Here is a 922,746-nt window from a genome sequence, read left to right as displayed (position 1 = left end):
GACTTTGCGGTACTTCATGCCAAGCTTTTTTAGAAATACACCAACTTGGGTCTTGCTGCGTCGAATTCCGGTCAGCCTTTCGATTTCAGCAGCCGCTTGTGCAATATTGGCAACCGGATTGTCCCGAAAATGCTGTTCAATCGAATCGCTGTATGTTCCCAGGTCACTTTCAGGGCGATAGAAATTTACTTTTCTGACCTCATCAAGTCCGCCTTGCCGGTAAAGTCGCAGATATTTTGTCACGGCGTTGTCACAGGCTCCCGATATTTTGGCAATTTGTTTGTGTGGGAGTCCCTGGCTTTTTAGCCAGAGGACTTCCATCCTGCGCTGAACTCGGGGAATGGGATGATGAAATCGTTCATATTCAATAGTTTTAAGATCCTGCTCAGAGAACTCGACTTTTATCATTGTTTTCTCCCTGGTCATTTATGGTTCAATGCGTCCAGGGTAGTATGAAAAATAAAAGCCCAATTGTCCAGCTTTAAATTAACATCGGTAAAAATTATCGTATTTTATTGCCATTCACAGTATACTTCGGCTCGGTTACACCGAAGGCTCCATGAAGTTTTACCGCAACCGTTGGAAGAAAATTATTCAGTTCGCTGAAGGGCGGGATGAGATTTTCTATTCCGAGCAACTTGGAATCGACTATGTCGAACACCACTACCAGATCCTTGAAAAGGATTTTGATAAAACCCTATCCCAGAAGGATACGCAAGAACTCCGCATCATCCGTATGATTGGAGACTTCCAACTCCACCACACTGTTCTTAGACGGTACTATAAACATAGGAAACTGCTTACAGATTCCTATTACATAGGTGTCATCAAGGATTTTAAAAGATACTGTGAGCACAAGGATTATTCCAAAGTAACCGTAAATCATTACGTGAAGCAATCGGAGCGTTTCATGGATTATCTTGTTTCCCAGGGAATCCGTGATTGTCACGATGTCGAGCTTCCTGTTATCAACGGGTATATACGAACACTGGCCGGTTACACCTATAAGACTGTGGAACAAAACATCTGCTCCATACGTTCTTTTTTAAGGTATTTGCAGGAACAGAACATCCTACAAACGGATCTGGCTTCTAAAACACCAATGATTCAGGCTCGTAAACAGACACGCATCCCATCCGTTTGGACGAAAGAAGAGTTGGATGCACTGATAGGCGCCATTGATCGAGGAAATCCAAAGGGAAAACGGGACTATGCCATTATCCTCCTTGCCTGCGTGTTGGGTCTTAGAGTCACTGATATCAAAAACCTCACTTTTGGTTGTTTCGACTGGGGAACGAAGAAACTGACATTTATCCAATCAAAAACAAGGGAAACAGTAACCCTGCCGATTCCTTCCGAAGTTGGATGGGCTGTCATTGATTATCTGAAATACGGCAGGCCAAAAGTGGATTTGCCTGTTCTTTTTGTAAGGCACGTGGCGCCATTTCTTCCCTTTTCGGAAAATGATCATCTGTATCAGATAATCCGTGATTATATGCGGATTGCACATCTGCCTACTTTGAAGAAGCACCGTGGTATGCACTCTCTTCGTCATACGGCAGCTTCAAGAATGCTTGAGCATGACACACCGCTTGCTGTCATCTCGGATATTCTGGGTCATACGGACACGGACGCTACAGCAGTCTATTTGAAGGTGGGCATCAATAAGCTTAAAGAATGCTGTCTGCATACTCCGGAGGTGGGCTCATGAGAAACTACCCGTTCAGAGGTCCATTTGCAGAGCATATCAAAAACCATGTCGGCTTGAAGCAAGCGGTCGGGTATAAATATGAGGCAGAAACGGCGCATCTATCAAGATTTTCCTCCTTTACCGCTGAAAAATATCCCGAAGCATCGATCCTTTCAAAGGAAATAGTATTGGAGTGGTGCTCAAAAAGGAACTATGAGGCACAGGCCAATCAGTGTGCAAGAGCCTCTATCTTGCGGCAGCTTGCCGTGTATATGGAAAATATTGGAATTGGCGCATACGTCCTCCCAAAAGGATATTACCCGGCGGGACAGCAGTATGTTTCTCACATCTATACGGAAAATGAACTGAAACGATTCTTCCATCAGACGGATCAATGCTGCTACGTCGGTGAATGTCCATATCGCCATCTCATCATGCCGGTATTTTTCCGGCTAGTTTACGCCTGCGGCCTTCGGTCTTCCGAAGCAAGACTTCTGAAGGTCGAAAATGTGGATACGGATGCAGGCATACTGAGCATTCATCATTCAAAAAAAGACAATAGCCGTTTGGTTGCCATGTCAGACGAGCTTACCGGTCGATGCCGGAACTACTCTGAAAATGTGCATAACCTTTCAAAGGGGTCTGATTGGTTTCTAAAGTTTCCCCTTTTTGAAAGCAGCCCGGCGGGGTGAGTACTACTGAAGAATATTAATATTTCCTGTAATAACAGATGGTTAGCAAAATGGCGGTCGCCTGTAACCTATTGAAATCATTACAGATATCGGGACCGATTTTTGGCAATATGATCAAATATTTAGTTAATACAGTATGTTAATGTTGATTGCGAGGCTCGGTTGTGGTATGTTTCTTCTTCCACAAACAAACAACCCAACCGGAGGCCTCGCATGCTTATCCTACACGACATCCTTGAAAAACTCAAAAACGAATTTGCTCAGTCCAGTAAAGGTCAGGAACGGGGAATATGGTTCGTATACACGATCGTGGCGATCATTGTTCCTTTCGCCTCATCGAGGACCTCAAACATTCTACGGTGCTTGAAGACGGTGTTCGGCTTTTCCGGGATCAGTCGTAAAAAGTTCTATACCTTCATGGCATCCCCACGGATTCCATGGCAACGGTTATGGCCCACGCTGTGGAAATTGATTCCGCTGCCAACGACCGGTGGGCGGTTAATGCTGGCTCTGGATGACAGTATCAACGCCAAGACAGGCAAGAAGATTTTCGCCTGCGACAAGGTTTTCGATCATGCTGCCAAGCAAAACCAGTCCAGGTATCCGTGGGCCCAGAACATCGTTGCTGTGGGGTTGTTGAAGATGATCAAGGGACGTTGGGCCTGTCTGCCGCTGAGTTATCGTTTCTACCTCCTGAAGAAAACCATCGAACGAATGAACCGTGACAGCAATGGACCGGAAGTGACATTCAAGAGCAAGCTTGCCATGGCGGTCGACATGATCGGTGAGATTGCCGCGGTGTTTCCCAGAAAACGGATTGTCATCATCACCGACTCATGGTTCGGCAATGGCGGCCTGTGGAAGCCATTGAAAAAACAGTTGGGCATATGGGTGGATATGATTTCCAGGCTTCGATCCAACAGCACAATATTTGAACTGCCGCCACCTCCGACCGGACGACAAGGCCGCCCGCGTAAATATGGCCGCAAGCTGGGGAATGCGGCAGCGTTGGCCGTTCGATTCAAATCGCTGGCAAAAGAATACATCGTCAACCTGTATGGCCGCAACCGGAACATCGTAGCCTATGAACGCGTGGTGATGCTCAAGACCATCCGATGTGCGGTCAAGGTGGTCTGGGTCTATCGTAAGACACAGTGGGTGGCACTTTATTCCACCGACCTGTCCCTTTCGGCTGAGCAGATTATCGAATACTATGGGGCCCGCTGGAAGATCGAAGCCTTATTCAAGGAATTGAAAAACGACATCGGCAGCGCTGACACGCAAAGCCGTCATCCGCAGGCCGTCAGCAACCATCTGCACTTTTGCATGCTGGCGACCACCGTCGCCTGGATTTACGCCAGCCGGGTCGAGAAAACGCCATCTCGCCGGCATGCCGTCGGCGGCCGCCGTCATTTTGCCTTTTCGGATGTCCGCCGATCCGTTACAAAGGCCGCGATGGACAAGGATTTTGGTAGGCTCTTCCCGGTGCCACGCAAATCCGTCTTTAATTCTCTCGTGGACGTACTGCTGCGCATGGCGGCTTGATTGAATTTAGGAAACTTTAGATTGGTTTTTCCCAGGACTTAAAGGAAAGCCAATGACTGTAGGAAATGTTTACCACAATTTCAGGCGATTCCTGTGGAGAGCCGGCATCTCTCATGGCGGAAGAGGAAAAGGTCCGAGAGTACACGATTTTCGTCATACATATGCCTGCCAGTGTCTGAAAAAATGGGTGATGGAAGGGAAAGACATTGCCGCATATCTTCCTGTACTGAAAACATATATGGGACACGATTCCTTTGAGGAAACAACCTATTACCTCAGACTTACAGCTGATATCTTTCCAGATATATCCATCAAACTCGAAGGGTGTTATCCTGATATCATTCCTCGACTGGAGGGTAATGGCTATGAAACCTACTGATTTTGCAACTCACCTTACTGGATTTCTTTCCGTGTATCTGCCTCGACAGAAAAATGCCAGTAACAATACGATAGCATCCTACCGTGATACCTTTAAATTGCTACTCCGTTACTGTCAGGAAGAGAAGGATATACCTGCCGAAAAGCTGAACATGGGCATGCTGACCCATGTAATGATTGCTGATTTTCTCGAATGGCTTGAAAAGAAACGTAAATGTAGCACTGCAACCCGTAACCAAAGGCTTGCAGCCATACATTCCTTTTTCAGGTATGCTCAATACGAGGAACCATCAGGAATCCTTCATTTCCAAAAGGTCATTGCCATACCGGTCAAGAAGGCCTCCAAGCCGTCGGCGCCACATCTGACACCGGAGGCGATGAAATTTTTGCTGTCACAGCCGGATAAAATGACCGTGAAAGGCCGACGAAACCTGACGCTTTTGAGTGTTCTTTATGATTCAGGATGCAGAGTGCAGGAATTAGCCGATCTCAGGGTACGGGATGTTGTAGTGGACAATCCGGCACTGCTTATCCTCACTGGAAAAGGCAATAAGATGCGCAGAGTTCCTCTAATGAAAAATACTCTGACCTTGCTTCAACATTACCTTCAGGAGCATTCCCTTGATAAAGATTGGAAAAAGGACTATCCGCTTTTTGTCAACAAGCATCGTAGCAAACTCACTAAGGAAGGCATTGCCTACATCATCTCTCAGTATGTTGTTTCGGCGAAAAAGATATCTGCAAGCATGCCGGAAAAAGTGACGCCACATATGTTTCGCCACAGCAAAGCAATGCACCTGCTGCAGGCTGGCGTTAGCCTTATCTATATCAGGGATTTTCTCGGACATGAGGATATCAAAACCACCGAAATTTACGCAAAGTGTGATACCGAATTGAAACGTCAGGCCATCGAAAACGCCTATCCAACTCTGGTAGATAGCAATCTTCCCGATTGGAATAAAGACGCTGCATTGTTGGAATGGCTTTCAAATCTGAAGTAGTCGTGATATTATGCAAAGTATACTGTGAATGGCAATAAAATACGATAATTTTTACCGATGTTAATTTAAAGCTGGACAATTGGGCTTTTATTTTTCATACTACCCTGGACGCATTGAACCATAAATGACCAGGGAGAAAACAATGATAAAAGTCGAGTTCTCTGAGCAGGATCTTAAAACTATTGAATATGAACGATTTCATCATCCCATTCCCCGAGTTCAGCGCAGGATGGAAGTCCTCTGGCTAAAAAGCCAGGGACTCCCACGCAAACAAATTGCCAAAATATCGGGAGCCTGTGACAACGCCGTGACAAAATATCTGCGACTTTACCGGCAAGGCGGACTTGATGAGGTCAGAAAAGTAAATTTCTATCGCCCTGAAAGTGACCTGGGAACATACAGCGATTCGATTGAACAGCATTTTCGGGACAATCCGGTTGCCAATATTGCACAAGCGGCTGCTGAAATCGAAAGGCTGACCGGAATTCGACGCAGCAAGACCCAAGTTGGTGTATTTCTAAAAAAGCTTGGCATGAAGTACCGCAAAGTCGGATCAGTCCCTTCGGGTGCTGATCCCGAGGCCCAAGAAGAATTTAAAAAAAAGACCTTGAGCCAAGAATAGAACAGGCAAAGGCCGGTCAGCGCCACTTGTTCTTTATGGATGCCGCGCATTTCGTGTTTGCACCCTTTTTAGGTTACCTGTGGTGTTTCGCCAGGCTATTCATCAAAGCGCCGTCAGGCAGAAAGCGGTTTAATGTACTTGGCGCTCTCGATGCCATCACCCATGAGATGATTACGATCACCAATACCGGTTACATCAATTCATACAGCGTTTGTCAGCTATTGATTAAGCTCAGCGATAAATACTGTGATTTCCCGATTTCCATTGTTCTTGATAATGCCAGGTATCAAAAGTGCAAACTTGTGCAAAATACGGCAAAACTGCTGAACATTGACCTATTGTTTTTGCCACCGTACTCTCCCAATCTCAACCTGATCGAAAGAATGTGGAAATTCGTAAAGAAAAAATGCCTGTACTCGAAATATTATTCCGACTTCGAAGCATTCTCTAAGTCGATTCTACAGTGCCTTGCCGAGACGAGCGGCGACTACAAAAAGGAGTTGGATTCCTTACTGGCGTTAAATTTTCAATCATTTTCAAAATCGCAAATTATAACCGGTTAAAGTATAAATTCAGTGCATGTGTTGGAAATATTGTACATTAAGCGATTTACTTTGCATAATCGCGAACTTCGCATAAGGTGGTTTATGCAAAGCTTTGCATAAACCACCCTGGGGCGTTCCTTCTATGCTGGGACTGACAAAGCCCCCCGATCATCGTTCCGGCCGTAAGGTACCGGCGGATCAATTTCAAGACCCGTTTGTCCCGGACCCTGGTGGCCAGCCGGCTTAAAAGCCGGTCGTGGTTAACTCGGTCAAAAAACTTGGACAAATCCATGTCAACCACGTGGGTGTACCCGTCCAGCAGATAGCCTTTGGCTTGTAGGACAGCGTCATGGGCTGATCGTCCTGGTCTGAATCCGTAGCTGTACTCAGAAAAGGTCGGATCCCAGATCTGCTCCAATACCTGAGCTATCGCCTGTTGGATAAGGCGGTCCAATACCGTGGGAATACCAAGCAAACGGACACCGCCATCGGGTTTATCGATCTCCTTCCTTCTGACCGGTAAGGGACGATAATCCCCATTTAGCAGGTCCTGCTTGATCTTCGGCCAGTGCCTTTTCAGGTACCCTTTCAAGTGGTTGGTTTTCATGCCGTCCACGCCCGGGGCGCCTTTATTGGCAATCACCTGGTTCATTGCTCTGAGCACATTACGTCGTTCGAGAATCAACTCCAACAACTGCTCTCTGCCTCCCAGACTGGTACCAGCGATTTAATTCTTAGCCAAGATCACCGGCTATTTTCTTAGCCAAAACCATCGAATATTTCTTGCCAACCATCCTTTCATTCCATCTAATTCCCTAAATCTTTTAAGAATCCTTTTTATTTTTTTGATTCCAACCTGTTTTCCATTCACCATTTTGGGCAATGACAAAGAATCTGCAAAATACAGGTGGTGCCATGGAACCGGTGCTTTGTTTGAACTGTTATGATTTTTTCCCGCCCAGTCCAAGACATAAAAACCAATCGTATTGCATGAAGCCTGAATGCCGCCGAGCAAAAAAGGCCGCCTGGAAACGGGCCAAGATGCAAACCGATCCGCAATTTCGGAAAGATCAGCAGTTGAGCAACAAAAAATGGGTGCAAAACAATCCCGATTATTGGCGTCGGTATCGTAAGCGAAATCCGGAAAAAGCCGAAAGAAATCGTATCCTTCAACGCATTCGAAATCAACGCCGCCGAGCAAAGCGGCAAAAAACCGGGGTGGTCTGTTCTCCTTTGATTGCAAAGGTAGACGCGTCAATACCCAATCGTTTCGGTATGCTTGGCCAATTCTGGTTGGTTCCGGTGGTTGCAAAGGTAGACCCGTTAAAAGTCAATATCGTTGAAATACCAATGTGTTACCAATGATTGCAAAGAGGGACTCGTTAGGTACTGGCGCATTGTCGTGGTAGGTTGATGCCAAACCAAGACAAGGAGGTCGCCATGATTACCAAACGCGTTCTCAACCCGGGTCGTATCCGGAAAATCGGCAAAGGGTTCAGCTTTATCCCCCACCGTTTCTTGACCGGCGGATTTCTGGCCGCCCTGAACCAAACAGAGATCTTGCTGTATCTATTTCTCGTTTTGGCAGCAGACCGATATGGCTTGTCATTTTACAGCTACGACGCCATCTGCAACCTTTTGAAATTTACCCTCGATCAGTATGTCCAGTCCAAAGACGGATTGATCAAAAAGGATCTGATCGCCTTGACGGCACCATCTTCCAAGTGTTGGAGCTACCGAACAGCCCACCGGTTGAAAATCAACCTGTCAAACCATCGCCTCTTGAAGCGCTTGTCGGCCAAATGCTCAAGGAGGTATGAAATGAAAATCGATAGCCATATCATTTTTGAGATCCATCGACTCTCCGATTTGGGATACAAGCAGCGCAAAATCGCCAGACAATTGGGCATCAGCCGGCCAACAGTAAAAAAATATCTGGAGAACCCGAAGAGAGAACGAGCCAACCTCCCGGGCAGGCCCTCCAAACTCGATGCTTATCGCGATTTGATCCATCAAATGCTCGAAAAAGACCCCGACATCTCAGCGCCGGTAGCACTTCAGCATCTGACCGCAAAAGGATTTGATGGGAAAGTGACCATCGTCAGAGATTATTTGCGAAAACAACGCGGGCAAAAAGCGTTTGGCCAAGCCTTTTTGCGTATTGAATCGGAACCGGCCGAGCAGTTCCAAATCGATTGGGGGCACTTCGGCCACATCACCTACGGCGAAACCCGGCGAAAACTCTACGCCCTGGCCGTGGTGGAAAGCTTCAGCCGCATGATCTACGTGGAATTCACTCACAGCCAGAAGCAGGAAGTTCTCCATCAATGTCTCTTACATGCCTTTTCCTTTTTTGGCGGAACGGCCAAACAGATCGTGGTCGATAATATGCTGACCGCGGTGACCGAACGGAAAGGCAACCTGATTCGCTTCAATGGTCACTTCCTTGAATTTCTGCGGCCCTTTAAAACAACACCGGTGGCCTGCCATGTGCGGGCGGCCCATGAAAAGGGCAAGATCGAATCGGCCATCAAATATTTACGCTATAATTTCTTTCCTCTACGATCTTTTGTGGATATCGTGGATGCCAACCTTCAGGTCAGGGACTGGCTGCATCAAGTGGCCAATGTGCGGCTTCACCAGGGCACTGGATGTCGCCCCATCGATCGCTTTGACCAAGTTCAGCTCCGGCCTTTACCCTCCTTGCTCCCCGACTGCAGAGAAACCAGCCAGGTCAAAGTCTACAAAGACTTTGCGGTCCGGTTTGACGCCAATACCTATACCACGCCGCCATGGGTCATCGGAAAATCGGTTACGGTCAAGTCCGATTCGACGACGGTATCTGTTTATTTGAATCAGAAAAGGGTCGCCGTCCACCAGCGTTCATGGGAGCGAAAAAAGCGAATCGAACTGCCCGACCACCGGGACCAAGTCAAGAAACTGCAGCAAAAACTATGGCATGACAAAAACGTGGCCGCTTTCTCGTCAATGGGACAACCGGCAGTTGCGTATCTGAAAGGCCTTTTGGAATCCAAGCAAACGATCCGCAAAACCGTCGCCAAACTGTTGGCATTAAAGGATCAGTACGGATCGGCCTCGGTTCTTTACGCCATCAGCAAGGCGGCTTCCTTTAACGCCTACGGCGTGGAGTATATCGAAAACATCCTGTATCAGGAGATGACACCCCAAAATCATCACCCGCCGGTTCAGTTGAAAAACGAGGCCTTGAACAACATCCGCCTCAATGAACCCTGTCTGGCCGATTATGACGCCTACATCGTGAAAAGGGGACAAACCGATGGTTGAGAAAATTATAGAGCAGTGTAAACAGCTCCGGCTAAAAGCCGTCATGCTGAATCTGGATCAAGTTATAGAACATGCCAGTACGCAAAACTGGCCTTGCCTGAAAACCATCGAACATTTGTTTGACCTCGAACTTGAACAGCGCCGGCAAAACCGTATTTTTCTGATGTTTAAACGGTCTAACCTGCTTGAAAAGCCCACCGTCGACCAGTTTGACTTCGACCATCACAGTTCCCGTAAAAAACAGAAAACAAAAATTCTAAATCTACTTACCCTGGAGTTTATCCGGCAAAAAATGGACATCATTTTGATTGGTAATCCTGGGGTTGGGAATTATGTGAAGCATTCGCTTATGTAAAGTTACCCACGCAATTTCATTCCATGTAACGATAACTCCTCCAGCTACTTTACATAACATTTTAAGCACAAAGCTCCACAAGCCAGGTCATCAGGCCCCGGTCCTTCTCCCAGCTGGGTATGATATCCTGTGACGGTACTTCATACGCGTCTTCGAGCGCCTTGCGTTTCGCTTCTGCATCCACCTTTGCATAAATTTCTGTGGTTGTCACCGAAACGTGGCCGAGAATATCCCGAATATAGATCAGCGGAACACCACTTCTGAGCAAATGAATGGCCTTTGTATGTCTGAGACAGTGAGGTGAAACCGTTCCCGGTACATGGTGACTGCCCTCAATGGACATGCTCTTGACGTGTTTGGACAGGATGTAGGCGACACCTGCGCGCGACAGTTTGCATTTCCGGCTGTTCATGAATACCGGAAAATCAGACGCATTGGATCTTTCGATCCATCCCTTTTCCTGAAAATATCCTTCCATAATAGATGCTGTCTTCACGGTGACAGGAACAACGCGCGTCTTTCTACCTTTTCCGTACAGGGTGACTGTGGCGGGTTGCTCCAGTCTGACATCCCGCACACGAAGGTCGATAATCTCCTGGACTCTTGCCGCGGTATCGTAGAGAAGCACGAGTAGCGCATGGTCACGCCGCCCTTTCGGAGTGCTGGTATCGGGCTGGCTGAGTAACAGGTGTAATCCTTCTGGACTGAAGTAGTTCATCGCCTTGCGTGCAACCTTCTTCATTGGAAGGTCAAGTATACGCTGGCAATTCAGTAGGTGCTCCGGCTGCAATGAAGCCACGTAGTGAAAAAATGATTTGAACGCAGCCAATCGTTGGTTTCGGGTCCCGACTCCACAGTGTCGCACCCGTTCAAGCCAAGCCAAGTATTCGGCTACCAACTCCGGAGTGAGGTCGGAGATGCGGATCTTGTCGGCTTTCATTTTTCTGTCCGTCTCGCAGAATACCAAGAACAGTTTAAATGCGTCTCGATAGGAGGTGATGGTGTTCGTACTCAGGTTCCGCTGTCCGGGGAGGTAGCGCGAGAAAAACCCATTGATATGTAAGGCGAAATCAGTCTCATTCATGGTAGGCCTCCGGGATGATCCACCCATATTTTTTTTCTACGGTCTTTATCAACTCAGGAAACATCACTGCAGTAAGCCGCAGATAATGTTGGCATGCTTTCAGTCCTTCATGCCCCATGTAGATAGCAAGGTAGGGAAGTGCTGTCGTGAGATTCTTGCCATCCCGAACCCACTTGTTCAGGACCCGAACAGCAAAGGTGTGGCGCAGGTCATGTAAACGAGGGCCTTTCCCCCTGCCGCCGTGAGAAATGCCTGACAAACGTAACGCCTTTCGATATAGGCCGTACGCGGTTCCGGAATTGTATGGTATGCTCTTCTTGTTTGGGAAAAACCATCGCGACGAGTTGAAGCTACGTATGGATTGACTGTTACAAACATATTCCCGGCATCTTAGCACAAGAGATTCGGCCATGGGAATGATCCGCTCTTTTCTGTTTTTCGTAATGCGTAGCGATAATGTGCCATTCTCGACATCGACATCCTTCTTTTCTATTTGCAGTGTTTCGGTGATCCGCGATCCGCAGCCAATCAGGATTCTGAACACCACCGGGAAGACCAAATCCGAATGGGTTGAGATGCCGGTGGCGCACAGCTGGTCTACGGTACCAAGCAGCGAGCCGAGCTCGCGATCGGAAAAGATGTAGGGCGTATAGGCGTAGTCCTTCAGAAGGGTGAGCCGCTGTGGAACGATAATCGCATCATATCCCATACGGACCATGTATGCCCCCAGACCACGAAGAACGGAGAGCCGGTGACTTCTGTTCGTCTCGTTTTCCCACGGCGTCTTTTCAATCCACCGCTCTACCAGTTTTCGGGAGAGTCGGGGAATACCATGATCGATCTCCTCTTGGATATCAACGATTCGGCGGAGCATCTGAGATCCTTTGTCGAAACGATATCCGGTTGCCCTTTTTTCCTGAACATAGTCGTCTACGATCTGCGCAAATGTTTCCTCACGTGGTTCCATTGGGTAATACCTCCTCAGGGTCAAGCGCACATTCTTTCAGTCTGGCAATGTCAGTATGGAGGTAAACGCTGGTTGCCTCAGAAGTGACGTGCCCAAGTACCGAGGAAATTACCGAAAGCTCGACATCATTTGCGAGCATCACGCTGGCAAGAGTATGCCGAAGCGAATGCATTCCCTTGGGCACTTCACTGGAGATTCTAACGCCCGCCTGCTGGATTCGTTTGGTCAGGATGGCATTCAAAGCGCAGGAGTTCAGACCGAATGGTCGTATTGGTACTGTGCAGGTAAGGAATACCTCCGGATGCTCGGAGTGCGGCCGACCATTCTGTAGGTAATCAATGATAGCCCACCCGACGTCCCGCAACATCGGCAATCTCAACGGGTTGCGGGTCTTACTCTGAACGAGCTCAATCACGTTCTCACTCCAGCGTAGATCCGAGAGCTTCAGGGTTTTCACATCAGCCGAACGCAATCCGTATCGGGTGACGAGCATCATTATGGCATAATCGCGTTTGCCCACAGGATTGCCCCGATCTATTGAATTGAGAACTGACAACAAATCCTCCTGATTCCATATGCGAGGAAGACGGAACTTCCGGTTTGCTTTTACCACCGGCAACTTGTCCGATAGGTTTTCTTCAGTAAACCCCTTTCGGTAGAGATGACGGAAAAACACCCTACTTGCGGTCAGCATGGTGGCGACTGTCCGACTATCCAGTTCAATTTGTGAGCGGAAAAACTCCGATATTCTTTCGGCGGTAATACTCTGCAAACTTGATACCCCATGCTGGTCGAAAAAAAGCAGCATACGTTTGATCCGATTGAGCCTGGTGTAGGTACCCCTTTCGGAGTATCCTGCCTTGCAGCAAAGGGTAACGTATGAATCATATGCATCTTTGAATTGATTGGGAAGCTCAAGGGCGGCAAGTTTGCCCTGCTTTTTTAACGGGAGGCATCCATGGAGTTGCCATTCAGCCAGGCACTGGCACACCCGGATCGGAAGATAGGAGTTTCGTTTGTAAGCGTGCTCATTCCCACTGCCCACAAGTGTAGGGTCTATTCCGAGGGTATCTCTCAGCCACCGGTGACACACGTCTAAGGAATGGTGATGTATCTGTCTCTCATCCGCATACAGTAGAAATTTTTGATACAGCCTTTGATACAATTTGATGGTCTCGGATGCATAACCGAGTCGTTCAAGTTCCCCGATGACCGCTTCGATCAGTTCCCTGATGGTTGCTTTTTCCATAACGTTCTCCTTTGAAATGGTTTTTCAAGGATAATATTATGGAAAGTGATTATGCGCTACTATCTGAATTTGAAGGGCATTCGCCTCATTACTTTACATAAGTGAATGCTTCACATAATTTCCGTTATGTAAAGCTTTACATAACGGAAAAAGCTTCCTGGCCAAGTGCATCGCCTATGCCGCCACTCAGGCCGGTATCAAAACGCTTTTCACCTCGACGATGGATATGCTCAATCATTTGATCGCTGCAGAGGCAGACCATTCTTTGCTGAAAAAACTCCACCACTATCAATCCCAGGATTTGCTTGTTTGTGACGAGATCGGTTATCTTCCGCTTGGCCAGCAAGGATCAAATCTGTTCTTCCAGGTCATCAGCCATCGGCATCAGGTAAAATCGACGATCATTACGACCAATTTGCCTTTTGGCGACTGGGGTAAAATATTTGATAGCACCACCGTGGCCACAGCGATCGCCGACCGTCTGGTTTACAACGCGCATGTCCTTATTTTGGAGGGCCCCAGCTATCGAAAGAGGTCAAAACCGGCTGAGTAAAATAAACATGGGGACAATCGCAGCACCCATCATATAAACTGACAACGCCTGATTTGTCAAAAAGTCTGGGAACGCAGAGCTATGCGACATGAAGCTTCTGGTAAAAGGGTTTTCCGATGATTTTGGTAAACTTTCTCGCCGGCGTTTCTACCCAGACTTTCGGCAAGCCGCGACGCTACAAACATTTCCATCTGCTGTGGCTTTATGTTCATAAGTACACGTCTCCTAATGGTCATTTTCATTTACCCGTGCCATTCGGTCCGGGCACCGTTCGGGCCTTTCACCGGGGTGAGCCTCCTGTTACGCTTGACCCGCGGGTAGCTCGCGCATCTCGTTTCCTCCGGTTACATTATGCCCTTAAGCTGACTCCCGCTGCACGGTGGCGCACCTTGCGGTTTGCTCACTCGAATGATCTGTCGCCGCTGGCTCCTTTGGTTTCGTGTTCCTCTCCATAATGGAGTTTGGCTCATCGCCGGTCAGGGGCCAGGCTTCCGACGATGCCGGGGGTTTTGGTGGCCGGATTCCCCTTTACCGGCAAATTCACACGACAGCACCCGAGATGCAGCGGGCCTCCCGGGGTAAACACACATCTTTCGGTACGTAAGCGCCGAGTATACGAGCACTGCCTGAGATGGATAGAGGACTTAACCTTGTGTTGCAGGCTGGTCCCACAGATGCGCGCCTGACTCGATTTCTGTTCGTCACCCCGTACCTTCGCGACGGCCCTGCCGCAGCAGGGCGGCTTCCTCCCCAGGCACCGTTGCCGGATACCCAGTTGCCATGTCGCTACACCCTTCGCCTCCATCGGGCTGGGTCTAAGACTTGCCAAGCGATCCAACAGACTGATATGCTTGGCTCACTTTTAAGATGTGTGCCGTGCCCGGCACACAACCAGAGCTTGCAGCATAGGAATTGTCAGGCATGCAAAGATCAGAGGAAAGGCTAACCCCTTTGATCCAGAGTACGATACGTACTTTAAACGACGCAGGTTCAAGCGAACCTACGGACAACAAGCATGCCCAGCATAGTTCACTTAATACGAAAACGGCCGGGCTGCCCAGCAAAGGCACGCCTTAATGAATGCTTGAGCCGTATGACGGGAAACTGTCACGTACGGTTCTGAGGGGGCTCGGGGCTGGAAACAGCCCCCGGCTACCCGATTCTCAAACCAATTATTGGTAAATAATCGAAACTGTGTTATTTTACATAAGTTATAGTTTGATTAGGAGGTATCGAATGTCTAACCTATTGAAAAAAATAGAACATGATGCACTTAACCTCACCAGCCAAGAACGCGCATTTTTAGCTGATCGCTTACTGAGTTCCCTCGGCGAAGAGGCGCTCACAGAGGTGGATGAGGCCTGGATTGAGGAGGCTGAGCGTCGTTATCAGGATTACAAGGATGGCAAACGCCCTGGCATTTCTGCCCATGAAGTTTTTGCAAAAGCTGATTCTATGCTGAAATGAATTCGGCTAAATTTGACCCAGAAGCTCAGGCCGAATTTTTATCGGCTGTAATGTATTACGAAAAGTGTCAAGAAGGTTTGGGGCGTCGATTCCGCCTCCTTGTTGAATCTGCAGTCCAAAAGATCGTCGAATCTCCTTTCATATATCGTACGCTAAAAGCGCCTTTTAGACGTTATCTATTGCCAAAATTTCCATATTCGATCATTTACTCTATTGAGCCGGATCATATCCGAATAATCGCAGTTGCGCACAATAAGCGAAAGCCTGGTTATTGGTCAAATAGATTTCAGAACCTGCAAAAAAGCTCTGATAAATAATCACATGGAAAGCACCAGTTGTTTAATTTTTCTGTGCGAGCCCCTGGCTGCTCCTTACTTCTGCGTTGGCCAAAATAATCCTTGATCACTTCGTTCATCATGGCTATACTTCGGATATACATAAGGAGGTGGCCGCATGCTTGCAAAAATTCAGAAATGGGGAAACAGCCAAGGGCTTCGTCTTACAAAAAACCTGCTCGCCGATGCGCAGCTTGGAGTCGGTGACGAGGTGGATATCAGTATAAAAGATGGTATTATGATTGTCACGCCGGCCAAAAAGATACGCGGCAAACACAGTCTCAAGGATCTTGTCGCACGTATTCCTGAAAATTACAAAACCGGCGAAGTCGACTGGAGTGATCCGGTTGGCAAGGAGACTTGGTAAATGGCTGCTTATGTCCCCAAGCAAGGGGACATTATCGCAATCACATTTGATCCACAATCTGGTCATGAGCAGAAGGGGCGACGCCCTGCTTTTGTTGTCAGCAAGGACCTATTCAATCGAAGCACAGGTTTGGCTATTGTGTGCCCGGTAACAAACACAGAGCGAGGTTTTCCCTTCCACGTTCCTATACCAAAAGACAGCAAGCTGACCGGTTTCATTATGGTTGAGCAAGTTAAATCTGTCGATTTTCGAGCTCGTCGTGCCAAACGAATTGAACGTAGCAGTGATGAACTCCTATCTGAAGTTCTGTCCATACTGGATGCATGCATTTATTAGCATGCCAACAATAGCTTTCACACAAGACCGGGCGGGCCATGGCATTTTTTGGGAAACTTGTGGCGATCACAGCGTACTGTTTTTTTATGATAGCTCATCAGTTTCCCCGCCCGGCCCCTCAGCTCCCCGTTCGCTTCAGATTTGTTTTGTCTGGAATTGACATCATGACGTCATGGTGCTATAGTGTTTTCAAGAACTAAATGGAGGTAACACTATGGCTACATTATCAAAAAGATCAACTATTTACTTAGACCCTGCCCTGCATCAGGCATTACGTCTTAAATCTGTTGAAACATCGCGTTCAATGTCTGATATTATTAATGAAATTGTTAAAGAAGCCCTGGCAGAGGATGCTGAGGATCTGTCAGCCTTCGACGAAAGGGCCAATGAACCCTTGATCAGCTATGAGGAAATGGTAAAGAGGCTAAAAAAAGATGGCCGGATATAAAATCTTCTTTAGAAAATCGGTCTGGAAAGATTTTGAATCCATCCCCAAAAAAGAATTAAATAGAATTCTCGAAAAAATAGAGTCCCTTTCAGAAAATCCCAGGCCTTCCGGCTCTCAAAAATTAAGCGGCCAGGAGCGTTTTCGAATTCGTCAAGGCCGATATCGTATCATTTATTCAATTCAAGACGAAGAATTAACAGTTTGGATTGTTAAAGTTGGCCATCGTAAGGATGTATACCGGTAGCGAACCTGTCGTTTCACATTGACCGGGAAGCCGGGGCGGCCTTTTTCCATTGGGGCTGCGGCTTTCAACGTTTCTTATAGGAAAGTTCGTATTGGGCTCCGGGCAAGTGAACGAATCGTTATCAATGCTAAGGCAAAAATAGTGTAACGCTTCCCGTTCTGTTTATTCAGGCCCCGTTTAAAAAATATCCCAAATATATTAATGCGTTAGTGATCATTGGCTGCCTTTAGGACGTTGCAAAATAATGTAACTTTTTCATCGTATTTCAGGCCTTGAAGCATCTTATGCCGCTGCGCGTTAGCGGTTAATAGAGAAACGATGCAATAACAATCGACTTTACGAGAGTTAAAAAAAGTTACGATGTGGGATTTAGATTAACAGGTCTTGGGAGAAAGCTGATTCGCCGCAGAGTGAGGGAAGAGATTGTTTTTTGGAGCCTACATGGGATGAAGATTGGCGAGAAAGTCGACCGCCAGATTTAAATCGACGAAGCTATGGCCCAGTTCTTTGGCCTTGTCGCGGCAATCCGTGCAAATTTCCTTGAATTTTCTCATATCGCCCCTGGTGGCCACATAAATCTGTTCGATGGCTTCAGATTCAAAATCCTTGTATTCCAGGATGAAATCCTCGACTACGATGGGATACAGAATCAAGGTTTTCAATCGGCTGAGGATATCCGGATGCTGGCTGGTCAAATATGTCCTCACCTTTGGCAGTCCGGCCAAAACGATGGGCACGTGCGCGTCCATGATTCGTTTCAGGTAGGGCCAAACCCTTTTTTCGATGTCATTGGCCTCGTCGATGATGATGTAATAATCGGTCAGATTGCGGATCAGCTTCAAATGATGGGGCGTGCGCCGATAAGTGGCCACCGCCTCGTAGTTCAACCCTTGAAGGATGGAGGCCAACATTTCATGCACATTGAAAAGCGACTCCACCCATACGCCTTGAAGTTTTTTGGGTTTGAGCAGTTCGAGGAAACGAGTTTTTCCGACACCATATTCGCCCTCGATCAATACGCTCTGTCCCCGGTAGATCCGGTTGTATACCGCGGATAGATAGGAGACCCGGCGCTTATCGTTTATAAAACTTTGTTTTCGCTGCATGAGGCATACGGGGCCAAAGGGTTGTTTGACAATTGTCTTTCGCAATCCAAAATGAACGCATTGAAAAGCGCCTTGCCGGTGATGGTTTCAGGCTGGCGTAGTTTGATCGCGTAAGCGATATATCGTTTCCGGTGTTGCCGATAGATTGTTTGGGCGGCATCGAGGGTCAAACCCCGAAGATGGATGTCAATCAGTCGTGGCCTGTCCACCGCCATCTTTTTCTCCTGCAGAAAAGCGCTGATCAATTCAACCGCGTTGGGTTCGGTGCCTGCCTTTTTGACCGGCTTTTCGTAAGGTTCCCGGCGCAGCGCTTCACCCAGCAGGATACCGTTTTCCTTATGCTCGAAGATAAACAGCTTGTCGCCAAGATCGGAGATATACACCTTGGTGCTCTTGTGGCGGCTGAAGTGTTGCGCGCCAACGGCCACATAGTAGGTCTGCTTTTTGAAAGTAATGATGCCTTTCGCCCCCACGGTGGCGTTGATCTTGTCATAGCCGTATTTGACGAAATGGCGTACGTCATCCGCACTGAACGTTATCCACTCGTATTGGGCAAGACCGTCGTCAAACTTCTCCTTGGGCACCCAGGCCGATGTTTTACCGTTCACAGAATAATAGTGCTTTTGCTCATTGTGCTGCCGGCGATAGGCTTCGAGTAAACCACTCTGGCGCAGCGTTGCAAGATCGATGTCGAGATAGGTGATGGTAATTTTTCCTTTTTTGCCCTTTTTGTAGATATAGCCCGGTTCTGTCTTAACGATGCGGTCTTCAAAGTGCTTGATGATCCGCATTTCAAAATGATGGATGCTGCGATGGGATGATTCCAGATGTGCTTTGTCCTTGGGCGCATGGATGCGTGAGAAGTTTGGTTGCAGATAAAATCCGCCTGGCAATGAAAATTTGATGTTCAGTTCGTTGATGGGGCGTTTCAGGTTGACAAAACCCTTTGCATTGTCCGGTCTCAGCCGTATCTTTTTTTGCGGAAAGGGGGTGCTCACCAAAAATTTCTCGAACAGGTCCACCGAATTTAGACTGCTTTCGGAAAAATAGGCGTCAAGCACAAGCATGTTGCGCGATCCGGTGTCAAAAAACTCGATCACCTGGGGCTTGGCCCAAACGCCGTCGTCCGATCGAATCTTGAAATAGCGAAACCTGCATCCGTCCATTTGAATCAAATCGAAGACCGGTTCGTCCTTAAAGCAGACGCTGGGATCGTTCTTTTCCTCGAAGTCTGGTTTTTCCAAATAGACCTTGAGGTTGGCTTGCCTGGCAAAACGCCTTAAAGCGCTAAGTGAGATGCTACGTTCGAACTCTTGTTCGAGCCAGGCGTGGTAATTTTTGATGGTTCGTCCATGGCGGGTGATAAATACAAAACGATCGTCCGATGGATCGCTGGAAGCCTTGACCATCTCGATGAAGCGGTTTTGGATTTTTTCGGTCAAGACCCGGCGCCGGCCGCTGCACTTTCTGCCTTCCATGATGCCTTGGCCGGCAAGCAGCAGCGGTTTGGGAATGACGCCGGTCTTACGGTATTGATCCATGTAATATTTTTTGGCCCTGCGTTTGGCGCTGCCGGTTTTGTCCATGATCTTTTTGTGCAGCAAGATCAGGAAACGGTCGTCCATGGGCAGTTGTTCAAAGTCTTTGTCTTTCATGACGAATGATTTTCTCTTTCATCACTTTCAGCCAGAATAAGGCCGCTTGTCTGGATGTCGTTTGCCAATCATCGTTTTGCGCCGACCGAATCTGTTCCAGCATGGCCATCACGGCCGTTTTATAGTCTGCGCTGATGATATCGACCACAGACGCATTCTTTTTTTTGACATGCTTGGCCTTTAGGGTTTGATGGGCGTACTTTCTAATATTCTTAGCCGTGAGCGCCATGCCGGATGCGATAAATGCACGCCAGATCTTGCGTTGATCCTCTTTTGTAAAACGCGTTAGAATCCTGGCCTGGTATTCATTCTCCGGAAGGATGCCGTCGCCAATTGGAGACAAATTGTCGATGACATTGGCGGCCTTAATCAGACGATATGCCTGGGATCGGGCCATATCCCACCGGTCCTTGACATAGCCTTCAAACGAATCGAACAGCAAATCTCGAAACAATTGATCGTCTCGAATCTGCTTTAATGCCTTACCGGTTTGGTGAAAATGGTGTTGATTGGCAGCGATGATCTCCTCCAATTGGGTGAGTCGGTTGTTGGCCATCTGTTCACCCGATGCTCATCCGTTTCCCGATATCGCCAAGCAGTTGATTCAATTCCAACCGTTGGTCCGTTAAAGGATCCGGTCTGTTTGGTACAAGGGTTTGCAAATATTTGACACTGTCAACGAATCCAAGGCCTTTCACGGTCATGACCAAATCAATCGGGTTGAAGTTTTTCTCGCAAAGAAAGCACCTGGCGAGATTGGTCTTGGGGTTGGTCGCGGTTTGAAATTCATTGCATAGCGGGCATAGAAAACGAAAAATGCCTTCGATCACTTTAGATGGGATATGAAGCTGTTCTTTGATCAGCCAGTCAACCGGGATCCGATTGCGCAGTTGAAACAGTTCTCCCCCTGTAAACCGTCGTCTCATGATATTGGCCTCCTTATCTGCGTAAAAAATCCTGAAAAAGATTTCATCCATAACCACGGCGTGGAAAATGGCTCACAATTTCACCCGGCCGACCGCAAAAATGGCAGCGGCATCGAAAACCGAGGCGAAAAGGTACCGAAATTTCGATCTGTGGTGGCAACATAACCCGTTTAAAAGGGCTTGTTGAAGTATGATCATCCATGTTTTTTCTACGTGGATCGATTTCACGATGCCGACGACGGTTTTCGGCAAGACGGTGGGCTTTTTTACCTTTATCGGTTTTACGGTAGCGTCGCTGCGCTTTTCGACGGGACTGGAGACGACCGGCGATGCGGCATGCATCGCAACAATAAGCATGCCCACGAAAGCAGCACCGGCACACACAAAAAACGGTGTTGCACCAACGACAGGATATTTGGATCAGCTTTACCATCCGGCCTTGAAAGTGGCCGGAGTTTAAAGTAATTTACTTAATGAACATCCGGCCTTGATACGGAGTTCACCCTGAAAGCCCGGAAGTGATGGTTCCGGGCTTTCTCCTCATTTTCTTGGACCATGACAATACCCACTTTACAACCTACAAAAACTTTTTGGTAAAAACGATTGCCGGCGGGAGCTATTGCGGCGGGGTAGCGTGGTAGGTTTATTGATTTTTGGGGCGGGGTCTCGCTGCGGGATAGTAGAACCAACCGTTACACTTTTGCCGCATAGGCGGGGTAGGCCGTTACACTATTTTTGCCTTAGCAAGCGGGCGGTGAATCATGAATTCTTGCGAAAGATTCGATGAGTGTAGTGCTCCGCTTTGCCCACTGGATGAAAACGTAGACAAGCGATGCTGGTATAGCGACGAGGGGGTGTGCCAGTCTCGCAAAGATGGAAACAGGCGTTGGATCAAGAAACAGAAAAGCATCGTGCACCGTCAGATAAAAAGCTGGTCAAGCAGGCCGGTGACCTATCAAGAGTTGTTCGATGAATCCAGGCCCATAAAGTTATTTGAAGTTCAGAAATAGCGGTCGGTTGAAATGCGGATTCAAGTCATACGCTTTTTACGCCGTGTAAAAACTAATTGTAAATTATCAATAATAAAAGAAACGGAGGATTTTATGCATGAAAGTTTTGAATCTATACGCCGGAGTTGGCGGTAACAGAAAGTTGTGGAAAGATGTAGAAGTAACCGCAGTAGATAGCAGCCAAGAGATAGCCGATGTTTATAGTGATTTTTATCCCGAGGATACCGTTGTCGTTGGCAATGCCATAGACTTCCTTATGAAAAACTATAAAAAGTTTGATTTCATTTGGGCATCACCACCTTGCCAAACCCATTCAAAGGTAAGGTACATCGGGCTAAGTAGGACTAAGGGCTCTTATGATCCTGTTCTTCCTGATATCACGTTATATTCACTTGTGATCTGGTTTCAGCATCACTTCAATAACAAGCTTTGGTGCGTTGAAAATGTGATCCCGTACTACGAACCTCTTTTGCCACCAACGGCCAGACTTGATAGACATTTGTTTTGGTCGAATTTCCCCATCTCGGAAATGAAGTTCGAAAAGCCTTCAGTTAGACATAACGATGTTAGGGGAAGCACTGTGAGGTATGGGATTGATTTAAGAGATAAGAAGTTTAAGCATACACAGAAGGCTGTCGTGGTAAAGAATTGTGTTGATCCAGATATTGGAAACTACATACTGAATGTAGCCAGAAATTATATCAGTCTAAATTGAGATAAAAGGATAATCTTAAAATTCGTCAGAGCTGGAATCGAAAGAGATCATTGTTGCAAAATAGCAGGGGTTGGAAACAGCCCCTGCTATGAGCCCGATTCACATCGAGACCTTTTTAAGTATGCCCACCCTGCCCTGCCGTCGTTCTGGCGGCAGGACACCCCCTCAATCGGCAATATCGCCGGTGCATATGGAAATAATGTTGATCCCATCTTTCCGATTTAGGGTTCACCACTCCCAGGAATAAACAGACCTCACTAATAAGTACTCGAGTTTTCGAAAAATAGTTCTTTGACAAATTGTGATTATGGCACTTTCATTGCTATGCAGCCTCTTGGGGGTTGAGATTCTGGTTCCGTTCGAGCAACTCCACTTCTTTTCTCGGTTTGCGGAACCTGAAGATATTTTTCTCTTCCACTTCTAACCACTTGCGATAAAAATCTTCGTCCGCCTTCAGTCTCTCAAATACTGCCTTGAAATTTTCGTATTGGGATTGACGTATAATTGAGGGGATCGTTAATGATCCCTTTGACAGTTTTCCAGCAGTGCTTTGCTTGTAGTTTTCAAAATGGAGGAGGGAGTCAATCCAGGACACCAGGCATATCGTTATTGATACGCCTTGCTCACTCCTGATAGTGGCTCCCTCCATATCGGTTAGCTGCTTCGCATTCCTGAAAAACTCTTCAATTACCCATCTATGGCTGTAAGTGATGAGAATTTTACCGGCTTCCCAAGTGAGTTGATCGGTAAGTAAATATTTCGTGGTTTGAGTGGTGGGATCAACACTTTCAACAACACAATGCTTGCCAGTTATAGAATTTAAACGAAGCGTCTTAGTCTTCGTGTGATAAAGAACTTTTTGAGCTTTACCAGTTGCCGGGTCTGCTGTAAAGCCGTATTTTTCAACGTAAGAAATGGATTTATAAACCTCGGGCAGGGACCGCGTGTAATATTGATTTTTTGACAATCGCCCTTTGGGGGTGAGCTTAGGGGGCTGGCATGGGACCCTGACCGTGTAATTGGGTTTGAGTTCGATAATATAACTGAGCTCAAGGCGTTTAAGTTCTTTGATAAACGGCCCTGTGCAAAACCAGGAATCCGCTAACACCATGGAAGGGGGGAAACCGACTTCCAATGCCCACTCCAGTATCTCGACGGCAAGCGCATACTTGGTTTTGTATGGATGGGCTTTCCCTCTTTGCCAAGGCATCGTCCCCGTTTCTTTGTGAAACATTCTGAAATTGATTGGAAATTTGATAAGGTTTCCATCACTGTAATACACAAAAACAAGGCAGGTTGCCTTCATGTTCGTTCCAAAGGCATGATCGAATAAAACAAACACACCGTGAATCCATTTGCAGAATTTGGTATGGTGTTTCATTGTGTCGTCGATCAGAAAATAACCTGGTTGAAGGGTGTACATTTGCTGGATGCGTTTGGCATAAAGCAATTGCAACTCGGGGATGTAAAATTTTGCATCGGATAAAAAATAAGAAAGCGTGCTAACCGCCTTTTCTTCCAACCACATTCGACTAATGCGGCTCAGGTTGAATCCAGAACCCAATACCAAGGCCGTTGCGACCAGTATCATGTTATCAAATTGAATGTTGGTTAGCCCTGGTTTCAAAAAGGACAGCCCGGTGACAAGGAATGCGAGCGGCTTAGCGCACGGAATCTTCATCCTTATTATCCCTTCTATTTCAGCATGTTATACACCTCCAGAAATATTATCGCACATATTGAGAATAATGTCCCGCACTATTTTTCGAAAACTCGAGTAAGTAGAAACCAAGTTTTCAAACATCCTGTTGGATAGGTTTATCGACACCACTGCCAACAACGGCACTCTTTGTGCGCTTTATAAACATCTGCCTGCCTTTGATGCAGGCATAAAGACTTTCGAAAGAGAAGGTCAAATTCAAAACAAGGAGAAAAAGAATTATGCAAATAACAACTGAAAATGAAATCCGAACCTGTGACATCTGCTCGGCGGATGAAATCCACATGGAGATCCTGCGAGAGGATGGCTACTACATCGAACGGGATCACGCTCTCGTCTGTTTGAGCAAATGTCATTCAGATGGACGAACCGATATTTTTGCCCGGTCAGATCATGGATGGTTTCATCACCTTAAACTTCAAGGCGATCAACCCGTCAAAGAGGTTGCAACCGATTTTGCCGCGACAGGACTTGTCATGATGAACAAGGACATCGAGACGGTCCAGACGATCGACCCTGGCGTTGCCTGCGAAAAAGAGTTCAGCCTCCTCCACGACCATCTTTTCGGATTCATTCGCTTTGATGAAGGGGTCCTTGAATGGAAAGGCCGAGAGGTTCCATACCAGGACATTGAACTGACTCAGGAAGGCCAAGATTTCATGGGGGAAGAAATCATTCGCAGAACCGGTGACATTGATGATGCGGTGAACAAACTGATCATCGATGTGATGTGGAACTATTTTCACATGTAGAGCACTTCCGTTGGGAAAGGTAGCCGCATTGTCTCGCGGCTACACCAACCCATCAGCGGATTGACGTTCGTCAAGTTCATCATTTTTTCTGTGGTCCCTACACCTCGGGACCACACCAGGAGTCGGGGGATCAATCCCACCGGCTCCATAAGGTCGCAATTCCAATCAGCGCGACTGGGCACGCCATGGGCGGTGTGATCGCCGTCTACCGGAACCGACCGGCACAGGGCCTGCCATACCAATATAAATTGAGGTGTGGTATTTATGGAAAGAAAGGAAAATCTATGGGATAAAGAGTTATGGACGCAGAATGAAGTTGCTGGATATTTTAGAGTTGTTCCTGGCACAGTGAAAAATTGGCGGGAACAAGGCCTGCTGTCTTACTGGCAGGCGCCTGGTTCATCAAGAGTTCTATACCACCGGGATGATATCAAGGATTTCAGAGACAAAAACAGTTTCAATAAGAAAGGGGGTGATGCAGGCGATCCGTCAAAAGGAACCATAAAGGGAAGGCCTGTCATATCAGCCAAGACCGACGAAGACTGGAGGATATGACATGGCAAATTCAAAGTACCATCATTTAACTAAAAGAGGGCAGTTCTGGTATTTCCGAAAAGGGAAAACCAGGATATCCCTTGAAACAACGGTCGCTACCGAAGCTATCCGACTGCGTGATAAGATGCTGGAAAACTACCGAATCAATGGAAGTTTTTCAGTTGCACCAGAAAGCCAGGAGTGCCTCACTTTTGGTCAAGTCGCAAAAGAATGGGCCGCCATCCATGAGGGAAAGGTGAAATATTCAACCTGGCGGGACTATCGCTCGTCGATGAATACACACGTTCTGCCATTTTTTAAAGACATGCCGATAGACGCCATCTCGTATCTGGACGTTGAGAAGTTCATCGCGTCCCTATCATGCGGGCCAAAAAGGACCAACAATATTTTGGTTCCGATGCGCTCAGTCTTTAAAATGGCTTTCAAGAATGGCTATGTCCAAGATAACGTCATGCTGAAGGTGGACAATCGGACTGTCGAGCAGCCAGACATTTTCCCTTTTTCCTATGAAGAAGTTCTGTTGATTCTGGAAGCTATCGATCCATTTTATAAGCCGTATACCGTGGTAAGATTTTTCACCGGCATGCGATCAGGAGAAATTGACGCGCTGTTATGGTCGGATTTTAAACAGAACATGAAACCAGGGCCAAAAATCCACATCCACAAATCCTATGTTTATGGTCAGGATGATCGTCCGAAGACGAAAAAATCGAAACGCTATGTGGACTGCATTGATCCGGTATTGGAAGCCTTAGAGGACCAGCGGCAGTTGACTGGAAAAAGTCAGCACATTTTCTTGACGCAGGGGGAGGCACGGATGAATCCGGACCATTACCGTAATGTGGTTTGGACAAAGGCCCTGGAAAAAGCTGGTCTGGAATACCGACCCCCCATTCAAACACGGCATACATTCGCGACATTGATGCTTTCGGCGGGTGAGGACATCGGCTGGGTGCAAAGCATGATGGGCCATTCATCGTTACAGATGATATTCACGCGATACTATGCATGGATTCCAAGGAAAACGCGAAATGACGGTTCCGCGTTCATGCAGTCGATAAGTCAAAAAGGCCCTGAAAAAGTTGATGGCAAGGGTGCCGAAACCGAGGCGAAGGTTATTTCTTTGTTTTCGAAAGTGTCACAATTACGTCACACCCTAATAAAAAAGGGGTCCGGTGAAACACCGTAACCCCTTGATTTTTTTGGTAGCGGGGGCTGAATTCGAACCAACGACCTTCGGGTTATGAGCCCAAATTCAGGCCTTTTTTATTAAAATACCTGTTCATACTTCATCTTACCTTTTCTATTTATTTTTAATATGTTATGTCAATTTAGGCTTTTTTTTGATATATGATATTTACCTGAAATTAATGGTTCTGTGTGGGGACTAATGTGGGGACCAAATACTTCTACCAAAAATAGGGGGCATGAGAAAATGGCAAAATTTGAGAGATTTACAGAAGTAAAATATCCCGGCGTATATTATATCAATGGGACGGCAGTTGGGTCTGGAAAGCCGGACAAGATTTTTTATATCCGGTATCGGAAAGACGGAAGGGCCATCGAGGAAAAGGTGGGGCGGGCCAGCCAAAACAACATGACTTTTTCAAAGGCCTCCCGAATCCGGCTGAACCGGATTGAAGGCCGTCAATCGACCAACACAGAACGACGGGAAGCCGAGGAAGCCGCCAAACAGGCCGAGGAAGGCCGATACACCATTGCCAAACTATGGACGGCGTACAAAGAGGCCAAGCCGAATCTGAAAGGCATCGTTACCGACCAGAACCGATTCGACCTATATCTTGATCCTGCCTTCGGGAAGAAGGAACCGGCCGAACTGGTGCCCCTGGATGTTGACCGCCTTCGGTTGAAGCTGTTGAAAACCAAATCGCCGGCAACGGTCAGAAACGTTCTTGAATTGCTCCGGCGCTTAATCAACTATGGTGTGAACAAACAATTATGCGAAGGGGCCGGGTTCAGGATCGAAATGCCAAAGGTTAACAATATCAAAACCGAGGATCTTTCACCCGACCAGTTGAAAAAACTTTTAGAGGTCATTGAAATGGATACCCACAAACAGGCCGGCCCCATAATGCTGATGGCGCTTTATACCGGCATGCGGCGTGGTGAGCTTTTCAAATTGGAATGGCGGGACATTGATTTTGAACGGGGTTTCATCAAAATTCGTGATCCCAAAGGCGTTGTTGACCAAACCATACCGTTGAACGATGCGGCCGCCGCCGTCCTTAATAACCATCCGAAGATGAAGGGATCACCTTTCGTTTTTCCTGGCCGTGGCGGACGACAGCGGACGGACATCAACAAGGCCGTTGCCAAAATCAAAAAAGCGGCGGGCCTGCCCTCTTCTTTTCGGGCACTTCACGGGCTCAGGCATGTTTACGCGTCAATGCTGGCCAGCAGCGGCCAAGTGGACCTTTATACATTGCAAAAATTGATGACCCACAAGAGCCCGTTGATGACACAACGCTATGCCCACCTGCGCGACGAAGCGCTGAAATCGGCTTCACAATTAGCCGGTGATATCGTCAATAATATTGTGACAAAGAAAAAAAATAAAACGAGAAAAATTGTATAATAATCAATAATTTCAATTATATTTATTGAAATACGAGTGAAATGAAAACTTGACTTTTTTTTGGCATTGACACGGGCCGTTTACTTCCTTATGGTTCCCGTAAAATTTACGTCCAAGAAACCAATCTGTAACATCCGTGAGTAAAACACGGATGCCTGAAAAAAATAATCTCGGCGGGCATAGTGTCCGCCCCCAGTTTTGTTATCTTGAGGCGATGGCTACGGGTCTTTTGACCCGAAGGGGCCGTTGCCTTTTTTTTTGGGGGCGCGGCAAGAAAGGTAAGGCAAATGTCCGCAAAACGCGAATTACTGACAGACCAGCAGGTCGCCGAAGAAAACAATTTGGGAGTCCAAACACTACGCAACTGGCGGCATCAGGGCACCGGCCCACCATATCACAAAATGGGAAGATGTGTTCGTTATGATCGTAAAGACATCGACGCGTGGGTTGCATCCACGCGGGTGGTGCCCTCATGATGCCCACCACCAAAAGAGAAACCGCCCCAAGGGCCACTCCTTGGGACGGTTCGAAACTGGAAAAACAACCCGAAAATATAGGAAATGTTTATCAAATATGGAAGTGAATGTCAACGCGTCAGAAGCAGTATTATCAAAAATTAAACAAAATCCCGACGACACCCGCCAACATGTGGAAATGATCCACACCGTCGCCGAACGTGCCGGTGCCACTGGAAAAATTATTGTTGCGTCGTTTGGACAGAATCCCACCACGGGGATAGACATCCCGCCAAAAATCGGCCACTTCCGCGTCGGTGATATCGACGGAACTATGGCATTTATCAAAAGAATTCAAAACGACCGCCATAGAAACATTTACGTCCCCCTGTGCACTATGCGGACTAATCTGCCCGCCGGCTTGAAAGGTTCAGAGCAGGACATCGAAAAAACCATCGGCTTCTGCGGCGATTTCGACGATGAGCGAGCGTGTGAGTATTCCGACCGCCTGCCCCTGCCGCCGGATTGCGTTATAGAATCCTCGCCGGGTCGGTTTCAAACCCTTTACCTTTTTAATAGGGGCCTCTCCTTCGCAGAAGCGAAGCCGCTTGCGCAGGCACTCGGAAAGGGTACCGGCTGCGATTTTTGCACGAAGGATTTGTCTCACGTGTGGAGAATTCCAGGGCAATTGAACTGGCCAAACGGTAAGAAGGTCAAGGCGGGCAGATCACCCGAACCGTGTTTAGCAACCGTTCACGAAATATGGGACAACACATTTACTGATCCGGATGAAATTAGAAACGCCATTGGCGTATCACATAAAAAATGATGTGCCACAACCGGCATGTGCCACACCACCGCCACCACCATCATCGTCAATGCTTGACGTGGATAGATTACTCCAGCTTTTCGAGATCGATCAAACCGCCAAATCGATGTGGGATGCAGGAATTCCCGACCATATGAACGGTAAATCACTGTCGGACGTGCTCTTCGGATTTCTTGCAATCGCCGCAGAAAGCGGGTTTGACGATGGCGAGCTGACATCCCTTGGGGGTGAGTTTTGGCGAAAACACCCGGGGAAAACGCCCAATCCGGAGAAGTGGCGCCGACCCGATTTTTTACCGCGCACCGTGGCCAGCGTGCGAGAGAAACAGGCCGCCAAGGCGCAGGAAAGGGCGGCGATTGAGGGCGAAGCGCCCCTTTCTGAATCAGAAAAAAATAAGCGATTTCATGAATTCGAGTCAAAAACGGGACTCAAGCTCCAAGAGGTCGTGCTGTATGACGGCGACCACCCACGATATCGAATGGGATTTTCGAACGGGCGAGAGATTGAACTATCGCCCACCGAGCTACTTTCGCCAAGAGCATTTCGGGCGAAAGCGTATCCCATCACAAACATCCCTTGCAAAATCCGTAAACAGGATGCGTGGGACGAACTCTTAGAGCGCATTGCACCATGCATCCGTCGTGAACGCATAGATGAGATGAAGCTTTCCGAACTCATCAAAGAAAACCTGCAAGAAGAAAATGCTGATGTCATTGACAACAAATCCGATGATGATCGGATTTATTATTATACAGAACCCATGACATTCATCGAATCGGGGACATTGTGGATAAAGGCTCCGAAATTAGCCAGAAAATTAAACATCAGATGCGGGCTTAACCTGGACCGTGGAACGGTCGCGCGGCAGCTTCGGGCGATGGGGGCGACGCGCCGTAGCATTTCATACCGCGCAGACAACCGCGTCACATCTGTCAAGGTTTGGGGGCTGCCGGTCAGCTATGCCGCGCCGTAGTCTGAAAATCCGTAGTCTCTGAATGGCTATATTTTTTTTCAGTTTGAACAAAAACAAAGACTACAGGACTACAATGCAGGCTCACATAAAATATTAACATAAAAATACAGATAGTTAGCTTGTAGTCACATATTAGTCTTTTGTTTGATTTTACAAGGCTACAAGACTACGAAAAGCAAAACTTGGAAGCTATATCTGGGGGTAAAAAAATACCCCCATTCATTAAGGATTTTTTTTTGTGAATACCGCCGGTGACCGGCAGAAAGAAAAAAAATGAAAAAAATCTACCAGATCAAATCAACAGCTCCTGTGAAAGTTCCCACGATAGCGTGGCTCCTCATCGACGGCATCGCCAAAGCTCGCGAAGTGACCACCGAATCAGTCTGCAATGTGGTCACTGTCGACCAGCATGGCAACCTTTACGAATCCACCGAACTCGTGCCCTGGGTCGATGGCATCCTGGCGCCCCTGATGCCGAATTTCCTATTTTCTCATCCCGACACACCGGAGGGGCACGCGGCATTTCAAGATCTGTGGGCCGATTTGCGGCCGGCCATCCAGGCCGGCGAGCCCATAGACCGATTCAAAATGATCGATGAGGTCGAGCTGGCCGACATTCCGGCCTGACCAGCACCACCGACCCGCCGGCCGCCAACACACCGAACCGGCGGGTCCTTCCCGAGTGAACAGCGTTCGCGGTTGCGGTCAGCGCGATAGTCACGCAGGCACAGGGTAAAAAATTACATACACTATCAGAACGGGCGTTTTAAAAATGAATCTGACAGAATACGCGAAGCATCGGCAGTGCACCAAGTCGATGATCAGTCAGCACATCAAGGCTGGCAAGCTGGACGGCGCCTTCACAAAGAATGGCGGGCGTTATGTGATCGACGTCGTCAAAGCCGATCAGATTCTTGATGGGAACCAACCATCAAAATCATTGACCCTGAACGAAGCCAAAACAGCTAAAGAGCGGGCGCTGGCCGAACTCCGCGAAATGGAGGTCAAAGAGAAACGCGGTGAACTGATTCCTGCCAGCGACGTGGAAGTTGTGCTCACTAAATTAATCAGTGCTGCTAAAGTTCGAATTCTGGGCATCAAATCAAAGGTCGCGCCCCTGCTTGCCGAAGCCATCACCGATGTGGAAACTCGGGATCGGGTATTATCGACCATTGACAGGGAAACGCGCGGCGCCCTTCAGGAGCTTTCAAATGCTAAGTGATTCAGCCAAAGCCGTCTATGCCCGTGCAATTGCCACCTGGGCACCGCCGCCGGTCTTGTCTCTATCCCAGTGGGCTGACCAGCATGCTTTCCTCTCACCTGAGTCGGCTGCCGAGCCCGGGAAATGGCACACCCTGCCATATCAACGCGGCATCATGGATGCGATAACCGATCCATCGGTCGAGCGTATCACTATGATGAAATCTGCCCGCGTTGGCTACACCAAGATTGTGAATCACGCGATCGGTTATCATATACACCAAGATCCTTGCCCTATCCTTTTGGTGCAACCGACCATTGAGGACGCGCAGGGCTATAGTAAGGACGAAATCGCCCCCATGGTGAGGGATACGCCAGTTCTCCGCCCATTGGTGGCCGATGCCCGCACCCGTGACAGTGATAACACAATTCTGAAAAAATCATTCCCTGGCGGGACCTTAATAATGGTCGGCGCGAACTCTCCCCGAGGTTTCCGCCGGATCAGTGCTCGGATAGTTCTTTTCGATGAAGTGGATGGCTACCCACCTGGAGGGGCCGGCAGTGAAGGTGATCAGATCATGCTCGGCATCCGGCGGTCAGAATATTACTGGAATAGAAAGATCGTTCTCGGAAGTACTCCGACCGTTGCCGGCATCAGTCGAATCGAGGACAGTTTCAAATCGAGTGACCAGCGCCACTATTTTGTTCCTTGTCCGTTCTGTGGGCACATGCAAGTCCTACGCTGGAAGGGGATTAAATGGCCACCTGGCGAACCGGAGAAAGCCGCATACGAATGTGAGTCATGCCAACAGCTGATACCGCATTCACGGAAACGCTGGATGGTGGAGCACGGCGAATGGAGGGCCACGAAGCCTTTCAACGGGCACGCCGGTTTTCATATCTGGGCGGCATACAGCTATTCACCCAATGCCACATGGGCGAAGCTGGCCGAGGAACGCGAGCAGGTCGGAAAGGACCGCCAGAAGCTCCAAACGTTTATCAACACTGTTCTGGGCGAGTCCTGGGAAGATCGAGGATCACAACCCGACTGGACCGTGTTGAAAGCCCGGTGCGAACCCTACCAGCCCATGACCATCCCCCATGGCGGATATGTTCTGACCTGTGGCGTAGACTGTCATAAAAACCGCCTGAATGTGATCATCCGTGCCTGGGGCGAAGCTGAGGAAAGCTGGCTTGTCTATGCCGGAGAGATCTTTGGTGACATCGCCACCGATGCGCCATGGAATGAGCTTGACGCTCTGATCAACCGGCCGTTCCGACATGTGTCTTGTGCCGATCTGCATGTGGTTTACGCAGCTATTGACTCCGGCGACTTCTCGCAAATTGTTTACAATTTCAGCCGCACCCGTGCTCCGCGAGTGTTCCCGGTTAAAGGCCAGTCGCAGGCAAATAAGCCGATATTGGGCCGACCGACCAATCAGGACATCAATTACAATGGCCGGATCATCAAAAACGGTATCCAGCTATGGCCGGTCGGATCAAGTAACGCAAAAACGACGATCTATTCAAGACTTCAACTGACCGAGGGACCTGGGTCTTACCACTGGTACATCGGCGCATCAGACGATTATTTCGAACAGCTCACGGGAGAAAAACAGATTACCACTTATTCAAATGGCTATCCGGTTCAAGTGTGGAAAATGATTCGTGACAATCACTTCCTAGACTGTGAAGTGTATGCTTACGCCGCCGCCATCCGGGCAGGTGTCCAGCGAATTGATTTTAATTCAATCCAGTTGCCACAACGGCAGCCGGAACAGGTTCAGAATTCTCATAATAAAAAACGGCCGGTACCCACGGTTGCGCGGTCTAAATGGATGTCGAGGTGAATTAATGAAAATTGAAAAACAGTATCTGCAGGTTTCGAAGGTTGCGCACATGATGGATTGGTCGTCTGAATACGTCCATAGGTTAATCCGAGAAGGCAAGCTTGTGGCCATCTGTACAAGTCAACGTGCGACCCGGGTTTCACGGGAAAGCCTTATGAAGCTAATTGCGGAAAGTAAAGTTAATCCGGAAAATTATTTTTCGAAAGTGTTTATTCTATGGTCTTTTTTAATCATCTGAGAATGTAAAGTATAAATCTATTATAATGTCTTTTTTATCATTGTTTTATGAACAAAAAAATTGAAGGACTACTCCACAAATGGTAGCCCATATACCAAATAGATTTAAATCATAAGATCCTACTGTATGGCTGGCAATATCGTCTTTTAAAGTTTTTGACATTTTATCGATAAACGATTTAGATTCACGCTTTGTTTCTGCTATTGAATTTTCTGTTTTATCAATCCCATTGGAAATTTCATAGATTGATCTATTAAAGCTTTCGTACTTCTTTAAAAGAAATTCTACTTTATCTTCAATTGTAGAATTATCAGGAATCATTTCTGTATAATACCCTCTGCCAGATAGAACAATGCCTCCAGAACCACGTAAAACAAAATTATTAGTCTCCTCAGATTTAAATAATGAGTTGATAAAACGCCTTAAAGTATTAGTGGAATAAAAACTAAAATTTTCAGCGTCTTTGATGTGCTGTATTAGTATAATAGAAAGCCCAGTTAATGCCATGATTAGCGCCACCATACTAGGATAGTACCTTATAACTTTAGTTATATAAAGCCCTGTCAATATGATACATACAAAAGTTAATGAATGATAGCTCCGTAGTTTTAACAACCATTCCATGTAAACTAATTTCCTTTCTTTAATCATTGAGTAATCAATAAATAAAACAAAGATTTTTTTCTTAATAATTAATTTATTTTTGCTAACATGCACGATTTTAGCCAATTAGTCAATTTAAACCACTTAAGCGGATTCTCCAAAACCTGTGATTGTTTTATACAATCAGTATGTCTTCCGACTTCTCAATTTTTGCTCACGACGCCACCCCTCTAAAAATGGGAAAATCATGACCGATTTGGATTTACGGTTTTACTACAGTGCTGAAGAATTGGAATCGGCCAGCGCCTATGAGCTGGCCGAATTTAGAGCCGAGCGTTTGGAAGCCCTCCGCCAGGATTACATTTCCGCCCGTACCGCCGTTATGGACTTGGCCAAAGGCCAAAGTGTTGTCCGCCTTACCATTGCAGGGAAAACGATCGAGTACAGCCAATCGGATTTTGCAACGCTCCGGACTTTGCGCGATGAGCTGTTGGTGGAGCTTCGACAGTTGCTGGGAACGACCGCCAACCGGGTATTCCGGGCCAAGACGAGCAAGGGGCTTTAATGGCTGGTTTCCTGAAAATAGTTGACCAGCATGGCCGCCGGATTCCAATGCGGGCCGCATCCTATCAGGGCCATTTTGAGGGCGCTACCTTCGGTCGGCGTTTCGGCAACTGGGGCTTGTCCAGTGCCGGGCCTGATGCCAGCATGTTCAACAGCCTGGGTACGCTTCGGGCACGGTCCCGTGAGCTGGTGCGTAACGAACCGTTGATCACCGGCGGGCTTGACACGCTGGTGGCCTACATCGTCGGAAGCGGCATCAATCCCCGTTGGGAACTTGAAGACGCCGAGATCAAACGCTCCCTGCAACAGTTGTGGGCCGACTGGACCATGGAAGCCGATCACGACGGCGTGGCCGATTTTTACGGACTCCAAAGCCTTGCTACCCGCTGCATGGTCGAATCCGGGGAAGTGCTGATTCGGTTCATCCCTCAGAAACCGGGCACCATGCCCGTGCCGTTAAAAATCCAGGTACTTGAACCCGATCACCTGGATGAAGCGTATAACACCCAAGCGCCGAACGGCAACGAGATCAGGATGGGCATCGAGTTCTCACCCGAGGGCCGCCGGGTTGCCTATCACATGTATCGGGAACATCCTGGCGAGTCCTATCTCTCCAGCACACCCGGCGAAAAGATTCGCGTCCCGGCATCTGAAGTGCTCCACATCTATCGACCGCTTCGTCCAGGTCAAAAGCGTGGCCGTCCATGGCTTTCAAGCGTGATCGCTATTATCCGTGAGCTGAATCAGTATCTTGACGCCGAACAGGTCCGCAAGAAGGCCGCCGCGATGTTTGGCGGCTTCATCACTGCCCCGGCGGGAGAGGTCGATAACATCCCGTCTGTGTTCGGGCAGGACTCCACCGACACCACCGACGATATGGGTGCCCAGATCATGGCGTTGGAACCCGGGACTTTTCCAGCCTTGCCGCCGGGTATGGACGTGAAGTTCTCAGAACCCGCAGACGTTGGCAATTCCTATGCGCCGTTTGTGAAGCATCAGGAGCGCCGTATAGCCCGAGGCTTCGGTGGCCTGACCTACGAAAAACTTTCCGGCGATCTCTCTGACAGTAATTACACGTCGCTACGGTCCGGGGATAAAACGTTCCAGCGCCAGTGCCTACAGATCATCAACCATGTGGTTGTTTATCAGATGTGCGCTCCGGTCCTTCGCTATTGGCTCAATACGGCCGTTCTGTCCAGGGCAATAAATTTGCCTGGATTCCGAGAAAATCGACAGAAGTACTACCGAGTCAAATGGTGCCATGAAGGCTTCCCGATGACCGATCCGCTAAAGGACGGGCAGGCCGAGGACAATGCGATCAAGGCCGGCCGGAAGTCACGATCTGAATCTGTTGCAGAACGCGGGCGGGACGTCGAGGCGGTGGACTCTGAGATTGCCAGCGATCAGGACCGGGCCGACGGCCTGGGCCTCAAATTTGACACCGACGTCAGGAACGCATCAAAATGATTTTTACTCAGCTTTTGCTCGAAACCGCCGGCCTGTCCGGTTTTCCGATCGATGCCACCGGCACCGCTGCCCCACACGACGGCGCCACGGCCGTGCTCGATATCTTCGGCCCTTTGGTGCACCGCAACGGCGGCCTCATGGGCTGGATTCAGGGCGAGGGGGCCGCCTATGAGGACATCCGGGCCTTTCTCTCCGATGCCCTGGCAGACGATTCCGTCGATCAGGTCGTCTTGAATATCGACTCGCCTGGCGGTGAAGTGGCAGGCGTGTTTGACCTGGCGGACCTTATTTATAATAGCCGGGGGATCAAGCCGATCACGGCCATCGCCAACGAAAGCGCCTTGTCCGCCGCCTACCTGATCGCCAGCGCCGCCGATAAGGTCTATCTCTCCCGTACTGCCAGTGTGGGCTCGATTGGCGTAATGGCCTTGCATGTGGATCAGTCCGGGGCCGAGGAAAAGGCCGGCCTCAAATTTACGCCGATTTATGCCGGCGAGCGCAAGAATGATTTCAGCCCCCACGGTCCGTTGGGCGAAGCCGCTTTTAAACTTGCACAAGAAAAGATCAACACCACTTACGATCTATTCGTTCAAACGGTCGCCAGGAACCGGGGTTTATCCGAATCAGCCATCCGGCAGACCGAAGCTGGCATCTATACCGGCGCCGAAGCCGTGAAGCTCGGCCTTGCCGATGAAATACAATCTTTCAACAAACTTGTTTCAAGAGGTGAATCAATGAGTCTTAAAACCGACATTCGGACTCTCTTAGCGGGCAAACAGCCTGACGAGATCGCCGAAGCCATGGCGGGTGTGGGCTTTGTTCCCACCGATGCCAACGCCCAACAGACCGACCAGGCCAAAGAGATTTTGTCCATCGCCGAGCTGGCCGGGGTTACCGACCTGTCTTTTGTGATGGGCATGATCAATTCCGGGACCACACCGGAGCAAGCCCGGCAGAAGATCCTGGAAGCCAAAGCCGATGCGGCACAGAAATCGATTTTTTCCACGGTATCGGCCACCGGTATTGGAGACGTCAACCCGCTTCTCCAGGATGCCAACCGCCGGGCCGGAAAGGAAGGTAAATAATGAGTTCAATCACCGAATCCAATTATCTGGACGACTTCTTGAAGTGGGAATCCGACAAGAATTATTCCCGGGAGAAAGTTACCATCGCCTCCGGCAACTCCATTTCATGTGGTGAAGTGCTTGGCATCGTCACCGCCTCCGGCAAGTACGCGGCATTCGATCAGGACGGCGCTGATGGAACTGAGACCGCCGCCGGCATCGCCATTGCTGATTATGACGCCAGCGAAGCCGATGTCGAGGGCGTGGCCATCGTCCGGGACGCTATCGTCATCGAAGACAATCTGACCTTTCCGTCCGATATTGAAACCGCCGAACAGGCCACGGCCATGGCCAGCTTGAAAACCGCCGGCATTATCGCCGCCGAGGAGGGATAAACGATGCTTGATCCTTTTACCAGTTCCGATGCTTTCAGCATGACCAGCTTGACGCGGGCCATTAACATCTTGCCGAACAATTACGGCCGGGTCCGCGAAATGAACCTCATGCCCGGCAAGGGTGTCCGTACCCGGACCATTGCCGTGGAAGAGAAAAACGGCGTTCTGAACCTGCTCCAGACTCAGCCGGTGGGTTCCCCCGGGCTTCAGAACTCCAGGGGCAAGCGTACTGTGAGAAACTTCACCATTCCGCACATCCCGCTTGATGACGTGATCATGCCCGAATCCTATCAGGGTGTCCGGGCCTTCGGGTCCGAAAACGATCTGACCGGCATCGCACAGGTGGTCAACGACGTGCTCCAAACGATGCGGAACAAGCACGCTATCACCCTTGAGCATCTGCGCATGGGCGCCTTGAAGGGGATCATTCTGGATGCGGATGCGACCACGCTTTACAACCTTTATACGGAATTCGGCATCAGCCAGAAGACCGTCAGCTTCGCCATGGCCACAAGCACAACCGACATCCCCGCCAAATGCCGCGCGGTCTCCCGCCATATCGAAGATAATCTGAAGGGCGAAGTCATGAGCGGTGTTCACTGCCTTTGCTCAGAGACCTTCTTCGATGGTCTGGTCGGTCACGATTCCGTCAAAGAGGCTTACCTGAATTGGTCAGCCGCCGCTGAACGAATCGGCGAGGATACCCGCAAAGGCTTCAAATTCCAGGGCATCACATTTGAAGAGTACCGGGGCACCGCCGATGATATCGACGGCAACGCCCGTGCCTTCATCACTGCCGGGGATGCACACTTCTTCCCCGTGGGGACAATGAGCACTTTCGAGACGCTGTTCGCCCCGGCGGACTTTAACGAAACCGCCAACACGCTGGGCCTTGAACTGTACGCCCATCAGGAGCCACGTAAGCATAACCGTGGCGTGGATCTGCACACCCAGAGCAACCCGCTGCCGATCTGCTACCGGCCTGGCGTGCTGGTCAAGGGAACCTACGCGTAATGAACCTTGCCGACGCCAAGGTCTACGCCATGGACGTTCTGTTTTCCGCCGATCATGCGGACCTGATCACCTATAACGGTTCACCGATCTATGGCCACATCACATATGGGGGCCGCAACGCCCCCACGGCCAAACACGCAACCCTGACAGTCCGGGTTTCCGATGTTCCGGATCCTCAATACAGGGATACTGTGATCGTCGGTTCGACCACCTGGCGGGTGTTCCAGGATCAAAGTCAAGATGTGATCATCGCAGGCGACGGTTTAACCTGGGAAATTCCCCTGATTCGGGATGAAAAACCACGTGCATTTTAAATGAGGAAAGACATGAAAACCAAAATTACGTTAATCATTGCACTTTTGATTTGTCTGGTATCGGCCACACCTGCATTTTGTGAGGTGGATCACGATGCTCTGCAAACGCGAATTGCTTATAATTCGTCGGGTGACGTCGAATATTCGGGCGTCTCCTCGCCGAATGTGGCCACCAGTGACACCGCGTGGAGAATCCAAAAAATTATTTATGACACATCGGGGAACGTCGTCACCATCGTTTTTCCCAACGGCGACTCAGGGTTCAATTATGTATGGGATGACCGAGAGTCCTACACGTATCCGGATTAACCATGGACATCAACACTCTGATCGACACCATTGTGACCGCCGTTTCAACGGATTCGACCATTACCAGTTGGGCGTCGACCACTTATAGCCAAGCCCATCAGGTTTTCGAGAACGTTGACCGCCGGGACCCACCGGGTGAAGAAGCCTGCCCATTCGTGATTATTTACCCATCAGGTAAATCAGCCGGGCAGTCTCAAGACAAAAAGCACCATCATGTTGAAGTTGACGTCTGTATCTATGACGAGACCAAAACCGTTTCCGGTAACGTAACCTCATACGCCGGCACAAGCCGCCTGGAAACGTTCCGCAAGTATGTTGAAAACGCCGTAGTTGGTGCGGACGTGGGTAATGCTTTGGTTGACGATCTGGACGTTGAATATGACACAGTTGATTCGTTCCCGTTCATGTGGGCGGGGATGATCTTTACTATCGGCGAAGATGTGCTCATTGGCGCCGATCCTTTAGAATAATAGAGGTGACAAATGGGACAGGCACTTGGTTCAAAATCACGCCTTGTCATGGATTTCGAAGATAGTTTCAAAACCGAACCCGGCACACCCGCCGGGATGGTCATGCCCATTAACACGTTCAGTTTGAAATCCAGCCGGACAAAGAACACCGCGCAAACCATCACGGGATCACGAAACCCTGTGAAACCGTTCGACGGTAATCTCTCCGATTCCGGTGAAGGTGTGGTCCCCGTCGATTCACAGGCATTCGGTTGGTGGCTCCGGGCCATGTTCGGCGCACCGACCACGACCGGAACAAGCCCGTATACGCATGTTTTTAAAGTTGGCGACTCCATGCCGTCCATGGTCATGGAAGTGCGCTTCCAGGACAAAACGGCAAGCGTTCTCACCTATGCCAAGCATAACGGCTGCAAGATCAGTAGCTTTAACATGAGCGTTGGTGGTGACGACGAATTGACCGCCAAAGTCGGCATCGAGGCTGCCACCGAAACCATCGGCAGCACGGCCTATGATTCGGATCCGACGGTTCTTTCACTCAACCGGTTCAACAATTACCAAGCCACCATCGAAGAGGGCGGGGCCAGTATTGCCGATGTGACAGCCATGGACTTCACCATCGACTTTGGTCTGGACACTGACGTTTATACTATCGGTGATGGTGGCACGCGGGGTCAGATTCCCGAGGGGATTCTTTCGGTGACCGGCAGTATCACGGCGCTTTTTAATTCCGATACCCTGTTGAATAAAGCGATCAACAGCACCGAATCGAGTCTGAAACTCACATTTACCAGTGGTGCCGATTCCCTGGAATTCGCATTCAACGAGCTTGAATTCGAGCGTCAGACCCCGAGCATCGACGGCCCGAAAGGCGTATTGATTACCCTGCCGTTTGTGGCTTTCTATGACGATGACGCGGCCGCAAGTGTAGTGACCGCAACTCTTATCAATACTGTCGAAACCTACGCATAGGAGAAGTGAAGCTGTGAGAACTGTTACGCTTGGTAGCAATGATTTTGATGTCCGTCCCCTGAAACGCAAAGAGGTCAAACAGCTTCGGAAAGATGGCATCACCCTTGTCAACCTGGATCCGGCGAAAGGGGAAGAGGCCATGGATCGAGTTTTTGACATGGTTTTCACCCCCGATCAGATCGCCGTTATTGACGAGCTGGACAATCCGGACGCCCTAAAATTGTGGTCGGCAGTCCTGAAAGAAACATATGGCGCGCAGGATGAGGAAAAAAACTCCTGACCGTCTGGGAAATAATCTCAGACGGCGACCGGGCAAAGTACTGCAAGGCCTGCCGGCAGTCCAAACAAGACCACGACTGCAACATTTGTGAATACCAGCCGCCGGAACTGATGCCGGAAAATTACGAAGCTTTCGATCTTTGGATGGCTGTTCAAACCCAGTGGCGGGCCGGCGGCTTCGGAATAATCGGGCTCGACTATAACACCCTCTACCATGAGGCTGATCGCCTGGAAATCGACTTGAGTCCCTGCATGATGTCCAAAATTAAGGCGCTGGAAGCGTCCACACTGAGGAAAGCCCATGCTGAACGCGACGATAATCGGAGCGCAGAAACTCAAGGCCAATCTAAAGGCTGAAGGCCGGCGCCAGGAAAAGGACCTGCAGACCGCCACAAAGGTCGAGTCTTACCGCCTTCGTAAAGAACTGAAAGCCGGCATCCGATCCGGATCCCCCGGCGGCAAAAGACTCAAGCCCCTCACATTTCTTGCCAGGCGCAAGCGGGATAGCAAGCGTTTCAAGCCCAACAAGCCGCTTGCCCGTCTGGCCGTGCCGATCTTTTACCATGTAAAATCCAAGAATCCGTTTGAGGTGGCCGTCGGATGGACCGGGCCCCGGGTGTCCAAAGCCTGGAAAGCGATTGCCGAAAAACAACAGGAAGGCTTCACCCGGTCGGTAACGGATCCGCAGGAAAGCTACTTTCGCCACCGGGGCGAAGAGATCAGCGAAAAGTCAAAAAATCGCAAGTTTTTCTTTCTCCGGAAATCCACCACCCAGCTCGACACGCCGGCCCGGAAGATAATTGATCCCTTCTGGCAGTCACAGGAACGGCGGGCCTGGGCGAATATCCGGGCCAATTTTCGCCGAAAGATGATGGGTAAACGCATATGAGTGACCGTAAGCTTGAAATTGTTCTGAGCGCCAAGGACGCCACGAACAAAGCGTTCAATAGCGTATCGACCCAGATCACCTCATTGGCGAAAAAGGCCTTCTCTCTCCAAAGCGCCTTCCTTGCACTGGCCGGGACCGCCGGCATGGGCGCCATGGTCAAGCAGTCGCTGGAGATCAACGACGCCCTGGCAAAGACCGCTGATCGATTGGGGCTCACCACCGAAGCCTTGGCAGGGTTACGCCATGCCGCCGAGCTGTCCGGGGCCGGTGCCGACACCCTGGACATGGCCCTGCAACGCATGACACGCCGGATCGCCGAGGCGGCCCAAGGAACGGGCGAAGCAAAAGGCGCCCTGGAAGAGCTGGGCTTGTCTGCCGAAGCGCTGGCCCGGATGTCTCCTGATCAGGCCATGGAAGCGATTGCTGATGCCATGGTCAATGTGAAGGACCAGTCCGACCGGGTCCGCCTGGCGTTTAAGCTTTTCGATTCTGAGGGCGTGAAGCTTATCAACACATTGGCCGGCGGTTCACAATCTCTGAAAGATGCCGCACAGGAAGCGAAAGACCTGGGCATTGCCATCAACCGAGTGGACGCCGCTGCCATCGAAGAGGCCAATGACGCGGCGTATCGTGCCCGCCAGGCATTGCAGGGTCTGGCCAATACGGTCACCGTCGCGCTTGCCCCCGGGATGAAGGACGCCTCCGACGCATTCACCGATTTTGTAAAAACCAATCGCCAATTAATCGCCGTCAAGGTCGACCAATACATGGATAACATCAGGTCGGCACTCGATAAAATCTGGACGTTGGTCAGCTATGACCCGGCAATCCTGGAATGGGGAATTGTCGGTCTGGCTTTCGGCGGAAAGAAAGGCGCCGTCATGCTGGGAGGCATGGCCCACATGGTGACCTGGGCGGGAAACCTGACCCAGGCCTTGGAGAATGCACAGAAAGGTCTGGTTGAATATTCCGAGATTGCCACGGCCAACTTTCAGGAATTGGAAGCACTGGCCAACCGGTCAACGACATACACCGGCAAAATCAATTCCAGCACGCCGGGATATTCCTCTTATAAAAAGGAACACAGTCCCGAGACAACCAGCACTCCGTCGGTGACCGCTTCCGCCAAATTATTCGAAAATGATTCGGACATCAGCTCATTCTTTCAGGACCTGGACAGCGCATCGAACCGGGCCTATGACAGTTTGGCGTACACCATAAGTGAAATCGACGCAGAGCTGTCCACTTTCTTCCATGACATTGACCGGATTCCCGAAGTCGATGAAAGCCTGACAAAGTTTTTCGAGGATATCGACGAAGCCGCGAAGAACACCTCGGTTGATATGTCGCTTTCCGACTATTTTGGCGATCTCGATATAACTGAGGAAGAACTGCGCAAAAAATTCGATGTTTTCACCAATCTGTCCGAGCGCACCGCCTGGGCCATGCAGGAAAATTTTTCCAGCGTTTTTTCTGATGCATTCACCGGTCAGCTCGACAGTTTGGAAGATTACGCAACCTCATTTTGTGACTCGATTTTAAAAATGTTCGCCGACCTGGCAGCGCAGGCACTGACCAAACAGCTTTTCGGTTCTGCCGCCGGCGGTACCGGATCCGGATGGGTTGGCGCCGCCGCCACGATGGTGGCGTCGCTTTTCCATGGCGGTGGGATGGTCGGGACCGATGGCGGGACCAGATCGGTCAATCCTGCGCTGTTCGTCGGCGCCCCCCGGTATCACAAAGGCCTTGCACCGGATGAATATCCCGCGATCCTGCAGAAGGGCGAAGCGGTTCTGACTCCCGCCCAGTTGCAGGCTGTCGCCAGCATGGGCACCCAACAGCAAGCTCAACCGCAGGTTATTCAAATGACCAATATCACGGATCCACGGTTGATTGACCAATACTTGGCCAGCTCCCAGGGGCAAAAAACCGTACTAAATATTGTGGGAAGCAACGCCCACACCATCCGACGGGTTCTGCGCTGATGGACGCCGTTTTCTGCCTTCCGCCGAATTGGGCTCAACCGGTCCAGGTCTCCCACATCTGGAGAACCGGCCTGCTGAAAGCCATCACCGGGCCAGAGCAACGCTCAAGACTGTATTCATTTCCACGGATCAAGCTGGCTTTCACGGCCACGCCGAACACATATGCAGATCGGGCATGGTTGACCCGGGCACTATGGCGTGACCTGCATAAACTGTGGGGCGTGCCGATCTGGCCGGACGGGACCGCACTCACGGCCGAAGCTGCATCCGGACAGGCCGTTCTGAGCGTTGGACAGACGGATTATCGTCGCTTCTACGACGGCGGCCGGTGCATACTTATCGATCCCCAGAATCCACTGACCTATGAAACCGGAATAATCGATTCTGTGGCATCGACATCGATCACCCTTGATGCCAACCTGTCCACGACGTGGCCGGCGGGGATAAGTGTCTATCCGCTGATCGAGGGGCGCTTGAGCGCCAGCCAATCGATTCAGTTGCAGTCTTACAAGACCGCCGGCATCGATATCGAGGTCACCGAAACGTTTGAATCCGGCACCGATCATCACGCGGTTAGTCCCTCCCAGAGCGTCACGCAATATGAGGGATACGACGTTTTTCTGTACCTGCCGAATTTGATTTCGTCGAAGATCGGCGTCGAGCACGATTACCAAGTGCTGGAATATCTGGGGCCAAGTTATAGCGACAGCAATCTCGACGAATCGGCCATCACCCTTGCCGCGACGTTCACGCGATCAAACCGAGTCAATCTGTGGGATATCTGGACGTTTTTTGATGTTCACAAAGGCAGGTACGGGCATTTCTGGGTTCCATCGTTCCAGCGTGACATCCAGGTCACGGCGGGATTTACATCCACGGCCACCACGTTCCACATCACCGATATCGAGTATTCTGATTACTGGCTGCCCAATGATGCCACGGGCCGGCATCTATTTTTCAGGTTTCCCGATGGGACATATGTGTTCCGGGCCGTGACCGGGGCCACCGATACCACACTAACTATTGATAGTGCGATTGGAGTCGCATGTGCGACCGCCGATCTTGATAGGCTGTATGTTGGGTTCCTGCATTTCTGCCGGTTTAGTATCGATGAGCTGACCGCCGAGTATAAATTCAAACTGCCCACTGCCGCCGACCTGAATCTTAAATTTGTCACGATTCCGTTTGAGGCACCAGCCATATGAACAAACTGTTTTCCGGCATATGCAAAAAGTGCAGTCATCGCGCAACATGTGAAACCCCATGCGAACCGGTGCGTCTTTATGTGAACGAAATCGGCGACACTTTCGAACCGATTTCCAAGGACGAGAACGGCCGGGAGATTCACATATTAAAGCCGTCATATAAACAGACACACCTATCGACATATTTGACCGAACGGCCCGAACATGTGCTCGATGAGCTGGCCACCGAAAGCGAGAGTCCGTTCATTGGTGTGGATTATCGCAACAAACAGACGGGAGTTTTTATCGATAGGTTTTTTAGGGGCTGGACTTATGACGAATTGGCGGAAAAATATGATTGCACGCCGAATGTTGCACATAGTCACTATTGCAAAGCCGTAGCAAAATTGCGTCGTGGCATTGATTTTCTGGACTCGCAACAGCGGGCGCTGATGGCAGCCGAAAACATCAAGACGGCAATCCCCAAAGGTTTGAAGTGGGCGATCATGCACACAGTGCTGGGCATTGGCCGCCGACTGATCGCAGATCTTGAAGGCGTGAGAGTTGGATCCGTCGACCAGACCATCCGGCGGAATCTCGACCGCCTGGCAGCCGGCGAGATCGAACTATTTAATTTCTCCGACGAAGAACGGGAAGATGCAAAAAAACGTGTGAAAAAGTTCCGGGAATACACCAGTGCGCGCCAAAAAATCACCCACAGTAAGAAAAAGAAATCCAAAGCCGCCTGATACGTCGACGTCTTCAGATCGAAAAACTTACTTAAAGTAAGAATTCTTAATTAATACAATAGTTTATTGACTATTTAGCCAAATCGGTATAGGGTTTTTTGCATGCGATCGCAACCGACAAACTTCAAAAAACGATGGAGGTCACAGTCATGCAGAAAACAGTCGCCATTAACGATGCCGCCGAACAGATTCAACGAACCATCACCATGCTTGAAATCGTCAAAGAGGGCGTGTGGGGCGCCGACAGCCTGGACGAACGCGAAGCGTGGGCATACATCGCCAAAAATATGCTCGTCCAGGAGATTGACAATCTCAGTGTCACCATGGGGGACCTGAACGATGTCATCGGAAAAAGCCACCGAATCGATGACCGAGTGCGTCTGTCCACTGTGCGGTAAGCATCATCGGATCAGAATCTATTACACTGGCAGGGGCACGCCGCGTATATTTTGTGATTATTGCCGATGGCATCGCATTGTTTCACATGATGTGGATGATGAAGCTTATGTGGTTGCCCTTAATAAACTTGACGATGATGCCAGCCTGCGGTATGCGTAAAGTGTCGTGGTAAGTCCCATGGCCCGGTTTGACAGCCGGAAACACAAAGGCGCATGAGCGCCAGATTTCACAGTACGGCGCTATTTTTGTTTCTGTACTGTGATCAGAACGGCGGCGCATGTTCGGGGGTCGAAAGACCCGCCGGTTTCCTTTGTGACCGGTCTGTCAACCGGATGTGTGCCGCCATTTTTATTTGACAGTGAAGATGGCGGCCTCTTAACCATTCACAAAGGAGGCAAGCTCATGCAACACCACCACCTTTCCACCCGTTCCATCCGCCGTAACCATCGTCTATTTTTTTGGTCAATCATCGCACTGGCGACCTTTATTATAGGTCTGCAGATCGGGGTGGCCGTTGAAGCCGGAAACCAGCAGGAAATCGAGTCCAGCTACCAACGCCAGATTGACCGGCTCCATGATCAGATCGAGTACCTGACTGGCCAACCGGTCCCGGTCGTGACCGAGACCAAATACCAAGGTGCCGAGCTGCCCGGCGGGTTCTGGCTGTTGGGTTCTGGACTGGTGGCACTGATCGCCAGGAAAGGACCGAACTGATCCACAAGCCTGTAATCAATCAAAACGGCCACCCGGGAAACTGGATGGCCGTTTTTGTTTCTTCATTCATTATGAATCGGGGCGGAAATGGTTGGTCCCCACATTAGTCCCCACAAAATATTTTTGATTACATGTCATATTCACCCTTCTTGAACCAAAATCATCATGACGAAAATTCCATACAACCAAAAACCGTACATTGGCACCTGGATCATTTTATCCAGTCTTTCGGGGGCGTATTTCAATAAGTGTGTGGGGAAACTAATAAAAATGTGGGGACCAGTGTGGGGACCAAGAAAAAGGGGTTAGCGCTGAAACTCGCTAACCCCTTGATTTTCTTGGTAGCGGGGGCTGGATTCGAACCAACGACCTTCGGGTTATGAGCCCGACGAGCTACCAGACTGCTCCACCCCGCATCAATTTGTAAAAAAAGAATTTAAACGAAATTATCCCGATTGTCAACAGGCGATTCAAAATACTTTAAAAGCGGTGATTGCGATGGTTCCGGGTTTACCCGTCCACCCATGAACGGATCAGCTTGCGGATCGTCTCTCTCTCAGGACTGCACTCTGGGCAGCCGATCAGGACCTGCTTGTTGCGCCCGGTATGCCCGGAGACGATTTGCACAGCCGATTTGGGCACGGGCAGCAGGCTGGCCAAAAATGCACTGCAGGCCTTGTTGGCCGCATTGTCCACCGGCGGCGCAGTGATATTGAGCTTCAGGGCGTCGCCATGCAGGCCGGCGATCCGGTTTTTGGAAGATCGCGGCTGTACGCGGATCTTGAAGATCAGCCCGTCTGGTTTTTCCTGGATGATGAAAGTCATGGTTGGTGATTTGTGAACCCTACCCCTCTGCCCTTTTAATCATTTCCCGGATAAAATCCGGCGGGCGCACCACCTTCCCCTGGCCGTTGACAAAAGCGTGGCGGGTGTATCCCGTGGTATGGGTCACGCTGCCGTCTTCGCTGGTGATGGTGTAGTCGAACTGCATGCCGGCGCGAAAGGCCGTGTTCAGCGTGGCCTCGATCACCAGAATGTCGTCGTAGCGGGCAGGTGTGAGATATTTGCAGTTGACCTCGGAGACCGGCAGCATCAGCCCCCGAGCTTCGATCTCCCGGTAGGGCAGCCCCAGGTGGCGGAACAGTTCGGTACGGCCCATCTCGAACCAGCGCAGGTAGTTGGCGTGGTAAACAATCCCCATGGTGTCGGTATCGCCATAGATCACCCGATAGGTGGTCCGGTGACAAATTCGATTCGATTCAGTACTCATGAAATTTCTGATTGGTCCAGTCGGTTCAGTTAATCTGATCGGTTCACTGCTCACCGTTCACACTTCGCGGTTTACCCCCTCACCAAGCGCCTTCCCAAATATCACCTTCAACTCGTCATAAGTGGTCGCCACCGGAAACTGTGGGTATTCGTCGATCACGTTCTGGGGCGGACGGAAGAGAATTCCCTGCTGCGCCTCCTTAAGCATATTGACGTCATTGTAGGAATCGCCCATGGCCAGCACCTCGTAGTTCAGGTTTTTGAAGGCCTGGACCACCTTGCGTTTGCCGTCGGGCTGCCGCAGGTTGTAGTCGGCGATGGCCCCGCCGGCATCAATGGTCAAGCCATGGCAGAGCAGCGTGGGCCAGCCGAGTTTCTCCATCATGGGGCGGGCGAATTCAACAAAAGTGTCCGAGACAACGATCACCTGGGTTCGCGCCCTGAGCCAGTCCAGGAACTCCCTGGCACCCGGCATGAGCTCCATGGTGGCAATGACGTCGGTGATGTCTTTCAGCTTGAGGCGGTTGGCCTCCAGAATGGAAAGGCGCCGCTTCATGAGCACGTCGTAATCGGAAATATCCCGGGTGGTCAGCCGAAGTTCTTCAATGCCCGTGCGTTCGGCCACATTGATCCAGATTTCCGGGATAAAGACGCCTTCCAGATCTGAACAGATGATGTGCATGGTCCCTCTTCTCAATCTCCGGCTTCCGGTTTTCGCCGGAAGGCCAAAATAATGGTCTTAGTCCTGCCCGTTCTGGTCTTCGATACGGATCAGCATGGGCGCGCCGACCATGACATCCAGGACGCTGATTTCAGCCAGGGCCTTGGAGACATCCGCCTCGCGGGCCTGGTGGGTAAGCATGACCACCGGCACCGAGCCGTTGGCTTTCCTGCCTTTCTGGTGAACCGACTTGAGGCTGATGGCATATTTCCCAAGAATACCGGAAATGGCCGCCAGCACGCCGGGCCGATCCAGGGCGTCGAAACGGAAGTAGTAATTGGTCACGATATCGTCCATGGACATGACGGGTATGGAACGGATCGTGTCCGCCTGAAAGCCCATGACCGGAATCCTGCCGGCCCCATCGGACGCCAGGTTTCTGGCGATGTCGGCCAGGTCCGAGACAATGGCGCTGGCCGTTGGCATCATGCCCGCCCCGTGACCGTACAGCAGGATCTCGTCCACGGCATCGGCCTTGATGCTGATGGCGTTGAGCGTGCTGTTGACATTGGAAAGCAGGTTGTCGAAGGGAATCATGGTCGGATGCACCCGCGCCTCCACCGACTCACCGTCGAACTTGGCGATGGCCAACAGTTTGATGCGATACCCGAACTGGGCGGCAAATTCGATATCCAGCGGCGTGATCCGGGAAATTCCCTCGATGAAAACATCATCAAAGTTGATTTTCATGCCGAACGCCAGGGCCGAAAGAATGGCCAGTTTATGGGCCGCGTCATATCCGCCCACATCCAGAGTGGGATCGGCTTCGGCATACCCCTTGGCCTGGGCCTCGGCCAGGGCGGTTTTAAAATCGACCCCCTCGTCGGTAATTTTTGAAAGGATGTAATTGCAGGTGCCGTTGAGAATTCCGGTCATACCGCTGATCCGGTTGCCCACCAGGGATTCCCGGACCGCCTTGATAATCGGCATGCAGCCGCCCACACTGGCCTCGTAGGCCAGATCCACGCGGCGGGCAGTGGCTGCCTCGATAATGGCATTGCCGTGCTTGGCCAGCAGCGCCTTGTTGGCCGTGACCACATGTTTGCCGCCGGCAATGGCGCCCATGATCAGTTTTTTGGCGATCCCCTCCCCGCCGATGGTCTCGACGACAATGTGGACATCCGGATCGGCGATGGCCGCCGCTGCATCGGGAATCATCACTCCCGGTGCAAGATCAAGACCGCGCGCCCGATCCATATCGATGTCGGCGACATACTTCAAATGCAGCGCGCATCCAATACGGTCCCGGATGATATCCCCGTTGTCCAGAAGCAGACGGGCCACCCCCGTTCCCACGGTACCGCATCCCAAAATGGCAACATTCACCTGTTTCATATCCGACTCGTTCCTGATACGCGTTGTTTTTGCTCACTAACATTATGGTTAATTTGGACTTTTCTTATGACCTGCCCCTGAAAGTCAATAGAAAAGGGGGCTTTTTGGGAAGGATCGCCGTATTTGGTTCGTTGGTGGGCACCCGTCACCGCTTACCCTTTCAACCGCCGGGCCAGGCGCCAGGCCATACCGGCCACCACCAGCACCCCGGCCAGAAGGATCGACCAGAGCACGATCCGCCTGGTGGGCAGCGGTTTGAGTTGCGGCTTCAGGCACTGGGGACCGCCGAGAACGAACGACCGGCCCTGGGGCTCCACCCAGCGCTCGATCCCCTGGCCCTGCTGGCGGCCAATGCCGTCGAAAAGCGCCGCCACATTGACAGTCAGCGGCTGTGCCAGGGTGTTGCCGAAGGCCAGGGTATAGGGTCCGTTGCCCCTGGCGATGAAATACAGATCATGGGGCCGGTAGCCCATGGACAGTTCGGGAACGGCATTGCCGATGGTGCTCTCACTATCATCCACCGCCAGCCGCCAATAGCGGTCCATGGAGATGACCACGGTTTTCGGTTCACTGGACAGGGCGGTGCCGTCCCTGTCAATCCGGTAGAACAATCCTTTGAACCGCCGGGTCCAGTCGTCATCAGGATCGGCACGGGACCAGAGGGTCGCTTCCGCCATGCTGTTGGCCTGGCTGAAAATGAGATTGATGCGGTCCACCGGAAACGCGCCGCCGGTTTGATACAGAAATTCGCCCGGGGTGCCCATGACCGGCGTGCCCTTGATTTTACGGTATGCGCGCACCGGTTGGCGGCCTTCCGGGGGTTTACGGCCCTCGACAGCGGTCAGGACCAGCGCCGGGCCGTCATCCAACTGGCGCAGTCGCAGGTAGCGCCGCTGGGACGACTTCAGCGGGATGGTGTTGTTCAGGAGGCGATGGCTGCCGTACTGGATATCGGAAACGGCCCAGCGAGGATGCACGGTCGTCCAGCGCACCAGATCGTCCCCGGCGTCCACGGCCAGAAGGCTCATCCGGTTGGCGCCGTCCGGTTTCCAGGTCAGGCGCAACCCGGCCAGGTTGCGGCCCGTCCGGTTCAGGTCGATGAGAAACTTTCGCGGCACGCCGGCCGCCCCGGTGCCGGAATCCTGGGGGTCGATCCGCACCACGGTGCCGTCCGCCCCGGTATGCACCTCGATGCCGTAGCCGCCGGCAACCGTAGCGGGCGTTTTTGGCAGGGGAAAAAACGGTAATGGCTGCCACGGGGATTCGGCCTCCCGGCTGCTGGCAAAACGGATCAGATGCGGCACCACCTCACCGGCCTGGTTGAACACACGCAGGTCGCCCAGATCGGTTCGAGAGGTATGCTCATACACCGTTTTCGGCAGGCTCAAGGCCGCCACCGGTGTTCCCACGGGCACCGTGATACGGATACCATAGGCAAAGTCATTGGGAGACAGCCCTGCCGCGCCAGCCAGCTCAGGCCAGACCAGCAGCAACGCCAACCACAGCCATCTTCTCATGGGGTATCTCCTTTCATATCTGACGGCGGCAAGGGTGTGAAAAAACCGATCACCAGCAACAGGGCGCCCACGGCCAGAAATGAGACGATCCGTGAGATGGTGCCCGAACCGGACAGGTCAACCACAAACAGTTTGCCGACCACAACGGCCAGCAAGGTGGCACCGGAAAACCAGAGCGCACGCTGTCTGAAGCGATTGGCGGCGATCATTCCGCCCAGGGCAACCAACCCCCAGAGTACGGCCACCGCCGCCTGGAACAGGCCCGAGCGAATCATGAGGTCCCAATCATAGGCCACGCCGGCCAAGTGGTGAACCGTACGGGCCACCACGGCGGTGAGCCAGAACAATCCGCCGATAGCCGGGACGCCCCACAACACGCCCGGCGGAAGGGACGCGGCCGGCAAAAGTGCCTTTTGGCGGACAATCCGAACCCAGTTGACCACCACCAGAAAAACGAAAAGCTGCACCAGGTCCATGGGGTTGAAGAGCGGCAGATATGGCAGGGGCCGGGGATCGCCATCCATGAAAAGGCCCCGAATCCCCCACGCCACCAGTCCGAATACCAAAAAGGCCGGCAGCCACCCCTGATAGGAAGCCGTCCAGGGCCGCAAAGGCCAGCCGGTCACCGTTCTCAGCCGTATGAGCAGGCCCACGGCCACTGCCGGCAGCGCGCCCCAGGCGGCAAACGCCCACACCGGAGCGCCATCGGCCATCCGGTCCAGCAGCCATGCGCATTCCCAACTGAGCAGAAAGACAACGAACAGCGCGCCGGTCACATGCCAGACGGCAGACACGCGGGCTGGCCAATCACGGTCCAGGGTGCGCAGCAGGTAACCATGCGTGCCAAGGGCCAGGGGCCAGACGGCCAGCCACCACCCCTGAAAAGGATGCCGGAAGTAGATGTGGCCGCTATTGGCCGCGGCGATCAGAATCATCGCGGGAAGCAGTCCCAATGCCGGCCAGCGCAGTCCCTTCCAGTCCAGGCGACGGTAGCATACCCCCATGGCCATGGTATTGATGCCCACAAAGGCCATGGCACCGGCCAGTTCGTGGCGCCGGGAAAGGCAGCGGTCGATTTCGTTCAGTCCCGTACCGAACCACCAGGCCAGCCCCCAGGCCAGCACGGGTGCGATGAGCACCCGTTCCGGCCGGTAAAGCCGGTCTTGAAAGCGTTCCAGCAGAAAGGCGCTGAGCAAACCGGCAAGGCCAATCATCATGCCGCCCATAAAGCGGTTGTTGAAGACCGCCAGGGTGCTTCCGCCAGCGTGGCTGCCCATCAGAAAAGCGATCCCCGCACCCACCTGAAGAAGAAGCCCGAACCCGCGCGCGGTCCAGCGCTTTTGGCGCAGCCCCACCCACACCAGGCCGGCGCCCTCCAGGCTCCAGGCCACGGCCGTCCAACTGCCGGACAGGGCCAGGGGAATGGCCAGGCTGCCAAAGATGACCCCCAGGGCCAAAAACGCCTCGACCAACGCGGCCAGGCCGTCCCCCCGGCGGCGCCACAATACCGTGGCCAGACCGGTGTAAATCAGTCCCATGGCAACGGCACTCAGGGCCAGCCCCAGGGAAAACTGCTTCACCAGCCCCACCTGCAGGCTGAACACCACCAGGGGCATGCCAAAAACCAGGGTTCCGTCCACATACCCTTTCAGCCGTGGCGGTTGCCGCAGGGCGAAAAGCACGGAAATGGCCAGGTAAAAGACAAAGAAAAGAATTAAAAACGGCTCGGTGGTGGCAAAATAGGGGCTCTGGTAATACTGCAGCCCCCAGGCCGCACCAATCCCAAAGGTGAATACGAAGCCCAACAGGTTCAACCAGCGCCAGGCCTTGAACCAGGCGATACCGAATATCCCGGCGTTGAGCAGGGCGTAGTAAGAGAAAAGCATGACGTGGCTGCCCGTTCCCGTGGAGAGCAGCACCGGTGACAGGAAGCCGCCGGCCGCCCCGATAACGGCCATGACGGCCGCGTCCTGGAGCACGGCCAGGATACCGGAAAAGACCACCAGTCCGACCATCACCAAAAAGGTAAGCGGCAACGGCACCAGGTGGAACAGCCGGGCGGCGGCAAACAGGGTCAGGTACATGACGCCGATGCCGCCCCCCTGCAGGCTGACGGCATAGCCGAAACGCTTTTGGCGCAGCCGCCAGCCCAGAACCAGCAGGCCGAGGCCGGCAGCAAAGGCCGCCGTGAGGCGAACCTCCAGGGGCACCAGGTTGCGCGCGGCCGCATATTTTACCAAAAAGGCAAAGCCGAAAAGCAATACCACTACGCCCACGCGCACCATCAGGTTGCCGCCGAGCAACCATTTCCGGATCGGCTCGAACGGATCCTTCGTTCGGACCGGCTCCGGTTGCCGGAATTCCGGCGTTGATGGCGCCGGCCGGGCATCAGCCATGGCCTCCTCGGACAGTTCCAGTTCCAGGGACGGCAGTTCGGCGGAAGGCGTCTCAGGCAAGGGCGACGGTTCGGAAACCGGTACGGCCGACACGCCGGTTTCGGCAGGTTGCGGTGTCTGCCAATCGGTCGCGCCTGCGGCAGCAGCAGGTTGCCCGGCATTGGCAGCAGAAGGCCGGCCCACCCGTGCCTGAAGATCGGCAACGCGTTTTTCCAAATCCAGCAGCCGGCTGCGCTGACCGATCACTGCGGCGGCCAGCAGTCCGATCACCCCGCCCAGCAAAAAACCGCCCCGGCCATACAGGTAGACGCCGCCGGAAATGGCCCCGATGAGGCCCACAACGATATAAATCATCTGACGTTCCTCTGTTCCATCTTTTAACCCATCATTTGTTTCCCACGGGTCTTTTACCCTCATTCGGCCGATGACGCTCCTGCTGAAGGGAAAATCCGCGTCCAGCCCCCATGCAAATCGCGGAACAGGAGGATTGGTTGTCAGATCAGAAACCGTAGCAGAACAATAATCGCGACTACGGCAACAAGGCCAATCAGCAACGCTTTTTTCTTTTCCAAAATTCGATACAACAGCGGCTGCTGACCCTGAACCGCCATGGCATATTTTCTTCTTCCCATCGATTCACCCCGAGCATTTCATTTTCTGTTTTTGGCCGATCATCCAGCGGGTAGGTATCGGCGCGCAGCCCGCTACCGGATAGATTCGTGCGCATCCGCGTCCTTTGTTCTCCACGGCTGGTATCAGGATGCACGGGATGTTGTCAACGGACACTGCAAGGTAAGAAAAAACTCTCAAACGAGGGCCTTGCTACGCCTGTATAAAAAGACGATTGTTTTTGAACTCGATATTGAACATCAAGCAACAAACATTGAATGCAAACAAACAAGCTTTTGCCTCTGCCACAAAACTGATTTATTTTTATCCGAATGATCATTTTTATAATAAAATTGTTATCTCATCTTGATTTTTTATTCATAATGTTAATAATTAAAAGCAATCGTTTTTTTATTAACTTGAAATTTATCAAAGGAGAAACCGAATGCCGGCAAAGAAAAAAGTTGACGGAGCAAAGTTGATTAAACTGGTTGAAAGTGGAAAGCATCAACGCGACATCATGAAGGAGTTCAAATTCAACACGCCCGCACAACTGAAGTCCCACTATCTGGATGCGTTGATGAAAACCGGCAAAGCTCCGGAAATCAAATCCGGCCGCGGTGGCACCACGGCCAATCCGTCCAAGGAAGTGCTGGTCAGCAAACGCGGCAGCATCGTCATTCCAAGAACGATGATCGAAGAGATGGAATTTTCCGAAGGCAACAAATTCAGTGTTCGTAAAACCAAATCCGGAATTTCCCTTAAAATGGTCGACGCATAGTTGACGGATGCATTTTTGTTATTGTCTGTTCATAGATGATTCATTTATGAACGGGCAGATAATAGCTATTCGTTTTGATTAAATCGGCAGATTATTGATCATTAAACGGATTTTGCGGAGCCGAAATCAAGACCCTAATATGAGTGTTGTTATTGTCTTCGATTCCGATGGCCATTTCAATGGGATTTCCTAATGATGAAGGTCTTTGAAGGATCCGTTGAAAACACAAAACAGGCACTAAAATGCCTGTTTTGTGTTTCTGAAAACCGGCTATCCATCGCTTTCATCGAGCACCTCCTGAACCCAACTCAATGCGGCTATCGTATTCGGGAACCTGGTCGTGGGCATGCCTAACAAAACGGGATAAGTACATAGGGGCGTATTTTAACCCCAATGTTGCAACATTGGGGCTTTGTATGGTTGGTCTGAACATATTCGGCGCCCGCGTGGAACGCCTCATGTGCCGACATGCTTCATTCCAATGACATCCAATGGGCAGGCCTCAATACAATCCCAGCATGCCATGCACATATCCTGAAAAATGACCGGGGATTCGAAAGTACCGTCCAGTTGCTTGATCACTTTATGAGCACACGCCGGTACGACCACGCAAAGGCCCCCGTCGGGATCGCACGTTTTCGGATCACACCGTTCATAGTCTATCGCGGAAAATGATTTTTAGATTGCATGCTCATATTAATCCCCTATTTTCGATATGGATGGGTTCAGTCTCATGGTCTTATCTCGACAGGTGTCCCGTCGGGAACCAGCCGCGCGATCTCCTCAATTTCCTTGTTGGTCACAGCAATGCAGCCTTGGGTCCAGTCAATCTCCGTGTGAAATTCACCGACCCAGGAGAGACCATCTTTAACGCCATGGATCATGATATCGCCGCCTGGGGAAACGCCCAGTTCTTTGGCGTGTTTTTTGTCTCTCTCATTAGGGTAGGAAATGCGAAGAGAGAGGTGGTAGCCGCTATGCCGGTTCCTGGATTCGATGGTATAGTTTCCCTCCGGAGTTTTGTTGTCGCCCTCCCTTTCTTTGGGACCAATCGGATTTCCGCCCAGCGCGATTCTGTATGTTTTAATCACTTCTCCCTTTGAAATCAGCGTCAGCCGCCGCCTTTTTTTCTCGATCAGGATCTTGTCCACCGGTTCCGTCCGGAGTTCGAATATCTTCTGTTCGAGGGTTTCGATCTTTTTCTGAAGGGTGATGATCTCATGTTCCCGGAATTTAATCTTCCGGCGGTAGGTCTCAACCTGTGCCTGCTGCTCTGCAATCAGGTGGTCCTTGATGATGACATTTTGGATCTGGAGCATCAGCATCTGGCTGTCGCGCCGGTAGTCACTGTCTGGAACGTCACCGATAATCTTCCTGAAGCATTCCAGCGCCTTCTGGTAGCTTTTGCGCGGGTTTCGGGGATGAGCATAAATGATCCCCATCTCGAAAAGCACCCGGTCCGCAGTCTCGGGCTCTTTTTCGATAACGGTCGCGTATTTTGCGAGTGACGCCTCGTAATTTCCCTGGGTGCAGAAATTATTGGCTTCCGATAAGATCAATCCGACCGGGAAATCCTCACTGCGATGGCTGCATCCGAAAGTGAAACCTACGGTCAGCATAATGCAAAAAAAGAGAAGGCGCAGATATGTGCCATACCTGTTCGCCCTTATATCGATATTTGTCATCGTGCCTTTTAAGAATTTGCCGGATGGGCCCCAAATTGGTCTTTTTCCGGGCGGCAAATGAAAAAAAGGAAGTGACCGGTTTAGCCACCCGACCACTTCCTATAGCATTCAAGATAATGTTTTTGGACGGCGTTATCGGTCGTCGCGGTATGATTTATACAGCTTCCTCCCTCTGGCCTTGCCAAAAACATTATCTTAAAAACTATAATGATTTACAAGACTGGAGTTTACTTCTTCATGGAATTCTTGAAAATCTCCTCGGCCCTTCTTGCTTTTTCATCAGCAAGGCGCTCCTTCTCAGCTGCGATGCGCTCTCTTTCCTCAGCCCTTTTTTCGGCAGCCTCGGCGCGCTCAGCCGCTGCATTGGCCTTCAACAGGGCCTCGTCAGCCGCCGCCTTGGCGGCCTGTGCATCCTGAGCGGCCTGGTCTGCTTTGGCACTGATCGCCATTTCCCGGGCCTGTGCCTCCTTAAGATCGGCTTTAGTGGCGCAGCCCCCAAGAGCAAAGCCCATAACAAGCATCACCGAAATCATCAATAAACTTTTTTTCATCATGCGTTACCTCCCTTGTGAATATTTTTATATTATAACAGCGACGGTGAAGTGCCGTGTTAAATAAACCCATCGGCTATTTGTGCTGCACGGGAGCGACCACAATGCCGTCGATCTCCAGATCAATTCTCATTCGCCGTGACGCATTTTTAGCCTCTCCGTTGGTTTTGAACGGGCCGGCAAGCACACGGTACCGACCATCCTTTGACAACACCTGTGAGGAGATTGGCGGTCCTTGGTGGTTGAGGATGGTGGCAAGCCTGAGGGCCTCAACCGGATCGCCCATAATGGCGGCCAACACATACCACGCATCGGTTCTGAGTTCCGGCACCGGTGGCTGGCCGTAAAGCCTGACCGGATGTCTGAGTTTTATGGTTTTCCGGGCGGCAGGCTCGCCTTCGGCACCGATGGCGGATATGGCAACAGGGATTCCCCGGGCCTCGGCCACGACCGTCTTGATCTTGTGCCAGTCAAGCCTGTCGCCGGTTTTTTTTTCAATTTTTTTCAATTTTGCATAGGCCTTCTCCAACTCAGCGGTGCCGAATTCTTCGAAGGGCGTATGGGCTTCCAGGTAAACCCGCCCATCACGCCAGCCTACAAGATAGGGCTGGTACACGACGCTTACCGGTGTTTTCACCGGAGTGATTTCAAAGAGCTGCTTGATGTCTTCCGGGTAAAGTCGTATGCAGCCGTTGGTTGCCCTCAGACCGATGCTGGCCGGTTTGTTGGTTCCATGGATCAGGTACTCTGATCTGCTCAAATATAGCGCGTGTTCACCCAAGGGATTCAGAGGCCCCGGCGGCACCATGGCTGCCAGCGGATCACCCTTTTTGCGGTGGTCTGCCGCAATCGATGCGGGCACAAACCAAGTCGGCCGGAATTTTTTGCGTGCGATATACATTCGGCCTTTGGGCGTGGGCCGCTCAGTGGTACCGACACCAACAGGATAAGTCGCAACGGCCTGTACCTTACCGTCTCTTTTGAAGTGAAAAAGCCTCATCGCGGCCAGGTTTATCACGATGCCCTTTCTGTTCGCCTCCGGCAGGATAAAACTAAGCGGCAGCACAATGCGTTCTCCGGCCTTGGGCACCCATACATCCACCCCTGGGTTGGCGGCACTTACCGTATTGATTCCCAGGCTGAAGTGGCGAGCGATATCCGGCAGCGTGTCCCCTTTTTCAATTCTGATGGTCGCCAGCCGGCCGACAACGTCGTCGTCTTCCTCCACTATAAAGTAATTTTTTTCGATACTGTCCGGCTCCTGGCCTGATCGCGGCAGTATCTCCAGAACGTCCCGGGTAACGGCACAGCCATTGAGCAACAGCATGCCGATCGACAGCATCAGAAAATAACAAACCATTGACCGGAAAAGTCGGTTCAGAAATCGGCCCGGAGCCTCAAGCCCAATCTTGATGAGTGAAGAACAATTAATCGCCATCTATCAGAATCTTCGTCACTATAGGAATATCAAATTGAAGGATGAACGGCACCAACCATCGCGGGGCCTATCAAAACCGTAACAGCAGCACCTTTTTTTCACTCGCTCCCGCCCTTTGGGAATGCTGGCTGGCGATGGGACCAAAGTCCGCGCATACGTTATCTTACTGTAAAAACAGTTAATACACAAACTGGGCCATATTCCCGACCGTAAATTAAAAACAAATGGCCCTGGGTGGATCCTAAAAGATGCAAATATGTCGCCGTCTTGTGAATATCCCGGTTTTTTGCCGGGGATGTCAACCGATGCCGCGACGCGAGGAAAACTGCCTCAATGGGATCTTTTTTTGATTACAGCTGCGTCTGGGTAACACTTTTGCGGAAGCGCAAAAGGGCAATGGAGAAAAAAACCGCGCCGATACCGATGATGGCCAGAAGATGGGTCCACACCGCCGCGATCCCGGCGCCGCGGTAAAGAATCGCCTGAGCCAGGGCCACGAAATGGGTGGTGGGGGCAAACTGCATGATGGCCTGGACCACGGCCGGCATGCTCTCCCGCGGAGTGATGCCGCCCGAGAGAATCTGCAGGGGCAGGAGTACCAGGATCATCAGCAGGCCCAACTGAGGCATGGAGCGCGCCAGGGTGCCAAGGAAAATGCCGATGGAGGTGGTGGAGAAGAGGTGCAGCATGGCACCCAGGAGAAACAGGCTGGTGGAACCAGCCACCGGCACGCCCAGCACTTTCTGTACGACCAGCCAGAGGGAGAGGCCGGCCCCCACGAGCACCACCAGCCCGTTGGACCACACTTTGGCGGCCATTATTTCCAGCGGGGTAAGCGGCATCACCAACAGATGCTCGATGGTGCCGTGCTCGCGTTCACGGATCAGGGCCGCGCCGGTCAGGATGATCGAGAGCATGGTGATGTTGTTGATGATCTCCATGACACTGCCGAACCAGGTGCTGTTCCGGTTGGGGTTGAACTTCACGCGGATGGTCTGGCGGATGGGCAGGCCTGTGTCACCGGTGGCCTTGAGAAAATCGGCGATTTCGGCGTTGATGATGCGGCGGATGTAACCCGAGCCAATAAAAGCCTGGGTCATGCGCGTCGCGTCGATGTTCACCAGGACGTCGGGTCCTTCGCCGGCCAGCAGGTCGTGTTCGAAATCGGGCGGGATATCCAGGACGAAGGTGAAGTGCCCCGAATCCATCCCGGAGTTCACCGCCGCCGGTGGGATGTCTATCGGCGTTTGGAAATAGGGTGGGTAGAAGGCGTTGATGATCTGCGCCGAGAGCTGGGAGCGATCCTCGTCCAAAACGGCGATGGGCGCCTTGTGCAACTCCAGCGAGGTGGCCGTGGAAATGGCGTAGATCCCCCCGGAAAAAGCCCAGATGACGAAGATGAAAAGCACTTTGTCGTGCCAGAAGCTGCGCAGTTCCTTGATGCCGAGGAAGACGATGTTGGTCAGTTTGCGCATGCATGCTCACCGGTCCTGTGGCTTTAGCGCCAGGGCGCTGGCAACGGTCAAAACGGGGATAAAGAGCGCCAGGGTGGCGAGTTGGGTGGAAAGGTCGCCGAATCCCAGGGCCTTGGTGAAGACCCCGCGGCTGATGATTAAAAAATAGGTCGTGGGAAAGAGCTTGCCAATCAGGGCGCCGGCCCCTTCCAGGGAAGCAACCGGATGCGTCAAGCCGCAAAAGTTGATCCCCGCAAGGAGGGTGACGATGGCCGTGCCGGCCAGGGCCGCGATCTGGGTGCGCGTGAAGGCTGACATGAGCTGGCCGATGCCGGTGGTGGTGATGACGTAGAGCAGGGCGCCGGCCGTGAGGGTAGCGAAGCTACCCTTGATGGGGACCTGGAATACGGTCACGGCAATGGCGGCCAGGCCGAAGTAACTGAGCATGGAAATGCCGATGTAGGGCAGCTGCTTGCCCAGCAGGAACTCCAGGCGGGTCACCGGCGTGACGTAGAGATTGGTGATGGCGCCCAGCTCTTTTTCACGTACCACGCCCAGGGTCATCAAAATGGCGGGGATGAAAACCAACAGCAGCGGGATGACTGCCGGCACCATGGCGTAGATGCTTTTGAAATCCTGGTTGTAGCGATAACGTGAGGTCACGTTGACGCCGGATCCACGACCGGTCGAAAGCCCATAGCGGCGGGCCAGGTCGGCCAGGTACTGCAGATGGATGCCCTGGGCGTAACCCTTGATGGTCTCGGCACGAAAGGGCATGGCACCGTCGATCCAGAACCCCACCTCGGGCTGGCGTCCGCGTCTGAGGTCGCGTCCGTAACCCGGCGGGATGCTGATCGCCAGGCTCAATTCGCCGTTTTGCATACGCCTGTCAAGATCCTTGAAATCGGCGATTGGCCGATGTTCGACAAAATAGCGCGATCCGCTGATGTTCAGGACATAATCGCGGCTTTCGGGTGAGCGGTCCCGGTCGAGGACCGCATAGGAAAGGTTTTCCACATCCAGGTTGATGCCGTAGCCCAGAATGAACATGAGAATCACCGAACCCAGGGCCGCCACGGTCAGGCGGATGGGATCGCGGCGAATTTCCATGCTTTCCCGATGGGCATAGCCGAACAGGCGCAACAGACTGAACCATCCGGAAGCCGGCCGAGTGGTCGCCTTGGCCGAGGGCGCCGTCGGTGCCACCGGCAATGGCTTTGCCGTGGCGCGCGCCGTTCCGGTGGCTTCTTCCAGGCCGGCAATAAAGGCCGCTTCCAGAGTCTCGGCACCTTGCGCGCGCATCAGGTCCGCGGGTGTGCCGCTGGCCAGCACCCGGCCGGCGTGCATCAGCGAAATGCGGTCACAGCGTTCGGCTTCGTTCATAAAATGGGTGGAGATGAAGATCGTCACCCCATCCCGGCGCGAGAGGTCAATGAGCAATTCCCAAAAGCCGTCGCGGGCGATAGGATCGACACCCGATGTGGGTTCGTCCAGGATGAGCATTTCCGGTTCGTGCACCAGTGCCACGGCCAGGGAGAGCCGCTGGCGGATGCCCAGAGGCAAATCGTCGGCAGCCACATCAGTGTAGTTCGCAAGGTTGAAGCGCGCGACCAGATCGTGAATGCGCGTATCGGCCCGTGCCGCCGGCACATGGAAGAGGCGGGCGTGCAGGTTCAGGTTCTGCCTCACAGTAAGCTCGGCGTAGAGCGAGAATCCCTGGGACATGTATCCCACCCGCTTGCGCGTGGTCAGGTCATGGGCATCCACGGGCACACCGAAAAGGGATGCCGCCCCTGATGAGGCGGGTAACAGGCCGGTGAGCATTTTCATGGTTGTGGTCTTACCGCAGCCGTTGGAGCCGAGAAAACCGAAAATTTCTCCGCGCTCGATATGGAAACTAACCCCATCGACAGCGGTAAAATCGCCGAATTTTCGGGTCAGCGAGCGGGCCTCGATGGCCAGTGCCCCTTGTGTCGCCGGTCGGGGCAAAAGGATAACGGCGCGGTGACCCTGGCGGGCCGCCTCGGGCAGCAGTTGGATGAAAGCTGCTTCCAGCGTGGCCTGGCCGGTGCCGGTTTTAATTTCTCCGGGGCGGCCGGTGGTCAGCACCCGGCCGGCATTCATGGCCACCAGCCAGTCAAAGCGATCGGCCTCCTCCATGTACGCCGTGGCCACGAGCACGCTCATGCCTGGCCGGCGGGAGCGGATCTGGTCGACCAGGTCCCAGAACTGGCGCCGGGAGAGCGGATCCACGCCGGTGGTCGGCTCGTCCAGGATCAACAGGTCGGGGTCGTGGATCAAGGCGCAGCACAGGCCCAGCTTCTGTTTCATACCACCCGAGAGTTTGGCTGCCGGCCGGTCGGCAAAGGCGCTCAGCCCCGTGCCGGCCAGAAGATCGGCGATGCGGCGCTGGCGCTCGGCCCGGTGCTGGCCGAAGAGGCGTCCGAAGAAGTCGACGTTTTCGAAAACCGAGAGCGTGGCGTAAAGGTTGCGGCCCAGTCCCTGGGGCATATAGGCAATCCGGGGACTGGCCATCGTACGGTGCTGCCGTGAGCGCATGTCTCCTCCCAGCACCGTCACCCTACCCTGCTGGATGCGGCGCGCCCCGGCGATTACTCCCAGGAGCGTCGACTTGCCCACCCCGTCCGGTCCGATGAAGCCGACCATCACACCGGCGGGAATTTCAAGGTCGATCCCGTCAACGGCAAAGGTTCCGCCGTAGCGGTGGCTGAGCCCGGCCACCCGGGCAACGCTGTCCATATGGATTACGCTCCGTCCAGGGTCGTCTTCAACACGGGCGGCCAGAGGACATCTGCTCCGAGGCGCAGGTAGGCCATGCCCGGCAGGCCGGTCTTGACCTTTTCGGCGTGGGCCTTGAGCAGTTCCGGGTCGATACGCACCTTGATGCGAAACATCAATTTTTCCCGCTCGGTACGGGTCTCCACATCCTTGGGGGTGAACTGTGCCTTGGGCGCCACGAAAGAGACCCGGGCCGGAATCACCCAGTCGGGCCGGGCATCCAAAATGATGCGCGCATCACTGCCCAAATCCACCCGGCCAGCCTGATTGGTGGGTAGGAAAATCGTCATGGTCACGTCGCTGACATCCAGAAGGGTGAGCACCCGGCCGCCGGCACCCAGCACTTCACCGGGTTCGGCCAGGCGGTAGAGCACCCGGCCATCAACGGGCGCCATAAGGGTGCTGTCGTCGATAAATGACTGGATTTCGTCGATCCTGGCCTTGACGGCGTCAATGGCCGCCGTGGCATTGGCCTGCCGGGCCCTGGCCGCGGCCACGGCCGCGCGCGCAGTGTCGCGGGCCGTCTCCTGACGCTGCAGGCTCTGCAGGGCGATGCTTTTGCTGGCGTAGAGCCTGCGGTAACGGTCAAGATCCTTCACCACCAGGGCCAATTGGCTGCGTTGCTGTTCGAGCATCGCCGCCGCATAGCGCCGTTCCTCTTCGGCGCGCTGCATCTCCGCTTGGGCGCTGCGCCGTCGGGCGGCCAGTTCGCGGGTATCCATGCGTGCCAGCGTCTGGCCTTTGGCGACCATATCACCTTCCCGGACCATGATTTCGGTCAGGCGTCCGGCCAATTTGGTGGCCACGTCCACCTCGGTGGCCTCGATGCGACCGTTGCCCGAGGCAATGCCTTCGGGAAGCTTGTCCTCACGTTGGCCGAGCCAGACATAAGCACCGAAACCGGCAATCAGTACGACCCCAAGCATGGCCCATTTGATCCAGCGCCGTTTCACCGGTGGCATCCTCCCCTGTTACGTGTGGCAGGTTTTCCTCCGCAGTCGGCAATGATATTTGCAACCGAGGTGCCAGTCGGAAAAATTCGGCGGATTGCATTGACTTCAGGCGGGTTATCCTATTCATGGGCTGCTACCCGGGCCCTCGCAGGCAACCGTGTTGTGTTGGTAATCTTTACCGGTTGGAAAAAAATGGTACAGGAGGATGACGATTTGGAATCGACTGCTTCCGCCAAGGGAATATCATCAACGATCATGATGGGGCGACAGGGGGGACATCGCCGGTGACGATCGCTGCCTGTCGATGCGCCGATGGATGGGCAGAAACGCAAAGCGCGGCACATATGCGGGCCGCGCTGTTCAGGTAAAAAAAGACGCGTGGGCGGGCTATTGTTTCAAATCCGCCCGGTAAACCAGCTTTTTGTCGATATGATACGTCCAGGGAAGACCTTCGTTCTTCCACCCGCCGACTTTGCGCTGCCCATCATAGATGCTGTCGGCATTTTTAATTTTATCGCCTTCAAACCCGCCGAGCATGTTGCATACCTGCTTGGGATCCCATCCGGCATGGATTGCAGCCTTGCAGGAAAAGCAACTTCTTTTTCCGCTACGGCACATGAAGATCAATTTATCGGTCTTTGGGTTGAAGCGACTGAGCAAATCGTTCTCAAAGTTGGAATTGTCGACCAAATCGTATTTTTTTTCTCCCAGATTACTGTTCCAGAATTTTTTTGGAATGTTGACTGAACCGACAGGATGACCGATCAGCTGGTATTCCGGTCTTGAACGGGTATCGACAATAAACGTGTGCTGGGGATCCTTTTTGACCATCGCATAAGCTTGGGACGGTGTCACGTTTCCGGCTTCATGTTCCGCCTTCACTTCATACCGGTAACCCGCATAAACCGATCCCCCAAAAAGCAGCAGGCATGCCATAACCCCCAGAACGCGTGTTTTCATCGTTTCCTCCTTATTGTGGTTGATAGTTGGAATCATGACCCTTTAAGGCGATTTCTGTCAAAGAATATACCCGCCTGCTTGTCTTTTCATCCGTCTTCTACGTTGGGCTTTTCCACACATAGCCCCACTATGAGTAAAAAAGCCCGCCTTGAATACGAATGAAAATCCTGCGCATTCTGGTATATTCTTTTCCGCCAATCGCCTAATATGGATTTTCTTCGATATCCGACTATTTTTTTGGGGTCAAGATTTATTACGGGTATAGGCGCATATTTCTATGCGGTAATATACATTCATAGGATCCAATAAAGTTAACAGCAGAGGGGACGATAATGACTGATGACGTCCTTGCTGCCAGCCAGGCGCATTCAATTCGTGAACATGAGTCGCGGAAATCCACCCCGGCGGTACATTTGGCGGAGGATCGATCTGATGCGGTCACGTTTTTCATCCCCAGTGGCGCGTCTCCCTTTGGGTGGAAATCGACCGGCTGAATGCCTTCGGTACATATCGTTTTCTTTTTTATTGGAGGGCTGTTGATGAAGGAACAGATAAAAAAATATTTGATTACCGGCCTGTTGATCGCCGTTGGTTACTATATCCTGTCCCACCACTTCATTTACTATAACAACTCGCTCTCAACGCTGCCCAAATCCGAACTGACCATGGAATACACGTTTTACAGCCTGAATAATAGGCGACCGGAAACCATTCTAAAAATCAGGGAACTTCGCTGGGCCGGAATTGGCGATATCATGGTGGAAAAAGGGATCATTTCGGAACAGAAAATGCTTAGATTGGAAGAAAAAGCGGAACTGGCGGATCAGGAGTGATCCCCCGGGGCGGGACCGATGCAACCGGCTGGCCGCCGGAATCCCACATGCAATCCCCGGCCGTGGGATTCCTGGATGCCGGGATTGTCTGTCCCGTTGCAGGTATAGCATTCAAGATAATGTTTTTGGCAAGGCCAGAGGGAGAAAGCTGTATCATCCATACCGCGACGACCGATAACGCCGCCCAAAAACATTATCTTGAATATTATAGGAATGTTATCCCATGGGAAGCATATTGTCGGCCAGGCGGCTGGATGTTTTTTTCAGGTTCAAACTGAGCAGACTGGCCAGCCCTTTCAGGATATTGACACCAATATCCACTCGCTCTTCAAGAATCTTTTCGAATGACGCCCGGGGTAGGGTAGCCAGCCTGACTGGTGAGCGGGCAATGACGGTCGATGATCGCGGAAAATTGTTGATGATCGACATCTCGCCAATCGATCGCCCCCGCTTCAGCGTCGCCCGGACTTCGCAGCTGTCCGGTCCGGTTTTCTTGGTGACGTCCAACTCACCACTTTCAATGAAACAGACAAAATCGGCCCGGTCCCATTCCCTGAAGAGGATCTGTCCCGGATCAAGGTCCATGAAATGCATCCGGGCGGCCACCACGGCGAGGTCTTCTTTCTCGACAAATTCAAACAGGGGCAGATTGATGATGAACTCAACAATATCCCTGCTCTGGCCTGACATGTTCGAAAATGATGGCGACTCCGGCATCTTACCCTTCCTGTCGGTTATTGTTTAGAATTCCGCCGGATTGGCAAATTCGTACGGCGGGAAAATAAATTTCTGGTGATTTGGCGCAAAAGCAGATACAAAACGACCCAATGTCGATGCTATCGGCACTGGAAAAGATGACTTGAGACGAAAAACCGTACACGCCCTGATCTCAGGGTCCCCAAACGCCCGACACGCCCTCGCCTGGCCACATGCTGCTTATTTATATCAAACTGCTGATGACCGCTGTTTTCTGGGGCGGAACTTTTATCGCCGGACGAATGCTGGCCGGTTCGGTTACGCCTTTCGCTGCGGCGTTCTTTCGCTTTGTTTTTGCCAGTGGATTTCTTTTTGTCATTGTCATGCGCCGAAAGGAGAAGATTGTTCCCAGGGATCGATGGCAGCTCCTTTCGGTGATCCTTCTCGGGATGACCGGTGTCTTTGCCTACAACGCCCTTTTTTTCAACGGGCTGAAACTTGTCACCGCCGGCAGGGCGTCCATCATCATCGCCAACAACCCCATCGTCATCTCGGTGCTTGCCGCACTCTTTTTCCGTGAAACGCTGTCGCCGGTTAAAATCGCCGGGATTCTCATCTCGGTGTCCGGTGCCGTGGTCGCCATTTCCGGGGGGCATCCCCTGGCGCTCTTCAGCGGTGGATTCGGTGTCGGGGAATTCATGATTTTTGGCTGCGTACTCAGCTGGGCCGCGTATACGCTGCTCGGCAAGCGGGTGATGAGTACGCTCTCCCCATTGACGGCAACGTTGAACGCCGCGGTGGTCGGTGTGCTGGCGCTGGTGATTCCGGCGTGTCTGGAGGGGATGCCGGGGGCGGCACCGGGGTACACCCTGACGGATTGGATCAGTCTGGCCTATCTCGGTCTGTTTGGCACGGTTCTGGGTTTTGTCTGGTATTACGAGGCCGTTCGAGCCATTGGCCCGTCACGGGCCAGTCTTTTCATCAATTTTGTTCCCATCAGTGCCATCTGCCTGGGCCATATGATTCTGGACGAACCCTTGACGCCATCCCTGCTTGTGGGGGCCATCCTGGTCGTCAGTGGGGTGACCTTGAACCATTTGCCCACCGCCGGAATGCCGCGTCTGGGTTCACGGCAGGCAACATGATCTTCTGGCAACGCGACTGGCAATGGTTTCCATGCAAAGGAGAAGACGATGCTATCGTTAGAAATTCCTGGCTATGGCGTACTGGACCTGAAGCATCTGGTTTTGGACTATAACGGCACCCTGGCTGTCGATGGTGTGTTGCTGGCAGGCGTTAAAAAGACGCTCAATGCACTTTCTCAATCCCTTGCCGTGCATGTCGTCACCGCCGACACGTTCGGCAAGGCGGCCGCCGGCCTTGAAGGGGTCAACTGTCAGCTGATGGTATTGCCCCCGGGCGCTCAGGATCGGGCAAAGTCGGATTTTGTCAATCAGTTGGGCGCGGATCGGACGGTTGCCGTCGGTAATGGCCGCAACGATGCACTGATGCTGGCTGAATCGGCATTGGGGATCGCCGTCATCCTGGCGGAAGGAGCTTCAGCACAAACGTTGCGTGCCGCCGATGTGATCTGCACGGATATCGTCGCCGCCCTTGATCTGCTCAGGCATCCGCTTCGTCTGACAGCAACATTGCGGTCCTGAACCCTGCGAAAACCAACATCCCCGATGGCCGATTATCCACCGATTCCCTGCATCTGATCCCGAACCGGTTGGCTGTCGTCAGAACAGAGTTGGTGCTTGGCCGATTTTTTCGAAACAGCGGTTTTAAAAATGTTGATCAGCTGTTCATCCGTTCCGCCATTTCTCAGGGTTTCCCTGAACGGTTCATAATGGTCGGAAAGGAGGCAGGCGCGCAATTTACCGTCGGCGGTCAGGCGCAGGCGGTTGCAGCGATCGCAGAAGTGATGGCTCAGGGCGCTGATGAAACCGATTTCTCCCGGTGCGCCGGCAATCCGAAAACGCCGTGCGGGGCCGTCATTCTGTCCGTTTTCCACCGGGATCAGCTCGCCCAGCGCCTGGATGCGGTCCTGGATTTCCGGGGCCAGGATCTGATCCCGCGAACGTGTCCGGCTGTTGCCGATGGGCATGTATTCGATAAAACGGATGTGGAAGGGATAGGTCAGGGAGAGCTTGCCGAAGTCGATAATCTCATCGTCGTTAATGCCGCGCATGGCCACGATATTGATTTTAATGGGCGCAAACCCGATTTCATGGGCTCGCTGAATGCCCGCCCACACCCGGTCGAACATGTCGTAACCGGTGATATGGGCATAGCGTTCACGCTGCAGCGAATCCAGGCTGACGTTGATGCGACGGATGCCGGCATCGAAGATGCGCTGGGCATTGGCCTCAAGGAGAACGCCATTGGTGGTCAGGGAAACGTCCTTCAACTGCGGAATGGCCGTCAAACGGCGCAACAGATCAATGGCCCCTTTTCTGACCAGGGGCTCGCCACCGGTAATGCGGATCTTGCTGATACCGAGCCCGATACCGATGTTGACCAGACGCAGGATCTCTTCGTAGCTGAGAATTTGGCTATGGGGCAGCCGGGGAATGCGACCGTCCGGCGCACAGTACAGGCACCGCAGGTTACAGCGGTCGGTGATGGAGATTCGGAGATAGTTGAGATGACGATTTTCGCGATCGATCAGACTGTTCATTGCCATTTTCTTTGTGTCGTTTTGATTCTGTGTCGCCATGGTTGCCTTCGCTGTTGGCCGTCAGCATACGGAAGCGGGGAGGTCATCCCCGTGCATGTAAAATGGCCTTTACCAGGCCGTCAATGGTGAAGTCTTCGGCTTCGATGGTCACGGTATAGCCCAGATCCCTGGCCGTCTGGGAGGTGATCGGGCCGATGCTGGCCACGCTGACCCCCGCCATTAACTGGTGGGCGCGATCCGGCGGCAGCATGCGATGAAAATTGGTGACCGTGGACGAACTGGTAAAGGTGACCATGTCAATGGTGCCGGCGTCCAGGCGCTTGATCAGGGCGTCGGTATCGCTTTGGGCCTGCAGGGTTTCGTAGGCGGTCACTTCGTCCACCGTGGCCCCCATGCGGGTCAGTTCCACCGGCAGCACGCTGCGTGCCTCCTTGGCCCGGGGCAGCAGAATCTTCAGCCCCGCCACCGGTGTGGCGACAAACGCCTCGACCACCGACTCGGCGCGGTAGCTTGTCGGGATAATGTCGCTGCCAAGGCCGAATGACCGCAAGTGGGCTGCCGTGGCCGGACCGATGCAGGCGGTTTTCAGATGGCCCAGTGCCCGCACGTCAAGCCCCTTTTCAAAGAGGCGGCGGAAAAAATAGCCCACACCGTTGACGCTGGTAAAAACCACCCAGTCATACTGATCGAGGTCGGCAATGGCCCGGTCCAGGGGTGCCCCGTCCGCCGGCGGTACCACCTTTATGGTGGGGCATTGAACGCATTCGGCACCAGCCTCGGTCAATCGTTGAACCAGGTTGCTGGCCTGCTGCCGGGCCCGCGTAACAACGATGCGTTGGCCCAGAAGCGGCCGTTTTTCGAACCATTGCATCGATTCGCGCAGCTTCACCACGCCGCCGACAATGATAATCGCCGGCGCCTTGATACCGGCCTTGCGGACCATCTCCACGATGCTGTCCAGGGTGCCGGTAACCGTTTCCTGGTGCGGCGTGGTGCCCCAGCGGATCACCGCGACCGGGGTGTCCGCCGGTCGCCCGTTCTCCACCAGGTTGGCCGCGATCAAAGGCAGGTTCTTCACGCCCATGAAAAAAACCAGCGTGCCGATACCCGTTGCCAGGGCCTTCCAGTCGACGCTGGACGTGGTTTTGGTGGGGTCCTCATGGCCGGTGACAAAAGCGACGTCCGAGGTGAAATCCCGGTGGGTCAGGGGAATGCCCGCATAGGCCGACGCGCCGATGGCGGCCGTCACCCCGGGAATCACCTCAAAGGCAATGCCGGCGGCAATCAGCACTTCCGCCTCTTCTCCGCCCCGGCCGAAAATGAACGGGTCCCCGCCTTTCAGGCGCGCCACCACCGCCCCGTTGCGGGCTTTCTCCACGATCAGGGCATTGATCCCCTCCTGGGGCAGGGTGTGATCGCCGCCCTTCTTGCCGACATAAATCAATTCCGCGTCCGGCCTGGCGTGGGCCAGGAGGGCCGGTGATGCCAGATAGTCGTAAACAACCACATCGGCCCTGGCGATGCAATCGACCCCCCTGACGGTGATCAGACCCGGATCCCCGGGACCGGCACCGACCAGATAAACCTTGCCTGCTTCAGGATGATTGTGCATGTTCGTTCAGTCTTTCCAGAATGGCGCCGGCCCCTGCAGCCAGCAGGGCTTCGGCCAGCGCCAGGCCAATCTGCTCGCTTTGATCGGGTGCGCCGGTACGTGTCTGTTTGATCTGCCGGGAGCCGTCCACATCACAGACCAGGCCGGTCAGGGTAAAGCCGTTGGCGTCCATATGGCCATGGCCGGCGATGGGCACCTGGCAGCCGCCCTCAAGGCGGTTCAAAAAGGCCCGTTCGCCCAGCACCACCTGCCGGGTGGTCGGATCGTCCAGGGCGCCAACCACAGCGCCTATGCGGGAATCGTCGGTGCGGGTTTCGATGCACAGGGCGCCCTGGCCCACGGCCGGCAGCATGACCGTTTCATCCAGCACCTGGGTGATCCGGTCGGCCAGCCCCAGCCGGCGCACACCGGCGGCTGCCAATACGATGGCGTCCAGGGATTCGGTTTCCAGCTTTTTCAGGCGGGTATCGAGATTGCCGCGCAGGGGAACGATGCGGATGTCCGGCCGGACATGCAGCAGCTGGGCCGCCCGGCGCAGGCTGCTGGTACCCACCCGGGCCCCCTGGGGCAACGCTTCCAGCGGGTCGCCGCTGCGGGTGATCAGGACGTCACGGGGTTCCTCGCGTTTGGGAATCGCACCAATGCACAGGCCGGTGGGGATGTCGGCCGGCATGTCTTTCATGCTATGGACGGCCAGGTCGATGCGCCCGTCCAGCAGCGCTTCTTCGATCTCTTTGACAAAAAGCCCCTTGCCCCCGACCTTGGCCAGGGGAACATCCAGAATCTTGTCGCCCCGGGTTTTGATGATGGCCAGTTCGACCCGAATCGCCGGATGATTGGCCAGGATGGCGGACTTGACCCACTCGGCCTGCCAGAGGGCCAGCTGACTGCCGCGGGTGCCGATTGTAACGGTGGCGGACGCCATCAGTGGCCGCAGCCGGCACAACTGGTCGCATTGCAACCGGTACACGATGAGGCGCCGGCGGATGTGCTCACGGTTTCACCCCCCTCGCCCTTGCTGACAAAACCGCAGGTGGACATGAGCCGGCAAACGGTGTTGGCTTTGCACACCGGGCACTGATCCGGTTCGCTGCCCCCCAGCACCAGGTATTCAAAATCCTGACCGCATCCTTTGCAGTGATACTCGTAGATGGGCATTGATGTTCACTCCTTGTTCATTTTTTTGCGACTGCGTAACGCGTCCGATATCAGCGTTGAAGCGTAATATCAGGCGCCGGTGAAGATTGATACAATAAGCACAAATGCACGGTTAACAAGTGCCACACCTTTCTATGGCTGGCCGCTAACCGGCGCCGGCCGCTCTGCTGACGGACGCCTTGGCGGCCGTGATCCGTGCCCGGGTCTCCTCGATACGGTCCTGGCTGTCGTATCTCAGGGCCGCAGCCCGCTCAAATTCAGCCAGGGCCTCCTCGAGCCTCTCCTGCTGGAGATAGACCCGCCCCAGACGATCCCGAAAAAGGCCGTTGTTCGGGCAGAGCCGTACGCTCTGCTCGCAGAACACCGCCGCCACGTCCAGGCTTTCCCCCCGCAGGCGGTAAAGCCTTCCCAGGGCCGAAAGGGCCTCGGCATCATCAGGGTTGATTTTAACCGTTCGTTTGTACGCCCCGATGGCCTCCTTGGTCAATCCCAATTTGTCCAGGCAGGCGCCCAGCAGGGCGGCGGCCGCCCCCGACCGATCCTTGGCACGGATCGCCGCTTCCAGAAAAGGCCGCGCCTTGTCGGCCCGGTCCAATTCCATATAGGCCTGGCCGATGTGATAGATCACTTCGAAAATGTCCGGCTCCCGTGACTGGACGTCCAGAAAACAGGCCAGCGCCGCCTCGTGCCGGCCCTGGCGCAGCAGCAGGTAGCCCTTGTTGTAAATGGCCATCACCTCATCGGGCGCCAGCCGGATGGCATGATCAAACGCCTTGAAGGCATTGGGGTAATCCTCGAGTACGCCATGGCAGACCCCCAGCGAATTGTACAGGTTGGCATCCGCCGGATCGAGCCGCAGGCCTTTTTTGAATTCGGCCATGGCCGTGTCGACCTTGCCCGCCTGGTAAAGGCGGTCGCCGCTGATGTTGAGGCTCACCGCATCAAAACGGGTTACGCTTCCGGGCCCGAAAAAAACGCCGTGATCAAGGGCCTTGCCGGCATTTTCAACGGTTTCGCCGAGTGTCTCGTCGAGGGTCGGATAGAGGGCCATCCCGACGATGACGGGCGGCTGTTGCATCGCCTGGCCGGCGGCCAGGAGCTGCCGGGCCAGGTTGTCGCCCTCATCGGCACTGCGGTCGGCCAGGGCGCAGGCGAAGCGATGGCGGCCGATCTGCCCCCAGATGCCGTCCTGGGTGTGGCAGAGTTGTTCCAGTGGAGCGATGGCGGCCATGGCCGCCTGGTCATCGTCGTTGTCCTGGACGGCCGTTTCAATGTCCACGGCAAGCACCAGAAGGGTTGCTGCCGCTGTCAGGCGCGTCTCGACGGCGTCGATGAACGCCTGCCGGTCGAGCAGATCCGTGAACCGTTCGGAAAAGGTCGATGGTGAAATTTCGGCCGCCCTGACGGAAACGGTCGGGTCATCGGACGCCGAGAAGAGAAATTCCTGTGTCGCACTGCGGTTTCTGAATTGTTCCGATAGGGGTTTTGGCATTACTTCTCCTGCGTGCCCGTCTCTTCGGCCAGCATGTCGGCAAAGGCCTTCTCGATGATATCCAGCTCTTCCTCCTGCAGGGTCCGTGGATCCATGATGAAACGGTCGCTTTCGATTCTGCCGATGATTGGCGGGGTATGGTGACGCAGCCACGATTCCATGGCGTTGGCCGATTTTCCCGCCAGGGTAACGCCCAGGCAGCGGCTTTCCAGGTTCAGCAGGGGCAGGGAGCCGCCGCCGGCCTTGGAGGAGAGGTCCATCAGTTCCACCTTGAGCCGGTCGCCGCCGATTCCCTCGAGGCGGGTTTTCAATTCTGCGGCCCGGGCCTGGATGAGCGATGGCGGCAGGGTCAGCATACGCAGGGTGGGGATGTGCTGCAGGGCGTCCTGCTCGTCGCGGTAGAGTTGCAGGGTCGCTTCCAGGGCGGCCAGGGTCATCTTGTCGATTCGAAGGGCCCGGGTGAGCGGATTGGCCTTGATGCGGTCGATGTGCGCCGGGCCGCCCAGAATGATCCCCGCCTGGGGGCCGCCCAACAATTTGTCTCCGCTGAAGGTGACCACGTCCACGCCGGCGGCCAGGGATTCCTGAACGGTGGGTTCCTTGATCAGGCCATATTTGGAAAAATCCACCAGGGTGCCGCTGCCCAGGTCTTCCATGACCGGCAGGTCGTGGCGCCTGCCGATGGCCACCAGATCGGGCAGGGCCACGGACGCGGTGAATCCCACAATGCTGTAGTTGCTGGTGTGGGCCTTGAGCAGCATACCGGTGGCTTCGCCAATGGCACTTTCATAATCCCGGGGATGGGTCCGGTTGGTGGTGCCCACCTCCTTGAGGATGGCGCCGCTTTTGGCCATGACATCCGGGATCCGGAATGCGCCGCCGATTTCCACCAGTTCGCCCCGGGAAACAATCACCTCAACGCCCTTGGCCAGGGTGTCCAGACAGAGCAGTACCGCTGCCGCATTGTTGTTCACCACCATGGCGGCGCGGGCGCCGCTCAATTCACAGAGAATGTCTTCCACCGCGCTGTAACGGGACCCCCGGCGACCCTTCTCGAGGTCGAATTCCAGATTGGAGTACCGGCTGGAGATAAGTTTCAGGCGGTCGAGCACGGCCGGCGAAAGCAGGGAGCGGCCCAGGTTGGTGTGTACCACCACGCCGGTGGCGTTGACCGTGCGCTGCAGTCGTGGGGCCATGATCCGGTCGGCCCGGCGCGTTGCCGCCTCCACCAGTGCATCCAGGGAAAAGGCGGCCGCATCGAGCGGGGTCGCCGCGTGCAGCACCGTTTCCCGCAGGCGGTCAATGGCCCAGCGGATGGCCGGAATCAGCACTGACTTGGGAATGGCGTCGAAATGCCCGCCGGCCGATCCGTGGACGATAACCCGGTCCACCCCCGGAAGCTGTTTCAATTGGTTTCGTTGATCTTGATTCAAAGGCATTCCTCATTTCCGAATTTATCCTTAACTGCGGCATATACCATTATTTAAACACTGTTTTCAACCACCGGATGCGCTTCTCCCAGGGCAACCGCATCTGAATTGGAATTCGGCGAATGGCGTTATCGGCGCCCCTTGCTTTCGGATGGATAAATGAATGCCAAATGCCAACATCCAAATGTCAATTGAAGGATTGACATACCATCGGATGTAAACTAAAAACGGAGCAAAAGGTGCGCTATTGCTTAATAGGGAATCCCGTGAGAACCGGGAGCGGTCCCGCCGCTGTAACCCCCTGCCCTTCCGATCTTTGTTGGAGGGAACTGCCAGACCATGGGCCACTGTCCCGGATTACCGGTGTGGGAAGGCGTCTGTCAGGAAGGGGAAGCCAGAAGACCTGCCTTTTGTGTGTGCCGGAGAGAGCTGCTTGAAAAAGTGTTTTCGGCCGTCCATAATGTAGAGGGCCAAGTAAACTGGGTGCAACCCTTCAAACCGACATCGAGGTTTGAAGGGTTTTTGTTTTTTGGGTGTATGCCAACCGGTAAACGCCGGTACGGGGCCACAGGTAAAACGATTTGATCGCTCCCGTTTCTGTCGACAATTCATTCCCCCATCTGTTGGGGCGCAGCTGGCTGCTGGCCGGCCTGCTGGCGGGGGTGCTGCTGGCGACGATTTGCCTGTCGGCGGGGATGGGCTACCTGAGGATCGCCTGGATCGATGTCCTGCGGGTGGTCGGCGGCAGCCTGACGGGCAATCCGGCCCTCACCCGGGGCCTGGACGAGCTGACCCGCACCATTGTCATGGACGTGCGCCTGCCGCGCATTCTGACCGCAGCGGTGGTGGGGGGGGGACTGGCATTGTGCGGCGTGGTGTTTCAGGGGATTCTGCTCAACCCCCTGGCCGATCCCTACACCCTGGGTGTCTCTGCCGGCGCCGCGTTCGGGGCGGCCCTGGCCCTGTTGCTCAACCTGAGTGTTGCCGGCATTTACAGCGTGCCGGTATGTGCTTTCATCGGGGCCACGGCCACGTTGGTATTGGTGATCTACCTCTCCTCTTCGGCCGGCGGAGCCAACGCCAACAACCTGATCCTGTCGGGCATTATCGTTGCCGCGATTCTTTCGGCCGGCATCAGCTTTCTCAAATTCGTGGCCGACGAGCAGGTATCGGTGATCATTTTCTGGCTCATGGGCAGCTTCGCCTCCAAAACCTGGCATGACGTGGGACTGACCAGCGCCTTTCTGATCCCGGGGCTGACGGTTTTTCTCTTTTTCGCCCGCGACCTGAATCTGCTCTGCCTGGGACGCCGGGCGGCGTCGTCACTGGGGGTGGACGCCCGCCGGGTGCCCTGGATTCTGCTGGTCACGGCGTCCCTGGTGACGGCCGCCTGTGTGGCGGCTTCCGGCATCATCGGTTTTGTGGGGCTTCTGGTGCCGCACATGATGCGCGCCCTGGTGGGACCGGACAACCGGCGGCTGCTGCCGCTCTCATTTTTCAGCGGGGCGATTCTGCTGCTGGCGGCCGATACGGTGACCCGCGCGGTGCTGCCCCACGAGATTCCCATTGGCGTGCTGACGGCCCTGATCGGAGGCCCTTTTTTCTGCTACCTTTTTCGCAAACGCCAGACGGGCCGCGGGGGCTTCTGAGGATGGGATTCGCCTTACACGACATCGCCTTCGCCCATCCCGGAAAAACGATTTTCGACGGGCTGGACCTGGTCCTGCGGAAGGGGCGCTTTACCGGCATTGTCGGACCCAACGGTTGCGGCAAGACCACCTTGCTGGATCTGATCTGCCGGCACCGGATGCCCGATCGGGGCGATATCCGTTACGGGGACCGGCCCTTGTCCGAAATCGGCAAACGGTCGCTGGCCCGGCTGATTGCGCTGGTGCCCCAGGATTACGGCATCAATTTCCCGTTCAGCGTGCAGGAGGTGGTCCTCATGGGACGCTACCCGCACACGCCGCGCTTCGGTGCCCCCAGCGGCGAGGACCGTGACCGGGTGGCCCGGGTGATGGCCGACTGCGGTATCCTGGCCCTGAAGGATCGGCCGGTGACCACCCTGAGCGGGGGAGAACGCCAGCGGGTGATCTTTGCCCGCGCGCTGGCCCAGGATACCCCGGTGCTCGTGCTGGATGAGGCCACGGCCAACCTGGACGTGCACCACACCCTGGCCCTGCTGGATCGGACCACAGAACTGGTACGGGATGATCGGCGCACGGTGGTTGCCGTATTTCAGGACCTCAATCTGGCCGCGGCCTACAGCCAGGAGATGGTCCTGATGAAGGCGGGACAGGTGGTGGCCGCCGGCCCCACCGAAACGGTACTCACCCCGGAAAATCTGAAAAAGGTGTTCGATATCCAGGCGCGGGTCGGTGTGGACGATTTCACCGGCCGGTTGCAGGTGCGCTACAAAATGCCCGAAGCGGCCGGCAGCCCCGGTTCTGCCCCATCCCCGGCCAATGGTGCCCCATTAAACGGAAATGCTTCTTATGGACCGCTTACGGAAAATTAGAATCGTTGTCTGCATCGTCACCCTCCTGGTTGCCGGGATGGATGGAGCAATCGGTGCCGCTGCAGCGGATCCCACCAACGCGGACGCTTTGGAAAAGGCGCCTTACCGCCGGATCATCTCCCTTTACGGCGCCCATACGGAGAACCTTCTGGCCATGGGCGCCGGGCCGCAACTGATCGGCATCGACCGGCAATCGACAGGGCTGCCCGGGGCGGCCGGCAAACCGGTTTTCTCCTACCACGACGATCCGGAACGGTTTCTCGCCGCCCGGCCGGACCTGGTCCTGATCCGGCCCATGATCGCCCGTGGGTATCCGCGCCTAGTCGAGCGCCTGGTGCGCAGCGACATCCGGGTGGTCTCCCTGCAGCCCACCACCGTGGACGCGTTGGCCGGATACTGGCAGACGTTGGGAGAACTCTGTGGACAGGCGGACGCGGCCGCGCACATGACCCGTACCTTTGATACGGCGGTGGCGGCGTTCAGAGCGCTGTCGGCCACGGTGGCAACCCCCAAGCAAGTCTACTTCGAGGCGATTCACAGCAAGATGAAGACCTTCACGCCCCAGGCCATGGCCGCCTTTGCCCTGGAAACCGCCGGGGGCATCAACGTGGCCACGGACGCGCCGGTACGCGCCAACAACAACATCGCCATTTACGGCAAGGAGCGGCTGCTGTCCCATGCGGCCGACATCGATGTTTTCCTCTCCCAGCAAGGGGCCATGAACCGGATTACGCGTGAGGCCATCATGGCGGAGCCGGGATTCGGGGTGATCAAGGCGGTCAAGACCCATCAAGTTTTTCTTGTGGACGAAACCGTGGTGTCACGGCCGACCCTGCGGCTGATCGAGGGCATCTATCGTATCGGCAGCCTGCTCTACCCTGAGGTTTATACCGAGGCTGGCCGGCGGATCCTGGCCGACGCCGGGCTGCCGGAATGCATCCCCTCACGCAGCGGATGCAAAGGAGGTTCATATTAAAGGCATCGTTATCGCCGGCACCCACAGTGGCGCCGGGAAAACCACGGTCACGCTGGGCCTGATGGCCGCCCTGGCCGCACGGGGATTCACCGTGGCGCCCTTCAAGGTGGGACCGGATTTTATCGACCCGGGCCACCACAGCCGGGTAACCGGTCGGGCCAGCCGCAACCTGGACGGCTGGATGCTTTCCGAAGCCTATAACCGACAGGCCTTCGCACGGCACGCCAGCGGTGCGGACATCGCCGTGGTGGAGGGGGTGATGGGCCTGTTCGACGGCTACGACGGCCGCAGCGAGGCCGGCTCCACAGCCCAGATGGCCAAATGGCTGGATCTGCCGGTCGTGCTGGTGGTGGGGGCCCGCTCCATGGCCCGCAGTGCCGCCGCGCTGGTGCAGGGATTCGAACGGTTCGATGCCGGACTGCGTTTTGCCGGAGTCCTGTTCAACCACCTGGGCAGTCCCCGTCATCTGGACTACCTGAAAGAGGCCACCGCCGATCATGTGCGCATGCCGGTGCTGGGGGGGCTGATGCGCGATGCGGCCATCGCCATTCCCGAGCGCCATCTCGGCCTGGTCACCCGTGAGGATCACGACCTGACCGATGCTTCCCGAAAAACGCTGACGGGCATGATCGAATCCCAACTGGACCTGGACGCCCTGATGGATGCCCTGCCCGAGGTGGCCCCGCAGGCACCGCCCAGCACTGCTGGCGACCCGCCGCCGGCGTCATCGTCACCGCCGGTGCGCATCGGCGTGGCCCGGGATGCGGCATTCTGCTTCTACTACCCGGACAATCTGGAGCTTCTCGAAGCGGCCGGCGCCGAACTGGTCACCTTCTCTCCCCTTTCGGACCGTCACCTGCCCGAGCGCCTGGCCGGGATCTATTTTGGCGGCGGCTATCCGGAACTGCATGCCCGGCAGCTGGCCGACAATCGTTCCCTGCGCCAGGAAATCCTGGGGTGCAGCCAGCGGAACATGCCGATTTACGGCGAGTGCGGCGGTTTCATGTACCTGTGCCGCCAAATGGGCGACACCGATGGGAAGGACTATCCCATGACCGGGTGCCTGCCCTTTGCTACGCGCATGTTGGACCGGCTCAAGGCCCTGGGGTATCGGGAGGTCACCCAGACCCGGGAGACGGTCCTGGGGCCGGCCGGACAGACCATGCGCGGCCATGAATTCCACTACTCGGCCCTCAGCGAAACAGAGGCTCCCGGCGGCGGCGCCTATCGGATTGCCGACCGGGCCGGTGCCCCGCGGGCGGCCGAAGGGATGGTTGTCAATCAGACACTGGGCAGTTATGTTCATTTGCACTTCGGCAGCTGCCCCCGGGCGGCGGCGCATTTTGTACAGGCCTGCCGCCGCTGGACGGAAGGAAAAAACAGTCAATAAGGAAACAGGAACCCCCTATGAAACCACAGGAAATCGAAAACGAAAGCTTTCGGATTATCGACAGCGAGGCCGGCGCGCACGGCTTTCCAGCGGACCAGTGGCCGGTGGTGCGGCGGATGATTCATACCAGCGCGGATTTCGAATGGCAGCTGATGACCCAACTGCATCCGGACGCCATTCGCATTGGTGTGGCGGCCATCCGCAGGGGCTGCCCCATCGTCACCGATACCAATATGGCCCGGGTGGGCATCCGCCAGCGTGATCTGGACCGTTTCGGCGGTGTGGTGCGCTGCTATATGACCGATGCCCGGGTGGCGGAAACCGCCCTCCAGAAGGGGATCACCCGGGCCAGGGCGGCCGTGGATGTGGCCGCCAGCGAGCTTGACGGCGGGATCTACGTGATCGGCAACGCGCCGACGGCGCTGCTGCGCCTGATCGAACTGATGGATCAGGGCCAAGCCCGGCCGGAGCTGGTCGTGGGGTTGCCCGTGGGCTTTGTCAATGCCGCCGAATCCAAGGCATTGCTGATGGAGCGGGATGTGCCCCACATTACCAACGTGGGCCGCAAAGGCGGTTCCAATGTGGCGGCGGCGGTGATCAACGCCCTGATCATCATGGCCGGTCAGGATGGTCCGTAAAAGCACTTGATCCAGACGATGGCGAAGGCGAAACCCGTCTTCAGTTTAACAACCCCGGCGGAGCACATGCCCTTATACAGGCTCGGCTGGAGAACTTTTTTGAAACATAGGCAATACCATGAACACGCTTCAGTACGGAACGCTTTACGGTATTGGGGTGGGACCCGGCGACCCGGATTTGATCCCCCTCAAGTCAGTCAATATCCTCAAACGGGTGCGGGTGATCTTTGCCGCCTCGTCCAGCAAGAATATCCACAGCCAGGCAGTCAACATCGCCCGGCCGCACATCCCCGAAACCAGCGAGATCCGGCTTCTGTCCTTCCCCATGACCAAAAACCGGGTCGAGAAAGAGGCCTGCTGGGAAGACCACGCGCGCACGATCATTGCCGAGATGCAAAAAGGAAATGACGTGGCGTTTCTGACCCTGGGGGATTCGATGACCTACGCCACATACGGCTACGTGCTCAAGTACGTCCTGGTCCTGGCACCGGAGGCGCCGGTGGTGACCATCCCCGGGATCACCGCCTACCAGGCGGCGGCGGCGCGGGTCAACCGGCCCCTGGTGGAGGGGGAAGAGTCGCTGCTGGTGCTTTCCGGCGTGGAGGGCGGCCACCGCCTGCGCCAGCTTTCGGAAGCCGTTGACAATGTGGTGTTCATGAAGGCCTACCGCAATGCCGGCGATATCACCGATGCCCTGAAGGAAAAAGCGATGCTTGAAAACAGTGTCGCCGTGGCCAACTGCGGACTTGAAAATGAAGAGGTGATTGAAGATATCCGGACCTTGAAAGCCCGCAAGCCGGGGTACTGGACCCTTGTCATTGCCAAAAAGTCCCCCCAACCGTGATCGCGCTTCTGGCGGAAAATATAGCATTCAAAATAATGTTTTTGGGCTGCGTTATCGGTCGTCGCAGTATTACAATGTGGGGTTCTATCTATAATCCCCGGTTCAGAACCACGAGCGATGGCTCCAGATATCCTCTTCCAGGGATTTCTTGTCCTCCTGCAGGGCCAGGTACATGGAGGCGTTCTGGATGGCCATGCCTCCCTGGTGGGCCAAGGCTTCGATCATCAGCATCAGGTCGGGAGAGAATTCCCGCCGGATGTCACTGTACAGACGCATCACGCCGATGACCTTGTCGCGTGCCCGGATCGGGGTCACGATGATGGAAGCGATGCCCTCCTTTTTCATGGCGTCCTTGAAGCGGATGCGCTCGTCGGTGGTGGCATCGCTGATGACCATGGTCTCGCCTTCGAGGGCGCGGGTGGCGGTCTGAGTGTCGGTGGCGGAGCCGATCTCGAGAAAAGCGTCGCTGAGCCCGTGACTGGCCACCAGTTCCAGCCGGCCGGTGTCCTCGTCCAGCAGTCGGATGAGCACACCCTTCAACCCCAGGTTATTGGCGATGTTGACCGTCAGGTTGCGCAGAATCTGCTTGATGTCCAGGGTGGAGTTAATGCCGGCGGCCAAATCCAGAAAAAGCATGGCGTTTTTTTGCATGCGCCGGTGCAGCCGGTTGTTATCAATGGCAATGCCGCCCTGGTCGGCCAGGGCCTGGAGAAATTCGATCTCATCCGGGGTAAAATCGCGTCGGGTGGCCGTATACAGCGAAAGCACCCCGATGGTGCAATCCTTGACCTTCACGGGCACGGTTAAAAGGGAGGCGATGCCCTCAGCTGTTTTGGCTTCGCGGTGTTCCAGCCGGGGGTCGGAAGCGACATCCGGAAAGGCCAGGAAGCCTTCTTTTTCAAGGGCGGCCACAATCTTGCGCGCTTTGAGGGGGTCGGCATGCAGGTAGTTGTCTGACAGGCCGGCCTGGGCCGTGGGGACGAAAAGGTTCTGGCGCTCATCCCTTAAAAACAGGCAGGCCGCCTTGGCGTCCATGGATTCGATGGCACTTTCCACGATCAACCGCAACAGATCCTCCTCGCCAACCGTGGTTCCAAAGGCTTTGCTGATTTTGCAAAACGATTTGAAATAATCTCTGTCCCGGGTCATCGGGGCACCTCCGTAGTGATGGGATCAGCGGGCATTGCCCATTGCCTTCGCATCAGAAGCGGGTTCCACCTGAAAAGCGTCTTCTTCCGTCGTGTTTCGGGAGCGTTTGCCGGAGGCCTTTTTTTTCGATGAAATGGGTTGCACAACGGCTGCGGAGGACGTCGCCGCCGTTTTTATGGACCTTGGTTTCCGTTCGGGCATTCCGTCACGCGCTTTCAGCCAGCTGGCAATCTTGGGAGCAAACGCTTCCTGATATTTCGAGCTCACATAGATACCGATGTGCCCAGTATTCAAACAGAGGTTCTCCGTATCCTTGCTGCCCACGTGATCGATCAGTTTTTCGCACGCTTCGGGTGGAACCAGATGATCGTATTTCCCGTAGATATTGAGCAGTGGCATGGTCAATCGGTTCAGATCGACACGCTGGCCCCCCACCTCGAGTTGGTTCTTCAGAAGCTTGTTGCCCTGGTAGCAGTCCTTAACGAACTGACGAAAGACTTCACCCGGCAGATCGGGACTGTCAAAAATCCACTTGTCCATACGCACGAAGTTCTCGACAAACTGTTTGTTGTCGATGTTTTCCATGAAACCGACGTATTTGTCAATCATCAATCGAGCCGGATTGAGCAACAGAAAACCGAAGTTCATCATGTCGGCCGGAAGATTGCCGAATGTGTCGACCACGCGATCGACATCGATGTGCTCCATCCAGACGTGCAGCAGCCCTTTTTTCGTGTCGAAATTGGTGGGCGTGACCGTGGTTACCAGGTTTTTTATCTTTTCCGGATGCAGGGCGGAGTAAATCACACTGAACGTACCCCCCATGCAGATCCCCATGAGATTGATTTTGTCGGTCTCGTTTCGTTCGCGGATAAGATCGACGATATCGTCCATGTAACCGTTGATGTGCTCGTCAAAACCGAGGAAACGGTCCTTGCGGGTCGGATAGCCCCAGTCGATCATGTACAGGTCGATGCCGGCATCCAGAAAGCGTTCGACCACGCTGCGTCCCGGTTGCAGGTCCAGCATGGTTTCGCGGTTGATCAACGCGTAGACCACGAGTAGGGGCGTCCGGTAACGAATTTTGGTGCGTGGCCGGTAATGTTTCAGCTGGACCCGGTCTTCCCGGTACACCACGTCATACGGTGTCTTGGCCAGGTCGGTGTCCAATTCGCCCAATAGCACCTCCGAGGCTTTATGAGCGCGGGATTGAACTTTCTCGGCATTATCCGCCATTTTTGACAAGATCAGATCGACCGGAATTTTAACCTGCGACATGCGCTACCCCCTATTGTTATCCTTTTCAATCTTTTTAAGACGTTTTTTCAGTTCAAAAATTTCCCGGGCCATGTCATCCACCTCGCTCTTTCTGGCCACGGGCACCAAGCTGAGCAGATCTTCGGCCACGGCATCCCGTGCGGCCGTAAAATCGGCCAGCGCATTGACCGTGCGGTTCAGTGCCTCAACATATTCCGGGGTCTGAAACAGGGTCATAAAATGGCCCTCCAGCACTTTGATCCACAGGTTGTAGTACTCATGGGTGTCGTCGGATAGTTCGCCCTTCTCGGCCAGTTCACCCAATTTTTCCTGCATGACCTGCATGGCATGGCTAAACGGCAGGCTCAGCATGCGCAGGAACTCGGCCAGCTGGGCCTGCAGCAGATTGTACTGATCGGCCAGCTGATTGGCTTTCTCCTGATAGGAGCGCAGCAGCCCCAGTTGCGGTATCTGAAAGTAACGGCGGAATTCACCTTCGTAAATATCGGTCCACAACCGGCAGAGGTTTTCATCAATATCCTCGAACCGATAAGCCTCCACGGAGGCGCCCAGCCGGCCGATGCTGTTGATCAAATTTTGCTGAACTTGCATATAACTGCCCAAATAGCTCTGGAACAGTTTGAGCAGCACCTCCGGCATCTCACCGCTGCCCTTGAGTATGGCATTGACCGATTCCGGGGTTGCCATGGCACTGGCCATGGCCTGGCAGTTTTTCAGGGCTGCCACCAGGCTGGCCTGGACATTTGGCGGGGCTTTGCCGCTGTTTTTGGTTTGGCTCTCCGGAGGCTTGCGGGCAGAGTCCGAACGTTTTGCCATATCTTCCCAAAGCTCCCCCATGGGTTTCAACCAGGCGTTGACCATTGCCATCATTCCAAACGGATCCTGATCCTTGTTCTCCATGAAACTCTTTTTCCTTTGCGGATGTTCTTTCTATGGTGCCGCCGGGATGGCCTATGCGCGTCCCCGCGGACCTGTGACATACGGGGCTGAAATGGTTTGCTTCAACACTTAGCGTCCGGTTTGACCACTGCAACCGTACGACATAATGCTCTCCCTTGCAGGCCGGAAAGGGGATACCGCCGGGCGACGGTCACCTTCCGATTTGGTTCCTGAGTTCTATCAGCAGTGCGCTTCGGGATCGGTTAAGGATCGGGGATGAAATTAATTGAACGTAATTGCGCCGGGCTTGTGTTCGTCTTCAAGGCCCATCAAGGGTTGCATACCGGGAGTATGTGGCCATTGATGCAACGCGGAAGACGGGCGCAAGAACAAGCAATTTCGTTTAATTAATAAAATTCCCGATCCTAATTAATATAAGATGCAAACCAGTGGGGTCACAATTGGCAAAATTGCCCAAATGGCAGCGCTGTTTTGGTTAGTTTTGCCCATTTGGGTAATGGAACACACGGAAACGTACGAAACAGAGTCTCTGCAGCCGGCGCTACGATCGCTCAGCTCAGTTTTCCCTTGCCACGGCCCGCGGGTCGTGCGTGGGAGGCACCGGGTTTGGCCTTTCCCTTTGCAGCAGTGGCTTTTTTGGAAACGGTTTTCTTACGTACCTGCTGGATGCCTGGGTTTGCGGCCGGCGGATTGTTCCCGACTGCTTTTGGGGCGGACTTTTTTACCGGCTTTTGGCGACGCTGTCCGTCGATGGAACCGTCGGCGTCGGCCGCCACTGTTGCCGGCTGCGGCTTGGATGTCCGGCGGCGGGGTTGCTCCAGCTGCGCGTCCAGGTCCAGATGGAATCGCACCGGTCCGCGCCAGTTGCCATCGCCAAAGCGCGTGTGCAGGGCGCAGGCGGAGTCGGGAAATGACCAGGAGGTGGCAATGGCCACGTGCCCTTTTGGAAATGGGCTGACTTCGGCATCAATGTAATCCAGGGGCGCCAGAGCAGTTTCCTTTTCCACCAGATCGTCGTTGGTTCCGTAACAGATCAGCCAGGGAAGCTTTTTTTCCTGCAACCGTTTCAGGTTTAGCTTTTCACCGAACAGACGCACCGGCAGGGTCCCATCGGCGGTGATGGAAATATTGTACGAGGCAAAGCTGACCCGTGTGATTTCCAGCGGCAGATCGTTGCGCTCGTTCTGGAGCCAGTAGTTGAGCGCCGCCGCGGTCTTGTTGATCGGTACCGGCCCGTTGGTCGTCTGACGGGCGAACATCATCAGATCGTTGAAAAACGCCGCGGCAGGGATTTCGTGCTCAATGCTTTTCAGTTTATACACCCATCCCATCAGTCTGCCGTCGGCCACGCGATTGCCATTGGGCAAAATTTTTGTGCCGTAGGCCAGGTCATTGAACCGTTCGGGCAGGCGTGCCAGAAAACGCGCCAGCCCCTGACTGCGGGTGCCGTCCATGGGAGAGACGCAGGTGATGAAAGCGTCCACCAGGTTGTCCAGTATGCCGCTGAGCAGGTTGCAGAGGCTGTTGAATCCGCCCTGGCAATAGCCGTTGAGGGTAACCGGTTTGCCATGGGCGCGTTGGATGGCTTTGCAAAAGCGCTGGGTATCCCTGGCATCGTCCTCGGCGGTCATCGTCTGCAGGTCGGGCGTCGTTGCGATATCTTTCAATACCCGGATGTAGGTGGGCACTCCCTGGTTGGCAAAGGCGTGGGCGTAACTGCGCTGTTCGGCCGGCAGAAAACCGAGGATGTTGGCCCCCAGCACATAGGGAGGAATGATCAGAACCGGTTTGGCGTCCATCCGGGTTTGGACAGCGGGTTGGGATGGAATGACCCGGTAAAGTTCAAATCGTCCGGTGGTGTCGATCAGGGGGTGCTCGCCGCGTTCAAAATGGAACCCGTACTCCGGTTCAATGGCGGCAATGGCTTCCGGATAACCGTGGGCGACCTGTTCCATCAGCCGGGACTGGCGCGCACCGAACTCGGCCATTCCGGAAAGGTCATGGTTGCAAAGGGCCTGCTGCAGGGCGTCTTGGTACCCTCCGGTTTCGTTGCGCAGGTAGGTTTCCATGGCTCGGGCGCTGCCGTTCAAGCTGCGGGTGATCAGCTCAATGTTGTCTTCCAGCAAGCCCAGGTAGGCATCGAGACTGTCCAACGGATCTTCACGCAGCAGGCGGTCCCTTTCCACCCGTTGAAAGTATTGGCTGGAAACCAGATAGGAGATAAAAAAATCAGCCGTGTATCGGGAGAGGCCGGCAAAACCGGTCTGGAATGCACTAATCGGGTTGCCCCAAATGGCGAGCATGTCTCTGAAAAGAGAGGATTGGACCGGCTCAGTTTTTTTCTCCACCATGCGCCCTCCTTTTGCAGCCCTTGCCGCAATCGTCAACCATTGGGAGCCGTTCTTTGTTTCGACAAAACGAAGTTTAGACGAAAACCTAACTATTTATTAGATTTAATAATACTTTATGTTCTTCGATATTGCTGCTGGTTGTCAAGAGGAAAAATGTTAAAATACCATGAGCGGGCGCAATTATAAATGGCCGGAATACCACCACTTGGTATTTTTCATTGGACATTTGACATTTCAAAGTGCCTCCGCTCATGTGGAGGAAAGGTATGCGAAAACCCAATCCGATTCCCCTGCACCGGAGGCGGTTTCCTGTTGCCTTTTTTCGGGAAAGACGCTGTACTGCGAAACATTCAGCTTCAGCGGCCCCGGGCAGGGCGTATGGCCCGCCTTGAGAGCGAAAAAAGTGGCCAATGGTCACCGACGTTACGAAAAATAGCGAATGAAACGAGCGATGATGAAGAATCATACAGCCGACACAATGGCCGGGCAGCGGTTGATGGTGGGCTTTGACGGCACCGCCTTCAATGCGGATCTGAAATATCTCATCGAAAACCTTAAGGTGGGCGGCTTGATTCTCTTCTCCCGCAACCTGGAGACGCCCGAGGCCATCGCTCAGCTATGCCGCGACTGCCAAGCGGCGGCGGCGGACCACGGGTTGCCGCCGCTGTTGATCGGCATCGATCAGGAAGGCGGCCTGGTGGCGCGGCTCAAAGCGCCTTTTTTTACCGAGTTTGCAGGAAATCCGGCCATGCGGACCACCGCCGATGCCGTCGACTTCGCCCGGGTAACCGCCGGGGAGCTTCACGCCATCGGGGTCAACATGGACATGGCACCGGTGTTGGACGTGGCGCCCCAGGGCATCGACAGCATCATGGCCGAGCGGGTTTTCGGCAGCGATCCCCAATGGGTTGCCAGTATGGGCCGGACCGTCATCGAACAGTTTCAGCAGCGCGGTATCATGGCGGTGGGCAAGCATTTTCCCGGCATTGGCCGCACGGTCCTGGACAGCCATCTGGCCCTGCCCGATCTTGACATCGACCTCCAGGCCCTGACCGATTTCGATCTGGTGCCGTTCCGGGCGGCCATTGCCGCAGGGGTTGCCGGCATGATGCTTTCGCACATCCGCTACACCGGCGTCGATCCGGTCTGGCCGGCCAGTCTTAGCCCGGCGGTCACGGCGGATCTGTTGCGCCGGCAGCTGGGGTATCAGGGGGTGGTCATGACCGATGACCTGGATATGGGCGCCATCAAGCCGGCCTACGATATCGCCACGGCCATCGATCAGGTCCTGCTCGCCGATGTGGATATCGCCCTGATCTGCCACAAGGGACCGGATATCCAGACGGCCTGCGATCGGATCCGCAAACGGCTGACCGACGACGCACGCCTCCGCACCCTGGGCCAGCGATCGCTGGAGCGGATTCTGACCCTGAAACGGGACTATCTGGACGCCGCCTGAAACGATATAGACGCTTGCTGACACATCAATCTCAACCGCGAGCGCAGACAGTCGTGGCGTAGGGGATAAGCATGAAACCAAATGATGTTGACGTGAACTATAATGACAACCTGCTGGACCATATCCAGGCCAATCTGGACCGCTTTGAGTGGCGGACCCATGAAAAAAAAGGCCTGACCGGGGCCGCCGTCGCCGTCACCATTGTCGCCGCCCAGGGCGTATCCGACGTCGAGGGGCTATCGGCTGAAGCCTCACGGGCCGGAGACGCGGCCATGATACTCACCAGACGATCATCCCGGTTGAGAAAACATGCCGGCCAGTGGGCCTTGCCGGGAGGTCAGATGGAGGCGGGAGAGAGCCCCGAAGACACGGTGCTGCGGGAACTTGCGGAAGAGGTCGGCCTGGCCCTGGACGCGGATCGCATCATCGGCCGGCTGGACGACTACAACACCCGCTCCGGTTTTTCGATCAAGCCGGTCGTGGTGTGGGGCGGCGCGGACGTCTCCCTTACCGCCAATCCCGACGAGGTGGCATCGATTCACCTGATCCCCCTGGCTGAGTTCATGCGCGCGGACGCCCCGATCCTGCAGTCAATTCCCGAAAGTGAGAAGCAGGTGTTGATGATGCCGGTCGGCAGCACCTGCATCGCCGCCCCGACGGCGGCGATCATCTATCAGTTCAGAGAGGTCGCCATGCTGGGAAACGAGAAACGCGTGGCCCATTACGAGCAACCCACCTTTGCCTGGCGGTAGGCGCTCCGATCGGTCGTCGGGTTCATCCGGGGGGCGCAAAGGCCTCTTTTAGCGCCTGACCGAGCGCATCGATCAATATGGGCTTTCTGAATGTTATATAACCCAAATCTGCCTGAATCCACAAGTCCTTGTAAAGGTGAGCCCATGGACCGTTCCCCCGCCCAATTCCAGCAGGAGTGCCTGTTTTGCCAAAGGATCCGGTCCGGTGCCGTGATGGCACGGCTGGGGACGGCCGTTGCTTTCGATGACGGGTTCCCGGTAACCCATGGCCACTGCCTGATTGTCCCCCGGCGGCATACGCCGGACTGGTTCTCCATGACCGATGAGGAATTGCACGACAGCCGTGCACTGATCCGCATGCTTGCCGACCGGATCCGGCAGGCCGATCCGACCATCACCGGGTTCAATATCGGTACCAACAGTGGGGCGTCCGCCGGACAGAGCGTCTTTCATGCCCATATCCATCTGATCCCGCGTCGCGATGGCGACTGCCCCGATCCCAAGGGCGGCGTGAGGGGGGTCATCGATGGCCGGCGCGCTTACTGATTTGACAACCAGGTGACCGGTATGGCATCAGAAGCCTCCGGACACTCGCCTGGAATCGGTTTCCAGGGGTCCAACAACGACGTCATTCAATTTATGGACTTTAAGATAATGTTTTTGGCAAGGCCAGAGGGAGGAAGCCGTATGGTAATACTGCGACGACCGATAACACAGTCCAGAAACATTATCTTAAAGTCTATAGGTTGTCGGAAATAACCATTCAAACGGAGGACGCACATGTCGGTGGTCAGTTATTACAGGGAGGCGATGGCGATCAATACCATCAGCGATATGGGAAAACGGGAGGCGGCGGCAAAAGCTTTTTTTGAAAAGCTCAATCAGACCACGCTGCCGGAGCAGTTCAATTGGGCCGCCGAAATTTTTGAAGGGCTGCACGTAAAAGAGAGGGGCGACCAGCTGGCCCTGATCTGGACCGATCTGGAAACGGATGCCGAGCAGCAGTACACCTACCGTGAGCTGGCCGCCAACGGAAACAAATTCCTTAACTACGTCCGTAAAAAGGGCGTCGAAAAAGGCGAAAACCTTTACATGCTGACCCCCATCGTGCCCGAAACCTGGTTTGCCTCGTTCGCCGGTATCAAGGGGGGACTGGTGTCGGTGCCCACGGCCACCAGCATGACCGAAAGGGAAATCCGGTTTCGTTTCGAAGCCTATCCGCCCGATGTGATCGTGGCCGTTGAAGGCCTCACCGACCTGGTGGACGACGCCCTGCAGAAAGCCGCCTGCACCCCCAAAGCCAAAATCGTGCTGGGGCAGAAGGCGGGCTGGGTCACCTACGGCGATATTGACGCAGAATCCACTGAGGCCGACCCCGCTTCCGTGGGCAGGGACGATGTGCTCTTCTGCTTTTTCACCTCCGGCACCACCGGGCTTCCCAAGCGGGTCGGGCACAGCGCCACCTCCTATCCGGTCGGCCACCTCTCCACTGCCGTGATCCAGGGGGTGGAACCCGGCGGCGTGCACCACAACCTGAGCGCACCGGGATGGGCCAAGTGGGCCTGGAGCAGTTTTTTCACCCCGTTCAACCTGGGCGCCACCGCCACCGGATTCAATTTCAGCGCCCTGAATGTGGAAAAGTATGTCGCCAGCGTGGCCAAATACAAGGTGACTTCCTTCTGTGCGCCGCCCACGGCCTGGCGGGCCTTTGTGGGCCTTGATCTGGACATGTACGACTTTTCGGCCATGAAGTACTCCTTGAGTGCCGGTGAGCCCCTCAATCCGGAAGTGATCGAGCAGTGGAAAAAGGCCACCGGTACCGAAATCCGCGATTTCTATGGTCAGACCGAATCCACCGCCATGATCGGCAATCCGCCCTGGATGGAAGGCCGCATGCGTTTCGGCTCCTTTGGCTACCCCGCCTACCTGTATGACGTGATCCTGGTGGACGATGAGGGCAACGAGATCACGGTCCCCGACGAACCCGGACACATTGTGGTCCGGCTGAGCAACTGGCGGGCCCTGGGGCTTTTCCAGGAGTACATCGACGACACCGAGCTGACCCAAAGTGCGTTCCGCAACGACCTCTACTACACCGGCGACAAGGCGTCCTTTGATACCGACGGCTACTGGTGGTTCGTGGGCCGCTCGGACGACGTGATCAAATCCTCCGACTACCGGGTGGGGCCCTTCGAGGTGGAGAGCGCATTGGTGGAGCATCCGGCGGTGGTGGAGGCGGCCGTGGTGGGCAAACCCGATCCGGTGCGCCACCAACTGGTCAAGGCGTACGTGATCCTCAAGCCCGGCCGGCAGCCCTCCCGGGAGCTGGCCCTGGAACTGTTCAAACACACCATCGATGTCCTGGCCAAGTTCAAGATCCCGCGTATCATCGAGTTCGTCGAAGAACTGCCCAAAACCATCAGCGGCAAAATCCGAAGAATCGAACTGCGTCAGAGCGAGGCGAAAAAGAAGGCTGCCGACCCCGTTCAGGCCTTCGAGTACTTCTACCACGAGTTCCCGGAGCTGAGTTCGAAGGAGAAATAGTCCCTTGGGATCGGGGATGAAATTAATTGAACGTAATTGCGCCGGGCTTGTGTTCGTCTTCAAGGCGCATCAAGGGTTGCATACCGGGAGTATGTAGCCGTTGATGCAACGCGGAAGACGGACGCAAGAACAAGCAATTGCGTTTAATTAATAAAATTCCCGATCCTTGACTGCCGGCCGGTACATCCGTGCATCGGCCGGCAGCCAAGGCCGCGGGCGATCAGATCGCCCCACTGCTACAAAATTCGGAGGGGAGCAGATCCGGATTTATGCAACTTTGGAGATCATCTTCTCGATGCGTACCCGCGTGCTGCTGAAATCCGGGATGCCGCCCACCAAATCCACCATGGGCGTCCGGCCCAACCGCTCGTCCAAAAGAGCGACGTCGTTGGGGTTCAGCCCCTTGGCAAAACCGGGCTCGACAACCAGGCGGCCGTCCTTTCCGATCACCGCCGCACCGCCCAGAAACACATCGGCGCCATTTTTCACGGTCAACGGCCCGGCACCAAACCCGCTGTGGCCAAAATGAAAAGAGACCGCCACACACCCCGGGCGGACCAGTTTGGTGGCCTGCACGCGGCCCGTGATTCCCGCCGGGTTGCTTACCGATGCCAGCCGGACCCGGTCTCCGGTGACAAGCCCCAGTTGCCGGCAGTCGGCGCTGTTCATCTCAACCCGGTTCTCATCCTGAATCTCCATGGCATGGACCGACCACAGTGAGCGCGACTGGGTGTGCAGCCGGGTTTTATAGGTCACCACGGTAAACGGATACACATTTTCCAACTCGCTGAAATCGTTTCCGCCGGCATCGGCCGGGACGACATAGGCCGGTGTGCCCGAAAAGCGCCGGCCGGTAAGGGTGTTGCGCGACCGGGCCAGCGATTCGTTGTAAAGATGCACTTCCGGCAGGCCCTTGATGAAAATATCGCCTTCGAACAACGCATCGTACGGCTTGAACACACCGCCGCGGGCAAGCATGCGGCAGACCCGCCGCCACTGTTCGTCCGGCAGGATTCCCCTGTGGGCGGAAATGGGGTATTCCGCTTCCACGGTGGCGATCTCCCCTTCTCCTGCCGGTGTGATTTTTGCGCCGTCGGCGATGTTGGCAAAGGCCCGCAGGTAGAAATCCTCAGCCCGGCTGAGATCGTGCCGGCCGCCCCCGGCATCGGGGATGGCGGCGTGGCCGAATCCCGGCAGTTGGAGGCGGGTGGCCAGGTCGATCAGCAGGGTCTCCGTGCAGATGGGGCGACCGTCCGGCGTGGCGTCCGTCAGCGGCTTGACCATCGGACTGCGGATGCCGGTAAAGCAAAGGCCCGGTGCATGGGGCGTGAGCCAGCCGTAATGGCCCTCGGCAAAGCTGAGATCGGGAACGATATAATCGGCGTAGAGATTGGACTCGTTCACGGCGATGTCGATGGAAACGTGCAGGGGGACCTTGGCCGGATCGGCCAGGGTCGAGGCGAACCGGTATCCGCCGGGGATGGAGTACACCGGATTGAAAAGGTAGGTGAAGAGTACTTTGGCCGCATAGGGGTACTGCTCGTCAATGCCGCTCAAGGCCTCCACACACAGCCCGCCGCGGGTAAAGGCGAACCAGGGCCGCCGGGACGGGTAGCCCGATCCGCCCTGCGCCCGCTTGCGCCGGTACTCGGCCGACTTCTCATAGACCGCCTTCTCCCGGGAGATGGCCACGCCGCGCGCCTTGACGCCGCCGGGAAAACTTTTCAGGTCGTAGAGGCCGCCGGTCGGCTTGCCACATCCGCCGCCGCCGGTCAGGTAACCGCCTTTCATGTTCACGCTGCCCACCAGGGCGTTCAACGCGGCAATGGCGTAGGCGGCATAGGTGCCGTTCACATAGTTGCCGGCGCCATGGTACTGGGTGACGGCCGCACGGGTGCCGTGGGACGCGAACTCATCGGCCACCCGTTCGATCAGGGAGCGGTCGACGCCGCAGATGGCGGCATAGTCGGCCAGGGAGTGGGCAAAGGCAGCCTCCTTGAGCAGCCGGTAGGCGGTCTTTACGCGAAGGGTCTTGCCGGCGACGTCCTTGACGGCCGCTTCCCGGTCCAGCGCCGCCTCCGCTGCGGAAAGTGAGGCGACCGGTGTCTTTCCGTCGCGAGCAAAGATCACCCGATCGTTGCCCGCGGCTTCGTCCAGATTCGGATTCAGGTGGTGCATGCGCAGGAACGCACCGTCATCCGGATGCCTGCCGTCGCAGATGACCAAGTGGCTGGCATTGCACAGCGCACCATAGCCTCTTTTTTTCACGGCAATCGGATTGGGCGCACCAAGATAGTCCCGGTTGATCCGGCCGGTTTCGATCATCCGCCGGATCATCGCCATGGCCAGGGCCCCGTCCTGGCCCGGCTTGACCGCCAGCCAATCCCGGGCGTGGACCGAGGCGCGCGTGGCCCGGGGGTCGACGATGGAAAACGCCAGTTCGCCGTCGGCCCGGCGGCGGGCCACCATGGCTCCGTATGTGTTTATGCCGGGCTGCAGGGCCTCGTAGATGTTGGCGCCGAACACCAGGATGTAATCGGCGTTTTTCGGGTCGGCCTTCAACTCCACTGCCTTGCCGTCGCTCAGGGCGAAATTGCCCATGCGGAAACCAAGACCGCAGATGTCCGTGTGGCCGATGCGGTTTTTCGATCCCACGCTTTTTTTGACGAAGCGGTCGATGAACTCCTTGCGGCCGCTCTGCAGGCGGCCGGTGAGAAAAACCAGGCCGTTGCGCTTGGGGCCGAGGTCGGGATCCTGCGGGTCGATGGGATCGTCGCTGATCAGTTCACGGATTCCGGGCACATGGCGATCTTCTCCGAGATGGCTGAAAAGGGTACCTCCCTCGGCGATTTCCCTGATCAGATCCGGCCAGGCGATGGGCTCGAATTGTCCCGATCCCCGGGGACCGGATCGTTTCAGGGGGACGCGCAGCCGGTAAGGGCTGTAGATGTGCTGGGGGGTGTCCAGGGCCTTGCCGCACACCGGGCTGGTCACGGCAAGGGATTGCTCCAGCGGCGTATCGTAGGCGATCGGATCGAACTGCATGTTGTAGGGGTGGTAGGGGTTGCCCGAGATGTTGACCAACCGGCCCTTCCGGACCACACCACGCACACCGCAGCGGGCATTGCATGCCAGGCAGACCGAATGGACGGTTCGGGCATCGGGCGAGCGGCGCGTGGCGGCCGCCTCTTGCACCTCGCGGGGATCCAGCGGCTTCCGGGCCGCTTCGGTTGTCGTCGAAACGGCGGTATTGGCGCAAAGGGCGGCGGCGGCCGTTCCGCCAGCCTTGAAAAAACGGCGGCGGCTGAGGGTGAAGATGCCTTTGTGCGTTTGACTCATGATGCTTGCTCCTCCTTGGCCATGCCGTGAAAAAGCACCGCGGTGTTGCGGCCCGTTGCCGGCCGCTTGGGGTTAATGATATCCAGGTACCTTGCAAATTCGCCTTCGGGCCGGTCGAAGCGACCAAAGATGCGTGCTCCGGGCGAGCAGTTTTCCACGCAGGCCGGTGCAAGCCCCTGGTCGAGCCGGTCGATGCACAGATCGCACTTGTCGACCCGACCGCCGAAGCGGGAATCGTGAAAACGGGCCCCATAGGGGCAGGCATCGATGCACGCGCCGTTGCCGTCACAGCGGTTCCAGTCGGTCAGGACCAGCCCCGAGGGGTGGATGAACGCCGCACCCGTGCCACAGGCTTCGACGCACGGCGCATCGCTGCAGTGCACGCACAGGCTGGCCGAAAAAGCGATGCGTGCATGGGCGCCGTCACCGACTTCGTGCTCATCGATACGGGTGTTGAATTCGCCCGGCACGGTGCGGTTCTGGAGCTTGCAGGCCACCATGCAGGACTGGCAGCCGGTACAGCGGGTCATGTCAATGATCATGCCCCAGCGGGCCGGGCCGGTTTCCGGAAAGGCGTGCACGGTCTGGCTGGCCAGGACGCCGCCTGACCCCAGGCAGAGGATCAGGCCGTTTTTGATGAATTGTCTGCGGGTTTCCATGTAAAAATCCTCAATTCTGGTGACGGGCAGAACTATTTGTCCTGTTTGAATTCCACTTTGTAGCTGAAGCCTTTGGCATCGAAGTAATTGAGCATGTCGCCGTCCACCTGGGCGGCCGGGTACATGAAATAGTTAATCGGCCCGGCTGCGCCCACAAGGTTCGCCCCCCGGCCGTTTTTTTCCAGCACCAGGCGGAACAGATCGTCGCCGCCCCAGAAGAAGGTTCTCCAGTCGTCAGCATCCTTGAGTTCCAGCTTGTGCACCAGCATCATTTTTCTCACATCCGCCGGATCGGCCATCACCCAGCCGGTGCCGGGCAGATAGAACTCCGCCCAGCAATGAAAACCGCTGGTCACGTCGCCGTCCTTGGGGGTGGCCAGTCTCAGGCCGTAGACATCCTTGGCCGGGATGCCGGCGGCGCGGGCCAGGGTGACGAAAACCGTACTCAGGTCGGCGCATTTCCCGCCGCCCCGGCACTGGTTGAGGGTCCGCGTGGGCTGCCCCAGGCCGCATCCCTTGACGTCAGGGTCACGGAAGGTGTTTTCTACCACCCAGTCGTAGACGGCACGGGCTTTCTCCAGGGTTCCGGTCTTGCCGGCGGTAACCTTGTCGGCGATCGCTTTCATCTGCGGGTCGTCGGCCGGAACGTACGCCGTCGCCTTCAGGTACTCGCGGACCAGTTCGGGGTAAGCGCCCCCATTATCTTTGATGGCGGTGTTGCGGCGATCCTTCTGGGTAACGTGAAAGCGCATCACCAGGGTCGGCGATTTCACCGGTCGCTTCCAGTCGGCAAACAGGTAGACCGCTTCCGATGCCGGATCGCGATAGATGGCGGACGCCTGGTAGTTTCCGCTGACGGACATATCGCCAATGGTCTGGAAGTTGTCGCTCATGGGATAGGGCACCCAGGCGGTGACATTGCCGGTGTCACCCTTGACGGTTGGTGTAATCGTGAAGGTCAGCGTTCCTGATGGAATCGCAGCGGCCATGGCGGCGGTGGCCAGCAAAAGCAATGCGGCGGTCAGAAGAGAGAAGGCTTTCATCATCGGCTCCTTGGGTTGGTATTAAATTTTAGGGATGCTATAAAATTAACAGGAATGCGAGCCACTCTTAATAGACGAGAAAACTGAATCTGGCAAAAAAATAATATCTATGGAATAGATATGTGTGATTGAGAAAATCCATTTAAATGCAGAATAGGTGCAAAAACATGATCCATCATGCCATATAGGAAAGGCCTTTGGCGGCAGGCCAGTTGTCAGGATCCAATGGGCGGTATATGTTCCGACCAAGGGGGTATCATGACCACGATAACCGATTCCATAGTGCTTTTTGCCGTCGACCGTTTATTCCAGCAACCCGGTGTGCACCCCATCATGGAACGGCTCCGCCGTCGGTTGCCGGATTCGGCAGAAATCGCTGTGGCCGGGGGGGCGCTGCGCAATATCGTCATCGATACGCTGCACGGGGAGGCGCCCCACACACAGGACATCGATTTGTTCATCGGTGGGGTGAAACGCCATTTCGCCCTGTCCGCTGTTTTTTCCGATGAGCGCACCGAGCCGACGGGGCTCAAGGGGCTGCGCTGGTATCCGGCGGACTCGCCGTTCGTCTTCGATCTGTGCCTGCTGCCGAATTTCGTGGTGATCAAAACCTTCCATCTGGGTCCGACCCTGCAGAGCCTGCTGGCCGGCATCGATTTCACGGTCAATGCGATCATCTACGACTACAAAAGGCAGACGCTCACTGAAAAGGGCTGCATGGCCGCGGTCCGCGACCGGCTGATCGATTTCAACAGCCATCTGATTCCCGGCAAATGCCTAATCGCCTACCGGAGCCTCGTGATCGGTCACAAGACGGGGTTCAATTTCGCCGAACCGGTGTACCGCTTTCTCAAAGACCAGCTGGACCCGGAAACGCTGACCCAGTTGAAACGCGTGCTGCGCGCCAAGTTGGGTAAGGCGATGGCCGCCTCAATTTTGTGCGACTACGATGCCTTATGCAGAACGCATTCCTATGATCACTATCTCACCATGCGAACACAGTAGACCCATTAAGGAGGAAGTTATGACATTGCTGAACGTAGATACGGAAAAATGCAAACAGGACGGGCTGTGCGCCGGGGACTGCCCGGCAGGGGTGATCTATTTCAAGCCCGGCCAGTATCCGGAACTCAAACGCGGCGCCGAAGCCATGTGCCTGCGTTGCGGGCACTGCGTGGCCATCTGCCCCCACGGCGCCATGGATCACGCCGAGGTGGCCTTGGCCGATTGTCCGCCCATCGATCCGGCCCTGGCCATAACAAAGGACCAGGCCGTGCAGTTTCTGCGATCGCGCCGCTCGGTCCGTCGTTTCAAGGCCGATCCGGTGGAAAAGGCGGATTTGCAGCGGCTGATCGAGATCGGTCGTTACGCGCCCACGGCCAGCAACGCCCAAGTGTTGCGTTGGCTGGTAATCAACGATAAAGGGCGTCTGGACACCATCGCCGGAAAGGTGATCGACTGGATGCGTGGCCTTGTCGCCGGCTCCGGCGAAGGCTTGCTGCCTTACATGCCGGCGGTAGTCAATGCCTGGGACAAGGGCTTCAATTCGATCTTCCAGACCGCCTCCTGCCTGGTGGTGGCCATGGCGCCGGCCGGATCGCGCAACGGCATGGTGGATCTCACCCTGGCACTCTCGTACCTGGAATTGGCCGCTCCCCAGTTCGGCATGGGCACCTGCTGGGCCGGAATTTTGCAGCATGCCATGGAGTCCAGCCCGGCGATCAAGGCCGAGGTGGGCATCCCGGCTGACGTCCCCTATCACTATCCCATGATGATCGGCTATTCCAAGGTGCGTTATTACCGGCTGCCCGAACGCAAGCCGCCGGTGATCACCTGGGCGTGAAACGCATTAAGGCTGGCGGATTTCGAACGGCGTCCTCAATAGTAGGCGGGCACCTGCCGCCTGCCCATAATGGATTTTAAATCATCATAGGCGTCTTGTTTGTCGCGGGGCGGCAAGTCCACCGGTTTCTGTTGCACCTCCTCGTAGGGGACGGTGTCCAACAGGTGACGGATACAATTGAGCCGCGCCCGACGCTTGTCGTCCGAAGGGACGATGACCCATGGCGCGATGCGGGTATCCGTGGCGGCGAACATGGCGTCGCGGGCCCGTGAGTAGGCGTACCAGCGGCGCCTGGATTCCAGGTCCATCGGGCTGAGCTTCCACTGGCGGATGGGATCCTCGATGCGCCGCTGAAAACGCCGTTTCTGTTCGCCGTTGCCAACTTCCAGCCAGTACTTGACGAGAATGATGCCGTCTTCGATCAACGACTGCTCGAAACCGGCGCAGTTGCGTTTGAAGCGTTCGTACTCGTCATCCGTGCAGAAGCCCATGACCTGCTCCACCAGCAGGCGGTTGTACCAGCTGCGGTCAAAAAGCACCACCTCGCCGGCGGCGGGCATGAATTTGACGTAACGCTGAATGTAAAGCTGGGTTCTCTCGCGATCGCTGGGAGCGGGCAAGGCAACGGTACGGAAAACCCGTGGGCTGACGCGTTCGGCAATGCGTTTGATCACCCCACCCTTGCCGGCCGCGTCGCGGCCCTCGAAGAGGACCGCCACGCGCAGCCCCTTGTGACGGACCCAGGCCTGCAGCTTGACCAGTTCGGTCTGCAGACGGTTCATCTCCGCCTCGTAAAATTTACGGTCCAGCTTGTCTTTTTTCGCATTGACCGGCGCGGCCGGCTTTTGGTCTTTCTTCGATTTGCCTTTTGCTTTCATATGGGTCTCCTTGACAGCGGGATCAGCTTCTCGGTCAGATAGGCCCAGTAACGCCGGGGCAGCAGTCGCCGATGCAGCCGCGGGTGGTTACGTGTGGGAATGTTGACGGCATGGTAATAGCGCTGCCAAAGCCGTTGGCAGAGGGACTCGTCGGCATCCGGACGACTCCCGGCGCCCGGCTCCGCCATATTGAGCGGCAGGGCGCGGGTAGTCCGGCCATCGAAGACAAGCCCGTACTGCCGAACTGTATCATAGATGATCCAGCGCTGATCGGCAAACCGGGATTCAAAATGGTGCCGGATCAGCGGCAGGACATCGTAGCGCGGTGCGATCCGGGCCAGGTACCGCCCCTTGCCGGTCTGCTCGAAGCGGACGAAGCCTTCCAGCCGGCGGGCCTCTTCGCGCACCTTGCGGGCCAGCTGGTCAAGCCGGATCGTTACACTTAGGGATACGCCGCTGGGGCTGCTGTTCGGGCGCGGGATGCGTTCTCGGACATAGGTATAAATCAACGTCTCCACCCCGGCATTCCCCGAGAGGAACGCTTCGGCAATCGCCTGGCGCCCCTCGACGCCCAGGCATCGTTTCAGCCCCTTCCACACCCGTGCGGCTTTGGCCCCATCGGTGACGACCGTCACACGCTGGTCGAACAATCCCTGTTGGACATGGCTGTCCGGCTGGATCGCATCGGGCGGTGTCTGGCCGGCGTAGGCTTCAAAAATGGCCGTGAGCAGACCGTCAAAGCTGCTGTCGGTAACGAAAACCAGCGGTGTAAGCGCGACCGGTGGAGCAATCGCCGTGGCGCTGTATGGAACGGTCCAGCGGGCGTCTGGCAGGCCATCGCAACGGATGAAGGGCAAAGCCCGGGTGACGACCACGCCCATCTGTTTGAGGTGTTCGAAGCGGATGCGCCCCCGGCGACGCAGATTCACGATGCGATTGGCCGATCGGATGCCGATGCCCGGCACCCGCAGGATCATTTCTCGATCGGCGCTGTTGACATCCACGGGAAAAAGCTGAGGGTGGCGCCGGGCAAAGGCATCTTTGGGGTCCATGGTCAGGTCCAGGTTCGGCGCCGCTGACGGTATCACCTCGTCAATGGAAAACCCGTACAGCCGGATCAGCCAGTCGGCCTGATACAAGCGGTTCTCCCGTTTGAACGGCGGAGCCGCACCGGCATGGGTGGCAATATCGCCCACCGGCACGTAGGCCGAATAGTAAACGCGCTTGAGCGCCTGCTGGCGGTAGAGACGGTCCGAGAGGTGCAAGATGGTGTGGTCCGATTCCGGGCTGGCGCCCACGATCAGCTGGGTGCTCTGGCCGGCCGGGGCAAAGGCGGGCACGTGGCGCAGCCGCTTGCGATCTTCCCGCGTTTCCTCGATGCCTTCGCGGATAACGCCCATGGGGGTGAGCACCGAGGCGTAGGTCTTCTCTCTGGTGAGCTTCCGGAGACTCTCCTCCGTGGGCAGCTCGATGTTGACGCTCAGCCGATCGGCCAGGCGGCCGGCGGCCTGAACCAGCCGCCGGCTGGTGTGGGGCACGCACTTGAGATGCACGTAACCGTTGAAGCCCTGGCGGCGCAGGTCCGTTACCGTGCGGATGAGCCGTTCCATAGTCTCGTCCGGACTACCCACCACTCCCGAGCTGAGAAAAAGCCCTTCGATATAATTACGCCGGTAGAAGTCAATGGTCAGACGGACGATTTCCGCCGGGGTGAAGGCCGCCCGGGGAAGATCGTTGCTGCGCCGGTTGACGCAATAGGCACAGTCGAAAATACAGAAATTAGTGAAGAGCAGCTTGAGCAGGGAGACGCAGCGCCCGTCTTCGGTAAAGGTGTGGCAGACCCCGGCCGGGATTGCATTTCCCAGCCCGCGGCCGGTGTTGGACCTCCGGCTGCCACTGGAGGCGCACGATACGTCGTACTTGGCCGCAGCGGCCAGGATGGAAAGCTTGTCTTCAATTTGCATAAAACTCCCGTGTCACCCAAAAACAGAAACCCAGTCTACCTCGGCCCCGTAGGAGCGGCCCATGGCCGCGAAAATTGATTGGTCCCAGGCGTAGACAGCTCCTACAATCGGAGCAAGGATGAAATCCGGTGCAACATAAACCCGCCATGCTTTGTAGGAGCGGTTCTTAACCGCGAAAAATCGTTTCCCTAAACGCCTGCAGCCTGAACCCCTGTATACCTATTCTTCTCGCAGCCAAAGGCAGCTCCTACAACCGGAGCATGGATGAACTTCAGCGCTGCATTAACCTGCCGTATCTTGTAGGAGCGGTTCTCAACCGCGAAAAATCGTTTCCCTAAACGCCTGCAGCCTGAACCCCTGTATACCTATCCTTCTCGCAGCCAAAGGCAGCTCCTACAACCGGAGCATGGATGAACTTCAGCGCTGCATCAACCTGCCGTATCTTGTAGGAGCGGTTCTTAACCGCGAAAAATCGTTTCCCTAAACGCCTACGGCCTGAACCCCTGTATACCTATTTTTCTCGCAGCCAAAGGCAGCTCCTACAACCGGAGCATGGATGAACTTCAGCGCTGCATCAACCTGCCGTATCTTGTAGGAGCGGTTCTCAACCGCGAAAAATCGTTTCCCTAAACGCCTGCAGCCTGAACCCCTGTATACCTATTCTTCTCGCAGCCAAAGGCAGCTCCTACAATCGGAGTAAGGATGAAATCCGGTGCAACATAAACCCGCCATGCTTTGTAGGAGCGGTTCTTAACCGCGAAAAATCGTTTCCCTAAACGCCTGCAGCCTGACCCCTGTATACCTATTCTTCTCGCAGCCAAAGGCAGCTCCTACAACCGGAGCATGGATGAACTTCAGCGCTGCATTAACCTGCCGTATCTTGTAGGAGCGGTTCTTAACCGCGAAAAATCTTTTCCCTAAACGCCTGCAGCCTGAACCCCTGTATACCTATTCTTCTCGCAGCCAAAGGCAGCTCCTACAACCGGAGCATGGATGAAATCCGGTGCAACATAAACCCGCCATGCTTTGTAGGAGCGGTTCTTAACCGCGAAAAATCGTTTCCCTAAACGCCTACAGCCTAACCCCCTATCTTCCTTATAACCCCCACATACTTCCCCAAAACGGTCACCTGACTGCGCTGCGGTCCTTTGAACACCAATGGCGAATAGGCCGCATTGGCCGGTTCCAGGGTCAGACTGCTCCGGTCGAAACGCACGATTTTCAGCGTGGCTTCAGATAGGAGATTCTGCACCATCACGGCGGCAATCTGCCCGTTTTCGACCCGCTTCTGCGGACGGATGATCGCCAGGTCGCCGTCCATGATATGGGCATCGATCATGGAGTCTCCCTTGACGCGCAATCCAAAGCAGCGTTTGCAACCGAACAGGGCCGGCGATATGGACAGCTCCGCTTCAATGTTTTCGATGGCTTCCATGGGTTGGCCGGCGGCGATCGTTCCGATCAACGGAATGCCGGGGCCGATCACATCCCTGTTGAACCGCCAGGCGCGTTTTTTTCCCGCTTCGGCCACAAGGTAGCCCTTGTCCTTGAGAAGGTTCAGGATGCGGTGGATGCCGGCCGGACCGCTCAGTCCAAAATGGGCACAAATTTCGCGCACCGTGGGAGCCATACGCTGCTCCTGCTGGAAAGTAATAATAAATTCCAATACGCTTTGCTGCCTGGGGGTGAGGTCAGATGTCATGGTTACGATTTCCTTTTCTTTGCCAGACAGGCAACTTTATCAATCGCGTCATCACCGGCCTGATCCGGCATCCAGTGTTTTCTGGATTGGCGCTTTTATCGGAATGGTATTCATTGACATACTTGATGAAACATTAAGCATCCTGAAAAAGTGTATCGCTGGGACTTTGGACGCCCTTTCCACCCTTATTTAACACATGCGTGTAAATCATGGTTGTCGAAACATCCTTGTGCCCCAAAAGTTCCTGCACTGTGCGAATATCATATCCTGATTCGAGCAGATGCGTCGCAAAGCTGTGACGCATCGAATGACAGCTGCCCGGCTTGGATATGTTATTTGTTTTGATGGCTTTTTTTATGGCACGCTGCAACACCGCTTCTGATAGGTGATGCCGCTGTTCGGCGCCTGATCGCGGATCGATGGATCGCCGGGAGGCGGGGAAAACGTATTGCCAATCCCAACTTTTGTTCGCATGGGGATATTTTCTTTCCAACGCATAAGGAAGAAACACCTTTCCAAAACCGGCTTCCAGATCAAGTTCATGTGCTTTTTTGGTTTTCTCCAAATGCCTCTTTAATGGCTCAACAACAATTACCGGCAGCATGGTAATTCGGTCTTTATGACCTTTCCCATCCCGGACAGTGATTTGTCGGTAGCCAAAGTCGATGTCCTTGATTCTCAGCCGCACGCATTCCATAACGCGCAGACCAGCGCCATATAGCAATTGCCCCATAATCCAGGTAACGCCTTCAAGTTGTAATAAAATATCGCGAACTTCCTCACGCGTAAAAACAACCGGCAGCTTTGAGGGGCGTTTGGCGTGAATCAAATTTTCAAATTGGGGGAGATCCTTTTTCAGAACATGGCGATACAGAAACACCAGGGCGCATAGGGCTTGGTTCTGAGTGGAACTGGCGACTTTCCTATCGACGGCAAGATAATTCAAAAAGTCGGTTATATGGTTCTCATCCATATCTTCAGGATGCTGCTTTTTATGAAAATAGATATATCGTTTGATCCAGTCAACATAGGTTTGCTCCGTACGGATGCTATAATGTCTTCGACGGATGCAATTCCGAACCTGGTCAAGTAATCGTGGCTTTGGGGCATCCCCTGCCGCCGTGGGCGATAATGAATTGAAAGTCTCGTTATTGTTTTGTGGAAACCGTTTAGCCATGTTGCACCTCCGAATAAACATTTAAAATACATGATACCAATGATTTACATTGACATCACATTTCTTTGGGGATATTTATTCTTCATATACTCGAAAAAGGTTCCAAAATATTATATATTAACATTTGTTCATGTTTAGCGCCGAAATTACGAAATGTCAATTTTTTATTTGACGAATTAGTCGTCTAGTCAGGTTAAATTGGGTTATTAGACTGCAAATCAGTCGTCTATTACGATTTCGTAAATATTAACGTCGCATTATACGACGACTATTGGGTCGTCTAGTTTATGTTGTGCAACATAAAGATAAGTGTTGAGGAACAAACTCATGAATAATCCAAAAGAAAAATTAAAAAAATATCTCGATCAGATTGTTCATAGATTCCTCAATTCCAAAAGCTTATTTTGTGAATTGAAAAGAATCAATTCTTGGTCTTCACCAGAGGATGAAGAAGCATTAAATCATGGTTCGTACTTTTTCCAACTCGCCACATACAGCATGACACGCATCTACTTGGTTGAATTGGCTGCATTGCTTTCGAATAAAGAAGATAGATCATTAATTGATTGGTTAGAAAAAGCATGTGTACATGCCAAGGCTCTTTCTCCAAGTCGTTACAAACCAAACGATAAGAACGAACGTGAGGTTATAACACCAGATGAATACAGAGAAATAATCGACAAGAATATTAGCGATCTGGATTCTTTTAATGATTTGACCAACCGAATCAAAGCATGGCGTGATAAATCAATTGCACATCTTGATAAAGCTTTTTTTGATACTCCATCAGCAATCTATGATAGGTATCCGATTAAAAATTCTGAAATTGACCAACTGATAGAATGCGTTTCTCAAATACTGCATGAACATTATTCCTATGTTTTCCATTCTGATGCAAGAATGGAAATTTTAAGTGAAGCGAATGTTGATTCAGTATTGAGATATGTCCAAGCTTTTCAAAGAATTCGAAAAGATAAAGAACTTTTAAATAGCGGTTTTAGACCAGTAGATTATTTGGAATAAGATTTTGCACAACAATTTGCTGCACGGGAGCGCAAAAAGCGCGCGCCCCGTGAGCATAGCGTTATGTTCTTTGAAAACAAGCTTGGTGCCTGAGTAAGTCTGCAGCCTTGCCCAGACCCAAACCGGTTTTGGAGTCCGCATATATGAACCGACATATAATGTGGACGGTAAATATCCTTCAACGCACCCTCGTCCAGAACGTTGAGGAAATAAGGAGGAACCGATGATTATATTCATCAGTGTCCTCGGTCTGTTATTTTCAGGTGCCAGTCTGATCTTGGCAATAAGAGCCGAGTTAAGACACACTAAAAAGTAACAGTCATGAGATCCTCATGGGGATGTGCTTCACCGGCCATCCTCATGAGGTGAATTTAAATCCTCTCTTGTGAAAGGAGCATATAATGAACCCAGCATCACTTGAAGAAGCCACGAAAATAATTGCGGACCTTAAGCGTGAAATTGTAAGACTTAAGACACATATTAATGAACTTAAGACGCAAGTTCTCCAACTTAAGAAGGAAAATCTGGAACTTAAGGCAGAGAGCCTCGAACTCAAGGCTGAAAACCTCAAACTGAAGTCCAAGTAACTCTCGGGCAATTTCAGGATTTTCTTTCCAAAGTGATCTTGAAAAACAAACCGATAAAACATTACTCATAATATAAACCTCCAAATAACCAACCAAATTCAGCCGACACAAAAAGCCTTGCGGCTGATTTGTGGTGTTAGGATTAAAGCAAGGTATATATCCAAAAGGGAAAGATTTGAGCGAAGACATAAACAAAATTGATTCAATAGCAATCAATGAAGTGCAACTAATTTTAGCAGAGAAGCGTACATCCTTAGCTGTAATGAGAACAGGTATTGCGGTTTTAGCATTACCGTTATCGGTTATGAGTGTTCTGATAGCTACTTCAAAATATTATGATGTCATCCATGTTTTACATTTTCTTGTCCCGTTGGGAGCACTCAATCTTGCTTTAATTGTTTTTGGTGCTTACCTGATTATCCGCTCAATAATTCGAATGAGACATTATGACGGCTTTATTAATGAAATCAGACGAAAGCATAGTATAATTGGGGAATTTATTGAGTGAATTCATGAAAGAATCCTAACCAATCGTTTCAAGGGACAAGCGGACAGCGTGGCTTTTTGAAATTCAGTCTTGCTGGCCAAAACCCAGGTTATTCAAAATTTATCGCTGTAAATCCCGCTTGCCCCTGAACTCAGCCGTTGGACTAAGCCGCTACGCGGCAGCTAACCCACCAGAATTTCTGTAATTCTTTCCTCATTTCCGGTTTTTCTCCGATTTTATTATAATTCCCTCCATCGGTATAACTCCGAAAATCTCATATTTATCTCATTAATCAAAGGAGGGAACTCATGTCTGAACTACGTCAAAAGATGATCCGGGCAATGGAACTTAAGGATTTCTCACCGAGGACTCAGCAATCCTATTTGTCTGCTGTTGAAGGCCTATCAAAATTTCATCGGAAGTCACCGGATCGTCTAACGCAAACAGAAATCGAAGACTACGTGCTTCACCTTAAAGATGAAGGGAAGAGCGCAAGCACACGCAATGTTATCATTTCCGGGATGAAGTTTTTCTACCAGCATACACTGATAAACAGCGAAATCGCATTGAATATGCCAAGTCGTCGTAAACCAAAAATCCTACCTGAAGTTCTCAGTAGAGAGCAGGTTCGCATGATCATCGATACTCCGGCGGATCTTAAGCATCGGCTGATATTGATGACGGCTTATTCTGGAGGGCTTCGAGTCAGTGAAGTGGCAGCACTGAAAGTCAAAAGCATCGACAGTGCACGGATGGTGATCCGGGTCTATCAGGGCAAAGGCATGAAAGACCGCGATACGCTGCTTTCTAAAAAACTGCTGGAGGAACTACGGGGCTATTGGAAGGTCTATCGCCCGACAGATTGGCTGTTTTACGGTAAACGTCGCGACACTCCCATGAGCATCACATCGATTCAGAGAATGTACCGCCGTGCCAAGAGCGACGCCGGCATCACCAAGGGCAAGGGCATTCATTGCCTTCGCCATTGCTTTGCCACTCATCTGCTGGAAGCCGGCTATGATGTGCGCAAGATACAGCTTCTCATGGGGCATCGCTCGTTGTCCACCACCATGGTCTATCTTCACGTTTCCAGAAACGGGTTGGCCAAGGTCCAGAGCCCGCTGGATTTCATCGAAGAGCCGGAACAACAGGCGCCGCCGTGGGAGGATGACGATGAATCCAATCAATAATTATCCTCAACCAGCAAACCGACAGGTGGAAGTGGCGGATATTTTGCGCTGCCACATCGGTGACTATCTCAAAAGATACAATATGCCGCCGGAGCATTACAGGGTCGTATACGACATTTTAAATTGCCGGACCGCTTATCTTGGCGGGCACGTTGAAATGTGCGATCAATGCGGAGCCGAACGCATCCTTTACAACTCGTGCCGCAACCGGCATTGCCCGAAATGCCAGACCATCACCAAGCAACGCTGGTTGTCCGCCCGGCAGGCTGAACTTTTGCCGGTTAGCTATTTTCACAATGTCTTTACCCTTCCCCATGAATTGAATCCTTTGATTTTGTGCAACAAACCACTCATGCTGGGATTCCTGTTTCAGGCCGCGAGCCAGACGTTACTCGATTTCGGCAAAAATCCGAAGAACGAACTCGGTGGCCAGTTGGGGATCATCGCTATTTTGCACACCTGGACGCAAACATTGATGGATCATTTTCACCTGCACTGCCTGGTGCCTGGCGGTGCGATTGCTGGCAATGGAAAGGAATGGATCAGCAGCAAAGGGGAGTTTCTCTTTCCGGTCAAAGCGCTTTCGAAGGTTTTCCGGGGAAAGTTCATATCGTATCTGGAAGATGCATATAGCAAGAACCAGTTGTGCTTTCCCGGCAATACCCGTGCGTTAGGGACCCGCCAAGGGTTCCGGCGCTTGATCAAACAGCTGTGGTCGAAAAACTGGGTGGTCTATACCAAGCCGCCCATTGAGCGCCCGGAATGGGTGCTCGATTACCTTGGGCGCTATACGCATCGCATTGCCATATCGAATCATCGCATCACTGATTTTTCTGACGGCCGTGTGACGTTCACGATCAAAAACAGAAAACGCAAGACGACTGAAACCGTCACCCTCGATGCGGTCGAATTCATCCGGCGGTTCTTGTTGCATGTACTGCCCAAGCGGTTCGTACGCATCCGGCATTATGGCTTTTTGGCCAACCGTGGCAAGAAAAAGAACATTGGCCTGTGCCGTTTGTTGATGAACTTGTCCCCCGATATCCCCGAGGTGCGGGATCAGTCCGTCCAGGCAATCATGATGGCACAGGCCGGTATCGACATATTGAGGTGCCCAAGCTGCAAACAAGGAATGATGAGAAAGATATACGAAATCCCGGAAGGGTCCGGAAACAGTTCATTCCATATTTTGAGGCCGGTGTCGGTAACCGATAAGGATCCTTAGCAAATCGATCCACGAGCTTGTTTTCCAGGGATAGCTTGAGCGTGCATTTCCAAGGCGCTGAAAGTGATGGGATCGGTTTGCCCTCAGGTCATGAAACGATCGAAATCGGCATTCCCATAAATTGTGAGTGATGCCGAAAAGGCTTGGTTACCCGGTGTTTTCACCCATTCAACAATCACGATCACCCCCAGGATTCTGATTCTGCCCTTGCACCAGAACCAGCGAGGCAGTCCTCTGTTTACAATCCCCATATTAAATGGTAGTCATTTCAAGAATGTGTTCCAAATTGTCTTAGTCCAACCAGTTTTATCCATCATCCCGCATCGCGCTAAAAGATCTTCGGCATTGAATCAGCACCGTCATCTGTTGGGGGGTCTGTCGTTTCAATGGTTGGCGGGACGACGGATAAAACTCTATACGTTGTGCGTTAAAAACCAACGGGATGCAGAAAAAGGTATATTGAAAATTGTGTCACCCGGTGCTATATTGTTGTTATGCGAAAATTAATGACAAAGCACTTTGTGAAATGGGCTTCAAAGCAAAAAATACCGATTGATGATTTGGAAACAGCATTGGAAGAAGTCGGTAGTGGAAATTACGAAGCAAATTTGGGTGGGCACATTTACAAAAAAAGAATTCGTTTCCCAGGTCAAGGCAAAAGCGGTAGTGGAAGAACGATTGTTTGCTATAAAAAAGGGAACAGAATTATTTTCATCCATGGTTTCTCAAAAAATGAAAAATCAAACCTTTCACCCAAAGAGCTATTTGTCTTCAAGGAACTTGCTAAAATTTTACTTTCATTTTCTGAAAGGGAAATTGATATAGCAGTCCAAAATGGTGATTTAAAAGAGGTGGCAACATGAGAAAATCAATTTCAGATTCAATTACGGAAACCGTAAGGGACTTAAATAAAAGTGGGCTTGTGGATGACATTACTTTAAGAAATATTGAAAAATTATGTCTTCCGGAAGTTAAAGACTATCCCCCCAAAAAAATAACCGAAATCCGAAAAAAATTTAATTTAAGCCAAGCTGCGTTAGCAAGCGTTTTCAATATTAGTACCTCTACTGTACAGAAATGGGAACAGGGTAATAAAAAGCCTACAGGAGCCTCAAGGAAATTATTGGATATCATGGAAAGAAAAGGCTTAGAGGCTTTAATATAACTCGCACAACAAAACGCTGCAGGCCGACCCGGAGAGCTAGCGGCTTTTTGAAAGACCTTGGTTTTTGAAAAGAATTTAATTTTAGGGAAGTTCTCGGTTCTCGCTCCGGGCGGCTGAGCTCCCCGAACCGCGTAGGAATGTAAGGAATATAGAATGGCAAGCGCTAAGTTTTTCAATCGATTATCTTGGATAGCCTTTATTGGATCCTTTGCATTGTCTATTGGCGTAATTTTGCATAACTTTTTTGCGTTCAAGTTGCCAACGTTTAATTCAACATCCTACATGCTTGCATATGGAAGCATTTTCTTTCTATTATTCAGCATATTAGGTGGTATTATTACTTTCCGTAAAATTAATTTATGGGCATGCTTGAGATACATACTCTCAATTCCTTGTTCGTTGTTCGTTTTGTCAATTGTACCTTTCATAATTTGTTAAGATAAATTGCGAAAAGAAAACACCTTAAAAGCGCATAACAACAGCTTACACACAGGACCGGGCGGGCTAAGGCGTTTCTTTGAAAGTATATTAAAATTTAAATTTTATGTTCATTAATAAACTATGTCTTTTCAACCCGCCCGGCCGGTGAAGCAAGCGTTATGGTGCGACACGATGTCGCACAGTTTGAGTGTACTCAGGGAAGTCCCTGGAGTACCCGGTATGTTCCTACCGGACCCTACGCAGGCGTGCTACCGTTGCGCTGATGACGGGGTGCGAAGCCCTGCGGACAATGTACCGAATCGGGTTCAAATGGTAACAGGCGAATCCATCCGGGAATCCTCCCCGGTTAAGGGCTAGGGTCGGATGACATGGTGAAACTAATTGAATGTCCGTAAGCGTCGTCAATAAGCGACCGACCTACGAGGATTAACAGGTCGAAGGCCGTTGCCCGGAGTTAGCGGATGTGGTCAGGATGCAGGTCTCATAACTGCCTGCACGGAACCGACGAACCACCGGCGTAGAGGGCGCACCTAAGTCATCCATTGGATCAACTGTGTGGAACGTAGTAACCCCGTCCTTCGCCTGGAGCAATTCCAGGCAAGCGAACCGCAAGGCACGCCGATGGAGAGACGGGTGAGAGAGGTTGGAAGAAGCGAACGCTTTCGGGAAAACCGAAAGATAGAGCATGAAACATGGCTCAACGCCAAAACCGGCAAGCCTTACGCCCCGGTGAATGAGCGTGCAGACGTCCAACTGGTGTCTCGTTGCGAGAGAGCTGGGAGAACCTTCGAAGATGAGAAAGCAAATGACGGCCGAAACGGCTGGTGCACTCAAAGATGACGCTGACAAATGGAGTTCAGTTGACTGGAAACAGGCTCAGCGGGAAGTCAGAAGGCTGCAAGTGCGTATCGCAAAGGCTGTAAAGGAAAACAGGTGGAACAAGGTTCGATCATTACAATACCTGTTAACCCATTCGTTCTACGCCAAGCTACTGGCTGTGAAACGGGTGACCTCCAACAAGGGGAAAAAGACCCCTGGCGTTGACGGCGTGCTGTGGCAAGGCGCCCGAGCCAAATGGCGGGCTGCAAACAGCCTGCGCCGACGTGGCTATCGCCCTCAGCCCTTGAGGCGAATCTATATCAAAAAGAAGAACGGCAAACTCAGGCCTCTATCGATTCCCACCATGTACGACAGAGCGCAACAGGCACTTTACAAGCTGGGGCTGGCACCCGTCGCCGAGACGACCGCCGACAGGAATTCCTACGGCTTTCGTGAAGGCAGATCGTGCGCCGACGCCGTAGCCAGTGCCTTCAACGCGCTGTCTAAGCCCAATTCGGCACCATGGGTTCTCGAAGGGGACATAAAGGGTTGTTTCGACAACATCTCTTTTAAATGGGTGTTGGAGAATATCCCCATGGACAAAGTCGTGCTTCAAAAGTGGTTAAGGGCAGGATATATGGAAAACGGCACCCATTATCCTTCACGCAAGGGAGTTCCACAAGGTGGGATTATCAGTCCCACTATCTCGAATATGGTGCTTGACGGGTTGGAAGAAGCCGTTCATCGTGCAGTCCCCCGTAGGCGTCGTATTAACTTCGTCCGCTACGCCGATGATTTCATCATTACAGGTAAATCGAAAACCATCCTGGAAGATGTGATCCGGCCCGTGGTCGAAAACTTCCTTGCCGAGCGAGGTCTGGAACTCTCTGCTGAGAAGACCATGATCACGCACATCAAAGACGGATTTACGTTCCTCGGGCAAACCTTCAGAAAGCATGGCCGTGTTCTGCACATCACGCCATCGACGAAGGGAGTTCACGCCCTTATGCAGAAGGTGGGAACGTTAATTCGCAAACACGTCAGCGCGCCGATGCCGGTACTGATCAAGAAGCTGAACGCGACGCTTCGAGGTTGGGCCAATTACCACCGCCACGTGGTCGCATCGGAAGCCTTCAGTCGGATCGACACCTATGTCTATGAGCAACTCTGGCGCATGATACGCAAACGGCACCGGTCCAAATCCGCGCAGTGGCTGACCAAGCACTACTGGTCGGCGGCCGGACGAAACACCTTCGCGGTTTTGACCAAGACCGCAAAGAACGGTGTCAAGCTGTATCGCGTATTGCGAACAAGCGCAATCGGAATCCGTAGACACGTGAAGATCAAAGCGGATGCCAACCCTTATCTGCCCAAGTATGCCTGGTATTTTTGGCGTCGCCGGCATTATAAGGCAAGCAAGCTGCTGCCGGCCATGTCGGCCCGAGAGTATAGGGCTATGGTTTCGGCATAGGAGGAATTACAACCGGGCCGCCCCATAAGGGAGGCCTTCTGAGGTGCTCGAGCCGTGTGAGGTGAAAGTCTCATGCACGGTTCCAAGGGGGGAAAGGGGCTGAAAGGCCCCTGACCTACCCGATTTTTTAAAGGGGATAATGAAAAAGAAAATACGATTAATAATTCCGCTTATGCTCCCGCATTTTATCACTTATTTACGCTGTCGGGGATTATAATAATTGGTGGGACAAATTAAGTGGGCGTGAAGCTGTGCTTGAGGGGATACAAAGGCTGGCTAGCCCACGTAATTTCCCCGATATCATCATTTTCGATGATGAAGCAGAATTTAATCCTTTGTTTTTATATATTATCAAAAAAACCAACTACGAAGAAGTGATCAGTCTATATCACAAAGGCAACTTTCCCACTGCTATTGTGAGAGTTGGGGGGACATTAAAGCCTGATATTGGTGATAACTTGCCAGAGGGATGGCCAAATCCTAAATTTGTACCTGGTTCTTCACCTATAGGTTTTGTTTACAATTATTCAAGGTCGCTTAGCAATATAGATGGTGACGACTTTAAGCCTATTGGCAGTTTGGGCGATCTAAGACAATGGATTAATGATTCTCGAAATAGAGAAAGATTTATTTTCGCATCAATCCTAATTGGTGTCTTATCAATTACAGTTGCAGTTTTCGATTTTAAAAAGAAATAGCCCAAACATAACATCTTTTTGAAGAGGGACCGGGAAAATCGGGGCGCGTTTTAAAAACCTTTTTAGCTTTCCTTCTGTGGCAGTTTACAGTTGCCTTGGCAGTAACGCCCGGCCCCTTAAAATAGCGTTGGTGCTCATATTGACTTGTTTTCCGTTCTTTATTTTGAACGTTTTTGGTTTGTGCTTGCTTGAAAGGACTGCACCGAATCTGTAAGTTCATCAAGGCTTATATTTTGCAGTTTTTTTGCTTGTTTGTTTTTTTAAAAGTCCGTTCCGTCATAATCGGTTTATGCTCCTTTTCTTTTCGGGCCGGGCTTATTTATTTGTTTTAACCGGGCACCTCGCTTTCTTTTTCATTGAAAGCTCGGTGCACCAACAAAGTGCTAAACTTTGACGGCGGTTACGGTGGCATTTTGGCCGATCGTGCTATCAGAAACTTCCTTTTTCCATTGATAGTTTCCGTTCGTTTGGCCGCCGCAAGTTAGCTCGTCGTTATTTTTATGGAAAAAATTTACCGAAATAATTTCTTAGTCGCTTTGTTCTATTTAGCAGCAATGCTAATTTTCGGATATATAGATGTTAAGGTATCGAGAATTCAAGGTGGTAATTTTATACAGCTGTTAATAATATTGATGATTGTTTATTTTTCATTCTTGTACGTTAACAGGCGGATATTTAAAAAATATAAACCATATTTAAGAATCTTAGCCATAATTTCTTTATCCGCAGGTATTACTGCTTTATGGTTTTTTTTATCTGTATCAATTTACATAGAGTTTATTATTACAATTGGCGGCACTATATAAAACTTAAGTACAATAAAATAACATGTCACTTAAGCGGGACCGGGAAAATCGTTGGTATTTTAAAAGTTCATATTTGTATTAAAATCGGAAGTTTTTAGAAAATTCGTCAAGGTTTGTTTCCCGGCCCCTTAGTTTTGCGTTCTGTGCTGATGTAGACATTGAAAAAAAGTATTGCGTATTGCGCATTATGCTATATAATATATTCATGATAAAATCATTTAAACATAAAGGGCTGCGTAAATTTTTTGAAACTGGTAATTTGGCTGGCATTCAACCGGACCACAGGCAAAAACTTAGAATTCGACTAATTGCACTTGATACTGCAACATGCATCGAAGATATGAACACTCCAGGTTGGCGGCTCCACAGTTTAAAAGGTGATCGTCAGGGATTATGGGCGATTGATGTAAACCGAAATTGGCGTATCGTTTTTGAGTTTAAAGATGGTAATGCCTATATCGTAGACTATGAGGATTATCACTAATGGCTATGTATAACCCTCCCCATCCAGGGGAATTTATCAAGGATGTTTATCTGGAACCTCTGGGTGTATCACCCCGAAGTGTTGCCTTACGGCTTAAAGTTTCTCCTTCAACCTTTTCAAGGATTATAAAAGCACAAAGTGCAATTAGTCCTGGAATGGCTTTGCGTCTATCCAAATGTTTAGGCCGCAGCCCTGAGAGCTGGCTTCATATGCAGGATAGCTATGACCTTTGGCAAGCAAAACAAAATGTTGATATTTCAAATATAGAGCCCTTGGCGATACCAGCTTAATATTGAACACCGCACAGAACAAAAAACTGCACCCGACCGCCAACAGCGGTGTTTTTTTGAAATGTTGTCTTCCGTATAAATGTTGTTGTTTGCGGAAGGCTTTCTCCCGCATGTTGGCGGCCGGTGAGTTAGTCGTTAAATGCTAAAGGAATATAATCGTGGCATATCAAGATAAGCTAAATATTAAGGAGAAAGACCTCGATAAAGAAATCTATCGAATTATGCCCATTCATCGTCTCCTTGAAGCATTTGAGCTTGAAAAGCTGACCTTAGTCAAACCTGAAAAATGGGATGATCCTTTTGAAAACCTTTTGTTAAAAGGGACAGCTAAAACATCGGATGGTGAGCTTCTTGATTTTGCTCCAATCCGAGATTCTGTTTATGGTCAATGCTGGACACTTCATAAAGAAACGGATGCTATGTGGCGCATCTACTCTCAAGATAAACAGGGTGCAAAAGTAAAAACTACAATTAGAAAACTATTGAACGCACTTCAATCCCAAAGTGGAGATTTTGCAAAAGTACATTGTTTCATAGGTGAAGTAGAATATCTGACACAAAAAGACCTCGTTTCAAAATTAAAAAACATTAATGTTCTAAACACATCAGGATCTGGAATTGCTGAATCACTCATATATAAGCGAGTAGAATTCAAGCATGAAAAAGAGGTCAGACTTTTATATACAGAAAAAAGTGGTCGGTTTCATCAGTTCAAAATTGACCCATTCGACCTATTTGATGAAATAGTTTTTGACCCACGAATTAATAAGCACCTTTTTGATTCTTACCATGATTCTTTGAAAAACAAAGGCTATAAAAAATCAATTAGGCAATCAGTCATGTATCAAGTCCCAAAGGGGCTGAGAATAAGCATTTATCGGGATAGGGAGTAGCCTCGCGGCCACCCCCTCCCACACCACCCGGCATACGGATCGCGTACCAAGGCGGTTCGGCTGATCAGGAAGGTTATTGAGCAGGCAGGAATAGTCCTCGTTCGAAGAAGTAACGGTTTGGTAGAGCAAATATCACCCACTTGACCTTGCTCATGCGCCAGTACTTTTTGCGGGCGTTACCGCAAAGCATGGCGTCCTTATGCGCAATGCCAAGCTTTTTGAGGTTTCGGACCTTGGTCCTGGGGTTTTTCCATTGTTTCCAGACAACGCACCGCAGCCGGCGGATGATCCAGCCATTGAGTGACTTGAACAGGTGCCTGGCTTCTGTCAGGCGATAATAGTTCCACCAGCCAATCAGGTACTGATTCAGATCTTTGATAATCTGGCTCAGACTTCTCCCTTGATTACGGTTCGTCAGTTCCCGGACTCGCTCCTTGAAACGTGAAATTGTTTTCCGGTGGATCCGGATCTTGGTCTGTCCACACATACTGATAAAGGTAAATCCCAGGAATTTGCGGAGCCATGGTCGGCTCACTGCGCTTTTCTCCTCGTTCACCTTGAGCTTGAGCTTCGCGGTGATGAACTTCGTGATGCTCTTGTTCACACGCTCGGCGGCTTTCCGGCTTTTGCAGTAGATCCTGAAGTCGTCAGCATACCTGACGAATTGGTGACCCCGCTTCTCCAATTCCTTATCCAGTTCATCGAGTACGATGTTGGAGAGCAACGGCGACAGAGGACCACCCTGGGGCGTTCCTTCTATGCTGGGACTGACAAGCCCCCCGATCATCGTTCCGGCCGTAAGGTACCGGCGGATCAATTTCAAGACCCGTTTGTCCCGGACCCTGGTGGCCAGCCGGCTTAAAAGCCGGTCGTGGTTAACTCGGTCAAAAAACTTGGACAAATCCATGTCAACCACGTGGGTGTACCCGTCCAGCAGATAGCCTTTGGCTTGTAGGACAGCGTCATGGGCTGATCGTCCTGGTCTGAATCCGTAGCTGTACTCAGAAAAGGTCGGGTCCCAGATCTGCTCCAATACCTGAGCTATCGTCTGTTGGATAAGGCGGTCCAATACCGTGGGGATACCAAGCAGGCGGACACCGCCATCCGGTTTGTCGATCTCCTTCCTTCTGACCGGTAAGGGACGATAATCCCCATTTAGCAGGTCCTGCTTGATCTTCGGCCAGTGCCTTTTCAGGTACCCTTTCAAGTGGTTGGTTTTCATGCCGTCCACACCCGGGGCGCCTTTATTGGCAACGACCTGGTTCATTGCTCTGAGCACATTACGTCGTTCGAGAATCAACTCCAACAACTGCTCTCTGCCTCCCAGACTTTCGGCAAGCCGCGACGCTACAAACATTTCCATCTGCTGTGGCTTTATGTTCATAAGTACACGTCTCCTAATGGTCATTTTCATTTACCCGTACCATTCGGGCCGGGCACCGTTCGGGCCTTTCACCGGGGTGAGCCTCCTGTTACGCTTGACCCGCGGGTAGCTCGCGCATCTCGTTTCCTCCGGTTACATTATGCCCTCTGCTGACTCCCGCTGCACGGTGGGCGCACCTTGCGGTTTGCTCACTCGGATCATCTGCCGCCGCCGGATCCTTTGGTTTCGTGTCCCTCTCCATAGCGGAGTTTGGCTCATCGCCGGTCAGGAGCCGGTCTTCCGACGATGCCGGGGGTTTTGGTGGCCGGAATCCCCCCTACCGGCAATTTCACACGACAAGTCCCGAGATGCAGCGGGCCTCCCGGGGTAAACACACATCTTTCGGTACGTAAGCGCCGAGTATACGAGCACTGCCTGAGATGGATAGAGGACTTAACCTTGTGTTGCAGGCTGGTCCCACAGATGCGCGCCTGACTCGATTTCTGTTCGTCACCCCGTACCTTCGCGACGGCCCTGCCGCAGCAGGGCGGCTTCCTCCCCAGGCACCGTTGCCGGATACCCAGTTGCCATGTCGCTACACCCTTCGCCTCCATCGGGCTGGGTCTAAGACTTGCCAAGCGATCCAACCGACTGATATGCTTGGCTCACTTTTAAGATGTGTGCCGTGCCCGGCACACAACAAATAGCTCCAGCGGACAGTTTAAAGCGTCACTTTTTTTGCTTACGCAAAAAAAGTGACGCTTTAAACTGCCGCTGAGCAAGGCGTTGGCCTCAATGATAGAGCACAATTGAAAGGAGAAAAAAAATGAAAGTACTAGGTGTGTCGGGATCTCCAATAAAAAATAGCAACACGGATAGAGCCCTTAAAGCGGTTCTGAATGCAACAGAATGCGAAACAGAATTCATTAAGCTGATATGGTTGAACACTTGTCAAGAGAAAAACCTATCCATACCCAAAAAACTTGGGCCAATAATTTTCATCGAGCGTTTGGATAGAGGCGGGGTCTGCAATAACGACGGTAGAGCACTCTGATATTCGCGGATTGGATACCGCCTGACTAGGCTTCGTCGTGGAGCTGCCTCGGTCTAAAGACGGGAGTTTCGGCCTGAAGGCCTATTCCGATAGCTTTTTCGAGGGTTCTCCAAACCGCGACCGCGCCCCTATCCAAAAGCTCGATGGCTATATTTGTTCTTTGATAAAGCCGATCCTTTCTTGAGCATTTTTAAAATCAATAAGTTCTTTTTCTATTTGCATCATCGATTATAGAGAAGTACTTATCCAGCTTCTTGAGCCGGAGCAACAGTCGCGCTTCTCTCGCCGTCGCTAATTCCCACCCAGCGTGGAAAGTCAGGGCTGTCAAGGCTGCGACCTTAGGGAGCACCCTTTAGGGCTTGGCCTTGATAGGCCTGGGTTTCCACGCTATAACAAATCATCTTTCAGCGGCCACGATTGGAACAGCCCGGGCAATGGCCCAGATGAAACCGGCCAACTCGCGTGCAATCGCGGTGATGACCACGTTATGGTTTTTGCCCTTTGCAATCAACCTGCGGTAGCGGTGGCATAGTCGTAGCTGTGCATTCCAGGCAATATCCAAAACATCGTCCGGCAAGCCTTCCTGGCGTTTACGGATCGCCTTACTTTTCCGGGCCGGCATACGATAGGCCTGAGCCGATTCGATCAACGTCCTGCGGGCATGGGTATTGCCGGTTTTGGTAATGGGGCCTTTTTTGATGGTGCCACCGCTTGAATGCTCCGATGGGATCAGACCCAAATAGGCCATCAGCTGTGCCGGCGTATCGAAACGGCTCAGATCCCCCAGTTCAGCGACGACGGTCACCGCGCTGAGCAAAGAAATCCCCCTGAGCGCTTGCAGAGCCTCGATAACCGGAAGCAATCGACTGGTTTGGCAACATTGCTCAATCGCTTTTTCGATGCGCTTAACGCGGGCCTCATGGTCTCCCATGGCGTCCAGGTATTCGGTAAGGGCAATGTGCTGGGCCGGATGCGGCATCTTCAGATCCGCCAGCCAATTTAAATGCGCTTTACTCCATTTGCTTTTACCTGGATAATTGATCCCTTGTCGCAATAAAAAGGCATTGATCTGTTGTTTGACTTTGCGGAGCGATATTTGGATGTCTTTTCGTGCACGTACCAGGTCACGAAGTGCTTCATCGGCCTGATCGGGGACATACACCGGCGTCAGTTCTCCGGAACGGTGGAGCGTCGCCAGGTGGGTTGCATCTCGGCGATCGTTTTTAACCCGATCACCGGTTTTTTTGGGGATCAGCGCCGGAGCAACGACAACGCAATCGATTCCCTTGCTTGTTAAATGCCTGTAGATTGGATATCCGCATGGACCTGCTTCATAAACACAATGCAATTCGGCGTTTTGTGAAATCAGTTTTCGCATGACGTTATCAATCTGCCCCAGGTCGTTGCTGATTTTTCCATACACTCGAACGTTTCCGTCACGTCCTTCATCGGCGATAGCAATGGTAATCGAATCTTTGTGGACATCCAAACCAACATACTTTACAATCTTTTTCACGGCCTGCCTCCTTGATTTTGGCTCTGTAGTTAGGGTTGTTAACGAACGCTTACTATAACCCACGTTTTCAAGGTTTGGCAGGCCTTTTTATTGCCGCGGTGGCTAACGTTCAACCATATTGTCTAATAGATTATACCGTGGCTCCTTGCAGAGCATGCTTGGGATGTCTCGAAACCAATCAATGTGTTATAAAAGATGACGGTGTTGAGTTAGCTGAAAAAGCAAAAAAAGCTGATGCGTTAGTAATAGCGGGATTCACTCCATATTCCACACTTGATTCTCGGACAAAGGCATTTATAGAACGCTTGTATCCATTACGTCATAAACATGGATTTATGGCTACCAAACCAGGAGGTGCGGTCATCACGTGTTGTGTCTCAGAAGATAATGACGCGTTGCCGCCTGCATGCCAAATGGGTGTTAACGCTGTTCAGTTTTATATGATGGAAGAAGGGATGAACTTTGTAGGTGCGGTGAAAATACAAGGGAATGTTCCATGTGTTAAATGTGGGAGTGGGGATGAATGCAAAATGTCTGGTATTAAAATGCTTTATGGAGAAAATGCAACTGTCAATTCGGTTGGTATAAAAACATTTGAAAACCAATCAATAGCAATTGAAGCAGCCACAGAACTGGGAAGAAAAATCGCTCAAGCCTTAAAGAAAATGTAAACGGCCAACAAATCATTCCAGCGGATTTGCAGGGCTCCGCTGCGCTACGCCCCGCAAACCGCTGAATTTTGCGTTATGCGATGCAACCAAATCATTTAAAGGATATCGATTAAGAGGATAGCCATGGACAGTTTATTAAGTATCTTTAGCCACCCTGCTCTATCTGGGCTGGCTGCTGTTTGTACCATAATTTCATTTTTCTTATCGCTATCTAAAAGTAAATTTTGGTATTTATTTGCATTTTGTATTTTTATATTTTGTGCAACATATATTTTAGGAAATATCCACTTAAATGATAAAAAAATAATTTTTCCTCCGGATGAAGCTAATCTACTACCAATTGGAAAGATAACAGAGATAAAACACGGATATGTGCTATTTAACTCAGATTCTGTTATGCCTAACGATCCGCTTCTTTATATAAAGCTAAAAAACAATGATATTGTCCATATAATTCTATCAAAACAGAAAGATAACATATTTTCGGCCATTGTTCCTAAAAGAATAAATGAAATCAATGAAAACGATATAGTTCTAATTTCTAGGTAAAATAAATTGTTGGAGGAATAATGAGAATTCGTAATTATTTTCTAAAATGCTTTTGTTTTATCATTGTCATTATTATGCTACAAGTTACTCTTGTTGGCTGCTATTTAAATAGAAGTCTACCGGATTCCCCAACTACGCCATCTGCATCACGGATATACGATATCCCTTCAGGGATAAAAAACGAGGTGTTAATGCCTGATGAAATTTCAAAAAATATTTTAAAAAAAAATATGGAGAATGGATGGACAGAAAAACCATGGATTTATAAGCAAAATGGGGAGAAAATATATACTGAATTCCAAAACATGAAGATAGCAATCCCATACTATGAATACCATTATAAATGGCATAGGCGAGCTTTTATGGATACTAGTCCCTTTCGTCCTCCTGAATGTTGTTTGTATCAGTCACTTTTTATTAAAGAAGGTAATTTCGTTTTCGTCTTAAACAAGCAGAAGAAATGTGATACGAATCCTCCACAACATATAGGAATTCCGGAAGCTTTCAATATCGAAAAATACATAAATTGTGTTTTTATTGTGGGTGCCTCGAATGAATATATGATTAATTATCAAGACAACTATTCTGGAACAATGATCATATGTGCGAGCAATGAAAGTGAAAGAAATAAAATTATTGCAGCATTATTATCCCTTAATGTTAAATATTAAACTCGCATAACCCATTTTTGCACAGGACGCCAAACAACAGGCGCCTGTGAAAAACCCGTTCGCCAACTTATGCGGTGAAAATATTATGAATAAGAATGATAAAGATATCTGGTTTCCTGCAATGAAATATGGAATCGGGTGGGGCCTGCCTGCTACTTGGCAAGGATGGATTGTTTTCTTGGTCTATATCGTTCTTGTGATTATTGGCGTGCTCTTTATAAAGCGATCTCCTTGGTTGGTTATTCCCTTTATTATTTATGTCTTCATTCTTACTGGAATCTTACTTTTCATATGTTGGAAAAAGGGAGAAAAACCCGAGTTGCGGTGGGGTAAAAGACTATGACCGCCGCCTGCGGCGAACCAGTCAGTTGAGTGGGACCGGGAGAAGCCGTGCATTTTTTAACGTATGTCGGTAATTGACATCCAGTAAATATAATGAAGGCCTCAAGTTTTAATCTCCCGGCCCCTCACTTTCACGTTATACGTCGTACCAAAAAGTAATAGGGGGGTAGAGAAAATGTCTATGGATCAGCTAAACAAAATAAAAGAAATACTTGAAAATCATGTCGGAAAAGAAAATCAGATAAGTTCTGGAGATATTGGCCCCCAAATCGGTATCCAAGAGGATGCAACCCACGTTCAAGTACGAAACCTCATTCGCGAAGCCATTGAGAAATTAAGGATACCAATCGGAGGTAGTAGCCGTGGATATTATCTTATTAAAGATGAGGCTGAATTAAAGCAATACACTGATAGCATGTAAGCGTTCACGGGGTATATTGGGCGCTCAATCCGGCGCACTTTTTTCGCTCCGCTAACCTCTCGTAATTTCAATATTTTTATACAAAATCAATAACTTATTGAAATAATTAAAAATATCTAGACTTTCCATTTCTAGTATGCTATCGTGCTTTTCATGAAGCCCGATAGACCCATTTCAGATGCCGATTGGCAAGCTACTGCTGAACCGGTACGCCAGTACATCGTTTCTTTGGAAGATGAGCTGCGGGCGATTAAAACTCAAAACGACAAGCTGGAGAAAAACAACGAGAAGCTTGAAAAGCAAAAACGCCAAAACTCGACCAACTCCAGCAAACCGCCCTCATCCGATCCGCCCTATAACAAACCCAAACGCGAAAAGCCCAAAGGCGAACGCAAGCCGGGCGGACAAAAAGGACACCCGGGGCATGGGCAAATGCTGCTAACGCCCAACAATACTCAAAATGTGATGCCCGAGTGCTGCGGTTGCGGTCTCCATTCATCGGATTGGGATAATCTGCGACCCTTTCATACTCACCAACATATCGAATTGCCTGAAATCGAGATGGACATCACCCATTTTGTTCTGCACCAAGGTCAATGCCCTGGGTGCGGCAAGATTGTCAAAGCACAGGTTCCGGAGGCGTTTAGCACCGGCTACGGCCCGCGGTTTTGTGCGTTTATCGCCGAACTGAGTGGTATCAAGGCCATGAGTCGGAGAAATGTGCAGCAACTGGTCCACTCCGTGTTTGATATCAAAATCGCCACCGGCACGATCCAAAAGGTTATCGACCGCGCTTCCGAGGCCATTGCCTCCACCTATGAGCGTATCGGCCAGGTGGCCCGCAGCAGTGAGTGCAACTTCATCGATGAAACCAGTTGGTTTAAAAAGCACAATCTGCAATGGCTCTGGGTAATGGTCAATACGATGGTGGCCTTTTTCCGCATCGATCCGAAAAGATCCAAACAGGCCTTTCTCGAACTGATCGCCGACTGGAAAGGCATCTTGATCAGCGATGGTTATCGCCTTTATTGCAAATGGGTCCATGGCCGGCAAACCTGCCTGGCCCATTTGATCCGAAAGGCCAAGGCGTTAATCGAGAGTAGAAAACTCAACGAAAGGCGAGGCGGCAAGTTAATCTTGGCACATTTGAATACCCTGATCGAATTTTCAAAAAACAAACCGCCACCTTTAAAATGGGAGCGTTTTTATAACTCCTTGTTGCTCATCCTCAGCCTTTTTGAAGACGACACCGACGGTGCCGGTCGCCTGGCCAGGCAAATAATACGAGAAATTGACGCATTGTGGACCTTTCTCGAACATGATGGCGTCGAACCCACCAACAACCGTGCCGAACGCTCTCTGCGCTTTGGCGTGCTATGGCGCAAATGTAGTCTGGGAACGCAAAGCGACAAAGGCAACCGCTGGGTCGAACGAATCTTGTCTGTAAAAGAAACCTGCCGACTGAGAGATAAAGCCACATTTCCGTTTATAGTCGAATGCCTGGAATGTTACTTTGCAGGCATCTCTGTTGATGTGAGTTGGATCTAAGCCTCTCTTCAGCTAATAGCCCCGTGACCGTTTACGATAGCATTGATAAAAGAATGGAAAAGATGAAAAAAAGAAAAGAAATTATTGAGCAAGCTTTTGATGAGTATTATTAATTTCCGTATAACCACTGCTTTCACACTCGACCGGGCGGGTCCAGGCATTTTTTGGGTAGCCTTTTTTTCATTTATTTCTAAAGTTTTTTGACCCATCCCCCTTACCCACCGCCCGGCCGGTGAAGCAATCGTTAGCTATATGCAATATGGAAAAAATACGCAAAAAAAGATTGTCTGAAATAATAGATGCTTGGTCTGAGTTAAAGAGTGCATATGGTATTGAGATAGCGAGAAGATATCTCTCAGAATTTCCGAATGACGGCGTCGCAATGGTTTATCTTGGAATGATGTATGCAGAAATTCATCGCTACAATGAATCCACATCAATATTAAAAAAGGCAATTCGTAACTTACCAAACAGTGGATATGAAATTGCCAAAGCTTACAGTGCTCTTGGATATCTATATCAGGAGAAAGGAAATTTTCGTACAGCGGAACGTTGGTATCGAAAGGCACTAAATGAAGAACCTAAAAATCCATTTCACCATCAACATGTTGGCGAAATATTAAACATTCAGGGTGACTTTGATAGTGCAGAGAAATATTTTCGATCTGTAACTGATATGCCAACAAGTAGATTGAATGACCAAGCATATTTAGAATTAGGTAGAGTCTTAAAATCGAAGGAAATGTATAGTGAAGCGCTCGATTGTTTCAAAAAAGCATTAACATACGGCGCGGATCAGGAATGTATTGACGAAGAAATATTTGACGTTAAAGAGGCAATCAGAATTATAACCAGCTAACCTATCACTTGTGTCGGACTCGGTTCCCTCGCCGCACAGCTTGACGTTAGGGCAAATTAAAGGTAACTTTGAATGGATATATTTTTAATATTCCCTATTGTAATATCAATTGTTGCAGTAGCCATTGCATATTATTCCTTCGTCGATAACAGACAGCTATTAAAATGGTCAACAAGCTATACAAGGCTTCGAGAAGCGGAATCCTTGATTAAAGATAATCCTGAATTATTAGATCTTTACAGCGTCGATGAAAACCTATTAAAAAGATGTAATACAAATGCTCAAGAAATCGCATATATGCTGTCGATTCTACGAACCATGCAAGAGTTGTATCGGTTTCAAAAAAATGCAGGTTTATCTCCATATCTCAAGAAAATATTCGAGAGTCAGAAGGTTGTTCTAATTTGGGAAGAAATTATCTTTAATAGGTTTGTATTTAGGACTAAATTTGTGGATGACTTGAATAATTATGTTCGCGAGGGTACTCTTCAAAAAGATACCAACTACGAATGAATATAGCTTCATTGAAATTTCTTGTAACCCTAACCTGTCATTTAAGTGGGACCGGGAAATGCTGTGCCGACTTTCAAATTTATGTTGGGTCGAACTTTATGTCTTTTGCATAGTTTTCGGTTATCGCCTCCCGGCCCCTTAATTCTGCGTTCGGTTTCAAAGAAGGTAAAAAAATGACAAACCAAAATCTCCCCCAACACTTTCGTTTTATCAGTCCTATAATTCAAGTCCTAAGGTCACTTGGAGGGTCTGGACGATCATCAGAAGTTACAGATTTGGTAATTGAAAGATTAAACATATCTGAGGATGAACTCGAAGACCTCCTTCAAAGCGGCCAATCGAGAATAAAAAACCAAATTCATTGGGCAAGAATGGTTCTCGTAAAAATTGGGTTTATCGATTCTTCACAAAGAGGTGTTTGGAGCCTAACTGAAAAAGGCTTTAACACGGATTTATCGAAAGATGATTTGCTTAGTCTTTACCACAATCGTAGGCAATGGATGGGCATAGGTGACCGCAAACAAAAAAAGGAAGTAGAATTAACTGCCCAAGAAATAACTGATGATGTTGAAAATGATAACTTACAGGAATCAATTGATTATAAAGCTGATATGGTTGAACACTTGTCAAGAGAAAAACCTATCCATACCCAAAAAACTTGGGCCAATAATTTTCATCGAGCGTTTGGATAGAGGCGGGGTCTGCAATAACGACGGTAGAGCACTCTGATATTCGCGGATTGGATACCGCATGACTAGGCTTCGTCGTGGAGCTGCCTCGGTCTAAAGACGGGAGTTTCGGCCTGAAGGCCTATTCCGATAGCTTTTTCGAGGGTTCTCCAAACCGCGACCGCGCCCCTATCCAAAAGCTCGATGGCTATATTTGTTCTTTGATAAAGCCGATCCTTTCTTGAGCATTTTTAAAATCAATAAGTTCTTTTTCTATTTGCATCATCGATTATAGAGAAGTACTTATCCAGCTTCTTGAGCCGGAGCAACAGTCGCGCTTCTCTCGCCGTCGCTAATTCCCACCCAGCGTGGAAAGTCAGGGCTGTCAAGGCTGCGACCTTAGGGAGCACCCTTTAGGGCTTGGCCTTGATAGGCCTGGGTTTCCACGCTATAACAAATCATCTTTCAGCGGCCACGATTGGAACAGCCCGGGCAATGGCCCAGATGAAACCGGCCAACTCGCGTGCAATCGCGGTGATGACCACGTTATGGTTTTTGCCCTTTGCAATCAACCTGCGGTAGCGGTGGCATAGTCGTAGCTGTGCATTCCAGGCAATATCCAAAACATCGTCCGGCAAGCCTTCCTGGCGTTTACGGATCGCCTTACTTTTCCGGGCCGGCATACGATAGGCCTGAGCCGATTCGATCAACGTCCTGCGGGCATGGGTATTGCCGGTTTTGGTAATGGGGCCTTTTTTGATGGTGCCACCGCTTGAATGCTCCGATGGGATCAGACCCAAATAGGCCATCAGCTGTGCCGGCGTATCGAAACGGCTCAGATCCCCCAGTTCAGCGACGACGGTCACCGCGCTGAGCAAAGAAATCCCCCTGAGCGCTTGCAGAGCCTCGATAACCGGAAGCAGTCGACTGGTTTGGCAACATTGCTCAATCGCTTTTTCGATGCGCTTAACGCGGGCCTCATGGTCTTCCATGGCGTCCAGGTATTCGGTAAGGGCAATATGCTGGGCAGGATGCTGCATTTTCAGCTCCGCCAGCCAATTTAAATGAGCTTTACCCCATTTGCTTTTACCTGGATAACTGATTCCTTGTCGCAATAAAAAGGCATTGATCTGTTGTTTGACTTTGCGGAGCGATATTTGGATGTCTTTTCGTGCACGTACCAGGTCACGAAGCGCTTCATCGGCCTGATCGGGGACATACACCGGCGTCAGTTCTCCGGAACGGTGGAGCGTCGCCAGGTGGGTTGCATCACGGCGATCATTCTTAACCCGATCACCTGTTTTTTTGGGGATCAACGCTGGAGCAACGACAACGCAATCGATCCCCTTGCTTGTTAAATGCCTATAGATCGGATATCCGCACGGACCTGCTTCGTAAACACAATGCAATTCGGCGTTTTGTGAAATCAGTTTTCGCATGACGTTATCAATCTGCCCCAGGTCGTTGCTGATTTTTCCATACACTCGAACGTTTCCGTCACGTCCTTCATCGGCGATAGCAATGGTAATCGAATCTTTGTGGACATCTAAACCAACATACTTTACTATCTTGTTCATGGCCTGCCTCCTTGATTTTGGCTCTGTAGTTAGGTTTTTTACGGACCGCTCACTATAACCCACGTTTTCAAGGTTTGGCAGGCCTTTTTATTGCCGTCTTGGTTAACGTTCAACCATATTGTCTAAAACAATCTATTAAATTGAAAAATAACCTTTCTGATTTGTATTCCATATTACGAGTGAGTGAAATGCAATATTTTATCGAAGGCCTAGTATGTTTCAAGGAAACATGCAAAAGAACACTAGGTGAGATTCCTTACGATGAGCAACTTTGCGCTGGAATGGCTTTGTTTAGTGGTAAAATTGTTGACATGCCTAACGGGGAAGGCAAAACCCTATCAGGTGCTGTTGCGGCCTTTTTAAAATATATTGCTAATAGGAATGTACACATGGTCACCGCGAATGAGTACTTGGCAAAAAGAGACGCTGAGTGGATGGGGCCGTTATATCACTCTCTGGGTATAACCGTTGCTCTTTTGCAAGATAAAAAATACTTCGCCTCAAACAATGATTCGGATGAATTCCAATTGGTGGACTGTTCAAATACAAAAGCATATAATTGTGATGTGATTTATGGATCTGCTAATGACTATATTTTCAACTATCTTAGAGACAATTTAGAAATTGATATTGAGCAGATGGTAGACACGAACTTTAATTCGGTTATTATTGATGAGATCGATAGCATTCTAATTGACGAGGCCAGAACGCCTTGTGTTATCTCAAAAGATTCGCAATCAGATAAGGAAAGATTTATACTTGCTAATCAGATAATGTCCGAAATTTTAGAAGAAATTAATGATTATTTCATTAACTACAAGGACAAGACCATTGAGATAAACCAGTGTGGCATTTCGAAGTTAGAAAAAATCCTAAATGTGTCCAATATCTATGATCCCAGGTTGTTAAAAGACAATAAACTCCGCGGATTCATTCCAGCAATGGAGAATGCTATTAAGGCATACAAGCTGTACCATGAAGATATTGACTATTTTATTCAAAACGAGAATGTTGTTATTATAGATGAGCTAACAGGGAGGCCCAGATACAACTCTAAATTTGGAGGCGGGCTACACCAAGCGCTTGAACTAAAGCATGAATTGCCTCTTTCCACAGAAACCGTCGAAATCGCAAAGATTACCTTTCAAAAATATTTCCAAAAATACAAAGCCTTGTCCGGAATGTCAGGTACGGCAGCATATGATGAGGCGGAATATGACCAGTTATATGGTAAAGATGTTGTTTGTATTCCCTCTCGATTTAATAAACTTCGAATTGATAAAAATGATCTGATTTATAGAACAAAAGAAGAACTATATGAATCGGCTGTAGATTTGATCCAACGAATCAATAGAACGGGGCAGCCCATTTTAATTGGCACACTCTCATTAGCAGCAGCTGAGCAATTAGCAAATAGACTACGTTCTGTCAGTATTCGATATGAATTGCTACATGCAAAACATCACATGATGGAATCAGAAATATTAGAAAACGCAGGCAAAATAGGTGCAGTCACAATAGCTGCAAAAATGGCCGGACGAGGCACTGACATAAAAATTGAAAGTGCTGTTGAAAGAAGTGGTGGTCTTTTTGTTTTAGGAATTGAAAGGCAGGAATCAAGACGCATAGACAGTCAATTAAAGGGTCGTACTGCAAGGCATGGCAAACCAGGGGTAACGCAGTTTGCACTTTCATTAGAAGATGAATTTCTTCTGATCTTTGGGGGTGAAGTAATTGGGCGCATGATGGAAAAGTTAGGAATGGAGGATGGCGAGGCCATTGAAAACCGGTTAATCAGCAAAGCAATCAACAATGCACAAAATAAAGTTGAAAGGCATAATTTCCTCATTCGAAAGAATCTTTATGAATACGATAACATACTCGATAAACATCGAAATGAAATCTATGGTTTAAGAAAAACAATACTTATTCAGGAAGATGCTTTCGATTCTCTAAATACCATCATTACTAATATAATAAATCGTAAATTAATTTTTTTTAATCGTAAATTATCTAAAAAAAACTTTGAAGATCTATTAAGAGATATATCATATCTCGTAGGTCAGGAAATTGTTAATTCTTTTGTGAGCAGAAAACAGCTATTGAAAAAAGAAGTATTCGTCTGGACGATCAACGTTTTGATTGGACTTATTGAAAAGAAAAAGAAAGAAATAGGAAGTGGCGAATTTTCGAATCTATTTCGCTTTATAACTCTTCAGACAATTGATAATTGCTGGTCAAAGCATTTGTTGGCTATAGATACCCTTAAATCAAAAATGTCAATGAATATATATAGAAAAATGGATTTTATCGATTGGTATAATATAGAAAGCAGCAAACTATACGACAGCCTTATTGAAGCCATTGAGGCAGAGTCCTTAGCAATCTTATTACGTGTTAAACTTGTAGAACAAGGCCAGTTGCAAGAATTAAGTTAGTTTCGGAAATTTTTATTTTTTATTGAGTAACATGATAAAGATGGAGAAAAGACGTGTGGCCAAAACTCCAAGAAGAGCGTTATTTTAAAAAATGGGGTTTTCCCCTTTTACTCGGTATAACCTCAAAGGAATACTGGTTCAATATTTTCAAAATAAGCTTTTGGTGTGCAGCGTATGTATTAGGAGTTCAATATTTTCAGATCCCTTTTACGGATAAAAACGTCGCTTCACGGGTTATCCAAGACTGGTGGCTTTTGGATCTATTCGATGCCTTTTTAACTGGTTTCGCTTTGAGAAACGCCAGCATTTTTTCTTTAGGTTTGCTATCGTCCTTTGTTGTTGGTTATAAACTATCGCTTAAGGGGGATTCTTCTAATATAAAGAAAATCACCAAATTTGAGCTTACATATTTGTTAACTCTTTCAATTCTTACCACTATATGGTTTTTCCGTTACGGTGTGGTTGCTTCAGGTATTATGAGCACTATTTGCGTTTTTTTCTTTATACTGATAGGCGGTTTTTTATGCCGATTTATTTCCCTAAAATTAATTGATTTAGAGTTCGGATTGCCTTGCCTTATTGGATTAATAATCCTTTACCGGTTTATTCTTGCAAATATTATTACTGGTGCCTATTTAAAAATTGGGATCGTATTTGGAACGCTATGCTTTCTAAATTTTGTCCATTTGCTTGTAATAAGAAAAAGCTTTAAAGCTATCGTCTGGAACATTTCCGGCAGGCAGTTTGAAAGAAGTGCCTTTTCTTTCCCCTTCATTGGTGATAAGATATTCATCAATTTTATTAATGGCTCTGTTTTTTATTCAATCTTAGTCTTTTCATTTATATCTTTTATTATAACGAAGATACAACCGCCAAAAGATAGCCCTTTTTTTGTATCGAGCATTGCTTTTCTTATCATTTCTATACTATTCATTCTGTTCCGAAGTCCAGAAGTATCAGGTGTTATATCTAAATTTGATCCTACAATCATTGCGAAATCACTTAAACGCGAATATTGGGTATTCGATAAAATAAGGCCGGGCGAAGAAACCGTTCAATATTTATCAAAAATTTATAAGGGAATTACAATCAGAAGTTTTTTTTATTGCCTGTTCGTTATGGCCGTAATGCTTGGGCAATGGATACTTTATCAATATTTGCAAAAAGGTGATTATCTATTTGATTATGGTATATTCGGCTTAATTTTATTATTCATGGCAACATATCAAATACCAAATATGCTTCTTAAGTTTAATCACCATGGTAAAATCCTCTATTCAAAATTGAAGAATAAACACATCATTTCTTCAAACAAGGAGCTGTCAATTATAAACCCAAACCCTGATTATTCCACATTAAATTTAGACGAAATTGTTATTAATTTGGTTGATTCGCGTTTCAGAGAAGATGCCATTCGTATCCTAGACAGCTGCAAAACTCGAAAAGATTATATCAAGGCTATCGTTATACTAACAAAGTATATTACAAAAGAAAAGGAATTAAGCTTAGCTCAAATAGTCTTATCTATGATTCAAATATTCGGTAGTGTCTTCATTTTTTCTGTATTGGTTTTTGGTGCTACTGGCATTGCTCTGAAGTTGTTTAATTTAAATATCGCCCTGTCAAATAAAGATTATTATTTTGTTATGTTAACATTTATATCGTTTTGGATAGCTTTATCTGTTTCAATCTTTGCGTGGTGTCACCCTGAACTTTTAAAACAAATAAAGCGGAATTTAAGAAAAATAAATTTTTGATCCATTAAAAAAATATTCTGTAATATAAGAACAAGCCAACAACAGCTTCCAGCAGACCGCCAGGGCCGTGCCGTTTTAGAAAGATTCGTTTTCTTCAAGGTCCTGTCCTTTTGAGTTATTTACATTTACAGCTGGCGGCTGCTGAAGCTGAGCGTTGGACGAATGCTGCCGAGCAGCAGGAAGTAGATTGAAAGAATGGGCAAAGGAAAGCGACTTAAGAAGTTGAGAAGAACATCCGAAGCATCCTTTTCTGATAAGTTTCAGGAGACGTTTACCAGGAACTTCCAGAAAGAGGTGAAAAACTCTGAATTGTGGGATGAAATTGTTGCCCAGTATGGTGAAAAACGTGCCCTGGAAATCATCAGGGAATGTAAGGCGGAAGTAAAGACAGACATGGAAATAAAATGAAAGCCGGGATTGTTCAGCAGATATTCAACGATCATTTCGAGGAATACCGGAAAGGCCGCATTTTAGATGGCCGGCAGTGGCGGGCGGCCTGGGACATCATGACCTGCCAAACTCCTGAAAAGGGGTTTCATGTCGATGAATGCCCGAACGGCGACTATCGGGTGATCCTGCCCAATTCGTGCAAGAACCGGTCTTGTCCCCAGTGCGGCTCGACCGAGACCCAATTGTGGCTTGAGCGCAGACGGTCCCAGGCGCTTGATTGCCCCTACTTTCATGGTGTGATTACCATCAGCCATGACCTCCACCCCATCTGGGCGGTAAATCGCCGGTTGTTCACCGGCCTTATGATGCAAAGCGCATGGCATTCATTACGTGAGATGCTTGCTGACTTGCGATGGTTGGGCGGGCTTCCCGGCGTCATCGCCGTATTCCAAAGCTGGGACGATCACCTTAACAAGCATTGTCACCTGCATCTGATCATCACCGCCGGGGGATTGAACGATGATGGTCGGTGGGTAAGCGCGAAGAAAGACATGTTGGTGTATACGCCGGCGTTGGCATCCAAGTTCAGGGGCAAGTTTCTCGATTATCTTAAAGAAGGCTTCAACCCTTTGACCAAAACGGGTCGACGGAAGCCGTCGGATCAAGTGCTGACCCCTCCACCGGGCAAGAGCGTTCAGCAATGCTTGAACCTGCTCAACAAGCTGGGACGGGTTAGCTGGCACGCTGAAATCAAGCCGGCTTACGAACATGCCAACGGCGTTTTCAAATACGTCGGGCGGTACATCCGCCGGGGGCCGATCTCTGAAAAGCGGATTGTGGGTTATGATGGGGATACGGTAACCATCGCCTATGCGCATCCGGAAAAGCATGATCAACTGACATTTAAGTTGGATGCACAGACGTTTATCCGTCGTCTGTTGGATCATGTTCCGGAGAAAGGAACGCATCTGGTCAGATCCTACGGTCTTTTCCATCCAACCCAGTTGGAAAAACTGAATCTGGCACGAGCGTGTCTGGGCCAAAAGGCGTATATCCCCGGAATTGAGCGACCGACGACCATTGAGTTGCTGCGCCAAATGTTCCCGGATCTTTCTGAAACCCGTTGTCCGCATTGCGGGGAGATCCTTCGAACCGTTTTTGTCTACCGCGGCGGCCATACCGAGCCCTGGAGACTGGCCGCATGACACAATCAACGTCCACTTCTTCAACCGATGCAGATCGCATATGGCATCGTTGCGCCAAAAACATGGGAAAGCCGGCTGCATTTATACAAGTTCACCCGCGTTTAAACGATTTTTCCTCACACATGGATCAACATTGTGTGAAACTGGCAGGCATGGCATCAGAAAGAGCTTGTTTTGGAAGATTTGGGCTTTCAGAAAAATCCATATACTGGATTCCCGTTTGACGCATCGTCCAACCAACAGGATGATGCTGACAAGCCTGGTCTTGGTTCTTAACCCATCTTTGTCACTTTTTTCCGGAAAATTGCTGAAGAACCGCGTTTTTTACTACATATGAAATTATTTTATTAATAATTACAATATGTTGAAATTTTGCCGGCCAAAGTAGTGCCATAAAATTCACCGAAGTATTGACAATCGGTGTTTTTTCTGTAATTCAAGATGGCATGTATATCCGACGAACAACAATTAAGAGCAAAAAAGATGGCGAAACATATTTCACTCATCGCCTTGTTGAATCAGTTAGAGTTGGAAATAAGGTGAAGCAGCGCACTATTATAAATCTCGGTAAAAATTTTCCTTTTCCACGAGAACAATGGCCAGATATTGCTTGTCGTGTTGAGGGAATTATTAATGGTCAATCAAGTTTGTTTAAATTGCCGGAAAAAATTGAGCAAGCCGCACAGCATTATGCTGCACAAATCATACAAACCCGGTCGAGTCAAAACAACAATACAGACAAAAACGATAGTATAGATGCCCCCGATTACCGTTTGATTGATATCGATAGTCTTGAACTTATAAGACCGCGTAGCGTTAGTATTGAACATGTATCACATGAAACATTTCTCAAATTACAATTGGATAAAATATTTGAAGGTCTTGGATATAATAATCATCAAATAGCAGCTGCAATCGGAAGTATAGTTGGTCGAATGGCGGTTCCCGGCAGTGAGTTATCAACGCATTACTGGCTGCAAAATCGAAGCGGTTTAGGCGAATTAATCGGCTATGACTATGAAAGTATGTCGCTAAAACGAATCTATGAAATATCTGACCGTATTTACAAAGACAAAGAAGCGATTGAAAGGCATTTATACAACCGAGAACGTTTTTTGTTTGGTTTTGAAGAAATAATTACACTTTATGATTTGACAAACACATTTTTTGAGGGAAGCTGTAAGTATAATGAACTTGGCAAGCATGGAAAATCAAAAGAAAAACGCTCAGACTGTCCCTTGGTAACTTTGGCTTTAGTTTTGGACAGTAGCGGCTTTCCAAGAAGAAGTAAAATATTTTCCGGAAACGTTAGTGAGCCATCAACACTGGAAGAAATGATTTCAAGCTTGAATAAACCATCAGAAAGTTCATTAGAAGACGATAAGCAGATGAGTGTTTTTGATAAAAAGAAACCAGTTGTCGTAATGGATGCCGGGATAGCAACAAACGATAATGTACAATGGTTGCAGGCGAATCATTACCGATACCTTGTTGTCAGCAGGAAAAGATATAGAGAATTTGATCATGATAAAGCTGTTGAAGTAAAAAGAGATAAGGATTACATTGTTAAAGCGTACAAAAAATATGTCAAGGAAACAGAAGAGACTGAAATTTATTGTCATTCAAGTGAGCGAGAAAAAAAGGATCAGAGCATTCAAAATCGATTTTCAGAAAGATTTGAAGCAGACTTAAAATCATTGAACGATGGTTTAAATCAAAAAGGTCGGCTAAAGATTTATGAGAAGGTTGTTGAAAAAGTAGGACGGCTGAAACAAAAATATACCAAAGCTGCTAAAAATTATGAGATTACCATCCATAAAGATAAAGGATCAAAGAAGGCGACAAAGATTACCTGGAAGATAAAAAAAAATTCTGACTCTTCAGATTCAAATCCAGGCGTTTATTGTTTGAGAACAAACTTGAACGATCTGGATGAAACTATTCTTTGGCGTACATATACGATGTTGACTGATCTTGAAGCTGTATTTCGAAGTTTAAAATCGGAGTTGGGTTTACGGCCGGTGTTTCATCAAATAACGAGGAGAGTAAAAGGACATCTCTTTATCACATTATTAGCTTATCACCACGTTCATACAATCAGGTTTAGACTTAAAGAAAATGGGATTCATACAAGTTGGTCCGATTTGAGAAAAGAATTAGACGGCCAAAATCGAACAACAGCAGTAATGAGAAGTAAAAATGGCGAGACAATACATGTTAGAAAAAGCACAAAAGCAGAGTCTCGTCAACTAAAAATTTATGATGCACTGGGTGTGCCTCATAGTCCAGGAAAAGTGGTAAAATATGAGGTATAAAAAATAAGTAGTGCCATAAACGCCTTAGCGTATGACTCAACTATTAGAAATTACAGTAAATATTAAATTCAAGCGGAAAAGATGGGTTAGCTTCAAAACACTCGCCAACTGATAAAAACCTTGACATGTGTAACCTAAGAGGTTACATCATAAACTATGATTAAATCGTTCAAACATAAAGGACTCGAGGATTTCTTTTATGATGGTAGCAAAAAAGGAATCCGCCCTGAACATGCTGATAAGATAGCAAGAATTTTAGATCGATTGAATGGCGCCAATGATATTATAGACATGAATTATCCTGGGTCATATTTACATAAACTAACGGGAAACCTGAAAGGCCAATATTCGGTAAGAGTGTCTGGGAATTGGCGTATCTTTTTTAAATTCATTGATGGTGATGCATATGTCATTAATTACGACGATTATCACTAAAAGGCGCAATATCATGAGACGAATGAAACGACAACCAACACATCCTGGATACATCCTTAAATTAGACTATCTTGAGCCCTTGGCAATTTCCGTAACAGAAATGGCTTCAAATTTAAATGTATCCAGAAAAACCTTATCAAAAATTTTAAACCAAAAGGGGGCTGTAACGCCTGATATGGCCTTACGGCTTTCAAGAGCTTTTAATACGACACCTGAATTGTGGCTGAATTTGCAAAAGCAGTATGATCTTTGGCAAGCAGAACATTCCTCGAACGACTGGAAGCGTGTCCGTCCACTACCTGACAAACTGCTTCATTCTAACCTATAAAAAGAAAAGCGAACAACCAGCTCCACCAGAGCGCAGGGGCCGTGGCATTCCTGAAGTACGACGTCTTTCTAAAGGTTTTTCTTCTTTTGGAGGATTTTACATTCCACCCTGCGCCTTGGTGAACTGAAGCGTTATCTTTACTTATGAACGATAAAATACAAAATTTTGCAATTGTGGCTGAAAAATATTGTCAATGGGCGGAGTCGCTAACACCCCATGATGAAATTAATTTGAATGATTTGCTTACTCTGTTATCGGAATTGCTTAAGAATGTGCTTTTGATACCTGATGTTGACCCAAGCGATTCTGACGAAGATATTAATAGAATTTCACATGAAGAATGGATGAAAATACATAAATGGTTCACTCCAATACAATTTCAATATGATAGAGAGATCTTTGACCCACATGATTTCAAAGAGGACGAACCAGTAACAGGCGATTTGCATGATGATTTGGCAGATATCTATTGTGATTTGAAACCGGCTCTCTTGCTATATAAAAATGATAAAACTGAAGACGCTGCGTTTGAGTGGAAATCTACATTTGGATACCATTGGGGCGAACACTTATTCTCGGCAATGAGAGCAATATATATGTTTGAAAGATAACCTTTTGCTCCATCAGATTCGGGCCAAAAAGCGGCCCACTCTGGTGAGCAATACGTTGGCAAGAATAGATTATGGAGATAAAAAAAGTATATCAAATAGATCAGTTATTAACAATTATCTCTATAGTTGTTACTACAATTTCTATTGTTATTTCTATGCCACCTTTTGGTATAGATCTTAATAATGTAAGCAAAACCGTCATGATATGTGGCCTGCCCCTAAGAGTCGTATATCTATTTCTTATTGATGGAACACTCGCATATAGATTTGGTTTTTTATTTTTTTTAATAGGAAATAGGTTTTCTACAACCATTGAAAATCCAGCAGCTTTTTTGTTAAATATTTTGACAGCAATAGTTAGTTCCTGGGTTACTTTTTTTAATATAGAATTATTTATTTCTAATCAAAGCAGCTTGAGATTTTTAGCTTTAATATTTTGGGGGACTGTTTTTATTATTTTGGGGATTGCACTTTTATATTTCCACCTTAAACGATGTGAACCTTACAATAAGTTTTACTCATCTGCTATTTTGATAACGTAACTGGTAGTTTTTACAATAATGTTTTTTGTGGTTACTAATGGTATTATAATAGATCATTTTAATAAGGATTTTATATTTGAATAAAAATAATTTCAGCAAAACCAAAACTATTCCGCTAATCGTAATGACCAATATATCGTCTTTTTTAGAACGTTTTTCATAGGAAAGGCAGGTGCGCCATCGGGATAGGGAGTGACCTTGCGGCCACCCCCTCCCACACCACCCGGCATACGGATCGCGTACCAAGGCGGTTCGGCTGATCAGGAAGGCTATTGGGCAGGTAGAAACAGTCCTCGTTCGAAAAAGTAACGCGGTGGCAGAGCAAATGCCACCCACTTGACTTTGCTCATGCGCCAGTACTTCTTACGAGCGTTTCCGCAAAGCATGGCGTCCTTATGAGCAATGCCGAGCTTTTCCAGGTTGCGGACCCTGGTCCTTGGGTTTTTCCATTGTTTCCAGACCAGACATCGCAGGCGGCGAATTATCCAGACCTTGATCGACTTGAACACGTACCGGGCTTCTGTCAGGCGGTAGTAGTTCCACCAACCCACCAGATACTGGTTCAGCTCTTTGATAATCTGGTCCAAACTTTTCCCCTTGTTGCGGTTCGTCAGTTCCCGGACCCGCTCCTTGAAACGCGACATTGTTTTCCGGTGGATCCGGATCTTGGTCTGTCCACACATACTGATAAAGGTAAATCCCAGGAATTTGCGGAGCCATGGTCGGCTCACTGCGCTTTTCTCCTCGTTCACCTTGAGCTTGAGCTTCGCGGTGATGAACTTCGTGATGCTCTTGTTCACACGCTCGGCGGCTTTCCGGCTTTTGCAGTAGATCCTGAAGTCGTCAGCATACCTGACGAATTGGTGACCCCGCTTCTCCAATTCCTTATCCAGTTCATCGAGTACGATGTTGGAGAGCAACGGCGACAGAGGACCACCCTGGGGCGTTCCTTCTATGCTGGGACTGACAAGCCCCCCGATCATCGTTCCGGCCGTAAGGTACCGGCGGATCAATTTCAAGACCCGTTTGTCCCGGACCCTGGTGGCCAGCCGGCTTAAAAGCCGGTCGTGGTTAACTCGGTCAAAAAACTTGGACAAATCCATGTCAACCACGTGGGTGTACCCGTCCAGCAGATAGCCTTTGGCTTGTAGGACAGCGTCATGGGCTGATCGTCCTGGTCTGAATCCGTAGCTGTACTCAGAAAAGGTCGGGTCCCAGATCTGCTCCAATACCTGAGCTATCGTCTGTTGGATAAGGCGGTCCAATACCGTGGGGATACCAAGCAGGCGGACACCGCCATCCGGTTTGTCGATCTCCTTCCTTCTGACCGGTAAGGGACGATAATCCCCATTTAGCAGGTCCTGCTTGATCTTCGGCCAGTGCCTTTTCAGGTACCCTTTCAAGTGGTTGGTTTTCATGCCGTCCACACCACCCGGGGCGCCTTTATTGGCAATCACCTGGTTCATTGCTCTGAGCACATTACGTCGTTCGAGAATCAACTCCAACAACTGCTCTCTGCCTCCCAGACTTTCGGCAAGCCGCGACGCTACAAACATTTCCATCTGCTGTGGCTTGATGTTCATAAGTACACGCCTCCTAATGGTCATTTTCATTTACCCGTACCATTCGGGCCGGGCACCGTTCGGGCCTTTCACCGGGGTGAGCCTCCTGTTACGCTTGACCCGCGGGTAGCTCGCGCATCTCGTTTCCTCCGGTTACATTATGCCCTCTGCTGACTCCCGCTGCACGGTGGGCGCACCTTGCGGTTTGCTCACTCGAATGATCTGTCGCCGCTGGCTCCTTTGGTTTCGTGTTCCTCTCCATAGCGGAGTTTGGCTCATCGCCGGTCAGGAGCCGGTCTTCCGACGATGCCGGGGGTTTTGGTGGCCGGAGTTCCCCCTTACCGGCAAATTCACACGACAGTACCCGAGATGCAGCGGGCCTCCCGGGGTAAACACACATCTTTCGGTACGTAAGCGCCGAGTATACGAGCACTGCCTGAGATGGATAGAGGACTTAACCTTGTGTTGCAGGCTGGTCCCACAGATGCGCGCCTGACTCGATTTCTGTTCGTCACCCCGTACCTTCGCGACTGCCCTGCCGCAGCAGGGCGGCTTCCTCCCCAGGCACCGTTGCCGGATACCCAGTTGCCATGTCGCTACACCCTTCGCCTCCATCGGGCTGGGTCTAAGACTTGCCAAGCGATCCAACCGACTGATATGCTTGGCTCACTTTTAAGATGTGTGCCGTGCCCGGCACACAACCAACAGGATGATGCTGACAAGCCTGGTCTTGGTTCTTAATTGATAAATCGAGGATTAATTGCAAGCCGATTCCAAACGGCATCGGCCTTCTATTGAACCCGGCTTGCAGCATATCCTGAACGTTGAACGTTATGAATCAAAAAGGAGATGAAAGTGGAATTTAGAATTAGATTTTTTAAGGTTATTTTATGTGCATTTTTATTGTCCGGGTGTGTCAAATCTATGGCTCTTAAAAATTATTCTGACGTATCCTATTACAGCACAGATGGTGTTGTGGCAGGCAGAAGTCTTACAGCCATCAACGAATTTGTTACAGAGAAAATTGAAATCATCGTTTATTCTGACGGTATTTTTGCATTCCGTGTAAATAGAATACATGAGCCTGGTTCAATGGAAATTCGACTGACACAAGAACAGCAACAAGGTCTTAAAGATGCGTTAAAAAAAGCTCTTACATGGGGAGAAACTGCTAAGAAAGAACAGCTTAACGTATCTAAAAAACTATATGGTTTTAAGGATAATCCTCTGGCTGCCTATGAATCATTAACAGTGTCCTTTATATCCGGTAGCAATGGGAAAACTTGGGGTAGCCATCTTACCTTTGGTCTTACAGAACAATTCGTATTGCTCGAGGATCAGACTTTAAGTCTTATCAGTTATCTTGAAAATGTTGAAGAATATTCAAAAAAAGCAACCAAAACCCAAGAAAAAATGGAACTCCTAAAATAAGGAGATAAACAGCCTATTGCATTTGGGATAACGTCAAAAACTCCCGCCCCGTTTGCCGCTATTCACCTATGTCTTTTAGGAAGGTATTCATTGAATAAAATAAACAACGATGGAACGATTGCCCATTACACTCGGAAAGAATTTCTTGAAAACATTCTGAAGAAAAAACAAATTAAACTTGGTCATGTATCTAATTTAGGTGATCCAAGAGAAAGTTCATTAAGTTGGGTCGATACAGAAAGCATAGGAAGTGAGATTGATTTAAAACAATGGAAACATGTTGAAAAAATAAAAAAAGGTAAGCGTTCACGGGGTATATTGGGCGCTCAATCCGGCGCACTTTTTTCGCTCCGCTAACCTCTCGTAATTTCAATATTTTTATACAAAATCAATAACTTATTGAAATAATTAAAAATATCTAGACTTTCCATTTCTAGTATGCTATCGTGCTTTTCATGAAGCCCGATAGACCCATTTCAGATGCCGATTGGCAAGCTACTGCTGAACCGGTACGCCAGTACATCGTTTCTTTGGAAGATGAGCTGCGGGCGATTAAAACTCAAAACGACAAGCTGGAGAAAAACAACGAGAAGCTTGAAAAGCAAAAACGCCAAAACTCGACCAACTCCAGCAAACCGCCCTCATCCGATCCGCCCTATAACAAACCCAAACGCGAAAAGCCCAAAGGCGAACGCAAGCCGGGCGGACAAAAAGGACACCCGGGGCATGGGCAAATGCTGCTAACGCCCAACAATACTCAAAATGTGATGCCCGAGTGCTGCGGTTGCGGTCTCCATTCATCGGATTGGGATAATCTGCGACCCTTTCATACTCACCAACATATCGAATTGCCTGAAATCGAGATGGACATCACCCATTTTGTTCTGCACCAAGGTCAATGCCCTGGGTGCGGCAAGATTGTCAAAGCACAGGTTCCGGAGGCGTTTAGCACCGGCTACGGCCCGCGGTTTTGTGCGTTTATCGCCGAACTGAGTGGTATCAAGGCCATGAGTCGGAGAAATGTGCAGCAACTGGTCCACTCCGTGTTTGATATCAAAATCGCCACCGGCACGATCCAAAAGGTTATCGACCGCGCTTCCGAGGCCATTGCCTCCACCTATGAGCGTATCGGCCAGGTGGCCCGCAGCAGTGAGTGCAACTTCATCGATGAAACCAGTTGGTTTAAAAAGCACAATCTGCAATGGCTCTGGGTAATGGTCAATACGATGGTGGCCTTTTTCCGCATCGATCCGAAAAGATCCAAACAGGCCTTTCTCGAACTGATCGCCGACTGGAAAGGCATCTTGATCAGCGATGGTTATCGCCTTTATTGCAAATGGGTCCATGGCCGGCAAACCTGCCTGGCCCATTTGATCCGAAAGGCCAAGGCGTTAATCGAGAGTAGAAAACTCAACGAAAGGCGAGGCGGCAAGTTAATCTTGGCACATTTGAATACCCTGATCGAATTTTCAAAAAACAAACCGCCACCTTTAAAATGGGAGCGTTTTTATAACTCCTTGTTGCTCATCCTCAGCCTTTTTGAAGACGACACCGACGGTGCCGGTCGCCTGGCCAGGCAAATAATACGAGAAATTGACGCATTGTGGACCTTTCTCGAACATGATGGCGTCGAACCCACCAACAACCGTGCCGAACGCTCTCTGCGCTTTGGCGTGCTATGGCGCAAATGTAGTCTGGGAACGCAAAGCGACAAAGGCAACCGCTGGGTCGAACGAATCTTGTCTGTAAAAGAAACCTGCCGACTGAGAGATAAAGCCACATTTCCGTTTATAGTCGAATGCCTGGAATGTTACTTTGCAGGCATCTCTGTTGATGTGAGTTGGATCTAAGCCTCTCTTCAGCTAATAGCCCCGTGACCGTTTACAAAAAAAGTATTGGAAATAGGCTAAACATTTTTTGCGCTTGTAGACATATCGAAAACACTGCAGAAAATTGCCTTATAGAATCTGCAACATATGGGAGACCTCGCATGTGGTCACAATATGGCGAAAATTCCAAAGGGTTTTGTATAGTTTTAGACCGTGAATGTTTAACCACCGAATTAAATAAAATGGCCTCAAAAACAGAATATTTAATTTCAGGTGGAGTTGAATATTACGATTGGCTACATTTTGTAAATGGCGGTTCTGTTATCCAGTACTGGAAAAATTTGGATTTATCCAAAATTGATTTATTCGAACTTATAAATGCGAATGACATGTTAAGGTCAATTTATTTTAAAAAAAGCATCGACTGGAGGGATGAGACAGAATATAGATGGATATTATATTCTGAAAATCCCAGAGATGATATATATACAAATAGAAGATTGCATTTTAGGTGTTGTGCTAGGTTTCAATTTTCCTTCTGACAAAATTGAAGATACACGTCAATACTGCAAAGATTTAAAGTGTTCATGCCATATGTTGCAGTATAAACATCCAAAATACGATCTGCTTGAAATTAATTCATATCGGGATAGGGAGTGACCTCGCGGCCACCCCCTCCCACACCACCCGGCATACGGATCGCGTACCAAGGCGATTCGGCTGATCAGGAAGGTTATTGAGCAGGCAGGAATAGTCCTCGTTCGAAGAAGTAACGGTTTGGTAGAGCAAATATCACCCACTTGACCTTGCTCATGCGCCAGTACTTTTTGCGGGCGTTACCGCAAAGCATGGCGTCCTTATGCGCAATGCCAAGCTTTTTGAGGTTTCGGACCTTGGTCCTGGGGTTTTTCCATTGTTTCCAGACAACGCACCGCAGCCGGCGGATGATCCAGCCATTGAGTGACTTGAACAGGTGCCTGGCTTCTGTCAGGCGATAATAGTTCCACCAACCAATCAGGTACTGATTCAGATCTTTGATAATCTGGCTCAGACTTCTCCCTTGATTACGGTTCGTCAGTTCCCGGACTCGCTCCTTGAAACGTGAAATTGTTTTTCGGTGAATCCGGATCTTGGTCTGTCCACACATACTGATAAAGGTAAATCCCAGGAATTTGCGGAGCCATGGTCGGCTCACTGCGCTTTTCTCCTCGTTCACCTTGAGCTCGAGCTTCGCGGTGATGAACTTCGTGATACTCTTGTTCACACGCTCGGCGGCTTTCCGGCTTTTGCAGTAAATCCTGAAGTCGTCAGCATACCTGACGAATTGGTGACCCCGCTTCTCCAATTCCTTATCCAGTTCATCGAGTACGATGTTGGAGAGCAACGGCGACAGAGGACCACCTTATGCAAAGAAAGTAATTATGCAAAGTAAGCCATAAAATTCGTCTTAATTCAAGGGTTTCTTTTTGATTTAATAAGCATAATCTCCGCCAATGAGACTGAGCAAAAGCTCAAAAAATCATTATAAGGAGATACTTTTTATGCAAAAGAAACCATTGGAAGAGCTTTTACAGGATTTGGAGCAGGAGCTACTTCGGCTCGGTTACACCGAAGGCTCCATGAAGTTTTACCGCAACCGTTGGAAGAAAATTATTCAGTTCGCTGAAGGGCGGGATGAGATTTTCTATTCCGAGCAACTTGGAATCGACTATGTCGAACACCACTACCAGATCCTTGAAAAGGATTTTGATAAAACCCTATCCCAGAAGGATACGCAAGAACTCCGCATCATCCGTATGATTGGAGACTTCCAACTCCACCACACTGTTCTTAGACGGTACTATAAACATAGGAAACTGCTTACAGATTCCTATTACATAGGTGTCATCAAGGATTTTAAAAGATACTGTGAGCACAAGGATTATTCCAAAGTAACCGTAAATCATTACGTGAAGCAATCGGAGCGTTTCATGGATTATCTTGTTTCCCAGGGAATCCGTGATTGTCACGATGTCGAGCTTCCTGTTATCAACGGGTATATACGAACACTGGCCGGTTACACCTATAAGACTGTGGAACAAAACATCTGCTCCATACGTTCTTTTTTAAGGTATTTGCAGGAACAGAACATCCTACAAACGGATCTGGCTTCTAAAACACCAATGATTCAGGCTCGTAAACAGACACGCATCCCATCCGTTTGGACGAAAGAAGAGTTGGATGCACTGATAGGCGCCATTGATCGAGGAAATCCAAAGGGAAAACGGGACTATGCCATTATCCTCCTTGCCTGCGTGTTGGGTCTTAGAGTCACTGATATCAAAAACCTCACTTTTGGTTGTTTCGACTGGGGAACGAAGAAACTGACATTTATCCAATCAAAAACAAGGGAAACAGTAACCCTGCCGATTCCTTCCGAAGTTGGATGGGCTGTCATTGATTATCTGAAATACGGCAGGCCAAAAGTGGATTTGCCTGTTCTTTTTGTAAGGCACGTGGCGCCATTTCTTCCCTTTTCGGAAAATGATCATCTGTATCAGATAATCCGTGATTATATGCGGATTGCACATCTGCCTACTTTGAAGAAGCACCGTGGTATGCACTCTCTTCGTCATACGGCAGCTTCAAGAATGCTTGAGCATGACACACCGCTTGCTGTCATCTCGGATATTCTGGGTCATACGGACACGGACGCTACAGCAGTCTATTTGAAGGTGGGCATCAATAAGCTTAAAGAATGCTGTCTGCATACTCCGGAGGTGGGCTCATGAGAAACTACCCGTTCAGAGGTCCATTTGCAGAGCATATCAAAAACCATGTCGGCTTGAAGCAAGCGGTCGGGTATAAATATGAGGCAGAAACGGCGCATCTATCAAGATTTTCCTCCTTTACCGCTGAAAAATATCCCGAAGCATCGATCCTTTCAAAGGAAATAGTATTGGAGTGGTGCTCAAAAAGGAACTATGAGGCACAGGCCAATCAGTGTGCAAGAGCCTCTATCTTGCGGCAGCTTGCCGTGTATATGGAAAATATTGGAATTGGCGCATACGTCCTCCCAAAAGGATATTACCCGGCGGGACAGCAGTATGTTTCTCACATCTATACGGAAAATGAACTGAAACGATTCTTCCATCAGACGGATCAATGCTGCTACGTCGGTGAATGTCCATATCGCCATCTCATCATGCCGGTATTTTTCCGGCTAGTTTACGCCTGCGGCCTTCGGTCTTCCGAAGCAAGACTTCTGAAGGTCGAAAATGTGGATACGGATGCAGGCATACTGAGCATTCATCATTCAAAAAAAGACAATAGCCGTTTGGTTGCCATGTCAGACGAGCTTACCGGTCGATGCCGGAACTACTCTGAAAATGTGCATAACCTTTCAAAGGGGTCTGATTGGTTTCTAAAGTTTCCCCTTTTTGAAAGCAGCCCGGCGGGGTGAGTACTACTGAAGAATATTAATATTTCCTGTAATAACAGATGGTTAGCAAAATGGCGGTCGCCTGTAACCTATTGAAATCATTACAGATATCGGGACCGATTTTTGGCAATATGATCAAATATTTAGTTAATACAGTATGTTAATGTTGATTGCGAGGCTCGGTTGTGGTATGTTTCTTCTTCCACAAACAAACAACCCAACCGGAGGCCTCGCATGCTTATCCTACACGACATCCTTGAAAAACTCAAAAACGAATTTGCTCAGTCCAGTAAAGGTCAGGAACGGGGAATATGGTTCGTATACACGATCGTGGCGATCATTGTTCCTTTCGCCTCATCGAGGACCTCAAACATTCTACGGTGCTTGAAGACGGTGTTCGGCTTTTCCGGGATCAGTCGTAAAAAGTTCTATACCTTCATGGCATCCCCACGGATTCCATGGCAACGGTTATGGCCCACGCTGTGGAAATTGATTCCGCTGCCAACGACCGGTGGGCGGTTAATGCTGGCTCTGGATGACAGTATCAACGCCAAGACAGGCAAGAAGATTTTCGCCTGCGACAAGGTTTTCGATCATGCTGCCAAGCAAAACCAGTCCAGGTATCCGTGGGCCCAGAACATCGTTGCTGTGGGGTTGTTGAAGATGATCAAGGGACGTTGGGCCTGTCTGCCGCTGAGTTATCGTTTCTACCTCCTGAAGAAAACCATCGAACGAATGAACCGTGACAGCAATGGACCGGAAGTGACATTCAAGAGCAAGCTTGCCATGGCGGTCGACATGATCGGTGAGATTGCCGCGGTGTTTCCCAGAAAACGGATTGTCATCATCACCGACTCATGGTTCGGCAATGGCGGCCTGTGGAAGCCATTGAAAAAACAGTTGGGCATATGGGTGGATATGATTTCCAGGCTTCGATCCAACAGCACAATATTTGAACTGCCGCCACCTCCGACCGGACGACAAGGCCGCCCGCGTAAATATGGCCGCAAGCTGGGGAATGCGGCAGCGTTGGCCGTTCGATTCAAATCGCTGGCAAAAGAATACATCGTCAACCTGTATGGCCGCAACCGGAACATCGTAGCCTATGAACGCGTGGTGATGCTCAAGACCATCCGATGTGCGGTCAAGGTGGTCTGGGTCTATCGTAAGACACAGTGGGTGGCACTTTATTCCACCGACCTGTCCCTTTCGGCTGAGCAGATTATCGAATACTATGGGGCCCGCTGGAAGATCGAAGCCTTATTCAAGGAATTGAAAAACGACATCGGCAGCGCTGACACGCAAAGCCGTCATCCGCAGGCCGTCAGCAACCATCTGCACTTTTGCATGCTGGCGACCACCGTCGCCTGGATTTACGCCAGCCGGGTCGAGAAAACGCCATCTCGCCGGCATGCCGTCGGCGGCCGCCGTCATTTTGCCTTTTCGGATGTCCGCCGATCCGTTACAAAGGCCGCGATGGACAAGGATTTTGGTAGGCTCTTCCCGGTGCCACGCAAATCCGTCTTTAATTCTCTCGTGGACGTACTGCTGCGCATGGCGGCTTGATTGAATTTAGGAAACTTTAGATTGGTTTTTCCCAGGACTTAAAGGAAAGCCAATGACTGTAGGAAATGTTTACCACAATTTCAGGCGATTCCTGTGGAGAGCCGGCATCTCTCATGGCGGAAGAGGAAAAGGTCCGAGAGTACACGATTTTCGTCATACATATGCCTGCCAGTGTCTGAAAAAATGGGTGATGGAAGGGAAAGACATTGCCGCATATCTTCCTGTACTGAAAACATATATGGGACACGATTCCTTTGAGGAAACAACCTATTACCTCAGACTTACAGCTGATATCTTTCCAGATATATCCATCAAACTCGAAGGGTGTTATCCTGATATCATTCCTCGACTGGAGGGTAATGGCTATGAAACCTACTGATTTTGCAACTCACCTTACTGGATTTCTTTCCGTGTATCTGCCTCGACAGAAAAATGCCAGTAACAATACGATAGCATCCTACCGTGATACCTTTAAATTGCTACTCCGTTACTGTCAGGAAGAGAAGGATATACCTGCCGAAAAGCTGAACATGGGCATGCTGACCCATGTAATGATTGCTGATTTTCTCGAATGGCTTGAAAAGAAACGTAAATGTAGCACTGCAACCCGTAACCAAAGGCTTGCAGCCATACATTCCTTTTTCAGGTATGCTCAATACGAGGAACCATCAGGAATCCTTCATTTCCAAAAGGTCATTGCCATACCGGTCAAGAAGGCCTCCAAGCCGTCGGCGCCACATCTGACACCGGAGGCGATGAAATTTTTGCTGTCACAGCCGGATAAAATGACCGTGAAAGGCCGACGAAACCTGACGCTTTTGAGTGTTCTTTATGATTCAGGATGCAGAGTGCAGGAATTAGCCGATCTCAGGGTACGGGATGTTGTAGTGGACAATCCGGCACTGCTTATCCTCACTGGAAAAGGCAATAAGATGCGCAGAGTTCCTCTAATGAAAAATACTCTGACCTTGCTTCAACATTACCTTCAGGAGCATTCCCTTGATAAAGATTGGAAAAAGGACTATCCGCTTTTTGTCAACAAGCATCGTAGCAAACTCACTAAGGAAGGCATTGCCTACATCATCTCTCAGTATGTTGTTTCGGCGAAAAAGATATCTGCAAGCATGCCGGAAAAAGTGACGCCACATATGTTTCGCCACAGCAAAGCAATGCACCTGCTGCAGGCTGGCGTTAGCCTTATCTATATCAGGGATTTTCTCGGACATGAGGATATCAAAACCACCGAAATTTACGCAAAGTGTGATACCGAATTGAAACGTCAGGCCATCGAAAACGCCTATCCAACTCTGGTAGATAGCAATCTTCCCGATTGGAATAAAGACGCTGCATTGTTGGAATGGCTTTCAAATCTGAAGTAGTCGTGATATTATGCAAAGTAAATTCAGTGCATGTGTTGGAAATATTGTACATTAAGCGATTTACTTTGCATAATCGCGAACTTCGCATAAGGCGGGTTATGCAAAGCTTTGCATAAACCACCTTGCGGAGTCCCCGTTTCGGGGTGGATCACCATTCCATCCGTGTCTAAAATGCCAGCTTTGAGCCATTTTTGGATTAAGTTTATAAACGCCGCATCATCGACTCTTTCCCGGAGCATCCGTAATAGCCATTTCCAGTCCATATGGTCGAAAAAGCCTTTGATATCGGCCTCTACGATATATCCATATTTTCCGAACTGGAGATTAAAGCGCAGGTCTTCGATTGCCTCTTTTGCGCTCCGACTCATCCGATATCCGTAGCTATTGTCTAAAAAGTCAGCCTCGAAGATGGCCGTCAGTAGCTTGGCACAGGCCAATTGAACCAACCGATCTTCAAGGGCCGGAATGCCCAGGGGTCTTTGTTTGCCATTTTCCTTGGGGATGTAACATCGCCGTACCAGTTTGGCACGGTAGCGTTTGGTCTTCAGTCGCTCCGCCAGTGCCTGAATGTTGGCCTCAAGGTTTTCCTCGTAGGCCTGCGCCGTCACTTCGTCCACTCCGCTGGCGGCATCCTTGTTCAGATCCTTCCAGCAGAAGTGCAGAAATGGGGCATCCAGGCACCGGTAAAGGTCCTGAAAACGATGTTTCCCATCCGCTTTTGCCTTAATTGCTATTCCCCGCAGGGAGGTTGGCTCGTATTGCTCCAGCCCGACCTTGTCCGGTACGAGTTTCCTTTGCGGGCTACGTACTTCCGTCAGGTCCTTCCCCATGCCTGCACCACCCAAACTGTGCGAAGGCGTGTAGTGGGCTTTCCCCACCTCTGAGTAGTATGCCTGATAAGACACCCCATCGGCGTGTAGAAGATTGCCGATATCCCGACTTTCCTCCCACCAGATGTTGGAACTAAGCATTTCAAAACTATAATGAACCATGCTTCCTTTCCTGGAACCTTTGGGGCTTCCCGAGTGCTACGACGCATCTCTTCCTGCATGCCACGGCCTGTGGACTCCGGCGGACCTCCACATCCTCGCCATAGCGGATGCTTCTGTGTTGCCTTCGGCGACCGTTAAAACCCTCGGCGTCCGCAAGTTGCTCTTTCGAAGCTGTACCAGCACTTCAGGGTGCGCGATCACCCCTACGGCCTACAGGATTCTCTGCCTACGCTTAGCCCATCTTGTTCAATACTCCTTCTCCATTGATCGTTCAGCGGGGTGAGACCATCCGCGAATGGCTCCGGTTTCTCCGGGTCGCGGCTCGTTTCCAGCCGAAGCTATCGGCGTCCGACACTTACAATGATCAGTGAGTATCTCCGCCATGGACCCAAGGCTCGATACGGGTGGGTGGCTAACCCTTACAGAAAGCCATTACTGGCTTTCCTCCCGACAGGGACTTTCACCCTGCCAGATGCGCCGAGCTTTCCTCGGCGCGACAACGCCGATGCTGTGAGGCGCGCGGCAGTTTTGCGCGTCCTTACCAGCATATTGTGTACGCCCGGCTTTCAACCAGGGTAACCGCATTTGGCAACCTCTATGGAAAACCGTTGTCGCAGGCATGGCCAGCTCTTACAACGCAACCCATTAAACAGCCATATCGTAAGAACGTGTAGGAGCGGTCCTTGGCCGCGAAAAACAGGAAACCGTCCAAATGCGGTTACCCTGGGCTTTCAACACTCTCTCCTTGATAAGCTCCTCCGTTGTCATTAAAATGGCTTTGGCTTGGTCGCAGGTGAAGATCCAGGGGTTGTTTTTGTCACGGAATGGCTCTGGATAAATGCCCGGGCCTACAATGATTTTGAACTCCGAAGATAACCACACCCATGTATTCGAAACGATTTGACTGGAATGCCGCTCGCCACCCCTTGGGCGAAATGATGGCCGAACGGATGTCCCGGGGTGAGGCGATCCTCGACCTGACCGATGCCAACCCCACCCGGGCCGGCCTGGAATATGCCGCCGACACCATTCGGTCCGCCCTGGCCGGCCCCGAAACCATGATCTACGCGCCCGCGCCCCGGGGCCTGGCCGTGGCCCGTGAGGCGGTCTCCGCCTATTATCGGGAACTGGGGGAAACCGTCTCGCCCGACGATCTCCTGTTGACCGCCGGCACCAGCGAAGCCTACGGGGTGCTGTTCAAACTCCTGGCCGATCCGGGGGATGAAATCCTCATTCCCCGGCCGGGCTACCCCCTGCTCTCTCACCTGGCCGGTTTCGAAGGGCTGGCCTGCCACTCCTATCCGCTACGCTATGCCGATGAAACGGGCTGGTCGGTCGATCTGGAGGTGCTCTCGGCCATGGTCACCCGCCGCACCCGGGCCGTGGTGGTGGTCAACCCCAACAATCCCACCGGCAACTATATCAAGGCCCATGAACTGGCCGCCATCGACAAGCTGTGCCGGGCGCACGGCATGGCCCTGATCGTGGATGAGGTGTTCGCCGACTTCCCGGCCGCCGCTTTCCCGCCGCCGTCGGCAACCGTGGTGAACCGGACCTCGGCTCTGACCTTTGTGCTCAACGGATTTTCCAAGCTTCTCGGCCTGCCCCAGATGAAGCTGGGCTGGATGGTCGTCGGCGGTGATCCCGGCGAAGCCGCAGAGGCCCTGGCCCATCTGGAAACACTCATGGATTTCTACCTGACCGTGGGCACGCCGGTGCAGCTCGGCGCCCCGCCGATGCTTGCCGGACGGCGTGACATCCAGCGCCAGATCAAGGCCCGCATCGCCGGCAACGAGAATTGGCTTGAACAGCGGGTCGCCGGCATGTCCAACATGCATCGGTTGATCCGTGAGGGGGGCTGGTACACGGTGCTGGCCATTGACGATGCGATCGGCGACGATGAACGGGCACTTGCAATGCTGACGGCGGATGGCACCCTGATCCATCCGGGGATGTTTTACGATTTTTACCGTGAGGGATTTGTCGTTCTCAGCCTGCTGCCGCCGGCGGAGCGGTTTGCCGATGGGGTATCGCGCCTGATCCGGCGCTTCGGCCAGCGGTTGCCTTGATCCTGGCCATCCGCTACAGTATATCTCTGATTGAACAATTTTTCCATTTTCGCATCCAACCCGGGAGAGTGTCACTTTGCATAGCGCATCTCCGAATACCGGTTTTTTTGACGTCATCATTGTCGGCGGTGGTCCGGCCGGCCTTTTTGCGGCCTTTTACCTGGGCGCGCAAACCGATCTGAAGGTGTTGCTCCTGGAGCGGGGCAAGGGACCGCTCAAACGGGCCTGTCCGGTGGCCGACCGCCAGTACTGCACCCAGTGCAAGCCCTGCAATATTCTCTGCGGGATCGGGGGCGCGGGCCTTTTTTCCGACGGCAAACTCAACTTTATTCACAAGCTGGGCAAAACCGATTTGACCCAGTTCATGCCCATATCGGCCGCCGAGGCCCTGATCGACGAGACCGAAACCATTTTCAACCGTTTCGGAATGGACGGGCCGGTCTATCCGACGGATATGGCGGCGGCCCGGGAGATCCGCAAAAATGCCAAACGGTTCGGCATCGACCTGTTGCTGATCAAGCAGAAACACCTGGGCAGCGACCGTCTGCCCGGCTACATTGCCGCCATGAGCGATTATCTTCGCGCCCAGGGGGTGACGATCCACACATCCGAATCGGTCGAGGCGGTGCAGGTGGACCAGGGGCGGGTTGTGGGCGTACAGACCCGTCGCGGGGCGTACCGTTGCGATAATGTGATTTTGGCGCCGGGGCGCATCGGAGCGGACTGGGTCGCCCGGGTGGCCGAGAAACTGGGCATCGGCCTGACCCAGCGGGGGATCGAGGTGGGGGTGCGCGTGGAGGTGCACAACGACATCATGCAGGATCTGTGTGATGTGATCTACGACCCCACGTTTTTTGTTCAGACCGGCAAGTACGACGATCAGACCCGCACCTTCTGCACCAACCAGGGCGGGTTTGTCTCCTTGGAGAGCTACAGCGATTTCGTTTGCGTCAACGGTCACGCCTACCATGACCGCAAATCGGCCAACACCAACTTCGCGTTTCTGTCCAAGGTGGTGCTCACCGAACCGGTGACCGACAACCAGGCCTATGGCGAGGCCATCGGGCGGCTGGCGACCCTCATCGGCGGCGGCAAGCCGATCCTGCAGCGCTTCGGCGATCTGAAGCGCGGACGGCGCAGTACCTGGAACCGTATCCACAAAGGCTATATCGAACCCACCCTGACCAATGTGGTGTGTGGGGATATTGCCATGGCCCTTCCCGAACGGATCCTCACCAATATCATCGACGGGCTGGAGCGATTGAACAGTGTGATTCCGGGCGTTTCCAACGATGAGACCCTGCTCTATGCACCCGAAATCAAGTTTTTCGCCACCCAGGTGGAGACCTCTGCCCAACTGGAAACCCAGGTCGGCGGCATGTACGTGGCCGGCGACGGACCGGGCGTGGCGGGTAATATCGTTTCGGCTGCCGCCACGGGCTTGATCCCGGCCAAAGCGATTGTAGAACGGCGGCGTGCATCTGGAAAATGAGGCCCTGGTTGCTGAACTATGGATGGTTGGCAACCAGCGTCCGCACCGTATCCAGAAGCGGGGCCTGGAGGGGGCGCCAGTTAGGGAAAAGGGCCTTGTCACCATGCCACTGCAGATCCACCTGATCGTATTTTTCCGGAATGAACTTTTCCGCATCCTTGCCGTAAGTTTTCCGGGGATAGTACTCGATCAGGACCATGCGCTGATGATCGACCTTGAACCGGTGGACGATGGTGGTGGCCACGTGGCTGATGCAGGCGCGCAGGGATACCTTTTTCGGGGCCGACAAACAGTCGCCGGGCAGGTCGGAGACCACGGCGATGATCGGTTTGAGCTGTGCAACGGTTTGGGATTCGTCTTTGGAGAGGTCGAACAGCCTCAACCGGCACCGTCCGGCGGCAAGGTTGAACTTCCCCCCATACCCGTTCCAGTGGAAAATATCGTCAAAAATTTTCACTGATGCTCCTTTTGTTCATCGGTGATTGATTCTCTGTCGATGGGTATAAGTTAATGTCGCGTCAGTGCGCTGTAAACCCTGACCAGTTTGTCGGGCAGGTCGCGGACGTTGCCGATCAGGGTGTGGTGGTGGCTGCCGTAAAGGCGGTCCAGCTGACCGTTGTCGCTGATGTTGACGGTGATGGCCTTGACATGTACGGCGGCGGCGCGCGCTTCCATGACTGCCCGGCGGGTGTCCTCCACGGCATAGGGCCCTTTGTATTCAAGGTCGTTGGGGAACCCGTCGCCCAGAATTATGATCAATCGCACCCGCGCCTGGACCGGTTGCAGCAGGGCGGTGGCATGGCGGATGGCTGCGCCCATGCGGGTGCTGCGCTGGGGGGCCATGGCGCTGATGCGGCTTTTGACCGCGTCGTCAAAGGGTGCCTCGAGGTCTTTGATGCGGTAGTAATCCACTCCCAGCGGGCCGCTGCCCGAGAAACCGGCCACGGCAAAACGGTCGCCTACCACCTGGAGGGCCTCGCAGAGCAGTACGATGGCCTGCTTCTCCACGTCCAGCACCCGGGTGCCCCGTTCGTCCACGGTATTGGCCGTGGAGCGCGAGAGGTCCACCAGCAACAGCGTGGCCACATCCCGGATTCGTTTGACCCGCTTAATGAAGAGGCGGTCCGAGGGAATCAGGCCGGCCTTGCGGTCGATGGCCCAGTCCAGCAGGGCGCGGTAGTCGAAGGCGTCGCCCTCCCGCCACTGCCGCAGGATGGTGATCTCTTCGGGCCGCAACAGTTCGAAGGCGTAGCGGATACGCCGCACCAGCCCATGAAAGGTATCCAGCGTCCGGCGGTAGAAGCCCGGGTCACTGCTGTGGATCTCATGTTCCAGCAGCCGCACCCGATCCGGCAGATAGTCGCCCATGCACCAGTCCCATTCCCGGTATCGGAAGGCATTGGCGCCATCCTTGTCGATGTCCTGCGGCCCTAATCCGCAACGGCATATCAGGGCTTCAAGATCGGGCAAGTCGATCACTGTCGTGGCGGTCGGGTCGGCTGCGGCCGGTTTGCCGGCGATCAGCCGGTATAGGTCGGATGCATCGAGCTGTCCGTTCTGTTCGACCAGCAGGCACTGGATGTCGCTTCGATACACCCGGATTTCTCGTGCGTTCAGGTGGGTTTTGATTTCGCTGGCCAGGCGCTGGTAGGCGGCATGAAACGATCCGAACCGATCGGGATCGAATCGGCGGCCAAAGGGCGCTTGCAGAGGGATGTAGCCCTCCCCAAGCCTGGACAGCGCCGGGTAGAATTCCAGGGTCAAGCAAACGCTGTGGTTCGGTGTATCCGTGTCATTTCCATCCGTCGGCCGATTGAAACGGTCGGCCATCGCTTGGAAAAGGGTCTGTTGCGACGGATCTGCCGACAGGGGGACCTGCATGACCAGGTGACGGTAAAACGGGTAGAGGGTTCCCCCGGGAACATCGCCGCCGATGGCGGCCAGGGACGCGTCGTTCTGGGCATCGGTGAGGCGGCGGAAAAGGCCGGGATAGCGCCTGCGGACGCTCCGGGCGGTGCGGGCATGTTCGAAAAGGGTAAACAGGTCCAGGGCCAGATCCGGCCGGTCGAACCGCCGGATCAACCGTTCCAGATCGGACGGCAGGGCCGTGACCGGCGATGTCTCCTGACAAGGCCGCATGCCGGCTGTGGCAACGGCCATTTCCGTGTCCAGATCAAAGGTGCCGAATTCGATGGCCCCCGCTTCCAGGCGCACCAGCAGTTTATACAGGCCGGCGTTGGCCTCGCGGTCATCCAACAGATCCATTTCGTCGGGCAGGTAGATGGCGCGGCCGTCACAGCGGACCAGGGGCGGGGACGCCGATCGACTTGACAGGGTGGAAAGCGGGCGCACACCAATGGCCAGACCCGTACGGGCGCTCAGGTAACGTTCCAGGTTGGAACGGACCGCTGACAGGGGCACGGCCACCTGAAGCGCCTGGCAGGTTTCCCTGGCCTGGCGGGATTCCAGGGAGAGGAAACGGCCCCCCGCGTCCGGGTTGCGGTCGTAACGTCCGATGGCCTGGTCCAGAAAACGGTCCAGCGCCGGTTCCGAAAGAAGATGCAGCCCGCCGGCGAGTCCCTGCAGGTAGCCATCGGCAAGGCGCTCGTCGATGCCCATGATGCGCGTCAGGCCCTGGATCTGCCACAACCGGCGGCGACGGGCAAATCCCGCCACGGCCCGGGCCAGGGTGTGGGTCAGATAGACCGTGCGGTTATAGGTGGTGTCCAGGGCATAGGCGGTGGTCAGCAGGTCGAGAAAGGCATGGGCGCAGGCGATATCGCCATCGTCGATGAGGCCGGAAAGGGTCTCCAGGGGCGCGTTGAGCGTATAGGTACCCTTTTTCAGCATCACTTGGACGGCCGCTTCAAAATGAACGGCCAGATGCTCGTCGGGGCAGGTCAGGACTGCAGGCAGGTGCCGGGCCATAAGAGTAGCCAGGGTCGGCCCTTTGGCGGCGGCGGCGGTGACCTGGTCCAGGTAGCGTTTCATCCGGGACTGCCCCCCGCCGGCCAGTATCCGGCCGACCCCGTCAGCCAGGGTGTGACCATAGGAGGTCTCGACCGCCAGGGCCTCGATAATCGTATCGATGGCCCGGTCCATCCCCTCGACCGGTGATGCCGGATCCAGATCGGCAAGGGGCGTCTGCAGCCGCCGGGCCGCCTCCGGATCGGCAATGGTCAGATGGTCCAGGTGCCGGCGAAGGGTCGCTTCCGGGTCTGGTTGCCAAACCGCAGCCATGTCAGACCAGATCGTCGATCAGATCGTTTAAGGTCTCCTGCAGCCGATCGTCATCGGTGAGTGGCTGACACAATGCCGCTGTGCAGGCGCGTTTGAAGGCGATTCCGCTACCGATCAGATTGGCGGCATAGATCAGCAGACGGGTGGAGGCCCCCTCGGTGAGGCCCTGCTCGCGGATGTTGCGGATTTTGCTGGCCAGGGTCACCAGCCGCATGGCCGTATCGGGATCGATCTGACCCTCCGTGGCCACGATGCGGGCTTCGTCTTCCGGTTGCGGATAATCGAAGGTGAGGGCCACGAACCGCTGGCGAGTGCTCTGTTTGAGGTCCTTGAGCACCGACTGGTAGCCCGGATTGTAGGAGATGACCATGAGGAAATCGGGATGTGCCCGGATCACCTCTCCCTTTTTGTCGATGGACAGGCTGCGGCGGTTGTCGGTAAGGGGGTGGATGACCACGGTGGTGTCTTTGCGGGCCTCGACGATTTCGTCCAGGTAGCAGATGGCGCCCATGCGCACGGCCCGGGTCAGGGGGCCGTCGACCCAGACGGTCTCATCGTCCTTGAGCAGATACCGGCCGATCAGGTCTGAGGCAAACAGATCCTCATGGCAGGCCACGGTGATCAGCGGCCGTTTCAGTCGATAGGCCATATGCTCGACAAAACGCGTCTTCCCGCAACCGGTGGGGCCTTTGAGCATGACCGGCAGACAGGCCGTAGACGCCGCCTCGAACAATTCGATTTCACCGCCGGTGGCGAGGTAAAAGGGCTCGGTTTGGATGGTGTATGGATTTTTAGATTCGCTGTTTGTCGACATGCGGTTTCCCCGCCTGGTTTGGGTGTTCACCGACCGCTTCCGCCAGGCACCGGTGTCGCTGCTGCCTGGAATGGGTGGCCGGGAATCACTGTTTGACATCAACGGCAGAGCGTATATATTGGCTCAGCTCCAGTTGCTTCGGTAAACGGCCGATAATGCCATGGATGATTCCTTTGGTGGGATCGCCGCACCGTTGCCGGTGTGAGGCGATGTGCCGCCGCTTGGCTGGGCATCCATCGGGCCGCCTGAAAGGCGGTTTGAAAAATTTGTTCAAACGGCCATTGCAGCGGACGTGCCCATGCGAATTTAACGGCCGGATTCGATCCCGGCAACAAGGGAAATACCATAACGTCGATGAACGATAAACTCAACAGCGAGATGATTCACCATCTCGATTTCGAAGACAAAAAGGTCATTCTGGTGGGCACGGCCCACGTATCTAAAGATAGTGTAGAACTGGTCGAGGCCGTCATTGACGAAACCCGGCCCGATACCGTCTGTGTGGAGCTGTGCGAAAGCCGCGCGCAATCCATCCGCCAGAAACAGCGCTGGCAGGAGATGGATATCATCAAGGTAATCAAAGAGAAGAAAGCCTTTCTGCTGCTTTCCAACCTGATGCTGGCCTCGTTTCAACGGCGCATTGCCGATCGTCTGGAGGTGGCCCCCGGTCAGGAAATGATTCAGGCGATGGCCTCGGCCGACGCCGTGGGCGCCGCCGTGCATCTGGCGGACCGGGATATCCGTGTGACCCTCTCCAGAACCTGGCGCAGCATGGGGTTGTGGGGGAAGGTGAAACTGATTTTCCAGCTGATTCTGTCCTTGGGCGAGGTCGAAGAAATCAGTGAGGCGGATGTGGAAAAAATGAAGCAGCAGGACATGCTGGCCTCGATCCTTGACGAGGTCGGCAAATCCATGCCCCAGTTGCGCAACAGCCTCATCGACGAGCGGGATCGCTATCTGACCGAAAAAATCCGCACGGCGCCGGGAAACACCATCGTGGCCGTGGTCGGCGCCGGGCACGTGCCGGGAATCAAACGCTACTGGGATCAGGCGGTGGATCTGGCATCCCTGGAATCATTGCCCCCCAAAGGGCCGCTGACCGGATTTCTGAAGTGGTTCATTCCGGTCTGTATCTGCCTGTTGATCGTATACGGGTTTTCCCGTGGCGGCGCTGCCGCCGGGGCCGACATGGTCACCTGGTGGGTGGCGGCCAACGGTGTTCTGGCGGGACTTGGCGCCTTGATTGCCCTGGGCCATCCGTTGACGATCCTCTCTTCTGTTCTGGCGGCACCGTTGACCTCGCTCAATCCCATGATCGCTGCCGGCTGGGTGTCCGGCATCGTCGAGGCCTTTTCCCGCAAGCCCAAGGTCAAAGATTTCGAAAGCCTGCCCAAAGATATCCTTTCGGTCAAAGGCTTCTGGCGCAACAAGGTGACCCGCATTCTGCTGGTGGTAGTGTTCACCAACCTGGGCAGTGCCGTCGGCACCTTCGTGGCCATTCCCATGATGATGAAATATCTCTGATCAAAATTCTGAAGGTAAGCATCTTTGCGGCTTAATCGGTTTGGGCGATTTTTACCACCGTGCGTTGCCGTATCGTCCCGTCGTCCATACGGTGGGTCATTTTTACCGTTGTCAGACGGCCGTGGGCAAGATGCTGAATGCATTCCGGATAGAGTTGCCACTCCTGTTCCAGTCCTTTGCGTTTGACATCGTCCAGGGTGTCGGTTTCCAGGATCGGAAAGGACCGCTGGCCGATGATGGGGCCGGAGTCCTCCCCATAATCGATAAAATGGACCGTGCATCCGCCGACTTTGCAGCCGTAGCGGAAGGTGTCACCGTAGCCGTCAACACCGGGAAACGAAGGCAAAATGGCCGGATGGATGTTCATGATGCGCGGCTTAGCCGGGTCCGGGTTGAAACGGTCGATGAAATAGGGGGTCAGGTTGCGCATGAAACCGGCCAGAACGAGAAGATCGATCGGGCCATGGGCCGCCATCTCGGCGAGCAGCCGGTTTTCTGCGGCGGCCCGGGTACTGAAAAAGGCCTGTACGCGGTCTTTGGGGGTATCGGCTGGGAAGAGGTGCTGTTTGGTCAGGATCGCTTCGATGTCGCAATCCTCGGGCAGTGCGAACCCCGCCGGATCCCGCCGATAGGCCTGGATCAATGGCGCATAGTCCACAACGAAAGCGGGAATACCATGGTTGCCGGCCCGCTTCAGTCCCTTCACATCGGGCTGGTCCGACCCCACAAAGATCATGCGGCCATCAATGCGGCCGTCCTCACAGGCGTCGATAATGGCCTGCAGATTGGTCCCTCCGCCGGAAATCAGTGCGCCGATACGAATCTTCTCACCCATTTTGTGTCCCTTTTCTCCATGCAGTCCATGCCGGGCTTGTTGGCACGCCGAAAACGTGGTAGCAGAGAAAGGCGGTGATTGTCAATTTTTCCAATAATGGTTTTGTGGTTAGGGGAATATTCCGCCTGCCCGATGGCCTGGAGGAGGGGATTTTTTGCCGCTTGTTCCGTTCCGATCACCAATGAAGTGATCCCATGGGGGTGAGGTTGAAATGGAAGATGTTTACGTTGCCCGGCAGCCCATCTTCAACAAAAAAAAGGCGGTGGTCGCCTATGAACTGCTGTTTCGAGACGGTGCGGTCAACCAGGTACCGGTCATTCATGGGGATGTGGCAACAAAGACCCTGCTGGCCAATACGTTTTTCACCATCGGTATCAACGCCCTCGCAGAGGGGAAAAAAACGTTTATCAACTTCACCCAGAATCTTCTGGAAAACAAAATCCCCTTGCTTTTGCCCAAGGAAACCACCGTTGTCGAAATTCTCGAAGATGTCCAACCCGGTCCGGCCCTGATCAATTCCTGCGAGGAGTTGTCTGCCGCCGGCTATACCCTTGCGCTGGACGATTTCGTGTATGCGCCGGAACTCGATCCCCTGATCGCCCTGGCCGATATTATTAAGTTTGATTTCCGTCTGACACCGGCAACAGAACTCAATGCCGATCTGAAGCGACTGCCTATCGATCGTCTGCATCTGCTGGCCGAGAAAGTGGAAAGCATCGAAGAATTTGAATCGGCCCTACAGATGGGCTTCGATCTGTTTCAGGGCTATTTTTTCTGCAAGCCGGAAATTGTTCAAGGACGTGAGGTTCAAGGTTTCCAGCTGAACCTGATGATGATCATGGCTCAGATTAACAGCGGGCGTTTCAGTTTGAAGGACCTTGAAAATATCATCGTCAGAGACATGGGCATTTCCTATAAATTGCTAAAATATGTCAATTCCGTATTTTTCGCCCGTGTCCGCAAGCTTTCATCTGTCAAGCAGGCCCTCGTTTATCTGGGCGAAAATGAGATTCGCCGTTTTGTCTCCCTGGTCGCCATGTCCCGATTGGCAAAGGGCAAGCCCGACGAGTTGATTCGTATGGCCTGCGTGCGCGGCAAGTTTTGTGAATTGCTAAGCGATGATGCCCGGGAAAGGACGTCTCCGTCGGAAATGTTCACCCTGGGGATGTTTTCCCTGATCGACGCGGTAACGGATCAGCCAATGGACAAGGTTCTCGGGGAACTGCCGCTTACCGATTCGATAAAACTTGCTCTGATCCACAAAAAGGGCCGCCTGGCCAGGTTTATCGAACTGGTGACGGCTTATGAAAACGGGCGCTGGTCAGAGATCACTCAACTTGCTGAAGCGCTCAAGTCCGATGATGCCAAAATCCCGGCTTTCTACCTGCGGGCCTGCCAGTGGGCCGATACCGCTAAAAATGCCGTCTGAAGCGGTCCTTTTGGGACCCCGCCGGCCACAGCCGGGGTCGCAGGGAACAGTTGACAATAATGGGGCTTGTTATTATGTTGGATGAGGTTTCTCAGCCATCCCCAACTTTAATCGAAAGGACAATCCAATATGGCAGCCGGTATCATGGAAATAGAGGACAGTAGTTTTGATGCTCAGGTCATTAAAAGCGAGCAACCCGTCGTGGTTGATTTCTGGGCTCCGTGGTGCGGTCCCTGTAAAGCGATCGGACCCATTCTGGACGAACTGGCCGACGCTTACGGAGATAAAGTAAAGTTCACCAAGTGCAACGTGGACGACAACCCCGTAACGCCGGGCAAGTTCGGCATTAAAGCAATTCCCACGCTGATTTTCTTCAAAAATGGCGAAGTGTCGGATCAGATTACCGGCATGGTCGCGAAAGCCAAACTGGAAGAGGCCCTTAACAGTGTTCTCTCCTAATGTAATTGCATTCCTTTTCTGATCGCCAACTGGCCGGCGATGCCTTGTTAAAAAGTCATCGCCGGTGGTGGTTTTACCCATGGGAATTTCCGGGTTCCCTTTTGCAGCAGGATATTGACACTAATGAAACGTTTGCTGCTTGTCTGCATGAGCGTGTTGCTGGTCTGTTCAGGATGTGCTTGGTTTGAAGGCCATCGAGGGGATAAAACCGCCCAGGAACTGGTTCAGGACGGTGTCGACCTGTTTAGCAACGGCCATTATATAAAAGCGATCGAATCTTTTGAAAAATTGCGTGACTGGTATCCTTTCTCAAAATACGCGATCCTGGCTGAACTGAAGATTGCTGATGCGCATTTCAATCTTAAATCATACGCCGATGCCATTTTTGCCTACGAGTCGTTCGAACAGTTGCATCCACGCAACGAAGCCATTCCTTACGTGATTTATCGTATCGGTCGGTCCTACTTCAACCAGATGGGGACGCCCGATCAGGACCCATCGCATACGGCAAAGGCACTTGAAACCTACCAGCGGCTGGCTCGGCAATATCCGGACGACGCCTATGCCAGCATGGCCAGGAATGACATGGTGGCCTGCTATCAGAACCTTTCCGAACATGAATTTTATGTCGGCGTGTTCTACTACAAACAGAAGAATTACAAAGCGGCCAAAAATCGTTTTCTTGCCGTGGTGGAAAAGTACCCGGACGTCGGGCACCATCACGCTGCGCTGACCTACCTGGCAAATTGTGATCTCTGGATTCAGACCCAGGAAGAACCGGAAGAAATTGCTTCCGCACCCGCACCATGATTCTTGTCAGTGCCTGCCTTTGCGGTCAGCCCTGCCGTTATGACGGACGGAGCAAATCCCATCCACGATTCATGAATTGTCAGGCACGGGACGGCGTCTTACCAATATGCCCGGAGCAGTTGGGGGGATTGTCCACCCCGCGGACCGCCTGTAGCCTGGTTGGCGGTGACGGGGCCGATGTGCTGGCAGGCCGGGCAACGGTGGTCGATCGATTCGGCGCGGATCGCACCCAGGCCTTCATCCAAGGGGCCCGGCGGACCCTCGAAATGGCCGAGGATCATGGTATCCGGCGTTGCTGTCTGAAAGCCAAAAGCCCGTCCTGCGGTTCCGCGACGTTGCGCCTGCCTGCCGACGGTGCCTGGCCCCAGGGATATCGGCCGGTATTGGGGGTGACGGCGGCGCTGCTGTTGGCCCACGGCATGCAGATTGAAGAGATCCCCTAAAACAATATCAATTTCATTTGGGCCAGCAGTTCATCCTTGTCTCTGCGGATCTGCTCCAGCGCTGCATCAGGCCCCAATCGGTCGATTTTAAAGGCAATCAATCGGCGCAAAGTTCGGTATTCCTTGCTTTTGGGATTTAGGCCCGCCTCGCTGAAGAGCATCATTGAACGGGCCATGGCTTGAAGTTTGTTCATACCGATTTTTCTATATGGAAATAAGGGACCCGGCAAGAAATAATTACGCCGTATCATACGCATGATCTGAACCTGGCCGGCCTCCGGGTGGCCGCAGATAATCGGCCCCAAGAATCGAGTTAACAAAGAAAAGAGCGAGACATACCCTCCCCAATCCTCTGTCCTTACCATCAGCCACTGTTTGCACGTCATCTGCCTGCCATCCATTTGGCACGATTCGTGATTCTTATCTGTATGACGGTCATCGGAGATTGTTATTGAAATAAAAAAACATGGAGGGATTACCATGAACAGTGCAGCCTTAGCCAAACCCGTGTCCGGGGAAGATGTCGGTGATTGTCCGTACTGTGGTCAGCAGACCGTTCTCAGTCTGCCGGATAATTATGCCCCCGTATATGTCTATTGCAGTATTTGTGGCAAAAAATTCATTGCTGAACGCCTTGAAAAAGGCGTCCAACTGATGACCCTCGAAAGCGCGCCCTGTTTCAGCGACCCAGACTGCCGGGATATCGAGATGGGCGGCGGAGACGAGGAGTAGGGACAGCCCTGCCGCTAGATCCGGTTTGATTTGTTGGTAACGTTAAGTAACGTTCCTTTTCTGTCATGGTAACTGCCTTCATAACCGATCCTTACCATTCACGACCACTCAAATGGACCGGTAATAAACCTCCTGGTTTTTTAAATCGGCGTGAATCTGTTCCTTCTTCATGAGCAGCCCCAGGTATTTGGAGACTTCGTTGATATGCATCCCGAATGCCGTTTGGATATGTTGGATGGTGCAGGGCCGGCGTTTGAGCATGGCAAGAATGGTTTCTTCATTGGCTTTAATCGTTTCCGAGCGCTCGTTGCTGAATCCGGCGGCGATCTGGGCCGGTGGGTCGAACAGGCTGGCAAGCACCTCCATCTGGTCCATGGATACGGCCGCGGCAAAATTCTCGGCCGGAGGCCGGGCGATGGTGTTGAGATGGATGCGGTCCGGCTTCAGCTGGCGCGCCAGGAGGGCAATTTTTTCAACATCGATGGCCATGGCGTTAATACCGGAAAGCAGGAAGACCTCCAGCCACAACTGACCGTCATAGCTGTTGCGGAATTGTTTTAATCCATCGAAAAATGATTTGAATGCAAGTTGAGGATGAGGGCGGTTGACCCACTCGAAAGATTTCTGATCCCAGGCGCTCAGCGAAACTTTGACCACCCGGGCCAGGGCAGCGGCTTCCCGTACTTCCGGTACGTTTAAAAGGGTGCCGTTGGTTAACAGCACCGACGGAATGGGCTGATCGCGGAGAAACGCCAGCACCCGGCCAAACTCGGCATGCAGGGTGGGTTCGCCGGATCCGGAGAGGGTCAGGTAATCCGCATTGCCATCGGTTTGCAGCCAGTGGTCGATTTCAGCAATGACATTGGCTGTGGGGACGTACACTTTTCTATCTAACGTTTTTTGCGGCGTACGGCCTAACTGGCAGAAGACACAATCCAGGCTGCAAGTTTTGTAAGGCGTTAGGTCAATTCCCAGGGAGCGCCCGAAACGACGGGATGGCACCGGACCGAAAAGATATCGATAGTCGGGTTGTTTCATGGATGGCTCATTTCTTTCCATTTTTTAAGGCGATTGGCGGATAAGCATATACCAGGATGCACAGGATTTTCATTCGTATTCAAGGCGGGCTTTTTTACGCATAGTGGGGCTATGTGTGGAAAAGCCCAACGCAGAAGACGGATGAAAAGACAAGCAGGCGGACATATTCTTTGACATTAATCGCCTAACACCCGGAAGGCCGGGATCGGAAGGGTGCTATCGTCGACCACCCATACCTCGGCCGCCGCCCATGCCTCGGCCACCGCCGCCACCCATGCCCCGACCGCCCCCGCCCATGCCCCGGCCACCGCAACCGCCCATGCCTCGGCCGCCACCGCCACCCATACCCCGGCCACCACCGGCCATGCCTGGCTGTTGGACGCCTGGTACGGATGCGGACTGCACGACCCCGGATTTCTCGGGAACGTTCCCGCGGGTCGATGGGCTGAGAACTCCGTTTTTAAACTTCTCGACAACGTCTTTGATCATTCCGTGTTGACCGATGATTACCTTGATCGTCGTCTCGGCGAAAACCTGCATGGCTTTGGGGCCGCAGTTGCCGGTAATAACGGCCTCTACGCCTTTGGATGCGACTAGACTGGCCGATTGGATGCCAGCACTGCCCGACAGGTTGGCATTGGTGTTTTCAATCACTTCGTAACTCATGTCGTCCGTTTCAAGGATAATAAAATACTGACATCGGCCAAAGCGTTCATCGACGGTTGATTCAAGATTTTGACCGGCAGCACTGATTGCGATTTTCATTTTGTGATCTCCTTATTTGGTTTATGATCCTGCGACTCACCCTCGGCGTTGGTTCATCAACTTTGGGTGGCATCGGATATTTTTGATGCGATTTCACCGAAAACACGGGTCGCCGGGGTTTCGGAATACTGCTTCTGATAGGAGGCACCGGCATCCCCGCACTTCACGATATCGGGATCGAAGGGAATCCGTCCAAGCAGGTTCAACCCGGCCAAGGCGGCGGTACGTTCACCGCCCCCGGAACCGAAAATGTCGACCGGTTTTCCGCAGTGGGGGCAGGTGTAGCTGCTCATGTTCTCTATCAGGCCGAGAATTTCCATTTTGACCGTCCGACAGAAATTGATGGATTTTCTTACATCCGCCAGAGCGACTTCCTGGGGCGTGGTTACGATGATGGCCCGGGCGTCCTTGATCAGCTGGGCCACGGTCAGGGGTTCATCACCGGTTCCCGGGGGCGAATCGATGATCAGGTAGTCCAGGTCCCCCCATTCGACTTCGCCGATGAACTGTCGGATGGCACCGTGCTTGGCCGGTCCGCGCCAGATGATGGCATCATCCTTGTCAGACATGAGCGATTCAATGGACACCGCCGACAGGTTGTCGGAATATCGCATGGGGTCCAGCTTTCTATTTGCGTTGGCCGCCATCATTCCCATAAGCCCCAGCATCCTGGGGATGTCGGGACCGTGAATATCGACATCCAGCAATCCGACCTTAAACCCTTTGTCTGCCAGGGAGATGGCCAGGTTGACGGATACACTGGATTTGCCGACACCGCCTTTTCCGCTCATGACGATGATTTTGTTTTTAATCAGACCGAGAGATTGCCTGGCCTTTTCGTCCGGACTGGGTTCCGGCGGTTTGTCCATAATGTTGACGCCGGTCGGTTCTTTTTTCATGGGATTACCTCAAGGTTATGGTTGATGCCCCGTTGGCCTGCAGGAAATCAGGCGCTCTAACGAGTATTTGTTCAAAATCAACTTAAGCACAGGCACAGGAAACGTCAAGCTTTCTTTTGCATATGCTCATAAAAAAATGATGAAAATTACCGGTAGCGGTGTGTGTGCCCGTGGTGCCCTGTGCCAAGAAATGCCGGTATGAATAAAGACAATCAAAGCAAATCGAAACATGACCCCCCAATGCAACATTGGGGTGAAGACCGCATAAAAAAGTTGCCGGATGCTCTTTAAAAAGAGATCCGGCAGCCAAAATTCTCATCCCCGATCCTAACCCCAATTAAGCAGCGACCAACTGCAACCCCGCGTTGGACCACGCGAAAATACCGCCGGCCAGGGATTTGGCCCGCGAAAATCCCGCCTGGCGCAGGATGCTGGCCGCGATGTTAGAACGATAACCGCTGCCGCATTGCAGGACGATCTCTTCATCTTTTTCCTCTTCGGGGAGATGACCCGCGAGAATGTCCGAAAGCGGCAGATGCTTGGCCCATTTGATTCGGCCGGCCTCCCATTCGGCTGGCGTACGCACGTCGATAACACGGATGTTGCTGCTTTCCAGGCGCTCGGACAACTGCTGGGGAGAGATCTGTTCCAACTGGTCCACGGGCCGCCCGCTCATCAGCCACGCCATGATGCCACCGGAAAGATAACCGAAAATCAGATCATAACCAATGCGATGCAGCTCGGTGACCATGCGGTCGTAATCTTCGCGGTCATCCACCACCAAGAGAATTTCCGAGCTGGGGTCCACTACCATGCCGACCCAGTTGGCCAGCTGCTTCTCGAACCCGATGTTGATACTGCCGGGGATGTGAAAACCACCAAAGCCGGCCGAGTCACGGGCATCGATGACGACGGCGCCATCGTTCATCATCTCTTCGAACTGCTTGGGCGTCAGGCTCTTGTCCATGGGGCAGGCGTCCAGGGTGGCCGCCCCTTTGAGATTGGTCTGGATGATGTGGGAAAAGCTTTTGGGCCGGGCGGGGAAAACCGACATCACCTCCTTTTTAAACGCCTCGAAGGATTCGAATCGCAGCATGGGATTGGCCCGACGTTCGTAACCGAGGGTGGAACTTTTCTTGGCACTCATGCCCCGCCCGCACAGCGAGCCTTCGCCGTGGGCCGGAAACACTTCCAGATGATCCGGGTAGTTGGCCAGCTTGACGTAAAGGCTGTTGTACAAATTTTCGACCTGTTCATCGAGAATCTCCGCACCGGGCAGATCGGGACGTCCGATGTCGCCGACGAAAAGCAGATCACCGGTGAGCAGCATTTCCGGCTCCTCGGATCTGGCCTTGTCGGTTACCAGCATGGAGATGGAGTTGGGGGTGTGTCCGGGTGTATGCAACACTTCAATTTTGGCGGCGCCGAGATCGAAAACGTCCCCCTCTTTAAGATCCTTGTGTTTGTATTCGACCGGGGCACTTTCGTGGATATAGATATCCGCGCCCGTTGCCAAGCGCAATTCCTGATCGCCGCTGACATGATCGGCATGCACATGGGTGTTGATGATGTGGGTGATCTGCATGCCCTCCTCACGGGCAATCTCCAGATAGTCCTGCACATCGCGTTTCGGATCGACCACGGCCATGGCCTTGGCCCGCGGACAGCCGATCACGTAGGAAAGACACCCCAACCCGGGAACGGCGATTTGATTGAAATACATGTCCATCTCCTTTCTGTAAATATTGTTGAAGGTGGCCATGGGGACCCCGGCCGCTGCCAACAGACGAGCCTGCCGGGGAACCCATCAGCCTGCAATATTAGTCGAACGCCATGCTTGTTTTCCACTCCTTCCAGACGTTGCCGACCAGATCCGGACCCGGCTTGAGGGTCATCTTACCGGGTCGCCATCCCGATGGTGTGGCCTCTGCTCCCTTGGTCTTGCGGATCAGCTGGAAGGCTTGAACCTGTCTCAGGGTTTCCTGCACATTGCGACCCACCGGTGGCGTCAGCACCTCGTATCCCTGAATAACGCCGTCCGGGTCGATGATGAAGCGGCCCCGGTTTTCCACGCCGGCGGCATCGTTGTATATACCAAACAATTTTCCCACCTTGCCTCCGGCATCCGACAACATGGGAAAGGGCACCCCACCATCCACCATCTTGGATAGTTCATGATCATCCCACATCTTATGCACGAACATGCTGTCGATGCTCATGGAGAGAATTTCAACGCCCAGCTTCTGAAATTCAGGATAAGTTTCGGCGACCGCCGAAATTTCAGTGGCTCATACAAAGGTGAAATCACCGGGGTAAAAACAGAGCAGCACCCATTTGCCCAGATAATCCGACAGCTTGGCGTTGATGAACTTGCCCTTCTGATATCCCGGAGCCACAAAATCGGGTGCTTTTTCACCGACATGAATCATTTTCGTCTCCTCCTTGGTTGGTGCAACGATTGTCTCATTCGCGTTTTCTGGTACCTCTTCACCGACGGGTCCGCCAGTGGGCCGGGCACACCCGACCGCCACTTCTTCTGCCATGGTTTGCTCCTTTCGTTGATGGTTGCAAAAGCCTTGTTTCACGTTCACAAAACAGGGATATCTATTATCTGCGGAAATCAATTTTCCACAAAAATAGAAACGTTACCCGTAACGCTCGCGTTTGTGGTAAGTGAGAACGTCACCGTGAATGGGCTTCAACATGGTGAATATATGCTCTAAATTAAAGAAATTAAACTCGCCTGTCAAATCGATAATTAAACTTTTCCATGATAGGGGCGAGTTGGATAGATCGCATCAATGGGGTTCACTCGGGATGACTATAGAGGTATTTGCGGGTGCGATAGCGATCCCGGCCAGCCCATTCTCCCCAATACGGGGAGAATGGGCTGGCCGGGACATTGTCAATCGATTGGGATGATATAATTATTCTTGCGCCTTATATCCCATGGGCAGTTTCTTGAATCGCCCGCCGTAAATAATGGGATCGCCCTTGTACCCCAAAGATTTGAAGTCGATATAGTCTGTGCTGCCGACCAGATGGCTGACATCCCGGCCCATTGAGGCCATGTAGGAAAAGTCGGTGCCTTTGTGGGCAATGGACTTGAAATCGACATCGCGATTGTCCTGGTGGCAGCGGTCGCATGTCCGCTCGCCCTTGAGGCTGGCGTGGCATTGCACGCAGGAAAGCGCCATGTCGGCCGGCATCACCTCGTGTTCGACACCCCAGTACATATTGGTTCTAATCCATTCGTACTTGCCGGAATATTTCATATCGGCCGCCTTCATTCCGTCCGCAAAGGCCTTCTGCCAGTCACGGTGTTTCCAGTAGGCGGTCGTGTCATTCTTGTCCCGGGGATATAGATGGGGAACGAGCAGGTAGTCATACTCGGCATCCACCGCCTGGGTCCCCTTCATGATCTTGAACGGAGAGATTTTGGAATTGGGATCGTTGATGGAGCCCACCGGCTCGGTGATGTTGATCTCCGGCAGACTTCGGTCCAACGGGTCGCCCAAAAGCACCCGTTTCATGAATCCGCCGTACCAGGCGTAAACCGGCTTGGCCGACTCCTTCCAGATAAACTCGCCTTTTTTCCAGAGATAATCGTCCATCCCGTATTTATCTTTGATCACTTCACGCGCCTTGTCCCCCGCCTTTGACCAATCCCAGAACACTTTGGTGGGCTTGCATTTGGCGTAAAGCGGAGCATGGCAGGTGTTGCAACTGATGTTGTTGCAGTGCTTGTTCAGATGGTGATCCAAAAGGTCGTCCCCGTAATGAGGCGTATTTGAATGACAGCCCGTACACGACATGCTGCCCTCCACCACGGGAACCGAGGAACTGCGACCGGCGATCTTGTGGTTGCGGGTACGATGGCACTCGGAACATTGAAAATCGTACCCCCCCATGTGAATGTCGCAATTACGCGGCGGTTTTAGCAGTTGACGTGAGAGATCGGCATGTTTGACCGCCTCGCCGCCGCCACCGTTGAAGTGACAGTCTCCGCAGGTTTTGCGGGACGTCAGGCCGACGCTTTTGGCCACGGCCACCAGATCTACGGACGAATCCGGCATACCCGCCGCCGTGGGCGTTTTCTTGTAAGTGCCGGTGGTATCGTGACACACCAGGCAGTCGATTTTGGTCATATCGGTAAAATCAAAGGAATCGTCTTTCCAACCATAGCCGGCGTGACAACTGGTGCAACGAGCCTCGTTGCTGGTGATGCTGATTCAGAAGTTGTTCGTGGCAATGGTGGCCTTACCGAGATCGACCCTTTTTCCGTGGTCGAGGGTGTTCGGAGAGGGACCCTTCCAGAGCCAGTGGGCGGATTTGAGCATGTCTTCGCCGGCTGCCTGATGGCAGCGCAGGCATTCCGCCGTCACCTGGGATGGTTCCGGGTTTTCCGCCAGTTGAATCTTTTCCTTGTGATCGGGAACGTTTTTGCGATGACAGCCGGCACAGTCGATGGGACCCTTGTCCATCTCCCGGTGGCAGCCCATGCACTGCTGGTGATAGGCCGCCTTGAGCCCCAGCCGTTCGGGATGGCTTTTCTGGAACGGCTGCTGGTGACAGGCCGAGCAGCGCACGGTTTCCGACGCCGATTCATCCAGGGGCCGATGGTGGTGGCACAAGGCACAGTCCTTGGTCACCACGGCGTGTTTGCTGTGCATGAAGCGCACCGGACCGTAGTGGTCTTCGGTTTGGCGAATGATCGGGCTGTCCAGCAGAAAATAGCTTTCCGACTGATCCTTGACGCCCAGGCCCTGGTCCCGGAGTCGCTGCTGCCGGCACAGGCGGCATTCATCGCGTACGCCTTCCACGAAAGGAACCACCTCGGCGGCCCGCTTCTTGGCAGCTTCCTGGTCCGGGGCGACCCATTGGGTCGCTGCCGCCGGCTGCGGTGCCTCTGTCGGCGGCGCGGCGGCCTGAACTGGGACAATCAAACAAATCCCGGTCAGGACAATGGTGAAAAATAGTCGATGAACCGGTCCTGTTATGCTCATGGACGAACCTCCTGTTCCGGTCTGGCTAAGACGGGTAAATGAGTAATGATAAATCGATAAATGAACATCAATGTGGCGATCAGCCCCACGGTGACCAATATCTCACCGATGGACGGAAAATAATTGGCTTCGCTGATGGGCGGGCGGTATCCCACGACGAACACATTCAGACGATTGACCAGCACCCCGACAACGATCAGCGTGCAGGCGATGAACAGCCCGCGTCGGGAGCGGCGCACTGCCGGTGAGAGGAGCATCAACCAGGGCACGATCACACCGAAAATGAGTTCGACGAGAAACGCATTGGTTTGAGCCGTTCCATCCAAGAGATAGACATAGGTGCCACGCACCACCATGTCGCCCACCTTGAGGGCCAGGTAAAGCCCCAACAGAAAAATGGTGATGCGGGTCAGCGGCGTCAGCACCTTCATCTCCGAGTCGAGTTTAAGGGATGTCGTGGCCAGGGTGGTTTCGAACACCACCATGGGATAACCCACGGCAATCGCCGAAGTGAGAAACAGAAGCGGCAGGATGGGCGTGTACCAGAGCGGATGCAGCTTGGTGGGCGCGATCAGCATCAACGACCCCAGGCTGGACTGGTGCATGCAGGAGAGCACCACGCCAAGAATGATGAACACCCACATGATTTTCGGCAGAACCGCGTCGGCCAGGCGCAGCAGCCCGTCCACGGGCGCATTCAGGGCCGCCAGCGGTCCGGGCAGGTTGACCCGTCCCTTGAAGCGTTCGACGACAATGGGCAGAAATTCGAGGTAAAGTACGTTGAGGTAGAACATCACGCACATGGCCACCTCGAACAGCACCGAGGTGGGGTTCCAGTAGAGCATGGGCTTCCAGATGGCCCAGCTGCGACCGATATCCACCAAAAGCCCCAGGACGACAAAAGTATATCCCAGCATGGCGGTGAGCAGGGCCGGACGGACAACGGCCTCGTAATAGTGGCGGCCGATGATGTGGGCCAGGAAAGCGGTGGTAAACCCTCCGGCGGCCAGGGCCACGCCGGAGGCCACGTCCACCCCGATCCACAACCCCCAGGGCCGCGCGGTGGTCAGGTTGGAGACATAGCCGATACCGCCGATGAACCGCGCGATAATGGCGCCCCCCCCGGCGGCCATGAGCACGGCCAAAACGACCACACCGGGAGTCCAGAATTTCGCCTTGACAGGCGCTGCCTGATGGCTCATCGGTCACCTCCGTCCTTGTGGTTGTCGGCGCGGTCGCCTTTGTCTTTCGACGCCCACATCACCCCCCCCAGCATGCCGAAGAGCACAATCGGTGACCACAGGTAGCTGAACAGGCTGTGTTGGATCGTCTCCGCCAGCCGGGGCATGGGCGTTTCCGGCAGGCTGTTGAAGCCCAGCTTTTCAAACGGCACCCCCGAGAGGTACATCCAACTCGTGCCGCCGACCTCTTTCTCACCATACACATGATCGATGTAGCGGCCGGGATTATTTTTGATGCGTCGTTTGGCCTCGGCCAATATGTCACTGCGTCGGCCGAAGGTGATGGCCTCCACCGGGCAGATCTCGGCGCACCCGGGAAGTTTGTTTTCCGTCTGTACGCGCTCGTAGCAGAACGTGCACTTCATTACCCTTGGGGTGATGGGGTCGTGGTACTCATAGGCCGGGATCTCGAACGGGCAGGCCACCATACAGTAGCGGCAGCCGATGCATTTGCTTACGTCGTAGTGCACCGCACCGTTTTCCTTTTTGGACAGGGCCCCCACGATACAGGCCGAGGCACATGCCGGATCCTGGCAGTGCATGCATTGCAGTTTGACAAAGGTCGGGATCAGTTGGTCGCGTTCGTCAATCATCTCCGACGTATACCGGTTGACCACCGTGTAGGTACGCTCATCGGGGCGGCGATTGCGGTCCAGCACGGTCAGGTCTTCGAAACGCCGATCCGGCGCCGGTAGTCCGTTGACCCGGTTGCAGGCCTCTTCGCATTTGCGGCAGCCGATACAGCGGGTCAGATCCACCAGACAGCCGACCGGGTCCGATGGCGCCCTAGACTGCCATGCGCGGGCGGGCCGGGCCGATCCGGCTGCGGCGGTACCGGCGGCGGTTAGAATTTTAAAAAAATCGCGTCTGTTGATCCCCATAGCACCTCCCTATCATTATTTGCGAATAACCCGGATGTGGTAGCCTCTTTTTTTTTGCACGACATCGAAAAACAGGTCGGGCAGACTGCCGAGAATCCGCTTCAGGTTATCGACAACGTGGGCATCCGCGATCGTGGCCATGATGATGTCGCCGGGCTGCATTCCATCGATCGCCCGGTTGAAAGTCAGCACATTGACCGGCCAGGGGAGTTCATCGAGGTTGAGACGCATGCACGGCCCCATGATCACGCGGCTCCCGTTGGAGATTGCCAATACACAAAACGGTTGTCTCTGCGAGGGAGTGATCAATTCGCGTGCCGGTCGGCAGGTTGATTTCAATAATTTGGAAAACATATTGATTTATTACAGCATATTTATTGATTTTCAGATGGGTGTGATTCGGAACGAGGAAAAAAGATATTTAAATGATTGATAGGTGCTTAAACATGTGTTTAAACACCTGGTGGCCATATCAGTGACATCCATACCGGGGTAAAAAGGAACCAGATCATGCAGATCGGCGAACTCAACCGCCACTGGGAACGGGTCATCAACACCATGAACGAAGCACTGTTGGTCATCAGCCAGGCAGGACGCATTCTTTCGGTCAACCGGTCCTTTGAGGAAATGACCGGTTACACCGCCGACGAGGTGACCGGCCAGCCATGCACCCTGCTGGAATGCCAGGCCTGTGAAATGGCCATCAACAACCAGGGGGATGGCTGGTGTAAACTCTTTGATGCCGGACAGTCGGAGATGCGTCGCTGCCGCTGCACGATCCGGAAAAAGGATGGCACGTTCCTGCCTGCCCTGAAAAATGCCTCCGTGCTGCGTGACGACGATGGGACGGTTCTGGGCGCCGTGGAAACGTTGACCGATTTGAGCGAACTGGACCGCCTGGACCGGAAAGTCGAAATCCTCTCACGCCAACTGGATGAAACCAACGCGTTCAGTGGTATCACCGGCAGCAGCGACCCGATGAAGGTGGTATTTGACATCATCGAGAAAGCGGCCGTCAGTGACGCCCCGATCATTATTTTTGGCGAGAGCGGGACCGGCAAGGAGATGGTGGCCAGGGCCATCCACGAAAAGGGCCGCAGAAGCAACGGTCCTTTCGTCCAGCTCAATTGTGCCGCGTTGAACGAATCCCTTCTGGAAAGCGAGCTTTTCGGCCATGTGAAAGGTTCTTTTACCGGTGCATTCCGTGATCGCATGGGCCGTTTCGAATCCGCCAATGGGGGTGACCTCTTCCTGGACGAAATCGGTGACATCCCCCTTTCCATCCAGATCAAACTGCTGCGGGTGCTGGAAACCCGTCAGTTCGAACGGGTGGGGGATAACCGGCCCATTTCCACGGATGTAAGAATTATCACCGCCACCAACCGCAATCTGCTGGAACTGATCGACCAGAAACGCTTTCGTGAGGATCTTTACTTCCGGATCAACGTGATTCCCATTCATTTGCCGCCGCTACGCGACCGTCGGGACGATATCCCACTGCTGGTCAATACTTTCATCAAGCGCCTGGAGCTGCGCACGGGCAAACCGATTCGCGGGTTGACGCGTGAGGCCCTGAACCGCTTCATGGACTACTCCTGGCCCGGCAATGTCAGGGAGATGAAAAGTGCCCTGGAGTATGCGTTCACCGTTGCCGGCAAGGACACCATCGATAGCGACCATCTTCCGCCGCACATGCTGGCCAAACCAAGGCCTGCCGTTTCGACGGCTGCCGAGCCGTTTGCCCCACCGGAAAATGACGAGCGCCGGCAGCTGGTCAAGGCCCTGCAGGCCGCCGGCGGCAACCAGAGCCAGGCCGCGCGGCTGCTCGGCATCAATCGCGTGACGGTCTGGAACCGCATGCGCAAGTATGGCATCCAGCTCAAGCGGGATCTCAAAAACTGATTTTTACATCTTCTCCAGTCATGGGCACTGGTTCAGTTGAATAGGTAATTCAATAATATCAACATATTATGGCAGATCTGAAAAACCTGTCCTATTGAGCACAACTATCTGTTATGAAAGGGAAAATTGGCATTCTCCCATCTAAATTACCGATTGAACTGAACCAGTGCCAAACTGCCTGAAACGACATCATAACAATACCCAACCACAGCATCGTATCGATTACAGATGCATGAGGTGTAGAACCGGTTTTAATTTAGAAAGAACTTTACAGAAAGGCAGATGGCTCTTATAGTAATGCCAAATGCCCGCTTATTGATAGGAAGATCATCATGCAATACCTCGCTACCAGCACCCATTCCGTCAATGCAGACCAGCTTATTCACCAACTGAAAGCTGGATTTCCCGTTGAATCCTTTGACGACCTGCGTAAACGCCTCGATCTTAGCGATAATTCTTTGGCGAAGATTGTACAAATCCCAAGGCGTACACTCAGCCGACGCAGGGTGAATGGTCGTTTTAATACCGCAGAATCTGAGCGTGTGCTTCGATTGACCCAGGTTTATGAAATGGCTGCTGAAGTTTTTGGCAGCAGCGAAAAGGCAAGACGCTGGCTGAAGAAACCGGCCAGGGGGTTAGGCGGTCGGATTCCCTTAGAGTATGCCGACACCTATATCGGCGCCAATGAAGTGATCAAGCTGCTAGGCCGAATTGACCATGGAGTCTTTCCTGGATGAAATGCACGGCCTGGCGAATTACCAAAGAAAAATACATAAATGAGGCGCTTAGCGGCGAAGGCGCTAAGTTGTGGGGTGGTCGCTGGAATCCGGTTGGTTATCCCGCTGTTTATTGTGCGGAGAGCCTTTCACTTGCCATTCTTGAGTTGATCGTTCATTTGGAAGATGATAGCGACATCAACAGTTTTGTGGTAATTCCGGTATCATTTAGCCCGAAAAGAGTACAATCTTTACCCAAATCAAAATTACCAAAAAATTGGAATAGCCTTCCGATCGGACCTGAATCAGTCGCGGTGGGGAAAAAATGGCTCGATGACAAACAGTTCCCGATTTTAGAAGTTCCTTCAACAATTGTCCCGATTGAAAGCAACTTCGTGCTGAACCCATTGCATCCCGACTTCAGCTTACTCGAGAAGGGTAAGCCAGAAGCAATTCATATTGATCCCCGTATTGCCAATCTAATAGGAAAGACGGAAGCTGGTATGTAAACATATAGCATTCAAGATAATGCTTTTGGGCTGCGTTATCGGTCGTCGCGGTATGACTTATACAGCTTCCTCCCTCTGGCCTTGCCAAAAACATTATCTTAAATGCTATAGCAGCATGCCTATAGATTCTGCTTTGAACGATCCAGGCTCCGGTACTGGATCGCCTCGGTCACATGATGCATCTTGATCTCGGCCATCGCTTCCAGATCGGCAATGGTTCGTGAAATTTTCAAGATCCGGTTGTAGGCCCGGGCAGAAAGCCCCAGTCGCTCGATCGCCGCCGTCAGCACGCCTTCCGCATCACGATCGATATGGCAATGCTTACGAATATGCCGGCTGGCCATCTGGGCGTTGTTATACACGTTCGTGCGCCTAAACCGTTGACGCTGGATCTGGCGGGCCGCCACCACCCGCTGACGGATGGCCGTGGATGGCTCGCTTTCAAGCGTGCCCACCAAATCTTTGTGCGGCACTGCCGGTACTTCCACATGAATGTCGATGCGGTCCAACAGCGGCCCCGATATTTTGGCACGGTATCGCTGAATCTGATGGGCCGTACATCGGCAGGCATGCCGGGGATCGGCCAGATATCCGCACGGGCAGGGGTTCATGGCCGCAATGAGCATGAAACTGGACGGATAGGTCAAGGTGGACGCCGCCCGTGAGATGGTCACCTGCAGGTCCTCCAACGGCTGGCGCAGCACCTCCAGGACATTTTTCTTATACTCGGGCAACTCATCCAGAAACAGGACGCCATTGTGGGCCAGGCTGACCTCGCCCGGCCGGGGCACATGACCGCCGCCGATGAGCCCGGCATCCGAGATCGTATGGTGGGGGGAGCGGAAGGGACGCTGAATAACCAGTGGCTGCCGGCGGTCCAGCATTCCCACCACACTCAGGATTTTGGTGGTTTCGATGGCCTCTTCAAAGGACATGGGCGGCAAAATGGTTGGAATGCGCCGCGCCAGCATGGTCTTTCCCGACCCGGGAGGGCCGATCATCAGGACATTATGGCCCCCGGCGGCGGCGATCTCCAATGCCCGCTTGGCATTTTCCTGTCCCATCACCTCCGCAAAATCAGCCGCCGACGCCAAGGGGGCGTCAAACAACGCCTTGAGATCGGCCTTTTGTGGTGCGACGGACGTAATGCCGCGCAAAAAATCCACCACCTGCCCCAGGGTATCAACCGGGTAGACGCACAGATCGGCCACCACGGACGCCTCCCGCCCATTTTCCGCGGGAACGATAATTCCCCGATAACCGGCATTGCGGGCGGCGATCGCCATGGGCAGGGAACCATTGACGGGTTTGATGCGACCGTCAAGGGAAAGCTCCCCCAAAAAAAGATAGCCGCGAAGTGCGTTCTCAGGGATAATGCCGGTGGCCGAAAGGATGCCCAGGGCCATGGGCAAGTCAAAGCCGGTGCCCTCTTTCTTGATGTTGGCCGGAGCCAGGTTGACGGTGATTCGATCCGCGGGAAAACGGTATCCCGAGTTGGCAATGGCTGACTTGACCCGCTCGCGGCTCTCTTTCACGGCCGTCTCGGGCAACCCGACGGTGGTAAAGGTCGGCAAGCCCTGAGCAATGTCCACCTCGACCTCAACCAGATAGGCGTCGATACCGATCACGGCGCTGCTTAAAACCCTGGCCAGCAAATCCAACCTCCGGTAAAGACAATTAGTTACTTCGTATAAAAGTCACGAAGTGTTTTTATAGCAGGCATGCCAACCAAGAACAATGTTTTTATGGATGGACGCCATCTAGAATCAATGGGCGGTCACCGGTCAAGGTATCGGTGGAGATGGGGGCAGCAGCGGATTTCGGACAAGATGGTTGAAAATGCTTCAATTTTTCGATAGTTATACAAAAAATGGGCGATTTCGCGACAGCATCTTATTTTGCTATTGACACTTTAAGCTTTAATTATTTATATGTAAATTATTTTACGTACGAGAAGGATATTATGTCGACAAGCAAATTTAAAAATGATCGGAGTATTGATGAACGGGTGTTGATGGCCGTTGTCCGGGTCGCCGAACGATTCAAAAAGGAATCTGCGGCGCTGTTCAAGAATTTTGATCTGACCTTCCCGCAGTACAATGTGCTCAGGGTTTTGGACGCTTCGGAAAACGGTCAGAATACGGTACGCGACATCAACCGGATCATGCTGGTTTCGGGCGCCAACATGACCGGTATCACCAAAAGAATGGAAAAAACCGGATTCATCATCAGATCCAGTGATCCGAGTGATGATCGTTTAAAGCGGCTTGAGATTACACCCAAAGGCCGGCAAGTGCTGAATGATATTTCCGATAGCAACAATCGTCTGGTCAACGGGTTCCTGGAAAACTATTCAACTGAGAAAAAGATTGACCTGCTGTCGATCCTCAATGAAATTCTAAAAAAGGATACCCGAACGGATGGCGCCGTCAATCCGGCCGAGTGAGAAAACCGCCAAGCTGTAAAATCGTCGAACCGCGTCTTAAAAAAAGCCGGTGGCGCCTTGCGCCTCCGGCTTTTTTAATTGATCCTATTTGGTAAAGTTCGGTTTGCGTTTTTCCATAAAAGCGAAAACCCCTTCGCGGGGGGCATCGGTACAAACGATATCCCCGCAACGCTCGTAGGTCATCGCCATGGCCGCCTTGAGGCTGTCGGCCGCGGCACCCTCGTTGACCAATTGGGCCACAATGGAAAGCGCTTCGCGGCTCAGGGGCAGGCCACCGGCGTTGGGCGCCTCGGGTACCGTAAATTCCGGAATGCTCACCGGGCCCGTGGCCGCGCGGGGCACTTGGCCGGAAAGCCGGTCGACCTCGGCCAGCGCCGCCTGGATCATCTCCGGGTAGCTGCTGGTCACCGTCTGAACCATGCCGATGGCTTCGGCATCCTGGCAGGTCAGCCGTTTGGCCTCGGCCACCATGCCGTGAAAGGTCTCGGCGGCCTGGGGCCATTTGCGGTAAGGAATCACCGCTCCGCCCATGCCGGGCAGGATACCCAGGGTGATCTCGGGCAACTGGAAAAAGGCTTTTTTGTCCGCCACACGGCTGTGGCAGGCCATGGCCACTTCCACGCCACCGCCCATGGCCAGGCCGTTGACCGCCGCCACTACGGGCTTGTCCATGGTGTCGATGTACTCAATCACCTTGCTGTTGCTCCGGGAATGCTCGGCGCCGGCCGCATGGTTGCCCAGGGTGGCGATGAACCCGCCGATGTCGGCACCGGCACAGAAGGCCTTGGTGCCATACCCGGTGATCACGAAGCCCTTGACCGCCGGATCCTGCTCGCCTTTTTTCAGTTCGGTCAGGATCTCGTCGCAGGTGTAGGCGCTCAGGGCATTGGCCGCCTGGGGCCGGCGCATGGTGATGATCCGCACGCCATCCTTGTCGTCCACCAGGATGTCGCGGGGAAAATCGGTGTACTCGGCGATGGGGCGCGTGGGCGCCGGAAAGCCGGGGCGTTCCTTGACAAAGGCGTCGGCGATACGCTTGACTTCGGCATCACCCAGGTCGGCCATCAGTTCAAACACGCCCTTTTTAAAGCCCAGACCGATGATGCTGCCGAAGTTGAGGTCCGCGCGGGTGCCCACATGGCGGTCGGCGATATCGAAGCACTGGGAGAAGATCAGCCCCAGCAGGCGGTCCTTGATCCATCCCGCCAGATCATCGGGCACGTCCACCTTGGTGCCCGGTCGGTTGACCGTCCACTGGGCCACCGAGTGCAACAGGTGCGCCGGCTGATAGCAGGCATTTTCACCCATGCGCCGGGTCTGGGACTCGTAGATCAGCGGATTGCCGCCGGTCAGGTTGAGCACGAAAAACGGCCCGGCAGCCACGATGGCCTCAGCCACATGGTCCACCTGCTTGGCCGTGGCCCTGTCGACCAGAAAAGCCGCCTCGCTGGTATAGCTTTCGAAAATGCGGTTCAGCAGGAACGAGTAGACGTTGTCGGTCACCAGGGGGGCCTTGCCGGTACTGGCAAAGAACCACAACAGGTTGTTGATCAGCTCGTCCGAGGCACCCTCCCAGTTGATCACCTCCACGGGCAGGCTGCGCCACGCCGGAGCGAAAAAATGGGTAATCGTGCTGCGTCCCGGATACTGCATGTCGGCGAAAATCTCGTTGGCCGGGATGCCGCTGGTGTTGGAGGTCAGGAGGGCCTCCTTGCTGGTGGCCGCCTCCAGGTTGGCGAAGATTTTCTTTTTCAGCGCCAGATTTTCCGTGGCCGCCTCGATCACCAGCCCGCAGTTTTTCAATTGGGCATAGTCGGTGGTGTAGACGATGTTGCCGAGCACCTTCTCCGCCTGCTCAGGCTTCATCTTCTTCTTTTGGACGGCCTTGTCTGCGTACCCCTTGAACCGGGCCTCGGCCTTTTTAAGCGGCTCCTCGACCACGTCGACCAGGTAGAGTTTCTTATCCGGCATACCGGTACGCAGATAGTACGCGATATCCGGGCCGATATGACCGGCACCAACCACCGCCATTTCATCGGGCAGGGAAATTGTCGGTTCGATCAGATAGGGGTTCTGAAAGGACGGGTAGAGTTTCTTTTCGTTTGCCATGCTCGCTTCTCCTTGTCATCCGGCCACGCTCAGCGCCGGGTGGACGGAACCACGGGCAACCTGCTGCGAGGCCGCCGGTGGTCGCTACGAATGGAATCAGTTGACCTTGACGATCAGGGATGCACCGCTGTCGCCGGCCGCGCAACCGGACAGAAGGCCGTAACCGCCGCCCAGAATCACCAGTTCCTCGATCAGTTCGATGAACAGACGCATGGTCGTGGGGCCCTGGGGATGCCCGAAAATCATGGAACTTCCGTAGTTGTTGAAGATCTTTTCATCGACACCCAAAATCTTCTGCATGGTCAGGTCATTGATCGTGAAGGGGTTGTGCGTTTTCACCGCCGCCATGTCGGATACGGCCAGGCCGGCATTCTTCAGGCTGTTCTGGGCCGCAAAGGTGGCTGCCTCGGGCATGTGGGCCTTGTCCGCCCGGGCCGCCCCGTAAGCAATCAGCTGAATGGTCACGGCCTTGTCGGCAGAAAGCTCGTCGGCCTTCTCCTTCGTGGTCACGATCATGCCGGCGTTGCCGTCGGCCGGATGGGTCTGGGCGCCGAAGGTCAGCACGCACCCGGGTTTGGTTTTCAACCGGGCCATGCCCTCTTCGGTGCAGGGCGTAATCCCCTCGTCTTCTTCGAACATCACGGTCTTTTTCCGGGAAACCTGAATCTCCAGCGGCAGCATGTAGCGCTTCTGGAATTCACGGTCGTTCTTCAGGGCGTCGGTGTATTTGTTGTACCGCGCAATGGCCATGGCATCGGACTGCTCGCGGGTGAACCCGTGTTTCTTGGCCACGTTCTCGGCCGTACCCGTTGGGCTGGTCTCGGCCATGGGATCCATGGCGAAACCGTCCATCACCCAGCTTTCGAAGGTGGGCTGACCGCCGGGGCCATTCGGGTTGGGCCACAAGATGTTGGGACCGTTGGACATCCGGTCCGTGGTGGCCACCAGCACGGTCTGGTTGCCGCCGGTCTCCACGCAGTTGGCCGCATAGTTCAGTGATACCGTGGAGGTGGCACAGGCCTGGGCCATCAGCGGCCCGCTGATCATCGGGTTGCCCATCAGCGAAGCAAAATGGGGAGATGCGTAAAACCAGCTCTTCTGGGGAATCGTCGTACCGAACACAATGCTGTCGAACAGGTCCACCGTATACCCGCGCAGGGCAAAAAACTGTTTGGCCGCCGACGCACCCAGATATACCGAATCCTCGTTTTGTATCATCCCCTGCCAACGGCTGAACGGTGAACTCCAGTACCCCTTGTATGGAACGAACGCTTTGCTGAACATATCTCCTCCTTGCATGTCAGGTGTCCAATAGTTGACTCATCGTGGATCAGTGGCTGTTATATCCAGTGACAGACAGAACCCGCACAATACACGATGACGCTATCGTTGCAAAACTTAGCGGCCTTTATTTCATATGTCAACTATTAAGATATTAAGCATTAGTTCGCCTATAAAACGCATTTTGATAGCATTCCACGGCTTAAATACCATTTAGCTATTGTCAAAAAATAAAGGGGTGATTAAGATTGCCCAGCATTGATGCGGCATCCGCTGCCGCCCGGATTGCCATCAAGCAGGCCACCGGGGATCGCAGCGATCCAACAACCAACATGCCCTTCCGAATTGATGACGTCCCGGATTGTTAGCGTGACAGGATATTTTGAAAAATGGTTAACCATCAGCACACCCTGGCCAAACCGGTCAGCAGCACCGGCATCGGCGTTCATTCAGGAAATATCGTCAATCTGACCCTCCTGCCGGCACCGGCAAACCACGGTATTCGTTTTGTCCGCACCGATCTGCCCGGTCGCCCCGGCGTCACCGCCCACTTCAACAATGTGGTCGACACCAGCCTGGCCACCGTCATCGGTGCCGAGGGCTGTATCGTTTCCACGGTGGAACATTTAATGGCCGGGTTCAGTGGCATGTCCATCGACAACGCCATTGTCGAAGTGGATGCCTACGAGCTGCCCATCATGGATGGCAGCGCAGGCCCGTTTACGGAATTGATCCAGTCCGCCGGCATCCTCCGTCAGGAGGAGGGCAGCAAATGTTACTTCAAAGTCAATACCCCCATCACCCTGGCGGAAAACGGCAAGTCCGTGACCGTTTACCCGGCCGATCAATTCAGAATTACCTGTACCATTGTCTACAATCATCCGCTGATCGGCACCCAGACGTGTGATTTTGTCGTCACCCCGGAAATTTTCAGGAAAGAGATCTGCACGGCGCGGACGTTCGGTTTTCTCCATGAAGTGGAAATGATGAAACGCTATGGCCTGGGCCGGGGAGGATCGTTGGAGAATGCCCTGGTTATCGATACCGATCGCGTCCTCAACGAAGGGGGCCTGCGCTTTGCAGATGAATTCGTTCGCCACAAGGCGTTGGACCTGATCGGCGATTTCTCCCTCATCGGCATGCCGATCATGGGGCATGTGGTCACCCACTGCTCCGGCCACGCCTTCAATCACGCCTTCCTGGAAAAATTCTTCAGCCAGAAAGAATCCTGGGAAACATGCACCCTGGTCAGTGACGCACTTCAGGCTGGCGGAAAGAAATAATTCCACCATCCTGTTTGTCTTTGTGCCCGTCTACCGCGTTGCCGCCACAGGCACATATTCCCGATATGCACCGGTGGCGGCGCCTTGTAGACGACCCCAAATCCGGCGCGATCTGGCAGAATTATTTCCGCCAGCCTCAGGCAAACGGCTCCCGACCAAAACACCTTGCCATTTTCAAGCAACTCCGCTATGTTCTGTTTTCGTATTGTTTTCTTCTATTTAGTCAACACCAAAGATCAGCGATAGACCCATGAACCGATCCGAAAAACGGATTGCCGCTTTTTTAATGTGCCTCATCATCGGCGTTTCGGCCCATTGTCCGGCCATGGCCGGCGATGCCAGGCTCACCAACATCATCGTGACCAATACCCGGGATGATCTGTTGATCTATCTGTCGGTGGACGGCGCCTTCACCCCCAAAATAGAAGCAGCCATCAACAGCGGTGTACCCGCCTCTTTCTCGTTTTTCGTCAAACTCTACCGGACCCGGGGAATGTGGTTCGATAAAGAGATGACGGATCTGACCCTCACCCATACCATCAACTACAACAGCCTGAAAAAAGAGTACGCCGTGTCACGCTCATGGGACGCCAACAGCCCCGTGATCGTCTATTCCCTGGAGGCCGCAAAAAAACTGATGACGGAAATCGACAGCCTCAAAGTCATCTCGCTGGCACAGCTGGAAAAGGGCAGGCAATACCAGATCCAGGCAAAGGCAAAACTCAGTCGGGTCACCCTGCCCTACTACCTGCACTACGTGCTTTTCTTTTTATCCCTCTGGGATTTTGAGACCGACTGGTATACTATCGATTTTATTTACTAAAGGCCCGATTTCGACCCCATGAACAACGGCCCCCCCCCCCAACGACCGCGCCTCCCGGAGGAGGAACGCAGACGCCGCAAGCGCGAGCTGGTACTCAGTGTGGTCATTATTTTTGTGGTGACCTTGCTAACACTGGCGGAAAACCGTATCGTCACGTTTGGGGCCAACATTCCCGTTTCCAACACCATTTTGATGTTCATTCTGATCAACATCAATCTGCTGCTCCTGATTCTGTTGATCTTTCTTGTCTTCCGCAACCTGGTAAAACTGTTCTACGCCCGGCGCCGCAAAGTGATGGGGTCCCGCTTGCGTACCCGTTTGGTCCTGGCCTTTGTTGCGCTCTCACTGCTGCCCACCACGATCCTGTTCTTTTTTGCCATCAACTTCATCACCAACAGCATCGAATTCTGGTTTAATGTTCCTGTGGAACAGGCCCTGGAGAAATCCCTTCTGGTCGGTCAGAAATTTTACCGCGAGAACGAAATCAGGAATCGATTTTTTATCGAGCGGATCTCTTACCAGATCCAGCGCAAAAACATGACCGCGCCGGAGAAACGCAAAGAGCTCAACCACTACGTTCAGGTGGTGCAGCGGGAGTTCGATCTGGACACGGTGGAAGTCTATTCGGCGAACTACAACCGCCTCACCTATGCCCTGGGCGACGATGTGGAAAGCGCTGCCGTGAAAGCGGCTCCCCTGGGTGCCTTTGCCGTCGATAGCAGCGGCAAAGAAGTGCACACCCTGACTGACACACTGGCCAATGGCGAACTGCTGCGCACCATTGGCACGGTGCCGTTCAGTGTCACCAAGGATGAAGCGGTCGCCTACGTCGCCCTGGGGCTGTTTATCCCTCCGGATCTTGCCGAGAACATGGAGTCCATCTCGCGGGGGTTCGGTGAATACCAGCAGATCAAGCTGCTTAAAAAGCCGATTCAGATCACCTATTACATCACGCTTTCCATCGTGGCCCTGCTGGTTTTGTTCTGTGCGGTATGGTTCGGTTTCTACCTGGCCAAAACCATCACGATTCCCATCATGGATCTGGCCGACGGGACCCGGCGGGTGGCTGACGGTGATCTGAGCGTAACCATCGACAGCATGGCAGCAGATGACGAAATCGGCAGCCTCATCGATGCGTTCAATAAAATGACCCGGGATCTGCGCTCGAGTCGCCGACAACTTGAGCTGTCGGCCCGTAAGCTCACCGAGCAGAATCAGGAGATCGAAGCGCGGCGCCAGTATATGGAGATCGTTCTGAAAAACGTCTCGGCCGGAGTCATCACCACCGATGCCAACGGGATTATCACCACCTTCAACAAATCCGCCGAGCGGATGTTGAATTTCGACGCCAGCCAGATCCTCGAGCGACATTACAGCGAGTTGCTGGTCACCGAACACCTCGAATTTACTCAGGATATCATGGAAGAAGTCATGGCGGTCCGAGACCAGACCCTGGAGATCCCCATGCGGGTGGTGGTCAGCGGACAGCCACGCACTTTTCTCGTCTATGTCAACGCACTGAGAGATGAGCAGGGCAACCCCATCGGATTCGTCATGGTCTTCGATGATCTGACGGAACTGGAAAAGGCGCAGCGCATGGCGGCCTGGCGCGAGGTGGCCCGGCGCATCGCCCACGAAGTGAAGAACCCGCTGACCCCGATCAGCCTTTCGGCACAGCGGTTGAAAAGACGCTATTCGGAACGTATCAATGAGCCGGTTTTCGATGAGTGCACCCGGATGATCATCGACCATGTCGACCTGATCCGCAATCTGGTTAACGAATTCTCAACCTTCGCCCGTTTCCCCACAGCGGATCTCAAACCGGGTCAACTGCCACCGATTATCGAAGAGACCGTCGCGCTTTACCGCGAAGGACATCCGGATGTCAGCTTCGATGTTCAGCTGGACGAAAGCATTCCAACCTTGAACCTGGACCGCCAACAGTTCAAGCAGGCCATGATCAATCTGGTGGACAATGCCGTGGCAGCGGTGCACAATCAGGGCCACATCGCCATTTCCGCCATTTACGATCCGATTTTGAAGCGTGTCCGCCTGGAAGTGGCCGACGACGGCAGCGGCATCGCCGACACCGATAAAATCCGCCTTTTTGAACCCAATTTTTCCACCAAAAAGGCGGGTATGGGACTGGGCCTGACTATCGTTAACTCCATTGTCAGCGATCACAATGGTATGATACGGGTTCAGGACAATCCGCCCAAAGGCGCCAAATTTGTAATTGAGCTGCCGACCTGACCTGTCAGACCGACTTGAAAAGGAGTCCCACACATGTTTCCCTCCATCTTGATCGTCGATGACGAACCATCGATCGTCCAGTCCCTGAGCGGGCTTCTCTCCGATGAGGGGTTCGAGGTGATTACCGCCAGCAACGGCTATGAAGCCCTTAAAACCATCGATGCCGAGTCACCCGATCTGGTTCTGCTGGACATCTGGATGCCCGGTATCGACGGCATCGAAACATTGAAAGAGATCAAAAAAAACCATCCCGCCCTGCCGGTGATTATCATTACCGGGCACGGCAATGTTGAAACGGCCGTGAAGGCCACCAAACTGGGGGCATACGATCTGATTGAAAAGCCCCTCAACATCGACAAAGTCATCGTGGCCATCAACAATGCACTGAACTTCCGCCGTCTGGAGGAGGAGAACCGCTACCTGCGGAAAAAAACCATCGAGCGCCACTCCATCAGCGGGAACAGCCCGCCCGTGCAGGCACTCAAACAGCAGATCGCCACCGTTGCACCGACCGAATCCTGGGTGTTGATCAAAGGCGAAAACGGAACCGGCAAGGAACTGGTGGCCAGAACCATCCACCAGCTCAGCCCCCGCGCCGAATCACCGTTGATCGATGTCAATTGCGCCGCCATTCCCGAAAGTCTCATCGAAAGTGAGCTCTTCGGCCATGAGAAGGGATCCGTTCCCGGCTCCAGCACCAAAAAGCGGGGCAAGTTCGAGCTGGCCAACACCGGGACCATCTTCCTGGATGAAATCGGCGACATGAGCATAAACACCCAGGCCAAAATCCTGCGAGTTCTGGACGAGAAGAAATTTCAACGCGTGGGCGGCGGCCGTGACCTGACCATGGATGTCCGGGTCATCGCCGCCACCAACAAGGACCTGGAGGAAGAGATCGCCAACGGCCGTTTCAGGGAAGATCTGTACTACCGCCTCAATGTGGTTCCCATCGAGGTCGTGCCCTTGCGTGAACGGGCCGATGACATCCCCGTTCTGGCAGATATTTTTCTTGCCGAAGCCGCCACCAGCAACCGCGAAAAGCGCAAGGCCATCGCCCCTGACGCCATGGCCGTACTGGCCAAGTACAGCTGGCCGGGCAATGTGCGCGAGCTGAAAAATCTCATCGAACGGTTGGCCATCATGGTCGAAAACGATGTTATCCTGCGCCATGACCTGCCGGCGCAACTGTCCGATCCGAAAGCAGCTGCCGGAGAACTCTTCTCCATCGAAGACCTGGAGTCGGCCCGCCGGGCCTTCGAAGCCGAGTACGTGAGCAAGAAATTGGCCGCCAACGACAACAACGTGGCCAAAACCGCCAGGGCCATCGGTGTAAAGGCCACTTATATCAAATCCTTATTGACATCCGGCGAAAAATGAGAGTCATCAGCGGCCGGTTTCGGGGACGACGCCTGGTTGCCCCCGCCGGCATGGGGACCCGCCCCACCACCGACCGGATCAGGGAATCGCTGTTCAACATTCTCGGCCCCAGCCTGCATTCAAAACAGGTCCTGGACCTGTTTGCCGGCACCGGCGCATTGGGAATCGAAGCCCTCAGCCGGGGTGCTGCGGCTGCCGTATTCGTAGACCAGGCCAAGGCGGCCCTGGCGACCATTCGTCGCAACCTCAGGCAGCTTCAACTGGAAGGAGTCACCCGGGTGCTGCAGTGGGATATCCGCAGAAACCTGAACTGCCTGAAGCATGAACGCCACCGGTTCAATCTGGTTTTCATGGATCCGCCCTACGAGACCCAAGCGGTGGTGCCGGCACTGACCGCACTGCTGCAATGCGGAGCAATGGCCGACGATGCCCGGGTGATTGTCGAGCACAGCCGGCGGGAATCCCTTGACCCGATTCCGGCGGGGCTGATCCTGAGCGACCAGCGTCAATTCGGGAAAACCCTTGTTTCCTTTTTGAATACCGTGTTATAGACCGTTTTCAAAATACTGTTTAGGCCTATTTCGTATCCGCTGAATAGAACCGCTGGGAGTACATATGCAACGCACCGCTATTTACCCCGGATCTTTCGATCCGGTCACCAACGGCCATATCGACATTGCCAAACGAGGATTGAAACTGTTCGACCGAATCATCATCACCATTTTACACAACCCGGGGAAAAAATCCCTTTTTACCGTCGAGGAACGGCTGGAAATGCTCAATGAGTCCATGCTGGGAATCGACAATATCGAATTTGACACCTTTAACGGCCTGCTCGTGGATTACGCCCAGCAACGCAAGGCCAGCGCCATCCTGCGGGGCATGCGGGCCGTTTCCGACTTCGAGTATGAATTTCAGCTGGCCCTGATGAACAGGAAGCTCAACCGTGAGGTGGAGACCGTTTTTCTCATGACCGGGCTGCGCTGGATTTTCACCAGTTCATCGATCATCAAGGAAGCCGCCCGTTTTGGCGGTGACATTGCCGATATGGTGCCCCCCGGGGTCAACCAGCGGCTGAAAATCAGATTCGGATTTTAACCCATGGACATCTGGCAGTTGCACATCTTCTGCAAGGTCGTGGACCTGAAGAGCTTCTCCCGGGCCGGACGCGCTGTGCACCTCTCCCAGCCGACCGTCTCCAGCCACATCAAAGACCTTGAGGATCACTTTGACTGCCGGCTCATCGACCGGCTGGCCAAAGAGGCCCTGCCCACCAAGGCGGGACGCCTGCTCTACCGCTATGCCAAGCGGATCATCGCCCTGCGCGACGAGACCGAAAGCGCCATGGCCGAATTCAAGGGCAAAGTCAAGGGCAGTCTTGATCTGGGTGGCAGTACCATCCCCGGCGCCTTCGTGTTGCCGGCCATCATCGGCGCCTTCACGACCCGTTTTCCGGAAGTCAACGTCAGCCTGACCATTGCCGATACGCGGCAGATCATCGACGCCATTCTCTCCGGTGATCTGGAACTGGGGGTGGTCGGTGCGGTGGCGGATAATGCCGCCATCGCCCAGGAAAAGCTGGTGGAGGATGAGATGTGTCTGGTGGTACCGGCCGGCCACCGCTGGTCGACCAGGGATCAAATCACGCCCGAAGAACTGTTCAGCGAAGCCTTTATCATTCGTGAACAGGGGTCGGGCACCCTGAAATCGATCCAGAACAGTTTTTCAGAAGCCGGATTGAATTTCGCCGAATTGAAGGCGGTGGCGCGCATCGGCAGCACCGAAGCCATCCGCCAGGGGGTGAAAAACGGAATGGGCGTATCGATTCTCTCCGCCATTGCCGTCTCCGACGATGTGGCTGCGGGCCGCCTGAAAACTCTCGCCATCAAGGGCCTGAATCTCAAACGGGCGTTTTATCTCACCCATCACCGCCAGCGAAGCCTCTCCCCGTTGAGCCGCGCCTTTGTTGATTACGTCAACAACCATCCTATCAAATCGTAAAACCGACGATTACTTCAAGGCCAACACACCGCTGCCCATGGCCTGGGAAGCCACATGCAACCGGGCACAACGGCCGTTCAGTACCGGTTTGATCGCCTGCCGGGCTTTTTGCGGGGTATTGTTCTCCTCGCTCAGGTGCGCCAGCACCACATGCTGCAGGCCGTCATGCAGCAGTTCCGTCAATAGCCCGGCGGCATCCTCGTTGGAGAGATGGCCGCTACGCCCGCGGATACGTTGCTTCAGGGGCCAGGGATAAGGACCATCAATCAACATCTGCGGATCGTGATTGGCTTCAAGCATGAGCAGGTCACAGGCCGCCAGATGGGTCCTGACCATCCCTGTGACCACGCCCAGGTCGGTGGCCACCCCCACCTTGGCACCGTTTCCGGAGATGGTGAAGCCCGCCGGGTCTTCGGCGTCATGGGAGATGGAAAAGGGGTGAATGGCCAGCCCACCGATTGAAAAGGGTTCTCCACAGGCAAAGGGCTGGATCCCGTGCAGGCGGCCCAGCGATTTTTCGGATGCCTGCCGGGTCGCGTCACTGATATGCACCGGCAGGTCAAAGCGCCGCGACAGCACGCCCACGCCATGGATGTGGTCGCGATGTTCATGGGAAACCAGGATGGCATCCAGACCCTTCGGATCCAGCCCGTTGACCGCCATCCGGCGCTGAATTTGCACCCCGGAAAGTCCGGCGTCGATCAGGATGGCGGTTTGCCCGTCGGATACCCAGGTCGCGTTGCCCCGGCTGCCGCTGGCCAGGACGCACACCGACAACCGGCAAGCGGCTTGGGCAAGCGGTGGTGATGTGTCGATGCCTTTCTGCCGGCGCATGCTCAACGCCCCGTATGGCCGAAGCCACCGGCACTGCGGTCGGTATCGCCCAGCCGCTCGACCACGTTGACACGGGCCTGCCAGACTTTCTGGATCACCATCTGGGCGATGCGGTCTCCCCGCTTGAGGGTCACCGGTTCCGCGCCCAAATTGATCAGGGCGATTTTCACCTCGCCCCGGTAATCGGCGTCAATGGTGCCCGGGGCATTGATGATGCCGATGCCATGCTTGACGGCCAGGCCGCTGCGGGGTCGAATCTGGGCTTCGAATCCATCGGGCAAAGCCATGGCAAAACCGGTGGGCACCAGACGAATCGCTCCGGGGAGCAACTCCAAGTCCGCCTCCAGGGCCGCACAGATGTCCATCCCGGAACAGCTTTCGGTCATGTAACGGGGCAGTGGCAGATCACCGTTTTTGTCAACATCCAGCCTGAGAAAATCAACCGTAATGGTCGTGTGCATGGCAACCGTCCAAAAAGAGAAGAAGATGAAAATTGTGGGTTGTGGGTTGGCAGGCTCTAAGCGGCCGTTATCGGAGGGGCCGGGCTCAGAAGCCAATCCGGCCGGCCGGATCGCTACGCTCGGCCCGGGGGCCGAGCATGGTCAGGGCCGGACTGCCACTGCCCCACAACGCATTGGCCAACGCGAGAATGTCGTCAGGGGTGACCGCATCGATCCGATCGATCACCGTCTGTATGGGAACATGGTCCCCGAAATAGAATTCGTTCTGCGCCAGACGCATCATCTGGTTGTCCGGACTCTCTTCGGCCATGAGCAGGTTCCCCGCGGTGAACGCCTTGGCATCACGCAGTACGTCAACGCCAACCGGTTCGCGTTTCATCTGTCGGAGCTGCTCCATAATCAGGTCGATGCTCTCATTCGCGTCTTCGGGGGCCACGGCCGTATAAACGCCGAACATCCCCGTATCCGCATATGAAGTGAGAAAGGAGTAGATGGCGTAGGCCAACCCGCGTTCCTCCCGAACCGTCTGGAAAAGCCGCGAACTCATGTTGCCCCCCAAAATGGTGTTGAGCAGCGAAGCAGCGAACCGGCGGGGATCGTTCACCGACACACCGGACATCCCCAGGCAGATATGGGTCTGCTCCAAATCCCGGTGCCGCAGGGTGGTATCACAGCCGTCGGTGGGCGTGCTGCGCGGCGCAAAACCGTTGCCCGGCGCAATGGCCGCAAAAACCGGGGCAGTCAAATCGACAATCCGTTCGTGGGTGACATTGCCGGCCACGGCGATAACCACCCGCGCAGGCTGATAGAGGCGACGAAAAAAATGCCGGATCTTGCGGCTGTCGAAACCGAGGATATTTTCGCGGGTACCCAGAATCGAGCGCCCCAGGGGATGGCGGCCCCACAGGGCCGGGCCGATCATGGTGTGGACCCACTCTTCCGGACTGTCCTCGACCATGCCGATCTCCTGGAAGATCACCGGCCGTTCCCGCGTCACCTCATCGTCATCAAAGACCGAATTGAGAAAAATATCGGAAAGGATATCCACCATGGTCGCAAGCTGCGTATCCAGCACCCGGGCATGATAGCAGGTGTGTTCCATGGAGGTGAAAGCGTTGGACTGACCGCCGATGGCGTCAAACTCTTTGGCAATCTGGAAGGCACTGCGTTTGAGCGTGCCCTTGAAGATCATGTGCTCGATAAAATGGGAGAGCCCACTTTCGGCATCACTTTCGTCACGGGCCCCCACGTGAACCCAGACGCCCATGGAGACCGAGCGCACGTGGGGCATGGTCATGGAGACGATGCGGACACCGTTCTCCAGAACAGTTTTATTCACCGTTGTTGCGACGTTCATCTTCAAGCACGGCCTTATGGCTGAGGCGGATCTTGCCGTCCTTGGAAATTTCCAGAACCTTGACCTTGAGCATGTCGCCTTCCTTGACCACGTCGGTCACTTTGGCCACCCGGCGGTTGGCCAGTTGGCTGATGTGGACCAGCCCGTCGGTACCGGGGACGATCTGGACAAAGGCGCCGAAATCGGTGGTTTTCACCACCTTGCCTTCGTAAGTCACGCCCACTTCGGGTTCCATGGTCAGCGACTCGATCTGCAGGCGGGCGGCATCCCCGTCCTCGGCGGAGGTGGCGGCGATCTTGACCAGCCCGCTGTCATCGATCTCGATTTTGGTATTGGTCTCGCTCTGGATGGCGCGGATCACCTTGCCGCCAGGGCCGATGATGTCACGGATCTTGTCCGGATTGATCTTGATGGAAACGATTTTGGGGGCAAAGGGAGAGATGTCGTCACGGGGCACGGACAGGGCGGCAAGCATCTTGTCGAGAATATGCAGGCGCCCGAGCTTGGCCTGGGCCAGGGCCTTTTCCATGATCTCCCGGGAAAGCTCGAGGATTTTGATATCCATCTGCAGGGCCGTGATGCCTTCGGCCGTACCGGTCACCTTGAAATCCATATCACCGGTGTGGTCCTCGTCCCCGAGAATATCCGAAAGGATCACCACCTGGTCGCCCTCTTGGACCAGTCCCATGGCGATACCGGAAACCGGCGCCTTGATGGGCACGCCACCGTCCATCATGGCCAGGGTTCCCGAGCAAACCGTGCCCATAGACGAAGATCCGTTGGACTCCAGCACCTCGGAAACAAGGCGAATGGTGTAATCGAAGACCTCCTTGTCGGGCAGAACCCGCTCCAGGGCCCGTGTGGAAAGGCCGCCATGGCCGATATCCCGACGGCTGGGGGCTCCGACGCGCTTGACCTCGCCCACCGAGTAAGGAGGAAAATTGTAATGCAGCATGAAGGGCCGGTTTTCTTCACCGCTGAGGGTCTCGACGCGCTGTTCGTCACCGCCCGATCCCAGGGTCAGAATACCCAGCACCTGGGTCTCACCGCGGGTAAACAGGGCGCTGCCATGGGGCCGGGGAAGAACACCGACCTCGCAGGTAATGGGCCGGATTTCGTCGAATTGGCGATTATCGATCCGGCGGCCTTCCTTGAGAATCATGTCCCGGCAAATCTGTTTCTGCAGATCACCCAAAATGGCCTTGATCTCATCCCGCCGGTCGGCGGCCGCATCCTCCAGGCTTTCGATCACCTGGGCCTTGGCCGCCCGCACCGCGTCGTAGCGTTTCATCTTTTCGGGAATGGTCAGCGCTTCACGCAGCAAGGCGGTCGCTTTCTCCTCGACCACCGCGGCCAGGGCCGGATCTTTTTCGGGCGGCACGAACTCCCGTTTGGGTTTCCCCATGGCCGCCTTCAACTGCTCCTGGGCATCGATAATCGGCTGGATCGCCTGGTGACCGAAGAAAATCGCTTCGAGCATGTCGGACTCACTCACCACATCGGCGCCGCCTTCAACCATCACCACACCGGTTCGGGAGCCGGCAATAATGATGTTGATATCGCCGGCGGCCATCTGCTCAAGGGTCGGGTTGGCGATAAACCGGCCCTCGACACGGGCCACGCGAACTGCCGCAATGGGACCGGCAAAGGGAATGTTCGAAATTTCCAGTGCCGCCGAAGCCCCCACCATGGCCAGCACATCCGGATCATTCTCCTGATCCATTGAGAGCACCGTGGCAATCACCTGGGTCTCAAAACGGTAGCCTTTGGGAAAAAGCGGTCGGATGGGACGGTCAATCAGGCGGGCGGTGAGGGTTTCCTTCTCGCTGGGCCTGCCGATTTCACGGCGGAAATAGTTTCCCGGAATCCGGCCGGCAGCATAAACCTTTTCCTGATACTCCACGGAAAGGGGCAAAAAATCGATATCTCTTTCGTCATTGGCAGAAACAACGGTTACCAGAACAATCGTGTCCCCGTATTGCACCACAACAGATCCGGAAGCCTGTTTGGCAACCTTGCCTGCCTGGATGCTGAGGGTCGTTCCTCCCACATCCGCCTTGAATGTATAATCCATTTAGCGTCTTTCTCCTGATAAAATTGCGGCAAGGGCGAAATCGATGCGCCCATTGCCCGTAAATCACCGGTCGCTGCGCCGGCCACCCGATGAGGGCCACAGGCATCCGGACGACCTGGCCGGCAGGCGTACCGCCAGCGGCCACACCGGCACAACCGGCGAAAGGGATTCGGCAACGCCGTGTTGCCGATATCGAGACACCTTAGCGCCGCAAACCAAGGGTTTCGATGATGGAACGGTAACGCTGCACATCATTGCGTTTGACGTAGTTGAGCAGTCTGCGGCGTTTACCGACCAGCATCAACAGTCCGCGGCGGGAATGGTGATCTTTTTTATGCACCTTCAGATGCTCGGTCAGGTAGGAAATCCGATGGGTCAAAAGCCCGATCTGAACCTCCGGAGAACCGGTATCGGTGTCGTGCTTTTTGTATTTTTCAATCAGTTCTTTTTTGGTTTCTGCGGTAAATGTCACTGTTCTCGTCCTCCTTGAAATAGTTACTGCATCCTATTTTGGGTTAGCATCCAGAGTCCCGACCGACAGCGGCTCCGGCCTGCAGAATCATGTCGCATACCATTCGATAATCCTGTAACTATCACCTTTATGATGATAAAACACAACAATAATTATAGCTGTCCGGCGGCGTGGCATCCAGTACGGCAATCAAGCGGCCATGGGGATCGACAACCTTGAACGCCCCGTTTTCCACAGGCGGCGGTACAGGGAAATCGGTGCCGGCCAGCTTCATGCCGTTACCGATCTTTCTGGCCAGGACGGCGTCGGCCGCCATCGCAGGCATGCGCGGCAGGGCCGCGACCATGGGAATCACCGTCTCTTCAAGGCGGCCCTGCACCCGACACGCTTCAAGCGCCTCCAGCCCCATGGCATCGTCGAGCGTAAAACCGCAACTGGCGGTTCTGCGGAGCCGCAAAAGATGACCGCCGCAGCCCAAAGCCCGCCCCATGTCCGCACACAGGGTGCGCACATAAGTACCGGCCGAACAGGACACCGCGAATCGGACGACCGGCAGATCGACCGAAAGAATCTCCAATCGGTCAATCCGAACCGGCCGGGCCGGCTTTTCCACGGCCACGCCCTTACGCGCCAGTTTGTAAAGCGGCGTCCCCTGGTGCTTCAGGGCCGAGTAAACCGGCGGCACCTGCTCGATCTCACCGACAAATCGCCGCGCCATCGCATGCACCCGCTGCGCGGTAACGTGGCCCAACGGCCGGCGACAAAGGACCTGTCCGGTGGCATCCTGGGTATCGGTCTCGGCGCCCAGCAACAGTTCCGCCGCGTAGGATTTGTCACCCTTGAGCAGAAATCGGGAAAGCCGAGTGGCCCGGTTGAGGCAGCAGACCAGAACACCGGTGGCAAAGGGATCCAGCGTTCCCGTGTGTCCAACCTTCCTGGCACCGAAAATTTTCTTGACGCGCGCCACAACGCCTGCCGAGGTGACACCTTCGGGCTTGTCCACCACCACCAGCCCGCTCAGTTTATCTGGCATGATTCGCCAAATCCGTCGGAAAGGTTGTAAATGGTCTGCTTCAGTTCAGCAAGGCTGGACGCCATGGAAAATCCGGCCGCACCGGCGTGCCCGCCACCGCCAAAGGTCGTCGCGATACGGGATACGTCCACACTGCCGTCGGAACGCAGGCTGACGTGAAACTGTTTTGGGCCGCCTTTGGCTCCGGGTCCATTTTCCAACTCGTGGATCAGGGCGGCCACCTTGACATCCCGAATCCGGCGGGCATAGTTGATCAGGCCGTCGGCATCTTCGGGTTGGGTTCCGGTATCGGCCAGCATCTCCTGGGTGACCGTCATGATGGAAAGATACCCGTTATTGGAAATCTCAATCGAATCCAGAGCGAGGTTGAGCAGCTTGATGCGTCCCAGGGAGTAGGTGCCGTAAACGTGCTGGGCAACCGCCGAGGGTTTCACGCCGGCGGCCACCATGGCCTCGCAGATGGTAAAAGCCGCCTGGTTGGTATTGGAAAACCGGAAAGAACCCGTATCGGTCAGGATGCCCGTATAAATTGCCGTTGCAATGGACGCATCGATTTCAAGTCCCATGGTCTGAATCAGCCGATAGATAATTTCAGACGTGGCACAAGCATCCACATCCACCAGGTGATATTGTCCGAATCGGCTGTTGGTGGTGTGGTGGTCGATGTTGACGATGACCGGTATGGTCTTGATGGCATCCGCATTTGAACCCACCCGGTTCAAGCTGCCGCAGTCCAGAATCACCGCCGTATCGAAGCGCGCCGGATCCGGAAGCTGTTTCTGGATGCGATGGACCGATGGCAGGAACCGGTAAACCGCAGGAATGGAGCTTTCGTTATGCAAGGTCACCTGTCGGTCCAGTTTCTCAAGGGCAAGTCCCATCGCCAGCAACGCACCAATGGCATCACCATCCGGATTGGTATGGGAGGCAAGCAGAATGCGTTCACTGCTCGTCAGCTGTTGAATTATCTTTTTCATCGTCGGTTTGTATGGATTTCAGCACCCGGTTGATTTGGGCACCATAATCAAAGGACCCATCATAAAAAAATTTCAGATCCGGCATGTACCGAAGGCCCAGTTCTTTTGCCAGCGCCCGTTTGATAAACCCCTTGGCGCTTTCGAATCCTGACAGGACGGTCTCTTTTTCCTGAGCACCGCCCGGCGTTGAAACATAGATCTTGGCAATGCGCAGATCGCGACTCAGCGTGACGCCGGTAATGGTGGCCTGCGCCAGCCGTGGGTCGTTGACCCCCTTCTGAATCAAACTGGCCAGAACGCGCTGGACTTGCCCACCGACCCGTTCCGCTCGATTAAATGTTCTCTTTACCACGTTGGTCACAATTCCATTTGGTTCACGGCAACGCTCGCCGGCCCCTGGCGGCCGACCCGCCGATCACAGGGATATAATTTCCAAATCGGTCTCAATCATCTCCGCCAATCCGAGATCTTCAACAAAATTGAACAGCTTGTCCAGCTTGGCATTGATCAGACGGCGGTCGTTGCCAACCATGCTGACGCCGATGGTGGCCCGCTGGTAGATGTCATTGTCGGCCACCTCGGCCACAGAGGCGTTGAAATGGTTACGGATACGGGCAACCATGGCCTTGACCACCTTGCGTTTCGCCTTCAGCGAGTGGCACTCATGAATCCGGAAGACCATGCATCCAACACCAACCACCATTTTGGAGATTACTCCACTTCAGGCCGAATCTCTTCCAGGAAGTAGCTCTCAATGACATCGCCGATCTTGATGTCATTAAAGTTCTCGATGCCGATACCGCACTCGTAACCCGACTGGACTTCTTTGACATCGTCCTTGAACCGGCGCAGGCTGCTATTCTTGCCTTCATAGGTAATGATCCCATCCCGAAGCAACCGCATGAGCTGCCCCCGCTGCATTTTACCATCGGTCACATAACAGCCGGCAATGGTTCCCACCTTGGGCACATGGAATGTCTGACGAACCTCGGCACGCCCGAGCACCCGTTCTTCATAAATGGATTCCATCATGCCGACAATGGAATCCTTGACCTCTTTGATGACGTTGTAAATAACGTTGTGAAAACGCATATCCACGTTCTCTTCGGCGGCCAGATCCTGCACCTTGGCGTTGGGACGCACGTTAAATCCGATAATGATGGCATTGGAATTAGCAGCCAGAAAAATATCCGATTCGGTGATGGTTCCCGTAGCCGCATGCACCACATTGATGCTGACCTCATCGTTGGACAGCTTGACCAGAGAATCCCGTAACGCCTCGATGGACCCATCCACATCCGCTTTGATGATCAGGTTGAGATCCTTGACCTCGCCCTGTTGCATCTTTTCGAACAGGCCTTCCAGGCTCAGGCGGTTGGTCTTGGCCAGTTCCTTGGAACGCTGCTTCTGCATGCGGTGCTGACTGACCTGGCGGGCGTCCTTTTCATCGGCCAGGGCAACCAGTTCGTCGCCGGCCATGGGAACTCCGGAAAGGCCCACAATCTCCACCGGCATGGACGGGCCGGCCGACTCGACCGTACGGCCCAGATCATCCTGAAGCACACGGATTTTGCCATAGTGCATCCCGCAAACGATTGAATCACCGGCGCGTAGCGTACCGTCCTGCACCAGTACGGTGGCCACCGGGCCGCGACCCGAATCCAGTTTGGCTTCGACCACGTGACCGCTGGCCAGTTTGTCCGGGTTGGCCTTGAGCTCAAGGATTTCCGCCTGCAGCAGAATCATTTCCAATAATTCGTCGATGCCGGTGTTCTTTTTGGCGGACACCTGCACAAAAATGGCATCCCCACCCCAAGATTCGGGCATCAGCCCATGCTCACTGAGCTCACGCTGGACCCGGTCCGGATCGGCATCCGGTTTATCCATTTTGTTGATGGCCACAATAATCGGCACACCGGACGCCTTGGAGTGATTGATCGCCTCAACGGTCTGAGGCATCACGCCATCGTCGGCAGCCACCACCAGAACCACGATATCGGTCACCTTGGCCCCGCGTGAACGCATGGCCGAGAAGGCTTCATGGCCGGGTGTATCCAAAAAGGCGATCACCCCCTTTTCGGTCTGCACATGATAGGCACCGATGTGCTGGGTGATCCCGCCGGCTTCACCTTCCGTAACGCGGGTCTTGCGGATCACATCCAACAGCGAGGTCTTGCCGTGGTCGACATGGCCCATAATCGTGACCACCGGCGGCCTGGGCTGCAGCTGGTCGGGATTTTCCTCCTCGGTCTTCTTCAGAATCACCTCTTCCTCAAAGGAGGCCTTCTCCACCTCGTAGTTGAACTCACCGGCCACCAACACCGCCGTCTCATAGTCGATGGTCTGGTTCACCGTGGCCATGACGCCCATACCCATGAGCTTGACAATCATCTCATTGGCTTTGATCCCCATCCGTTTGGCCAACTCGGACAACACGATGGTTTCGTCCACCTTTACCCGGCGCTTGATGGCCTTGGCAGTTGTAATCTGGGTTTTCTGGCCCACCGGCGTGGACTTCAGTTTGCTACCCTTGCGGCCCTTGCGGCCACGCATTTTACCGGTGTAGAGTGCAGCCCCTTCGACGATTTCCTTCTTCCTCAGGCCACCTTTTCGTTTCACGCCACGCCCGTCGTCGGCAACCGCCTCCTTTTTCCGCCAGCCTTTCTTCTTTTTATCCTTGGTGGTGGATGACGTTTCATCGGCACCCGGCCCTGCCGGATACGGCGTGGCCTGGCCACCCGTCGGCGTGGGATGCCCCGACGGTTTCAAGGAAACTGCTGGTTTTGTGGGCAGTTTGATAATTTTGGCCGGTGTATCCTTCTTAACCTTTTTGGCCTTTGCCGGGGGTACTTTGACAGGGGCTTCGGCTTTGGGCGCATCAGCAGCCTCCTCATCTGTGGATGGCGCCACATCGGTCTCCTCGGCAGGGGGGGCTGCCGCCTGGGTAACCGCTGAAGGCTCGTCATCCTCGGACGCCGTCAGTGCTGACGGTTCGTCCAGCTCTATGATTTCCGGCGGGGCCGCTTCAACGGCTGGGGGTTCCACCGGCAGTTCCTCCGCCTCCGCCACAGGGGGTTCCGGTTCAGAAACGGATTCCATCTCGGGTTCGGGTTCGGGCCCAGGTTCAGTCTCCGCTTCCGGTTCCACCGGCGGAGCGTCTTCCGGAACTTCGGGTTCAGGCCGTGAAATGATCTTGGCCACTTCCACCGGTTTCGCCTTTTTCACCACCGGTTTCGGCTCCGGTTTGGCTTCCGCGGTGACTGCCGCAGGCGCGTCCTCTTCCGGTTCGGCCGGGGGGGGCTCCGGTTCTGATTCCGAAACGGATGCGGCCTGTTGGACGTCGTTCTCCTGAGGGGTGGCGATTTTACGACGGCGGATCACCGTTGGGCGAACGCGTTTTTCCTCAAGCTGATCGTCCTTCTCACCGAAAAGCGCGGATTTGATTTTCGCCACTACATCTTCATCCAGAGAGCTCATATGGCTGTTGACTTCGATATCAAGGTCCCGGATCTTGTCCAAGAGTTCCCTGTTCGTCATGTTAAGATCTCTGGCAAACTCATATACTCTGATTTTTGCCACCATTCCCCCCCAATCATGTTATAAGCACTTTTCGCACTGTTGCCGTGTTCATCGAACCGATCCGCTACTGCCCGTCTTCCAAGGGTTCGGCGTCAGGCGCCACCGTTTCATCGGTCGCTTCGCCCCCTGCATCCGCCGGTTCCGGCTCCGATGCCGCTTCTTCTGTCTCTTCCGCGTCAGCTTTTTCAGCTTCAGCCGCAGCTTCGGCGGCCTGCGCCGCTTCGATTCTCCGGGCTTCGGCAAGCTGAGCGGCTTCGACTGAATACTGCTGGGCACTTTCGATGAGCAAGGCCGCCTTTTCCTGCCCAATACCACGAATGTCGGTCAATTCATCGACCGTCGACTCGGCCAGTTCTTCGGCGGAATAGATCCCTTTTTCAACAAACGCATCCGCCAGGCCACTGCCGACACCGGGCACATTGACCAGCGATTCGTAGCCTTGTTTCATCATCTCATCGTACCGCGATTCGGAATTGACATCCAGATGCCAACCGGTCAGCCTGGAGGCCAGACGCACATTCTGGCCCCTTTTCCCGATGGCCACGGAAAGGAATTCATCGGGGACGATCACCTCCATGGACCGGTTCTCTTCATCAATGATCACCCGTGCAATTTCAGCCGGCGCCAGGGCATTGCAGACGTATTTGGCTGCATCCACATGCCAGGTAATAATGTCAATCTTCTCACCGCGGAGTTCCTGAACGACATTCTGCACCCGGCTGCCTTTCATGCCGACGCAGGCACCCACCGGATCAATATCCGAATCATTGGAGGAAACCGCGAACTTGGCCCGGCTTCCCGGCTCCCGCGCCGCGCCTTTTACCTCCACGATGCCTTCACTGATTTCAGGCACCTCGGTTTTGAAAAGGTTGATCAACAAATCCGGATGGGTTCGCGAGAGAACAATTTGCGGTCCTCGTGTATCGTAAAGAACATCGAGAATCAGCGCCCGAATACGGTCACCCCGACGATAGTTTTCGCGGGGAATCTGCTCGCGGGTGGGCAGGATGGCTTCCGTGGATCCCAGGTTGACGATAATGTTGCCGCGGTCGACCCGCTGGACGATACCGTTGATCACTTCCCCTTTTCGGTCGATATAGCTGGAGTACACGGCGTCCCGCTCGGCATCCTTCATCTTCTGGATAATCACCTGTTTAGCAGATTGCGCGGCGATGCGGCCGAAAGAGGACGTGTCCATCTTGGTACCGAGGCTGTCACCGACCTCGCAATCGGGATCGAGATTGCGTCCTTCCTCGATGCCGATCTGCAGGTCCGGCTCGGTCACTTCCTCGACAACTTCTTTGAACTGGAAGACTTCGATCTCACCCGTGTCAGGACTGTACTGCGCTTCGATGTCGACTTTGCTGCCGAATTTCTTCCGGGCAGCGGAACGCAACGCCTCTTCCAGGGCGCGGATTAATATTTCCACATCAATGCCCTTGTCCCGGCTTACCTGCTCGACCACACGTTTGATATCTGCTATAAACATCAGTGTTCTCCGTTATAATTGATCAGTCGTGCCCGCGTAATATCATTAAATTCCAGACTGACCGTCTCGTTACCCACCTGCAACAGGACTGTTGTATCGACGACGCCGGCAAGAATGCCGGTAAAATTTTTGCGGCCGTCGATAGCCGCAACAACCCTTATTTTAGCCCGATGCCCCTTAAACCGGGTAAAGTCCGCCAGTCTCCCCACCGGCCGGTCGATACCCGGCGAGGAGACCTCCAGCCGGTAGGGGGGCAAATCCCCTGCATGAACATCCAAAATATCTTCCAGCTGTCGGCTCATCTCGACACAGTCGTCAAGGGTCACCCCGCCGGGCCGATCCAGGTAGATCCGGAGCGTCAACCCACCGGGTTCACGCTGGTACTCGACGTGCACCAGCTCAATTCCCTCGGCACGGCACAGCGGCTCAGCCAGACGGGTAATCGATTCCACAAAAACACGCTGTCGTTTCAGGCGTTCCGCCTCTGACAGGTGGGGCTTGGCCACTGCCCCGGCTTTATCTTTTGGCTTCCTGGCGCGTTTGGCCATTTTCTCACCGAATCAAAAAAACAAAAACGGGCGAGGCGCCCGTTTCCATTTTCAAACCGATTATGGATACCGTCATCTACCAGTCCATATAACCACGTCGGACGAGAAACCCGCCCTTATTCCAGTAACCGCTACCGGAACAGACGAAACCGGACTTGAAATGGAGCGGGCAACGAGATTCGAACTCGCGACACCAAGCTTGGGAAGCTTGTACTCTACCAACTGAGCTATGCCCGCTCACCAAAGTATATTAATTAAGGCAAAACTGCCTCGCTGTCAATATTTTTCTATCCGGCGTTGTCCGGGCGCAGCAACTTCCTGCCGATCGCCCCCCACCGGGCGCATTCACCAGACAGCCACGCCAAGCGTCTTTCCCGTCGCCCTCCCGGGGATCACCGGCGGTGGGCGTCGATCATATCCCGAATACGAATCAGTTCATCACGAATATCGGTAAGATCGGGGGGCGTGCCCGGTGGGTCCGGTTCAACCGCCCGGCCGGATCGTTGCCGCAAATGCTGTCTGGCCCCTTCTATGGTAAACTTTTTTTCGTAAAGCAGCTGTTTAATCTTCAGGATCAGGACCACATCCTGGCGTCGATAGAGACGCTGTCCCGCTTCGGTACGCTTGGGCTTGATCTGTTTGAATTCCGTCTCCCAGAATCGCAGCACGTAGGACGGGACTCCGGCGATATCACTGACCTCACCAATTTTAAAATAAAATTTGTCTGGCACGGCAGCTTCGCCGGAGCGGTCTGCTGTCATCGGTATCCGCCTTTTTAGGCCGGCAACGCGGCACCAAACTCGGTGATCAGGCGTTGGGTCAGGTGGCGATGAATCTCGTTGACCGTATCGTCTTCCAGGGTGCGTTCGGCCGACCGGTAGACAACCCGGAAAGAGACACTCTTTTTTCCCTCCGGGATGGGATCTCCGGCAAACACATCGAACAGGTAGAGGTTTTCCACCAGCGATTCGCCGAACCGGTTCACCGTCTCCAGCAAACGACCGGATTCGACATCCTGATCGACGATCACGGTAATATCCCTGGCCGTGGATGGAAAGCGGGGGATTGCTGTCATCTGTATGGCATCGGGAATCATCCCGGCCAGTTTTTCCATATCCAATTCGAAAATGAATGCCGCCTGCCTGAGATTGTAATTGCCGATCACCGCGGCATCCACCTCGCCGATAAGGCCGATCGGCACGCCATCGGACAGGATCTGCGCCGTGTGGCCCGCTTGCGTATAGCGGCAGTTCGCGTCCGGCAGTGCCGTATAGGTCAATCCGCTGATCCCCAGGGCCACGGCCAGCCCTTCGACAACCCCCTTGGTGTCGTAAAAATCACAGGCCCTTTCGGGTGTGTGCCAGTTGGCCCAGGCAGCAGAACCGCTCCAGAGCCCCACCAGCATCTCCTTTTCCAGCGGCAACAAATCATCCGGCTGTGGGAGAAATGCCTTTCCAATTTCAAACAGGCGCAAATTGTTTTGCTGCCGGGAGATATTGCGCTGGGCGGCTTCGAGCATGCCCGGCACCAGGCTGGTGCGCATCACCGCCTGCTCTTCCGAAATCGGATTGAGCAGGGCCACATGCTGGCGCAACGGATCGTCCGTATCCAGCCGGATCCGGTCGCAGGACTGAGCACTGATGAAGCTGTAGTTGATGGCTTCCGAAAAACCGAACCCGCACAGAATCGTTTTGACCTGGTTGCGCACAACCATCATGGGTGAAGGGATGATGCCCTCGGATGGAAGCGTTGGAAACGTCGTGGGAATTTGATTGTAGCCGGAAAGCCGGGCGACTTCCTCCATGAGGTCCTGCGGCCGGGCCACATCCACGCGGAACGAGGGCACCGCGACCCGCAGAATGTTCTCCCCTTGGACCTGAACCGTGAAGTCGATATTTTCCAGCATGCCAACCATGTGGTCCCGGTCAATCTCCGTTCCCAGAAGGGCGTTGGTGGCCGCCACACTCAAGTCGATCACAGGTGGTGTCTGAGTCCTGAAATCCGCATCGATCGTGCCACCCACCAACTGACCCCGGCCAAGTTCGGCCATCAATTGGGCGGCCCGGTCGAGAGCAAACAAGGTTCCGTCCGGATCCACCCCCCGCTCGAAGCGGTGGGACGCGTCAGTATTCAGCCCGAGGGTTTTCGCGGTCTTGCGGATACTGATCGGATCGAAACAGGCACTCTCGATGAGCACGCGCGTGGTAGTATCCTCAATTTCGGAATTCAGGCCGCCCATGACCCCGCCCACGGCAACCGGTTTCTCACCATCACAAATCATCAGCATCTGATCGGACAGCTGGCGCGCCTTTTCGTCCAGGGTGGTGAAGGTCTCCCCGTTGGCAGCCGTGCGCACAACAATACGATGACCGGCCAGGTGATCAAAATCAAACGCGTGCAAGGGCTGACCGGTTTCCAGCATCACAAAATTGGTGATGTCAACAAGGTTGTTGATGGGTCTGACCCCCACCGCGCGCAGGCGATTTTGCAGCCAGTATGGAGAGGGGGCCACGGCGACCGTTTCAATCAGCCGGGCCGCATAGCGGGGACAATGGTCAGGCGCATCGATGGTCACCGATGTCAGCGCATCGATATCGCCTTGGGCATCGGGAAGTGCGACCATCGGCGGCGTCATCTTAACCCCCTGGATGGCGGCGATCTCCCGGGCAACCCCCATCATGCTGAGGCAATCGGGGCGGTTGGGGGTCAGTCCGATTTCAAACACCGTATCATCAAGATGGAGCGCCTGCTTCAACGGCTGCCCCGGTACCAACGCCTCATCCAGCACCATCAGGCCGGAAGCGTCCAGGCCCAGTTCCAGTTCGATTTCACTGCACAGCATCCCTTCGGAGGCTTCCCCCCGGATGACGGTCTTTTCCAGTTTGGCACCATTGGGCAGGCAGGTGCCCACTTGGGCCAGGGGCACGGTTAACCCCTCGGCCACATTGGGCGCACCGCAGACGACCCTGACGCTGCGATCCCCGGCATCCACCTGGCAAAGTTTCAGCCGGTCGGCATTGGGGTGGGCCGACACCGTGGTCACCCGTCCGACCACCACCGTATCCAGGTGGGCATAAGGATCTTCCACCGCTTCTATTTCCAGCCCGGCCATGGTCAGCGCGTCGGCAAGATCGGCGACCGCCATATCGATGGGCACATACTCTTTTAACCAGCTTATGCTTACTTTCATTGATCCAGGAGCACTCCGTTAAAATTGACGGTTCCGTCTGAAATAAATTTTTTCACGAGCCCATCAAAACTGACTCAAAAACCGGTAGTCATTGTCAAAATAGCGCCGAATGTCATCGATGCCGTATTTGAGCATGGCAATCCGCTCAACGCCCATACCGAACGCAAAACCGGTATAGCGACGGGTATCATAGCCGACATTCTCGAACACTGCCGGATGGACCATCCCCGATCCCAGCACCTCCAGCCAGCCAGTCCGGGAGCAGACGCGGCACCCCTTTCCCCGGCAGATGACACAACGAATATCCACTTCGGCGCTGGGTTCGGTAAAGGGAAAAAAACTGGGGCGAAAGCGCAAAGTGGTCTGATCATCGAACATCTGATGCACAAACGCGGTCAGCGTCCCTTTGAGATCGGCAAAAGAGATCTTCCGGTCCACCAGAAGCCCTTCCACCTGATGAAACATGGGCGTATGGGTCAGGTCGGAATCGCAACGATACACTTTGCCGGGAGCGATGATGCGCACCGGCGGCTCCCTTTTTTCCATCACCCGGGGCTGTGTCGGCGAGGTATGGGTGCGCAAGACCACGCTGTCCGATACGTAAAAGGTATCCTGCATATCCCTGGCCGGATGATTTTTCGGAATATTAAGCGCTTCAAAGTTGTAGTAGTCGGTCTCCACTTCCGGGCCTTCGACCACATCGAACCCCATCTGCGAAAAAATACTGCAAATACGATTGGTTATCTGAGTAATGGGGTGAAGGGAGCCTTTTTCCGGGACCCGTCCCGGCAACGAAACATCAATGCGATCAGTTACCGTCTGGCCCGCATTGGCCAGCCGATCCAATGCATTTTTAAACTCGGTTTCGAGAAGGCGTTTGATCTCGTTGGCCTTTTTACCGGCCTGGGGGCGCTCTTCGACGGGAAGTGTGGAGATCTTTCTTAAAAACTGGGTAATGTGACCTTTCCGTCCAAGATACTGAATTGAAAGATCATTTATCACATCCGCATCGGCTGCCGATACCAGCGCCGCCATGGCATCGGCATGAATCCGTTCTAAGGTATTTTCCACGATCGTTGCTCTGCAGCTTTCTGGATTGTCACACCTCTTCCGTTCCAGCCGAGCGGAACGGAAGAGGCCGTGTTTTTAAAGTTGAAATAAAGAGGAAGGCAGCGGAGGGTACCCAAAGGCGGCACTCGCCGCGACAGGGCGACCCGACTTAAGCCTGCTGTGCCGCAAGGGCGGCAATCTGGGAAAAGCCAGCGGGATCGGATATGGCAAGCTCGGCAAGCACCTTCCGGTCAAGGTCGACATCCGCCTTTTTCAGCCCCGAGATAAATCGGCTGTAGGAAAGGTCGTTCATCCGGGCCGCGGCGTTGATTCGGGCAATCCACAGGCGGCGGAACTGGCGTTTGCGCTGTTTGCGATCCCGGTAGGCATAATTGAGGGCCCGATCCACCGTATCGGCCGCCGTGCGGAACAGTTTGCTGTGGCCGCCACGAAACCCCTTGGCCAGTTTCAACACTTTCTGACGACGTCTTCTCGCCTTGAATCCTCGTTTAATTCGCATGATCTCATCTCCTTGCCGGCAAATGGGCATACCGACGGCAGCGGGTACAATGCCGCCAACGGGTACACCTGCCGTGAAATAACTGGTTTACCGCCCTTTACCCGTTGGGCAACAGCAGCCTGACTTCGCGCATATCGCTCTTTTTAATCATCTGGGCTTTTTTCAGGGAGCGTTTCCGTTTCCGTGTCTTGCTGGTCAGGATGTGACTGTGATGGGACTTGGAAAACGAGTATCCACCGGAACCGGTTTTTTTAAACCGTTTGGCAGCCGCCCGGTTGGTTTTGATTTTTGGCATGGTTCCTCTCCTTGAACAAATTTATTTATATTTTCTACAAATCTTTCGCATCAAAGCGGCAACTGGCAACCGGAACGGTGTCGGTCATCACGGCATAGGCCGGTTTTCAAAAACCGATGGCGTGAACGGAAACATGCGTTCACGCCAGCAGGTTAAAAATGATCGCTCGAATAAGTAGGGCCCGTCCGGCATTCCCAGGCAGGCCGGCATGTTTCTCCGTTAGGTTTTGGGCGCCAGTACCATCATCATGGTTCGCCCCTCGAACTTGGGATATTGCTCTACAACGGCAATGTCTTCCAGTTCCGTCGCAATGTGCTGCAACAACGCTCTGCCGCGATCTGAAAGCGTAATTTCACGCCCCCGAAACATCACAGTGACCTTGACTTTGTCCTTCCGATCAAGGAATTTACGGATATGCCCCATTTTCGTCCCAAGATCATGGTCGCCTGTCTTCGGCCGGACCTTGATCTCCTTGATCTGAAAAGTGGTCTGCTTTTTCTTGGCCTCTTGCTGCTTTTTGGTCTGCTCGTACTTGAACCGCCCGTAATCCATAATCTTGCATACCGGCGGTTTCGCCGTCGGCGAAATTTCGACGAGATCCAAACCATAATCATTAGCTTTGGCCAGCGCCTGATGAATTGGAAGGACTCCCACCTGGTTGCCTTCCGGATCAATCAGACGAACTTCTCTGACTCGGATACCCTGATTGATTCGCGTGGTATCGGGGCGAGTCCTGTTCATTTGTGTATGTCTGGGACCAGCTATGCTTTCACCTCCTGAAGCCCTGTATGTTTACTGTCTCGATTCTGCGGACCGCCGGCAGATCGGAAAAAATCCGTTACCTGTTCGACAACCGAACAGGGATCCAATACTAAACTTTATTTCAATATATGACGATTTTTATAAATGCAAGAATAAAATGGGAAACCGCACAAAATCCGTTTACGGCGCCACCGCCTGATCCAATGTGTAGCGACTCAGCAGGCTGTCCGCCCAGTACGCATTTCCCGAACCGGCGAAAAACCGCTGAAAAAGCACCAGGCTCTCGTTTCTCATCACCCCGGAGATCACCGTTATTTGTGCATCGCGATACAGGGGCGGCAAACCGGATCGGTCGCATCCCGTCCCCCCCCCCATGACATCTTCGTAGGCGTAGACGACCCGACCGATGCCGCTGAGCAAAATCGCCGCGAAACACATCAAGCAGGGCTCCATCGTACAATAGAGGGTCAGTTGGGTGCGGTCGACGTCAGGCGCGTCGGCGTAAAGGCTTCTGAGGGTGTTAATTTCGGCATGATCGATTTCATTGGTCGGTCCATCCGCCGTTCCCGTTCGCCTAGCCCGGGCAACGATCACCGAACCACCCGCGACCACACATCCCACGGGGAAATCACCCTGCGCCAAGGCCACTTCGGCCATTTCAAGCGCCGCCGACATGAATTGGGTATCTTTTTCTCCCCCCACTTCCGATTTCATGCGATCCTGCATGCGGTATCGTCACAGGGACAACCGCCATCGATTTCAAAGGCATAAACAATTCTGGCCTCCATTTCCGCCCGTTTTGTCGAAATGGGTGAAAAGACCGTCATTTCCAGTCGATCAAGCAATTCCGCCCGAGAGGGAATCCGATCAAACCCGGAGGCAACCATCCGGCCCTGCTCACCGTCGAGGATATCGGCATCCTCCCCATTGGTCACGACAACCACGGGAATCTGATAGGATGCAACCAGGCGCGAAATGGCCAGCGTGGACCGGTGACGGGTCACCAGCGACCCAGGCGCGTATTTAATCACCATTAAGGCCCGATCGTCAACCGTTACCGTATAGTCGACCCACAGGCGCCCCCGGCGATCGCCCGCCGCGACCACAAGCGGGTGGTGCGGATGGATCTCCGCCTTCCGATATCCTTTCTCGGAAACCAGAAAACGGGCGATTTTCTGACGGTAGCGCTCATCATGCGTATCGTCCACCACGTCATCGGTGATGAAATCCCGCAGGGTCCCCAATATTAAATGATGTCCACCCATAGTTTCACCTTCCGGCCTGCCGGCAGCCAATAAAACGCTGTTTTTACCCGTCCGATCCGCGTCGCCACGCCCCGGGTGATTCCAGCCCGGCACTCATATATAGCATTCAAGAGAATGTTTTTGGGCTGCGTTATCGGTCGTCGCAGTATTGCAATACGGCTTCCTCCCTCTGGCCTTGCCAAAAACATTATCTTAAACGCTATAGCCCTTTACAAAGCTTTTGGTCTGTGAATAAATGTTGCATTTATAATAATGCACGGATTGAAAAATCACAACCGGAACGCCATGAATCTCCGCGAGCAGTTCGAAAAACGCGAACAGAATTTCATGTCCCCGTTCGGCTGCCTGAGTGCCCAGAGCCGTGGCCGCAAACGGGTGGAAGCCCCCTGCCCCATTCGCACCGTATTCCAGGTGGATCGCGACCGGATCGTCTACTCCAATGCATTCCGACGTCTGAAGCATAAGACCCAGGTTTTCCTCAATCCCCTGGGCGACGAGTACCGCACCCGGCTGACCCATACCCTGGAGGTCGCCCAGATCGCGCGGACCATTGCCCGGGCCATGTTTCTCAATGAAGATCTGACCGAAGCCATCGCCCTGGGCCACGACCTGGGGCATACCCCCTTCGGCCATGGCGGAGAAACGGTTCTGCAGGAAATTCATTCACCGGCGTTTTCCCACCACCGTCAAAGCCTTCGGGTGGTTGATGTGATCGAAAACAACGGCAGGGGGTTGAACCTGACCCACGAAGTGCGTGACGGCATCGTCAAACACTCCAAAGGATACGGCAAAATCCTTCCCGACAATCCCGACGAACTGGCCTTCACCAACGAGGGGCGCGTCGTTCGCGTTTCCGACATCATGGCCTACCTGAACCATGATCTGGACGATGCCATTCGCAGCGGCGTCATCCATGAGTCACAGGTGCCCGAGGTCTGCATCCGGGTGATCGGCCGTACCCACCAGGAGCGGGCCACCACCATGATCCGAGACCTGGTCTTTTCCAGCCGGGCGGAAAACGGCGAGCTGCGACTGGACATGAGTGAAGAGGTTTTCAATGCCATGACCACGCTGCGCGCTTTTCTCTACCAGAATGTTTACCGCAGTCACCGGGTCCACCGGGAGTTTATCAAGGCCAAGAAAATTCTTGCCGAACTTTACGGGTATCTGATAGACAACCCGGCGGCTCTCGAAGCCGAACTGTCCCGTATGGGCATTGACGGCTGCCTGGACAACGGCGAGCCCCGCGAGCAGGTGGTGTGCGATTTTATCGCCAGCATCACCGACCGCTATGCCCTTGACCTTTACCGGAAAAATTTTTTTCCGTCACCCACCGTCTGAGGTCCGATTCAAGAATCATGCAACTGTCCCCCGACCGTTTTTCCCCCCTGCGAGAACATTATCTGCCGCTGCTGGATGAACTGCAAAACCTGTTTCAGGAGATGGACCGGGCTTACGACGCCGTTGCCACCCGGTATGGGTTCAAATGCAACGGCTGTAAGGACAACTGCTGTCTGACCCGCTTTTACCACCACACCCTGCTGGAACGGCTCTACCTGCTGGAAGGGGTCCGTACGCTTTCCATCGACGCACGCATGGCAGTTGGAGAACAAGCCCGGACGGTCAACCGCCGGCTGGCCAGGGCCGACCGCGAAGGCCGGTCGCTGCGTATCATGTGCCCGCTCAACGAGGACGGTCGATGCCGGCTCTACGCCTACCGGCCCATGATCTGCCGACTTCACGGCATTCCCCATGAGTTGCACCCCCCCGGCGGCCGGGTCGCCCGCAGCCCGGGGTGTGATGCGTTTTTTGAACAGTGCCGCAACCAGGGCAGGACCGACTATATTCCCTTCGACCGCACGCCATTTTACCGAAAAATGGCAATTCTGGAAAAAACGTTACGCAACCAGGTGCAATATACCGATAAAATCCGGCTCACCATCGCCGAAATGCTGGAATCCTTCACGGACACCCGATATGAAATCCATTGATCCCGAAACCATAGAAAAGCTGCCGGGCACCCGGCTCAAGCCGACCGACACGTTCCGATTTCGCTGTCACAAGGATTTGAGCTGCTTTAACCGGTGCTGCCGCAATCTGAACCTGTTCCTTTATCCGTATGATGTGGTGCGTTTAAAAAAGGCACTCGGCCTAGACGCCGACCAGTTTCTTGAAACCCACGTGGATGTGATTCTGCGCGAGGGCAACCATTTTCCCGACGTCCTGCTGCGCATGGCGGACAACGAAACCCGGACCTGCCCTTTTCTGAGTTCGGCGGGCTGCACGGTGTACCCGGACCGCCCCGATACCTGCCGGACTTTTCCGGTCGAACATGGCATCTTGTTCAGGGGACAGGGTCAATCGGAAAGGGTCAGCTTCTTCCGTCCTCCGGATTTTTGTCAGGGACAACACGAAAACCAGACCTGGACCCTCCGCGGGTGGGCCGATGACCAAGACGCGGCCACCTACAACCAGATGACGGCACAATGGGCCGAAATCAAATCCCTTTTTCAGAAGAATCCCTGGGGTAGCGCCGGTATGAACAGCTCCAAAGGCAAAATGGCCTTCATGGCGGCATATAATATTGATCGATTCCGGGAGTTTGTGTTCCAGAGCAGTTTTTTGAAGCGCTATCGGATAAAAAAAAATCTGGCGAAAAAGTGGCGCATCAACGACCGCGAATTGATGCTTTTCGGTTTTGAATGGATTCGCTATTTCGTCTGGGGAATTGCCTCACCCAATATCCGCATCTGACCCGCCAGCAGCAAGCATGGATTTGACCCAATGGTGCAACATCCGAATTTATTTTTTTCCGGCCACCGCTTCGGCGATATTGAAGCAATAGTCACCGATCTTCTCCAGATTGGTCAGCAGGCTGACATAGACCAATCCTTGATCGATACCGCATTCGCAGGAACGCAAGCGCTGGATGTGTTCATCGCGGAATTTTTCCCGCATGGCGTCAATGGCGTTTTCCAGTTTGTCCGCCTGTTTCATGAAGTCGGCCGGGCGCTGATGCATGGCCGATGTGAGCAGTTCCATAAACGCCAGGACTTTCTCCACCAGTGATTCCAGGTCGATCATGGCCCGCTCGGTAAAAGTGAGGTTGCCTTCGATCATGTCCTCGATCGACTGGGCAATGTTCTCCACCGAATCACCGATCCGTTCAATATTGTTGGTCATTCGCATCAGGCTGGAAACTTCTTTGGCCTCGGATTCGCTCACATCACTCTGATAGATCCGGATCAGGTAGGCCAGGATCTCCCGTTGCATGTCGTCAAGATGGTTCTCTACCTTGCGCCACTTGGCCAGCTTCTTATAATCCCGGTCCTGTAACCGTTTAACGGTTTTGCGGAAGGTGTAGTTGGCCGTCTCGGCCATGCGCAGAATCTCGCTGCGGGACTCGACAATGGCGGCAATGGGCGTATCGATCAGCCGGTCGCCGAAGTTGGGCAGACGATAGTAGTCGATCTCCTCCTCCTCTTTGGGAGAGAGCAGAATCGCAACTTTGATCAGCCAGGGCAGCACCAGCAAAAAAAACGACGCATTGATTACATTGAACAGGGTGTGACCATTGGCGATATACCGGCCAACGTTGACCAGATCGTCACCCACAACCTGGTCCACGGGACCGGCACCGAGGGAGAGGGTCACGGCCTCCACCAGTTTAACGAACATGGGGAAGACACACAGCATGAGGGTCACCCCGATCACGTTGAACATGGTGTGCGCCCGTGCCGCACGGTGGGCATTGATATTGTTGGAACCAATCGTGGCCAGCTCGGCGGTAATCGTGGTTCCGATATTTTCGCCCAGCACCAGCGCCATGGCACCGGGAAAGGCGAGCAAGCCCTGGCTGGCAAGCGTCATGGTAAGGCCGATGGTTGCCGAAGAAGACTGTACCATGATCGTCAGCCCGGCGCCGACAACAACGCACAACAGCAGCCCCTCCATGGAGCTGGGATCGAATTTGGTAAAAAACGCCAGGAAGTTGGGATCGCTTTTAATCGGGGCAAGCCCATGTTTCATAATGGTCATGCCGTAAAACAGCAGGCCGAACCCCAGAACAACATCACCAATGTAACGCGTTTTTTTCTGCTGGGTAAAATATTTGAGCACCACACCGGTTGCGACGGCCGGCAATGCCAGGGCGCTCAATTTAAAGGCGATCAGCTGGGCCGTGACCGTGGTGCCGATGTTGGCCCCCAGAATCATGCCCACGGCCTGTTGCAGGGTCATCAGCCCGGCGGTGACGAATCCGATGAGCATCACCGTGGCGGCGGATGAAGATTGTACCATTGCCGTCACCACGGTGCCGGTCAGGCAACCCAGCACCCGGTTCGAAGATACGGCGCTCAATATCGCCTTGATCCGTTTGCCGGCGGACATCTGAAGTCCCTCGGTCATCATTTTCATCCCGAGGATAAACATGCCCAACCCGCCGAGGGTCGTAATCAACACACCCGTCATTTACCGCTCCATTCCGCGCAGGCCACCAATAGGACGGCCACCCGACACCCCGGTTATTTGCGAATAAAGTATATATCTTTTAGTTTCAGCTGGTTAATTCACACTATTGAAAAAGTTGGCTTGTTCTTACCATATGCCGATCAGAAGTCAAGCCCCAATGGAATCCTCATTCACGGCACAGGATCGTAATCGAACCAACGGATTTCCAGTATGGATCGATACGCCTATAATCAGTCATAATCGGTAGCCGATGGCGTAAAAATCAACATCTTCCGGGTGAACATAAATTTCGGAAATGGCTTTGTTTCGCACCGATATACCGGCCCGATGCACGGATTCCGCATCGCCGGAAACCAGCGGATGCCAGGCAGCCAGGTCTTTGCCTTCGGCCAGCCGTCGATAGGCGCAGGTTCGTGGCAACCAGCGCAGGCGCGGAATCATTTTCGGCGTCAGCAACAGGCAATCGGGAACCAGGGTCGAACGGTCGCCGTAATCGGTGCAACAGCAGGTGTGGGTGTCCAACAGATAACAGGAAACCCAGGTGTAGGTGACTTTCCCGGTTTTCCCATCCTGAAACTTCTGCAGGCAGCAGCGGCCGCAACCGTCACACAGCGATTCCCACTGGTCTCGCCCCATGTGGTCCAAGGGCTTGGTTTTCCAGAAAGGAGTGCCTATTTTTTTAGGGTCTGTGTTACTCATCGCCCGCAGCCTTACCATGAAAACACGCGCTCAAAAAAGGGAAAAACGTGACAGCGGACAGGATTTGTCGGGGCCACAAACAAAACGACCCGCAGCCTTTTTCATAAGGGGGCTGCGGGTCCGCTGTTCACAACCACTGAAATCGCTGGATCAGGCCATCTGGCGGGCTCCGAAGCTTTTTTCCATTTTGAATTGATGCTGAAATTTGAGAACTTTTTTGATGTATCGCCGTGTCGCCTTGAACGGCGGCACGCCAGCATAGTTTCTGACGTGGCGGGAACCGGCATTGTATGCCGCCAGGGCCAGTTGAACATCTCCACCAAAGCGATCCAGAAGGGTCCTGAAGTAACGGACGCCGCCTTCGATATTCTCTTTGGGATCGTAAACATCCTGAACCCCCAGCGCCTTGGCGGTCGCCGGCATCAACTGCATCAACCCGCGGGCCCCTTTTTCTGACCTCGCTCGGGGATTATAACCGGATTCTGCAAAAATGATGGCCCGAACCAGGCTGGGGTCCACCTCGTAACGGCCGGCCACTTGGGTAATGATACCGTGAAAGGGGAGACGGGACGACGGTATCGCACCATCCGGAGCCTCGGCGATCCGATTGTCTGCCGCCGGCAACGTGCGTTCGGGTTCGGGTACCAGTTCAGGGCAGTTCGGTGGTTGGGGCATGGCCAGCCTGGGGGACACATCCGGAGCCGATCGCGTGGATCGGGAAAGCATTGTGGCGGCCGTCAGGCAAAAACTGCAAACCGTCAAGGTTACTAAAAAAACCGTCAAATCGGTCATCAACGTGCGGGAAAAGTGGGAATCGTCTCTGTTCATGGCATTTATCTGTAAAAAATGGGTTGATCAACAAGTGGCCGCACATGGCGTCCGACTTGCGGTCCTTAGTTAGCAAATAGAATGCCGGATTCACCGATCAGCTAACTTTATGTATTAATCCCAATCAGTTATATTTAATTTGAGAAGAGATGCAGAAGCGTGTCAGAAAACCAAAAAATAGTAAAGAAGAAAGTAATTACATTATAATTATGTAATAAACTTCCCAAAAGTTGATCCATCAGATCCCCAGATAGGCTTTCTTGACCGCCTCGTTGGCCAGCAGCGATTCCGCGCTATCCGCAAGGGTAATCTTCCCGTTTTCCATTACATACCCGCGGTGAGCAACCTTCAGGGCAAGGTTGGCGTTTTGCTCCACCAGAAAGATCGTCGTATTGTTTTCCCTGTTAATTTTTTTTATGATTTCAAATATCTGTTTAACAATCAGCGGAGCCAGCCCCAGTGACGGCTCATCCAGTAAAAGCAGTCGTGGCCGGGCCATCAGTGCCCGGGAAATGGCCAGCATCTGCTGCTCGCCACCGCTCAAGGTGCCACCGGCCTGGTTGCGCCGTTCCGCCAGAATGGGAAAGAGGCTGAAGACATAGTCCAGATCCGCCTGGATATCGCGCTTATCTTTGCGCAAAAACGCCCCCATGTCCAGGTTCTCGAGGACGGACAGATAAGGGAAGATCCGTCGGCCTTCCGGAACCTGGCTGATCCCCATGGCAACGATTTTGTCTGGATTGACCCGGCTGATGGGTTTTCCCATAAAGTAAATTTCTCCGGTCCGCGGCGGCACGATTCCGGATATGGACATCAGGGTCGTGGTTTTACCGGCGCCATTGGCACCGATCAAGGTGATGATTTCACCCGTTTGAACCTCCAGGCTGACCCCCTTTAACGCCTGAATATTGCCATAATAGGTTTTGATCGCTTCCAATTTAAGCATCGGCAGACTCCCCAAGGTACGCCTTGATTACCGCCGGATTCTGGCTGATGGCTTCGGGCGTGCCTTCGGCGATCTTTTTTCCGTAATCGACAACGAAGATGCGATCGGAAAGGTTCATTACCAGTTTCATGTCATGTTCAATCAGCAAGATAGAGATCTTTTCTTCATAGCGTAATTTCTCAATCATCGCGTCGAGTTCTTTGGTCTCCTGAGCGTTCATGCCCGCTGCCGGTTCATCCAGCAGAAGAAGAAATGGCTCGGTGGCCATGGCGCGTGCGATTTCCAACCGCCGTTGGGCACCATAGGGGAGGTTTTTGGCAAACTCGTTTACATATCGATGCAGATCAAATTTTTCAAGGATTTGATAACTATCGGAAACGACTTGCTTTTCTTCGGACTTGGCCCGGGGTGGGCGAAAAACGGCTCCCGGGATACCGGTGCGCATGCGGCAATGCCGCCCAATCATCACGTTTTCCAAAACCGTCATGTTTTGAAACAGGCGAATATTCTGAAAGGTTCGCGCCATCCCCTTTTTGGTCACCTGATCGGGTTTGAGCCCGTTGAGACGGCTGCGGTGCCCCGCTTTATCGGTCAGTACCACATCACCCCCGCTGGGGGTGTAAATTCCGGTAATACAGTTGAAGAAAGTGGTCTTGCCGGCGCCATTCGGGCCGATCAAGGCGACGATTTCGTTTTCCTTGATTGTCAGGTCTACCTCGTCGAGAGCGCACAATCCACCAAAATTCATGGTCAATTGAGTTACCGACAGGACCGGTTGCGTCGAGTGATTATTTTCCACGGGTCTCGCTTCCACCTTCAAAACGATAGATTTTTCTGACGTCACTGATGATGCCTCCCGGGCGAAAGACCATCATGAGCACCAGTACCATGCCGAAAACAAGCATCCGGTATTCTGAAAAGGCACGAAAGTACTCCGGCAGCAGTTTCAGCGCAAAGGCACCGCAAATCACGCCCACGATGGACCCCATGCCGCCGAGTACCACGCAGCATAAAATAATGACCGACTCCCAGATGGTAAAACTGGCCGGGTTGATGAAGGTCGTCTTGGCCGCGAATACCACGCCACCCATGCCCGCCCACGTCGCCCCCAAGGCAAAGGCGCTAAGCTTGGTGCGAGTTTTGTTAATCCCCATGGCCTGGCAGGCGACTTCATCTTCCCGAAGCGCCATCCACGCCCGACCGATGCGGGAATTCTGCAGCCGCCGGACCACAAATATGGTAAAAAGCGCCAATCCCACCATCAAGTAATAAATATAGACATGATTTTGGTACAGGGAGAGGGTCATCCCGAAAAAACCGGGACGGGGGATGTTGGCGATCCCGCTGGGGCCGAAAGAGAATTCGTTCCAATTTTCCAGGACCAGGCGGATGATTTCGCCAAATCCCAAGGTAACGATGGCCAGATAGTCCCCCCGAAGCCTTAAAACAGGAAAGCCCAACAAAATACCGAAAAGCATACCCACGGCGCCACCAATGGGCAGGGCCAGCCAGAAGCCGATACCGAAGTGATAATTCAGCAACGCGTAGGAATAGGCCCCGACGGCATAAAAGGCGACGTAGCCGAGATCGAGCAACCCAGCCAACCCAACGACAATATTCAGGCCCAAAGCGACCACCACGTAAATCAGGGCAGTGGTCATGATGTCGATTTGATAGAGGGAGGATATCAGGGGAAAAACCAAAAAGCCGATTCCGACAACAACGATTCCCGGCTTGGCAAATCGAGGATCCCTGATCAGGCGTTGAGCTCTGGTAAGGGTCTGTTCTTCGCTCTCTTCGGCCCTTTTGATTCCCGCCTCCTTGCGTCGGATGAGAAACCGCCAAACAAAAGAAAGCAAAAAGGCGCCCACGCCGACATACGCCATGCGATGCCAACGCCATTCGACGGTTTTGTAAATGGTATTGACGCGAATGACCATGACGGGAAATGTCAGAAACATGAACCATAGGCTGGCCAAAAGCGATTTTCTTACTTCATCCCAACGAAATAGCCCGACGGCCATTGATTTGTCCGTGGTTGCCATAGGATCTAAACGGTCTCCTTCTCTAGTGCACAAAATCCGTCAGACTTTATCCATCTCTTTCCGTCCCAAGAGCCCCGAAGGGCGAAAAATCAAAATCAGCACCAAAAAGAGAAAAGCAAATACGTCCTCATAGTCACTGGAGATGTACCCGGTAAAAAAGCTCTCTGTCCATCCCAATACCAGGCTTCCCAGAACCGCCCCGGGCATGCTGCCAATGCCGCCCAATACCGCTGCCACGAAAGCCTTGATGCCGGCGAGAAACCCGATGTAAAAATTGATCTGACCGATGTGCGAGGCAATCAAGATCCCCCCCAAGGCGGCGGTGGCCGACCCCAGCACGAAAGTCATGGAAATCACCCTGTCGACGTTCACGCCCACCAGCATGGCCATTTCACGATCCTGGGATGTGGCGCGCATGGCTTTTCCCATCCGGGTGAATTTGATCAAGAATGTCAAAAGGGCCATAACAATGGCCGTGGTGAGGTAAATGACCAATTCCGAAGGCCGCAGAATATGCTCAATCGGTTTCAAAAATTTAAAATCGGGAATCAAATTGGGGAAGGGAAGGAAATCGGATGTCTGTGCCAACAAAACGTAATTCTGTAAAAACAGGGACATGCCGATGGCGCTGATCAACGCCGAAAGCCGTGGTGCCTTACGAAGCGGTTTGTAGGCGATTTTCTCCATGGTCCAACCATACGATGCTGCCCAGATGACCGCGGCAAACGAGGCAATCACCAGGATGGCCACGGTGTTCCAACCGGCCAGGGTCAAGATGCCCACCACGATCAGACCGGTAAAGGCACCAATCATGTAGATTTCGCCATGGGCGAAATTGATCAGCTCGATAATTCCGTACACCATGGTATAGCCCAAGGCGATCATCGCATAGATACTGCCACGGGTCAGTCCGCCCAGAAACATTTCGAAAAAATAATCGACATTCATTTCCCAGTCATCTCCTTACAATGGCTGACCGGCGGCGTGTTTTCGCCTGCGACCCAACCGGAACGGATTCGCAAAAAAACAAAACCGTCCGACCGTATAAACAATTAGGGAACGGAGGATGCTGAGCCTCCGTTCCCTAATCGACATCTCACCGGCAACGCTATTTTATTTCCACATAGGCGCCGTTTTGGACCTGGTACATAGCAAAACCAACGCCGATGGCATCTCCCTTTTTATCGAATTTGATGATTCCCAGGGGGGTGGCCACCCATTCACTTCGCAGTGCATTGACGATGTCATCGTATTGGGTCGAGCACGATTTTTCCATGGCATTGATCAACGCCAGGGCGGCTGCATAGGCATTCAGGTAGAAGGCGCCCGGATCTTCACCGTATTTCGCTTTGTGGGCCTCGACGGCCTCGATAGCAATGGAATTCTTGGAAGTATCCATGGGGCCGCTGGCATATACGCCTTCGGCATATTCGCCGGCAACCTTGATGAAGGTGTCATCCTTTACGCCATCATCGGAGATAAAAATCGTATCCATCGCCTTTTTTCGCATCTGCGATACAATCTTGGAAGCTTCGGGATGGTAGCCTCCGAAAATAACCGCCTGAGCTTCCGACTGTTTGATCTTGTTAACCACCGCCGAGTAATCCACGGCACCGGGGGTGACACCTTCATACAATACCACTTCGCCGCGGTTGTCCGCTTCGATGAAACTTTTGGCAAACTCGGCCAGTCCCTTGCCATAATCTCCCTTGTCATGAAGAACGGCAATCTTGCTGAGGTTTAGTGTTCCCAATGCAAACTCAACCTCCAATCGCGCCTGGGCATCGTCAGAGGCGATGGTTCGGAAAAAGTTCGGATAATCACCGCTTTGCGTCAGTCCAGGATTCGTTGCCGATGGCGACATGGTCACGATATGGGAATCCTTATAAATTCCCAAAGCCGCCTTCGTGGCGCCCGAACAGATGTGTCCCAAGACCACATTCACCCCTTCACCGGTGACTTTGGTGGCGGAACTGGTTGCAATCTCGGGCTTGCATGCATCGTCTTCAACGACAAGTTCGATTTTTCGTCCATTGATCCCGCAAAGGGCATTGCGATGTTCCGCCACCAACTCGGCTGCACGGACCGTTGGAATCCCGTAAGACGCCAAATCACCACTATGAGCACCGACCACGGCAATTTTTATCGGTGGCAGTTCAACCTTTTCTTCCGCCTGGGTCGGTTCCTCCTTCTGGCCGCAGGCAACGATCATGGCGGCGGATAAAATCATAGCGATGAACAGCTTGAAAAAACGCCATTGCTTTTGATGCATCGTTTCTCCTCCTCGTTTCTCCTCTGGGTTGTTGATTTTTATATTCTAACGGATCCTGTCTGTATAAAAGTGAGGTTAATCATTGTCAAACATAATCACCATCGCCCGCTGGGAATGGTATCGCTAAATGCCCCTGTTTCGCAAATATGGATAGGGCACTTGAGGGTCCGCATCGAAGCCGTCATTATTGGTGAAACTTGTGATAAGGCTTACTATTGGCGGTTAGAAATGCATCGCTGAAAAGGGGTTGCCGCCGCTCCCGGGACGCAAGATACGCCGGTTAAAAACTTGCCCTTACTGCCAAACACATGTATGAGTGTAAAAATTCAATAAGTTTGGATATGTTTTGTTAAAACGAACGTAGAAGACGGATGAAAAGACAAGCAGGCGGGTATATTCTTTGACAGAAATTGCCTTAGGATCGGGGATGAAAAAACAAATCGGTCTGGTCGTTAAAAACGAAACCAAGGCAATTGAGCAGGCGGATCGTTTCGAGCAATGGTTGACGCACAAAGGCCTTAGTATTGTTCGCCGGCAAAGCTCGATGCCCGCTATAAAACGGACCAAGGGATTACGGGAACGATCTCCGGCATCCCTGTTCTGTGTATTCGTTCTGGGAGGCGACGGCACCTTTCTCAGTGCCGTGCGCTGGATAGGGGACCAGCAGATTCCAATTATCGGCGTCAAATTCGGCGAGGTCGGTTTTTTGGCGGAAACCACCGAGGACCGGCTGCGCGAGGCGGCCGATGCCATTCTGGAGAATCGATTCACCGTCCGGCAACAAATGCGGCTGAACGTTCAAATCTGTCGTCAGGAGATGGAGATTGCCCGTGAATGCGCGTTCAACGACGTCGTCATCAATAAAGGCGCCTTGGCAAGACTGGCCCGCATCCGCACCCATGTGGACGGCCAGTTTCTCACCGATTACCGCGCCGACGGGCTGATCATCGCAACGCCCACCGGCTCCACGGCTTACTCCCTGGCGGCCGGCGGTCCGATCATCTATCCCTCGGTCCCCGGAATCCTCATCACGCCCATCTGTCCGTTCACCCTGACCAACCGTCCGCTGATAGTGCCCGATAGTGTGACCATCACCATCCAGTTGACCGAGGACGCCTCGGACATCATGCTGACCTGCGATGGGCAGGTGGGAATAAAAATCGATGAGCGGGACACCATCATCATCAGTAAAAGTTTAAGTCCGGTACAAATGATCACCCTTCCCGAGCAAAACTATTTCGATGTTCTCAAGGCCAAGCTCAAATGGAGCGGCAGCCGTGTATAATTGATATTCAGAAACAAATTGTACGTTTCATTTTATTGCTCTTTTCAATATAAAAAAATCATGTTAACAATGTTCACATAGTTAAAATAACCATAACAATTGAAGAGCCTTCTTGTCTCAAATCCAACACTCGGGAGAAGGAAACGATGATAAAACGTCTGTTACAGGTAGTTTGTCTTACAGTTCTATCCGCATCGTATGCATGGGGCGCAAATGTGGACACGTTCGGCATTGGCGCTAAAGCGACGGCGCTGGGGGGCGCCTTTTCAGCCTATGCGGATGATCCCTATGCCATTCATTACAACCCTGCGGGCCTTGTACAAATTGAACGGCCGACAGTATCGGCCGGCGTCAATATCATTGATCCCACCTTGAAGGTAAATGATTTTCATGTCGATAGCCAAAGTCCGACCGATTTTGAAGATACGTCCGACGATCTTATCGTCCCCCACATGGGATTTGCCATGCGGCTCACGGACCATTGGGCGGTCGGTGCGGCATTTTATGTTCCCTACGGCCTGGATATAGAGTGGGACGATGATCCGGCAAAAAATCCGGGGGCGTATAATTGCTATCATTCCTACTACTACCGGGTTGTATTGACCCCTTCCGTGGCCTACAAATTCAATGAAAAGTGGTCCGTGGGTATGGGTTTGGTATTGGGACAGTCGGAAAGCGGCGTTGAACATCTCCTCTATTATCCAACAAATCCGCTATTGCATGGCAGTAAGATTGAAAGCGAACTGGAAGACAACTTCAACTACTCCTTCAATATCGGTGTCATGTACCATCCGACCGAATCCATCACGCTTGGACTGACCTATCGTAGCGAGACCGACACGGAATTCGAAGGTGATGTAAAAATAGTCGGTACCGGCATAAAAAGTGACATCGAACTGGATTCGGTCGACCATCCCCAACAAGTCCAGTTTGGGCTGCGATTCCAACCGATCAAGCGGGTTTCCATGGAAATCGATGTGGTCTGGACCGATTGGAGCGTTGTCGACAGACAAGTGACGACCTTTTCCGATGATTTTCTGTATGGTACTTATGGACCCGGAAATCCCCAGAACATTGCCCGGGACTGGGATGATACGATGCAGTTCAAGGCCGGTATCGAGTGGCAGACAACGGACTATTTGGCACTGCGGGTCGGCTATTTTTACGACCAAAGCCCCATTCCGGATGATACCTTTGATCTCGTCTGGCCCGATGCGGATAAAAAGACCTATTCGATCGGATTCGGGCTGAACCTCGGACGCGTCACGGTGGATGGTGTGGTGCAATACATCCGCACCGAGGTCAATCGGCAAATTGGCGGGGAAAGCGACAGTCTGAATCACACCTATTACGGATCGACAAGCCTTGATGCGGAAGGCGAGCTATGGGGCTACGGGCTGACCGTCAACTATGCCTTTTAAGGCAATTTTCCTGGCCGAATGAAGGTTGCCAGCTTCCGGTAAGAATTGACCGGAAGCCGCTTTTTTCAGCCTCTTATGTTTCAAACGGTTACTTCATCATGGCCCCACAAATCAGGGCCACCACCGAAGAGATCGTCGATTTGAACCCGATAACGAACCGCACCTGCAAACTGACCGCCGTGGAAGATGCCCAGGCAAGGCGAGGCATCGGACGGCAATGGATATCCAGGAAGCCGGGAGCGTGGCTGCTGGTTGCCGGCGCCTATGGCCTCGGTGGCAGTGGCATGCTGGCCTGGCTGCTATTTCTATTGGTGGGGCCGCTGATTCAATTGGATTCCGGTTTTTCCACCACCGGTCGTCTGCTCACCGATGCTCTGCTGTGCCTGCTGTTCTTTGTTCAGCACAGCATTATGGTCCGGCAGCGGTTTCGCCTCTGGCTGACCCGGTCCGTTCGCGTCGATTTCCACGGGGCCCTCTACGCCACCGTTTCCGGGGCATGCCTGTTAACCCTGGTGTGCCTCTGGCAGACGGCCGGTCCGCCTTTGTGGACACCGCCGCAGTGGATCCGATGGCTCATGACCGCGCTTTTCTTATCGGCCGGGATCGGGGCCTGGTGGGGATCCAGGGCGCTGGGGGAATTTGATGCGTTGGGCGTTCAACCGGCCATCAGGGCCTTTGGCCGCGATCGATCCGCCACGCCCATGGATTTCAAAGTCCGAGGACCGTACCGCTGGGTACGCCATCCCCTCTATCTGTGCAGTTTGATCATCATCTGGACCGGCTCGGTATTTACTCTCGATCGACTGCTGCACAATGGGCTGTGGACGATCTGGATCATCATCGGGGCCACCATGGAGGAACGGGATCTGACAGACTGTTTCGGCGATGCCTACCGGGCCTATCGGAAAAAGGTGCCCATGCTGCTGCCCAAAAGCCTCAAACCGCGGCTGCCGGATGACCGGGATCGCCCCCCAGGGGATGATTAGGCGATTGGCGGAAAAGAATATACCAGGATGCGCATGATTTTCATTCGTATTCAAGGCGGGCTTTTTTACGCATAGTGGGGCTATGTGTGAAAAAGCCCAACGCAGAAGACGGATGAAAAGACAAGCAGGCGGGTATCTTCTTTGACAGAAATCGCCTTAAGGTTTCTGGAAAATATTTTCTTCGATCTTCTCCAGCTTCAACAATCGCAACAGTTCTTCAAAACGTTTCTCTCAACACAGACAGACCGATTTCTTCCCATAACAAGCAAGCGTCCTCAAAATAGCGTTGACAACCTCCGCGCTCATGAGGATGACAGATGAGGCTGATGATCTTATAGTCTCCATAGCCAATATCCTTCAACCCTTTTAAAACCATAGCCAAGGAGAACATGCATGCCGGCACCAAAAAATGCAATGGAGATTTTCAAATACCTGGACAAGTCCAATTGCCGGGAGTGCGGCGAAAAAACCTGTCTGGCATTTGCCGGCGCCGTATTCCGGGGACAAAAAAATATCGACGACTGTCCGCGCATCGACCGCCACGTCAAGGAGAAATTCTCAACCGATGTCGGCGATCAGACCCCCCTAGAGGAAAACTGGGATGCCTTTCTGGAGGCAATGCGCCAGCAAATCGCCGGTCTGGATCTCAGCGCAGCCGCCGAACGGACGGGGGGCCACTATAAAAATGGCCGCCTGACCCTGAAAATCCTGGGCAAGGATTTCAGTGTCGACGACCATGGCCAGCTCTATTCCGACATTCATGTCAATCCATGGGTTGCCGCCCCCTTTTTCGACTATGTCATCAATGCCCGGGGCGACGCCCCCACCGGCCATTGGGTCAGTTTCAGGGAGTTGAAAAACGGCAAGGACCGCTATCCGCTGTTTCAGAAGCGCTGCGAAGCGGCCATGAAACAGGTGGCGGATGGATACACCGACCTGTTCGACGACGTCGTGCACCTCTTTTCCGGCCGCCAGGTGGAACGTCAGTTCCAGTCGGATATTTCCGTGGTGCTGGCACCCCTGCCCAAAGTCCCGGTGATGATCTGCTACTGGCGCCCCGATGAGGGGCTCGGTTCCAGCCTGAACATTTTTTTCGATGAAACCGCCGACCAGAACCTGGACACTGGATCGGTTTTCTCGTTGGGGGCAGGATTGACCCAGATGTTTCAAAAGCTGGCCCTGCGTCACGGATTCACCGAAGCATCCGCATAGACGATCCGTCCTTCACCATTCTGTTTTTTCGCCGACATCCATGGCCGGTCGATCAACGGGCCTGGGAAAAGGCCAGCCGGATCCCGAGGCCGACGAACAGAAGGCCGGGGAGTCGTTTAAAAACCCTCCCCAGCGAACTGCGGCGACGAAAACGGGTCGACAGCCAGCTGGCACCGTAAACCAGGACCAATCCCCAGATGCTGCCGGTGGTAAAAAACAGCAGCCCCAGCACGATGAACGGCACAACCACCATCTGCGTCTGAGCAGATACGAATTGGGGAAGGAACGAAAGGAAAAAAAGCGCGACCTTGGGGTTGAGCACATTGGTCAGCACCCCCTGGCTGAAAATTTTCCAACGCTTGCGGGTCTGATCCGCGGTATGGGCCACCTCCCCGGAGCCGTCAGGCTGGACGAGAAAACGGACACCGATCCAGATCAGGTAGAGCGCACCGGCGTATTTCACGATGGCAAAAGCCATGGCGGAGGTCGCCAGAATCACCGACAATCCCAGCGCGGCCAGAAGCGTATGCACCAGTACGCCGGTCATGATGCCGATCACCGACACGATCCCCGCCGTTCGTCCCTGGCCCACGCTGCGGCCGATGATGTACAGGGTATCCTGTCCCGGCGTAAGGTTGAGCAGGATACAGGAAATGATGAACAGGGGAAGATCATGAATACCGAACATACCCATGCCTCAATAGATCATCCCGCCCACATACACCCCGGCCCCGACAAAAAGATCATGCTTGGGGACCCGGTAAATGTAGGATAGCTTTTTGGAAGGCGTGGTTTTGCCCGGTCTGGGCCACATGTACTCGACCCATCCGTGTCCGGCGGTACGGGCAAGGTTGACAAAATGGACGAACAGCGCCTTGTCCGTCGGATCGGTCATCAGCAGCACATGCTCCTGATGAGTCAGCTCGGGATGGAACGGGTGGGCCAGCATCTTTCCGTCCAGATTCATCAAAAAAACATACGAATCCTTCCAGACAAACGGCCCTTTGGGATCACCGATCGCCTTGATCGCGGCTTCCAGCCCCTTTGAATTGATCATCGCCGCGGCCTCATGGCATTTGATCACGCACTCATCTTTGGTTGCCGATCCTTCGGCCCATGCGTTTGCGGCAATCAGTCCGACAATCAGGCCAAGCAAAAGGAAAAATGACTTTTTCATACCATCCTCCGCAATAATTGGAATTGCTTCATTCTTATGGTGTTTAAGATAATGTTTTTGGCAAGGCCTTAAGGGAGGAAGCTGTATAAACCATACCGCGACGACCGATAACGTAGCCCAGAAACATTATCTTGAATGCTATAGCCGAAACTCGCCGGAACGCCATCGAATGCCCATCCGGAAATAAAAACGGGATCGTTATGGATGGCCCCCTGCGATGCCTTCATGCCTTCGTCCGGGGTTTGATCCAGGGGTCGCCGACGGGCAACACATCCGCGCCAAACACCTGGGCGTAAATAACATGGGCCATCATGTAGAGGGCCGAGGAGGCACACAGCATCAGTTCATAACCGGCCACTTTGGTCAATGACGGAAATCCGAAATGCGCCAGATCCAAAAGAATAAATCCGATCAGCAGCAGGGTAAAGGTCACCGCCATGGCGCCGTGAATGCGCATGGCCGGAATCCACAGGATGGCCGTGTAAATGGTCCAACTGACCAGAAACCAGCCGACATCGGTGGTACTGGCGTGGTAAATGTTGAAATGGTTGAGCATGAAGATCACCCCCAGTGCAACCCAGAATGCCCCGTATGAGACAAAGGCACTGTAACCGAAATTGTTCCCGCACTTGAACTCCTGATACCCGGCGATCATCTGCGCCAGGCCGCCAAACACAAAAGCCATGGAGACAATGGGGCCGACACCACACCAGCCCACATTGTGGAACTGCAGCAGCATCGTGGTGATCCCGAACCCCGCCAGACCGACAACTCCCGGATTACCCATGGGTGCCTCGTTTGCCATGATCCACACTCCTTCCTTTTGAGGATTCAACCAATTCCGTTGCTGAAACGGAATACATCGCTGTTTCGAAATATAAATAAAACCGAACGTCGAAGTGCAGTTGAACAGTCTCACTCATCAATGAAATCGACGCGTGGAGCCACCATCCGTATGCCATTATTGCGCACAGCCAGCGGGAACGGTAAACAAAACTCGATTCGGGATTAAAATGGCGGGAACTGTTATGGAAAAAATAGTATGGATCGATTCAGTGGGTCAAGGAAAAACCAAGGCTGATTCTTTCCTTCGAATGTGCATCGCCGAAAAAAGACAAGCAGCCACTCAATTTTGAGCGTATGATCGCTTTCTTATTGTGTCACGGGCAACTGCGGTGCTATAGGAAATTTTCTTTAGCCGAAATGGAATGCCGGACGGGGGATAGGCCAAATGGATCCAGTTGCGACCAAAAGTATCGAAACCATCATTATCGGTGCCGGTTTGAGTGGCATCTACGCCGCCAGTCTGCTGACCTCCCAAAAAAAGTCATTTGTCGTCCTCGAAGCCCGCAACCGGATTGGTGGCCGGATACTGTGCCCCCGGCATGACGGGTACGGCTGTGACCTCGGCCCCTCCTGGTATTGGCCCGACATCCATCCACGCATGAAACGCCTGGTCGCGGCCCTGGGATTGAAAGGGTATCGCCAGTTTGAAGAAGGCATGGGCCGCTACCAGCAGCAAAACGGCGCCGTGCACACCGTCAGGGGATATGGCAGCGAGCCTTTTTCCTGGCGCATCGTTGGCGGCATGACGGCACTGATCACCAAACTCTGCGAGAGCATACCCCACGATGCCATCCGATTGAACCATTCGGTCTGCGCCATCGAGCGGCGATCCGACGGCGTGTGGGTGACGGTGGGTGAGCTTGAAAAGGCGCCCCGGGCACAGTTTGTGGCCCAACAGGTCATCCTCGCCCTGCCACCGCGTCTTACCGCCGCAACCATTCTCTTCACGCCCGATTTGCCGGACCGCCTGGCCCAGGCAATGCTGAAAACCGGCACCTGGATGGCCGGGCAAGCCAAATTCTACGCCCTCTATGAAACGCCTTTCTGGCGCAATGCGGGACTGTCGGGACAGGCCTTCAGCGAACGTGGGCCCCTTGGCGAGATCCATGACGGCTCCAACAACGACACAGTCCCCTACGGGCTGACCGGTTTTGCCGGTATCCCGGCGGTACAACGCAGGCAGCAGCCAGATTTAAGCGAGGCCATCCTCAACCAGCTGGCCGCCCTCTTTGGACCGGCAGCAACCAAGCCAGCAAAGCTGTTCTATCAGGACTGGGCCTTTGAACCCTTCACTGCCACGGAGTACGATTATCCTCCCATGCTCACGCATCCGATCTATCAGCCGCCTGCCGGCCAAAGCGATATGTGGGACGGCGCCATTCACTTTGCCGGCACGGAAACCGCTGACCAGCACGGCGGTTATCTCGAGGGCGCCCTTCGTTCGGCCGAACGGGCCGTCTACCATTTGTAAGCGTCAACGGCAGACGCGCCTTATTGCGCTGGCTTGGTTCCCAGATAAACCACATGCCGGAACCCGCCCCGTCGGGGTTGGTGATGGGTGGTCACAAAACCCGCCTGCTTGAGGCGTTTGGTAAATCCGGCGTCGTAGTCTTCCCCCCATACGGCGAACACACCGCCGGGCTTGAGGGCCGCCTTCGTTGTCCGGATGGCGATACTGCCGAAGAGTGGGTCATCCCGCTTGTGGCTGTGCATGTAAGGACCGGTATAAAGATCCAGGATGATGGCGTCGAGCTTTTCAAGTGCGTTCTCAACGGCATGACGGCGGATCCGGTGCGTTACATCGCTGATCTTCACCTGAACGCGTGGGTCCGTAACGGCGCTGTCGGTCAACGCGGCCAAAGGCCCCCGGCACCACGCCTCTACCACGGGGTTTAATTCCGCCACCTCCACCCGGGCCGAGGCGGGCAGCGTGTCGAGTATGGCTTTGAGGGTAAATCCCATACCCAGGCCACCCACGAGCACCCGTGCTTGGGCGGCCCCCTTGAGGTGCACACAGGCAAGCGTTCCCAACGCTTGCTCGGACCGATGGGCCACACTGTTCATCAGCACGCGGCCGTCCACGCAAATCAGAAAATCCCGTTCTCCGCGCTGCCTCAGCTCAAGACGCCCTTCCTCGGTCTGGACCGCTTCAATGGTTCTCCAGGGCAATGCCATCGGTCGTGTTCCCTTTCGCCAAAAACCGTGTTCTGCCATTTAAAAAGAAGGTTCGCATATCACGATCCAAGCATAAATAAAATCCCACTATTGATCGGAAGAATCCCCTCGCCCACCGTTGCCTGAAAATGCCTTCCGGAAAAATTTGGGCGCGATGCCATAGACGGTGTTGAAATCCCGGTAGAAGGAAGAGAGCGAAGCATATCCGCAATCAAGGCCGATGTCGGTAACGGCATTGTCCGTCTCGCACAAGGCCAGGGAAGCCATCAAAATCCGGTGGAGACGAATATATTCAAACAGCGTGATCTTCATCTCCGCCTTGAACACGCGGGCCAAGTGCCGCCCGGAATAGGGAAAGGCCCTGGAGAAATCGGCCATGGTCAACGGCCCGGCGTATCGCTTTTCCACAAACCGGACCACGTTGCGGGTCAGGCGGGCCTTCGGCTCGGGCAGGCGTACGAGGTCCGCCGGCCGTTCCATCTCCTCGGGCAGCAGCTTAAGCAACAAATCCAGGCATTCCCGGTTGTGGCGGCGGGCAAGATCCCGGGATTCCCGGAGTTGAATCCGATCAAACAGGGCCGCGCCCTACGGACTGATGAAAAACAGCGAGATCGCCTGTTGGGGGAATGGCAACAATTCCCGCGCCAGGTAGATGGATTTGTAGCGCACAGGGCTACCCAGCACCACGCTACGATGCGCGAAATCCGCCGGGATAAATGCGGTCAGCGCGCCGAACATGGGCTGCCGGCGATACGCATCCACCAATAGCGTCACGCCGCTTTCGATTTTCAGCACCTGATGGTGACCGTGAGTGTGCAGCGCTTCCGTGGAACAGCTGGCCATGGTGCCGGCAAGGGTGCGCACATCCATCCCAACGGAGGTAAAATCGATTTTTGTATAGCTGTTCTGCAAAGATTGTCCCTGGGCCTCATCGATGTCCGTCATCGGGAAAAAAATGCCCGTTATTCTGATGAAGGTCAAGTGGTTTTGAGCTATGCTGCCGCTGTCGTTCCATTGAAAACCCTTCAACATCAGGAGTTGCTATGAAAAAACGCCAATTGGGAAAACAGGGTCCCATGGTATCCGCCTTGGGGCTGGGGTGCATGGCCATGAGCGAGTTTTACGGGTCCTCTGATGACGCGGTCTCCAGAACCGTGATTCTGTCTGCCCTGAAGCAGGGCCTGACCATGCTGGATACGGCCGACACATACGGAGCGGGTCACAACGAGGAGCTGATCGGCAAGGTGCTGAAAGATTGGACTGGGGAAGTTTTTTTGGCCACCAAATTCGGGATTGTACGCCGGCCAGGCGAATACGCCCGAACCATCTGCGGCAGGCCTGAATATGTCAAGCAGGCCTGCGATGCCAGTCTCAGGCGCCTGGGAAGAGAGACCATCGACCTGTATTACGCCCATCGAATTGACGACACCGTGCCCATCGAGGATACGGTGGGTGCCATGGCCGAACTGGTTCATACGGGCAAGGTCCGTTACATCGGCCTGTCCGAACCGGCGGCAGCCACCTTGCGCAGGGCCCATGCCGTGTACCCCATCACGGCGGTCCAGTCGGAATATTCGCTGTGGACCAGGGACATTGAGAGCCAGGTGATTCCTGCAATGCGCGAGCTGGGCGTGGCCCTGGTGCCTTACAGCCCCTTGGGACGTGGCGCCCTGACCGGGAAATTGGACCGTCAACAAATCAGCCAGTCAGGCGATTTGCGTCCCCTTCTCCCGCGTTTTTCCGAAAAGAACCTGCCGGCCAACCTGGTCCGTACCGGCGTTTTGTTTGACATGGCAGCCGCCAAAGGCGTCAGCCCCGCGCAATTGGCGCTCGCCTGGATTCTGGCCAGGGGAGACGATATTGTGCCCATCCCCGGAACCCGGCGCTTGGACTATTTAAATGAAAACCTTGGCGCCGTGGATATCATCCTGTCGACCGAGGAAACCCATATCCTGGATCAGGCTTTTGCGCCGGGAACGATTGCCGGTGAACGCTATACCCCCGAAGGAATGGCCGGTCTGAACAGATAGGGCGATGCTGACGCCGAAAAGGAAAACACCCCTGGCCAAAATGAGGTCAGGGGTGTTTGGGTTACCCGTCAAGGCTTCGATTCATCCGTCGTTCCGGCAAAAACCGGGCACACGCTGAACCGATCGCGCGACTCCACATTTTCGATCGTTTCTGGATGCCGGATCGAGTCCGGCGTGACGATAACGGTCTTTTAGGTGGCCATCAATACATGTCATCGCCCATGGACGCTGCGGCCGAACTTTTCTTCTTCTCCTCGGGCTTGTCGGCGATCATGGCCTCGGTGGTCAGCATCAGGCCAGCCACAGAGGCGGCGTTCTGCAAGGCGAAGCGCACCACTTTGGTCGGATCGATAACCCCGGCGGCGATCAGGTTCTCGTATTCATCGGTCGCCGCGTTGTAACCGAAATCGTCCTTACCCTCGAAAACCGCGTTGATCACCACGGCCCCTTCGAGGCCGGCATTGCAGACAATCTGGCGCAGGGGTTCCTGAAGGGCGCGTTTAAGAATCTTAATGCCGTTCTTCTCCTCACCCTTGGCATCCAGGCCATCCAAAACGGGAATGCAGCGAACCAGAGCGACACCGCCACCCGGCACGATTCCCTCTTCCACGGCTGCCCGGGTGGCATTCAGGGCATCCTCCAGGCGAGCCTTCTTCTCTTTCATCTCGGTCTCGGTCGCCGCCCCAATGTTGATCACCGCCACGCCGCCGATCAGTTTGGCCAAGCGTTCCTGGAGCTTCTCGCGGTCGTAGTCGGATTTGGTCTCGTCAATCTGGGCGCGGATCTGTTTGACACGGCCCTCAATGGCCGATTTGGTCCCGGCACCGTCAACGATGGTGGTGTTGTCCTTGTCGATCTTGATCGCCCGGCACTTGCCCAGGTCATCAATGGTGACGGTTTCCAGTTTAATGCCCAGGTCTTCGGAAACCACCTGCCCGCCGGTAAGAATGGCGATGTCTTCGAGCATGGCCTTGCGGCGGTCTCCGAATCCAGGCGCCTTGACCGCCGCGACGGTAAGCGTGCCACGCAATTTGTTGACAATCAGGGTGGCCAGGGCCTCGCCGTCGACATCCTCGGCAATGATCACCAGCGGTTTGCCGGCACGGGACACCGATTCCAGCAGCGGTACCATATCCTTCATGTTGGAGATTTTCTTCTCGTTGATCAGGATATAGGGATCTTCCAGTTCGGCAACCATCTTCTCGGTATTGGTCACGAAATAGGGGGAGATGTAACCCCGGTCAAACTGCATGCCTTCGACGATATCCAAGGTGGTCTCCATGCCCTTGGCCTCTTCGACGGTAATCACGCCCTCTTTGCCCACCTTCTCCATGGCGTCGGAAATGAGCGAGCCCACCGTCTCGTCATTGTTGGCGGAAATGGTCCCGACCTGCTCGATCTCCTTGTGGTCCTTGGTCGGCTTGGAAATTTTCTTCAGCGCGTCGATCACCGCTGCCGTGCCCATGTCGATACCGCGTTTGATTGCCATGGGGTTGCCGCCGGCGGCCACCAGCTTCTGGCCTTCTGTGTAAATGGCCTGGGCCAGCACCGTTGCCGTGGTCGTTCCGTCACCGGCCGCATCGCTGGTCTTGCTGGCCACTTCCCTGACCATCTGGGCACCCATGTTCTCAAACTTGTCGGTCACTTCAACTTCCTTGGCCACCGTCACGCCGTCCTTGGTCACCAGGGGCGAGCCAAAGGACTTATTCAAAACTACGTTGTTGCCCTTGGGGCCCAGCGTCACCTTGACCGCATTGGCCAGCGTATTGACCCCCTTGAGCATCGCCGCACGGGCATTTGAACCGTAAACAATTTTTTTTGCAGCCATGATTTGATTCCTCCTGATTATTCGATCACACCCAGAATATCGTCTTCACGCATGAAGAGGTGTTCAACCCCGTTAATTTTGATTTCCGTGCCGGCGTACTTTGAAAAAAGCACCTGATCACCGGCTTTCAACTCCATGGGAACCCGTTTGCCTTTCTCGTCCAATTTGCCCGGTCCGGCGGCGACCACCTCGCCTTCCATGGGTTTTTCTTTGGCCGTATCCGGGATGATGATTCCTCCGGCGGTTTTTTGTTCCCCCTCGGTACGGACCACGAGGACTCGGTCATTCAACGGTCTGACGTTCATTTTTTCCTCCTGTTTCGCTATAATCGTATATTAAAACGGTTTGATGGGAGCAATGAACACACCTATCGGTATGCTTGCCCATGAGGGGAACCAAAGGGTGCCCACCCATCATTGTTAATGAACACGTATCAGGGCATGGTCTGTCTGAAGATAGAAAAAATTAAAGCGCAAATGGGCAATGTCAAGCCCTGCACAATTAGTTTTATTTTCTTTTATAACAATATGTTATAGTTTCAACCAATCAAATGCCGTTTCGCTGCGCGCATAAAAACGGGAAAAGACGGAGAAGAATGAAACCCACCTGGCAAAAACGGTTGCGGCAAGAGCGGAATATGAAGTTCCGAATATGATAATTATCGGAATCCGGAGGTCTCATGGAACTGCGATTTTTAGTCCGGACACGGCGGTCCAATGGTTATCATCGCCTATACTTTCAACGATTTTTTAATGGCCGCCTTGTCCAGGCGATATTTGTGCATCAATTTGTTCAACTGGCGGGTCCCCACCCCGGCTTCGGCAGCGGATGCGTTGATCCGCCCCTTGTTGCGCAGCAACAACTCCTGCAGGTAGCGCCGCTCAATCTCCTCGATCCCGTGTTTGCGGACTTCAGCCAGGGTGGCCACCTGCCGGATGGTGATATCAGCGGGCAGCGCAACGCTGTCGAACAGTTCAGGGGGAAAGCTGTCGGGCATCATGATCGGTGAATTCTCAAGAATGTATGCCCGCTCCAGAAGGTTTTCCAGCTCACGGATATTGCCCGGCCATACATAGTTGAGCAACCCATTCATGACGTCGGGATGAACCCCCTGGATGTTCTTGGTGTTGAATTGATTGAACCGTTTCAGGAAGGCATCCACAAAAAGGGGAATATCTTCTTTGCGGTCATGCAGTTGGGGGATCGTCAGGGGAAACACGTTAAGCCGGTAGTAAAGGTCCTTGCGAAACTGCCCCGCCTCGCACATCGCTTTCAAATCGGTGTTCGACGCCGCAATCACCCGCACATTGGCGTTCAGGGGCTGATCGCCGCCCACACGCTGGTAAATTCCTTCCTGAAGAACGGTCAGCAATTTGACCTGAGCGGCCATGGAGATCGTCCCGATCTCATCCAGAAAAATCGTCCCCCCGAAGGCGACCTCGAACCGGCCCGGTTTACGGCGGTGCGCACCGGTAAAAGCGCCCTTTTCATGGCCAAACAGCTCACTTTCGATCAGGGTCTCGGGGATGGCCCCGCAATGAACGCTGATAAACGGTCCGTTCTTGCGATTGCTGTGGCGATGGATCCGTTTGGCCATGAAGCTCTTGCCCGTTCCGGTCTCTCCGAGCAGCAGGACGGTGGTCTTGGTGGGACCGACGGACATGACACTGTCGTAGACTTTCTTCATCAAGGGACTGAGCGTCTGGACAACATCCAGAGAGTCGTCCTGCCACAAACGCTCGCGGAGGTAGGCCAGTTCCGATTGCTGGAGCCGGTCCCGGGAGATTTCATCCAGAACCAGGCGGACTTCTTCCGGATCAATGGGTTCGGCAATGTAGTTGCTGGCCCCGTTTTTCATGTAGTTGACCGCCTGGCGAATGCCATTGCCAGCGGCAATGATAACGATCGCCATCATCGGTCGGAGCTGCCTGAGCTGACCGATCAGCGCCTTCGGGCCCGGCGGACCGTCCAGACCGGCTGCCAGGCTTTCCATCTGGGCAAGATCGATGAAAAGACAGTCGCAGGCAATGGTCTTCAGCCCCGCCCATAACTGGTCAGTGGAACTGGCGACGTGGGTCTGGTAGGCGTCGGCGAAAATGCGCCGGATGGTATCCCGCGTGCACGGGTTTCGAGTAAAGATGAAAATGGAATCCATGGGCTTGTGACAAATCCGTTATCACCTGAATTCCCGATCCAGGACCAGGGGTGGCGGGCATCGTCGGCCGGCAGATCGCGCCGGCGAGTAACGTCTCGGCTTTGTCACATCACACGCTTAAAAACAACCCCAATCTTGCCATTTAATCAGCGGCGATGCCCACCAACGTCCAGGCTCGAGCAATTCACGGAACACGTCCAGTTCTTTTTGTTCCATTGGCGTCCTGCGGTGTTTCGATGGGAAATCACTCCTCGAGGGAAGCGCTCTCCAGCAATTCAAATTTCTTGATATTGATCGCCCGGTGGACCTTCTTGCCGACTTTGACCATCCCCACGGCGCGGATGGGTTTCTGCACAAGATCCAGAAAGCGTTCGCTGTTCTCAATGACATACTCTTCATCATCGGTTGCCGAAAGTGACACCTCAAACACCCGGTCACCCTCATCCCATGCGGAAGGGGTGACAATACCAACCAGCGTCTGCATGGAAGCGTTAACCTTTTTTTTCATGACCTCTCCTGTGGGGCAAAGGGACCCGGTCCAAGCGAATCCGGGTCCCATGAGGGCTTAGGTTGCCGGAAATAAATAATTCCCCCATCCTGCTTGTCTTTGCGCCCGTCTACCGTGTTGCCACCACTCGCACATATTCCCTGATATGCACGGGTGGCGGCGCCTTGTAGACGACCCCAAATCCGGCGCGATCTGAGGGAATTATTTATTTCCGGCAACCTTAGTTATTCTGTGATAATCTGGAAAGCGGTAACGGTAATGATTTTTAAATCCTGATCCTGCTCAAGGGTTCCGGTCACTTTGGCCTTTTCACCAATGTGGTTCTCGACCAGGTCGTTGCCCGGGGTCGTATCGGCGATCTCATACACCTGGCCGCTGGCATCAACAATCTGATAGCTGTCATTCACCTCACCTGTAATGGTTACCGATTCCGCGGCCATGGCGGCGAACGGAACCCCCAGGATCATGGCCATTGCCACCCAAACCATCACCATCTTCTTTGCTGCGCGTGTCATCCTTTTTCTCCTTGTCTGACAAAAATGGATATGCCGTTCAATGATTTACCCCCAAAACGGTCCGAACAGCCGGACACTCGTGGTTAAGCAACATTTGGACCATTTTCATAATAATTTGTATTTGTTAGATATATAATATTAGCGAGAATAAAATCGGAACCGGCAGATCTGATCTTCCAAGGCTGCAAAATTCATTTCCCATCGGGCAGCCCCAAAAAAACATTTACAGCAAAAAAATGAATTTATTCCCGATTGACAAGCCCGGAGGGCTCCATACTTTATCGATGTGGAAGGAAAACTCGGTCAGCGCTTCGATGAGGAGCAAAAAAATGGGATCATTAGATAAATATAAAACTGAAAATAAGGATGCCCCTTCGATCAATCGTTTTCAGGAAGCCAGCGGCGATCCGATCCTGCATGTCGACGGGAATGGGATCCTGCTTTACATCAATCCGGCAGCCCAATCACTGCTTTCCGAATGGCAGCCCACCGTCGGCAATTCGCTGCCCGAAGCATTTCTGAAATCCCTGAACCAGTGCCTGGCCAGTGATGCGTGTTCGACGCGCGGTGTTGAAGTCAGGGTGGAAGAACGGCAGATCGTGTTCACCCCCGTTCCGTTCAACGATTCTGATTTTCTCTTTCTTCACGGCCATGACGTGACCTGGTGGCGGCACTACAATGCCCATCTCAAGCTGCTGGCCAATGTCTATCAAAATGTGAGCGAAAGCATCATCATTACGGATACCAACGGAATCATTGAAGCGGTCAACCCGGCATTCACCACCATCAATGGGTATGCCGCCGATGAAGTCATCGGGCGTACCCCCCGGTTTCTGCAATCCGGCCGCCATGATGCCGATTTTTACAAATCCATGTGGAACGACATCAAAAAAAGGGGGCGGTGGCAGGGGAAAGTCTGGAATCGAAGAAAAAACGGAGAGATCTACCCGGCGTTGCTCTCCATCGCCGCCATCGCCAATGAAGAGGGAGAGACAACCCATTATTGCAGCCTCTGCTACGATATGATGAGCAAAAAGGAAGAGACGGAAGCATTATGGATCGACGCCTTCCGCGATCCACTGACCGGTCTGCCGACCATGCAACTTTTCTATGACCGGCTGGAACAGGCGTTCAGCCATACCGACCGGGATCTATCCATGATCGCCATCCTGGTTGTCAATTTGGATGAATTCCGTCGCTTCAACGAAACCCTGGGGTACCGGCAGGGCGATCTTCTGCTTCAGCAGACGGCCCGCAGACTGAAAGGCGTCTGCCGGCAAAGCGATACCCTGACCCGGTTTGCAGCGGATTCGTTTATCATGCTGACCCGGGTGGTCGGCAATCCCCGGCAGGCGCTCGCCGAACGAGCGCAGCGAATCTTGAAATCCTTTTCCGTGCCCGTGGAATTGGGCGGCACCCCCGTTCAGGTTTCCGCGCGTATCGGCATTTCCGTTTACCCGACGACCGCCAAAGACATGTATACCCTTCTCGAACAGGCACAGGTGGCCGCTGAGCAGGCCAAGGCCAGGGGCGGCAATCAATACCGGATCTACAAGTAAAAGAGTCAGATCAGCCACCGAGACGATCACCATAGAGGCGCACGCTATTTTCCACAACCGCTTCGATCACCGCCTCTGCCGGAACAGCCTTGATTTGTGCAATCGCATCAATGACGACAAGAAGATTGGCCGGTTCGTTGCGCACCAAGGGATCCACCCCGAGAACGGGGCTGTCGGTTTCCACGAGCAGGGAAGACAGGGGCAGCAGGCGCACCAGCTTCTGCTTCTGCCGGGAGCGAATCACCGACGGCGGGATGGAGAAATAATAACCGGCATCCACCGCCGGCAGGGCGGCGCCGGCCTTGCCGTCAAAGGCATGCAGTTGAACCCTCCGCGCACCGCTTTCCAAGAGCAGGGCAATAGCATGCCGGCCAGCGGATCGGGAGTGGACGTTGAGCGGCAGATCCAGCTCCCCGGAGAGGGCGACAAAGCGCCTGAAGATTTCCCGCTGCAAGGCCTTGCCCGCCGTGTCCTTGACCACCCAGTAATCCAGGCCGACTTCACCGATGGCCACCAGTTGTGAAACATGTTCACGGATGAAGGCAACCATGGCATCGGCCTGGTCCAGATCGAGAACCGTGGGATACAGGCCGGCCGCTGGCTTCAGGATGGCATGGCGGGTCGCAAGATCGATGTTCCGGCGGGCATCGGCCAGGTTCTCGCCAACCGCGACCACCGCCGCGATGCCGGCCCGTCCGGCCCGTTCCAGAACAGCCTCCCGGTCATCGTCAAAATCCTCGGCACACAGATGAGCGTGCGTATCCACGAGTCGGTATCTGGCCCCATTCATAGCCAACGTCCGTCCTTAAGAGTAACCGCATTTAACATTTGGTTACTCTTTTTCCCCGGTAGCGACGGGTTAAGAATGTCAAATGTCCAATGAAAAATGACAACTGGTGGCATTCTATCCATTTATAATCGATCCGATCCTTCAATTGACATTCGCCCTTATTTGGCATTGATTGAATCGGAATGGTGGTTTTCTGTTCTGATCATACCACCACCAAGAATACATCCAAATGCGGTTCCCCTGCAGTTCCCGTTCTGCTATAATTAATTCACCCACCTTCCTTCCAGCAATCCCACAGGAACGCTGGTAAGCGATCACGGTTATGGGAAAGCGGCCACCACCGCCGACATCCCGGTGATCGCCATCCATTTCAGGCAGAAAGAGGAAAACGATAATGGAAACGTCAAAATTCAATCCGACCTACCTTCAGGCCAAGGCGCCCGAAATCTTTGCCATTGCCAGGCATACCGCGTCGGTGGACGATCTTCGGGCCAGCCTGGCGCGAATGGCCAACGATATGATGTTCGACGCCTTTGATGACTACGATGTCCTCTCTGAGGGATCCATCATCCGGGTGCGTGACTGTGCCAAGGTTCTGATCCGGCTGATGACCCGGCGCAGTGAAGACATGGCGCGCTTCTCGGTGGCCCGGGCCATCTTCGATATCGCCCGGGGGCATGACCGGCCGGATCTGACACCGGCCTTTTACGCCGAACTGCTCTACCTGTTTTTGGGGCTTCAGGGGCGCGGCCCGGGGTCGGCACTGGCCGACCTGCATCTGATTCCCAGTCGTTACGAAAATCGCGAGGCCGCCCTGGAACGCTCCCTGCAGCTGGACGATCTGTACGCCGAAGTGAACCTGCGCACGGCCAAATACATATCGGGCCTGGACGATGCATCGGTGGAGCGGCGGCGGGCCCGCCAGCAGCACATCTGCTCGAGCATGCAGGGTTCCACAGACGATTGGAACGACTGGAACTGGCAGGTGGACCATATTCTGCGCGAACCCGATGAGATCGCCCGCCTGTTGACGCTGAGCGATGCGGAATACAAGGCCATTCAGATGGCCCGGGCCAACGGGCTGCCGTTTGGCATCACGCCCTATTATCTTTCCCTGATGGACGACGCCGAGGCCAGCGGGCATGACCGGGCTATCCGCGCCCAGGTAATGCCGTCCCTGAACTATGTGGAAAAAATGGCCGAGGCCCAGCGCTTCGGGCATTGCCTGGATTTCATGCTTGAAGCGGACACCTCGCCCATCGACCTGATCACCCGCCGCTATCCGTCGATCTGCATTTTCAAGCCCTTCAACACCTGCCCGCAGATCTGTGTTTACTGCCAGCGAAACTGGGAGATCGACGATGCCATGGAACCGGGTGCCATGGCGTCCCAGAAGAAAATCGATGCCGCGGTGGAGTGGATCCGGGCGCATCCGGCGATCCACGAAGTGCTGGTGACCGGCGGCGATCCCCTGGCCATGAGCGACAGTGAGATCGACGCCATCCTGGGCCAAATCGCCTCCATTCCGGCGGTAGAACGGATCCGCATCGGCAGCCGCACACCGGTCACTCTGCCCATGCGCATCACCGACGCCCTGGCGGACATCCTGGTCCGCTACCGGGAAAACGGACGCCGCCAGGTGGCACTGGTCACCCATGCCCAGCACAGCTACGAAATCACACCGGATACGGCCGCCGCCGTGAATCGGCTACGCACCCGGGGCATCCCGGTCTACAATCAGCTCGTCTTCACCTTTTTCGCCTCACGCCGCTTCGAAGCCGCCTTCCTGCGCCGTACGCTCACCCGTATCGGCATCGATCCCTACTACACCTTCAATACCAAGGGCAAAGAGGAGACCATGGAGTACCGGGTCCCCATCGCCCGGCTGCTCCAGGAGCAAAAGGAGGAGACGCGCCTTCTGCCGGGCCTCTCCCGAACCGACGAGGCGGTCTACAACGTTCCCGGCCTGGGCAAAAACTATCTGCGGGCCAATGTCCACCGCGATCTGATCTCCATCCTGCCCGACGGATCCCGGCTGTACGAATTCCATCCCTGGGAGAAAAACATCTCCAGACCGGTGAAGACGCACCTGAGCGAAGATGTTCCCATTCTCGACTACCTGATCCGGCTCGACGCCATCGGGGAGAACGTGTATGACTACGAGACCATCTGGTATTATTACTGATCATCTTCCTCAGGAACTGCAGGAGAGCATCGAGCACCCGGGCCGGTGGCGCGCCCAATCCGGCCGCCTGTCGGCAAAGGCCTCCTTTTCCGGCTGCGCATCGTAAGGATGCCGCAGCAGGTCGAGCAGCTCCCGGACCAGCGAGAAATCACCGGTTTCGGCCTTGTCAATGGCCAGTTGGGCAAGGTAGTTGCGCAGCACATACTTGGGATTCACCGCGTTCATGCGCCGGCGCCGGACCGCCTGGGGCAAGCCGTCGCGCCGGAGTCGCGCCAGATAGGTTTTCAGCCATCTGCCGGTCCGGCCGCGCAAGTCGGCCGTGATCTGCCCGGGAACATAATAGGCCACCATCAGGTCGTCGGGAATAAAATCATCGGGGGCGTCTTTTAACGCCGGTTGGGCCGGATCAAGCCGGGCCAGCCGGCGGAAAAAGAGGGTCATGTCGGTTTCGGCGATAGGGAGAATCGCAAGCAGTTCATCGATCAGCGGCCGGTCGGTGTCCGCTTCGTAGGCCGTCAACCCCAGCTTGCCGGCCATCATCGCCTGCCAGCCGGCCTGATAGTGCCGCGCGTACTCGGCCAGGGCCGCCTCCAGAGGTTCCACCTGTCCGATCAGGGGATAGATGGTATTGGCCAGCTGCCCCAGATTCCAGCTGGCAATGGCCGGCTGATGACCAAAACGGTAGCGGCGGCCACCGGCATCAGTGGTGTTGGGGGTCCAGCCGGGATCATAATTTTCCAACCAGCCGTAGGGACCATAATCGATGGTCAGCCCCAGAATGGACATGTTGTCGGTGTTCATCACCCCGTGAACAAAGCCCACCCGCATCCAGTGAACGATCATGTCGGCGGTTCGGCGGCACACCGTGTTGAACCATTCGAGATAGGTATCGGGGCCGGGCTCGCCCAGTTCGGGAAAATCGGTGCGGATGGTGTAATCCACCAACTGTTTCAGCAAGGCTTCCTCTCCGCGGGACGCATGGATCTGAAAACTGCCGAAACGGATAAAGGATGGGGCCACCCGGCAGACCACCGCTCCGGGCTCCATTTTGGGATGGCCATCGTAGAACATGTCCCGCTCCACCGGCTCACCGGTCAGGGTCAGACTCAGGGCCCGGGTGGTGGGCACCCCCAGGTGAAACATGGCTTCACTGCATAAAAATTCACGGATCGACGAACGCAGTACGGCCAGCCCGTCGGCGGTCCGCGAATACGGCGTCGGGCCGGCCCCTTTCAGTTGCAGGACCCAGCGCCGGCCATCCCGGTTGACCACCTCACCCAGGTTGATGGCCCGGCCGTCGCCCAGCTGGCCGGCCCAATGGCCGAACTGATGCCCGCCATAGCACATGGCATAGGGCTGCATGCCGGGCAGCAATTCATTTCCGGTAAACACGCGGGAAAACCGGTCCGACCGGCAGTCCTCTTCGGAAAGCCCCAGCTCTTGGGCCATCTCCCGCGAAAACGCCACCAGCCGGGGCGCGCTTACCGGTGTCGGGCTGACCCGGGAGTAGCAGGCACCCTGGACCTGGCGGCGCCGGTTGGCCGGTTCCGGGTCAGCGGGCAGTTCGCGGACAAAGCGGTTGTCAAAAAGCAGGTCATCCAGCCCTTCTGCCGGCGGGGAAGATGGATATTGGTAAGCGGACACCGCCGCTGAATCGTTCAGGTTCATGGAACGCCTCCTTATGTTTGGGAATCAGGCGCATCTTACAACGCGGTCAAACTCCGAATAAGATAAGCATCCGTCAGGGGCGTGCAATGAATGGGGGGAACAGGGCCGATCACATTTGCGATTGACCTGTTGGGGGGGGGGACTATTCCTGATCCACTTCGACAGCCGGTGGTTCAACCGCCCCGGGAGTCTGTGGCGTTCCCGAAGCGCGTGGGGGATTGCCGGGCCGGCCCACACGCATGGGGCGCTTCTCATCGGCGGATTCATCCGGGTCGGCGACGTCACCCTCGGCGGCCTCCTCCGGCGTTTCATCGGTTTCCTCATCTTCAACTTGCTCATCATCCGGCGCCGGCACCGGTTCTTGCGGCTCGGCTTGGGGGGGCGATGCAAACGACACCGCCGGGCCGGTGCCGCCGGGATCGGTTTTTCCGTATACCATAATGGTCACCACATTGTCCGATTCCCAGATGATCGTGTGGTTCAGACTGCGCAGAAGCCGTTTGAGACCCTTTTCCAAAGGCAGATTCCCGATGGTGGCACTGACCGGCCAATCTTCCCACTGGCTGTTGAGTTTGAACTGATAACCGGTCTCGGCGGCAAGGGTGTCCAGCACCTCACCCAGGGGCTGGTCTTTTACCGTGAGGCTGATCAGCGGGTCAACGGCTGCATCCTGGGCCATCAGGGGTTGGGCACTTATCCCGCCGGCAATCCAGCATACCGACAGCCAACATATCAGGAAACGGATCGTTTTCATTATCGTACGCCATACAAAAGGGGGTTACCGGTCAATATGGATCGAACAGACGCGCCAATGCTGGCGGAAACACTTCTTCTTAATCCATTTTTCCCGACTTCTCAACGATTGAATGTCCAAAATAAGACGACTTTGCCGATCACCACAAAAATTCCATAATTCCTCATTTTTATCAGCGGCTCCGTCGGTGCTGATCTTGACGCGATCCACTATTGGCCGATTTGCCCGATATCCACGTTAGGCGCAACAGTTGATCCCCGGCGTGTCAAGCATGGGCATCCGGATGGATGTTTCGCACGTCTTGATATCGAGTAACGAAACCAGATGTTCCAGCTCGCCTCGCCGACCTGGTGCCCGGGAATCAGCATGAGATTCTCCAAAACGGTCATTTGCGCGAATTCACGCGTGATCTGAAACGTGCGGTACATTTTGCGATGGAAAATCTGGTCCGGCCGCAATCCATCGATCCGCCGCCCCTGATAACGAATCCGTCCGCTGTCCGGTCGGTAATGGCCGGTAATGAGGTTGAACAGGGTGGTTTTCCCGGCCCCGTTGGGCCCGATGAGGCCGGTGATCGTTCCTTCGGCAACATCGAGGGTGCATTCGGCCACGGCCTTGATGCCCCCGAAACGTTTGGTTACATTGCTGACCTCAAGCATTGGCGCTCCTGCCGCGAAGGCGGATTAGAAGTGAACCTTAAGGAGCCCTAAGCTGACGTTCTTGTCTATCCCATTAAAGGAGTGGCGCAAACTCGACCCGCTCCTGTTCGCGCAGCCGGCGGGAAAGTCCGGATGTGAGTCGGTAGATCCGCCCGGCTTTCCGGGACGTGAGCAGCCCCAACCCGCAGGCGGGCGTAATCAGGCTCTGACGGATTAAGGTCTCCCGGTCCGGATGGTCCCCAAAGAGGCGCGCCCATAGTGCCATCAGGCGCTGGTGCAACCCTTCAACCGTAACGTTATAGGGATCATCGAGGGTCGGAACCATGCCCCAGGCCACCACGCCCCCTGCTTTCAGAAATCGCCGCAGGCCACCATGGGCTGCAGGAACTGGTGAATGAAATGCTCACACCGGCCGCGCTGGGGCAGCTGCGGCCAATGAGGAATTTCAGGCAGGTGCTCTGCAATCAGGGAGAGTGCCGTTTGGGTATCCGTGAAAGGCAGGCTTCCAATTCCGGTGGCTGCCGCCTGGGGCTGAAATGGCGTGGTCGGCGGAGATTGCAATGGCATTCGCTCCCTTGGTGATTTCGGTGGCGCCGGAAAGGGGGCAAGCACTCAAGATGAGTATTAATAAAACACGAAAATGACCGATCGCAATTGGTAAAACTGCTCAAATTTTCAATGCGCCATGGGCACATTGAACCACGGTTTAGACCTGCTACTGGTTGATTGAGAATCTCTGTAAAAATTCGCCGTTCAGAAGGATTCGTAAGAAGCCCGAGATCAAGGCTTGCGAATCCTGAGAATACCGCAACCGCGGGTGCCGTAGGCAGCGTACTGAGCGTACGCCGCAGTGACGAAGGATACGCGTAACGCCGATATCGGACTTCTTACGAATCCGTCAATCTTTGTTCCCATCAGGAAAGCAGGGCAACCAGATGCGCCGAGGCCTCTTCAAGGTGGCGGGTCAACACGGTTTTGGCCTGCCGGATCTTTCCCGCCCGGCAGGCCGCCAGAATCTCCCGGTGCTGCGCCTTGGAACGGGTGGAGGCCGCAAGGTGGTCCAGGTAGATGATCAGATAACGCAGCACATTGTTGTGCAGGGATTGGATGGTACCCAGGAGAAGCGGCATGCCGGCCGCCTGGTAGAGGGTAGCGTGGAACTGCCAGTTCAACTCGCCCCACTGGGCCTTGTCCGCACCCCGGTCGATATCGTCCAGCACGGCCCCGGCGCGGCTTAGCGCGTCCTCGGTGAGCCGGGGAATGGCCGTCTCCAGGGCCAGGGTCTCCAGGGCCACACGCATGGCGTAGATCTCCCCGACCTCGGCGGCCGACACCGCTGAGACCACGAATCCCCGGTTGGGCACAAAGGCCACCAACCCTTCGGCCTTGAGCTGCACCAGGGCCTCGCGCAAAGGGATTTTGCTGACCCCGAGTTCTTCGGCCAGTGTGTCCTGGCGCAAGGGGGCGTTGGCCGGGTAACGCCCCTGCAGAATCCGGGTACGCAGGGCGCCGACAATCCGGTCGGCGGTGCTGCCGGCCGCTTGGTGCAGAGAGATCGGTATCGCGTTCATTGTCTCTCCCCGAGATCACCGACCCAGCTGGCGTTCAGATGGTGATCCCGCATCCGATGGATCATCCGTTGCATGGCCTCCGGCGCGGGCGCGGCCTGACTGGAGTCGTATGGCAGATCCAGCCCGGCATACTTCCCCGCCCCCAGCGGATGGTAGGCAAGCAGTTCGATACCGGCCAGATGCTGCAAGCGCCGGCACAGACGAATGATGCCGTCGATATTGGATGCGTCGTCGGTCAGGCCGTGGACCAGGGGAATCCGCAAGGTCAGACGGCGGCCCATCGTGTCCAGGCGATTGATATTATCGATGATCAGCCGGTTGGAGACACCGGTCAAACGGCGATGCACGGCATCGTCGGTGTGCTTGAGATCGACGTGGATGGTGTCGATCTCGTCCAGGATCGCGTGGACATCGTCCAGATCGAAAAAACCGGAGGTTTCCACGGCCATGGGGATGCCGGCCACGGCGCACCCCTCTGTGATCTGCCCCAGCAAGCCCGGTTGGGCAAAGGGTTCGCCGCCGGAAAAGGTGACCCCGCCACCCGAACTGCGATAAAAGACCGCATCGCGCCGGAGGAGACGCAGGATGTCGGCCACCGGCAGATCCAGGCCGACGACTTCCCGGGCGGTCGAGGAACAGGCGGCCACGCACTGTCCGCAGCCCGTACATCGGCTGCGATCGAGCACCGCCCGCCCATCGACAATCTGACTGGCCCCCTGGGGGCAGGCCTCGACGCAGGCCCCGCAGCCGCTGCAACGCTGTCGGAAGAAGAGCAGCTGACTGTCAAAGGACCAGGATTCGGGATTGCTGCACCAGCGGCAGCGCAGCGGGCAGCCCTTGAAAAACAGGGTCGTGCGGATGCCCGGGCCGTCGTGCAAACTCCAGCGCTGAACGTTGAACAGCATGGAATCTCAGAAATTCTCATAGGCGGTGCGCTGGATGATGGCATCCTGCACCTCCCGCGAGAGGGTCACGAAACGGGCACTGTAACCGGCCACCCGCACCAGAAGGTGCTTGTATGCCTCCGGGGTCTGTTGGGCGGCCAAAAGGGTCTCGCGGTCGAAGACATTGAACTGTACGTGAAACGCGTCCAGCTCGAAGTAGCCGCGGATCAGGGCGGCCAGCTTGTTGAGATCCTGGCGCGTGCGGAGCGTTTCCGGCGAGAGCTTGATGTTGAGCAGGGTGCCGCCGGAGTGGCGGCCGTGGTTGATCTTGGCCGTGGAGCGCATGGCCGCCGTGGGGCTGGTGGTGTCCGTGCCCGCATGGGGCGAGCACCCCTCGGTAAGCGGATCGCCGCTGTGCCGGCCGCAAGGGGTGGCCCCCACGGCCTTGCCCGCCGGAATGTAGTTGGAAATGCCCATGAAGGCCGAGTTGAAACAGGCGCCGTAGATATCCCGGTAGCGGCTGATCTCGCGGTGGTAGAAATCGCTGATCTCGATGGCCAAATGATCCACCCGGTCGTCGTCATTGCCGAACTTGGGACAGGCCAGGGCCTTCTGGCGCAGGTCCTCGTATCCCGCCCAGTTCTTCTCCAGGGCCTCGGCCAGGGTGGCCATATCGGTGGTCTTTTCGTCGAATATCAAGGTCTTGATGGCCGCCAGGGCGTTGGCCGTGTCGGCAATGCCGATACCGGTCAATACCGGCCCCACCCGGTAGCGGGCCCCGCCCTGGACCAGGTCGCAGCCGCTCTCCATGCAGCCGTCGGTGAAAAGAGAGAAAAAGGGCCGCGGCGCCAGCTCGGCCTGGACCTGCTGGGCCACCAGGGTGGCCGTCACCCCATGGCGGATCATGTGGGCCAGCTGCCGGAAGTAGTTCTCCTTGACCGTAGCGAAGTCGATCAGCGTCTCCAGGCCGCCGGTGGCCAATCCCATGGGCTTTTCGTGAATGCGGCTGACCCCGTTGGTGAGCACGAATTCGACGCCGGCGGCCAGGTTGATATTGCAGGCCGACGTCCATTCGCTGATCTTGCGCGAATGGGGCACCACGCAGCCGCAGTTGCTCCAGTCCATGGCATCCTCGGGGGAAAGGCCCACGGCAGTGAGCATCTGGGCGCCCACCCGATCGTTGTGGATGGCGGGAAAGCCGGTACCTTCGCGCACCAGTTCGCAGACTTGGTAAAGCAGCTCGGGTGGGCAGTCCGGATGAATGCGCACACTCAGGCCCGGCTGGTGGGAGCGCACCTGATTGGTTGCCGCAAGGCACATGAAGGTCAGATCGTTGGTCCCGTCGGTGCCGTCGGTTTTCCTGCCGCCGACGGTCAGGTTCTGAAAGGCGTTGTAGCCGGCAAAGTAGCTGGCCGTGTTTTTGGAAACGAACCAGATCCACTCGGACAGTTTTACCCACAGGCAGTTGATCAGGGTCTGGGCCGCTTTTGGGGTAATCGCCCCGCTCTCCAGGTCGCGTTGGTAAAAGGGGAACATGAACTGATCGAAACGCCCGATGTTGAGGGCCACGGCATTTTCGAACAGGGCGTTGCCCAGCTGGACCAGCCAGAGCATCTGCACGGCCTGCCAGAAGTTCTCCGGTGGGTAACCGGGCACGCGGCGGCAGTTTTCGGCGATGCGCAGCAGTTCTGCCTGGCGCTCGGGGTCAACGGCCGTTTCGGCCAGCCGCCCGGCTTCCCTGGCATAGCGTTCACCGAGAGTGATGATCCCTTCGGCGCAGGTGATGGCCGCATGATAGAAGTCGGCCTTATCAATATCCCCGGCCGTCGTCAGGTCCAGGTCGGCCAGATGGCGGCGCGCATCGCTGATGATGCCGGCAAATCCCTTTTTGAACAGGATGTCCGCGTAATCCGGGGTCACCTCCCCCACGGCGCAACGCCATTTGGAGTCGTTGTCCACGATGCCCGTGTCAACGGCAATCACCGCCGTCTGTTCGGGCAGGCGCGCCAGAAACGCCTCTTCGATGGAGCGGCCCTTCCAGAAGGGCAGGATCGTCTCCATCAGCTCGCTGCGATCGGCCGCGTCGATGGTGTAGGGATCCTGGCCCCGTTTATCGATGGTGGGCAGTTCATCCCGGATCCACTGCCAGGAAATTTCGGGGCTCACGCCGGCCGAGCGGCGGTGGGCGCCCGACGCCCCCACAATCAGCTCGTCGTCGTAGATCCGGACCGGTATCCGCTGACAGATTTTCTTGAACGCCCGGGCTTTCTTGATGATCGCCGGGGCGCCGTCGTTTTCGGCAAAGGATTCGGTCACGGCGCGGGCACGCACGATGCAGACGAAAGGATCGGCGTCATTGTATTGCCCGACGATGCGGGCCGTGCGCTCATCCCGCTCGGTGTAACCGTCGGTCGGCTTGAATTCCACAACTGTGGCCATGGGGGTCCTCCTGGCGTTTGATGATCGGCTGCCACGCAGCCGCCGACAATCCGCGGCCGCGCCAAAATCGTATACGATTTATAGATGTCTATTAAAATCGTATACGATCTCTGTCAAGCCTTTTGTGGCTGTCATCCAGGGTGACCGCTTTTAATTAGTGTCCATCCAGAAATAAGCAGATTGGTCATTTCTGGATGGACACTAAATATGTTCAGGATGGATCCGGGTTCTCTATCTCCGCTTCCTTATCAAAATCGCTTACTGCAAGATCCGTCATCGGTGTATAGTACTTCCGGAAGGTATTTTTGATGCGCTCAATGGGAAGGTCGGCAAACTCCCCCCGATAGCGAATATACTCCATGTGAGCATTCCCCAGGAGGTCGAAAGGCTTAAACAGCGAGTCGTTGACCCCATCAAACACAAGGGGTTTGAACAGAGGAAACCCCATCCGCATGTTCACGGGCAAAAGCGCTGACGCGTGGGTAGTGACCGTCGATAACAGGGGTGAATTTTAACAATTCGGAAATGTCTTTGTCCATTCCAGGTCCACTCAACAGCGTTCACCTCCCTCAGTTCGTGTTTGATGCGGACAGGTTCCGGTTCGACCGCAGTCAATTGACTCATCTGTCCGGATTTTTTAACCCCCCTTCCAATAAACGGCTCACGATATCCCGGGCAGCCGAATAGGGATCGGTTTGAAGGGTTTCAACGGCTGTCAGCGCGTTCAGAAATGCTTGACTGGACCGGATGTTACACCAGAAACAGTCGGCTGCCAACTCCTTGATCAGCTGTTCCAGGTACCGGGTGGTCTGATGGCGGGTCCTTTCCGAAAGCCGCGGATCGCCCTTGATACGCTGCTGAAAGGATACAATCGCGCACCGGAGGTCATCGACGCCTCTATTTTGGGTAGCACTGGTCAGGACAATTTCCGGTTGACGGGTGGTGTCCGATGCAAGCTTGAACTTGAGCATGGATTCCAGATCATGCTTGACGTCCTCGGCGCCGGGGAGGTCGGCTTTGTTGACGACGTACAAATCCGCCAGTTCCAGCGTGCCGGCCTTAATCGCCTGCATGCCGTCGCCCATCCCCGGAATACAGACCACCATGGTCATGTGCGCAAGTAGTGAGATGTCCGCCCCGATCTGCCCGAGGCCGGCCGTTTCGATCAGGATGACGTCATGCTTCATGGCGTCCAGCACAATTGTCGCCCCCTTGGCAGCCCTGCTGATGCCACCCAAGGCGCCGCGTGTGGCGAGGGAACGAATGAACACCCCCGAATCCGAACTATGTCGGTTCATGCGGATACGATCACCCAAAATAGCGCCACCGGTCAGGGGGCTCGTCGGGTCGAACACCAGCACGGCCACTTTTTTACCGTCTGCTCTGAATTCGGCAATCAGCCGGTCAAAGAGCGTGGATTTACCGGCCCCGGGCGGTCCGGTGATGCCGATAATGAACGCATTGCCGCCATGGGGATACAGCTTTTTTAGTGCACCATAGCTGTTTGGATCGCCATCCTCGATCAGTTTGATCAAACGGCCGGCCGCCAGATGACTGCCATCGAGAATGTCCTGATAAAAATTCATCAGCCTCATGCAATACGTTGATCGATCAAAACCATCTCTATTGCACCCAAGGGACAAATACTGGCGCAGGTCTCACAACCCATACATTGGTCTTTGTCTACATATGCCTTCCCCTGCTCAAAACGAATCGCACGATAGTCGAGCCCACAGTGCGCCGGTTTTGCACAAAGGCCGCAGCCGTTACACTTTTCCGAATCGATGACGGCAACGGCATCGCTGACACTGACTTCAGAGGGGGTCAGGGCGATTTTCCCTACCAGGATGCCTTTAAAATCATCGACAGTGGAGTATGCTTCATGCTCCATAAAGGATCGTATTCCCGCAACCATATCCTTTATGATACCGAACCCGTGGATCATAAATGCCGTACAAACCGCCGTTGCCGTTGCGCCGCACATGATCGCTTCAACAATATGTTTCCAGTTCATGATGCCGCCGCATCCGAGGATGGGCGTTCGCACCTGCTTGGCGCTGCGGATCAGATACGCCTGAGATATCGCCCGCAAGGGGTTCCCTGTAAGGCATAAGGCCAGGTTCCGGTCTGCGCTGACAAAACCGCCTTTCGCTTTGTCCGGATGGTATATGTCGATAATACCCGGCAGCAAACCCACGCCGGCATTGCCCACATCGATGATGTCCACGCCGGCCTGTTCCATGGCGGTTAACAGCGCGGGCACATTCAGGTTCTCGTAGGCGACTTTGCCCATGACCGGAACATCCACGACTGCTTTGACGCTTTTTATGGTGTCATACACGAAACGGGGATAATTGGCGGCACGATCATCTACAAAAAACTCACCTGTCCGTCCCTCGCGTTCCGTCTCACCAAAATGAACAGGAAGATTACCGCTGGTGTCCAGTTCAATAAAATCCGCCCCGCTCTCGCAGAGCAATTTGGCGGCATGCGTAACCGATTCCAGTTCCTTTTCACTGGGCGTCATGGCAAAGATATTGGCCCCAATGGGAATCCGGCACGCTTTTTTGGCCTCGGAGATAAGATGACGGGCCTGATCCAGGGATTGCCTGCGGAAGCCAGCCAGGCCGGTAAAAGCGCCGTTTTTGATATTCACGCGAAAGCGGGGTTTGCGCTTAAGTCCGGCCGCATCCGTCCCCGGGATGCATCCCTTGGTAATGAACGCTGCCGCGCCGTAATACTCCGCTTCCCGAATCTGGTCAACCCGATTGCCGATATCGCTGGCGGCAACGACAATTGGATTTTCCAACCGAATCCCGGCAAAATTGGTGTAAAGATCCACTATTGGGCATTTCCTTCCTTCTCTATCGGCTGCTCTTTGCCTTTATTGGCTTCAACGAGAATTGGTTTTTGTACTTTGCCCAACACGGTTCTTGGGAACTCCTCGCAAAAAACGTATTTTTTAGGCCACTTGTACCGTGCCAGCTTTCCGTCGCACAATGTCAGAAGCTCTTTGGGATCCAGCTTTTTTCCGGACTTTGGAATAATAAAAGCCACTCCCGTTTCGCCCCATAAAGAATCCGCCATGCCGGCCACGGCCACATCCTCGAGTTTCGGATGTTTGCGCAATACTTTTTCCACTTCGGCCGGATAGACATTTTCACCGCCGGAAATATACATATCCTTGGCCCGGTCCATAAGATAGAAATAACCATCCTCATCTTTTTTTGCCAGGTCGCCGGTATGGTGCCAGCCATGCCTCATGGTCTCTTCGGTCTTTGCCGGGTCATGCCAGTATTCCTTCATCGTAATGGGCCCCTTCACGACGACTTCACCGACACTGTCCACCGGGACACGCTTTCCCTGCTTATCGATAAGGTCTATCTCTGCATGAAAAACCGGTTTGCCGAGCGTTCCGGTTTTTTTCATGAAATCCTCTTCCGATGCCCACAACATGATGGATGTCTCAGTCTGTCCCATGACTTGCCGAAGCGGGAAACCCGCTTTACCACATTCAATCAGCAGATCAACCGTGACTTTTTCTCCTCCAATGGCAGACACCCTGAGAGAGGAAATGTCCCTGCGCTCCGCCGGAGGAACACGAAGCAAAGCCCTATAGATGGTGGGCACACCCAGAAATTTCGTCACCCGATAGCGTGCGATATCTTCGTAAGTTCGCTTTGGATCGAACTTCGGATGAATCACAAGGGTGGCGCCCTTGTATAGGGTGGGGGCCGTTTGGATGAGAAGTGCACCTGAATGAAAGAGCGGGGTTACGACCAACATAATGTCATCGTAATCCATTTTATAGAAGATATCCGCGTTCAGGCAGTTAAAAAACGTTTTGCGATGGGGCAGAACGGCCCCTTTGGGTTGCCCGGTGGTTCCGGAGGTATACATGATCACATGCGCTTCTCCGGGATCGGCCGGGCCAGTGGACGGCGTGAGATGCGGTGTTTTGCCTTCAAAGGCGGCAACCGCTTCATGGTAGTCTGTAAATCCGTTATCCTCACCCGCAGGATATTGATTTGCATGATGGATCGACAGGGTTAATAGTGGAAGTTCTTCACTTAGATTAAGCGCCCGCACTGGATCCATATATTTTTCACTGAAGACAAAAAGGCGCGGAGACGAATTTTTTAGTGTGTAATCCAATTCCGGTTGGGTAAGGCGGAAGTTGACGGGAACCAAAATCGCGCCCAGCCGGGAGCATGCCAGAAAAATCTCAAGAAACTCGGGGCCGTTCGTCATCATCGCCGCAACCCGGTCTCCTTTTTCGATACCCAATTGTTGAAACCAGCAACTGGCCATTTCCACGCGCCTGTGCAGGTCTTGATAGGTAATGGTCCGATCCTCAAAAATAACGGCTGGTTTATCCGGATGGATGTTACTCCAGCGTTGAACCCACCACGCTATATTCATCGAATTGTGCATTGATAATTTTTTACCTTTCTCTATCTATCGTTCAACTGATTACATGAGGCTTGGCAAGTGCAACGCCAACGCAGGAAAAATCATGATAAGAAACATGGTCACCGCGTCACAAAGCAGAAATGGCAATCCGGCCTTGTATATATCCTGCATGCGCGTGTCCTCCGGCGCAACGCCTTTCATTACAAACAGAACCAGCCCGAAGGGCGGCGTTGTGGTCGCCATTTCCATATTGATCAACATGATGGTGCCGAACCATAACGGGTCATATCCCAGTGCCTTGACGATGGGCATATAGATGGGCAAGGTTACCATCATGATTGTCAAGGGCTCCATGAACATCCCTAAAAACAGCAACATGACCTGCATAATCATCACGATCATGATCGGCGGAAGATCCAGGCCTCCCGCCAGGCTCACGAGACTTGAACTCGCCCCGGTAAACGCCAGTATCTGGGAAAAGGCAATCGCCCCGGTCATAATCATGAACATCATGACCGTTATACGCGATGTTGCCAGGATGGCCTTCTGAGCGATTTTAATCACTTTCCGGTTGAATCCCTGGTAGATAAACATCAGCACAAAACATCCCAAAGCGCCCAGGGCTGCGGATTCGGTCGGCGTGGCAACCCCGATGAACATGAGCCCGATAACGAGAAAAATAATCATTCCAAGCGGCAGGATGTACTTCAAGGTTAAGATAAGCTTTTCTTGGAGGGAAACTTTCTCCACCTCATAGGCAGGCATCAGGTGCGGTTGCAAATACCCCCTTAGAATGATGTAGCCCGCCTTGATCGTGGCCATGATAATTCCCGGAATGATGATGGCCATCAGCATTCCCCCCACCGAGATTCGGCTCAAGGATGCAAGCAGCACCCCCAGGGCACTGGGTGGGATCATGATGGCCAGTCCACCGCAACTCAGGATCGGTCCGATGCTCATCGTATTGCTGTACCCCCGTTTCCTCATCTCGGGCAAAAGCACCGATCCCAGCATGGCGCAACCGGCCATTGCAGAACCCGACAGCGTAGCAAAAAGGGTTCCGCCCCCCACTGCAATAAGGCTCAGGCGCCCCGGTATTTTTCCAAGCCATTTATCCAGTGTATCCATCATATTGGGTGCAATCCCCGCCCTGAACATGACTTCCCCCATCAGGATAAACAACGGCACCGGCAAAAGGGAAAAGGTGGATACCGAGCGGTAAATACTCAACACCAGCTGATTGATCCCATCCACACCTCCCCATAACAGATAGACCCCTATGATGTTGATACACATAAAGGAATACGCCACAGGAACACCAATGAAAAACAGGACCATCAGCCCACCGAAAATCAGGCATAGAATCATCCACCATTCCATGGCGCGCCCCCTTTACTATTTTTTAATCTTCGAGCCATTTTGAGTTCTTTCTTAAACCGATCCAGATTGATGGCCGTCTGGCGAATAAACTGGCCCAGCAGAAGAAAACTCCCCAAGGGAATGACCAAGATTATCAGACAGACTGGAATCTCCATTGCCGTAGGCGTATATATTCCACGATGACAATAATCCAGGGTGATCGATGTTCCGAAGACCGTCAATACGCTGGAGATAAAAACACCTATGAGCGAATTGATTATTTTTAGAAAACTTGCCGTTGCTCGATCCAATCGCGAAATCAGAATTTCCACGTACACGTGCCCATCTTCACGCTGCAGCCAAGCCGTGCCCAGGAAAGTAATATAAAGAAGCATCACCTCAATCACTTCGGTCACCCATATCTGGGGGGTATCGAAGAAGGTTCTGAAAAGCACGTCCGCACAGACCGAAAGCATGATAAAAATCAACAGACACCCGACCACGAAAATCATCCCATCCAGCACTTTATCGAAGATGGCACCAATTCGTTTCATAAAGTCATCCTTAACCATTTATCTTCTGCTGTTACCATGTCATCCTGAATACTTGCCGGATGAAAAACAAGGGAGCCAAAGGCAGGAAATTTTCCCCGGAAGCCAAGGCCCCCTCCGAACGAAACAATCATCCATTAGTTCCCGGTAAGTTTCTTGAGTGTCGGGACCAAGTCCGGTACCTTTTTCTCCAAATCTTCCCACTCGGCACCGTAAGCTGCATCTAAGAATTTTTTCTCGTCTTCGGGAGAAAAATGGATCCTCTTTATTCCGAGTTGTTCGTACGTTTCGAACTCTTCGGCTATCTTTTTCTGAAAATAGTCGCGCATCTCAGGTTCAAATTTTATGGTGATGTCCATGATCTTGTCTTGAACCGACTTCTCCAGTTTATTCCAGACATCCAGATTCATGAGAAAAAGGGTATTTTGCCGGGTGTAAAAGGGAATGTCGATCATATATTTACATTTTTCAAGCCATCCCCATTCCCTCGGTCCGAGGACCGCCCAGCCAAAACCATCCACAAGTCCCCTCTCAAGTGCCGTGAAGACCTCCCCAAACTGGACCGTCACCGGAACGATACCTATCTTTTTCATGAAACGATCGTAAAGCGCGGACGTCCTCATCTTGATTCCCTGAAGGTCGTCAAGGGAGTCGATCTCGTGATCGATTCGCAGATAAAAAGGATCGTAAAGCCACGTCCCGATATACATCATTCCGATCTTCTTATGCCGCTCAACCATAAAGTCATAGAACCCTCCGGGCTTCCGTTCTTCTTCCATGGTCAACTTCGATAACGGAAAAGCATTTCCTTCGGGCATCAGGGGCGCGTAATAGGACGTGGGACTGAAGATGAGGTCAACCACCTTATTGCGCAAGGCTTCGGCCTGATCAAAGCCTCCGATAACTTCGGGTCCACCGGTCCAGTTAATCTTGATCTGGTCCCCGCACTGATCGTTCACCCGTTTCACCCAGACGTGCACCATTTGTACCATCGGGTGATCCTTGGGCAGAAAACTCACCGCTTTCAGGGTCTTGGTTTTTGCCCATACCGGCCCTTGAAGAAAAATGCAGGACAGGATCAGTGCCGCAAACAGTGTGATGACAAATCGCTTCATATTTTCCTCCTTAATTGAATAGAATATGTGAAATCCGCCGTGTCCGAATCCTCTCATATAGAACACACCCATCAGATCCGCTTTTTCACTTCTTACGTTTTTGAATTTATTCTTAATGTATTGGTAGCATGAGCATCGACGTGCATATCGTCCGTGAAACAAACCTTGTAATCCTTCTCTGCCGACGCCTTGCTCACTTTACCGTTGATCACATCCAGTCGAACCGCTTCCGCATCCCGTTCCGCGGGCGGGCCATAGCCTCCGCTGCCCGGGAGTTGGATGCTAAGGACGTCTTCCGACCTTATGGTGTCTACCCCTTTGGAGCGGCAGGCGGTCTCTTGATCCGTTCCGGGATTGAGAATCAAACGCCCCATGGCGCCTTCCATCCCGCCAAAAAGTCCCTGGGGCTTGAATTTCTGGCGGTCCGAGTAACGGGCCCAGGTGGCATCCGTATGAAAGCGGATGTCTCTTCGAAGCGACAGCCCCCCCCTGAACTTACCGGGGCCTCCGGAATCCGGAATAAACTCGTAACGCTCGATGGTGACCGGGTTTTCCAATTCAGCGGCCTCCACCGGTGTATTCATGAACCGGCCCAGGTGGAGGTCCTGTCCGTCCGGTCCGTCTTTGGTGGGACGGGCCCCGGCGCCGCCCCCCTGGATCTCGATGTATTGGAAGCGATTGCCTGTCATGGGATTTATCCCGGAAAAGCTGTTCGTACAGGCCTGGCCATGGCTACCGGCAACGACCCGATCGGGAACCACCTCGCTCATGGCCCGCAGCATGGCCTCGGTAATCTTGGTCATGGTCTGGCTCCGGGCGGTAACCCCTGCGGGGGGCAGGGGATTTGTGATCAATCCCTTTTGGCTGGTGACCTGGATCGGGTTGAAGGTCCCCGAATTCAGTGGGATATCGGGATCGATGATGCCAACCATGGTGTAGAAAATCCCCCCTTGCGAACAGGCCCATGGGCAGTTCACATTTCCCTTGGTCTGGTGGCTGCTTCCATCGAAATCCACATTCATTTGGTCGCCTTTGATGTGGACATTCACCTGAACCTTGACCGGTTCATCCACCTGCCCATCGTCATCCAGATAGTCCACCCCCGTGTAAGTCCCATCCGGAAGATCGGCCAAAAATCGTCGAACAATACCCTCACTGTATTCGGTCAGCATACGGGTGCAGTCATGAAACACGTCCACTCCGTATTTTCGAACCAGTTCCTTGACCCGCTTGACCCCCACAACGGTGGTGGCGGCCTGGGCCCTGAAGTCCTCTATTGTTTTTTCCGGAATGCGTATATTGGCCGAGATAAAATTGAAGATCTGATCATCCTCTTTGCCGGCCCTGTAGAGTTTGACAAAAGGAATGCGCAGGCCTTCCTGGTAGATTTCGGTGAGACCGCCGGCGACGCCACCCGGTACGGCGCCTCCCATATCCAGCTGGTGGGCGATGTTGGCCACAAAACCGACCCTCTCGCCATCAACAATGACCGGGGAAAAAAACTGCACGTCAAGAAGATGCTGCCCCCCAAGATAGGGGTCGTTGGAGATGATCACATCACCCTCCTCGATCCGGTCGAGGCGTTCGATCATCTGGGCTGCCGAGGTGGGGAGGCTGAACATCATCAACGGGCAAAGATGGGCCTGGGCCAGGATACCGCCGTCTGCATCCAACACGCCGCAGTTGATGTCCATGATTTCCTTGACAATGGTCGTACGCCCCATGCGCATCAGGTTGTAACCCATATCGTCGGCAACCGCCTCCAGCCCGTAGCGTATGACCTGCATGGTAATAGGATCTGATTTAAAAGGCATTCTATTCTCCAAAGGTAATGTTAAACTATCCTCGATTTTCCTGCTCTATGATAAGGTTCCGGTAACCATCGATGCTGCCTGTGAATCCATGCGGAACAAGGGCCGTGGAAATGGTCTCCTCGATGATGCAAGGACCGCGGACAGCGGCACCTGCAGGCAGCAACTCCCGTTCATACACCGGGACCTCCTCCCACCCCTTGCCCTCGAAGTAGACCGGTCGCATGACCTTTTTGCTATCTTCAACAGACAACCCTTGTTTGGATTCATGCGTCAGGGAAAGCGGGGGGTTCTTGCCTTTCATCCTCACACGGAGATTGATGAATTCCACCACCGCTTCAGGCTCGGAATAGGAGTAGACCTGTTGATGAAGCGCATGAAAATCATTAACGATCTTTGAAATATCCTGTTCTGTCAGGTTTTCGGAAGTTGAGATGGGCGTATTCAGTTCCCACGACTGCCCCTCATATCTCAAATCCGCGGACCAGGTGATTTCAATACGGTCTTCCGTCACGTTCTCTTCTTTAAGCTGTTTTTTCCCCTCGGCCTCCATATCCTTGAACTGATCCAGCAGATTTTTAGGATCGATATTCCGGCGCTTCGAGGCATAGGTGCGCACATAGTCATGCTGGATATCGGCCACCACCATGCCCACGGCCGAAAAATTCCCGCTCATGGCGGGGACAATGACCCGGGCCATACTTAAATCCCTGGCAATTTCCGCTGCATGCAGGGCGGCCGCCCCGCCCATGGTAATCAAGGCGAACTCCCTGAGGTCATACCCCCTTTCAACGGAGTTGCCGCTGATGCCCTTGGCCATGTTGGCGTTGACAATACGAATGATTCCCGCTGCGGCCTCTTCCACACTCAGGTTCATGGGTCGGGCCACATACGCCTCAATGGCAGCCCTTGCCTTTTCAGGATAAAGGGGAAGTTTGCCGCCCAGGAAATACTTTGGGTTCAGCCGGCCCAGTACAAGGTTGGCATCGGATACGGTCGGCAGTGTTCCGCCCCAGCCATAACCGGCCGGGCCCGGGTCCGATCCCGCACTCTTGGGGCCGACATTGAGGACACCCCCCTCATCCACCCAGGCAATACTCCCCCCTCCCGCGCCGATGGTCTTGAGGTCCACCATGGGAAGCTTGATGGGATAGTTCGTAACACCGCCCCATGTGGTGGTTTTGGGGAGGTTGTGGTCGATGATCGAAATATCAAACGTCGTCCCTCCCATGTCCGCGCCGACCGCCATCTCGTTTCCGGTCAAGCGGCTCACGAACGCCGCTGCGATCGCACCGCCGGCAGGACCCGAGTTGATAAGATGGGAGGAATGATCCTTGGCCGCCTCGGCGGTCATGGTGCCACCGTTGCTCTGCATGATATGCAGCGTCAGTTCTCCGAACTCACTGGAAAGCCGTTTGGTAAGATTGTTCATGTAATCCCGGATAACCGGCCCGAGATATCCGTTCATCACGGTGGTACAGGTTCTTTCGTATTCACGAAATTCCGGACAGATCTCTGAAGACAGGGATACCGGAATGCCGTCCAGGATCTCCCTGCTGATCTCGGCAATCTTTTTTTCATGGGCGGGGTTCAGGAAAGAGAAGAGCAGGGATACCACCAGGGCATCCACCTGTTGCTCCCGAAAATAAGCACACACCGCCCTGACGTCTTCTTCTACGAGTGGCACCGTAACGTTCCCCTGGCTGTCGATCCGTTCCGTGACCCCCTTTCGTAAAAACCGGGGAATCAGAGGCGGGGGATTGTCCGCGCCAAAATCAAAGGCCGCCTCCTTGGGCCTTGCGACACGTCTGATTTCCAATACGTCTTCAAACCCTTTGGTCGTGATAAGGCCCACACGGGCACCGCCTCCCTCCACAATGGCATTGGTACCAATGGTGGTACCGTGAATGATGTAATCCACATCACCAATGGGAACGTTGGCCATTTTCAGGATGTCTCTCAGGCCGGTGAGAACACCTTCCGCCAAATCAAAATGGGTCGTCGGGGTTTTTGTATACTGAAAAATACCTGTTCGATTGTCGACTAATACGACGTCCGTAAATGTTCCACCTACATCAATACCGATCCTCATCGTCTTTACCCTTCCACGTCCTAACCGAATGAATAAATTCTTGTATGCAGTCCATCACATGGTTCTCAAGCAATGCAATCGCCCTTCACCAGGAGCAGCCATGATCTTTCCGTCTAATTTTCCCTAAAAAGCCTGCCATAACCCTCCAGGGAATCCATGATGCCCAGGGAACGCAGGCTGTGCCACATGGTTACCTGGTTGCTGGTGATAACGGGCTTGCCGGTTTCCTGTTCCAGCTGATCGATGATTTCGATCGCCCGGAAATTGGTACAGCTTATGAATATGGCCTCATTTATGGACCCGTTGACCGCTTTGGCGAGTTTGTAGGCTTCTTCCGGCTGCAGCCTTCCGATCATATCGTTTTCTAATGCTTCCGGTTCAAGATGGTCATGGTAGCCAACAATGTCCGTAACCTCGTACCCCATGATTTGCATTATTTTTTTTTCAATTTCATTGGTCTGGCGCGTATAAGGGGTGGCCATGGCCACACGCTTCACGTTGAGGCTGGAAAGGGCTGCTTTTACCGCTGTCGTCGTTGTAACGGATACTGTGGATGAGGCCTCATGGATCATCCTGGCGAGGTCCCCGTCGTACCCCGCGCCGCCGATCATGCTCCCGACAGTGCAGCAAAATGCGATCAGTTGACAGATACCTTCGGATGAAAGCTCCTTTGCGGACCGATGGACGTGGTTCTTCATATCCTTGAGCCCTTCGATGGTGGGTGTAAAAAGGATCCGTGACGCATAGACCGCCACGTTGTCCGGTGCCAGCCTTGCCATTTCAGGTTCACAAACCGTGTTGCTGGAAGGGACAATCAGTCCGATTCGCGCTCTTGATCCATACATAAGCCAAAGCCCCCTTTCATCCCAGGAAATCGATTACACATTGTGAAAAGACTTCAGGCATCTGCTCCGGCATCGGCACCATGCCCCCTTTTACTTCTACGGAAACGCTTCCCCGGATCGCTTTGGAAAGCGGTTCCATACGGGGATAGGACGCCGGGTCCTCGGTCCCGGTCATAATCAGCGTGGGCGCCGTTATCAATCGGGTTTTTTCCTCCATCTTGTATCTGTTCACCGCATTGTGTCCTTCCTCAATCCGATCCAGCACCGTTAAGGCATCCAACACAAAACTCGCTATCAGATCGGGGCGGTCTTGCGGATAAAACGCCCTCCGCTTATTCCAGAGTTCAATGAGATGGGAGCCGTCGGGCGAGAAGGCAACGTCGTCAATCGGCGGTCGGGTTTTTCGTATTTCCCGATCCTCCTCATCCGTATATGGGCAGGAAGACAGAATCAGCTTGTTGACCCGTTGCGGCCAAGTGGCTGCCAGTTCCACCGCGATGGCCCCGCCGGTGTGGTGCCCCACCAGGGAGGTCCGTTTGATTTCCATGGCATCCAGAAAATCGATCACCCCTGCGGCATAATGTTCGATGCTGGCCTTTTCCGAAGTTCGATAAGAATCTCCAAAACCAACCGTGTCCATGGCGATGGCCCGGTATCGCTGCCCCAAAATAGGCAGTACTTCACGGTACTCGGTCCATGACCGCGGAGTCTGATGAAGTAAAAGGACAGGTTCGCCTTGCCCCGCTTCGGCGTAATGAATCTGCCCCTTGGGTGTGTTTACAAATCCGCGAAGAATCATTTGTTGCGCCATCATTGCTCCCATTTTCATGAATAGGATTTCTTGGGTTAATTTCGATATGCCTATCGTTGCCCGGCCTCGATTTGAAATACGCGTGTTCTATTAAAGGATATTCATTCTATATTCATTGGCTAAATTCATGAATTAAAACCCTCATTACAATATCGTCACTTCATGAAGTAGCAAGCTCCATGCCGCGTCACAGAACTTTATTACCTACTGTTATTATACTTCTTTTTAAATTTCCTTTTCCCACAAAGGATAATTGCTGATATGTCGGCAGTCTTCTGTCCGTATTTGTACAACACGACCTATCTTATTTAAATTATTATACATATCTATATGACAGCTCGGCAAAGAGCCATGCCAAGGTTTTCAATGAATTGAAAAAGATGATTTCGGCAGGATTTAGACCCGGTGATTTCAATGGGAATTATGAAGGCAGGCGGTTCTCTATGGAAAAGTTTCTAAAGTGTAGCTTAAACGGATCTCTGTAATTATATTGCTCCTGCCCGGTTTAAAGCTCTCCGGGCAGGAACTAGCGGTGTCAGCTGTATTTTTCCTTGACGAAAACCAACGACTCATCAATGGCAGTCAAAGCCAAATCAAGATCCGCCTGCGTGTGTCGATAGGAAATATAGGCATGATGGTGGGGGGTGAAAAAGAAACCTTTTCGAATCAACTGCGTATAAAAATCGTTGCGCTTATTTTTGTACGCCCCGGCGTCATCCTTTTCAAAGGTAATGTAAAACATGGGGGCGACACCGGTCAGTTCGGCGCCCACCTGATGCTTATCCATCAGGGCCTGAATGGCCGCCATGAATTTCTCACCCTTTTCCCAGATATCTTCCAGCACATGGTCGCGCTCTAGAATTTCTATGGTCTTGAGTGCGGCGACAAATGCTTCGCTGTTCGGGAAAAAGGTTGAGGAAATGAACAGCTTGTGCGCCGCCGCCATCATGACCTCTTGTTTTCCGGTCACCACCGAAATCGGGTATCCATTGGCGATCGCCTTGCCCAAGACACTTAAGTCCGGTGTCACCCCGTAGCGCTTTTGCGCCCCCCCCATGGACAACCGGAACCCCGTGCGAATCTCGTCGTAAACCAGTACGGCACCGTACCGGTCCGCCAGGTCGCGGACACCCTCAAGAAATCCTGGAGCGGGCGTCTGCATTTTCTGGTGATTGGGATGGCCGAAAGGCGTCATGATGATCGCCGCCGTATCCTGGCCGTGGACGGCCATCAACGCTTCAAGTTGATCCAATCGGTTGTATTGGAACTCAAATACATCTTCATAGAATTTAGCGGGGATTCCTCCTTTCATTTCTACACACCAATCATGCCAGCCATGATATCCGCAGCGCATCACCTTGAGCTTGTTGGTATGCGCCCGGGCAATACGAATCGCGGCGGTCGTGGCGTCCGATCCGGTCTTCAGAAAAATGCTCATCTCCGAAGACGGCACGAGTTCCTTGAGCTTTTTGGCCAGAAGATTCTGATATTTCTGGCTGAGCGTAAAACAGAAGCCCTTATCCCGGATTTGCGCATAGACGGCATCGTCGATTTCCGGTTCCCGGTATCCCAAAATAATCGGGCCGTAGCCGCATAAAAAATCGATATACTCATTGCCGTCCACATCCATCAACCGGCAACCGTTTCCGCTTTCCAAAAAAATCGGGTATTCGCCATCAATAAAGTCAGTAGGCTTTCTGGCCCCGAGCACACCGCCCGGAATGAGCGTAAGGGCTTCTTCGAACAAGGCCTGACTGTTACTGATATTTAATTTCTCAGCCAATTTCATAAAAGGGGGTCTCCATTAACTATTAAGTTCAAACATGGACGCGATGTGTTCGGTCTGATGAATGCGGGCGCCTCGGCTTAAAAAAGCACCTAAAAATTTGTCGGGATCGATGCAGCCTTCCGGCGCCACCACACCTTTGGCCGTCACATCGCCGGCAGCCATCATCAACGCGGCGATGGAAGCCGGAATGCCGGTGCCCGGCGCCATCCTGCCGACCATATCGGCCGTATAGGTCACCTTTTTCCCGCCCCGATCGCCTTTAACGATGACTTTCAGCCCCGAGGACTGGGGACCGTTATCTCTTCCTTCGGGAATTTTTTCCCAGAGTTTCAGTGCAAGGTCGTAGGGTGTGATTTGGGTGCCCTTCACATCAATCGGCTCGGTCCCCAAAAAACCGGTTTCTTTCTGTTCTTTAATCATTTCATCCACCCAGGAGGGGATCAACGCGCCTTTGATAATGACATTTTTAACGCCCTTGATATATTTTGGAAGGGTTAAGGGCTGCGGGTGCCCCACATAGCGAAGATGGCAAGTGCCCAGAGGCTCCAGAAACTGCTCTTCGACCACACCGGCTCCGCCTTCGACGTGCACCAGTTTTCCATCGATATACTGCGGAATTTTACCGAGCGTCATATGCAGGCTGTGATCCCAGGCCGCGCCCTGGAGTTCCGCTACGCTGACCACCCAGTAAAGGTAGATGGCTTCTACCGTGTCGAGCCTGTCCGCATACCATTTCACAAGTATATTGTTGGTTCCCGGATCGCTTCCCATTCCGGTCAGCACGGTAATACCGGCGTCTTTGGCCATCTGATCGATTTCTGAGTCGAACAGAATCTGTGTGCCTTCATAATCATCGCAGATATCGATGTAATTGACGCGTGCCTCAACGGCGGCCGTGGCCACCGGAACGGCCGTTTTATAAAAGGGCCCGGCCGCATTGACGACCACATCTACGTCCTTGAAGGCGTTGACCATACCCTCGTGATCATTGACATCCATCTTGATCATCGATGTCTTCTCATTTTCTCTTAACTTGGCGGAAAGCCGTGCAGGATCCGGATGCAAGCTTGTCAAGACGATGTGAGTGACCGGTTTCTGTTTGACCAGATCCCTTGCAACACCCTGCCCCATATTGCCGACCCCACCGAGAATTAATACTCGCATTCTTTTCCTCCTTATTTACTATAGTATTCAAGATAATGCTTTTGGGCCGCGTTATCGGTCGTCGCGGTAATCATTATACAGATTCCTCCCTCTGGCCTTGCCAAAAACATTATCTTAAACACTATATCCTTTCAAAAGCGCATCTGAAAACAACGACAACTTTTTCTCTTTTATGCATTCCGCCATTTCCGTTACATACTCGGGCCGCTTGCCGTCTTTCCATTTTGGATATCCCCCTTCCCAGACATAGTTGATCAGTGCCTGGAAAACCCTTTTGGTAAAGGCATAGTCGCCGATGTGTACCCTTTCTTCGACCGGTTCCACATGAACCGGCAGGACTGTCAAGCGACCATAGTCCTGGAGAATTGCTTTTACCTCAGCCTGTGTTTTCCAACCTTCGGTTTTTTGCTTGAAATCCATCTTTCGTCTTGGAAACGGATATTTCTGATACAATGCGCCAAAGAAGCCCGAACGGTGGATGCCATGCATGGCACCCATTAGATCTCCCATTTCCGGTCCCTTCTCGATCTGCCAGACATTCCAGCGGTCGCTGAAGCCTTTTTCTGATAGGTTCTCGGTGAGCGCGATGATATTTCTGCAAAACTCATCGGCAAAAATAAAGTTGTTTTCGAGCAGCAAGAGGTCACTTTCGATGTTAAAAAAACCGAAGGCGATCACCCCATGGGTAATGGATTCAAACTGAAGAGGCATAATCCCTTTTTTCTTTTTGTATGTTAACAGGTACGCTTACGTGTTCACGTCAAATTCTCCGTCCAGAAGCTCGGTCAACACACCGTTCAGTTCGCGCGGGTGGTGGACGAACGCGTATCGGTTTCCGCAAAGCTCACGCGGACGGCTGTCGATGAGCGACACGGATTTGGCCTTAAGTTCGTCCATTGCCTTGTCAAGGTCATCCACCTTGTAGGAGATGAGAAAAAAGCCTTCGCCTTTTTCTTCGATAAAGGTCGCCACTTCGCTGTCAGGGGCGGTGGCTTCCATGAATTCCACACCCACCTCACCGATGCAGTACCGCGCGACCCTGACCTTTTCCGACGGTGCCTCGTATTCATAGTCCGGAACAATACCAAAATCGTCCTCGTAAACTTTCTTGGTCTGAGCAAGGCTTTTTACCGCAAAACAGAGATGGTCGATCTTTTCAAACTTCATGGCTTATTTTTCTCCTTAGTGCCCGTCCAGGGGTTCCAGATAGGCTTCGACCCGGATGGTGTCGCCATCCTTGATCTTTTTCTTCAATCCTTCCGAAAACGAAAAGTGGCTCTCTCCATTCAGGTAGAGGTGGTGCAGGTCGTCTCCCATCTCCCCCTGATCGATGAACTTCAAGGGTGGGTGCATATCGGTCAGCTTTTGCAAAACATCCTGCAACCCCTGTTCACGCCCCTCCAGTTCCAGCTGCAGGGGCGGCTCAAACGAATTTCGGATTCGAAGATTTGAATCGACGGTTATTTTCACCTGTCATCCTCCCGTCCGCGGCCCTTGGCCATCATCGTTACTTGGTGGCCGCCTGCTCGACGGCCGTGACGATTTTTTTGTATCCGGTACACCGGCAGACATTGGAAGAGAGCGCCTTGATGATCTCTTCCTTGGTGGGCGCAGCGTTTCTGTCCAGAAGCGTTTTGGCCGTCATGATCATCCCGGAGGTGCAAAAGCCGCACTGAACGGCACCTTCTTCCATAAATGATTCCTGAAGCGGATGAAGCTTTTTTTCTTCTCCCAACCCCTCAATGGTGTTTATCTCGGCGCCATCCATTTCTGCGGTCAGCGCAATGCATGACCGCAGCGGCATGCCGTTCACCTCCACGGTGCAGGCACCGCAGGCACCCATGCCGCAGGACTCTTTGGCCCCGGTAAGATCGAGCCGTTCGCGAAGGGTTTCAAGGAGCGTCTCGTTGGGTTTCACCTGGAGTGTGGTGGTCTCATTATTTATTTTCAAGGTAACGGTCACCGTTTCCATTATTCTTCCTCCTTCAGCGCTCGATTGACTGCTTTTCGAAACAATACCCCCGCCATTCTCTTCCGGTATTCAGGGGAAAGCGTGGTATTTCTCACCGCCTTTGCGTCGGCATAGGTACCGCGGGACGCATCGACGATACGATCTGCATCCAAGCCCGTCAGGTCATAGACCAGGGGCGCCGGCCCGATGCCGCCCACACAGATCCGGGCATGGTCTCCTTTTACACAGGCCGCCACCGCCACCAGGGGATAGTCGATGGATTTTCGGACCCGCAATTTTTCATATGCGCCTTTGGACTTGTCCATGGGAATGCGGATGTGGGTGAGAATCTCTCCGGGTTCGAGAGCAAAGGGCTTGCCGCCCTTGCCGCTGAAGATTTTTTCCAGCGGTATGGATCGTTCGCCCTTAGGCCCCTCGATTCTCACCGTCGCCGACAGTGAAATCAATGACAACGCGTTATCGCTGCAATAGTTGGACAGACAGACCCGGGCGCCGGGCACCACATTGCATGTCTTGCCGCCCATCTTCAGACAAAAGCCTCGGGCAACCCGCCAGTCATTGGATTTGTTGTACTCAATGCAGCGGGTATCCTGGAGAAGATTGCCGCCGATGGTCCCCCGCATCTGAAGGGTTTCACAGGCCGTGGCTTCCAGCGACTGGTAAAGGACCGGGAAATAGTCCTGTATGGTTTGATTCTGTTTGAGGGCAAAGAGCGTGACATTGGCTCCGATGGTCACCCATCCGTCCTGAGCGGTGACGGCGCTGAGATCAATGATGCCCTTGAGGTCGATGACCGCCGCCGGTGTCGACAACCGATACTTGAGCAGGGGCATCAGATCGGTACCACCGGCCAGATAACTCACCTTCCCGTTGAATTCATTGTAAAGGCCGATGGCATCGGCAACCGTCTCGGCTTTCCTATACTCAAAATCAGGCAGGATCATCTTTTTTCCTCCTTCCCGTTTTCTACCAGTTCCAAAACCTTGTCCGGCGTCAGGGGAAATTCCTTGAAAAGCGTGCCCGTGGCCTGCGTTACCGCACAGGCAATGGCACTGTAGGCGTTCATACGGATGGCAATACCGCCTTCCTTGGCTCCGAACGGCCCCGCCGGATCAATGGATTCCACGATGATGGCATCGATTTCCGGCATGTCACAGGCCAGCGGGATTTTATAGTCCAAGAGATCCGGATTCAGCAGGTGGCCGCCGTCCCACAGGTTGCCCTCGGTGATGGCCGCCATTCCCGCCTGTTGGACGGAGCCTTCCATTTGCCCTTCGACGGCCATGGGATTGATGGCCCGCCCGCAATCGTGGGCGGCCGTGAAATGGGGAACCGTGACTTCTCCGGTTTCCGGATCGATGGAGACCTCGGCCACGGATGTGGCATAGGAGAAGGTTCCCGCCATCTGGCCCCAAGGTCTTGATATCCACTCCCGTTTCAGATCGATATTGGGGAAAAACGTGCCTGTGGCAGCGATCGGTGTCGCCCTGGCAAAAGCCTCGCGCACGACCCATCGGAGGGGCATCTTCTTTTCGGGGTTGTCCAAGGAATAGACGAGCCGATCCTTTAGCGCGATGTCCGTCTCGGGGACCCCCAGCTTTTCAGCTGCAATCGTGGCAATCTGCTGGCGGGCGTTCTCGCAGGCCACCTTCACCGCGTTGGTGCTCACAAAGGCCGCCGCTTGGGAATAGGCGCCCGGATCGAGGTTGGTGACTTCCGTGTCGGCGTTCACGAGGTTGATGTCCTCCATGGGCACACCGAGGATCTCGGAGGCGGCCTGGATCACCATGGATTCGTTTCCCTGCCCGTTGTCCACCACGCCGGTCACGAGCGTCACATAGCCGTCATCATTGATCTTGAGATAACAGGTCGACAGGGAACGAAAACCCATGGGAAAGCCGCACATGATGGCGATGCACCCCATCCCGATGCCTTTGGGACTCTGTGTCCGGTCCCATCGTTTCTTGAAGTCCGTTTTCTCCGAGGTGATGTTGATGGTCTCTTTCAGGCCACAGCTGGTGATTTTGGATTTCGTGGCGGTCATTTCACCGGCCGTGAGGCCGTTCTTGAGGCGTATCTCCACGGGATCCATGCCGAGTTCTTTGGCCATCAGATCCATCTGGGCCTCATTACCGCCCATGAAGGCTCTTCCATGGCAACCGTACATTCCCCGGATGCCTTTATTGGTGATGATCCGGTAGCCGTTGTAGCGGACATTGGGCAAACGGTAGCATTCCTCGTACACATAATAGGGAATCGAGGTGGCGATGGGGCCTGTGGAGCTGTAGGCGCCACCGTCATAGATCACCCGATAGTCCTTGGCGACGATGGTGCCGTCCTTTGCCATTCCCGTTTTGATGGTTGCGATCATGTCGTGGATCTGTCTCGTGCTGGTGGCGTTCTCCTCGCGGGAAAGAACGAGCTTGACCGGTTTGCCGCTCTTTATGGCCAAAAGCGATGCCACGAGATCTCCAGGGGCCACCTCCGATCGGCCGCCAAAGGCACCGCCGGAGTTGATGTGACGTACGCGCACCTTGTTCAGGGGCATCTTGAGCAGGTTGGCGATCGCTTTGGCGCGGACGTGGGGCCCGGCATTGGGCATCCACAGGTCAAGGTAGCCATTCTTGTAAGATGCGACGACCGCGTACGGCTCCATCATGGCGTAGGCTTCGCCGGCGGATTTGAACGTGTCTTCCCGGACGAGGAAGGCACGCTCCATGGCCTTGTCGACTTCTCCCTCCTCGATATTCACGTGGATGTTGATGTTGTTCTTGTACTGGTCATGGATCAGCGGCGCGCCGTCCTGCATGGCCTCGATGGGATCGTAAACGGCCGGCAGGAGTTCATAGTCCACTTTGATGCGGGAGAGTGCCTCGATGGCCGTTTGCTCATCAACGGCAGCGACCGCGGCCACGTCCTCGCCGATATAGCGGACCTTGTCCGTGGGAAGCATGTCATGGTCCTGGGTGTAGCGGAAGACCCCCCATTTGATTCCATAGCCGTCAAAACCGCTGATGGCGGCTTTCACCCCCGGCATCTTCAATGCTTCGCTGACGTCGATACTGTTGATCCTGGCGTGGGCATGCGGGCTGCGCAGCACTTTCGCCACCAGCATGTTGGGCATCTTCAAGTCGGCGGTGTAATCTGCCGTACCCGTGACCTTGGCCAAAGAATCGCTTCGGATAACTCTTTTTCCGATAATATTCTGGTTGGTCGCCACAGCGTTCTCCTTATGGGTTACCGTGATTGATGGGTTTCATTTTATGGTATCTTCCGTTGGGTTGCGCGGTATGAGAGCGTTGCCTCCATATCGACCGCCATGGTCGCCGGGTCGATGATTACGCCATAAATTGTTTTGGCATTATGAAGACTCACATAGCCATCTAAAACATCATTTGCCACCAACTCGATGTCCCGCTCCAAAGGCGGGCCATACCCACCGCCTCCAGCGGCGTCCATGGTGATGACATCGCCGGGTACCAGTTGCGTCAGACCGTAGGGATTTCCCGGATTGCCATTTACGGAAAATTGCGCCAGCTGACCATATTGGCCATCGGCCAATCCATGCGGCGGATAGCGAAAACGTCCCGCCTGGATACCCAGGTTCACGGGACCGGATGGGGCATACGCGTCGTCGGGAATGCGGAACACCTCTACCTTTCCCAACCCACCGCGCTGCTTGCCCGGCCCGCCGGAATCGGCAATCACGCTTCTCTGCTCAACGATAATCGGTGTGTCGCTCTCGAAAATCTCAACGGGTGTATTGGCCCCGTTGGCGGGAAAGATATAGACATGCGGACCATCCGCGTCTTCGCTGGCACCCATGCCGCCGCCGCGGATGATCACCGAATGGAAGGGCTGGCCGTCGCCTCGTTTGCCGTAGAAGATATTCATGGCCGCCGGGGTCCCGCCCGAGGCGGCAACGACCCGGTCGGGCAGCACCTGGGCCATGGCGCGATAAATGATTTCCGTGACAAAGTGACCGATCTGCATTCGGGCCGCCACGGCCACCGGGAACTTGCAATTGACGATGCTGCCCACCGGTGCCTTGAGCACAATGGGCCGGGAACACCCGTGATTGTTGGGCAGTTCCGGATCGAACATGCTTTTCAAGGCCATGAAGACATAGGCGTAGGTAAAATTGTAGACGACGTTGCCGCCCCAGTCCACCTGGCCTGAGGAACCATCCAAATCGACGGTGATGTTTCCATTGTCCACCGTCACCGCGGCCTTGACCACCAGATCCTCACGCCCGTCCATCTGCTCGATGATTCCCTCGGCACGGTAAACCCCGCTAGGCACCTGACTGATGGATAGGCGCATGCTTTTTTCCGTGCGATCGATGATCTCGTCGGCCAGATCGTCGAGGCAATCCATGTTGTACTCTTCCAGCATGCGGCAGATTTTCTCGGCGCATACATGATTGGCGGAAATCTGGGACCGGATATCACCGATGACCTCATCCGGTGTGCGGACATTCCAGCGAATCATTTCCAGCACGGCCTCGTTCAGCTCGCCCGCCTGGTAGAGTTTCACGAAGGGGATAAACAGCCCGTCCTCAAAGACATCATGGTTGTCCGAAGAGACCCGGCCACCGATGTCCGAATGGTGAAACACGCATGCCGTATAAGCCACCAGCTTTTTTTGATGGAAGATGGGAGACAGCACGCAGACGTCATTCAAATGGCCGGCCAGGGCCCAGGGATCGTTGGTGATGAAGATGTCACCCGGATGCAAGCTGGATTCATCCAGTCCGGAAACCAGTTTTCTTACGCCGATGGCCATGGCCCCGGATTGGCCGGGGGTAACAAATGAACCCTGGGCCAGTTCCCTTCCCCGCCGGTCGGTAAACATGCACGTGTAATCATGGGCGTCCCGCAACAAGCTGGAAAATGCCGTTCTGGCCACGGAACCATCGGCCTCGTCCACGATGGAGATCAGCCGCCGCCATAGGATTTCCAGGGTAATCGGATCGAATTTCCGTTTCATTTTATTCATCCTCCAGATCGATCCACAAAAACCCGTAGCGGTCCATGGATACCGACGCATCTTCGCCGACAATGACTGTGGATTCTTTTTCCTCTATGATGGCAGGTCCTTTGAAACTGACATCGGCCGGTAACAGGTAACGGTCGTACACTGTGTAATGAACGAAATCCCCGGCAATTTCAGAGAAGGCCGGACGGCTGCCTTTCCTCGCCCCCCCAAGGGAATTGTGCGAAAAGTCCCTTTCCTGGAGTGTCAACAACCGGGCGGGAAGACTGGCGCGCACCTTGAAATTGATAAATTCCACGGGAGAGTCCGGATAGGTTCGCCCAAAGAGTTTTTCATAAATGTTGTCGTACCGCTCGCGGATGTCAGCCATGTTCAGACGGGTGAAATCCGTTGACGGTACGTCGATATTGGTTTCGGAGCCCTGCCCCACGAATCTGACGTCGATGGACCGTTCAAAGGTGACGTCCTCTCCGCCTCCTGTTTTCATGACGGTTTTGAGTCCCTCGGCCTCCATGGACTTGAAAATCGATTCGATTTCAGCAAAGTCGGCACCTTCCAGGCTGACCTTGTGACTGCGGACGAGATCAAATGCGCGTGGCGCCGTGAAAAACCCCATCGCCGAGCCAACCCCCGCATTGGGCGGAATGATCAGGCGCGGGGCACCCAGCTTTTTGGCCAAGCCATAGGCGTGCACGGGACCTGCGCCGCCGAAGGCGACAATGGTCACCAGCTTCGGATTGCCACCTTTCTCGGCGATATGGGTTTTCGCGGCGGCGGCCATGGTTTCATTGATCAGATCGTGGATGCCCCAGGTGGCCTGGATGGAAGAGACGTTCAGTGGATCGGCGATCATGGTCTTGATTCCCTCTTGCGCCTTATCCAGGTTGAGGGCCATCTCGCCGCCGAGAAAATAGTCCGGGTTCAAGTATCCCAGCAGCAGGTCGGCGTCGGTGACGCAGGGATACATGCCGCCTTGGTCGTAGCAGATGGGCCCCGGATCGGCGCCGGCACTCTCAGGGCCGACCTGCAACGTCCCCATTTTGCTGACACCGGCAATTGACCCCCCACCGGCGCCGATCTCCATGAGATCCACCACCGGCACCTGAATGGTCAACCCGCTGCCCTTGGCGAAGCGCTGAACGCGCCCGACCTCAAAGGTCGGTACGACCCCCGCAACGCCTTCCTGGATCAGGCACGACTTTGCGGTGGTCCCCCCCATGTCGAAACAGAAAATCTCCGGTATATTGAAGAGTTTGCTGTAGTATTGACCCGAAATGACGGCCGCGGTGGGACCGGACTCGATGATGCGGACCGGAAATTTGGACGCGGTCTCGACCGATGTGATGCCGCCGCTGGAAAGCATAATGAACAGCTTGCTCTTTACCCCGATGGATTCCAGGCGATCGGTCAGCTTGTCGAGATATTTCTCGGTGATGGGTTTCACATAGGCGTTGGTAACCGTAGTGCTCGTGCGTTCGTATTCCTTGATTTGAGGCAGGACATCGAAGGAGATCGATACCGACATCCCCGGCGCCTCTTCCTGGATGATCTCCTGCAACATCAGTTCATGCTTGGGATTCTCAAAGGAATTGAGCAGGCAGACGGCAATGGATTCGACGCCCATGGCCAGCAGGTCCCGGACGACCCCGCGGGCCTCTTCCCGGTTCAGCGGCTTGATCACCGATCCGTCGCTCCTGAGGCGCTCGTCCACCTCCAGGCGATAGCGCCGCGGCACCAGCGGTTGGGGGTACTCGCAGAATACGTCATAGACGGCGTAACGGCTCTCACGGCCCAGTTCGAGCACGTCGCGAAAGCCTTTGGTGGTGATCAAACCGGTTTTGACCCCTTTTCTTTCGATGATGGAGTTGATGACCAGGGTCGTGCCATGAATGATTTCGTCGAGTTTTTCCAGACATCCGGGAACGTTGCCGGTCAATGCCTGGATACCGATTTCCACGGCATCGGATGGATCATTGGGCGTGGTCAGGCACTTATGGACGGAGAGTTCTCCTGTCTGGTCGTTAAGGAGCACGAAATCGGTGAATGTACCACCGATATCGCATCCAAGCCGATAACAGTTAGCTGACATTTAACCTCCTAGACCTTCAATCAATCTTAAAATAAGCTCGGCTCTTCGAATTCACCAAAAACGTCCCTGAACACATCCGCCATTTCTCCCACGGTTGCATAGGCCTTGCAGCACTCGACCAGATACGGCATCACGTTCTCATTATTCTCCGCGGCACCCCGCAACGCACCAAGCGTCTTTTCCACCTCAGTGTTGTTGCGGGTTTGCTTTAACGCTTTCAGGTTATCGATCTGCCGCTTGGCCCACGAATTGTCATATTGGTGCAATTCAACTTCCTTGGTAACACCTTCCATGTATTTGTTCACACCGACCTTGATGGCCTCTCCGTTTTGCAATCTTTTCTCATATTCGTAAGCCTGTTTGGCGACTCTGCGTTGAACTTCACCAGAGGAAATACCTTTTACGATTCCGCCAACACTTTCGATCTCAGCCATTTCGGAGAGAATTTTATCTTCCATCTGCTTGGTGAGGGTTTCAATAAAATAGGATCCGGCCAGGGGGTCCACCGTATCCCTGAGTCCGGTCTCATCCATGAGAATTTGAAGGGTCCGAAGGGACAGGAGTGTCGATCGTTCGGTGGGAATGGAATACGCCTCGTCGAAGGAACACAGGGCCGTGGTCTGGGCGCCGCCCAGCGCTGCCGCCAGTACATAATAGGCGCCGCGCATGATGTTGTTTTCGGGCTGCTCCTTGGTCAGTCCGGAGCCGCCGCCGCCAAAAAGCCCCCGCAGAAAGAGCGACTTTTTATTTTGGACATGATAGCGCTCCCGCAGCAGCTTGGCCCACAGTTTCCTGGCAGCACGGAATTTGGCCACGGTCTCCCAAAGGTTTCCGTAAATATTCAAATTAAAAGAAAAACGGCCGACAAAATCTTCGGCTTGGTACCCGCGGGCGGCCACATTATCCACATAGGCAAATGCAATCAGGAACGCGTAAGCGATTTCCTGGGCCGGATTGGCCCCCGACTCTCTGATATGATACCCGCAAATCGATACCGGATTGCATCTGGGCAACTCCTTCATGCCATATTCGATGGTATCGCCGATCAGCCTGACACCATGCTCCACGGGATATATCCAGGCACCGCGGCCGACGACTTCTTTCAGAATGTCGTTTTGCGGCGTGGCCGAAATCTGATTTTTCTTATAGCCGTATTTCTCGGCCACGGCCTGATACATGGCCAGCATGATGGAGGCCACGGCATTGATGGTCAGGCCGCTGCCGATACGCTTCAAATCGATGCCGTGAAAGGCGGTCTCGAAGTCCTTCAGGGAATCCACGGCCATGCCCACACGCCCGACTTCGCCCTCGGCCCGGGGATCGTCGGAATCGAGCCCCATTTGGGTCGGCAGATCGAACGCCACATTGAGACCATTCTGACCGTTGGCGATCATCAGCTTGAAGCGTTGATTGGTTTCCTCCGGGGTACCGAAGCCGGTGTACTGCCGGGTGGTCCAGTTACGGCTCCGATAACCGAGGGGGTGGAGGCTGCGCGTAAACGGAAAATCGCCGGGGTCCCCAAGGTCGGTCTGGTAGTCAAACCCCACATTATTCAGATCCTCGGGGGTATAAACCGGTTTTACTTCTATTCCGGATTGCAAGATGACTTTCTGGATACTGTCTTTCTCATTCTTTATATAGGTGGCTACGCCCATGTTAACCTCGCTTTGCCATACGCTTGTTAGACCAATGCATTCAACCCATCGATAATCTGGTCGAACTTGGTTCCGTTGGGGAATACTTCGGCGACACCCATGGCTTTCAGCTTTTGAATATCGTTCTTCGGTATCACGCCTCCCACAACGATCCGCATGTCCTCAATTCCCTCGTCTGACAGCTTATTGACCAGGTTTTGGCTGATACTCAGGTGGGCGCCGGTCATGATGCTTAGGCCGATAATATCCACACTTTCCTGTACCGCTGTCGATACGATTTGTTCGATGCTTTGATGCAGGCCCGAGTAAATCACTTCCATTCCGGCGTCACGAAGCGCCAGGGAGATGATTTTGGCTCCCCGGTCATGGCCGTCCAGTCCGGGCTTGGCCACCAATATTCTGAGTCTCTTCCGGTCCATCGTCATACCCCTTTGCTTAATATTTCACGTGCAATCGTCGTTAACAGGACTTCGTGCGTGCCGCCGCCGGAAAGCAGGAAGCGATTGTCTCGATAGTACCGCTGAACAGCGTATTCCATTGAATACCCATATCCGGCATAGATTCGGGTGGCCTCGTCACTCGCCTTGCAAGCTGCTTCGACGCTAAAATATTTTGCCATGGTTGCCTTGTTCAGGCATGGCACCTTGTTGTCGATCAAGCAGGTGACATTTTTTAACATCATCCGCGATGCCTCCAGATCAATGGCCATTTTGGCGATTTTCGACTGAATCAGCTGATATTTTCCGATGGGCTTGCCAAACGACTCCCTTTCCTTGACATAGCGGATGGAATCATCGAGCGCCGCCCGATGCAATCCAATGGCCAGTGCGGCCGTCATGGCACGAATTTCCGATAAGATTTTAAGTAAAACATCCAGTCCGCGCCCTTCTTCGCCCAATCGGTATTCATCAGGAATATGGCAATTGTTGAAATAGATCTCGGAAAGGGCGGAAGTACGCGTACCCAATGTCTTGAACCGCTTGCTGGTCGAGAATCCGGGCGTATCCCTGGGAACCAGAAAGAACATCAGCCCGCGCAGCCCTTTTTTGGGATTGGTTTGGCACAGGACCGTATGAAAATCCGCAAAGGGGCCGTTCGTGGACCAGGTTTTCATTCCGTTGATGACCCAGCCGTCGCCTGTCTTGACAGCCGATGTCTTTACCGCGCCAAGATCAGATCCGGCCTCCGGTTCCGTGAGTTGAAAGGCACCGATTTTCTCTCCCCGCAGCGCAGGTCTCAGAAACGCTTCATGCATTTTCTCACTGCCGTAAAGGTACAAGCCATTGGTGGCCATGAGGCCTTCCATAGCGACCATGGACCCCAGGCTCATCAGCCCCCTGGCCAACTCTTCCATGATGATGCAATACAGCGTCGTATTGCCTCCCGAGCCGCCGACTTTCTTCGGGTAGCGAATGCCGATGACGCCCATATCGGCCAACTTCTTGTAGAGCGCTTTGGGCGGTTCTCCTTTTTCATCCAGTTCCCCGGCCACCGGGATGATCTCCTGGTCCACGAATCGGGCAATGGTGCGTCTTACCATTTCCTCTGCATTCGATCTTACCATCTCTTTTCTCCTCTCAGCTCGCCGGGGTTAATTGTCTGACAAGTTCCGGAACGACATCGTGCAAATCACCGATGATTCCCCAATCGGCGACCTTAAAAATCGGTGCGTCCGGGTCCTTGTTGATGGCAATGATAAATCTGGAATTCATCATTCCGGCCCGATGCTGGATCGCACCGGAAATGCCACAAGCGATGTAAATTTCCGGTCTGACTGTCTTGCCGGTCTGGCCGACTTGACAGTCCGCCGGAACAAAGCCTTGTTCGGCGACAACTCGCGTACCTGCGACTTCTCCATCGAGCAGATCCGCCAACGTGCGCAGCATTTGGAACCCCGCCTCACCATTCACGCCTCTTCCCCCGGCGACAATGACTTTGCTGTCGGTGATTGGCGCGTGCTTTCTCTTTTCCTCAAACATTTCCAGAACTTTGGTTTTGATGTCCGCCTCATCGAGTTGAACTTCGCAATGGATGATCGTGCCTGCTTTGGCTTCGTCGGTCCTGGCTTCCATCACGCCGGGTCGAACAGTGGCCATCTGTGGGCGAGAATACCGGTTGGCAATGGTCGCCATCACATTCCCGCCGAAAGCCGGCCTCGTCTGGAGCAGTATCTTTTCTTCCGGATCGATGGAGAGTGCCGTGCAGTCGGCAGTCAGGCCGACGCCCACGCGTCGCGACAGGCGAGGCGCAAGATCCCGGCCAATATGCGTGGCACCGATCAGCAGGATCTCCGGTTTGTGCTCGTTAATGAGGTCTTCCATTATCTTCACGTGAGCCAGGGTCCGGTAGGGCTGCAGGCATGGATCCTCGGCGAGAAAGACTTGATCCGCTCCATGGCGGATGAGATCATGGGTCAAGTTTTCCAACCGATCACCGATAAGCACGGCACTCACTTTTTGCCTGCGTTCCTGGCCCAGTTCCTGGGCAATACCAAGCAGCTCGAGCGTTACCTTGGCGAGAACACCATCACGTTGTTCCGCGTAGACCCATACCCCCTCGTGATCGCTGAAATCCGGAATCTCTTTGGGAACCGCGTCCGATTGGATGGCCCTGTTTTTACACTCGGCAAGACAAGCCCCGCAGTTCGTGCAACGCTCTAAAATATTCGCTTTCCCGTCTTCGATGGCGATCGCATCATAAGGACAGGCTCTTACACAGCGCCGGCAACCGTCACAAAGGTCGCTCTCGATCCATACGGTCATCTTCTTCCTCCATGGGTTAATATGGGTGAACCCGGTTATGAGAGCTCACATGACGCGGCGAATGCCTTACAGGCAGTAGCGGCATCACTGTTGGAGATGTTCTTCAACAGCTCGCTCACGGCCTGTTCCTTCGGTCCGTCCAGGATTTTTCCCTGCCGTTTGAAATCCGGAGTGAATGTTTTGGATACCTGCGTCAATGACCCTTCCAATCCCACATCCGAAGTCACCACCCCAATGTCCGCGGCATTGAAGACCTTGATGGGTGCCTTTGCCGTGCAGGCATCAATTAATCGGCCTAAATGCGCATGCCTGGGCCGGTTTAAAGTACCAATGACCGTCAGCAGGGCTGGCAGTTGGCATTCAATACGCTCATAGCCGTTTTCCAACTGGCGCTTGACGGTGGTACACGTCTCATTCATGGTTTCAATGTCCTGTACATAGGTAACTTGTGGAATATCCAGGTAATCGGCCAACTGGGGGCCGACCTGGGCGGTATCGCCATCAATGGCCTGCCTGCCGCAAAGGATCAGATCAAATTTGCCGATTCGCTCAACGGCTTTTCCCAAGGTGAATGCGGTAGCCCACGTATCGGCACCTGCAAAGGCTCTATCGCTCAACAGGATGGCTTCGTCGGCGCCCATGCCGATGGCTTCGGTGCATGCATCCACCGCCTGGGACGGCCCCATCGATAGAACCTTTACCTTGCCGCCCATCGTTTCCTTGATATGGACTGCCGCTTCCAACGCATGGCGGTCTTCCGGATTGATAATACCCGTCAAGCCTTCACGCAGCAGATTTCCGGTTTTTGGATCCAGCTTGACATTGGTGGTGTCCGGGACTTGCTTTACCAAAACAATAATTTCCATCGCCTGGTCGCCTCGTATCCTATTGGTTATGGGTAGATGGTTTCATCTAAGCATTTTGGATTCCGGTGAGTTAAATCATAGTTTGAATACTTATTATTTTTCTCATACATGGGAATGGGTGCCTGAATGATTTACTTCCAACTTCAGCAAATCACATACCACTCCAACTAATTTTATAACTGTTGGTTTTCTTTAGATTATTTTATTTTTGTGCCGTTGGCGCGGGTTACCGTTGATATTTCGACACAGGAATTGAATGTATTTAAACAGTTTTGGCGGTCAGGCGAAGAGGTTTTGAGATGGTTTCAGGACGGCAGGCGAAAATCAGCTCTCATATGGTGGGATGGGATGACACATAGACTATAGCATTCAAGATAATGTTTTTGGGCTGCGTTATCGGTCGTCGCGGTATGGATTGAATATGTGCCGGTACCGGCAACGCGGTAGACGGGCACAAAAACAAGCAGGATGGAGGAATTATTTATTTCCGGCAACCTTAGATCTTAATCCCCAATTTTTTCATTCTCGAATAAAGGGTACCTCTATTTATGCCTAGGATTTCAGCGGCGCCACCGGAACCGTAAATTTTTCCTCCGGTTTTGACAAGCACATGCAGGATATAGCGCCGCTGAAGTTCATCCAAGGTCACCAACTCAGAGGATTCGTTAACGAAAATCGGCTTTGGCGTATCCATAATGTTTAATTCTATTTTATCTCCTTTTGAAAGAATCACCGCTCGTTCGATAACATGCTCCAACTCACGGATATTACCGGGCCAGTGATAGAGGCGAAGCTTTTTTTCATCCTCTGTGCTCAATCGTAAATCATCATGTTTGTATTTGGTGGAAAATTGTTTTAGAAAATATTTGGCCAGTTCAATAATGTCCTTGCCGCGTTCTCTCAACGGAGGCAAAATCAACGGGACGGTGTTCAATCGGAAATACAGATCTTCCCTAAACCTCTTATTCTTCACTTCTTCTTCGAGTTTACGGTTGGTGGCAACCACCAATCTGAAATTCGATTCAAGGGGCAAGGTCCCCCCGACTCTGATAAAGGTCTTCTCCTGCAGCACCCGCAGCAGTTTGGCCTGCGTTGGCAAAGGTAGTTCGCCCACCTCATCGATAAATAGCGTTCCTTTGTCGGCGAGTTCCAAGCGACCGATTTTTTGCCGATCCGCGCCGGTGAAAGACCCTTTTTCATGCCCAAACAGCTCGCTTTCCACCAAATTATCCGGGATGGTCGTCGCATCCACGGTAATAAATGGTGTGGATGCCCGGGGACTCATCATATGAATTCTTTTGGCCAGCACCTCTTTTCCGACACCGGTCTCACCCATGATCAGCACAGTGCTGTCCGTACGGGCAACTTTATCGGCCTGATCCAACAGCTCAACCATCGGTTGGCAAGAAGCAATCAGTTCGTTACCCCCTGAATTTTCGGTCAGAGCAGCGGCTTCGCGAACGGCGTTTTTCTTTGTGTCTTGGATGGCCTTGTTGAATTCGAAACATCTTATAAAATAGCGTTCCAGGTGAACGCTGACTTGTTCCAAGTCTTTTTTGCTTAATTGTTCGAAACAATTACAGACATATGTGTTGTCATGATATAAAACGCCTCTACAAATGCCATTCATACAAACTGGCAGACACAGCGCGGATAAAGGGCCATCGGTATTGGATCCATTATTAAGGGAATGATGACTCGTCAAAATAGGGCGATTTTCTTTTTGGCACCGGATGATGGCGGCCATGTACGGTCGAAAACTCTCGGCGTGGAGATCGGAAGCGCTCATATTCTTGAAAGCCTTTGGTTGGAGCACTTTTTTTGGTATCGAATCCATCCATAATATCGCACCTCGCTCGGCACGAAACGCCCGATTGGTAAAGGCAAGAACGTTGGAATAGCCGTGATCAATGCTGTAATGGTAGGGCAATTCGCTTAACTTGTTAATAAAATCCTCTATAAAGCCATCGCCGAAATGATTTTCATTGACGCGATCGTTGTACTTATCCAAGAGAAACCGCAGGTCATCGGGAAAGATAAATTCCCATTGACCGGAAAGCCTTAACCGAGCCTGCATGGCCAGCCGGCAAGCTTCCTTGATATCGCCTTCATTGACCTTCAGCTTGGCGACTTCCAGCCTGCTTATTCCCAGTTGGATGGGGTCGGATGCGGCATCGGCACAGGCTTCACTTTTATATAGAAGTTTCTTTATTGCTTCCTTTTGGTTGCCGGCGAATGATAATGATTTGGCTTTTAATCTCAATGAGATTCCCTTAAGATGAATGTTTTTTTCTTTTGCCAAATTTTCTATCAAATTCTGACAGCTAAAAGCGGGAGGCGGTTGATAACCCTGTTTTTCTGCATTGTAAACCATTTGGACCCACCACGGTGTCAAAGACAATATGGTAATCCGTGACTTCATCATCCTGGCATAAAACCGATCCATATATTCAGATACCTTTATCAGGTTATTATGTCGGTAATAGTAAAATGCCAAACCGCTCTCGGCGCAAAGCCCTGCGAATTCATTTTCCAATGGACAATTCGCTTCCAATGCACCGAGGAGATGATGCTTTGCATCCTCCAATTTGTGTGTAGCAATAAGCAACTTGCCCAATGAAGCTCTGTAGATGGATGCAATCGGCTCACGTCCCATTCGCTGGGCAAGATGATAATAATAATCAAGGCATCCGATCGCTCTGTCAAAATGACCGGAATATGCGGCACTGTATGCCAAAAAATTCGGGCCATAAAGAAAACCCGTTCGGGTACCCAAATTCAAGTCCACCTTTTCGAACATATCTAAGGCCTCCTTGTTGAGGCCTTGGAAAAAGTAGTAAAGTCCCATAAAACCGGAGGATTGCATCAGCATGTCGTCATCGCCCAAATCTTCGACAATCAATCGTCCGGTCTCAATATTTTGCAGCGCGTCCGAGCTCCTTCCGAATGTAAAGTGGTAAAATCCCAGATGAAAATTCAAAATCGCTTTGGATCGTTTGTCTCCCAACCGGTCCGCAGCTTCAATCGCGAACTTAAGGACCCGGGGCAAAATACTTACGTATCTCCCAAAATAGTTACAAAGGTAGCACAATTGCTGGCAAGCCTTTACGAAAACCGTATCGACTACATTTTCTCCCAGATATGCCGGAAGAATGTTGATGACATTTATCAAATTATCATAAGCAGCACATTCATTTTTATTTTCAAGTGATGTTTGGGCAATTTCCGCAAAAAGCAAACCTGCTTCTTTTTCATTTCCCGATTGAGCCAAAAGATTCGCTTTTTGGGAAAAAGGAATTTCCTCCCATAGGTTTAGCTGCGAAAGTTGTCTAACGATTGAATCGATTTTTTCTTTATCATTTATTTCGCCAAACACATTGATGAAGTTTTGCGGTAGCTCTTCAGTGAGCGCAAACATATCCTGATCAGGTTCAGAAATCAGGTTTATTTCTTTTCCACGGCGCAGCAAGTCAAGCAGCTCGCCAGGCGCAAGCGGTGATAGTGATCCGACGATATTTATGGGTACCGGCCCATTGAAGGCATCCAAAACAGATAGGAATTCCAGTTGCTCAGCAGTAAAATCAAGAGTAGTCATTCAACAGTTCCTTTCCCACCCAGCTAGCCAGCCAAACGATAGCGCTTGTTCGAATAACCCAATCGTGGAAGTCGATAGCATGGTTCAAAACACTGCTTGCCAAACGCAATTTTTTCCGCTTTTCCACAATTTTTTCATGGATAAGACAAAACAGGCTTGAAATCAACAAAAAAGACAAAAACGTCATTGACGTTAACAGTAATTACAATTACTTCCTATAATAAAATAAATAACAATTATTTTATGCGGACTATCCGTACCAATATGATGTTTTTAGCAAGGCCAGAGGGAGGAAGCCCTATCAATCATACCGCGACGACCGATAACGCCTTCCAAAAGCATGATCCTGAATGCTATGGTAGCGATCGACGAATGCCGGCACGCAGGATGTTCTTTTTCAGAGCTTTTTAAATTTCTGGATCAGGATTACTACCAAGGTGGGAAACGACTCGATCGCTGTACATACAAGGCGGAGGTGCGCAGCTGGATCCATCTGAGATGGATCCAGCTCTGTCTTTTTACAGTAAAAACTTTTCACCCAACTTCTCGCAGATGTACTCACCAATGGGAATCGCCGAGGTGGCCGCCGGTGACGGTGCGTTGCACACATGCAGGGAGCGCTCGCTTTCGGCAAAGAGGAAGTCGTGCACCAGGGCGCCGTCACGCAGCACGGCCTGGGCCCGGATGCCGGTGGGATAGGAACGCAAATCGGACAGCCGTACCGCAGGGCAGTACTTCTGCACCCGTTTGAGATATCCGGGCCTAAGCAGCGAGTCGCGCATCTCCCCCAGGCCGGAGCTGAGGTGGGCCCCGATCACCTTCCAGAATCCGGGGAAGCGCAGCATCTCCAGGATGTCGACCGGGTCCAGGTTCACCGCTCCGTAGCCTTCGCGCTTCCAGCCCAGCACGGCATTGGGGCCGACGGTCACCCGGCCGTCGATCATGCGGGTCAGATGGACACCCAGGAAAGGCAAATCCGGATCGGGAATCGGGTAGATCAGGTGGTTGAAACGGCGCTCGAAGGGTTTGGAAAGGGCGTAGTACTCCCCCCGGAAGGGAATGATCTGAAAATCGATATCGATGTGCATCATGCGCGCCAGGCGATCGGCCATCAGCCCGCCGCAGGCCACCAGGTAACGGGTACGCAGGGTCTCTCCACCGATGGTCACCCGCACCCCGCCCTGTTCCTCGCGGATGGCGGTCACCGGCCGGCCGGTTCGAACCCGACCGCCCAGGGCGGCAAACTGACTGGCCATGGTGGCCGTAATGCGGGCATAATCGGTAATCCCGGTGGCCGGCACGAAGAGGGCCGCCAGACCTTCGATGTGGGGCTCACGCCGCGTCAGTTCCTCCCGCGACAGCCGGATCGTCCGAATCCGGTTCTGGCGGCAGCGTTCTTCCAGGGCCCCCATGCGGGGTACCTCCTGCGCATCGGTGGCCACAAGCAGTTTGCCGCACTGCTCGACGGGCAGGCCGTACTCACGGCAGAAATTGAAGGTGATTTCGGCACCGCGCCGGCAGAAGTCGGCCTTCAGGCTTCCCGGCGCATAGTAGACCCCGGCATGAATCACCCCCGAGTTGCGCCCCGTCTGATGCCGCGCCATGCGGTCTTCCTTCTCGACCAGCAGAACCTGTGCATCCGGATAGCGCTGTTTCAGTTGCCAGGCCGTGGAAACGCCGACAATCCCGCCCCCCACCAGCATGAAATCCAGCATCGCCAGTCTCCTTTTTTCTGAAAAGGAATGATAAACCGTATTTGGGCGGCCATTGCAAATGGATTTTTTAGCCGGTCCGGCCGGCCGGTGGTCGGCAACCGATAGGAAAAGTGCGTTACCAACAGGCTGTCAGTTAACGCGAGCCGGCGTGGGCGGCAGGATGGCTTCGAGCAGGCGGGTAAACATCGGATGGGTAAAACCATCGACCGCCTCCATGTCGAGGGACTGCTCCACCAGGCGTCCGTCATGCATGACCACCAGGCGGTCGGAAACCTTGAGCAGCACACGGATATCGTGGGAAATGAAGAGGTAGGTCATTTTCAGTTCCCGTTGCAGTTCCAGCAGCAGGTCGATGATTCTGGCCTGGATCAGCATGTCCAGGCTGCTGACCGCCTCGTCCAGCACGATCAATCTGGGACTAAGGGCGATGGCCCGGGCGATACAGATTCGCTGGAGTTCTCCGCCGCTGAACTGGCGGGGGCTTTTTTCGGCATCGGCCGAAGCCAACCCCACCCGCTCCAGCAATTCGTCCACCCGCCGGCGCAACGCTTTTTTCTCCGGATTCTCGAAATTCAGGATCGGTTCGGCAATGATCTCACCAGCCGTCAGCCGCGGGTTGGTGGCGCCCTGGGAATTCTGGAAGACCACCTGGGCGTTGCGGCGATATTCCCGGTACGCCTCACGATTCAGGGTTTCCAGGCGGCGGCCCTGGTAAAAAACCTGCCCCGCGTCCGGCGGTTCGAGGTTCAGTGCGATCCGGCCGAGGGTGCTTTTGCCGCATCCGCTTCTGCCCAGAAGGCCGACGCAGGCCCCCTCTTCCAGGCCGAGATGGATGTCCTTCAAAACGCTGATGCGCTCCCGGGTCCCGAAAAGGCCACCCCGGCGGTATGATTTAAAAATTCCTTTCAGTTCCAGCAGATACACCGGTTTCTCCTCTCGGGGGGAATGCACGAATCCGTCAGTTTTTGATCGACTGCATCAGCAGCCGTTCCAACCGGCTTTCGTAAAGGCTCATATGGGCCTTCAGGATGGCCTGCGTATACGGGTGGCCGGCGGAATGAAAAATGTCCGTCACGGTCCCGCTTTCAACGATGGCCCCGCCCCGCATCACCGCCACATCGTCGGCCATGCGGGCGATCACGCTCAGGTCATGGGTCACCAGCAAGAGAGCGAGCCCGTGTTCGCCACAGATCCTGGTCAGCAGATCGAGTACCCTGGCCTGGGCGACCACGTCCAGATCGGTGGTGGGTTCGTCGGCGATCAGCAGGGAGACCTCCATCATCACCGCCAGCGCCACCATCACCCGCTGCAGCATCCCGCCGCTCATCTGGAACGGGTACAGGCCCAGCACGCTTTCGGGATCGTCAAAGCCGACCTCGGCCAGCGCCTTGACGGCCGCCGCCTCGACATCCCGGTCAGGCTGCGCGCCGTGGGCCACCAGGGTTTCCCTGAAGTGATGGCGGATGGTGAAAATGTTATCGAAACAGCTCATGGGATTTTGCAGTACCATGGCAATTTTCCTGCCCCTCAGGGACCGCTGTTCGGTGGCCTCCAGCGTATCGAGGACCCGCCCGTTGAAAAACACCCGTCCTTCCGTCTGCCGGATGGCGGCCGGCAGCAGTCCCATGAGCGCCAGGCAGGTGAGGGACTTGCCGCATCCGCTCTCTCCGATCAACCCCATCACTTCCCGCTCACGGATCTGAAAGCTCACGTTCCGGACCAGACGTTTTTTTTGGCGGCCGGTGGAAAGGTCCAGGGATAGGTTTTCCACCGACAATACCGCAGGCGACGTCATCTTCAGTCTCCTTCCGTTTGAATCGCCGGGTCGAGGCTGTCCCGCAGGATATCTCCCGGGATATTGAAGGCCAGAACGGCCAGAAAAATCATGATTCCGGGGTACATGATCAGTTCCGGTCGCGTCCAGATGTACTGCCGCGCATCGTTGATCATCACCCCCCATTCCGGGGTGGGCGGCTGGATGCCGAGTCCCAGAAAAGAGAGACCGGAGACATGCAGCATCATGTGACCGATGTCCAGGGTGGCCAGGATGGTCAACTGGGCCAGCACGGGCGGAACGATATGGCGCAGGATAATCTTCCAGGTCCGCGTACCCGCCACCCGGGAGGCCAGGATGTACTCGCTGTTTCTCAGGCTGAGCACGAGCCCGCGGATAATCCTGGCGTACCAGGCCCAGTGGGTCAGAAAAATGGCCAGGATGACGTTGAACATGCCCGTGCCCAACACCCCGATGAGAAACATGGCCAGGATGAAGGTGGGAAACGTCAGGAACACTTCGCAGATCCGCATGAACAACGAATCGACCCATCCGCCGAGAAAGCCGGAGAGACATCCCACCACCAGGCTGAAAATCATGATCAGGTTGATGATGAGAAAAACCGACCCCATGGAGGCCCGCGCTCCCCAGATCAGGCGGGAGAGGATGTCCCGTCCCAGGTGATCGGTTCCCAAAAGATGGCTTTTGCCGGGAGGCTCGAGCTTTTGGGAAAGATCCACCCGATCCGGGGGATGCGGAGCGATCCACGGAGCGAACAGGGCCATGGCCAGAATCGCCAGGATCACGGGCAGGGCGAACCAGATCAGTTTGTGCCCCAGCAGCTTGCGCACCATCTTCATCGGGTGGTTCCTCCTTCGTAGCGGATGCGCGGGTCGAGCCAGGCATAGAGGATATCCACCCCCAGGTTGCAGAGAACGAACAGCACCGTCATCATGAGGATAAAGCACTGCATGACCGGAAAATCCCGGTTGTAAATGGCCGAAACCGCATAACGCCCCACGCCGGGCCAGGCAAAGATAATCTCCACCACCACGGCTCCGCCGATCATCTCGCCGATATGCATGCCGATGGCCGTGACCACCGGTATCATCGAATTTTTCAGCACATGACGCCCGATGACCCACTTTTCCGGGATTCCCCTGATCCTGGCGAACAGCACCGAGCGGGTATGCATCTGCTCCAGCATGCTTCCCCGGATGAGCCGGGTGTTGATGCACATGGACATCAGGGAGAGGGTAAAGGCGGGCATGATCACATGGGCCAGGCCGCCCTTGCCCAAAGGCGGCAGCCACCCCATTTTCACGGAAAAGACGAAGACCAATAGGAACCCCAGCCAGAAACTGGGTGTCGACACCCCCACGTAGGCCAGCGCCCGGGTAAGGTGATCGGGCCAGCGATCCTTGTAGATAACCGAACCGATCCCCAGGGGAAAGCTGAGAATCAGGGTGATGGCCAAAGAGACCCCGCCGAGATACAGGGTATTGGGCAGGTAGTAGAGCAACCGTTCGGTCACGGGCACCCCCGTCACATAGGAGCGGCCGAAATCCAGGCGCACGGCCTTGCCCAGCCAATCCAGGTACTGGACCACGATGGGCCGGTCGAGCCCCAATTCTTCCCTGGCCTGGGCCAGGGCCTCGTCCGTGGGCGGAATCTGGGAAAGGCGCAGGTAAGCCATGGCCGGATCGTTTTCCCCCAGGCGCAGGATCGAAAAGACAATGATGGAAACCGCCAGCAACAGCGGGATCAAAACCAGCAGCCGCCGGGTGATGTATCGAAGCATAAACGTTTCCCGTGGGGGAGCCGAAAGTCCCCCTGGTGAGTGGTTTCTGCCGGTTATTCCTTGAACATCGTCTCGAAAGGGATTTCGTTTTTCGTCGGGCCGAAGGAGGCCCCCTGCATCCCCTTGCCATGCACGATCAGCCCCGTGGTGTAACTCAAGGAGAGATAAACGGCCTGTTCGTGGATAGTGGTCAGGATCTTGCGATAAGTGTCCGCGCGCACGCCTTCATCCGTCGACACCAGCACCCGTCCGATGGTCGCGTCGATCTCCGGTTTCATGGGCAGTCCGGACTGGGCCTCGTAGTCCGCATGGGAGGGCACACGCCATGAACTCAGGTAGGAGTGGGGCTCGTAGGGCGGGCCCCAGGTATTGTTGAAGATGAGGCCGAATTCTCCCGACTTCTGGCGTTTGTAGAAGGAATCCTGCTCCTCGCCCAGCAGATTGATCTTGACCCCCACCCGCTGCAGGTCGCTTTGCAGCACTTCGGCAACCGCTTTCATGACGGCGTCGTTGCCCACAAAGCAGAGGTCAACGGAAAGGACCTGGCCGTCCCGGGTCCGGAAACCGGTTTTCTCGGTCCGTTTCCATCCGGCCGTGGCGAGAATGCTTTCGGCTTTGGCAGGATCAAAGGCGTAGGGCGGCAGCTTCAGGTCGCAATAGGGGATATTGGCCGAATAGAGCGTATCTGCCTTGATCTCCGTATCGAGGAACACGCCTTTGACAATCGCGTCCTTATCGACCGCATGCTGAATGGCCTGCCGCACCGCCAATTCCCGGGTGGGGCCCCGGCCGCTGTTGATCGCCAGGCTACGGGTGCACAGGGGCTGCGAAATGGCCGTGCGGTATCGCGGATCGCTTCGGAAACGGTCGTAGGTATCCAGGCTGATCTGCCCGTCACCGTAAATCAGATCGATCGCTCCGGTTTCGAAGGCCACGGCGCGGCTGTTCGGATCGGGGATCACCTTGACCAGGATCGTTTTCATCGGCGGCCGCTTTCCCCAGTAATTCTCGTTGCGCTCAAACCGGTCGTACTCCCCCAGTTTGGATTCCACCAGAACCCAGGGGCCCGTGCCGACGGCTTGCTTGATGCCATCGGCCGTATTGCCGCTGTCCGGAAATGCCGACGGGCTGAGGAATCGGAAGGGGCGCACCAGGGCCATGTCCTGAAGGAAGGGATAGTAGGGATCCTTCAGGATGATTTTAACGGTGTGGGCATCCACAATGACGGTTTCCCGGATCTGGTGCACGAGTTCCAGCCAGGCATGGCGTTTGGCATTGGCCATGACCGCATCGATGTTCATCTTGACCGCTTTTGCATCGAAGGGAACGCCATCGGAAAAAACCACGCCCTGGCGCAACCGGATGGTGTACACACGGCCATCCGGAGAAATGTCCCAGCTTTCGGCCAGGCACGGTTGGATGTTGCCATCCAGGCTGTAGCGCACCAATGGCTCGTAGACCATGGCCTGGGCGAACATTTGATTGGGAGAGTAGAGATGCGGATTCAGGGGACCGACATTGCCTGGCCAGGAATAGATCAGGGTATCGGATTCGGCCAGTACCGGAGCGGCACCCGGAAGTAAACCGAAACCGGCGACGAAAAGAAAAATCAGCAACAGCCGTTTCATGAAGCCTCCTGCGCATTGCGGGGCAGGGGCATATGAAAAGGCCATGAGCGCCTCACCCCGTCCCTCTGTTGTGGGGATCCGCCTTCATGGCCGATCTTTTTTCGTATGAAGAATCAATGCAACATGCACAAAAAGCCTTCAGGCTTCGATTGGCTCCTGGCGTTATCACCGCCCTATGGGGCTGTCAACTTAAATCTACCTGAATTGATCGTGCAGCCCCATATTGCCTATCCTTCTTCCGTTTTAAAAAAAGAACTCATCAGGTTTTTGTAAGCCTCGCCTCGCCACGCCGAGTCGGGGTTGGTGTCGACGGAGGTCAAGATGTCCTTGAAAACAAAAGGCAAGAAGTCCGAAATACCGGGCATGACGACTCGCACCACGGGGAATTTGAGAATCGGGTGGGTGAGGTTCAGAACGATGAAGTCGGTTTCAAGAGTTTGGCATATCCGTTTGATCGATTCAATCTCGGAGAAAATATCTTTGCTTCTGTAATTCCGGTAGGAGATGGTGTCGCCTTCTTCCAGAAAAGAGATGTCCTTTTCTGAAATGCAGCATTTGAACAACAGGTAGAGGTTGTTGACCCTGGATCGGTGCATCACCGGTCGATCGAAATTCGGACTGGGCATCTGGAGCGTATTGCGGCCCTGCATGATTTCGGTGAAACAGCGGCTAAGGGCTTCATCCATGTTAAAGGAAACGCCGGGAACCAGAATTTTGTGCTCCCATCGTCCCGGCCGCAGATTGTGGTTGATGAAAAGAACGCCAATAGAGGGAACGAGCCCGCCCAGAGAGAAATCTTTTAAAACGATCTCCACGTTCTCTTTCTCGTAATATGCCATCATCGTTTTCAGATGATCGTTTTCAACGGTCTCTTTGTCGATGCTGGGAACGATTGTCTCCGGCTGGATAATCTGAATCTGCGTGTATCTTTCGAAAACTTCGCAAGCCGCCTGAATCATCGCCTCTTCCAGGGTATTGCCGGCGGCCATGCCGTTGGACGCATTGATGTAGGCGACGAAATTGATGGGGACCTTGACGGCTTTGTCCTGCGCCACCGAATATCCGTCCACCCAGTGCCTTGCCATCTGGCTGTTTTTAATCTTTTCGATGTCGCTCGGGCCTAAATGGGTCTGGTTGCAGAGCAATGCCTCGATGGAGAGATAATCGTGGTCCAGATCGTTCTGGTGGCTGTTCACATAACCGGCCATCCACTCATAGTTCAAGAAACGGCTCACCTGCCGACCATACAGGGCGGGCATGTTGAAGCGAACCTGTTCTTCGAAATCCTGAAAAAACAGCCCCCCGCTGAAGCGCTCGGTCAACTCGGCATAGGCGCTGGCCTTGGCCAGTTCGGGCGTAACGCCTTTTCCCTGACACTGCAACTTTATTGCATCGATGGTTATCTGGGACCAATGCATCCGGTCGGATACCGCATAATGCTGATAGCGGATATCGTATCCCAATCGATCGAAACCGGCGGCGATTTTGCCGATGGTGTTGGCCGGCGTATCGGTCTTATTAAATTCGTTGCGGATGTGGTTTATGAATTTCATACCAACCCTTTTTTGAAAAACCGTGAGGGCGCCGCTTTTTCAACGTTTTCCACAAGGCAGGCGCCGGAATCGGTGTTCATCATCGCAACACCTTGAATTCACAAATTTCAATCTTTATACCGCTATCACGATTAAATCAATTACTCGTCTTCAATCCGTCAAATCAGCGTTCGCCCATGGCCCGGTACTCACCCGCCTTGCGTGACAACAGCGCCAGTTGGGAACGGATATTGCTGATTTCATTCGCCTTGAGGGGACGAATCGGTTTGGCGGGCTGGCCCAGGGCCAGTGTTCCGGGTGGAATCTGCGCGTTGGGGGCAACAACGGCACCGGCCCCCACCAGCGCACCGGCGCCGATAACAGCCCCATCCAGAACGATCGCACCGATCCCCACCAGGGCACCCGATTCAACGGTGGCACCGTGCAGGCAGACCTTATGGCTGATCAGCGCATCGGCGGCCACCACCACCGGAAAGCCGTGCGGCGATTCCAGCAGGCATTGATCCAGGATGGCGGATCGCGTACCGATGCGGATCTCCGATTCGTCGGCCCGCAGGATCGCCCCCGGCCAGATGCTCGCACCATCGGCCACCTGTACATTGCCGATCAGCCGCGCGGAGGGATCGATCCAGACCGACGCTCCGATTTGCGGTACCCGCCCCTGAAAAGGGGTGATCATCCCGATTTTTTCCATTTCGAACCTCTTTCGGTATCGTGTTTCTGTCTCCGTCTTCAATTGCATGCATCGCTTGAGGTACGGCAAAACAGCATTATTTTCAACCCTGTTGCGACCCTGTGGCACTTCGACCGGACCCGGGCACCCGCTGGCCAGCGTCGCTCCGGTTTCTCTGCGAAACAAGAAAGCAATTGCAAAAACAGAATCAATCTGGTTATAAAAGGAGCCGCTAAACGCCGGAGTCGCGCGGCGCCCATTGCACGGCGGTCCAGCGACCGATGCCCGCAGCTGCCGGAAGGCCGAACAAGGGTGTATGTATGATGTTGGGATCCAATTCAAAAGCAATGCTCACCCGCTGCCAGATTCAGGTTGGACGGCAGCACAACACTGCCATGCACAAGGTACCCGCGAACCGGGAGCGGCAGAACGCGGTTTGCAACGTAAGGAGGCCCCAGTCCATTGACGCCGGTGTCTTGCAGAAAATCCGCCTTACACTGACCAAACAAGAAACAGCTTATCAGAACAGTCAGGCCGATGAAGTTTTTTCCAGCCTTTGGGCGCACAGCTCACGGGTGTCCCGCATTGCCCTTACCATTGCCAGGGCCGAAGGCTGCGAGGAAGTTCCCGCCCTGCTCGCCGGGCTGATGCACGACCTGGGCAAGTTCGCCTATGGGAGCTACCATACGGACGATACGCCGGAAGAGAAGAACGCGGTCCGGTTCGCCGAGGACATCCTTACGGGCACGGTGTACGAAAAATGGATCCCGGCAGTCAGGGAGGCCATCCTCTCCTGCTACCTCGAAGGGCAGGCCACCACAAAAATCGGCCGCGTGTTGTATGATGCGGATTGCATTGACAAGTTGGGCACCATGGGCGTGGCCCAGTTTTTCGCCAAGCGGGCCCTGCGCCGACAGTTTCTTGATGATGACCTGCTGATTCGGGCAAGCATCGAGCTGACCTATGCTTACCATTCGCCGGACACCCTGAAGACAGCAACCGGCCGGGCCCTGGCACGATTGCGTAGCGTTCGCACCCGTCGTTATTTTACAGAACTGCTGGAAGAGTGGAATTGGCTCGGGCTGGGCGAATTCAACATTGTCGAGGAAGCGATCGGCGGCATCGTCTGCGTCCTGGTGGTTCCCTGCGCATGCCCGTGCGGCGGCCGATTGACCTTTGAATCTGACATTCAGGATGCGGTGAAGTGCCGGTCCGTGGTCATGAAATACCTGTGCACGACATGCGGTACCGAAAAAACCTATTCCTTCTGTCTCCCCAATGTGAAAGGCCTTCCACGGAAACGATAAGGCGATTGGATGCCCTGCTCAGGGGGCGCCGACCCGATGGAAAACCGTCTTCCCGTCGTTCACCTCCCGCCGGGCCTGCCCCTCTCCCTCGAGATAACTCAGGTGCGCGAGCGCCTCCCCCGTGGCAAACCACTGCTGTGCCGGAGGAAAGGCCGCCCAGTTGTCGGCCCTGATGTCCCAGGTCATCTTTGATGCGGTTTCATAGGCGCTCATGGGCCCGTCGGACAGAATGCGGCGCACCTCGGTGAGACGCTGGTCATGGTGGGCCAACAGTTCGTCAATGCGGCCGCGATGGTCGTTGAAGAGGCGCCGGTGGCCCGGCAGCACCAGATCCACATCCAGCGCGTATACCTTGCGCAGGCTTTCCAGATAATGCTTTAAAAGGTTAGCCTGATCCAGCCAGCCCTGAATGTTCGGCGTGATATCGATCAGAAGATGGTCACCGGCCACCAGAATTTTTTCTGCGGCCTCGTACAGGCACATATGCCCCAGGGTATGCCCCGGCGTGGCAACGCAGGTAAAAGTGTAGTCCCCGTAAGTAATCGTCTGCCCGTCCACCAGAATCTTCAGGTCCGGCGTCCATTCGGTACCGAATTTGGTTCCCGGATGGTTCTCAAAGGCCTTCTTGAGCACGGCCACCGGAAATCCGTGTCTACAACTGAAGTCCACCATGGTATTGATGCCATCCCAGGATTCGATCAGTTCCGCATCGGGGCGGTTGAAAAAAACCCGGGTGGTTTCTGTGGCCAGCATGGAGACCAGGCTGAAGTGATCGGCATGAAAATGGGTAATGAAAATATCGGTCCGGTCCATCTCCACACCCAGTTCCCGCAATCCTTCGCGCATGGCCGTCCGGCAGGCGACGTGGTTGAGGCCGGTATCGATAATCAGGTTTTTCTCACGGCTGGTGATGACATAGGAGTTCAGATATTTCAGGGGGGTCCTGGGCAAGGGAATTTCAATGCGGTACCAGTTGGGCCTTATCTCTTCCATCAAGCACTTCCCTTCAAATGGTGCTGCGCCACGATCACTCCGGCAGGCAATGGCCATCCAATGTTTCCATTCGTCTATAGCAAGGCCGGATTATCATTGTCGGACACCGGGAATGCAAGGAAAAAACGCCGACGCCTTTTTTAGGGTATATACCCATTTTATTTTGACATGCCAGCAGCAACCATTTATGGTTCGGTTTGAGGTTGCCGCTTCTTCGCATACCATTTTAAAAAATGAGGCAAAAACCATGCATACGACCGTTACCATCGTCTACGACAACACCACACGTGATCCGGCATTGCTCGCGGACTGGGGGTTTGCCTGTGTGGTGGCCTCGCCCGAAAAGACCGTGCTCTTCGATACCGGCGCCAATGCAACGATCCTGCAACGGAACATGGATTATCTGGAAATCGATCCCAAGACAATTGACGCCGTTTTCATATCCCATGCCCACTGGGATCACTCCGGCGGCCTGGCCCCTTTTGTCGAACGGTTTCCGGTGGAGGTCTATGTGCCGCGCAGCTATCAGCCAGACTGCCGGGACGTTCCGGTCCATCGTGTGGACAACCCGCTGCCGATCAGCCAGCGGCTCTTCTCCACCGGCGAGGTGGGTGGAATGGAGCAGGCCCTGGTCGTCGATTACGGGGATGCGTGTGCGCTGATCGTTGGCTGCTCGCACCCGGGCGTGGCCGCGCTGATGGAAAGTGCGGCGGTTTTCGGCCGGGTGGGCGCCCTGATCGGCGGACTGCACGGATTCAACCAGCTTTCCGTTCTCACGGGGCTGGACTTGGTCTGCCCCACCCACTGCACCCAACACGGCGATTCGATCCGCATGCATTACCCCGGCATTTACCGTGCCGGCGGGGTAGGCACGACGATCCCGTTGCCGCCTATGACAGGCTCGGATTGAATTTGACAACCCCCGATAAAACGCCTATGTTTCTCCATCAAGAAAAATCGTTCTCCATGGCATATCACCACCGCCTTGCCGACGCGACCGGCGCAGAAGGACCGAAACAACAGCCCCCCTGCAGCCGGCAGGATCGAAATGGCCAGGCCGGTTTCGGGAAATGAGGACTTTTACAATGGAAAAAGGCATCTCTCCGGAATATCTTGCCGATGATCAGACCCGTCACCTGACTTACCTGACCTGGGATTTTGCACTTTTCGAAAACGAGGCCGACGCGAAAATACTGAACAAGGATCTGGTCTGCGCCGCCTGCGGCCATCCAATCACCAAGGTTGCCGAAAAAATCGATATTCGCGGCCGCCATGGTTATCGATTCACCAATCTCGGCTACCCGATTCAATTGGGCTGTTATCGCACGGCACCGGGATGCATCGGCACCGGTCGGGTTTCCAACGGCTACTCGTGGTTTCGGGGCTACAACTGGGAAATTCAGCTCTGTAACCACTGCTACACCCAGGTGGGCTGGAAATACATGACTGCCGGGGAAAACTTTTACGCACTGGTTTTTAAAATGCTGCGCGAGGCCGATCCGGAGGAAGCCAATGCCGGGGAAGCAGAATAGCCGCCCGTCTCCTTCTGTAATTAAAAAATAGCTTGAAAGTCACCCTCAAGGATGAGATAGGGATTGATTGGTTATTCGCCGAATGACTTTTCAACAACGGATCAACCCACCATTCATTCGTAAAGCCGGAGAGCTTGGTTGGAACTGTCCACCATGCAAAAGGAGGGGAAAATGGCAAAAATTGAAACGGTAGGAATTGTCGGATTCAACGTCATGGGTGCCGCCATCGGGCTCAACGCCGCTACGAGCGGATACCGGGTCATCTACAAGGAACTGAACGATGAACTGGTCAAAGCCATGTATGACCGCTGGGTGAAAGGCGCGTTGGAAAAACGCGTGGCCAAAGGAAAGATGACCCAGGAAGAGATGGACACGGTGGCCGGTCGCATCACCGGCACCGCCGATTACAAAGACCTGGCTCCCTGTGACCTGATCATCGAGGCGGCCGTTGAAAAAATGGATCTCAAGATCCAGGTTTTCAAGGAACTGGATGCGGCCTGCCGGCCGGACACCATCCTGGCCAGCAACACCTCCACGTTCCTTATCGAAAAGCTGATGGAAGGGGTTTCCAATCCTGGGCGCACCGCCGGCCTGCACTACTTCTTCCCGGCCAATGTCAACCGCCTGGTTGAGGTGATCCGCCAGAAAGCGACCAGCGACGAAACCTTCGACGCCCTGATGGCCTTTTCGGAAAAGAACCGCAAAGTAGCGATTTCGGTGAACGATTTCCCCGGCTTTGCCATCAACCCGGTGTTTATCTCCAGCTACATGGTCCTCAATGCGTTTTACGGCGACAAATACAATGCCGCCACCCTGGACGAGATCTCCAAACAGGCTTTGGGCGTGCGTTTTGGGATCATGTGGGTGCTGAACGGATCCGGACTGGGAACCGCCTACCACGCCGCCGCCTCCATGAACGAATACCTGGCGGACAGTGATGTCGGCTACCCGCCGGTGCCGGTGCCGCTGAAAACCCAATTCGAGAGCGGCAAGCCATTTGATCTGGAGGACGGTCCGATACTGGACGACCAAGCCGCCCTGGATACGGTCAAGGAACAACTGCTGGGATCCATTTTCACCATCTGCACCCACCTCATCGAAAAAAATGTCGTCTCCCTGAAAGACCTTGAACTGGGCATCCGCACCTCGCTGGCCTGGCCCAAGGGCCCCTTTACCCTGATGAACGAAATAGGCATGGACGAAGCGGCACGGCTGGTCAAAGTCGCCGTTGAAAACGGCCTCTTCAAGATGCCCAAGACCTTCGCCGAAGGGACGCCGGCAGCCTGGGATCTTTAGGAACCGTTCCACCACCGGTAATCCTTAGGATCGGATACCGGACGGAAAATTTATCGAAGGGGTGCGGATGAACTCATCTGCGCCCCTTTTTTTGTCGATCGGCAATAGGTCGCCCGCACCTATTCGCCTTCGAGCATTTGCAGAATCCGTGCGTGGGTCAGCGGCAGGCGAATCCGTTCGGCCGGGACATCGCGCACGGCGCGAATGGCGGCCCGGATGGCAAAATAGGCACCAATTCCGTACATCAGCGGTGGCTCGCCAACTGCCTTGCTCGCCATGACGGCACCAGAATCAGCGGTATCGTCAAGAAAAACCACTTCAATGGTGGTGGGGGAAAAATCAAGATCCGGCACCTTGTAGGTGGAAAGCGTATCCGTCAGCAGCCGGCCATCCGGGTCGACCATTAGCTCTTCGAGGGTGGTCCAGCCGATGCCCTGGACGACGGCCCCCTCCACCTGCCCGCGGTCCACGAGCGGATCCAGGCTGCGTCCCGCATCGTGAACGATCTCCACCGATTCGATGGACGCCGTCCCGCGCAGGGCGTCCAGCCGGGCCTCGACCACGGCCGCACCGCAAACATGGTAAGCGAACGGGCGGCCTTTTTCCCGCTGTCGGTCGTAGTGCAGCTCTGGGGTGGCGTAAAAGGCGTGCGCGGACAGGTCAACCCGCTTGCGGTGGGCGGTCTTCACCAGCGCCTCCCAAGTCAGTGAACTCGGCGCATCGCCGATCCAGACCCGGCCGCCCCGGATGGCGACCTGTCCGGCCGGAACCCCCTGAATTCCGGCAGCCACGGTTTTAAGACGCTGCAGGAGGGTCCCGCAGGCCAGGCGGACGGCGGCCCCGTTCAAATCCGCAGCCGTGCTGGCCGCCGTCGGTGACATGTTGGCCACCCGAGTTGTGCTCGTATTCTCGATCCGCACGCGCGTCTGGGCGATGCCAAGGGCCGCGGCCGCCATCCGCCGCAGCTTGGTCGCCACCCCCTGGCCGATTTCGACCGCCGCGGTGCTGACGCTGACGCTGCCATCGACAAAGACGTGCACCAGGGCCCCCGCCTGGTTCAGCATAGTAGTGGTAAAGGCGATGCCAAAGCAGACCGGCATGACGGCCAGCCCCCGTTTGACAAAATTTGATGCCGCGTTGCGGCGCTCGATGTCGGCAAGCCGGGATTGAACGTGAAACCGCGACACGGCCGCATCGAAACTGCGTCGGGGGGTATCGCCCTGCATGCGCATGCCAAAGGGAAATATATCGCCGCCACACAGCAGATTTTTTTGCTGGAGTGTCCAGGTCGGCACGTTCAGGGTTTCGGCGGCCGCCACGATGGCCGCCTCGATTACAACCATGGCCTGGGGGGCGCCGAAACCGCGAAATGCCGTAAACGGCGGCAGGTGGGTGCGGCAGCATATGCCGGTCACCCGGACGTTGGGAATGGCGTAACTGTTGGTGGCGTGAAACAGGCTGCGTTCGAGAACGGCCGTGGACAGGTCGGCCACGGCCCCCGCATTCTGGTAATAGGTCGCCTGGAAGGCCAGAAACCGGCCGTCGGCATCCAAACCGAGACGATAGTCGCTGGTGTAAGGGTGGCGTTTGCCGGTCATCTGCATGTCCGCGTGGCGGTCGAGGACCAGTTTTACCGGGCGCTGCAGCCGGTGGGCGGCCAGAGCCGCCAGGGCTGCCCAGGTTGCGGCCTGGTCCTCCTTGCCGCCGAAGGCACCGCCTACACGTTGCACCTCCACTTCGATGGCGTGCATGGGACAGGCCAGTACGCGGGCCACCGTCCGCTGGACCGATGACGGAGACTGGGTGGCCGAAAAGATGTGCATGCTGTCACAAGGCCGGGGAATCGCCAGGGCCGCCTGCGTTTCCAGATAGAGATGCTCCTGGCCGCCCGAATCGACCCGCCCGCTGACGATGGTCACACACTGCGACCATGCCGCATCCACATTGCCCATCGCGATGGTGCGCGGCAGGCCGATCAGGTCCCCATTTTCCGCGGCCTGGCGCGGATCGAACACAGCCGGACGCTTGTCGATCGTCACCGTAATGTTTTTAAGGGCCTGGTGTGCCCGGGTCGGCGTGTCGGCAACAACCATGGCCAGAGGCTGGCCCACGTAGCGAACCCGGTCCGCTGCCAGCAGGGGCTGGTCGGCAACCACGCTGCCCACCTGATTCTCACCGGGAATATCACGGGCCGTGAAAACCGCCGCCACACCCGACGCCGCCGCTGCGGCGTTGGCATCCAGCACGCAAACCACCCCGTGGGCCACGGGTGAACCGAACACGGCGGCGTACAGGGTCCCCTGCGGTTCAAGAAGGTCATCCACGAAACAGGTTTCGGCACGCACATGGGCAATGGGGTCTCTCGCACTCATGGCAGCCGGCCCTCCAGTTCCAGGTCGGGAAAGCAGACCACAAAATGGGCAATCACCAGGCGACGCAGCAGGCGACGCTTGTAATGGGCCGTACCGCGCACATCATCAATGGGAGAAACTTCCGAATCGATAAGATCGATCAGCCGGGCCAGTGTCGCGCAGGAAACCGGCTGGCCAATGAGCCAGGCCGAACTGCCGGTCAGAAACAGCGGCACCGGGGCCACCCCCCCGGCCGAAATGCGGGCATGCGAAACGCGTCCGCCGTGCGTTTCCACATGCATGGCCGTGTTGACACTGGCGATATCCAGCCGTTTGCGGCGGGAGACCTTCTCGAAATTGAAGCAACTTTGGGGTGACGGGTGAAGAAAGGAGATCTCGGTGATCCATTCGCCCGCGGCCAGGTCAACCTGTTTGTCCCCCCGGTAGAAGGCATCCAGGGCGATCCGGCGCATGCCGCATGATCCGCGGATGGTCAACTGAGCGTTCAGCGCCAGCATCATGATGGTCAGGTCGCCGATGGGCGAGGCGTTGACGATATTGCCGGCCAGGGTGGCCCGGTTGCGGATGGGCGTGGATGCGATAGCGTCCATGGTTGTCTGCCAGGCGGGGAAAATCCGGACCAGCCGGTGGTCGCGCTTGAGGTCCTCGACCGGGGTCGTGGCACCGATATGGATGTGGTCGTCGTCAATGCGGATGCCCTGCAGTCGGGCATCGCGGCCCAGAAAAACAAGCGGCTGGTGGCGCATGTTTTCCGGCTGTTGAACAAAAAGGTCGGTGCCTCCGCTGACGGGCACCGGGACGCCATCGGCCGCAGCAGGCGCGGGTTCCAGCGCGATGGCGTCCAGCCGCCGGCCGATGTCGATCAGGTAGGCGGGCAACGAGGCGGTACGGACGAGTTTTTCCAGACGGCGATCCGGCGCGGTAGGAAGAGGCCCCAGGCCGTCAACGAGCCTTTGGACCGCACGGCGGATGGACGCATAGCCCGTGCAGCGACAAATATTGCCGTCCAGCGCAGCCAAGGCTTCCGCCAAGGTGAGAGAGGGACTGGCCAGAAGAAACCCGGTCAGGGCCACAACGATCCCCGGGGTGCAGAACCCGCACTGGGTCGCACCGGCATCCACGATGGCCTGCTGGACCGGGGAAAGCGCGTCCATGTTAAGGCCCTCAATGGTCAGAACATGGTTCCCATGCAACTCGCCCACCGGCGTCAGGCAGGCGGCCACCAAGCGATACCGCACACCGCCTGGCACACGGCTGCCCACAAGCACACTGCACGCCCCGCAGTCACCTTCGCGGCAGCCCTGTTTGGTTCCGGTGAGGTGGCGTTCACGGCGTAAAAAATCCAGCAACACGGATCCCCGATTGACTCGGGTGGAGACAACATCGCGGTTGAGGATAAATCGGATCATGGGACTCCAATGGTCTGCCGGTTCAGCGCCATCCGGCAGCCAGTAGCGCGTTTGTGGGTTAAAGTATAACGGAGAATCACCGTTGATGGCAATCGGCGATTCACACGCGCCGGGCCCCAGGGCAATCGCAAGTAAAATCAAAAACCGGCCGTTCCTGAACTCGCACCATTCCCGAAAGTGGGAAAATGCCAAATGAAGGATGAAATCGATTTTAAAATAGACAGAATACCACCATTTGGCATTTTTCATTTGGTCTTTGACATTCATGGTCGCTCTAATTTTGGGAAGAAAAACAACCCGAAAATCTACATGCGATTGCCCTGCACCGGTCCCGTGCGGGGCTGGACAGGCATGCCGGGCCTCTGCTATGAGAAATGGGTTTCCACCCAAAGAAGAAACAGCAACCGGAGGAATTGGCATTGGCTACCCGATGGCACATTATCTACTGCGACGAGCAGATGGACCCGTGTCCGGTCACGGAATTTATCGAGCGCTGCGCCCCCAAACACCAGGTTAAGATCATCCGTTTCCTCTTCCTGCTGGAGGAGATGGGGCCGACCCTTCAAAAAAAAGCCCCCTCACAAATGGCGCATCTGTGAGGGGGAGATAAATAATGTCATGAATGTGTCTGACGAAGGATGAGAAAATTGTTCCCGTTTGCTTTACCCGTCAGTCGGTTACCGGCACTCAGGCGGGGTCCGCGTACAATGGGTATTTTTCAGGCGATCGGTATACCGCGCCCAAAATCCCTTTTTGGTTTTGGTGTCTGCGGGGTTGAACCGGCGCCGGCATTCGGCTGAACAGAAATAATGGGTTCCTTTGTCGTCACTGGCCGTAAACCGGGCATTGCGCGAGTCAACGGTTTTTCCGCAGACAGGATCGACGGCAGTTTCCGGGATGGTCTGGGTTGTGGTCATGGGAAGCCTCCTTGGGCATATTGTTTTATGAACGTCATCCGTATCGTATCCTCATTATAATACCGGTTTTCAATTTTGCACGCGCGACGACAGCTTCCCCCTTGGCGCCTTGGATCTGCCGCCCTCCGGCTTTTGCGACATTGAGGCAGACAATTTCTTGATTGCGATTTGTCCGTTGGTTGACATATGATTCTCACGAACCATGCCGGTCCGGTTTCAATCCCCGTTAATCGACCCGGATATTGTTTATACCAGCCACCACGAAAGGATTGATATGCCGACCGCCGAATCCGCAGCCGATCAGACGCCGGAGCGTTTCAGCGCGCTATTGGGTCCCATCCTGTTCCTGACATCTCTGTTTTTCATCAACTTCCTCTCCAGAATCATCCTGGCCCCCCTTCTGCCCACCATTGAGCAAGATCTGGGAATCAGTCATGGTGAGGCCGGCTCGCTCTTTCTATTGATTTCGGTAGGATATTTCGTAACTCTGATTTTGTCGGGTTATTTCTCGGCACGCCTGCTGCACCGGCGAACCATCGTGTTATCGGCGGCCGCGCTGGGCCTGGCGCTGTATTGCGTTGCCCTCAGCCAGGGGCTCTGGGGAATACGAGTGGGCCTAATTTTACTGGGGATGGCAGCGGGGCTCTACCTGCCTTCGGGAATCGCATCACTCACGACACTGGTCAACCCCCGGCACTGGGGCAAGGCGATGGCCATTCACGAACTGGCCCCCAACCTCAGTTTTGTTGCCGCCCCTCTGCTCGCCGAAGCCATCCTGGGCTGGTTCTCATGGCGCCAGGCCCTGGCTCTTTTGGGCAGTCTCTCGTTAATTGAGGCGCTGGCATTTGCCCGATTTGGTAAAGGCGGCGACTTCCCCGGCAATGTCCCCAGCTTCGGAGCCCTCAGAACCCTTCTCCGGCTACCGGCCTTCTGGATCATGATGATCCTTATCATGCTGGGGATCAGCGCCACCATGGGTATTTTCACGATGCTGCCGCTTTACCTGGTGACCGAGCACAGCATGGAACGTAGCTTGGCCAACGAACTCATTGGTTTTTCCCGGGTACTTGGCGTCGGGATGTCCTTTTTATCCGGATGGGCCAATGATCGTTTGGGCCCCAAACGGACCCTGATCTCGATTTTACTCCTCAGCGGGACAGCCACAATCCTGCTCGGAATTTTGTCGGGCCCCGGACTGATTGTCCTGGTCTTCGTGCAACCCCTTGTGGCGGTCTGTTTCTTTCCCCCCGCCTTTGCCGTACTCTTGGCCATCGGTCCGGCCAACATGCGTAACGTATCCATCTCCCTGACGGGTCCGGTAGCGTTTGTCATGGGCGGTGGCGTTATCCCCATGCTGATCGGTGTGATGGGCGACCGGGGCAGTTTTGCCGCAGGCATTATCACCGTGGGGGGGATGATCCTGGCCGGTGCCCTGCTGGCCGCTTTTCTCAGAATTCAGGAGAAGAAATAACTACCGCACGACCGGCCAACCACAGGGACTCAGAAGTTGCTGGTTGACATCGATCCTACCGTTCCCTTAAATACAGCGGCGTTGTTTGAAATGGCCCCAAAAGGCTACGATAGTCGTTGCCGCCAATGAACACGGCCGGCTGTCGGCATTCCCGGCATCCCATTTCAAACGAACCGTTTTGCAAACAGGTGTGCGACCGTGCATGCTCAAGCTGTGATGAATGATCGAATTGATAATGAGGCTCAAATCGTGACCCAACCGCCGCCGATGGTTGAACTGAACGATGTTTCCAAACACTTTGGGAATGTCAAAGCCGTACGACACGCCAGCTTTGGCATTCCCAAGGGAACGGTCCTGACGATCCTTGGACCGAGTGGCTGTGGAAAAACCACCTTACTGCGGATGATCGCCGGGTTCGACACCCCGACCCATGGTGAAATTTTCATCAATGGGTCGTCGGTATCTGCGGTTCCCCCTTACCAACGATCCATCGGCATGGTCTTTCAAAAACTGGCCCTTTTCCCCCACATGACCGCTGAGGCCAACATTGCCTACCCGCTGAAGATGCGGCGCTTCGACCCACAGGCCATTCCCGAACTGGTGGACCGCTATCTGAAAATCGTTCAACTCGATGGAATGGGCAGGCGGCGGATCCACGCACTTTCCGGCGGGCAACAACAGCGGGTGGCCATTGCCCGGGCGCTCTCTTTCGGTCCGGACCTTCTGCTTCTGGATGAACCCCTGTCGGCCCTTGACCGGAAGCTGCGGGAAGAAATGCAGCTTGAATTCCGCCGCATCCAGCAGGAACTGGGCGTCACGACCATCAATGTTACCCATGATCAGCGCGAGGCCCTGGTCATGTCCGACAAGATCATTGTCATGGCCGACGGCGTCATTCAACAAAACGGCGACCCGGTCAACCTGTATCGGGAGCCGTCGAACCGCTTTGTGGCCCATTTCATCGGCCTGACCGCATCGATGCCCGGCCGGGTGGCCGATGTCCGGGGGGCCGATGTAAAGGTCGAAATCGGCGGGTTGACGTTAAAGGGCCGCACTGCGGAAACCGAATTGACCCGGGGCGCTCCGGTTGACTGCGCGATCCGTGCTGAGCAGGTCCGTATTTCAAAGCCGGAACAGGATACGGAAAATTTGGATAACGCGGTGGCAGGTGAAGTGGAGCAACGCATCTTCGAAGGCGATCGCATGGTATATCAGGTTCGCTGCGCGGCCATGAACAATGCTGTCCTCTTTGCGTACGATCATGACCCGACCCATCATAACATTCATCGAAAAGAGGAAAAAATCAAAGTTTGCTGGAACCGGTCCGACTTGTTCGTTTATGCGTCTCAATAGGCGGTTGACGCGATCTGCTATGGAATGAAAGGAGTTAGGTTATCATGGAATGGAAAAAAGGGATCAAACGTCGTGATTTTCTGAAGGCGACCGCGGGTTTTGCGGGCGCACTGGCCCTGTCACCGGGCATGGCCTTTGCCGCCGCCCCCAAAAAGCCCAAGGAGATTATCGTCCGCGCCTGGGGCGGCGCCTGGGGCGATGCACTCAAAGCGGGCGTGGCCGACGGGTATACCGCCGCCACGGGCATCAGGGTCCGCATGGATTTTACCGAAGACAATGAGATCAAACCGAAAATCTGGGCCGCTGTCGACCAGGGACGCATCCCCCCGATTCACGTCAACTGGGATACGACCACCAACGCCACCATATCGGCCCTGCGCGGCGTGACGGTCGATCTGAGCGATCTGTCCAACCTGAAGGGCCTGATGCCGTTGGCCAAGCCGGTCGGCCTGGACGGATATCCGCTGGTCAACACCTATGCGTATGTCTATGTTTGCGCCTACCGGCCGGAGGCCTTTCCGGACGGCCCGCCCAAATCCTGGAAAGTGCTGCTGGACCCCAAATTCAAAGGCCGCATTGCCCTGTACGATGACGGTATCGGCTTCAACCCCATTGCGGTCATCGCCGGAGGCGGCACGTTTGCCGACATCCCGGACAACATGGCGCCGGGATACGCATTCTATCGCCAATTGAAGGCGAACAAACCGCTTCTGGGTGAGGACGCCGATTTTACCAACTGGTTTCAGAACGGCGAGATCGACCTGGCCTGCACCATCAGTGTGAACGCCCGCGCGGCCAAGCAGAACGGAATCAATGTTGCCTGGACCGTCCCCGAAGAAGGCTGCAAGGTCGACACGGACGGCCTCTGGGTGCCCAAAGGCCTTCCCGGGAATGAGGAGTACTGGGCCAAGGAATTCGTCAACTACGCCCTGACCCGGGACGCCCAGCAAAAATGGTGTTCGATGCTCGGCCTGCCCCCGGTGTTCCCCGGTATCGATCCGCCGGCCGACCTCGTCGGTGATGTTTCCTATCCGACCAAGCCCGAGGATTTCGAAAAACTCGTCCGCGTGCCCTCGAAGGTGCTCGTCGAAAACCAGCCCAAATGGTTCGCCACGTTCAACCAGATATTTCAGGGATAACAAAAAACGGAGCCGGCGCTTTTCCGAAGCGCCGGCTCCGGCAACCGCAATGGGTGCCATATGGGTTCGTCCGCGGATCAAAAACCGTTTCGCTATCCGCTCAAGTGGCGCGTGCTGGACCGGGCCGAGGCCATCGCTTCGATGTGGCCCCGGCGCTGGGCGCCTTTGACCGGTTACCTCTTTCTGATTCCTTCCATCCTGCTGGTATTCGTTCTGGTGATCGGTCTGGCCTATCTGTTCGAAAACAGTTTCCATGAACTGGATCTGACCACCTACCGGCTGAAAGCGGCCTTTGAGCTGGTCAACTACAAAACCGCCCTAACGAGTCCGACCTACCAGTCCGTGATCCTCCGAAGCCTGGGCGCCTCGGTACTGGTCACGGTGATCACCGCATGCCTCGCCTTTCCCTACGCCTATGTCATGGTGCGGGCGAAAACCGCCTTTACGCGGAAATTTCTGCTGATCAGCCTTTTCCTGCCCTTTTTTATCGGCCAGGTCGTCCGGGCGTACGGCTGGCTGATTATCCTGGGCAAGGAGGGCCTGCTCAACCAGCTGGCCACATCCCTGGGATTTCCCCAGATCAACATGATCTACAATTTCCCGGCGGTGATCCTGGGGCTGGTGCAATACATGCTCCCCTTTGCCGTGCTGCTGATGGCGCCGGCCATCACCGCCATCGGCGAAGACGTGGAACTCGCCTCGGAAAGTCTGGGAGCCAATTGGATACAGACCTTCCGGCACGTGGTCATCCCCATGGCCATGCCCGGAATCGTGGGCGCCTCGGTGGTGCTGTTCACCCTGACGCTGACCGATTTCGCCATGCCCGAAATCCTGGGCGGGGGCACCATGGACTTTATCGCCAATTCCATTTACGACAGCTTTTTCCTGCTTTCCAATCCCGGACTGGGCGCGGCACTGTCCATGTTCCTGGTAACCCTGGGCAGCCTCGTGGTCACCGTGATCTTCTCCATCTGCGGCACCGGGACGCTCGGATTTTCAAGGAGAACCCATTGACCGGCGCCCGGGGGAAAAAAATCGTTTTGTGGTCGATCGTCTGGTTCAACCTGATCGCGCTCAGCCTGCCCACGATCATTATCCTGGGGGCGTCATTCACCGCCGGGGATATTGTTCAGTTCCCGCCGGCCGGCCTCTCCCTGAAATGGTACAAACATCTCTGGCTCTTGGACGATTTCAAGGAAGCCTTCGTACGGACGTTCTACGTATCGGTCATCTGCACCATCGTCAGCATCCCGGCCGGAACCCTGGCCGCCATCGCCATGGCCCGATACCGGATCGTCCTGCGCATGGCGCTGCAGGTTTACCTGCTCCTGCCGTTCACCATTCCGCTGGTGGTATCGGGTTTGGGAATGATGCTGGTCTTTGGTGAGATCCGTATCCTGGGCCAGTTGTGGCCGGTGGGGATCGGTCTTTGCATCATCAACCTGCCGTTCATGATCTGGGCCGTCAGCGCAACGGTGAACGCCTTGGACGATGAACTGGAGAACGCCGCCGCCAACTGTGGCGCCCCGCCGCTGCAGACCTTCCTTACCGTCACCCTGCCGTGCGTCATGCCGGGGGTGATCACCGGCGCCCTGTTGATGTTCATCCTGGCCTTCAACGAATTCCTCGTCAGCCTCTTTCTGACGGACGCGCGCATCGTGACCCTGCCGGTCATGATCTACAACTCCATCCGCAGCGTGATCACGCCGGACCTGGCCGCCGTTTCGGTGGTCTACATCGTTGTCGCCTTCGTGGCCGTGTGGCTGTTGGACAAGGTGGTGGGACTGGAACTGTTTTTGCGATCAAAATGAGAACTTTCCGTATGAACCGAATCAATCTTTCCTTCGGCAAGGTAACCGAGAAATCGATACGAACCCCCAACGATTTCGTCAGCCACATGATCGAGCACATCGCCTGGCGGATGGGCTGTTCCATTGCACTGAATTGGGACGATGAAGAGTGGTCCGCGCTGGGGAAATCCCTGGGCGGACGCATCGCATCATTTGCCCGTTTCCGGGATTCGGCCGCGGCCATGGGGATGCTCGACGACGGCAGCGCCGAGGCCCTGGTGGAGTTGGGCGCGCCCGGGCCCGGCATCCTGAAAATGGATAGCGGCGCCGAGGTCGACCTGGACTGGTTTTTGTCCCTGCGCTGTGAACAGCTCTCCTCCGGCGGTCCGCTGGTGGAATTGCTCACCGGCCTGGCCGAAGGTCTGCCGGCGGCGGTGTCAGTGGTCGTCTGCAACCTGGAAGATCAACATCACACCTGGGAAGGGGTCTTCCGGGCGCTGGGGACATGCCTGAGCCGGATCTTTACGCCACCCGTCGAGACCGGAAATTTCACCGCGCCGATTGAGAAGAACATCGACCTCGGGAATATCGTGGTGCGGTCACGCTCTTCGAACCGGGCCGAAATCCAAAGGGGAACCGCCGAAAGCGGCCTGAACGCAATGGTTGACTTTGAACAAAAAAGCCCCTCCGCGTTCTGTTATACGGGTGCGCCGATCGCCCATTACGCCGGGACCCGGGCACTGGACAGTTTCAACCGTCTTTTGCAAACCACCGCAACGGCTGCCGGATTCTCGACCCGCATCGACTTTACCGCCAATGCGCTCAGTTCCAGCCATGTGCTGCTGGAAGATTCGGGCATGGCCCTGGGACGGGCCCTCAGGGAGGTCCTGGTAAAGAGAATGATGGACCGGGGCGTAAATGGCGGGGGCGACAGCCTGCACACAGCCGAGGATTTCCACAACCGCAAGATCAGGCTGGCCGTCAGCGTTGAGGGCCGCAAATTCTGGCGGTTCGTGCCATTGAACACGACCCGTGAGCAGATTCAGAAAACGCTCATCATCGGCCGGACCATCATGAACGGCCTCTATTCCGAAGACCTTGACGACTTCTTCGATGGTCTCTCCTGGGGGCTGGGATGCAGCATCATGGTCCACATCAAGGAGCTTCCCCCGGCAGAGGCGGCCTGGCGCCTGATTTTCAATGATTTGGGCCTGGCGCTGAAAACCGTTTTCGAAGCCAACCCCTATCGGCTGGGCGTCCCCCCCGGCGTAAAGGCCAACCTCGCATAGTGTTTCAACTTGACCCGGTCTTCCTGATAAACGACCTCATATGGGGTTTGGGCCAGAGAAGTGGAGGTCGATCATGACGCGGGTGATGGAAGGGGAAAGGTAGGTCTGGCCGTCGGCCACCACGCGCACCGCCTCAACCAGCTCTTTACCGGCACTGGTTTTAAGCAGGAATCCACTGGCGCCGGCTTCCAGCATCGCGTGGACCATGGCACTTTCATCATGCATGGAGAGGCACAGCACCTTGCTCTTACAAGGGCTCGATACGATCTTGCGGGTTGCGTCGATGCCGTTGAGATCAGGCATGCCGATATCCATAATGATGACGTCCGGTTCGAGCCGCAAGGCCATCGTTACCGCCTCACGGCCATTTGAAACCTCGGCCACGATTTTTATTTCCGGTTCATGCATGAGAAGGGCGCAAAGCCCTTCCCGCAAGATGTCGTGGTCGTCGGCCAGGATAACATGAATGGTTTCACCGGTCATGGTTGCCCCTTTTGATATTAGTTTCAGGTTCGGGAGACGCCTCCAACGGGAACCTGAAGCATCACGCGTGTACAGTTGCCGGGGGTGGATTCAATATGAAGATTGCCGCCCAAATCGCTCAGACGCTCTTTGATACCGAAAAGGCCCATGCCTTTGCCCATATTTATCAAATTATCGTCTACCAGTTGACTGAACCCCCTTCCCCGGTCCTCCACCGCAAGTTTCATCATGCTGTCCTCGCAATCAATGAATACGGTTGCGTCTTTGGTACCGGCATGCTTGACCACATTGAAAAGGAGCTCCCGCACAGCCTTGAACAAGACGGCTGCGGTGGTATTGTCCATCATCTGGGTATTGCTGTTGCATTTGACTTTAAAACAAACATCGTATCTCCTGGCCATGCTGCTGCACAACTCCACAATCGCCTCTTTAAAACCGATCCGGTAGAGTGAAGAGGAGGACAACTCAAAACTCAACGATCGGATTTTCCCGGCTGTTTTATGGATCAATTCTCCAATTTGGTTTCGAATCGCATTGGCCTTGGCCGAATCCTTTTCCCGATCGGCCAGGGCCAGTTTCAAATTGCACAGCGCCAGATCCTGGGCCACATCATCATGCAACCCCTGGGCAATGCGCTGCTGTTCTTCATCCTGGGCAGCGGCCAGCTTGGCTGCCAACTGTCGAAGCCGTTTTTGGTGTTTGTCACGCTGTTTCTGTTCCTCCAGGCGGGTGGTGATATCCCTCATGATGCCGCCAAGCACCGCCTTCCCCTCAAGGGTAAATTTGCTGGGTGAGATTTCAACGGGAAAAACCGAGCCATCCTTTTTGCGGTGCCATCGTATCGGGACCGGTTCCCTCAACAGTCCTGCCAGGATCTGCTTGATCACCTCTTTCGAGGCTTGCGGTTCACAGGAGATGTCCCAATATGTCAGGTTGAGAAATTCTTCACGGGTGTACCCGTATAGCCGCTCTGCGGCGGGGTTGACATCCATGAAACGCTGTGTTTGTGCATCGAACACCAGGATGGCGCCGGCTTCGGCCTCAAACAGGTTGCGGTAGCGTTCCTCGCTCTCTTTTAGCACTTTCTCTATCCGTTTGCGCTCCGTAACGTCCCGGAGGACACCGGTAAATCCGATGACGTTGCCGGAAGTATCCCGCTGCAACGTGCTGCGCCCCTCGAACCAGACGATACGGCCATCCGGAACCTGGATGCGGAACTCCACCGGAGACGTTTCACCCTTCTCAATGCTCCACTGAACTGCTGTTTTCACGCTATCATGATCGTCGGGGACGATAAAATCGAGGATGTGACAGCCCTTGATGGCATTGGGATCGAAATCGTAGCGTTTGGTTTGGGGTCCAATATAACGCACACGGCCGTCGACTCCGATGCTGAACGGGATGTCCATGGTGTTCTCCACCAGGCCGCGGAACTTGGACTCCGACTCCGCCAGGCTGGCGGTCCGCTCCTTTACACGCTGCTCCAGCTCCTCCTCAATCCGCTTACGCTGAGTAATATCGGTGGCAATGCCGCATACCGCGAAGATGTTTCCTTCAGGGTTATGCAAAGGGTACTTGCATGACAGATAGATGCGTTGACCATCCTTTTGGGGAACGACCTCCTCAAACTCCAATGCGCGGCCGGTTCGCCAAACATAACTGTCATTAGCGGTATATGCTTGGGCGAAAGGCGCAAACACTTTGAAATCGATGTCTCTTTTCCCGATGACCTCAACAGGCGTGCTGTTGAGAAGATTGGCATGGTATTGGTTGCTGAGAATGTACCGCCCGGTCTCGTCCTTGGCGAAAATCGCCCGATCAGCACAATCGATGACGGATTGGAGAAAATATTGTTGTTTCAAAACCGCTTCGTCCGCTTTTATTTTAAGAAGCGCATTTTCCGCAAGCGTTGTTATGAAACCCACCAACGCCTTATTGTATTCAAGGATATAGTCGACTTTTTCGCGCGAGAAAACAGGCACCCGGTCAAGCGCTGCGAGATACTTGTCAAGATCGTAGCCGAAATCCTGTGCCTGTCTGATGAAAAATGTCCGATCAGGAGCCTCGCCCTGATAAAAAAATTGTCCTAAAAACATCGTCGCCATATGACGTCCCGACACGAAAATCGGTATAGCGACGTCCATGAGCCCATTTTTGCACTTATATTGGCACGCGTGGCCACTGGATAGTTGTTCCTTAATGTAATTGTCACTTGCCTGGCATCTTTTAAGCGATTTGGGATTGGCCCTGTGGAAATCGGCGCATATATCCTGCCAGCCGACACTTACTATAATTGAATCATCCTTGGCATCAACGATGCCAAGGGGCATGCCCGCTGCCTGGTAATGGGCATCAGCCATCTTTTGTACAGCGGCCAGATCAATTAAATCGGTTAACCGAAAATTATCCATTTAACATCCTATGAGACAAAACATCGCATCGAATAGACCGCCGTTTCTTTCTCTACCTTGTTTTTGGAATGCAACCAAAAACAACGCACTTGTCATAATCATATTTTTGCGCAATTTTCTCAAAAGCAGCTTCCTTTGCCATATCCATCATTGCCTGATTCATTCGGGCGATAATTTTCTCCCGGTGCGGAATTTTTGAGTTTTTAGAAATACAAATGTAAATTGGCTTAGGCTCTGTGATCGGATTCGGCAACCTACCAAACTTATCAGCCCACCCCATATCGATAAGATGCGCCTGGATCGTTGACGTTGCCCCCACAATCCCTTCTATCCGATGCGCATTCAGCATTCTTATCAGACCAACATAATTGCTTGTTTCTTCAATATGGATTTTTTTCTGGTGAACCGCCGCATCAAATTCAGGACTGGTTGTATAACCGCGGACAATGCCAATTTCTTTACCGTAGAGATCCTCGACTTTACCAAATGGGAATTCCTCTCCTGCCCTGACATAAATCGATAAAATCGACCAGCCGATAGGCATATCCAAAAATACGGCAAAGGCTTCGCGTTCAGGTGTTTTGTAACCGCCAAAAGAACCGTCAACCAATCCGGCGTCCATCGCCATCAGGGCTCTTTTCCATGGCAAGGGTTTTAATGCAACCCTGAACCCACTGCGATCGGCAACCTGATTCATGACATCAATAAAGGGGCCGACATACTCTCCGTTCTTCTTCCATTTCCATGGCTTAGAAATGGTGTGATTGAATGCCATTACCAACAACGGATCGGTTTGGGCGGGAAAAACAAAGGCTGATCGGGAAAAGAACAAAACACAACAAAAACATGCTGTTTTTATTATTTTCAATAAGTTTCCCATTCTTCTTCCGGATGGATCAAGAACGCCAGGTTGCAGATTAACCGGTTGCGACAACCTTGCCCCCTTGGCTTTTGGTTACATAATCTAGGATCGGGAATTTTATTATAATTGAACAAAATTGCTTGTTCTTGCGCCCATCTTCCGCGTTGCATCAACGGCCACATACTCCCGGTATGCAACCGTTGATGCGCCTTGAAGACGAACACAAGCCCGGCGCAATTACGCCCAATTAATTTCATCCCCGATCCTTAGCATTCAAAATAATGTGTTGGGGCTGCGTTATCGGTCGTCGCGGTATGGCTCATACCGCCTTCTCTCTCTCTGGCCCTGCCCAACATACAATCTTAAAACCATATTTTCATTCAAATCGATTTCCCGATCAAATGCAATAAAATGTCTTTTTAAAAATAGGTAAATTGGGTCGAAATAAGAAGGAAATTATTGAAGTGTGGGAATCATACGTTCTTGAGTAGGCAAACCTGATATCTGCCGGAGAGTTGCAGGGAATGGTGGGACGCCGGTTTAATTCGTGTCTGCTGGTAACACCGACGCTCGCCTGGAACCGGACATTCCAAGGCATGTTCTCAAATGCTTGTCAGGAGTACATCAGCAAACGGGATGAAACCGAGTATTTATAGGGTTACGACAAAAAAACAATGGCACCATCTTGCTTGTTTTTTGGTCCATCTGCAAGGCGCAATTCGGCACAATTGTTTTTTGCCGTAACCCTTAGGTCAGCCTCATCCTTTCTTTTTTTTCAGATAACCGGAAATCAGAACGATATTCATCAACAGGCTAAGGCCGGCAACAATCTCAAGCCACCCCGGTTTGGTTCCGCCCCCTTGCCTGGAAGTTGCCTGAGCGGGGTTCAAGCCCTCGCCCACCTGGACAACCGCCCGGACCTTATGCCCCATTCCGTCGGCAACCATGAGTGTCCATTCTCCAGGCCGCTTCGGGCAAAAGGCAAATATGCCTTGGCCGTCGGTTCTTCCGTTCTGATATTCGATCGCATCCGACTCCGGGCTGTAGACCCGAACCTGCGCAAATCCCATGGGATCGCCGCCGGTGTAATAAAACCGGACGGCAAGCGGACGGGGATCCTTGACCAGCCGGAAACCGGTACCATGGGCCAGCGCCGATCCTGCAAAGGCAAATGGCATGACCAGCAAAGCCGTGCAAATCAGCCTGGAAACAAGTGCACCGGAGCTCATTTTACGTTAAATACCAGAACGGCCCGCATGACATGAACGTCATAGTCCTTGGTGGCCTGTTTGATTTTGTTCTCTACACGGATCATCCAGCACCCCTCATGATGTAATTTGATATGGGCCACACCGTTTTCATCGGTTTCGGTCATATAAGCCCAGGTATTGGGATGTGAGCTGAATCCGTCATAGGAGGCATAAACGGCTGAAGACAAGGGCGCCCCCTTGAACAAAACCTGAAAACGGCCTTCATCCCCGGGCGACAGGGCCGCCGGGTCATCCAGGGGGACAATCTCCAATGCGTGGCCGACGGTTTTCTTGTATCCATCATCCGGATGACCGACGTTGATCAGGGTCTTACAGAATTTTTCATATTTTCCACTGGAAATGACGTTGCTCAGCCCTTTTTTGCTGGCCTGTTTCCATCCCTGGGTTGTATTCGTCCAGATCACCCCTTTGCGGTGCCCGCATAACAGATAGGTGCCCTCATCCGCCAGCTCCATGGATCCATCAAGGGTCATGAGGGTGGGGTTTTTAACGAGAGTCAGCGGCGTTGTCTTGCCATCCCGGTTCAGAGCCATCACGACCTGTTCTGCCGGTTCCATTTCCTCGCTGACCATAAATACGTGGGCGGAAATGACGCTGAAAGGAAGCTGTTGGCCCGGGTGCGGCGTCATGGTCACGGGTTTGACAATGAATTCATGGGCCGGGAGGGGACTGACGATCAGCAGGGATAAAACGAGCAGGGCGCCAGACAGCCGGATACACTTTTCTCTCATTTGGGTTTCTCCTTTTTCTGAATGTCTGAATGAAGGTCAACACAACAATAAAAAAAGCCACGAAATTTCTCCCCTGATGAGGGGAAGACCTTCGTGGCCTGTTGCAAACAGCGTTACCGTTTTTTGCTCATTTGCGACTTCTGCCGCAGTTCGATTGGTTTTCTCTATGCCATAAGTTTTGTATTGTCAATGGCTACCCCAATATTGCCAGGGCAACCGCATGTAACCTTGGTATGTGATGTTCCTTACAGGGCGATAACGTACAGATCGTTACTATGATCCAAATCGAAATCGGGATCGCTATCGAAATCGATATTCTGGCTGATGGCGTGATCGAAAACCCACCGCCCCGATTCAACCAATGCCAAATGTGAAAATCCGAATGTCAATTGAAGGCTCCGATCGATTATAAATGGACAGAATGCCACCATTTGGCATTTTCCATTGGACATTTGACATTACTGCAAAAGGATTGAAAAATAGAGCCAAAAACGGGCTTGGTTCCAACTTCGTCCACTTACCCCCTCGTTCCCACGCTCTGCGTGGGAATGATTGGCCGTATACGTTCCCACGCAGAGCGTGGGAACGAGAGGTAATATGGGATCAGCCCGTTTTAATCGTTCCTAAATCCAGGTGAACGAAGCTATAACCAAGCCCCCAAAAACAATTCTTGACCGGTCAGTTTCGAAACCAAAACCATGGAGGTAGGGTATTTAAGATGATGCAAATGGTTCAAAGTGGAATCGGGCTCCTTGCGCTGTTGGCAGTAGCCTATCTGTTTTCGGAAAATCGCAAAACCATTCATTGGCGAACCGTCGGATATGCTGTCGGGTTGCAGGGACTGTTGGCCATTATTCTTCTCAAGGTGCCGGTGACCCGGCATCTCTTCCTCATGCTGAATGTTCTCGTCAATGCGTTGGAAAAAGCCCTTCAGGAGGGGACAGCCATGGTTTTCGGCTACCTGGGAGGGGGCGCCCTCCCCTTTTCCGGGACAGGTGCCAGCACCTATATTTTCGCTTTTCGAGGTCTTCCCATGGTGCTTCTGGCCAGTGCCCTGAGCGCGCTGCTGTTCTACTGGCGGATTCTGCCCTGGATCGTTCGCGGCGTTGCCTGGCTTCTGCGTCGAACCCTGGGTATCGGCGGCGCCGAGGGCCTGGCCAACGCCGCCAACATCTTCATCGGCATGGTGGAAGCCCCCCTGTTCATCCGCCCCTATGTGGCGGACATCTCCCGCGGGGAGCTGTTTTCGATTATGACCTGCGGCATGGCCACCATTGCCGGGACCGTGATGGTGCTTTACGCGGGCGTCCTGAAACCGGTCGTGCCCGATGCCATGGGGCATCTGCTGACGGCCTCCATCATCAGCGCCCCGGCCGCCATCGCCCTGGCCCGAATCATGGTTCCGACCGTTCCGGAAGCGAGAACCGAGGCGTCCATCACCATTCCCGTGCCCGCCGACAGCGCCATGGAGGCGATTACCAACGGCACTCTGGACGGCGTGAAACTGTTGATCAACATCATCGCCATGCTGGTGGTGCTGGTCGCCCTGGTGGGACTGGTCAACATCGCCCTGGGTTGGCTGCCGGACATGGGCGGGACGCCGTTGACCCTCCAGCGCCTGCTGGGGATTCTCATGGCGCCGGTCATGTGGTTGATCGGCATCCCCTGGAGCGAATGCATGACCGCCGGCAGCCTCATGGGCACCAAAACCGTGCTCAACGAATTCCTCGCCTATCTGGAGATGGCCCATCTCGACCCCAGCGCCCTTTCGGCGCGCAGCCGTCTGATTCTGACCTATGCCATGTGCGGGTTTGCCAACCCGGGATCACTGGGAATCATGCTGGGGGGATTGGGGGCCATGGCCCCTGAACGCCGCAACGAAATTGTTCAACTGGGCGCCCGCTCGATTCTTGCCGGAATCCTGGCCACCTGCATGACCGGAACCATGGTAGGGATGCTCACCGGCTGAGGCGCACCCGCCTTACAAATTGTCGCCGGTCGCCGTCGTGGGGATATAGCTTTTGATGCAATGATCCGCCGCCGGCAGTTTCACCAGCGGCTTTCCGGCCGCGGTCAAACTCCGCACGTGGTTGACGAAAGACATGGCATAATCGAGGTACGTGTCCGTTCCCCTGCCCCGCCGTTCCTGAACGGTGGCAAAGGTGTCGTAACCGTCACGACCGGCGGCAGTATAATCGTTGGTGACGACGACATACATGGTGTCGTCGCCCAGATCCGAATACGTCCCGGTGGTCCGGTCCCTGACTTCCAGGTTGCTGACACGGCTGCCGTACGCCTGGGTGGCATCGACGTCAAACTTCAATCCATAGCAATAGGGAAAGGAACCGGTCGAGCCCCCCTGGGCGATATTTTCAATGGCGTCCTCAAGCACCTGCCGGATCTCGGTACCATACAGCCTGATCTCAAACAGAGTATTGGAAAAGGGCAGCAGCGTGTAGGCCGTGTCGTAGGTCATGTCCCCGGCACGCAGGCTGATGCGCACCCCGCCGGCGTTCTGGATACTGATGTCGGCATTGGGATCCTGCACGTAAAACGCCTGGGCCACCAGCGGAGCGATATCGCTGCCCCGCTGAAGGACGACACCATCTTCAATTTTTCCTGGCACGCGGCCATGAAGGAGATCTTCGCCGGCTTTGCCAATCACCGTATTGGCAAGGAGACCCATTTTTTCTGCATAACCGGCGATAATTTCGGCAACCGCCGTATCGTCTGCGACCCCATCCAGTTTCCTGTCCTGATCAATCACCGCCTGCAGCGCGGAAAGATCGGCCCCTTTCACGGCATCGGCCTGGCCTCCCGTATTCTCACGCATGAAGGTGTCTCCCAGGATCAGATGCGGCGTACCGCTGCAGTGGTCGACAACATCGCCGGCAAAAGTGACATCCAGTTCCCCCAAAACCTTGCTGTACTCCCAGGCCTGGACAATGCACACCGCATCGCCGTCCGCGTTGCTTGCCATGGTCGGATAAGCGCCGTCGGTCCGCAGGCCATACATGCTGAAATCGCCAAGCAGGGTGTGGGAGTCACCATCGACTATCACGTCGATATCGCCGACCTGACCGGCAAGGGCAATGGCGTTCCGATAGCCATAGTGGCTGAGCACCACAATCCGCCCGATTCCGAGTGCTTTCAATGCATCGACGGCCGCCCTTAACGATGCCGCTTCATCGTGAAACGTCACCGCATCACTCGGCTGCGAGGACGCCTTGGTTTTGGCGGCAATCGTTATGCCGACAATGCCGATATCCTTGCCGGCAACCCGCTTGATGACATAGGGCGAAAATCGCCCGTTGAGGATATTGCCGTCGGCCACGTCGATATTGGCACTGATCACGGGCGCATCAAGACGTTCAATAAAACCGGCCAGCCATTCGTCGCCGTCGTCAAATTCGTGATTGCCGATGGTCATCGCATCGAAACCGATGGCGTTCATCACCCTGGCATCTGCCTCACCATTGAACAGGGTATAGTAATACGTCCCCTGCACGGCATCCCCGGCATGCAGCACGAGGGTGTTGTCGTTGTTTGCCCTGAGATCGGCGATTATGGCTGCCACCCGCCCCATCCCACCGACTTCGCACGCGGTATCGATACCTGCGATCTTCAGATCGATGCTGCCGCTCTCCAGATGGGAGTGAACATCGTTGATATGCAGGATTTTTATTCTTTCACGGGCGTTATGAGCCTTATGGTCGGCCACCGTACAGGCGTTCGACATCACACCAGTGAGCAATAAAATGATCCCGATCAGAATGCGCGGCTTCATGGCCAACATATTAAAGCCTGTGCTGGATAGTAATGAAAATGGGCGAGTATGATATCCGGAAATCCTCACCCGTCCGAATATTTCATGATCAAGCAATAGTGGTCGTATTGTATGTTGAGCGCCATATTTTGGAAAGAGTAAATCAGTCTTAGGATCGGGGATGAAATTAATTGAACGTAATTGCGCCGGGCTTGTGTTCGTCTTCAAGACGCATCAAGGGTTGCATACCGGGAGTATGTGGCCGTTGATGCAACGCGGAAGACGGGCGCAAGAACAAGCAATTTCGTTTAATTAATAAAATTCCCGATCCTTCTTCAAATTATGATTTAAATTTATCATCGTCGCTGTGTCTGATACACGCGAACGGTGAAGTTGTGTGGCCATCTGATGGGTCTGTTTGACCCAAATGCAGTCCTGCCGATGGGTCAAACAGGCCCATCTCTTCCAGTCTTTTTTCGCCCGGAAAGTAATAACACACCAATCCAATGAGTTAATGAATAATGGGTAAAAAAATTATTACTTTGATTTCAAGTTGTTAAGAATTAATAAGAATTCTTCAGTCAGACGAAGGGTCGATTGGTTCGTATTTTGCTGCAACTAATGATCAAAACAATCGCAATATTGGCGACTGCATGGCAGGAGATAAAGGCAGGAAAGGCTGTCTGGAGGGTACCACTAATCGTTCGGCGATTGTTTGCATACAATTTATACGTAAAAAAAATAAATCGTTATCTGCTTATGCAGATATTTTTTGGGACTTTGTTGTGCCATGATTGACATAATGCGGTGGGCACGATAGAAAAAATTCGATTCGTTTCCTTTTCATTCCAAGGATTTTTGTTGATTGTGACGCCACATGGCCGGCAAGCGTCCGTTGCTGCCAATTGAACGGGTTTCTGATTTGATCATCTATGTACATCTCAGGAGGACCGAACGATGAAGGCGATTCCCGTTACCGAGGCCGTTGGTATGGTTCTGGGGCATGATGTAACCCGCATTATTCCCGGGCAGAAAAAGGGGCCGGCATTCAGAAAAGGTCACTTTGTCCGCGAGGAGGAGATTCCCGCCTTCCTGGATATGGGCAAGGCCAACATCTTTGCATACCTACTGGTGATTCCGCGCCTGTTGGCCGGTGAGACGGTCACTCGCGACGATATTGCCGCCATGGGGCACGGCGGCCTGTGTGCCGGCTGCAACGTCTGCCGCTACCCCCTGTGCGGATTCGGCAAAGGGATTTGCTGAAGTGGTTCTATTTAATGCGTTTATCAAATGGTCGGTTGTGTTTCGATCAACGGGTTAACCACGAAAGGGAGGAATTATGATTTCTCGCAACATCATGTTGAATGGCAGCAACAAGGTTGTGATCGCATCGGAAAAGGACACCCTGGCCGATATCCTGCGGGCCCAGCTGGGATTGACCGGAACCAAGGTCGGTTGTGGCCAGGGACAGTGCGGAGCCTGTAACGTTATCCTGGATGGCAAACTGGTGCGCTCCTGCATCACCAAATTGTCACGGGTGGCCGAAGGGGCAACCGTGACCACCATCGAAGGGCTCGGCACCCCGGACGGACTGCATCCCCTGCAGTTGGCCTGGATCGCCCACGGATGTGCCCAGTGCGGTTTCTGCAGCCCCGGATTCATCGTCTCGGCAAAGGTGCTGTTGGATGAAAATCCCAACCCGACCCGTGAAGCGGTCCGCGACTGGTTCCAGAAACACCGCAATGTCTGCCGCTGCACCGGTTACAAGCCGTTGGTGGATGCGGTCATGGACGCGGCCAAGGTTCTGCGCGGCGAGATGGCCGCCGATGAACTGAATTTCAAGATCCCCGAGGACGGACGCATCTGGGGCACCAAATACCCCCGGCCCACGGCCATCGCCAAGGTTACCGGGACCCTGGATTATGGTGCTGACCTGGGCCTCAAGCTGCCCGAGGATCGTCTGAATCTGGCCCTGGTGCAGGCGAAAATTTCCCATGCCAACATTAAATCGATCGATACCTCCGAGGCGGAGAAGATGCCCGGCGTGTTCAAGGTGATCACCCACAAGGATGTGCCCGGGAAAAACCGCATCACCGGCCTGATCACCTTCCCGTCCAACAAGGGAGACGGCTGGGAACGGCCGATACTGAATGATTCCAAGATTTTCCAGTATGGTGATGCCATTGCCATCGTCTGCGCCGATACCGAACACCATGCCAAGGACGCGGCTGCCGCGGTCAAGGTGGACCTGGAGCCGTTGCCCGAGTACATGAGTGCGCCGGCGGCCATGGCCGACGACGCCATCGAAATCCATCCGGGAACGCCAAACATCTACTATATTCAGAAGATCGCCAAGGGGGAAGAGACCGCTCCGATTTTCGATGCCGCCGATGTGGTGGTGGAGGACGACTTTTACGTGGGCCGTCAGCCGCACCTGCCCATCGAACCGGACGTGGGTTTTGCCTACAAAAACGACGACGGCAAACTGGTGATCCACTCCAAGTCCATCGGCCTGCACCTGCATGCGGCCATGATCGCCCCCGGTTTAGGTGTGGAACTGGAAGACCTGATCATGGTTCAGAACCCCACCGGCGGCACTTTTGGCTACAAGTTCAGCCCCACCATGGAGGTCTTCGTGGGTGTGGCTGCCCTGGTCACCGGCCGGCCCTGCTTCCTTAAATACGACTACCAGCAACAGCAGGCTTACACCGGCAAGCGTTCGCCCTTCTTCATGAACATGCGCTTCGCCGCCGGCAAGGATGGCAAACTGCTGGCCATGGAGACCGACTACAGCGTGGATCATGGCCCCTATTCGGAGTTCGGCGACCTGTTGACCCTGCGCGGCACCCAGTTCATGGGGGCGGGTTACGACATCCCCAATATTCGCGGCGAGGGGCGCACCGTCTGCACCAACCATGCCTGGGGGTCGGCTTTCCGGGGATATGGTGCGCCCCAGAGCGAATTCGCCTCCGAGGTCCTTATGGATGAACTGGCCGAGAAGCTGGGCGTCGACCCCCTGGAACTGCGCTACAAGAATGCCTACCGCGAAGGGTCCACCACCCCCACGGGCCAGGCACCGGAGGTCTATTCGCTGCCGGAAATGATCGACAAGCTGCGTCCGAAATACACCGCCGCCCTGGACAAAGCCAAGGCCGAATCCACCGATGCGATCAAAAAAGGCGTGGGCATTTCCATCGGTGTTTACGGCTGCGGTCTGGACGGGCCGGACACCTCCGAAGCCTGGGCAGAACTCAATGAGGATAATACGGTCACCATCTTCAACTGCTGGGAGGATCATGGTCAGGGCGCCGATGCCGGAACCCTGGGGGTGGCCTACGAGGCCCTGCGGGTGACCGGGATTACGCCGGACCGCATCCGCCTGGTGATGAACGATACCAGCAAGGCGCCCAATTCCGGGGTGGCCGGCGGAAGCCGCAGCCAGGTGATGACCGGGCAGGCCACCAAAAACGCGGCTGAGGCACTGGCGGCGGGGATGAAGAAGCCGGACGGCACTTTTCGCGATTATGCCCAGATGAAGGCCGACGACATGCCGGTGCACTATGTGGGTAAGTGGACCGCTCCGGCCCGGGATTGCGACGAGAATAGCCAGGGTGAACCCTTTTCCGTCTATATGTACGGTGTTTTCATGGCCGAGGTGGCCGTGGAGATCGCCACCGGTAAAACCACCGTGGAGAAAATGACCCTGGTGGCGGATGTGGGATCGGTCAACAACCGCCTGGTGGTGGACGGCCAGCTCTACGGCGGTCTGGCCCAGGGCATCGGCCTGGCCCTGACCGAGGATTACGAGGACATCAAGAAGCATTCCACCCTGGCCGGCGCGGGGGTCCCGTATATCAAGCAGATCCCCGATGACATGGAACTGATCTATGTGGAAACCCCGCGCAAGGATGGACCCTTCGGTGCTGCCGGGTCGGGTGAACTTCCCCTGACCAGCCCGCATGCGGCGGTGATCAACGGCATTTACAACGCCTGCGGCGTGCGCATCACCCGTCTGCCGGCCCTGCCCGAGAAGGTGCTGGCCGGGTTGCAGGCCAGGTAGGTCAAATAATACTGCTTCGGGTCGGCTGGGTGCGGCCCGGAGCGTTCACTTTCAAGGCGACCTTCGGCAGCGTATTGCCGCGGGTCGCCTTTGGCGGATGTGGATTTCCCTAGAATTGAGAGTGAAGGTGAAACAATGGATCAGAGCGAACTGCGGCAGTGGGAGAACCGTTGCATCCAGGATGAGCCGGCACCGTGCGTGGCGGCCTGCCCCCTGCATGTGGATGCGCGTACCCTGATCGGACACGTGGCCGACGGCAACTGGACCAAGGCCCTGACCGTGTTGAACAAGACCATGCCCCTGGCCGGGATCCTGGGGCGCGTCTGTGATGCGCCGTGCCAGGCGGTCTGCAACCGCAGCAAGGTTGGCGACGCGATCCGTATCGCCGATTTGGAGCGGGCCTGTGTCGCGCATGCCGACCGTCCCCAGCGGGTGATGCCGCTACCGCAAAAACCAATCCGTGTGGCTGTGGTCGGCAGCGGGTTGAGCAGCCTGACCGTGGTCTGGGATCTGGGGCGCAAGGGGTATGCGGTGACCGTTTTCGAGGCTGGTGAAACCGTCGGTGCGGATCTGATCCGGGAGTATTCCCGGCGGCTGAGCGAAGAAGTGGTCGAGGCCGAAAAAGAGCGCCTGGCCCGGCTGGGGGTGAGGTTCGAAACCGGCGTCAACCCGGATCCAGAAGCGCTGATGCAATCCCATGCAGCCGTGTACGTCGGTTTGGACACCGCTTCTGCCGACGGCTGGAACATCGGCCGGGAAAAGTCGGCATCCTTTCGTTTTGCCGGTGATACCGGTCGGGATGGACGGTTCGCCGGTGGGGATCATGCCTCGCCGGTGTGGCGGGCGGCTTCGGGGCGCTGGTGCGCCACCTCCATGGACCGCTGGCTGCAGAAGGTCTCCATGGACGCCGGACGGGAAAAGGAAGGGCCATTCGAAACGCGCCTGATCACTCGCCTGGAAGGCGTGGTGCCGCTGCCGGCGGTGACCATGGCCGATCCGCAACGCGGGTTCGGCGACGCCGAGGCCCGGGCCGAGGCCGATCGCTGTCTGCAGTGCGAGTGCCTGGAATGCGTCAAGGTGTGCGCTTACCTGGAGAAGTTCGGCGGCTATCCGCGCACCTATGTGCGCGAGATCTACAACAACGAATCCATCGTCATGGGCGAGCGCAAATCCAACCGGCTGGTCAATTCGTGCAGCCTGTGCGGCTTGTGCGAAACGGTTTGTCCCAACGATTTTGCCATGCAGGACATCTGCCTGGCGGCCCGACAGAGCATGGTCGAGCGCGAAAAGATGCCGCCTTCGGCCCATGATTTCGCCCTCCGGGACATGGCGTTTTCCCAGAGTCCGGATTTCGCCATGGCCCGCCATGCTCCGGGGACGGACAACAGTTGCTACCTTTTTTTTCCCGGCTGTCAACTCTGCGCCTCGGCCCCCGGGCAGGTGCGGCGGGTGTACGATCACCTGCGCAGCGAGCTGTCCGGCGGGGTGGCCTTGATGCTGGGCTGCTGCGGCGCTCCGGCCCACTGGGCCGGCCAGCAGGCCCTGTTCAAGGAAGCGCTGGAACAGTGGCAGACCACCTGGGTCAGCCTGGGGCGGCCCCAGCCGATCGTGGCCTGTTCCAGCTGCCTGCAGATGTTTGCCCGCCATCTGCCGGAGGTGGATGCCATCAGTCTCTGGGAAGTTTTTGAAACCGCCGGTATTCCCGGCGTCATGAGACCCCGCATCGACGCCCCCCTGGCCATTCAGGATCCCTGCACGACCCGTGACGATCCCGGGGTCCAGGATGCGGTGCGTCAACTGCTCAGCTGGATCAATGTGCCCATCGAGCCCCTCGACCTGGAGCGCGAGCGCACCGAGTGCTGCGGTTTCGGCGGGCTCATGCAAAATGCCAACCCGGAGTTGGCCCGTGAGGTGGCCGAGCAACGTGGCCGGCGCAGTTCTCGGGATTACCTGGCCTACTGCGCCATGTGCCGGGACAACCTGGCGGCAACGGGCAAGCGGACCTGGCATCTGCTGGACCTTATTTTTCCGGACCCGGATCTTTCCGACCCGGCCGCACGCCCACGGCCCGGCTGGTCGTGTCGCCGGGAAAACCGTCAGCGTCTGAAAGAGGAACTTTGCCGGCAGGTGTGGGGTGATGCGCCAAACGGCAGCCAGGCGGAACCGTCTCTCCACATCCACCTGGAGCCCTCCGTCGAAGCCCTTTTGGATTCGCGCCGGATTCTGGAATCAGACGTTCAGCGGGTCATCCGGCACGCCGAAAACGATGGTGAGCGGTTTTTCAACCCTGAAACGGGGCATCGCTTGGGCATGCTGCGCACGGGCCATGCCACCTTCTGGGTGATTTATTCGGTGACTGCCGACGGTTTTGCGGTGCACAACGCTTACGCCCATCGCATGGAGGTGGTGGGACCATGAAAATTGACAATGTCCGTCCCGAAGACCTGAAGTGGCGCTGTGACCGCTGCGGGTGTGATCTGGTGGTTGGGGCCGGTGGCCGTGGCATACATGGGCAACCGTTTTACCACCGATCTGCCCTACTGCCCGGAATGCAAAACGGTGCTGATCAGCGAAGCCGTGGCCACGGGGAAGATGGCGGAGGTGGAGCGGATCCTCGAAGATAAATAGGGCCGGTTGCGTAAAACACTCGATATCAATATATCCCGACCTTATGAATCCGAAGCCGTGCGGGCCGTGACCGGGCCGGCCATCCGGCCGGGAGAGCTGGACCTGACCCGCCGGGCGGCCGGGTATTGCCGACTGGGGCCGGGGGACCGGGTGCTGGACGTGGGCTGCGGGACCGGGGCCTCGCTGGACCTGCTCGCCCGCCGTTTTGGGGCCCGGACCATCGGGATCGATCTTTCGCCGATGCTGCTTGGCGTGGCCAGGCAGAACGACCCGCCGCTTTCCGTCATGCGCGGCAATGCCCTGGCTTTGCCGCTGAAAAGCGGAATGCTTCGTGCCGTCTTCTTTGAATGTGTGCTCTCCCTGGTTCCGGACCCGGCCGCGGCGTTGGCGGAAGCCCATCGGGTGCTTCAGGCAGCCGGCCGTCTGGTGGTTGCCGATATTTACCGGCAAAGCGAAGGGGGTGGACCCGATCCCGGTCCATGGGCCGGGGTCGGCGGGTGCCTGCGCGGAGCGGTGGGTCCGCGCGCGCTGCTGCAGCGGATCCACCACGCCGGATTTGATTCGCTGTTGTGGCAAGACCATTCGGATCGACTGAAAGCACTGGCCGCCCAGCTGGCCTGGGCCGGCCTCTCCCTGAAACCGTGGTGGCGGGACACGTTTCCGGACGGCGCTGCGTGCCGGATGCGTCCCGGTTACTTTCTACTTGTGGCCCGGAAAAGGAGTTGACGTCATGGACGACAATCAGATTCGCATGCTGCAACTGGCCGCCGGCGGATATACCTGCAGCCAGATCATCGTTCAACTGGCCCTGGACGCCCGCGGGGAGGAGAATCCTCTCTTGGTGCGGGCCATGGCCGGCCTGGCTTACGGATGTGGCAACGGGCGGGCCAGTTGCGGTGCCCTGACCGGCGGGTGCTGCCTGCTGGGCCTGTACGTGGGCAAGGGCAGTGATACGGAAAAGGAATCGGATCGGCTGCCGCTGATGCTGGGTGCGCTCACCGCCTGGTTCGAGGAGGCGGTGAGCAATCAATATGGCGGCATGACCTGTGACGCCATTACCGGTGCCGATGGCCCTGCCGCAGCCCGACAGCGCTGCGCCGGCATGGTTGCCGACACATTTGCCAAAGTCATGGAGATTGTGGTGGAAAATGGATTCGATCCCTTTGACGCAAACTGATGCCCCGGTGACGCCCGATACCCAGAAGACCCAGAGCCTCTGTCCGGATTGCCTGGCGTTACTTCCGGCCCGGCGGGTGATCCGCGGGAATCGGGTTTATCTGGAAAAGCACTGCCCCGAGCACGGATCTTTTTCCGTGCGCATCTGGGATGGCGAGCCCGCATTCACCGGCTGGCAGCGGCCCAAGATTCCCACCCGGCCGGCCCACTGCGGTCATCCGGTGGAAAAGGGCTGCCCTTTCGACTGCGGCCTCTGTCCGGACCATCGCCAGCGCTCCTGCACCATCATTCTGGAAGTGACCGATCGATGCAACCTGGCCTGCCCGGTATGCTTCGCCGATGCCCGGGGCATGCAGGGCGATGATCCCCCCCTGACCCAGATTCAGCGCTGGTTCAGCGCCGCCCGAAAGGCCGGTCCCGGCAGCAACATCCAGCTTTCCGGAGGGGAGCCCACCGTGCGGGACGACCTGCCGCGTATCGTCGCGATGGGCCGCGAGGCCGGATTCGATTTCATCCAGGTTAATACCAACGGTCTGCGTCTGGCCCGTGATGCGGCCTATGTCCGCGAGCTCAAGGCCGCCGGACTGGCTTCGATTTTTCTGCAGTTCGACGGCACCGACGACGGCATTTACCGGAAACTTCGCGGACGGCCGCTGTGGGCGGAAAAACAGGCTGCCATCGATGCCTGTGAAAAAAACCGGATCGGTGTGGTGCTGGTGCCGACGATGGTACCCGGGATCAACGACCGCAATATCGGCCGCATCCTCGATCTGGCCGTGACCCGCTCCCCGGCCGTCCGCTCGGTCCACTTTCAGCCGGTCAGCTATTTCGGCCGGGTGCCGCATCCGCCCAAAGACGCCGACCGGATGACCCTGCCGCAGCTGATGCGCGCCATCGAGGCGCAGACCGACGGCCGTTTCAAGGCTGCGGACTTCAATCCTCCGGGCTGCGAGAATGCCCTGTGCAGCTTCAACGCCAGCTTTTTGGTAATGCCCGACCGCAGTGTGCGGGCCGTGGCCGGATCCGCCGGCGGGAGATGCTGCCCGGCCCCCATCCCGGCCGAGGCGGGGGCGGCCAGTGCCATCGCCTTTGTGGCCCGGCAATGGCGGGCGCCGCAATCGTGTTGCGACAGCGCAGCCGCCGACTGTGCGCCTTTGGCACCGACGGATGCTTTGGATTTGGACGCGTTTATCCGTCGGGCCAAAACGCATCTGCTTTCCGTATCCGCCATGGCTTTCCAGGATGTGTGGAACCTGGACCTGGAGCGGGCGCGCGACTGCTGTATCCATGTCATGGCGCCGGACACCCGCTTGATTCCCTTTTGCCTTTACAATCTCACCAGCCGTCAAGGCCAGCGGCTCTACCGTACCTAGCCCGCCTGCGGGTTATGCTGCCCGCCCGGTGCGCCGTTGACGCCTGCGGTGGTTTGACTCCATCTGCCGGTGCGGGGCTGTTTTTTGATTGCAGACAACGGGGGGATCGGGTACAGATCGGTGCCAGGAAAATAGCGGGGCCTATCGGGAAGAAACAGGGGTATTTGCGGGAACGGTTGGCGCCGCGGTGTCAGGATGGCGCCAACGGACGGATTCAGGATCTAACGAGAAAGGATCGGAACAAGCATGGATACGATTGCACAAACCGCCAGCGACCTTTTGGGCAAAGGGGAGACCTTTGTTCTGGCCACCATCATCAGTCACAGCGGTTCCACGCCGCGCACGTCGGGCAGCAAAATGATCGTCACCGCCGACGGCCGCGGCATCGGCACCATCGGTGGCGGTTTGCTGGAGGCCGAAGTGATGTCCCGGGCCGTGAAGCTGATCCCGACGGGTGCGTCGGACCTGATCCCTTTTGATCTGGGACTGGAAAACGTGGCCAGCATGGACATGATCTGCGGCGGTCAGGCGGAAGTGCTTTTGGACTGCATCACCCCCGATTCGGAGACGGTGGCCATTTTCGATGGATGGCGGGCGGTGCTGGAATCGGGCGGCAAAGGTTGTTTCGTGACCATGGTCGACACCGCCGGTGACCATGTGGGCCCGGTGAAGCACGGTCTGGTATCGGCCCGGGGGGAGGTGGATGGGAACTTCCCGCTTTCGGCGAATGAGCTGGAACGGGTCGCTGCGGCGGCCTCCCGCTCGGCCGAGATCCGGACCGTGCGGGTGACAGGTGGATTCGCGGTGCTGGAGCCGGCGGGACAGGTGTGCGCTGCCTATCTGTTCGGCGCCGGACACGTGGCGCGGGCCACGGCCCACCTGGCCAGCCTGGTGGGATTCCGGGTGTCGGTGGCCGACGACCGGAAGGAGTATGCCAATCGCGAACGTTACCCCGATGCCCAGGAGGTCCGTGTGCTGGAGGATTTCAACCGCTGCCTGCCGGACACGGCCATGGGGCAGAACGACTTTGTGATCATCGTGACCCGGGGCCACCTGCACGACAAAACCGTGCTGGCCCAGGCTCTGAAGACCCATGCCGGTTACATTGGCATGATCGGCAGCCGCAGGAAGCGGGATGCCACTTACGCGGCCCTGATCAAAGAGGGCTTTTCACAGGCCGACATCGACCGGGTGCATTCTCCCATCGGACTCTCCATCGGAGCCGACACCCCGGAGGAGATCGCCGTGAGCATCGTCGGCGAACTGATCGCCCACCGTGCCGGCATGCAGCTGTAAACCGGCCGGGGACAGCCGCTTCGGGATAACCAACGGCATTCCGGAATTGATTTGGCGATAAAAAAATCCCCCCTGACGAAGCTTTATCTGTCAGGGGGGATTGGTTTTTGTTGTATCAGTGGCAGGGCGTTTCGCGATTTTTCTTTAGTGGATCAACAGCGCGCCACGGAAACGAAGTGTTCCTGCATGGCGACGGCGCCGCCGCCTTTGTCCCACTTTTCCAGTCCACCACACATCAGTTCATGATCGGCCACGCCCTTGCCAAAGGCCCGGCTCTCCACGGGCAGCCGGTGGCCGAAACCATGCAGCATGAACACCGCTTCGGGGTGAATCAGGTCGGTGAGACGGGCATGCATGCGTCCGCCTCGCCCGTTTCCGCTGATTTCCACCAGGTCTCCGTCAGTCAGTCCCATCCGGGCTCCGGCATCGCTGTTGATCCACAGGGTGTTCTCGGGGACCTGTTCGAACAGCAGGCTGTTGTTAACCGTGTGGCCCTGGGTGTGAACCCCGCAGCGGCCGAAGGTGAGCCGGAATTTGCCTTCCGGCGGATGGGTGCTTTCGTATGGCTTGAGGGAGGGCACGCCCTGGGATTCCCACTTTTCATTGATGATTTCCACCTTCCCGGACGGTGTCTTGAAGGTCGGTTCCTCCTTGTACAACGGCCCGGTGCCCAGTTGTACGAACCCCTTGGCGTCGAAATCGGAAACGCTGACACCGGTGCCGTCCAGTTGGTATTCCCAGATTTTCTCGATGGAGTCGAACGCCAGGGCGTCGATGCCCAGGCGTTTGGCCAGGCCGCAGAGGATTTCCCAGTCGCTACGGGTATCATAACGCGGCTCGACGGCCCGGCGGCGGGTGAACATATACGGATTGAGTCCGTTTTTACAGGCCAGGATCGATTCCCGTTCCAGGTAGGGGGAAAGGGGTAGCACCAAATCGGAATGCCAGGCCGTGTCGGACCAGGTAAAACTCACCGACATGAGAAAATCGAGCTTGGCCCATTTTTGCTTCATCCGCTCCGGATCGGGAAAGCCCATCAAGGGGTCGTGGCGGTAGGCGATATAAGCCCTGACAGGATAGGGATCTTCACTCTCAATGGCGTCGAATCCCAGATTGATCAGGCCAGGCCCGGTGTCGAGATGGCCGTACTTCCATCCGGTGCCGTCGGCGCGTTTGTCTTCGGGTTTGGGTACCAGGTCAACCAGTTTTTTCAGCCCCTTGCGCCCGACATCGCTGGGTTTGTTGGCCATGGGCAACCCGCCTTTGGCACCAATGGACCCGAGCAGGGTGTTGATAATGTAGATGGTGCGCGACATATAAAAAGAATCCAAGTAGCGGGCGTTCATCCAGCCGGGATGCCAGATGATTGCCGGCGCGTCCTTGGCCAGGTCCTTGGTGAACTGGACGATCTCCTCGGCGGCAATGCCGGTTTCCTGCTCGGCCCATTCGGGGGTGTAGGGCTTGACGAACCGTTCCAGTACATCCAGGTCGTTGATCCATTTGCTGGCATAGGCGGTGTTGTAAAGCTTCCGATTGAGCAGGGTGTGGATAACGGAAAGGTTGAGCGCGTAATCCGAGCCGGGGCGGATCATCATAAAACGGTGGGCCTTGGTTGCGGTGACATTGGCCCGGATGTCGATGACGGTCAGTTTGCATCCCTTTTCCATGGCGGCCATGAGGTCGTTGACCTCCTTGACGTTGATGGCTTCGAAGATGTTGCGGGTCTGAAGGACCACGTGACGCGCGTTTTTCAGGTCGTAGCCGACTCCTTTGCGTCCGAAACCGAAAAGGGAGAGAGCCGCATGCTGGACGTTGCGGGCGCAGGACGCGTCATGGTTGGACCAGTTGGGCGATCCCAGGCCGCGCACGAAGGCCTGATGCAAGTCACGAAAAGGGCCGCCGCGATCGGAGAAAAGAATGCTTTTTCCGCCATGGGTGTCGATGACCGCTTTGAGCTGACTGGCGGCGTAGTCCAGGGCCTCATCCCAACTGATCGGCTTCCAGTTTCCCTGGCCGCGGTCGCCAACCCGGATCATGGGCCGCTGGATGCGTTCGTTGTCGTTGATCAAGGCTTTGCCGGCCGCGCCGCGGGCGCACAGGGCACCGTTGATGCCGCCCATGTGAGGGTTTCCCTGGATGAATTGAATTGCCCCGTTTTCTGTCTCAACCTGAATGGGGCACCTGACCGTGCACATGCCGCATACGCTGAAGGTAGACTTTTTTGCTGCCATAAACTGTCTCCCGTTATATTAAAGTTGCCCGTTGCAAAAGCCTTTTGCTAGTTTCCAAAGTAGCGTTTCATTAAGCAAATATCCCAACCTCGCGGTTCTGTCAATGCGGATATATTATTGCACTTGTCTCAATAAAAACAGTGAAATGAGACACCCTGTGATGGGTCTCCATATAGAAAAAACGGATTGTTTTCTATCGCGAGACCGCTTTGCTGGAGGCTTGCCGCCGATTGCTAAAACCGATTGACAAATGCTTGATTTTCTAATAGCAAGAATCGTTATGTCAGTCGTGGCATAAAGTTTCTGGCGCGCCCCATCCGCGGGCGATTAGCAAGCCATAATCAGTCGTCAATCGCAGATGTTGGCAACAGGAAAGGAGCAGTAATGGATCAGGGTACCATCATGATCAATGGCACCCCGCTTCCCTTCGAACCGGGGCAGACCATTCTCGAGGTCGCCGAAGAGAATCATATCACCATCCCGACCTTGTGTTATCTAAAAGGTGCGTCGCCCACGGGGGCCTGCCGCATCTGTGTCGTTGAGGTCAAAGGGGCACGCACGCTGATGACCGCATGTAGCACACCGGCCGCCGATGGTATGGATGTGTTGACCGAATCGCCCAAAGTGGTCGCCTCCCGGCGTGAGACCCTGGAACTGTTGCTGGCCTCGGGCAATCATAACTGTTCCATTGGTTCCGGCCGGGAAGGGGACTGGAGCGATTTTCAGATGCAGGCGGCCGCGTCGGACCAGTTCGAGGAATTGTGCCCCTCCTGGGGGGATTGCCGTCTTCAGGATCTGGCCTACCAGTATCAGGTGGAAGGGGGCAAATATCCGCGGTCGGAAAATCCCTACCCGATGGAAATGCTCAACCCGTTGATCGTGCGTGATTTTTCGCGTTGTATCCTTTGCGGCCGCTGTGTTCAGGCCTGCAACGAAGTCCAGGTCAACCGGGCGATCAACTTCGGTTACCGCGGGGCCGAGGCCAAGGTGGTTGCCGGCACGGATGTGGCGCTCAAGGATTCCCAGTGCGTATTCTGCGGCGAATGTGTCCAGGCTTGCCCCACCGGCGCCCTGGTGGAGAAGAAGGCCCGCTTCAGCTGGCGGCCGTGGAAAGCTAAAAAGATCCGCACCACCTGCCCCTACTGCGGGGTCGGTTGTCAGCTCTGGCTGCATGTTCAAAACGGACGCATTGTCAAGGTCACCGGTGTGGAAAACGGATCGCCGAACAAGGGCCGGTTGTGCGTCAAGGGGCGTTTCGGCTACGATTTCATCTATTCGGAGGAGCGCCTTACAACCCCCCTGATCCGGGAGGGGGATACTTTCCGCGAGGCCTCGTGGGACGAAGCCCTCGATCTGGTGGCGGACAAGTTCAAGCAGATCATCGCGGAGAGCGGTTCCGATGCCGTGGCCGGGGTCAGCTGTGCTCGTAGCATCAACGAAGACTCATACCAGATGCAGAAACTTTTCCGGGCGGTGTTTAAGACCAACAACATCGACCATTGTGCCCGTACTTGACATGCCCCAACCGTCGCCGGGCTGGCGACAACGTTCGGGTCAGGCGCAATGACCAACTCTTTCTCCGAGTTCTCTCGGGCAAAAATGTTTCTGGTGATCGGTTCCAACATGACCGAGGCACATCCGGTGGCCTCGACTTTTCTGAAAAATGCGGTGATGAACGGTGCCAAACTGGTCGTGATTGATCCGCGCCGGCATCGGCTGGTCGATTTTGCCGACATGCACCTGCCGCTGAAGGTGGGCAGCGACATCGCCCTGCTCAACGCCATTATGTACGTCCTGATCGAGGATGACCTTTACGACAAGGAGTTCGTGAAAAATTGCACCACCGGTTTCGATCAACTCAAAGAGACGGTCATGGCCTACCCGCCGGAAAAGGCGGCCGACATTTGCGGCATTGATGCGGCAACGATCAGGGAAGTCGCCCATCTTTTGGCCTCGGTGAAACCGGTGATGCTATGCTACACGCTGGGTATCACCGAGCATACCTGTGGCAAGAACAACGTCATGTCCACCGCCAACCTGCAGATGCTTTTGGGCAACATGGGCGTGGAAATGGGTGGGGTCAACCCGCTACGCGGGCAGAACAACGTACAGGGAGCCTGCGACATGGGAGCCCTTCCCAATGTCTATCCCGGCTACCAGGCCGTGACCGATGAAAAAAGCTGTGAGAAGTTCGAAACCGCCTGGCAGACCACCGGTATGTCAAAGAAGGTGGGGCTGATGATCCCCCAGATGATGGATGGGCTGGTGGACGGTAAGGTCCGCGCCTTTTACATCTTCGGAGAGAACCTGGCCAATACCGAACCGGATATCCACAAGGTGGAACATGAGCTGGCTTCGGCCGAGTTTCTTGTGGTCCAGGATATTTTTCTCAACGAAACCACCCGTTTTGCCCATGTGGTCCTGCCGGCGGCGGCCTGGAGTGAAAACGACGGCACCTTCACCAACAGCGAACGGCGGGTCAGCCGGGTGCGCACCGCCAGCCAGGCGCCCGGCATCTCTCAGCCCAACTGGTGGATTTTCAAACAGATTGCCAAACGCTTCGGTCACGACTGGGCATCCGACAGCGGTCAGGAGCTCTGGGATAACGAAATTTCGGCCCTGGCACCCAATCTGGGCGGTATCAAATACTACCGCATCGAAGAAGACGGTCTCCAGTGGCCCTGCCCCACGGTGGAGCATCCGGGAACCACCTTTCTGCACCAAGGCGGAAAATTCACCTGTGGCCTGGGCCGTTTTACCCCGGCCGAATGGACCCCGCCGGCCGAGGTACCCGACACGGACTATCCCCTGGTGCTCAGCACCGGCCGACGCCTGTATCACTACCATACCCGAACCCAGACCGGCCGCTGCGAAGGCCTCAACGACCTTCTCGGTGAGGAGACTGCCGATATCTCCTTCTCCGACGCCGATCGAATCGGTATCGCCAATGGCGAGACCATCCGCGTCAGGTCCAGGCGCGGTGAGGTGGCCGTGCGGGCCAACGTGACCCCGGAGGTCCCCGAAGGGATGGTGTGGATGGCCTTTCATTTCCGCGACGGCAACGCCAACTGGTTGACCCACGCCGCGTTCGACCCGGTTACGCTGACGGCGGAGTATAAGGCGTGTGCGGTTTGTATCGAGAAGATGTGATCCTGCCGCCGGTGCCGCCGTTTCAGGCCTGGCCCATCGATAATGACGATCTTGTCAGGCGGCGGTAGTCGATGCCTCCGGCACCGGTTGCCGCAGCCTGGCGTTGGAACAGGAGAAAAACATGACGACGTTGTCCACAACGGTTGTCAGGGATGTCCGGTTTGATGACCGCCTTCCCTGGGTTTCCGATGCCTGGTTGGATTTCAACCATCAGCTGAATCGGGATGCTGCCGGGTTGCCCAATGAGGCCATCTTGGAGAAACGTCTTGCCGGGGTCGAACGGTTGACCATCGACGATCCGTGTGTCTATTGGCTCACGTTGGCGCGAATTGCCGAAATGGCCCTCAAGCAGGCCGGGGACTATGCCGACCAGTGCGAATTCCAGGCCGCCGGTGACCTGCTGATCAATCCCAGGCGTGTCGAGGTATACCGGCGCGGGTGGAAAACGGCGGTTGTCAAAAGGCGCCACATGGCTTTGAGCGAGCAGTTTGCCGCCGCCATCGGAGATGAGCTGCCGGCAGCGTGGCTTACCCGGGAAACTCTGACTCAAGTGTGTCAGGAGGCCCTGTTGCCCCACCTTGAAAAACGACTTTCCGCTTCCGGCGTGATGGCCGATACTTACTTGAACTCCCTGACCCTGCGCATGCAAAGGGTCTCCGGCACCATCGCTTTTTTGAATGCCTGGCAAATAGCGGACAGCCTGGAACTATACGGACGCGTGACAACGGCCAGCCGGGCTGACCGGGATGCACTCACCGCCGAATTGTGCCGTTTCGATTATGACGTCTTTGATGCCCTTGGCCAGGATATCGAGAACCGAGTCGTGAATCCGGATGCGGACAGTGCGTTTCTGGAAATGACCCCGGCCGTCGACGTGCCGTAGCCGCTTTTTCTCACACTTGTTCTCCGCCGGCAAAATTTTCTTCTCCTGCCAGTCCGGATGGATGATTTTGCCGGTTTTGCTTCCTTCCTTCTTTCCTGCCTGAATAACGGTCGTATCCATTTACAACCTTTCCACTGCCTTGGTTCTGATTGAAAATACAGGGCAATTGATTCCGGTCGGCCTGCCTGTACCACTCCGCTTCAGATCATCGCAGATAGGAAGGCATATAAATTGCTGTAGTTAGCGTATGCGTATGGGGTTGCCGATTGCTGTAATGGTAGTAATAAAAAGACCTGGAAGCGTTACACAAGGTTACCGGCACGTTGCTGAACACGTATAAAGTTGGATGGCCGTAAGGCGATACGACAAAAAGAACGAAGATCCAGTTTTCCCATACGTGTTCGGAATCCGGTCGCGAGGCGCCAGCGATCATAATGGGCCATACAAGCCCGCAGGAGAAAAAAAGGAGAATCAGCATGTCTATCAGTGGTATTGGAACTAACAGTTATTCCATGGGGCAGATGTCGTCCATAGGGAGCCGTCCGAGTCCGAGCGAGATGTTCAGCAATGACGATGAGGACGGCAGCGGAGGATTGGACAAAACCGAGTTCAGTACCCTGGCTCAACAAATCAGCCAGGCGACTGGGGAAGATATCGACGTCGATGAGCTATATGCCACCTATGATGTGGATGGCGATGGTGAACTCAGCGAGGAGGAAACCCAGGCCGTCATGGAAGACTACCGGCCGGAACCGCCGCCGGAAGGGGAAGCCATGGGCGGTATGCCGGGTGGTGGTGGCACGGACCTATCCGAGATTTTCAGCGACACGGATGAGGACGAAGACGGCAGTATCGATGAAACCGAAGCTGAAACCCTTGCCGAAATGATCAGCGAAGCGACCGGCGAGGAGATCAGTGTGGAAGATTTGATTGCTGCCTATGATGAAGATGGCGATGGGGTTCTCAGCGAAGAAGAGACCGCAGAGGCGCTGGAGGCCAACCGGCCCGAAGGCCCGCCGCCACCACCACCGGAAGAGGCGCAGGCAGAATCGGAAGAGACGTCGGTTTCGTCGGCGGCAACTGCCGCCATTGAAACCTACCTCAAGATGGCCGCTTTGGGCACGGGTGAAGACCCGTCATCCGATGCGGCGGCCTTGTTCGGCAATGGTGGCAGTACCTCTGTTGCCGCCAGCCTTTACTCGTTGAATACCGTAGCCTGATCCACCCAACCAATAATGCCGGCCATGACAGATAATGTCCTGGCCGGCATTTTTTTGATCCACTTCCTTTGAAAATGATCAGTAGTACTCTCCCGGTGCCATCACATAGAAACCGGCGCCTATAAAGTAGTCCGTACCCGAAACGCGGTAAATGAAAGTATACTTGGGCTTGTTAATCCCCATGCCGGGAACCGGCCATACATACTTGGTCCATCCCTTGCCTTTTTTTGCGGTCTCAATCATATCCTTAAACAACTGCTTGCCGTTGACATCCGTGGTTTCATAGAGGCTTTCAGCCTGGGTCAATTCCGGCTTATGGGGGTGGGCCAGCATTTTGGCCTTCATGTTCATCAGAAAAACATAGCTGACGCCCTCATACCACACAAATCTGCCGTTTTTATTCCCAATTTCCTTGATGGCGGTATCGATTCCCCGGCTCTTGATAAATTCGGCCGCTTCCTTGCATTTGGTAATGCAATCGTCACGGGTTCCGGCCAGGGCGGGAAATGCCAACAGCACCAATATGAAAACGGTCAGTGTATGGGTGGTGATTCTTTTCAAGGCGGCCTCCATTCATGTCCAGTTTTTTTGGTTAACTTATCCTACTGAAATGAAGGTTATAATATCGGTCCTGTCCCCAGAAAACTTGAAAAAAAATGGCGCCCGAATGGGCGCCAGAAAAGTGGAGCAATTTCAGCAGGGATCACTTGAGCATGGCCAGGGCGGTCTCGACGATCTTTTCCGCCGTGAAACCAAAATTTTCCAGGACCGTTGCGCCCGGTGCCGACGCACCGAAGTGGTCGATGCCCAGAACCGTACCGCTCGGCCCGACATACCGTTCCCAGCCCATGGAAATACCCGCCTCAATGGCAATCCGGGCCTTGACCGCCGGTGGAAGGATTCGCTTTTTATAGGTCTCGGAATGCTCCTCGAAGATTTCCCAGGAGGGCATGTTGACCACGCGGGCGGCAATGCCTTGATCCGCCAGCATCTGCTGGGCCTTGAGGGTGATATGCACCTCGGCACCGGTGGCGATGAGGAGGATCTGGGGTCTTCCCGGACAGTCCGACAGAATATAGCCGCCCTGGTCCACGCCGCAGGCGGTGAGCTTGGCATCCAGGATGGGAAGCTTCTGGCGGCTGAGAATCAGGGCCACCGGACGGTCGTTGGTGGCGATGGCCTTGCGCCAGGCCTGGGCGGTCTCCGTGGCGTCGGCCGGCCGGATTACCGTCAGGTTGGGAATGGCTCGCAGGGCGGCCAGGTGCTCCACCGGTTGATGGGTGGGGCCGTCTTCGCCCACGGCCACGCTGTCATGGGTAAAGACATAGACCACCGGCAGCTTCATCAGGGCCGCCACGCGAATGGCCGGCCGCACATAGTCGGCGAAAACCAGGAAGGTCCCGCCATAAGGGCGTACGCCTCCGTGCAGAAACATACCTGACATGATGGCGCCCATGGCAAATTCACGGACACCGAAACGGATGTTGCGCCCGGCATAATGCTTTTTCTGGAACTCCGGGCTGCCGTCGATAAAGGTTTTGTTGGAGGGCGCCAAGTCGGCCGATCCGCCCATCAGGCTGGGGAAGATGGCGGCGGCGGCATTGAGCACCTTTCCAGAGGCGGCACGGGTGGCCATGGGGCCTTCCTCGGGGGTGAACTGGGGCAGATCGGCTTCCCAGCCCTTGGGCATGAAGCGGGTCAGGGCATTGATCCAGTCATCGGCCAGTTGAGGGTATTTCTGGGTATATTTCTGGTAGACTTTTTTCCAACCCGCTTCGGCTTTTTCTCCCGACTTGATGCATTTGCGGAATTTGTCCAGCGCCTTCTTGGGAATGGCGAACGGGGTTTTCTCCTTCCACCCCAGAGCCGCCTTGGTCAGCTCAATCTCCGCTTCGCCCAATGGGGAGCCATGGGCATCGGCCGAGTCCTGTTTGTTGGGGCTGCCATGGGCAATGTGGGTTTTGAGCATGATGATCGAGGGCTTGCCCGTTTCGGCCTTGGCTTCGTGCAGGGCTTTCTCGATGGCATCGGGGTCGCTGCCGTCTTTGACCTTGATGACCTGCCAGCGGTAGGCATCGAACCGTTTGCCCACATTTTCGGTAAAGGCGATGCCGGTGGTGCCCTCGATGGAGATACCGTTGTCATCGTACAGGCAGATCAGTTTCCCCAGGCCCAGGTGGCCGGCCAGGGAGGCGGCTTCGGATGCCACGCCTTCCATCAGGTCGCCGTCGCCGCACATCACGTAGGTGTAGTGATCGACGATGTCGTGGCCTTTCTGGTTGAAACCGGCGGCCAGATGGCGCTCGGCCATGGCCATGCCCACGGCATTGGCAAACCCCTGGCCCAGGGGGCCGGTGGTGGTCTCCACGCCGGGCGTGTGTCCGTATTCGGGATGGCCGGGGGTTTTGCTGCCCCACTGGCGGAAATTTTGGATTTCCTCCAGACTGAGGTCATAACCGGTCAGATGCAGCAGGCTGTAAAGCAGCATGGAGGCATGACCGCCGGAGAGCACGAAACGGTCGCGATCGGGCCAGTCCGGATTGGCCGGATTGTGTTTGAGCACCCGCGTCCAGAGGGCATAACCGGCCGGCGCCAGCCCCATGGGGGCCCCGGGATGGCCGGAATTGGCCTTCTGCACTGCATCCATGGAGAGGGTACGAATGGTATTGATGCATAAATCATCGATGGTCGGTTGCTTTTTCTGGGCTCCCTTGCTCATGTAATACTGCTCCTTTACGGGAATTGGGTGGTGTTATAGAATTCAAGATAATGTTTTTGGGCTGCGTTATCGGTCGAAAGCGGTATGGGTGATACAGCCGCCCTTAAGACCTTACCAAAAACATTATCTTAAACACTGATAGGACCAAATCCGACATTAAAGGGGCTTGATACAAAAGATCAGGCACCGAATCAAGGACTTTAGCAGCTTCGCCTATAATGCCCGCATCCATTCCGGCCTTAACGCAACCTTGCCGGAGAGGGCCTCATCGATCAGGGCCAGGGTCTGTTCCTTCTCCTTGGGCATGCGCGCACGGATGGGCAGATAGTTGGAGGCATGGTTGGCGTGAAACATGCCCTGGGTCTGGTGGGTTTCGGCGATCATGGTGCGCAGTTCGGCCAGCATCTCGTCCGGCTCGATCAGCTCAAACGTTCCGGCCTGGTATTGGTCGTAAAGGGGGGTGCCGGGAACCAGCATCAGGGAGAGGGCGCCGACGAATTCCGGATCGATGGCCGACAGCACCCGGCCGGTCTCCCGGGCATGGATTTGGGAGCGCTCGCGACCGGCCAAGCCCAAAAGCACCGTAATCGAGAGCTTGATGCCGGCAGCCCTGGCCTTGCGGCCCATTTTGATCATCTGTTCGGACAAGGCGCCTTTGCGGATCGCCTTGAGGGTCACGTCGTCGCCGCTTTCCAGCCCCATGTAGGCGATACCGAGCCCGTTGTCGCGCAGCTCGCGGAGTTGTTCATCGGTTTTCATGTTCAGGCTTTTGGCGTTGGCGTAAATCCCCACCCGGGTCACCCAGGGCAGCTGCCGGCGAATTTCGGTGAGGATTTTCATCAACCGTTTCTGGGGAATGATCATTACGTCGCCGTCGCACAGAAACACACGGCGCTGCCGTTGGCAGTAGGTGGCGGCAAAGGCGATGTCCTGCATGATGATCTCGTCTGGCTTGATCCGAAACCGTTCCCCGGTGTAGGTTCCGCAGAAGGTACATTTGTTGTGGGAGCACCCCACGGTTACCTGGAGCAATATACTGTTGGCCTCACTGGGCGGACGAATGATGTTGCCTTCGTAATGCATACCGGTCCTTTCTATGAAAACCGCCTGTCGACCCAGGGGCTACGGTTGCGCCGGGGCGATGGCAGAGCGTATTCGTACGCTTGATGGCGTTTTACTGTTGACCCTATAATCTGGGGATCTTTCCATGGGTTGTCAATCATTTATCGTGTTGACGATTAATGTATTGAAATGTCCAAATCTTTCGTCCGTCCCACATCATGGCGGTCATTGCCACCGTTTATCAAGGGTGTGACATTTAATATCAAATGCGTGACAGAAAAATGCAAAACGATGAAAAGATAATTGGTCGGATGTTGTTTAACATATAGTAATATAAGATAAAATAGCTTGTTGCAGGCAGATGGTACGATATCTGCTTTCCCTTCCTTCAAGGAATCACCCCGCATCACAATTACTATCGATAGACTTCCGTTTCTCTTCTGATCTCCATGATTCCCTCGATAAAACGATAACGCCCGTTTAAGACAATTTTCAATTCAATAGAAAAGATCCCAAGTGAACGGAAACGTCACCATCCGGATTTTAAGCGTCATCGTGATTCCGGTGATCGGTTTGATCATCGGTATGCAACCGGTTTTCCATGTTGATCAGCAGGCGAGGCGTGACGTTTTGCCGGTAAATGAGATGTCCCGGACCGTTCTATACCGTTTCCATATCCACAATAGTACCAATCAACCGGTTCACCGCGCTTGTTTCCACCTCTATGCACCGGTCAAACAGACAAGTACTCAGCGCTGTACAAAGATCCAGTCTTCTCATCCATACGAGATGAAAGCCGAGGCTGGCGGCAACCAGATGATGATTTTCCCTTTAGCAACGGTTCCGCCCTATGCTTCCAAAATTGTCTCTATCCGCGCCAGTCTGATAATGCGCACAACGCCTTGGGAGACAGGACCTTTCGGTTCGTATCTCATAGCCACGATTGAAAATAAAAACATCCGCAACCTGGCCCAAAAACTGAGATCCGATACCCCGCGGGAGACTGCAGATAACATTTACCGCTGGATTATCGATCATATTCAATTCACCGGTTACACCCGTGAGGAAAAGGGGGCCAGTTGCGCACTCGCCCGGCGAGAAGGCGATTGTACCGAGTTTGCCGACCTGTTTGTCGCTATTTCCCGGGCGGCGGGACTTCCGGCCCGCCGTGTCAGTGGCTACCTGATCCCCGAGGGAGAAGTGCTCAAGCCAGGGGCATACCATGATTGGGCTGAGTTTTATGAAAGGGGCGCATGGCGGATCGCCGATGCCCAGCAAAGAAACTTTGACATGCGATACCCGGACTATGTCGCCACGCGAATCGCCCCCCCGGTGTTAAGCGCGGAATCGGCAGGCGGATTCCATCAGTTTTACATCGAAGGCGATGGGTTGACGGTAAAAATGGATTGATGGGGATCGATCCTTAAATGGGAGGCGTTGATGAAAGAGGCAGGGATGGAAAAACGGTGGCCGGTACGGTTTGTCTCAATTCTCTGGGTCCTGTTTTGGGGCTTTGGCATGATGTCTAAAAGCATGGTTTGTCAGGCGAGTGACGCCGTTTGCGCCCAGGTGAAGATCGAAATCAACCAGGAACTCACCCTGGAACGGCAGGCGTTCGACGCCCACATGCGCATCAACAATGGGCTGACGCATATCTCTCTCGAGGATGTGAGCGTGTCCGTCTGGTTCAACGACAAAGACGGCAACGCGGTCCTGGCCACCAGCGATTCCAGCGACACCAGCGCCCTTTTCTATATCCGGGTCGATGAAATGACCAACATTTCCGATGTGAGCGGGGCCGGAACCGTGGCTCCTTCCACCTCCGCGGATATCCATTGGCTGATCATTCCTTCCATCGGTGCTTCCAACGGACTGGAAAGCGGAGCCTTATATTATGTAGGCGCCACTCTGACCTACACCATCGGCGGTGAGTCAAACACCACCGAGGTCAGCCCCGACTACATCTATGTCAAACCCATGCCCGAGCTGACCCTGGATTACTTCCTGCCCGCGGAAGTCTATGGCGACGATGCCTTCACGGAGGCCATCGAAGCGCCGGTGCCTTTTTCCCTTGGCGTGCGGGTGAAAAACAGCGGCCAGGGAACGGCCAGCGAACTGAAAATCGAGTCGGCCCAGCCCAGAATCGTCGAAAACGACCAGGGACTTCTCATCGGTTTCACCATCCAAGGCAGCCAGGTCAACGGTGAGACGGCCACCGACAGCCTTTTGGTGGACTTCGGCGACATCGCACCGGGAACGTCGGGAACGGCCCGCTGGCGCATGATCTGCACGCTTTCCGGCGAGTTCGTCGAATTCGACGCCGATTTTTCCCATTCGGATGAACTGGGCGGCGAAGTGACCTCCCTGCTCGCCGGCACCGAGACCCACACCCTGGTGGCCGATGTCCAGGTGGACCTCACCGGTCGGGACCAGATCCTCGATTTTCTGGCCCTGGATGAGGATGTGTACCGGGTCTACGAATCCGACACGGTGGATACCGTGGTCAGCGATCAATCCGCATCATCGACCCTCACCCATGTGAACACGGTAAACGGGCGGGCGGTCTACACCCTTGCGGCAGCAGTCAACGCCGGCTTCATTTATGTCCATCTGACCGATCCCTACGGCGGTGAAAAAGAGATCGCATCGGTGGTGCGCAGTGACGGCAAGACGATCAAGTCGGCCAACGCCTGGCTCTCCAAATCCAGGGATGGCCAGGGCTGGAACCATTTCATCAACCTTTTCGACGCCGCCGGTACCGGTCAATATACCCTCACGTTTGCCGATGCGGCAGATACGGCCGACGCACCGGTGCTCCAGTATATATCGGATGTTATCGCCGTGGAGGGCAGTTCCATCGGTTTCATCATCCAGGCCAGCGATGCGGACGGCACCACCCCCAGCCTTTCCGCTGCCACCCTGCCGGCCGGTGCGAGCTTTACCGACCGGGGCGACGGCACGGGCACGTTTGCCTGGACACCGGCCTTCGGCCAGGCCGGTACCTATGGGATTACGTTTAAGGCCTCGGACGGCGAACTCGACGACAGCCAACGGGTGACGCTTACCATCCGTTCCATCACCGATACGGATGGCGACGGAATGGATGACGCCTGGGAACAGGAACAATTCGGGTCTCTCGATCGCGACGGCAGCGGTGACTATGACGGTGACGGAATCAGTGATCTTGACGAGTACCTGTCCGGCTCGGATCCCACGGCAGAAGATCACGCCCCCAGCGTGCCGGTGATCGCTTCTCCCCAAAACGGTGACACGGTCACCACGCTGACTCCCGAACTGATCATCGAGAACAGCATTGATGACGACGGGGATGCGCTTGCCTATCGATTCGAAGTGTATGCCGACGACCAGTACAGCGAATGGGTGGCCGAGGCAAGCGTCGACGAGGCCACCGGCACCACGGCCTGGACCCTGCCCGGCGAACTGGACGAAAACGGAACATATTACTGGCGCGTGCGCGCCACGGACGGATACAGTTACAGCCTCTGGGCCTACGGCGTGTTTCGGGTCAACGCCGTGGATGAATCCCCGGATCTCCCGGCATTGGCTTTTCCGCCGGACGGCGGCCAGGTCGATACCCTCACCCCCGTGCTGGCCGTCACCGGCATCGCCGACCCCGATGATGACGAACCCGCCTGCACGTTCGAGGTCTACGCTGATGTGGCGATGACCGCCCAGGTTACCGGTTCCGGAAATCTCGACCCATCCAACGGCGCCGCCGGATGGACCGTGGACACCCCCCTTACCGATGGCGCCACCTATTACTGGCGCGCCGTGATCACGGACAGCCAGGGTCTTTCGGCGACCACGGACTTGGCGGCATTCACCGTCAACACGGCAAACCAAGCGCCCGTCGGCCTATCGATCAACGAACCGGAAAACGGCACCGAGGTCACTCGCACAGACGTACAACTGATCGTGAACCGTGCCACGGACGCGGACGGCGACAGCCTGGGGTACTATTTCGAAATCGACACCGATCCCGGATTTGACAGTACCGACAAAACGGCCTCGGCCATGATCGAGGGCCAGACGGATGCCACGGTTTCCTGGACGGTATCCGGGTTGACGGACAACACTACCTACTACTGGCGGACCCGCGCCACGGACGATCTGGCTTCGAGCCCATGGACCGTCGGCCGGTTTTTCGTCAATACGGCCAATGACGCGCCTTCGGCCCCGGTCCTGAAAAACCCCGGCCAGTCCGCCTGGGTTGGCGTGCTGACACCGCAGCTATGCCTTGCAGGCGGCCAGGACACCGACGGTGACACGCTTACCTACCGTTTCGAGGTCTATGCGGATGCGAATCTGGAGAGCCTGGCGGCCTGGAGCGAAACCGGTGAGACCACCTGGACCGTGGGAAACGCACTGAGCGACCGGGCAACTTACTACTGGCGCGCCAGGGCAACGGACGAAGGCGGTCTTGAAGGAAACTGGTCGGAAACCGGTACGTTTTATGTCAAGGAGGAAGAACAACCGGAACCCGAGGCCATCAGCGTCACCGTTGCCACCGACAGCGGCACGGCGCTTTCCGGCCTGAGGGTCTATGCCTATACCGCCTCGGGATCCTACGCCGGCCTTTCGGCCACCACCGATGCCGACGGCAGGGCGTCATTCGATATCGACGCCTTCGATGTAGGCACCTATCAGTTCCGTGCGGATTACCTGGGGATCAAATTCTGGTCGGCGGCCGTGGCCATTCCGGACACGACCACGATTTCCATCGTGATCGAACAGGCGACCGTAACGGTGACCGTCCAAAGCACCGCCGGCGCGGTCACCGGTGCCAGGGTCTATCTTTATTCCGCTTCCGGCAGCTATCTTGGCGTAACCCTGACCAGCGACGCGAACGGCCGGGTGGTGATCGACCTTCCCGTGGGTGAGGCGTTCCTCTTCCGTGCCGATGTTCTGGGCACCCGGTACTGGAGCCTGGCGACGACCATCGCGGCCGATACAGCCAATGCCGTGATCGTGGATGCGGGGGGCGGCACCCTGACGGTGCAGGTCCGCGAAGATGAGAATACGCCCATGGCCGGTATCCGGATCTATCTGTTCAGCGAGGCAAAAACCTACCTCAACGTATACGGCACCACTGATGAAAACGGTCAGGTGACCTTTAACGTCAGCGAGGCCAGCTACTGCCTGCGGGCCGACTACCTGGGGTACCAGTTTTGGAGCGAGGCCATCACAGTGGTGACCGATACCGCCGAGGTCATCGAGATTCCCCATCAGAGCGTCCGAGTCAGTGTCCCGGGGCGCTACCAGGATATGGATACGCCGGTAACGGGTATCAAAACCTATCTTTTCTCCACCGCCGGCAGCTACCTGAACCGGTATCTTTTAACCGATGCCAATGGCCAGGCCGAATTTTCGTTACCTGAAAAGGAATTCATGATCCGCGCCGACTACCTGAACGGCAAGTACTGGTCGGACGGATTTGCTTGGGACGATCCGCAGATCGTGATTCCCATGGGCGATGCGCGGGTGAATGTGACCGGTGCCGGCCTGCCCTCCCAGGGCATTGGGGTCTATCTCTTTTCCGACAGCGGCACCTACCTGAACATGAACGGCACCACCGATGAGGCGGGCCAGGTGACCTTCCGGCTTCCCGAAGGCACCTACGATTTCCGGATCGACTACCAGGGCAGTCAGTTCTGGGCCGACGACCGGCAGGTGGCCGCCGATACCCTTACCGATGTGGACGTCTCCGTGGGTGGCGGCAGTTTTGGGATGAGCGTCATGACCGACGACGGAGTGGCCGTTGACGGGGTCAAGTGCCATGTTTTCGATGGTGACGACACCTATCTGGGGCTTTCGAATACCACCGATGCGGACGGTCAGGCCTCCTTCGACCTGGCCGCCGGAGACTACCGCTTCCGCGTGGATTATCTCGGCAACGCCTTCTGGAGCGATACGGTCACCGTTTCCGGGGACGGCAGCACGACGATGATCATCGACCGGTCGACGGTGACGGTGAACGTACTGGCCGCCGGCAGCGTCGTGACCGGAACCAAGGTCTATCTCTTCTCCACAGCGGAAAGCTATCTGGGCGTTTACGCGACCACCGACGACAGCGGCCAGGCCACTTTCGACCTGCCCGACGCAACCGATTACCGTTTCCGGGCCGATGTGCTGGGCAACCATTACTGGAGTGATGACGTGACCGTGGCCAATGGTCTCGATCCGGTGACCATCGATGCCGGTGGCGGAACCCTGCAGGTCACGGTGCAAAGCGATACGGGCGGCCCTTTGGCCGGCCTGAAAACCTACTTGTTCAATGCTGACGGCCAGTATCTGAGCCAATCGGGAGAGACGGACGCATCCGGGCAGGTGTCTTTCGACGTGCCCGGGGGCGTCTACCAGGTGCGCGCGGATTACTTGGGGTACACGTTCTGGAGCGACGCCATCACAGTGGCTGAGGATGCTGCCGCATCACTGACGATCGCCCTTTCGTCGGTAACGGTCAGCGTCATGGGCAGCTATCAGACTGTGGACACGGCGCTGTCGGGAATCCCGGTCTACCTGTTTACGCCAACCGGCACCTACCTCAATATCAATGGGAAGACCGATGAAAACGGCCAGCTTTCCTTCATAGTGCCCCGGAAACCATACATGGCCAGGGTCGATACCACCGGCGGGCAATACTGGTCGGGTACCTTTACCGCATCGGACACGACCGTGAGTATCCCCATGGCTGATGCGGTGGTGACTGTGACCGGTTCCGGCCTGCCCGCCGCCGGCGTCAACGTCTACCTCTTCTCTACCGCAGGAACCTACCTGGGAACGGTCCAATCCACCGACGGGAACGGAACGGTCGCTTTCCGCCTGCCGGCCCAAACCTTCAAGTTCCGTGGCGATTATCAGGGCAACCAATACTGGAGCGGTGACGTAACCCTCCAAGCGGATGCGGAAAACGATGTCCTGATCAGCGTCGGCGGTGGCAGCGTGACCCTGACCGTCCAGACGGCGAGCGGTGCGCCCATGTCCGGCGTCAACTGCTATGTCTTCTCTGAAAGCGGGAGCTACCTGGGACTCAAGGGCAGCACCGACGACAGCGGGCAGACGAGTTTTGACCTGGCCGACGGAGCCTTCCAGTTCCGGGCCGATTACCTGGGATACCAGTACTGGAGCGGGGCGGTCACCGTCCCCGACACCCTGGTCAAGACGATGGCCATCGCGCACACGGACGTAACGCTCACCTTCCAGGCCGACTACCAGGGAACCATCGTGCCCCTCGACGGTCGGAAGGCGTATCTTTTTACCCCGGCAGGCCGTTACTTGGGCCAATATCAGGAAACCGATGCGGCCGGCCAGGCCGTGTTCAACCTCCCGGATCAAGCCTACACCCTGCGTTGCGACGAACTCGGCCAACATTACTGGTCCGAAACATTCCAGTCCATGGATACCACGGTAACCGTGGCCCGGGGGAAGGCCATCATCCAGGTAACGTTTAACGGTGAGATTGCCGAAAATGCGCGGCTCTACCTTTTCAGCAGCGCGGACAGCTACCTGGGACGCTACGAGAATACCAACAGCGACGGTTCGGCGGCGTTCGTCCTGCCCGCCGGACAGTGCCGCTTCCGTGCGGACCTGGACGGCCGGCAGCAGTGGAGCGATATCGTAACGATCACCGCCGACCTTCAGACCGCGGTAGACATCGTATTGGAATAGGAAGGGAAGATGAATCGATTGTTCCAAAAACGTTTTCAACGAACGGCCGGGGTTTGGGCAGCCATGCTGCTTGGCACCCTGTTGTGGATGCCGTCAGCAAGTGCCGTTGCCGAAAAGGTCCCCGACGATCTGATTCAACGCACCGAGCAGGTCCGGGATGCCGGTCTGGTGGTGTCCGCTAAACCGCTCATGAAGCGAATCGAGCGAAAAGAGAAGCTGCTGCTGATCGACGTTCGCCGGGCTGCGGATTTCAGGGCCCTGCATATCGCCGGCGCGATACATGTGCCGCTGCACTTCATCAAGACCAAGCCGTATCTGAAATCCTCTCCCGTGGTGCTGGTGGAACAGGGTCTGGCCTATCACCGTCTGGCGCCGGTCTGCCGGGAACTGAGAACTATTGGCGTGGACGCCCGGCTGCTCGACGGCGGGATGAACGCTTGGTGCCATGCCGGAGGTCCCATCGTGGGAGAGGCGGTGCGGCAGATGGAATACAACCGTATCTCGGCAGCCGATTTCTTTCAGGAAAAGAACTATGCCCGTCGGATCGTCTGCGACGTGTCGGCCATTCGCTTGGCAGCGTCCCTGGAACTCATACCCTATGCCGTTCATTTTCCCATGAACGGCGATCGGACCGTTATGGCGCAAATAAGAAAAGTAAGGTCAGAAGTGATTCTGGTAGTAAGTGAGAACGGTGACGGATATGCCGATGCCGGCCATGCGCTTTCCCGGGCAGGGTTTGAAAAGATTTACTATCTCTCTGGTGGCCTGATGGCCTATCGCGAATATCTGGAGGGCCTGGCGAACTCCTGGCAGCCACGCAGTAACCGAATGCAGCGATTCAGCCCGTGTAAAACGTGCGGAGAAAATGATAGATGATCCGACTATTTAGCGCAATACATAATAAAGCTTTAAGTGCTGAATACCTGTCGCTTTTTTACTGGAAGGCGAAAAGTAGGGTGTACACCGACTCTGATCTTTAAAAGATCCCAGGAGAATATGATGAATAGTAACGGGATTTATCAAAAAATTTTCTACGACTGCAAGATGTCAATTGTTAAGATTTTACTATTTAGTGTCGTTTTTTTTCTGCCGTCATCTATGTTATTTGCGGCGGTTAATATCCCAGGGGCTAATTCGGTCACAACAGAGTTGCCATCGATAAATGGAGATGGGGTCTTGTGTGAAATATTTATTGGTGTTGGTGGAGGTAAGGCTCCGAGCCGAAGTGATATCTTTTCAAAAACGCCCGATGCAAGGTTGTTAAGTCCTGAGATCGATTTTCCAAGCCCCGGAAATACAATTGCTATTAGTAATAGCTTTCAGTCGTTTTTCTCCGATACAGTCCAAGCTCCAGATTCTGTGAAAAACCTGTCGCCTTCAAATTTTATTCTTAGGAGTACTGCGCTTTTAAAAATTACAACAGAGTTAGACAGAGACACGTCTACGCCAGAAATAGATATTAGCGTCAGAGTTGGAAGTGATGACGGACATTATCTGATGATAGGAGATGTCTATCTCGGGAATTCTCCTGACCATGGATTCACTTGGTATACTTATGAGTTAAAGTTTGAAGAAGAAGGTTTGTATGAACTATATAATCTTTTTGCTGCCAACAGTAGTGGCTATTCAGGACTTGAACTTCAGTGGCTTGTCGGAACAGGTAGTTGGATAACATTGCCTCAATCTTATCTATATCAAGATGTAACTTTTTGTGATCAAGAAATCTTATTTGAGGAATATTCTGTTGGAACTTATCTGAATGAACAATTCAAAAATATTGGTATTCAGTTTAATGTCACTGACGGTGATTTACAGATTACAAACGCATTCCCTGAAAAATTTGTCCCTGTCAGCGGCGATAAGGTTTTTGGTGATCCCAATACGTCTCCAACAGAAAATGGCCGTCTTGAATTGATATTTGTTGATCCTGAAACTTCTGGCCCGGCTGAAACAAATTATTTTTCTTGTTACGTAATTGACGCCGAAGATACCGGGGCTTCATTGGTAGCATATGATGTAGCTGGAAACATATTGAAAAGCGTTAACGTTAACGAGGGCGGAGCAACAAGAAAGCAAGTAGTGTTCAACGATACAGGGATTCATCGAATTGAAATTTATTTAGGAAGTGGAGCTGATACCTCAGCCATAGACAATTTTTGTTGGGCCAATCCTACACCAATATTGCTTCCTGAATTTAGCATAACTGATTTTTCAGTGTCTTCTGAAATACCTTCTGAAGCAGGCCAATCTGTTACATTTACAGCTATAATTTTAAACGAAGGCACAAGCCAGAGTGAATGGCCATTTGTGGTTGATTTTTTAATTGATGGCGAAAGCATCGGTACCCAAACAATAGATCAAAATATTAAGGTCAATAATTCTATACTAATTCACCAGGCTTGGATTTCCGAAGTAGGTGAGCACACAGTTGAAGTTATAGTTGATTGTGATGGGCAAATAGAAGAACAAGATGAAACCAATAACAATTCTTTTCTAAGTCTATCAAGGATTTATGACACGACACCGCCTGTTTTGACTCAGGCGAACCCTGCCAACTATTCGTCCAATAATTACGTAGATAAAATTAGCGTTAGCCTCATCGATCAATACGGAGGCACGGTTGATAACGTGGCTGTCATTGACGCATTCACAGTTAAAGCCAATGGTAGTCAAACTGTTGACGGTACCGTTACAGAAAGTGATGATGTTTTTGTTTTTACTCCTACCGAATCCTTCTTTCCGGATGGCACTTACCAAGTTTCGGTCACTGCAGTTGACATAGCAGAAAACAGCGCAATCTACATTTTCTCATTTACCGTTGATAGCCAAGTGCCCAAAATACCCACCATTAAAGCCGAGATCCTCTCCGGCACCCTGATCGTGGACAGCGACAACAACCGCTCCAACAAGAGTTCGGTCACAGTCACCGGCACCCGGGAGGACGACACTGCCATTTATATTAATGGCGCCCTCAAGGTCGCCCTGGGCACCGGGGACTGGTCGGTTACATTAGACTTAGAACAGGGGGAGAACAGCCTGGAGATTTGGTCCCGGGATACAGCAGGCAACGACTCTGAGGTGGTGCAGGTCACCATCAACGTCGACTCCCTGGCGCCGACCATCACCAGTGCCTTTCCCACGGCAGACAGTTTTCTCTCCGCGGCACCGGCGGTGGTCAGCGTTTCCTATACCGAAACGGGCAGCGGTTTGAACACGGAAGCATGCACGCGCAGCCTCCAGGATGCCGACGGCAATACGATTGCCGGAACCTGGGATTTTACTACCGACGGCACGGTGAGCTTCACCCCGGCGGCCGCGTTGGTCGACGGAGGTTATGCCCTCTCCCTTCAGTTGGAGGACAATTACACCAACCGCAGCAGCACCCTGAGCCGTGCGTTTACCGTGGACACCGTGGCGCCCGACGCGCCGGTCATCGATACGGTGACCACGCCCACCCACAACGCCACCCAGATTGTCAGCGGCACCAAGGAGTCCTATGCGGCCATTTTCCTGAACGACAGCCAGGTGGTCGACAACACCGCGGCCACCACTTGGCAGGCCACCGTTACGCTCACCAGCGGCGAGAACACCCTCGCGTTCGTGGCCAGCGACCGGGCCGGCAACAGCAGCGAGGCGGTAAGTGTGGTCATCGAGTACGACGACGTCGCCCCGGATGCGGTCACCACCCTGACGGTAAACGGCCAGGGCAGCGGTACCACGGCCGCCCTGAACTGGACCGGTTATGACGAGGCCGCCCACGGCGATATCGCCGGCTACCGCATCTACTGGCAGGAAGGCGCGAGCTTCAGCGATGTCGCCGGCATGACCGTCCGCCAAACGGTCTCTGTCGGCACCTTCACGGCCACGGCCACCGGCCTGACCAAGGGCGCCACGGTCTGGTTTACCGTAGTGGCCGTGGATAAGATGGGCAATCTCAACACGGCGGTGACCCCGGTTTCGGCCACACTGGAAGACATCCAGGCGCCTGAAAACGTCACCGGCCTGACGGTTGACGCCCAGGCGGACAGCCTGACCTTCTCCTGGACCGCATCAACGGACAGCGTCGGCGACCTGGCCGGCTATCGGGTCTACCTGGACGACGCCACCGAATACGCCGCCCTGGCGGCCGATCAACTTTCCCACAGTCTCACCGGCCTGGCCGCTGCCGAGGCCCACACCTTCCGGATCACTGCCATTGACGATGCCGCCGAGCCCAACGAGAGCAGCGGCGCGAGCCTTTCCGGCGTCACCTGGCTGCCCAACCCCACGGGCCTTTCCGGCGAACCCTTCAGCGGCTATGTACAGCTCTCCTGGAGCGCGGCCGAGCCGTCAGTCTATGTGAAGCAGTACCGCGTCTACACCAGCGACGCGCAGTTCAGCAGCATCGATGCCGTGAGCGGGGCCCATAATGTCGGTACCGCCACCGGCACATCGGCCAAGGTGGCCGGGTTGACCGACGGCCAGACCTATTGGTTTGCCGTCACCACGCTGAACACCTCGGACGGGGAGAATCCGACCGTCACCGCCATCAGTGCTACTCCCGAGGCAGATACCGAGGGCCCCGAGCTTACCGATCTGCTGGCCGGCACAGTGGCCTTTGCCGACGGCTTCGAACTGACCGGCCCGGTGACCCTCTCCCTTTACGCCGACGATCCGTCCGGAGTGAGCCGTATCGAATTCTCACTGGATGGAAACCTTTTGCGCACCGACTATTCGCCGCCCTACACTTGTTATTTCGACCCGGCGGACATGGCCGACGGCAGCCACGAACTGACCATCACCGCCTATGACACCCTGGACAACAGAACGACACTGACCATCGGCTTCACCGTGGCCCTGGCCCCGCCCGAGGCGCCAGCCATCACCAGCCCGGCCGACGGCACCACCACCAACGAGACCCAGGTGGTGGTCTCCGGCGAAGCGGAGGCCGATGCCACGGTCACCCTGTACAACAACGCCTTGACCACCGGCGTTTCCGGCAAGGTGGACGGCAAGGGCCATTTCAGCATGGTCCTGACGCTGGCCGAGGGGGAGAACAGCCTCCAGGCCAGCGCGGCCAACCGCAGCGGCGAAGGCCCCCTGAGCATGGCCGTGGCAATCACCGTGGACACCACCCTGCCCGGTCCACCATTGGCAATCACGGCCGAGGCGCGCTCGGGCGGCGTGATCCGCATCACCTGGCAGAAACCGACCGACGGCGTGATCAGCGGCTACAATCTCTATCGCGGCAATAGCGCATTCTCTGATGTGGCCCTGGCCGAAAAGGTAAACACCGGCACCCTCGCCAATGACAAGTACAATGACGTGCCGGCCAGCGACGGCACCTGGTATTACCGGGTCACCAGCCTGGATGCGGCCGGCAATGAGAGCGAACCTTCCGGCCTGGCGTCCGCCGATGCGGACAGCATCGCCCCCCGGGCGACAGCAATCGTCTACTCCCCCGAAGGCGCCTATGACGCCGATACCGGCACCATGGCGCCGGGCACCGTAGACCTGGAACTGACGGTCAGCGAATCGCTTCAGGCAACGCCTTTTCTCAGCATCACGCCTTCGGGCGGGACACCCATCTCCGTGGACCTGACCCAGGTGGACGACACCACCTACAGCGGCTTTTTCGTTATCTCCGAAACCACTCCCGGAGGCAGTGCCTGGGCGGTCTTCTCCGGCCGTGACACGGTGGGCAACCGCGGCACCGAGATCGATGCGGGTGGTACCATCCTTATCGATACCGACGGCCCGTCGGTCAGCCGGCTGGCCGTAACCCCCCAAAGCCCCATCCGGAACGATGTGGAGGATCCGGTCACGGTTACGGCCGTGCTGGGGCTCTCCGAGGCGGTCAAGGCCGGCACCCTGCCCGAGGTGGGCTACCTGCTTTCCGGTGAAGGTCGCGAGACCATCCCCGTCGACAGCCTGACCCAGCTGGCCACGGCCGACGGCGACGCCCAGACCTTCCAGGCGGTTTTCACCCTGCCAGCGGATGCCGGGGCGGCCGATGCCGAATCCCTCTCCCTGACCTTCAGTGCCGTAGACGATCTGGACAACGCCGGCAGCGACATCGATGCAGATAACCGGTTTCAGGTTTATCAGGGCGACCTGCCGCCCCTGGACGCGCCCGACGGCTTGACCGGCACGGCGCTTCCCGGAGGAAAGGTGCAGCTCGCCTGGAACCCGGTGGACGAGGCCGTGGCCTACCAGGTTTACCGCCAGGGACCCGATGAAACCGAGTTGACCGTTCTCACCCGCCTGGACGCCGGCAGCCTGATCGAATACGAGGATGCCACCGAGGCCGACGGCGACTACACCTATGCCGTCACCAGCATCCGCTCCGAAAACAGCCAGGAGGCCGAGAGCGGCCAGAGCGACACGGTCACCGTCAGCGCCGATTCCGTGGCGCCAGGCGCGCCCACGGATTTCGCCCTGGAACTGGTGGCCAACGGTATCAAAGCCACCTGGAACGCGCCGGCCTACACCGAGCCAATCACCTACAGACTCTACCGGGCATCGGCCAGCGAGATTACCAGTGTCGACGGAATCGATCCCCTGGCCGAGGGGATCGATGCGACCCTGGTGGTGGATCCCGATCCCAGCGATGACGACCACTGCTACACGGTCACGGCCGTGGACGCGGCCGGCAACCAATCACCGCCGGCGACGTCAAGCTATCTCAACTTCGATCTGTTGCCGGTCTCATCCCTTGCCGTGGTGCAAAGTGAAAGCGACTCGCCGGTGGTCTCCTGGACCCATTCGGGCAGCACCGTCGCCGGCTATTATCTCTACCTGGGCGACAGTGATGACGGCGTGCAGCTGGGCGACGGCCTGATTACGGATCAGAGCTATACCGACATCGGCTGGTCCGAAGACCAGCGCCGGTACACCGTGGTGGCCGTGGACGGCGAAGGGGTGTCCAGCCTGGGCCGCAGCATCACCCTGCCGGTGATCGAGGCCTCCCTGGCCGATGATGCCGTGGTGCGCCGGGGCCTGATGAACCGGTTGACATATACCGTGAAAAACAGCTCAGACAGCGCTGTGGACAGTATCCGGCTGCAGGTGGAACTGGGCGGCATCACCCACACCTCGGACAGCTTCAGCCTTTCCGCGGGCGGGCAGGCCAGCGTGGATGTGGTCGTGGGCGGCTACGCCGATCTCACCGACCCGGCCGACGTGACCACCACCATCGCGATCACCCCGGAAGCCAACGAGAGCGTGCGCATCGTCCGCAACGACCAGGTGAGCGTGGCCGACGGCATGCTGGTATTGCAGATCGCCAACGACAGCTTCACCCGGGGCGGCACCGGCACGGTGTGGTTCACCCTGGAAAATACCGGCGACGAGGAGATCGAAATCGTTGCCGCGAGAAATTCGGGCAACAGCGACTCCGACGAGATCGCCTTCACCCTGCTCGACGAGGACGAAAACGTGATTACTGCCAAGGCCTTCCGCCAGGCCGTGGGCGATAGCGTGATCACCCTGGCCGACAAGCGCAGCGTGGCCCGTATCGGTGCCGGCGAGATCTTCACCGCATCGGCCACGACCATCGACGTGCCCGCCACGGCACCGGACGATGTCACCGTGCGGCTGGTCATCGATAATATTCACTACCACCTGGGCCGAGACACCGAAGTGAGCATGTCGGGCCTCTCTACCACGCATACGGTCAACCTGGAGGAGACCGCTTATACCGGTCAATTGGGCGCCATCACTCCGGAAACCTCCTCCGGAGACGAGGACATCGTCATCACGGGCCGGGCCATCGAGCGCGCCACCGGCGATCCCTTGGACAACGTGCCCCTGAACCTGACCATCACCGTTGATGGGTTCGAGTCCACGTTCACGGTCTACACGGACGGCGAGGGCAGCTTCAGCTACGCCTACACGCCGACCACCGCCGGAATTTTCACCGTGCGGGTGGTTCATCCGGGCCTGACCGACAAGCCGGTCCACGGCCAGTTCGTGGTCAGCCGGCTCTCCTTGAGCATGACCACGGCCAACGCCATCATCCCGTACAATTACGAGCAGTCCATCTCGCTGAAAGTCACCACCGGCGACGGCACCGAAGTAACCGGTCTGCGGCTGGAATACCTGGCCGAAGACCAGGCCGGCGGTGTTTTGGTCGACGGCATTCATCTGACCCTGCCCAATGCCTTAGAGACCCTGTCCGGCGGCAGTACGGCCGCGCTGCCGTTCAGCCTGTGGGCGGACAACACCGCCGATACGACCCTTTCCATAGTCCTGCGCGTGGCCAGCGACGAGAACCCCCAGTGGGGCATCCTGACGGTTAACGCGGCCTTCTCCGAGGCCAGTCCGGTGCTCTACTTCACGCCCGACCATATCGAGACCGGCATGGCACGCGAGAAAACCGTCACCGAGACCGTGGCCCTGTCGAACAAGGGCCTCACCGCCATGACCGGCGTTACCCTGAAGCTATTGTCCGGCGACGGCTCCGTGGCTCCGGACTGGATCGCCCTCAACGTCGACGGTAACGCCGGCGATCTCGCCGTGGGTGACACCCGGGAGGTCAGCATCACCTTCGCCCCGGAAGAGGAAACGGCGGAGGGCAATCATCATTTCCTTTTGCGAGTGAGCAGCGACAACTATCCCCAGACCGATATCAACCTCTATGCCGCGGTAACCCAGAGCGGCATAGGCAACGTGCTTTTCAAGGTGTCGGATATTTACACCGGCACCCTGGACGACAACCTGGAGGTGGTCCAGGGCCTGGCCGGAGTCAAGGTGGTCCTGCAGAACGAGGCGGTGACCACCCAAAGCTACAGCGCCACTACCGATTCCATCGGTGAGGCCGAATTTACGGATCTGGTCGCCGGCCGCTACCAGGCCAGGATTAGTTCGGACAACCACCAGGCCTACACCGGCCGCGTCTGGGTCAAACCGGGGATCACCACCACCGAGGACGTTTTTTTGGAGTACAACCTGGTCACCGTCGAGTGGTCGGTCACCGAGACTACCATCGAGGACAAGTACGAGATCGTGCTCACCGCCACCTACGAGACCGATGTGCCGGCCGCCGTGGTGGTGGTCAGTCCCACCTCCATCGCCCTGCCGGACATGCAGGCTGGAGATGTGTTCAATACCGAAATCACCCTGACCAACCACGGCCTGATCCGGGCCGACGAGGTCAACTTTACCTTGCCCGCCAGTGATGCCAACTTCACCTACGAAACCCTCTCGGCCATTCCGGAGAGCATCGATGCCAAGCAGCAGGTGGTCATCCCCATCCGGGTGACCTGCGTCAAGCCGCTGGTGGCAACGGAGGACGGCAGCGGTGGCGGCGATGACAATTGCAGGGCGTATACGGCCTGCGGCAGAATCGAGTATATTTTTATCTGTTCCAACGGAAAAGCCAATGAATCCGAGACCGGCTTCTGCGCCACTTATTCATATGGAGATTGTTCCGCCAGTTACGGCGGCAGCGGCAGTGGCAGTGGCGGTTACTCGGGAACCTATAACTACAGCACCGGCGAAGGCAGTACTTCAGGGTACACGCCCGAGGCAACCTCGATCGAAGCCGGCCCCGGGTGTTTTCCCGACGTGGAGAGCCGCCGGGAGTGCTGGTGTGAGCCGTGCAGCCAGATGGTCACCTGCAAAGACGTGATGGAACCGGTGGGCTCATCGGTCAACAGCGTGCTGCGGCGCTATACCCGTGAGGACACTGATTTGTCGGTGAAGGTCCCCGGCGGCGTGCTGGATCTTTCAAGAGTCTACCAGGATTACCAATGGGTGATGGAACCCTTCGGCATCAATGGCGCCGATGGGACCATGGGCATTCAGCAATATTATTATTCCTACGAATATGAATACCAGGGTAAAGAATACACCTTCTGCATCGTAACCGCCGTCATCCGCAACGGTACCGTCTATAAGCGCCCGGCAGGCAGTTATGCCGTGAAAGTGGAGACGAATCCCGACGGTTCACTGAATGGGTCTCCGAGCCTCGTTAAATACAACAATGTCTTCGTTGACGAGGACGAAAACACGATTACCGAAAATGAGAGCGGAGACGGTTACAGCTGGACAAGCAGCAGCGGCAAGACGGTCAAATATGATGTCAACGGGCGGGTGATCGCCATTGGCAACCGCAGCGGCACCCTGGCCCTGCCGATCTACGATGATGACAACAACGGCCGCCTGGCGGGAATCACCGATCGGTACGACCGACAGGTGATCTGGTGCGAATACGATGAGAACCAGCGTCTGGTCGCCGTGCAGGATCATGCGGACGCCGACGATCCGGACTGCCGGCGGGTGCAGTATCACTACGACGAAAATGATCGTCTGGCCCGGGTAACGGATGTCCTGGGCGACGATACCCGATACACCTATACGGAGATCAGCCGGACGATCACCGGCGGGAATATGCAAACCGTCGGCGTCTATCACGTGTACAGCGCTTCCGATAACACGCTGACCAGCGGATCCACTTGCCCGCCAAGCGATCGACTGGTGGAGATCAAGACCCACTTCTCCAGTGCCCTGAGCAGCATCGAGGATCCCGAAGGCCGGATGATCCGGCTGGCCTACGATGAGAACGGCGACCTCAGGGTCTATGCCGACGACACCATCGAAAAGACCTTCAGCTACGATTACGACAAGACCAAGAAGCAATACTACGTCTCCATCGGCTACCCGTCGGGCATGGTCAAGGAGGTCTGGTACGATGCGAGCGGATTAACCCGCCGGGTGGACATCAACGGACGGACGGTCAAGCAAATTACCAAGGACGGTCGCCAATATTCGGTGGCCGACGAAAACGACCGCACCACCCGCTACACCTACGACGAGTGGAACAACCTGGTTGAAATCGTCTATCCGGATGGATCGGTGGTGGAGAACGAATATCTCACCGACATCAAGCGTATTTCTCGCAAGGTGGACGAGTTGGGCAACATCACGCGGTTCGAGTACAACGACGCCAACCTGCTGGAACGTAAGATCGAGGCGTCCGATACGGACGATGAACGGATTACCGAGTACACATACGACGACGACGGAAACCTGCTGACCATCACCCGCCTGGCCGACGGCAATACGGCCCTATCCCAAACGGTGATGACCTACGACGAATGGGGCAATCTCACCTCCGTGACCGATCCGGAGAATGGCGTGACCCGATTCACCAGCCATGACATCATGGGTAACGTGCTGGAGAAGATCGGCGCCCGGGGCAAGACGTGGGCCTACACTTACAACGTCAAAGGAAATCTCAAGACTGTGACCGATCCCCTGGGAAACGTCACCGAGCATTTTTATGATGATGTGGGCAACCGCATCCGCACCGTGGATGCCGAAGGGCGGGAGACCACCTATACCTATGACAACCACGATAACCTGGTCCGCGCGGTGGATCACGAGGGGCATGCCAGCAAGTTCGCCTATAACGCCAACGATAAACTGATCCAACAGACCGATGCCGAGGGCAAGGTTCTGCTCTACGAGTACGACAACGAAGGCCGCCTCACCGCGACCATCGACGGCCACGGGGACGAGATCGACATGACTTACGACGATGCGACGAGCACCGGCTGCGCCAGCTGTTCCGGCGCCACGGGCAGCCTGCCGTCACACACGATCTATCCCACCTTCGAGACCAGTTATACCTATGATCGGCGTAATCGAAAGACCGTCGAGACGGTTCACAAGGACGCCTCGACCGAGTACGCGACCCGGTTCACCTACGACGAAGCCGGCAACCTGGTCTCGCGCACGGACAAGGCGGGGCGCACCACCTACTACGCCTACGACGCCCTGAACCGGCTGATCAAAGTAACCGATCCGGCCAGCGGAGAGACCGCCTACACCTACGACGACCGGGACAACCTGATCAGACTGACCGATGCCGAGAATCAGACCACGCGGTTCGAATACGATGCGGCCAACCGGCTGATCAGGGAGATCAGGCCGCTGGGTGGGGAGACCCGCTACGACTATGATGCCGCCGGCAACCTGATCGAGAAGATCGACGCCAAGAACCAGAAGGCCGAGTACGCCTATGACGATGCCGGCCGTTTGGAGGAGATCCGCTATTATGCGGCCTCCAGTGACGTTGAGCCGACCAAGACGGTAACCTTCTCCTATGACAAGGTGGGCAACCTGACCGGCTACGACGATGGCACCACCTTGGCGGTTTACGCCTATGACACCCTGTACCGCAAGACCGGTGAGAGACTGGATTACGGTGCGTTCAGCCTGCAAAACGCCTACACCTACTACGACAACGGCCTGAAGGAGACCTATACCGGGCCCGATGCCGTCACCTACGGCTACCTGTACGACGCCAACAACCAGCTGGCCGCCGTGCAGATCCCGAATGCGGGCTATGTCACCGTGAGCGGCTACCACTGGACCCGGCCGGCGGACATGCTCCTGCCCGGCGGTGGCACCATTGATCTCGACTACGACGAGTTGCTGCGCCTCGAGCAGATCACCACCACCGATCCGGCGGCCAATCCGGTGTTGAAGTATGCCTATACCTATGACAATATGGACAACATCACCGCCAAGGCCACCGAACACGGCGATTATGAATATGGTTACGATGCCCTGTACCGCCTGATCGATGTGGTCAACCCGGTCCGGGATGACGAGGCCTTCACCTACGACGGTGTGGGCAACCGTTTGACCTCCGCCGATACCTCGACTGAGTGGGGCTACAACGAGAACAACGAATTGACCGGTTATGACGATGTGACCTTTGATTACGACCTTAACGGTAACATGATCGAGAAAAATGCTGGTGGGGTGGTAACCAAGTTCTTTTACAACCTGGAGGATCGCCTGGAGCGTGTGGAGGACGGCTCGGGCAATGTGATCGCCAGCTACTACTACGATCCCTTCGGCCGGCGCCTGTGGAAAGATGTCGGTGGCACCCGGACCTGCTTCCATTACAGCGACGAAGGGCTGGAGGGCGAGTACGATGCCACAGGTACCGTGATCAAGACCTACGGCTGGAAGCCCGGTTCCACCTGGAGCACCGATCCGTTGTTCATGAAGATCGGCACCGAGTATTACTATTACCACAACGATCATTTGGGAATGCCGCAAAAGATGACTTCGGTCTCCGGGGCGGTGGTTTGGAGGGCTACCTATTCATCATTCGGGCAAGCCTCAATAGATACTGAAGTTGTTGAGAACAATCTGCGGTTTCCGGGCCAGTACTATGATGCCGAGACTGGCCTGCACTATAACTACCACCGGTATTATGATCCGGCTACCGGGCGCTACCTTACGGCTGATCCTATTGGGCTTGAGGGTGGGATCAATATCTTTGCATATACATCAAATAATCCAGTCAATTTAATCGACCCATTTGGTCTTAATGCAATTGTCTTGTTTCAGGAGCAGGCAGCAGGAGGTTATGGACATATCGCATCTGCTGTTTCAGATCCACAGAGTGGTGGATGGCATTATTTCAGCAAAGATGGTTATGGATATATGCCGACATCTTATCATTATTTTAACAACAAAGGAGAATTACTCGCATTTGCGCTTATTGCTGGTAAATATGATGATTATGTGGAATTGCAGACCACGACCAAAGATGATTTTTCAATGATAAAGTATGGTATATCTCAGCTTAATACGCCATACAGTTTTATGCCATTTTTAAATACAGAACTCAGTAGTAGTAGATCTCATTGCTCGGATTTAACGCTCGATATTCTTGAAGCAGGAAACACCTCTCCATACAATAAGAGCGAATTTAAAGAAAACCTTCCATGGCACAATGCCCCGCGAGATTTATGGAATGCCTTAAGAAGATATTATCCTTAATAGGACTTAATAGGGATGGCTAACTATGAATAAAGTTCTTATTCTTAATTTTATAATTCCAATAATAATAAAGACTTTTATTCCAGATGGCAGATATGGATCCCTTACTATAAATGTTGATTTGTTTATCATTCCAATCTCATTATTAATTCTTAATTTGTCAGCCCTTTTATTTTCTAAAAGGAAAGAATTCTTTCGTTCATTCATTTTAATGTTTTTCGGTATGAATATTGGAGACTTGGTTGGATATACAATTTGGGGGCTATCTAATAGTAGGCTACTAAATCCAGACCAAAAAACCATTTTACTTTTCAAAGGATTAGTTCTTTATCATTCATTATTTACCATCATTTCTTTCATTTCATTTTATTTTTTATTCAGAATTTATTTGGTGAAAAAGGGAAAATAAAAAGGGGTTGAACCAAGATAGATAGATGCTTAATTGGTGAGAGATCAAGTCAAAAGCAGGGGGGAATAGGGACATTATCTCATTATTTAATCAAATTGATTTACCTCTCAACATTTGCGATGAAAGGTACCATGCCACGGTCAACCCGATTAGACGCTCCCGGTATTTTGCATCACGTGATCATCTTGAACGGCGCTATGAACTCAAACGGCATGGCTACGAAATAAACCGTGTTGCCGAAAGGGTCGCCGAGATATTTGGGATCGATAAGGAAGAGATCTTCCAAAAGGGGCGCCCTAAAAAACCTGCGGATGCCGGGGGCTCTTTTGCTACTGGGGGAATAATAGGGGGAATAATAGGGACATTCTATATTCCTTATGTCAACAGATTTTTTAACCATTTAAAATCAAGCAGTTAAAGATCCTCAAAATCAAAGTGCGCACGTCTCCTATCGTTTTTTAAGAAGGTGGTGAGGTATTCTCTTCCATCGGCGAACTTTCGATCTGATCGTTACGTTTATCCGGCATGATCCGAACGAGCGGATCCACCAATCATTCCTTATCCAGATTCTGAAGTTCGGAAGAGAGGCTCATTGATTGTCCCTCACGAGGTCACTTTGCCTCAACGTCCCTCAGCGAGCTCTCTCACCGATTATGCAAAACAGGATCGATCTTATCCGTACATGCTATCCGCTCCGTATGGGAATCCATTTACTTCTCATGTGGGAATGGCAGGCCTCAGGATTGTCCCTCACGAAATCGATGTTTCAACGGTGATGAACAGGCTCTGCCATAAGGTGGATAGCATTGAACGGCTCGTTCTTTTTCAGCATCGTCCAGGCGATCACCAACATTTTGGCGGCGATCTTGACGCGTGCCTTGGTCTTGATGCCGCGCTCCCCCTGGCGGCCTTCCAGCATACGGTTGTATATCCGGCGAAAACCATCATTGTGGCAGGAGGCGATCAGGGCGGCCTGATACAGGCCATAGCGGAGTTCGGCATCACCCTTCTTCGAAATGACCGGCACGCTGTTCTGGCTTTTCTTACCACTGCGGCTGGCGTTAAGATCCAATCCCGCCAGACGGATTACCTGCTTGCGGCTTTTAAACCTCAACGGGTTGGCCAGGGCGGAAAGCACCAGAGGCGCGATGTAAGGACCAAATCCGGGGATGGTCAGCAATAGCTTGTAAGATGGCAATTCCCGGCAAATGGTATTGATTTGGTCCATGACTTGTTCAAGCTCCTTTTCGACAGCCTTGAACCTCTCGACCAGCATCCTGGCTTCGTATTCGGCCGCATCGTCAACCGGCAGGCCGATGGAACGTCCGGCGGCCTCATGGATTTTTCTCAGTCGGTTCATTTGGCGAACGCCTCGGTCGGTGGTCGTCACATGCTGTACAAAGACTTCGAAATCTGTTGCGGCGATCTTGCGTGGGTCCAGATACCATCGGATGATGGCCAGGTTTTCGGTGATGCACGATCCCCAGTATCGATCCATTTCCGGAAAGTACTTGGCCAAGAGGCCGTTGCGGATACGCATGCGCAGTCGATGCACCTCTTTTTTCAGCTGTCGCCGAACCGCCAGGAGACTGCGCAGCGCCAGCATATCGGCTTCCGGATTTTCATAGAACAGGCACTTTCCCTGGCTGACCAGGTCGGCGACGTTGGCGCTGTCTTTGGTATCGTTTTTATCCCAGCGGCCATCAAGGAGTTCCCGGTTGTCCTTAACCGCTTTGCCGGCTACCAAGACCACCAGATGGCCTTTCCCGGTCAGCCAATGGGTAAGCGGCTTGTGGTAGTTGCTGGTCGGCTCCAAGCCGAAAACGACATTTTCCATATTCTCGAGTTTTCGAAAAATAGTTCTTTGACAAATTGTGATTATGGCACTTTCATTGCTATGCAGCCTCTTGGGGGTTGAGATTCTGGTTCCGTTCGAGCAACTCCACTTCTTTTCTCGGTTTGCGGAACCTGAAGATATTTTTCTCTTCCACTTCTAACCACTTGCGATAAAAATCTTCGTCCGCCTTCAGTCTCTCAAATACTGCCTTGAAATTTTCGTATTGGGATTGACGTATAATTGAGGGGATCGTTAATGATCCCTTTGACAGTTTTCCAGCAGTGCTTTGCTTGTAGTTTTCAAAATGGAGGAGGGAGTCAATCCAGGACACCAGGCATATCGTTATTGATACGCCTTGCTCACTCCTGATAGTGGCTCCCTCCATATCGGTTAGCTGCTTCGCATTCCTGAAAAACTCTTCAATTACCCATCTATGGCTGTAAGTGATGAGAATTTTACCGGCTTCCCAAGTGAGTTGATCGGTAAGTAAATATTTCGTGGTTTGAGTGGTGGGATCAACACTTTCAACAACACAATGCTTGCCAGTTATAGAATTTAAACGAAGCGTCTTAGTCTTCGTGTGATAAAGAACTTTTTGAGCTTTACCAGTTGCCGGGTCTGCTGTAAAGCCGTATTTTTCAACGTAAGAAATGGATTTATAAACCTCGGGCAGGGACCGCGTGTAATATTGATTTTTTGACAATCGCCCTTTGGGGGTGAGCTTAGGGGGCTGGCATGGGACCCTGACCGTGTAATTGGGTTTGAGTTCGATAATATAACTGAGCTCAAGGCGTTTAAGTTCTTTGATAAACGGCCCTGTGCAAAACCAGGAATCCGCTAACACCATGGAAGGGGGGAAACCGACTTCCAATGCCCACTCCAGTATCTCGACGGCAAGCGCATACTTGGTTTTGTATGGATGGGCTTTCCCTCTTTGCCAAGGCATCGTCCCCGTTTCTTTGTGAAACATTCTGAAATTGATTGGAAATTTGATAAGGTTTCCATCACTGTAATACACAAAAACAAGGCAGGTTGCCTTCATGTTCGTTCCAAAGGCATGATCGAATAAAACAAACACACCGTGAATCCATTTGCAGAATTTGGTATGGTGTTTCATTGTGTCGTCGATCAGAAAATAACCTGGTTGAAGGGTGTACATTTGCTGGATGCGTTTGGCATAAAGCAATTGCAACTCGGGGATGTAAAATTTTGCATCGGATAAAAAATAAGAAAGCGTGCTAACCGCCTTTTCTTCCAACCACATTCGACTAATGCGGCTCAGGTTGAATCCAGAACCCAATACCAAGGCCGTTGCGACCAGTATCATGTTATCAAATTGAATGTTGGTTAGCCCTGGTTTCAAAAAGGACAGCCCGGTGACAAGGAATGCGAGCGGCTTAGCGCACGGAATCTTCATCCTTATTATCCCTTCTATTTCAGCATGTTATACACCTCCAGAAATATTATCGCACATATTGAGAATAATGTCCCGCACTATTTTTCGAAAACTCGAGTATATTGTGCTGGCTCATAAGCGTCTCCACCTGTTCCATGAGTCGCTCGAAGCCGATCAGATCATTGGTAAAGATCAGCCGGCGCCAGAGTGACTTTCCCCTATCGGTCCCGAAGAAAGCATGATGCTTGTCTTTGGCAATATCGATACCGACAATCAATTGGTTTTCAGATCCTCTGATCTGGCTGCGTAGTTTACAAAACATTTCGAAGCGGGCAATGTCGTCCATTTTCATAACCTCCTGTTATCCAATCCGTTCAAGTTTTTCTATTTTATTAACAGGAGTAACTCTCATTTTCTACGCGAAAAAATATTGGTTAAAATACTACTTGTGGAGATCTTTTCTTTTGTTTTTTCAATATATAACGTCTCTCATTATCTAAATAGTGCCTGGCCGAAAACCCCTTTTTCTATGAAATTTTCAGACAGAAGTAATTATGGTTCATTTAGTGATCGCGAATTACTTCGCTGAGAAAGTAAATGTCATCAATAATTTTTCGTCTTGAGCCAAATTTGGGAACACCTCACCTGTTGTCTTTTGCTCGTACAAATTTCGGAACTGCTATGCAGCTAATCGGAATGACCGCTCGGCAGCTTTTTTACGTCGCTTAATTCTCTTTATCGTCTGTTCTTGCAGCGCTGCTCCCAGTTTCTGAATGTTCCGGGACAGTACCGCCAAGCCTACATATCGTTTAAATCCGTGGAGGCCATGGTCGGGGGGGGGTATTGTGGGGTATTGGGGACGTTCGTCGGATTTCTGGTTTAAAATTTTAGGTCTGTTTGCTAAGCGGTTGCTATGCCAAGGAAAGCCCGGGTAGATGTCCCGGAGCGCTGCAGCACATCATTTTAAGGGGAATCAATCGCAGAAAGATCTTTTTCGACGATTTCGATCGGGATGGTTTTTTGGATCGGCTTGGAGGTATCCTGGCCGATAGCAAAACACCATGTTATGCGTGGGCATTGATGACAAATCACAGGTGTGGACTGGTGGAAAACAACGCAAAACGGTAACGGCGCGTAACGTGTTGTGCTATTGGGCGACGCGGGAACTTGGGATGAGCGCGGTGGCGATATCAAAACGACTGAACATTGCTGCCTCGACGGCCAGCGAGTCCGCGGCGAGGGGTTTGCGGATTGTCGAAGAGCAAGCAGATGAAGTTATCTGATAATCCGTAAAACCGAGGAGCGTCCCTGAAGCCCCCCTTATGACGGTGTGGGCAACCGGTTGACCGCTGCCGATACCTCGACCGAGTGGGACTACAACGAGAACAACGAGCTGACCGGTTATGATGATGTAACCTTTGATTACGACCTCAACGGCAATATGATCGAAAAGAATGCCGGTGGGGTGGTAACCAAGTTCTTTTACAACCTGGAGGATCGCCTGGAGCGTGTGGAGGACGGTTCGGGCAATGTGATCGCCAGCTACCACTACGATCCCTTTGGCCGGCGCCTGTGGAAGGATGTCGCTGGCACCCGGACTTGCTTCCATTACAGCGATGAAGGGCTGGTGGGCGAGTACGAAGCCACGGGCGCTGTCATCAAAACCTACGGTTGGAAACCCGGTTCCACCTGGAGCACCGATCCGCTGTTTATGAAAATCGGCTCCGCCTATTACTACTACTACCACAACGATCATCTGGGTACGCCGCAGAAGATGACATCCGCCTCCGGGGCGGTGGTTTGGAGTGCTACTTACTCGTCGTTTGGTGAAGTCTCGATTGATGTTGGAGCAGTTACCAACAATCTGCGGTTTTCTGGACAGTACTTCGATGCGGAAAGCGGGTTGCATTATAATTGCTACAGGTATTATGATCCGGTCAGTGGGCGCTATATGACGCCTGACCCTTCGCATTCTATCGCAGGTGGCAATTCAAGAATTTATTTTATGGTTCCTCATCTGCTGAAAACACCTCAAGAACTGCACAATTATCACTATACCCAAAACAATTCTATTAATTACATTGACTCATCAGGGTTACGTACCTACCGATGCCGCAGACCGCTTGCCGCATTAAGGGGAAGTGGCGAAAGAAGCGGGCCTGATGTGCCAGGGAACCCTTTATATCATCAATACCTTTGTGTTGAACGTGGTGGTGTTGTTACTTGTTGCGGGCAGACCGGACAAGATGATCGGTTTTATGGACTAGGCGCCCCAAGTAATGATGATTTTAATCCTGAAAATTGTGAGTTAATAGGTGCTAATAGATGCATTGACAATTGTTTACTACAAAGGTTTAATAATCAAAGACCAAACTATGGTCTTGTGGGACCGGGTACTAATTGTCAAGAATGGTCGGACAATCAATTCCAAGAATGTTTCGATAATTGTTTTTAAGGATTAATATGAAATCAAAAAGAATACTATTAGTTACCTTTTTTATATTTCTTTTATCTCCAACATATGTTTGGGCTGGTGGTGGCCCACTTCTTTTACTTTTCAATAGTTCTGTATTTATTATTGGTCAGTTATGGATTGTTGGAGTAGAATTCTTAATTTATCGAAGGTTCATCAACGTTTCTAAAAAAGAGGCATTTGTAGATGTGTTTAAAGCAAACATTTTATCTACCATTGCAATCGCCTTCGGTTTACCATTAATAGTGGTCATTGCTGGTCTATTTGGAAGCTTTTTGCCAGGAAAAATTGGCGGAATTCTTTCTGCAATTGGAACATGGGTATATGAAAATGGACAGTACAACAAGCTCGCAGTTTATATGTCTTTTTTTTGGTTTGTGCTCTTGTTTGTCGTAACAGTATATTTTGAAGCTTGGATCTATAAGAGACGATGGAGCAGAAGAGGTTTTGTTTATAGTGTTTATCCAACAACCTTATGTTGGTATGCAAATGCTGTTAGCCATACCGGTTTGTTTGTTGCTATTTTAGCAATTTGGCATGAATTGATATAAACGCAAAGCCGCAGAAAAAGCGGTCTGGAAACGGTCTGGAGTATTGGGAGTATTGGAGTATTGGGGAGCATTGGGGACGTTCATCGGATTCCCGGGGAGCATTGGGAGCATTGGGGGAGCATTGGGGACGTTCGTCGGATTCCCGGTTTTCAATTTTAGATCTGTCTGCTGAACGGTTACTATGCCACGGAAATCCCGCATATACGCCCCCGAAGCGCTGCAGCACATCATTTTAAGGGGAATCAATCGCAGAACAATCGCAGAAAGATTTTTTCCGATGATTCCGATCGGGATAATTTTTGGATCGGCTTGGAGGTATCCTGGCCGATAGCAAAACACCATGTTACGCATAGGCATTGATGACAAATCACAGGTGGTGGACTGCTGGAAAACAACGCAAAACGGTAACGGCGCGTAACGTGTTGTGCTATTGGGCGACGCGGGAACTTGGTGGGATGAGCGCGGTGGCGATATCAAAACGACAGAACATCGCTGCCTCGACGGCCAGCGAGTCCGTGGCGAGGGGCCTGCGGATTGTCGAAGAGCAAGGGTTTAAACTTTCAGATGAGGTTATCTGATAATCTGTAAAACCGAGGAGCGTCCCTGAAGCCCTCTGAAGCCCTCGAGGAGCGTCCCTGAAGCCCTCTGCATGCGCTTTTGATGAAGTATGGCAACCTCGAGCGCATGTAACTCTTCAGCTTCTTTTTTCAGCGCGTTCTGGATTTTTCGATCAAATTGAGGCTTTCTTCCAGGTTGGGACCCTTTGCTTTCGTAGGCAACTTGTTGATCGATACATCGATTAACCGCTGCCGAAGCGCTTTCCAGTGCTTTTTGTGCCGCCTTCGTTTTGCTGGCAAGGGCGGTACTGGAGGCCTTTACCACTTCGTACTGAATATGAAAAACATCCGGTGAATGATGCGCCCCAAGGTGGTTCTTGACGTAATTGGCAATCCCCGTACCATAATCACTTGAGGATTGTACCACGGTTACAGGAAGCCCCTTCAATGCATCTTCCATCGCCTTCATCCAGTCTGAACCTTTGCGCCCATTGGCGTATGTTTCCAGCAAGATATAGTTAGATTCCGGTTCAATGGAAACCAAACACGTCTCAGGATGAAACGTCTCATCCAGGCAAGCGGTGATATCCTTAGGTTCCATGTCTTTTGCCATGCGATTGGTTTCTTTATCGCCGAAATCGACAGTGGCTTGCTCGATAGCAACCGAGACTTTTTGCTGAGATCCGTACGAAGTGGCAATAAATTTCGAAAGGCCTGACAATTCGAGAAATTCGCAGACCAATCGAACGCTCCCAGGCCCTAAAAGCGTTATTACAAACTGAGCGGCGACAACCAATCGGTGTAAAAAGGCTGTTCCGGTTGGCGATTCAAAAAATGCCTTGACCTCAGGCTCAGCATCAATAGAATCTTTTCGATCCATCCAATGCTGCAGCGTTGAACGAGGAATACCAAGTTGTTTTGCAATTTCCCGCTGGTTGGTGTTATCCTTTAGTGCCGATTCATGTTTTGCCATGATATCAGTAATTTCCTGCCTTGGCCGACGATTCTGGGGTATTATTTTTGAGTCATACTTTAAGCATATACCCTAAAAAAACATAAATGTCTAGATTTATTAATAATATTTACATGGCTTTGTTTTAGGTTCCAAATTGCTGGCCGAAACGATGATCAAGGCCTTTTTTAGCTATGGGCACTTTATTCATTTTTTGCACAACCCGGTGTCACGGGCGGCATGTTTCTCTCCGCCCCGTGGACACCGATGTTGTGCGAAATATTTACAATTTCAACGGAATACCGGTATCATGACCCTTAAATTAAAACTTGACCTTTTAGATAGATGTAATTACAATAATTACATAAATAATTCAATAAAAAATATTAGGAGAAATAAAAATGGAAAAACAAGTACGAACAAGGGATGTAAAATTGGTTCCTATTGGAAACTCCAAAGGGGTTCGCATTCCTAAGCCGCTTCTTATAAAATATGGCCTAAAAAACTCCCTTTTGCTCGAAGAAACTGAGCAGGGATTACTTCTCCGGAAAAAAGAGGACAATAAGCTTTCTTGGGAAGATACATATAAGGCCATGGCAGATGAGAAAGAAAACTGGGACGATTTTGACACTACTCTTCTAGATGGGTTGGAGGATGAAGAATTTGAATATTAAACGGTACGAAATATTTTTCGCGGATCTTAACCCAACCATTGGAAGTGAAATAAAAAAAATTCGTCCTGTTGTCATCGTTAGTCAAGATGAAATGAATGAATATTTAGACACAGTTGTCATATGCCCCTTGACCTCAAAATTACACCCCAAATGGAGAAGCCGCCTTCAAATTAAATGCGCAAGTAAAAATGCTGAAATTGCTGTTGACCAAATAAGAACCATTAGCAAAAAAAGACTGAAAAATAAAATAGATAAATTATCAAAGATCAAAGCAGCTCAATTACGCAAGCTTATTACTGATATGTATGGTGAATAGCTTTCCCCTGTCCGATGGCCTCTAATATAATCTTAATTCCATCGCACAACGGATTGCTGTGAGGCGCGCGGTAGTTTCGTGCGTCCTTACAAGCAAAGGGTTAGACAATATGGTTGAACGTTAGCCACCGCGGCAATAAAAAGGCCTGCCAAACCTTGAAAACGTGGGTTATAGTAAGCGTTCGTTAACAACCCTAACTACAGAGCCAAAATCAAGGAGGCAGGCCGTGAAAAAGATTGTAAAGTATGTTGGTTTGGATGTCCACAAAGATTCGATTACCATTGCTATCGCCGATGAAGGACGTGACGGAAACGTTCGAGTGTATGGAAAAATCAGCAACGACCTGGGGCAGATTGATAACGTCATGCGAAAACTGATTTCACAAAACGCCGAATTGCATTGTGTTTATGAAGCAGGTCCATGCGGATATCCAATCTACAGGCATTTAACAAGCAAGGGAATCGATTGCGTTGTCGTTGCTCCGGCGCTGATCCCCAAAAAAACCGGTGATCGGGTTAAAAACGATCGCCGAGATGCAACCCACCTGGCGACGCTCCACCGTTCCGGAGAACTGACGCCGGTGTATGTCCCCGATCAGGCCGATGAAGCACTTCGTGACCTGGTACGTGCACGAAAAGACATCCAAATATCGCTCCGCAAAGTCAAACAACAGATCAATGCCTTTTTATTGCGACAAGGGATCAATTATCCAGGTAAAAGCAAATGGAGTAAAGCGCATTTAAATTGGCTGGCGGATCTGAAGATGCCGCATCCGGCCCAGCACATTGCCCTTACCGAATACCTGGACGCCATGGGAGACCATGAGGCCCGCGTTAAGCGCATCGAAAAAGCGATTGAGCAATGTTGCCAAACCAGTCGATTGCTTCCGGTTATCGAGGCTCTGCAAGCGCTCAGGGGGATTTCTTTGCTCAGCGCGGTGACCGTCGTCGCTGAACTGGGGGATCTGAGCCGTTTCGATACGCCGGCACAGCTGATGGCCTATTTGGGTCTGATCCCATCGGAGCATTCAAGCGGTGGCACCATCAAAAAAGGCCCCATTACCAAAACCGGCAATACCCATGCCCGCAGGACGTTGATCGAATCGGCTCAGGCCTATCGTATGCCGGCCCGGAAAAGTAAGGCGATCCGTAAACGCCAGGAAGGCTTGCCGGACGATGTTTTGGATATTGCCTGGAATGCACAGCTACGACTATGCCACCGCTACCGCAGGTTGATTGCAAAGGGCAAAAACCATAACGTGGTCATCACCGCGATTGCACGCGAGTTGGCCGGTTTCATCTGGGCCATTGCCCGGGCTGTTCCAATCGTGGCCGCTGAAAGATGATTTGTTATAGCGTGGAAACCCAGGCCTATCAAGGCCAAGCCCTAAAGGGTGCTCCCTAAGGTCGCAGCCTTGACAGCCCTGACTTTCCACGCTGGGTGGGAATTAGCGACGGCGAGAGAAGCGCGACTGTTGCTCCGGCTCAAGAAGCTGGATAAGTACTTCTCTATAATCGATGATGCAAATAGAAAAAGAACTTATTGATTTTAAAAATGCTCAAGAAAGGATCGGCTTTATCAAAGAACAAATATAGCCATCGAGCTTTTGGATAGGGGCGCGGTCGCGGTTTGGAGAACCCTCGAAAAAGCTATCGGAATAGGCCTTCAGGCCGAAACTCCCGTCTTTAGACCGAGGCAGCTCCACGACGAAGCCTAGTCAGGCGGTATCCAATCCGCGAATATCAGAGTGCTCTACCGTCGTTATTGCAGACCCCGCCTCTATCCAAACGCTCGATGAAAATTATTGGCCCAAGTTTTTTGGGTATGGATAGGTTTTTCTCTTGACAAGTGTTCAACCATATCAGCTTTAAATACATATTATAGAGACAATGTCATAAAGTTAACGACAAGGTTTGTAATTCATGTAATATTCGCGTTTGTTCATTTTGTGATTACGCTTGAACTTTCTTCCAGGTCTGATTGGTTCGGTGGAAGATATGAAGTAAGCGTTCACGGGGCGATTGACTGAAGCGTGCCTTAGATCCAGCTCACATCAACAGAGATGCCTGCAAAGTAACATCCCAGGCATTCGACCAGAAACGGGACTGTGGCTTTATCTCTCAGTCGGCAGGTTTCTCTTACAGACAAGATTCGTTCGACCCAGCGGTTGCCTTTGTCGCTTTGCGTTCCAAGGCTACATTTGCGCCACAGCACGCCAAAGCGTAGCGAGCGTTCGGCACGGTTGTTAGTGGGTTCGAGGCCATCATGCTCGAGAAAGGTCCACAATGCGTCAATTTCTCGTATTATTCGCCTGGCCAGGCGACCGGCATCGTCGGTGTCGTCTTCGAAAAGGCTGAGGATGAGCAACAAGGAGTTATAAAAACGCTCCCATTTTAAAGGTGGCGGTTTGTTTTTTGAAAATTCGATCAGGGTATTCAAATGTGCCAAAATTAACTTGCCGCCTCGCCTTTCGTTGAGTTTTCTACTCTCGATTAACGCCTTGGCCTTCCGGATCAAATGGGCCAGGCAGGTTTGCCGGCCATAGACCCATTTGCAATAAAGGCGATAACCATCGCTGATCAAGATGCCTTTCCAGTCGGCGATCAGTTCGAGAAAGGCCTGTTTGGATCTTTTCGGAACTTTTCAAAGGATTAGTTCGTTATCATTCATTACTAAAGTTTCCCCTTTTTGAAAGCAGCCCGGCGGGGTGAGTACTACTGAAGAATATTAATATTTCCTGTAATAACAGATGGTTAGCAAAATGGCGGTCGCCTGTAACCTATTGAAATCATTACAGATATCGGGACCGATTTTTGGCAATATGATCAAATATTTAGTTAATACAGTATGTTAATGTTGATTGCGAGGCTCGGTTGTGGTATGTTTCTTCTTCCACAAACAAACAACCCAACCGGAGGCCTCGCATGCTTATCCTACACGACATCCTTGAAAAACTCAAAAACGAATTTGCTCAGTCCAGTAAAGGTCAGGAACGGGGAATATGGTTCGTATACACGATCGTGGCGATCATTGTTCCTTTCGCCTCATCGAGGACCTCAAACATTCTACGGTGCTTGAAGACGGTGTTCGGCTTTTCCGGGATCAGTCGTAAAAAGTTCTATACCTTCATGGCATCCCCACGGATTCCATGGCAACGGTTATGGCCCACGCTGTGGAAATTGATTCCGCTGCCAACGACCGGTGGGCGGTTAATGCTGGCTCTGGATGACAGTATCAACGCCAAGACAGGCAAGAAGATTTTCGCCTGCGACAAGGTTTTCGATCATGCTGCCAAGCAAAACCAGTCCAGGTATCCGTGGGCCCAGAACATCGTTGCTGTGGGGTTGTTGAAGATGATCAAGGGACGTTGGGCCTGTCTGCCGCTGAGTTATCGTTTCTACCTCCTGAAGAAAACCATCGAACGAATGAACCGTGACAGCAATGGACCGGAAGTGACATTCAAGAGCAAGCTTGCCATGGCGGTCGACATGATCGGTGAGATTGCCGCGGTGTTTCCCAGAAAACGGATTGTCATCATCACCGACTCATGGTTCGGCAATGGCGGCCTGTGGAAGCCATTGAAAAAACAGTTGGGCATATGGGTGGATATGATTTCCAGGCTTCGATCCAACAGCACAATATTTGAACTGCCGCCACCTCCGACCGGACGACAAGGCCGCCCGCGTAAATATGGCCGCAAGCTGGGGAATGCGGCAGCGTTGGCCGTTCGATTCAAATCGCTGGCAAAAGAATACATCGTCAACCTGTATGGCCGCAACCGGAACATCGTAGCCTATGAACGCGTGGTGATGCTCAAGACCATCCGATGTGCGGTCAAGGTGGTCTGGGTCTATCGTAAGACACAGTGGGTGGCACTTTATTCCACCGACCTGTCCCTTTCGGCTGAGCAGATTATCGAATACTATGGGGCCCGCTGGAAGATCGAAGCCTTATTCAAGGAATTGAAAAACGACATCGGCAGCGCTGACACGCAAAGCCGTCATCCGCAGGCCGTCAGCAACCATCTGCACTTTTGCATGCTGGCGACCACCGTCGCCTGGATTTACGCCAGCCGGGTCGAGAAAACGCCATCTCGCCGGCATGCCGTCGGCGGCCGCCGTCATTTTGCCTTTTCGGATGTCCGCCGATCCGTTACAAAGGCCGCGATGGACAAGGATTTTGGTAGGCTCTTCCCGGTGCCACGCAAATCCGTCTTTAATTCTCTCGTGGACGTACTGCTGCGCATGGCGGCTTGATTGAATTTAGGAAACTTTAGATTCATTATTTACCATCATTTCTTTCATTTTATTTTTTATTCAGAATTTATTTGGTGAAAAAGGGAAAATAGAAAGGGGTCGAACCAAGATAGATGCTTAATCGGTGAGTGATCAAGTCAAAAGCAGGGGGGATAGGGACATTATCTCATTATCTAATCAAATTGATTTACCTCTCAACATTTGCAATCAAAGGTCCCATGCCACGGCTATCCCGATTAGATGTTCCCGGGATTTTGCATCACGTGATCATCCGGGGATCGAAAGAAAAAACATTTTCCGGGATACGACCGATAAGCAAAATCTTGTCGATCGGCTTATGTTCTCGGCTACTTTGGAAAGAAAGTGGGGAAGGCGCGCAAGACTAACATTGACTATGTACAATCCGGAGTTGCCATGAGACGTCGTCCCGAATTGGTCGGGGGAGGATTGGTTTGCAGCCTGGGCGGATGGTCGGAAGTCAAAAAGATGCGGCTGAAAGAAATGGACCGTATAAAAGGCGATGAACGTATTCTTGGTGATTCAGATTTTGTATTGTCGGTTTTGTCCCAAGCCACCGAACAGTTTGAACGGCGCTATGAACTCAAACGGCATGGCTACGATATCAGCCGTGTTGCCAAAATGGCCGCCCCAAAAAACGCGCGGATGCTCGAGGTCTATTTTGCTACTGGTATGCAAGCAAGATAGGCCTGCCGGAGACCGAGCTTGCCCGGGCGCTTGATATGACGGTGTCAGGCATCGGCTATGCCGTTAGAAGAGGCAAAACCATAGCCGCATGCGAAGGATACTTACTGATTGATTCGGTCAGATAATGAGAGTTTCCATTATGTCTTCTTATGGCAAGGCCGGCAACCATCGGTAGTTTCCATCCAGGTGGGGAGGGCGACTAATGTAACCGGAGCAACGATGGTGGAGTGACCGCGTCCATCTCCCAAAGCTACTTGTGATTTTCTATTTGGGGCCAGCCGCGTGGTGCGCATCCTGCCAACAAAATGCACACCACGCGGCCGAATACCTTCTTTTTGATCCGAATACCCCAATCAACCGTTAAGGCTCACCCGGCGTGTCATCCACGATGGGGTTGAGTACCGGATCGGCGCCGGCGTATGCCGAGCCTTCGCCCATACTCCATTCGAACCAGGAGCTGTCGAAATTGCTGATGTTTTCCCAACCCATCATGTAGCCGTATAACCAGGCCAGGCTCGAGCGCCAGGCCGTACCGCAGTAAAAGCTCAGGTGCTTGTCCCCCGTGATGCCCTGCTCGGCCCAAAGGGCCTCAATGTCGGCAGGGGCCATGAGGGTCTTGTCTTCATTGATAAGATCGTCGGTTCCCCAGAGCGCACCGGGAATACGACCGTTGGTGGGGATGTAGCTGTAAGGTTCGGAGGCGCCGATGTACTCGTCGTAAGTCCGGATATCGACCAGCAGGGCATCTTCCACCAATCCGTCAACCACGTCGCGAACGTAGGGAATATCGACCTTGTACTCGGGATGCAGGGCGGTGGTGGCACCAAAATCGGCAACCGATGCCCGTTCGGCAGTTTCAGTGGATCCGGCATATCCGGCAGTGGTCCATGCATCAAAGCCGCCCTCCATGATGCGCACGTCCTCGACGCCAGCGTAAAACAGGGTCCACATAACCCGGGCGACGGCGTCAGTGCTCTCGCCATAAAGCACCACGGTGGTGTCGGTGTCGATGCCCATGTAAGCGATGGCCGGCAGCAGGTATTCGTCGGGGTAGATGTTCCACCAGTTGCGCGGCAAGGCATCGTCCGGTCCCAGCCCCTTGGCCGTATCCGCTTCTTCGGTGGTGCTGCGGTCCCAGCAGGCTGGCTCACCGGCATCCACGGGCCAGCTGTTGCGCGGATTGAAACAATCGTACTCGATTTCATCGGTGTTGATGTGGATGGCGCCGGGAATATGGCCCGCGTTGAAGGCGTCGCCAGCTTCGCCCCATGAGACGTCGGCAATCACGTAGGGCGAACCGGAGTTATCGTTTTCCAGGAGCACTTCCTTGACCCACCTGGCATCCACCACCCGATCAACATGGGGGTAATTGTCGAAATCCCATTCTGGATGGACGCCGTCACCCACCAGTCTGCCGGATGGATCCTGGATCCAACCGTCGGTACTCCCGGGGACATCCGCATCGGCGGTATAGCTCGCATCCTCAATGTAGGTGGTGCTCCAGCCCTCCCAGCCGTCTGAGTAGTTGCGCACGTTCTCGTACCCCATGAGATAGGCGTATAAAAAACTCAGGCTGGAACGGTATCCGCTGCCGCAGTAGAAAATCACCTCCTGGTCGAAATCGTCGCTGTCGGTGTTTAGCTCAATACCCACCTGCTGCCACAGATTCCGGATGGACGGAAACGCTTTGAACGATCCGTCGGCATCCAGGTAGTCCAGGTCCGGATTGTCGGCGTTGAAGGCGTAAACGGCGCCGGGGATGCGTCCTTTGTTGACCACATAGCTGTAACCGCTGACCTCTCCGGTATACTCCTCGTAGGTCCGGACATCGGCAAGGAGGCTGTCCCCGGCATCCACGCGGGCAGCCACATAATCGGTGGTGGCCACCACAGACGGCCGGACCGCGGCTGCAAAGGTCACCGGAACCGGTTCGTTGACCGTCGTTTCCACCCCGTATCCGGCCGCCTGCCAGGCGGCAAGGCCACCATTTAACAGCCGGACGTCCGTCACGCCGGCATAGGTGAGAATCCACCAGAGCCGGGTGGCGAAAATCGGGCTGTTGCTGTATACGATTACCGTGGTATCGGTGGTGATGCCCATGCTCCCCACCGCAGCGGCCAGTTCGTCGTCCGGCAGCATGAACCAGCGGGGATATCCGTTTTCATAGGTATCGGAATTGGAATGCAGCGCGCCGGGGATGTGGCCGTCCAGATAAGAACAATCCGCCCACCCATTGGCCATGTCTTCGAAACTGCCCCACTGGGTCTCAAAAATCAGATAGGGATGTTCCCGGCCATAGGAGTATTCGGGTGGCGCGTCCGTCGTGCTGCCATCGGCATGGTAGTCGATCAGGGCATTGACCCACGCCGGATAGACCAGTTCGGCGTAGCGGGGCAGCTTTTCCATAGAATAGCTGGCCGAATCCGCCGCCGCCCAGTCCCAGATGGAGGCATCGTAGTTGGCCACCTGCTCGAAGCCCATCAGACGCCCGAGAAAATAGAAAAAACCGCTGCGCACCCCGGCGGTGCAATAGGCCACGATCTCCTTGTCGGCCGTGATCCCGTTGGCATCGAAAAGGGCTTTCAGGGCAGCATAGCCGAGAATGGAGTTGTCCGTGTTGTAGTAGTCGGCATAGGGCAGCTGCACCGCGTCGGGGATATGGCCGCCGCGGGCCTCATCATAGAGGATCCATCCATTGAACTCCTCGTCCGTTCGGGTATCCACGACAATGAAATCATCGTCCCCGAGCCGGCTGTTGATATACGCTTTGTCCACATCAACGGTGGTGTCGGTCGCGGCTTCAAACACGGCCGCCGGCAAGCTGGCGGCCGTTGTCTCACTGGGAAGATCCTGCTCGGCCCAGCGATCCCAGCCACCGTTTAGAATCTGGACATGGCTGCAGCCCAAATACTCGAGCATCCAGAAAATGCGGCCGGCCGATCCCCAGGAGTTCACGGTGTCGTCGTAAATGACGATCCAGGCATCGCGGGTCAGCCCCAGTGCGCCGAGTTGGGTCTCCAGGTCGGCCACCGCCTTGAGGGTCCCCTTTTGGGGCGGCTCGTTCCACAGGGCGAAATCGTCCCATTGAACGTTGATCGCACCGGGAATGTGGCCGGCGGCATAGGCGTCGGTGGACCGCGTGTCGAGGATCACCGCCTCGTCGGTAACCGTTTCGATCGGGTCGCCGTCCGAATTGGTCAAAAGCAGGTCTTCAATGGCGGCCAACAGCTGCGCATTGGGAAAAAGGGAGGTGGCTTCGGTCAGCGGCTGGGTGAGGGAGACCACCTGGGCGGTATCCTCATCTTTCCCCTTGGTGCTGCTCGAGCTGCCGCACCCGGCAAGCCATAAAAAGAGGCTCGCCAGGATGATCAGGGTCATAATTCGCGGGTGTTTTCTCATCATCAGGCCTCCGGATCATATGGTGTGGAAAAAGGGATATATAGCATTCAAGATAATGTTTTTGGGCGGCGTTATCGGTCGTCGCGGTATGGTTGATACAGCTTTCTCCCTCTGGCCTTGCCAAAAACATTATCTTAAACACTGATATCCTTTGCCCTACCGGTTTGGATAGCGGTCCCAGGCTTCGGTGCCGCCTTCGAAATTTCTCGCCGGTGAGGACATGTAAAGCTGGTGAATCACCCAGGCATAGGCCGAGCGAACGCCGCCGGTACAGTAGAAAACCGGCTCCATGTCGGCGTCGATCCCCTGCTTGCCGAGCAGCTCCCCATAACGCTTCGCGTCGATGGGGTGACGGTCTTTTCCTTCGTAGAGCGATGTCCAGGAGAGGTGGACGGCCCCCGGAAGGTGGCCGGTGAGCCACTCCAGGGTGGATCGGGTGTCGACCAGGATCTGGTTGTCGGCCAGGTCGGCGATTTCCTGGCAGTTGATGGTCACCTCACCGCGCGGCCAGGCATGATACGTGGCGCCGGCGCCGGATTGCGGGGCATCCGTGTCGGTCATCGCCATCCCGGCCCGTTGCCACGCCTGCACCCCGCCATCCAGCATGCGCACCGGACCCTGATGGCCCAGCCAGATCAGTGCCCAGCAGCACCATCCTTCCCCGCCCCAGGTGGTGTCGGCATCACCGTACACCACGATCGGAGCGTTCTCGTCGATTCCCATGCCACCTAAGGCCGCGGCCAATTCCGCTGCCGGCCAGATCCGGTAAGGTATCTTTTGGGCATCAATTCTGGTATAGGCCTCCCAGGAGAAAGAGAGCGCACCGGGCAGATGCCCCTTCCGGTAGACCGCGGGTGGACGCGCATCCAGGACGATCCATGCGGTTTTGCCGGCTGCCAGCGTTTTTACATCGATCACCCCCAAATCATAGGCAAACCCGTCCATGCCCACGGTGGCGCCCACCAAAAAGGTCAACAACCCCAGTAACCTCGCCATGCATTGCACGCCGGCCTGTGTTCTGAGCCAATGGGGTCTTTGCACTGCCATCGTCTTCTCCTATCTGATTCTCGCCCTGCAAGCTGATTTGCGGCTTGCCATCCCTCTACTCATCGCCGTTACCGCAGGGGTGATGATCCTCATCTGTATCTGCCTTTACACCGCCAGTCGTTATCACTGGCACGTCTCTCCCGGTCAGGTCATGGTTGTGGCGATCCTGATCCGGGCGTTCTTCGTGCTAAGGCCGCCGGAGTTGTCCGACGACCTGTTCCGCTATCTCTGGGATGGACTTCGGCTGCTATCCGGCCACAATCCCTATGGACTGCCCCCGGCCGCGGTGCCGGCCCATGAGGCCGGGCCGGCCGCTCTGCTCGCCCGAGTCAATCACGCCGACCTAACAACGATCTATCCGCCCGCCGCCCAATGGGTTTTCACCGCTGGTGCGGCGCTGAAAAGCGGACTCATCGGGATCAAAACCGTACTGGTCATCTTCGATGTGATGACCTGCGCCCTGATCGTGCGCCTTTTACGCATTATGGAGCAACCGTCCTGGCTGGCGATGCTGTACGCCTGGCACCCGCTTGCGGTCCTGGAGATCGCCGCTTCCGGGCATATTGATGCCGCTGGCATGCTCTTTCTTGTTGTGGCGATCTACCTTTTGGTGGGGCAGCCACAAACGGCCGGGCTTGTGGTGCCACGGGCGAAGCCACAATGGAGCCGAGTTTTTATTGCCGGCGTATGCTACTCCATGGCGGTACTCACCAAGTTGTTTCCCCTGGTGTTTTTTCCCGGCATGCTGATTCTGGCCGGTCGATCCCGGTGCATTGTTTTTTGCATCGGAATAACCGTCGGTTCCCTTGCTCTCGCCCTGCCCTTTTTCCCGGACATTCAGAACGCCTGGGCTACGTTATCCCTCTATGCCCGGACATGGGAGTTCTCCGGGTTTCTCTACCGGTGTATGCGTCTCACTCCGTTGTCCGGCATCCAGACCCGCTGCCTGATCGGCGGTGGTTTTGCGGTGGCCCTGTTTGTCGCCTACCGGCCCATCGGCACGCGGCGGCCACCGATTGCAGACACCCTTGATCGCTTCCGTTTTCTCGCGCTGACGTTTCTTCTGCTGACCCCCACCCTGCACCCCTGGTATGCCCTGTATCTGGTGCTCTTTCTGCCCTTCTCACCCGCCTCTTGCGGGATCGTTCTCTCCTGGGCCGTACTGCTCGCCTATCGCGTCCTGATCCCTTACGCCTTGCTGGGCAGGTGGATCGAAGACGATCTGACGCCCTTTTTAATCTTTGCAGCGCCGGTGGCGGCGTGGTTGCTCCAGCGCCTCACGGCCGATGATCCACAGTATTTTCACCCCCGCCCCAAAAACGCCCGCCAGCGTCCCGCTGACCTGTGAACGCCCAGCGACTCTGGGGCGGTAAGGCACTGCCACCTCCTGAATACGGCATTTTCGATGCAGGGCGCGGATTTGCATTTCGACCGTCCAGCCGTAATCGGGATCACGCATTTTAAAATCGACCAGATGGCGCCAGCGCACCGCCCGCATGGGGCCCAGATCGCGGTAAGGCCCGTCCCAAATAACCCGGATCAACCGAGTCGCCAGCCAGTTTCCGAAGCGTTGCTGGGGGGTCAGGGCGCGGGGTGTGGTGGGAACCCGCCGGGAGAGGACAAAATCGGCCCGGTTCTCTGCAATGGGATCGATAATCGGCTCAAGGCATGCCAGGTCATCGCTGCCATCGGCATCGGCAAAAGCGACGATATCCGGCGGATCCGATGCGAGTCGGGCCAACCCGCGAAGACAAGCACTTCCGTAGCCATGCCGCGGTTCGTGCACAACCTCGGCACCGAAGCCCCGGGCGATGCGGGCGGTGCCATCCGTGGATCCGTTATCGATGACAATCAGTCGGTCGACGCTGTGCGGCCATGCGGACAGCACTTTAGGAAGCGATTCGGCCTCGTTGCAGGCCGGAATCAGAAGCGCGATGCGTTGGCAGTTGATCAAGGCTGAAAGACGATGGCAAAGGTCCACGTCACCCCGGCCGCGATATTTTCGCCGTAAAGGGTCGGCGTGCAGCCGGCCTCAAGCCCCCAGCGGTCGCTGATGCGGTAGCCGATGGCCGTGTCCAGTTTGCCCAGATCATAATTTGACGTCGCTGCCGGATTCCCATAATCATCAAAAAGGTCGTCATCATCGTAAAGCCCGGCGGTACCGTCCAGCTTGACGCGCCCGTACCAGCGCTGACCGAAGTCCGAACCCAATTCGATGACATAGCGGATCTGGTCCTTGGCGTCTCCCTCGCGCCAGCGATAGCCGATCTCGACGTTGCAATAGCCGGGAAAAAGTTTCCAGAGCGACTGCCCATAGAGCAGGCGAATCTCACCGTCGTAGTGGCCATCGCCGAGCGGAACGTCGTCATCGTCGTCATAGGTCTCGGGGATTTTCACCAACCCCTGGGTGGAAAGGACGCCCCCATGGCCTTGCCAGAGACGTTGCTTAAGCCCCAGCTCGATGTCACCAAAGCCCCAGGTTTCGTCTTTGCGATAGTCGTCTTCTCGAATCAGGTATTTGTAGTAAAGCGAGGCAATCAGCGTTGTCTCATCGCTGATCCCGTACTCGAGATAATATTTCAGATTGGTGTCTTGGAAATCACCGCCGGCATCCATATCCGTCCGGTCACCATCGACATCGTAATTCTCATCTGAATAAAACAGGTTTGCTTCCAGTCGATGATAGCTTTTGCCCTTCTCAAATGTCCAGGCCCCAGCCAGCACATTTCCGGATGAGAAAATCAATGACAGCCCCACCACCAGCCCTAAATTAACGTACCGCTTCAGTTGCATGATTCCCCCGATCGATTTGTAGCATTGTTTGTATCGAGAAAGTAAAGAAAATTACGCGATCGGTAATGGAAAAGTCAAAATGATAGTATCGATGACAAAGGTGGTAGGTATTCAAGATTGCGATACTGCATGCGATTGCTCTGAAAGGGACGCAGGTTCCGATTGATGAGAAGTATGTGGTCATGCTATAGGCTTGCTGCCATGACATCTGAGCTTCTCCATGCACTGAGTATCGTCCATTTTGTCGCACTGGGCGGGCTGGCCACTTACGGCCTGCACCGCCTGTGGCTGTTGTGGCACTGGTGGCCGATGCGCCATTGCCGCGATCCCAAGCCGCCTGATATTGCCGGTAGGACCCGTCCACGGGTCACCATCCAGCTGCCATTTTACAATGAGCGGTATGTGGCCGCCAGGCTGATCGATGCTGCGGCACGAATGCGATGGCCAACCGACCGGCTTGAAATCCAGATTCTGGATGACTCGACGGATGATACCAGCCGGATTGTCGATCGGTGTGCCGCGTTCTGGAGGGCAAGCGGGATAAACGCCCGCGTGCTGCGCCGGCAAAACCGCATCGCTTACAAGGCCGGCGCCCTGTCCTGCGGACTGGTGCGTGCCAAGGGTGATCTGATCGCCGTCTTCGATGCCGATTTCCTACCGGATGAAGATTTCCTTGTGCGCACCGTTCCCTATTTCGCCGACCCGGCCATCGGTATGGTTCAGGTGCGTTGGGGTTTTCTCAACTCGAGCCACTCATGGTTGACCCGAATCCAGGCGTTGCTGCTCGGACCCCATTTCGGCATCGAACACCGGGTCCGCTGCCACCGGGGGTGCTTCTTCAACTTCAACGGAACGGCCGGGGTCTGGCGGCGGCAGGCCATCGAAACCGCCGGCGGCTGGCAGGCCGATACGGTAACCGAAGATCTGGACCTGAGCTATCGGGCTCAAATGGCCGGCTGGCGGTTTCTTTATCTCAACGATTACGCAGTGCCCTCGGAACTGCCGGTCACCCTGGAAGATTTCCGTCGTCAGCAGCACCGCTGGGCCAAAGGCTCCATTCAAACCGCCCGCAAAATCTTGCCACAGCTCCTTGGCAGCACGCTGCCCGTCTGCATTAAGATCGAGGCGACGTTTCACCTGCTGGCCAATCTCGGCTGGCTGTTGGGCGCCCTGGTTACGCTGACCCTTTATCCCACGATTCTGATACGATCGGGCATCGGTCCCTATCAGATCCTGCGCTTGGATCTACCGTTATTTCTGGGTGCAACCCTTACGATCCTGGCTTTTTTTTTCCTCTACGCCAGTGATCAACGCCAAAGGGAGCGGCTACGCTGCCTGCCGCTGTTGCCCATCTTTACCATCGGCCTTGCGCCCAGCTTGGCGCTGTCCGTGATCCAGGGCATTTTCCAGCGCGGTGGAGTGTTCGATCGCACCCCCAAATACGGCCTTCGGGACGCGCAGCGGTTGCCGGAAGTCCCCATTGCCGATGGTCAGCGCTCGACGCGCTATCTGTTGCTGAATTTGTCGGGCCTGATTTATGCGTTTCTGCCGGTATGGTTCGCCTGGCGCCATGAAACCTGGTTGGCTGTACCCTTCCTGCTCGTGTTTCCCTCAGGTTTCACCCTGGTGATCCTGCAAGCGGGCCGTGAATGGTGGCATGATCGGCGGCTGCGACGCTTCCAGGAAAGTATCCTCGAGGGAGAAAACAGAGAGAAAGCATAGAATGCCTCCCTAACTGCTCTCGAAACGTCGGCCAAACTCTGCCGGCCGGCCAACCGCTACGGGCTCGACCCCGTCGACCGGAACCAGTTTATCGGGTTCCGGCTTGTCTGCCTTCCAGGTCAGTCCGGTGAGCCAGGCAAGCAAGCCGGAGGGTGAGGCGACCGGCGCACCGTCCGTGGAGCAGGTCGCCGGTTGCCTCATCCCGCAGGCGGCTGACCGGGTCTCGGAGCCTTGTAGGAGCGGCCCATGGCCGCGATAAAGGATGTTAAGGCGATTTCTGTCAAAGAATATACCCGCCTGCTTGTCTTTTCATCCGTCTTCTACGTTGGGCGTTTCCACACATAGCCCCACTATGCGTAAAAAAGCCCGCCTTGTTATCGGACCTGATCCAGACTTCTCAAACAGGCTCTTAGGAGTTCGTGCTTTTGGATTTAACCGATGTCGAATTGCAGAAGGTGATTTCACATACGGTTTCCATCCAGTTTTCTATTTGGTCCCGGTATTGCTCCGGGTTGATTTCCATCCCGCAGTCCCTGCAGGCGACTTTGGCAGTGGCTCAACGTCCGTGCAACTCAGCACGACCCCCGCAAAATATGCATTTTAGCTTCGGCATGGTTTGACCCTTAAAAAAAAATCTGCGCCCTCGACACTTTTGGGCTCTCATGGAACACCGCGCTTTCTGATAATTCGTTCTTAGCAAAGTGTTCGGTTTTTTTAAACCACATCAGGTAATGGGCTGTACAGATCCATTAAAGATTTTACCCCTCCTTGACAGAATTATTGGTTGCATTACTATAAAAATAAAAGAAAAAAGTAATGTAATAAATAAGGAGGGAAACAATGAGTGCAAAAAAATGGATCCCTTGGAACTGGTTTAAACCTGATGATCATTTTCAAAGGACGATGGGCCCCTGGCCCGTTAGTAAAACTGCCTAAAAAGGAGGAACACACCATGTTTGCAAGAAGACTCTTCAATTATCCGTCGGTGGGTTGGGACCATCCGTTTGCGGAATTGAATCGCATGTCCCGTCAGATGGACCGCTTGGCCCGCACATTGCGCGCCAGACCGGGGATGCCCTGGATGGCTGCCAAGGTCTTTCCAGCGGTCAATCTCACGGAAGATAAGGAAAAATACTATGTCCGGGCCGAACTTCCCGGTATCAAGGCCGATGCGCTGGATATCCAGGTCCAGAACCGGAAGCTGACCATCACGGGCAAGCGCACGATTGAATCGGAAGGCGAGAACGTCAGGTATCACCGCAAGGAACGGGAGGCGGGCAAGTTTTCCCGGATCATCAGCCTGCCCGGAGACATCGACGCCAACAGGGTTGACGCCAAAATGGTCGATGGCATGTTGACGGTGGCCATCGGCAAATTGGAATCGTCAAAACCGAGGCAGATTACAGTTAATTAACCCCATTTTAACTGAAGGAGGGATACAAATGGCTGATTCCAAAGAACTTCAGGTCAAGGAAAAGCAAGAGGCGGCCAGCCCCGCCGAACAGACCAGACCCGGCGTGGTCTTTACACCGGATGTGGATATTTGCGAGAACGAACAGCAGATCACCTTGCTGGCGGACATGCCCGGTGTCACTCCCGGTGATGTCACGATCGACATCAACGACAACGTACTGAGCATTTCTGGCGAAGTCAAGCCGTTTGAAGAGGGAAATGAATCAGATGTCCTCATCGAGTTTGAAATCGGCAGATACTACCGGCAGTTCACGCTGTCCGAGATGATCGATCAGAGAAGGATCGAAGCCAAGCACGAAAACGGGGTGCTGCGCCTAACCCTGCCCAAAGCGGAAAAGGCAATCCCCCGACAGATCACGGTAACCGCCGGATAATCACGATCTTCTGGAGACCCGGGCCCGACCGGCATCGGGTCACCGTTTGAAACCGGAAATGCGCAGGGTCAGGTTGCCGGATTCAGGATTTTCAAAGCACCTCTCAGAGCCTGTTTGAGAAGTCTGGATCAGGCCCGACAACAAGGCGGAAAGTGGCTCGAAAGCGGAGCATATACGTAATATGTGAGCATTTTGAGACACTTTCCAACGCCGTTAGCGGGCTTTAGACGGATTTATCAAACAGGCTCTCAAACAATCCAGCGCTTGCGGACATTGATTAAGCTCAGCCAGAACAACAGGGCGCAGAATATCACCAGAACGCCAAAATCCAATGCCGGTGGAAAAAGGTTCTGCCCTGCAACGCTCCAGCGCAGGATGTCGACACCGTAAGTCAACGGCAGGGCGTAGGATAATGGCTTGAGAAAAACGGGTAGCTTGGCAATGGGGAAGAACAACCCGCATAAGAAAATCATGGGGAAACGGAAAAAATTGGAAAAGGTCTGCGCCTCGAAGACCTCGCTGACCGCCACGGCGATGAACAGGCCCAGAAACGTCGAGACCACGGCGATCAGCACCACGGCGGGCAAGAATGCCGACCAGGTCGCCTGGGACAGATTGACCAGAAACGCCGCGATGGCCACCGGCACCAGGGCATTGGCCACGCCAAACAAAATCGCGCCGCTGGTTTTGGCCAGCATTAACAGTTCAAGCGGTATGGGCGCCATTAGCAACCGTTCGAATGAACGGTTCTTTTTCTCGAACGTCACGGTGACCGCCAGCATGGAGGTGGTGCCGAACAGGATCGAAACGGCCACCACGCCGGGCAGCAGGGTGAGGATGCTTTTCAGCCCACTGCCGGTTTTGATGAAGAACATGGCCGTCCACGCCAGCGGGAAAATGATTCCCCAACTGACATTGGGCGGCTTCAGGTAGTACGTCCGCATATCCTTGAGCATAATGTTCCAGAATGCGATCCAGATTTTCATCGGCCACCTCCTTTTCGCTCTTTCTCCTTGCGCATGGCCGCCGCCTCGATACCGGTGATGCGTACGAAAATATCCTCAAGGGACGGACGCACCCTTTTGGCTTCGAGCACCTCCGCGGAATGCATTTCCAGCAGCCGAACCAGGGGACCCACCCCAACCGGATGTTCTGCTTCCACGCGGATCAAGCCATTCACCGGCACCGAGAATTCCAGATCGGGAAAAGCCTCGGTCAGCCTGGCGTGAACATCGTCCGGCATGTTTGCGCAGGCAATCTGCAGGACGTGTTTGGCCTTGATCGGCTGGATCAGGCGTTCGACCGTGTCGATGCGCACAATCCGGCCGGATACGATGAATGCAATCCGGCCGCACAGCCGTTCCGCCTCTTCGATGTAATGCGTGGTGAGAAAAATGGTGGTGCCGGCCCGATGCAAATCGGCAATCAGCTGACGAACTTGCCTGGCGCTGCCCACATCGATGCCCGTGGTGGGTTCGTCCAGGAAAAGGATCGCCGGCCGGTGTATGATGCCGGCGGCAATGGTGAGCTTGCGCTTCATGCCCTTGGAATAGCCGGCGAAGCGGCGATCCGCCGCCTGGGCCAGACCAAAAGCATCCAACAGTTCCCGGGCCCGGGCCCGCCTTTCGGTTTTGCCCATGCCGTAAAGCGCTGCACAGAAACAAAGATTATCGAAACCGGTCAATTCCTGGTAGAGGTTGCTTTCGTCCGGAACCACACCGACGAGGTGCTGGGCCGCCTTGGGGTTGGCCGTGCAGTCAATGCCACCGATGCGAATCGTTCCCGCATCCGGCCTTGCCAGACCGGTCAGCATGTTGATGGTGGTGGTTTTCCCGGCACCGTTGGGGCCGAGGAAACCGAATAGTTCACCTTCGCGGACGTTGAAGGCGACACCGGCGACCGCTTCCACATGTTCAAAGGATTTGGCCAGATTCTCGACAACAATAGACTCGTCCATTCTGCTGCTCCTCAGAAGTAATAACGCACCCAGGCTTCCGGCCGCAACTTGTCCGGCTTCTCACCGAATTCGGTCCGTGACGGGCCCACGGGAATACCCACCCGGCAATTGAGTTCCAGGTTGGTCACCGGCGTCCAGGTCAGGCCGGGCTGAAGGTTGAAACTGAAATCCTGCAGGTTGATCATCGACGTTATCCAGGGGGTGAAGTAGAGAATATCGAACGGTTCTTTCTGCGAAATCTTGAGATAGAAGTAATCCTTACCCATATTGCGCTGCTGATAGACCGGGCCTGCAAGCCGGCCGGCGCGTTGCATTGAAGATCTGTCACCAGTGGTCTGCCAGTGGTCGAAGGCCGCCTCCTGGTAGGCGAAAAAAGCTTCCATTTCGTCGCGGTCATATCCGCCGCCGTTGTGGTAATATTCGGCAATGAAAGTGGTGTCCCGGGCATTGAGATAGCGCATTCCGATCAGACAGCTGACCTGATCTTCCCTGCTCGCGGTCGATGGGCCATCCGCGTCGATGACGACGTGGGCGACATCCCGCCGATAGGCCAGCTCACCATGCACCTCCACGTTTTCGGCCAGGTTCCTGGCAAAATCGAAGCCCAGGCTTAATGGTTGGGACGGCCCGTCGTAGCAGATGAAATCAAGGTCGGTGTCATGCCAGAGCAGGTAAAGCTTGACGGCGGCGTTCAGATCGCCGTCGTCGCCGAAGTCCTCATTGGTCCAGTCCTCGATGACCGGCAGCAGCATGGCGGTCAACCCAATGTTGGCCAGCCCGCCTGTGGTGAAGCTCTTGATCAGGTCGACCCCCGCGAAGGTGTTCCCCTCCAGGCTCAGGGTCGGGTCGTCGGGATCCTTGGGCGGATTGATAAAGCCGACCGGGTTCCAGGCGTAGCCCTTGCCCCACAGCACCAGTTTTTTGCCCGCATCGAGGGTCAGGTGCGGGGTGGGCGTCAGCGACACGTACCCCTCGTAAATCTTGTTGATCCATTCGTTTTCCGTGTACGTGTCGGCGAATTCGTGATGGGTCAGCAAGACAGCCTGCAGCATACCGGTTCGGAACCTGCCCGAAAGCTCCGCCGACAGGTGCCAGTCGTGGGCATCGCTGCCGGGATCATCCTGAAACCGGATCAGGCGATAGCGGGCCGAAGTTTCATCGAACCGATGGTAGATGGTGCGGGCCTCCAGCCGGGCGCCCAGCTCGTAGGGTTTCGGCCGCGCCTCCGGAATGGTGAAGTCATACTCACCGGCGGTGACCGTGCCGCAACAGGCAGCCATCACCAATAATACCAAGATCGATTTTGAGATAATGTTTTTCGCAAGGATAGAGGGAGGAATCCGTATGGCAGTCCTGCGACGACCGATAACGCCGTCCAAGAATACTATCTTAAAGTCGATAGACAATTCCAAGTTAGCGCAGATCCTTAATCCGGGGCAGGTAGTTGAGGGTAAAAACTTCATCCGCCAGGCGGCGTTTCTTCAGGTTAGCAAAAATCATGACCGAGCGATACCCCTTATGCAGCGGGCTGTCGGTCTCCATCACCGACGGGCGCCTGACACCGTCCCCGATATCCTTGATCTCCTTGAAATGCAGGGTTTTGATGAGCATGCCCGTGGCCGCGAAGCAATCGATGCGCGTGGGCACCCGTTCCTCCTTGAGCACCCACATCTTCAGCCGGTCATAGGCAACCGCGCCGGTCTTGGCTTTCAGCTCCAGCAGATACTGGCCCTGGTCTTCCTGCAAGGCCGTGACGTCGTACTCGACACTGTAGTCCAGCCGCATGATATCGGCGTTGTTGAAGATGCCGCCCACAATCGTCTGCATGCTGGTGATGCGGATCGGCCGGCCCACATTGGGAATGTAGAGCCACATGTTGTCGCCCAGTCGCAGGGTGGCACGCCCCGCCTCACTGGCCGGGGAGACAAACAGGGTCACGATTTTGTCCTGGTCCTTTTTGAGGAACCAGAGCACGAACTCCTTCCGGCTGCCGTCCGGTTCGATGTTGATGATTTTGCGGTACATTTCAAGGTCGTTTGGCTGGAGGTTTTGGTCCACCTGGGCAAGGATCTCGGTACCGCTCAACGGTTCCCCCCAGGCGGCACCAGCCAGCATGCAGAGCATCAGGACCACCGCCGTGTTCAAGGCTATTTTCATTGGAAACTCCCTTATTGGATAGTGTCTATCCAGAAATAGGCAAATTTGGTCGAGATCAAGGCGCCCGACCAATTTTAGCTCGGGTTTTACCGGAGGCATATGGTTGATATTCCGAGGATAAAACTTTTCGCGCAACGCCGATATCGAGCAAATTGGGCATTTCTGGATGGACACTATATATGGCGCAAGGCATCCACCGGCGCCAGCCTGGACGCCTTGGCGGCCGGCTGCAGGCTGGCCAGGATCGAAACGCCCACAACGATGAGACAGGCCGACGTCAGCTCGCCCGGAGAAACACTGGGCGCCAGGGTAAAAACCTGGTTGGCGCCGCCGAAGGTGACGGCCACCCCTTTGAGATTCAGAATCCAGAGAATCAGCAGACCGATGACCGCGCCGGCCAGGGCGCTGAAGAGCCCCAGGCAGAACCCCTCGGCCACGAACAGGCCCAGAATTCGTCCCGGCGGGGTGCCCATGGCGGCCAGTGTGCCAATCTCGCGCACGCGTTCGTAGACACTCATCATCATCACGTTGAGCACGCTGATCAGCACCACGGCGATCAGGATCGTCCGGACACCCAAGGTCATGATATTGATCATGCGCACCACGTTGTAAAACGGCGTCAACTGCTGCCACGTGTGCAGTTCGAACATGGGTTTGTTCTGCGGGTTGGTCATGGGGTCGAGAATGCCTCGCAAGGCCGCGGCCACCGCTTCGATCCGGTCAAAATCGTTCACCCGTACGGCGACTTCGCTGATTTCACGCGTTTCCATGCGCAGCAGGGCGGCGGCATCGTCGATATGCAGGTACCCGTCCCGGCCGCCCGGCCCCATGAGGTTCTCGACCAGCCCGGCCACCTTGAAGGTCATTCCGTTGACCGATCCGTCCTTGTTGTTGGCCACCAGCACCACGGTATCACCGGCGCCGACACCCATGCCTTTGGCCAGGGCCTCGGGCAGCAGGACTTCGCCGGGGGCCACCAAAAGATCCCCATGGGCGGTATCGCGGATGCGCGAAATCAGCAGCGGCGCGGTGGCCTGCTCTTTTTGCGGGTCGATACCGTTGAGCCGCACATTGGTGGTCTGGGCGTAATTGCTCAGCATGGCGCCGAATTTGATTCGCGGGGAGAAAGCCTCGATCCCGGGGTTTTCGATCAGGATGGCGGACAGTTTCGCATAGGCTTTGGCCGTTAGCATGCGGTCCAGCGGCAGGTTGTCCACACTGGACATGTAGCCCTTGCGGTGGATCTGCAGATGGCTCAGCATGGAATCGGTGATCTGCCCCACGATGGCCCGCTTGAAGGATTCGCTCAGCCCGGCGAATACGATCACCGCCACAATACCGACGACGATCAGCATGCCGGTGAGCAATGTGCGACGTTTGTTCCGCAGCAGGTTTTTCAGTGCCAGACTCAGGATTTTAAGCATGGCGACCCTCCCCGTATGCCGGTGGTTTGTCCAGAAGCCTTCCGTCTTCCAGATAGAAAGTCACATCGGCCTGATCCATGATCCGGGGATCGTGGGTGGAAAAGACGAAGGTGGTGCCGAATTCTTCGCGCATGCGTTTCATTAGGGCCATCACCCGCTGGGCCGTGGCGCCGTCCAGATTGGCCGTGGGTTCGTCCGCCAGGACCAGCTCCGGGTTGCCCACCAGGGCGCGGGCGATGGCCACCCGCTGCTTCTGGCCACCGGAAAGCTGCGCCGGGTATTTGCGAGCCTGATCGGCCATGCCGACCGCCTCCAGTACGCGCTCGACCGCCGGCCGGCGTTGCGCCTTGGGCATATCGCGAATCATCAGCAGGGGATACTCCACATTTTCGAATACCGTGAGCACCGGCAGGAGACTGAAGTCCTGAAAGACGAACCCCAGTTTATTTCCCCGGAACTGTGCGCCCCGGCGACGATCCAGGCGGCTGACCGGCTGGCCCGCCACGATCACCTCGCCGGTGGTGGGGAGGTCCAGACAACCGATCAGGTTGAGTGCGGTGGTTTTTCCGCTGCCCGAAGGCCCCACGAGCGCCGCAAAGGCGCCTTTAGAAATCCGCAAGCTCACCTGGCTCAGGGCGGCTACCTCCACCTCGCCCATGCGATAGCTTTTGGAAACCTGTTCGAAAGAAACAATGTTCATGGTATGAACTCTCTACTTGGGAAACAGACAGAAATTGGATGAAATCGAGGATAACCCGAATGGTCCTGTTTTTCAAGCTTAAGCCCATTATATTGCAGGGTAACCGCATTTGGTAACCTCCATGGAAAACAGTTGTCGCAGGCATGGCCAGCTCTTACAACGCAACCCATTAAACAGCCATATCGTAAGAACGTGTAGGAGCGGTCCTTGACCGCGAAAAATAGGAAACAGTCCAAATGCGGTTACCCTGCAATATATTACCTCTCGTTCCCACGCTCTGCGTGGGAACGTATACGGCCAAGCATTCCCACGCAGAGCGTGGGAACGAGGGGGTAAGTGGACGAAGTTGGAACCAAGCCCCTTTAGAGAGGTTGGACAATGAACACGGCCGCGCTTACCAAACACGACATTTACAACAAACTGGCGGGGCTTTCCGCAAAGGACCTGGCATCAATTGCCGATTTTGTCGATTTCATGCGGTATCAAAAAAAGATCAAGCCCCAAAAGGTGCTCAAGCTGCAGGGCATCCTGAAGGGCCATGACATCGATTTTTCGGATCTGGAGCGGTTCAAGGCAGGATTTCGGATGAGCAGTTTGTGTCTTTAATGGTACTGACTTTCCGGCTGATGGTCAGAAACCTATCTGCAGGGGAACCGCATTTATAATTGTTTCTACGGGATCATGGCAGCAGAAACAGGCTGAAATCCCTCACTCATATATAACACATTGAAATAATTAAAAATATCTAGACATTTGTTGTGAAATGTGCTACCTATTGAAATTATTAATAATTTAATAGGAGGGCACATGAATAAATGTCTATCTATCCCAAAATATTTTGCCAATCTTACTGACCATAGGAGGTATAACCGCCGCCACAAACTTATCGATATCATCACAATTGCAATATGTGCGGTCATTTGTAATGCCGAGGGATTTGAACATATCGCCGAATTTGGCCACGCAAAATATGACTGGTTCAAGCGGTTTTTAGAGCTTCCACACGGAATTCCATCTGCGGATACGTTTGAACGGGTATTCACCATAATCGACCCTAAGGAATTCAAAGCCTGTTTTATGCAGTGGGTAAAAGCCATCAGCCAGTTAGCAAAAGGAGAGGTGATCGCCGTTGACGGAAAAACATTGCGCCGGTCCCATGACAAAAGCAACGGAAAAGCGGCCATCCATATGGTCAGCGCCTGGGCGTGTGCAAATGGGATTGTTCTCGGGCAAGTCAAAACAGAGGAAAAGTCAAACGAGATTACTGCCATCCCGGAACTTCTGAAAATGCTTGAGATCAAGGGTTGCATTGTGACCATCGATGCCATGGGATGCCAGAAAAGAATTTGCGAAACGATTATTGAAAAAGAAGCAGACTACGTTCTTTCTTTAAAAGGGAACCATGGGCATTTACACGATGATGTCCAAGCGTATTTTCAAGATCTCAAGCAGAATGAATTTAAAGACGCCGCGTTTGGTTATCATGAGACCATTGATGGCGAGCATGGTAGAATTGAAATCCGAAAATATTGGACATCATCGGATATCACTTGGCTTCAGGGAAAAGAAAACTGGCGGAATCTGGAGACGATTTGCATGGTAGAGCGTGAAAGGCGGTTTGCCGACAGAACCGAGAATGAGACGAGTTATTACATTGGCAGCCTCGCCAATAACGCCGAGAAATATTCAAACGCCATCCGCAGCCACTGGGGAATCGAAAACAGCCTTCATTGGATTTTGGATGTATCCTTTAATGAAGATGGATCCAGAATTCGTAAGGGCAATGCACCCGATAATTTCGCTGTATTACGGCATATTGCATTAAACCTGATCAAAAAGGAAACATCTCTGAAAAAAAGCATCAAGTGTAAACGACTCAGGGCTGGTTGGGACGAAAACTACCTATCGACGATCCTGGCAGCAGGATAATTTATAAATGCGGTTACCCTGAACCTATCTGCCACAACAATTGACACTCCAACCGATGCAAGCTATATCTCAATAGTTCGACCCTGTTCCAATTAGATTCTTTCAGTATAACATCACAAATTTAATGATACACAGTTTTATCTTAACTGGTTGTTGACGGACGCTTCGCGCAGGTCAACAAGGCCCCGCGGATTTCATCCTCTTGTTGCCCGGAGCGAAGCGCCTAACAGCAAGCGGAGCCACCTGTCAAGGTCTGGGCATGATCCCTTTGGGCTCACCCCCAGACCTTGCAGGTGATCCGCGGGCCGTTAGATTGGCAATTGAATGAAAAGGAGTTCCTCTATGCCTACACCTTATCAAAATATTTTATAGGGGCTATCTACTTCACTGGCCTATAGGAAATTTTACATACTGATTTAACATGATATTTTTCATATATCTATATTGAGGCTTGCTTTTCTAATAAACACCATAAAATCAATTCGTTAATAAACATAAGGGCTAATTAAATGGATAGCCCCTTATTTTATTTAGAAATACCAAAGCTTTTGAGGTCTGGTCCCAAGGCTCATAGAGATATTGCTCGTGAATTAAAAGGTTTATTTCCTGAATATTGTGATGATTCAATTCCTTGCCCACATGTTAATGATAATTCCGGTCATCCTGAATGGGACCACTTAGCTCGGAGTGCAGAACAAGGCCTAAAACGTAAGGGAATAATATTTTATAATCACGCTATAAGAAAATGGGAACTGGTTTAGATTGCATGGAAGAACTTAGGCAACAGATAGAGAAAGCAGATCGACTTGCCGCAATTACACAACGCATCGGATTTGCATTATGGCAAATTCAAGAGCTGGAGGGCGTAACCGCTCAGTATTTTGTTTTGGTGGTGCAGGCCAAAAAAGGAATGGGACTGTTTGCCGGAAACGCTCTTGATGAAAAGGCAAAGAAAAAAACGTTTGGTGCAACTATTAACAAGGTCTCGAAAGCAGGGTTATTAAGTGCCGAGCTTGAGAGCCGTTTTACCAATCTTTTGTCAGAGCGCAATTGGTTGGTTCACCGTTCACGAGCTGACAGTAGGGGTGCAATTCACAGCGCTCTGAAAATGCAACGACTTTTAGCCCGGATTGATAAAATGGCAGAGGAATCGCTCTCACTCTTGCGGGAAATTGGCATCCTCTCTGAAACTCACGTAAAGGAGCATGGCGTTCCTGAGGAATACATCGATAAAAAAGCAAAAGAACTGCTGGAGCAGTGGCATGCATCAGATGTAATCTAACAAGGCAAATTAACTCGGACTGGCAAAAGCGGCGCAGCTTCGCTCTGCGATTTTTGCCATCCGGTTATTTGCAACGTACACGGCCATAGAGCTGCTTTTACGGCTAAATGTTAACGTATTTAACCGAAAGGGATGATAGAATTATGGATCCAGCCACCGGAATGATCCTTGCGGCTGCTCTAACAACTGCAGGTAGCATTACTGCCGCTCTAATCAAGCGTACTGACAAAACGGATGGGATTGAGACTTCTCTTGTCATGCACATCAAGAAGGACCGGCTATCGGATAGGGAATTCCTCCGTGGAGCAATCAACAATGCAATACTACAATTATCCGACATGTTACAAAGTCAAACAAAAGAAATCGTCATTGCGCTTAAGACTGAGAATCTTCGTGAATCGGTCCGCGATGTACAGGCTCACGTGAAAGTCCTCGAGAATCTTCTTGTCCACCAGGACGTTGACGAGCGTCTGAGGACTGAACTTGTGCAATCCATTCTGATTCCGTTGGAAGTTGGGATTCACCGAGTTCAGTTCGGCGACTTGGAGGGCACTGCTGAAGCGATCCGCGATGCTTGCCTTATAACCGGCCTTAGCTCTCTCTTAGCAGCATACGGCTTTCTTGGTCAGGATCGGCCAATTTTAAGGGAACAATTGAGGCAAACAGCAACGAATGCACAGTATAAGCTGTTAGATGGAATTGCTCGTAGAAGCATTGAGATCGGCACAGAAATACCATGGAAACGTCTCCTATTTCAATTGCCAGTGGAAGGGGCACACGATCTTGCCACTGTATATAAGGAAATGGTAGGCAGTGTGCCAGTCTCCCCTTTTGATATAGACGCACTAACTGTTCCACAAATTCGAAAGCAACTGAAAGGTGTACACGATCTCGTTATACTTGAAGATGTTCGTAAACACGAGTTTTCAAACAAGAACCGAACTGGTGCAATAAATGCTATCGATTCAAGAATGTATTGGCTTAAAAGAAACAGTCGTCATTAGAATGTACAAATATCAGTTCAGGCAGTGTAACCAGGCGGCTATGCCCAATGAAGCGACCAATTCGGAAATTCGATTCCAGATCCACCGAGCTGTAGAGAGTCTCGCTATTAAACCTGAGAATGAAAACTGGTGAAAACTGGCGGAAAACTGTATGAAAACTGGGGTCGCCCAAGCAGGATGCTTAATTGGCGCGATGTAAGACCAAAAACAGAGCCGTTTTTTGGTCTTAAACCGATGTTTTTAAGGTCGAAAATGGCGGTTTAAGGAAATCGACTGGCCTCGATCTTAGGAAACGATCTTTAGCTTTTCTCCCATAAACTTGGCCCGTTTCCAGGCGACTTTTTTTGCTCGGAGGCATTCCGGTATTTCAGATATGGTGTAATTCGGAGTCGATTCTTTCAGACAGAAAAATCTTCAATAGAGACTGGTAGGGGACATCACGCTTATTCGCCAGTAATTTCAATTCTTCGATCATTGATTCCGGAAGTCGGATGGAAATTGTACGCGTTGAAGGTTTTAACCGTGAAAAAACAACATCTTCGGCGTCGGACCAGTCAATATAGTCAGAAGCGTCATTATGTTGCCAAAAAAGACGCTCTTCGGCTTCATTTTTAAATTTGGGGGATTTTCTTTTTTTTCATTTTAGATACCTTTCCTTTTCCGCCGCTGTCATTTATCTTCATGAACCTGGGATCAGATTACCAAAGACCGCCCCGACCCGGGGGCGGTCAGAAGCCCCGCCAGAAGTTTAAGCCCCTGTTCCAACCGCTCCCGGGAAGGCTCACATCCCAGGCTAATGCGGACCGCATTGGGTTGTGTCCGTCCCCCCACTGCAAATGCACCCCCGTTCGTCACCAGAACGCCCTGGCTTTGCGCCGCTGAACAAAAGCCTTCCGTCCGCCAGGCGGATGGCAGGGTGAGCCAGATATGAAAACCCTGGAGATCAGCGGACATGGTTTGTCCGGCCAGGATGGTCTTGGCCATGGTCTGGCGCTGGGTTGCCTCGACCTGCTGGTCCCGAATCAGCTTATCGGCCGTGCCGTCGGCGATCCAGCGGTAGGCGACCTCAACCATCAGGGGTGGGGGCATCCAGCAGCTTAGGGTCACGGCCCGGCGCAGGGCAGGCATCAGATCCTTTGGTGCCCGCAGGAATGCCACCCGCAGCCCAGGGGCCAAGCCCTTGGAGCAACTGCTGATATAAATGGTGCGATCCGAGGCCAGGGCAGAAAGGCGAGTTGGGCCCTCCGGCCGGAGCAGGCCGTAAACGTCGTCTTCGATAATGATCAGGTTATGCTTTTCTGCAATCTGGACAAGGGTCTGGCGCCGGTCCTCATCCAGGGTCACCGTGGTCGGTGTTTGAAGGGTGGGGGTCAGGTAGAGGGCACGGGCTTTCCGGCTGCGGCAGACGGTTTCCAAAGATTTGGGAAGTAATCCGTTCCCGTCCATGGCCACGGGATGAACCCTAAGGCCAAGGCTTTGAGCGATGGCGCAAACCGGGGCATAGGTCAGGGATTCGGTGAGCAGAAGATCTCCCGGGCGGGTAACGGCCATGAGCGTCACCAGCGTGCCGTGCTGGGCCCCGCAGGTGATGACAATTTCGTCCGGATCTGCCTTCACCCCGGTGCGGGCCAGCCAGTCGCATCCCCCGTGGAGATGATGGACAAGGCCCTTTTCGCTCTGGTGGTCGAGGAAGGCGCTGAGTTCCGGGGATCCCGACAGCTCCGCAAGGGTGCGGGACAGGTACCGGCCGGACACACTGGGAAAGGGCAGATTCCGGGAGAGGTCTATGGGGCCGCTGCCGGGCCGGGACAGATCCGCCAGGTCCTTCCCGGCAGCCGGGGACCGGGCCAGGCGGACATAGGTTCCCCGCCCCACTTCCCCGTGGAGCAGCCCCCGCTCCGCGCATTCGGCATAGGCCCGGGCCGTGGTGTTGGGGGAGATCCCCAGTTCATAGGCCAGTATCCTGTGGGGCGGCAGCCGGGTGCCGGGGGCAAGGGTTCCCGCGGATATGTCGTCGGTTATGGCATCGACGATCTGCCGGTATTTGGGGCCGGCCCGGCCAGAAAGCTTAGGGGTGTAAATTGCCATCAGTGCAATATTCCTATTGATCTGAAAAATTATTGATGCAAACAACGTATTGCATTGAATAATTCAAATCAACCCCCATTGCCAGGGTAACCGCATTTGGATCGATTTGCAGTTCTTCGCGGGCATGGCCCGCTCTTACAGGCATCAATGGCTTCGTCAAGCATGGTTTTTGTAAGAGCTGGCCATGCCTGCGACCCTATCTGTTTCCATTAAGTTCCAAATGCGGGAACCCTGCCTCCATTGCAGGGGGGCTGACACCGGACTCACCCTTAGAGCCCGTTTGATAAATCCGTCTAAAGCCCGCTAACGGCGTTGGAAAGTATCTCAAAATGCTCACATATTACATATATGCTCCGCTTTTGAGTCACTTTCCGCCTTGTTATCGGGCCTGATCCAGACTTCTCAAACAGGCTCTTAGAAAACCACAGAAAGCATTTATGATCTCCTCCCACCCAAACCGATCCAATACCGGCACCGGCGTGACCTTTGCCTTTGTTTGTCTCATCATTCTCGGCACCTTGCCTGTTGTCTCCAACAGCCGTCCCCCGGGAACTTCCGCCCTGGCCTTTGCCTTTTTTCTCTCGGTGTGGCAGCTGATCTTTTCTCTGCCCCTATTCATCCACGAGCTGATATCGGGCAGGCGGGGACTCTTCGATATGGGGGGAGGCTCCCGGGAGCGGGGGCGTGTGGCGGCAGTGGCCGTTGTCACCGGCATTATGTTCGGCCTGGCCACGTGGTGCTATGTGCTGTCCATGGAAAAGGCCGGGGCGGTGAGTGCGTCCATTGCCATTCAGACCTATCCCCTGTTTGCCATCCTGGTGGAGATGGTCCTGATCCGCCAGGGCAAATCCTTCCTTGAACTGGCCCTGACCCTGGGGCTGGTACTGGATCTGTATTATCTCGGCACCGGCGGCACCTGGCAGCTTGCAGGAATATCGGTCTGGTTTTTGGCGGCCCTGGGCGTCCCGCTGCTCTGGAGCATCGCCCATGTCCTGATCAGAGAGGAATTGACCACCACCCCCATCACCCCTGCCCAGGTCACCTTCTTCAGGGTTCTGCTCTCGGCTGTCTTTTTGGGGGCGGTCATGGGCGGCACCGGTGACGGCGGGCGTTTTATTGACACCATGCCCTATGCCGCAGCCATGGGATGTCTTTACTACCTGGAGCTTTTGGTTTGGTTCTATGCGGTCCGCCACATTAACATCTCCCTGGCCAGTGCCGTTACAACGCCTTGGCCGGCCGTAACCATGGTGCTGGCGGCCCTTTTCCTGGGAGACAAAATTCAGCGGTACCAGGTTACGGCCTTTTTTATTGCGGCCGGATGTGTAGGGGCTTTGCTGGCGGCGGGCGCCGCCAGGAACAGGGCCCGGTAAGGTCGTCTATACACCGAAAGACCGTGCGTTTAACGGCTCTATATAATCTTCTAAAAACATCCCCCGATACCCCATATGGAGGCTCTGTTATGTAACCAGCAATAGCCTCACTTCATTTTGTTGAATGCTGTCGCCTTTTTTTACAAAGTGAAAGATTTTTTTACGATGTGAGAAATAAACAAACGGCGGTCCGTAGCGCAGTTAAGCAGTCAGCCTTGGGGCATCAATGCCGAAGATACAGTAAAGTTCAAATTCCGTATGATAAAAATCCCACCGGTATGGCATTACACTTGCTGTTCCAAAGGAAAACGCACACGATCGTCATGGCAGGCACCCGAATGAAAACCGCCGGAATTGAAAAGGCCTTTGAAATGAATTCCGGTCACACCGTCAGGTTGAGCAGATGGAAGATATACCCGGTATCAAGTGGCGGCTCCAATCAGATCATGAAACACTGATTCCATTGCTGATCGTCGCCGTTCTGATCGGTGTTCTGACCGGTTTTCTGGCGGTGGGGTTCCGCTATCTGCTGCTGGTCGCTTCCCGGCTCTGCTGGTACGATCCTCTCGACATCATCGGCGGTGCGACTCAGTTGCCGTGGATCGCCGTCATTCTCATCCCGCTGTCCGGGGGGCTGCTCGTTGGCCCGATCGTTTCCAAATTGGCGCCGGAAACCCGGGGCGCCGGTGTCCCTGAAGTCATCCATGCCGTCGCCTCGAAGCAGGGGATTATCCGTCACCGCACGACGTTCTACAAAATACTGTCGACTGTTGTTTCCATCGGCTCCGGTGCTTCCGTCGGCAGGGAAGGCCCCATTGTGCACATTGGCGCCTCGGTCGGTTCTTCCGTCGCCCAGCTGGTCCGTCTTTCTTCTGAATGGCGGTCCGTTTTCCTGGCCTGTGGCGCGGCGGCCGGGATTGCCGCAACCTTCAATGCCCCCATGGCCGGCATGCTGTTTGCCGTGGAAATTATTCTGGTCGATTTCGAGATCAGTTATCTGAGCCACATTGCGATTTCAGCGGTAGCGGCGACCGTGGTTTCGCATCAGTTCCTGGGGAATCTTCCGGCCTTCGACATCCCCCCGTACACGCTGGTCAGCTACTGGGAGATCCTGCTTTATGGTTTGCTCGGCATTATAGCCGGTTTCGTATCCATCGCCTTCATTAAATCGATTTCCATTGTTGAAGACACGTTGAACCGGTTCAGAATTCCGAGCGGTCTGCAACCTGCCGTTGGCGGGCTTATCGTGGGATTACTGGCCGTCAAGGTCCCCCATGTTCTCGGTGTGGGGTATCAGTCGGTCAACCTGATTCTGACCGGGAAGATGGCCCTCGACATCATTGCGGTAGTTCTGGTCTGTAAGCTCGCGGCCACCTCCTTTTCCATCGGGGGTGGTTTTTCAGGTGGGATTTTCGCACCTTCGCTGGTATTGGGGGCGCTGCTGGGGGGAATTTTTGGCGTTGCCGTGAACCACCTGTTCCCGGAATGGTCTGCGGCCTATCCCGCCTACGGCCTGGTCGGCATGGGGGCCATTGTCAGTGGGGTCACCATGGCGCCGATTACGGCCATTTTTACCATTTTTGAACTGACCTACAATTTCGAAATCATCCTCCCGTTGATAACAAGTTGCATCACCAGTCTGATTGTCGTCAAGAAATTCTACGGCAATTCCATCTACGAAACCAAACTGCTAAAAAAAGGAATAAAAATTGTCCGCGGTCACGATGTCAACCTGCTGCGGTCCATCCATGTGACCGAATACATGGACAGGGCCTACGAGCGCATCGGAGTGGGCACCGGTCTGCTGGATTTGATTGCCAAAGCACGTGAAAGCACCTACCCGCACTTTGTGGTTCTGAACGACGGGGATGAGCTGGTGGGGATGTTATCCATGCGCGATTTAAAATACTGCCTGTCGGACATGGCGGATTTGTCCACCATCGTTGTGGCGGCCGACATCATGACGCAAAACGTGCACTGCCTCGTTCCCGCCGACACACTCGAAACCGCTTTCGAAGCCTTCGAAGGCAAACACATATCGACCCTGCCGGTCGTGGATCCCGTCAACAGAAAAAAGGTGCTTGGTATTCTGAAAAAAAGCAATCTGATCCTGGCCTACAATGAGAAGGTCTTGAAAACCCATATTTTTCGAAACCAACGCCGGTAGGATGCCATGACCCTGGGGTCAGATTACCAAAGACCGCCCCGCCCCGGGGGAGGTCAGAAGCCCCGCCAGAAGTTTAAGCCCCTGTTCCACCCGCTTCCGGGAAGGCTCGCATCCCAGGCTAATGCGGACGGCATTGGGCTGCGTCCGTCCCCCCACTGCAAATGCACTCCCGTCCGTCACCAGGACGCCCTGGCTTTGCGCCGCTGAACAAAAGCCTTCCGTCCCCCAGGCGAATGGCAGGGTGAGCCAGATATGAAAGCCCTGGAGATCAGGGGCTAAGCCCTTGGGGCAGCTACGGCCATGAGCGTCACCAGCGTGCCGTGCTGGGCCCCGCAGGTGATAACAATTTCGTCGGGATCTGCCTTCACCCCGGTGCGGGCCAGCCAGTCGCATCCCCCGTGGAGATGATGGACAAGGCCCTTCTCGCTCTGGTGGTCGAGGAAGGCGCTGAGTTCCGGGGCTCCCGACAGCTCCGCCAGGGTGCGGGACAGGTACCGGCCGGACACACCGAGAAAGGGCAGATTCCGGGAGAGGCCTATGGGGCCGCTGCCGGGCCGGGACAGATCCGCCAAGTCCTTCACGAGCTGATATCGGGCAGGCGGGAGCTCTTCGGTATGGGGGGGGGATGCTCCCGGGAGCGGGGGCGTGTGGCGGCAGTGGCAGTTGCCACCGGCATTATGTTCGGCCTGGCCACCTGGTGCTATGTGCTGTCCATGGAAAAGGCCGGGGCGGTGAGTGCGTCGATTGCCATTCAGACCTATCCCCTGTTTGCCATCCTGGTGGAGATGGTCCTGATCCGCCAGGGTAAATCCTTCCTTGAACTGGCCCTGACCCTGGGACTGGTACTGGATCTGTATTATCTCGGCACTGGCGGCACCTGGCGGCTTGCAGGAATATCGGTCTGGTTTTTGGCGGCCCTGGGCGTCCCGCTGCTCTGGAGCATCGCCCATGTCCTGATCAGAGAGGAATTGACCACCACCCCCATCACCCCTGCCAAGGTCACCTTTCCAGGTTCGCAAGTACGCTTCGTTGCTTCCAATAAGGAAAATTTGTTCTAAAGATTAAGTTCGCCAGGGACGATACGTAACGTTAGTATCATTACTATGAATAAGGCGTTCACAAGGATCCGAACGCACATTCAACTTTTTAAAGTTAAAACCCGTTTTTTAAAATCCGTTTGATTCTGGCTTGGCCAGGTTAGGTATAGCGCAATTGAAGGCTGTTTTTTCTTTCTGTAGACATGATTAACAAAATGAACCAAGCGAATAGGGATGATCTGCATGTGGAGTCTAAAAAGAATTACCATCGGGAAGAAAGTTACGTTAATCAGCGCATTTGCGTTGGTTGGAATGAGTGTTATCATCGGCCTCAGTCTTGTATTTTTTGGCCAGGTCGGCGATATCAGTCAGCTGTCAGGCGCTGGGAGTGAATACCGGCTTGTCGTTTATAGAGCTTCGATGGCTGGCGAAGTCTGGGCCAGAACCAACAAACCGGTTGATTGGGAGAAGTACAACGAACTTGCCGAGGAGGTGATTGCCTTCGATAACGTGCCCGGAGGGGTTTATCGACTGATGCAGATACACGACAATGTTGATGCGATCGTAGCCGAATACAAACGGATGTATGGTACCGTTCATCCATCTACCCCCAAAATCGCCGCCTTGTTCCTGAAATTGAAAGGCAAGCCCCAACTTACCCAGATTGCAAAGTACACCGATGAAGCCCACGCGAATAGTGTGAAGAAGCACGAACTGACCAAAGCGCTTCACCTCGCCGTCTCTGATGCCGAAAAGACACGTATTCTGAGTGAAATAGATGCGACCGACAAAAAACAACACCAGGCTGTGGATGACTATCAGGGCGTATTGGATGGCCTGGCCGCCTACCTGAAAGCGACTATCGTCAAGATCTTTATCGGTATCGGGGTGTTGATCATGATCGTCCTGGCGGCCATGACCTTTTTTGTGATCCGGGCGATTACCGCACCCCTCAAATCAACGGTTGCCTTTGCCCATGGCCTTGCCCAAGGGGATCTGACCCGCAAGCTTGCCATCCAGAATAGAGATGAGTTGGGTGAGATGGGCGACTCGTTGAATCAAATGAACAGTGATCTGGGTGAAATGCTCAGAGAGATCAAGCAGGGCGTCGAGACCCTTTCCTCGGCGTCGACGGAGCTTTCTTCCATCTCTGTCCAGATGACGGACGATACCAAACAAACATCGCGTCAATCAGAAGACGTAACCGCCGCCGCAGGTGTCATGAACGAAAAAATGACCGCCGTGGCCGCTGCCATGGAACAGTCGTCCACTAATGCGAACCTGGTGGCCTCTGCAGCGGAAGAGATGTCGTCGACCATCGATGAAATTTCGAAAAATGCGGAGACGGCGCGAACAACCTCCGAAGATGCCAATGAGAAAACCAAGCAGGCCACCGTGCTGATGAACGAATTGGGGACGGCGGCGGATTCCATCGGTAAGGTAATCGAAACCATTACCGACATTTCCGAGCAGGTTAATCTGTTGGCCTTGAATGCCACCATCGAGGCGGCCAGGGCCGGAGAGGCTGGTAAAGGGTTTGCTGTCGTGGCCAATGAGATCAAGGAACTGGCGCGTCAGACTGCTGATGCGACGCAGGACATCAAACTCAAGATCAATACGATCCAGGATACGACCCGAACTACCATTTCCCAGACTCAGGAAGTGTCGACAGTCATCGGCAACGTCAACGATGTGATCGCGGGAATTGCCACTGCTGTTGAAGAGCAATCCGCCGCCACGCGAGAAATTGTCAGCAATATTGTTCAGGTGTCGAGCGGTTTCGAAGAGGTCAACCGCAATGTCGGAGAGGCGACCAACGAAGCGGCCAACATCAACGCCGCCATTACCGAGGTCAATCAGTCGACCGATCAGATCGCCACCAGCAGCAACCAGGTGAATAGCAGTGCCGGTGAGTTGTCCACCCTGGCGGAAACCCTCAATGGGATGGTGTTGCGGTTTAAACTGTAGGTTGGCATTTGAATCAATACGAGGCCATCACTCAATCTTTTTAGAAGACCCCGGAGGATAATGGCAAACCTTCACACGAAGATTATATCGGCTACAAAGTGCCGATCTTTCCAAAGACGTGTACGATAACCGTTACTGCCTCCACAATCGGCGAGAATCAGAAGCCGCGCAATAAGGCGATTTCTGTCAAAGCATATACCCGCCTGCTTGTCTTTTCCTCCGTCTTCTGCGTTGGGCGTTTCCACACATAGCCCCACTATGCGTAAAAAAGCCCGCCTTGAATACGAATGAAAATCATGCGCATCCGGGTATATTCTTTTCCGCCAATCGCCTAACATGCCTTTCCATTGGTTTTTTATACAGAATTCGAATATTTTTAATCTTCCAACAAAGAGTTATATTTTCCCCCCTTGAAAAAACTGGTTCTGCATTTCGATAATCGCAGCCGGATCATCGATATACTCTTGATTGACCGCACTCACGGTTTCCGGGCTGATAAAACCGTTGAGGACAATTTCTTGTCCGGCCTTTGCCAGCGCATTAAGCTGGCTGGTCGCCAATTCAGGTTGCACCTGGATTAAAAAGGCTGACGGAAATAGGAATTCCCCTTTCTGGCAACCGTCCATATTGGCAATAATCCGCCGGAAACTATTGCTATCGATGACTACCGTTGATTGCCAAAATTTTTAATTTTTCTGACATCTATCATCTCCTTTCCCATTTTTATCCTGCCTCTGTTTAATGTTTCAATATCTTTTCAAATAGGCAAAAGCATTATCCGCCATCTTTTCAAGATCGGTTAACAACTGCTGCTGCCGTTTCTTGGATAAATCCCGGCTGAGAATTTCGCTCCACTTCAAGATAATCTTCCAGAACTCCTCTTCGATTTCCCTTGCCGCCGGCTCCAAATATGCGTGCTTGACACGGTGGTCGTTGCTGTCGGAGGCCCGCCGGACGTACCCGAGGTCTTCTAATTTTTTCAGCGCCCTTGCCGTGTTGGCCTTGTTTAGATAGGTGGACCGGGTCAAGTCATCCTGGCTTCTGCCGTCTTCATCAAAAAGCTCGGCTAAAAAAATATACTGTCCCGTACCAATTTTTAACTTGGGCATTTCCTGATTCAGGTAGACCGTGAACATTCTGAAAAGCAAGGTGATGAAACGAGCCGGAGTCCTTCTGCCTTTTAATTGCATGAATTCCCTTTTTTGATATATTGGTTGACATCGCAACTAATATATCCCTATTTGGTTGCGATGTCAACCAATTGCCGGCGAACAAACAGGGTAACCGCATTTGGCAACCTCTATGGAAAACCGTTGTCGCAGGCATGGCCAGCTCTTACAACGCAACCCATTAAACAGCCATATGTAAGAACGTGTAGGAGCGGTCCTTGGCCGCGAAAAACAGGAAACCGTCCAAATGCGGTTACCCTGGGCGAACAAAATTGACGGATTCGTAAAAAGTTAAAAATCCATGTTTTGCGTCATTCCGGCGTAGGCCGGGCACGTAGTAAGCTTTAGCGCTATCCAGTAATTTCAGTGCATTCTGGGCATTCTGGATGCCGGATCAAGTCCGGCATGACGACCCGGCGACTTTTTACGAGACCATCAAAATTAGTAAAAGATGGATAAGGTACCCCTCATGTTCATAGGCCACGACGTTCCAGTAGCGGCCATACAAGTTGACGATGTATTCCTTTGCCAGCGATTGGAATCGAACGGCCAAGGCCGCCGTATTTCCCAGCTTGCTGCCATATACCGGATTGAGCAAATTCGTTTTTGAGTTTTTCAAGGATGTTGTGTAGGATAAGCATGCAGGGTAAAAAATGTGGTCCCCTATTTGTGAAGTTGCCAATGCTGAACAGGGCCTATGGCAAAACAAAGGATGCGGACCTGGAGCAAAGCCTGGACCGGGCAATAAAATTAGAAAAAGATTTCATGCCAGAGAGCAAACCGGCTTCAAGCGGTTCAAAATTACGGAAGAAGACTGGCGTAATCGGGAAAAATGGGAGCAGTACGAACTGGCGGTTATAGATATGGTGGATAGGACCAGTACAGATTATGCCCCATGGACCCTGATAGAGGCGAACAATAAATATTTTGCCCGTATCAAAGTACTCAAGACAGTGTGTACAACAATCGAAGCAAAGCTCAAGGAACTTTACGAGGAAGGCGTCGATTATTTGGAAAAATCGAAAAAAAGAAAGTGAGGAGAAAGAGAAGAAGGAACCTTTTGGATACATTTTCCTTTCAGCCGCTGTCATTTCCCTATTGATCTTGACTTGCATGGATTGTCGTTATCCTTTCTGAATGCATTGCTTCTGCTGAGAAAAATCTAGTTACTAACCTTATTTTCGATTTCTGTTTGTTCCAAGATTTAAAATAAGCCGGGACGTCTGAGTATTTTCCGGACGGTTCGGTTCGGTATCAACTCAAAATGTCACTATTCGGCGGACTGCCAATCGCACGACCGCCGGTCAGATGCCATCATAATAAGAGAGGAGGAGACATGCAACACTTCGGGTTTTATGCAGTGAAGTCTCTGGTAGTGGGGGTCCTGGTTGTCCTCATGCTATCAACGACAAGCCTGGCGCAGGACCAGGACGAAGGGGCAACAACGCTGTCCCGGGTGATGAGCAGCAACGTGTTGAGAGTCGGCGTCAATCCGAACTTTAAGCCATTTTCCTTTGAACGGGATGGCAAGCGCGTCGGCGTGGATATCGACATCGCCAACCTGCTCGCCGAGAAACTTGGCGTAAAAGCCGAATTCGTCGTTCCCGAATCCTTTTCCGATCTGATTCCAATGCTCCAGGCAAACGAAATCGATATCATTATCGCCGGTATGAGCATTACCTTCGATCGTGCGAAAAGAGTCGATTTTTCAGTGCCCTATTTCGAAACCGGCCTGTCGATCCTGTTGAACAAAGTCAGAGCCGCCAAACTGGGAATCGGCGACGCCAAAGACCATCAGACCATTTACTCCATCCTCGAAAAAAACGGAAAAGCGAACCGGCTCGTCATCGCCGTGACGGAAGGCAAAGCCCCCCAACAAGCGGTTCCCCGTTACTTTCCCCAGGCATCGGTGAAGGCGTATCCGACCAACGAAGCGGCCGCCGCGGCAACACTCAGCGGTGATGCGGACATGATGGTTCATGATGAGATCTTCCTGAAGGTCTGGCTGAAGGAGCACATGCGGGATGCGCGGTACCGCCTGGTGGTTGTCGATCCACCGTTTAAACCCGACTATTACGGCATGGCGGTGCGCAAGGGAAACCAGGATCTGCTGAACATGCTCGCTGTATTCAATCTGGAACTGAAGTCAGATGGGAGTGTATCCCGTTTCCTGGGGCGGTACCTGCCGGTGACCACCAGGGTCGTTACCCGAAGCTACACCATCAGCGAAGATTATTACGGAGGTGACTGATATGGAGAAGCAGAGCAAAGGGATTGACCTGCAATGGAAAATTCTCATCGGGATCGTTGCCGGTATCGGGATCGGCATGGGGATCAACATGGCCATGGGCGCCGGCATCACGTCGGGCCCGCTGTATGTCATGAAAACCGTCTTTCAGTACGGTGGAGACATTTTTATCCGGCTGCTGCGCATGCTGATTGTACCGCTGGTGTTTGCCTCGATTTTCATGGCGGTGGCCAATCTCGGAGATGTGCGCGCACTGGGTAAGATTGGCGGCAAAACCGTCGGTTATTACATGCTGACCACGGCCTTGGCCGTTCTGGCGGGGCTTATTGTGGTCAACATGATCCCCAAAAATGCGGCCGCGGCGTTTGCCACCGGCAACATTCTGCAGATCATTTTTTTCACGATTTTTCTCGCCATCATGGCATCGACCATCGGACGGGATTCCGAGGCACTGACCAATGCCATCAATGGTATCGACCGAATCATGCAAAACGGCATCATGGCGATTATGGTCATCGCGCCGTATGCCATTTTTATGCTGGTCACCGCGATTTTCATGGATCTTGGATTTGCCGCATTGAAAGCGCTGGGCAAATATGCGGCCACAGTTCTTTTGGGCTTGCTAATCCACGGTTTTGTTACCTTGCCGATTCTGGTTTTGCTGATGGGGCGGTATAATCCGTACCGGTTGTTCAAGGCCCTGAGCCCGGCCATGATGACGGCCTGGTCTACCGCCTCCAGCGCGGCCACCTTGCCGATGACCATGAGCAATCTGGAGAAACGAGCCGGCGTGGAAGGCCGCATTGGCAATTTCGTGCTTCCCCTTGGTGCCACGATAAACATGGATGGAACTGCATTGTACGAATCCGTGGCAGTTATTTTTATCGCCCAGATCATGGGGATTGAACTGACGATCGGCATGCAGGTCGTCATTTTCGTCACCGCCTCGCTGGCGGCCATCGGGGCGGCGGCGATTCCCGGTGCCGGCCTGGTCACCATGGGCATCGTCCTGACGGCTGCGGGCCTTCCCCTGGATGGCATCGGACTGATCCTCGCGATTGACAGAATCCTTGACCAGTTCCGCACGGCGATCAACGTTTGGGGGGATGCAACGGCGGCTGTCGTTATCGGACACTCGGAAAATGCCATTCATGAGGTTTGATCAACGGCCGCAGCCATACTCAATTTTATCGATGTCTACATTTGGGGAAGGAGTACACCATGGAATTTCCAAAACAAATCCACGATTTCATGTTGCATGACGTTGCCGGAAATTGGACCTATAAAGGCAAGGTCCTGCAAAGCGCCAACTATATCCGCCTGGGATCGCGGATGAATCTGTTTATCCAGACGGTAGCGGACAAAGAGGGGAACCTGGAGTATATCATCCGTTTGCGTGACAGTTTTGTCAGGGGCGGCATCCGCACCATGGAAGAAGCCGTTCAGATTGCCAAGGAGATCATCGAGGAAAACAAGCTGTTCATCGAGAAATCGGTTTTGTAGGCTGTTACCCGAAATCTGTCTCAATAGGGGGTACCGGTATGACGGTCCAATGACGTCGGATTCCCTTCGTTTGGGTTGCCGTCAGGCCGGTACCCCTTCCGCTGCTATTCGGATGCGTCCTTTTCCAGCTCCGCGATCCGGTTCTGGATGGATTCCAGCGAGGCTTTCATGGCATTGGCCTCGGCCTGGAGCATCGCCATTTCATCGGCACTGCTCTGCGGATAAGCGGGGCCGACGGCGGGGGGTGCCGGATATCCTCCGTATCCGCGGTATCCGAAACCGCGCCCCCGTCCGCCATATCCGCGCCTGAATCCCATGCCCCTGCCTCCGCCATAGCCAAAACCATAGCCGATGTTAGCGGGTCGTCCGTATGATCCGCCGCACACTCCTCGGCGGCCACCGGTCATGGGGCCGGCTCCTGCGGGTCCACTTCTGTCAAATCCTGGCATGATGGTACCTCCTTGTTTTGGGGTAAGTTACCGTGGATGATCACTCATCCATCCTGCCCCGCCGTCGGCGGCGTCTGCCGCCGCCCCGCATGGCATAATTCCCGCCGCTGACCCTGAGGGCTTTGCCGGTAACCAAGGCCTCGCCAACGATATGGCGGGCCCTGGACAGAATTCTGCCATACGTCTGCCGGGACACCTGCATGAGGTTGGCTGCCGATTCCTGATCCAGGCACTCGAAATCGCTTAATCGAATGGCCTCCAGTTCTTCAACGGACAACATCACTTCGCCGGAGATCGGCATTCCCTGTGGGACAAAGGCGGCGATGGTCGGATAACTGGAAACAATCCTGGGTTTTTTGGGTCTCGGCATGGTTCAACCTCACAGTAATGGTCTTTTGATTAATAAATAAAAACTATAATAGTGGTTGTCAAGGATAATTAAGGTCGTTTGACCAAAATAATTATCCCGGTGGACGATGGGATGCTGCATCCTTTTCAGTTTTCCAAAAAAAACAAGGGGGCACCCGCGATCAATCGCAGGTGCCCCTGGCACTTATTTGGGTGGACGCCAAGATGGTTCGGATCGATTATATCCCCAGGTAGGCTTCCTCTTTTTGAACGTGCGCGCCACTTTGTCGACAAGGGTGTCGTAGATTCGGGCGAGCGACTCCTGCAGCCCCCTGGGCTGGTATATCATCACCAGGATCAGCACCACGCCGTAGATGATCAGATGCAGCCCCGGCAGGGTATCGCCGAAATAGATCCGTGAGAGATCGCTGACCGGCCGCAGCAACAGCGCACCGATCACCGGCCCGGCGATGGAGCCACGTCCGCCGATGAGCGCAATGAAAGCGATCTCGAAGGAGATGTCCAAGGAGATGATGCTGCGCGGGTGAATGAACAGGGAGAACTGCGCATAGAACGTTCCCGCCAGGGCGGTGAAAAACGAACTCATGGCCATGGCGATCAGCTTGGAGCGGGAGATGAACATGGTCAGTGCCAGAACGGCGATGAGCATGATCAGGATGATGTAGTAGTACGGCACCTTGGTGGTGAACATGAAATTGGCGAGGCCCGTGTCCAGGGGCGGGATCTGCAGGCCACGCGGGCCGTTGATCTTGAGCGGACCCAGGTAATCGATGTTCTTGACCATGACCCGGAACCCCTCGGCAAAGGCGATGGTCGCCAGGGCAAAATAGGCACCGCATGACCCAGGGGAAGTACGCCGGCAAACCCGCCCACCATGTTCCAGGACGTGGTCAGGTAGGCGTAAAAGTAGATCAAAACGATGATGTGCAGCACCGCGTCGTAGCCGACGATCATGCCCGGTCCGTCGGTCAGATTGATATCGACCAGTGCCTGCCGGATTTTTGCCGGGTCGAGGCTGCCGGCCTTCTCCAGGACCGCTTTGATCAGGTACATGGAAAGGTAGGCGTCCACGGCCTCGCCGGTCAGGTTGGCACCGTATCCGGCCTTGTAGCGGTCGTTGGTCTGCTTGGCCCCGGGCTTGTTGACATTGGTCTCCCACTCGACGATGTCGAAGATATAGCGGGCGTTCTCGCCGACCGTCTGCATGAACGACGGATCCGCATGGCCGCCGCCGCTGGTGATGATGGCTTTCAGGTTGACCTTGTATTCCGCCAGGGTATTGGTGAGAAGAATCGCATCGGCCGCATTGGAGACCAGCATCAGGACATCCGCCCGGGCGCGCCGGATTTTCTGCACCACGGGGCTCAGGTCGGTGGCAGTGAAGGGGTAGGGTTCGTCCAGCACCACCTCATAGCCGCCGTCCTGGGCCAGTTTCTTCCACTGGGCGGCAAATCCCTTGCTCCAGTCGCCGTTTTCATAGACGAAGGCCAGTTTTTTAATCGGGGTCCCGAACTCTTTTTGCATGTCAACGTTGGTTGGAGGTTTTCATATCTTTTATTTTTGCTGAAGTTGGTCGTTTGATGCAGGTATTGCTCTTTGCCAATGTCATTGTAACTGGCCCATTGATCTGTTGCGATTACTGAGTCCGGCTCGATGTTATCGTAAACAAAAGATTCGAGGGATTCCTTGGTGCAATCGGGGATCACACGCAGTCTGATTCCCCCGATCTGCTTTTTGATATCATCTCGTTCAACGGCAATGGGAGTGTGGGAGTGGGGACGTCTCTGTGGGAGTGGGGACGTCTCTAATTATCTAATCAACTTGATTTGCCTCTCAACATTTGCTATGAAAGGTGCCATGCCACGGTTAGCCCGATTAGACGCTCCCGGGATTTTGCATCACGTGATCATCCGGGGGATCGAAAGAAAAAACATTTTCCGGGATACAACCGACAAGCAGAATCTTGTCGATCGGCTTGATCAGTTGGTTCCGCAGACGCAAACCAGATGTTATGCTTGGGTTTTGCTAACCCATCTTTGTCACTTTTTTCCGGAAAATTGCTGAAGAACCGCGTTTTTTACTACATATGAAATTATTTTATTAATAATTACAATATGTTGAAATTTTGCCGGCCAAAGTAGTGCCATAAAATTCACCGAAGTATTGACAATCGGTGTTTTTTCTGTAATTCAAGATGGCATGTATATCCGACGAACAACAATTAAGAGCAAAAAAGATGGCGAAACATATTTCACTCATCGCCTTGTTGGATCAGTTAGAGTTGGAAATAAGGTGAAGCAGCGCACTATTATAAATCTCGGTAAAAATTTTCCTTTTCCACGAGAACAATGGCCAGATATTGCTTGTCGTGTTGAGGGAATTATTAATGGTCAATCAAGTTTGTTTAAATTGCCGGAAAAAATTGAGCAAGCCGCACAGCATTATGCTGCACAAATCATACAAACCCGGTCGAGTCAAAACAACAATACAGACAAAAACGATAGTATAGATGCCCCCGATTACCGTTTGATTGATATCGATAGTCTTGAACTTATAAGACCGCGTAGCGTTAGTATTGAACATGTATCACATGAAACATTTCTCAAATTACAATTGGATAAAATATTTGAAGGTCTTGGATATAATAATCATCAAATAGCAGCTGCAATCGGAAGTATAGTTGGTCGAATGGCGGTTCCCGGCAGTGAGTTATCAACGCATTACTGGCTGCAAAATCGAAGCGGTTTAGGCGAATTAATCGGCTATGACTATGAAAGTATGTCGCTAAAACGAATCTATGAAATATCTGACCGTATTTACAAAGACAAAGAAGCGATTGAAAGGCATTTATACAACCGAGAACGTTTTTTGTTTGGTTTTGAAGAAATAATTACACTTTATGATTTGACAAACACATTTTTTGAGGGAAGCTGTAAGTATAATGAACTTGGCAAGCATGGAAAATCAAAAGAAAAACGCTCAGACTGTCCCTTGGTAACTTTGGCTTTAGTTTTGGACAGTAGCGGCTTTCCAAGAAGAAGTAAAATATTTTCCGGAAACGTTAGTGAGCCATCAACACTGGAAGAAATGATTTCAAGCTTGAATAAACCATCAGAAAGTTCATTAGAAGACGATAAGCAGATGAGTGTTTTTGATAAAAAGAAACCAGTTGTCGTAATGGATGCCGGGATAGCAACAAACGATAATGTACAATGGTTGCAGGCGAATCATTACCGATACCTTGTTGTCAGCAGGAAAAGATATAGAGAATTTGATCATGATAAAGCTGTTGAAGTAAAAAGAGATAAGGATTACATTGTTAAAGCGTACAAAAAATATGTCAAGGAAACAGAAGAGACTGAAATTTATTGTCATTCAAGTGAGCGAGAAAAAAAGGATCAGAGCATTCAAAATCGATTTTCAGAAAGATTTGAAGCAGACTTAAAATCATTGAACGATGGTTTAAATCAAAAAGGTCGGCTAAAGATTTATGAGAAGGTTGTTGAAAAAGTAGGACGGCTGAAACAAAAATATACCAAAGCTGCTAAAAATTATGAGATTACCATCCATAAAGATAAAGGATCAAAGAAGGCGACAAAGATTACCTGGAAGATAAAAAAAAATTCTGACTCTTCAGATTCAAATCCAGGCGTTTATTGTTTGAGAACAAACTTGAACGATCTGGATGAAACTATTCTTTGGCGTACATATACGATGTTGACTGATCTTGAAGCTGTATTTCGAAGTTTAAAATCGGAGTTGGGTTTACGGCCGGTGTTTCATCAAATAACGAGGAGAGTAAAAGGACATCTCTTTATCACATTATTAGCTTATCACCACGTTCATACAATCAGGTTTAGACTTAAAGAAAATGGGATTCATACAAGTTGGTCCGATTTGAGAAAAGAATTCGAGCTGTGCGGACCATGCCCAGGATGGATATTGCACAAAGGGCTAACCAAAAATTAAGATATGAAAATAGGTTCGGAATTGACTGGACATCATTAAAGATAAATGCGATGTTTTGGTAGATCACTATCTCAAACCCCGAGACGGAGGCTACCAATGAGCAAATACAAAATCGAAGTCATGGTGAACCTGGTTGAATGTGATGAGGAAACGGACGATAAGCCCATTGAACTGGAAGATGGATGTTATCAATACACTGTAAACGCTGATGCCGGTGAAAATATAGACGACTGCGAAATAGCAATTTTAAATACGGCATACCCTGCAATAAGAGCCGCCATAGCACGACACATGGAAAAGGTGTCTAAAAAAAAGTCCTGACTTTCAGTGGGGCTAATCAAATTGAGGTAAATGAAAGCCCATATCTGGTGGATGGCGCCGTGGGGCGTTTTGCGTTTGAAACCCACTTCGCATTTGATGAAAATGGCGTTCGGTTTGACAGTAGTCAATCGATATTTGCCCCATTAGGAACGAATCAGTTTTATTTGACCACGGGCTTTAAGGAACGGGCCATGATTATGGGTAATACGGAAGGATCCTTCCGGAAAACATCAAAATGGCTCAACTTCATACGGCACCAAATAGAAGGCGGTACGCCACATCGCACATTGCATGATCAGACCCAGAAAGAAGGTCGGGAATTGATCGACCATTTAAAGCAAAAGGCCGATGATTTGAATCATGGCAACTTCAGCGCTGACGGATGTTGTATCAACCCAGATATTCCCAGGGGCGGAGAACCGATATCAATTCCCATGGATGAAGTTCACAAGGCCCTTTCTAAAGGATCTTTCGACTATAATCCGATTGAACTGTTGAATAATCCCGTCATTTACGAAGAACCCAGTCAAACGGTCAACATAAGCATAGACGACGTAACCCCCAAAAGGCAGAAGGGTACACGAGAAAGCCCAAAAATCACTGAGCATACGCGAAAATATGTACATGATACCGTATGCCACATTGAACATGGAGGCCCAAAATACGTATTGGCAGCTGATGGCACCAAATCATGCTTGTGGTTGCTAATCGCGTTTCTTTTGTCAAATTTTCTATTCGGCAAACGTCTTCAGATTTTTACCGACGGCCATAAGGCGCTAAATGCTGCCATCGTCAAGCAATTTGGTTGGTACAATAATATGCAGATTGTTCTTGATTGGTTTCATCTATGCAAGAAGTTCAAAGAAGAATTGAGCATGGGGATGAAAGGCAGAAAGTTGAGAAATGAAACGCTTCGCGCGGTTATGCCGTTGTTGTGGCACGGCCTTACAAACAAGGCCATATCATATCTTGAAAACATCCCGGCATCCGAAATCAAGGATGAGAATCATATTCAAAAGCTCATTGACTATTTGGGTCGGAATAAATCCTCGATTCCCAACTATGATATGCGCAAACGGTTAAATCTTCGGAACTCGAGTAATGTGGGTGAAAAGATGAACGACCTCGTCGTTTCAAATCGCCAAAAGAAGAATGGAATGAGTTGGGCGAAGAAAGGCTCTCTCAATCTGGCTATCATCACAACTTTGAAAATCAACGATGAGTATCACAATTGGTTCAGCAATAAGGAAGTAAAATTTAGCTTAGCTGCTTGACCATTTAAGATATCTTCGTCCGCACAGATCGAAAGAATTAGACGGCCAAAATCGAACAACAGCAGTAATGAGAAGTAAAAATGGCGAGACAATACATGTTAGAAAAAGCACAAAAGCAGAGTCTCGTCAACTAAAAATTTATGATGCACTGGGTGTGCCTCATAGTCCAGGAAAAGTGGTAAAATATGAGGTATAAAAAATAAGTAGTGCCATAAACGCCTTAGCGTATGACTCAACTATTAGAAATTACAGTAAATATTAAATTCAAGCGGAAAAGATGGGCTAAGTAACCACGCCCATTTTTTATTTCGCTCAGGCCCTGACGGGCTCGTAAGCTTGATGCAGCGGCTGCTCACCGGATATGCGGTAAGTTTCAACCGCCGACATAAACGCCACGGCCAGTTGTTTCAGAACCGGTACAAATCCATTATTTGTCAGGAAGACGCCTATCTTTTGGAACTGGTGCGCTATATTCATCTCAATCCATTGCGTGCTGGCATGGTCGAGGACTTCAGGGCGTTGACGGATTATCCATTCAGCGGCCACCGATTATTGGTGGGAGCCGATGATTGCAGCTGGCAGGACGGCGCTTATGTTCTCGGCTGTTTTGGAAAAAAAGTGGCGAAGGCGCGCAAGGCTTACCTTGACTATGTCCAAGCCGGAGTTGCCATGGGACGTCGTCCTGAATTGGTCGGGGGAGGATTGGTTCGCAGCCTGGGCGGATGGTCGGAAGTTAAAAAGATGGGAGAATAGCGGGACGTCTCTCATTATCTAATTAAATTGATTTGGAAGACAAAATTTGCTAATTTGAATCCTATGCCACGCTCAGCCCAATTAGATGTGCCTGGGATTTTGCATCATGTCATCATCCGAGGGATCGAACGCAAGAACATCTTCCGAGATACCCATGACAAAGGAGGTCTTGTCGACAGGCTTTCTCGTCTGATTCCTGATACCCAAACCAGTTGCTACGCCTGGGCCTTGCTCAGCAATCACGCACATTTTTTGTTTCGCTGCGGCTCTATCGGACTATCAGGTTTGATGCAACGATTGTTGAGTTGTCCCCCGGCCCTTACGCCACGGGAGTCTTGTCTTTAGGCAGGGTCACGACAAAAACAGCTCCACCGCCCGGATTGTCTTCTACCCAAATCTTGCCTCCATGGGCCTCCGCAATGCGCTGGCAGATGTGCAGTCCCAGTCCCGTGCCTCGCCCCCTACCAGAACGCGCCGCATTGATCTGATAAAATCGATGAAAGATGTTTTCACGCGCCGCCGGCGGAATCCCGGGGCCATTGTCCTCCACCCGCAAGACTACCTCTTCCCTGCTGCACTGAGTCCGCAGCCTCACACGTCCGCCTTCCGGGGTGAACTTAATGGCGTTTTCCATCAGGTTGTTCAGCAGTCGCAAAATATTGCTTCGGTCCGCATAAAGGATCACCGATTCAGCCGCCTGCATCTCGAGCCGTATCCTTTTTCCCTCGGCCAGAGGCCGGAAAAACTCTATGATTTCTGCCGCCAGCGCTGCCAGATCTATTTCTGTCGGCTGCCAATCGATTTCTTTTTCATCGAAGCGTGAAATCAGGATGAGGCCATTCACCATGCGAATGATATCTTCGACCCGTTCGAGACAGTTGAAAAGCGTTTCTCGGTATTCCCTTGAACTTTCCCCGTGGGTGAGGGCCACTTCAATCTCACCCTTTATCGCCGCCAGAGGGGTGCGCAGTTCGTGAGAAGCATCCCCAGTAAATTGTCTAATCTGTTCGAAGGCGCCTTCAATTCGATCAAGCATGGAATTAATGGTAATGGACAGTTGGCGGATCTCATCCCGCGCTTCGGGCAGCGTCAGCCTTTCCGACAAATTCTCGCTGGTAATTTTGTTTGTGACCCCGATAATTTCCTTGAGAATGTCCCGCGGCTTTTTGGCGATGAACAGGCCCAGCAGGATGCTGGCCGCAAAAATGACCGGAATCGCGCTTACAATGTTTTCGATATAATTTTCTAGGATTTTGTCGGTTCTTTTCAGGTGGGTGGCAAGGTGAACGACATATTCCTTGTTGCTGGCCTTATCCGCGATACGGCGCTCCAACACCCTGAAGTGCCCCTTAATGCCATGAACATCGTGCCTGGCAATGACAGTGAAATACTCCTGATTCCGGATGCCGAAGGTGAAAAAAGCCTCGAATTCAACCGGCCGCGTGACAACTTGGTTCTGGGCGGACAGCACCTGGAACAAAATTGGGTAATATTTACGCCAGACGACATCCTTGGCGAACCCTTGTACTCCTTCCCGGACACCGCCTTCCTCCTCGATCTCCAAGGTTAGCTCATGAAACTCGTCGATCAGGATGCCATCGACCTGCTTGGTGAGATTATGCTCCAGCCGATAGTAGAGGAACCATGAGATGGCAATGGCGAGGAAAAGCAGGGCGGATGAGTAGTACACGGCAAGACGAATATCCAAACGCCCCAGATAGTTACGCAGCCGTTTCGATAACATACCCCATTCCCCTTATCGTGCGGAGCATCTTTTTGCCGAACCCCTTGTCCACCTTGGCCCGCAACCGGTTGATGTGGACATCGATAATGTTGCTCTGGGTATCGAAATTATAGCCCCACACCTGCTCCAGGATCATGGTCCGCGTCAGCACATACCCCGGATTGCGCATCATGTATTCCAGTAGTTGGAACTCCTTGGCGGTGAGTTCAATTTTTTTTCCGGCACGGTGAACCTCCCGTTTCAAGCGGTCCAGAACGAGGTCACCGATCACGATCTCTTGGTCGGGGCTGGTAGCCTGTCCCCTACGGGCCACCGCCCGAATCCTGGCTAACAGTTCGGCAAAGGAAAAGGGTTTGACCAAATAATCGTCGGCCCCCAGTTCGAGCCCGTGTACGATATCGCTTTTCCTGTCCTTGGCTGTCAGGAACAGGACCGGCGTTTCGATCCGTCTGTTGCGCAGAGCCGCAAGAACCTCATAACCGTCCGGTCCCGGCAGCATCACGTCGAGAATGATCAGGTCATACAACGTGTGGATCGCCATATACAGGCCGTCTTCACCCGTTGCCACTGCATCCACGGCGAAACCGGCCTCTTTCAGCCCTTTCTCCAGAAAGCGCCGGGTTCCCCCGTCATCTTCCACGACCAAGACGTGCATTGCTTTTCCATTCCTTCCCGCAATCCGCTACTGTACCGATTATACTTCCAATTTATGATTTTTACACGTTTTTAGGCAGACTGCCTATCATCCATATCCGGTGAGTTGGCATGCCGGATGCCACAAATCCGTTCCAAGCGGTTTGACCTGCAAACCGGTATACAGGGTCGCCCCCGACAAATCAATCGCCCGCACCAATATTACTTTTTTTTAATGTCGGCTTCATGCAGGCGTCATTTTAGCTTGTCAGTATACCTGCATCGTATCAAACTCGAGGACGTTATCCCCCTATGAAGAGATTGCAATTCAAAGATACCGAAAAATTGTTGTCCCCTTTTGTGTGGATCATTTTTTCGACCCTGGTCATATTTCTCACTTTCAGGGGAGGGCTGGTGGCCTGGTATTGGCCACGGGTGGTTGCTACAGACGAACCGTCCCGCGTTTTCCTTACCGGCTTGCGGATGGACATCCAGCTCATATCCTATCTCCTCGTCCCTGTTCTGCTGCTGTGGCTGCCTTCGGGGATGGGGTTGCGCCCCGGACGCTGGGCCATGCTCCTGATGCGCGGATGGTATTGCCTGGTCATGGTCGTGGTGGTGTTCATGGAAGTGGCCACCCCAGCTTTTTTGTCCGAATACGGAGTGCGACCCAATCGTCTGTTTTTCGAATACTTGCTCTATTACCCTGAGGTTTTCGGCATGCTGTGGGCAGAATACCGTACGCTTCTGCTCTTGGGGGTACTCCTGATTTCCGTAGCGGGGCTGGCCGCTTGGCGCTTTTCGTCTCGTTTCCTGCAGGCCTGTCCACAAAATTCTCTCCTGCGGCGCCTGCTGCTGTTTCCCCTGATCGCGGCCCTCGTGGTGCTGGGGGCCCGTTCCAGTCTGGGCCACCGCCCGGCCAACATCAGTTGTGCGGCCTTCACCAATGACCCGCTGGTCAACGACCTGGCCCTCAACTCGACCTATTCGTTGCTGTATGCCATATACCAGTTGAAAGACGAAAAGGACTCCAGCCGCCTCTATGGCCGTCTCCCAGAAAAGGAAATCCTGCGTCTGGTTACTTCCGCCACAGGATACCCGGAGAATGCTTTTACCAACCCAGCCGGCCCCACCTGGCATTACCAGCCCGCATCCGTAGAGCGGAAGTCCCCTCTCAATCTTGTCATTATTCTGGAGGAAAGCCTCGGAGCACAGTTCGTCGAAAATCTGGAGGGCCTCCCCCTGACGCCTGAACTGACGCAGCTTTCCCGCGAGGGACTGTGGTTCGAGGAGCTGTACGCCACCGGAACACGTTCAGTGAGGGGTATTGAAGCGGTGCTGACTGGCTACCCACCCTCTTCGGGCCGCAGCATCGTCAAGCTGGCTTCGCGGGGAGAAACTTTTTACAACCTGGCTGCTCACCTCAAGTCATTAGGCTACCAGAGCCTTTTTGTCTATGGAGGGGAAAGCCACTTCGATAACATGCGCGGCTTTTTTATGGCCAACGGATTTGATCGGGTGGTGGATGAAAAGGACTATGATCAATACACTTTCAAGGGGACGTGGGGCGTCTGCGACGAAGACCTGTTCAACCGGGCACACCGTGAATTCGAAGCTTACGGCAACCAGCCCTTTTTCGGACTGGTGTTCACCTCCTCTTACCACTCTCCCTTCGAATTCCCTTCGGGCCGCTTGAAAAAGGAAGAACTCAGCGACAACCCGGAGCACAACGCCGTGCGCTACGCCGACTATGCCCTGGGACGGTTTTTCGAGCAGGCCCGCCGCTCCTCCTATTGGAACAATACCCTGTTCCTGGTAGTGGCCGATCATGACAACCGGGTGCGCGGTGCTGAACTGGTTCCGATCAGCCATTTTCACATTCCGGGTTTGATCATCGGCCCTGGAATCCGGCCGGCGGTACATAAGGCTGTGGTAAGCCAGATCGACCTTCCGCCCACACTTTTGTCGCTCATGGGGATCTCCGGTTCACACCCCATGATCGGCCGTGACATCACCCGGTTGCAGGCCGACGAACAAGGTCGCGCCATCATGCAGTACAACCAAAACATGGCATACAGAATCGGGGACCAAATCACCATTTTACAGCCAGGCCAGGCCCCACGGCAGTTCTCCTACTTGGATGGGGCGTTGTTTCCAGCTTCGCAGGATCCGTCCATGGCGAAAGAAGCGCTGGCCCACGCCCTGTGGCCCATGCAAGCCTATCATGAAGGTTATTATCTCATGCGGCACAGCAGGGGATCCTAAACCGCCCTCTGGCCTTGCCAAAAACACTATGAGAAAAGGGATGATTTACTTCTTTTTCTGATGCGCCACCAGAAGAAAATCGTTACCGGAGATATGATTGCCCACAATATTTGTAAGGAAACCCTACGTGCTGCGCCTTGATATGGAGTCCGTTACTCAAGTGGTGAAATATCTCGGAGCCAGTATCGCAGGCACACTGGTTCATTACGCACTTTTAGTGATCCTGGTTCGATGGTATGCACTCCAGCCCCTCTGGGCATCGACCTGCGGTGCGATAGCAGGCGCATTGGTTATCTATCTGGCCAATTATTTCATCACTTTTCATAGCACAAGGAGGCACATCAGCGCCTCTTCCAGGTTCATTGCCGTTGCGGCGATATCTACCGGTGTGAACGGATTGATTCTCAACACCGCGTTGACACAAATGAACTGGTCACTGGCGCCAGCCCAGGTTTTCGCCACGGGGATACAGTTTTCAGTCGGTTTTACCATCAATCGAGTGTGGACTTTTTAGGGCTCGCGCAAAAATAACTTCACATTTTCAGCGCCCATCCATCCCGCTCAGCGGCGTTGCGAAAACACGGAATATGCCTGATATTCCTTTGTCTCCGCGCCTTGCTGAGCGGGCGCCTGAACACTGACAATTTGCAAATTTATTTTTGCGCGAGCCCTTAAGGAGAAATGATGAGAGAACGGGACACTGTATTTCAGGCTCCTCGACGATCCTTACTTTCGATCATCGTTCCGGTTTTCAATGAGCAAGAAGTTCTCCGCGAATTTCATTCCCGGCTTTCGGCTGCGTTGGTTTCGGCTCAGGTCGATGAAATTGAGATCTTGTTCGTTAACGACGGTAGCACGGATGAGACGCTTGGCATCCTGCGTGAGATGGCCCGAACCGATCAGCGTATTCAGGTGATCGATTTGAGCCGAAATTTCGGTAAAGAGGCTGCGATGACGGCAGGACTCGAATTTGCCTCGGGAGATGCCGCCGTTATCATTGACGCGGATCTGCAGGACCCGCCCGAACTCATTCCACAGATGGTCGAAGAGTGGCGCAACGGCTTCGATATGGTCTACATGCGCCGGCTCAGCAGACAAAGTGAAACCTGGCTCAAGAAGACCTCGGCGTCGGCATTTTATTGGCTTATGGGACTCATCGGACGCGTTCAGGTGCCGGAAAATGTAGGCGATTTCCGGCTGCTGAGTCGCAGGGCGATCGATGCCCTCAATCGGATGCTGGAACGTACCCGTTTTATGAAGGGACTGTTCGCCTGGATTGGTTTTCCGGCCAAAGAGATCGCCTATCATCGTGAACCCCGCCAGGCCGGGAAGACGAAATGGAACTATTGGCAATTGTGGAATTTCGCGCTCGAAGGGTTCACCTCGTTTACCATAACGCCACTCAAACTCGCCAGTTATGTAGGCGTTTTGACTTCCCTGGCGTCACTTCTCTATGGGCTGTTTGTTTTTCTGAAAACGCTTTTAACGGGCGATCCCGTTCCCGGCTATCCCAGCTTGATAGTCGTCATTGCTTTCTTGGGTGGGCTGCAGTTGCTGGCCCTGGGGATCATCGGCGAATACCTGGGAAGAATGTTCATCGAGGCCAAGCAGCGCCCACTGTATCTGGTGAATCGTCACTATAAAACGATCAAACGGCATACGTTGTCACTGGTTCAGGATGAGAGAGTTCGGTCATGATCCGTAAAAATGGCAGGACAACCATCAAATGGTTGTGGGTTTTGCTGATTGTTCTGGGTGCGCTGCGCCTGATGTTCCTGGGGGCCTACCCATTGGCCGACACAACCGAAGCGCGTTACGGCAACATTGCCAGACTGATGGTTGAAACCGGTGATTGGATAACGCCCCAATACAGCCTTGGGGTTCCCTTCTGGGGGAAGCCTCCGCTTTCTACCTGGCTCGCGGCTGGCGCCATGAAGCTGTTCGGCATTAACGAATTTTCGGCCCGGGTTCCCTCCTTTGCGATGTCCTTGGCGGTAATGGTTCTTGTATGGCGGCTGGCGGTTCGGCAAAGAAGCCGTGATCATGCCATGGCTGCGGTGCTGGTCCTGGCAACCGCCCCCCTTTTCTTTGTCAGCAGCGGTGCGGTGATGACCGACCCTGCCCTGCTGGCAGGGACCACCCTTTGCATGGTGGCATTCTGGCAAGCGTTGATCCGATCGGGCCGCGCTGGCCGACTCTGGGGATACGCCTTCTTTGTCGGACTGGCCATCGGCCTGTTGGCCAAAGGACCTGTGGCCGTGGTCCTGACACTTTTCCCCATTGGCATTTGGGTACTCCTGCAGCGTTGCTGGAGAGAAGTTTGGGAGCGCCTTCCCTGGTTGGGCGGCGCATTTCTGACGATTTGCTTGAGCGCCCCCTGGTATTATCTGGCGGAACAAAAAACCCCGGGATTCCTCAACTACTTTATCATCGGTGAGCATTGGAACCGTTTCACCATCCCGGGATGGAAGGGAGATCTATACGGACATGCCCATTTGCGACCCAAAGGCACGATCTGGTTGTATGGGTTGGCCTGCACATTGCCGTGGTCACCCATCTTCCTGGTTGGAGTGCTGAAAAAAGAAACGCGCATGCGCATGCTGAGACAACCTGCCGGTGGGGATGGCTGGCGGCTTTATCTGGTCCTTTGGGCTGCCGCCCCCTTGGTGTTTTTCACATTGGCGAGCAACATCCTTTGGACCTATGTACTTCCCGGCTTGCCTGCCTTGGCCCTGTTGACGGCCGAACTGATACTATCCGGTTCCCGTTTCCCGGAAAATCCCCTGAAAGGTTTTTTGGTGCTGCGCCGGGGAGCGCTCGTCATGTTGCTCTTGTTTTCGATCGGCCTGGTCGGGATCGTCATGGGTTATGGGCCTTCGGCAAACAGCCAATCGGCGATTGTTGCAGCTTATCGGAATATGAGTGGCAATGGAAATGGTCCATTGGTCTATCTATTCAAGCGGCCCTACTCGGCTGATTTTTATTCCCGGGGAAAAGCCCGCTTCGCGGGTAATTTAAATGAGGCAGCGGAAATTGAAGAGAACCAGGAGCGTGTCTACTTTGCTGTTCGAAGCAAGGATTTGAAGCGTTTGCCCGAATCTTTCCCTGGCAAAGATTCCATCGTATTTCAAACCGATCGATATTGCTTGCTGTTTAAAGACAATGCCTCCCTGCACTTGCAGATCGGCGAGGGTCCAATAACTGGACTTCGTGAAAGGATATAATCAACGCCTATCACGTCCTTCGCCCCCTGACCGTCGGGTTGCAGTACAAGGATTGGCCCGGGTCGACTGCCGTCCAGCGGAAAATCATAGGTAAAATCAATTCATACAGCATTTGTCAGCTATTGGTTAAGCTCAGCGATAAATACTGTGATTTCCCGATTTCCATTGTTCTTGATAATGCCAGGTATCAAAAGTGCAAACTTGTGCAAAATACGGCAAAACTGCTGAACATTGAGCTATTGTTGCAGATTGTGGACGTTTAAAGTATAGCTTACCTATTTATTCTATCCCCAAGCGCAAACTACAACGCAAACATCTTTTCGCCTCCGCCACTGCCATTTCTTCCGTCAAACCCAATTCAACCTGTTCAAAGTTATTCTTCCGATTTTCCACCGGTCGAAGGGGCATGGGCATGCGTTTGGCAAGAAATTTATCGTCCTGCTCAAGTTGTTGTGGTAGGTTTTCAGGATTGAAAGTGGCCAAATCAACGATCATCTGCCCGCCAAGGTAAGTATTGATGGTATTGGCCGCTTTTGCGCCCATGGCAATGGCGGTGGTGACGGTTTTGGGTCCGCTGACAGCGTCTCCGGCGGCAAAAACGCCGTCGGTATTCATCATAAGCGTATTCTCCTCAACCTTGAACCGGCCGTTTACGTCCATATCCGTATGCAGTTCTTGGAGCATTCTCGTGTTTTGTCCGATGGCTGTGATAACGCGGTCCACCTCAAAAGAAAATTCAGAGCCTTTGACGGGCTTGGGACGCGGCCGGCCGCTGGCATCGGGCCGCTTTAGCTTGTTTCTAATACACTCGACACGTATCTTTTTGCCATTCAGCTCGTATCGAATAGGCGAGGCCAAGTACATATAATTGATACCCTCATCCGCAGCCTGTTTGACTTCTTCGGCATCGGCAGGCATTTCTTCTTCTGATCGCCGGTAGACAATGGTTACCTCCTTGGCACCTAACCGCTTGGAAACCCGCGCAGCATCAAAAGCCACATTCCCGCCACCGATGATCGCAACACGATCGCCCAAATCCACTTTTTCGCCCGAATTCACCTTGCGCAGCAATCCAATCGCTCCCATGATGCCCGGATTCTCTTCACCGGGAATACCAAGGAAAATTTCTTCATGTGCGCCAATGGATATGAGAACCGCGTTAAAACCGGATTTAAAAAGATCGCTGACAGATTCAACGGGCTGGTTTGTAATGATCTCTACGCCGATTCTCCTTAACCTCTCAAGTTCAAGATTCAACACCGTCTTGGGAAGACGAAATCGGGGGATGCCGGTGAGCGGCATGCCGCCAGCTTCTGAAAACGCCTCAAAAACGGTCACTTGATGTCCACCCTTTTTTCTTAGAAAATAGGCAGCTGTCATGCCGGCAGGGCCGGATCCGACAACCGCGACTTTTTTATCAGACACCGCTTTTGATGGGGTTTCAACAAAAGGCACCGTTTCGGCGACAAAACGTTTAATGGCCTTAATGGCCACCGGTTGGTCCAGCTCGTTTCGGCGACAAGCCGACTCGCAAGGGTGGGTGCAAACATGACCGCATAGGGATGCAAAAGGCAATTTTTCCTGAATGATCTCTAGTGCGTCGTCATAATTTTTCTTTGTAACGGCGTAAAGATAGGCCGGAATATCTATTTGAAGCGGGCATGCGGCCATACAGGGCACCACATCCTTTTTTCTTTCCTCCCCCTCTTTTTTTTCATTCCATTTGGTCTTTTTATCCGCAAGAGCGCCGGTGGGACAAACTTCAACACATCCGAAGCAAAAATGACAACCGGACTCCTGAAAGCTTGGGGCTTTTGTTCCCGTAATAATCCGTCCCTCCTTTGAAACATACCCAAGCGCACCAATTCCTCGAACCTCTTTGCAGAATCTGATGCAACGGGTGCATCCAACACATAATTTGGGATCAAAGTCGAGAAAAGGGTTATCGTCAATGAGAGAAGCGTCAACAGGTTCCCGAGGAATGGTGATGCCGACCATACCGATGTGACCCACGATACGGATAAGCTCACAGGTAGCATACCCCGGGCAAGCCACACATCTATCCGGCACGTTGGCGCTTCTGCTGCACACGCCAAAGGGCGGGCATCTTGGATCCCGGTCGCAGGTTAGACAGATATTCGGATGATGGGCCAAGATCGAGGTAAGACTCTCTTTTCTTTTTTTCTTTATCTCGTCATTTTCAGTGGTCACCACCATACCGGCTTCAACCGGCGTTTCACAGGCTTTGACGATAGCCCCTCGCCCATGTACCTGTACAAGGCATAAATTACAATTGGCATCGGCATCGAGGGCCTGTTCGTTGTGAATCCGTTTTCCGCCTTGATAAATGAATTTATCCGGCATGAGGTTCGATGACGGTACGCTCGGATGATAGCACAGTGACGGAATGTAAATACCGGCTTGCCTTGCCGCCTCAAGTATGCTGATTCCTGCTTCTGCGGAAACTTTTCGATCATTGATTGTAAGTTCTATGACCTTCAATTCATTTAGCTCCAATCAATCTGAATATTTTATTTTTCCAAACTCACCCCTATCACCGGATGTTTTTGCTCGACGATGCTTACCGCATTTTCAGGACAAATGGCCTGGCATAAGCCGCAGCCGATGCAATAGCGGGAATCGATGACGAGTCTTAAGGGATTTTGCATAATGCTTCTGGCCGAACAGATGCTATTGGCGCATCTGCCGCACCGGGTACACAGCCTGTCATCTACGGTGGCAAGAAAGTCTTCGTTACGCCAATCCAGTTCTTCCACCGGTTGTATGTATTTCACGCCGAGGCCGATAAACTCTTCAACACTCTTGTATCCCATCTGGTCCATATAATTGGAGAGAAAGGTGAGGCTCTCCTCAATGAGTTTCGTTCCTTTCCACAGCAGCCCTGATGAAAACTCACAGATCCTTGCGCCCAACATCATAGCCTCGACAACATGCTCGGGTTCAACGAGCCCTCCGACACCGGTCAGTTCGATTCCGGGAACAAAAGCGGAAAGGACGCCTAAATTTCTATAAAGGAGAAACCGGTCCCAGGGGCCGAGGGAGGCGCAAATGGGATTTGCCGAAAGGCCGGGCCATTTTCCCTGGCCGCCTTTGTATATGTCGGGCGGGCCACAGGTAATCGGCGCATTAATCCCCGTAATGAATTTTGCACCAGCCTTTTTTATCTCTTCGGCCATTCCGATGATCCGCGGAAACCCCGTTTCCGGTGTGAGCTTAACCCCTACGGGAATGTTGACCCGGTCCACAACCGCTTTGACAACAGGTATCAAAAGGGCGGGGGAATCCCCCAAGAGACATCCGGCGGATTCGGTCATCTCTCCGCATTGGTATGCCATAACGGACCTGGCTTCGCTGGCGGGTATGGGGCAGGAAACATTCATTTCAATAATGTCGGCGCCGGCATCTTCCGCCTCCTCGCAGTGATCCGCCCACCCTTCGGGGTCGGCGCCGGGTCCTATCATATTGGCAATGACCGCCACGTCCTCCGGCAATTCTTCTCTGAGGGTCTCGATCATCGAGAGCCCTGGATTTAATCGGCACATGATTCGCGCCGCTTCAGTGGCGACCAGAAGTCCCTCCATGGCAAAGGGTTCTCTGGATCGAATACTCATAAATTTCCATGCAGGCGGTTTGTCTTTGGGATGCTCCTCTTCCGGACAGATAAACGGCGTGTGCACATAGCCCACGGCAATGTCCGCATATTTCTTCAAATGCTCCGTCTCGGCCTTGGAGTCCCCAACGCCTGGATTCAAAACGGCATGGGAGGCCACGCCAAGCGGGCTTCTCAATTTCTTTCCAACAAAGGTTACACTTAGATCCGCCATGTTGCTCTCCTTTTCTTAGTATTTTCTTTTTCGATCCATTTCCTATTGCCTTCGTTCTCAATCAGCCCCTCTTAACAAAGCCGTTTTATCCATATCCACTTCAAAAGTATTCGGGGCTATCACCCTCGATGGGCACCCGCAGGTATCTGGGGCAAAGCAACATAATAGCTATTGATGGATCGTTTGGTGTGGAGGGTGTCTTTGTGATCACAGAATTGCAAGCTCATCCATGCACACAAGGTCCGTAAACGTTCCGCCGGCATCCACACCGATAATGTGTTTCATTCGATTTCTTCTCTTTGGTTTCACCTAGGCAAGAGCAAAGCGGCATTTAATATTTCACAATACATGCCAAAATGACGGTGGGTGACACTATTTGTTGTTGGCTGATTTTATATGGAATTTTTGATAAATTGGGATAGGGGGGTGACACCTCTAGAGTGTAAGATGAAAAGAAGCTTTCAACCCGGATTGAAAGTTTAAAGATTCTTTCAATGTGCAACGACTCCTCACGATTTGGCGTTGGGGTCGGGCTACGGCTGAAGATGGGACCAATTGGGGACGGGACCAGTTGGGGGACCAGTTGGGGACATCCATTGATATATTGGTTCGAATTTTTTATGTGCTACGGTAATAAGAAAAAATATGCCACGCCCCCCCGCATTGACGCTGCAGACGCATTGTATCACATTCTTATCATAGGTATTGAACGCCGAAAGATCTTCTACTCCTCACCCCCACTGATCGCCGCCACGGCCATGCTGCTCTCCAGCCTCACTGTCATCGGCAATACGCGTTTACTTGCTGAGGAGGAACGATCCTTTCAGCAATCTTTCGAATCGTTCATCAACCAAACGTTTGTATTCCGTTTTCACTTCGTTCGGCAGAAAGCTGACCGCGATGAGATTATTCCATATTGACGAAACATTTTTAAAGGTTTCTAACACCGAGGAAACGATTTTGCGGTTCAGTTCTAGCCTGGTCAGGCCAAAATAATCGACCAGAATGTCGGCACTTAGCTTGCGCTTTTTCCCTTTGATCGGCAGCGCGATCTCCTCTTTCGCTTTTGATAGCACAATGGTGGTGTTCAGAATGTCGTAAGCAGGTGTCAATTCCACCTTGCCCTGCCGGGTCATCAGCGAAAAGTTTTTCACGTGCATATCTTCGTTACCGACCAGGAAATTCACCAGCGTCAATCTGAACAGTTTTATTTTTTCGACTGCCGGGAAGGTGCAGTACCGGTCAATGACTTGCGCGACTTTTTCCATGGAGGCGTCGTATTTGGTATCCCGGTTCAGGCCCATGAGTTGGGCGAAATCCTCAACGGCAATCTTTTTTTTTCCTTCCCGGTCAAACCGCTTGATGAAGTAGGTCAGGGAGCCGTCTTTGGAGTAAATCAGTCCATGAAGCGGGACCGGAATGCCGGCTGCCTCCGCCAGGCGCATGCTCAGGTCTTCATTCTCAGGCAGGTGCCTGTATTGTGGATTTTGAGGTTTTAGAATGTAGCGACCTCCAGTATCCACAAGCTCGAATCCGTTTTGGCGGGCATTCAGGACGGCACTGAGCTTGGGCTGAACCCCCTGGATTGACATTTTTGGAGCACGGGCGGCGGCTTCAACAATCTGATCCGCAGCGGTATAGGGAAAATCCTTAAGCTGCTTGAGACTTCTGGACAGTTTTCTCAGTCCCTGGGGGGAGTACCTGCCCTCACACGTCGCATAGGTAATCAGGCAGGTGTTCATTCAATCTCCCGCACCGTCACCGCACCAACCATATCCCCTCCCACCGCCAGAAGCTGACTGAGTAAATCCTGCCGGTCAATTTTCATAGCTCTAAGGAGAGCCTCCAGATTGTATCCTTCGGGCAGCAACCCCTCCAGAAAGGGAGGAAAGGTTTCATACGTGTACGGCTCAGGTCGGACAGCCGCTGTCAGGGAAACCGGAGGGCCGTTGTATGCCGGATCATAAGTGAACCGAAACGTTGTCCGCGGTGAAAGCTCCTCCAGAACGCCGGCACGGACATCATGCATGAAGACATCCGCCTTACGCATTTTCACGCGCCTCGTAACGATCCATCAACGGACTATCCAAAAATATGGATATATTGAGCGATATCATAATTTTGAGCAGGGTATTCAACCGAACCGTTTGTTTGCCGTTTTCGACATCATAGATCACCGTCTTTCCCACACCGGCAATGTCCGCCAGATCGATCCGCGACAGTCCGGCCTGTTTGCGGTGAAATTGAACAATACGGCCGATTTCCATTTCATTTTTATTGATTAGTTTTACCGCCATAACAGCAATTTTGGTGTCAATTAATGTATTATCAGAAAAAAATCAACAAAATTCATCATAAATTACCGCTATAACGGCACCTTGTCAATGTATTCGACAGTATTTCGAATAACGCCATCAAAAATTAATAGATTTTACCGCTTTAGCGGCAAAATATCTTTAAAAATTGGGCGGTTGGGACGTCCCTGGGCGGTTGGGGCGGTTGGGACGTCCCTAATTATCTAATCAACTTGATTTGCCTCTCAACATTTGCTATGAAAGGTGCCATGCCACGGTTAGCCCGATTAGACGCTCCCGGGATTTTGCATCACGTGATCATCCGGGGGATCGAAAGAAAAAACATTTTCCGGGATACAACCGACAAGCAGAATCTTGTCGATCGGCTTGATCAGTTGGTTCCGCAGACGCAAACCAGATGTTATGCTTGGGTTTTGCTAAGTAACCACGCCCATTTTTTATTTCGCTCAGGCCCTGACGGGCTCGTAAGCTTGATGCAGCGGCTGCTCACCGGATATGCGGTAAGTTTCAACCGCCGACATAAACGCCACGGCCAGTTGTTTCAGAACCGGTACAAATCTATTATTTGTCAGGAAGACGCCTATCTTTTGGAACTGGTGCGCTATATTCATCTCAATCCATTGCGTGCTGGCATGGTTGAGGACTTCAGGGCGTTGACAGATTATCCATTCAGCGGCCACCGATTATTGGTGGGAGTCGATGATTGTAGCTGGCAGGACGGCGCTTATGTTCTTGGCTGTTTTGGAAAAAAAGTGGCGAAGGCGCGCAAGGCTTACCTTGACTATATCCAAGCCGGAGTTGCTATGGGACGTCGTCCTGAATTGGTCGGGGGAGGATTGGTTCGCAGCCTGGGCGGATGGTCGGAAGTTAAAAAGATGCGACTGAAAGGAATGGACCGTATAAAAGGCGATGAACGCATTCTTGGTGATTCGGATTTTGTATTGTCGGTTTTGTCCCAAGCCAAAGAACGGTTTGAACGGCGCTATGAACTCAAACGGCATGGCTACGATATAAACCGTGTTGCCGAAAGGGTCGCCGAGCTATTTGGGATCGATAAGGAAGAGATATTCCAAAAGGGCCGCCCCAAAAAACGCGCGGATGCCCGGGGTCTATTTTGCTACTGGTGTGCAAGCGAGCTGTGCCTTTCCCAAACCGAGCTTGCCCGGGCACTTGATATGACGGTGTCGGGCATCGGCTATGCCGTTAGAAGAGGCGAAGCCATAGCCGCATGCGAAGGATACGTGCTGATTGATTCAATTATTTAGATAATGAGAGACGTCCCCATTATGCCCCATTATGCCCCCATTATGCCCCGGAGTTGTATGCTGGCGTTAAAGGGGATGCGGAACAAAATGCTTTGCAGCACTTTATATCCCTATTCCGTGTTGTGCCAATTGATGCCGCAATCGGAAAAGCCGGGGGCCTTTATAGACGGGATTATGGCAAGTCACATGGCGTTGGACTTGCAGATGCTATATTGGCTGCAACCGCCGAATCCGAAAATGCAGAATTAAAAACTCTCAATATCAAACACTATCCGATGTTTAAAACACCTTAGTCCTGCTTATAAGAAGTAAATGGCCAACAATTTGTCACACTCTCGACCGGGAACCCAGAGCGACTTTTTCCTGTAGCACATATCGAGTTGAACGTGTTTAAAACACTTAGAATAGTTAGGGGTTGGAGTTAAAGACCATTTTAAGAAAGGAGTACTTAAATGAACGATGCTGCAGTAGCAGTGATGCCCCAGACTAACATTGTCCAGAAACCCGTTGGCAAGACTCGTAATCCGTGGGTTGTTCTGATTCTTGGAATAGTTACCTTGGGAATATATACGATTGTCTGGCATTACTGTGTGCTCGAAGAGTTAAGAAACTGGCGGGGGCAAGGCTGGAGCGGAATTGTATTCATCATTTTTGCACTTTTCTTCGGAATTGCCTTAATCGCTGTTCCATGGCTCATACCGGCTTATATTGGAAGAATGTATCAAGAGGACGGGCGAGAAAAACCCATAACCGGGCTCTCAGGTTTCTGGGTTCTTCTTCCTTTGATCGGCGGAATCATTTGGCTTGTCAAAGTCCAGAACCACATGAATTCATTCTGGGAATCAAAAAGATAAAGGTCCCCCTGCAGATGTTCAAAAAAAAGGACCGTGTTTCGTCCGGCGTCAACCAGCTTGACCAGCAACTGGGCGGGTTGTTCATTGGTGACAACGTGATCTGGTACGATGATGCCGGCAGCCTTGCATCGACATTCAGTTTCAGCTTCATCAAGGAGTCCCAAAAGCGCAACAGGCCCTTGATCTACATTACTTTCGACCGATCCCCGAAGAAGCTTATCGAGGACCTGGGGCCGATGGCGGAGAGCCAGTACCTGACTATCCTGGACTGCTTCACCCACGGAAAGGGGGACGGCAGCGAGGTGTTCAGTAAATTTTACGAAAAAGACGGCGCCCATTGGCCCTTCCAGATCGTGCGGGTTAACGACCCCGACAATCCGGATGTCGTTTCGGATTCCATTTATAGTCTTCACGCCACAATGAAGGGCGACGTCCGTTTTGTCTTCGAATCCCTCACCGGCATGCAGGATCTGTGGGGCGGCGAGGACGCCATCTTGCGGTTTTACTCCCGTGCCTGCCCGCGTCTTTATGAGCTTGAAACCATCGCCTACTGGATCATGGAAAAGAGAGCGCATTCGGAACGCGTGCGCGCCAGTATCAACCAGATCGCACAGGTAGCCATTGAACTGTCCATCAACCGGGGCAAGTCGGCCCTGACCATCCGCAAAGCGGATAAGCGCAAACCCGATGTCTTGAATTCACCGTTGATCTATTGGAACGACGGGACGGATGTGGTCTTCGAGATGGAATCCGGAAAAGGCGGAACCATCGACATCGGCGGGCGTGTAAAGGAAATCCGCAAGCGGCAGGCCATGCCCCAGAAAGAGATGGCCGCCCTGGTGGGGGTTACGCCCAGTACGATCTCCCAGATCGAAAGCGGCACCATCTACCCATCGATTCCGGCGCTTTTCAAAATAGCCCAGGTACTCCAGGTACCGGCAGCCGCCTTTTTGAAGGAGCAGGCCGGCTCCGCCGACCGCGTCGTTTTCTCGGGAGGAACACCGATCGGGTTGGCTGATTTTCCTAAGCAGGATATCATCGGTTACCGGCTTTGCCCACCTGATTTTGAAACCGACGCCGATCCCTACCTTATAGAAATACCGGCCGGCAAGAAGCTGCAGGCCCACTTTTTCATCCACAAAGGTGAAGAACTGGGTTACGTGCTGAGCGGCAGCCTGGAGCTGAAAATCGGCAACCGGGTTCACCGGGCCGGTATCGGAGATGTGGTGTACCTGACCACCACGCTTCCCTCGTATTGGAAAAACACCGGTAACGAGACCGCCCGGATGCTGTGGGTCAAAATCATGAAATGACCCCGGAAATAAACAACGCGGTCCTAAAGCGGCCGGGAGAAGATGCCGGCGTTTTTTCTCCCGGATATCCCGGCCAGGGGCGGGATATCCGAAAGATGAGTATTTCAAAGCGGCAAATCAGGAGTTGAGAATCTTTTTGGCGCTTTCATCGTTGGCGTCGGCCATGTGACGAATACCGGTTTCCTTGGCCGTTTCGCGGTTTCCGGCAAATATGTCCTCGCGGGTGAGCTGGGTGACCGAAAACTTACGGGCACCGGCCAGAAGCTGCTGCATGCCGCAGTAAAGTTTGTCGGCCAGGGTGTAAAAGGCAATGGCCCCGTATGGGACGTTTTTCATTTCATCCCTGCCGACGATTTTTTCTACATCGAAGTAGCAGGAGAAAATCTCCTTGGCTGAAGAGCCCACCTGCAGAACCGTTTTGGGTAGTTCGTTCCAATGCCCGTTGACCTCTGCCCGTCTCTCTTCGAAGAGAGCCCCTTCGATATTGGATCCCACGAAACCGGGAATCATGATGCCCCGTCCCATACAGATCAGTTTAGTAAAAGGTGCGCCCAGGGCCAATCCCTTGAAGATGCTGTCTTCCAGGGCGAATCCGCCGGCAAAGGACATGTCCACGACCTTGAGCCCCTTGGCCGCCAGAATGCTGGCATACTCGTAGGCTTTGGAATGCAGGGTGATGGACGGAACCCCCCAGCTCTGCATCATGTTCCAGGGGCTCATGCCCGTGCCGCCGCCCGAACCGTCGATAGTGAGAAGATCCAGGCCGGCGTCGGTGGCGAACTTGATGGCCATGGCCAGTTCCTCCATGCCGTAGGAACCGGTCTTCAACGTGATGCGGGTAAAACCCAGGCCGCGCAGGTATTCCACACTATTCATGAAATCCTCCCGGACCTGGCGAACGGACGCCAAATTGGTGCCGCCCAGGCGGCTATGGCGGGCGAAGGATTTGATGGATCCGTTTTCGAACGCCTCCTGCACCTCGGGAATCGTCGGATCCGGATCAACGACATATCCCCGCTCCTTCAGGAAAACGGCGTAGTCGAGGCTGGTGACCTGGATCTCGCCGCCGATATCCTTGGCGCCCTGGCCCCATTTCAACTCGATGATCACTTTGTCGCCATATTTGTCGGCCACAAATTCGGCGACGCCGTTGCGTGTGTCCTCGACATTGAGCTGAACGATGATGGCACCGTAGCCGTTGAAGTAGCGGAAGTAGCTTTCGATACGGCGCTCCAACTCAGGGGCTTTCATGATCTTGCCTTTTCTCTCCGGCCCCTTTCCGATCTCGGATTCGCGGTCGACACCCACCACGTTTTCGCCGATCACCACGGGGATGCCCACCAGGGCACCACCGATGGCAAAGGAGTCCCAGTATTTCTGGGCCACGAAGGTGGACCCCAAGGCACCGGTCATCAGCGGGATACGGGCCTTGGTTTTAACGGTGTTACCGAATTCGGTCTCCAGGGAAACGTTGGGAAAAATGCAGTCGTCGGCGTTGTCGGTCATTCCTCCGGGCAATCCCTGAGCACCGTAAGCATACCCCTGAATACGCAGCGAATTGTAGGCCACACCAACATGGGTCGTGTTGTCGGCACCTGAAGTGACGATGCCGTAGCTGCGCGGGTAGAGCAGCTTGCGGCCCACCAGGCTGGACAACCAGGTTTCGCATTTTCCCTTGCAGTCGGCCCGGCAAAGGGTACACAGGCTTGATTCAGTGGGATTTCCACGGTTGAGGGTCCCCAGCGCGTCATTGTTCTTCGTGAATCTCAATGTCATGGTATGGCCTCCTTTTCTGCTTCCGATTAATCTGTAAAACATTGCCACGGGCATCAAACGCAAAACGGCATCCGCACGGATAGGAATATCCAACCGATGCCAGACGCCGTTGTCTTGGTCGCTGCCGCCGCCACTTACGCCATTGTAAGGTGCCGCCGGATCAGATGATTTGTTTCGATGAAGATGGATCCCTCTAAATATTGCCAGAATTTTTAGTGCTGGTAATATTAAATGTCAAGTGAATTATTGTTCTATAATTTAGTTTTAATGAATAATGAATACGCCCTTGCCCCCAGAGGGCCACGTCAATCCAAGGCAATGTCTTCGGCCAGAATGACGGCTTCGGCGATGTGGCGGATCGGTTTGCGTGAATTCATGCTTCGTTTCTGGATCCAGCGAAAGGCTTGATCGCCTTTCATGCTCCGGCGATGCATGAGAATTTCCTTGGCCCGCTCAACCATCTTGCGAGTTTCCAACTCCTCCTGGATCACCTTTGTCTTGACCATCAGTTCCGTGTTGAGGATCGCCAGGGCGGCCTGGTTGGCAACCGCCGAAAGAAGATTGATTTCCGTGTTGGAGAAGGCATGGGGTGCCGACGTGAAGCAGTTGAGGACGCCGATAATCTTTTCGTCCTTGAGTTTCAGAGGGACACCGACCATTGACACCAGGCCAAGCTTGCGGGCCATTTCCTTCTCTTTGAACCTCGGATTGCGAAGGACATCGTTGATGGCAATGGGGCGTTTGTTGGTGACGACATAGCCGACCACCCCTTCATCGAGATCGAGCGAACGGTCCTTGACATATTCTGGATCAAGCGCCTGGGTAGCCTTCAGCCTTATTTTGGGGCGCTTCTCGTTTTCGTCGATCAACCACAGCGAACAGATTTCCACGCCGGTCACCTTGGCCGTGACCAGGACGATAAGCTTGAGCAGATCCTCGAGAAAAAGGTCTGAGGTAATCGCCCGGCTGATGTCCATCAGGGCCTTGATGTAATTGTCGTAGGTGGTCTGATCTCTTTTTTCCATCTCTATAGCTGCAATGAGGTTGTTTTTTCTTGACATTTAGTATTACTAATTTTAATGGATTATAATTCATTCTTACCAATGTCAACCCGTTTGCTTGCCTTACCAAGGATTCCATGTGCCGATTGATTGCCATAACAAGCAAAGACTATCTGTCTCCCCAGACGGCCGCCAATGGTCTCGCCGTCATGAGCGAGGGATATGACGGTTCGGGAGTGGGCATCCTGCTGCGGGACATCGGCGGCCCCTTTGCGAACATGAAGAACATTCCTGTGCTTTCCGGCGTTTTTTCTTCGGCGGGCCTCAAGCGCCTGGACCGGTTCATGATGGACCTTGGGTTCACCACCAAATATAAAGTCACGTTCAAGACAAATGGGACGCGGCCGGCGGGCATTCCCCATCGGGATATCTATCTGGTGCGGGCATACGATTACCCAACGGACTGGGAAGATTACACCGACGACCAACGCCTTCGGGAACTGATGCCGATTCGTCTGAAATTAAGGCAAATGGGCGAGGCTCAGAAGGACATGGTCGTCTTTTCCTTCTGGCCGGATACGATCATGATCAAGGAGGTCGGAGACCCAGTTGCCGTGGCCGAGTACCTTCAACTGGATCGCAGGGATCTGACGGCACGGGTAATCATGCTTCAAGGCCGTCAGAACACCAACCATGAGATCGACCTCTACGCCTGCCACCCCTTCTTCCTGGAAGGGTATGCGACCATGACCAACGGAGAGAACACGGCATTCATCCAGAACCGGGAATTTCTCATGTCACGAGGGTTCGCCGGATATCGTGGCTATATGTCGGATTCGGAAGTGTTTACCCATAGCCTGCACTATTTTATATCGTACCTGGGGTTGGGGTTGGAGTGCTACAAACACGGAGTCACACCACTGACCGACAATGCGATCTGCAAACACCCGAACCACGCATTTCTCAGACACCTCAAACACACATGCCGCAATTTGATCATCGATGGCCCCAACTGCGTTATCGGCTGTCTCCCCGACACGACGCTTTTCATGGTCCAAGACCGCAAGAAACTCAGACCCGGCGTTATCGGCGGTACCGATGGGATTTTTGTCTTTTCTTCCGAAATTTGCGGGCTTGACGCAGTCATCCCCCACCGTGACAAGAAAAAGGATTTCCAGCCGATGCACCTCGACACCGCCATTGTCGGTCCCCAGCGGCGCAGGGTGAATTTGATCTGTCAGTCAGATCCGCTGCTGGCCAACTGAGCGTACGGCAACGCGGTGCGCTATGGCAGGTCCTTGCTGCAGCCAGCCCCGCCTCAGCCCGATCCGCCAATAATATATTTGAACCCTTGGAGGACTTCCGCCTCTCCGCTTCCTTCTGGGCCGAGGTCAGCTCGGCAAAGGTGGCATCGGCAGCAGGGGCGCTGGTATCAAAATCAGCCCAGTTGCTAAAGTCTCCGGCGCTGTGGATGGTGGCGCTGCTGCCGAGGCCGCTGACGATCATAGCCGATTCACTGTGGATGGTACCGCTGGTTTCGATGCTAAGGACAGCGCCGTCGCCGAGGGTCTGAATGCGCCCGGTCAGATCACCGCTCAGGGAGTTGGGGCCGTCATCTAAAGAGGGATAGATCCCCCCGCTGCCGGTGGTGCCATTGATAACGATATCGATAAGGCTGTACCCCTGGATCCAGCCGGACAATACCAGTTGTTCGCTCAGGTTGATATCGACCGTGTCGGCAGTGATGCCGGAATCGTCGAAGCCTTCAGGATCGTGCAGGTTCTTGGCCTTGATCTCCATCAGATGGGCATCAAAGGTCAGGGTTTCGATGCCCTGCACATCGCCCCGGACCAGGATGGTGTCGGCAATAAAACGGCTGTCGCTGTCGAGGGCGGCATTGACGATCCGTGCGGCGCCGGAGCCGCGCACGGTGGTGGCGTCCTCGATGTCACCAATCTGCATCAGCGCGCCGGCGTGACCGATGGTGATGCTGGCAAAGTCCCCCCCGATAGCGGCCAGGTCGCGCATCGACAGACCAACGGCACCGTTGGCGCTGAGCTGGCCGGCGTCGAGGATACTGTTATCGTTGACGTCTTCGTCAATAGCCATGCTGCTGCGGTCTTCACCGCCACAGGCTTCTGCCGCGCTGCCCAGGCGGTAGCCAAGGCTGCTGTCGATGGTCTGGATAGTCAGGGTGTCGGAACCGTAAACCTGTTTCTCTCCGGAGGCGAAATCAGTCTCGTCAGTCACCAGGCTGACGGCGCCGTCGCTGCTGCCGAAAAGGCCGGAAACCAGATTGAAATAGGACCCGGTTGTGCCCAGGACGACATCCATAACCCCGCAACTGGTGGCCAGATTGTAGACGGTCAGATCATCCAGTTCCCGCAGGATGACATCGCCGCCGGTGCCGGCAAAGCGCAGATCGATGGACTTGACTTCGGTATGCAAAGCAGCGCCGGCATCGACAAACTCGACCGCGTGCAGGGTCAGGTAGGAAATGTCATTAACTTCCGTAATGGTGCCCTGCTCGGCAACAATACTGATTCGGTATGAGCAAAGGTGATGACGGTGGCCTCCTCTTCTTCCTCTTCGATGCCCAGAGCATCATTGACAATATCGTTGACACTGTCGAGAACATCGGTGAGGCTGGTGGACTCTTCTTCTTCTACTACTTCATCCGCAAAGACAACATGGTTATAAGTGTATAACCCTCCGGTATAAATGAGGTCATCGCCGCTGCCGGTAGTGAAGTCGTCGGTGCCGCTCCCGCCGTAGAGGGTGACGTCCCCGTCACCGTTGTAATCGACATAGCTGTCGAAGGTATCAGTCAGCTCATTGCCCTCTTCATCCACTGTTCCCGGTACATAACCGCTGTAGAAGAGCAGATCACAAAGCATCCCATTTGTTTGAAATTCCGGTTCCTGCTCCGCGCTTTGCAGGGTCAACTCGGCCTGAACCTGACCGGTAAGCTGGTCAAAAGCTTCGCTGGTATCATCAAACACCAGCGAAGCGTCAGTCACATCCTGAAACAACATTGCCTGGTCACTCCCCAGCACCGGATCACCGGAAAGGAAAATGCGTTGTTCCAACGGCTCGACTTGATAACGACTGAGTTGTTTTGCACGCTCTCGACTAGCCTTGGCCTTGGCACCAAACCCTGAAAAGTATGACCGCTTGCTTTTTTTTAACATCCGTTCCATCTTTATCCAGAGTTTGTCCAGGTGGAAAGGCCAAACGCCAGTACAATGGCGTTGGGGGAGAGGCCTGGCAAATTACTGTGGCTGACATGACATTAAAGAAAAACCCTTTCTAAAATCGGCACTCGTGTCAAAGGGAATGAGCGTATCCTGGGTGACAGTGATTTTGTTGAAACTGTTCTTGCATCGGCCAAGGAGGCTCTTGAAGAAAAGTATCTATTAAAAGCCCGTTCGCTGTTATATTTTTGAGCGCATCGAAAACTTGGTATGACCACCATCGAGATCGCCAGGCGGCTCAACATAAGCCAGCCAGCGGCGCGTCACTCTTCAAAACGCGGCGAACGATTTCATCCCCGATCCTAAGAAAGCATAGACATTTCTGCCATACTACTATATCAGTTTGTAATTACAATTACATAATTTGGCGACCCGACGGCCACCGGAGATAACAGTGCTTGCCGAATGATTTGTGATCATAATTCAAAACAATTTAAAGTGAGATAAAAATCAATGAGCGAAATCGACCTTTCAGGATTGAAAATTGGAATGGAAAACACGCTAAGCATCATTGTCTCGGACGAAAACAGCGCCGAAGCTGTCGGTTACAAAGGGATGCCAGTTTTAGGCACACCTCACCTTGTTGGAGTTATGGAGACCGCTTGTATATTCGTCCATGAATTTCTGCCTGAAAACCACCTAACGGTCGGAATATCCAATAATATGAAACATCTGTCAGCGTCGCCCATCGGGGCAACAATTGTAGCAAAAGCACAATTAACTGCCATAGAAGGAAGGAAACTGACCTACCATATAGAAGTCCACGACTCCGTTGAAAAGGTAGCCGAGGGCACTCACATACGATTTATTGTTGACTCCAAGAAATTTTTTGCAAATCTTGAAAAAAAGAAACACAAGCTTGGTCTTCTTTAAATCGCTTGGGACATATAAGCATCTGCTTGACCCTAATAGCTCCTTGTGACATACATGTGACCCAACGGCTACACGATTCAAAAGGGGAAAACCATGACCTACAACTTCGATCCGGATCGCTGGCTGGACAATGAGCTGGCCGCGTTGGAGCATGAACGCCGCCAAACCGAAATGACCGATGCGGAATACGAAGAGCGTCATGCTGCCCTCATGGATCGTTACTACGACATGGTCGACCGGCTGGATCGGACGTATCAGCTGCCCTCCCAGAATTGACGGATCCGTAACAAGCCCGATAGTAGCAAACGAAGTTTTCCTAGATATACCCGTACGATCGGTAGGCGCAGGTGGAAACCTCCACCGCCTCATCGGGAAGCAGTTGTCGAATCGTGTAGTTCACATCCCCTCCGGGGGGAGGGGCGGAGGACTTCTCATGGAATGTCGCCACACTTTTATGTGCGTCGGAAGACGGCACCCGATAGGTGCTTTGTGAGACGAATTTCCTGTCCCCGCCTTGCCCAGACGGATAAAGCACTCTTTCAAGCAAAGGTCAATATGGTCCCATTCCTCCCGGATGAAGCCGATGGTCTCCGTCAAGGCCCCGGCAAAGCCGAGCAACGGGCGGAGCATCGACAGGTCGCATGCAATGTTGATCCGACCTCAATTTATCAAGATCACCCTCCCATTTAAGTTTTCCACGGAAATTTCTTGACTTGTTAATTTATCAACAATAAAGAAGACAATATGGATTTTAATTTTATTAGCATACTAATAGTCCTTCTCAGCGCAGAGGTGCGCCTTGACACCTCCAGGCGACGGGGCTCTTAGTGGCGTAACCCTAAAGATAATTTTAAAAGCCGTTATCAGCCCCAAACCGCGCAGATAACGGCTTTTTCATTTTTGGATAACTTTAAAAGGTGAGAAAATGACGATTCTAAAAAACAAGGACGGCATCTGGACATTGGACAAGGACGACACTGAGATCGCTGTAAAACAAGAAATCGAAATATTTGATACGACTCTGCGTGACGGAGAACAGGGCGGCGTCACATTTAAAGGAAACTCAAAACAGAAAATAGCCGGGTATCTTGCCACGACAGGGGTCAGCACGATTGAGGTCGGTTTTCCCAGTTCCAACCTCCTTGAATTTGAAATGGTAAAAGAAATTGCGGATTCTGTTGAAGGGCCTTATATCTGCGGGCTTACAACCATGGATTTTAAAAATATCCATAAGACATGGGATGCGTTGAAAAACAATCCCAATCCAACCATCCATGTTTTTACACTCAACATTGATGAGGCCTCGATTCGGGCATATAATGCCGACCCTCAAGAGCAAATAAAAAAAGCATCCGAGGCGGTTTCCTATGCCAAGAAATTGATGGGCGGCAAGGGACGGGTTGAGTTTTCGGCCCAAAATACGATCCTTGCCTTATCTCAGTCATTACATTCTGAGCATTTGTTTTTGCAGGATTATATCGCAGGAATATACGGCGGTGCCATTAAGGAAGGGGCTGATGTGATCAACATTCCCCATACGGTCGCCAAAGGGATTGAAATCAAAATCGGGGAAGCTGTCAGGTATTTTAAAATGCTTGTTGAGGGAACCGATGATGTAATGCTCAGCTTCCATGCCCATAACGATTTCGGCGTCAGTGTAGCCGATACGCTTGAGGCCATCGAGCAGGGTATCCGGCAGGTTGAGGGCACATGGTATTCCCTCGGTGAAAGAGCGGGCAATACTCCACTTGAGCAGGTCATCATGAACCTTTCATTAAAGCCGATATACAAACGCCACTTTTTTACAGGCTTCGACCTGAGTAAAACCAATGCCGTCGCAAGGCTGGTCGAAAAGGAAAGCGGTATTCCCATACCCTATAACGCACCGGGCATCGGCCCCAATGCGCTCCGCCACGGATCAGGGGTTCATTCCGACGGTGACAAAAAAGGCAAGGCAATTGGAGAGTATATTTATCTGCCATGTACACCTGAGGATCTCGGATGGACGGGGAATACGCATCAGATTACGAAACTGACAGGGGTTGCCGGTGTCACGGCAAGACTCAGCGAACTGGGCTTCGGATTCGAGAAAAAATTTGTCAAAAAACATATCATGCCGGTAATCAAATCGAGGGACATCACATACGGAGACAAGGAACTTCGAATGATCGGTGATGATTTCAGGTATCCAGGTGAGGAATATATCCTCTTTGTCGATTATGCGTTTAACAAGTTTGCCAATTCCAGTGTCCGGCAGGCTCAGGTTGAACTGATTGTTGACGGTCAAAAACTGACCGGGGAAGCCTTCATGGGCAAGAACGGGCCGATTAACGCAGTATTTAGTGCAATCGATGATGTCATCGGGCTTGGTGTAAAAAAACCCAAGCTTGTGGTATATGAGCCGAGCAACCGTGGAAGGACCCATTCCTCCGAAGCAGAAGCATTGGTCGTTCTGAGCGGAAATGGCAAGGATATCGACTATAACCTTTCTGAACCGGTTTGGGTCGGCAGAGCAGTGGACGAAGATACCATAACTGCCTCTGCCAAATCCTATGTTCAAGCCTTGAGCCGGTTCATGGCAGATATGCAAGATAGTTAGATTGGTATAGTCATCTTTCTGCATCTGACAGGAGAGATAGATGGGAACCACCAAAACAATCGAAATAGAGAATGCGCACATGCCTCCCTTCTTCACAAAAATTCCTGTATCAATTGAAAGGGGAGAGGGTGTTTATGTTTGGGATGAGGAGGGAAACAGGTATCTCGACTTAACCGCCGGATGGGGTGTCACTTCAATAGGGCATGCGCATCCGGCTATTCAGAATGCCTTGTCGGAACAGGCCGCGCGTATTCTACAGAACCCCAATTCCGGACTGACTTATTCACCGTCACGTTCACGGCTTCTATCTCTTCTATCGAATGTCCTGCCAGCAAATCTCTCGCGGGTATTTTTTTCGAACAGCGGGGCTGAAGCCAATGACGCTGCCATTAAGCTTGCTCGAAAGGTTACTGGCCGTCGAACGGTGATAGCAACCGAAGGCAGTTTTCATGGCCGTACCATCAGTACGGCATCAGCCACGGGCCAAGCGAAACACCGCGAAAAGTACAATCCTCTCATGCCCGGCTACTTGTTTGTTTCATACAACGATCTGGATGGAATTCGGCACGCCCTCGACGGTGACGTTGCTGCTGTCATTTTGGAACCGGTTCAAGGCGAAGGGGGCGTTCGTATCCCGTCGGAAGGATATCTGGAGGATGTCTCCCGGCTTTGCAAAGCAAACGGCACGCTCCTTATCGTGGATGAGATCCAGACAGGTTTCTGCCGCACCGGGCCAATGTTCGCTATAGATGAAGCCAATCTCCAAGCAGATTTTTTGACGATGGCAAAGGGAATCGCCGGGGGGTTTCCCCTTGGCGCATTCGCTATATCCGAGGAGATATCCGATCAATTGGAGGTAGGCGATCATGGCGGCACTTACTGTGGCAACCCCCTTGCGTGTGCTGTCGCCTATGCGGTTATCCGGTATCTGGTTGATAACAATATCAGCGCTCATGTTGCAAAACTGGGGCAATCGGCACTTGATGAAATGTCTCGTTGGCGTGAAGATTATTCCGGCGTTGTCACAGAAGTCAGAGGGAAGGGCCTCCTGCTGATAGTGGAATTCAGTGATGAAGCGACAGCCGCCAGAGTTACGGATGAGTGCTTAGGCGATTTCTGTCAAAGAATATACCCGCCTGCTTGTCTTTTCATCCGTCTTCTACGTTGGGCTTTTCCACACATAGCCCCACTATGCGTAAAAAAGCCCGCCTTGAATACGAATGAAAATCCTGCGCATTCTGGTATATTCTTTTCCGCCAATCGCCTTATCCCGGAGACTTTTCGTTCGACAAACCCATGGGAATGGCATCCGCGTATTTCCGGCATTGAACATTGAACAGAGGCAACTGCTGGACGGGCTTGCCACGTTCCGGCAGGCAATCGAAATCACGGCTCATGAAAAGCAATAGGCGGTTTTTTTCACGCTGTAAGCGCTCCGGATCGCCGCTTCGGCAATTCTGAAAAATGGGGAACGTCTGAGGACTGTAAATGAATATTGGTTGGATTCTGCTGCAGGTGCTGGCCCTGTTTATGGCCCTGACCTTTCACGAGTTTGCCCACGGATGGGTGGCGCGGCGGTTGGGCGACCGCACGGCCGAGTCCCGGGGGCGCCTGACCCTGAACCCCAAGGCTCATATCGATCCGTTCGGCACCATCCTGGTGCCGGCCATGCTGATCCTGATGCATTCGCCGGTGGTCTTCGGCTGGGCCAAACCGGTGCCCATCGATCCGCGTAATTTCAAGGACCCCCGCCGGGGCATGATGTGGTCTGCCCTGGGCGGCCCGGTAATCAACCTTTTTTTGGCCGCCGTCTTCGCCATTCTTTTCAAGGCCCTGCTGACGGCCGGCATCATCGTCCAGGGGCTCCTGATGTTCATGCTGATCGCCATCCAGCTCAATGTGTTCCTGGCCGTCTTCAACCTGATTCCGATTCCGCCGCTGGACGGCGGCCGGGTGCTGGTCGGGCTGCTGCCGCCCCGGCAGGCCATGGCTTTAAGCCGTGTCGAACCTTACGGCTTCATGATTGTACTGGCCCTGATGTACTTCAATGTGCTGGACCGCTTTCTCTTCTACCCCATCCAGATCGTGCTGCAACTGCTTGGCATCGGGTGAAAGCTTTTTCGAACGATTTTTTGAGCGTCGGCACATATCTGCGATCAACCCCATTTTTATTGCTGATACGCATCGGCATACGCTGTGATAAGGAGTGTGTCTTTATGGTTGTATCATCTCATCCCAGATGATTAATTTTCATAACGATTATCAATACTTATATTTTGTTTGGCTACTCTTTTGGCAATTGTGTTTACGGTTTTTTTCAGCGCATCGATCTTGTTCAGATTGAACAAATCATCATCAACATAAATTACCGTATTTTCTGGTTTGCCATTCATCCGTTTAATCATCCCCCTACCGATCAGCTTATCTACGTCGGCAGCCCTCGGTGGCATCGGCCATCTTATGGGCCGGAACATTGATTTCATTGGCTATAGCGCTTAAGATAATGTTTTTGGCAAGGCCGGAGGGAGGAAGTCGTATGGTAATACTGCGACGACCGATAACGCAGCCCAAAAACATTATCTTGAATGCTATACAAGGAAGAATCCTTCCGGCTTCTCCGGCTCGGGCCGCTTCGATGTCTGCTCCTTCCAGTTTCTTTGCCGATACCGCATTACGCGACATGGGCCCCTTAAATCCCATTATTGGCAGTATACTGATTTCATTTAGAAGAAAAAAATGAGCCGGTAACGGTGGATAGAGGCAAGATCGCGGGATTGGCCAGAAATTGGTGCGTGCTGTGCGTTATCTGCCAATTATTCCCCATGTTGCAACATTGGGGGTTACGCCCGCGATAAAGATATTTTTCTTATTGCCGAATAAGCTAACCATGAACGACAGCCTTGGAAATATTCTAGTTATCGATGACGACCCGGCCATCCACCGGATGATCGGTCGGATTTTCCGGCACAAGCCCCTTGCCTTTGAGTCGGTCCATGGCGGCGCCCAGGCCCTTTTAAAACTCCAATCGATAACGCCGGACCTGATTCTGCTGGATCTGTCCATGCCGGGAATGGACGGATTCGAAGTGGCTGAACGGATCAGGGATGACTTCAAGCTACTGCACATTCCGGTCATCATCCTCACCGGGATGGACGGGACGGATATTCTTTCCCGTGCCCTTGGTGAATGCGCAGACGACTTTATTTCCAAAACTGCCGATCCATCTGAAATTATTGCCCGGGTATCGTACCACCTGAAACGGAAGCAGGCCCTTGACCAGTTGCACGATGAAAAAGTCAACCTGAACCACATGGTCTCGCTCAAATCCAGCCAGCTGGCCCTGGCCCTGGAAAAGCTCAAAGACGCTTCCCTGGAGGTCATCTGGCGGCTCACGTCCGCCTCCGAATACCGTGATAACGAAACCGGCGCCCATATTCAACGCATGAGCCACTATGCCGCCATCATCGCCAGCCAGATGGGGCTGAAAAAGAAAACCGTAGACGCAATTCTCTATGCCGCCCCTATGCATGACATCGGAAAGATCGGCATTCCGGACCGGATCCTGCTAAAGCCGGGCAAATTCGATGATGCCGAATGGGAAATCATGAAAACCCACACCCAGATCGGTGCCGATATCCTGAAAGGCTCGGCTATCGGCTTTGTCCGCATGGGGGAAATCATCGCTCTGACGCACCACGAACGCTGGGACGGTAGTGGTTACCCCCTTGGGCTGAAAGAGAAAAATATCCCGATGGTGAGCCGTATTGTTGCCATCGCCGACGTCTTTGACGCACTGACCTCCGAACGGCCATACAAAAAAACATTTTCAGTGGAAACCGCCACCCGGATCATCAACGAAAGCAGCGGTACGCATTTCGATCCCACGGTAGTCAACGCATTCTTCGCGTCCCTGGACAAACTGCTGGCGGTCAGAAATAAACTGGGTAAGGGATAACCCGCCATTCAGATCAAAAAAAACAATCGGGTGTATGGGTGCCGATCGGAAAGAATAAACTAAAGAAACGCTTCTCTATTCCGATATCTCCAGAAGAATAACCGCGAACCAAGGGGAGCCCGATGGCGGATAGCGATACTGCAACAGATGACAAGCCGACAGCCGATCTTCTGATCGTTGACAATGCGTTTCAGGTTAGAAACATCCTGGTTCGCTACCTGGAAGAGGCGGGCTACCGCTGCATTACGGCGGCAAGTGTGGACGAGGCCAAAGCCCTGCTTGCCACAAGGCCCGTTGATATGATCCTGAGCGATATCGACATGCCCGGGGTTTCCGGTATCGAGTTGTTCCGTTATGCGGCGACAGCCTGTCCGGACACACCGATCATCGTGGTTTCCGTCATTGACACCCCCCAGAAAGCCAAAGAAGTGTTGGAATTCGGGGTCTACGGCTATATCGTCAAGCCATTCACCCGCAATATCGTCCTGATCACTATCGAAAACGCCTTGCGCCGGAAGCAATTGGAAGCGGAAAAAGGGAAGTATCTTCGGCATTTGGAAGAACAGGTCCGCCAACGCACCGAAAATCTTAGTAGCCAATTGTTATTTCATCAAAATATTATCAATTCGATTCCCATTCCGATTTTTTACAAAGACCATCATGGGCGATACCAGGGCTGCAATACCGCCTTTGAATCGATCGTCGGGCAGGACCGGGAGTCGATTCTCGGCAAAACGGTTACCGAAATCGCCTTCAGGCTGCCTGCCGATTTTGTTCAGGACATGGATCGACGCGTCATCGAGGAACCGTGCAGGCTCAGTTACGAGGCGGCTATCGACGACAATGAGGGTTACCCGCGCCATGTTATTTTCAACAAGGCGCGCTATCCTGACGTCAACGGCGAAATTGCCGGGGTTGTCGGGGTAATGACAGACATCACCGAGTGCAGGCAAATCGAGGCGGAACTGCGCGTTTCGGAAGAGAAATTTCGCCAGATTGTCGAAAACATCGGCATCGGCGTGGCGGTGCTCGGCCAAAAAATGGATGTCCTGTGGATGAACTCCCGGATGAGCGAATGGTTTGCCGAGGCCAGGGCCGGAGAGGGGATGGTATGCTACCATTCTTTTATCAAACCGCCCCGCGATGCTCCGTGCTCCCGCTGTCCCACCGTTCGGGCGCTGAAGGAGGGTGTCCGGTGCGAAGCGACCTTTGGTGAAGCGCTGGCCGTTCGTAAACGCCAGTTCAGGATCATTGCATCACCCATCCACGATAAGGATGACCGGGTTGTCGCAGCGATCGAACTGGTGGAGGACATTACTGAAAAAACAGCCATCGAAAGGGATCGTCAGCAGGCACAAAAACTGGAGTCGATCGGCCAGCTGGCGGCCGGCATCGCCCATGAAATCAATACGCCCACTCAGTACATCGGAGACAATACCCGCTTTATCCAGGAAGCCACCGATGACCTGATGGGAGTGCTTTCCGCCTGCACGGATCTCTTGGCTGCCGTCAAGGCCGGCGCGCCAACCCGAAGGGTTGTACAGGCACTGGAACAGCGGATCGAAGCCGCCGATCTCGACTACCTGCGGACCGAAATGCCGCTTGCCATCGAGCAAACCCTCGAGGGAATCACGCGGGTCAGTGATATCGTCACCTCCATGCGCCGTTTCTCCCATCCGGGATCGGATCGGAAATCCCCGGTCGACCTGAATGAGGCCCTGGAATCCACCGTCACCGTGGCCCGTAACGAATGGAAATACGTCGCCGATCTGGAGGTCGATCTCGATCCGGAATTACCCCCGGTGCGATGCCTTCCCGGCGAAATGAATCAGGTGTTCTTGAATCTCCTGATCAATGCCGCCCAGGCCATTTATGATGCCACCGATAACGGAAAAACCGGTAAAGGACGGATACGGATCAGTACCCGCGGCAATGGCAAGACCGTGCAGATCTGCGTTGCCGACAACGGCGGCGGCATCCCCGAATCGATCCGGGAGCGGGTGTTCGACCCGTTTTTTACGACCAAAGCCGTGGGCCGGGGGACCGGCCAGGGATTGGCCATCGCCCACGCCGTGATCACCGAAAAACATGGTGGAACCATCCATTTCGAAAGCCGAGAAGGCGGGGGAACCGTCTTCATTATCGACTTGCCCATCGGGCCGACCGATCGGCAAGGTAAATTTGGCCAAACTGATTCAGGAGTGTCATCATGAAAGTCATGCTCGTCGAAGATGACCCGGTATCCCTGGCTTTGCTGAAGAAAGCCCTGGGAAAATCCGACCCCAACGTCATTACCGCCAGAAACGGTGCCGAGGCGTGGGAGCGTTTCACCTCCGAGCAGCCCCGGGTTGTCATCAGTGACTGGATGCTGCCGAGCATGAGCGGCATCGAATTGTGCCGGAAAATCAGGGCGGAAAAAACAAAGGGGTACACCTACATCATCATCATGACCGCCAAGGACCAAAAGGAGGATGTACTGGCCGCCTTCGACGCCGGGGCGGACGACTATGTGGCCAAGCCTTATGATATTCGCGAGATGAACGCTCGGGCCAACACGGGCAAACGAATTATCCAACTCGAGGATACTCATCAGGCGCTCCAGCAGAAACTGATCATCAGCCGGACGAAGGTCCGGACCGTCTTTGATGCGCTGCCCGAGGAGATCATCAGCGTGGACAGAAAAATCAGGCTGGATTCCATCAACAAGGCAGCCCTGAAAATCATGAAGGGCAGTTACTCCGAAATCATCGGCAAGCCATGTTGCCAGCTTCTCGAAGAATCCGAATCCGATTTCTACGAAAACACCATCAAACAGATGGTCCAGGATGGATTCAAAACGCGAAAGACCAGCACGACTCTCGATCGCTACAAGGATGCCAACAGCCAGGAGATCATCAAGGAGCGCACAATCATTCCGGTGACCCGTGAGGATGGTGCGGTTCAGACCGTCACCATCGTTTCCCGCGACATCACCGAGGCGCACCAGCACAGCGAGGAGATCCGTGCCCTGAATCAGAAATTGAAGAAAATATCCAGCGAGCTGATCAAGAAAAATCTGACTCTGGAAAGCACACTCAAAAATCTCGAAAGAACCCAGGCTCAGATGGCGCAATCGGAAAAGATGGCTTCCATCGGCCAACTCGCCGCCGGAGTGGCTCATGAAATCAACAATCCCACCGGCTTCGTGAGCAGCAATCTTAAGACCCTCGGCGACTATCAGACGGATATGAACCGGCTCATTGAGGAGTACCAGTCTCTCAAAACGGGGTTGAAGACCCTTCCCTTCGGCAGCCTTCCGGAAAGCATAAGCGCAATGATCGCCAAGTTGGAGGCCACGGAAACGGAGATCGACATCGAATTTATTCAGGACGATGTCAACGAATTGATCGACGACTGCCGTGAGGGCACCGAACGGATCAAGAAAATCGTCGAGGACTTGAAGCATTTTGCCCACCCGGGCGAAGACAGAATGACCGAAACGGACATCAATAAGGGATTGGAATCCACCTTGAACGTGGTCTACAATGAGATCAAGTACAAAGCGACCGTCGTCAAGGAATTCGACGATGTTCCGGTGGTCTATGGGTTCCCCCAGCAGCTCAACCAGGTATTCATGAATATTCTCGTCAACGCGGCCCAGGCCATTGAAAAGTCCGGCCGGATCACCATCAAAACCGGTCAGGTCGACCAGATGGTCGAAGTCCGTATCAGCGATACCGGATGCGGCATCGACGCGACACACCTGCCCCGGATATTCGATCCGTTCTTCACCACCAAGGACGTGGGCAAAGGAACCGGCCTGGGAATGAACATCGCCTATAACATCATTAAAAAACACAACGGTGACATCCGGGTGGAAAGCGCCAAAGGCAAGGGAACCACATTTATTATCCGGCTGCCCATATACAATGAACCTGGAGATGCCGGCACCCCCGACGGCGGTGTCGCCACCTCCGCCTGAGATGGGCCCAAGAGGGAAAAAGCAGAACACAATGGAACATAAAATGGTTCACACCCTTCTGCTGGTGGATGACGAAGCCTCGATTTTAAAGAGCCTGAAACGTCTATTCCGCAGAGAAGGGCATAATCTCCTGACCGCCGGAAGTGGCGTCGAGGCCCTGGACCTTCTTAAGCAGCCCCAAGAGGCCCCCATATCGTTGATCATTTCGGATCAGCGCATGCCGGGAATGAATGGGGCCACCTTTCTAGAGCAGTCTATCGAATTTTGCCCCGACGCCGTCCGCTTCCTGCTCACCGGTTATGCGGACATGGATGCCGTGGTGAATGCGGTCAACAAAGGGAAAATCCACCGTTACCTGACCAAGCCGTGGAACGATTCGGAAATCCTCACCCTGGCCCGCGAGGCGCTCGCCCAGGTCGAACTGCGGCGGGAAAACGTCCGCCTGACGAAGCTGACGCAGCGACAGAATGCGGAATTGGCCGATCTGAACAAGAGCCTGGAGACCAAAGTCAACGAACGCACCTGGGCGCTCAAATATCAGAACAAGATGCTCAAATCCCTGAACAACAGCCTGGAAAAGAGCCTCAAACAGGTCGTTCGGCTGCTGCTTTCCCTAGTGGAATCGAGCAATCCCGGTCTGGGCCATTACATGCGCGAAGTGGCCCAGCTGGCCCGAAAGATCGCCGTGATCGCCGGGCTGGAAGAGACCGAGCAGGACCGCGTGGAAATGGCCGGATTGGTCCATGACATCGGTCTCTTGGGCATGGCCGACAACATTGTCCGAAAGGATGAACGGGCCATGAACGAAACCGAATTCGAGGCCTACCGCCAGCACCCGGCCATTGCCGCCCTTACGCTATCCTCGGTGGAAGGATTCGAGGATGTCGGCCAGATCATCCTCAACCACCATGAAAATGTCGACGGCTCCGGGTTCCCCGAAAAACGCGAGGGTAACGACATCCCGGTGGGGGCGCGGATTCTTGCCGTGGCCGCGGATTATTGCACGATACTCCACCTGTGGCCCAATGAGATCAATGCGTTGATGGCCTCGGCGCGCCGTTACCTTTCAAAAGCGATCATCGACGATCTCGAGTTCAGCCGGGACGATAATTTGCGTCGATCGATCGCGGAGAGAGTCATCCTCGAGAACAGTGATATCAGATACGATGCAGGCATGGTGCGGCACTTCCTGCGCTGCATCGGCAGCCACAGTGTCTCGTCAACGGTCAGCCATCTGCCATTCGACCGGTTGCAGGCAGGCATGACCCTGCACAACGATCTTCGCCTCGAAGACGGCCGCCTGCTGCTTACCCGGGGAACCGTTCTCAGCGATAGCAGCCTCTCCAGCATCCAGGAATTCGGTCGCCGCGGGTTGATCGGCCAAGCCATCAACGTTTCCCTGCCGATAGACGAGGGCCAATTGGAGCACGACACCCCATGAACCGACAACAGATGATAAAAACCGTGGAGTCGCTCAACAATCTGCCCACCCTGCCCATGGTCGCCATGGAGATGAACCGAATGCTACAGGATATCGAGACGCCCATCGAACGCCTGGTGGTCGTCCTGGAGCGGGATCAGGCAACGGTGGTGAAGATCCTGCGTCTGGTCAACTCATCTTTCTTCGGTTTTAGAAACCGCGTCACCAACCTGCGCCATGCCGTCACCCTGCTGGGCTACGGCACCGTACAGAATGCTGTGGTTACGGTGAGTGTCATCGACACCCTCAAATTGAAAAACGAACTGAAGGGGTTCAATATTTCCGGTTTTTGGTCCCATGCCATCGGCGTGGCGGTCATGTGCCGCCACCTGGCCGAGTGCACCCGACTGGCACCGGCCGAGGAGGCGTTTACTGCCGGGCTGCTCCACGACATCGGCAAGGTGGTGCTGATCAATGTCTTTCCCGATCTTTTCAAGCGCATCATGGAGGAGATCAAGGCGAACCGGACGACCTTCTACATGGCAGAACGGCAACTCGGCAGCTGGCCGCATACACGGATCGGCAGCCATCTCGCCCGTCGTTGGATGCTGCCGGAAACACTGGAAAAATCGATCCAATATCATCACGGTACAACCGGGCCGGCAGAAACCCTGTCCATGGTCAGCCTGGTAAGGGTGGCCGATACCCTGGTCAACATCATGGACGACCGGGCGGGTTACCGGCTGGATGCCGACACCCTGCCCGCGGCCATCAGGGACCCCATGGTGAACGCACTTAAAAACTCTGCGGATTGGTTTCCGGCGGTAAAGGAAGAGATGGCCACCGCCACCGACTTTTTCAAACAAGGGTAACAACATGGAATCCATTCAACACACCGTCCTTTGTGTCGACGACGAACCAAATATTCTCAACGCCCTGAAACGCCTCCTGCGCAAGGAGGAGTACCGGCTGCTGACCGGTAGCAGTGGCAGGCAAGGACTTGAGATTCTCTCTGCAAACGAAGTTCACATCGTCATTTCGGATCAGCGCATGCCCGAAATGAACGGAACGGAGTTTCTCAAAGAGGTGCGTGCAGGCTACCCGGATATCCTGCGCATCATTCTGACCGGATACACGGATGTGGACACCATCACCGAGGCCATCAACGAGGGCCACATCTACAAGTTCTTTCTCAAGCCCTGGAATGACCAAAATCTGAAACTGGAAATCCGCCAGGCACTGGAGCAGTATGATCTCATCCAGGCCAACAAGGGCCTCAACGAGCAGCTCCACGCACAGAACGAGGCGCTGAAAAAAATGAACGAAAACCTGGAAACCATCGTCCAGGAGCGGACCCACTCGCTCAAGATCCAGAACCAGGCACTGCAGGTTTCCCATGCCATCCTGGAGGATCTACCGCTTCCCATCCTGGGCATCAGCTCCGAAATGCTGGTGGTCATGGTCAACAAGGCGGCCCGGCAGCAGATGGGTGAGGGACAATACCCCGGAGTAGGCAGCAATATCGGAGAAAGTTTCGAAGAAAGCGTCGAGGAAAACCTGTCCACTTGTCTCGACACCCTTGAGAAAAACCATGTTTCGGCCCGCAACCGGAATGGACGTTCCTTCGAACTGGAAATGATCCCCCTGACGGGCCACTATAAAGGGCAAGGGGTAATCATGACACTGACACCCATGGTCGAATGACCGCGATAAAGGATCCTTGCCATGGCGGAATTCAAGCCGGAAAGCGGAAAATTGATCGTCAAGGTTGTTTATTACGGGCCGGCCCTGAGCGGCAAAACCACCAATCTGATGCGCCTGCATGACATGATGGAGACAGATCGTTGCGGTGAGCTGATGAGCTTCGAAACCAAGGGCGACCGGACCCTCTTTTTCGACCTGTTGCCCCTTCTGATCCGCTCGGAAAAAGGGTTCACGGTTAAATTCAAATTGTTCACCGTCCCCGGTCAGGTGGCCCATGACGCCACCCGCAAGGCCGTGCTTTCTCGCGCAGACGGAGTGGTCTTCGTTGCCGACTCCCAAAACAGCCAGGCGGTAAGCAATTTCGAAAGCTTTGACAACCTCGAAAAAAACGCCGCCCGCGTGGGGCTGGATTTCGAGCGCCTGCCGCTGGTGGTGCAGTTCAACAAAAGGGATCTGCCCGATATCCTCAGCGAGGCGGACATCCTCCGGCGCTGGGCACCCACGGGTCTGCCGGTGACCTTCAGTTCGGCGTTGGTCGGCGATGGCGTCCGGGAAACCTTCATTCGGCTGTTGGACGCCACCTATATTTGCCTGGACCGACGTTACCAGCTCAACAGCCGCCATGGCATCCGGCCGGACCACTTCGCCGCCGCGGTGCCCAAAGCAGGGATTTCATGAATCCGACCGACGAGCGTATCGATATTGATGAATTCGACCGTGAGTACAGCCTGGCCGAGCTGTTTCCGCTCTCCCGGGCCCGGGAACTGCTCACCGAAATCGACGGTCGGACCCAGGCAATCATTTTGCATCCCGACGGACGCGTCCACTACGGCGCCAATGATACGGAGATGGAGGATTACGCATCCTTTTTGCAGCAACACCCGTCCTGGCCGGATGCAGCATGGGTCGACGACCGGCACCGCCGGCATCTGCGGTTCGATCTGATCCATCAAATGGAAATCATCGGCATCCTGATCCTGATCGTACCAAAGGAAAATATGGACAGCATGGATCGGCTGCTGCACCTGGGTCGTTTCACCGCCGGCTTTGTCAACCGCATGATCGATCTCAACCACCGCAACCACATGACCGCCGGGCTGCATGGACAGGTGGTCAGCGAGTCTTACACCCAACTCAGGAAAAAAGCGGACCAATTGGCCCGCTCCGAGGAGCGGTACCGGCGGCTGGCCGAAAGCCTTGAAGTCGAGGTCGAGAAAAAAACCCGCGAGGTCCGCGAAACCCAGATGGCCTTGCTGCAACAGGAGAAAATGGCTGCCATCGGTCAACTGGCGGCGGGGATGGCCCATGAAATCAACAACCCCATGGGATTCATCATCAGCAACCTGAACACACTCAGGGAAAGTACCGATGAGCTGTCTCGCTTAATTGTCCATTATCGCAACCTGACCGATCTTCTGGAAAAACCCGCCGGAGAAGCCCGGGCCGTCTCACAGATTCGGGAGCAAATGGCATCCATCGACCGGCTGATCCATGAGATGGATCTCGATTTTGTCATTAAAGATACCCAGAGCCTTATCGAAGAGTCCCTGGATGGGGCCAAGCGGGTCAAGATCATCGTCGAAAATCTGCGGGATTTTACCCATCCCAGTGTCGACACCATCGAGAACGTCAACCTTAACGATTGTCTGGACATCACCCTGGCCATGCTTTCCAGCCACAGGTCGCCCGACGTCACGGTTCTCCGGCATTACGGAGACATTCCGGAGATTGCCTGCCATTTGCGGGAAATCAACCAGGTCCTTTTCAACATCCTGAAAAATGCATTTCAGGCTGTGGGCAACCAAGGGGAAATCGTTCTTGACTCCAAAAAAGAAGCGGATCGTGTCATGATCCGGATCAGCGATACGGGGGTCGGTATCCCGGCCTCCGATCTGGGAACTATTTTCGATCCTTTTTTTACTACCCGGGAGGTGGGCGAGGGAACCGGCCTGGGCCTGTTCCACGCTTACAACACCATCAAGGCGCTGGGCGGCACACTGACGGCGGAAAGCCAGGTTGGGCACGGCAGCGCCTTTACCATACGCATTCCGCTGACCGGCAGCGACCCGGCGGAGGACGACGGCAAAACATCTGAAACCACCAAAGACATCTGAAAGCCGGGCCCATGTCACGCATTGCCTCACTGTTCCTCGATAACAGCGCCGAACAGGCCGCCATTCCGGATTCGAAACCGGCCGGCACGAAAGCCTACCGCATTCTTTTCGTCGATGACGAGCCCAATGTGCTCAAAGCCATGCGGCGCATTTTCCGGCAGGAAAACTATCAGTTGCTCACCGCCGGATCGGGTCCCGAGGCGCTAGCCCTTCTTGATCGGCATCAGCCGGTCCATGTGGTCGTATCCGACCACCGTATGCCCGGCATGACCGGAACACAGCTGCTCAAGCAGATCAAGGCCAAGTATCCAAAAACCATTCGAATCATGCTCACCGGCTACGCCGACACCGATGCCGTGATGGGGGCGGTTAACGAAGGCGCCGTTTACAAATTCATCACCAAACCCTGGAACGATGACGACCTTCGCCTCACCGTGTCGCTGGCCCTGGAGCAATACGACCTGATCCGGGAAAACCGGTCGCTGAAGCAGCAGGCCGAAAACCATCAAAAGGAAATCAAGCGCCTCAGCCGGTTTGTCAATGCCCACCACAGCCAGTTGGGCCATCTTTTGCTCAAGGCGGGCCTGATTGACGAGAAGACGTTGGAAAAAGCGCTCTCCATCCAGGCCAAATCCAATACCGTCCTTCCCAAAATCCTGGTCAACATCGGCGCCATCTCCGAAAAGGCGATCATCGGCGCCATCGAAAAAAGGACCGATATCAATCGGGTTTCCCCGGCCGAATTCAGTGTGCCCGAAGCCCTGGCCGCCCTGATTCCCCGGGAAATCTGCGAACAGAACATGTTGGTGCCGCTCAAGCGCAGCGACCAGAAGCTGATCGTGGCCATGGCCGACCCCACGGATCTGAACAAAATCGATGATCTTACCTTCATTACCGGCATGCCCGTTCAGCCGGTGGTGGCCACCGGGAAAGAGATCCTCGCGACCGTCAAGACCATCTATGGTGAAACCGATGTGTTCGACGCCGTTCTTTCCGAAATCGATCTCAGCGATCCCACCGAACAGATCGAAATCGTGCTCGAAGAGACGGACGAGGGAGCCGATATCGAGGAACTGTTGCGGGCAAAGGACAAGCCGCCCGCAATCCGCATCGTCAATGCAATCATCTCCGACGCCCTGCGGCACAACGCATCGGACGTTCACATCGAACCGAAAACCAAGTACATCATGGTCCGCTACCGCATTGACGACCTTCTGGTAGACAAGCTGCACATCCCGTTGAACATGCACCTGGCCATTGTTTCACGGATCAAGGTCATGAGCGACCTGGACATCGCCGAACGTCGCCGGCCCCAGGATGGCCGCATCACGGTGAAATCCTCCACGCGTATGGTCGACATGCGCATCTCCACCCTGCCCACCATCAATGGGGAAAAAGTGGTACTGCGCATCCTGGATAAAAACGCGGCCAGCAAGGAGATAGAGGAACTCGGATTTTCCGGCAGGGATTTGGAAGCGGTCATCCATTTCATCGAGCGTCCCCAGGGAATCATCCTGGCCACCGGCCCCACCGGCAGCGGAAAGACCACCACCCTGTATGGAATGCTTCGCAAAGGCGCCAGGATCACAAAAAATTTCACTACCATTGAAGACCCGGTGGAATACCAGATGGGCATGGCCGAACAGGTCAATGTCCGCGACAAGATCGGTCTTTCATTTTCCACTGTCCTTCGGGCCATCCTGCGCCAGGACCCCAATGTGATCATGCTGGGAGAAATCCGCGACCACGAAACCGCCGAAGTGGCCTTTAACGCGGCACTCACCGGACATCTGGTGCTCTCCACCCTGCATACCAATTCGAGTATCGCCGCCATTACCCGGCTTAGGGACATGGGTCTGGCCCCTTATGTGATTTCCGATGCCCTGGTGGGGGTCATCGCCCAACGCCTGGTACGCTGCACCTGTCCCCATTGCCGCACCGCCGACCATCCGGACAAGCAGATGAGACGTTCCCTGAACATCACCGATCCGGAGTTCAAGGCTTGGCGCGGTGCCGGCTGCGACCGCTGCAACGGCATCGGCTACAAGGGCCGTATCGGTGTCTATGAAATCTTCCAGGTCGACCGCGAAATCAAACGCATGATCCATCAGGATGCCGCCGAGCCGGAACTGCTCCACGCCACTCGCCTAACCGGCATGTCCACCTTGCTGGACGATGCACTAAAAAAGGTCAAGGAAGGGATTACCACTTGTGAGGAGGTGCTGCGTGTATTCGGGCCCCAGCACACCACCCAGATCGTCTGTAGCCATTGTCACGGCCTGATGGAGCAACGTCATAATTACTGCCCCTATTGCGGCAAAGAGTTGATCAAACATTGCCGGCAATGCGGCCAACTGCTGGCCCGGGACTGGCACCATTGTCCCAAGTGCGGGAATACCGCCCAGAGGGATGACACCGAAACCGGGCCGCCGAACCCATACGGGCCATAACCAATACTGCCGGTTCGTAAATATCATTTTCGAAAGGACCGAAAAAATCATGACCCAACACGCCATTCTGATGGTGGACGACGAACCCCACGTGCTCAAAGCCTTTCAACGCGTCCTGCGCAAGGCCCCCTACACCCTGATGACCGCCACGGATGGCGAGGCGGCGCTCACGCTGCTGGAGGCACGGGAAGTCAGTATCGTCATCAGCGATTACAACATGCCACAAATGAACGGGCTTGAACTTCTCAAAACGATAAAAACGCGCCATCCTCACATTCTGACCATCATGCTGACCGGGCAGGCGGAGATGCAGGTCGCCATCCAGGCCATCAACGAGGCGGGGGTTTACAAATTCATCCAGAAACCGTGGGATGACGCCGACCTCAAAATCACGATTCAAAGGGCGCTGGAGGCCATCGATCTGGCCACCGAAAGGGATCGCCTGCTGCAGAAGGTCAGAAGCCGTGACGCCATTCTGAATGAACTGGAAAGGAAACATCCGGGGATCACCCGGGTCGAACGCGATGATGAAGGATACCTGATCATCGATTGAAATAGAGTTGACAATTCAGATGGACAAAAAGTGTCTCTTTGTATAAAATAGGTCGAAAGTTTTTTATGAAGGTGTATAACTGACAGCAGGCGACAGATACCAACTCCCTATTCTCCAAGGGCGGGTCAATCATCAGCGGCAACGCCCTGCTCCCCGTTCTTGACGGTTCGTGTCACCTGTAACCAAGACACCAACACCGGCAATCTGGACAACCGCACGTGGGTTCTGCCAATAGCGGTCATTTCCGATTCCCGGGTGCGCCAACAATGGGTTGTCGCATCCCGGGTTCCTGTGGTGTCCGATAATTTCGCGTCGCTCGTCAGGGCGACGGTGCATTTCCTGCGGGAGGAACCCATGGCACGAATGATTGCCAAACAATTCTGTCTGCTTCTTTTTCTTACCGGCCTTTTCTCTCCGACGGCACAAGCGTTTGTCGGCGTGGTCAAGACCGTGGATGGCAATGTGACCATCTTACGCAACGGTGAGACAATCAGTGTCGTTGACGGCATGGAAATCCATCAGGCCGACGTTGTTCGCACAGGAAGCGACGGAACCGTCGGCCTGGTCTTCTCGGATGACACCCTGATCTCCATGGGGCCGGACACTGAAATTTCCGTTGATGACTACCTGTTCGAGCCCCTTGAAAAAAAACTCTCATTTGTGGTGCGCCTGATGCGCGGTACGATTTCATTTCTGTCAGGCCAGATGGCCAAACTCTCCCCTGAATCGGTCCAACTGATCATGCCCGCCGCCACCATCGGTGTTCGCGGCACCCATGTGCTGATGAAGGTGGAGTGACCCTTCATCTGAACCGTCAAAAAAACATTATCTTGAATGCTATGGTTCGCTTTCTCCATGACGTCATCAAAAACAAGGGAACCCATAATGAGACCCATATCTGTCCGAATGTTCATTGCAGCAATCTTTTTATTAACCGCCTGCGGTCACCGTTCCACGGTGATCCTGGTCCCCGATCCCAATGGGGCGGTGGGAGAGGTCACGGTAACCAACGCGGCTGGATCCGTGAAAATCGATCAGGCCAATCATGCAACCACGGTCCGTGACGACCAGACGCTTCCGGACATGCCCGAACCGGCCGGCGATGAAAAAATCGAACAGCTGTTCGGTGCCGTGTTGAAAAATCAGCCGCCTTCTCCGATCCACTTCATCCTGTACTTCCAGTCCGATTCGGAAGCGTTGCTACCGGCATCCCGCGACAGGCTGCCGGATATCATCGCTACGGCAAAAGCGCGCATGCCCACCCGGGTTTCCGTGGTCGGGCACACCGATACCATGGGCGACAAGGCATATAACACGCACCTTTCCATGCGCCGCGCCCAGGCGGTCAGAATGCGTCTGGTCAGCGGCGGAATCACGGACGACCTCATCGATGTCTCTTCCCATGGCGAAGAAAATCCCCTGGTCAAAACGGCCGATAACGTGGCCAATGCAAAAAACCGTCGTGTGGAAGTCGTCGTGCGCTGATCATCGGTGCATCGATGCTTGATTCAAGGAACCGTTTTTGGCGCTGAAGCCGCACCCAAAGCATGGACGACGTTCATCACCCGTCATGGACAGATCTAAAAAGAGCATAGACCCCTCGGCCAGTCTGACCGTCACGCTGACTGTTTTGCTGGCCATTGTCTGGTGCGTCGTTTACCTCCTTCAGCCTTTTTTCGTCGAGCACATAAAACTAAAGACAGCCGATGCCATCGTTGCAACGGTCCCTGCCCCTCCCATCAGCAACCAAGTCGTGGTGGTGGATATCGACGAGCATTCCCTGGCCTCCTGGGGGCAGTGGCCATGGCCCCGTTCACGACTGGCCCGTCTGCTGGGGGAAATCAACCGCATGGAAGCAAAAAGCATTGCCCTTGATTTCATTATGGCCGAACCGGACCGTCGCAGCGCATCCGTCCAACCCGAGGAGCCGCCCCGGCACCGGGACCGCCAGCCGGGAAACTTGCCCCATCCGCCCCCCCCGGACACGCCGTCGGCCAGCGATACGGTACTGGCCGCGACCCTGGCCAACGGTCCGTTTGTACTGGGTTTCAGTTTCATTTTTGGAGATCAGGCGCAAGGCGCCACCAACTGCACCCTTCCCCCACTGGAAATCATCGACATCCGGCGACCATCGGATGCCGTCGGCTATCCGACATTCCACGAGGCCCAAAGCGCCGTCTGCAACATGGCCCAACTTGCCCGCAGTGCGCCTTACGCCGGTTTTTTGAATGGTCACCCCGATAGCGACGGCGTGCTGCGGCGCCTGCCCCTGATCATCTATTACCAGGGTGCCGCTTACCCCAACCTGGCCCTGGCGGCCCTTTTGGCCACCCTCCCCCACCAACCGGTAAGGATTGACCGGCATCAGGGAGTCCAGTGCTGCCTTCTCATCGGACCACACACCATTCCCGTTGACGATAACGGCAACCTTACGATCCGATTCACGGAAAAAGGCTCCATCCCCCGTCACATCCCGGCCAGCCAGGTTCTGGCCGGCCAGGTGGATCCATCGGTGATCAGGGACAAAGTGGTGCTGGTGGGCTTGTCGGCTGCCGGGTTGGCCCCGAGCTACCAGACCCCCGCCGGCGGACGGATCACAGGCGTGGACGTGCATGCCCAGGCCATTGAAACCATCCTCTCGGGCCAAACCATCCACCGCCCGGCAACAATGGTGGGTGCGGAAATCCTGTTGGCCCTGCTGGTCGCCGTGCTGTTCGGACTCTGTATTGCCCGGCTTGAGTTTTTCCCCACCATCATCGTCGGTGGCTCCGGGATCCTCGCTTTGGGTGTCGGTGCGCATCTGCTTTTTATCAGTCGCCAAACGTTGATTCTGCCGTTTCTTCCGGCGGTGGTCATCATTACCGGCGGGCCACTTCTCATGCTGTTCAAGTACTGGACCCGCCAGCGCAAAGCCGTCCGGCAACTGACGGAAGCGATGATCCTGATCAAAAACAATGAAAAAAACCTCAACTCCATCATCAAGACCATTCCGGACATTGTCTTCCGTCTGAACGCATCCGGGCATATCACCTTCGTGAGCCCGGCGGTGGCCAAATACAAAAAGCCGCCTGAAACACTGATGGGCCGCCACATCCTCGACCTGGTCGCCGAGGACGATCGGGCAAAGGCCACCTACCGCATCAACGAACGGCGCACGGGAAGCCGCGCCACCACTGACATGGAGGTGCGCCTGCTGCTCTCTCCAAATGGCAACGAAGGCGGGTGCCAGGGGCGATATTTCAGCGTGTCGGCGGAGGGGATCTATAGCCACGGCCAGCCTTCGGAAAATGCGTTCGTGGGCACCCAGGGCATCGCCAAAGACATTGACGAACGCAAGCGCCTGGAACAACGGCTGGAACGGTCAAAAAAAATGGAAGCCATCGGAAGCCTTGCCGCAGGCGTGGCCCATGACCTGAACAACATTCTCAGCGGGATCGTCAGCTATCCGGAACTGCTGCTTCTGGATCTGCCCGAAGAAAGCCCCATGCGCGGCAAAATTGAACTCATCCAGCGGTCTGGCCAGCGGGCAGCCGATATTGTCCAGGATCTGCTGATGATTGCCCGCCGCGGCGTCAGGGATCATCTGATCGTCAATGTCAACCAGATCGTCAACAGCTACGTCAAGACACCCGAATGTGGACGTCTGCTGGAAAACCACCCTGAAACCCGTATCACCACCGATCTGGCCGACGACCTCATGAACACCCGGGGCTCCGTTGTCCATATCCTGAAAATGATTATGAATCTGGTGGGCAATGCCGCCGAAGCCATGCCGGCAGGCGGAGCCATCTGCCTGTCAACGCGGAACCGCTACCTGGACGTCGAGGTCAATCGTTACGAACGAATCAATGAAGGTGAATATGTCATCCTGCGGATCGCCGATGAGGGTGTCGGAATCTCCACTGAAGACCTTCACCGGATCTTTGAACCCTTCTACAGTAAAAAACGCATGGGCCGCAGTGGATCGGGCCTGGGCATGACGGTGGTCTGGAACACGGTCAAGGACCATAACGGTTTCGTGGATATCCAAAGCCGGGAGGGAGAGGGCACCCGGTTTGACATTTATCTGCCGGCCACCCGTGATAAGATCGGCAATACGCCACAGCGAACCGTTCTGCAGGACTACACTGGTTCGGAAACGGTACTGGTGGTCGATGACATAGCCGAACAGCGAGAAATTGCCGTCCGCATGCTCGGCAAACTGGGCTACCGGGTAACCTCGGCCCCCAGCGGTGAAGCGGCCATTGATCGTATCCGCAGCGAGGCCGTGGATCTGGTGGTCCTCGACATGGTGATGCCACCGGGAATGGACGGGCTGGAGGCGTATGAAAAGATCCTTACGGTGCGTCCCGGACAGCGGGCCATTATCGCCAGCGGGTATGCCCCTTCCGAGCGCGTCAAGGCCATGCAGGACCTGGGGGCCGGCAGCTATGTCCGCAAGCCCTACACCTTGGAGAAAATCGGGATGGCCGTCAGGCAGGAACTGGATAAAAAATGAAATTCATCGTTCTCAGCGGCAGCCCCAAAGGGGTCAAAAGCGTCACCCTGCAATATATTCGCTATATTGAGAACGCCTTTCCCCAGCATGAATTGAAAGTGATCCACGTCACCCAGCGCATCCGGCGCCTGGAAACAGACCGATCGGCCTTCGATGCCGTTATGCACGAAATCGGGCAGGCCGATGGCATCTTCTGGGCAACCCCGGTCTATTACTTACTCGTACCGGCCGGTTACAAGCGCTTTATCGAGTTGATCGCCGAAAATGGCGCCCAGGCCGTTTTTGTTGGAAAACCCGCGGCCATCCTGACCACATCGGTCCATTTCTACGACCATACCGCCCACAACTACCTGCATGCTATTTGTGACGACCTGGAGATGCGCTGCCTCGGCCACTTTTCGGCAGACATGTACGACTTGCTCAAGGCAGCCGAACGCAAACGACTGGAGGCGTTTGCGACCCTGTTTTTCAGCGAGGCAACCGGTGATGTCCCCCTACCGAAACGATTTGTTCTGCTGAACCGGCCTGAATTCCGGTACCGGCCCGGCAGAAGGGTCAAATCAGTCGATTCCGGACGCCACAAGGTTCTCATGGTCACCGACGCCATCAATCCGGACAGCAATCTGGACCGCATGTACCAACACTTGAGACGCTGTTTTAACGGCTGTCTTGGTGTAATCGACCTTGGTGCACTGGACATCAAGGGCGGTTGCCTGGGCTGCCTGCAATGTGCCTATGACAACACCTGCATCTATGCGGGCAAGGACGCGTTCAACGCGGCTTACCGCGACCGGATCATGCGGGCGGACATTCTGATCTGGGCAGGGGAAATGACCGACCGGTACCTCTCCTCAAGATGGAAGCAATTTTTCGACCGGTCGTTCTTCATGGGGCACACCCCGTCGCTGAGCGGCAAGCAGGTCGGCATGATCATCTCCGGCCCCCTGGGCCAAAATGCCAACCTGCGGCAGATCATTGAGGCCTATATGGAAATGCAACGGGCCAGCCTGGTGGGCATCGTGACCGATGAAACCGGCGATTCCGCTGTGATCGACGCACAGCTGATCGCCCTGGCCCGTCGCCTGATCCGGCATGCCGACCAGCAGTTTGTCGCCCCGGCCACCTTTCTGGGGCGGGCCGGAACCATCCTCTTCCGGGACGAAATCTGGGGCCGGCTGCGTTTTCCGTTTCGCGCCGACTATGGCCACTACCGCCGCCTGGGCCTGTTCGACTTCCCCCAGCACCACTGGCCATCGCGCCTGCGCAACGCCTTGCTCCTGTTTCTCTTCAGGTTTCCCGGGTTGCGGCGCAAAATCAACCAGCGGATGAAGGATGAAATGATCAAACCCCTGCAGAAATACCTGAGAACCCATTAGAAAGCGGAAAGAACAACTGGAAAAATCATAACCGGCCAGGTGCATTATCGACAGGACAGTGCCGAATGTAACTTTTTGCGTTGATCATCGTTTTTAAAACCAATCTATAAAACCGTTCAAACCAATCGAAAGGAGAAGAAATGAAAAAGGGATTGATTGTTGTTTGTGGCATGGTCTTTCTGATGGTCATCGTCTTGCCCACGACGGGGCAATGCAAATCCGATCAAGTGAAACCAATGGATCAGATGCAGGTGCAGAACAAGATGCAGAGCAAGGAGGCTGATCCGGGTAAGGTATCCGGCACAATGAAGCAGATGAAGGCCAATCAGGGTCAGGGAACCCGGTTCATGCAGATGGACGCCAACGGCGACGGAAAACTTTCTTATGAGGAGCTCAAGGGGCAGGTTGGCGATGTGGGCCGAAACCAGTTTAAGAATGCCGATACCAACGGAGACGGCCTGCTCGATCACGACGAATGGGCCAAAACCAGGGAAGATTTCGGATTCGGTACCGGCAAGGGCAAAAACAGAAAGTAGCCCCAACCGGCGCGTTCAGCGCGTTTCCAGAATCTCTCCCTGTGTGCTGATGGTCACCTGCTTGGACGGAACCTGCACGCCGGCTTTCTCCATGCCTTTTTTCACGATCGATGGCAGGCCCGAGCAACAGGGCACTTCCATGACCACGGTGGTGACGCTGTTGACATCGGCGGTTTTGAAAATCTCGGCAAACCGGTCGATGTAATCCTGGGCGTCGTCAAATTTCGGGCAGCCGACCATCACCGCCTTGCCGGCCAGAAAATCCCGGTGCAGGGTGGGAAAGGCCACCGGCACGCAGTCGGCCACCACCAGAAGATCGGCCCCCTTCAGGAACGGCGCCGTGGGCGGAATCAGGCGGATCTGCACGGGCCAGTGGGAGAGTGTGGACTGAGCCGGGGCCGTTGTCTGGGTCCTGGGAATATTGGCGTCCCGGCAATCGCCGGTCGGAGCAAAACTCTGAATCTGGGTGGAGGGGCAGCCGCAGGGCATGGTCTTGCTTTCCTCGGGCGCATCTTTCGGGGTTTCCAGATGTTTTTCCACAGCCTCCTCGTCAAACTCCTCGGCCTCACGCTCGATGATGTGCAGGGCGTCCTGGGGGCACTCGCCCATACAGGCGCCCAGGCCGTCACACAGGTTGTCGGAAATCACCCGGGCCTTTCCGTCGACAATGATCAGAGCCCCCTCGGCGCATGAGAGGACGCAATTGCCGCAGCCGTCGCAGCGTTCTTCGTCAATCTGGATGATTTTGCGGGTCACTTTCATGGTTCACCTGTCTTTTCTGCCACCGATGGCGCGGTGACCGTTCCTTTCCTTATATATGGACGGAGTTCCTTTGGTTATCCGAGCAGAGTCTTGCGGGCTTCCTCGCGCCCTCCGGCAGTGAGGAATTGCTTCGCGATGATGCGCTCGATCTTCTCCGGCACAAGGCCGTTTTTCTTCTTGCGCGCTTCCAGGTTGGCAATCCGGTCCGCGTCATAGAGAACTTTGAAGTTCAAGGATTCCTCATCACGCGGGTGGTGATGGTGACCCACGATGTCGCACACCTCCTCAATCAGCGGCGGCTTGGCGCCCAGTTTCTCCAAAATTTCACGGGCCACGGACGGACCTTCCTGCTCCTGATACCTTGCCGCACTGCTGCCGTACTTCTTCTCGGCCTGGACGATACCGATGTCGTGCAAATAAGCGGCGCACAGCACCACGGCCGGGTTGCTGCCTTCGACGCGTCCGATGCGCTCGGCATAGCGGGCCACCCGGGTGGCGTGACCGATGCGTTTGAAATCCGCCTTGAAATAGCGTTTCATCTCGATGGCCACCCGGTCCTTGAGCAGATCGTCCGCATTCAGCAAAAACTCCTCGGGCAGGGTGCCAATGCACTGCTCGGCATACTGACAGTAGGCCGCGCAGCCGAAATCCAGGTTAGGGTTGACGAACCGGTGCTGACAACTGGGGCACTTGCGGGCCGTATCATCCTTGAAAAATTCGACACTGGCGCCGCACTGGGGACACGCCACCTCAAAGATGGCACCGGGTTTCCAATAGAGGGTATCCTGTCCAGGGCACTTCATGGTGGCTGTCCTCCGCGTTGATCTGGTTTCAGTGGCCGGCTACCGGAAATCCCGGCAGCCACATTTTAAAAATAATGCTTGTCTGGCAAGTTGCCAGGGTTTGAGATCGTGTTTCTGACAAGGCCAGAGGGAGGAAGCTGTATTGGTCATACCGCGACGACCGATAACGCCGTTCAGAAACACGATCTCGAATCCCTGGCTTAGCCCAGGATCGCTTTCAAATCCTCATCCGGGGTGCCGATGGGCATGATGTTGAAGTTCTTCACCAGCACGTCCAGCACATTGGGTGTAATGAAGGCAGGCAGGCTGGGGCCCAGGCGGATGTTCTTGATACCCAGATGCAGCAGGGAGAGCAGGATCACGCAGGCCTTCTGCTCGTACCAGGAGAGGATCATGGAGAGCGGCAGGTCGTTGACCCCGCACTCGAAGGCACCGGCCAGGGCCATGGCGATCTGGATGGCCGAGTAGGCGTCGTTGCACTGGCCCACGTCCAAAAGGCGCGGAATACCGCCGATATCGCCCAGATCCTTGTCGAAAAAGCGGAACTTGCCGCAGGCCAGGGTCAGGACCACACAGTCCTTGGGCACCTTTTCCACGAACTCGGTGTAGTAGTCGCGGCCCGGTTTGGCGCCGTCGCAGCCGCCCACCAGGAAGAAGTGGCGGATGGCCTTGTTCTTCACGGCTTCGATGACCGTGGGGGCCACGCCCATGACCGCGTTGCGGGCGAAACCGACCATGACCTGCTTGCCGGGCACATCCGCTTCGAAACCGGGCATGGCAAGGGCCTTGTCGATGGCCGGGGTGAAATTCTTGTCTTTGATGTGGGTCACGCCAGGCCAGCCAACCAGGCCGGTGGTAAAAATGTTGTCCTTGTATGAATCCCTGGGTTTCTGGATGCAGTTGGTGGTCATGACGATGGCGCCCGGAAAGGCGGCGAACTCTTTGGCCTGATTCTGCCAGGCCGTGCCGTAGTGGCCGTAAAAGTGGCTGTATTTTTTCAGTTCCGGATAACCGTGGCAGGGCAGCATCTCGCCGTGGGTGTATACGTTGATGGCCTTACCATCGGTCTGTTTGAGAATCATCTCCAGATCCTTGAGATCGTGGCCGGAGACCAGGATGGCCTTGCCCTTCCTGGCGCCCAGGGGCACGGCAGTGGGCACGGGATGGCCGTAGGTGCCGGTGTTGCCGGCATCGAGCAGTTCCATGGCCTTGAGGTTGATCTCGCCGCACTTGAGGGCCAGGCCCACATAGTCGTCGACACCGAGGGTGTTATCCAGGGTGGCGGCCATCCCTTCGTATATGTAGGCGTAGACCGAGTCATCCTCCTGCCCCAGAATGCGCGCATGGTCGGCATAGGCGGCCAACCCCTTGATGCCGTATACGATCAATTCGCGCAGGGAAAGGATATCCGGATTGACCGACGGATCGGACTTGACGCCCACGGTTTCACCCTGGACCACCAGACCGGCCTGATCCCCGGCGGGGGTGAAGGTCGCCGGACCGTCGGCAAAGACCACGCTGCCACCGGCCGCCTGGACCTTGGCCTTGAGGGCGTCGCGATGCCGGGCGGCATCGTTAACCAGGGTAACGAAGCGGGCCGGATCGAAATCCACATTGGTCAGGGTAGAAAAAATGGCCTCACAGGTAAAGGCGTTAACGGCCGGTTCGCTGACACCCACCCTGGCCCCTTCCACCGCCACCTGAGCAATGCCCTTTACCGCATAAATGAGAAGATCCTGAAGGGCAGCCACCTCGGGCTGCTTGCCGCATACGCCGATCTTGGTGCATCCTTCGCCTTTGGCTGTCTGCTCACATTGAAAACAAAACATGGTTTCTCCTCCTTGGTTGCGGGGTTGTCGATCGTTCATATCGCTGGGTTTGCCGGTTTCACTTTTATTGCTGCAAAACACTTTTCCCAGCCGGTTGACTATCTTTTACCCTTTTGCATTTGGATTGGCCTTGACCTGAGTCAAGGGTTTCCATTTTTTTTTAACGGGTACGATGGTCATCGCGCTTGCCCCTGTTTAACGGAAGATCAGCCAGGGTAACCGCATTTGGCAACCTCTATGGAAAACCGTTGTCGCAGGCATGGCCAGCTCTTACAACGCAACCCATTAAACAGCCATATCGTAAGAACGTGTAGGAGCGGTCCTTGACCGCGAAAAACAGGAAACATTCCAAATGCGGTTACCCTGGAAGATCGCCCGATGTGCCTTGACTTATGTCAAAAAACCCATAAAATAAATTAGTTGCAATTGAATGAAACGGAAGCTTTTTTTGAAGAAACGGAAAAAGATGAAGCTAATTCGTAAGACGTTGTCCATCATCCCCCTGTTCAACGGACTGTCGTCTGAACAGCTCGATGAAATCGGCGCCATTACCGTGGAGCGGAGATATGGACGCGGGGATTCGATTTTTATGGAGGGTGACGCGGCCGATGGGTTCTATATCGTCGCCGACGGCCAGGTAAAAATCTTCAAAACTTCCCTGGAAGGAAAAGAGCAGATCCTGCACATTTACGGACCGGGCAACCCCTTTGGCGAGGTACCGGTTTTCTCAGGCCGTCGGTTTCCGGCCAATGCCGTGGCCCTGGTGGGCAGCCGGATCCTCTTCTTGCCGCGCGGCGCCTTCGTTGACCTGATCGCCCGGCACCCGTCCCTCTCCATGAACATGCTGGGCGAGCTTTCCATGCGCCTCAGAGAGTTCACCGTGCAGATCGAGAACCTCTCCCTGAAAGAGGTCCCTTCCCGCCTGGCCTCTTACCTGATCTATCTGGCCAGTGAGCAGGAAACCGCCAACCGGGTGACCCTGAAAATTTCCAAGGGCCAACTGGCCAGCCTGCTGGGTACGATTCCCGAAACCCTGTCACGAATCTTCGCCAAAATGACCGCCCAGAATCTGATCCGGGTGGAGGGGAAAACGATCCGCCTTCTCGATCCCCTCGGTCTGGAAGATCTGGCCGCCGCGGGAAAACTGGCCGAATAGCAACAACTCGCGGAGTTTTATTTTTTTTCGATCTTCTGTTTCAGTTTCTTCTCGATTTCGGCGAAAAGATCCTGCTTTTTCTGGTTCTGCTGGGCCTTGATGGACTCCACCTTCTCCTGCATGGCGTTTTTGCCCTGCTTGAACTTTTTCAACTCCTGTTCCAGGCGGCTCTCTTCGGCATCGCGCGGCAATGCTTCGATGGCCAGATGGTCGGCCACCACAATGCGATCATTGAAACCGCTTTTCACCGTGTCGACAATCCCCAGTTCCTTGAACCGGTTGAGCAGGTAACTCCCCTTCTCCTCCGAATAGGCCAGCTGACCACAGACGGCCTTGAGGGAAGGCGGGGCGCCATCCCGATGGTCCAGTACACGTACGGCGGCCACGAAAAGGTGGGCGGTGGTATATAAATCATTTGTTTTTGTAGGCATGGGTTGTTCCCGATCTCGCTTCTTTCGTTAAGGCTGGCGGAAAGAAATAATTCCCCCAGATCGCGACGGATTTGTGGTCGTCTACAAGGCGCCGTCACCGGTGCATATCGAGAATATGTGCCGGTGGCGGCAACGCAGTAGACGGGCACAAAGACAAGCAGGATGGTGGAATTATTTCTTTCCGCCGGCCTAACCCCAGGGGGATGCTAATAAACCGGCTTAAAGTTAAATGCGATTACACTGGCCATTTCCGGCCAATTTCTTGACATCACCGGGCAAGCAGAGTAACATTTGGCGTTAAATTGTCAAGCGGCAACTGGCATGTTCCACGAAGATTTGCCATCCCTTTAACATGCTATAATTACTTAACATAAATTTTTTGCAGGGCATCGGCAAAGCCGATGTGGCCCCGGCAAACCAGACAATGGGGAAAAGCAACCATGACGGAAATCATTGATGTAAAAGCGAGAGAAATCCTGGATTCCCGGGGAAACCCCACCGTTGAGGTGGAGATCATGCTGGCCTGTGGCGCCACCGGCCGGGCAGCGGTTCCTTCCGGCGCGTCCACCGGCACACGGGAGGCTCTCGAACTGCGCAATACCCGGGCCAAACGGTATGGCGGCAAAGGCGTGGTCACCGCTGTCAACAATGTCAACACGAAAATCGCCGATGAAATCCGTGGCATGGATGCCTCCGATCAACTGACCCTGGACGCCTGCATGCTGGCACTGGACGGCACGGCAAATAAATCCAAATTGGGTGCCAATGCCCTTCTGGGCGTCTCCATGGCGGCCGCCAGGGCGTCGGCCAACGCCTTCGGCCTGCCCCTGTTCCGCTATCTGGGCGGCATCAACGCACGCATCCTGCCGGTGCCCATGATGAATGTGGTCAACGGCGGTGCCCATGCGGCCAACAACCTGGATATCCAGGAGTTCATGATTGTCCCCTTCGGTGCCAAAACCATGGCCCAGGCCATTCAGATGGGAGCCGAGACCTTCCACGCCTTGAAAAAAATTCTCAAGTCCAAGGGGCTCAGCACGGCCGTGGGGGACGAGGGCGGCTTCGCACCCGACCTCAAGTCCAACGAAGAGGCCTTAAGTTTTATCATGGAAGCGATCAACGCCGCCGGATACACGCCGGGCAAGGATATGGGGCTGGCCCTGGATGTGGCCGCCAGCGAGCTGTACGAAAAGAAAAAATACCTTCTCAAGGGTGAGAACAAGTCCCTCACTGCCGTTGAAATGGTCGACTATTTTGAAAACCTGGTGGAAAAATATCCGATCCTCTCAATCGAAGACGGCCTTGCCGAGCAGGACTGGGAAAACTGGGTTGTGCTCACCGAACGGCTTGACGAGTACATCCAGATTGTGGGCGATGACATTTTCGTCACCAACCCCACCATCTTCGCCAAAGGCATCAATGACGGCATCGCCAATTCGATTCTGATCAAACTCAACCAGATCGGAACAGTCAGCGAAACCTTGGATGCCATCGAAATGGCCAAACAGGCCGGCTATACCACGGTCATTTCCCACCGTAGCGGCGAAACCGAAGATGCATTCATCGCCGATCTGGCCGTGGCGGTCAATGCCGGCCAGATCAAAACCGGCTCCCTGTCGCGGTCCGATCGCATCGCCAAATATAATCAGCTGATCCGCATCGAGGAAACACTCGGCCAAGGGGCGCGTTTCGCCCAGGATATTTTTATCGGCGATTAGACCTCCCGGATGGACCCCCAGCGCATGACACGACAACTCATGATACCGATACGGGCAGCCCTTCTTGGGGCTGTCCTGTCGGTTGTGTTCACCGTGGCCGTCGGATCACCGCCAGCCCGTGCCTATGTTCTCGACAGCACACAGATTTTTGGGCATACCGCCGAAGCCATGGGCGCCATCGCTACCCTCCGCTGCCACCAGAAGCTGTTGATCTATCCCCAAACGCCGGATACCCCCCCGACAATTTTTGAGGAGACGACCATCTATGTGATGCCGTTGCGGTTTCGCTCCGATATCGTTTCAACGCGCATCCGACGAACGCATCTGGTCTATGCCGGCAGATCACTAACCGTTATTGACGGCCGGACCGTCGTTGGAGAATCCCCGTTTGATCGATACCAGGGCATCCTGCGCAGCCGCACTCGCGGCCAACTGATGCAGTCTGCCCGCCAACTGGGGATTGACACGGACATCTCCAGCCTTGGCCGGATTGAACAGAGCGTCGTTTTTGTCATCGGGGCGGATTATCCCGACGAATCCGTATCCCAGCTGGCCATCGACAAAAAAACGTTTTTCCCCGTTCGGCTGCTGCTGGTGGTCCCCGGAAGCCGGATGGAAATTTACTATCGCAAGTGGCAACCGGTCCAAAAAAGCTGGTTTCCCTATCAGATCACGTTCCACATCAACGGGCACCTGGCTCGGGAAATCCGCGTGACGGAACTGGAGGCCAACCCGTCCGTTCCGGCAGATCTGATGGACCTGGAGGCCTTGAAGGCATCGGCTGCCCCTTCCGACAGCGCCCCCCAGAGACAGAACCAGGAAGCGGTCGATACGGTTCAGCAGGCCGTGGAGGACTTTCAGAAAAAATTTGAATAGCCGGTTTTCCTGAACAGGCAAATATGGTACAGGCTGACGCAATTCAAATGCCACGCAGCGCAACCACCGAAGGGGCCATCTTCGGTGCAACCACGCGTCAATGTTCGAATTTCTCGACAGGCAATCCCTCAAATCCGGGTAACCCGGGCAAAAACAAGGACGGTTGAGGTTTTTTTATGGGGTATGATACGAAGTACATTTTTGTTACCGGAGGTGTTCTCTCCTCCCTGGGAAAGGGGCTGGCATCGGCCTCCATTGGTGCGTTGCTGGAAAGCCGGGGGCTGACCGTTACCATCCAGAAGCTGGACCCCTACATCAACGTGGATCCGGGAACCATGAACCCGTTTCAGCACGGCGAAGTCTTCGTTACCGACGACGGCACCGAAACGGATCTGGATCTGGGCCACTATGAGCGGTTCACCCATGCCAAGCTCGGTCAGGACAACAACTACACCACGGGAAAAATCTACCACAGTGTCATCACCAAGGAACGCCAGGGCAAATACCTAGGCGGTACCGTGCAGGTCATTCCCCATATTACCGACGAAATCAAGGACAGCATCCGCAAGTCATCCAACGGGGTGGATGTGGTTATCGTGGAAATCGGCGGCACCATCGGCGACATTGAAAGTCTTCCGTTCCTGGAAGCCATCCGCCAGTTTCACACCGACGCGGGCAAAGACAACGTCATCTACATCCACCTGACCCTCGTGCCCTATATCGCCACCGCCGGCGAGGTAAAAACCAAACCGACCCAGCACAGTGTCAAGGAACTGCGCAGCATCGGTATCCAGCCGGACATTCTGCTCTGTCGCACCGACCGCCTGCTCAGCCCCGACATCAAAGGCAAGATCGCCATGTTCTGCAATGTGGATACGGACGCCGTGATCACCGCCAAGGATGTCGACTGCATCTATGAATGCCCCCTGTGCTTTCACCAGGAAGGGCTGGACAACAAGATTGTCGAGCTGCTCAATATCTGGACCCGCGCCCCTCGCCTGGAAAACTGGGAGACCCTCTGCAAAAACATGCAGTCGCCCAGTTATGAAGTGACTATTGCCATTGTGGGCAAATATGTGGATCTCACCGAATCCTACAAAAGCCTCAACGAGGCTCTGGCCCACGGGGGAATTCCCAGCCGTGCCCGGGTCAACCTGAAATTCGTGGATTCTGAGACCATCGACGCCAATACCTGCAGCATGAGCCTTGAGGGGGTTGACGGAATATTGGTACCTGGCGGTTTTGGATCGCGGGGCGTGGAAGGAAAAATCTGTGCGGCCCGGTATGCCCGTGAAAACGAGATTCCCTATTTCGGCATCTGCCTGGGGATGCAAATCGCGGTCATTGAATTTGCCCGTCACCAGGCCGGCCTGGACCAGGCCAACAGTACGGAATTCGAACTGACCACCCCGCACCCGGTGATCTATCTGATGGAGGAGTGGTTTGATGATAAATCCGGTACGATTCAGCGACGTGATGTCCATTCCGACAAGGGCGGAACCATGCGCCTGGGTGCGTACCCCTGCAAACTGGAAAAGGACAGCCTGGCCTACCGGGCCTACCAGAGCGAAACCATTTCCGAGCGTCATCGCCATCGCTATGAGTTCAACAATGCCTACCTGGAACCGTTGAAAGAGGCCGGCCTGAAGATTTCCGGTATGGCCCCGTCCGGGGAACTGGTCGAAATTGTGGAAATCGAAAAGCACCCGTGGTTTCTGGGCTGCCAGTTTCACCCCGAATTCAAGTCCCGGCCCATGACCCCGCATCCCCTGTTCCGCAGTTTCATCGCGGCAGCCTTGAAATATTCGGGCAACCGGGAAATAAAAAAACAATAACCTCGCCAGACACACCATCAAACGGCGCGAATGGTCTCACTCGCGCCGTTTTCATTGGGGCGGCCGTGCCCGGGCAACGATCCCGCCACCGTTCCCAAAAAACAAACACCCTATTCTTCCCACCCGGTCCCCTGCATATTTTGTTTCTTAAGTCTCCAAGCCATCCGGCGATAGTAATCTTTGAAAAAATTTTCAGGTAACGTCCCTGTGTCTACGTACACGAACCCTATACTCAATCCAAATCGCTAAGGAGCATTTTTATGAAGATGAACCTGCACTCCATCGCCTCGCGGCTGATCATCGGCGGCCTCTCTGCCGTGCTGATTCCACTGATCATTGTCGGGTATCTGTCCTTTTCAAAATCCCATTCGGCGTTGTCCGATCTCGCCGCCGAACAGGTCCAGGGGGTCACCTCGGATCTTGCCCGAATGACGGAAAACACACTCCAGGCAGAAATGGACAAAACAACCACCATGGCGTCCCAGAAACGGATCATCGCCCTTGCCGAAACTGTTAAACAATCCGGTGTTGAGGCTGCCGGCGCACAAGTGGACGATGTCTTCCATGCGCTGAAGACCCAGTTCAACAGAATGAGCAATCGCAGCCACTATCAGGGGGTGTTCATCGCCGATACAAAGGGCGATATTTATACCGGTGTACTATCAAATGGACAGCCATACAAAAAAATCAACATTGCCAATGACAGCGTTTTCCAAAGAGTTCAACAGACCAAGGCGCCCGCCATCAGCGAAATGATTCTGTCGCGGGCCACCGGTAAGCCAATCGTGGCCACCGGCGCCCCGATCTTCTCAAAAAGCAATGAACTTCTCGGCGTCATGGGGCTGGTCATTAATGCCGACTATTTTTCGGATGTCATCGTCAACCGGAAAATCGGTAACACCGGCTATGGCGTGCTGCTCTCCAGCGACGGCACCGTCCTTGCCCATCCCAACCACGACCTGGTGCTTAAGCTCAACACCTCAACAATTAAGGAGATGGCGAGCCTCAATCGCAGAACGATGGCCGGCGAAACCGGCGTTGAACGATTCGTGCTCAAGGGTGTCGCCAAGGTTGCCGGGTTCGCCCCGGTGGGCATCAACGGATGGGCGATCAACGTATCCCAGGAAGAGGCCGAATTCATGGCCGCGTCACATTCAATCCGCAACTGGAATATCCTGGTAGCGGTTATCGCCGGCGCGCTCATGACCGTTGTCATTTTGATGGTCAGCCGGTCCATCGTCAACCCCATCAATTCCGCCGTGGCCGGTTTGAAGGACATCGCCCAGGGAGAGGGCGACCTGACCATGCGCCTTGAGGCGACCAGCAAGGATGAAGTCGGCGATTTGGCCCGCTGGTTCAACACCTTCATCGAAAAGCTGCAGGGCATCATCAAGGATATCGCCGGCGGGGTCGAGACCCTCTCTTCCTCATCCACAGAGCTGTCCGCCATCTCCGAGCAGATGACCCAGGGCATCGAAACCGTAACTGAAAAATCCAACACCGTCTCAGCTGCCGCCGAAGAGATGAGCACCAACACGAACAACGTGGCGGCCGCCATGGAACAATCCGCTACCAACACCAATATGGTGGCCACCGCGGCAGAGGAGATGTCCGCCACCATCGACGAAATTGCCAAAAATGCCGAGAAGGCCCGCGGCATCTCCGACGAGGCCGCCCACAAGGCCTCCAGCGCCTCCACCAACATGGATCAGCTGGGTGCGGCGGCCAATGACATCGGCAAGGTCATCGAGACCATCACCGACATTTCCGAGCAGGTCAACCTGCTGGCCTTGAACGCCACCATCGAGGCGGCCCGGGCCGGCGAGGCCGGCAAGGGCTTTGCCGTGGTGGCCAACGAAATCAAGGAACTGGCCAAGCAGACCGCCGAGGCCACCGGCGACATCAAGGAGAAGATTGAGAGTATTCAGGGCACCACGAATATGACCGTGGGCCAGATCGGCGAGATCACCCAGGTGATCACCGATGTCAACGACGTGGTGGCCACCATCGCCACGGCCGTGGAAGAGCAGTCCGCGGCCACCAAGGATATCGCCACCAACGTGGCCCAGGCCTCCCAGGGAATCCAGGAGGTCAACGAGAACGTCAATCAGAGTTCAAGCGTATCGGCCGAGATTTCCCAGGATATCGCCGGGGTCAGCGTTTCCATGAACGAAATGTCCACCAGCAGCAACCAGGTTAACCTGTCGGCCCAGGAATTGTCCAAACTGTCGGAAAGCCTCAAACAGATGGTCGATCAGTTCAAAGTGTGAAAGTCAGGCAGGGATTGACATCGTTAACCCGTCAGTATCGTTCCCGGCATTGACCCCATCATCTTTAAACCGGTTCTGAAAATGCTTCCCCGGTGGGTGCCTTGCCCGCCTTGGGAAGCCGGATCACGAAGCAGGTGCCACCATCATCGGCGGCAAACACCTCCATTTCACCGCCGTGATCCTCGGTAACGATAAAATAGGAAACCGACAGGCCCAGCCCCGTGCCCTTGCCGACCGGCTTGGTGGTAAAAAAGGGTTCGAAAATGCGCCGCCGTTTTTGTTCGTCCATGCCCGGGCCATTGTCCTCGATCTCCACCCTCGCCCATTTTCCGTCGTCCCGTACCCGTAAAACGAAACCCGGCGGTCTGGCGTCATCCATCACTTCGACCATGGCCTCGGCCCCATTCTTGAGAATGTTTATGAACACCTGCTGGACCTTATTGGCTTCGCAGGGCACGGGAGGCACCGCCGGGTCGTACTCACGGACGATGTGGATTTGTTTGAAGTCATAGTGTTCCTTCATGTTGTAATCGGTGCGAACCAGCTCCAGGGTCTGGTCCAGGAGTTCGCCCAGATCTTGGGAGGATACCCGCCGATCACTCTTGCGGGCGAAGCTGAGCATGTTTTTGACGATGGCCGCGGCGCGGGCTCCGGATGCGCGGATGTTTTCGATCATGCCGGGCAGCTTGCGCAGTTCCAGGTATTGTCGGATGGCGGAAAGGGTCGTACCCGCCGCCTCGGCAGCCTTGTGGTTGGCCGGCAGATCACCGAGCAGACGATTTTTCAAAACCGATGCATTTTGCAGGATGCCCGCCAGGGGGTTGTTGACCTCGTGGGCCATGCCTGCCGCCAGGCCGCCCACGGAAAGCATCTTCTCGCTCTGAATCATGATCTCTTCCAGCCGCACTTGCTCGGTCACGTCATCCACCCGGATCACCGCGCCTTCCACCCCGTTGGCCGTCAGCGGAAAAATGGTGATGTCTTCGAAACGGGTCTCCTGTTCCGCTCTTCGCTGCACCTTGGGGGAACTGATTACCTGCCGCTCCCGGATGGCGGTTTTAATTCGCTCCATTTCACCGGCCAGGTGGGGGAGCACCCTGGCAAGAGGCTGTGACCGGGCTTGGTCGAAGCTCAATCCGGTGAGCCGTTCGGTATGCCTGTTCCACTGGGTGACCCTGCCGTCAAGATCCACCGCCACAAGCACCGAGGGCATGGAATCAATGATGTTGGAAAGATAGTTGCGCAATTGGCGCAGTTCCTCTTCGGCCTGCCTTTGCCGGGTGATGTCGGTAAGCACACCGACCACGCCGACAACCCCTCCATCGGCATCCTTGATGGAGGAAAAGCTGTCCCGGGACCACACATTGGGATTATGCGGATGAGTCGTCTTTACGGCCACGGCCACCTCGCCTTTCATTGCATTACGAATATTTTCCTCAACCGGCAATTTTTTAATGTGGGGAAACGCTTCCCAGGGGCGTTTACCGATAACCGACTCCCTTGGTACATTGGTAATGACTTCCATGCCTCTATTGTAAATCGTGACGGTAAAGTCACTGTCGAGCACAAAAACCCCTTCACTCATGGATTCCAGAATATTGGCGAGCAATCGTTCATGCTTACGCAAATTTTCTTCAGCCTGCTTGCGCTCTGAGATGTCCTGGACAAAAGCCAAATGGTACTCCTGCCCCTCGAACCGCATGAGTTTAGCGATAACCTGGACCGGGACAATCTCACCGCCTTTGCGCCGGTGAAAGGCTTCGATGGTGATCGTTCCAGCCTCATTCATCCGGGTCGCTCCGATCTCCCAATCAGCGGGCGTGAATCCGGGAGCGACGTCGAAGGCGGTCATGCGGCAGAGTGTTTCCCGGGTATAACCGAGGCTGGCGCAGGCCGCTTCATTGACGTCGAGGACCTCGCCATCCGGTCCCATCCGCCAGATGCCGATGGGGGCCTTGTCGAAAATGAACTGGGTCAGGCGCAAGGATTCCTCGATTTGTTTCCTTTCGGAGATGAACCGCGCCTGTTGAACGTTTTGATAAGCCGACATGGAAAGCTGATTGGCCACAGCAAACAACACATTGGCGATTCTTTCGAACTGTTCCTGGGACATCACGGGCACTTGGCGATACGCGGCGCGAAAGGCGCTTTCGTCCGCACCGAGTTCACGGGCGTAGTCCATGATGTCTGCTTCCTTCTGGTTCTCGTTGCGGACCTGACCGATCAGCCAATTGGCGATATGGCGTCCGCCAACGGTAATACTGGCCCCCGCGTTGCACAAACCGGCGCTCAGGCACGGCTGAATGATGGGCCCGGAGGGATTGTGCCGTCCGATCAAGGCATCGGAGATATTGCAGTTTTTGCTTCCCTTTTCGGTATTGCGGATGAACTGGCTGCACAGAACCGTGAAGTTGCTTGGCCGCGTGATGGGGGTGCCGTCCGGACGGGTAATCAAGGCCGCCACGCCAAAGGCCTCGGCATACAGGTCCTGAAGATGCTGGATATCGGTCAGGTTGAACAGATCTTCAAAAGCAAGGCCGTCCACATCCTCCAGCGGCCGCGTCAAGGCCACGATCCGTTTTTCAAGCGCCTCCGCCGTCCGCTTATGCTCGGTGATGTCCGTGTGAGCCCCGACCACGCGAACCGCCTTTCTTTCGGCATCCAGTTCGGCAACCTTGCCCCGGCCCAAGATCCAATGCCACGCTCCGTTTTTGGCCTTCATCCGGAATTCAACGGCAAAGGGCGCGTGTTCTTCCAGAGCGTGCCGCACGGCGGCTTCGGCCGTTTCCACATCATCGGGGTGAATCAATCGCCGCCAGCTTTCATACGTGGGGGGGAATTCGTCCGGTGCATAACCCAGCATGGTATAGTACCTAGGGCTAAAATAGGACCGGCCGGTTCCGGGATTCCAGTCCCAGATGCCGTCGTTGGCCGCATCGAGCGCCAAACGCAGCCGCTCCTCGCTTTCCCACAGGGCCTGATCCGGCACACTTTCCAGGCGTTCTAAAGTAGTAATCTTCCGCTCTAAAACGGCTACCCGTTCACTCATTTTCTGCAGTTCATCGATCAGCTGAGATCGGGTTTTGTTCTCATCTTTCATTTTGATGTTCCCCAATACAACAACTATAGAAGAAATTAACCCGCACTTATCCTGAATTGGGTTTATGCGATCCTCTGCAAAGTTATCGTCGTCTGGCGCCTTCGCCCCTGCGTGAAAACCCCGCCCAATCCGGAGGCCGACAATTGGCGCTCCCACGCAGAGCATGGGAGCGAAAGGTATCCGCTTCTCCGCTCCCGATCACCGATCACCGCGCCCCTTGGGCAGCCGGATCACGAAGCAAGTGCCGCCGCCATCGGCCGCGAACACCCCCATTTCGCCGCCATGATCCTCGGTGATGATGAAGTAGGAGACCGACAGGCCAAGTCCTGTCCCCTTGCCCACCGGCTTGGTGGTAAAAAAGGGCTCGAAGATACGCCGGCGGGTCTTCTCGTCCATGCCCGGCCCGTTGTCCTCGATCTCCACCCGCACCCACGCGCCGTCGTGTCGAAGCCGCAGAACAAATGTCGGCGGGGCCGGTGTATCCACCATCTCGGCCATGGCCTCGGCGCCATTTTTCAAGATGTTCATGAACACCTGCTGAATCTTGCTGGCTTCGCAAAGTACCGGTCCCACCGCTTCATCATACAGACGTACGATCTCGACTCGCTTGAAGTCATAATGTTTTTTCATGTCGTAATCGGTTTTGAGCAGATCGATGGACTGGTCCAGCAGCGTCCCGAGATCATGAAGGGCGGCCGTTTTCTCACTTTTCCGGGCGAAGCTGAGCATATTCCTGACAATGGCGGCGGCCAGACTGCCGGAGGTACGGATGTTTTCGATCATGTCGGGCAGCTTGCGCAGCGCCAGATAATGCCGGATGACAGCCAGGGACGTACCGGCGGCTTCGGCGGCCCTGCGGTTGGCGGGGAGATCTCCCAGCAGTCGATTCTCAAGGACCGACGCATTTTGCAGGATACCGGCCAGGGGGTTATTGATCTCGTGGGCCATGCCTGCTGCGAGGCCGCCCACGGATAGCATTTTCTCACTCTGGATCATCATCTCCTCCATGCGCACCTGTTGGGTCACATCGTCCACCCGGATAACGGCCCCTTCAACCCCATCGGCAATCAGAGGGAAAATGGTAATATCTTCAAAGCGGATTTCATTGCCCACCTTGCGGGAAACTTTGGAAGAGCTGATCACCCGGCGTTCCCGGATAGAGGCGCTGACCCGCGCCATTTCACCGGACAGGCGGGGCAACACCTTGGCCAGGGGTTGGCAGCGGGCCTTTTCGAAGGTCAATCCGGTGGTTTTCTCCGTCTGGTAATTCCATTGGGTCACCTTGCCGTCCCTATCCACGGCCACGAGTATGGAGGGCATGGAATCGATGATATTGGAAAGGTAGTTTTGCAGCCTGCTCAGTTCTTCTTCGTCCTGCTTTTGCCGGGTAATATCGGTGATCACACCGACGATGCCGACAATCCCTCCATCTGCATCCCTAAGGGGCGAAAAACTGTCCCGAAACCATACCGTTCCCCAACTTGGAAATTGAAGCCGGACTTCCAGGTTTCTGGTTGATTTTCCGGCCATCGTCCTTTTCATATTTTTTTCCACGGGTGTGCCCTTAAGAAACGGAAATACGTCCCAGAAGACTCTCCCGATCGCCTCCGCTTTTGGCATATGGGTCATCTTCGCCAATGAACGGTTGAAAATCGTATATTTAAAATCTTTATCGAGCACCACGATTCCCTCATTCATCGATTCCAGAATGTTGGTCAGCAACTGCTCACTCTTGCGTAAATTCTCTTCGGCCTTTTTGCGCCCGGTGATATCGGCGTTGGTGCCGATAAAACGGGCGGGATTTCCCTCGTCATCCCAATCGGCAATTGTTCCTTTCGCCTGGATCCACATGTAACGACCGTCTTTACGCAAAAACCTGAACTCCACTTCAAATTTTTCCAGCTCCCCTGCCAGATATCGGTCATTGGCCGATCTCACGCGATCAAGGTCATCTTTGTGAATGCGTTTTAAGATCTCTTCGTAGGCTTCCGGAAACCCATGGGGTTGGTATCCGGCCATGGTGTAGAAGCGAGAGTCAAGGAATAGAATATCTTCATGAATACGCCAGTCCCAGATGCCTTCGTTCGCCCCGGACAGCGCCAACTCCAAACGTTGTTCACTCTCCTTTAGCGCGTGCTCCATCTGCTTGCGTTCGGTGATGTCCTGCACAAAGGCCAGGCGGTATGCCTGCCCCTCGAAACGCATCAGTTTTTCGATGACCTGGATCGGGAAGATCTCACCATTCCTGCGCTGGTGGAAGGCCTCGGTCGTCTTGGCGCCGACCTCATGCAGCGCGCTGGTGCCGTTCTCCCAATTCTCGCTATCGAATCCGGGTGCGAAGTCGAAGACAATCATGCGGCGGAGCTCTTCCCGGCTGTATCCCAGGCTGGCACAGCCCTGTTCATTGACATCAAGGACCTCGCCCGCCGGTCCCATTCTCCAGATGCCGATGGGGGCCTTATCAAAAATGAACTGGGCAAGACGCAGGCTGGATTCCATCTCCTTGCGTTGAGTGATATCCGTGAGCACACCATAGCAGATGATCTCGCCGTCAATCCACCGGGCAGTGGAACGGCCCTCAAACCAGATTTTATCTCCGGTCGGTTTGATGAACCGTCCCTCATAATACCAAGGAGCCGCTGTTTCCAGCGCGTCTTTCACCGACTGGATAAAACGCGGCTGATCATCCGGGGGAAGACAACGGACAAAGTCATTGAAAAAACTTTCCTCTGCGGTATCCACCCCGAATATTTTAATGCTCCGTTCCCGTACCACGCTGGTAAGTGAACTGGATTCGAGGGCCTTGGGGTCCGCTTTGAACTGATACACCACACCGGGAACATTGGCGACGAGGTCCATCATCCGTGCTTCGCTGTCAATCAGCGCTTTCTCCCGCCGATCGATTTTTTCGGCCATCCGCTGCAGGCTATGGCCGAGATTGAAGAATTCCCTTGCCCTGGCCGCCGGCCATTGCAGATCGTATCGTCCATTGGCAATGGATTCCGCCCTGCCGGTATAGGACGCAAACAGCGCGGTGAGATTGCCGGCCATAAGCCAGGCGATGAACAAGGCCAGCCCCAGGGCAATGGCCAACCCCAATCCAATCAACGCGAGTGTATCCCGAACCGGTTGGAACGCCTTTTTGGCCGGTTGGGCAAAGAGGACTTTCCAGCCTACCGCCTCCATCTCCACCCAGGTTCCCAACATCTTCACACCGTCCAACGCGAATGCCCGAGAAACGGCTTGCGTATTACCACCCTCCACGGCGGAATAACTGAGATTCGACAGCTGCCCCGACCGCCGCCGCTGAGAGTCGGCCACAACCAATCCTTGACCATCGATTACCAGCGTAAGGAATTCGGATTCCACCGGCAAGTGACTGATGAACTCGGCAAGGTTGCCCAAGGGGATTTCCCCGATGATCGAACCGCCCTCCAACGGCAAACTCAGCGCCACCGCCATGCTACTGCTGATGGTGGATAAGAAGGTTTCGGACCAAACGGCCTTATTCGGCGCCCCCAACGGACGCGTGAACTCCCGACCGGAAAAATCCAACCCCATGTAGTCATCACGGTTCGGGCGTCGGGCTTGGGCCAACCCCACTGCTTTCACGACGTCATTCTCGGCGTCGACGACAAATAAAGCCTCGAAAAATCCGCCATCTCCGCACTGGGCGTCCAACAGGTCAACCGCCGCCGGTCCCGAATCGAGTGCCTGGTTTCGAAAATACTCGGCCAGGGCCGTGAGCTGGCGTTCACCGCCTTCCAGGTAGGCCGATATGTGGCCGGCAATGGCGCGGGCCATGGCCTGGTGTTGAATTCCCGTTCGGGCCCGTATGGCCGGCATCATCAAAAACCAGACCATCAGGAAAATAATGATCACCGGCAACACCGCCACCGCACCGAGATGAAATGACAGATATCTTTTCAGGGGAACTCTGGATTTCATGGCATTACTCCAGGACAACGAACTGTTGATTCCGAATGATCCTGATGGACGCCGCGGATGACTTGACATCACCGTACGAATCAAGGCTGATTTTGCCCTGCAACCCGCCAAACTCAGCGATTGAAAGAATGGTGTCTTTCAGCGACTGGCCCGGCTTCTGGGCTTTCAAAGCCGTCAGGACCACCTGGGCCGCGTTGTAGGCATAATAACCGGGAAACCCCGGATCCCGGTTGTAACGGTCAACATATATTTTTTGAAATCGTTGGTAGGCCGGATCCGGACTGTCCCAATCAAAGACGATGGACACCATCACCCCTTCCACGGCCTTCCCGCCGAGTTCAATGAGCCGCTGGGTCGCCGCCCAGTTCGTTAAGGTTATTTTTACGGACGAATTTAATTTGCGGATCTGTTGGCATAACAACGCGGAGTCCATGGGATTGGCAATGATCAGGATACCGTCGGGGTCAACCGCCAGCAGCCCATGGGTAATTTGCGAGAACGAATGTCTATCGCCGGCCTTGAATTCAACGGCGGTTAATATCTTACCCCCACCGGCAGTAAAGGGTGATTTAAAATTTTCCATCCAATCTTTGCTAAATGAACGGTTTCCACCATCATAAGCGACGGCGACGCGGCGCACATCATCAGATCTGATTAGGTATTGGGCAATGAGCGAAGCTTGCTCATGGGTAGTAACGGCAACGCGCATAAAATAGTCATCCAATCCGGATAGATCTTGGGTCGTCACCGTGCCCCCCACGGCAACCACCCGAGATTGGTTCAAGTATGGCACGATGGCCACGGCGACCGCGCTGGACATGGGGCCGATCATCGCGGCAATCCGCGCATCGATCAAAGCCTGTACCGCCTCAACTGCGGTTTCTACATTCTGTTGATTGTCCTTGATGATCAGCGTTACCTGACGGCCATGAAGCCCCCCTTGTGCATTGCACTGCTCCACGGCCAGCAGGACCGCATCTCGCGCCGCCATGCCGATATCCGCCGACCGCCCTGTTATGCCAGCCATAAACCCCAGCCGAATGGGCTCATCGGCCTTACAGCCGACCAAACAGAAACTGAATACAATTGCAACAATACCAACCCATTGGATTGGGGTGAAAGGGATGACCCATCGTTTCATCAAGACGTCTCCTTGAAAGACCGGCAGACCTTAAACGAAAGCCCAACGAATAGGATGATCGGCGTGGGCTTGGTTCTAACTTCGTCCACTTACCCCCTCGTTCCCACGCTCTGCGTGGGAATGGTTGGCCTTATACGTTCCCACGCAGAGCGTGGGAACGAGAGGTAATATGGGGTCAACCCGTTTTAATCGTTACTAAATCCAGGTGGGCGAAGTTAGAACCAAGCCCATCGGCGTTAATTACCAGTATATGATTAACGCTAACCATGAATCCAGTTATTTTTCCCGTAAGATAGCCTCCCCCATGCGTTGCCTTCGATGGCAGCGATGTCTCCCACCCCTCCGCCTGTCGTCATTATTGTTGGCGGTGAAGAAAACCACACACCATCCGAAAAACATGTTATGACTGTTTTATTGGAAGAGATGTCAACGAGGCAGTACAACATGCCCTGGGATCTAAAAGACATAATCGATTTTGAGAACCTCGGCCGACTCTTTGATGCATTTTGTGCGGCGACCGGTATCTCTGTATCCATCGTCTCGCTGGATGGAAAAAGTTGCGCCGACGTCGGTCATCAAAAAATCTGTTCTGATTTTTATTTGCGACATCCTGTATCGGCCTCGGCCTGTCTCGAAAATCAAGCCCAACTTCAAGCAGAATTGATGCGTGGCGAACATTCCGTCGTTCAGGTCTGTCCTAACGGTTTGTTCAATGGCGCTACGCCCATCCACATCAACCACATCCATGCGGCCAACCTGTTCACCGGAAAATTCTTTTTCGAGCCTCCCGATGCGGATGCCATGGCACGTTTTAAACAACAAGCGGCAAAATTGAATTTTGACGGGTCGGCATTCATTGAGGCCGTGCTGGATGTCCCCATTGTTCCCAAAAATCGGATTCATGCGATTTTACAATACCTCAGGCAATTGGCCGAAATGATCGGCCAGATGGGGATCAACCGCCTGAAAATCGAGGAGGGAAAACAGTCTATCGACGGCATTCAGGCGTCCTTGAAAAAAGAAATCAAACAGCGCGAGGAAGAGGCCAAAAAATTAACCCAGATTATTGAAGGCAGTCCCATCCCCACGTTTGTGATCGATTCGGATTCCAGAATTACCCATTGGAACCGGGCCTGTGAAAAACTGACGGGGGCTTCTGCAAAGGAAATAATCGGCACCGACAATCATCAGAAGACCTTTTATCCAAACCGCCGGCCGCTAATGGCGGATCTGATCGTCAAAAACGCCGGCAGTCACGAATTCAAGGAGCGATACGGCAGCAATTATCACAAATCGCTGTTAATCAAGGACGGTTATGAAGGCGAGGCCTTTTTCCCACAAATAGGAAAAACCGGCAAACGGCTGTTCTTTACCGCCGGCCCCATCATGAATGCCAAGGGGAAACGGATTGGGGCCATCGAAACCATCCAGGATATCAGCGCAAGGCGTGAAGCCGAACAAAACCTTCGCACCAGCGAAGCCCGTTATCGTCAGCTTTTCGATTCCGCCAATGACGGTATTTTTGTCCTCCGGGACGGTATTGTGGTCGACTGCAACCAAAAGGCCCTGGAGTTGTTCAACGTTTCCCGTGAAGAAGCCATCGGACAGTCTGCTGAAAATTTCTCACCGGAGATCCAACCCGACGGACAATCATCCACCAATGGACTCCAAAAAAAACGAGACCTCGTCAACCAAGGTGTGCATCAATCCTTCGACTGGCGGTTTTTCCGCAAAGACGGTTCGCCCTTTGATGCCGAGGTCAGCGTGACCCGGTCCATGATCAACGATGTGCCTCACACCCTGGCCGTTGTTCGTGACATCACCGAGCGACAAAAAATGATTCTGGCCCTTAAGGAGCGGGAAAAGGAGCTGGAAGAAAAGAGCCGCTACCTGGAAAAGGTCAACCAGGCCTTGAAAGCGTCCCTGGACCACCGGGAGGTTGAAAAACGGGCCGTCGAGGAAAACATGATGGTCCATCTGAAACGATTTGTTTTCCCTTATCTCGAAGCGCTCGGCCATTGCGGCGTCAACACCGATGCCCGGGCCTACCTGAACATCATCGAAACCAATTTGAACGACATCGTGTCCCGATTTTCCAAGACCGTATTCTGGAAATATCAGGATTTGACCCCCACCGAGGTTCAAATTGCCGACCTGATCCGCAGCGGCAAAAATACCAAGGGCATTGCCCAGATGCTGGGCCTGTCGCCAAGTTCAATCCAATGGCATCGTAAAAACATTCGTGAAAAGTTTGGCCTGACAAACAAAAAGGTCAACCTGCAAACCTACCTGACGTCCCTCACCGCATAATTGACATCCCAAATAGGGTGTTTTGCCCCCCCATTAACCACCATTTTTTCCAGTGTTAAGCACCGTCCCTTACCGTCGATAACAGTGTCAAACATAATAATCGGGGCTGAAACGGATTCGTCGTCTTTAAGGTACACGCAAAGGAAGCATGAACATGAAAATCAACCTGCACTCCATCTCATCCAAACTCATTATCGGCGGTCTAATCGCGGTGATGATCCCGCTGATCGTTGTGGGGTATCTCTCTTATTCCAAATCCCAGGTGGCCCTAATGGAGCTGTCCAAGCACCAGGCCCAGAGCGTTGCCTCGGATCTTTCCAGGCTAACCCGCAATGCTATCCAGGCCGAGCTGGAAAAAACCCGTCTCCTGGCCAGCCAGAAAAAAATTATAAAGCTGAGTGAAACCGTCGCGCATTCCGGCGTTCAGGCCAACATATCGTTGGTTGAAGAAGTATTTGCCGATTTGGGTGTTGCGTTTCGCAATATGGGTAATCACTACCAGGGCATTTTTATCGCCAACGCCGATGGTGAAGTGTATACCGGCGTTCTGGAAAATGGCGGGGAATATAAAGAAATCAATGTCCGTAACACGGATTATTTTCAAATTGTACGACGCGAGGGCAAGGCAGTATTGAGCAACATGGTGCTGTCGAAAAGCACCGGCAAACCCATCGCCGTGGCCTGTGCTCCGATCAAAGCCAAAAACGGCAAATTTATAGGTGCATTTGGGTCCGTGATCCACGCGGACTATTTCACCAAGATCGTGTCAAACCGTAAAATCGGTGAGACGGGCTATGGCTTCATGTCCGATGCGACCGGCCTTTGCATCGCCCATCCCAAGCCGGAAAATATCCTCAAAACAAACTTTACCCATATCAAGGAGATGGATGCCATCAGCCGCCGGATGAAGGCCCAGGAGACCGGTGTGGAAGAGTATGAATTCCAAGGGATCCACAAAATTGCCGGCTTCGCCCCGGTGGGCATCAACGGCTGGACCATCGGCGCCACCCAAAACCAGGACGAGTTCCTGGCCGCCTCCCATGCCATCCGCAACGCCAACATCATCGTCACCGTTATGGCCGGCATGATCGTGGCCGTGATCGTCCTGTTTGCCGCGCGCTCCATCGTGCTCCCCATTAACGCCGCGGTGGCCGGCCTCAAGGACATCGCCCAGGGCGAGGGCGATTTGACCATGCGTCTCCAGGTGAGCAGCCGCGACGAGGTGGGCGAACTGGCCAAGTGGTTCAATACCTTTATTGAAAAGCTGCAGGGCATCATCAAGGATATTGCCGGCGGAGTCGAGACGCTCTCCTCTTCTTCAACGGAACTGTCCGCCATCTCTGAGCAGATGACCCAGGGCGTCGAAACCGTGACGGACAAATCCAACACCGTTTCCGCCGCCGCCGAGGAGATGAGCACCAACGTGAACAACGTGGCTGCGGCCATGGAACAGTCGTCAACCAACACCAACATGGTGGCCACCGCCGCCGAGCAGATGTCCGCCACCATCGGCGAAATCGCTCAGAACGCCGAAAAGGCCCGCGGCATCTCTGACGAAGCCGCCCACAAGGCCACCAGCGCCTCCACCAACATGGATCAGCTGGGCGCGGCGGCCAATGACATCGGCAAGGTGATCGAGACCATCACCGACATCAGCGAACAGGTCAACCTGCTGGCCTTAAACGCCACCATTGAGGCCGCCCGTGCCGGCGAGGCGGGCAAGGGATTTGCCGTGGTGGCCAACGAAATCAAGGAACTGGCCAAGCAGACCGCCGAGGCCACCGGAGACATCAAGGAGAAAATCGAGGGCATCCAGGGCACCACGAATATGACCGTAGGCCAAATCAGCGAAATCACCAATGTGATCAGGGAGGTCAACGAGGTCGTGGCCTCCATCGCCACAGCCGTGGAAGAACAATCCGCCGCCACCCGGGATATCGCTACGAACGTGGCCCAGGCCTCCCAGGGTATCCAGGAGGTCAACGAGAATGTCAACCAGAGCTCTTCCGTCTCATCCGAGATTTCCCAGGATATCGCTGAGGTCAGTGTCTCCATGAACGAAATGTCCACCAGTAGCAGTCAGGTTAACCTGTCGGCCCAGGAACTGTCCAAGCTGTCGGAAAGCCTCAAGCAAATGGTCGATCAGTTCAAAGTGTAATAATCATGGTAAAGGAATGAGAACTTCTCCCGATGATAGATTTATGGGTTGTAGATGATGAAAAAAGAAGAACATACTGGAGGCGCACATGAAATTAAAATGGAAAAATTTACGGTTGAACAAAAAGTTTCTTGTCGGATTCGGTTCGGTCTTATTATTTTTATTTTTCGTCGAGGTACTGGCCACAACCGGCATTGGTCGTATCGTCGGTAACGCTAAGGAGGTTATACAGGGGAATCAAATCGATGCCCTACTGGCACAGCGGGAGGTTGACCATCTGAACTGGGCCAACAAGGTAAACGAACTACTTACGGATGAAAATGTAACGTCCCTCGATGTTGAAAAAGACGACCATCAATGCGCTTTCGGCAAATGGCTCCATAGCGAGGATCGCGAGCAGGTGGAAAGGCTGGTTCCATCCTTGGCGCCGCTGCTCAAGGAAATCGAGGAGCCGCATCGAAAGCTTCACCACTCCGCCATCGAAATCGACAAACAGTTCCAGCCTGCGGATCTTGAGTTGGGAAATTTTCTCAGGGAACAAAAAATCAACCATCTGGCGTGGGCCCACAGCGTAAAAGATGTTTTTGTCGACACATCATTGTCTGAGATCAAGGCCGAAACGGATCCTGCAAAGTGCAGCTTGGGCCGATGGTTGCATTCCGCCGAAACCGCCGCGTTAAGACAAACGGACACTCAATTTGCCGCTCTCCTGGATGCGCTTGAAGCCCCTCACAGAAAGCTTCACGAAAGTGCATCAACCATTCAGGAAATGATCAATCAAAGCCGTCGTAATGAGGCGGGTAATTTTTACATGAACCATACCAAATCACTGGCCGTTGAATGTCTCGCCAAAATAGACGATGTTTTGCATTGGCATGATAAAAAGGTACAAGGCATGAAAGCTGCCAACGCAATCTATGCCAATCAGACGGTCCCGGCCCTTCACCAAACCCAGACACTTTTGCACGACCTTCGCAAAGAGGCCAAGAACCATATCATGACCGATGTCAGTATGCTCAATGCCGCCCAAAAAACCCGGATTACGGTACTGACTTTCGGGCTTGTCGCTTTCGGATTTGGCATTGTACTGGCCTTCGTCATTGCCCGAGGAATTATCCGCCCCATGCAGAAGGGCGTTGAACTGGCCCAGTCGGTGGCCCAGGGTGATCTCACAGTGACCATCGACCTGGATCAGGAAGACGAAATCGGGATGCTGGTCAAAGCCATGAACGGTATGTCTGCAACCCTCAGGAAGGTAATGACGGATATGGTCCAGGGCGTCGAGACCCTCTCCTCCTCATCCACAGAACTGTCCGCCATCTCCGAACAAATGACCCAGGGCATCACCGATGTCTCCGACAAGTCCAACACCGTTTCCGCGGCTGCCGAGGAGATGAGCGCCAATATGAACAACGTAGCCGCGGCCATGGAAGAGTCGGCCACCAACACCAACATGGTGGCCACCGCGGCCGAGCAGATGTCCGCCACCATCGGCGAGATCGCCCAGAACGCCGAAAAAGCCAGGAGCATCTCCGACGAGGCGGCTCATAAAGCCTCCGGCGCTTCCACGAACATGGACCAGCTGGGCGAGGCGGCCAATTCCATCGGCAAAGTGATCGAAACCATCACCGACATCAGCGAGCAGGTCAACCTGCTGGCCTTGAACGCCACCATCGAGGCGGCCCGGGCCGGCGAGGCGGGCAAGGGGTTCGCCGTGGTGGCCAACGAGATCAAGGAACTGGCCAAGCAGACCGCCGCCGCCACTCAGGACATCAAGGAGAAGATTGGGGCGATTCAGGGTACCACGTCCACCACCGTGGGGCAGATCAGCGAAATCACCAATGTGATCGAGGATGTCAACGACTTGGTGGCCAATATCGCCACCGCCGTCGAGGAGCAGTCTACCGCTACCAAGGACATCGCCACCAACGTGGCCCAGGCCTCCCAGGGCATCCAGGAGGTCAACGAGAACGTCAACCAGAGCTCAACCGTCTCAACGGAGATCTCCCAGGATATCGCCGGGGTCAGTGTCTCCATGAACGAGATGTCCACCAGCAGCAGTCAGGTCAACCTCAGTGCCCAGGAACTGTCCAAACTGTCGGAAAGCCTCAAACAGATGGTCGATCAGTTCAAGGTCTGATCTCAATTTTAAACACCATAGCATCATGTACCGGACTTGCCTGCTTTGGGCAACCGGATGACAAAACAGGTGCCGCCGCCAGCCGTGGCATGGACCCTCATCTCACCGCCATGGTCCTCGGCAATGATGAAATAGGAAACCGACAGGCCCAGGCCGGTACCCTGGCCCACCGGCTTGGTGGTGAAAAAGGGTTCGAAGATACGGCGCCGGGTCTTCTCGTCCATGCCCGGACCGTTGTCCTCGATTTCCACCTGCACCCAGTTGTCATCATCCCGGATGCACAGCACAAAGGTCGGTGAAGCGGATGCGTCCGTCACCCCGGCCATGGCCTCGGCGCCGTTTTTCAGGATGTTCATGAAGACCTGCTGAAGCTTGGTGGCCTCGCAGAGAACGGGAGGCGCCGGGTCATACTCCCGGTTGATGTGGATGTGTTTGAAGTCGTAGTGCGTCTTCATGCTGTAATCGGTTTGAACCAAATCCAGGGTCCGGTCCAGAAGTACGCCCAGATCCTGGCTGGAGAAAATCCGATCGCTTTTGCGGGCAAAGCTGAGCATGTTTCTGACGATGGCGGCGGCGCGATTCACGGATTCGTGGATGCCGTCGATCATGTCGGGCAGCCGACGCAGTTCCAGGTAGTGCCGGATGGCCGCCGGGGTAATACCGGCGGCTTCGGCGGCCTGGCGGTTGGCCGGCAGGTCGCCCATCAGGCGGTTGCGCAGGACCGACGCGTTTTGCAGGATGCCGGCCAGGGGATTGTTGATCTCGTGGGCCATGCCCGCCGCTAGCCCCCCCACCGAAAGCATCTTCTCGCTCTGGATCATCATCTCCTCCAGGCGCACCTGCTGGGTTACATCGTCCAATCGGATCACGGCGCCCTTGACGCCGTTGCCCACCAGGGGAAAGATGGTAATATCTTCATAACGGATTTCATTGCCCAACTCGAACGTGACTTTTGGGGAACTGATCACCCGGCGCTCCCGGATGGAGGCGCCGATACGATCCATTTCGCCGGACAGGCGGGGAAACACCTTGGTCAGGGGTTGGAAACGGGCCTTTTCGAAACTCAATCCGGTGGTTTTCTCCGTTTGGCGATTCCATTGGGTCACCTTGCCGTCACGGTCCACGGCCACGAGTATGGAGGGCATGGAATCGATAATATTGGAAAGATAGTTGCGTAATTGGCGCAGTTCCTCTTCGGCCTGCTTTTGCCGGGTGATATCGGTAAGCACACCAACCACGCCGACAACCCCTCCATCGGCATCCTTGATGGGGGAAAAGCTGTCCCGGGACCACACATTGGGATTATGCGGATGGGTCGTCTTCACGGCTACGGGCAGCTCGCCTTTCATTACATTGCGAATATTCTCCTCAACCGGCAAATTTTTAATATGGGGAAACACTTCCCAGGGGCGTTTACCGATAACCGACTCCCTTGGTACATTGGTAATGACTTCCATGCCTCTATTGTAAATCGTGACGGTAAAGTCACTGTCGAGCACAAAAACACCTTCACTCATGGATTCCAGAATATTGGCGAGCAATCGTTCATGCTTACGCAAATTTTCTTCAGCCTGCTTGCGTTCGGAAATGTCCTGGAAGGATCCCTGTACCTGAATAATACGCCCGTCTTTCATTACGGGATGGCCGATGGTTCGTACCCACTTGCGAATTCCCTTGGCGGATACGATCTCAAGCTCCAGATCATAGGGGGTGCCCTGCTCAATCAATCCATAAAAGGCGTGTTCCATTATTTCTCGATTTGCGCCATGATAACAGCCAAGGCCTTTTTCGACACTCAAGTCCTGGGCCGATTCAAAATCGTATATTCGCGCCACTTCCTCGGTCGTTGTTACCTTGCCGGTTTCGGGATCGAATTTCCACGCACCGATTCTGACCAGCTTGCCGATATCATGAAGCAACTGATCCTTCTCCCGCAGCGCGTCTTCATTCTGTTTGCGCTCTGAGATGTCTTGGACAAAAGCCAAATGGTACTCCTGCCCCTCAAACCGCATGAGTTTAGCGATAACCTGGACCGGGAAGATCTCACCGCCCTTGCGCTGGTGAAAGGCTTCGATGGTAATCGTTCTAGCCTCATTCAGCCGGGTCGTTTGGATATCCCAATCGCTGGGAGTAAGCCCGGGAGCGACGTCGAAGGCGGTCATGCGGCAGAACGCTTCCCGGGTGTAACCGAGGCTGGTGCAGGCCGCTTCATTGACGTCGAGGACCTCGCCCGTCGGTCCCATCCGCCAGATGCCGATGGGGGCCTTGTCGAAAATGAACTGGGTCAGGCGCAGGGATTCCTCGATTCGTTTGCGCTCGGTGATATCCTTGACAAAGGCGATAGCATACTGTTGGCCCTCATATTCCAAAAGGTTGCTGTGAACCTCAACGGGAAATACGGAACCATCCTTCCTGCGGTGTTGCCTTTCAAGATCTCGCGTCCCCAGAGCAGTTAATTTCCGCCAATTCTCCACCCACCAGGATGTACGGGCAACCAGGGGGTCGATATCAGGCATGGTCAGCGATTCCAACTCTTCCTTGGTGTAGCCGAGCAATTGCGCAGCTTTCCGGTTCACCTCTATGATGCGGCCGGCCGAATCGATCCGATAGATACCGATGTTGGCGTTGTCGATGATGAACTGGGCGAGGCGCAGGGATTTTTCGGTTCTTTTACGCTCGGTGATGTCCTGAACAAACGCCAGACGGTATTCCTGGCCCTTAAAACGCACCAGCTTTTCAAGAACCTGGATTGGAAAAAGCTCGCCGCTCTTGCGCTGGTGGAAGGCCTCGGTGATCTTGGTCCCCGTCTCATTCAGCTGGTTGGTGCCGTTCTCCCAATCCCCGATATCAAATCCGGGGGCGAAGTCGAAAACAGTCATGCGGCAGAGCGTTTCCCGGGTGTAACCGAGGCTGGCGCAGGCCGCTTCATTGACGTCGAGGACCTCGCCCGCTGGTCCCATCCGCCAGATGCCGATGGGGGCCTTGTCGAAAATGAACTGGGTCAGGCGCAGGGATTCCTCGGTTTGTTTCCTTTCGGTGATGAACCGCGCCTGCTGAATGTTTTGATAAGCCGACATGGAAAGCTGATTGGCCACAGTAAACACCACATTGGCAACTCTTTCGAACTGTTCTTCAGACATTACGGGCACCTGGCGATAAGCGGCGCGAAACGCGCTTTCGTCCGCACCGAGTTCACGGGCGTAAGCCATAACGTCTTCTTCTTTTTGGTTCTCGTTGCGGACCTGGCCGATCAGCCAATTGGCGATATGGCGCCCGCCAACGGTGATACTGGCCCCCGCGTTGCACAAGCCGGCGCTCAGGCATGGCTGAATGATGGGTCCGGCGGGATTGTGCCGTCCGATCAACGCATCGGAAATCGTGCAGTTTTTGCTTCCCTTTTCGGTATTACGGATGAACTGGCTGCACAGAACCGTGAAGTTGCTTGGCCGCGTGATAGGGGTGCCGTCCGGGCGGGTAATCAGGGCCGCCACGCCAAAGGCCTCGGCATACAGGTCCTGAAGATGCTGGATATTGGCCAGGTTGAACAAATCTTCAAAGGCAATGCCTTCCACATCCTCCAACGGCTGCGTCAAAGCCACAATCCGTTTTTCAAGCGCCTCCGCCGTCCGCTTATGCTCGGTGATGTCCGTGTGAGACCCGACCACGCGAACCGCCTTTTTTTCGGCATCCAGTTCGGCAACCTTGCCCCGGCCCAAGATCCAACGCCACGATCCGTTTTTGGCCTTCATCCGGAATTCAACGGCAAAGGGTACGCGTTCTTCCAGAGCGTTGCGCACGGATGCTTCGGCCGTTTCCACATCATCGGGGTGAATCAATCGCCGCCAGCTTTCATACATGGGGGGAAATTCGTCCGGTGCATAACCCAGCATGGTATAGTACCGAGGGCTAAAATAGGTCCGGCCGGTTCCAGGATCCCAGTCCCAGATGCCGTCGTTGGCCGCATCGAGTGCCAAACGCAGCCGCTCTTCGCTCTCCCGCAGGGCCTCGGCACGCACTTTTTCATGATTCTCAACAGTGCTGTTCCGCTGCAAATCGGCCACACGGTTTCTCATTTCCTGCAGTTCGTCGATCAGCTGCGATCGGGTTTTGTTCTCATCTTTCATTTTGCTGCTCCCCAATACGCCGCTATACATAAAACGGATCTCCTGATCATGTTTGATCCTTTCCGCCCTTGAACTGGAAAACGGACGATAAAAATTGCACCTCACCGCTAAACGGCATTCAACGGATACAAAAAGGATATTCGATGAATTCGGGTGGGTTCAAGCTTTTTTAAGCCTGACCCGATTGGGGGAGGCAAAACGGCGAGTCGATCCGCTTAGGATCGGGGATGAAATTAATTGATCCAGTAAGGACGATTACGGCGCTCCCACGCGGAGCGTGGGAGCGAGACCAACGCAGAAAACGGAAAAAAAGACAAGCAAGATGGGATATTCTTTGACAGAAATCGCCTCAAATCACAGCGCCCGGGCGATTTCCTCGGCCTCGCTCTGGGCCAGCATCAAGTTGCGCGGTTCCTTGGCGTCACCGATGACGTGTATATCCAGATCACGGCCGTCCAGCATCTGTCTGGCATCACGCACCGGCGCCATGGCCTCGGCCACCACCACCGTATCGAAGCCTTCCAGCGTCACCGGACGGCCGTCAGTGGTGAACCCCACCCCGTCATCAAGGAAGGCTTTAACGGCCACTTGCTTGTACAGGTGCACCCGGTCACCCTTGAGGCGTTCGCGTAAATAGAAGCGGTCGTTGCTGGACATCTCCTCGGCAAAGTGGCGTTTGCGATTCAGCACGGCCACCTCGCGCCCCTTCTCGGCCAGAAAATCCGCCGTCACCAGACCGGCCTGTCCGCCGCCGAGGATAATGACCCGGTCACCGGTGATCTTTCCGTCCAGCACTTCAGTGACCGTGCACAGATCCATGGCCGTAGTAAACAGCCCCTTGATGATGGGCATGTCCGGAAGGCTGCCCGAAGCCAAAATCACGGCCTCGGGGGCCAGTTCATCGAGGAGGGTGTTGTCCAGGGGGGTGTTGAGCCGCAGGGCCACCCCCAGGCGCTCGATCTCGCAATTGAGAAAATCGATGATGTCCAGAATCTCACCTCGCCCGGGCACACGCGCGGCCAGGCGAAGCAGGCCACCGACGTAGCCCTTCTCCTCGATCACGGTCACCCGGTGGCCGCGCATGGCAGCCAAGCGCGCCGCCGCCAGCCCCGCCGGCCCGGCCCCCACCACCAGTACCCGCCTGGCAACCGCTGCGCGGGTATCCTTGTCCATCAGGTATTCGCGTCCCACATCCGGATTGACCACGCATCCCCCCGGCTCAAGGGCCAGAACCGCGTGGATACATCCCAGGCAACAACCGATACACGGCCGGATAGCTTTCAAATCGCCGGCGCGGGCCTTTTCCGGCAGCATGGGATCGGCAATCAGGCTGCGGCCCATGGCCACGATATCCGCCCGGCCGTCTTTCAAAAAACGATCGGCCATCTCCGGGCTCTTGATCCGGCCGACGCCCACCACGGGAATATCGACCACCTGTTTGACCGCCTCGGCCAGGTGGATGAAACAGCCATGGGGCACATACATGGAGGGAATCGTCAACTGCCGGGAGCCGTATATGCCGGCCGAAACATGCAGGTAATCGGCACCGTTTCGCTCGAGAATCGGCGCCAGGCGCAAGGCATCCGCCAGGGTCCATCCCCCATCTGCGTAATCCTCACCATTGATGCGCAGTCCCACTGGGAAATCCGCGCCGGCCTTGGCCTTGATATCGGTCAGGACGTCCAGGAAAAATCGGATGCGGTTCTCGAAGCTGCCGCCATATCGATCCGTGCGCTGGTTGGAATTGAGCGCCAGAAACTGGTTGATCAGGTAACCGTGAGCGGCATGCACCTCGATAAAATCGAAGCCAGCCTCCCGGCAGCGCCGGGCCGCATCGCCAAAGGCGGCTACCAATTCAGCGATTTCCTCCACGGTCAGTTCCTTGGGAACGCCCTTAACCACCGCCAGAGCCGGGATGGGCGAAGGCGCCACTTTTTGGTCATGGTAGGACTGTCGACCGCCATGCATCAGCTGAACCCCGAAGCAGGCGTCGAAAGTTTTGACCCGTTTTACCATTTTTTGCATGGCCGGAATGCACCCGTCCTCCCACAGGGCCGGCAGGCCGGGCAGTTCCAGGCCGGTGGGATGGACCCCGGCACCACCCACCAGAATCATTCCGGCACCGCCCCTGGCCCGGGCCGCCAGATATTCGGTCAGCTGGTCGGTCACGTAATTGTTCTCGTCCACGCCGAAGTTGATGCTCATGGCCGACATGAGCAATCGGTTCTTGGCCTTCATCCGCCCAATGTCGATGGGGGAAAAAAGGTGTTTAAGGATGGTCATGGAAACCTCCGGTCAACGCGTTGAGGGTAAAAAAAATAAAACCGGTTGGTCTTATGCGTAAAGAATTGCTATACACCCGATCGGACTTGCCGTCAATTGTCTCCTGGTGCAGAGCGATCGCTCGCCGGCAATCCGTCGCCGCGCCCGGATGCAAGAAAGGCATTGATCGCCTCCCAGTAGCGACCGGCCGTTTCGATGGTGTTGTGACCGGTGCCGTTGATGGTGATCGCCGTTACCGGGCCGCCCCACTGCCGCGCCAGGTTCGCCGCCAGATGCACCGGCACGACCCGGTCGCTGGCGGCACCAAGGATAAGCGCCGGCGTACGAATCCGGGGAGCCAGCGAGACCGAATCGAAGCGGTGTCTGAGCAGCCATCCCACGGGAATTCCCGGATAGTGCGCCTGGGCCACATGGACCAGGGAATCGAAGGGGGTCACCAGAATTACCCCGGCCACGGACCGTCTGGCCGCCACCTGCACGGCCACCCCCGATCCCAAACTGCGTCCCATGAGCACGATATGGGCCGGATCGACACCGTACCGCTCAATCAGCCGGTCGAATACGAACAAGGCGTCGCTCACCAGAGCCGTCTCCGACGGCCGGCCTTCGCTGCCCCCATAACCCCGGTAGTTCATGAATAAAAAAGAGTCGGCATTGAACCGGCCCAAATCGGAAAAGTTCAGCGAAACATCCTCGGCGTTTCCCCCGTAATAGACGATCAGGGGATCGCTCGAATCGATCTTGTTGTTGAAAAACCAGCCGGTGAGGGTGACGTCGCCGTGCCGCATTTGGATCTCCCGATCGGAATAGCGGGACAGGTTTGCCGGAGCGGTAGGCTGAGGAAAGAAAATCATCCTGATCTGGAACAGATAAAGCAGCAGACTGGCACCAACGAACAGAACCAACAGAACCAACAGAACTTTCACGATTCCCAGAAGCATTTTACCCACTAAAGCTGGCGGAAAGAAACAATTCCACCATCCTGCTTGTCTTTGTGCCCGTCTACCACGTTACCGCCACAGGCACATATTCTCGATATGCACCGGTGGCGGCGCCTTATGCGGATGTTCTTTGATAAAAAACTCGAAATCACGGGTTATAGAATCATAATCGATGCCACGCTCCAGGTCGAAATAACGCCATTTTGGCCGCAACACTCGAGCGAGGGTTGTCTTTCCCCACTGCCGGACCCCCAGGATGGTGACAACCGGATTTTTTTTTGCGCGGCCCTTAGAACAGGTATTTAAGCACCACGAAACTGCCCACCAGAAGGACCGTAAAGGTAACCGCCAGAAGATCGAAATAGCGGTCGATGAATCGCTGGATGCGCGGACCGAAGACGTAGATCAGCCCGCCGACCAGAAAAAATCGGGCCGACCGGGAGGCCATGGAGGCCAGGATAAAGACCGTAAAGTTGATTTTGAACATGCCGGCAGCGATGGTGAACACCTTGTAGGGGATCGGGGTGAATCCGGCGATCCCCACGGCCCAGGCGTCATAGGTGTTGTACAGATCGCCGATATAGGCCACTTTGTCGGTCAGGCCGTAAAAATCGACGATGCGGGCACCCACCGAAGCCATGAACTGCCAGCCGATCAGGTACCCCAGGCAGCCGCCCAGGATGGAACCCAGCGCGCAGACCAACGCGTACCGGAACGATCGCTCCGGTCGGGCCACGCACATGGCGATCAGCAGCACATCAGGGGGAATGGGAAAAAATGAGGACTCGGCAAAGGCAAGCCCAAAAATGGCCCAGGAGCCGTAAGGGGTGGATGCCCAGTGAAGCACCCAGTCATAGAGACGTCGGACCATTCAGTTTTCTCTCCAGCCGTGCTCGCCGATGAGTTTGACAAAACGACAGCCCCCCAGGTTGGACTGATGAATGCCCTGCTCGTCGCGGACCAGTTTGATCAGATCCTGGCTGTGACGATCACCCACCGGGATCACCATCCGCCCGCCAACGGCAAGCTGATTGACCAGCACGGCGGGAATCTCCGGCGCCCCGGCGGTGACGATGATGGCATCAAAGGGACTGTGCTCCCGCCAGCCGGTGGTGCCGTCCGAATACCGGGTAACGATATTGTGGTAGCGCAACCGATCGAAAAGCTTGCGGGTGCGGGTGTACAAAGGGTAGATGCGCTCCACAGTATACACGCGAAAGGCAATCTGGGCCAGAATGGCGGCCTGGTATCCGGAGCCGGTGCCGATCTCGAGAACACGGTCCTCGGGGGTCAATTGCAGCGCCTGGGTCATTTCGGCAACGATGAAGGGTTGGGAAATGGTCTGCTGTTCGCCGATGGGCAGCGGAAAATCACCATACGCCTGATCCATCATGGCCTCACTGACAAACAGATGACGGGGAACGCCGCGCATGGCCGACAGCACACGCGGGTCATTGATCCCACGGGCGATAATCTGTTTGGTAACCATCTCATTTCTCAAGCGCTGGTATTTCATCGGCGTCTTCCCCCTGCCTGTGTTTACCAATGAATTCGTGTTAGGTCAAGCGGTTAGCGAGCACGGCAGAGGGTAACCGCATTTGGAACCCGGATTAGTGGAATCTGGTCGCAGGCATGGCCAGCTCTACGGAAATCGGTATGAATGGACATATTTATCACTTAATAAAAACACTACCATAACAAACAAAAACGCCTCCCCAAGGGAGGCGTTTCCGGTTGTCTGCGAGTGAAGCGGTGGCTCATATCTTATAGATCACCCGTTTTTCGGTGATAATAATATCCACATGCTTGTCGTGGGATTCCATGGGCACCTGGGGGATCAATTGTCCTTCGAAAACCAGCCCAACCTTGCGGGTGGTCATGGGCAGGTCAGGGATGATCCGGTCGTAGTAACCGTCACCGGAACCGACACGCCCCCCTTTCTCATCCATGGCGACACCGGGAACAATGGCGATATCGATGCAGTCAACCGGAACCGGCTTGCATTTGGCCGGATTCGGTTCGAGAAAGCCCCGCGATCCGGCGATCAGGTCTTTGTCCGGATTGTCTACCTTCATCAGCTTCATCGTCGCTTTGGCGGCATCAAAAGCCGGCAGAACGACGATTTTACTGTATTCATAGGCCCGCTTGATGATGTTATCCGTGGCCACTTCGTTTTCAGCGTTTACATAAAGCATGACAATCTTGGATTCGAGAAAATTGGCAAACTCGAACAACCGATTTTCAATGATGTGGGTATTTGCGGCGAGCACATCGCTGTCCAGCGATTTGAAGAACGACGATATTTCACTTCTGATTTCCTGCTTTTTTTCCCGGACTTCATCCATTGCCATCTCCATCTTACAATTGTTTCCACCGGCCACGGCAGCCCAGTTTACACCCACGACACCACGGATGTCACCTGGCGCGCATCAAAGGGGCCATCCGTTCGTATCACCGGGCGGCAGACATGCTCAGAAGGCCCGCTGATACGGTTCAACCGGCAATCATTATTGACTAATCGGACCACTTGGGATAATAATTTGGTTTGTTTCAGCTTCGGTGTTCGCCTTTCATCGGTATAGCCGTTCACCACCCCGACACGAACAGACACCACTGCCTACAATCCGATGTATGGCCCTGTATAAACACGATTTTGGAATATAAGGACAGATATGCTGGAAATCAAGCTCGTCAGAGAAAATTTGGAGTTCGTCCAAACGGCCATGCAAAACCGTGGCACCGCCATTGACTGGGAGGCATTTCAAAAGCAGGACATCCGCCGCAAATCCATTCTTTCCGAACTGGAAGCGCTGCGCCACCAACGCAATACCGTTTCCGACCAGGTGGCACAAATGAAGCGCAGCGGTGAGAACGCCGATGCCGTCATCGCCAACATGCGCGACGTCTCCCAGGCCATTAAAAGCCTTGAGAAAAAGCTGGGCGACAGCGAATCGGCCATCGGTGAAATGATCATGGCCATGCCCAATATTCCCCATGCCAGCGTACCCGTCGGCAAGGACGAAAACGACAACCCTGAAGTCAAGCGGGTGGGCGAGCCGCCCCGCTTGGCCTTTGAACCGCTGCCCCACTGGACCATCGGCGAAAATCTGGGCATCCTCGATTTCGCGCGCGCCGCTAAAATCGCCGGCGCCCGCTTTCCCCTCTACCTGGGCGTGGGGGCACGGCTGGAGCGGGCGCTGATCAACTTCATGCTCGATCTGCATACCGGCGAGCACGGCTTCAAGGAAGTACTGCCACCGTTTATCGTCAACCGCAAAACCATGACCGGCACGGGCCAACTGCCCAAATTCGCCGAAGACCTATTCAAACTCGAAGGGCTGGACTACTTTCTCATCCCCACCGCCGAGGTACCGGTAACCAACATCCACCAGGAAGAGATCCTGGACGAATCCCAGCTGCCGATCTACTACACGGCGTACACCCCCTGTTTCCGGTCCGAAGCCGGCTCCTACGGAAAGGATACCCGCGGGCTGATTCGTCAGCACCAGTTCAACAAGGTGGAATTGGTCAAGTTCACCCGACCGGAGACCTCCTATGACGAGTTGGAAAGTCTTCTGGAGAGTGCCGAAACCGTGCTGCGCCGCCTAGAGCTGCCCTACCGGGTGATCACCCTGTGTACCGGTGACATGGGGTTCTCTTCGGCCAAGACCTATGACATCGAAGTATGGATGCCCGCTCAGGGGGTTTATCGCGAAATTTCGTCGTGCAGCAACTTTGAAGAATTTCAGGCCCGCCGGGCCGGTATCCGCTTCAAGGAGAAGGGAAAAAAAGGCACCCGCCTGGTGCATACCCTCAACGGCAGCGGGCTGGCCGTCGGTCGAACCCTGGCGGCCCTTCTGGAGAACTGTCAACAGGAGGACGGCACCGTCGTTATCCCCAAAGCGCTCAGGCCATACCTGGGCGGAATGGAAAAGATCGCCTCGTGAAAATCGACCAATTCCCGGAAACCATCCGGCCCCACCTGATTCCGAAACCCAGTGGGGAACTGATCTACCGTTGCCTGGGCTGCCAGGCCGAACACAGCATTGAATCCCTGCTCTACACCTGCCCGGACTGCGGCCAGGTGCTGCTCATCCACGATCGCCGGTTCGACCGGCTCAAGGCGCTCAGCGGCGAGACCTGGCAACAGATCCTCGACTACCGACGCATGCTCAAGATCCCGGCCCTCAAAGGGATCTACCGCTACCACGAATTCATCGGCCCGGTCATTCCGCTCGACTCGGTGGTCTATCTGGGCGAAGGGCATACGCCGGTGGTGGAAGCCAACACCGTCCTTCAGGAGAAAACCGGCATGCGCTTCTTCTACAAGAACGACGGTCAGAACCCCAGCGCATCGTTCAAGGACCGCGGCATGGCCAGTGCCCTGAGCTACATCCATTTCCTGATCCAAGAGGGGATTATCGACGAGGTGCTCTCCATCTGCGCCTCCACCGGGGATACTAGTGCCGCGGCAGCGCTTTACGCCGCCTATCTCAAACCCGACATCAAATCCGCCGTACTCCTGCCGCACAGGAAGGTGACCCCCCAGCAGCTTTCCCAGCCCCTGGGCAGCGGGGCGGACGTCTTCGAAATTCCCGGAGTATTCGATGACTGCATGAAAGTCGTCGAGGCGCTGGCGGACGGGTACAATGTGGCCCTGCTCAATTCGAAAAATGCCTGGCGGATCCTGGGACAGGAGTCCTATTCATACGAAATCGCGCAGGATTTCGACTACGCCATGGCCGACAAGGTCGTGGTGGTGCCCATCGGTAACGCCGGCAACATCACGGCCGTGATGAACGGATTTCTCAAATTTTTCGACGTCGGCATCATCGACGCCCTGCCCAAAATTGTCGGTGTGCAGTCCGAGCATGCCAACCCGGTCTACAACTACTACAGCCAGACGGCGGGCGACGGGCGACGTTTCGTTCCCATGACGGTCAAGCCCAGCGTGGCCCAGGCGGCCATGATCGGCAATCCGGTATCCATGCCGCGAGTCATCTACCTGGTGGATCGCTACAATCGGGTGGCCGGTGAACCACGGGTATTTTTCGCGCAGGTGACCGAACAGGCCATCATGGACTGGCAACTGACGGCCAATCGCAACGGCCACATCGCCTGCACCCACGGCGGCGAGTCCTTGGCCGGACTCGAGGAGGCCCTGAAAAACGGTTGGGTCAACGCAAAGGAAACGGCGATTATCGATTCAACGGCCCACGCTCTTAAATTCTCCGGGTTTCAAGACATGTATTTTCAGGACAGTTTTCCAGAAGGTTTTGCTGTCCAGCCCAAGCCGGCCCTGGTCAACCAACCCCGCTATGTTTGCCCGGCGCACCTCAAACGGGTGCCCGAACCGGGCAAGCCGATGGCAAAGGAGGATTTTGCCACCTTTGTCGAGGCCGTCGCCGGACAGATCGCCGGTGATCTTGGCTTGAAAAAACGGTAATCGGGGGGCATTGCTGAACGTCCATGGGAAAACGGAGTTCCCATTAAACCAGACACTCAACATCAACGTACAGGCAAACGGCCATGGTTACAAGAAAGCGCAACCCGCGAGCCCTCTGGTTTCCCCGCCGGGTCTTCTCTGCCACCGCGGTGCTGATCGCCCTTCTGGCAGGGACCAGCGCCTTCGGCGCCATGCTCTATAAAGACTACGTGGTCCGCTACGACCGCGGCTGGGACATTCTCTGTGATCCCTACGAGGTCCGGCAAGGGGATTGGGTCCTTAAAATTTTCCGACAGAAAGGCGAGATCGCCCATGAGGATTTCAGGGATTTTCTGGGGATCTTTCAGCGCCTCAACCCCCATGTCAAAGACATCGACCGACTCCGCCCCGGACAGGTGGTGGACATTCCCCTGAAAAAACTGGTCCAGGGCCACCTGCCGGGACAGTCCTCGGGTGTGGTCACGATCCCCTTCGTCATGATCACCAACCCCAGGGAGATGATCAAGAAACAGTCCCGCGCATACACGGTTCAGCGCGGGGATACCGTCTCCCGGTTGATTGCCAGCCAATTTGGCGGCCGTTTCGGCAACCGAACCTATAACGAAGGACTGAAACTGTTCAAGGCGGTCAACCCGAAGATCAAGGATGTCAATAAAATTTTCGTCGGCCAGAAGATATATATGCCCGACCCTTCGGTCCGGGAACAAAGCTGGTATGAATCGCTATTTGATAAAGCCGGCAACCTGGTGGAGAAAGTGGCCCAGACGGCCGCCACCGAAACCATGCAAGAGGGCCGGCCATCCGCCCTGCCCTCATCAGCCCCGGCACCGATGCCGCCGTCCACTCCGGTGGCGCCTCCGAAAACCACCGGACCGGCGGCCGAGGCCGCATCCATCATCGGCGGGCGCCTGATGGCCAAGGGAACCTATTACCTGCCCATGAAGCAGGGCAATCCGTTTGAACTGGACCTTTCCCGATTTCCCGTTATCGAACTGCAGAACCGCAAAAAGGTGATTCTGACTACTCAGGACCGGGTCATGAATGTGGACCTGCCGCTCATTCAATCCTACTGGACAGATGTCAAAATCGTGAAAATTGGCGAGGAAGCTTCCGCCCAGGCGATCGTCGAGGCAGTGTTATCCGCCTTTGCGGGTGAGAAAATCACAGATCGGCTGGCCTTTGATGACGGAGGCGTCAGCGTCATTGTCACTGCCAAATGGATTCACAGCGCGCCATCGGCGGATGGGCAGGTCACGCGCCACACCTGTATCACGCCCATCACCAGCGCCAATCAACAAACCCATGCAGCCATCCGGCGGTACCTGGATCAGAACGACATTGTCATCAAGGATCTTCTGACCGGGACACCGGTGCCGGCACCAGCGCCAATGGCAACGGAAACGGATGGTGCGGCGGGAACAGGCCGGATTGACGGCAGCGACCAAAAAACGTTGATCGAAGCCTTCGCCCGGCGGATGGGATTTTACTACTCGCCCAATACCAGCATCAGTTTCCCGTATGCCGGGATTCAGGTTCAGGCCCTGTCCAACCTGCTTTCCTTCGGCAACGGACGGGAAATCCTCGTCGACTTGGGCGACCTTTACGGCGACGCCATCACGGCCATCCGCGACATCGGACTGGACATCCTTCAAATCCAGGCCGATACCCCGCCGATCACGGTCATCGCCCAATTGCTGGACGCCGCCGGCATGTCCTACACCCGTGAACCGGTTTTTTACGGTGCCGACCGACCCGCCGAATTCAACACGGCACTGACGGTTCAGGGGATACTGGTGCCGACCGGACGCGGCGAGAACCTGCTTTTTACCGAGGCCGGCATTCCCGAACTGATCGGCAATTTCATCCGCAATCAGGAGATCCGGATAATTGAAATAACCACACATCCGTAGACAGGAGCGTGTTTCATGGCAAAATGCCGGCTGAAAGCTATTTTTTATTTTATCATGGTTCTGTTGCTGCTATCTTCCTGTGCAACCCCTGGAACCACCCTGCAGAATCAAAAAAACGCCAAGGCCTCCCGAAAGCTGGGCGAGGCCTATCTGGCCGACGGTAACTTCAGATCGGCGTTGGTTGAACTACTCAAGGCTGAAGCGCTCAATCCCAACGACCCGTTTCTGCATAATGACTTGGGGTTGGTGTATAACAAAAAAGAAAAGCTCGACCTGGCCGTAATTCATTTTAAGAAAGCCATTGAGCTTAACCCCAGCTATTCACAGGCAAAAAACAACCTGGGCAGCGTCTTCATCATCCAGAAGCAGTGGGATAACGCCATCGCCGTTCTGGAAGAAGTCACCGGAGACATGCTCTATGCCACCCCTCACTTTCCCCTGACCAACCTGGGCATTGCCTATTATTACAAGGGCCGGTACGACAAGGCCCGGCACTATCTCAAAAAAGCACTGGCACTCAAGCCCGACTTCTTTCTCGCGCAGCTGAACCTGGGGCGAACCTACCTGGCCACCGGAGAATTGAACGAAGCCCGAACCATATTGGAAAAAGCGGCCGAAACCTATCCCGAAAATCCGGCCCTGCTCCTGGAGATGGGCAGGACCTACCGCAGGCTGGGAGATTCCAAGACTGCGGTTCTGGCACTGAAGGGAGCCATCGAACTCACCGAGGATTCCGATCTGGCCGTCGAGGCATCCGAGGAACTGAAAAAAATATACCGGTAAAATCTAAGAGGGGTTTGAAAAATCTCTCGGAGACAACAGCCATGCCTCCCAAAAACGATCCCGATCCCATGCCGGCCGCTGCGGACCACTTACCCACCACGGTTGCGGACCTATCCCAACGCAACAACGAACTGGAGGCGTTCAATCGCGCCCTGATCGCCGAACGGGAACGGATGCAGGACCAGCTGGAAGAGACATCGCGTCTGCTTAACGCCGCGACGACAGGACTCTTCAGCCTGGACAAAACCGGTCTGATCGAAAGCGTCAATGCACCCGGTGCACGCCTGCTCGCAGCCGACACCGCCTTTCTGCAGAAAAAGCCGTTCGGCCATTTTATCGCCCCGGAAGACCAGGCGCTGTTTTATATCCACCGCAGTCGTATCGGTGCCGGAACGGTCAATACGCCGTTAGACGTAAAACTGAAATCCCAAACCGGTGAATACCGTTCGGTCCGCATCCATGCTCAGCCGTTGAACCGGCCCGGGCAGCATCTTCCCGGTCTTCTTCTGGCCGTTGAAGACACCACCGATACCCACCGGGCACTGGAGCAATTGCAGGCCAAGACCGATCTTGTCCGTATGATCTTTTCGATCATCGACGATCTCGCGGCGTGGTCCGCCGCTGACATCGATACGGCCATTGGCTTCTGCCTCGAAAAACTGGGGCTGGCCACATTCGCCGACCGGGTGTATGTTTGTTTGTTCCATACGCAAAAAACCCGCTTCTCCGTCACCCATGAATGGCTGGGGAACCACATCACCGCACCCCATTTACAAAATATGAACATCCGCACCATCCTGCCCATTGTGCGCCGGTTGAAAAAACGTCAGGTCGTCAGCGTTGCCGACATGGCCACCCTCACATCAGTCGAGCGCGGTGATTTTGATGGGTTTCAGGCCATAGATGCCAAGGCGCTGTTGATCGCGCCACTGTTTTGCGGCCGCCAACTGCTGGGGATCATCGGGTGTGATGCCGTCCGGCAGCCCGTCGACTGGTCTGCTGAAAACCGCCGCATGCTTTCCCTGGTGGGCGGCGCCATCGTGGGTGCCCTGCTCCGCAGGCAGACCGAAAACAGCGCCGAGGGGGTCCAGGCCCAGCTTCTCCGGTTCTTCGAGCCGCCTGCGGCCGTACCGCCAGATGGCAACACCTCATACGAATACGAAGGCCCCATCGAAATCATCGATGACGAGACCGATCAAAACGGAACACCGGCGACCGATTGGCGCTTTCAGGAAGCCGGTGCCGACGACACCCCGGATCGGACACTTCCGCTCAAGGACGGCCAGTTCGCCCATCTCGCCTGCAGGTCCTGCAATCGCCAACGACGCCTGGACATCTCGGAAATTCGCGCGCTGGGCAGTTGCCTGAAAGCGACCTGCGTCTGTAACACCACCATGGTGGTGAAGATTGAACTGCGCCGGGGGGTCCGCAAAACCGTCCATCTGGATGGCGTGCTCATCCGCGGCAGTGGCGACGGCCGGATGCCAATGGCCGATGACTGGTGCAGGATTGAAGTATTGAACCTTTCCCGCCGTGGGGTCGGCTTCAAAATCGTCGGTTCACAGACAGTTTCGGAGGGGAATCGCTTTCAGGTCAAGTTCAATCTGGACAATACGGCCCGCTCAACGATCCAGAAAACCGTCGTGGTGCGTTCCATATCCGGTTCGACCGTTGGCTGCCAGTTCGAGGGGGATGATCCGTGCGATGTCACCCTCGGTTTCTACATGATGAATTGACCGCTGTTCCCTTGCACACGCCGCAAATGCTGCAGCGCGACGGATCGGCCGGACAAGGCGCCGAGGGGCGGGCGTCCAGGGCCTGTCGATACTCCTTTAAAAGGTAGGCCCGATCAATCCCCTGATCGATAAATTCCCAGGGGAAATGCTCCTCCGGTTCGCGCTCGCGATGAACATAGAAGTGCGGATTGATCGCCGATGCCTTATAGGTCTGGGGCCAGTTGCCCCGGTTGCGGTGGGCCAGGAGCAGGATCTCGGCCACGCGGCGGTCGCCCCGGGCGATCAGTGCCTGAAGGTAGGCCCAACGCGGCACATCGGCATGCACGCGCACGTTGGCCGTTTTTCTCAGCCCGGACTGGATGACCTTGATTTTGCGTTTGAGGATCCTGACCTCATCCATGGCCGCCCACTGGAAAGGCGTGAAGGGTTTGGGAACGAAGCAACTCACGCTCACCGTAATCTCACCCATGTGCCCTTTGCCGCGACTGGTTTTGAGAAACCGGTGTTTGATCCGTTTGACCAGGTCCACAATGGCGGTGACGTCGTCATCGGTTTCCGTGGGCAGGCCGATCATGAAGTAGACCTTCAGGTTGGGAATGCCGGCGGCCACCAGCGTTTCGGTTGCCGTCAGGACGTGATCTTCGGTCACCCCTTTGTTGATCACCCGCCGCATGCGCTCGCTGCCGGCATCCGGGGCAATCGTCGCGGTTTTGACCCGGCTTTTCCTGAGGGCTTCGATCAATGGGCCATCCAGGGCATCCGCCCGCAGGCTGCTGAACGCGAAATGGATATCACGGCCCCGATCGCGGCTGCACAGTTCACGGATACCCGGCAGATCGGAAACCGCCGCCCCCACCAGCCCGATGCGATCGGTCAGGGCACACCCCTCGTCCACCTGGTGGTCCAGAAGATTCAGGGGACGGAAGCGTGGCGGCCGATAGACGTAGCCGGCACTGCAGAACCGGCAGCCATGCGGACATCCGCGGGAGACCTCGATCAGATAGGTATTCTCAAAAGTGGTGTCCGGAGTCAAAATGGTACTGGCGGTGGGAACCGTTGACAGGTCCGGTACCATGACCCGTTTGACCGTGGCGGGCACCCCTGCGGCAGGATCAACGGCCGCCAGGGTCCCGTCGCCGTGATACCGCGGCGTGTAAAAGGCGGGAACATACACGCCGGGGACCTCCCGGGCCAGCGCCATGAGAAGTTCGCGCTTTTCAGCCCGTGGGTCTAAAATCTCAAAAACCGGGTGGATCAGCGCCTCTGCCTCCCCCAGCAGAAAAGCGTCGATAAAGGGTGCCAGCGGTTCGGGATTGAGAAAGCAGAAGACTCCCCCTGCCAGCACAAGGGGGAGAGTGGCGCCACGCCGGGCGGCCGACAGGGGGAGTCCTGCTGTTTCCAGGATGGTAAGCACCGCGGGTACATCGTTCTCATACGAGATGGAGAACGCGATAATGTCGAAGTCTTCGATGGGCGTCTGGGACTCGACGGTCAGCACCCGATGAATTTTACCGCCATCCTGTTCCGGTAAAAAAGCCCTTTCACAAACGATATGATCAACGTCATTGATCAGCCGGTAAACCGTCTGGAAGCCCAGGTTGGACATGCCCACATGATAGTGGTGGGGATACACCAGGGCCACCCGCAAACGACCGGCAGCCGGTTTGCGGATCACCCCGCGTTCCACCGGGGCTGGGTTTACGACCATCTATGACGTCCTGTGGCCACCACTGCCTCGCCGGCAGTCGATGGCGGATTCCCATGGGCCATCAGTCCGCTTTGCGCCGCAAAAACGTGGGCACGTCCAGGTCGTCGTTATCGATGACGATGCCCTTGTACTCGCGGTAGATTTCGCTGGACGGATCTGCGTTGACAGCCTGCCGGCGGCGGATAAAGGTGGGCTCATCCAGCTCCGCCGAACGGGCCAGATCGGCCGGGGTGATATCGCGAACCTTTCCGCCGTAAGTAGGGTCCAGCACTCGCGACACGACCTCTCTTTGCTTCTCTTTTTCCTTGTCATCTTCACCGATGCCGGTGGCAATCACGGTAACGCTCATCTCCTCGCCGACGCTGTCGTCGATCACCGCGCCCCAGATGATCTCGGCATCCTCGCCCACCTCGTTGTAGATGCGCTCGGAGGCTTCGGTCATCTCCTCCATGGTCAGGCTGCTGTTGGAGGTGATGTTCATCAACACGCCCTTGGCGCCGGAGATATTGATATCTTCCAGAAGCGGATGCGAAATGGCCCGCTCGGCGGCTTCCAGCGCCCGATTCTCGCCGCTGGAAATACCGATCCCCATGATGGCCATGCCGGCCCGGCTCATGGTGGTCTTGACGTCGGCAAAATCGAGGTTGACCAGACCGGGCATCATGATCAGGTCGGTGATGCCCTTGACCGAATGGAGCAGGATCTCGTCTGCTTTCTTGAACATGTCCACCATCTTGGCGTTCTTCGATGCCAGGCCGCGCAACCGGTCATTGGGAATGGTGATCACCGTGTCGGCCGCCTTCTTCAGTTCGGCAAGCCCCTCGTCCGCCTGTTTGGCGCGTTTGCGTCCCTCGAAGGAGAACGGCCGCGTGACCACGGCCACGGTCAGGATCCCCATCTCCTTGCACAGCCGGGCGATCACCGGTGCCGCACCGGTTCCCGTCCCGCCGCCAAATCCGGCGGTGATGAATACCATGTGCGAATCAGACAGGGCGTCCTTGATCATCTCCGCATTTTCCAGTGCGGCTTCGCGCCCGACCTGGGGGTTGGCACCGGCGCCAAGCCCTTCGGTGATCTGGGTGCCCAGCTGGATGCGCATCTCGGCCTGTGAGATATCCAGGGCCTGGGCATCCGTATTGGCGGTAATGAACTTGACCCCCTGCAGGCTGCTGGCGATCATGTTGTTGATGGCGTTGCCGCCGGCACCGCCGACGCCGATCACCTTGATTTTTGCCGATTGATCATTTTCCACATACGAAAACATTCCTGTCATTGTCTCCCCCTTTGCATTGTTGCCCATAACGGCGTCTGCCTGTACGCCGTCGGCGTGAGTGTTGTCACCGTCGCCGGTGAACGATGTCGGGCCACCGGATCTGCCCATGATCAGATGACCTCCTTAAACCATTTTTTCATTCGCGCGATGAGGCTGTTGAAAATGTTTCGGTCGCGAATGCGGAACTTCTTCTCCGGCTCTTTTCTGGCGCCGTAAATAACCAGCCCCACGCCGGTGGCGTACATGGGATTGTTCACCACATCGGTGAGGCCGCTGATTCCCTGGGGTCGCCCCAGACGGGTCGGGACGCCGAAGACCCCCTCGGCGATATCGGCGGTGCCGTCCAGAAGCGAGGTTCCCCCGGTCAGCACCATGCCCGAGGCGATCATGTTTTCCATGCCGGCGCGGTAGATCTCCCGCTGCAGCAGGGTAAAAATCTCCTCCATACGTGGCTCCAGAATCTCGCCCAGGATCTGGCGCGGCAGCTTGCGCGCCTGTCGGCCACCCATGCCCGGCACCTCGATGGTGTCGTCCGAGCTGATCGCGGCATGGTCGCAGGTGCCGTATTTGCGTTTGATCTGCTCGGCATCGTTGATCGGTGCACGGAGCCCGATGGCGATATCGTTGGTCAGGTTGTCGCCCCCTAGGGCCAGCACGAAGGTGTGCCGGATATTCTTGCCCGAAAAAATCGCTAGGTCACTGGTTCCGCCCCCCAGATCGATAAGGCCGGTGCCCAACTGTTTCTCTTCCGCAGTCAGCACCGCTTCCCCCGAGGCCAGGCTTTCCAGAACGATGTCACACACGTCCAGGCCGGCCCGGTTGGCGCATTTGACGATATTGTGGGCCGAGGTCACCGCCCCGGTGACGATATGGATCTTGGCCTCCAGGCGGACACCGGCCATGCCCACCGGGTTCTGGATCCCCACCTGATCGTCGACAATATACTCCTGGGGCAGGACGTGAATCACTTCCCGGTCCATGGGAATGGCCACGGCGCGGGCCGCATCGATGACCCGTTCCACGTCCTGGGGGGTAATCTCCGGGCCCTTGATGGCCACGATCCCACGGCTGTTGAAGCCGGTAATGTGTCCGCCGGCAATCCCGGCATAGACCGACGAAATTTCACAGCCGGCCATCAGCTCGGCTTCTTCCACGGCCTTTTTGATCGACTCCACCGTGGATTCGATATTGACCACCACCCCTTTGCGCAATCCGATGGATGGATGCGTGCCGATGCCGATAATATGGATATCCCGGCCCACCACTTCGCCCACCACCGCACAGATTTTGGTGGTGCCGATATCCAGGCCGACGATAATGTTTCCTTCTCTAGGTCCCTGCAACTTTCACCTCCTCGGACGCCGAATCGGATGAAGCGGCCGGCGCCATCGTGATCACGATGCGATTGATGTCAAACAGGTCAATGGTCTGGCAGTTGGCCAGACGGCTGTCGGCATGCATCCGGCGGTGCAGTGCCCCCAAGGCCGCGCACTTCTCCCGAAAGTGGCCGAATCCGAGCTTGATGGCCTGCCCGGCATCACCGACGAATACCGTGGCCCCGATCTGTCGATCCATGTGGATGCGACGGATCTGCACCAGGGGCAGCGTGCTGTTTTTTTCGCGGGCCAGGGTCAACAGATCCATCACCGTCTGGAACGCGTGGGTGACCGGCCGGCCGGGAACCGGCAGATCCCTGTGATCCAGCCCCTGCACCCGCGGCCAGGGTCCGGTGTCCGAATGCGTTTCCCGTTTGAATATGCGGCCTGCGGTGTTGAGCATAAACCCCTCTTTGTCGGGCATCTCCAGCAGGGCCAGGGGGTCCTCTTCCCGGACGCTGACGTGCAGGCCGGACGGGATATCACGGCTGATCGCCGCCTCAGCGATCCATGGATCGGCCAGCAACTGCTTGCGCGCCACGGTCAGGTTCAGGGCCAGAATATTGGTCCCCGGCCCGATACCGGCCACCGCCAGAATGTGTTGACGGTCCAGCCGCCGCTGCCCGTCCACCTCGATCTTACGGACCATGAAATGGCGGCTCTGGGTAAAGTAGTCGTATGCCAGAATAAACGCCGCGCTGGTTGCCACCAGCACCAGGCCGACCAGGACTGCCCGGGCCGCCGACCGGATCCGCCGGCGAAGCGTTGCCCGGCGCGTTGTCTTATCTTTGCGGAATCGATTTTTGCGGGTCGGCTTCAACGATCAGGCACCTGTTTTCTGGCAATGGTTGACGATTTTGCTTCGGACAGTTTTTCAAGGACCCTTTCGCCCACCCGGTAGACGTCCCCGGCACCCAGGGTCAACAACAGGTCCTTATCGGCGAGGATCTTTACCAGATGGTCGACACACCCTTCCAGACTGTCCAGGCAGGTCACGTTACGGTGGCCATGGGCCCGGATGCAGTCGGCCAGCACCTGGCTGCTGACCCCGGCAATCGGCTTCTCGCTGGCCGCGTAAATGGGCAGCACCACCAAGAGATCGCTGTTGTTGAACGAACGGCCGAACTCCTCCATCAACGCCTGGGTCCGTGAATAGCGGTGGGGCTGAAAAACCACCACCTTGCGCCGGTCCGGCCAGTTGGCCTTGACCGCCTCAAGGGTTACCTGGATCTCCGTGGGGTGGTGGCCGTAATCGTCCACCACCCGGATGCGGGTAGCCGTCTCGCCCTTGATCTCCAGGCGCCGCTGCACGCCCTCGGCACCGGCCAGGGCACGTTTGATGGAAGCCAGGGGGATATCCAGTTCCAGACCCACGGCAATGGCCGCCAGGGCGTTATACACGTTGTGCATGCCCGGCATGGCCAGGTGAAATTCTCCCAGGTTCTCTCCGCGCTGAAACACGCTAAACCGGCTCTTCATTTCGCTGAAATGGATGTCACGGGCCTGCAGGTCCGCCTGGGTGCTGCGCCCGTAGGTGACCATGCGTTTCTCGATGCGCGGCAAAAGCCCCTGGAGCGGCTCGTTGTCCAGGCAGAGCACCGCCAGACCGTAAAAGGGGATGCGATCGATGAAATCGAGAAACACCTGTTTGATGGCATCCAGATCCTTGTAGAAATCCATGTGTTCCCGGTCGATGTTGGTGACCACGGCAATGGCCGGCGAAAACTTGAGGAACGAGCCGTCACTCTCGTCGGCCTCGGCCACGATGAAATCGCCCTGCCCCAAAACGGCGTTGCGGCCGATGCTCTTCAGCTTGCCCCCGATCACCACCGTCGGGTCCAAACCGCCGCCGGCCAGCACATTGGCCACCAGGGAGGTCGTGGAGGTCTTGCCGTGGGCACCGGCGACGGCCACGCTGTATTTCAGGCGCATCAGCTCGGCCAGCATCTCGGCCCGCGGAATTACCGGGATGGCCGCCTGGCGGGCTGCCGCCACCTCGGGGTTGGTGGCGTCGATGGCCGATGAGACCACCACCACATCAGCGCCGGCAATCTGCCCGGCCCGGTGGCCGATAAAAATGCTGCCGCCCGCCTGGGCCAGGTTGGCCGTGATGTCCGAGGCCTTGAGGTCGGAACCGGAAACCCGGTAGCCCAGATTAAGCAGCAACTCGGCGATGCCGCTCATGCCGATGCCGCCGATGCCGACAAAATGGATATGGTACTTCTTCAGGTACATATTTGATTTCCAACCAGTTGGTAACAATCATCCACGATCGCCCGGGCCGCATCCGGCCGTCCCAGGGCCCTGGACCGCCCGGCCATCCCGGCCAGCCCAGCCGGATCATCCGCCAGGGCATCGATCCGGGCCGCCAGATCCGCGCCGTTCAGGTCCCGCTCCAGCACCATCTGGGCGGCGCCCTGGTCCACCAGAAAGCGGGCATTGTGTTCCTGGTGGTTGTCGGCGGCAAAGGGAAAAGGCACGAACAGCGCCACCTTGCCCAGGGCGGCCAGCTCGGCCACGGTGGTGGCCCCGGCCCGGCAAACCACCAGGTCGGCCTCGGTATAGCGGGTGGCCATGTCGTGAAAAAAGGCCTTTACGTCGGCCGCAATCCCGGCACGGGCATAGGCCTCGGCCACCATGGCCCGGTCGGCGTCACCGGTCTGGTGCACAAAACGGATCTTCTGCACGGCCGTCAGATGGCCCAGGGCCTCGGTCACGGCCAGGTTGATGGCGTGCGCCCCCTGGCTGCCGCCCACCACCAAGACGGTGAACGTGTCTTTCTCACCCATGGCTTGCCCGGCCGCATCCAGGATGGGCTGGCGCACCGGGTTGCCGGTAACCCGCTTCTTGGCGGCGGCGATCCGTCCGCGGGTGTCCTCGAAGCTGACGTAGACCCGCCGGGCCAGGGGAAACAGGATCCGGTTGGTGACGCCGGGGATCGTGTTCTGCTCACACAGGACCACGGGGATGCCTTTCAGCCAGGCGGCCAGGGCCACCGGTCCGGCGGCGTATCCGCCCACACCGACCACCAGGTCGGCCTGCACGTCGGCCAGGATGCCGCTTGAGGCCCACACGGCCCCGGGAATTTTCATGGCCGCGCCGAGTTTGGCCCACAGCCCGCGTCCCTTGATGCCTTCGATGGCGATGATCCGCTGGGGAAAACCGGCCCGCGCCAGAGCCTCTTTTTCCAATGGGCGCCCGGCCCCCACGAAGAGGATGCGGGTGGCGGTGTTGCGGGCGGCGAATTCAGCGGCCACGGCAATGCCGGGAAAAAGATGGCCGCCGGTGCCGCCACCGGCCACCACCACCCGCAGGGGCCGCCAGGCCATTTGTGTGTCAGGTACGGGCATCGCGCGCTCCGATATTCATCATGATGCCGACCGCCGCCATGTTGATCAGCAGGCTGGTGCCGCCGTAACTCAGAAACGGCAGGGTCAGGCCCTTGGTGGGCAGAAGCCCCAGGGCCACGCCCATGTTGATGCACACCTGCAGGCCCAGGGTCACCGTAATGCCCATGGCCAGAAAGGCACCGAATCGATCCTGGGCGTGCCGAGCAATGTGAATGCCGCGCATGAGCATGATGCCGTAGAGCAGAATCACGACCAATACGCCGATCAGCCCCAACTCCTCTCCGATCACGGAGAAGATGAAGTCGGTATGCGGTTCGGGCAGGTAGAAGAGCTTCTGGTACCCCTTGCCCAACCCCACCCCGGTGATCCCGCCGGTTCCGAAGGCCATGAACGAATGCACGATCTGGTAGCCCCCTTCGGTGCGGTATTTCCAGGGGTCCAGGAAACTGAGCAGCCGCTGGACCCGGTAGTCGGCACTGGTCATGAAAATCCAGGCCATGGGCGCGAGGACCGGCACCACCATCAGCAGATGGGAAATGCGGCAGCCCCCGACGAAAAGCATAATCCAGGTCAGCAGCGCAAAAATCACCATGGAGCCGAAATCGGGCTGCACCACCAGCAGCAGAACAAACAGCCCCAGCACCATCACATGGGGCAGAAACCCCACGTAAAAATCACGCAGCAGGTCATCTTTCTTGCTCATGGAGTAGGCCAGATAGATGACCAGGGCCAGCCGGGCCAGCTCCGAGGGTTGAAACCGCAGTGGCCCCAGTTGCAGCCAGCGGGACGACCCGCCGGCGGTGACCCCCATGGAAGAAAACGCCACCGCCACCAGCATCAGCGCCGTGATGATCAACGCGGGATAGGTCAGCATCCGGTAAATCCGGAACGGAACGTAGCTGAACAGCACCAGCACAACGATCCCGATCAGTGAGAAGAGCGCCTGTTTCTTGAGAAAAAAATATCCGCTGCCAAAGTCTTTAAAGGCCAGGGCCGAGCTGGCACTGTAAACCATGACAATGCCGAGGCCGACCAGCAGCAACACGGGAAACAGCAGCCCCAGGTCATAGACCAGCGGTTGAACCTGGTTTTTCCGTACGGCGGCAGCGCTCATAGCAACCTTTCCACGGCTTTTCGAAAACAGTCGCCCCGATGGGCATAGCTGTCAAACATATCAAAACTCGCGCAGGCCGGCGAAAGCAGCACCGCTTCCCCGTCCTCGGCGGCGGCAAACGCCTGGGTCACGGCCTCATCCATGGTGGCCACTTCGATGATGCCCGCCCGGGGATCACCGGCCAGGGCGGTGACGATCTCGTCCCGGGCCTGGCCCAGGACCACCAGGGTCTTTACCCGCCGGCGCACCAGGGCTTTGAGCCGGCTGAAATCCCCTTTCTTGTTCTGTCCGCCCATAATCAGCACCACCGGCACATCAAAACACTCCAGGGCCCGTTTGACCGCGTCCACGTTGGTGGCCTTGGAGTCGTTGACGAACCGCACGCCACGCACCGTGCCCACCGGTTCGACCCGGTGAGCCAGCCCGCCAAACGTGTCGATGGTCTGCTGGATCCCCTCGCGGCTGGCCCCATGGGCCCGGGCGGCCAGGCAGGCGGCGGCGATGTTCTCGCGGTTGTGCGGTCCGATCAGGGCGCTTTTGGCCAGGGAGAAGATTGCCGTCCGCCGTCCGTTCTCCATGATCACGATCGCATCGCCCGTAATCTGGGCCCCCTGGTTCAGCGGCTGATCGGAAAACGGCTGCCGCCGGGCACGCAGCCCGACACGATCCAGCATCCCGGCCACGGTGGCATCCATGGCATTGAACACCGCCAGATCCCCGGGATCCTGATTCGCGAAAATGCGCCATTTGGACGCCGCGTAAGCCGAAAAGCCGGCGTACCGATCCAGGTGGTCGTCCGTGATGTTGAGCACCACGGCGGTCGCCGGCCTGAAATCGACGGTGGTATCCAGCTGGAAACTGCTCGTTTCGGCAACAATCACATCCGCCGTGCCGTAAGCGCCGTCGGCATAGGCGATCAGCGGCGTACCGATGTTTCCGCCGACGAAGACCCGTTTGCCGCTGTTTTTGAGCATCCTTCCCACCAGTTCGGTCGTCGTGGTCTTGCCATTGGTGCCGGTCACGGCGATGATCGGTGCCTGCACATGCGCCGCGGCCAGTTCCATTTCGCCGATCACCGGGATACCGGCGGCCCATGCCGGCTCCAGTATCGGCTGGGTGTGGGGCACGCCGGGGCTGAGCACCACCAGATCGGCATGTTCGAAATCACCGGTATCATGGCCGCCCAGCTTCAGCCGCACATCCAGCCCCGCCAGGGCGTCGATGGCAGGCTTGAGGGCGCTCGCCGCCGCACGGTCGGAGACGGTCACGCGGGCCCCTTGCCGGACCAGAAAACGGACGGTGGCCACGCCCGAGCGTCCCAGCCCCACCACCACGACACGTTTGTTGTTCAGGTCCAAATCGATTTCTCCCTGCCTTGCCGTCAGCGCAGTTTCAGGGTGCTCATGGAAATCAGGGCCAGGGCGATGGCGATGATCCAGAAACGGACGATCACCTTGGGCTCGGGCCACCCCTTGAGTTCGAAATGGTGGTGCAGGGGCGCCATGCGGAAAATCCGCCGCCCCTTGGTCATCTTGAAATAGCCCACCTGAAAAATCACCGAGAGGGCTTCAATCACGAAAAGCCCGCCCACCAGCACCAGCAGGATCTCCTGTTTCGTGATCACGGCCACGGTTCCCAGCGAGGCCCCCATGGAGAGGGAACCCACATCCCCCATGAACACCTGGGCCGGATAGGCGTTGAACCACAAAAATCCCACCCCGGCACCGGCCAGGGCACCACAGTAAACGGTGATTTCACCGCTGCCGGCCACCGGGGTGATCTGCAGGTACTCGGCGATGCGGGCGTGACCGGCGACATAGGCAAATATCATATAGGTGCCGGCGGCGATGATCACCGGCCCGATGGCCAGGCCGTCCAGTCCGTCGGTCAGGTTGACGGCATTGGAGGCCCCCACAATCACCAGGGCGGCAAAGGGGATGTAGCCCCATCCCGGATCCGGCGTCAGGCGCTTGAAAAAAGGAATGCTCAGTTTGGTGGTAAAATCGGGCACCAGGTAGGCCAGCAGTCCCACCAGCAGGGCCAGCATCACCTGGCAGAAGAGTTTCTGCCGGGCGGTCAGCCCCAGGCTGCGCTTTTTGACCTGCATGAGGTAGTCGTCGACGAATCCGATCACCCCGAAACCCACCGTGGCCAGGAGCGCGATCCAGACAAAGCGGTTGGTCAGGTTGGCCCACAACAGGCTCGAGCCCACCACGGCGAAGATGATCAGCACGCCGCCCATGGTCGGGGTGCCGGCCTTTTTCAGGTGTTCCTTGGGGCCATCGTCACGGATGTACTGTCCCACCTGCATCATGGAGAGCCGCCGGATCATCCAGGGACCCAGCAGAAAGCAGATCAAAAAGGCCGTCAGACCGGCATAGATGGTCCGGAAGGTGATGTACCGGAACACGTTGAAAGCTGCAAAGGTCGTATGCAGCGGATATAAGAGGTGGTAGATCATCGCTGGCTTTCGATACGTCGTTTTATCATTAGCGCCGTTAGCGGCATCGTCAATCTTCCTGGGCCTGACGGCAGATGGCCGTCACCACGGTCTCCATGGCCATTCCCCGGGACCCTTTCACCAGAATCAGGTCGCCATCGGCAAGCTGCCGGCAGAGGGCGCCGGAAACGTCCGCCTTGCTGCCGCGATAAATCCGCGATGCCGGCATCGCTTTGGCAATGGCCCCCTCGGCAACGGCATCGGCATAATCCCCGGTGACAAAGAGCCAGTCGATATGGTGCTCCCCCACCGTTTCGCCAATCCGCCGATGGCGTTCCTCGGCCTGGCTGCCCAGCTCGAGCATGTCCCCCAAGACGGCGATGGTGCGCCGGTCGCCCCGCATATGGTCCAAGGTCGCGATGGCCGCCGTCATGGATGCCGGGTTGGCGTTGTAAGTATCGTCGACCACACGGATGTCATGCGCCAGGCTGCGGATACCCATGCGCCCGACCTGGGGAACGAAGCGTTCCAGGCCCATCCGGATCCGTTCCAGGGGGACCCCCAGGATGTCACCGGCGGCAGCGGCGGCCAGGGCGTTGGCCACCATCACCCGGGCCGGTGTGGCCAGGGTGACGGGGATGCGCCCCGCAGGGGTAACCAGGGTAAAGGCTACGCCGGCAGCGGTCATCCGAATGTCCTCGGCACGCACCGCCGCCCGGCGGTCAATGCCGAAATAGACCACATCGCGATCCAGCCCCTCGCCCAGGGCGGCCACCCGCGGATCGTCGGCGTTCAGGATGGCCGTTCCACCGGTGCGGATGGTCGCCAGCAGCTCACCCTTGGCCCGCGCCACGTTGTCAATGCTACCGAGGCCTTCCAGGTGGGCCGGGCCCACATTGGTGATCACCCCCAGGTCCGGCTCGCAGATGCCACCCAGGTAGGCGATCTCACCAACATGGTTCATGCCCAGTTCCAGTATGGCGGCCTCATGGTTCGCGGCCAGCCGGAAAAGGGTCAGGGGCAGGCCGATATGGTTGTTCAGGTTGCCGCTGGTGGCCAGGGTCACGAACGACTGGCCGATCACCAGCTCCATGAGCATGCGGGTGGAAGTCTTGCCATTGGAGCCGGTCACGGCCACCACCCGGGGATTGATCCGGCGGCGGTTGAAACGGGCCAGGGCCCCCAGGCCCAGTGTGGTGTCGGCCACGCTCACGCAGGCAATCCGGCCTTTGATCATACGATCCATGGGCAGGCGATCGGCTTGGGACTCGGCCACCAGCAGCCCGCGAACGCCCCGGTCGAGCACATCGCCCACGAACCGGTGCCCGTCGTGGGAGTCGCCGGCAATGGCCACAAACAGCTGATCTTCTGTGATGGTTCGCGAATCGATGGCGATCCCGGCAAAATCCTGCTGCGGCGAACCGCACACCAGGCGGCCGCCGGTGGCCGTCATGATCGCGTCAATGGTCCACTTTTGGTGCGTCACCGGATTACGCTCCTCTCCGGGCCGTGGCCGCCAACACCTCGCGGGCCACCTCCCGATCGTCAAAGTGGATGGTTTCACCGGCCAGGATCTGGTAGGTCTCATGCCCTTTGCCGGCAATCAGGACCGTGTCCCCTGCCCGGGCCGCACCGATGGCCAGGGAAATGGCCGCCCGCCGGTCCGCTTCGACCAGGTAGGCCTTCCCGGTCTCCGCCCGGGCCAGCGTGCCGGCGCTGAGCCGGCGGTCGCAAAACCGGCGCACCCCGGTTTCGATGGCGTCGATAATGGCCAGCGGATCTTCCGAACGGGGGTTGTCCGATGTGATCACGGTCAGGTCGCTGCGCTGCGCGGCAATCTCACCCATGACCGGCCGTTTGGTGCGGTCGCGGTCGCCGCCGCAGCCGAAAACCGTGATCAGGCGGCCCGTCGTCAGGCGCCTCAAGGCATCGATGGCGTTTTCCAGGGCATCGGGCTTGTGGGAGTAATCCACGAAAATGAAGCGCTCCCCGCCTTCGGTGATCCGCTCCAGGCGCCCGGGCACACAGGCATTGGTGTTGATCCCGGCGGCAATCGATGCGGGATCGATGCCCAATGCCAGGGCCGCGCCGGTGGCGGCCAGGATGTTCTCGAGGTTGAAATCGCCCACCAGGGGGGAGTCGAAATCGATTGTCCCGGCCGGTGTGGAGATCTGTCCACGGATACCCGCCAGATCGCGAATTACCGCCACGGGCCGGATATCGCCCCCATCGCCGGTGGAGGTACGAAAGGCGGTGGTCCCCAGCCGTTCGGCCAGTTCGCGGCCATGGGCATCGTCCGCATTGACCACCGAGCGGACCGGATGCTGTCGGTCAGCCGGCTTGAGGTACTGCAGAAACAGACGCTGCTTGATCTGCCAGTAATTCTGCATGGTCTCGTGGTAGTCGAGATGGTCATGGCTCAGGTTGGTAAACACCGCCACATCGAAGTTGCAGCCGTCGACCCGCGAGAGATCCAGGGCATGCGAGGAGACCTCCATGACCGCATGGGTCACCCCGGAATCGACCATCTGCCGGAAAATCGCCTGCAAATCGGCGGATTCGGGGGTGGTCACCGGATTGGCGAAGACTTTGCCGGCATACCGGTAGTTGATGGTTCCGACCACCCCGACGGACCGGCCGGCCTGGGCCAGAATTTGCTCCAACAGGTAGGTGACCGTGGTTTTGCCACTGGTTCCGGTCACGCCCACCAGGGTCAGTTGTCTGGCCGGATGTCCGTAAAACCGGCAGGCCAGCCGGGCCAACGCGGCCCGCGGGTCGGCCACCCGGACCACCGCCGCATCGACGGACACCGGCTGGCGGCAGACAACGGCCACGGCTCCCCTGGCAACGGCATCGGGGATAAAACGGTGGCCGTCGACGGAAAAGCCCTCGATGGCCACGAACACCGCACCCGGGATCACCTGCCGTGAGTCGTAGCACACGGCGGTCACCACCGGATCGATGCCGGCTGGCGCACCGGTTGTCGATACGACGGTCAGTCCGTTTGTGAGCTTGGCCAGTTTCATCCTTTGAGCCTGTCTCCGCGGGACACCTGCAACTGGTCGGCATCGCGTCCCGGCGGGATATTGAGATAGCCCAATGTTTCCAGGGCAATCTGGCGGAACGCCGGTGCCGCCACAATGCCCCCGTAACACTGTACCGTGGGCTCGTCCACAATCACGAGGATGGTCAGCTCCGGCTGATCCGCCGGGGCAAATCCGATGAATGAGGAGAGATAGCGGCCCTTGGCATAGGTTCCGCTGCTGTCGATCTTCTGCGCCGTACCGGTCTTGCCGCACACCGAGTACCCCTGAATGGCCGCGTTCACGCCGGTACCCCCCTCACTGATGGCGGTCTTCAGAATCCGGCGCATCTCGGCGGCCGTATGGGTCGAAATCACCTGGCGAACCGGTTCGGGTGAGTAGCGTTTGATCGTCCGGCCGTTGCGGTCGGTCACCGACCTGACCAGCTGCGGCTTCATCAGCATCCCGCCGTTGGCGATGGCCGAGGCGGCGGTGGCCAGTTGAATGACCGAAACCGACACCCCCTGTCCGAAGGAGATCGCACCGGTATCGATGGCCGACCACGATCGGAACGGGCTCAGGCTGCCGGCGGTCTCGCCGGGACAGGCAATGCCTGATCGCTGGCCGAAGCCGAAGGCGTACAGATAGTTGTACAGTTGCTGGGGGCCCAACTTTTCGGCCATTTTCACCGACCCGATATTGCTCGAATACTTGACAATCTGCTGCAGGGAGAGCCATCCGTGCGGCTTGGTGTCGTGAACCGTATTCCGACCGACGCGGTATTCGCCGTTCTCGCAGTAAAAGATGGTCGATGGCGAACAGACGCCGCTGTCGATGGCCGCCGCTGCACTGAACATCTTCATCGTGGAACCGGGTTCGAAAGAATCGGTAACCGCCCGGTTGCGCCACGATGACCGGCAGTACTCCCCGTACCGGTTGGGGTTGAAAAAGGGGTAATGGGCCAGGGCCAGCACCTCGCCGGTGGCGGGCGCCATGACGACCGCCATCCCCGATTCAGCCTTGTACGTGGTCACCGACGTCTCCAGGGCCTTCTGGGCGATGTGCTGAATGGTGCTGTCGATGGTCAGGACAACGTTGTTGCCCTCGGTCAGCTGATCCGGCAGGCCCACGCCCTCGAAACGACGCCCCAGGGCATCCCGGAAAATGGTCATCTCCTCTTCGCGGCCCTTTAAATCTCCATCGAAGTAAAATTCGAGTCCTTCCAGGCCGCGGCTGTCGATGCCGGAAAACCCCACCAGCTGGGCGGCCAGGGTTTTGTTGGGGTAGTAACGGCTGTGCTCGCTGATAAAATCGATTCCCTTGAGCCCCAGCGCCCGGACCGCTTCGGCCTGACGGGGAACCGCCTGACGCTTGATCCAGACGAAGCCGCGTTTGGGATCCAGGCGTTTGGCCACCTCCTGCCGGGATTGGCCAAGGGCACGGGCCAGTTGCCGGGCAGCCGCCTGGCGGTTTTCGATCTGCCGGGGATAGGCCGCAATGGAGGCGCTGTCGATACTCACCGCCAGGGGAGTACCGTTGCGATCGGTGATGGCACCGCGCTTGCCCTGCACCACCATGGCACGCTCGTATTCCCGCGCGGCCCGCTCGGAGAGCCAGGCCCCCTGGAAGACGTTCAGTCGCACCGCCTGGGCGGTGATCACGGCCAGGGCCAACATAAAAAAGGCCCCGACAATGCCGGTCCGCAGGCGCATGCGGGTATTGATGGGGGGTTGTGTCATGGCAGTCTCACCGTCTGCTGGGCAGCGGGTCTGACCAGGCCCAAGCGGGTCCTGGCGATGGTTTCTATGCGTCCCGGCGATTTCAGCCGGGCCAGTTCAATGTTCAATGTATTGCGCTCTTTGAGCAGCGCCTCGTGCCGCCGGGTCTGGCGGTCGATGGCAAAGCCGGTGTCGACACACTGAACCCGGCACCAGGCATAAAACAGCGACTCGACAAACAGAAACAGCATCAAAACGAGCCACCAGCCGGCACGGGTCTTCTTGGGTGCCCGCAGCTTGCGATTGCGGACGCTGCCCTGCCCGCTTTCCAACGGTTTTGCGCGGCTGTTTGGTGCCGCTGCCTGGGCCGCCGGCATCACAGCCGCTCCACGGCCCGGAGGCGGGTACTGCGCGCCATGGGATTGTTGCGCACTTCATCGTCCGTGGGCCGCAGCACCTTGCGGTTCAACCGTCGAACCGTGGGCGTAAGGCCGCACACGCAACGGGGAAACGACGGCGGACAGGTGCACGGGTTCTCCAGCGCGCGAAAACGCTGTTTGACGATCCGGTCCTCAAGGGAGTGGAACGCCAGCACGCACATGCGCCCGCCCGGGTTGAGCAGGTCGACAGCCGTCTCCAGGAACCGGTCCAAAACCTCCAGTTCACGGTTCACGGCGATGCGCAAGGCCATGAACACCCGCGTGGCCGGGTGAATCTTCTGGGACCGCGCCGCACCGGCGGGCACCGCTTCCGCAACCAGCCGGGCCAACTGGCCACTGGTCTTCACCGGCTGGGTCTTGCGCCGGGCGACCAGGTGCCGGGCAATCCGCATGGCCCAACGCTCTTCGCCGTAACGGCTGAACAGGGTTGCCAGTTCCCGTTCACCCATGGAGGCGACCAATTCTGCGGCAGTTACCGAGGATCGGATGTCCATGCGCATATCCAGGGGTTCATCGCGGTTGAAGCTGAAGCCCCGACCGCTGGCCTCGATCTGATGCTGAGAAAGGCCGATGTCGATAAGAATGCCGTCTACGGCAGCAATGTCCAGTTGAGAAAGAAACAACGGCAGGTCCACAAAATTACCGTGGACGATATGGATCTTCAAATCGTCGACCGGCAGTACCCGGCGGGCCCGGTCGATGGCATCACGGTCCTGGTCGATGCCGATCAGGGTGCCGCCGGGAGCGATCCTGCGGCAAATTTGCCGGGCGTGCCCGCATCCACCCAGGGTACCGTCGACGATGATGCGGCCCGGCCTTAGGGCCAGCATCTCCACCGCCTCGTCGAGCATGGCGGTGATGTGGTAGCCGGACACGGGTTAGAGCCCCAACTGGGCGATCTCCTGTCGCACCTGATCGTCGCCCATGTCCTTTGCCATCTGTCCATTTTCACGGTCCCAGTTATCCTGGGACCAGATCTCGAAACGGTCCAGCACGCCCACCAGGACAATTTCCTTCTCCAGGCCGGCGTATTTCTTCAGAAACGGGGGAATCAGCACGCGCCCCTGGCCATCGCACTTGCAGTCGTGGGCGCCACCGATAAAAATTCGTTGAAACCGTCGCATGGACTCGCTTTTTTGGGGAAGATGAAGTATTTTCTGTTCCAGCTTGCTCCATTCGTCGAGCGTATAGGCAAACAGGCAGTCGTCCATGCAGGTGATCATGACCCGTTCGTCACCGCCAGCTTTGAGAACATCACGAAAGCGTGTTGGGATGATAATCCGCCCTTTCGGGTCAATGGTATGAAAGGAGCTTCCCCGAAACATTTTTCACCATTTTTATCCACTTTATCCCACTTAACTTGGATAAAAATACAAATTTCGTTAACTGTCAAGAAAAAATTGGTTTTACGTTGCAAAATTTTACTAATAATTATTGAAAGTTAAGCCAAAACAAACCGATCCTTGAAGACGGTGGAGAAAAGTGGAGTATAATACCGAAGTCATCCCACTCAAGTGGCCGATGGTGGGGCAACACGCCCCGCCGGCCTGCAGGCACTTTTTTTGTTGCCTGAGGGAAAAGTTTAATATATCGATATCAAAGAAGAATTCGATGATCTCCACCGACGAGCGACAAACGGAAACCGCGCATTGAAGATTCGACAGTTTTTTTATGGCAGTGATAATCTGGCCTATCTGCTGTGCAGCAACAGGGAGGCCATGGCCATCGACGGTGGTGCCGTGGATGCGATCATGGATTATGTCCGTGCCCACGATCTCACTCTGAAGCGGGTCACCAACACCCATAACCACGGGGATCACACGACGGGTACGCGTCGCCTGGTTGAACGATCGGGCGCCGACTACCTCGACCACCGGCAATTTGCCGATGGTGAGACCATCGACCTGGACGGAAGAGCCGTCACGGTCCGCCGGACCCCGGGCCACACCATGGATTCGGTGACCTTTGTTGCCGGAGGCGTCATGGTCACCGGTGATACCCTGTTCAACGGCACGGTGGGCAACTGCTTCTCGGGTGACCTCAGGGCGTTTTACGATTCCATCCGCCGGCTCATGGCGTATCCGGCCACGACGCGGATCTATGCCGGCCACGATTATGTGGCTGCATCGCTGGCCTTTGCGCGGCACCTGACACCGCACAACCATGCCATCGATGCCTACGCCGCGCGCTACGACAACACCCATGTGGTCTCCACCCTGGCGGACGAGATGGCCGTCAATCCCTACCTGCGTTTCAATGACCCTGAAATGATCGCCCTGCTGGAATCCCGGGGGCTGCCCACCGGCGACGAATATCAGCGCTGGGAAGGGATCATGTCGCTCGAATGAAATCTGCCGTCCCGGTCCACCCGAAACTGCCGATGACCGGCCTGCGGCCGTCACCCTGCACAACCGGTGCCGCCTCCGTCCCGGAAACGCGCATCCGGTGGACGCTCACGTTCGGTTCATGACACACGCCAATACCCGACATCCCGCTTCCCACAGCGCCGCGCCCCCGACCGGAACCGGTGCCGCTGTTTTGGCCGCCATCCGCGACACGGCCCGGGTCCATTTCTCACAGGCCCGGGGCAGTCATGACTGGGACCACACCCTGCGGGTACACCGGCTTTGCCGGCATATCGGCCGGGCCGAAGGGGCGGACCCCCTGGTGACCGAAGCGGCCGCCTACCTGCACGACATCGGCCGCGCCCACCAGGACCGCGCCAATGGAAAGCTCTGCCACGCCAAGATCGGGGCGGACATGGCCCGCGAAATCCTGGCCGGCCACCCGCTGTCCAACCGTTGCCGGGAAAACATCATCCACTGTATCGCCACCCACCGCTTCCGCCGGGGGGAGATGCCGCAGACCCTGGAGGCCAAAGTTCTCTTTGATGCAGACAAGCTGGATGCCATCGGCGCCGTGGGGGTGGCACGGGCCTTTCTGTTTGCCGGCGAACTGGGAGCCCGGCTGCACAGTCCCGAGGTGGAGATAGACCGGACGACCGCCTATTCCATCGACGACACCGGGTACCGCGAATATGTGGTCAAGCTTTCCAAAATCCGGGAGCGGATCCTTACGCCCACGGGAAAACGCCTGGCCGAGGCACGGCACCGTTTCATGACCTCTTTTTTCGACCGCTTTCTGGAAGAATACGAAGGAGAAAGGTAAATCATCATGTCAATGAACATCGTAGAGAAAATCGACGACCGGGTACGCGTCAGGCACGTACTGATCAGTGTTTCCGACAAAAGCGGGCTGGACGTCTTCGTTCCCCGCCTGCTGTCGATCAATCCCGAACTGAAGATCTTTTCCACCGGCGGCACCTTTGCCCGGCTCAGCGAAATCCTGGGCGAGCGGGCAGGCCGTTGCCTGACCCCGGTTTCCGACTATACCGGCCAGCCGGAAACCCAGGGCGGCCTGGTCAAAACACTGGATTTTAAAATCTACCTCGGCCTTCTCACCGAGACTTACAACGATGCCCACCAGGCGGATCTGGCACGCACCGGCGCCGTGCCCATCGACATGGTGGTGGTGAACCTCTACCCGTTCAGGGAAACCATCGCCAAGGCCGGCGTCACCCCGGAAGGGGCCCGCGGCAACATCGATATCGGCGGACCTTGCATGATCCGGGCCTCGGCCAAAAACTTCATCCGCGTCGCCGCGGTGGTCGATCCGGACGACTATGGCCCCATTGCCGATGAAATGGCCGCTGCCGATGGCCATCTCTCCCTGGCGCAACGCTACCGCCTGGCCGGCAAAGCCTTCGACCACACCGCGGCCTACGATACCGCCATTGCCAGGTATTTCTCGGCAACCGACATCGACGCGGTACAGGCCATCTATAATGTTTAAGATTCGGACTGACGGACAAGAAAAAAAGGAGTAAACCCATGGCTGACGACCTGAAAAAAATGTACCGCACCATCATGGACGATCACTTCCCCCCGAAGATGGAAATCAGCTTCGTTGACCACGATCAGCGACAGACCCTGTTTTACGAGAAGGTCACCTGGACCATCGACAACGTCCAGAAGGGGCTGCGCTATGGCGAGAATCCCGGCCAGGAGGCGGCCCTGTACCGCATGGTCAACGGGAACCTAGTGCTCGGGGAGACCGAAACGATCCAGCCGGGTCAATACCTGGCATCGGACATCGAGCTGCTCCAGTCCGGCAAGCATCCGGGCAAGACCAATCTCACCGATACGGACAATGCGCTCAATATCCTCAGGTACTTCACCGACCGCCCCACGGCAGTCATCGTCAAGCACAACAACCCCTGCGGGGTCGCCCAGGCGCAAAGCCTTGAAGAGGCGTACATCAAGGCCAACCTGGCCGACCGCGTGGCCGCCTTCGGCGGTTGCATCGCGCTGAACCGCAGCATCGACAAAGCCGCGGCCGAAGCCATCTGCAACCAGTACGCCGAAGTGGTCGTGGCCCCCGATTTCGAACCGGGGGTCATGGAGATCTTCTCCCGCAAAAAAAACCTGCGGGTGATCCGCATCGGCAATGTCAATCGGCTTCAGGAATTCGTCGGCAAACGCTGCGTGGAATTCAAAAGCCTCATCGACGGCGGCCTCATCGCCCAATGGTCCTTTGTTCCCCAGGCACGCACCCGGGAAGATCTTACACCGGCACGCTGCGAGGTGAAGGGCAAAATCTACCAGACCGAGCGCATGCCCACGGATCGGGAGTACGACGATTTGCTCTTCGGCTGGCTGGTGGAAGCCGGGGTCACATCCAACTCCGTTCTCTATGTCAAAGACCTGACTACCGTGGGAATCGGCACCGGAGAGCAGGACCGTGTCGGTGTGGCCGAGATTGCCCGTGACAAGGCCTATCGCAAACTGGCCGACCGCTACTGCTTTGAAGCATTCCAGACGCCTTACAACGAGCTTGACGATCCGCAGCGCAAGGCGGAGATCGACGCCCGCGTAACGGCCGAGAAAGGCGGCCTGATCGGTGCAAGCATGGTCAGTGACGCGTTCTTCCCCTTCCGGGATGGCGTGGATGTCGGCATCCGCGAAGGCATTACCGCCGTGGTCCAACCCGGGGGCTCCAACAATGACTACCAGTCCATCGAGGCATGCAACGCCGCAAACGTCGCCATGGTTTATACCGGACAGCGCAGTTTCAAGCACTGAAGACCATTTTCTTCCCCTAAACCCTTGTTTCACGCGGTTTCGCTGTTGACACACCCATGAATTTACTGTAATGCCAAAAAATAAGCATCGGTATCAGGTTCCAATTTTACCCCATTAAAAGGAGGAAGAGATGACAAAGGCCGAATTAGTTGAGAAAATGGCAGATGAGGCCGGCATCACCAAGGTTGCTGCTGCCGCCGCGTTGGATTCATTCACCGCCAATGTTGGCAAAGCGCTGAAAAAAAAGGACGGCAAAGTGACCTTGGTGGGATTTGGAACCTTCATGAAGGTGCGTCGCAAAGCCCGCAAGGGACGCAATCCCCAGACGGGCGAAGTAATCAAGATCAAGGCCGCCAATGTGGTCAAGTTCAAACCGGGAAAGAAATTGCGCGACGCCGTCTGATTTTCGCGACATCCGAATACGAAAGGCGGCCTGCCAGGTTCGTGTGAACCGGCAGGCCGCCTTTTTTGTACCCACCCGATGGACTCACAACAGCCGCACGGTGGCGACTGCGCGATCCGGCCGTCCGCTACCGCATCACCCCATGGAAAATGGCCAGCGCCCGTTGGATATCCTCTGCCGTCACATGGCAATTGGTGACGGCCCGCATCTGATCCGGCGCCGTAGGCAGTAGTCGAACCCCTTCCGCCGCCAGCCGCGCCACCATCGTGGACGCATCCAGGCCGGGGGTGGTCACCTGAAAGTAGACGATGTTCGTGGCCACCGCAAGCGGATCGATGGCCAGTCCGGGAATTTCGGCCAAACCGACCGCCAGGGCCCTGGCATTGGCATGATCCTCGGCCAGGCGGTCGACCATCTCGTTCAGCGCCACGATGCCGGCGGCGGCGATCACACCGGCCTGGCGCATCCCACCGCCCAGAGATTTGCGAACTCTTCTCGCCTGCCGGATAAACGGTTCATCGCCGCAAAGCAGTGAGCCCACCGGCGCGGCCAGCCCCTTGCTCAGGCAGAAGGTAATTGAATCCGCCGGCGCGGCCAGCTCGGCCGCATCCACCCCCAGGGCCCCCGCGGCATTGAAAATGCGGGCCCCGTCAATGTGCAGTTTCAAGCCGTGCGCGGCAGCCAGTTCGGCCACAGACGCCGTATAGGCGGGAGAAAGGGGCGTTCCGTGGCAACGGTTGTGGGTATTCTCCAAAATGATCAGGCGCGAGGTGGGAAAGTGAACGTCATCCGGCCGGATGGCCGCCTCAATCTTCTCAATGGCGATGGTCCCATCCGGCTGGTTGGGCAGGGTACGCGGATGGATACCGCCCAGGGCCGATGCGCCGCCCTGCTCGTAGAAGAAGACATGCGACTGATCGCCCAGGATGGTTTCGTCGCCGCGGCCGCAATGGGCCAGCTGGGCGACCAGGTTGCCCATGGTACCCGAGGCCACCAGCAGGGCCGCCGGTTTGCCCAGCCGCCTGGCCGCCATCTCCTCCAGGCGTCTGACGGTGGGGTCCTCACCGAAGACGTCGTCGCCCACCTCGGCATCGGCCATGGCCTGGCGCATAGCGGCCGTGGGGCGTGTAATCGTATCCGATCGCAAATCAATGGCAGTCATGGGATATCCTTTCAATCATTCTTTTTCCCGGACAAGCGCACCTGGATGGCATTGGCGTGTCCACCCAGCCCTTCGACACCCGCCAGGGTGATGATATCCCGGGCTTCCTTCCGGAAGGCCACCGGCGAATAGCTGATCAGGCTGGTTTTCTTGATAAAATGCTCCACCGAGAGGGCCGAGGAGAATCGGGCCGTACCGGCCGTGGGCAGTACGTGGTTGGGACCGGCCACATAGTCACCCACCGGTTCAGGGGTGTAGTGCCCCAGAAAAACGGCGCCGGCGTTGCGCAGACGGGGAGCCACGGCCATGGGATCGGCCACCTGCAGCTCAAGATGCTCAGGAGCGATCCGATTGGCCAGGGCAATGGCGGTCTCCAGATCATCCACCACTAGGATGGCCCCAAAGGCCGTGACGCTCTGCCGGGCGATCTCAACCCGGGCCAGGGACAGCAGCTGTTCTTCCACCTCCGTCTGGACCGCCTGGGCCAAGTCGGCATCGTCGGTCACCAGAATGGCCGACGCCAGCGGGTCATGTTCGGCCTGGCTGAGCAGATCGGCCGCGGTAAACCGGGGATCCGCCGTCCGGTCGGCAAGGATGAGAATCTCACTGGGGCCGGCGATCATATCGATTCCCACGGTTCCGGCGACAATCTTCTTGGCCAGGGTGACATAGATATTTCCAGGGCCGACGATGACGTTGACCCCGGGAACGCTTTCCGTTCCATAGGCCAGTGCGCCGATGGCCCAGGCGCTGCCCATCTTGTAGACGGCATCCACGCCCACCTTCTTCGCGGCCACGAGAAGATACGGGGAGATCTCTCCCGACGGCATGGGCGGCGTCGCCATGACCACTTTGGGGACACCGGCGATTTTTGCCGGAATGGCCCCCATGAGCACCGAAGAGACCAGCGGCGTACTGCCGCCCTTGGCACCCGGTACATATACACCGGCGGCATCCACCGGATGGACCATCTGCCCCAGCAGGGTGCCCGGCCGGTGGGTGTCGATCCACGACTTGGGCAGTTGCTGACGGTGAAACCGTTCGATCTGCGCCGCCGCGCGGTTCAACGCCCGCACGAACGGCCGATCCACTTTTTTCCCGGCCGCGGCCATCTCATCAGGCGTCACGGCCAGGGCCCCGGCGCTCATATCAGGCGCGTCAAACTGCCGGGAGTATCGCACCACGGCGCTGTCCCCATGGCGTTTGACATCATTCAGGATCCGGGTCACCGCCTGGAGGTCGGCCTTTCTGAAATCGATGGCCCGGCCGATGATGGATTTCAATTTCTTGTCTGCCGCAACAGAGGGATAGCGAAAAATCTTCATCAAATCGTTTCCTTTCGTTAAACGTTGCCTTCCTTTAGAGCCAATTCCCGGATTTTGTCAACCGGTGGTCCTTCCGGTTCCAGGGCAATCGCATGTAACTCAGGTTTCTCGAAATCGAAATCGGGATCGGAATCGACGATGTATATTGGGATCACTGGTTGACAAAAGGGCGATAGACGGTTCCCGATTTTCCAGTTTCCCATGGCGCCGATTACCATTAACTGCAAGTCGCTGAACATCCAGTCTGCATGTCTACGTCCCATTTCTTTTCGATTTAGATTTCGATAGCGATCCCGATTTCGATTTCGATTTCGATTTGGATCATAGTAACGATCCGTACGCGATCGCCCTGTAAGGCACATCACAGACCAAGGTTACATGCGATTGCCCTGCTTCGGGTCCCAGGGTAATCGCAAGTAAAATCAAAACCGACCGTTCCTGAACACGCACCATTCCCGAAAGTGGAAAAATGCCAAAGCCCAAATGTCAAATGAAGGATGAAATCGATTTTAAAATAGACAGAATACCACCATTTGGTATTTTTCATTTGGTCTTTGACATTCATGGACGCTCTAATTTTGGGAAGAAAAGCAACCTGGAAATCTACATGCGGTTGCCCTGCTTCCGGTCCGCAGCGGGCGGCCCCGGAAGCGGCAAAAGGCGACGGATCTATAAATTTCCCCATTTTGTTCATATTTTCTCCACCTTCATGGCGTATATTGGCACCATCAAAATGACAGGTCCATTTCAATCACCCCGGCGAACCAACGCCGGTCATCGCCATGCCCATTGGCGTTAAAACAAAGGAGAAGAAACAATGCGTAAAAAAGTGATTTTGACCATCATCTGCAGCATGATCCTGATCGGCAGCGGAATGACTGCCCAGGCCGGTGAGCCCGGCGCCCCCATGGGAAAAGCGGGCGCCGGACCGCAGGGGCCGCAAATGGACCGTCCTGGAAAGGCCTGCCCGGCACCGTCACCCGGGTTTGACATTCTTGAACGCCTGGACCTCAGTGACGCCCAGTGGAAATCGGTTAAAAAACTGATCGATGGCGACCGCGAGGCGGCTGCCAGGCAGCATGACAAAATGCGCGATGTGCAGCGGCGCCTCCGTCTGGCGATGAAGCCCCAGCAGTTCAACGAGAAGGCACTGCGTGGTCTCCTGTCCGAAAAATCGGCAATCGAGGCCGACCTCATGGTAGACCGGGCAAAAACAATGAATCGGGTTTACAACCTTCTGACTGCTGAACAGCAGGAACTCTTCGACCTGGCCGCCAAACTGAAAATACTTCGGGGCCCAGGTCCGGATCACGGCGAGCAGCCCCCTTTCGGACGACCGGGACAGCCGGATGGCCCCATGTCCATGAAGCCCATGGATGACCGGCCGGCAGGCTGATCAAATCATTGCGGCAAAAGGTCAGTGGCCAATCCCCGGGATGATCGCCTCCCCACTGGCCTTTTGCCGAGCCCTCCGACCCCGATTCCATCTCCCCCGCCCCAAGCCCCGTCCGTTTGGCCATCGATCCAACAACGCCGGATCAGCGAACGGCCCCATCATTTTATTGATTTTACCAGTTGACATATTTGTCTCTATCTGTAGAGATAGCGGGTTAATTGCCCGAAGGCGGAGAAAATCGAGATAGTGCCCCATCGGCGCATCCGAATCATTCAAAAACGGAGGTTACTCACGATGAAAGCGGACAGAATCCATAACTTCAACGCTGGTCCGGCCGCCCTTCCCTTGCCGGTACTCGAAGAGATCCAGGAATCCTTTCTCAACTTTGCCGGATCCGGCATGTCGATCACCGAAGTCAGCCATCGTTCGAAATGGTTTGACGACGTGATCAACGATGCCGTGGTCCGGGCCAAACGCATTCTCAAGCTGGACGACCGCTACCATGTCCTGTTCGTCCAGGGCGGTGCCAGCATGCAGTTCTGCATGATCCCCATGAACCTGCTCGGTGCCGGTGATACCGCCGACTATGTCAACACCGGCACGTGGTCGACCAAAGCGATCAAAGAGGCCGAGATCCAGGGCAAGGCCATCCGTGTGGTCGCCTCTTCCGAGGACCGGAACTTTTCCTATATTCCTGAAGGCATCGCCTTCAACCCGAACGCCGTCTACGCCCACATCACGTCCAACAACACCATCAAGGGCACCCAGTGGGCCCAGTTCCCCGATACCAGCGGCGTTCCCATCGTATCCGACATGAGTTCGGACATCTTCTCGCGGCCTCTGGACGTTGAAAAATTCGGCATGATCTATGCCGGGGCACAGAAGAACATGGGCCCGGCAGGCGTCTGCATGGTAATCATCCGCGAGGATCTGCTGGGTCGCAGCCCCAAGGATATCCCGACCATGCTGCGCTACAGCACCTTTGCGGAGAAGAACTCCATGTTCAACACGCCGCCCTGCTTTTCCGTCTATACGGTGCAGCTGGTGCTCAAGTGGCTGGAAGAGACCATCGGCGGGCTGGACAAAATGGCCGCGCTGAACCGCAAGAAGGCCGACCTGCTTTACGACTACATGGACCAGAGCGAATTTTATCGCGGCACGGCGGAAAAAAACAGCCGATCGCTGATGAATGTCACCTTCCGCCTGCCCAGTGAAGATCTCGAAAAGACCTTTGTGGCCGAAGCGCTGGAAAACGGTCTGGGCGGACTCAAAGGCCACCGCAGCGTCGGCGGCTGCCGGGCTTCCATCTACAACCCGACCCCACTGGCGAGTGTGGAGGCGTTGCTCGATTTCATGAAGACCTTCGAACGCAAAAACGGATAACCCCCGGCCCCCGCCGGGGCCATTTCCCGCAAGTCTGGCCCGGAATCCGGATCGACTGCCCGTTTTGATCCGGTTTTCGGTTTTTTTTACCTCCCGATCCCACCGTTTTTGGTTCAAAGAAACCCATTTTTGTGCCTGATTTCTGCCAAACGGGACGAAATAACCCGAATCGCCCGAAGAACACCTGCCCCCCGATCCGCCATAACGTTATGTCATTTTTGGCATTTATTGACATCCCCGGTGAATCCCCATAATTTAAAATAGATATTCGTAGTTCAAACCCGCTCCATAACAAGAGGAGGGATTTTATGGACAAAATCTTAAGAATCGACACGAGTGCCCCGGGAGGACCGGTGGCCAGGACTGACGCCCTGGGAACCTACGCAGGCTTAGGCGGCCGGGCGATGACATCCGCAGTCGTCGCCAGGGAAGTGCCCCCCGCCTGCCATCCTTTGGGTGCGGACAACAAACTGGTCATCGCACCGGGCCTGCTCAGCGGATCGGCAGCGGCCATTTCCGGTCGCCTCTCCGTGGGTTGCAAGAGCCCGCTCACCGGCGGGATCAAAGAGTCCAATTCCGGTGGTCAGGCCGCCCAGGTGATGGGGCGGCTGGGATACGCCGCCATTATCCTCGAGGGCATCCCGACCAATGACGCCCTCTACAAGGTCTTTATCAACAAGGACGGCGTTACCATCGAAAGTGCAGCCGACCTCAAAGGGCTGGGCAACTACGCCACGGTCGAAAAGCTGGCCGCCCAGTATGGTGAGAAAGTGGCCTTCATCACCATCGGTCAGGCCGGTGAGATGAAGATGAGTGCCGCCTCCGTCGCCATTACCGATATGGAGCAGCGCCCCACCCGGCATGCCGGGCGCGGTGGTGTGGGTGCCGTTATGGGATCCAAGGGCATCAAGGCCATCATTGTGGACGACAACGGCTGCAGTATGCGCAGCCCGGCCGATCCCGAGAAGTTCAAGGCGGCCAACAAAGCCTTTGCCGAAGGCCTGCGCAAGCATCCGGTGACCGGAGAGGGGCTGCCCACCTTCGGGACCAATGTTCTCACCAACGTGGTCAACGAGGCCGGCGGATACCCCACCAACAATTTTAAAACCGGTCAGTTCGACGGTGCGTCGGAGATCTCCGGTGAGACCCAGGCCGCCCTGGAAAACCAGCGTGGCGGTGACGGCTCGGCCACCCACGGCTGCCATCGCGGCTGCGTGATCCGCTGCTCGGGCACTTTTTACGACAAGAACGGCAACTATGTCACCAAACAGCCCGAGTACGAGACCGTCTGGGCCCACGGCGGCAACTGCGGCATCAGTGATCTGGACGTGATCGCCCTGCTGGATCGCATGGACGACGACTTCGGCCTGGATACCATTGAGATGGGCGCCACCATCGGTGTGGCCATGGACGCCGGCCTAGCCAAATTCGGCGACGGCCAGGGCGCCATTAAACTGCTCCAGGAAGTGGGCGACGGAACCCCGTTGGGCCGGATCCTCGGTAACGGCGCGGCCGTCACCGGCCAGGTTTTCGGTGTGGAACGGGTGCCCGTGGTCAAGCGCCAGTCCATGCCGGCCTATGACCCCCGTGCGGTCCAGGGCATCGGCGTGACCTACGCCACCACCACCATGGGGGCCGATCATACCGCCGGATACGCCGTGGCCACCAACCTTCTGGGTGTGGGCGGCAGCGTGGATGCACTCAAGCCCGAAGGCCAGGTCGAACTCTCCCGAAACCTGCAGATTGCCACAGCAGCCATTGACGCCACCGGCATGTGTCTGTTCATCGCCTTTGCCATTCTCGACCAGCCGGATACCTTCAATGCGCTGGTGGATCTGATCGGTGCGTTCACCGGTCAGCCGCTGACCGCCGATGACGTCACCGCCCTGGGCAAATCGATCCTGACCAACGAGCGCAATTTCAACACGGCCGCCGGTTTTACCGCCAAGGACGACCGGCTGCCGGACTACTTCAAGAAAGAGGCGCTGGCGCCGCACAATGTCACCTTTGGCGTTTCCGATGAGGAGCTGGATACGCTCTACAACTGGTAACCGCCGGACACCGTTTGATTGTCACACCATGGGGAGATCCGTTACGGATCTCCCCCGTTGTTTTGTTCTTCCCGGAGTCACCCATGACCGATATCGAACTGACCATCCCCCGATCCACCGTCTCCCTGTTCCTGCCGCTGATGCAAAAGGGGGTCGTCATCGCGGCCCGCACCGGCTGCAGCATCCGCCAGTTCATCTGCGGCCAGCTGGGAATCAGCGACGCTTATCTCGACCAGCGGGTGCAGACCCTGTTTCTGAATGCGCGTCCGGTCGACGATGTGGACGCCGCCGTGCTCGAAGATGGCGCGACCCTGGCGCTGAGTGCGGCCATGCCCGGACTTTTGGGCGCCACCATGCGCAAAGGCGGGCACTATGCGGCGTTCCGCATGGGAATTTCTCTTTCGGCAAACACGCCCCCGGCCAATGCGCCCGGTAGCGGAAGGGTGACACTGAAGCTGTTCAACATGGTGGCCCGGGAAGTCGGTCCCGGTCTGCTGGAAAAGGGGGTGGGGGTCAATGGCAGCGACCTCAACCGCATCGCCGGCAACCATCCGGAGGCCATGCCACAAGTGGCGTGCACGCGAGTGGATGGCAAGCGTCCCGCCGATCCGGCCAAAAGCGTATTTCTCAGCCTGGAGGGCCGGCCCGTCCACCTCACGGTGCGGATCGCCGGACCGGCCCCGATGTCCAACGAAACCGGCTGATGATGCGCATTGGAGGAGAGCGGGAGGAATTCGATTCGGGTCTATCCAGAAACAGACCCAATGGGTCGCTTAGGATCGGGAATGAAATTAATTTTAATTAATAAAATTCCCGATCCTTAGGGATGAGCACTAATTGGCTTCCACGCCAACCGTATCGCAGATACCACTGGAAACCACCATCCGATCGCGCACCACAAAAAATCGGAATTCAAATCCCATGTCGCTGGGGGCACTGATTTTGTAGTAGCGCCTCTCCAGCCCGGTGCCGGCCTGCCGCACCGTCACCGGTTTCCCCCAGACCGTTTCGACTTCAGTCAGGCGCATGGGGTGGCGCTTGTAATAGGCGTGGCTGATCTCATTGATTTCTATCCCTTTGAAGCCCGCCAGCTCGGCCTCGGCCTTGATATCCGGGGACGGGCTGATCCGACTGGCCAGCACAATCCCATCTTTGACGATATAGCGGCGATACTTGAAATCGGTGTACGAATCGGAAATGGCGTAAGTCCGGACCTCGGCGCCACCGCTCAAAGGCAGGACCTGAACCGGTGTACCCCAGATCTGGTTCAGGTCCGCCACCGTCATCCGGTGATCGGCATAAAAAGTCCGGCTCAGATCCCCGGGAACGAAACCGGTGGTCGCTCCGCCGGGGGCATCGGCCGTATCGGTGTTCATCACATCACTGACTCCGCTGGCCAGGACCATGTCGTCCTGAACCAGGAGATATCGGTAATTGAGATCGTTATAAGGGTGCGGGCTCCGATAGATCCGTTTTTCGAGGCCGCCTGAAAGGGGGATCACCGCCACCGGATCGCCCCACACGCGGGGCACATCGGGCGGGGGCGAGGGCATGGGCGTGGCCGTGGGCAAGGGCGTGGGATGGTGTTCGACGTCGACCCGACTAGGGCGCTCCGCGCATCCGCCGGCGAACATCAGTACCCCCGCCAACACCACGCCTGCGATGATTTTTGCAGCCTTGCGCATCGCCGTTCTCCTCTCCTTAGGAATTCAATGGCGCGGGAGTCCCCCAGCGTAAACGGTTTCATTGGAAATAGGATTGAAAATGAATCAAAATCAAGCTTATGCGGCTTTTAGTCGAACCGTCAAGAACGATTCTCGAACGATTGAAGGATCAGATCGATTATAAAAGGATGGAATACCACCAGTTGTCATTTGTAATTGGACATTTGGCATTTTTAACCAGTCGCTACCGGGGAAAAAGAGCAACAAAAAGTCAAATGCGGTTACTCCGGGAGTAAATGAAAAGCCCCTTGATTCCAGGACTGAAAACAGGTACGAAAGTTGACTCTGTAACCATTTGGTGCATTCGTAGTAAAACAATCTTCGAACAGACCATGGGCATCTTTAATTGATTCAGCCAAACGAAATGACAGGAAAAATGAGTATGAAACGAATTCTGATCTTAGGCGCCGGTCTGGTTTCCAGACCCATCGTTCACTATCTGACCGGCCTGCAGGACACCGAGGTCACCGTGGCCACGCGCACGGTCTCCAAGGCCGAGGCATTGATTGCGGGGCGCCCCCGCAGCAAAGCCATGGCCCTGGATGTCATCAAGGATGCCACAGGAATCGAGGAGCAGATCAAAGCTTGCGATATCGCCGTGTCCCTGCTTCCGGCCAGCGAACATGTCCGCGTGGCCCGGCTCTGCCTCAAGCACCGCAGGATGATGGCCACCACCTCGTACATTTCTCCGGAAATGCAGACCCTGGATGCCGATGCACAGGCTGCCGGTCTGACCTTCATCAACGAGTGCGGGGTCGATCCCGGCCTGGATCACATGTCGGCCATGCGCGTCATTCACGCGGCTAAGGCCAACAGCGGCCGGGTCGAGTCGTTCCGTTCCTATTGCGGCGGCCTGCCGGCGCCCGAGGCCAACACCAATCCCATCGGTTACAAATTCTCCTGGGCGCCGCGCGGCGTTCTCACGGCAGCCACCAACCCGGCCCGCTACCGCCAGGACGGCAAGGTCGTGGAACGGCCCGGCGATGAACTCTTTACTGCTCCCGAGCAGGTCGCCATTGAGGGGGCCGGAACCTTCGAGGGATTTCCCAACCGCGACGCCCTGCCTTACGGCACGATGTACGGGCTCGATGACGCCGCCACCATGTTCCGCGGCACCCTGCGCAACCAGGGGCATTGCGAAACCTGGTATCCGTGGGTCAAGCTGGGACTTTTCTCACAGACAATCCGGCCGGAGTTGAGCGGCATGACCTACCACCAGTTCATCTGCGACATCGCCGGCGATACGGATCCCAAACATGGTCTGGCCAGTAAAACCGGCCTTTCCGAGGACGCTGCGTTTATCGACCGGCTGGAATGGCTGGGCATGTTCGAGGATGTACCCATCGGTCTTGAGGAGGCGGGCAATATCGATGTCATGGCGGCCCGCATGCGTGAGAAATGTCCCTTCCAACCGGGCGAACGCGACATGATCGTCATGCAGCACGAATTCGTCATCGACTATGCCGGCAAAAAGGAGAACCGTGTCTCCTCGCTGGTGGAGTTCGGCATCCCGGATGGGGACAGCGCCATGGCCCGCACGGTCTCCCTGCCCGTGGCCATTGCCACACGCATGATTGTAGAAGGAAAGATCACCCAGCGCGGCGTCATCGCCCCCATCGTTCCCGAGATTTACAACCCCATTCTTGACGAACTGTCCGGGTTGGGCATTGCTTTCAAAGAGATGGTCCTCGCCTGAACCACGCAGATGAGCGGATGAACCGGTTCACACGCTAAGGATTGGGGATGAAATGAATTGAACGTAATTGCGCCGGGCTTATGTTCGTCTTCAAGGCGCATCAAGGGTTGCATACCGGGAGTATGTGGCCGTTGATGCAACGCGGAAGACGGGCGCAAGAACAAGCAATTTCGTTTAACTAATAAAATTCCCGATCCTAAGCCCGACGTCAGAAATCTTGTGGCAGGAGGGGCAGATCAAAAGCCAGCGCATAGCGCCCTCCTCTTTTTTAAAAAATGAAGCATGTGAATTGCTTGGAATCACGGCGCTCCCATCGGATGAGCAATTTGCTCGATATGGGTTTGAATTATAAACGATAAGGGCCATGATCATGACGCTGTTCACGCAGTATATTGTGCAATATTGGGGTTGATTCTCCGTTGTCTATACTTTAAACCGCCCCACCATGATATTGAGCTTTTCGGCCAGTTGGGAGAGGTCTTCGGCACTCAGGCGAACCTGCGAACTGCTGCTTGCCATTTCACCAGCGGACTGATTGACCTCGCCGATCGATTGCGTGATTTCACCCGCAACGCTTGAACTCTGGGCAACATTTTCATTAACTTCGCCGACACCCTGTGAAATTTGAGCTATGTTTTCGGCGATCTCCTTGGTGGAAATGGATTGTTCTTCCACAGCGGTGAAGAGGAGGACAACGTCTGTACGCCAGTGGTGACATCCTTGATCATGGCGTGCAGTTTGCCCATAAATTCATTGAAGCGTTGGGCCAAGTCACCAATTTCATCCTTTGTGGCAACTGGCAAACGGGTAGTCAGATCCCCCTCGCCCTCGGCTAGATCAGTGAGGTTGGCAACCACCCCCTGCACCGGCCCTACGATGGCCCGAGTCACGAACAAGGCGACGCCAACGATGGCTGCAATGCCGATAGCGCCGACGATGAGGGCCACCCATTGAAGGGCCTTGACCGCGGCAAACGCCTCGGCCTCGTCGATTTCGGCCAGCAATGCCCAGTTCAGGCCTTCGAATTCCAGTGGCGTATAAGCGGAAAGAACCGGGTTGCCGTTATAGTCGATGATGATCCGCTCTTCGGTCCTGCCTTCCAAAGCAGCCCGGGAGGCTTCGGTGTCCACCTTCCCTTTGTCCGGATGGCGAAATGATGCAGCCACCGAATGGTTTTCCGGATCGAGATAGGAATCCGATCGCATCAGCTGATCCTGGCCCACCAGATAGGTCTCGCCGCTTTTGCCCATGCCGGCCCGTTCCTGCTAATGCGATTAATGGAAATCGAGGCGGTAGGCGAAAACCTCTGGATCCGGGGTCGCCCATTAATGGACGACCCCATTTGACCATTGAGAGTTCTTCACCTAGGCCCTATAATCAGTTTTAAATTTTGTTATCCAAATTAAATTCAATTTGTTGAGATAGAGAAGGCCCCTTACAATGAATGATGACCATGACCCATTGTCAAATAAGCCATTGAATCGCTATCCCATTCAATGGATACTGATTGCGGTATTTGTTCTGCTGGTCCTTTTTACTACTGCTGTCACCGGATATGTCTCATTTATAAATGGACAACGTGCAGTCAACGAAGTCTCTCGGCATTTGCGCAACGAAATTACCTCCCGCATTCAGGATCACTTGGCTGCTTTTTTAGCGAATGCCCATCGTATCAATCAGTTGAATGCCAGCATGATTCGCCAACTTAAGTTTTACGATGTCACGGCATTGGAACATAACTTCTGGAATCAGATTAAAATATACAGCTCGGTGACAAGCATCTATTTTGGCAACACCGCAGGTGGGATGGTCAATGCCGGTCGTGAAAATCCTGCAGGCGATCTATATGTAATTTCAACAGATGGCTTCAAGAAAGGCCCCTTCAGAAAGTTTGCCATTGATAATTTAGGCAACCCCACCCGGGAATTACTGGCGATCCCAGACTTCGATGCGCGGACGCGCCCCTGGTATACGGGTGCGGTTAAAAAAGGGGAGGCTGCTTGGAGTGATATTTGCGTTCTCTTCACCGGGCAGGGCATGGTCACAACGGCAAGCTATCCTGTTTATGACCAACAGCAGCAACTGTTGGGTGTCGTTGCGGTGGATCTCTTCTTGTCCCACATCAACGACTTTTTGGGACGTCTCGGCATCGGTAAAACGGGGCAGGCATTTATCATGGAACGTTCCGGGCTGGTGGTCGCAGAATCCATACCACAAAAATCGTTCGACAGCACGGACACAAAAATAGCACTCAAACGGCACCATGCTCTTGACAGCCAAAACCCAATTGTTCGTTATGCCGCAAAGGCATTATCCGTACGGTTCGGAGAACATTTTTCGATTACGGATACCCAGCATCTGAATTTTTTAATTCAAGGCAAGCGTCATTGCCTACAAGTCTCCCCGATAAAAGACAAATACGATCTCGATTGGCTTGTCGTCGTCGTGATTCCCGAAGCGGATTTCATGGACCAAATTCATTACAGCAACCGAATTACCCTACTCCTTATCGTCTTGTCCATGATGATCGCTATGGGTGCCGGTCTCATTGCCGCGTATTGGATCAGCCATCCGATGTCACAACTGAACGCGACGGCCCAGGCGCTCTCGAGGGGCGAGTGGCATACACAGATTTCCGATAACAGCCATTTGCTGGAAATCAGTGAATTGACGAAATCATTCTACAATATGACGACCCAGTTGCAACAGTCTGTAATACGCCTGGAAACTGAAATCGTGGAGCATAACAACGCGGAAAAAGCACTTCGCAGCAGTGAAGAACGGCTGGAGCTGGTCTTGAAAGGAGCCAACCTTGGGCTATGGGACTGGAATATCAAAACGGGCAAAGTCATATTCAACGAACGCTGGGCGGAAATGATCGGTTACAGCTTGGATGAAATCGAACCCAATGTGAGCTGTTGGGAGAAATTAATGCATCCCGACGATGTCGACTCCGTTATGGACAGATTGAATGACCATCTGGAGGGACGCACCTCCCATTACCAGACAGAACACCGTCTGCGTACCAAATCCGGTGAGTGGAAATGGATATTTGATTCAGGGAAAGTATTTACCCGGGACGAAAAGGGCGCGCCGGTTCGTGCATTAGGGATGCACCAGGATATTACGGATCGTAAACATACCGAACAGCGCCTTCACAGAGCTCTCAAAGAAAAAGAAATTTTACTTCAGGAAATCCACCATCGCGTAAAGAACAATCTGGCGATCATATCAAGCATGCTGAATCTTCAGGCCAAACAATGCACCGATCCAAAAGTCAGGACTCCGCTGATTGAAAGCCAGACAAGGGTTATGGCCATGGCCTCGATTCATGAAACCCTTTATCAGACAAAAGACTTTTCGGTCATTGAATTTGAAAATTATATTCGAAAGATTGTATTAAATCTAATGTCGCTGTACGCAACCGATGCCGATCATATTTCCATCCGATATAGTATAAAAGAGATTCATCTGGATATCGACCAGGCTATTTGTTGTGGATTGATTGTCAATGAATTGGTCACCAATGCATTGAAATACGCTTTCCCTGACCGGAGGAAGGGAACGATTTTCCTGTCTTCCGAGTTGATGGCGGAAGACGAAATCGTAGTCAGCGTATGGGATGACGGTGTCGGTATCCCCCAGGGACTGGAGTGGAAAACGCCCCGCACATTGGGTCTGCGTCTGATCTTACTTATGGTTGAGCAATTGAAAGGAAAATGGGAGATCATATCTGAGCAGGGATTGAAAACAGTTATCCGGTGGAAACAAAAGTAAAATGAAATATATCAACGACCACGAGTTGAACCAAGCGTTAACGACTCTCAAGTTTCGCTCAATTGTGCTCACGAAAAGGGTTTTACATCATCGGTGCCATTTCTCTGATTCGACAATGATTGGCGCTGCCGTAAAAAATCCTCGGCATGCTTGGAAGACAACGGATGGCTGAAAAGGTAACCCTGACCTTCATGGCATTGCTGAATCCTCAGAAAATCGACTTGGGAGGTCGTTTCCACGCCTTCGGCGATCACCCTCTTTTCCATGGTTTTCGCCATGGCGATGATCGTGCTGACAATCGATCGGCCCATGCTGCCGCTACCGATATTGTTTATAAACGAGCGGTCGATCTTAAGGCAGTCAAAGGGCATTTCCTTCATTCTGCTCATGTTTGAATACCCGTTGCCAAAATCATCCACTGCAATCCGGATATTCATGTCCTTAAGCGCGGTAAGGGTTTCGATGAAACGGGATGGATCGCTTTCAAGAAGACTTTCGGTGACTTCCAGTTCGAGCCGATGCCCCTCCAAACCGGTTTCGATGAGAATGTGTTGTACCGTTTCGATGAAGTCGGGCTGTGAAAGCTGCTTTACCGAAAGATTGACAGCCATGCGCTGCAGCGGCAATCCTTGCTTGATCCAAATGGTTGCCTGTTGGCAGGCTTCCCTCAACACCCATTCCCCAATAGGTAGAATAAGCCCGTTTTCCTCGGCAACCGAAATGAATTCCAGGGGAGGGACATTGCCCAGTTCCGAGTTATGCCAGCGAAGCAACGCCTCCATGCCGCTCAGTTGTCCGGAAACCAATTCTACCTGAGGTTGGTAATGCAGTGTAAATTCACCTTTTTCAATAGCCTGCCGAAGATGATTCTCGATCGTCAGACGCTTCAATAACGACGCATTCATGGATTCATGATAGAATTTGAATGTGTTCCGGCCTATTCGTTTGGCAAAATACATGGCCAGGTCGGCGTTTTTCAGCAGTGCCTCGGCATTTTCGCCATCCTTGGGAAAGATCGCGATCCCGATGCTGGGCGTGACGGTGACCCGGTGGCCGCTCAGATCCATGGGGATAGCGAGCTGCTCCTCGATCCGCTGGGCCACCAACGTTGCATCCTCATTATTTTCCAGAACCGGCATAATCACCGTAAATTCGTCCCCCCCCAGACGGGCGGCGATACCATTTTCCATGGTGCGCGCCACCGTATCCGAAGCCCGAAGACACCGGGTCAGGCGTTGGGCCGTGGTGCGCAGCAAATCGTCGCCAATGCCGTGCCCCAGGGTGTCGTTGATCCGTTTGAAATTGTCCATGTCAATGAACAACAGAGCGCTTTTGTGGTCATAGCGGCGGGCATTTTCAAGCACCTGATCCAGTCTGTCGAGAAACAGCACCCGATTGGGCAGACCGGTCAGGTTGTCGAAAAAAGCCAGTTGATTGAGACGGCCCTGGATTTCACGGTTCAACTCCCATTTGCGGGTCAGTGCGTGGGCCAGTTGAAGCACCTCCACGTTGTCGAACGGTTTTTTAAGAATCAGCAGGCTGTCGCTTTCACCCAGCTCGCGCTGTATTTCCTGCCAGGAGTAATCCGCATAGGCCGTGCACAGAACGACTTGAAGGTCCGGGCATTTTTCCCAGAGATGGCTGATGGTTTCGATGCCGTCCCAGCCCGGGGGCATACGGCCGTCCACGAATGCCAGCGCATACGGGCGATCTTCCGAAAGCGCCCGCTCGACCAATTCCACGCCTTCCTTTCCCTGGGACGCGTAATCGATCTCAAATTGGGTGATCGCCGGCGTATTGATTTCGGTTCCGAAAAGCGCAGATTCCAGCTCCCCCAGATCGCTTTTCGATTTCAAGGGTTTTTCCAATATTTTGCGAAAATCCTCATGGATCGATGGGTTATCGTCAATTACCAGAAGACGGTAGGTTGGTTTGTTGTTGGATATCATCCGTTTTCTCCTGGGCGGCAGGGTAATTCAAGGCTAAAGGTGGCGCCGCATCCGGAGCCGTTACTGGAAGCGCTCAAATTGCCACCGAGCTTTCGCGCGGACAGGGCACCGCTGTGAAGACCAAAGCCGTGGCCTGATTTTTTCGTCGTAAATCCATGTTGGAAAATATGGGGCATGTTTTCCTGTGAAATCCCCACACCGTTGTCCTCAACCTGTATTCGAATACGATCGGAATGTTGATTGCGAATCTTCAGCGTGATGATTTTTTCTTTTTCGCCACTTTCCGTGCAGGCATATTTTGCATTGTTGATCAGGTTTAAAAGGATTTGCAGCACCGCGTGCTTATCCACGGTAATCGGGGGTATCGAATCATACTGCCGGCGAACCGAAACCTTGTGTCGGGTCAATCCGCCGGCGTTGAGTTTGAGGGCATCTTCCATCAGCTGTTCGGCGGAAATGGTCTCGCTGACGCCGGAAACCCGGCCGTAACTCTGCTGCATGGCCACGATTTCCTTGATATGTCCGATCCTGCCCTGGATCGCCTCGGTTTCCCGTCGCATCACCTCATGCTCATCCGAAAGCGCAATGGCGAGGGATGCAAGGTACTGCGGAATTTGCCGGCCACGCGGGTCTTCCGAGAAAAAGTGGGCCAGGTTCCCATCGGATTCTGAAATCATATCCGCCACCCTGGCCAGGTTGCCGACACGGGACTCGCGGAGCTGATCCGTGAGCAGGGTGCAGGAAACATTGGCGCTGTTCAGGACATTGCCCACATTGTGTAGCACGCCGGTCGCCACCTCGGCCATACCTGCAGCCCGGGAAACCTCCAACAGGGAGCTCTGTGTCTCGGCCAGATCCTGCATCGCCTTTTCCTTGGCGGCGATCTGTATTTCAAGCTCCCGCGTGCGTTCCCGAACCCTTTGTTCAAGTGTCTCCTTGGACTCCATCAATTTTTCCTGAACCCGCTGGCGGGCAATGGTGGCCCCGAGCATGTCCGCACCGGCACGCAGGCTGTCCTTTTCTGCATCGGTCCAGATCCGTTCCAGGTTGCAATCGTTCAGACCGATAGTTCCCCACCACGATCCTTCCGCAAAAATCGGGATGACGATCAGGGAGCGGACGCCATGGGGTTCAAGCAAGGCACGCTCGTCGTCACTCATTTTGGCAACGATGCCGCTGACAATTTCATTGGCGCCAAAGATTTCCGCCCATCGTCCAAAGCCGGAATCCGCATATGGCAGGCCCTGCAGCTCCGGATTGTTCAACTGCGAACCGACCCCGTCGGCTGTCCACTCATATCTCTGGAATGCACGCAGACGGCCTTCATCATCCATTTGGTTTTCAAAAACATAGGCGCGGCTGGCACCGGCTGCCATACCGATTTTGGTCAGCACCAAACCGATGGCGGTCTTCCAGTCGGAACTGTGTAAAAACAACTGGGCGGCGTAACGGATGCTTTCCAGTATCAAGTCCCGTCGCAGGAGCGCGTCGGTCATGGTGTTCACTGAATCGGCAAGGCTGCCCAGTTCGTCGCGCTTGATATGATCCACCCGGACTGAAAGATCGCCGTCGGCGATCTGTCGGACGATGCCGCGCAGGCGAAGAACGGGCCGAACAACATGCCGGGAATAGAACCAGGATATGATCAAACTGAAAACCATGCATCCGGCCGCAAGGATGAGGGTGCTTTTTGTGAGGGAATGGATGTTACGGTCATAGTCCTTCAGGGAAAGCCCGGCGTGGATCCAGCCCCAATGAATGCCAGAGTAGCCGAAGGGTTTTGCATAGTGAAAAACCCGCCGGTTGAAAAAAGGAACCGTAGCGATTTTGCCTGAAGTCACCCGTTCGCGATCGAGCCAGTAGGCGTCTGCCTGTTCGTCAACCCGCCAGCTGTTTTGTTCGATCACAAGGGCGTACCCGTCATTTTTCATCACGATGACAAAATCGACGGAGGGGTCGCCTTCAAGCATGGTCTGGGCGGAACTGATAACGCTGGCATAATCTTCATTGATCGCAGCACCGGCGGCGGCATTTTGCAGGGAAAGTGCCACACTGGTGGCTTTGGATTCCAGTTGATCGATAAATGTTTTTCTTTGCTGGGGGGTGATTACCGCAATAAAAATGATCAGCGTGACCATGGCCAATATCCAGGACATCAAGGCAATGCGCGGGGCAATACCTAAAACGAACCTGCTTTCGGAAGGTGCCGGCTTGGCGATTAACGTTGATGCAGAAGCTGTCAAGGCCGAGTCTCCAATGGCGATGTTCCGGTCACCACGCGTCGGTAATGTTCGACAAATTGAATCGTGCTGTCGAGAACCGATACGGGATATCTTTTTATCTGGCTGCTCTTAAAAACGGTCAGTACCTGCCTGCCGTTAGGGCTGGAATACAGATTCAGGATCGCATGTTTCAGCTTGTTCGTTTTTTGAGTCCGATCAACCCTATGGGGGAAGACAAAAAGGGCGGTAATAAAAGGCGGCGACTCCGCCACCACCCTTAGCTTTTTTCGCAGTTGGGGATTGAGTTCACACGCAAGGTCGAAGGCTTCGGAGACGACCAGCGCTGCATCGGCCTGGCGAAAAAACACCTGAAGAATTGCCTTCGAAGGATTCTCCACAACCTTCGGCGTCTGGAATGTCGATTGGTGCGGTTTTCCAGTTTTGTCCGTCATCAGCGTCTGCAACCAGGGACGGGCCAGATCCATTCGCCGGTCTTTGCCTATCACCAGCTTGCGCCCGGAAAGATCTTCCGGGCTCGAAATACCGGTTTCTTTTCCCACAATGACAACATAGGAAATGGCGGGGCCATTTTCGTTAGCGGCGATGTATACCTCCGGCACCTTCAGACCGATGTCTAAGTACTCCGGTACGGTTACGGAGATTCCATCCGGCCGGTATTCATCCACGGCCGCGCGTAATTCATTAACATGACGTGGAAAAAGGCGCACGTCGACTTGAGTCAGGCCCATCTCCCCGCCCACGGTGTTTCCCCAGACTTTGAGCGCTGCGGCGATATCGTTGGCATTGAGGTTATCAAACCCGCTGGCAGACACACCGATGCGAATCGTCCCATCATTTTGGCCTTGGGAACATAGGGCATGCCCGGTAAGGAAAATGCAGATCAGTAATAGATAGCCTATTATTTTCATTTTTCAATCGTTTTGAGTACTTCAGCCCCGACCACAAGGTCCAACTGCGATAGAAGGGCCACATGCTCGTAGCAGGTTTTATAATGTTGGGCGGACATCAGCGCCTCCATCAATTGGGCCGTGATGACGTCCTCGGTTTCCACCAGTTCGTTCCGGTAGGCCCGGGTATTTAAATCTCGGCTTTCCAATGCCGCGGTCATGGCATCGTGGGTGGCCTGGTAGGCTTTCTGAGCCGCATTGAGCGCCAGGAACGTGTCTTTGATCTGCAGGCCGATTCCTTCCTTGAGCAAAATTTGCTCCGCTTTGATTTTGGCTATCCGAGCCCTTGCTGCATCCACCTTGCCCTTGGTCAAAAAGCCGTTGAAGAGCTGAAATTCAACCCCGACACCGATATTCCAGCCTTCCTTGTTGCGGTCGGTTGCCATACCGGCATCATAATCGTTCCACCATTTGAATAATTCCCCGGTCAGGGCAAGCTTCGGGAAGTATCCGCTTTTGGCGGTGCGCGCAGCACCTTCGGCGGCCAGAAGACCGGCATCCACCTTGGCCCAGTCCGGACTGAACCGGTAGGCAGTGCTCACCAGGCTGTCCAGGTGCATGGAAATAGGCCTATAGGGCAGTTCCATATCAACAGGGATCACGCTTTCCTTCCAGGACATCCCCATGGTGTTCGCCAGCGCGGCCCTGGCCATCAGTTCATTTTTCTCCAGCAGGGCCACCATGGCGCGAATCGATTCCACCATCACCTTGTTGTCAAGAAAGTCGGTCTTCTTGACTCTGCCGCTGCCCTCCTTATACATCGCCTCGGTGAGATCGAGGGTCGCCTCCATCCGTGCCAGGGTGTCCATTCCTATCTGGTGCAGCCGCGCCGCCAGCACCGCGCCATAATAGAAACGCTTGACGCTGTCCACAATTTCCAGGTCAGTGCGGCGGGATTCCTGTTCCATCGCTTTTACCAGCCCCCCGGTCTGTTCCCGATACCCCTTCCGCATTCCCCCGTCGTACAAAAGCCACGTCGCTTCCAGGGACGCCCTGTAGGAGTCTTCGTCCATCAGTTTCACATCCTGCTCGGGAACGGAAAATGAACTGGCGGGAACCGTTCCCACTCCCGGAATCGTAACGGGAATGCTGCCCCCCATGGGCATTGCCATCTCCGAGGCGGGGAAAAGGAAATTCTGGGACTCATCCATACGCTGATATCCCGCCTGCAGATTCACCTGGGGCCAGTACGCGGCAAGGGCTTGGCGGTGCTGCGCCTCGGCCATCTTCACGGCATAGCGTGAGGCCGGACGACGGTGGTTGTTTTGAAGCGCTGTTTGAATGCACGCTTCCAGTGTCGCCGTCTTTATGATCTTACCGTCCCGTTGTTCCAATGTCGTTTGTGCCGAAGTCGAAGCCGGCGGGATACAAAGGGTTGGCATGATAAAAAAAATGAACGCCGCACAACCCAGCAAAATTCGATACACCATGGTTAATTCCCTATTCGATAATTTTCAGTTGCTTAAGAGCAGTCAGCAAACAAGACTATTGTTGTCAGGTTTGTTACATTATAGGTTTTTTTGCATCAAACTTTAGGGCTGCGGTGCATGCATTGATGAACGGAGGGCTACAGCAATCGGGAAAATCTGAGCGGTTATAGAAACATGTCATTCAAAGCGATGCCGTTGTTTGTACCTCCGATATAAATCTATATTTTAAACCGCCTCACCATAATATTGAGCTTTTCGGCCAGTTGGGAGAGGTCTTCGGCACTCAGGCGAACCTGCGAACTGCTGCTTGCCATTTCACCAGCGGACTGATTGACCTCGCCGATCGATTGTGTGATTTCACCCGCGACGCTTGAACTCTGGGCGACATTTTCATTAACTTCGCCGACACCCTGTGAAATTTGAGCTATGTTTTCGGCGATCTCCTTGGTGGAAATGGATTGTTCTTCCACAGCGGTCGCGATGGTGGCGACGATTTCATTGACCGTATCAATCACCGTGCCGATCTGATTGATGGCCTCGATCGTGCCATTAGTGGATCCCTGGATGCCCTCGATTTGCTGTTTGATGTCCAAGGTAGCGTCGGAGGTCTGCTTGGCCAAATCCTTGATCTCGTTGGCGACTACGGCGAATCCTTTTCCGGCCTCGCCGGCTCGGGCCGCTTCGATGGTTGCATTGAGCGCCAATAAATTGGTCTGTTCGGAAATCTCGGTGATCGCCTCGGTGACTTTGCCGATGCTTTGGGCAGCTTTGCCCAGGGTCGTCATCCGTTCCCCGGCATCTTTGGTCTGGGAAACCGCCTGATCAGAAATCACCCTGGCTTTTTCGGCGTTTTTCGCTATTTCATTGATGGTTGCGGTCATCTCTTCGGCGGCCGAAGCCACCATACCGCTGTTGGTGCTGGATTGCTCCATGGCAGCAGACACCGAGCTCATATTGACACTCATTTCCTCTGCTGCTGCAGCCACGGTTTCGGATTTGCCCGATGTTTGCTCGGCGCTGGCCGACATCTGCTGGGAAATCGCCGACAATTCCGTGGAAGAGGAGGACAACGTCTGTACGCCAGTGGTGACATCCTTGATCATGGCGTGCAGTTTGCCCATAAATTCATTGAAGCGTTGGGCCAGGTCACCAATTTCATCCTTTGTGGCAACTGACAAACGAGTAGTCAGATCCCCCTCGCCCTCGGCTAGATCGGTGAGGTTGGCAACCACCCCCTGCACCGGCCCTACAATGGCCCGAGTCACGAACAAGGCGACGCCAACGATGGCTGCAATGCCGATAGCGCCGACGATGAGGGCCACCCATTGAAGGGCGTTGATCGCGGCAAACGCCTCGGCCTCGTCGATTTCGGCCAGCAATGCCCAGTTCAGGCCTTCGAATTCCAGTGGCGTATAAGCGGAAAGAACCGGGTTGCCGTTATAGTCGATGATGATCTGCTCTTCGGTCCTGCCCTCCAAAGCAGCCCGGGAGGCTTCGGTATCCACCTTCCCTTTGTCCGGATGACGAAATGATTCTATCACAGAATGGTTTTCCGGGTCTAAATAGGAATCCGATCGCATCAACCGATCCTGGCCAACCAGATAGGTCTCACCGCTTTTGCCCATGCCGGCCCGTTCCTGCATTATCTTTTTCAATTTATCGATCGGAAACTGAAACATCAGGACACCGATCTTTCGTCCCCCGCTGAATATTGGCGATGCCACAAAACCGGCTGGCGCCTCGTAAGAAGGAAAATATTGTTTGAAATCGGCGAAGACTACCGTATCGGCGGAGTTGGCGGCATTGGCCTTACGGAAGAGCTCGCCGAAATGGGTACCGGCATAAGGCCCGTTGGTCAATGATGTTGCAAAATCAAGCTCCTTGAACACCGAGTAAACTATCTTCCCGGTATCCGGGTTTACCAGAAAAATATCGTAGTAGCCGAATTTCTGTAGATAGCTTCGAATGATCGGATGGTACTGCGCATGAAGCTGACTATACCGGGATCTGTCATTTGCACGATCCAGGGCATCCTTGGAACCTAACGGGTGAGGGTTCGCCTTGATATAATGGTACTGAAGGGCCACTGTACTACTGTCGAGTTGGCCGATAATGGTGTTGACTGTTGGCGATTGCCCGTTGTTCTGTTCCCGATAAGAGGTCAATGTCATAAAGTTAAGAAGTAAAGCGATAAACCATTGAATATACATCGGTATGGTGTTACATTGTGGCCGATTTCAGTCTCGAATTACCTATTGCAAAAGGAGAAAATAATGTCAAAAACTTTCAAGAAGCAGAGCAAAGTTGGCATGGAGACTGCTTTCCGAAACCTGTGCCAAAACCGTTGATTATCTAAAAAAAATTCTTCACTCAGAGGACTTTGTCAATCGGCACAAAAAGTCCCAAAAAGATTTTACACGAAACAGAAAATTACCATTTCAAACGCTTTTTCTCTATCTCATTAACTTCATCAAAGGATCATATCAAGATGAACTGGACCACTTTCATAAGGCGCTATTCAGATTGGATGTCCCTGTTGCAATGGTTACAAAAATGGCGCTTTGTTTGGCTCGTAAAAAACTCAAGTCGTCCACTTTTATAGAATTCAACCGCCATCTTCTGGAGTTTTTCTATGACAATTACAAAAGCGTCAAAACATGGCATGGTTTCAATTTGCTTGCGATAGATGGATCGACTCTAAAGCTTTTCAAATACGAAGAAATACGGAAGCATTTCGGCATAATGAAGCCCAAGAACGGCCCTCCGTGCCCCATGGCCCGTGTTTCACAAATGTTTGATGTCTTGAATAAAATTACCATCGAAGCTTTTATAAAACCATACTGCATCGGCGAGAGAGAACTATTGCGGGATCATATGCTCAACTTACTCCCAAACGACCTTCTCTTGTTGGACCGTGGTTATCCAGCTTATTGGGTTTTTAACCTCATTCTCTCTCAAGGTGGAAACTTTTGCGCCAGGATTTCAAAAAGATGGAAAATTGTTCAATCCTTCATCGAATCCGGCCTTGATCAGGATATTGTTGACATAAATGCTTCGCATCAATCCATCAAAGAATGCTCGGAAATGGGCTTGGACACAGCGCCGCTTCGCTTGCGCCTAATACGCATAGAACTTGATTCAGGCGAAATTGAAGTTTTGATCACCTCTCTTACCGATGAGGGAAAATATCCGAAGGAAATTTTCAAAGACCTGTATCACAAGCGCTGGCCAGTAGAAACAGATTACCTTTTTATGAAAGAGCGTATTGAAATCGGAAACTTTTCAGGCGAATCCGAATTGTCTGTCTATCAAGACTTTCATGCAAAGGTATTCGCAAAAAATCTTGCTACGATCCTTGCCTCTCCTGCACAGGCAGATATAGAACTCGAAAGCATGGAGAAAAAGTACGATTATCAATTAAACATGACGCAAATGTTTTCAAAATCCAAAGATACGCTTTTTTTGCTTTTTGAAAGACCTCCCGAGATTGTATTAAAATTGATCCAAAGCCTTCATGAATTATTTAAAGCTGCAACAGAGCCTATCAGGCCGGGACGAAAATTTAAGCGTGAGCACAAGGTCTCTAAGCGTGAACATCACATGCAATACAAGCCTTGTCGTTAACTTTATGACATTGGATAAGAGGTGCTGAAATCCTGGTTGTAATAGGTTCCCAGCTTATTGCGCAGCTCGGCTGCACTCTGGTCACTCAATTCGTTTTCTTCCATAAAGGTTTCGATCTGTGCGGACGAAGATATCTTAAATGGTCAAGCAGCTAAGGAACAGCCTATAAATAACTTCGTCTATTAAGGTGATATGCTAACATTTTAAATTTATCCAAATATCTATTAAAAATATTGTTTGCGACAATAAACTATTAAAATATGGTGCGTTACAGGACTTTGATTGTTTGACGCTCTGCGGTTTAAATGTTATAGTGTCAACTATATAACAATTTAAAGTTGACACTATAACATTATGAACATTCAAAAATATCAATCAAAAGACCTGGAGCAGTTTTTAATACGTCAAAAAATCAGCACGTTAAAAGAGATTAAGACAGTGCTCGGCACCGATGTCGATATGACGGCTTTTAGAAAACTTAAACAATTGTCGTATCGATCAAGTTACTCACATGGGGGCAGATACTACACCCTGGATAAAGTCGCCAAGTTCGACGACAACGGCCTATGGTGTCACTTGTCTGTATGCTTTTCACAGCATGGCAACCTGCTTTCAACTCTTGAGCACTTGATAGCAGGATCGGAAGCAGGTTTTTTTGCCAAAGAACTTGAAGCGCTGTTGGCCGTTAGTGTTAAGGAATCGCTTTTACGTCTGATAAAAAAAGGCAAAATCGATAGGAAAAAAGTCTCCGGCGTTTACCTGTACTGCGCAGCCGATGCTTCTATGCGCAGGCAACAATTGCTGGCTCGTCGGGTCAAGCTTTCGGATACCGAAGACTTTTCGGACGAAGTCAAAGCAGCGATTATCTTATTCGTCAGCATTCTTGATGAACAGCAGCGGCGACTTTTCGCCGGACTTGAATCGTTAAAACTGGGTCATGGAGGTGATCTGCGCATTGCGGATCTGCTGGGGCTGCATCCTCAAACCGTTGCCAAGGGCCGCCGGGAACTCATTGACCAAGACATTGTTGTCGATCGCACCCGCAAGAAAGGGGCCGGTAGAAAACCTGTGGAAAAAAAACACCGGAAGTGATCGAGGAGATCAGAAATCTTTTGGAATACGACACCGCCGGAGACCCGATCACGGGGAGAAAATGGACCCGTCAAACCCCGGCAAAGATAGCCCGCTTGCTTGAAAGACGTCTCGATATCCGCGTGTCGGCGGCAACCGTTCGGCGACTATTAGACGAGCTCGATTATTCATTGAAGGCCAACAACAAAGCCCTTTCGGCCGGATCGCATCCAGACAGAGACAAGCAGTTCGACATCATCAAGCGCCTTCGGGAAAACTTCAGCGCGACAGGAGATCCGATCATCAGCGTGGACACGAAAAAGAAGGAATTGATCGGCTTGTTCAAAAATAATGGTCGCGTGTGGTGCGACGAAGCCACCAAGGTCAAAGATCACGACTTCCGATCCGAGGCATTGGGTATAGCTTCCCCCTATGGCATCTATGACGTCGGGCTCAACAAAGGTGTGGTGGTGATCGGAAAGTCGGCAGATACACCTGAATTTGCGGTCAACGCCATCACTACTTGGTGGCAGAGTTCTGGCAAGCATCAATATCCAAGGTCCAAACGCGTTCTAATTTTAGCCGACAGCGGCGGAAGCAATGGAGCCAGGCCACGTGCATTTAAAAAGTTTCTTCAGCACCGGCTTGCCGACGGGCATGGTCTTGAAATTTCGGTTTCGCACTATCCGACAGGAGCAAGCAAATGGAACCCGGTGGAGCATCGAATGTTTAGCGAAATCAGTAAAAATTGGGCCGGGATACCTTTAGAAAGTTTTGATATCATGCTCAATTTTATTAATGATACCGATACCGAAACAGGGCTTCAAATCAAGGCATATTTTGACGAGCGAGAATATGCCAAAGGGATAAAAGTCCCAGACAAGGAATTCAAAAGCCTCAATATTTCAAAGAACAAGGAATTGGGCAATTGGAACTATACGATCAAGCCCTCATGTCCAACAGCAAAAGCAGAAGCTATGAGATGGGAAGAACTTTTAAAATGTGAACTTATTTCTGACTGAACCCTAAGCTAAATTTTACTTCCTTATTGCTGAACCAATTGTGATACTCATCGTTGATTTTCAAAGTTGTGATGATAGCCAGATTGAGAGAGCCTTTCTTCGCCCAACTCATTCCATTCTTCTTTTGGCGATTTGAAACGACGAGGTCGTTCATCTTTTCACCCACATTACTCGAGTTCCGAAGATTTAACCGTTTGCGCATATCATAGTTGGGAATCGAGGATTTATTCCGACCCAAATAGTCAATGAGCTTTTGAATATGATTCTCATCCTTGATTTCGGATGCCGGGATGTTTTCAAGATATGATATGGCCTTGTTTGTAAGGCCGTGCCACAACAACGGCATAACCGCGCGAAGCGTTTCATTTCTCAACTTTCTGCCTTTCATCCCCATGCTCAATTCTTCTTTGAACTTCTTGCATAGATGAAACCAATCAAGAACAATCTGCATATTATTGTACCAACCAAATTGCTTGACGATGGCAGCATTTAGCGCCTTATGGCCGTCGGTAAAAATCTGAAGACGTTTGCCGAATAGAAAATTTGACAAAAGAAACGCGATTAGCAACCACAAGCATGATTTGGTGCCATCAGCTGCCAATACGTATTTTGGGCCTCCATGTTCAATGTGGCATACGGTATCATGTACATATTTTCGCGTATGCTCAGTGATTTTTGGGCTTTCTCGTGTACCCTTCTGCCTTTTGGGGGTTACGTCGTCTATGCTTATGTTGACCGTTTGACTGGGTTCTTCGTAAATGACGGGATTATTCAACAGTTCAATCGGATTATAGTCGAAAGATCCTTTAGAAAGGGCCTTGTGAACTTCATCCATGGGAATTGATATCGGTTCTCCGCCCCTGGGAATATCTGGGTTGATACAACATCCGTCAGCGCTGAAGTTGCCATGATTCAAATCATCGGCCTTTTGCTTTAAATGGTCGATCAATTCCCGACCTTCTTTCTGGGTCTGATCATGCAATGTGCGATGTGGCGTACCGCCTTCTATTTGGTGCCGTATGAAGTTGAGCCATTTTGATGTTTTCCGGAAGGATCCTTCCGTATTACCCATAATCATGGCCCGTTCCTTAAAGCCCGTGGTCAAATAAAACTGATTCGTTCCTAATGGGGCAAATATCGATTGACTACTGTCAAACCGAACGCCATTTTCATCAAATGCGAAGTGGGTTTCAAACGCAAAACGCCCCACGGCGCCATCCACCAGATATGGGCTTTCATTTACCTCAATTTGATTAGCCCCACTGAAAGTCAGGACTTTTTTTTAGACACCTTTTCCATGTGTCGTGCTATGGCGGCTCTTATTGCAGGGTATGCCGTATTTAAAATTGCTATTTCGCAGTCGTCTATATTTTCACCGGCATCAGCGTTTACAGTGTATTGATAACATCCATCTTCCAGTTCAATGGGCTTATCGTCCGTTTCCTCATCACATTCAACCAGGTTCACCATGACTTCGATTTTGTATTTGCTCATTGGTAGCCTCCGTCTCGGGGTTTGAGATAGTGATCTACCAAAACATCGCATTTATCTTTAATGATGTCCAGTCAATTCCGAACCTATTTTCATATCTTAATTTTTGGTTAGCCCTTTGTGCAATATCCATCCTGGGCATGGTCCGCACAGCTCGAAAGGTTTTAAACGCCGTGGAAAATTCATCCATGGCGGAGATAATCATGCGGTCTTCTGAAAAAGTAAGCGCCTGATCTTTAATGGTCTGCAGGTAGTCTAATACCTGTCCTTTCTTCACATCCCGCATGCTTTCCATTTGGGCAAAAGCCTGGTCATGGAGGGCCGAGTTTGCCTCGTTCAAGGCCACTATTGCCATCACGGCAAAAGGGATGATCCCGACACTTAGAAAAGCGACCAGGAGCTTGAATTTGAGCTTGAATTTCTTAGACATAGTACGGTCCTCCTACCTTTTATCCCGCAGTTATTTAGTATATATAAAATCGTATATTGGTAAGCATTGCCATAGCTGAAGCCTTAACTTTGGTTGTTTTTACAATGGCTATCCCATTCAATGGATACTAATTGCGGTATTTGTTCTGCTGGTCCTTTTTACCACTGCTGTCACCGGATATGTCTCATTTATAAATGGACAACGTGCAGTCAACGAAGTCTCTCGGCATTTGCGCAACGAAATTACCTCTTCCGGCCTCGCCGGCTCGGGCCGCTTCGATGGTTGCATTGAGCGCCAATAAATTGGTCTGTTCGGAAATCTCAGTGATCGCCTCGGTGACTTTGCCAGGGTCGTCATCCGTTCCCCGGCATCTTTGGTTTAACCCATGGATTCAGCCCTTAGTTAACGTGCCCTCGATAGTACTACCTTGAAAGGGCTGTCCATGGATTCAAAATCCGGTTTCGAATATCCAATTCGAAATGAGTTACAACCAGTTTCTTCACGCTCAGCGGCGTTCTGGTTTAATTTTTTAAATTTTAAACTGATCCACCATTTGCTTGAGGCTTTCCGACAGTTTGGACAATTCCTGGGCCGACAGATTGACCTGGCTGCTGCTGGTGGACATCTCGTTCATGGACACGCTGACCCCGGCGATATCCTGGGAAACCTCGGCCGACACCGTCGAACTCTGGTTGACATTCTCGTTGACCTCCTGGATACCCTGGGAAGCCTGGGCCACGTTGGTGGCGATGTCCTTGGTGGCCGCGGACTGTTCTTCCACGGCCGTGGCGATGGTGGCCACCACGTCGTTGACATCGGTGATCACCTGGGTGATCTCGCCGATTTGGCCCACGGTCATGTTCGTGGTGCCCTGGATGCCCTCGATCTTTTCCTTGATATCGCCGGTGGCCTCGGCGGTCTGCTTGGCTAGTTCCTTGATTTCGTTGGCCACCACGGCAAAGCCCTTGCCGGCCTCGCCGGCCCGGGCCGCCTCGATGGTGGCGTTGAGGGCCAGCAGGTCGACCTGCTCGCTGATGTCGGTGATGGTCTCGATGACTTTGCCGATGGCATCGGCCGCCGCGCCCAGCTGATCCATGTTGGTAGAGGCGCTGGAGGCCTTATGTGATGCCTCGTCGGAGATGCCGCGGGCTTTTTCGGCATTCTGGGAAATTTCGCCGATGGTGGCCGACATCTGTTCGGCAGCCGTGGCCACCACGTTGGCGTTGGTGGCCTGCTCTTGCAGGGCCGCGGCCATATTATTCATATTTGCGCTCATCTCCTCGACGGCGGCGGAAACGGTGTTGGATTTATCGGTGACATTGGTGATGCCCTGGGTCATCTGTTCGCTGATGGCGGACAGCTCGGTGGATGAGGAGGAGAGCGTTTCCACTCCGCCGGCGATATCCTTGATGATGCCCTGCAGTTTTTCTATGAAGATGTTGAACCAGCGGGCCAATTCTCCCACCTCGTCGCGGCTGGTCGCCGCAAGGCGCATGGTCAGGTCGCCCTCGCCCTGGGCGATGTCTTTTAAACCGTCGACTGCCGCGTTAACCGGCCGTATGATACTGTTGCCGATAAACCAGGCCATTGCAATACCCATCAAGATTCCCACCGCCAAAACGGATAACAATACAATAATGGCGTGACGATAGCTACGTAAAGCATCCTTTTGTGATTTGTCGGCCTCTGCCAGACTGATCTCCGTCAATTTGTCCAGATGATCGCGCATTTGCTCGAACTTTGTCTTGGCCAGACCCAGTGAAAGATCAAGGGCAGTGCGACGTCCCTGGCGTGTATCGGCGAGTCGGTTGTCTACGATTTGTCGTGAAATGGTCATCCACTCTTTTCGCGCTCGTTCGTATTCCGGAAATATCGCCTTTGTCTCCGGTGTGGCCGACAACATCTTGAATTTTCCCCATCGCTCTTCAGCTTGTTTGAGGTTATTTTCGTATTCGCCCACCAATTCCTTGAATGCATCCGATTTGACGTTGGCGAAGATCATCGATCGCTCGGCAACCAGGAGTTGCTGCAGATCGCGGTCCGCCTCGATCAGAAAATCGATGGCCGGCAAGCGGACGGCAAAGATATCATTAAGGTCCTCCATGACATGTTGGGTGGCCCGATAGCCAAAGAAACCGATAACGGCCATGAAGGCAACCATGATGGAGAAGCTGAGGGTAAGCTTGCTACGAATCCTCAAGTTTTGAATAATGCTAAATCGATTCATTAATTGTCCTTCGTCATTCATATTGAAATATAGTTTTTAAGATAATGTTTTTGGCAAGGCCAGAGGGAGGAAGCTGTATAACCCATACCGCGACGACCGATAACGCAGCCCAAAAACATTATCTTGAATGCTATAGCTGCTGCAGGCCCATCATCTGTACCACCAACCGTGATGGTCACACTTGCATTGGATTAAAAGGCCGAGTAATCGAGGCCTTTCAGTGATTGGAGACCCCATTATTGAAGCTGATCCATATCGACACCGATGGTAATTGCGCCGATGGCTCTGGTGCCATCCATCACCGGAACCGATACTTGACATAGATAGGCTTGGCTGCTGTCGTCGAATTCGACCTCATCGACGAATACCGCACCGCTTCCACCGTTGAATGATTTTTGGAATTTGGCTTCATCACCCTGCCAGTAATCGGAGGTCTTATCGGTCATGGCGACATTGGCCCCCTGGTTGTCCATGACGAAGATCTCGGCATAGTAGGGCGCCGATTGTTGAATCTCACGCAAGTGCTTGCCGCACGGCGAATCCATCAACGCTTTCATATAGTCGGCAATACCCGGGGTGGCTGTCCATTCCTGGTCCTTGGCTTTGATCTTATCAAGGGTCTTGCCTTTTGCGTTTTCGGCCTTGACCACCGCCACAATGACTGGGTCCGTGCCGAGCCGGGCAAACTCGCCCATGGCCATATTTTTCAATTGTTGCGGAGCTTCTTCGGCGACCGCCCAACCGCAAGAAAAAACAACTGCAAAAACAATGGCGATGGTTATCGTTTTTTGTCTACTCATGTTAATGCTCTCCCTATTCGTTATATGTTTATGTTTATGTTTATGGAAACAAAAAGCTATGCTTTGGCCAATTATTTTTCGGGAAAGAGCTTGCATTTAAAAGAATTTAAATGGCTTTTTTTATCAACAGCAAGCAATGGACTTCTATTCGGCCACAGCCTAACAAACTCAAGGAAATGATGAGAAAAATAGATTTCGGAAAAAGGACAGTTTAATTACAGGATATTCCTGTCATTTGGGGTGATATGAGAACGAAGTTGAGTCAATAAATAACGACCTGGATAGAAGTCAGCGGCGGAACCAAGCGCTAACCCATTCATACCAAACTTGATTTCTCTTTACACAGTGGGTACTATTTTGCTACTATAGCAAAACTTTTTCCGGCGTCTCCTGCCAGTGCTGCTTCGATGGTCGCATTCAACGCCAGCAAGTTGACCTGTTCCGATATCTCGGTAATTGTCTCTACCACTTTCCCGATACCCTGGGCGGCATTGCCAAATCTTAAACACCATAGTCACTCAGAAGCGTTCCAAGAAACAATTACAATTATAACTTTTATCTATAGCTCTCTGCCTGGCTTATCCTATATTTAGTGAATACGGGTTTGACTCAGTGAACGTTTACCAGCTATCCATATGCGATCATGGTAAAGGCATGATTGGGTAAGGGGGGGCACCCCCCCTTATTTTTTACCAACTGATGAAGGGAATAGAGAGAAAAACAGGTGATGGTACAACAACGGGGTATGGGTTAGAAACTAAAAGTCACTTTAGCGGCACCGTAATACCAGTCCGACTCGTCGAAGTCATTGCCGGTATTGTCAGCCGCTAGGACATTGGCTGTACCGTCGACAGCGTGCCCTTCAATTTTAAAAACCATATAATCGTTAATATCGAAGCGTAGCGTCAAGGCCAGATCTTTTTCCCATGCATTATGGTCAATGGCCAGATCATCGCCATCCTTGTCGTCCTTATGCGGGTAATACACCGAATAGTAAGCGCCTAGGGTCATCCAGTCGTATAACGCATAGGAGGCCATCAAGTAATAACTTTCAGCTTTAGCGGTTGAATCCGTACCCAACACCTCGGAATCCGTTTTCCTTTGCATATATTCGGCCGATAAAACCAGATTGTTCCACGTATATTCAACCGAACCGACATGAAATTGAAAGGTATTCGATAAAGTGGCCTCCATAACACCGCCTACCAGTACGGGAGTATCAGCAGGTGCATGGAAATAAGTGTACCCCAGTTTAAGACCGTCTATCGGCGTCTCCCACCGAAGGGCTCCAATGTAGGATGTATCTGAATCCATATCACCGTTAACCCTTAATCCCGAACTGGCAAAACCATTATCGAATGCTTTACCAACGCCACTGTCGTTATCTATATTCAGACTACCAGCGATAAACTGGTAATTGAGACTGCCAGCAATCTTTAAATCCACATCCCCGTATAGGCCTGCACCATTTACGGCAATCAGGGTGTCTCTGGTCAAGTCATTATAAATCCCCTGGGGAAGGACGATACTGGTACGCAGCATGTCCATATCCCGGGTTTCGTTGTACAAGCCTAAAGGCAGTTTGATCCTGCCGGCCCGTATGCCCAGCCAGTCTTGAAAACGATAGTCGCCATAAGCCCAGTCCAAGGTGATTTTATTGTTGGCGGCATCGCCCACATCGCGGGAGAACAGCTGCAGTCCGGCACGCAGCTTATCGGTCAATTGCTTGCTAAAATTGACACCTATTTCGTTATATTCAAAGCTGCCGTCTTTGCTGTTGTGGGCCAGGTAGTTGTACTCATTGCTATATAGAAAGCCCTGGGAAATGAATCCGTGGATGTCCACGCCACCCAAGGTGGCCGCACCGGCAACATTCATCGTCAATCCCGAGCCGGCCGTCAACAAAATTAATAAGATCACAATCGTTTTATTTTTCATTGTATTTCTCTCCTTCTATTGTTCGCTAATCACTTTAACGGAGGCCGTATCGGCTGCGCCAGATACATATCCCACCACACCGCTGTTGCCCGACACATACGATATCAGCTCCCCTTCGGAAGCAAAGGCTTTGGGCATGGCGCCTTTACCCGTGAAGACCTGTTTTTTCCAATAGGTGGAGAATTGTTTTGCGGTCTTCTTCACATAAGTTTTCAAAAAGAGATCGTGGTCAGATCCGGATTCCAGGATCACGAACTCAATGGGGCTGCCGTCACTCCATGAACTTTTCTTGCCCAGGAAAATATCCTTGACCATGTTGGCATCCACGGAGTCCTCTGCGATACCCTTGTTTGCGATGACTCTCACATCCGCGGCCCATGCCCCGCCGTGGGGTACTGCCATGGCCACCAACAGAACAAGTCCGCCGATCGCTAAGATTAATAGATACCTACCTTTGTTCATTTTAAACCTCCTGATAATGATTATTACATTCTGAATCTATTGACATTTTTCATCAAGTTCGTGGCCATCTGTTTAAGGTCCTGAGCGCTGATGTTTACCTGTTCACTGCTATTTGAAAATTCATTGGCAGACAGGTTTACCTCACCGATAGTACTGGTGATTTCCCCTGCCGCCCTTGACGATTGATTGACGTTTTCGTTGACGTCCTGAATTCCCTGGGAAGCCTGGGCGATGTTGGTGGCAATCTCATGGGTAGTGGCCGACTGTTCCTCCACAGCGGTGGCTATCGTAGCCACATTTTCGTTGATGGTGTCGATGACCCGTCTAATCAAATCGATCTCATCAACGGTGGAGGCAGTAGTGTTCTGCACTTCATCGATCTGACGCTTGATGTCGCCGGTTGCTTCCGCCGTTTGCTTGGCCAGTTCCTTGATTTCATTGGCCACGACGGCAAACCCTTTGCCCGCCTCGCCGGCCCGTGCCGCCTCAATGGTGGCGTTAAGCGCGAGCAGGTTGGTCTGTTCAGAAATCTCGGTGATGGTTTCGGTTACTTTGCCAATGGCCTGAACGGCAGCACCTAATGCCGTCATCTTCTCTGAAGCTGTAGTCGCCTGCTGGACCGCCTCATCAGAAATGTTGCGGGCTTGTTCGGCGTTCTGGGCGATATTGTTGATCGTTGAATTCATCTCTTCCGCGGCTGATGCAACCATTGAGGTGTTGGCACTAGACTCCTCTATGGCCGCTGCGACGTTGTGGAGGTTGGTACTCATCTCTTCAGTTGCCGCCGATACAGTGTTGGACTTGGTGGACATGTCCATGGCTTCCTGGGTCATGTGGCCGGACAATTCGGCCAGATTGTTGGAAGCATTGTTGAGCTGGTTTGCGTTTTGAGAAAACTCCCCGATGATGGCCTGTAATTTTTCGATGAAGATGTTGAACCACTTGGCTACTTCACCCACTTCGTCGCTGCTGCTCACATCCAAACGCTTGGTCAGATCCCCTTCCCCTTCGGCGATATCACGCAGCATAGTTACGGTGTTGTTCAGGGGGCGACTGATGGCGCAGTTAATGATGAACGCGACAAAGAGCAGCGCCACCAAAACCACAACCACAAACAACCAGATGTTCATTATACGCTGGCTTTTGGAGCTTTTGCCGATTTGGCCCAGATCTTCTTTCAGGTGTTTGGACAGATATTCTTTGTATCGGGCCAGTGCGTCCTTTATTTCCTGGGTCTGCTTGGCCAAAACCGCCATCTTGGATCCGCTGATTTCGGCTTCGCCACGGCTGATATCCCCGTATATCTTTTGGGCGTCGTCGGTAAATTCGGCCAAGGTGACCAACGTTTTTTTTATGTCCGTTTTAAACGCCGATTCAATGGCATCCATTTTTACGATGTTTTCCAGGTTCTGTTTGACCTCATCGGATTTCTCACAGGTCTGAGAAAATATGGATTCTTCGCCCATTAGCACGGCGTCGTTATATCCCTTGATCTGCTCTTTGAAGGCAGTTAGGGCGGTGTTGCTGTGCATGGTGGCCGGGAAGAGAAAGTTGGAGGCCTCAAGGGCCATGGTTTCGGTCCGTTGCCCCAGGTAGTAACCGGTTGCCGTGGAAATAAAGTACCCTGCGACCAATATGCCCAAACTGAACCACACTTTTTTTGCAATACTTAATGCTTTCATGCTCATTAGACAATATGGTTGAACGTTAGCCACCGCGGCAATAAAAAGGCCTGCCAAACCTTGAAAACGTGGGTTATAGTAAGCGTTCGTTAACAACCCTAACTACAGAGCCAAAATCAAGGAGGCAGGCCGTGAAAAAGATTGTAAAGTATGTTGGTTTGGATGTCCACAAAGATTCGATTACCATTGCTATCGCCGATGAAGGACGTGACGGAAACGTTCGAGTGTATGGAAAAATCAGCAACGACCTGGGGCAGATTGATAACGTCATGCGAAAACTGATTTCACAAAACGCCGAATTGCATTGTGTTTATGAAGCAGGTCCATGCGGATATCCAATCTACAGGCATTTAACAAGCAAGGGAATCGATTGCGTTGTCGTTGCTCCGGCGCTGATCCCCAAAAAAACCGGTGATCGGGTTAAAAACGATCGCCGAGATGCAACCCACCTGGCGACGCTCCACCGTTCCGGAGAACTGACGCCGGTGTATGTCCCCGATCAGGCCGATGAAGCACTTCGTGACCTGGTACGTGCACGAAAAGACATCCAAATATCGCTCCGCAAAGTCAAACAACAGATCAATGCCTTTTTATTGCGACAAGGGATCAATTATCCAGGTAAAAGCAAATGGAGTAAAGCGCATTTAAATTGGCTGGCGGATCTGAAGATGCCGCATCCGGCCCAGCACATTGCCCTTACCGAATACCTGGACGCCATGGGAGACCATGAGGCCCGCGTTAAGCGCATCGAAAAAGCGATTGAGCAATGTTGCCAAACCAGTCGATTGCTTCCGGTTATCGAGGCTCTGCAAGCGCTCAGGGGGATTTCTTTGCTCAGCGCGGTGACCGTCGTCGCTGAACTGGGGGATCTGAGCCGTTTCGATACGCCGGCACAGCTGATGGCCTATTTGGGTCTGATCCCATCGGAGCATTCAAGCGGTGGCACCATCAAAAAAGGCCCCATTACCAAAACCGGCAATACCCATGCCCGCAGGACGTTGATCGAATCGGCTCAGGCCTATCGTATGCCGGCCCGGAAAAGTAAGGCGATCCGTAAACGCCAGGAAGGCTTGCCGGACGATGTTTTGGATATTGCCTGGAATGCACAGCTACGACTATGCCACCGCTACCGCAGGTTGATTGCAAAGGGCAAAAACCATAACGTGGTCATCACCGCGATTGCACGCGAGTTGGCCGGTTTCATCTGGGCCATTGCCCGGGCTGTTCCAATCGTGGCCGCTGAAAGATGATTTGTTATAGCGTGGAAACCCAGGCCTATCAAGGCCAAGCCCTAAAGGGTGCTCCCTAAGGTCGCAGCCTTGACAGCCCTGACTTTCCACGCTGGGTGGGAATTAGCGACGGCGAGAGAAGCGCGACTGTTGCTCCGGCTCAAGAAGCTGGATAAGTACTTCTCGATAATCGATGATGCAAATAGAAAAAGAACTTATTGATTTTAAAAATGCTCAAGAAAGGATCGGCTTTATCAAAGAACAAATATAGCCATCGAGCTTTTGGATAGGGGCGCGGTCGCGGTTTGGAGAACCCTCGAAAAAGCTATCGGAATAGGCCTTCAGGCCGAAACTCCCGTCTTTAGACCGAGGCAGCTCCACGACGAAGCCTAGTCATGCGGTATCCAATCCGCGAATATCAGAGTGCTCTACCGTCGTTATTGCAGACCCCGCCTCTATCCAAACGCTCGATGAAAATTATTGGCCCAAGTTTTTTGGGTATGGATAGGTTTTTCTCTTGACAAGTGTTCAACCATATCAGCTTTCTGATTTGATTTTTTCTGATTATATCGGATTTTGGGGAGGTCTCCGGTACCCACCCAAAGAAGCCGAAACGTACAAGTTTTGCAACCAGTTGTTGTGATATCTGAATTGGTTTAGCTGTTCCGCCGGACTTTTAAATCCATTGTGCAACTTAACCGTTCGAGGATTGTATGGTGAAAAATTATTGATGAGCGTCCATCCTCGAATACTCAACTGCGCTGCATCCATCGATCCATGAAAATATTGGGTACTGTACAGGTGGCGATCCATTCTTTGCATCAACCGGTCAACCATGTTACTGGTTCGGTGTGCTTTAGGATGATCGTAGGCAACACGATAGGCGGCAATGTTTTTCCGTAACTTCGTTATGGGATCTATGATAACGGATGGCACAGCATTCTTTTCGCACCATTCGTACAACCTTCTTATTCTTTGGGAAAACGATGCCTTACTTTCAGCGCGATAACACTCCCATAGCTTTGATGCGGCGTTTTCAAAAATATCTCGGTATTTCTTTTTGGCACGGTCACGAATTTTGATAAACACATGAAGAAAACAGCAAATGATAACTACTGCCGGGAAGAGGAATTGCCACGCATTTCGGGTGGCTTTCCAGCCGTCCATATTCACGGTTTCCGGTGAATATTCCGGCTTTATACACTGGGCCTCTTGTTTGTACACTTGATACGCATCTGTTAACGCTTGTTCTCCGGCGTCTTTGGCAACGGCTGCACCGAGAATACAGCCATCACCAACTGTCGTGGCCACATACGTTTTTTCACCTAAAATTCGAGTATGCTTTTCATCAGCGGCAAGATGTTCGGGAACATCTTGAGGATTTCGGACAGTTGTTCCGACAATGCTGTTTCGCCCGATAGATTGTTCGATTCGATACCAATACATGGGATCTTTTCCGAAAACACGACTTATGGCCCAAAATGGTATGTCGAACTTTCTAAAAAACATTGCATCTTCGATTTCGTCAACAAATCCAACGAGGTATGGCAGTACAAATGAAGGACGAATGGTGTAAGCAACACCGGATATTTTAATTCGACGGATCCATATGGATTGTTTTTTTGAGTAATAAAGATCCTTCATCCGATATCCATTTTCGATTTCAGCCGGGAATAATTCCGGAAACAGTTCGATCCTTTTGTTTACGGAAGTTCTGAAATCAACCGGGTTGAGTATGTTGCATTCATAATTGCCTTGAGAAAAGGGCAAACATATGATTCTGTTGTTTCGGTTAGCGGATCTTGTATCTGCTATTCCCATATAGTTAGAGACCTCCTTTGGCGGGATGTGTCTCTAACTATATAAAATTATTAGTAAAAAGTCTAGACTCAAATCTTCAATAATATCAACATGTTGTGTTTTTGTCGGGGGATAGGCCACTGTATGTTCGGCTTATTGGAATCAAACTCCCCAAAATCCGTTATAATCAGGATTTTTTGATTCTATTTGTATACTCGAGTTTTCGAAAAATAGTTCTTTGACAAATTGTGATTATGGCACTTTCATTGCTATGCAGCCTCTTGGGGGTTGAGATTCTGGTTCCGTTCGAGCAACTCCACTTCTTTTCTCGGTTTGCGGAACCTGAAGATATTTTTCTCTTCCACTTCTAACCACTTGCGATAAAAATCTTCGTCCGCCTTCAGTCTCTCAAATACTGCCTTGAAATTTTCGTATTGGGATTGACGTATAATTGAGGGGATCGTTAATGATCCCTTTGACAGTTTTCCAGCAGTGCTTTGCTTGTAGTTTTCAAAATGGAGGAGGGAGTCAATCCAGGACACCAGGCATATCGTTATTGATACGCCTTGCTCACTCCTGATAGTGGCTCCCTCCATATCGGTTAGCTGCTTCGCATTCCTGAAAAACTCTTCAATTACCCATCTATGGCTGTAAGTGATGAGAATTTTACCGGCTTCCCAAGTGAGTTGATCGGTAAGTAAATATTTCGTGGTTTGAGTGGTGGGATCAACACTTTCAACAACACAATGCTTGCCAGTTATAGAATTTAAACGAAGCGTCTTAGTCTTCGTGTGATAAAGAACTTTTTGAGCTTTACCAGTTGCCGGGTCTGCTGTAAAGCCGTATTTTTCAACGTAAGAAATGGATTTATAAACCTCGGGCAGGGACCGCGTGTAATATTGATTTTTTGACAATCGCCCTTTGGGGGTGAGCTTAGGGGGCTGGCATGGGACCCTGACCGTGTAATTGGGTTTGAGTTCGATAATATAACTGAGCTCAAGGCGTTTAAGTTCTTTGATAAACGGCCCTGTGCAAAACCAGGAATCCGCTAACACCATGGAAGGGGGGAAACCGACTTCCAATGCCCACTCCAGTATCTCGACGGCAAGCGCATACTTGGTTTTGTATGGATGGGCTTTCCCTCTTTGCCAAGGCATCGTCCCCGTTTCTTTGTGAAACATTCTGAAATTGATTGGAAATTTGATAAGGTTTCCATCACTGTAATACACAAAAACAAGGCAGGTTGCCTTCATGTTCGTTCCAAAGGCATGATCGAATAAAACAAACACACCGTGAATCCATTTGCAGAATTTGGTATGGTGTTTCATTGTGTCGTCGATCAGAAAATAACCTGGTTGAAGGGTGTACATTTGCTGGATGCGTTTGGCATAAAGCAATTGCAACTCGGGGATGTAAAATTTTGCATCGGATAAAAAATAAGAAAGCGTGCTAACCGCCTTTTCTTCCAACCACATTCGACTAATGCGGCTCAGGTTGAATCCAGAACCCAATACCAAGGCCGTTGCGACCAGTATCATGTTATCAAATTGAATGTTGGTTAGCCCTGGTTTCAAAAAGGACAGCCCGGTGACAAGGAATGCGAGCGGCTTAGCGCACGGAATCTTCATCCTTATTATCCCTTCTATTTCAGCATGTTATACACCTCCAGAAATATTATCGCACATATTGAGAATAATGTCCCGCACTATTTTTCGAAAACTCGAGTGTATATTTTTGGCCAACTATTTTTCGAGAAATAGCTTGCATTAAAAAAAATTTTATAAGTGGCTTGTTTCTTTATCAACAGCAAGCAATGGACTTCTATTCGGCCGCAGCCAAACAAACTCAAGGAAATGATGAGAAGAATAGATTTCGGAAAAAGGACAGTTTAATTACAGGACATTCCTGTTATTAATTTTAATAGGAAAACTAAGTTGAGTTAAAAAGTAACATCATTGGGTGTGGCTCTTTTATGACGACCCAAAAGCGATTGCCGGGATCTGCTCGAATCACTGGAACGTCATGGGATTTTAACGCTTCCGGCCAAAAGGCCGACCGGCTCGACAGCACGCCGTAAGTACAAGGAGCCGACTGGGCGTTCTACACCGTCCAGAACCAAGGTGTTATCGGCCAGGTCGGAAAGATCGAATCCCGTTCCTCCGGATGTACCGTACATTGTTGGCATGCTTGCTCGCCAGGTTATAAACATCCGTCGGATCGATGGTGCCGTTTTTGAAGAAGAATGGCTTGGATTTGATTGCAGGAAAATTGAACTTTGTTGCGTTTTTTTCACCATCGGTATACACAATAAAAAAAATGCTTGGAGTCTGCCTTGAGCATGCATCTTCCCCCGACCTTTACCCAAAATATTGGAGAGGTATGGCTTCAGTACATCGCCTATGAAAGTGGTCAGCCGACCATCGTGCTTTTGCACGCCACCGGTTTCCTGCCCTGGCTGTGGCATCCCATTGCCACTCAACTGGCGCCTGCACACCAGGTGATTGCGCCCTATTTCTGTGACCATCGGCAAGCCGATGCCTACCAGGGCGGTCTGGATTGGATGCTCCTGGCCAGTGACTTGGCCGCCCTATGTAAAGCAATCGATCCGATCCTTCAATTAACATTTGAATTTTTGCATTTGGCATTGATTGAATCGGGGCGGTGGGTTTCTGATCACACCACCAACAAGAATACATCCAAATACGATTGCCCTTCGGGGGCAGGTGTAGAGCATTGACTATCCTCAAGGGTCATGGTAGCCCCTCAAGGGTCATGGTAGCCAACAAACAAAAGACAATCCACAATAGCAGGTAAGGCATTGATCAAATGAAAAAAGCGCTCATAACCGGAATCACCGGCCAGGATGGATCCTACCTTGCCGAGATGCTGCTGGAAAAGGGATACGAGGTTCATGGCATCAAACGCAGGGCATCCCTTTTTAATACGGACCGGATCGACCATCTCTATAGGGATCCCCACGATAAAGACCGCAAGATGATCCTGCATTACGGGGATCTCACCGATGGGACCAACCTGATTCGGGTTCTCCAGCAGGTGCAACCCGACGAGGTTTATAACCTGGCGGCCCAGAGCCATGTTCAGGTTTCCTTTGAAACCCCCGAATACACGGCGGATGTCGATGCATTGGGCGCGTTGCGCCTGCTGGAAGGCATTCGCCTTCTGGGGCTGGAGAAAAAGACCCGTTTTTACCAGGCATCGACCTCGGAATTGTATGGACTCGTCCAGGAAGTTCCCCAGACCGAGAACACCCCTTTTTATCCCCGGTCTCCATATGCTTGCGCCAAATTGTATGCATACTGGATTACGGTAAACTACCGTGAGGCATACGGAATCTACGCATGCAACGGCATTTTGTTCAACCACGAGTCACCGATTCGTGGTGAGACCTTTGTCACCCGCAAAATTACCCGGGCGCTGTCCCGGATTTACCTGGGCCTTGAGGAGTGTCTCTACCTCGGCAACCTCGAGGCCCTGCGCGACTGGGGGCATGCAAAAGACTATGTTCACATGCAGTGGCTGATGCTTCAACAGGACCAACCGGAAGATTTCGTCATCGCCACGGGACAACAGCACTCGGTAAGGGAGTTTGTCAACATTGCAGCCAGAGAACTTGGCCTAGCCATCCAATGGGAAGGCCAGGGCGTGAATGAAAAAGGCATCAATGCCGCCAACGGCAGGACGATTGTCGCCGTGGATCCAGCCTATTTTCGCCCCACCGAGGTGGAGACACTGCTTGGCGATGCGTCCAAGGCCCGGGAAAAATTGAGCTGGGAACCCCAAATCGCTTTCGAGGCACTGGTTCAGGAGATGATCAAGGCAGATTTGGAGGATGCCAAACGCGATGAACTCTGTCAACGGGCGGGGTTTAAGGTAAGTAATCATAATGAATAAATCATCCAAAATATTCATCGCCGGGGCCGCCGGCATGGTTGGCAGCGCCATTGTTCGCAAGCTATTGTCCATGGGCTATACCAATCTTTGTGGCAGCTATCATTCCCGAAAACCCGGTGGAGACAAGTTGCTGACCGGCAGTCTCGAAGCATTGCAATCGGTAAAACTGGACCTGACAAACCAATCTGCCGTAGAGCGTTTTTTTGCCGACGAGAAACCGGCATATGTTTTTCTCGCGGCGGCCCGGGTGGGCGGTATCCATGCCAACAACACCTACCCGGCCCAGTTCATTTACGATAATCTGACCATTCAGGGTAATGTCATCCATGCGGCATATCAGGCCGGTGTGGAACGTCTGTTGTTTTTGGGGTCGTCTTGCATCTATCCCAAAATGGCACCCCAGCCGATGAAGGAGGAACATTTTCTCACCGGTCTGCTAGAGCCTACCAACGAGCCTTACGCCATTGCCAAAATTGCCGGCATCAAGATGTGCGAATCATACAACCGGCAGTATGGTACGAGCTTCATGGCGGTGATGCCCACCAACCTTTACGGCATCAACGACAATTTCAACCTCGAGAATTCCCATGTGCTGCCGGCCCTGATCCGTAAATTCCATCTGGCAAAGCTTGCCTTTGAAAGCGATTGGGATGGCATTCAAAAAGACGAGGCCTGCTTCGGAACCATACCGGACGACATCAAAGCGTCCCTTGGAATTCATGGTGTCTCCGGCCCAACCTCCACTTCGTCCTCAGCACTCAGGCCTCAGCACTCGCCCGACCTTCCGCCTGCGGCAGTTACCATCTGGGGCACCGGCTCCCCCAAGCGTGAATTTCTGGATGTGGACGATATGGCTGGCGCCTGTGTCCATATTATGAACCTTGATGAGAAGACCGCCGCGGACGAACTCCTGAATTACCCGCGGCCCTGTTTCGTCAACTTGGGTACCGGTGTTGACTGTACCATCCATGCACTGGCAAGCACCGTACGGGATGTGGTCGGATACAAGGGCGAGATCGTTTACGACCGCACCAAACCGGATGGTACGCCGCAGAAACTACTGGATGTGTCGCGGTTGGATGGCTTGGGTTGGCGGGCGTCGATCGGTTTGGCCGATGGTATTCGAAGCACCTATCAGTGGTATCTGGGACAGTGCTGACGACTGACGTTTTTAACCGTTTGCGCATATCATAGTTGGGAATGGAGGATTTATTCCGACCCAAATAGTCAATGAGCTTTTGAAATAGCCCGTAAACGGTTACGGATTGATTACAGGAATGAATGTAGCGATGGATCGCTGCCCGCTATTTTTAAGGCGATTGGCGGATAAAAATATACCAAGATGCGCAGGATTTTCATTCGTAGTCTATAAACGCTACACGATCTTCAACTTTCATAATTCATTTGCGGATCTATTTTTTCCCTATCATTCAATATTTTTTGAAGGTGTTCTAATTTTTCCATCAACTCAATTTGTTTGCTTTTATACATTATGTTCAATATTTCTTGACGGCTATCCAGATCACAAGCTTTTTTTAACAAATCATCAATTTTATCTTGATGACTTTTCATATTCTGTGACTTGTCTAAAAACACTTTTGTAGCGATTGTCAAAATGTTTAATGCTTTTTGATTTTTATTCCTACTTTTCATTTTTTGCTGACTCCTATAGATTATCTTATTACATTTGATCAGTTGCAATTGCATTTTCTATGCAAAATAATCAACGTTTAAAACACTGTTGCCTAAAATAAAAAGATAGTCATCTATACTCTATAAAATTCAACCTCATGTATTCTTCTTGATCAATATCAAGCAACGGATTTCTATTCGACTGGATTTAAACAAACTCAAGGAAATGATAAGAAAAATAGATTTCGGAAAAAGGACAGTTTAATTACAGGATATTCCTGTTATTAATTTTGATAGGAAAACTGAGTTGAGTTAAAAAGTAACGTCATTAACAAGGGGCAGCAGGGAGCCAAACTCCCGCAGGAAGGCAATCGGTTGTTTTCAGGCTGTTTTGATCGATCAAATGACCTTATTCTAATTACTTTATAATTACAGGTTAACTACAGCATGAATGCTGTAGTTACGGGGCAATTAGTTATTTTTATTGTATAACTACAAAATATTTTATATTAATTTCTTATTGTCTATTTATATTATTACTTGGAGTGAATACAATTTAAAATCGTCTTGGCACATTTCAGTATTTTTAAGTTTTCCAACCCACGACCGACTATCGCCTGCGCGCATATTGAAATTAGTCTTTAATTTAAAAAGCCAACAAAAACGTCAGACAACCCTCCGCAAACGGAGATTAAATTTGGAAACGCATACGTTTATTGGGTTATTGGCTATTTTACAAACGATCGGAATTATTCTCATATGGCTATGGAATATTCGGCTCAAGAATTCCATGGGACAGAAAAAAAGGGCGTTCTTGGAATCAAAGACCGAACTTTACCAGGCCAGGGAGGAGTGGGAACGAACATTCGATACCGTACCCGATCTGATTACCATTCTTGATTTTAAATTCAACGTTCTTAAGACAAACAACGCTGTGGCAAAAACATTAAGGGTAAATAAAATTCCAGAAAAAGGGTTGAAATGTTATGCCCTTTTTCATGACATGGCATCCCCACCGTCCTTTTGTCCCCTCTCTAAACTGATTAAAGATGGCCGGTCCCATTCAGCAGAAGTCTATATTGAACGCCTGAATGCCTATTTTTACGTCAGCGTTTCGCCCTTAACCGATTCTGCCGGGCAATTGATTGGTGCGGTTCACGTTGCCCGGGATATCAGCGATTGCAAGTTACGCGAGAAGCAAAGTGAGCACCTTAGTTCTATGCGTGAAAAGCTTCTCCGCAGTGGCACTCTTGATGAAAAAATGAAATGGATTGCCGATTGTATGACAAGCCTCTTTGAGAAGCCAATGTTTCGGGTTTGGATGGTCAAGGAGCAGGACGCCGACAATCCTCCCCCCGGCCAAGGGCAGACTGCGAAGGCACAGGTTGTTGTTGAGGATCTATCGTTTATGCTTATCGCCGATACATGCAGCAGTTCCGGGATGGAAATGAATGGGAACTGGCCGGCCTTTGAAACGAGTTGTTTGGATCAATTGATGACCAACGACTCCCCCTGGAAAATCTTCGATATCAGAAAATGGAAGGGGATGCCTGACAATTTTCAATTGGCAGGTTCCCGTATTCTTTCCAATACCGGCATGCCGATTGGCGCCTTTTTACTTTTTGTTAGTGATACGATCCAAATTCACAAAAACAATTTGATGAACTCAGTTGTTTCCGCCACCACAAATGTTCTTCGGGGTGAAATTTCGGCAAACTCGTTGAGACGCAGTGAAAAGCGTTACCGAAAGTTGTTTGAAAGTCTTGTTGACGTATACTTAAGAACCGATGCATCGGGCATCCTCAAAATGCTGTCGCCTTCGATTGAACAGGTTCAGCAATTGTAATTATGCGGTTCAGGTTTGTACCAGCATGGCAATTCGATCAGTTCTTCGAAAAATTTAGTTCAGGTTATGATCAAAAAGTGAAACAAAACTGTACGCAATTAGCCAGCCGATGAATTTTTTCATTTTTGGCTCTCTGTATCAGAAATTTTGATCAAACCTATCCATTGGTTAATAAAGGAACTCGTACGGTTTGATGTGAAAATCTGCCAAGGATTTTAACTGGTGTCTACGTATTCGATCTCCAGGCCTCGCATCATAAAAGTTAACATCGCCTCCCAACTGGGAAAATACATATATCGCGTCAAAGCGCGCACATCGTCAAAAAAGGTTTTGCGCGTTGGTAACTCAGCACGAACCAAGCTGTACTTCTCATCCATCAGTTCAAGAACGGTATGGAACAGAAAGGCTAACAAGTTGAAGGTCAGCAATAATGATGAAAGGTGCTTGTTCCCGTGACCGAAGTTGTGTTCAATATTATAGCCTCTGTTTTTCAAAACATTATTATTTTCGTTCTCGACTTTCCAGCGTGCTCGGCCATCTTTGACAATTTGCTTGACGTTGCTCTTTGAAACTTCAAAATTGGTTGCAAATGCGTTTTTGTACACGATTTTTCCATCGGGCAGGGTTGTTGTCAGTTCGCACCAATTAACATCAATGGCGTTTTCACTATCACGTAGCGGCAGTTTGTTGGCAAAGCGATACGTATCGATTTCATGGGTTTTGCCGGTCCAGCGCTTCTCCACCACGGTTTCGATGGTCTGCATGGCGTCCAATTCATCCAGCCACTGGTAAAGGGTTTTATGAGAATCGGGTTTACAGACCAAAATGAAATCAAGTTCTTGATCTAATAGTTTTTTGCAAATCGGTTGTTTACAGTATAGATCATCGCCCAATACAGTGATGCCAAAAGGTTGATACTCCGCCGCATATTGATCGATCCAGCGTTTTGCTGCCGCGTTTTCGCAATCTTGTTTATCATGGCCATCCTGGGGGGTAATAAATTCCGGTTGCAAAGCAATCACCTTATTGTTTTCCGGTGCCACAATCACCGGGGTCACGACTGAATGCGAATAGGTTACGGTTCCATTTTTATGGTGCTTGCGACTACAATTATCACAATGAATTGTATTTGAAGCAAAATACTGCGTTCCGTCAAAGGCAACCAATAAATTGTTGTCGTATGAGCGAAACCCGTCCAGATGACCGGATTTTTCCAATCCGTCGAAAAGATATTTGAACACGGGCGTGACATAAGAGGGATGGACCTCGTCCATTAAACTTTTGATGTGGTTGGTACAGGGAATTTGAGTGAGGCCGAAAAGTGATTGCGCATTGTTTTTGCCTTTTGTTTGCTGCATAGCGGATTGAAAGGCTAAAAAGGATGGGCTTTGGGTAAAAAAAACAGAAAAAGCTCCCAGGGCTGCGTCTTCTATGCTGTAGCTGGTATTAGTGCCGATGCGCCGGTCAGGAAATGCAGAAATAGTTTGGCGAAAAAATTGGATCACTTTGTCAAATGTGAATTCTGCATGTTTCCTTTCAAGTAGGATGCGGTTTTCTTCTTGTTCTGGCAATCGCATGGCCCTGGCTCGCTTTTGGTAAAAGTGGATGAGTATTCACCCTCTTATATCCATTACAAGCTTCTGTGTCCAGAACATTTTGAAATAATAAAGAAAATAAATGCATCGAACTTTGATTGAAAAAAACTTCTGTTTGGGTAGCAAAGAGAGCCATTTCAAAATTACAATTGCTGGAACAGGTTATGGGCTATTCTCCTGAAGAGGTGTTAAATACCTATGCAAGGCAGTATTGGGTACACCCGGAACAACGCGATCAATTAGTAAGAGAAATTCAGGACAAAGATGCAGTACGGGGAAAAGAAATTTTATTAAGGAAAAAAGGAGGTTCCACATTATGGGCATCTGTTAACGCCAAGCAGCTAAAAGATGATCAGGGAAACTTCATGGGTGCGGAAGTCATGCTCCGTGATGTCACCAAGAAGAAACAGGCTGAAGAATTAATGCTTACCCAACGCGACTTAAGCATTGCACTGTCAAGTATTTGTGACTTTAAAAAGGCGCTGGAAATATGCCTGGACACGGCCTTGAAATTGGAAGAGGTCGATGGTGGGGCGATTTATTTGATAGATTCAAACTCCGGGTGTTTGGATTTGGTCGTTCATAGGAACTTGTCGACGGACTTCGTTAACGCTGTGTCACATCTTGATAAAGAGTCTCTTCAAGTCAAACTGGTATCCAAAGGGGAGTCAATATTTCAACCATACGCCAAGATGGCGAGTTCTTTTTCATATTCTTGTGGTGCCAACCGCAAAATTGTACATTCCGCTGGCATTCGCGCGCTTGCGGTGATTCCCATGTCTGACGATGGTAAAATTTTTGGTTGTCTGGTCGTTTCATCTACTGCCACTGATCAATTATCCAGTTTCTCCAGATACTGCCTTGAAACGGTTGCCGGACAGATGGCCGCGGCATTGAGTCGAATTAAAATTGATCAATATTTGAGATCCAGCCGACATAACCTTAAAACCCTTTTCGAAAGTATCGATGATTTTTTGTTTATTCTGGATGACACCGGCCGGATCATTAAAACCAATCCTGCCGTGGAAAGCCGCCTGGGATATGCTTCCGATGAGTTGATCGGCATGGACGTTACTCAGGTTTACCCGCAAAATAGCCAAAATGGATCCCATGCAGCAGTGCGGCAAACTCCGATATCTTCAGCCACTTTTCATCCGAATTCAATCATGCGTCCCGATGACCACCTGATGCCCCGGGCTGGTCAAGCCATCCCTGTGGAAACGAAAATCAATCAAGGCATCTGGGATGGAAAGCCCGCGTTTTTCGCGATTTCCAGGGATATCACACTTCGTCTGAAAGCCGAGGAGGCAAAACGAATTAGTGAAGAGCGTCTCATGGCCGCTATTGATGCGATTGACGAGGGGTTTGTGATTTTTGACAAGAATGACCGCCTGGTCATGTGCAACAATAAATTTCTGGATATTTATAAGGTCTCAGCCGATATGATAAAACCCGGCGCCAAGTTTGAGGATTTCATCCGTAAAGGTGCCTACCGCGGACAATATTTGGACGCAGAAGGGGATGTCGAAAATTGGGTAACCGAACAAATGGTTACTCATCGATGCGGTGGTGAAAATTTCGAACAACGCATTTATGGTGATCGATGGATTCGAATTGCCGAACGCAAAATGGAAGATGGCAGCATGGTTGGTTTTCGGGTAGACGTTACGGACATCAAGCGCTCGGAGGATCTTTTACGTAACGCGCTGATGGAAAAAGAGATATTGCTGAAAGAGATTCATCACCGTGTTAAAAACAACCTGGCTGTGATTTCAAGCATGTTGAACCTCCAAATAAAAAACAATGCCAACAAGGTGGTTCAAGAATCGCTCAAGGAAAGTCGATCCAGAGTCAGATCGATGGCGCTCATTCATGAAACGTTGCATCAGGCCAACAACCTGTCGGCTGTTCGACTCAGGGACTATATTTCTAAACTTATTCGTGACTTACTGTCGGTCTATGAACATTTTTCAGACCAATTTTCGATCGAATATGATATCGAAGATGTATATCTGGATATCAACCAAGCCGTATACTGTGGAATCATCATTAATGAACTGGTTACCAACTCATTAAAGTATGCCTTTGCCGACAATGAAAGGGGGATCATTCGCATATCGGCAAAAACCCAACCGAATCATGAAATTGAACTGAGCGTAAAGGATAATGGGGCCGGCTTGCCCCCAGGTTTTAATTGGGAAAAGACCAGGACACTGGGAATGCGGCTTATTTCTCTTATGGTTGAACAATTGCACGGATCAATGAAAGCCAGCCATCAGGGCGGGCTGAAAACGGTAATCCGATGGAAGAGCTCACTACAAAAGGAGCAATGCCATGACTGATGATTGCATTTTGATCGTTGAAAACGAACTGATTCTAGCCGAGGATCTTTCGCTCACCCTGAAGGAACTGGGTTACGAAAAGTACCAAATTACCAGCACCGGAGAAGATGCAATCGCCAAGGTAACACACGAGAAAATTGGTTTCGTGTTGATGGACATCAAACTCGATGGTCAGATAGACGGTATCGAGGCTGCCAAGCAAATCCAATCCTTTTCCGATATTCCAATTGTTTACCTTACCGCCTTTTCAAACGAAGACCTGTTAACTCGTGCAAAGGAAACCATGCCGTATGGCTACCTGCTGAAACCATTCAGAAGTAAAGAGTTGAAGGCTGTCATTGAAACGGCGCGTTACAAATTTGAGATGGAACAACGATTCAAAATAAAATTTAAAGCGATGGAATCACTGGCCAGGAAGAGAAAAGGAGCCGACGAAATCGTAACCATCTGCTGCCACTGCAAAAAGATTAAAGACCCGGATGGAACGTGGGAATATCTTGAATCTTATATAGAGTCGCATGCCATTGGAAAATGTTCTCACTCAATCTGCCCGATTTGTGCACATGGTTTGTACCCTGAATATTACCGGGATGAATAGCTTCAGCGATAGGCGAGATGCCACTAAGGATCGGGGATGAAATTAATCGAGCTGTGCGGACCATGCCCAGGATGGATATTGCACAAAGGGCTAACCAAAAATTAAGATATGAAAATAGGTTCGGAATTGACTGGACATCATTAAAGATAAATGCGATGTTTTGGTAGATCACTATCTCAAACCCCGAGACGGAGGCTACCAATGAGCAAATACAAAATCGAAGTCATGGTGAACCTGGTTGAATGTGATGAGGAAACGGACGATAAGCCCATTGAACTGGAAGATGGATGTTATCAATACACTGTAAACGCTGATGCCGGTGAAAATATAGACGACTGCGAAATAGCAATTTTAAATACGGCATACCCTGCAATAAGAGCCGCCATAGCACGACACATGGAAAAGGTGTCTAAAAAAAAGTCCTGACTTTCAGTGGGGCTAATCAAATTGAGGTAAATGAAAGCCCATATCTGGTGGATGGCGCCGTGGGGCGTTTTGCGTTTGAAACCCACTTCGCATTTGATGAAAATGGCGTTCGGTTTGACAGTAGTCAATCGATATTTGCCCCATTAGGAACGAATCAGTTTTATTTGACCACGGGCTTTAAGGAACGGGCCATGATTATGGGTAATACGGAAGGATCCTTCCGGAAAACATCAAAATGGCTCAACTTCATACGGCACCAAATAGAAGGCGGTACGCCACATCGCACATTGCATGATCAGACCCAGAAAGAAGGTCGGGAATTGATCGACCATTTAAAGCAAAAGGCCGATGATTTGAATCATGGCAACTTCAGCGCTGACGGATGTTGTATCAACCCAGATATTCCCAGGGGCGGAGAACCGATATCAATTCCCATGGATGAAGTTCACAAGGCCCTTTCTAAAGGATCTTTCGACTATAATCCGATTGAACTGTTGAATAATCCCGTCATTTACGAAGAACCCAGTCAAACGGTCAACATAAGCATAGACGACGTAACCCCCAAAAGGCAGAAGGGTACACGAGAAAGCCCAAAAATCACTGAGCATACGCGAAAATATGTACATGATACCGTATGCCACATTGAACATGGAGGCCCAAAATACGTATTGGCAGCTGATGGCACCAAATCATGCTTGTGGTTGCTAATCGCGTTTCTTTTGTCAAATTTTCTATTCGGCAAACGTCTTCAGATTTTTACCGACGGCCATAAGGCGCTAAATGCTGCCATCGTCAAGCAATTTGGTTGGTACAATAATATGCAGATTGTTCTTGATTGGTTTCATCTATGCAAGAAGTTCAAAGAAGAATTGAGCATGGGGATGAAAGGCAGAAAGTTGAGAAATGAAACGCTTCGCGCGGTTATGCCGTTGTTGTGGCACGGCCTTACAAACAAGGCCATATCATATCTTGAAAACATCCCGGCATCCGAAATCAAGGATGAGAATCATATTCAAAAGCTCATTGACTATTTGGGTCGGAATAAATCCTCGATTCCCAACTATGATATGCGCAAACGGTTAAATCTTCGGAACTCGAGTAATGTGGGTGAAAAGATGAACGACCTCGTCGTTTCAAATCGCCAAAAGAAGAATGGAATGAGTTGGGCGAAGAAAGGCTCTCTCAATCTGGCTATCATCACAACTTTGAAAATCAACGATGAGTATCACAATTGGTTCAGCAATAAGGAAGTAAAATTTAGCTTAGCTGCTTGACCATTTAAGATATCTTCGTCCGCACAGATCGAAATTAATTGACCGTAATTGCGCCGGGCTTGTGTTCGTCTTCAAGGCGCATCAAGGGTTGCATACCGGGAGTATGTGGACGTTGATGCAACGCGGAAGACGGGCGCAAGAACAAGCAATTTCGTTTAATTAATAAAATTTCCGATCCTAAGCACAGACACAAATTTCTTATCGCGTTGTCAGAAAAGATTAAACACTGGGGTTAACGATGAAGGACTTGAAGATATTGATTGTCGAGGATGAAAGAATCCTTGCTGAAGATCTCAAAGAGACCCTTTTGGAATTGGGATATAACGTTGCAGGCAATGTGGGGTCCGGGGAAAAAGCGGTAGAACTGGCATCGAAAACCGAGATTGACCTGGCATTAATGGATATCAAGCTTGAAGGTGAATTGGATGGGGTGAACACAGCCGAAGTGTTAAGAAACCGTTTTGACATACCCGTAATCTATTTAACCGCGTTTTCCGATGACACCCTTTTACAAAAAGCAAAAAAGACGGAACCCTTTGGCTATGTAATCAAGCCTTATCGTGCCAGTGAAATAAAATCCGTTATCGAAATGGCCTTTTTCAAGATAGAGGTTGAACGAAAACGAAAAGAATCTTACAAAAATCTCGAAAGTGAGGCGCAAAACCACGCGAATAAGCTGGAAAAAATGGATGCGACGCTAAAAACCCTTATGGAATATCGTGAAAACGAAAAAAATGAGGCGATCCGTAACGTTGCTAAAAACCTGAATGATCGCGTCATTCCCCATTTCGATACAATCAGAATGCGATGGCCCAATAAGGAATTGAACAATTTATTGGACGCACTGACGACAACTTTGCAGGAAATCGCCAGACCATCGGAAAACAGCCTCTCCGATTCAATCAACCTGACCCCAATGGAATGCCGTGTTGTTGATCTGATCCGCCAGGGTCGCACAAGTAAGGAGATCGCCAGTTTGCTTGGAATCACTGTCCGCGGCGTAACCTTTCACCGAGGAAACATCCGAAAAAAACTCGGTATTCAAAATAAAAAAATCAATCTAAAAGCATCGCTCTCACGATAGGCACTCCGGTTACCCACCGCCTTCCCCCTCGACGATTTATCCACTTGGACGAACATTCCGCCGACCAGAAATAAAATGGTCAGATCGATTCCAGGTTGCCGGGGGCCGTCCTTCCGCTGGCCTTACCCCAAATATTATCTTGAAAACGATAGCCACCAGGCTCAAAAAAGCCGACCATGATGAACTGGAACTTGATACCAAAGCGGGAGCAGGTATAATCAGAGTAACAAGGATGTTAAAAAGGCGTCAATGCGGAACCCACAACATCCTGTCGATCCTTTTTGTTCTGACTGAGGAGCAATGGCCACATGAATATTCCGATTGGGTTGATCAGAATCATCGTAACTGTGTTTGTGCTATTTGCCACCCCTGTGACATCCGTCGTTGCCGAAAGCCACTCCCTTAAACATGTCCTGCTCTTGAACTCTTACCATCCGGGTTTTTCATGGTCGGACGGAGAAGAAGCCGGTGTCATCAAACAACTGGGAGATGCGCTTCCTTCAGCAAATATCCTGATCGAGTATCTTGATGCAAAACGCTATCCGGAAAAGAGCAATCTGGTTCGCATGAAGAATATTCTGGTTGACAAATATCACGGGAAAAAGATCGACTTGATCATCGCCCTGGATGACGCGGCCGTAGAGATGCTCACCACCTATCATGCAGCGCTTTTCCCGGACATTCCGGTCGTTTTTGCGGGCATCGCCGATTTCAATAAATACGCGGCCAAGGGACGCAAAGGCATTACCGGTATTCTCGAAACTCAAAATATCAAAGATACCATCGATACGGCTCTCAGGCTCCACCCGGATACAAGAGAGGTACTGGCCATCAGTGACATGACGGTCAGCGGCATTTCCGCTCAAAGGGCGCTGAAAGCGGTTATGCCCGTGTATGACGACAGGGTGAAGATCCGCTTTCTTCCGGAATGTACATTCGAGGAAGCACGGGCAACGGTTGCCGCGCTTCCTCGCAATTCAATCGTATTGCTGAATAGTTACGCAACAGACAGTGAGGGGAAGACGCTTTCCACGAAAGATAGCACCCGCATGATCGTATCTGCCGCGAAAGTACCGGTTTATGGGGTGCATGAAAACAGGTTCGGTGATGGCATTGTAGGCGGATATCTTCTCAGCGGCCGCGAACAGGGCAGAAGGGCGGCTATTATAGGGCTTCGTATTCTTGCCGGAGAAGATGGCGGCTCGATACCGATTGAGGAATCCGGGACAGCCGTTCCGATGTTTGATTATCAACAAATGGAACGCTTCGACATCCCCGCATCCAAACTTCCGGAGGGAAGCATAATCATCAATAAACCTGCATCGGTCTTCACCACACACCGTAATTTTGCCATCACGATCACCGCGATTCTCATCATACTTGCGGTTGCAGTCTCGCTGCTTGCTTTCTTCATTGTTCGACTGCTCCAGGCAAGGGCCACATTAAGGAAAAAGGCAAACGAATTGCGGTTTACCCAGTATGCCATTGACAAAGCAACTGACCAGGCCTTCTGGACGACCGAGGATGGCCACTTTTTTTATGTGAACGATGCTGCCTGCCGGACTCTGGGGTATTCACGCGAGGAACTGTTGAAGTTATTGGTATCGGATATCGGCCCTGCCTTTCCGCTCGATGTTTTTGCCGAGCATTGGCGAGATTTGCGGGAGAAGGGGGCCGTCACATTAGAGACTTTGCATCGTGCAAAAGACGGCCGTGTGTATCCGGTGGAAGTTCGTGCCAATTTCGTGGTTTTTGACGGCAAGGAGTACAACTGCGGTTTTGCGACGGATATCACGGAACGAAAGCGAATGGAACAATCTCTGAGGAAGAGTGAAGGCTTTCAACGTGCCCTGTTGCAAACCATCCCCGATCTGGTCTGGTTGAAAGACCCGAATGGCGTTTTCTTGGTCTGCAATGCGAAGTTTGAACGTTTATACAACGCAAAGGAAGAGAATATTATCGGCAAGACCGACTATGACTTTGTGGAAAAAGGTTTGGCGGACTTCTTCCAAAAACATGACCGCATGGCCGTTGCCGCCGGCAAGCCCTCCAGTAATGAGGAGTGGGTCACTTTTGCCGATAATGGTTATCGTGCACTTTTGGAAACCATAAAAACGCCGATGTTCGATGACCAAGGCGAACTGATCGGTGTATTGGGTATCGCCCGGGACATTACTGACCGTAAAAAGGCCGAAGAGGAGAAAATCAATCTCAGAAGCCAACTCCAGCAGGCCCAGAAAATGGAGTCCGTCGGACGTCTGGCCGGCGGCGTGGCCCACGATTTCAACAACATGCTGGGTGTGATTCTCGGATATGGTGAACTGGCTCTGGAGAAAACGGACCCCGCCCTTCAACTGCATGGTGCTCTGCAGGAAATCATGAACGCCGCCCGGCGTTCCGCCGACATCACCCGTCAACTGCTGGCTTTTGCCAGGAAACAAACTGTCTCTCCCAAGGTACTCGATATTAACGAAACTGTGGCGGGCATGACCGGTATGCTGCATCGCTTCATCGGCGAGGACATCGATCTGGCATGGTTGCCGGGCGAAGCGGTTTGGCCGGTGATGATGGATCCTGGCCAGATCGATCAGATTATGGCCAACCTTTGCGTCAATGCCCGGGACGCCATCGCGGATGTGGGCAAAGTCACCATCGAAACAGGCAACGTTGAATTCGACGAGGCTTACTGCGCCCATCACTATGGATTCTTGCCTGGTGAATACGTGCTTCTGGCCGTCAGTGACAACGGCTGCGGCATGGACTCAGAAACCCTGGGGAATATCTTCGAACCGTTTTTCACGACCAAAGACTCCGGCAAAGGAACAGGTCTTGGCTTGGCCACAGTGTACGGAATCGTCAAACAAAACAACGGCTTTGTAAATGTGTACAGCGAACCGAACCAGGGAACGGCGTTCAAAATATACCTCCCGCGGCATAGGACAGAGGCGACCGGCTTGCCGGGGAAAAAAATGGAACCGCCGGCCGAAAGCGGCCACGAGACGATCCTGCTGGTGGAGGACGAACCGGCGATTCTTGAAATGACGACAAAAATGCTTGAAAGAATGGAATACACGGTGGTAGCGGCAAAAACACCAAGCGAAGCCATTCGCCTGTTCCGTGAGTATGACGGAGAGATCCACCTGCTCGTGACCGATGTGGTCATGCCCGGAATGAATGGAAGAGATCTTGCCAAGAGCCTTATGTCCATGCATTCACATCTTAAGTGCCTGTTCATGTCCGGCTACACCGCCAACGTCATTGCCCATCACGGCGTTTTGGATGAAGGCGTGAATTTCATCCAAAAACCGTTCTCGAAGGAACAGCTTGGCGCCAAGGTGCGTGAGGCGCTGGACAAAGATGCGGGTATATTCTTTGACAGAAATCGCCTAAATCCGGCACAACCTGGCAACCACCGTCCGGCAGATGTTGGACCAGCACAAAACACCGGCAAAAAAACCCGACTGCCATAGGTAACCGTTACAGGAGCGTTGACAGTTACTTCCGTTTATGTTTGTAGTGTTACTATTATTGGCGCCCATCCGCATTTCGGAAGGCGACCGGCCGAAACACCGCCTGCCGTCAATGACCAGGCAACGAACAAATTAACGGAAGGACTTGATCCATGGGACAGGTACCTCAGCAGCATCACTCCTTTATGCCCGGCAACATTTTTCCCTGCAACCGGCACCGGAAGCACCCTCCAGAACCATTTTTCCTCAATATATGCCATATTCATGCAAAGGAAGCCGATCAATGAAAATTCTCGACACCATCAATGCGTTGCAAAACTGGCGAAAATCCATTGCCCATGACAAGAGCGTCGGGATCGTACCCACCATGGGGGCCCTGCACGACGGCCACCGGTCCTTGATCGCCCGATGCCGGCGGGAGAACGACATCTGCGTCGTCAGCATCTTCGTCAATCCCACCCAGTTCAACGATCCCAACGACCTGGCCACCTACCCGGTGACGTTTGAAGAAGATCGGGCAATCTGCGAAGCCGAAGGCGTGGACGCGATTTTCATGCCCCAATACGGCGATCTCTACCCCGACGATTACCGTTACCGGGTATCCGAGGACCGGGAGAGCTGCCTCCTATGCGGCGCCCATCGCCCGGGACACTTTGACGGTGTCCTCAGCGTGGTCATGAAGCTCTTCAATCTCGCTCAGCCCCGGCGAGCCTATTTCGGTGAAAAGGACTGGCAGCAGCTTCAGCTGGTTAAAGGCATGGTGGATGCCTTTTTCATGCCCGTCAGCGTCGTGGCCTGCCCCACTGTTCGCGAAACCGACGACCTGGCCTTAAGTTCCCGAAACCGGCGCCTCACCAGCGACCATCGCAAAAAAGCGGCCCGTTTTCCTCATCTGCTGTCCACCGATGCATCGGCGGCCGAAGTGGCCCGCCTTCTGAAAACGGACGGTTTCGAAGTGGACTACGTGGAGGATTTCAGGGGGCGTCGTTGCGCGGCAATTCACTGCGGCGGGGTCCGGTTGATCGACAACTTGCCGGCACCGAAAACGGAGGATCGATGATTCTGTGCTTGAATATCGGCAACACCAACATGACCGGCGGAGTATTTGACGGTCCGTCGCTGAAGCTTGACTTTCGCCGGAGTTCGCGCCCGCGCATCTCGGTGGATGAATTCGGCCTTTTTCTGTTGGGGGTGCTGCATTCCAATGCCATCGATCCAAGCGCCATCCGGCAGATCGCCATCTGCTCAGTGCTTCCCGAGGCCACTTACTCACTGAACAGCGCCTGCCGGAAGTATTTTTCCACGGATCCGTTTGTCATCCGATCCGGGGTACGGACGGGATTGAAAATCCGCTACCGCAACCCCCGGGAGGTGGGCGCCGACCGTATTGCCAATGCCATGGCGGCCGTGCACCACCATCCGCAGCAGGATCTGGTTGTGGCCAGCTTCGGGACTGCCACCACATTCTGTGCCATCGGTGCGGACAAGACCTACCACGGCGGCGTGATCCTACCCGGGATACGCATCTCTTTGGCGGCCTTGGTCAGTCACGCCGCCCAGTTGGCCAGCGTGGAAATCATTCCCGTGGACCATGTGGTGGGGCGCTCCACGGCCGAAAGCATGCAGTCCGGACTTTATTACGGGCAGATCGGCATGGCCCGGGAAATCATCGACCGCATGCGTACCGAAGCGTTTCAGGGACGCCAGCCCCTGGTGATCGGCACCGGTGAGTTCTCCGGCTTGTTTGCAACGCCGGGGCTGCTGGATGTCGTCCGTCCGGAACTGGCCCTTGAAGGGCTTTATCTGGCCCTGATGATGAATGCCTAAGAGCCCGTTTGATAAATCCGGCTAAAGCCCGCTAACAGCGTTGGAAAGTGTCTCAAAATGCTCACATATTACATATATGCTCCGCTTTTGAGCCCCTTTCCGCCTTGTTATCGGGCCTGATCCAGACTTCTCAAACAGGCTCTAAAAGTGCAGGCAAATCATGCAGAAAGAAAAACTCCCCGGTTTTGCCGGGGAGTTTTTTATGCCGGGGAGTTTTTTAGGAACTATTTTGCAGCAGAACGGGCGGCCTCCAGCCAACCGTTCCACTTCTCCGTGTTCTTGGCAATCCACTCGTCCACATGCTTTTCGATATCTTTCTGGGACTTCTCACCATCGTTCATACGGGTGTTCTGTTCGTTGATATCGTTCAGCGGCAGGGTAAAGACCTCGAAAAACTTCTGGGCGGCCGGGTTCTTGGCAATGAATTTCTTGTTGGCCACGATCCGGATGTCGGAAACGACAAAACCGAGCTTGACCGGATCGGTGACCGCCCCCTCGATGCCCGAGGCCGTCATGCGATCCACAGCGGGTGCCTGGGATTCCTTGGGAATGATTTCGGGAACGTTGATCCACATCACATCCGTGCCCGGTTTCAGCTTGAAAATGGTCCAGTTGGGGGCCCAGGTATAGAAGAAAACGGGTTTCCCGCTTTTGTAATTCCCCAGGGCGGCGGCCATGCCGGCCTCGTAGGAGGCTTTGACCGGATTGATATAATCGTCCAGCCCATACACCTTCATGTGGTGGGCAATCACGTTCTCGCAACCCCATCCGGGCGGGCAGGCGGTCAGGTCGGCCTTGCCGTCGCCATTGGAATCAAAGGCTTTCATCACTTCGGGGCGTTTGAAATCATCCAGGGATTTGATATTGAACTTGTCGACATCTCTTTTGGAAACCAGGTATCCCTGAAGTCCACCGGCCTTGGCCACATAGCCGAACTTGTCGGCTTTTTCGTAAAAGTTTTTGGGAAGCTGGCTGTTATGGTTCGGGAACCAACCGTTGGTCCAGTAATCCACATCGCCCAGGGCAACGCTCTTGTAAAAAATGGGGTTCGCCAGATCCTTGGGTGTCTTGGCGCTATAGCCCAGCTCCTCCAGCCCGCGTCGGACCAACGCTTCCTGGAAAAAGCCGCTATTCCAGGTGGCGCGGGCCGGCCTCACCGTGACCCCCTTGCCCGGTTTCATGTTTTTGGCAAACGCGGGCGGCGCCATCACAGCCAGGGCCAGGGCAACCGTAAAAACCGTCAGTACTTTCAGAAAACGATTCATGTACTCCTCCTCATCTCTTTTATTGATAAAAATAGCGGAACACAGACAAACCGGTGGGCAGGCTGCCGCAGGTTGTCCAAGCGCCCGTTTTCCCTTCCTGTAAGAAGACTATCCTTTTGTTTTGGCCATGGATTGGGTGATCCGGTCGAGAACGATGGCCATCAGCACAATCCCCAGACCGCCGATCACCGCCCGGCCGATATCCAGGGTATTGAGGCCGAGAATCACCGGAGACCCCAGACCGCCGGCGCCGATCAGGGCGGCAATCACGACCATGGACAGCGCCATCATGATGGTCTGGTTAAGGCCGGCCAGGATGGTGGGCATGGCCAGGGGCACCTGGACTTTTCGCAGCACCTGCCAGTCGGTGGCGCCGAAGGCCTGTGCCGCCTCGACCAGTTCCGGATGGACCTGGCGGATGCCCAGGCTGGTCAGGCGGATAATCGGGGGCACGGCAAAAATGATCGTGGCCAGGACGCCGGCGACGTTGCCGACTGAGAAAAGCATCACGATGGGAACCAGATAGACGAAGGCCGGTGTGGTCTGCATGGCGTCCAGAATCGGCCGCATAATCGCCTCGAAACGATCGCTGCGCCCGGCGATGATGCCCAGTGGAACGCCGACAACCGTACAAAAGACAACCGATGAAAGCACCATGGCCAGGGTCGTCATGGAATCCGGCCACAGCCCCAGCAAACCGATCAATACCATGGTGATAACGGAAAAAATCGCCAGCAGGACACCGGAGAACCGCCAGGCAGCAACGCCGATGAGCAGAATAACCACAACCGCCGGCAATGCGTTGAGCCCCGTGTCGAATCCATTCAGGGTTTGTTCGATGGGCCACTTGATGGCCTGAAAGACATCGCGGTAGTTTTCCACCAGCCACTCGACAAACTGGGACACCCAGATATCCAGGGGTATTACTTTATCTTCAAACATGGTTTACTCCATTAAAACCTGACCTTCCGGCAATCGATCGCATCCTGGCGCGAATCGATGGCGGTAAGCGGGCAGGCAATTGATCCCCGATGCGGGGTTGATCGTTCAGGCGGCGTTCACCGTCTCTTCAAAATCCTCAAACTGTTCTTCCGTCCGGTGCAATGTTTTTAAAAAACGGTTTTTGGAAACCACCCCTTTATACCGATTATTCTCATCGATCACCGGAACGGGCCAGCTCCGGGAAGCCACTTCGGGAAGAATATCCTGCATGGAGTCCGTCGCCTGCAACGCTTTGGCGACTTCGATGAAGGCCAGATCGATGGGATTATCCTTGGCATTGTCGGAAATGGCCTGGCGCAGGGAATCCGATGATATCACCCCGAGAAAATGTCGCTTGGCGTCGAGCACGTAGGCATGGTCATGCTCACTGCTGCTAAGCAGTTCCTGGGCGGCGCGCAGGCTGCCGACTTTGGTTTTGATGATCGTCGGATGCGTATCCCTGACGATATCGCCGGCGGAGATGACATTGGTGGGATCCACACCCCGAAAGAAGGCCCGCACATAATCATCGGCCGGATTCTGCAGGATCTCTTCGGGGGTTCCCACCTGGACCACCCGGCCCCCCTCCATGATGGCGATGCGATCACCGATTCGCAGGGCTTCGTCAAGATCGTGGGAAATAAACACAATGGTCCGCTTGTCCTGTTCCTGCAACTTGAGCAGTTCGTCCTGCATTTCGGTGCGGATCAATGGATCCAGCGCTGAAAAGGCCTCGTCCATCAGTAATATATCCGGATCCACGGCCAGGCCGCGGGCCAGGCCGACGCGCTGCTGCATGCCCCCGCTCAATTGCTTCGGGTAGGAGTCTTCCCACCCCTCCAGCCCGACCTGGGCCAGGGCTTCCATGGCCCGTTCGCGCCGTTTGTCCGGCTCAACACCGGCGAGTTCCAGACCGAAAGCGGCGTTTTCCAAAACAGTGAGGTGGGGCATCAGCGCAAAAGATTGGAAAACCATGCTCATGTTGTGCAGCCGGAACTTGACCAGCTCGTCATGGGACATTTTGATTACGTCCTTGCCATCGACAATGACCTTCCCGGCGGTGGGCTCGATCAACCGATTGAGCATGCGCACAATGGTCGACTTTCCCGATCCGGAAAGTCCCATGACCACGAAGATCTCTCCGGCCTTGATCTCAAAATTGGCGTTATTGACGCCGACCGTCATACCGGTCTTCTCGAAAATTTCCGTTTTCTCTTTGCCCTGGGCCAGAAGATCCATGACCTTCTTCGGGGCTGGTCCGAAAATTTTATAAAGATTTCGTATGACAATTTTATCCTCTGCTTCCATCTTGTTCTCTCCATTCATTCCGTCGGGTGAATCATACATGGCTCCGCGGCGGTCGTGTCGTTGCCAAACACCCAATACGCCAGGGCCGGTGTTTCCATCATCTCCACCAACTGCTTCAATGTGGCATCAATCTGCTTTTTTTCAGCCTCGTCCAGTGCATTCAATTTCTCGGAGAAGCCTTCCTGCAGCGGCCAGGGAACATCATTGGCCGTCCGCGTGCCGCGATCGGTGAGGCGCACCAATATCTTGCGACGGTCCACCGTACTGCGCTCACGCGTGACCAGCCCTTTGGCTTCCAGCCGATCGATGATGCCCGTGACGGTAGCCTGGCTCAAATAGATCGCCTTGGCCAGTTGCCCCGGCGACAATTCCCCGTCCGAGAGCAGTTTTCGAAGACAAACCACCTGCGGTACGGTGAGTTCGTATCGTCTGTCGAGTTGCTTGTTGTGCTGGTCGATCGATCGAATAATCCTTCGTAATGAAACTAAAATATTGTCAGCATAGTCTATTTCCATATTTCCTCCCCGAACATACAGCGGACAATAGACAAGCAGATCAGGGCGTATGGGTAACAAAGTATCGGATCCGGCTGTTTTTAATCGGCAAATTTTATTTAGTGCTCAAAGTATTTTTGATCCCTTTGTAACCCATCAACAGGATAATGTCAACGCCGTGGCGCGAACCTCTCAGGGTGACCGCATTTGGATTGATTTTTGTTTTTTCGCGGGCATGGCCCGCTCCTACGCGTGCCAATCGTTTGGTTCGACACCGTTTTTTGTAGGAGCTGGCCATGCCTGCGACCGGATTTTTCTAATCCGGGCTCTAAATGCGGTTACCCTGGCGAACCGCTCAGGGCGATCGCCAAAATGACCGTCCGTATGCTATATTGGTATCCGATCAATTCCAAAAACCCATCGGCTGGCATCAAAAGGGGGAAACATGTCCAAGTCATACGACGTGCTGATTATCGGCTCCGGAACCGCCGGGCAGACGGCAGCATACCAGCTGAACGATAACGGCATCCGTATCGGCCTGGTGGAGCAAAGCCCACGACCGGGCGGGACCTGCGCACTCAGCGGCTGTCAGGCCAAAAAATGGTTTTACGAAGGTGCTGAAAAGGTCAGAGGAGAAATGGGCCGTTTCCGGACGGGCAATGGCTACAGCTCATACCGGGTCAGCTTGTTATAGAGTGACCGCCGGCTGATCCCGAGAATCGAAGCGGTGCGCTGACGATTGTTGCCCGTCCAGTTGAGTGTCCGCAGGATAATCTCCCGTTCGGCCTCTTTCAGGGTACATCCGACAGGCAGGCTTATTTTCTGCGGCTGTTTGCGACTCTCCTGAAGCCGTTCGGGCAGGTGTTCGGGAAGCAGAATTCCCCCGGTGCAGTTGAGCACTGCACGATGGACCACATTTTTAATCTCGCGCACATTTCCCGGCCAGTCGTAAGCCTCGAAGACCGAGATACATTCCGGAGAAATACCCACAATGTCACGCTGGTAGTCGTCACTGAACTGTTTGAGAAAAGAGTTTACCAGAAGGGCGATATCCCCGCCGCGTTCGCGAAGGGGGGGCAGGGCAATCTGGAAAATATCCAAACGAAAAAAAAGATCCTCCCTGAAACGCCCCTGCTCCACCGCCTCGGAAAGGTTCTCGTTGGTCGCGGTGACAATGCGGACATTGGCGGAGATGGTTCGCGTCCCGCCAATGCGCTCCAGCTTGCGGGTTTCCAGGAGCCTCAACAGGCTGATCTGCACTTTTTCATCGATGGTACCGATCTCATCCAGAAAAATGGTCCCCCCCTCGGCTTTTTCAAACATGCCCCGATGGCTCTGGGTGGCCCCGGTAAAGGCCCCCTTTTCATAGCCAAACAGTTCACCGGCCACCAGTTCGGGGGGCAGGGCGCCCAAATGGATGGGCAAAAAAGCCTTTCTGCTCCGCTTGCTCTGCTGATGAATGGCCCGCGCCACCAGATCCTTTCCGGTACCGGTTTCGCCGGTCAGCAAAACCGGCATGTTGGTGTTGGCGGCCTGGCGGATCTGCCGGTAAAGCTCGATCATCTTGGCCGACCCGCCAACCATCTTTTCGAAGGTGGTCTTGCGGGCCTCGGATTTCAGCAGCAGGTTGGGCGTGTACTGGGGCTGGTGCAGCAGGGCGGCCTGGATCAGCATTTCCAGCTCCCCATCGGCAATGGGCAGTTTGGCATACTGATAGGATCCCCGTTTAAGCGCCGAGAAAACCAGGGACATGTCCTTTGACGACGCCAGAAACAATATCTGGGTCGCCGCACTTTTTTCCGAAATGATATCCAGGAATTCCATGCCCCGAATACGGCCCAGCCGGGCCACCGAGCCCGTAAGGATCATAATATCGATGGCATGGTCTTCGAAGCGCTCAAACCCGGCTTCGATGGTTCGGGAGGCCATGATGGTGAATTTTTTTTGTGAACAGATGCGGTTCAATTGACGGATCAGTTCAACCCCATGTTCGATGACCAAAATATTGACTTTTTTTTTCATTGTTAGGTTTGAAATAAACGTTGTTTGAATGGAGTGGCGCACCTGAACCGATATAAAGAAAACAAACGCGGACATTGAAGCTTTACTTCATACTGTGTATTAGTTATACAGTCAATGAAAAGTTATGAATACCCATGGAAGTGTGTTCCGGGATTCCCATAGCACATCGATTTTCAACAACATCCTGAAAAATTAATTTGTTTTCATCGGTTATAAAAACTCAAAGTCCCCATCAATGTTGTGCATTTATTTTACGATCTCATGGTATCCCCGATAAGCATGTGTATTTTTTTTACATGCATGCGTCAAGCGGCATCTCATTCGGCTTTCATGCCTTTTCGAACACACTTATATTTATACATTTTTCCAATTGGTTATCCATATATTTAAGAAAATGGCACACATGTTGTAGGTCATTACGGTTTCCTGCGGACAGCCTGCAACGGTCAGCCCCAAAAGCGTTCGTCGGCATCGGCCGGAAATCCATGACGACGATTACGTCGCGGATTTCAGGGGTAGTACCGGCCATGAGCAGAAATGAGGCTATCCGTGTCAACCATTAATTAACGGTAAGGACACAACGATTTATGCAACTGGCAGAAACAAAACCAACCACAGACGCGAAGCTCGAATACCATGTCAAAGACATCAACCTGGCCGATTTCGGACGCCGTGAGATGGAGATCGCCGAAAAAGAGATGCCCGGCCTGATCGCCCTGCGCGAGAAATATGGACCCTCCAAACCCCTGGCAGGTGCCCGCATCAGCGGCAGCCTGCACATGACCATCCAGACGGCAGTGCTCATCGAAACCCTGCGCGAGCTGGGCGCCGAGGTGCGCTGGGCGTCGTGCAACATCTTCTCCACCCAGGACCACGCCGCCGCCGCCATTGCCGCGGCCGGCGTCCCGGTTTTCGCCTGGAAGGGGGAAACCCTGGTCGAATACTGGGAATGCACCCGCAAGGCCCTCACCTGGCCGGGCAACCAGGGGCCACAGCTGATCGTGGACGACGGAGGGGATGCCACCCTGATGGTCCACCGCGGCTACCAGGCCGAAGAAAATCCCGCCATCCTGGACGAGCCCACCGACAACAAGGAACTGCGGATCATCAACCAGACCCTGAAAGCGATACTGGCCGAGGACAAGGACTTCTGGCACCGGGTCGTCAAGGATTGCAAGGGGGTTTCCGAGGAGACCACCACCGGCGTTCACCGCCTGCAGCAGATGGATGAGAAGGGCGACCTGCTCTTCCCGGCCATCAACGTCAACGACTCGGTCACCAAAAGCAAATTCGACAACATCTATGGTTGCCGGGAATCCCTGGTGGACGGCATCAAACGGGCCACCGATGTTATGGTGGCCGGCAAAACCGCCGTGGTTTGCGGATACGGCGATGTGGGCAAAGGCTGCGCCGATGCCTTTGCCGCCCACCGGGCCCGGGTGATGGTCACCGAGGTCGATCCCATCTGTGCCCTGCAGGCCTATATGGCCGGCTATCCGGTGGTCACCATGGAACAGGCCCTGGCCCAGGGAGACATCTTCGTCACCGCCACGGGCAACTGCGACGTGATTACGGCCGAACACATGCAGAGCATGCGCGATCAGGCCATTGTCTGCAACATCGGCCACTTCGACAACGAAATCCAGGTGGACGCCCTGGAAGCGATTCCCGGGGTCGAAAAAATCAACATCAAACCCCAGGTCGACAAATACCGGTTTGCCGACGGCCACGCCATTTACATGCTGGCCGAGGGCCGTCTGGTGAACCTGGGCTGCGCCACCGGCCATCCCAGTTTTGTGATGTCCAACTCCTTCACCAACCAGGTACTGGCGCAAATCGATCTGTGGCAACACCCGCAAGCCGTTGGTGTACGCCGTCTGGCCAAGGAACTGGACGAAGAAGTGGCCCGGTTGCATGTGGAGAAACTGGGCGGCACCCTCACCCGCTTGAGCGACAAGCAGGCCGCTTACATCAATGTCCCGCCCCAGGGTCCGTTCAAACCGGAGCATTACCGCTATTGACCTGCCGCAACACGGCCGGTGGGCGGTCCAGCACGCGCCTGATTTCGTTGGCCAGGTCATGGATCACCACCGGCTTGAGCACAAACCCCTCGATCCCCATGGCGGACAAGTTGCTCTGGTTGAACCGCTCGCTGTAACCCGTACACAGGATAACCGGCGTGTTCGGACGACGCTTTTTAATTTCCGCGGCCAGTCGGGTGCCGGTCATGCCGGGCATGGTCAGATCCGAAATCACCAGATCGAATGCGTCCGGGCGGGCACGAAATACCTGCAGGGCCTCTACGCTGCTGGTCCGTTCGCTGACCGTGTAGCCGATTCGTTCCAACCGCTGGCGCAGCATTCTGGTGATGGCGGGCTCGTCATCCACCAGCAAGATGCGTTCATCGCCCCGGGGAAGCGGCGCCTGACGGCGGCCCGTGTCTTCCGTCGCCTCCCGGGCCTCACAAGGGAAACAGGCACGGATTTGCGTGCCTTCGCCGGGCACGCTGCTCAGATGGACATCCCCACCATGGCTCTGGACAATCCCCAGGACCACGGCAAGCCCCATTCCCGTCCCCTTGTTCTGCCCCTTGGTGGTAAAGTAGGGCATGAATATCTTGTCGCGAATGGCCGGGTCGATCCCGCAGCCGGTATCGGCGACCGACAGGCAGACATAGGTTCCGGCGGGCAGCGTTTCGGCACCGTTTTCAGCAGCATCCCGCCGGACCTTCCGGACGGCGACCGCGAGTGTCCCCCCGGTCTCTTCCATGGCATGGAAGGCGTTGGTGATCAGATTCATGGCAACCTGATGAATCTGTGTGGGATCGGCCACCACCGCCGGGCACTCGTTGTCCACCTTTACGTCAAAGGTGATGGTGCTGGGCAGTGACGCCCGGCAGAGCTTGATGGCCTCCTTGACAATGGTTTGAATTCGGATCGCCTTCTTCTCCTGCTTGGCCTGACGGCTGAACGCGAGAATCTGCTGAACCAGATCCCTGGCCCTTGTGGAGGCCTTGAGGATTTCGTCGACATGCTCCTGGAGGGGACTCGTTTCGGGAAGGTCCTCCCGAAGTATCTCGGCGAATCCCATCATGGGAAAAAGAATATTGTTGAAATCGTGGGCGATGCCACCGGCCAGGGTCCCGATGGCTTCCATCTTCTGGGCCTGGCGAAGATGCGCTTCAAGATCCAGCTGCTCGGTGATGTCACGTTTGACGGCCACGTAATTGACGATCTTCCCGCCCTTATCGAATACCGGCGAAATCGATGCCTCCTCGTGGTACACGGATCCGTCTTTTTTCCGATTGATCATCCGTCCGTGCCAGGTTTTCCCGGATGAGATGGTACCCCACAGCGCATTGTAAAACTCCTCGTCATGCTGACCGCTCTTTAAAATACGCGGATTCTTGCCGATGGCTTCTTCCTGACCGTATCCGGTGATCTGTTCGAAGGCCGGATTGACGTATTCGATGATGCCGGCCACATCGGTGATGACCACCTCTTCGGCGACCTGCTGAATCGCCGAACCAAGCCGCCTGAGTTCGACTTCACGATTCCGGTCGGCAGTAATCTCGCGAATCTGCTCGACGAGCATGGAAATCTTGCCCGCCGAATCCTTGATCGGAATGGTATTGATCTTGTACCAGCGGTTCAACGTCGGTTCGAAGCGTTCAAAGGTCTCGATTTTTCCCGATTCGAGCGCCCGTACGGTCGCACAGTGGTCGCAGGGCTGACGGTGGCCGAACAGTTCGAAACACTTCTTCCCGTGGACCTCGGCCGGCGCCTTGCCCAGTGCCGCATAACCGGCCTTGTTAAAGGCGATGATGGAATGATCGGTCTTTTGCAAACCAATGATATCCGGAATACCATCGAGAATGGTCTGAAGGGTCCGTTGCGATTCGATAAGGTCTGCCAACGACCGTTCCTGGTCAAGTTCCCGCCGCATCCGCACCATGTCAGTGACATCCTGGCACATGCCGAGCAGCTTGTTCTGGCCCCGGATGGTGATAATCTCAAAGGAACAGATACACTGGCGCGGGTTCCGGCTTCCGGGCATCAACTCGAGGGGCAGATTCTCGACGCGTCCGAGTTCATCCAGTAACGACAGCATTTTTTCACGATCCTGCCTGGAAATGACTCCCATCTCAATGGAAGATCGCCCGATCACCGCTTCCGGCAGCAGTCCCGTGGATCGCAAAAACGCCTCGTTAACCTCATCGAAGATGCCATCGTCAATGGAACTGATGCTCATGAGCGTGCTGTTCAGGTGAAAGGCCTTGGAGAACTTCTCTTCGGAATATCTCAGAGAATCGACCGCTTTGATACGCTCGGTAATATTCTCGCGGATCTCGAGGACACTGGCGATACCGCCGTCAGCATCGAACACCGGACAAAAACGGATCTTCCACGAAACGCCATCCGGAGTCTCGGTGGTGACGTTTTCAATTTGGCCGGTTCGGATGGTTTTGCCCATGGGGCACCGCCGGCAAACCGCGAAGGCCTGCTTCCAGATTTCCGTGCAGCGTTTGCCGATCAGTTCCTCCCGCGGCCGGCCGACAAAATCACACACCGTTTTGTTCACCCAGAGAATCTGCTGCTCCAGATCGTGCAGAATAATATGATCGGGTTGGTGGTCCAGGATGGTGGTCCGCTCGATATGGGCATCCGTCACGGCTCGGACGGAGGCCTGGAGCTTACGGAACAATACCGCGTACGGCCGCTGGAGCCCGGAGCGGACCAATGCCAGGTAGACCAGGAAAAAGGAGAACAGCTTGAGATAGTGGCTGATCAGGCTGATGCCCCTTTCCGGATTGGAAAAGAAGAGGGAGCGAAGCTCCGTGGCGACCATGAGGCCGACGGCCCCCATCATCAAGATGTGCATTTGCGGATCGAGCGATTGCCGCCGGGCATGGAGCAGCCACAGGGCCGCCAACAGGATGATGGTGAAAACGGTTTCGAGGAGCCGTTTGATGGGCGTTCCCCCGACATGGTCGATGAAACAGGGCGGGAATACTTTCCAGTAAAACACACTCAGCAGGATCATGGCCGTGACCAGGGCAAATCCGGCCATTACCGGACGGGGGTCAAGGCGTCGGCCCAGCAACAATGGGAATGCCGCAAAGGTCAGACTTTGCAGGCCCCGGGCAGCCACCCAGAGCTGGACGGCCGGATTGCTTTCCCCTTGAATCTCTACAAAGCCGATCTTTTTGCAGACCAGGGCGTGCATCAGGTCAATGAAACCGATGAACAACAGCGCGATGCCCAGGAAAACAAAGGCATCGTTATCGATCTGGCTGCGCGCATTCCAGACGACCATGAACAGGGCCCAGGCCACGGAGATGGCAAACAGCTCCGAGAGCACATGAGAGAGAAGCGGGTGGTAACCGTTGAGCACATGAATCAGGATCAGGGCGATCAATCCAAAGAGAATGGAATTGAAGATCATACGCCATGGGGAATCCTTCGGACCGCCGTTCGCATCTCGGCCGTCGTTCACACGCCTCGGATGAATGAGGCTCATTTCCATGGTTATCCTCCCCTTTCCAGGATTTCGGCGGTTCATGCATCGTTAACGATCGGATAAACGACCCCCCGGGCAAGGGCAATCAGATTGGCAATCTGCATCTCGATGGTGCGGGTGTTTCTGCCGCTGCCGCAAAACACCTTTCCCAACGGCAGAAGGCTTTCGTCGAACACCACACGGATGTCCGCGCGAACGGGAAAAGGCCCGACCCCGCCGATTTCAAAACCCAGCGCCGGCTCGACCTGCTCCGGTGCGATGGAGCGCAGGGCCTTTCGCTTGACCGCCATGGCATCGGCCAGTTTCTTGTAATGAATGCGATGACGACCGGTCACCGCAGCCAGAATCCAGTCGCCGTCCTTGATGCGGAAAACCACGGTCTTCAGCAGGTTGCGGGTCAGGTGGGGAACCTTTTGGTGGGCCTCGTCGATACTGGTGACGGGCGCATGGACATGGACATCAAAGGGGAATCCGCTCTGTTCGAGCATCTGAATGACGGATTGATAAACCATTGGTGGATAGCACTGTCAGTTAATTCGCATTTCGCACGTTGAAACCGCCCGGCCACCGAGGTCGACCGGGCATCATGCGTACCAGTTCCCACTCCTCTCCTACAGCATCGTCAGGTAACGGTCAACCTCCCAGGGTGGCATGCAGGGTAACCGCATGTAACCTTGGTATGTGATAAGCCTTACAGGGCGATCACGTACGGATCGTTACTATGATCCAAATCGAAATCGGGATCGCTATCGAAATCGAAAAGAAATGGGACGGAGGCGTGCAAACTGGATGTTTAGCGACTTGCGGTCAATGGTAAGCGGCGCCAAGGGAACTGGAAAACCGGGAACCGTCTATTGCCCTTTTGTCAACCTGTGATTCCAATATACATCGTCGATTCCGATTTCGATAGCGATCCCGATAAACCTGAGTTAAATGCGGTTGCCTTAGAGTGACATGTTTCATGAATTCGCCGCTCTGGATAAGGCGGTAGCAGAGGAAACCGGCCGGGCAGGTTTCCTCCGGGCAGGGAAGCACTATTCGGCAAGGGCTGCCAGCCAGACGGCAAAACAGTTTTCACCGGCCGGCCGCAGACCGAATTCGGCACCGGCCTTGAAAATCGCTGCCACCATGCTGTCGCCGTAACCACGGCTGCAGGTCATCAGGAAACCGCCACTGCCGTCGGCACGCTTTTCCAGAGGGACGATCTGGCAGGGAACGTGGCAGAAGGGCCCCTGCAGCAGAAAGGGCGGTGTTTTGGCAGGATCCAAAAGATCCAGGTTGGTCAGCTTTTCAGCGATCAGAAACGCATCGGGTCCGAAAAGGGCCACGCAAAGGGTCGCCTCGCCGACGTCGGTGTACCCGCTGAAATCAGGCAACGCCGGTGCCGCCGCGCTCAGGTGATAGATGGACGCCTGGGTACGGTTCATGCGATTGATCAGCGTGCCGCCGGCCAGCAAGGATTCTCCCGGAGCCGCCGGCACGGCCAAGTCGCAAGGGGTGAGATCACCGACATTGCTGTCCTGCAGATCCCAGCGGGTCTTGTGGGAAAGGTCCACGATCCAGGGCCCCTGCCCTTCGTCGTCATATTCCAGCGCCACGGTCCAGTTGTCGCGCACCTCGCTTTGGCGGGGAGTTACCCCGAACCGCACCGGCGATTCTCTTCTGATTTGAGACATTGTCATTACCTCATTACCGATTAAGGATTTTCAGAAAGCGATTTTGGGAAGGCCAGAGCAAGGAAGGTGGATTACTCATACTCCGACGACCGATAACGCCCCCAAAATCGTTTTCTGGAAAGACTACATTTTCATGCGTTCGCCCTTGGGATCATAGAACGGCATCTTCACCACCCGCGCATACCGCCGAACCCCGTTGCACTCGTCCTCAAAAATCTCCAGCCGGGTACCGATGTCGGCCAGCGGCCCCTCCACCAGGGCCATGCCCACGGACTGACCGGTGGTAAAGCTCTTGCGCATGGTGGCCACATAGCCGCGCACCCGGCGGTCCACGATCAGCGCGCCGTCACGGGCCGGCCGGTCATCCTCTTCCATGCGGATACCCACCAGCTTGAGACGATCAGGATCCTTCTCCGCCTGGCGCAGGGCCATGGCCCCGACGGTTTTGGCGTCATGTTTGTTGCGGTCCCAGAGAAAACCGAGCCCCACATCGAGCAGATTGGTGCGCTGCTCCGACTCCTGACCCAGAATGATGTGGCATTTTTCCATGCGCAGGACGTTCTGAGCCTCGACACCGAAATTGCGGATGCCGAACGCGGCACCGACCGCCTTGAGCATTTCCCAGACCGCCTTCATATAGGATGAGGGCATATGCAGCTCATAGGAGAGTTCGCCGACAAATCCCAGACGCATGACGCGCACGGGGATGGTCTCCTGAATGAAACATTCCGTGTACCCCGAAAAAGGCAGCCCCGTGTTGGAAAGATCGATGTCGACCACTTTCTCCAGGACCTTGCGGGCTTTGGGGCCGGAAAGGTTGATCACGCCCATGGCATCGGTCAGGTTGACCAGATGGAAATCCCAGCCGTCGAAGCGGGTGTGGTAACGGATCCACTCGGCGGTCTGCCCGGCCCGGCCGCTGGAGGTGGTGAAGTAGTAGTCGTTCTCCCCCAGCCGGGTCACCACGCCGTCATCGATAACGCAGCCGTCGTCGTTGCACATGGCCGAATATTTGATACGCCCAGTCTTTACCTTGCTCATGTCGGACACATAGACCCGCTGCAGGGCCTTGAGCGCATCGGGACCGTGGATGCGGAACTTGCCCAGGGTCGAGCCGTCGAGCATGCCCACATTGTTTCTCACATTGAGAATCTCCTCCTTGCAGTCGAAATCGGAAGAGAAGTAGCGGGCCCGCTGCCAAACACCGATATTGCGGAAGACACCGCCATCTTCGATCTGGCTGCGGTGCATGGGCGTGCGTTTGAACATGTGATGGTTGTAGCCGGCATAGGTGGCGATGAAGGTCGGCACCAAGGGCGGACGCTGGGTGGTGGGAATCGGCGTGTTGATGGATGCCGTATACCGGGCGACGAACAGGGGCAGATTGTGCCCCGGGATGCCGCCCTGCCCCGGCCCCGTGCCGGCGGAAGTAAAACGCTTGATCAGCTCGGGCACGTCGAACCCCATGGCAATGGCCTGCTTGATGTTCTTGACCGTGGTGTCCTCGTCAAAGCAGATGAAGCTTTTCCTGCCCTTGACCGGGGCGGTGACCAGCTTGCAGCCGCGCTGGGGACCGGGCAGTGCGGAAAGGGCCTTCTGCGCATCGGCCACGGCAGCGTCCATGTTGGCACCGGCGGCATCGGCGGCCTTGAGGCCGGCCAGTCGTCCGGAGGCCTCGATAGACGCCGAGTCGTTGAGACCGGTCATGCGGCCGGCGGCAAACATCTTCTCGGGCAAGCCGGTCGGCAGGAAGTAGCCGGTCAGGCTGTCGTAGCGCATGGTCGCCCCGGCCAGGATAAAGGGCCCGTTGGCCGGGGTCAGTCCGGCCGACGCCACCAGCAGATCGCAGGCAAATTCCCGTTTGACGGTGCCTTCCACCGTGGCCAGAGTCACTTTCTCCACCGCCTTGCCGCCGTGGGCCCGGGTGGCCACCCAGCCCTTGAGCAGCGGGATTTTGCGTTCGGCCAGGGCCAGCATCAGGCCGGGATCCTGTCCGTCTTCACGGATGTCGGCCACGCAGGCCACCTTGAGCCCCAGGTCGAACAGATCCGCGGCAGCCTCCAGCCCCAGGTCGTGGCCCACGGCAAAGACCGCCTCGCTGCCCGGCAAAATGCCGTAGGTGCGGGCCAGGCGATGGGCGCAGCCCACCTGCATGACACCCGGCCGCTCGTTGTTGTCGAACAGCAGGGGGCGCTCGATGCAGCCGGTGGCCACCACGACGCTCGCCGAACGGATCTCGATGTAGCGTTCGGTGAACGCGTCGGCCTCGCCGCCGACCTGAAAGGCGGTAACCAGGTTATTGGTGTAGCAACCGACCACGGCCGTGTGGGTGAAAACCCGGATATTGGCTGTCCCGGCCACGGTTTCGGCAAGCTTGCGGGCGCGCCGGTAAAGGGGCGTATCGTCAGCCGACGGGGTGACCCGGTAGTCGAAACAGCCGCCCAGATGCGGTCGGGCCTCGAGCAGAACCACCCGCTGGCCGGACTCGGCGGCAGCCAGGGCGGCCTGCATGCCGGCGGCGCCACCGCCAATGACGGTCACTTCAGCCTTCAGATAGCGCTCGTCGTACCGGCCTTTCATCTCGTAGTCGGCGGAAATGACACCCAGGCCGGCCGCCTTGCGAATCTGTTTCATGGCCAGCGGCCAGACGGCGGCGGGTTTGTGCATGGTCTTGTAATAGAAACCGGCCGGCATCATCCAGTCCAGCTTGTCCATGAAGGCCATCCAGTCAAAATCGGCGGAGCCGACCACGTTCTGGGCCTTGACCGCCATGCCGGATTTCAGCGGCGTGTTCTCGGTACGCACGTTGGGAATCCCGTCCACTTCCATGCAGGTGTTGCTGCATTCGCCGTCCAGGCTGTAAAGGCCGCGGGGACGGTGATATTTCAGGCTGCGCCCGAAAACCCGCACGCCGCTGGCGTAAAGGGCCGTTGCCACGGTGTCGCCGGCGACGCCCTGGATGGTTTTGCCCCGGTAGGTCAGAGCCCTTTTGTCCGCCGTATCAATTCTCAGGGTGGGTAATGAATTAAGCCTGTTCATTCGTTCGCCTCCGGCTGTTCGACCTCGATGTTTCGGGTGGTGTCCCGCCAGGTGGTAAACCAGACGCCGCATCCGTCGCGGTGGCACCACCACTCTTTCTGGACGCCCATGGTGCATTTGTTCATATGGACATAATCGCACCAGGCCGTCGGTGTCAGTCCTTCCTCGGCCGGACGGGGTCCCTTGTCTTCTCCCCCATAGCGGAATTCGTATCCGTTGCGTTTGCCGCAGACGGGACAGGTGAGGGTTAAAGCCATTTTCTTCTCCTTTAGTTGTCCGGTGTATAGCTAACCAGGGCGGCAGTCTCACCCATCAGCTGATGATTTTCGTAACGGCGCAGGTTGAACGGTTTGAGTATTTCCGGGCAGTGCCCGCTGGCCATGTACTGGGCCATGTATTTGCCCACCGCGCTGCAGGATTTGAAACCGAAATAGCCCCACCCGCAGTCCATGTAGAAACCGTCGATGGGATCGTTGCCATCCATGATCGGGGCCATGTCCGGGGTCATGTCGGCCAGGCCGCCCCAGATGCGCATGAACTTGACGCCCCGCAGGCAGGGCAGCCAGTCCGACAACGACTCGGCCTGGTGCTTGATGTAATGCGCCGTGTTCTGGGTGGTATAGTTGGGCCACTGGTCCATGTGGGCACCGGTGGCGATTTCGCCCTTGAGCGTCTGGTTGGCGTAGCAGTGGTAGGCGCCGGAGGAGACCACATGATCCAGGATCGGCTTCAGCGGCTGGGTAACCATGGCCTGGATCGTCAACACGCTGATGGGAAGCTTGATGCCCAGCATCTGGTGGATCAGCCCGGCACTGTACCCGCCGGCGCTGACCAGCACCTGGCGGGCATGGATGCGGCCACGCGAGGTGGTCACACCGGTGACTTTGCCCCCTTCGGTGTGGATGGCGGTGGCCTCGGTCTGCTGATGGATGTGCACCCCGTGTTTGGCGCACCCCTTGGCCAGCCCCCAGACCACGGCGTCGTGGCGCACGATGCCGCCCGGCGGGTGGAACATGGCGCCGTGAATGGGAAAGGTGATATCTTCGGAGATGTTCAGGGCCGGAACCAGCTCCTTGGCCTCCTTGGCGTCGATCAGGTGGCTTTCCACCCCATGGAACTGGGCCGTGGCAATGGTCATGCGGGCCGCCTTCATGGCCGCTTCGCTGTGCATCAGGTTGAGGTTGCCGCAGTTGTTGAACATCAGGTTGAAGTCCAGCTCCTTGGTAAGCACCGGCCACAGGTCGAGCGCGTCCTTGTAGAGCGGAACGTTGTACTGGGTGCGCTGGTTGGCCCTGACAATGGCCGTGTTGCGCCCGGCGGCGCCGAATCCGATGAAGCGTTTCTCGATGATGGCCACATCGGTGATGCCATGGTCCCGGGCCAGGAAATAGGCGGTGGCCAGGGCGTGAAGCCCGCCGCCGATGATGACCACATCGTAGCTGGACTTCAATCTGGGTTGGTTGCCCCACAGGGGCTTGGTTTTCCAGAACATACGCTCTCCTGCAAACATGAATGAAAAATTGGGTGATGGTGACTGGCGGCTGTTTTGTGCTTGCCAGTTTGGGGGGATGGTACAAGAATGAAATAAAACATGTCAAGAATAATTTTTTATCCTGAGTAAAATCATATCATTTTCCCTTGACAGGGACGATTATATTTATCTATATATAGGTAATTATTATTTAATTTTTTCAATCTGATATAATGAAAGAGTTATTTCATAACCCCCATTACAAAGAGGTTTTGCCATGCAGGACGCCCATGCGCACCCGGTCATCAAGGGCATTGTGAAACAATTGGAGTCATTGACCCCCAAAGGCAAGCTGTTGGGCAACTATATCATCCAGAATCCGCGCAAGGCGGTATTCATGACCACCAAGGAGCTCGCCGAAGCCTGCGGGGTCAGCGAGGCCACCGTGGTTCGTTTTGTGGGACAGCTGGGGTATTCCGGCTACGGTGAGTTTTTGCAGGCGCTGCGGGACTTTGTGGATTCCGGCCTGAGCCTGCCGGACCGGGTGGATCTGCCGGGCATGAAAGGTCCCGGCACCGATCTGCTGCACCGGGTGGTCTTTGAGGAGATGACCAATTTGCGGCAGTTCTACGAAACCATCGATATGAAACGGCTCGCGGATATCGTCGACCGGATCGAGAAGAGTCCCGCCGTTTACGTCATCGGGTCGCGCATCTCCTACACCTTTGCCTACTACCTGGGCTGGTCCCTGACCAAGGTGCGCAAGGGGGTCAACATTCTGAAAGGCAGCGACAGCACCACGATCGACTGGCTGACCGGCGCACCGGAGGAGAGCCTGGTGATCATCATCACCACCTCGCGCTACCCCAACGAACTGATCCGCATGGGCAAAGTCGCCCGGCGGCTCGGTCACACCCTGCTGGTGGTCACGGACAGCCGGCTGTGCCCGGTGATCCCCTTCGCCCACCAGTCGCTGGTGGTGCCATCGCGTTCCATTGCGCTGATCGGCTATCCGACCACGATATCATGCATCATCAACTATCTCGTGCTGGAACTGGTCAACCGGCAGCCCCCGCATCTCAAGGCCCACCAGGAGAAACTGGAGCAGATGTATCTGGAAAACGACATCCTGTTCAATATGCACGGGGATTAATGCCCTGCCCGACTTTACAGGGTTACCGCATTTAGATTGATTTTTGTTTTTTTCGCGGGCATGGCCCGCTCCTACGCGTGTCAATCGTTTGGTTCTACACCGTTTTTCGTAGGAGCTGGCCATGCCTGCGACCGGATTTTTCTGATCCGGGTTCCAAATGCGGCTCTCCTGCCCGACTTTGCGTCGGTGGTTGCACAACAGGCGGACTTGGCGATATAAAGGATTCCAGCAACCCCATTTCATACCGGCCAACCACTCACGGCAGCGTAAAGGATCACCATGCAGGCATTTACCGGCATCAGCCTGAAAACACGGTTGTACGGGCTTATTCTGGCCGCATTTATCCCGGTGACGGCGCTCATCGTCTGGGTGGCCGAAGAGCAGAAAGCGATCGAAACGGATGCCATCCGGCACAAAACCATGCTGCTGGCCCAGGCCGCCGCCGAGGCGGAAAACCAGCAGATGGCGGCCACCCGGGATCTGTTGAAAACGGTGGGCGATGCCTTCCTGGCCGTTGACGCCAATCCGCAACGGCTCTCCCGCCTGCTGGACCATCTCCAGGTGCAGGCCAGCGGGTATGCCGCCGTCGGCATCGTCGATTCCCGGGGCCGGTTGTTGATCGGCAGCCCCCCATCCGGAGTGGATGCGAACTATGCCGGCCGTGCCTGGCTGGCCGCCAGCCTCCAGCGCAACGGCCTGGCCATGGGGTCGTATCATGGGGAGCATATCCGGGGCGAGGCGGTGCTCTATTTCGGCCTGCCCGTCCAAAGCGGCAACGATCCGATGGCGGCCGTGGTTTTTGCCGCACTGGACCTCAACCGCATGAACCGGGTCATCTTCAGGCAGTTGGCCGAACTGCCCGCCGGTTCACGGCTGATCCTGTTGGATGAAAGCCGGGGAATGCTGCGTTATGATGTGGACAGCGCCGGCTGGTCCGTTCCCCGGGACATGGATCCGGCACTGCTTCGGGAAATCACCCGGCGCCAATCGGGCACCCTCGTGGCCACGGATGAGAACGGGATCGACCGCATCTACGCCTTTGCCCCCTTGACCAGCGCATTCAGGAAGCAGGCCGTATCGGTCGTTCTGGATCTCCCCCGGGCAGTCGCCCTGGCGGCAACGAAACGCATTTTCACCCGCAACCTGATCCTGCTGGCCGTATCGGCACTGATGGCCGTCCTGTCCATCTGGTGGGCTGCCGACCGGTTCATTCTCAGGCGCGTGGGGGCCATGGCGCGGGCCAGCCGGGAGCTGGCCGCCGGCAATCTGCAGGCGCGGATCGGACCGATCGGCGTTGCCGACGAATTGAGTCACCTGGCCGGTGTCTTTGACGAAATGGCGGCATCCCTGCAAATGCGCATCGAACGCGAAGTGCAGGTCATGGCGTCCCTGGAGCGCTCCCGGGAGCAGTTGCGCCGTCTGACCAACCATCAGAATACGGTCCGGGAGCAGGAGCGCATCCGCATCGCCCGTGAGATGCACGACCAATTGGGTCAATCGCTGACCATTCTCAAAATGGATCTTTCCTGGATGGGGCGGCACCTTCCGTTAGCGGATGCGGTGCTGGACGAAAAGCTGGGCAACATGAGCCAGGTCGTCGAAGATGCCATGGAGCGGCTGCATGCGGTCTGTGCCGAACTGCGGCCGGTGATTCTGGACGACTTCGGCCTGGCTGCCGCCATCGAATGGCAGGCCGAGGCCTTCACCCGTCACAGCAAAATCGCCTGCCGCCTGGAAAACGACGGTTTCGAACCCGATCTTCCAAAGGAGCAGGCCACGGCCCTGTTCCGCATTTTTCAGGAGACTCTGACCAATATCCTGCGCCATGCGGAAGCCGATGATGTGATCGTTCGCCTGGCAGCGCGCGGCGGCGAACTCTTTTTCCAGGTCGCCGACAACGGCCGCGGCATCACCCCGGAGGAGATCCACGCGCCGGATGCCTTCGGCCTGCTCGGTATCCGCGAACGCCTCCATCCGATTGGCGGCCGGGTCGCTTTTGACGGACGGCCCGGCCAGGGAACCCGTGTCACCATTCACCTGCCCATCGCTGCCAAAGGAGACAACCCATGATCGAGGTTATCATTGCCGACGACCATCCCATTGTCCGTGCCGGTCTGAAACAGATTATCATGGAGCAGGCCGACATCAGCGTGGCCGCCGAAGCCGCCAATGGCATCGATCTGCTTCGCCAGGTGCGCGAACGGGATTACGATGTCATCCTGCTGGACCTGACCATGCCGGGCATGGACGGACTGGATGTGCTCAAACAGCTCAGGATCGAAAAACCCCGGATCCCCGTGGTCATTCTCACCATTCATCCGGAGTCCCAGTACGCCCTGAGAATATTGAAAGCCGGTGCGGCCGGCTATCTGACCAAGGCCAGCGCCGACGGGGAGCTGATCAAGGCCATCCGCAAGGTGCATCGCGGCGGCAAGTATATCAGCCCCTCCCTGGCGGAGAGAATTGCCTTTGCCCTGGATGAGGATACGCGCAAACTGCCCCACGAGACCCTTTCGGACCGCGAGTACCAGGTCCTGTGCCTGATCGGCACCGGAAAGACGGTCTCCCGGATTGCCGACGAACTGGCCTTGAGCGTCAAGACCGTCAGCACCTACCGCACCCGCATCCTGGAGAAGATGCGCATGGAAAACAATGCCGAACTGATCCACTATGCCGTGCAGAACGGCCTGGTGGAGTAGACCGCCCGCACCGCCCTGCCCTTTTTTTAAAGCGTACCCCGCCGCCCATCCTATAGTGCGCCCCTCGCTCCCATGCTCGTGGGAGCGCAAGTTGTTTTGTACCTGATCGCCTCCGTTCCTCCCGACAGGACGCGCGGCCTTTTGCTGTCGGACAAACACCGACACGATCTCCCGCCACCCGCCGACAACAAGATCAGACCCCCGCCGATTTTCCATCTGCTCCCCTGCACCTATTATGGGACCAGCAAAAAGGAGCAGGCCCATGAGACAGGTATTGATCATCGACGACAACCCACAGATCCGCGAACGCATCGCCGCGCGGCTGGCCGAATCTCCGCTCATCCGGATTGCCGGGCAGGCCGGCAGCGGCAGCGAAGCCATCGATGCGGTACAGAAACTGAAACCCGATACGGTAACCCTGGACATCCGCCTGCCCGACCAAAGTGGTCTGGACCTGCTCAAGCGGTTCAAGGCCCTTTATCCGCAGATGCGGATCATCATGCTGACCAACCTCGACGATCACCGCTATCGGCAACACTGCCTTCGCCTTGGCGCCGACGATTTCCTCAGCAAGGTCACGGAGTTCGACAGGATCCTCGGTGCGGTCATCGATCACCCGGTGCTCGGCGCTTCAGCCTGCACCCCAACGAAAGGAGAGCATCATGGAAACCTTCAATAATATTCTCGTCGTCAGCCGGTCCACCCATCGTTGCATCAACGTCCTGCGCACCGGCATTGCCCTGGCCCGCAAATTCGACGCCCGACTGCATGTTCTGCATATCATCCACGATCCCTTCAACGTCAACGGATGGAACCTGCCGGTGCCGTCCCTGGATGAGGAGTACAAGGCGATGGTTGAAAAGGCACGCGCCGAACTGAACAAAATGGCCCAAGCCGAAAAAGCCGAAGGCCTGATTGTCAATGAATGGGTCCGGGACGGCAACCCAGTGGATGCCATCCGGCAGGCGGTCGAAAGCGAAAACGTGGACCTAATTCTCATGCTGGCCCATGAGGAGGGGCGTCTGGAACACTTCCTGTTCGGCAAAACCAACGATGCCATCATCCGCCACCTGCCGGCCACCTTGATGCTTGTCAAATAAGGAGGCGAATCATGGTTCAAGCAGAAAAACGGCACGGACTCGGTTGGGGGCAAAGCGTTACCGTACTAACAGCCGGAATCATACTGGCTGCGGGTCTGTTGAGCATGCCCACCCCCATCTTCGCCGCCCGGGCCGAGGATGCCGTCACGTTGCGCATTGATACCGAAGCGTCCTACAGGCCGGCAGGGGCCGATACCACCGCTCTGGACCGGAACCTGACCGTCTTCCGGGCCAGGCGACAGGCAGCCGATCAGGCAGCCGACGAATTCGCCCGGCGGCGACTGATCCAGTTTGTCGACCGGGACAAGGATGAGCTGGTGCTGCTGGTGGCCGACCGGTTGACCGCGACAGTGGATGAGTCCCGCGGCCGGTCCGCCAGCGGGGCCCCCGCCCGTACCATCCAGTTGCATGCGCTGGTGCGGCTTTCCGATTTTATCGAGGCCGAACTGACCAGCCTGCGCCTTAAAAAAGAGGAGGCCCATGAGGATTACCGCAGCGAAATGGAGCCCAACGTTTCCCCGGCCCTGACTCCCGGACATCTTCTGGCCCGGGCATACCGGCTGGTCGACAAAAACGAACCGCGCATGGCGATCATCTACCTGGACAACCTGATTCACCACTACCCGGGGTGGCGGGAATTATACGAAACCAAGGCAATGGCCCTGCGCCTGCAGGACCGGCCCGAACAAATGGAAATGGCACTGCACCAAGCCTGCACCCTGGGCAGTCCCACGGCTTGCACCAGACTGGAACAGCGCCAAGCAGTAAAGGAGGAATAACCTATGGATGAAAGTCAGATAACGACAAAAGCGGCCCAGCCACTTTCCACCGATGAATTGATGCAACGCCTGGATGCCAACTGGCAGGGGCTTTCCAATGCCGACGCCGCCAAGCGCCTGGATCGGTTCGGGGCCAATGAAATCACGGAAAAAACCATCAGCCCATTCCTTAAATTCCTGGGCTACCTGTGGGGACCGATTCCCTGGATGATCGAAGCGGCGGCGATCCTCTCCCTCATCGTCCACCATTGGGTCGATCTGGGCATTATCGTCACCCTGCTGCTGTTCAATGCCGGTGTGGGATTCTGGCAGGAATACCAGGCCGGCAATGCCGTGGCGGCCCTGAAAAACAAGCTGGCCCTCAAATGCCGGGTCCTGCGCGAAGGGGTCTGGAAGCCCATGCCGGCCCGCGAACTGGTTCCCGGGGACGTCATTCGCTTAAGGGCCGGAGACATCATTCCCGCCGACGCCAAACTGATCGACGGAGACTACCTGAGCGTGGACCAGTCGGCCCTCACCGGCGAATCCCTGCCTGCCGGAAAAGAAAAAGGCGACGTGGTCTACTCGGGATCCATCGCCAGGCAGGGAGAAATGCTCGCCCTGGTCACCACTACCGGCGGGCAGACCTATTTCGGGCAGACCGCCAAGCTGGTGGCTGGCGCCGGCAAGGTGTCACACTTCCAGAAAGCCGTCCTGCAGATCGGCGATCACCTGATCTATCTCAGTCTTGGCCTGGTCGCAGTACTGATCATCGTGCAGCTGTTCCGCGGCGCCGGTTTCACGGAACTGCTCCAGTTCGCCCTGATTCTCACCGTGGCCTCCATTCCGGTGGCCATGCCGGCCGTGCTCTCGGTCACCATGGCCGTGGGCGCGGTGGCGCTGTCCAAAATGAAGGCCATCGTCTCGCGCCTGGCGTCGGTGGAGGAGATGGCCGGGATGGATATTCTCTGCTCGGACAAGACCGGCACCCTCACCCAGAACCGCCTCACCTTGGGAAAACCGCAGACGTTCGGTGCGGCCGACGTCGGTGAGCTGATCCTGACCGCGGCCCTGGCCTCCAAGGCGGAAAACAACGACAGCATCGATTCGGCCGTCATTGGCGCCCTGGAGGACCCCGCTGCGCTGGACGATTACCGCGCCCTCGGCTTCGTGCCTTTCGATCCGGTGGGCAAACGCACCGAAGCGACGATTCGCGCCGCGGACGGCCGGCATTTCAAAGTGACCAAGGGCGCCCCGCAGGTGATCATGGATCTGGCCGGTCTCGATCCGCAGACACGCAGCAAAGCCGAAACCATCGTCGCCACCATGGCCCGCAAGGGCCTGCGCACCCTGGGGGTGGCCCGCACCCAGGGAGAAGACGATGCCTGGCAGTTCATGGGCATCCTGCCGCTTTTCGATCCGCCACGGAAGGACTCGGCGGAAACCATCGCCCAGGCCCGAACGCACGGCATCAAGGTCAAGATGGTCACCGGAGACAACATCGCCATCGCCCGGGAGATCGCCGGCAACCTCGGGATGGGAAAAAATATCCAGGACGCCGACCGACTGCTTGCTGAAACGCGGTCATCGGATGACGACCTGGCAGCCCGCACGGAAGCGGCCGACGGTTTCGCCCAGGTTTTTCCCGAACACAAGTATCGCATCGTCAAGGCGCTCCAGGACAAGGGTCATATCGTCGGCATGACCGGCGACGGGGTCAACGACGCCCCGGCCCTCAAGCAGGCCGATGTGGGCATCGCCGTCAGCGGGGCCACCGACGCGGCCCGGGCGGCGGCCGACCTGGTCCTCACCGCGCCGGGCCTTTCGGTACTGGTTCGCGCCGTGGAGGAAGCGCGCCGCATTTTCGAACGCATGAACAGCTATGCAGTCTACCGCATCACGGAAACCATCCGCATCATGATCTTCGTGGTCCTGGCGATGGTCGTTTTCAACTTCTACCCGATCACGGCAATCATGATCATCCTGCTGGCCTTTCTCAACGATGTCCCGATCATGACCATTGCTTACGATAACACCGGGCTGGAACCCGGACCGGTGCGTTGGGACATGCACCGCATCATTGCCGTCTCCACGGTCATGGGTCTGACCGGCGTGGCCGGCAGTTTCCTGATGCTCTACATCGCCCTGGATCTTCTGCACCTGACCATTCCCCAGGTTCAGACCTACATCTTCCTGAAGATGGCCGTCTCCGGTCATCTGACGCTCTTCGTGGCCCGCAGCAAGGGGTTTTTCCTCAAAAAACCCTACCCGGCACCGGTGATGATCTGGTCGGCACTGGCCACCAAAGTGATCGGCACCTTGCTGGCCGCTTACGGATTCGGACTGATCACACCGATCCACTGGAGAGAAATCGCGCTGATCTGGGGCTATTCCATTGTCTGGGCGTTCTTTACCGACTGGGCCAAAACCCTGGTTTACCGGCACTTCAACATGCAGGGCCGGCGCCATGAGCATTTTCTGGGAACGCTGCATGGCCCATTGACGCCCCATTCGACGCACGGCGGCGTTCAGCCATAGGGAATTTTTCCAACCGGTTTATACCCATCCGCGTCCCGCAGGTGTTGACGGCGGGAGGCGGCGTCTTGACCGCAGGCATCGGAGATCGTCATGAAGCCCAAAATATATCCCAAAGTGACAGGTCGTCATGCCGGACTTGATAAGCCTGCCCCGGACATGATCCGGGGGCATCCAGAACAGATGCCTCCTTGCTCCCATGCTCCGCGTGGGATCACCAGCCAAACATCCCCATCTCTCCCACGTTCTGCGTGCCGCGCAAGTCGCGCCTCTCGCTCCCATGCTCTGCATGGGAGCGTAAATTGTTCTTCTCCTGATCGGTTGGCGTTCCCAGGTGCTGTGGGTCAGGTGCTGTGGGGTCGCACCAAATTAACCAATTGACATAAAAGAGAAAAGCTTTAATAGATGGTCTCTATAATACCCTTAAACTTACATTTCGCATGGCGGGCGAATAATTTTTCAATTTTCTTATGTTTTTGTTTTTAAAATCAATCAAGTAGCTTTAAATTGCCACCAGCCATCTTGAAGATAATTGTAGATCGCCTCGGGTATCTCCAACAACCGGTTGATAAGTTTGTGCATGTCACCGATTCCCTTCACAACTGATTGTATACATACGCCATTTCGGATTATCTGCGAGAAGTGGACATTACGATAGAAATAACGGATGTTATTCCAAGTCGGCTTTTTTGTATTCATCCCTTGGGGTAATATGGGCAGCTTGTCTATCTCCTCGGCTGTCATATTCATCCGTATCTTTCGTTCGATAAGGGACACAATCATCAAGGCTATAAAATATAAAAAGAGCATGGCTTCAATACGGTGCTCCTTTTTAATAAAAACAGGCGCTACTTCCAGTATCGATTTTTTGGTATACATCCGTTTTTCAAGGAACGGCTGGTTTTTATACTTTCCTAATACCTCACTGGCTTCAAGCTGCGTATTGGTAATCAAGGGGAAAATGCCATCGATTCGAGATGCTTCAATCAGACCTTGTTCAATCAACTTCCATTCAATGCGATGGGTAAATTCCCATTTGTTTTTGTAAACGCTTTTCAACGACGGTCTGCCGGGAGATACTTTCACCTTGATCTGTCTGCGGTCGGTTACTATCCGGACATCTATAAACTCTTTAACATCCTTGACAATCTTATCGATAGCGGCCTTGATTTCCTTTTTGGTTTTCAAATGATACGCATTGAGTTTCGGTGACAGGCTTTCTAACTGCTCAATGGCCTTATCGATCTTTTTCTGTCTTCTGGCTTCGTCCTCTTTTTGTTTGGTACTGCTGTGAACAAAAATAACCCGAAAGCCTTCCTTGGTCCGCTCGGCCTCATAGGTCCGGTAAACGGTAAACACACCTTTTTTTCGTGAGTTTTCTACGCTAAAGGCGTCTTCCCAAGGTACTTCATTTTTTTTCAGATATTTGATGAACTGGATGTATTCCTTGTGATTCTTCGGAACAATGGTGATAAACAACCCTCCTTCATCAGCGATGTGCGTTAGATTCTTTTCGGTTTTCAACTTGCAGTCGGCGATATAAATGAAATCCTCTTTTCCCAACAATGTGCGCAGGCCGTTCCAGTTGGGAATATGGGTCACATCATCGGTCGTATTCCCGTCAAATAGCTGATAACTGAGTGGAACATGTCCGTCCGCCGTGATATTCAAACCAAATACAACTTGTTTGCAATCGGGTCGAAAATCCTTGTTGTGCCCGTGCTTAAGCTTGACCGCTTGCGGATCGGGAGTTTCGTATTTGCCGATGAAAGTCACGGATGTGCTATCATTATGTATTTCCTCCGTAAGTAACTGGTGTACCGATATGGCATTGCAAGAAGCCTCGGTCATCAGCGTATGGCGGTCTGCATGAAATAATGCTGATAGTGCCCTGGCAAGACGATCATCGTTAAAAAAACTTGGCTCGACCGGTTCTGTTACAAGTCCATCTGTATATTGGCACAACCATTCTTGAACCTTGTATAGTGGTTTGTTGTCACATATGATGTTGGCAATTAAGATACACAAGCTTTGCGCATGCTCCGCAAGACTTCCCTCGGATGCCGGAACATACTTGGAAAAAAGGTTGAAAAGGTCAAGCTGATCCATGAAATACTTGACCATTGGCAATACATCAACTTGCTTGAATCGAGTTTCAAATTGCTCCATAACGCCTCCGTAGTCTCAGTTATGAGGCGCTTGGATATAGATGAAGGAATCATTTTGCCAGCCTCATACATCGTATGCATAACAGATGCGGCTGGATTTGTCCAGTGCTTATTTAATCCATATTTCCAATATGTTATAGACTTTCCCAGCTTTGAGCAATAAAAGCAATAAACTTGATAATTACCGTTTCACTCGTGCGAAATGTAAGTCGGCCATTTTTGGGGGGCAAAACAACCATTTTAAGGGAGCAGGAGCGATGGCACGCGCTTATCGACATTTTCTACCAGGATATATCTGGCATATGGCGTAACACAAAGAATAATACGGAGAGGATGTTCTTCCTAAAACAGATAAATTTGAAAATTGGAAATGCCTTGGTGCAACATTTTTCATTGGGTTTGCCAGTAATAAGCTTAAAGCTGTGTTTTTGGGGCTAAAACATTCCATCTAAGCGACAATAAGAGGAGTAGAAATCGATCTTTTTCGTTTAAATACAGCGATATAATTTGGTGCGACCCCGAGGATCCGCCGAGGATCCGCTCCTAACATCGGCTTTCAGATCGGACTCGGTTCCCTCGCCGCTGAAGCCGGGCGTTCTACAATGAAGTGAGTATCGATTTTGATGGGGAGAAGTACTATTTGGTCCAGTTAACTATTTTTAATTTCGGTACTCGAATAAATTCTTTTTCGTTGTTGGTGACCAGAGTGCAGTCAATTGAAATCGCATGGGCGGCGATAAGCATATCAAGTGCACCAATAGGTGTCCCTTGCTTTTCCAAATGGACTCTTAGATCGCCATAATATTGAGACGCTTCATCGTCATAGGGCAAAATTTCTAATGGCGCGACAAACTGTGTTAAAGCCAATCTGTTTTGTTCGGGCTTAGAACTTCTTGAGACACCATATATTAGTTCACTCAGGGTAATCGACGAGATACCTATTTGCGAAATTTCAGTTCGTTTGAAACGGTCTATAACATTGGGAGGCTTTCTTTTGATTATATAAATACAGATGTTTGTATCGAGCATGAATTTCATTAGAATTCTTCTCGAGAATCTTGGTCAGGTTGATTTCTGCTATCCATAAAATCATCTGTAAATTGATCAATACTATTGATGAGTGATGACCAAGGGTCGTCTTTTGGGATAAGGACAACCATCTTGCCGAGTTTTCTGATAAAAACATCATTGCCAGAAAATCTGAGGTTTTTCGGTAACCTTACCGCTTGGCTTCGACCATTAAAAAAGAGTTTCGCAGTTTGCATGGCGTACCTCCAAATATGTTTGGTATATATCTCTGTATATATCATTGGGTGGGAACTGTCAACATACCGGATAGACTGAAATTATAGTAGAACCTGTTTTTGCACAGGACGCCAAACTACCGGCGCCTGTGAAAAATTAGTTCGCAAGAAACAAAGAAGGATAATAGTGAGGCGGACTCTATAATTGATGGAAACGGGTCCATAATGGGTGCAATCCCATTTAGGGGCAAGCTTCAAATGTTCCTCGATTCAGTTGTAGCAAGTGTTCCAGCATATTATCCCAACGCCCGCAAAGTAATGTGCTCCTGAGAAAAAGCATGACCTCAGCGGTCTCACGCTTCCAAAAAATACCCGGCGCTTTCAACCGAAGATTGATCACGCGACGTATCGCGCTTTCAACACAACCGCTGCCGGTCGGCAGATTTAATAACCGAAAGGCCGCATACTGCATGCGGCGGAGATTTTTCACAAAGTAATTGTTGAACTTGTTCAATGCTTTCTTTAGCTTCGACGGATACGTGATGTACTGACGAATCTGATTTCGGATTTCCATCAAATTTCCTTGCCATAACAGGTCCTTCCAATTCTTGAGAATCGCCGTTCGCTCTTTGGCTTCAAGGGTTTTGGGAAGATGATCCGCGACAATATGCAAATTCTGTTTGGCATGGGTATAGTCGATCACTTGGAAACACGTCTTGGCTTCAAGCTTTTCTGCCAGTGAGGAAAATCGTTTCCAATATCTGCGATCGCCATCCGCGCAGAAAATTACTCCGTCGGCCTGGTCAACGCCGATTTGACGAAGATAATCTTCCAATAATTCAAACGCACCGTTGATGTCGGCCATCGTGGCATCGTAAAGCGGGGCAATTTCCTTGATCGGATTTGCCTGGGCGTCGAGCCATTGAATAACGATTTGTGTCGGCTCCCGCCAGTCGGAATAATATCCTCTCCGTTTTTGATGGGAAGCCAACCGCCCCTTTTTGGTCCGGCGTTCACGAAGGCGGCCACCATCAATGCACACGAACAAAACGCGGCCGGTTACATGGTCATTTTCCGATAATGTTATCCGATGCCGATTCTCCATGGAGCGATTGCCCATGTGCATACACAACCGCCGGATCGTTTTAATATCCATGTCGATGCCAACAGAAGACAAGGTCCGATTGGCAATCTCAAATGACGGACACAATAAGCTTGCCTGAACAGACGCCGATGCCAAAACAGCGCTGCAACGATCCATAAAACCCAGATAGGCCAACCCCAGGTGAATACCGCTTTTCGGTTTCCGTTTCTTCCTTTTACGACCACGGCGAGATTTCGGAAGCGCTTTGGCAAAATAAGGGGATTCAATCGGTAGCGATCGGCCGGATAAAAGCCGAATGCTGGTGGGTTTGAATCCCTTGAAGCGAAATCCGAGTTTTGCTGCCAGCTTTTTTACGGCTTTAAAAAAACATGGATCGGAAAACAGATTTTCAATGGAAGATACAATCAAGTCCTCAATTGTGGAGAAGAGGGCTGTGCGCAGATCGATGATCAGCCGGTTGGCATCGGAATGTGTCTGGAAATTGGAAAGGGTTTCATCAATGGTCCGTTGCAGCTTTTGAATATCGACAGTGGTCTCCATGGCTCGCCTCGCAGATAGCAGGTTCTCGAATGCCTGCCGTGCAAGTAGCGAAGCTTCAGCCTGCGGCACATAAGCGCTTTTTGAAATCGGCTGTCAACGGATAAACGTACAGGTCTTTGACCGGCACCTTCAACTTTCGATAGCGATCTTGACGGCTGCGGCCTTTGGTTTGCCCCAATTTTAGCCAGTTGGCAGCCTGATAACAGGTCCCTTCAAAGCGGGAACGATCGACGAAGGTTTCGACCAGGCACAAATCGTGACCATAGCGCGTGGACCAATCGGACCGCAACCGCCTGAGACAAGCGCCCAGAATGAAACTGGCCAAGTTGGGAATGCGAACCCAGGGTAGAATCAAAAACCGGGTGTTGTTGGTCAACAGCTTCAGATTCCCTTGGCGTGTAGCCACGTTCCATCCGATGTAACGGTCTCGTGGTGTTGTTTTCCAGGCTGCCGATCCAAAAAGCAGGCAGGCCAGGGGCCTTTCGTGGCGATCATAGACCATATACTTCATATGCTCGCCAACGTGACCCCGGCACCCCAAATAATGGTAGCGATCCATTAGACAATGAAAAAGGTGATCGTTGTCTGAACGGCCACTGACCATGATGATTTCAACAGGACGAAGATCGTCCAGCACTCCCTCGATGGGGTCGCGACGATGAGGCATGTCAGGTATCTGCCGGGAATGATTTCCCGGTCGCAACGGTGGCGGCAGCACGATGAACTGGCGTTGTTCTAGCTTACGCAACATTGAACGGCAGGCAATATCTTTGGGCTGACCTTTATCGGTGCGCCAATTCCACATTCGGCACAGTTCGATGGATAACCGACTGCGGTGCCAATCCGGATTGTCGGCCATCAGCCGACGAATCAGTTCAATATCTTCGGAAAATAATTTGCGCCCCTGAATGGTCATGCTCTCACTCATGGACGACACCTTATCGAAGATAGCGTTTTGAGTCCAGCTTTATTTTTCAAAGAGCGAGAAAATCGGTACCATTACGCCTGTTAGTAAATTTGCCCCAATTTGGGTTTACACCCGTCCATAATTCGTTGTGGACGGGGAAAAACAAAGGTGCGCTTCGCGCTTCAATTTTATGGGTTTTTTGAGGCATAGGCAGGAAGGCTTGAATAATTCAAAAAGGGTGGATAATCGTGTTCTGAGGCTCTCTCTATGAGCTCTTTTATCGCCTCCAACACCGACTCTACCGCGTCCCTCATTGTTCGAGTCCATTTTTTTCCACTTCTCCATCAATTATTTTGTTCGCTCACATTCGGACGTGATACGGTAGATTAAGAGCCAATCGGGTTCAATGTGGCAATCGCGGTGATCTTTCCATTTTCCTGAAAGCGGATGGTCCCGATAGCTTTGCTCTAATATATGTTTCGAAGCAATACTGTTCGGCACATTCATTGATAAGAGTATTGAGCAATAACTTTGGCGATATTCACATCAAATATTTCTAACAAATTATTTTTTACTGCTAATAACCAGTGAAGACCAATTTTATAAAACTGTTTTAATTTTTCTCCAAGAAGAGTTACTAACCCGCAAACATATGGTCTTTTTGCATTTGAATTGGAGCATGAAGATGAAGTTAGCAAGGTTTCGTTCTTATTATTTTCTTCAGATTCATGCTCATCTTTTTCATTTTCTCTGCTTATTATTTCCGTATCTTGTTTGAATGATAATAACAATAGATAAGCAATCATATACAAGTAGAATTGTATCTGTACGCCATGAGGAGATTGGCTCATTAAGTGAATTCCCTTGAAGGTTCTTTTTATGAAGCGAAAAAAAAGTTCCACTTGCCACCTGTAAGCGTAAAGCATTATAATTTCGTAAGTTGTCAAATCATTTCTGTTTGTGATCAAAATGTAGTTTTCGCCCATAGCCGTAAAGCTAACAATACGATAACTTGCTTTGTTTTCATCGCTATTGAATATTATATTTGAATCTGTGATGTCACTGAAAAATTTCAAGAATGTATCCGGTACGGTGGCAGTGAGACACTCTTTTACAGTGTACGTCATATTCGACTTTCCGCGAATAATAAAAAATGCATTGCTGTCGGATATCTGCTTGAACAGATTGAAAGCGATATAGCCTCGATCACAGACATATGTAATGCCTTCGCGAAGAATTTGCTTAACAAATTCTTTTTCGGAAAAGTTACCTTCCGTACTGATAAATTCGGTTGGAATCATTCGGTTGAGTTCAAAAGATAAATGCATTTTGATCGCATTAGCGGTTTTCTTGTAACAAGCCCATGCCATATTGGAAATGGCCGGAAAAAGCGAACCATCTACAATTAGCATTTTTCCAAGATGACTGATTTCCGGAATTTTATGCAAATCCAATTCTTTTACCAACTGATGGAATATATCTTTAAATATTTCTGGGGGATAACGATTAAACGCTTCATTATACATAGACTTCGATGCGACGACCAATCCTAATGCCTTAGCAGTTGGTGATGTTTTGATCTCAGTGACGATTTGTCCAACGCTTTTAATTCTGGTTATTATTCCAAAAAGCAAATTTGTGGTGAACGATGATAATGAAAGCTTGTAAGTGTCCAAATCATTATGGAGACTATTTTGATTAACCTCAATCAATGGTAGCACCGGTGATAGAATTGTTTGAAAAACATTTTTGTCGATGTGTTCGCTCATGGAGACCTCCTGATTAATTAATTGTACCCACCATGATTAAAACACAAAGCGATCTTTTTGTCCAGTGCTATTTTTTATTTTAATAACAGGATGTTATGGCAATATATATGCCGAACAGTATTGGTTTCGAAGATAGTTTTTCTATAACGGTTCTCAATTTTGAAAGGTCTTTGTTTTGTTTCTTGATCCTTTTGTAGTCCTTCTTGAATTGAGTCGTATAATGTATTTTCAACTATCCAGCTCCTGAAACAAAGCATCAACGGAATCAACTGTATGAAGATCGTCTCCCTTTTCAGATTCCTTTAGCGTTTTGGCCGTAACATCGTTGGGCAGTTTTATTTCAAATGGGATCCCATTATGCAATGTGATCTGCGACAGGTACATGGAAATAGCTTCTGACATCGAAATGTTTAGTTTTTTCAATATGATTTGAGCGTTATGCTTTACCGTCGGATCGACGCGGGTTTGAATTATTGCTGTTTTTGCCATGACCTTCTCCTGCTATGTGTTTACGATTGCATTACATTGAATATACATCAAACTGAGCAAAAATCAATATGCTTAATTTTAGTTACAATATCATTGTATTGAAGCGAACCTGTCACTAAAGTGGGACCGGGAAAAACGGTGGCACCTTGGACGATCACTATTTCATTATAACTTGGGGCATTTTGAGCGTTTGGTAAAACTTGTTCCCGGCCCCTGAACGTTCTGCCCTAAACAATACTGCGTTTTAATGATGCTTGCCATGCGTATTATATTTCTGTATTATTATAGGGCAGTTAAACTTATATTTAGGAGGACAGCATGTCGACATTTACAAGAATTACCTTTAACACTTGGTTTTGGAACCCAAATTTATGAATTACAGTATGATGGCTTGGTGCGACCCCATTTTGATAATGTTTGGTACAGATTTTTCGTAAAAATTCTGATACTGTCTGTTTTCGGATCATATCTCTGGTCTGCCCTGAATTTTGCGGAACAAATTCAATTCAAAATCTAAGTGCAACGATCTCAAAGCTCAACCATAAAACAAGGGTAGAGCTTGAGCAAATCCATACCGCGACGACCGATAACGCAGCCCAAAAACATTATCTTGAATGCTATATAACTGCTAAAAAGCTGCTTCACATCACTCACTATGGCGGTAAGGTATGTCGATTAGAATTGCAGTTAAACAGGGACAATGCATCGAATGTATTGCCTACGAGCATGGGTTTACCCCTCAAACCATACTGGACCACCCTGACAACGCGAAGATTAAAAACCGTCGCCGGGAACATAACATTCTTAAGCATGGAGACGTGGTCGTTGTGCCCGACCGCCGGCAGCATGAAGAGGATGCCGCCACGGGAAAACGCCATCGCTACAGACGCAAAGGCCTGCCTGTAAAGTTTAATCTGGTGTTGGAAGAAGGTGGCGAACCTCGCGCCAATGAGCCATATGTCTTGTGGATAGACGGCGAAGTTAGTGAAGGCGAAACCGACAAGGACGGTGTCCTCAGCGAGTCGATTTCACCTGGTGCCCGAAAGGGACGATTGCTGATCGGCGAAGGGGAAAACCAGGAGGAATTCCTACTGGATTTCGGATACGTGGATCCCATCAATGAATTGAGCGGCATTCAGGGCAGGTTGAAAAACCTGGGACTATACGACGGACCGGTGGACGGGAATCCTTCGGAAGAGACAACAGCAGCCATCGTCGCCTTCCAGGCATCGGTGGGGCTGGAAAGCAACGGAAAATCGGATGACTACAAAACCATGAATGCGTTGCTTGAAGCGCATTGGAGTTGATGAATGAGCAATGGGGAGCTTCCAGCAAAAAAACCCAAGCTTGAACTGGGTGTCAATTACAAGGAACGAAAGGACAACCCGCCGCCGGGGCTGGTATGGCGCCGTCCGTTCGATATCGTGACCAAAGAGGCACCGAGTCTGGGGAATATAGCCGATGTTTACGGCATTACCTGGCAAGACCTTGCGTTGATAAACTTCGGGACGATCAATCCCGTGGAGATCAACTGGTATCTGCACAACCGTTTCGGTTGTACAAAGCACAATGGGACCAACTATATATTCAGCCGTGGCGACACGCCGGGTTATCTCCTGGTCCCGGAGAAGCCGCCGTCAGCATTTAAGGGGATGCCAACCCAGATTTCAGTGGTGCGGGGCGGTACCGTAAAGAAAAACACCCAACTCTGGTTTCATATCGTAGAGCGTAAAGCGCACGGTCCGTCCAGTGAGGTCTCAGGCAAGTGGCTCTACGTGTTCTCCGGCGGAGGCTTGGATTTCGGTCGCAAGCAGACTGTCGCAGGATCAGGTGGCGGTGCAATAACCATCCGCGGACCGATCTCACGTGAAATCCCTCCTCCTGGCGACCCGGAGGACTACTTTCCCCAGTCGGCCTTTTCACTCGATTTTCAGGGTTTATACCCTCTTTCGAACGGACCCGACCGACTTGACTACGAAATATACATCACCGGAGACACCCCCCCCAGTCAAAGCCTGTTCAAAACATTTACTGGCCGGGGTTTCGATGCAAAGGAAGAATTAAGATGTAAAATGGGGGGATACTGGTATGTGCTGTCAGACCAGAAGATCCTGTCAAAGGCGACGTCGGCGCCTCGCCACACACGGACGAATCACGCGCTTAGAAATCAGACACACATCCCACTCAACCTGATCGAAAAAGGGAAAGCACGACGGTACTATTTCCTGTTGAGTTCAATTCAACTTGGCCCGAAGGCAATCGAGCATGCCATGAACAATCCTGACGGCCTGACACCTCTACTCAAGCCCCACTACAATAGAGAGCAGTGGGACCCGGAAAATCCATCAAAGAATAAGGTGTCGGACTTCGTCGGCCCTGAGCCTAGTGATTATAAAAGCAAACTGCAGACGATAGCCGTAATCGATCCATATGCCTGGGCCGAGGATGTCGTGCAGAATGATATGGCCGATAAGGTGGATGTTTACCAAAAGTGGCTCAAGTCCACAAAGAACGTGGTGATCGACGCTCTGAAAGTAGATACCAAATGGACCCAGGATCAGTATTATCTTGCCAACCTGTTGCGGACGGTACGCGATGATCATCCCAAGCCGGACACTATCGACGATGAAATCCGGGACGTCTCCGGTTGGACCCAAAAGCTCGAGCAATGGAATAACCGCTTGGTGAAACACGGTGCCGAGTATACGGCCGATGCCCATCGCAGCATGCATCGGCTGATCAAGTGGATCGATGGTCCAGGGCATGCTATCATCGATAAGACCGTTCTTGAGGACATGGTCGAGGACGGATGGCAGGATGCCATCGATGTCGCGATTGCGGTTCTGCACTGGGCTATCGTGACAGAGGCGCTGATCCCGCTGAAGCCGGGTATCGAATCCCTGCAAAAAATACTGGGCGATGGTGCTCGTGTGCCCCATCAGTGCTTTTTCAAATATTTCGACGCCGGCCAGAAGCCGAAGAACAAAAGCCTGCACACCGGATTGAAAATTAGTTACATCGCAGCGCTGAAGTTGTTGGGGCTTCGTGATTTCGTCGGCACTGGCACCAACCGCTCGCGGTCGCAACTGGCCGCCGATATCAAAAGGCGGCGCGACGAAATTATCAAGAACCTGAACAAGATGGAGATTGTGCCATGCAAGATCAAGCCGGTTCAGGTTCACGGGCTCTCCTCGGGCGCGAAAGGCCTGGCTGGGGTCGCACTGTTGGGGTTCCTCGATGTCGGCGATAAGCTGACCACCTACATCGTCGATAAAAATATAGATATTCCCAAAAAGTTCGGACTGGGCTGGTTGCGCAAGTTGGAGGAGATATCGGATCTGCGTTTCCCCAAGACAGCCAATGCGATCAGCCAGAGCTTCTCCTGGGGACTGAAAGGGGCAGCGGGTATCCTGGCGTACTTGAATCTGATGTCAACGATCAACACGGCCCGTTTTGACTTCCAGCACGACCCCCATATTACGGACTGGGGGTCCAGCATTTCGGCGATGATCATCGCGGTCCAGGACGTTGTTTCGGGAGTTGCCGGACTGCTGGGCGGCGCCGCGATTTTTCCGGAAGTCACCACCACGACCTCGACCGTCGGCTGGACGGTCACTGAGGTGTCAGGTGCGTTCGCAACTGGCTGGGCCTTTGCAAACGTTTTTGCCATAATGGTTCTGGGCGCCGCGACGGCCTGGGCCATGTGGAAGAAGGCTTGGGATGCCTACGATAATGGGGACAGCACTGCCATGGCATTCTATTTTGTTGCAGCCAGCGGCGGTGTCTCTATATTTATCGGCGGCCTGTTGCTGGGCCTTGGCTTAATGAAAGTCGGTGGCCTCGCGACCGCTACCATTTATGGCGCCCCCGTAGGTCTGGTCCTTTTCGTTGCTGGTGGCGTCATTGCAGCCATCGGTGCAATTCTTGGCTGGATTTTTTCGACCGATGATGCGTTTGCTATTTTTGCCCGCCGCTGCTTCCTCGGTGAAAACAGTGGCGATTCCTGGAACTCTCCCGATTCATGGAGCGGAATTTCCAGCATTCCACCACCGTGGTCGGTCGATAAGCAGATTTCCGCCTTGTACAACCTTCTGAGTCGGTTCGTGTTAACGACAAAGCCGCTAAGCACTTTTGACAATGACGTCATCTACCGGGGCAAGATCGAATACACCATAAAGCCAGGCATACTACCGCCCGGCAGCAGGTTAGAGGTGGCCCTGCACTACGGTGAGAAAGGCCCTTCCGATAGTGTGGTTTTCCTGGCAGGCGAAACGCATCCGAAAGAGTATAAGGCCGGGGGTAGATTGATTTTAACCGGACGCAATTCAGTCCAAGCCGCCTACCAATGGAAAAATGGGAATATAGCTCAAATCAACTTGAAGGCGGATGTTCGTTACGATAGCAATTTGGGAGGCCTTGGAACGACCGTCTCCGTTCTGCCGAAAGGCTTCAAGAACAAGGTCACGGCCAAAAAGGGGATTATGAAAGAAGGCTTATTATGGGGAGAGAACATAGATGACGCCTCAGTTGTCAGTGATGGTTTTTATCGGGCACAGTGAGTACTCGGCCTGGTGAACATGTTACAGACGGCCCATCGCATATGTTCGGGAATCTATTTCTGGATGGACCTCATTTCATATATCCATTGAGCAGCCCCCAGGCCGTTTGCTTGCCACTATAGTAATGGATGTGGTGGGGGCACTATTGTTGGTGAACGCCGATCAAGGTTGGAGAAGAAATGAGCGATAATAATATCGTCGTATGGGTCTGCGGTTTGGGCGGGGCTCTGGCAATCGCGTCGTTAGCTGTATGGTTACAACACAAAAGAGAGCGCGATCGCTTAAAACAAGTCGTGAGTCAATTACAGCCCATCCTGGGGACCGGCGCGAGTTCTGCCGGCGTCTACGACAAATCCCTCCCGCAGTGGCACTGCGTGTGGCATGATCAGCCCATCACGTTTCACTATGGCTTTCACCATAAGGCGGAAATGGATTATCTCCACGTGTTTGCGCCGTATCAAAAACAGACTCCTTTTTTCTTGAGTCGCACCGTCCCCTTCAGAACCAAGCCGGAAAAGCTCGAGGAAGCTGTTAAACTGTCCCTATCACAAACTTCGGACGCCAGTCTGGCACAACGCCTCCGCTCCGCACTGGAAGACGAACGCTTCGGCGAAATCCGCACCGCCTCAAAAAAATTTCACAGCAGGTTTGTTGATCTGCCTACACGCGACCGCTCTTCCAAGGAACCAACGTCGGGGAAAATCGAATACCTGGAGCTAACGCTCAAAAGACCGCAAAGAGAGGACCGTCGGGATGAAAAAAACGATTGGTCAGATGAATTCATGCGTTCACACCTCGAGCTGCTCCTGCAAACAAAGCGCAGCCTCGAAGCTGGAAAAATATAGGAAAGCAATTGATTTTTCGATAATGGAGGTACAGGCTACATGTTAGGCGATTTCTGTCAAAGAATATACCCGCCTGCTTGTCTTTTCATCCGTCTTCTGCGTTGGGCTTTTCCACACATAGCCCCACTATGCGTAAAAAAGCCCGCCTTGAATACGAAGGGGGTATTGGGGACGTTCGTCGGGGGTATTGGGGACGTTCGTCGGATTTACGGTTTAAAATTTTAGATCTGTTGGAAATAACCAATACTGTTCGGCACAGTCATTGATAAGAGTATTGAGCAATAACTTTGGCGATATTCACATCAAATATTTCTAACAAATTATTTTTTACTGCTAATAACCAGTGAAGACCAATTTTATAAAACTGTTTTAATTTTTCTCCAAGAAGAGTTACTAACCCGCAAACATATGGTCTTTTTGCATTTGAATTGGAGCATGAAGATGAAGTTAGCAAGGTTTCGTTCTTATTATTTTCTTCAGATTCATGCTCATCTTTTTCATTTTCTCTGCTTATTATTTCCGTATCTTGTTTGAATGATAATAACAATAGATAAGCAATCATATACAAGTAGAATTGTATCTGTACGCCATGAGGAGATTGGCTCATTAAGTGAATTCCCTTGAAGGTTCTTTTTATGAAGCGAAAAAAAAGTTCCACTTGCCACCTGTAAGCGTAAAGCATTATAATTTCGTAAGTTGTCAAATCATTTCTGTTTGTGATCAAAATGTAGTTTTCGCCCATAGCCGTAAAGCTAACAATACGATAACTTGCTTTGTTTTCATCGCTATTGAATATTATATTTGAATCTGTGATGTCACTGAAAAATTTCAAGAATGTATCCGGTACGGTGGCAGTGAGACACTCTTTTACAGTGTACGTCATATTCGACTTTCCGCGAATAATAAAAAATGCATTGCTGTCGGATATCTGCTTGAACAGATTGAAAGCGATATAGCCTCGATCACAGACATATGTAATGCCTTCGCGAAGAATTTGCTTAACAAATTCTTTTTCGGAAAAGTTACCTTCCGTACTGATAAATTCGGTTGGAATCATTCGGTTGAGTTCAAAAGATAAATGCATTTTGATCGCATTAGCGGTTTTCTTGTAACAAGCCCATGCCATATTGGAAATGGCCGGAAAAAGCGAACCATCTACAATTAGCATTTTTCCAAGATGACTGATTTCCGGAATTTTATGCAAATCCAATTCTTTTACCAACTGATGGAATATATCTTTAAATATTTCTGGGGGATAACGATTAAACGCTTCATTATACATAGACTTCGATGCGACGACCAATCCTAATGCCTTAGCAGTTGGTGATGTTTTGATCTCAGTGACGATTTGTCCAACGCTTTTAATTCTGGTTATTATTCCAAAAAGCAAATTTGTGGTGAACGATGATAATGAAAGCTTGTAAGTGTCCAAATCATTATGGAGACTATTTTGAGTAACCTCAATCAATGGTAGCACCGGTGATAGAATTGTTTGAAAAACATTTTTGTCGATGTGTTCGCTCATGGAGACCTCCTGGTTAATTAATTGTACCCACCATGATTAAAACACAAAGCGATCTTTTTGTCCAGCGCTATTTTTTATTTTAATAACAAGATGTTACGGCAATATGTATGCCGAACGGTATTGGGAAATAACAGGGTCGCATCTTAATTATTAAGTTTTCGGCTCTCCAGATATGTCTGCATATATTTAATATTTAAGATGCGACCCTTATATGGCCTTTTTTTAATAGCTTGCTTTTTTAAGCCTGTTGGTGATACAAGCAAAAGTATCATAGGAGGTACAATATGGGCAAGCTACCAAATATTATTCCAGTAAGCGATTTAAGGCAAGATGCTGCAAAGCTTCTGAAACAATTGCAAAAAAGCAAGGACCCTTTAATAATAACACAAAGAGGTAGAGCATCAGCGGTAATTATCGGAGTTGATGCCTATGAGGAGTCTGAACACGAGAAAGAGCTATTGCGCCTTTTGGTTAGAGGAGACAGGGAGATCGAAACTGGTCAGGGGTATGATCTTGATACAGTTCTTGCCGAAGCTGATGCCCTTTTGTCTAAGGAGCCCTAGTGAAGGTTAAATTTACACCTTCTGCAAAAACTCAATTCCTTTCTGCGCTATCATATATTCGAAAGGATAAGCCTTCGGCGGCTCTAAATTTTCGTAATCAAGCTGAAAAAGTCTTGCGTCGGCTTGAGGATTTTCCTGAATCCGGAAGAATCATACCTGAATTTCCAGAACTCCCCTACCGAGAAGTGATCATATCGCCGTACCGTTTTTTTTATAAAGCCAAAGATGATGTTGCTTGGATAGTTGCGGTGTGGCATGGAGCGCAGCTTCCCAAAAAACCAACAACCTGACGCCAACCATTTGTTTCACACTCGACCGGGAACCCGGGACGGCATTTTTTCATGGGGCCTTCAGCTTTCAACATTTCTTGAAAGCAAATTCGCATTGGGTTCCCGGCGGGTGAACAATGCGTGAGGGATGGGGATAACAGGCATGAAATCATGCGTTTAAAGCGCCTGAGCGGCCGGACTGGAGCGCACTGAGGAGCATGAAATCCCCCTCCGCCATTAACGCCCCCGTTCGGCGCCATAACATCTCGCCCGCTACCGTCTCTGATATCCCGGGAAGCGGGGAGAAATTAGTGTGTTTGCCCAAACACCAAAAAAAGCGGATTTGGCCCCCGTAACCCACCAACGAGAAAAGCGCTTCCGGCGAAAGCCACCATCAACCTTTTGGTGTGGTGGTGCTGACTCCCGATTCCGCCAGAGTGGATGTCAATCACTTGGCTATCGATTGACATCCGTCAATGGATAGACACCATAAACCCATCGTATAGCACTTGCCCGGGCATGTCGGAACGCCGCTTGCCAACGAACTCCATACCCGCCCCTTGTCGCCACACGACTGAACCATCTGGATTTGTTTAGTAACCGGTCTCAACGGCCGACCTTGCCCCGAACCACCGATTGATGGCCCAAATATTGCTGTAAATCATCCAGACTGGCAAAACCGAACCGTATGGCAAATGATTCGGGGACGGATCGTCGTGCCCCTTTGAGTGCAATTGGACATGCTTTCGCATCACAAGCGAAATAACGCGTTAAAGCAAACGATTCTTCGGGATATCTACGTCGACAATTTAAAAATTGCCGGCAAGCAATCGGAAGATGCGGATCCGGGTGGCAGGCCAAGCAATCGATACATGAAAGACTGCAATAAAATGGATTCGTACTATGGCAACTAACAGAAAATATATGATATATTTTTTTCTTCCGCTTTTATCATGAATGCGTTTATCGCCTTTTATGCGGTCCATTCCTTTTTCAGCGGAAAGTTACCGGTTCGAATGGTTTATCCTTCCGGGTCTTTATCAAATAGAATTCTGCCTAATTCCCGATGAGTGAAATAGGGATCGTCATTGCGTAAATAAGGGAGTAAAATCCTTTTTCTACGAACCAGTTCCCGGGAAATTTCGGCATAAATGACATCGGGATTATACAGGGAGCCCGTGACAATCCTATGGCCGAAAGGGTTGATGATCTCGCTGCCGCCCCAAAAACGGTAGGGACTGTCATTTACCGCGATCGGTGCCGGTTCGTCCGGATCATCGCCATTCGGGTCGGTGCCATTCGGGTCCTGGTATTCCGGTTTGTCATCTTCGGATCGCAAATCCTCGAACACCTCACAACCCACCCGGTTGGCACACAGGTTATAGACACCGAACACCCGCGAGTAGAAACGGTTGATGATGTTCCAGCTTTCAATGTTGGAGAACTCGTTGCCCATTGATCCCCTTGAGGAGTTGAACATGGTTACGAATACGTCGGCCTTCTGGGTGATTCCCAGGTAGGGCAAGGAAGGGTGCCACATGTCGTTGCAAATGAAAGGCGCGATGGTCATGCCCTTGTGTCTGAAGACAAGGATGTGTTTGCCGCCGCTATAAATCTTGCGTTCCTCGAACACACCATAGTTGGGCAAATTGAGTTTGCGATAGGCAAACATGATTTCGCCATCCACGGCCACCAAGGCTGAATTGTAAAAATTCATGGCCTTGGATTCCTCGATGAACCCCACTACCGCAGCCGTCCCCTCGGTGGCCTTGGCCAGCCGCTGAATTTCCAGGGAATCCATGCGAAGCGCCGCTTCATGGTAGCGCTCGCGGACGAAATAACCGGTCAGGGAGAGTTCGGGAAAAACCACCAGGTCGGCGCCCTGCTCCTTGGCGACGGCAATTTTATCGATGGTGTCTTCGAGATTGGCCTTGACATCCAGAAGCACTGGATCGGTCTGACAGATGCACACTTTCACGTGGTAGCTCCTTGGTTGGACGTAGAGCGCAAGCGCTTTATGGTTTCGATTGCATGGGGCAGAATTTCAAACAGATCGCCCTTGACGCCAAAGTCGGCCTTGGAAAAAATCGGCGCATGGGAATCCTTGTTGATGGCTACGATTCTCTTGGATGCGGACATACCCGCCATATGCTGGCTTGCGCCGGATATTCCGCAGGCGATATAGAGATCGGGGGCAACGACCAGGCCGGTCTGCCCCACCTGATCGGAGACGGGACGCCAGTCGGCGTCCACCGCCGAGCGGGACGCGCCCACGGCCCCGCCCAAAAGCTCGGCCAACGCCTCCAGGAGGGAGAAGTCGGGTCCTCCCATGCCTCTGCCTCCGGACACGACGACGTCCGCACGGTCCAAGGCGATTTTTTGGCCACTGGTTTCCCTTTTTATATTCTTAAACCGAGTGCGCGGCACCTTCACCGGAATGGAAACGATTTTCGCCGCACCCTCTGCCTTGCAAAGGGGAAACGAACGCGAACGAACGGCAACGAATGCGGGCAAGGCCGATAAATGCAGCCTTGCCTTGAACCTGCCTCCCAGGACGGGCCGCAACACTTCAAACCCATCGTCCCAGTATTGGATCGCAGTGCATCCCGAGGCCACCGAGCCGTTGAATTTGGCACCCAGGACCGCGGCCAACTCCCTTCCGGAAAAGGTTGCCTCGAAAAGCACAAGGCACGGTTTTTCCCGTTTAACGATCGCGCCAAGTACCCGGTCGTGGACGTCGACCAGATAATCGTTCAAGGCTTGATCTTCGACCAGATCAATGCGGTCCGCCCCAAAGCCGGCCAATTCCCCGCATTGGGGAGTCGTTCCCAACACCGCCACCGTAAGTTCTCCTCCGGTTGCGTTCGCCAGGGTGCGCCCAAGGCTTGTCAAATGGAATGTCTCACGTTTGAAACGCCCGTCTTGATGGCGCGCCACAACCAATACATTTTTCGTGTACCCACGACATTTCTGGTATTCCCAATGCTCGTCGTGCGGCTTTCCAACGTAGGCGTTCACAGCCAAGCTATTTTTCATGATTTTCTCAACCTTGGTCCGATAGTAAATACCTGGCCAGAGCCTCGGCTTTTTCACGAGGGCTGTCGCCCCTGGCCATGGTCAAGTCTCTTTGGGACTCGACTGGCTCCAAGGCAATCAGCCTGGAAGGCTGATCGCAAAAAAGATGCTGCGCGTCCGGAGCGATATCGCGGAGCCGCCACGTTTCCACGCCCTGCCGTGTGGCCCTGCGCAATCCGGGCATGGTGGCGTAGCGGGGACGATTCAGCCCCCGCGTCGCCAAAAGCAGTGCCGGAAGCGGAGCTTCCACTTCCATGCGCCCTCCCCCGACAAGCCTTTTGCAGCGCACTCGGTTGCCGCTTATTTCCTGCCCGACGACCATGGAGAAAAACGGCAGGTTTAATTTTTCAGCCAAGGCCGGCCCCACGACGCCGGCATCGTCGTCCACGGCTTTCTGGCCGGCTATAATCAGGTCGAAGCGCATGGTTTTCAATGCTGCCGCAAAGATACGGGATAGAAGCAGACCGTCCCGGTAGCGTGATGTGGATTTCAATTCGTCAATAATCGCCACGGCCCGGTCCGCCCCCATGGCGATGCCGATACGCAACGCGTCAAACTCCTCAGGCCTGGAAAAGGAGAGCAGGGTTACCCGCCCTCCATGCGCCTCCTTGACCCGTAGCGCTTCCTCCACGGCCATCTCGTCATGGGGATTAATCGTCCAGGGAATGTCTGCAGGCTCGCCGGACAGGGCGGCCCCGGCCACCTCGGCCGGAGCGTTGGTGTCCGGAACCTGTTTTACCAATACAACGATTTCCATTTACTTACCATCAACTCCAGGGGAACGGGCTGTTGGATTCCGGGTGGAGGTTTCCCTTTTCATAGCGGTCAAACCGGAAGGGGACCAATAGCGACGATGCCTGCCCGAGAATTTCCTCGGCCACCAGTTTGCCCACACCGATCATTTTATAGCCGTGATTCGAATCGGCGATGAGATAACAGTTTTGCTTGAACACGTCGAAGACGGGAAAATTGTCCGGTGTGAAGGCGCCGATACCGCCGGAGGGCTCGTTTTTATACAAGCGGTACTTGTCTGCGTAGCGCTCCTGGCAGTGGGCCAGGGCCGAGGTCCACATATGGGCGAATTCCGGACCGACGACAAAGTCAGGGGAATCAATGCCGTAGGGATCCACGTTTACTTCCGCCCGGTCCACAATATATGGCATGGCGCCCCCCTGGATACCGGCAAAATGAAAATCGGGCTTATAATAAATGCCCCACATCTTGTCGGTGATCAGCGAGCCGTCTTCGCTTGAGTACAACGGCGCGTCGGTATCCACGTGAATGACTGGCGGCATCTGGCCGACGTTGTTCATCCCCACTTCTGGTTCGACCCCGAGGGTGCCTTCTTCGAGGCACCAGTAGGTCCACATTTTGATATTCTCGTGGATCTTCCCCCTTGGATTTTTGATGGAGATCCGATTGGGCAGTTCAAGCATATCCCAGAACGTCTTGGCCCAGGGTCCCGGAGCCGAGACAACGTATTCGCAAGGGATATCGCCCTTGTCCGTCTCAACGGCGGTCACGCAACCACCCTGGATTTTAAGGCCCGTCACCGCTGTACCGGTCATGATTTGCACGCCCTCGGCCTCGGCCTTCTCTGCCAAGCGGTACAGCGCCCTGGTGTTATGGGCGTAGCCGCCTTTCTTCTCATGCAAGATCGAGGTGATGTTCCTGGCGCGCCAATCGTCGAAGATGTTCTCGCGCATGTACTTCAGGCAGTCCGCCTCGCCTTCGATGAACTCGGAAGGATAGCCGATCTCTTTCTGTGTTTTGTATATTTCGGCCACGTCCTTGTGCATGGTCTCGCAGGAGATCTGCATGTATCCAACCGGGTTGTAGCCGTATTTCTCGCCGTCTTCTCCCCACACATCAACGCTATGGGCGATCAGCTCGCGCATGGCAGGCTGGTAGTAATTGTTGCGGATCACGCCGCAGGCAATGCCCGAGGCACCCGCGCCGATTCCGGATTTGTCCACAACCACGATTTTCTTTCCAGCGGTGGCCGGATTTTTTTTGATCCCCAGGGATAGGTGATAGGCCGTGCTGAGGCCGTGGATGCCGGCGCCAATGATGACGTAATCGCAACCTTTTAGTGACATGATAAAAAATCCTTTCTTTGGGTATTTGCTTTATATAACGAATGCTTTACCGGTATTTTTCAGGGTGTGGTCATCGCTCATATAATTGGGCTTGCTTCCGTTTCGCATGATGGCGTCGACCCCTTCTGGATCATAGGGCTCGGGAACGACCTCCGGCGCCTGATCGGGCCCCGTCTCTCCGCACAGCTCGATGTGCCGCTCAAGCTTGGTGATGGAAAAGGCGACCAGTTCTTTCAAGAACCCGAAGGCATGCCGCATCTGATGGAATCCGTATTTTTTCATCAGGGCGTAACCGTTGATTGCGTCCTGTTCGGCGCGCAGTCCCGGCGATTCTTCGTTGGTGGTGCAGGCGCTGTGAATAGAGGGCAGATCAAGCCGCTTGCAAATGGCGCTCATCAAAAGATTGGTCACGTTGTGGGAGATCAATCCCAGATCGACCGCGTAGTTTTTCTGCAGGTTGGCGATGGACGGAAGTCCCGAGTGCACACAGGTGAGCCCCGGGTTGACCAGTTGCGTAAGCGTTATTCCGAACAGCGCCTCGGCATGGGTGAGGGTCAACAGCCCGGACATGGAATAAGGCGCGGAGAGGCCGGCCATGGGCATGCTGGAAATATAGATGGGCAAACCTTTGCGCACACAGGACAAAAACGGCATTTCCATTTCGGGCATAACATTCAATGGGCTGTTGATCAGGGAGAATTGCACGGTGAGATTACCCCGCGCGGCATAAATCTCCTCGGCCCTGGCGATGCCGGCCCCGGTGACGGCCGCCACGTACAGGGGCTTGTTGCAATACTCGACGAGAACGTCCATGACCTTGACTTCCTGATTGGGGATCAGCACCCCACGGGCCATGAAGTTGACCACCTCCGCCTGGTCGACGATGGTTGCAATGCGGGCCAGATGGTCAAGGGTAGGGGCGACCAACTCGCCGCTTCGATCATCATAAACAAAAGGGGCTGTTCCGCCCACGCCGAAGGAATTATCGGGGATCCAGTACTGGTCGCGCTTGGGGACCGTGGTCAGGGCCTGTTCGACCAGCGGTGCCAGCACATGCAGATGGCCGGTGCCGTCATCAAAGGCCGCCTGGCCGGTTTGCTCGAAAATTTGCCTGATTTCAGGTGCATTGCATCTGACCCCGACCTCTTCCAGGACGCGCAGGGCGTCCTGATGTATTTGATCCAGCAGTTTCGGATCGATTAAACTGTCATTTTGCATGGAAGCTCGCTTATTATTTTTCTTCTTGTATGGATTTAAAAGGGCTTCTTACTCTGCGCGGCAACCTGCAATCATTGGATCGATGCTTTCCCATCGCTCGGCGGACCAGATGCTTTGGGCAAGATTGCCGGCCCGTTTCCGGCCGATTACCGGTTCCGTCAGCCAGCGGAATTTGTTTTCCAGGTCGGCATCGGTAGGCAGTGTGTCAGGCGGCTCCCAAGGGGCTTCCATGCGCCCGGAGCAAAAGGATTGGCCGGTCGTTGTTTCGACAATGACTTCGGCAGGTGCCTTGGCCGGGAATTCGGCCTCGAATTCAGGTGCGATTTCGGTAGACACTTTGTCCAGCAGAGATAGCAGGTGAGGATCGTAAAGGCGTGGGGGCAAGACTTGAGTCGGTCCCACTTCGCCGTCAAGGAGCGCTGCGGCAACGGGAAACGCCAGGCTGTATTGGGCCTGTTCGGTATTTTCAGGATGGCCGTCGGGAAGGCGCGTGGCCGCCTCGAAGGTGCGCACCCGAATGCGGCGGATACGCTCCGGCGTCAATCGCTGCTCCCGGAAAATTTTCGTCGCGCCCAGCACCGCCGGCTGGCCCCAACGGCAGGCAGCATGGGGCTTGAAATAAAGAGAGTGCATTTCCCAACACTGCCCCAAACTTTTCACCCAGGTTTCGTCGGAAGCGTCGCCAAACAGCGGGCGGATACCGGTGAACCCGTCACGGGCCATCAGGGCCGACAAAACAGCCACCATGCAGCCCCAGCCAATACTGTCCTTGCCCATGGAAGGGGTATCGATGCCCTTCATCATGGGGGCGATGGGGGCATGGTACTCGGCGGCCCCCATGGCGTGAACCATTTTTTCCGGGGAAAGCCCTATCAGTCTTCCAGCCCCGGCAGCCCCGGCAATAGCCCCCCAGCTTCCCGAGGAGTGGTAGGTATTGTAGGTGGCGTGACGGATCACACCGGCACGGATACCCAGTTCGTAAGCCACCACCAGGGCGGTGAGAAATTCACGGCCGGAACAATTGCCAGCCACTTCGGCGGCGGCCAAGAGCGGTGGCAGGGCACATGCCCCAGGATGCCCCTTGACGTTGCGGTAGCCGTCGTCGATATCCAGGGCATTGCCGAAAAAGCCGTTGGTCAGGGCCGCTCCGGCTGCGGACACGCGCTCGCCGGAAACCATGATGGTCGCCTGGTCGCCGCCGAATTGCTCCAAAGCGGTTTTGCGAACAATACCGGCCACGGGTGTTTGCGACCCGGCAATCAGGGCGCCGAGGGTATCCAGAAGGCAGCGCTTGGCTTGGTGCTGAACCGCTTCGGGCAGATCTTCCCAACGTGTATCTAAAGTAAAATTAATGGCATGCAAAATTGAGCCATGCATGGCTTGCCGATCCAAAAAAGGGTGGTACCGTTGGTGAAGCGGTAGCACTACTTTGAAAGGGTCCGGTGCAATGGCTGAAAAAACCGCTGCACCGAAACGTTGATTTTACAATAGTCCCTTGGCCTTGAGAAACGCCTTGGCCACCTCGGTCACCGATTTTTTATCGACATCCACCTGGGCGTTTAACGCGGACATGGTCGCATCGTCGAACAGGGCGGACAATTTGTTCAACTGGCCAGCCAGATCCGGGTTGGCATCCAGGGTTTCCTTGCGCACGGTGGGGGTAATCGCATAGGCCGGGAAGTAGTTCTTAGTATCCTTGAGCACGGTGAAGTTAAACGCCGGAATACGGCCGTCGGTTGCGAAAACCAGTCCCACATCCACGTCGCCGTCTTTCAGGGCCTTGTACACCAACCCGGTATCCATGCGTTTGACGTCGGAGCGGAGAAACTCAAAACCATAGGCTTTTTGCAGCGGTTTGAGCCCATCCTCGCGTTTGTAGAATTCGATGTTGCAACCCAGGATCAACTTCTCGCCGCTGTTGAGCTTGGCGGCCAGATCTTCCAGGGTTTTAATCCCCTTGGCATTGGCATCGGCCTGGCGCACCGCCAGGGCATAGGTGTTGTTGGCCGCCGAGGCGTTCAGCCAGATAATGTTGCTTTTGGCATCCTTGGCTTTCACCGCTTCGTAGATTTCTTGTGCCGGCTGGTTGGCGAACGAGTTCTTATGGAAGGTCAGAAAGGCCGTTCCCGTATATTCCCAGTAGAGGTCGACCTGCTTGTTTTCGAGTGCTTTGCGAACCAGCGAGGTGCCCATGCCGGTCTTGAGCTCCACCGAATATCCCTTTGCGGTCAGGTACTGGCCGGTGATTTCGGCCAACAGCAATTGCTCGGTAAACCCCTTGCCGCCAACGACAAGGGAGGCTGCCGATACCGTCTGCACCATTAACAGGGCAATGATCGCAACGGTGGCCAGGCCTATTCGAGTCAATATGGTCTTCATGGTCATCTTCTCCTCCGTGTGAAAGTTATTCTTCCGCGAACCGTTGCGGGTTCACGCCTTTGGGCAGCAGCCAATACTGCATCTTGGACAAAACAAAATCCATTAATATGGCTAGCGCGGCAACCGACAGAGAACCGATAAGAAGCGAGTTGAACTCGTTGAGCTGGATGCCGGTGAATATGAACTCTCCGAGGCTGTCGGCGGCGATCAGGGTGATCAGGGGGCTGGTCCCCACATTGAGGGCGAAGCCGGTGCGGATCCCCGCCGAAATGACGTAAAGTGCATTGGGGATCTGAATTTTCCAGAGCACCTGGCGCTCTGTCATGCCCTGCCCCTGCGCGGCCTCGATCATGTGGTCCGGAACTTCGGTGATCCCCTGATAGGTATTTCTGACCACCGGCAAAATGGTGACGGTGATCAGACCGAAAAAGGCCGATTTGAAGCCCAGTCCGGTAATGGTCATGATGATCGCCAAAATGGCCAGGGTGGGCACGGCGGAAAGGATATTGAACCCCTGGGCGAAGGGCTCTGCGAAACGCTTGAACCAGGGCCTTGTCATCAGGATGCCGGCGGCGATCCCGAGCAGCGAGGCGGTGGTGCCCGAGCAGACGACAATCAAAATATTTTGCCTGAAAAGATAGAGCCAATCATCAAAAGAGTATTTGAATTCCTCGATCAATCCGGCCGATTCGGAGAAGACACCGCAAAGGTACACCAAGGCCAGCAAAAGATAGATGAAGAAGGTCTTGCTTCTTCTTATGAGTTCAATAAGATTGCTCATTTCTCGCCCTAACTGATCTTGTCGCCACGCTTTCTGGGAACCCCTCCCAGCAAGCTGGCGATGGTGTGTTGCGTGATATAACCTTTGTAGCACCCATCGTCGTCCACCACCGGCAACCAGTCACTGGCGTGGGAGTACATCTGGGAAACGGCGTCGTGCAGGTTGTCCCCTTCATGGATGGTGCCAGGAATGGGGTCGATGTACTCATCGACAACACCGCCGCTGCTGTCCCCCTGGATTTCCTCCTTGGTGATATACCCCCTTGCACGCCCCCGGGGGCCAACCACCACGGCGATGTGGGCGCCGTGACTGCGCATCTTTTCCGCCACCGTCTCCAGGGAATCCTCGGGATCGACAGCCATGTGAAAGGGCATGATCGCATCGGCCACACCGATCAGTTTCAGCCGCTTGAGAGCGCGATCGGTACCGACGAAATCCTTGACGAATTGGTTGGCCGGGTTGGCCAGAATCTCATCGGGCGTGTCGAACTGTTCAAGAACTCCTTCACGGAAAATGGCGACCTTGTCTCCCATCTTGATGGCTTCGTCGATGTCATGGCTGACGAACAGGACGGTCTTGCCAAGTTCGGCGTTCAATTTTAAAAACTCGTCCTGAATGACTTCCCGGTTGATGGGATCGATGGCCCCGAAGGGCTCATCCATCAGCATCACCGGTGGGTCGGCGGCCAGGGCCCGGATCACGCCGATGCGCTGCTGTTGACCGCCGGAAAGCTCCCGCGGATAGCGCTTGAGGAAAATATTCGGATCGAGGTTGACCATTTCCATCAACTCGCGGGCCTTTTGGCGACTGGCCTTGCGATCCATTTTTAATAGATCCGGCACCACGCAGATGTTTCCCTCGATGGTCATGTTGGGAAACAGGCCGATTTGCTGGATGACATAACCGATCTCACGGCGCAGGGTGATGGGGTCCAGTTCATCCGTATCCTGTCCATCGATATAGATTTTGCCGGACGTCTTGGGAATCAGCTTATTGATCATCTTCAAGGCCGTGGTTTTTCCGCACCCCGACGGCCCAAGAAAGATACAGATTTCCCCCTTGCCAACATGCATGGAGACATTGTTGGCGGCAATGACCGGTTCCTTGCCCGGCACTTCAAAATGTTTGGTCAGATTTTCCAGTCTGATCATGGCAACGCTCCGCTAAGCCCCTTGGGCGTCAACAATTTTTGGATAAACAAAAATAGATAATCCGCGATGACCGCCAACAGGGAAACGGCCACCGCGCCGACGATTAGCTTGACGCTGTTGGTGCCGGTTATACCTTCATTGATAATGGTGCCCAATCCCCCCGCGCCGATATAGACCGCAATGGTGGCCACAGCGATATTCATGACCACCGCCATCCTCACCCCGGCCATGATAACGGGAACGGCCAGCGGAATCTCGACCCGGGCCAGGCGCTGCCAGTCGCTCATGCCCATGCCCTTGGCCGCTTCGCGCAGGGCGGGGTCGATATTGTTGATGGCTGTGTAGGTGTTGCGGATGATTGGCAACTGCGAGTAAAGGAAAATGGCGATGGCCGCCGGCCAGAAACCGATCCCCCGGTCAACCAGCGACAACAAAGGGATCATCAGGCCGAACATGGCCACCGAGGGGATGGTGATGATCACCGAGGCGACATACAGGACGGCGTCCGCGAGTTGCTTGTCCTTGGTAATCAGGATGCCGATGGGCACGCCGCTCAAAATTGCCGCGCCCACGGAAACGCTTACCAGGTACAGGTGCTCGATGGTTAACCTGGCAATGGTGGGGTAGTTGGTGGTCACATATTGGAGAATCTCTTCCATTGATCACCTTCTTCTTGATACTTTGCTTTTTGTATCAGCCATTACAGACACAGCACTATTAAATATGGTGGAATGTATTTTTTCTTGCATATGAAACGTTTTTAGTCAATCATTAGTTTGGCATTGATTTGTTTTTTTCAACGTAGGAACACATGATGGCGGCTGTGTTTCACGGCGTCTATCTTTTTATGATTAAATTACAGCAGGATAACAATAATGAAGCATACTTAATAAATAGTTTGGCGTTTCTATTTGATACATCACCCGCAATCCAACCCATTAAATGAAACAACCATCCAATACTATGAAAGATAAAATATCTTTTTGAAATATTTTGATTCTATATTATGAGACAAAGAACAATAGAAGTACATCCGTTTATCGCACGTATTAGCGCCGCACGAGACAATCTGACCCCCAAAGGACGCATTTTGGGCAAATACATCATTGCCCATCCCCGCAAGGCCGTATTCATGACCACCAAGGAACTGGCCGAGGCCTGCGATGTCAGCGAAGCCACCGTTGTGCGCTTCGTGGCCGGCATCGGCTATGATGGCTACAGTGACTTTCAGCAAGTACTGCGGGATTTCGTGGATACAGAAATGACGCTGCTCGACAGGCTGGACCTGGCGGATTTCAAGGCCCCGGGGGCAGTACGCTTTCGCCGCACAGTCTCTGAGGAGATTGACAATCTGCAGGCGCTTTACAATTCCCTTGACATCGATGCCATGTCCGCCGTGGTGGAGGTTTTGGACCGCAAAGTGCCGCTGCACGTGATCGGATCACGGCTTTCCTACACCATGGCCTATTATCTGGGTTGGTCAATGACCAAAGTACGCGGCGATATCCGCATCATGTCCGGCAGCGACCGCGCCACCATCGACTGGCTGACCATCGCTCCGGCCGACAGCGTCAGCGTGATCGTCGCCATGTCACGCTATCCCAACGAATTGATCCGCCTGGGCAAACTGACCAAGCGGCTGGGACATACGCTGGTGGTGATCACCGACAATAAAAACTGCCCGGTGCTGCAGTTCGCCGATCATCATCTTGTGGCGGTTTCCAAGCACATCCCCTACCTGGGCAGTCCGACCTCCATGTCATGTCTGATCAATTACCTGGTCCACGAGCTGGCCAGCCGCCAGGGCGACAGCCTGAAAGAACACCAAGCCAAACTGGAGCAGTCCTATTGGGAAAACGATGTGCTTTTCAACATGAAGTGTTAGCGGACAGGGTACCGAAGTAAGGGGTTCCTTTTATCCCTCGGTCTCGACCTCCATGCTTTTCATCACCTCTGCCTGCACGCTGTCCCAAATTGTGCGTTTAAGTTCCATATAGCGGCTGGAGAGTTGAACGTCGGCATTGCGTGGATGGGGCAGGTCGTTGACGATCTCCTGGGCGATCCTGCCGGGCCTTGCCGTCATGACCACGATTCGTGAAGAGAGCAGCAGGGCTTCGTCGATGGAGTGGGTAATAAAGACGATCGTCTTGCGGTGTTTTTCGTAAATCCGGACCAACTGCTCCTGGAGGACCTGGCGTGTCATGGCATCCAGGGCGGCGAAGGGCTCGTCAAGCAGCATCACCTTGGGGTTGTTTGCCAGACTTCGGGCGATGGAGACCCGCTGCTTCATGCCCCCGGACAAATGGTGGGGATAGCTTTTCTCAAACCCCTTGAGGCCCACGATATCGATGAAGCGGGCCGCCCGCGCCTGTCGGTCGGCAAGGGGCATGCGTTTCATCTTCATGCCGAACTCCACATTTTCCTGAACCGTCTTCCAGGGAAAAAGGGCATACTGCTGGAAAATCATGCCACACTCCGGCGTGATTCCGGTTACCGCCTCTCCGTCCAGGAAAATGCTTCCACGGGACGGGGTGTCGAAACCGGCCACCAGATTCAACAGTGTGGTCTTGCCGCATCCCGATGCGCCGACGACCACTAGGAATTCGCCATCCTCGACATCCATGGAGAGATCCTTGAGGGCGGTGACGGTCCCCCGTTTTCCGGGAAAGGTCTTGGTCACTCCTTGGAGGGAAATTTTATTGCCATTGGTTACCGTGTCCATGGGAGCAGCCTCCTCTCGAATTTCCTGAATACCACATCGATAATCATGACCGTGATGCTGATCATGACCATGCCCAAAAGAACGGTATCCGTCTGAAAATACTCCTTCCCGTTCATGATCATGAATCCGAGTCCTTCCCTGGCGGCAACCAGCTCCGCCGAAATGATGCAGGTCCAGGCAATCCCGAGCATGACCTTCAAGCCGGCAATGATCTGGGGCAGCGACCCCGGCAAGATGACTTCGCGCATGACATCCAGCTTGGAAGCGCCCAGATTCCTGGCGGCACGGATCAAAAGGGGGTCTATGCCCTTGGTGGCCTCGATGATGTACAGCAGCGACGGCGCAAAGGACCCCATGAAAACGATGGAGTATTTCTGGGTTTCCGTGATGCCCAGCCACAGAAGGGACAAGGGGATCCAGCTCATGGAAGGCAACGGACGCAGCAGGGAAATCAAAGGGTCGAACACCGCCATAAAAAATCGGGACGATCCCAGAAAAATTCCGAACGGGATCGCCACCACGCTGGACACGACGAATCCCACCATCACGCGCCGGGTGGACGCCAGGGTGTGCACGAAAAGCTGGCCGTTGTCGATCAGCTTCATGGCCCGGTATAGAATTTTGGATGGCGGCGGCATGAACAGCGGCTCGATGAATCCCAGACGGCAGACAAGCTCCCAGGCGCCAATGAATATCAATAGCGAAACGATGCTGATGGTCAACGATTTCGCGGTACTGTCAACTTTCATGAATTCCCTCCGGCAGATAAGGGGAGGGCCGCCAATGGCCCTCCCGAGGGGTACAGGAATGATGAGAAGTGAACTACAAAGCGCTTTTACGGAACCATGCTCCCGGCAATCCACCGCTTAACATCGGGCGCGCTGTCGATCTGCTTGTGCCTGACCAGAAACTCCGCCAGTCGCTGCATACCGGTTACGAAACCGCCGGGCTGAACCATAAGGTTCTTTTGTTCACTGCCTTTGATCCAGGCGATGTCCTTGAGCACGGTCATCTGATCCTCCATGCTCAGGTTGGTGAGTTTCACCAGCACCTTAGCGCATTCCTCGGGCTGATTGATCAACATGTCCACGGCTTCGAAGTAACCTTTGACAAACGCCTGGCAGGTATTGGGATACTTTTCGGCGAATTCCTTGCGAACCACCAGCAGGTCCGGTCCGGGACCGAGTTTATATTTCTTGTACAGGCTGAATTCGGTGTCGTTGACCAGCATGTGGTTGCCCGGCATGTTGAGGAGTTTGTTGAAATGCGGAGTCCAGGCGGCGCAGGCGTCAATCTCCCCGGAGCCCATGGCAGCAGGCATTTCGTTGACCTTCAGGTTGACCAGGTCGAGATCCTTATCCGGATCGATCCCGTTTTGCTCCAGGATATCCAGCACAAGCACATGAGAGCTGGAAGCAAAGGGCGCCGCGATGCGTTTCCCTTTGAGATCCTGGATGTTTTTAGTGTTCTCTTTGGCAATAATTCCTTCCACCGTGGCATAGGAATCCTGGGTGCCGAAGGCCATGAAGCCCTTGCTGCCGGAGGCCATCAGGGCGATCGCGGAAATACTGCCCGTGGAGGCCACATCCAGATCCCCGGCGACCAAGGATCCCATGCGACCGGATGAGGCATAGAAATTCTGGAAAAGCACCCCCAGGCCGTATTTTTTAAAAAGCCCCTTCTCGATACCGACCCAGGCCGGGTAATGCCCCAGCCAGGACGATCCGCCATAAATGACGGTCACCTTTTCGGGTTTGCCATCGGCATGCGCCGAAACGACGCTGATGGCCAGTATCAGAGCGGCAACCAGGACCAACGATTTTTTCAAAAGAACGCTCATTTTCATCTTCTCCTCCGTTATCAATGGGTTGTAGGGATTATCTCCGTATGAAATAAGACCACAGAGCATGTATCTGCCCTCGGGGGACATGGTAGCCTTCAAACCAGACCGATAGAATTAAAAATCAACATCTGTGCCATCGGTTAAATCAACTGTATAAACAATTGGTTTTTGTTTTTTCTGGCTGGTAGGCCATTCGTGAGGGCGCTTTCAGGTGTGCGGCCGAGCGCACAAACAGAAACCCAGTGCGGGAAATGGCACAGGTTTGACGGTTCCTTGACATCAGGCCGGCCTGCTGGTTTTCGATAGAGGACGATTCAAGTTCGGGATGGTTTGACAATGGTCTGCTGAAAACAGATAGTATACAGAATATGCTGGCCGACCCAAATGCGGTTGCCCGGTACAAGTCTGCCATTTGCATGGTTGTTTGGAATGAACTGCGCTGACAAAAAGAAAACACGCTTACCCATCGGGTTGTACAACCTGTTCGTGACACTCCTTTTGGTGATGTCGGCACCGGCCATTGCCCAGGAGCATTTGCGGATCGGCGTTCCAATGGGATTTCCCCCGTTTTCCTATCAGGATGAAGGCCATAGCGAAGTCCGCGGATACAGTGTGGACGTCCTGAATATATTGAGTGCCGAGCTATTGACCGAACCGCGCTATTTGGTGGGTACAACTGAGGACCTCTTGCGGGCCTTGAAAAACGGCGATCTGGACCTTGTCGTGGGGATTGCCTTGGATGAGAACCAACGTCAGGACTTCAGCACCCTGGAAATCCTCATCTATGTGAAACGCTACCTGTTTGTGCATCACGCTGCTGAAACCACAAATCACCCATCTCAAAAAGCCATAAAACGGGTCGTTGTCAGGGATCAACCCTACCTGGCACGGATCATTGGAAAAAACAAAAGCGATTTCATTCAGGCGCGATCCGTCAAGGAGGCGCTGACGATCGTCAATTCCGGGCAGGCGCAGGAATTTATCGATTACTCGGATCAAATGGCAACCTATCTGATCGGCAAATATGGGCTGCAAAACGTTCGCCAGGCAGGGGTAAGCATGGGGCGTTTTCCATTTACCATGATTATCGCCAGAAACAATCAGCCTTTGACTTCCGGATTGAGCAAGGCATTGGGTGAGGCGATCAAAAGTGGACAGCTGGACCGGGTCCGTGAAAAATGGCTGGGAAAAAACTATGCCTCCTATTTGTGGCAGCGTTTCGCGCCCCTGGTCGTCCTTGCCACGACCGGCATGGCCGCGCTCGGCCTGCTCCTTTTTTTCTGGCACGTCTCCCTGAAGAGAAAAGTCAACCAAATCACCGGCCGGCTCAAGGTATCCGAGGAGCGTTACCGGCAGCTCATCGAATCCTCGCCGGACATTGTGTTCCTGATTAACAAAACGGGGGATATCCGATTGGCCAACCAAAGTGCCAAGGACAAATTACAGGTTCCCGAGGATCAACTGCTTGACAGCAGCCTGCGTACGCTGGTCTTAGCCCGGGATCAGGAGAAGTTTGCCGTTTTTTTAAAGGAGCTTTTTTCCCAAAAGATCGCATTACTTGAAACCAAATTGACCAATTTCGGCGGCCACCTGATCCACGTCGAGTTTGTCGCTGCCAAGCTGCACCGCAGCATCGAAGAGGAACTGCTGGCCTGCTGCTTTGCTCGGGACCTGACCAAACGCGACTTGATGGAGCGGGAGCTGATCGCTTCCGAACGCTTGGCCACCATCGGAAAGATCGCGGCCGGTGTGGCCCACGAAATCAACAACCCCATCGGCATCATCCTGGCCCATGCGGAAGATTTGATCAGCGGAGAACTGGACAACACGGAAACCCAAGACAGCCTTAAAGTCATTCGTCGCAATGCACTGCGGGCCGGAAACATCACGCAGGCCTTGCTGGACCAAGCCTCTGCGAAGGTATCCAACCAGGTCGATCTGGATATAGCCGCCTTGCTGGAGGATTGCCTGTACTTTTTAAAACCCCGGCTTAAAAAAATTTCCGTAATCCGCCACTTGAAAACCGAACGCTATTGGCTCCGAGGCGATGTAAACCAATTACAGCAGGTTTTCATCAACCTTTTTCTCAACGCCATCGAAAGCATGTCCGGTGCCGGTATCATCAGGGTGAGTGTGGATCGCATCGACAAAGGTGGCAGGGACTGGCACCGAGCCCGGATCGAAGACAGCGGCAAAGGGATCCCCGCGCACCAACACCAGCGAATCTTCGATCCTTTTTACACGCAAGGCAAATTCCAGGGCGTGGGGTTGGGCCTTTTCGTTGCCAGCCGAATCGTTAAAAACCATGGCGGAAGAATTTTTCCTGAAAACAGCGAGCTGGGAGGCATCTCCATAAATGTCGACCTTCCCGCCAAAACGGAGAAAAAAAATGGAACCCCGTCTGCTGATTGTTGAAGACGAGCCGGATATGCTTCTCTTTCTGAAGCGGTTTTTCCGGCGCAAAGGATATGCGGTTACCGCCGTACCCAGTGCCGAGGAGGCCTGGAATAGGCTGGCCGAAACCGAACACGACCTGGTGATTTCCGATCTGGTGTTGGAGGGGATGAGCGGAATCGACTTGTTGAAAGAAATCCGCGCCATTGACCGGATTCTACCGTTCATCATCATCACCGGCGCAGGGACCATCGAAAGCGCTGTGGAGGCCATCAAGATCGGAGCGTTTCACTATGTCACCAAGCCTTTCAAGCGCGAGGAGCTGGAATTCACGGTCAAACGCGCGGTAGAGTTCGGCGCGATGCATCGTCGGCTTTCCAAGCTTGATGAAGAAGAAAAAGATGCGGGCAACAACAATTTGCTCATCATCGGTGAAAGCCAGCAAATGAAAAAAATTATCTCCATTATCGAGAAAGTCTCCGCGTCCGACACCTCGGTGCTCATTCAAGGGGAAACCGGAACCGGGAAAACCATGCTGGCCAGGCATATCCATTCTCTCAGCAACCGAAGCGAAGGCCCTTTCGTTACCATCGATTGCGGCGCGCTTCCGGAAAACCTTTTGGAAAGCGAACTGTTCGGCCATGTGAAAGGGGCTTTTACCGGCGCGGTGCGGGCCAAACGGGGGCTGCTGGAGGAGGCTCACGGTGGTACGGTTTTCCTGGACGAAATCGGTGAATTGCCGCCCCAGACACAGGTAAAGCTTTTGCGGACCATACAGGAGTTGGAAATTCGTCCGGTAGGGGGGAACCACCCGATCAAGATCGACGTCCGCGTTATCTCGGCAACCAACCGGAACCTGAAAAAGGAAGTTGATTCAGGAGGCTTTCGGGAAGATCTTTACTACCGCCTGTCTCTGATCCCCTTGCATCTTCCGGCGTTAAGAGAACGCCGGGAGGATCTGCTTCAATTCGTGGGACAGTTTGTGCGGGAATTCAACCAGCGTCACAACAAAAAGATAACCAAACTGAGCCACACCGTCATGAGAAAAATCATGGAGCTTCCCTGGAAGGGAAACATTCGAGAACTGAAAAACGTTATCGAACGGGCCGTCCTGCTATCCGATGGGTATATCATCGATGCCGAGTGTTTTGGGGCAGGGGGCATGGACAAAGACAATCCCGGGAAGGATTCTAATTGCGATCCTGTGCTGCTTAAAAAAGCGGTGGAAGAGGCCGAGAAGAACGCTATCCGACGGGCATTGCGAATAGCCAAAGGCAATCGTTCCAAAGCAGCCGTATTCTTGGGAATCGGACGGAGAACGCTTTACGACAAACTGGCCTATTATCAGATTGAAGACTGATGTCGTTCAAAATGGCCATATAGCGGTTAAGTAAAAAATAGGACAAGATCAACCTGTCTCCGGACCTACCGGTCCTTCTCACTAACAGGTATGTTGATGACGATTCGGTTACCCGGCACCGAACGGGATTCGATCGTCAGGTGGCCACCGAGCAGACGGGCGCGTGCCTGCATTCGCCTCAACCCCAGGCCGTCTGATGGCATGACCTCTATTGCGTCGTCATCGAAGGCAGCATCCTCCCGTTCATTTTCCATTTGTAGAAGAATCCGCTCATCATCGGCATTCAAGCGCGCCGGGAAGTCCCGTACTGGACGAGGTGATCAAGCCCTTCCTGAACGATCCGGTACAGATTGATTTCCGTGTCCATATCGAATCGGCGATCGGTAAAACCAACACAATCAACGTCCACCGGTAGTGCATACCGGGTCGAGAAATCCTGGCAGTAAACGGCCACTGACCGTTCGATGCCAAAAATATCCAGCAGCTGAGGATGCAGTTGGTAGGTCATGGCCCGGATATCGTGTAAAACGGATTCCAATCCCTCGGAGAAGGAAGCGGCCTTTTTTCGCTTTTCTTCGGGGAGACGCCGCTGATGATCAAAGATGTCTGAGGTGAGGAGTTTTAGGGCGGCCAAGTTCTGAGCGATCTTCTCATGCAGTTCGTAAGCGATTTTTTGTCTTTCGCGTTCCTGGGCGCGCATCAATTCCTGGTTGAGGAACCGGATTTGGTTTTCCATTTCCAGGCGTTTTTCCACCTCCTGCTGCAGCCGCTGGTTTTTGGTTTTCAGCGCCATCTGAGTGTGCCGCAATTCGATCTGGGTCTGAATCCGCGCCAGCAATTCCGGAATTCGAATCGGTTTGGTGACATAATCCGCGGCTCCGGCCTTGAATGCGGTAACGATATTTTCAGTGTCGGTTAAAACGGTTAGGAAAATCACCGGAATGGTGCTGGTTTTTTCAGAGGCTTTGAGGCGTCGGCAGGTTTCGAGACCATCTACTCCAGTCATGACAATATCCAACAAGATCAGATCCGTGGCGGTTTGCTCCGCTCGGGTGATCGCCGTTTCCCCGGATGTGGCGATGATCGTTTCATAGCCTTGATCTTCGATGCAGGCCCGCAGCATATCGATGATCAGCAGGTCATCGTCAACAACCAGGATCGTTCCCGTTGAAGGTTTTGCATCCATGGTCATGTCCATCGGTCTATATAAGCGGCAATCGCCGCTTCATCATATGCGCGGATATGCTTGCGCATACCCACACAAAACGTTTCGTAATTACAATTTTTTCTTTCCAGATCGTCGATGATCCGTTCGATCCGGGAAAATCGTCCCATTGAAGCGTGCTGCCGGATGCTTTCCAGAAGGCCTGCCTGAGGTATCATTTCCGGTTCGCCCAATGGCTGGAATCCTAAATCCGTTCGTATGCCTTTTGATACCAGAAAGGAGTTGATGACGGCAACTGTTTGCTTAACGAGGCCCTCAAACTCGGCAAGTTTCCCGGTGGCGACCTCGGTCGGCTGCGTGGCAACCATCTGGCGCAATGCAGGCGCCATTACATACAAAGCCTCCGCCCCGATCTGTCCCGCCGCGCCTTTCATTTTGTGGGTCAGTCGCTCGGCCCCCTTGCGATCCTGCTTGGCCAGGCACCGGCCCATTGTTTCTGCAAAGTGGCTATAATCGAAAACAAATTGTTCGAGGATCTTGATATATATCCACTCTTTTCTCCCCAGGCGCGTCATGGCCCCGTCGACATCCAGCAGAACCGGAGCATCCGGTTGCAAGGGGGATTCTTGCTTGTCTTGAACCGTCATCACATTACCTCGCTGAAGGCAATTGTTTCACCCATCAGCACCTCCACCGGACACTGGCAGACGGCCGGCCCCAAGCGGGAGCCATCGTGCCGACAAAATGAAATGCTATTGCGAAACCAGGATGGGATCACAATACAATATATCATAGTACTGATTGATTGCGTGGCCAAGTCAAAAAGGGGGCGCCCATTAAAGAGCGGCCCGAAGACTCTGAATTTTCCATCGGAATCCGCCCTTGACGGACTCATTTATATAAACCTACAGGTCGAACGAGATGATCAGAAAACGATTTCGTGATCCAAACTTCCAATGTTCCCTTGCATTCTTCACCAGGTAGGCTATATAAAATCCATAGCTTGACCGACGGCATCAGGCGGCTCTGTTCAACACCATTTTATCCATCATCCCTTTCATCGTTCCATCAGTTTCTTTGGAATCCGGTCGCAAAAGATGAGTATGCAACCACGAGAAGGCTGTCCGATTTTTATGTCAAGCGGATGAAAGGGAAGACGACTGCGGTCGAATCGGGACTGGCTCTGTTGGACGTTCTAAATCTCATCGGGATTTCATGTGGGAGTACTATTACGATGTGGAGCATGGATTATATCAGTAACCGCCCTTGGACGGTCAGTATTGGCATCTCCAGTCCCATCCGACGGGGAGATTCAAAGGATTTTGATCGAACGGCTTGGAAATGATCTGGCACAATGGGGGAACGGGCGGCTATCGCTCCTATGAAATTTTCTTAAGCGTCATTCTACGGTTGGATTTTACAATATCCCTCAACACGCGACGCGCGGAGCGCGGCTTCTGGCTGCCTTGATGATGCGTTGATTCATATTTTCCGTTCTTACAACATGGCGATCAGCGGAAGATAAAGATGAAGTGGAAAGTTGAAGTATTTTATCCAGATTTGACATCTTTTGGGACGGTAACCCTTTTTCTTTTCTCCGCGCTTCTTCTTTATCGAGTTGTGCAAAAGCAAGAGGAAGACGATCAATGGATCCGCAAACGGCACTGACATAATCGGGTTGGTTCAGATTGTACACCAGCGCTGCCTCAGCTGGTAATAGTTCAAAATCATGTGTGAGGTTTTTCCGCCCGCTCCTGCGTCGTTCGCCGTGTTTTATTGTGCCGAAAAAGTTTTCTATAATTTCGTTTGTACGACTCACAAGTCGCATTCGAGAAGGGGCGTTCTCCGGTAACGTAATAATGTGGCCCCAAAGGTTTTCGCCATGAACATCGATATGTTTCAGGATGATATCAATGGCATCGCGCGTATCTTGGGCCGGGCCTCTTTTGGGACGAAGTTCTCTGAGCGATACCGTCCAATCGTCCAATCGTTTCCGCATCGCATCAATGTCTGCCACTGTTTCATTTTCGGGCAGTTTTTTCGCGGTCCGCAGTTGATCTCTCAGTTCATCGAATAGCTCAGCACGGCGTTGGAGCCGCTTGACGATGTGACGAAAAGGAACTTCACAAGCAACTTTGGTCAAAATCCGGCCAAGCCGTTTGAGTGCACCGGTTACTTTTCGATCATCGGATGGGATACGAAGAAACGCATCAATCGCTTTTGATCCGATCATGCAGCGGTTAAAAAAATCGAAATAGGGTCGGTCAAATGGAAAATCCAGCCCGGAGGCGTCGGCATGATAGTCGATCACCCATTGGCTTAGCGCACGGACAACCGCTATCCCATTTTTTCCCGGCGGCAATTGATATGTATGGTCTTCCATCTCTTGCCATGCAATAACCGTTTGCCGAGCATCATCGATCTGTAAACCAATCTTTCCGCCGAACTCGCGAATCAGGCGCTTAATGTCGGCTTGAACCTTGGTTCTGCGAAAAAGGTCGCGAAGGGCACAATGGTCAGAATTTAAAAGATCTTTGCCGATATCCGCCAGAAAGTGCTGATGGCAGGCCAAAACAGGGATCTCCAATCCCAATTCGGAAACCAAATCGTTCAGCGCCGGTGTGACCGCTCGCCCTAAATCTCGCATCCCCGCACAAGGCGGGCCGAATCTTTCAACGGTGTCGCGCAGACATGGCAAAATAAGTTCAGCTTTCTCAGTGGCTATCTTCCATGCGCCAAGCACCCATTTTCGCCAACCGGCCATCACAACAAAAAGCGTGCCTCGGCCGTTTTCTCCGCTTGCATCGATGTGCATCGGCCATCCACCGTCATTTTCCAATATTTTTCTTATGCGGTCGGCTTTTGCATAATGAAGCCGTAGAAAATATTGTGAAAACCGCATGGCCAAGTCACTGACTTCACCAGCTGAGATACGAATGCCATAGTCGTCATTGAGCGCTGCCATGATCTCTTCTCGCTGCCGATGTTCAAGCAACCGCTGGCGTCCGACAAAAACCATCAAATCATAGCCGGCATTGCAGTTTGGCATAATAGTTTGCGACACGGATAAAGATCTTTGGGTCACCAAGGTGCCGACGGGATGATGGCATCGGCCGGCACAAACATACACTGTTTCACATACTTCGAATACTCCATGTCGAAGGGTCCTGCCTTCATGGCGGTATGTTTTCTGAACTTTCATTGGGCCATGACAGATTTCACAGCGTCCACGCTCCTCTTTGGCCGAAACAACAACATCGGTCAGTCCGAAAGCCTGTTTACAACAACGGTCATTCAAACGACGCGCCTCATCTCTCAAATCGCTCAGGACGTTTAAGGGAGGCTTGCCGTTTTTTTTTCTGTCGGGATCCCGTGTCGAGTAAAAATCTGTTTGACTTGCTCGACTGTAACCGACATCCCTCGTACGTCCAGGCGCTCAGCAACCAACGTTGGAGACACCCTGATCTTTACGGTTTTAAACGCTTCAATCAGCACGGCGATGGTTAATTCTGCTGATGGTGGTTCAACAACCGGTGCTGTCTTTTGCAAAAGAAAACGGCGCGTATTTAACTGCAGTTGTGCTTTTTCAGGATTTGCATCTGTATATAGAAAGAAACGTTCCAGCCGACGGCGACCGATCTGATTGTTTTTAACCAGCCCATGCAGTGCATTATGCAACGTGTTGGGAATTCTTATTTTCAACAAATTCAGCATTTCTTTGGGCATCATGCCGGCATCTGAAGAATGGACGATTTTGATGATGGTGTTTTTCAGCGTGCCATATTGTGAAAAACCAATCCCCTTATGAAACCACAATCCCCACTCATCAAAAATCGGTACATCCTGAAGCGTATAATAACGACCGGCATCCGTAAAACTCGTTAAATATCCCATGCGTTTGAGTCTTCGAAAAACACTCATTCGCGACGTCGTTTGAAGTAAATGATATAACTGGCCAATATCTGCGATATACTTCTTGTTGAAAAAGTTCCGAAGTACTGTCTTGGATTCTTCAAATGAGAGCATATGGCCTCATGATACAATTATTTGTATGAGTTTGAATTCATTCAAATAATCGTATCAATTCGACCCTCCTATGTCAACCCTCAGGTTTAATAATATCAAATGGTTACAAATTTTAGTGCCGCCATAATAATCGAACAGTGATACAATTATGAATGGATGTAGTGATATATTTAAATACATTTCGGTGGGTTAGTGAATCCAACTGCTAAGGCAAAAATAGTGTAACGCTTCCCGTTCTGTTTATTCAGGCCCCGTTTAAAAAATATCCCAAATATATTAATGCGTTAGTGATCATTGGCTGCCTTTAGGACGTTGCAAAATAATGTAACTTTTTCATCGTATTTCAGGCCTTGAAGCATCTTATGCCGCTGCGCGTTAGCGGTTAATAGAGAAACGATACAATAACAATAGACTTTACGAGAGTTAAAAAAAGTTACGATGTGGGATTTAGATTAACAGGTCTTGGGAGAAAGCTGCTTCGCCGCAGAGTGAGGGAAGAGATTGTTTTTTGGAGCCTACATGGGATGAAGATTGGCGAGAAAGTCGACCACCAGATTTAAATCGACGAAGCTATGGCCCAGTTCTTTGGCCTTGTCGCGGCAATCCGTGCAAATTTCCTTGAACTTTCTCATATCGCCCCTGGTGGCCACATAAATCTGTTCGATGGCTTCAGATTCAAAATCCTTGTATTCCAGGATGAAATCCTCGACTACGATGGGATACAGAATCAAGGTTTTCAATCGGCTGAGGATATCCGGATGCTGGCTGGTCAAATATGTCCTCACCTTTGGCAGTCCGGCCAAAACGATGGGCACGTGCGCGTCCATGATTCGTTTCAGGTAGGGCCAAACCCTTTTTTCGATGTCATTGGCCTCGTCGATGATGATGTAATAATCGGTCAGATTGCGGATCAGCTTCAAATGATGGGGCGTGCGCCGATAAGTGGCCACCGCCTCGTAGTTCAACCCTTGAAGGATGGAGGCCAACATTTCATGCACATTGAAAAGCGACTCCACCCATACGCCTTGAAGTTTTTTGGGTTTGAGCAGTTCGAGGAAACGAGTTTTTCCGACACCATATTCGCCCTCGATCAATACGCTCTGTCCCCGGTAGATCCGGTTGTATACCGCGGATAGATAGGAGACCCGGCGCTTATCGTTTATAAAACTTTGTTTTCGCTGCATGAGGCATACGGGGCCAAAGGGTTGTTTGACAATTGTCTTTCGCAATCCAAAATGAACGCATTGAAAAGCGCCTTGCCGGTGATGGTTTCAGGCTGGCGTAGTTTGATCGCGTAAGCGATATATCGTTTCCGGTGTTGCCGATAGATTGTTTGGGCGGCATCGAGGGTCAAACCCCGAAGATGGATGTCAATCAGTCGTGGCCTGTCCACCGCCATCTTTTTCTCCTGCAGAAAAGCGCTGATCAATTCAACCGCGTTGGGTTCGGTGCCTGCCTTTTTGACCGGCTTTTCGTAAGGTTCCCGGCGCAGCGCTTCACCCAGCAGGATACCGTTTTCCTTATGCTCGAAGATAAACAGCTTGTCGCCAAGATCGGAGATATACACCTTGGTGCTCTTGTGGCGGCTGAAGTGTTGCGCGCCAACGGCCACATAGTAGGTCTGCTTTTTGAAAGTAATGATGCCTTTCGCCCCCACGGTGGCGTTGATCTTGTCATAGCCGTATTTGACGAAATGGCGTACGTCATCCGCACTGAACGTTATCCACTCGTATTGGGCAAGACCGTCGTCAAACTTCTCCTTGGGCACCCAGGCCGATGTTTTACCGTTCACAGAATAATAGTGCTTTTGCTCATTGTGCTGCCGGCGATAGGCTTCGAGTAAACCACTCTGGCGCAGCGTTGCAAGATCGATGTCGAGATAGGTGATGGTAATTTTTCCTTTTTTGCCCTTTTTGTAGATATAGCCCGGTTCTGTCTTAACGATGCGGTCTTCAAAGTGCTTGATGATCCGCATTTCAAAATGATGGATGCTGCGATGGGATGATTCCAGATGTGCTTTGTCCTTGGGCGCATGGATGCGTGAGAAGTTTGGTTGCAGATAAAATCCGCCTGGCAATGAAAATTTGATGTTCAGTTCGTTGATGGGGCGTTTCAGGTTGACAAAACCCTTTGCATTGTCCGGTCTCAGCCGTATCTTTTTTTGCGGAAAGGGGGTGCTCACCAAAAATTTCTCGAACAGGTCCACCGAATTTAGACTGCTTTCGGAAAAATAGGCGTCAAGCACAAGCATGTTGCGCGATCCGGTGTCAAAAAACTCGATCACCTGGGGCTTGGCCCAAACGCCGTCGTCCGATCGAATCTTGAAATAGCGAAACCTGCATCCGTCCATTTGAATCAAATCGAAGACCGGTTCGTCCTTAAAGCAGACGCTGGGATCGTTCTTTTCCTCGAAGTCTGGTTTTTCCAAATAGACCTTGAGGTTGGCTTGCCTGGCAAAACGCCTTAAAGCGCTAAGTGAGATGCTACGTTCGAACTCTTGTTCGAGCCAGGCGTGGTAATTTTTGATGGTTCGTCCATGGCGGGTGATAAATACAAAACGATCGTCCGATGGATCGCTGGAAGCCTTGACCATCTCGATGAAGCGGTTTTGGATTTTTTCGGTCAAGACCCGGCGCCGGCCGCTGCACTTTCTGCCTTCCATGATGCCTTGGCCGGCAAGCAGCAGCGGTTTGGGAATGACGCCGGTCTTACGGTATTGATCCATGTAATATTTTTTGGCCCTGCGTTTGGCGCTGCCGGTTTTGTCCATGATCTTTTTGTGCAGCAAGATCAGGAAACGGTCGTCCATGGGCAGTTGTTCAAAGTCTTTGTCTTTCATGACGAATGATTTTCTCTTTCATCACTTTCAGCCAGAATAAGGCCGCTTGTCTGGATGTCGTTTGCCAATCATCGTTTTGCGCCGACCGAATCTGTTCCAGCATGGCCATCACGGCCGTTTTATAGTCTGCGCTGATGATATCGACCACAGACGCATTCTTTTTTTTGACATGCTTGGCCTTTAGGGTTTGATGGGCGTACTTTCTAATATTCTTAGCCGTGAGCGCCATGCCGGATGCGATAAATGCACGCCAGATCTTGCGTTGATCCTCTTTTGTAAAACGCGTTAGAATCCTGGCCTGGTATTCATTCTCCGGAAGGATGCCGTCGCCAATTGGAGACAAATTGTCGATGACATTGGCGGCCTTAATCAGACGATATGCCTGGGATCGGGCCATATCCCACCGGTCCTTGACATAGCCTTCAAACGAATCGAACAGCAAATCTCGAAACAATTGATCGTCTCGAATCTGCTTTAATGCCTTACCGGTTTGGTGAAAATGGTGTTGATTGGCAGCGATGATCTCCTCCAATTGGGTGAGTCGGTTGTTGGCCATCTGTTCACCCGATGCTCATCCGTTTCCCGATATCGCCAAGCAGTTGATTCAATTCCAACCGTTGGTCCGTTAAAGGATCCGGTCTGTTTGGTACAAGGGTTTGCAAATATTTGACACTGTCAACGAATCCAAGGCCTTTCACGGTCATGACCAAATCAATCGGGTTGAAGTTTTTCTCGCAAAGAAAGCACCTGGCGAGATTGGTCTTGGGGTTGGTCGCGGTTTGAAATTCATTGCATAGCGGGCATAGAAAACGAAAAATGCCTTCGATCACTTTAGATGGGATATGAAGCTGTTCTTTGATCAGCCAGTCAACCGGGATCCGATTGCGCAGTTGAAACAGTTCTCCCCCTGTAAACCGTCGTCTCATGATATTGGCCTCCTTATCTGCGTAAAAAATCCTGAAAAAGATTTCATCCATAACCACGGCGTGGAAAATGGCTCACAATTTCACCCGGCCGACCGCAAAAATGGCAGCGGCATCGAAAACCGAGGCGAAAAGGTACCGAAATTTCGATCTGTGGTGGCAACATAACCCGTTTAAAAGGGCTTGTTGAAGTATGATCATCCATGTTTTTTCTACGTGGATCGATTTCACGATGCCGACGACGGTTTTCGGCAAGACGGTGGGCTTTTTTACCTTTATCGGTTTTACGGTAGCGTCGCTGCGCTTTTCGACGGGACTGGAGACGACCGGCGATGCGGCATGCATCGCAACAATAAGCATGCCCACGAAAGCAGCACCGGCACACACAAAAAACGGTGTTGCACCAACGACAGGATATTTGGATCAGCTTTACCATCCGGCCTTGAAAGTGGCCGGAGTTTAAAGTAATTTACTTAATGAACATCCGGCCTTGATACGGAGTTCACCCTGAAAGCCCGGAAGTGATGGTTCCGGGCTTTCTCCTCATTTTCTTGGACCATGACAATACCCACTTTACAACCTACAAAAACTTTTTGGTAAAAACGATTGCCGGCGGGAGCTATTGCGGCGGGGTAGCGTGGTAGGTTTATTGATTTTTGGGGCGGGGTCTCGCTGCGGGATAGTAGAACCAACCGTTACACTTTTGCCGCATAGGCGGGGTAGGCCGTTACACTATTTTTGCCTTAGCAGAAGGGTGATCATCGGCATTTCGATGGAAAAGAAAGTGCCTATGTATTCACGACTCCGGAACAGTTGGTCGCTGATTTCCAGCATGATATAAAGAGGTTGAACCATGAAAACCGTAACTCTTGACGTACGAAAACCTGCCGATTCGATGGCAGATTTTACAAAGGCATGGAAAACAGGAAAGGCCCAAGAGTCCGCACGCATCAGCTTTGCAACTCCGGAATTGCTTTGGAGGGTATTAACCGCAAAGCGGTGGGAGTTGCTCAAGGTTCTCTGCGGAGCAGGTCCTGTCTCAATCCGCGAAGCAGCGAGACGTGTCGGGCGTGATGTAAAGGCAGTTCATGGTGATGTTACTGCACTTTTAAACGCTGGGATACTCATTCGCACCGACGACAGGCGTATTGTCTTTCTATTCGAAGCTGTTAAAGTCGAATTTCTGTTGCATGTGGCATAGCCGAACCCCCTTTCATTTTCGGGTTGGAATCGTAATACGGTTGAGTTGGGTCTGAATGAAAAACGCACCGGCATCATTTGTTTGGGTGCAAAAAAAGCTTGTTGCGGCAACAAAATTTGGGAAGAAAAACATCCAGAGGTCGCCGCAGTGTTATTTGAATTGGCCGAATTCCATGCCCAACAGGACCCGACTTTCCGTACAACGTTGTCATTTACTCGTTTGACGGCAGCGGAAGCACTAAAACAGTTGCGAGATAAGGGTTTCCCGGAGGAAATGCTCCCATCACCCAGAACCATGGCAAATATACTCAACCGAAACGGCTTTCGTTTGCGTCTGGTAGAGAAAGCCAAACCTTTAAAAAAAACCCGCAAACAGACGCTATTTTCAACAATATCAAAGAAAAGGACGGACAACAGTTTGACGAAGGAGAGACCAAGCGAATAAGCATTGACTGCAAGGCCACCGTGAAAATCGGAGAATATAGCCGCGGAGGTAAAACACGTGGCGATAATCAGGCTGCCGACCACGACATGGGTTGTAAGGAAAAATATACGCCGTTTGGTGTATTGGATGAAGACAGCGGACAGTTGAACATCATCTTTGGAAGTTCCTTCAAGACAAGCGATTTTATCTTAGACAGCCTATATGAATGGTGGGACCACATACCTGCCGAGGAACGCGATAGCATTTCCCTCCTTCAGATTAAGGCTGATAACGGCCCGGAGAGCAATGGGCAGCGAACTCAGTTTCTCAAGCGAATGGTGGATTTCACTGACTACATCGCAAAGCCCGTACAAATTCTTTATTACCCGCCATACCACAGCAAATATAACCCTGTGGAGCGATGTTGGGGAATCTTGGAACAACATTGGAACGGAACCAAGCTTGTGGATAGGGAAACCATGCTTGAATGGGCGAAGAGCATGACATGGAAAGGTATCAACCCGATTGTGAAGTTCAGTCAAAAAGTGTATCTTAAAGGGATCTCACTGTCTAAAAAGGCTATGCGAAAAGTGGAATCAAGGTTGCAACGAAATCCTCTGTTGCCGAAATGGGACATCAGGATAAATCCTGCTTAAAGATTGGTATGGATATTTTGGCAAATCACCTTAGCATTCCCCTGCTGGTACCCTAATGAGCCAAAATACCTAACCACCGGACGATGTCCAATGGCCGGCAAGCCGTCCGGGATGAATTCCTGACCGGCCAATTTACGAAAAAAACCGCCTGGCCGGCAGTAGGAAAAAGTTTCCGGCGGCCGGACGGGCGGTTGGTGGGATAGCACTTAATACAGTCGTTCGCAGGCTTGGCCCGCACAGCTCATCAGTGGGACTTGGCGCGGGTCCAGGCCTCGTCCATGATGCGGTTCTGCTTGCCCAGATCCTTGGTGAAGTAAAGCTTTTCCATGATCTCGGGAGTGGGATAAATACCCGAATTTTCAAGGTCTTCCGGCGTAATGTGAGCTTCGGCGGCCGCGTTGGGGGTGGCGTACTGGTTGTAGTTGGAGAGTTCGGCACCCACCTGGGGATCGAGAATCCAGTTGATCCACTTGTGCGCCGCCGCGGGGTTGGGCGCCTTGGCGGGAATGCACATGGAGTCATACCAGATCTCACTACCCTCTTTGGGAATCACGAAACCCAGTTTGTCCGGTTCCTGGCTGACCGACTGGATGGCGTCGCCATTGTAGACGATAGCGGCCACGGCCGTGCCGGCAACCACATCGTTCTTACCGCCCACACCCGGTTTGAAGCCCATGCAGTTCTTGGTGCGTTTGGTGGCCACCAGAAGGTCGGCGGCGGCCTTGAGATCCACGGGGTTGGTGCTGTTGAAATCCTTGCCCTGGTAGACCAGGGCGATGCCCATCATCTCACGGACCGAGTCGATCAGCCAGAAGGCGCCGGGCTGTTTCGCCGCATCGAAGAGCACGGACCAGCTTTTCACCGCATCCGCGCTGACTTTGTCCTTGCGGTACATGAGCCCCACCGTGCCCCACTGGTAGGCCACGGAGTATTTGTTGCCCGGATCATAGGTGGTGTTTCGGAAAATCGGTTTGAGGTTGCCCAGGTTGGGTATCTGTCCGTGATCCAGGGGCTGGACCAGGTTCTGGTTGATCAATACCGGCATGATGTAGTCGGACGGCACGATGATGTCATACTGGCTCACGCCACCGGCCTGGAGCTTGGCCACCATCTCCTCGTTGTTCTCGTAGATATCCAGCCGCACCTTGATCCCGGTCCGGGCCTCGAAGTCGGTCGGCATTTTCTCCTCGTCCATATACTCCGACCAAGTATAAATTCTCACCTCTTCGGCACTGGCCGCCACTACCGACAACAGCACCATTACCGCCATGAGCAGTCCAATTTTTCGCATCGCCTCTTCTCCTTTTTTCGATCTTTATGGGTAATGTCGCGCCCCCCTTCCGGCGGGGTTACGCAGCCTCGTGTTTGCGGGTAAAGCGTTCGGTCGCAACGACCAGAATCACGGTGACCAGCATGATCAGGGTTGACAGGGCATGGATCTGCGGGGTCACCCCCCGACGCACGGCCGCGAAAATGAACAGCGGCAGCGTCTGGGAATCGGGGCCGGCAGTAAAAAAGCTGATCACGAAATCATCCAGCGAGAGGGTGAAGGCCAGCATCGCACCGGCGATGATGCCGGGCATGAGCAGCGGCAGCATCACTTTTCTCAAGATATACCAGTTGGTGGCGAACAGGTCACGGGCCGCCTCCTCCACTTCACTGCCGATAGCCACCAGGCGACTTCTCACCACCAGGGCGACGAAGGCGATCTGGAAAGTGATATGGCCAATGATCATGTTAAGAAGGCCCGGCTCGAAAATGGAGGAGACCATGCGCAACAGGCCGAAGGCCACCACCAGGGCGGCGGCCAGGATAATATCGGGGATCACCACGGGAATGTGCAGGATCACGTCCAGAACGCCGCTGGTCCGCGGCCGCCAGGGAAAACGGTCCATGGCAATGGCCAGGATGGTTCCCAACAGGGTGGCGACGATGGTGGAGACCACGGCCAGCAGCAGCGTGTTCCAGGCGGCCTGGAGAATCCAGTCGTTCTCGAACAGCTTGAGATACCACTTAAGGGTGAACCCCTTCCAGACCAGCCCGCGGCGGGCGTCGTTGACCGAAAAAATCGCCACTCCCAGAAGGGGCAGGTAGAGAAAAAGCAGGGTCAGGCAGGACGCCGCGACGATCAGGGGATGCTGGCGTCTCATACGTATTCGATCTCCTTGCCCTTGCGACGGTAAATCTGCAGTCCGATCATGGTCAGCACCATCAGTCCCATGCTGATGGCCGCCCCGAAGGGCCAATCCCGGCTGGGGCCGAACTGCTGCTGGATCAAGTTGCCCACCAGCATGTACTTGGCGCCGCCCAGAAGATCGGGCACCACGAACATACCCATGGCCGGGATGAATGTCAGGATGATGCCCACCGACAGCCCCGGCATGGTCTGGGGCAGAATCGCCTGAGTGAAAACGCGCACCCTTGACGCGTAAAGATCCTGGGCCGCCTCGACCAGCGACCAATCCAGCCGTTCCACACTGGCGTATAGCGGCAGGGTCACGAAGGGCAGAAACATGGATACCATGCCCAGATAAACGGCAAAGGCGTTGGGGTAGAGCGGCGCACCGTCGGGAATGAATCCGAAAATCGCGGCGATGCGGGCAAAGGGCATCTCCGGCGAGAGGATCAGAAACCAGGCGTAAGCCCGGATAACCATGTTGGTCCAGAAGGGGATGATCACCAGGGTCAGCCACATGTAGCGGCTGCGCTCGGGTCGGCCGGCAATGAAAAAGCAAAGCGGATAGGAGAGCAGCACGGATACCCCGGTAGTGACAAAGGCCACCACCACCGACCGCCAGAGGATCATCAGGTAATCGGGCGTCCAGCCGAAAAGGGAAAACCCGGCCAGGCGTTTGTAGTTCTCCAGCGTGAAGGTCCACTCCAGCTGGCCGTAGGCCCCCCGGGTAATGCAGCTCACTGCCACCAGCACCAGCCCGGGCAGTACCAGAAAGAGCATCAGCCAGAGCATGCCGGGTATCAGCAGGAGCCTCCCGCGCCGAATCAGTTGGCCGCGGGTGGTCAGTTCGCCGTACCAGGTCAGAATCGAATCAGCGAGTTTCGTCTTCAAGAATCACGAGCTCCTTGGGGGCCAGTTCCAGCCATACCTCCCGGCCGGGATCGATGCGCCGATAGGAACTGGTGCGTACCCTGATCGGCCCCGGTTCCAGCCACAGATCAAAATTGGTTCCGCGGTAGACGATTTCGCTGACCCGCGCCCGGATGCCATTACACTGGGGCTCGGTCTCACCGATGCCGATCCACTCGGGACGGATGGCCACGGTGCCTTTCTCCCAGGACGGCGCTTTTTCCAGGGCCAGGAAACCGAAAGCGGTCTGGACCCCGCCGGGAACCCGGGTCGCCTCGATCAGGTTGGCCGCACCGAGAAACTGGGCCACGAAGCTGTCCCGGGGATAATCGTACACCATTTCGGGCTCACCGCACTGCACCACATGGCCCTGCCGCATCACGGCGATCCGGTCGCTGCATACCAGGGCCTCGGCCTGATCGTGGGTCACCAAGATGAAGGTGCGCCTCAGTTTGCGCTGCAGCCGACGCAGGTCCTCCTGCACCTGGGCGCGCAGCCGGGCGTCCAGAGCGCTCATGGGCTCGTCCAGGAGCAGGACGTCCGGTTCGTTGACCAGGGCGCGGGCCAGGGCCACGCGTTGTTTCTGGCCACCGGATAGCTGATGCGGATGGCGCCGGGCCATGGGGCCAAGGTCCAGCATCTCCAGCCGGCGGTCAACCCGCTTTTTAATTTCATCCTCGGGAAATTTGCGTGAGCGCAGGCCGAAAGCCACGTTTTCGTATATGGTCAGGTGCGGAAACAAGGCGTAGCTCTGAAACACCGTGTTGACCTGGCGTTTGATGGCCGGCAGGTGGGTGATCTCTTTGCCGCCGCTGAAAATACGGCCCGAATCGGCCAGTTCCAGCCCGGCAATGATCCGCAACAGGGTAGTTTTGCCGCATCCCGACGGTCCCAGGAGGGTAAAAAACTCTCCCGGGGCAACATCCAGGCTGACATCGTTCAGTGCTTTGACGTCACCGAATTGTTTGCAGATGTGTTGAATCGAGAGGCCTTGGTCAGTGGTCAACGTCTGATTCATATCCTATGGATCGATTTTCTGTTTTTCGCGGGCATGGCCCGCTACAAGCATCAATGGCTTCGTCAACTACGGTGTTCTGTCGAACTGGCCATGCCTGCGACCGTTAATCGAGTGCCCATCCAGAAATGACCAATTTGCCTATTTCTGGATGGACACTAATCTTATGGAACAGGGTCCGGATGCGGCTGTCTTGGGAATATGGCGGCCACCTGTAATGCGATTGCCGCTAAAAGTCAAAGGTCTTTTCAGGCAAACAGGGTGAATTTGTTCTGTTTGTAACCCCTTGATCTTACATGTCTGTAGAATATGCAACGAATCTATCATTTCAGTTGGTTAGCATTAGAACAAATTTACCGTGTCAGGCAAACGATGCGGGTTGAACGGTCTGCCCGGACCGCCCCACAGCACTTAAGGGGCGCTTGGAAACCGCTTTGCGGCGCCGGCGGGTGTAGACGGTTCGCTGCCGGAGGGTTTCGTCGATGGTCACCCCCAGTTCGGCGAGGTTGCGAAAGCAGTACTCGCGGGCACCGGCGTCGAGCTGCTCGGGCACGAACAGCCCCGCCGCGTTGAAGACGTCGTCAACCATCATCTTGACAAAAACCGAGGCGCACTGGCCGGTCAGGTAGGCTTCATGGCTGAGTCCCGAGGTCTCGAAGGCTTCCACCAGGCCGGGTCCCACGGCGTAGCTGTCGATGCGCACGGGATCCTTCCCCTTGGTTCCCTCCACACGCACCAGAAAGGCACCCTCCTCGGCCACGACACCGTCATCGATGATGGACTTGAGTTCATCGGGATACTTGGGTGCCGGCGGGCAGAGTTTCAGGATCAGATCCATGGGCACCACCGGGGTTCCGTTCAGATCCACCGACTGGTTGGAAAGCAGGCCCATTTTGTAGAGCAGTTCGGAAAATTTGACCCCGAATCCGCCGTATTTGAAGTCGACGTTCCTGACCCCCTTGAGCACCGTGTCGGCCAAAAGCCCCATGGTCACCGGTTCATCGTGCTCATGATCCACCATGCGCACTTCCCGGTCGATGCCGCGCAGCTTCATGCGGATCGGACGGCTGAAGGGCTTGTCCGTAACGTGCCGGCCATTTTCGAATCGGAAGGTTTTGTAGGCCATGTCCCCGAACGCCACTTGCGGGGACCACCAGAAGGGGGTGAAGCGCCGGGTCAATACGTTTTCATAAACATAGATACTGATCGTTTCGCAGCGGTCCATTTTTTCGACCGCCTCGCGGGCCATGATGTTGGCCAGGCCGGGAGAAGAGCCGGCACCGACCAGGGCGGTGAGGCCTTTGGCCTTGAATTTCGCGTGCCAGTCGGAAAACAGCAGTTTGTAACTCTCCACGAAACCGATGTCTTCCATGGGACCGGCCATATCGAAGTAGGAAGCGCCCACGGCCAGCGCCGCTTCCATGATCGTCAGGTTGTACTCCAGGGGCAGGCCGTTGACGATCAGGTCACACCCTTCGGCCGCCTGGATGACATTCTTGACCGCACTGGCATCCAGCTTGAGGGCCGATGCCTTGCCCAGCGAATCACTGAGGACACGGGCGGCCTTGAAGTCGTAATCCGCACAAATGATCTCCGATACTCCGGGGTGCTCGTTCAGGCGTTTGGCAACGGTACTGCCCTGGGCGCCCACGCCGATAACGATGATGCGTTGCATGCATTCTCCTTGTATAGGAATTGAACCGTCAACGCCTCAGATGGCCAAGAGCAGGCTCCCGTCAACAACTTACCCTTCTGGAACGGTTATCAAATACCATCGAATGCGTTGCGTATCCGGCGCAAATGCGCCGTTGTCGACGACAGAGCAACCATTGCTCCCAATTTCCATATAGTTATTTCTTATTCCTATTGCAACATTTATTTTGACTATTTTAGCGTTTTTCGTTATATTTTTTTATATTTTTAACTTTTTCCGCTTTTTTCATCCAATTTTTAGGTATTCAGTCAAGGAAAACCACCCATGAAAGCCACCTCATCCGGGATACAGAAGCTCGATCGGGTCGACCGTAAAATGGTCGGCCTGCTGCAGAAGGACGGACGCATGCCCATCGTCAACATCGCCAAGGAACTGGGTATTTCCGAAACCACGGCCCGGGGGCGGCTGAAACGCCTGATCAGTGAAAAAATCATCAGTGTGGTGGCCGTCAGCAACCCGATCCGACTGGGGTTTGAAATCATCGGCAACATCAAACTGGACATCGACCTGAAGAAAAAAGACGCCATCCTCCAGGCCCTCAAAGCCATCGAAGCCCTCAACTATGTGGCCCTGACCACCGGAGGCAACAACATCGACATCGAATTCATCGCCGGTTCCCTGGCGGAATTCAAAACCCTGATCTTCGAAAAGGTCAGCCAGATCGATGGCGTCAACTCGGTGGAGACCTCCCTGATCGTCGAAATTATTAAAGACACGTGGGACTATGGAACGGCGTGGGATGACGGACCGTGACGCCCCCTGAAGGGGAAAGGAATGGATCCGCGGGAGCCGTTTGGCGACCATGCGGGGACCGGCCCGGGCAATCGGCTCAAATAACATTATTGTATTTTTTTATTTAAATAAATACCATTTTGTATGCGCCACCCCCATAACCGGATTCCGGATTTTCCTGAAAACCGGCCTTATCCGCTGCTGGAAATTATTTTTCCATAATCATTCAAAATAGTTAATTCCCATCCCAAGGTCCTTCCATTCCAAGTGGCACACTACATGCCATTCATGGTGATCGGTTACGCGTATTACCATCGTAATACTGAACACTGTCGGTTGCACACTCAATGTACTCAAATGCAGGGCTGAAAGGAGCTAAAAATGAAATTCGGTTATCGCGCATGCCTCGGATTGATCGTCGGTTTGGTCGGTTGTCTCTTGGCCGGGACCGGGTTCGCCAAAGAGACCATCAAGGTTGGCGTTCTGCACTCCCTTTCCGGGACCATGGCCATTAGTGAGACCACCCTCAAGGACACCATGCTGATGCTCATTGACGAGCAAAACAAAAAGGGAGGCCTGCTTGGCAAAACCCTTGAACCGGTGGTGGTCGACCCGGCGTCCAACTGGCCGCTGTTCGCCGAGAAAGCCCGCGAGCTGATCGAAAAGGAAAAAGTGGCCGCCGTCTTCGGCTGCTGGACCTCGGTTTCCCGCAAGTCGGTCCTGCCGGTTTTCGAGGAATTGAACAGCCTGCTGTTCTACCCGGTTCAGTATGAGGGCGAGGAATCTTCCAAAAATGTATTTTATACCGGTGCGGCACCCAACCAGCAGGCCATCCCGGCGGTCGACTACCTGATGAACAACGTGGGCGTCAAACGCTGGGTCCTGGCCGGTACCGATTATGTCTATCCGCGCACGACCAACAAAATCCTCGAAGCCTATCTCAAATCCAAGGGCGTGGCCGCGGCGGATATCATGATCAACTACACGCCCTTCGGCCATTCCGACTGGCAGTCCATCGTTTCCGAGATCAAAAAGTTCGGCACGGCCGGCAAAAAGACCGCCGTGGTCTCCACCATCAACGGCGACGCCAATGTGCCCTTTTACAAGGAGCTGGGCAACCAGGGCGTCACCGCCGAATCGATCCCGGTGGTGGCCTTTTCCGTGGGTGAAGAAGAACTTTCCGGTATCGATACCAAACCGCTGGTGGGCCACCTGGCCGCCTGGAACTACTTCATGAGTGTGGATACGGAAATCAACGATACCTTCATCGACAACTGGCTGGCCTTCATCAAAAATGACAAGCGGGTGACCAACGATCCCATGGAAGCTCATTTCATCGGCTTCAACATGTGGGTCAAGGCGGTCGAGAAAGCCGGCACCACCGATCCGACGGCCGTTCAGGAAGCCATCATCGGAATCACCGTGCCCAACCTCTCCGGCGGCTATTCCGCCATGATGCCCAACCATCATATCACCAAACCGGTGCTGATCGGTGAGATCCAGGATGACGGTCAGTTCGAAATCGTCTGGCGGACCAAGGGCCTGGTGGTGGGTGACGCCTGGTCCGATTACCTGCAAGGGTCCAAGGACCTCATCTCCGACTGGCGCGCCCCGCTGGCCTGCGGCAACTACAACGTCAAGACCGGCAAGTGCTCCGGGCAGCAGTAACCCGAGAGGGTTCTCTCAGACGCCGATGGCAGGCGTCCGGGGAACCCGTCAACCATGGCTTCCTCCCACCCTGTCGGCAGGGGTAAACGGCGCCGTCGGGCAACCGGTCTCTACCATCGGCCGGTTGCCCGGCCCGCCAACCGGGGTAACCGCATCAAAGAAATCGTGCCATGCGCCTAACGTCTGGATTGCTGCGAAAATGGATTTTCTGTGCCGCCCTGCTGGCCGCCCTGGTCGGTAATGCCGCCACTGATGGCGTGTGGGCCGGTACCGTGGACACGGCTGCCTTCGACGAAGCCATCAACCTGCTCGTCAAGGGCGATTTTAGCGAAAAAGCACGGGCCGTCGATCACCTGGCGCGTTGTGGCGACGAACGCGCCGAACCGATTCTGGCCGCGCTCCTGGCCGGCGACCTCTACTATAGCAAAATTCACCGTCATCTGGTGGTCGCCCAGGAAAACGGCAACGGCGACTACGCCATCCGCAACGCCCTGGACAATGAGCGTCTGGAACCGGTGAAAAAGCGTAAGCTGAAAAAAATCGGCATCAACAACAACCTGCGCTCGGCATTGAAAAACGCCCTGGCCCGTATCCGGCTGACCCATCCGGACGCCGCGGTACGCCTCAAGGCGATCAACAAGATGCTGGGCACGTTTCCCCCCGACGCCGACGGCTTCATCAAGGGCCTGCTGGAAACCGAATCCGACCCGGATGTGCGCAACGGTCTGAAAAGCGCTCTGGCCCTGACCGTGCTGCAGGCGAAAGACGATGCCGGTGATGCCGCGAAACTGTCCGCCCTGGAACAGCTGGACGGCAACCTGCATCCGGCCGTGCGCAACGCCTTGAGCCGCCTGGTGGCCGGTGACGCCGATACAGCGGTGCGTGCCCGGGCGGCCATGATGCTCAAACGCATTGAAGGCCGCATCGCCTTTTACGGATTTTTCGAGACCTTCTTCTTCGGCCTGAGCCTGGGCTCCGTGCTGGTACTGGCCGCCATCGGCCTGGCCATCACCTTCGGCGTCATCGGGGTCATCAACATGGCCCACGGCGAGCTGATCATGCTGGGCGCCTACACCACCTATGTGCTGCAGCAGATGATGCCCGGTTCCATCGGCACGGCCCTGCTGCTGTCGGTGCCGGCCGCCTTCGTGGTCGCCGGGGTGGCCGGCATCGTCATCGAACGCACAATCATCCGTTTTCTCTACGGCCGCCCCCTGGAGACCCTGCTGGCCACCTTCGGCCTCAGCCTGATCCTGCAGCAGGCCGTGCGTTCGATCTTCTCACCGCTCAACCGCAGCGTGGCCACACCGGCGTGGATGAGCGGGGCCATTCAGTTCAACCCGGTGCTGGCCCTGACCACCAACCGGGTGGTCATTTTCGTTTTCGCCCTGCTGGTCTTCGCCGGCCTCTCCCTGCTTCTGAAAAAGAGTGCCATCGGCCTGCAGGTGCGCGCCGTCTCCCAGAACCGGGCCATGGCCCGCGCCATGGGGGTGCCGGCGGCACGCGTGGATGCATTGACCTTCGGCCTGGGCTCGGGCATTGCCGGCATCGCCGGGGTGGCCCTCTCCCAGCTGACCAACGTGGGCCCCAACCTGGGCCAGGCCTATATTGTCGACTCGTTCATGGTGGTGGTCTTCGGCGGGGTCGGCAACCTGTGGGGCACACTGCTGGGCGGTCTGACCCTGGGGGTGACCAACAAGTTCCTGGAGCCCTGGACCGGTGCCGTGCTGGCCAAAATCCTGATTCTCGTCTTCATCATTCTCTTTATTCAGAAACGGCCCCAGGGACTTTTCCCGCAAAAGGGCCGGGCTGCCGGATGACATGCATATGACCGCTTTCCCCAAGATACTGCAAAACGACCGCGCCGGCACCGTGCTGATCGCCGTGCTCCTGCTGGCCGGCGTGCTGGTGCCGCTGCTCAACCTGTCCACCGGTGAAGCCAGCCCCCTGCACGTTTCCACCTACACCATGACCCTCTTGGGCAAGTACCTGTGCTATGCGTTGCTTGCCATCGCCGTGGACATGGCCTGGGGCTATCTGGGCATCCTCAGCCTGGGCCACGGCGCCTTTTTCGCCCTGGGGGGATACGCCATGGGCATGTACCTGATGCGCCAGATCGGCACCCGCGGGGTGTACGGCCATCCAATCCTGCCCGACTTCATGGTTTTTCTCAACTGGAAAGCCCTGCCCTGGTTCTGGCACGGGTTCAACTGGTTCGGATTCGCCCTGCTCATGGTGATCCTCGTACCGGGGGCGCTGGCCTGCATCTTCGGTTGGCTGGCCTTCCGATCGCGGGTGACCGGGGTTTATCTCTCGATCATGACCCAGGCCCTGACCTACGCCCTGATGCTGGCTTTTTTCCGCAACGAGATGGGCTTCGGCGGCAACAACGGGCTGACCGACTTCAAGGATATCCTCGGCTTTTCGCTGCAGTCCGACTTCACCCGCGCCGGTCTTTTCGTGGCCTCGGCCCTGGCCCTGGCCGCCGGTTACCTCGCCTGCCGTTACATTACCGGCTCGCGGCTGGGCCGCCTCTGCACGGCCATCCGCGACCAGGAGGATCGCGCCCGCTTCATCGGCTACCGCGTGGAAGACGCCAAGCTGTGGATTTTCACCTTCTCCGCGATTCTGGCCGGGATCGCCGGGGCCCTGTACGTGCCCCAGGTGGGCATCATCAACCCCACGGAGTTCGCCCCCCTGGCATCTATTGAAATCGTCATCTGGGTTGCCGTCGGCGGCCGCGCCACCCTGTACGGCGCCGTCATCGGCGCGTTGATGATCAATTACGCCAAAAGCGTGCTCACGGCGGCCTTTCCGGACGCCTGGCTCTTCGGTCTGGGGGCGCTTTTCGTACTGGTGACCATCTTTCTGCCCGACGGCGTGGCCGGTCTGCTGAAACAGACCCGGTTTTTCGGAAAGCGGGTGCCCTCATGACCGCCATCGAGAAATTCCGCGAATTCTGGCCCCGCGACCAGGTGTTCGATTTCCTTATCCCGGATACGCCGCCCGACCTGGACCTCACCCACGGCATCATCCTCTACCTGGAAGGCATCACGGTCAGCTTCGGCGGGTTCAAGGCCGTGAACGACCTGAATCTTTATATCGGAGACGGCGAACTGCGCTGCATCATCGGCCCCAACGGGGCCGGCAAAACCACCATTATGGACATCATCACCGGCAAGACCCGGCCCGACAGCGGGTCGGCCTGGTTCGGCCAGCAGATCAACCTGCTCAAAATGAACGAGCCGGAAATTGCCCGGGCCGGCATCGGCCGCAAGTTCCAGAAGCCCACCGTTTTCGAAAGTCACACGGTGCATGACAACCTGGAACTGGCCATGGTGGGCAACAAACAGGTCTGGCCCACCCTGACGGCGCGGCTGAACACGGCCCAGCAGGACAGGATCGAGGCGGTGCTCACCACCATCGGCCTCAAGGAGAAGATCCGTGCCCGGGCCGGTTCGCTTTCCCATGGTCAGAAGCAGTGGCTGGAGATCGGCATGCTGCTCATGCAACGCCCCAAACTGCTTCTGGTGGACGAACCGGTGGCCGGCATGACCCAGCAGGAGACCGAACGCACCGCCGAACTGCTGGTCTCCCTGGCAGGCACCCACAGCGTGGTAGTGGTGGAGCACGACATGGATTTCGTACGTTCCATCGCCCGCAAGGTCACCGTCCTGCACCAGGGCAGCGTCCTGGCCGAGGGCCGTATGGACGAGGTTCAGAACAACCCGGCCGTCATCGAAGTCTATCTGGGAGAGGCGCAATGCTCCGCGTAGAGAAACTGAACCAGTATTACGGCGAAAGCCACACCCTCTGGGATGTGGACATTGACGTTCCCCAGGGAGAGTGCACCTGCCTGATGGGCCGCAACGGGGTCGGCAAGACCACCCTGCTGGGCTGCGTCATGGGGCTTTTGCCGGTCCGCTCGGGTTGCATCCGGCTTGAGGATACGGACATCACCCACCTGCCCGCCGACCGGCGTGCGCGTCTGGGTGTGGGCTACGTGCCCCAGGGCCGCCAGATCTTTCCCCTGCTCACCGTGGAAGAGAATCTTTGCATCGGCCTGTCCACCGGCAGGGAGAAGTTGAAACGCATCCCGGACCTGATTTTCGAACTGTTCCCGGTGCTGGACGAGATGCGCGGCCGCCTGGGCGGCGACCTTTCCGGCGGCCAGCAGCAGCAACTGGCCATCGGCCGGGCCCTGGTGCTGCAGCCGACCCTGTTGATCCTCGATGAACCCACCGAGGGGATCCAGCCCAATATCGTGCAGGAGATCGGGGAGATCATCCGCCGCCTGTGTGCCGAAATGGGCATGACCGTTTTGCTGGTGGAGCAGAAGCTGCATTTCACCCGCCTCGTGGCCGACCGGTTCACCATTCTCGACCGCGGCCGGGTGGTGGCCAGCGAACGTATCGAACGGCTGGACGAAGAGATGGTCCAGCAATACCTGACGGTGTAGCGTGACGTCGGCGGCCGTTTCCCAACCACCGGCCGCAGGCTGGTTGGCCGGCCTGGAACTGGGTTTTGTGCGGCACGGCGCGGATACGTTGCTGCAGACCAACCGCCACCAGGGGCCGCTGCGCCTGCAGCGCCCCCTCTACCCGGAACCGGGGGTGTGCCACGCGGTGATCCTGCACCCGCCCGGCGGTGTGGTGGGCGGCGATCGGCTGGAAATCCGGGCGGCCATCGAAAAAGAGGCCGCCGTCCTGGTCACCACCCCCGGGGCGACCAAATTTTACCGCAGCGGCGGGGCCCTGGCCACGCAGGTCAATCACCTGCAGCTGGATGACGGCGGCTGCCTGGAATGGCTGCCCCAGGAGACGATCGTCTACCCGGGCGCCCATGCGGCCACGACCACCCGTATCCGCCTGGCGGCGGATGCCGTCTGCATGGCCTGGGAAGTCCTCTGCCTGGGCCTGCCGGCCTGCGGTCAGCCGTTTATGGACGGCCACTTCACGGCGAGTCTTGAAATCGACCGCCGGGACCGGCCGCTCTTGCGGGATCGCCTGCGGATCACCGGCGCGGCCGACCTGAACCGGCCGGCCGGACTGCGCGGCCATACGGTAACGGCCACGATGGTGGCCACCGGTGTCAGTCAAAAGATGCTGGCAGCGCTGCGCGAGCAGCTTGCCGAAAAGGCGGGAGATGTCCTGACCGGGGCCACCCTGATGGAAGACCTCCTGGTGGTTCGCTGTCTCGGGAACTGCTCGGCCCGGGCCAAAGCCATCTTCCAGGGGATCTGGTCATGTCTGCGACCGTTGCTTTGCGGCCGGAGTGCCTGTGTGCCGCGGATCTGGGAGACGTGATGGAAGCAATTACAAAACGATCTGTATTCAGACTTCTGATTGAATGCGAATAAGAAGAAGGAACCCAACATGAACAGCCATCAACGATCGAAAAAGCCGTCGCTGAAAACCGATCCCGGACCTTCGGTGGTCTATTTTTTCGCCATCGACGATACCCAGCCATCGCTGCACTCGGCGGTTTTCATGCGCCTGTGGTCCTTCCGAGGCGTGCCAAAGGGAATCTTTCCTATCACCATCACAAGGGAGGATCAAGAATGGAGCTGACCCCCAGGGAGAAGGACAAGCTGCTGCTCTTCACCGCCGCCCTGCTGGCCGAACGGCGCCAGGCGCGCGGCCTCAAGCTCAACTATCCGGAGGCGGTGGCCCTGATCAGTGCCGCCATCATGGAGGGTGCCCGGGACGGCCGCACGGTGGCCGAACTGATGGCCCACGGCCGCACCCTGCTGGGACGCGACGACGTGATGGAGGGGGTCGCCGAAATGATTGACGAGGTCCAGGTGGAAGCCACCTTCCCCGACGGGACCAAGCTGGTAACAGTGCATAATCCGATCGTGTGAATCGGATCGCGGGCATGGCCCGCTCTACAACCGTCACGATTATGGAAAACCCCGTAAGAGCGGGCCATGCCCGCGAAAATACGGGATCACCCCTTGGATAGGCAACCGCAACGCTTAGGCGGAACAGAGGAAAAAAGACATGATTCCCGGAGAGATCATCCCCCAGGAGGGAGACATCACCATCAACGCCGACCGGCCGACCGTCGCCATTGACGTCGTCAACACCGGGGACCGGCCCATCCAGGTCGGCTCCCACTATCACTTCTACGAGACCAATCCCGCCCTTGACTTCGACCGCGAAAAAAGCCGCGGTTTCCGCCTGGACATCCCGGCCGGCACGGCGGTGCGTTTCGAGCCGGGACAGAAACGGTCCGTGACCCTGGTGGCCTACGCCGGCCGGCGGCGGGTTTACGGATTCAATGCAAAAGTCATGGGCGATCTGGAGGTGGCATCATGAAAACCATGACCCGCAAGGCCTACGCGGAGATGTTCGGTCCCACCACCGGTGATCGTGTGCGCCTGGCCGACACCGAGCTGTGGATCGAAGTTGAGGAAGACCGCACCGTTTACGGCGACGAGGTCAAATTCGGCGGCGGCAAGGTGATCCGCGACGGCATGGGCCAGAGCCAGGCCGGCGGCGCCGATGCCGTGGACGTGGTCATCACCAACGCCCTGATTCTCGATCACTGGGGGATCGTCAAGGCCGACATCGGCATCAAGGACGGCCGCATCAGCGGCATCGGCAAGGCCGGCAATCCCGACGTTCAGCCGGGGGTGGACATCGTCATCGGTCCGGGTACCGAGGCCATCGCCGGAGAGGCGTCCATCGTCACTGCCGGCGGTATCGACGCCCACATCCACTTCATCTGCCCCCAGCAGATCGAGGAGGCCCTGACCAGCGGCATCACCACCATGCTCGGCGGCGGCACCGGACCGGCCACGGGCACCAACGCCACCACCTGCACGCCCGGCACCTGGAATATCCAGCGCATGCTGCAGGCGGCCGACGGCCTGCCCATGAACCTCGGCTTTATGGGCAAGGGCAACGCCAGCCGGCCGTTGGGTCTGGAAGAGCAGGTGCGCGCCGGCGCCATGGGCCTCAAACTGCACGAGGACTGGGGCACCACACCGGCGGCCATCGACACCTGCCTGGCGGTGGCCGACCGCATGGACGTGCAGGTGGCCATCCACACCGATACGCTCAACGAGTCGGGCTTTGTGGAACATACCCTGGCCGCGTTCAAGGATCGCACGATCCACACCTACCACACCGAGGGGGCCGGCGGCGGCCATGCGCCGGACATCATCCGGGCCTGCGGCCTGCCCAACGTGCTGCCCTCTTCCACCAACCCCACGCGGCCCTTTACGGTCAACACCGTGGATGAGCACCTGGACATGCTCATGGTCTGCCACCACCTTGACCCGCGCATCGCCGAGGACGTGGCCTTCGCCGAATCGCGCATCCGCCGCGAGACCATTGCCGCCGAGGATATCCTTCACGATCTGGGCGCCTTTTCCATGATCGCCTCGGACTCCCAGGCCATGGGCCGCGTGGGCGAAGTGATCATCCGCACCTGGCAAACGGCCCACAAGATGAAAGCCCAGCGCGGCAGCCTGCCGGGCGATCCGGCCACCAGTGATAACCTGCGCGTCCGGCGCTACGTGGCCAAATACACCATCAACCCGGCCATCGCCCACGGCATCGCCCACGAGGTGGGCTCCGTGGAGGTGGGCAAACTGGCCGACCTGGTGCTCTGGAAACCGGCCCTGTTCGGGGTCAAGCCTAGCCTGGTCGTCAAGGGCGGCATGATCGCCGCCGCCCCCATGGGCGATCCCAACGCATCGATCCCTTCGCCCCAGCCGGTGCACTACCGCCCCATGTTCGGCGCTTTCGGCGGTGCGCTCCCGGCGACCACGCTCACCTTCCTCTCCCGGGCAGCAGCGGATGCCGGCGTGGCCGGGGCCATCGGCCTAAAATCGCACATCGGCGTTGTGCAGGGATGCCGGGGCATCGGCAAGGCGGATATGCGCCTCAACGACTATCTGCCGACCATCGAGGTCGATCCGCAGACCTATCAGGTACGGGCCGACGGTGAATTACTCACCTGCGAACCGGCGACAGTGCTGCCCCTGGCCCAGCGTTATTTTTTGTTTTGATGGGTCGTAGGGGCACGGCGCGCCGTGCCCCTACCCCTGCCACGAAGCAACAAGAAGAAAGACCTCATCCATGATCCACCTGACCCATAAACTGAAAAACCATCAATCGCCGGTCACGACCCTGACCCTGCCCTGGGAAAAACGCATCCGCAGCCGTCTGCGGGTGGTTCTGGACAATGGTGCCGAGGCTGGCCTGTTCCTGCCGCGCGGCACCGTGCTGCACGATGGTGACCGGCTCGTATCGGACCGTGGTGACGTGGTCCGGATCTGTGCCGCCGATGAAGCGCTCTCCACCGTTACCGGCCATGACCCCCTGACCATGGCCCGCGCCTGCTACCACCTGGGGAACCGGCACACGCCCCTTGAGATCGACAGGGATCGCATCCGTTACCTGCACGACCCGGTACTGGACGAAATGATCCGTGGCCTGGGCCTTGACGTGCGGCACGATCAGGCACCCTTCGACCCGGAGGCCGGCGCCTATGGCGGCGGACACCATCACCATGTTTGACGGAGATCATCGTCTGCTGCGCCTGATGCACCTGGTGAGCCCGTCTCTGCCCACCGGTGCCTTTGCCTACTCCCAGGGGCTGGAGTGGGCTGTTGAAAGTGGGTGGATCAAAAATGCTGACGATCTTGAAGGCTGGCTGCGCGACCTGATCGCCCATAACCTGACCGGCGTGGACGTCCCCCTGTTGGATCGCATGCGGACGGCTTGCCAAAATCAAGACGAGGCGGCGTTGATGCGCTGGTGCGATCTGCTGCTGGCCTTCCGCGAAACCCATGAACTGCGCCTGGAAGAGCACAACCGGGGCAGCGCCATGGTCCGCCTGCTGGAAGGTCTGGCGGTTCCCCTGCTCCCATCGGGTCTGGTCGAACGCTGCCAGCTGGCCGGCTTCGCCCTGGCCGCGGCCCATTGGCAGATTGACCGGGTGGCGGCGGCCACCGGTTACCTCTGGTCCTGGCTGGAGAACCAGGTGCTGACCGGCATCAAACTCATCCCGTTGGGGCAGACCCAAGGCCATCGCATCCTGTTGCAGATGGATCCGGCGGTGGCGGCGGCCGTGGAGCAAGGCCTGTGTTTGGACGACGATGCCATCGGCGCATCCAGTCCGGCCATGGCCATGGCCAGCAGCGGCCACGAAACCCAATACACACGACTCTACCGGTCGTGAGCGAGGCAACCATGACAGACAAACCCGCCCCCTTGCGGGTCGGCATCGGCGGGCCGGTGGGCTCGGGCAAGACCGCGCTCCTGCTGGGCCTGTGCCTGGCCATGCGCGAAACAACCGATATCGCCGTGGTGACCAACGACATCTACACGCGTGAGGATGCCGAATTCCTGATCCGCCACCAGGCCCTTGACGCAGCACGCATCATGGGCGTGGAAACCGGCGGTTGTCCCCACACGGCCATCCGCGAGGATGCCTCCATGAACCTGGCCGCCGTGGCCGATCTCACCCAGCGTTTTCCCGGGCTGGACTGCATTTTCGTGGAGAGCGGCGGCGACAACCTCAGCGCCACGTTCAGCCCCGAGCTGGCCGATCTGTTCATCTACGTGATCGACGTGGCCGCCGGTGACAAGATTCCCCGCAAGGGGGGACCGGGAATCACCCGCTCGGATCTTCTGGTGATCAACAAAATTGACCTGGCGCCCCTGGTCGGTGCGTCGCTGGATGTCATGGAAACCGACACCCGACGCATGCGCGGGGAGAAACCCTTTGTCTTCACCAACATGAAAACCGGTCAGGGCATCGACGACATCGTCGTCTTTATTAAGACTCAGGGGATGCTGGAGTCTAAATAGTATCCATCCAGAAATGACCAATTTGCCCGATATCGGCGTTGCACGAAAAATTTTATCCTCGGAATATCAACCATATGCCTGTGGTAAAATTTTTCGGACGCCTTGATCTCAACCCAATTTGCCTATTTCTGGATGGACACTAAATAACAACAGGGAGGAGACGGTCTGATGAAAACATTTTCAACATACGACCCGGAGGATTTTTACGATGAATTGATTGTTGCCGACGGCAGTCCCAGGCCCGGCGCCCGGCTGCTGGTGGACATGATCGAGTCGCTACCGGCGGGTGACCTGGCCCTGCGCCAGAAGGCGGCCGAAGCCCTGCTGCTGAAAATGGGCATCACCTTCAATGTCTATGGCCGCGAGGAAGGCACCGAGAAAATCTGGCCCTTTGATATCATCCCGCGCATCGTATCCGCAGACGATTGGCAGCAGATTGAAAGCGGACTCAAACAGCGCATCTTCGCCCTCAATGAATTCATTCAGGACATTTACAACGCGAAGAAAATCCTCAAGGACAAAGTGGTGCCCGAGGACCTGATCATGACCAGCCGGACCTACCGCCCGGCGTGCGAGGGGTTCACCCCGCCCAAGGGGATCTGGTGCCACGTCACCGGTACCGACCTGGTCCGTGACAGCGACGGCCTTATTTACGTGCTGGAAGACAACCTGCGCTGCCCGTCGGGCGTTTCCTATGTATTGGAAAACCGTGAGGTGCTCAAACGCACCTTTCACCAGGTCTTCGAGGCCAGCCGGGTCCGGCCGGTGGACGGGTACCCCTCCAAACTGCTGGAAATGCTGGAGTACCTGGTCCCGGAGCATATCGTGTCGCCGACCATCGGCGTACTGACGCCCGGCATCTACAACAGCGCCTACTTCGAGCATTCGTTTCTCTCCCAGCAGATGGGCGTGGAACTGGTGGAGGGCCAGGACCTGGTCGTGGACAACGGCTGCGTTCACATGCTCACCACCAAGGGCCTCAAGCGGGTGGATGTACTCTACCGGCGGATCGACGACGACTTCATCGACCCCGAGGTGTTCCGGCCCGATTCGCTGCTGGGGGTCAAGGGATTGATCGGCGCCTACAAAAACGGCCGCCTGGCCCTGGCCAACGCGCCGGGTACCGGCATCGCCGACGACAAAGTGATCTATGCCTATGTCCCGGCGATCATCAAATACTACACCGGCGAGGATGCCATTTTGCCCAACGTGCCCACCTACATCTGCCGCGATGACGACGACCGCGCCTATGTGCTCGAGCACCTGGACCAGTTGGTGGTCAAGGCGGCCAATGAATCGGGCGGATACGGCATGCTGGTGGGCCCCCATGCCACGGCCGAAGAACGCGCCGATTTTGCCGAGAAGATCAAAGCCGAGCCGCGCAATTACATGGCCCAACCCACCATTTCGCTCTCGCGGGTACCCACCATCGTGGGGGATCGCATCGAAGGGCGCCACGTGGACCTTCGCCCTTACGTTATCTTCGGCGAGGAGATTTACGTGCAGCCCGGCGGCCTGACCCGCGTGGCATTGCCCAAGGGATCGCTGGTGGTGAATTCATCGCAGGGCGGGGGCAGTAAAGACACCTGGGTGCTTTAGTTCATTTCGCGGGCATGGCCCGCTCCTACAATGCCCCACGGGACACCCGGCGTTGACGGTGCCGTAGGAGCGGGCCATGCCCGCGACCCCATATCGTCTGAAGGATTGTGCCTATGGCAACTGTAAAATAAGGAGAAAAAAAATGCTAAGCCGCGTCGCCAACACCATTTACTGGATGTGCCGATATATCGAACGGGCCGAGAACGTGGCCCGCTTCATCAGCGTCAACCTCAACCTGCTCCTGGACATGCCCATGGAAAAGGGCAACCACTGGGAACCGCTGGTAATGATCACCGGCGATCAGAAGGTGTTCGAAAAGAACTACCCCGATTACGACAAGAAACAGGTGATCCGGTTTCTCACCTTTGACCGCGAGTATCCCAACGCCATTATCACCTGCCTGGCCGCGGCGCGCGAGAACGCACGCTCCATCCGGGAAATCATCTCCTCGGATATGTGGGAGCACCTGAACAATTTCTATCTGGAACTGTCGGATAATTGCAGTCCTGATTTTGCCCTGTCCGATCCCCATCGCTTTTTCAAAATCATCCAGATGCGCAGCCATCTTTTCACCGGCCTCATGGACTGCACCATGAGTCATGGCGAGGCCTGGAACTTTGCCCGCATCGGCATGATGCTCGAACGGGCCGACAAAACCTCGCGCATCCTGGACGTGAAATACTTCATGCTGCTGCCCCAGGCCGATCTGGTCAACACCCCCCTGGATAATATCCAGTGGAGCGCGGTGCTCAAATCAGCCAGCGCTTTGGAGATGTTTCGCAAGCGCTATCATCGGATCACACCGCGCAACGTGGCTGATTTTCTCATCTTCGATGAAGGCTTCCCGCGTTCCATGCGCCACTGCGTCGCCAAAGCGAATGTCTGCCTGAACCGGATTGACGGATCGGCGCCGACGGGGCCGCCCCAGAATGCCGCCGAGAAACAGTTGGGCCGCCTTGAGGCCGACTTGACCTATACCGACATCGACGAGGTGATCGATCAGGGCATGCACGAGTACCTGGACGGCATGCAAACCCGGCTGAACCGGGTGGACACGACCATCGGCACCACCTTTTTCAACATCAAACTGGCGGCCAATACGGGGGTTCAAGAGCAGTAGCCGGTGCCGGCCGGTGGCGAAAGATACCGTACTTCGCCATTCGGCCGTAATGTCAAAGCCCAAATTAAAAATGTCGGGCTTGATTCTAACTTCGCCCACCTGGATTTAGGAACGATTAAAACGGGCTGATCCCATATTACCTCTCGTTTCCACGCTCTGCGTGGGAACGTATAAGGCCAACCATTCCCACGCAGAGCGTGGGAACGAGGGGGTAAGTGGACGAAGTTGGAACCAAGCCCAAACGGCCTTTATCATTCAATTGACATTTTACTTTTTTCATTTGACACTAACGAGTCCCGGTCGTTCCCAAAAACGCTGAAACGACAAGCGACACCACGATTTCAATCATTACGGAAAGGACTGTGCCTTGGGAATCCACGTTGCCCTGAACCATAAGACCACCTACCGCTACGACCGACGCGTCAGCCTCTCTCCCCAGGTTGTCCGCCTGCGTCCGGCACCCCACTGCCGGACGCCGATCCTGAGCTACTCCATGACGGTTACCCCCAAAGCCCACTTCATCAACTGGCAGCAGGATCCCTTCAGCAACTATCTGGGCCGCCTGGTCTTCACGGAAAAAACCGACGTCTTCCGGGTCGAGGTGGACCTGGTGGCCGAGATGATCATCATCAACCCCTTCGATTTTTTCCTGGAACCCGACACCAAGACCTTCCCCTTCTCCTACGAACGCAGGCTCAAAACGGATCTGGCCCCCTACCTGGAGCGGGAACCGGCGGGCAAGCGACTGGCCGCCTACCTGGCCGGCATCGACCGGTCGCCCAAATCGACCATCGATTTTCTGGTGGAACTGAATCGCCGCTTGAGCGAAGAGGTCAGCTACCTGATCCGCATGGAAGCCAACGTGCAAAGCCCCGAACAGACCCTGACCCTGGGCAGCGGATCCTGCCGCGACTCGGCCTGGCTGCTGGTCAACATCCTGCGCCATCTGGGGCTGGCTGCGCGGTTCGTCTCCGGCTACCTGATCCAACTGGCTCCGGACGTCAAATCCCTGGACGGCCCCTCCGGGCCGGAGGCCGACTTCACCGACCTGCACGCCTGGACCGAGGTCTACCTGCCCGGCGCCGGCTGGGTGGGCATGGACCCCACCTCGGGCCTTTTTGCCGGCGAGGGGCACATTCCCCTGGCCTGCTCGCCCGAACCCCTAAGCGCGGCGCCGATTACCGGCGCCGTGGAAAAATGCGAGGTGGAGTTCGGCCACACCATGAGCGTCCGGCGGGTACGCGAGGAACCGCGCTCCACACGGCCCTACCCCGAGACGGTATGGGACGCCATCGTGGCCCTGGGCGACCGGGTGGACCGGGAACTGGAAACCGCCGACGTGCGCCTGACCATGGGCGGCGAGCCCACCTTCGTTTCCATCGACGACATGGACGGCGAGCAGTGGAATACCGCCGCCCTGGGCGAGGAGAAGCGCGAGCTCTCGGAACAGCTCATCAGAAAGCTGCGCGGGCAGTGGGCTTCCGGCGGCCTGCTGCACTACGGCCAGGGCAAGTGGTACCCGGGCGAATCACTGCCCCGCTGGGCCCTGGGCTGCTATTGGCGCACGGATGGCAAGCCCATCTGGCAAGACGATCGCTGGATCGCCGACACCGACAAGGATTACGGCTTTGGCGCGGCGGAAGCCAAGCGGTTCATCGAAACCCTGGCCGACCGACTGGCGGTGAACCGGCGGTTCATCCGTGAAAGCTACGAGGATACGCTCTACTACCTGTACAAGGAGCAGCTGCTGCCGGTCAACGTGACGCCCACCGACCCGCGTCTGGACGACCCTGAGGAACGGGTGCGCATGGTGCGCACCTTCCGCAACGGCCTGGGCGCCGTGGCCGGCTATGTGCTGCCGTTGCAGTACGGCTCGTGGAAAAGCGGCCCGTGGCCGCTGCGGAGTGAGCACATGTTCCTGCTGCCCGGCGATTCGCCGGCCGGGCTGCGCCTGCCCCTGGATTCCCTGCCGTGGGTCTCCGAGACCGACTACCCCTACGACCATCCCCTGGACCCCATGGCCGAGCGCGGCCCCCTGCCCGACCTGCACGACGGCCAACACTATCTGAAAGGTGCCGATGAGGCGACAGCAGGCGACGGGGTGCGCCCCCAACCCTGCCCCTTTGACGACCCGCAGCCGGTGGTCGGCGAGTCGGCGGCCTGGATCGTGCGCACGGCCCTTTGCGTGCAACCCCGGAACGGCCGCCTCTACGTCTTCATGCCGCCCATTGCCAACCTGAACGGCTACCTGGAGCTCATCGCCGCCATCGAGGCCACGGCCGCGGCCACCGGCCTACCCGTGGTGGTGGAAGGCTATACGCCGCCCAATGATCCGCGCATCAACAGCCTCAAGATCACCCCCGACCCCGGCGTGATCGAAGTCAACATCCAGCCCATGCACAACTGGCGCGAAATGGTCGACACCACCACCACCCTTTACGAAACCGCCCGGCAGTGCCGCCTGGCAACGGAAAAGTTCATGCTCGACGGACGGCACACCGGCACCGGCGGCGGCAACCACATCGTGGTCGGCGGCGCCACACCGGCCGACAGCCCGTTTCTGCGGCGGCCGGACCTGCCGCGCAGCCTGGTGACCTTCTGGAACAACCACCCCTCGCTCAGTTTTCTCTTTTCCGGCCTTTTCATCGGCCCCACCAGCCAGCAGCCGCGTATCGACGAGGCCCGCCACGACAGCCTCTACGAACTGGAGATCGCCTTTGCCGAGCTGGACCGCCAGACCGGTTCCGACCAGCCCTGCCCGCCGTGGCTGGTGGACCGCCTCTTCCGCCACCTGCTGGTGGACGTTTCGGGAAACACCCACCGGGCGGAATTCTGCATCGACAAGCTCTATTCGCCGGACAGCAGCGCCGGCCGGCTGGGGCTGCTGGAGCTCCGCGCCTTTGAAATGCCGCCCCACGCCCGCATGAGCCTGGCCCAGCAGCTGCTGCTGCGCATTGCCGTGGCCTGGTTCTGGAAAACGCCCTACCGGAAAAAACTGGTGCGCTGGGGCACCCGGCTGCACGACCGCTTCATGCTGCCCGATCTGGTGCGCAAGGATTTTGCCGACGTGCTGACCATCCTGCGCCAAGCCGGCTACCCGGTCACCATGGAATTCTTCCACCCCCATTTTGAATTCCGCTTTCCCATTTATGGGCGCGTGGTCTACCAGGGAATGGAGATGGAGCTGCGCCAGGCCCTGGAACCCTGGCACGTGCTGGGCGAGGAGCCCGGCGGCGGCGGAACCGCCCGCTACGTGGACTCATCGGTGGAACGGGTGCAGGTCAAGGTGTCGGGTATGACCGGCGAACGCTACATCGTGGCCTGCAACGGCCGCCGGGTGCCCCTGCAGCCCACCGATGCCGGGGATGTGTTCGTGGCCGGCATCCGCTACCGGGCCTGGCAGCCACCCTCCTGCCTGCACCCGACCATCGGCGTGCACACCCCTCTGACCATCGACCTGTTCGATACCTGGTCAAAACGCGCTGTCGGCGGCTGTACCTACCATGTGGGCCACCCCGGAGGACGCAACCACGAAACGTTCCCGGTCAACAGCTGGGAGGCCGAGGGCCGACGGCACGCCCGCTTCATCCCCGGCGGCCACACTCCGGGCAGCGCCGAGGCCGTTCCCGACGCGGAGACCAACCCGGAATTTCCATACACCCTTGATTTGCGACGCCAAACCGGATAAATCGACCTTCCGGGGAAACCGGTTTGGTCCGAGCCTGTTGCGTGGGAACGGCTTCCGGTTTCCCATACCCGAGGGCGACATTGCCCACCACGCGTTCTTCAAGATTCAAGGGGTGCTGTTCATATGACCGAACCCGACATCAACGGCCCCGCATCGCTCTTTGATGCGATGCGCTTTTTCGGCGACACCTTCTGCGAGGCGTTCGATCCGGGAGGCGTCCCCCGGGCGCACTGGCAACCGCTGATGAACGCCCTGGACACCATCGCCCCATCGGTGCTGGCCCAGCGGCAGGAACGGGTGCGGCGCATGCGCCACGAAGACGGCGCCACCTTCAATCCGTTCAATGATACCGGTGGCCGGGGAACCCCATGGGCCCTGGACATGATTCCGCTGCCCATCACCGCCGGCGAATGGGCCGGTCTCGAAGCCGGCCTGATCCAGCGCGCCGGGTTGCTCGAACAGATCCTGGCCGACGTCTACGGCCCGCAGAACCTGATCCGGCAGGGCCACCTGCCCGCGGAACTGATCTACGCCAACCCCCATTTCCTGCGGCCCTGCCATGGCATCCTGCCGGCCGGCAACCGCTACCTGACCTACTATGCGGCCGACCTTTACCGCGGAACCGACGGACGCTTCCGGGTACTGCGCGATTACGGCGACCACCCGGCCGGGATCGGCTATGCGCTGGAGAACCGAATCGTCATTTCCCGGGTCTTTTCCGAACTCTATCACCGTACCCAAATCCGCCGGCTGGCGCCCTTCTTTCATACCTTTCACCTCAGTCTGGTCGAACGGACCACCCTTCGGCGAAATGATCCGGGCATCGTCCTGCTCTCGCCGGGGCCGGAAAGCCGCATCTATTTCGAGCACGCCCTGCTCTCCCGCTACCTGGGCTATCCCCTGGTGGAGGGGCAGGATCTGACTGTCCGCAATGGCGACGTCTTTCAGAAAAAGCTGGCCGGGCTGGAACCGGTGGAGGCCATCTTTCGGCACATCGCCGACGACAGCAGCGATCCCTTCGCCTTGCGGCGGGCCACCGGCAGCGGGGTGGCCGGACTGATCCAGGCCTGCCGCGAGCAACAGATCGAGGTGGTCAATCCCATCGGCAGCGGATTCGTGGACACCCCGGTGCTGGCGGTGTTCCTGTCGGCGCTGTGCCGCCAGTTGACCGGAGGCGACCTTCTGCTGGAGAACCACCCGGCCTGGTGGTGCGGTAACGAATCCGATCGCAACCATGTTCTGGCCAATCTCGAGCAACTGACCCTCATGCCGGCCATGGAACCGGACGAACCGCCCGCGGTGTCGACCGACCGGATCGCCGACATCGGCACGGCCCCGCACCGCTTCATGGCCCGGGCGTTGGTTCAGCCGGCAACGGCACCGGCCTGGAACCCGGACAGCGTCGGGCCCCGCTACACCCTGCTGCGGGTGTTCGCCTGTGCCACCGAAAACGGATTCACCCTCATGCCCGGCGGCCTGGCCATCACGGCCGCCGACGTGCCCACCCTGCTGGGAAGCGCACCCGAACAGCAGCAAAGCAAGGACATCTGGGTGTTCTCCGACCGACCGGTGACCCCCTTCAGCCTCATGGGCGGCCTGCAGACCATTGATCAATTCAAGCGCGGCAGCGACCTGCCCAGCCGCGTGGCCGACCATCTTCTATGGCTGGGCCGGTACCTGGAACGCGCCGAAGGCCTGATCCGCCTGTTGCGCTCGGTCTTCCGCCGCCTCTCCGGGGAGACCCGTCTGGCGGATATTCCCGATCTTCCCTTTCTGCTGAGCCTGCTGAGGGCGGAAAACACCATTCCACCGGTACCCGACGGGGGCGCCCCCATTCCGCGCTACCGCGAGCTGGCCGGCCAGCTCAATGCGGCCATCACCAACAAAGATCGCCCCGCAAGCGTGGTGGCGGTGCTCAAACGGGTACAGGAAGCGGCCCGGAACGTGCGCGATCGGCTTTCCCTGGACTCCTGGCGGGTCATCAACCGCCTGGATGGTTTTGCCGACGCCCCCAATGGGGATCCCCTGGACCTTCTGGACGACACGCTTTTCACCCTGAGTGCCTTTTCCGGTCTGGCCATGGAAAGCATGACCCGCGGCCTGGGCTGGCGTTTCATGGACATGGGCCGCCGCGTGGAACGGGCCATCAACCAGACAACCCTGATTCGCCTCGGCCTGCCCCGGGTGTGTATGGATTCGAGCAGTGCCCTGGAGGCCCTGCTGGAGGTGTCCGACAGCATCATGACCTACCGGGCACGCTACCGCACGGCCTTTCAGTTGGCACCGGTGATGGATCTTCTGGTGGTGGATGAAAGCAATCCCAAATCGCTGGCCTTCCAGTGCAGCCGGATCGCCGGCCACGTGGAAGAGCTGCCCCGCAAGGATCCGCGACGCTACGCCACCGCCGAGGAACGCCTGGCGCTGGAAATGCTCACTGCCGTGCGCCTCCTGGACCTGTCCGGACTGGACTGTAAAAAAAGCAATGATCGCCGGGCCGCCCTGGAAAAATTTCTCAAAAGCATGGAACAACGCCTGACGGACTTTGCCCAGCAGGTCAGCGCCCACTACCTGACCCGGGTGCCGGCAACGCCTCATTTTTCAGCCATCCGTGGCGAGTCGCAGCCATGAGATACCGGATCACGCATAAGACGGCCTACCGCTATTCGGAGCCGGCCTCGCTTTCCCAGAACGAGTTGATCCTCAAACCGCGGATGACGGCCACCCAAACGGTGGGCCCGTGTCGCCTGGAAATTGTTCCCCAGCCCCAGTACCTGAGCGAACGCATCGACTTTTTCGGCAACACGGTGCAGGGGTTCATGGTGCAGCATCCCCACAGCGAGCTGGCCATGACCGCCTTCAGCGAGATGGAGATTCTGCCGCAGGGCAGCCCGCCGCCGGAATCAACGCCCCCCTGGGAGCAGGTGGCCCAGCAGCTGACCGCCCATACCGGTTCGAATGAACTGGACGCCTACCAGTTCGTCTTTGCCAGCCCCCTGGTCGCGGTGGGTGCCGCCGTCCGGGAGTATGCACGGGTTTCTTTTCCGCCACACCGGCCGGTACTGGCCGGTGCCATGGACCTGATGGGTCGCATCTTCACCGGATTCACCTACGACAAAACCGCCACCACCGTGGACACCGGTGTGGACCAGGTGCTGGCCGACCGCAAGGGGGTCTGCCAGGATTTCGCCCATCTGGCCATCAGCGGCCTGCGCAGCCTCGGCCTGGCTGCCCGCTATGTGAGCGGTTATCTGGAAACCCTACCCCCACCGGGAAAGCCCAAACTCGTCGGTGCCGACGCCTCCCACGCCTGGCTCTCCCTTTTCGTTCCCGGTTTCGGTTGGGTGGATCTGGACCCCACCAACAACCTGATTCCCGGCGAGCGGCACATCACCCTGGCCTGGGGCAGGGATTACGGCGACGTCACCCCGGTGAAAGGGGTGGTCATGGGTGGCGGCGTGCATGCGCTCTCCGTGATGGTGGATGTGGCGGCGCAGTCGTGAAAGGAGAAACACATGAACTACTGGCTGATGAAATCCGAGCCCACGGCGTTCAGCATCGATGATCTGAAAGCGGCACCCGATCGGACCGAGCATTGGGACGGCGTGCGCAACTACCAGGCCCGCAACATGATGCGCGACCAGATGAAGGTGGGCGACCAGGTCTTCTTTTACCACTCCAACTGCAAGGTGCCGGGAATCGTCGGGCTGATGGAAGTCGTACGCGAAGGCTACCCGGACCATACCGCCTTCGACCCCAAGAGCAAGTATTTCGACGAGAAGAGCGATCCGGAAAAGCCGCGCTGGTTCATGGTCGACATCAGGTACATCCGCCACACGAAAAGGGTCGTCCCGCTTTCAGAACTCAAGGAGCATGCGGCGCTTGAGAACATGCCCCTGGTGCGCAAGGGCAACCGCCTCTCGATCATGCCGGTGTCGGCGGCCGAATGGAAGTATATTCTGGCGCTTGAAAAGCGGGTTTCCTCATCCGCCAACCCATAGTCCAAACGTTAACCGATGTGAAAGAAAATCCCCTGTGTTAACCTACTCTTTTACCCGCCGCAGTTCGACTTGTATCCGATTCATAGGGTTCGGGCAATCCCATACCTGTACATCGGGATCCGGACCGGCGGGAAATGTGCCGCCGAATTGAAGTGTCTGTACCCATCCCTGTATATTTTTGTAAAACAACCCGCAAAATTCGCCGCACTTGTGGGTACTCAATTCGAACTCGTCACCGGGTTTCATCCCGATGGTACAGTTCCCCTTGTTACCGATGACTTTTGCAATCACTTTGTTACCGATTGGTGGATAATTGATGTCAGCCATTTGAAGTCTCCTTGATTGTTGTTGTCCGTAATATCCGGACGGTTTGATTGGTTCCCGATAGGGGATTACTCCATAAACATTGTATATTTACCTGACCGTATCAGGTCCTTGACGATGTAGGTGAACGACTCGGGCGACCGGTATTCCGGATAGCGACGGAACATGGCAGTAGTGCGCTCGATTTCGGACAGTTCATTTAAATGAGCTACCGCTTCGGCCCTGCCTTTCGCAACACCATCCCTCTTGATAACAGGCCGCATGGCCGGAATTCTCGGCATTGAAGCCAGTTTTTTTCCGGCTTGTTTATGACATCTGCAGAAATTGTTTTTATTGACCAAGCCGCAGTGCTTCATCATGAATTCCCCTATACGCATTCTGCTGCGGGAAAGGCGCTTTCGAAACGTCTCGGGAGTGATGTCGAATATATAGGCCCCCTCATTGCTCGTGACGCCAAAAATGTCACCCAGGATATAGATCATTCGCGTCTTTTTATCCAAACAGGCCAGCACGGCCTGCATGCATTCAAGCCTGGCTTCCTCGGCCAGAAGGTCCCGCTCCGGGCCTGAAACGGTCAAGGGATAGGTCTTATCGGCATCGGCCTGAATCATGTCTTCCAGAAAATCGAAGGTTACACCCTCGCGCTCGTTTTTCCGTTTTCGTATGGTTAGGAGATGATTACAGGCCACCCGGTAAACCCAGGAACTGAAAGCACTCTCTTCACGATAGTCGCTCAAATGCGTGATCACTTTAATAAGGATCTCCTGGGTTTCATCTTCGGCATCCTCGGCGTCACCCAGAATCCGCAGTGCCAGTCCGTAAATTCGGTCCTGAATGTGTCCCACGACCTTCTCGAGGGCTTGTTTTTTCCCCTCTTTAGCCTGCCTGACATAGTCTTCCAGATTTGAAGCCATTTGCTCACCCTTTGATTGTGACTTTTTCTGTTTAGACTAAAATTATTGAAAAGTGTGACATGAAAAATAGAAAATTTGCATTTTCAATTATCAAGATATGTACCGGGGGCGACAGTGCGGTAGACGAGCACAAATACAAGCAGGCGGGTATATTCTTTAACAGAAATCGCCTTAGGCGATTGGCGGAAAAGAATATACCAGGATGCGTAGGATTTTCATTCGTATTCAAGGCGGGCTTTTTTACGCATAGTGGGGCTATGTGTGGAAAAGCCCAACTCCGAAGACGGATGAAAAGACAAGCAGGATGGTATATTCTTTGACAGAAACCGCCTTAATACGGCAGCCATTCCGTTCGGTCCACCAGCACCTGGCGGGGTTTGATCCCGTCGGAAGGACCGACGATCCCTTTTTTCTCCATCAGGTCGATAATCCTTGCGGCTCTGTTGTACCCGACCCGCAGCGCCCGCTGAACACTGGATATGGAGGTCTGTCTGCTCGACAAAACGAATTCCAGGGCCGCCTGGTATTTCTCGTCGTATTCGTCTTCGCTGATTTCCGCAGCTTCCGATTCGTCCTCTTTTTCCGAAATCACGTCAAGCACGTACTCGGGTTCCCCCTGACGTTTCAGGAAATCGGTGATGGTGATCAATTCCTCTTCAGACAGGTAGGTACCGTGGACCCGGGTCAATCTTGCGGTTCCAGGCGGAACAAAGAGCATATCCCCCCGGCCCAGCAGGGTTTCGGCGCCATTGGAGTCAATAATCGTCCTGGAATCGGTTTTGGAGGAAACCTGGAAGGATATCCGCGTGGGGAAGTTGGCCTTGATAATACCCGTAAGCACATCCACAGAGGGGCGCTGGGTGGCAAGGATGAGATGAATGCCCGCCGCCCTGGCCATCTGGGCAATACGGGTAAGGGAGAATTCAATATCCTTGCTGGCCGTCATCATCAGATCGGCCAACTCGTCGATGATCACTACGATATAGGGAAACGCGTCGAACGCCTCATCATCATCGAATGACGACAAGTCTGCATTTTTCACCTTGTCATTATACTGCTCGATGTTCCTCACCTGGAGTGCGGCGAGATTTTCGTAGCGGCGTTCCATTTCCCGGACCACCCACTGCAGGGCGATATTGGCCTTTCGCATGTCAACAATCACCGGGGTGAGCAGATGGGGGATATCATTAAACAGCGACAGCTCGATCCGTTTGGGATCGATCATAATAAATTTGACCGCATCCGGCGGCGATTTGTACAGGATGCTGGTAATCATGGCGTTCAGGGCAACGCTTTTCCCCGTTCCCGTGGCCCCGGCAATCAGCAGGTGGGGCATTCTTTCCAGCCCAACGACCACCGGTTTGCCGATGATATCCTTGCCAAGGCAGATGGGCGTGGGGGAGTCGATCTGAGCAAAGGCCTCGGATCCCACGATATCGACAAAGGGAACGATGCTCATCTTGGGATTGGGAATCTCGATGCCGATCACATCCTTGCCGGGAATCGGGGCAACGATACGAATGCTGACCGCGCTCAGGGCCAGAGCCAGGTCATTGGCCAGGTTCACGATCTTGCTGATCTTGATCCCGGGGGCCGGCTTGTATTCAAAAGTGGTAATGACCGGACCCGGAGAAACCCCCATGACCTCTCCCTTGATACCGAAATATCCCAGCTTCTGTTCGAGAAGTTCCGCATCCCGCCGGATGGCCTCATGATCCAGCACGACTTCCTGGTCGGCCTTTCTTAAAAAGTCCAGGGAGGGCCTTTTGAAATCGCCACCGGAACCGTCAATGGCGTCTTCAACCGGCGATGAAGAGCGATCCTGGGGGGTAATCCGCAACGCTGGCGGGAATGACTGGATGGCCGGCGTCGGTGTCGACTGCGGCTCGACACAAGGCCCTTCCACGGATGGAGTTGCGGATTCAGGCGCCCGGTCAGTCTCCTCTGACACCGGCAATACTTCAGGCCGGGATGGGGGCACTTCCATTTCACAAGTATCCGGTGCCGGTTCGTCTGGCGGTGTGGGTGGCAAGGCCCCATGCGTCCGGGTCGGCGGGGTGGGATCGGCGGTCAGTTCCAGCGCCCTCTCGTCCTCCGGTTCTGTCGGTGCGATCGTCGGCGCAGTCGGCGGTTGGACCAACGGTGTGCCCTGTGGCAATACTGCCCCAGGTTGTCGGCATTCCATGGCTGGTTCGTTCTCAAGGTGGGCAGGCACGTAGGCCACTGTCTCGGCGACCGTTGCATCCCCGCCTCCGGCGATCATCTTTTCCCGTTCGAGACAAAGCTGGTTATACTTGCTCTCCAGCCGGACATACTTGTCCGCCATGTTCAAGTTGGCCAGCAGCATCTTGGCGTAAGGACTCGATTTCCTATTTGCCCGCTGAAATTTGGCCTCGACGTTGTCCATCTCAGCGATCATCAACTCGGCAATCTGCCGTGCTTTGGTCAGACGGGTGTCGCTTTCGATCTTAAATTTATATTCTCCACACTCGGTGTGGATGAATAAAACGTCATCCTCGAATCTGAAATAATTTTTTTCCACACGACCATCTTTTTATTGAATAATGATAAAACGTTAACACTCCCCGGATCAGGGAGCGACCACCCCCCGGCGGCTCTCTATAGCACATTTTAACGCGAGATGCACCTTCCGGGTGCCGATCCGGATAACGATATATCATCGTAATTCCAATCAGATAACTTTATATCAACATTTTATCATCCGTGTTTGGGGCAGCGCATGAATGCGTTAATATATAATTGGCTATAATTGACATAATGGGGAATTTAAGGGTAGTGCCTAAGATGTAGTGGCCGCATTGACTATTTTAGGAGCTATTTCGGCGTTATAATGATGAATGAAATTCCAGACAGCTCCAACATGATTTTCAAATTTCTTTGAAAAAGAGAGGGTTTTCCTTACAAGCCGAGAAATACGCTGCCTGACAGTAAGGTTAAATCTTTCAATGTAACTGGTTTTGCCGCTGTCTTTCCCAACAGAGTGATGCCTATTAAAAGGGAATATATCATCATAGGCTCTCCAGAAATCCGTAAAGGTGACGGCACATTGTCTATAGACTGGTGGTAAGGAATCCCACAATCCCTTTGCACCGGAACGATCACGGCTGCCAATATATGCACCGACGATTTCTCTGGAGTCTACATCCAAAGCAAACCAGAGCCATTGCTTATTCTTTTTGTTTTGGATAAAAGACCACATTTCGTCACACTGAATCGTTAACGGTCCTCTTTTTTTTTGGATATCAATTACTTTGCTTATTTCTTCATATTTGTTGTTTATGTACCGCTGTAATCATGGCTCTGATATTCCAGTAACCCTTGATATTCCAGCAATTGGGAGCTTTTCTAAAAGTAATTTGTCAACAAGAAATAGAACTGGAGATGATTAGGATCGGGATCCTTTTATCATTTACGATCATGTTCTGCAAGACATTAACGGTGGTCTGACAGGGCAATCGCATGTAGCTTGATTTCTTTTTTCGCGGTCATGGACCGCTCCTACAGCGTCCTGTAACTTAGTCAATTCACTGCTTTTGCTGTAAGAACTGACCTTGCCTGCGACAACGGTTCCCTATATTTGGTTTACATGCGATTACCCTGGGTGGTCTGAAAGTAGAACATCACCGTACCACACCACCCGGCATACGGATCGCGTACCAAAGCGGTTCGGCTGGCACTAACGGAACCGGCGGTGAGTTATGATTCCGCCGGGCTTTCAGAGTGAGCACGCCTTACCGCTATACCCTTCGCCTCCATCGGGCTGGGTTTGGGACTTGATGTGCACCACAGAAAAGGCTATGCTCATCACACCTTTAAGAATACGTGCCGTGCCCGGCACACACCATGCTAATTCAGCCGACGCAAAAACGCGCGGCTGATTAGGCTGGCGGAAAAATCAATCGTTCGCCGAGTCCCTGGAGCCGCCTCAGCCCAACATGTCCGTTTTTTGAAAGAGGAGCGATGATGCGTCGATTATGCACTTGCATCGTAATTGGTCTATTGGTGTTCTGTTATGTGTTATCATGTCGATCGCCGTATATGGGACGTTCGATAACGCCGTACACCCCCTTGGTCTGTGCCATTGGCCGCCTACCGATGGCATGTAATTTTGAAGACAACAACTTTACCATCGAGTACCAAATTGCCAAGCCAAACAGGCCCAACAATTTTACCATCGACGCCACGGCCACCTATCATGGATCGCTCACCTGGCAATACTATAGAAATGGCGTTTTTACCTTGCTGCTGATTAAAGATGGGGCCATCGTAGAGACCGCTTCGGTATCTCTGATAAGGGGATCTCTGGAAAACGAAATTCGCTTTGCAAGGTCCTTTGCCACGCACTCCGATTTCGATGCCGTGTCCATCGCCTACAATCTGAACGTTTCTGATAAAGGCGGCGGCAGCGGCTTTGGCAGTAAAAAACCGGACATCGTGACTGGTACGATCAGATCCCGGCCGATTCGATAGTTTCCGTTTTTAAAGGTGTTGATAAGGCCAGAGGGAAGAAGCCGTATTGTAATACTGCGACGATCGATAACGCAGCCCAAAAACATTATCTTGAATGCTATACAATACAGCACTCCTTCACCAGAGGGAACGGAATCTATAGCCGTATGTCTGCCGGCATTCTCACCAGACACAGAGAAAAGAGACGAATAACATGGAATCAACATCTTATTGGCTGGTATTCTTTACAACAGTTTTCGTGATTAACATATCGCCCGGTCCGGACGTTATTTACATTGTTTCCAGAACGATATCACAGGGTCGGAAAGTAGGCATTGCTTCATCTTTCGGTATCTGGTCAGGGGCATTGGTGCATGTGGCAGCAGCAGCACTCGGTCTGTCTGCGGTTCTTGCCGCTTCCGCAACCGCATTCGGCATTGTAAAGTATATGGGTGCGGCATATCTGATATATCTCGGAGTCCGAAGCCTGATTTCCGAGGGTGAGACTTTTGATATGCATCAAGATACAGGTGAGAAAACAACTCTTTGGAAGGCATTCAGACAGGGAATGCTTGTGGATATCCTCAATCCGAAGGTCGCAATTTTTTTCATGGCCTTTTTGCCCCAGTTCATCCGTCCTGAATTGGGGCATTATTCCGCCCAGATTGCAGTTTTGGGATTTCTTGTCATTCTGGTGGCTGTTCCGATTGAATTTTTCTTCGTTGTTACAGCATCCCGAACAACCTCCTTTTTCCGTAAGAATCGTTGTTGTTCTCTCTGGCTTGAACGGGCTTCAGGTTCTATTCTTGTCGCTCTGGGGATCCGTCTGGCCTTAACAGAAAATACCAATGCTTAGGCGATTTGTAAGCGTTCACGGGGTATATTGGGCGCTCAATCCGGCGCACTTTTTTCGCTCCGCTAACCTCTCGTAATTTCAACATTCCCATACAAAATCAATAACTTGTTGAAATAATTAAAAATATCTAGACTTTCCATTTCTGGTATGCTATCGTGCTTTTCATGAAGTCCGATAGACCCATTTCAGATGCCGATTGGCAAGCTACTGCTGAACCGGTACGCCAGTACATCGTTTCTCTGGAAGATGAGCTGCGGGCGATTAAAACTCAAAACGACAAGCTGGAGAAAAACAACGAGAAGCTTGAAAAGCAAAAACGCCAAAACTCGACCAACTCCAGCAAACCGCCCTCATCCGATCCGCCCTATAACAAACCCAAACGCGAAAAGCCCAAAGGCGAGCGCAAACCGGGCGGACAAAAAGGACACCCGGGGCATGGGCAAATGCTGCTAACGCCCAACAATACTCAAAATGTGATGCCCAAGTGCTGCGGTTGCGGTCTCCATTCATCAGATTGGGATAATCTGCGACCCTTTCATACTCACCAACATATCGAATTGCCTGAAATCGAGATGGACATCACCCATTTTGTTCTGCACCAAGGTCAATGCCCTCGGTGCGGCAAGATTGTCAAAGCACAGGTTCCGGAGGCGTTTAGCACCGGCTACGGCCCGCGGTTTTGTGCGTTTATCGCCGAACTGAGTGGCATCAAGGCCATGAGTCGGAGAAATGTGCAGCAACTGGTCCACTCCGTGTTTGATATCAAAATCGCCACCGGCACGATCCAAAAGGTTATCGACCGCGCTTCCGAGGCCATTGCCTCCACCTATGAGCGTATCGGCCAGGTGGCCCGCAGCAGTGAGTGCAACTTCATCGATGAAACCAGCTGGTTTGAAAAACACAATCTGCAATGGCTCTGGGTAATGGTCAATACGATGGTGGCCTTTTTCCGCATCGATCCGAAAAGATCCAAACAGGCCTTTCTCGAACTGATCGCCGACTGGAAAGGCATCTTGATCAGCGACGGTTATGGCCTTTATTGCAAATGGGTCCATGGCCGGCAAACCTGCCTGGCCCATTTGATCCGAAAGGCCAAGGCGTTAATCGAGAGTAGAAAACTCAACGAAAGGCGAGGCGGCAAGTTAATTTTGGCACATTTGAATACCCTGATCGAATTTTCAAAAAACAAACCGCCACCTTTAAAATGGGAGCGTTTTTATAACTCCTTGTTGCTCATCCTCAGCCTTTTTGAAGACGACACCGATGATGCCGGACGCCTGGCCAGGCAAATAATACGAGAAATTGACGCATTGTGGACCTTTCTCGAACATGATGGCGTCGAACCCACCAACAACCGTGCCGAACGCTCTCTGCGCTTTGGCGTGCTATGGCGCAAATGTAGTCTGGGAACGCAAAGCGACAAAGGCAACCGCTGGGTCGAACGAATCTTGTCTGTAAAAGAAACCTGCCGACTGAGAGATAAAGCCACATTCCCGTTTCTGGTCGAATGCCTGGAATGTTACTTTGCAGGCATCTCTGTTGATGTGAGTTGGATCTAAGCCTCTCTTCAGCTAATAGCCCCGTGACCGTTTACGGCGATTTCTGTCAAAGAATATACCCGCCGGCTTGTCTTTTCATCCGTCTTCTGCGTTGGGCTTTTCCACACATATAGCATTTAAGATAATATTTTTGGCAAGGCCAGAGGGAGGAAGCCGTATTGTCATACTGCGACGACCGATAACGCAGCCCAAAAACATTATCTTGAATGCTATAGCCCCACTATGCGTAAAAAAGCCCGCCTTGAATACGAATGAAAATTCTGCGCATCCATCCTGATTGCGGCCTCTATGGCGCTTTATTCAAGATTGCTCCAAAAGACAAATCCGATTTGGATTTGGATTTGGATTTGGTGTTGTGCGCTTTTATAGCATTTTGCTGTCTTATGATTTAATCAGGCAATAAAGGAGCTTGCGGAAATGAAAAAAATTTTTATCAAATATTTGATTGATACAATGTTGTTCGTAGATATTTGTTCGATATCCGTGGTTGGATTACTGCTTGCCTTCGTTATTCCTGAGGGAAGGACAGGTTGGGGCTCAAAATACTTACTTGGACTGCATAGACATGATTGGGGAGACATTCATCTTTATCTTTCCATTTTGTTGTTGTTGCTTTTGGTTTTGCATATCTGGTTCAGCTGGACTTGGATCGTTCAATCTTCGAAAAAATATTTTGGCGATAATTGGAAAAATATGTTGATGTGTATCTCGGGAGCTTGGATTTTGGTGTTGGCAATCGCCTATATTATAAAAAAATTTTAGAGCCCGTTTGATAAATCCGTCTAAATCCCGCTAACGGCGTTGGAAAGTGTCTAAAAATGCTCACATATTACATATATGCTCCGCTTTTGAGCCACTTTCCGCCTTGTTATCGGGCCTGATCCAGACTTCTCAAACAGGCTCTTAGAGGTCAAAATGAGTGAAAAAAAATCCCCTTACGTAAATCATATGAACATTCTTTACGATTCGTTGCAGCTTGTAAATATTCCAGAATTAGTCAGACAATGCACCGATGAATGGTATAATCAAACATTGTGCCAAGTAAACGAGTCTGTGGTACGGCTTGGAATTCTAAAAGGAGAGTATCATTGGCATAAGCACGATGTTGAAGATGAGTTTTTCTTCACATTAAATGGAGAACTCTTCATCGACATTGAAGACAGTGAAACTGTCACATTGAAACAGCATCAAGGGTACGTTGTGCCCAAGGGTGTGGTACATAAAACCAGAGCACCTGAAAAGACAGTCGTTCTAATGATTGAAAAAGCAGGTATTGTAGCAACAGGTGATGCATAACCACCCGGCTTCATACTGGCCCCGAAAACTGCGCGGGTCATGTGATTTGGAGCGGTTATAGACTTCAAGAAAATGTTTTTGGGCTGCGTTATCGGTCATCGCGGTATTATTATACATCTTCCTCCCTCTGGCCTTGCCAAAAACATTTTCTTAAATCCTATATATTGAAGTTTCAATAAAGGAAGCCATTGAATTGACGGCCCATCCCACACACCCATCCCCACTGGTTCATGCAAGAATTGCTGGTCTTCTCTATCTTATCATCATTGTATTCGGTATCTTCAGCGAAGTCTTTGTTCGCGGCAGTCTGATTGTAACGGGCGATGCCGCCGCTACCGTCACCAATATCTTGGCGTCGGAATGGATGTTCCGCATCGGCTTTGCAGCTGACGCAATCATGCTATTGAGTGACGTCGCTATTGCAGTGCTTTTTTATGTACTGCTCAAACCGGTCAGTCGACTGCTGTCCCTTGCAGCCGCGGCTTTCCGGATGACGCAGGCCGCTGTACTTGGAATTAATTTGCTGAATTATTACGCTGCGCTGCTTCTATTGAACGATTCTGGAAGCACTGCTGCCTTCGAAACCGATCAGTTGCATGCGTTAGTGATGCTGTTTCTTGATATGCACCGCCATGGTTATGATATCGGGCTGATTTTCTTTGGCCTTTCAAGCCTTATTCTCGGACACCTGATTGTCCGATCAAAGTACTTTCCCGGCATTTTCGGATGGGGGCTGATCGCCGCAGCAACGGTCTACCTGGCGGGAAGTTTCGCGCGTTTTCTTGTTCCGGAATATGCATCACGCATTGAACCCGCTTATGTGGTACCGTTTATCACTGAATCTTCATTTTGTTTATGGCTTTTGATAAAAGGGGTACGAAATCGCCCTTGATATCCGAAAGGCAAAGGAAACAATGAAAATTTCAAGAATTACAATACTGACGCTTGGCGTAGCCGACCTAAGCAAGGCTACAGAAAAAGGCAAAGAAGGTTGAGACAAATCAGGTTTTTTATCGACGGCCATACACCTGCGGTGGACCCCAAAAACTGGACAGTGTGCTAAGCTATAAGTCAGACCAAAATCAGGAGGATCTGACAATGGGTAACAAACGCAAGACACACAGTCCACAGTTCAAAGCAAAGGTCGCTCTGGCGGCTATTCAAAACGATGAAACTACCGCACAGCTGGCCAGTCGGTTCGGAATCCACCCGACCATGGTATCTAGTTGGAAACGGCAGATGTTAGAAGGTGTCGCCGACATTTTCGACAAAAACCACAAATCCAGAAAGCAGGCAGAAGATCAAACAGACGAGCTTTACAGGCAGATCGGCCAACTGAAAGTGGAAAACGATTTTTTATCGCGAAAGCTCAGCAGATGACGTCAAAACAACGCAAGGCAATAATTGACCCGACGGATCAGACGCTGAGCATTTGCCGGCAATGCGAGATATTGAAAGTTAGCCGATCATCCTACTATTACCGGCCCAAGCCTGTAAAACAAGAAGACCTGGACTTGATGCGGAAAATCGACGAATTATACCTTGAAAATCCATCCTCCGGAAGTCGAACGATCCGTCGTCAACTAAAGCGCCAGGGTATCATCGTCAGCCGGAAAAAAACACAACGCCTAATGCGGCTAATGGGAATTGAGGCGGTATATCCAAAACCCAAAACCAGTCGGCCTCATTCCCGGCACCGTGTCTATCCCTACTTGCTCCGGGGGCTGACCATCGACCGTCCGAACCAAGTGTGGGCAACCGATATAACCTTCATTCCCATGGAACATGGATACATGTATCTTGTGGCGATCATGGACTGGTACAGCCGCAAAATTCTATCCTGGCGGCTTTCCAATACGTTGGATACAGACTTCTGTATCAATGCCCTGGAAGAGGCGCTGAGCCGTCTTGAGGCGCCCGAAATCTTCAACTCGGACCAAGGCGCCCAGTTCACCAGCAATGCATTTACACAGGTACTCAAAGACAACCAGGTGGCCATCAGCATGGATGGCCGGGGCCGCTGCCATGACAACATCTTTGTGGAGCGGCTATGGTGGACCCTTAAGCACCAGTTCATTTATCTCCATTCATTCGAGGATGGCAAGTCCCTCCGGTTGGGGCTGGCCAAGTGGATTCAATACTATAATCTCGTCAGAGGCCATTCTTCTCTTGACGACAAGACCCCGGATGAGGTTTACTTCGGATTACCTCGTCCATTTGCTGAGGCGGCATGACGCTGTCACACTTTTCATTTTTATTTTTGCTTATAGCTTATTCACTCCGTCCGGCTGCCCAACCTTTGGGGTCCACCTCACACCATCAATGGGAAAGGATAACTCGATGCAAGCAAAAACTCCCGATTGCGCCCGCTGCCCTTACAAAATCTCAGAGCGACTGTGCCGGACACCAGACGGCAAATCCCCGGATTTTTGCCCCACCCGCCACATGTCGGATCTGGTCGAGCAGAGTCTCGAGGAGTACGATCATTCACCCGGTATTTTGGAATTTGCCCAACAGGCTTCAATCCAAGAGGGAGAGGGATATCGGAACCGGGAACTGGGTTATGAAAACGTCAGGGGCGCCAAAACCCGGATCGAGGAGATCATGGAGTTCGCCACAAAAATGAACTACCACCGTCTGGGTCTGGCTTTTTGCCTTGGCCTGCGCCAGGAGGCCAAAATTGTGGGCAAACTTTTTTCCTCCGTTGGCTTTGACATGGTTTCAGTGGTCTGCAAGGCGGGACGGATACCCAAAGAACGGCTGGGACTGGACCGGGCCCAGCAGATCGATGCAAGCGAACCGGAAAGCATGTGCAATCCGATTTTGCAGGCCATGGTTTTAAACAAGGCCGAAACCGAATTCAATGTTCTCCTGGGACTGTGCGTGGGACATGATTCGCTTTTTTTCAAGTATGCCCAAGCGCCCTGCACGGTGCTCGCTGTCAAGGACCGGGTGTTGGGCCACAATCCCCTGGCTGCCGTTTACAACCTCGATAGCTATTACCGAAGCCTCAAAAGGTTTCAAACCCGGACAACCCCTTGACATAGGAGCAAAGTCTTCCATGAGAATTTCGGAATGGCTGAATCAAAAAGAAAAAGAGGGCGTGGATGTCTCCCAAATCGAACTGCCCAAAGACCTGGCGTACGACCGGGACCCGGATGAAACCGTTTTCTTCGAGGAGCACAATCCATGCGGGGTGCTTTGCAATAAAAACCACCCCTTCTCCAAAATTGAACGTTTCGGGCGCTGGTACGTGTGCAAGGGGCAGAACAAAAAGGCCGGTATTCACTCATCGGAAGGAAAGTGGCGGCTGATCACCAGGGACAAGGAAGAGGCCCTTCAAATGGCGAAGGCCCACATGGAATAAGGAACAGGAACCGGCAATCGAGGGCGGCCGTCATCGCGCCTGCCGTGATGCCATGGCCAGGGCCTGGCAACCGGCCTCTTCCAGGACGGCTTTCAGTGGAACGTTGTGCGCCAAAGCCACCCGCCTGCAATCGTCATACTCGGGGGTCAGATTGATCCGTTCGTCGCCCAGAATCGCCGCTTTGCAGCGGATCGGGCCGAAGCGGGTCTTTACGGTGATGAATTCGCGCTGCAGGGTAAACCGGTTGTCCAGCCGCCAACGCAGACCGATGGTGGTGGTCTCGCGGAAGAGTATGTCGGCCACGGCGGTTACCCTTTCCGGACGGCAGAGAATCGTCACCAGGGTGCCGTTGCGGTTCTTCTTCATCTGCACCGGCTGCATGAAAATATCCAGCACCCCAAGGGAAAGTACCCGTTCCATGAGATGCTCGTAAATCTGAGGATTCATGTCGTCGATGGTCGTTTCGACGGTGGCCGTCTGTTCCATGGCAAATGCCTTCCCGTGCTCGGCGGCCGAACCGATGAACACCCGCAGCATGTTGGCGATGGCGCGATCGGCACTGCCGGCACCAAAGCCGATGCAATCCACGGTCATGGACGGCATGGGGCCGAAGTCGTCGGCCAGGGTCGTCAGGATGGCCGCCCCGGTGGGGGTCAGCAGTTCCCCGTCAACGCCGCTGGAATAGATCGGACAGCCGCGAACTAACTCGGCCGTGGCCGGCGCGGGCACCGGCAGGGTACCGTGGGCGCAGTCGATGGTGCCGCTGCCCACATTAAGGGGTGAGCAGACGATGCGTTCGATGCCCAGGGCGTGGATGCCGGCCACGCCGCCGACCACATCGAGGATGGCGTCCATGGCCCCCACTTCGTGGAAATGGATCTGATCTACGGTGGTGTTGTGCACCTTGGCCTCGGCCTGGGCCAGGCGATTGAAGATCCGGACACTGTCGCGCTTGACCGCTGGATCCAGCCCGCTTTTTTCGATAATGGCGGTGATATCGGAAAGATGGCGGTGGTGATGATGCCCATCGTCCACGCGCACCATGGCCTGGCTGCCGCCAATGCCGCCTTTGACAACATCCTGCCGATCCAGGGTCCAGTAGGAAAGCCCCAGCGTGTTCAATTCGCTTCTCAAAACAGATAGATCCAGTCCGGCGTCCAAGAGTGCACCGAGAATCATATCGCCGCTGGCGCCGGCAAAACAGTCAAAGTAGGCCATCTTCATTGTCATCGTTCCCTTGGAAAATCCTTCATGGCCGATCGGCGCCGCTCTCGCGGCAGGCAACCGCAATCGGTTTTTTTCATGGATTTATCGGCCTTGTCCGGCGCCCCCGTTCATCGCAGGCGCCCGTGGCCAGCTTGTTGATCAGGCTGGCCTGGTAAGCGGCGCCGAAACCGTTGTCGATATTGACCACCGAAACCCCCGATGCGCAACTGTTGAGCATGCTGAGCAGGGCAGCGAGACCGCCGAAGCTGGCACCGTAGCCCACACTGGTCGGCACACCGATGACGGGACAGGAGACCAATCCGCCCACCACGCTGGCCAGGGCACCCTCCATGCCGGCAATGGCGATGGCCACGTTGGCCTTGAACAGGTCTTCGCAGGAATCCAGCAACCGGTGAATGCCGGCCACACCCACGTCGTAGTGCCGGTCAACCCGGTTTCCCAGGGTGATCGCGGTCACGGCCGCCTCCTCGGCCACGGGGATGTCCGAGGTTCCGGCGCACACCACGGCGATACGACCGACCGGGGTCACCGGTTGCGGACGGACCACCACGATGCGCGCCATCTCGTGATACCGGCAGTCGTCGGTAAGAGCCAGAATACCCTCATGGACCCGGGAATCGGCGCGTGTCGCCAGAATGTTGCTGTGATGAGGAATCATCCGTTCCACGATCCCCTGAATCTGCTCGACCGTCTTGCCCTGGCAGTAGATGACCTCCGGCACGCCGTTACGCAGGCAGCGGTGGTGATCCACCTTGGCGTATCCCAAGTCCTCAAACGGCAGTTTTTTCAGGCGCTCCAGCGCGTTATCCGGGCTCACGTCGCCGTTTTGTATGCCGGCAATCAGCGCTTTCAACTGCTGGTTATCCATGCTGCAACCGCCTCTGCAGGAAAAAAGGGCCGCGCCCCCTGGTTGGTGACGCGACCCTGGAATGTCTATTTAGAATAAACGAATTGCGGTATTAGTTTCCGGCCCTGCCATCGTCGCACGCCTCATCGGCGCCCTCACGGCCGGCATGCTCGGCCGTTCCGGCCAGGGTGCAGGCATCTCCGCCCTCTGCGGGTTCGGCCAGTTCGCCGGTCGCCGCCACCGGTTTGTACTCGGCCTCGGCCATCTCCTTCAGCTTGGCGTAACGGGCGGTAAACTCCGCTTCCAGCCGGGTGTGCAGCTTCCGGGCCTCTTCCGGGAAAAGCTTCTGCAGGGACGCATAGCGGACCTCACCGGCCAGAAATTCCTGCAGGCTGCCGTCCGGTTCCTTGGAATCCAGAACAAAGGGATTCTTGCCCTCGGCCGTAAGCAGGGGGTTGTAGCGGTACAGCGGCCAGTAACCGCTCTTGACGGCCAGGTTGGTCTCTTCCTGGCTCTTGCCCATGCCCTTTTTGATGCCGTGGTTGATGCACGGCGCATAGGCCATGATCAACGACGGACCGTCGTAGCCTTCCGCTTCGGTGAAGGCCTTGACCAACTGCTGCTTGTTGGCTCCCATGCCCACGTTGGCCACGTAAACATACCCATAGGTCATGGCCATGGCGCCCAGGTCCTTCTTGGCGGTCTTCTTGCCCGAGGCGGCAAACTTGGCAATGGAGCCGGTGGGGGTGGCCTTGGAGCTCTGCCCGCCGGTGTTGGAGTAGACTTCCGTATCATAAACCATCACGTTGATGTCCTCGCCGGATGCCAGCACATGATCGATCCCGCCGAAGGAGATATCATACGCCGATCCGTCACCCACAAAGATCCAGTAAGATCGTTTGGTGAAGTGGGCCGACAGACTGTCGATCTTTTCCAGCAGCGGATTGCCGGCATAGGCGAAAAGCATCTCGCGGATCTGGTCGCCGTATTGTTTCGATCCTTCGGCGTCCTTCATGTTCGCCAGCCAGCCCTCCATGGCCGCTTTGAGTTCGTCATCGATATCCGTCGTAACAGCTTCGGCAACCCATTCGGCCAGCTGCTGGCGCTGCTGCAGGGCCCCCAGAAACATGCCGTAGGTAAACTCGGCCGGATCCTCGAACAAGGAGTTGCCCCAACTGGGACCGTGCCCTTCGGCGTTGACGCAGTAAGGAATCGAGGGTGCGCTGCCGCCCCAAATGGAGGTGCAGCCGGTGGCGTTGCCGATCACCATGCGCTCGCCGAACAGTTGGGTGAGCAATTTGGCGTAAGGCGTTTCCCCGCAACCGGCACAGGCACCGGAGAACTCCAGCAGCGGCTGGTAGAACTGGCTGCCCTTGACCGTATTGCGCGAGACCAGGCCCTCACGCACCGGCAGGCTGGACGCATACCGCTGATTGGGCACCTGCCGGTCGATCTGCGTGCCCAACGGCTTCATCACCAGGGCCGGCTTCTTGGCCGGACAGATATCGGCACAGTTCCCGCAGCCCATGCAGTCTTCGGTAAACACCTGAACGCGGAATTTGTACGCCTTGAGTTCCTTGCCCAGGGCGTTCTTGGCCTCGAATCCCTCGGGTGCGGCGGACAGTTCCTCGTCGGTCACCAGCACCGGACGAATGGCCGCATGGGGGCAAACCATGGCGCACTGGTTGCATTGGATGCAGTTTTCCATGACCCACTCAGGCACATTGATGGCCACCCCGCGTTTCTCATACTGGGTGGTGCCCACCGGAAAGATGCCGTCCGGCGAAAACGCGCTCACCGGCAGCTTGTCGCCCTGCTGGGCCAGCATGGGCCGCATCACATCCGTGACCCACTCGGGCTCGTCGGCCGTGTCGGCGGCGACCAGGCCGGCATCGGCCCAGGTGTCCGGCACCTGGATTTCCACCAGATGATCCAGGGTCTTGTCCACGGCGGCGTTGTTCATGTTGACGATCTTGTCGCCCTTTTTCCCGAACATGCTCTTGATCTGGTCCTTGAGGTAGGCGATGGCATCGTCCACGGGGATCACATTGGCCGCCTTGAAGAAGGCGGTCTGCATGATCATATTGATGCGTCCGCCCAAGCCCACTTCACCGGCGATGGCGACGGCATCGATATTGTAGAACTTGAGTTTCTTGCGGGCGATGGTGCGGCGCATGGACGCGGGCAGTTTCTCTTCCATCTCCTCCAGGCTCCAAGGGCTGTTGAGCATGAAGGAGCCGCCCTCCTTGATCCCCTCCAGGACGTCGTAGGTCTGAACATAGGATGGGTTGTGGCAGGCGATATAATCGGCACTGTCGATCAGGTAGGTGGACTGGATCGGCGTTTTGCCGAACCGCAAATGGGAAATGGTCACACCTCCCGATTTCTTGGAATCGTAGGCGAAATAGGCCTGAGCGTACATGTCGGTGTTGTCGCCGATGATCTTGATGGCGCTTTTGTTGGCGCCCACGGTTCCATCGGCCCCGAGGCCCCAGAACTTGCACTGGACCGTGCCTTCGGGCGCCACGTCGAATCCGGTCTCGACTTCCAGGCTGGTATGGGTGACGTCGTCGATGATGCCCACGGTGAAATGATTCTTCGGTACCATGCCGTTCATGTTGTCGAACACCGCCTTGACCATGGAGGGGTTGAACTCCTTGGAACCCAAGCCGTATCGGCCGTTGATGATGGTGGGCATGTCGCCCTGCTCCATGAAAGCGGTACAGATATCCTGGTAGAGCGGATCGCCCAGTGCGCCGGGCTCTTTGGTGCGGTCGAGCACGGTGATCCGCGACGCCGTGGCCGGAATGGCGGCCAAAAGGTGTCTGGCCGAGAAGGGACGGAACAGGCGCACCTTGACCAGCCCCACGGATTCGCCGCCGGCGTTGAGGTGGTCGACCACCTCCTCAATGGTTTCGCAGGACGAGCCCATGGAGATGATCACCCGGTCGGCATTGGGATCGCCCACGTAATCGAACAGGTTGTATTTTCGGCCGGTCAGCGCCGACACCTTTTTCATGTAGTCGGCGACGGTATCCGGCACTTCCTCGTAAAAGGCGTTGACCGCTTCGCGGCCCTGGAAGTAGATATCCGGATTCTGGGCGGTACCGCGCAATTCAGGCGCCTCGGGATTGGTCGCGCGGCTGCGGAAATTCTCCAGCGCTTCCATGTTGACCAGCCCGGCCATATCCGCATAATCGATCATTTCGATCTTCTGGATTTCGTGGGACGTGCGGAATCCGTCGAAAAAATGAACAAACGGGACACTGCTGTCGATGGCGGCCAGGTGGGCCACCAGCCCGAGGTCCATCACCTCCTGCACCGATGCCGAGGCCAGAAGGGCAAACCCGGTCTGGCGAACCGCCATGACATCCTGGTGATCACCGAAAATGGAAAGCGCATGGCCCGCGATGGCCCGGGCAGTCACATGCAGGACGCCGGGCAAGAGTTCACCGGACATCTTGTACATGTTGGGAATCATCAGCAAAAGCCCCTGGGATGCGGTATAGGTGGAGGTCAGGGCACCGGCGGCCAGGGAACCGTGGACGGCGGCCGCCGCACCGGCCTCGCTCTGCAGCTGACGGACCAGCAGCGTCTGACCAAAAATATTCTTAAGCCCATTGGCCGCCCATTCATCGCAGATCTCGCCGATGGGAGACGATGGGGTGATCGGATAAATGGCCGCCACCTCGCTCATGGCGTAGGCCACATGCGCGGCAGCGGTGTTACCGTCGACAGTCTTCATCTTTTTTGCCATAACTGCTCCTTATAACTGGTTAAAAATGAATGGAGATCCGACAGCATCCGGCCTTGTGGGGACACTACCGCGGACGACGAGTGCGTATTATCAGGAAAAAAAAGGGGGGGTGTGAAATCGCATCAGGCATCGGTCCCGTTGTACTCCAAATAAAAAATTTCTCTATAAAACACATTCAAACCGAAATGGCAAGCATAAATTGAATCTTGTTAATTACCCCCAACCAGCTGATATTTGAAAAAATTCATAGGGATCGCGGAGAAGATGGTTACGGAATGTCGTTTCAGCGGACACTGTCGAATCTCTGCGTAAGGGAGATAATAAATGGTCGCATGATGCGAACCTGATGGGCGAGAATCGTTTGGAAAGCTATGCGCCCACCGGATCGGCCATTTCGTCGAAGCGGCACTTGAGCATCAGGGACTCTCCGTCAAAGGTGGTTTTCACTTTGTAGGGCAGCGTCTTGAACAGCGCCACCATGGCCTTGTTCTGGGGCGCGGTGTAGGCCACCAGTCCGGAAATCCCGTTTTCCCGTGCGGCCCGGGCCAATTTGCGCAGAAAAAGTTTGCCCAGCCCTTTCCCCTGGTACGCTGTGGATATGGAAAAGGCCACTTCGGCGATGTTGCTTTCGATGAGCAGCAGGTATTCGCCGACGCCGATCACTTTACCAAAGCCGAACTCGCCGACAATCGCCACCAGGGTAAGATCCTTGATGTAGTCGATCTGGGAACGGGTCTCCACGTCGCTGCGGTCGAAGCTGTTTTTGTCGTGAAAAAAACGCAGCTGAACATCCTTTTTGTTCAGATTGTAGTAATGCTCCTGAATACGGCGCTCGTCCACCGGCTTGGATGGCCGGATGGTGATCTCTTCGCCGTCGCGCACGATGGTCTCTTCCAGGTGGATGGGATAAATCCCCTTGGTCGCCTCCCCCAGATGGCGTTCGCCGCCAATCAGCCGGGCCTCCTTGGCGGCATTGAAAAGCCAGTCCCGGTGATCCGGATGGGCGATCCCGATCAGGGCCAGCACCCGCTCCTGCAGGCTCTTGCCGAAAAGGTTGACCGCTCCGTATTCGGTCACCACATAGTGGACATCGCCACGGGGCACCACCACTGCGGTGCTGTCCAGTGACGGTACGATGCGGCTGCGCTTGCCGTCCTTGGACGCGGAATAGAGCATCAGAATCGACTTGCCCCCCTTGGAACGTTTGGCGCCGCGAACGAAATCCGGAATGCCGGAAACACCGGCAAAGAAGGTGTGCTTGGACGCTTCGGCAGCCACCTGGCCGGTCAGATCGATGGTATGGGCCACATTCATGGAGATCATGCGGTTGTGCTGGCCGATAATGAAAGGATCGTTGATATAGTCGGACGGCCGGAAGTCCACCCCCGGGTTGTCATGCAGAAACTCGTACAGGTTCTCGCTGCCGATGGCACACGAGGCTACCAGCTTGCCCTCGTTGAGCCCTTTTTTGCGGTTGGTGATCACTCCCTTGGCATACAGGTGCATGACGTCGTCGGTGATGTATTGGGAATGAAACCCCAGATCGTTCTTGTCCGCAAGCCCCTTGACCGTGGCCTGGGAGGCGGCATCCAGACCGATCTGCAGGGTCGACCCGTCCTCGACAAACCGGGCGATGTGCTTGCCGATCCATTCGGCCGCCCCGGAACGTTTGCGCAATTCGGCAGTCAGGAGCGGCTCTTCATGCTCCACCAGCACATGCACATTGTTGACGTGAATAAAACTCTGCCCCATGGTGCGGGGCATCCGCGGGTTCACCTGGGCGATGACCAGATCGGCACTCTGGGCGGCCGCCAGGGTGACATCCACCGACACGCCCAAGCTCATCCAGCCGAAATCATCGGGTGGCGTGACCTGGATCAGGGCCACATGAATCGGCAGTTTCCGGGTGAGGAAGAGGCCGGGAATCTCCGACATGTTCATCGGTGTGATAAACCGCATGTAGCGGGCAATGGCCTCGGTATCCGCCGAGCCCAAATAGATGGTACGGATGTTCAGGCTGTGGTCGAGGGTCTTGTCGGCAATTTCGGAAAGCGAGGTGGTTTCGAGGCTCATCAGCCGAACCACCTCCAGCCCGGAAAGCCGCATGGTCGCCGCCGATAACGCCCGCACCAACTCCTGGGGTTCACCGGTGGCGCTGCCGATAAACACCCGCTTCCCCGGGCGGATCATGGCGATGGCCTCCTGGGCGGTATGTAATTTTTGAACATAACCATCGGCCCAGTACAATGAGCGTGTCATAAGCGGTCTCCTTCGCCAGGGTGGTCTATCAGTCTCTTACAATAGCGGCTTTATCTTTATGGGGAAAGCGCTTTTTCATCGTCCCCCGCCAGGGGGCACACCAACGCCCCGGCCAAAACGTACCGGGGCCTTGGTGGATGATCCGCAACGCCGGATGCCTACTCCGGCTTTTCGAGGATAAAGCGGCAGTCGGCCACGGTAACCCCCTCGCCCTCCGGATGAACCAGCAGCGGGTTAATGTCCAGCTCCTTGATTTCCGGATGATCCATAACCATGTCGGACAGCCCCACCAGCATGCGTTCGATGGTAGCGATGTCGGTTTTGGGCTCACCGCGGAAACCGCTGAGCAATTTATGGCCCTTGATGCTGCGGACCATGTTGCGGGCCCCGTTACGGGTCAGGGGGGCCAGGCGGAAAGCCACATCCTGGAAGACCTCCACAAAAACGCCGCCGATGCCAAACATGATCAGGGGCCCGAAAATGGGATAGCGGCTCATGCCCAGGATCACTTCGTGGCCCTTGGGGGCCAGGCGCTGGATCAGGACCCCGGTGATCTCGGCATCGGGATTGAACGTTTTGGCGTTCTGCACAATGGTATTGTATCCGGCCATCACCGCGTCCTTATTGTCCGGCCCCACCAGAACGCCACCGGCGTCGGATTTGTGGATAATCTGGGGGGAGACGATCTTCATGACCACGGGATAGCCCATCTTCTCCGCCGCTTCACCGGCAGCTTCGGCACTGGTGGTCAACTCGGTGGGCAGGACATTGAAGCCGTAACACTTGAGTAGCTCGGTACCGCCGATCTCGCCGATGTAGGTCTGACCGCTGTCCAACGCGTTGGCAATAATCTCGGACGCCCGCTTTTTGTCGTGCTTGACCGGAAACGGGGCGAGTTGCTGGCGGTTCAGCCAGCGGGAATAACGATAGAGGGCACCGAAGGTTTTGGCCGCGCTTTCGGGAAAACGGTACACCGGCACGCCGTGCTCCTGCAGGTACTTGACCCCTGCGGAAACGTCGATAATTCCCATGAAACAGCACAGGATCGGTTTGTGGGAACGCCCTGCAATCCGCACGATGGCTTCGGCCGTGCCGATAGCGTTGGTCATGCTCTGGGGCGTCAGGATCACCAGTGCGCCGTCAACGCCTTCGTCTTTGATCACGGCGGCAAGGGCATTTTCGTAACGGTCCTGGGCGGCGTCACCGATCACGTCCACCGGGTTGTTGAAGTTGGCCGTCTGGGGCAGGTGGCTCTTCAGGGCCTCGACCGTCTCTTCGCTGAATTTGGCCAGTTCCAGGCCGGAGTGGATCGTCATGTCCGTGGCCACAATCCCGGGTCCGCCGGCATTGGTGACAATGGCTACCCGGTTGCCCATGGGAACCTTGCGCCGCATCTTGCCCAGGGCGCTCTCGTTTTTATAGGCGAATGCCGTCCCGAAATCGAACAGTTCATTGATCGATTCCACCCGGATGATGCCGCTTTGGATGAATATCGCATCATACACCGATTCGCTGCCCGCCAGGGAGCCGGTATGGGATGCGGCGGCCTGGGCGCCGGCACTGGTCCGACCCGATTTGATGGCCAGAACCGGTGTGGGCCGGTCGCCACCGGTGATCTCCTTTACCGTCTTGATAAACTCGGGCCCCCGCTGCAGCTCTTCGATATAGAGCATGATCACTTCGGTTTCCGGGTCGGCATGGAAATAACGCAGCAGGTCCAGTTCATCCACATCGGCCTTGTTGCCGATGGAGACAAACTTGGAAAAGCCGAATTCCTTGTCCGCGGCAAAATCCAGGACAGCCGTACACAAGGCGCCGCTTTGGGATATAAACGAGATATTGCCAGCCTTGGGCATGCGCGCGGAAAAGCTGGCGTTAAGCTGCACATCGGCCTTGGGATTGATCACGCCCAGACAGTTGGGACCGACCACGCGCACACCGGCTTCACGGCACATGCTCACAATCCGCCGCTCGATCTCAAGTCCCTCCCCCCCCACTTCCTTGAATCCGGCGGAAACGATGACCACCGCCTTGACGCCTTTGTCGATGGCATGCTGGATGGCGGTTTCCGCCTGTTGCGGGGGAAGAATGATAATTGCCAGTTCAATGGGATCCGGGATATCCTGGATGTCTGCGTAGGCGCGCACGCTGGAGATGGATTTGGCTTTGGGGTTGACCGGGTAAAGGGTTCCGGTAAACCCGCCCTTGAGGATATTGACAAAAATATCATGACCGACTTTTCCGGGTGTGCTGGAGGCGCCGACCACCGCCACGGATGACGGGTTGAACAGTGCATCAAGACCTTCCATGGTAAAATACCTGCTTTCATCTAATTGGCTGTTTCAGCCGAAATAAATAAATTAAGACCAAAACCAACATAAGATTGGTTTAACCATTATTATCCAAGGGCAAAGACGACTGTCAAGCACAAATGACAAAATAGATTGATATTACTGTAGCTACATGGTATCCAGACGTTAACGGACAGTTACCGTATGGCCTCATAAATGGCCTTGATGCATTGGTCTGACCAATTTTCCAAAGCGGAGCCTTTATTGATTATGCCCCCCTCAATCAAACCGATTCGACCCAAGCGCATTTCCGATCAAGTGTTCGACCAACTGCGGGAACTGATTTTCCGTGGTGAATTCAAGGCCGGCGAAAAGATCATCACGGAACGGGAGATGGCCGCCGCCTTCGGCGTCAGCCGGACATCGGTCCGGGACGCCATCAACAAACTGGTGGTCATGGGCCTGCTGGAGCAGCGGCAGGGACAGGGCACCTTCGTCCGTTCTCCCGAATCCCGCAAGCGCAGTCTGCTGGCCACCATGGTGAAAAGCCAGGACGCCTCGCTGACCGATGTACTGGAGGTCCGCCTGGGGCTGGAGTGCAATGCCGCCGCCATGGCAGCGGTACGGGCCGACGAAAAGGATTTCCGGTTCATGGAAAAAAGTATCGAAGCCATGGAAAAAGAAATCAACGCCGGCCGTTTGAGCTCCGAGGCCGACGTCTCTTTCCATATGGCCGTCTCCTACGCCACCAAAAATCGCCTGCAGGTCCTGATCATGAAAAATGTCTATGATTACTTGTTCACCGGCGTCCAGGCCAATCTCGAGGATCTGTACCAGAATCCCGTTGACATGCAGACCATTCCGGAACAGCACCGGGCCATCTACCGGGCCATTCGCGCAAACGACCCGGAAACGGCCCACCAGGCCATGAAGCAGCATATCGAATATGTGGACCAGATGATCGCAAGACAGGGACGGTAACGACGGGTACGCAGAAGAAATGACGGAGGCAACGGAATTCCACTGACGAAAAGGGCATAACCGGGGACCGCCGTGAGCAGTCCCCCGGTTATGCTTTGGATTGGCAGCCTACAGCAGCTTTTCGAAAAAATCGTTGCCCTTGTCATCCACGAGAATAAACGCCGGAAAGTCCTTGACCGTGATCATGTAGATCGCCTCCATGCCCAGTTCGGGATACTCGAGCACCTCCACCGAAGTGATGCACTCCTTGCCGAGCCTGGCGGCCGGCCCACCGATCGATCCCAGGTAAAATCCGCCGTATTGTTTGCATGCATCGGTGACCGCTTTTGAGCGGTTGCCCTTGGCCAGCATCACCATGGAGGCCCCCTGGGCCTGAAAAATGGGTACGTACGCGTCCATGCGGCCGGCCGTGGTGGGCCCGAAGGAACCGGAGGCGTACCCGGCAGGGGTCTTTGCCGGACCGGCGTAGTAGATGATATGGTCCTTGAGGTACTGGGGCAGTCCCTGGCCGCTGTCCAGTCGCTCCTTGAGCTTGGCGTGGGCGATGTCGCGCCCCACAATGATTTTACCGGACAATTTCAACCGCGTGGCCACCGGGTAGCGGGTCAAAATGGCCCGGATTTGATCCATGGGCTGGTTCAGGTCGATGGCCACGGCATCTGCTTCATCACCCGCCGGTTCGGGAAGATAGCGCGCCGGATCGGTTTCCAACTGCTCCAGGAAAATCCCCTTGCTGGTGATTTTGGCCTTGATGTTCCGATCGGCGCTGCAGCTGACGCCGATGCCGATGGGACAGGAAGCACCATGGCGCGGCAGGCGCACCACACGGATGTCATGGCAGAAATATTTTCCGCCGAACTGGGCCCCGATACCCAGTTCCCGGGATTTTTCCAGCAAGGTGGCTTCCATCTCGCGGTCACGGAAGCCGTGGCCGGCGTCACTGCCGACAGTGGGCAAACTGTCCAGGTAGCCGGCCGAGGCCAGCTTCACGGTCTTGAGATTGAACTCCGCCGAGGTTCCGCCCACCACCACGGCCAGGTGATAGGGGGGACAGGCGGCCGTTCCCAGGGTTTTCATCTTGGCGGTGATGAAATCGACCAAGGTGCCCGGATTGAGCACCGCCTTGGTTTCCTGGTACAGATAGGTCTTGTTGGCCGATCCGCCCCCTTTGGCAATGAACAGGAACTTATAGGCATCCCCGTCGGTGGCGTAGATCTCCACCTGGGCCGGCAGGTTGCAGCCGGTATTCTTCTCTTCGTACATGGAGAGCGGCGCATTCTGGGAGTAGCGCAGGTTCCCCTGGGTGTAAGCGTTGAACACCCCTTTCGACAGGGCCTTCTCGTCGCCGCCGCCGGTCCATACCTGCTGCCCTTTTTTTCCCATGACAATGGCCGTGCCGGTATCCTGGCACATGGGAAATTCCATTTCCGCAGAAATCACGGCGTTCTTCAGCATTTCCAGGGCCACGTAGCGATCGTTGTCCGAACTCTCCGGATCCTTGAGAATCTTTTCCAGCTGGGCCAGATGCCCGGGCCGAAGCAGGTGGGAAACATCCCGGAAGGCGGCTTCGGCGAGCATCGCCAGCCCTTCGGGGGCCACCTTGAGGACAGGCTGGCCATCGAACGGCACGCTGGAGACATGCTCGCTGGTCAGCAGCCGATAAGGGGTGTCGTCATCGCCCAGGGGCAACAGTTCCGCATACTTGAATTCGACCATGGTTCTATCTCCTTAACATTCGTTAACCACCAGCAAACGGTCCAGCGTCTGATCTTTTTCCTGCCACAGACGGTTGAGCCAGTCCTGGAAATTGCGTTTGAACTCCGCGTCCTGAAGATAATCCCCCATCATCTCGCTGTTCACCGGCAGGATGTTGATCCGCACCCGGATCTCTTTGACCCGGCCGCAGACAAAGTCCCAGAAACTGCTTACGCCCTGGGGATAGGCGATGGTCACGTCCACGATCTCTTGGAACTTGTCCCCCATGGCCGCCATGGCAAAAGCCAGGCCGCCCGCCTTGGTGCGTAACAGATGCGTGTAGGGCGAACGCTGGCGGCTATGCTTTTCCCGGGTGAAACGGGTGCCTTCGACAAAATTCATCACCGAGACGGGAATGCTTCTGAACTTTTCGCAAGCCTTACGGGTAATCTCCAGGTCCTTGCCGATCAGATGCGGGTGCTTGCGCAGAAACCGGCGCGAGTATCGTTTCATAAAGGGAAAATCCAGGGCCCACCAAGCCTGGCCCAACAGGGGAAACCAGAACAACTCTTTTTTCAGAAAGAATTTGAGAAACGGGATCTTGCCGTGAAAAACATTCTGCAGCACCAGAATATCCACCCAGGACTGGTGATTGGCCACCACCATATACCATCCCCGGGGATCGAGGCCATCCAGACCCTGCACATCCCAGCGGATGCCGTTGGACAGGCGCTGGTTCATATTGTTCACCCAGATCCAGCAACTGGCGATACCGGTCAGCAACCGCCGGCAGAAGGTCTGGACCGGCCGGATCGGAACCAGCGACCGAACCAGTGCCACGGCAAAAATCGGAATGCAGCAGGCGACCGTGTTGATGGCGTAGATAAGGATCGAAAATGCGCCACGCAGGCTAGTTAAAATGGATTTCATGGCAATCATCCTCTATAAGTTCAGATCACGCCGAACCGGTCAATGTCCGGAAAGCAAATGTAAAGAACCGAAATAAGGATGACAAGCCGGAGCAAAGCAGTTGACAAAAGTTTTACAAAACAAGTTTTAAAAAAAATCGGGGTTCAGTGGTCAAGGATCATTCTGACCTTGCCGGCCAGTTCCCGACGGGAAAACGGTTTTTGAATAAAATTGAAGCCTTCTTCCAAAATCCCCCGGTGAGCGATCACGTTGGCCGGGTAACCGGACATAAACAAGACGCGCACATCCGGGCAACGGTCGTTCACCTTCCCGGCCAGATCACGGCCATTCATTTCCGGCATGACCACATCGGTAATCAGCAAATCGATATGACCGGCATGGGCGGTGACCAGCGCCAGGGCATCCCCCGGAGTGGCAGCGGGAAATACCGAATAGCCAGACATCTCGAGCATTTTGCAGCCCAGCTTCAAAATCTCCGGGTCGTCCTCAACCAGGAGGAGGGTCTCGCCGCGGCCAGTCGGAATCTTGGCGGGAGGATCATCGGCCGCCGGCACGTGCGCGTCCGCATGCCGGGGCAGGTAAATTTTGACGGTGGTCCCCACCTCTGGTTCACTGTATACGTTAATAAACCCATTATTCTGCTTGACGATGCCATAAACGGTAGCCAGCCCCAGGCCCGTTCCCTTGCCCAATCCCTTGGTGGTAAAAAAAGGCTCGAATATTTTATCCAGGGTCTCCCGCGACATACCGCTGCCATCATCACTGACCGCCAGTTGGACAAACGCACCGGGAATAAATCCGGTATGCCGGGCGCAATACGCCTCGTCGAAGTGAACATTCTCCGTCGTGATGGTCACCTTCCCCACCCCGACAATCGCATCCCGGGCATTGACACACAGGTTGGCCAGAATCTGGTCCACCTGCACCGGATCGATTTTCACCGGCCACAGATCCAGCCCCGCATTCCAGGCAAGGTCAATGTCCTCGCCGATCAACCGCCGGAGCATGTTGAGCATGCTTTTCATGATATGGTTCAGATCAAGCACTTGGGGGGCGACGGTCTGCTGGCGGGCAAAGGCCAGCAGTTGCCGGGTGATTTCCGACGACCGATTGGCCGCCTGCAGGATTTCTTTGAGATCGGTCATCAGGGGGGAATCCTCACCCGCCTTATCCATGGCCAGTTCGGTATAGCCGATAATGACACTGAGCATGTTGTTGTAGTCGTGGGCCACGCCACCGGCCAGCCGTCCCACCGATTCCATCTTCTGCGCCTGAACCAGTTGACGTTCCAGCGAAACGCGTTCATGCTCCGATTGCTTGTGATTTTCGTCCAACTGCAACACCCGCAGCGCATAGGCGATATCGCCGGCGGCCTCTTCCAGCAAATTCAGTTCCTCGTCGTCCACAGGCAGATCACCACTCAGGGCGACAACTAGGCAGCCAAAATAATTATCGTCGGAAACCAGGGGTGCGGCCAGCGAATGCATGCCCCGGCCCTTCTCCAGAATATGGCACCCGATGCAATAGTCCTCTTTTTCGGTGACCGACACGATTTTGACCCCGCTTCGAACCTGTTCGCAGCAGCGGGGAAGCTTGCCGCCTTCAAGTATGCGGTTGAGAATGTCCGAAGCCTTGACAAGACCGGCCCTGGCCCATGAGCGAGGGCGGTCGTTATCGTCCGTGAGAATGATCATGGCGGAGGCGAAGCCGCGATTGTCCACCAAAATGTGACAACCGTTGCGAATCAGCGACTCGGAATCCTTTTCCCGGACGACCAATTGATTCAGATCACGGATCGCCCGCAATACCCGATTCAGGTGGTCGATGCGCTGCTCGAACCGCTTGCGCTCGGTGATGTCCTGAAAAGAGCCCCGGACGTGGGTCACCCGCCCCGCCTGCATCTTTGGCCGGCCAATCGTCCGCACCCATTTGCGGATCCCCTTGGCACTGACCAGTTCGATTTCCAGATCATAGGGCGTACCGTTTTCAACGGCCGCCTTGACGGCACGTTGGATGATCTCGCGGGACTCACCCTCATAGAAACCCAGACCATGCTCCATGGAAGTCAGCTCGCCAGGCGAGAGATCGTGAATCCGGGCCACTTCTTCGGTCCAGGATCCCTGGCCGGTGGCCGGATCGAACTCCCAGGCACCGATTTTTGCCAGCCGACCCATCTCCTGAAGCAACCGGGCCTGGTATTCCCGGTCTGCCTCGGCCGCTTTGCGCCGGGTAATATCCCGCGTGACGCCCTGGAGGCGGGTGGGCTGACCATCCTCGCTGTAAATCACCCTTCCGCGAATTTCAACCGGCAGCAGGTCACCGTTTTTCTTGAGCATTACCGCTTCGAAGGAGATACCGCGGCTCTCCTCTCCCTTGGCCATTTCATTGGCCACGATGGTGGCCATTTTATTGAAGTTTTCCTCGTCGCAATGGTCTGGCAGGCGGGTGCCGATCCACTCTTCGGGGGTGTAGCCCGTGATGCTGGTGATGGCGGGATTGACGTAGGTGAACTCGAGGTCGAAATTCATGATCCAGATAACGTCCACCGTATTGTCCGAAAGCAGCCGGTATTTCTTTTCGCTTTCGATGATCCGGTTCCGGTAGCGGCGATCCTCGGTCTGGTCCCTGAAGACCAGCACCACGCCGATGACTTTTCCATCATGGGCCTGGATCGGGGCGCCACTGTCGGCAATCGCCCGTTCGCTGCCGTCCCGGGCGACCAAAACGGTATGGTTGGCCAGCCCGACAACGCTGCGTGAGGCCAGTACCTTTCCCACCGGATTTTCACAATTCTCACGACTATATTCGTTGATAATGGTAAATACCCGCTCGACGGGTTGGCCGAGCGCCTCCGCTTCGGTCCAACCGGTCAACTGCTCCGCCACCCGGTTCATCAACGCCACCGCACCATTCTCATCCGTGGCGATCACCCCGTCACCAATGGATTTCAAGGTGACGCCCAGCTTCTCTTTCTCGTCTGCCAGGGCCGCCTCGTTCTGCCGGCTGCCTTTTATGGTGAGAAATGCAATCGTCGACGCCAGCGCAAGCCAGGTCAGGGAAAAGATCAATGACCACCTGGCAAGGTCGGCATCGATCCGTTCACTCTCCTCCAGAAATCCCGATGCCTTGTCCCTGGCGTAATGGTTCAGCGCGGCCATTTTATCTTCCAACCGGCGGACATGATCGGCCACCTCGGTTCGGATGATCCGGATCGCCGCGTCCCGGTCCCCCAGGCGGATCCGTTCGAGGACCTTCTCTTTAAGGGGTATCCCGGTTCGGAACAAATCCATGGCCTCAGACGCCAGCTGCGCGCCCCGTTGGCCGAGAATGTTCGCGATGACGATATCAAGCTGCTTGAACACATCCGTCTCGTGCCTGTCAATGGCGCGCATCACCGAATCGGTGGAGGTTGGATCATCGAACAAAACCATGTCTTTGATGTCGCCATGGATAAGGCCGATGGATACGCTGGCCCGCAGTGCGGCATTGGAAACCACCAGCGGGTGCGCATGAATGGTCCGAGCCAGGTCCGAAAGACGCTGCATGCACTGGAATGAGTAGAACGCATGACCGGCATACAAAAGAATCAGCACACCGAATCCATAAATGAGGTTCCGGGTAATGCCCGGTTTTCGACGTGGTTGCATATCCCCTCTTGACAGGCCGGTGAGGCGCAAGGAGTTAGGCTGGCGGAAAGAAATAATTCCCCCAGATCGCGCCGGACTTGTGGTCGTCTACAAGGCGCCGCCACCGGCGCATATCGAGATATGTGCCAGTGGCGGCAAGACAGCAGACGGTCACAAAGACAAGCAGGATGGTGGAATTATTTCTTTCCGCCAGCCTTAAAAACGCTGATGACAGATATGGTATCAATCAGGGTCAGGTCGAGCGCGAGCGGTCAGGATGGAACCGGCCGGTATGGACGAATCGGGCCGATCCCTGAATCAGCAGTGGAAAAACAATTCCGGTTACTTTCAGTCAGCGTAGGGTATAACGTGGCAGCCATCCGTCAATGATCCCGTGGTCTGCTTCCGGGTGAAAGCCGTTCGTTAACTGTACACGATTTTGTCCGGAATCGCCAGCATGGTATCGATCTCTGGCACCGATACCTTCAGCACCGGCATGAATCGAAGCCGATCGGGGGGGTGGCGCGCTGGTTAAACGACAAACCGAATCCATATCGTTGAATCGCACCTTCATTGGCTTTCGCCCGCCGTTGGTGACAACCGACAAATCACTCCAGGCCACCTGAACGAACCAGTGGCAGGCTGATCCCGCCATGGGTAAGTACGGCAACCGTCTTGTCGCAATGGCCATCGAGTGCATCGGCAAGGGCACCCTCGACATCGGAATACCAGGGAAAGCCCATGCGATCGGCATCGCTGTGGCTCAAGTGCGCGGAGACGAGGGCGACCTTGACCCGTTGCCGGATTCGGCAGATGGGGACGGCGAGGGCACACGCCACGGGATCCTCGATCGTGCCACGCGCCAGTTGAGCCAAAAGCTGATCCAGGTCTCGTCCGATATAGTCGGCGTAGTGGGGATGGGTCCGGGTTCCCTCTGGGCAGTGGCTCACAAGGATCAATGTTCCGCCGTCCCGGGTCATCAGTTCACCGCTGGCCAGGCCTTTGACACTCTGCCACAAGTCCCGATCGGCGGGATAGGAATTTGAAATCACAATTGAAAAACGCTTTTCCACAGGAACGCCAAACACCTGTCGGGCCACCGTCACCCCCTTGCGATGCGCCATGATGCAGTCGCCGGCCACACAGTCGAACAGGTCCCCGCCCTGGTCGACAATCGCATTCAAGATAAAATCAAGGCCGATGCGCTCAGCCACAAACCGTTCAAAATCCTGCCGCATGGGCGCGTCAACCAGGCCCAGTTGATTGCCATACAGGGCGGCCTGGCGGCAATGAAACGCATCCACGGTACGTTGGCCGCAAACCCCGGGGAGAATGATTTTTGCGCCGCCACTGTATCCCACGTCCATATGCGGCGTAATCATTCCCACGCCGATGCGGAAATCCGCCTCGGCCACGGTTCTGTTCACCCAGGCCGGAATGCCATTGGAGGAGGTGCCCACATAGACCTGCTGATCCGTCTCCTGGCTGGAAAGATTGACAATCCGGTAACGATCGACGATCCGGGGTCCGGTTTTCGCCAGGATTTCATCCGGGGTCATGGGCCGGTGCGTTCCCAGTGCGATGACAATCCGGATATTTTTTTCCTCTATGCCGGCATCGTGCAGCTCGCCCAGCAGCAGCGGCAGCATCCGGTGGGTGGGGGTGCAGCGGGAGATATCATCGATAATCACCGCCACGGTGCCGCCGGGCGAGACCATTTGCTTCAGTGGCCGTGTTCCCACGGGCTGCGCCAGTGCCTTGGAAATGATATCACCGGCGTTGTGCCGGGACCGGACCGACTGAGGACTCAACACCGTCCCCAGGCACCTGTCCGGAAGGTTAAATTGAAGGGAACGTCCACCGTATGGGATCTTGATGGTGGTCATTTGCGGTTGCTCCTGAATCGCCTGCAGACAGTTTCCGGGGTTCGCGGAAGCCATTGACATTCAATACAAATCCAAAAATCTCCAACCGATCTTGCGTGCTGGTACAGACAACGCCGTATGGTTGTCAAGGGAATTTGTGGCAAAAATCCATTCAGCGGGCGAATGCCCTGTCCGACCACCAGGGAAATCTGGTTTTTCGGTAAAAAGTAGGTTATGTCGTTTTCACGGGTAACCGGGCAACGCCCAGGCTTGGACGCGAGGTACCGGCGGGCCCCGCCAGATCAATCGAACCATGAGGAAGTTTCCATGACCAGACCACTTCGCCGGGAAGACCGGCGTATGGACCGCGCCACCGCCATGGCCCTTTTAAAATGCGGGGAATACGGCATTCTTTCCACTGCGGACAACCACCATCAGCCTTACGGCACGCCATTGAACTATGTGCTCATGAAAGACCATATCTTTTTCCACTGCGCCCCCCGAGGTCACAAACTGGAGAACATCGCGGCCAATCCCGCGGTCTCCTTCTGCGTGGTCGGGAAAACCGAATTGATTCCCGAAAAATTTTCCACCTGCTATGAAAGCGTGATTGTGTCGGGCGAGGCGGAAATCGTGGCCAATGCGACATTGAAAAAAGATGCCCTGCGCGCCCTGGTGCGGAAATACGCCCCGGACCAGGTTGCCGCCGGCGAGGCCTACATCGACAGGCTGGAGGACAAAACGGCCGTGGTGCAAATCACGATTCAACACCTGTCCGGCAAAGCCAGATTACATGGGTAACGGATGTCCATCCCGACATGGTCCGCCGCCGGTCCCGGCAATGGAATCTCACGAAACCGTGCAGCGCCTGATCCGGAGGCATTTTCAAAAAGGGGAAAGTCTCGGTGGCACCGGATCGAGTTGCCTGAGTTTATCGATCAGCGGTTTTGGGTCGGTATGGACGGCCAGAAGCGCCTGGGTCCGCTCCAGGCCGTAGATCGCTTTGGCAGCGATCCTGCCGGCACTGCGTAAATTTCCCTGTTCCATATGCACATAGGCGCCGGCAGCCCGGATCAGCGCCTGGAAAAGCGTTTTCTTTTCTCCGGTGGCCGGCAGCCAGTATTGTTCCAGGAATTCGTGGGTTTCAAAAAAAAGGCCCCGATCCCAAATGACCATGGCAATGTCGATGGGGTCATCCAGGTGACGGTCGGAGAGATCGGCCAGCACCCGCGCGTAGGCCTTCACGCGCGTCTGAATATATTGCTTGATCGCTTCGGGAAGTGCGTCGTCCATAAAAAATTCGGCGATGCGGTGCACCGGTAGCAACTCATTTCTTTCCAGCGTATCCATGAAGGCCACGGATAACGCGTTGCGCACATCCCGGGACAAGCGATCATTGAACGGGTCAAACCGGTCGGCATTTGTCTCTCGTTCGGTCTGTTGATTAACCGTTGGCAAAATTAGTGCCTCCTTTGGAGAATATTTTAACCGTTGCGTTGCTTAGAGGTTGTCAGACACGCCGGTCTGTTCTATTATGTAGGCACGCAACCGCGATTTACAATGCCAGTCCATCGTCAGCGTCGTTTTAATCAATTTCCCACCGGTTTGGCAACTATCGTTAGGGAATTACCGTCAACGCCACCCAGAATCCGGCTCCGTAAATCTGATCGGCTTCCACAACAGCTTTGCATTACCGTAAAAAAGGATTATTGCGCCAATGACAGTCACGTTTATGTACAACACCACCGATAACGATCCGGACAACTGCCGGATCGACATTCTACTGACCGGCAAACACCATGAAACAGCATAACCCCGGGAGAAAACCAGTGAAAGCGGTAAGTGGACATCTAGAGATACTGGACAAGGGATTCGGTTTTCTGCGCAACATCGACGGCAACTACCAGGCCGGTCCGACGGATACCTTTGTACCGGCCTTCATGATCAACAAATTCGGTCTCAGGGAAGGCACGTTTATCGAAGGCCGCGGCGAACCGGGCAATCCGGGCAACCAGAACCTCAAGCTGGCAGCCATCGACCAGGTCAACGGGATCACTCCGCAGCAGTTCGGACGCACCGAGACCATGCACACCATGACCAGCATCAACCCGGAGCAGCGCCTGTACATGAGCCAGGGGCCCAAGGACCTTACCGGTCAGGCCCTGGACCTCATCGTTCCCATGGGCCGGGGACAGCGGGGATTGATCATCTCTCCACCGAAATCGGGCAAGACCACCCTGTTGCGCCATATGGCCAATTCGGTGACGGCCAACGACCCGGAAATGAATGTTTTCGTTCTGCTGGTCAACGAACGCCCCGAAGAGGTGACCGACTTCAAACGCGGGTTGAGAAACGCCCATGTGCTCTACTCCTCATCCGATCAAAGCATCGCCCAACACATGCGCATGACCCGCCTGGCCGTGCATACGGCCATGCGTTGCGCGGAAACCGGTCGGGACACGGTGGTGTTCATCGACTCCCTGACCCGCATGGCGCGCGCCTTCAACGCTGAAACGGAAAGTTATGGACGGACCCTGTCCGGCGGACTGGGCGCCAACGCCATGGAGGTGCCGCGTAAAATCTTCGGCGCCGCCCGCAACATCGAGGATGGCGGTTCCCTGACCATCATCGCCACCATTCTGGTGGAGACGGGCAGCCGCATGGATGACATCATCTACCAGGAGTTCAAGGGCACCGGCAACATGGATCTCGTACTCAGCCGCGACTGCGCCGAACACCGCGTCTTTCCGGCCGTCGACATTCGCCAGAGCGGCACCCGCAAGGAAGAACTGCTCTTGGACAAGGAGGAATTGAAAAAGGTGGTAGACATTCGCCGGGCACTCTCCCAGAAAGACACCACCAAGGCCATGGCGGACCTTCTCGAATACCTGGATCGCCAAGGTCGGAAATGAGGGGCCTCCATGGACGGACAGAACCGCAATGCCATCCACCCGGGTGCGACCGTCGACATTGTCCTCAAAAAGGACCAACGCACCGGTCGGCTCACCCGGGGAACGGTCAAGGATATCCTGACCCGCAGCGCCCGTCATCCCCACGGCATCAAAGTGCGGCTCGCCGACGGCCAAGTGGGGCGGGTGAAAACTATTTTTCCAGATCAGGGATGAATGAACCGGATCATCCGAGGCCGCGCCGCATTAGAATTTGATTAAATCTGATTATATCGGATTTTGGGGAGGTCTCCGGTACCCACCCAAAGAAGCCGAAACGTACAAGTTTTGCAACCAGTTGTTGTGATATCTGAATTGGTTTAGCTGTTCCGCCGGACTTTTAAATCCATTGTGCAACTTAACCGTTCGAGGATTGTATGGTGAAAAATTATTGATGAGCGTCCATCCTCGAATACTCAACTGCGCTGCATCCATCGATCCATGAAAATATTGGGTACTGTACAGGTGGCGATCCATTCTTTGCATCAACCGGTCAACCATGTTACTGGTTCGGTGTGCTTTAGGATGATCGTAGGCAACACGATAGGCGGCAATGTTTTTCCGTAACTTCGTTATGGGATCTATGATAACGGATGGCACAGCATTCTTTTCGCACCATTCGTACAACCTTCTTATTCTTTGGGAAAACGATGCCTTACTTTCAGCGCGATAACACTCCCATAGCTTTGATGCGGCGTTTTCAAAAATATCTCGGTATTTCTTTTTGGCACGGTCACGAATTTTGATAAACACATGAAGAAAACAGCAAATGATAACTACTGCCGGGAAGAGGAATTGCCACGCATTTCGGGTGGCTTTCCAGCCGTCCATATTCACGGTTTCCGGTGAATATTCCGGCTTTATACACTGGGCCTCTTGTTTGTACACTTGATACGCATCTGTTAACGCTTGTTCTCCGGCGTCTTTGGCAACGGCTGCACCGAGAATACAGCCATCACCAACTGTCGTGGCCACATACGTTTTTTCACCTAAAATTCGAGTATGCTTTTCATCAGCGGCAAGATGTTCGGGAACATCTTGAGGATTTCGGACAGTTGTTCCGACAATGCTGTTTCGCCCGATAGATTGTTCGATTCGATACCAATACATGGGATCTTTTCCGAAAACACGACTTATGGCCCAAAATGGTATGTCGAACTTTCTAAAAAACATTGCATCTTCGATTTCGTCAACAAATCCAACGAGGTATGGCAGTACAAATGAAGGACGAATGGTGTAAGCAACACCGGATATTTTAATTCGACGGATCCATATGGATTGTTTTTTTGAGTAATAAAGATCCTTCATCCGATATCCATTTTCGATTTCAGCCGGGAATAATTCCGGAAACAGTTCGATCCTTTTGTTTACGGAAGTTCTGAAATCAACCGGGTTGAGTATGTTGCATTCATAATTGCCTTGAGAAAAGGGCAAACATATGATTCTGTTGTTTCGGTTAGCGGATCTTGTATCTGCTATTCCCATATAGTTAGAGACCTCCTTTGGCGGGATGTGTCTCTAACTATATAAAATTATTAGTAAAAAGTCTAGACTCAAATCTTCAATAATATCAACATGTTGTGTTTTTGTCGGGGGATAGGCCACTGTATGTTCGGCTTATTGGAATCAAACTCCCCAAAATCCGTTATAATCAGGATTAAATTTTAAAGAAACCGGCGGGGAGTGGTTGCATTCTCCAAGGCCGGACTTATTATCTCCTGCGCACCCCGTCGGCAAACGGCGGGGTGTATTGTTTTTACTAAAGTTTCCTAAATTCAATCAAGCCGCCATGCGCAGCAGTACGTCCACGAGAGAATTAAAGACGGATTTGCGTGGCACCGGGAAGAGCCTACCAAAATCCTTGTCCATCGCGGCCTTTGTAACGGATCGGCGGACATCCGAAAAGGCAAAATGACGGCGGCCGCCGACGGCATGCCGGCGAGATGGCGTTTTCTCGACCCGGCTGGCGTAAATCCAGGCGACGGTGGTCGCCAGCATGCAAAAGTGCAGATGGTTGCTGACGGCCTGCGGATGACGGCTTTGCGTGTCAGCGCTGCCGATGTCGTTTTTCAATTCCTTGAATAAGGCTTCGATCTTCCAGCGGGCCCCATAGTATTCGATAATCTGCTCAGCCGAAAGGGACAGGTCGGTGGAATAAAGTGCCACCCACTGTGTCTTACGATAGACCCAGACCACCTTGACCGCACATCGGATGGTCTTGAGCATCACCACGCGTTCATAGGCTACGATGTTCCGGTTGCGGCCATACAGGTTGACGATGTATTCTTTTGCCAGCGATTTGAATCGAACGGCCAACGCTGCCGCATTCCCCAGCTTGCGGCCATATTTACGCGGGCGGCCTTGTCGTCCGGTCGGAGGTGGCGGCAGTTCAAATATTGTGCTGTTGGATCGAAGCCTGGAAATCATATCCACCCATATGCCCAACTGTTTTTTCAATGGCTTCCACAGGCCGCCATTGCCGAACCATGAGTCGGTGATGATGACAATCCGTTTTCTGGGAAACACCGCGGCAATCTCACCGATCATGTCGACCGCCATGGCAAGCTTGCTCTTGAATGTCACTTCCGGTCCATTGCTGTCACGGTTCATTCGTTCGATGGTTTTCTTCAGGAGGTAGAAACGATAACTCAGCGGCAGACAGGCCCAACGTCCCTTGATCATCTTCAACAACCCCACAGCAACGATGTTCTGGGCCCACGGATACCTGGACTGGTTTTGCTTGGCAGCATGATCGAAAACCTTGTCGCAGGCGAAAATCTTCTTGCCTGTCTTGGCGTTGATACTGTCATCCAGAGCCAGCATTAACCGCCCACCGGTCGTTGGCAGCGGAATCAATTTCCACAGCGTGGGCCATAACCGTTGCCATGGAATCCGTGGGGATGCCATGAAGGTATAGAACTTTTTACGACTGATCCCGGAAAAGCCGAACACCGTCTTCAAGCACCGTAGAATGTTTGAGGTCCTCGATGAGGCGAAAGGAACAATGATCGCCACGATCGTGTATACGAACCATATTCCCCGTTCCTGACCTTTACTGGACTGAGCAAATTCGTTTTTGAGTTTTTCAAGGATGTCGTGTAGGATAAGCATGCGAGGCCTCCGGTTGGGTTGTTTGTTTGTGGAAGAAGAAACATACCACAACCGAGCCTCGCAATCAACATTAACATACTGTATTAACTAAATATTTGATCATATTGCCAAAAATCGGTCCCGATATCTGTAATGATTTCAATAGGTTACAGGCGACCGCCATTTTGCTAACCATCTGTTATTACAGGAAATATTAATATTCTTCAGTAGTACTCACCCCGCCGGGCTGCTTTCAAAAAGGGGAAACTTTAGTTGTTTTTATACGGGATGGTTGGCAACGCCCGGTGGCTTCGTTTCAGGGCCGTTTCGAAATAATCATGTAAGAACCAAGGAGAAGAAAATGACAGATCGTTCCCATATCACCCTTTACAGCGGCGGCCACAAAGGGGCCGAATCCGAATTTGGTCAGTTGGCCGAACAGTGGGGGATTCAAGAGGTCAACTTTTCATTCGACGGACACACCAGCATCCAGCGCACCCGCGGAATGAAGGTCCTCGATCCGGAGGAACTGGACAAAGGCAACGTGAGCATGGAGATCGTCTCCGCCCGCATGGGGCGCAAATTCGCCCATGCCAACAAGATCCGCAAGGTGATTCAGTCCATTTTTCACATGGTCAACAATGGGTATCACGTGCTGGCCGTCGGCTGGATTCAACCGGACGATACCGTCAAGGGGGGAACCGGCTGGGGCGTCGAACTGGCCAAGCTGTTCAACCGGCCGGTGCACGTCTACGATCAGGAACGCAACGGCTGGTTCACCTGGAAGGATAACGCCTGGACCGCCGAAGTGCCCGAGCTTGACCGGGATACATTCGTGGGAACGGGAACCCGCAACCTGACCGCAGAGGGGAAGCAGGCCATCCACGATTTTTTTACCCGCGCGTTCGGGCCGGCCTGATGGGTCTGACGGAAGCCAGGTCAGGGCAATCGCATTTGGATGTATTCTTGGCGGCGGTGTGATCAGAAACCCACCGCCCCAATTCAATCAATGCCAAATGATAAGGCGATTTCTGTCAAAGAATATACCCGCCTGCTTGTCTTTTCATCCGTCTTCTGCGTTGGGCTTTTCCACACATAGCCCCACTATGCGTAAAAAAGCCCGCCTTGAATACGAATGAAAATCATGCGCATCCTGGTATATTCTTATCCGCCAATCGCCTAAAATCCAAATGTCAATTGAAGGATCCGATCGATTATAATATGGACAGAATACCACCATTTGGCATTTGTGACCCATCGCTATCGGGTAGAACAATTGAAAAACAGTTACATGCGATTGCTCTGGAAGCCAGGTCGCCGGTTACCGCCAGCCCGCTGCAATCGGGCGGTTAAGGTCGTTTCCCGTATCGATTGAAACTGACCTTGTCCTGCTGCAGGGATTCGTGGGGATGGGGCGTTGACGCCTGGTCGGGATAGCCGATGGCCATGATGGCCGACACCGTCATGCCGGCCGGCAGCCCCAACACCTCGGCCGCGAACTGGCTGGCGGTTTTTTTGGCATCGTGGTCGCGCTTGCGCAGCTGAATCCAGCAACTGCCCAAGCCCAGGTCAGTGGCCGCCAGATGCAGGATGATGGCTGCGATGGAGACATCCTCCACCCACACATCGGATTTTTTCGGATCGGCACAGACGGCTATGGCCAGGGGCGCATGGGCCAAAAAAGAGGCCCCGTGGGGTTTGGACGTCGACAGGTGCCGGATCGTTTCCGGATCGTCGACCACAACGAACGACCAGGGATTGAACCCCCGAGAGGAGGGCGCCCGCAAGGCCGCTTCCACGAGCAGGTCCACCTTGTCCGGCTCAACGGGCCGATCGATGAATTTTCGGACGCTCCGGCGTGATCGCAAAAGATCGATAAACATCTTTTTCTCCCACCCTGAAAGATAGTTCCGGCAATGCCCGCCCCGGCCATGGGCCAACGCAATTTTTCATTGCCAAAGGGACTCAGGCCCCGCAGCACTTCTTGTATTTCTTCCCACTGCCGCAGGAGCAGGGGTCGTTTCTGCCCACCTTGGGTCCGGTTCGGACCACCTGGACCGGTGCCGGGGGCTGGCCGTCCTTAAAGTACCAACGGTCGTCTTCCTTCACGAACTCGGCGATTTCGTGGTGATCAAAGGCCTTGCCGTTCTTGCGGTAACGGGCCAAGAACGTCACCGTACCGGTCGTATCGTCGGCGCCGCCCGCCGCCACGTCGCGGATTTCCAACCGCTGCCAGTCCAGCTTTCTGGACCACGCCGCGGTGCCCTTGCGGTCCTCTTCCTGACGGCTGTCCGGGTAGGTAGTATCGAAAATATAGTCGAACTCTCTTTTGGCATGGGCGGTATAACGGGAACGCATCAAGGCTTCGGCGGTCTCGGCCGCGCGCTCACCGGTAATCAGCGGCTGGCAGCAGTCGGCATATGCTTTTTCGCTCCCGCAGGGGCATAATTCCATGGTTTTGCTCCAGTAGTATGGGTTCTCTGATCGGGTCAGGCAAAATTGATCGCCATGGCTGGAAAGGCCGCCACCTGACTTCGGCAAAGGCCTATACGGGCTCGGGCCCGGTTCTGTCAAGCAAAACCGGTTGTCCGCCCAGGGTAACCGCATTGAGCGGATCAATTTTCAACCATGTTGTTGCGGCGGTTTTCCCGGGCGGCGTCCTCAGGATGGATGCGCCAGGTAAAAAGCGGTGACAGCAGATAAAGAACCATGTAGCCGAGGCAGATCTGGCCGAAGACCGGGGTGAACATGCCCACGGTCAACAGGAGTAAATTGGCCCTGCCAAACCAGGGATGGCGGCTCATGGTGCGTCCCAGATGAATGTAGCGAATCGGATAGAGATTCATGATCACCCCGGCGAAAACCATGGTCCCGGTTGCAAACATCCCCCAGAAAACGACGCGCTGGGAGGATAGGGCCAGGGCATGATCAAAAATCACCAGCGGAGAGAGGACCAGCATGGCACCTCCAGGCGATGGCAGCCCTTTGAAAAAACCGGGGATGGGCGTTTTGTCCAGGGTGAAATAGACCAGCCGCCCCATTCCCATGAGAGCATAAAAAAGGGCGATCCACCCGATGGGCAAATGGACGAAACGATCATCACCGAACCGGCTGAGGACAATGTAAAAAATCCAGGCCGGTACAATACAGAAACTGATGGCGTCGGCAAGGTCGTCCATGATGCTGCCCATGTTGATTTTTTTCCTGGGCAGCGCATCGGGAAGCGGCTCTGTCAGTCCCAATCGGCGGGCCAGGGAACCATCCAGTTTGTCGAAGGTGGCCGCCCCGATCATCACCAGATAGGCTTCCCGGATCCGGCCCTGGTAGGCGAAAAAAACCGCCAGGAGCCCCATCAGGGCATTCATCACCGTCAGGGCATTGGGGAACACCGAAAGAATTTTGCGCCGCAGGATCTGGTCGCCAAAACAGAGTTCATCCAGGCAGGCCGTGCCGTATTTGCGGCAATAGCCGGCAATGGACCCTAGATTGATAATCAAAAACAGAATTTCGACAAACAGCAGGATGCGCAGACTGACATTCCCCAGGTAGGAAATGCGAAAATAAATCCACGACTCCGGACCTTCGGGGATGTAAAATGCGTAGGCATAGAGCAGGGCGCTGACCGGTGCGGCAACGATGGTACGCATGCGATTGTACTCGCTGCTCTCGGGCTCCACCCCCTGGCGGATGGCAAAGCCGCGCATGAAGGCGGCAAAGCTGTCCCGGACCAGAACGGTAACACACAGAAGTAGAACAAAAATGGCGTTGAGCAGTTCGATGCGGCTGGGGTCGGATTCCGACACCAGCAGTCGCCACATCATTCCGGTGGCAATGACCGGAAAAATAATCGAGTAGACCAGTTTGTCCATGAGCCGGTCGGCCAGCGGTGCCAGGGGGGCGTTGGGCCGGAAACGAGCCGAGAACCAGCCGTCCACCAGATCAAAGGCCATGGAGGTGATCAGAAAGGAGACGCCCACGGTATAGACCAACGGGTTACGGCCCCACATGACCGCCAGTGCGCAGATCATCCCGCCGAAGATGAGAGTGGGACGACTGTATACGAAAATGGCGGCCAACCTCGCCGGTAGCGGAATTCTATCGATCATGGAAGCAATGCCTGTCGGCTTTGTGCATATTGGTGATTCACCTGACGCATCAGGCGTGAGTGCCCCTTTAGGGGAGTGCGGAATTCAGGCGGTCTCGTCAAAAGCCGGCCGATCAGGCCTGCGGATCCGGAGGATCCCGCTTGATGTGGGCGGCGGAATTTCCACGAAACGGCCAAATTCGATTATAATAAAGGCATTGCACGATCGAGTCAAGAGATCCGCGGATCCCGAATAAATTTTATCCGCCCTGTAACCCGCTGATCTGAGGTGTTATATTGGTGAAATTGGGGAACGTCGATATCTCATATCGCCGCATTCCACCGGTATGGTATCGAGGATGGCAGGTCTCTTCCCGGCAGCCGAAGATTTCACGGCTGCATTTTCAACGACGCTGGAGGAGGAGGAGGACGCGGGAAAACGCTTTTTATCAGAAGTGCGCGTGGGGAGATGGGGGATCCGCAACCGCTGCCGGAGATAAACGGTGGCCCGGTGATCCAGGTTGTTGGCCAGGACCAGATCCGCCACCCGCACCCGGTGCATGCGGGCAATTTTACCGGCGGTGTCCCCGTCCCGGACGGTATAGTAACGACTGGCCCGCTGCGCCGGTTTGAACAGATCCAGGGGCAACACCGCCATGGGTTCGGCGCCCTCGAATGGATTCTGCCGGGGCAGGTTCAGCACATACCCCCGGGGAAGATATTTCTGGCCACTGAGCACCGGCGGCATCAGCGCCGGATTCAAGGCCTGCAGCACCTGGGGATGGCACTCCAGATGACGACACAAATCCGCCCAGGCAACATACCCATCGAGCGGCAGCGTTTGCAGGGGCACCGGCGTTTTCAGGGTCAGCTGACCAAAATAGTGCGGGTAGTTGACCGCCACCTGCCGGGCCGCCAGAAATTCCGAATAGAAATTGCGCGAGGCGAATTTGAAAGTCCGCCCCTGGTAGCTGGAAAAAATGGCCGGGTAACTGCCATGCGCGGCTTTGGCCCGCTGCATTCCTGCGGCACCATGGTTATAGGCCGTGATCGCCAGGGGCCAGCTGCCCAGCTTTGCATAGTTTTCCATAAGCAGTTGGGCGGCCGCATGGGTGGCGGCAATGGGATCGCGCCGCTCGTCGATCATATGGTCCACGGTCAGAAACCGCCGCCCGGTGGAACGGGTGAACTGCCACATGCCGGCAGCGCCGGATTTACTGGTCACCCGGGTATCGAATGAGGACTCCACGTGGGGCAGATAGGCCAGATCGCCGGGCAGGCCATAGGCTTGAAAAATCGCCCGCATCTGGTCGAAGTAGGCCCCCGAACGAATCAGACCACTCCGGAAGCGGTCCCGCTGACCGATCTGGCAGCGCACCCGGTGGCGTGCATGATCGAAGGTGCGCGCAGTGGCCCGGGGCCCGAACAACCCGGCAACCCGCTCGCTCTCCGTATCCTTGGCCTGCGGGTCGGCAGCCAGCCGTTTCAGGATGCGACCATATTTGAGCCGAGCCGCTTTCATGCGCCGCCGGTTGACTTTACGGGAACCCGGATGGTCGACCGGCTCCAGATCGATCACGTCATAAACAATATTCAAGCGCAAACTGTCGTGCACAACGGCCCGGGTGGTCGGATAGGTCGCATAGATATCGGTCCAAAAAGCGACATTGGCCGTAATCTCCGGATATTCGGGGAAAAGCGGGTCGGCGGTGTGGCCGGGTAAAACCGGTACGGTCAGCATCAATGCAGCGACCGCGATCCAAATGGATAGCCACTTGAAGATCATAACAGCACATCCTCAGGTTTGGTTATTTGAATTATTGTCATCCATCAATCGATTCATCGCCGATCGTGCAAAAAACTTGAATCGATTCGATCAATGACCATATTTTTGAGCACATCAACGCATGCTTGCACCATCGGAATCGTCCCATCCGAACTGCCCGGGAGATAAAAATGAATCTGTTGCGCCATCTGGTCCGCCCCTATCTTTACACCCGGTACGGTTTTCACCGTCTGACCGCCAGTGGGTCATTTCGTAAGGGTGGGGTGAAGTATGTCGATCCATCGATCAGCCCCTGGTGGAACCCACTCAAACAGGCCATCTGGAAGCATCATGTCAAGCAATTCCACGGCTCGTCATGCTCGGTGGCCAGCGTGGTGGCGTGCATCAATGCCCTCCGTTCATTGGGTGCCAACGGCATCCGCCCCATCACCCAGGCCGAAATCCTCGACCAGGTTCCCACCGGACACTGGAAACAGCGCATGAGCTCAGGCGGTTATCACGGTCGCCGCGGGCTGCCCCTGCCCCTGCTGGGCCAGGTAATCAAAGACAGCATCGCCATTTACGGGTTGACGGCCGGCCATGTGGACATTGTTCCCACGCCCAAAAACACGCCGCATCAATCACCGCTCCGGACGCTGCTGAAAAAACGGCTGATCGATTTTGACCGGCACGGCAGGGGATTGCTGATCGCCCATTTTGATCAGGGCAGCCTGATCCCCACCCTGAATATTCCCCATATTTCACCGGTGGGCGCCTATGATGCCAAAACCGACCGCGTCACCATGCTCGATGTGGATCCCGATGAAACGCGACCCTATCAGGTCGGTTTCGAAACCTTTTTCAACGGGCTGTCAACGGATTACCACCACATGTTTAAAATGCACGGCTACGGCAGTGGCGGGTATGTCTACGTCGCTCTCCGATAGCCCAAACATGAGGAGAAAAAATAGGTTGCTTAAATTGCCATAATCTGCTTTTTAGCGCCGGTTTTCAGCCGATAAGCGATCCATGACGATCGGAACGTGTCTGCCCTTTTTTGGTTGAGGTGACGCCCATGGCAAATACCATTGGTGCATTCGGCGCCCTGTTTACCGCCACGATCATTCTTTTGACCGGCAGCGGCCTGTTGAGTACCCTTCTCAGCACACGCATGGCACTGGCGGGATTTTCCACGGCCACGTCCGGCCTCGTTCTTTCCTGCTATTTTTCAGGCCTGCTGGCCGGATCGTTCCTGTGCCACCGGCTCATCCAGCGGGTGGGACACATCCGTGCCTTCACGGTCTTTGCCGCCACCACCACCGCCGCCGCCCTGCTCCACGGCCTCTACCTGTCGGCGTGGTTCTGGGGGGCGCTGCGATTTTTCAGCGGCACGACATCCTTCGGCCTATTCATGGTCATCGAAAGCTGGCTCAACGAGTGCACCGAACCGCACTTCCGCGGACGGATCTTCTCCATCTACATGACCTTGAGCTACCTGGGAATCGGCATCGGCCAGCAGCTGCTCAATGTCGCCGATATCCAGGGCCCCGATCTGTTCGTGATCAGCGGAATCCTTTTCGCACTGTGTCTCGTGCCGGTATCGGCCACCGAAGGGGTCCATCCACGCCTGCCGGAGACCAAGCCCTATCACTTCATGACCATCTTCCGAAAATCCCCCCTGGGAATGCTCGGCAGCATGGCCGCAGGACTTACCAACAGCGCGTTTTATGCCCTGACGCCGCTGTTCTGTACCCAAATCGGACTGACCCTGCACCAGTTGTCGTGGATCATGACCACGACCGTCTTCTCCGGCCTGGCGGCCCAATGGGTCATCGGCTCCCTGTCGGATCGGTTTGACCGTACCGTCGTGCTCAGCGTCATTGCCACCGCCATCGCCGGCTTCAGCGCCGTCATGTTCATCGGTGGCAGGCACTCCTTCGGGGCACTGCTGGCCGGCATGGGCGTTTTCGGCACCATGATGTTCGCGGTCTATCCGGTGGCGGTGGCCCGCGCCCACGACATTTTCGGTGGACAGGATGCCGTGGCGGTGAGCGCCGGTCTGCTCTTTGCCTACAGCATCGGCGCCAGCATGAGCCCGATCGTCGCCTCGGGAGTGATGACCCTGATGGGCACACCGTTCGGCCTCTTCGCCTTCTGGTGCATGGTCAACGCCGCACTTGCCGGCATTACCCTCTACTTACGCAAGCGGGAAAAAATCGATATTGTTCCGGTGGAGGAGCAGGTGGCCTTCGTGCCCATGAAGAGCACATCCCCGGTGGCAACGGCCATGGACCCCCGTACGGAGCCGGAACCGGGCAACCCGTAAGGCGATTGGCGGATAACAATATACCAGGATGCGCCGGATTTTCATTCGTATTCAAGGCGGGCTTTTTTATGTATAGTGGGGCTATGTATGGAAAAGCCCAACGCAGAAGACGGATGAAAAGACAAGCAGGCGGGTATATTCTTTGACAGAAATCGCCTAAAATCCTTGGTTAGATGATCCTTGCGCAGGAGCCCGCCGGACAGTATGGTCAGCGACCATGAATAACGGGAAATCACCGCTGGTCAGTGTTGTCCTGCCCACCTACAACCGGGCCTGGACGGTCCGGTCCGCAATTGACTCGGTCCTTAATCAGGATTACACCGCCCTGGAATTGATCGTTGTGGACGATGGGTCCACCGACGGCACGGCCGACCTTTTGGCGGACTACGGGACGCAGATTCAGGTCATTCGGCAAAGCAATCAGGGGGTCAGCGCCGCCCGAAATGCCGGCATTCAGGCTGCCGAAGGCAACTTGATCGCCCTTTTGGACTCGGACGATGCCTGGCTGCCGGGCAAAGTGGCCGCCCAGGTCGATTTTTTTTCCCGTCATCCCGATGCCCTGATCTGCCAGACCGAGGAACTCTGGATCCGAAACGGAGCGCGGGTCAATCCGGGCAAACGCCATCGCAAGGAGGGCGGCATGATCTTCGAGCGCAGTCTGGAACTGTGCCTGGTAAGCCCCTCGGCAGTAATGTTGCACCGGTCCCTGTTGGATGAAGTGGGGGGGTTCGATCCCGATCTTCCGGCCTGTGAGGATTACGATCTATGGCTACGCATCGCCTGGAAATACCCGATCCACCTGATCGAGCGCCCGTTGATCGTCAAACACGGCGGCCATGCCGACCAACTCTCGCGCATGCCCGAACTGGACAAATACCGCATCCGATCGATCACCCGCCTGTTGCAATGCGGTTGTCTGTCCGAGGATCAGCAAACGGCCGCCATCGCCATGTTGAAAAACAAGTGCGCTATTTATGCTCAGGGATGCCGCAAACGGGGACGGATAGCTGAAGCCGGGGAGTATGAAAAGTTGACAGAAAAATTTTAACCATGTTATCAACAGCAACTTTATCGGCTGCAAGCCAGCAATCGAATCGTGTTTACACCCTGAATCATAATTATCTGGCGATCGTCGGTCGGATTGCAGAAATTTTGCGTTCCCGTCCGAACCTGAAAGCAACGCACCTGACAACCAGCGCCATTGCATGTACCCTTTAGCGACGACATGCCTACAGAATCTTACAGGGGGGAGAACCAATGACCACACAGGAAAGTGGGCGGCAGGGAGAGAAAATCGAAATAGAAATTATCGGGGGCCGTTTCGACAAGGTCACCACGATTCTCGAGGAATTCAAACCCGGTGATGAACGCTTTATCCGCGACTACGAAACGTTAGGTATCGAACCGAGAGGCTACAACCAGGTCAAGCATAACGAGATCGAGGTCAAGGTCCCGGCCCGGCTGCATCCCACGGTGCTCGACATGAACCGGTTCAACCTCAACCGCCCCGGGGGCGGGGGCCTCGGGGTCAGCATCGCGATCTACTTTCATGCCAAGATAAGGGCCATCGACGAACCGGAGATCCGCGCCTCCGGTGAACGGCAGCTCATCGTCAGCCATTTCGGACACATCTTCAAAAAACTGCTGGGATATCCCGGTGGGTTCGAGATCGAACTGCACGACCACAAACGCCGGCATGTGGGTCTGGGGTCTTCCATCGGCACCATGTGCGCGGCGTGCATCGGCATGAACGAGGTGCTGGGGCGGCCCTTCCATGGCTGGGAACTGCGTCGCATCATGGGCTACAACTCCTGTGAGGAGAGTCCGGAAAACAACGGTTTCCTGCTGCCCGCCTTCGAAACCGGCATCGGGGCCATGGTGGGCGTCAACGGCGGCTGGGTGGTGGCCAGTGACGATCTCATGCTGGCTCATCGGGTCGAGTTGCCCAATACCAAGGCGATTATTTTTATTCCGGAGGTCCAAAGCCTGGAAGACGAATTCCGCGGCAAGGAGACCTCGGCCGAATCCGAGGTGGAACTGCTGATGCGGCGGGCCCGGAGCCTGGATGCCCTGCAGGCCGGGGCCAAGGCCCAGATCGTTCTCTTCGATATGCTGCCGGCCATGATCAAGGGAGATCTGCAGAAGATGGGCGATGCTCTGTTCGACATCTGCTATCTGGGTTCCAAACGGGCCGAGTGTGAGCAGCACGGTAACTTCGGCACCCCCATTTACCAGTACATCAACGTCTTTAGAAAGATCGGAGTGGAGATTGCTGGCATGAGCTCGGTGGGGCCGACGGTATTCGCCTTGACCCAGAAACCGGATGTGTACGACCGGGTGCTCTCCTATCTCGAGTCGCTGAAGATTTCCAAGACGCGCATTATCGAGACCGAGGTGGACAACCTTGGCGGAACCATTCGCGAGGATGGCGTGGAGCGCAGTTTCACCAACGACAACTGGCTCAAGGGGTAGATATGCCGACACCTTACCATGCCAAAATCTGCTGCACCACCAATCCGGACGATGCCCGGCTGGCGGCCGAGGCCGGTGCCGATTTTTTCGGCGTGGTGGTGGAGGTGGATTTCTCACCCCGGTCATTGACCATCGAAGCGGCCCGGTCCCTGTTCGACGCGCCGCCACTGCCGGCCGTGGCCCTGGTGTGTAAAATGCCGGAAAGCCGCATTCATCGTCTCATCCAGGACCTATGCCCCTTTGCCGTGCAGTTTCTGGGCGATTCGGACCGGGCCGTGCTGAAACGGTTGAAATCGACTTTCCCGGAAACGCAAATCTGGCAGTCCGTGCATCTGCCCCAGGCCGGCGGCCAAGTCGAGCTGGACGATCTGAAAGCCGGCGTGGAGGCCTATCTCCAGGCCGGTGTGGACGCCCTGCTGCTGGATACGGCAGCGATCAAACAGGGCCAGATCAAATTTGGCGGAACCGGCCTGACTTTTGACTGGGCGCTGGCGGGCACCTTCATGCAGATGGTGCCCGCCGGGTTTCCCGTCTGGCTGGCCGGCGGCATCGATCCCGACAATGTCGCCGCCGCCCTGGCCGCCGTGGATCCGTATGGCATCGATCTGTGTTCAGGGGTGGAAGCACGCTCCGGAAAGAAGGATCCGGCCAAGGTCAAACGGTTAATGGATGCCATCCGACAGGCATCAACAAAGAGAGGTGAGAAAACGTGAAAGCGGCGGTTGTATACGGAAAAAACGATATTCGCATCGAAGACTACCCCACCCCCACTGCCGGTGAAGGGGAAATGGTGGTGCGCACCCGGGTCTCCGGGATCTGCGCCACCGATATCAAAACCCTGCTCGGCCAGGGCCTGCCCAAGGAGCTGCCCACGATTCTGGGCCACGAGGTGGTGGGCGAAATCGCCGAGATCGGGGCGGGTGTATCCGGTTATGCCATTGGCGACCGGGTCGCGGTCTATCCCATCGCCGTATGCGGCCGGTGCGAGTACTGCCGCAAGGGGCGGCATAATCTGTGCGACCATGAGTTCGGTCTGGCCCACGGCATCGAGGGCGGATTCGCCGAATACGTGCGTCTGCCGAAGCAGATCATCGACATCGGCGGTGTGGTCAAGATTCCGGACGACCTGCCTTTTGAGAAGGCGGTCCTGGCCGAGCCGCTCTCCTGTGTCTACGCCTCCCTGAAGGCATGCCGGGTAGCGGCCGGCGACCATGTGGTGATCCTGGGGGCCGGTCCCATGGGCCTCATGCACCTGAAAATGGCCAAGTGGCATGGGGCCACGGTGATCGTGGTCGATATCCTGGACAGCCGGCTGAAGGTGGCCGCGGCCATGGGTGCCGACCATTGCATCAACCCATCCACCACGGACCATGCCGCCGCCATCGGGAAGATCACCGATGGCAAGGGGGCTGCAGTGGTGATTGCCTCCCTGGGCATTCCCAAGGTCGTGGAAGCCAACCTGAAGCTGACCCGCAAGGGGGGAACCTTCAACGTCTTCGGCGGGCCTCCGGCCGGTGAGGCCATCAGTGTGGATCCCCGCTGGTTGCACTATATGGAGATTACCCTGACCGGCACGTTCGCCTGTTCCCCCGACGATTTCAAAAAATGCCTGACATTGATCGAAACGGGTGAGATCCGCGTGGACGACCTGGTGTCCGATACCTTCACCCTGGATAACTTTCTGGATGCCGTCGAACGGGCCAAGGCCCAGGAGATGATCCGGGGGATTGTGATGTTTTAGGCGATTTCTGTCAAAAATTATCCCTAACCGACTAGAGGAACAACAACCATGCATGGAAAAAAGAGACGCCTGAGAAGAATACTGAACAAGGATACCGGGCGCAGCCTGGTCCTGGCCGTGGATCATGGGATGGCTCTGGGACCCATGACCGGCATTGTGAATGTTGCTGAAACCATCCGCCAGCTGGATGCCACCGGAAAGGTCGACTGCTGGCTGATGACCAAGGGCATTTACAATCACGCCTTTGATCCGGCCGGCGATCCCGGCGTGATCCTGAGGGCCAGCGGCGGGGCCACCATCGCCGGACCGGAGCTGACCCGTGAGGGGCAAACCGCCACGGCCAAGGAGGCCTTGCACCTGGGCGTGGATGCCGTGGCCACATCGGCCTTCGTGGGCTCTCCCTATGAGCACGAAACCCTGATCAGCATGGCCGGCCTCTCCACGGAGTGCCGCAAGTGGGATCTGCCCCTGCTTGGTGTCATCGGCCTGGGGAAAACCAATGAAGACAAGAAAAAAGATCCCAAATTCATTGCTCTGGGTGCCCGGGTGGGTGCGGAGCACGGTGCGGACATCATCAAAACCTATTACACGGAAACGGATTTTGAAAAAGTGGTCGCCGGCTGCCCCGTACCGATCATGATCGCCGGTGGTCCCAAGTGCGAAACCGATCTCGACACCCTCAAGATGATCCACGGCGCGCTGCAGGGCGGAGCCAAAGGAATCGTCATGGGCCGCAATGTCTGGCAGAGCCCCTACCCGGTGGCCCTGCTGACGGCGGTTCACGGCCTGATTCACGAAAACATGACGGTCAACGAAGCCGCCCAGCTGCTCGAAGAGATGCGCAACCGCTGATATACCCGTCACGGTGGCAACGCCAGTTTTGGCTGGCGTTGCCACCGCCGAGGATGGAAAGCGATGTCATTCGCCGCTGGCCAGCAACTTGCGGAACTGGTCGATATGGGCTTTCTCTTCGGTGATGATCCGGGTGAATGTCTCACCGATCGGAAGATTGGTCGATGTCAATGATCTGCTGGTCCAGATAGATTTTGGTCTTGTAACGGGTGACGTGCATCAGTTTGCGGGTAATGCCGCCCACCTTATCCACCTGTTCCATGATTTTTTTCAGTCTGGGGTATTGTGGATCTGCCTAGCAGCATTCCATCAAAAGAAGTTCCGCGTAGCCGGTAATCGCCATCAGCGGCTGATTCATGTCGTGGCAGACGGCCCCGGCCAGTTCCAGTGCCCCCTGGAGCCGTTCACTGTCACGGGCGGCCTCTTCGGCCATTTTGATGGCGGAAATGTCTCGCAGGATACTGACAATGCCCAGGGTTTTATTATCTTCCCGCTTCAGCCGGGTAACATTGGCGATGACGGGAAAGACCTCACCGTTTTTGCGTCTGGCCACATACTCAATCGTGGTGCTTTCCCCCTTGGTCAGCTCTTCTTTTAATCGTGTGTTGAAAGCCATAAAATGTTCATGATCCACGTGCAGCAATTCCGTGGTCTGGTTTTTCAGATCTTCCAGGGCATATCCGAAAATTCGCCGGGCGGCCCTGTTGGCGTTTACAATCATGCCTTGTGAGGTGCCGATGAAAACGGCTTCTTCCAGGGCGTTGAACATCTTGGTGAGCCAGATGGTGGTTTCCTGAAGCGCCAACTCAGTCTTCTTTTGCCGTGTGATATCGTCCAGTACAATCACGCAGCCGCTGAACGTGTCGCCGACATCGGGCATACGTTTGAGTTTAACGGAAAGATGCCGTTTGCCCGCGACCGTTTCCACCCGCTTCTCAATCACGTCTTCATCCCTGCCACTGGATACGAACCCTCTGACGTCGTCGGATATCCAGGTTGCCAAAGTATGGGGCCGGCTTTCCGTATCGTTGCCGGCACCGGCATGGGATGCATCCCTGAATAAGTTTTTCCAGGCACTGTTCATGGCATCGATGCGGCAGTCTTTATCCAACAGGGCGACGGGGAACTGCAGGCTCTCAAAGAGGGTCAGGTACTTGTCTCTACCGGTTCCGGAATGATCCACCATAGCCTTATTTCGCTCCGCTCCCAAGGGCGGCCATGGACGCCGCCAGCAACTGGGGGTTTTTGCTGAGTCGTTTTTGCAAAACGGCGCCGATGTCGTCTAAGTTGCAATAGAACGGCGGGGGCCCCGGTGGGTTGGACACGGTGCGGGCCAGGAAAAAACCCAGCATGATCAGGTTGACGGCCCTCGGGTTGCCCATTTCGCCGGCCAAGTGATCCGCATCGATGAAAAATGCCTGTGGTGAAGATCGGTTTTCGGTGGGGGCTGGCCCATTGACCGCCGCCCACCCGGCGGGGTTGAGGTACCCCCCGTGCTGAGCGAGGCTTTCGGCTTTCATGGCGATCAGTCCGTCGGCCCGGCCGGGATTGATCAGGGGGCTGGCGAACGGCCCCACCTTGAGATGGGAAATGACCGTCCCCCCCCGCTGGGCCATGCCGTGGGTTTCCGATGTATACACCGGAAGGCCTTTGGCGATGGCGGCCTCGGCCAACAGGCGGGTGACGAACAAGACCCCCTGGCCACCCACACCACTGATCACAATCTGACAGGTTGTTTCTGATTTCATGATTTATCTCGATTTCCCGTCTGCTCGAATGTGTGGAATTCTGTCCAATTTAATCGATTTTATCCTTCAATTGACATTTGGATGTTGGCATTTGACACTCATCCATTTCAAATGCGGTCGCCCTGGTCGATGCCGAGATCTACCTGTCTGCCACGATGGCCCCTTTGGGGCATACGTTGAGACACACCCCGCATCCGGTGCAAATCAACGGATCCACGGCCGTGCGGGCGCCATCGTCCACGGCGACCAGGGCCGGGCATTCGAAGTGCTGCAGGCAGTAGCCGCAGCCGTCGCAGTCATCGTTGACGGTTACCCTGACTGGATCGGTACCCTTTCCCTGGCGCGAGAGGTCGATGATGCATGGATGGCGGGCAATGACCACGGCCGGTCCGTGGCTGCGGCTGAAGGCCACCGCCTTTTTGACCATGGCGGTGAAATTTGCCAGGTCATAGGGATCGCCGACCTCCAGAAATTCCACCCCACAGCCCTTGATCAGGGTCTCCATATCCACTTTGACCAGTGCCTCGCCGCTGACACCGGTACCCGTGGCCGGTGTGGGCTGGCTGCCGGTCATGGCCGTGGTACGGTTGTCCAAAATCACCAGTACGAAACGGACATTGTGGTTCACCGCGTCGATGAGGGCCGGCAAACCGGCGTGAAAAAAAGTCGAGTCACCGATGGTGGCTACCACATCGGGCCGTTTCTCGGCATTGCGGTAGGCATGGTAAAAGCCGGCGGCCTGGCTGATGGCGGCCCCCATGCAAAGCACCGTGTCCACCGCCTCCAGGTTGAGCCCCAGGGTGTAACAGCCGATATCGCTGGTGTAGATGCCCCGCGGCGCCGCTTTCTTGATGGCGAAAAAACTGGCCCGGTGGGGGCAGCCGGCACACAGGGTCGGCCGCCGGCCCGGGGCTGGGGGCAGCTCCGGGATGGTGACCGCCTGGCCGGTGAAGTCGGCCAGCAACCGCTCGACTTTTTCAGGCAGCAGTTCACCCACCCGCGGAACCACATGGTTCAGCTTGCCCTTGACTCGCCGGTGATCGGCCAGTTGCATCTCGATGATGCCGGTGGACTCCTCCAGGATCAGCACGTCGTCATGGTTGGCCAGCAACTGTTTCATGAAATCGGTGTGCAGGGGAAACGGCTGCAGCACCTGATAGAAGGGCAGGCGCTCCCACAAGCCAAGATCGTTTAAGGCTTCCGCCGTGTAAGCGGCGGCCACCCCACTGGCGACCACCGCCTGCCGTCCGCCGGCCTGGGGGTTGCGCAACAGCGGGGCGGTGGCCGTTTGCCTGGCGATGTCGGCCAGCTTGGCTTCCAGTTCAAGGTGCAATTGGTAACGGAATTTGGGCGTGGCCGCCCAGCGCAGCGGGTCTTTTTTGAAATCGGGCTGCCGGGTTGAAACCGGAATGTCGCCGGGCTGCACATCCTGGCGGGAATGGCACACCCGGGTGGTGGGCCGCAGCATCACCGGGGTCTTGAACGTTTCGGAAAGGTCATAGGCCATGCCGACCATCGCCTTGGCCTGACCGGGGGAATCGGGGTCAAGCACGGGAATCTTGGCCATCACGGCCAACATGCGGCTGTCCTGCTCGGTCTGGGAGGAGTGCGGGCCGGGATCATCGGCACTGATGATAATGAATCCACCGACGCAACCCATGTAGGCGGCGCTCATCAACGGATCCGAGGCCACGTTCAGTCCCACCTGTTTCATGCTCACCGCCGTTCGCAGGCCGGCCTGGCTGCCGGCGTAGGCGATTTCAAAAGCGATCTTCTCATTGACCGCCCATTGGGTATGCATGTCGATACCCAACTGCCGTCGATACATTGCAACGGACGAAAGGATTTCCGATGACGGGGTTCCCGGGTAGGCCGTCGCCACGCTGCAGCCATTTTCGACCAACCCGCGGGCGATGGCCTCGTTGCCCATCATGAGCGCTTTGTTTTCTGCCTGGTTCATTTCTGCCTCGATTTTGTCAGGAAATCATCATCCCGCATTGGGATAACGGGGTATCTGGCTATTACACGGAATTGTCGCAAAAGTCGAGAGTGGTGGTTTGACCGGACAGGGCAATCGCATGTAACTCAAGTTTATCGAAATCGGGATCGAAATCGACGATGTATATTGAAATCACGGGTTGACAAAAGGGCGCTAGACGGTTCCCAGTTTCCCATGGCGCCGATGACCATTGACCGCAAGTCGCCAAACATCCCGTCTGCATGCCTACGCCCCATTTCTTTTCGATTTCGATAGCGATCCCGATTTCGATTTGGATCATCGTAACGATCCGTACGCGATCGTCCTGTAAAGCACATCACATACCAAGGTTACATGTGGTCACCCTGGAACCGCTCCAGCGCCGGCTTGACTTTGCCGGTGCTTCCTTTTATGGTGCGAGCGTTTATCTCTCCGCTCGAATCGACGTCTCACTTAAGGAAAGTGGATAACCATGGACCAAACGCCCGACGATTCTCCACAGATGCTGCTGCTCGTCGCCGGTATCAAAGGCGCCATCGGCACCACCCTCGCCACAGCGATGGCCGCCATGCAGACCGCCCCCGATCTGATCGTTCCCGGACTCACCACGGCCGGCAAATTCAGCGCCCTTGGCCAATGCCCGCAGGTGACCATGGCCGGATGGGACCTCTCAACCGAGACGATCACCACCGCAATCGGGCGCCACGGCGTGTTGCCGGAGGGGATCTGGCAGCCCCATGCGCCCATGCTGGACCGTCTGCCGGCGTTCAGCGCACCACCGGCCACCGGCCGCGTCGGCGACCAGGTCGCCCGGATCACTGCGGATATTGTGCGCTGCCGCAACCGCTGGCCGCACGCCCGTCCGGTGTTGCTCAACCTGCTGCCTGCCGCCTGCGACCTGGCCGATCCCTCACGCTACACGGATATGGCAATGCTCCTGGAAGAGGACGCCGGGGCACTGTTGCCGGACCTGGCCTACGTGGCCGCAGCCGTCGAAGCCGGCATCCCGGTGGTCAACTTCAGTCCCAACACCGTCGAACTGCCGGCCATCGTCGACCAGGCCCGTGAAAACGGCACCCCCATGGCCGGCCGCGACGGCAAAACCGGCCAGACCTATTTCAAGGTGGTGCTGGCATCCGCGCTGAAGGCCCGCGGGCTTTACGTGGACGGATGGTACAGCCTCAACATCCTGGGCAATGCCGACGGGCTCAATCTGATGGACCCGGAGCGTGCCTGCGGCAAGCTGAACAACAAAACCCGCCTCCTGGACGATCTTCTCGGATACCCGGTAGGCGAGCAATACGGCCGTTCCACCCACAAGGTACACATCGACTACTACCCGCCCCGGGGGGACGCCAAGGAAGCCTGGGACGTCATCGATGTGAAGGGCATTTTCGGGATGCCCATGAGCCTGCGTCTCAACCTGCAGGGCCGGGATTCCATCCTGGCGGCCCCCATGGCCCTGGATCTGGCGCGCTGGGCCGCGGCGTTGCAGGTGGCCGGCATGGGCGGACCGGTTCCCGATCTGGCATTCTTCTTTAAAAAGCCGGTCGGCGGCGACGCGCCGCTGACCTTTGCGGACCAGTTGGCCGCCCTTGACCGGTTGGAAGCAAAAATCAACCGCCGCATCGACGAATCACCCGACGGTGGTAAATAACAAGCATTGGCGGTGCGATCCCCATGCTCGCGAAAAGAAAGGCTCCGCTCCTATGATTTTCGGCTACAGTACCAACGCCTTCGTAAAATTCCCGCTGTTGGATTCATTCGACCGCATCGCCCGGCTGGGGTTCGCCGGTGTGGAAATCATGTGCGACCAGCCCCACCTCTACCCGCCCGAGTACGATGCGGCCAGGCTGGCCGAGGTCAAGGCCGCCCTTGAGAAAAACGGTCTGACGCCCACCAACCTGAACAGTTTTACGCTCTTCGCCGTGGGCGACACCTATCTCCCGTCCTGGATCGAACCGGAGGCCGAGCGTCGAAAAATCCGCGTGGACCATACCCTGGCCTGTCTCGACATCGCTTCCCGCATCGGCTGCGCCAACATCTCCGTACCGCCGGGCGGGCCGCTGCCGGCGGGAATGACCCGTCAGGAAGCCCTGCGCCTGTTTCACGCCGGCATGGATCAGGTCATCCCCAGGGCCGAGGAACTCGACGTGCGGCTGCTCATCGAACCGGAGCCGAATCTTCTCATGGAGCGCACCGCCGAGATCAAACCCTTCGTGGCGGAGATCCAGGCGCCGATCGTGGGGATCAATTTCGACATCGGCCATTTCTTCTGTGCCGGCGAGGACCCGGCCTCGGCTTTCGAAGAACTGTTTCCCTGGATCGGGCATATCCATATCGAAGACATCGCCCCCACCCGTGAGCACAACCACCTTATCGCCGGCCTGGGCGCCATCGACTTTCCGGCGGTGCTCCGGGCCATCAAGCAGTGCGGTTATCGTTACGACATGAGTCTCGAACTCTATCCGTACACCGACCGCCCGGAGGAAGCCGGCCGGCAGAGCCTGGAGTATCTGCTGCCCATTCTGAAAGAAGCGGGATTGGCAGCTTAGTCTCAGGACCCCACCATATATGGGTGTATTTTCAAACTTGACATACAAGATATGTTTTCAGTATTGTATGGCAATGATAATCGTCAACCCACTTATCCGGCACTGCTGATCCACCATCTGAGCCACGAACGAATTTAACGATACAGTTGACAACCAGCCAAAATGATTGAACAAACATCATCCGTACGAATGAAGGGTGTCGGTGACAGCCTTTGGGTAACCGTGCTTCCGGACTCGCCTGTCGAGCGGATCCAGGAAGATCTGGCAAAACTCTTCGACCCCTTGCGGCACATGGCCCACGCCACACGGGTGGTTCTGGATACCGGGACGCCGGACAGCGATGATCGCTATCGTCAGATCCACACGTATCTGAAAAATACCTATCAGTTGAAAGAAATTGTCGCGCCCAAGGAAAAAGCCAAGCATGAAGAAAAACGGTTCAAAATGAAAAATTCGGACAACACCATCGCCAAGCACAGCAGAGACACCCTGGTTCTGGCCGGGCGGGTCCGTTCGGGACAGAGTGTGAGTGCCCGGAAGCATCTGATTATCATGGGGGATGTCAATCCCGGGTGCGACCTGACCGCCGGCGGCGACATCCTGGTTCTCGGCAGCCTGCTGGGAACGGCGGCGGCCGGCCAACCGAACAACGACGAGGCCATTATCCTGGCCCTCGATTTTCGCCCCCTTCAGGTCAAGATCGGAAACGTCGTGGCCGCCGGCCTGCCGGCCAAAGGCCAGGGCATGACGGAGTTCGCCCATCTCGAAGACGGCGCCATTGTCGTCGAGTCGTACCTGTCGGCCAATCCGTTCAAACGGATGCCATGGCCGGTGGTTCGATAAAGACCTATTTTTTGTCTGTTCAGAAATAAACAAAACAGAGGTGAAACGTGAACGGTAAAATCATCGTGATATCTTCCGGGAAAGGCGGCGTCGGCAAGACCACCGCGACGGCTTCCATCGGTGCCGCCCTGGCAATGGAGGGCAAGAAAGTGGCCGTGGTGGATATGGACATCGGTTTGCGCAACCTCGATGTGGTTATGGGGTTAGAGAACCGGATCGTCTTCAATATTGTCGATGTCGCCCGGAGCAAATGCAAACTGACCCAGGCAGCCATCAAGAGCCGCCGTATCGACAACCTGTTCCTGATTCCGGCATCCCAGAGCGACAACAAGGACGCCCTGACCCCCCAGGATATGATCCGGATTTCCAAAAAGATGCGCACGGAATTCGATTTTATCCTGATGGACTGCCCGGCCGGCATCGAACGGGGATTTGAAAACGCCGTGGCCGCCGCCGATGAAGCGGTGATCGTCTGCACCCCCGAGGTCTCCTCGGTTCGCGATGCGGATCGGGTCATCGGGCTGTTGTACGCCAAGGAGATCCCCTCGAAGCTGTTGATCAACCGTATTGTGCCGGCCATGGTGGAACGGGGAGACATGCTGAGCCATCAGGATGTGGTCGATGTGCTCTCCATCGATCTGGTGGGACTGGTCGAAGTGGATGATCAGGTCGTGGTGGCCACCAACAGCGGCACTCCCCTGATCATGCAAAACGATTCCAGGGCCGGGCAGGCGTTTAAACGGATTGCCATGCGCCTCAACGGACAGCCCGACCTGCCCATTGAAATTCCCAGTACGTCCAAATCATTATGGAAAAAAATCGGATCGAAGATCGGTTTCGGCAAATAGGGGAAATCCAATGCTAAACGGTTTGGTAAAAAGAATATTCAGCAAGAACAACAGCAAGGATACGGCCAAGAAGCGGCTGCAGTTCGCGCTGGTCTACGACCGCCTGGAAGTATCCGATGACATCCTGCAAAATATGCAGAAAGAGCTCGTGGAGGTTATCTCGCGCTATTTCGTCATCGACAAGGACCAGTTGAAACTCGACATCACGCGGCACAACGACCTGTCGGCCCTGATCTTCAATACGCCCATCATCTCGGCCAAAAGTCGGCGGCGGCCTGCCTGAGGACGGCTGCACAAGAATTTGATCGTTCCTTTAAAATTAGACGGATTCGTAAGAAGCCCGAGATCAAGGCTTGCGAATCCTGAGAATACCGCTATCGCGGGTGCCGTAGGCAGCGTACTGAGCGTACGCCGCAGTGACGAAGGATACGCGCAGGCGCCGATATCGGGCTTCTTACGAATCCGTCAAGAGCTGTTCATGCGCCCATGAAGGCCACCACCCGTACCAGCAGGGCAGCGGCCATGCCGAGCATGAGCACACCGGCCATGAGATCGGCCGGGCGGCGGTAGCGGTTCAACAAAAGCCCGGCCCCGGCCCCCACTGCCAGCAGCCCCGGCAGGGTGCCCAAACCGAAAACCAGGCCGGCACTGCCGCCGGCGAAAATCCGGGCGGCGGCAAGGGCCTTGGCAAACGCCGCGTAAGAGAGCCCGCAGGGCAGTCCGCCCAATAGCAGCCCCATGAGCAGAAGGTCCAGGTTGCTGCGCCGGTGGGCGGCCTTGGCGATCAGACGCCGCCATCCGGGCATGCGGGTGGGTGTGGCAATCCGCAGCCAGTCGGGCTCGGCGATCAGCCCCAGGCGAGAGAGACCGAAAAAAAGCAGTAACACGCCCGCCAGCAGGCTGACGGCCACCTGCCCCCGGCCCACCCACGCCATGGGACTGGCGCCAACGCTGGCGGCCAGACGGAGCAACCCGCCGCCGGCCGCCCCCATCAGGCCACCGATGATCGTGTAGGTCATCAAGCGGCCGGCATGGTAGGCCAGATGGGCCGAGAAGCGTCCCGTCTGCCCGGGCAGGGCCACCACCAGGGGACCGCACATACCGATGCAATGCCCGGTGCCGAAAAGCCCCAGCATGAACAGCGCCACCAGATCCAGAGAAGTTGTCATCATCTCCCCCATGCCCTATTTTTGTTACAATGCCCCCCATCCCTTGGGCGCTTGCAGTTTGGCATAAAACTTTTTACATTGGTATTCTCTTTTGACGGGTCCGTAATAAGAGGAGGTGCGGATTGAAGTACTCACCCGGAAACAGCAGTCGGATCGCCGCATTGCTGCTGGCCCTTTGCTGGGTCCTGACCGCCGGCAACGCCGAAGCGGAGGCCGGTGGCCCCAAACCGGCGTTAAAAGCCCTTTCCGCCGATGGTCAGATGGTCATGAGCCCGTCCGACCGTTGTCCGGTGTGCGCCATGTTTCCGGCCAGGCGACCCGATTCGGCAGCGGCCATGACCCTGACCAGCGGGGAGACCTTTTACTTCTGCAGCAACGGCTGCCTGCTGCGCACCTGGCTGCGACCGGGCGCGTACCTCGGCCGCGACCGCTCCGAAATTGACCGGCTGGTGGTCTGGGACTATTTTTCCGGCCGTCCCATTGACGCGCGCAACGCCGTCTGGGTGGCCGGTTCCGATGTGATCGGCCCCATGGGACCGGCCATCGTTGCCCTTGAGGACAGCGGCCAGCTGGACACCTTCAACCGACGCCACCATGGCAAAACCGTGTTCAGATTTGATCAATTGAACGACGATCTGTGGCGACGGATCAGCACCCGCGACCTTCCGCCGGCAGGGTCCGAGTAAGTGCCCGGCCCATCCTTCCCGTCTCCCGCGCCATGCCGGTTGGCCTGGCGTCTGCTGATCATGGCCGCTGCGACGAGCCTGCTGATCGTTCTGATCATCGGGGTTCATCTGGCAGCCGGCCGGTTCCGGGCGGAAAACGATCCCTCGGCAGGATGGATGCACGTCTTTGCCCTCTCCCGCCCCGCCCTGTGGAATGCCGGCAGCCCGGCAAGGCACCCGGAAACCGTCCATCCGGGGGTTCCCCTGCGTTCGATGGCCGGCCTGGAAGGGGCCCCCTGATGCTGGCAAACCGCCATCTGCCCATGGCCATCTGGGCCGCACGGGAAATCCAGCGTCATCCCGGCCGCGCCCTCCTGCTGTTTGCCGCACTGGCCAGTCTGGTTTTTCTCACGGCCACGCACCTGCTGTTCAGCCAGGCCCTGGATACCACCTGGGCCCGTCTGATGCAAAACGCACCGGATCTGGTGGTGCGACGGGTCGACAGCGGTGGCTGGGCCTCGCTGCCGATCGACACCGGCTTATCCGCGGCCCGGGGCGTTCCCGGCGTAATCGGCCTGACCCCGCGCCTGTGGGGGGTGGTCAGCGGCCCCGAGGGGCCGGTAACAGTGGTCACCGCCGGCAGCCTCCCCGACTCATCCCTGTTGGACGGTATCGCGCCGCCGGCGGCCGGTCAGGCGGTGGTGGGCCAGGGCGTATCGCCGACGCTGCCCGGCAACCGCCTGACCCTGACCGCCCGAGCCGCCATCGCAGTTGAGATCACCGGCCGGTTCCCGCCCGATACCAGCCTGGCCACCGTTGATCTGGTGTGGCTGACGGAAAAGGACGCCCGGCGGCTGCTGGGCATCCCCAGCGGCCAGGCCAGTGATCTGGCCGTCCGTCTGTTCCGCCGTGAAGAGGAACAGGCCATCCAGGCCGACCTGGCCGCCGCCATGCCCTGGCCCGTCCGGATCACCGACCGCAGCACCAGCGCCCTGCGCTACCACACCCGCGCCGTTCAAACCGGCGCCAGCACCATGTTGGCCGTGATTCCGTGCCTGCTCGCCCTGCTGTTGATCGTCACCGCCGTGATCGCGGAAAACCGGGGTCAACTGGCCCGCCAGGGTCTGCTCAAAGCCATGGGCTGGACAACGGCCGATATCGTCCGCATGCAACTGTTCAAGGCGCTCATCGTTGCCCTGCCGGCACTGCTGGTCGGGCTGGCGACGGCCTATGGGATGGTTTTCTGGCCACCCCTGGCCGGCGTCACGGCCATGTGGATCACGGGCGGAACGCACCTGCCCGCCCTGGCCCTGGACGGCCACGGCGCCGGTCTGATCCTGCTGGAGATGACCGCCATGGTGGGGCTGCCCTATCTGGCCGCTGTTTTTCTCACCACGCTGCGGGGTGCGGCCAATGATCCCGGAAGCGCGCTTCAGGCCGGGCCATGGAACTGAGCGCCGGACTGGCATGCCGCGGGCTGGATTTCCGCTGGCCCGGAAAGGCGGACACGCAAACGGCTGTCCTGCAATCGGTTCAGGCGATCTTTGCACCGGGGACAATCAACCTGATCACCGGTGAAACCGGTGCCGGCAAAAGCACCCTGCTGCACCTTCTGGCCGGCCTGCTCAGCCCCACGGCCGGGACCGTCTGGGCCGACGGCCAGCCGGTGTCGCACTGGCCAGCCCATCATCGGGATCGCTGGCGGCAGAAAGCAGGCATCGTGTTTCAACATCTGGCACTGATTCCCGATCTCAGCGTGGCGGAGAATCTGCTGCTGCCCCTGGTTCCGCGCAACCTCGCCTGGCCGCGGATGCAAACCGCCATCCAGCAGGCCCTGGAGGCAGCCCAACTGGCGGATCTGGCCGACGCACCGGCAGGCACCCTCTCCGGCGGCCAGCGCCAGCGCGTGGCCATTGCGCGGGCCCTGGTGGCGGCCCCGCGATTCATCCTGGCCGATGAACCCACCGCCTTTCAGGACGACCGGCAGACCCACCGGATCGCCATGCAGCTGGACCGGGCCGCCCGCCGGGGTGCCGTAGTGGTGGTCTGTTCCCACGACCCCCGCCTGAGGCAGTCGGCGGTCGTGGGGCACCGTTTTCACCTGGCGGCCGGAAAACTGGCCGCACCGTGATCTGGCATCCCTTGACCTGGGCCTTCTGGGTCGCTGCGGCGACCGGCACGGCACTTTACGCTATCGCTACCGGCTGCGCCGTGGACGTGGCCCTGAACTGGCGTCCGGATCATGCGGATCACGGGCAACTACGCTGTGAACGGCATGCCCAGATGGCATCCCTGCTTGGCCGCTGGGCCCTGGGGATCCTGGCGGCAGCGGCCCTGATCGGGCTCGTCGGCATCAGCCGGGTCTGGCACCGGATCATCCCCGGCGCCATGTGCGGGACCGGCGTCCTGCAGGCCATGGGCATATATGGCAGCCAGGCGTTGATTTTCTGGGGCCTTCTCCTGGCGCTTTTTTGGGGATGGTCGGTCGGCGACCGGCTGGATCAGTCCCGCCCGCAAAGTTGCCTGGCCGAAACCGGCGCCCGCCTGTTGATCGCGGTCTGTCCCATTCTCGTCCTGGCCCTCTTCCACACCTGGCAGGCCGTTATGCAGATCGACGGTGCGCCGCCGGTCAGCTGTTGCGCGGCGGTTTACGACCGCATCCTGAACAACGATTCGGGTCTCGCCACCCAGTCACGAGCCATTTCCATCGCCCTGTGGAGCAGCCTGAGCGGCATCGCCATCCTGCCGCTGGTAGTGATGATGGCGGTCAGGTATCCCCACGGCCCCACCGGCGGCATCGCAGCACTGCTTGCCATCGCCTGGACCGGGACATCCACGGTGGCCGTCAAGCATACCTGGTCAGCCTATTACTACCAGGTGCTTTCCCATCCGTGCCCCTGGTGCCTGTTTCTCCCCGATTACAACGGGGCCGGATTTCTCATCTTCGGCTGCCTGGCAATCATCTTGCTCGAAAGCATCGCCCTCTGGACCGCCGGCCGGATCCGCAGCCACGCCCCGCTGGTCGACCCGGCCGACCAGCGCATGCGCCAGGCGGTATGGCGGATCGTTGTTGCCCTGGTCGGTTTCACCCTGCTCACTGCCGGCCCGGCAATTCTCTGGCGCCTGCGTACCGGTGTGTGGATGGACGGGACATAACGCCCCGGGCCCGTCCTCACACAGTTATGGTCCATGCATCAAAATTATGGAGATTGACAACTATTCCGGCATTTTGCTATTTTAACGGTAATCTTGCTTCAGATCGATCCAAATCCCGACATCACCAATGACAACGCCGCAACCATTACGGCGGCCTGATTTTCTCTCGACAACCGAGCAGTCCATCGGTAACAAAACAGGCATCCATCCATGCCAGCAGCATAGTCAACCTGGCACAAACGGGCATCACGCATGAATCGTCGAACATTTCTCAAGATTACCTCCATGGGCAGCGTCGCTTTTGCCGCCGGCTGCTCCGCGAAAACGGAAGACAACCTGTTCACCATGGTCCAGGCCACCGAGGACATGGTCACCGGACGGGCCAACTGGTATGCCTCCACCTGCCGCGAATGCCCGGCCGGCTGCGGCGTACTGGCCAAGAACCGCGAAGGACGGGTGATCAAGCTGGAGGGCAATCCCCTGCACCCGGTCAACCGGGGAACCCTATGCATCCGCGGCCAGGCGGCCCTGCAGGGGGTCTACCATCCTGACCGGCTGACCCTGCCCCAACTGAAAACCAAGGACGGCTGGGAATCGCTGCCTTACTACAAAGCCGCCGAGTTAGTCGCTAAACAGTTTCGAGCGGCGATCGACAAGGGCGACGGCCGGGTCGCCATGCTCACCGAAACCGTGGGCCGGACCCAGTTGGATCTGTTTGCCACGGTGATGCAGCATGCCGGCGCCGCCGCCCCGGTGGTTTTCGAGCCCCTGGCCTATGAAGCCCTCAAGTTCGCCCACACCGAACTCTGCGGCGCCCCCATCCTGCCGTCACTGCACCTCGACCAGGCCGATGTGCTGGTCGGCTTTGGCGCCGATTTTCTGGAAACCTGGCTCTCGCCGGTGGAATACGCGCGCAAATTCAAGGCCATGCACGGCTACAAAAAAGATGACAAGGGGCGCTTTCTCCAGGTGAGTCCCTTCCAGTCCCTCACCGGTGCCAATGCCGATCGCTGGATCGCCTGCCGACCGGGCAGTGAACCCGCCGTGATCATGGGGTTGATCCAGATTGTGATGGGCGACGCCAACGGACGGCGGATCGACGGCAAGCTGCTCAGCGCCCTGGCGGACCTGACCGGCGACCACACGCCCGAGGCGGTGGCGAAAATTTCCGGGGTCAGTCCGAAGGACCTTACCGCCATCGCCCGGCAGCTGATCGCGGCCAGGCGGCCGCTGGTCCTGGGTGCTGGCGCCGCAAGCAGCGGCAAGGCGGCCGTAGCCACGGAGCTGGCCGCCCTTTTTCTCAATTTGGCGCTGGACCCCGCCCTCCCGCTGTTCGATTTCGCCAGCCGCCACCGTGTGGAGATCGCCGACCGGCGCGCTGCGGTAAATGATTTTTTCGACAACCTGCAGAAAAACGATGTGAAACTGGTTTTGCTTAACAACATCAATCCGGTGTTCACCCTTCCCGACGGCGGACGCATTGCCAAAATCCTGGGTGAGAGAAAACGGTTTGTGGTCGCCTTTGATAATTTTCTCAACGAGACCACAGCTCAGGCCGACCTGATCATCCCCGTGCAGATGGCCCTGGAGACCTGGGACGCCTATGAGAGCAACACGGCCAGTCTGGCCACCCTGCAGCCGGCCATGGGGCGCATCAACCGGGCGCCGGCCATCGGCGACCTCTTCCTGGACCTTTTGCCTGCTGAAAAGCGGCCGGCGGAGAATTACCAGGCCCTGGTGACCCGAACGGTCCTGGCCGACGAGGCCAAGTCCACGACCGCGGCCTGGCTGAAAACCGTTCAGCAGGGCGGTCGGTTTGCCGACACCGCATCCGCGGCAAACACACCCCAACCCAACCTGAAAGCCGCCGCCACCCTGAAACGCTGCCTGGCGGATCTGCCGGCCCCGTACAACACACTGACCCTTCTGGCGCCGCCGTCGATCCGCTTCTTCGACGGTCGCGGGGCCAATCGTCCCTGGTTGATCGAGACCCCGGATCCCCTGACCCAGATTCCCTGGCAAACCCCAGTACTGATCCACCCGGAAACCATGGCGGCGGGCGGCATCAAGGACGGTGACCGGGTAACCCTAAAAACCGAGGCCGGTACGATCGAGGCGCCGGCCTACGGGTATGCCGGTCTGTTTCCACAGGCCATCGTGGTCCCCACCGGCCAGGGACATACCGGCTTCGGCCGTTGGGCCAGCGGCCAGGGTGTCAACCCCCTGGCGCTTCTCGCTGCGGCGACCGACCCCGACGCCGGGGCACCGGCTTTTGCCACCGTTCTGTCCAGCCTGGAAAAGCGCCGGCAGCATGACCAACTGGCCATCACCTCGGGCAGCCGAACGGCCCTGCACCGCAAAATCGCGCCCACCGTGGCCATGGATGAAATCGGCCACCGGGACGCGCACGGCGAGCCCGCCCTGACCATGGACACCTTTCCGCTGACCCCGCCCACGCCGGAGGGATACGATCCCAAACGGGATATCTATCCGCCCCACGATCATGCCGGCTATCGCTGGGCCATGATCGTGGATGTGGACCGCTGCATCGGCTGCAGCGCCTGCGTGGCGGCGTGCTACGCGGAGAACAACATCGGCATCGTCGGTGAACAGCGCATCATCGAAGGCCGCGAGATGGCCTGGCTGCAGATCCAGCGCTACCATGACCCGGCGGACATGGCACGCATGACCTTCCTGCCCATGATGTGCCAGCATTGCGACAACGCGCCCTGCGAGGCGGTCTGCCCGGTCTACGCGCCCCATCACTCCAAGGAGGGGCTCAACAACCAGATCTACAACCGCTGCATCGGCACGCGCTTCTGCGCCCAGAACTGCCCCTACAAGGTCCGGCGCTTCAACTGGTTCGACTGGAAATGGCCCGAACCGCTGAACATGCAGCTCAACCCCTGGGTAACCGTGCGCAGCAAGGGCGTGATGGAGAAATGCTCCTTCTGCGTCCAGCGCATCAAACGGGCCCACAACGCGGCCAAGAACGAGAAACGGGCCATCCGTGACGGTGAGGTGGTGCCGGCCTGCGCCCAGACCTGCCCCACCGGCGCCCTGACCTTCGGCAGCCTCATGGATCCGGACAGCCGGGTCAGCCGAATGATCAAGGATCCGCGGGCCTATCAGGTGATGGGTTACCTGAACACCAAGCCGGCGGTGATTTATCTGAAGAAGGTGGTACAGGAGGTGTAGGGGCGAAAAATCTTTCGCCCAATCGACCGTGCCCGACAAGGGCGAAAAAAATAAAAAAAGAATTCAGAAGTCAGGAGACAGAATCCAGAAGAAACAACCGTATATTGCATTCAGGTTACATAAAAGACCCGCCAAAGGCGGTTCCGCGCCTTCTGACTTCTGACTTCTGACTTCTGACTTCTGTATTCTGTATTCTGTATTCTGTATTCTGTATTCTGTATTCTCGATTATTTAAAAGACAGCATGTACGGACAGGAGAACTTCTGGCAATACCATCGGTAGTGGAAAGATAAATATGGAACAGACACTGACTTACCAATCCATCGACGACACGGTCCTCGACACCCTGCTGCCGCCCCGGCGCAGCTACTGGGTGGTCGTGTCCCTGCTCTTCGCCGGCGTGCTCATGGGCGGCGCCTGCTGGATGGTTCAGATTCTGGTGGGCATCGGCGTGGGCGGCCAGAACAATCCCGTGCACTGGGGAACCTACCTGATCAACTTCGTCTTCTGGGTAGGAATCGCCCACTCGGGAACCCTGATCTCGGCCATCCTGCATCTGTTCCGGGCCGGCTGGCGCAACCCCATCGCCCGGGCCGCCGAAACCATGACCGTTTTCGCCGTCTGCACCGCCGGTCTCTACCCGTTCATCCACCTGGGCCGGGTCTGGATGGTCTACTACATGCTGCCGGTGCCCAACCAGCGCACCCTGTGGCCCAACTTCCAGTCCCCCCTGATGTTCGACGTGGTGGCCATCTCCACCTACCTGACGGTGAGCAGCCTCTTCTGGTACACCGGCATGTTGCCGGATCTGGCCATCATCCGCGACCATGCAACGGGGGTGCGGCGCAAAATCTTCTCCGTCCTCTCCCTGGGCTGGACCGGTGAATTCGAGATCTGGCGCCACTACACCCGCGGTTACCTTTTCTTCGCCGCCCTGGCCACGCCCCTGGTCATCTCGGTGCACAGCGTGGTCTCCTGGGACTTTGCCCTGAGCGTGGTGCCGGGCTGGCACACCACCATCTTCGCGCCTTACTTCGTGGCCGGTGCGATCCACTCGGGTCTGGCCATGGTGGTCACCCTGATGATCCCCCTGCGCGTCATCTTCCGCTACGAAAACATCATCACCGACCGGGTACTGGAGAGCGTGGCCAAAACCATCATCTTCACCGGCCTGATCGTCGGCTTCGCCTACGGCACCGAGATCTTCATCGCCTGGTACAGCCACAACCCGATTGAGATGGAGTCCTTCCGCTGGCGGGCCTTCGGCGATTATTCCCTGGAGTACTGGATCATGGTCAGCTGCAACGTGCTCATCCCGCTGCTGCTGTTCTTCAAAAAAATCCGCACCAACATCCGCGTGCTCTTCATCATCTCGCTCCTGGTCAACGTGGGGATGTGGTACGAGCGTTTCGTGATCATCATCGGGTCGGTGGCCCACGATTTCCTGCCCCACGCCTGGGGGCTCTACTCTCCCAGCTGGGTCGAATTCGGCATCATGATCGGCAGCTTCTGCCTTTTCTTTTTCCTCTTCGTGCTTTTCGTCAAGCACATGCCGTCGGTCTCCATGACCGAGATGAAAGAAACCCTGCATGAAGGAGATTCCCATGCCGGCTGACACGGTTTCCATCATGGGCATTTTCGCCAGTGAGAACGGGGCGGCCGTCGCCATTGACGGGCTGCACGAAACCCCCTGGACCATCGAACGGGTGCACAGCCCGATTCCCAGCCATGCCATCGAACAGGCCCTGGAGCTGCCCAAAAGTCGCGTGGGCTGGTTCACCCTGGCCGGCGGCATCATTGGTTTTTTTGCCGGCTTTCTTCTGGCCGCCTTCACGGCCACACGCTGGTCCCTGATCGTCAGCGGCAAGCCGGTGGTGGCCCTGGTGCCGTTTTTCATCGTGGGGTTCGAATTCACGATCCTCTTCGCCGTTTTCGGAAATATCCTGGGATTGATCTCCCAGGCCCGGCTGCCACGCTTCAAGGCCGTCGCCGGTTACGACGAACGCTTCTCCGGCGACCGCTTCGGGGTGCTGGCCCGCTGCACCAGTGACGAGAAAGAACGCTTGACCCGGTTTTTCGAAGAAAAGGGCGCCGAGACAAAAGTCGTCGTTCAGACGGATTCGTAAAAAGCCCAAGATCAAGGCTTGCGAATCCTGAGAATACCGCTATCGCGGGTGCCGTAGGCAGCGTACTGAGCGTACTCCGCAGTGACGAAGGATACGCGCAGGCGCCGATATCGGGTTTTTTACGAATCCGTCAAGAACAACGGGAAGGGAACCATGATAGACAACCACAACCACCCCCCTTCGCTCATGAGGATCTTCTATGGCCTCGCAGCCGCCGGGGCGCTGATCTTCATCGCCGTGGCCATTGTTGGCGACACGGCCCGGGCCTGGCAGGCCTACCTGCTCAACTTTCTCTTCTTCTCGGCCATTGCCCAGGGGGCGGTCCTCTTCTCGGCCCTGATGCACACGGTCAAGGCGCGCTGGAGCGGTCCCCTGGCCGATGTGGCCGAATCCTTTGCCGCCTTTTTCCCGGTTTCCCTGGCATTGTTTCTGATTCTGTTCCTGGGCCGCCAGTATGTTTTCCCCTGGCTGCACGAGGATCTGCACGGCAAGGAGGTGTGGCTCAACCTGCCGTTTCTCTTCGGCCGCGATTTTATCGGCCTGTGCCTGCTCTACGGCTTAGGGCTGGTTTTTCTCTACCACCGGCTCTACTTCACCTTGACTGCGCGCGGGGCGCGCGGCCCCCTGGGCCGGCGGCTGCTGGACCGCTGGGCCAGGAAAACAGTGGATGAACAACGGATGGCCGGACGCACCACCGTTTTCGCCATTCTCTACCTGCTGGCCTTCGCCATTGTCCTCTCCCTGATCGGCTACGATCTGGTCATGGCCGCCGACCCGCACTGGTACTCGACCCTCTTCGGCGCGTACAGCTTTGTCAAGGCCGTGTACATCGGTTTCGGGGCCCTGATCGTCCTCAGCGCGAGCCTGCACATGAGTGAAAGAAACAGCTACCAGGTCCAGGAAAACCAGTTCCACGACATCGGCAAGCTCTTCTTCGCCTTCTGCCTGGTGTGGGCCGATTTCTTCTACGCCCAGTTCGTGGTCATCTGGTACGGCAACATTCCCGAAGAGACCAGTTATATCATCGAACGCACCATGGCCACGCCATGGAACACCCTGGCCTGGACGATCTTCATCGGCTGTTTCATTGCACCGTTCATTATCCTGATCAATCGCCGCATCAAAACCCGTCCCAGGGCCATGACAGTGATCTGCCTCCTGGTGATGAGCGGCATCTGGCTGGAGCACTACCTGCTGCTCGGCCCGGCCTTCCATCACCATGCCGAGCATCTGCCCCTGGGATGGGTGGAAGCGGCCGTGGCAATCGGCTTTTTCGGGTTGCTGGCCGCTGCCGTCACCGCGTACTTTAAAAAACTACCGGAACTGCTGGAAAACGGAGAGCCTGACCGACTGACGGTCGAGGCCGGTTAGGAAAAAATGGAAATTCTGATTACCACCTTTATCCTGCTCACCCTAGTGGGGGTTGTTATTCTCATCGGCACCCGGGGACGGCCCATGCGCTTTTTCACTGCTTTCGGCGAAACCCTGGTCCACGTCTGGGAAAACCGCGGCCCCATGTTCTGGGTGGGCGCATGCGTCATGCTGGTACTGGGATTTCTCTTCTTTTTCTATGCGTCGCCGGCCACGCGCATCGGGGCGGCCCAGCCGATTCCCTTCAGTCACCGGCTGCACGCCGGCCACAAGGCCATCGACTGCCGCTTCTGCCACTCGTATGTGGACAAATCGATTCATCCGGGAATGCCGCCCGTGGAGAAATGCCTCTTCTGCCATAATTACATCATCGCCAACCACCCGGAAATCCAGAAGGAGCACGACTATTTCAACACGGACACGCCCACGCCATGGGTCAAGGTGTTTACATTGGCCGAGCATGTGGTTTTCAACCACGAACGGCACATCAAACGGGATATCGCCTGTGAATCGTGCCACGGCGAGGTCCGCGACATGGACCGGTTGAAGGGAGAACGGTTCAAAATGGGATTTTGTATCGAGTGCCACCGGTCCTTGGATGTCAATATTGGGTGCTGGTTGGCGTGTCACAATTAATTAGGAATTTTTAATTTTAAATTTTGAATGAAGGAATTCTTCCGATTGGGAACGCGAAAATGTTGAATTATGAATTTTGAATTGAGGAATTCGATCAATTATAAAATCGGCACCATCCAATCATTCAAAATTTAAAATTCATAATTGAGAATTTAACTTGCAAGGAGTCGCTCTTGTCCACCGACACCAAAATCATAGAATCCAACACCACCGCCAAGGGGTTTGCCCTGACATCCGCCTTCTGGATGATGGTGGCCACCTTTTACGGGCTGTTGGGAGCCACCGAACTGGTCGCCCCGGACCTGACCGCCAACATGGGCGGCATTGTCTTCGGGCGCGTGCGGCCCACCCATGTCAACCTGGTGCTGTTCGGGTTCGTCACCCCGGGCCTGCTCTCGGCCGCCTTCTACTTCATTCCCAGGTTGCTGCGCACCCGGCTCTACAGCGAGCGGTTGGGCGTGGTGACGGTCATTTTGTGGAACCTCGCCCTGATCGGCGCCGTGGCCAGCCTGGCCGCCGGCATGACCCAGGGGCGCGAGTACGCCGAATTGATCTGGCACCTGGACGTCATGGTCCTCGCCGCCTTCGGCCTGGTGTTCATCAATTTCATCATGACCGTCAAGAACCGCACGGAGCCGATTCTATACGTGTCGGTATGGTATATGCTCGCCGGCGTGGTGCTCACCTTCAGCACCTTCGCCCTGGGAAACGTGGTCTGGAGGCCGGACAGCGGCGCCCTGGTGGGCATTCCCGATGCCATCCTGCTCTGGTTCTACGGCCACAACGTTTTCGGTCTGCTGCTGACGCCGTTTTCCATTGCGGTCGCCTATTACGTGATCCCGCGCGCCTGCCGGGCACCACTTTACAGCCACACCCTCTCCCTTCTGGGATTCTGGGCCCTGATCGTGGTCTACACCCATATCGGCACCCATCACCTGCTCCAGGTGCCGGTGCCGACCTGGCTCAAGGTGGTGGCCATCGTGGACAGCATCGCCATGGTCATCCCGGTCATGGCCTTTCTGATCAACATCTGGTACACGGCCCGGGGCCGGCTGGGCGAAATCCACGCCGACATCGGTGCCAAGTTCATCTTCACCGGAACGATCATGTACTTTTTCGTCAGCATCCAGGGTTCCCTCATGGCCCTGCCCGATGTCCAGCGCGTGACCCACTTCAACAACTGGGTGGTGGCCCATGCCCACATCGGCGTGCTTGGTTTCGCCGGTATGATCGCCCTGGGCGGGCTGTACTACACCGTGCCCAAGATGTCGGGCAAACCGCTCTTCAGCCGTTTCCTGGCCGACTTCCAGTACTGGATGGTGCTGATCGGCATGGTCGGCTTCACCGTGGTGCTGACCATCGCCGGACTGATCCAGGGCAACGCCTGGCTCAACGGCGAAACCGTCTACCGCGTCCTGCCGGAAATCCACGTGTATTACGTGGTGCGCGCCGGCCTGGGATTGATGATCTTCTCCAGTGCGGTGCTGGGGTTTTATAATATCGTCCGCTCACTGTTCGGAAAATCCGGAGCGCCATCATGAAAATGACTCCCCTTGCCGTAGTCGCCGGATCGCTCCTGATCCTGGCCACCATCGTCTTCGTGGTCATCCTGCTGCCTTATGTGCACACCAGCCAGACCGCGCCATCGGAGATCTTCCGCCAGCGCTCCGTGGATGAGGCCGCCGGCCGGAAGCTTTACATCGCCAACGGCTGCGTCTACTGCCACAGCCAGTCCATCCGCACCATCGACTGGGGGCTGGGCGCCGAACGCATCGCCCAGGCCGGCGACTACGTGGAGGACTACCCGATCCTGCTGGGTTCCCAGCGCACCGGCCCGGACCTTTCCCAGGACGGTGGCGAGCACCCCGACGACTGGCACGTGGCCCACTTTGTCAATCCCCGCTATACCCGGCCGCTCTCGATCATGCCGCCCTTTGAATTCTTGGGCGATACCGGCATGAACCAGCTGATCCGCTACGTGCAGAGCCTGGGCATGAAAAACGCCGACCACCGCATGAAACGCCAGGCCTTCTGGAAGGCCGAATCCATCAAGGCCTACGAGGCAGGGCCGGACGCCAATGTACAGTGGCTCAGCGAGAACATTCCCCAGGGGTGGCGGGACGTACCCAACCCCTACCCCACCAGCGAAGCGGGGCTGGCCCGCGGCCACAAGATCTACCAGGATTTCTGCTTGGGCTGCCACGGCCCGGTGGGTGACGGTATGGGACCGGCCCAGCCGCACATCTACCCGCCGCCGCTCAACTTCACGATTCTGAAGAACCGTGAAATCAGCGGAGGAATCCTCTACTACCAAATCATGAACGGCATTACCGGCACGGCCATGCCCTACTTCAAGCGCGAGCTGGAGTCGGAGAAAATCTGGGACGTGGGCAACTATGTGGCGGTAAATTTTATTAATGAGAGCGATGCGAATATGGAACCTAAGGGGATTGACGCGGCGTATGAGCCGTAAGCGAAATGTCAAAGGCCAAATGACAAATGTCAATTGAAGGTATTCTATCCTTTTTAAGAATGATTTATTTTGGTGGATACGGTTGAATTTAATTTGGAGGAACGGACGGCGATTTTTGGCGAGCGGATCATTGAACTCGCCCAATCCCTTCCCGACAATAGCGTAAATGATGTACTTATCAGGCAAATCGTCAGATCCGGGACCAGTGTCGGAGCCAACTATATGGAAGCAGACAGTGCCGGGTCGAAAAAAGACTTTAAATACAAAATCGACCTATGCCGTAAAGAGGCCAAGGAGACCAAACACTGGTTGAGAATGATTGCCAAGGCGAACCCGAACGAGAAGGAAACGATTCGCCCGCTTTGGCAGGAAGCCCACGAACTGACGCTGATCTTTTCATCGATCGCCATGTCGTGCCGGAAAAAATAAAAAAAAGGAGTCAACCGCCATTTGACACTTGTCATTTGAAATTTGACATTTAAAAAGGGAGTCAACCACCATTTGACATTTGTCATTTGAAATTTGACATTACCATTATGTACTACCCCTACTTCATCGCCTACATCACCATCGGCCTGGTCATCAGCCTGGCGGTCTTTTACTGGGCGTTCAAGACCGGCCAGTTTGGCGATCAGCAGCGGGCCCGCTATCTGCCCTTAAAGGACGATGGCGATGCACCGCCGGTCAAGGCGACCCGGTTCAGTCGGATCGAAATCTACGGTCTTTTTGTCCTGGCAATCGCCGGATTGGGGGCAACGGGGGCGGTTCTGGCATTCGCCCTCTATTTCAGCAAACAGTGAGGATCCAGCATGCGATTTTTCCAACTGCTCAGTTTTCAGCATACCATGGCCTGGCTCTTTCCCACCCTGATTTTCATGGTCATTTTCGGTGTGGCGCTGGCCTTTGCCCATTTGCATGGCAGGGACAGCGAGGCCAGCAAGAAACGCATCACCGGCCGCTACGCCGACGGTATCGAAGAGCGCAATGCCCCCTATCCCCTGGTGATGATACTGATCATCGCCGGCACCTTCATCTGGGGCTTTTTCTACATCGTCATGCACGGTGTACTGGGAGTGAAAATCTGAAATGAACAACAACCCGCACCAACACGAATCGATTTTCAGGACCTGGATCTGGATTGGTGTCATGCTGGGCATTATCCTGTTCAAGGGGTTCCTGTCCTTCTATGTGGTCTCGGACATGGGCCAGCCCACCTGGGCCTACCGCCCGGTCAAGGATGTGCCGGCATCCTCACCCTATGCCGTTTACCAGCGAATGCCCAATCCCCAGCATGTCAGAGGGGCCGGAGGAGAATAAATGGGTCGCATACTCGCAGTCATGCTGATTGTCTGTACGGTGGCCCTGGCCGCCTGGGGCGTGATCACCGCCTATGATGAACTGATGCCCGCCGGCCGCATGTGGAAAACGCCGGCCATCAAGCCCCACGAGCATCCCATCCCGGTCATGGCGGCGGGCAGCGTTCCGGTATCCGGCGGGGAAGCCTTTTTCCATGCCGCGGCGGCCGAGGATCTCAAGCCACCCTTTGACCTGACCGATCCGGCGGTGATCGCCACCGGAAAAACCGCTTATGGGTACTACTGCGTCCACTGCCACGGAAAAAACGTTGACGGCTATGGCACCGTCGGCCAGAGTTTCGCCCCGAAACCCAGGGACCTGCGGGACGCCAAGGTCCAGACCATGGCCGGGGGAACACTGTTCAAGGAGATCAGTTTCGGCCTGCCCGGCGGCCGCCAGCCACCCCTGGCCACCACCATCGCCCCGGATGACCGGTGGCGGGTGATTGCGTATGTCAAAAGCCTGGGCCGGCGTAATTGACGCCGGCAATGACAAATGACAAAGCTCAAATGTCAATTGAAGGATCGGGCCGATTTTAACCTCAAATCGACAGCATTCCACCATTTGACATTTGGATTTTGCCATTTGGCATTTTCCCAATCCATCTGAGATGATTTTTCAAACCCCAATTCTCGCATTCCCGATTGATTCCTTCCATGCCCTCCCACTGTGATTTATGTGGTCTGCCGTTACGCTACGGAACGATCACCCACACCATCGATGGTCACACGCTCTCCTTCTGCTGCCAGGGCTGCCGGATGGTCTACACCATGCTGCTGGAGTCGGCCGAGGTGGACGACCCGGCCCGTTTCCGGGAAAGCGACCTGTTCCGCCAATGCGTGGCCGCCGGGGTGATTCCGGCCAGCGAGGCGGATCTGCGCCGCATGCAGGAAACCACGCCGACGAAGCACGCCTCGCCCTCCCAAGCGGAGACAGCAGGCCACGCATCCGATCCACCGGACACCCTGAGTGTTGACCTGAAGGTGGACGGCATGTGGTGCCCGGCCTGTGCCTGGGTGATCGAAACGGCTCTTTCACGGATGGAGGGCGTGGAACAGGCCACCTGCCATTTCTCCACCGACCGCCTGCGTTGCCATTACCGGCCCGACCGCACCGATCCGGAAGCGATCCGCCAAACCGTCGCCCGCCTGGGGTACCCGGTCCATGACACCGAGGCCGGCAGTGACGGGCAATCGGCCTTTCGCCGGGAACTGATCCGACTGATCATCACCGGCCTTTTCTCGGCCAACGTGATGATGCTCTCCTGGGCGCTGTACGCCGGGTTCTTCACCGATCTCACCGATGATGCTGTGTTCAAGATTTCCCTGCCCATTGTTCTCATGGCCACGGTGGCCTTTGTTTACGGCGGCGGCCCCATGCTGCGCAAAGCCTGGTTCGGTGTGGTGCATCTGGCGCCGGGCATGGAGACCCTGGTGGGCATGGCGGCCGGTTGCGCCTACGTTTACAGCCTCTTCAACTGGCTGACGGGCAGCATCCACCTGTACTTCGATACGGCCAGCATGCTGATCACCCTTGTGCTGCTGGGCAAACTGCTCGAACTGCAGGCCCGTGGCCGGGTTCGCCGGGATCTGGACAATTTTTTCGCCCTGCAGCCGAACAAGGTACGCATCGTCACCGATGGGTGGCCGGCGGGACGGTATGCGTCCATCGGGCAGTTGGCCGCGGGCGACCGTTTTGCCGTCGAGGCCGACGAAATCGTGCCGGCGGACGGGCGGGTGGTGTCGGGCAGCGCCCGCGTGGACGAATCCGCCCTCACCGGTGAGCCGCGGCCGGTGGCAGTAAAGGCCGGTGACATCATCAAGAGCGGTACGCGGGTCATCGACGGCCGTGTGATCGCCATGGCGGAGACCATTGGCGAGGCCAGCGTGCTTGGCCAGATGATCGCCATTATGACCCGCAGCCTGGAACAGAAAAGTGATTTCGAGGGTCGCACGGACCGAATGTTGCGCGGATTCGTGCCCCTGATCGTCCTGCTCGCCACCGGTACGGGGATCGCCTGCGCCATGATCGGTTACTCCCTGCACCAGTCGCTGGTTCGGGCCGTGACCGTCATGGTCATCTCCTGCCCCTGCGCCCTGGGCGTGGCCATTCCCATGGCCCGCCTGGCCGGGATTTCCCTGGCCGGCCGCCGGGGCATCCTGGTTCGTGACATTGAAGCCTTCGAACGGGCCGGCACGACAAGCAGCATCGTGTTCGACAAAACCGGGACGCTCACCCGCGGCCGCTGGCAACTGAGTCAGGTAGAATGCCGTCCAAGCCTTGATCCGGATCAGGTGATCGCCTGGGCCGCCGGCCTGGAACAATCCGTGGAGCATGAAATCGCCCGCGCCATCAACGCCCATGCCAGGGAAAAGGGCATCTCACCGGCCCGCGTCGACGATATCGTTGTATCTTCCGATGGCATCGCGGGACGTTTGGAGAAAAAAAACCTGCGCATCGGCAGCCGGCAGTTTGCCTGGGGAACTGCAGAAATGGCGACGGGCAAACCGGTTGGGCAAACGGAAACGGCCCTCTCACAAGTGTTCATAAGCGTAGACGGCCAGCCGGCGGCCAGCCTGTATTTCGGTGACAGCCTCAGGCCAACGGTGCCGGACTTGATCGACAGCCTGAAGGCCGAATACCGTCCGATTGCCGTCATCTCGGGGGACGGCGAGCGGGTTACCCGTGAAGTGGCCGAGGCCCTTGGTGCGGATGTCGCCCAAGGGCGCCTGCTGCCGGCGGACAAGGCCGCTTTCATCGACAAACTGATCCAACAGGGACACCGGCCGGCCATGGTGGGCGACGGCATCAATGACGCAGCCGCCATGGCCCGCGCCCAACTGGCCGTGGCCCTTTACAACGGCCAGGCCCTGGCCGCCGAGGCCGCCCATCTGACCCTCATGCGCGGCGATCCGGCCCAGTTGATGGATGTTTTCTTACTCTCCCGACGGGTCAACCGGAAGGTCACCCAGAATCTATGGTGTGCCTGGATCTACAACCTCATCGGCATCCCCGTGGCCATGAGCGGCCTTCTCACCCCACTGATCGCCGCCACGGCCATGCTGCTCTCCAGCCTCACCGTCATCGGTAATACGCTTTTACTTGTCAGACGGGACTGATTTTACGGGTGATGGTGGATTCAAGTTGAAAAACCATTGAAAAAATTGATCCATACGAATAAGTCGATCAAATTCATTGGTCCGGCCTCAATGTATCAAGGTCACCCTCCCATTTGACTTTGAACCGGTCGTGTATTTTGATCAATGTGTGGCTGTTAAAAATCAAGCGGACTGGCGGCGTCTTTAATGGTACGGCTTTCTATTGTGTGGGTGTAAATCATGGTTGTGCGCACATCGCTGTGGCCAAGGAGTTTCTGAATGGTACGGATGTCATAGTTGGCCAATAGCAAATGGCTTGCATAGCTGTGACGAAACGTGTGTGCCGATGCGCGCTTGGGAATTTTCGCCGTTCTTACGGCGGTTCTTATGGCTTTTTGAACGTGGGTAGGGTGCAGGTGGTATCGTCTGTATTGGCCTTCATCGGGAACAAGCGTCAAGTTTTTCGCTGGGAAAAACCACTGCCACACCAATTCTTTAGCTGCATTTTTGTATTTCTTATCCAGTCTTCCCACAAGAAATGTTCCGCCATATCCGATATCCAGGTCCTTTTGGTGTAACTCGACGATTTTTTCCAGCTGGATTTTTAGTTCCGAAATGATCGTCTTCGGAAGAGGAACAGAACGATCCTTTTTCCCCTTTCCGTCGTGGATGGTCAGAACGCCACTTTCAAAGTTGATGTCCTGGACACGTAGCCGCAGGCATTCAGATAAACGAAGCCCGCATCCATAGAGCAGCTTGGCAACTAAATCGAACGGTTCATGGAGCATTCCAATAACCGCGTCAACCTCTTCGCGAGATAATACGGCAGGTATATAGGGTTTCCGTTTGGCCCTGGGAATATTTTTTAATTCACCGAATTCGGTTTTAAGAACGTGCCGATAAAGAAACAGAAGTGCATTGAAAGCTTGGTTTTGGCTGGACGCGGATACATTTCGTTCCACTGCCAGATGGGTTAAAAATTTTTTAACATCCTGGGATGACAGCAGTTTAGGATCTTTGCTCTTCACAAAGCTTTGCAGTTTTCGCGCCCAACCGCTATAAGAGGCCAACGTTTTTGGTGAGTAGTGCCTTAGCTTTATTTCCGATGTCAAACCTTTGAAGACGTTCGTCCAATCGGCGTTTTGAGCTTTGGGGGTTTCTTTTTTTATTGTAAATTGGGTTGTTTTTTCGTTTACTTGGTGAAATTTATATTGAGGCCCCTGTTTTTGTTCCTGAATTTCGTAATAAATTGCAATTGCATCTGACGCCTGCCTGATTTGCCAGGCTGTCTGTTTCTTTTCCTTCAGCTTATTGCCAAATTGAATCAGGCTTTGCGGGTTGGAATGAATGTGTCCATATTTTGAGCAAAAGTCCAGATAATAACGCAACCACTTTCTATAATTGAAATGGTGCTGCTTAGGAATGCCTTTTGCGGTCAAATACGCATCATAGGATGCTTGTAGGTGGTTTGGAATAGCTTTCATGGGTTATCCCAGTTTTCCGTATAACATTCATATTTGGAGTTATACAGTTAGAACTGATTATATTTGAACTGAAATCCATGTCAAGCTTTTTTAACTTTCGTAGTTATACCGAAACAATACAATAACTTGTTAGGTGTGCGTATAAATGGTATCAGCCAAGATCAGGCTGGCAAGATTAAGGGAGAAAGCCTTTGGCAAAGGTAAATTTTCTGGATAAGAGAATTTTCAGGCAATTTCTTGAAGTTGTCTCTGTAATAAGTGTAGTGGCATCGCTTACATTTATATTTGTTGAGATACCCAAAGAGTGCAAGCTCGCGGTGGGCGGCATATTTCTAATATTACTTTTATTCGTTTATGTGGCTCTGTGGGTCAGATCTAACAACTTGCAGCAGATTCACACTAAAATCGAGGGAAGTGATGTCACGATAAAAAAAGGGGATATATTTGAGCAACCTGATTTTAAAGTCATAGCATTTAATGAATATTTAGATACGCAAGTGGATGACAAAATTATATCTAGCAACTCACTGAACGGCATATTCATTAATAGCCATCTTGACACCTCGGTTGTTGATCTTGATCGTCATATCGAAAACTATCCTTTCGAAGATGAAGATGTTGTTGGCGAAAATCCGGAGAGAAAGAGCGGGAAAAAGACTCGTTTCGAAATTGGCTCCATTTGTGTATATGGTGAGTATCTTTTAACAGCTTTTTCGAAATTTGATGATAAAAACCGAGCTCGGTTAACGATGCCGGAATATCTCAGCTTTCTTATTAACTTCTGGGACAGGGTAAATAGAGTCTACGCACAAAAAAGCGTTTCGGTACCGATTTTTGGATCAGGAATAACGCGGATTAAAGAACACAAAAATATCAGTGATGAAGACTTGCTTAAGATCATGCTTTGGACATTCAGGATTAGTGAGATGCGATTCAAGTATCCAGCAAAGCTAACTATTATTATTCATCCAGATAAAATGGATACTATTAATTTACTCGATATTAAATCGTCCAACAATGGGCTTTAAATATTAGCGCTAAAAACAAGACTTATAGAATTAGGAGGAGAAATGGCATATCGCAACGGAAACTATTCAGCGTTTTACGTCAGCGAACCTTTTACTGAAGGAGGTTTGGGTGCTCATGCAACGAAAGACTTCGTAAGCTATAGCATGTTAAGAGCTTGGAAAGGTGGCGACTCTGCGTTCCCATTTAATGATTCTCACAACAAAAACTATAATGTTAGAGATGGCAGTGATTGGGAAAAAACGTTAAAGCCAAGAATTAGAGAGCGGCTAAGCAAATCCAAAAACATAGTACTGTTCTTAAGTTCAGTAACGAAGAGCTCTAAGGCAATTCGTGAAGAGATTGACTACGGCATTAATACATTGGGCTTGCCGGTTATAGTTGTATACCCAGAGTATAAAGAAAAATCAGACATCATTAACTGTCAATCGAAAACGATCAAGAAGCAGATAAAAGACCTTTGGGATAAATTGCCCAAATTCCGAGATTCAATGGATTCAGTTCCAACGCTCCATATTCCCAACAAAAAAGCGTTAATCAAAAAAGCGCTTGAAAATGAAGGTTTTATGGTAAATACAAAGAAAGAGGCTGATGAGTACTTTTATCCTTGTTAATTCCTTTCACTAATAGCCTGATTGCACCTATCGGGATAGGGAGTAGCCTCGCGGCCACCCCCTCCCACACCACCCGGCATACGGATCGCGTACCAAGGCGGTTCGGCTGATCAGGAAGGTTATTGAGCAGGCAGGAATAGTCCTCGTTCGAAGAAGTAACGGTTTGGTAGAGCAAATATCACCCACTTGACCTTGCTCATGCGCCAGTACTTTTTGCGGGCGTTACCGCAAAGCATGGCGTCCTTATGCGCAATGCCAAGCTTTTTGAGGTTTCGGACCTTGGTCCTGGGGTTTTTCCATTGTTTCCAGACAACGCACCGCAGCCGGCGGATGATCCAGCCATTGAGTGACTTGAACAGGTGCCTGGCTTCTGTCAGGCGATAATAGTTCCACCAGCCAATCAGGTACTGATTCAGATCTTTGATAATCTGGCTCAGACTTCTCCCTTGATTACGGTTCGTCAGTTCCCGGACTCGCTCCTTGAAACGTGAAATTGTTTTCCGGTGGATCCGGATCTTGGTCTGTCCACACATACTGATAAAGGTAAATCCCAGGAATTTGCGGAGCCATGGTCGGCTCACTGCGCTTTTCTCCTCGTTCACCTTGAGCTTGAGCTTCGCGGTGATGAACTTCGTGATGCTCTTGTTCACACGCTCGGCGGCTTTCCGGCTTTTGCAGTAGATCCTGAAGTCGTCAGCATACCTGACGAATTGGTGACCCCGCTTCTCCAATTCCTTATCCAGTTCATCGAGTACGATGTTGGAGAGCAACGGCGACAGAGGACCACCCTGGGGCGTTCCTTCTATGCTGGGACTGACAAGCCCCCCGATCATCGTTCCGGCCGTAAGGTACCGGCGGATCAATTTCAAGACCCGTTTGTCCCGGACCCTGGTGGCCAGCCGGCTTAAAAGCCGGTCGTGGTTAACTCGGTCAAAAAACTTGGACAAATCCATGTCAACCACGTGGGTGTACCCGTCCAGCAGATAGCCTTTGGCTTGTAGGACAGCGTCATGGGCTGATCGTCCTGGTCTGAATCCGTAGCTGTACTCAGAAAAGGTCGGGTCCCAGATCTGCTCCAATACCTGAGCTATCGTCTGTTGGATAAGGCGGTCCAATACCGTGGGGATACCAAGCAGGCGGACACCGCCATCCGGTTTGTCGATCTCCTTCCTTCTGACCGGTAAGGGACGATAATCCCCATTTAGCAGGTCCTGCTTGATCTTCGGCCAGTGCCTTTTCAGGTACCCTTTCAAGTGGTTGGTTTTCATGCCGTCCACACCCGGGGCGCCTTTATTGGCAACGACCTGGTTCATTGCTCTGAGCACATTACGTCGTTCGAGAATCAACTCCAACAACTGCTCTCTGCCTCCCAGACTTTCGGCAAGCCGCGACGCTACAAACATTTCCATCTGCTGTGGCTTTATGTTCATAAGTACACGTCTCCTAATGGTCATTTTCATTTACCCGTACCATTCGGGCCGGGCACCGTTCGGGCCTTTCACCGGGGTGAGCCTCCTGTTACGCTTGACCCGCGGGTAGCTCGCGCATCTCGTTTCCTCCGGTTACATTATGCCCTCTGCTGACTCCCGCTGCACGGTGGGCGCACCTTGCGGTTTGCTCACTCGGATCATCTGCCGCCGCCGGATCCTTTGGTTTCGTGTCCCTCTCCATAGCGGAGTTTGGCTCATCGCCGGTCAGGAGCCGGTCTTCCGACGATGCCGGGGGTTTTGGTGGCCGGAATCCCCCCTACCGGCAATTTCACACGACAAGTCCCGAGATGCAGCGGGCCTCCCGGGGTAAACACACATCTTTCGGTACGTAAGCGCCGAGTATACGAGCACTGCCTGAGATGGATAGAGGACTTAACCTTGTGTTGCAGGCTGGTCCCACAGATGCGCGCCTGACTCGATTTCTGTTCGTCACCCCGTACCTTCGCGACGGCCCTGCCGCAGCAGGGCGGCTTCCTCCCCAGGCACCGTTGCCGGATACCCAGTTGCCATGTCGCTACACCCTTCGCCTCCATCGGGCTGGGTCTAAGACTTGCCAAGCGATCCAACAGACTGATATGCTTGGCTCACTTTTAAGATGTGTGCCGTGCCCGGCACACAACAAGCGGCTGCTAGGGACTGCATTACGCTGCGCTCCATGCAGCCCCAGAGCCGGGCGTTGTAAACCTTCTCGCATGCTTAATTTTGGGGTGTGTTTTCCACCGCTTATTTTTCTAACAGCGTTGCAAATATTTGCCTGTTATCGCTTTTGCCGGCGTTTTCTGCTGCTTTTTTGAGCGTCAGCTTCGGCAAGCATTTTAAAAGTTTCACTGTTTCAGCATTCGGCAACATCTCGCCTTGTTTTTTGTGGTTTTTTTGGTAAAATCAGCATTGCATCAACAAACATTGTTGCAGAATGCAGCAAACAGCGCTTTACGCTTTGGCAGTCGTTGTTTCATTTTAATTATTTTTCGCCATAGGCTGCCTCCCGTTTCGCTTTATGTTACTGTTTTTCAAGGCGTTGCTTTGTTTTAAGTGGCTGTGTCGCAAGTACCACCAAACAACGGTGCGTTTGCCAACTTTGTATTATTTGCAAGCGTTTAATTACGCTTTCGTAAATCCGGCAGCCTCACAAAAAGCAGGTTGTCGGGGGGCAGTTGGGGACGTCTCTAATTATCTAATCAACTTGATTTGCCTCTCAACATTTGCTATGAAAGGTGCCATGCCACGGTTAGCCCGATTAGACGCTCCCGGGATTTTGCATCACGTGATCATCCGGGGGATCGAAAGAAAAAACATTTTCCGGGATACAACCGACAAGCAGAATCTTGTCGATCGGCTTGATCAGTTGGTTCCGCAGACGCAAACCAGATGTTATGCTTGGGTTTTGCTAAGTAACCACGCCCATTTTTTATTTCGCTCAGGCCCTGACGGGCTCGTAAGCTTGATGCAGCGGCTGCTCACCGGATATGCGGTAAGTTTCAACCGCCGACATAAACGCCACGGCCAGTTGTTTCAGAACCGGTACAAATCCATTATTTGTCAGGAAGACGCCTATCTTTTGGAACTGGTGCGCTATATTCATCTCAATCCATTGCGTGCTGGCATGGTTGAGGACTTCAGGGCGTTGACAGATTATCCATTCAGCGGCCACCGATTATTGGTGGGAGTCGATGATTGTAGCTGGCAGGACGGCGCTTATGTTCTTGGCTGTTTTGGAAAAAAAGTGGCGAAGGCGCGCAAGGCTTACCTTGACTATATCCAAGCCGGAGTTGCTATGGGACGTCGTCCTGAATTGGTCGGGGGAGGATTGGTTCGCAGCCTGGGCGGATGGTCGGAAGTTAAAAAGATGCGACTGAAAGGAATGGACCGTATAAAAGGCGATGAACGCATTCTTGGTGATTCGGATTTTGTATTGTCGGTTTTGTCCCAAGCCAAAGAACGGTTTGAACGGCGCTATGAACTCAAACGGCATGGCTACGATATAAACCGTGTTGCCGAAAGGGTCGCCGAGCTATTTGGGATCGATAAGGAAGAGATATTCCAAAAGGGCCGCCCCAAAAAACGCGCGGATGCCCGGGGTCTATTTTGCTACTGGTGTGCAAGCGAGCTGTGCCTTTCCCAAACCGAGCTTGCCCGGGCACTTGATATGACGGTGTCGGGCATCGGCTATGCCGTTAGAAGAGGCGAAGCCATAGCCGCATGCGAAGGATACGTGCTGATTGATTCAATTATTTAGATAATGAGAGACGTCCCCATTATGCCATTTAGATAATGAGAGACGTCCCCATTATGCCGATAATGAGAGACGTCCCCATTATGCCACTGGGATACGCGGCAGCGATTCAAACCGATGGCTGACGACAAGGAGTTTTGACCGATTATGAACCGGGTTGCGGAACAGTTCCCAGGCATGGATGAAAAGAATCAGGAAATTTATCTGCTTCTGTCACTGCTGCCCCCGCCGATTTCCCTGGATGTGCTGTGCGCCATTACCGACCTGGCCCCGGTCCGGGTTCTTCAGCTTGTCGAGGCGTTGGTTAAAGCCGGTTATTTGCACCGGTATTTGGAAAAGGGGGCCGGGTACTACTATCTGTCCGATCCCAAGGCGGCGGGTGACTTTATCAGCCGGGTTCCGGCGAAGGCGCTGCACAACGCCGCCCGGCGGGCCATCGCCGGTGTATGCGACCACCTGCCCGATGACACCAAAAGATGGCTGAGTCTCGCTTATGTTTACCAGGTTTCCGGTTTGCCTGTGCGCCATTTCAAGGAACTGGTCCAGGCGGGGCACTACTGCCTTGGCCTGAACCTGCCGATCGATGCCGCCGCTTATTATCGAATGGTCCTGGACGCCATGGAGACGGAAACGCTCGATCCGGTAGCGCAGGAAACCTTCATCGATGCCACCGTCGGTCTTTGTACCTGCCGGGACACAGCGCTGTCCAAAGATATCCAGAGAAAATTCCTGGGACGGTCGCTTGAATTCTGCGCCACGGTCGGTGACCCCGTGCGCAAGGTCAGGCTGATGGTACTGATCGCCAAGACCTACATCAAAACCGCCAGGGCCGACGAAGCCAACGAATATCTGGAGCAGGCCTGGCAGATGCTGGCTGACCACGATTTCCCCGCTGACGTCCGCGTCCAGGTGGCCCTGGCCAACTCCGAAGTGCTTTTCTGGCAGGGATACATTACCAAGGCCATCGAACGCTACGAGTCGGCGATCGGCAATCACGGGGGCATTGGGGACGTTCGTCGGATTTCCGGTTTACAATTTTAGATCTGGGGCTAATGGGGACATTCTTTTCCGCCAATAGCCTTACTTACTTCTCAGACGAGACTGATTTTACAGGTGATGGTGCTTTTACTGCGGAGATGGTGTTTTCAGGTTGAGGTATGATACCATCGGGTCAAAATCGCGATCATCATGGAGCAGCGATAATCCCTCCATGATACAAAATGTCCCGATGATTACATCGATTGTTTTTCGAATGGTAACCCCTGATTTTCTGAGGGTCCTGTAATTTTGAGCACTTTGGATGGCGACGGCATATCCCCCAATTTGGCGAAATTGAAGCGCACTGAGTAAATCCCTGGCGGTTTCGTAATCTTTGTTTGATTTGAACCCCTGGAGGACTTCCGTCAGAATCAAATCGCCAATAATAATGGGAATGCTGGAGAGGTAGTCGTCAAGCAGGTTTGTCTGCCAGGTTGAAAGTCCATTGAAATAATTGATCCATACGGATGAGTCGACCAAAATCATTGATCCGACCTCAATGTATCAAGATGCCCCTCCCATTTCAGTTTTCCACGGAAATTTTTTATCCGTTCTTGTTTTTTAATTTGAACCAGAAGCCTGAGCCCTGTTTCAACCACAGCCCTTTTCGTTTTTATTTGACTGAGTGCCATGGCCTCATTGATAAGTTCGTCGTCGATAACAATGTTGGTTCGCATAATTCTTTTGCCTTCCTTGAATATGTATCAATCTAACAATACATACACATTCAATCGTTGTCAAAGAAAATGATGCCCAAAGGAATTGATAATTGGGTAACCGGTGCCTTTACCCGGAATTAGACCGCCAGGGCGGGGCGGCCTTGGCAAATTAAAATTCAGCATTGCCCTTGCAGTTAATGAGCGTGGCGTTGGCAATCATAATCACGTTTGACGTTAATCATGCCATGCGTTATTATGTGATATATGATTAAATCATTCAAATGCAAATATACTGAATCGCTATCAAGAGGCACTAATGTCAAGAAATTCAATAACATTGCAAAGGTCGCTCGGCGCAAGCTCAGGCAGCTCGAAATTGCTAATTTGCTTGATGATTTAAGAGTACCACCCGGCAATCATCTTGAAGCGCTCAAAGGGGATCGTGCTGGTCAATACAGCATCCGCATCAACGATCAGTGGCGAGTCTGTTTCAATTGGACAGATGCAGGTGCAGAAAATGTTGAAATCGTGGATTACCACTGAGGAGAGGTTAATATGAAAAAACTTGATCCCGTCACTCCAGGTGAAATTTTGTTAGAAGAGTTCTTAAAGCCTATGGGACTGAGCCAATATCGTTTGGCCAAGGAGATTGGTGTTCCCGCCCAGCGTATCAGTGAGATCGTTTCCAATAAACGTTCAATTACAGCTGATACGGATTTACGTTTGTGCCGTTTCTTTGGTTTGTCTAACGGGTATTGGCTACGTGCTCAGGCTGCATATGATACGGAAGTTGCAGAAATCACTCTTGCACCATTGCTTAATAAGATTAAACCTTGGTCAGAGCACTTGGCCCAACAAGACTAATTCAGCCGCGCGGCTTTTTTCGTCGGCTGAATTAGTAACGTTGTTGAACATCGAAAGATCTTCTCTTCCTCACCTCACGGATCGCCGCCACGGCCATGCTGCTCTCCAGCCTCACCGTCATCGGCAATACGCGGTTACTTGGCGAGGAGGGACGATCCTTTCAGCAATCTTTCGAATCGTTCATCAACCAAACGTTTGGGGAGGATGGGGGAAGGGGAGGATGGGGACGTCTCTAATTATCTAATCAACTTGATTTGCCTCTCAATATTTGATATGAAAGGTGCCATGCCACGGTTAGCCCGATTAGACGCTCCCGGGATTTTGCATCACGTGATCATCCGGGGGATCGAAAGAAAAAACATTTTCCAGGATACAACCGATAAGCAGAATCTTGTCGATCGGCTTGATCAGTTGGTTCCGCAGACGCAAACCAGATGTTATGCTTGGGTTTTGCTAAGTAACCACGCCCATTTTTTATTTCGCTCAGGCCCTGACGGGCTCGTAAGCTTGATGCAGCGGCTGCTCACCGGATATGCGGTAAGTTTCAACCGCCGACATAAACGCCACGGCCAGTTGTTTCAGAACCGGTACAAATCCATTATTTGTCAGGAAGACGCCTATCTTTTGGAACTGGTGCGCTATATTCATCTCAATCCATTGCGTGCTGGCATGGTCGAGGACTTCAGGGCGTTGACGGATTATCCATTCAGCGGCCACCGATTATTGGTGGGAGCCGATGATTGCAGCTGGCAGGACGGCGCTTATGTGCTCGGCTGTTTTGGAAAAAAAGTGGCGAAGGCGCGCAAGGCTTACCTTGACTATGTCCAAGCCGGAGTTGCCATGGGACGTCGTCCTGAATTGGTCGGGGGAGGATTGGTTCGCAGCCTGGGCGGATGGTCGGAAGTTAAAAAGATGCGATTGAAAGGAATGGACCGTATAAAAGGCGATGAACGCATTCTTGGTGATTCGGATTTTGTATTGTCGGTTTTGTCCCAAGCCAAAGAACAGTTTGAACGGCGCTATGAACTCAAACGGCATGGCTACGATATAAACCGGGTTGCCGAAAGGGTCGCCGAGCTATTTGGGATCGATAAGGAAGAAATATTCCAAAAGGGCCGCCCCAAAAAACGCGCGGATGCCCGGGGTCTATTTTGCTACTGGTGTACAAACGAGCTGTGCCTTTCCCAGACCGAACTTGCCCGGGCACTTGATATGACGGTGTCGGGCATCGGCTATGGCGTTAGAAGAGGCGAAACCATAGCCGCATGCGAAGGATACATGCTGATTGATTCGATTATTTAGATAATGAGAGACGTCCCCATTATGCCACTGGGATACGCGGCAGCGATTCAAACCGATGGCTGACGACAAGGAGTTTTGACCGATTATGAACCGGGTTGCGGAACAGTTCCCAGGCATGGATGAAAAGAATCAGGAAATTTATCTGCTTCTGTCACTGCTGCCCCCGCCGATTTCCCTGGATGTGCTGTGCGCCATTACCGACCTGGCCCCGGTCCGGGTTCTTCAGCTTGTCGAGGCGTTGGTTAAAGCCGGTTATTTGCACCGGTATTTGGAAAAGGGGGCCGGGTACTACTATCTGTCCGATCCCAAGGCGGCGGGTGACTTTATCAGCCGGGTTCCGGCGAAGGCGCTGCACAACGCCGCCCGGCGGGCCATCGCCGGTGTATGCGACCACCTGCCCGATGACACCAAAAGATGGCTGAGTCTCGCTTATGTTTACCAGGTTTCCGGTTTGCCTGTGCGCCATTTCAAGGAACTGGTCCAGGCGGGGCACTACTGCCTTGGCCTGAACCTGCCGATCGATGCCGCCGCTTATTATCGAATGGTCCTGGACGCCATGGAGACGGAAACGCTCGATCCGGTAGCGCAGGAAACCTTCATCGATGCCACCGTCGGTCTTTGTACCTGCCGGGACACAGCGCTGTCCAAAGATATCCAGAGAAAATTCCTGGGACGGTCGCTTGAATTCTGCGCCACGGTCGGTGACCCCGTGCGCAAGGTCAGGCTGATGGTACTGATCGCCAAGACCTACATCAAAACCGCCAGGGCCGACGAAGCCAACGAATATCTGGAGCAGGCCTGGCAGATGCTGGCTGACCACGATTTCCCCGCTGACGTCCGCGTCCAGGTGGCCCTGGCCAACTCCGAAGTGCTTTTCTGGCAGGGATACATTACCAAGGCCATCGAACGCTACGAGTCGGCGATCGGCAATCACGAGGAACTGCCCGCCGACGTGGAGACCCTGAAAAGCTGCATCCGGCTGGGCTGGATATACGGCATCGCCGGGGAGACGGCCAGGGGGGTGGGCCTGATCCGGGCGGTCCGCAGGAAAGCCAGGGAACTTTGCGCCCCGGATCTGGAACGGTATGCGACCCTGATCCTTGTCGTCGTACTGGCGGAGGCGGCCAGAATCGATGAGGGCGAGGCCTTTCTCGATGAAATTTTCAGCACCCCGACCAAATTTCTGGACCCCTACACCCTATGGCCGGGAAATGGGAAGCGGGCGTATTTTGCCTATTGCCGGGGCGAATACGAAAAAGCCTTCGAATATCAGAAACAGGCCTATGAAAACTCCAAGGCCCTGGGAACGCCCCATCACCGCGGGCCGGACAATCTTGAAGTCATGCTCGCTTTAGAGGAACGGGGCATGGTTCATCCCGAATGGAACTTTAAATCGGATGTCAAGCGGTTGCTGGGCTGGCCGGACATTTATATGAAGGGAGTGGCCTTCCGGTTCCGGGCACTCAAGACCCTGAAGGAAAAGGGGGCGACGGAAGCGATAGAGGCCGATTTGAAGGAAAGCATTGCGCTTTTGACCCGGGCAGGGGCAAGGGTCGAATTGGCCCACGCCCAGACACTGATGGCCCGCATCCGGATCGGTGAGAATAAGATCCCGGTTGCGGAAAAGCTGCTGAAATCCGCCTGGGAAGTCTTTTCAAAAGTCAACCCGGCCCTTTTCCCCCCAGCAATTGTAATTATGCGGTTCAGGTTTGTACCAGCATGGCAATTCGATCAGTTCTTCGAAAAATTTAGTTCAGGTTATGATCAAAAAGTGAAACAAAACTGTACGCAATTAGCCAGCCGATGAATTTTTTCATTTTTGGCTCTCTGTATCAGAAATTTTGATCAAACCTATCCATTGGTTAATAAAGGAACTCGTACGGTTTGATGTGAAAATCTGCCAAGGATTTTAACTGGTGTCTACGTATTCGATCTCCAGGCCTCGCATCATAAAAGTTAACATCGCCTCCCAACTGGGAAAATACATATATCGCGTCAAAGCGCGCACATCGTCAAAAAAGGTTTTGCGCGTTGGTAACTCAGCACGAACCAAGCTGTACTTCTCATCCATCAGTTCAAGAACGGTATGGAACAGAAAGGCTAACAAGTTGAAGGTCAGCAATAATGATGAAAGGTGCTTGTTCCCGTGACCGAAGTTGTGTTCAATATTATAGCCTCTGTTTTTCAAAACATTATTATTTTCGTTCTCGACTTTCCAGCGTGCTCGGCCATCTTTGACAATTTGCTTGACGTTGCTCTTTGAAACTTCAAAATTGGTTGCAAATGCGTTTTTGTACACGATTTTTCCATCGGGCAGGGTTGTTGTCAGTTCGCACCAATTAACATCAATGGCGTTTTCACTATCACGTAGCGGCAGTTTGTTGGCAAAGCGATACGTATCGATTTCATGGGTTTTGCCGGTCCAGCGCTTCTCCACCACGGTTTCGATGGTCTGCATGGCGTCCAATTCATCCAGCCACTGGTAAAGGGTTTTATGAGAATCGGGTTTACAGACCAAAATGAAATCAAGTTCTTGATCTAATAGTTTTTTGCAAATCGGTTGTTTACAGTATAGATCATCGCCCAATACAGTGATGCCAAAAGGTTGATACTCCGCCGCATATTGATCGATCCAGCGTTTTGCTGCCGCGTTTTCGCAATCTTGTTTATCATGGCCATCCTGGGGGGTAATAAATTCCGGTTGCAAAGCAATCACCTTATTGTTTTCCGGTGCCACAATCACCGGGGTCACGACTGAATGCGAATAGGTTACGGTTCCATTTTTATGGTGCTTGCGACTACAATTATCACAATGAATTGTATTTGAAGCAAAATACTGCGTTCCGTCAAAGGCAACCAATAAATTGTTGTCGTATGAGCGAAACCCGTCCAGATGACCGGATTTTTCCAATCCGTCGAAAAGATATTTGAACACGGGCGTGACATAAGAGGGATGGACCTCGTCCATTAAACTTTTGATGTGGTTGGTACAGGGAATTTGAGTGAGGCCGAAAAGTGATTGCGCATTGTTTTTGCCTTTTGTTTGCTGCATAGCGGATTGAAAGGCTAAAAAGGATGGGCTTTGGGTAAAAAAAACAGAAAAAGCTCCCAGGGCTGCGTCTTCTATGCTGTAGCTGGTATTAGTGCCGATGCGCCGGTCAGGAAATGCAGAAATAGTTTGGCGAAAAAATTGGATCACTTTGTCAAATGTGAATTCTGCATGTTTCCTTTCAAGTAGGATGCGGTTTTCTTCTTGTTCTGGCAATCGCATGGCCCTGGCTCGCTTTTGGTAAAAGTGGATGAGTATTCACCCTCTTATATCCATTACAAGCTTCTGTGTCCAGAACATTTTGAAATAATAAAGAAAATAAATGCATCGAACTTTGATTGAAAAAAACTTCTGTTTGGGTAGCAAAGAGAGCCATTTCAAAATTACAATTGCTGTTTTCCCCCAGGACCTCAAGCCCTATCTCGATCGCACGTCGAAAAACGCGCTTTGGGTGGAATCCCTTTTGAGTGTCGGCAACGCCCTGGGGTCCATCCGGACCCGCAACGAACTTTTCAACCAGATCATAAAGCAGGCCATGCGCATCGCCGGTGCGGAGCGGGGCGCCATTTTCCTCAAGCAGGATACGAAACTGGAGATGGTCGCCAGCCGAAATATCGAAATCCCGGAGACATCCTCCACCGTGGGGACAGGCCAGACGGCTTTTATTCAGGAAGTTTTCGAATCAGGCCGCGAGATCGTAAGAAAGGCGGAAAACCTGAGACCGGCAAGGGTGAAGAACCTCGATGCCATGGGATGGACCGCCGGGTTTCCCATCCGGCTCAAGTCCAGGGTCATTGGGGTGATCTTCATGGCCTGCGAACTTGCCCGGATGCAACTTCCGGAAGATGAGATTTCCCTTCTCCGGATCATCAGCAACCAGGCCGCCGTTGCCCTGGAAAACATGGAAGCCTATGAAGAGATCATCGATCTGAAAAGCGACCTGGAGGCCGAGACCCATTTTTACCGGGAGGCTTTCGAACCGGGCCTTCCCGGGGTCCAGATGATCGGGCGAACCACACCCTTCAAGAAGATGCTGGGATTAATCAGCCGCGTGGCGGCCTCCGATACCACCGTCATGATTACCGGAGAAACCGGGGTGGGCAAGGATCTGGTGGCGCAGGCCATCCATCAGAACAGCAGCCGCTCCTCGGGTCCTTTCATTGCCGTAAATGTGGTGTCGCTCAGTCCGGAACTGATCGCCAGCGAACTTTTCGGTCACGAAAAAGGCGCGTTCACCGGCGCGTCCCGGACCCGCAAGGGCCGCTTCGAGCTTGCCGGTGAGGGAACATTGTTTCTCGACGACATCGATGCCTTTTCCCTGGATATCCAGGCCAAAATGCTACGAGTGCTGGAGACCAGGACGTTCGAGCGGGTGGGCGGGACCCGGACCCTGAAAACCAGCTTCCGACTGGTGGCGGCCAGCAACCGCAATATCGAAGAGCTGGTCGAGCAGGGGCTTTTCCGCTCGGATTTCTACTACCGGCTCAATGTGTTTCCCATCAAGGTTCCCCCCTTGCGTGAGCGGGCCGAAGACATTCCCGCACTGGCCCGTTATTTCCTGAAGAGGTTCGCCAAAAAATTCGGGAAGACGTTTGACAAGATATCCAAAAACGATCTGGATCGGTTGATCGAGTACCATTGGCCGGGCAATATACGGGAGCTGCGTCATGTGATCGAGCGGGCGGTGCTGCTCAGCAGGGACGGGCGCTTGGTCATTCCGCCCTTGGAGACGTGTGTGCCGGCGTGCGGTGCCAATACGGAAAAAATTCTGCCCCTAAGGGAGATGGAGGCCCGGCATATCATGGGCGCCCTTTCCCACTGCCGGGGCAAGGTCAGCGGGAAAGGCGGCGCAGCGGCACTGCTCGAGGTCAAGCCCACCACGCTTTATTCAAAAATGAAGCGCCTGGGGATCGAAAGAGATGCCTACCTGGTAAAAAAGACGGGGCGATAGAGAAAAAAACGGCACCGCCGGTTGCCGGCGGTGCCGTGGTGCTTTTTCGATGCGGATGCCGCTTAAAACATCTTTTTGCTCATCTTGTCGATGGCTTTGCTCGCCGCATCGTATACCCCCGGGAAGGAGCTGAAATTCAAGCCCTGGGTCAGACAGGGGATAAAGTAGTGCTTCCCGCAGCTTGTGCACGCCTTCTCCACGTGTTCCTCGATCAGCTTGGCGTCCCAGTCCTTAACGTCCAAGGGCCCGGAGTCGAGCTCGCCCATGAAAGAGATCTGGCCGCCATACGTTTTGATCAATTCGGGGGTATTGTTGGTGGTCATCACCCCCTGCCAGATGTCGACGCCCATTTCGATCATATAAGGAACCAGGGTGGCGGCGTAGGAATCGCTATGGTGCACGATCAGTTCAATACCGTTGTCCCTCCAGAATTTGTAGGCGCGTTTGTACGGCTCCAGGTAGAATTCCTTGAACATGTCCGGAGAAAGGAACGTTGAGATTTGTCCGCCCCAGTCGTCATGATGGAACAAGGCGTTGGGCTTGAGGCGCTCGATGATCTGCTCGGCATAATGAATCTCATAGTCGGTCAGACACTCGATCAGTTCATGCATACATTCCGGTTCTTCATACAGGCCCATCATGGCATCTTCCATGCCCATGAGATAATGGGTCATCTCAAAAGTCCCGGAGGAAAAGAAGACGGCCACATACTGGTCATCACGGTCCACGGCCTTGGCGTGTTCGATGGCCGGGGCCCACACCTCGTCGGAGAACTCCACGGAAGGCACCTTGACGATCTCTTTCCATTTCGTAATATCCTTGAGTGCCCGATGCTCGTCATCGTGAACGGGAAAGGGGCCTATCTGGTCTTCGGGCCAGCTTAAGGTGATTCCCCATTCGTTGAGGATGGTTTCCCCTTTCGTCGGACGAATCCTTTTGGGCGCCTCGGTGATGATTTCCAGAAATTCGTACTGGTTAACGAATCGATCCGGGTTACCGCCCTTGATCGTTTCCAACAGGTTTTGTTTTTTGGTCAGCATTGTGTCACCTCCCTTTTGAACTAAGCTGCGTTTACCAGTTGTTTGGCCTTGACCGCCGCGCTGCCGGCATCCTGTGCATAGCCATCCGCCCCAATTTCGCTGGCGAACTGTTCGGTTACCGGAGCGCCGCCGACGATGACCTTGAACCCGTTCAGGCCGCTGGATTTGAGTGCCGCCACGGTATCCTTCATGGCCGGCATGGTCGTGGTAAGCAAGCCGGAGCAGGCCACCAGGGTCACATTCTCGTTGGTTTTGACGGCGTCGATGAATTTCTCCGTGGAAACGTCCACGCCCAAATCCACCAAGGTGAAACCGGCACTTTCAACCATCATGGCCACCAAGTTCTTGCCGATGTCATGCAGATCGCCCTTTACCGTGCCGATGATGCAGGTCCCTAGGTTGGTTGACGAATCACCGGCCATATGGGGTTTGAGCACTTCCACACCCTTTGACATGGCCTTGGCGGCCATCAGCATTTCGGGGACAAAAATTTCACCGGAGGAAAACCTCTCGCCCACCACCCCCATGGCGTCGACCATGATTTGTAGAATGTCGCCTGCCGCGCTGCCCTCGTCCAATGCTTCCTGAACCAATCCGGGAACCAGCTTGGCCTTACCCTTTTCGACGTTTGCTTTTACTTCTTCGATTTTAGCCATTATTAAACCTCCTTTGGTATTGTAAAAGTCTATTTCACTTGGCCGAATAGCCCTTCGCGGTATCCGTTGATGTATTCCATGCAGTATTCGTCCATGCCCATCAGGGCTTCGGTGGCGTAGATCAGCCCCATCATGTGCTTGTGCAGGGGGTTGATGATGGCGCTGTCCATGCCAGCACCCATGGCCAGGATCAGGAAGGCTTGGTTGACGAACTTGCGGGCCGGCAGGTTGAAGGAAATATTGCTGGCTCCGCCGGTCACATGGATATCGGGGTATTGGGCTTTGATTTCCCGGATCACGGTCAGCACGGTCTTGATCCCGTCTTCTGAAGTGCAAAGCATTTCCACCAGCGGATCGATATGCAGGCGCGAGGGTGCGATGCCGTACTCCTTGGCCTTGGCCATGATGTCCGCGAATACCTTCAGGCGCTGCTCTCCGCTCTTGGGGATGCCCGTGTCGTCGCACAACAGCGCCACGCATTCCCATTTGGTGTCGGCGATGACGGGAAATACCTGCTCGATTTTGTCACCTTCCATGGAAACCGAATTCACCAGGCCCGGTTTGTTGCACAGCGTGATCGCTTTCGCGCAGATTTCGGCATTGGGGCTGTCCACGGCAATGGGGGTCTCCGTGGCCCCCTGGACGGTGTCGATCAGCCATTTCATGGCCTCCAGTTCTACCGATACGTCTGTCGAGGCGCACACGTCGATGAAGCTCGCGCCGGCATCGGCCTGGGACTGGGCCAGGTTTTTAATGAACGCCGCATCCCGCTTTTCGATGGCTTCGGCCACCGACGGGATGGCTCCGTTGATTTTCTCTCCAATAATGATCATGGCAATATCTCCTTATATGGCGTGATTGGCAGATTGAGGTATCGGCCCTGACCTCAATCCAATCTGCTTACGCGCAGCGAGTTCTTCTTGAATCATTTTTTGCTTTTCAGGCGTGAGCCGGTACAAAAAGATGATGATCAGCAACCCCGCGCCGATGAATAACGCCGGAATCAGGGCAATACCGTTTTTGATTCCCTGAATGAGTTCGGGGGTGGGCTGCATGTCCGCCACATACCCCGCCGATACGAGAACGCTGGTGATGATGACGCTCCTGATGAAAACGGCGGTTTTAACGGGGAAGGAGAACAGAGACATGATGAATCCCCTCGCGTTTTTGCCGGTTTTCCACTCACCGTAATCGACTGTTGCCGAAAACATGGCCACACCAAGAGCATCGGGCATGCCGTATCCCAGATAGGCGACGAACATGACGATCATGAAGGAGACGTGGTTCATGGGCAATGCCCAGACCGCGATCAGTCCGATGATGAAAAGGCTCAGGGAAAAGATATAGACGTTGCGCTCTCCAAATTTTTTAGCCAGGGGAGCCGTGGCCATGGCGCCGAAGAAGCAAACCACGTTCAAGCCGGTGAAAAAAAGCGAAATCACAGCCAGGTTGTTAACAACATACTTAAAATAATAAAAGGCCATGCCAAAAATAATGAAACGGCCCAGGTAACGACCCAATTCCCCCAGCATGATGCCGATCAGGGGCGGGTTGCGGACGATCTGCATGAGCATTTCGCCAATGGGCATCTTGTCTTTGGCTTCAGCGTCGGCATGCGCCTTGGGATGGTAGGCGTAGTCTTTGGTGAGGACGAAGAGAGTCCAGTAGCACAGGGCCATGAAGATGGCCGCGATGATTACGGTCAGGGTGCATCCCATGGCTTGGTTCCCATTGCCCAGGGTCTCGATTGCCTTGGCACCCACAATGGAAAAGGCGATGGCGCCGAGGGCATTGAACATTCCCCGGTTGGAGGACATGGTGATCCGTTCCTCCCGGACCGTGGTGAGGGAGTTGTTCATGGCAATGTGGCCGGCGTAGAAGATGTTCCAAACCAGATGGGAAACAATGAAGCCGATCGAAACCAGAATGGCGTTGGTGGTTGGATTGCCAATCTTGGCAAACTGAAAGGTATAGAACAACATGGCTATTGGAGGTCCAATGAGCAGCCAGGATCGGTACCGGCCCCAGCGCATGCTGCTTTTTTCCAGGATTACCCCTGCCGTGGGCACCCAGACGATATCAAAAATACTGGTAACCATCAGAACGGTTCCGGCCATTGCCACCGGGATTTTCGCATAATCTGTCAGGAATGCGGCAAAGAAAAAGACCTCCATGTTCACAATTAACTGGAATCCAAACGACGGCAGCCCGTATAAATTGATAATCGATTTTTTCAAGTATTTCTGCTGGTGCGGCATACATCCTCCTCCCACGTGTCAGGGGTGACGGCAAGCCGGCTTGTCCGGTGCCGTATTGAGATAAATAGAAAAAATGATACGCTTGCTTCTGTAATAATTAGAGCAACCCCCATGCCACACTCTATAATGATAAAATAAGTACAAAATATAAGGATGTTATGATAAATAAGCGGAGGATTGGGCAAAAGATAGAATGGCGAGATATCGTAAAGTTACTTTAAATCGTAAATAATGATCGAGCGCTGGAAGTTTTCGGATGCAAGGCCGTCCCTTTCGCACGGATTGGACCAATGTTGCACCATTGGGGCAGTTGGGGGGGCAGTTGGGGGCAGTTGGGGACGTCTCTAATTATCTAATCAACTTGATTTGCCTCTCAATATTTGCTATGAAAGGTGCCATGCCACGGTTAGCCCGATTAGACGCTCCCGGGATTTTGCATCACGTGATCATCCGGGGGATCGAAAGAAAAAACATTTTCCGGGATACAACCGATAAGCAGAATCTTGTCGATCGGCTTGATCAGTTGGTTCCGCAGACGCAAACCAGATGTTATGCTTGGGTTTTGCTAAGTAACCACGCCCATTTTTTATTTCGCTCCGGCCCTGATGGGCTCGTAAGCTTGATGCAGCGGCTGCTCACCGGATATGCGGTAAGTTTCAACCGCCGACATAAACGCCACGGCCAGTTGTTTCAGAACCGGTACAAATCCATTATTTGTCAGGAAGACGCCTATCTTTTGGAACTGGTGCGCTATATTCATCTCAATCCATTGCGTGCTGGCATGGTTGAGGACTTCAGGGCGTTGACAGATTATCCATTCAGCGGCCACCGATTATTGGTGGGAGCCGATGATTGCAGCTGGCAGGACGGCGCTTATGTTCTCGGCTGTTTTGGAAAAAAAGTGGCGAAGGCGCGCAAGGCTTACCTTGACTATGTCCAAGCCGGAGTTGCCATGGGACGTCGTCCTGAATTGGTCGGGGGAGGATTGGTTCGCAGCCTGTGTACAAACGAGCTGTGCCTTTCCCAGACCGAGCTTGCCCGGGCACTTGATATGACGATGTCAGGCATCGGCTATGCCGCTCGAAGAGGCGAAACCATAGCCGCATGCGAAGGATACGTGCTGATTGATTCAATTATTTAGATAATGAGAGACGTTATATATTGAAAAAACAAAAGAAAAGATCTCCACAAGTAGTATTTTAACCAATATTTTTTCGCGTAGAAAATGAGAGTTACTCCTGTTAATAAAATAGAAAAACTTGAACGGATTGGATAACAGGAGGTTATGAAAATGGACGACATTGCCCGCTTCGAAATGTTTTGTAAACTACGCAGCCAGATCAGAGGATCTGAAAACCAATTGATTGTCGGTATCGATATTGCCAAAGACAAGCATCATGCTTTCTTCGGGACCGCTAGGGGAAAGTCACTCTGGCGCCGGCTGATCTTTACCAATGATCTGATCGGCTTCGAGCGACTCATGGAACAGGTGGAGACGCTTATGAGCCAGCACAATATGGAAAATGTCGTTTTCGGCTTGGAGCCGACCAGCAACTACCACAAGCCGCTTACCCATTGGCTGACCGGGAAAGGCCATCTGGTGGTCTTGGTAGCCGGCAAAGCGGTTAAGGACAACCGGGAACTCCTTGATGGCCGCTGGGATAAAAACGATACCAAAGACAGCGCCAACGTCGCCGACCTGGTCAGCCAGGGAAAGTGCCTGTTCTATGAAAATCCGGAAGCCGATATGCTGGCGCTGCGCAGTCTCCTGGCGGTTCGGCGACAGCTGAAAAAAGAGGTGCATCGACTGCGCATGCGTATCCGCAACGGCCTCTTGGCCAAGTACTTTTTTGATTTTGAGGATCTTTAACTGATTGATTTTAAATGGTTAAAAAATCTGTTGACATAAGGAATATAGAATGTCCCCATTATGCCACCATTATGCCCAGCAGTTCTTTGAGGTTGACCGCATTCACGCCGCTTTTATGGGTCGTGAACCACCACATGGCCTTGAGCCAATAGGGAATCGGCTTTTTTGAGTTTTCCATGATCGTTCCAGCGGTTAACGAATGTTTGTGCTCACATCTTGTACAGATATACAGGTGCTTTGAACCAGCCCTTTCAAGGTAGTACTATGACTTCTTTCTCTCAGCGAGTATTTTCGCGGTTGAAACATGTGGCTTGTTTTTCATCGCAACCCGCTTCGGTTTGGGCTTTTTGGGACCTCGAGGATGCTTCTGGTACTTTGATAATTTTACGTTGCCAGCTAATTCTTCAAGCAACCGAACCAGATCACTTTCTGGCATGTCTCTAAAAACGACCCAATGGTCGCTTTCGATAACGATCATCATCCCTTGGTAGACGCCTTCGATTTCATTGGCGATGTAATAACCAGATACGTTCCGTTCTATGAAATCGACACCGTGAACACTGCCCAGTGCTGCTTTTACAACGGACATGCTGATATAGGCGACCAGAGCAACGCAAAAACCGAAAAGAGCGGCACGAGGATAGCCCAATGCATTAATTTCAGAGTTTAAATATTCAGCGAGACGCTGAAAGGCCGTTTCGATGGTCCATCGATCCCGATACAACCGGGCAACTGTTTTAGCGTTTGCTGCGCTCTTTGATAGATTCGTGATGATGAAAATCTCGGTATCACCATCACGGGTTTCACCCTTCAGCTTCACGCGAATCCGCCTGAAGGCGTGCTCTTCGCCAGCTTCATCACGAACCCGGATGGGTTGCTCGTATACGGTTCCTGTTTCGATTTTGCCGATATATTTTTCCTTTCCAATTAGCTCGAGAGGATAATTCCCATGCTCACGGATAATGAACCACGCATCCCGCTTATCGATGCCGCAGGTGAATTCAACCACGCAGAAATTGCGATCGGCAACCCAAACATCATCGGCAACAATAGTTTCAAGCACCGTTTTCAATAATGAGCGTTCTTGCGCATGGCCGTCTTCGCAAGGAAACACATCGATGGGCAGGTGCAACATCGAATCGTACACAACCAATGATTTCCCCGGAAGAGGACCTGAGGCTATGGACCGCAACTCTTTGATTCGGTGATGGCTCTTTTCGATACAGTTGCCATCAAGCAGTTTGATTCGTTTGCCAGGCAAAGGGGAGTTTTGTTTACCCAACAATCTTTGAATAATAGGTTCCACCTGCTCGGCGGCATATCGGACCAAAGCTGCCGATGTACTTGGTTCCATGCCGTTCAACTTATTGTAGATTGAGGTAACTGAAACGGCAATATCCTCTTTTGAAGCCTGGAAGGCTGCGTGAATTGATCGCTGGCTTCCCTGAACGACCTGGCTCATCAGGTAAAAAAGCGTCGAAAACAAAAGGTCCCTTGTGTATTGTTCTTTAGCGGTGTTCTCGAACCATTCGTCCAATTGCTCAGGATTCAGTACCTTCTCCATCAAACCACGAGCCATGACAGAAATCGGAGAATTCTTGATGAACGGCGTAAAAACAGGACTCAACATGATGTCACCTCCCAAATAATACAGTTTTTCTTTTTTACTGTATATTTTGGGGGTGGGTTTGTCCAGCATTTATTTAATAAGTTCATCCAGTTATGAATGGTCTTTTAGTGCTACCTTGAAAGGGCTGGTGCTTTGAACTTAACCAGTACTGTTGATGGCCACATTCCCGACACTCAAACCCATCGGGCCACTTTTGTTGAAACAGGTATTCATAGCATGCCTCAGGTTTTGAAAAACGTGCATCAAACTCGATTTCCGATCGTGGAAAATCCTCGATAAGGGTGAATTTTGTCATGGCGGCCTCCTTTTTCCTTGGATGTGGGGCCACAATAACATGGACCTGTGACAGATACGGTCACAGCCAAGATCACTGGAGCTTTATAGAGAACCGGTTTAATGAATTCATTTTTTTGTATTTTTGTCATGGTACATTTGTTGATCAGCTACCCGCAAAAGTTCATCTGCGCTCTCCCCGCTTTCTGGGAAGAGAGAAAACCCAACACTGGTTCTGCTCTTTATTGTCAACTGACCAAGATCAAAAGGTGATTGAAATGCAGAATCTATTCGTGCCATCAAAGCTTCAACACCTGCTTTGCCATCTACCTGGGGCAACAGTATCACAAACTCGTCACCGCCCATACGTGCCAGAGTGTCTGAATCTCTCAACAACCCCTGCAACCTGTCAGTAACCTTGTTAAGAAGCATGTCTCCAACATCATGACCATGAGTATCATTGACCTGTTTAAAGCCGTTCAAATCTATGAAAAGCACCCCGAGGGGCTGCTCAGAGCGCCGTGCTTGAGACAATGCCTGCTCCAATCGCTCCATTAACAGATATCGGTTGGGTAATCCGGTTAGGCTGTCGTGATGGGCCAGAAAGCGCATGGATTCTTCCGCTTCTTTGCGTTCGCTGATGTCAGATATAATATTCAGGGTCGCCGGGCTTCCATTCCAATTTATCAACACTCCTGTAAGTTCAACCGGATAGGTGGTACCGTCACGCTTAAGAAATTTGCTCTCGTAACGCTCGGGTGATGCTTTGCCGGCAAGTCGCTTCAGATGGTTGGCCATCATGGTTTCACGTGCCTCTGGAGCTATTAGAGGCAAAAATGATTCCAGACCCAAGAGTGAATCCTTATCATAGCCGGTCATTTTACACATACTTGGATTGATATATAATAGCCGCTTGTTCTGAACCACGACTATCCCTTCACGGGCATGATCAGTCAGAGAATTAAAAGATTTTTGACTTTCTGCCAGTAAATCTTGAGCTTTTTTCCGTTCACTGAGATCACGAATGGCCGCTACCCTAACCATTCGATCTTGATAGAAAAGCATCCTGCCGTGAACTTCTATGGGAATTGCGGTACCATCTTTTTTTGAAGCAAGAGTCTCGTACGATCCTTCAAAATTCGACAATATTCTTTCCAAAACATCCTGTTGCATTTCAGGGGCTACAAAATCAATAATGCTCATTTCAATTACTTCTTCTTTTGAATAACCTACCATCTCCAAAAAGGTTTGGTTGGCATCAATAATTTCCCCGTTTTCAGTTATTAAAATCCCTTCAAAAGAAGCATCCGATAGTGAGCGAAACCGCTCTTCACTGTCTTTTAGTGATAGGTTTGATTCAGTCAAATCCGTTTCGAGTCTGTGATGGTTAGCAAAAACAAGAGCAATCATCACCAGGATTTGATTAACAATGTATACAACGAGAGTAACCCCATGAAATGCGCCTGCTTTCATAAAATCATTGATTTCCCACGGGCCAATCACGGTAATTATTGCTCTCAAAAGAAACCATACAGCTGTGAACCATAGTGCCCCCAATAAAAGTGGGTGCCGCAGGTGATCCCCTCCGTATTTCAACAGAAATATTGCTTTGCCACTGAAATAACTGAAACAGAAACTTATAATAACAATGCGTACTTCAACGCTTGGCTTTATGTATGTAAACTGAAGGAGTGCGCCAATAAATAGAAGCAATACAACATAATCAGGCCAACGAAAGATTCTTCTTCCTACGAATTTTTCCATCCCCCACGCGACAAAACTCATGAACAGTACGAGTAGAGTATTTGCAGCGATAATGGAAACCAGTTGAGGGGCATACCCACGCATACACATTAATATGCCACCAACTCCGGCACATACAGCCCCATTGCTCCACAAAGAAAAACCTGCATAGGTTTTGTGGTACCATTGCAGATAGACCACACCAACAGCTAAGGTAATAGATACCACCCCCATCATCAGAGCAAGCGTACGAATATCCAGGTAGTTAACCATCTTCTTCCAATTTCTGTTTTTAAAATGATAGCAGCTGTTTCATACTCTCATAAAAGTATTAATAATACAAACAGTTCCTATTTGAGGCCGGTCGTCAATAGTGGAATCAAACCTGGCCAGACTGAAGGTGTATGAGGGCAAGGTTAATGGCTGTGGGTATACGCTGGCTTTAGATTATTCCTGAATCCGATCACAGCCGGTCAGTTTTCCAAAATTAAGGATTTCTCCTATTCATCTCAACAATTATTTTACTTGTCAGATTTGATTGAAGTTTAAATCCAAAAATCTCAGATCAAATCGAAACTAATCCAATTTATATGAAAAGGCCAACCACAACATCTGGTGGTTGGCCTCTCAAACTCAAAACTTGCGATTAGGTCGATCAATCTTTATGAAATCATCGCTTTAGAAATTGCACCCCATGGCAAACAGCATGGCGGTATTCTTGGCCAGGGTGTAGGCTTCTTTTTTCAGCACCGTGGTGCAGAGGAACCAGTCCGTCAGCCAGGCCGATCTAGACGTCGGAGAAATTGCCGGCCTGCATGGCCATTTTGAGCAGCCGCAGGGTTTCCGGGGTGTCGGCGATGGGACGCTGGCGGGTGGCGGCGGCCGTGGCTTGGACGATCCGCACATGCTGGGAGAACCACAGGTCCACGGTTTCCGCCGCACCGGCAACGATGCGCTGCTGGTGGCTTTCGACCGTCTTTTCCGTGATCATCCGGGTGCTGTTGTAAGTCACACCGGCCAGGATCAGGATCATCCCCAGGCCAAGGCAACTCCAGATATAGGTTTGCTTACGGTTCATGGTGCCCCGGTGGTGCCCGGAATCCGCTGGCGGTGGCTTTCGTCATCGAAGATCCGGATAGCCTTCCGCGCGGCGGCAACGCTGCCTGGGGTTTCGGTTTCGATGACCTCGACCAGATAGTCGAAGGCTTCCTCGCTCCGGGTGATCGCAATGGGCATCAACAGCAATTCCTGCCATTCGGGATTCGGGCTCGCCTCCCGGTGTCGCCGCAGAATCGCGAACGCCTCATCCAGCCGGGATTCACCCAAGGCAAAGGCCGCGTTTTCGGCGATGATCATGTCAGACGAATTCAGGAAGCGCGCGACAAAGTCGATTGATCGTCCGGCGTTGATCCGGACGAGGGCGGACAGGCACTCGGCGATCACCCGGTGGCTGTCATCACCGATGGTTGCCTTCAGGCGCAGCAACGGCTCGCTTTGCTCGCCGGGTATCCCCACCAGGGCCCGTACCGCGGCGATGCGCGGTTGTGGTTCCGGATCGGCCAAAAGATCGACAAGTTCGTACACCGTATCCGGGCCGCCCAGGCGCGCTATAGCAAAGGCGCACCGCCCGCGCATTCCGGCCGCGGTGTCCACCGGCCGGCCATACGCCGGCTCCGCCTGGACCCATCGGATGCCTTTTACAAAGATCTCCGCATCGTCGAATTCCATCTCGTCCAGTGCCTCGATGATGGCTTCCTTGGCAAGACATCCCTTGTCGCGTTTGAGGGGATTTTCTAAGAAGCGCCCGAAAGCCTTGAGCAAATCCGGGGTCAACGCTTCGACCCGGCGCTGGCCGACGATCGTGGCGGCCTTGGCCACGAGGATATTGTTGGCCAGGGACAATGTCTTACCCAGCGTTTTCTGGCTTTCCGGCGTCAGGGGGCCTTGTTCAATCTGCCCGAGTAGCACCAGTTTCTCTTTGGTCAGGTCTCTCTTTGCCATGTTGCCTGCCGTCTGTTCCGAATTAGGCGATTTCTGTCAAAGCCCAAATAACATCCACGCGCATGAAAGTCGACCGAGGGTATGATGACCATCAGGGCGATCGCATTTGGATGTATTCTGGTCGGTGGCGTGATTGCAAACCCATCACCCTGATTCAATCAATGCCAAATGTAAAAATCAAAATGTCAATTGAAGGATCTTATCGATTATAAATAGATAGAATACCACCAGTTGGCATTTTTCATTGGACATTTGACATTTGTGATCCATCGCTATCGGGTAGAAAGATTGAAAAATAGTTACATGCGATTGCCCTGGGGATCCGTTGGGTATAGCTTGTTTGGGCCTTAAAAAGATGCTATCGACTCCGCTACATGCGCTTTATTGGACCTGTGATCAATGCAGCCATTAGCCATGGGGGGTATAAGGTTGCCGGAAATAAATTGCAGCATATCGCCAGTAACCAGCAACCCTTGCCGCATTGCTTCGCCTGGCTCCCGTGTAATCTTTTCGCCGGACCATCAGGGAATTTCCGTTTCGATGATCCCGGTAGTAGTGTGGAGCCCAATCGGCCCGATTCGGTGGGTGATGGGCTCTGGACCCAATTGGAAGATTTGAAAAAGGTGCTTTATGTCCAACCCCAATCCGCATGACGATTTGAGGCAACTCGTCGCCGCCGCCAGCCACATGGTGGCGTTTACCGGTGCGGGAATCTCCGCCGAGAGCGGGATTCCCACCTACCGCGGTGATGACGGTCTATGGAACAAATACGATCCGGCCAAGTTCGCCAATATCGACAACTTCTACAAGGATCCCGGCTACTATTGGAATTTTTTCAGGGAGGTGCGCTACCCGGCGATCAGTAAGGCGCAGCCCAACGATGCCCACACGGCCCTGGCCGAATTGGAGGCGAAAGGTATCCTCAAGGCCGTCATCACCCAGAATATCGACGGTCTGCAGCAGGCCGCCGGCTCCAAGAACGTTCTGGAACTGCATGGAAACACCCGGCGGATCATCTGCCTTCAATGCTCGCGTCAACGCGCCATGGACGATGTTTACCAGCAACTGGACACCGAACTGCCGCCCACCTGCCCATCCTGCGGGGGCACCCTGAAACCCGACGTGGTCTTTTTTGGCGAGTCGCTTCCCGCAGACGTACTGGAAGGGGCCGTCGCAGCGGCGCAGGCTTGCGACCTGTTCCTGGTGGTGGGCAGTTCCCTGGTGGTTCAGCCGGCAGCCGGGCTGCCCGCGCTGGCACGCCGAAACGGTGCCCGGCTGGTGATTATCAACCGTGATCCCACGCCCCTGGATCAGATGGCCGATCTGGTTTTTAACCAGCGCGCATCCGACGTTCTGCGTACGGTATCATCATGATCAGCATCGAAAATTTGAGCAAGAGTTACGGTGACCGCGTTTTGTTCGACGGGGTCAGCTTCAAGATCAATTCAAAGGAACGGGTGGGCCTGGTGGGCCGCAACGGCCACGGCAAGTCAACCCTGTTCCGGATCATTGTCGGCGAGGAGGGATACGACGACGGTGCCATCACCATGCCCAAGGGATATCGCATCGGCTACGTCCAGCAGTTGATCCAATTCACCGAGGCGACGGTGCTGGCCGAGGGCATGAAGGGGTTGATGCCCGCGGAAAAGGATCATCACTGGAAGGTGGAAAAGATCCTGGCCGGCTTGGGCTTCTCCGATGGCGACTTGGTGCGCAGCCCTCACGATTTTTCAGGCGGTTTCCAGGTGCGCCTCAATCTGGCCAAGGTGCTGGTTTCGGAACCGGACCTGCTGCTTTTGGACGAGCCCACCAACTACCTGGACATCACTTCCATCCGCTGGATCGAAAACTTTCTGCTCTCCTGGCCCCACGAGCTGATGCTGATCACCCACGACCGGGGGTTCATGGACAAACTGGTCACCCACACCGTGGGGCTGCATCGCCGCAAGGCACGCAAGATTGCCGGCAATACGGAGAAGTTCTACGAACAGATCGCCCAGGACGAGGAGATCTACGAGAAGACCCGGCTCAACGACGAGCGCCGCGAAAAGGAGATCCGGCTGTTCATCTCGCGTTTCCGGGCCAAGGCCCGCCTGGCCAACATGGTCCAGTCGCGTGTCAAGACCCTGGCCAAGATGGAGAAGCGCGACAAACTCGAGGAGGTCAAGAGCCTGGAGTTTTCCTTCCGCAGCAAACCCTTCAGGGCCAAGCAGGTGTTCAGCGTGGAGTCGCTGGCCTTTGCCTGGGGCGCGGGGCGGCCGCTTTTCGAGGATCTGAGTTTTTCGATCCTGGCCGGCGAGCGCATCTGCGTGGTGGGCAAGAACGGTAAGGGCAAGACCACCCTGCTCAAGGTGCTGGCCGGCACCCTCGACCCGCTGGCCGGAACCATCACCTACAACCCCCAGGTCGAGTCCGGCCTGTTCGAGCAGACCAACATCCAGCGTTTGGTGGACAACCGCACGGTGGAAGAGGAGATCCTCTATGCCCAGCCGGACGTGGACCGCCAGAAGGCACGCAATATCTGCGGTGCCATGATGTTTGAAGGCGACAGCGCGCTGAAGAAGATCGGTGTGCTCTCCGGTGGCGAGAAAAGCCGCGTGATGCTGGGCCAGCTGCTGGTGACCCCGGTCAACCTGCTCATGCTCGACGAGCCCACCAACCACCTGGACATGGACGCCTGCGATGCCCTCCTGGCGGCCATCGACGCCTTTGACGGGGCGGTGATCATGGTTACCCACAACGAGATGTTCCTGCACGCCCTGGCCGATCGGCTGATTGTCTTCGATGACCTCGGAGCACACATGTTCGACGGCACGTACCAGGATTTCCTGGAAAAGGGCGGCTGGGGGGACGATGTATCCATCACCCGCCGCCGGGACGACCCGGACGCCGGAGAACCGGCCGCGGCACCCCGGTTTACCAAAAAGGAGCTGCGCCGCCTGCGCTCGGAGGTCATCACCGAGAAATCCAAGGTGCTCAAGCCCATGGAGGAAACCATCGCCGCCGCCGAGCGGGAGATCGAGGCGAACGAAACCCGGCTGGAACAATTCAACCAGGAGATGGTCGACGCCTCCCAGGCGGGGGACGGTGCGCAAATCGCTTCTCTTTCCCAGAAGATCCGCAGCTGCCAGGAAATCATCGAGACCCGTTTTGCCGAAATGGAAGCTGCCGACGAACAGCGACAACGGCTGGAGAAAAAGTTCGCCAAGCGGCTGGCCGAGCTGGAGGGATGAAAAACCAATCCATCCTCCTCATCCACCCGCCGGTGGCCAAACCCGGCGAACCGCCGGCCGGGCTGGCCAAACTGGCCGCTGCCCTGCGCGCTGATGGCATCGACTGCAGAACCTGGGACGCCAGTCTGGACGGTATCCTGGGGCTGCTGGCGAAACCGGCGGCCGATGCCACCGACACCTGGACGCGCCGGGCCCTGGCCCACCGCCGGGAGAATACGGATGCCCTTCGATCGATCTCCCTGTACGGTAACCGGGACCGCTACAAACGGGCCGTCATGGATCTCAACCGGGTCCTCTACGCCGCCGGAAAACCCGCCGGCGTCGCCCTCTCGCTGGCCAACTATACGCATCCGGACCTATCTCCGGTGCGCAGCGGCGACCTGATCCGGGCCGCCGAAACGTTTCGGGACAATCCCTTTTTCCCCATTTTTTCATCGCAACTGGAAGAGCTGTTCAAGGAACGGGAACCCCATGTGGTCGGCCTGTCGATCAATTTCATGAGTCAGGCCCTGTGCGCCTTTGCCATGATCGGCTGTATCCGCAGCATGCTTGGCGGGGCTACCATCGTTTGCGGCGGCGGGCTGGTCACGTCGTGGCTGAACATACCGGGGCTGGGCAACCCGTTTCACGGCCTGGTGGACGAACTGGTGGGCGGTCCGGGAGAGGCGCGATTGATATCGATGTGCACGGGCAGCCGTCCGGACGCGCCGTCGACAACCGGCTATGACTTTTCGGACATGGGCATGGACCGCTATCTTTCACCGGTACCGGTAAGGCCCTATGCCGCCTCCCGGGGTTGCTGGTGGAAGAAATGCGCCTTCTGCCCGGAAACGGCCGAGGACGCGCCCTACCGCTGCGAAGATGCGGCCACCACCATCGATGACCTGCTCCGGCTGAACGCCCGTTTCCCCGCCGGGTTGATCCATTTTCTGGACAACGCCCTTTCGCCGCGCCTGCTCGAGGAGATGACCGGACGGCCGCCCGGTCTGCCGTGGTATGGTTTTGCCCGGGTGACCCGCCATCTTGCCGACGCCGATTTCGTGCAGCGGCTGAAACAATCCGGCTGCGTCATGCTGAAACTGGGGATCGAATCCGGTGACCAGCAGGTGCTGAGCGCCCTCGGCAAGGGGATCGATAGCGAGATGGCCGCCAGCGTGCTGCACACCCTTCACAAGGCCGGGATCGCTACCTACGTGTACCTTTTGTTCGGAACACCGGCGGAAGATGAAGCCCGTGCGAGGCGGACACTGGATTTCACCCTGGCCCATAGCGGTGCCATCGATTTTCTCAACCTGGCCGTTTTCAACCTGCCGGCCCATAGCCGGGAGGCCGCTCAGCTTGAGACCCTCGATTTTTACGAAGGCGACCTTTCCCTCTACCGCGAATTTGTCCACCCCGGCGGATGGAACCGCGACCGGGTGCGGCGGTTTCTTACCCGGGAGTTCAAAAAACCGGCTCCCATCCGGCGGATCCTGAACAACGACCCGCCTTTTTTTACTTCCAACCACGCCCCGTTTTTTCATTCAACTCCAATTTAACCGATTGGGCTTGGTTCTAACTTCGTCCACTTACCCCCTCGTTCCCACGCTCTGCGTGGGAATGGTTGGCCTTATACGTTCCCACGCAGAGCGTGGGAACGAGAGGTAATATGGGATCAGCCCGTTTTAATCGTTCCTAAATCCAGGTGGGCGAAGTTAGAACCAAGCCCAACCGATTTCATCCTTCTACGCTCCCATGCAGAGCATGGGAGCGAGGGGATAACGGGTATGCTGCCGGTCGGGCCCGGATCTGATCCGGGGGGTTCAAATAAGCCCTAAAATGTCCAGCGGATGCTCGACGATTGTCGGGCAGCCGTTGACTTTCAGGTCCCCGGTGCCTTTGAACCCCCAGCCGACGCCCACCGGGCGCATCCCTGCCGCCGTTGCCGTCTGTACGTCCACGATGCTGTCGCCCACGAAAAGAATCGTGGACGGGGGCAGGTCCAGCTGCCGGGCGATTTCCAGAGCCGATGCGGGGTCGGGCTTGACCGGGAACCGTTCGCTTTGTCCCAGGACCACACTGAAGTGCCGGCCTTTAAAATATTCGTCAATGTAGCGAACGGTGAAATCGTGGGGCTTGTTGGAGAGCACGGCCTTGGGCAGGCCCTTTGTTTCAAGGGCATCGATCAGCTCATTGATGCCGTCGTAGGGACGTGTTTTGCGGTTCCAGTTGTCCCAGTAGCGCTCGCGGGCGCGCTGGACGCACCGATCCATCATTTCACTGGAGCGGCCTTCGATGGGCAGGGCGCGCATCACCAGCATGCGGATGCCGTTGCCGATGAAACGGCGGTAGTCGTCCATGGTGTGGCCGGGAAATCCGTATTCGGCCAGCATGGCGTTGATCGAATCGCCGATGTCGGCCAATGTGTTCAGCAGCGTGCCGTCCAGGTCGAATATAATCCCCCGGACCCCATTGGGTCCGCTATGCTCTTTGCTTATCGTATTCACGGTGTTCTCCCGTTATCATCGTGTCCATCCATGAATGCCCCCCTTGGCCTGTTTGTAAACAGAACACGAGCCTGTGTCTGGCAAAGCGCCTTCTGTGGCGGATCATAATGATCTAATCGGTCGGACAGCGGTTTTCTCAACCCCGATTCAAACCCGAATGGCCGGCCGGGATCGCTTTTTTCAGCCGCCCGACCGCTTGACCGTGTAGCCCATGCCTTTCAGTTCGGCGACCAACAGATTCCGGTGATCCCCCTGGATCTCGATGGTTCCGGATTTGACCGTCCCGCCGCTGCCGCACTTCTGCTTGAGTACCTTGGCCACCTGTTTGAGTTCGCTGTCGTCCGCGGGGATGCCGGTGATCACGCTTACCCCTTTGCCCTTGCGGCCCTTGGTGGCGCGGCTGACCCGGACGATGCCGTCGCCGGCGGGTCGTGCCGGGTTTTTCCCACAACGGCAGCGATCGAGCTTCTGGTTGCATTGGGGACAGGTGCCGCCATGTTCGGTGGAGTAGACCAGCCGGGTATCCCGTTGATGGTTACGTGTCATGATCGTTTTATTCCATTCATGGTGCCGGTTGCATGGGCCGTGCAGGGGCAAAAAAAATTTTGCTCCTGCATGGAGACCTGCGAATCGGTAATCATACGAACGTTGCCGTTCAGCGATCGGTCAGAAGGAAACCTTGCGGCGCAGCGCTTTAATCCGCCCCCGTTTCACCTTGCTGTCCATGCGCCGTTCCACGGCGCTCCGACGGGGCCGGGTGGGGCGCCGCCGTTTGATTGGCCGGGTGGCCGACCGGATCAGATCCGCCAGCCGCTGGCAGGCCGCCGCGCGGTTTTTTTCAAAGGTGCGGTGTTCCTGGGCCTTGATCACGATGACGCCGGCCTTGGTGATGCGCCGGTCTCGGCATGACAGCAGGGCGGCCTTGCACCCATCGGGCAGCGACGATGCCCGGATGTCGAAGCGCAGGTGAACCGCCGAGGCCACTTTGTTGACGTTCTGCCCGCCGGCGCCCTGGGCACGGATGGCGCTGATTTCGATTTCATGGTCCGGTATGGCCAGTCGGCTGTTGATTTCAAGCATGCGCTTTTCCTGAATCGTTGCGGTCTTTTTTCCAATGCCCAATATTGGACAATTCCGCCGTTTTGGCAACCCCGGCAGTGTGGGCAAACAAAACAATCGCATGTGACCTTGGCAGTGATTCCAATATACATCGTCGATTTCGACTTCGACTTCGATTTCGATAAACCTGAGTTACATGCGGTCACCCTGAAACCACCCAAATTAGCGCTTGCATAATAATGCCTGTTTCTTTAAATAGTAACGTTCGGTGCGGATTTGAGAATCGACAACTGCTTGGAAAAGGAGAGAGAATGATGAAGCGTTCAGTGCTTGTTGCAATGATGCTGGCCCTGGTGGCGGCCGGTCCCTGCCAGGCGATGGAAGCGGTCAAAATTGGTATGATCACCACACTTTCCACCAAGGCCGGCTATCTGGGCGAAGAGACCCGTGACGGCTTTCAACTGGCCATCGATATGGAAGACGGCCGGTTGGGCGGCATCCCGGTGGAATTACTCGTGGATGACGACGGCCGCAAACCGGAAAAGGCCAAACAGATCGCCGACCGCTTCATCAAACGCGATGGGGTGAAAATCCTCACCGGCATTGTTTTCTCCAACGTGGCCATTGCCGTGGTGCCCAAGGTGGTCCGCCAGGATATGATCTATGTGAGCACCAATGCCGGGCCGAGCCTGCTGGCCGGGAAGGGGTGCCATGCCAACTACTTTAACGTGGCCTACCAGAACGACAACCCGGACGAAGTCGTGGGTAAATATGTGAGCGACGCCGGATTCAAGAATGTCTACCTGCTGGCGCCCAACTATCCGGCCGGTAAGGATCATCTGGGTGGCTTCAAACGCTACTACACGGGAACGCTTGCCGGTGAGGTCTACACCAAGCTGGGCCAGTCCGACTATGCGGCCGAGATCGCCGCCCTGCGCGCCGCCGCGCCGGACGCGGTCTACTTCTTCCTGCCCGGCGGAATGGGGATCAATTTTCTCAAGCAGTATACCCAGGCGGAACTGAACCGGACCATTCCCGTTTTCGGCCCGGCCTTCTCCTTTGACGAACGCCTGCTGCAGGCGGTCAAGGATACGGCCATCGGCGTCAAAAACGGCTCCCAATGGACCCACGATCTGGATTTTCCGGCCAACCACCTGTTTGTCGACGCCTTCCGCAAGGCCCACGGCCGCACCCCCACGCTCTACGCCAGCCAGGGCTATGAAGCCGCCCGGCTGCTGGGCAGCGCCCTGAAAAAGGTAAACGGCAAGGTTGACGATCTGGCCGCCCTGCGCAGCGCCATCCGCAGTGCCGATTTCGACAGCATACGCGGAAAGTTCGCCTTCTCGGCCAATCAGCACCCCATCCAGAACCTCTATATCCGCGAGGTGGTCAAGACCGAAGACGGCACCTACACCAACAAGACCCTGAAAGCGGTCTTTACCGATCACAGCAATGTATACGTGGACGAGTGTAAAATGAAATGATAATGGACTGATCCCGCTCCATGCTCCTGTTTCTCGAACAACTGCTCAACGGCCTCCAGCTGGGCATCACCCTTTTTCTGATGTCTGCCGGGCTGACCCTGGTTTTCGGCATTATGCAGGTGATCAACCTGGCCCACGGCTCCTTTTACATGATCGGTGCCTATGTGGCCGCCACGGTGACCGCCCGCAGCGGCTCTTTTCTCCTGGGGCTGTTGGCCGCCCTGCCGGCGGCAGCCCTGGTGGGCATGCTGGTCGAAATGCTGGTTCTGCGAAGGCTTTACAAGAAGGATCACCTGGATCAGGTGCTGGCCACCTTCGGGCTGATCATGTTTTTCAACGAGCTGACCCGCATGGTCTGGGGACGCCAGCCGCTTTTCATGGATGTGCCGGCCTGGCTGGCCGGCAGCGTCGAACTGATCCCCGGCGTGCCCTATCCCAGCTACCGTTTGGCGGTCATTGCCGTGGGAATCCTGGTGGGCGTCCTGCTCTATCTGCTGTTTGCGCACACTCGCGTCGGCATGCAGATCCGGGCCGGCGCCAGCAACCGCGAGATGGCCGGCGCGCTGGGGGTGAACATCCGCCTGCTCTACACCCTGGTGTTCGGGCTGGGAACCCTGCTGGCCGGTCTGGCCGGGGTAATGGCCGGGCCGATCCTGGCCGTGGAGGCCGGCATGGGCGAGAGCATCCTGATCCTTACCTTTGTGGTGATCGTCATCGGCGGCATTGGCTCCATCCGCGGCGCCCTGGTCGGCGCCCTGCTCGTGGGGATGGCCGATACCCTGGGACGGGCATTTTTGCCGGCACTCTTCCGGATCTTCCTGTCGGCGGCGGTTGCCGACGGGGTGGCGGCGTCACTGGCCTCCATGTTGGTTTACATCCTGATGGCGCTGGTGCTGGTGTGGCGTCCCAGGGGACTGATACCGGCCCATGGCTGAAACCTCCTGCCGGGAACCCTCGAAGGCCAAATGAGCGGCAAATGCGCATGACTCGCCAGAATATTTCCATCGCCGTGGGGACGCTGTTTTTTCTTACCCTGCCGGTGATTGCCACAATGGCCGGTGAGCCCTATCTGGTGACCCTTTTCAGTCGCATCCTGATCTATGCCCTGGCCGCGGTCAGCCTCGATCTGATGCTCGGTTTCGGGGGCCTGGTCAGCCTGGGCCATGCCGCTTTTTTCGGTATCGGTGCCTATGTGGTCTGCATTCTCTCCATGCACGCCGTCGACGGAACATCCGTCCTGAGCTGGCCGGTGGTGATCAACGGCAGCGAGCGTGCCCTGGTGGCGTGGCCGGCCGCGGTAGTGCTGGCCGCGCTGGCCGCTGCGGTGATCGGAAGCCTGAGCCTGCGCACCAGCGGCATGCACTTTATCATGATCACCCTGGCCTTCGCCCAGATGCTCTATTACTTTTTTGTGTCCCTGGAAGCCTATGGTGGCGATGACGGCATCAGTCTTTTCATGCGCAACACCGTTCCCGGTGTCGACCTGGCTGCCGACCATCAGTTCTACTACGTCTGCCTGGCCGCCCTGGGATTGTTTCTCTGCTTTGCCTGCCGGCTGGTCGACTCGCGTTTCGGCATGGTGATCCGGGGCTGCCGGGAGAACGAGCGGCGCATGAAATCCATGGGGTTTGCCACTTTCCGCTACCGGCTGGTCTGCTTCATCATTGCCGGTGCCGGTGCCGGCCTGGCCGGTGCCCTGATCGCCAATCAGACCGAATATGTCAGCCCCGGCCTGATGCACTGGACCCGTTCCGGTGAGATTCTGGTCATGGTGCTGCTTGGCGGCATGGGTACCCTCTTCGGACCGGTGGTGGGTGCCGCCGCCCTGCTTCTCGTGGAAGAATTCCTCTCCATCTATACCGAACACTGGATGGTCTACCTGGGCCCGTTTCTGGTCCTGGTGGTGCTGTTTGCCAAACGGGGCATTTACGGCGTCATTATCGGAGGCAATGGCAATCATGGCTGATCGCCTGCTCGATGCGCAATCGCTGGTCAAAACCTACGGTGCCCTGCGGGCCAGCGACAATTTTTCCATTGCGCTGCGCCGTGGCGAACTGCACGCCCTGATCGGCCCCAACGGTGCCGGCAAGACCACGGCCCTGAACCAGCTTTGCGGGGAGCAGTTACCGGACAGCGGCCGCATCGTTTTCGACGGCCGGACGGTCACCCGCATGCCCATCCATCGCCGGGCGCGGCTGGGGCTGGCGCGTTCCTACCAGATTACCTCGGTCTTCGAATCCCTGACGGTCCGCCAGAATTTCTCACTGGCCATCCAGGCCCACAATGGGCATAGTTTCCGATTCTGGAGAAAGGCTGCCGACGATCCCCTGATCCGGCGGTCGGTGGCCCCGGCCATGGATCGGGTGGGGCTGACCGAGCGTGCCGACCTTCCGGCGGCCAGCCTGTCCCACGGCGAGAAGCGGCAACTGGAAGTGGGCATGGCCCTGGCCGGCCACCCCAAATTGCTGCTGCTGGATGAACCCTACGCCGGTATGGGGCCGGGCGGTGCCGTGGAACTGACCAAGCTGATCCGTACGCTGAAAAAAGAGGTCACCATTTTGCTGGTGGAACACGACATGGCGGCAGTTTTCGCCCTGGCCGACCGGATTACGGTACTGGTCTACGGCCGGGCCATCGCCAGCGGCACGCCTGAGGAGATTCGTGAGAATCCCGACGTGCGCCAGGCCTATCTGGGAGAATCGGTGGATCCATGCTGGAAGTAGAGAATATCGAAACCTTCTACGGAAAAAGCCAGGCCCTGTTCGGCGTCAGCCTTGAGGTCTGCGAAGGCGAAGTGGTGACCCTTCTGGGCCGCAACGGCATGGGCAAGAGCACCACGGTACGGTCCATCATGGGGCTGTCGCCGGTCCGGTCGGGCCGGATCACGTTTGCGGGTACGGCGATTCATGGCCTGCCCAGCTACGCCATCGCCCGCCTGGGGATCGGCCTGGTGCCCGAGGGGCGCCAGATCTTCCCCAACCTGACCGTCCGTGAGAATATGCTGGCCACTGCCGCCAACCGCCTGGGCGTGAAAACGCCCTATACGCTGGACCGCGTGCTGGCCATCTTTCCCCGCCTGGCCGAGCGTCTCGGCCACTTTGGCAACCAGCTTTCCGGTGGCGAGCAGCAGATGCTGGCCGTGGTTCGCGCCCTGATGACCAATCCCCGTTTGCTTATCCTCGACGAGGCCACCGAAGGCCTGGCGCCCCTGATCCGCCAGGAGATCTGGCGGGCACTGACCCTGCTCAGGGAGAACGGTCACGCCATCCTGCTGATCGACAAAAATCTGGACGCATTGGTGCAGATCGCCGACCGGCACTGCATTATGGAAAATGGCCGGATCGTCTGGCGGGGGACCAGCGAAGATCTGACTGCTGACGACACGCTGAAATCCCGTTACCTTGGGGTATGAGGGAATTCTACAACTTGTGTTTTTATTGAGAACAAGGAGGGCTTAGGCTGAAAAACGACTGCAATGGGAAATGGCTTTTGGTGAAAGCCTTTCCCTTCATTTGCATATTCTGTCAATTACCACTTCAGCCTTTCTGTCATAAAAGCCTGTTTCTGTATCGCAGTAATAGGATCCCGTACAAAGATGAACCATGCATCAGGACAATCCCTCAATGACATATCTGTTTTTTCCGGCCGCTTTGGCTTTGTACATCAAATCATCGGATAACTTGATCAAATTATCAATGTCCTCTTGATCAGGACCGCAGAACAATCCACCAATGGAAATACCCAAGCCTTTTTTTTGTGACAGTTTTTCCGCAGCCTTGGGGACAGCTTTAATAATACGGTTGATGACTTTCTCAACAGCTTCCCTTGATTCAACTTCTGGTATCACGCATACAAATTCATCACCGCCGACTCTGGCAACCACATCGTTTTCACGAATGCACTTTTTAAGGATTTTGGCGGTGTTGACAAGAACCCTATCGCCTACATTGTGGCCAAAGGTATCATTAATTCGTTTGAATCCATCTAAATCCATGTATAAAATAGCGATGTTGCTTTTATCGCGGCGTGCTTTTTGAAAAATTTTTAATGACAACTCAAAAAACAATCTGCGGTTGGGGAGCTGTGTCAATTCATCATAGGTTGCCATATGCTCCATTGCTTTGAACGCCCGAACCTTTTGCTCATTTTCACTGACGAGCAATCGATTCGATCGGAAGATAACAATGGACAATAACAAAATGACTACCGACAAAACGGAAACAATGGACACTGTTATGATGTGCTGTCGGATAAATTCAGCAAAGGTGATTTTACCATATTCCTGGTAAGGGCCAACCCGCAGTTCCTTCAACAAATTATGAACCGGTTGATAGTCATATGGCATGGTCCAGCGCCAATATCTGCCTTTGCGTGCCACTTCACCATTTGCCGGAATGGAAATAAGTACCCTGGAAACCCTGTTGGCAAGATCGTTGGACACTTTTGTCGTTCTGGCAAACGCCCACTCTGGAAAGAGTTGCGTACTGACTCGCTGGTTGAAGTGCGGATACCTTTTCTCATTAATAATACGGATATCATCAGGGTCCATTCGATGTTTAGCAATCGCTTTTTCAAGAATTCCTGTCCGGATAACACCAAGATCGACTTCACCGCTAAGTACGGCATCCAGCACTTTATTCTGAGTTCCTGGGAAAACGACTTCAGCCGCCTGCTTATATGGATCTACACCGGATTGAAGCATCTCATGATAACCGATCAGCCATCCGCCGAACCCCAACGGCGCAACGCCGGCAACCCGCTTATTTTTAATATCCGCCAGCGAATGGATATCGCTGTCACTCTCGGTAATCAACAGCGAGCCGAACTCGGCAATCCCGTCCATCTTCTCCAAGGTCAGAATTCTACTGATACCATGCGAAAGCTCCAAATCAACATACATGGCCGGTTGGGTAATCACAAAATCAATGGTCCCGGACGCAACGAGCGATTTGATTCTGTCAAAATCTTTTGGAATTACCGGGAGCAGATTAAATGTTAAGTCAGGGATATTTTTTTTCAGGCAATCAATGGTCGGTTGCCACTCTTTGAAACCTTCATCGACTCCCGAGATAGCGACAAGAAGAATATTTACTTCACTGGAAGCCTCGTTGGCGATGCTGAAATCTCTAAGACTATAAAATAGCAGCAAAATAAGAACGACCAAGAGGCTTGCAATTGTCAACTTGGATTTCACCATAACTGACCTGATAATTGTTTGCGCACAGATGATAAATTTTTCTTTGATCCCATTGCAGGGAATTTCTGACCGTCCATATATTGCACAGATGCTGGAACGTACCTTGGACCGGCCAGCCTTGTCAAATGTTGTCATAGACCGCCCAACGCCATATTCCCGCAGTCGTTGTCTCAATCACTTTTGTTCTCACTCAGCGCACCCAACAGCGCCCCCTTGACAACGATCCCCTTAAGACGATGTTTTTCGTCTACCACTGCAAGGGGATAGCTGAGTTGAGCCATCAGGGGGAACAAGTCTTTGGCCACGGTGTCGGGAGCAACGGTCGGGATGTCCGTTTTGATGATCTGCTCAAGGGTCTTTTCGCCCCTTTCCAGCAATTTCGAGGCATCATCGGCAAAAACGATCCCCTCGAGTTTGCGGTTCCTGCCGACAAATATGCTCGATGTTTTCAGCTTACGCATTTTGTGAAGCGCCGCCCTGGGACCATCGGTTTTGGCGTTGGCCATTTCACCGTAGTCCACCATCACCGACTCGGCGGTAAGCACCTTGGTCATGTCCACTTCTTCAACGAATTTTTCTACATACTCGTTGGCTGGATTGGTGAGAATTTCTTCTGCGGTGCCCTGCTGAACAATGGCGCCGTCCTTCATCAGCACGATGCGGTCACCCAGTTTCAGGGCTTCATCCAGATCGTGGCTGATGAAAATGATCGTTTTTTGAACGTCTTCCTGAAGGGACAGCAGTTCGTCCTGCATGTTCTTGCGAATCAACGGATCCAGTGCGCTGAAGGCTTCGTCCATGAGCATGATGTCGGCATCCAGGGCCAACGCGCGGGCCAACCCGACCCGCTGCTGCATGCCGCCGCTGAGCTGTGCGGGCATGGATTCTTCCCATCCTTTGAGCCCCACCTGTTCAATGTGGTATTGGCCACCCCAATACCGTGTTTGGTCTGATCCATGATCTGGTTTTTTGTTTTGCCCGCCTGGAGCATCGGTATGATCTCCTTGGGCGACGGTCCAAACACCTTGTACAGATTTTCAACAATAATGATCTTTTCCATGGAACCTCAGTGGCGCTATTCTTGTTTTTTTTCAGCCATGGCGAAGGTGATGCGGTCGATCACAATGGCCAGAAACACAATACAGAGACCGGATTCGAATCCCCGGCCGACTTCGATACGATTGATGGCCAGCAGCACCTCAAGCCCGAGCCCTTTGGCACCGATCATGGAGGCGATCACCACCATGGCCAGCGCCATCATGGTGGTCTGGTTGATTCCCACCATGATCGTCGGGCGGGCCAGCGGCAGCTGCACTTTGAACAGGATCTGCCAGTAGTTGGACCCGAACGCGTGGGCAGCCTCGATGACCTCCTTGGAAACCTCGCGGATGCCCACGTTGGTCAGTCGAATTACCGGCGGCACCGCGTAAATGATGGTGGCGAACAGCGCCTGAACTTTTCCGAGGCCGAACAGCATCAGGGCGGGGATCAGGTAGACGAAACTGGGCATGGTCTGCATACCGTCGAGCAACGGCTTGATGATCTGTTCGAAGGTATCGCTGCTGGCCATGGCGATCCCTAAAGGAATGCCGATGGCCAGGGAAATGATCACTGCGGCGACCACCAGCGACAATGTCATCATGGCCAAGTCCCACTGACCGAATGTGCCGATGAAATTCTGCATGACCCAGTCCATTGCCGCATCCACCCACTCGCCGAGGGGGATATTGATATATTCCGGGAATTCGAACATCGTGGCAATACTCCTTTACAATCAAAACCGTCTTTAGGCGATTTCTGTCAAAGAATATACCCGCCTGCTTGTCTTTTCATCCGTCTTCTGCGTTGGGCGTTTCCACACATAGCCCCACTATGCGTAAAAAAGCCCGCCTTGAATACGAATGAAAATCCTGCGCATCCGGGTATATGCTTATCCGCCAATCGCCTTAACGGTCATGGGCGCGTCAGCGACGCCGCGGGCCGGCGATACGGCCGGCAGCGTCGCTGACTGCCGGTATTTCCGGTTTGATACCCCGTGCGGAGTCGCCTTTGATGACATAGGTGGGAACCCAGAATCCCGGGACACTGTTGGGAAAGTTCGCTCCCAACCGGATAAATCCCTTGTCCGACGATGGATCTTTGCCCAGTTTCTCTCCTTTGTTATAGAGATCCTGCCAGTTTTCAGTCCAGGTTTCCATATTGACATTGGGTGCCTGACTTCCCCTGGCTTCGATCAGCGCCGTGTTGAGCATGATTGTCTCGCCCTGAACATAGCTGACCGGATAGCCGAGCCCATGCTCGATGATGAATGCCGCGATCCGGTTGTGTACCTGGGCGCTGTCCCAGCCAAAATCGGCGAAAATGATCGGGTTTTTGGCATGGACGACATGACTTCCCCACGGGGATACCATCATCAGCATCGTGACCGCTGCCAGGAGTACCATCTTTTTAAAGAAAGCCTTCTTTTTTTCCATACTCCTCTCCTTTCCATTGTTGTTAGGATGAGCTATCCATTTCACCCTCTGGGGTGAATTCCTCCACGAAAAAACGTTGGTTTACGAACGATTGGCCGGCGAATCCTTCGATCATCAATTGAAGGATCGGAGCGGTTGCGCGGCAGCACGACGACCAGCGATGCGTCCGAACACCAGGCACTCGGTGAGGGCGCAACTACCCAGGCGACTGGCACCATGAATGCCGCCGCATACTTCGCCTGCAGCGAATAGTCCCCGAATCGGGCGACCGTAAAGGTCGATCACGCGGGCCTTTGCGTCGATACCGACGCCGCCCGGCGTGTAGTGGACCTTGGGCCATAGCCGAATGGCGTAAAAGGGGGGATTCATCAGGGCCTGGAGACCCTGATCCAATGGTTTTCCAAAGGGATCCGCCAAACCGTCCAAAACGCGCCGGTTGTAATCACGGACGGTCTCACCGAGCGTGTCGGCGGGCATGCCGTATTCTGTTGCCAGGGTGGTCAGCGTTTCAAAATGTCGCACCTTCCCGGTCTTCAGACAGTGCTCCAGGCTTGGAAGATCCTGTTGTGCGCCGGCTGCATCGGTGATGCCCACACATGCATGGCCGGTAGCGATGATGGCATCGGAGCGGGTCCGGCGGTCGCTCCACTCATTGACGATTCGGCGGCCGGTAGCCGGATAGACCAGAATCCCGGTGGGATAAATGCTGTAAGAGGCGAAGCGGCTCCCTTTTCCGTAGCCCAGTTCGTCGGCACAGGCCCAAGGACCGGTTTGAATCCAGGACAGGTGGACCGGAACAGCACCAATTTTCAATGCGGCGACCAACCCCTCGACCGTCGCCCCCTGATGGTTGGTGGTGCCGATGGATGCATCCAGACGAGGATCCTGACGTTTACGGAATTCGACATCGCTGCTGAAACCGCCACTGGCCAGCACAACCGCCCGCGCAGCAGCGATGCGCCACTCCGAACCGCTGCCGGCCTTAGAAAGACGATGGCCGCGACGAAGCCGGACCCCACAGACAGCGCCTTCGGCATCCGTCACCAGGTCGGTCATCAGGCAGCGGGTGCGAATCTCCCCGCCGAGCTTTCGAAGACGGGCGACCTGGGCCTTCACAATATCCTTTCCGGAATGACTGCGCGTGGTCAGACAGCGGGCCACGGAGTGCCCTCCGAAACGGTCAAGCCGGTCCAGATAGGCCACCCCCAATTCATCGCGGGTCCAGGCGATGGCTTCCGCGGCCTGATCAGCCACTACCCTGAGCAGTTCAGGGTGGTTGAGTCCCCATCCGGCGTTGCGCATATCGTCGTAAAACAGATCCGGCGAATCTGTAATTCCTTTTCTCTGCTGTAGATAATTACATGAGAACCGTCCAGCTTCAGGGCAGCCGTGCCCGAACGATGGATCAGCTTGCGGTTGGCCAGCCGCTGTTCCCGCAAGGGCGAGCAAACGCTGCGACAGAAACCACACACGGTGTAATAGAACCAATCAGGATCGGATATTGCCTGCCGATAGTCACTAAAACTGTTATCAGCGGCCTGCATCTGGGGGTCCGCCTTCTGCAGACGGATGCACAGCGCATCCAGTTCCGGCTTTTTTTCCGGCAGCGGGTACCCGAGACGGTAGGGACTCCAGTTGGACCAGGTCCGGGAGGCCGCCAGGCCCTCATAACCGGTACAGCAGATCCAGCAGCAGGTGGTTGGGCCGCTTGCGGGCGATGGTTTCCGTTATGCCGGCGACGGCAATCTGGATCGACGCCTTGGGTTGAATCATTTCTGCGGGACATACCCGGCTGCACATCTTGCATCTGTCGCAGGGATGTTCGTCATCGGGGATCGGAGGATCGGGTGTCAGGGCAGCGGAGATCAACACGCTGCCCAACTCAACCCGTGCACCGTATTCCTTCGTCAGCAGATTGCCGCTCCAGCCCAGGCGTCCGATTCCGGCGGCAAGAGCCGCATAACGGTGAGAAAATTCCGGATGAAACGCGGTCATCTCCGTTACGTCGGCGGCGCCGTCCTCGGGCCGATAGTTGTTGTTGAGGTCTACATTGACGGCGTCGGCCCCTTCCGACCGAAGTTGTTCGGCAAGCGCATCGCCAATCTTATACAGTGTCCGTGCGACGGCTTTCCGGTTTTCACAATGGGGTCGCCAGGTCGTTTTGCCGATGAAGTCGTGCACCCTGTCACTGTCCAGGGCGCACGCAAACGAAATCACCGATTTTGCGGATGGCAGAAGGTAGCGGGGATCGGCGGAGGGGGGGCCGTCGGTAAGCCGGGCACTGCTGAAAAACTGTCAAAGGGATCATTAACGATCCCCTCAATTATACGTCAATCCCAATACGAAAATTTCAAGGCAGTATTTGAGAGACTGAGGGCGGACGAAGATTTTTATCGCAAGTGGTTAGAAGTGGATTATACAGCTTCCTCCCTCTGACCTTGCCAAAAACATTATCTTAAATGCTATAGAATTGTCAGCCCACAGGAACGCACTTGACAAGAAACTGAAAGTGGGGAACGAATAGGGCTTGGGTAACTATGGGGGAACTGTTTTTTTACTGGATTTGAGGTTGATGGCAAAGGCGGAGAATGACACAACATACTGAAATACCAACATTGGAAGTTTACTCCGACTACACTTGACCTTGGTGCTACTTCAGTACCGGGCGTATTGAACAAGTTCAACGGACATTCGACCTTCGTATCCAATGGCGTGCCTTTCCCTTGCATCCGGAAACACCTGCGGCCGGCCAGGCATTGGAGGACCTTTTTGCCAACCAGCCGGTGGACATTCCGGCCATCCTGAAACGGCTCACGTCGGTAGCCCGGGAACTGAACCTTCCCTTTGGCGAGCAGACCATGACCTATAACAGTCGGCTGGCCCAGGAGCTTGGCAAGTGGGCCGAGGTAAAAGGCTGCGGGGATACTTTCCACCACGCCATGTTTCTGGCCTATTTCCGCGACGGTGAAAATATCGGCAGTGCGGACGTGTTGATCGAGCTGTGCCGGGGGATTGGTCTCGATCCGGCGGCAGCACGAGAGGTCCTGAGCCAGCGCACCTTCCTTGCCGCCGTCGATGATGACTGGGAGAAATCCCGGAAAAACAACATTCGTATAGCGCCGACCTTTGTTATGGGCTCACAACGCCGGGCCGGCTACCAATCCCTTGAAACACTCAAGCGGCTGGTGGAAACCGCAGGGATCGGGCTCCGGAAATAAGGCGATTTCTGTCAAAAAATATCCCATCTTTGTTCCCCCATCTTATGCCGACAATACCGATATCCTTGCCGGCAACCCGCTTGATGAGATAGAATAACAATTGCTCTTTAAGGATATTGCCATGAAAATTCTTTTCGTTTCACCGGAAATTGCACCCTATGCCAAAACCGGAGGTCTTGCCGACGTGGCAAAGGCCCTTCCAGAAGCCTTAAGTTCGATGGGGCACGATATTCGAACGATCATGCCCAAGTATCTTAGCATCGTGCAGCAAAACCTTGTCATGGCGCAGGTGACCGACTTTACGGTCCAAACCCATCATGGGCTTCACGGCAGCGTTTTGTGGCAAACGGAAAACGACGGCATCCCCACCTATTTTGTTGAAAACGAGGCGTTTTTCAACCGTGAAGGATTATACGGACTGGGTGACTGGAACTATCCGGACAACCTGGAACGGTTTGTCTTCTTTTGCAAGGCGGTGTTGGCGGGTTGTAAAGCAATCGATTTCTTACCCGATGTGATCCACTGCAACGACTGGCAAACAGCGGCGCTTCCGGCAATCCTCAAAGCCATAACCGCAGGCTATTGCCAAGACCCATTTTTCCAACCGGTTCCGAAAGTTGTGTACACGATTCACAATATCTCTTATCAGGGCCGGTTCCCGGAAGACCACTGGCCGATTCTGTCCCTACCCCGCGGCTACTACACCAACGATTTCGAATTTTTCGGCCAGATCAACCTGACCAAAGGCGCAATCCATCTGTCCGACACCGTAACAACGGTCAGCGAAACTTACGCAAAGGAGATTGAGGAAACCGATTTCGGGTTCGGGTTGCAGGACATTCTTCAACGCAATAGCGGGAAGTTGGTTGGGATTTTAAATGGCGTGGATTATCGAAGTTGGAGCCCGGACGTTGACCCCTATACCTATGGCATCCACTATTCGACTGACGATCGATCAGGGAAATACCAGATAAAAACCCGGCTGCGTGAGGAGTACGGATTACCTGACAGGGTGGATGTACCTCTAATTGGTGTGATCAGCCGCTTGGTCGAGCAAAAAGGAATCGATCTGATCAGAGCATGCGCCGAGCAGATTCTGCAACTGGATACACAGATGATCGTGCTTGGATCCGGCGACCCGACATACCATGCATTTTTTGAATGGCTGCTTCACAGCTATCCGGACCGCGTTGGCATTTACATCGGCTTCAACAACGCGTTGGCCCATCGAATCGAAGCCGGCGCGGACATGTTTCTGATGCCGTCCCTGTTTGAACCCTGCGGATTGAATCAAATTTACAGCCTGAGGTATGGCACGCTGCCCATTGTCCGGCAGACCGGCGGCCTGGCTGATTCGATCCAGGACGGCGTCAACGGATTTACGTTCTTTGACTTCAATGCGCATTTTTTCTTTGATGCGGCAAAACGTGCCGTCGATGTATACCGAAACCGCCCCGAAAAATGGGAGGAGATGATGGCGACGGCGATGGCCCAGGATTTCTCATGGAACCGATCGGCCGATAAATATATCACCGTATACAGGCAGTTGTTGGAGGCACCCAACGAATAATTAAAATCGGATACAGCCTTATAGGAATCACACAATGATACAAAATCAAACACTGACGTTCATCCTGGCAGGAGGCGAAGGATCCCGGTTATACCCTCTAACTGCAAGACGCTCGAAACCATCCGTTCTTTTTGGCGGGAAATACCGGATTATCGATTTCACCCTGACCAATTGCCTCCACTCCGGATTACGCAGGGTTCTGGTCTTAACGCAATATAAGTCCCACTCCCTGAACAAACACCTTCGAGATGGCTGGTCTATCTTCAATCCGGAACTTGGAGAATATATCACGCCAGTTCCGGCTCAAATGAACCGTGGCGAGCACTGGTATGAAGGGACGGCCGATGCGATCTTCCAAAATCTGAATCTGATTGAACGCAGCAACTCGCAGTATACCATGATCCTTTCCGGTGACCATATTTATCGGATGGACTATGAGGCAATGCTCAAATCTCATAAAGCGTCGGGCGCGGATGTCACCATCGCCTGTATGGAGGTTTCCATTGAAGAAGCCAGCGCATTCGGTGTGGTCGTTATCAATGAAAATCAGCGGATCATCGCGTTTGAGGAAAAACCCGATAGGCCGACCCCCATTCCTTCAAATCCTGAAAAAGCACTGGCCTCTATGGGGTTGTATGTCTTTTCCAGTGAATTGTTGATGACAGCCTTGATACGCGATCATCAAATAAAGGATTCGAGTCACGATTTTGGAAAAGATGTCCTGCCGCGACTTGTGCGGGATCAAAAGGTTTACGCCTATCAATTCGGCGGTGAACGGGGCCGGGTAACGCCTGATCGATACTGGCGAGATGTCGGTACAATAGACGCGTACTACAAGGCAAATATAGATCTTCTTGCGCCCGTTCCGCCCCTGAATCTTTATCAGCATAACTGGCCCATCAGGACCTATCAACAACAACAACCACCCGCAAGAACCATTTCCGGAGCTTCAGGAACTGACGGTGTTATCATCAACTCAATTTTAGCCGGCGGCGTTGTGATCTCCGGTGGAAATATCAGGGATTCCATTTTGTCTGCCGGTAGTTATATCGATGATAGAGCGATTGTAGAGAAATCTATCTTATTTAATGACGTTCACGTTGGTACCGGAGTTAAATTGAAAAATTGTATCGTCGATAAAAGCGTTACCATTCCCCCTGAAGAGCAAATCGGTCACGATTTGGCCAAAGACCGACAACGGTTTAAGGTAACTGAAAAAGGAATCGTTGTCGTTCCTCATGGATTTATTTTTTCATAATATCGGAATCAGAGATTCTTTTTGGGTTGCCGGATAATTGGAGTTCCCAAATCTGGTTTGTGGCCACCACTTCCCTAACAATGGAGGCGATCTGTCCTGAAAATGCCACCGCACGACCTCATTTGAAAGCCCTTTTCATTCACAGCAAGCAAGGCGGCCTGGACGAGATTCGCTTCGATCTCAGCGCTGACCGATACCAGTTGGATGCCCCGCTCGGGTTTGAACGGTTTCGGCGGACTTTGGATTTGTCACAACCGGGCAGGAAAGACAAATTCAAAAACAGCGCAGGGCAACCGCGTTTGGATGTATTGTTACAGTACCTGGAATTTGTAGATAATCATATACAATTTTGTATTATATCTTTGAGTTTTTTCAATTTTGTGATTTCTTTTTTTTACATCTCCAGACTTTCTTTGAAATTCGGCAACATCCTTAATCCGTTGATAACTGATTAAAATGGCTATAAATAGGCCAAATAGAGGTTTTGAACCATCAACCCCTTAATGGATTCATGACATTACCTGAAATTCAAATGATTATAAAAAAGCGACATGGCGCGCTGCATGCATATGTCTGATACACAACCAATGCAAATCATCATTGATGATGAGGACTGAAAAAAAATTATAAATACCATCAATTTTGTTACCTGAAAGGAGAGAATCGTGTCCAAGAAAGAAGTTGAGAGATTTTTAATTGCTGGTGGAGAAGATAAAGTCCTACGCCTGAAATACGATCAGATCGAAACCATGCCTGACTTTGTCGTTGCTGCTGTTGCAGATGGTTTTGATTTTAATGAAGAAGATCTGAAGGCGGTATTGCGTGAGTCAGGTGATTCCTTCGACTCTTACGGGAACCCCCGCAAACGCGATATCTGGTGGTTCTGATATACAGAGTCGCTATATTTCTCATTTTAACATGTGTGCTATTGGTTGGATGAGGGGTGCGGCGAGATTTTTGCTGCACCCCTCTCCGGTCATAGGTCATCCCTTGTTCCCGGGGCAATCTATTTTGGCGAGGTATTGAAAGGAACAATCAAAGGCTTGCGTATAATTAAAATTAACGATTTGCTCTTACCATACAAGATCGTCATATAGTTCTTCGAATTTTGCACTTATGCGCACATCATGTTTTCCCCATACAGTGCAATGACTGGTGATGGAGCAATCATGCGAACCAAAGAAACTGGGTTGGGATGAAAATCTGTTAAAATGATAATAGGAGAAGATCATGATGAAAACCGTAATCCGAAAAGATGGGAAAAAAAGCAGAAGAGGATTTTTATTGGCCGTCGGTATCGTATGTATCGTCGTCTCCCTGGGTTTGGCGATGCCCTCACAGGCCCAAGACATTCTTAAAAAGATCGAACAGACAGGTCAGGTCACCATGGGGTTTCGCGAAGGTTCGGTTCCTTTTGGTTTCATGAACGAAAAGGGGGAGTGGGTTGGCTTTGGTCTCGACCTCGGGTATGAAATCGCTACCGGGCTGAACGAAAAATTCGGCAAAACAATCGAACTGGTGAAAAAACCAATCAATCCCAAAACGCGTATCCCCCTGGTAATCAACGGCACGGTCGATATCGGCATCGGATCAACCACGATTACGCTGGCAAGAGAAGAGGTGGTCGATTTCAGTCTGCCCTATTTTCTTACCGGTACAAGATTGTTGGTCCCAAAAAACAGTGCCATAAAAAACTTTTCCGATCTGGCCGGCAAACGGGTCGGCATGGGCAGCGGATCGACCGCCAACATCAAAGGCATCGACAGGGCCATGGCCTCCGGTATCATCCAACCAGCCTGCGAGAAGATACTCTTTGAAGAACACAACAAAGGGTTCCTGGCCCTTCAACAGGGTAAAATCCATGCCTATTTCACGGATGCCAGCATTTTGGCAGGCATGCAGGCCAAAGCGAAAACCCCCGGCGACTGGAAAATCGTCGGTCAATACCTGACCTATGAACCGTATGGCATCATTCTCCCGGAGAATCAGGGAGAGTGGCGTGACTTCGTGAACGCCGTTCTCATCAAAACCATCAAAAGCGGTCGGTTCGAGCAAATCTATGATAAATGGTTCGGTCCCAAGGGCGAAGTACCGCTGCCAATGAGCTCGGAATATAAAACCTTGCTGCAGGCGTTGAGCTACCCGGACTAAAAGCCATTGACCATTCAACATCCAACGGGTCTTTTGCGTTTTGATCGAGGCCCGGAAATCACACCATCAGAGGGTCTCGATCGACGACCCGGAGAACGGAGAACTGACGGGAATTATCATCCTGCTGGTGAAAACGGGCCTTGATGATTAATTGAAAATGGGTTTTCTGAACTACACGTTCGACTGGACGGTTTTGTGGCGTGAGCCCTATGGCGCCATGTTGATCAAGGGGATCGTCACCACTATCCACTTGTCTCTGCTGGCCTGGCTGATCGCTATGATGTTGGGGATCTCGATCGGTATTTGCAGAGTATTGCCATCGAGACCGATCCGGTTCGCAGGAAGCGTCTATGTGCAAATCTTCCGCAATACCCCTTTTCTGGTGCAGCTTTTTTTCTGGTATTTTGCAGCCCCCCTGCTTTTGCCAAAATCGTCCCAGGCGTGGTTGTACGACCATGTATCCGACTATTCTTTCTGGGCAGGCGTCATCGCCCTGGGAACGTATACGGCGTCACGATTGGCCGAGCAGTTTCGATCCGGTCTGCTGGCCATTTCACCGGACCAGTACCATGCCGCCTATTCGACCGGCCTGACCACCTTCCAAACCTATCGCCATGTCATTGCGCCGTATGCCTTCCGTATCATCATCCCCCCGTTTACGACGGAGTTTCTGACCTGCTTTAAAAACTCTGCCCTTACCATGACCATTGGTGTCATGGAAATCACCCATACGGCTTATTACATCGACTCGTTTACCTGGCACGGCTTAGAGACCACGACGGCAGCCAGTTTGACCTATCTTCTCATCTCGGCATGGGTTGTGCTTTTTATGTCGTTGATTGAAAAAAGGCTTCCTATTCCGGGCATGATCGCCCGCGGACAATAAAGAATGGATCTATCTGTCATCATCCATAACCTGGATTTCATGCTCGGCGGGCTTGTTCTGACCTTCCAACTGGCACTGATCACCATCGCGGGTGGCCTGCTGCTTGGCATTCTTTTGGCCATGGCCCGCCTGTCATCGAAGCCCTGGCTCTATTACCCAGCCACGCTCTATATTCATTTTTTCCGGGGTCTGCCGCTCATTCTGGTGATTTTCTGGCTGTACTTCCTATCACCGATCATTACCGGACAATCAATGGACGAATTCCTGGCCGCCGTCGTCTCCTTTATCGTATTCGAAGCGGCATACTTCGCGGAGATCATCCGCGCCGGCATCCAGTCCATTTCCATTGGCCAGTCAATGGCGGCGTATGCCAGCGGATTGACCTTCTTTCAATGCGCCCGTCATGTCATCCTGCCCCAGGCACTGCGCAACATGACGCCTGCGCTGGTGACGCAGGCCGTGGTCATTTTTCAGGACACGTCTCTGGCATATGTAATCGGGTTAAGGGAATTTTTACGCCGCGTCAACCTGGTGGACGCACGCGAAGCACGCTCGGTTGAACTCTATCTCTTCGCCGGCCTGGTATACTTCCTCTTTTGTTCGGCCGGTGCGCTGATCAGCCATCGGTTGGAGAATCGTCTGCAAAGGGATTGGGTGTGATTGAAATTAAAAATGTCAGCCTATGGTACGGTCCCCATCATCAGGCGCTGGGTGGGATCAGTGAAACCATAAAAAAAGGGCAGACCGTCGTGATTTGCGGCCCCAGCGGTTCCGGAAAAAGCTCGCTGCTTCGGTGTATCAACGGCCTGGAACGGTTCCAGGAAGGAGAAATCATCGTCGACGGCATATCCGTACTGGACCCCGCCACGAATATTCATAAACTACGTTCTAACATCGGCATGGTGTTTCAGCATTTCGAACTCTATCCCCATATGACCGCCCTGGACAATATCACTCTGGCACCCATCCGGGTTCGTAAACAAAGCAAAACCGAAGCCGAGCAAAAAGCTATGCAAATCCTCGAACGGGTGGGAATCCCGGAAAAGGCGCGAAAGTACCCGGCGGCGCTTTCCGGCGGTCAGCAGCAGCGGGTGGCCATCGCCAGGGCCTTGGCCATGGAACCGGCCATCATGTTGTTTGACGAACCGACCTCTGCCCTAGACCCGGAAATGATCAAGGAGGTGCTTGACGTCATGATCGATCTGTCCAGTGAGGGGATGACCATGGTCGTGGTTACCCATGAAATGGGATTCGCCAGAAAAGTGGCCCATGAGATTATTTTTATGGATAACGGCCAGGTAATCGAAAAAGGCATCGGCCATGCCTTTTTTGACCATCCGGAAAAGAAAAGGACCCGCCAGTTCTTAAATCGCATCCTGATTTAGTCGGATAGACAAAAGGGGAATGTGCCCATGAATAAAGACGTGAGGATTTCAATCCTGTGTGAAGATCAGGCCCAAATGGGCTTCAAGGACAACATCTTTCTGGCGCAACATGGGTTTTCTGTATTCGTTGCGGCTGAACAAAATATTCTGTTCGATACGGGCGCCACGGATGTTTTCATGCACAATGCCGGTTTGTTTGGCATCGACGTAAACACCGCAGACTGGATTGTACTCAGCCACGGGCATTGGGACCATGCCGACGGCCTCAGAGCGCTCGAGGACAATACGGCGACAAAAATGAAGGTGCTCGTCCACCCGGGTGCGTTTGTGGACCGGCACAAAGCAACCGGACAATACAACGGCATGTTCTACCGCCGGAAGGAGATGGCGCAAAACTTCGACCTGGTATTGTCAAAAGGCCCCTATCGAATAACGGACCGAATTTGTTTTTTGGGTGAAATCCCCCGGCTCAATGACTTTGAAGCCCAGCAGACGGCATTTTTTCACTTGCAGGGAGAAGATCGGCGTCCGGATTTCATCATCGACGATACGGCGTTGGCCATTGAAACGAAAAAGGGGTTGATCATCATTACCGGATGTTCCCACGCGGGGATTTGCAATATCGTCGACTACGCCAAAAAAGTCACCGGTCAAAAAAATGTTCACGCGGTGATAGGAGGATTTCACCTATTGGGCGACCGGCACCAGCTCGAAAAAACCATCGACTATTTTCAGCGTCATCCGGTCGCGCACCTCTATCCCATGCACTGCACAAACCTGGAGGCCTTGTGTGCATTTTACCGGGTTTTCGGGATTCAGAAATTGTGTGCCGGGGATACCATCGCATTCGAAATGTAAACAAATAATACATGGATTTTTTGTTTTTCAGCACCCCTTGGCGTAACATCGGACAGATAAACATGGTCCCATACCGGCTTGGTTTTAAAATTGTTTCCGGATACTCATTCTTCATGCCCCTTTCGCTTCAACCGCTTTGTGAGGGGGTGGTAACGGCCTGATACTCAGCAATGGAAAGGGGCAGTGCCGAAACATTTTTTCAGCTGTAGATCCAAGAATAACGTCAGCCAAGTTGCTACGCCCCTTGGTGCCGATAACGATCAGTCGAGAATTTTCATCGTTGGCGACCTCGATCAGGCGTTTGAAGGGCACACCGGTCGCGATCCTTCGGATTTCTTCTTATTACCTTTTTCTTCCTCCTCCTTTTTCGTAGAAGGTCTGAATTCGAACCGGCCAGCGCCAGTTGATGCATTTAATTGGCCCGGTTGTTAAACACAGGTTCAGCAACACATATGCCAAGTCTTTGAGGCATGATCATTCAGTGGCCATTGCCAACGGTAATCTTGAATAATAACGTACTCAAGGCGTTGACAAGTTGCGCAATGAACGCCACCGGACACACGATGTCCATACATCTTCGGAATCGGACCCCGTATGTCTGCAAACATCGGCACGCCTAGTGGGCTAAGAAATCAACGGCCCCGGTATTCGTGTGATCAACATGCGGCGGGGTTGAGTGGGCGTTGACCAGCCCCTGTACCATGCAACCGAAGCGGCTGTCTTTTGCCCCGAGGGGGCAATTGGAATCTGCGATCGAGTTGTAACTAATCGGCAGGCACATAAATTGCGTATTAAAAATTGAATAAACATTTCAACCCATATCCCAATGGACACCTGATGCAAAAACTCATCCCGATTCAAATGAAGGGTATTGTCATCGCCGCTGCCTGGGGGGAACATGGTGATATTACTGCAGTAGATATCGCCGGATATGATGAAAAACGATACCGTGTTGCCGATGACCTCGTGGGCAGACAACTAAAGCAGTTGATCAAAGAGCGGCTAATTGTCGATGGAATGATTGAGAAGACGGGGAACAGGAACATCCTGCATGTCAAAGCATTCCAGCGTGACGACGCAGCCAAAGATAAAAAGCAATGCCGATCCGGGATAGACATCTGAGCGCCGATCTGCCGCAACGGACAAAAGAAGTTCTTGATCCTGAGCTCAAAAAGCGTTATAAATCATATAACTATATGTAATAATTTAATATAGTTTTATTCGCTTCAACAGTCTCCCTATTCTCAATCATGTAGTGTCAAGATGAAGGATGTTCTGATTGTTTGCAAAGATGCCCAAATCAGCCGGTTGATCCACAGCAAGCTGGGTCGAGTGGTGACGGTGCGTACGGTTTCGGATATCAGCTTAGCTGAGATCGACAATGGCCATCCCATTGACCTGGTGTTTATTGATGTGGTCGAACTTGCCGACAAGACAGCGGCCGGATTCGAAAAAATCGTTCGGGAAGTCAGGCGGCTTCATCCTCTTGTTCAATTTATCGCCATGGCTCCCAAGCCCATGGTCAGGCAGGCCGTAATGGCTGTCAGACAGGGAGCCGACGACTACCTTACCTACCCCATTGATGGCGAAGAGATTGATCTGGTCCTTAAGTCGGTCCAGGAGAACCGATTGAAGGACCAGGAACTGGATTACCTGCGCGACCAGTTTTGGAAATCGGATTGGTTGGACATCATCCACACCAAAAATCAGTCCATGCGTAATGTGCTGGAGAGAGTCCGCAGCGTCGCCCCGACGATTGCAACCGTCCTGCTGTTGGGCGATACCGGTACCGGCAAGGGGTTGATGGCAAGGTTGATTCACCGCCACAGCCACCGTTCGGATGGCCCTTTTGTTTCATTGCATTGCGGAGCCATTCCCGAAACGCTGGTAGAAAGCGAACTGTTCGGCCACGAAAAAGGGGCTTTCACCGGAGCGGACCGCAGGAAGATCGGTAAATTTGAAATGGCTCAGGAGGGAACCATATTTTTAGACGAAATCGGTACCATCACCCATGCCACGCAGATAAAACTGTTGCAGGTATTGCAGGATGGCACATTCAATCGGGTCGGTGGCAAGGATATTCTGCACACGAATGCCCGGATCATCGGGGCCACCAACGCCGATTTAGAGAAAATGGCCAAAGCGGGAAGCTTCCGCAAAGATCTTTATTACCGCTTAAATGTCTTTCCGATTGAGCTTCCCGCCCTAAGAGACCGCAAGGAGGATTTACCGCATCTGGTCACGTTGTTTCTGGCCAACCTGGAAAAGAAATATGGCAAAGCAATCACCGGACTGGAAAGCGGAATTGCCGATGCCATGCAGGACTATAGCTGGCCTGGAAATTTGCGGGAACTGGAAAACATTCTAGAACGTGCCTATATCCTTGAATCGGGTAGCTTGCTCAGATCGGGCAGTTTCCCGGATACCTTGATCATCGGTTCCAAGATCGTGCAGGCAGCAAATGAATCCAAGTCGCTGCCTTTATCTCAAGCCAGACAGATCGCCATCGATGAATTCGAACGGACTTACCTGGAAAATCTGCTAAAGAAACACAAGGGAAGAATCAACGTATCAGCCAAGGAAGCCCACATCACTGCCCGGCAGTTAAGCAGGCTGGCCGCCAAGCATGGTGTCGATAAGACAAAGTATAAATCCTGAATGGTTAATAGGTGGGAGACAAAAAAGCGACATCCGGTTTCTGTTGTTCCATCAAAAAGCGACATCCGATGTCCTGTTTTACCCGGCGGTTTTGCCGGCATCCCGCTCCGGTCTTCATCAGTTGGATCTTCAACAAAATAAAAACAGCAGCAATGGAAAAGCATTTTTCAGCGTTCGGACCATGATGCAACCTAATTCCAGCGCGTTTGTTACTTTGGCAATAAAATTGCTAATGGCAAAAATTAGATGGTGGCCTTCTCTTTTCCGGCACGCATCAATGAATAGGACCATCAATAAAGGAAAACAGACGCCATGCATGTCATCGTAAAAACCAACCAGCAAGAAAACGCGGTTCCAACCCAAGCGGCCCCGGAAGGGGACGACGACCCGTTTGACCCCGGCAGCGGTAGGCCCCAATCGCCTGCCCAATCCGCCTCCAAACGTAGTGGACGCATTGTCCGGTTCCCCACCCATCGCGCCGGAATTCTTAACCCGGCAGTCAGATCGTTCCGCAAGAAACATTTTCCCGGTATCACCACCAAACTCTGGAATGACTGGCAGTGGCAGACCAGCCACCGTATCCGCAGCCTGAACCAGTTGGAGAAGATGATCGTCCTCTCCGACGTGGAGCGGGCTGCCTTTAAGCAGTCCGGGACCACCCTGCCGCTCGGAATTACGCCCTATTACATGAGTCTGGTTTCTCCGGACAATCCGGATCAGCCCATCCGGCGCACGGTGATTCCAACCATACACGAGACCGTGCATACCACCGGTGAAGCCGACGATCCGCTGGGCGAGGATGCCATGAGCCCGGTGCCGGGCCTGGTGCATCGCTACCCGGACCGCGTGCTCTTGCTCTTGTCTGACTTCTGCTCCACCTATTGCCGTTACTGCACCCGCTCACGGGTGGTCGGCCATGGGGCCATCCACCCCAGCCGCAACCGGCTGGAGCGTGCCTTCGCTTACATCGAGCAGACGCCGTCGGTACGCGATGTCCTGATCTCCGGCGGCGACCCGCTGATGCTCGGTGAGGAGAAACTCTCCTGGGTCCTTTCACGGCTGCGTCAGATCCCCCATGTGGAGATCGTGCGCATCGGCACCAAGGTGCCGGCCGTACTGCCCCAGCGTATCACGGCGCGCCTGGTGCGCATGCTGCGTCAGTATCACCCCCTGTGGATGAGCCTGCACTTCACCCACCCGGACGAGTGTACGCCCGAGGCCTCGCGCGCCTGCGCCATGCTGGCCGATGCGGGAATCCCCCTGGGTTCCCAGACCGTGCTGCTCAAAGGCGTCAACGACAACCTGGAGACCATGCGCGAGCTCGTGCACAAACTGCTCAAGATGCGCGTGCGCCCCTACTATCTGTATCAGTGCGATCCGATCACCGGTTCCGCCCATTTTCGTACGCCCGTTGAGACCGGCCTTTCGATCATCCGCGGCCTGCGCGGATTCACCAGCGGGTACGCCTTGCCCACCTATGTGATCGACGCTCCCGGCGGTGGCGGCAAGATTCCGCTGATGCCCGACTATGTGGTCGGCCGCGAAGACGATGCCCTGATATTGAGAAATTACGAGAACAAGCACTACCGCTACCCCGAACCCTGCAACCGCTGAATGGGTTGCATGTCCCTTACACCTGTGAGGAGATGGTATCCATGTCCCTGACCATCGGACTGACCTATGACCTGCGCTCGGCCTATCTGGCCGAGGGTTTCACCGAAGAAGCGACCGCCGAATTCGATCGTGACGATACGGTGGCGGCCATCGAATCGACCCTCCAGTCACTGGGCCACCGTACCGAACGCATCGGCCACGGCCGCCAACTGGCTGAGGCCCTGGTGGCCGGCCGGCGCTGGGACCTGGTCTTCAACATCGCCGAAGGCATGTACGAAAGATGAAAGTCGCCATTGTTCACGATACCGTCGTCGACACTGACAGCCTTGATGCCAGGGATGTGCTGGCCCAGGCCGATGCCGTGGCCGGTGCGCTCCTGCTGCTGGGCCACGATGTCAGCCGCATCGCCTGCAGCCTGGATCTGGCCGGGATCCAGCAAACCCTCCAGGATTTGAAGGTCGACCGGGTCTTCAACCTAGTGGAGTCCATCGGCGGTCAGGGCCGGCTGATCCATCTGCTGCCCTTCTGCTTTGACGCCATGCCCCTGCCCTACACCGGCGCCCCGGCCGAAGCCATGCTGCTCACCTCCAACAAGACCCTGGCCAAGCGGTGGATGGCGGCCGCCGACATCCCCACCCCGGCCTGGATCGGCCCGTGGCCGGGCGGCCATGGTACCGTGCAGGGCGGAAACGATAAAAAACGCACCTGGATCGTCAAATCGGTCTGGGAACACGCCTCCATCGGTCTTGGACCGCAGAGTCTGATCTTTGATGCGACGGCCGATACGGTTTTCCCGGGCCTGGCCGAACGGGCAGCTTCGCTGGGCGGAGCCTGTTTTGCCGAAGCGTTCGTTGCCGGCCGGGAGTTCAATCTCTCCCTCCTGGCCGGGGAGAACGGCCCCACTGTGCTGCCGCCGGCGGAGATTATTTTCGATGGTTACAACGACGCGATGCCGCGCATCGTGGACTACCGCGCCAAGTGGGACGAAACCGCCTTTGAATATCACCACACACCCCGGCGATTCGTTTTTCCGTCATCCGACAGCGACCTTCTGGAAGGTCTGAACGCCATTGCCCTCAAGTGCTGGCACCACTTCGGCCTGGCCGGTTACGCCCGCGTCGATTTTCGCGTTGACGGGAATGGCAATCCCTTTGTTCTGGAGATTAACGCCAACCCGTGCATTGCTCCAGATGCCGGATTTGCCGCGGCCTTGGAGCATGCAGGAATCGCCTTTGACGACGCCGTCCGGAGAATTCTGACCGACGCATGCTGATTGTTGCCGACATCCATGACACTCAATGGGATGGGGTTGCCCCCTGAAACAAGCAGTGCCACCAGAAAGCCCACACCATGCTTCGCATCCGACGCATCTATGACAATGTTCTGCCGGTAAACAAGAGCACCCTCTCCCAGGTGCAGGAGATTCTGCGCAGCCAGTTTCCAGCCATTGATCCCAAAGAGATCGAAACCATCGCCGAAAAGCTGCGCAATCCGTTCAAACAGCGCTTCCGCATGATCCTTTTCGTGGCCGAAAGCATCAAGGGCAAGGTGCATGGATTTGCCCTGCTGCTTCACGAACCGGAAATCCGTTTCACCTATCTGGACTGGATCGCCACGGCCTCGGCGCGTGCTGGTGCGGGCATCGGCGGTGCGCTGTACGACCGGATCCGCCAGGAGTCATTGGCCCTCAAAGTAGGCGGATTGTTCTACGAATGCCTGCCCGACGATGCTGACAATTGTCCCGACCCGGCCGAACTCAAGCAAAACCAGGCGCGCCTGCGCTTTTACGAACGCTACGGCGCCCGTCCGATTGTCGATACGGCCTATGAATCGCCGGTTAAACCGGAAGACACCGGCATGCCCCATCTGGTCTTTGATGACCTGGGTACGGACCGCACGCTACGGAAAACGTTTGCCCGGCAGGTGGTGCGGGCCGTTCTGGAAAGAAAATATGCCGCTTACTGCCCGGCGGATTATGTGGACAGGGTGGTGGCGAGTTTTCGGGACGACCCGGTCCACCTGCGCCCCTATCGCTACGTCAAACCCGAAACCGTCATCAAAATGGTGGAGAGCCGTTCGACCGAACAGATCGCCCTGATCGTTAACGACCGGCATGACATCCACCACGTGAACGAACGGGGTTACGTGGAATCGCCGGTGCGGGTGAAAAGCATTTTGAAGATCATCGAACCCAGCGGGCTGTTCACGCGCATCAAACCGCGTCCCTTTGCGGACAAACATCTCACTGCGGTGCATGATGCCGATTTCGTGAGTTATCTCAAACGGGCCTGCGCCGAGGTCCCGGCCGGAAAATCGCTTTATCCGTATATTTTCCCCATTCGCAACAAAACCCGGCCGCCCAAAGAGCCGTCCGTGCTTTCGGGATATTATTGTATCGACACCTTCACACCGATCAACGCCAACGCTTACCTGGCGGCCCGGCGCAGCGTGGACTGCGCCCTGACCGCAGCTCGCGAAATCCTCGACGGCCGCCGTCTGGCCTATGCCCTGATCCGTCCCCCGGGCCACCATGCCGAACGCCGTTCCTTCGGCGGTTTCTGTTATTTCAACAACAACGCCATCGCCGCCCAATACCTGTGTGCCCACGGCAAGGTGGCCATACTGGACGTGGATTACCATCACGGCAACGGAGGCCAGGATATCTTTTACCGCCGCAGCGACGTACTGACCGTCTCGCTGCACTGTCATCCCAAGTTCGCCTATCCCTATTTCTGCGGGTTCGAAGAGGAACGGGGAGAAGGTGAAGGAGAAGGCTTCAATTTGAACATCGCCTTGCCCGAGGCCCTCGACGGTGAGAAGTACCGCAATGCCCTGTCACGGGCGTTGCGCCGCATCGAGGAATATCGACCGCAGTTTCTGGTTATCGGTCTGGGGCTTGACCCGGCCAAAGGCGACCCCACGGGGACATGGTCGCTGACACTCAGGGATTTTGCTGCCAATGGCCGCATGATCGGTGCGCTGGGCCTGCCCATGGTGGTCGTTCAGGAGGGTGGCTACCGTACCCAGACCCTGGGCAAAAACGCTCTGGCCTTCTTTCGGGGATTGATCGAAGGGGCAGACCAATGGGCCGACAGCCGGCATGCACCCACGCATCGTATCCACGGTGTGGTCCTGCGCGATGGGGTGGTTCCCGAAGATGGTCCGCGTGTTCGCCGCCTGGTGGAGGTCACCGGTTTTTTCCACCCCGATGAGATCGATGTGGCTGAGGAACTGGTTGTCGAACGTCTGCAGAAAGGGAATGCCTCCGGCTACCATTTCGTCATGGCCGACCACTACGGCCGGCTGGCCGGGTACGCCTGTTTTGGTCCGATTCCCTGCACGGCGTCCAGTTTTGATCTTTACTGGATTGCCGTTCACCCGGACTTTCAGGGTCGCGGTCTGGGCCGGCGGTTACTGGTGGAGGCCGAACGGCGCATCAAGGCCGCTGGCGGCAGCCGCATCTACGTGGACACCTCCCAGCGTGTTCAATATGCCAGCACCCGCGCCTTCTACGAAAGCTGCGGATACCATCTGGAAACGGTACTCAAGGATTTCTATGCCGTGGGGGATGGTAAGGCAATCTATTGCAAGGCGCGGATCTGATTTCCGGCATCTATAAGGGTTTTACCAGCCTGTATCGTCGTGGGCTTTTTTACGCATAGCGGGGCTATGTGTAGAAAAGCCCAACGCAGAAGACGGATGAAAAGACAAGCAGGCGGGTATATTCTTTGACAGAAATCGCCTTAAACCACATCAGGCAATACGAAGGCCGCTTTCCCCTTGAGGTTCTTAAGAATTTCAATACTTGTCTTATATCCTTTGTACATGCGGCACATATCCATCGCCATCCCACATATTTGAGCGACGGCCTGCAGTATGGTGATGTCTTGGATTGAGAATTCCCAAGGTTCGGACGTATACACACGCAGTGCGCCAATAACATTGTTGCCTGCAATAATCGGGACACCCAGCAGGGACGCAATTCCTTCTTTTTTGGCTGCCTCGGGATATTGAATCCGCGGATCATCTTGTACGTCGTAAATCGCAATCGGCACCTGGTCTTTTGCTTCCGTTATTTCTTGCATATAAGCGACCGGCCCCTTGTCTAAATACTCATCGCTCAACCCGACAGAAGCTGTCAAACCCAATTCACGGGTTCCTTTCTTGATCAAAAATATGGAGCACCCTTTAACTTTGAAAGCATTCTTTACCCCTCCTGCCGTTAAATAAGCGACTTCCTCAGGATCTTTACATTGTGAGATTGCACCCGTCAATTGAATGAGCGTCGCATAATGCATTTCATGATCTTTCATGGAGACCTCCTTTTTTTTTAGGCCCTGACATTAAAACGACCCACGTTCTTTTCATGATCCCAATTCATTTTATTATAAGTATTTGATCAATTAAATGTCAAGCAAAAGGAGGTAACGAATAGCTATTTTGGAAGGGGTATGGATGTAGGATAGTTTGGCGGTTGTTTTTTACCGCACACGCCAAAAATGTAATTCCGCATCTTTTTTCTTGACACATACTATAATGTTTTTTAAGTACCAAATATGGTTACTTTATTTTCATATATGGTACTTAAAATGCAAAGACGTTCAAGGAGACCTTTCAAAACGACTTCACCTATCTTAAATGAAAAAGAGTTCGTTTCGATTGTCGGACGCAAGGATGACATGATCATTTCTGGAGGAGAAAACGTTCAACCGGCTCAGGTCGAGGAAATTCTCAATGAGAACCCAATGGTTACCGATTATAAGGTAACGAAAGAGAAAAAGCATGACTGATTTTAAAATCGACACCAGGGATGTTTTTTACATTCTCAAAGAACAGCTCAATTACGCGGCCCTATGCGATCTGGCGCCATTTGCGGATCTGAACGAAAAAACCCTTGACCTCATGGTAAACGAAGCGATTCATTTCGCCAAAGGCGTCCTCGACCCCCTGAATCGGATTGCCGAAGAGACTCCGTTGGCATTTACAAATGGGGAGGTCCGCTGCCCGGCTGAATTCAAAGAGGCGTTTTGGCAGTATGGAAACGATGGCTGGACCGCCGCAGTCGGTGATCCAGCCTACGGTGGCCAGGGATTCCCGCTGATGATGCGCATTGTGATCAATGAAATGATGTATGGTGCCTGCCAGGCCTTCAACAGCGCCCCGAGTCTGACATTCGGCGCGGCCCGGTTGATTCACAGCTTCGGCAGCGAGTCGCTCAAGCAGCTTTTTGTGTCCAAGATGTTCAGCGGATGCTGCTGTGGATGAAAGCGACCGCGGATGAGATGCGCTCGATGGTTTACACCGCTGCCTTTTGGGAAGACCTGTCCAAGGGGCTGCCGCCCGGGCCTGAAAAAATACGCTACCAGAACCTGATCGACTTTATGACTCCGATTCTGAAAGCCTACTGTTCGGATACGGGTGTTCGCGTTTGTGAAACGGCCATGCAGTGCCTGGGCGGGTACGGATACTGCCGGGATTATCCCATTGAACGCTATCTGCGCGACGTCAAAATCATGTCCTTGTACGAGGGAACCAACGGCATCCAGTCAATGGATCTAATGGGACGTAAGATGCTGATCAGAGATGGCGGCTGCCTGAAAGCCTTTCAGGAGGAGATCGACGGCTTTTGCGCCACCCACCGGAATCACCCTGTCCTTAAAAATCAGGTCGCTCAACTGGCGTCCACCGCGGGCGAGCTCTGGTCGTGCGCCATGGAAATGCGCGCGCAAATGAAAACCGACCCGCTCCAATGGGCCTCGACCACTTACCCGGCGCTGCTGGCGTTCGGAGACCTGACCATGGCCTGGCGGCTATTGGATATGGCGGTCATTGCCTCTGACCGGGCCACTAAAAACGGAAGAAAAAATGATTTTTTCAAAGGCAAAGTGTATCAGGCGACCTGGTTCGTTGACACCACCCTGCCCCACACGATAGCCAGAATCGGCACCTTCCTGCGCCAAGGCCGTGAAATCGTAGATATTCCGGACAATGCTTTTTAAAAAGAAGCCGATGCAACCGGAAATCAAAGACAAGATTGCCCTGATCCGCATCGACCACCCACCGGCCAATGCCTGGGATCTTACGACCATGCAGGCCTTTATAGACAAACATCGAAAAAAATAAGTTAACAAACCATCAATCGGCCCGAAAAATACAATGCCTGTACGTCTCTGACGCTTCTGGAACTGAACAAGGCGCTGACGGATGCCTGGGTCGATGCCACCGTTGGGGTGGTGGTGTTTACCGGTACCGGCGAGAAGGCCTTTTGCACCGGCGGCGATCAGTCCATCAGGGATAAAAGCGGGTATGCCGGCTTCATTGCGGCGCTGCCGGTGGAAGTTGGCTGGCAGACCGTGTCCCATCTGATCCGGAGCATCCCCAAACCGGTCATCGCCCGGGTGAATGGCTACGCCATCGGCGGCGGGCACGTATTTCAGGTCGTCTGTGATTTGTCGATTGCCGCCGAAACCGCCAAACTGGGCCAGGCCGGACCCAAGGTCGGCAGCTTCGATCCGGGATATGGAACCGGTGACCTGGTAAGGGCGGTCGGATTGAAGAAGGCGAAGGAAATTTGGTATATGTGCCAGCTGTACACGGCCCATGAGGCACTCGAAATGGGGTTGGTCAATAAGGTGGTGCCCTTGGATCATCTGGACAGCGAAGTCGACCAATGGTGTCAGGCACTTTTGGAAAAAAGTCCCACGGCCCTTAAAATGCTCAAATATGCCTTCCACGCTGAGACCGACGGGGTTGCGGGAATCACCAATCTGGGTGTTGGTGGATTGAGTATGTATTATGGAACCGATGAATCCCTGGAAGGCAGAAATGCCTTTATGGAAAAACGAAAACCCGATTATTCCAACTATCGCAAATAAATAGTGGGAAAATGGTCGGCGTTTGTAGGCGCACTCAGTTAAGGCGATTGGGGGATTACCGAGTGGCGTCAAAGCGATTATATCCTTCGCAAAACCAAAAAGGCGTTCAACCTGGTCCGCAGACTCATATTTTGTGAGCGGCCATTCTGCCATATCCTGGATATCGATTCCCGTATTGAGTTAAATCTCAATATTTGCAACATGAAATGGCGAGGAGTACGGACGTCAAATTGCCCGTTATGAACGGGCGACGGCGACCCCCCAGAGCAATGCTCGCCAAATTTGAACAAACCAAGAAGAAAAACAAATAGCGGAACCCAATCGCGTCAGGGGAGGCCTCGAGGCCTCCCTCGCTTACACTGCCGGGCATACGGATTTCGCGCCACGGTGGTCCCTTCAACTCTCATTCCTAAGATACTGTCACCCCTGAGACATTACCCGGATGGATGCCGCATTTCCTGCGGATCAGATAAACGATGAAATACACCACCGGCGTATCCAGCACGGCGATGGCCATTTTGACGATCCATTGACCGACGATCAGCGAGCCGATGGGCATCACCCCGTAAAAAGCGATGGTGATGAAAATGAATGAATCCAGAAATTGGGAAACAGCCGTTGAAAGGTTGTTGCGCAACCACAGGTGGCGATTGTCGGTTTTCTTCTTCCAGAAGTGAAACGCCCAGACATCGTGGTACTGGCTGACCAGGTAGGCAATAAACGAGGCCACGATAATACGGCTTGTCGACCCCAGCACGGAGTTGAACGCGCCGGCGTTGTCCCAAAACGGGGCCTTGGGCCAGGCCAGGCTCAACTGCACCAGAATCAACACCCCCACCAGCGCCATGAAGCCACCAAAGACCACGTCGTTGGCCCGCTCCCGGCCCCAGATTTCACTGATCACGTCGGTACAGATAAACGTGACCGAATAGGCCAGCACCCCTGCCGGCACATACAGCCCGGCAACGGTAATGATTTTGTTGGCCAGCACGGATGCAATGGTGATACTGCCGATAAAAATGCTCAGCAGAATGATAAAGGGTCGATCAGTTGGGGTAATGGTATTCATCTTTTCCATGATTTCTGTTTTCGTTGGTTCAAGTTTGATATAGATTGACTTGTCACTCGATGCTGAATGTATTACACGAAAAACCGTCGGTCAAATTTGGTCGTCCAAACAGACAAATCTGCCGGCAGATCATCGTACCAACAGCGACCGTCACGGCAGGCCGTGCATAGCAAAAAGAGATCACAATGTCATGAAAGAATTTTTCAATGTTGAAACCATCGAAGCGGTCCTCGCCCAGGTGGCTGACTTTCCCGTAGTGGATACGGAGGAAATCCCCCTGGCCGAATGCCTCGGACGGGTGCTGGCCGAAGAGATCGCCAGCGATGTGGACATTCCCGATTTCAACCGCTCCACCATGGATGGGTTTGCCGTCAGGGCATCCTCCACCTTTGGCGCATCCGAGGCCAACCCGGCCTATCTTGCCGTCAAGGGCCAGATTTCCATGGGCGTCCGCCCCGACATGACCATCGGTCCGGGCGAGGTAGCCCGCATCGCCACCGGCGGTATGCTGCCCGAGGGGGCGGACAGCGTCATCATGGTGGAGCACACCGACATACTGGACGACACCACCATTGAGGCCTATCGCAGCGTGGCACCGGGCCAGAACACTATCGAAAAAGGCGAGGATATCCTTAAAAGCGAGCCGGCCCTGCCCCGGGGACGCCGCATCCGGCCACAGGAGGCCGGTCTGATCGCCGCCTGCGGCCGCACGATGGTGACCGTGTTCCGGCGCCCCATGGTGGGCATTATCTCCACCGGTGACGAAGTGGTACCGGTGACCCAGGCTCCCGGCCAGGGCCAGATCCGTGACATCAACTCCCACAGCCTGTCCGGGCAGGTTCTGGAGGCCGGCGGCGTGCCGGTGACCTTCGGCATCGTCAAGGACAGCCGCGACGATCTGATGGAACGTTGCCAGCGGGCCCTGCAGACCACCGACATGGTGCTGATCTCCGGCGGCAGTTCGGTGGGGGCGCGGGATTTTACCGTAGAGGTGCTCGATGCCCTGCCCGACACCGGAATCCTGGTCCACGGCATCTCCATCAGCCCCGGCAAACCCACGATCCTGGCCCGTTCCGGCCACAAACCCTTCTGGGGGCTCCCCGGCCACGCGGTCTCGGCCATGGTGGTCTTTGCTGTGGTGGTGCGCCCCTTTCTGGATCGATTGTGCGGGCTGTCGCAGGCCACAAAAAAGTTCCCCGTGCAGGCCGTCCTGAACCGCAACCTGGCTTCGGCCCAGGGACGCGTGGATTACGTCCGGGTGAGGCTTTTCGAATCCGACGGAACGGTCATGGCCGATCCGATTCTGGGCAAATCCGGTCTGATTCACACCATGGTCAAGGCCGATGGGTTGATCGCCATCGGCATGAATACGGAAGGGTTGTACCAGGGCTCGGTGGTCGAGGTGATACCGCTTTAAAGGGCAGTGTTAAGTTGATGAATGCCACCGATCTTATAAAATCAACGTTCATCCTTCGCTTAACACTGACGAATGAACTGGAATCCATCGTTTAAAAAACGTATTACGAAACACCATATGGAGCTGTATCGGTGAATACCAAGCGCAACGTTTATCTCAACATGAAACCACTGGATGAAGCCCTGAAAATCCTCTTCGACCACTTTCCGGCCACCGGCAGCATGGCCGCCGAATGGGTATCGCCGCCCGACGCCGTGGGCCGTGTGCTGGCCGAACCGGTTTTCGCCACCGTCTCATCGCCCAACTTCCACGCCGCCGCCATGGACGGGGTGGCGGTCAAGGCCGTGGACACTTTCGGTGCCAGCCAGACCCGGCCCAAGGAACTGGCCGTGGGCACCCAGGCCAAGTTTATCAATACCGGTCACGTCATGCCCGAGGGCACGGATGTCGTGATCATGATCGAAAACATCCAGACCGTCGGCGAGGATCGTATCCGTATCGAGGCACCGGCCTTTCCCTGGCAGCATGTGCGCAAGATGGGTGAGGATATCGTGGCCACCGAGCTGCTCTATCCCCGTGGCCACGTGGTGACCCCCTACTGCATCGGCGCCCTGATCGCCGGCGGCGTCTACCAGGTGCCGGTCAGGCGCAAACCGCGCGTGCTGATCATTCCCACCGGTTCCGAACTGGTGGACTGGCGCGTCACCGACCCCAAGGATCTCAAACCCGGTCAGGTGCTGGAAAGCAACGCATTCGTGCTGGAACGTATGATCCAGGCCTGCGGCGCGGAAGCCATCCGGCATGACCGCGTCATCGACGATCTGGACCTCATTCGCCAAACTGTGGCCGATGCCGTGGCCGGCGACGTAGACATGGTCATGACCATTGGCGGTTCGTCGGCCGGCTCCAAGGACTACGCGCTGCCCATGCTCAAGGACCTGGGCGAGATGCTGGTCCACGGGGTCACCATCATGCCCGGCAAGCCGGTAATTTTGGGCGACATCCAAGGCAAGCCCTTTTTCGGTATTCCCGGCTACCCGGTGTCGGCGATCATCATCTGCGAGCAGTTTGTCCAGCCCCTGATCAAACGCATGATCGGCGTGGCCGATGATCCGCGCCCAACCGTGGCGGTGGTGCCCACGCGCAAGATCGCTTCCAAGTTGGGCGTGGAAGAATTTCTGCGCGTCAAGCTGGGCCAGGTAGGCGAGAACATCGTGGCCACGCCCCTGCCCCGCGGGGCCGGCACGATCACCAGCATCACCGAGGCCGACGGCATTATCCGCATTCCGCGCCAGTCCGAAGGCATCAAGGACAACGACCCGGTGGTCGCCGAACTGATCAAGCCCCTGTCGGCCATTAAGAACACCATCGTCATCGTGGGCAGCCATGACAACACCCTGGACGTGCTGGCCGACCAGCTGCGGGCCGGCGACGCGGCCCTGACGCTCTCCTCCAGCCACGTGGGCAGCATGGGCGGCCTCATGGCCGTCAAACGCGGCGTGTGCCACCTGGCCGGCGCCCACCTGCTGGACACCGAGACCGGTCTCTACAATCTCGCCTACATCCGTCGCTACCTGCCCGACACCCCGGTTCGGCTGGTCAACCTGGTGATGCGCGACCAGGGCCTCATCGTCCCCAAAGGCAACCCCAAGGGTATCCAGGGCATCGAGGATCTGGGACGCGACGACATCACCTTCATCAACCGTCAGGGCGGATCGGGCACGCGCATCCTTCTGGATTACCGGCTGGGCCAGATCGGCCTTTCCCCGGAAAACATCAACGGCTATTCGGACGAAGAGTTCACCCATATGAATGTGGCCGTGGCCGTGCTCAGCGGCAGTGCCGATGCCGGACTGGGCATCTATGCCGCCGCCAAGGCCCTGGACCTCGACTTCATCCCCGTGGTCACCGAACAGTACGACCTGGTGATTCCACAGGTTCATCTGGAATCGAAAAACATTCAGACCCTGCTGGCGACCATCCAGACACCGGTATTCAAAAAGCGGGTGGAGGCCCTGGGCGGGTACAGTATGGAGAAGACGGGAACGGTGACGACGCCGTAATCACCCTGGGGGCGAAAAATTTTTCGCCCCTACAAACAAGCCCTGGTACGGTTGAATTTTTCAGCGCAGCCCAATGAAAAAGCCATACACCCTTCTGGATCACACCGCCGACCTGCGGATCCGCATTAGCGGCGGTGACATGGCCGAATTGTTCGCAAACGCCGCCCTGGCCCTGGCCGATCTGATCTGCGATCCGAATACGCTCATATCCGATGAGACCCTGACCATTGAGATTGAAGGCAACGATCCGGCCGATCTGATGGTCAATTATCTGCGCGAGTTGCTGTACCAGTGGACGGGCAACGAAAAGCTGATTAACACGGTGGACATTCTCAACATCTCAGACAACGCATTGTCAGCCCGGCTCCACACAACGCGCTATAACGCCGATCAGCACGCCATCTTAAGCGAAATCAAAGCCGTCACCTACCATCAGATCGCCGTGGAACCGGCGGCAGATGGCTGGCAGGCCACCGTGGTGTTTGATACCTGATTGTTTTCAGGGGCAATGGTCCCCGGCCTCAGTTACCGCTTCGCTGCATATGGGCCAGGGACATGATGGGAATCAGATGGCCGACATGAAGGCTGTCAGCCGTGGGATCAAAACCAATGTAACACCTGGCACCGCTTTGCGAAATGATTTCCTCAATATTGATTGCTTGATTCCATATTGACACTTAGGCTATTAATCAAGGCCTGAAATACATTTTCGATTTCGTTCGTGAATCCAAAGCGGTGGAGAGAGAGAGAGGAGCAATAGCAATCCAAATGAAACCATCTTCGATCATCTGGACCAAAACCGACGAAGCCCCGGCGTTGGCGAGCGCTTCATTACTTCCCATTGTTCGTTCATTTTTGAAGCATGCCGGTATCGACATTGAAGAGTACGATATCTCTCTTGCCGGGAGAATTCTTGCCAATTTCGCTGATTTTTTGCCAGATGATCGGGAAATGCCGGACTACCTTGCCCGACTGGAAGAATTGGTTCAACAGCCCGGAACCAATGTAATCAAATTGCCCAATATCTCCGCCTCGGTCCCCCAGCTTACCGCTGCGATCAAGGAGCTCCAGAACAAAGGATACCCTGTTCCGGACTATCCTGAAGCACCTCAAACACCGGAGGAGGAAAAGCTGAAGCAGCGCTTTTCAAAAGTGCTGGGATCGGCGGTCAACCCAGTCCTCAGGGAGGGCAATGCCGACCGGCGGGCGGCAGCTTCGGTAAAGGCCTTCGCCCTTAAAAATCCTCATAAGATGATGAAACCCTGGCCCGAGACCGGTTCCGTTACCCAGGTGGTCCATATGACGGAAAAGGATTTTTTCGGCAGCGAAAAATCCGTTGTTCAGGGAAAGGCTTGCACGGCCCGCATCGAATTTCACCCGGAAGCGGGGGAGGCCATTGTTCTCAAGAATCGGTTGGACCTGAACGAAGACGAGGTGTTGGATACCTCGGTGATGAATGTCCAGGCCCTGCGCGATTTTTACGCAAGCCAGCTTGACGTGGCCAAGGGAAAAAAGGCTCTGCTCTCGCTCCACCTGAAGGCCACTATGATGAAAGTGTCCGACCCCATCATGTTCGGCCATTGCGTCGCCGTTTTTTTCAAGGATCTTTTGGACAAACACCCAAAAACCTTGGAGGATCTGGAGGTCAACCTGAACAACGGCATCGCGGACCTTCTGGAAAAAATCGAACGTCTGCCGGAAGCGCTTAAAAACGGGATCATAGCGGAGATCAAGGCGACATTCGAATCCCAGCCCGATCTTGCCATGGTGGATTCGGACAAGGGGATCACCAACCTCCATCGTCCCAACAACGTCATCATCGACGCCTCCATGCCCAACATCATCCGGGACGGCGGGAAAATGTGGAACAAGGAGGGGAAACTTCAGGATACCATCGCCGTGATCCCGGACAGGAGCTACGCCACCATGTACCAGATGGTGATCGAGGACTGCAAGGCACACGGCCAGTTCGATCCGGCCACCATGGGCAACGTCTCCAATGTGGGACTGATGGCCAAAAAAGCCGAGGAGTATGGCTCGCACGACAAAACCTTTGTGGCTCCCGGCGACGGTGTCATCAAGCTCATGGATGATCAGAACAACTGCATCATGGCCCAGACGGTGGAAACCGGGGATATCTTTCGCATGTGCCGAACCCAGGACGAGGCCATCCGTGACTGGGTAAAGTTGGGCATTGCACGGGCCCGGGCTACGGGCGCGCCGGCCGTGTTCTGGCTTAATCCCGAACGGGCGCACGATGCCCGCATCATCGAAAAGGTTAACGCCTATCTTCCCCTGCATGACACTGGCGGCCTCGATATCCATATCATGACGCCGGACGAAGCCATGCAGTTCACCCTTGGCAGGGTCCGGGAGGGAAAAGACACGATTTCGGTAACCGGCAACATCCTCAGGGATTATCTGACGGACCTGTTTCCCATCCTGGAGCTTGGAACCAGTTCCCGAATGCTCTCCATTGTTCCCCTACTCAAGGGGGGCGGATTGTTTGAAACCGGTGCCGGCGGTTCCGCCCCCAAGCATGTGCAGCAGTTTCTGGAAGAGGGGCACTTAAGGTGGGATTCCCTTGGCGAATACTGCGCGTTGGTGCCCTCCCTGGAGCTTGCGGCGAAGATGGATGGCAACGCCAAGGCAGCCCTGTTCGGCCGGGCTCTGGACCATGCCATCGGCATTTACCTGGAAAACGGAAAAAGCCCTTCCCGTAAAGTCAAGGAGATCGATAATCGGGGAGCAACCTTCTATATCGCTCTTTATTGGGCGAAGCAGCTTGCCGCCCAAGACGAAGACAAGGTCGTGAAAGATATCTTTTCGCCGGTCGCTAAAGCGCTCCATGAAAATGAAGCCGCCATTGCAGAGGACCTTTTGGCCGCCCAAGGCGGCAAGGTGGATATCGGGGGTTATTACTATCCGGACCCGGCAATGACCGATAAGCATATGCGGCCCAGTCCGGTATTTAACCAAATCGTGGATCGGTTATGACTCAGCGTTTTTTTGTTTCGCCAAATCGCAGACCCTATCCCGAGCCGTTTCCAGCGTCATTTGGCTCATGTTGAGCACGAGATCGTATAATCGCGGGTCTTCATAGTCAGCCTTCCCCAGCCGTTTGTATAGGCTCGCCCGTCTGCGATCTTCGTTGTTCACCGTTCGTTCTGCTTTCTTCCGGTCCATTTCGTACCGGTCCATCATAAATTTTATACGGTTTTCGGGTTCGTCCACCAATAAGACGTGGACCGCATCGGGATGGTCGTTGAGAATGTACTGGCTTCCCCGTCCCAAAATCACCACATTGCCCTCATCGGCAAATTGGGCAATGATCAGCACCAGGTAGTCCAGATAGATCTGTTCATCCAGGTAGCCTCGCTCATCTCCCAGTACACGGTCCAACCAGCGCTGGGAGACCATGCTGGAAATAAAGCGGGAAAGTTTGCTGCCGGCCTCCTTTTCAAAGGATTCGACCCAATGGGTGGAAACATTCGCCTCCTTGGCCACACGTTGAACGACATAATTATCGGCAAAGGTATACCCCAATTCATCAGCCACCATTTTACCGAGGGTGATGCCGCCAGCGCCGAACTGCCTTGATACGGTAATGACCGCCATCGCTGCCTCCTCAATGTATCGTTGCGGGTTGGGATCGTCTGGTTGGGTGTTTTAAAACGTTTTACCGGTCTTCTGGATGCCCATCGCCAAGTGAATCAGACCGGTACCCCACCCGTGGGCAGTTTAGTCCAGGAATTTTTTGATTTCCCGGGCGAGATCATCCGGTTCGACGGGTTTTTCCAGGTAGCTTTCTGGTTCGGGAACGGCCTTACCGCCAAATTCGGTCAGCGCCTTCTGGGAGCGTAAAAATGTGCGTTTGGCAATACCGGACAGCATGATTACAGGAATGCCAACCAATGACTTATTCGATTTCAACTCCCGATAAAGGCGAAGGCCGTTCTGTTTGGGCATAAGAACGTCCAAGGTCACCAAATCCGGTGGATTTTTTTTAAGGATTTTCAGCCCCTCTTCACCATTGGCTGCCTCGATCGGTGTGTAACCACACTCCTCCACGACAGTAGCGTTAAACATCCGCACATCCGGGTCGTCGTCCACAATCAACACTTTTTTGCTCATTATCATCCTCCTTTAAGGTCAATCTGCCGTGTAGCTGAACTATTTTATTCATGACAAGAAAGAAGCTTCCATCTCTATTGCGAACCTACAATCGCATTTGAGACCAACTCGTTATGAGGAAATTAGGATGACAGATGCACTGAGAGTACCTTGATTCGGCTTTCCATGTCAATTGTTGAAGATAAATGGCGCTCTGTTTTTCGGTCGGGAAAGCATAGGGCCCGCATCTTAAATATTAAGGATCATCGCGGAATAGTGTGATTCCGAGATATACAGGTACATTTTACTGGACATCAGGAACTGCTTGTGACTATATGTAATGGGAAAAACTCTTTGGAGGATTTCCCATGAAACTACTGCCGTACATAACATCATTTGTAAAGGACGCCGCAAAGTCCGTGAAACGAATTAGCCAGCAGGAATTCACAAGTGTCGCAGATAACACATTGACAGAATTGCTGGGCATAGCGACCTTGTTCGTTACTATGTATGCCCTTCGTCGCGAAGGGGATGAAGACGTGCTGCATCTTCGATGTGCCCATCGTGAAGAGGTTGCTTTGTGTCCCCATTGTGGGGCTCTTTCAACAAAAGTTCATCAGGAGGAGCCTCGTTGCGTACGACATTTGGATGTTTGGGGTAAAAAGACCTTTTTGCATTTCCTGTCCCGCCGTTTCGAATGTGATCAATGTGGTAAGGTTTTCACCGAGGAATTACCATTCGTTGATTCCCATCGTAGGCAATCTTCTGCTTTTGAGATGCGTGTCTATCAATCTTGCCTTACCAGTACACGTAAGGATGTTGCTAAACGTGAGGGGTTAAGCCAATCCACGGTTAAAGAGATCTTCAATCGTCTCGCGGCATTGAAAAAGAGTGTTGGCGTTGACGGCCTGACCCGGGTGCTGGGAATCGATGAAATTTCGCTTAAAAAACGCCACAAGCAATTCGTTCTCGTGATTTCGGATATTTCCAGAAAGTGCATTCTCGCAGTGCTGCCTGACAGGGAGAAACAGACACTGGAAAATTGGATCGAATCGCTGAGTGATCAACAAAAAAAGGCGATCCGATTTGTTTCCATCGATATGTGGGCGCCCTATTATCAAGCCGCTTGCAACAAGCTTCCCCATGCCAAGGTGGTGGTCGACCGGTTCCATGTGATGAAACAACTCAACCACCGTCTGACCCAACTTCGAACCAGATTTCAAAGGCAGTGCGATCCTGAAACACAAAAGATACTCAAGGGTAGCCGTTGGCTCATCGTGCGTAACCGATCCGAATTGTCGACAAAGCAAGCTGATCACTTGGATCAAATATTGGAATTGTGTCCTGATCTTCGCGCATTGTACCTTTTAAAGGAGGAGTTCCGCACGATTTTTGAGAAAGTCAGATGCAGAGAAAAGGCAGCCCGATTTCTTGATGTATGGTGTTTGAAGGCCGAACGTACAGGTGATAAATATCTTTCAAAGTTCTGTAAGACCTTGAAGAACTGGCGAGAGCAGATCTTAAATTACTTCATCGAAAGAATTACAAATGGGTTCGTTGAAGGTACCAATAATTCCCTCAGGGCTATTATACGCATGGCATTCGGCTACAGAAATTTCAACAACTTTAGGATACGGGTACTCGCAGGATTAGGTGATTTTCACACTAATCCGCGATGAGCCAATATTAATTATTGCAGAACCGGTCGATTTTGGTTAAGGCAGGCAAATCCAAACGCAAAGGACACCAAAGATGCCCATAAAAAAAACATCAGAACAAATAGTGTGGAAAAAATGATTTTTATTGATAAGCCATTCGTTTCTGATTTTTTAAAAACAACAATTGAAGAAAACGGTTTTCCCGTTGTCAAAACGAAAATGGCAGAAAAACTCGGTTTTACAAAAGGGCCCAACATAATTAATGAAAAGGCTGCCATCCAAAAGGCAAAATCTTCAAAAAATATTCCGATCTACACTACTTCTGAAAATGCTATTGGCTGGATCGCCGAACATCTGTCCGATACAAATCTCCCCCGAAAAATTGATTTGTTCAAAGACAAGGTAAAATTCCGGGCCCTGACAAAGACAATGTATCCTGATTTCTATTTCAGAGAAATCAAACCAAACGAATTGGGCAATCTGTCTATGGAAAACATTCCTATGCCATTTATTATCAAACCCACCGTTGGTTTTTTTAGCATGGGAGTCTACAAAGTCACTGATCCCAATAAATGGAAGCAAATAAAAGAGGTGATCACGTCTGAAATAATCAGCACGAAAAATTTATATCCAAAGGAGGTTTTAAACACCACCGCATTCATTATTGAACAGTATATTGAAGGAGAAGAATTCGCAGTCGATGCCTACTTTAATGCTTCCGGAGAACCTGTAATTCTCAACATTCACAAGCACATATTTTCTTCCAACGATGATGTTAGTGATCGTATTTACATTTCGTCAAAAGAAATCATAGAAAGCAATATAGACCAATTCTCGGCATTTCTGAAGAAAATAGGGAAACTGTCAGAGGTGAAAAATTTTCCTGTCCATGTTGAAATCAGACGTGATCGCGCCGGTTCAGTGTGGCCGATTGAAATCAATCCAATGCGATTCGGTGGCTGGTGTACAACTGCCGACATGACTTATTTCGCCTATCAATTCAATCCTTATGTCCTTTATTTTTCCCAAAAACGGCCTGACTGGAAAGAAATTTTAAAAAATAAAGAAGGAAAACTTTATAGCATCATCGTCTTGGACAACTCCACAGGTATTGAAGGAAATCAAATAACTGCATTCGATTATGATTTGTTGCTATCCAAATTTGAAAAACCACTCGAAATACGGAAAATTGATTACAGGGAGTATCCCGTTTTTGGTTTTCTGTTTACGGAAACAAAAGAGGAAAACTTCTTTGAACTGGAAAGGATTCTCAAATCGGATTTAAAAGAATTTGTTACTTTTAACGCATTTGGATGAAAAATAATGCTCAGAAGTGCAGCGGCAGAGCCCAGGGCAACCGCATGTAGATTTCCAGGTTGCTTTTCTTCCCAAAATTAGAGCGTCCATGAATGTCAAAGACCAAATGAAAAATGCCAAATGGTGGTATTCTATCTATTTTAAATCGATTTCATCCTTCATTTGGCATTTTCCCACTTTCGGGAATGGTGCGTGTTCAGGAACGGCCGGTTTTTGATTTTACTTGCGATTGCCCTGCGGCAGAGCCCAACCCGCTTGCAACCGTCGGCGCTTTATGCATTAGAGGATATACGATAATGAATGTTTCAGAAGCAATCACAAAAAGAAAAAGCGTAAGAGCCTACTTGGATAAACCGGTCCTCGCCGAGGATCTGGCAAAAATCGTCGAGGCGGGTCAATGGGCTCCGAATGCCGGAGCATTTCAGATTTCAGTGATCCGTAATGCCGGGCTACGACAACGGATCAATGACCTGACGCATAGTGCTATGGTCAATTCCGGCGTTGAATTTTTACTGATTATATCGGATTTTGGGGAGGTCTCCGGTACCCACCCAAAGAAGCCGAAACGTACAAGTTTTGCAACCAGTTGTTGTGATATCTGAATTGGTTTAGCTGTTCCGCCGGACTTTTAAATCCATTGTGCAACTTAACCGTTCGAGGATTGTATGGTGAAAAATTATTGATGAGCGTCCATCCTCGAATACTCAACTGCGCTGCATCCATCGATCCATGAAAATATTGGGTACTGTACAGGTGGCGATCCATTCTTTGCATCAACCGGTCAACCATGTTACTGGTTCGGTGTGCTTTAGGATGATCGTAGGCAACACGATAGGCGGCAATGTTTTTCCGTAACTTCGTTATGGGATCTATGATAACGGATGGCACAGCATTCTTTTCGCACCATTCGTACAACCTTCTTATTCTTTGGGAAAACGATGCCTTACTTTCAGCGCGATAACACTCCCATAGCTTTGATGCGGCGTTTTCAAAAATATCTCGGTATTTCTTTTTGGCACGGTCACGAATTTTGATAAACACATGAAGAAAACAGCAAATGATAACTACTGCCGGGAAGAGGAATTGCCACGCATTTCGGGTGGCTTTCCAGCCGTCCATATTCACGGTTTCCGGTGAATATTCCGGCTTTATACACTGGGCCTCTTGTTTGTACACTTGATACGCATCTGTTAACGCTTGTTCTCCGGCGTCTTTGGCAACGGCTGCACCGAGAATACAGCCATCACCAACTGTCGTGGCCACATACGTTTTTTCACCTAAAATTCGAGTATGCTTTTCATCAGCGGCAAGATGTTCGGGAACATCTTGAGGATTTCGGACAGTTGTTCCGACAATGCTGTTTCGCCCGATAGATTGTTCGATTCGATACCAATACATGGGATCTTTTCCGAAAACACGACTTATGGCCCAAAATGGTATGTCGAACTTTCTAAAAAACATTGCATCTTCGATTTCGTCAACAAATCCAACGAGGTATGGCAGTACAAATGAAGGACGAATGGTGTAAGCAACACCGGATATTTTAATTCGACGGATCCATATGGATTGTTTTTTTGAGTAATAAAGATCCTTCATCCGATATCCATTTTCGATTTCAGCCGGGAATAATTCCGGAAACAGTTCGATCCTTTTGTTTACGGAAGTTCTGAAATCAACCGGGTTGAGTATGTTGCATTCATAATTGCCTTGAGAAAAGGGCAAACATATGATTCTGTTGTTTCGGTTAGCGGATCTTGTATCTGCTATTCCCATATAGTTAGAGACCTCCTTTGGCGGGATGTGTCTCTAACTATATAAAATTATTAGTAAAAAGTCTAGACTCAAATCTTCAATAATATCAACATGTTGTGTTTTTGTCGGGGGATAGGCCACTGTATGTTCGGCTTATTGGAATCAAACTCCCCAAAATCCGTTATAATCAGAATTTTTACAGCAGAGGGTCTCCCTTCCAGGATATCAGCCGCTATATGGCGCACCGGTTCTGCTCCTTCTTTCCGGACCGACTGAGTCTCCATACAGCGCTGTCAATACCTCGCTCGCTGCGGAGAACATGATTCTTGAAGCGACCGAATTGGGTCTGGGCTCCTGCTATATTGTTTCCCCCACCTTAGCGTTGAATGCAGGAAATGACCGTGCTCTGGCGCAAGAGGCAGGCATCCCGGATGGCTACCAGCTCCAGTGTGCCGTCATCATTGGTTACGCCGCAGCTGAGAATAAGTTCACCGTTGGCGAGCGTACCCCAAAGGGGTCTGTTAACTACGTCGACTGATAGGGAGGATCTCGGCCTCCTGGAGCAGTTTCCGGAATCGTTGCCGTTCGGCGCTGACCACGGGATCGGAAACGACGGTGTCGGTAGCGGCTGTTTCAGCAGCGACGCTATTTAGCGATTTGAAGTAGCGGCGGGTGTCGTAGTCCCATTGTTTTTCAGCAACGTGTTGCGCCAGGGTTCTGGAGCGCGCCTGTTCGAGGGAGGCGGCAGCCGAAGCCGGAGGCACGTATCCGCGTGATCAATCCATGCCCTTGACCAGCACGTCGATTGGCATCGGGTAGGCAGGATTGAAGGTATCGCAGGGATCGTCCCGGGTGACTGAAAGCATGGTCCTTACTGCTTTTCTTGACAAATTGATGCATTGCACAAATTTATATTGACAGTTTACCTAATATGTTTATTATCCCAAATATAAACCACATGTTGATTATTATTGCGATGCGATAATAATGGTCAAATTCTTCAAAAGAAAGGTACGCTGAAAATGAATTTCAACCAAATCGCGAAACAGGCCGTTGATTTCCAGAAAATCGCTTTTACCAATTGGTACAACGCAGTGGCAATCGTCCAGGAACAGGCCGCCTCGGCAATGGAAACGATGGTGAGCCAGACCGACCTGCCGATGCCGGAAGAGGCCCGGAACGCAATAAACAGTTGGGTCAATGCCTGCCAGGAAGAGTTCAAGCGCTTTCATTCCTATGTGGAAAGTGGCTTTTCCGGCCTGGAAAAGCATCTTGTTCAAGAGACAAAAGCCGTGCCTGCCAAGGCCCCAAAGCCGGCCGCCAAAGAAAAAGAGCCCGTCAAATAACCCATTAGCAACCCAGGAAAAAAGAACCATGGATCAAAAACAAATGTTTAAACATATGGTCGACTTTAACCAAGTTGTGTTTTACAATTTTTTCCAGGCGTTGACATTGCTCCAGGGTCAGATCGAACGTATTGCCAACTCTGCCATCGATCAGGCCGATTGGATACCGGCTGAAAGCCTTAAGGCCATTGAACTTTGGGATCAATCCTTTAAAGATGCCTGCGATAATTTCAGAAGCAATGTCGATCAGAGCTATAAGCAGATTAAAAAGTATTTTGCCGGCTGATTGACAAGCGGCCGGCCACCACCGCTGCACATGATATGGTGTAACCCCAACACTTGCACGACCAGGGGTAACCGGCATGGAACTTAGACAAATTTCCCCATACTGTTATGAAATCCCGCGCACCGGCAACATGCGAGTGCCCGGCCGCATCTTCATGAACCATCGCATGGCCACTCAATTGGCCGAAGAGGAGGCCCTCAAACAGGTCGCCAATGTGGCCACCCTGCCCGGCATCCTCACCGCATCCATGGCCATGCCCGACATGCACTGGGGCTACGGCTTTCCCATCGGCGGGGTGGCGGCTTTCGACTGGAATGACGGGGTGATTTCGCCGGGCGGCGTGGGCTACGACATCAACTGCGGTGTTCGCCTGGCCGCCACCGGCCTCGAGGAGAAGGAAATCCGTCCCGTCACCGGCCGCCTGGTCCAGGCCCTGTTCGAAAACATTCCCACGGGTGTGGGTTCCACCGGGTCACTAAAACTCTCGTTAAAAGAGGAAATGAAGGTCCTGCGGGAAGGCGGCCGCTGGGCCGTGCGCCAGGGCATGGGAGACCCGTCGGATGTGGAATGCACCGAGGATGGCGGCTGCATGGACGTGGCCGATCCATCCGTGGTCAGCTCGCGCGCCCTGGAGCGTGGCACCAAACAATTGGGGACGCTGGGCTCAGGGAACCACTTTCTCGAAGTGGGGGTGGTGGACGAAATCTTCGATGAGGCCACAGCAACGGCCTTCGGCCTGTCCGAGAACCAAGTCACCGTGCTGCTGCATTCGGGATCACGCGGCCTGGGCTATCAAATCTGTGACGACTCGCTGGCCTTCATGAACAAACACGTCAAAACCCTGGGTATCGCGCTTCCCGATCGCCAGCTGGCCTGCGCCATGATCCGCTCCGCTGCGGGCGAGCGCTATTTTTCCGCCATGGCCTGCGCGGCGAACTACGCCTGGGCCAACCGCCAAATCCTGCTGCACCGCGCCCGGGAAACCTTCCAGCAGGTATTGGGCATCGGCCCACGGGAGCTGGCCATGCATCAAGTCTACGACATCTGCCACAACATCGCCAAACGCGAAACCCACACCGTGGACGGCAAACCCAAAACCGTCTGTGTACACCGCAAGGGGGCCACACGCGCCTTCGCCCCTGGCCATCCGGCAATCTGCGAGGCCTACCGGCACGTGGGACAGCCGATCCTGATTCCCGGCGACATGGGCACCGCCTCTTACGTTCTCGTCGGCACTCAAAAGGCCATGGACGAAACCTTCGGTTCCACCTGCCACGGCGCCGGCCGTGTGCTGAGCCGCAAAGCCGCAAAGAAAAAAAGCAAAGGACGCGCCATCCACCGCGAACTGGCCGACAAGGGCATCCTGGTCAAATGGACCGGCCGCAGCACCCTGGCTGAGGAGATGCCCGACGCTTACAAGGACATCGACCAGGTGGTGGAGAGCGTCCACGGGGCCGGTATTTCGAAAAAGGTGGCCCGGCTGCGGCCGATCGTTGTCATCAAGGGGTGAGAACTTCCGGTTTCCATCCATCCCCGACAGCGGCCTTTTGAAAAACGCCTAAACCTATCCAGCAATCGGCCGATACTTCCCCTTTGGGGGGGTATCCATGTCAAAAAAAAAGCTGAAACCGGTTTCCCTGAACATGCCCGTGGATGAGAACTTCCTTCCCTTGGCAGCCACCTTCGTGGGGCAGGCCGCCAGGGGGTTCGGGCTTTCCGTCGATGCAGCCGAGGAACTCGCCCTGGCCGCCGAGGAGACCGTCGCCTACATCACCCGCATCGACGGCAGCCAAGGCCAGGATGTGACCATCGATTGCCGGTCCGGCAGCCATTTTGTCGAGACGGACATCTCCCTGCCGATCGGCGACTTGCAGCTGCGGGCCTTTAACATGACCACCACCATCGACACGGATGACGAGATCGGGCTCGACCAGATGGGGCTTCTGATCGCATCGCGCCTGGCCGACCGCTTTCGCGTCTCCCGCCCGGCCGGCGGCCGCCTGCGCCTCTCCCTGGTCAAGGACCGGCCATACCCCGGCATCGACACGGGTACACCATTGAAGATTCCCGACGCCCTGGCCAACGTCCGCCTCGAAGTGCCCGACGCGGCGCAGATCAAATGGTTCGTTCGCCTGGTAAACCAGTGTTACCCACAGACCCTTTTCCCGATGGATTTCCGTTACCCGGGGAAGATGGTTGATATGGCCGACGCCGGAGACTATCGGCTCCGCCTGCTCGTCGGTCCGGGCGGCGAGATCGGCGGTGGCATGGCATGGCGTTGGGAGGGCACCCGAACCGTGGCGTGTTTCGGGCCCTACCTGTTTGGCGACCCGAGCAATTCCGACATGGCCATTTCTCTGGTAGAGGCCTGCATCGCGGACATCGCCCGGTCGCCGGCCCTGGTGCTGATCAACCGGATGCCCACGTTCCAGCTTCCCGACGGCTACTTCGAGATGCTGGGCAGCCTCGACATCCCCGCATCGGATGGCGCAGCACTCCCGCTGACGGCCGTCTTCCGCCTGATGCACGAGGACACGGGCTGCGTGGTGTGGTCCCACCCCGACCTGGAAGCGTTTCTGCGGGATGAATACCGCCGCCTGGTCTTTCCCCGGGAGATTCAGCCGGTGGTTGCCGAGGGGGAAACCGACTCGGCCTTCTCCGTGCTCAGCGTGGAGACAGACCGGCACCTGGGCCGTTCCACCCTGAGGCCGATCTGGCCCGGCCGGGACGGTTCGGAAAACCTTGCCGCCCACGTGGCGCTCCTGGACAGGGAAGGCATGGCCGACATCCGCTTTGAAATGGACCTGGGGGTTGCCTGGCACGCCCAGTTCACCCCCGGCCTGCTGCAGCTCGGATTCCGGCCGCGGCTGCTCCTGCCCTACGCCGGAGCCGCGGACCGCGTGATCTTCCAGCGGAGATGCGATCAATGACCCCCACCATCGATCACTTGGTGCCCGAGCATGTGCGGCATTTCGAGGCTTACATCCCCAGCAAACCCGACGACGTGCTGATGAAAATGGCGGGCTGCACCCGTCTTTTCCGCCTCAACAACAACGAAAATCCCCTGGGCCCCCCGTCGGCGGCACGCACGATCATCGACGGCTTTCCCTCCCCCCGGGCGGCCATCTACCCCAGCGGGGACGCCTACCACCTGCGGCACCGACTGGCCGACGGTTTCGGCCTGCACCCGGATCAATTCCTCGTGGGCAACGGCGCCAACGAGGTGATCGGGTTCGTCATCAAAGCCTTCTGCCAGGAGGGGGACAATATCGTCACCGCCGACAAAACCTTTGCGGTCTATGAATGGGTCGCCGCCTTTTCCGGCATCGACGCCCGCTTGGTGCCGCTCACGGATTTTACTTTCGACGATGCGGCCATGCTGGCGGCCATTGACCAGCGGACCAAGATCCTGTTTGTCTGTAACCCCAATAACCCCACCGGAACCTACTGGTCCGAGGCGCGGCTGCGGAAATTCCTGGACGACGTGGCCGGCCGGCAGATCGTTGTGGTTGACGAGGCCTATTGCGAGTTCGTGGAAAAGGAGGACTTTCCCGACGGGCTGCGGCTGATCGAGGAATACCCCAACCTGGTGGTCTTCCGGACGTTTTCAAAGATGTACGGCCTGGCCGGGCTGCGTATCGGCTATCTGGCCGGCGCGCCGGCGGTAGTGGATATCATCCGGCGGACCTGCGTGGTTTACTCGGTCAATGGCCTGGCCCAGGAAGCGGCCTTGCGGGCGCTGGATGACGAAGCGCACGTGCGGGCCACCCGGGCCCTGGTGCGCGAAACCAAGACGATGCTGACCCGTGAATTCCAGCGGTTGGGGCTGCCCCATGTGGCCGGCGAGGGAAACTTTATCATGCTGCGGCTGCCCATGAGCGACAGCCTGGCCTATCGCCGGCTGATGACCCGCGGGGTGATGGTACGCAGCATGACCGGTTTCCGCTTCCCCAACTGGATTCGCATCACCATCGGTCTGCCCGATGCCATGACCGCCCTGGTGGATGCGCTGCACGAGGTGTTGAATCATGCCGCCTGACCACCGCGTATACCAGATCGGTGAAGCCATGCCCCGCTCCGACGCCCTCGGCAAAGCCACCGGTGCGGAGAAATTCTCCATCGACACCTACGGAAACGACCTTTTGTGGGCCGGCGTCAAGCGGGGCGGCGTACCCCACGCCCGCATCCGCGGCATCGACATCCAAGCGGCACAAACCACTCCTGGTGTCCGGGCCGTGCTCACCGCCCGTGATGTAAACGGCACCAATCGCCAGGGCGTGATCCGCAAGGACCAGCCAGTGCTGGCCGACGATCGGGTCCGCCATTGCGGGGATGCCGTAGCCCTGGTGGTCGCCGAGAGCTCCGCGGCCCTGGAGGCGGCCCTGGACCGGATCGTCCTCGATCTCGACCCCCTGGAGGCAATCTTCGATCCCGAAGCAGCCCTGAGAGACGATGCCCCTCTGATCCATCCGGATCACGCTGGCGGCAACACCCTCTTCCACGCCACCATCCAAAACGGGGACCCGCAGCAGGCCTTGAGCGACTGCGACGCTGTCGTGGAGGGGTGTTTCGACCTGCCCCGCCAGGCCCACGCCTTTCTGGAGACCGAAAACGGCTGGGCCCTGGCTGACGACGAGGGGCGGCTCGACATCACCGTCTCCACCCAGACCCCCTTCCGGGACCGCCTGGAAGTGGCCGAGGCCCTGGGGCTGGCCGTCGACCGCATCCGCATCCGGGCGCCCTTTTGCGGCGGCGCCTTCGGCGGCAAGGACGGCATCACCGTGCAGAGTCTTCTGGCCCTGGCGGCGCTGAGCTGCCCGGGCCGGCCGGTCAAGATGTGGTGGCGGCGGGAGGAAAGCTTTCTGGCCGGCGTCAAGCGCCATCCGGCCCGGCTCTACTACCGGCTGGGGGCCGACCGTGACGGCACGTTGAAAGCCGTGAGCGCCCGCATTTACCTCGACACCGGCCCCTATGACCATCTGGGCGGGGTGGTCGCGGCCCTGGGACTCGAGCATGCGGGCGGGCCTTACCGGATTCCCCATGCCGATCTCGCGGTTTGGGCGGCCTACACCAACAACCCTGTATCCGGCGCCTTCCGGGGCTTCGGCGTGCCCCAGGTGGCCGCAGCCATGGAGTCCATGATGGACATGGTGGCGGCAAAACTCCGGATCTGCCCCCTGGCCCTGCGGCGAAAAAACGCCCTGGTCCGGGGAGACCGGTGCCCGGCCGGGGTGACCCGTCAGGGCTCCGTGGGGCTCCTGGAATGTCTGAAAACCCTGGAGGCTCACCCGCTATGGAAAGAGCGGGAGCACTGGAAGGCTTCGGCTGGGCCCAATACAATGCGCGGGACCGGGATCGCCTGCATCTCCCACGGCATGGGCTACGGCCCCACGGTTCCCGACTCTGCCACGGCCGGTATCCGCCTCATGGATGACGGCAGGTTTGAGGTAATGGCGGGTGTCGTGGATATGGGACAGGGGAACGCCGCCGCCTATCTCCAGATGGCGGGGGACATCCTCTCACAGCCACCCGGACATCTGATCCCCGTTCTGCCCGATACGGACAAAACATTTCCCAGCGGCTCGTCATCGGCCAGCCGGACCACCTTCACCTACGGAAATGCCCTGATTGGAGCTGCAAGGGCCCTCAAAGAGCGGATTTTCGCCCGGGCGGCCGATGCCCTTATGGTTTCGGATACGTCGGCACTGATACTGGTTCCCGGCGCCGTCCGGCATCTTGCCACGGGGAGGGAAATAACCCTTTCCCGCCTGGGGATGTTCCTGAACCCCGCTGAACGCTTCGCCACCTATCATTACCGCGCCCCTGTTTCGGGGGAGGCACCCCACCCGGATGGGAACCTGCGGCTCCACGGTTTTCCGCATTCCATCTTCTCCCATGCGGCGCACCTGGTCCGGGTGGAGGTGGACGCGTTGACCGGGCAGGTGTCGGTGCCGGAATATCTTGGGGTGAACGATTGCGGACGGATTCTGAACCCTCAGAATTTTTCCGGGCAGCAGGAGGGAGCCGTGGTTCAAGGGTTGGGCTACGCCCTCTACGAAGAGGTGATTGCAGATAAGGGCCGCATGATGACTCGGGATTTCACCACCTACATCATTCCCACCGCCCTGGACGCGCCAAAGATCGAATCCGTGGCCGTTGCTCTGGCTGAGGAGGCCGGGCCGTTTGGCCTCAAGGGAGCCGGAGAGATCGGCATCGATATCCCCCTGCCCGCGGTCGCTAACGCCCTGTTTGATGCCTGCGGAGTTCGGCTTCTCAAGTTTCCCATGACCCCGGAGCGGATTCTGACGGCCCTTGTGAAAAAGGACGCACCATGAAGATTGAATTCCAACTGAACGGAAGGGCCGTATGCCTGGATGCGCCGGCCGACCGGCGGGCGGTGGATCTGCTCCGGGAAGATCTCGGCTTTACCGGCGTAAAGGAGGGGTGCGGCGCCGGGGAGTGCGGGGCCTGCGCCGTGCTGATAAACGGCCGGACCCGTCTCTCCTGTCTGATGACCGCCGCCCAGCTCTCCGGTCAACGCGTCACCACCATCGAAGGGCTCTCCGAAAACGGGACGCTTCATCCGGTCCAGAAGGCCTTTATGGAAAAGGGGGCGGTCCAGTGCGGATTCTGTACCCCGGGGATGATCCTCACCACCATGGATTTTCTCTCCCGGAATCCGGACCCCCGGCGTCCGGAAGCGGCGGCGGCCCTGAGCGGAAACCTCTGCCGGTGCACCGGCTACGAAAAAATCCTGGATGCCGTGCTTTCCGTGGACCTGAAGCAGGCGGTTCCCCGGAGCGGGTCCGGGGAAGAGACCGCGGGCACCCGATCCGTCACCGTCGATTCAAAGGAAGAGAACCCGAGACCGGTTTTTCTTCCGGAATCCCTCGAAGCCCTCTGGCAACTCCTGGCGGCGCATCCCGAGGCACGGGTTTTTTCCGGCGGCACGGATCTGCTGGTCTGGCTGCGGAGTAAAAAAATCAATCCACGGGCCCTCGTTTGTCTGGACCGAATTGACGCCCTTCGCGGGATTGTCGAGCATCCGAAGGAGGTGTGGATCGGGGCCGGGACGACCCATGAAGCGCTTCTGGAAGCCCCGGCGATCGCCCGCTTCTTTCCGGTGCTGGCCCAGGCCCTGAAAACCCTGGGGTCTCCTCATATCCGGCGCATGGGCACCCTTGGCGGCAACATTGTGACCGCTTCTCCGGCCGGCGACACCCTTCCGCCCCTGGTCGTGCTCGGCGCCCAAGTGGTCCTGGCATCGGGAAACGGCACCCGGCGTCTTGCCCTGGATGCCTTTATCCATGGGCCGGGGAAGACGGCCCTTGTCCCCGGGGAGATCGTGTCGGGGATCGTTATCCCGAAACCGGAGGAGGGGCTGCTTCAGCATTTCGAAAAGGTGGGGCTTCGGAAGGCCATGGCTTGCGCCGTGGCCAGTCTGGCGGCCCTCCTGGCCATATCCCCCGACGGGAGGATCGAGAAGGCCCGGTTCGCCTGGGGAAGCGTGGGGCCCGGGGTCCTGCGGTTTCCCGACATCGAAGCATCCCTGGCGGGCAGGCCTTTCTCCCGGGAAAGCCTGGACGCGGTCATTCCCGCCGTCCGCGAGCGTGTGGCACCCATTGACGATGTCCGGGCTTCCGCCGAGTACCGGCGCAGGGTGGCCGGGAACCTGATGCTCCGGCTTCCCACCGTATTCACATCGGAAAACGAGGAAAAAAATGACGGAACACGATGAAATAGAACCCGGTCAGTCCTGGGACGTTTTCAGGTTCGAGCCGAAGGATGCCAACGGCGTGGCCCGCCTTTTTCGTGCTGTTTATGGAGACGGATACCCGGTTCGAACCTATGTGGAACCGGATCTGCTGATCCGTGAGAACGCGGCGATGCGGGTTGTCTCCAGCGTGGTAAGAACGCCCGGGGGGGATATCGACGGAAAAATGCCGGCGGATGCTGGAAATCATCCGGGCCGACTGGCAGCGGTCCGTGGAGGGGGACGGCCTGTGACGGATACGGCTGCCGCGGCGGATAAGAAGGAGAACTTCTCCGCCATACCTTTTTTTTCCAGGGGATCGGTTTCTCTGATGATCGCCGCGTTTCTGGCATACGCCAATATCTCCGTCTTCTTCGGTTTCGTTGACCATTTGAGAACTCTCCCCATCGCTGCGGCGGATTACGGTCTGCTCGTGGGGGCGCTTGCAGCGGCCGCCCTGGTCGCGCGGCCGGTCATCAGCCCCCTGTGCCATGCCGCCAACGCCCGCCGGATGCTGCTGTTCGGTACGCTCATGGCCGCCGCGTCGCTGGCCGCCTATTCCCTGGCCACCGGGTTCTGGAGCATGCTGGTGGTGCGACTTTTCCACGGCACGGCCTTTGCTCTTCTCGGCACGGCGCTTTTAACGCTGATTGTCGGTCTCATCCCCAACGGCAAAAGCGCCCAGTTCTTCGGCTACCTGGCGGTGGTCACCCTGTTGCCCTACACCTTGATTCCGCCGCTGCTGCCGGCGCTTGACGCGCACCTGGGCGGATTCAACCACATCCTGCTCGGGTTCGCCGCGCTGACCCTCTTGATCCTGCCCCTTGCCGCAACAGCGTCCGGCAGCGAAGATTCACCGGTCGCCGGAAGCGGCGCCTCGGCCCTGTCGGGCCGGGAGATCGTGCAGAACCTGACCGATACGCGCATCCTCCGGATTCTCACCGCCATGCTGCTACTCTATTGCGGCCATGCCATGGTCTTCTTTTTCCTTGACGGCTACGGCCGATCTCTGGGAATGGCTTATGCGGGATTCTTTCTGAGCCTCTCTACGGCCGGTGAAATCGGTGTCCGCCTGGCCGCCGGGTCCCTGTTCGACCGTCTGCCCAAGCATATTCTGGCCGCCGCAACCCTCGCGGGGCTGGGCATCGCCTATGGGATGCTGGCCCAGACGCCCGACCCGTGGATCTTCTTTGGCCTGGGCCTGTTCTTCGGTCTGGGATGGGGGGTGGCCATGCCGGTATTCAACGGCCTCCTCTTCGATGCCTCTTGCCAGCGCTATCGGGCATTTAACATCAATCTCGGCATGCAGATGTTCCAGGCCGGTTTCTTCCTCGGCCCCCTGATCGGCGCCCCTCTTTTGGCCGCGTCGGGATACGGGACCCTTTACCTTCTCTGCGGCGGCCTGAGCCTTCTGGCCGCTGCCCTCATCGTTTTCAAAGGGGCCCACCCATGAGTATTGAACAAACGCCCGGCGCTGACGTCGAACCAGGACAGGCCTACACCATCGACCGCTTCACCTCTGCGGATGCCGAAGGCGTGGCCAGCCTCTTCCGGTCGGTTTACGGCAGCGGTTATCCGGTAAAAACCTACCTGGAGCCGAACCTGTTGATCCGAGAAAACGAGGCCCTACGAACGATCTCCAGCGTGGCCCGCACCGCCCGGGGAAAAATCGTCGGCCACAATGCCCTGTACAACAGCGCCGCCCATCCGGGGACCTACGAATCCGGGGCCGGCGTGGTGCACGCGGCCTTCCGTGGCGGCAAGGGAATCTTCACCGAAATGGTCGCCCACGGTCTCGATCTGGCGAAAACCCTGCCAGCGGTCAACCTTGTCTTCGGCGAGCCGGTCTGCAACCACCCCTACAGCCAGAAACTGACCATGAAGATGAACTTCATTTCCAGGGCCTTGGAGGTGGATCTTATGCCGGCCGCCGCCTACCGGAAGGAGGGCAGTGCCAGCGGCCGGGTGGCGGCGTTTCTCGATTTCCGGACCTTTCGCAAAAAGTCCCATGCGGTGTTCCTGCCCCGCTGTTATAGGACGGAACTCGATTTCCTCTACGCGGGGCTGGATGACCAACGCGAATTTCGTCCGGCCGAGTCCCCCGTACCGTCCGGCAGCGTAACCGACCTGCGCCCCCAGATCTTCGATTACGCCGGCGTGGCCCGTATCGCCGTGCATGCGACGGGAGCGGATTTTCGGGCCTGCCTGGATCAATTGGAAAAGGACCTGGCGGAAAAAGGGATTGTGGTGACCCAGATGTGGCTCAACCTGGGTGAGGCGTGGGTCGGCGAAGCGGTGGAGATACTGAGAAGCAAAAAATACTTTCTGGGAGGGGTGCTGCAGCGCTGGTTTGACACCGACGGTCTGCTGATGCAGAAGATTCGCAAAATCCCCGACTGGGATGGCATCTGCATGCATGCCGACCGGCACCGCCAGATCTTCGGAATGGTTCAGGCCGATTGGCAGCGAACCCATAAGGAGTAAATTGAATGGAAATTGACTTTCGCACCGAAGGTGCTACCCTGGTGGCAATCGTTCGAGGACGCATGGACACGGTGAATACCCCGGCCTTTGAAAAAGCGGTGACCGGAGCCATTGAACCGGAAACGACCGTTCTGGCCTTCGACCTATCCGGCCTGAACTACATCTGCAGTGCCGGGCTGCGCGTCTTCCTGAGCACGGGGAAAACCCTCAAATCGCGCGGCGGACAACTCCTGCTTGCCGAATCCGGCGGGCCGGTGAGAAAAGTGTTTCAGATTTCAGGCTTCTTTACGCTGTTCAAACACTTCGATACCCTGGACGCGGCCCTTGCACAGGCCTGAAGCCCCACCGGCCAGCGTTACGGCAAGGGCCCGTCTGGAAAACCTGCCGCGCTGGATCGCACCGGTACTGGCCGTGTCCCGATCCCTGGCCATGGACGAGGAGCGCTGCCTTCACCTGGAACTCGCCCTGGAAGAGTGCCTGGTCAACATCATCACCCACGCCTACCCGCACACCGCCGGTTTGATACAGGTGGACTGCCGGGTGGAAACAGCACATCTGGTGGTGGAAATCAGCGACCAGGGCATTGCCTTCGACATGACTCAAGCACCCGATGCCGATCTTTCCCCGGATATCGAACGGCGCCGGATCGGCGGCCTGGGCGTCCACCTGGTGCGCCGTCTCATGGATGAGGTTCACTACCGGCGCGAGGGAAACCACAACCGGCTGCAACTGCGGCTCGGCATTCACCCGGGAGAGACGCCATGATGCCATGGTATCGGATGCTGCTTTTCTTCCTGATCCTTGCGACGGGGATCGCGCCGTGCCGTCCGGCGTCGGCCGAGACCCAGGGGTTGCCCCATCTCACCTTTCTGCCCCAGTGGTCTCCCCAGGCCCAGTTCGCCGGGTTCTACCTGGCCCGGCAGAATGGCTGCTACCGCCGGCATGGGATCGATCTGACGATCCTGCCGGGAGGCCCTCACCGGCTACCGGTGGAGGCCCTCAAAACCGGCAGTGCCGACATCGTCACCCTGTGGTTGTCAACCGCCCTTCAGCTCGCCGACCAGGGCGTGGCCATCGTCAACGTGGGCCAGCTCATCCAGCACTCGGCCCTGTGCCTGGCAGTGCGCACCCGCGCGGGAATCATCCGGCCGGCGGACATGAACGGAAAAAAGGTCGCCCTCTGGCCAGCGGACTTCCAGATCCAGCCACGGGCCTTCTTTGACAAGTATCAGTTGGATGTGCGGGTGGTGACCGCGGCGAACCCCGTGCATCTGTTTCTGCATGGCGGTGTCCAAATCACGTCACTCATGTGGTACAATGAGTACCACACGCTGATCAATGCCGGACTCGATTCGAATGAAATCCGCCTGTTCCGTTTCGAAGACGCCGATCTCAATTTTCCCGAGGACGGAATCTATCTGCAAAAAACGACACTCGAAAACCACCCCGAGGCGGTCCGGGCATTCGTTGCCGCCACCATGGAAGGATGGCGCGACGCCTTTGCCCACCCGGAAACGGCCATCGACCTGATTCTGTCGATCATGCAGGCGGCCCACATCCCGGCCAACCGGGTTCACCAGCGCTGGATGCTCGACCGGATGCGCGATCTGATGCAGCCTTCCCCGGACAGGGGGGCTATGGGTGAACTGAACGCCGACGACTTCCGGCGCGTGGCGGATATTCTGCGCCTCGGCGGGTTGATCCGCACGTCCCCGTCCTACACGGCGTTCTTCAAGAAAGTCGATTTCCCATGATCCGAAAAAGAGGCATCAGCTTCAAGCTCGCGGCATCGGTGCTGGCCGGCAGTCTTCTGGTCTTCCTGGCGATCTTTGCCGCGGGATACATCCATTCCAAATCGGCCATCACCCGCAACGTGGAGAAGAATGCCGAAAACCTCGCCCTGCGGATCGCTCATCAGATCGCGTCCGTGCTTGCCCCGGTGGAAAAACTGCCCGACCATCTCGCCGCCGTACTGGAATCCGTAGATTTGGATGAAGGGCAGATGACCGGTATCCTGAGGCGCGCCCTGGAAACCAGTCCGGTCGTCTTCGGCACGGCCATCGCCTTCGCGCCGTATGCCCATGACCCGGCGACGATCGATGACTGCCTCTATCTCTTACGTCGGGAAAAAGCGATCCATGTGACCCATCTGGGGGGTGCCCAGTACAACTATTTTTATCAGGATTGGTACCTGATTCCACGGGAAACCGGAAAGCCGTTCTGGAGCGAGCCTTATTTTGACACGGGCGGGGGAAACATTCTCATGGCCACCTACGCCCGCCCGTTCTGCTGCAACAAGGCGGACGCGCAACGTTTCGCCGGCGTCGTGACGGCTGACATCTCCCTGCAATGGCTCGAAAAGAGTGTTTGCGAGACCCCTGTCCTGAACTCCGGGTATGCGTTCATCCTCTCATCCAGCGGCACCTTTATTACCCATCCCCAGCAGCGCTGGGTGATGAACGAAACGATTTTCAGCATCGCCGAAAGCCGACAGGACACCGACCTGCGCCGCCTGGGCAAGCGCATGATCCACGGCGAGTCGGGATTTGTGAGCTTTACCGGCGATCCGTCCGGCAGGCTTGGATTTCTCTACTTCGCGCCCATCGGTCTCAGCCATTGGTCCGTGGGGGTCTTTTTTCCCGAGAGCGAACTGATGGCCGATCTCAACGCCTTTCGGGATCAGGGGCTCTTTCTTCTGGCATGCGGCATTCTGCTGCTGATCCTGATCGTCTGGCTGGTGGCCGGCACCATTACGCGGCCCTTGCGCACCCTTTCCGCCGCCGCCCGGCAGATGGCCACCGGCGATCTGACGGTGGCCATCCCGGGATTGAACAGCGGCGGCGAAGTCGGTGCCCTGGCTGAATCCTTCGCGTACATGAAAGATGCGCTGAATGAACACATTCGCGAGCTGGTCGATACCACGGCGGCCAAGGAGCGGATCGAAAGCGAACTCAACATCGCCCACGAGATCCAGATGGGGCTGCTGCCCAAGCTTTTTCCCCCGTTTCCGGATATCTCCGGCTTCGACCTCTTCGCCATGATCCAGCCGGCGCGGGAAGTGGGCGGAGATTTATATGATTTCTACCGCATGGATGACACCCGTGTCTGCTTCGTGGTCGGCGATGTATCCGGAAAAGGGGTGCCGGCGTCGCTATTCATGGCGGTTACCATGACCTTGACCAAGATGACGGCGGCCAAGCGCCGACACCCCGGCCAGATTCTTAAGGAAGTTAATGCCCAACTGAGCCAGGACAACGCCGCGTGCATGTTCGTGACCCTGTTTTGCGGGGTCCTGGACATCCGCTCCGGCGAGTTGTGGTATGCCAATGGCGGTCATAATCCACCGGTTCTGCTGAGAAAAAACGAAGCGCCAATTTTTCTCGAAGGCACCGATGGGGTGCTGCTCGGCACCCTGCCGGATCTTGAATACGCCGAACGGCGCATCGTGCTGGCCCCTGGCGACGGCCTGTTTATCTACACGGACGGGATCACCGAAGCCATGGATGCGAGCGGCGAACTCTACGCCGAAGAGCGGCTGCTCGGGCAGCTCAGCGGCAAGGATCGGCTATCACCGGGCCAGATCATCGAAAGCGTCATGCAGGATGTGAATGCCTTTGCCGGCTCGGCGCCCCAGGCCGACGACATCACCATGATGATGGTACGCCTCCGGTAGCGTATGCCATGACATCTACAAACCTTACAAGCCGTGCCATTTGCTGAGTTCCTCATCCGTGGAGACCGTTCCGGTAACGCCACTGGCATCTTGGGCGGCAAGAAAAAGAACACATTTGACCATTTTGTCGGGTGAAACCCAACCTTCCGTTGTCTTCTCATCCGGTTCCCAATACCGCATCCCTTCGGTATCGACCGGTGCCTTGGGCTTGATTCCGTTGACCGCGATATTATGGCAGCCGACCTCTGTGGCCAATCCATAACAGAAACGGTCGACCGCGGCTTTGGCCACGGCATAGGCGACGCCGGTGGGCACTGTCCCCTCGTCACGCTCGTCGGCGGCCAGTGAGGAAATATTGATAATGCTTCCGCTTTTTTGATCAATCATGGTCGGGAGGACCGCCTTTGAACAGAGGAAGGTCCCGTGAAGATTGACTTTAAGAACAAGGTCCCAGCGTAACAGCGGCGTCTCGACCACCGGGTAGTAAAAGGCCACCCCGGCGTTATTGACCAGAATGTCGATGCGCCCGAAGGCAGCGATGGTTCTCTCAACCATTGTCCGGACACTGCCTTCATCGGTAACATCGCATCGAACAGCCATTGCGACGCCCCCGGCGGCTTCGATGGCTTCAACTGTTTTTGAAATCGTTCCGGGAAGTTTTTTATCCTTAACGACCTCACTTCGCGCAGCAACCACAACCCGTGCGCCAGCCATGGCCAGTCCCATGGCAATTGCTTTCCCCAAACCGCGGCTTGCGCCGGTTACAATGGCGACTTTATTCTTCAATTCCATTGATTGATTCAATCTTTTTTATCCCAACCGATTTTGACTGTGATGTGAGACAGGTTCCGGTGGCGCCAAGGGCAATTAAGGCACCTGCAGAACACAAAGGTCAATAGCAAAAAAGCGCCGCCGACACCATTGAGGCAACATTGCCCTTGCCATGCCGGCCTGGTGGTTTATACTCGAATCTGATCAACCCTTTCAACCACCATTATCCATATTGGAGTCTGTTTTTGTGAATACCATCGAAGCCATCATACTGGGCACGGTCCAGGGACTGACCGAATTTCTGCCGGTGAGCAGTTCAGGCCACCTGGTGCTTTTTCAAAACCTCTTCGGGCTCAAGGAGCCGGAACTGCTCTTTGACATTTGCCTTCACGTAGGCACCCTGCTGGCGGTAATCATCGTCTTTTACCGGGAGATCCTGAAAATTCTCACGGCCCTGATCCAGCTTCCCAGACGGATGAGAAGCGCCGGCGGACTCCTGCGGCTCTTCCAGGTCGATCCGGACATCCGCATGGCCCTGCTTATCGTGATCGGATCGGTGCCCACGGCCATCATCGGCCTGCTGTTCAAAAAAATCACCGACCAGCTTTTCGGCTCCACGGCCATTGTCGGCTGCATGCTTATCGTCACAGGCACCCTGCTCTGGCTGACCCGCCGGATTCGTACCCAGGGGCGGCCGGTGGCCCGTACGACGCTAAAGGACGCCTGCCTGATCGGTATCGTCCAGGGATTGGCCATTTTGCCGGGGATCTCCCGGTCCGGTTCCACCATTGCCACCGCCCTGTTTCTCGGTGTGGAACGAAAACTGGCCGGCCGCTACTCCTTCCTGCTCTCCATTCCGGCCATCGTCGGGGCCCTGGTGCTGGGCCTGGATGCACCGGAACTGGCGACCCGCATCCCTCTGGCCACCATCATCGCCGGCTCGCTGGTCTCGGCGGCCGTGGGCTGGTTGGCCCTGGTGATCCTGCTACGGGTGGTGGACCGGGGTCAGCTGCACCGCTTCGCGCCCTACTGCTGGCTGGTAGGACTGGTCACCCTGGCAATCGCCTTGACCGGTTAACCTGAAGGCAAGCCGAAAGCAAGATACCGCCGTGAATCCTGGAAGGGTTGTTTTTTGCGCTTCAGATTCAGTGGTAAAGCGCCGAATAACACACCGATGGGCCTGAATGAGAATGCCGAAGGCGGATTGGAATGGAAACGGAAATGGCGCAGACGGTGAAGCCGCTGTCCGGCAAAAAAAACAAATTGGATCCGGCCGATGCGAACGGGTTGACCGTTGCCGAACTTCTCGCCCGGACCGGCATCGCCAAAAAGGATCTGATCCGGTTCATCCAGTTGAAGGTGCTGCCGTCTTCCATGATCCAGGTCTCACCGGCCGGCCCTGATGGAATGCACAAAATAACCGCCTTTTCGGCATCCATTCTGGGCCATGTCACCAGGTGGAAACAGCTCATCGATCAAGGCCACACCCCGGAAGCCATTGCGGCGAGCCTGAAGCAGGCGGGCAACATGCCAGGCACTGCCGATGATGCGCCTTCCCACGCCCCGGTCCCCCCAACGGCAATGTCAGGGAAACAACCTCAAAAAAGTGCCGCATTCCGCTTTCATCTGGCCGTCAACACCATCCCTGGATCGGCATTGCTTGTCGACCGGACCATGCACATCAGTTGGATCACGGTCGCTCCGGAGGACCATCTGTTTGAGACCATCAACAATGAATGGAATGACAATCCGTCGGGAACGGTGTTCGATATTTTGCTGCGGGCCTCCCTGAAGGAATTGGTTTTCGACTGGAAACCGATGTTTGCCGTTATCTATCGCTTCCTGCAGGCAACCACGCCACCGGAAACGTTCAGCCGTCTGGCGCCCAGGATCGCCTTGCCCATCGACGCCATCGATCCGATCTCCAGGGAAAACCGCAATGCACCCCAACGCCCCCCCCTGATCGACAGCTGCCCGATCTGCTTCGAAGCGGATGGCGGCATCAGGCAATTGCGGTTTTATGCCATGGCGGTGGACGAAGGAACCCTCTGTATTCTCGATGCGGCCCATGAGCCGGACAGCTGGGAATTAAAAACAGCAGAGGCACTCATCTCCGGAGCAACGGCAGACGGTACCGGTACCGGGAAAACCGTATTCAGTGTCCTGTCGGCCAGGCTCGATGATTCCCGGCATATCGTGGACACTCTCCTGCCCGAAACCTATTTCCAGCTCATGACGCGTATCTGGGATGAAACGGACCGCATCGCTGAATCCTGCGGCGGGCAGCGGGCCAAACGCAGCGGCACCGACGTGCAGTATCTCATTGCCCAACACTCAGGTACGGACCCGGCCTTCGACGCCATCCGTTGCGCCGTTAAGCTCAAGGGGAAAATACATGAAATCGAAACATCCCTGAAAGCAGACGGCGGGTGGATGGCCGACATTCGCCTGAACATCGGCATCAGCAGCGGCAAGGATCATCTTCCCAAGGAAGATCCCAGCGCCAGCATGGCGTTCATGCTTCCCGGCGGTGCGGCGGACCAGGCCTTTCATCTTTCCGCCATCGCCAACGGGGGGACCATCTTGATTACCAAATCGGCTTTCGGCCATCTGTCCGCCCGGCAGATGAAACGGATCACTTTCGGCGTTCAGCGGGAGGAGCGGTTGATCCCCCGAGTCTTTACGCAACTGTCCGATCTTCCCCATGGCCCCGACAGTCCGACCATGGGGCAGGAAATCCGGTCTCTGTTCGTTACCCAGATTGTCGATCTGAAGCCCGATCATGCCGATTGAAATTTGATTCGGCCCGGCGATTAGGCGATTGACGGATAAGAATATACCAGGATGCGCAGGATTTTCATTCGTATTCAAGGCGGGCTTTTTTACGCATAGTGGGGCTATGTGTGGAAAAGTCCAACGCAGAAGACGGATGAAAAGACAAGCAGGCGGGTATATTCTTTGACAGAAATCGCCTTACCCCTGGCCGGCATCGAAGGATTTGAGTGCCTGGTGGCTTTCGATGAAACGGGCACACGAATTCCAGCGCAAAACAGCATCCTGATTGTCCGCCGCACCGCCGGAAATCGCCTGGTCGTATGCGTTCATGGCCTTGGCAAACCAGGCATAGGCCGTGGCAACCGCCTCGGGTTCCCCCTGCCGGAAGTGGAACTTGGCCCGCCGCTCATAGACGAGCCCCGTGTAGTAGGATTTATCGTATGCCGCCTCCAGCCGGGAGACAACATCCATGGCCTGATCGAACGAAGGTTGCAGCCCAACATAGGCAAACTTGTCCGTCAGGGCCAATGCCAGGGTGCTCAAGGCCTCCGGGTGGTGGGGATCGACCGCCAGGATATCCATACAGATGCTTTCCGTCTCGTACGGTTCGCCGAGCAGTCGATATTGCTTGGCTTTCTCAAGTGCAGAGGGTACGGCTTCAGGGGTGAGGGTTTTCAGTTCACGCATATCGACCTCCATTTTTTTAGGTTGACCGCCGCCGTAAATCATCTCTCCCATATCATCTACTATGAGAAGTTTTACGTCAATATCAAGCACCCGGCCCCCTCATTTTTAGGACGGACCGCCCCAAAGGGGAAACAGGCCGTTTGAGACAATACGTCACCGTGATTCCGGGAAAATCAATCCGTAGCCGTTCTCACTGTGCAGGGATTTGTCCAGACCGTCGAATTCATCCTGCTCGTCGATGCGGAAACCGACACTCTTTTCGACCAGCACACAAATCACAACCGTACCGACGGCGGCCAGGGCAATGGTCGCCCCCATGCCTTTGACCTGTACCAGCAGTTGGTCCCAGCAACTCCAGCCGGCCACATTCTGGCGAGCCGCCGCCATCCAGCTGTCCCGGATGAAAAAACTGAGCAGCAGTACGCCCAGCCCGCTGCCGACACCGTGAATCCCGAAACAGTCCAGGCTGTCGTCGTAGCCGATCTTCATTTTTAGGTTCAGGGCCAGGTAACAGAGGCTGCTCGACAGAGCCCCCATGACGATGGCCCCGCCAGGCAGGACCACACCGGCGGCGGGTGTGATCACCACCAGGCCGGCGAGGATACCGGAAACGAATCCCAGGGAGGTGACTTTGCGAAAAATGAAGGCTTCAATCAGCATCCAGGTCAGGGCCCCGCTGGCTGCGGAGACCTGAGTCATGGTCAGCGCACGGGCGGTATCCAGGCCGCTCTGAACCGTTGATCCGGCATTGAAACCGAACCAGCCCACCCACAGCAGGCCGGCGCCCATCATGGTCATCACCAGGTTGTTGGGCGCCATGGAGGATTTCGGATACCCTTTGCGCGGTCCCAGGTAGAGGGCCACGACAAGTGCGCTGATCCCCGCTGAAACATGAATCACCAAACCACCGGCAAGATCGATCACACCAGCCGCCCCGCTGTTGAACAGCCAGCCGTCAGCGGCCCAGACCCAGTGGCACAGGGGGCAGTAGATGAAAAGAAACCAGAGAACGATAAAAAACGTATAGCCTTTGAAGTAAACCCGCTCGGCCAGGGCGCCGCTAATCAACGCCGGGGTGATGATGGCAAACTTTCCCTGAAACATGGCCAGCACATATTCGGGAACGCCGTTGGTAATGGTGTCGTCGATGCCCCGGAGAAGAAAATAATCTCCGCTCCAGCCCACGAAACCCCCAAGAATACCTTTCCCGAAGGTCAGGCCATAACCGCATACCACCCACAAAACGCCGATGATGGCAATCGAAACAAAGCTGTGCATCATGGTACCGAGCACATTCTTGGTGCGCACCAAACCACCGTAGAACATGGCCAGACCGGGCACCATGAGCAGAACCAGGGCCGTGGAGATCAGCATCCAGGCCGTCGTCCCCGTATCGACAACACCCGGATCCGCACCCAAAACGATCGTGGACGGCAGCAGCAACGCAAACATCAAAATTGTAATCTTCGCAAAAAACGCCATGGTTCCTCCATTTTTCAAATTATTTTTGTATGTTAAGAATAAAACGGGGGGAAGCGTGGGGCATGGATTTCGGCGTAGACACAGGGTCCTGACGCGGAAATCCGACAAAATTGCCAACCGCGAAGAAGCATGCAACCCACATACCTTTTTGTAGATAAGTTCACCTTGCTGTTTTTATTCGCTTTTATAGTAGATTAAGGTAGAGCTGGCGGCATACCGTATTACAAAAGTGAAAAGTTATTGCCAAATATATTACTAATTTGTCATTTTTAAGCAAGTAAGAAAACAGCATATCCAAACGCAGTGTGCACGCAGAAATGGCGAGAAAAATAGCTTGAAAAACGGTGAGGAAATTTTTAGAAAAAATTACCGCGGTTGGCGCATCGGCCTATCTATACAAGTTCCCGAAACCGCCATCCTGATTACCATTCTGTTTCTCACAGATCTACAGACGCTCGCTGCTGTCAGTGAACCGGTTATTTCAATCGATCAACATGGAGGAAACATCGATGCGGGCTATCCAGGCAGGGCCAGTTAAGCTATCTGTCATCATACCATGCTACAACGAAGAAGCGACCCTCCGGCTTTGCGTGGATCGGGTATTGGAAGTAAAGGATGATAATTTAAAAATAGAGATCATCATTGTAGATGACGCGTCGAGCGACAACAGTCTCCTCATTGCCCGGGAACTCGCCCAGCGCCATGAAAAAGAAATTCTCGTCCTGAAACACAAGATAAACAAGGGCAAGGGGGCCGCTCTCAAAACCGGATTCCAAAACGCAACCGGCGATTTTGTTGCTATTCAGGATGCCGACCTTGAGTACGATCCGATGGATCTCAAAATGCTGCTATTGCCGTTGCGTGACAACCGTGCCGATGTGGTCATCGGGTCACGTTTTCTTTCCTCGGGCGCCCACCGCGTCCTCTATTTCTGGCACTCGATTGGCAACCGGTTTCTCACCCTGATGTCGAACATGTTTACTGACCTGAATCTGACGGATATGGAAAGTTGTTATAAGGTATTCAAGCGTGAAATCATTCAGCGCATTGATTTGAAAGAGAATCGATTCGGATTTGAGCCGGAAGTCGTTGCCAAGGTGGCCCAGATGCGCGTCCGTATCTTTGAAATAGGCATATCGTATTCCGGCAGGACCTATGAAGAGGGAAAAAAAATCGGCGTAAAAGACGGTTTTCGGGCACTCTACTGCATCCTGAAGTACAATGCCCATAAAGCGCCGCTGCCCATGCAATTTCTAATCTATCTGGCCATCGGCGGTGTTGCGGCCATGTTTAACCTGTTTCTGTTTCTGTCCCTTTACCATGCGGGAATCAAAGTCTCATTGTGCGCGCCGGTCGCATTCATTAGCGCTGCCATCATCAATTATGTGCTTTGCATTTTTATTTTATTCAAACATCAAGTCCGGTGGAAGGCACCGATGGAAATGCTCACTTACATGGGGGTTGTTGGAGGCGTCGCCTGTGTAGACCTGATGGCTGTGAAATATCTTCTCAATTGGGGGGCATCGCCGGTCATTGCCAAGCTGAGTGCGACGGGCCTTGCATTGCTCCTGAATTTCTTGGGCAGGCGGTTTATCGTCTTTCCGGAAAAGGGCAGCGGGCCTTGGCGCCCCCAGGAACGTTAAGGGCTCGTTATTATACAGGAAACAGAGTTTTTAGAGGATAGGCATCTACCCCGGACACCAGGCAACACCGATCGCCCGGTTCCATCCCATTAGCGGTCCCATAAGCCGATGACTGGAGGCGAACAGAGCATTGATAGACTGGTGGGCGATGAGAAATTGCAGGTCCTGGTTGGAGATCAGGCTGGTGTACTTTTCGGGCCGGTCGGCCAGGGGAAAAAGCAGGTTGACCAGTCGGAGGGGAAACTCCTGTTGGACGAGGGCCATCAGGTGGCAGGCAATGGCAGCGTCCATGTCGAACGCCGGCCAGAGGTCGTGCAAGACCCCTTCAAGGGTAAAAATCGCCTTTCTAAAAAGCATCAGGTCGGCGGGGAAAACAAGCCCTTCCATGGAGAGGGATTCCAGGAGCCGGAAGGTCTGCTTGACCAGCGGCAACCGCTTGTTTGCCGGTTCGTGCATCCATCCAGAAATCAGGTCGCGTAAGTATTTACGCGGCTTGGGCGTCGATTGGCTGCCTCCCATGGCAAGGGATCGGATAGCATCGCACATCCCGGTCAAATCGTTTTTCAGGAGTGCCTGAATCAGGTGTACGGTTTCAACACGGTCACTGCGGGCCAGATGACCGGCCAGGCTCCAGTCCACCAGGCCGATGGCCGGATCCGTCGATTCATCGGTAAAAACGGCCAGGATGTTACCGGCATGGGGATCACCGTGAAAAAGGGACGAATTGTACTTTGAAAACAGCGGGTTCAGAACGACTGCCGTAAAAAGGAGGTCGGCCATCCGTTTTCGCTGCGGTCCGTTCAGGTCAGCATCCAGGAGTTTGGGTCCGTCCAAATGGTCCATGGCAGTCATGGCGCTGGTGGACAGGGGCAGACGCCGCGGAATACGGATATCCGGCATGTCCGCGTAAAAATGGCTGGCCTCACCCAGAAGACGCTGTTCGGCCGCCAGATCGATCTCGTGGATCATCATCTCGCGCACATCCTCAAAAATTTCCAGGAAACGGAAATCCTTGAGCGGATAACGCGTCCGGTGGTCGTGGAAAAAGACGGCGGTTTTTCCCAGGATGCCCAACTCTTCGTTCAAATGACGCCGTATTCCGGGGCGTAGCACCTTGAACACCCCGTGTTGCAAAGAGCCATCCGGCGATGGTTGCCAATGGAACGGTATCACTGCGCCCACGCTGGCCTCGGCCAGGATGGTGGGCGTCACATGAACATTGGCCGCTTTGCCTGTTGATCCTAGTTCCGCATGGATCCGGACCTCCAGTTTATCGGGGTTGGTGCCGTAAAGACCGTTTTCCAGATTGATGAGCCACCCCCGGACAGCCGGATCGATGTCGGGGTGGCGGGCAATGAGCTGACCCAGTTTGTGAAGTGTCGGGAAACGCTGAGCCAGGGCCAGCAGTCGCTCCTGGCAGCAGGTGTCCGCATCCATGGCCAGTTGGCTGATCACCAGGTCAAGCATCCGCCTGCGACTGATCTGGCTGAGAAAGAACTCGATGCCGTCACGGACCAGGGACCGATACCTGGCATAAGTGTCGGGGATGGCCTGATCGGGTCGGGTGCGCGCCACGATTTCTCTGGCCATACGGGCGCCAAACGCCTCGTCTCCCAGGGTATCGGCCATCTGGATCAGTTGCCGGCGCAACGCTGCTGGGGACATCGTGCGGATCATCTGTCTAAGCATGGGGTCCGGAAGATCAAAGGGGTTCAACGGCATCGGCAATCACATTTCCTATCGTCTGGGTTAAGGTATCCTTAAAAATCGATCGGTGACGGTCCCGGCGGGTCCAGGATCGTCTCAAGGGGCAACGGCACGCACGACAAGCAGAATATACTGGTGCATGGCCTTTTCCAATGAAAAGTCCCCGTCTCGCAAACACCAATCAAAGACAATCCCCCGTGCCGTGGTAAAAAGAATGCGCTTTAATTCCTCGGCCGTTAAATCCGAAACAATTTGATTGTCCTCGACTCCCTGAACAAGAATATCCCGCAGCATGGTAACCATGATCCGCTTGTCGTTAACAAACAGATTGTTCCGGGTGTTGAACAGGGCCTTGCTGAATCCTAATCCGTAGCGGGTATAGATCTGAGCAAGGAGATCGAAAAAGCCGATAATCTTTTCGATTGCCGTCTTGCCTTTGATCTGATTGTTTAACATCTTTTCCTGAAAAAAATCATCCGCCCGATGAAAAATTTCCTCCATGATGTCGTACTTGTTCCTGTAATGGTGATAGAAGGTGCCCACAGAAACGTTCGCCCGCTTACAGATTTTCTCGACAGTCAGTTTCTCGAATTCACATTCCTGGACCATTTCGAGGAATGTATTATAGATTATCGCCTTTGTTTTGATGGCCTGAAGTTTTCGTTTGGTCAATTTTGCCATAATAGTGCTTTTCTCTGATGCATCGGCAATCGAATGCCATCGTATTGATAAACAAGGGTACTTCGTAACAGATTTGCATTCAAAGAGCAATTTTCCTGCCATGAGCGCTATCATTCAAACTTGGAAAACCGGTGGGTAGAAAAAGGGGGGAGGCGTTTTGCAACGCCTGTTTGCAGAAGGTGGGATAGCCTCCGCCAACAGCACGGAAAACGGATCTAAAAACTGAGCGATATTCAATGCAAGAGCATTTTGATCCGTTTTCCAGCACTGGTAGTGGAAAATAGACGGCGTTTCAAACCGCCTTTTAGTTAGTGTCTGTCCAGAAATAGGCAAATTTGGTTGAGATCAAGGCGCCCGAAAAATTTTACCACAGGCATATGGTTTATATTCCGAGGATAAAATTTTTCGCGCAACGCCGATATCTGGCAAATTGGCCATTTCTGGATGGGCACTAGTTAAGCATGGGGTCGACAAACCCCCTGCCCTTCAGCATATCGATCTCCGCTTTGCTGTAGCCGGCGATTTTCTCCAGAATTATGTCCGTATCCTGGCCGAGGCGGGGTGATCCCCGCCAGACACGCGGGGGCGTGCCACTCATCTTGGGAACGAATCCATAAGCGGTCACTTTTTTATGCAGTGTCTGATCCTCGTATTCGATCCAGTTGCCACGGCACTTGTAGTGCTCGCTATTGGCGAGGTCCTTGGCGTTTCTCGGGATACCGCAGGGAACTTTCTTGGATTTGAGAATGGCCTGGCCTTCTTCGGACGTGCGTGCGCGCATCCATTTGTCGATAAGACGGTCCAATTCCCTCCCCAACTCGGATTCCAGGGCTTCCCTGGACGCCCCGGCCTTCTCATGGGGATATTTCTCGACATCGATATCCATCGCCTTGAGGGCCCGCTCGTACACAAACGGCCCGAAGGCGCCGATATAAAGGTATCCGTCCTTGGTCCGATACAGGTTGGCGGGTTGAAAAACGGGCACATGGTTGCCGGCACGCTCCTTCACCCGCCCCAGGGTGAAATAATTGACGAAGGTGTCGTTCAGGCACTTGCTCATGCACTCAATTTGGGCGACATCGACCACTTGGCCCTTCCCCGTCTTCTGGGCGTTGATATAGGCCATCATCACCCCGTTGGCACAGAATACGGCGCTGATGTAGTCGTTGATAAACGAGCTCCCGTATCCCGGCGGTGAAGGTTCGGGGAATCCGTTGATATACATCCAGCCCCCTTCGGCCTGACCGATGGGGTCATAGGAGGGACGGTCGCACTCTTCCGGCACGCCGCCGAACTGGGGACGCCCGAATCCACTGAGATGGGCGATGACCAGCTTGGGATTCACCTCGAAAAGCATCTCATCGTTAAGCCCGAGCTTTTCCACCCAGACCATGTTTTCCATCCATACATCGCAATTTTTGATCAGGGAGAAAAAAATCTCCTTGATTTCCGGAATCTTCATATTCAGTTCCAGGGTCAGGCTCAACTTGTTCCGGGCCTCCTGGATCCATGCGCAACTGACCTTTTCATCGTCCGGGATGTCCGAATCGGCCAGGACAAATTCCTCGTCGCCATTACCACTAGTAATCACCGGAGACTGGCCCCGATAGGGATCGCCCACACCGGGTCGTTCAACATGAATCACCTCTGCCCCGTAATCCGCCAGCATACCCGCCGCAAAGGGGGCCTCCACGATACTGCCGGTCATCAGAACCCGCATGCCTGTCAAGGGGCCATACGAAGGGATGATTGCCGGTGCCGGAACACGTTCGAGTTTTTTCCACCTTTCCATTGGGTCCTCCTTTTGCTGAAAAGGAATTTGCTTGCCATTGAATGAATATTCATAGAATCATTTTCACTGAATACCATTCGGTGAAACTTATTTAAGCTAAGCAGTAGGATGCCGGAAGTCAAGAAAAAATTCCGAAAACGTCACCAACAATCTAACCATTTGTATTTTATATTTTTTTAGGAAGTCGCCGCGATTGTCGTCGACCTGGAAGACCAGTCCGTTGAAATCATCTGGGAAGCCGCCAAGCCCGGCGAGGTGCTGGTGGCCGGGAGCGATTCGTGGTTCGACTATAGCCTGGCCGGACTCGATATTATTGATTGTCTCAAAAATTTTCGCACGCAATCAAATATGATGCCGCTTGTGACCATTTTCCTAAACGATAAGGGGGGGGGGCAAGAGCCGACTTGACCCTTTGTCATGGCAAGCCGGGGGAGGCAACGACGCCGGAAATCCAATCCATACGGGCCGCGTGATCGCGCTGCACGATCAACCGAGATAGACTTCGACGTATTTTCCAGCTACCAAGCTTTCTTTGAACGCTCGTCTGATAACCGCCGCGTTGAGGATAACGTCCACCTGGATACGCACTCCCGCATAAGTCCTGTTGCCAAACTGAAGGCGGAACTTGCCGTGCGTGACCGTTTTTTCAGAACCAATAGTCACCGGCCCTTCCCTGTCGATTCGCTTGGCGTTCGTATTTAAGGTGAAAAGGTAGTCCTTGGTCTTCTTCGCTTCCAAGGTCGATACCGAATTGAGATCCCACTTGTCGATCAGAAGCTGGACCTCCACCTCCACCTTTTTCGGACACGAGTGCATGGTGTTGCTGCTTTGGATCACGCGCGTTTTGGTCAACGGACCCACAACAGGGGTCGCGACCGACGTAAGCGCGTTCGCCGTGTAGCAGCGTGGACAGAACGTCTGGCCTGCCGAGGTAAGGGAAAAGGCCTCGCCCCCGGTCGGACAAGCCTGGTTGCTGCATTTGTAATATGGCATTGAGCCTCCGTTTTCCGAGTGAAAGAGCATCAATTCGTATCGATCTTGCGAAAGGTTACCTCCGCGAAAGGCAATGCGTGTTTATTGTCGTTGATGCCTTCCACCATCAGCCTTTCTGAATGTGGCGCTTTGTTGGATAGACCGTTACGCCAGCCCCAGGTAGTCCAGCACCCTTGTGCCGAATCGCGCGGCAAAGGCCTGATCCACTTTCTGCACGGGATTGGCGCCCAGAAATGCTAGAAGCGCGTCCATCTGGCTTTGGCGCTCATTGGGATCGGCAACGGCGGTCAGTCCGGCCAGCCGATCCTCAAGGGTGAAATACTTCAGCTTGTCGTCCAGGGGCAGTTGCCAGAAAAGCAGGAACCCCCGCTCGGGAAAGTCCACGCCCAGGATATGGTAGCAATGGCCCATGAAGGCACGCTCCAAGCGCTCCCGGATATTGGCGATCGACGATTTAACGGCGTCCCGGTCGGCGGGGTCGAAGGGCCGGCCGAGGACTTCAATGTAAATCTTGAATTTGGGCTCGGTTCCCGATGGCCGCACGGTAACACGGATGCCACGGGTCCCGGTCAGCGGTTTCAATTTAAGGATCAGCACATTGCGCGAAGCGGTGTCGGTGGGCGACAGATGGGGCTGCGGGTCTCCCTGCCAGCGGTCGATTTTTTCCATGACCGCGAAATCCCCGATGCGATCGATGGTGCTCTCCCTCAGGTGAGACATGATGCCGGCGATCTGTCCGATGCCCTTGGCCCCCAAGAGGCGAATTTCGGTGAGATAATTGTGGCAATAGCCGTATTTGGCGTAAACGGCGTCAAGGTAATCCACCAGGGTGCGTCCCTCTGCCTTGAGCCCAGAGGCCAACTCGGCCAGCCACACGGCAGCGCCGGCCGCATCCTTATCGCGCACGTAATTGCCCATGATATACCCGTGGCTCTCCTCGGTGCCGAGGATAAAGTCCGCCTGTCGGCCGGCGGCCTCCAGGCGGTTCATCTCCTCACCGATGTATTTAAACCCCACGAGAAGATCACCGATGCACTGGATGCCGTTTTCTGCAGAAATGGTGTCGATGAGCGAAGCGGTGACATCGGTCTTGATGATCACGCTGTTTGCTGTGAGTCGCCCGTTTTCGCGGAACCGGTCGATGGCCCATTCGCTGAGCACGATGCCAATCTCGTTGCCGTTAACAAAGGTCCAGCGATCATTGTGCCGCACCATGATGCCGATGCGGTCGGCATCCGGATCCGTGCTCATGATCACATCCGCGCCAATGGCGTCGGCATTGGGCAGGGCCGTATCGAAGGACTGGATCACTTCCGGGTTGGGGATGTTGAAGGTCACGTTTTCGAATGCGCCACTCGGGTTGGCCGTGGCCGGATCGAGGTGGATGTCGAATCCCATGCGCTTCAGTACAGGGTAGACCGAGGTCAGACCGGTGCCGTGCAACGGGCTGTAGAGAATGCGTATCCCTCTGGCGTCACTGAGATTGAGATCGCTCACGGCCTGGTGATAGGCCGTGTCTACTTCGGCGCCGATCATGGATAGAAGCCCCTTCTCAGCCGCCGCATCGAAATCCAGGGTGTCGATGGTGGAGACATTGCCGGTCACTTCGTCCACCAGGTTCTGGTCATGGGGCGCGATCAATTGGCCGCCGAACTGGTCGTAAACCTTCTTGCCGTTGTCGGTGGGCAGGTTGTGACTGGCGGAGAAAACGCACCCGGCGATGGCGTTCAAATGGCGGATGGCAAAAGAGAGTTCCGGCGTACTGCGGGCACCGTCAAACAGGTAAACACGGATCCCGTTGGCCGCATATACCCGCGCCGCGGCTTCGGCCAGCTGCCGCCCATCCAGATTGGCCACCGGATTGGGCCGGTTTGCAGCATAATAGCGGGTGTCGGTGAAACAGCGCACGTCGTAGGCCAGCACCACGCCCCGCTGGCGGGCGGATTCCCCATGGGTCTGGATCAGATACTGGCTGTGCCCCTGGGCCGATGCCTGGATGGTCCAGGGGTTGATGCGGTTGGGGCCGATGCCCACCGGCCCCCGGCGGCCGCCGGTACCGAAGGGAATCACCTGGTAAAAGGAATCCAGCAGGAAATCCCACTGCCCGGATTTGATCAGATGCTCGATCTGGGGCACATACGCAGCGAACATCTCATCGCCAAGCCAGGTCTGCAGCCCATCCAGGGCGGCATCGGCCAAGGTATCGGGGGTATCTAAGGTCCGAAATCCTTTTTTTGCTTTTTCAACCAGGGTCTGGTAATGGTCCATGCCGTTATCCTCGTTGTTGGGTGTAAAAGTCAATGGATGCCCGTCTGAAAGGGGAATTAGTATTTCATTTTTTATCCGCATTGACAAGGGCTTGAAGGAGTCCCCGACGCACCCCATGAACCGCATCCAGCGCAGAGTTCTCGGCACCCTCTTTTTCTCCATCTTTACCTCCGTCACCGGGGTCGGCATCGTGGTGCCCCTTTTGCCGGTCTATGCCCACGACCTGGGGGCGTCCGGTATTTATATCGGCCTGATCTTCGGTGCCTTCTCCCTTTCGCGGACTTTTTTCCTGCCCTTCTTCGGCAGTCTCTCCGACCGCAAGGGGCGCAAACCCTTTATTGTTACCGGTCTTCTGTCCTATGCGGTTATCTCGGTGGCCTTCATTTTCTCCACCAATGTGGAATCCCTGATCGGTATCCGCTTCGTCCAGGGCATCGCCTCGGCCATGATCATGCCGGTGGTCCAGGCCTATGTGGGGGATCTCACCCCCAAGGGTAGGGAGGGCTGGGTCATGGGGTTGTTCAACATGTCCCTGATGATCGGTCTGAGCGCCGGCCCCATGATCGGCGGTGTGATCAAGGACCGTTTCAGCCTGCAGGGGGCGTTTGTCAGCATGGGCGTGCTCTCCGTGGTCGCCTTCGGCCTGAGTTTGTCGTTTCTTCCGCCCACCGCCGAGGAGCAGGTGGTACTGAAACGCCGCACACCGGTCCAGTGGTCAAAAATTCTCACCGACCGAACCATCGCCGGCCTTTTTTTCTTCCGTCTGACCTACACGGCCTGCATTGGCATCATCTGGGGATTCCTGCCGGTCTTCGCCGACGTGGAATTTGCCATTTCCGCCTCGGCCATCGGCACGCTGGTGGCCCTGGGCATTTTTGTCAGCGGCATATTCCAGGTTCCCATGGGCTGGGCAGCGGATCGCTTCGACCGCAAAAGTATGGTCATCCTGGGGGGCCTCATCGTCACCGCGGCGATCTGGGCCTTCAGCCACGCCACGGGCTTCTGGTATATGTTTTACGCCAGTATCGGTTTTGGTATCGGCGGCGGGATCTGTATGCCGGCAATGATGGCCGTAGCCGTGTTGTGGGGCAGCCGCAGCAAAGCCATGGGATCAGTCATGGCGCTTCTGACCGTGGCCCACAGCCTGGGTCTGCTGGGCGGTTCCTTGCTGGCCGGTATGATGATGGATCTGTTTCAGCTTCGGCAGGCCTTCCTGTTCGGCGCCCTGAGCATGCTTGCCGGCATCCTCGTCTTCACGGTCTGTACCTGGCGCAGCGACCTGATCCGCGGCACGGCCACCGGCGCACCACCGCATATTCCCTAGGGATAGGCGCACGCGCATCGCCCACCACCGGCAATGAAACCCCGATCACCCCCCCAGAAAGGGCTGATGAAGACGCAGAAAGCGGTACAACGTCGCCCTGCCCACACCCAGGTAGCGGGCGGCCCGGGACTTGTTACCACCGCAGCATGCCAGGGCATGGGAAACGGAGGTCGGGTCCAACCGCCGGAACCGAACCTTTTTTGCACGCTGCCGGACCGTCGGCGGAAGGTGCCCGGCATCGATGATGGGGCCACCGGCACGCACAAAGCCGAAATGGACAGCGTTTTGCAATTCACGCACATTTCCCGGCCAGTCATGGCCTTGCAGCAGGCTGAGGGCCGGTCGGGTCAAGCGAACCGGGTAACGGCCGTAACGCCGGGCCGCACGATCGAGGAAATATCGCGCCAGCAGTGTGATATCACCCCGCCGTGCGTTCAGGGGCGGCATGTGGATGGGCACCACATTGAGCCGGTAGAACAGATCCTCGCGAAACGTTCCATCAGCCATCTCCTGTTTCAGGGGGCGGTTGGTCGCACTGATCACCCGCACATCAACGCGAAGGCTGCGCTCCCCGCCCACACGCTCAAACACGCCCCGTTGCAGCACCCGCAGCAACCGGACCTGATTGTAAAGGGAAAGGTCGGCCACTTCATCCAGAAACAGGGTCCCCCGGTGCGCCCGCTCGAAGCAGCCTTTGCGCTGGCGGTGGGCGTCGCTGAAAGCGCCCTTCATATGGCCAAACAGCTCGCTTTCCACCAGCTCTTCGGGAATCGCCCCGCAGTTCACCGGCACGAACGGTCCGCTTTTGCGGCCGCTGAGGTCATGGATGGCCCGGGCGGCGAGCTCCTTGCCCGTACCCGTTGCACCGGAAAGATGCACCGGATAGTCGTAAGGTGCCGCATGGCGGATCTGCTGAAAGATGGCCTTTATCTTGGAATCTTCGCCCACAATTCCATGCCACGGTACCGGCAACGGCGGGTCATCGGACAGCGCCGGCCGGTGACAGTGCAGAAAAAAGGCCGGGGTGATAGGGGACCCCGCAAGCGCCTGTTGGCCGGACGCCAGGTCCACCATCACAGCCGTCGCAGGCTTACCATTGAAAGGGGCTATCGCTTTGCTGGGCACGATAAAAACCTCCACGGCCTGCAGGCCGCTTTTTTTTAAATGAATGGATAAAGCCGGGCCAGAAAGAACTCCGCTCAAAACGCCATGGCAATAGGATAGACGGTCAACATTAGGAGATGATGAGACGTGAAAGTGAGCAACCGGCGGCGGAAATCGCCGTATGGTTATCAGATTCAGGCAGAGGGTAGCGTTTGGGATGAATCAAGCATGCCAGAAGATGGAGCGGGGGGCAAATGCAAAAACGGCATTTTTGATTGCATGTCCCTCGGTAAAAAAAGAATCGTCAGCACAATGGAACGCCCGCTCAGGACGTTTCCGCACCATCGTCCATGTCTCGATAGGCCTCGGCAACGAACCGCGGCGTGCAGACGGCCAGAAAGATGAGGTCCAGCGTGCCGGTGTTGGTGATGCGCTGGGGGCAGGCAGGCGGGATGCACACCACGTCTCCCGGGCCAACCGGCTGGGCCGTCATTCCGTTGACTTCCACGGATCCGCGGCCCTCGAGAATCACATAGCGCTCGGTGATGCCCTCCAGCCGGTGCAACCGGGTGGTCACGCCCGGTGCCACCCGTGCCCGGGCAATAGAGACCGCCGGGTCCCCCGGCCCGTTGGTCAGTTCGAGAATAAAGCAGCCCTCCTGAAAGAAATACTCTTTCTCCGGGTTGGTCCGACGCACAGATGGGAACAGATCATGGTCCATGGTATTATTCTTACGAAAGCCGTCACCGTTTGACCGTGGCCAGCTTCAATGCCAGCCCCACAAACACCATCCCGGCCAGGCGGTTCATGATCACCTGGGTTCGGGGAGAGCGGTTAAGCCAGCCGCCGATCGACCCGGCCAGAAACGCGATGCCGCCAAACACCAGTATCGTGGAGACGATGAAGACGCCGCCCAGAAGCAGCATCTGCAGGGTCAGCGAGCCCCGCGCCGGATCGGCGAACTGCGGCAGAAAAGCAAGAAAGAAGATGGAAACCTTGGGATTGGTCACGTTCATGATGATGCCCCGCCGATAGAGCCGGGCATAACTGAGTTCGCTGCGCTGACCGGCGGCGATCGTCTCCGCCGAGGAACGGAAGATCAACCAGGCCAGGTAGAGCAGATAGCCGGCCCCGAAAAGCTTCAGGGCGGTAAAGGCCAGGGCCGAGGCCTTGAAGATCACCGCCACGCCGAAGGCCACGGCCGTGGTGTGAACGATCAGGCCGGTGCACAGTCCCAGGGTAACCAGCAGACCGGCCACCCGGCCTCTCAGGGCCGACTGGGTGAGCACGAAGATATTGTCCGGGCCAGGGGCCAGGGCAAGCAGGATCGACGCCATGAAAAACGGTGCCAGGGTCTCTATGGGTAGCATGAGGACCTCTTCATCGGGAATGTTCGGTTAACGTTTCAGTAATCGATAGTCGGGCGGCATTGTGGATGAATCGGGCCGGAATGTCAATTTCAGACCACCCGCACCTCCCGCTCCAGCCGGACGCCGAAATGATCGGCCACCGATGCGGCGATCGTTTCGGAAAGGTCCAGAATTTCACGGCCCGTGGCTCCGCCCCGGTTGACCAGCACCAGGGCCTGCCGGTCGTGGACGGCGGCCCGGCCCACGTGCCGCCCCTTCCACCCGCAGCGTTCGATGAGCCAGCCGGCGGCCAGTTTGAACCGCTCCTCCCCTTGCGGATAGTGGGGCAAATCCGGATAGCGGTTCAGCAGGGTTTGCAGGATGCCGCTATCGACCACCGGATTCTTGAAAAAACTGCCCGCATTGCCGGTCTCGGCCGGATCAGGCAGTTTGGCCTGCCGGATGCTGATGATGGTCTGGCGGATGGTTTTCAGGTTGACCGCGCCCCGCCTTTCGACGCCTTCGCGCACACCGGGATAATCGAGCACGTAACGAGGCGTCCGGCGAAGACGAAACACCACTGCCGTAACTATGAAACGCCCTGCCCAGCGGCTTTTGAAATGGCTGCTGCGGTAGCCGAACCCACACTCCCCGGCTGTCAAGTGAACGGTTTCACCGCCATCCAGGGCGATTGCCTCCACCTGCTCGACCACCGTTTCCACCTCGACCCCGTAGGCACCGATGTTCTGCACGGCGCTGGCACCCACATGGCCGGGAATCAGCGAGAGATTTTCGATGCCCCCCCAGCCGTTTTCCACGCTAAAGGCCACCAGATCGTCCCAGGTCTCACCGGCCATGGCCCGGATCCGCACGTGGTAGCCGTCGTCGCCCAGCACGGTAACCCCCTTGAATGCCGGATGGAGCAGCATACCCGGGTAGTCACCGGTGAACAGCAGGTTGCTGCCCCCGCCCAGGATCAGGTAGGGGCAATCACCGAGGGGCGTATCCCGCAGAAACCCGGCGATCTCGGTATCGGCGTCAAAGCGGACATACCGCTGGGCGACGCCCCCGACGCCAAAGGTATTCAAATGGATGATGGGATAATGGGTATGGGATTGCATCGGGAATCGATATAGAGCGGATGGCAGACGAAGTCAAAATCTATCCGCCTTGGCCCCAGGGCAATCGCATTTGGATGTATTCTTGGTGGTGGTGTTATCAGAAACCCACCGCCCCGATTCAATCAATGCCAAATGAAAAAATCCAAATGTCAATTGAAGGATCCTATCGATTATAAATGGACAGAATACCACCATTTGGCATTTTTCATTGGACATTTGACATTTGTGACCCATCGCTATCGGGTAGAAAGATTGAAAAATAGTTAAATGCGATTACCCTGGCCTTGGCCGCACGCCCGGGGCGCCAGCACGATGCCCGTACGCGACGGCAGGTAGAGGGAGAGACGGGTGCCCCAGGGGTTGGACGGGTCCGGCAGGGTGTGGTGGACCTGATCCGGTGCCAGCCGTCCGTGCCCGCCAAAAGGCCTTGCATCCGTGTCCAGCACCATCCGGTAGGCAATGTCGGGTGCCGGGATCCCGTAATCGGTGAACGAGTGCTGGGGGTGAAAGTTGAAAACGAAAATCCATCCGCCGCGCAGGAAGGCCAGCACCTTGTCCCCGTCGTGGTCCCACAGGAGAGAAAGGTCAGGTGCCGACAGCAGGTCGGCTTGTCGGCACAGGGCGATCATCCGCTGGTCGAAGCGGGCCAGCAGATGGTACTTGAGCCCCGGATCATCCACCAGGGACCACTGGCGCCGGGCGTAGCGGCAGCTCCACTGGTTGCCTTCCCTGGGGAAATCGATCCACTCGGGATGGCCGAATTCGTTGCCCATGAAATTGAGGTAGCCGTTGCCCGCCGTGGCCAGAGTGATCAGGCGGATCATCTTGTGCAGGGCCATGGCCCGGTCCACCCCCAGATCCGGGTCATCCCTGGACATGTGCCCGTACAAGGCCGCATCGGCCATGCGGAAAATCAGGGTCTTGTCCCCCACCAGAGCCTGGTCATGGGATTCGGTATAGCTGATGGTTTTCTCTTCCTGCCTTCGGTTGGTCAGCTCGTGCCACAGATGGCCCATGGGCCAGTGCTCGTCGGGAATATCCTTGGTCAGCCGGATCCAGTAATCGGGAACCCCCATGGCAAAGCGGTAATCAAAGCCCACTCCGCCCGCCGCCACGGGCAGGGCCAGCCCCGGCATACCGCTGATGTCCTCGGCCACGGTGATGGCGTCGGGCCTGAGGCGATGAATCACCTCGTTGGCCAGGGCCAGGTAGGCCAGGGCGTCCTCGTCCACAGCATCGTTGAAATAATCGCCGTACCCGGTAAAGGCGCGCTCCAGGCCGTGGTGGGTATAGAGCATGCTGGTGATGCCGTCGAACCGGAATCCATCCACATGGAAGGCATCCAGCCAGTAGCGGCAGTTGGATAGCAGGAAGTGCACCACCTCCGGCTTGCCGTAGTCGAAACAACGGCTGTCCCAGGCGTGGTGATGGCCGCGGGACCCCTCGTGGAAATACTGGTACTCCGTGCCGTCAAATTGCCCCAGGCCTTCCACGGTGTTGGAAACCGAGTGGGAGTGCACCAGGTCCATGATCACGGCAATGCCCTGGCCATGGGCCACGTCGATCAGGGCCATGAGGTCCTCGGGCGTGCCGAAGCGGGACGAGGCGGCAAAAAAACTGGACACATGGTAGCCGAAAGAGCCGTAGTAGGGATGTTCCTGAACGGCCATGAGCTGAATGGTGGTGTACCCGGCGAGAACAATGCGCGGCAGGACGCGTTCGGTAAACTCTCCCCAGGTGCCGATCGTCTCCGCCTCCTGGGCCATGCCCACATGCACCTCGTAAATCAGCGGCGGCCGATCCGGCCTGGTAAATTCGGCATGCCGCCAGCGGTAGGGCGAGGACGGCGCCCACACCTGGGCGTTGAAAATCAGGGTCTGCGGATCCTGGACCACCCGGCGGGCATAGGCCGGGATGCGGTCCCCAACCCCTCCCGGCCAGTGGATGCGCAGGCGAAACAGGTCCCCATGGTGCAGCCGCTCCGGCGGCAGGCGGATCTCCCACTGGCCGCCGCCGGTTTCCAGGCGGGTCAGGGCATAGGCCGGATCCTCTCGCCATTCGCTGAAATCGCCTACCAGGTAGACGGCCGTGGCATGGGGCGCCCATTCCCGGAAGCTCCAGCCGTTGGCCGTACGGTGCAGACCGAAGTGCTCATGACCTGACGCCAGGTCCAACAGATCCACGCGGCCCTCGGTGATTCTTTTGCGCATGGCCTGAATGTGCGCAATCCGCCGAGTCAGGGCGTCGCGATGGTCCCCCAGATAGGAATCGGCGGCAATCAGGCAATCCACCAGGGCGGAGATATCGTTCTTTTGGTTCATCGATCAACCGAATCAGTGATCATGGGGCGATCTGCGCCTTGACGTCCGCCGGCGGTGCAAAATAGATCCACGAGGAGACCAGCACATCGGCCCCCGCCTTTGCGTAAGCAGCGGCATTGGTCCCGTTGATGCCGCCGGCAGCGATCATGCAAATGCCGGGATTGGCCTGCCTGCAGACGCTCGCACAGGCGGAAAATTCTTCCGGCGTCATCTTGTCCACCTGAACGGCATCGGCACCCGAGCGAACGATGGCCATGGCCTGCGCCTCGGTATGGCCTTCGACGACGATCTTGCGCTCCTTTTGGATCGCTTTCATTTTCATGACCGTTTCGGCAAGGTTGTCGTAACCGCCGGTAAACAGCAGATGTTCCTTGAAGATCAGAATGGTGTCGGACAAACCGGTACGGTGGGGTACGCCACCGCCGGCCATGAGGGCCTTGAGGGCCACCTTTTTCATGTAAGGCGGGTGTTTGCGCGTGCCGGCCACCGTGGTGGCGGCATTTTCCGCCCGGGCGTTCTGGACCAGTTGCCGGGTCCGACCGGCGACCCCGGAGGCAAATTCGACAAGCGCGCTGCCGGTTCGCCAGACCAGGTGAACGGCGGCGGCATCGCCTTCGGCGGAAATCAGCGGGTCACCCGGGTTCAGTTCGGTTCCCGAGGCCACCGCATGATGCACCTTCAGATCGACTTTACGGTATAACCGTACCGCCTCTTCCGTACAGCAGGCCACCATGGGGTTACGGGCCAAAAGGGTGATCTTTGCCTTCTTGCCGGACAGATTCATCATTCCGGTGGTCATGTCACCCAAGGGGACATCATCCTCGATCAGCTGGTCGATCTCGCTTTCCGTAAAATATATCATGCGTTCCTTTCCTCTTTCGCAATTATCCACAGAATCAGGCTCGCTGGCATGGTTCGCACCACGGCATTCGTTCTTCCCGCCCCTTCACCCTTCAGCCGAAAGGCCTAATTGATCAACGGCCGTTCCAGCATCTTCTCATACAGGTCAATGTACCGGCGGGCGGTGTTGGCATGGTTGAAGGTGGCCGCGCTCTGCTGCATAATGCGCGTGATCTGGCGCGTCTTCTCCGCTTCGGGCAACTTGAAAAACGCTACCGCCTGAGTAATCGCCCAGTAAAGTCCGGCGGAATCGTAAGTGTTGAACAGAAAGCCGTTTCCGGTGTCCCGGCCGGCATCCAGATGGACGATGGTGTCGTGAATCCCGCCGGTATCGTGGGCCACCGGTAGCGCCCCGTAGATGGGCGCGATCATCTGGGGCAGGCCGCAGGGTTCGAACAGGGATGGCATGAGAATAAAATCCGCCGCCGCGTAGGCCAGATGCTCCATTTTCTCGCTGAAATCGCAAACGGCCACGCGCTGTTGAAATCCGTGGTGGTTGACGATATCCCGGAAGATCTGCTGATAATCACCATTGGCCACGAAGACCACCTGCAGATTCATGTCCCAGTGATCGGAAATAATGCCGTAAAATGCCTCGGCCAGCAGCTGGCAGCCCTTCTGGATCGGATCCAGACGTGACGGCCAGAAGAAAAGCGGCGCCTGCTCGTCCGGTATCAGTCCGAGAACCTCCTGCAGATGGCGCTTGTTCTCCCGTTTGCCGGCCGAATGGTCCTGGGCCGTGTAATTGCGATGGATCTCCGGATCCTTGGCCGGATTGAAGGAGGGGTCCGGCGCATTGAGGATGCCGGTACCGCAACCGGCGTAAAACTTGTTGGTCAGCTCCTGGCGGATCGGCCCCTCCACAAAACCGTGACGGCCCTCGACAATCTCTTCGAGAAAGCGGGGGCTGACCGTGTTGACGAAGTGGGCGGCAAACACGCCGCTGGCCAGGAAGTCGACGGGGTTGGATTCCCAGGCCTCCTCGTAGCTGGCCGAAAACTTCTCGTAGAAAAGATGCTGCCAGAAATAGGCGGCGTCGATCCCGCGATCCTCGATGTGCGCCAGGGTGGCCTTGACCGTATGGATGTTGTGAATCGTGAAAAGACAGGGAACCCCCATCTGCCGGGACATGGCCGGAATCAGGCCGGTCATCCAGTCGTTGCAGTGAATCAGGTCCGGCCGCACCCGGGGCACGATGTTGTTGATGACCTCGCGCTGGAAGGCCAGGGACAGCTTGGTGTTCTCACCGCCATAGGCCGAGTAGACCCGGTTCAGGTAGAAAAAGGCCCGGTCCTCGGCCAGATGCACCCGGTCGTCGGGCATGACGTTGCGAATGGCCCACTGCTCGCGCTCGAGAAAGGGTGCCAGGCGATCATGGAAGATCGAGCGGTAATCCGGAAGCGCCACGTAGACATCGGCACCCTCGTTGAACAGGGCACTGACCAGGGCGGCCGATACGTCGGCCAAGCCACCGGCCTTGGCGGTCAGGTAGCGGGAGAAATTTCCCATGCGGTCGGGCAGGTAGGTCACTTCGGGGGTGACGATGAGCACCCGTGGGTTCCGTTTGGCCTTGGGCATCGACATCTCCTTTCACAAGTGGCGGGCTCAGGATAATCCAATCATCAGGCCCAGGTCAGCAACTCCGGCCGGAACCGAATCCAGGCATCGGCATTGGGGGTCACCCGCACGGTAAAGCCGTAACGTCCCGAATCGCTGCAGGGCAGCTCACACCCGTAAAGATAAACGCCGGGCGAACGAATCTCCTTGACATGCATCATTTTTACGCGGGGATCGTCGATTCGGTCCAGATGTCTCATTTTGCCATAGTATAGCTCCACGTTCAACTCTTCCGGCTTGAGGTCACCGGTTTGAACCACCGTGGTAACCTCGAAGGCCTGATTGACCCGAAAGGGCCCCTTGTGGCTGCGCTGGGGAGCCGAAAGCTGTATTTTATGCCACTTCTCCAGATAGCGGTGGTGCTGTGCACTGAGTTCCTGGGCTTCCGCTCCGCCCTTGGCCACCAGTTCCTCGAAACGGCGGCTGGCAGGCAGGTAAAACCGCTCTTCGTATTCGGATATCATGCGCAGGCTGCAGAAATGGGCCATGGCCATCTTCATGGACGCCTTCATCATCTTGAGCCACTCGGTGGGGGTTCCACCGTGGGGCCGGTCATAGTAAAGCGGCGCGACTTCATTTTCGATAATATTGTACAGAGCCTGGCTTTCGACGGTATCCTGGTAGTTGTGATCGTTGTACTCTTCTCCGTTGCCGATCCGCCAGCCCCGCTCCGGGCTGTAGCCCTCACACCACCAGCCATCCAGGATACTCATATTGAGCACGCCGTTGAGCGCCGCCTTCATGCCCGAAGTGCCGCACGCCTCCATGGGCCGCCGGGGGGTATTGAGCCACACATCGGCCCCCTGGACGAGAAAGCGGGCAATGTGCATGTCGTAGTCTTCCAGAAAGATGAACCGGTGACGGAGGTTGGTTCGCCGGCCGAAATCCACCAGGCTGCGGATAATCCCCTTGCCTTCGTTGTCCTTGGGGTGGGCCTTGCCGGCAAAAACGAATTGGACCGGCCGATCCTTGGAGTTGATGATCGCCTCCAGCCGATCGGGATCCTGGAAAAGCAGGTGGGCGCGCTTGTAAGTGGCGAATCGCCGGGCAAAGGCGATGGTCAGGGTGTCCTGATCCATTACCGATTCAACGGCCCTCATAATATTCAGCGGAGCGTTGCGGCGCGAATACTGGCGGTACATCAGTTCGCGAACGGTCCGGATCAGACGCGAGCGGCACATTTCATGGGCCTGCCACAACTCCTCATCGAAAACATCGTCAATGCGATCGGCATTTTCCGGGATGGTGGAGCCCATATTCCACTGCGGTCCCAGATGACGTTCAAAAAGCAGCTTGATTTCCGGCGCCAGCACGCTGGGGATATGCACACCGTTGGTGACGTGGGTGATGGGCGTTTCGTCATCAGATCGCGTGGGCCAGATGTGGGACCACATGTGGCGGGCCACCTGGCCGTGGAGCTTGCTCACGCCGTTGATGTACTGGGCGGTGCGCAGACCGAGGATAAACATGGAAAAGGGAGACTCCGGTGCGGCACCGTCCGCCTGGCCCATGGCCACCAGCTGGTCGGCGGTCATCTTGAAGGGTTCCACAAATGGTTCCAGGTAAGGTTTGACCATGGACGGCGGGAATTCGTCGTGACCGGCGGCCACCGGGGTGTGGGTGGTGAAAACGGTGGTCCGCGGCACCACTTCGCGGGCCATGTCCAGGCTGATCTGATGCTGTTCCATGACCTGACGCAGCCGCTCGATGCCCACAAAGGCGCAATGGCCCTCGTTGAGATGGCACACCGTGGGGTGCATGTCCAGCGCCTCCAGGGCACGCAGGCCGCCGATGCCCAGCAGTACCTCCTGGGCCAGGCGGATATGCTGCTCGCCGGAATATAACCGGGCGGTGATATCCCGGATTTCCGGCGGATTGTCGGGCAGGTTGGTATCCAGCAGAATCAGGGGAATCCGGCCGATACGGATTTTCCATACCTGGGCATGAATGTCGCGGCCGATTCCGGTCAGATGGATCACCAGATCGTTTCCCTTGCGGTCCTTCTGCTTGGACAGGGGCAGGTGGAACAGATCGGTTTCCGGATAGGACTCCTGCTGCCAGCCGTCCTTGTCCAGATACTGGCGGAAGTACCCCTCGCGGTAGAGCAGCCCGACCCCCACCAGGGGAATTTTCATCCCCGAAGCGGCTTTGAGATGGTCACCGGCCAGAATGCCCAGGCCACCGGCAAACAGCGGCAGGGTTTCGTGGATGCCGAATTCCATGGAGAAATAGGCGATCAGTTCCTGCTGATCCCACGGACTTTCGCTGTCGACCTGGTTGAGGACCCGGTTTTCAAAACGTCGACGAACATGGTTGAGATGGGCCAGGTAGCTGTCATCGTGGGCCAGTTCCTCAAACCGTTCCTGGGGAATCAGGGTGGCAAAAACGATGGGGTTCCTGCCCGAGATCTCCCATACCCGTGGATTGATGCGGCGGAACAGCTCAATGGCATTCTGGTTCCAGCTCCACCACAAATTGCGCGACAAGGTCTCTATGAACGACAACGGTTCGGGAATATCGGGAAACACCTGGAATGTTTGAATTGACTTCATGGGAACTCCTTGCGGACGAATTGGCACAAATGGCCGTTCGCCCGCCGCCGGCCACCCGATCGAGAAGCGCTTCAGGGGGAACCGGCCTGGAATGTTATCGGTTCAGCTGATCATCGGCACCCAATGGGCGAAATTACACCGCCACGACGGAATTTTCACAATCGCCGAAATCACTTTTCACATAACGATCGGCCTCCCAGTCGTTTTCCCATACCGTCTGATCGATCAAATAGCGAAACTGGTATTCCCGCCCCGGCACCAAATCCACAACGACTTTGAATTCACCGTTTTTCAGCCGTTTCATGGGGGTTCTGACCGTGCTCCAATCATTGAATTCGCCGACGATGTGAACCGTTTTTGCCGTTGCCGCCGCCGCCTTGGGAAGCCGGAAGGTCACTTTACACCGTACGCTCTTTTTTAGGTATTGTTTTTTCAAACTCACGTCATGCCTCCTGGTAAAATTCCGAAAAAGGGGTCCGTCATCATCAGGGTAATGGGCCAATGTTTGCGCTTCATTTGGAAACGCACGGGGCCTCAACCCGTTGGTTCACTTTTTTCCATTGCACCGATTTTGATCCACACGCGCAACAGTTCGCTGACGCCCCACGCCTGGGCATCGCACCCCCGTTGACAATGCGGGGCATCCCCGTCCACGATCTCGGGCACATGGCCCACGCAGCCGTCATTGATCAGACGGCTGCTGCTGGCCAGCCAGGCCATGGCGGTCGGCCGTTCGGCCAGGCCGTAGCCGTCGGCCCAGGCTTCGCAGAAACTGGGAAACACCCAGGTCCAGGCCGTACCGTTGTGGTAGGCGGGTTTGCGGAGGGTATCCTCATCGCCGCCATAGATGCCCACATACGGGGCCTTGGGATCGTTGACCAGCTCGCCGTTGTGATAGATCGGCAGCGGTGGATGGACGGGACGGTCGGCCAGGCTGCGAATGGCACCGGGAACGAGCAGCGCCTGACAGGCGGCGAGCACCGCTTCGACCACCGGCTTCTCCGTTACCGCGCCCAGGGTCAGGGCAAACAGCTGGTTGGGCCGCAGCGCGTCGTCAGCCGTGGCTGAGCGGGCCGGGGTACCCGGGCTGGCGTGCAGGCAGTCGGCCAGGTAGCCCAGGTCTTCATGAAAGAACAGCTGTCGGATGGACCGGCGTACCTGCCGGGCCAGCTGATGCCATCCCTGGCGGTCCTTGGTAGCATCCACCCGACCCAGATAGTCCAGGGCGGCATGCCACAAGGCCTGGATTTCGATGGGATATCCCTGGCGTGGGGTGCCGGCCGGGTAGTTGGTGTCCATCCAGGTAAAATGTGCCGGGCTGAAAATCAGCCCGCTGTCGCCGTCCATAACGATCCCGTTGGCGGTACCGGCCATGATCGCCCGGGCAATCGCCAGCAGCACCTGTTTCAACGGCCGCCCCCCGCAGTCGGTGGCCAGCACCGTTTTCTGGCCCATCACCGCCCCCAGTTCATCGCAGACCCGGAAAAGCCACAAGGGGGCATCGGAGGTATCCCGGTTGCCCGTATCCGTGCCACGGATCATGTTGGGGATGGTCCCCCCCCGCTCAAAGGCGGCGAACTGTTGAATGATGGCCAGGGCATCGGCATGCCGACCGGCGGCGATGATCCCCCGCACCACGATCAGGGTATCGCGGCCCCAGTCGAGAAACCAGGGATAACCGGCGACCACCGTGGCGTACTGGTCACGCTTGACGATGTACAGGTCCAAAGCATTTTTCAGGGCCTCTACCGGTGTGGCCGAAGGGGGCGTGGTTTCGAAAAAGCGGGTCGTCCGCTCGCTAAGGTCACCCGTCTCTTCCCGGGAGGAAACGTTTTCCGGAACACGGGCCCGGAGCCGTTCGCAGGCACCGCCGGCCAGGGGCCCGGAAAAATAGCCGGGACTGAACAGATCGGAATCCGGGTCCTGGCCCCGCTGGGCCTCCTGGGGCCGGTACACCATATACTGCCATTCGGGTTCGTAGAAAAAATCGATCCGCCCGGCCGCCACCTCGAGGGCATATCCGTCATGGGGGGCGAAAACAAAACCCTTCTCCCGGCTGGTCACCGCCGCGGGGAAAAGCGTCTCCGCACCGGCATAGGCCTTGGTGGCCTCATGGAAATCGCGGTCTTCGACGTCCGGCCGGAGGATCAGGGTCACCGGCCGGTCATCGGCCAGCCGGTCCTTGATCCCGGCAGCGGGCAGCCGGTGGAAAGCCATTTCGATGGCGTTCTGCCCCGCCGGCATACGCATGGCCACCCGTAGCACCACGTGCTGCCCCTGGCCGGAGGGGATATGGTACTCCCAACATCCCGTGCCGTCAAAATCGACACCGAAGCGGTCCAGGCAATCCGGCCCGATCTCCTGGGAAAACCCCTGAAAAACCACCCACCCGCGCATGCGGGTGAGCAGAATGCGGCGATCTTCGGGGACAACGGGGCTCAGGTTGGCCGCCAGCAGGGCATCGTAGCGGCTGGGCAAGCGGGTCCAGTGGGCATGGGCCCGGGCCATGCCCCCCCGGCCGTTGGTGCCGAGCATATGAATCGTGGCCAGATGCCGGCGCGGCCGGGCAAAGATTTGCCGGACACGCACATTAGCGGCGTCCGTCAGGTACAGCAGGGGTGCGGTATGGTGGCTGCACGCCTCCGTATGGTAGCAGGAAACTTTAAGGCTGCGGGGTCTGTGCCGGCCGGCCACCGGCAGGGGCATGAAAAGGGCAAAGGCATTGCCGGTATCGTCGTCCAAACTCTCTTCCACCGCCATGGCGGTCTGGTTTTCGAAAATCGACGCCCGAAAAGGGTCGGCGGCCCGGACCAGCACGAAGTGGCCCGGCGGGACCATCACCTCCCGCCTGAGATCTTCGGGATAGTTCCAGACCACGGTTCGCGGCGCCCTGCTCTCCGGATTCATGGAACGACAGAAACCCAGCGGATCAGCGCCAAGCGCCCGCACGGCCGCATCCACATCCCAGTCCGCCAGATCCCCCACCCCCCGGTAATAGCGCCACACCTGCAGCACCTTGGCGCGCTGGCGTTGTTCCAGGACATGTGCCGGCGTGCGTGGAAAACGGGTTTCGCTGGCCATCAGGGCTGCCAGATCGCCGGGATCGTCGGACAGGCAGCGCACCTGGCCCGGTGCCAGGGACAGGCCCAGGGTTTCCCCGGCAGCATCAACCGTCACCGGATCCCCATCGATCAGATCGATCCATTGAACCGCCTTCAGCGGGGTGCGGTCACGGGGCCAGCTGGCCATGGTGCCCGTCTCCGCGTCCAGATTGACCAAGATCAGCAGCCCCCGGCCCGATGGCCCATGACGGCGGCTGGCAACGATACAATTGCCCTCACCGGTTTGAATCATCTCCACCTGCACCGGATGGGCAAAAGCCGGATGGGTGCCCAGGATGGCGTTGAGCCGGCGGATGGGCCCCACCAGATTCTTCGGCGCCCCCCAATTCAGGGACGGCGATCCGTGCACATCGATTTTTTCGGTGGCCAGCCACTCCACCCCGTTGGCGAACCCGAAGCCGCCCTGGCTGGAGAGCAGCGCACACAAGGCAGTGCGCATGCGCGCATATTCCGCCGAGGTGGCGGCCAGGCGCAGGTTGTCGTGCGTCTCGGCAAAATGGATCGTGGCCCCGTCGGCCCGGGCGATCTCCAGGGCGTCGGGCAGGTAGTGCTCAATCTGGCCCCGGTCGTAGTTCTGAAACAGTTCGCTGTAGGCCCAGTTGAAATCGGCCCAGTTGAGCAGGTCGCGAGTCACCGAGACCTTGCCGCCCAGCCCCTCCAGCAAAAAAATCACTCCGGGAAACTGGTCGCGGACCTTGCCGATGATGTAACGCCAGGCCGGCGTGGGGATCATGTAACCGGCATCGCAGCGGAAACCGTCCACGCCCCGGCGGCACCAGGTGAGAAAAACATCGGCCATGTGCTGCCACAGGTCCTCGTGGGTGTAATCCAGCCGGGTGAGGTCGGCCCAGACCACCCCCCAGGCGCCGGGGGTTTCGATCTGGCCGTCGGGCTCGCGCGAAAGCCACTCGGGGTGGCTCTCGTGAAGGCTGGCGGCCCAGCCGGTGTGATTGATGGCGATATCGATAAAGATCCGTGCCCCGCGGGCGTGAACGGCATCCACCAGTTCGATGAACTGCTCCAGCGGGGTGGCCTTGGGGTCGAACTCGGCCAGGGCCGGGTCGACCGCGGTAAAGCTCAGGGCCGCGTAAGGGCTGCCAAAACGCCCCATGCGGGCATAGGTGGTGGGCGTGGGGTGAATGGGCAACAGCTGGATGATGCGGCAGCCCAGTTGGCCGACGATGAAATCCAGCTCCCGGATCAGGTCCCGGAAGGTCCCGGATGGCGGGATAACTGTGTAACCGGCCTTGTCCAGCGGCCGGGCAAGCGTGTCCATGTCGGCCATGCCGCCGTTCTTGTTGGGTCCGAACTGGCGGACAAAGGCGTTATAGATAATGTTGGCGCAGCAGGTATCCGCCGGGGCCACGTTGATGGCGGTATTGGTTCCCGGCGGCCACAGGGGATCGACGCGGTCGTCGCTCAGGAAATAGCCCTTGGCCTCGAAATGGCCCACTTCGGTGAGAACCACGGTAATCGTATACTGCCCCCCGCCCAGCGGTGTCATGGGGAGGTCGTACCAGCTGCGGCCCAGTGGATTTTCCCGGCGGTCCACCTGGCGAACGATCTCGCGGCGGACGGAGCGGGCATGGCCCAGGCTGGTCCGCAGCCAGGCCTGGCCCTGCCATGATTCGGGCACCCTCAGATGAAACGTGAGGGTGTCACCGGCAAAATGTAGCTGACGACTGCCCGGGGCGGGCTGCTGTTGGATCGCATCGGATTGGACCATAATTGATAACTCTTGATTGGCTCTTGTTGTTTTCAAGCGTTGTCGTCGACCCGTGAGGGAGGCCCCCATACCGGATGGGTTGCGACCGGCTGATTGGCGACCCGGAAACAGGTCGGCAGCGGCAATCCGGATGGTCACGGTTCAGCCGCCAACGGGATCAATGGTGAATTCAGTCGGAAAGGGGTGGCCTTCGGCGCATCAGGCCCGAAATCGTTGTGGTTCACTTGGAAAAACCGGCAGCAACGGTTAGCACAATAAGGCAAATGCTTTTTCCTTGTCAATATGGACTTTGCGATGGGCCAGGGCAATCGCAAGTAAAATTAAAAACCGGCCGTTCCTGAACACGCACCATTTCCGAAAGTGGGAAAATGCCAAATGCCAAAGCCCAAATGTCAAATGAAGGATGAAATCGATTTTGAAATAGATAGAATACCACCATTTGGCATTTTTCATTTGGTCTTTGACATTCATGGACGCTCTAATTTTGGAAAGAAAAGCAACCCGGAAATATACATGCAATTGCCCTTTCCGATGGGCCAGCGTTCAGCGGGCCCGTTTCAGGATGAACAGGTTGCTGGCGATGACCACCGCGCTGCCGGCAACGACGCGTACAGAAACCCACTCACGCCAGAGCAGCCAGCCGATCAGGGTAGCCCAAAGGATCGCCGTATAGCTGTATGGTGCCAGAAAAGAGGCCTCGGCAAAACGATAGGCAGCGGTTTTGCCCAGTTGCTGAACAACGGTAAAAAGGCCGATACCGGCGAGCCACAGGATCAGGTGCCCTTGGGGCAGGCTGCCAACGGTAAAGGTGTAGGGCGCCGAGAAAATCACCCCGCCCAGAATAAAATAGAACACGGTGGTCAGGGGATGTTCGGTTCGGCCAAGGTTGCGCAGGGCCATGTCCACCAGGGCGATACACAGTGCGGCGCCCAGCCCCACCATGGATGCCGGATCGGTGACAAGGCCCATGGAAGGCCTGGCAATCAAAAGAATCCCGCCGAAGCCCAGGGCCACCGCCATCCAGCGTTGCCCATCGACGTGTTCACGAAGCAGCAGCGGCGACAGGGCAGTGACGAACAGGGGGGCGGAGAAAAGCAGGGCCGTGGCATTGGCCATGGGCAGGAGGGTATAGGCCCAGAACACCAGGCCGACCCCGATATTACCGATAATGGAGCGGTACAGGTGGGCCCCCACCCGGCGGGTTTTAAACACCGACACCGGGTGAGTGGCGAGCATGTAAGGCACCAGCAGCGACAGCGCGACCACGCCGCGGTAGAACACCATTTCCACCGGTCCGTGGTGGATACTGCTCACCCGGGCGCAGGTGTTCATCAGAACGATACACAGCGTTGCCAGCAGAATGAGAAAAACGCCTTTTGCCGTTGCACGGTCCACAGTCGATCCTTTTAGAGCCTGTTTGAGAAGTCTGGATCAGGCCCGATAACAAGGCGAAAAGTGGCTCGAAAGCGGAGCATATAGGTAATATGTGAGCATTTTGAGACACTTTCCAACGCCGTTAGCGGGCCTTAGACGGATTTATCAAACAGGCTCTTAGTGACGTTTCCCCCGGTAAACCGCCGTAGCCGAAACCAGCATGATCAGCCCCAGGGTCAGTCCGGCCGGAAACCAGAAAAAAGTCTCCTTGAACACCGCATTCTCCAATAGTTGTCCGCCCATATCACCGGCGGCGGCATTTTTCTTGAATTCCAGCAACCCGGCGTAAAATACCCCGATCAGGCCGTATGAGATGTTGTAGGCCAGCCCTTTGAAGCTGAGCACCGTGGCCCGACGGGACGAAGATGCCTGTTGATTGACAAAATAGCTCACATAAAAGCCGACCATGTAGAGGGCCGAAAAGGCTACCAGCGCCGGCAGCAGGCCCACGTAAGGCCAGAAAAAAGCCATGCCGCCAAGGCCCGCCAGGGCGGTGGCTGCGGTGGACCACAGGCAGAAGACGGGGGAACGGTTCTCGGCGATCCACAGGGAGAGGCGGGGGATGAATATGCCGGTGACGGACATAATTGATCCCAGCAGTCCGAAACTGGACTCGGGCAGTTGAACCATGCGGTAGTATTGGCTGGCCAGGGTGATGACCATGCGCAGGATGCCGTCGAAAAGCAGACCGAAAAGGATCACCCCCAAAACAAAAGGCGTCTTGAGAATCCAGCGACCGGAGTCGAGGGTCAGCCGGAAGGCGGCAAATGCCGATCCGCCGGTATCGTTCCGGTGGGTGCCCTCACCACCGGCAGCGCCCGACATTTCGTCCAGGCCCAGGACCGCGGCCAGGGTGAAAAGGGCCAGGCCCAAGGTCAAGTAGAGGGGCAGCCGCAGGGTCTCGGACTGGGTAAACGCATGCGGCCATCCGATGGCGGCAAACAGCCGCGACATCAGGTCCGGATCGTAGACGGCGGCACCCACGGTCATGGTGAGGATGAATGTGACCGATCGCCAGCGCATCTGGCGATCCAGCACCCGCCCCCACTGGTCGGCCAGGCCCCGGGCCTGCAGGGCGTCGTAGGCGATGGCCTCATCGGCGCCACTGGCCGCTGCTTCGGCCAGCCCGCTGAGGACCCGGTTGACCAGAAAAAAAACGAACAGCAGGGAGGGGTTCCCCCGGGGGGCCAGGCACAGGATGGCCATCTCCAGCAGCATGGAAAAGGCGGCGAACACCAGTAACCGGCGACGGCCGACGATATCGGCCAGGGCGCCCGACGGCACCTCGGCCAGGACGATGGTGGCGGCCCAGACCGCATTGAGGATCGAAAACTGGGCCACACTGAGCCCGAAATCGATGAACAGAACCGTGAATACCGGATAGTAGAACCGACAGTTGAAAAAAACCCGGAAAGCGATAAATCGGCGGACATTGTTCACCGCAAAGGGCGATAACGGCGGTGCGACATGGGCGGGGGGGGCAGATTTCAGTGGGAGTTCCCTTTTATGGCGGTCATGGTTACCGGACAAACGGCGATGGACACGGCTGAGCCGGGCTTCAACATGGGCAACACTATAACACGGAATCGCTCCGGTAAAAGGCAGAAGCCGATTATTTTGCCCCGGTCATCACAAAATTGACAAATTCAACGAACCCCTTTAATGTTTGCCCGAGTCGCAATGATTCTGCATCGGTAGAAAAATTTATGTTTCCAACGGGTTTGTCCGGCATTTACGATCAAGGCGGGCAAGCCCCGTGAAATGAGGCCCCCATGACCAAGGAAGCAGTCGCCATCTATTGGGATTTCGAGAATCTGCACGCCAGCATCTTCGACACCATCAACGGCAGCGGCACCTATCCGAAACCGGCCAACCGCAACCGGCAGCAGGAGGTACTGGTTGACGTTCAGGGCCTTTACGACTTTGCCACCACCTATGGCAATGTGGCCATCAACAAGGCCTACTGCAACTGGCACTGGTTCAGCAACTACCGCCAGAGCCTGCTCAAATGCGCCGTCGAACTGATCCAGCTGTTCCCCCCGGGGCCACTGGCCAAAAACGGGGCCGACATCAAACTCTCGCTGGATGCGGTGGAGGATATCCTGCGCTTTCCGCACATCTCTTCCATCGTCGTGGTCGGTGGTGACAGCGATTTCATTCCCCTGGCCCAGAAGCTCAAGGCCGCCGGCAAGGATCTGATCGGTGTGGGGTGCCGAAACGCCACCAACCGCCACTGGGCCAACAGCTGTTCGGATTTCAAATACTACGAGACGTTCGCCTTAGAACCCCAGTGCGACAATTGCGAAGAAGACGAGACCGAAACCGCCACCATCAAGGACGCCGCCGAGTTGATCACCAAGGCCATCAAGCAGATCGCCCTGAGAAATGGCGACAAATGGGTGCTCAAGGCGGCGATCCGGCCGGTGGTCAAGCGCCTCGATCCGACCTTCGACGAAGCCAACTACGGCTGCCGCAGCTTTGCCGATCTGCTGAAAAAACACAACGATCAATTTCAGATCGAACGGGGGCAGCACGACCACCTGGTCTGTCTGATTGAATAGGCGTCGCTATCTGATTCAAAAAACCGGGTGAGCGGATAGCTGATGTCGGCGGGCAGGCATGGCGTGTGGGGGTTCGATGATGGCGGCGGGTGTTGCCGGATCCGATCAAAACGTCTGCAGATTCACCAAATCGTCTCCAGCGAGTTTCACAATTTTTCTCAGCGCCTCCTCGAAAGGTATGCCAATCTGTTTCTCGTGGTTGAAAATCTCATCGAAAACTTTCATCCCGAACCGATCATCCGCCCGGACGGTCAATTTTGCCGAACCGGACGCAAAACGGCCGTTTTCCAGGATAACGTCTTCGTCGCCGTCCACAATCCCGATCACGGGAATTTGAAACCGCGACAGGATATCGCCGACCACCACGGTGGTGTCATCGCCAACCGTAACGGCACCTTCCACGTCGCCCGTCAATTCATAAACATGCATGCCGGCATGATCGATAAAAACCAATCCGTTGCCCGTCGTTTTCATGATACGGGGCTGCTTAGCTGTTCGGCGAATCGTCGGTGAGGACGCCAGTTTGGCCGTTTGCAGATCGACACCGCCAAATCGCTCCAGTTTTTCAAGACCATGGGCTTTGACGTCGGCGCCCTGGATTTCGCAGAGTTGTCCATCCCGGGAAATCAGCGTCACCACGTCCCCGGTTGCCCGGCCGACCATAATCCCATCCACGAAAATGAAATCGCCCGCACCGGCCGTCGTCATGCGGCGATAGAGGTTCCCATCCGCCTGCCAGATTGAGGAAGCGACCGGTTTTGGCGCTCGCCGTGAAAGCCCCATCCGATGCAATGTTTCGATAAGGCCCGGATCGCAACCGTCGACCCACTCCACCCAAAAAGGACCGCTGCACTCGACCTGCACGACCGGAACGGTTACCCCGGACCTTTCGACGACCATGCCGCCGAAAACCAGGCCGGCTTCCGCGGATTTTGCGAAATTGACGATCAGGATCAAACTGGCCTCCGAAGCCAGCTCGGAAAGACACGCACTGGGCATTTGATTCCAGAATTCAATGCCATCGATGCCGCTGTCGAAAACGGCGGTTCGCCCCATGGTACCGGCCAAAACGCAGCGCAGATCATCCTTGGTTTTCATTGTATCAATGATTTGTCGCCCCCAACCGGAGTCAAAGACCTCCGGTCCGTGAAAAAGAATCCCGATCATTCTTCCACTCCGAATAATTTTTTATAAAGGTCGATATGCTTCCGGCTCCATACGGCATCGTGATCGTGGCCATGGGCCTCCCAATGGTGGATGTTCCGTTCCCACAGGGCAATGGGCTTTTGGTAATGAACCACACTTTTGCCAGCCCGGAGCATGGCTTCGGCGGCGTGCTCATAGGCATCGGCCGCCTGAAAATGGGCGCCCTTTTTCTCGCAGAACGCACCGAGTCGTTCGTAGGCCCCGATGGCGGCATCCCAGTCTTCCTGCTGTTCGTGGAGCTGGGCCATCCGGTAGGTCAGAATGACGGCCAACTCCTTGTTATCGGCCCGCATGGCAGCAGACCACCCACTTTCGTAGGCGGATAGGGCCGCATTCGTCTCCCTCCGGTTCTCATATTGGACAGCGGCATTCAAATATCCATGAATGGCCAGGGTATAGCTGCCTTTTCGGGTTTTTAGGTCTGCGTATTCCTCCCATTTTTGGGGATCGGAAGAACGCCGGGCGTCACTCTCCAGCATCCTTCCCCGGTAATACGCATCCTCCTTGACAGACTCCCAATTCATCACACGCCTCCTTTTTATGCCCCTATTTATCCCCATGTTTTGAACAGGATGACGATCAGTCCGAGCATGATCACCACCCGAAGGCCGGTCGAGATCGTAAGTACCCGCACGCCCACGCCGGAGCCGAAAATTCCAAAGTAATAGGGGACCAGATATCTCAAATTGATTCCGCTGGCCATCAGATTGCCGATGAGCAGCGCAAGCACCACATCCCTGCCCGTGATGCGCCCAGCATAGAGAAGGTTACCGGCCACGGTAAAGGCACCCATGTTGCTCCCCAGCCGCGTCGCCACAATGGACAAGGCATCGGGCGAAAGCGGCATCCATGTCGTCATCAACGCCAGCCAGCGGTTCAGGCGATCCAATGCGCCCGCATGGATCAGCAAAAACATCACCACAGTCACGGGAACCGAAGTCCGTATCATACGAATAACAATTTTCCGGCTTTTTGCGGCGCTGTCCGCCACCAGCTGCCATGATAAGGCTCGGGCGTCTCCCTTTTCAGACTGAATTTCCGAAACCGCCGGATCGCCGGGTTCCAAAAGAAACCGACCCATCAAAAGGGCCAGCATGGTTTTAATGAAGCCCACCAGCACCAGAAAACCATAGTAAACCAGTCCCCACCCCCCGATCAGCGGAATTGCCATGGGCAGCATCGTCCGCCAGTGCATGACGATCCCCGGAAATGTGTTCACAATGGCGGCAATCAGAAGCTCCCGGCTGCCGATGCGACCCGCTTCGTGATAGCGAACCAGCATGCCATTGCCGGCCGCCGGAGAAAGAAAAGCGGTGATAAAACTGGCACCACATTCCTGTTTCAGATGGCCGAAAGCGGTCAACGGACGGGTGATCCAGGCAATCCGATGGATCCACCCCAAAGCGACCAGGAATTCGGCGACGATCACGCCAACGGCAAAAACCGGAATCATGGCGGCGAGAAACTTGGCCGAGGAGATGAGCGTCGATACCCAAACGGAACCCATTGGCTTATCCCAGGGCGCTCACCGGTCTGATCGGCAGAATATGCGGGTGGCCGTTGGTTTCGTTGATCGTGGCTTCCACACCGTAGATCGATCTTATATTTTGGGCGGTCATGACCTGCCGCGGCCGGCCGCTGCAAAATATCCTGCCCTTGTTCAACATCACGATTCTGTCGGAAAACCGGGCGGCAAGGTTCAGGTCGTGCATCGCCAGCATGGCGGCCACACCGCTTTTTTTCACCATTCCGGACACCATCTCCAGGACCTCCATCTGGTGTTTCAGGTCAAGGTTGCTGGTCGGCTCATCCATGAGCAGGTAATCCGTCTCCTGGGCCACTGCCCGGGCCAACAGCACTTTTTGCTTCTGCCCCCCGCTCAACTGGTCAAAATCCCTCAAGGCGATATTCTCCAGGTTCAGGGACTTCAGAACATTCGCAACGGCCTCCAGATCCTTTTCAGAGGGTCTCCAGGTCATGTAGGGCCGCCTGCCCATCAACACCGCGTCAAACACCGTAATGGGAAATTTTCCGGGTGAACTCTGGGGAACATACCCGATGCGCTTGGCATGGTCCATTCGGCTCATCCGGGACATATCCACACCATCAATAAGAATCTTGCCACTTCTGGGCGTAGCGATTCCGGCGATGCATTTTAAAAGTGTCGTTTTCCCGGTTCCATTAGGACCCACGATACTCAGCATCTGTCCCCGGTGCAGGTCGATGCCGATGTTTTCCAGAATCGCTGTTTTGTTATAATGGAAACAAAGCCCTTCGATACAAAGCATTACCAGTATTCTCGCTTTTTTTTCATTAACAGGTAAAAAAAGAAAGGGACGCCGATAAAAGCGGTAACAATCCCCAAAGGGATGATCTGGGGCGCCCAGCAGGTCCTTCCCAGGGTGTCTGCCGTCAATACGAGAATGGCGCCGATCAGTGCGGATCCCGGAATGAGGAACCAGTGGTCTCCGCCGATCACCATTCTGGCGATGTGCGGGGCGACAAGCCCGATAAAGCCGATCACCCCGGTGAAGCAGATGGCCGCTGCCGTAATCAGGGAGGCAAAAATGACCCCGCCCATCCTGATTTTTATTACGTTTACGCCGAGTGCCGTTGCCGATTCATCACCTGCGGTGAGCAGATTAAAATCCCAGGACCACTTTAACAGAACAGGAACGGGAACAAGGATCATCACGGCGGCGATTCCGATCTCCCGCCATCCGACTTTGGACAGGCTCCCGAAAAACCAGAATACGATTTCGTGAACCTCATTGACCGTTCCCATATATTGGAGGAAAGAACTGAGGGCCGAAAAGAGAAACATAATGGCGATACCGGCCAGGATCATCGTCTCCGGCGTGGCGCTTTTGTATCTGGCAATTCCGAGAATGAGAAGAGACGCAAGCAGGGCGAAGAAAAACGCACTGCCGGCAATGAGATAATGGCCACACCAACCGCCACCAAAAATGATAGCCAGAACCGCGCCAAATCCGGCGCTGGAGGCCATTCCAAGGGTGTAGGGTGACGCCAGGGGGTTTTTCAATATGGCCTGGAATACGCTTCCGGCAAGCCCGAGACCGCAACCGACAAGAATGGCCATGACAATTCGGGGGAGCCGCAGCTCCCATACGATGTCATGGGCGATTCCGGACGCCTTGAAAAACGCATGAAATGAATCGAAAAACCCAACGGACGAAGCGCCCTGGGAAATGGCGGCCAGGGCAACGCCAAACAAAACCACGGCCAGGCCAAGCAGGATTAACCGTTTTTTGGTTCCAGCCCCCCTGTATTGCGCGCATATGTCCTGCATTCCTCCCCCCTGAAATACTCACTCCGGATAGACGTAAATCCCCTGGTGGCGGATGCCTTGAAACGATTCCAGGTATTCCCGGTGAAGGGCCTCAGGATCAAATTCCGTCGACAATTCAGGGTAAAACCATTTGACCAGGTAGGATGTTCCGATGATGGCCCTTGGACCGGTCCAGATTTCATTAGCAATAACATGGACGCGGCCTTTTTTGACAGCACCGATATGACGCCAAGCCGGCCGGGCCATCAGCCGGTCACTTATGTTTTTTAACGGCGTCCTTTCTGTCATGCTATAGCATGAATCGCAAATGCTGCGAGTGGTAATTTTGACGATTACGTCCGGATCGCCCGTCACAACCCATTCCGGGGAGACCTCCGGGTAGGGAATGGAAAGCTTTGCGGCGAGATTGCACCCTCCGGCCAGAAGGCACATATCGTTGCCCCCCGATCCGGGTCCCGCAGTATGGTAGTTGGAATCGCCTTCGATATAGACCCTCGGGCAGGCAGTGATCGTTTTGAGCATATCCCGCTGATGATGCAGGTGGCGCCGGTACCAGGCCGAAAGCGCTCCGGCCCTTTTCTCTCTTTCAAGAATCCGGCCCAGCGTTTCAATCTCTTTTGCCAATCGCTCAATCCTGAAAAAATCGAGGCGGATCACCTGAATGCCGAAGGGCTCGAGTTTTTTTTCCATCTCCCGGCCGGGACGCTGCGCATAGCACAGCACGGCATCCGGATGCAACTCGACAACCCGTTCATAATTGATCGCTTTCCAACTCCCGACCTTGGGCCTGTCCTTCAAGGTCGGCCAGAACAAAGGATTCTTCTCAATATCGGAATACACACCGACCACAAAATCCACCGCGCCCAACGCACGCACGATCTCCAGCGCGTCGGAGGTCAGGACGACCAGCCTCCTGACTGGCAGCCTGACCGCCACGGACACCCCTTTGGAGTCCTCGATACGGATCGTCTCCGCTATCGTTGACAGCGAACGTGTTGCTTCGGCCGGTGTGTCCCTCCCAAAAAGAAGCGCTCCGATGGATATGGCGAAAACAACGATTCCTGTAGAAAACAAACGGCCGCCATGGTTAGAATTCAACGCTCACTCCAATTTCCAGGTATCTTCCGTCCAAGGGGTAATAGAGGTAATTCGGGCTGCCGTCCGCGTTCCTGTCACCGGTTTCATTGAACTTGTTCTCCACCTCTCTATCGAAGAGGTTGTTGGCCAGCATCCAGATCTTGAAGTTCTCCCTGGTGTAGGACAGCATGGCATCGGTCGTCACATAGTCATCGATTTCATAACGGTTGAGCACATCGACATATTGCCGGCCATAATAATTCACATCCGTGCTGAATTTAAAATATTCCAGGAAATAAAAATCCAGCCCGAGGGTGCCGGTGAATTCCGGCACATGGGGAACTTTCTCACCGGAGATATCGACATTCTCACGGGTGTCGTCAGCAGGCGTGTCCCCCCAGACGTATGCCCGGAAAGTCGCATCGTCCCATTCGGCATGCTGATACGCCCCCCGGAGACGATATCCGAAATACGGGCAGAGGCGTCCGTCCAGTTCCAGTTCGACACCCCGGTGTTCGGATTCACCAACGTTCTGGTAGCCTTTCCAGTCGCTTTCATCGTAAAGTGAGAGAAATTTATCCTTGACTGTCATGGTGTAGGCCGTCAGGGCAAGGCTGAATTTCGGACCGAAATAGTGTTTATAGCCCAGTTCATAGGTGAGATACTCCTCCGGCTCCAGATCCTCCGCCCGGTTCTGATCGTCTCCATACTTCATGGCATAGGTATAATATTGAAGCACCGGATACCAATAGGATCGCGATGCCGAGATATAAATGGTCGAATCGGAGCTGGGATGAAAGGCCGGGGTGATGTCCCAACTGAAATCCTCGTGATCCTTGGCAACTTCTTCAGGCACCTCGTTTTGGACCTCATACTCGACACGGTCGATCCGGCCGCTGACATTGAGTTCCCAATGCTCACCGAAATCGAGCTCATTGCTCATAAAGGCTCCATAGCGCTTCCGTTCGGTATCGATAGAGCCCTCTGCGACAGCCGTTTCCTGGGAGCTGGAAAGGGGGGACGGAGACCATGGGTATGATTTTTCCTGGTCAAATTCGATTTTCTCATAATCGGCTCCAAGTACCGGCGTATAGTTAACGCCACCAAAGAAAAAATGATAACCACCGGAGATTTTACCCATATATCGGTCCTGGTCGCGGTCCTCCCGGTAATCGTAATACGAGCTGGTCTTGCTGTATGTCGGGTTAAGCCGTTTTGGCAGATAGTCGTATACATGATCCGTGTGATCGTAGGAAACAAGGCTGTTAACAAAATAATTTGCTTTTTCCGTGTTGAATGTGAGACTCACGGTCGTATTTTCATTTTCATTCTCACGGTGGTGTACGAGGGTCGGGTTGGTCTCCGACGTGGGGAAAATTTTTTCCCGACGATAGTTCTCCACTTGCCATTCGCTTTTCCCGTAGATGGTGTCATAGTCCACCTTTTGCCAACTCAAATTGATTCCCAAGCGGGTATCTTCCGAAAAATGGTAACCGGAATTCAAACGGGCAGTACCTCTTTGCTTGCTGTCGTCCGCATAGCCATCTGTATCCAATCCGGAAGCGCTGAAGGCATAATCCAAGTCAGCGGTTCTTCCCGTAACACTGGCCGAGGCCTTCCAGGTCTCCCAGGAGCCGTAAGAAACAGTTGTTTTTACCTGAGGGGCACCCTTTTGCCCTTTCTTGGTGATGATGTTGATCGCGCCCCTGGCTGCATCGGGGCCAAGCGCCACGCTCCCGGAAGAACGGAGCACTTCGATTCTCTCGATATTGGAGACGGGTATGGCATCATATTCCGAATAACCCGAAATGCCTGTGTTTGCCGGGACACCATCGATCAATACCAGAACGCCCGCCGACTGGGAACTCCGATTTCCTCTGAACGTCAGCCGGTCGCGGCTGTCACTGTCTTTCACCACGCCAGGGATATTCTTCACGACGTCCACAATGTTCCTTGCGCCCATTTCCTCTATTTCTTCACCCGTAATAACGGTAATACTGGCAGGCGTTTCCACCAGTTTTCGATCCGTTCTTGGTGCACTGACCACAACCTCTCGAAGTTTAACCGTCTCCTCCGCTATCTCATCTGCGCCGACTGCCATCGGCAAACAAAAAGCCAACACCACCGTCCAATAAACAACAAACCGCAATCCGTGCATCGTAACTCCTTTCCACCATTTTTTCCGGCAAGTGAGTGTGCCATTTCCTTCCAACCGAGATAAAAGGTCCACCGCACAACAAAATTTCCGTTATCCCATCCATCGGCCTGCCCAGGCGGCGGGTCGTGTTGGTATCGTCTGGGTTGCCAACGAAAAAAGCCAGGAATGCGAAGCTGGATACTGATCCAGTTCGCCTTCTTGGCTTTTTGGTTATGGATAAATTTGGCGTTTTTGCAAAAGGACGTAATGACCTGTGGATGATCATCCCCCGTACAGGGAATCCATCTTCAGCCACCGCTCCATGCCGGGCCCATCCGACATGGGCACTTGCCCAGTTTACAAATTATTGTATTTTTTTCAATTAGTTATAAAAAATGCGCAATTTCGTATCACGCGATATCGTTTGATTAGGGGCATTGTTGCATTTTGTCAACCAGTAACACCAAATCAATCTTGAATTTTTTTTTCAAACCCTGAATGGGCATCGAGCCACCTTACGATGGATGGCATACGAACACCTTCCCGGGCACCTGGCTGACCATTTCATAGCCCGTCTCGGTGACCAGAAAGACATCTTCGATGCCCGCCGAGAATTCATTTTCGAATACCATTTTGGGTTCGAGGGCCAGGGTCATGCCCGGCTTCAGCACATCTTTCCTGTCCTTGGCGATGATCGGTGCCTCGACCAGTTCAAGACCGACGCCGTGACCGATGAACGTGACTTTGTTGCCCGGCGGACCAAGATATTGGTCGGCATAGCCAAGCGCCGCCGCCTTGGCGACGGAGACGTCAAACAGTTCTCCGATGGCGACACCGGGCTTCACATGGTCCAGCACCGCGTCATGAATCGCCACGGCCGCCTGGCAGGCCTGCATGGCCCGCTCCGGCATGCTGCCAATGGCGAACATCCGCGTCTCGTCCATGTGATAGCCGTTGAGTACGCAGGAGAAGTCGATCATGATCGGTTCATCGGCCGCCAGCAGCTTATGGCCGGCACCGCAAGGAAATGCTGCCGACGTCCCCTCTCCGCTGGCCGGAGAGTCCAGCACGCCGACCATACCCCCGCTCCAGCCGGAAAGAAGATGCCACGCGTACCCCTCCGTCAGAAAATCCCTGACCCTCAGCATGGCGCCATGCCCCTGTTTTCGGGCAAACGCCTCGTACATGCCGGTAAATTCGATCTCACTCAGGCCGGTACGAATGGCCCCGGCCATGTATTCGAAGGTCTGATAGGACATCGCCGCCGCTCGCCGCATTTGTTCGACTTCCCAGGCCGACTTGATCATTCGGGTTCCAAGGATCAATGGCGATCCGTCCACCACCTCGCGGACGCCCAGCAGGTTGCGGAGCTTGTAAAAATAATTGACCGGCAGGACATCGAGTTCCAGGCCGAGCACATCGGGCATCGTACCATAGGTATCCGCGATCAAGGCGGGAATCGATTTGATCGAATGGATGCCCACAATGTTTTCAAGGCTCGATTCTTTTCTGGCCCGGGGAAGGTATTTTTTAATCATCAGCAACGGCTGGCCTTCGGCCGGAACGTAGAGAAAACCGCTCTGGGACGTCCCCGAAAAGTAGAATAGATCCACCCGCTGAACGATCAGCAGTCCGGCAATCCCTTTTTCCTGCATCTGTTTTTGAAGTCTGTTCTGCCGCCAGCGGATTTCATCGGCAGGCACTTGAAAATCACGACCCATATCTTTCACCTGTTTTTTAGGGTGACCGGCTCGGTGGAAAAACCGATCAGGAGAATCGCTTTTAAGAATATTCCGGGTTTGGAATCAACCTGGAAGCGGTTTGTATCGAAGGGGATTGTACCCTAATTAAGCGAATAAAAAAAGGGGTTCACAATTGCTTGTGAACCCCTGATTTTATTTGTGGCGGGAGCGACGAGACTCGAACTCGCGACCTCCGGCGTGACAGGCCGGCGTTCTAACCAAACTGAACTACGCCCCCGAAATTGGTGTCGGTACGATAGCTGGTAGGCGGAACAGGGCTTGAACCTGTGACCCCCGGCTTGTAAGGCCGGTGCTCTCCCAACTGAGCTATCCGCCCGTTTTAAAAAGAACCTTTTCAATCTGCCGGTGAAAAAGGAAATGCATAGCTACCAATTCACCCCAACAAAGTCAAGCGCAAAAATCAGGCAGATCCTATTTTTTAATTGATGGCAGGTTGGGTCGGTTCGGCCCCGTTGCTCTCCACCGGAATGGTCATTGCATCATTGGTATTGGTGAACAGCCGTTCGTCGCTGTCAAGTACCAGGGCATGGACCAGAACCTCATCCATATGCTCCACCGTAACCACTTTCATCTGCCGGGTCACCACCTTGGGAATGTCCCTCAAGTCCTTCTCATTTTCTGCAGGGATAATGACCTTCCGGATCCCTCCCCGGTGCGCGGCGAGCATTTTTTCCTTCAGCCCGCCAATGGGGAGCACCCGGCCCCGCAAGGTAATCTCACCGGTCATGGCCACATCGCGGCGTACCGGTCGGCGAGTCAGGGCCGAAACCAGGGCGGTGCACATGGCAATGCCTGCGGAAGGGCCGTCTTTGGGGATCGCCCCTTCGGGGATATGGATATGCAGATCCAATTCTTTGTGAAAGTTGTTTTCGATCCCCAGATTGGCTGCCCGCGAGCGCACAAAACTCACCGCCGCCTGGGCGGATTCCTTCATCACGTCGCCCAGTTTGCCGGTCACATTGACGTGGCCCTTGCCGGGCATGGTGAGGGTCTCCACACAAAGCAACTCACCGCCCACCTGGGTCCAGGCCAGCCCAGTCACCAGGCCGATCTGGTCCTTTTCTTCAATCTGGCTGATTTTAAACGGAGGCGGCCCCAGCATCGTGGTGACGGTGTTGGCCGAGATCACATGCTTTTTGCCGTCTTTCTCATTGACTACCTTTCGGGCGGTCTTGCGGCAAATGGATGAAATCTCCCGCTCCAGGTTACGAACCCCAGCCTCGCGGGTATACCGTTGGATAATCATATAAATGGCCGCTTTGGAAAAGGAGATATCGTCCGGATTGAGACCATTGGCCTCAATCTGCTTGGGCACCAGAAATTCATTGGCGATATTATATTTTTCCAGTTCCGTGTACCCGGGCAGGCGGATGATCTCCATGCGGTCCTGCAGGGGAAGCGGGATATCCGGCAGGGTGTTGGCCGTGGTGATAAACAGAATCTCCGACAGATCGTAGTCCAGATCCATATAGTGATCATTGAAGCTGTAGTTCTGCTCGGGATCGAGGACTTCCAGAAGGGCCGACGAAGGGTCGCCCCGGAAATCCATGCTCATCTTGTCCACCTCGTCGAGGCAGAAAACCGGATTGTTTGCACCGACCTTTTTAAGCGACTGGATGATTTTCCCGGGCATGGCCCCGATATAGGTTCGTCGGTGGCCCCGTATTTCAGCCTCATCTCTCACCCCGCCCAGCGACAGTCTGACAAATTTTCGTCCGGTGGCGCGAGCAACAGATTTGGCCAGGGAGGTTTTCCCCACACCAGGCGGTCCGACAAGGCAGAGGATGGGACCCCGCAGTTTTTTCACCAGCGTCTGTACGGCCAGATATTCAAGAATCCGCTCTTTGGGTTTCTCCAGGCCGTAATGGTCCTCATTGAGGATCTTCTCCGCTTCGACCAGGTCATTACGAATTTTGCTGCGGCTGAACCAAGGCAGCGAAATGATCCAGTCAATATAATTTCTCACCACAGTGGCTTCCGCCGACATGGGTGTCATGAGCTTCAGTTTTTTAAACTCCTGGCGAGTTTTTGTCGATGCCTCCTTGGACATCCGCTTGCGTTTGATCTTTTTTTCCAGATCTTTCAGCTCATCGGCCATCTCGTCTTCTGCGCCCATCTCTTTCTTGATGGCCCGCATCTGCTCGTTGAGATAGTAATTTTTCTGGGTCTTTTCCATCTGCTCTTTGACCCGCCCCTTGATCCGTTGATCCATCTGGTAGACCTCAATTTCCAGTTTGATCAACTTTACCAAGAGGGACAACCGTTTGGTGAGATCGGTGGTTTCGAGCAGGCCCTGCTTGTCCTCCAGCTTGAAAGAGAAGTGCGAGGCCACCGAATCGGCCAGTTTGGAAGGCTCAGTGATGGCTGATATTTTGGCCAGCAGTTCTTTGGAAATACTTTTGTTGATACCGGCATATTCGCTGAAGCTATCGATCACCGCACGCGTCAGCGCTTCCATTTCTACCGTATCGCCGGGCGTGTCCGGAAGCAGGGACAGCTCGACTTCAAAATACTCAGGATTGGAAATATAGTGATCGATACGGGCACGCTGCTTGCCTTCGATCAGCGCCTTGACGGTACCGTCAGGCAAACGCAGCAATTGAAGCACCGTCCCGATCACGCCGACCCCGGAAATATCTTTCTCCGTGGGGTTGTCCACGCCGGCATTGGTCTGGGTTGCCAGAAAAATGCGTTTATCCTTGTTCATGGCGCTGGAAAGCGCACTGACAGACTTGTTGCGCCCGACAAAAAGCGGAGCAACCATGTGGGGGAACACAACAATGTCCCTCAGGGGCAGCAGCGGTAAAATATCACGGGCCGCCTCTCCATCCGGATTTTTAAAAAACTTTGGAATATTAACCATATTGTTGCCCAAGCCCTCGCTTGCCGATGAATATCTGTAAACCCCGTACCGTAACGACCAAGCCGGATCAGGCCTGCTTTTTTGACGGTTCGTAAAGCAAAATGGGCTCTTCTTTGTTCAATACCACTTCTTCACCGATCACACACTCTTTGACGTCCTGCTTGGAAGGAATATCGTACATGATATCCAACATGCAGGATTCCAGAATGGCCCGCAGGCCGCGGGCACCGGATTTGCGTTTCAGCGCCTCGTCGGCAATGGCATCCAAGGCACTGTCGGTCAATCGCAGGTTTACCCCTTCGATTTCAAACAGCTTTTTATACTGTTTAAGCAGGGCATTCTTGGGTTCGGTAAGGATTCGCACCAAACTGCCGGCACTGAGTTCATCCAGCGTGGCGATGACCGGAAGCCGCCCCAGAAATTCGGGGATCAAACCGAATTTGATCAGGTCCTCCGGCTGAACATGCAGCAGGGTCTCGCCAAGACTGCGCTCTTTCTCCTTGCTGACCTTGGCGCCGAAACCCATGAGTTTGGAGCCCATACGCCGGTTGATGATCTGTTCCAGCCCGTTGAAGGTTCCCCCGCAGATAAACAGGATATTGGAGGTATCCACCTTTACGAAATCCTGCTGGGGATGCTTGCGTCCACCTTTTGGCGGCACGCTGGCCGTGGTTCCTTCGATAATCTTGAGCAGCGCCTGCTGAACCCCTTCACCGGAGACGTCCCGGGTAATGGACGGATTATCCGATTTACTGGCAATTTTATCGATCTCGTCAATGTAGACGATGCCCCGTTTGGCCTTTTCCACGTCGTAATCAGCGTTTTGCAGCAATGCAAGAATGATGTTTTCCACATCTTCGCCCACATAGCCGGCTTCGGTCAGGCTGGTGGCGTCGGCAATGGTAAACGGAACGTTAAGGAAACGGGCCAGGGTCTGGGCCAGAAGCGTCTTCCCGCATCCGGTAGGTCCGATCAGCAAAATATTACTTTTTTGGATCTCGACCTCGCCGGAACTGACACTGGAATCCAGCCGCTTGTAATGGTTGTATACGGCCACCGCCAAAATCTTTTTGGCCACATCCTGTTCGATGACGTAGTCATCCAGGCGGGATTTGATTTCCTGGGGAATCATCAGGTTCTCAAATTCACCGGCCTCCTTCTCGTTCTCTTCCTCAATGATCTCACTGCACAGCTGAATGCACTCATCACAGATGTAAACAGCCGGCCCGGCGATCAGCTTTTTAACCTCCTTCTGATTCTTACCACAGAATGAACAGAAGAGATTGTCATTGGGCTCATCTTTTTTGGCCATGTCATGCCTCCGTGTCGGTTAGTTTGTCCAGGTCATCCCGGTTGGTGATAACATGGTCAACGATGCCATAGGTCTTGGCTTCAGCACCGGACATAAAATTATCCCGGTCGGTATCTTTCTGAACATCGTCCACACTTCGTCCGGTGTGACGCACCAGGATGTCGTTGAGCGCATCCTTCATGCGCAGAATCTCTTTGGCCTGAATGGCAATATCGGACGCCTGCCCTTGAAAACCGCCCATGGGCTGGTGAATCATGATTCTCGCATGGGGAAGGGCATACCGTTTCTTATCCGCACCGGCAGCCAAAAGCAACGCCCCCATACTGGCCGCCTGTCCGATGCATACCGTCGTCACATCAGGCTTGATGTACTGCATGGTATCGTAAACCGCCAGACCGGAGGTGACAACGCCACCAGGGGAATTGATGTAAAGGTTGATATCCTTTTCCGGATCCTCTGATTCAAGGAAAAGCATCTGGGCGATCAGCAGATTGGCCACATCGTCATTGATCGCGGTCCCCAAAAAAATAATCCGATCTTTCAGGAGCCGCGAATAGATGTCGTATGCCCGTTCCCCCCTGCTGGTTTGGTCGATGACCATCGGAATTAATGCCACGCTCTTATCTCCTTTACATCGCTCAAGTTTTCCGGTGAAGGTGCATGCCCGAAATCGCACCGGTTCGATCCGCTAACACGCCGCCAAATATGGTTTCAACAGAAGCCGCCGCGTCTCGGCACAAAATCTTGAGACTTGGCAGATACCCTATTCTGAAGCATTTGTGGTTTCCTTTTCCGGCTCCACGGATTCGATATCATTCCTTTCCATTATAAGCTTAATCGCCTGCTTTTCAAGTAAAGCGTGTGTAAAAAGCGCAAGCTTATCATCGCTGTTTTCATAGAGGCCCTTGACCACATCCACCGGCTGGTTGTAAGCAGCGGCCATTTCGGAGAAGCCTTTTTCCAGTTCCTCGTCGGCGAGTTCCATCTTTTCCTGCTCGATAATTTTCCCCAGAATCAGTTGCCGGCGGACCTGTTTTTCAGCCGTCTCACGATATTGTTCGGCCAAGCTTTCCTTGGAAATACCGGCCTCTTCAAAGGTTTTGTTGTGGTATGAAAAAGACCGCTCCGCTTCGGCAATGATTTGATTGAGTTCATAATCGACCATCACATCGGGAACTTCAAATTCGGTTTTTTCCAGAATCTGACTGAAAATCTGCTCGTTGAGTTCCTGTTCGGTACGCTTATCGTATCCCTCTTTCAGATTTTCCATAATCTTCTGGCGAACTTCATCCATGGTGGTGAAGGGGCCCAGCTGTTTGGCCATTTCATCGTCAATCTCCGGCAGCACCTCCTTACGGATCTCGTTGAGTTTAACCTTGAAATCCACGGTATGACCGGCCAGCTTTTTGTTGAAATAGTCCTCTGGGAAATTGACGGTGATATCTTTCTCTTCACCAGGATTCATTCCCACGACGCCGTTATCAAAATCTTCGCTAATGTGCCCGTCGCCAAGTTTGATCACGAAATTTTCGGTTTTTTTGGTCTCATCGAACGGTTTGCCGTCTTTAAACCCCTCGTAATCCACCTGCACAAAATCACCGGTCTGGGCAGGCCGAGTCTCTTCGATCGGTTCCCGCTTGGCCAAGTTTTTCTGCATCATTTTTATCTGAAGGTCCACCTCTTCATCGCTGGCCTGGTAAAGCGTCTTGGTCAATTTCAGGCCATGAAAGTCGATATCGGCGATTTCTGGATGAACTTCTACCTCTGCATCAAAACAATAATCCGCCTTGGGGACCAATTCGGGTGGATCCACAACAGGCGACCCGACGACCTTGAGTTCGGTCTCGGTCAGCGCCTCCACGTAGGCATCCTGAATCAACTTAGAAACCACATCGGCATGAACGTCCTTTTTATAAAGTCGCTCGAGCACCCCACGCGGCGTTTTTCCGGGACGGAACCCCTTTACCTTGGCATTTTTTTTCAGTGTTTTGTAGGCATCATCCAGTTCTCGGGTCACATCCGCCTCGGGGATTTCGATGTGCATGACCTTTTTTACGGAGCTGCGATCTTCAACGGTAACCTTCATAATTTTCCTTTCTAGCCCTGAAGCTGCCCACCTTCCGGCGTGGTTGCCGCCGACCGACGCCATATACGGCTCGATTCAGGTAAAAAATTAAGCGCCCTGACGCAACAAGCATCAGGGCTCCTTTGACAAATCCCGGTTATCATATCGACTTGCAATGACCGGTAGTCATCGCCCACGGTCAATGCGGACCGGATTGCGTCAACGACGCAGGGTCGACCGGTCCGCCCCGCCAAACCAAAAGCGATGCCGGGATGAAACTTGGTGCGAGAGGGGAGACTTGAACTCCCACTCTGTCGCCAGAGCTGGATCCTAAGTCCAGTGCGTCTACCAATTCCGCCACTCTCGCAAATCTTTACCGAATGCCATTTTGACCAAGATGCATTCCGCAACTTGACATCGTTTGCAAATAAACTAAACTCTGTAAAAAAATCAAATGAAAAAATTAATATCCATCATCGTATCTGTCAAGCATTTCAACTTATCCATTCAGCGCTTGCACGTCAAAATAAACAGTGGTATGAGGGCATGCAAAATCGGGGCGTGGCGCAGTCTGGTAGCGCACCTGCTTTGGGAGCAGGGGGCCGGAGGTTCAAATCCTCTCGCCCCGACCAATGATAGAAAATAAAAACGGGAATTTAGCCATTCGGCCAAATTCCCGTTTTTTGTGTTTTTTCTGCAGGGACGAACTCGGGACGATTTTTCGGTCCTTATTGAAAAACGGCCTCAGCGTCCGGAACTCGTCGTAAAATCTATTCGATTAATTAGTATTTTCGATTTGATTTATCCGAGCAGTTACCGATATTAACGTTAACGGATAGCGACACTGACCTGACCTGTTTATGCTGAGCTGACCTGAACCTGCCTATCCAATTATGGGGCAAGCCCTGCTTCAGCGTGGGCCTTGCCCCTTTTTTATTTTCCATTTCCAAAGACAAAGCAGGCGAGGCTATCATAGGAACAGCCTCGCCTGTTGCGGAAAACCGACCAATACGAATGGGGCCTCATTTCCCATACCAATTGTAAAGCCGTGTGGCCCCCTTATAGCGGTTGCGCACAAAGCCGGCGTTCTTTTCCTTGGGAAGCATTTCGAGGGCTTTTTTCAGATCCTGCTGACGGGTCTGGCCAGCGCCCACAACCACGATGAAATTCATGCTACGATCCTTTACAGTTCATCCAGCTCAGACCGTAGCCGATCGGTCTCTTCCTTTGAGTGCGTCCCCCATGAAGATGATGGCCGGATGGGCGTTGAATCGCAGGAACCCGAAAATAGCGTCCACGACGGCCACTGAAAGCAACGCCAGATCGAGCATACCGTTCTGATAAGCCAGCCAGAACGCCAGAACAGATGAAGATCATCATGGAGATACCGTCGGCCAGACCATCCAGGTCGTCGGAGAGATTGATGGCATTGGTGACCCTGACGATAACCAACAGCGTCAGCGGAAGGGATGCCCACTGCGGCAAAGCGCCGCCGGGCAGACAGTCCCCCAAACAGGTAATGTTTAGTCCGCCGTAGCGCAATACGATCAGGGCCGCGATCAGCTGGCCGGCCAGTTTGCCTTTGTAGCCCATCGCCCTGATGTCGTCCACAAAGCCAAAGACCACCAGCACGGCCGATCCCAGCAAAAGCGAATCCACGAAACGGTTGCCAGGCGACCATAGCAGGATAGGAGCCATGACGCCTGTCGAGTTTCGCATCATACTTAGAATCGGGAATTTTATTAATTAGACGAACATGAAGTGTTGAAAGTGAAACGCAGAAACGGCAGTGATTTTGTCGTTATCGGCGAAGATGACTGGCAGGCCATCGAAGAAACCCTCTATTTGAACCGCATCCCTGGTCTTGTCCAAAGCATCCACGATGCCGCCGATGAACCGTTGGAGAAAGGCACGCCTTTAAGCGAGATCGACTGGTGACCTGGTCAGTCATTTTATCGAAGCACGCCATCAAGGACGTCACGAAGCTGATATGGTTGAACACTTGTCAAGAGAAAAACCTATCCATACCCAAAAAACTTGGGCCAATAATTTTCATCGAGCGTTTGGATAGAGGCGGGGTCTGCAATAACGACGGTAGAGCACTCTGATATTCGCGGGTTGGATACCGCCTGACTAGGCTTCGTCGTGGAGCTGCCTCGGTCTAAAGACGGGAGTTTCGGCCTGAAGGCCTATTCCGATAGCTTTTTCGAGGGTTCTCCAAACCGCGACCGCGCCCCTATCCAAAAGCTCGATGGCTATATTTGTTCTTTGATAAAGCCGATCCTTTCTTGAGCATTTTTAAAATCAATAAGTTCTTTTTCTATTTGCATCATCGATTATAGAGAAGTACTTATCCAGCTTCTTGAGCCGGAGCAACAGTCGCGCTTCTCTCGCCGTCGCTAATTCCCACCCAGCGTGGAAAGTCAGGGCTGTCAAGGCTGCGACCTTAGGGAGCACCCTTTAGGGCTTGGCCTTGATAGGCCTGGGTTTCCACGCTATAACAAATCATCTTTCAGCGGCCACGATTGGAACAGCCCGGGCAATGGCCCAGATGAAACCGGCCAACTCGCGTGCAATCGCGGTGATGACCACGTTATGGTTTTTGCCCTTTGCAATCAACCTGCGGTAGCGGTGGCATAGTCGTAGCTGTGCATTCCAGGCAATATCCAAAACATCGTCCGGCAAGCCTTCCTGGCGTTTACGGATCGCCTTACTTTTCCGGGCCGGCATACGATAGGCCTGAGCCGATTCGATCAACGTCCTGCGGGCATGGGTATTGCCGGTTTTGGTAATGGGGCCTTTTTTGATGGTGCCACCGCTTGAATGCTCCGATGGGATCAGACCCAAATAGGCCATCAGCTGTGCCGGCGTATCGAAACGGCTCAGATCCCCCAGTTCAGCGACGACGGTCACCGCGCTGAGCAAAGAAATCCCCCTGAGCGCTTGCAGAGCCTCGATAACCGGAAGCAATCGACTGGTTTGGCAACATTGCTCAATCGCTTTTTCGATGCGCTTAACGCGGGCCTCATGGTCTCCCATGGCGTCCAGGTATTCGGTAAGGGCAATGTGCTGGGCCGGATGCGGCATCTTCAGATCCGCCAGCCAATTTAAATGCGCTTTACTCCATTTGCTTTTACCTGGATAATTGATCCCTTGTCGCAATAAAAAGGCATTGATCTGTTGTTTGACTTTGCGGAGCGATATTTGGATGTCTTTTCGTGCACGTACCAGGTCACGAAGTGCTTCATCGGCCTGATCGGGGACATACACCGGCGTCAGTTCTCCGGAACGGTGGAGCGTCGCCAGGTGGGTTGCATCTCGGCGATCGTTTTTAACCCGATCACCGGTTTTTTTGGGGATCAGCGCCGGAGCAACGACAACGCAATCGATTCCCTTGCTTGTTAAATGCCTGTAGATTGGATATCCGCATGGACCTGCTTCATAAACACAATGCAATTCGGCGTTTTGTGAAATCAGTTTTCGCATGACGTTATCAATCTGCCCCAGGTCGTTGCTGATTTTTCCATACACTCGAACGTTTCCGTCACGTCCTTCATCGGCGATAGCAATGGTAATCGAATCTTTGTGGACATCCAAACCAACATACTTTACAATCTTTTTC

The 922,746-nt window shown here is 54.4% G+C and carries 793 protein-coding genes, 6 tRNA genes, 15 pseudogenes and 1 riboswitch (2 of these 815 only partly in view); of the genes and pseudogenes, 411 read left to right on the top strand and 403 right to left on the bottom strand.

What is annotated here, in order from left to right; translation table 11 throughout:
* Positions 1-408 (bottom strand): annotated as a pseudogene (locus GN112_RS26355) (IS630 family transposase) (it extends 635 nt beyond the left edge of the window).
* 151 nt (positions 409-559) lie between these two features.
* Between GN112_RS26355 and GN112_RS26350 the strand changes: the two are divergent.
* The 6 genes and pseudogenes from GN112_RS26350 (at position 560) to GN112_RS26325 (ending at position 6,491) form a co-directional block, all read left to right on the top strand.
* Complete coding sequence (locus GN112_RS26350; protein ID WP_155312887.1) at positions 560-1,711, top strand: site-specific integrase; 1,152 nt, start codon at positions 560-562, stop codon at positions 1,709-1,711.
* Positions 1,708-2,382: a tyrosine-type recombinase/integrase gene (locus tag GN112_RS26345; protein ID WP_231716924.1), complete on the top strand. Its 675-nt coding sequence runs from the start codon at positions 1,708-1,710 to the stop codon at positions 2,380-2,382. Before GN112_RS26350 ends, GN112_RS26345 begins: the two co-directional genes overlap by 4 nt.
* 213 nt (positions 2,383-2,595) lie before the next feature.
* On the top strand, positions 2,596-3,927 hold the full coding sequence (locus GN112_RS26340) for an IS701 family transposase (protein WP_155308529.1): 1,332 nt from the start codon (positions 2,596-2,598) through the stop codon (positions 3,925-3,927).
* Positions 3,928-3,958: 31 nt separating this feature from the next.
* Positions 3,959-4,306, top strand: a pseudogene (locus tag GN112_RS26335) (site-specific integrase); the annotation flags it as partial.
* The gene (locus GN112_RS26330; protein ID WP_155308523.1) at positions 4,293-5,306 is read left to right on the top strand and encodes a site-specific integrase; all 1,014 of its coding nucleotides are present in this window, start codon (positions 4,293-4,295) and stop codon (positions 5,304-5,306) included. The pseudogene GN112_RS26335 and the gene GN112_RS26330, both read left to right, overlap by 14 nt.
* A gap of 142 nt (positions 5,307-5,448) precedes the next feature.
* Positions 5,449-6,491, top strand: a pseudogene (locus tag GN112_RS26325) (IS630 family transposase).
* 82 nt (positions 6,492-6,573) lie between these two features.
* Here the strand turns inward: GN112_RS26325 and GN112_RS26320 are convergent.
* The gene (locus GN112_RS26320) at positions 6,574-7,164 is read right to left on the bottom strand and encodes a reverse transcriptase domain-containing protein (protein WP_231717145.1); all 591 of its coding nucleotides are present in this window, start codon (positions 7,162-7,164) and stop codon (positions 6,574-6,576) included.
* Positions 7,165-7,388: 224 nt separating this feature from the next.
* Between GN112_RS26320 and GN112_RS26315 the strand changes: the two genes are divergently transcribed.
* The 3 genes from GN112_RS26315 to GN112_RS26305 all read left to right on the top strand — a co-directional run bounded on the left by GN112_RS26315 (position 7,389) and on the right by GN112_RS26305 (position 10,134).
* A complete protein-coding gene (locus tag GN112_RS26315; protein ID WP_155312886.1) occupies positions 7,389-7,838 on the top strand; it encodes a hypothetical protein in 450 nt (149 codons plus the stop codon).
* 75 nt (positions 7,839-7,913) lie between these two features.
* A complete protein-coding gene (istA, locus tag GN112_RS26310) occupies positions 7,914-9,779 on the top strand; it encodes an IS21 family transposase (protein WP_162459130.1) in 1,866 nt (621 codons plus the stop codon).
* Positions 9,772-10,134 (top strand): ATP-binding protein, encoded by a 363-nt coding sequence (locus GN112_RS26305; protein ID WP_155312884.1) that lies wholly within the window; start codon positions 9,772-9,774, stop codon positions 10,132-10,134. Before istA ends, GN112_RS26305 begins: the two co-directional genes overlap by 8 nt.
* A gap of 61 nt (positions 10,135-10,195) precedes the next feature.
* Here the strand turns inward: GN112_RS26305 and GN112_RS26300 are convergent, their stop codons facing one another.
* Genes GN112_RS26300 through GN112_RS26290 form a run of 3 tightly spaced genes read right to left on the bottom strand, consistent with a single transcriptional unit; the run spans position 10,196 to position 13,434 of the window.
* Positions 10,196-11,218 carry a tyrosine-type recombinase/integrase gene (locus GN112_RS26300; protein WP_162459129.1) on the bottom strand — a complete coding sequence of 341 codons (1,023 nt, stop codon included), beginning with the start codon at positions 11,216-11,218 and terminating at the stop codon, positions 10,196-10,198.
* Positions 11,211-12,185, bottom strand: a complete 975-nt coding sequence (locus GN112_RS26295) for a tyrosine-type recombinase/integrase (RefSeq protein ID WP_155312882.1) — start codon at positions 12,183-12,185, stop codon at positions 11,211-11,213. Before GN112_RS26295 ends, GN112_RS26300 begins: the two co-directional genes overlap by 8 nt.
* The gene (locus GN112_RS26290) at positions 12,172-13,434 is read right to left on the bottom strand and encodes a site-specific integrase (protein WP_155312881.1); all 1,263 of its coding nucleotides are present in this window, start codon (positions 13,432-13,434) and stop codon (positions 12,172-12,174) included. The genes GN112_RS26295 and GN112_RS26290 overlap by 14 nt, the downstream gene beginning before the upstream one ends.
* Before the next feature lie 157 nt (positions 13,435-13,591).
* Here GN112_RS26290 and GN112_RS26285 point away from each other — a divergent pair, with 157 nt between their 5' ends.
* The 7 genes from GN112_RS26285 (at position 13,592) to GN112_RS26255 (ending at position 17,184) form a co-directional block, all read left to right on the top strand.
* Complete coding sequence (locus GN112_RS26285; RefSeq protein ID WP_155312880.1) at positions 13,592-13,987, top strand: ATP-binding protein; 396 nt, start codon at positions 13,592-13,594, stop codon at positions 13,985-13,987.
* A gap of 1,236 nt (positions 13,988-15,223) precedes the next feature.
* Positions 15,224-15,454 carry an addiction module protein gene (locus tag GN112_RS26280; RefSeq protein WP_155312879.1) on the top strand — a complete coding sequence of 77 codons (231 nt, stop codon included), beginning with the start codon at positions 15,224-15,226 and terminating at the stop codon, positions 15,452-15,454.
* The gene (locus tag GN112_RS35440) at positions 15,451-15,771 is read left to right on the top strand and encodes a type II toxin-antitoxin system RelE/ParE family toxin (RefSeq protein ID WP_155312878.1); all 321 of its coding nucleotides are present in this window, start codon (positions 15,451-15,453) and stop codon (positions 15,769-15,771) included. The genes GN112_RS26280 and GN112_RS35440 overlap by 4 nt, the downstream gene beginning before the upstream one ends.
* Positions 15,772-15,907: 136 nt before the next feature.
* Positions 15,908-16,156, top strand: a complete 249-nt coding sequence (locus GN112_RS26270) for an AbrB/MazE/SpoVT family DNA-binding domain-containing protein (RefSeq protein WP_155312877.1) — start codon at positions 15,908-15,910, stop codon at positions 16,154-16,156.
* Complete coding sequence (locus GN112_RS26265; protein ID WP_155312876.1) at positions 16,157-16,492, top strand: type II toxin-antitoxin system PemK/MazF family toxin; 336 nt, start codon at positions 16,157-16,159, stop codon at positions 16,490-16,492. It abuts the gene before it with no gap.
* Positions 16,493-16,706: 214 nt separating this feature from the next.
* Entirely contained in the window at positions 16,707-16,940 is a 234-nt protein-coding gene (locus GN112_RS26260; protein ID WP_155312875.1) for a CopG family transcriptional regulator, read from the top strand.
* The gene (locus tag GN112_RS26255; RefSeq protein ID WP_155312874.1) at positions 16,927-17,184 is read left to right on the top strand and encodes a type II toxin-antitoxin system RelE family toxin; all 258 of its coding nucleotides are present in this window, start codon (positions 16,927-16,929) and stop codon (positions 17,182-17,184) included. Before GN112_RS26260 ends, GN112_RS26255 begins: the two co-directional genes overlap by 14 nt.
* A gap of 437 nt (positions 17,185-17,621) precedes the next feature.
* Here GN112_RS26255 and GN112_RS26250 read toward each other — a convergent pair whose 3' ends face one another.
* The 4 genes from GN112_RS26250 to GN112_RS26235 are packed head-to-tail and all read right to left on the bottom strand — an operon-like array spanning position 17,622 to position 20,871.
* Positions 17,622-18,290, bottom strand: a complete 669-nt coding sequence (locus GN112_RS26250) for an AAA family ATPase (RefSeq protein ID WP_155309036.1) — start codon at positions 18,288-18,290, stop codon at positions 17,622-17,624.
* Complete coding sequence (locus GN112_RS26245; RefSeq protein WP_155309035.1) at positions 18,266-19,945, bottom strand: integrase; 1,680 nt, start codon at positions 19,943-19,945, stop codon at positions 18,266-18,268. Before GN112_RS26245 ends, GN112_RS26250 begins: the two co-directional genes overlap by 25 nt.
* Positions 19,926-20,501, bottom strand: coding sequence for a plasmid partition family protein (locus GN112_RS26240; protein ID WP_155309688.1), 576 nt, complete (start codon positions 20,499-20,501; stop codon positions 19,926-19,928). The genes GN112_RS26245 and GN112_RS26240 overlap by 20 nt, the downstream gene beginning before the upstream one ends.
* Positions 20,502-20,505: 4 nt before the next feature.
* Complete coding sequence (locus GN112_RS26235; RefSeq protein ID WP_197743251.1) at positions 20,506-20,871, bottom strand: hypothetical protein; 366 nt, start codon at positions 20,869-20,871, stop codon at positions 20,506-20,508.
* Positions 20,872-21,100: 229 nt separating this feature from the next.
* Between GN112_RS26235 and GN112_RS26230 the strand changes: the two genes are divergently transcribed.
* Both GN112_RS26230 and GN112_RS26225 read left to right on the top strand, forming a co-directional pair.
* Positions 21,101-21,331, top strand: coding sequence for a hypothetical protein (locus GN112_RS26230; protein WP_155309029.1), 231 nt, complete (start codon positions 21,101-21,103; stop codon positions 21,329-21,331).
* A 647-nt stretch (positions 21,332-21,978) separates the two neighbouring features.
* Positions 21,979-22,596: a DNA cytosine methyltransferase gene (locus GN112_RS26225; RefSeq protein WP_155312873.1), complete on the top strand. Its 618-nt coding sequence runs from the start codon at positions 21,979-21,981 to the stop codon at positions 22,594-22,596.
* A 322-nt stretch (positions 22,597-22,918) separates the two neighbouring features.
* Here the strand turns inward: GN112_RS26225 and GN112_RS26220 are convergent, their stop codons facing one another.
* On the bottom strand, positions 22,919-24,277 hold the full coding sequence (locus GN112_RS26220; RefSeq protein ID WP_155310081.1) for a transposase: 1,359 nt from the start codon (positions 24,275-24,277) through the stop codon (positions 22,919-22,921).
* A 260-nt stretch (positions 24,278-24,537) separates the two neighbouring features.
* Here GN112_RS26220 and GN112_RS26215 point away from each other — a divergent pair, with 260 nt between their 5' ends.
* The 11 genes from GN112_RS26215 to GN112_RS26165 all read left to right on the top strand — a co-directional run bounded on the left by GN112_RS26215 (position 24,538) and on the right by GN112_RS26165 (position 33,764).
* Positions 24,538-25,068 carry a hypothetical protein gene (locus GN112_RS26215; RefSeq protein ID WP_155312872.1) on the top strand — a complete coding sequence of 177 codons (531 nt, stop codon included), beginning with the start codon at positions 24,538-24,540 and terminating at the stop codon, positions 25,066-25,068.
* A 264-nt stretch (positions 25,069-25,332) separates the two neighbouring features.
* Positions 25,333-25,623: a helix-turn-helix domain-containing protein gene (locus GN112_RS26210; protein WP_155312871.1), complete on the top strand. Its 291-nt coding sequence runs from the start codon at positions 25,333-25,335 to the stop codon at positions 25,621-25,623.
* 1 nt (position 25,624) lies between these two features.
* Positions 25,625-26,812: a tyrosine-type recombinase/integrase gene (locus GN112_RS26205; protein ID WP_155312870.1), complete on the top strand. Its 1,188-nt coding sequence runs from the start codon at positions 25,625-25,627 to the stop codon at positions 26,810-26,812.
* 246 nt (positions 26,813-27,058) lie between these two features.
* On the top strand, positions 27,059-28,219 hold the full coding sequence (locus tag GN112_RS26200; protein ID WP_155312869.1) for a tyrosine-type recombinase/integrase: 1,161 nt from the start codon (positions 27,059-27,061) through the stop codon (positions 28,217-28,219).
* Between the two features lie 287 nt (positions 28,220-28,506).
* Positions 28,507-28,695 carry a helix-turn-helix transcriptional regulator gene (locus GN112_RS35435; protein WP_155312868.1) on the top strand — a complete coding sequence of 63 codons (189 nt, stop codon included), beginning with the start codon at positions 28,507-28,509 and terminating at the stop codon, positions 28,693-28,695.
* A 97-nt stretch (positions 28,696-28,792) separates the two neighbouring features.
* A complete protein-coding gene (locus GN112_RS26190) occupies positions 28,793-29,503 on the top strand; it encodes a DNA-primase RepB domain-containing protein (RefSeq protein WP_162459128.1) in 711 nt (236 codons plus the stop codon).
* Positions 29,463-30,476, top strand: coding sequence for a hypothetical protein (locus GN112_RS26185; RefSeq protein ID WP_162459127.1), 1,014 nt, complete (start codon positions 29,463-29,465; stop codon positions 30,474-30,476). Before GN112_RS26190 ends, GN112_RS26185 begins: the two co-directional genes overlap by 41 nt.
* Positions 30,477-30,749: 273 nt before the next feature.
* Entirely contained in the window at positions 30,750-31,103 is a 354-nt protein-coding gene (locus GN112_RS26180; RefSeq protein ID WP_155312865.1) for a hypothetical protein, read from the top strand.
* Positions 31,104-31,248: 145 nt separating this feature from the next.
* A complete protein-coding gene (locus GN112_RS26175; protein WP_155312864.1) occupies positions 31,249-31,698 on the top strand; it encodes a hypothetical protein in 450 nt (149 codons plus the stop codon).
* Positions 31,688-33,526 carry a phage terminase large subunit family protein gene (locus GN112_RS26170; RefSeq protein WP_162459126.1) on the top strand — a complete coding sequence of 613 codons (1,839 nt, stop codon included), beginning with the start codon at positions 31,688-31,690 and terminating at the stop codon, positions 33,524-33,526. The genes GN112_RS26175 and GN112_RS26170 overlap by 11 nt, the downstream gene beginning before the upstream one ends.
* A gap of 4 nt (positions 33,527-33,530) precedes the next feature.
* Positions 33,531-33,764, top strand: a complete 234-nt coding sequence (locus GN112_RS26165; RefSeq protein WP_155312862.1) for a hypothetical protein — start codon at positions 33,531-33,533, stop codon at positions 33,762-33,764.
* A gap of 45 nt (positions 33,765-33,809) precedes the next feature.
* Here the strand turns inward: GN112_RS26165 and GN112_RS26160 are convergent, their stop codons facing one another.
* The gene (locus GN112_RS26160) at positions 33,810-34,481 is read right to left on the bottom strand and encodes a hypothetical protein (protein WP_155312861.1); all 672 of its coding nucleotides are present in this window, start codon (positions 34,479-34,481) and stop codon (positions 33,810-33,812) included.
* Positions 34,482-34,614: 133 nt separating this feature from the next.
* Here GN112_RS26160 and GN112_RS26155 point away from each other — a divergent pair, with 133 nt between their 5' ends.
* From GN112_RS26155 to GN112_RS26075, 17 genes are all read left to right on the top strand, one after another.
* Positions 34,615-34,932 carry a hypothetical protein gene (locus GN112_RS26155; RefSeq protein ID WP_155312860.1) on the top strand — a complete coding sequence of 106 codons (318 nt, stop codon included), beginning with the start codon at positions 34,615-34,617 and terminating at the stop codon, positions 34,930-34,932.
* Positions 34,932-36,398 carry a phage portal protein gene (locus GN112_RS26150; protein ID WP_197743411.1) on the top strand — a complete coding sequence of 489 codons (1,467 nt, stop codon included), beginning with the start codon at positions 34,932-34,934 and terminating at the stop codon, positions 36,396-36,398. Before GN112_RS26155 ends, GN112_RS26150 begins: the two co-directional genes overlap by 1 nt.
* Positions 36,395-37,483, top strand: coding sequence for a S49 family peptidase (locus tag GN112_RS26145; protein ID WP_155312859.1), 1,089 nt, complete (start codon positions 36,395-36,397; stop codon positions 37,481-37,483). The genes GN112_RS26150 and GN112_RS26145 overlap by 4 nt, the downstream gene beginning before the upstream one ends.
* Entirely contained in the window at positions 37,483-37,857 is a 375-nt protein-coding gene (locus tag GN112_RS26140; RefSeq protein ID WP_155312858.1) for a head decoration protein, read from the top strand. Before GN112_RS26145 ends, GN112_RS26140 begins: the two co-directional genes overlap by 1 nt.
* Positions 37,858-37,860: 3 nt before the next feature.
* Entirely contained in the window at positions 37,861-38,871 is a 1,011-nt protein-coding gene (locus GN112_RS26135; protein WP_155312857.1) for a major capsid protein, read from the top strand.
* Positions 38,871-39,185, top strand: coding sequence for a head-tail joining protein (locus GN112_RS26130; protein ID WP_155312856.1), 315 nt, complete (start codon positions 38,871-38,873; stop codon positions 39,183-39,185). Before GN112_RS26135 ends, GN112_RS26130 begins: the two co-directional genes overlap by 1 nt.
* A 12-nt stretch (positions 39,186-39,197) precedes the next feature.
* Complete coding sequence (locus GN112_RS26125; RefSeq protein WP_155312855.1) at positions 39,198-39,494, top strand: hypothetical protein; 297 nt, start codon at positions 39,198-39,200, stop codon at positions 39,492-39,494.
* A gap of 2 nt (positions 39,495-39,496) precedes the next feature.
* Positions 39,497-39,964, top strand: coding sequence for a hypothetical protein (locus tag GN112_RS26120; RefSeq protein ID WP_155312854.1), 468 nt, complete (start codon positions 39,497-39,499; stop codon positions 39,962-39,964).
* Positions 39,965-39,976: 12 nt separating this feature from the next.
* Positions 39,977-40,933 (top strand): phage tail tube protein, encoded by a 957-nt coding sequence (locus GN112_RS26115; protein WP_155312853.1) that lies wholly within the window; start codon positions 39,977-39,979, stop codon positions 40,931-40,933.
* Between the two features lie 13 nt (positions 40,934-40,946).
* Positions 40,947-41,213 (top strand): hypothetical protein, encoded by a 267-nt coding sequence (locus GN112_RS26110; RefSeq protein WP_155312852.1) that lies wholly within the window; start codon positions 40,947-40,949, stop codon positions 41,211-41,213.
* A 110-nt stretch (positions 41,214-41,323) separates the two neighbouring features.
* Positions 41,324-41,569, top strand: a complete 246-nt coding sequence (locus GN112_RS26105) for a DUF1799 domain-containing protein (RefSeq protein ID WP_155312851.1) — start codon at positions 41,324-41,326, stop codon at positions 41,567-41,569.
* Positions 41,514-42,101, top strand: coding sequence for a hypothetical protein (locus GN112_RS26100; RefSeq protein WP_155312850.1), 588 nt, complete (start codon positions 41,514-41,516; stop codon positions 42,099-42,101). The genes GN112_RS26105 and GN112_RS26100 overlap by 56 nt, the downstream gene beginning before the upstream one ends.
* The gene (locus GN112_RS26095) at positions 42,098-44,086 is read left to right on the top strand and encodes a phage tail tape measure protein (RefSeq protein ID WP_155312849.1); all 1,989 of its coding nucleotides are present in this window, start codon (positions 42,098-42,100) and stop codon (positions 44,084-44,086) included. Before GN112_RS26100 ends, GN112_RS26095 begins: the two co-directional genes overlap by 4 nt.
* Positions 44,086-45,291 carry a hypothetical protein gene (locus GN112_RS26090; protein ID WP_155312848.1) on the top strand — a complete coding sequence of 402 codons (1,206 nt, stop codon included), beginning with the start codon at positions 44,086-44,088 and terminating at the stop codon, positions 45,289-45,291. The genes GN112_RS26095 and GN112_RS26090 overlap by 1 nt, the downstream gene beginning before the upstream one ends.
* Positions 45,288-46,019 carry a sigma-70 RNA polymerase sigma factor region 4 domain-containing protein gene (locus GN112_RS26085; RefSeq protein ID WP_155312847.1) on the top strand — a complete coding sequence of 244 codons (732 nt, stop codon included), beginning with the start codon at positions 45,288-45,290 and terminating at the stop codon, positions 46,017-46,019. The genes GN112_RS26090 and GN112_RS26085 overlap by 4 nt, the downstream gene beginning before the upstream one ends.
* 149 nt (positions 46,020-46,168) lie before the next feature.
* The gene (locus tag GN112_RS26080; protein ID WP_155312846.1) at positions 46,169-46,417 is read left to right on the top strand and encodes a hypothetical protein; all 249 of its coding nucleotides are present in this window, start codon (positions 46,169-46,171) and stop codon (positions 46,415-46,417) included.
* Positions 46,418-46,820: 403 nt separating this feature from the next.
* Positions 46,821-47,132 carry a hypothetical protein gene (locus tag GN112_RS26075; protein WP_155312845.1) on the top strand — a complete coding sequence of 104 codons (312 nt, stop codon included), beginning with the start codon at positions 46,821-46,823 and terminating at the stop codon, positions 47,130-47,132.
* Positions 47,133-47,471: 339 nt separating this feature from the next.
* Here the strand turns inward: GN112_RS26075 and GN112_RS26070 are convergent.
* From GN112_RS26070 to GN112_RS26035, 8 genes are all read right to left on the bottom strand, one after another.
* A tRNA-Met gene (locus GN112_RS26070) sits at positions 47,472-47,548 on the bottom strand.
* Between the two features lie 94 nt (positions 47,549-47,642).
* On the bottom strand, positions 47,643-47,957 hold the full coding sequence (locus GN112_RS26065; RefSeq protein ID WP_155312844.1) for a DUF167 domain-containing protein: 315 nt from the start codon (positions 47,955-47,957) through the stop codon (positions 47,643-47,645).
* A gap of 19 nt (positions 47,958-47,976) precedes the next feature.
* Positions 47,977-48,402: an acyl-CoA thioesterase gene (locus tag GN112_RS26060; protein ID WP_155312843.1), complete on the bottom strand. Its 426-nt coding sequence runs from the start codon at positions 48,400-48,402 to the stop codon at positions 47,977-47,979.
* 57 nt (positions 48,403-48,459) lie between these two features.
* Positions 48,460-49,083, bottom strand: coding sequence for a bifunctional phosphoserine phosphatase/homoserine phosphotransferase ThrH (thrH, locus tag GN112_RS26055; protein ID WP_155312842.1), 624 nt, complete (start codon positions 49,081-49,083; stop codon positions 48,460-48,462).
* Between the two features lie 57 nt (positions 49,084-49,140).
* Positions 49,141-50,457 carry a homoserine dehydrogenase gene (locus GN112_RS26050; RefSeq protein WP_155312841.1) on the bottom strand — a complete coding sequence of 439 codons (1,317 nt, stop codon included), beginning with the start codon at positions 50,455-50,457 and terminating at the stop codon, positions 49,141-49,143.
* A gap of 152 nt (positions 50,458-50,609) precedes the next feature.
* Entirely contained in the window at positions 50,610-51,974 is a 1,365-nt protein-coding gene (locus tag GN112_RS26045) for a DUF3999 domain-containing protein (RefSeq protein WP_155312840.1), read from the bottom strand.
* Complete coding sequence (locus tag GN112_RS26040) at positions 51,971-54,724, bottom strand: DUF2339 domain-containing protein (protein WP_162459125.1); 2,754 nt, start codon at positions 54,722-54,724, stop codon at positions 51,971-51,973. The genes GN112_RS26045 and GN112_RS26040 overlap by 4 nt, the downstream gene beginning before the upstream one ends.
* 140 nt (positions 54,725-54,864) lie before the next feature.
* Positions 54,865-55,002 carry a hypothetical protein gene (locus tag GN112_RS26035; RefSeq protein WP_155312838.1) on the bottom strand — a complete coding sequence of 46 codons (138 nt, stop codon included), beginning with the start codon at positions 55,000-55,002 and terminating at the stop codon, positions 54,865-54,867.
* 422 nt (positions 55,003-55,424) lie between these two features.
* On the opposite strand from GN112_RS26035, the gene GN112_RS26030 reads away from it, so the two are divergent.
* Positions 55,425-55,760, top strand: coding sequence for a hypothetical protein (locus GN112_RS26030; protein ID WP_155312837.1), 336 nt, complete (start codon positions 55,425-55,427; stop codon positions 55,758-55,760).
* 456 nt (positions 55,761-56,216) lie between these two features.
* Here the strand turns inward: GN112_RS26030 and GN112_RS35430 are convergent, their stop codons facing one another.
* The 8 genes from GN112_RS35430 to GN112_RS25990 form a co-directional block, all read right to left on the bottom strand.
* On the bottom strand, positions 56,217-56,342 hold the full coding sequence (locus GN112_RS35430; RefSeq protein WP_414736152.1) for a 4Fe-4S binding protein: 126 nt from the start codon (positions 56,340-56,342) through the stop codon (positions 56,217-56,219).
* A 149-nt stretch (positions 56,343-56,491) separates the two neighbouring features.
* Positions 56,492-57,319, bottom strand: coding sequence for a L,D-transpeptidase family protein (locus GN112_RS26020; RefSeq protein ID WP_197743409.1), 828 nt, complete (start codon positions 57,317-57,319; stop codon positions 56,492-56,494).
* Positions 57,320-57,672: 353 nt separating this feature from the next.
* On the bottom strand, positions 57,673-57,999 hold the full coding sequence (locus GN112_RS26015; RefSeq protein WP_197743408.1) for an Lpp/OprI family alanine-zipper lipoprotein: 327 nt from the start codon (positions 57,997-57,999) through the stop codon (positions 57,673-57,675).
* Positions 58,000-58,072: 73 nt separating this feature from the next.
* Entirely contained in the window at positions 58,073-59,338 is a 1,266-nt protein-coding gene (locus tag GN112_RS26010) for a L,D-transpeptidase family protein (protein WP_197743407.1), read from the bottom strand.
* Positions 59,339-59,784: 446 nt separating this feature from the next.
* Entirely contained in the window at positions 59,785-60,909 is a 1,125-nt protein-coding gene (locus GN112_RS26005; protein WP_155312834.1) for an ABC transporter permease, read from the bottom strand.
* 6 nt (positions 60,910-60,915) lie between these two features.
* Positions 60,916-63,648 carry a ribosome-associated ATPase/putative transporter RbbA gene (gene rbbA, locus GN112_RS26000; protein WP_155312833.1) on the bottom strand — a complete coding sequence of 911 codons (2,733 nt, stop codon included), beginning with the start codon at positions 63,646-63,648 and terminating at the stop codon, positions 60,916-60,918.
* 5 nt (positions 63,649-63,653) lie between these two features.
* Positions 63,654-64,640: an HlyD family secretion protein gene (locus GN112_RS25995; RefSeq protein ID WP_231714184.1), complete on the bottom strand. Its 987-nt coding sequence runs from the start codon at positions 64,638-64,640 to the stop codon at positions 63,654-63,656.
* Positions 64,641-65,027: 387 nt separating this feature from the next.
* Entirely contained in the window at positions 65,028-65,600 is a 573-nt protein-coding gene (locus GN112_RS25990; RefSeq protein ID WP_162459124.1) for a rhodanese-like domain-containing protein, read from the bottom strand.
* Positions 65,601-66,139: 539 nt separating this feature from the next.
* Between GN112_RS25990 and GN112_RS25985 the strand changes: the two genes are divergently transcribed.
* Positions 66,140-66,433, top strand: coding sequence for a hypothetical protein (locus tag GN112_RS25985; protein ID WP_155312830.1), 294 nt, complete (start codon positions 66,140-66,142; stop codon positions 66,431-66,433).
* A gap of 216 nt (positions 66,434-66,649) precedes the next feature.
* Here GN112_RS25985 and GN112_RS25980 read toward each other — a convergent pair whose 3' ends face one another.
* On the bottom strand, positions 66,650-67,150 hold the full coding sequence (locus GN112_RS25980) for a cyclic nucleotide-binding domain-containing protein (RefSeq protein WP_155312829.1): 501 nt from the start codon (positions 67,148-67,150) through the stop codon (positions 66,650-66,652).
* A gap of 212 nt (positions 67,151-67,362) precedes the next feature.
* On the opposite strand from GN112_RS25980, the gene GN112_RS25975 reads away from it, so the two are divergent.
* Together GN112_RS25975 and GN112_RS25970 are read left to right on the top strand one after the other, a co-directional pair.
* Positions 67,363-68,274, top strand: a complete 912-nt coding sequence (locus GN112_RS25975) for a DMT family transporter (protein WP_197743406.1) — start codon at positions 67,363-67,365, stop codon at positions 68,272-68,274.
* A gap of 48 nt (positions 68,275-68,322) precedes the next feature.
* On the top strand, positions 68,323-68,793 hold the full coding sequence (locus tag GN112_RS25970) for an HAD family hydrolase (RefSeq protein WP_155312828.1): 471 nt from the start codon (positions 68,323-68,325) through the stop codon (positions 68,791-68,793).
* A gap of 32 nt (positions 68,794-68,825) precedes the next feature.
* Here GN112_RS25970 and moaA read toward each other — a convergent pair whose 3' ends face one another.
* The 6 genes from moaA to selA form a co-directional block, all read right to left on the bottom strand.
* Entirely contained in the window at positions 68,826-69,851 is a 1,026-nt protein-coding gene (gene moaA, locus GN112_RS25965; protein WP_231717144.1) for a GTP 3',8-cyclase MoaA, read from the bottom strand.
* Positions 69,852-69,894: 43 nt separating this feature from the next.
* Positions 69,895-71,424, bottom strand: coding sequence for a uroporphyrinogen-III C-methyltransferase (gene cobA, locus GN112_RS25960; RefSeq protein ID WP_155312827.1), 1,530 nt, complete (start codon positions 71,422-71,424; stop codon positions 69,895-69,897).
* Positions 71,408-72,394, bottom strand: coding sequence for a hydroxymethylbilane synthase (gene hemC / locus GN112_RS25955; RefSeq protein ID WP_331457547.1), 987 nt, complete (start codon positions 72,392-72,394; stop codon positions 71,408-71,410). Before hemC ends, cobA begins: the two co-directional genes overlap by 17 nt.
* A complete protein-coding gene (locus tag GN112_RS25950; protein ID WP_155312826.1) occupies positions 72,349-72,582 on the bottom strand; it encodes an FmdB family zinc ribbon protein in 234 nt (77 codons plus the stop codon). The genes hemC and GN112_RS25950 overlap by 46 nt, the downstream gene beginning before the upstream one ends.
* A gap of 145 nt (positions 72,583-72,727) precedes the next feature.
* On the bottom strand, positions 72,728-74,074 hold the full coding sequence (locus tag GN112_RS25945; RefSeq protein WP_155312825.1) for a tetratricopeptide repeat protein: 1,347 nt from the start codon (positions 74,072-74,074) through the stop codon (positions 72,728-72,730).
* Positions 74,074-75,513 carry an L-seryl-tRNA(Sec) selenium transferase gene (gene selA / locus GN112_RS25940; protein WP_155312824.1) on the bottom strand — a complete coding sequence of 480 codons (1,440 nt, stop codon included), beginning with the start codon at positions 75,511-75,513 and terminating at the stop codon, positions 74,074-74,076. The genes GN112_RS25945 and selA overlap by 1 nt, the downstream gene beginning before the upstream one ends.
* A gap of 211 nt (positions 75,514-75,724) precedes the next feature.
* A riboswitch (cobalamin riboswitch) is annotated at positions 75,725-75,929 on the top strand.
* Positions 75,930-76,085: 156 nt separating this feature from the next.
* Here selA and GN112_RS25935 point away from each other — a divergent pair.
* The 6 genes from GN112_RS25935 (at position 76,086) to cobI (ending at position 81,870) form a co-directional block, all read left to right on the top strand.
* Positions 76,086-77,153: a FecCD family ABC transporter permease gene (locus GN112_RS25935; RefSeq protein ID WP_269434953.1), complete on the top strand. Its 1,068-nt coding sequence runs from the start codon at positions 76,086-76,088 to the stop codon at positions 77,151-77,153.
* 2 nt (positions 77,154-77,155) lie between these two features.
* Entirely contained in the window at positions 77,156-78,022 is an 867-nt protein-coding gene (locus GN112_RS25930; protein ID WP_155312823.1) for an ABC transporter ATP-binding protein, read from the top strand.
* Complete coding sequence (locus GN112_RS25925; RefSeq protein WP_231717143.1) at positions 78,000-78,998, top strand: ABC transporter substrate-binding protein; 999 nt, start codon at positions 78,000-78,002, stop codon at positions 78,996-78,998. The genes GN112_RS25930 and GN112_RS25925 overlap by 23 nt, the downstream gene beginning before the upstream one ends.
* A complete protein-coding gene (locus GN112_RS25920; RefSeq protein ID WP_155312821.1) occupies positions 78,994-80,388 on the top strand; it encodes a cobyrinic acid a,c-diamide synthase CobB in 1,395 nt (464 codons plus the stop codon). The genes GN112_RS25925 and GN112_RS25920 overlap by 5 nt, the downstream gene beginning before the upstream one ends.
* Positions 80,389-80,405: 17 nt before the next feature.
* On the top strand, positions 80,406-81,026 hold the full coding sequence (locus GN112_RS25915) for a precorrin-8X methylmutase (protein WP_155312820.1): 621 nt from the start codon (positions 80,406-80,408) through the stop codon (positions 81,024-81,026).
* Positions 81,027-81,144: 118 nt separating this feature from the next.
* Positions 81,145-81,870: a precorrin-2 C(20)-methyltransferase gene (gene cobI, locus GN112_RS25910; RefSeq protein ID WP_155312819.1), complete on the top strand. Its 726-nt coding sequence runs from the start codon at positions 81,145-81,147 to the stop codon at positions 81,868-81,870.
* 102 nt (positions 81,871-81,972) lie between these two features.
* Here the strand turns inward: cobI and GN112_RS25905 are convergent, their stop codons facing one another.
* The 4 genes from GN112_RS25905 to GN112_RS25890 form a co-directional block, all read right to left on the bottom strand.
* On the bottom strand, positions 81,973-83,019 hold the full coding sequence (locus GN112_RS25905; RefSeq protein ID WP_155312818.1) for a GAF domain-containing protein: 1,047 nt from the start codon (positions 83,017-83,019) through the stop codon (positions 81,973-81,975).
* A 24-nt stretch (positions 83,020-83,043) separates the two neighbouring features.
* Positions 83,044-84,297 (bottom strand): class III poly(R)-hydroxyalkanoic acid synthase subunit PhaC, encoded by a 1,254-nt coding sequence (gene phaC / locus GN112_RS25900; RefSeq protein WP_155312817.1) that lies wholly within the window; start codon positions 84,295-84,297, stop codon positions 83,044-83,046.
* Positions 84,298-84,300: 3 nt separating this feature from the next.
* Entirely contained in the window at positions 84,301-85,197 is an 897-nt protein-coding gene (locus GN112_RS25895; protein ID WP_155312816.1) for a poly(R)-hydroxyalkanoic acid synthase subunit PhaE, read from the bottom strand.
* Positions 85,198-85,748: 551 nt separating this feature from the next.
* Positions 85,749-87,548, bottom strand: coding sequence for a metal transporter (locus GN112_RS25890; protein WP_176603545.1), 1,800 nt, complete (start codon positions 87,546-87,548; stop codon positions 85,749-85,751).
* Between the two features lie 451 nt (positions 87,549-87,999).
* Between GN112_RS25890 and GN112_RS25885 the strand changes: the two genes are divergently transcribed.
* From GN112_RS25885 to GN112_RS25870, 4 genes are all read left to right on the top strand, one after another.
* A complete protein-coding gene (locus tag GN112_RS25885; protein ID WP_231717142.1) occupies positions 88,000-89,007 on the top strand; it encodes a glycoside hydrolase family 3 N-terminal domain-containing protein in 1,008 nt (335 codons plus the stop codon).
* A gap of 71 nt (positions 89,008-89,078) precedes the next feature.
* Positions 89,079-89,759 carry an NUDIX hydrolase gene (locus GN112_RS25880; protein ID WP_155312815.1) on the top strand — a complete coding sequence of 227 codons (681 nt, stop codon included), beginning with the start codon at positions 89,079-89,081 and terminating at the stop codon, positions 89,757-89,759.
* Positions 89,760-89,903: 144 nt separating this feature from the next.
* Positions 89,904-90,305, top strand: coding sequence for an HIT family protein (locus GN112_RS25875; protein WP_197743405.1), 402 nt, complete (start codon positions 89,904-89,906; stop codon positions 90,303-90,305).
* A gap of 234 nt (positions 90,306-90,539) precedes the next feature.
* Complete coding sequence (locus GN112_RS25870) at positions 90,540-92,303, top strand: acetate--CoA ligase (protein ID WP_155312814.1); 1,764 nt, start codon at positions 90,540-90,542, stop codon at positions 92,301-92,303.
* 267 nt (positions 92,304-92,570) lie between these two features.
* On the opposite strand, the gene GN112_RS25865 is transcribed toward GN112_RS25870, so the two are convergent.
* The 3 genes from GN112_RS25865 to GN112_RS25855 are packed head-to-tail and all read right to left on the bottom strand — an operon-like array spanning position 92,571 to position 97,347.
* Positions 92,571-95,642 carry a molybdopterin dinucleotide binding domain-containing protein gene (locus tag GN112_RS25865; RefSeq protein ID WP_155312813.1) on the bottom strand — a complete coding sequence of 1,024 codons (3,072 nt, stop codon included), beginning with the start codon at positions 95,640-95,642 and terminating at the stop codon, positions 92,571-92,573.
* Positions 95,639-96,301, bottom strand: a complete 663-nt coding sequence (locus GN112_RS25860) for a 4Fe-4S dicluster domain-containing protein (RefSeq protein ID WP_155312812.1) — start codon at positions 96,299-96,301, stop codon at positions 95,639-95,641. Before GN112_RS25860 ends, GN112_RS25865 begins: the two co-directional genes overlap by 4 nt.
* Positions 96,302-96,333: 32 nt before the next feature.
* Positions 96,334-97,347 (bottom strand): transglutaminase-like domain-containing protein, encoded by a 1,014-nt coding sequence (locus tag GN112_RS25855; protein WP_197743404.1) that lies wholly within the window; start codon positions 97,345-97,347, stop codon positions 96,334-96,336.
* A gap of 255 nt (positions 97,348-97,602) precedes the next feature.
* On the opposite strand from GN112_RS25855, the gene GN112_RS25850 reads away from it, so the two are divergent.
* Both GN112_RS25850 and GN112_RS25845 read left to right on the top strand, forming a co-directional pair.
* Positions 97,603-98,349 carry a hypothetical protein gene (locus GN112_RS25850; RefSeq protein ID WP_155312811.1) on the top strand — a complete coding sequence of 249 codons (747 nt, stop codon included), beginning with the start codon at positions 97,603-97,605 and terminating at the stop codon, positions 98,347-98,349.
* Between the two features lie 19 nt (positions 98,350-98,368).
* Positions 98,369-99,187 carry a nitroreductase family protein gene (locus GN112_RS25845; RefSeq protein WP_162459123.1) on the top strand — a complete coding sequence of 273 codons (819 nt, stop codon included), beginning with the start codon at positions 98,369-98,371 and terminating at the stop codon, positions 99,185-99,187.
* A gap of 35 nt (positions 99,188-99,222) precedes the next feature.
* Here GN112_RS25845 and ppk2 read toward each other — a convergent pair whose 3' ends face one another.
* From ppk2 to GN112_RS25825, 4 genes are all read right to left on the bottom strand, one after another.
* Positions 99,223-100,065: a polyphosphate kinase 2 gene (gene ppk2 / locus GN112_RS25840; protein ID WP_155312809.1), complete on the bottom strand. Its 843-nt coding sequence runs from the start codon at positions 100,063-100,065 to the stop codon at positions 99,223-99,225.
* Positions 100,062-102,029: a putative DNA modification/repair radical SAM protein gene (locus GN112_RS33695; protein ID WP_162459122.1), complete on the bottom strand. Its 1,968-nt coding sequence runs from the start codon at positions 102,027-102,029 to the stop codon at positions 100,062-100,064. The genes ppk2 and GN112_RS33695 overlap by 4 nt, the downstream gene beginning before the upstream one ends.
* Before the next feature lie 1,078 nt (positions 102,030-103,107).
* Positions 103,108-103,731, bottom strand: coding sequence for a transcriptional repressor LexA (lexA, locus tag GN112_RS25830; protein ID WP_155312808.1), 624 nt, complete (start codon positions 103,729-103,731; stop codon positions 103,108-103,110).
* Positions 103,732-103,864: 133 nt separating this feature from the next.
* Positions 103,865-104,908 carry an integron integrase gene (locus GN112_RS25825; protein WP_155312807.1) on the bottom strand — a complete coding sequence of 348 codons (1,044 nt, stop codon included), beginning with the start codon at positions 104,906-104,908 and terminating at the stop codon, positions 103,865-103,867.
* A 327-nt stretch (positions 104,909-105,235) separates the two neighbouring features.
* On the opposite strand from GN112_RS25825, the gene GN112_RS25820 reads away from it, so the two are divergent.
* The 12 genes from GN112_RS25820 to GN112_RS25765 all read left to right on the top strand — a co-directional run bounded on the left by GN112_RS25820 (position 105,236) and on the right by GN112_RS25765 (position 116,487).
* On the top strand, positions 105,236-105,931 hold the full coding sequence (locus tag GN112_RS25820) for an AbiU2 domain-containing protein (RefSeq protein WP_155312806.1): 696 nt from the start codon (positions 105,236-105,238) through the stop codon (positions 105,929-105,931).
* A gap of 401 nt (positions 105,932-106,332) precedes the next feature.
* Positions 106,333-106,518: a hypothetical protein gene (locus GN112_RS25815; protein ID WP_155312805.1), complete on the top strand. Its 186-nt coding sequence runs from the start codon at positions 106,333-106,335 to the stop codon at positions 106,516-106,518.
* 175 nt (positions 106,519-106,693) lie between these two features.
* Positions 106,694-107,026: a hypothetical protein gene (locus GN112_RS25810; protein ID WP_155312804.1), complete on the top strand. Its 333-nt coding sequence runs from the start codon at positions 106,694-106,696 to the stop codon at positions 107,024-107,026.
* A 287-nt stretch (positions 107,027-107,313) separates the two neighbouring features.
* Positions 107,314-108,195, top strand: a complete 882-nt coding sequence (locus tag GN112_RS25805) for a tyrosine-type recombinase/integrase (RefSeq protein ID WP_155308513.1) — start codon at positions 107,314-107,316, stop codon at positions 108,193-108,195.
* Positions 108,173-109,420 carry an IS91 family transposase gene (locus GN112_RS25800; RefSeq protein WP_462477456.1) on the top strand — a complete coding sequence of 416 codons (1,248 nt, stop codon included), beginning with the start codon at positions 108,173-108,175 and terminating at the stop codon, positions 109,418-109,420. The genes GN112_RS25805 and GN112_RS25800 overlap by 23 nt, the downstream gene beginning before the upstream one ends.
* Positions 109,421-109,926: 506 nt before the next feature.
* Complete coding sequence (locus tag GN112_RS25795; protein WP_197743403.1) at positions 109,927-110,283, top strand: type II toxin-antitoxin system RelE/ParE family toxin; 357 nt, start codon at positions 109,927-109,929, stop codon at positions 110,281-110,283.
* Entirely contained in the window at positions 110,280-110,585 is a 306-nt protein-coding gene (locus GN112_RS25790; RefSeq protein ID WP_155312802.1) for a helix-turn-helix domain-containing protein, read from the top strand. Before GN112_RS25795 ends, GN112_RS25790 begins: the two co-directional genes overlap by 4 nt.
* 1,246 nt (positions 110,586-111,831) lie before the next feature.
* Positions 111,832-113,316: a group II intron reverse transcriptase/maturase gene (gene ltrA, locus GN112_RS25785; protein WP_197743402.1), complete on the top strand. Its 1,485-nt coding sequence runs from the start codon at positions 111,832-111,834 to the stop codon at positions 113,314-113,316.
* A 251-nt stretch (positions 113,317-113,567) separates the two neighbouring features.
* Positions 113,568-114,014 carry a hypothetical protein gene (locus tag GN112_RS25780; RefSeq protein WP_155312800.1) on the top strand — a complete coding sequence of 149 codons (447 nt, stop codon included), beginning with the start codon at positions 113,568-113,570 and terminating at the stop codon, positions 114,012-114,014.
* A 1,011-nt stretch (positions 114,015-115,025) separates the two neighbouring features.
* Positions 115,026-115,304, top strand: coding sequence for a type II toxin-antitoxin system RelE/ParE family toxin (locus GN112_RS25775; protein WP_155312799.1), 279 nt, complete (start codon positions 115,026-115,028; stop codon positions 115,302-115,304).
* The gene (locus tag GN112_RS25770; RefSeq protein ID WP_155312798.1) at positions 115,304-115,594 is read left to right on the top strand and encodes a HigA family addiction module antitoxin; all 291 of its coding nucleotides are present in this window, start codon (positions 115,304-115,306) and stop codon (positions 115,592-115,594) included. The genes GN112_RS25775 and GN112_RS25770 overlap by 1 nt, the downstream gene beginning before the upstream one ends.
* Positions 115,595-115,752: 158 nt before the next feature.
* Positions 115,753-116,487, top strand: coding sequence for a DUF2971 domain-containing protein (locus tag GN112_RS25765; RefSeq protein ID WP_155312797.1), 735 nt, complete (start codon positions 115,753-115,755; stop codon positions 116,485-116,487).
* Positions 116,488-116,560: 73 nt separating this feature from the next.
* Here the strand turns inward: GN112_RS25765 and ltrA (GN112_RS25760) are convergent, their stop codons facing one another.
* Together ltrA (GN112_RS25760) and GN112_RS25750 are read right to left on the bottom strand one after the other, a co-directional pair.
* Positions 116,561-117,871, bottom strand: a complete 1,311-nt coding sequence (gene ltrA / locus GN112_RS25760; RefSeq protein ID WP_231716902.1) for a group II intron reverse transcriptase/maturase — start codon at positions 117,869-117,871, stop codon at positions 116,561-116,563.
* A 1,430-nt stretch (positions 117,872-119,301) separates the two neighbouring features.
* Positions 119,302-120,420, bottom strand: coding sequence for an IS110 family RNA-guided transposase (locus GN112_RS25750; protein ID WP_155310575.1), 1,119 nt, complete (start codon positions 120,418-120,420; stop codon positions 119,302-119,304).
* A gap of 158 nt (positions 120,421-120,578) precedes the next feature.
* Here GN112_RS25750 and GN112_RS25745 point away from each other — a divergent pair, with 158 nt between their 5' ends.
* From GN112_RS25745 to GN112_RS25705, 9 genes are all read left to right on the top strand, one after another.
* Entirely contained in the window at positions 120,579-121,091 is a 513-nt protein-coding gene (locus tag GN112_RS25745) for a flavodoxin family protein (protein ID WP_155312796.1), read from the top strand.
* 123 nt (positions 121,092-121,214) lie between these two features.
* The gene (locus GN112_RS25740) at positions 121,215-121,640 is read left to right on the top strand and encodes a hypothetical protein (protein ID WP_155312795.1); all 426 of its coding nucleotides are present in this window, start codon (positions 121,215-121,217) and stop codon (positions 121,638-121,640) included.
* A 20-nt stretch (positions 121,641-121,660) separates the two neighbouring features.
* Complete coding sequence (locus GN112_RS25735) at positions 121,661-122,311, top strand: hypothetical protein (RefSeq protein ID WP_155312794.1); 651 nt, start codon at positions 121,661-121,663, stop codon at positions 122,309-122,311.
* Between the two features lie 85 nt (positions 122,312-122,396).
* Positions 122,397-122,654 (top strand): hypothetical protein, encoded by a 258-nt coding sequence (locus GN112_RS25730; protein WP_155312793.1) that lies wholly within the window; start codon positions 122,397-122,399, stop codon positions 122,652-122,654.
* Between the two features lie 174 nt (positions 122,655-122,828).
* Positions 122,829-123,074, top strand: a complete 246-nt coding sequence (locus GN112_RS25725; RefSeq protein WP_155312792.1) for a hypothetical protein — start codon at positions 122,829-122,831, stop codon at positions 123,072-123,074.
* A 153-nt stretch (positions 123,075-123,227) separates the two neighbouring features.
* Positions 123,228-124,622 carry an IS66 family transposase gene (gene tnpC, locus GN112_RS25720; RefSeq protein WP_155308543.1) on the top strand — a complete coding sequence of 465 codons (1,395 nt, stop codon included), beginning with the start codon at positions 123,228-123,230 and terminating at the stop codon, positions 124,620-124,622.
* A 259-nt stretch (positions 124,623-124,881) separates the two neighbouring features.
* Complete coding sequence (locus GN112_RS25715; RefSeq protein WP_155312791.1) at positions 124,882-125,481, top strand: tetratricopeptide repeat protein; 600 nt, start codon at positions 124,882-124,884, stop codon at positions 125,479-125,481.
* A 72-nt stretch (positions 125,482-125,553) separates the two neighbouring features.
* Positions 125,554-125,994 carry a hypothetical protein gene (locus tag GN112_RS25710; protein WP_155312790.1) on the top strand — a complete coding sequence of 147 codons (441 nt, stop codon included), beginning with the start codon at positions 125,554-125,556 and terminating at the stop codon, positions 125,992-125,994.
* Between the two features lie 173 nt (positions 125,995-126,167).
* A complete protein-coding gene (locus GN112_RS25705) occupies positions 126,168-126,686 on the top strand; it encodes a winged helix-turn-helix domain-containing protein (RefSeq protein WP_155312789.1) in 519 nt (172 codons plus the stop codon).
* A gap of 434 nt (positions 126,687-127,120) precedes the next feature.
* Here GN112_RS25705 and GN112_RS25700 read toward each other — a convergent pair whose 3' ends face one another.
* Positions 127,121-128,239 (bottom strand): IS110 family RNA-guided transposase, encoded by a 1,119-nt coding sequence (locus GN112_RS25700; RefSeq protein WP_155309156.1) that lies wholly within the window; start codon positions 128,237-128,239, stop codon positions 127,121-127,123.
* Positions 128,240-128,313: 74 nt separating this feature from the next.
* Here GN112_RS25700 and GN112_RS25695 point away from each other — a divergent pair, with 74 nt between their 5' ends.
* The 10 genes from GN112_RS25695 (at position 128,314) to GN112_RS25650 (ending at position 138,260) form a co-directional block, all read left to right on the top strand.
* On the top strand, positions 128,314-130,677 hold the full coding sequence (locus tag GN112_RS25695) for a preprotein translocase subunit SecA (RefSeq protein WP_331457546.1): 2,364 nt from the start codon (positions 128,314-128,316) through the stop codon (positions 130,675-130,677).
* Positions 130,678-130,730: 53 nt separating this feature from the next.
* Entirely contained in the window at positions 130,731-132,434 is a 1,704-nt protein-coding gene (locus GN112_RS25690) for a hypothetical protein (protein ID WP_155312787.1), read from the top strand.
* A 195-nt stretch (positions 132,435-132,629) separates the two neighbouring features.
* Positions 132,630-132,842, top strand: coding sequence for a hypothetical protein (locus tag GN112_RS25685; RefSeq protein WP_155311983.1), 213 nt, complete (start codon positions 132,630-132,632; stop codon positions 132,840-132,842).
* Entirely contained in the window at positions 132,839-134,029 is a 1,191-nt protein-coding gene (locus tag GN112_RS25680; protein WP_155311984.1) for an IS91 family transposase, read from the top strand. Before GN112_RS25685 ends, GN112_RS25680 begins: the two co-directional genes overlap by 4 nt.
* Positions 134,026-134,253, top strand: coding sequence for a hypothetical protein (locus tag GN112_RS25675; protein ID WP_155311985.1), 228 nt, complete (start codon positions 134,026-134,028; stop codon positions 134,251-134,253). Before GN112_RS25680 ends, GN112_RS25675 begins: the two co-directional genes overlap by 4 nt.
* 186 nt (positions 134,254-134,439) lie before the next feature.
* Positions 134,440-136,344: an IS1634 family transposase gene (locus GN112_RS34590; RefSeq protein ID WP_155309797.1), complete on the top strand. Its 1,905-nt coding sequence runs from the start codon at positions 134,440-134,442 to the stop codon at positions 136,342-136,344.
* 156 nt (positions 136,345-136,500) lie between these two features.
* A complete protein-coding gene (locus GN112_RS25665; protein ID WP_155312786.1) occupies positions 136,501-136,779 on the top strand; it encodes a type II toxin-antitoxin system RelE/ParE family toxin in 279 nt (92 codons plus the stop codon).
* 13 nt (positions 136,780-136,792) lie between these two features.
* Positions 136,793-137,107 carry a HigA family addiction module antitoxin gene (locus GN112_RS25660; RefSeq protein ID WP_174247676.1) on the top strand — a complete coding sequence of 105 codons (315 nt, stop codon included), beginning with the start codon at positions 136,793-136,795 and terminating at the stop codon, positions 137,105-137,107.
* Positions 137,108-137,250: 143 nt separating this feature from the next.
* Positions 137,251-137,718: a DUF5063 domain-containing protein gene (locus tag GN112_RS25655; RefSeq protein WP_155312785.1), complete on the top strand. Its 468-nt coding sequence runs from the start codon at positions 137,251-137,253 to the stop codon at positions 137,716-137,718.
* A gap of 71 nt (positions 137,719-137,789) precedes the next feature.
* Positions 137,790-138,260 carry a hypothetical protein gene (locus GN112_RS25650; RefSeq protein WP_155312784.1) on the top strand — a complete coding sequence of 157 codons (471 nt, stop codon included), beginning with the start codon at positions 137,790-137,792 and terminating at the stop codon, positions 138,258-138,260.
* Between the two features lie 269 nt (positions 138,261-138,529).
* Here the strand turns inward: GN112_RS25650 and ltrA (GN112_RS25645) are convergent, their stop codons facing one another.
* Complete coding sequence (gene ltrA, locus GN112_RS25645) at positions 138,530-139,843, bottom strand: group II intron reverse transcriptase/maturase (RefSeq protein ID WP_231717141.1); 1,314 nt, start codon at positions 139,841-139,843, stop codon at positions 138,530-138,532.
* A gap of 834 nt (positions 139,844-140,677) precedes the next feature.
* On the opposite strand from ltrA (GN112_RS25645), the gene GN112_RS25640 reads away from it, so the two are divergent.
* The 4 genes from GN112_RS25640 (at position 140,678) to GN112_RS25625 (ending at position 143,624) form a co-directional block, all read left to right on the top strand.
* Entirely contained in the window at positions 140,678-141,253 is a 576-nt protein-coding gene (locus GN112_RS25640; RefSeq protein WP_155312783.1) for a hypothetical protein, read from the top strand.
* Between the two features lie 90 nt (positions 141,254-141,343).
* Positions 141,344-141,610: a hypothetical protein gene (locus GN112_RS25635; protein WP_155312782.1), complete on the top strand. Its 267-nt coding sequence runs from the start codon at positions 141,344-141,346 to the stop codon at positions 141,608-141,610.
* A gap of 98 nt (positions 141,611-141,708) precedes the next feature.
* A complete protein-coding gene (gene tnpC, locus GN112_RS25630; RefSeq protein WP_155308543.1) occupies positions 141,709-143,103 on the top strand; it encodes an IS66 family transposase in 1,395 nt (464 codons plus the stop codon).
* A 140-nt stretch (positions 143,104-143,243) separates the two neighbouring features.
* Positions 143,244-143,624, top strand: coding sequence for a DUF2971 domain-containing protein (locus tag GN112_RS25625; protein ID WP_155312781.1), 381 nt, complete (start codon positions 143,244-143,246; stop codon positions 143,622-143,624).
* Positions 143,625-143,815: 191 nt separating this feature from the next.
* On the opposite strand, the gene GN112_RS25620 is transcribed toward GN112_RS25625, so the two are convergent.
* Complete coding sequence (locus GN112_RS25620) at positions 143,816-144,466, bottom strand: group II intron maturase-specific domain-containing protein (RefSeq protein ID WP_231717140.1); 651 nt, start codon at positions 144,464-144,466, stop codon at positions 143,816-143,818.
* A gap of 157 nt (positions 144,467-144,623) precedes the next feature.
* On the opposite strand from GN112_RS25620, the gene GN112_RS25615 reads away from it, so the two are divergent.
* The 5 genes and pseudogenes from GN112_RS25615 (at position 144,624) to GN112_RS25595 (ending at position 149,448) form a co-directional block, all read left to right on the top strand.
* Positions 144,624-145,853: a site-specific integrase gene (locus tag GN112_RS25615; RefSeq protein WP_155308525.1), complete on the top strand. Its 1,230-nt coding sequence runs from the start codon at positions 144,624-144,626 to the stop codon at positions 145,851-145,853.
* The gene (locus tag GN112_RS25610; protein WP_231716924.1) at positions 145,850-146,524 is read left to right on the top strand and encodes a tyrosine-type recombinase/integrase; all 675 of its coding nucleotides are present in this window, start codon (positions 145,850-145,852) and stop codon (positions 146,522-146,524) included. Before GN112_RS25615 ends, GN112_RS25610 begins: the two co-directional genes overlap by 4 nt.
* A 213-nt stretch (positions 146,525-146,737) precedes the next feature.
* Entirely contained in the window at positions 146,738-148,069 is a 1,332-nt protein-coding gene (locus GN112_RS25605) for an IS701 family transposase (protein ID WP_155308529.1), read from the top strand.
* A gap of 31 nt (positions 148,070-148,100) precedes the next feature.
* Positions 148,101-148,448: pseudogene (locus GN112_RS25600) on the top strand (site-specific integrase); the annotation flags it as partial.
* The gene (locus GN112_RS25595) at positions 148,435-149,448 is read left to right on the top strand and encodes a site-specific integrase (RefSeq protein WP_155308523.1); all 1,014 of its coding nucleotides are present in this window, start codon (positions 148,435-148,437) and stop codon (positions 149,446-149,448) included. The pseudogene GN112_RS25600 and the gene GN112_RS25595, both read left to right, overlap by 14 nt.
* A 23-nt stretch (positions 149,449-149,471) precedes the next feature.
* On the opposite strand, the gene GN112_RS25590 is transcribed toward GN112_RS25595, so the two are convergent.
* On the bottom strand, positions 149,472-150,440 hold the full coding sequence (locus GN112_RS25590; RefSeq protein WP_197743400.1) for a reverse transcriptase domain-containing protein: 969 nt from the start codon (positions 150,438-150,440) through the stop codon (positions 149,472-149,474).
* Positions 150,441-151,324: 884 nt separating this feature from the next.
* On the opposite strand from GN112_RS25590, the gene GN112_RS25585 reads away from it, so the two are divergent.
* The gene (locus tag GN112_RS25585) at positions 151,325-152,509 is read left to right on the top strand and encodes a pyridoxal phosphate-dependent aminotransferase (RefSeq protein WP_155312779.1); all 1,185 of its coding nucleotides are present in this window, start codon (positions 151,325-151,327) and stop codon (positions 152,507-152,509) included.
* Positions 152,510-152,585: 76 nt separating this feature from the next.
* The gene (locus tag GN112_RS25580) at positions 152,586-154,001 is read left to right on the top strand and encodes an NAD(P)/FAD-dependent oxidoreductase (protein WP_155312778.1); all 1,416 of its coding nucleotides are present in this window, start codon (positions 152,586-152,588) and stop codon (positions 153,999-154,001) included.
* A 16-nt stretch (positions 154,002-154,017) separates the two neighbouring features.
* Here the strand turns inward: GN112_RS25580 and GN112_RS25575 are convergent, their stop codons facing one another.
* Genes GN112_RS25575 through GN112_RS25565 form a run of 3 tightly spaced genes read right to left on the bottom strand, consistent with a single transcriptional unit; the run spans position 154,018 to position 158,055 of the window.
* Complete coding sequence (locus tag GN112_RS25575) at positions 154,018-154,458, bottom strand: hypothetical protein (protein ID WP_155312777.1); 441 nt, start codon at positions 154,456-154,458, stop codon at positions 154,018-154,020.
* Between the two features lie 50 nt (positions 154,459-154,508).
* Positions 154,509-157,241 (bottom strand): VWA domain-containing protein, encoded by a 2,733-nt coding sequence (locus tag GN112_RS25570; protein WP_155312776.1) that lies wholly within the window; start codon positions 157,239-157,241, stop codon positions 154,509-154,511.
* Between the two features lies 1 nt (position 157,242).
* The gene (locus GN112_RS25565) at positions 157,243-158,055 is read right to left on the bottom strand and encodes a CbbQ/NirQ/NorQ/GpvN family protein (RefSeq protein WP_155312775.1); all 813 of its coding nucleotides are present in this window, start codon (positions 158,053-158,055) and stop codon (positions 157,243-157,245) included.
* Positions 158,056-158,409: 354 nt separating this feature from the next.
* Here GN112_RS25565 and GN112_RS25560 point away from each other — a divergent pair, with 354 nt between their 5' ends.
* Positions 158,410-159,579, top strand: a complete 1,170-nt coding sequence (locus GN112_RS25560) for a TraB/GumN family protein (RefSeq protein ID WP_155312774.1) — start codon at positions 158,410-158,412, stop codon at positions 159,577-159,579.
* A 31-nt stretch (positions 159,580-159,610) separates the two neighbouring features.
* Here the strand turns inward: GN112_RS25560 and purN are convergent, their stop codons facing one another.
* Entirely contained in the window at positions 159,611-160,414 is an 804-nt protein-coding gene (gene purN / locus GN112_RS25555; RefSeq protein ID WP_155312773.1) for a phosphoribosylglycinamide formyltransferase, read from the bottom strand.
* Positions 160,415-160,625: 211 nt separating this feature from the next.
* Between purN and GN112_RS25550 the strand changes: the two genes are divergently transcribed.
* From GN112_RS25550 to GN112_RS25535, 4 genes are all read left to right on the top strand, one after another.
* Positions 160,626-161,843 carry an EAL and HDOD domain-containing protein gene (locus tag GN112_RS25550; protein WP_155312772.1) on the top strand — a complete coding sequence of 406 codons (1,218 nt, stop codon included), beginning with the start codon at positions 160,626-160,628 and terminating at the stop codon, positions 161,841-161,843.
* A 129-nt stretch (positions 161,844-161,972) separates the two neighbouring features.
* Entirely contained in the window at positions 161,973-162,302 is a 330-nt protein-coding gene (trxA, locus tag GN112_RS25545) for a thioredoxin (protein ID WP_155312771.1), read from the top strand.
* 123 nt (positions 162,303-162,425) lie between these two features.
* Positions 162,426-163,112 (top strand): outer membrane protein assembly factor BamD, encoded by a 687-nt coding sequence (locus tag GN112_RS25540; protein WP_155312770.1) that lies wholly within the window; start codon positions 162,426-162,428, stop codon positions 163,110-163,112.
* Positions 163,109-163,555: a 2-thiouracil desulfurase family protein gene (locus GN112_RS25535; RefSeq protein WP_155312769.1), complete on the top strand. Its 447-nt coding sequence runs from the start codon at positions 163,109-163,111 to the stop codon at positions 163,553-163,555. The genes GN112_RS25540 and GN112_RS25535 overlap by 4 nt, the downstream gene beginning before the upstream one ends.
* Here GN112_RS25535 and GN112_RS25530 read toward each other — a convergent pair.
* The gene (locus GN112_RS25530; protein ID WP_155312768.1) at positions 163,552-163,749 is read right to left on the bottom strand and encodes a hypothetical protein; all 198 of its coding nucleotides are present in this window, start codon (positions 163,747-163,749) and stop codon (positions 163,552-163,554) included. The genes GN112_RS25535 and GN112_RS25530 overlap by 4 nt on opposite strands.
* A gap of 286 nt (positions 163,750-164,035) precedes the next feature.
* Between GN112_RS25530 and GN112_RS25525 the strand changes: the two genes are divergently transcribed.
* Complete coding sequence (locus GN112_RS25525) at positions 164,036-164,287, top strand: hypothetical protein (protein ID WP_155312767.1); 252 nt, start codon at positions 164,036-164,038, stop codon at positions 164,285-164,287.
* A gap of 108 nt (positions 164,288-164,395) precedes the next feature.
* Here the strand turns inward: GN112_RS25525 and GN112_RS25520 are convergent, their stop codons facing one another.
* The 9 genes from GN112_RS25520 to GN112_RS25475 all read right to left on the bottom strand — a co-directional run bounded on the left by GN112_RS25520 (position 164,396) and on the right by GN112_RS25475 (position 174,360).
* A complete protein-coding gene (locus GN112_RS25520) occupies positions 164,396-165,325 on the bottom strand; it encodes a radical SAM protein (RefSeq protein ID WP_162459121.1) in 930 nt (309 codons plus the stop codon).
* A gap of 216 nt (positions 165,326-165,541) precedes the next feature.
* Complete coding sequence (locus GN112_RS25515; RefSeq protein ID WP_155312765.1) at positions 165,542-166,090, bottom strand: NifB/NifX family molybdenum-iron cluster-binding protein; 549 nt, start codon at positions 166,088-166,090, stop codon at positions 165,542-165,544.
* 56 nt (positions 166,091-166,146) lie between these two features.
* Positions 166,147-166,989, bottom strand: coding sequence for an Mrp/NBP35 family ATP-binding protein (locus GN112_RS25510; RefSeq protein WP_331457545.1), 843 nt, complete (start codon positions 166,987-166,989; stop codon positions 166,147-166,149).
* A gap of 337 nt (positions 166,990-167,326) precedes the next feature.
* Positions 167,327-168,712: an MBL fold metallo-hydrolase gene (locus tag GN112_RS25505; RefSeq protein ID WP_155312764.1), complete on the bottom strand. Its 1,386-nt coding sequence runs from the start codon at positions 168,710-168,712 to the stop codon at positions 167,327-167,329.
* A gap of 97 nt (positions 168,713-168,809) precedes the next feature.
* Positions 168,810-169,532 (bottom strand): thioredoxin-dependent peroxiredoxin, encoded by a 723-nt coding sequence (gene prxU / locus GN112_RS34585; protein ID WP_231717139.1) that lies wholly within the window; start codon positions 169,530-169,532, stop codon positions 168,810-168,812.
* Between the two features lie 384 nt (positions 169,533-169,916).
* Entirely contained in the window at positions 169,917-171,995 is a 2,079-nt protein-coding gene (locus GN112_RS35065) for a tetrathionate reductase family octaheme c-type cytochrome (RefSeq protein ID WP_155312761.1), read from the bottom strand.
* Positions 171,992-173,197, bottom strand: a complete 1,206-nt coding sequence (gene nrfD, locus GN112_RS25485) for an NrfD/PsrC family molybdoenzyme membrane anchor subunit (protein WP_155312760.1) — start codon at positions 173,195-173,197, stop codon at positions 171,992-171,994. Before nrfD (GN112_RS25485) ends, GN112_RS35065 begins: the two co-directional genes overlap by 4 nt.
* Complete coding sequence (gene hybA / locus GN112_RS25480; RefSeq protein WP_155312759.1) at positions 173,194-174,117, bottom strand: hydrogenase 2 operon protein HybA; 924 nt, start codon at positions 174,115-174,117, stop codon at positions 173,194-173,196. The genes nrfD (GN112_RS25485) and hybA overlap by 4 nt, the downstream gene beginning before the upstream one ends.
* Positions 174,118-174,132: 15 nt before the next feature.
* On the bottom strand, positions 174,133-174,360 hold the full coding sequence (locus tag GN112_RS25475; protein ID WP_155312758.1) for a hypothetical protein: 228 nt from the start codon (positions 174,358-174,360) through the stop codon (positions 174,133-174,135).
* A gap of 267 nt (positions 174,361-174,627) precedes the next feature.
* On the opposite strand from GN112_RS25475, the gene GN112_RS25470 reads away from it, so the two are divergent.
* The 3 genes from GN112_RS25470 to GN112_RS25460 all read left to right on the top strand — a co-directional run bounded on the left by GN112_RS25470 (position 174,628) and on the right by GN112_RS25460 (position 177,244).
* Entirely contained in the window at positions 174,628-176,019 is a 1,392-nt protein-coding gene (locus GN112_RS25470; protein WP_155312757.1) for a sigma-54 interaction domain-containing protein, read from the top strand.
* A 332-nt stretch (positions 176,020-176,351) separates the two neighbouring features.
* Positions 176,352-176,756: an Xre family toxin-antitoxin system antitoxin gene (gene parS, locus GN112_RS25465; protein ID WP_155312756.1), complete on the top strand. Its 405-nt coding sequence runs from the start codon at positions 176,352-176,354 to the stop codon at positions 176,754-176,756.
* Complete coding sequence (locus GN112_RS25460) at positions 176,753-177,244, top strand: RES family NAD+ phosphorylase (RefSeq protein ID WP_155312755.1); 492 nt, start codon at positions 176,753-176,755, stop codon at positions 177,242-177,244. The genes parS and GN112_RS25460 overlap by 4 nt, the downstream gene beginning before the upstream one ends.
* A gap of 119 nt (positions 177,245-177,363) precedes the next feature.
* On the opposite strand, the gene GN112_RS25455 is transcribed toward GN112_RS25460, so the two are convergent.
* A complete protein-coding gene (locus GN112_RS25455; RefSeq protein WP_155312754.1) occupies positions 177,364-178,899 on the bottom strand; it encodes a YifB family Mg chelatase-like AAA ATPase in 1,536 nt (511 codons plus the stop codon).
* Positions 178,900-179,207: 308 nt separating this feature from the next.
* On the opposite strand from GN112_RS25455, the gene GN112_RS25450 reads away from it, so the two are divergent.
* Positions 179,208-179,690: a MarR family winged helix-turn-helix transcriptional regulator gene (locus tag GN112_RS25450; protein ID WP_155312753.1), complete on the top strand. Its 483-nt coding sequence runs from the start codon at positions 179,208-179,210 to the stop codon at positions 179,688-179,690.
* Between the two features lie 84 nt (positions 179,691-179,774).
* Here the strand turns inward: GN112_RS25450 and GN112_RS25445 are convergent, their stop codons facing one another.
* Positions 179,775-181,799, bottom strand: coding sequence for a 3-hydroxyacyl-CoA dehydrogenase/enoyl-CoA hydratase family protein (locus GN112_RS25445; RefSeq protein ID WP_155312752.1), 2,025 nt, complete (start codon positions 181,797-181,799; stop codon positions 179,775-179,777).
* A gap of 96 nt (positions 181,800-181,895) precedes the next feature.
* Entirely contained in the window at positions 181,896-183,083 is a 1,188-nt protein-coding gene (locus tag GN112_RS25440) for a thiolase family protein (protein ID WP_155312751.1), read from the bottom strand.
* A 386-nt stretch (positions 183,084-183,469) separates the two neighbouring features.
* Between GN112_RS25440 and lpxC the strand changes: the two genes are divergently transcribed.
* The 7 genes from lpxC to GN112_RS25405 all read left to right on the top strand — a co-directional run bounded on the left by lpxC (position 183,470) and on the right by GN112_RS25405 (position 190,817).
* Positions 183,470-184,363, top strand: a complete 894-nt coding sequence (gene lpxC / locus GN112_RS25435; RefSeq protein ID WP_155312750.1) for a UDP-3-O-acyl-N-acetylglucosamine deacetylase — start codon at positions 183,470-183,472, stop codon at positions 184,361-184,363.
* 250 nt (positions 184,364-184,613) lie between these two features.
* Entirely contained in the window at positions 184,614-185,186 is a 573-nt protein-coding gene (locus GN112_RS25430) for a DUF4390 domain-containing protein (RefSeq protein ID WP_197743399.1), read from the top strand.
* Positions 185,187-185,204: 18 nt separating this feature from the next.
* Positions 185,205-187,439 carry a sensor histidine kinase gene (locus GN112_RS25425; protein ID WP_155312749.1) on the top strand — a complete coding sequence of 745 codons (2,235 nt, stop codon included), beginning with the start codon at positions 185,205-185,207 and terminating at the stop codon, positions 187,437-187,439.
* Between the two features lie 33 nt (positions 187,440-187,472).
* On the top strand, positions 187,473-188,816 hold the full coding sequence (locus GN112_RS25420) for a sigma-54-dependent transcriptional regulator (RefSeq protein ID WP_155312748.1): 1,344 nt from the start codon (positions 187,473-187,475) through the stop codon (positions 188,814-188,816).
* A complete protein-coding gene (gene rsmD / locus GN112_RS25415) occupies positions 188,813-189,367 on the top strand; it encodes a 16S rRNA (guanine(966)-N(2))-methyltransferase RsmD (RefSeq protein WP_155312747.1) in 555 nt (184 codons plus the stop codon). Before GN112_RS25420 ends, rsmD begins: the two co-directional genes overlap by 4 nt.
* A gap of 64 nt (positions 189,368-189,431) precedes the next feature.
* Positions 189,432-189,914 (top strand): pantetheine-phosphate adenylyltransferase, encoded by a 483-nt coding sequence (coaD, locus tag GN112_RS25410; RefSeq protein WP_155312746.1) that lies wholly within the window; start codon positions 189,432-189,434, stop codon positions 189,912-189,914.
* A 3-nt stretch (positions 189,915-189,917) separates the two neighbouring features.
* Entirely contained in the window at positions 189,918-190,817 is a 900-nt protein-coding gene (locus tag GN112_RS25405; protein ID WP_155312745.1) for a selenium metabolism-associated LysR family transcriptional regulator, read from the top strand.
* Between the two features lie 9 nt (positions 190,818-190,826).
* On the opposite strand, the gene GN112_RS25400 is transcribed toward GN112_RS25405, so the two are convergent.
* The 22 genes from GN112_RS25400 to GN112_RS25295 all read right to left on the bottom strand — a co-directional run bounded on the left by GN112_RS25400 (position 190,827) and on the right by GN112_RS25295 (position 210,723).
* Complete coding sequence (locus GN112_RS25400; protein WP_155312744.1) at positions 190,827-191,651, bottom strand: MBL fold metallo-hydrolase; 825 nt, start codon at positions 191,649-191,651, stop codon at positions 190,827-190,829.
* A gap of 2 nt (positions 191,652-191,653) precedes the next feature.
* Positions 191,654-192,112: a dUTP diphosphatase gene (dut, locus tag GN112_RS25395; RefSeq protein ID WP_155312743.1), complete on the bottom strand. Its 459-nt coding sequence runs from the start codon at positions 192,110-192,112 to the stop codon at positions 191,654-191,656.
* A gap of 85 nt (positions 192,113-192,197) precedes the next feature.
* Entirely contained in the window at positions 192,198-193,469 is a 1,272-nt protein-coding gene (locus GN112_RS25390; protein ID WP_155312742.1) for a M16 family metallopeptidase, read from the bottom strand.
* Positions 193,444-195,543 carry a polyribonucleotide nucleotidyltransferase gene (pnp, locus tag GN112_RS25385; RefSeq protein WP_155312741.1) on the bottom strand — a complete coding sequence of 700 codons (2,100 nt, stop codon included), beginning with the start codon at positions 195,541-195,543 and terminating at the stop codon, positions 193,444-193,446. The genes GN112_RS25390 and pnp overlap by 26 nt, the downstream gene beginning before the upstream one ends.
* Before the next feature lie 63 nt (positions 195,544-195,606).
* Positions 195,607-195,744, bottom strand: a complete 138-nt coding sequence (locus GN112_RS25380) for a hypothetical protein (protein WP_155312740.1) — start codon at positions 195,742-195,744, stop codon at positions 195,607-195,609.
* Between the two features lies 1 nt (position 195,745).
* Entirely contained in the window at positions 195,746-196,015 is a 270-nt protein-coding gene (rpsO, locus tag GN112_RS25375) for a 30S ribosomal protein S15 (RefSeq protein WP_155312739.1), read from the bottom strand.
* 127 nt (positions 196,016-196,142) lie between these two features.
* Positions 196,143-197,048 (bottom strand): tRNA pseudouridine(55) synthase TruB, encoded by a 906-nt coding sequence (gene truB, locus GN112_RS25370; protein ID WP_155312738.1) that lies wholly within the window; start codon positions 197,046-197,048, stop codon positions 196,143-196,145.
* Positions 197,033-198,025 carry a DHH family phosphoesterase gene (locus GN112_RS25365; protein ID WP_155312737.1) on the bottom strand — a complete coding sequence of 331 codons (993 nt, stop codon included), beginning with the start codon at positions 198,023-198,025 and terminating at the stop codon, positions 197,033-197,035. The genes truB and GN112_RS25365 overlap by 16 nt, the downstream gene beginning before the upstream one ends.
* Complete coding sequence (rbfA, locus tag GN112_RS25360; protein ID WP_155312736.1) at positions 197,991-198,377, bottom strand: 30S ribosome-binding factor RbfA; 387 nt, start codon at positions 198,375-198,377, stop codon at positions 197,991-197,993. Before rbfA ends, GN112_RS25365 begins: the two co-directional genes overlap by 35 nt.
* A 63-nt stretch (positions 198,378-198,440) precedes the next feature.
* Positions 198,441-198,728 (bottom strand): DUF503 domain-containing protein, encoded by a 288-nt coding sequence (locus GN112_RS25355; RefSeq protein ID WP_155312735.1) that lies wholly within the window; start codon positions 198,726-198,728, stop codon positions 198,441-198,443.
* A gap of 8 nt (positions 198,729-198,736) precedes the next feature.
* Positions 198,737-201,607 (bottom strand): translation initiation factor IF-2, encoded by a 2,871-nt coding sequence (gene infB, locus GN112_RS25350; protein ID WP_331457544.1) that lies wholly within the window; start codon positions 201,605-201,607, stop codon positions 198,737-198,739.
* A 61-nt stretch (positions 201,608-201,668) separates the two neighbouring features.
* Positions 201,669-203,093: a transcription termination factor NusA gene (gene nusA, locus GN112_RS25345; protein ID WP_155312734.1), complete on the bottom strand. Its 1,425-nt coding sequence runs from the start codon at positions 203,091-203,093 to the stop codon at positions 201,669-201,671.
* A complete protein-coding gene (locus tag GN112_RS25340) occupies positions 203,093-203,641 on the bottom strand; it encodes a ribosome maturation factor RimP (RefSeq protein ID WP_155312733.1) in 549 nt (182 codons plus the stop codon). Before GN112_RS25340 ends, nusA begins: the two co-directional genes overlap by 1 nt.
* A gap of 161 nt (positions 203,642-203,802) precedes the next feature.
* Positions 203,803-203,878 (bottom strand) — tRNA-Gly (locus GN112_RS25335).
* Between the two features lie 155 nt (positions 203,879-204,033).
* Positions 204,034-204,402 carry a MerR family transcriptional regulator gene (locus GN112_RS25330; RefSeq protein WP_155312732.1) on the bottom strand — a complete coding sequence of 123 codons (369 nt, stop codon included), beginning with the start codon at positions 204,400-204,402 and terminating at the stop codon, positions 204,034-204,036.
* Positions 204,403-204,416: 14 nt separating this feature from the next.
* Complete coding sequence (pheT, locus tag GN112_RS25325) at positions 204,417-206,831, bottom strand: phenylalanine--tRNA ligase subunit beta (RefSeq protein ID WP_155312731.1); 2,415 nt, start codon at positions 206,829-206,831, stop codon at positions 204,417-204,419.
* 63 nt (positions 206,832-206,894) lie between these two features.
* On the bottom strand, positions 206,895-207,902 hold the full coding sequence (pheS, locus tag GN112_RS25320) for a phenylalanine--tRNA ligase subunit alpha (RefSeq protein WP_155312730.1): 1,008 nt from the start codon (positions 207,900-207,902) through the stop codon (positions 206,895-206,897).
* A 148-nt stretch (positions 207,903-208,050) separates the two neighbouring features.
* Positions 208,051-208,401, bottom strand: coding sequence for a 50S ribosomal protein L20 (gene rplT, locus GN112_RS25315; protein WP_155312729.1), 351 nt, complete (start codon positions 208,399-208,401; stop codon positions 208,051-208,053).
* A 97-nt stretch (positions 208,402-208,498) separates the two neighbouring features.
* Positions 208,499-208,696, bottom strand: a complete 198-nt coding sequence (gene rpmI / locus GN112_RS25310; RefSeq protein ID WP_155312728.1) for a 50S ribosomal protein L35 — start codon at positions 208,694-208,696, stop codon at positions 208,499-208,501.
* 219 nt (positions 208,697-208,915) lie between these two features.
* Complete coding sequence (gene infC, locus GN112_RS25305; RefSeq protein ID WP_155312727.1) at positions 208,916-209,437, bottom strand: translation initiation factor IF-3; 522 nt, start codon at positions 209,435-209,437, stop codon at positions 208,916-208,918.
* Between the two features lie 201 nt (positions 209,438-209,638).
* Positions 209,639-210,172 carry a nucleoside deaminase gene (locus tag GN112_RS25300; protein ID WP_155312726.1) on the bottom strand — a complete coding sequence of 178 codons (534 nt, stop codon included), beginning with the start codon at positions 210,170-210,172 and terminating at the stop codon, positions 209,639-209,641.
* The gene (locus GN112_RS25295) at positions 210,169-210,723 is read right to left on the bottom strand and encodes a type I restriction enzyme HsdR N-terminal domain-containing protein (protein ID WP_155312725.1); all 555 of its coding nucleotides are present in this window, start codon (positions 210,721-210,723) and stop codon (positions 210,169-210,171) included. The genes GN112_RS25300 and GN112_RS25295 overlap by 4 nt, the downstream gene beginning before the upstream one ends.
* A gap of 285 nt (positions 210,724-211,008) precedes the next feature.
* Here GN112_RS25295 and GN112_RS25290 point away from each other — a divergent pair, with 285 nt between their 5' ends.
* From GN112_RS25290 to GN112_RS25280, 3 genes are read left to right on the top strand one after another with little or no spacing between them, the layout of a single operon-like run.
* The gene (locus GN112_RS25290) at positions 211,009-212,064 is read left to right on the top strand and encodes a deoxyguanosinetriphosphate triphosphohydrolase (RefSeq protein ID WP_155312724.1); all 1,056 of its coding nucleotides are present in this window, start codon (positions 211,009-211,011) and stop codon (positions 212,062-212,064) included.
* 17 nt (positions 212,065-212,081) lie between these two features.
* A complete protein-coding gene (locus GN112_RS25285; RefSeq protein ID WP_231717138.1) occupies positions 212,082-212,714 on the top strand; it encodes a hypothetical protein in 633 nt (210 codons plus the stop codon).
* Positions 212,701-213,477, top strand: coding sequence for a YkgJ family cysteine cluster protein (locus GN112_RS25280; protein ID WP_155312723.1), 777 nt, complete (start codon positions 212,701-212,703; stop codon positions 213,475-213,477). The genes GN112_RS25285 and GN112_RS25280 overlap by 14 nt, the downstream gene beginning before the upstream one ends.
* Before the next feature lie 48 nt (positions 213,478-213,525).
* Here GN112_RS25280 and GN112_RS25275 read toward each other — a convergent pair whose 3' ends face one another.
* The 8 genes from GN112_RS25275 to GN112_RS25240 form a co-directional block, all read right to left on the bottom strand.
* On the bottom strand, positions 213,526-215,193 hold the full coding sequence (locus GN112_RS25275) for a Na/Pi cotransporter family protein (protein WP_155312722.1): 1,668 nt from the start codon (positions 215,191-215,193) through the stop codon (positions 213,526-213,528).
* A 234-nt stretch (positions 215,194-215,427) separates the two neighbouring features.
* A complete protein-coding gene (locus tag GN112_RS25270; protein ID WP_155312721.1) occupies positions 215,428-215,892 on the bottom strand; it encodes a YcgN family cysteine cluster protein in 465 nt (154 codons plus the stop codon).
* Between the two features lie 150 nt (positions 215,893-216,042).
* Positions 216,043-216,720, bottom strand: coding sequence for a lytic transglycosylase domain-containing protein (locus GN112_RS25265; protein WP_197743398.1), 678 nt, complete (start codon positions 216,718-216,720; stop codon positions 216,043-216,045).
* Between the two features lie 238 nt (positions 216,721-216,958).
* Positions 216,959-217,666, bottom strand: coding sequence for an ABC transporter ATP-binding protein (locus GN112_RS25260; protein WP_155312720.1), 708 nt, complete (start codon positions 217,664-217,666; stop codon positions 216,959-216,961).
* Positions 217,659-218,465 carry an ABC transporter ATP-binding protein gene (locus GN112_RS25255; protein ID WP_456236858.1) on the bottom strand — a complete coding sequence of 269 codons (807 nt, stop codon included), beginning with the start codon at positions 218,463-218,465 and terminating at the stop codon, positions 217,659-217,661. Before GN112_RS25255 ends, GN112_RS25260 begins: the two co-directional genes overlap by 8 nt.
* Positions 218,455-219,711 carry an ABC transporter permease subunit gene (locus tag GN112_RS25250; protein WP_231713949.1) on the bottom strand — a complete coding sequence of 419 codons (1,257 nt, stop codon included), beginning with the start codon at positions 219,709-219,711 and terminating at the stop codon, positions 218,455-218,457. The genes GN112_RS25255 and GN112_RS25250 overlap by 11 nt, the downstream gene beginning before the upstream one ends.
* A gap of 39 nt (positions 219,712-219,750) precedes the next feature.
* Entirely contained in the window at positions 219,751-220,659 is a 909-nt protein-coding gene (locus GN112_RS25245) for a branched-chain amino acid ABC transporter permease (protein ID WP_155312719.1), read from the bottom strand.
* Between the two features lie 160 nt (positions 220,660-220,819).
* Positions 220,820-221,983, bottom strand: a complete 1,164-nt coding sequence (locus GN112_RS25240; RefSeq protein WP_231717137.1) for a branched-chain amino acid ABC transporter substrate-binding protein — start codon at positions 221,981-221,983, stop codon at positions 220,820-220,822.
* A 427-nt stretch (positions 221,984-222,410) separates the two neighbouring features.
* On the opposite strand from GN112_RS25240, the gene GN112_RS25235 reads away from it, so the two are divergent.
* The 4 genes from GN112_RS25235 to GN112_RS25220 all read left to right on the top strand — a co-directional run bounded on the left by GN112_RS25235 (position 222,411) and on the right by GN112_RS25220 (position 226,887).
* Positions 222,411-223,268 carry an NAD(+)/NADH kinase gene (locus GN112_RS25235; RefSeq protein ID WP_155312718.1) on the top strand — a complete coding sequence of 286 codons (858 nt, stop codon included), beginning with the start codon at positions 222,411-222,413 and terminating at the stop codon, positions 223,266-223,268.
* A gap of 146 nt (positions 223,269-223,414) precedes the next feature.
* A complete protein-coding gene (locus tag GN112_RS25230; protein ID WP_155312717.1) occupies positions 223,415-224,689 on the top strand; it encodes an OmpP1/FadL family transporter in 1,275 nt (424 codons plus the stop codon).
* Between the two features lie 98 nt (positions 224,690-224,787).
* Positions 224,788-225,675, top strand: a complete 888-nt coding sequence (locus tag GN112_RS25225) for a methyltransferase family protein (protein WP_162459119.1) — start codon at positions 224,788-224,790, stop codon at positions 225,673-225,675.
* A 393-nt stretch (positions 225,676-226,068) separates the two neighbouring features.
* On the top strand, positions 226,069-226,887 hold the full coding sequence (locus GN112_RS25220) for a DUF3786 domain-containing protein (RefSeq protein ID WP_155312715.1): 819 nt from the start codon (positions 226,069-226,071) through the stop codon (positions 226,885-226,887).
* Between the two features lie 52 nt (positions 226,888-226,939).
* Here GN112_RS25220 and GN112_RS25215 read toward each other — a convergent pair whose 3' ends face one another.
* The 3 genes from GN112_RS25215 to GN112_RS25205 form a co-directional block, all read right to left on the bottom strand.
* Entirely contained in the window at positions 226,940-227,575 is a 636-nt protein-coding gene (locus tag GN112_RS25215) for a LysE family translocator (RefSeq protein WP_155312714.1), read from the bottom strand.
* 9 nt (positions 227,576-227,584) lie between these two features.
* Positions 227,585-228,064: a cache domain-containing protein gene (locus GN112_RS25210; protein ID WP_155312713.1), complete on the bottom strand. Its 480-nt coding sequence runs from the start codon at positions 228,062-228,064 to the stop codon at positions 227,585-227,587.
* A 223-nt stretch (positions 228,065-228,287) separates the two neighbouring features.
* Entirely contained in the window at positions 228,288-228,869 is a 582-nt protein-coding gene (locus GN112_RS25205) for an acetate uptake transporter (RefSeq protein WP_155312712.1), read from the bottom strand.
* Positions 228,870-229,295: 426 nt separating this feature from the next.
* Here GN112_RS25205 and GN112_RS25200 point away from each other — a divergent pair, with 426 nt between their 5' ends.
* Positions 229,296-230,381: a flavin monoamine oxidase family protein gene (locus GN112_RS25200; RefSeq protein ID WP_155312711.1), complete on the top strand. Its 1,086-nt coding sequence runs from the start codon at positions 229,296-229,298 to the stop codon at positions 230,379-230,381.
* Between the two features lie 20 nt (positions 230,382-230,401).
* On the opposite strand, the gene GN112_RS25195 is transcribed toward GN112_RS25200, so the two are convergent.
* The 3 genes from GN112_RS25195 to GN112_RS34565 form a co-directional block, all read right to left on the bottom strand.
* Positions 230,402-231,085: a spermidine synthase gene (locus tag GN112_RS25195; RefSeq protein ID WP_155312710.1), complete on the bottom strand. Its 684-nt coding sequence runs from the start codon at positions 231,083-231,085 to the stop codon at positions 230,402-230,404.
* A gap of 87 nt (positions 231,086-231,172) precedes the next feature.
* Positions 231,173-231,592: a helix-turn-helix domain-containing protein gene (locus tag GN112_RS34570; protein WP_231717136.1), complete on the bottom strand. Its 420-nt coding sequence runs from the start codon at positions 231,590-231,592 to the stop codon at positions 231,173-231,175.
* Between the two features lie 78 nt (positions 231,593-231,670).
* Positions 231,671-232,117 (bottom strand): cupin domain-containing protein, encoded by a 447-nt coding sequence (locus tag GN112_RS34565; RefSeq protein ID WP_231717135.1) that lies wholly within the window; start codon positions 232,115-232,117, stop codon positions 231,671-231,673.
* 11 nt (positions 232,118-232,128) lie between these two features.
* Between GN112_RS34565 and GN112_RS25185 the strand changes: the two genes are divergently transcribed.
* The gene (locus GN112_RS25185; RefSeq protein ID WP_155312709.1) at positions 232,129-233,115 is read left to right on the top strand and encodes an aldo/keto reductase; all 987 of its coding nucleotides are present in this window, start codon (positions 232,129-232,131) and stop codon (positions 233,113-233,115) included.
* 202 nt (positions 233,116-233,317) lie between these two features.
* On the opposite strand, the gene groL is transcribed toward GN112_RS25185, so the two are convergent.
* The 5 genes from groL to GN112_RS25160 form a co-directional block, all read right to left on the bottom strand.
* Positions 233,318-234,943: a chaperonin GroEL gene (groL, locus tag GN112_RS25180; RefSeq protein ID WP_155312708.1), complete on the bottom strand. Its 1,626-nt coding sequence runs from the start codon at positions 234,941-234,943 to the stop codon at positions 233,318-233,320.
* Positions 234,944-234,960: 17 nt separating this feature from the next.
* Positions 234,961-235,248, bottom strand: coding sequence for a co-chaperone GroES (gene groES / locus GN112_RS25175; RefSeq protein WP_155312707.1), 288 nt, complete (start codon positions 235,246-235,248; stop codon positions 234,961-234,963).
* A gap of 425 nt (positions 235,249-235,673) precedes the next feature.
* Positions 235,674-237,098, bottom strand: coding sequence for a sigma-54-dependent transcriptional regulator (locus GN112_RS25170; protein WP_155312706.1), 1,425 nt, complete (start codon positions 237,096-237,098; stop codon positions 235,674-235,676).
* 244 nt (positions 237,099-237,342) lie between these two features.
* Positions 237,343-237,606, bottom strand: coding sequence for a hypothetical protein (locus GN112_RS25165; RefSeq protein WP_155312705.1), 264 nt, complete (start codon positions 237,604-237,606; stop codon positions 237,343-237,345).
* Positions 237,607-237,830: 224 nt separating this feature from the next.
* Positions 237,831-238,121, bottom strand: a complete 291-nt coding sequence (locus GN112_RS25160) for a hypothetical protein (RefSeq protein ID WP_155312704.1) — start codon at positions 238,119-238,121, stop codon at positions 237,831-237,833.
* 329 nt (positions 238,122-238,450) lie between these two features.
* On the opposite strand from GN112_RS25160, the gene GN112_RS25155 reads away from it, so the two are divergent.
* Positions 238,451-239,680, top strand: a complete 1,230-nt coding sequence (locus GN112_RS25155; protein ID WP_162459118.1) for a sensor domain-containing diguanylate cyclase — start codon at positions 238,451-238,453, stop codon at positions 239,678-239,680.
* Positions 239,681-239,690: 10 nt separating this feature from the next.
* Here the strand turns inward: GN112_RS25155 and GN112_RS25150 are convergent, their stop codons facing one another.
* Together GN112_RS25150 and GN112_RS25145 are read right to left on the bottom strand one after the other, a co-directional pair.
* The gene (locus GN112_RS25150) at positions 239,691-240,470 is read right to left on the bottom strand and encodes a TatD family hydrolase (protein ID WP_155312702.1); all 780 of its coding nucleotides are present in this window, start codon (positions 240,468-240,470) and stop codon (positions 239,691-239,693) included.
* Between the two features lie 141 nt (positions 240,471-240,611).
* On the bottom strand, positions 240,612-240,884 hold the full coding sequence (locus GN112_RS25145) for a hypothetical protein (protein ID WP_155312701.1): 273 nt from the start codon (positions 240,882-240,884) through the stop codon (positions 240,612-240,614).
* Between GN112_RS25145 and GN112_RS25140 the strand changes: the two genes are divergently transcribed.
* Entirely contained in the window at positions 240,865-242,655 is a 1,791-nt protein-coding gene (locus tag GN112_RS25140; RefSeq protein ID WP_155312700.1) for a KamA family radical SAM protein, read from the top strand. The genes GN112_RS25145 and GN112_RS25140 overlap by 20 nt on opposite strands.
* Before the next feature lie 9 nt (positions 242,656-242,664).
* Here the strand turns inward: GN112_RS25140 and GN112_RS25135 are convergent, their stop codons facing one another.
* From GN112_RS25135 to GN112_RS24925, 43 genes are all read right to left on the bottom strand, one after another.
* Positions 242,665-244,323 (bottom strand): protein adenylyltransferase SelO, encoded by a 1,659-nt coding sequence (locus tag GN112_RS25135; RefSeq protein ID WP_155312699.1) that lies wholly within the window; start codon positions 244,321-244,323, stop codon positions 242,665-242,667.
* A 142-nt stretch (positions 244,324-244,465) separates the two neighbouring features.
* Positions 244,466-245,077 (bottom strand): hypothetical protein, encoded by a 612-nt coding sequence (locus tag GN112_RS25130; RefSeq protein WP_155312698.1) that lies wholly within the window; start codon positions 245,075-245,077, stop codon positions 244,466-244,468.
* A gap of 209 nt (positions 245,078-245,286) precedes the next feature.
* A complete protein-coding gene (locus tag GN112_RS25125) occupies positions 245,287-245,736 on the bottom strand; it encodes an ATP-binding cassette domain-containing protein (RefSeq protein ID WP_155312697.1) in 450 nt (149 codons plus the stop codon).
* 73 nt (positions 245,737-245,809) lie between these two features.
* Positions 245,810-246,061, bottom strand: coding sequence for a uroporphyrinogen decarboxylase/cobalamine-independent methonine synthase family protein (locus GN112_RS25120; RefSeq protein WP_155312696.1), 252 nt, complete (start codon positions 246,059-246,061; stop codon positions 245,810-245,812).
* A gap of 26 nt (positions 246,062-246,087) precedes the next feature.
* Complete coding sequence (locus GN112_RS25115; protein WP_155312695.1) at positions 246,088-246,303, bottom strand: hypothetical protein; 216 nt, start codon at positions 246,301-246,303, stop codon at positions 246,088-246,090.
* Positions 246,304-246,650: 347 nt separating this feature from the next.
* Complete coding sequence (locus GN112_RS25110) at positions 246,651-247,307, bottom strand: GntR family transcriptional regulator (protein ID WP_155312694.1); 657 nt, start codon at positions 247,305-247,307, stop codon at positions 246,651-246,653.
* Complete coding sequence (locus tag GN112_RS25105) at positions 247,304-248,212, bottom strand: glycyl-radical enzyme activating protein (protein WP_155312693.1); 909 nt, start codon at positions 248,210-248,212, stop codon at positions 247,304-247,306. The genes GN112_RS25110 and GN112_RS25105 overlap by 4 nt, the downstream gene beginning before the upstream one ends.
* Positions 248,213-248,218: 6 nt before the next feature.
* Complete coding sequence (locus tag GN112_RS25100; RefSeq protein WP_155312692.1) at positions 248,219-250,630, bottom strand: glycyl radical protein; 2,412 nt, start codon at positions 250,628-250,630, stop codon at positions 248,219-248,221.
* Positions 250,631-250,841: 211 nt separating this feature from the next.
* Positions 250,842-251,078 (bottom strand): hypothetical protein, encoded by a 237-nt coding sequence (locus GN112_RS25095; protein WP_155312691.1) that lies wholly within the window; start codon positions 251,076-251,078, stop codon positions 250,842-250,844.
* A gap of 172 nt (positions 251,079-251,250) precedes the next feature.
* On the bottom strand, positions 251,251-252,216 hold the full coding sequence (gene meaB, locus GN112_RS25090) for a methylmalonyl Co-A mutase-associated GTPase MeaB (RefSeq protein ID WP_162459117.1): 966 nt from the start codon (positions 252,214-252,216) through the stop codon (positions 251,251-251,253).
* Positions 252,217-252,221: 5 nt separating this feature from the next.
* Positions 252,222-253,472, bottom strand: a complete 1,251-nt coding sequence (locus GN112_RS25085) for a 4Fe-4S binding protein (protein WP_155312689.1) — start codon at positions 253,470-253,472, stop codon at positions 252,222-252,224.
* The gene (locus tag GN112_RS25080; RefSeq protein WP_197743396.1) at positions 253,472-255,064 is read right to left on the bottom strand and encodes a class I adenylate-forming enzyme family protein; all 1,593 of its coding nucleotides are present in this window, start codon (positions 255,062-255,064) and stop codon (positions 253,472-253,474) included. Before GN112_RS25080 ends, GN112_RS25085 begins: the two co-directional genes overlap by 1 nt.
* 39 nt (positions 255,065-255,103) lie before the next feature.
* Positions 255,104-256,423: a TRAP transporter large permease gene (locus GN112_RS25075; RefSeq protein WP_155312688.1), complete on the bottom strand. Its 1,320-nt coding sequence runs from the start codon at positions 256,421-256,423 to the stop codon at positions 255,104-255,106.
* Positions 256,408-256,974, bottom strand: coding sequence for a TRAP transporter small permease (locus GN112_RS25070; protein ID WP_155312687.1), 567 nt, complete (start codon positions 256,972-256,974; stop codon positions 256,408-256,410). Before GN112_RS25070 ends, GN112_RS25075 begins: the two co-directional genes overlap by 16 nt.
* A 116-nt stretch (positions 256,975-257,090) precedes the next feature.
* Positions 257,091-258,068: a TRAP transporter substrate-binding protein DctP gene (dctP, locus tag GN112_RS25065; protein WP_162459116.1), complete on the bottom strand. Its 978-nt coding sequence runs from the start codon at positions 258,066-258,068 to the stop codon at positions 257,091-257,093.
* A gap of 92 nt (positions 258,069-258,160) precedes the next feature.
* A complete protein-coding gene (locus GN112_RS25060) occupies positions 258,161-259,882 on the bottom strand; it encodes a hydantoinase B/oxoprolinase family protein (RefSeq protein WP_155312685.1) in 1,722 nt (573 codons plus the stop codon).
* Positions 259,883-259,907: 25 nt separating this feature from the next.
* The gene (locus GN112_RS25055; RefSeq protein ID WP_155312684.1) at positions 259,908-261,971 is read right to left on the bottom strand and encodes a hydantoinase/oxoprolinase family protein; all 2,064 of its coding nucleotides are present in this window, start codon (positions 261,969-261,971) and stop codon (positions 259,908-259,910) included.
* Between the two features lie 113 nt (positions 261,972-262,084).
* A complete protein-coding gene (locus GN112_RS25050; protein WP_155312683.1) occupies positions 262,085-262,816 on the bottom strand; it encodes a maleate cis-trans isomerase family protein in 732 nt (243 codons plus the stop codon).
* A gap of 16 nt (positions 262,817-262,832) precedes the next feature.
* The gene (locus tag GN112_RS25045) at positions 262,833-263,645 is read right to left on the bottom strand and encodes an alpha/beta fold hydrolase (RefSeq protein WP_197743395.1); all 813 of its coding nucleotides are present in this window, start codon (positions 263,643-263,645) and stop codon (positions 262,833-262,835) included.
* 517 nt (positions 263,646-264,162) lie between these two features.
* Positions 264,163-265,416 carry an aspartate aminotransferase family protein gene (locus tag GN112_RS25040; protein ID WP_174247674.1) on the bottom strand — a complete coding sequence of 418 codons (1,254 nt, stop codon included), beginning with the start codon at positions 265,414-265,416 and terminating at the stop codon, positions 264,163-264,165.
* A gap of 15 nt (positions 265,417-265,431) precedes the next feature.
* The gene (locus GN112_RS25035) at positions 265,432-266,580 is read right to left on the bottom strand and encodes a saccharopine dehydrogenase family protein (RefSeq protein ID WP_155312682.1); all 1,149 of its coding nucleotides are present in this window, start codon (positions 266,578-266,580) and stop codon (positions 265,432-265,434) included.
* 114 nt (positions 266,581-266,694) lie between these two features.
* The gene (locus tag GN112_RS25030) at positions 266,695-267,219 is read right to left on the bottom strand and encodes a hypothetical protein (RefSeq protein ID WP_155312681.1); all 525 of its coding nucleotides are present in this window, start codon (positions 267,217-267,219) and stop codon (positions 266,695-266,697) included.
* Positions 267,220-267,327: 108 nt separating this feature from the next.
* The gene (locus tag GN112_RS25025; RefSeq protein WP_155312680.1) at positions 267,328-267,747 is read right to left on the bottom strand and encodes a VOC family protein; all 420 of its coding nucleotides are present in this window, start codon (positions 267,745-267,747) and stop codon (positions 267,328-267,330) included.
* Between the two features lie 15 nt (positions 267,748-267,762).
* Positions 267,763-268,050, bottom strand: a complete 288-nt coding sequence (locus GN112_RS25020; protein WP_155312679.1) for a ubiquitin family protein — start codon at positions 268,048-268,050, stop codon at positions 267,763-267,765.
* A 37-nt stretch (positions 268,051-268,087) separates the two neighbouring features.
* On the bottom strand, positions 268,088-268,552 hold the full coding sequence (locus GN112_RS25015; protein WP_155312678.1) for a (2Fe-2S)-binding protein: 465 nt from the start codon (positions 268,550-268,552) through the stop codon (positions 268,088-268,090).
* Positions 268,552-269,496 carry an FAD binding domain-containing protein gene (locus GN112_RS25010; protein WP_155312677.1) on the bottom strand — a complete coding sequence of 315 codons (945 nt, stop codon included), beginning with the start codon at positions 269,494-269,496 and terminating at the stop codon, positions 268,552-268,554. Before GN112_RS25010 ends, GN112_RS25015 begins: the two co-directional genes overlap by 1 nt.
* A complete protein-coding gene (locus GN112_RS25005) occupies positions 269,493-271,772 on the bottom strand; it encodes a xanthine dehydrogenase family protein molybdopterin-binding subunit (protein ID WP_197743394.1) in 2,280 nt (759 codons plus the stop codon). The genes GN112_RS25010 and GN112_RS25005 overlap by 4 nt, the downstream gene beginning before the upstream one ends.
* A 41-nt stretch (positions 271,773-271,813) precedes the next feature.
* Positions 271,814-273,541 carry a hydantoinase B/oxoprolinase family protein gene (locus tag GN112_RS25000; protein WP_155312676.1) on the bottom strand — a complete coding sequence of 576 codons (1,728 nt, stop codon included), beginning with the start codon at positions 273,539-273,541 and terminating at the stop codon, positions 271,814-271,816.
* A 1-nt stretch (position 273,542) separates the two neighbouring features.
* Entirely contained in the window at positions 273,543-275,636 is a 2,094-nt protein-coding gene (locus GN112_RS24995; protein WP_155312675.1) for a hydantoinase/oxoprolinase family protein, read from the bottom strand.
* Positions 275,637-275,662: 26 nt separating this feature from the next.
* Complete coding sequence (locus GN112_RS24990) at positions 275,663-277,291, bottom strand: acyl-CoA mutase large subunit family protein (RefSeq protein WP_155312674.1); 1,629 nt, start codon at positions 277,289-277,291, stop codon at positions 275,663-275,665.
* 26 nt (positions 277,292-277,317) lie between these two features.
* Positions 277,318-277,710: a cobalamin B12-binding domain-containing protein gene (locus tag GN112_RS24985; protein ID WP_155312673.1), complete on the bottom strand. Its 393-nt coding sequence runs from the start codon at positions 277,708-277,710 to the stop codon at positions 277,318-277,320.
* Between the two features lie 2 nt (positions 277,711-277,712).
* On the bottom strand, positions 277,713-278,855 hold the full coding sequence (locus GN112_RS24980) for an acyl-CoA dehydrogenase family protein (protein ID WP_155312672.1): 1,143 nt from the start codon (positions 278,853-278,855) through the stop codon (positions 277,713-277,715).
* A gap of 13 nt (positions 278,856-278,868) precedes the next feature.
* On the bottom strand, positions 278,869-280,053 hold the full coding sequence (locus GN112_RS24975) for an electron transfer flavoprotein subunit alpha (protein ID WP_155312671.1): 1,185 nt from the start codon (positions 280,051-280,053) through the stop codon (positions 278,869-278,871).
* Between the two features lie 35 nt (positions 280,054-280,088).
* The gene (locus tag GN112_RS24970; RefSeq protein ID WP_155312670.1) at positions 280,089-280,919 is read right to left on the bottom strand and encodes an electron transfer flavoprotein subunit beta/FixA family protein; all 831 of its coding nucleotides are present in this window, start codon (positions 280,917-280,919) and stop codon (positions 280,089-280,091) included.
* Positions 280,920-281,415: 496 nt separating this feature from the next.
* Positions 281,416-284,514 (bottom strand): sigma-54 interaction domain-containing protein, encoded by a 3,099-nt coding sequence (locus tag GN112_RS24965; protein WP_155312669.1) that lies wholly within the window; start codon positions 284,512-284,514, stop codon positions 281,416-281,418.
* A 518-nt stretch (positions 284,515-285,032) separates the two neighbouring features.
* Entirely contained in the window at positions 285,033-286,229 is a 1,197-nt protein-coding gene (lhgO, locus tag GN112_RS24960) for an L-2-hydroxyglutarate oxidase (protein WP_155312668.1), read from the bottom strand.
* Between the two features lie 129 nt (positions 286,230-286,358).
* Positions 286,359-287,153: an ABC transporter ATP-binding protein gene (locus GN112_RS24955; protein ID WP_155312667.1), complete on the bottom strand. Its 795-nt coding sequence runs from the start codon at positions 287,151-287,153 to the stop codon at positions 286,359-286,361.
* 34 nt (positions 287,154-287,187) lie between these two features.
* Positions 287,188-288,024 carry an ABC transporter ATP-binding protein gene (locus tag GN112_RS24950; protein WP_155312666.1) on the bottom strand — a complete coding sequence of 279 codons (837 nt, stop codon included), beginning with the start codon at positions 288,022-288,024 and terminating at the stop codon, positions 287,188-287,190.
* 2 nt (positions 288,025-288,026) lie between these two features.
* Complete coding sequence (nikC, locus tag GN112_RS24945) at positions 288,027-288,863, bottom strand: nickel ABC transporter permease subunit NikC (RefSeq protein ID WP_231717134.1); 837 nt, start codon at positions 288,861-288,863, stop codon at positions 288,027-288,029.
* Positions 288,860-289,804 (bottom strand): nickel ABC transporter permease subunit NikB, encoded by a 945-nt coding sequence (nikB, locus tag GN112_RS24940; RefSeq protein ID WP_155312665.1) that lies wholly within the window; start codon positions 289,802-289,804, stop codon positions 288,860-288,862. Before nikB ends, nikC begins: the two co-directional genes overlap by 4 nt.
* Positions 289,805-289,857: 53 nt before the next feature.
* Entirely contained in the window at positions 289,858-291,432 is a 1,575-nt protein-coding gene (gene nikA / locus GN112_RS24935; RefSeq protein WP_155312664.1) for a nickel ABC transporter substrate-binding protein, read from the bottom strand.
* A 227-nt stretch (positions 291,433-291,659) separates the two neighbouring features.
* Positions 291,660-292,985 carry a YcaO-like family protein gene (locus tag GN112_RS24930; RefSeq protein ID WP_155312663.1) on the bottom strand — a complete coding sequence of 442 codons (1,326 nt, stop codon included), beginning with the start codon at positions 292,983-292,985 and terminating at the stop codon, positions 291,660-291,662.
* Between the two features lie 163 nt (positions 292,986-293,148).
* Positions 293,149-293,679 (bottom strand): gamma carbonic anhydrase family protein, encoded by a 531-nt coding sequence (locus GN112_RS24925; RefSeq protein WP_162459115.1) that lies wholly within the window; start codon positions 293,677-293,679, stop codon positions 293,149-293,151.
* A 299-nt stretch (positions 293,680-293,978) separates the two neighbouring features.
* Here GN112_RS24925 and GN112_RS24920 point away from each other — a divergent pair, with 299 nt between their 5' ends.
* Positions 293,979-294,965 carry an HD domain-containing protein gene (locus GN112_RS24920; RefSeq protein WP_162459114.1) on the top strand — a complete coding sequence of 329 codons (987 nt, stop codon included), beginning with the start codon at positions 293,979-293,981 and terminating at the stop codon, positions 294,963-294,965.
* 18 nt (positions 294,966-294,983) lie between these two features.
* Here GN112_RS24920 and GN112_RS24915 read toward each other — a convergent pair whose 3' ends face one another.
* Positions 294,984-295,958: an MBL fold metallo-hydrolase gene (locus GN112_RS24915; protein ID WP_231717133.1), complete on the bottom strand. Its 975-nt coding sequence runs from the start codon at positions 295,956-295,958 to the stop codon at positions 294,984-294,986.
* A 247-nt stretch (positions 295,959-296,205) separates the two neighbouring features.
* Between GN112_RS24915 and GN112_RS24910 the strand changes: the two genes are divergently transcribed.
* The 3 genes from GN112_RS24910 (at position 296,206) to GN112_RS24900 (ending at position 298,786) form a co-directional block, all read left to right on the top strand.
* The gene (locus GN112_RS24910; RefSeq protein ID WP_162459113.1) at positions 296,206-296,868 is read left to right on the top strand and encodes an MBL fold metallo-hydrolase; all 663 of its coding nucleotides are present in this window, start codon (positions 296,206-296,208) and stop codon (positions 296,866-296,868) included.
* A gap of 175 nt (positions 296,869-297,043) precedes the next feature.
* Positions 297,044-297,490 carry a cereblon family protein gene (locus tag GN112_RS24905; RefSeq protein ID WP_155312658.1) on the top strand — a complete coding sequence of 149 codons (447 nt, stop codon included), beginning with the start codon at positions 297,044-297,046 and terminating at the stop codon, positions 297,488-297,490.
* Between the two features lie 171 nt (positions 297,491-297,661).
* Complete coding sequence (locus tag GN112_RS24900) at positions 297,662-298,786, top strand: 3-hydroxyacyl-CoA dehydrogenase family protein (RefSeq protein WP_162459112.1); 1,125 nt, start codon at positions 297,662-297,664, stop codon at positions 298,784-298,786.
* A 119-nt stretch (positions 298,787-298,905) separates the two neighbouring features.
* Here GN112_RS24900 and GN112_RS24895 read toward each other — a convergent pair whose 3' ends face one another.
* Positions 298,906-301,158 carry a molybdopterin cofactor-binding domain-containing protein gene (locus GN112_RS24895; RefSeq protein WP_155312656.1) on the bottom strand — a complete coding sequence of 751 codons (2,253 nt, stop codon included), beginning with the start codon at positions 301,156-301,158 and terminating at the stop codon, positions 298,906-298,908.
* A complete protein-coding gene (locus GN112_RS24890) occupies positions 301,155-302,834 on the bottom strand; it encodes an FAD binding domain-containing protein (protein WP_162459111.1) in 1,680 nt (559 codons plus the stop codon). The genes GN112_RS24895 and GN112_RS24890 overlap by 4 nt, the downstream gene beginning before the upstream one ends.
* 152 nt (positions 302,835-302,986) lie before the next feature.
* Here GN112_RS24890 and GN112_RS24885 point away from each other — a divergent pair, with 152 nt between their 5' ends.
* Positions 302,987-303,166 (top strand): hypothetical protein, encoded by a 180-nt coding sequence (locus GN112_RS24885; RefSeq protein WP_155312654.1) that lies wholly within the window; start codon positions 302,987-302,989, stop codon positions 303,164-303,166.
* A 78-nt stretch (positions 303,167-303,244) separates the two neighbouring features.
* Here GN112_RS24885 and GN112_RS24880 read toward each other — a convergent pair whose 3' ends face one another.
* Positions 303,245-303,484 carry a YHS domain-containing protein gene (locus tag GN112_RS24880; protein WP_155312653.1) on the bottom strand — a complete coding sequence of 80 codons (240 nt, stop codon included), beginning with the start codon at positions 303,482-303,484 and terminating at the stop codon, positions 303,245-303,247.
* Between the two features lie 274 nt (positions 303,485-303,758).
* On the opposite strand from GN112_RS24880, the gene GN112_RS24875 reads away from it, so the two are divergent.
* The 6 genes from GN112_RS24875 (at position 303,759) to GN112_RS24850 (ending at position 310,526) form a co-directional block, all read left to right on the top strand.
* A complete protein-coding gene (locus tag GN112_RS24875) occupies positions 303,759-304,955 on the top strand; it encodes an MFS transporter (protein WP_155312652.1) in 1,197 nt (398 codons plus the stop codon).
* A 249-nt stretch (positions 304,956-305,204) separates the two neighbouring features.
* Positions 305,205-306,308: an ABC transporter ATP-binding protein gene (locus GN112_RS24870; RefSeq protein WP_197743393.1), complete on the top strand. Its 1,104-nt coding sequence runs from the start codon at positions 305,205-305,207 to the stop codon at positions 306,306-306,308.
* A 44-nt stretch (positions 306,309-306,352) separates the two neighbouring features.
* Entirely contained in the window at positions 306,353-307,447 is a 1,095-nt protein-coding gene (locus GN112_RS24865; protein ID WP_155312651.1) for an ABC transporter substrate-binding protein, read from the top strand.
* Between the two features lie 60 nt (positions 307,448-307,507).
* The gene (locus tag GN112_RS24860; protein WP_155312650.1) at positions 307,508-308,461 is read left to right on the top strand and encodes an ABC transporter permease; all 954 of its coding nucleotides are present in this window, start codon (positions 307,508-307,510) and stop codon (positions 308,459-308,461) included.
* The gene (locus GN112_RS24855; protein ID WP_155312649.1) at positions 308,458-309,258 is read left to right on the top strand and encodes an ABC transporter permease; all 801 of its coding nucleotides are present in this window, start codon (positions 308,458-308,460) and stop codon (positions 309,256-309,258) included. Before GN112_RS24860 ends, GN112_RS24855 begins: the two co-directional genes overlap by 4 nt.
* An 11-nt stretch (positions 309,259-309,269) precedes the next feature.
* Positions 309,270-310,526 (top strand): hypothetical protein, encoded by a 1,257-nt coding sequence (locus GN112_RS24850; RefSeq protein WP_162459110.1) that lies wholly within the window; start codon positions 309,270-309,272, stop codon positions 310,524-310,526.
* Positions 310,527-310,562: 36 nt separating this feature from the next.
* On the opposite strand, the gene GN112_RS24845 is transcribed toward GN112_RS24850, so the two are convergent.
* The 6 genes from GN112_RS24845 to GN112_RS34930 form a co-directional block, all read right to left on the bottom strand.
* Entirely contained in the window at positions 310,563-311,009 is a 447-nt protein-coding gene (locus GN112_RS24845; RefSeq protein WP_155312647.1) for a response regulator, read from the bottom strand.
* A 23-nt stretch (positions 311,010-311,032) separates the two neighbouring features.
* Positions 311,033-313,420 (bottom strand): PocR ligand-binding domain-containing protein, encoded by a 2,388-nt coding sequence (locus GN112_RS24840; RefSeq protein ID WP_155312646.1) that lies wholly within the window; start codon positions 313,418-313,420, stop codon positions 311,033-311,035.
* Positions 313,421-313,472: 52 nt separating this feature from the next.
* Positions 313,473-314,354, bottom strand: coding sequence for a substrate-binding periplasmic protein (locus GN112_RS24835; protein WP_155312645.1), 882 nt, complete (start codon positions 314,352-314,354; stop codon positions 313,473-313,475).
* 686 nt (positions 314,355-315,040) lie between these two features.
* Positions 315,041-315,511 (bottom strand): hypothetical protein, encoded by a 471-nt coding sequence (locus GN112_RS24830; protein ID WP_155312644.1) that lies wholly within the window; start codon positions 315,509-315,511, stop codon positions 315,041-315,043.
* Entirely contained in the window at positions 315,508-316,284 is a 777-nt protein-coding gene (locus tag GN112_RS24825; RefSeq protein WP_155312643.1) for a DUF4198 domain-containing protein, read from the bottom strand. The genes GN112_RS24830 and GN112_RS24825 overlap by 4 nt, the downstream gene beginning before the upstream one ends.
* Before the next feature lie 245 nt (positions 316,285-316,529).
* On the bottom strand, positions 316,530-316,652 hold the full coding sequence (locus GN112_RS34930; protein WP_269434952.1) for a hypothetical protein: 123 nt from the start codon (positions 316,650-316,652) through the stop codon (positions 316,530-316,532).
* A 350-nt stretch (positions 316,653-317,002) separates the two neighbouring features.
* On the opposite strand from GN112_RS34930, the gene GN112_RS24820 reads away from it, so the two are divergent.
* Positions 317,003-318,253, top strand: a complete 1,251-nt coding sequence (locus GN112_RS24820; RefSeq protein WP_231717132.1) for a NupC/NupG family nucleoside CNT transporter — start codon at positions 317,003-317,005, stop codon at positions 318,251-318,253.
* A 12-nt stretch (positions 318,254-318,265) separates the two neighbouring features.
* Here the strand turns inward: GN112_RS24820 and GN112_RS24815 are convergent, their stop codons facing one another.
* Complete coding sequence (locus tag GN112_RS24815; protein WP_231717131.1) at positions 318,266-320,071, bottom strand: 5'-nucleotidase C-terminal domain-containing protein; 1,806 nt, start codon at positions 320,069-320,071, stop codon at positions 318,266-318,268.
* A 936-nt stretch (positions 320,072-321,007) separates the two neighbouring features.
* Here GN112_RS24815 and GN112_RS34065 point away from each other — a divergent pair.
* The 8 genes from GN112_RS34065 (at position 321,008) to GN112_RS24775 (ending at position 330,583) form a co-directional block, all read left to right on the top strand.
* Complete coding sequence (locus GN112_RS34065; protein WP_197743392.1) at positions 321,008-321,313, top strand: DUF8806 domain-containing protein; 306 nt, start codon at positions 321,008-321,010, stop codon at positions 321,311-321,313.
* A gap of 76 nt (positions 321,314-321,389) precedes the next feature.
* Positions 321,390-324,110 (top strand): molybdopterin-dependent aldehyde oxidoreductase, encoded by a 2,721-nt coding sequence (locus tag GN112_RS24805; RefSeq protein ID WP_155312641.1) that lies wholly within the window; start codon positions 321,390-321,392, stop codon positions 324,108-324,110.
* 135 nt (positions 324,111-324,245) lie between these two features.
* Positions 324,246-326,528 (top strand): pyridine nucleotide-disulfide oxidoreductase/dicluster-binding protein, encoded by a 2,283-nt coding sequence (locus tag GN112_RS24800; protein ID WP_155312640.1) that lies wholly within the window; start codon positions 324,246-324,248, stop codon positions 326,526-326,528.
* A 39-nt stretch (positions 326,529-326,567) separates the two neighbouring features.
* Entirely contained in the window at positions 326,568-326,738 is a 171-nt protein-coding gene (locus tag GN112_RS24795) for a DVU_1557 family redox protein (RefSeq protein WP_197743391.1), read from the top strand.
* A 6-nt stretch (positions 326,739-326,744) separates the two neighbouring features.
* Positions 326,745-327,464, top strand: a complete 720-nt coding sequence (trsM, locus tag GN112_RS24790) for a DVU_1556 family methyltransferase (RefSeq protein WP_155312639.1) — start codon at positions 326,745-326,747, stop codon at positions 327,462-327,464.
* A gap of 4 nt (positions 327,465-327,468) precedes the next feature.
* The gene (locus GN112_RS24785) at positions 327,469-327,915 is read left to right on the top strand and encodes a DVU_1555 family C-GCAxxG-C-C protein (protein WP_155312638.1); all 447 of its coding nucleotides are present in this window, start codon (positions 327,469-327,471) and stop codon (positions 327,913-327,915) included.
* Positions 327,887-329,287, top strand: a complete 1,401-nt coding sequence (gene trsS / locus GN112_RS24780) for a radical SAM (seleno)protein TrsS (RefSeq protein WP_155312637.1) — start codon at positions 327,887-327,889, stop codon at positions 329,285-329,287. The genes GN112_RS24785 and trsS overlap by 29 nt, the downstream gene beginning before the upstream one ends.
* Before the next feature lie 246 nt (positions 329,288-329,533).
* Positions 329,534-330,583, top strand: coding sequence for an XdhC family aldehyde oxidoreductase maturation factor (locus GN112_RS24775; protein WP_155312636.1), 1,050 nt, complete (start codon positions 329,534-329,536; stop codon positions 330,581-330,583).
* A 152-nt stretch (positions 330,584-330,735) separates the two neighbouring features.
* Here the strand turns inward: GN112_RS24775 and GN112_RS24770 are convergent, their stop codons facing one another.
* Positions 330,736-332,814 (bottom strand): molybdopterin-dependent oxidoreductase, encoded by a 2,079-nt coding sequence (locus GN112_RS24770; protein WP_155312635.1) that lies wholly within the window; start codon positions 332,812-332,814, stop codon positions 330,736-330,738.
* A 384-nt stretch (positions 332,815-333,198) separates the two neighbouring features.
* Between GN112_RS24770 and fdhF the strand changes: the two genes are divergently transcribed.
* The 3 genes from fdhF (at position 333,199) to GN112_RS24755 (ending at position 338,067) form a co-directional block, all read left to right on the top strand.
* Entirely contained in the window at positions 333,199-335,964 is a 2,766-nt protein-coding gene (fdhF, locus tag GN112_RS24765; RefSeq protein ID WP_155312634.1) for a formate dehydrogenase subunit alpha, read from the top strand.
* A 121-nt stretch (positions 335,965-336,085) separates the two neighbouring features.
* The gene (locus GN112_RS24760) at positions 336,086-336,847 is read left to right on the top strand and encodes a hypothetical protein (RefSeq protein ID WP_155312633.1); all 762 of its coding nucleotides are present in this window, start codon (positions 336,086-336,088) and stop codon (positions 336,845-336,847) included.
* 476 nt (positions 336,848-337,323) lie between these two features.
* On the top strand, positions 337,324-338,067 hold the full coding sequence (locus GN112_RS24755; RefSeq protein WP_162459109.1) for an EF-hand domain-containing protein: 744 nt from the start codon (positions 337,324-337,326) through the stop codon (positions 338,065-338,067).
* Positions 338,068-338,145: 78 nt separating this feature from the next.
* On the opposite strand, the gene GN112_RS24750 is transcribed toward GN112_RS24755, so the two are convergent.
* From GN112_RS24750 to GN112_RS24740, 3 genes are all read right to left on the bottom strand, one after another.
* A complete protein-coding gene (locus GN112_RS24750; protein ID WP_162459108.1) occupies positions 338,146-338,628 on the bottom strand; it encodes a cache domain-containing protein in 483 nt (160 codons plus the stop codon).
* 142 nt (positions 338,629-338,770) lie between these two features.
* Positions 338,771-340,786, bottom strand: a complete 2,016-nt coding sequence (gene tkt / locus GN112_RS24745; RefSeq protein ID WP_155312630.1) for a transketolase — start codon at positions 340,784-340,786, stop codon at positions 338,771-338,773.
* 213 nt (positions 340,787-340,999) lie between these two features.
* On the bottom strand, positions 341,000-341,869 hold the full coding sequence (locus tag GN112_RS24740) for a radical SAM protein (RefSeq protein ID WP_155312629.1): 870 nt from the start codon (positions 341,867-341,869) through the stop codon (positions 341,000-341,002).
* Positions 341,870-342,364: 495 nt separating this feature from the next.
* Here GN112_RS24740 and GN112_RS24735 point away from each other — a divergent pair, with 495 nt between their 5' ends.
* From GN112_RS24735 to GN112_RS24725, 3 genes are read left to right on the top strand one after another with little or no spacing between them, the layout of a single operon-like run.
* On the top strand, positions 342,365-343,258 hold the full coding sequence (locus GN112_RS24735) for a transglutaminase-like domain-containing protein (protein WP_155312628.1): 894 nt from the start codon (positions 342,365-342,367) through the stop codon (positions 343,256-343,258).
* Between the two features lie 30 nt (positions 343,259-343,288).
* Positions 343,289-349,537 carry a carboxypeptidase regulatory-like domain-containing protein gene (locus GN112_RS24730; protein WP_155312627.1) on the top strand — a complete coding sequence of 2,083 codons (6,249 nt, stop codon included), beginning with the start codon at positions 343,289-343,291 and terminating at the stop codon, positions 349,535-349,537.
* Positions 349,538-349,546: 9 nt separating this feature from the next.
* On the top strand, positions 349,547-350,413 hold the full coding sequence (locus GN112_RS24725) for a rhodanese-like domain-containing protein (RefSeq protein ID WP_155312626.1): 867 nt from the start codon (positions 349,547-349,549) through the stop codon (positions 350,411-350,413).
* Positions 350,414-351,651: 1,238 nt separating this feature from the next.
* Here GN112_RS24725 and GN112_RS34560 read toward each other — a convergent pair.
* The gene (locus GN112_RS34560) at positions 351,652-351,876 is read right to left on the bottom strand and encodes a hypothetical protein (protein WP_231717130.1); all 225 of its coding nucleotides are present in this window, start codon (positions 351,874-351,876) and stop codon (positions 351,652-351,654) included.
* Here GN112_RS34560 and GN112_RS35425 point away from each other — a divergent pair.
* The 3 genes and pseudogenes from GN112_RS35425 to GN112_RS24715 form a co-directional block, all read left to right on the top strand.
* Positions 351,803-352,342: pseudogene (locus tag GN112_RS35425) on the top strand (CARDB domain-containing protein); the annotation flags it as partial. The gene GN112_RS34560 and the pseudogene GN112_RS35425 sit on opposite strands and share 74 nt — an antisense overlap.
* Positions 352,343-352,366: 24 nt before the next feature.
* Positions 352,367-363,322: an RHS repeat-associated core domain-containing protein gene (locus tag GN112_RS24720; protein WP_231717129.1), complete on the top strand. Its 10,956-nt coding sequence runs from the start codon at positions 352,367-352,369 to the stop codon at positions 363,320-363,322.
* A 25-nt stretch (positions 363,323-363,347) separates the two neighbouring features.
* Positions 363,348-363,731 carry a hypothetical protein gene (locus GN112_RS24715; protein ID WP_155312624.1) on the top strand — a complete coding sequence of 128 codons (384 nt, stop codon included), beginning with the start codon at positions 363,348-363,350 and terminating at the stop codon, positions 363,729-363,731.
* Positions 363,732-364,497: 766 nt separating this feature from the next.
* On the opposite strand, the gene GN112_RS24710 is transcribed toward GN112_RS24715, so the two are convergent.
* Genes GN112_RS24710 through GN112_RS24700 form a run of 3 tightly spaced genes read right to left on the bottom strand, consistent with a single transcriptional unit; the run spans position 364,498 to position 367,310 of the window.
* The gene (locus tag GN112_RS24710) at positions 364,498-365,604 is read right to left on the bottom strand and encodes an IS110 family RNA-guided transposase (protein WP_231717256.1); all 1,107 of its coding nucleotides are present in this window, start codon (positions 365,602-365,604) and stop codon (positions 364,498-364,500) included.
* 22 nt (positions 365,605-365,626) lie between these two features.
* Positions 365,627-366,985 carry a transposase gene (locus GN112_RS24705; protein ID WP_155310081.1) on the bottom strand — a complete coding sequence of 453 codons (1,359 nt, stop codon included), beginning with the start codon at positions 366,983-366,985 and terminating at the stop codon, positions 365,627-365,629.
* Positions 366,986-367,031: 46 nt separating this feature from the next.
* Positions 367,032-367,310: an IS110 family transposase gene (locus GN112_RS24700; RefSeq protein WP_162459105.1), complete on the bottom strand. Its 279-nt coding sequence runs from the start codon at positions 367,308-367,310 to the stop codon at positions 367,032-367,034.
* Between the two features lie 996 nt (positions 367,311-368,306).
* Here GN112_RS24700 and GN112_RS34925 point away from each other — a divergent pair.
* Both GN112_RS34925 and GN112_RS24690 read left to right on the top strand, forming a co-directional pair.
* Positions 368,307-369,419, top strand: a complete 1,113-nt coding sequence (locus tag GN112_RS34925; RefSeq protein ID WP_155312621.1) for an RHS repeat domain-containing protein — start codon at positions 368,307-368,309, stop codon at positions 369,417-369,419.
* 8 nt (positions 369,420-369,427) lie between these two features.
* Positions 369,428-369,988: a hypothetical protein gene (locus tag GN112_RS24690; RefSeq protein WP_155312620.1), complete on the top strand. Its 561-nt coding sequence runs from the start codon at positions 369,428-369,430 to the stop codon at positions 369,986-369,988.
* Between the two features lie 570 nt (positions 369,989-370,558).
* Here GN112_RS24690 and GN112_RS24685 read toward each other — a convergent pair.
* Positions 370,559-371,518 carry a helix-turn-helix domain-containing protein gene (locus tag GN112_RS24685; RefSeq protein ID WP_155312619.1) on the bottom strand — a complete coding sequence of 320 codons (960 nt, stop codon included), beginning with the start codon at positions 371,516-371,518 and terminating at the stop codon, positions 370,559-370,561.
* 380 nt (positions 371,519-371,898) lie between these two features.
* On the opposite strand from GN112_RS24685, the gene GN112_RS24680 reads away from it, so the two are divergent.
* From GN112_RS24680 to GN112_RS24670, 3 genes are all read left to right on the top strand, one after another.
* Positions 371,899-372,171, top strand: a complete 273-nt coding sequence (locus GN112_RS24680; protein ID WP_155312618.1) for an AbrB/MazE/SpoVT family DNA-binding domain-containing protein — start codon at positions 371,899-371,901, stop codon at positions 372,169-372,171.
* The gene (locus GN112_RS24675) at positions 372,152-372,487 is read left to right on the top strand and encodes a type II toxin-antitoxin system PemK/MazF family toxin (RefSeq protein ID WP_231717128.1); all 336 of its coding nucleotides are present in this window, start codon (positions 372,152-372,154) and stop codon (positions 372,485-372,487) included. The genes GN112_RS24680 and GN112_RS24675 overlap by 20 nt, the downstream gene beginning before the upstream one ends.
* Positions 372,488-372,713: 226 nt before the next feature.
* On the top strand, positions 372,714-373,832 hold the full coding sequence (locus tag GN112_RS24670) for an IS110 family RNA-guided transposase (RefSeq protein WP_155310575.1): 1,119 nt from the start codon (positions 372,714-372,716) through the stop codon (positions 373,830-373,832).
* Between the two features lie 692 nt (positions 373,833-374,524).
* Here the strand turns inward: GN112_RS24670 and GN112_RS24665 are convergent.
* A pseudogene (locus GN112_RS24665) lies at positions 374,525-375,112 on the bottom strand (IS66 family transposase); the annotation flags it as partial.
* A gap of 299 nt (positions 375,113-375,411) precedes the next feature.
* Here GN112_RS24665 and GN112_RS24660 point away from each other — a divergent pair.
* Both GN112_RS24660 and GN112_RS24655 read left to right on the top strand, forming a co-directional pair.
* Positions 375,412-376,743, top strand: coding sequence for an IS701 family transposase (locus GN112_RS24660; RefSeq protein ID WP_155308529.1), 1,332 nt, complete (start codon positions 375,412-375,414; stop codon positions 376,741-376,743).
* A 486-nt stretch (positions 376,744-377,229) separates the two neighbouring features.
* On the top strand, positions 377,230-377,448 hold the full coding sequence (locus tag GN112_RS24655) for a hypothetical protein (protein WP_155312615.1): 219 nt from the start codon (positions 377,230-377,232) through the stop codon (positions 377,446-377,448).
* 360 nt (positions 377,449-377,808) lie between these two features.
* Here the strand turns inward: GN112_RS24655 and GN112_RS24650 are convergent, their stop codons facing one another.
* Positions 377,809-380,850 (bottom strand): rhodanese-like domain-containing protein, encoded by a 3,042-nt coding sequence (locus GN112_RS24650; protein ID WP_155312614.1) that lies wholly within the window; start codon positions 380,848-380,850, stop codon positions 377,809-377,811.
* Between the two features lie 153 nt (positions 380,851-381,003).
* Entirely contained in the window at positions 381,004-381,843 is an 840-nt protein-coding gene (locus tag GN112_RS24645) for a sulfurtransferase (RefSeq protein ID WP_162459104.1), read from the bottom strand.
* On the opposite strand from GN112_RS24645, the gene GN112_RS24640 reads away from it, so the two are divergent.
* A complete protein-coding gene (locus GN112_RS24640) occupies positions 381,791-383,242 on the top strand; it encodes an MptA/MptB family glycosyltransferase (protein WP_162459103.1) in 1,452 nt (483 codons plus the stop codon). The genes GN112_RS24645 and GN112_RS24640 overlap by 53 nt on opposite strands.
* On the opposite strand, the gene GN112_RS24635 is transcribed toward GN112_RS24640, so the two are convergent.
* Both GN112_RS24635 and GN112_RS24630 read right to left on the bottom strand, forming a co-directional pair.
* Positions 383,129-383,848: a glycosyltransferase family 2 protein gene (locus GN112_RS24635; RefSeq protein WP_197743390.1), complete on the bottom strand. Its 720-nt coding sequence runs from the start codon at positions 383,846-383,848 to the stop codon at positions 383,129-383,131. The two genes, GN112_RS24640 and GN112_RS24635, sit on opposite strands and share 114 nt — an antisense overlap.
* On the bottom strand, positions 383,845-384,687 hold the full coding sequence (locus GN112_RS24630; RefSeq protein ID WP_197743389.1) for a hypothetical protein: 843 nt from the start codon (positions 384,685-384,687) through the stop codon (positions 383,845-383,847). Before GN112_RS24630 ends, GN112_RS24635 begins: the two co-directional genes overlap by 4 nt.
* Before the next feature lie 201 nt (positions 384,688-384,888).
* Here GN112_RS24630 and GN112_RS24625 point away from each other — a divergent pair, with 201 nt between their 5' ends.
* Positions 384,889-386,409, top strand: a complete 1,521-nt coding sequence (locus GN112_RS24625) for a glycosyltransferase family 2 protein (protein ID WP_155312611.1) — start codon at positions 384,889-384,891, stop codon at positions 386,407-386,409.
* Positions 386,410-386,418: 9 nt separating this feature from the next.
* Here the strand turns inward: GN112_RS24625 and GN112_RS24620 are convergent, their stop codons facing one another.
* A complete protein-coding gene (locus tag GN112_RS24620; protein ID WP_155312610.1) occupies positions 386,419-386,610 on the bottom strand; it encodes a hypothetical protein in 192 nt (63 codons plus the stop codon).
* A gap of 751 nt (positions 386,611-387,361) precedes the next feature.
* Between GN112_RS24620 and GN112_RS24615 the strand changes: the two genes are divergently transcribed.
* Together GN112_RS24615 and GN112_RS24610 are read left to right on the top strand one after the other, a co-directional pair.
* A complete protein-coding gene (locus tag GN112_RS24615) occupies positions 387,362-387,823 on the top strand; it encodes an Hsp20/alpha crystallin family protein (protein ID WP_155312609.1) in 462 nt (153 codons plus the stop codon).
* Positions 387,824-387,851: 28 nt separating this feature from the next.
* Entirely contained in the window at positions 387,852-388,256 is a 405-nt protein-coding gene (locus GN112_RS24610; protein WP_155312608.1) for an Hsp20/alpha crystallin family protein, read from the top strand.
* Positions 388,257-388,504: 248 nt separating this feature from the next.
* Here the strand turns inward: GN112_RS24610 and GN112_RS24605 are convergent, their stop codons facing one another.
* The 6 genes from GN112_RS24605 to GN112_RS24580 all read right to left on the bottom strand — a co-directional run bounded on the left by GN112_RS24605 (position 388,505) and on the right by GN112_RS24580 (position 394,494).
* Positions 388,505-389,242, bottom strand: coding sequence for an ABC transporter permease (locus GN112_RS24605; RefSeq protein WP_155312607.1), 738 nt, complete (start codon positions 389,240-389,242; stop codon positions 388,505-388,507).
* On the bottom strand, positions 389,239-390,213 hold the full coding sequence (locus GN112_RS24600; RefSeq protein ID WP_155312606.1) for an ABC transporter ATP-binding protein: 975 nt from the start codon (positions 390,211-390,213) through the stop codon (positions 389,239-389,241). The genes GN112_RS24605 and GN112_RS24600 overlap by 4 nt, the downstream gene beginning before the upstream one ends.
* Before the next feature lie 11 nt (positions 390,214-390,224).
* Positions 390,225-391,493 carry a hypothetical protein gene (locus GN112_RS24595; RefSeq protein ID WP_155314378.1) on the bottom strand — a complete coding sequence of 423 codons (1,269 nt, stop codon included), beginning with the start codon at positions 391,491-391,493 and terminating at the stop codon, positions 390,225-390,227.
* A gap of 133 nt (positions 391,494-391,626) precedes the next feature.
* Positions 391,627-392,370: an outer membrane lipoprotein-sorting protein gene (locus GN112_RS24590; protein WP_155312605.1), complete on the bottom strand. Its 744-nt coding sequence runs from the start codon at positions 392,368-392,370 to the stop codon at positions 391,627-391,629.
* Positions 392,371-392,543: 173 nt separating this feature from the next.
* Entirely contained in the window at positions 392,544-393,794 is a 1,251-nt protein-coding gene (locus GN112_RS24585; protein WP_155312604.1) for an ABC transporter permease, read from the bottom strand.
* Entirely contained in the window at positions 393,787-394,494 is a 708-nt protein-coding gene (locus tag GN112_RS24580) for an ABC transporter ATP-binding protein (RefSeq protein ID WP_155312603.1), read from the bottom strand. Before GN112_RS24580 ends, GN112_RS24585 begins: the two co-directional genes overlap by 8 nt.
* 378 nt (positions 394,495-394,872) lie before the next feature.
* Here GN112_RS24580 and GN112_RS24575 point away from each other — a divergent pair, with 378 nt between their 5' ends.
* The 5 genes from GN112_RS24575 to GN112_RS24555 all read left to right on the top strand — a co-directional run bounded on the left by GN112_RS24575 (position 394,873) and on the right by GN112_RS24555 (position 398,709).
* On the top strand, positions 394,873-395,100 hold the full coding sequence (locus tag GN112_RS24575) for a hypothetical protein (RefSeq protein ID WP_155312602.1): 228 nt from the start codon (positions 394,873-394,875) through the stop codon (positions 395,098-395,100).
* Positions 395,101-395,301: 201 nt separating this feature from the next.
* Positions 395,302-396,423 carry an ISAs1 family transposase gene (locus GN112_RS24570; RefSeq protein ID WP_155312601.1) on the top strand — a complete coding sequence of 374 codons (1,122 nt, stop codon included), beginning with the start codon at positions 395,302-395,304 and terminating at the stop codon, positions 396,421-396,423.
* A gap of 509 nt (positions 396,424-396,932) precedes the next feature.
* Positions 396,933-397,184, top strand: coding sequence for a hypothetical protein (locus GN112_RS24565; protein WP_155312600.1), 252 nt, complete (start codon positions 396,933-396,935; stop codon positions 397,182-397,184).
* A 5-nt stretch (positions 397,185-397,189) separates the two neighbouring features.
* On the top strand, positions 397,190-397,705 hold the full coding sequence (locus GN112_RS24560) for a hypothetical protein (RefSeq protein ID WP_155312599.1): 516 nt from the start codon (positions 397,190-397,192) through the stop codon (positions 397,703-397,705).
* Between the two features lie 143 nt (positions 397,706-397,848).
* Positions 397,849-398,709, top strand: a complete 861-nt coding sequence (locus tag GN112_RS24555; RefSeq protein WP_155312598.1) for a hypothetical protein — start codon at positions 397,849-397,851, stop codon at positions 398,707-398,709.
* 367 nt (positions 398,710-399,076) lie between these two features.
* Here GN112_RS24555 and GN112_RS35420 read toward each other — a convergent pair.
* Together GN112_RS35420 and GN112_RS24545 are read right to left on the bottom strand one after the other, a co-directional pair.
* Positions 399,077-399,322, bottom strand: a pseudogene (locus GN112_RS35420) (BrnA antitoxin family protein); the annotation flags it as partial.
* Positions 399,323-399,402: 80 nt separating this feature from the next.
* Positions 399,403-400,797, bottom strand: coding sequence for an aminotransferase-like domain-containing protein (locus tag GN112_RS24545; RefSeq protein WP_155312597.1), 1,395 nt, complete (start codon positions 400,795-400,797; stop codon positions 399,403-399,405).
* A 437-nt stretch (positions 400,798-401,234) separates the two neighbouring features.
* Between GN112_RS24545 and GN112_RS24540 the strand changes: the two genes are divergently transcribed.
* The 4 genes from GN112_RS24540 to GN112_RS24525 all read left to right on the top strand — a co-directional run bounded on the left by GN112_RS24540 (position 401,235) and on the right by GN112_RS24525 (position 407,342).
* Positions 401,235-402,170, top strand: a complete 936-nt coding sequence (locus GN112_RS24540; protein ID WP_155312596.1) for a DMT family transporter — start codon at positions 401,235-401,237, stop codon at positions 402,168-402,170.
* A 403-nt stretch (positions 402,171-402,573) separates the two neighbouring features.
* Positions 402,574-404,337 carry a chloride channel protein gene (locus tag GN112_RS24535; protein WP_155312595.1) on the top strand — a complete coding sequence of 588 codons (1,764 nt, stop codon included), beginning with the start codon at positions 402,574-402,576 and terminating at the stop codon, positions 404,335-404,337.
* A 320-nt stretch (positions 404,338-404,657) separates the two neighbouring features.
* A complete protein-coding gene (locus tag GN112_RS24530) occupies positions 404,658-405,395 on the top strand; it encodes a DMT family transporter (protein WP_155312594.1) in 738 nt (245 codons plus the stop codon).
* A 399-nt stretch (positions 405,396-405,794) separates the two neighbouring features.
* Complete coding sequence (locus GN112_RS24525; protein ID WP_162459102.1) at positions 405,795-407,342, top strand: methyl-accepting chemotaxis protein; 1,548 nt, start codon at positions 405,795-405,797, stop codon at positions 407,340-407,342.
* A gap of 39 nt (positions 407,343-407,381) precedes the next feature.
* Here GN112_RS24525 and GN112_RS34545 read toward each other — a convergent pair.
* The 3 genes and pseudogenes from GN112_RS34545 to GN112_RS24515 all read right to left on the bottom strand — a co-directional run.
* Positions 407,382-407,509: pseudogene (locus GN112_RS34545) on the bottom strand (ISAzo13-like element transposase-related protein); the annotation flags it as partial.
* Between the two features lie 228 nt (positions 407,510-407,737).
* Positions 407,738-407,968, bottom strand: a complete 231-nt coding sequence (locus GN112_RS24520; RefSeq protein ID WP_155312592.1) for a hypothetical protein — start codon at positions 407,966-407,968, stop codon at positions 407,738-407,740.
* Positions 407,969-408,088: 120 nt separating this feature from the next.
* Positions 408,089-408,532 carry a MarR family winged helix-turn-helix transcriptional regulator gene (locus GN112_RS24515; protein WP_155312591.1) on the bottom strand — a complete coding sequence of 148 codons (444 nt, stop codon included), beginning with the start codon at positions 408,530-408,532 and terminating at the stop codon, positions 408,089-408,091.
* Between the two features lie 632 nt (positions 408,533-409,164).
* On the opposite strand from GN112_RS24515, the gene GN112_RS24510 reads away from it, so the two are divergent.
* From GN112_RS24510 to GN112_RS24495, 4 genes are all read left to right on the top strand, one after another.
* Positions 409,165-409,548, top strand: a complete 384-nt coding sequence (locus GN112_RS24510) for a hypothetical protein (RefSeq protein WP_231717126.1) — start codon at positions 409,165-409,167, stop codon at positions 409,546-409,548.
* A gap of 299 nt (positions 409,549-409,847) precedes the next feature.
* The gene (locus tag GN112_RS24505; RefSeq protein ID WP_162459101.1) at positions 409,848-410,762 is read left to right on the top strand and encodes a transporter substrate-binding domain-containing protein; all 915 of its coding nucleotides are present in this window, start codon (positions 409,848-409,850) and stop codon (positions 410,760-410,762) included.
* Position 410,763: 1 nt separating this feature from the next.
* On the top strand, positions 410,764-411,921 hold the full coding sequence (locus tag GN112_RS24500; RefSeq protein WP_155312589.1) for a dicarboxylate/amino acid:cation symporter: 1,158 nt from the start codon (positions 410,764-410,766) through the stop codon (positions 411,919-411,921).
* A gap of 59 nt (positions 411,922-411,980) precedes the next feature.
* Entirely contained in the window at positions 411,981-412,262 is a 282-nt protein-coding gene (locus tag GN112_RS24495; protein ID WP_155312588.1) for a hypothetical protein, read from the top strand.
* Between the two features lie 104 nt (positions 412,263-412,366).
* Here GN112_RS24495 and GN112_RS24490 read toward each other — a convergent pair whose 3' ends face one another.
* From GN112_RS24490 to GN112_RS35415, 5 genes and pseudogenes are all read right to left on the bottom strand, one after another.
* Positions 412,367-412,711 (bottom strand): DUF5320 domain-containing protein, encoded by a 345-nt coding sequence (locus GN112_RS24490; protein WP_155312587.1) that lies wholly within the window; start codon positions 412,709-412,711, stop codon positions 412,367-412,369.
* Positions 412,712-412,751: 40 nt separating this feature from the next.
* On the bottom strand, positions 412,752-413,081 hold the full coding sequence (locus tag GN112_RS24485) for a DUF134 domain-containing protein (RefSeq protein ID WP_155312586.1): 330 nt from the start codon (positions 413,079-413,081) through the stop codon (positions 412,752-412,754).
* A 183-nt stretch (positions 413,082-413,264) separates the two neighbouring features.
* Positions 413,265-413,771, bottom strand: a complete 507-nt coding sequence (locus GN112_RS24480) for a branched-chain amino acid ABC transporter permease (RefSeq protein WP_162458703.1) — start codon at positions 413,769-413,771, stop codon at positions 413,265-413,267.
* Positions 413,732-414,604 (bottom strand): ABC transporter substrate-binding protein, encoded by an 873-nt coding sequence (locus GN112_RS33680; RefSeq protein WP_174247673.1) that lies wholly within the window; start codon positions 414,602-414,604, stop codon positions 413,732-413,734. The genes GN112_RS24480 and GN112_RS33680 overlap by 40 nt, the downstream gene beginning before the upstream one ends.
* A gap of 62 nt (positions 414,605-414,666) precedes the next feature.
* Positions 414,667-414,786 (bottom strand): annotated as a pseudogene (locus GN112_RS35415) (IS1595 family transposase); the annotation flags it as partial.
* Positions 414,787-415,243: 457 nt separating this feature from the next.
* Between GN112_RS35415 and GN112_RS24470 the strand changes: the two are divergent.
* From GN112_RS24470 to GN112_RS24455, 4 genes are all read left to right on the top strand, one after another.
* The gene (locus GN112_RS24470; RefSeq protein ID WP_155312585.1) at positions 415,244-417,049 is read left to right on the top strand and encodes an IS1634 family transposase; all 1,806 of its coding nucleotides are present in this window, start codon (positions 415,244-415,246) and stop codon (positions 417,047-417,049) included.
* 96 nt (positions 417,050-417,145) lie between these two features.
* Positions 417,146-417,370: a hypothetical protein gene (locus GN112_RS24465; protein WP_155308746.1), complete on the top strand. Its 225-nt coding sequence runs from the start codon at positions 417,146-417,148 to the stop codon at positions 417,368-417,370.
* Between the two features lie 47 nt (positions 417,371-417,417).
* The gene (locus GN112_RS34540; RefSeq protein WP_231716912.1) at positions 417,418-418,644 is read left to right on the top strand and encodes a hypothetical protein; all 1,227 of its coding nucleotides are present in this window, start codon (positions 417,418-417,420) and stop codon (positions 418,642-418,644) included.
* Between the two features lie 339 nt (positions 418,645-418,983).
* Positions 418,984-419,397 (top strand): hypothetical protein, encoded by a 414-nt coding sequence (locus GN112_RS24455; RefSeq protein ID WP_231717125.1) that lies wholly within the window; start codon positions 418,984-418,986, stop codon positions 419,395-419,397.
* Positions 419,398-419,716: 319 nt separating this feature from the next.
* On the opposite strand, the gene GN112_RS24445 is transcribed toward GN112_RS24455, so the two are convergent.
* Together GN112_RS24445 and GN112_RS24440 are read right to left on the bottom strand one after the other, a co-directional pair.
* Positions 419,717-421,105: an ATP-binding protein gene (locus GN112_RS24445; protein ID WP_231717124.1), complete on the bottom strand. Its 1,389-nt coding sequence runs from the start codon at positions 421,103-421,105 to the stop codon at positions 419,717-419,719.
* A gap of 13 nt (positions 421,106-421,118) precedes the next feature.
* Positions 421,119-421,796, bottom strand: a complete 678-nt coding sequence (locus GN112_RS24440; RefSeq protein WP_155312582.1) for a heavy metal response regulator transcription factor — start codon at positions 421,794-421,796, stop codon at positions 421,119-421,121.
* Between the two features lie 290 nt (positions 421,797-422,086).
* Between GN112_RS24440 and GN112_RS24435 the strand changes: the two genes are divergently transcribed.
* From GN112_RS24435 to GN112_RS24420, 4 genes are all read left to right on the top strand, one after another.
* Positions 422,087-424,039, top strand: coding sequence for an LTA synthase family protein (locus GN112_RS24435; RefSeq protein WP_155312581.1), 1,953 nt, complete (start codon positions 422,087-422,089; stop codon positions 424,037-424,039).
* Positions 424,040-424,166: 127 nt separating this feature from the next.
* Positions 424,167-424,553, top strand: a complete 387-nt coding sequence (locus GN112_RS24430) for a GtrA family protein (protein WP_155312580.1) — start codon at positions 424,167-424,169, stop codon at positions 424,551-424,553.
* 170 nt (positions 424,554-424,723) lie between these two features.
* The gene (locus GN112_RS24425) at positions 424,724-425,737 is read left to right on the top strand and encodes a glycosyltransferase family 2 protein (RefSeq protein WP_155312579.1); all 1,014 of its coding nucleotides are present in this window, start codon (positions 424,724-424,726) and stop codon (positions 425,735-425,737) included.
* On the top strand, positions 425,734-427,263 hold the full coding sequence (locus tag GN112_RS24420; RefSeq protein ID WP_155312578.1) for an ArnT family glycosyltransferase: 1,530 nt from the start codon (positions 425,734-425,736) through the stop codon (positions 427,261-427,263). The genes GN112_RS24425 and GN112_RS24420 overlap by 4 nt, the downstream gene beginning before the upstream one ends.
* 279 nt (positions 427,264-427,542) lie before the next feature.
* Here GN112_RS24420 and GN112_RS24415 read toward each other — a convergent pair whose 3' ends face one another.
* The 5 genes from GN112_RS24415 to GN112_RS24390 all read right to left on the bottom strand — a co-directional run bounded on the left by GN112_RS24415 (position 427,543) and on the right by GN112_RS24390 (position 433,405).
* Complete coding sequence (locus tag GN112_RS24415; protein WP_162459100.1) at positions 427,543-429,765, bottom strand: FAD-dependent oxidoreductase; 2,223 nt, start codon at positions 429,763-429,765, stop codon at positions 427,543-427,545.
* Between the two features lie 29 nt (positions 429,766-429,794).
* Entirely contained in the window at positions 429,795-431,108 is a 1,314-nt protein-coding gene (locus GN112_RS24410; protein ID WP_155312576.1) for a 4Fe-4S binding protein, read from the bottom strand.
* Positions 431,109-431,905: 797 nt separating this feature from the next.
* On the bottom strand, positions 431,906-432,850 hold the full coding sequence (locus GN112_RS24400; protein WP_155312574.1) for a HipA domain-containing protein: 945 nt from the start codon (positions 432,848-432,850) through the stop codon (positions 431,906-431,908).
* On the bottom strand, positions 432,847-433,158 hold the full coding sequence (locus tag GN112_RS24395; protein WP_155312573.1) for a HipA N-terminal domain-containing protein: 312 nt from the start codon (positions 433,156-433,158) through the stop codon (positions 432,847-432,849). Before GN112_RS24395 ends, GN112_RS24400 begins: the two co-directional genes overlap by 4 nt.
* Positions 433,151-433,405, bottom strand: coding sequence for a helix-turn-helix domain-containing protein (locus tag GN112_RS24390; protein ID WP_155312572.1), 255 nt, complete (start codon positions 433,403-433,405; stop codon positions 433,151-433,153). The genes GN112_RS24395 and GN112_RS24390 overlap by 8 nt, the downstream gene beginning before the upstream one ends.
* A gap of 266 nt (positions 433,406-433,671) precedes the next feature.
* On the opposite strand from GN112_RS24390, the gene GN112_RS24385 reads away from it, so the two are divergent.
* From GN112_RS24385 to GN112_RS24370, 4 genes are all read left to right on the top strand, one after another.
* A complete protein-coding gene (locus GN112_RS24385; protein WP_155312338.1) occupies positions 433,672-434,688 on the top strand; it encodes a transposase in 1,017 nt (338 codons plus the stop codon).
* A gap of 53 nt (positions 434,689-434,741) precedes the next feature.
* The gene (locus GN112_RS35410; protein ID WP_197743388.1) at positions 434,742-434,981 is read left to right on the top strand and encodes a type II toxin-antitoxin system VapC family toxin; all 240 of its coding nucleotides are present in this window, start codon (positions 434,742-434,744) and stop codon (positions 434,979-434,981) included.
* Positions 434,982-435,140: 159 nt separating this feature from the next.
* A complete protein-coding gene (locus GN112_RS24375) occupies positions 435,141-435,542 on the top strand; it encodes a DUF4234 domain-containing protein (protein WP_155312571.1) in 402 nt (133 codons plus the stop codon).
* Between the two features lie 14 nt (positions 435,543-435,556).
* Entirely contained in the window at positions 435,557-436,855 is a 1,299-nt protein-coding gene (locus GN112_RS24370) for a helix-turn-helix domain-containing protein (protein WP_155312570.1), read from the top strand.
* Positions 436,856-436,972: 117 nt separating this feature from the next.
* Here the strand turns inward: GN112_RS24370 and GN112_RS24365 are convergent, their stop codons facing one another.
* Positions 436,973-438,631 carry a glutamate synthase-related protein gene (locus tag GN112_RS24365; RefSeq protein ID WP_231717123.1) on the bottom strand — a complete coding sequence of 553 codons (1,659 nt, stop codon included), beginning with the start codon at positions 438,629-438,631 and terminating at the stop codon, positions 436,973-436,975.
* A gap of 305 nt (positions 438,632-438,936) precedes the next feature.
* The gene (locus GN112_RS24360) at positions 438,937-439,656 is read right to left on the bottom strand and encodes a GAF and ANTAR domain-containing protein (protein ID WP_155312569.1); all 720 of its coding nucleotides are present in this window, start codon (positions 439,654-439,656) and stop codon (positions 438,937-438,939) included.
* Between the two features lie 113 nt (positions 439,657-439,769).
* Here GN112_RS24360 and GN112_RS24355 point away from each other — a divergent pair, with 113 nt between their 5' ends.
* Positions 439,770-440,897: a class II glutamine amidotransferase domain-containing protein gene (locus GN112_RS24355; RefSeq protein WP_155312568.1), complete on the top strand. Its 1,128-nt coding sequence runs from the start codon at positions 439,770-439,772 to the stop codon at positions 440,895-440,897.
* A 1,221-nt stretch (positions 440,898-442,118) separates the two neighbouring features.
* Here GN112_RS24355 and GN112_RS24350 read toward each other — a convergent pair.
* A complete protein-coding gene (locus GN112_RS24350) occupies positions 442,119-442,832 on the bottom strand; it encodes an LEPR-XLL domain-containing protein (protein WP_155312567.1) in 714 nt (237 codons plus the stop codon).
* Positions 442,833-443,339: 507 nt separating this feature from the next.
* On the opposite strand from GN112_RS24350, the gene GN112_RS24345 reads away from it, so the two are divergent.
* From GN112_RS24345 to GN112_RS24325, 5 genes are all read left to right on the top strand, one after another.
* Positions 443,340-443,759, top strand: a complete 420-nt coding sequence (locus GN112_RS24345; RefSeq protein ID WP_155312566.1) for a thioesterase family protein — start codon at positions 443,340-443,342, stop codon at positions 443,757-443,759.
* Between the two features lie 93 nt (positions 443,760-443,852).
* Positions 443,853-444,035 carry a hypothetical protein gene (locus GN112_RS24340; RefSeq protein WP_155312565.1) on the top strand — a complete coding sequence of 61 codons (183 nt, stop codon included), beginning with the start codon at positions 443,853-443,855 and terminating at the stop codon, positions 444,033-444,035.
* Between the two features lie 649 nt (positions 444,036-444,684).
* The gene (locus GN112_RS24335) at positions 444,685-446,358 is read left to right on the top strand and encodes a hydroxymethylglutaryl-CoA lyase-like TIM-barrel protein (protein ID WP_155312564.1); all 1,674 of its coding nucleotides are present in this window, start codon (positions 444,685-444,687) and stop codon (positions 446,356-446,358) included.
* 40 nt (positions 446,359-446,398) lie between these two features.
* On the top strand, positions 446,399-447,694 hold the full coding sequence (locus GN112_RS24330; RefSeq protein ID WP_197743387.1) for an aspartate aminotransferase family protein: 1,296 nt from the start codon (positions 446,399-446,401) through the stop codon (positions 447,692-447,694).
* Positions 447,695-447,846: 152 nt separating this feature from the next.
* Complete coding sequence (locus GN112_RS24325) at positions 447,847-448,470, top strand: site-2 protease family protein (protein WP_155312563.1); 624 nt, start codon at positions 447,847-447,849, stop codon at positions 448,468-448,470.
* Positions 448,471-448,601: 131 nt separating this feature from the next.
* Here the strand turns inward: GN112_RS24325 and GN112_RS24320 are convergent, their stop codons facing one another.
* Positions 448,602-448,808: a hypothetical protein gene (locus GN112_RS24320; protein ID WP_155312562.1), complete on the bottom strand. Its 207-nt coding sequence runs from the start codon at positions 448,806-448,808 to the stop codon at positions 448,602-448,604.
* Between the two features lie 437 nt (positions 448,809-449,245).
* Here GN112_RS24320 and GN112_RS24315 point away from each other — a divergent pair, with 437 nt between their 5' ends.
* The 15 genes from GN112_RS24315 to GN112_RS24245 all read left to right on the top strand — a co-directional run bounded on the left by GN112_RS24315 (position 449,246) and on the right by GN112_RS24245 (position 468,925).
* Complete coding sequence (locus GN112_RS24315) at positions 449,246-450,313, top strand: HD-GYP domain-containing protein (RefSeq protein ID WP_155312561.1); 1,068 nt, start codon at positions 449,246-449,248, stop codon at positions 450,311-450,313.
* A gap of 122 nt (positions 450,314-450,435) precedes the next feature.
* Positions 450,436-452,526 carry a PAS domain-containing protein gene (locus GN112_RS24310; protein ID WP_155312560.1) on the top strand — a complete coding sequence of 697 codons (2,091 nt, stop codon included), beginning with the start codon at positions 450,436-450,438 and terminating at the stop codon, positions 452,524-452,526.
* Positions 452,523-454,274, top strand: a complete 1,752-nt coding sequence (locus GN112_RS24305; protein ID WP_155312559.1) for a response regulator — start codon at positions 452,523-452,525, stop codon at positions 454,272-454,274. The genes GN112_RS24310 and GN112_RS24305 overlap by 4 nt, the downstream gene beginning before the upstream one ends.
* A 31-nt stretch (positions 454,275-454,305) precedes the next feature.
* Positions 454,306-455,715 (top strand): HD domain-containing phosphohydrolase, encoded by a 1,410-nt coding sequence (locus GN112_RS24300; RefSeq protein ID WP_162459098.1) that lies wholly within the window; start codon positions 454,306-454,308, stop codon positions 455,713-455,715.
* A complete protein-coding gene (locus GN112_RS24295; RefSeq protein ID WP_155312557.1) occupies positions 455,712-456,566 on the top strand; it encodes an HDOD domain-containing protein in 855 nt (284 codons plus the stop codon). Before GN112_RS24300 ends, GN112_RS24295 begins: the two co-directional genes overlap by 4 nt.
* A gap of 4 nt (positions 456,567-456,570) precedes the next feature.
* Positions 456,571-457,398 carry a response regulator gene (locus GN112_RS24290; RefSeq protein ID WP_155312556.1) on the top strand — a complete coding sequence of 276 codons (828 nt, stop codon included), beginning with the start codon at positions 456,571-456,573 and terminating at the stop codon, positions 457,396-457,398.
* 21 nt (positions 457,399-457,419) lie between these two features.
* A complete protein-coding gene (locus tag GN112_RS24285; protein WP_155312555.1) occupies positions 457,420-458,076 on the top strand; it encodes a GTP-binding protein in 657 nt (218 codons plus the stop codon).
* Positions 458,073-459,512 (top strand): ATP-binding protein, encoded by a 1,440-nt coding sequence (locus tag GN112_RS24280; RefSeq protein ID WP_155312554.1) that lies wholly within the window; start codon positions 458,073-458,075, stop codon positions 459,510-459,512. The genes GN112_RS24285 and GN112_RS24280 overlap by 4 nt, the downstream gene beginning before the upstream one ends.
* A gap of 11 nt (positions 459,513-459,523) precedes the next feature.
* Entirely contained in the window at positions 459,524-461,962 is a 2,439-nt protein-coding gene (locus tag GN112_RS24275) for an ATPase, T2SS/T4P/T4SS family (RefSeq protein WP_155312553.1), read from the top strand.
* Positions 461,963-462,011: 49 nt separating this feature from the next.
* The gene (locus tag GN112_RS24270; protein WP_162459097.1) at positions 462,012-462,515 is read left to right on the top strand and encodes a response regulator; all 504 of its coding nucleotides are present in this window, start codon (positions 462,012-462,014) and stop codon (positions 462,513-462,515) included.
* 354 nt (positions 462,516-462,869) lie between these two features.
* Complete coding sequence (locus GN112_RS24265; RefSeq protein ID WP_155312551.1) at positions 462,870-463,313, top strand: FecR family protein; 444 nt, start codon at positions 462,870-462,872, stop codon at positions 463,311-463,313.
* Positions 463,314-463,400: 87 nt separating this feature from the next.
* A complete protein-coding gene (locus GN112_RS24260; RefSeq protein WP_162459096.1) occupies positions 463,401-464,000 on the top strand; it encodes an OmpA family protein in 600 nt (199 codons plus the stop codon).
* Positions 464,001-464,085: 85 nt separating this feature from the next.
* A complete protein-coding gene (locus GN112_RS24255) occupies positions 464,086-467,013 on the top strand; it encodes a CHASE2 domain-containing protein (protein ID WP_155312549.1) in 2,928 nt (975 codons plus the stop codon).
* Positions 467,010-468,389 (top strand): NAD(P)H-dependent oxidoreductase, encoded by a 1,380-nt coding sequence (locus GN112_RS24250; protein WP_155312548.1) that lies wholly within the window; start codon positions 467,010-467,012, stop codon positions 468,387-468,389. The genes GN112_RS24255 and GN112_RS24250 overlap by 4 nt, the downstream gene beginning before the upstream one ends.
* A 140-nt stretch (positions 468,390-468,529) precedes the next feature.
* On the top strand, positions 468,530-468,925 hold the full coding sequence (locus GN112_RS24245) for an EF-hand domain-containing protein (RefSeq protein ID WP_155314376.1): 396 nt from the start codon (positions 468,530-468,532) through the stop codon (positions 468,923-468,925).
* A gap of 15 nt (positions 468,926-468,940) precedes the next feature.
* On the opposite strand, the gene GN112_RS24240 is transcribed toward GN112_RS24245, so the two are convergent.
* The 3 genes from GN112_RS24240 to hcp form a co-directional block, all read right to left on the bottom strand.
* Positions 468,941-469,687: an ATP-binding protein gene (locus GN112_RS24240; protein WP_155312547.1), complete on the bottom strand. Its 747-nt coding sequence runs from the start codon at positions 469,685-469,687 to the stop codon at positions 468,941-468,943.
* 74 nt (positions 469,688-469,761) lie between these two features.
* Positions 469,762-470,490: an HD domain-containing protein gene (locus GN112_RS24235; RefSeq protein ID WP_155312546.1), complete on the bottom strand. Its 729-nt coding sequence runs from the start codon at positions 470,488-470,490 to the stop codon at positions 469,762-469,764.
* 200 nt (positions 470,491-470,690) lie between these two features.
* Positions 470,691-472,319, bottom strand: coding sequence for a hydroxylamine reductase (gene hcp / locus GN112_RS24230; RefSeq protein ID WP_155312545.1), 1,629 nt, complete (start codon positions 472,317-472,319; stop codon positions 470,691-470,693).
* 466 nt (positions 472,320-472,785) lie between these two features.
* Between hcp and GN112_RS24225 the strand changes: the two genes are divergently transcribed.
* Positions 472,786-473,475, top strand: coding sequence for a Crp/Fnr family transcriptional regulator (locus GN112_RS24225; protein WP_155314375.1), 690 nt, complete (start codon positions 472,786-472,788; stop codon positions 473,473-473,475).
* A 17-nt stretch (positions 473,476-473,492) separates the two neighbouring features.
* Here the strand turns inward: GN112_RS24225 and GN112_RS24220 are convergent, their stop codons facing one another.
* Positions 473,493-473,906 carry a MarR family transcriptional regulator gene (locus GN112_RS24220; protein ID WP_155312544.1) on the bottom strand — a complete coding sequence of 138 codons (414 nt, stop codon included), beginning with the start codon at positions 473,904-473,906 and terminating at the stop codon, positions 473,493-473,495.
* Positions 473,907-474,346: 440 nt separating this feature from the next.
* Between GN112_RS24220 and eno the strand changes: the two genes are divergently transcribed.
* From eno to GN112_RS34535, 4 genes are all read left to right on the top strand, one after another.
* Positions 474,347-475,624 (top strand): phosphopyruvate hydratase, encoded by a 1,278-nt coding sequence (gene eno, locus GN112_RS24215; RefSeq protein ID WP_155312543.1) that lies wholly within the window; start codon positions 474,347-474,349, stop codon positions 475,622-475,624.
* Positions 475,625-475,648: 24 nt separating this feature from the next.
* On the top strand, positions 475,649-476,500 hold the full coding sequence (locus GN112_RS24210) for a hypothetical protein (RefSeq protein ID WP_155312542.1): 852 nt from the start codon (positions 475,649-475,651) through the stop codon (positions 476,498-476,500).
* Between the two features lie 176 nt (positions 476,501-476,676).
* Positions 476,677-478,335: a CTP synthase gene (locus GN112_RS24205; RefSeq protein ID WP_155312541.1), complete on the top strand. Its 1,659-nt coding sequence runs from the start codon at positions 476,677-476,679 to the stop codon at positions 478,333-478,335.
* A 260-nt stretch (positions 478,336-478,595) separates the two neighbouring features.
* Positions 478,596-480,605, top strand: coding sequence for a methyl-accepting chemotaxis protein (locus GN112_RS34535; protein WP_231717122.1), 2,010 nt, complete (start codon positions 478,596-478,598; stop codon positions 480,603-480,605).
* A gap of 64 nt (positions 480,606-480,669) precedes the next feature.
* On the opposite strand, the gene GN112_RS24195 is transcribed toward GN112_RS34535, so the two are convergent.
* From GN112_RS24195 to GN112_RS24185, 3 genes are all read right to left on the bottom strand, one after another.
* Entirely contained in the window at positions 480,670-483,705 is a 3,036-nt protein-coding gene (locus GN112_RS24195; RefSeq protein WP_162459095.1) for a PAS domain S-box protein, read from the bottom strand.
* A 198-nt stretch (positions 483,706-483,903) separates the two neighbouring features.
* Positions 483,904-487,653, bottom strand: coding sequence for a PAS domain S-box protein (locus GN112_RS24190; RefSeq protein WP_162459094.1), 3,750 nt, complete (start codon positions 487,651-487,653; stop codon positions 483,904-483,906).
* Positions 487,654-487,657: 4 nt separating this feature from the next.
* Positions 487,658-488,794 (bottom strand): ABC transporter substrate-binding protein, encoded by a 1,137-nt coding sequence (locus GN112_RS24185; RefSeq protein ID WP_155312538.1) that lies wholly within the window; start codon positions 488,792-488,794, stop codon positions 487,658-487,660.
* 318 nt (positions 488,795-489,112) lie between these two features.
* Here GN112_RS24185 and GN112_RS24180 point away from each other — a divergent pair, with 318 nt between their 5' ends.
* The 3 genes from GN112_RS24180 (at position 489,113) to GN112_RS24170 (ending at position 495,402) form a co-directional block, all read left to right on the top strand.
* Positions 489,113-491,104 (top strand): PocR ligand-binding domain-containing protein, encoded by a 1,992-nt coding sequence (locus GN112_RS24180; RefSeq protein WP_155312537.1) that lies wholly within the window; start codon positions 489,113-489,115, stop codon positions 491,102-491,104.
* A gap of 154 nt (positions 491,105-491,258) precedes the next feature.
* On the top strand, positions 491,259-493,262 hold the full coding sequence (locus GN112_RS24175) for a methyl-accepting chemotaxis protein (RefSeq protein ID WP_231717121.1): 2,004 nt from the start codon (positions 491,259-491,261) through the stop codon (positions 493,260-493,262).
* Positions 493,263-493,350: 88 nt separating this feature from the next.
* Positions 493,351-495,402 (top strand): methyl-accepting chemotaxis protein, encoded by a 2,052-nt coding sequence (locus GN112_RS24170; protein WP_155312536.1) that lies wholly within the window; start codon positions 493,351-493,353, stop codon positions 495,400-495,402.
* A gap of 23 nt (positions 495,403-495,425) precedes the next feature.
* Here the strand turns inward: GN112_RS24170 and GN112_RS24165 are convergent, their stop codons facing one another.
* The 6 genes from GN112_RS24165 to GN112_RS24140 all read right to left on the bottom strand — a co-directional run bounded on the left by GN112_RS24165 (position 495,426) and on the right by GN112_RS24140 (position 505,152).
* Complete coding sequence (locus GN112_RS24165; RefSeq protein ID WP_162459091.1) at positions 495,426-499,526, bottom strand: PAS domain S-box protein; 4,101 nt, start codon at positions 499,524-499,526, stop codon at positions 495,426-495,428.
* 354 nt (positions 499,527-499,880) lie between these two features.
* Positions 499,881-501,809, bottom strand: coding sequence for an oxidoreductase (locus GN112_RS24160; RefSeq protein WP_155312534.1), 1,929 nt, complete (start codon positions 501,807-501,809; stop codon positions 499,881-499,883).
* A 92-nt stretch (positions 501,810-501,901) separates the two neighbouring features.
* Positions 501,902-502,750, bottom strand: a complete 849-nt coding sequence (locus GN112_RS24155; RefSeq protein ID WP_155312533.1) for an alpha/beta hydrolase — start codon at positions 502,748-502,750, stop codon at positions 501,902-501,904.
* A 289-nt stretch (positions 502,751-503,039) separates the two neighbouring features.
* On the bottom strand, positions 503,040-503,621 hold the full coding sequence (locus tag GN112_RS24150; protein WP_155312532.1) for a YqaA family protein: 582 nt from the start codon (positions 503,619-503,621) through the stop codon (positions 503,040-503,042).
* On the bottom strand, positions 503,622-504,266 hold the full coding sequence (locus GN112_RS24145) for a protein-L-isoaspartate(D-aspartate) O-methyltransferase (protein WP_155312531.1): 645 nt from the start codon (positions 504,264-504,266) through the stop codon (positions 503,622-503,624).
* A gap of 241 nt (positions 504,267-504,507) precedes the next feature.
* Positions 504,508-505,152: a 5-formyltetrahydrofolate cyclo-ligase gene (locus GN112_RS24140; RefSeq protein ID WP_155312530.1), complete on the bottom strand. Its 645-nt coding sequence runs from the start codon at positions 505,150-505,152 to the stop codon at positions 504,508-504,510.
* 270 nt (positions 505,153-505,422) lie between these two features.
* Between GN112_RS24140 and serS the strand changes: the two genes are divergently transcribed.
* From serS to GN112_RS24115, 5 genes are all read left to right on the top strand, one after another.
* Positions 505,423-506,697, top strand: a complete 1,275-nt coding sequence (gene serS / locus GN112_RS24135) for a serine--tRNA ligase (RefSeq protein WP_155312529.1) — start codon at positions 505,423-505,425, stop codon at positions 506,695-506,697.
* Positions 506,694-508,196: a threonine synthase gene (thrC, locus tag GN112_RS24130; protein ID WP_155312528.1), complete on the top strand. Its 1,503-nt coding sequence runs from the start codon at positions 506,694-506,696 to the stop codon at positions 508,194-508,196. Before serS ends, thrC begins: the two co-directional genes overlap by 4 nt.
* 83 nt (positions 508,197-508,279) lie before the next feature.
* Complete coding sequence (locus GN112_RS24125; protein ID WP_155312527.1) at positions 508,280-510,106, top strand: LysM peptidoglycan-binding domain-containing protein; 1,827 nt, start codon at positions 508,280-508,282, stop codon at positions 510,104-510,106.
* A 15-nt stretch (positions 510,107-510,121) separates the two neighbouring features.
* Positions 510,122-510,889 carry a tetratricopeptide repeat protein gene (locus GN112_RS24120; RefSeq protein WP_155312526.1) on the top strand — a complete coding sequence of 256 codons (768 nt, stop codon included), beginning with the start codon at positions 510,122-510,124 and terminating at the stop codon, positions 510,887-510,889.
* A gap of 41 nt (positions 510,890-510,930) precedes the next feature.
* Positions 510,931-512,625: a GAF domain-containing protein gene (locus GN112_RS24115; RefSeq protein WP_155312525.1), complete on the top strand. Its 1,695-nt coding sequence runs from the start codon at positions 510,931-510,933 to the stop codon at positions 512,623-512,625.
* Here GN112_RS24115 and GN112_RS24110 read toward each other — a convergent pair.
* From GN112_RS24110 to mraZ, 15 genes are all read right to left on the bottom strand, one after another.
* A complete protein-coding gene (locus GN112_RS24110; RefSeq protein WP_155312524.1) occupies positions 512,597-514,333 on the bottom strand; it encodes a radical SAM protein in 1,737 nt (578 codons plus the stop codon). The two genes, GN112_RS24115 and GN112_RS24110, sit on opposite strands and share 29 nt — an antisense overlap.
* A gap of 61 nt (positions 514,334-514,394) precedes the next feature.
* A complete protein-coding gene (gene ftsZ / locus GN112_RS24105; RefSeq protein WP_414736151.1) occupies positions 514,395-515,597 on the bottom strand; it encodes a cell division protein FtsZ in 1,203 nt (400 codons plus the stop codon).
* 119 nt (positions 515,598-515,716) lie between these two features.
* A complete protein-coding gene (gene ftsA / locus GN112_RS24100; protein ID WP_155312523.1) occupies positions 515,717-516,949 on the bottom strand; it encodes a cell division protein FtsA in 1,233 nt (410 codons plus the stop codon).
* A complete protein-coding gene (locus tag GN112_RS24095) occupies positions 516,936-517,802 on the bottom strand; it encodes a cell division protein FtsQ/DivIB (RefSeq protein ID WP_155312522.1) in 867 nt (288 codons plus the stop codon). The genes ftsA and GN112_RS24095 overlap by 14 nt, the downstream gene beginning before the upstream one ends.
* Positions 517,799-519,217 carry a UDP-N-acetylmuramate--L-alanine ligase gene (gene murC / locus GN112_RS24090; protein WP_155312521.1) on the bottom strand — a complete coding sequence of 473 codons (1,419 nt, stop codon included), beginning with the start codon at positions 519,215-519,217 and terminating at the stop codon, positions 517,799-517,801. The genes GN112_RS24095 and murC overlap by 4 nt, the downstream gene beginning before the upstream one ends.
* A complete protein-coding gene (murG, locus tag GN112_RS24085) occupies positions 519,208-520,332 on the bottom strand; it encodes an undecaprenyldiphospho-muramoylpentapeptide beta-N-acetylglucosaminyltransferase (protein ID WP_155312520.1) in 1,125 nt (374 codons plus the stop codon). The genes murC and murG overlap by 10 nt, the downstream gene beginning before the upstream one ends.
* Positions 520,319-521,446 (bottom strand): putative lipid II flippase FtsW, encoded by a 1,128-nt coding sequence (ftsW, locus tag GN112_RS24080; protein WP_155312519.1) that lies wholly within the window; start codon positions 521,444-521,446, stop codon positions 520,319-520,321. The genes murG and ftsW overlap by 14 nt, the downstream gene beginning before the upstream one ends.
* Positions 521,443-522,804, bottom strand: a complete 1,362-nt coding sequence (gene murD, locus GN112_RS24075) for a UDP-N-acetylmuramoyl-L-alanine--D-glutamate ligase (RefSeq protein WP_231717120.1) — start codon at positions 522,802-522,804, stop codon at positions 521,443-521,445. Before murD ends, ftsW begins: the two co-directional genes overlap by 4 nt.
* Before the next feature lie 23 nt (positions 522,805-522,827).
* Entirely contained in the window at positions 522,828-523,907 is a 1,080-nt protein-coding gene (gene mraY / locus GN112_RS24070) for a phospho-N-acetylmuramoyl-pentapeptide-transferase (protein WP_155312518.1), read from the bottom strand.
* A 49-nt stretch (positions 523,908-523,956) separates the two neighbouring features.
* The gene (locus GN112_RS24065) at positions 523,957-525,372 is read right to left on the bottom strand and encodes a UDP-N-acetylmuramoyl-tripeptide--D-alanyl-D-alanine ligase (RefSeq protein ID WP_162459090.1); all 1,416 of its coding nucleotides are present in this window, start codon (positions 525,370-525,372) and stop codon (positions 523,957-523,959) included.
* 4 nt (positions 525,373-525,376) lie between these two features.
* Entirely contained in the window at positions 525,377-526,912 is a 1,536-nt protein-coding gene (locus GN112_RS24060) for a UDP-N-acetylmuramoyl-L-alanyl-D-glutamate--2,6-diaminopimelate ligase (RefSeq protein WP_155312516.1), read from the bottom strand.
* Complete coding sequence (locus tag GN112_RS24055) at positions 526,909-528,648, bottom strand: peptidoglycan D,D-transpeptidase FtsI family protein (RefSeq protein WP_155312515.1); 1,740 nt, start codon at positions 528,646-528,648, stop codon at positions 526,909-526,911. The genes GN112_RS24060 and GN112_RS24055 overlap by 4 nt, the downstream gene beginning before the upstream one ends.
* Entirely contained in the window at positions 528,645-529,004 is a 360-nt protein-coding gene (locus tag GN112_RS24050) for an FtsB/FtsL family cell division protein (protein WP_155312514.1), read from the bottom strand. Before GN112_RS24050 ends, GN112_RS24055 begins: the two co-directional genes overlap by 4 nt.
* Positions 529,004-529,942, bottom strand: coding sequence for a 16S rRNA (cytosine(1402)-N(4))-methyltransferase RsmH (rsmH, locus tag GN112_RS24045; protein ID WP_231717119.1), 939 nt, complete (start codon positions 529,940-529,942; stop codon positions 529,004-529,006). Before rsmH ends, GN112_RS24050 begins: the two co-directional genes overlap by 1 nt.
* Before the next feature lie 3 nt (positions 529,943-529,945).
* Entirely contained in the window at positions 529,946-530,392 is a 447-nt protein-coding gene (mraZ, locus tag GN112_RS24040) for a division/cell wall cluster transcriptional repressor MraZ (RefSeq protein ID WP_155312513.1), read from the bottom strand.
* Between the two features lie 324 nt (positions 530,393-530,716).
* Here mraZ and GN112_RS24035 point away from each other — a divergent pair, with 324 nt between their 5' ends.
* The 5 genes from GN112_RS24035 (at position 530,717) to GN112_RS24015 (ending at position 534,611) form a co-directional block, all read left to right on the top strand.
* Entirely contained in the window at positions 530,717-531,415 is a 699-nt protein-coding gene (locus GN112_RS24035; RefSeq protein ID WP_231714206.1) for an MBL fold metallo-hydrolase, read from the top strand.
* Between the two features lie 118 nt (positions 531,416-531,533).
* Positions 531,534-532,235, top strand: a complete 702-nt coding sequence (locus GN112_RS24030) for an HD domain-containing protein (protein ID WP_155312512.1) — start codon at positions 531,534-531,536, stop codon at positions 532,233-532,235.
* 6 nt (positions 532,236-532,241) lie between these two features.
* A complete protein-coding gene (locus GN112_RS24025; protein ID WP_155312511.1) occupies positions 532,242-532,919 on the top strand; it encodes a hypothetical protein in 678 nt (225 codons plus the stop codon).
* 38 nt (positions 532,920-532,957) lie between these two features.
* On the top strand, positions 532,958-534,208 hold the full coding sequence (locus tag GN112_RS24020; RefSeq protein WP_155312510.1) for an IMP cyclohydrolase: 1,251 nt from the start codon (positions 532,958-532,960) through the stop codon (positions 534,206-534,208).
* A 130-nt stretch (positions 534,209-534,338) separates the two neighbouring features.
* Positions 534,339-534,611 (top strand): HU family DNA-binding protein, encoded by a 273-nt coding sequence (locus GN112_RS24015; RefSeq protein ID WP_155312509.1) that lies wholly within the window; start codon positions 534,339-534,341, stop codon positions 534,609-534,611.
* A gap of 127 nt (positions 534,612-534,738) precedes the next feature.
* Here the strand turns inward: GN112_RS24015 and ltaE are convergent, their stop codons facing one another.
* The 3 genes from ltaE to GN112_RS24000 all read right to left on the bottom strand — a co-directional run bounded on the left by ltaE (position 534,739) and on the right by GN112_RS24000 (position 537,792).
* Positions 534,739-535,773, bottom strand: coding sequence for a low-specificity L-threonine aldolase (gene ltaE, locus GN112_RS24010; protein WP_155312508.1), 1,035 nt, complete (start codon positions 535,771-535,773; stop codon positions 534,739-534,741).
* Between the two features lie 11 nt (positions 535,774-535,784).
* A complete protein-coding gene (gene hisD / locus GN112_RS24005; protein ID WP_155312507.1) occupies positions 535,785-537,098 on the bottom strand; it encodes a histidinol dehydrogenase in 1,314 nt (437 codons plus the stop codon).
* Between the two features lie 361 nt (positions 537,099-537,459).
* Positions 537,460-537,792, bottom strand: a complete 333-nt coding sequence (locus GN112_RS24000) for a hypothetical protein (RefSeq protein WP_155312506.1) — start codon at positions 537,790-537,792, stop codon at positions 537,460-537,462.
* A gap of 123 nt (positions 537,793-537,915) precedes the next feature.
* Between GN112_RS24000 and GN112_RS23995 the strand changes: the two genes are divergently transcribed.
* The 4 genes from GN112_RS23995 to GN112_RS23980 all read left to right on the top strand — a co-directional run bounded on the left by GN112_RS23995 (position 537,916) and on the right by GN112_RS23980 (position 542,632).
* On the top strand, positions 537,916-538,494 hold the full coding sequence (locus GN112_RS23995) for a Spy/CpxP family protein refolding chaperone (protein ID WP_155312505.1): 579 nt from the start codon (positions 537,916-537,918) through the stop codon (positions 538,492-538,494).
* A 294-nt stretch (positions 538,495-538,788) separates the two neighbouring features.
* The gene (gene serC, locus GN112_RS23990) at positions 538,789-539,877 is read left to right on the top strand and encodes a 3-phosphoserine/phosphohydroxythreonine transaminase (RefSeq protein ID WP_155312504.1); all 1,089 of its coding nucleotides are present in this window, start codon (positions 538,789-538,791) and stop codon (positions 539,875-539,877) included.
* A gap of 308 nt (positions 539,878-540,185) precedes the next feature.
* The gene (locus tag GN112_RS23985; RefSeq protein WP_155312503.1) at positions 540,186-541,928 is read left to right on the top strand and encodes an aldehyde ferredoxin oxidoreductase family protein; all 1,743 of its coding nucleotides are present in this window, start codon (positions 540,186-540,188) and stop codon (positions 541,926-541,928) included.
* Between the two features lie 83 nt (positions 541,929-542,011).
* Positions 542,012-542,632 (top strand): hypothetical protein, encoded by a 621-nt coding sequence (locus GN112_RS23980; RefSeq protein WP_155312502.1) that lies wholly within the window; start codon positions 542,012-542,014, stop codon positions 542,630-542,632.
* A 129-nt stretch (positions 542,633-542,761) separates the two neighbouring features.
* On the opposite strand, the gene GN112_RS23975 is transcribed toward GN112_RS23980, so the two are convergent.
* Entirely contained in the window at positions 542,762-543,613 is an 852-nt protein-coding gene (locus GN112_RS23975) for a hypothetical protein (RefSeq protein ID WP_155312501.1), read from the bottom strand.
* A gap of 403 nt (positions 543,614-544,016) precedes the next feature.
* On the opposite strand from GN112_RS23975, the gene GN112_RS23970 reads away from it, so the two are divergent.
* On the top strand, positions 544,017-545,348 hold the full coding sequence (locus GN112_RS23970; protein WP_331457541.1) for a saccharopine dehydrogenase C-terminal domain-containing protein: 1,332 nt from the start codon (positions 544,017-544,019) through the stop codon (positions 545,346-545,348).
* Positions 545,349-545,771: 423 nt separating this feature from the next.
* Here the strand turns inward: GN112_RS23970 and GN112_RS23965 are convergent, their stop codons facing one another.
* On the bottom strand, positions 545,772-546,023 hold the full coding sequence (locus tag GN112_RS23965) for a hypothetical protein (RefSeq protein WP_162459089.1): 252 nt from the start codon (positions 546,021-546,023) through the stop codon (positions 545,772-545,774).
* Entirely contained in the window at positions 545,978-546,598 is a 621-nt protein-coding gene (locus tag GN112_RS23960) for a HAMP domain-containing protein (RefSeq protein ID WP_155312498.1), read from the bottom strand. The genes GN112_RS23965 and GN112_RS23960 overlap by 46 nt, the downstream gene beginning before the upstream one ends.
* A 190-nt stretch (positions 546,599-546,788) precedes the next feature.
* Here GN112_RS23960 and GN112_RS23955 point away from each other — a divergent pair, with 190 nt between their 5' ends.
* Positions 546,789-549,125, top strand: coding sequence for a histidine kinase dimerization/phosphoacceptor domain -containing protein (locus GN112_RS23955; protein ID WP_155312497.1), 2,337 nt, complete (start codon positions 546,789-546,791; stop codon positions 549,123-549,125).
* Positions 549,126-549,193: 68 nt separating this feature from the next.
* Here the strand turns inward: GN112_RS23955 and GN112_RS23950 are convergent, their stop codons facing one another.
* From GN112_RS23950 to GN112_RS23930, 5 genes are all read right to left on the bottom strand, one after another.
* Positions 549,194-551,074 carry a putative bifunctional diguanylate cyclase/phosphodiesterase gene (locus GN112_RS23950; RefSeq protein WP_155312496.1) on the bottom strand — a complete coding sequence of 627 codons (1,881 nt, stop codon included), beginning with the start codon at positions 551,072-551,074 and terminating at the stop codon, positions 549,194-549,196.
* A complete protein-coding gene (locus GN112_RS23945) occupies positions 551,071-553,212 on the bottom strand; it encodes a sensor histidine kinase (RefSeq protein WP_155312495.1) in 2,142 nt (713 codons plus the stop codon). The genes GN112_RS23950 and GN112_RS23945 overlap by 4 nt, the downstream gene beginning before the upstream one ends.
* Before the next feature lie 101 nt (positions 553,213-553,313).
* Positions 553,314-554,057, bottom strand: coding sequence for a PhnD/SsuA/transferrin family substrate-binding protein (locus GN112_RS23940; RefSeq protein WP_162459088.1), 744 nt, complete (start codon positions 554,055-554,057; stop codon positions 553,314-553,316).
* A 164-nt stretch (positions 554,058-554,221) separates the two neighbouring features.
* A complete protein-coding gene (locus GN112_RS23935; RefSeq protein ID WP_197743386.1) occupies positions 554,222-555,694 on the bottom strand; it encodes a TolC family protein in 1,473 nt (490 codons plus the stop codon).
* Positions 555,695-555,912: 218 nt separating this feature from the next.
* The gene (locus GN112_RS23930; protein ID WP_231717118.1) at positions 555,913-557,865 is read right to left on the bottom strand and encodes a methyl-accepting chemotaxis protein; all 1,953 of its coding nucleotides are present in this window, start codon (positions 557,863-557,865) and stop codon (positions 555,913-555,915) included.
* Positions 557,866-557,998: 133 nt separating this feature from the next.
* Between GN112_RS23930 and GN112_RS23925 the strand changes: the two genes are divergently transcribed.
* The 3 genes from GN112_RS23925 to GN112_RS23915 all read left to right on the top strand — a co-directional run bounded on the left by GN112_RS23925 (position 557,999) and on the right by GN112_RS23915 (position 561,411).
* Positions 557,999-559,318 (top strand): IS4 family transposase, encoded by a 1,320-nt coding sequence (locus GN112_RS23925; RefSeq protein WP_155309411.1) that lies wholly within the window; start codon positions 557,999-558,001, stop codon positions 559,316-559,318.
* A gap of 354 nt (positions 559,319-559,672) precedes the next feature.
* Positions 559,673-560,410: a hypothetical protein gene (locus GN112_RS23920; protein WP_155309062.1), complete on the top strand. Its 738-nt coding sequence runs from the start codon at positions 559,673-559,675 to the stop codon at positions 560,408-560,410.
* Between the two features lie 20 nt (positions 560,411-560,430).
* Positions 560,431-561,411: an ISAzo13 family transposase gene (locus tag GN112_RS23915; protein ID WP_162458776.1), complete on the top strand. Its 981-nt coding sequence runs from the start codon at positions 560,431-560,433 to the stop codon at positions 561,409-561,411.
* Here the strand turns inward: GN112_RS23915 and GN112_RS34530 are convergent.
* The 10 genes and pseudogenes from GN112_RS34530 to GN112_RS23865 all read right to left on the bottom strand — a co-directional run bounded on the left by GN112_RS34530 (position 561,398) and on the right by GN112_RS23865 (position 570,441).
* Positions 561,398-562,633, bottom strand: a complete 1,236-nt coding sequence (locus GN112_RS34530) for a hypothetical protein (protein WP_231717117.1) — start codon at positions 562,631-562,633, stop codon at positions 561,398-561,400. The genes GN112_RS23915 and GN112_RS34530 overlap by 14 nt on opposite strands.
* 47 nt (positions 562,634-562,680) lie before the next feature.
* Positions 562,681-562,905: a hypothetical protein gene (locus GN112_RS23905; RefSeq protein WP_155308746.1), complete on the bottom strand. Its 225-nt coding sequence runs from the start codon at positions 562,903-562,905 to the stop codon at positions 562,681-562,683.
* Between the two features lie 34 nt (positions 562,906-562,939).
* Positions 562,940-563,332: a hypothetical protein gene (locus tag GN112_RS23900; RefSeq protein ID WP_155312493.1), complete on the bottom strand. Its 393-nt coding sequence runs from the start codon at positions 563,330-563,332 to the stop codon at positions 562,940-562,942.
* Between the two features lie 244 nt (positions 563,333-563,576).
* Positions 563,577-563,675: pseudogene (locus GN112_RS35405) on the bottom strand (methyl-accepting chemotaxis protein); the annotation flags it as partial.
* Positions 563,676-563,861: 186 nt separating this feature from the next.
* Positions 563,862-565,559: a methyl-accepting chemotaxis protein gene (locus GN112_RS23890; RefSeq protein WP_231717116.1), complete on the bottom strand. Its 1,698-nt coding sequence runs from the start codon at positions 565,557-565,559 to the stop codon at positions 563,862-563,864.
* Between the two features lie 236 nt (positions 565,560-565,795).
* Positions 565,796-566,359 (bottom strand): cache domain-containing protein, encoded by a 564-nt coding sequence (locus GN112_RS23885; RefSeq protein ID WP_155312491.1) that lies wholly within the window; start codon positions 566,357-566,359, stop codon positions 565,796-565,798.
* Positions 566,360-566,717: 358 nt separating this feature from the next.
* Positions 566,718-566,855, bottom strand: a pseudogene (locus GN112_RS23880) (methyl-accepting chemotaxis protein); the annotation flags it as partial.
* Positions 566,856-567,109: 254 nt separating this feature from the next.
* Complete coding sequence (locus tag GN112_RS23875; protein ID WP_155312490.1) at positions 567,110-568,297, bottom strand: hypothetical protein; 1,188 nt, start codon at positions 568,295-568,297, stop codon at positions 567,110-567,112.
* Between the two features lie 15 nt (positions 568,298-568,312).
* Complete coding sequence (locus tag GN112_RS23870; RefSeq protein ID WP_155312489.1) at positions 568,313-568,759, bottom strand: type 2 periplasmic-binding domain-containing protein; 447 nt, start codon at positions 568,757-568,759, stop codon at positions 568,313-568,315.
* Between the two features lie 23 nt (positions 568,760-568,782).
* Entirely contained in the window at positions 568,783-570,441 is a 1,659-nt protein-coding gene (locus GN112_RS23865) for a methyl-accepting chemotaxis protein (protein ID WP_231717115.1), read from the bottom strand.
* Positions 570,442-570,572: 131 nt separating this feature from the next.
* Between GN112_RS23865 and GN112_RS23860 the strand changes: the two genes are divergently transcribed.
* A complete protein-coding gene (locus GN112_RS23860) occupies positions 570,573-571,691 on the top strand; it encodes an IS110 family RNA-guided transposase (RefSeq protein ID WP_155310575.1) in 1,119 nt (372 codons plus the stop codon).
* 543 nt (positions 571,692-572,234) lie between these two features.
* Here GN112_RS23860 and GN112_RS34525 read toward each other — a convergent pair.
* Positions 572,235-573,491 (bottom strand): hypothetical protein, encoded by a 1,257-nt coding sequence (locus GN112_RS34525; RefSeq protein WP_231716904.1) that lies wholly within the window; start codon positions 573,489-573,491, stop codon positions 572,235-572,237.
* Positions 573,492-573,739: 248 nt separating this feature from the next.
* Positions 573,740-575,098: a transposase gene (locus GN112_RS23850; protein WP_155310081.1), complete on the bottom strand. Its 1,359-nt coding sequence runs from the start codon at positions 575,096-575,098 to the stop codon at positions 573,740-573,742.
* 704 nt (positions 575,099-575,802) lie between these two features.
* On the opposite strand from GN112_RS23850, the gene GN112_RS23845 reads away from it, so the two are divergent.
* The 3 genes from GN112_RS23845 to GN112_RS23835 all read left to right on the top strand — a co-directional run bounded on the left by GN112_RS23845 (position 575,803) and on the right by GN112_RS23835 (position 578,541).
* Positions 575,803-576,207: an alpha/beta fold hydrolase gene (locus tag GN112_RS23845; protein ID WP_155312487.1), complete on the top strand. Its 405-nt coding sequence runs from the start codon at positions 575,803-575,805 to the stop codon at positions 576,205-576,207.
* An 89-nt stretch (positions 576,208-576,296) separates the two neighbouring features.
* Entirely contained in the window at positions 576,297-577,382 is a 1,086-nt protein-coding gene (gene gmd, locus GN112_RS23840; RefSeq protein WP_155312486.1) for a GDP-mannose 4,6-dehydratase, read from the top strand.
* Positions 577,375-578,541, top strand: coding sequence for a GDP-L-fucose synthase family protein (locus GN112_RS23835; RefSeq protein WP_155312485.1), 1,167 nt, complete (start codon positions 577,375-577,377; stop codon positions 578,539-578,541). Before gmd ends, GN112_RS23835 begins: the two co-directional genes overlap by 8 nt.
* A gap of 227 nt (positions 578,542-578,768) precedes the next feature.
* Here the strand turns inward: GN112_RS23835 and GN112_RS23830 are convergent, their stop codons facing one another.
* Complete coding sequence (locus tag GN112_RS23830; RefSeq protein ID WP_155312484.1) at positions 578,769-579,035, bottom strand: hypothetical protein; 267 nt, start codon at positions 579,033-579,035, stop codon at positions 578,769-578,771.
* A 676-nt stretch (positions 579,036-579,711) separates the two neighbouring features.
* Here GN112_RS23830 and GN112_RS23825 point away from each other — a divergent pair.
* Positions 579,712-580,860 (top strand): PAS domain-containing protein, encoded by a 1,149-nt coding sequence (locus GN112_RS23825; RefSeq protein WP_155312483.1) that lies wholly within the window; start codon positions 579,712-579,714, stop codon positions 580,858-580,860.
* A gap of 215 nt (positions 580,861-581,075) precedes the next feature.
* Here the strand turns inward: GN112_RS23825 and GN112_RS23820 are convergent, their stop codons facing one another.
* A complete protein-coding gene (locus GN112_RS23820) occupies positions 581,076-582,437 on the bottom strand; it encodes an ISNCY family transposase (RefSeq protein ID WP_414736118.1) in 1,362 nt (453 codons plus the stop codon).
* A 116-nt stretch (positions 582,438-582,553) separates the two neighbouring features.
* On the opposite strand from GN112_RS23820, the gene GN112_RS23815 reads away from it, so the two are divergent.
* The 8 genes from GN112_RS23815 (at position 582,554) to GN112_RS23780 (ending at position 593,476) form a co-directional block, all read left to right on the top strand.
* Positions 582,554-584,797 (top strand): PAS domain S-box protein, encoded by a 2,244-nt coding sequence (locus tag GN112_RS23815; protein ID WP_155312482.1) that lies wholly within the window; start codon positions 582,554-582,556, stop codon positions 584,795-584,797.
* A complete protein-coding gene (locus tag GN112_RS23810; RefSeq protein WP_155312481.1) occupies positions 584,790-585,395 on the top strand; it encodes a response regulator in 606 nt (201 codons plus the stop codon). The genes GN112_RS23815 and GN112_RS23810 overlap by 8 nt, the downstream gene beginning before the upstream one ends.
* A 201-nt stretch (positions 585,396-585,596) precedes the next feature.
* Positions 585,597-585,821 carry a hypothetical protein gene (locus GN112_RS23805; protein ID WP_155308746.1) on the top strand — a complete coding sequence of 75 codons (225 nt, stop codon included), beginning with the start codon at positions 585,597-585,599 and terminating at the stop codon, positions 585,819-585,821.
* 47 nt (positions 585,822-585,868) lie between these two features.
* Positions 585,869-587,095: a hypothetical protein gene (locus GN112_RS34520; RefSeq protein WP_231716912.1), complete on the top strand. Its 1,227-nt coding sequence runs from the start codon at positions 585,869-585,871 to the stop codon at positions 587,093-587,095.
* A 238-nt stretch (positions 587,096-587,333) separates the two neighbouring features.
* Positions 587,334-588,179, top strand: a complete 846-nt coding sequence (locus tag GN112_RS23795; protein ID WP_155312480.1) for a response regulator — start codon at positions 587,334-587,336, stop codon at positions 588,177-588,179.
* A 308-nt stretch (positions 588,180-588,487) separates the two neighbouring features.
* The gene (locus GN112_RS23790) at positions 588,488-591,649 is read left to right on the top strand and encodes an ABC transporter substrate binding protein (RefSeq protein WP_155312479.1); all 3,162 of its coding nucleotides are present in this window, start codon (positions 588,488-588,490) and stop codon (positions 591,647-591,649) included.
* 283 nt (positions 591,650-591,932) lie between these two features.
* Entirely contained in the window at positions 591,933-592,709 is a 777-nt protein-coding gene (gene panC / locus GN112_RS23785) for a pantoate--beta-alanine ligase (RefSeq protein WP_155312478.1), read from the top strand.
* Positions 592,706-593,476: a type III pantothenate kinase gene (locus GN112_RS23780; RefSeq protein WP_155312477.1), complete on the top strand. Its 771-nt coding sequence runs from the start codon at positions 592,706-592,708 to the stop codon at positions 593,474-593,476. Before panC ends, GN112_RS23780 begins: the two co-directional genes overlap by 4 nt.
* Before the next feature lie 224 nt (positions 593,477-593,700).
* Here GN112_RS23780 and proX read toward each other — a convergent pair whose 3' ends face one another.
* The 4 genes from proX to GN112_RS23760 all read right to left on the bottom strand — a co-directional run bounded on the left by proX (position 593,701) and on the right by GN112_RS23760 (position 597,545).
* A complete protein-coding gene (gene proX, locus GN112_RS23775) occupies positions 593,701-594,741 on the bottom strand; it encodes a glycine betaine/L-proline ABC transporter substrate-binding protein ProX (protein WP_155312476.1) in 1,041 nt (346 codons plus the stop codon).
* Positions 594,742-594,849: 108 nt separating this feature from the next.
* Positions 594,850-595,683: an ABC transporter permease gene (locus GN112_RS23770; protein WP_155312475.1), complete on the bottom strand. Its 834-nt coding sequence runs from the start codon at positions 595,681-595,683 to the stop codon at positions 594,850-594,852.
* Positions 595,684-595,788: 105 nt separating this feature from the next.
* Positions 595,789-597,030 carry a glycine betaine/L-proline ABC transporter ATP-binding protein ProV gene (gene proV, locus GN112_RS23765; protein ID WP_174247672.1) on the bottom strand — a complete coding sequence of 414 codons (1,242 nt, stop codon included), beginning with the start codon at positions 597,028-597,030 and terminating at the stop codon, positions 595,789-595,791.
* Positions 597,031-597,044: 14 nt separating this feature from the next.
* A complete protein-coding gene (locus tag GN112_RS23760; RefSeq protein ID WP_155312474.1) occupies positions 597,045-597,545 on the bottom strand; it encodes a MarR family winged helix-turn-helix transcriptional regulator in 501 nt (166 codons plus the stop codon).
* A gap of 49 nt (positions 597,546-597,594) precedes the next feature.
* Between GN112_RS23760 and GN112_RS23755 the strand changes: the two genes are divergently transcribed.
* A complete protein-coding gene (locus tag GN112_RS23755) occupies positions 597,595-597,900 on the top strand; it encodes a hypothetical protein (RefSeq protein WP_155312473.1) in 306 nt (101 codons plus the stop codon).
* 69 nt (positions 597,901-597,969) lie between these two features.
* Positions 597,970-598,218: an FAD-dependent oxidoreductase gene (locus GN112_RS23750; RefSeq protein WP_231717114.1), complete on the top strand. Its 249-nt coding sequence runs from the start codon at positions 597,970-597,972 to the stop codon at positions 598,216-598,218.
* On the opposite strand, the gene GN112_RS23745 is transcribed toward GN112_RS23750, so the two are convergent.
* The gene (locus GN112_RS23745; protein ID WP_162459087.1) at positions 598,188-599,546 is read right to left on the bottom strand and encodes a sigma-54 dependent transcriptional regulator; all 1,359 of its coding nucleotides are present in this window, start codon (positions 599,544-599,546) and stop codon (positions 598,188-598,190) included. The two genes, GN112_RS23750 and GN112_RS23745, sit on opposite strands and share 31 nt — an antisense overlap.
* A 587-nt stretch (positions 599,547-600,133) precedes the next feature.
* Here GN112_RS23745 and ahcY point away from each other — a divergent pair.
* Complete coding sequence (ahcY, locus tag GN112_RS23740; RefSeq protein WP_155312471.1) at positions 600,134-601,567, top strand: adenosylhomocysteinase; 1,434 nt, start codon at positions 600,134-600,136, stop codon at positions 601,565-601,567.
* On the opposite strand, the gene GN112_RS23735 is transcribed toward ahcY, so the two are convergent.
* The 6 genes from GN112_RS23735 to GN112_RS23710 all read right to left on the bottom strand — a co-directional run bounded on the left by GN112_RS23735 (position 601,542) and on the right by GN112_RS23710 (position 611,273).
* The gene (locus GN112_RS23735) at positions 601,542-605,072 is read right to left on the bottom strand and encodes an MASE3 domain-containing protein (protein ID WP_162459086.1); all 3,531 of its coding nucleotides are present in this window, start codon (positions 605,070-605,072) and stop codon (positions 601,542-601,544) included. The genes ahcY and GN112_RS23735 overlap by 26 nt on opposite strands.
* 32 nt (positions 605,073-605,104) lie before the next feature.
* Positions 605,105-605,578: a YbaK/EbsC family protein gene (locus tag GN112_RS23730; RefSeq protein WP_155312469.1), complete on the bottom strand. Its 474-nt coding sequence runs from the start codon at positions 605,576-605,578 to the stop codon at positions 605,105-605,107.
* Between the two features lie 522 nt (positions 605,579-606,100).
* Positions 606,101-606,742: an aminomethyltransferase family protein gene (locus GN112_RS23725; protein ID WP_155312468.1), complete on the bottom strand. Its 642-nt coding sequence runs from the start codon at positions 606,740-606,742 to the stop codon at positions 606,101-606,103.
* A 123-nt stretch (positions 606,743-606,865) separates the two neighbouring features.
* A complete protein-coding gene (locus tag GN112_RS23720; protein WP_155312467.1) occupies positions 606,866-609,781 on the bottom strand; it encodes a 2Fe-2S iron-sulfur cluster-binding protein in 2,916 nt (971 codons plus the stop codon).
* A complete protein-coding gene (locus GN112_RS23715) occupies positions 609,778-610,038 on the bottom strand; it encodes a sarcosine oxidase subunit delta (RefSeq protein WP_155312466.1) in 261 nt (86 codons plus the stop codon). The genes GN112_RS23720 and GN112_RS23715 overlap by 4 nt, the downstream gene beginning before the upstream one ends.
* A gap of 11 nt (positions 610,039-610,049) precedes the next feature.
* A complete protein-coding gene (locus tag GN112_RS23710) occupies positions 610,050-611,273 on the bottom strand; it encodes an NAD(P)/FAD-dependent oxidoreductase (protein ID WP_155312465.1) in 1,224 nt (407 codons plus the stop codon).
* Positions 611,274-611,529: 256 nt separating this feature from the next.
* Between GN112_RS23710 and GN112_RS23705 the strand changes: the two genes are divergently transcribed.
* The 7 genes from GN112_RS23705 (at position 611,530) to GN112_RS23675 (ending at position 619,500) form a co-directional block, all read left to right on the top strand.
* A complete protein-coding gene (locus tag GN112_RS23705) occupies positions 611,530-612,405 on the top strand; it encodes a MurR/RpiR family transcriptional regulator (protein ID WP_155312464.1) in 876 nt (291 codons plus the stop codon).
* A 279-nt stretch (positions 612,406-612,684) separates the two neighbouring features.
* On the top strand, positions 612,685-614,475 hold the full coding sequence (locus GN112_RS23700) for a sensor histidine kinase (RefSeq protein ID WP_155312463.1): 1,791 nt from the start codon (positions 612,685-612,687) through the stop codon (positions 614,473-614,475).
* Positions 614,472-615,104: a response regulator gene (locus GN112_RS23695; protein WP_155312462.1), complete on the top strand. Its 633-nt coding sequence runs from the start codon at positions 614,472-614,474 to the stop codon at positions 615,102-615,104. Before GN112_RS23700 ends, GN112_RS23695 begins: the two co-directional genes overlap by 4 nt.
* Positions 615,105-615,366: 262 nt before the next feature.
* Positions 615,367-615,783 carry a response regulator gene (locus GN112_RS23690; RefSeq protein WP_162459085.1) on the top strand — a complete coding sequence of 139 codons (417 nt, stop codon included), beginning with the start codon at positions 615,367-615,369 and terminating at the stop codon, positions 615,781-615,783.
* Positions 615,767-616,204, top strand: a complete 438-nt coding sequence (locus GN112_RS23685) for a universal stress protein (protein ID WP_155312460.1) — start codon at positions 615,767-615,769, stop codon at positions 616,202-616,204. The genes GN112_RS23690 and GN112_RS23685 overlap by 17 nt, the downstream gene beginning before the upstream one ends.
* 11 nt (positions 616,205-616,215) lie before the next feature.
* Complete coding sequence (locus tag GN112_RS23680; protein WP_155312459.1) at positions 616,216-616,983, top strand: hypothetical protein; 768 nt, start codon at positions 616,216-616,218, stop codon at positions 616,981-616,983.
* A gap of 3 nt (positions 616,984-616,986) precedes the next feature.
* Positions 616,987-619,500: a plasma-membrane proton-efflux P-type ATPase gene (locus GN112_RS23675; RefSeq protein ID WP_155312458.1), complete on the top strand. Its 2,514-nt coding sequence runs from the start codon at positions 616,987-616,989 to the stop codon at positions 619,498-619,500.
* Positions 619,501-619,989: 489 nt separating this feature from the next.
* On the opposite strand, the gene GN112_RS23670 is transcribed toward GN112_RS23675, so the two are convergent.
* The 9 genes from GN112_RS23670 to GN112_RS23630 all read right to left on the bottom strand — a co-directional run bounded on the left by GN112_RS23670 (position 619,990) and on the right by GN112_RS23630 (position 627,719).
* Positions 619,990-621,666: an IS1634 family transposase gene (locus GN112_RS23670; RefSeq protein WP_155312457.1), complete on the bottom strand. Its 1,677-nt coding sequence runs from the start codon at positions 621,664-621,666 to the stop codon at positions 619,990-619,992.
* 635 nt (positions 621,667-622,301) lie between these two features.
* Positions 622,302-622,703 carry a type II toxin-antitoxin system tRNA(fMet)-specific endonuclease VapC gene (vapC, locus tag GN112_RS23665; RefSeq protein WP_155312456.1) on the bottom strand — a complete coding sequence of 134 codons (402 nt, stop codon included), beginning with the start codon at positions 622,701-622,703 and terminating at the stop codon, positions 622,302-622,304.
* A complete protein-coding gene (gene vapB / locus GN112_RS23660) occupies positions 622,703-622,930 on the bottom strand; it encodes a type II toxin-antitoxin system antitoxin VapB (protein WP_155312455.1) in 228 nt (75 codons plus the stop codon). Before vapB ends, vapC (GN112_RS23665) begins: the two co-directional genes overlap by 1 nt.
* A 220-nt stretch (positions 622,931-623,150) precedes the next feature.
* On the bottom strand, positions 623,151-624,554 hold the full coding sequence (locus GN112_RS23655; protein ID WP_155308406.1) for a hypothetical protein: 1,404 nt from the start codon (positions 624,552-624,554) through the stop codon (positions 623,151-623,153).
* 55 nt (positions 624,555-624,609) lie between these two features.
* Positions 624,610-625,482 carry a Druantia anti-phage system protein DruA gene (locus GN112_RS23650; RefSeq protein ID WP_155308407.1) on the bottom strand — a complete coding sequence of 291 codons (873 nt, stop codon included), beginning with the start codon at positions 625,480-625,482 and terminating at the stop codon, positions 624,610-624,612.
* Positions 625,483-625,809: 327 nt separating this feature from the next.
* Entirely contained in the window at positions 625,810-625,968 is a 159-nt protein-coding gene (locus tag GN112_RS23645) for a type II toxin-antitoxin system YafQ family toxin (protein ID WP_155312454.1), read from the bottom strand.
* On the bottom strand, positions 625,965-627,230 hold the full coding sequence (locus GN112_RS23640) for an IS4 family transposase (RefSeq protein ID WP_155308364.1): 1,266 nt from the start codon (positions 627,228-627,230) through the stop codon (positions 625,965-625,967). The genes GN112_RS23645 and GN112_RS23640 overlap by 4 nt, the downstream gene beginning before the upstream one ends.
* 79 nt (positions 627,231-627,309) lie before the next feature.
* Positions 627,310-627,462 (bottom strand): type II toxin-antitoxin system mRNA interferase toxin, RelE/StbE family, encoded by a 153-nt coding sequence (locus GN112_RS35400; RefSeq protein WP_155312453.1) that lies wholly within the window; start codon positions 627,460-627,462, stop codon positions 627,310-627,312.
* Positions 627,459-627,719: a type II toxin-antitoxin system RelB/DinJ family antitoxin gene (locus GN112_RS23630; protein ID WP_155312452.1), complete on the bottom strand. Its 261-nt coding sequence runs from the start codon at positions 627,717-627,719 to the stop codon at positions 627,459-627,461. Before GN112_RS23630 ends, GN112_RS35400 begins: the two co-directional genes overlap by 4 nt.
* Positions 627,720-628,387: 668 nt before the next feature.
* Here GN112_RS23630 and GN112_RS23625 point away from each other — a divergent pair.
* The 3 genes from GN112_RS23625 to GN112_RS23615 all read left to right on the top strand — a co-directional run bounded on the left by GN112_RS23625 (position 628,388) and on the right by GN112_RS23615 (position 633,123).
* On the top strand, positions 628,388-629,026 hold the full coding sequence (locus GN112_RS23625; RefSeq protein WP_155312451.1) for a peptidoglycan-binding domain-containing protein: 639 nt from the start codon (positions 628,388-628,390) through the stop codon (positions 629,024-629,026).
* A gap of 3 nt (positions 629,027-629,029) precedes the next feature.
* Complete coding sequence (locus GN112_RS23620) at positions 629,030-632,278, top strand: hypothetical protein (RefSeq protein WP_155312450.1); 3,249 nt, start codon at positions 629,030-629,032, stop codon at positions 632,276-632,278.
* A 179-nt stretch (positions 632,279-632,457) separates the two neighbouring features.
* Positions 632,458-633,123: a hypothetical protein gene (locus GN112_RS23615; protein ID WP_155312449.1), complete on the top strand. Its 666-nt coding sequence runs from the start codon at positions 632,458-632,460 to the stop codon at positions 633,121-633,123.
* A 259-nt stretch (positions 633,124-633,382) separates the two neighbouring features.
* Here the strand turns inward: GN112_RS23615 and GN112_RS23610 are convergent, their stop codons facing one another.
* A complete protein-coding gene (locus tag GN112_RS23610; protein WP_155309288.1) occupies positions 633,383-634,648 on the bottom strand; it encodes an IS4 family transposase in 1,266 nt (421 codons plus the stop codon).
* A gap of 284 nt (positions 634,649-634,932) precedes the next feature.
* Between GN112_RS23610 and GN112_RS23605 the strand changes: the two genes are divergently transcribed.
* Together GN112_RS23605 and GN112_RS23600 are read left to right on the top strand one after the other, a co-directional pair.
* The gene (locus GN112_RS23605; RefSeq protein WP_155312448.1) at positions 634,933-635,211 is read left to right on the top strand and encodes a type II toxin-antitoxin system Phd/YefM family antitoxin; all 279 of its coding nucleotides are present in this window, start codon (positions 634,933-634,935) and stop codon (positions 635,209-635,211) included.
* Complete coding sequence (locus GN112_RS23600) at positions 635,211-635,501, top strand: type II toxin-antitoxin system RelE/ParE family toxin (protein WP_155312447.1); 291 nt, start codon at positions 635,211-635,213, stop codon at positions 635,499-635,501. Before GN112_RS23605 ends, GN112_RS23600 begins: the two co-directional genes overlap by 1 nt.
* A gap of 1,000 nt (positions 635,502-636,501) precedes the next feature.
* Here GN112_RS23600 and GN112_RS23595 read toward each other — a convergent pair.
* From GN112_RS23595 to GN112_RS23550, 10 genes are all read right to left on the bottom strand, one after another.
* On the bottom strand, positions 636,502-637,458 hold the full coding sequence (locus GN112_RS23595; RefSeq protein WP_155312446.1) for a nitrilase-related carbon-nitrogen hydrolase: 957 nt from the start codon (positions 637,456-637,458) through the stop codon (positions 636,502-636,504).
* Positions 637,455-638,516, bottom strand: a complete 1,062-nt coding sequence (locus GN112_RS23590) for an electron transfer flavoprotein subunit alpha/FixB family protein (protein WP_155312445.1) — start codon at positions 638,514-638,516, stop codon at positions 637,455-637,457. Before GN112_RS23590 ends, GN112_RS23595 begins: the two co-directional genes overlap by 4 nt.
* Before the next feature lie 7 nt (positions 638,517-638,523).
* Positions 638,524-639,312, bottom strand: coding sequence for an electron transfer flavoprotein subunit beta/FixA family protein (locus GN112_RS23585; RefSeq protein ID WP_155312444.1), 789 nt, complete (start codon positions 639,310-639,312; stop codon positions 638,524-638,526).
* Positions 639,313-639,322: 10 nt separating this feature from the next.
* The gene (locus GN112_RS23580; protein ID WP_155312443.1) at positions 639,323-640,654 is read right to left on the bottom strand and encodes an NAD(P)/FAD-dependent oxidoreductase; all 1,332 of its coding nucleotides are present in this window, start codon (positions 640,652-640,654) and stop codon (positions 639,323-639,325) included.
* Positions 640,655-640,684: 30 nt separating this feature from the next.
* A complete protein-coding gene (locus GN112_RS23575; RefSeq protein ID WP_155312442.1) occupies positions 640,685-641,872 on the bottom strand; it encodes a trimethylamine methyltransferase family protein in 1,188 nt (395 codons plus the stop codon).
* A gap of 48 nt (positions 641,873-641,920) precedes the next feature.
* Positions 641,921-643,249: an MmgE/PrpD family protein gene (locus GN112_RS23570; protein ID WP_155312441.1), complete on the bottom strand. Its 1,329-nt coding sequence runs from the start codon at positions 643,247-643,249 to the stop codon at positions 641,921-641,923.
* 105 nt (positions 643,250-643,354) lie between these two features.
* Positions 643,355-644,251, bottom strand: coding sequence for a glycine betaine ABC transporter substrate-binding protein (locus GN112_RS23565; protein WP_155312440.1), 897 nt, complete (start codon positions 644,249-644,251; stop codon positions 643,355-643,357).
* 25 nt (positions 644,252-644,276) lie between these two features.
* On the bottom strand, positions 644,277-645,032 hold the full coding sequence (locus tag GN112_RS23560; protein WP_155312439.1) for an ABC transporter permease: 756 nt from the start codon (positions 645,030-645,032) through the stop codon (positions 644,277-644,279).
* An 8-nt stretch (positions 645,033-645,040) separates the two neighbouring features.
* A complete protein-coding gene (locus GN112_RS23555; protein WP_155312438.1) occupies positions 645,041-646,183 on the bottom strand; it encodes an ABC transporter ATP-binding protein in 1,143 nt (380 codons plus the stop codon).
* Positions 646,180-646,842 carry an ABC transporter permease gene (locus tag GN112_RS23550; RefSeq protein ID WP_155312437.1) on the bottom strand — a complete coding sequence of 221 codons (663 nt, stop codon included), beginning with the start codon at positions 646,840-646,842 and terminating at the stop codon, positions 646,180-646,182. Before GN112_RS23550 ends, GN112_RS23555 begins: the two co-directional genes overlap by 4 nt.
* 347 nt (positions 646,843-647,189) lie before the next feature.
* Between GN112_RS23550 and GN112_RS23545 the strand changes: the two genes are divergently transcribed.
* Complete coding sequence (locus tag GN112_RS23545; protein WP_155312436.1) at positions 647,190-648,068, top strand: MurR/RpiR family transcriptional regulator; 879 nt, start codon at positions 647,190-647,192, stop codon at positions 648,066-648,068.
* Between the two features lie 30 nt (positions 648,069-648,098).
* On the opposite strand, the gene GN112_RS23540 is transcribed toward GN112_RS23545, so the two are convergent.
* From GN112_RS23540 to GN112_RS23530, 3 genes are all read right to left on the bottom strand, one after another.
* A complete protein-coding gene (locus GN112_RS23540) occupies positions 648,099-648,905 on the bottom strand; it encodes an ABC transporter ATP-binding protein (RefSeq protein WP_155312435.1) in 807 nt (268 codons plus the stop codon).
* The gene (locus tag GN112_RS23535) at positions 648,893-649,654 is read right to left on the bottom strand and encodes an ABC transporter permease (RefSeq protein WP_155312434.1); all 762 of its coding nucleotides are present in this window, start codon (positions 649,652-649,654) and stop codon (positions 648,893-648,895) included. Before GN112_RS23535 ends, GN112_RS23540 begins: the two co-directional genes overlap by 13 nt.
* 86 nt (positions 649,655-649,740) lie before the next feature.
* Positions 649,741-650,751 carry an ABC transporter substrate-binding protein gene (locus tag GN112_RS23530; RefSeq protein ID WP_231717112.1) on the bottom strand — a complete coding sequence of 337 codons (1,011 nt, stop codon included), beginning with the start codon at positions 650,749-650,751 and terminating at the stop codon, positions 649,741-649,743.
* Positions 650,752-651,177: 426 nt separating this feature from the next.
* On the opposite strand from GN112_RS23530, the gene GN112_RS23525 reads away from it, so the two are divergent.
* Entirely contained in the window at positions 651,178-653,163 is a 1,986-nt protein-coding gene (locus GN112_RS23525) for an ATP-binding protein (protein WP_162459084.1), read from the top strand.
* Positions 653,138-654,502: a sigma-54-dependent transcriptional regulator gene (locus tag GN112_RS23520; protein ID WP_155312432.1), complete on the top strand. Its 1,365-nt coding sequence runs from the start codon at positions 653,138-653,140 to the stop codon at positions 654,500-654,502. Before GN112_RS23525 ends, GN112_RS23520 begins: the two co-directional genes overlap by 26 nt.
* Before the next feature lie 65 nt (positions 654,503-654,567).
* Here the strand turns inward: GN112_RS23520 and GN112_RS23515 are convergent, their stop codons facing one another.
* From GN112_RS23515 to GN112_RS23475, 9 genes are all read right to left on the bottom strand, one after another.
* The gene (locus GN112_RS23515) at positions 654,568-654,756 is read right to left on the bottom strand and encodes a hypothetical protein (protein ID WP_155312431.1); all 189 of its coding nucleotides are present in this window, start codon (positions 654,754-654,756) and stop codon (positions 654,568-654,570) included.
* Between the two features lie 29 nt (positions 654,757-654,785).
* Positions 654,786-655,688 (bottom strand): ATP-binding response regulator, encoded by a 903-nt coding sequence (locus tag GN112_RS23510; RefSeq protein ID WP_162459083.1) that lies wholly within the window; start codon positions 655,686-655,688, stop codon positions 654,786-654,788.
* 2 nt (positions 655,689-655,690) lie between these two features.
* Entirely contained in the window at positions 655,691-656,314 is a 624-nt protein-coding gene (locus GN112_RS23505; protein ID WP_155312429.1) for an Hpt domain-containing protein, read from the bottom strand.
* 782 nt (positions 656,315-657,096) lie between these two features.
* Positions 657,097-658,965, bottom strand: a complete 1,869-nt coding sequence (locus GN112_RS23500; protein ID WP_155312428.1) for a hypothetical protein — start codon at positions 658,963-658,965, stop codon at positions 657,097-657,099.
* Positions 658,966-659,000: 35 nt separating this feature from the next.
* Positions 659,001-659,693, bottom strand: coding sequence for a hypothetical protein (locus GN112_RS23495; RefSeq protein ID WP_155312427.1), 693 nt, complete (start codon positions 659,691-659,693; stop codon positions 659,001-659,003).
* A gap of 515 nt (positions 659,694-660,208) precedes the next feature.
* Positions 660,209-660,877, bottom strand: coding sequence for an AAA family ATPase (locus GN112_RS23490; protein ID WP_155312426.1), 669 nt, complete (start codon positions 660,875-660,877; stop codon positions 660,209-660,211).
* Positions 660,853-662,532, bottom strand: a complete 1,680-nt coding sequence (locus tag GN112_RS23485) for an integrase (protein ID WP_155309035.1) — start codon at positions 662,530-662,532, stop codon at positions 660,853-660,855. Before GN112_RS23485 ends, GN112_RS23490 begins: the two co-directional genes overlap by 25 nt.
* On the bottom strand, positions 662,513-663,088 hold the full coding sequence (locus GN112_RS23480) for a plasmid partition family protein (RefSeq protein ID WP_155309688.1): 576 nt from the start codon (positions 663,086-663,088) through the stop codon (positions 662,513-662,515). The genes GN112_RS23485 and GN112_RS23480 overlap by 20 nt, the downstream gene beginning before the upstream one ends.
* A gap of 4 nt (positions 663,089-663,092) precedes the next feature.
* Positions 663,093-663,458: a hypothetical protein gene (locus GN112_RS23475; protein ID WP_197743251.1), complete on the bottom strand. Its 366-nt coding sequence runs from the start codon at positions 663,456-663,458 to the stop codon at positions 663,093-663,095.
* Positions 663,459-663,687: 229 nt separating this feature from the next.
* Between GN112_RS23475 and GN112_RS23470 the strand changes: the two genes are divergently transcribed.
* The 4 genes from GN112_RS23470 (at position 663,688) to GN112_RS23455 (ending at position 665,735) form a co-directional block, all read left to right on the top strand.
* A complete protein-coding gene (locus GN112_RS23470; RefSeq protein ID WP_155309029.1) occupies positions 663,688-663,918 on the top strand; it encodes a hypothetical protein in 231 nt (76 codons plus the stop codon).
* Between the two features lie 390 nt (positions 663,919-664,308).
* Positions 664,309-664,656, top strand: a complete 348-nt coding sequence (locus GN112_RS23465; RefSeq protein ID WP_155312425.1) for an HVO_A0114 family putative DNA-binding protein — start codon at positions 664,309-664,311, stop codon at positions 664,654-664,656.
* A 45-nt stretch (positions 664,657-664,701) separates the two neighbouring features.
* Positions 664,702-665,100, top strand: a complete 399-nt coding sequence (locus GN112_RS34515; RefSeq protein WP_155312424.1) for an ISAzo13-like element transposase-related protein — start codon at positions 664,702-664,704, stop codon at positions 665,098-665,100.
* Positions 665,101-665,120: 20 nt separating this feature from the next.
* On the top strand, positions 665,121-665,735 hold the full coding sequence (locus GN112_RS23455) for an ISAzo13-like element transposase-related protein (RefSeq protein ID WP_174247671.1): 615 nt from the start codon (positions 665,121-665,123) through the stop codon (positions 665,733-665,735).
* Between the two features lie 244 nt (positions 665,736-665,979).
* On the opposite strand, the gene GN112_RS23450 is transcribed toward GN112_RS23455, so the two are convergent.
* The 5 genes from GN112_RS23450 to GN112_RS23430 all read right to left on the bottom strand — a co-directional run bounded on the left by GN112_RS23450 (position 665,980) and on the right by GN112_RS23430 (position 671,510).
* Positions 665,980-667,026, bottom strand: coding sequence for a polyamine ABC transporter substrate-binding protein (locus GN112_RS23450; RefSeq protein ID WP_155312422.1), 1,047 nt, complete (start codon positions 667,024-667,026; stop codon positions 665,980-665,982).
* Positions 667,027-667,084: 58 nt separating this feature from the next.
* Positions 667,085-667,885: an ABC transporter permease gene (locus tag GN112_RS23445; RefSeq protein WP_155312421.1), complete on the bottom strand. Its 801-nt coding sequence runs from the start codon at positions 667,883-667,885 to the stop codon at positions 667,085-667,087.
* Positions 667,882-668,802 carry an ABC transporter permease gene (locus GN112_RS23440; RefSeq protein WP_231717111.1) on the bottom strand — a complete coding sequence of 307 codons (921 nt, stop codon included), beginning with the start codon at positions 668,800-668,802 and terminating at the stop codon, positions 667,882-667,884. The genes GN112_RS23445 and GN112_RS23440 overlap by 4 nt, the downstream gene beginning before the upstream one ends.
* The gene (locus GN112_RS23435; protein WP_231717110.1) at positions 668,783-669,826 is read right to left on the bottom strand and encodes an ABC transporter ATP-binding protein; all 1,044 of its coding nucleotides are present in this window, start codon (positions 669,824-669,826) and stop codon (positions 668,783-668,785) included. The genes GN112_RS23440 and GN112_RS23435 overlap by 20 nt, the downstream gene beginning before the upstream one ends.
* 370 nt (positions 669,827-670,196) lie before the next feature.
* The gene (locus GN112_RS23430; RefSeq protein ID WP_155312419.1) at positions 670,197-671,510 is read right to left on the bottom strand and encodes a saccharopine dehydrogenase family protein; all 1,314 of its coding nucleotides are present in this window, start codon (positions 671,508-671,510) and stop codon (positions 670,197-670,199) included.
* Between the two features lie 303 nt (positions 671,511-671,813).
* On the opposite strand from GN112_RS23430, the gene GN112_RS23425 reads away from it, so the two are divergent.
* From GN112_RS23425 to GN112_RS23330, 20 genes are all read left to right on the top strand, one after another.
* On the top strand, positions 671,814-672,302 hold the full coding sequence (locus GN112_RS23425; protein ID WP_155312418.1) for an Lrp/AsnC family transcriptional regulator: 489 nt from the start codon (positions 671,814-671,816) through the stop codon (positions 672,300-672,302).
* A 360-nt stretch (positions 672,303-672,662) separates the two neighbouring features.
* The gene (gene urtA / locus GN112_RS23420; RefSeq protein WP_155312417.1) at positions 672,663-673,949 is read left to right on the top strand and encodes an urea ABC transporter substrate-binding protein; all 1,287 of its coding nucleotides are present in this window, start codon (positions 672,663-672,665) and stop codon (positions 673,947-673,949) included.
* A gap of 170 nt (positions 673,950-674,119) precedes the next feature.
* A complete protein-coding gene (urtB, locus tag GN112_RS23415) occupies positions 674,120-675,769 on the top strand; it encodes an urea ABC transporter permease subunit UrtB (protein WP_155312416.1) in 1,650 nt (549 codons plus the stop codon).
* A 7-nt stretch (positions 675,770-675,776) separates the two neighbouring features.
* The gene (gene urtC, locus GN112_RS23410; protein WP_197743385.1) at positions 675,777-676,883 is read left to right on the top strand and encodes an urea ABC transporter permease subunit UrtC; all 1,107 of its coding nucleotides are present in this window, start codon (positions 675,777-675,779) and stop codon (positions 676,881-676,883) included.
* Positions 676,880-677,725, top strand: coding sequence for an urea ABC transporter ATP-binding protein UrtD (gene urtD, locus GN112_RS23405; RefSeq protein WP_155312414.1), 846 nt, complete (start codon positions 676,880-676,882; stop codon positions 677,723-677,725). Before urtC ends, urtD begins: the two co-directional genes overlap by 4 nt.
* Entirely contained in the window at positions 677,713-678,408 is a 696-nt protein-coding gene (gene urtE / locus GN112_RS23400) for an urea ABC transporter ATP-binding subunit UrtE (protein WP_155312413.1), read from the top strand. Before urtD ends, urtE begins: the two co-directional genes overlap by 13 nt.
* A 1-nt stretch (position 678,409) precedes the next feature.
* Complete coding sequence (locus tag GN112_RS23395) at positions 678,410-679,255, top strand: urease accessory protein UreD (protein ID WP_155312412.1); 846 nt, start codon at positions 678,410-678,412, stop codon at positions 679,253-679,255.
* 69 nt (positions 679,256-679,324) lie between these two features.
* Positions 679,325-679,519 carry a hypothetical protein gene (locus tag GN112_RS23390; RefSeq protein ID WP_155312411.1) on the top strand — a complete coding sequence of 65 codons (195 nt, stop codon included), beginning with the start codon at positions 679,325-679,327 and terminating at the stop codon, positions 679,517-679,519.
* Positions 679,510-679,812 carry an urease subunit gamma gene (ureA, locus tag GN112_RS23385; RefSeq protein WP_155312410.1) on the top strand — a complete coding sequence of 101 codons (303 nt, stop codon included), beginning with the start codon at positions 679,510-679,512 and terminating at the stop codon, positions 679,810-679,812. The genes GN112_RS23390 and ureA overlap by 10 nt, the downstream gene beginning before the upstream one ends.
* 139 nt (positions 679,813-679,951) lie before the next feature.
* Entirely contained in the window at positions 679,952-680,269 is a 318-nt protein-coding gene (locus GN112_RS23380) for an urease subunit beta (RefSeq protein WP_155312409.1), read from the top strand.
* Entirely contained in the window at positions 680,266-681,969 is a 1,704-nt protein-coding gene (ureC, locus tag GN112_RS23375; RefSeq protein WP_155312408.1) for an urease subunit alpha, read from the top strand. The genes GN112_RS23380 and ureC overlap by 4 nt, the downstream gene beginning before the upstream one ends.
* 70 nt (positions 681,970-682,039) lie before the next feature.
* Positions 682,040-682,480, top strand: a complete 441-nt coding sequence (gene ureE / locus GN112_RS23370) for an urease accessory protein UreE (protein ID WP_155312407.1) — start codon at positions 682,040-682,042, stop codon at positions 682,478-682,480.
* The gene (locus GN112_RS23365; RefSeq protein WP_197743384.1) at positions 682,452-683,144 is read left to right on the top strand and encodes an urease accessory protein UreF; all 693 of its coding nucleotides are present in this window, start codon (positions 682,452-682,454) and stop codon (positions 683,142-683,144) included. The genes ureE and GN112_RS23365 overlap by 29 nt, the downstream gene beginning before the upstream one ends.
* 11 nt (positions 683,145-683,155) lie before the next feature.
* Positions 683,156-683,776 (top strand): urease accessory protein UreG, encoded by a 621-nt coding sequence (gene ureG / locus GN112_RS23360; RefSeq protein ID WP_155312406.1) that lies wholly within the window; start codon positions 683,156-683,158, stop codon positions 683,774-683,776.
* Between the two features lie 168 nt (positions 683,777-683,944).
* Entirely contained in the window at positions 683,945-685,375 is a 1,431-nt protein-coding gene (locus tag GN112_RS23355) for a circularly permuted type 2 ATP-grasp protein (protein ID WP_155312405.1), read from the top strand.
* 76 nt (positions 685,376-685,451) lie between these two features.
* Entirely contained in the window at positions 685,452-686,495 is a 1,044-nt protein-coding gene (locus GN112_RS23350) for an alpha-E domain-containing protein (RefSeq protein WP_231717109.1), read from the top strand.
* A gap of 367 nt (positions 686,496-686,862) precedes the next feature.
* Entirely contained in the window at positions 686,863-690,183 is a 3,321-nt protein-coding gene (locus GN112_RS23345) for a transglutaminase family protein (protein ID WP_155312404.1), read from the top strand.
* 123 nt (positions 690,184-690,306) lie between these two features.
* Positions 690,307-692,811, top strand: a complete 2,505-nt coding sequence (locus GN112_RS23340) for a circularly permuted type 2 ATP-grasp protein (protein WP_155312403.1) — start codon at positions 690,307-690,309, stop codon at positions 692,809-692,811.
* Positions 692,808-693,683 carry a transglutaminase family protein gene (locus tag GN112_RS23335; RefSeq protein WP_155312402.1) on the top strand — a complete coding sequence of 292 codons (876 nt, stop codon included), beginning with the start codon at positions 692,808-692,810 and terminating at the stop codon, positions 693,681-693,683. Before GN112_RS23340 ends, GN112_RS23335 begins: the two co-directional genes overlap by 4 nt.
* 12 nt (positions 693,684-693,695) lie before the next feature.
* Positions 693,696-694,181 (top strand): EVE domain-containing protein, encoded by a 486-nt coding sequence (locus GN112_RS23330; RefSeq protein WP_155312401.1) that lies wholly within the window; start codon positions 693,696-693,698, stop codon positions 694,179-694,181.
* A 42-nt stretch (positions 694,182-694,223) separates the two neighbouring features.
* Here GN112_RS23330 and GN112_RS23325 read toward each other — a convergent pair whose 3' ends face one another.
* The 4 genes and pseudogenes from GN112_RS23325 to GN112_RS23310 form a co-directional block, all read right to left on the bottom strand.
* Positions 694,224-694,508, bottom strand: coding sequence for a TIGR04076 family protein (locus GN112_RS23325; protein ID WP_155312400.1), 285 nt, complete (start codon positions 694,506-694,508; stop codon positions 694,224-694,226).
* A gap of 65 nt (positions 694,509-694,573) precedes the next feature.
* On the bottom strand, positions 694,574-695,419 hold the full coding sequence (locus tag GN112_RS23320; RefSeq protein ID WP_155312399.1) for an RNA polymerase sigma factor: 846 nt from the start codon (positions 695,417-695,419) through the stop codon (positions 694,574-694,576).
* Between the two features lie 331 nt (positions 695,420-695,750).
* Positions 695,751-697,961 (bottom strand): DNA translocase FtsK, encoded by a 2,211-nt coding sequence (locus GN112_RS23315; RefSeq protein ID WP_231717108.1) that lies wholly within the window; start codon positions 697,959-697,961, stop codon positions 695,751-695,753.
* Positions 697,962-698,219: 258 nt separating this feature from the next.
* A pseudogene (locus tag GN112_RS23310) lies at positions 698,220-698,807 on the bottom strand (IS1 family transposase); the annotation flags it as partial.
* 728 nt (positions 698,808-699,535) lie between these two features.
* On the opposite strand from GN112_RS23310, the gene GN112_RS23305 reads away from it, so the two are divergent.
* The 9 genes from GN112_RS23305 (at position 699,536) to GN112_RS23265 (ending at position 706,967) form a co-directional block, all read left to right on the top strand.
* A complete protein-coding gene (locus tag GN112_RS23305) occupies positions 699,536-699,910 on the top strand; it encodes a hypothetical protein (protein ID WP_155312397.1) in 375 nt (124 codons plus the stop codon).
* 193 nt (positions 699,911-700,103) lie between these two features.
* Positions 700,104-700,745 (top strand): LysE family translocator, encoded by a 642-nt coding sequence (locus tag GN112_RS23300; RefSeq protein ID WP_155312396.1) that lies wholly within the window; start codon positions 700,104-700,106, stop codon positions 700,743-700,745.
* A 164-nt stretch (positions 700,746-700,909) separates the two neighbouring features.
* Positions 700,910-702,304, top strand: coding sequence for an IS66 family transposase (gene tnpC / locus GN112_RS23295; RefSeq protein WP_155308548.1), 1,395 nt, complete (start codon positions 700,910-700,912; stop codon positions 702,302-702,304).
* Between the two features lie 417 nt (positions 702,305-702,721).
* Complete coding sequence (locus GN112_RS23290) at positions 702,722-703,066, top strand: DUF4405 domain-containing protein (protein WP_155312395.1); 345 nt, start codon at positions 702,722-702,724, stop codon at positions 703,064-703,066.
* A gap of 153 nt (positions 703,067-703,219) precedes the next feature.
* A complete protein-coding gene (locus GN112_RS23285) occupies positions 703,220-703,600 on the top strand; it encodes a cupin domain-containing protein (protein ID WP_155312394.1) in 381 nt (126 codons plus the stop codon).
* A 193-nt stretch (positions 703,601-703,793) separates the two neighbouring features.
* Complete coding sequence (locus tag GN112_RS23280) at positions 703,794-704,492, top strand: DUF4386 domain-containing protein (protein ID WP_197743383.1); 699 nt, start codon at positions 703,794-703,796, stop codon at positions 704,490-704,492.
* 206 nt (positions 704,493-704,698) lie between these two features.
* Positions 704,699-705,834 (top strand): IS3 family transposase gene (locus GN112_RS23275; protein ID WP_231716910.1). Its coding sequence is split into 2 segments (ribosomal slippage): positions 704,699-704,972 and positions 704,972-705,834, totalling 1,137 coding nucleotides; the frame shifts between segments, so codons are not numbered across the junction.
* A gap of 106 nt (positions 705,835-705,940) precedes the next feature.
* Complete coding sequence (locus GN112_RS23270; RefSeq protein ID WP_155312393.1) at positions 705,941-706,642, top strand: DUF1847 domain-containing protein; 702 nt, start codon at positions 705,941-705,943, stop codon at positions 706,640-706,642.
* A 19-nt stretch (positions 706,643-706,661) separates the two neighbouring features.
* On the top strand, positions 706,662-706,967 hold the full coding sequence (locus tag GN112_RS23265) for a hypothetical protein (protein WP_155312392.1): 306 nt from the start codon (positions 706,662-706,664) through the stop codon (positions 706,965-706,967).
* Between the two features lie 30 nt (positions 706,968-706,997).
* Here the strand turns inward: GN112_RS23265 and larC are convergent, their stop codons facing one another.
* The 5 genes from larC to GN112_RS23240 form a co-directional block, all read right to left on the bottom strand.
* A complete protein-coding gene (gene larC, locus GN112_RS23260; protein WP_231717107.1) occupies positions 706,998-708,197 on the bottom strand; it encodes a nickel pincer cofactor biosynthesis protein LarC in 1,200 nt (399 codons plus the stop codon).
* 70 nt (positions 708,198-708,267) lie between these two features.
* A complete protein-coding gene (gene larB / locus GN112_RS23255; RefSeq protein ID WP_155312391.1) occupies positions 708,268-709,062 on the bottom strand; it encodes a nickel pincer cofactor biosynthesis protein LarB in 795 nt (264 codons plus the stop codon).
* 91 nt (positions 709,063-709,153) lie between these two features.
* On the bottom strand, positions 709,154-712,798 hold the full coding sequence (nifJ, locus tag GN112_RS23250; RefSeq protein WP_155312390.1) for a pyruvate:ferredoxin (flavodoxin) oxidoreductase: 3,645 nt from the start codon (positions 712,796-712,798) through the stop codon (positions 709,154-709,156).
* Between the two features lie 369 nt (positions 712,799-713,167).
* Entirely contained in the window at positions 713,168-715,057 is a 1,890-nt protein-coding gene (locus tag GN112_RS23245; RefSeq protein WP_155312389.1) for a bifunctional acetyl-CoA hydrolase/transferase family protein/GNAT family N-acetyltransferase, read from the bottom strand.
* Between the two features lie 158 nt (positions 715,058-715,215).
* Positions 715,216-717,366, bottom strand: coding sequence for an acetate--CoA ligase family protein (locus GN112_RS23240; protein WP_155312388.1), 2,151 nt, complete (start codon positions 717,364-717,366; stop codon positions 715,216-715,218).
* Between the two features lie 252 nt (positions 717,367-717,618).
* Between GN112_RS23240 and GN112_RS23235 the strand changes: the two genes are divergently transcribed.
* Positions 717,619-718,329, top strand: a complete 711-nt coding sequence (locus tag GN112_RS23235) for a FadR/GntR family transcriptional regulator (protein ID WP_155312387.1) — start codon at positions 717,619-717,621, stop codon at positions 718,327-718,329.
* A gap of 108 nt (positions 718,330-718,437) precedes the next feature.
* Here GN112_RS23235 and GN112_RS23230 read toward each other — a convergent pair whose 3' ends face one another.
* The 4 genes from GN112_RS23230 to GN112_RS23215 form a co-directional block, all read right to left on the bottom strand.
* The gene (locus tag GN112_RS23230; protein WP_155312386.1) at positions 718,438-720,045 is read right to left on the bottom strand and encodes a fumarate hydratase; all 1,608 of its coding nucleotides are present in this window, start codon (positions 720,043-720,045) and stop codon (positions 718,438-718,440) included.
* A 12-nt stretch (positions 720,046-720,057) separates the two neighbouring features.
* The gene (locus GN112_RS23225; RefSeq protein ID WP_155312385.1) at positions 720,058-720,954 is read right to left on the bottom strand and encodes a 1-acylglycerol-3-phosphate O-acyltransferase, YihG family; all 897 of its coding nucleotides are present in this window, start codon (positions 720,952-720,954) and stop codon (positions 720,058-720,060) included.
* A gap of 143 nt (positions 720,955-721,097) precedes the next feature.
* Positions 721,098-724,601, bottom strand: a complete 3,504-nt coding sequence (locus tag GN112_RS34510; protein ID WP_155312384.1) for a PAS domain S-box protein — start codon at positions 724,599-724,601, stop codon at positions 721,098-721,100.
* A 587-nt stretch (positions 724,602-725,188) separates the two neighbouring features.
* Positions 725,189-726,466, bottom strand: a complete 1,278-nt coding sequence (locus GN112_RS23215; protein WP_162459082.1) for a nickel-dependent lactate racemase family protein — start codon at positions 726,464-726,466, stop codon at positions 725,189-725,191.
* A gap of 306 nt (positions 726,467-726,772) precedes the next feature.
* Here GN112_RS23215 and GN112_RS23210 point away from each other — a divergent pair, with 306 nt between their 5' ends.
* Positions 726,773-727,246: a pyridoxamine 5'-phosphate oxidase family protein gene (locus GN112_RS23210; RefSeq protein ID WP_155312382.1), complete on the top strand. Its 474-nt coding sequence runs from the start codon at positions 726,773-726,775 to the stop codon at positions 727,244-727,246.
* An 84-nt stretch (positions 727,247-727,330) separates the two neighbouring features.
* Here GN112_RS23210 and GN112_RS23205 read toward each other — a convergent pair whose 3' ends face one another.
* A complete protein-coding gene (locus GN112_RS23205; protein ID WP_155312381.1) occupies positions 727,331-727,903 on the bottom strand; it encodes a DUF309 domain-containing protein in 573 nt (190 codons plus the stop codon).
* Between the two features lie 371 nt (positions 727,904-728,274).
* Here GN112_RS23205 and rho point away from each other — a divergent pair, with 371 nt between their 5' ends.
* Both rho and GN112_RS23195 read left to right on the top strand, forming a co-directional pair.
* Entirely contained in the window at positions 728,275-729,357 is a 1,083-nt protein-coding gene (gene rho, locus GN112_RS23200; protein WP_155312380.1) for a transcription termination factor Rho, read from the top strand.
* A 9-nt stretch (positions 729,358-729,366) separates the two neighbouring features.
* The gene (locus GN112_RS23195) at positions 729,367-729,570 is read left to right on the top strand and encodes a YwbE family protein (RefSeq protein WP_155312379.1); all 204 of its coding nucleotides are present in this window, start codon (positions 729,367-729,369) and stop codon (positions 729,568-729,570) included.
* A 51-nt stretch (positions 729,571-729,621) separates the two neighbouring features.
* On the opposite strand, the gene GN112_RS34505 is transcribed toward GN112_RS23195, so the two are convergent.
* Together GN112_RS34505 and GN112_RS23185 are read right to left on the bottom strand one after the other, a co-directional pair.
* The gene (locus GN112_RS34505; protein ID WP_231716904.1) at positions 729,622-730,878 is read right to left on the bottom strand and encodes a hypothetical protein; all 1,257 of its coding nucleotides are present in this window, start codon (positions 730,876-730,878) and stop codon (positions 729,622-729,624) included.
* Between the two features lie 294 nt (positions 730,879-731,172).
* Entirely contained in the window at positions 731,173-732,504 is a 1,332-nt protein-coding gene (locus GN112_RS23185; protein ID WP_155308529.1) for an IS701 family transposase, read from the bottom strand.
* A 340-nt stretch (positions 732,505-732,844) separates the two neighbouring features.
* Here GN112_RS23185 and GN112_RS23180 point away from each other — a divergent pair, with 340 nt between their 5' ends.
* Positions 732,845-733,402, top strand: a complete 558-nt coding sequence (locus GN112_RS23180; protein WP_155312378.1) for a hypothetical protein — start codon at positions 732,845-732,847, stop codon at positions 733,400-733,402.
* 430 nt (positions 733,403-733,832) lie between these two features.
* Here the strand turns inward: GN112_RS23180 and GN112_RS23175 are convergent, their stop codons facing one another.
* The 4 genes from GN112_RS23175 to GN112_RS23160 all read right to left on the bottom strand — a co-directional run bounded on the left by GN112_RS23175 (position 733,833) and on the right by GN112_RS23160 (position 738,353).
* A complete protein-coding gene (locus GN112_RS23175) occupies positions 733,833-734,366 on the bottom strand; it encodes a nitroreductase family protein (protein ID WP_155312377.1) in 534 nt (177 codons plus the stop codon).
* An 82-nt stretch (positions 734,367-734,448) separates the two neighbouring features.
* Positions 734,449-734,937 carry a YchJ family protein gene (locus GN112_RS23170; protein ID WP_155312376.1) on the bottom strand — a complete coding sequence of 163 codons (489 nt, stop codon included), beginning with the start codon at positions 734,935-734,937 and terminating at the stop codon, positions 734,449-734,451.
* Positions 734,938-735,098: 161 nt separating this feature from the next.
* Entirely contained in the window at positions 735,099-736,589 is a 1,491-nt protein-coding gene (locus GN112_RS23165; protein ID WP_155312375.1) for a CDP-alcohol phosphatidyltransferase family protein, read from the bottom strand.
* 270 nt (positions 736,590-736,859) lie between these two features.
* A complete protein-coding gene (locus GN112_RS23160) occupies positions 736,860-738,353 on the bottom strand; it encodes a lytic transglycosylase domain-containing protein (protein WP_155312374.1) in 1,494 nt (497 codons plus the stop codon).
* A gap of 170 nt (positions 738,354-738,523) precedes the next feature.
* Here GN112_RS23160 and GN112_RS23155 point away from each other — a divergent pair, with 170 nt between their 5' ends.
* The 7 genes from GN112_RS23155 (at position 738,524) to GN112_RS23125 (ending at position 745,723) form a co-directional block, all read left to right on the top strand.
* On the top strand, positions 738,524-739,279 hold the full coding sequence (locus tag GN112_RS23155) for a phytochelatin synthase (RefSeq protein ID WP_155312373.1): 756 nt from the start codon (positions 738,524-738,526) through the stop codon (positions 739,277-739,279).
* A gap of 128 nt (positions 739,280-739,407) precedes the next feature.
* Positions 739,408-740,658 (top strand): MFS transporter, encoded by a 1,251-nt coding sequence (locus tag GN112_RS23150; protein ID WP_155312372.1) that lies wholly within the window; start codon positions 739,408-739,410, stop codon positions 740,656-740,658.
* 217 nt (positions 740,659-740,875) lie between these two features.
* A complete protein-coding gene (locus GN112_RS23145; protein WP_155312371.1) occupies positions 740,876-741,706 on the top strand; it encodes a glycosyltransferase family 2 protein in 831 nt (276 codons plus the stop codon).
* A gap of 209 nt (positions 741,707-741,915) precedes the next feature.
* Positions 741,916-743,130, top strand: coding sequence for a sugar kinase (locus GN112_RS23140; RefSeq protein WP_155312370.1), 1,215 nt, complete (start codon positions 741,916-741,918; stop codon positions 743,128-743,130).
* A gap of 2 nt (positions 743,131-743,132) precedes the next feature.
* Complete coding sequence (locus GN112_RS23135; protein ID WP_155312369.1) at positions 743,133-743,843, top strand: phosphoribosylanthranilate isomerase; 711 nt, start codon at positions 743,133-743,135, stop codon at positions 743,841-743,843.
* On the top strand, positions 743,840-744,871 hold the full coding sequence (locus GN112_RS23130; protein WP_155312368.1) for a zinc-dependent dehydrogenase: 1,032 nt from the start codon (positions 743,840-743,842) through the stop codon (positions 744,869-744,871). The genes GN112_RS23135 and GN112_RS23130 overlap by 4 nt, the downstream gene beginning before the upstream one ends.
* 48 nt (positions 744,872-744,919) lie before the next feature.
* Positions 744,920-745,723: a class I fructose-bisphosphate aldolase gene (locus GN112_RS23125; protein ID WP_155312367.1), complete on the top strand. Its 804-nt coding sequence runs from the start codon at positions 744,920-744,922 to the stop codon at positions 745,721-745,723.
* A 295-nt stretch (positions 745,724-746,018) separates the two neighbouring features.
* Here the strand turns inward: GN112_RS23125 and GN112_RS23120 are convergent, their stop codons facing one another.
* From GN112_RS23120 to GN112_RS23105, 4 genes are all read right to left on the bottom strand, one after another.
* Positions 746,019-746,909: a PAS domain S-box protein gene (locus GN112_RS23120; RefSeq protein ID WP_155312366.1), complete on the bottom strand. Its 891-nt coding sequence runs from the start codon at positions 746,907-746,909 to the stop codon at positions 746,019-746,021.
* A 4-nt stretch (positions 746,910-746,913) separates the two neighbouring features.
* Positions 746,914-747,471 (bottom strand): 2-oxoacid:acceptor oxidoreductase family protein, encoded by a 558-nt coding sequence (locus GN112_RS23115; RefSeq protein ID WP_155312365.1) that lies wholly within the window; start codon positions 747,469-747,471, stop codon positions 746,914-746,916.
* 139 nt (positions 747,472-747,610) lie between these two features.
* Positions 747,611-749,431 carry a thiamine pyrophosphate-dependent enzyme gene (locus GN112_RS23110; RefSeq protein WP_155312364.1) on the bottom strand — a complete coding sequence of 607 codons (1,821 nt, stop codon included), beginning with the start codon at positions 749,429-749,431 and terminating at the stop codon, positions 747,611-747,613.
* A gap of 61 nt (positions 749,432-749,492) precedes the next feature.
* Positions 749,493-749,750, bottom strand: a complete 258-nt coding sequence (locus GN112_RS23105) for a hypothetical protein (RefSeq protein WP_155312363.1) — start codon at positions 749,748-749,750, stop codon at positions 749,493-749,495.
* 171 nt (positions 749,751-749,921) lie between these two features.
* Here GN112_RS23105 and GN112_RS23100 point away from each other — a divergent pair, with 171 nt between their 5' ends.
* From GN112_RS23100 to minE, 5 genes are all read left to right on the top strand, one after another.
* Entirely contained in the window at positions 749,922-751,106 is a 1,185-nt protein-coding gene (locus GN112_RS23100) for an inositol-3-phosphate synthase (RefSeq protein WP_155312362.1), read from the top strand.
* 52 nt (positions 751,107-751,158) lie between these two features.
* A complete protein-coding gene (locus tag GN112_RS23095; RefSeq protein ID WP_155312361.1) occupies positions 751,159-752,004 on the top strand; it encodes a sugar phosphate isomerase/epimerase family protein in 846 nt (281 codons plus the stop codon).
* A gap of 162 nt (positions 752,005-752,166) precedes the next feature.
* Positions 752,167-752,847 carry a septum site-determining protein MinC gene (locus tag GN112_RS23090; protein WP_155312360.1) on the top strand — a complete coding sequence of 227 codons (681 nt, stop codon included), beginning with the start codon at positions 752,167-752,169 and terminating at the stop codon, positions 752,845-752,847.
* Positions 752,848-752,894: 47 nt separating this feature from the next.
* The gene (minD, locus tag GN112_RS23085; protein WP_155312359.1) at positions 752,895-753,695 is read left to right on the top strand and encodes a septum site-determining protein MinD; all 801 of its coding nucleotides are present in this window, start codon (positions 752,895-752,897) and stop codon (positions 753,693-753,695) included.
* A 10-nt stretch (positions 753,696-753,705) separates the two neighbouring features.
* A complete protein-coding gene (gene minE / locus GN112_RS23080) occupies positions 753,706-753,978 on the top strand; it encodes a cell division topological specificity factor MinE (protein ID WP_155312358.1) in 273 nt (90 codons plus the stop codon).
* A 193-nt stretch (positions 753,979-754,171) separates the two neighbouring features.
* On the opposite strand, the gene GN112_RS23075 is transcribed toward minE, so the two are convergent.
* Complete coding sequence (locus tag GN112_RS23075; RefSeq protein WP_162459081.1) at positions 754,172-754,867, bottom strand: sulfite exporter TauE/SafE family protein; 696 nt, start codon at positions 754,865-754,867, stop codon at positions 754,172-754,174.
* A gap of 119 nt (positions 754,868-754,986) precedes the next feature.
* On the opposite strand from GN112_RS23075, the gene GN112_RS23070 reads away from it, so the two are divergent.
* The 18 genes from GN112_RS23070 to GN112_RS22990 all read left to right on the top strand — a co-directional run bounded on the left by GN112_RS23070 (position 754,987) and on the right by GN112_RS22990 (position 772,964).
* Positions 754,987-755,550, top strand: a complete 564-nt coding sequence (locus tag GN112_RS23070; protein WP_155312356.1) for a nitrous oxide reductase accessory protein NosL — start codon at positions 754,987-754,989, stop codon at positions 755,548-755,550.
* The gene (locus tag GN112_RS33675; protein ID WP_162459080.1) at positions 755,551-755,829 is read left to right on the top strand and encodes a hypothetical protein; all 279 of its coding nucleotides are present in this window, start codon (positions 755,551-755,553) and stop codon (positions 755,827-755,829) included.
* Positions 755,829-756,983 (top strand): ABC transporter permease, encoded by a 1,155-nt coding sequence (locus GN112_RS23065; RefSeq protein WP_162459079.1) that lies wholly within the window; start codon positions 755,829-755,831, stop codon positions 756,981-756,983. Before GN112_RS33675 ends, GN112_RS23065 begins: the two co-directional genes overlap by 1 nt.
* The gene (locus GN112_RS23060) at positions 756,974-757,660 is read left to right on the top strand and encodes an ATP-binding cassette domain-containing protein (protein WP_155312354.1); all 687 of its coding nucleotides are present in this window, start codon (positions 756,974-756,976) and stop codon (positions 757,658-757,660) included. The genes GN112_RS23065 and GN112_RS23060 overlap by 10 nt, the downstream gene beginning before the upstream one ends.
* On the top strand, positions 757,657-758,685 hold the full coding sequence (locus GN112_RS23055; protein WP_155312353.1) for a hypothetical protein: 1,029 nt from the start codon (positions 757,657-757,659) through the stop codon (positions 758,683-758,685). The genes GN112_RS23060 and GN112_RS23055 overlap by 4 nt, the downstream gene beginning before the upstream one ends.
* 252 nt (positions 758,686-758,937) lie before the next feature.
* On the top strand, positions 758,938-761,883 hold the full coding sequence (locus GN112_RS23050) for a 4Fe-4S dicluster domain-containing protein (RefSeq protein ID WP_155312352.1): 2,946 nt from the start codon (positions 758,938-758,940) through the stop codon (positions 761,881-761,883).
* A 295-nt stretch (positions 761,884-762,178) separates the two neighbouring features.
* Positions 762,179-763,498, top strand: a complete 1,320-nt coding sequence (gene nrfD / locus GN112_RS23045; RefSeq protein ID WP_155312351.1) for an NrfD/PsrC family molybdoenzyme membrane anchor subunit — start codon at positions 762,179-762,181, stop codon at positions 763,496-763,498.
* A complete protein-coding gene (locus GN112_RS23040) occupies positions 763,488-764,009 on the top strand; it encodes a DUF3341 domain-containing protein (RefSeq protein ID WP_162459078.1) in 522 nt (173 codons plus the stop codon). Before nrfD (GN112_RS23045) ends, GN112_RS23040 begins: the two co-directional genes overlap by 11 nt.
* Before the next feature lie 153 nt (positions 764,010-764,162).
* Positions 764,163-765,380 (top strand): hypothetical protein, encoded by a 1,218-nt coding sequence (locus tag GN112_RS23035; protein WP_155312349.1) that lies wholly within the window; start codon positions 764,163-764,165, stop codon positions 765,378-765,380.
* A gap of 6 nt (positions 765,381-765,386) precedes the next feature.
* Entirely contained in the window at positions 765,387-766,016 is a 630-nt protein-coding gene (locus tag GN112_RS23030) for a cytochrome c3 family protein (protein ID WP_231717106.1), read from the top strand.
* A gap of 173 nt (positions 766,017-766,189) precedes the next feature.
* Complete coding sequence (locus tag GN112_RS23025; RefSeq protein WP_231717105.1) at positions 766,190-767,557, top strand: cbb3-type cytochrome c oxidase subunit I; 1,368 nt, start codon at positions 766,190-766,192, stop codon at positions 767,555-767,557.
* The gene (locus GN112_RS23020) at positions 767,554-768,489 is read left to right on the top strand and encodes a cbb3-type cytochrome c oxidase subunit II (protein ID WP_155312348.1); all 936 of its coding nucleotides are present in this window, start codon (positions 767,554-767,556) and stop codon (positions 768,487-768,489) included. The genes GN112_RS23025 and GN112_RS23020 overlap by 4 nt, the downstream gene beginning before the upstream one ends.
* Before the next feature lie 72 nt (positions 768,490-768,561).
* Positions 768,562-768,918, top strand: coding sequence for a four helix bundle protein (locus tag GN112_RS23015; protein ID WP_197743380.1), 357 nt, complete (start codon positions 768,562-768,564; stop codon positions 768,916-768,918).
* Between the two features lie 86 nt (positions 768,919-769,004).
* Positions 769,005-769,289, top strand: a complete 285-nt coding sequence (locus tag GN112_RS23010; protein ID WP_155312346.1) for a cbb3-type cytochrome oxidase assembly protein — start codon at positions 769,005-769,007, stop codon at positions 769,287-769,289.
* A 9-nt stretch (positions 769,290-769,298) separates the two neighbouring features.
* A complete protein-coding gene (locus tag GN112_RS23005) occupies positions 769,299-769,574 on the top strand; it encodes a cbb3-type cytochrome c oxidase N-terminal domain-containing protein (protein ID WP_155312345.1) in 276 nt (91 codons plus the stop codon).
* A 1-nt stretch (position 769,575) separates the two neighbouring features.
* Positions 769,576-769,806: a hypothetical protein gene (locus tag GN112_RS23000; RefSeq protein WP_155312344.1), complete on the top strand. Its 231-nt coding sequence runs from the start codon at positions 769,576-769,578 to the stop codon at positions 769,804-769,806.
* Positions 769,807-770,325 carry a c-type cytochrome gene (locus GN112_RS22995; protein WP_155312343.1) on the top strand — a complete coding sequence of 173 codons (519 nt, stop codon included), beginning with the start codon at positions 769,807-769,809 and terminating at the stop codon, positions 770,323-770,325.
* A 176-nt stretch (positions 770,326-770,501) separates the two neighbouring features.
* A complete protein-coding gene (locus GN112_RS22990; RefSeq protein ID WP_155312342.1) occupies positions 770,502-772,964 on the top strand; it encodes a heavy metal translocating P-type ATPase in 2,463 nt (820 codons plus the stop codon).
* A 155-nt stretch (positions 772,965-773,119) separates the two neighbouring features.
* Here GN112_RS22990 and GN112_RS22985 read toward each other — a convergent pair whose 3' ends face one another.
* Positions 773,120-774,427 carry an integron integrase gene (locus GN112_RS22985; protein WP_155312341.1) on the bottom strand — a complete coding sequence of 436 codons (1,308 nt, stop codon included), beginning with the start codon at positions 774,425-774,427 and terminating at the stop codon, positions 773,120-773,122.
* A 191-nt stretch (positions 774,428-774,618) separates the two neighbouring features.
* Between GN112_RS22985 and GN112_RS22980 the strand changes: the two genes are divergently transcribed.
* Together GN112_RS22980 and GN112_RS22975 are read left to right on the top strand one after the other, a co-directional pair.
* Positions 774,619-775,455 (top strand): macro domain-containing protein, encoded by an 837-nt coding sequence (locus GN112_RS22980; protein WP_155312340.1) that lies wholly within the window; start codon positions 774,619-774,621, stop codon positions 775,453-775,455.
* 42 nt (positions 775,456-775,497) lie between these two features.
* Complete coding sequence (locus GN112_RS22975) at positions 775,498-776,067, top strand: TIR domain-containing protein (protein ID WP_155312339.1); 570 nt, start codon at positions 775,498-775,500, stop codon at positions 776,065-776,067.
* A gap of 119 nt (positions 776,068-776,186) precedes the next feature.
* On the opposite strand, the gene ltrA (GN112_RS22970) is transcribed toward GN112_RS22975, so the two are convergent.
* Complete coding sequence (gene ltrA, locus GN112_RS22970) at positions 776,187-777,497, bottom strand: group II intron reverse transcriptase/maturase (RefSeq protein ID WP_231716902.1); 1,311 nt, start codon at positions 777,495-777,497, stop codon at positions 776,187-776,189.
* A gap of 1,279 nt (positions 777,498-778,776) precedes the next feature.
* Here ltrA (GN112_RS22970) and GN112_RS22965 point away from each other — a divergent pair.
* Together GN112_RS22965 and GN112_RS22960 are read left to right on the top strand one after the other, a co-directional pair.
* Positions 778,777-779,793 carry a transposase gene (locus tag GN112_RS22965; RefSeq protein ID WP_155312338.1) on the top strand — a complete coding sequence of 339 codons (1,017 nt, stop codon included), beginning with the start codon at positions 778,777-778,779 and terminating at the stop codon, positions 779,791-779,793.
* A gap of 144 nt (positions 779,794-779,937) precedes the next feature.
* Positions 779,938-780,831, top strand: a complete 894-nt coding sequence (locus GN112_RS22960) for an ATP-binding protein (protein ID WP_155312337.1) — start codon at positions 779,938-779,940, stop codon at positions 780,829-780,831.
* An 84-nt stretch (positions 780,832-780,915) separates the two neighbouring features.
* Here the strand turns inward: GN112_RS22960 and vapC (GN112_RS22955) are convergent, their stop codons facing one another.
* The gene (gene vapC, locus GN112_RS22955; RefSeq protein ID WP_155312336.1) at positions 780,916-781,314 is read right to left on the bottom strand and encodes a type II toxin-antitoxin system VapC family toxin; all 399 of its coding nucleotides are present in this window, start codon (positions 781,312-781,314) and stop codon (positions 780,916-780,918) included.
* Complete coding sequence (locus GN112_RS22950) at positions 781,311-781,505, bottom strand: type II toxin-antitoxin system VapB family antitoxin (protein WP_155312335.1); 195 nt, start codon at positions 781,503-781,505, stop codon at positions 781,311-781,313. The genes vapC (GN112_RS22955) and GN112_RS22950 overlap by 4 nt, the downstream gene beginning before the upstream one ends.
* A 246-nt stretch (positions 781,506-781,751) precedes the next feature.
* On the opposite strand from GN112_RS22950, the gene GN112_RS22945 reads away from it, so the two are divergent.
* The 4 genes from GN112_RS22945 to GN112_RS22930 all read left to right on the top strand — a co-directional run bounded on the left by GN112_RS22945 (position 781,752) and on the right by GN112_RS22930 (position 785,460).
* On the top strand, positions 781,752-782,030 hold the full coding sequence (locus tag GN112_RS22945) for a type II toxin-antitoxin system RelE/ParE family toxin (protein WP_155312334.1): 279 nt from the start codon (positions 781,752-781,754) through the stop codon (positions 782,028-782,030).
* 12 nt (positions 782,031-782,042) lie between these two features.
* Complete coding sequence (locus tag GN112_RS22940) at positions 782,043-782,351, top strand: HigA family addiction module antitoxin (RefSeq protein WP_155312333.1); 309 nt, start codon at positions 782,043-782,045, stop codon at positions 782,349-782,351.
* A gap of 273 nt (positions 782,352-782,624) precedes the next feature.
* Positions 782,625-783,653, top strand: coding sequence for a transposase (locus tag GN112_RS22935; protein WP_231717104.1), 1,029 nt, complete (start codon positions 782,625-782,627; stop codon positions 783,651-783,653).
* Between the two features lie 85 nt (positions 783,654-783,738).
* Positions 783,739-785,460, top strand: a complete 1,722-nt coding sequence (locus tag GN112_RS22930; RefSeq protein WP_155312332.1) for an ATP-binding protein — start codon at positions 783,739-783,741, stop codon at positions 785,458-785,460.
* 102 nt (positions 785,461-785,562) lie between these two features.
* On the opposite strand, the gene GN112_RS22925 is transcribed toward GN112_RS22930, so the two are convergent.
* Positions 785,563-786,924 carry an ISNCY family transposase gene (locus GN112_RS22925; protein ID WP_414736118.1) on the bottom strand — a complete coding sequence of 454 codons (1,362 nt, stop codon included), beginning with the start codon at positions 786,922-786,924 and terminating at the stop codon, positions 785,563-785,565.
* A 100-nt stretch (positions 786,925-787,024) separates the two neighbouring features.
* Between GN112_RS22925 and GN112_RS22920 the strand changes: the two genes are divergently transcribed.
* Positions 787,025-788,653: a sigma-54 interaction domain-containing protein gene (locus tag GN112_RS22920; protein WP_155312331.1), complete on the top strand. Its 1,629-nt coding sequence runs from the start codon at positions 787,025-787,027 to the stop codon at positions 788,651-788,653.
* A 62-nt stretch (positions 788,654-788,715) separates the two neighbouring features.
* Here GN112_RS22920 and GN112_RS22915 read toward each other — a convergent pair whose 3' ends face one another.
* From GN112_RS22915 to GN112_RS22900, 4 genes are read right to left on the bottom strand one after another with little or no spacing between them, the layout of a single operon-like run.
* Positions 788,716-789,693, bottom strand: a complete 978-nt coding sequence (locus tag GN112_RS22915) for a uroporphyrinogen decarboxylase family protein (RefSeq protein ID WP_155312330.1) — start codon at positions 789,691-789,693, stop codon at positions 788,716-788,718.
* 20 nt (positions 789,694-789,713) lie between these two features.
* On the bottom strand, positions 789,714-790,349 hold the full coding sequence (locus GN112_RS22910) for a corrinoid protein (RefSeq protein ID WP_155312329.1): 636 nt from the start codon (positions 790,347-790,349) through the stop codon (positions 789,714-789,716).
* A gap of 29 nt (positions 790,350-790,378) precedes the next feature.
* Positions 790,379-791,182, bottom strand: coding sequence for a methyltetrahydrofolate cobalamin methyltransferase (locus tag GN112_RS22905; protein WP_155312328.1), 804 nt, complete (start codon positions 791,180-791,182; stop codon positions 790,379-790,381).
* Positions 791,183-791,194: 12 nt separating this feature from the next.
* The gene (locus GN112_RS22900) at positions 791,195-792,607 is read right to left on the bottom strand and encodes an MFS transporter (RefSeq protein WP_155312327.1); all 1,413 of its coding nucleotides are present in this window, start codon (positions 792,605-792,607) and stop codon (positions 791,195-791,197) included.
* Positions 792,608-792,863: 256 nt separating this feature from the next.
* Between GN112_RS22900 and GN112_RS22895 the strand changes: the two genes are divergently transcribed.
* Together GN112_RS22895 and GN112_RS22890 are read left to right on the top strand one after the other, a co-directional pair.
* A complete protein-coding gene (locus GN112_RS22895; protein WP_231717103.1) occupies positions 792,864-793,748 on the top strand; it encodes a transposase in 885 nt (294 codons plus the stop codon).
* Positions 793,749-793,898: 150 nt separating this feature from the next.
* A complete protein-coding gene (locus tag GN112_RS22890; RefSeq protein ID WP_162459077.1) occupies positions 793,899-794,477 on the top strand; it encodes an IS110 family transposase in 579 nt (192 codons plus the stop codon).
* Between the two features lie 262 nt (positions 794,478-794,739).
* On the opposite strand, the gene GN112_RS22885 is transcribed toward GN112_RS22890, so the two are convergent.
* The 5 genes from GN112_RS22885 to GN112_RS22865 all read right to left on the bottom strand — a co-directional run bounded on the left by GN112_RS22885 (position 794,740) and on the right by GN112_RS22865 (position 800,124).
* Positions 794,740-796,176 carry an IS4 family transposase gene (locus GN112_RS22885; RefSeq protein ID WP_197743311.1) on the bottom strand — a complete coding sequence of 479 codons (1,437 nt, stop codon included), beginning with the start codon at positions 796,174-796,176 and terminating at the stop codon, positions 794,740-794,742.
* Positions 796,177-796,189: 13 nt separating this feature from the next.
* A complete protein-coding gene (locus tag GN112_RS22880; protein ID WP_155312325.1) occupies positions 796,190-796,402 on the bottom strand; it encodes a transposase in 213 nt (70 codons plus the stop codon).
* A 107-nt stretch (positions 796,403-796,509) separates the two neighbouring features.
* Positions 796,510-798,396, bottom strand: coding sequence for a PAS domain S-box protein (locus tag GN112_RS22875; RefSeq protein ID WP_155312324.1), 1,887 nt, complete (start codon positions 798,394-798,396; stop codon positions 796,510-796,512).
* A 514-nt stretch (positions 798,397-798,910) separates the two neighbouring features.
* Positions 798,911-799,201, bottom strand: coding sequence for a hypothetical protein (locus tag GN112_RS22870; RefSeq protein ID WP_155312323.1), 291 nt, complete (start codon positions 799,199-799,201; stop codon positions 798,911-798,913).
* Positions 799,198-800,124 (bottom strand): HEAT repeat domain-containing protein, encoded by a 927-nt coding sequence (locus tag GN112_RS22865; protein WP_155312322.1) that lies wholly within the window; start codon positions 800,122-800,124, stop codon positions 799,198-799,200. The genes GN112_RS22870 and GN112_RS22865 overlap by 4 nt, the downstream gene beginning before the upstream one ends.
* Positions 800,125-800,754: 630 nt before the next feature.
* Here GN112_RS22865 and cobB point away from each other — a divergent pair.
* The 3 genes from cobB to GN112_RS22850 are packed head-to-tail and all read left to right on the top strand — an operon-like array spanning position 800,755 to position 804,895.
* Complete coding sequence (gene cobB, locus GN112_RS22860) at positions 800,755-801,498, top strand: NAD-dependent protein deacetylase (RefSeq protein ID WP_155312321.1); 744 nt, start codon at positions 800,755-800,757, stop codon at positions 801,496-801,498.
* Positions 801,495-803,357, top strand: coding sequence for an ABC-F family ATP-binding cassette domain-containing protein (locus GN112_RS22855; protein ID WP_155312320.1), 1,863 nt, complete (start codon positions 801,495-801,497; stop codon positions 803,355-803,357). Before cobB ends, GN112_RS22855 begins: the two co-directional genes overlap by 4 nt.
* Entirely contained in the window at positions 803,354-804,895 is a 1,542-nt protein-coding gene (locus tag GN112_RS22850; RefSeq protein WP_231717102.1) for a B12-binding domain-containing radical SAM protein, read from the top strand. Before GN112_RS22855 ends, GN112_RS22850 begins: the two co-directional genes overlap by 4 nt.
* A 264-nt stretch (positions 804,896-805,159) precedes the next feature.
* Here GN112_RS22850 and GN112_RS22845 read toward each other — a convergent pair whose 3' ends face one another.
* From GN112_RS22845 to arfB, 3 genes are all read right to left on the bottom strand, one after another.
* Positions 805,160-805,843 (bottom strand): HAD family hydrolase, encoded by a 684-nt coding sequence (locus tag GN112_RS22845; RefSeq protein WP_155312319.1) that lies wholly within the window; start codon positions 805,841-805,843, stop codon positions 805,160-805,162.
* A 180-nt stretch (positions 805,844-806,023) separates the two neighbouring features.
* The gene (locus tag GN112_RS22840) at positions 806,024-806,389 is read right to left on the bottom strand and encodes a translation initiation factor Sui1 (protein WP_155312318.1); all 366 of its coding nucleotides are present in this window, start codon (positions 806,387-806,389) and stop codon (positions 806,024-806,026) included.
* A 120-nt stretch (positions 806,390-806,509) separates the two neighbouring features.
* Positions 806,510-806,923: an alternative ribosome rescue aminoacyl-tRNA hydrolase ArfB gene (gene arfB / locus GN112_RS22835; protein ID WP_155312317.1), complete on the bottom strand. Its 414-nt coding sequence runs from the start codon at positions 806,921-806,923 to the stop codon at positions 806,510-806,512.
* 290 nt (positions 806,924-807,213) lie between these two features.
* On the opposite strand from arfB, the gene GN112_RS22830 reads away from it, so the two are divergent.
* From GN112_RS22830 to GN112_RS22810, 5 genes are read left to right on the top strand one after another with little or no spacing between them, the layout of a single operon-like run.
* Entirely contained in the window at positions 807,214-808,386 is a 1,173-nt protein-coding gene (locus GN112_RS22830; RefSeq protein ID WP_174247670.1) for an ABC transporter substrate-binding protein, read from the top strand.
* Positions 808,387-808,406: 20 nt separating this feature from the next.
* Positions 808,407-809,321, top strand: coding sequence for a branched-chain amino acid ABC transporter permease (locus GN112_RS22825; RefSeq protein WP_155312316.1), 915 nt, complete (start codon positions 808,407-808,409; stop codon positions 809,319-809,321).
* 41 nt (positions 809,322-809,362) lie between these two features.
* Complete coding sequence (locus tag GN112_RS22820; protein ID WP_197743379.1) at positions 809,363-810,352, top strand: branched-chain amino acid ABC transporter permease; 990 nt, start codon at positions 809,363-809,365, stop codon at positions 810,350-810,352.
* Positions 810,345-811,109, top strand: coding sequence for an ABC transporter ATP-binding protein (locus tag GN112_RS22815; RefSeq protein WP_155312315.1), 765 nt, complete (start codon positions 810,345-810,347; stop codon positions 811,107-811,109). Before GN112_RS22820 ends, GN112_RS22815 begins: the two co-directional genes overlap by 8 nt.
* Positions 811,097-811,798 (top strand): ABC transporter ATP-binding protein, encoded by a 702-nt coding sequence (locus GN112_RS22810; protein ID WP_155312314.1) that lies wholly within the window; start codon positions 811,097-811,099, stop codon positions 811,796-811,798. Before GN112_RS22815 ends, GN112_RS22810 begins: the two co-directional genes overlap by 13 nt.
* Positions 811,799-811,993: 195 nt before the next feature.
* On the opposite strand, the gene GN112_RS22805 is transcribed toward GN112_RS22810, so the two are convergent.
* The 7 genes from GN112_RS22805 to GN112_RS22780 all read right to left on the bottom strand — a co-directional run bounded on the left by GN112_RS22805 (position 811,994) and on the right by GN112_RS22780 (position 818,274).
* Positions 811,994-813,718 carry a diguanylate cyclase gene (locus GN112_RS22805; protein ID WP_155312313.1) on the bottom strand — a complete coding sequence of 575 codons (1,725 nt, stop codon included), beginning with the start codon at positions 813,716-813,718 and terminating at the stop codon, positions 811,994-811,996.
* Positions 813,719-813,753: 35 nt separating this feature from the next.
* Positions 813,754-814,491: a CBS domain-containing protein gene (locus GN112_RS22800; protein ID WP_462477455.1), complete on the bottom strand. Its 738-nt coding sequence runs from the start codon at positions 814,489-814,491 to the stop codon at positions 813,754-813,756.
* Between the two features lie 167 nt (positions 814,492-814,658).
* Complete coding sequence (locus tag GN112_RS22795) at positions 814,659-815,336, bottom strand: ABC transporter permease (RefSeq protein ID WP_155312312.1); 678 nt, start codon at positions 815,334-815,336, stop codon at positions 814,659-814,661.
* Positions 815,337-815,547: 211 nt separating this feature from the next.
* A complete protein-coding gene (locus GN112_RS22790; RefSeq protein ID WP_155312311.1) occupies positions 815,548-816,057 on the bottom strand; it encodes a glycine betaine ABC transporter substrate-binding protein in 510 nt (169 codons plus the stop codon).
* 114 nt (positions 816,058-816,171) lie between these two features.
* Positions 816,172-817,359 carry a flavocytochrome c gene (locus tag GN112_RS22785; protein WP_231717101.1) on the bottom strand — a complete coding sequence of 396 codons (1,188 nt, stop codon included), beginning with the start codon at positions 817,357-817,359 and terminating at the stop codon, positions 816,172-816,174.
* Entirely contained in the window at positions 817,311-817,601 is a 291-nt protein-coding gene (locus GN112_RS34500) for a hypothetical protein (RefSeq protein ID WP_231717100.1), read from the bottom strand. Before GN112_RS34500 ends, GN112_RS22785 begins: the two co-directional genes overlap by 49 nt.
* A gap of 121 nt (positions 817,602-817,722) precedes the next feature.
* Positions 817,723-818,274, bottom strand: coding sequence for a hypothetical protein (locus tag GN112_RS22780; protein WP_155312309.1), 552 nt, complete (start codon positions 818,272-818,274; stop codon positions 817,723-817,725).
* A gap of 437 nt (positions 818,275-818,711) precedes the next feature.
* On the opposite strand from GN112_RS22780, the pseudogene GN112_RS22775 reads away from it, so the two are divergent.
* From GN112_RS22775 to GN112_RS22735, 9 genes and pseudogenes are all read left to right on the top strand, one after another.
* Positions 818,712-819,275, top strand: a pseudogene (locus tag GN112_RS22775) (DsbA family oxidoreductase); the annotation flags it as partial.
* A 121-nt stretch (positions 819,276-819,396) separates the two neighbouring features.
* Positions 819,397-820,845 carry a glycogen synthase gene (locus tag GN112_RS22770; RefSeq protein ID WP_155312307.1) on the top strand — a complete coding sequence of 483 codons (1,449 nt, stop codon included), beginning with the start codon at positions 819,397-819,399 and terminating at the stop codon, positions 820,843-820,845.
* Positions 820,846-820,879: 34 nt separating this feature from the next.
* Complete coding sequence (gene glgC, locus GN112_RS22765) at positions 820,880-822,103, top strand: glucose-1-phosphate adenylyltransferase (RefSeq protein ID WP_155312306.1); 1,224 nt, start codon at positions 820,880-820,882, stop codon at positions 822,101-822,103.
* Between the two features lie 665 nt (positions 822,104-822,768).
* Positions 822,769-822,990, top strand: coding sequence for a Nif11-like leader peptide family natural product precursor (locus GN112_RS22760; protein ID WP_155312305.1), 222 nt, complete (start codon positions 822,769-822,771; stop codon positions 822,988-822,990).
* Between the two features lie 343 nt (positions 822,991-823,333).
* The gene (locus GN112_RS22755) at positions 823,334-824,254 is read left to right on the top strand and encodes a transporter substrate-binding domain-containing protein (protein ID WP_231717099.1); all 921 of its coding nucleotides are present in this window, start codon (positions 823,334-823,336) and stop codon (positions 824,252-824,254) included.
* Between the two features lie 157 nt (positions 824,255-824,411).
* A complete protein-coding gene (locus GN112_RS22750) occupies positions 824,412-825,140 on the top strand; it encodes an amino acid ABC transporter permease (RefSeq protein ID WP_155312304.1) in 729 nt (242 codons plus the stop codon).
* A 3-nt stretch (positions 825,141-825,143) separates the two neighbouring features.
* Positions 825,144-825,800 carry an amino acid ABC transporter permease gene (locus tag GN112_RS22745; RefSeq protein ID WP_155312303.1) on the top strand — a complete coding sequence of 219 codons (657 nt, stop codon included), beginning with the start codon at positions 825,144-825,146 and terminating at the stop codon, positions 825,798-825,800.
* Complete coding sequence (locus GN112_RS22740) at positions 825,797-826,525, top strand: amino acid ABC transporter ATP-binding protein (RefSeq protein WP_155312302.1); 729 nt, start codon at positions 825,797-825,799, stop codon at positions 826,523-826,525. Before GN112_RS22745 ends, GN112_RS22740 begins: the two co-directional genes overlap by 4 nt.
* A gap of 27 nt (positions 826,526-826,552) precedes the next feature.
* Entirely contained in the window at positions 826,553-827,383 is an 831-nt protein-coding gene (locus GN112_RS22735; protein ID WP_155312301.1) for an MBL fold metallo-hydrolase, read from the top strand.
* A gap of 111 nt (positions 827,384-827,494) precedes the next feature.
* Here the strand turns inward: GN112_RS22735 and GN112_RS35395 are convergent, their stop codons facing one another.
* Positions 827,495-827,707 carry a universal stress protein gene (locus tag GN112_RS35395; RefSeq protein WP_414736150.1) on the bottom strand — a complete coding sequence of 71 codons (213 nt, stop codon included), beginning with the start codon at positions 827,705-827,707 and terminating at the stop codon, positions 827,495-827,497.
* 513 nt (positions 827,708-828,220) lie between these two features.
* Here GN112_RS35395 and GN112_RS22725 point away from each other — a divergent pair.
* From GN112_RS22725 to GN112_RS22700, 6 genes are all read left to right on the top strand, one after another.
* Positions 828,221-828,505 (top strand): hypothetical protein, encoded by a 285-nt coding sequence (locus tag GN112_RS22725; protein WP_155312300.1) that lies wholly within the window; start codon positions 828,221-828,223, stop codon positions 828,503-828,505.
* A 141-nt stretch (positions 828,506-828,646) separates the two neighbouring features.
* Complete coding sequence (locus tag GN112_RS22720; protein ID WP_155312299.1) at positions 828,647-830,041, top strand: sigma-54-dependent transcriptional regulator; 1,395 nt, start codon at positions 828,647-828,649, stop codon at positions 830,039-830,041.
* A gap of 312 nt (positions 830,042-830,353) precedes the next feature.
* On the top strand, positions 830,354-831,655 hold the full coding sequence (locus tag GN112_RS22715) for a KamA family radical SAM protein (RefSeq protein WP_155312298.1): 1,302 nt from the start codon (positions 830,354-830,356) through the stop codon (positions 831,653-831,655).
* A gap of 41 nt (positions 831,656-831,696) precedes the next feature.
* The gene (locus GN112_RS22710; RefSeq protein ID WP_231717098.1) at positions 831,697-831,939 is read left to right on the top strand and encodes a hypothetical protein; all 243 of its coding nucleotides are present in this window, start codon (positions 831,697-831,699) and stop codon (positions 831,937-831,939) included.
* Positions 831,936-832,928 carry a D-alanine--D-alanine ligase family protein gene (locus GN112_RS22705; RefSeq protein WP_155312297.1) on the top strand — a complete coding sequence of 331 codons (993 nt, stop codon included), beginning with the start codon at positions 831,936-831,938 and terminating at the stop codon, positions 832,926-832,928. Before GN112_RS22710 ends, GN112_RS22705 begins: the two co-directional genes overlap by 4 nt.
* Positions 832,929-833,005: 77 nt before the next feature.
* Complete coding sequence (locus GN112_RS22700; RefSeq protein ID WP_155312296.1) at positions 833,006-835,258, top strand: GNAT family N-acetyltransferase; 2,253 nt, start codon at positions 833,006-833,008, stop codon at positions 835,256-835,258.
* 140 nt (positions 835,259-835,398) lie between these two features.
* Here GN112_RS22700 and GN112_RS22695 read toward each other — a convergent pair whose 3' ends face one another.
* Positions 835,399-835,968, bottom strand: a complete 570-nt coding sequence (locus GN112_RS22695) for a GAF domain-containing protein (RefSeq protein ID WP_155312295.1) — start codon at positions 835,966-835,968, stop codon at positions 835,399-835,401.
* A 276-nt stretch (positions 835,969-836,244) separates the two neighbouring features.
* Between GN112_RS22695 and GN112_RS33820 the strand changes: the two genes are divergently transcribed.
* From GN112_RS33820 to GN112_RS22680, 4 genes are all read left to right on the top strand, one after another.
* Complete coding sequence (locus GN112_RS33820; protein WP_155312294.1) at positions 836,245-836,445, top strand: hypothetical protein; 201 nt, start codon at positions 836,245-836,247, stop codon at positions 836,443-836,445.
* Positions 836,438-836,920, top strand: coding sequence for an acyl-CoA dehydrogenase family protein (locus GN112_RS34495; RefSeq protein ID WP_231717097.1), 483 nt, complete (start codon positions 836,438-836,440; stop codon positions 836,918-836,920). Before GN112_RS33820 ends, GN112_RS34495 begins: the two co-directional genes overlap by 8 nt.
* Complete coding sequence (locus GN112_RS34490; RefSeq protein WP_231717096.1) at positions 836,917-837,654, top strand: acyl-CoA dehydrogenase C-terminal domain-containing protein; 738 nt, start codon at positions 836,917-836,919, stop codon at positions 837,652-837,654. Before GN112_RS34495 ends, GN112_RS34490 begins: the two co-directional genes overlap by 4 nt.
* Positions 837,655-837,789: 135 nt before the next feature.
* Positions 837,790-838,530, top strand: a complete 741-nt coding sequence (locus GN112_RS22680; RefSeq protein WP_155312293.1) for an enoyl-CoA hydratase-related protein — start codon at positions 837,790-837,792, stop codon at positions 838,528-838,530.
* A 409-nt stretch (positions 838,531-838,939) separates the two neighbouring features.
* On the opposite strand, the gene GN112_RS22675 is transcribed toward GN112_RS22680, so the two are convergent.
* A complete protein-coding gene (locus tag GN112_RS22675) occupies positions 838,940-839,608 on the bottom strand; it encodes a queuosine precursor transporter (protein WP_197743377.1) in 669 nt (222 codons plus the stop codon).
* 181 nt (positions 839,609-839,789) lie between these two features.
* Between GN112_RS22675 and GN112_RS22670 the strand changes: the two genes are divergently transcribed.
* From GN112_RS22670 to GN112_RS22660, 3 genes are all read left to right on the top strand, one after another.
* Positions 839,790-841,016, top strand: a complete 1,227-nt coding sequence (locus tag GN112_RS22670; protein ID WP_155312292.1) for a molybdopterin molybdotransferase MoeA — start codon at positions 839,790-839,792, stop codon at positions 841,014-841,016.
* Between the two features lie 131 nt (positions 841,017-841,147).
* Entirely contained in the window at positions 841,148-843,079 is a 1,932-nt protein-coding gene (locus GN112_RS22665; protein ID WP_155312291.1) for a molybdopterin biosynthesis protein, read from the top strand.
* Between the two features lie 73 nt (positions 843,080-843,152).
* Positions 843,153-843,572: an archease gene (locus GN112_RS22660; RefSeq protein ID WP_155312290.1), complete on the top strand. Its 420-nt coding sequence runs from the start codon at positions 843,153-843,155 to the stop codon at positions 843,570-843,572.
* A 31-nt stretch (positions 843,573-843,603) separates the two neighbouring features.
* Here GN112_RS22660 and GN112_RS35390 read toward each other — a convergent pair.
* Positions 843,604-843,702, bottom strand: a pseudogene (locus GN112_RS35390) (hypothetical protein); the annotation flags it as partial.
* A gap of 145 nt (positions 843,703-843,847) precedes the next feature.
* Here GN112_RS35390 and GN112_RS22650 point away from each other — a divergent pair.
* The gene (locus GN112_RS22650) at positions 843,848-846,076 is read left to right on the top strand and encodes an NADP-dependent isocitrate dehydrogenase (protein ID WP_155312289.1); all 2,229 of its coding nucleotides are present in this window, start codon (positions 843,848-843,850) and stop codon (positions 846,074-846,076) included.
* Here GN112_RS22650 and GN112_RS22645 read toward each other — a convergent pair.
* Entirely contained in the window at positions 846,071-846,697 is a 627-nt protein-coding gene (locus tag GN112_RS22645; RefSeq protein ID WP_155312288.1) for a cytidylate kinase-like family protein, read from the bottom strand. The two genes, GN112_RS22650 and GN112_RS22645, sit on opposite strands and share 6 nt — an antisense overlap.
* Before the next feature lie 123 nt (positions 846,698-846,820).
* Positions 846,821-847,213, bottom strand: coding sequence for a response regulator (locus GN112_RS22640; protein WP_155312287.1), 393 nt, complete (start codon positions 847,211-847,213; stop codon positions 846,821-846,823).
* A gap of 347 nt (positions 847,214-847,560) precedes the next feature.
* Here GN112_RS22640 and GN112_RS22635 point away from each other — a divergent pair, with 347 nt between their 5' ends.
* The 3 genes from GN112_RS22635 to GN112_RS35385 all read left to right on the top strand — a co-directional run bounded on the left by GN112_RS22635 (position 847,561) and on the right by GN112_RS35385 (position 850,769).
* Positions 847,561-848,871, top strand: coding sequence for an ISL3 family transposase (locus tag GN112_RS22635; protein WP_155310574.1), 1,311 nt, complete (start codon positions 847,561-847,563; stop codon positions 848,869-848,871).
* A 114-nt stretch (positions 848,872-848,985) separates the two neighbouring features.
* Entirely contained in the window at positions 848,986-850,167 is a 1,182-nt protein-coding gene (locus GN112_RS22630; protein ID WP_155314348.1) for an ATP-grasp domain-containing protein, read from the top strand.
* Between the two features lie 113 nt (positions 850,168-850,280).
* Positions 850,281-850,769 carry a nitroreductase family protein gene (locus tag GN112_RS35385; protein ID WP_197743375.1) on the top strand — a complete coding sequence of 163 codons (489 nt, stop codon included), beginning with the start codon at positions 850,281-850,283 and terminating at the stop codon, positions 850,767-850,769.
* Here the strand turns inward: GN112_RS35385 and GN112_RS34485 are convergent.
* Positions 850,684-851,940, bottom strand: a complete 1,257-nt coding sequence (locus GN112_RS34485) for a hypothetical protein (protein WP_231716904.1) — start codon at positions 851,938-851,940, stop codon at positions 850,684-850,686. The two genes, GN112_RS35385 and GN112_RS34485, sit on opposite strands and share 86 nt — an antisense overlap.
* 214 nt (positions 851,941-852,154) lie before the next feature.
* On the opposite strand from GN112_RS34485, the pseudogene GN112_RS22615 reads away from it, so the two are divergent.
* Positions 852,155-852,457: pseudogene (locus GN112_RS22615) on the top strand (nitroreductase family protein); the annotation flags it as partial.
* Here GN112_RS22615 and GN112_RS22610 read toward each other — a convergent pair.
* Entirely contained in the window at positions 852,441-852,683 is a 243-nt protein-coding gene (locus GN112_RS22610) for a hypothetical protein (protein ID WP_155312286.1), read from the bottom strand. The pseudogene GN112_RS22615 and the gene GN112_RS22610 overlap by 17 nt on opposite strands.
* A 258-nt stretch (positions 852,684-852,941) precedes the next feature.
* Here GN112_RS22610 and GN112_RS22605 point away from each other — a divergent pair, with 258 nt between their 5' ends.
* From GN112_RS22605 to GN112_RS22545, 13 genes are all read left to right on the top strand, one after another.
* Positions 852,942-853,265, top strand: a complete 324-nt coding sequence (locus tag GN112_RS22605; RefSeq protein WP_155312285.1) for a hypothetical protein — start codon at positions 852,942-852,944, stop codon at positions 853,263-853,265.
* 28 nt (positions 853,266-853,293) lie between these two features.
* Positions 853,294-853,551, top strand: coding sequence for a hypothetical protein (locus GN112_RS22600; protein WP_155312284.1), 258 nt, complete (start codon positions 853,294-853,296; stop codon positions 853,549-853,551).
* 76 nt (positions 853,552-853,627) lie between these two features.
* Positions 853,628-855,061, top strand: a complete 1,434-nt coding sequence (locus tag GN112_RS22595; RefSeq protein WP_155312283.1) for an RtcB family protein — start codon at positions 853,628-853,630, stop codon at positions 855,059-855,061.
* A 97-nt stretch (positions 855,062-855,158) separates the two neighbouring features.
* Complete coding sequence (locus GN112_RS22590; RefSeq protein WP_155312282.1) at positions 855,159-856,481, top strand: hypothetical protein; 1,323 nt, start codon at positions 855,159-855,161, stop codon at positions 856,479-856,481.
* Complete coding sequence (gene hisC, locus GN112_RS22585; RefSeq protein WP_231717095.1) at positions 856,478-857,590, top strand: histidinol-phosphate transaminase; 1,113 nt, start codon at positions 856,478-856,480, stop codon at positions 857,588-857,590. Before GN112_RS22590 ends, hisC begins: the two co-directional genes overlap by 4 nt.
* Entirely contained in the window at positions 857,580-859,886 is a 2,307-nt protein-coding gene (locus tag GN112_RS22580) for a xanthine dehydrogenase family protein molybdopterin-binding subunit (protein ID WP_155312280.1), read from the top strand. Before hisC ends, GN112_RS22580 begins: the two co-directional genes overlap by 11 nt.
* Positions 859,883-861,289 (top strand): FAD binding domain-containing protein, encoded by a 1,407-nt coding sequence (locus GN112_RS22575; RefSeq protein WP_155312279.1) that lies wholly within the window; start codon positions 859,883-859,885, stop codon positions 861,287-861,289. The genes GN112_RS22580 and GN112_RS22575 overlap by 4 nt, the downstream gene beginning before the upstream one ends.
* Complete coding sequence (locus GN112_RS22570) at positions 861,273-862,757, top strand: MFS transporter (protein WP_155312278.1); 1,485 nt, start codon at positions 861,273-861,275, stop codon at positions 862,755-862,757. Before GN112_RS22575 ends, GN112_RS22570 begins: the two co-directional genes overlap by 17 nt.
* Complete coding sequence (locus GN112_RS22565; protein WP_155312277.1) at positions 862,754-863,788, top strand: hypothetical protein; 1,035 nt, start codon at positions 862,754-862,756, stop codon at positions 863,786-863,788. The genes GN112_RS22570 and GN112_RS22565 overlap by 4 nt, the downstream gene beginning before the upstream one ends.
* A 5-nt stretch (positions 863,789-863,793) precedes the next feature.
* Positions 863,794-864,126, top strand: coding sequence for an STAS domain-containing protein (locus GN112_RS22560; protein WP_155312276.1), 333 nt, complete (start codon positions 863,794-863,796; stop codon positions 864,124-864,126).
* Positions 864,113-864,553: an ATP-binding protein gene (locus GN112_RS22555; protein ID WP_162459075.1), complete on the top strand. Its 441-nt coding sequence runs from the start codon at positions 864,113-864,115 to the stop codon at positions 864,551-864,553. The genes GN112_RS22560 and GN112_RS22555 overlap by 14 nt, the downstream gene beginning before the upstream one ends.
* Positions 864,550-865,542: an ABC transporter substrate-binding protein gene (locus GN112_RS22550; RefSeq protein ID WP_231717094.1), complete on the top strand. Its 993-nt coding sequence runs from the start codon at positions 864,550-864,552 to the stop codon at positions 865,540-865,542. Before GN112_RS22555 ends, GN112_RS22550 begins: the two co-directional genes overlap by 4 nt.
* A complete protein-coding gene (locus tag GN112_RS22545) occupies positions 865,539-867,461 on the top strand; it encodes a SpoIIE family protein phosphatase (RefSeq protein ID WP_155312274.1) in 1,923 nt (640 codons plus the stop codon). The genes GN112_RS22550 and GN112_RS22545 overlap by 4 nt, the downstream gene beginning before the upstream one ends.
* 24 nt (positions 867,462-867,485) lie before the next feature.
* Here the strand turns inward: GN112_RS22545 and GN112_RS22540 are convergent, their stop codons facing one another.
* Complete coding sequence (locus GN112_RS22540; RefSeq protein ID WP_155312273.1) at positions 867,486-868,253, bottom strand: SDR family NAD(P)-dependent oxidoreductase; 768 nt, start codon at positions 868,251-868,253, stop codon at positions 867,486-867,488.
* 226 nt (positions 868,254-868,479) lie between these two features.
* On the opposite strand from GN112_RS22540, the gene GN112_RS22535 reads away from it, so the two are divergent.
* The gene (locus GN112_RS22535; RefSeq protein ID WP_155312272.1) at positions 868,480-869,310 is read left to right on the top strand and encodes an undecaprenyl-diphosphate phosphatase; all 831 of its coding nucleotides are present in this window, start codon (positions 868,480-868,482) and stop codon (positions 869,308-869,310) included.
* 131 nt (positions 869,311-869,441) lie between these two features.
* On the top strand, positions 869,442-871,025 hold the full coding sequence (locus GN112_RS22530; RefSeq protein ID WP_155312271.1) for an adenylate/guanylate cyclase domain-containing protein: 1,584 nt from the start codon (positions 869,442-869,444) through the stop codon (positions 871,023-871,025).
* Positions 871,026-871,205: 180 nt separating this feature from the next.
* Here the strand turns inward: GN112_RS22530 and GN112_RS22525 are convergent, their stop codons facing one another.
* Together GN112_RS22525 and GN112_RS22520 are read right to left on the bottom strand one after the other, a co-directional pair.
* Positions 871,206-871,784: a hypothetical protein gene (locus tag GN112_RS22525; protein WP_155312270.1), complete on the bottom strand. Its 579-nt coding sequence runs from the start codon at positions 871,782-871,784 to the stop codon at positions 871,206-871,208.
* Between the two features lie 63 nt (positions 871,785-871,847).
* Positions 871,848-873,176, bottom strand: a complete 1,329-nt coding sequence (locus GN112_RS22520; RefSeq protein ID WP_162459074.1) for an ammonium transporter — start codon at positions 873,174-873,176, stop codon at positions 871,848-871,850.
* A gap of 334 nt (positions 873,177-873,510) precedes the next feature.
* On the opposite strand from GN112_RS22520, the gene GN112_RS22515 reads away from it, so the two are divergent.
* Entirely contained in the window at positions 873,511-873,714 is a 204-nt protein-coding gene (locus tag GN112_RS22515) for a hypothetical protein (RefSeq protein ID WP_155312269.1), read from the top strand.
* A complete protein-coding gene (locus GN112_RS22510; RefSeq protein ID WP_155312268.1) occupies positions 873,686-874,819 on the top strand; it encodes a bifunctional glycosyltransferase family 2/GtrA family protein in 1,134 nt (377 codons plus the stop codon). The genes GN112_RS22515 and GN112_RS22510 overlap by 29 nt, the downstream gene beginning before the upstream one ends.
* 45 nt (positions 874,820-874,864) lie before the next feature.
* On the opposite strand, the gene GN112_RS22505 is transcribed toward GN112_RS22510, so the two are convergent.
* The 5 genes from GN112_RS22505 to GN112_RS22485 form a co-directional block, all read right to left on the bottom strand.
* Positions 874,865-876,541: an AarF/UbiB family protein gene (locus tag GN112_RS22505; protein ID WP_231717252.1), complete on the bottom strand. Its 1,677-nt coding sequence runs from the start codon at positions 876,539-876,541 to the stop codon at positions 874,865-874,867.
* A gap of 81 nt (positions 876,542-876,622) precedes the next feature.
* Entirely contained in the window at positions 876,623-877,207 is a 585-nt protein-coding gene (locus GN112_RS22500) for a TetR/AcrR family transcriptional regulator (protein WP_162459073.1), read from the bottom strand.
* A 451-nt stretch (positions 877,208-877,658) separates the two neighbouring features.
* The gene (locus tag GN112_RS22495) at positions 877,659-878,999 is read right to left on the bottom strand and encodes a CaiB/BaiF CoA transferase family protein (protein WP_155312265.1); all 1,341 of its coding nucleotides are present in this window, start codon (positions 878,997-878,999) and stop codon (positions 877,659-877,661) included.
* Between the two features lie 486 nt (positions 879,000-879,485).
* Positions 879,486-879,992 carry a hypothetical protein gene (locus GN112_RS22490; RefSeq protein ID WP_155312264.1) on the bottom strand — a complete coding sequence of 169 codons (507 nt, stop codon included), beginning with the start codon at positions 879,990-879,992 and terminating at the stop codon, positions 879,486-879,488.
* A gap of 144 nt (positions 879,993-880,136) precedes the next feature.
* A complete protein-coding gene (locus GN112_RS22485; RefSeq protein WP_162459072.1) occupies positions 880,137-882,260 on the bottom strand; it encodes a phospho-sugar mutase in 2,124 nt (707 codons plus the stop codon).
* A gap of 115 nt (positions 882,261-882,375) precedes the next feature.
* Here GN112_RS22485 and GN112_RS22480 point away from each other — a divergent pair, with 115 nt between their 5' ends.
* A complete protein-coding gene (locus GN112_RS22480) occupies positions 882,376-883,584 on the top strand; it encodes an MFS transporter (RefSeq protein WP_231713937.1) in 1,209 nt (402 codons plus the stop codon).
* A 45-nt stretch (positions 883,585-883,629) separates the two neighbouring features.
* Here the strand turns inward: GN112_RS22480 and GN112_RS22475 are convergent, their stop codons facing one another.
* The 12 genes from GN112_RS22475 to GN112_RS22420 all read right to left on the bottom strand — a co-directional run bounded on the left by GN112_RS22475 (position 883,630) and on the right by GN112_RS22420 (position 902,270).
* Complete coding sequence (locus GN112_RS22475; RefSeq protein WP_155312261.1) at positions 883,630-884,709, bottom strand: sigma-54 interaction domain-containing protein; 1,080 nt, start codon at positions 884,707-884,709, stop codon at positions 883,630-883,632.
* Positions 884,710-885,013: 304 nt separating this feature from the next.
* On the bottom strand, positions 885,014-885,409 hold the full coding sequence (locus GN112_RS22470) for a cupin domain-containing protein (protein WP_155312260.1): 396 nt from the start codon (positions 885,407-885,409) through the stop codon (positions 885,014-885,016).
* Between the two features lie 22 nt (positions 885,410-885,431).
* Entirely contained in the window at positions 885,432-886,058 is a 627-nt protein-coding gene (locus GN112_RS22465; protein ID WP_155312259.1) for a LysE family translocator, read from the bottom strand.
* 89 nt (positions 886,059-886,147) lie between these two features.
* Positions 886,148-887,158, bottom strand: a complete 1,011-nt coding sequence (gene murB, locus GN112_RS22460; protein WP_155312258.1) for a UDP-N-acetylmuramate dehydrogenase — start codon at positions 887,156-887,158, stop codon at positions 886,148-886,150.
* A gap of 263 nt (positions 887,159-887,421) precedes the next feature.
* Entirely contained in the window at positions 887,422-889,479 is a 2,058-nt protein-coding gene (locus tag GN112_RS22455; RefSeq protein ID WP_155312257.1) for an alpha amylase C-terminal domain-containing protein, read from the bottom strand.
* Between the two features lie 19 nt (positions 889,480-889,498).
* The gene (modD, locus tag GN112_RS22450; protein WP_155312256.1) at positions 889,499-890,341 is read right to left on the bottom strand and encodes a ModD protein; all 843 of its coding nucleotides are present in this window, start codon (positions 890,339-890,341) and stop codon (positions 889,499-889,501) included.
* Between the two features lie 104 nt (positions 890,342-890,445).
* Complete coding sequence (locus GN112_RS22445; protein ID WP_155312255.1) at positions 890,446-891,957, bottom strand: glycogen synthase; 1,512 nt, start codon at positions 891,955-891,957, stop codon at positions 890,446-890,448.
* A gap of 44 nt (positions 891,958-892,001) precedes the next feature.
* Complete coding sequence (gene glgP, locus GN112_RS22440) at positions 892,002-894,548, bottom strand: alpha-glucan family phosphorylase (RefSeq protein ID WP_155312254.1); 2,547 nt, start codon at positions 894,546-894,548, stop codon at positions 892,002-892,004.
* Between the two features lie 133 nt (positions 894,549-894,681).
* Entirely contained in the window at positions 894,682-894,990 is a 309-nt protein-coding gene (locus GN112_RS22435) for an isoamylase early set domain-containing protein (protein ID WP_155312253.1), read from the bottom strand.
* Between the two features lie 92 nt (positions 894,991-895,082).
* Positions 895,083-899,534, bottom strand: coding sequence for an amylo-alpha-1,6-glucosidase (locus tag GN112_RS22430; RefSeq protein WP_331457540.1), 4,452 nt, complete (start codon positions 899,532-899,534; stop codon positions 895,083-895,085).
* 405 nt (positions 899,535-899,939) lie between these two features.
* Positions 899,940-900,791, bottom strand: coding sequence for a DMT family transporter (locus GN112_RS22425; RefSeq protein ID WP_155312252.1), 852 nt, complete (start codon positions 900,789-900,791; stop codon positions 899,940-899,942).
* A gap of 156 nt (positions 900,792-900,947) precedes the next feature.
* Entirely contained in the window at positions 900,948-902,270 is a 1,323-nt protein-coding gene (locus GN112_RS22420; protein ID WP_162459071.1) for an MFS transporter, read from the bottom strand.
* A 332-nt stretch (positions 902,271-902,602) separates the two neighbouring features.
* On the opposite strand from GN112_RS22420, the gene GN112_RS22415 reads away from it, so the two are divergent.
* The gene (locus tag GN112_RS22415; protein WP_155312250.1) at positions 902,603-903,391 is read left to right on the top strand and encodes an NYN domain-containing protein; all 789 of its coding nucleotides are present in this window, start codon (positions 902,603-902,605) and stop codon (positions 903,389-903,391) included.
* 105 nt (positions 903,392-903,496) lie between these two features.
* Here GN112_RS22415 and GN112_RS22410 read toward each other — a convergent pair whose 3' ends face one another.
* From GN112_RS22410 to GN112_RS22340, 15 genes are all read right to left on the bottom strand, one after another.
* Positions 903,497-904,558 (bottom strand): DUF2117 domain-containing protein, encoded by a 1,062-nt coding sequence (locus GN112_RS22410; protein ID WP_155312249.1) that lies wholly within the window; start codon positions 904,556-904,558, stop codon positions 903,497-903,499.
* On the bottom strand, positions 904,555-905,121 hold the full coding sequence (locus GN112_RS22405) for a soluble NSF attachment family protein (RefSeq protein WP_155312248.1): 567 nt from the start codon (positions 905,119-905,121) through the stop codon (positions 904,555-904,557). Before GN112_RS22405 ends, GN112_RS22410 begins: the two co-directional genes overlap by 4 nt.
* Positions 905,122-905,147: 26 nt before the next feature.
* Positions 905,148-906,104, bottom strand: a complete 957-nt coding sequence (locus tag GN112_RS22400; RefSeq protein WP_155312247.1) for a hypothetical protein — start codon at positions 906,102-906,104, stop codon at positions 905,148-905,150.
* 4 nt (positions 906,105-906,108) lie between these two features.
* The gene (locus tag GN112_RS22395) at positions 906,109-906,885 is read right to left on the bottom strand and encodes an ABC transporter ATP-binding protein (protein ID WP_155312246.1); all 777 of its coding nucleotides are present in this window, start codon (positions 906,883-906,885) and stop codon (positions 906,109-906,111) included.
* Entirely contained in the window at positions 906,885-907,907 is a 1,023-nt protein-coding gene (locus tag GN112_RS22390; protein ID WP_155312245.1) for a FecCD family ABC transporter permease, read from the bottom strand. The genes GN112_RS22395 and GN112_RS22390 overlap by 1 nt, the downstream gene beginning before the upstream one ends.
* Positions 907,908-907,925: 18 nt before the next feature.
* Entirely contained in the window at positions 907,926-909,005 is a 1,080-nt protein-coding gene (locus tag GN112_RS22385) for an ABC transporter substrate-binding protein (protein WP_155312244.1), read from the bottom strand.
* Entirely contained in the window at positions 908,995-911,142 is a 2,148-nt protein-coding gene (locus tag GN112_RS22380) for a TonB-dependent receptor (RefSeq protein WP_155312243.1), read from the bottom strand. The genes GN112_RS22385 and GN112_RS22380 overlap by 11 nt, the downstream gene beginning before the upstream one ends.
* 494 nt (positions 911,143-911,636) lie before the next feature.
* Positions 911,637-912,842: a M24 family metallopeptidase gene (locus GN112_RS22375; protein ID WP_155312242.1), complete on the bottom strand. Its 1,206-nt coding sequence runs from the start codon at positions 912,840-912,842 to the stop codon at positions 911,637-911,639.
* Between the two features lie 181 nt (positions 912,843-913,023).
* Positions 913,024-913,101: transfer RNA gene (locus GN112_RS22370), tRNA-Asp, on the bottom strand.
* A gap of 23 nt (positions 913,102-913,124) precedes the next feature.
* Positions 913,125-913,200, bottom strand: a tRNA-Val gene (locus GN112_RS22365).
* Positions 913,201-913,302: 102 nt separating this feature from the next.
* Positions 913,303-915,747, bottom strand: a complete 2,445-nt coding sequence (gene lon / locus GN112_RS22360) for an endopeptidase La (RefSeq protein WP_155312241.1) — start codon at positions 915,745-915,747, stop codon at positions 913,303-913,305.
* 67 nt (positions 915,748-915,814) lie between these two features.
* Positions 915,815-917,059 carry an ATP-dependent Clp protease ATP-binding subunit ClpX gene (gene clpX / locus GN112_RS22355; protein ID WP_155312240.1) on the bottom strand — a complete coding sequence of 415 codons (1,245 nt, stop codon included), beginning with the start codon at positions 917,057-917,059 and terminating at the stop codon, positions 915,815-915,817.
* A 1-nt stretch (position 917,060) separates the two neighbouring features.
* Positions 917,061-917,675 carry an ATP-dependent Clp endopeptidase proteolytic subunit ClpP gene (gene clpP, locus GN112_RS22350; RefSeq protein WP_155312239.1) on the bottom strand — a complete coding sequence of 205 codons (615 nt, stop codon included), beginning with the start codon at positions 917,673-917,675 and terminating at the stop codon, positions 917,061-917,063.
* A 147-nt stretch (positions 917,676-917,822) separates the two neighbouring features.
* Positions 917,823-919,145 carry a trigger factor gene (gene tig / locus GN112_RS22345; RefSeq protein WP_155312238.1) on the bottom strand — a complete coding sequence of 441 codons (1,323 nt, stop codon included), beginning with the start codon at positions 919,143-919,145 and terminating at the stop codon, positions 917,823-917,825.
* Between the two features lie 259 nt (positions 919,146-919,404).
* A tRNA-Leu gene (locus GN112_RS22340) sits at positions 919,405-919,491 on the bottom strand.
* A gap of 188 nt (positions 919,492-919,679) precedes the next feature.
* Between GN112_RS22340 and GN112_RS22335 the strand changes: the two genes are divergently transcribed.
* Positions 919,680-919,756: transfer RNA gene (locus tag GN112_RS22335), tRNA-Pro, on the top strand.
* Between the two features lie 390 nt (positions 919,757-920,146).
* Here the strand turns inward: GN112_RS22335 and GN112_RS22330 are convergent.
* Positions 920,147-920,296, bottom strand: a complete 150-nt coding sequence (locus tag GN112_RS22330) for a hypothetical protein (protein WP_155312237.1) — start codon at positions 920,294-920,296, stop codon at positions 920,147-920,149.
* A gap of 1 nt (position 920,297) precedes the next feature.
* Positions 920,298-920,822, bottom strand: coding sequence for an MraY family glycosyltransferase (locus GN112_RS35570; protein WP_162459070.1), 525 nt, complete (start codon positions 920,820-920,822; stop codon positions 920,298-920,300).
* A gap of 72 nt (positions 920,823-920,894) precedes the next feature.
* On the opposite strand from GN112_RS35570, the gene GN112_RS22320 reads away from it, so the two are divergent.
* A complete protein-coding gene (locus GN112_RS22320; RefSeq protein WP_162459069.1) occupies positions 920,895-921,062 on the top strand; it encodes a type II toxin-antitoxin system Phd/YefM family antitoxin in 168 nt (55 codons plus the stop codon).
* Between the two features lie 567 nt (positions 921,063-921,629).
* Here the strand turns inward: GN112_RS22320 and GN112_RS22315 are convergent.
* Positions 921,630-922,746, bottom strand: partial view of an IS110 family RNA-guided transposase gene (locus GN112_RS22315; RefSeq protein ID WP_155310575.1) — the 3' portion only. Its footprint extends 2 nt past the window's final position; 1,117 of the gene's 1,119 nt are visible here — the last part of the coding sequence; only part of the start codon is in view: it crosses the right edge, with 1 base visible at position 922,746; the stop codon is at positions 921,630-921,632.

The organism is Desulfosarcina ovata subsp. ovata, from assembly GCF_009689005.1.
Taxonomy (GTDB): domain Bacteria; phylum Desulfobacterota; class Desulfobacteria; order Desulfobacterales; family Desulfosarcinaceae; genus Desulfosarcina; species Desulfosarcina ovata.
Note: the sequence above shows the minus strand (reverse complement) of the source record. Positions and strands in the feature narration are given on the sequence as shown.

What these genes read in the sequence shown, in the direction of transcription:
- GN112_RS25980 (WP_155312829.1), bottom strand. Translation starts at nt 67,150, where the DNA reads ATGCCGGAGTCGCCATCATTTTCGAACATGTCAGGCCAGAGCAGGGAT.
- GN112_RS22790 (WP_155312311.1), bottom strand. Translation starts at nt 816,057, where the DNA reads ATGGAAAAAAAGAAGGCTTTCTTTAAAAAGATGGTACTCCTGGCAGCG.
- GN112_RS25675 (WP_155311985.1), top strand. Translation starts at nt 134,026, where the DNA reads ATGACACAATCAACGTCCACTTCTTCAACCGATGCAGATCGCATATGG.
- GN112_RS23480 (WP_155309688.1), bottom strand. Translation starts at nt 663,088, where the DNA reads ATGGCCAACAACCGACTCACCCAATTGGAGGAGATCATCGCTGCCAAT.
- GN112_RS23450 (WP_155312422.1), bottom strand. Translation starts at nt 667,026, where the DNA reads ATGCGAAAAATTGGACTGCTCATGGCGGTAATGGTGCTGTTGTCGGTA.
- nusA (WP_155312734.1), bottom strand. Translation starts at nt 203,093, where the DNA reads ATGTTTATAGCAGATATCAAACGTGTGGTCGAGCAGGTAAGCCGGGAC.
- rplT (WP_155312729.1), bottom strand. Translation starts at nt 208,401, where the DNA reads ATGCGAATTAAACGAGGATTCAAGGCGAGAAGACGTCGTCAGAAAGTG.
- tig (WP_155312238.1), bottom strand. Translation starts at nt 919,145, where the DNA reads ATGAAGGTTACCGTTGAAGATCGCAGCTCCGTAAAAAAGGTCATGCAC.
- GN112_RS24410 (WP_155312576.1), bottom strand. Translation starts at nt 431,108, where the DNA reads ATGGCGGATCTAAGTGTAACCTTTGTTGGAAAGAAATTGAGAAGCCCG.
- GN112_RS26050 (WP_155312841.1), bottom strand. Translation starts at nt 50,457, where the DNA reads ATGAAACAGGTGAATGTTGCCATTTTGGGATGCGGTACCGTGGGAACG.
- murB (WP_155312258.1), bottom strand. Translation starts at nt 887,158, where the DNA reads ATGCAATCCCATACCCATTATCCCATCATCCATTTGAATACCTTTGGC.
- GN112_RS23105 (WP_155312363.1), bottom strand. Translation starts at nt 749,750, where the DNA reads ATGATCCAAATCGAAATCGGGATCGCTATCGAAATCGAAAAGAAATGG.
- GN112_RS23505 (WP_155312429.1), bottom strand. Translation starts at nt 656,314, where the DNA reads ATGACGGTTCAAGACAAGCAAGAATCCCCCTTGCAACCGGATGCTCCG.
- GN112_RS23095 (WP_155312361.1), top strand. Translation starts at nt 751,159, where the DNA reads ATGATTTTCGGCTACAGTACCAACGCCTTCGTAAAATTCCCGCTGTTG.
- thrH (WP_155312842.1), bottom strand. Translation starts at nt 49,083, where the DNA reads ATGCACATCATCTGTTCAGATCTGGAAGGCGTCTTTATCCCGGAAATC.
- GN112_RS24905 (WP_155312658.1), top strand. Translation starts at nt 297,044, where the DNA reads ATGGAAAAAGGCATCTCTCCGGAATATCTTGCCGATGATCAGACCCGT.
- GN112_RS23270 (WP_155312393.1), top strand. Translation starts at nt 705,941, where the DNA reads ATGCAAGCAAAAACTCCCGATTGCGCCCGCTGCCCTTACAAAATCTCA.
- GN112_RS25275 (WP_155312722.1), bottom strand. Translation starts at nt 215,193, where the DNA reads ATGACGGGTGTGTTGATTACGACCCTCGGCGGGTTGGGCATGTTTATC.
- GN112_RS26100 (WP_155312850.1), top strand. Translation starts at nt 41,514, where the DNA reads ATGCTGAACGCGACGATAATCGGAGCGCAGAAACTCAAGGCCAATCTA.
- GN112_RS24800 (WP_155312640.1), top strand. Translation starts at nt 324,246, where the DNA reads ATGGATCAGAGCGAACTGCGGCAGTGGGAGAACCGTTGCATCCAGGAT.
- GN112_RS25260 (WP_155312720.1), bottom strand. Translation starts at nt 217,666, where the DNA reads ATGCTTAAATTGGAAGCGATCAAAACCTATTATGGCAATATTCAGGCG.
- GN112_RS23475 (WP_197743251.1), bottom strand. Translation starts at nt 663,458, where the DNA reads ATGAGACGACGGTTTACAGGGGGAGAACTGTTTCAACTGCGCAATCGG.
- GN112_RS23900 (WP_155312493.1), bottom strand. Translation starts at nt 563,332, where the DNA reads ATGTCTAAGAAATTCAAGCTCAAATTCAAGCTCCTGGTCGCTTTTCTA.
- GN112_RS22545 (WP_155312274.1), top strand. Translation starts at nt 865,539, where the DNA reads ATGATCCGAAAAAGAGGCATCAGCTTCAAGCTCGCGGCATCGGTGCTG.
- GN112_RS23320 (WP_155312399.1), bottom strand. Translation starts at nt 695,419, where the DNA reads ATGGCTTCAAATCTGGAAGACTATGTCAGGCAGGCTAAAGAGGGGAAA.
- GN112_RS24205 (WP_155312541.1), top strand. Translation starts at nt 476,677, where the DNA reads ATGGGGTATGATACGAAGTACATTTTTGTTACCGGAGGTGTTCTCTCC.
- GN112_RS25795 (WP_197743403.1), top strand. Translation starts at nt 109,927, where the DNA reads ATGACAAAGCACTTTGTGAAATGGGCTTCAAAGCAAAAAATACCGATT.
- GN112_RS22650 (WP_155312289.1), top strand. Translation starts at nt 843,848, where the DNA reads ATGAAACCATCTTCGATCATCTGGACCAAAACCGACGAAGCCCCGGCG.
- GN112_RS22735 (WP_155312301.1), top strand. Translation starts at nt 826,553, where the DNA reads ATGAATAAAGACGTGAGGATTTCAATCCTGTGTGAAGATCAGGCCCAA.
- ltrA (WP_231716902.1), bottom strand. Translation starts at nt 117,871, where the DNA reads ATGAACATAAAGCCACAGCAGATGGAAATGTTTGTAGCGTCGCGGCTT.
- GN112_RS25205 (WP_155312712.1), bottom strand. Translation starts at nt 228,869, where the DNA reads ATGGCAAACGAGGCACCCATGGGTAATCCGGGAGTTGTCGGTCTGGCG.
- cobB (WP_155312321.1), top strand. Translation starts at nt 800,755, where the DNA reads ATGTCCAACCCCAATCCGCATGACGATTTGAGGCAACTCGTCGCCGCC.
- GN112_RS23100 (WP_155312362.1), top strand. Translation starts at nt 749,922, where the DNA reads ATGGACCAAACGCCCGACGATTCTCCACAGATGCTGCTGCTCGTCGCC.
- GN112_RS23585 (WP_155312444.1), bottom strand. Translation starts at nt 639,312, where the DNA reads ATGGAAATCGTTGTATTGGTAAAACAGGTTCCGGACACCAACGCTCCG.
- GN112_RS24625 (WP_155312611.1), top strand. Translation starts at nt 384,889, where the DNA reads ATGACATCTGAGCTTCTCCATGCACTGAGTATCGTCCATTTTGTCGCA.
- GN112_RS26290 (WP_155312881.1), bottom strand. Translation starts at nt 13,434, where the DNA reads ATGGAAAAAGCAACCATCAGGGAACTGATCGAAGCGGTCATCGGGGAA.
- GN112_RS24425 (WP_155312579.1), top strand. Translation starts at nt 424,724, where the DNA reads ATGAGAGAACGGGACACTGTATTTCAGGCTCCTCGACGATCCTTACTT.
- GN112_RS25185 (WP_155312709.1), top strand. Translation starts at nt 232,129, where the DNA reads ATGAAAAAACGCCAATTGGGAAAACAGGGTCCCATGGTATCCGCCTTG.
- GN112_RS24440 (WP_155312582.1), bottom strand. Translation starts at nt 421,796, where the DNA reads ATGCACGTCTTGGTCGTGGAAGATGACGGGGGAACCCGGCGCTTTCTG.
- GN112_RS22465 (WP_155312259.1), bottom strand. Translation starts at nt 886,058, where the DNA reads ATGCTACCCATAGAGACCCTGGCACCGTTTTTCATGGCGTCGATCCTG.
- purN (WP_155312773.1), bottom strand. Translation starts at nt 160,414, where the DNA reads ATGGGTGAGAAGATTCGTATCGGCGCACTGATTTCCGGCGGAGGGACC.
- GN112_RS25025 (WP_155312680.1), bottom strand. Translation starts at nt 267,747, where the DNA reads ATGAAGTTTGAAAAGATCGACCATCTCTGTTTTGCGGTAAAAAGCCTT.
- GN112_RS24310 (WP_155312560.1), top strand. Translation starts at nt 450,436, where the DNA reads ATGGCGGATAGCGATACTGCAACAGATGACAAGCCGACAGCCGATCTT.
- GN112_RS26065 (WP_155312844.1), bottom strand. Translation starts at nt 47,957, where the DNA reads ATGACTTTCATCATCCAGGAAAAACCAGACGGGCTGATCTTCAAGATC.
- GN112_RS25290 (WP_155312724.1), top strand. Translation starts at nt 211,009, where the DNA reads ATGAATCTCCGCGAGCAGTTCGAAAAACGCGAACAGAATTTCATGTCC.
- GN112_RS24565 (WP_155312600.1), top strand. Translation starts at nt 396,933, where the DNA reads ATGGATAGCCCCTTATTTTATTTAGAAATACCAAAGCTTTTGAGGTCT.
- GN112_RS23020 (WP_155312348.1), top strand. Translation starts at nt 767,554, where the DNA reads ATGAAAATGACTCCCCTTGCCGTAGTCGCCGGATCGCTCCTGATCCTG.
- GN112_RS24875 (WP_155312652.1), top strand. Translation starts at nt 303,759, where the DNA reads ATGCCGACCGCCGAATCCGCAGCCGATCAGACGCCGGAGCGTTTCAGC.
- GN112_RS23780 (WP_155312477.1), top strand. Translation starts at nt 592,706, where the DNA reads ATGATTCTGTGCTTGAATATCGGCAACACCAACATGACCGGCGGAGTA.
- infC (WP_155312727.1), bottom strand. Translation starts at nt 209,437, where the DNA reads ATGAACAGGACTCGCCCCGATACCACGCGAATCAATCAGGGTATCCGA.
- GN112_RS23620 (WP_155312450.1), top strand. Translation starts at nt 629,030, where the DNA reads ATGAGCAATGGGGAGCTTCCAGCAAAAAAACCCAAGCTTGAACTGGGT.
- GN112_RS24705 (WP_155310081.1), bottom strand. Translation starts at nt 366,985, where the DNA reads ATGAAGATTCCGTGCGCTAAGCCGCTCGCATTCCTTGTCACCGGGCTG.
- GN112_RS24350 (WP_155312567.1), bottom strand. Translation starts at nt 442,832, where the DNA reads ATGGAACGGATGTTAAAAAAAAGCAAGCGGTCATACTTTTCAGGGTTT.
- GN112_RS23720 (WP_155312467.1), bottom strand. Translation starts at nt 609,781, where the DNA reads ATGAACAGGCTTAATTCATTACCCACCCTGAGAATTGATACGGCGGAC.
- GN112_RS26185 (WP_162459127.1), top strand. Translation starts at nt 29,463, where the DNA reads ATGAAATTAGAAACGCCATTGGCGTATCACATAAAAAATGATGTGCCA.
- urtE (WP_155312413.1), top strand. Translation starts at nt 677,713, where the DNA reads ATGCTCCGCGTAGAGAAACTGAACCAGTATTACGGCGAAAGCCACACC.
- nikC (WP_231717134.1), bottom strand. Translation starts at nt 288,863, where the DNA reads ATGAAGATGGTGCGCAAGCTGCTGGGGCACAAACTGATCTGGTTCGCC.
- GN112_RS25985 (WP_155312830.1), top strand. Translation starts at nt 66,140, where the DNA reads ATGAAGGAACAGATAAAAAAATATTTGATTACCGGCCTGTTGATCGCC.
- GN112_RS24235 (WP_155312546.1), bottom strand. Translation starts at nt 470,490, where the DNA reads ATGAAGTGCCCTGGACAGGATACCCTCTATTGGAAACCCGGTGCCATC.
- GN112_RS23430 (WP_155312419.1), bottom strand. Translation starts at nt 671,510, where the DNA reads ATGCAACGCATCATCGTTATCGGCGTGGGCGCCCAGGGCAGTACCGTT.
- GN112_RS25105 (WP_155312693.1), bottom strand. Translation starts at nt 248,212, where the DNA reads ATGCTGTTCAACGTTCAGCGCTGGAGTTTGCACGACGGCCCGGGCATC.
- GN112_RS24700 (WP_162459105.1), bottom strand. Translation starts at nt 367,310, where the DNA reads ATGGACGACATTGCCCGCTTCGAAATGTTTTGTAAACTACGCAGCCAG.
- ltrA (WP_231717141.1), bottom strand. Translation starts at nt 139,843, where the DNA reads ATGAACATCAAGCCACAGCAGATGGAAATGTTTGTAGCGTCGCGGCTT.
- GN112_RS23160 (WP_155312374.1), bottom strand. Translation starts at nt 738,353, where the DNA reads ATGATCTTCAAGTGGCTATCCATTTGGATCGCGGTCGCTGCATTGATG.
- GN112_RS34565 (WP_231717135.1), bottom strand. Translation starts at nt 232,117, where the DNA reads ATGTTGAAGGGTTTTCAATGGAACGACAGCGGCAGCATAGCTCAAAAC.
- GN112_RS24360 (WP_155312569.1), bottom strand. Translation starts at nt 439,656, where the DNA reads ATGGAAAAAAGAGATCAGACCACCTACGACAATTACATCAAGGCCCTG.
- GN112_RS24245 (WP_155314376.1), top strand. Translation starts at nt 468,530, where the DNA reads ATGAAAAAGGGATTGATTGTTGTTTGTGGCATGGTCTTTCTGATGGTC.
- GN112_RS23030 (WP_231717106.1), top strand. Translation starts at nt 765,387, where the DNA reads ATGGAAATTCTGATTACCACCTTTATCCTGCTCACCCTAGTGGGGGTT.
- GN112_RS22570 (WP_155312278.1), top strand. Translation starts at nt 861,273, where the DNA reads ATGACGGAACACGATGAAATAGAACCCGGTCAGTCCTGGGACGTTTTC.
- GN112_RS22865 (WP_155312322.1), bottom strand. Translation starts at nt 800,124, where the DNA reads ATGGCAAAGAGAGACCTGACCAAAGAGAAACTGGTGCTACTCGGGCAG.
- GN112_RS25715 (WP_155312791.1), top strand. Translation starts at nt 124,882, where the DNA reads ATGGAAAAAATACGCAAAAAAAGATTGTCTGAAATAATAGATGCTTGG.
- GN112_RS26280 (WP_155312879.1), top strand. Translation starts at nt 15,224, where the DNA reads ATGTCTAACCTATTGAAAAAAATAGAACATGATGCACTTAACCTCACC.
- GN112_RS25405 (WP_155312745.1), top strand. Translation starts at nt 189,918, where the DNA reads ATGGACATCTGGCAGTTGCACATCTTCTGCAAGGTCGTGGACCTGAAG.
- GN112_RS24255 (WP_155312549.1), top strand. Translation starts at nt 464,086, where the DNA reads ATGGACAGATCTAAAAAGAGCATAGACCCCTCGGCCAGTCTGACCGTC.
- ppk2 (WP_155312809.1), bottom strand. Translation starts at nt 100,065, where the DNA reads ATGAAAGCAAAAGGCAAATCGAAGAAAGACCAAAAGCCGGCCGCGCCG.
- GN112_RS23380 (WP_155312409.1), top strand. Translation starts at nt 679,952, where the DNA reads ATGATTCCCGGAGAGATCATCCCCCAGGAGGGAGACATCACCATCAAC.
- GN112_RS23695 (WP_155312462.1), top strand. Translation starts at nt 614,472, where the DNA reads ATGATCGAGGTTATCATTGCCGACGACCATCCCATTGTCCGTGCCGGT.
- GN112_RS25420 (WP_155312748.1), top strand. Translation starts at nt 187,473, where the DNA reads ATGTTTCCCTCCATCTTGATCGTCGATGACGAACCATCGATCGTCCAG.
- GN112_RS23645 (WP_155312454.1), bottom strand. Translation starts at nt 625,968, where the DNA reads ATGAATGTGCCGAACAGTATTGCTTCGAAACATATATTAGAGCAAAGC.
- GN112_RS24180 (WP_155312537.1), top strand. Translation starts at nt 489,113, where the DNA reads ATGGCAGCGATGTCTCCCACCCCTCCGCCTGTCGTCATTATTGTTGGC.
- GN112_RS25970 (WP_155312828.1), top strand. Translation starts at nt 68,323, where the DNA reads ATGCTATCGTTAGAAATTCCTGGCTATGGCGTACTGGACCTGAAGCAT.
- GN112_RS23485 (WP_155309035.1), bottom strand. Translation starts at nt 662,532, where the DNA reads ATGAAAGACAAAGACTTTGAACAACTGCCCATGGACGACCGTTTCCTG.
- GN112_RS22670 (WP_155312292.1), top strand. Translation starts at nt 839,790, where the DNA reads ATGAAAGAATTTTTCAATGTTGAAACCATCGAAGCGGTCCTCGCCCAG.
- GN112_RS26340 (WP_155308529.1), top strand. Translation starts at nt 2,596, where the DNA reads ATGCTTATCCTACACGACATCCTTGAAAAACTCAAAAACGAATTTGCT.
- GN112_RS25870 (WP_155312814.1), top strand. Translation starts at nt 90,540, where the DNA reads ATGTCGGTGGTCAGTTATTACAGGGAGGCGATGGCGATCAATACCATC.
- GN112_RS34490 (WP_231717096.1), top strand. Translation starts at nt 836,917, where the DNA reads ATGAAAGCGACCGCGGATGAGATGCGCTCGATGGTTTACACCGCTGCC.
- GN112_RS22920 (WP_155312331.1), top strand. Translation starts at nt 787,025, where the DNA reads ATGCATCGAACTTTGATTGAAAAAAACTTCTGTTTGGGTAGCAAAGAG.
- GN112_RS25095 (WP_155312691.1), bottom strand. Translation starts at nt 251,078, where the DNA reads ATGGGGTTTCCTCTGTTCAAACCCCTTGTGTTTGATGGGGTCAACGAC.
- GN112_RS22380 (WP_155312243.1), bottom strand. Translation starts at nt 911,142, where the DNA reads ATGCACGGATTGCGGTTTGTTGTTTATTGGACGGTGGTGTTGGCTTTT.
- GN112_RS25660 (WP_174247676.1), top strand. Translation starts at nt 136,793, where the DNA reads ATGAGACGAATGAAACGACAACCAACACATCCTGGATACATCCTTAAA.
- GN112_RS23005 (WP_155312345.1), top strand. Translation starts at nt 769,299, where the DNA reads ATGCGATTTTTCCAACTGCTCAGTTTTCAGCATACCATGGCCTGGCTC.
- GN112_RS25060 (WP_155312685.1), bottom strand. Translation starts at nt 259,882, where the DNA reads ATGCCTTTTAAATCAGATCCTATTACCATGCAGGTCATACGCTACGGG.
- ftsW (WP_155312519.1), bottom strand. Translation starts at nt 521,446, where the DNA reads ATGAGCGCTGCCGCCGTACGGAAAAACCAGGTTCAACCGCTGGTCTAT.
- GN112_RS26260 (WP_155312875.1), top strand. Translation starts at nt 16,707, where the DNA reads ATGGCTACATTATCAAAAAGATCAACTATTTACTTAGACCCTGCCCTG.
- GN112_RS23290 (WP_155312395.1), top strand. Translation starts at nt 702,722, where the DNA reads ATGAAAAAAATTTTTATCAAATATTTGATTGATACAATGTTGTTCGTA.
- GN112_RS24320 (WP_155312562.1), bottom strand. Translation starts at nt 448,808, where the DNA reads ATGCCACCGAGGGCTGCCGACGTAGATAAGCTGATCGGTAGGGGGATG.
- GN112_RS35385 (WP_197743375.1), top strand. Translation starts at nt 850,281, where the DNA reads ATGCCAAATGGTGGTATTCTATCTATTTTAAATCGATTTCATCCTTCA.
- GN112_RS24150 (WP_155312532.1), bottom strand. Translation starts at nt 503,621, where the DNA reads ATGGTCCGACGTCTCTATGACTGGGTGCTTCACTGGGCATCCACCCCT.
- GN112_RS24420 (WP_155312578.1), top strand. Translation starts at nt 425,734, where the DNA reads ATGATCCGTAAAAATGGCAGGACAACCATCAAATGGTTGTGGGTTTTG.
- GN112_RS24910 (WP_162459113.1), top strand. Translation starts at nt 296,206, where the DNA reads ATGCATACGACCGTTACCATCGTCTACGACAACACCACACGTGATCCG.
- panC (WP_155312478.1), top strand. Translation starts at nt 591,933, where the DNA reads ATGAAAATTCTCGACACCATCAATGCGTTGCAAAACTGGCGAAAATCC.
- GN112_RS26200 (WP_155312869.1), top strand. Translation starts at nt 27,059, where the DNA reads ATGGCAAAATTTGAGAGATTTACAGAAGTAAAATATCCCGGCGTATAT.
- GN112_RS23685 (WP_155312460.1), top strand. Translation starts at nt 615,767, where the DNA reads ATGGAAACCTTCAATAATATTCTCGTCGTCAGCCGGTCCACCCATCGT.
- GN112_RS23540 (WP_155312435.1), bottom strand. Translation starts at nt 648,905, where the DNA reads ATGGACACGGTAACCAATGGCAATAAAATTTCCCTCCAAGGAGTGACC.
- GN112_RS26010 (WP_197743407.1), bottom strand. Translation starts at nt 59,338, where the DNA reads ATGCTGTCGATCGGCATGCTGTTGCTCAATGGCTGTGCCGTTACCCGG.
- GN112_RS25100 (WP_155312692.1), bottom strand. Translation starts at nt 250,630, where the DNA reads ATGGCCACAGTTGTGGAATTCAAGCCGACCGACGGTTACACCGAGCGG.
- GN112_RS25725 (WP_155312792.1), top strand. Translation starts at nt 122,829, where the DNA reads ATGTCTATGGATCAGCTAAACAAAATAAAAGAAATACTTGAAAATCAT.
- GN112_RS26210 (WP_155312871.1), top strand. Translation starts at nt 25,333, where the DNA reads ATGGAAAGAAAGGAAAATCTATGGGATAAAGAGTTATGGACGCAGAAT.
- GN112_RS24125 (WP_155312527.1), top strand. Translation starts at nt 508,280, where the DNA reads ATGGTTACAAGAAAGCGCAACCCGCGAGCCCTCTGGTTTCCCCGCCGG.
- GN112_RS23355 (WP_155312405.1), top strand. Translation starts at nt 683,945, where the DNA reads ATGAAAACATTTTCAACATACGACCCGGAGGATTTTTACGATGAATTG.
- GN112_RS24690 (WP_155312620.1), top strand. Translation starts at nt 369,428, where the DNA reads ATGAAATCAAAAAGAATACTATTAGTTACCTTTTTTATATTTCTTTTA.
- GN112_RS25115 (WP_155312695.1), bottom strand. Translation starts at nt 246,303, where the DNA reads ATGCCATTGCAATCTCCGCCGACCACGCCATTTCAGCCCCAGGCGGCA.
- GN112_RS25950 (WP_155312826.1), bottom strand. Translation starts at nt 72,582, where the DNA reads ATGCCCATCTACGAGTATCACTGCAAAGGATGCGGTCAGGATTTTGAA.
- GN112_RS24655 (WP_155312615.1), top strand. Translation starts at nt 377,230, where the DNA reads ATGCGGCTGAAAGAAATGGACCGTATAAAAGGCGATGAACGTATTCTT.
- GN112_RS24330 (WP_197743387.1), top strand. Translation starts at nt 446,399, where the DNA reads ATGGGAACCACCAAAACAATCGAAATAGAGAATGCGCACATGCCTCCC.
- GN112_RS24520 (WP_155312592.1), bottom strand. Translation starts at nt 407,968, where the DNA reads ATGGACGGTTGCCAGAAAGGGGAATTCCTATTTCCGTCAGCCTTTTTA.
- tkt (WP_155312630.1), bottom strand. Translation starts at nt 340,786, where the DNA reads ATGAGCAAGGGAGCCCAGAAAAAGCAACCGACCATCGATGATTTATGC.
- nikA (WP_155312664.1), bottom strand. Translation starts at nt 291,432, where the DNA reads ATGAAACGGCTGTTGCTGATTTTTCTTTTCGTCGCCGGTTTCGGTTTA.
- GN112_RS25885 (WP_231717142.1), top strand. Translation starts at nt 88,000, where the DNA reads ATGATGAAGAATCATACAGCCGACACAATGGCCGGGCAGCGGTTGATG.
- GN112_RS25820 (WP_155312806.1), top strand. Translation starts at nt 105,236, where the DNA reads ATGAATAATCCAAAAGAAAAATTAAAAAAATATCTCGATCAGATTGTT.
- GN112_RS25925 (WP_231717143.1), top strand. Translation starts at nt 78,000, where the DNA reads ATGGACCGCTTACGGAAAATTAGAATCGTTGTCTGCATCGTCACCCTC.
- GN112_RS24485 (WP_155312586.1), bottom strand. Translation starts at nt 413,081, where the DNA reads ATGCCGAGACCCAAAAAACCCAGGATTGTTTCCAGTTATCCGACCATC.
- GN112_RS26090 (WP_155312848.1), top strand. Translation starts at nt 44,086, where the DNA reads ATGGACGCCGTTTTCTGCCTTCCGCCGAATTGGGCTCAACCGGTCCAG.
- GN112_RS22785 (WP_231717101.1), bottom strand. Translation starts at nt 817,359, where the DNA reads ATGCGCAACGCCGGATGGGGACTCAACCACCCTGAACTGCTCAGGGTA.
- GN112_RS25220 (WP_155312715.1), top strand. Translation starts at nt 226,069, where the DNA reads ATGCCGGCACCAAAAAATGCAATGGAGATTTTCAAATACCTGGACAAG.
- GN112_RS24120 (WP_155312526.1), top strand. Translation starts at nt 510,122, where the DNA reads ATGGCAAAATGCCGGCTGAAAGCTATTTTTTATTTTATCATGGTTCTG.
- GN112_RS23195 (WP_155312379.1), top strand. Translation starts at nt 729,367, where the DNA reads ATGGACGGACAGAACCGCAATGCCATCCACCCGGGTGCGACCGTCGAC.
- gmd (WP_155312486.1), top strand. Translation starts at nt 576,297, where the DNA reads ATGAAAAAAGCGCTCATAACCGGAATCACCGGCCAGGATGGATCCTAC.
- GN112_RS34525 (WP_231716904.1), bottom strand. Translation starts at nt 573,491, where the DNA reads ATGGGAATAGCAGATACAAGATCCGCTAACCGAAACAACAGAATCATA.
- GN112_RS25170 (WP_155312706.1), bottom strand. Translation starts at nt 237,098, where the DNA reads ATGGATTCCATTTTCATCTTTACTCGAAACCCGTGCACGCGGGATACC.
- GN112_RS25855 (WP_197743404.1), bottom strand. Translation starts at nt 97,347, where the DNA reads ATGATGAAAGCCTTCTCTCTTCTGACCGCCGCATTGCTTTTGCTGGCC.
- GN112_RS22885 (WP_197743311.1), bottom strand. Translation starts at nt 796,176, where the DNA reads ATGCTGGACAAACCCACCCCCAAAATATACAGTAAAAAAGAAAAACTG.
- GN112_RS22895 (WP_231717103.1), top strand. Translation starts at nt 792,864, where the DNA reads ATGCAAGGCCGTCCCTTTCGCACGGATTGGACCAATGTTGCACCATTG.
- GN112_RS22565 (WP_155312277.1), top strand. Translation starts at nt 862,754, where the DNA reads ATGAGTATTGAACAAACGCCCGGCGCTGACGTCGAACCAGGACAGGCC.
- GN112_RS22395 (WP_155312246.1), bottom strand. Translation starts at nt 906,885, where the DNA reads ATGCTTTGTATCGAAGGGCTTTGTTTCCATTATAACAAAACAGCGATT.
- GN112_RS24345 (WP_155312566.1), top strand. Translation starts at nt 443,340, where the DNA reads ATGAGCGAAATCGACCTTTCAGGATTGAAAATTGGAATGGAAAACACG.
- GN112_RS24645 (WP_162459104.1), bottom strand. Translation starts at nt 381,843, where the DNA reads ATGGCGAGGTTACTGGGGTTGTTGACCTTTTTGGTGGGCGCCACCGTG.
- GN112_RS26295 (WP_155312882.1), bottom strand. Translation starts at nt 12,185, where the DNA reads ATGGAACCACGTGAGGAAACATTTGCGCAGATCGTAGACGACTATGTT.
- GN112_RS25330 (WP_155312732.1), bottom strand. Translation starts at nt 204,402, where the DNA reads ATGACAGCAGACCGCTCCGGCGAAGCTGCCGTGCCAGACAAATTTTAT.
- GN112_RS23735 (WP_162459086.1), bottom strand. Translation starts at nt 605,072, where the DNA reads ATGGAAATGAGCCTCATTCATCCGAGGCGTGTGAACGACGGCCGAGAT.
- GN112_RS25800 (WP_462477456.1), top strand. Translation starts at nt 108,173, where the DNA reads ATGACGATGAATCCAATCAATAATTATCCTCAACCAGCAAACCGACAG.
- GN112_RS25705 (WP_155312789.1), top strand. Translation starts at nt 126,168, where the DNA reads ATGACAAACCAAAATCTCCCCCAACACTTTCGTTTTATCAGTCCTATA.
- GN112_RS23490 (WP_155312426.1), bottom strand. Translation starts at nt 660,877, where the DNA reads ATGCAGCGAAAACAAAGTTTTATAAACGATAAGCGCCGGGTCTCCTAT.
- tnpC (WP_155308543.1), top strand. Translation starts at nt 123,228, where the DNA reads ATGAAGCCCGATAGACCCATTTCAGATGCCGATTGGCAAGCTACTGCT.
- GN112_RS24175 (WP_231717121.1), top strand. Translation starts at nt 491,259, where the DNA reads ATGAAAATCAACCTGCACTCCATCTCATCCAAACTCATTATCGGCGGT.
- GN112_RS25160 (WP_155312704.1), bottom strand. Translation starts at nt 238,121, where the DNA reads ATGACACGCGCAGCAAAGAAGATGGTGATGGTTTGGGTGGCAATGGCC.
- GN112_RS25150 (WP_155312702.1), bottom strand. Translation starts at nt 240,470, where the DNA reads ATGAATGGGGCCAGATACCGACTCGTGGATACGCACGCTCATCTGTGT.
- GN112_RS25930 (WP_155312823.1), top strand. Translation starts at nt 77,156, where the DNA reads ATGGGATTCGCCTTACACGACATCGCCTTCGCCCATCCCGGAAAAACG.
- GN112_RS24970 (WP_155312670.1), bottom strand. Translation starts at nt 280,919, where the DNA reads ATGGAAATTATTGTTTTGGTAAAGCAAGTCCCGGACACCACCAATGTC.
- GN112_RS23520 (WP_155312432.1), top strand. Translation starts at nt 653,138, where the DNA reads ATGGAACCCCGTCTGCTGATTGTTGAAGACGAGCCGGATATGCTTCTC.
- GN112_RS24640 (WP_162459103.1), top strand. Translation starts at nt 381,791, where the DNA reads ATGCCCACGGTGGCGCCCACCAAAAAGGTCAACAACCCCAGTAACCTC.
- GN112_RS24500 (WP_155312589.1), top strand. Translation starts at nt 410,764, where the DNA reads ATGGAGAAGCAGAGCAAAGGGATTGACCTGCAATGGAAAATTCTCATC.
- GN112_RS24715 (WP_155312624.1), top strand. Translation starts at nt 363,348, where the DNA reads ATGAATAAAGTTCTTATTCTTAATTTTATAATTCCAATAATAATAAAG.
- GN112_RS22495 (WP_155312265.1), bottom strand. Translation starts at nt 878,999, where the DNA reads ATGGAAAGGTGGAAAAAACTCGAACGTGTTCCGGCACCGGCAATCATC.
- GN112_RS24775 (WP_155312636.1), top strand. Translation starts at nt 329,534, where the DNA reads ATGGATACGATTGCACAAACCGCCAGCGACCTTTTGGGCAAAGGGGAG.
- GN112_RS22960 (WP_155312337.1), top strand. Translation starts at nt 779,938, where the DNA reads ATGAACCGGGTTGCGGAACAGTTCCCAGGCATGGATGAAAAGAATCAG.
- larC (WP_231717107.1), bottom strand. Translation starts at nt 708,197, where the DNA reads ATGACAATGAAGATGGCCTACTTTGACTGTTTTGCCGGCGCCAGCGGC.
- GN112_RS23935 (WP_197743386.1), bottom strand. Translation starts at nt 555,694, where the DNA reads ATGGTGTATCGAATTTTGCTGGGTTGTGCGGCGTTCATTTTTTTTATC.
- GN112_RS24560 (WP_155312599.1), top strand. Translation starts at nt 397,190, where the DNA reads ATGGAAGAACTTAGGCAACAGATAGAGAAAGCAGATCGACTTGCCGCA.
- GN112_RS22945 (WP_155312334.1), top strand. Translation starts at nt 781,752, where the DNA reads ATGATTAAATCATTCAAATGCAAATATACTGAATCGCTATCAAGAGGC.
- GN112_RS22480 (WP_231713937.1), top strand. Translation starts at nt 882,376, where the DNA reads ATGAACCGCATCCAGCGCAGAGTTCTCGGCACCCTCTTTTTCTCCATC.
- GN112_RS25865 (WP_155312813.1), bottom strand. Translation starts at nt 95,642, where the DNA reads ATGAGTCAAACGCACAAAGGCATCTTCACCCTCAGCCGCCGCCGTTTT.
- GN112_RS25355 (WP_155312735.1), bottom strand. Translation starts at nt 198,728, where the DNA reads ATGGTGGTTGGTGTTGGATGCATGGTCTTCCGGATTCATGAGTGCCAC.
- GN112_RS23240 (WP_155312388.1), bottom strand. Translation starts at nt 717,366, where the DNA reads ATGGAAGGTCTTGATGCACTGTTCAACCCGTCATCCGTGGCGGTGGTC.
- GN112_RS24110 (WP_155312524.1), bottom strand. Translation starts at nt 514,333, where the DNA reads ATGGTCGTAAACCCAGCCCCGGTGGAACGCGGGGTGATCCGCAAACCG.
- GN112_RS26125 (WP_155312855.1), top strand. Translation starts at nt 39,198, where the DNA reads ATGAAAACCAAAATTACGTTAATCATTGCACTTTTGATTTGTCTGGTA.
- GN112_RS23875 (WP_155312490.1), bottom strand. Translation starts at nt 568,297, where the DNA reads ATGAAAAATAAAACGATTGTGATCTTATTAATTTTGTTGACGGCCGGC.
- GN112_RS22520 (WP_162459074.1), bottom strand. Translation starts at nt 873,176, where the DNA reads ATGGCGTTTTTTGCGAAGATTACAATTTTGATGTTTGCGTTGCTGCTG.
- GN112_RS25685 (WP_155311983.1), top strand. Translation starts at nt 132,630, where the DNA reads ATGGGCAAAGGAAAGCGACTTAAGAAGTTGAGAAGAACATCCGAAGCA.
- GN112_RS24590 (WP_155312605.1), bottom strand. Translation starts at nt 392,370, where the DNA reads ATGAAAATAGCCTTGAACACGGCGGTGGTCCTGATGCTCTGCATGCTG.
- GN112_RS25605 (WP_155308529.1), top strand. Translation starts at nt 146,738, where the DNA reads ATGCTTATCCTACACGACATCCTTGAAAAACTCAAAAACGAATTTGCT.
- GN112_RS24605 (WP_155312607.1), bottom strand. Translation starts at nt 389,242, where the DNA reads ATGAAAATCTGGATCGCATTCTGGAACATTATGCTCAAGGATATGCGG.
- GN112_RS24165 (WP_162459091.1), bottom strand. Translation starts at nt 499,526, where the DNA reads ATGAAAGATGAGAACAAAACCCGATCGCAGCTGATCGACGAACTGCAG.
- GN112_RS24985 (WP_155312673.1), bottom strand. Translation starts at nt 277,710, where the DNA reads ATGGACCGGAAGAGACTCAGAATATTGGTGGCCAAGCCCGGACTGGAC.
- murG (WP_155312520.1), bottom strand. Translation starts at nt 520,332, where the DNA reads ATGCCCGTACCTGACACACAAATGGCCTGGCGGCCCCTGCGGGTGGTG.
- GN112_RS24515 (WP_155312591.1), bottom strand. Translation starts at nt 408,532, where the DNA reads ATGCAATTAAAAGGCAGAAGGACTCCGGCTCGTTTCATCACCTTGCTT.
- GN112_RS23230 (WP_155312386.1), bottom strand. Translation starts at nt 720,045, where the DNA reads ATGGTCGAATTCAAGTATGCGGAACTGTTGCCCCTGGGCGATGACGAC.
- GN112_RS23075 (WP_162459081.1), bottom strand. Translation starts at nt 754,867, where the DNA reads ATGATGACAACTTCTCTGGATCTGGTGGCGCTGTTCATGCTGGGGCTT.
- GN112_RS22915 (WP_155312330.1), bottom strand. Translation starts at nt 789,693, where the DNA reads ATGCTGACCAAAAAACAAAACCTGTTGGAAACGATCAAGGGCGGTAAC.
- GN112_RS22850 (WP_231717102.1), top strand. Translation starts at nt 803,354, where the DNA reads ATGAAAAACCAATCCATCCTCCTCATCCACCCGCCGGTGGCCAAACCC.
- GN112_RS24995 (WP_155312675.1), bottom strand. Translation starts at nt 275,636, where the DNA reads ATGTCAGCTAACTGTTATCGGCTTGGATGCGATATCGGTGGTACATTC.
- GN112_RS24680 (WP_155312618.1), top strand. Translation starts at nt 371,899, where the DNA reads ATGGAAAAACAAGTACGAACAAGGGATGTAAAATTGGTTCCTATTGGA.
- GN112_RS24250 (WP_155312548.1), top strand. Translation starts at nt 467,010, where the DNA reads ATGAAATTCATCGTTCTCAGCGGCAGCCCCAAAGGGGTCAAAAGCGTC.
- GN112_RS25825 (WP_155312807.1), bottom strand. Translation starts at nt 104,908, where the DNA reads ATGGCTAAACGGTTTCCACAAAACAATAACGAGACTTTCAATTCATTA.
- GN112_RS25295 (WP_155312725.1), bottom strand. Translation starts at nt 210,723, where the DNA reads ATGGGTGGACATCATTTAATATTGGGGACCCTGCGGGATTTCATCACC.
- GN112_RS23640 (WP_155308364.1), bottom strand. Translation starts at nt 627,230, where the DNA reads ATGAGCGAACACATCGACAAAAATGTTTTTCAAACAATTCTATCACCG.
- GN112_RS23135 (WP_155312369.1), top strand. Translation starts at nt 743,133, where the DNA reads ATGCCGACACCTTACCATGCCAAAATCTGCTGCACCACCAATCCGGAC.
- GN112_RS22815 (WP_155312315.1), top strand. Translation starts at nt 810,345, where the DNA reads ATGGCTGATCGCCTGCTCGATGCGCAATCGCTGGTCAAAACCTACGGT.
- GN112_RS22490 (WP_155312264.1), bottom strand. Translation starts at nt 879,992, where the DNA reads ATGCCATATTACAAATGCAGCAACCAGGCTTGTCCGACCGGGGGCGAG.
- GN112_RS22720 (WP_155312299.1), top strand. Translation starts at nt 828,647, where the DNA reads ATGAAGGATGTTCTGATTGTTTGCAAAGATGCCCAAATCAGCCGGTTG.
- GN112_RS23850 (WP_155310081.1), bottom strand. Translation starts at nt 575,098, where the DNA reads ATGAAGATTCCGTGCGCTAAGCCGCTCGCATTCCTTGTCACCGGGCTG.
- GN112_RS23655 (WP_155308406.1), bottom strand. Translation starts at nt 624,554, where the DNA reads ATGGAGACCACTGTCGATATTCAAAAGCTGCAACGGACCATTGATGAA.
- GN112_RS22995 (WP_155312343.1), top strand. Translation starts at nt 769,807, where the DNA reads ATGGGTCGCATACTCGCAGTCATGCTGATTGTCTGTACGGTGGCCCTG.
- GN112_RS22580 (WP_155312280.1), top strand. Translation starts at nt 857,580, where the DNA reads ATGCCGCCTGACCACCGCGTATACCAGATCGGTGAAGCCATGCCCCGC.
- GN112_RS25270 (WP_155312721.1), bottom strand. Translation starts at nt 215,892, where the DNA reads ATGAGTAACACAGACCCTAAAAAAATAGGCACTCCTTTCTGGAAAACC.
- GN112_RS25790 (WP_155312802.1), top strand. Translation starts at nt 110,280, where the DNA reads ATGAGAAAATCAATTTCAGATTCAATTACGGAAACCGTAAGGGACTTA.
- ahcY (WP_155312471.1), top strand. Translation starts at nt 600,134, where the DNA reads ATGCAACTGGCAGAAACAAAACCAACCACAGACGCGAAGCTCGAATAC.
- GN112_RS25505 (WP_155312764.1), bottom strand. Translation starts at nt 168,712, where the DNA reads ATGTATTTCAATCAAATCGCCGTTCCCGGGTTGGGGTGTCTTTCCTAC.
- GN112_RS22500 (WP_162459073.1), bottom strand. Translation starts at nt 877,207, where the DNA reads ATGGCAAAATTGACCAAACGAAAACTTCAGGCCATCAAAACAAAGGCG.
- GN112_RS24545 (WP_155312597.1), bottom strand. Translation starts at nt 400,797, where the DNA reads ATGGCAATTTACACCCCTAAGCTTTCTGGCCGGGCCGGCCCCAAATAC.
- GN112_RS25475 (WP_155312758.1), bottom strand. Translation starts at nt 174,360, where the DNA reads ATGGGGCCGTGCATGCGTCTCAACCTCGATGAACTCCCCTGGCCGGTC.
- GN112_RS22410 (WP_155312249.1), bottom strand. Translation starts at nt 904,558, where the DNA reads ATGATCGGGATTCTTTTTCACGGACCGGAGGTCTTTGACTCCGGTTGG.
- GN112_RS26305 (WP_155312884.1), top strand. Translation starts at nt 9,772, where the DNA reads ATGGTTGAGAAAATTATAGAGCAGTGTAAACAGCTCCGGCTAAAAGCC.
- GN112_RS25805 (WP_155308513.1), top strand. Translation starts at nt 107,314, where the DNA reads ATGTCTGAACTACGTCAAAAGATGATCCGGGCAATGGAACTTAAGGAT.
- GN112_RS25540 (WP_155312770.1), top strand. Translation starts at nt 162,426, where the DNA reads ATGAAACGTTTGCTGCTTGTCTGCATGAGCGTGTTGCTGGTCTGTTCA.
- GN112_RS23125 (WP_155312367.1), top strand. Translation starts at nt 744,920, where the DNA reads ATGCATGGAAAAAAGAGACGCCTGAGAAGAATACTGAACAAGGATACC.
- GN112_RS22645 (WP_155312288.1), bottom strand. Translation starts at nt 846,697, where the DNA reads ATGGCGGTCATTACCGTATCAAGGCAGTTCGGCGCTGGCGGCATCACC.
- GN112_RS22930 (WP_155312332.1), top strand. Translation starts at nt 783,739, where the DNA reads ATGAACCGGGTTGCGGAACAGTTCCCAGGCATGGATGAAAAGAATCAG.
- GN112_RS26040 (WP_162459125.1), bottom strand. Translation starts at nt 54,724, where the DNA reads ATGATTTATATCGTTGTGGGCCTCATCGGGGCCATTTCCGGCGGCGTC.
- GN112_RS24595 (WP_155314378.1), bottom strand. Translation starts at nt 391,493, where the DNA reads ATGGCTGCCTGTTGCGGCACGGTCACCGCCGGTGAGTATGACTTCACC.
- ltaE (WP_155312508.1), bottom strand. Translation starts at nt 535,773, where the DNA reads ATGACTGCCATTGATTTGCGATCGGATACGATTACACGCCCCACGGCC.
- GN112_RS24260 (WP_162459096.1), top strand. Translation starts at nt 463,401, where the DNA reads ATGAGACCCATATCTGTCCGAATGTTCATTGCAGCAATCTTTTTATTA.
- groL (WP_155312708.1), bottom strand. Translation starts at nt 234,943, where the DNA reads ATGGCTGCAAAAAAAATTGTTTACGGTTCAAATGCCCGTGCGGCGATG.
- GN112_RS26190 (WP_162459128.1), top strand. Translation starts at nt 28,793, where the DNA reads ATGGAAGTGAATGTCAACGCGTCAGAAGCAGTATTATCAAAAATTAAA.
- GN112_RS24900 (WP_162459112.1), top strand. Translation starts at nt 297,662, where the DNA reads ATGGCAAAAATTGAAACGGTAGGAATTGTCGGATTCAACGTCATGGGT.
- GN112_RS22840 (WP_155312318.1), bottom strand. Translation starts at nt 806,389, where the DNA reads ATGACACGTAACCATCAACGGGATACCCGGCTGGTCTACTCCACCGAA.
- GN112_RS22715 (WP_155312298.1), top strand. Translation starts at nt 830,354, where the DNA reads ATGCATGTCATCGTAAAAACCAACCAGCAAGAAAACGCGGTTCCAACC.
- GN112_RS23810 (WP_155312481.1), top strand. Translation starts at nt 584,790, where the DNA reads ATGACTGATGATTGCATTTTGATCGTTGAAAACGAACTGATTCTAGCC.
- GN112_RS25550 (WP_155312772.1), top strand. Translation starts at nt 160,626, where the DNA reads ATGGAAGATGTTTACGTTGCCCGGCAGCCCATCTTCAACAAAAAAAAG.
- GN112_RS25815 (WP_155312805.1), top strand. Translation starts at nt 106,333, where the DNA reads ATGAACCCAGCATCACTTGAAGAAGCCACGAAAATAATTGCGGACCTT.
- hisC (WP_231717095.1), top strand. Translation starts at nt 856,478, where the DNA reads ATGACCCCCACCATCGATCACTTGGTGCCCGAGCATGTGCGGCATTTC.
- GN112_RS23605 (WP_155312448.1), top strand. Translation starts at nt 634,933, where the DNA reads ATGGGCAAGCTACCAAATATTATTCCAGTAAGCGATTTAAGGCAAGAT.
- GN112_RS25430 (WP_197743399.1), top strand. Translation starts at nt 184,614, where the DNA reads ATGAACCGATCCGAAAAACGGATTGCCGCTTTTTTAATGTGCCTCATC.
- cobA (WP_155312827.1), bottom strand. Translation starts at nt 71,424, where the DNA reads ATGCACAATCATCCTGAAGCAGGCAAGGTTTATCTGGTCGGTGCCGGT.
- parS (WP_155312756.1), top strand. Translation starts at nt 176,352, where the DNA reads ATGCAATACCTCGCTACCAGCACCCATTCCGTCAATGCAGACCAGCTT.
- meaB (WP_162459117.1), bottom strand. Translation starts at nt 252,216, where the DNA reads ATGAATTTTTATCAGGACATTCTCGATGGCAGTCATCTGGCGGCCGGC.
- GN112_RS22675 (WP_197743377.1), bottom strand. Translation starts at nt 839,608, where the DNA reads ATGGAAAAGATGAATACCATTACCCCAACTGATCGACCCTTTATCATT.
- GN112_RS25075 (WP_155312688.1), bottom strand. Translation starts at nt 256,423, where the DNA reads ATGGAATGGTGGATGATTCTATGCCTGATTTTCGGTGGGCTGATGGTC.
- GN112_RS23870 (WP_155312489.1), bottom strand. Translation starts at nt 568,759, where the DNA reads ATGAACAAAGGTAGGTATCTATTAATCTTAGCGATCGGCGGACTTGTT.
- GN112_RS23425 (WP_155312418.1), top strand. Translation starts at nt 671,814, where the DNA reads ATGAAAGCCACCTCATCCGGGATACAGAAGCTCGATCGGGTCGACCGT.
- GN112_RS22405 (WP_155312248.1), bottom strand. Translation starts at nt 905,121, where the DNA reads ATGAATTGGGAGTCTGTCAAGGAGGATGCGTATTACCGGGGAAGGATG.
- GN112_RS25120 (WP_155312696.1), bottom strand. Translation starts at nt 246,061, where the DNA reads ATGGTTCCGACCCTCGATGATCCCTATAACGTTACGGTTGAAGGGTTG.
- GN112_RS26215 (WP_155312872.1), top strand. Translation starts at nt 24,538, where the DNA reads ATGCAAATAACAACTGAAAATGAAATCCGAACCTGTGACATCTGCTCG.
- GN112_RS25200 (WP_155312711.1), top strand. Translation starts at nt 229,296, where the DNA reads ATGGATCCAGTTGCGACCAAAAGTATCGAAACCATCATTATCGGTGCC.
- GN112_RS25845 (WP_162459123.1), top strand. Translation starts at nt 98,369, where the DNA reads ATGACATTGCTGAACGTAGATACGGAAAAATGCAAACAGGACGGGCTG.
- GN112_RS24365 (WP_231717123.1), bottom strand. Translation starts at nt 438,631, where the DNA reads ATGACATTGAGATTCACGAAGAACAATGACGCGCTGGGGACCCTCAAC.
- GN112_RS25010 (WP_155312677.1), bottom strand. Translation starts at nt 269,496, where the DNA reads ATGATCCTGCCTGATTTTGAGTATAGGAAAGCCGAGACGGTTGCCGAT.
- GN112_RS26095 (WP_155312849.1), top strand. Translation starts at nt 42,098, where the DNA reads ATGAGTGACCGTAAGCTTGAAATTGTTCTGAGCGCCAAGGACGCCACG.
- GN112_RS23820 (WP_414736118.1), bottom strand. Translation starts at nt 582,437, where the DNA reads ATGCGATTGCCAGAACAAGAAGAAAACCGCATCCTACTTGAAAGGAAA.
- tnpC (WP_155308543.1), top strand. Translation starts at nt 141,709, where the DNA reads ATGAAGCCCGATAGACCCATTTCAGATGCCGATTGGCAAGCTACTGCT.
- GN112_RS22755 (WP_231717099.1), top strand. Translation starts at nt 823,334, where the DNA reads ATGATGAAAACCGTAATCCGAAAAGATGGGAAAAAAAGCAGAAGAGGA.
- GN112_RS24115 (WP_155312525.1), top strand. Translation starts at nt 510,931, where the DNA reads ATGCCTCCCAAAAACGATCCCGATCCCATGCCGGCCGCTGCGGACCAC.
- clpX (WP_155312240.1), bottom strand. Translation starts at nt 917,059, where the DNA reads ATGGCCAAAAAAGATGAGCCCAATGACAATCTCTTCTGTTCATTCTGT.
- GN112_RS26315 (WP_155312886.1), top strand. Translation starts at nt 7,389, where the DNA reads ATGGAACCGGTGCTTTGTTTGAACTGTTATGATTTTTTCCCGCCCAGT.
- GN112_RS22660 (WP_155312290.1), top strand. Translation starts at nt 843,153, where the DNA reads ATGAAAAAGCCATACACCCTTCTGGATCACACCGCCGACCTGCGGATC.
- GN112_RS24925 (WP_162459115.1), bottom strand. Translation starts at nt 293,679, where the DNA reads ATGGAAAAAATCGGGATGATCACCCCTTTTCAGGGGCGGGTACCGCAA.
- GN112_RS22830 (WP_174247670.1), top strand. Translation starts at nt 807,214, where the DNA reads ATGATGAAGCGTTCAGTGCTTGTTGCAATGATGCTGGCCCTGGTGGCG.
- GN112_RS23675 (WP_155312458.1), top strand. Translation starts at nt 616,987, where the DNA reads ATGGATGAAAGTCAGATAACGACAAAAGCGGCCCAGCCACTTTCCACC.
- GN112_RS23350 (WP_231717109.1), top strand. Translation starts at nt 685,452, where the DNA reads ATGCCCGCGACCCCATATCGTCTGAAGGATTGTGCCTATGGCAACTGT.
- GN112_RS22950 (WP_155312335.1), bottom strand. Translation starts at nt 781,505, where the DNA reads ATGCGAACCAACATTGTTATCGACGACGAACTTATCAATGAGGCCATG.
- GN112_RS25280 (WP_155312723.1), top strand. Translation starts at nt 212,701, where the DNA reads ATGAAATCCATTGATCCCGAAACCATAGAAAAGCTGCCGGGCACCCGG.
- phaC (WP_155312817.1), bottom strand. Translation starts at nt 84,297, where the DNA reads ATGTCGCAGGTTAAAATTCCGGTCGATCTGATCTTGTCAAAAATGGCG.
- GN112_RS25710 (WP_155312790.1), top strand. Translation starts at nt 125,554, where the DNA reads ATGGATATATTTTTAATATTCCCTATTGTAATATCAATTGTTGCAGTA.
- GN112_RS23575 (WP_155312442.1), bottom strand. Translation starts at nt 641,872, where the DNA reads ATGCAAAATGACAGTTTAATCGATCCGAAACTGCTGGATCAAATACAT.
- GN112_RS24315 (WP_155312561.1), top strand. Translation starts at nt 449,246, where the DNA reads ATGAACGACAGCCTTGGAAATATTCTAGTTATCGATGACGACCCGGCC.
- GN112_RS25510 (WP_331457545.1), bottom strand. Translation starts at nt 166,989, where the DNA reads ATGAAAAAAGAACCGACCGGCGTCAACATTATGGACAAACCGCCGGAA.
- GN112_RS23790 (WP_155312479.1), top strand. Translation starts at nt 588,488, where the DNA reads ATGAATATTCCGATTGGGTTGATCAGAATCATCGTAACTGTGTTTGTG.
- GN112_RS34560 (WP_231717130.1), bottom strand. Translation starts at nt 351,876, where the DNA reads ATGCTTTCGCCATCAATTAAAAAATCAACCACAAATGGCCATTCACTC.
- GN112_RS23330 (WP_155312401.1), top strand. Translation starts at nt 693,696, where the DNA reads ATGAACTACTGGCTGATGAAATCCGAGCCCACGGCGTTCAGCATCGAT.
- GN112_RS23465 (WP_155312425.1), top strand. Translation starts at nt 664,309, where the DNA reads ATGAAAACCGTAACTCTTGACGTACGAAAACCTGCCGATTCGATGGCA.
- GN112_RS23725 (WP_155312468.1), bottom strand. Translation starts at nt 606,742, where the DNA reads ATGTCTCAAATCAGAAGAGAATCGCCGGTGCGGTTCGGGGTAACTCCC.
- GN112_RS34510 (WP_155312384.1), bottom strand. Translation starts at nt 724,601, where the DNA reads ATGCAACCACGTCGAAAACCGGGCATTACCCGGAACCTCATTTATGGA.
- GN112_RS26105 (WP_155312851.1), top strand. Translation starts at nt 41,324, where the DNA reads ATGCCGGAAAATTACGAAGCTTTCGATCTTTGGATGGCTGTTCAAACC.
- GN112_RS23285 (WP_155312394.1), top strand. Translation starts at nt 703,220, where the DNA reads ATGAGTGAAAAAAAATCCCCTTACGTAAATCATATGAACATTCTTTAC.
- GN112_RS23535 (WP_155312434.1), bottom strand. Translation starts at nt 649,654, where the DNA reads ATGAAAGTTGACAGTACCGCGAAATCGTTGACCATCAGCATCGTTTCG.
- GN112_RS22910 (WP_155312329.1), bottom strand. Translation starts at nt 790,349, where the DNA reads ATGGCTAAAATCGAAGAAGTAAAAGCAAACGTCGAAAAGGGTAAGGCC.
- GN112_RS22705 (WP_155312297.1), top strand. Translation starts at nt 831,936, where the DNA reads ATGAAAGTCGCCATTGTTCACGATACCGTCGTCGACACTGACAGCCTT.
- GN112_RS23625 (WP_155312451.1), top strand. Translation starts at nt 628,388, where the DNA reads ATGTCGATTAGAATTGCAGTTAAACAGGGACAATGCATCGAATGTATT.
- ureA (WP_155312410.1), top strand. Translation starts at nt 679,510, where the DNA reads ATGGAGCTGACCCCCAGGGAGAAGGACAAGCTGCTGCTCTTCACCGCC.
- eno (WP_155312543.1), top strand. Translation starts at nt 474,347, where the DNA reads ATGACGGAAATCATTGATGTAAAAGCGAGAGAAATCCTGGATTCCCGG.
- GN112_RS22400 (WP_155312247.1), bottom strand. Translation starts at nt 906,104, where the DNA reads ATGGGTTCCGTTTGGGTATCGACGCTCATCTCCTCGGCCAAGTTTCTC.
- GN112_RS22820 (WP_197743379.1), top strand. Translation starts at nt 809,363, where the DNA reads ATGCGCATGACTCGCCAGAATATTTCCATCGCCGTGGGGACGCTGTTT.
- GN112_RS34505 (WP_231716904.1), bottom strand. Translation starts at nt 730,878, where the DNA reads ATGGGAATAGCAGATACAAGATCCGCTAACCGAAACAACAGAATCATA.
- GN112_RS26045 (WP_155312840.1), bottom strand. Translation starts at nt 51,974, where the DNA reads ATGAGAAGATGGCTGTGGTTGGCGTTGCTGCTGGTCTGGCCTGAGCTG.
- GN112_RS25035 (WP_155312682.1), bottom strand. Translation starts at nt 266,580, where the DNA reads ATGCGAGTATTAATTCTCGGTGGGGTCGGCAATATGGGGCAGGGTGTT.
- GN112_RS24845 (WP_155312647.1), bottom strand. Translation starts at nt 311,009, where the DNA reads ATGACCGGTGAAACCATTCATGTTATCCTGGCCGACGACCACGACATC.
- ftsZ (WP_414736151.1), bottom strand. Translation starts at nt 515,597, where the DNA reads ATGTTTTCGTATGTGGAAAATGATCAATCGGCAAAAATCAAGGTGATC.
- GN112_RS22710 (WP_231717098.1), top strand. Translation starts at nt 831,697, where the DNA reads ATGTCCCTGACCATCGGACTGACCTATGACCTGCGCTCGGCCTATCTG.
- GN112_RS24285 (WP_155312555.1), top strand. Translation starts at nt 457,420, where the DNA reads ATGGCGGAATTCAAGCCGGAAAGCGGAAAATTGATCGTCAAGGTTGTT.
- nrfD (WP_155312760.1), bottom strand. Translation starts at nt 173,197, where the DNA reads ATGAGCCATCAGGCAGCGCCTGTCAAGGCGAAATTCTGGACTCCCGGT.
- GN112_RS24860 (WP_155312650.1), top strand. Translation starts at nt 307,508, where the DNA reads ATGGGTTCGTCCGCGGATCAAAAACCGTTTCGCTATCCGCTCAAGTGG.
- GN112_RS23705 (WP_155312464.1), top strand. Translation starts at nt 611,530, where the DNA reads ATGCAGGACGCCCATGCGCACCCGGTCATCAAGGGCATTGTGAAACAA.
- GN112_RS22935 (WP_231717104.1), top strand. Translation starts at nt 782,625, where the DNA reads ATGAAAGGTGCCATGCCACGGTTAGCCCGATTAGACGCTCCCGGGATT.
- GN112_RS24980 (WP_155312672.1), bottom strand. Translation starts at nt 278,855, where the DNA reads ATGGTAAGATCGAATGCAGAGGAAATGGTAAGACGCACCATTGCCCGA.
- GN112_RS25195 (WP_155312710.1), bottom strand. Translation starts at nt 231,085, where the DNA reads ATGGCATTGCCCTGGAGAACCATTGAAGCGGTCCAGACCGAGGAAGGG.
- glgP (WP_155312254.1), bottom strand. Translation starts at nt 894,548, where the DNA reads ATGAAGTCAATTCAAACATTCCAGGTGTTTCCCGATATTCCCGAACCG.
- GN112_RS34535 (WP_231717122.1), top strand. Translation starts at nt 478,596, where the DNA reads ATGAAGATGAACCTGCACTCCATCGCCTCGCGGCTGATCATCGGCGGC.
- GN112_RS35440 (WP_155312878.1), top strand. Translation starts at nt 15,451, where the DNA reads ATGAATTCGGCTAAATTTGACCCAGAAGCTCAGGCCGAATTTTTATCG.
- ureG (WP_155312406.1), top strand. Translation starts at nt 683,156, where the DNA reads ATGACAGACAAACCCGCCCCCTTGCGGGTCGGCATCGGCGGGCCGGTG.
- GN112_RS26130 (WP_155312856.1), top strand. Translation starts at nt 38,871, where the DNA reads ATGAACCTTGCCGACGCCAAGGTCTACGCCATGGACGTTCTGTTTTCC.
- GN112_RS23390 (WP_155312411.1), top strand. Translation starts at nt 679,325, where the DNA reads ATGAACAGCCATCAACGATCGAAAAAGCCGTCGCTGAAAACCGATCCC.
- GN112_RS25890 (WP_176603545.1), bottom strand. Translation starts at nt 87,548, where the DNA reads ATGGTGGAGAAAAAAACTGAGCCGGTCCAATCCTCTCTTTTCAGAGAC.
- GN112_RS22390 (WP_155312245.1), bottom strand. Translation starts at nt 907,907, where the DNA reads ATGCAGGACATATGCGCGCAATACAGGGGGGCTGGAACCAAAAAACGG.
- GN112_RS26115 (WP_155312853.1), top strand. Translation starts at nt 39,977, where the DNA reads ATGGGACAGGCACTTGGTTCAAAATCACGCCTTGTCATGGATTTCGAA.
- urtB (WP_155312416.1), top strand. Translation starts at nt 674,120, where the DNA reads ATGCGCCTAACGTCTGGATTGCTGCGAAAATGGATTTTCTGTGCCGCC.
- GN112_RS25530 (WP_155312768.1), bottom strand. Translation starts at nt 163,749, where the DNA reads ATGAACAAACTTCAAGCCATGGCCCGTTCAATGATGCTCTTCAGCGAG.
- GN112_RS24965 (WP_155312669.1), bottom strand. Translation starts at nt 284,514, where the DNA reads ATGACTACTCTTGATTTTACTGCTGAGCAACTGGAATTCCTATCTGTT.
- GN112_RS25880 (WP_155312815.1), top strand. Translation starts at nt 89,079, where the DNA reads ATGAAACCAAATGATGTTGACGTGAACTATAATGACAACCTGCTGGAC.
- GN112_RS23670 (WP_155312457.1), bottom strand. Translation starts at nt 621,666, where the DNA reads ATGGAGCAATTTGAAACTCGATTCAAGCAAGTTGATGTATTGCCAATG.
- GN112_RS25245 (WP_155312719.1), bottom strand. Translation starts at nt 220,659, where the DNA reads ATGAATGTCGATTATTTTTTCGAAATGTTTCTGGGCGGACTGACCCGT.
- mraY (WP_155312518.1), bottom strand. Translation starts at nt 523,907, where the DNA reads ATGATCTACCACCTCTTATATCCGCTGCATACGACCTTTGCAGCTTTC.
- truB (WP_155312738.1), bottom strand. Translation starts at nt 197,048, where the DNA reads ATGCCAGATAAACTGAGCGGGCTGGTGGTGGTGGACAAGCCCGAAGGT.
- GN112_RS22905 (WP_155312328.1), bottom strand. Translation starts at nt 791,182, where the DNA reads ATGATCATTATTGGAGAGAAAATCAACGGAGCCATCCCGTCGGTGGCC.
- GN112_RS25015 (WP_155312678.1), bottom strand. Translation starts at nt 268,552, where the DNA reads ATGGAAACGGTGACCGTTACCTTGAAAATAAATAATGAGACCACCACA.
- GN112_RS24850 (WP_162459110.1), top strand. Translation starts at nt 309,270, where the DNA reads ATGAACCGAATCAATCTTTCCTTCGGCAAGGTAACCGAGAAATCGATA.
- GN112_RS22880 (WP_155312325.1), bottom strand. Translation starts at nt 796,402, where the DNA reads ATGACAAAATTCACCCTTATCGAGGATTTTCCACGATCGGAAATCGAG.
- GN112_RS24815 (WP_231717131.1), bottom strand. Translation starts at nt 320,071, where the DNA reads ATGAAGCCGCGCATTCTGATCGGGATCATTTTATTGCTCACTGGTGTG.
- GN112_RS25135 (WP_155312699.1), bottom strand. Translation starts at nt 244,323, where the DNA reads ATGAACCTGAACGATTCAGCGGCGGTGTCCGCTTACCAATATCCATCT.
- GN112_RS25210 (WP_155312713.1), bottom strand. Translation starts at nt 228,064, where the DNA reads ATGAAAAAGTCATTTTTCCTTTTGCTTGGCCTGATTGTCGGACTGATT.
- GN112_RS26120 (WP_155312854.1), top strand. Translation starts at nt 39,497, where the DNA reads ATGGACATCAACACTCTGATCGACACCATTGTGACCGCCGTTTCAACG.
- GN112_RS23750 (WP_231717114.1), top strand. Translation starts at nt 597,970, where the DNA reads ATGTCCAAGTCATACGACGTGCTGATTATCGGCTCCGGAACCGCCGGG.
- groES (WP_155312707.1), bottom strand. Translation starts at nt 235,248, where the DNA reads ATGAACGTCAGACCGTTGAATGACCGAGTCCTCGTGGTCCGTACCGAG.
- GN112_RS23795 (WP_155312480.1), top strand. Translation starts at nt 587,334, where the DNA reads ATGAAGGACTTGAAGATATTGATTGTCGAGGATGAAAGAATCCTTGCT.
- GN112_RS23630 (WP_155312452.1), bottom strand. Translation starts at nt 627,719, where the DNA reads ATGGCAAAAACAGCAATAATTCAAACCCGCGTCGATCCGACGGTAAAG.
- GN112_RS25515 (WP_155312765.1), bottom strand. Translation starts at nt 166,090, where the DNA reads ATGAAAATCGCAATCAGTGCTGCCGGTCAAAATCTTGAATCAACCGTC.
- GN112_RS24770 (WP_155312635.1), bottom strand. Translation starts at nt 332,814, where the DNA reads ATGGCAGCAAAAAAGTCTACCTTCAGCGTATGCGGCATGTGCACGGTC.
- GN112_RS26235 (WP_197743251.1), bottom strand. Translation starts at nt 20,871, where the DNA reads ATGAGACGACGGTTTACAGGGGGAGAACTGTTTCAACTGCGCAATCGG.
- GN112_RS24890 (WP_162459111.1), bottom strand. Translation starts at nt 302,834, where the DNA reads ATGAATGTCAAAGACCAAATGAAAAATGCCAAATGGTGGTATTCTGTC.
- GN112_RS25735 (WP_155312794.1), top strand. Translation starts at nt 121,661, where the DNA reads ATGAGAATTCGTAATTATTTTCTAAAATGCTTTTGTTTTATCATTGTC.
- GN112_RS25140 (WP_155312700.1), top strand. Translation starts at nt 240,865, where the DNA reads ATGGAAACGTCAAAATTCAATCCGACCTACCTTCAGGCCAAGGCGCCC.
- GN112_RS23950 (WP_155312496.1), bottom strand. Translation starts at nt 551,074, where the DNA reads ATGATATCCAACAACAAACCAACCTACCGTCTTCTGGTAATTGACGAT.
- GN112_RS22875 (WP_155312324.1), bottom strand. Translation starts at nt 798,396, where the DNA reads ATGGTTAACTACCTGGATATTCGTACGCTTGCTCTGATGATGGGGGTG.
- GN112_RS24275 (WP_155312553.1), top strand. Translation starts at nt 459,524, where the DNA reads ATGTCACGCATTGCCTCACTGTTCCTCGATAACAGCGCCGAACAGGCC.
- selA (WP_155312824.1), bottom strand. Translation starts at nt 75,513, where the DNA reads ATGCCTTTGAATCAAGATCAACGAAACCAATTGAAACAGCTTCCGGGG.
- GN112_RS26175 (WP_155312864.1), top strand. Translation starts at nt 31,249, where the DNA reads ATGAATCTGACAGAATACGCGAAGCATCGGCAGTGCACCAAGTCGATG.
- GN112_RS25915 (WP_155312820.1), top strand. Translation starts at nt 80,406, where the DNA reads ATGAAACCACAGGAAATCGAAAACGAAAGCTTTCGGATTATCGACAGC.
- GN112_RS23110 (WP_155312364.1), bottom strand. Translation starts at nt 749,431, where the DNA reads ATGAACCAGGCAGAAAACAAAGCGCTCATGATGGGCAACGAGGCCATC.
- GN112_RS24525 (WP_162459102.1), top strand. Translation starts at nt 405,795, where the DNA reads ATGGCTGGCGAAGTCTGGGCCAGAACCAACAAACCGGTTGATTGGGAG.
- GN112_RS23610 (WP_155309288.1), bottom strand. Translation starts at nt 634,648, where the DNA reads ATGAGCGAACACATCGACAAAAATGTTTTTCAAACAATTCTATCACCG.
- GN112_RS34495 (WP_231717097.1), top strand. Translation starts at nt 836,438, where the DNA reads ATGACTGATTTTAAAATCGACACCAGGGATGTTTTTTACATTCTCAAA.
- dctP (WP_162459116.1), bottom strand. Translation starts at nt 258,068, where the DNA reads ATGAAGCGATTTGTCATCACACTGTTTGCGGCACTGATCCTGTCCTGC.
- GN112_RS22825 (WP_155312316.1), top strand. Translation starts at nt 808,407, where the DNA reads ATGCTCCTGTTTCTCGAACAACTGCTCAACGGCCTCCAGCTGGGCATC.
- GN112_RS23580 (WP_155312443.1), bottom strand. Translation starts at nt 640,654, where the DNA reads ATGTCACTAAAAGGTTGCGATTACGTCATCATTGGCGCCGGCATCCAC.
- GN112_RS24325 (WP_155312563.1), top strand. Translation starts at nt 447,847, where the DNA reads ATGAATATTGGTTGGATTCTGCTGCAGGTGCTGGCCCTGTTTATGGCC.
- arfB (WP_155312317.1), bottom strand. Translation starts at nt 806,923, where the DNA reads ATGCTTGAAATCAACAGCCGACTGGCCATACCGGACCATGAAATCGAA.
- GN112_RS26075 (WP_155312845.1), top strand. Translation starts at nt 46,821, where the DNA reads ATGCAACACCACCACCTTTCCACCCGTTCCATCCGCCGTAACCATCGT.
- GN112_RS22975 (WP_155312339.1), top strand. Translation starts at nt 775,498, where the DNA reads ATGGCATATCGCAACGGAAACTATTCAGCGTTTTACGTCAGCGAACCT.
- GN112_RS24195 (WP_162459095.1), bottom strand. Translation starts at nt 483,705, where the DNA reads ATGAAAGATGAGAACAAAACCCGATCTCAGCTGATCGATGAACTGCAG.
- GN112_RS23120 (WP_155312366.1), bottom strand. Translation starts at nt 746,909, where the DNA reads ATGGTGGATCATTCCGGAACCGGTAGAGACAAGTACCTGACCCTCTTT.
- GN112_RS23960 (WP_155312498.1), bottom strand. Translation starts at nt 546,598, where the DNA reads ATGGGCAAAAGCGGCGAGACCTATCTGGTGGGCCAGGATCAGCTGATG.
- GN112_RS24610 (WP_155312608.1), top strand. Translation starts at nt 387,852, where the DNA reads ATGGCTGATTCCAAAGAACTTCAGGTCAAGGAAAAGCAAGAGGCGGCC.
- GN112_RS23235 (WP_155312387.1), top strand. Translation starts at nt 717,619, where the DNA reads ATGCCCCCCTCAATCAAACCGATTCGACCCAAGCGCATTTCCGATCAA.
- tnpC (WP_155308548.1), top strand. Translation starts at nt 700,910, where the DNA reads ATGAAGTCCGATAGACCCATTTCAGATGCCGATTGGCAAGCTACTGCT.
- GN112_RS25680 (WP_155311984.1), top strand. Translation starts at nt 132,839, where the DNA reads ATGAAAGCCGGGATTGTTCAGCAGATATTCAACGATCATTTCGAGGAA.
- GN112_RS24210 (WP_155312542.1), top strand. Translation starts at nt 475,649, where the DNA reads ATGACACGACAACTCATGATACCGATACGGGCAGCCCTTCTTGGGGCT.
- GN112_RS23710 (WP_155312465.1), bottom strand. Translation starts at nt 611,273, where the DNA reads ATGTTCTGGAAAACCAAGCCCCTGTGGGGCAACCAACCCAGATTGAAG.
- GN112_RS24805 (WP_155312641.1), top strand. Translation starts at nt 321,390, where the DNA reads ATGATTTCTCGCAACATCATGTTGAATGGCAGCAACAAGGTTGTGATC.
- istA (WP_162459130.1), top strand. Translation starts at nt 7,914, where the DNA reads ATGATTACCAAACGCGTTCTCAACCCGGGTCGTATCCGGAAAATCGGC.
- GN112_RS22635 (WP_155310574.1), top strand. Translation starts at nt 847,561, where the DNA reads ATGAAACTACTGCCGTACATAACATCATTTGTAAAGGACGCCGCAAAG.
- GN112_RS25070 (WP_155312687.1), bottom strand. Translation starts at nt 256,974, where the DNA reads ATGGTTAAGGATGACTTTATGAAACGAATTGGTGCCATCTTCGATAAA.
- GN112_RS24760 (WP_155312633.1), top strand. Translation starts at nt 336,086, where the DNA reads ATGACGACGTTGTCCACAACGGTTGTCAGGGATGTCCGGTTTGATGAC.
- GN112_RS24265 (WP_155312551.1), top strand. Translation starts at nt 462,870, where the DNA reads ATGGCACGAATGATTGCCAAACAATTCTGTCTGCTTCTTTTTCTTACC.
- GN112_RS23805 (WP_155308746.1), top strand. Translation starts at nt 585,597, where the DNA reads ATGAGCAAATACAAAATCGAAGTCATGGTGAACCTGGTTGAATGTGAT.
- GN112_RS22550 (WP_231717094.1), top strand. Translation starts at nt 864,550, where the DNA reads ATGATGCCATGGTATCGGATGCTGCTTTTCTTCCTGATCCTTGCGACG.
- GN112_RS24975 (WP_155312671.1), bottom strand. Translation starts at nt 280,053, where the DNA reads ATGACCGTATGGATCGAGAGCGACCTTTGTGACGGTTGCCGGCGCTGT.
- GN112_RS23890 (WP_231717116.1), bottom strand. Translation starts at nt 565,559, where the DNA reads ATGAATCGATTTAGCATTATTCAAAACTTGAGGATTCGTAGCAAGCTT.
- GN112_RS23930 (WP_231717118.1), bottom strand. Translation starts at nt 557,865, where the DNA reads ATGACATTGACCTCTTATCGGGAACAGAACAACGGGCAATCGCCAACA.
- urtC (WP_197743385.1), top strand. Translation starts at nt 675,777, where the DNA reads ATGACCGCTTTCCCCAAGATACTGCAAAACGACCGCGCCGGCACCGTG.
- GN112_RS25860 (WP_155312812.1), bottom strand. Translation starts at nt 96,301, where the DNA reads ATGGAAACCCGCAGACAATTCATCAAAAACGGCCTGATCCTCTGCCTG.
- GN112_RS26030 (WP_155312837.1), top strand. Translation starts at nt 55,425, where the DNA reads ATGCCGGCAAAGAAAAAAGTTGACGGAGCAAAGTTGATTAAACTGGTT.
- GN112_RS22745 (WP_155312303.1), top strand. Translation starts at nt 825,144, where the DNA reads ATGGATCTATCTGTCATCATCCATAACCTGGATTTCATGCTCGGCGGG.
- GN112_RS35570 (WP_162459070.1), bottom strand. Translation starts at nt 920,822, where the DNA reads ATGGCTCCTATCCTGCTATGGTCGCCTGGCAACCGTTTCGTGGATTCG.
- GN112_RS33695 (WP_162459122.1), bottom strand. Translation starts at nt 102,029, where the DNA reads ATGCAAATTGAAGACAAGCTTTCCATCCTGGCCGCTGCGGCCAAGTAC.
- GN112_RS26170 (WP_162459126.1), top strand. Translation starts at nt 31,688, where the DNA reads ATGCTAAGTGATTCAGCCAAAGCCGTCTATGCCCGTGCAATTGCCACC.
- GN112_RS24400 (WP_155312574.1), bottom strand. Translation starts at nt 432,850, where the DNA reads ATGAACACCTGCCTGATTACCTATGCGACGTGTGAGGGCAGGTACTCC.
- coaD (WP_155312746.1), top strand. Translation starts at nt 189,432, where the DNA reads ATGCAACGCACCGCTATTTACCCCGGATCTTTCGATCCGGTCACCAAC.
- GN112_RS25425 (WP_155312749.1), top strand. Translation starts at nt 185,205, where the DNA reads ATGAACAACGGCCCCCCCCCCCAACGACCGCGCCTCCCGGAGGAGGAA.
- GN112_RS22985 (WP_155312341.1), bottom strand. Translation starts at nt 774,427, where the DNA reads ATGAAAGCTATTCCAAACCACCTACAAGCATCCTATGATGCGTATTTG.
- GN112_RS26225 (WP_155312873.1), top strand. Translation starts at nt 21,979, where the DNA reads ATGAAAGTTTTGAATCTATACGCCGGAGTTGGCGGTAACAGAAAGTTG.
- GN112_RS25000 (WP_155312676.1), bottom strand. Translation starts at nt 273,541, where the DNA reads ATGAAACGGAAATTCGATCCGATTACCCTGGAAATCCTATGGCGGCGG.
- GN112_RS23165 (WP_155312375.1), bottom strand. Translation starts at nt 736,589, where the DNA reads ATGATCGATAGAATTCCGCTACCGGCGAGGTTGGCCGCCATTTTCGTA.
- GN112_RS25225 (WP_162459119.1), top strand. Translation starts at nt 224,788, where the DNA reads ATGGCCCCACAAATCAGGGCCACCACCGAAGAGATCGTCGATTTGAAC.
- GN112_RS24585 (WP_155312604.1), bottom strand. Translation starts at nt 393,794, where the DNA reads ATGCTTAAAATCCTGAGTCTGGCACTGAAAAACCTGCTGCGGAACAAA.
- GN112_RS23215 (WP_162459082.1), bottom strand. Translation starts at nt 726,466, where the DNA reads ATGACCACCATCAAGATCCCATACGGTGGACGTTCCCTTCAATTTAAC.
- trsS (WP_155312637.1), top strand. Translation starts at nt 327,887, where the DNA reads ATGGATTCGATCCCTTTGACGCAAACTGATGCCCCGGTGACGCCCGAT.
- GN112_RS23175 (WP_155312377.1), bottom strand. Translation starts at nt 734,366, where the DNA reads ATGTTTATCGATCTTTTGCGATCACGCCGGAGCGTCCGAAAATTCATC.
- GN112_RS26255 (WP_155312874.1), top strand. Translation starts at nt 16,927, where the DNA reads ATGGCCGGATATAAAATCTTCTTTAGAAAATCGGTCTGGAAAGATTTT.
- GN112_RS23245 (WP_155312389.1), bottom strand. Translation starts at nt 715,057, where the DNA reads ATGACACGCTCATTGTACTGGGCCGATGGTTATGTTCAAAAATTACAT.
- GN112_RS22795 (WP_155312312.1), bottom strand. Translation starts at nt 815,336, where the DNA reads ATGTTCGAATTCCCGGAATATATCAATATCCCCCTCGGCGAGTGGGTG.
- GN112_RS22940 (WP_155312333.1), top strand. Translation starts at nt 782,043, where the DNA reads ATGAAAAAACTTGATCCCGTCACTCCAGGTGAAATTTTGTTAGAAGAG.
- GN112_RS25340 (WP_155312733.1), bottom strand. Translation starts at nt 203,641, where the DNA reads ATGGCCAAACGCGCCAGGAAGCCAAAAGATAAAGCCGGGGCAGTGGCC.
- GN112_RS24820 (WP_231717132.1), top strand. Translation starts at nt 317,003, where the DNA reads ATGATGCAAATGGTTCAAAGTGGAATCGGGCTCCTTGCGCTGTTGGCA.
- GN112_RS23265 (WP_155312392.1), top strand. Translation starts at nt 706,662, where the DNA reads ATGAGAATTTCGGAATGGCTGAATCAAAAAGAAAAAGAGGGCGTGGAT.
- vapC (WP_155312336.1), bottom strand. Translation starts at nt 781,314, where the DNA reads ATGATTTTGGTCGACTCATCCGTATGGATCAATTATTTCAATGGACTT.
- GN112_RS24825 (WP_155312643.1), bottom strand. Translation starts at nt 316,284, where the DNA reads ATGAGAGAAAAGTGTATCCGGCTGTCTGGCGCCCTGCTCGTTTTATCC.
- trxA (WP_155312771.1), top strand. Translation starts at nt 161,973, where the DNA reads ATGGCAGCCGGTATCATGGAAATAGAGGACAGTAGTTTTGATGCTCAG.
- hybA (WP_155312759.1), bottom strand. Translation starts at nt 174,117, where the DNA reads ATGGGGATCAACAGACGCGATTTTTTTAAAATTCTAACCGCCGCCGGT.
- GN112_RS23590 (WP_155312445.1), bottom strand. Translation starts at nt 638,516, where the DNA reads ATGAAAAATAGCTTGGCTGTGAACGCCTACGTTGGAAAGCCGCACGAC.
- GN112_RS25560 (WP_155312774.1), top strand. Translation starts at nt 158,410, where the DNA reads ATGAACGATAAACTCAACAGCGAGATGATTCACCATCTCGATTTCGAA.
- GN112_RS25770 (WP_155312798.1), top strand. Translation starts at nt 115,304, where the DNA reads ATGGCTATGTATAACCCTCCCCATCCAGGGGAATTTATCAAGGATGTT.
- GN112_RS22415 (WP_155312250.1), top strand. Translation starts at nt 902,603, where the DNA reads ATGACCAAGGAAGCAGTCGCCATCTATTGGGATTTCGAGAATCTGCAC.
- GN112_RS24505 (WP_162459101.1), top strand. Translation starts at nt 409,848, where the DNA reads ATGCAACACTTCGGGTTTTATGCAGTGAAGTCTCTGGTAGTGGGGGTC.
- GN112_RS23885 (WP_155312491.1), bottom strand. Translation starts at nt 566,359, where the DNA reads ATGAGTAGACAAAAAACGATAACCATCGCCATTGTTTTTGCAGTTGTT.
- serS (WP_155312529.1), top strand. Translation starts at nt 505,423, where the DNA reads ATGCTGGAAATCAAGCTCGTCAGAGAAAATTTGGAGTTCGTCCAAACG.
- GN112_RS24920 (WP_162459114.1), top strand. Translation starts at nt 293,979, where the DNA reads ATGATGTTGGGATCCAATTCAAAAGCAATGCTCACCCGCTGCCAGATT.
- GN112_RS24650 (WP_155312614.1), bottom strand. Translation starts at nt 380,850, where the DNA reads ATGATGAGAAAACACCCGCGAATTATGACCCTGATCATCCTGGCGAGC.
- GN112_RS24830 (WP_155312644.1), bottom strand. Translation starts at nt 315,511, where the DNA reads ATGAGCTCCGGTGCACTTGTTTCCAGGCTGATTTGCACGGCTTTGCTG.
- GN112_RS24840 (WP_155312646.1), bottom strand. Translation starts at nt 313,420, where the DNA reads ATGGATAATTTTCGGTTAACCGATTTAATTGATCTGGCCGCTGTACAA.
- murC (WP_155312521.1), bottom strand. Translation starts at nt 519,217, where the DNA reads ATGTACCTGAAGAAGTACCATATCCATTTTGTCGGCATCGGCGGCATC.
- GN112_RS22530 (WP_155312271.1), top strand. Translation starts at nt 869,442, where the DNA reads ATGGAAACGGAAATGGCGCAGACGGTGAAGCCGCTGTCCGGCAAAAAA.
- GN112_RS25445 (WP_155312752.1), bottom strand. Translation starts at nt 181,799, where the DNA reads ATGGCAAACGAAAAGAAACTCTACCCGTCCTTTCAGAACCCCTATCTG.
- GN112_RS25235 (WP_155312718.1), top strand. Translation starts at nt 222,411, where the DNA reads ATGAAAAAACAAATCGGTCTGGTCGTTAAAAACGAAACCAAGGCAATT.
- GN112_RS23760 (WP_155312474.1), bottom strand. Translation starts at nt 597,545, where the DNA reads ATGGAAATAGACTATGCTGACAATATTTTAGTTTCATTACGAAGGATT.
- GN112_RS24000 (WP_155312506.1), bottom strand. Translation starts at nt 537,792, where the DNA reads ATGAACAAAATGGGGAAATTTATAGATCCGTCGCCTTTTGCCGCTTCC.
- GN112_RS23335 (WP_155312402.1), top strand. Translation starts at nt 692,808, where the DNA reads ATGAGATACCGGATCACGCATAAGACGGCCTACCGCTATTCGGAGCCG.
- GN112_RS23980 (WP_155312502.1), top strand. Translation starts at nt 542,012, where the DNA reads ATGACCGATATCGAACTGACCATCCCCCGATCCACCGTCTCCCTGTTC.
- GN112_RS25740 (WP_155312795.1), top strand. Translation starts at nt 121,215, where the DNA reads ATGGACAGTTTATTAAGTATCTTTAGCCACCCTGCTCTATCTGGGCTG.
- GN112_RS25595 (WP_155308523.1), top strand. Translation starts at nt 148,435, where the DNA reads ATGAAACCTACTGATTTTGCAACTCACCTTACTGGATTTCTTTCCGTG.
- GN112_RS24155 (WP_155312533.1), bottom strand. Translation starts at nt 502,750, where the DNA reads ATGCTTCTGGGAATCGTGAAAGTTCTGTTGGTTCTGTTGGTTCTGTTC.
- GN112_RS24895 (WP_155312656.1), bottom strand. Translation starts at nt 301,158, where the DNA reads ATGAGTGCGAGAGACCCCATTGCCCATGTGCGTGCCGAAACCTGTTTC.
- GN112_RS22965 (WP_155312338.1), top strand. Translation starts at nt 778,777, where the DNA reads ATGCCACGGTTAGCCCGATTAGACGCTCCCGGGATTTTGCATCACGTG.
- GN112_RS23565 (WP_155312440.1), bottom strand. Translation starts at nt 644,251, where the DNA reads ATGAAGACCATATTGACTCGAATAGGCCTGGCCACCGTTGCGATCATT.
- GN112_RS26060 (WP_155312843.1), bottom strand. Translation starts at nt 48,402, where the DNA reads ATGAGTACTGAATCGAATCGAATTTGTCACCGGACCACCTATCGGGTG.
- modD (WP_155312256.1), bottom strand. Translation starts at nt 890,341, where the DNA reads ATGATATATTTTACGGAAAGCGAGATCGACCAGCTGATCGAGGATGAT.
- GN112_RS24055 (WP_155312515.1), bottom strand. Translation starts at nt 528,648, where the DNA reads ATGACACAACCCCCCATCAATACCCGCATGCGCCTGCGGACCGGCATT.
- GN112_RS26155 (WP_155312860.1), top strand. Translation starts at nt 34,615, where the DNA reads ATGACCGATTTGGATTTACGGTTTTACTACAGTGCTGAAGAATTGGAA.
- GN112_RS23615 (WP_155312449.1), top strand. Translation starts at nt 632,458, where the DNA reads ATGAGCGATAATAATATCGTCGTATGGGTCTGCGGTTTGGGCGGGGCT.
- GN112_RS23830 (WP_155312484.1), bottom strand. Translation starts at nt 579,035, where the DNA reads ATGAAAAGTAGGAATAAAAATCAAAAAGCATTAAACATTTTGACAATC.
- GN112_RS25775 (WP_155312799.1), top strand. Translation starts at nt 115,026, where the DNA reads ATGATAAAATCATTTAAACATAAAGGGCTGCGTAAATTTTTTGAAACT.
- GN112_RS25990 (WP_162459124.1), bottom strand. Translation starts at nt 65,600, where the DNA reads ATGAAAACACGCGTTCTGGGGGTTATGGCATGCCTGCTGCTTTTTGGG.
- GN112_RS23905 (WP_155308746.1), bottom strand. Translation starts at nt 562,905, where the DNA reads ATGAGCAAATACAAAATCGAAGTCATGGTGAACCTGGTTGAATGTGAT.
- pnp (WP_155312741.1), bottom strand. Translation starts at nt 195,543, where the DNA reads ATGGATTATACATTCAAGGCGGATGTGGGAGGAACGACCCTCAGCATC.
- GN112_RS25590 (WP_197743400.1), bottom strand. Translation starts at nt 150,440, where the DNA reads ATGGTTCATTATAGTTTTGAAATGCTTAGTTCCAACATCTGGTGGGAG.
- GN112_RS25895 (WP_155312816.1), bottom strand. Translation starts at nt 85,197, where the DNA reads ATGGAGAACAAGGATCAGGATCCGTTTGGAATGATGGCAATGGTCAAC.
- GN112_RS24865 (WP_155312651.1), top strand. Translation starts at nt 306,353, where the DNA reads ATGGAATGGAAAAAAGGGATCAAACGTCGTGATTTTCTGAAGGCGACC.
- GN112_RS26005 (WP_155312834.1), bottom strand. Translation starts at nt 60,909, where the DNA reads ATGCGCAAACTGACCAACATCGTCTTCCTCGGCATCAAGGAACTGCGC.
- GN112_RS25155 (WP_162459118.1), top strand. Translation starts at nt 238,451, where the DNA reads ATGGGATCATTAGATAAATATAAAACTGAAAATAAGGATGCCCCTTCG.
- GN112_RS23150 (WP_155312372.1), top strand. Translation starts at nt 739,408, where the DNA reads ATGGCAAATACCATTGGTGCATTCGGCGCCCTGTTTACCGCCACGATC.
- GN112_RS25610 (WP_231716924.1), top strand. Translation starts at nt 145,850, where the DNA reads ATGAGAAACTACCCGTTCAGAGGTCCATTTGCAGAGCATATCAAAAAC.
- GN112_RS22770 (WP_155312307.1), top strand. Translation starts at nt 819,397, where the DNA reads ATGAAAATTCTTTTCGTTTCACCGGAAATTGCACCCTATGCCAAAACC.
- GN112_RS23340 (WP_155312403.1), top strand. Translation starts at nt 690,307, where the DNA reads ATGACCGAACCCGACATCAACGGCCCCGCATCGCTCTTTGATGCGATG.
- GN112_RS23730 (WP_155312469.1), bottom strand. Translation starts at nt 605,578, where the DNA reads ATGGTTTATCAATCCGTCATTCAGATGCTCGAACAGAGCGGATTCCCC.
- serC (WP_155312504.1), top strand. Translation starts at nt 538,789, where the DNA reads ATGAAAGCGGACAGAATCCATAACTTCAACGCTGGTCCGGCCGCCCTT.
- GN112_RS25300 (WP_155312726.1), bottom strand. Translation starts at nt 210,172, where the DNA reads ATGAAATCGGAAGTGGGGGGAGAAAAAGATACCCAATTCATGTCGGCG.
- GN112_RS33680 (WP_174247673.1), bottom strand. Translation starts at nt 414,604, where the DNA reads ATGCAAAAAGAGTTCGGGACCCCGATTAAAAAACTGGCCTTCGTCTAT.
- GN112_RS24030 (WP_155312512.1), top strand. Translation starts at nt 531,534, where the DNA reads ATGACACACGCCAATACCCGACATCCCGCTTCCCACAGCGCCGCGCCC.
- GN112_RS23185 (WP_155308529.1), bottom strand. Translation starts at nt 732,504, where the DNA reads ATGCTTATCCTACACGACATCCTTGAAAAACTCAAAAACGAATTTGCT.
- GN112_RS24025 (WP_155312511.1), top strand. Translation starts at nt 532,242, where the DNA reads ATGTCAATGAACATCGTAGAGAAAATCGACGACCGGGTACGCGTCAGG.
- GN112_RS25130 (WP_155312698.1), bottom strand. Translation starts at nt 245,077, where the DNA reads ATGAAAACGATCCGTTTCCTGATATGTTGGCTGTCGGTATGCTGGATT.
- urtA (WP_155312417.1), top strand. Translation starts at nt 672,663, where the DNA reads ATGAAATTCGGTTATCGCGCATGCCTCGGATTGATCGTCGGTTTGGTC.
- GN112_RS23180 (WP_155312378.1), top strand. Translation starts at nt 732,845, where the DNA reads ATGACAGATCGTTCCCATATCACCCTTTACAGCGGCGGCCACAAAGGG.
- GN112_RS25365 (WP_155312737.1), bottom strand. Translation starts at nt 198,025, where the DNA reads ATGAAAAAGATAATTCAACAGCTGACGAGCAGTGAACGCATTCTGCTT.
- GN112_RS23550 (WP_155312437.1), bottom strand. Translation starts at nt 646,842, where the DNA reads ATGGAAGAGATTCTCCAATATGTGACCACCAACTACCCCACCATTGCC.
- GN112_RS24580 (WP_155312603.1), bottom strand. Translation starts at nt 394,494, where the DNA reads ATGAACATTGTTTCTTTCGAACAGGTTTCCAAAAGCTATCGCATGGGC.
- infB (WP_331457544.1), bottom strand. Translation starts at nt 201,607, where the DNA reads ATGGTGGCAAAAATCAGAGTATATGAGTTTGCCAGAGATCTTAACATG.
- GN112_RS25700 (WP_155309156.1), bottom strand. Translation starts at nt 128,239, where the DNA reads ATGAACAAGATAGTAAAGTATGTTGGTTTAGATGTCCACAAAGATTCG.
- GN112_RS24295 (WP_155312557.1), top strand. Translation starts at nt 455,712, where the DNA reads ATGAACCGACAACAGATGATAAAAACCGTGGAGTCGCTCAACAATCTG.
- rbbA (WP_155312833.1), bottom strand. Translation starts at nt 63,648, where the DNA reads ATGGACAGCGTTGCCCGGGTGGCCGGGCTCAGCCACCGCTACGGCGGA.
- GN112_RS26300 (WP_162459129.1), bottom strand. Translation starts at nt 11,218, where the DNA reads ATGAATGAGACTGATTTCGCCTTACATATCAATGGGTTTTTCTCGCGC.
- GN112_RS26140 (WP_155312858.1), top strand. Translation starts at nt 37,483, where the DNA reads ATGAGTTCAATCACCGAATCCAATTATCTGGACGACTTCTTGAAGTGG.
- GN112_RS24535 (WP_155312595.1), top strand. Translation starts at nt 402,574, where the DNA reads ATGGAAGATATACCCGGTATCAAGTGGCGGCTCCAATCAGATCATGAA.
- lpxC (WP_155312750.1), top strand. Translation starts at nt 183,470, where the DNA reads ATGGTTAACCATCAGCACACCCTGGCCAAACCGGTCAGCAGCACCGGC.
- GN112_RS22560 (WP_155312276.1), top strand. Translation starts at nt 863,794, where the DNA reads ATGGAAATTGACTTTCGCACCGAAGGTGCTACCCTGGTGGCAATCGTT.
- GN112_RS24185 (WP_155312538.1), bottom strand. Translation starts at nt 488,794, where the DNA reads ATGAAACGATGGGTCATCCCTTTCACCCCAATCCAATGGGTTGGTATT.
- GN112_RS24675 (WP_231717128.1), top strand. Translation starts at nt 372,152, where the DNA reads ATGAAGAATTTGAATATTAAACGGTACGAAATATTTTTCGCGGATCTT.
- GN112_RS22600 (WP_155312284.1), top strand. Translation starts at nt 853,294, where the DNA reads ATGGATCAAAAACAAATGTTTAAACATATGGTCGACTTTAACCAAGTT.
- vapB (WP_155312455.1), bottom strand. Translation starts at nt 622,930, where the DNA reads ATGCAAACTGCGAAACTCTTTTTTAATGGTCGAAGCCAAGCGGTAAGG.
- GN112_RS22695 (WP_155312295.1), bottom strand. Translation starts at nt 835,968, where the DNA reads ATGAAAGATCATGAAATGCATTATGCGACGCTCATTCAATTGACGGGT.
- GN112_RS25040 (WP_174247674.1), bottom strand. Translation starts at nt 265,416, where the DNA reads ATGAAATTGGCTGAGAAATTAAATATCAGTAACAGTCAGGCCTTGTTC.
- cobI (WP_155312819.1), top strand. Translation starts at nt 81,145, where the DNA reads ATGAACACGCTTCAGTACGGAACGCTTTACGGTATTGGGGTGGGACCC.
- GN112_RS24990 (WP_155312674.1), bottom strand. Translation starts at nt 277,291, where the DNA reads ATGGGCGTAGCCACCTATATAAAGAATGAGAAAGACAGTATCCAGAAA.
- GN112_RS25615 (WP_155308525.1), top strand. Translation starts at nt 144,624, where the DNA reads ATGCAAAAGAAACCATTGGAAGAGCTTTTACAGGATTTGGAGCAGGAG.
- GN112_RS23865 (WP_231717115.1), bottom strand. Translation starts at nt 570,441, where the DNA reads ATGAAAGCATTAAGTATTGCAAAAAAAGTGTGGTTCAGTTTGGGCATA.
- GN112_RS23515 (WP_155312431.1), bottom strand. Translation starts at nt 654,756, where the DNA reads ATGGAAAATGAACGGGAGGATGCTGCCTTCGATGACGACGCAATAGAG.
- ureC (WP_155312408.1), top strand. Translation starts at nt 680,266, where the DNA reads ATGAAAACCATGACCCGCAAGGCCTACGCGGAGATGTTCGGTCCCACC.
- GN112_RS23985 (WP_155312503.1), top strand. Translation starts at nt 540,186, where the DNA reads ATGGACAAAATCTTAAGAATCGACACGAGTGCCCCGGGAGGACCGGTG.
- GN112_RS23970 (WP_331457541.1), top strand. Translation starts at nt 544,017, where the DNA reads ATGACAGGAAAAATGAGTATGAAACGAATTCTGATCTTAGGCGCCGGT.
- GN112_RS25110 (WP_155312694.1), bottom strand. Translation starts at nt 247,307, where the DNA reads ATGAACGCGATACCGATCTCTCTGCACCAAGCGGCCGGCAGCACCGCC.
- GN112_RS22485 (WP_162459072.1), bottom strand. Translation starts at nt 882,260, where the DNA reads ATGGACCATTACCAGACCCTGGTTGAAAAAGCAAAAAAAGGATTTCGG.
- GN112_RS24950 (WP_155312666.1), bottom strand. Translation starts at nt 288,024, where the DNA reads ATGACGTCGCCTGCGGTATTGTCGGTGGAAAACCTATCCCTGGACCTT.
- GN112_RS23570 (WP_155312441.1), bottom strand. Translation starts at nt 643,249, where the DNA reads ATGCATGGCTCAATTTTGCATGCCATTAATTTTACTTTAGATACACGT.
- GN112_RS24375 (WP_155312571.1), top strand. Translation starts at nt 435,141, where the DNA reads ATGAACGATGCTGCAGTAGCAGTGATGCCCCAGACTAACATTGTCCAG.
- GN112_RS26205 (WP_155312870.1), top strand. Translation starts at nt 25,625, where the DNA reads ATGGCAAATTCAAAGTACCATCATTTAACTAAAAGAGGGCAGTTCTGG.
- GN112_RS22890 (WP_162459077.1), top strand. Translation starts at nt 793,899, where the DNA reads ATGGACGACATTGCCCGCTTCGAAATGTTTTGTAAACTACGCAGCCAG.
- GN112_RS24050 (WP_155312514.1), bottom strand. Translation starts at nt 529,004, where the DNA reads ATGCCGGCGGCCCAGGCAGCGGCACCAAACAGCCGCGCAAAACCGTTG.
- GN112_RS24620 (WP_155312610.1), bottom strand. Translation starts at nt 386,610, where the DNA reads ATGAGGCAACCGGCGACCTGCTCCACGGACGGTGCGCCGGTCGCCTCA.
- GN112_RS23745 (WP_162459087.1), bottom strand. Translation starts at nt 599,546, where the DNA reads ATGAAAAAAAAAGTCAATATTTTGGTCATCGAACATGGGGTTGAACTG.
- GN112_RS22470 (WP_155312260.1), bottom strand. Translation starts at nt 885,409, where the DNA reads ATGGACCATGATCTGTTCCCATCTGTGCGTCGGACCAACCCGGAGAAA.
- GN112_RS25125 (WP_155312697.1), bottom strand. Translation starts at nt 245,736, where the DNA reads ATGCTTGAGGTCAGCAATGTAACCAAACGTTTCGGGGGCATCAAGGCC.
- GN112_RS22700 (WP_155312296.1), top strand. Translation starts at nt 833,006, where the DNA reads ATGCTTCGCATCCGACGCATCTATGACAATGTTCTGCCGGTAAACAAG.
- GN112_RS23945 (WP_155312495.1), bottom strand. Translation starts at nt 553,212, where the DNA reads ATGGTCACGCTGATCATTTTTATTGCGGTAATCACCCCCCAGCAAAGA.
- lon (WP_155312241.1), bottom strand. Translation starts at nt 915,747, where the DNA reads ATGGTTAATATTCCAAAGTTTTTTAAAAATCCGGATGGAGAGGCGGCC.
- GN112_RS24335 (WP_155312564.1), top strand. Translation starts at nt 444,685, where the DNA reads ATGACGATTCTAAAAAACAAGGACGGCATCTGGACATTGGACAAGGAC.
- GN112_RS24240 (WP_155312547.1), bottom strand. Translation starts at nt 469,687, where the DNA reads ATGAAAGTGACCCGCAAAATCATCCAGATTGACGAAGAACGCTGCGAC.
- GN112_RS25565 (WP_155312775.1), bottom strand. Translation starts at nt 158,055, where the DNA reads ATGTCGACAAACAGCGAATCTAAAAATCCATACACCATCCAAACCGAG.
- GN112_RS22575 (WP_155312279.1), top strand. Translation starts at nt 859,883, where the DNA reads ATGAAGATTGAATTCCAACTGAACGGAAGGGCCGTATGCCTGGATGCG.
- GN112_RS22375 (WP_155312242.1), bottom strand. Translation starts at nt 912,842, where the DNA reads ATGGGTCGTGATTTTCAAGTGCCTGCCGATGAAATCCGCTGGCGGCAG.
- GN112_RS24170 (WP_155312536.1), top strand. Translation starts at nt 493,351, where the DNA reads ATGAAATTAAAATGGAAAAATTTACGGTTGAACAAAAAGTTTCTTGTC.
- GN112_RS25450 (WP_155312753.1), top strand. Translation starts at nt 179,208, where the DNA reads ATGTCGACAAGCAAATTTAAAAATGATCGGAGTATTGATGAACGGGTG.
- GN112_RS25975 (WP_197743406.1), top strand. Translation starts at nt 67,363, where the DNA reads ATGCTGCTTATTTATATCAAACTGCTGATGACCGCTGTTTTCTGGGGC.
- GN112_RS24740 (WP_155312629.1), bottom strand. Translation starts at nt 341,869, where the DNA reads ATGCATTACGAAGGCAACATCATTCGTCCGCCCAGTGAGGCCAACAGT.
- GN112_RS24555 (WP_155312598.1), top strand. Translation starts at nt 397,849, where the DNA reads ATGGATCCAGCCACCGGAATGATCCTTGCGGCTGCTCTAACAACTGCA.
- GN112_RS24755 (WP_162459109.1), top strand. Translation starts at nt 337,324, where the DNA reads ATGTCTATCAGTGGTATTGGAACTAACAGTTATTCCATGGGGCAGATG.
- GN112_RS24480 (WP_162458703.1), bottom strand. Translation starts at nt 413,771, where the DNA reads ATGTTCACCACCAAGGTGCCGTACTACTACATCATCCTGATCATGCTC.
- GN112_RS22640 (WP_155312287.1), bottom strand. Translation starts at nt 847,213, where the DNA reads ATGAGCAAAAAAGTGTTGATTGTGGACGACGACCCGGATGTGCGGATG.
- GN112_RS25215 (WP_155312714.1), bottom strand. Translation starts at nt 227,575, where the DNA reads ATGTTCGGTATTCATGATCTTCCCCTGTTCATCATTTCCTGTATCCTG.
- GN112_RS24510 (WP_231717126.1), top strand. Translation starts at nt 409,165, where the DNA reads ATGTGGTCCCCTATTTGTGAAGTTGCCAATGCTGAACAGGGCCTATGG.
- GN112_RS26270 (WP_155312877.1), top strand. Translation starts at nt 15,908, where the DNA reads ATGCTTGCAAAAATTCAGAAATGGGGAAACAGCCAAGGGCTTCGTCTT.
- GN112_RS25045 (WP_197743395.1), bottom strand. Translation starts at nt 263,645, where the DNA reads ATGAAAATGGGAGCAATGATGGCGCAACAAATGATTCTTCGCGGATTT.
- proV (WP_174247672.1), bottom strand. Translation starts at nt 597,030, where the DNA reads ATGGAAGCAGAGGATAAAATTGTCATACGAAATCTTTATAAAATTTTC.
- GN112_RS24435 (WP_155312581.1), top strand. Translation starts at nt 422,087, where the DNA reads ATGAAGAGATTGCAATTCAAAGATACCGAAAAATTGTTGTCCCCTTTT.
- GN112_RS25390 (WP_155312742.1), bottom strand. Translation starts at nt 193,469, where the DNA reads ATGAACGTCGCAACAACGGTGAATAAAACTGTTCTGGAGAACGGTGTC.
- GN112_RS24730 (WP_155312627.1), top strand. Translation starts at nt 343,289, where the DNA reads ATGAAAGAGGCAGGGATGGAAAAACGGTGGCCGGTACGGTTTGTCTCA.
- GN112_RS24015 (WP_155312509.1), top strand. Translation starts at nt 534,339, where the DNA reads ATGACAAAGGCCGAATTAGTTGAGAAAATGGCAGATGAGGCCGGCATC.
- GN112_RS24060 (WP_155312516.1), bottom strand. Translation starts at nt 526,912, where the DNA reads ATGAAACTGGCCAAGCTCACAAACGGACTGACCGTCGTATCGACAACC.
- GN112_RS22855 (WP_155312320.1), top strand. Translation starts at nt 801,495, where the DNA reads ATGATCAGCATCGAAAATTTGAGCAAGAGTTACGGTGACCGCGTTTTG.
- GN112_RS26250 (WP_155309036.1), bottom strand. Translation starts at nt 18,290, where the DNA reads ATGCAGCGAAAACAAAGTTTTATAAACGATAAGCGCCGGGTCTCCTAT.
- GN112_RS22595 (WP_155312283.1), top strand. Translation starts at nt 853,628, where the DNA reads ATGGAACTTAGACAAATTTCCCCATACTGTTATGAAATCCCGCGCACC.
- GN112_RS26080 (WP_155312846.1), top strand. Translation starts at nt 46,169, where the DNA reads ATGCAGAAAACAGTCGCCATTAACGATGCCGCCGAACAGATTCAACGA.
- GN112_RS24570 (WP_155312601.1), top strand. Translation starts at nt 395,302, where the DNA reads ATGAATAAATGTCTATCTATCCCAAAATATTTTGCCAATCTTACTGAC.
- GN112_RS26015 (WP_197743408.1), bottom strand. Translation starts at nt 57,999, where the DNA reads ATGATGAAAAAAAGTTTATTGATGATTTCGGTGATGCTTGTTATGGGC.
- GN112_RS22925 (WP_414736118.1), bottom strand. Translation starts at nt 786,924, where the DNA reads ATGCGATTGCCAGAACAAGAAGAAAACCGCATCCTACTTGAAAGGAAA.
- GN112_RS22750 (WP_155312304.1), top strand. Translation starts at nt 824,412, where the DNA reads ATGGGTTTTCTGAACTACACGTTCGACTGGACGGTTTTGTGGCGTGAG.
- GN112_RS22870 (WP_155312323.1), bottom strand. Translation starts at nt 799,201, where the DNA reads ATGAACCGTAAGCAAACCTATATCTGGAGTTGCCTTGGCCTGGGGATG.
- GN112_RS24160 (WP_155312534.1), bottom strand. Translation starts at nt 501,809, where the DNA reads ATGACCATCCTTAAACACCTTTTTTCCCCCATCGACATTGGGCGGATG.
- glgC (WP_155312306.1), top strand. Translation starts at nt 820,880, where the DNA reads ATGATACAAAATCAAACACTGACGTTCATCCTGGCAGGAGGCGAAGGA.
- GN112_RS23545 (WP_155312436.1), top strand. Translation starts at nt 647,190, where the DNA reads ATGAGACAAAGAACAATAGAAGTACATCCGTTTATCGCACGTATTAGC.
- GN112_RS24220 (WP_155312544.1), bottom strand. Translation starts at nt 473,906, where the DNA reads ATGCCTACAAAAACAAATGATTTATATACCACCGCCCACCTTTTCGTG.
- hisD (WP_155312507.1), bottom strand. Translation starts at nt 537,098, where the DNA reads ATGAAGATTTTTCGCTATCCCTCTGTTGCGGCAGACAAGAAATTGAAA.
- GN112_RS22810 (WP_155312314.1), top strand. Translation starts at nt 811,097, where the DNA reads ATGCTGGAAGTAGAGAATATCGAAACCTTCTACGGAAAAAGCCAGGCC.
- GN112_RS23140 (WP_155312370.1), top strand. Translation starts at nt 741,916, where the DNA reads ATGACCACACAGGAAAGTGGGCGGCAGGGAGAGAAAATCGAAATAGAA.
- GN112_RS23090 (WP_155312360.1), top strand. Translation starts at nt 752,167, where the DNA reads ATGATTGAACAAACATCATCCGTACGAATGAAGGGTGTCGGTGACAGC.
- GN112_RS24785 (WP_155312638.1), top strand. Translation starts at nt 327,469, where the DNA reads ATGGACGACAATCAGATTCGCATGCTGCAACTGGCCGCCGGCGGATAT.
- GN112_RS26085 (WP_155312847.1), top strand. Translation starts at nt 45,288, where the DNA reads ATGAACAAACTGTTTTCCGGCATATGCAAAAAGTGCAGTCATCGCGCA.
- GN112_RS23920 (WP_155309062.1), top strand. Translation starts at nt 559,673, where the DNA reads ATGAACATTCAAAAATATCAATCAAAAGACCTGGAGCAGTTTTTAATA.
- GN112_RS24305 (WP_155312559.1), top strand. Translation starts at nt 452,523, where the DNA reads ATGAAAGTCATGCTCGTCGAAGATGACCCGGTATCCCTGGCTTTGCTG.
- GN112_RS24915 (WP_231717133.1), bottom strand. Translation starts at nt 295,958, where the DNA reads ATGGAAGAGATAAGGCCCAACTGGTACCGCATTGAAATTCCCTTGCCC.
- GN112_RS22805 (WP_155312313.1), bottom strand. Translation starts at nt 813,718, where the DNA reads ATGACAACATTTGACAAGGCTGGCCGGTCCAAGGTACGTTCCAGCATC.
- GN112_RS23035 (WP_155312349.1), top strand. Translation starts at nt 764,163, where the DNA reads ATGATAGACAACCACAACCACCCCCCTTCGCTCATGAGGATCTTCTAT.
- GN112_RS24395 (WP_155312573.1), bottom strand. Translation starts at nt 433,158, where the DNA reads ATGCGTAAGGCGGATGTCTTCATGCATGATGTCCGTGCCGGCGTTCTG.
- GN112_RS23225 (WP_155312385.1), bottom strand. Translation starts at nt 720,954, where the DNA reads ATGAAATCCATTTTAACTAGCCTGCGTGGCGCATTTTCGATCCTTATC.
- larB (WP_155312391.1), bottom strand. Translation starts at nt 709,062, where the DNA reads ATGGATAACCAGCAGTTGAAAGCGCTGATTGCCGGCATACAAAACGGC.
- GN112_RS26180 (WP_155312865.1), top strand. Translation starts at nt 30,750, where the DNA reads ATGAAAAAAATCTACCAGATCAAATCAACAGCTCCTGTGAAAGTTCCC.
- GN112_RS34065 (WP_197743392.1), top strand. Translation starts at nt 321,008, where the DNA reads ATGAAGGCGATTCCCGTTACCGAGGCCGTTGGTATGGTTCTGGGGCAT.
- vapC (WP_155312456.1), bottom strand. Translation starts at nt 622,703, where the DNA reads ATGAAATTCATGCTCGATACAAACATCTGTATTTATATAATCAAAAGA.
- pheT (WP_155312731.1), bottom strand. Translation starts at nt 206,831, where the DNA reads ATGAAAGTAAGCATAAGCTGGTTAAAAGAGTATGTGCCCATCGATATG.
- GN112_RS25250 (WP_231713949.1), bottom strand. Translation starts at nt 219,711, where the DNA reads ATGGCAACCACGGACAAATCAATGGCCGTCGGGCTATTTCGTTGGGAT.
- GN112_RS26265 (WP_155312876.1), top strand. Translation starts at nt 16,157, where the DNA reads ATGGCTGCTTATGTCCCCAAGCAAGGGGACATTATCGCAATCACATTT.
- GN112_RS24455 (WP_231717125.1), top strand. Translation starts at nt 418,984, where the DNA reads ATGCAGCGGCTGCTCACCGGATATGCGGTAAGTTTCAACCGCCGACAT.
- GN112_RS24630 (WP_197743389.1), bottom strand. Translation starts at nt 384,687, where the DNA reads ATGCAACTGAAGCGGTACGTTAATTTAGGGCTGGTGGTGGGGCTGTCA.
- GN112_RS23000 (WP_155312344.1), top strand. Translation starts at nt 769,576, where the DNA reads ATGAACAACAACCCGCACCAACACGAATCGATTTTCAGGACCTGGATC.
- GN112_RS23690 (WP_162459085.1), top strand. Translation starts at nt 615,367, where the DNA reads ATGAGACAGGTATTGATCATCGACGACAACCCACAGATCCGCGAACGC.
- minE (WP_155312358.1), top strand. Translation starts at nt 753,706, where the DNA reads ATGCTAAACGGTTTGGTAAAAAGAATATTCAGCAAGAACAACAGCAAG.
- GN112_RS24660 (WP_155308529.1), top strand. Translation starts at nt 375,412, where the DNA reads ATGCTTATCCTACACGACATCCTTGAAAAACTCAAAAACGAATTTGCT.
- GN112_RS26350 (WP_155312887.1), top strand. Translation starts at nt 560, where the DNA reads ATGAAGTTTTACCGCAACCGTTGGAAGAAAATTATTCAGTTCGCTGAA.
- GN112_RS23495 (WP_155312427.1), bottom strand. Translation starts at nt 659,693, where the DNA reads ATGCTCTCATTTGAAGAATCCAAGACAGTACTTCGGAACTTTTTCAAC.
- GN112_RS26035 (WP_155312838.1), bottom strand. Translation starts at nt 55,002, where the DNA reads ATGGGAAGAAGAAAATATGCCATGGCGGTTCAGGGTCAGCAGCCGCTG.
- GN112_RS23115 (WP_155312365.1), bottom strand. Translation starts at nt 747,471, where the DNA reads ATGAAATCAGAAACAACCTGTCAGATTGTGATCAGTGGTGTGGGTGGC.
- GN112_RS23770 (WP_155312475.1), bottom strand. Translation starts at nt 595,683, where the DNA reads ATGTTTGAAGATAAAGTAATACCCCTGGATATCTGGGTGTCCCAGTTT.
- GN112_RS26220 (WP_155310081.1), bottom strand. Translation starts at nt 24,277, where the DNA reads ATGAAGATTCCGTGCGCTAAGCCGCTCGCATTCCTTGTCACCGGGCTG.
- proX (WP_155312476.1), bottom strand. Translation starts at nt 594,741, where the DNA reads ATGAATCGTTTTCTGAAAGTACTGACGGTTTTTACGGTTGCCCTGGCC.
- GN112_RS23155 (WP_155312373.1), top strand. Translation starts at nt 738,524, where the DNA reads ATGAATCTGTTGCGCCATCTGGTCCGCCCCTATCTTTACACCCGGTAC.
- GN112_RS24880 (WP_155312653.1), bottom strand. Translation starts at nt 303,484, where the DNA reads ATGACCACAACCCAGACCATCCCGGAAACTGCCGTCGATCCTGTCTGC.
- GN112_RS24465 (WP_155308746.1), top strand. Translation starts at nt 417,146, where the DNA reads ATGAGCAAATACAAAATCGAAGTCATGGTGAACCTGGTTGAATGTGAT.
- GN112_RS23755 (WP_155312473.1), top strand. Translation starts at nt 597,595, where the DNA reads ATGGGTAACAAAGTATCGGATCCGGCTGTTTTTAATCGGCAAATTTTA.
- dut (WP_155312743.1), bottom strand. Translation starts at nt 192,112, where the DNA reads ATGCACACGACCATTACGGTTGATTTTCTCAGGCTGGATGTTGACAAA.
- GN112_RS23445 (WP_155312421.1), bottom strand. Translation starts at nt 667,885, where the DNA reads ATGAGACGCCAGCATCCCCTGATCGTCGCGGCGTCCTGCCTGACCCTG.
- GN112_RS23555 (WP_155312438.1), bottom strand. Translation starts at nt 646,183, where the DNA reads ATGATCAGACTGGAAAATCTGACCAAACATTTTGAAGTGCCGGGCAAG.
- GN112_RS23560 (WP_155312439.1), bottom strand. Translation starts at nt 645,032, where the DNA reads ATGAGCAATCTTATTGAACTCATAAGAAGAAGCAAGACCTTCTTCATC.
- GN112_RS25400 (WP_155312744.1), bottom strand. Translation starts at nt 191,651, where the DNA reads ATGCGCCGGCAGAAAGGCATCGACACATCACCACCGCTTGCCCAAGCC.
- GN112_RS22510 (WP_155312268.1), top strand. Translation starts at nt 873,686, where the DNA reads ATGCGGGCTATCCAGGCAGGGCCAGTTAAGCTATCTGTCATCATACCA.
- GN112_RS23065 (WP_162459079.1), top strand. Translation starts at nt 755,829, where the DNA reads ATGCTGGCAAACCGCCATCTGCCCATGGCCATCTGGGCCGCACGGGAA.
- GN112_RS25440 (WP_155312751.1), bottom strand. Translation starts at nt 183,083, where the DNA reads ATGTTCAGCAAAGCGTTCGTTCCATACAAGGGGTACTGGAGTTCACCG.
- nrfD (WP_155312351.1), top strand. Translation starts at nt 762,179, where the DNA reads ATGGAACAGACACTGACTTACCAATCCATCGACGACACGGTCCTCGAC.
- GN112_RS26245 (WP_155309035.1), bottom strand. Translation starts at nt 19,945, where the DNA reads ATGAAAGACAAAGACTTTGAACAACTGCCCATGGACGACCGTTTCCTG.
- GN112_RS26150 (WP_197743411.1), top strand. Translation starts at nt 34,932, where the DNA reads ATGGCTGGTTTCCTGAAAATAGTTGACCAGCATGGCCGCCGGATTCCA.
- GN112_RS23975 (WP_155312501.1), bottom strand. Translation starts at nt 543,613, where the DNA reads ATGCGCAAGGCTGCAAAAATCATCGCAGGCGTGGTGTTGGCGGGGGTA.
- GN112_RS25240 (WP_231717137.1), bottom strand. Translation starts at nt 221,983, where the DNA reads ATGCATCAAAAGCAATGGCGTTTTTTCAAGCTGTTCATCGCTATGATT.
- GN112_RS25655 (WP_155312785.1), top strand. Translation starts at nt 137,251, where the DNA reads ATGAACGATAAAATACAAAATTTTGCAATTGTGGCTGAAAAATATTGT.
- GN112_RS24145 (WP_155312531.1), bottom strand. Translation starts at nt 504,266, where the DNA reads ATGAAATACCAGCGCTTGAGAAATGAGATGGTTACCAAACAGATTATC.
- GN112_RS24615 (WP_155312609.1), top strand. Translation starts at nt 387,362, where the DNA reads ATGTTTGCAAGAAGACTCTTCAATTATCCGTCGGTGGGTTGGGACCAT.
- GN112_RS22630 (WP_155314348.1), top strand. Translation starts at nt 848,986, where the DNA reads ATGATTTTTATTGATAAGCCATTCGTTTCTGATTTTTTAAAAACAACA.
- nikB (WP_155312665.1), bottom strand. Translation starts at nt 289,804, where the DNA reads ATGCTTCGATACATCACCCGGCGGCTGCTGGTTTTGATCCCGCTGTTG.
- GN112_RS35435 (WP_155312868.1), top strand. Translation starts at nt 28,507, where the DNA reads ATGTCCGCAAAACGCGAATTACTGACAGACCAGCAGGTCGCCGAAGAA.
- GN112_RS25570 (WP_155312776.1), bottom strand. Translation starts at nt 157,241, where the DNA reads ATGGCTGCGGTTTGGCAACCAGACCCGGAAGCGACCCTTCGCCGGCAC.
- GN112_RS24390 (WP_155312572.1), bottom strand. Translation starts at nt 433,405, where the DNA reads ATGGCGGTAAAACTAATCAATAAAAATGAAATGGAAATCGGCCGTATT.
- GN112_RS23530 (WP_231717112.1), bottom strand. Translation starts at nt 650,751, where the DNA reads ATGAAAATGAGCGTTCTTTTGAAAAAATCGTTGGTCCTGGTTGCCGCT.
- GN112_RS23050 (WP_155312352.1), top strand. Translation starts at nt 758,938, where the DNA reads ATGAATCGTCGAACATTTCTCAAGATTACCTCCATGGGCAGCGTCGCT.
- GN112_RS24280 (WP_155312554.1), top strand. Translation starts at nt 458,073, where the DNA reads ATGAATCCGACCGACGAGCGTATCGATATTGATGAATTCGACCGTGAG.
- GN112_RS22455 (WP_155312257.1), bottom strand. Translation starts at nt 889,479, where the DNA reads ATGAACCAAAAGAACGATATCTCCGCCCTGGTGGATTGCCTGATTGCC.
- GN112_RS23305 (WP_155312397.1), top strand. Translation starts at nt 699,536, where the DNA reads ATGGCATGTAATTTTGAAGACAACAACTTTACCATCGAGTACCAAATT.
- GN112_RS24290 (WP_155312556.1), top strand. Translation starts at nt 456,571, where the DNA reads ATGGAATCCATTCAACACACCGTCCTTTGTGTCGACGACGAACCAAAT.
- GN112_RS23510 (WP_162459083.1), bottom strand. Translation starts at nt 655,688, where the DNA reads ATGGATGCAAAACCTTCAACGGGAACGATCCTGGTTGTTGACGATGAC.
- nifJ (WP_155312390.1), bottom strand. Translation starts at nt 712,798, where the DNA reads ATGGCAAAAAAGATGAAGACTGTCGACGGTAACACCGCTGCCGCGCAT.
- GN112_RS24020 (WP_155312510.1), top strand. Translation starts at nt 532,958, where the DNA reads ATGGCTGACGACCTGAAAAAAATGTACCGCACCATCATGGACGATCAC.
- GN112_RS24340 (WP_155312565.1), top strand. Translation starts at nt 443,853, where the DNA reads ATGACCTACAACTTCGATCCGGATCGCTGGCTGGACAATGAGCTGGCC.
- GN112_RS24575 (WP_155312602.1), top strand. Translation starts at nt 394,873, where the DNA reads ATGAACACGGCCGCGCTTACCAAACACGACATTTACAACAAACTGGCG.
- GN112_RS22445 (WP_155312255.1), bottom strand. Translation starts at nt 891,957, where the DNA reads ATGCCCAAGGCCAAACGGAACCCACGGGTGCTCATCGTCACCCCCGAA.
- lhgO (WP_155312668.1), bottom strand. Translation starts at nt 286,229, where the DNA reads ATGCTGGATTTCATGCTGGTGGGGGGCGGGATTGTCGGCGTTTCCACG.
- GN112_RS26135 (WP_155312857.1), top strand. Translation starts at nt 37,861, where the DNA reads ATGCTTGATCCTTTTACCAGTTCCGATGCTTTCAGCATGACCAGCTTG.
- GN112_RS24270 (WP_162459097.1), top strand. Translation starts at nt 462,012, where the DNA reads ATGACCCAACACGCCATTCTGATGGTGGACGACGAACCCCACGTGCTC.
- ureE (WP_155312407.1), top strand. Translation starts at nt 682,040, where the DNA reads ATGATCCACCTGACCCATAAACTGAAAAACCATCAATCGCCGGTCACG.
- GN112_RS25905 (WP_155312818.1), bottom strand. Translation starts at nt 83,019, where the DNA reads ATGACCCGGGACAGAGATTATTTCAAATCGTTTTGCAAAATCAGCAAA.
- GN112_RS23300 (WP_155312396.1), top strand. Translation starts at nt 700,104, where the DNA reads ATGGAATCAACATCTTATTGGCTGGTATTCTTTACAACAGTTTTCGTG.
- GN112_RS23470 (WP_155309029.1), top strand. Translation starts at nt 663,688, where the DNA reads ATGCCGACGACGGTTTTCGGCAAGACGGTGGGCTTTTTTACCTTTATC.
- GN112_RS26330 (WP_155308523.1), top strand. Translation starts at nt 4,293, where the DNA reads ATGAAACCTACTGATTTTGCAACTCACCTTACTGGATTTCTTTCCGTG.
- GN112_RS24930 (WP_155312663.1), bottom strand. Translation starts at nt 292,985, where the DNA reads ATGAAATTCATAAACCACATCCGCAACGAATTTAATAAGACCGATACG.
- mraZ (WP_155312513.1), bottom strand. Translation starts at nt 530,392, where the DNA reads ATGTTTCGGGGAAGCTCCTTTCATACCATTGACCCGAAAGGGCGGATT.
- GN112_RS24190 (WP_162459094.1), bottom strand. Translation starts at nt 487,653, where the DNA reads ATGAAATCCAGAGTTCCCCTGAAAAGATATCTGTCATTTCATCTCGGT.
- GN112_RS23650 (WP_155308407.1), bottom strand. Translation starts at nt 625,482, where the DNA reads ATGAGTGAGAGCATGACCATTCAGGGGCGCAAATTATTTTCCGAAGAT.
- GN112_RS22330 (WP_155312237.1), bottom strand. Translation starts at nt 920,296, where the DNA reads ATGAATTTCATCGTGGTTGTGGGCGCTGGCCAGACCCGTCAGCAGGAT.
- GN112_RS24385 (WP_155312338.1), top strand. Translation starts at nt 433,672, where the DNA reads ATGCCACGGTTAGCCCGATTAGACGCTCCCGGGATTTTGCATCACGTG.
- GN112_RS23325 (WP_155312400.1), bottom strand. Translation starts at nt 694,508, where the DNA reads ATGGCTGACATCAATTATCCACCAATCGGTAACAAAGTGATTGCAAAA.
- GN112_RS25665 (WP_155312786.1), top strand. Translation starts at nt 136,501, where the DNA reads ATGATTAAATCGTTCAAACATAAAGGACTCGAGGATTTCTTTTATGAT.
- GN112_RS25650 (WP_155312784.1), top strand. Translation starts at nt 137,790, where the DNA reads ATGGAGATAAAAAAAGTATATCAAATAGATCAGTTATTAACAATTATC.
- GN112_RS25585 (WP_155312779.1), top strand. Translation starts at nt 151,325, where the DNA reads ATGTATTCGAAACGATTTGACTGGAATGCCGCTCGCCACCCCTTGGGC.
- GN112_RS25165 (WP_155312705.1), bottom strand. Translation starts at nt 237,606, where the DNA reads ATGAAAAAAAAGGTTAACGCTTCCATGCAGACGCTGGTTGGTATTGTC.
- GN112_RS34500 (WP_231717100.1), bottom strand. Translation starts at nt 817,601, where the DNA reads ATGCAGGCCGCTGATAACAGTTTTAGTGACTATCGGCAGGCAATATCC.
- GN112_RS23525 (WP_162459084.1), top strand. Translation starts at nt 651,178, where the DNA reads ATGAACTGCGCTGACAAAAAGAAAACACGCTTACCCATCGGGTTGTAC.
- GN112_RS25730 (WP_155312793.1), top strand. Translation starts at nt 122,397, where the DNA reads ATGAATAAGAATGATAAAGATATCTGGTTTCCTGCAATGAAATATGGA.
- GN112_RS23835 (WP_155312485.1), top strand. Translation starts at nt 577,375, where the DNA reads ATGAATAAATCATCCAAAATATTCATCGCCGGGGCCGCCGGCATGGTT.
- GN112_RS25050 (WP_155312683.1), bottom strand. Translation starts at nt 262,816, where the DNA reads ATGTATGGATCAAGAGCGCGAATCGGACTGATTGTCCCTTCCAGCAAC.
- GN112_RS24725 (WP_155312626.1), top strand. Translation starts at nt 349,547, where the DNA reads ATGAATCGATTGTTCCAAAAACGTTTTCAACGAACGGCCGGGGTTTGG.
- GN112_RS26240 (WP_155309688.1), bottom strand. Translation starts at nt 20,501, where the DNA reads ATGGCCAACAACCGACTCACCCAATTGGAGGAGATCATCGCTGCCAAT.
- GN112_RS24370 (WP_155312570.1), top strand. Translation starts at nt 435,557, where the DNA reads ATGTTCAAAAAAAAGGACCGTGTTTCGTCCGGCGTCAACCAGCTTGAC.
- GN112_RS25945 (WP_155312825.1), bottom strand. Translation starts at nt 74,074, where the DNA reads ATGCCAAAACCCCTATCGGAACAATTCAGAAACCGCAGTGCGACACAG.
- GN112_RS25525 (WP_155312767.1), top strand. Translation starts at nt 164,036, where the DNA reads ATGAACAGTGCAGCCTTAGCCAAACCCGTGTCCGGGGAAGATGTCGGT.
- lexA (WP_155312808.1), bottom strand. Translation starts at nt 103,731, where the DNA reads ATGACATCTGACCTCACCCCCAGGCAGCAAAGCGTATTGGAATTTATT.
- moaA (WP_231717144.1), bottom strand. Translation starts at nt 69,851, where the DNA reads ATGGCGACACAGAATCAAAACGACACAAAGAAAATGGCAATGAACAGT.
- ltrA (WP_197743402.1), top strand. Translation starts at nt 111,832, where the DNA reads ATGACGGCCGAAACGGCTGGTGCACTCAAAGATGACGCTGACAAATGG.
- GN112_RS25265 (WP_197743398.1), bottom strand. Translation starts at nt 216,720, where the DNA reads ATGAACAGAGACGATTCCCACTTTTCCCGCACGTTGATGACCGATTTG.
- GN112_RS24355 (WP_155312568.1), top strand. Translation starts at nt 439,770, where the DNA reads ATGTGCCGATTGATTGCCATAACAAGCAAAGACTATCTGTCTCCCCAG.
- GN112_RS25285 (WP_231717138.1), top strand. Translation starts at nt 212,082, where the DNA reads ATGCAACTGTCCCCCGACCGTTTTTCCCCCCTGCGAGAACATTATCTG.
- GN112_RS24490 (WP_155312587.1), bottom strand. Translation starts at nt 412,711, where the DNA reads ATGCCAGGATTTGACAGAAGTGGACCCGCAGGAGCCGGCCCCATGACC.
- GN112_RS23365 (WP_197743384.1), top strand. Translation starts at nt 682,452, where the DNA reads ATGGCGGCGGACACCATCACCATGTTTGACGGAGATCATCGTCTGCTG.
- GN112_RS25080 (WP_197743396.1), bottom strand. Translation starts at nt 255,064, where the DNA reads ATGCACAATTCGATGAATATAGCGTGGTGGGTTCAACGCTGGAGTAAC.
- hcp (WP_155312545.1), bottom strand. Translation starts at nt 472,319, where the DNA reads ATGTTTTGTTTTCAATGTGAGCAGACAGCCAAAGGCGAAGGATGCACC.
- GN112_RS23040 (WP_162459078.1), top strand. Translation starts at nt 763,488, where the DNA reads ATGCCGGCTGACACGGTTTCCATCATGGGCATTTTCGCCAGTGAGAAC.
- GN112_RS22540 (WP_155312273.1), bottom strand. Translation starts at nt 868,253, where the DNA reads ATGGAATTGAAGAATAAAGTCGCCATTGTAACCGGCGCAAGCCGCGGT.
- ltrA (WP_231716902.1), bottom strand. Translation starts at nt 777,497, where the DNA reads ATGAACATAAAGCCACAGCAGATGGAAATGTTTGTAGCGTCGCGGCTT.
- GN112_RS24685 (WP_155312619.1), bottom strand. Translation starts at nt 371,518, where the DNA reads ATGGCAAAACATGAATCGGCACTAAAGGATAACACCAACCAGCGGGAA.
- GN112_RS25625 (WP_155312781.1), top strand. Translation starts at nt 143,244, where the DNA reads ATGTGGTCACAATATGGCGAAAATTCCAAAGGGTTTTGTATAGTTTTA.
- urtD (WP_155312414.1), top strand. Translation starts at nt 676,880, where the DNA reads ATGACCGCCATCGAGAAATTCCGCGAATTCTGGCCCCGCGACCAGGTG.
- GN112_RS33820 (WP_155312294.1), top strand. Translation starts at nt 836,245, where the DNA reads ATGCAAAGACGTTCAAGGAGACCTTTCAAAACGACTTCACCTATCTTA.
- GN112_RS25850 (WP_155312811.1), top strand. Translation starts at nt 97,603, where the DNA reads ATGACCACGATAACCGATTCCATAGTGCTTTTTGCCGTCGACCGTTTA.
- rsmD (WP_155312747.1), top strand. Translation starts at nt 188,813, where the DNA reads ATGAGAGTCATCAGCGGCCGGTTTCGGGGACGACGCCTGGTTGCCCCC.
- GN112_RS22505 (WP_231717252.1), bottom strand. Translation starts at nt 876,541, where the DNA reads ATGCCGTTGAACCCCTTTGATCTTCCGGACCCCATGCTTAGACAGATG.
- rpmI (WP_155312728.1), bottom strand. Translation starts at nt 208,696, where the DNA reads ATGCCAAAAATCAAAACCAACCGGGCGGCTGCCAAACGGTTTAAAAAA.
- GN112_RS26230 (WP_155309029.1), top strand. Translation starts at nt 21,101, where the DNA reads ATGCCGACGACGGTTTTCGGCAAGACGGTGGGCTTTTTTACCTTTATC.
- GN112_RS24225 (WP_155314375.1), top strand. Translation starts at nt 472,786, where the DNA reads ATGAAGCTAATTCGTAAGACGTTGTCCATCATCCCCCTGTTCAACGGA.
- GN112_RS23995 (WP_155312505.1), top strand. Translation starts at nt 537,916, where the DNA reads ATGCGTAAAAAAGTGATTTTGACCATCATCTGCAGCATGATCCTGATC.
- GN112_RS23145 (WP_155312371.1), top strand. Translation starts at nt 740,876, where the DNA reads ATGAATAACGGGAAATCACCGCTGGTCAGTGTTGTCCTGCCCACCTAC.
- GN112_RS26145 (WP_155312859.1), top strand. Translation starts at nt 36,395, where the DNA reads ATGATTTTTACTCAGCTTTTGCTCGAAACCGCCGGCCTGTCCGGTTTT.
- GN112_RS22590 (WP_155312282.1), top strand. Translation starts at nt 855,159, where the DNA reads ATGTCAAAAAAAAAGCTGAAACCGGTTTCCCTGAACATGCCCGTGGAT.
- GN112_RS25875 (WP_197743405.1), top strand. Translation starts at nt 89,904, where the DNA reads ATGGACCGTTCCCCCGCCCAATTCCAGCAGGAGTGCCTGTTTTGCCAA.
- GN112_RS22605 (WP_155312285.1), top strand. Translation starts at nt 852,942, where the DNA reads ATGAATTTCAACCAAATCGCGAAACAGGCCGTTGATTTCCAGAAAATC.
- GN112_RS23700 (WP_155312463.1), top strand. Translation starts at nt 612,685, where the DNA reads ATGCAGGCATTTACCGGCATCAGCCTGAAAACACGGTTGTACGGGCTT.
- GN112_RS23680 (WP_155312459.1), top strand. Translation starts at nt 616,216, where the DNA reads ATGGTTCAAGCAGAAAAACGGCACGGACTCGGTTGGGGGCAAAGCGTT.
- GN112_RS26345 (WP_231716924.1), top strand. Translation starts at nt 1,708, where the DNA reads ATGAGAAACTACCCGTTCAGAGGTCCATTTGCAGAGCATATCAAAAAC.
- GN112_RS25470 (WP_155312757.1), top strand. Translation starts at nt 174,628, where the DNA reads ATGCAGATCGGCGAACTCAACCGCCACTGGGAACGGGTCATCAACACC.
- GN112_RS24300 (WP_162459098.1), top strand. Translation starts at nt 454,306, where the DNA reads ATGGAACATAAAATGGTTCACACCCTTCTGCTGGTGGATGACGAAGCC.
- GN112_RS22725 (WP_155312300.1), top strand. Translation starts at nt 828,221, where the DNA reads ATGCAAAAACTCATCCCGATTCAAATGAAGGGTATTGTCATCGCCGCT.
- GN112_RS24495 (WP_155312588.1), top strand. Translation starts at nt 411,981, where the DNA reads ATGGAATTTCCAAAACAAATCCACGATTTCATGTTGCATGACGTTGCC.
- GN112_RS25460 (WP_155312755.1), top strand. Translation starts at nt 176,753, where the DNA reads ATGAAATGCACGGCCTGGCGAATTACCAAAGAAAAATACATAAATGAG.
- GN112_RS34485 (WP_231716904.1), bottom strand. Translation starts at nt 851,940, where the DNA reads ATGGGAATAGCAGATACAAGATCCGCTAACCGAAACAACAGAATCATA.
- GN112_RS22990 (WP_155312342.1), top strand. Translation starts at nt 770,502, where the DNA reads ATGCCCTCCCACTGTGATTTATGTGGTCTGCCGTTACGCTACGGAACG.
- GN112_RS23210 (WP_155312382.1), top strand. Translation starts at nt 726,773, where the DNA reads ATGACCAGACCACTTCGCCGGGAAGACCGGCGTATGGACCGCGCCACC.
- GN112_RS23170 (WP_155312376.1), bottom strand. Translation starts at nt 734,937, where the DNA reads ATGGAATTATGCCCCTGCGGGAGCGAAAAAGCATATGCCGACTGCTGC.
- GN112_RS23715 (WP_155312466.1), bottom strand. Translation starts at nt 610,038, where the DNA reads ATGGCTTTAACCCTCACCTGTCCCGTCTGCGGCAAACGCAACGGATAC.
- GN112_RS26165 (WP_155312862.1), top strand. Translation starts at nt 33,531, where the DNA reads ATGAAAATTGAAAAACAGTATCTGCAGGTTTCGAAGGTTGCGCACATG.
- GN112_RS25535 (WP_155312769.1), top strand. Translation starts at nt 163,109, where the DNA reads ATGATTCTTGTCAGTGCCTGCCTTTGCGGTCAGCCCTGCCGTTATGAC.
- GN112_RS24600 (WP_155312606.1), bottom strand. Translation starts at nt 390,213, where the DNA reads ATGGACGAGTCTATTGTTGTCGAGAATCTGGCCAAATCCTTTGAACAT.
- GN112_RS25520 (WP_162459121.1), bottom strand. Translation starts at nt 165,325, where the DNA reads ATGAAACAACCCGACTATCGATATCTTTTCGGTCCGGTGCCATCCCGT.
- GN112_RS24540 (WP_155312596.1), top strand. Translation starts at nt 401,235, where the DNA reads ATGATCTCCTCCCACCCAAACCGATCCAATACCGGCACCGGCGTGACC.
- GN112_RS23060 (WP_155312354.1), top strand. Translation starts at nt 756,974, where the DNA reads ATGGAACTGAGCGCCGGACTGGCATGCCGCGGGCTGGATTTCCGCTGG.
- GN112_RS25055 (WP_155312684.1), bottom strand. Translation starts at nt 261,971, where the DNA reads ATGAGGATCGGTATTGATGTAGGTGGAACATTTACGGACGTCGTATTA.
- GN112_RS23955 (WP_155312497.1), top strand. Translation starts at nt 546,789, where the DNA reads ATGAATGATGACCATGACCCATTGTCAAATAAGCCATTGAATCGCTAT.
- GN112_RS22900 (WP_155312327.1), bottom strand. Translation starts at nt 792,607, where the DNA reads ATGCCGCACCAGCAGAAATACTTGAAAAAATCGATTATCAATTTATAC.
- GN112_RS25230 (WP_155312717.1), top strand. Translation starts at nt 223,415, where the DNA reads ATGATAAAACGTCTGTTACAGGTAGTTTGTCTTACAGTTCTATCCGCA.